Below are 922,746 nucleotides of genomic sequence, written 5' to 3' on the forward strand. Positions count from 1 at the left end.
CACCAGGCCTTGGGCTTCGTGCCGCCAGTTGAATACCATAAAATCCAAATTCCTATGTTTAAACCAAAAGAAAACAACTGATTTTATACTTTTAAACGCAGCGAATTCAGGGGGAGCTTACAAGTAGATAGTGAGTTTATTAATCCTGAATATGTTTCTTTTTTTACAAAGTCATCGTCAACTCGAAGGTACTTTTTTGATAATGCTAATCAAACAGTCAATTTAGCTTCTATCAACTTAACCACATTATCTAAAGTACCAATTGCCCTTCCTCCGCTAAATGAACAGAATAAAGTTGTTGAATCCATATTGAATATTTTTTCAAGTTTTAATAAAATTGAAAAGCGCTACTTTTTGGTCCAAAAAAAATTAAGTGAAAGTATTCAAGCTATACTATTAATGGCATTTAAAGGTGAGCTAATTGACCTCAAATCTGAAAAGGAACAACTATCGCAATTTCTCAAAGAAATGGAGCTTGAACGAGAAAATTACTTGAAACTCTCAAAAGAGGAACCTAAAAAAGAAGCAAAAGTGAATAGCATCAAAGAGACTATAAATTTGGAAACGTTGTTGAGAACTTCATTGAAAAATGAAAGTTTTTTATTTTCTGACATTGAATATCTTTTTGCCGAATACGATTATAGACTTATGAGAGACCAGTTTTTCAAACTTATAAAAGATGGCGTTGTGAATATCGAATACAGACCTGATAAAAAGAATTATAAGTTCTCTTTTTCAAAATAGACTTTCATGAAGATTCTGAGTATTCAACTTGCCGATATTTTCAATAGTCTTCAGCCTTTTGAAGCAATCAACTTGAGTCATGTACCCAGAGAAGATAATAAAATTGATCCTATTTGTCTCATAGGCATTAATGGTTCGGGCAAATCAAATTTACTTGAATTGATTGTAGAGATTTTCTATTATGTAGAAAGCCTTCATCGGTTTGGAAGAAATAAACCAAAGACAATCAAGAAACTTGAAATTGTGTACACGCTTCAAAGAGTAAAAAACAAAAAGATCAAGATCTCTACTCTTAATAGTTCAAGTCCCAAAATTTATACGACTCCCGACGATGCAGAAAAATGGACAGAAATCAAAAGTTCAAAAGCCATTCTGGATTGTTTACCGACTAAGGTCGTTGGCTACACTTCTGGAATGAATGAAACACTAAGTTTTCGATTAAATCAACTCGACGAAGAATACTCCGAGGATGTTCGGATAAATGCAAAACTAAAATCAACTAAGCCTGTACCAGATAACAGGATGATCTTTTTAGATTATGAAAGTAATGAAGCAATAGTGGCGTCAAATTTCTTATTTCGTACTTCCACAGATCTAGATGTATTTAATGATCTTTTACGTATCAAGGGATTAGACAGTTTTAGACTTATAATCAATCTTAAAAGAAAAGGAAAATCAGGCAGAGGCAACTTCGTTATCCTTTCCAATGAGCTTCAAAATAATTTAGATAAGCTTAGGCGATGTAGTGTTTGTAATATTTGGCAAGCAGAAGAAGGTTATTTTGAATTCGATTTTTTGAACACAGAAGCTACTAAACAAGCTTTTAGGGACCATTTTGGAAGCGTGTACAACCTATTTATGGCTTTTCAAAAATTTGAGCTTCTTAACTCGTTGAATTTAGAAAAGAAATATCGAAAGACCGTAACTAAAGATGATATAACAGACAACAAACCGACATTAGCAAGGGAGGACAAAGTTTTTCGCTTCGAGGAAATACAACTAAATATTTCAAAACCAGAAAAAACAATACCATACTTTGGTATCAGTGACGGCGAACATCAGTTTTTGCAAATTATAGGGGCGATCATGATTTTCCAACAAGAAGATGTGTTGTTTTTGTTGGACGAACCGGAAACTCATTTTAATCCTACTTGGAGAACGAAATTTATTCACATCATCAATGAGCAAATGAAGGGTCGAGATCAAGAGCTTGTTCTTACGACACATTCACCCTTTGTTGTCTCGGATTGTAAAGGATACCGTGTTTTTAAATTTATTAGAATTGATGATAAAGTTTCATTCGACGAAATTGGTATTGAGACATTTGGAACTTCTTTCGATGTGATATTAAGAAAAGCATTTGATATAAAAGAAACAATTTCGGAAGAAGCAATTTCGGAAATAAAGACACTATTAGGAAGTGATAATAAAGAAGATATACAGGAGTTTGTTGATAATACAGGACCCTCTTTTGAAAAGTTGGCGCTTTTAAAACATTTGAAGGAGCTTAATTCAGAGGATTAGGAGTATGCGGTTTAGGTTACTTTTTTTACACAATCAGGGCATATACCAGCTTAACGAAGACGTGCTTTCTTTTTTTCAGAATGCAATTAGTATATCGAGATTCAATAGAAATCGACTTTTTACTAATGCCTTGAAGAGCGTTGTAGAAAACTCAAATGACCTGCTGGCAAAATTTCAAAGAGTTTTTCAAGAATTGAACCAACCTAATATTAATAAGCAAAATGTTTACGATCTTATTTTACATAACAATAATGTCGTTCAGTTGCTAACAAACAAAGGCTTTCCTATTCTAAACTTTCCTTCAGATGATTACGATGAATTAAAACGTGCTATTAAAAACCTTTACCTGTTTTTATGGGCCTCCACAATAAAAACCGTGAGTTGCAGCAACAACTATAGTTCAATTCAAGAACACTATAGATTATTGGATGAGTTAAATCATTTTACTACAAGGCGAATTTGCACATTTTGTGGACTAGAAAAGCTAAAAAATCCGAAGGAAAAAAGAAATGAATACGATCATTACTTAGATAAAGACCATTATCCCTTTGCCGCAATTAATTTCTTTAATCTTGTGCCGATGTGCGACTCATGTAACAAAGCTCCTAATAAAGGAACGCAGAACATCATAATAAATTCTATAGATGGAGCTAGAAGGATTGCTTATTTTCCATATGATCCAGTTGAAAATTTTACTGTGGAATTGTCTTGCCAAAATATATTTTCTCTGAATGAACAATGGATAGTAAAAACTTCTCCGGAAAACTTGAACGAAGCATTTGAAACTTGGAAATCTGTTTTTCGTATTGACTATAGATATTCTAACTATTTGAATGACGAATACAGTTTCTGGTTAACTGATTTTATATCTTACTTCAACAATACTGTACCGAACGACTTAGGTGACTTGCGCTTAAGAATTGATCAATACTATAATTTTAGGCTTGGTTGCGCAATTCAACCTGGTGACTTTCTGGAATTCCAGTTTTGGCCATATGTTTCTGCATTAGATGATGACGATTTGTCGCTTTTTTTACATTTGCTTCAACAGCGTCATACTGTCTTGAATAATTAGAGGTTATTGCTACATTTATTAGGTTTAAATGGGTCATATTTTTTATTGTACTCTCCCACTATCCTTCTGAATCTTGAATAAGATCTTCCTCCTTTAGAGCACCAAAATTGTGAATCAGTTTCCAGTAACTCTGTTTACAAAAGCTGCTTCTTGTTAGAAATTCAATAGCTCCTTTGGCGAAATATTCAATGCATCAGCTATTTTTTTCAGCGTAAGCATGGATATATTGACCATTCCTTTCTCGATTTTGTGCATGTTTTGCCGGTCCATATCGCACTTGACGGCAAGGGCGTTTTGGCTCAATCCAGCAGCAGTACGCTTTTCTGCGATTTTCTCGCCAAGTTTTACCAAATAATCAGACTGAGCCATCCTGCAAGAACGGAGTTTCAAAAAATTCTGATGTCATGTTTTAATACTACTGTCATGTTTTAATACTACATTCGTGATCTAAAGCTTCTTCTATGCGTTATTTATTCATTTCTGCCGCTCTCCTGCTGGCGGCTTGCGAAAAAAAGCAGGAACCCGCAAAACAAATGCCCTTGGCCGGTGAACTCTACGCCAGTGTCAAAGACAGCCTTGACCTTTCCCACATCGAGACTACCACCGGCAAGGAAGGGGTATTGATTTACATGGCAAAGTTTAAAGGAAATCCCAATCGCACCTATGCCACTAGCGAAAAGGGCGATGTGCTGTTTACCCGCTACATCACCGACGAGAAGAACGCTACGGTGGAAATCCAGAAGGGAAATGAAATTGCCACCATCAACATCAAGGATGGGCAGAAACGTATCAGCAGCCGCACCGCCGTACTCGACCACGGTGGCAAGGGCTTTTGCCAGCGAGAAGCAGGCGAAAGCTTTTCGACCTGCTTCAAGGCAGAAACAGACGAATTTTGCGATAGCTTTATTTCGTGTATAGCGCTAGCAACACAGCCCACTGTTTCCATCGTAATTGCCATTGCTTGTAGTTGTAACGCTTTAAAATGATGACCATGAAACATAACAAAGGAATATTGATCTTCCTGCTGTCAATTGTTTTCACGACATTGGGCAGTATCGTTAAGGTGATGAAGGTGGAGGTACTGCCAGATGTACTTCTTGGCCTTGGCATAGTGACATTTATCATTGCACTAGTGATAATATTGAAAGGATTGTTCAGGCGGGAAACAAACTAATTTTGGAAGCCTCGTAAATCGAGGCTTTTTCTATCGACACACTTTCTTAGGAAGAAATGTGCTGTAGCGTTGAGTTTCTTACGGAGGTGTGTTTTCATTTTGCCCTATACGAAAATTGACCTATGGCTTTGAATTTATAAGGTAGAAGTTTGAGTTTTGTACCAAGACGATTATAAAATAAATTCTATATTCAGTCAATCCCTTCTAAGGCTGGAAGGCAAACATCATTAACGCATCAATTCATCTGTCGAAAAAACGAAAATTTGCCTTCTTGATTGCAATGTCTTTCTCCCTCCGAAAACGTATTAACAGTCGTACGATAGTCTTCCATTCCTGACTCATACAAGGCTTTGTCACCCGTGCTATAGGCTAGTTTGCATTTTGCTAAACCGCGATTATTCAATGCGGTATCCCAAGTAACCTTGGCATCCTTATCCTCCTCAATCGCCAGTGCCACTGTATCAATAATCTTTGAAAATAATTCAATTGCTTTCCCGTAATCACCTGAATTCAGCATCAACTTTCCTCTTTCAAATTCAGCAGAAATAGCTTCTTTATTGTATACCATACGATGACATTTAGCTTGCAAAATTATAGTTCGTTTTCCATTGATGACATACAGGCTTGCTTGTCAAAAAAGCGAAAGAACAACGCCCCTTTAACCAATGTACTAAGACTGTTCGATGCTTACCGAATATAGCATTTTACCATCTTTCCGACTAACTTGAAACAAATCTTTGACCGATACAAATTCTGCTTTCTTTACTGAAGAAGCGTTTACCGGATACCAGCCGTGTTCAACCCCTCCGTCAGGCCGGATAGTTACAGTGACTTTATCATTCCAAAATTTAAAAAACCTAAAGTGGGGAATTCTTTCAGACCGGGCCTCCACGTTATCTATTCCAAGCTCCTTTATCCAACGTTCAATGGTGCGGTTACGCATATCGGCGTTCCTGAAATCACCATTCCAGGACGACGGAGCATAATCATTCCCAAAGTGTTTACCGTTAAACAAAAAAGATTTTACACTAAACCCAAGCCGCTTCTGCAGCACTTCAAGAAACTGTACCATCATTAAACAACCTATGGGCGTTTTTAGATACCGATCTGAATAAACCGCCTCAAATCGATGACCTTTCATTGCTGAGGCCAAGTCCAACTTCCCAGTTAACTTCTTGAGCAAAATGTCCACTAATCCATTGGAAGAAATGCTAGATGGATCGTTTTGATCAATATAAATATCTACCGTGTTTTGACGGTCAAGCACTATCGTCAATGGAATATGGTCTTCAGGTTTCTGGCAAGGCCGCTTGTAAACAAATCCGAATTCTGGATTGCCCCAAACATTATCCAAAGTAAGGTTAGGTTGAGCAGCCAGATATTCCGTGCATTGTCCATTATTCTTTTCCAATTTGCAAATTGTTTGTAGTACCACAGCTTTAACTGGAGAAAGCTGATAAAAATTAAACTGTTTCTCCAATTGAATAATTCTTACCCGTTCATCTGTGTCCCAAGCATTTTGCCTGTCTTCAAGCAAGATGTTAATTGAATATCTTCCTTTGAGACTGTTAAAGAGCTTGATATTCTCCGGTTCCCAATCTCTTACACTCGTATCTGCATATACCCAGAGTGTTCTGATTTGCTGGGTATATGCCAGCCGTGCCAATTCATTCTCCAACGAGCCAACTAGAGGTTCGATGCCTGGAAATTCATTTTGTAGTTCGGCGGGTGCTGAAAGGCTGAGCGCATGCTCCAACCATTCAACAGCGGTATGCCTGTCCAGTTTGCCAATGTGCCATTGCGTATTGCGGTCAATGAGACATTTGGTGCAAGCCTTGTCGCAATCACAGCGCTCTAATTTCTCCTTAGCTGTTTTGAAAAGCAAATCAGCATAGAGCGGAAGCTGTACGGCATAGCCGGCTCCTCCCCTTACGTTGTCATAAATAAAGATGGTAGAATAGGTGTCATAACGTTTCAACCCGAAAGCAATTTCACCTTCTTCAATACCCAGATAGCGAGCCAGGCTTTTGGTAAGCACCGAACCAAGTGTATACAACAAGATTATGTTGTCGGAAAGTTGGCCATCTTTCCTCCTCAAACGCAACTCGCAAAAATCGGTTTTGAAACGGCCACCCAGGATTACGTGCTCCCGGATAGCATACCCGCTGTTGTTGCCAGAACATATTGCATTACGGTCATTGTCTTCGGACCTGCCGCCCCGTAGCCGTTTGTGGTCTTTCAAGCCGTCGGCGCTGTTTGCTGTTCTTCCGCAATCCAAACACACGGCGTAGCCCTGCCCCTGGCCGGTATTGTAAAAAAGAATCTCGCCGCCGCCGTCGCTTTCCCGGCATTCATACAAGGCCGGACTGCCCGAGGGCCAGGGCTGTACGTTTATCAGCAGCGGGTCAACGTACTGCGTGTTGGACACCGGATTGACCCGGCGGCTTGGTGGCTCGTACAAATCAACGGCAAATCCCACCGGCTCAATAAGCTCTGTGTAGCCAGGGTTTCCGCCTTCCAATTTCAAGCCCTTAAAGTTGCGCTGGCCGCAATGCATGCAGGCGTCGTGTTTGAGGTCGTCGGCCACCGCCACAATCCGCTCATTGCCGCAGGTGCAGCGCTGCACAATGTCATGCTTAGCTTGGTCGTTTCGTTCATTTTTTAGAATAATGCCTGCGGGGTAATAGGTTCTGCCGTCAACCACCACTTCGTTGCCTGGGGCAAACTCTGAAAGGGCCTGGGTAATGAAATAAGATGGCCGGGCAATATCGGTACGTTTGTTTTTAAGGTCATCCACGGTAAGCGTTTCCAATTCCACAATGCCGGTGGGCATGCCGGCACTGGGCAGAAAACATTCCTCGGCCAAGTACTGCACGGCATTGCTATTGATGAACTGGTCTCTTTGAAAGCGAACGGCTGCTGCAGCCGGCGACTTTTCGCCAAAATCCCTCTCCAGCGAAGAAATTTTGTCATCGAGGCTTGTTTTCCGTTGCCTTGTTTTTTCCACCAGTGCATCAAAGGCATGGCTTGTTTGCTGGAGCAGGTAGCGGTGAGAATTGTTTGCCAGTGGCGTGTTCTGCACTAAGTGGTTTAATGCCTTAAAATAAGGCCGCACATCCAACTGCCGTAGCCAGTTTTGAAACCGGAATGCCAGCGATCCGCCTTCGGTGAAGAAAAAAGCCTGGATGGTTTCGCGAATATTCAATCCTCTCACGCCGTCAGTTTGCACAAACTTGCCCAGGAAAAAAGCATGTACATGGCGTTCTGTCACTGCATTGCTCCGGAGACTCAATGTAGGTGGAGCAATCGGGTGATCTAAGGCCCACTGCGGTCTTTGCATGGCATACATGCCAATAGGGTTGGGTGCGCATATTGTAAGCGCCACCGATTTTGCCTCTGCCCGCCTGCCGGCCCGACCCGCCCGCTGCAGGTAGTTGGCCGGCCCCGGTGGTACGTTGTTCATCACTACAGCGGATATGCCGCCAATGTCAACACCCATTTCCATGGTTGTGGAACAGTTCAAAACGCTTATTTCTGCCTGCTCAAATTTTTGCTCCAACTCCTCAAGTCTGGCCTTTCGTTGTTGGGCCGAATGTTCGCCTGCCAGGTAAACAGGCTGGTGAAGAATCACCTGCTCGTGCAGGTTGTTCCAAATACCGCTTCTCCGTAACGGCATTGAAGCGTCCTCCATCCACTGCCGGCTTCTGCCCAAGTTTTGATTCTTTTCTTCATCCAAATGAAAAGGATAAGGAAGAACAGGCATCTGTACTGATTGGGTAATTTGATAGTGTCGGATATTTTCGGCGGTCAGCCGGCCTTTTATCCAGGGCGAATAGTTTCTGAAATGCACATCCAGCAAGCGCCGCTTCACCGGGCAAAGCCAAAGGTTGTGGGAAAGTTGAAAATGGCAGGCGGTTTCCAGCCTTAGTTTAAAAGTTTGGTTGTCTTCCTGGAGCAGGGCTGACTTCAATGTCCGCCAAATGCGCTCCATTAATTCGTTAATCTGGTCAATTGTATCTGCATCAAGCGCATCCAGTTCATGATAACCCAATCCGGCGCAAATCAGCAAAGCCAACCGGCCGGGTATCAAAGCTTTCTTTTTAAAACTGGGCCAGCGTTTTCCATCCTTTTCCTGTGCATCCGGGTTGCGCAGCGGTATGCTTTTAAAATATTTGTCAAATGAAGTGGTGTAAGGATGGATATCAGTGTTCAATTCAAAATGAAACGGAATGCGAACTCCAAAATCTACGGCAATTTTTAAAAGGCTTTGCCACTCGCTGGCCGTGATGCCCAAACTTTCGGCAACAGTCGGTAGCGGAACTTTTTCAAGTTTAGGGTATACCACGCTCACCATGCCCAGGTTTTCTAATGACCGTTCTTTTGGCAAGCGGCGGGCAAACTGGTCGTACAGCATGGCCGACAGGTAAAGTCGTTTGCCATTCGGATTTTTGTCGTTCGGGTTGTTACCGTTGAAAAGTGTAGTCAAATCTAAGCGGTATGACAAGTCGTCCAACGCCTTATCCCAGCTTAAACGGGCAGGCGGCACCGGTGCAGCAATGCCTTCTAACGCTTGTTTACATCTTTTAATATCATCTTCAATCAACTGGCGTACTCTTGGTTTGGTTGTTGTAGCCAATTCCATTTCCAACTCGCTTATTTCCCGCATCAAGTCAACCTTGTTTGCAGCAGGACGGTCTATTTCCAACGCTAGTTGCCGCTGGCAAAGCAGGTGGTACACCATGGCACGCACCCAACTTGCTTCTTTATCTTGATTGATAAGGGCGGAAATGCGGGCCGTGCCCTGCCGGCTGTCAGTAAAGGAAATGTACTTCCGTCCTTCCCACAACATACCTGTTTTCGGCTGTTTCTCCGGAGGTGTTTCTTCCAGTATTATATCGGCCAATACCCGGTTGATAAAAGAAGACGACAACCGGAAGTGGAAAGGATGGGTGACGCCTTCACCGCAATGAACACAGCGGGCTTGGCTTTCATTTTCCCTGCGAAGACATATATACTCATCACCATGATGCATTTTGCCTTCCTTGTCAAGAGAAAAGTGATAGTGTCCGTTTGAGTACCGGCCATCCTCCCTGACTTTGGCGAAATAAAACCGGGAATGCGGCATACTGCCGGTCTCGTCTTCCTCGTCGTCTGCTCGATCAATAGCAAAAGGGTCCTCCACAACCTTTGACACCATTTTTAACAGCTCTTCACTGTTTTCGACAACCCGGTCTGCTTCAAACAAATAGTTACCGCAAGAACTGCAAGTTACCAGTTCCAGCATGGGCCAACCGCATTGGCAAGCCACAGCCGCGTGGGTGGACAGCTTGCCTAGTGGTGCACCCGTTTTGTTGTGTTCGCAAGCGGGATTGGTACAAACGTACAGCCCGCCAATGCCACGAGCAAAAAAGTGCCCACGTACAGGCAGGATGGATTTGCCTTTTACCTGCCGTTCGCTTAACCCATCAATCAACTTTAGTGCGTTTGGAACATCCGGAGCCAAAAACTGTTTTTGTATTTCTTCTACTGATACACCACCGGGTGACTTCAAGATTTTGTGTCTGAGCTGTTGCACTTCCATTACCTGTTCCGGAGCAGGATTGCTCATTAGTGCTTGAAACAAAGTCGCTGAATGGGTGGCGGGCGGCAACTCTTGTGAAAACACCCGTTGGCCGGTAATGATCTTGATGTTGCTCGCTTCAATGCCGCACAGGCCGGCCATGAATTCCCTTAACCGTTCAGCACTATCGGCACCGGAGCCAACGGTGGCAGAGGTGATAGCAAAACGCAGTTGCGATGCATCCGCTTCAAAGGCATCTACAATACGCCGGATGAGCAGCGCCATTTCTGCTGCCCTTGACCCGGTTAGGGTATGGGCTTCATCCAGCAAAATCCAACGCAGCTTACCTTTTGAGTTTTGCAGTAGAGGCACATCCCTGTTACGCACCAACACATATTCCAGCATGGATGGGTTGGTAAACAAAATCTGCGGCGGTGTTTCACGAATTTGTTGCCGGGACGCTAACTCAGGCAATCGGTCAGCTGCCTTTTTCCCAGGAAACTGGTCGGGTGTATCGCCGTTGTACACAGCATAGTTAACACCACCCAAGGCCTTACACCAGGCATGCATCCGCTTTTTTTGGCTGCCAATCAACGCATTAAGCGGATAAAGAAAGATGGCGTTTACGCCGGTTTGGTTTCGGCAATGAGAAAAAATATCGTAGAGCACCGGTAGCATAAAGCACTCTGTTTTACCCGAACCTGTTCCAGTAGTGACGGCAATGGATTTTTTCTGGTGCAGCAGCGTTTGCCAACTTTCTACCTGATGCTTGTATGGCCGCCGGTCCGCCGGGAACCGGAAGGTTTCGTCTTTGATTTTGTCAAGTGCTTCAATGAATGTGGCATCAAAGAGGCCGTCTGTTTCGGCAAAGGTTTGTGCTGCAGCCTCCCAAGGAAAGGAAGTTTGAAAAACGGGCTTGGCCAACAGTTGCTCATCTTCTTTTTGAAAAAGGGCTCGCAGTTGTTGTTGCATTTCCGCATCGCCGGTAGCCCAAAGCGACAGGATTGAATCGTTTAACCTGTTTTCAATCTTCTGGTATAAGTTGTGAAAGTTCATAATAGCAGTTTAGCTTTTAATAAAAAATGACAAATGGCATAGCCGTACCAATCGGGGTGTAGTTGTTGGCTGTAACGGACGTTGCGGCGAATGTGCTCGCCTTCGGCACACCACAGGCAGTTGTTCTTCCCTGTGATAGACAACGCTACGGCTAAAGGACTTTTTATTAATAGCGCCAGGTTGTCGGCGCATGTTACCGGTAGCAGCTTCTCATGCATTTCAGGCACCACCGGGCATTGGCGGGGAATGCCGCTTAAGACTTTCTCTCCTAACGACGACCGTATATTATTGAATTTCTGCGTTGGCGAAACAGAAGTGTCAACTACCGGCCATTGGTCTTGCATGGCAAACCGACGGATTTGCGAAAAGTGGGCAATGGGATGTTGGGCGGAATAGATACCGCTTATGGCTTCCCAAACAAGCGTAAAATCACGGGAGCCAAATTCGCAGCCTGCCCATTCCATTGCCTCCTGCCAATGCTGCTTTTCTACCCAGTGAAAGCAAAAACCCAGGTCTGCCTCCAATTGTGGGCACTCGGCGGTGACAAACTGCTCTGAAGTGCCGTAACTAACCAGGAAAACAAACAAGCGTGCCGCCAATAGGGAGGAAAAACTACAAGACCGGAGGAGTTCAAACGTGGCAAATGGCAGGTGGTTGTCAATACAGATTTGGTAATAAGCCAATAGTTGCTTCCAACAATCACTTTCCGGCCCACCTTCCAATAATGATAAACGATACAATTCGAGGCGGGCCATGCGGTCATCTGGTGGAATCGGGCTGCCCGGCGGCACAAGGTTAAGAAAAGCAGGCTTAATCGAACCCCGTTTGCCGCCCTCGCCAAAAACGATGTACTTTGACGCCTGAGGTTCATCCAAAAACCGGTAGCCTTCTTCTGAGGGCACCAACCCCGCCAGAGAGATGTTGGCGTTTTCACATTCCAGCGGTACGGCATACAGTAGTTCCCCATCAATGTTCCCGGCTTTCACTAAAGCTTGACCCTGGTCGTCAACACTACATTCCAATTGTTGGGCATAGCGCTGTATGGAATAGCTTCTTACGGGGTGAACTGATTTATTGTCGTCACGCCAGACTTCTATTTGCACTTCGGCACGGCCGTCCAAAGGGTCGCATAAGCTGAAGAGTTGTTCGATTTTGTCGGAGAAGCGCGTTAATGGCAATAAGGCCTCGCTTAACCTTTGCGATAACACAATATCCTTACATTTTGTGTTGTAGAGCCGGACGAATAAGGGTTTCCTATCGCACAGCAGGCGGTAGCCGTATAAATGGTCAAGTAGCAATTTATGATCTTCAGCTATAACGCATTCATCGTTGCCGATTAGCTCCACGCCGGAAAATGGCGGCGCCATTTCAAATTGAATGCCTTTGCTCTGGCCCACCAGCCGCAAGCTGGCGCCAATAGACTTTGGCTGTTTGGTGGCATCGGTACAGGTGAGGCGCACTTCTTTATCAGAGAGAATTGCAACTGAAACCAAACTGCTTGTGCTTGCATTCAACTGTAATCGAAAATCGTTGTTGCTTATGTACAATTCAGCTTCCAGCAGGGTGCTGTTGCGCACCTCTAATTGGAGTGCCCCGATGTTGAAAAAGCAATCCTCTTCCTGCACGCCATTCACTTCTATGCAAAACTCAATCAGGCCTTTTGGCATTGGTTCATTCCAGGCTTTCCAGCACTGCTCACCTTTGCTGCGCCATCGCTTGGTTGCATTAGATAACAATTCTCCATTTTTATCGTACGCTACCAGCTTTGGCTTGCTGCGCACCACCGGCATGTTGGCTTTCTGCAACCAGAGAGGCCCTTCATCAGGAACATACCAATCGAAAGATGGACATCCTGTTTTATAGGTGAGTACTGCTCCATCTCGTATCAAATTAAACTGGCCTTTAAACTCACGGCCGTACAAAATCTCATTTGCCACTTCCACCAGTCCCGCTTCTAATCCATCCTGGGGTCGAAAGGCTTCCGGATACAGTACCATCGCATTGTCTTCAGCCGTGTGTGTCCCTTTTTGCAAGAGCCATTGGCCTTCAGAGTAACGGGTCCATAGTGTAGGCCGCTGCAGGCTGGGCAAGCTACCAAGAAGGTGTGTACAACAATGCCGCCGGCCATCATGCGCAATAAGGTACAAGTCCGGCCGCTGATCAGTGCCGTGCCATCGCAATCGTGCGGAGCTCACCCACACTACGGTGAAGCGGTTGACACTGTTCCGAATAAACTTGCACACTACCCTCTCTTCATAAAATAGTTTATACTCGTACGATGGCTCTTCTTCCCTGTCGTCGTTGATTAAGAGCTTATCCCGGAAGGTTTCAGCATCCATTTCCGGAAAACCCAAATAAAGCCAGATAGATGCCTTGGCCGGCTCTAACACCCAAAAGCTGCGTAGCCTTCGCTTTTGGGGTACTTGGGTAAGCGAACGTTTTTTACTTTTCAGTTCAGCGCTGATCTCACCCATTACATCATCCTTCTCCAGTAGCGACAGAAAGTCGGCATCCTCGTTATTGACGGCTTTCACAATCTGCAGACAACAGGCATAGATCTCATCGTTTCGACTTGAGGGAGGTAGTATAGAGGTAATAGAAAAGTCAAAAGCGAAATCGTCTATAGCTGTCGGGTTTAGCTCTAGAATGCGCAGCAGAAAACGGGTATATGCTCCTTTGTTTTTACCAATATGGCGTACCGGTAGACCTCCTTGGAGCAACAGGGTACGGAAGTAGTGTGTGTTTGCATTGCGTATCCAGCGTACACCGAGAAGTTTAGCACCGTGTATTGCATGCCGGTAAAAATCGCTCTCACCAAAGGCTTGCTTGTTGGCTATGGTGTTGAAGATTTCCTGCTTAGAAGGGTATCCACCATCGTAAGCGCACTTCCACCAGGCGGCGTAATAAAGGGCGCAATCCCTTGCGTCAATGGCTGTTAAGCTGTGTGCATTGCGCAGGTGATTTTGGAGCAAATAAAAGAATTGCGCATCCAAATTATAGCGCCATAAGGCACGGCCATCGTGTTTAGTAAGAGTGTTTCTAGCAAGCAATTTTGTTAAATGGTTCATAACAAGCAGCAGTAAACTTTATATAAGAATGAACTTTTTTAAACTTAAAACACGGAAAAATATCATTTGTATGAAGTCTGTTTCGATGCTTATAGACCACCACAGAATTTATAGTGTTCTCTATTTGAGCAGTCTTCAAAGGACCTCCTGATCTTGAAATATATTTAATCGCTTCGTGTAAGGTCATTTCTACATTCAGAAGTCAAATATGAAAAAACATAGTGCAACCTATTTGCACTTTCTAACGGTAGCAGGATGCTGCTGTTTCAAAAATTTCCTTCATGCTATTCCGTAAGGCTATTGGTTTTAATACTTCCACATCACAGCCATACCCTAGCAATACCGAGCGGAGCTCGTAATTCACGACAAGCTGAAGGCGGATAAGCAAGGCTCCGTTTGCATACACCTTTAAAATTTCCTGCGTATGATGAATGGGCTTCGTGCGGATGTAAGGCGCTTGACTTGGGGCAATTTTAATTTCGACCGCCTGCACTGGCTCGCCCTCGGGCAAGCTAACACCCACGAGATTATTGAAATAAGTTTCAGGATCGAAAAAAGGATTCGCAACAAAGGGGTGTAATGAAGGCTTTATAGCCTTTATCCTGTCCAGTGCGAGGTTTGTAACTTTTTCGGAACCATCGTGACTACCGATCAAAAACCACCGATTGCGATACTCCCTCAACAAATAGGGGTGAAACAAACCTTCTGTAGGTTCTGTGGCTTTGAAAGATTGGTATGTAATGCGTAAGACTGTTTTTTCCTTGATAGCAGAAAATAAATCATCAATGTGTTCGGTGCCAAAAGCCACTGTGTGTTTCTCAAATTGAATGATTGCTGGTCCGCCTGGCACGTTGGTATTAACGGTGTTTTGCAGCTTGTGAATAATACCATTTACATCCTCTAACACTTTAAAATCATTTACCTGCTTTAAAATGTGAATAGCATCATTCAGCAAACTGATTTCTTCACTTCCTATCGGTAAATTTTTGATGGAGTAACTGCTGTCAGAATAATAAAAGTAGGTAGTTGGCCCTTCCTTTCTTTTTTCAATAGGTGCTACCTTCTGTTCTTTTAAATATTTTAAGTCATCTTGGATGGTTCGTTTGCCTGCGCTGATGCCAAAACGTTCATTCAACTTTTCGTTCACTGCATCAATTAGATTTTGTAAGGTCCACCTTCGGTAATGGTTACGCAGGCATTCATCAATGATCTCTATACGAGCTGCAAAATTTTTATTGTCAGGCATGAGCAGTTAGTTGGATCTGAAAATTAAAGCGGATTTACCAAATAACCATCAAAATGCAAATAGACTGCATCCTCCCTTTTTTCTTTTGCTACAAATTCAAGAATATCCTTGATACAAGGCAGAAGTGAACGCCTGCCTGACAAGCGTTCCGGAGAGAAATTGCCTTCACTCTCATTGTTGAAGGCGGATTAAATTGGAATGAGATGCCTGTTGGAACTACCGCAAGGACCGGTGAAACCTGTCCGGAAAGCGGCGTGTGGCAAGTAGTTGGCACACCCAGTACAACAGCGCCAATCGCAAAAGGGAACCGGATGCCACCATATGATGGACGAGCCGTAACCTGGAAGCTAATTCGGTTGGCGTAATTCATAATACAGCCTCTAATTATTGGAGGCTGTATTTGCTATGTTTATTTCGAGACTCTGAATTTACAGCTCACATTGGCTCATACCGTCTCAAATCGTATCACATGATTAAGACAATTATCGTACATTTGCGTATCAAAACGTATCATGGAAATTCACACTGTACAGTTTTCTCCGCTAAATTGGATGCAGTTTACGCAGGAATTGAGCCAACTAGACCGATTCGATGCACAATGGCAGGCTATTGAACGAAGGGAACAAAAAACTCTAAAAGAGTTGAAAACGATTGCCACTGTACGTAGCATTGGCGCTTCCACCCGTATTGAAGGATCGCAATTATCAGATGCTGAAGTAGAGGTGCTAATTGAAAACTTGGACATCAATAAGCTATCTGACAGAGATCAGCAGGAGGTGGCCGGCTATTACGATGCCTTAAACCTGATTACCGAATCATACCGGGACATAGCAATTGCAGAAGCCAGCATCAAGCACCTGCATAAAACCCTAATGAAGCACAATACAAAAGACAGCTATCATCGGGGAGATTATAAAATTAGCCCAAACCGGGTAGAACGAACCGAAACTGATGGCAGCAAAACAACCATCTTCGAAACCACTGCGCCTGGTTGGCCCACCCAGGAGGCGATGGAAGGTTTGGTAAGATGGTATAACGGTGATGCAACCACACACGCCCTGATTCGTGCTGCCATCTTTGTGTATGATTTTCTAAGCATCCACCCGTTCCAAGACGGTAATGGCCGTTTGAGCCGCCTGCTGGCCACCCTTTTGCTCATGAAAAGCGGCTATGTATGGATCGAATATGTAAGTTTTGAACACGAAATTGAGCACCGGAAAAAAGAGTACTACAAGAAACTGATGGATGCGCAAAGGGAGAGGCCAGGTGAGGATGTAACGGAATGGGTGTATTTCTTCCTTGATTGCTTAAAAAATATACAGCACCAATTATTGCAGAAGGTAAGAGAAAAAGAAAGTCGTGGAGCAGTAGGTGTTCGCGAGCAGCAGATCTATAACTTGGTTGAGTTGAATTCTGGTATTAGTAGCGGCGAAGTTGCCCGGCGCCTGAACATTCCGCTGCCGACAGTAAAACGGATTTTGTCGGACTTGGTAGCCACCCGCAACCTGATTGTTCATGGAGCAGGAAGAGGTACCAGCTACAGCATAGCGAATACAGATATGGTTCGACATGATGTGACGATTCGATTGACAAACGAAGAAAGAAAAAAAGATTTCATCCTGCCCAAAATCGGGTCTTTTCTGCGCATCAAGAAGATCGTACTCACTCCCCTATTCGAATGGAAGCACCCTGACGAATGGAGCCAAAAACTTGCGCAAAACGGCTTGTGTTTTACCATCGAAGCCTTAACCGCCCAAGGAATTGTGTATCGCCAACTTTACTCAGTGGCTAATTATAACGACCCAGCGTACTTTCAGCCAGTGTTTATTGTAAATCCAAACATAGTGTTACCGGATGTCCTGAAAACATCTGGCATTTATAAGATTAGCTATCCCATCAAATGTAGTATTGAGCTAACAGGCAGCATGGACCGATTTGATTTTGCTGTGATGCTGGTGACAGATGAAGGATAAGATAACCAGATAAGTATTCCGTGCATTGCAGGTGCATGGCCGGATATAGAAAAATTATAAGCGGCCAAAACATTGCAAAATTATATAGTTTTGGCCGCTTATAGAGTGAGTATAAACAGCCAAAACCCCGACTTTCTTAAGCAGAAAGTGAAACAGAATTATTCAGGCGTTCGATTACAACTCCTCTTTTTGCCTCCAGCTTTTCTTCGATTCCGGACATATCACTGATGATTTTCTCTTCATCAACGTCGGCATAAATCTGCGTTGTTGTGATCTTGGTATGCCCCATCATCAATTGAACGGTTTCCAACGGAATTCCATTTTTCAGCGCTACGGTTTTTGCGAAGGTGTGCCGGGCAACATGGAAGGTTAGCGGAATATCGAATTCGCAAGCCTCTTGAATGACCTTCAGGCAACGATTGACGAACTGGTTGGTAAGTCGTTTGAAAATCGAATCGCCATGGCCCAAGTCAGCCACATTCCGCTGCCGGTTGATGATTTTGGCAGCATCTTTTAGCAGTGGGATGGGCGACAGAACATCGGATTTGGCCCGGTATATTCTGCACCAAATGGTTTCATCACCATCCCATTCAAAATGACTTTCCCGAAGCGCCATTACATCTGCAAAAGCAAAACCAGTGTAGCAGCTAAAGAGGAACAATTCTTTCACGTAATTGAGAGTAGCATCTTGAAACGTTTTTCGTTCCAGTTTTACCAATAGCTCAAACGTGAGTTTCTTACGCTTGCTCTTTTTGAGGGGACAACTGTACTTCCCGCACGGATTTGTTTTCATCCAACCAATTCCGTCCTTCGCATCAGACCCCCAATTTAGTATTCGCTTGAAGCGCTGTATGTGCTTTCCTACACCGTTTCCCACGCTTGGGTCATGTTCCTTGAGGGGGCATGTTCTGACGTAGTGTTCAAACTCTGTTGCAAACTCCATATTCAATTGAGCGAGGTAAACATCTTTTGAAGGGTACTTGCTCTCCAGGAACTTGGTCAGGTAGTCTATGGTTGTTTTGTAGTTCTTGAAGCCGCCTTTCTTCATCTTGGTCTCCCAAATCTTCTTGTAGTAAGCCATAAGCTCCGCCAGCGTGTGCCCCTTTTGGGAGGCAAGTATCCCCTCATATGCCTCCTTAACCTTTTCGGCAGTGATAAGAGATTCGTTTTCTTTCAGCATTCGGTATTTAGACCGGATCTTGTGGCGAATGTCATCGAGGTGCTGGTTGATCTCTTTTACCTCAATAGTCTTTCCCTTTACGATTTCCTTGTCCGGATCCCAGGCAGCAACGTCAATTTTTTCTTTGGTTGAAATTTCGGCTCGTTCCTCGTCAACGGTAATGCGTGCATAGATGAACGCCTGCTTTTTGTTGTGCTTGCATTTTCGGATCAGCAGGTCAATCCCGAATGTGTGAGTGGTCTCCATACAAATTGTTTTGACAGGTTTAAAAATGATTTGATTTCTCTCTCACTCATTCCTTCTAATCCACAGCCCGAATCGCAGACTAATCCTACCAAAACAGGTCAAAAAGAATTAACCCATTTCAATGTAAATCAATGACTTATAACGAAGCCAGTGAGTCCAAAACGGGTGCCATGATTGACTCACCGGATGACTCACCGGAGTTTTGCTATTTTCTGCTATAAATAGATAGGGAGAAAATAAAAAAACCTGTAAGTCACTTAGAACTTACAGGTTTAGTTACCTTTTGACAAGGTTAAAGTCGGGAAGACAGGATTCGAACCTGCGACCCCCTGGTCCCAAACCAGGTGCGCTACCGGCCTGCGCTACTTCCCGAACATTTTCGGCAGCCTGCCGGAATGCCCGGCCGCCGAAAATGGAGGTGCAAATGTAGGGCAATGCAGTATAGCAACCAACGAATTCGGCCGAAATCTTTTTCCGGCCGTTTTGCACCTTCCTGCCCCCATAAAAAAAGAACAGCCTGCATCGGGCTGCTCAAACAAAAACTAACCAATCGAAAGCTTTAGTACCGAACGAAGGGAATGATTCGCTGCCCTCCCCTTTCTTCTCCGCAAACCAGGTAATATACACCGGCACCGGGTGCTGGCAACAAAACCGTCATCAGGCTGCCACCGATCTGTCCGCTTGCCACCGGCCGGCCTGTTGCATCAGTGATGAAATAACCCTTTCCCACTAGGTCAGCGGAAACAGAAAAGCGAAGCGTACCGTGAACCGGGTTTTGCAACAGGCAAACGTCACCCGCCACGCCACTGCTCACCCGCACGATTTTGGAATACGAGAATCGACCGTCGACATCAACTTCTTTGATACGGTAATAAACACTGCCGCTGCTTCGTACAGGATCATTCGCCGAATAAGTGGAAGGCTGCGTGGCACGGCCGGTGGCAGCCACAGTGGCAACGGCCGAAAAAAGGATACCATCACGGCTCTTTTCCACGGTATACGAATCAACACCGGTCTCCTGCGCTGTGGCCCATTCCACCAACACTTTGCCGTCTTTTTCTGTTGCCCCTACAGAAAGCCAGGCTACCGGCAGGGTGCTTTCCTGGAGGGTCGCCGTTCGTGCCGGATCCGTTGTTCGGTAAAGCACGGCCGCGCCAAACGCGTTGTACTCAAAAAGTGCAAAATGGTAGGCCGTATTGGGCTTGAGGTTGGAAACGGTGGCCGTGGAGGTCGTTCCGTTGAAGACCACAAAATTCCCGTTGCCAACCTGCTGTCCGGTGCCAAACAAATTATTGGCCGCATACGAAACATTGTCTGTCGGAACGGCATCCACAGCCGCACCTTCTTTGGCCAGGAGAATGCGCTTTTGCCCGCTGCCATTGGTCCAGTCCAGTTGCAAAACACCGTTACTGAAAGAACGGATATGCAGCCCGGAACTTTGAACCAGGGGTGCCGCAACGAATTGCGCAAGGCTGTTGGCAGTCGAAAGCGTAAGATAGGCCGTGCCGATCGTTGCGGGTTCTTCAAACTCAAATACGGTAACATAATACGTGCTGCCCGGCTGCAGGCCGGTAACATCCACGGTGTTGCCCGTCCCGTTGTACACCGCATACTGCCTGCTGCCATCCGTACTGATGTCGGTGCCGGCCCCCAACACCGCGTTGGCGGGATACACCTGCCCGTCGAGCGGCTTCGCGGTGAGGCTCGTCCCTTCCCGCATCACCACCAGGCATTTGCCGCCGTTGCCGCGTGTCCACGACAGCGTAAAGCCTGTAGCCCCGGTGTTGCTGAAGACAATGGCCGATGCGGCTTTCGTGGGCCGTTCCAGCGTGGTTGCCGATGTTGCCAGCGGTGGCGTAAGGCTGGCATTTTGAAAGACCGGCGCCAGGCGGCCGTTCGCCTCAATCACGGCAAAATGGTAGGTCGTAGCCGGTAACAGGTTGGTCAGGCTAACGGACGACCCGGTTCCTTTGTACACCACAAAATTGCCGCTCCCGATTTCGGCTCCTGTGCCAAAAGCAGCGCTGGCGTTATAATCTGCCAGGTCGGCTGGCAGGGCATCCACAGGGCCGCCGGCCTTCGCCACCACGATGCGTATCTCACCCGAGCCGTTCACCCAGTTCAGGCCCAGAGACCGGTTGGCAAGGGCCGAAACGGAGGGCTGCCGTGCCGCGATGGTGGGAGGCCGCGAGGTAAAGGCATTTCCGGTTAATAGGGTCGCCGGCGTTGCAGGCGAAACCGTGGCATACTGCAGCACACCGTTCAACTGGCCATATTCGTACACGGCAAAATAGTATTGCTTGTTCCCTTCCAGCCCTTTTACCGTCAAACTGTTCCGCGTATCCACGGTTCCGGCGCTGTCGTTATACACCACAAACTCGCCGGGTTTGATTTCGGCTCCCTGGCCAAAGACGGCATTAGCTTCGTACACAACAGCGTCTTTCAAATCGCCGGAAGCACCGCTCGTCGCTGTCACCGGCGAACCCTTGCGGGCAAGGATCACACGTCCCCTCCCGTTTCCGTTTGCCCACGAAAGCCCGATGCTGTTGCCATCGGGATTGCCGAAGGCCAGGCTGCTGGCAGCGATGGTTGGACGGATGGCGGTAACAAAATTCACCCGTGCAGGATCGGCATCCAGGTACAGCTTTCCAAAATAGCCGATGTATTCAAACACCGCGAAATGATATTCGGTTGCGCATTGCAGGCGCTGCACCGTGCTGCCTGTCTGCGATTCCGAAAGCACATAGGTATCGCCGTTGAGCACACTGCCGCTTCCGAAATTGATGCTCGACGGGTAGTTCACGAGGTCGGCCGGCGATGCGTTAACGGGCCCGCCCTTTCGCCCCAGCAAAATCCGCCCGGTTCCGTTTCCTGGATTCCATTGAAAGCTGGCGCCATTATCGGTGATCGCTTGGGCCGTAAGACCGGTGGCCGGAACAGTGGGCTCGTCGTAGGTGGTGCCGCTCGTTGTAGCGGCATTGGTTACCAGGTAAACCGGTCGCCCCTGGCTGTCCAGGTCATATTCGAAAATGGTAAAATGGTACGTGGTGTTGCGCTGCAGCGATTTGAGCGAAAGAAGGTTGGTCCCCGATTCATTCACGTTCGAGCCGTTGTAGATCACGTATTGCCCACCGCCCAAATCACTGCTGCCGGTTCCGCCAAACGAAAGATTGCCCGTATACACCGTCCCGTCCGTCGGCACAGCGGTAACCGGGTTTCCTTCCCTGGCCACGATGATGCGGGCAGAACCATTGCCCAGTTTGTACCGGAAATCCAACTGGTTGCCTTCCCGCCGTTCTACCGCAAAACTACTGCTGTTGATCGTAGGCCTCTCGTTGGTCGTCACAACGGAGGTGGCCGGCGGAACGGCCTGGTAAACCGGGCGGCTACTGCCGTTGTATTCAAAGACGGCAAAATAATAATCCGTGGACGTGGGCAATCGCCACACATCAAACACATTTCCCGAACCGATGTAAACCACGTAATTCCCATTCCCGATCTGCGCATTCAGGCCATAGGTGGCGAGATCCGCCGGCCTGGCGTCAACGGGTGCGCCTTTCTTCATCAGCACGATCCGCCCAAAGCCGTTGCCGGCTGTCAGCCCTACCCGTCAGAATTACCGGACAGGTTGGAAAAAACAATGTTCGAAGCGGCCACGGTTGGCGGCGTTGCCGTGGCATGGTTACCCGCTAGCGCTGTGGCCAGGTACTCGGTGGTTGTTCCGCTGCCGTTGTACTCGTAAACGGCCACGTAATAAAGCGTGTTGGGCAACAGGTCGTAAACCGACACCGCGTTGCCGGTGCCGTTGTAAACGACGTATTCACCGTCGCCCACGGGTGAGCCGATGCCGAAATTGTTATTGGCTGTATAGGCCGCACCGTTGACTGGGACAAATTGCACCGGCGCCGCCTTACGCACCACGATGATGCGACCGGCGCCATCACCTTTGGTAAAGAACAAATTGAAACTGGAGCCTTCAATGGAATTGAAGGTCAAATTCGATGAAGCGGCAGTCGGGCTGGCCGCCTTCGCAAGGACATGTACAAGCAAAAAAACAACGGGTAAAAATGATCGCATAGAAAAGAAATTTTGTTGGAAGAATTTTCATCACAGGCAGGATCGTTGCTTTTTACAGGAAGATGGATGGGCGAAAACCGTTACCGGTTGCAGAGGGCAAAGAACGAAGAAGCACTAGGGAATTTTCTACGCTGAACAACCTAAAAAACAAAACCCGTAGTACTACGTAGAACTGAGGCAATACCATTTTACGTTAGTCGATACGAAAAAAAAGTTGGCAGTTAGCAGTAGGCAGTGGTGATACGGGAATGGCGATACCGAACCAAATTGATGAAAACGGTATAGAGAGCCGTACGAACCATTCGAATAATGAGAGGATGTCTTGACTCAAGTAACAATTTGCAATCGGCAATCAGCCATCAGCGATCGGGAAATGCAGGTTTGGCAAGGGGTTGCTTCAATGGCCAGCACAGGCAAGCTGCCGTTTTCATTTCAGCGGCCTGCTATTGGATTCTGTAACGGGATTAATCGATGACAGGAAATATCCCAATATCAAATCTCCAATATCCAATATCAAACGGAAAACGCCCTAATCAATCAGCCCCCGCTTCAGGGCTTCTTTCACCAGGCCGGCCGTGTTCTTCACATCCAGCTTCTGGTTGATATTGAGCCGGTGGGTTTCAACAGTGCGCAAACTGATAAACAGTTTGTCGGCGATCTCCTGGTTGGAAAGGCCCTCGGCAATGTGTTTTAAAATCTCTTTTTCCCGCTTGGTGAGGGGCACTTCAAAGATGGAGCGGCGCTGGCCGGTGAGGCTTTCCTGCAGCAGGATTTTCTTGATGGCATCGTCCATGTAGTCCTCGCCTTCCATCACGGCTTCAATGGCCCGGACGATGGTTTCCTTGTCGCAGTTTTTCAGCAGGTAGCCTGTGGCGCCGCAGCGAAAGATCTGCTTCACATAGTTCGAATCATCGAAGCTGCTAAAGGCGATCACTTTGAGGCGGGGATGCAGCCGCACAACCTGTTTGCAAAGGTCAATGCCGTTCATCTCCGGCATCTGGATATCCATCAGCAGCACGTCCGGCGCCCCCTGTAGCAGGAAATCCAGAAGGGCTGCACCGCTTTGGGCGGTAAACACCACTTCCAGTTGCGGGAAGGCTGCAAGCATGGTGCGCAGTCCGTCGATCACCACGGCGTGGTCGTCCACGATGGCCAGTTGAATTTTAGGCATCGATCGCCTCCTTTCCTGTTTTCAGGTCGGCCACTTCAAATTCCAGATAGGCACTCACGCCGGTTTGCGCCGATGCCTGCATTTCCATTTTCCCGTTAATCGCTTTGATACGGCTCTGCAGGCTGCGCAGGCCCATGCCGTCGCCTGCTTCCTCGCCGGTAAAGCCCACGCCGTTGTCTTCGATGGATATGGTGAGAAGATCTTCCTGCTGGCTTAGTTGCACCATGGCCTGTGTGGCTTTGGAATGTTTTACAATGTTGTTCACCAGTTCCTGCACAATGCGGTAAACCGATAATTCAAAACCATCCGCAAAGCGGTCGATCTCGCCCCAGGAGTCATATTCGATCTGCACCGTTTTGCTGTTGTTCACACTGTTGCAATAGCGGCGGAGCGCTTCGTCGAGTCCCTGTTGCAACAACACTTCGGGCATCAGGTTGTGCGAGGTCTTGCGGATCTCCTGCGCCGCCTCGTTTAGCAACTTCATGCCCTGCCGGTAGCCCTCGGTTTGCACCAGGTTGTCGGCCATCGGCATGCTGCTGAAATGCATTTTCACGGCGGCGAGCATACCAGCTACGCCATCGTGCAGGTCTTTGGCAATGCGGCTGCGTTCTTTTTCCTCGCCCTGCATCAGGGCCTGCAGCAACTGGATCTCCTTTTCCTGCTGCAGCGATTTGAGCTCCCGTGCATGAACCAGTTTTTTATTTCTCGACTGCAGGTAAAGCAATGCTGTCAATAGCAGGGCCACCAGCAGCGCCGTGATCGAATAGTACATATAGTAACGGTTCTTCTGAAGTTGTAAATCAATTTGTGCCAGTTGCAGGCTTTTCTGCGACAGGGCTTTCTCCTTTTCAGCGGTTTGGTAGCGCACTTCCAGCTCGGAGAAGAGCTGGTCGCTGTTTTGTTTTTGCACCTGCGCCTGGTAGTATTGCGAGGACTGGTTGTAGGCAAGGGCATCCTTGTAGCGATGCGCACCTTCTGCAATCGCACTCAGCGTGTCGTAAATATGTTGCACCAGCTTCACGTAATTCAACTGCCTGGCGCTGGGCAATTGCTGCAGCAGCAGGGCCTCGGCTTTTTTGCTGTCCCGCATTTGCCAGTAGATCATGCCCATGATGGCCATGTTCGCCGTGAAATAATAGGGAGAGATATCGTAACGCGGCAGATCCCTTTCCAGCTCCGCCAACTGGTTGCGTGCCGATGCGAAATCGTGCAGGGACACGTAGTTTCTTGCCAGGTTCATTTTCGTGGTAATGAGGTAGTCGCGGTTGTCCAGCGATGCTGCCAGTGGCATGGCCCGCAGGTCCACCGCTACCGCTTCCTTGTGCTGCCCCAAAAAGGTTTGCGTGATGGCCTTGCTGCCCAGGCACACGACCAGCAACTCCACCCCGTTCTTCCATTTTTCGGCGTGCTGTACCGCCTTCTCACAAAACTGGAGGCTGTTCTGGAAGTCATTGCGTGCATTGTAAACGCTGCTGAGACAGGCATAGGATTCTGCGATCAGGCTGTCGTTTTGCAGCGCCCGGCCCAACTGCAGCGCCCTGAAATGGTAGTACGACGAAGAGTCGAACTGGTTTTTGTTCATCAGTGCCAACCCGGTGTTGATCTGCGAAACCGCTTCGTACCAGGTATTTTTTTCCGCCCTGGCCAGGACCTCCATTTCCCGGGAAATCTTCAGCAGGGTATCGGTTTGCGATTGCCGGAAGCACAATGTGGCATACAAACGCAGCGCATCCAGCAAGCTGCCTTTTTGCGGCTGTGCCCGCAACTGGCCAATCCGCTTCCGCACGCTGTCCATCTGCGTTAGGTCCTTCGACGGGTGTACAGGGCTGGCCATTTTTGTAATGGCCAGTTCCACCGGATACGGCTCCTGCGCCCTTGCAGAACAGGCAAGGCCAAGCGTAAATAGGAAAAGAAAAGACAAGCGCATGCAAAACGACATTTGACAAGAATACAAACAAGCCCCGACACTGTAAAAATGAACCAAAAGCGGCTTTCTCTTCTACGTAGTACTACCGATATTGAAAGAGCCGCATTAGAACGGAGAACCGGTGGAGCAACTGTCCTGCGCCTTCCCTCTTTCAGTTCGCCTGGATTGGCTGGCTATCGCCTGTGACGGCAAGGCCTTCCACGTTGAATGAAAGCTGCGCCGACACCCCGCTGCCGGTTTCGCCAAACACCAGGCTTCCGTTCAGTGCCCGGATGCGTTGCTCCAGCGAATCCAGTCCGATCCCGTTCGATTGGTCCGACCGCGCCGCAAACCCGGTGCTCTTGTCTTCGACAGTTATACAAAGCAGGCGTGCCTGCAGGCACATTTGCACGGTGGCCTCCGTTGCCGTCGAATACCGCAAAAAAGTATGGAGCAATTCCTGCACAAGGCGATAAACCGACAACTCGAAGCCTTCCGGGAAGCGCTGTTCCCTACCGGCAAATTCGTAAAGAACCGGCAGCGATGCACGGCTGATGTTATTGCAATACCGGTAGAGGGCAATGTTCAGTCCGTGCTGCAACAACACGTCGGGCATCAGGTTGTGCGAGGTCTTTCGCACATCAGCCGTCACTTCATCCAGCAGGCTTACCGCTTTCCGGTAGGCCGCATCTTCATACGCCACGCTGGAGGAAAGATGCATTTTCACGGCGGCGAGCATACCAGCCACGCCATCGTGCAGGTCTTTGGCAATGCGGCTGCGCTCCTTTTCCTCGCCCTGCATCAGGGCCTGCAGCAACTGGATCTCCTTTTCCTGCTGCAGCGATTGGAGCTCTTTTTGGTGAGCCGTCTTCTTGTGCCGTGTGCGGATAAAAAGCAGGAAGGCCAGGAGCAACACCACCACTGACGCGGCCAGCATGTAATAAAGCGAGTGCCGTCCTTTTTGAACCTGTAGATCTTTTTGCAACAGCGACAACCGCTGCAACGACAGGGCTTTTTCCTTTTCGGCGGTTTTGTATTTCACTTCCATTTCCGAAGCCAGTTGCCCGTTCGCTTCCTTATTCAGCAAAACGCGGTAACGCTGTGCCGTTTTTTTGCAGGCCAGCGCCTCCCTGTACTGCTGCTCCGCCTGCGCAATCACGCCGAGTGTATCGTAAATGCGTTGCAGCAAAAAATTGGTGTTCAGCTTTTGGGCAACGGTGGCCTGTCGATGCAGGAGCTGTTTGGCCTTTTTGTTTTCCCGCATGTCCCAGTAGATCATCCCGATGATCGCCAGGTTTTGCGCAGCGTAGGAAGCCGGCACGGTCGCAGTGGAAAGTTGTACCACCAATTCGTCCAGGCAGGCACGGGCACGGCCATAGCGGTGCAGCGACACATAATTGCTGGCCAGGTTCATTTTTATGGGCGTGCTATTGTAATCGTTTCCCAGCTTTTCAACCAGCGGCAGGGCTTTCACCTGCAGTGCAACGGCATTTTCATATTGCTGCAGCCACGACAGGGCCAGGGCTTTGTTGCCCATGCAGACCAGTTGCAGCCTTTCGGCGCCCCGCACGTTTTCGGCATGCTGCAGGGCTCTTTCAAAAAACGAAAGACTTTTCGGGTAGTCTTTGCGGAAATTGTAGAGCGATCCCAGCGAACCCAGGGCAACGGCCAGCAGGCTGTCATTCCGGAGCGACTCGCCAAGCTGCAGGGCCCTGTATTGAAAATACATCGCCGAATCAAACTGGTTCCGGCCGGCGAGCCAGCGGCCGAGAAAGACGGAAGCAACACTTTCGTAAAACGGCTGCTTTGTTTCCCTGGCCAGCGACAGCAATTCGCGGGAAGCCAGCATCGTTGCCTGCGGCTGCATTTTCTGCTCGCAGAGATTCGCATAGCGAAACAGGCCCGGGAGAAGGCTGTCCGTTGCATGCTGCCGGCGAAAGACGGCCAGCTTTTTTTCCAACTGTTCCAGTTGAAGAGTAAGAGTTTCCGCCGGCCAATGAGCTGCATGCTTTACAACTGCGGCCGTATGCACCTGGCCGACAGGCTGCCCCGGTTTTTGTGCCGTGCTGCAAAGGGCGGCACAGAGGGCAACAATGAAGAAGAAAAGAATTTGCATGCGTCCGTTCGTTGGGCTCTTTTTTGCCGGCCGGGTTATCGCGGTAAAAATCAGAAGAAGACGGTTTTCTTTTCTACGTAGTACTACGGATTTCTTCCGCATTCTCACCCCGTTTGATTTTCCAGGCGTCCGGACGGCTTCCTGCAAAGAACGGCTTTTGCCAAAAACCTTATAAAGCAAAAAAGGGGCAACAAACGAACTGTCGCCCCGGTTGATTGCTTATAAGAGAAAAGCTATTAGAACTTCAGCGCCACACCCAGTTTCAACGGGGAGATACCGTAACTGAGTTCGCCAAAGGCACCCACATGGTCGTTAAAAAGATAACGGGTACCGGCATGCAGATCGATGATCATGTCGCCACCGGAACTATTGAAATCGTACGCGGGCTGATCACCGGTATTGCCATCCGTATAGGTAAAGCTGAAGTGCCTGTAGAGAAGGCCGGCACCGCCGTAAAGATCCAGTTTGGGATTGTTGATCGCAAAGTGATACGAACCCCGTGCACCGAAGATCAGGTAAGTGTACTTCCAGTCGGATGCATATTTCTGTTGAATAAATCCGGCTTCCAGGCCAACGCTGATGTTCCTGGATACCCCGTGTTCAAACGATGCGATCAGCGGCAATCCACCCGTGCCGGAAAGACCAAAACTTCCCAGGCCCACACCGGCGTTGAGCAGGTTGGTTCCTTTCACATCGCCAAAGGCGTCATTGCTTTGAGCCTTTATATTGGTTTGAAGAAAGCAGGCAAGCAGCAACACAAAAGCAGTCAGTCGAATGTTCTTTTTCATTTTCGTTTTTTGTTTGATTGATGGTGCAAAACTATCTTTCGCTATAGCGGCATCCCTTTGTACAAACACCGAATTTGAAATATCCGTAGTACTACGTAAATCAAGGCCAGGCCTTGTTTTGGCAGTTGAAACGGGCGGTTTATTGGATAGTGGGATATTGGCAACTGGAAATATCCCACTAGTTTGTATTCAAACTGAATCGGGTAGTAAAGGCCTAATGTGGAGCGACAGAATGCAACAGTGATATACACCGAATTTGTTTGCCAACAAAAAAGCCAGCAGTTGCCTGCCGACTTTTTGACTCAAAAAAAATACGTGTTCAATTCCTACTGCCCTTCTTCCTCACGAAGAGCAGTTGGCTGGCAAGGCGCGATTTCTTCAAGACGGTTAAAAATAATCTTTCCTTCCCGTTCACCGGTTCGCACCATTTCATCGGCACCGGCAGAAGGGCCGCCAATCCGCAACACGGCATCGCAGTGAGCCACCAGGCGAACGGCCACCGGGTGAAAGATTTCATTGAAGACCTCGTCGCCTGTTTGCCGCGAACCCGCTGCCTCAATCAGCGGGAGGGCAAACCATTCGCCCAGCACCGGCAGGTGCCCCCGGCGATAGAGTTCCAGCGCCGTATCGGTCATGGCTTTCACGTTGGCCGCAATCCGGTCCGGATCGTCGTTTGTACCCGAGCGGTAGGGACCGGCAACGAGTATCAGCAGGGATTTTTTTTCGTGCATAGAATCTGTTTGAAGAATTAAAAGCAGTTGGTTTCGGCCGTTGTATTTTGCGTGCCTTTCCGGTGAATGTAGATCAAACTGCTAACAAAGTAGCGCAATTATCTGCGGTGAATGAAGGCTTTTCTGAAGACTGTCATCCGTCATCTGTCATCCGTCAACCTGTCCGCCAGAATCATAATAATCGCTATTGCGTTTCGATCATGCCGCAGCCAATGCGGGTGCCGGAATTGCCGGCCGGCTGCGAGGTGTAATCGTCCACGCCACTATGCACGATCACGCCGCGGCCAAGAATGTTGGTAGCATCCGCACCGCCGATGGTCCACAGGTTTGTCGTGCGTTCCAGTCTTCCCCTTCCGGCCGCATTGAGCGGGATATTGCCGATATCGCCGGCGTGAAACGAGGCGCTGCCCCACTGGCCATGCTGTTTGCCGGTTGGGTTCCAGTGCCCGTGCGCATCGGCACCGGCATTGCCGCACATGCCGTGTTCGTGCAGGTGCACCGCTACCGATTTGCCAGCCATCACCGGGACAAACACCTCCAGTTCCATCTTCACCGAACCGTCTTTTTGTTCCGAAAAATGCAGCGCACCCTGCACCACCGTGTCTTCCTTCGTTCCGGAAAGAACGGCAACGGCCGACTTGCCTTTAAAATGATCCTTTTGGCAGGAGAAAAAACTGGTGAGGGTAATCAGCGCCAGGGCAAAAAATGCCTGCGCAAAAAAAGAAAACGACTGTTTCATGTTTTGGTAGTGCTGTTTATTGTTGAAAATTTGTACACGTGGTTTCCCAAACGATTCTCGCGGTTGGTGAATAGTGAATGGGCAATAAAGAATCTTCCTCTTTCACTACTCATGATTAATTAATAATTCTTCCCTCGCATTTGAACACGGCTTCCTAGCGTAACGACGACAGCCATTGCTGTGCATACTGGCGGGCGGCGGCGATGGTTTCGCGGCCACAGCGAAAGCAGCGTTTCCATTCCCAGCTTTTCGCTTCGAGCCCGGGGTCGGCAAACACCAGTTTATTGCCGCTCTTCACCAGCTTCGCCGTAAAGTCGATGTCTTTGGTGAGATCCTGGAATTCCGCCAGCCGCCGTTTCACCCGTTCCTTTGCTGTCGGCGGGTATTCCTCCAACCAGTATTTCTCATCCTCCCTTGCCTGTTGCGTTTCCCATTCTGTGGCCTTTGTTGCTTCTTTGCGGAAAGAGGCATAGGCCGGGTCGGCGGGGTTGCCCAATGCCTTTTTCTCTTTGCGCAATTCGTCGATGGTTAACTGGTGAAGCTTCTTCATCTCGCCGCTGGCCTTTGCCATGTCGGCCTGGTTGGTTTCGATGTCGAGATCGATCTGTGCCAGGCGCTGCTTTATCTTCTCGTCAGCGCTTTGCAGCCCCTGGGGCCTGGCCGCCTCTCTTGCCGCCTTGTATTTTTCGGCAAACGCCGCCGACTCCGTGTAGGCTTTTATAAAATCGCCCAGCTCCCGCACAGCCGCCTCGCGTTTGCCCGGTGCAAATGTTGTCACTAGTGTTGAGTAGGGAAAATCCAGCACGCCGTCCTGGAAGTTGTTGAAAACAGACTCTTTTGCTTCTGTAGGATCGATTTGCAATTGCCCGAGAACATCGAGGTTAGCCCGGACTGTTTTAAAGGCAAAGGTGCCAAGGAGAAGGGCCGCAGCCAGCGTTGCGTACACAAATTTTTTCATGGTGAAAACGATGGCAGCAAAACTATCGACGCCGCCTCCGGCGTTTCTACGTAGAGATACGGAGTTTTGAAAATACGTACGTGGCCACCGGCTTTTCTTCCGGGAATAACGGCGCAAAAGCTGATTAGAATTGAATTAGAATGTCCCCGCACCGATTGTCATTCCTTTCGTTGTCGGCAACTTTGCCCGCAGGATTTGTTTAACGTGAATAGCATAGAAATGAAAACGGACGTTACAGTAAAGGTTGCAAACGGGCTGGCCACGTATCGTATCCAGATGGATCGTCCCGGCATTTATTCGGCGCGGTTGCAGTCGTTTGAAGGAAAACCGCAGTCCAAACCGGCCGAAAGCATCACGCTGGTCAGGGGCGTCCGTTCGTGGACCGGCAGCACCGACGACAGCGAATTACTCAATGCCCTGGGCCAGTTCGTCGAAACAGATTTTTGAGCCGGCCAACAAATAAACACGGGCTGTTCGCCAGAGACGGCCGGCCGTTTCTTATACCCGACTTCTATCTCGCTGGAGAAAATTGTCGGTGAACCCTGAGAAAAAAGTCCTCAACAAAGTGAAAGATTTCCTGTTTCTCGTCCTGACGTTTGACGTTTCACGTCCAGCCCCGCCCCTCCCGGGCAGTCAGGCACTTGCCGGGTAGCGGCTCTCTTCCGCCAACTGGCCCGCCAGTTCTTCCAGGCTTTTACAAACGAAATTCGGCGTTGGCGCAAGCGGGTAAAGGATTTGCCTGTTTTGTTGCAGATACGCGGTTTGCAGGCCGGCACAGCAGGCACCCGCAATATCCCATCCGTGTGCGGAGACCAGCAGGGCCTCTTCCGGCAGCACATCCAGTTTGCGGATGGCCCATTGGTACACCTCGGGTGAGGGCTTGTATTTTTTAATACTTTCGGCACTCAATACCATTTCGAAATAAGAGATCAGCCCGGAGCTTTCCATGCGGTCGCAAACCACATCCTCCGGCGTATTGGTCAGTGCGGCCAGCCGAAAGCCTTCATCTGCCAGCAACGACAGGCCCTGTTGTGTGTCTTCGTGCAAAGGCAGGTATTTCAGCCGCTCCAGGATCCCGTCGATTTCTTCGGCTTTGATCGACCGGCCGACCTTCTGTGCGGTCATCTGCATCGTGGCCCTTGCGATGGACGGAAAAGCATGAAACTGTCCTGTACAACTGTCCACAAAACAATATTGCATGAAGATCTCAAACCAAAGCGCATACCCCTTCGTGCTGTTGAACAGGTCATTCACCCTTCGTTCAATATCGCTCATATCAAGCAGGGTCTCGTACACGTCCAAAACGATCACCTTCGGCTTCGGCAGGTTCATTGTAGCTGTTTGCATGCTGTGAAGTTCTGTAAATTTCCATCACACCGTGGTCAATAAAAAGCCTCCTGCAAAAACAGGAGGCTGTTGTATAATCAACCATGAAAAACAAGTCTTTTCAAAAAGAAAACGGTGGGCACCAATGCCGGCCGCCTTTCCCGGCAAACCTACCGAAAGCCCGGCTGGCACCGCCTCCAATTGGATTAGAATTTTATTAGAAGTCGCCGGCGGCAATCGCATGTCTTATCTTCCAGTACCTTGCCGCCATGAAAGACAGGTGGAACGGGTGGCGATCAAAAGGGAAAGAGGTGTTTGATCTACTGGCCAACAACCGGATCAGGACCAATGCACTGCAGGCGATTCCGTTTTGGGCGGCCTCTCTTTTAACCGGCCTGATTGCCGTCGGTTATACAAAGCTGTTTAGCCTGGCCGAAACCTTGTTGCAGTCGGTGCTGCACTGGCACCGGTGGACCATTTTCCTACTCACGCCTTTTTGTTTTTTGCTTGCCTGGCTTTGTGTGCAGCTCTTTGCGCCGGCGGCCAGGGGCAGCGGTATCCCGCAGGTCATGGCCGCCATCGACCTGGCAACGCCCAAATACGAATCAAAGCTGGGCAGACTCCTGAGCTTTCGCATCCTGATAACCAAGATCGCTTCCAGCCTGCTGATGGTATTGGGTGGTGGCGCCATCGGCCGCGAAGGCCCAACGATCCAGATTGCAGGCTCGGTCTTTACACTCATTCACCGCCTGATACCAAAGACCTGGCCACGGCTGTCGAACCAGAATTTTATCCTGACCGGTGCCGCAGCCGGGCTGGCGGCAGCCTTCAATACGCCCCTGGGCGGGGTCGTGTTTGCCATGGAGGAACTGGCCCGCATCCACATCCGCTTTTTCCGTACGCCCCTGTTTTCTGCCGTGATCATTTCCGGGCTAACGGCCCAGGCTTTTCTGGGCCCCTATTTGTACCTGGGCTTTCCCGATGTACGCAACCTGCCGTTCCGGATTTTTGCGGGTGTTGCCCTCTCTGCCATCATTGCCGGCCTGCTCGGAAGCCTCATGTGCAAGCTGACCTTGAAACTGATGGCCTGGAAGAAAAAATTTTCCCCTGCCCGTATCGTCGTCTTTATCTTGATGGCCGGCGTGTTCATTGCCGGTTGTTCGTTTTTTTTCAACGCGGCCATCCTGGGCTCGGGCAAAGAGCTGATGAACAGTGTGCTGTTCAGCCAGGAAAAATACAGTTCGTGGCACACGGTGGTGGTGAGAACCCTGGGTCCCATTATTTGCTTCAACGTAGGTGCGGCAGGCGGGGTGTTTGCCCCCTCGCTGGCAGCCGGCGCCTCCATCGGCTCCTATCTTTCGGGGCTCTTTCACCTGTTGGACGGGGAAGCCAATCTTTTGGTCTTGAGCGGGATGGTGGGCTTTTTAACGGGTGTCACCCGAACGCCCTTCACGTCGGCTATTCTCGTATTGGAAATGACCGACCGGCACAGCGTCATCTTTCACCTGATGGTGGCGGCCCTGCTTTCGAACATCGCAGCGCTGCTGGTGGACAAACATTCGTTTTACGAACAGCTCAAGAAAACCTATGTCGAAGAGGTAATTGAAAGCAAAAACGAACAGGCATCACCGGTGGCACCTGCTGCAGCAGACCCGCTATAACGGTTTTGCAGCCCTGATCTCTCCAACGTATTTCCGGTAAAGCGTTATAGGCTGCTGCACCGCATCACCGTTGGGTTCGACGGGATAGGTTTCACGTCCGTTCACCCAATCCCACTCCCGGTCTTTCAGTTGTGATTCCAGTTTTTTAAAATCGGTTTCCCTCCCGTTTTGCAGGTCGGCCGTTACCTGGGAGAAAAACTGCTCCCACCGTTTTTTGTAAAATCCGTTCAGCAGGCCTGCCCACTGCTTGCAGGCATATTCGTGCAGCTTGTTGTTTTTGTCGCCCCACAGCGTGATCAGGTTGCGGGCATTGCGTTCGTACAGCTTTTTCTCACCGACAGTTGTACCCCACCGCTTCGCGTCTTCCAGCCAGTTGCCCAATAAAAAATCCTTTCTTGTAGCCAGCAGGGCATCCAGGTCGGCAATCAGGGTAAGGAAGCGCTGGCTGTTCCGGGCAAAGGCAACGGGATCTTTTCGCTGGTAATCGGCTGCGAATTGCTGCTGGATCACCGAAGCATAATTGGCCAGCACCTGCCGCGTCAGGTCTACCAGGTCAAAGCGGAAGCCATCGCTTGTTTTCAGGTCGTCTGCCGCAGCAACCAGCAGGGTCCAGGCCTTGACCAGTTCCTGTGGATCGTACGACAAGGTCGTTGTTGTTCCGCCGGTGTTTTTGCCAAACGTTGGCCGGCCCGTGATGATCGATTCCGGTCCGCCGTTGGTGACACTGTCGGCATACGCCGTGCGGCGCAAAATACCCCAGGCTTCTTCTGCCCTGCTGTCTTTGCGGCCATAACGGCGCCGGGTATAGTCATTCAACCACGCCGCCAGGTCGACCGGTGTTTGCCGCCACACATTCTCCAGCATCAGGTCGTACATCACGGGGTTTTGCTGGATGCCTTCCGGCGTCAGGCCAATCCCCGTAAGCTTTCCTGCCGCCGGGTCGTGCAGCGTCTCGGCGGGTCCGTTGGCAACCTGCTCCATTCTCCCATATAGGTTGACGTTGCCGCCGAAATTGTGCAGCATGCACCAGATCCAGGGCTTGCCATAATAGGCTTCCGTCCGGTTCCAAACCGGGTTCTTCTCGCTCCACAGGTCGAGGATGATCATCTTCTCGTTCGGTACGGCATTGAGCAGGGCCCTGATCTGCGTGGGCTGCCAGAATTTCGACTGGAAATGAAACATCCATCCCTGCATGATCCAGGTTGCCTGCGGATCGGCAGCGGCCATCGACTGGTAAACCTTTTTGCTGACATCATTCAAAAACGTGGAATCGTTGGTGGGCGGTTTGTTTTCGTTGAATGTATCGGCGGTGTAGAGATGATCGGTGCCATAGGCTTTAGTTTCCGCTTCAATGAATCGCTTGCCGATCTCGAGAAACATCGGCTCGGAGGGATCCAGAAGACTCACCGGGGAGAAACCCGCCCAATCCGTTTTCTTCAGCTTGACTGCCGGAAATTTTTCCTTGAAGGCTGGCGGCACATGCCCTGTAAAGGCAGGCAGGATGGGCGTCATGCCCAGGGACCGTTCCCGCTCCAGGATCTGCTTCTGCAGCGCCTTGTGGCTTTCCATCCAGCTTTGCGGCAGGGGGCCGCCCCAGGCATCCAGGTTACCCATCCAGAACCAGTTGAAATACGCAGGACCACTGAAAAAACTCTCCAGTTCCTTGTCGGTAAAACCCAACCCGTTGTACACTTCTTTCCAGATGGCATTCTGGCCGGTAATGGCCAGCGGCATATTGATCCCGTTGAGAGCCATCCAGTCGATTTCCTTTTGCCAGCGGTCCCAGTTCCACCAGCTCATGGTGTAGTTGAACGTACAGTAGTTGAGATAGTAACGATATCGGTACGGCGTTTCTTTTTCGATTTTTTTTGGAACGGCCGGGAGTTTTTTAGGCAGGTGCAGGTTTGTGCCGTTCCAGGTGATGCTGCAATGTGTGAGGTGTTTGAGATAGTAATGCAGGGCGCTGGCGATGGAAACGCCGTTGCTGCCATGCAGCACGATCTTGTTGCCGATGCTTTCAATCGCAAAGCAATCCTTCCCGTTTTTCTTTTCCATAAAACCAATTTGAAATTGGTTTGCGTGCCCCGGCACCACACGCCTGATCAGCGCAAGAACGGCACGGGATTTCTCGTCGCCACCGTTGCAAAAGGCCGTGGAAAAGCTGCTGCAAAAAAGCAAAACAAAAAACAAACGGATAGTTCGTTGTAACATCGGCTGGATCTCCGTGAGTTGACTAGATGATTGAATACCGCCTTTCGATGGCGTTTGCGGATACACGTTTTGCGCTGCCGGTTACGCTGCGTGTTTACGGAAGAAAGACCCTACCGGCAGGATCTTCTTTCTCCCTGCCGGATCAGTTGAGTTGCAAAACCGCCTTTACCGGCCGGTGATCGGAAGCGTATGATTCGTCCACAACGCTGTGGGTGAGCACACGGAATTTCGCCGCCGGTGCAAACGCAATGTAATCGATGGTTTTGGTTGGATTTTTTTCCGGTATGGTGAAGCCGCAATCCGCCACGCAGGAACGGGTAAACGACGCATCCAACTGGCGGATCACATCGCTGGTGGGCACTGCGTTAAAGTCGCCGGCGATCACCACCGGCAACCGTTCCTCTTTCAGCACTTCCACAATTTTTTTGATCTGCAACTGCCGGTTGCCGTCCGCCTTTTGTGCATCGAGATGGGTGCAGGCAAAAACAAATTTTTGTCCGCCAGGCAGGGTAACCGTTGCCGAGGCCAGTGTGCGGTGCTCGCCTTTCGTTGATTCGTCTGTGGGAAGGGGAACATTCCTTGTTTCTTCAAGCGGGTAGCGGGAAAGAATGGCCACGCCGTATTCGCCGCCGTCGTAGTTGATGGCTTTGGCAAAAAAAGCTTTCATGCCGGTCAGCCTGGCCAGTTCTTCGGCCTCGTGCACGGAGGGCCCGGAACGTGCCGTATGCACATCCACTTCCTGCAGCGCCACGATGTCCACCTGTTGCTGGTTGATCACGTTGGCCACTGCCTGCAGGTCGATCACGTTGGGTTTCGACGGCGGGTTGGCGTGGTGAATGTTATAACTCAGCACGGCAATTTCATTCCGCTTTTTTGCAGCGGCCGTCGATTGCGATGAAGAGGGAACGGTCTTCGGGGTACAGCCAGGCTGCAACAGTATCAATATTGGTAAAATCAGGCAAACGATTTTCATATGGCTTTGTCATTTATTTCAGCGTGGAAACAGGTTTTGCTTCCACGAAGAAACGCAGTAAGCCGGCATGCGTTTTTGCTCCCGTATGCATGGCATCCAGCAAGGCAATTTCTTCAAAGAGGGAACGGGCAAACGGTTCATTGCCCAGGCCCAGAAAACCCAGCGCCATCATGTAAATGCAGTGCACTTTGTTTCGCTTTCCGAGGTCGTCGTCAAACACCAGCAGGTCGGGCAGCGAGACGGCAAAAAAATCAATCTTCACCGTGTCGTCGAGGTGCGTCTTGCCATAGTTGACCAATCGTTGAAAGACCGCTTTCGCTTCTTCGGCTTTGCCCATTTTTTCCAGGGCAAGTCCCTGGTAAAAAATCGTATCGGGCTGGGGGTCGTTGTAAAAAATCGCAGCAACCGGCGTGGCATTGCCCTGTGCCGCTTTTTGAAAACAGTCTGCCGCCAACGCTTTTTGTTTCAATCCTTCGTAAGCGCAACCCATCCAGTAAAAGATTTCGTTCTCCGGCGTGCCGTATAATTTGCCTTCGCCCAGGTTAGCGGGATAGTGCTGTGCTTTTTGCAGAAAGTCCAGCGCCTGTTCAAATTCCTTCTTGCCCAAAGCCTCCCTGGCCATTTGCAAAAGGCTGTATTTGTATTGCGCGGAAACTTTTCCTTCGCCGCCTTCCCAGGGGTGAAACTGGCGGCCCATAATGAGCTGAAACGCCATCTCGTATTTGCCCAGGTGATTGTAAAGCGCCGCTCTTTCAAGGAAAAGATCATCCCGCGACTCCACGAGATCCAAATGCGCTTCCAGGAAATCCAGCCGCTCCTGCGGTAACCGGTTCAGCCGCTTGTACAACTGGTCGAGCTCCATTAAAATCCGCCCGTCGTTTTGATGGAGTTGAAACGCCTTTTCAAAGAATTTTCGGGCTTGCTGCGGATCGGATAATTTGTTGAAGCAGGCAATCCCGAGGTTACGGTAAACAGCCGGCAGGTCGGCGTCCAGGTCTGCTGCTTTTTGCCAGCAGGCAATGGCCTCCGCATACTGCTTTTTATCGAACCACAAACATCCCAGATAGTAAGAGGCTTTCGCATCGGATGGATTGTACTGCAAGGCCGTTTGTAAAATGGCAATCTCCCGGATGCGGTTGGGAAAGCAATAATCGGGTCCCAGCGCCGCCGCTTTTGCAAAGGCGTCGGTGGCTTCAGCCTCCCGGCCAAGAAGGTGCTCGCACCAGCCGGTATAATACAGGGGCAGGGGATTGGGTGTATCGCTTTGGGCGATCAAATACTGCAGCCATTGGATCGCTTCTTCATACAAACCGGCTGCGGCATAATCAAGCGCATATTCGAGAAAATTCTGCACATCGCCCCGGCTGACCAACCAGGCTTTTTCCAGGACTTCATCGGCCAGCTGCGGGTGACCTGACATGCGGTGCAAAAGGCTTTTTTCGAAATAAAGCGAGAGGTGAAAAACATCGTTTTGCAACCCCTCGGCACAAAGGGCCAGCGCCTCTTCTACCCTGTTCAGTTTGCGCAGGGCGGCTGCTTCCAGCGCCACGGCTTTGGCATTGCCCGCATTGCCCTTCAGGGCCCGGCGCAGGTGCGTCAGCGCCTGGTCGTAGCGGTGTTGGGCCAGGTCGATCTGGGCCAGGGCAAAAAAGCTGTTCGACTGGCAGGCGCCGCTCCACGTGGCTTTGTAAAACGCATCGTAGGCTTCGTCAAACTTATGCTGAAGCTGCAAACACAAACCCAGGTGATAATAGGGTTCGCTGTCAGCAGGGTTTGGATTCAGGCGTGTCAGCGTATCGATGGCCCTGCGGAAATAGGTTTCACTTTCCGCGATCTTTCCACGGCGCAGAAGAAGCAAACCCAGGGCATTGTTGCAGCGGCTATCGCCGGCGTCACGCCGCAAACCTTCTTCGTAATAATCCACGGGGTTGAACGTGGCATGCCGGTATTGCTCCAGGTGAAGACCGGTTAGGTAAAGCGCTTCGATCGTTTCGGTTTCTTCGGGTGTCGCCGGTGCTTTTGCCGGTTCGGGAACGGGCGGTGTTGCCTGGTGTCCTTTCTCCGGGTAGGCCAGCAATTCGGTTTTGGCGGCCGACAAAACGCGGATGTTCACGTCCTCTTCGGTTGCGGACGCCGGTACGTTAAAACTGGTTGTAAACACCTGCTCCGGTGTCAGCTCCGTTACAAAAAACGGGAAGGTTTCGCCTTTGCATTGTACGTCGATGGAGAGGTCGTGCAATGCTGATGTTGCAAACAGCTTGAGACAGGCTTTGCCCTCGCAGATCGAAAAATGCAGCAGCAAATCCTTGCTTGCATTCTTCAGCACACCCAGCTCGCGGTAGGGCAAAAAATACTGGGTAAAGGTTTTTTCCTCGTACGGCATCAGCCATGAAAAATCGGGCTGGTTATCGGTGAACACACCGGTCATCAGTTCAATGTAAGGACCATTTTCATCGGTCAGGTTGCGGTCCCAGGCTTTGCCGAATTCACCATTGCCCCAGGTCCACTGTTTTTTTCCCGGCGAGATATGGTGATTGGCCACGTGCACCAATCCGCCCTGCGTGTCGTGCTCGTAACCACCCACAAAATCATAAACAGAATTCACCGCCATGTAGGATGTCGGCACCGGGATATTCTGGTACCGGGAAATGTCGGTACCCGGTGCATAATCCACTTTGTAATACACGCCTTTGGCAATGGGAAATTCCGACACGTCTCGCCGGCCGTGATCAAAAACGGCATTCACATCGGGCGGAAAGATGGACTGGTAGTGTTCGTTCACATGCACCGCGGGATTGGCCCACCACAAAAAGGTTTGGGGCAGTGGTGTGCGATTGAACAACCTGGCTTTTATTTCGAGGTAAGCCCTGTCAGGATAAAGGGTGAAGCCCGCCGTGCCCCTGGTGCCATACATCTTATCAATCTCGTTGATCCAAATCGTTTTGCTGCCGTCTTCGTTTTCTTCGAGTGAAAAATCAACCGGCTCGAAGGTGCTGGGACGGTGGTGCTGCGGCCAGTTGAATTCGATGCCGCCCGAGATCCAGGGCCCGCACAAGCCCACCAGCGCCGGCTTGATCACTTCGTTGTAATAGATAAAATGGCGGTTGGCAATTTTATCATAGGCCATCTGGATGCGACCGCCCAGTTGCGGCAGCACCATGATCTTCAGGTACCGGTTTTCCAGGAATACAGCCTCGTATGCCTTGTCCTTTTTTTCATCGAAGATTTTTTCAATGATGGGCAAGGGATACACGGCACCGGAACTTCCCTGGTAAACGCGTTTCTCAAAAAACATGGGGTTTTTCTCAGGCAGGCCAGTTTCATAGGTCGGTATGATCACCTGTTCTTTCCAGATGTTCACGGAAAACTTATCCATATGATTCATTATTCTATTGCGTGTAAAATCAATGTGCAGTTACGGTGTGCTCCACCTGTTCAAGAGTCTGGCCTTTGGTTTCCACGACTTTTTTCCGGATGAAAAAATAGCCCAGCAGGCAAATGCCGGCATAGACATAAAACGGTCCGTAGGTCCCGATTTTTTTCGACAGGATCGGAAAGGTGAAGACGAGGATGAAATAGGCGCTCCACAAACACACGATCGCCAGCGATGTAGCCTTGCCGCGAATGTTGTTGGGGAAAATTTCCGAAATCAACACCCAGGTGACCGGTGCCAGCGACGTAGCGTAAAGAGCAATGGCCAGCAGTACAAAAACGGATATCCATCCCGGTGAAAAACTGTTTTGCAGCAAAACGGCCAGCACAATGTACACGACCGATAAACCCAGCGAACCCACCAGCATCAGCGGGCGGCGGCCCAGTTTATCCACCTGCCACATGGCCAGCACCGTAAACAACAGGTTGACCAGGCCAATGGAAATGGTTTCGAACAATTGCTGGTTGATGGAAGAGCCAACCGATTCGAAGATGGTGGACGTATAATTAAAAACCACGTTGATCCCGCAAAACTGCTGGAATACCGCCAGCGCAATCCCGACGACAACCGCCGGCCGTACGCTTTTTGCCCACACGGAACGTTCTGCTTTCTTTCCCTGTTGAACCGACGACTGGATGGCCGCCATTGTTTTCTCCGCGTAGGCGGCACTGCCGATCCGGGCAAGGATGGCTTCCGCTTTTTGGGTCTTCCCTACGCTGAGTAGCCAGCGCGGACTTTCGGGCAACCACAGGACACCCACAAAGAAAAATGCCGCCGGCACTGCACCCAGTCCAAACATCCAGCGCCAGGAATCGGTGCCACCATCGGCAAGATGGTAGTTGACAAGATTGGTGACCAGGATGCCGATAACGATGGTAAGCTGGTTGATGGCCACATTGCGGCCACGGTCTTCAGCCGGCGAAATTTCGGCAATGTACAGTGGACTGAGCATGGATGCCATGCCCACGCCAATACCGGCGGCAAACCGCATGAGCACAAAAAAGGTAAACTGCGAAGCGGCCGCCATGCCGAGGGAAGAAAGGGCGAAAATAAAGGCCGCGATCAGCAGGCCCGGTTTGCGACCATAACGGTCGACGAGGGTGCCGGCAAACAGGCAGCCAACGATGCAGCCCAGGCCCAGCGACCCGGTAAGAAAACCCTCGCCCCAGGCTTCCAGTGCAAAGGCTGTACGCAAAAAAGGCAGGGCGCCGGAGATCACCGCAAAATCAAAACCAAACAGGTACCCACCAAGCGCAGATATCAGCGAGATCAGGACGACATAGGCTTTCTTTTTCCCGGCAGATTGATCATTCATTTTCTCCAAACATTTATCGTTTCAAACTTAGGAGGAAATGCCCGGATGCCTAATGGAAAATCACTTGAATAGCATGGACAATATTCTGCCAGCCGTGAACAACAACAGGTTTATACAGCTTGTTTGCGGTTGCGGTATTCGAGCGGCGACATGCCCATGATGTTGCTGAAAAAACGCGAGAAATAAAACGGGTCATTCACCCCCAGTTTATACGCGATCTCTTTCACCTGGAGGTTGGTGAACTGCAGGTACTGGCAGGCTTTCTGCACTTTGATGTGATTGAAATACTCCAGTGGCGGGTAGCCGGTTTTCTTTTTGAACAGCGCCGAATAATGCGAAGGTGAAATGTGCGCTTCGGACGCCATCTCCTGGAGCGACAGGGCCCGGTGAAGGTTTTGCTGCATGAATTCGATCGACTGGTCGATCGCGTCTTTTTCTTCCCTGTTGAACGGTGCCTGGAAATGATCGGCGTAGCAAAACGACGAAAGAAAATGCCAGAGGCACATGCTGATATAGCCAAGGTTTTCGCTGCCATAGCCGCTTTCCAGTCGCGAATACAGCGTGTCGAACAGGCGGATGCGTTCGTCGGAAAAATGAACAGCCGTGGCAACCGGTGTTTTTTCTTTGTTGAGCAACTTCACAAAATGCGGCGAGGCCTCACCCGTGAAATGCATCCAGTGGATAGACCAGGGATCGCTTTCGTCGGAACCGTATTTGTGGGGCGTCGATGCCGGGATCACCAGGTACTGGCCCCGGGCAACGTCCACCCGTTTCTCCCGGAATTGCACCCAGCCTTTGCCGTCGATGCAATAAAGAAGAATGTGCTGCGAACTGCCGGCCGTGCGTTCGCGGTAGTGAAATTTTGCCTTGGGATAAAAGCCGATGTCGGTAATGAAAAGCTGGCTGACAAGCGGCGTCTCTTCACAAAACCGGATGATTTTATTGGGAAGCACAATGGCCTTCTGGCCGTTGAAACCATCTTTTTTCCTGTGTGTGACTGTAAGGGTGTTTGACATAACAGCGAGCAATGAGCACACAAGTTAAAGCCGGCGGCCGAACCACCCGTTAAAAAGAGGGTTAAGGTTTCGCTGTATTTCTTCTCCCGGCGATTTTGCCTTTCTGCAGACGACAAACAATATGTTATGCAATGAACAAACCTGGTAAATGGCTTACTGCGCCGGGTTTGCCAGCAAGCGGTTGCGCAACCAGGCATTTACCGCTTCGTTTTGCTGCGGTGTCAGCCAGTGCCCCGCTTCTTTGACAAGCAGTTTTTCTTTGGGTGCCTGGATGGTGTTGAATACAACGGAACTGGTGGTTGCCGGGCACACTTCGTCGTTGTATCCCCAGCTATACCAGCCTGGAATTTTCAGCAGCCGTGCAAAGTTGACCACGTCGTAATAAGCAGCCGTTTGAATTTTTTCCTTTGTTTTCAAAGAAGCCGGCGCCGCTGCCGCAAACAGATGGGGCCAGCCGCCGGCACGCTGGTGAAGGTAACCGGTCAGGTCGCTGAGTGCGGGGTAAAGTGCAGCCACGTATTTGATCCTTGGCTCGAGTGCCGCTGTTACGACAGACAAAGCCCCGCCCTGGCTGCCGCCGTAAACAGCCAGGCGGCTGCTGTCGGTTTGCGGCAGCGAAACCAGGAAGTCCACAGCCCGCAGGCAACCGAGGTAAACCCGTTTGTAATAATACTGATCGCGGTTGTCAAGGTTGAAAAAATAATAATCCCGCAAGGGGCCAAACGCCAGGTTGTAATACACGTCGTTGGGGAGGGTAACGGGTATGCCGTGGATGCCGATCTCCAGTGTAATCATTCCCTGTTCGGCCAGGGCCGTATCGCCGCGGTAGGCACGCACACCGGCACCGGGCACTTTCAGCAGGGCCGGGTAACGGCCTTCTTTTTTGGGCATGCATAAGATGCCATAGATCCGCGAACCGGGGCGTTCGTTTTGAAACGAAACTTCGTAAACATTGATCCCACCCGTGGAGCGTTCGGGAAGCAAGCGCATTTTTGGATCGAGTGAAATTTTTCGTGCGGCTGCAAGTGCACTGTTCCAGAACGAAAGAAAATCTGCAGGCATGGTGGCCGTGGCCTGCAGGCTGTCGGCAGAAAAAGCGGCCGTGGCCAATCCCCTGTATTTTTTCCCGTTCATGACGACGGTTGCCGTACAGCGGAGATAGCCGGGTTTCACCAGCGTTCCTCCCTCAATGGTCACAACGCCGTTTTTCACAGCAACGTCACTGCTTTTTAGTGGTGGAAGCTGCTCCTCGCCGATCTCGTAATGAAGGCTTGCAGGCTGCAACGGCTTTCCTCCCCGGCTGACTGCGATCGTAAACCTTGCCTTTTCCTGCAAGGCATAATTCCATTGCGGATGATCCAGTGAAACACGAACAATGACTTCCGTTGAATCTTTCTGGGCAAAAGAAAAGATGGAAACGGTCAGTGAAAGAATCGTGACCAAAGCACGCAGGTCTGTTTTTCTTTTGCCGGTACTGCACATAAATTCAAATTTAATCCCGGGGCGTAAACCGGATGGCGACACCGTTGCGGGCACCGATTGAAAAAGCGAGTACACTGTCCCGTGTCACCCGCTGTGTTGACACCCTGACCTGCGTTGGCGTTTTCAGCCCCGGATCGTCGGTATAAATCGTGGCCAGGTAGGTTTTGTTTTTATCCAGGAAAGTAAGCGGCCAGCTCACGGACCGTTGTTTTTGTCCATTCAGCGAGCCCAGGAACCAGGTCCCGTTTTTCTTGCGGGCAATGGTTGCAAAGGCCTCCATGTCGCCTTCCAGGACTTTCGTTTCCTCCCACGACGTGGGCAGGCTGTTGAACCAGGACATTTCGGGCACTTCCTGTATCTCGCCTTCTTTTCCGCTGCGCACGGAGTCGGGAACCGGCCGGTCGTACCAAAACAGGAACTGCAAGGGACTGAACAGGCAAACGGATTTTGCCATCTGCGCCACATGCGAGCCCATTTTGTTGACACGGTTGGTGAAATAGCAAATGGTGTTGTCGGCCGGGCCGGCAATCATCCGTGTGAACAACGTCGTGATGCTGTGTTCAACAAACGGGCTTTCTTCGTCGCCGCGAATCCCTTCCTGTGTCAGCAGGTTTGGGTACGTGCGCTGAAATCCCGTTGGCCGGTATTCATCGTGTATGTCCACGACCAACTGGTGTTCGGCGGCCTTGCGAACGGCCTCGTGCAACCATGTCGTCCAGTGCTGCGATCCAACTTGTACAAAGCCAAATTTCAACCCTTTTACCCCCCAGGATTGATACAGGGGCAGCAGGGTATCCAACTGTCTTTCCAGCGCACGGCGGTTGACATAAAGGATCACACCAACGCCTTTCTGTTTTCCATATGCAATCACTTTTTGCAGGTCCAGCGGGCCTTTGCCCCGGGCCGGGTCGATCGAAACTCTTGTCGCATCCGCTGTGTCGCTGTCTTCCTTGCCGTACCAGCCGGCATCGAAACAGATATAGCGGATATGATGCGCTGCGGCAAAATCAATGGAAGCAAAAGAGCCTGCCGTGGTCAGCGTGGCTTCCCGCAAAACCGTGCCCGGTTGAATCCAGGAAGTGTTGCGAACCCGGGCCGGTTCGTTCAGGTTGAGAAGCAAATAATTTTTTTCCAACAAGTCGGCCGGACTCGCAGCACAAAGCACATAACGCCAGGGGGAAGCCAGCGTTTGCTTTCCCTTCACTTCTTCATACAATTGCGTTTGTAAAGTATTGGTACCTGTGCTGCGAAATTTCATGCGGGCAAAATCCGTCAGTGCTGCCTCGCCAAGGGCGATCAATTGCTGCGAGCTGGTTCGAATGGTTAAGGGCCGTTCAACAGCTTCTGCCAGGTCGCCAATCTTTTTTTGCACCAGCTTGGCCTGCGCAAAGTTGCTCACCCAGGCCGTGGCATCGCTTGCACAAAGCGGGAACGTCGACTCTTCTTTTTGAAGGTGAAGCGAATCCGCATTGGTGCGGATGGTATAACGAAAAGCAAAGCCTTCGTTGTAAGCCCGGCACACAATCACAACCGATGCGTTTGAACGTCCTGTCGCCCTGAATGAAAACTGCAGCTCGTTGTAGTTTTCGGGGATCGATTTTCGTTCGCCGACAACCGTTGTCCAGCTCCGGCTCACCTTTTTTGTTTTCACGCCGGCTAGCGCAAACGGCGCATCGCCCAGTTCCCGCACGGCAACGCCAATCGTTGCTTTCTGTAAAACAGGCTGCCCAGTCGAAAGATCATAGGAAAGCAGGGCATTCAATTGCCGGCCGGTCGAAAAACGCAGCCGGATCCTTCCATCCGGACTCGCCAGGTTCCTGCTTTGAGAAAAGCCCTGTTCCGAAAACAGAACAAGGCTTATCCACATCAAAAAAAACACAAAGAATTTCTGCATCTAGTAACCGGGGTTTTGTTCAAAGACAGCCTGCGAGTTGGCATCGATCACCGCCTGCGGGATCGGCATCAGGTTGTTTTTGGGTTGAACGGTATTTTGCGAAACCACATAACCAAACCGTTTGGTGCGGTCGTAGAGAAGGCCCAGGCGGGTCAGTGTCAGCGTGTGCAATTCTTCACCAAACAATTCGCGGATGCGCTCATCCAGGATATAATCAATGTTGATTTCTCCGGCCGTGGCAGGTGTGGCACCGGCGCGGTTGCGAACGGCGTTTACATCGGCGGCCGCTTTTACATTGTCGCCCGCTTTCATATACGCTTCGGCCCGCACCAGGTAGGTCTCCGCCAGGCGAATGGCGTAGGATTCCTGTGCAAAACCATTGCTGGGATCACCGGCATAGTGCCAGTCGGAACCCATTTTCATCACCCGTGGGTACACCCGCTCCATTGTATCCTGGCGGGACGTGAGCCACTCCTTGCGAATGGTATCCATCGGCTTCAGGCGAACCACCATCTTCGAACCGTCGAACAGTGTAACGTTGGTGGTATAGGTTGTATCGTAGTTGGGATCTTCCTTACCATTTTTGATGGGATAGGGCGCTACAAAATAACGCTGGATGTTGACCGGTGAATTGCGCATGTCGTTGCTGCCGGAATTGTTCCAAAGCACATAGGTAAAATAATTCGTGGGGCGCACCATGCTGATGCCTCTTCCCATCCAGTCGCGGGCCGGGCCGGAGTAACCGAATTTTTCCAGCGCCCAGAAGCTTGGCCAGAAGGCACGTTCCTGGTCAGTACGTGGCATCGTGGAATTGAGGCCGCCGGTCAAGAACTTATCCACCTGCATCACCCAGATGGCTTCTTTGTTGCCGCTCTGGTAATTGTAATTCGACTGCGAGGTTGTGCTCCGCATCTGGAACATATCCCAGAACACATTCTTTCCGGCCACGTTGCTGCGCCAGCCAAAGCGCTGCGTCATCAGGCGGTAGTCGCCATCGGTTCCATCAATCACCCGTGTGGCGGCTTCAATGGATTTTGTGTACAGCGCATTGTTGTGTGTTTCATCGCCAAGGGCAATGTACATTTCTGCAAGATGGTGATCGGCGGCAGCCTTCACCAACCGGCCTGGTTCTGTTGTTGTCTTGGGAAGATTGGCCGCTGCAAATTCAAAATCTTTCACGCAGAAGTCATAGACCTCGGCTCTTGTGTTGCGTTTGAAATCCAGTCGTGGCGCGGTAACGTTTTTTTCCAGGATAGGTACACCGCCAAACAAATACGAAAGATAGCGGTATGCATAGCCACGGAAGAAACGGGCTTCGGCCTGCACCGTTGCTTTTTCCGCAGCCGTCAGCGCCACCGACGGGTTTTCTGTTTGCGCCAGGATGTTGTTGGCGAAATAGATCATCTGGAAATGGCGGTTATACACCACCGCGAAAATCCCTGATGTCGGGTTGACCAGCGACCAGTCGGTAAAGCCGGCATTGTCGAAGGGTGGAAAAATATTGTCGGTGCCGGAACCAAAATGAAAGAAATCGTCCGACACATCGCGGTTGTCGTAATTGAACCTTGTCTGGCGGTAGAGTTCATTCAGGCCGGTTTTAAACTGGGCATAGTTCAAAAAGCCGTTGGCCGTCGTTAAAAAATCGGTTGGTGTTTCTTTCAAAAAATCACTGTCTCTTTTACAGGAAGAAAAGATCAGGAGTGCAAGCAAGGTTGTATATGTAAGCTTTTTCATTGTCAGAGTTTGAGCGTTTGCATTTGTGGATTAAAACGTAACCGATAAGCCAAGCGTCACTGTCTTCATCACCGGGAAACCATTCACGGAGGCATAGGTTGTTGCGGTCTCCGGGTCCAGGCCGTCCCAGTTGGTAACGGTCAGCAGGTTTTTACCGGCAATGTAGGCTTTCACATTTTTCAGGGGCGTTTTGCCCAGCACCTTTTCACCCAGCGAATAGGAAAGGCTCAGATCCTGCAAACGGAAGAAATCATGACGGGTCGTGAATTTGTACCCGTACTGGTTGTTGTAATCCGGGCGGGGAATTTTGTTCGACGGATGTTCCGGCATGTAGTATTCGTTATCCAGCCAGTTGGCCACGGTGGCATAAAGCGTGTTTGGATTCTGCGCATACTGGTTCGAGGCAATGTAATAATTGTCCTTGCCGCCACCGATCGTTGCGCCAACCATGACGTACAACTCAAAATTTTTGTAGCGAACGGTATTCGATAACGCAAGCTGGTAATTGGGTTTGGTATAGCCGATCACCGAGCGGTCGTTGGCATCGATCTTTCCGTCACCATTCAGGTCCTTGAACTTGATATCGCCTTCCTTGGCTTTGTAGGTGCGCATATACGTGGTATCGCTTTGCTGAACGATGCCATCAAATGTCAGGTCATACACGGCGCCCAAGGATTTGCCGATAAACCAGTTGTTGGCCACGTCGTCGTCTTCTTTGCCGTTCTTGTCACCATCGAGTCCGTACAGGGAAACAATGCGGTTGCGGTTGATCCAGTAATTCAACCCGGACGACCAGCTAAAATCATGTCCGCGGATGTTTTGTGAATTCAGCGAAACCTCAAGTCCCCAGTTGTGTACTTTACCGATGTTGTCGTCCACGTTCACAAATCCGTTCATCACGGGAATGGCCCGGCTCAACAGCAGGTCTGTTGTGTTGGAGTTGTAGTAGTCGACGGTACCACTGAGCACGTTTTTAAAGACACCAAAATCCAAACCGAAGTTCAGTCCCTTTGTCGTTTCCCATTTCAACCCGCTGTTGCCAAAACGGTTGGGATAGGTGGTGTTAACCGGCGTTGTGCCAAACAGGTAGTTGGAGGTGCTGACGCCGGGGAACGTGTAATAAGCGCCGATGCTCGGGTTGCCGTTCTCGCCATAGGAAGCACGCAGCTTGAGGAAGTTGAAGGCCTTCATGTTGTTTTTGAAAAAGTCTTCTTCACTCAGTGCATATGCAGCCGACACGGCGCGGAACACACCGTATTTATTACCTTCGGCAAAAACAGAGTTGCCGTCTTTGCGAATGGAGGCCGTCAGGTAGTAACGGCTTTTGTAAACGTAGTTGACACGGGCCAGGTAAGCCAGTTTGGACAATTCATTTTCACCGGTGTTGAGGCTACGTTTAGTGGGGTCGCCGAGTTCCAGGCTGTTGATGCCAAGCACGGTTGTACCGGCCAGTGAAAAATCGGTTGCCGACAGGCTCATGCTGCGGTTTTTGATGTTCTGCCGTTCAGACAGCAGCGTAACATCGAACGAATGATCGTTGATAGTCTTCACATAATTTACGATGTGGCTCATGTACCAGTCGGTTCGCTCGCTGTTCGAGCGGTTACCGTTGGCATTCGTGAGGAACTTGGTCTGGTCCTTCAGGTCGCCTTCGACCATGGTGTTCACAAAGGTCTTCTCGTCGTTGAACTGTGCACCGTGTCCTTCCCAGCGGTTGAGCGAATAATTGAAAGTATAGGACAAGCCTTTTACCCATGGCGCATCGAGGCGCACATAGTTGAGCGAACGGTAATTCTGGTTGCGGTCTTCATCATACGTCAGCGTACGCCAGAAGGGATTAAACGTGGTGGTTGATCCCTGCGGGTAGCGTTCGTACCAGTTTTCGTAGCCCGGAATAGTGGAATACAAATACCCATACGGTGCATTGATCGTTCCTTTTTCCAGGTCGGCGGCCACACCATCAGCGTTCTTGCTGGCCACCGAAAGAGTCAACCCGTATTTCATCCAGTCGGTGATCTTTGCTTCGACTTTGGAAAGGATGGTAAACTTTTTAAAATTGTCGTTGTAAACAATGCCCTTCTGGTCGAGGTAATCGCCGGATACATAGAAATTGAACCGGTCGTTACCGCCGGAAAAATTCAGTTGATAATCCTGGAACGGTGCGGCCCGCACCACCTGCTTCCACCAGTCGATGGTATGGCCTTCGTTGTAGGCCTGCAATTCCTTTGCGCTTAGCAAACGGTCGATTGCCAGGTCACTGGGCGAAGCACCCCGCATCTTTTGCACGTCGTAGCGGTATTGAATGAATTCTTCGGGGCTGCGCATGTCAGGCTTGCGGGTGTAGGTCTGGTAACCGGATGTAACCCGTGCATTGATCACCGGCTTGCCGGAACGGCCTTTTTTCGTGGTGATCAACACCACACCGGTCGATCCCTGCGAACCGTAAATGGCCGTGGCGCTGGCATCCTTCAGCACATCCACCGTGGCAATGTCGTTCGGGTTGATCTCGTTGAAGCTACCGGTGTAGATCACGCCATCCAGAACGATCAGCGGGTAGGTGGAGGCGCGGATCGAGTTTTGCCCGCGGATGAAGATGTCGGGGTTGCCGCCGGCATTGGTCGTTACACCAACGTTGAAGCCTGTGATGCTTCCTTTCAACGCATCAAGCGGGTTGATATTCGGCAAAAGCGAAATGGGTGAGTTCTCGAGTTTTAATGTACCCACCGAACCGGTGAGGTCTTTCTTTTTGCGTGTGCCATATCCCACCACAACCACGTCTTCCATGGTGGATGACGCAACGGTTAAGGAGACGGATAAGTTCACGTTATCCGTCAGCCTGATGGTTTGCGCTCCATAGCCTACCATGCGCACTTCTAGCTGATCGCCGGGCAGGGCCGGAATGGAGAAGCTACCCGTTTCGTCGGTAGCGGTTGCCGTTGTTTTGTTCAAAACAGAAACGGTTGCACCGGACAAGGGCGAACGCGACTGCGCATCCGTGACCTTTCCGCGGTAAAGTTTCTGTTGGGCAAAAGCCGACTGGCTGACGAAAAGCGCCACTGCCAGCAGCAGAGATAAAACACAGCCTGACCGCATGCGTGCAACAGGCAATTTCTTCGGGCGGGAGAAAGCAGAATTCATTTCCATATACAAAGCAGGTTTTACAGAGACGGACAAGCCACTTCACCACCATTCAGTGCCGTTGCGAACAGAGTCCATTTTCTCATTTTCAAAAAACAATCAACAGTTTTTGTCTGGAGATAAAACAGCAAGGCGGCTGCCTTCATGTTTTGTCCAAAATTATTTTTAACGCCGGCGCCAAAGAATAGGCAATATGATGGTATGAATGGACAATCCTATGATTGCAATTTCACCAAACGCTTACTGCGGGCTGGTTTTCACTTCCACCGTTGACCCGTCTGCCGGCAGGTCGACCGTGTATTTTTTTTGTTTAACAAAAAGTGTTAGTGTTCCGCCTTTGTGCAACGGATCGCTGACAAAAATGCGACGGCGATCCTGCAAAAAAAGACAAGGCATGTCGACGGAAATTGTTCCCGAAGCAGCAGAAGCCATCCTGCCTTCTTTGTAAAACGCAGCCATGAGCGTTCCATCGCTAAACCGTACGGCCTGGCAAAGCGTGTCGTTGCGCAGCACGGTCCATGCCGGGTGACGGGCAATTGCCGCCGCCGCTTTGGCAGACGGTGCGTAACTAACCGCATACCCCGTTGCGCTTTGCTGGTGATGGAGCGAAACCAGAAATCGCCTGTCGTGCAAAACCGCTTTCGATTCGGAGTGATTGATCGCATACCACGAACCTTCCACCTCTTTTACATTAACCGTCACCGAGTCGGATGCAAGGGGGAGATAGACAAAATTCTGGTGATGCACCCATTTGACCCGGCGCTCAACAGGCAGGCTTCCATCGATCCTGTGGCCTTCCCGATTGGCTGTCACGGGTCCTTGCAGGCGGCTTTGTTCAAGCGTGGTAAAAGCGCCAGCCAGCAGATCGGCCGGCTGCAATCCTGCGATGAGAGCAACCGTTGTATTTTTCCAGGAGGCCCAAAGTTTTTTTGCCTGGAGCGTATGCGTTCCTTTTTGCAAAGCATAGTCCATTACCGCCAGTCCCGACGAACCATCGGAAACATTTCCCACGAATGCATGCGGGATGAGTTTTCGTTTTCCATCGCCGTTAAAATTGGTCATCCCGGGCAGGCGATCCCAATCCCAGAATGGCAGGAAGTTGTCGTATTCGTTCCCGTTTGAAAGAAAATAGGCATCGCCGCCATCGAGCAGGTCGCCCTTTAGATTTTCCTCGTTGATGGATTCCGTGAGCAGTGTGCGGGTGGAAGCCGTTTTCAGAAAAAAACTGTACTGCAGCTGCTGAAAAGCGGTAAAATCAGAATAAGGAAAATACCGGTAGCCCTGCAAGGCATCCTGCCCGTTTTGTGTACGCAGCAAGTGCCGGAAGGCAGCGGTACGATCGGGGTTGACGCGATACAGCAGCGGAACGAGCAGGCGGATATCGGCACTGCGCAAGGCATTTTTCCGGCTGGCGGCACGATCGATCGTTCCGGGCACAGTGTGAATGCCGCGTGTCATCCACTGCCATCCCTTTAAAACAAAATCGGTGAGTACGTCGATCTTTTCTTTTGGAAACGCCAGCGACGTACCTTCTAACTGCCAGGCCAGGCGAATATCATCCACCAAAAAAGCACCGCCGTAATGATACATCTGCAAGCGCCTTCCGTGCTGGTGAAAACTAAAATCAGGTTGCACGCCTTCCGCTGTTGAAATTTTGATGACCGTCAGAATGGTATCGCGGCAATGACGCATCAGCGCCGTGTCGTTGGTGAGAGCCCCATAGTGCAGGCCGAGGTCGGCGCTCCACACAAGGTTGGCACCGGTGCCTTTCACCTTGTGCTGATCCAGGATTTGCAGGCAGTTTGCCGTTTCGTCTTTTGTCAGGTTTTCTTTGAGCAATACAAGAATGTCCCGCATCGTTTGCGGCACGCCAATTTCGTTGTGCCACCAGTTTTTGCTTTGGTAGCGGTGCGTAAACCAATCGCGTAGTGCAAGGGAGATAGTGGTTTTGACCGCTGCGGCCTGCTCACCGGAAAGCTGGCCTTTTTGCACGCAGAGCGCCAGCGAACGGATCCGGTTCAAGTGCACGGACAACTGCCACAGACCCGGCTGATTATCGCTGTAGTTAATGTCGCTCCAGCGACCATCCGGATCAACAGGTGGAATGGATGAACAGGAAGTGGCCGTGTCCATGCGTTGCAGGTATTCTTTGTAACGCTTCAGCACCAGCGTTGCATCGTTGTTTTGCGCAGCGCAACAGAAAAAAAACAAAACGAGGATTCCACAGCCAACCAGTTTCCGCATGATCTTTCGTCGTTTAAAAGGGTTCGGGTTTGTAAACATAGGGAAAAGCAATCCATCACCGGTGCAGCATTCTACCTGCACTGCGTTTCAACAAGACGATATTGCATCCGTCCGCAAAGAATTATTTAGCGGCAGGCTTTTGTCCCGGGATGCCGATCTCTCCGCGGTAGCGCAGGGCCGATTCAACAAAATAATAGTCGGCATAACTCAGCGGTACATCGATCTCCGATTTACCGGGCAGGTGACCCACACTGTGTTTCAGCAGGAAGCCGCCGGCTTCCGCCCCAACTGTTTTGTAGGGTGCACCGGCAAGGCTTTTCAACATGGTTTCGGCAGCCGCCCGATAGGTCTTTGCTTCGGCAGCCGGCACGTAGAGGGCCAGTTCCTGCAGGGCAGAACTCATGATCGCCCCGGCCGATGCATCCCGCAACGCGTTGGGTATACCCGGCGCATTGAAATCCCAATAGGGAATTTTATCGGCCGGCAGGTTGGGATGGTTCAACAGGAACTGCGCAATGTGCCGGGCCTGGCCAAGATAATTTTTATCTCCGGTTTCCCTGTACATCACCGTAAAGCCATAAAGGCCCCAGGCCTGCCCTCTTGCCCATGCCGATTCATCGGCGGCGCCCTGGTGGGTGTGCTTTCGTTGTACGGCGCCTGTTTTAGCGTTATAATCTACCACGTGGTATGAGCTGTAGTCGGGACGAAAGTGATTTTTTATCGTGGTATTGGCGTGTGTCACCGCAACCTTGTAAAACGAGGAATCGCCGGTTTGCCGGAAGGCATACAGCAGCAACTCCAGGTTCATCATGTTGTCGATGATGACCAGGAAATGCGACGAGTCAGAATCCCAGGAACGAATGCAACCGACCGCCGGGTTGAACCGCGACAGCAAGGACCTGGCGCTGTTGAGTAGAACTTCTTTGTATGCGGGATTGGGTTCGACCTGTAAAGCATTGCCAAAACTGCAATACATCATAAAGCCCAGATCGTGGGTATGCGTGTTGAACTGCTCTTTTTCCAGCACCTGCAATTTTCGTTTGGCTTCCGCCAGCAGCGACGATTCGTTTGCATGGCGGTACAGGAAGAGCAGGGTGCCGGGGTAAAACCCACTGACCCAACCATCGGATTTGATTGTCTGGACCTGGCCCTTTTCGAACGTCCGGGCAAACCTGTCGGCCGGCACCGATGCCTGCAGCAGGTGGTATTGTGTAACGGCCGTATCGAGCACCGCGGCCAGTTTTTGTTGCAACGTATCGTCTTGCCAGTGAAGCTTTTTCTGCGATGCGCAGCCTGCGAGCAAACAGCCGGAAAGCAGGCAAATGGAAAAATGTGTCAACAATCGTTTGGTAAGCATTGAAATGGGTCCCCCGGACAAAGATGGCTGATTACCGAGGATTTTCCTTGCAGGTTTTTCTGGATGAAATGGATAATCTTCTGAAACCCCTGCCTCCGGCTTTAGCGCCCTGCATCCGGCAAATAGTCTATTGATTTCGCTCGATTCTCCATTGATGCGGTGAAGCGGCCCAACTAATTTTGGTCTTCCATAAGCAATCGTTTTTAGCATAGCAGTTAAAAAGCACTGAATTTCTATTCGGTGCTTTTTGTTATTCACTCTTCTAAAAATTCAGTGCTTGTTGCACGCCGCGTGGCCGATGTGCCAGGCTTACTATTATACCGGAAATGCGTTGCACCGCTCCTGTTGCGTCCCATGCAAGCAGCAAAAAAATCTTTTCAAAAAAGGATCAGGGTATCACCTGCTCGATGGGGTTATGCCTGGCAAATTTGATGCGGCGGTTTTTTGCCTTCCTTCCCGGCTTGTATTTTCCAAAACAAATTGCGACTCGGCTTACCCAACCGTTTGCGTGCGGTTGATATCGATGCCGGATTGCACCGACGGCGCCTGCCTTGCCGCTGTCAGCCCCCGATTGCCTCTGCCATTATTTCTACCTGTGCAAGGGTGAATGCTACCTATCGAAAAGCAGCTTCGGCTCTTTCCAAACAATTATTTCTGGCTTTCTTTTTTCCACCATTTCAGCGGGAAGGTGATATCTTTTACAGACCCTACCACCATATCGGGCTTAAAGGCATAGTGGTTCAACTCTTCTTTTTTGGTAATCCCCGACAACACGAGGATGGTCTTGTATCCCATTTGCACGCCTCCCTGAATATCGGTGTCCATCGTGTCGCCGATCACGGTTGTATCGGCTGTTTCCAGGTTCAATGCTTTGCGTGCAGAGCGCATCATCACCGGTCCCGGTTTGCCAATCGTAAATGCTTTCCTGCCCGTCGCCTCTTCGATCATTGCTGTCACGGCGGCAATACCCAAATTACTCCAACCGGGTTTTCGTGGCGATGGATCCCGGTTCGTGGTTACCAGTTTTGCGCCACCCAGGATCATGTCCACGGCCTTCTGCACCATTTCCAGGGTGAAGTTTCTCCCCTCTCCCAGCACGACAAAATCCGGTTCTGTTTCCACCAGCGTTAAACCATTTTCGTGCAAACTTGTGAGCAAGCCGCCCTCGCCCAGGACATAGGCCGTTTTATTGGGCGCCTGGTCGGCCAGGAACTTGCCTGTTGCCATGGCACTGGTGTACACGTGGTCTTCGGTGACCTCGATTCCCAGCTTTTTTAATTTGCGGACGGCTTCCAGTCTTGTTCGCTGGCTGTTATTCGTCATGAAAAGGAAGGGTATCTTGTTTTCCAGCAAAGAGGCGATAAAGACGTCCGCTCCCTGGATCATTTCATCACCGCCGTAGATGACCCCATCCATATCGATCAATAATCCTTGTTTCATTTTTTTAATTTAAGGGTTTCTAAACTTTTTGCATTCGAAACATTTTTCCTGTTTCGCCTTATTGTGTCTTCTACAGGCCATCTCTGCATTTGCCAACTTCACGACATCGATCCTTTCTTCCGCTGATCAGCAACCGAAAATGTCCTGCGTCCCTGCAGGAGAATCTGTCACAGGTACAAAGACAGAATCCAATGCTATAGAACGGCTTTGTTGCGAGCCTCATCGATGTAAAGATAGAATGAGAGGTCCCACTGCACCTGTCAAAATCAACGTTACTCTACCACTTCCAAAAGCGTTGAAAACCGGTTGAATTCATGGACCACAAAGGATTGCAGGAATTGGATTGCTGTTCACCAATGGCTGTGAGAAAAGGCAGGCCAGCGCTTTGTTTCGGTGATTTTTTTGCTTCTTTCCTTCTCCGTTTCTACCTGTAATTATATCCCTTATTTTTTTAACACAACTGTCTTTCCCGTTCTTGCAGATTCTCTAGCGGCATCCAGGATCTGTACGACTTTGCTGTTGTTTTCCAATGTATACAACCCGTTGGCCGGCAGTGTGATTTTACCGCTTATCACATCAGCAAAATAAGAAAACGGGTCGGTGTACACGGGCACATCGGCGGTTGTCACTTTTAGGCTTTGCTCCTCTTTCATGTTGTTGTTCCGCAGGCGCATATCGGTATTATCCTTCGTTATGATGTACCCGGATTCGCCATACACTTCCATGTCTTTCCTGTTGAAGGGCCAGTTCCACGAAGCCTGGATGATGCACTGCGCCGACGGATAGGTGACGACGATCGTAGCTTCGTCGTCAACGTTTGGGTATATATCGGGTTGAAAATGCCGGGTGACAGCGGTTACAGAGACCGGATCTTCGTTTTGCATTAAATAGGTCATGATGTTTGCGCCGTAACAACCAAAATCGACCAGTGCACCGCCGCCGTTTTGAACGGGGTCGGTAAGCCAATCGAAAAACGCCTTGTTCACGCCGATTTTCTTGGGTCCCTGGTGACCGTGATGAAAGACCACCTTTCTGACCCTTCCGACAGCGTTGCTGTCCCTTACCAACTGAACCGTTTTTTCGGTTGTCGGATACCACGAAGTTTCATAATTGGTCAGCAGGTAAATGTGGTTGTCTTTTGCGAGTTTTACCATCTTCTTTACCTGCTCATTCGACGTCGCAAGCGGCTTTTCAACCATAACGTGAATGCCTCTCGGCGCACAGGCCTCCACGGCAGCCAGGTGTTGATAAATGGAGCCAAAGGCGACCACGGCTTCCGGTTTTACCGCGTCGAGCATTTTATTCAGGTCGGTATAAAATAACCCGGCGTCCAGGCGATAGGTTTTCGCATATTGATGCGCCAACGCGGTATCGGGTTCGTAAACACCTACAAGGACAACATCGGTTTTATCCTTTCTTCCCAGGATCCAGGGCACATGGCCATGTGTGATTCCTGCCACCGCCAGGCGAAGCGGAGCCTTGTTTGTTGATTGCGCATTGGTTCCATTCAGCATAAAAAGCATTAGCAAGGTAAACACACCAAGTGTCTTCAACTGTTTCAGCGTACCTGTCATTGGAAAAAAATTGAATTGACGCGAAGAACGTTTTCGCTTATCCAAATGTCGAAATTTTCGGTTGTACTTTCTATACCAACCAGTTGACCTGTTTGAAACGGGCATCTCTTTTCCATTCTACACCATTGCTGCAATCGGCCGCCGGCATTTTCGGTTATCCGGGAGGCGAACGTGTATCATTTGCCGGGCAATGCCGGCAAACTGCAAAACTGTCCCACAATCAGGCTTCGATATACCGCTCCCGGCAATCGTAAAACCGTTCCTGTTGATGAACCCAAACTTACCGGTCAGACGCCGCAACTTTATTTCACCCGCAATTTTGTACTTTGATGCGCTTTTAATTTTTGAAAAATGAAACGGAAGGCTTTTTTGGTGCTTTTTTTACTGGTGCTCTCGGGAATTGCAGGCTATGTGATGTCGAAAGCTTCACTGATAGGAAGGGCTGGAATCTCTCTCTTTTACACGCAATACAAATTCTTGAAAACATGGTGGCAGGGAGGTTTGGCTGTTTTTGCCATTTGGATGATCCTGTTTTTTCTGCAAGGACTGGCGCAACGAAAACTGTCGCCGAAGGCTTCCAGGTTGCTGCAGATTGCAGCCATTGCCGTTGCCCTCCTTGGTTTGTATTTTACCTACCAGGATTTCCGGCACACCACGTCGCACCGCTGGCTCGGCGAACGATTCCATTTGGGCGGTTATCTTTTTTGGATTGGATGGATTGTGGTCAGCGTGTTTTATGTAACCGAAAACAAAAGGGTTGAATTGGAACAGGGCACAGTGCCACGTGCCGATAGAATTTCTTTACCGGATCAGCATCAAGGGTAATTTAACGAACTGCACGGCTTCTGTATAACAACTGGCAAAGAAAGGAGAGGGCAATGATGTTTTGTATTGCCTGCATCGACGCATACGATACAAGCGCAGAAGCACGGCACAATATCCAGCAATGCAATTCCTCGATTCGTGAATCCAGGGGAAACGGCTCTCCTCGTCAAAACGGTTGGCCACAGGCAATGAATCTTTATGTAAATACTTTATAAATAATTCCCGGAATTTTATAAACAAGTCCGTCCGGGTCAAAATAGCTTTACAGGAAGATAACCTTACAAGATGGAACACGAACATCACCATCAGCGGGAAAATCATTCGGAACACCTGCACCATCAAACCGTTGAAGGAAAAAGAACAGCGCCTGGCCAGCCTGCACATCATCACCACACAAAGACAAGTGCAGTGCCGGAAGCAACCATGCACGATAAGCACGCCGGTCATCAGACGCACGATTTTTTGAAACGGTTTTGGATTTGTTTGTACTTGACTGTCCCGGTTTTGCTTCTCTCAGAAATGATACAGCATTGGCTCGGTTTCCATCTCGTATTCCCGGGAAGTAAATATGTCCTCCTGCTCCTGGGATCCATTATTTATTTCTATGGCGGCAAGCCCTTTCTGAAAGGCATGATCAGTGAAATACGGGACATGGCGATTGGCATGATGACCCTGGTAGCTTTGGCTATTTCGATTGCTTTTATTTACAGTGTGGCCATTGTCTTTGGCCTTCGGGGTATGGACTTCTTTTGGGAACTGGCCACCCTGATTGATATTATGCTGTTGGGCCATTGGCTGGAAATGAATTCACAAATGGCTAGTTCCAGGGCTTTGGAATCCCTGGTTGCACTGCTGCCTTCTAAAGTGCACGTAGAAAGAAATGGGGCCGTAAGCGACATTGACCTGCAGGATTTAAGAATCGATGATATTGCGTTAATCAAACCCGGTGAAAAAATTCCGGCGGATGGTTACGTCGTAGAGGGAAGCTCTAACGTCAACGAAAGCATGTTGACAGGTGAAAGCGTTCCGATCCGGAAAGCAAAAGAAGACAAGGTCATTGGAGGATCGATTAACGGCGATGGTTCACTGCGTGTGAAAATCACCGGCACCGGCAAGGAGAGTTACCTGAACAAAGTAATTGCACTGGTTCAAACGGCCCAGGGTGCCAAATCGACTACCCAAAACCTTGCGGACAGAGTTGCCAAATGGCTGACTATTGTTTCGATTACCACTGGTGTCGCCACCTTTATCTATTGGTTTAATGCAGGGGAAACCTTAGCGTTTGCCCTGGAGCGGATGGTAACCGAAATGGTAACCGCCTGTCCGCATGCGTTAGGTGTAGCCATTCCTTTAGTCGTTGCCTTATCCACCACTATCTCGGCAACACATGGTCTTTTGATTCGAAACCGGACGGCATTTGAAAATGCCCGGAAACTTACGACGATTATTTTCGATAAAACGGGTACACTAACAAAGGGTTCACACGAGGTTCAAAGCGTAATTCCGTTGTCGAAAGATTACAGTGCAAATGAAGTGCTGCAGTATGCAGCTTCCGTACAGCAAGACTCTGAACACCACATTGCGCATGGAATATTGCGGAAACGGAATGAACAAAACCTGCCTGCCTGGAAAGTCGACGATTTTAAATATATACAAGGAATTGGCGTTAGTGGCACCGTAAATGGAAAGAAGGTGTTGTCAGTCGGTCCAACCTATTTTAAACAAAATCATCGAATGCCTCCATCCGTGCCGGACGCGGTAAATCAGGACATTGAAACGGTTAGCTTTCTTCTGATTGACGATGTACCGGCAGGTATCATTACATTGGCCGACACAATCAGAGAAACGTCAAAAGAAGCAGTTGATCAGTTAAAACAGATGAACATCAAATCTTTTCTGCTTACAGGTGACAACGAAAAAATTGCCAAAGCCGTTTCAACACAGTTAGGTATGAATGGTTACCTGGCCAATGTTCTTCCCCATGAAAAGCAAGCGAAACTAAAGGAATTCCAGGGCCAGGGCGAAGTGGTTGCGATGACCGGCGACGGGGTAAACGACGCACCAGCGCTTGCCCAGGCAGATGTAGGAATTGCCGTTGGCTCCGGCACTGACGTTGCAGCCGAAACAGCAGATATCATTCTTGTCAACAGCGATCCAATGGACGTGGTGCAGATGATTGCCTTTGGAAGCGCCACCTATAAAAAAATGATTCAAAACCTCATCTGGGCTGTCGGATACAATGTGGTGGCTATTCCTTTAGCAGCAGGGATTCTTTACCCGAAGTTTGTTCTTAGTCCGGCACTGGGAGCAATTCTTATGAGTTTAAGTACAGTTGTTGTGGCGCTGAATGCGCAACTTTTAAAGCGCCAATTTAAATAACGACCCGCGGGGTGAACCATTCATCGTAGTTATTCCTTTATCATTTCCAGTAATTGCCGTTTATGGTTTTGAACTAGTTCGACAAGTGGCAATCTCCGGACATCTGCCTTTATAAAAAGAAGGAAGTAATGCGATGGTACAATAAAGACGGATATACAACAAGATTGACGGTGACCAGTTCGCTAACGCTTCACGTGACAGAACGAATTCATTATGCTTGTCATCCTTTATGGAGTAGTTCTACAATGATTTTGCACCGGTGACCTACTGATCTTTGTAGCAATTTGCCTGTCATTGACAAGGGCAAGAAAGCAAAACGCCTGCATTTCCGGAGATTTGCAGGCGTTTGACGTTGTCTACTATTGACTTTGGCGGTGAGGGAGGGATTCGAACCCTCGGTAGAGCTTTAAGGCCCTACGACGGTTTAGCAAACCGTTGATTTCAGCCACTCATCCACCTCACCGGGCAATTTGTAGCGCCCTGTTCTTCGCAGGGGTGGCAAAAATAGGGAGATGCCTCTGAATATCCCAAAAAAACAAATCCCATTTTGCGGGATTTTTCAATTTTCCTGCAAAATGGGATTTGCCCTGCCGGCAGGTATTTACATCGCCGCCAGCTGCACTTTTTGCTGCAGTTCCATGACACTGTCGCGGAAGGTTGGATCGGTGTCCATGAGGTCCTTCACGGTTTGACAGGAGTGGATCACGGTGGTATGGTCGCGACCGCCAAAATGCTCACCGATCGTCTTCAGTGAATTTTTAGTAAAGGCCTTCGCCAGGTACATCGTGATCTGCCTGGCCTGGACGATTTCACGCTTTCTTGTTTTTTGCAACAGTTTGTCGTAAGCGACATCGTAGTACTCGCAAACCATCTTTTGGATGGTTTCGATGGTAATTTCTTTGCTAGCTGTTTTTACAAAATTCCGTAACACTTTTTTCGCGAGGTCTAGATCAATTTCCTTGCGATTGAGCGAAGATTGTGCCAACAACGAGATCAGTGCGCCTTCCAACTCGCGAATATTGTTGTTGATATTATAAGCAATGTACTTCACCACTTCTTTGGGCATCTCCAGCCCGTCGTTCTTCATCTTTTGCTCCAAAATCTCGATGCGTGTTTCATAGTCCGGCATCGATATATCGGCACTTAAGCCCCAGCGGAAACGGCTCAGCAAACGCTCCTGTACGCCTTCCAGGTCTTTGGGCGCCTTGTCGGATGTCAGGATCAACTGCTTGCCCGACTGGTGCAGGTGATTGAAAATGGCAAACAAGGCATCCTGCGATTTTTCGGCGCGGCTGAAAAACTGTACATCATCGATGATCAGCACGTCGATCAGTTGATAAAAGTGAATGAAATCGTTGATGGCGTTGTTGCGGCTATGATCCACAAACTGGTTGATGAATTTTTCCGAACTAACGTACAACACTACCTTGTTTGGGTGCTGGCGCTTCACCTCGTTGCCGATGGCCTGTGCGAGGTGGGTTTTGCCCAATCCCACACCGCCGTAAACCACCAGCGGGTTAAAGGAGTTGGCACCCGGTTTTTCGGCCACGGTTTTACCGGCACGGCGGGCCACACGGTTGCAGTCGCCTTCGATATAGGTTTCAAATGTATAATTGGGGTTGAGCTGCGGATCGATGTGCATTTTCTTCAGCCCCGGAATCACAAACGGATTTTTGATGGGTGTGTTGATCACCAGCGGGAAGTCCATTTCGTTGTTCACAAACGTCTTATAGGAATGGCCAGCCATGTCCACCGTCAGCGGCTTGTTGTATTTGTTTCCGCCATCGACCATAATGCGGTATTCGAGCCGTGCATCCTTGCCCAGCTCCCGTTTCAATGTCTTTGCCAACAGGTTCACGTAATGCTCCTCCAGGTATTCGTAGAAAAACTGGCTTGGCACCTGGATAATGAGAACATTTTCTTTTAAAGCAATCGGCTTGATCGGTTCAAACCATGTCTTAAAATGCTGCCACTCCACAATATCTTTGATGATTGCAAGACAATTGTTCCAGACCGAGGTTGTTGTTTTCTCCATCTATTTTCGTAGCAGTTTAAAGTGAACAAGAAAGATCAAAAAGGTTTTTCACAAGGTGTGTATAAATAAATTTTTTTGAGACAGGAGGACGAATATCAGAAAAAGAAAATCCAAAAAAAAATTTTTAATTCTGAAAAAAACGACAGGCCTGACAAAGCCTGTTTAAACAAATATTTCCCCGGCTGAACTTGCATTTTCTCCTGAAATTTTTAACTTCTTAACACCACGCTTTTGCCGGTATACGTGAAAAAAAATCGTGCCCCTTACCGGCCTCCTGTTTCGCTTCGCCACGATTGTTTTCAAGCTATCTTTGTCTCCATGAAATTTGGTGTAGTTGTTTTCCCCGGTTCCAATTGCGACAGAGACGTATACGATGCACTGGTACACGACCTCGGCCAGGAATGCGTGATGCTGTGGCACAAAGACGATGACCTTTCGCAGTTTACAACCGATGATTGCATTGTGCTGCCCGGTGGCTTTTCGTACGGCGACTATTTGCGCACCGGCGCCATTGCCCGCTTCTCTCCCATCATGAAAAGCGTGATCGAGTTTGCACAGAGTGGTGGTAAGGTGCTCGGCATCTGCAACGGATTCCAGATCCTGTGCGAGGCGCACTTACTGCCCGGCGCACTGCTGCGCAACCAGGAACAAAAATTCATTTGCCAGAATATTTATGTGAAAGACATGGATGGCGATGTGTTGAAAATTCCGATTGCCCATGGCGAAGGACGTTACTACGCCGATGAGGCCACCCTCAATGAGCTGGAAACAAACAAACAGGTATTACTATATTATAGCGATGCCGGCGGCAACATTACAGAAGCGGCCAATCACAACGGCTCCGTACGCAACATCGCCGGCATCTGCAACAAGGAACGGACTGTCTTTGGCATGATGCCACATCCCGAGCGGGCCTGCTCCGTTGCCCTGGGTAACACAGACGGACGGACACTGTTTAACAAGTTGTTTTCATTTGTAACAGAACCCAGTCTCTGACACCGGCTTCCCGCTTCCATTATTAACACATCCGAAGTGTTTTAAACCGGAAATTTGTACAGCAAACAATTCGTATATGAAAAAAACGATTCTTTTTTTCACGCTTGCATTTTCCGCAGTTGTTGGATTCGCACAGGTTGCCAGCCCAGTGAACTGGACGTTTACCAGCAAGAAGGTTTCCGACAATGTGTACGAGGTGCAGATGGTGGCCACCATTCAAAACGGCTGGCACCTGTACTCGCAGTCGCAGCCGAAAGACGCCATCGCCGTGCCCACAACATTTGAGTTTTCGAAAAACCCCCTTGTGCAGCTTGACGGCAAGGTAAAAGAAGCCGGCAAGATGGAGCGGTTTACCGATAAAGACCTGGGTGTTTCTGCCAACCAATACAGCAAGCTGGTGGCGTTTTCGCAACGGGTGAAGCTGAAAGGGAAAGCAAAATCGAACGTCAGTGGCAATGTTACCTATCAAACCTGCGATGACAAAAAATGCCTGCCCCCCAAAACAGTCAACTTCAACATTGCCTTAAAATAAATTAGATGCGCTACCTGAACCGAGTTCTTGTTTTTCTGGCCGCATATCTTTTTATGACAACTGCACAGGCTCAAAACCCTGTGCAGTTTCGTTTTACACAGGAAGCAGCCGGCAAAGACGTTTTGCTTAAAATCAAAGCTGTTGTCCCGAAAGGAAGTGAAATCGTTTCTGTCAAACCCATCTCAGACGAGGCTCCCATCAATACCCAAATCCGGTTTGATTCATCAGCGAAAGTTCAGTTGAAAGACTCTGTAAAAGAATCTGGTTTGCAAAAGCAGGTCACCGAGGCAGACTTCAACAATGCGCTTGTTACCTACTATTCCGACTCGGTGGAGTGGCAGCAGCGATTGCAGCTACCTGCTGCAGACAGCACCACCGTAAAAGGAACCATCGCCTATTTTGTCAAAAGCAATGGTGCCTTCAACAGTTATGAAGAACCGTTTGCTGTCAAAATTCACCCATCCGTACAAAGCGCTAAAACGGCAACGATCCAAAGCAAGGACGACCTGGAAAGCCGTTCGCTTGGCTATATTTTCCTGATCTCCTTTTTGGGTGGCTTTATTGCCCTGGTTACACCTTGCGTGTTTTCGATGGTACCGGTTACCGTTGGCTTTTTCACCAAGCGAAGCAAAAGCCGCGAACAGGGTATTCGCAACGCCATTTATTATTCCGTTTCCATTATTCTGATCTTTACGTTGCTTGGCTTCCTGGTCACGCTGATTTTTGGCCCAACAGCCTTGAACAAACTTGCCACCAACTGGATAGCCAATCTCCTGTTCTTTCTGATCTTTCTTGTCTTTGGCATTTCGTTTCTTGGCGCATTCGATATCCAGTTGCCTTCTTCCTGGCAAACGGCAGCAGACTCCAAAGCCAACACCAGCAACTTCACGGGCATCTTTTTCATGGCGCTTACACTGGCACTGGTTTCATTTTCGTGTACGGGGCCTATCATCGGCAACCTGATTGTGCTTGCCTCCAAAGGAAGCTATTTTGGTCCGCTGGTTGGCATGTTCGGTTTTTCGGTTGCGCTTGCTCTTCCCTTTACATTGTTTGCTCTTTTCCCGCAATGGATCAACAGCTTTGGCAAGGCCGGCGGATGGCTGAACAGCGTGAAAGTGGCACTTGGCTTCCTGGAACTGGCACTTGCACTGAAATTTTTATCCAATGCCGACCTGGCAAAAGGCTGGCGCTTGCTGGACCGGGAGATTTTTCTTTCGTTGTGGATCGTGTTGTTTGGCCTGCTGGGCTTCTATATTTTGGGTAAGATCAAATTTCACCACGACAGCGACCTGCCGAAGAACGATTTTGAGCAACCGTACGTCAGTATTCCGCGCCTCTTCTTTGCCATCGTTGCTTTTGCCTTTACCGTGTACATGGTTCCGGGTCTTTGGGGCGCACCGCTCAAGGGAATCAGCGCTTTTCTTCCGCCCTATGGCACGCAGGATTTCAGCAACTCCGGTGGAACAGTGCCGGCCAGCACAAGTGCCGATGGAGAGATCAAACCGGCGAAATACGTAAAGGAACTTTCGCCTTACGAACCCGAAGTCGCCAAAAAGGCCGGCCTTGTTACCTTCTATGATTACGACGAAGCGCTTGCCGCGGCACGCAAAGCCGGGAAGCCGCTGATGCTCGACTTTACAGGCATCAACTGCATCAATTGCCGCAAGATGGAAGCACAGGTGTGGAGTCAGCCGGAAGTGATGAAGCGGCTAAAAGAAAATTTTATTATTGCATCGCTTTACACCGATGTGCAGAATATTTACCTGCCGGAAGCCGAAGAATTTGATTCGAAGGAACTGGGCGAACATGTAAACACCGTTGGTGAAAAGTTTTCGCACCTGGAAGTAAGCCGCTACGGCGTGGCTTCGCAGCCCTTCTATATCTTTCTGGATACGAAAGAACAAAAACTGGCGCCGGATGGCTATCCTTACGATCCCGATGTACAAAAATTTATTCAGCACCTGGATAATGTCGTTGCTGAATACAAAAAAAGAAAGTCGTAACCGCATGGCTGCCCAATCAAGTCCATGCAATAAAGTAAAAAGGCTGTCGCAGGACAGCCTTTTTACTTTATACAGATCGTTTAATATTCGTCTTCATTAAACATAAAATCTTCCTGCGAAGGATAGTCGGGCCAGATGTCTTCGATGCTCTCGTACACCTCGCCTTCGTCTTCGAGTTCCTGCAGGTTTTCGATCACCTCGATCGGTGCGCCGGAACGAATGCTATAGTCGATCAGCTCGTCTTTTGTGGCGGGCCAGGGAGCTTCTTCAAGGTAGGATGCTAATTCCAATGTCCAAAACATTTCGCTACAATTTATTGGTTACGAAAAGGTAAAGTATAAATTACTATGCCAATTTAAAGCACTTTGCGCTTTTCAATTTTCCGCAAATGTAGCAGGATTCACCAATTTTCCAAACGAAGTTCGCCGAGCAGGAAAAGGCCTTCGTTTTTTGCGGATATTTGGCCTCTTTACAAGTTGTATGCTGACAGCGACCAATATTCACAAACGATATGGCACGGTAGACGTTCTGAAAGGCGTAGATGTTACCATCAATAAAGGCGAAGTGGTAAGTATCGTCGGGCCCTCCGGCTCGGGCAAATCCACCTTCCTGCACATCCTGGGCACCCTCGACAAACCCGACCAGGGCGAGGTGCACCTGCACCAACAAAATATTACCCGCCTGCAGGGGAACTCGCTTTCTTCCTTTCGCAACAAGCACATTGGCTTTGTTTTCCAGTTCCATCACCTGCTGCCCGAGTTCTCTGCCCTCGAAAATGTCTGCATTCCCGGCTGGCTGACAAAGAAGAACAAAAGCGACGTGAAAAGCAAAGCTGTTTCCCTGCTGAAGACCCTGGGCCTGGGACATCGAATTGAAAACAAGCCGTCACAACTATCCGGCGGTGAACAGCAACGGGTGGCCGTGGCAAGGGCCCTGATCAACAGTCCGGAAATTGTTTTTGCCGACGAACCCACCGGCAACCTGGATACTGCCAATGCAAAAGAGCTTCACCAGTTATTTTTCGAATTGCGTCGCCAGTTCCAGCAAACATTCCTGATCGTTACACACAACGAAGAACTGGCGCAGCTAAGCGATCGTGTGTTGCACATGAAAGACGGGAAGATCGTCTGAATTGTGAGGAAGTGGTTTTGGGAACAAAGGAGATACGGGCTACATTCCAGCCTCTCCAGGTCGTCCGACGCATCCCAAAAATCACGGTTCCGACAGTACCTTTGCAACCCATGACAGATTTTCCACACGACAGCATCAAACCTTTTTCGGAAGAAGGCCCTAAGAAAGTACAGGTCAGCGAAATGTTCGACCGCATTGCCCCCCGCTACGATTTCATGAATCGCTTCCTGAGTGCCGGTATAGACCGTAGCTGGCGCAAAAAAGCCATCCGGTATTTTACCAAAGACCAACCCCGGATCATCCTGGACGTGGCGACCGGAACCGGTGATATGGCCATCCAGGCCAACCGGATGTTGGCGCCTGAAAAAATAATTGGCATTGATATTTCTACTAAAATGCTGGCGATCGGACGAGAAAAGATCAGCAAGGAAGGCCTAAACGAAAAGATCGAACTGGTGAGCGGCGACGGCGAAACAATAAACTTTCCCGATGCAACGTTTGATGGCGTGATGGTTGCCTTTGGTGTTCGCAATTTCGAAAACCTGGACCAGGGGCTTCGGGAGATCTTACGGGTAATGAAACCGGGTGCGCAACTGGTGGTGCTGGAATTCAGCAAACCCCGCATACCGGGAATCAAAACGTTGTACAACTTCTACATGGGCGTTGTGGCACCGCAACTGGCAAAGTTGTTCAACCAGAATAAACAGGCTTACCAGTATTTGAATGAGTCAGCCAAAGCATTTCCGGATCGCCAGTTATTTGTGGACATCCTGAACAAAACCGGGTTTTCCAATACCTATTATCAATCGCTAAGCTTAGGAATATGTTGTATTTACAGTGCAAGAAAAAGAGCCTGAAAAAAATTGCTTTCCTTGGTGCCCTGCTGGCTTCCTTTTCCACGTTTGCGCAACAGCAACTGAACATGGAGGAACACGATCAGAAACCCTATTTTTTCGGGATTTCGCTGGGCTTTAACCGTTCGGGTTTCCGAACCGACCTGCACCCCAATTACCTGTTGCAGGATAGCATCCTGACGGCCCAATCCGTTCCTTCCATTGGATTCAACCTGGGTCTTTCGGCGACGGTTCGCCTAAGCCCGCGATTTGAATTACGGGCCAACCCCCAACTCATGTTCATGGACCGGAGCATCCAGTACACTCTTCGCTACCCCGACAAGTTGGACAATGCGTACGTCATTGACAAAAAAGTGGAGTCGGTCATTGTCAGTGCCCCACTGCAGCTTCGCTTCCTGTCGGACCGGATCGGGAACTTTCGTGTGTACATGATGGGTGGCGGCAAGCTCGATTATGACCTGGCATCGAATGCGCAATCCAGAAACGCAGAAGACATGATCCGCATCCGCAAGTACGACTACGGCATTGAAGGCGGGATTGGGTTCAAGTTCTATTATCCCAGCTTCATCCTGGCACCCGAGATTAAAATCAGCAACGGCTTTCGTGACATGCATGGCAGGACTCCCAAACTCAATTATTCCAACGTACTGGACAAGATTAATTCCCGCATGATCGTTTTTACCCTCAACCTGGAAGGATAGTAACCTTTTAAAAATGAGCATAAGGTATTGAGCAGGCAGTGCGCAGTTGGCAGTCGGATCTCCGCTACAGCTTATTACGGACTTCTGATCACCTACTTGCTTTTATTCGGGCTAATTAGTTTAATCCTATTCGGTTCTTCTACGAAAAGACGTCATTGCTGGCTCTCAAGGCCAGCATTTTTTTTTGCACGATCGCGAATGAATAGCATCAGCCCAAAAAGAAAGACACGCCAGTAGCATGTCTTTCCGTGATCGTATCAACCAAATTTTTTATTCATCAACCATGCCTGTTTGCTAAAATTCAAACTCCCGCCGGTGCATGTTCCAGCGAACCCCAATGTTCAACACCGTTGTATTTTTTGAAGGCATAGTTCCATAAGCATTCTGCTTGCGCACAACCGCATTGGCTTCGAGAAACAGGTTGGGCCTGACCTGGTAAGAAAGCAGCAACGACGCATAGGCAACTTTAGCCAGTGCGCCCGACCCTACTTCAAAGCCATAGTCGCTAGTGCGATAGGGAAAACCGTAGGGAAGAAAAATATTGGAGCCATAACTGACCCTTCCCGTATCGCGGCCCTGTTTGTAAAAAAAGGCTTTGGCCTGCAACAGCCATTTGGGAGCAAACTGGTAACGCAGGCCCGCCAGCACCTCGTTGAAATTGGCGCCCAGCGGATGGGCCAGCGGCAGATTATCATGGGTCCAGTTCGCAACCGAATCGCTGTGTGAATAGGTGAACGGACGCACCCGGTTCAGTTCAACCTGCAGGTCCAGGTTGTCGATGCCAAAGGCATCAATGTATTTTGCACCCATCTGGAAAGCAAACTTGTTGCCCCACCATTTTTTCCGCAATTCCGATAGTTTGAATTCATCCAGCAATAACTGTCCATAGAGCTGAACATGATGGGCCAGGTTGGCTTTGGCATCGAGACCCACCAGGGCATTGTCCGAACTCCCGTTTTGCTGTTCGGCAGACCGGTAAAAAATCACCGGGTTCAGGTAAGAAAAATCAAAGTGCTCGGGGCGGCCAAAAACGATTCCTTCAAACAGGCCAATGTTCAGCCACTTGGTTATGGAAGCATCCAAGTGATGAATGGCCGCGTATTTTTTCACCAGGTAATGGTCGCCGCCACGAAGGTGTGCATTCGTCAGCTCCATGAAAATATTCTGGTAGTTCAACTTCCAGATGCGTGTATTCAGTCGCAGGAACAAAGCGTTGTTGGCAAAATCGCTCAGGAACAAACTGCGGTAACCGCTGCCGATAAAGTTTTTGTCGTATCCAAACGAAACATCAATATACTTGGTAGCATTGACAGTGATCGTACCACGGGCATCAAAATAATCGAGTCCCGTCCCTTTGAATTCTTTGTAATACCCGGCACCCGGCACAGCCTGCCGCTCGATCACGTAAGACTGCACATATTTCGGGTCCCGTTCCTGGTTATCGGTCACGTAAGCCGAAAACCCGACTTTGTTGGCAATGTACCCCCGCAATGTGATCCCGCGGGTATTGAGGAACAGATGCTCGGTGCTGTTTTGCTCCTTCCCTACCGTGTATTGGAAGACCGGGTTGACGACCAGGAAAAAATCTTTGGCGTTTACTTCCAGTGCATTGGCCGGCGTCTTGTAAAACACATTCAGGATTGGCTTCTTGCTCTGAAACTTGCGAGTGGAGAATTCGCTGTTTTTCTGCAGGGCCAGTTCGGCATTGTACAGGTCCACCCTTGTAAGACGGCTGCCAACAAGGTTCGTGGCTTGCACAGCGTTGTCCGCTATTGGCGAGATTTCGCCCGCAGATTGGACCGCCCGTCCTGCGTCGGCGTATTTTTCAATCACAGGAATGAATTGTCTGCGGCTGTAGGGTTTTGTTTTTGAAAAATTCAAAATCGAATCGGTGCCGGCCTTGATCTCCATCCTCTCCAGCAGGATGTTTTCGGCCGCACCCTGGGGCAGGTACGTTGTTGTTTGCGAAAAGGAAACAAAAGGAAAACACAGAACCGAAAGCACAACGAGGGTTTGTTTATATTGCATGCAGCAGGCGATTTAAATAAAAAGTGATGCAAAAATACCTGATTAAGAACATTCAGATTGTCAACGAAAACAACATTCAAACAGGTGATGTGCTGGTAAGTGGCGAACGGATCGAAAAAATTGCCCCGCAGATCTCCAATGTCAATGCCCGGGAGATCAATGGTGAAGGAAAATTCCTGCTGCCCGGGGCCATCGACGACCAGGTGCACTTCCGCGAACCGGGGCTGACGCACAAGGCAACGATTTTTACCGAGTCCAGGGCCGCGGTCGCAGGCGGTGTTACCTCGTTCATGGAAATGCCCAACACGGTGCCGGCTGCACTGACACAAGACCTGCTCGAAGAAAAATACAGTACAGCGGCGGCCACCTCGCTGGCCAACTATTCCTTCTTTATGGGCACCGCCAACGACAATGCCGACGAAGTGCTGCGCACCAACGAGAAAAAACGCGAGGTCTGCGGTGTCAAAATTTTCATGGGTTCCTCCACCGGGAATTTGCTGGTGGATAATTATATGTCACTCGACAGGATTTTTCGCGAAAGCGAAGTGCTTATCGCCACACATTGCGAAGAGGAAAGCATGATCCGGGAAAATTACCAGCGGCTGAAAGCATCCAAGGGCGAACTGGAGCCATCCGACCATCCTATCATCCGGGATGAGGAGGCTTGTTTTGAATCGTCGTTCAAGGCCGTGCAACTGGCAAAAAAACACAACACCCGCCTCCATATCCTGCACATTTCCACCGAAAGGGAGTTGCAGCTTTTCACCAACATGCTGCCGCTGCAGGACAAACGCATCACCGCCGAAGTGTGTGTGCATCACCTGCATTTCACGTCCGACGATTATGCCAGCCTTGGCTACCGAATCAAGTGCAACCCGGCGATCAAGGCGCCGCACAACCGCGAAGCCTTGTGGAAGGCCTTGCTCGACGACCGGCTTGATGTTATTGCCACCGACCATGCACCGCACCTGTTGAGCGAAAAAACACCGCCCTACGAACATGCCCACGCCGGCCTGCCACTGGTGCAGCATTCCCTCTTGCTGATGCTCTATTATCACAAGCAGGGAAAAATTTCGTTGGAAAAAATTGCGCAGAAAATGAGTCACGCAGTAGCCGATTGTTTCCACATCAGCGACAGGGGCTATGTACGGGAAGGCGCCTATGCCGACCTGGTGATTGCGGACCTGCATGAAACGACAACCGTTCGCGAGGAAAACATTCTTTACAAATGCGGCTGGAGCCCGCTGGAGGGCACCACGCTTCCCGCCTCTATCACGCATACGTTTGTAAATGGCGCATTGGTTTATGAAAAAGGAAGGATAATTGACTCTCAGTTAGGAAAGCGGCTTTTGTTTAATCGCTAACGGCGAAGCGTGTATAGTGCAAAGGGAAACCTTCAATAATCAATCGGCAATGCAGATCGACAAAATCACCTTTAACGACATTTCGATTTTCCACCCGGAAGAGGAATCATCCATCTTTCACAAGCTGAACTTCACCCGGACCGTGGGTGGCAAGGAATGGCTGCGTCGTTTTTTTTCCGAACCGCACAATGACCTGAAGCGGATCCTTGGCACGCAACACATCATCAAAACCCTTTTGGAACACCTCGACGACTGGCCGCAGGACATCACCAACGGTACCATCCTGATGGTGGACAAATTCCTCGACTACAACCTCGACCCCATTCCGCCAAGCATTAATTCGTTTAACGCTTATTCATACAAACTCCTGCACAATGCCGATTACGCGATGGTGAAATATTCGGTTAAGCATTTTGCCGATTTCATGCGCGGATTGCAAGCGATCATCCAGCTTTTCGACACCCGGGAACTTCCCGCCTACCTTGCTTTTTATCTCGACCGGATGAAGAAACTGTTGCAGGAAAAACCCCTGCAACAACTAAGCGCTACCCGCAGCGATGAAAAATTTTCGCCGCAGCAAAATCTTTACTTCGGCTATCACCTGCGGGTGCATTTTAAAACCGAATTGCTGGAACTGATCGACATTTACAGCCGTCTCGAAGCCTGGTGGTCTATGGCTATGGCCGTCAAAACTTACGATCTTCATTTCCCGCAATTCGTGGAGCAGGACGAACCTTATCTGAAAGCCGAAGGCCTTTATCACCTTCTTCTGCAAAAACCCGTCGCCTACGACCTGGTGATGCATCCCAATGAAAACTTCATTTTTTTAACTGGTGCCAACATGGCCGGCAAGAGCACCCTGATCAAGTCGGTGGGATCGTCGGTATTCCTGGCGCACATGGGCATGGGCGTTCCTGCGAAGAGCATGGAACTTTCTCTTTTCGACGGCTTGCTTACCAACATCAACGTCGCCGACAACATTGCCAAAGGCGAAAGCTATTTTTTTAATGAAGTGCAACGAATCAAGAACACGATCTATAAAATCAACGACGGCCGCAAATGGCTGGTGTTGATCGATGAATTGTTCAAAGGCACCAATGTGCAGGATGCGATGAAATGTTCGCTCACGGTGATCAAGGGACTTATCAAGATCAAAAACTCGCTGTTCATTCTCTCCACACATCTCTACGAAATTGGCGAGGAACTGAAGCAATATCCCAACATTGCATTCAAGTATTTTGAAACAACCGTCTCGGAAGACCAGCTTTCATTCAGCTACCAGTTAAAAGACGGCATCAGCAACGACAGGATCGGTTATGTGATTTTGCGGCGGGAAAAAGTGGTGGAGATGCTGGAGAAATTATAAGCTCGCACAATGTCCCGGATTGGCTTATTTTGAATGTTCATTTTGACTCTATGCAAAAAGGTTTGCTTGTCCTCCTTTTATTTCTGACCACTTGCCTGAATGCCCAGGATATTGATGTACAGCATTACACATTCCGACTGGAACTATCCGACTCCGGTTCAGCCATCAGGGGAAATGCAACGGTTGAATTCAAAGCCCTGCACAACCTCACATCCGTCACACTGGATCTGACAGGCCGGAACGGTGCAACAGGCATGGAGGTGACAGGCATTTACCAGGCAGAAAGAAACGACAAACGCCTTTCTTTTTCTAATGTGAACGACCAGTTGATCATCTCGCTTGCCGACACCATAAAAAAGGGAGCAACGGAAAAGCTGACCATCGCGTATTGGGGCCTGCCCGACGATGGGCTGATCATCGCAAAGAACAAATTTGGAGAGCGGACATTTTTTGCCGACAACTGGCCCAACCGTGCCCACCACTGGATCCCCTGCGTTGACCGTCCCGACGACAAAGCTTCGTTTGAGTTTTTCGTAACGGCGCCATCGCATTACAGCGTGATCTCGAACGGAGAGAAGGTGGAAGAAAAAGAGCTTGGCCGCGGACGCAAGCTGACGCATTGGAAAGTAAACATTGCCCTGCCCACAAAAGTCATGGTGATCGGCGTAGCCCGCTTTGCGGTGAAAACCTTCGACGACAGTCCGCCCAACCTGCCCGTGAGTGCCTGGGTGTATCCACAAGATAGCACCAAAGGATTTTACGATTATGCATTGGCGACAGAAATCCTTCGGTTCTTCTCCGGCTATATTGCCCCCTTTCCTTATAACAAGCTCGCCAATGTACAGTCGACGACGATTTTTGGCGGTATGGAAAATGCTTCCTGCATTTTTTACGACGAGCACTCCGTTACCGGTAACCGCGACTCCGAAGACCTTCTGGCCCACGAAATTGCGCACCAGTGGTTTGGCGACATGGCTTCCGAAAAATCATTTGCCCATCTGTGGCTAAGCGAAGGTTTTGCCACATACTTCACCGACCTGTATTTCGAAAAAAAGTACGGTCAGGAAGCGGTGGTTGCACGGCTGAAAAAAGAACGCGGCGAGGCAGTTGAATTTGCACGCCATTCAGCCAGTCCCGTAGTTGACTCGACGGCCAACCTGATGTCGCTCCTCAATGCCAACAGCTATCAAAAAGGTGCCTGGGTGCTGCACATGCTGCGCAACGAGGTTGGCGACTCTTTATTTCAGCAAATCATCCGCAGCTATTACCAGCAATACAAAGGCGGCAATGCCGACACAAGGGATTTTGAAGCCGTAGCGGAAAAGGTTTCCGGTAAAGATCTCTCGTCCTTTTTTGCACAATGGCTCTATCGTCCCGGCATTCCGCAACTGGCGGTGACGAAATACAACGTGAGGGGTGCGCTGGTTGTGCAGGTCACACAAAAGCAAAAAGCCCTCTATACCTTTCCAATCGAAATTTTAGTTGAAGGTGAAAACGGGAAAAAGCAACGCTACCGGGAATTGGTTGCAACCGCAAAAAGCAGTTTTCAATACCGGCCCGGGTTTGCGGTTAAAAAAGTCACGATTGATCCCGATTGCAAGCTTTTATATGCGGCCTACTGAACCCGGTTTGCAAAATAAAAGCCGCTGAAAATTTCAGCGGCTAAACCTTTTCACGTTTCACATTTGACGTTTCACCTATACCAGCATCGTCACCGGGTTCTCCAGGTATTTCTTGAACGTTTGCAGGAAGCCGGCACCGACGGCACCGTCCACGCTGCGGTGGTCACAGCTCAGGGTTACTTTCATGACGTTGCGTACACCAAAGCCATCGCCTTTGCGCACCACTTCTTCTTTGATGCGACCAACAGCCATGATGGCACTGTCGGGTGGGTTGATGATGGCCGTGAATTCATCAATATCCATCATCCCCAGGTTGGAAATGGTGAACGTATTTCCGGTGAATTCGTTCGGTTGTAATTTTTTGTTCCGGGCCTTGCCAGCCAGTTCTTTTGTTTCGGCAGCGATCTGGCTCAGTGTTTTTTGATCGGCAAAGCGGATCACCGGCACGATCAAACCATCTTCAATGGCAACAGCCACACCAACGTGCACGTGCTGGTAAGTACGAATGAAATCGCCCATCCACGAGCTGTTGACGGCGGGGTGCTTGCGCAGGGCCATGGCCACGGCTTTCACCACCATATCGTTGAACGAGATTTTTACATCACTCACTTCGTTCATTTGCGTGCGGGCCTGCATGGCATTGTCCATCACAATTTCCATGGTCAGGTAGAAATGCGGCGCACTGAATTTGCTTTCGCCAAGGCGCTTCGCAATCACTTTCCGCATTTGCGAAACATTGGTATCAGAATAGCCTTCCTGCCCGGAAACAACCGGTTGCGCTGCGGCCTGCGGCTGTGCGCTAGCGGCTATCGGCTGACTGGCGGCCGCCTGCTGCGGCTTGAAGTTATCGATGTCGGCTTTGGTGATTCGTCCGCCATCTCCGCTGCCCTGTACCTGGCGCAGGTCAATGCCTTTTTCCTGGGCCATTTTCTTTGCCAGCGGCGACGCTTTGATGCGGCCGTTTTCGGCTTGCGGCTCGGCGCTTTGCGCCTGGGGCTGGGTTTCGCTTTGTTGCGGCGCTTCTGCTTTTGCGCTTTGCGGCGTTGCGCCCCCGCCACCTTTTGCGGCAGCAACAATGGCGTCCACGTCTACTTTACCCGGCTCTCCGATAATGCAAAGCAGATCGTTCACGGCAATCTTTTCGCCCTGTTTGGCTCCCTGGTATAAAAGCTTTCCATTCTTGTAGCTTTCCAGTTCCATGGTCGCCTTATCGGTTTCAATATCGGCCAGCAATTCGCCTTTCTTCACATCATCACCCACCTGCTTGTGCCAACCGGCGATTACACCTTCTGTCATTGTATCGCTGAGACGGGGCATCAGCACGACTTCCTCCATCTTGGAAAGATCAAGAGAAGGAGAAGATGGAGATGCAGGTTGGGGTTGGGGCTGGGGCTGAGACTGCGGTTGAGAAGGTTGCGGCTGTGCGGCGTCCTGCGCCTTCGGAACAGCCGTTTGCGTAGCGGCTTTGCCGCCACCCGAAACATATTGTGAAATATCTTCTCCCGGTGCACCAACAATGGCCAGGAGGTCATCGACATTAATTTTTGCTCCCTTTTCTCCACCAATGTGCAGGAGCGTGCCTTCCTTGTAGCTTTCGAGCTCCATGGTGGCCTTGTCGGTTTCTATTTCAGCAAGCAAATCACCTTTCTTTACAGAATCACCTACCTTTTTATGCCAGGCTGCAATCACCCCTTCGGTCATCGTATCACTCAGGCGGGGCATTAAAATCACTTCGGCCATTGTGTGTTTTTGTTTGAGGGCCGAAATTAAAGGAAAACAGGGAAAAATGCGTTTTACCCCGAAGTTTAGCCCAGAAAACCCCGGCACGTCCTGCAAGAGAGTCAGGGCTTTTACGATTATCATCCGCGGAAGGACTGCGGCAGTACCGGAAACCCTCTTCCCAGGCTTGCACGGGCAACGCCTCCGGGGGCGATGGCCGGGGTTTTACTTTCTGATTTTTCTTTGTAGTTTCAGGCTGTTTATGAAATACGGTTTTTTTTTACTACCTGTTTTCTTTCTGCTTTTGGGATGTGCAAAGACTGTCGAGAAGGCCAAGGAAAACGCTGTCCTCAGTGCAATGACGGATGGCCAGTGGCGGATGACACGGTTCGACAGGGCCGGGCATGACCTGACAACCAATTTTGCCCCCTACCGCTTCCAATTCCAAAAAGACAATACGGTTCAGGCAATCAACAATGGCATTCCGGAACGAACAGGAACCTGGTCGGCCGACCCAATCGCACAAACCATCACTTCCTTCTTTGCAAATGCAGGTGAACCGGTTTCGCTGTTGAACGGAACCTGGAAAGTCACCAACAACAGTTGGACGTTTGTAGAAGCCACACAAACAGTTAACGGTGAAGCACTGAAACTTCGGATAGATAAATAAAGAAAGGACATTTAACCAGGCCTGGTAGACCGAAACGCCGAAGAAAGTTGTGGTGCAAAAATTCCCGGGAATGATTTTTGTTAGGACTTCTCGACCGTACATGTAAAACGAACCCACGCTTTACTGCAAAGCGTATAACGAGAATTTGATGCTGAGATTTTTATTCCTAACCTATGTGTGTATTTGGCTCACCAATGTTGCCGAAGCGCAGGCACCATCACCGTCATTTACCGCTTCCGCCACTTCGGGATGTTCCCCGCTGGTTGTGAGTTTTACCGATCAATCGGGTGGCAAGCCGACAGCATGGGTTTGGGATTTTGGCAACGGCGCTTCGTCAACACTTCAAAACCCGTCGACGACTTACTTCCAACCGGGCACTTATACCGTAACATTGAAGGTCACCAACGCCAATGGCTCTACGACGCTGACACAGGCCAATTACATTACCGTTTTCGATAAGCCAGAAGCCAGTTTTGCCGCCAGCGATTCCGTGGGCTGCTTTCCGTTTCCCGTGCAGTTTACCGACCTTTCCAAAGCCAGCGCCGGAACCACCAACACCGCCTGGACCTGGGACCTTGGCGACGGCACACAATCCAACGAGCAAAATCCCCAAAGAACGTATTTATATAGTGGTTCGTATTCGATTTCCCTCAAGGTCACCAACGACAAAGGCTGCTGGAGCACGGCAACGAAGCTGGCTTATATCAAAATACCAGGCGGCGCCAAAGCCGACTTCACTGCACAGAAATCCACAGCATGCCGCCTTCCCATTACGGTGAATTTTACCAATGCCTCCAGCGGTTCAGGAGTCTTGCGTTACACCTGGGATTTCGGTGACGGCACCACAGCCAGCGACATCAATCCATCGCATACCTATACGCAGCAAGGTGTCTACACGGTTACGCTGATCACCCAAAACAGCAGTGGCTGCAGCGATACGATGCGAAAAGAAAACCTGCTGACGCTGGGGAACACCACCAGCAGTTTTACGGCGCCGGACCCGGTTTGCACGAACAACAACATCAGTTTTACCAATACGTCTTCCGACTCGGCCCTGTCGGTAAAATGGGATTTTGGCGACGGCACGACGTCAACGGCTGTCAGCCCTGTAAAATCGTTTGCCTCGCCAGGCATGTACACGGTCAAACTCGTTCAAAACTTCAGCGCCTGCACCGATTCGGCGACAAAAAACATCCAGGTGGTAGCGAACGCCACGGCCGCATTCACCTCTGCTAAAACGGAAAGTTGCCAGGCACCCTTGACGGTTTCGTTTCAAAACAAATCATCCAACGCGGTAAGCTACCGCTGGGACTTTGGCGATGGCAGCAGCTCTACCGACATTTCGCCAACACATACGTATACAGGCTATGGCTCCTATACCGTGACGCTGCTGGCCAGCAATGCGGCCGGCTGCACCGATAGTGTGCGGATGCCGGATTATGTAAAACTGGCCAAGCCTTCCATCAGTTTTAACGGCCTACCTGCCAAAGGCTGCGCCCCCTTTACCCATACGTTCAGCGCAACGATCAATTCTTCCGACCCAGTCGTTTCGTACTTGTGGAATTTTGGTGAAGGCACAACATCAACCGAGGCTTCTCCCACGTTTACTTATACCGAACAGGGAATTTATACCGTAAGCCTGACCGTCACAACAGCGAGCGGCTGCAAAGAAACGTATTCACTGGCCGAAGCCCTGACGCTGGGCCAAAAGCCGGTGGTCAATTTCAGTCGCGTGCCCGATGAGTTTTGTGCCTTCCAGGAAGTCTTTTTCAGCACCTATGCCAGCGATCCCACCTCGTGGAACTGGGACTTTGGCGATGGCGGACACTCCACCAACCCCAACCCGCTTTACCAGTACAACGACACCGGCACCTTCACGGTACATGTGATCGTGGAAAGACAGGGCTGCGCCGACACGCTTTTATTTCCCCAGCAAATCCGGATCAAGCCGCCCATTGCCCGTTTTAGCTATACAACCGATTGTAATTACAAACCGCTGTGCACGTTCAAAGACGAGTCGCTGGGTGCAACCTACTGGCAGTGGAAATTTGGTGACGGCGAGATTTCCTACGAACAAAACCCGGTTCATATTTATCCCAAAGACGGCACCTATACCGTTCAATTGCTTGCCGGAACGTCCTCTTGTTATCACATTACCACCAAAGTGGTTCATGTTACATCAAGCGTCAAACCGGACTTCACCATTTCACCGGCCTCCGTGTGCAAAGGCGGCACGGTTTCGTTTGCGGCTGATCTAAGCGACTCGGCCAATATTGTCCGGTATGCGTGGGATTACGGAAACGGCAACCCGATTGACTCTGGTACCACGGCCAGCACAGTGTATACGAAATCGGGATACTACACGGTAAGCATGATCATCACCGATATCAATGGCTGCGTGGACACCGTGGCAAAGCCAAACGCGGTTAAAATCAACGGCCCCACCGCCATGTTCCGGCTGGCCAATCTGGTTAATTGCCGGGGATCGAATGTGACCCTTACCGATGCTTCGACTGGCGACGGGCAAAGTAAAATCGTCCGCTGGCAGTGGAATCTTGGTGATGGCACTGTAATCGACACCACCACACCAGGCCCGGTGCGTCACTTGTATTCTACCATCGATTCGTTCAGCATCCGCCTGCTGGTTACCGATACGGCCGGATGCACCGACCAGACTGCGCTTCCGCTGCTGGTGAAAAAAGAAGGCATCATTGCAGATTTTGTTGCGGCCGACACGATCACTTGCCCGGGTTCGAAAATTTCGTTTTCGAATTTGTCCAAAGTTCCTGCTGCCTACACCAGTCGCTGGAGTTTTGGCGACGGCAGCAGTGCTGTTGATCAGAACCCCGTCATAGCCTACAAGACCGATGGCGTTTACACGGTCAAGCTCACGATCAACGATGGCAATGGCTGTACCGATTCGCTGAGCCGCAACGCCTACATTACGGTCAAAAGCCCGCAGGCTTCCTTTTCCGTAAGCAACACTGCCAGTTCCTGTTTACCGTTCAAGGTTCAGTACACCAACACGTCAAGCAATTACATTCAGCAGGTGTGGGACCTGAATGGGGGCACCAGCACGGCGCCCAATCCGACCCAGTATTACACCGAACCGGGCGTTTACAAAACCACGCTGGTTGTAACAAGTCCCGGCGGCTGCACAGACACGGCTGCAAAAAATATTACCGTGTACAATGCGGCCGATGCGAAACTAAACTACCTGCCGCTGAACGGCTGCAAACCCCTGAACGTCGACCTGCAGGCACACAGCCCTCAAAAAATGAGTTACGTGTGGGACTATGGCGATGGCACCATCGTGAGCAGCGATGACACACTTTCCCGCCATACCTACCTGTCGTTTGGCGATTTTATTCCTAAAGTCATTATGCGGGATACGGCGGGATGCGTGATACCCGTGACCGGCACCGAAACGATCCGGATCAAAGGCGCGACGGCCAAATTCGGAATGGACAGGCAACTCCTATGCGACAGTGGCATGGTGCAGTTTATCGATTCTACCACCTTCAACAATCCGATTACATCTTATACCTGGAATTTCGGCGATGGTGCAACATCGTCTGCAACAGCGCCTTCGCACCTGTTTGCTCAACCGGGCAGCTACACGGTTTCGCTCAGTGTAGTAACCCAGAACAACTGTGTGGATACCTTCCGCTTCTATCCCCTCAAAGTGGTAGCCTCGCCATCGATCGTGATCGGTGGCGACTCGGTGGTCTGTGTCGGCGAAGGCATGGCGCACCTGGGGCTGTATTCCCGCCCCGACACATCGCTGGTGAAGTGGACATGGCAGTTCCCCAACGGCCGAAGCTCCGCCCTTCAAATGCCACCCCGCCAGGTCTACAGAACGGCGGGAAACTTTACCGTTCAGGCCATGGCAATCAACAGCAGCGGTTGCCAGGCAATGACAACGCGGAACATTCTCGTCAACCCCCTGCCTTCGGTTACGCTCCCCTCGGTGATCACGACCAAACAGGCATCGCCTGTGCTGATCCCTGCCGTTTACTCGGATGTGATGCAATCGTACCAGTGGAACCTGCCGGAAGGCCTGAGCTGTACCACCTGCCCGCAACCCATGGCCGCACCGAAGCTGAATACCAAATACAACGTGACGTTTGTGGACAGGAACGGCTGCCGCAATACCGGCGAAGTGCAGGTGATCGTGTTGTGCAACAACGACAATGTTTTTGTCCCCAACACCTTCTCCCCCAACGGCGATGGCAGCAACGACGTGTTTTATGTGCGGGGCAAAGGCCTGAGCCGGGTCAAGACCCTGCGGATTTTCAACCGCTGGGGACAAGTGGTGTTTGAAAGAACTAACTTTAGCGTGAACGACCCTTCCATGGGATGGAACGGCACCTTCAAGGGCATCAAGTCCGAACCGGGTGTGTATGTTTACCAGGTGGAAATCTTTTGCGACAATAGCCAGGTGATTACATTTGAAGGGAATGTGGCGCTGATCCGGTAAACGGGAAACGCCAGGCCCCATCGCGTAAGTAGCTCTCCAATATCAACGAAAATCCTGTAAAAGTCCTGCCCTGAATTCCTATGAGCAGCCGTAAACAACAATGAAACAGAAGTTGACAAAACTTCTGCAGAAACACCAACTTGATGGCCATGAAATATTTGCGTGCAACCGGTTTACGTCTTCTCGCCCTTATTTGCTGCGTGCAGCTTTCGGCGGCTTGCTTTTCGCAGGACATCCATTTTTCGCAGTTTTTCGAAGCGCCACTCTTGCGCAACCCCTCGCTGGCCGGCATTTTCTCCGGCGACATCCGGGTGCAGATGGTGTATCGCGACCAATGGAACAGCGTGACAACGGCCTACAAGACAGCTTCGGTCAACGGCGAATATAAAATGCCGGTTGGCAAGGGAAATGATTTTGTAACGGCCGGCCTCCAGTTGCTGCAGGATCGTGCCGGCGCCGTATCGTGGGTGACGACACATGTGTTGCCGGCGTTGAATTACCATAAATCGCTGAGTGAAGAAAGAACCAAATACCTGTCGGTTGGCTTTATGGGCGGTTGGGTGCAGAACCGGTTCGACCGGAGCCGCATGACCACCAACACCATGTACGACGGAAACGGCGATGGCGAAACCTTTTTACAACCCAAATACAGTTACTGGGATGCATCAGCCGGCATGAGCTACAATGCGCAATTGAATGCCAACCCCGAAAACAATTTTTACGTCGGCGTTGCCTACCACCATTTCAACAAACCCAAAAACTCGGTGTACAAAGACCCCTCGGTGGAACTATCGCCGAAGGCAGACATTTCAGCGGGCATCCGGTTTGCCGTGGCCGATGCGAGTTACATTACCATCCAGGCCAACCAGTCTTTCCAGGGAGGCTATAAAGAAAGTATTGTAGGCGCCTTGTATGGCGTGAAGCTGGGCGACGACCTGGACAACCCGAAATACACCCTGCATGGCGGCGCTTTTTTCCGGGTGAACGATGCGCTGATCCCGGTGCTCAAAATGGATTACAACCCGTTTTCGTTTTCGGTGAGTTACGACGTCAACATTTCGCAACTGCGGTCGTCTTCTTACGGTCGCGGAGGATTTGAACTGGGCCTTTCGTATGTTGGTTTTACCGACCGCGATAACTCAACGCTGAACGCGGTAGTGTGCCCGAAATTTTAATAGCAGATGGCAGAAGACGGATGACAGCACCTTTCCGTCATTTGTTCTTCCTGATCGATCGCCTGTTTAATATTCATCCTTACCAGGTGCCTCATCTAACTTAGGGGCTGTCATCCGTCAGCGTTACGCCATCATCGATTCACTAATACGGCTTTGCTTCCTGCGAAACTTCTCTTGCCTGCTGCACACCTTCTTCGGTTTGGGTAGCGCCGGAAGGAGCACCCACTTCACCGGCATTTTTCTGTTTGCTTTTCAAGCCTTCAGCCACGCGGCGGCCGTAATCGGCATCGGCTTTGGTGAAGTTCTCGATCATTTTATCCTGGATGATTTTGTTGGCATTGGCCAGGGTATTCACCAGGTTGCTGATCAGTTCATCGCGTTCCCAATCTTCGAAATTGCGGTAGGTTTCTCCGGCCTGTTTAAAATCGTTTTTGCGATCGATTTTTTGGCGAACCAGTCTTGCATTGTACAGCGGTTCGTAATCCTTCCCGGCTTTCGGCGCTTCCTTTAATCCGCCAAGGCTTGACGGCTCGTAGTTGACGTGCGGGTTCACTCCCGGAACAAGGTCCTGGTGATAGGCCATCTGGCCGTCGCGTTGGTTGGTGGCTACTTTGCAACGCGGTGCATTGATGGGCAATTGCAAATAATTGGTGCCAATCCGGTACCGCTGCGTATCAGAGTACGAGAAGGTTCTTCCCTGCAGCATTTTGTCATCGGAGAAATCCAATCCGTCCACCAGCACACCGGTGCCGAAGGCTGCCAGTTCCACTTCGGCAAAATAGTTGACCGGGTTCCGGTTCAGGGTCATTTTACCCACCGGCAACCAGGGGAACTGGTCTTTTGGCCATAGCTTGGTATCGTCCAGCGGATCAAAGTCCAGTTCGGGATGATCGTGGTCTTCCATGATCTGCACCAACAATTCCCACTGCGGGTAGTCGCCTCTTTCAATGGCCTCGTACAGGTCCTGCGTGGCGTGGTTGAAATTCTTGGCCTGGATTTCCGCCGCTTGTTCCTGCGTCAAATTTTTGATTCCCTGCAACGGTTCCCAATGATATTTCACCAGCACAGCTACTCCGTCTTTATTGACCCATTTGTACGTGTTCACACCGGAGCCCTGCATCTGGCGGTAGTTGGCCGGGATGCCCCAGGGCGAAAACAGGAAGGTGGCCATGTGCGTGGATTCGGGTGTATTGCTGATGAAATCAAAAATGCGTTCGCCGCTTTGGATGTTGGTTACCGGGTCGGGCTTTTGCGAGTGAATCAGGTCAGGGAATTTCAACGCATCCCGGATGAAAAATATTTTCAGGTTGTTGCCCACCAGGTCCCAGTTGCCATCCTCGGTATAAAACTTCACTGCAAAACCGCGGGGATCCCGCAGGGTTTCCGGTGAGTGGCCGCCGTGTCCAACCGTGGAAAAACGCACAAATACCGGCGTTTGTTTTCCTTTTTCCTGGAACAATTTCGCACGGGTGTATTTCGAAATGGGCTCGCCGCCAACGGTGCCGTAGGCTTCAAACACGCCGTGGGCGCCGGCTCCCCTTGCATGCACAACACGCTCCGGGACCCGCTCCCGGTCGAAGTGCGACATTTTTTCCAGGAACTGGTAGTTCTCGAGCGTTGCCGGCCCCCGGTTGCCGACGGTGCGCAAATTCTGGTTATCGGTAACAGGATGCCCCTGCCGGGTGGTCAGGAAAGCAGGTTCCTGGCCCTGGCCGTTGCCTTGTTTGCCGTTGCCGTTGTTTTGTTCTGTGATCATAAAATTTCGTTTGAATGGTTAACGAAAAAAGGTTTTGTTCCGCAGCCACGCTGCCTCGATAAATCTACCGAAGTGCAATTGCTTGCATGCTGACAAAAGTCACCGAATAAACGTATAGACAAAAACAAATCTTTCTATACTTTTATTGATATTATCTATGAGATGAACTTGCAGCAACTCGAATACATTGTAGCCGTCGACACGCACCGTCACTTTGAAAAGGCGGCCGAGCAGTGCTTTGTCACACAGGCCACCCTGAGTATGATGATCAAAAAGCTGGAGCAGGAACTCGACGTGATCCTCTTCGATCGCAGCAAGCAGCCTGTTGTACCCACCGAAACAGGCAAGGCCATCATCGAACAGGCCCGGGTGATTTTAAAAGAAACGCAACAACTGAAACTGCTTTCCAAAGAGGCCAAGTCGGGCATTGCAGGCGAACTGCGGATCGGCGTCATTCCGACCGTGGCTCCCTACCTGCTGCCGCTTTTCCTCACGGCGTTTTTGAAAAAATTCCCCGCGGTCAAGCTAAAGATTGTTGAACAAACCACCGAGCATTTGCTGCGTCTCCTGTCTACGGACAAACTGGACGTGGCGATCATGGCCACGCCGCTGTCGGAAAAAGGATTTTTGGAAACACACCTGTTTTACGAGGAGTTCAAAGTATATGTGGCAGAAACCAACCGGAGCCTGAAAAAGAAATACATCCTTGCCGAAGACATCGACATCAACAAGCTGTGGCTCCTGGAAGAAGGCCACTGCCTGCGGTCGCAGGTATTGAACCTTTGCGAAATCCAGAAACAGCAGGCCATCGTGCATCATCTCGACTACGAAACGGGCAGTATCGAAAGCCTGCTGAAGATCACCGAAATGAACGGGGGCATTACCATCGTACCGGAACTGGCCACGATCCATTTTGAGAAGAAAGTCAAAGAAAAACTGCGGCATTTCAAGCCGCCGGTACCGGTGCGGGAAATCAGCCTTGTTACCTACCGGCATTTTGTAAAAAAAGGATTGCTGCACGTGCTGGAAAAATCCATTGTGCAGGCAGTGAAGGCGTATCTTCCTCAAAAAGAAGAAACCGACGTGATTGCCGCTTCCTAGCTTTGGTTTACTTCTTTCAACCATTTTCCTGAACAACTGTTCGTACAAAAAACAACAACATGCAGATAGAAATCGGTCAACCCGCGCCAGGCTTCACCCTGTACAACACCGAGAAACAGCCGGTCACGCTTTCGGAACAAAAAGGCAGCAATGTGCTCCTGCTCTTTTTCCCGCTGGCCTTCACTTCCGTTTGTACGGCCGAACTTTGTTCGGTACGGGATAATTTTAAACTTTACGAAAGCCTGCAGGCAGTGCCCATAGGCATCTCCGTGGATTCGTTGTACACGTTGAAAAAATTCAAAGAAGAGCAAGCACTGAATTTTGATTTGCTCAGCGACTTTAACAAAGAAGTCTCCGCAGCTTACGGCTCCCTGTACGGGCAGTGGGGATTTGGCATGCGGGGCGTTTCCAAGCGGTCGGCTTTTATCATTGATAAAAACGGAGTCGTGCAGTATGCGGAGGTATTGGAGAATGCTGGCGAGCAACCCGACTTTGCCGCCATCCGCGAAAAGCTGGCGGCCTTAACGTTGTAGTTTACATTTTATTGCCATTTTTCGGCAAGACCTTTGTATTTTCCTATTCTTGGAGTATACTTGTACTCCGATCACAAATCCTAAAAAGCCAGTATTTGAAGAAATTTTTACTTATACTGTCCCTGTTTGCAGGGACACTCGCGACAAAAGCACAAAACAAGCCCCTCCCCCTTTCGGGCATGCAGGCTTCTATTGTGCGATTTTTCCCCAATCCGGCATCCTCTTCGATCAGTTTTGATTTTCAAAAAGATTACGAGCAGGGCTATTCTATCCAGATTTTCAATGCCATCCTCGGCCGGAAAATGTTTGAACTAACCAACATGCCGGAACGCATGAGTGTGAACCTTGCCGATTTCAGCCGTGGGATTTATATCTACCAGCTCCGCGACCGCAGTGGCCGCATGGTGGAATCAGGAAAGTTCCAGGTAGCGAAATAATTGTCTCTGAACCGGGATTTGAGAGACGCATCGGATAAAAGGATATAAAATCATTTAAAAAAAGAAAGTCGTTCTTTAACAGAGCGACTTTTTTTTATCCCATAAATCCCATTCATCCCGGTTCAGACAACCTGCACAATCAAAAATTTCAGGTAATTGGTATTCTCCATGTTCCAGATAATGGGGTGGTCGGACGACTGGGCCTGGAAGGTGACCTGCCGCAGTTTGCGACGGGCATCTTTGGCGGCCATGTCGATGATCTGAAGAAAAAGTTCGGGCTGCACAAGGTTGGTGCAACTCGATGTAACCAGGAATCCGCCCGGCTTCACCAGCTTCATCCCGCGAAGATTGATCTCTTTATACCCGGTGATCGCTTTCTGAATAGTGGCGCGGCTCTTGGTAAAAGCCGGCGGATCGAGCATGACCACGTCATAACGCCGGCCCTCTTCCTTTCCCCATTGCTTCAGCACGTCAAAAGCATTGGCGGTTTCAAACTTCACGATGTGTTGCAACCCGTTTAGTTCCGCATTTCGGTTGGCCTGGGCCACGGCATTTTCAGAAATATCGATGCCTAAAACTGATTTGGCACCGTAATGCGCCGCGTGGATCTCAAACGTGCCGGTATACGTAAAGGCACCCAATACGTCGGCTCCTTTGACAATGTGTTGAATGGCCCGACGGTTGTCCTGCTGGTCCAGGAAATAGCCGGTCTTCTGGCCGTTCTCCAGGTCCACATGGAACTTTAAGCCATTTTCGTTAATGATGATTTTGGGATCGAAAGGTTCTGACAAAACGCCTTTTTGCTGCGGCAGGCCTTCCAGTTCCCGTACCGGCACATCGTTGCGTTCGTAAATGCCTTTGGGCTTGAAAACAGTCTGCAGGGCTTTTACCAGCGCCGGTTTCCATACGTCGATACCCAGTGCCAGGGTTTGAATAACGAAATAGTCGTTGAACTTGTCAATAATCAACTGCGGCAGGCCATCGGCTTCGCCAAATACCAGGCGGCAGTTTTCTTCATAACCGATCTGTTTTTTATAGGCCCAGCATTCCCGGATCTTCTCCAGGAAATAGGCTTCGTTGATCTCGGTCTTTTTGTCCCAGGTCAGCAGCCGCACCATGATCTGCGACTGCGGGTTGAAATAGCCTTTGCCCACAAATTTCCCGTCGTGAAAATAAACCTCCACAATGCTGCCGGCTTCGGGGCTTCCCTCCACTTTTTCCACTTCGTTGGCAAAAATCCAGGGGTGGCCGCCTGCTATCCGTTGGGCGATCTTCCGCTTCAGGTGAACTTTCTTCATGGGCGCAAGCTACTAATTTGAACATGTGAAAATGCGAAAATGTCGGTTAAGGCGCTCCGTGTCCTGCATTTTCGAATTTTCATATTAACACATTTTCAAATTAAAAGACATTTTGTCCTTTTCGTAGGCATTGGCAACGTTCTTGAAACCTACCTTTGCACTTCAATTTTTTCGACCATGAATAAACCAGAAATGCAGGACAAGAGCATGGAAACAGAAAACAACGGATTCAACATCAATGCCGATGAAAACGTGGACGGTAACCAGCATTTGAACGAACCTGTTGCGGAAGAATCCGAAACAGAAACGCTGAAAGAACAAATTGCGCAATTGAACGACAAATACCTGCGGCAGGCTGCCGAATTCGATAACTTCCGCCGCCGCACGGCCAAGGAAAGAGTGGAACTGATCCAAACGGCGAGCAAAGACCTGATCAAAGATCTGTTGGACGTACTGGACGACAGCAACAGGGCTCAGGAGCAACTGGAAAAAACAGATGACATTGCCCAAATCAAAGAAGGGGTAAACCTGGTTTTTAATAAATTTCGCAATACGCTGACGGCAAAAGGCCTGAAGCCGATGGATGCTGTGGGCACAGAATTCGACCCCGATCTGCACGATGCGGTGACGGAGATCGATGCCGGTGAAGACATGAAAGGCAAAGTCGTGGCCGAAGTGCAGAAAGGCTATTACCTGCAGGATAAAATCATTCGCCACGCCAAAGTGGTAGTGGGCCGGTGAAGGAATCAGAAAGCCCAAGGCTTTCAAACCATAAAAAATTTCTTTAAAAAAAAGCCGTAAGGTGAACCGGCAACGGGATACTAATGACGCTCTCGTGGCGTCGCATACACCAGGTTCGGCACGAGGCCGAACGACTAAAGAGGAAACAACAACATGTCGAAAAGAGACTATTATGAGATACTAGGTGTCAGCAAAGGCGCAGCGGCGGATGAGATCAAAAAAGCTTACCGCAAAGTGGCCATGCAGTATCACCCCGACCGCAACCCGGGAGACAAATCGGCCGAGGAAAAATTCAAGGAAGCGGCTGAGGCCTACGAAGTGCTGAGCGACACCGATAAGCGTTCGCAGTACGACCGGTTTGGGCATGCCGGCGTTAGCGGCAACGGCCGTGCCGGCCATGGCAATATGGAAGACATCTTCAGCCAGTTTGGCGACATCTTTGGCGAAGACATTTTCGGTTCTTTTTTTGGCGGTGGCGGTGGTGGCCGGCGCAGCGGCGGAGGCCAGCGTGCCCGCGGGGTTCGCGGCAGCAACCTGCGCATCAAACTGAAGCTGACGTATGAAGAAATTGCCAAAGGCGTTACCAAGAACATCAAGGTGAAGAAATACGTTCCCTGCACCACGTGCAGCGGCAGCGGTGCCAAGGATAAAAGCAGCGTACAAACCTGCGGAACCTGTGGCGGAAGCGGCCAGGTACGGCGGGTAACCAACACCTTCCTGGGTCAAATGCAAACCGTAACCACCTGCCCGACCTGTAATGGCGAAGGCAGCACCATCACGGCAAAATGCGGAAGCTGTAAAGGCGAAGGACGGGTGTATGGCGAAGAAACCGTCAACATCGACATCCCGGCCGGCGTACAGGAAGGCATGCAGCTCAATATCAGCGGACGCGGAAATGCCGGCGAACGCGGTGGCTCGCCCGGCGACCTCATTATCCTGATCGAGGAAGAGGCGCACAAGGAACTGCAGCGGGAAGGATTGAACGTAGTATACGAACTGCACATTTCGTTTCCGGATGCCGTTTTCGGAACCCAACTGGAAGTGCCCACCATCGATGGACGGGCCAAGATCAAGATCCCGCCGGGCACGCAAAGCGGCAAGATCTTCCGCCTGAAAGGCAAGGGCTTCCCTGCTGTAAACAGCTACGAAAAAGGCGACCAACTGGTGCATGTGAATGTGTGGACGCCGCAGCATGTGTCGTCGGAGGAAAAGTCTACCCTGGAAAAGCTGGCGAATTCGCCCAACTTCAAACCGGCGCCGGACAAAAGCGAAAAATCATTCTTCGATAAAATGCGGGAAATGTTCTCGTAACGTATGACCGCACCGAACAAAACGGAAACCGGAAGCAACCCTTAGTCTTCCGGTTTCCGTTTTTTTGTGCCGTAAATTTTTTTGGCCAGCTCTACCAGCCGCAGAAATTCCACCTGTGAAAAATTATTCGGATTTACGGCCGGCCGGGCAATGGTCAGCACGTCGTTCCAGGAAGTGTTCTTGACATAAGGAGAACTGCGCAACAACGACCCGAAAAGCACCACAGCCGCGGCAAACCTGTCGGAAGGGGCAAGCTCGGCGAATGGCGTGTAGGTCAATGCAGGGCGGTCAGCCAACTCGTTTTCCACGTGCAGGTCCGGATGCTTGTATTGCAACGTAAAATCCACCGGGCTGACGACACCTTCCTTTACACTTTGTGCAGGTACAATCTCGAAGGCGGCAAGCATAGAATAGCCCGGGCCGATCTCTCCTCCCAGCAGCGTGGCGGCAGAATCACTGAGAGCACTCACCTTGTTATCGAAACCGATCACCCGGTATTCTTTCACATAGGCAGGATTGAAATGAACCGTCAGCGATGCATCGTCTGCCACGGTGTGCAGGGTTTGCAAAAATTCTTTCAGCAGCACTTTTTCCATTTCAATATAGCTGTCTAGATAAGCAAAGTTCCCGTTGCCCCGCTGCGCCAGCGACTGAATCTTCGAGTCTTTATAATTGCCCATTCCCACCCCCAGGCAGGTCAGGTACACACCGTCTTTGCGTTCCTTATCGATCATTTCTTCCAACTCTTCTTCCCGCTTGATTCCGACGTTGAAATCACCGTCAGTTGCCAGGATCACACGGTTGTTTCCACCCTGGATAAAATGTGCCCGTGCAAGGCTATAGGCCAGCTTGATGCCCGACTCACCCGGCGTAGAACCACCCGGCTCCAGGTTGTCGATGGTGTTCAGAATTTTTGTTTTTTCGGCGCCGCTGGTGGGGAAAAGGGCCACGCCAACCGAACCTCCGTACACCACGATGGAAACCGTATCGATGGGCCGCAGGTGCGACACAAGCGCTTTGAACCCGCTTTTCAGGAGCGGGAGGCGGTTGGGAAAATCCATGGAGCCCGAAATATCGATGAGAAAAACCAGGTGACTCTGCGGTACCAAATCCAGGTCGATCTTTTTCGAATTGACCTGCGCAAACAGGAGTGCATTGTTCCGGTTCCAGGGGCAGGCGGTCAACGTGGCGTCGATGCCAAAGGTCGCACCATCCTTGGGCTCGCTGTAATAGAGGTTGAAATAATTGAGCATTTCCTCGATCCGCACGGCGTCCGGCGGCACTTCAGAAGAAAGCGAAAGAAAACGGCGGATGTTGCTGTACGAGGCCCTGTCAACATTCAGGGTAATGGCGGTTGACGGCCTTTCGGCTGCGCTGACAAAATCATTTTCCACCAGGGCTGCATAGGTTTCGTTGCCGGTCGCGTGGAGGGAAAGCTGCTCTTTCGGCACATTTTGCACCAGCGAAGATAGTTTGGCGGCTACCGTTGTTTTTTCCTGCGGTGCCTGCCTTAGAATGATTTCGTTGAAAACATCGGCGCGGATCTCCCGCTTCTCCTTTTCGTATCCTTCGCGGAGAAGGGTAAGCGTATCGGTTTTCCCCGGCGTCGGGATACCAAAACCGCCATCTTTTCCGCTGTGATACAAATACCCGCTGCTTTGCAATTGCATGGTGACATTTTGCAGCGGCGTGCCGCCCTCGTCTTTCACCACCCCCTTGATATAGTACGGTTGTGCAAACGGAAACAAAGGACCCAACAGCAGCAATACGACGATATGAATAGTGCCCTTCAATACAGTTAAACTGCCAAAAGGTACAAAACAAAAAGCGCCGTATCAAACATCCGGCGCCAGTTGGTAGATTTCTTTGAGGTTGCGGCCCAGGCCATCGTAATCGAGACCATAACCCACAACGAATTTATCCGGAATTTCAAAGCCCACGTGGGCAAGCGAGAGTGGGAATTTAGTAGCTTCCGACTTGTGCAGCAACGTTACAATGGCAAAAGAGCGGGGCTGCTGGTGATGAAGCTGGGGTAAAAACTCGTGTAGCGTTTTGCCGGTATCCACGATGTCTTCCAGGATGACCACATCGCGGTCGTACAAATCCTGGTCGAGACCGATAGCGGTGATCACCTGCCCAGTGGATTTGGTACCGCGGTATGAAGCCAGCTTGATAAAACAAATCTCCGACTCAACGGTGAGGTGCTTGAAAATGTCCGAAGCAAACATAAACGAGCCGTTCAGGATGGCAATAAAGAGAGGACGCCGGCCGGCATATTCCCGGTTAAGGGCATCGGCCAGTTCCCGCACTTTCTGCTGGATGGTTTCTTCGGATAAATAAATCGTAAAGGATTTATCGTGCAGTGTTACAATCGACATTTAGCGGGTTTTATTGATCTTGATTTGCTGTCCGATCTTCAGGTCGGTGGTCTCCATTTCGTTCCATTTCTTCACTTCATCTACACCCACTTCGTATTTCCGAGCAATGCTGTATACCGTGTCTTTGGGTTGCACCACGTGCATAATGGCCAGCGATGCTTTGGGTGCTTCTTTCGCTGTATAGGAGGATTCGGTTGAAACCGTTGTTGCCTGTACCCGCTCACCGGCCAGCCGGGGCATCGCAGGCGCCTTGTCTCTCAGGTACAGCTTTTCCCCTGCCAGTACCTGTACGTTGGCTGTAAGAAAATTGTAACGGAGCAGGCTTTCCAGGCGGATGCCTTCGGCCTGTGCTATCTGGTAAAGGGTTTCGCCGGCGGCCACAATGTGCGTGTCGTTTGCACCGGTTTTGCGTTTGCGCTGCAGGAAAAGCAGGCCATCCTCACGGGCGACATCCCCGTCCTGCAGGTCGTTGAACTCGAGCAGGCGGCCCAGGGAAATATTTTGTTCGGTGGCAACTTTCAGGTAAGACGTGCCTTTGGTAATGAAAATTACTTTGGTTTCATTGATGGTGAATACGCCAGCCGGGTAGTTATGTTTCACCGCCGGCACCTCGCTGTTCTTCGCCGTCACGGCACGCGGCTGTTCGGTTGAAGCTTTTGTCCAGGCCGGATCGTTTTCGTTGCGTTCTTTCTTGCCCAGAACAATCAGTGTATAATCCTGCAGGTTGTAGTCTTGAATCAGTTTGATCAGGATTTGCGGGTATTTCGGGTTGGTGGCATAACCCGCTTTTTTCAACCCGAAAGCCCAGGCCTCGTAATCGGTTGGGTCCAGCTTGAACAGGGCTGCATAAAAAGGGCGGTTGCGCAAAAAATCCGAATGGTCTTTGTAGGAAACAAACGGATCATCGTATTTGCGGAAACACTCGCCTTTAGCATCATCGTCGTGGTAAACTTTTTCACCATCCCATTCGGTTTTGCACTTGATGCCAAAATGGTTGTTGGATTTCAATACCAGGTCACTTGTACCGGCACCGGTTTCATGAATGCCCTGGGCCAGCGTAATGGCAGCCGGCACACCCGTGCGTGCCATCTCGGCCATCGCGATGTCTTTGAATTGAGCGATGTACGCTTCGATCTGCGCCCTGGATTGCGCAAACAGGGAGGAGCTGCATGTAGCAGCGAGGAGGAGCAGTGCCACTCGCAGTTTTTTCATGGATGTGTTTTCTTCTTATGGTTAAACAATGAACAGGTCAAAAGCAGAAACGATGTTGCTTATGTAAGAAACGCGTTTCCCAATTGACGTCTTTCGTTTGACGTTTAGGGCAGCTTTCGTATCAGGTACAGTCCGTCGCGCAGGGGAAGCATCACCATTTCCACATCGGTTCTTGCCTTGACCATTTTGTTGAAAGCCTCGATGGCCTTTGCATTTTTCCCCCTGACCGGCGTTTCCAGCACCTGACCATGAAAGAGCACATTGTCCGCTAAAATAAAACCGTTTGGTTTTACGAGCGGGAAAACTCGTTGAAAATAGTTGCTGTAATTCTCCTTGTCGGCATCAATAAAAACCAAATCCCACTGTTCGTCCAGTTCACCGACGATATCCAACGCATGACCGATATGTAAAATTATCTTTTCCTTATCATTACTTCGGTCAAAATAGCTTTTAGCCCTGGCGGCATCCTCGTCGCGGAGTTCGATCGTGTGCAACTGCCCGTCGGGCTGCAGGCCCTTTGCGAGGCAGAGAGCACTGTAACCAGTAAAGGTGCCGATCTCCAATATCCGTCGCGGCCGGATCATGCAACTCACCATCTCCAAAAACTTTCCCTGCAGGTGCCCGCTCAGCATGTGCGCATGCTGGTGATGCGTGTACGTATACTCCGCTACTTCATGCAGCAGCGCATCTTCAGGTGATGTGTAGTTTTCTGAATAGGCCTGCGCCTGTGGAAGTACGATGTCCATTATTGTTTTTCAACTTCAAAACTACGGTCGCTTTGATTCTCTTTTGCCAGCAATTGTTTGTCCGTTGGTTTTGAAACCAGCAGCAAACCCAAAAACACCAAAAGCCCATTGATGATGATGAGTTCCAGCCCGATCTCGAACTTGCCAAACAACTCCTTTTGAAACTTATCGAGGAAAAAGCACAGCAGCGGGGCCGTAAGGGCAATGTAGGGAACAGCCTTATCATTCACACGGCGATTGGTGAGAATGCCGAATGAAAACAGCCCCAGCAAAGGTCCATAGGTATACCCGGCCACTTTCAGGATCACACCGATCATACTGGGATTGTTGATCACTTTAAACATCAGCACAAACAGGAGAAAGACACCGGCAAACACAAGGTGAACGGTTTTGCGCACTTTGTTTTTCTGTTTATCGGTCCAGTCGCTTCTCCGTTTTAGTCCAAGAATGTCGATGCAAAACGAGGAAGTCAGCGCGGTGATGGCCCCGTCGGCACTGGGGAAAAGCGCCGAGATGAGCGCAATGATAAAAATAACGGAAATGATCGCCGGGATGCCGGTGCCGAGTGCAATGGTTGGAAAGATGCGGTCGGGCCTGGCAGTGATGCCGTTTTGCGAAGCGTAAAGGTAGAGCAGCCCACCGAGGAACAGAAACAGCAGCACCACCAATGCCTGGATGATGCCAAAGGTCAGCACGTTTTTCTGCGAGTCTTTCAACGTACGGACGCTGATGTTTTTCTGCATCATCTCCTGGTCCATGCCCGTCATCGTGATCGTAATAAAGGCCCCGGCCAGCAATTGCTTCAAGAAGAACAGGCTGCTGTTGGGGTCGGCAATGAACATGCGGGTGAATTGTGCCTGCTTCAACTGGTTAACGCCTTCGCCAAATCCGATGTTGAGGGTTTTCAAAATGTAGATCACGCAAATCACTAGACCGATCAGCATGCAACTGGTTTGCAGCATGTCGGTCCACACGATGGTTTTCACACCCCCTTCGTACGTATACAAAAGGATCATCAGCAGGATCACCAGCGTTGTCACCCAAAATGGTACGCCAAACGACGAAAGGATCGTATCCTGCAAAATGGCAACCACCAGGTACAGGCGGGCAGTGGCACCCAGTGTGCGGGACAGGATGAAAAACCCCGACCCGGTTTTGTACGAATAAAAGCCCATGCGGTTGCTCAGGTAATTGTAGATCGACGTCAGGTTGAGGCGATAGTAAAGCGGCAGCAGCACATACGCAATCACCACGTAGCCCAGTACATAGCCAATCACCACCTGGAAATACGTAAACCCTTCGAAGCCGCCGCCGGCAAAGGGCTTGCCCACCGCACCCGGCACACTCACGAAGGTGACGCCGCTCAGCGAAGTACCAATCATACCAAATGCCACCACCATCCAGTTGGAACTCTTGTTGCCGATGAAGAATGATTCGTTATTGGCGTTGCGGGAGGTAAAATAAGCGACCAACAGCAGCAAGGCAAAATACCCAATCACAAACGAAAACAGCAAAGCTGGCGACATAGATTATTTTTTTGTAAACCACCCGTTTCAAATGGGTCCGTTTTTTTGAAGATCGGAAAAATTGTTTTCCATTTGCGGCACAAAATACGAAGCGTGATGATTAAGAAACTGGCAATTTTCTGTGGCAGCAAAACGGGCAGGAATGAATTGTTCGAACAGGACGCAGTGGCACTGGCCGGAATTTTAGCACAGGAAAAGATTGAACTGATCTACGGAGGAGGCAAAAGCGGGCTGATGGGAGTCGTGGCTGATACGGTGATGAAAAGCGGCGGCATCGTGCGTGGCGTTATTCCGCAGGTGCTGGTCGAATGGGAACACCAGCACGATGCGATCAGCGAGTTGTTTGTGGTGGAGGACATGCATGTGCGCAAACGCAAGCTCTATGAACTGTGCGATGGCGCTGTCATTCTCCCCGGCGGGTTCGGAACGCTGGACGAACTTTTTGAGATCCTGACCTGGAACCAGCTTGCCATTCACGATAAAAAAATCTTTATCCTGAACACGGGCGGCTTTTACAACCACCTGTTTGCGCACATGCAAACGATGAGCGAAGAAGGTTTCCTCTATGGAAAACTGGAGGAAAAACTGATTCTGCTAAATACCCCTTCAGACCTGCTGCAACATTTGTAAAAACGCAGCGCAAAAAAGGTGCTAGGAAGACAACACTTCGTACACAAGAACAGACCATGGCTCAAGGGAAATCGTTTCGCCTGGCTGCAGGGTTTCTGGTCCGGCTGTATGACCAGCTTCCTGCAACTGCCACGACGCATCTCTTGAGTCGAGTTTTTTTACCGCCGTTTGCAATGTAATTGGCAGGGCGTACAAAAGTGGTTTGGCAGAAAGATTGAACAAACAAAAAAGGTTTTCGGTGCCGGCCACGCTTTGCCGTTGCAAAACAAATCCCCGCTCTTCCAACACATCGACCGCAACGCTGTCCTTGTTGAAATTTTTCAGTGCAGGATGTTCCCGTCGCAATTTCAGCAAGGCCGCATACCACTGCAGCACCACGCGGTGGTGTCCTTTGGCCCGTTCCTCCCACCGCAGTTTGGAGTCGTTGAATGTTTGCTCCGCCTGTGGATCGGGTGGCTCGGTGGTAAATCCATAGTCTTTGAATTCTTCTTTCCGCCCCTTGCGGACTGCTTTTACCAGGTCGGGATCGGAATGCGAGACAAAATAAAAAAACGGGCTGTCGTCGGCATATTCCTCTCCCATGAACAACAGGGGAATATAGGGCGAAAGAAGGATCGCGGCGGCGGCCAGCTTCACCCGTTCACCATCCACCAGCATGCACAAACGCTCACCGTTCACCCGGTTGCCTACCTGGTCGTGATTTTGGTTGAACACAACAAATTTCTCCCCCGGAACGCCGGCTGAAGACGCACCATGTTTGCGCTTGCGAAATTTGACCCACTCACCGCTGTGTACAAAACCATCCTTGTAGGCCTTGGCCACCTGTGGCAGTGAGCCAAAATCATAATAGCGGTCCTTGTCCTCTTCGTTCAGCAACACATACAGGGCATGGTGGAAATCATCGAGCCATTGCGCCGAGAAACCGTAACCGCCGTCCGCCGGATCTTTTACCACCCGAGGGCTGTTCAGGTCACTTTCTGCTATCAGGTGAAACGGACGACCTAGCTCAATTTCTTTTTCCCTGATCTTCTGGTGCACCAGTTCCCAAAAATGGACGGCGCCGTTGTCGTAAACCGCGTGGATAGCATCGCAACGAAGGCCATCGAGATGAAACTGTTCGAACCAGTAAACGGCATTGCCGGCAAAATATGCCCTTACCCCGTCGCTCCATTCGCCGTCAAAGTTGATGGCATCACCCCAGGGTGTGCAGTAACGGTTGGTGAAATAGGGACCGAACGATGAAAAATAATTTCCTTCCGGGCCCAGGTGGTTGTACACGACATCAAGAAAAACCGCAATGCCTTTTTGATGACAGGCATCCACCAGTTTTTTTAATCCATCCGGACCGCCGTAAGAGTGTTGCACCGCATAGGGAAACACGCCGTCATACCCCCAGTTACGGCATCCGGGAAACTGCGCCACCGGCATCAGTTCCAGTGCATTGATGCCAAGTGCTTTTAATTCGTCGAGCCTTGGTATCATCGCCTCAAATGTTCCCTCGGTTGTAAAGGTGCCCACATGCACTTCGTAAAGAACAAGATCTTCCATCGGCAGGCCTTGCCAGTCCGCGTCGTGCCAGGCAAAGGCCGCATGATCCACAACTTGCGAAGGACCGTGTACGCCGTCGGGCTGAAAACCGGAAGCCAGATCGGGAAAATCTCCTTCGTCATCAGGACGAAAAAAGTAACGGGCATCCGGTGGCAGGTCCGTAACCGAGACTCGCCAATAGCCCTGCTCGTCTTTTGTCATTGCCTGGTTCTCATCGGTTGGATAGACGAGATGAAGAATCATGCTTTCCTTAAGCGGTGCCCACACGGTAAAATCGGTGCGGTTATCTTTTCTTACAGAAAAAAGCGGTGGCGTTGTTTCGTTCACAAACAGGGTTATTTTAAAAATATCCGTCAAAAAATTCTCCCGGAGATATCATCTTGAAATGACATTTCCTGTTGCACGTGCTGCCGATCATTTTCAAGGCCCGGCGTATCATGTGTCGAGAGCGACAATAATCCCCTCGTCACCACCGAGATTGATCCGTTCGGATACGACTGTCCCTTCCAGTTCCATAGACGTGGACAAAACAACTGTTCCACTGACGTGACGGTGCTGGATATGCAGGTAACAAGGCCGGTGGCTCATGTTTAACACCACTAAAAACGATTTGGCAGAAGGTGCTTCGCGAATAAAGGCCATGGCCTGGTGATCTGCATAAACCGGGCTGAACGTACCTGTCATCAGTGCAGGTTCGCCCTGGCGGAGTTCAATGAGTCGCCGGTAAAGCGCCAGATGCGAGTAAGGATCGTCTTTCTGCTTTTCCACGTTCGTACGTTTAAAGGCTGCGTTTAGCCGAAGCCAGGGCCTTGCTGTAGAGAAGCCAGCCCAATCGCTCCTGTCCCACTGCATGGGTGTTCGCGACGGATCGCGACTGAGATTCTTGTCGGGCATGTTCAGCCCCTGCGGATCCTGCACTTCGTTGGGTGGAATTGGAACATCGACCATCCCGATTTCATCGCCGTAATAAATCGTCGGCGTGCCGCGCAGTGTCAGCAAAAGCATGGCGGCAATTTTCGACTGCTGAAGGCCGACACGGCTGGTAATCCGGGGCTGGTCGTGGTTACCCAAAACCCAGTTGGGCCAGGCACCGGCGGGCAATGCACCTTCGTATTCGGCAATTGCCCCCGCGATAAGCAAAGGTTCCCACGGAATGTTCAACAGCATGAAATTAAAGGGCAGGTGGGCGCCATTGTTTTGCGGACCGTAATACGTGATCAGTTTGTGAATGGGCAGGTAAATCTCGCCAATCATCATCCTGTCGCTGTACCCGTCGAGCACCCGGCGCATTTGCTGAACGATATCGTGTACTTCGGGTTGATCCGTGGAGTAAACCGGGAACAGTTTCTCGTAGGTTGCCTGGTGCGACTGGTAAGATGGGTTGATTGGATTATCGCGAAACTGGCCATCCTTGATCATATGCCACATTACATCCACCCGGAAACCATCCACGCCTTTATCCAGCCAAAATTTCATCACGTCGAACATGGCTTTTTGGACCTCCGGATTGCGCCAGTTCAGGTCGGGCTGCTCTTTGAGAAAAGCATGGTAGTAATACTGACCTGTCGCCTCATCCCACTCCCAGCCGCTGCCGCCAAAAACAGACAGCCAGTTGTTGGGCGGAGTACCGTCGTCACAGGCATCTTTCCAAATGTACCAGTCACGTTTGGGATTGTCGCGGGAAGAACGGGATTCTAAAAACCAGGGGTGCTGATCGGAGGTGTGATTCGGCACAAGATCCAAAATCAGTTTCATGCCCCGTGCATGCACCTGCCGGAGCAATTCGTCGAAATCCGGCATCGAACCAAAGATGGGATGAATGCCTGTATAGTCGGCGATGTCGTATCCAAAATCGGCCATAGGCGAAGGATAGATGGGCGATATCCAGATACCGTCGACGCCCAGCCACTGCAGGTAATCCAGCCGCTGCAGGATGCCCTTTAAATCGCCAATGCCATCTGCATTGCTATCCTGAAACGAACGGGGGTAAATCTGGTAGAGAATGCCTGTCTGCCACCAGGGATATGTTTGTTTTTCCACGATGTTTTTGTCTTAGTTGTGTGAACGAACGGATGTCTTGTCAATGAAGACATACCTGCATGCTTCCGTAAAATTTATGCCAAGCCAAAGCGGTCACGGCACCTGGCGGGATTGCCGGTTTGTGCAAACAGGATCGCCGAAGAGATGGAAATATTGGGAAAAGACCAGATCAGCGATTTACAGTTTACTTTCTCTCTTTGTCGTATCGTCTGCTTCGGCCTGATCGTTTGCATCGGGCAGGTCTTCGATATTACCCGCTTCTCGCAGGTAGGTTTCTGCCTCTTTGCCCAAAAGTTGTGATCTCCCGGGAGACGCAAAATTGTTTTCCTGCGGTGAAGGATTGCTGGCATTCCCGGTAGGAGCCGAAAGATTGTTCTCGTTTTGATTCGCCGGGGAATTATTGGTTTGCTCTGCGGGCATAGCACTGCGTTTGGTAAATGCCGGTAAATTCTATGCCATCAATCGACATCCAGGCAAACTACCTTGTGGTTTGCCTTCGCCTCTGTGAAAAAGATTATTTTCCGATACAAAACTTACTGAACACGTAATCCAGCAAGTCGTCGTTCGACACCTCGCCGGTGATCAAACCCAGGTAGTGCAGGCAACGCCGGATATCCAGTGCGAGCAAATCACCCGGAATATTGTTCACCAGGCCTTCCGCAACATCGGTCAAAGACGTGTAGACCTCCTGCAGTGCATGGTAATGCCGGGCATTGGTAACGATCACACTTTCGTTTTTTACTTTATCGTGCAACACGGTATCCACCATTCGTTCTTTCAATACTTCGAGGTGCAAACCCGATCTGGCGGAGACAAACAGGATACCGGCCACGTGAAGGAATTTTTGCCGCACGTCCGCTTCATCCAGCAGGTCCACTTTATTGGCCACCAGCAACGGGTGAATGGCCTGTGCCTGCATGTCGGCCACGGTCTTCTCCAATTCAGCCGGCGGGGTTTCGTTGACATCGAACAGGTAGAGCACCACATCCGCCTGTTTCATTTTTTCAAGGCTTCGTTCGATGCCAACTGATTCGATGACATCAGCGGCGTGGGCACGGATACCGGCCGTATCAATCAAACGGAACAGAATTCCATCAATATTGATCACTTCCTCGATCGTGTCTCTCGTCGTGCCGGGTATTTCGCTGACGATTGCTCTTTCTTCATTCAGCAAGGCATTCAGCAAGGTCGATTTACCAGCGTTGGGTTTTCCAATGATGGCAACACTTACACCGTTTTTGATCACGTTGCCCAACTGGAATGATTGCAGCAAAAGCTGCGTATGGTTCCGTGCATTGTGCACAAGGTTTCGCAACTGTGAGCGATCAGCAAACTCGACGTCTTCCTGCGAAAAATCCAGCTCCAGTTCAATTAATGCCGAAAACCGGACCAGTTGTTCACGCAGCTCTTTCAGCGAATGCGAAAAGCCTCCGCGAATATTGTTCAACGCCGTCCGGTGCGAGGCTTCCGTATTGCTGGCAATCAGATCGGCAACGGCTTCTGCCTGGGTAAGATCCAGCTTTCCATTCAGGAATGCACGCTGGGTAAATTCGCCGGGCTTGGCCAGCCGTGCACCGGTTTGCAGGCAGGCCTGGATGACCTGCTGGTGGATAAACGGCGAGCCGTGGCAACTGATCTCCACGATGTCTTCGCCGGTATACGAGCGGGGCGATTTGTAGAGCGAAACCACCACTTCGTCCAGTGTTTGTTCCTGGCTGCGCAGGTAACCCACATGCAGGGTATGCGAGGGTTGTGCGTGCAGGTCTTTCGAGGGGAACAGCGCATTCACCACGTCGATTGCCTTGTTGCCGCTCAGACGAATGATTCCCAAAGCGCCAATGCCTGGCGGCGTAGCCAGGGCTACAATCGTATCGTCCCATCCGGAAAGGTGTAAACTCATGGGCCAAAAGTAAGAAAGGACAGAGAGACCAACGGGCAACAAGCAATGGACAAATGATTAAGGACACCGCATGAACAAAGCTTTTCTTACAATGCAACAATCCATTTGGTTGCCGTTTGCCAATAAAAAACCCCCGCCGGAGGCAGGGGTTTCGTCATTCGTATGAAAAAGCTTATTGTTCCTGGATTACAAATGTAATTGGCTGTGTGTGGTAGGAACGCACCTTGCGGCCGTTCTGCTCACCCGGGCTCCATTTCGGACCCCTCTTTACCACTTCTACGGCACCTTGTGCCAGACCGCTACCCGGATCGTTCAGGGCTCTTACATCGGTGATGCTACCGTCTTTTTCCACGAGGAAGCGAACGTTAACGGTATAGGTACCGGGGTTCATGCCAGATGACGCAGCATCTTCAATGTAACGCTGCAATTGGCTTTCCAGGTGACGGCGCCATTGCGCCACGTTCACGCTGGCTTCGATTTCCACCTTTTCAAATACCTTGTTCTCGTCTTCCACGGGTTTGGTTTCAACCACCTGCGTACCCTTGTCCACTACCGGGGGCGCATTCAACAGACCTTCGTCTTTCGCACCTTCCTGGCTTTTCTCGGCTACCTGCACCTCCTCCAGTTTCTCAATCGGCGGAATTTCTTCCTGCCTTACTTCTTCGTCTTTCTTGATCACCGGTGGTGTAAACTTCGCCGTTTCCAGTTGCGGTGGCGGTGGAGCTTTTGGTGGCGGTGGTGGTGGCGGTGGTGGCGGCGGTGCTTCTTCCTGGATGTTTTGCACCACAACATCACGCACTTCTACCGTATCGTCTTTCTTCGAAGCCAGCGCACTCGACAGAAATGAAGCCAATACGATAGCCAACCCAATACCAGCAGTAATCACAAGCGCCAGTGTAATGCGCTTATTGTACTTTCTTCGCAACTCGTAGGCACCGTAATCTTTGTTCCGGTCCTCGAAAAGCAAATCCAGCAGATCGGCCTGTAAAATTTTATTTGCTTCCATTTTTTCGTTGTTTGTAATTAGATGCGACTTACTGACAGTTTCCACAAAAACTGTTCAATTTTTACTTGACCCCATTGCGTTGTTCGGTCAGTGTAATCGCTTGTTTTTCGGGTTCGGAAATATCAACAAGGGCGAAACGCTTGATGTTGTTGATGGTCATTTCATCCAGGATGTCCACCGTGTTTTTATAGGTGGCTTCCGCGTTTGGCTTGATCACCACAACCATGTCCTTGTCGGCCGAATCCTTTGCGTAACCGAGGCTTCTGCCCAACTGCATGACATCGGTTCTTTTCTTTTGAATGACGTTCCGAATGTCAGCATAGGTGGTGCTCATGAAATTTGAACCATCCGGCTTCAACTGTCCCTCGTAATAATAAACCCCATTGCTCTTTCCCATCAGGATGGTCAGGGCACCCGATTCTTTTACTTCGGTTTGGTTTTCCGGATTCTTTTCATCCTTCGGCATAATCAGGCGCATCGTGGTTGGTGTGCTCATCGTCGCTGTAAAGATGAAGAACGTAATAAGCAGGAAACCAAGGTCCACCATGGGTGTCATGTCAACACGGGTAGAAAGCTTTTTGGCTTTTTTCACCCCAGGCCCTTTCTTATGGCCACTATCGCCACCGCCGCTATCTATTGATGCCATATAAACTTGTTTTTAGGTGTTAAGATTGATCTTCTTTGCCGCCGGCTTCACGGATCTTGTACAATTCGCTTCCCACCGGAACGCCTCTCGGATCGGTGATCAGCTTGTATTTAAAGATCTGGTTGAAACGCAGCGCATCAATGACTCCTTTGAACTCAGGATACTTGGCGTTGTTATCGCCTTTGATCATGATGTCGACCGGGTGTCCCTGGAATGTCTGGCTAACGGCGCTCATCCAGCGGGAAAGCTCGTTATTGGCCGAATCGACAGGGATGCCTTTTTGCTTTACCTTATCCCATTCGTTAATGGGAAGAGCGAACAGGGCTTTCAATTCGTTCAACGGTGATCCCACCATTGAATTTTTGACAAACTTGTTCATCTCGTTATCGGAAAGTCCCAGTTTAGCATCGTTATTGAGCCGGCTGATAAAGTCCTTCTTCAAATTTTCATCTTCTTTCTTTGGAAGGTTCACACTCAGGTAAACCTTACCCGAAGAGTCAAACTGGATCATGATCGCATCTTTTTCTTCCAGCTTTTGCGAAGAAACAGACTTTGGCGTTGTGATCTTCAGTGGCTCCGGTGGTTTGAACTTGGTTGCCATGATAAAAAAAGACAGGATCAGGAAGGCGACGTCCACAAAGGGCGTCATATCCGTATCCGTGCTTTTTCTTGGCATTTTTACACTTGGCATATCTGAATATTTTGTATTGAGAGAAAAAAGGTTTGTTTATTCCACAAACAGGTCACTTCTTATTTGTATAAAGAAGCAAAAGACTGTGTTAAAGTGAAACCGCTTTCGTCAATACCATAAGTGATGCTGTCAATTCTTGTTGTGAAGACGTTGTACATGATCAGGGCCAGGGCCGATGTACCGATACCCAGGGCTGTGTTGTACAGGGCCTCGGAGATACCAACGGCCAGTTCGCCGGAGTTACCGCCACCACCTTCAGCACCAAGGGCAGAGAACGAACGGATCATACCCATTACCGTACCCAACAGGGCAACGAGGGTACCCACAGAGGTAATTGTCGACAGGAACACCAGGTTCTTTTGCAGCATGGGCAGTTCAAGTGCTGTTGCTTCTTCCACTTCCTGCTGGATAGAAGCCACTTTTTGCTCCAGGTTGAACTCGGTATTGGTTGTCATCTCTTTGTAACGACGCAAACCAGCCTTCATTACATTGGCTACAGAGCCGCGTTGCTTGTCGCACTCAGCCAGGGCAGCATCGATGTTGCGGTTGGCCAGGTGATACTGTACTCTGCGGATGAAATCAGAAATATTTCCTTTGCCGAGTGCCTTACTGATCGTGAGGAAACGCTCAATGGAAAATGTAATTACCATCAACAACATACCAATCAGAAGGGGAACGATGATACCACCTTCATAGATACCGTTCAAGGCGCCTTTGGGTCCTTTGTGACGAGGCCAAAAACCGCCAGCAGGATCGGGTGCGCTAAAACCGGCAGGGTTACCCAGAATGAAACGCCAGATCAAATAACCGGCAATGAGACAAATAATCGGCGCCAGCCAGGAGATTGCATTGCTTGATTTCTTCGCTTGAACGGATGTTGTCGCCTTCACTGTTGATGTTGCAGTCGGTCTAGACTCTGCCATGATTGTAAATTTTAGTTTTTGAAATTTTAAGAAAATATTGCGTTGTTGAATGCACAATTCTACTGAAAAAAATGAATTGATTGTTTACCCCGTTTTATTTTTTTATCTCCGAGCGGTTTCTTCCGGTAATCAAAGGTTGCTAAAGTTAAGAAGTTCAACAGTAAAATGCTTTTTTCTCTGCTAAAAATTCCGGCTTATTCATAGCGCAGAGCCTCGATGGGGTTTAGGTTTCCGGCTTTTACTGCGGGGTATATTCCTGCTGCAAATCCAACCCCTGAACAAAGAGCTATTCCATAAACGATCCAGTTCCAGGGAATCACAAAACGGGTTTGCAACAACACGCCAAATAAATTGCCCAGTGCAATGCCGGCACCTACGCCAATTAATGCCCCAACTAAACTGATCATCAATGCCTCCGTTAAAAACTGCCAGCGGATGCTGCTCTTCTTTGCCCCGATGGCTTTCAACAGCCCCACTTCTTTGGTTCGCTCCGCAACGGCCACCAGCATAATATTCATAAGCCCAATGGCTGCGCCGGTTAATGTTATCAGTCCAATTAATGTAACAGCCGCCGTCAGGTAACGTAAGCTGTTGATGGCTTTTTCGGCAATGCTATTGCTTCGTTCCAGCACAAAATTGGCCTCCTCGGTTACGGCCAGTTGGCGTACGGAGCGAAACAATCCTTCGGCTTCCCCCATCGCTTCTTCCACCCTTGTTACCTGCGGTGCCTTGATTCCAATGGAAAAAGAGCCATGCGAAAAGTTGCGCACGAGGTTTTTATACGGAACAATGACAATGTTGTCACGGCTAAAACCAAAAATGGCACCACGGCTTTTCAAGACGGCAATGACCCGGTACGGAACGCTTTGCACACGGACTTCATGTCCCACAGCGGCATCGACATTCGCTCCATACAATTTCGTTGCCACATCATATCCCAGTAAACACACACCGGCCCCTGCGCCTTCTTCCTGCCGCGTAAAATTCCGGCCAACTGCAATTTCATTCCCGTTCAGGATAAGATAATTCCCGTCGCCGCCAAAAACAGAAACGGTTGGATTGGTTTGCTTTGAAGAAGAGGCAACACTGTATACATTTCCGGCAGCACACGAAAAACCCACCAGCGCAGGATACGAAAACTGTTCACGGAAGGCTTCGGCCTGCTGCATGGTAATGGGCAAACCAAGGTTTGATTTTTTCTCCTGCCTGTCTCCTTTTCGTCGCACCTGCATTTCGCGTCTCCCGATGCGAAAGCCTCTTTCTTTTGAACGGATGGTAAACCCGTTGGCACCCATGGTGGAAAAACTCTCGGTCAGTTTTTGATTCATCGCCTCGATGGCCGTGATGATGCCCACCAAGGCCGTAATTCCTAACGCAATGATGGCAATGGTGATGGCGCTTCGAAGCTTGTTGCTGCGAATGGTGCGCAGGGAAAGCGAAAAAATATCGACCGGCTTCATGCTGTCCGAAGATAAGTTAGTGACAAGTAGTAATGAGCAAGTGGACTTTTATGCATTCTTTTCTCCTAAAACAAAAACCTCCTGAACATTCAGGAGGTTTATTTATTGCAAAGATTATTTGAATAAAATGGCTACTTGCTACTCGCTACTTACGACTCGCTGTTCTTAAAAATACAGCCAGTACAGCAACAGGTTTGGATACACGCCCAGGATGATCGTAACGGCAGCAACCGCAACCAGCGTGATTTTAAAACCCGCGGAAATGTTGACGACCGTTGCATTGCCTTCTTTAAAATACATGGCCTGGATGAGTCGGAAATAATAGTAAACCGAAACGGCTGCCATCAGTACGGCAAAGACAGCCAACCACACGTTGCCCACGGACACGGTTGCTTTAAGCATATAAAACTTGGAAAGAAACCCGGCGGTCAGCGGGATACCGGCCAGCGACAGCAGGAAGACCACCAGCGTAGCGGCAATCAGGGGCTGCTGTTTGGCAAAGCCGTTGAAACCGTCGAAGGTGTAGTCACGCATCTTTGCCAGCACGGCAAAAATTCCGATGGTGGCCAGTGAATAGGCAGCCGCGTAAAGCAGCAAGCCTTCTCTGGCTTCTGCCGTTAACGTATACACGGCGAGCATCATAAAGCCTGCCTGTGCGATCGACGAATAGGCCAGCATGCGCTTGACGCTTTGCTGAAATACCGCGGTAATATTCCCGATAAATAACGTAGCGGCAACGACAATGGCAGCCACCAGTTTCCATTCGGTACCGATCTCGCGGAAGGCATCGGAGAAAAGGCGCATGAAGGCAATAAAGCCGGCTGCTTTTACAACGGTTGCCATGTAAGAGGTAAACACGGTTGGTGTACCGTCATACACATCCGGCGTCCAGAAATGAAAGGGCGCAGCCGATACTTTAAACGAAAGCGAAAACAGGAGCAGCATCAGTCCTGTGATTAATAAAACAGGAGCCTTGCCGGCTGTTATGCCCATGGTGACCGTGCTGAACGTGCCGGTCGCACCATATACCAGGGCAATTCCCATCAGCATGATGCCGGTGGAAAAAGAGCCCATCAAAAAATATTTCAGCGAAGCTTCGTTGCTTTTCAGGTTGCGCTTGTCGCTTCCGGCAAGAATGTACAGCGGGATAGACATGATCTCGATCCCCAGGAACAGCATCAGCAACGACTGGAAGGCGGCAGAAATGATGACACCACTCAGGATGAAAAAAATCAGCGCAAAATATTCGGCGTAATCCGACCCGACCCGCTCCATGTCTTTCGCGGAAAGAAGCGAATACACCCAGGTGCACACCGATGCGATCAACGAAAAAAGCAGGGCAAAATGATCAAACGACAACATGCCCCTGGTGTCGACGTGAAAAAAGCTGACACCTCTTAACTCCAGGACAGTGGCCACCACCACCAGAAAGAACAGGACCTGCGCCAGTGTTCGGACAGCGCCGCGGCCCAGCGCAAAACTGCTGAACATCATGAGCACACCCGAAAGAGCCGAAAGAATGATTGCGTTCATATTATTGACCCAAGGCTTGCGAAATCGCCTTTGTTGAATTGTTTATAATCGTTTGAGAATAGTCGCTGGTAACGTTCAACAGCGGCTGCGGATACACGCCGAGCACAAAGATGATGACCACCAGGGCCGCCAGAGCCAGCTTTTCATTCAGGCGAATGTCCACGGCATTGGCCGTCCGTTCGTTCACCGGGCCGAAAAACACTTTCTGCACCATCGTCAGCGTATAGACGGCAGCAAGGATAATACTTAACAGGGCCAACACGGTAAACACAAAATTGTACTTGCTGTAAGCAGAGGTAAACAGCCCGGCAAACATCATGAACTCCCCGACAAAGGCATTCGTCAAGGGCAGCGAAATATTAGCGAGGGCCATGATCACGAGCAGGGTGGCCAACGCCGGCGCCTTGGCGGCAATACCGCCCAGTTCAGAAAGCTTGCGGGTACCGAATTGCCGCTCGATCATTTCCACCACGATCCACAGGCCAATGATGTTGATGCCGTGGTTGAACATCTGCATCATTACGCCCTGCAGGGCCAATTGTGTTTCGGAGAAAATGGCCAGCGCCATAATACCGATGTGGGCAATGGACGAATAGGCGATCAGCCGCTTCAGGTCGTTTTGCTGGATCGCCAAAATCGACGCATAGATAATCCCGATAACAGCGAGTGTGGACACCACGTCTCCCCAGGCATAGGCCGCCGTGGAAACAATGGGCAGCACCCAGCGGATCACGCCATACACACCCATTTTCACCATCAGTCCACTCAACACCATTGTTACAGCCGTAGGTGATTGTTCGTAAGTATCGGGCTGCCAGGTGTGGAAAGGAAAGATGGGCATTTTCACGGCAAAGGCTGCAAACAGGAGCCAGAAAACAAGGGTCTGGTTCCAGCTTTTTGATGCAGACAGGGCGTAGAACGACTGAATGGAAAACGAATGATCGGGTGTTTGAAAATAGAGATACAACAAACCGACCAGGCATCAGCACGGAGCCGGTAAAAGTGTAAATGAAAAACTTGAACGTCACCGGAATTCTTCTTTCGCCACCCCAGCCGGAACAAAGAAAATACACAGGGATCAGCGCCAGTTCCCAGAAGAAGTAAAACACCAGGGCATCCATGGAGGTAAAGACCCCCATCAAACCAGCCTGTGTCAACAGCATCAGGGCAAAAAAGTTATTGGGTTTGCTGTACGACGTGCGCCAGGTGGAAACAAAAATCACCGGGTACGAGATCGCCGTTAACAGGCAAAGAATCTTCGCCATGCCATCCAGCTTCAGGGAGAAGGTAGAGTTCAGGCCTCCCAACCACGGCGTGGAAAATTGCAGGGCGTCTTCGGCTTTTATAAAGCGGGTTCCCAGAACTGCGATCACCAGCGTTACCAGGGAAACCACGAGTGCCAGGATGCGAACGCCTTTCTCTTCCTTGATAAAAAAGGAGAGCAAGCCGCCGATCAATGGAACCAAAAAGAGAGATAAAACGATCATATCAAAGTCAAAATTCAAAAGCCGATTGGCAAAAGGATCTTCGCTGCTCCGGCTTTTTACTTTTTAATTTTTACTTTCTTAAGAAGAACTGCAGCACAAACAACAGCACCATGCTGATCACCATTAGCAGCACGTAATTTCCAACCTGGCCGCTTTGCAACCAGCGCATCTGGCGTCCGCCGTAATTCACGGCCTTGCCCACCCCGTTCACCAGCGCATCGATGGTGCCTCTTTCAATGACAGTGTTGACAAAGGCGCCCAGTTTGTTCAGCGGCTTTACAATGATGGCGTCGTAGATCTCATCCACGTACCATTTGTTCTCGAGTGCCCTGGCAAGCGGCGTTTTGCGTTCTTCCCTGTAGCTGCGATAGCGCATCCAGGCAATGATGATCGCGACAACGGCAATCACGGTGGTAAGGATCACCAGGATCCATTCTGTCGAATGCTCAACCTGTATTTCTTTGGAGGCCACAACGGGACTCAGGTAATCAGCCAATTTTTCACCGCCGTGCATGAATAATTCCGGGATGCCGACAAAACCGCCAACGATGGACAGGACAGCCAGGATGATCAGTGGAATGGTCATGGCTGCCGGGCTTTCGTGAATGTGATGCGCCTGCTCCTCTGTTCCCCTGAAGCTTCCGCCAAACGTGATGAAAAGCAAACGGAACATATAAAAAGCCGTCATCGCAGCCGTGAGCAAACCAACGGCATATAAAACTTTGTTGGAGGCAAACGCACTTAACAGAATGGCATCTTTGGAAAAGAAGCCGGCAAACGGTGCAATGCCGGCAATGGCCAAACAGCCGATCAGGAAGGTTGTATAGGTAACCGGCAGTTTTTTACGCAGGCCGCCCATGTAACGAATGTCCTGTTGTCCGCCAACGGCATGAATGACAGAGCCGGAACCCAGGAACAACAGGGCCTTGAAGAAGGCATGCGTCATCACATGGAAAACGGCAGCGACATAAGCGCCGGTCCCCAAGGCCAGGAACATATAGCCTAACTGGCTGACAGTAGAATAAGCCAGCACTTTTTTAATATCATTCTGCCGCAGGGCAATGGTGGCTGCCAGGAAAGCCGTGGCCACACCGATAATCGCAATCACATTCAGGGTCAAAGGGGCTGCCGAGAACAAAAGATTGCTGCGAGCAATCATATAGATACCGGCTGTTACCATCGTGGCGGCGTGGATCAGTGCCGAAACCGGCGTAGGACCAGCCATCGCATCGGGAAGCCAGGTATAAAGAGGGATTTGGGCACTCTTACCCGTGGCACCCAGGAAAAGCAGCAAGGTAATTCCAACAATGTCGCCGGTGCTCAGCCGGTCAATCACTCCCGGAGTCAGCACATAGCTGTAATCGACCGAACCCAGTTTGGCAATCAGCCAGAACACGGCCAGCAGAAAGCCCAGGTCACCAATGCGGTTCATCACAAAGGCTTTTTTTGCCGCCTTGGTGTAGTCCACATTTTTAAACCAGTAACCGATGAGCAGGTACGAACAAAGACCCACACCTTCCCAACCGATGAACATGATAACAAAGTTGGCACCCATCACCAGCAACAGCATCGAAAACACAAACAGGTTGAGATAGGCAAAATAGCGTCCGAAGTGATCCTGCTTTTCCTCGTGCATGTAGGCAGTCGAATACAGGTGAATCAGAAAGCCGACACCGGTAATGATCAAAAGGAACAAGGTCGAAAGCTGGTCGATCTGGAAGGCGAACGGAATGCGCAGCGCCCCTACTTTGATAAAATCGTAATAATGAAGAACCGGGTTACCCAGGATTCTGGCACTGGAAGAAATGACTTTTTCGCCGGTAAACTTTCCCAGGTTCAGAAACGCGTAAACGCTGATGGCAAACGAACCGAGGATGACGCCGCTGCCGATAATGCCGATCAGTGTTTTTGACAAATATTTTCTGCCCAGACCATTGATCAAAAATCCCAGGAATGGAAGGAGCGGAATGAGTAGAATTAAGTTCTTCATGTTTTTATAAAGCTGCAAGCCTTAAGCTACGAGCTGCAAGCAAATACCGGATGGCTTGTAGCTTGCGGCTGATAGCTTGCCGCTTCCTAGTGTTTTAGTCTGTTTAAAAAGTTCACATCAACCGAATGTGTATTGCGGAAAAGCATCACGATAATAGCCAGGCCCACGCTCACTTCGGCGGCGGCCACCACCATGATGAAGAACACGAACAACTGGCCTTCGCTGCCGGCTGTTGCGCTGGTCGCTGCATTGGCCAGGTGGTGCATTTTGGAAAACGCCACCAGCAACAGGTTGACAGAGTTCAGCATCAGCTCAATACACATAAATATGATGATGGCATTGCGACGCGTCAGCACGCCAACAATCCCGATAACAAACAGGGCGATTGAAAGAAAGATGTAGTACTTGATATCCATAAAAAAATATAACCTCTTACCTGTTCAGGAAAGCGGACGGCTCGTTTTGATGAAACTCTGTTTTCACAACTTCAGCATCGGCGATCTCGTCTTCCACCCGCTTTTTTTCGCGTTTACCAATCACCACGGCGCCAACCATGGCACTCAAAAACAAAATGCTGGCAATCTCAAACGGTACGACGTACTCTTTGAAAAGCACATTGCCCAGGTTTTGAATCAACCCGATATTGCCACTTCCCAACTCCGTCATCCTGGTTTCGGTGTTGCGCAGCGCAGCCACCAGTACCAGCAGCAAACAGCCGCCGGCAACAGCACCGGCCAGTTTGAGCCATTTGTTCTTTTGCGGCTCGGTGTCTTTACTTAGGTTCATCAGCATAATCACAAACAGGAACAGCACCATGATGGCGCCTGCATAGACGATGATGTTGACGATGGCAAGAAACTGCGCATTCAGTAAAAGATAATGACCGGAAATGGTGAAGAAGGTCACAATGAGCCAAAGCACACTGTAGACAGGGTTCTTGCTTGTAATGACCATCAGGGCACTAAACAGTGCGATGGCGGCCAGTGCCCAGAACAGAATTTGTGTTATACCCATGCAGTCGGTTCTAAATTATTTAATGCCTGTTCCAATCGTACCCTTCGCTTTTTCATATCCCTCAGGATCGGTTAGCGGATTGGGGATCAGCAGATCGTCTTTTTTGTAAATAAATCCTTTGCGACCATAGTTGGCAGGCGCAAATGTTTTTGTCAGGTAGATGGCGTCTTTGGGACAGGCCTCTTCGCACAACCCGCAGAAGATGCAGCGCAGCATGTTAATCTCGTATTTGGCGGCATATTTTTCTTCGCGGAACAGGTGTTCTTCACCGGGCTGCCGCTCGGCCGCCTCCATGGTGATGGCTTCTGCCGGGCAGGCCACCGCACACAGCCCGCAGGCGGTACAGCGCTCACGGCCTTCTTCGTCGCGGTTCAGGATATGAAGTCCGCGGAAGACATCCGAAAAAGGACGTTTTTCTTCCGGGTAACTGACAGTGGGCTTCTTTTTAAACAGGTGCGAAAACGTGATACCCATGCCCTTGAAGATGGCAGGCAGGTACAGTTTTTCCGCCAGCGTCATCGGCTTGCGCTCCACCTGTTTTTTTCTATTTGTTAATGCTTGCATCGCTGTTCCTCTTCTTCGTTTAACGGCCGCAAAATTAGCCGTTCTACACGATCCTTTGTTTAAAAATTGATTTATTTATTCAGCAACAAAACCACCACGGCCGTGATCAGCATGTTTACCAAAGCCAGTGGCAGCAAGCCTTTCCAGCCCAGGTTCATCAGCTGGTCGTAGCGGAAACGCGGGATGGTCCAGCGGATCCACATGAACAGGAAGATGAATGCAAAAGCCTTCGCCATCAGCGCCGCAAAGCCAAGCAGGCCTACCCACCAATGCGGTCCCCAGGCCGCTTCGTTCACAAACGGGATATCGTAACCGCCAAAGAACAACGTTGACATCACCACGCCGCTGATGAACATGTTGATGTATTCGGCAAACAGGTAAAAGCCCAGTTTCATGGACGAATACTCCTGGTGGTAACCAAAGTTCAATTCGTTCTCCGCTTCCGGAAGGTCGAACGGCGTACGGTTACATTCGGCCAGCGCACACACGAAAAAGATCAAAAAGCCCAACGGCTGGTAAATGATGTTCCATCCGTGCTGAACCTGGTGCGTAACGATGGTGCTCATGCGCAGGTCACCCACCAGCATCAGCACCGCGATCAGCGAAAGACCCATGGCCAGCTCGTACGAGATCATCTGCGAAGCACCGCGGATAGCGGCGATCAGCGAAAACTTGTTGTTCGACGCCCAGCCCCCGATCATGATCCCGTATACACCCAAACTCACCACGCCAAAAATGTAAAGAACCCCAATGTTGATGTCGGCAATCTGCAGCGGCACCTGGCGGCCGGCTACGTCGATGGTCCATCCCCAGGGAATGACGGCACTGGTCATGGTTGCCGTAATCATGGCCAGCAAAGGTCCCATGATGAATAGCGTTTTGGAAGAGGTCAACGGAATGATCTCTTCCTTCATGAACAACTTCACACCATCGGCCAGCGGTTGCAGCAAGCCGAAAGGACCTGCACGGTTGGGGCCTCTCCGGTCCTGCAAAAACGCCGCGATCTTTCGTTCCGCATAGGTGCTGTACATGGCCACGATCAGTGCCGTGGTCACGATCACCGCGATCAGGATAAATTTTTCAATAATGATGAACCAATCAATTTGTAGTAACATAGCTATCAGCTGTTAGCCGCAAGCTGCAAGCAGGTCGCTTTTCACTTGAAGCATTTTTTTGTTTGTCAACACTCGTTCTCTTATCAACTTCCGTTGCGTCGCACTCTTGTACGTTCAGTAATTCTATTCAACACGCTTTCGCTCTTCCTCTATTTTTCATCGGACACGCCAGGAGCGTGTCTTTACATATGCGTTCTCTCCTTCCTTCTTCTGTTCCTTGTTCGTCTGTTCTGCTGTTCTTTACGGGGTATTCGGATTTGTCGAATCCGTTCCCGCCACGTTTCTCCCCTTGCCTTCCTTCACATCCGTCACGTTCGTTCCCACGGCTTTTGGATTGCCGTTGAAAGTAGCGTTGGTTGCCGGTCCGTTAATCACGTTCAGGTCGACCATGTTCACATCACTCACCGCGTGAATATCGAGCAGTATCCTCGCCGCATGCCCGTGCATCACTTCCGTTAAGAATTCTTGCGGTTTTTCTATTTTCTCGTAGTGACCGGCATTGATCACCGAGTGCCTGTCCAACCGTGTCGGGCCTTCGATCACCCAGTCACTCACCTGCTTTTTCTCAAAGCGGCATTCGTTACAGATCCATTCTTCCACTTCGCCAAACTGGTCTTTTCGGGCCGTCACACGCAGCACGTCGTCGCCACGCATCCACAGCCGTACTTTACCCTTACAGTGCGGGCAGTCGCGGTGGGCATCCACCGGCTTGGTAAACCACACGCGGTTTTTGAAGCGGAAGGTCCGGTCGGTCAGCGCACCCACGGGGCAAACGTCGATCACGTTGCCGATCATAGGGCTTTCCAACGATTTTTGAATGTAGGTTGCGATCTGCGCATGATCGCCTCGATCCAGCACGCCATGCTCCCGGTTACCCGCTACCTGGTTAGCCGTGTGTACACAGCGGTAGCAAAGAATGCAACGGGTCATGTGCAACTGGATGTACGGACCGATATCGATGCGCTCGAAGGTCCGGCGCTTGAACTCGTAGCGGGTGGCCTCCGCACCGTGCTCGTAGCTCAGGTCCTGCAGGTCGCACTCACCAGCCTGGTCACACACCGGGCAATCGAGCGGATGGTTCAAAAGGAGGAATTCCACCACGCCTTTCCGTGCTTCCAGTACGGCCGGATTGGTAATGTTCTCGACAATCATGCCGTCCATCACCGCCGTGCGGCAACTGGCCACCAGCTTGGGCATCGGACGGGGATCGGCGGTAGAACCGGCCGCCACTCTTACCAGACAGGTACGGCAATAACCACCGGTGTTTTGCAGCTTGCTGTAATAACACATTGTTGGCGGCACAATGTCGCCACCGATCTTGCGGGCCGCCATCAGGATGGTGGTACCGGGCTCCACTTCCACAGTGATGTTATCGATAGTAACCTTCAATAATTTTTTTTCTTCAGCCATAATGAGAATAAGCTTTTAGCTATTAGCTCCAAGCTGCAAGCTTTACCACGTCTCTCCTGGCTTGTCGCCAGAAGCTTGTGGCTTGCAGCGTTTTTCAATCACGGTGTTGCCGCTACTTCGATCGGGTCGGCATAATGCGCCAGTCCAAAGTTTCTTTGTAATGCTTCATCGGGGTTGGTCACGTGCCATTCAAACTCATCGCGGAAGTGACGAATGGCCGCTGCCACCGGCCAGGCTGCCGCATCGCCCAACGGGCAAATGGTGTTGCCCTCAATCTTGCTCTGGATATCCCAAAGCAGATCGATATCGCTCATCTTGCCCCTTCCGTTCTCGATGTTGGTCAGGATCTTTTCCATCCAACCCGTACCCTCGCGGCAGGGCGAACACTGCCCGCAGCTTTCGTGGCGGTAGAAACGGGCCAGCGACATGGTATGACGCACCACGCACTGGTCTTCGTCCATCACGATAAAACCACCCGAACCCATCATCGAACCGGTTGGGAAACCGCCATCAGCCAGGCTTTCGTAGGTCATCATCCGCGGCTCACCTTTGGCTGTTTTCAGCAGGAGATTGGCCGGCAGGATGGGAACAGACGAACCGCCCGGGATACAGGCTTTCAGTCTCTTTCCGTTGGGAATACCACCGCAATATTCATCGCTGTAGATGAATTCTTCCACGGAGATGGTCATATCAATCTCGTAAATACCGGGCTTGTTGATGTTGCCGCAGGCAGAAATCAGCTTGGTACCGGTAGACCGGCCCACGCCAATTTTTGCATACTCCTCGCCACCGATGTTCATGATAGGAACAATAGCAGCCAGGGTCTCCACATTATTCACTACAGTTGGGCAGCCGTACAAACCTTTGACGGCCGGGAACGGCGGCTTGATACGGGGATTGCCACGCTTGCCCTCAAGCGACTCGAGCAACGCCGTTTCTTCACCGCAGATATAGGCACCGGCGCCACGCTGCACATAGATCTCACAGTCAAAGCCGGTGTTCAGGATATTTTTCCCAAGGAACCCTGCTGCCTTTGCTTCGGCAATAGCCTGCTCCAGGATGTCCACGATCCAGGCGTACTCGCCACGGATGTAGATGTAGGTGCGGTTGGAACCAAGCGCAAACGAAGAAACGATCAGGCCTTCGATCAGCAGGTGCGGGATGAATTCCATCAGGTAACGGTCTTTGAAGGTTCCCGGTTCGGATTCATCGGCATTGCACACGAGGTAACGAGGAACGCCTTCCGGCTTGGCCAGGAAGCTCCACTTCATACCTGTCGGGAACCCGGCACCACCGCGGCCACGCAGGCCGCTTTTCTTCACCTCTTCCACGATATCGGCAGGGGCCATTTTAAAAGCCTTTTCCACGGCGGCATAACCACCGTTTTGCCGATACACATCATACAACCTGATGTTCTCGATATGTGCGTTTTCTAATAATAATTTTCTACCCATTTATTCAAGTCAAAATTCAAACGTCAAAAAGGCATTTCCCCGTTTTGACGTTTTACTTTTTTAATTTTTACTTCTTCGGCTTGTCGTAGTTGAACATCCACTTGACACCGTACTGGTCTTGCAGCATGCCAAACGTGGCGCCCCAGAACGTATCCTGCAAAGGCATGGTCACTTTTCCGCCGTCGCTCAGGGCAGCAAAAGCCGATTGAATACTCCCGGAGTCTTTAAAGTCCAGGCTCAGGCTGACAATACCCGAATCGCTGGCGTCGACCGGACCGTCGGAAGCCATGAACAAAACATTGCCGTCCTTGACAAAATGCGTATGCATGACGTTGTCCGGATCCATTCCCATCGGGTTTTCCGGTGCATCCGCATAACGGGAAATAGGGCCTGTTTCGCCACCCAGGGCTTTGCCGTAAAATTTCAACGCTTCTTCGCAGTTGCCTTTAAAAATGATGTAAGGAATGATTTGCATATGCTGGTTTTATTTGTCTGATAGAGAAACTGCCTGTCTGCCCATCAACCGCCACTTGCCTTTCTCCTTCACCCACACAAGCATCATTGAAAAATTCAACGGCGTGGTGCTGCCGTCTGCTTTGTTTTCTTTTGCCCTGAACAGGTGCCGGACGATAGCTGCATCATCCTCCACCAGGACCTGCACATTGCTGACGGCCGTGTCGCTGTAGGTTGATCTGTTTTTACTGATCCCATTGATTGCCTGCTCCCTTGTTTGCAGGTTCCCGTGCGAATGGCCGTAGGTTGCTTTCCTGGCAAACAAATCGTCCAACACCGCACTGTCTTTCGTGCCAAACACGGTGTGGCTTAAAAGATAGGTCCGATCAATCAGCGTCTTTTCGTCTTTTGACTGGGCCAGGCAACTCGCTGCCGCAACCAGGAAACACATTGCAAAACAAAGGGTCTTCATTAGTTATTTGTTGCTGCAGTACGCCTGCATTCGTCAATGATCTGGTCGACCTTTTCTTTCGTCAGGTGCTCTTTGTAGTGTTTGCCCATCTGCATCATTGGCGCATAGCCGCAGGCACCCAGGCATTCCACCGTTTTCAGCGTGAACAGGCCGTCGGCCGTTGTCTCGCCTACCTTGATGTTCAGCTTTTCCCTGATGTAATCGATGATGCCATCGCTGCCGTTCAGCATACAAGGACCTGTCTGGCACACTTCAAAAAGATAGCGGCCAACAGGCTTCAGGTTATACATGCTGTAAAACGTTGCAACCTCATACACTTCGATGGGTGTGAGTTGCAGGAGGCCTGCCACGTAATCCATGGCTTCCGCACTCAGCCAGCCGCCGTTCTCTTCCTGCGCAATGTGCAAAACAGGGATCAGCGCACTTTTCTGTTTCCCTTCCGGGTACCGTGCAACAATCTCCTGAACCTTTTTTAGTTTTTCTTCTGAAAAATTCATTTCTCTAATTCGAAAATTTGAAAATTAGCAAATGTGAAAATGAGCTTTGTCCAAAGCATTTTCACATTTTCATATTTGCACATTATCCATCCATCTCCCCTGCAATCAGGTTGAGCGAAGACATCACGATGATGGCATCACTCAGCATGCTTCCTTTTACCAGTTCTTCGTAGGCCTGGTAATAAATAAAGCACGGACGGCGGATGTGGAGCCGGTACGGGCTGCGGCCACCATCGCTGATCAGGTAATAACCCAATTCGCCGTTGGCCCCCTCCACCGCGTGATATACTTCACCGGGTGGCATTTCCACTTCTCCCATAATGATTTTAAAGTGATAAATGAGCGCCTCCATTTTGGTGTACACGTCTTTCTTTTCGGGCAGGTAATACTCCGGAACATCCGCATGGTAAATGTCAGCCTCCGCACCTTTGAATTCCTGCACCTTGCGATAGGCCTGCTCGATAATTTTCAGCGACTCCCACATTTCTTCCTGGCGAACGATGAAGCGATCATAACAATCGCCTGTAGAGCCCACCGGAATGACGAAGTCAAAATCCTCGTAACTGCTGTACGGCGTGTGAACCCGTACGTCATAATCCACACCGGCGGCCCGAAGATTGGGACCGGTAAATCCATAGTTCAGGGCCCTTTCGGCACTGATGGGACCTGCACCGATGGTACGCTCCATGAAGATGCGGTTGCGCAAAAACAGGTTTTCGAATTCCTTCAATGCTTTTGGATATTCGGCCAAAAACTTCTCCAGCTTTTCGAAAGCGATGCTATTGAAATTCCGTTCAAAGCCGCCAATGCGCCCAATGTTTGTTGTCAAACGGGCACCGCAAACCTGTTCCCAGATTTCATAAATGAGCTCACGGTATTGCATCAGGTACAAAAAGCCCGTGTACGCCCCGGCATCCACCCCAACGATCGAATTGCAGATCAGGTGATCGGCAATGCGTGCCAGCTCCATGATGATGACGCGGAGATAATCGACCCGCTTGGGCGTCTGAATGCCCAGCAATTTTTCGCAGGTCAGGTGCCAGCCAATGTTGTTGATCGGCGACGAGCAATAGTTCAACCGGTCGGTGAGGGGCGTGATCTGGTACAGTGGCCGGCGCTCGGCAATTTTTTCGATGGCCCTGTGCACATACCCGATCGTTTGCTCGGCGGAAACAATGCGTTCGCCATCCAGCTCCAGGATATTCTGGAACACGCCATGCGTTGCGGGATGGGTGGGACCAAGGTTAATCCTCGTGGTGGTTGTTTCGATACTTCCTTCCGGAAGCGTGATATGTTTTTCTGTCGTAGACATTTCTATGTCGAAATTCAAAAGTCAAAATGAAAAACGAACTTCTCTGCTTTTGACTTTTTAGTTTTTAATTTTTACTTCTTACGGATTTTTGGCTTCAGCCGGGATGGTCATCGGTGAGCCATCAGGGTGACGGTTACCAAAGTCAAAGCTTCCGCCCCGTCCGAACATCTCATCATCTTTATCAAGGCGGGTCTGGTCTTCCAGTGGGTATTCTTTCCGCAGCGGGAAATAATCCATCTCGTCCACGTTTTGAATCCGCTTCAAATTCGGGTGCCCAACAAAGTTGACACCATAGAAATCATAGGCTTCTCTTTCCAGCCAGTTGGCGGCTTCAAAAATCTTTGTGACACTGGCAACATCCGGCTTTTCAATGGGTGTAAACACCTTGAAGCGGATACGGCAGTTTTCCACCAGGTTGTGCAGGTGATAAACAACGGCGATCTCACGACCCTTGTAGGCAGGATAATGAACCGCTGTCAGGTCCGTCAAAAACTGGAAACCCAATTGCGGGTCATCGTATAAAGTCTGCATCACCTTCAGGTTCAGCTCGGGCTTTGTTTCGAATGTAAGCATGCCATGCGGCTCTTCGAAACTGTACACATCCTCACCAAACATTGCCTGCAGCCGTTGTTTTATGAAATCGTTGCTTAAAGCCATCTTTCAATTTGAAAATTTGAAAATTTGAAAATTCGGAAATGCCCTGGTTGCACATTTGCCTATTTTCAAATTTGCACATTACTGTATTCCGTAACTCTCTAACAATTTTTGGTAGTGCTCGCTGCTTCGTCTCCGCAGGCTTTCCTTCCCTACCAGGTCCTGTACTTTCATAAAGCCATCGAGGATGGCTTCCGGCCTGGGCGGACAGCCCGGCACATACACATCAACAGGGATCACCTGGTCCACACCCTGCAACACGCTATAGGTGTCGAAAATCCCGCCGCTGGAGGCACAGGCGCCAATCGCCATCACCCACCGGGGCTCCGCCATTTGCAAATACACCTGCTTTACCACCGGAGCCATTTTTTTGGAAATCAGCCCGATCACCATCAGCAGGTCGCATTGCCGTGGGGAGAATCCCACCCTTTCGGCACCAAACCTTGCCAGGTCGTAGTGTGAAGCCATGGTAGCCATGAATTCGATCCCGCAGCACTTGGTGGCAAAGGGAAGCGGCCAAAGAGAATTTTTTCTTGCCAGCCCAACCACGTCACTCAGCTTGGTGGCAAAAAAGCCTTCACCCTGGTAGCCATCCGGCATATCCACGATGCTGATGTCTTTTTCTAAAGGCTTTTCTTTGATATTAAACGAAACTGGACGAGCCATAACGATTTAAGATTTAAAATTTACTATTTAATATTTCCATCCCACAACGGCCGCTTTCACCTATTAAATATTCAATCTGCAATATGCGATTCTCTTAGTCTTCCCAATTCAATGCCCCTTTCTTGATAATGTAGATAAATCCACAAAGAAAGAACGCAACAAACATCAACACGGCCCAAAATCCACTCCAACCCAGGCCTTTGAAGTTGACGGCATAAGGATAAAAGAAAATGATTTCCACGTCGAACAGGACAAACAGGATGGCTACCAGGAAATACTTGATGGCAACCGGCTGCCGGGCTTCACCGTGGTTTTCAATACCGGATGCAAAGGTTTGCAGCTTGTCAGTTGTTTTGCGCTTGGGACCTAACAGGTGAGTCACCACCAGCAGGGTGCCGATCATGCCAAAGGCAAAAATGAACTGGAAAGCGATTGGAAGCCAACTGCCGGCACTGTTTACATCCGATACGGTTTTACTGAGGTCTGATTGGAGTAGGTAAAACATAGTTTTCCAAAATGGCAGGCAAAAATAAGCCGAGATATGCAATAACCGGCAACAATTTCAAGAGGTTGCTTTAAAAGAAAAGCCCCCGTTTCCGGGGGCCATCCAAAGCGATTTGCCTGCTTATCCTTTTGATTTTGATTTGACCTTCCCTCCTGCGGCTTCGGTCTTTGTTTTTGTCTTCGAATCGGCTGCCCGTGGCGTTTTTCCCGATTGCGACAGCACCTTCTGGATATTCAACAGGTTATCATTTGCCGGGTCAAATGCCAGTCCGCGGGTTACATAACCCAGCGCAGCATCCCGGTCCTGCTTGATATTGGTGTTGTACACGGCCAGCGACGTTGCGGCCCTGACACCCTGGCTCTTAAAGCGCTCTTTGTTGCCTTCTGCCACCGTAAGAACTTTTTCCCACATCGGTATAGCCAGGCCCTGTTGCATATTGGTATCGATCGCTGTGCGGGACAAAGCGCTCCAGTAATAACCGTGGATGCTGTCCGGAACGGCGGCAGAGTAAGCCTGCGCCACGCTGTCGGCTTTTTGATAGTTGCCCCCCAGGTAGAGCGGAACGGCGATATAGCTGATCAACTCGTCATTGGAAGCGCGGCCCTGTCCCTGACGCAATTGGTAAGAGATCAGGCGCAATTCACCTTCAAGCAATTTGTTGTTGTTGGCTTTTGCATTTTCAATGGCATCGTTCAGGGTTTCGAGCTGACGCGACAACACACTGTCTTTTTTAATCGCAGCGGCAATATCATCGCGGATCAGGGCCGGATTGCCCCTTCCGCAAGCGGTTGCATGCAGGATATAATCGGCACCGATGATGTCTTCTTCCGGTGCTTTCTGCAAATACAGGTTCGAGTTGGTGCAGGCGCTGGCTGTGTCTTTTGCCCCCAGGTAACTATAAGCCAAAAGGCGGTATACACGGGGACGTGGATTTTGCGAGCCGCTCACAATCTTGCTGGCAGAGGCAATGGCGGCGGTAAAATTGTTTTGTACAAACGCGGTTTGCGCTGTGAGATATTCGTTTTCAACGGTCGGGTCGGCCACGGCCTTGAACTTCTCGGCAAACGACGCAGCGGAAGCAAAATCTTTCTTGTACAGCAGATTATAGTAGTAAAGGTCAAAGAATGCCGGTGCAAACTTCGGATCAGCCGCAACAGCACTGTTCAGGTTTTCCGTTACCGCATCCCAGTTGCGCTGCGACTGGTAAAGCGATGCAATGCGATACAAGGCGGGTGCATAGTTGCCGGCTTTTCGGTAGGCTTGCACGGCATCACCGCCCTGGTGCTTCTTCCGGTAGGCATTGCCCAGTGCAACAAAAATATCGGGGTTCGTCGGTGCCTGCTGTGCAGCTTCGTTCAATTTGGCAATGGCATAATCCAGGTCACCCTGTTTTTTCTGATCGGAGTAAGCCTGTATATTGGCACGGGCAACAGCGGTAAGGATCGCCACATCGCTACCTTTTTTTCCTTTGCTGGCAGCAAGGGCGGCGTCAAACAACTGGCGGGCCTCAGCGGCTTTACCATCCAGCAGGTTGATTTGTCCCATTCCCACCATGATCCAGGGCGCATTGCCGTTCGCCGCCAGTGTCTTTTGATACAAGGCCCTGGCACCATTCACATCATCCTGTGCCAACAGTGTTTGACCCAACCAATACACAGCTTCCAGGTTATTGGGATTGGAAGCGGTAAGTTTTTCAAATACCTGCCGGGCACTTTGGTACCTTTCTGCATTCAGGTGCGCTATTCCTTCCTGCACGGATTGCGCCATTGCATGTAGAGAGAACAATGCAGCAAAGAATAAAAGGATCGCAGACTTCTTCATTTTTTTCTTTTTTTCTTTTAAGAGTTGAAATTATTCTGTTTCGCTTAATCACTGGTTGTTAAAGTTCACTGCGTTTGCGCATCCCGCATATAAAAGGGTCGCAACGCGGGGAACAGGTATGCCCGCCTGAAAATTAATTGACCGCGGTCGTTTCGCAAAAAATTCGCAAAGCTCCCGGCCAGTCCCTGTTCTTTCTCTTTCAACACGTATACCAAACTTCTGATCAGCGGGTAGGTTCTTGTGTAAATCAGGTATTGCACCGGTAAAACAAAGCCGCCTACGCTGTCGGTACTTTCCATTCGTGCCAGCCGCACTTTTTTCAAAAGGTTTAATTGGGCCGTATCGTCGGCATTGCCGACCCATTCTATCCCGACAAATCCCACCGCATTAGGAGTGCGGGCCACATAATCGATCACCTCTTTGCTGTTGGGCGCTGCCGATACATTTTTCCCAAGCGGTTCGCCGCGAAGCACCGAATCAAGCATAAACCGCACCGTACTGGTTGCTTTCAGGCCGTCGAGTACTGGAATTAAGTTTTTCTTAGACTTTCCCGTCAGCAGGTTGCGCACGTCGCCAAGGGTAAACATCGAGTCGGCCGATTGCGGGTGAACGAGTACTGCAATGGCATCGTAAGCAACTGTTGAATAGTCGGTTGCCACATTCAGCGAGTCGGCAATCAGCCTTTTTTCCTTTTGCGAGTAGGGCCTTGTGGCAATCACCATCTCAATCGAGTCGACCAGGAAATCCCGCAAACAATCGGCTTCGGGCTTGTACTGCACCACTACATTGGCCTTGGGATAATCGCCCCGGAACACCTGCAGTTCCGCTTCCAGAACGGGCTTAAAACTTTCGTCGCAACTGATATAAACCGTACCACTGTCGAAGCGGCTGCGTGCCGGCAGCCCGGTATGATTGCTGCAATGCGAGAATGACAGAAAACCCAAAACAGCCAGTACCAGTCGACCTGTCCACTTCATCGATAATAATCCTTTTTATAACCCCGGTAAATGCGCCAGCCGCCATACACTACAAAGAGCAAACCAATCAGGTAATCGATGCTCGATGGTTCCCTGTTCAACAACTTCCAGCCCAGTTTTTCATAAATCAAAAAATACACCCCCAACAGCAAAAACACTGTTCCCATGGTATAATCGACCACGGACCGCATACGGGTTCGCTGCTTGCGGTGCTTGTCCTGAAAATCTTCAATCATAACGATTCTTTGGGTTGGGCAAGTTAGCCAATTTTATTCTTCAACTCCCACAAAAGTCACCGGTTGCGTGAAGCTGACCGCCACCGGTTGGCCGGCAAAAAGCGCCGGTGTCCAGCGGGGCATTTTCTTCAATACGCGGATCACTTCATTGTCGAACGGCGCACCGGCCGACTGCACCACCTGGAAGTTGGCGACACTACCGTCTTCGGCTACGTGAAAACGGATCAGCACCGTGCGCTTTTCACCGCTTTCCAGCTCTTCCGGGGAGCGAAGATTTTGAGTCAGGAAGGAAAGCCAGGCCTGCATGCCACCGGGAAACTGCGGTTGCCTGTCGGGCACCACATCTTCTTTCTGTTCGTTTGCAGGGGCTGGGGTTTCGGTAGCCGTTTTTGCAGGAATCGACGGTGGCTGAATGGCCGTGGCATCGCCACCCGGCATGGTGATGTTTGAAATGACAGCCTTTTCCATGGCGTCTATCGGTGGCAAGGGATCAGTAACCACTTCTTTCATCTGGAACCGATCGGTGAAATTTTGTTGTTTGGCTTGTGTTTTCGGGGCTTCCTGCGTCTTGGGTGGTTCCGTCTTTTTCTCTTTATCCGGTAGCGTTACAACACGAACCAACACATCATCTTTCGCGGCGATAGTCACATTTTTATCAAATGAAGGCTTGAAAAAATAGAGCAGCAGGAACGCCGTTGCGATGGAAATGGTCACCGCTTTTACCAGTTGCTGCTGGTAATTCCGTCGCAACTGGTAAGCGCCATACGCTTTGTTGCGTTTCTCAAAGAGAATGTCGAGCAGATCGGCCTGAAGGATTTGTTGGCTGGTCATGGTGTGTGGTTTACAGTTGAGACGAAACCGTTCTTTGTTTCCACATTTTTTAGCGAAAATTCTTTCCAGCGGCAATGGCTTACTTTTGCGCAGCAAAAAAAATCGCGGATGAAAATCTTGATGGTGTGTTTAGGAAATATTTGTCGCAGTCCGCTGGCGGAAGGCATCTTGGCGCACAAGGCAAAAGAAGCGGGTCTCCACTGGACGGTGGACAGTGCCGGCACCAATGGCTACCATACCGGCGAAGCACCGCATCACCTGTCACAAAAAGTGGCGCGGTTAAATGGCATTGACATTTGTGCGCAACGGGCCAGGCAATTTGTAAAAGAAGACTTTGACCGCTTTGATATGATCTATGCCATGGCAGACGATGTGCTGGAGGAAATCCGGAGGATTGCCAGGGAAAAATATGACCCGTCTAAAGTAGACCTGTTTTTAAATGCGCTTCACCCGGGCCAAAACAGTTCCGTTCCCGATCCCTGGTATGGCACCGAACCTGGTTACCACGAGGTATACAAACTGATTGAGCAAACCTGCGAAAAAATCATTGAGAACGCAACATTACAGGCACGAAACATCCGCTCTTAATTATTCATTGTTAATTCTTCATTGTTGATGAAACCCTCTCTTCCGCAAGGCACACGTGATTTTGGATCTGACGTTGTTCGCAAACGCCACTATATTTTCAATACCATCAAAACAGCTTTTGAGCTCTATGGCTTTCAGCCGCTGGAAACACCGGCCATGGAAAACCTGGAGACCCTCATGGGCAAGTATGGAGAGGAAGGCGACAAACTCATTTTTAAGATTCTCAACAACGGTCTAAACGACCCGAAAAACATCGAAAAATCACGGGCTGCTTTTGCGAACGTGCTGGAGGGAAAGAACGACAAGAACCTTACAGAAAGAGCGTTGCGTTACGACCTCACCATCCCGTTTGCCCGCTATGTTGCCATGAACCACGGGCAGTTGACCTTCCCGTTCAAGCGCTATCAAATTCAACCCGTGTGGCGGGCCGACAGGCCGCAACGGGGCCGCTACCGCGAGTTCTACCAGTGCGATGCAGACGTGGTTGGCAGCAGGTCGCTGCTGAACGAAGTAGAACTCACCAACATCTATTCCACCGTCTTTGAACAACTGTGCATACCCGTTGAAATCCGGTTGAACAGCCGCAAGATCCTGGCGGCATTGGCCGACAGTGCCGGTGGCAGCGAAAAGATGATGGACATTACCATTGCCATTGACAAGCTGGATAAGATCGGCCTGGAAAAAGTACAGGAAGAACTGGCAGAACGCGGACTCGATGCACCGCAAATTGCTGTTGTTGCCAACTACCTGTCCATCGCCAACCGTGCAGGCGACAACGATTGGGTGCTCGGCGAACTGCAAAAACTTTTCAGCGACAACGCAACCGGGAAGACTGGCCTTGATGAACTGACCTACATCCTGTCGCAAACAAAGGACCTCTCTTCTGTAAACAAAATCATCATTGATCCTACGCTTGCCCGGGGCCTGAATTACTACACCGGGACCATCTACGAGGTCAAAGCCGTCGGTGTGAAAATCGGCAGCATTGGCGGCGGTGGACGGTATGACGATCTCACTGGTTTATTTGGCGTCCCGAATATTCCCGGTGTCGGCATTTCGTTTGGCGTAGACCGCATTTACGATGTCATGGAAGAACTCAAACTCTTCCCGGCTGCAGTTGAACAGGGAACAAAGGTTTTGTTTTTCAACCTCGGCGAAGAAGAAAGCAAGGCTGCCTATGCCCTGCTGCAGGACGTTCGAAGGGCAGGCACACCAGCCGAGATCTTTCACGAAAGCCAAAAGTTTGACAAGCAATTCAAATACGCGGAGAAAAAAAGCATTCCGTACATTGTCATCATCGGTTCGTCGGAGATTGTCGAAAAAACAGCCGTGATCAAAGACCTGCGCAGCGGTCAGCAACAGAAAGTGGCATTTGACGAACTGGCCCGCTTCAACTTTGTGTAAGCCTGCCAAAAGAAATTTGAATAGCCTGCTGGTGCCAGGCTATTTTTTTTGCAGGGAAAGATAATTGGTGGCGGAATCAAAGGCCAGTTCCTTCGACTGCGGTACCAGCCGATAACCAAAGCGCAAATGCCCTTGCCGTATTTCGCGGTAAAACAGGTCGTCTTCGTTCTGCCCCTTGTAGACCCAGCCACCTAGCCGGTGAATTTGTGGCTGGTGAAGCGCTGTGTCGAAGGGCTGGATTTCAAACGTCGTGTCGGTTAAATAGGCCGCATACAGCAGTGCCCCGCCGGGATAGGTAAACGATTGCAGGGTGATGCCTGCCGTGTCTTTTTTTTCTTCTTTGACATAGCCTTTCGGAACCACCATTGGCAGGTGAACCGCCCGGCCGTCTGTCGTATAGGTAAATTGCTTTTGCTTGTAGTCTTTCACCAAAAAGCAGGAACTGAAAAGAAAAATCAACCACAAAAAAAGAAAACGGAACTGCATGTCTAACCATTTTAGGTGACGATGCCGATCCAACTTATCGCCATCATCCGGGTTTAAACGCCTTCAAAAATTATGCTTGCCCCCTGCCCCACTCCCACGCACATGGTGGCCAGGCCATATCTGCTGCCCCTGCGTTTCATTTCATGAACCAGGGTTGTTGACAGGCGCACGCCACTGCAACCCAACGGGTGGCCCAGCGCAATAGAGCCGCCGTTCACATTTACCTTGCTCCTGTCGAGTTGCAGGTCGTGCAGGCAGGCCAACACCTGCGAGGCAAAGGCTTCGTTCAGCTCAATCAAATCGAGGTTGTTCACCGATAGCGAAGCCTGTTTTAATGCTTTCTGCGTTGCCAGCACCGGGCCAATGCCCATGATGGCGGGGTCAACACCTGCAACGGCTGCCGCAACGACTTTCGCCAGTGGCTTGAGCTTGTATTTTTTTACAGTGGATTCGCTGGCCAGCAGCATGGCGGCCGCCCCATCGTTGATGCCCGCAGCATTGCCGGCCGTTACCGTTCCGTCTTTTGTAAAGGCCGGCTTGAGCGAAGCCAGCTTTTCCAGCGTAGTTTTCCGCGGGTGCTCGTCGGTATCAAACAGCCTGGCGCTGCCCTTTTCACCCGGCACTTCTACCGCCACGACCTCTTCTTTCCATTTGCCCGCTTCCAGGGCGGCAAAATATTTTTCCTGGGAGGAAAGCGCCCATTCATCCTGCGCCTCCCGGGTGATGTTCCAGCGTCGGGCTACGTTTTCACCGGTTTCGCCCATGCTGTAGGGATGATACCTCTCGGCCAGTTTGGGATTGATAAAGCGCCAGCCCAGCGTGGTGTCGTAGATTTCTGTCGTTCGCTGAAATGGCGCTGTTGCCTTCGGCATCACAAAGGGCGCACGGCTCATGCTTTCCACGCCACAGGCGATGATCAGCCCGGCATCCCCGCATTCGATTTGCCGTGCCCCGTCCATGATCGCCTGCAGGCCGGAGGCACACAGGCGGTTGACGGTATTGCCCGGAACCGTGACGGGCAGTCCGGCCAGCAATGCCGCCATGCGGGCCACGTTGCGGTTGTCCTCACCGGCCTGGTTGGCATCACCGGCAATCACGTCTTCTATTTCTGCCGGATCGATGGAAGGATTTCGCTGGAGAAGTTCGCGGATCACATGGGCCAGCAGGTCATCGGGACGGACGGAAGCCAGCGCACCGCCGTATTTTCCCAATGGCGTACGGATGGCATCAATGACATAGACATTTCGCATAGCATTTTTTTAAAGTCAAACCTGCGACGTCAAACATGAAACCGGGGCGGCCCGATATTCTCCGATTTACCCCCTCAACTTGTGAACTCTCCTTTCTCGCATCGCACGTTTGACGTTTCGCCTTGTTAAAAACGCTGCAAGATAAGTCTTGCCCATCATCCGCCTCATGTGAAAAAAGTATCTTTGTACGATGGCAGAAAGCGCAAAAAGCAAAGGGAAAGGAAGCCGTAACATCCGGCAAATGGGTTACACCGACCTGGAGGATTTCTTTCTTTCTCTCGACGAAAAGAAATTCCGTGTCAGGCAGGTTTGGGAATGGCTTTGGCAAAAGCATGCCCTTTCGTTTGCAGACATGACCAACCTGAGCAAGGAGCTTCGCCAGAAGCTGGGCGACAACTTTACGCTGCCGGCCCTAAGCATTCATTCCACGCAATACAGTTCCGACGGTACGGTAAAGTCGGGTTTTAAAACCCACGACGGCCACCTTTGCGAAGGCGTGCTGATTCCAACCGAGCACCGGTATACGGCCTGTGTGTCATCGCAGATTGGTTGTTCGCTGAGCTGCCGCTTTTGCGCTACGGGCTATATGGAGCGACAGCGCAACCTTGAGTTTGACGAGATCTACGACGAGGTGGCGTTGATCAACGAGCAATGCGAACGCATCTATGGCAAGAAGCTTTCAAACATCGTGTTCATGGGCATGGGCGAACCGTTGCTCAACTACAAAAACGTGTTAAAGGCCATTGAAAGAATCACGGCCGAAGATGGATTGGCCATGAGTCCCCGACGCATCACGGTTTCAACGGCAGGTGTGGCCAAGATGATTCGCCAACTGGGCGATGATAAAGTGAAGTTCAAACTGGCGCTGTCGCTGCACGCGGCCAACGACACAAAGCGAAACGAGATCATGCCGATCAACGAAACCAACAACCTGAAAGCGCTGATCGATGCCCTGAACCATTTTTACAAGGAAACAAAAAACGAGATTACGCTGGAGTATATTCTTTTTAACAATTTCAACGATAGCCTGAAAGACGCAGACGAATTGATCAAGGTTTACCGCCAGGTTCCGGCGGATTTGGTGAACATCATCGAATACAACCCGATCGACTTTGCCAAATTTGAAAAGCCGACCGAAAAACGAATGACGGAATTTATGGATTACCTGGCCAAGAACAAGGTCAATGCACGGCTGCGCAAAAGCCGCGGCAAAGACATTGATGCCGCCTGCGGACAGTTGGCAAACAAGACTTCCGAACTGGGAAAAACGGAACCCGTTGAATTGAAAGCATAAAACAGTGCTCATTTTACTATAGCAAGAGCCGTTCACTTTTGAACGGCTCTTGCTTTTTCGATCCTTCACTTCCGTTCAGGCAGATTAACCTTATTTAACCCACCAGGGGTTAAACTTCACTCCTCCGTGCCCGTCTGAATTCTGTTCCGTTTAAAAACAGAAAATAAATGATAACCATGAAAAAAATCATCTCCACCGCATTTGCAATCGTGCTTTTTGTTGGTGCATCACAGGCACAGACAACAGAAGACAAAGGCCGCCATCACCAGGGTCAACGACAGGAGCAGGCCTTCCATCAACTGAACCTGACCGCCGATCAAAAAGCCAAATTCCAGAGCATTCGCGAAGCACAGAAAAAAGAAATGCAGGACCTGCGGAAAAACGGGGAGGTCACACCCGAGCAACGCAAGGCACTACACGAAAAATACAAAGCACAATTTGAAGCCGTACTGACACCGGCCCAGAAAGAGCAATTTCAACAGCAACGCAAGGACTGGAAAGACAAAGGCGAAAAGGGCCAGGGCTTTGGTAAAAGAGGCGGCGATTTTGGCAAGCAGGCCGCATTCTTCAAAAAAGAACTGAACCTCACAGCCGACCAGGAAACAAAACTGAAAGGCATCTTCCAGGAGTTCCGCACCAAGGCGCAGGGCATCCGCTCCAACAGCGGCTTGAGCCAGGAGCAGAAGAAAAGCCAGATGCAGTCGCTGGCGCAGCAATACATGGAGCAGGGAAAGTCGGTGTTGACCGCTGAGCAACTGAAAAAATTCAATGATCTGAAAGGCAAGCACAAAAACCGCCGGTCGGATAATGTATAATCCCTATTGAAAAATAACAACCCATAGGCCCCGCTTCTGGCGGGGCTTTTCTATTTTTGCGCTTCATCCTGTTGCAAAACAGCAAAAACTTCAACATGAAAAAAGGTTCGGGCTTCGAGAAATTCTTTAAGGGAAAGGAAAAGACCGGCGGCGCTAAAAAAGAAGCCATCCGCAAAGAGAAAAGGGAGATCAGAAAAGAAAGGGAAGAAAAGATCGCCAATGCAAAACGGCAGAAAAGAGCCCAATACAAAACAACATCCAGCAACGAACCGCCCAAGTACAATTTAGAACCACCCACATCCAAATACGGGAAACGAAATACCAACCAGCCGGCAGGTAACCGCAACAAACCCTCGTTCAAAGTTGAAAAGCAAAACGCAACCAGACCGGAGAAGTTTGATCAAAAAGAGCAGCGAATTCAAAAAGAGGGAAACAGGGCCGGTGCGGAAAGACCCCAGCGCTTTGAGCCACAGAAGAACCGCACTGCCAAAACCGGCGATTACCAGACTGACCGCAGGAAACCCTATGGCGATAGGCCAGGGAAAGATGAAAGATTTGAAAACAACAACAAAAAACCATTTGACAAGAGCAGGGAGAAGCCTGTTAACGCCGGCCGAAAAATAGAACCTATCAAGCCAGTGCGAAGAGAAGAAGGACGCAATACGGTTCCACTGAAAGCAAAATCCACGACAACAAAACCGTTGACCGATCAAATGCCATTGAACAAATACATTGCGCACAGCGGGGTTTGTTCGCGCCGGGACGCCGTGGACCTGATCAGGGGCGGCAAAGTAAAAGTCAATGGTGAACTAATCCTGGAACCCGGCCATAAAGTGGCTTTGACCGATGACGTAAGAGTAGGCGGCCGGAGAATGAACCCTGTAAAAGATTTTGTTTACATCCTCCTCAACAAACCCAAAGATTACCTCACCACCACCGATGACCCGCAGCAACGCAAGACGGTATTGGATCTGTTGAGCGGTGCACCCGACATTCGCATTTATCCTGTTGGGAGGCTGGACAGGAACACCTCGGGTGTCTTGCTATTGACCAATGATGGCGACCTCTCGCAAAAGCTGACCCATCCCAGCAACGAGATCAAGAAAGTGTATGCCGTAACGTTGGACAAGCCCCTGACACGACATCACTTTGACGAAATTCTAAGAGGTGTTCCCCTGGAAGATGGCATGGCCCATGTGGATGTACTTGCCTTTACCGATGCCAAAGATCATACGCAAATTGGTGTTGAATTGCATACTGGCCGCAACCGCATTGTACGACGCATTTTTGAACATTTCGGCTACGATGTAAAAGGCCTGGACCGCGTTATTTTTGCTGGCCTCACCAAGAAAAATGTCAACCGTGGCAAATGGCGTTTTCTCACCGAAAAAGAAGTGCGGGATCTAAAATTTTTTAAAAAAGGAAGATAGTGTGCGGAAGAACGGGTGAAAAAACTGCTCATCCGGCACTATTTCCTGACTTTACCAATTGCGCATGAATTTCAAGTTACAGGAACACATCATTTTTCAGAATGAAGACTTTGTGGCGATCAACAAACCGTCGGGCTTGTTGACCATACCCGACAGAGAGGGCAAGGATGTGTCGTTAAAAACAGTGCTGAAAATAAATTTCGGAGAGATCTTTACGGTTCACCGGCTCGATAGGGACACCAGCGGCATTGTAGTTTTTGCCTTGAATGAAAAAACACACAAACACCTATCGCTGCAGTTTGAAAACCGCGATACCAGCAAGATCTATTATGGCCTTGTTTTAGGGAAACCTGCTGAGCAGGAAGGCGTGATCAACGAACCCATTGCGGAACATCCGACCAAAAAAGGTGTGATGACCGTTTGGCGCAAAGGCAAAGAGTCCATCACCGAGTTTAAGGTGCAGGAAAGTTTCCGTCTTTATTCGTGGATGCAGTTCAGGATCCTCACCGGCCGAACGCACCAGATCCGTGTGCACATGAAGCACCTGGGTCATCCCATTGTTTGCGATCCGCTGTATGGTGATGGCAAGCCGGTATTGCTCTCGCAAATCAAATCAAAATTCAAGCTTTCGCAGGCAGACGAGGAAGAACGTCCGATCCTCTCCCGCCTGGCCTTGCACGCTGCACAGTTAACGTTCAGGGACATGCAGGGAAACGAAATCAACCTGGAAGCACCGCTGCCGAAGGATCTACGGGCTACACTAAATCAATTGGGCAAGCTGGTGAAAAAGTAGAATTCACTTTCACACCGGGGCGCTGAGTAAGCAGCGACTCTCGCTCTCAGCGTCTCCGCGTGACACCCTTTTAAAACAAAGCCTCCACAATTGCGGAGGCTTTTTTATGTCGTAGAAATAACAATGTTTACTTCTGCTCTTCGTCCGGCACCGGCGTATAACGCAGGTAAGGCTTTACCACTTTTACACCTTTCGGGAACTTCTTCATCGCATCTTCGGTTGACACGGAAGGCACCACAATCGCATCTTCACCGGGCTTCCAGTCGGCGGGAGTTGCCAGGCTGTGCTTCGATGTCAGTTGCAAAGAGTCAACGACACGCAGCACTTCGTGGAAGTTGCGGCCGGTAGACGCCGGGTAGGTGATCATCAGTTTAATGGTTTTATCAGGACCAATAACAAACAGCGAACGCACCGTGGCGGTTGCCGATGCGTTGGGATGGATCATGTCGTACAAGGTAGCTACCTGACGGTCTTCGTCGGCAATGATGGGAAAATCAACCTGGCAGTTTTGCGTTTCGTTGATGTCGTTGCGCCAGCCAAAATGTTTGTCCAGCGGGTCAACACTCACCGCCAGCACTTTTACATTGCGTTTGGCAAACTCCTCTTTCAACAGAGCCGTGCGGCCCAATTCGGTTGTGCATACTGGCGTGTAGTCGGCCGGGTGTGAAAACAGAATGCCCCAGCTATCGCCAAGAAATTCGTAAAAATCAATTTCGCCTTCGGTGGTTTGCGCCCTGAAGTTGGGGGCTTTATCTCCTAAGTGTAAGCTCATAAACTTTTTTTTGGAGTTTAAAAATAAGACTATTCGGTAATAATCAGGTCGTACTGAATATCGGAATTTTTCTTCAGCATAGCGGCCACGCCACAGTATTTCTCCAGCGACAGGTCAATGGCTTTGCGGATTTTCTCCCGGTTGCCTTCGTCGGCTTGCAACTTATAAATCAGGTGAATGGTCTTGAAAACTTTGGGATGATCCTCGGTTTGTTCGACTTCGGCGTCGATCTCGAGACTGGCAAAAGGCACCCGCATTTTTTCCAGGATCTCCACCACGTCAATGCCGCTGCAGCCGGCCAGCCCTGTCAGCAGCAAGGCCTTGGGACCAAAGCCCACGCCGGAATGCAAGCTGATTTTGGCGTTGTTTTGAAACGAGTCGTATTCTCTTCCACCTTTCCAGATCGTGGTTGTTTTCATACTACAATTATTTGGTTTGCAAAGATGCGGCGGGGATACCAAACGGCAAACCTAAGATGTGAAACAAGCACGCTGTGCAAAGCAACAGCCTCTCCGGTTTCACGTTTGGCGTCTCACGTTTCACTTTCCTTGTAGCCATGTTTTTCGTTTTGAAGCGCATTGTCCAGGGTCCAGTCGATGGACTTTTCAAACGCATGCTGGCGCACCGGGCAGTCCATTTTTTTGCAGATATGGCACTGGAAATAAAGACAGCCATCGTTGTGGACAAACAGCTCCAGGGTTTCGCCAAACTCGCCGCGAATCAAACCCGCAAGTGTATCGATTTCGGCATGGGCCTGGTGCACATTAAAGTACCAGGGTACCGTGAGGTGGCAATCGACATGCAGCACATTGCCATACTTGATCACCCGCAGGTTATGCAGGTCCACCCAGTTAGCGGAGCGGTTCTTCGCCAGCAGGGCCACCATCCGTTCCAGCAGTTCCATGTCGGCTTCGTCCATGATTCCGGCCAGCGATTCCCGCATGATTTTATAGCCGGTGTAAATGATAAACAAGCCAAAGCCAATGGCGATTACACTATCGATCCACAATTTGCCCGTAAAGGCGATAAGGATCAACCCGGCAATAATGGCCAGCGTGGAATAGGTATCCGTCTGGAGGTGTTTGCCGCTGGCAACGAGGGCCAGCGATTTGTGTCGTTTCCCCTGGCGCAGCGAAATAGCACCCAGCAGCCAGTTAACGATGGCCGTTCCGGCAATCAGGTAAATCCCGGTGTCCAGTTCGCGGATGGTGACGGGATAAAGCAGGTTTTTTCCCGCGTTGTAGACGATCAGCACACCGGCAATCAGCACCATCGTGCCTTCCACCGCCGCCGAAATAAATTCAGCCTTCCCGTGACCATACGGGTGGTCGATGTCGCGGGGCTTGGCCGACACGTATAAACTATACAAGCCAATAAAGCCGGCCACCACGTTGACAATGCTTTCCAATGCATCCGTTAAAATCGAAACGGAATGCGTCAGGTAGTACGCCCAGAATTTGGCCACCAGTAATCCGGAGGAGGCAAAGGCAATGGTACGCTGTAGCCGCAGGTTGCTGCTGCTTTGCGCCTGGAGAGAAGTAGACAAAGCAAAAACGAATTAAATAAAGGATTGATACCGGTCGGAGACGTAATTCCAGTTCACCACTTTCCACCAGTTGTTGATGTAGTCGGGACGTTTGTTCTGGTAACGCAAATAGTAAGCGTGTTCCCACACGTCCAGACCCAGCAGCGGAAAGCCTTTGAACTCGGCCACATCCATCAGCGGGTTGTCCTGGTTAGGCGTAGAGCCGATGCGAAGCCGTTTGTCGCCGTCCACATAAAGCCATGCCCAGCCACTTCCGAATCGGTTTTTGCCGGCGTCGGTATACTGTGTTTTAAACGTATCGAAGGATCCAAACGAGCTATCGATGGCTGATGCCAGCCCGCCTGTTGGCTTTTCTGCATGCTGGGGTGCCATGCACTTCCAGAACAATTCGTGGTTGTAATGTCCGCCACCGTTGTTGCGCATCTTGGTCGAATATTTCGAAACCTTGCGCAGCACATCTTCCAGTGGCTTGGTGGTGTCTACCCCTTCTGCCTTGGCCGCGTCGTTCAAATTCGTCGCATAAGAGGCCGCATGCTTGGTATAATGGATTTCCATGGTTTGCGCATCAATGGCTTCGTTCAGCGCATTGTATGCATAGGGCAATGGCTGCTGTGCAAAACCGGTAATAAGCTTTGACGGAATAGTGCCGGTAACCCTGGCGGTGGAGGCGCAAGACGATAAAATTCCGGAGCTGATGTACAAACCCAGTCCTGCTTTCACGGAAGAGGTAAGGAATTCTCTTCTTGGAGTTAAAGGTGCCATACGTTCTTTTTTCAAAGGTAAGAAGCCAGCGGTGTATTCACCGGCAAGATTAAACGACAAATCTGCACCCTGGCGTTGCGCATCGGAAAGGGAAGCCATTTTACATGTGGCCGTTAGCTTTCCATTACACGTTTTTTCTTTTGCGGAACGGAAGTTTTTTCGCCAGCCGGCTGTAAAAATCCTTGTTGAAAACCTGCGAGTCGTGCATGGCTTTGTAGGTTAAAAACACGCCGACCGGGATCAGGATCAGGAACGAAAACCACATGCCGGTAACCATGCCCCACGAACCTTCCTTGGCAAATTTCTCGCCCGATGTGCTGCTGAAGTAAAACACCATGAAAAAGCCAATGGCAAAGACCAGCGGTGTACCCAGCCCGCCCTTGCGAATGATGGAGCCCAGCGGGGCACCAATCAGGAAAAGCACAACGCAGGCCAGGGAGAGTGTCAGTTTTTTATGCCACTCGATCTTGTATAGGCGTAACGTACGCGACTGCTCTTTGTATGTCAGCAGTTCGGTTTCCGTTGCATTACGCATCGATTCGATTTTAGCCTGTGCCCGTTGCTGCACAATGGTGCGCACACTGTCGGGAATAAAGGCGTCGAACGATTTTTTCGTCACCGGCGTATGGGTCGATTTCCAGTTGCTGTCGATGTGCGCTGTCATCGACACGATGGAGAAAACATCGTTTTTCACCCGCTCGCCGATTTTTGCGTTTACTTTTTTGATGGAGTCGATGGCTGTATTCAGTTGCCGCATGCTAAGCATACGGGCATTGTTTTTATTGACGCTGTCAGCTGTCCGCTGTTGCAGTCCAAACGAGCTTAGATCAAAGCTTTTCCGGTACTCCTTGAAGCCAAGCCGGATAAATTCAGTTGGTGTGCCGGGGTTGCCCCGCTCCTCGTAGCGCCAGCCGTTTTTCAGGTGAAATTCTAAGTCCCGCTTGTTATCGGCGATGCGCATGATGCCGTCGGAGGCCACGATGAAGTTGTCCTGCAAATAATCTTTTTGTTCGTAGATGATGATATCGCGGATCACGCTGTCGTTTTCTTCCTTCTTCCCGATCTTGATGGAAAAACCGGGAATCTTGTCGTAGAAAACGCCTTCTTTCAGGTCGAAGGCCGGCTTTGCATACACGATGTCGGTGAGCATGGTACGGCTCTTCAGGTTGGAAACGGGAATGATGTAGTTCGAAAAAAGAAAAGCGAGGCCGCTGATCAAAATACTGACAAAAAAAAGTGGCCGCATAAAGCGCAGCAGCGAAATGCCGGCCGACTTGATGGCGACCAGTTCGTAGCTTTCTCCCAAGTTGCCAAAGGTCATCAGCGACGAAAGCAAAACGGCCAGCGGCAGGGCCAGCGGCACCAGTGAAGTGCTTTGGTAACCGATGAATTCCAGGATCAACCCGATGCCAAGACCCTTGCCCACGAAGTCGTCGATATACAGCCAGAAAAACTGCATGACCAGCACCAGCAACGTAATGAAGAACGTAGCGATGAAGGGTCCGACGAAGGCTTTGATAACGAGTAAGTCGAGCTTTTTAATCACGTGTTACCTTTAGCTGATGCAAGGGTCAAAAATAAGGCTTTCCCTTTCGGAGGCAGCATTGTTCAATAATGCCGGGGTGATCTTAACAAAAAATAGCATTCTGCAAAAAACCGTGGCTTTGCTGGCCGGTGTACAGGAACAACTTTCGCAAACAGACAACCGGCTTACCCTTGCAACCTCGCCGAAAATTTCAAAGGGTGAAAACTACCGGGGATTGCCCTACGTGGTACTGGATTACCCCCGCATTGCAAACGGAGAAAACCTGTTGTTCATCCGCTCTATGTTTTGGTGGGGACATTTCTTTAGCTGTACGCTGCAACTAGCCGGGACATACAAAGAAGCGAATCGAGAAAGGCTTGCCGCGGCTTACGAGTCACTTGCTGCACGAGACCTGTACATCGGTATCCACGAGGATCCCTGGCAACATCATTTTGAAGAATCGAACTATAAAAAAATTGCAGCCGTATCAAAAGCCGGATTTCTTCTCCAGCTGCAGCAACAGCCGCACATAAAAATTGCTGCCCGGTGGCCCCTTTCGCAATGGGATGCGGCAGCAAATCTCCTGGTCGATACCTGGTTGTATTTCGCAGACTTAGTTTCCTAAGCGGTGGAACAGGTCTTTTACCTGGTGGTCCCACAGCATACTCTGGTCTTTGATCTCTCTTTTTTCTGCAAAATCCTTAATCACCAAAATCGTCTGGTTGGTGACCTCTGACTTCTCAATGCGGAATTCAAAGAATTCCTCGTTGGGTGCATGACTCCAGTGAAAGCGAATATATTTTTCTTCCTCCTTTTCTACGACTTCCGCCTCTTCTTCCGAACCATTCCATGAAAAATAAAATACGCCGTCGCGTTCGTCCACCTTGTCGGCAAACCACTCCTGCAGACCCGAAGGATTGGCCAGGAAGTCGTACAGGATGGCAGGTGAACACCGCACCGGGTATTCTAAAGTGTATAATTGTTTTTTACTCATGTTGTTTTTTTAACACCCCTCAAGGGCTGCAATAATAGGAAAATAGTCCAACCGTCAAAATTTTTTTGAACCTATTTTCAAATGGCACCCAAGAATTTTTTTAAAAAAATTTTTTCATATTCTTTAATTCCCTAATTTGGATACTGTAATACCAAAACCAATTGCTTAGTGTAAGAGAAATTGTGATGGATATTTTGGGATTTAACTAACCAAAACAAGAGAAAACATCAATCTTAAAATAACCAATCAAAATCAATCCTATGAGTATGCGTCAACTAAAGATCACGAAGTCGATTACGAATCGTGAATCGCAAAGCCTCGAGAAATACCTGCAGGAAATCGGCAAGGTAGAACTCATCACCCCAGAAGAAGAAGTTCGTTTAGCAACCCTCATCAAACAAGGCGACCAGCGAGCCCTCGAACGGCTAACGAAAGCCAATCTGCGATTCGTTGTATCGGTAGCCAAGCAATACCAAAACCAGGGTCTTTCGCTTCCCGACCTTATTAACGAAGGCAATCTTGGCCTCATCAAAGCCGCCCAGCGTTTCGACGAAACAAAAGGTTTCAAATTCATCTCTTACGCCGTGTGGTGGATTCGTCAATCCATTTTACAGGCCATTGCCGAACAGGCCCGTATCGTTCGCCTGCCACTGAACAAAGTAGGCCTGACCAACCGCATTCACAAAGCCTTCAGCCAGCTGGAACAGGAGTTTGAACGGGAACCCTCTCCCGAAGAACTGGCCGAATTGCTGAACATGGAGCTGGATGAAGTTGAATCGTCGCTTGGCATTAATGCCCGCCACATCAGCATGGACACGCCACTGGCAGAAGGGGAAGAAAGTACGCTCCTGGACGTACTGGAAAACCACAACGCCGAAAAGGCCGATGCCGAACTGGCCTACAACCAGTCGCTGAAAACCGAAATCGACCGCAGCCTTCAAACCCTCACGGAGCGGCAGAAAGACGTCATCTGCTATTTCTTTGGTATTGGTGTCGATCATCCGCTCAGTCTCGAAGACATCGGCGAACGCTTTAACCTCACCAGGGAACGGGTGCGCCAGATCAAGGACAAAGCCATTCTCAAATTGAGGAGTCACCAGAAAAGCGACTTGCTGCGCAGTTATTTGGGAGCATAAGCTTCGAATTTCCCCATCCTCATTATCTTTGCCTAACCTTATTAAGAGTGAACATTAGCTGTTCACTCTTTTACTTTCTATTAAAAGAAACGCAATACCTATATGTTCGATTCACTGCAGGACAGATTAGAAGGAGCCTTTAAAAACCTAAAAGGCGAAGGCCGCATCACGGAATTAAACGTGGCGACCACCGTGAAAGAGATCCGCCGCGCATTGGTAGATGCCGATGTGAATTATAAGATTGCCAAAGAATTTACCGACAAGGTAAAAGACAAGGCAACGGGTGAAAAAGTAATCAATGCCATTTCGCCCAGCCAGTTAATGGTAAAAATTGTGAAGGACGAACTGGTGCACCTGATGGGTGACGAAGCGGCTGACTTCAATGCCAAAGGCGCCCCGGCCGTGATCCTGATCGCCGGCCTGCAGGGTAGCGGTAAAACCACTTTCAGCGCCAAGCTGGCCAATTACCTGAAAAAGCAAAAACGCCTCTCTCCCATCCTCGTGGCAGCCGACGTTTACCGTCCGGCAGCCATGGAACAGTTGCGGGTGCTGGGCGAGCAGATCGGTGTGGAAGTTCACCTGGAGCTGGAAAACAAAAACCCGGTGGAGATTGCGCAACACGCTATTGCCGAAGCCCGCAGCAAAAACAAAAACGTTGTCATTATCGATACTGCCGGTCGCCTGGCGATCGACGAAGCCATGATGACCGAGGTGGCCAACATCAAGAATGCGGTGAACCCGCAGGAAATTCTGTTTGTGGTGGACTCCATGACCGGACAGGATGCAGTGAACACCGCCAAGGCATTTAACGACCGCCTTGATTTCAGCGGCGTAGTCTTAACCAAACTGGATGGCGACACCCGTGGTGGTGCTGCGCTTTCCATCAAGTACACCGTTGATAAACCGATCAAGTTTATCAGCAGCGGTGAAAAGATGGACACGCTGGACGTATTTTACCCCGAACGGATGGCGCAGCGTATCCTGGGTATGGGTGATATCACGACCCTTGTAGAAAAAGCCCAGGCCCAGTTTGACGAAGAGCAGGCCAAAAAGCTGGAAAAAAAGATCCGCAAAAACCAGTTCGACTTTGCCGACTTTAAGGAACAGTTGCAGCAAATCAAGCGCATGGGTAACCTGAAAGACCTGATGGCCATGATTCCCGGCGTCGGAAAAGCAATCAAGGATATCGACATCAGCGACGACGCCTTTAAGGGCGTGGAAGCCATCATCAACTCCATGACCCCTTACGAGCGGGCCAATCCCGATGAAATTGACGGCGGCCGTCGCAAACGCATTGCCAAAGGAAGCGGCAAGGACATCAGCGAGGTAAACGCTTTTATGAAGCAGTTTGAACAGATGCGGGAAATGATGAAGATGATGAACAAGATGCCGATGGGCCGGATGATGCCGGGCATGAAGCGGTAATCCGTCTTGAACTGGGAAATGTGGGATAGATGGGATTTTTGAGATTATTTATTCCTCTGAATAAAACAACGGCCGTTCACAAGTGAACGGCCGTTGTTTTATCCTATCCATCCCACATTTCCCACGCATCCCTGTTCCAAGACAAAAAAAGTCCCGCCAAGGCGGGACTTAATCTGTTGAAGGTCTCGGATGATGAATTATCCTTCAGAATCAGTACCAGGAGCCGGTCTTCTTTCGCGGCGCTGGTAAGCAGGGTTTCTTCTGGCTCTTCTTTCTCTTTGAGCTTCTTCCTGACGACGACGCATCTGCGCTTCATGCTCAGTATGCCAGGTCTGGAATTTGGTCATGGCCGTTGCTTCATCAAACAAGCCGAGTGATACACCACGCAATAAATGCTTCAGGTACAACACACCTTTGTACGATAAAATCTTCCGAACGGTATCAGTGGGCTGGGCGCCTTTGCCTAACCAGTCCAATGCTCTCTGACGATCCAGCTGAATAGTAGCAGGCTGTGTTTGAGGATTGTACGTACCTAATTTCTGAATGAATTTACCATCGCGGGGAGCTCTAGCGTCTGCAACAACGATGAAGTAGAAGGGTCTTTTCTTAGACCCGTGCCTCTGTAATCGGATTTTAACAGGCATCTTAAATAGAAATTTAAATGCGGTGAAACAATAATGATTAAGTGTGCAAATCTACGCTTTGAACCGAAAAATTCAAATAAAACTGTTGATAAAGTTTTGATTTCATTTCGGATATGGATCAATGGCGGTCGTTTATCGCAGCCCGGGCAACCTGTATTTCGCCTCCGGAACGCCTGAAACAGGCAAGGCCACACCTGTGAACAAACACAACCGCCATCCAGGCAATCGCTTCGCACAGGCGGTCAGGCTGTTTCATGCCCTTGCAGGTTCACCCAAGCGGCTCGCCGCCAGGACTCTATATCGAGAACAACGCCGGTGAAGCAATACCCCGGCGCAAAAAGAAAGGTCGGTACCAGTAAAGCCCCGTCTAAAGCCGGAAGAAGATTTTTTTCCGGTAAAGAAAATAACACAATCCCCACTCCAACGCAAAGATGCAAAGCGAAGTGAGGATCAGCATCGCCGTCCGCGGAACAGCGAGCAGTTGCATCAATCCGTTTGTTACGGCACCCACGAAGCCATTGAACCACCTGGCACCGACAATCTCAAAAAAAAGGTAAATAAACAGGGAATTCATTCCCACGATCGTCCAGAACTTCAAGTGCCTGCGGTGGCGACGAAGATCAATCCACCAGTAGCAAAACGCCAGTGCGGCCAGACACCATCCCAGCGAAGCCAACGTAAAGGAGGACGTGGCAATGCGCTTGATGATCGGGGTCACCTGAAAAATATCCAACAGGTATCCGCCGGCCAGGCATACCCCAGCCCAAAAGAGCATTGTTCTTACCTTGTTTTTTGCACCGCCCAGGAACAGTTTACCGACCAGCGCCCCGGCAATTGTGTGAACCGCAGTGGGAATACAGTTAATGGCCACCCAGCCATCCCGGTTGATCTTGTTCATCAGGACAAGGTCCATGTAATTGCCAAAGTTGTGCTGATCGGTAAAGGGCTGGTCGAAGCCGGGCACACGTGTCAACCGGTAAAGCCCCTCTGTGAACACCAGAAGAAAAACACAGAAAAGAACCTGGGCCCTTGCAGGCCAGCGAAAGATCAAGAAGGCCACCAGCGTGGTAAAGGCAAGCTGCGTCAGCACATCCCAGAGCTCAAATGACAGGCCTGCCGGCCGCACCGCGTAATCAAGGACACCCCAAAAAAACAGCCAGGCGCACCGCTTTACTATTTTCTGGAACGACCGCGACCATGCCAAGCCTTGCTGCTGCTGTTTGTGCAGGGAATAAGCCATGGCCACGCCGGCCATGAACATGAAACCCGGCTGGATCAGGTCCCAAAAGCGAAGGCCATTCCACGGGTGGTGAAAGAATTGCCGGAAGAAGCCGTTGAGGAAACGACCCTTTGTCGCATCGAAAAGGTGCTCGTATAAACCGGTGCTTTCCAGTGCAAGCAGCACCATAATAAAGCCCCGCATAAAATCCAGTGAAAGCAGACGACCGGAGAGTGGCCCGCTGAGCAGGTCAGTTTTAACAGGCCCCGGCACGGCCGTTTTTGTTTTAGCAAGCATCGCTGAAGTTTGAAACAAGATAGAACGAAACAAATGAATTTTTGGCGGCGCCAGCAGGATTGCCGTGGCCAGAGAAAGTCTCGAATGAAAGCCTTCGATTTATGCCGCTGGCCGCACTATGGCCTCTGGACTTATTTTTGCCGCCTGAATCTTATGACGGAATACTTCAACATTGGCAAATTTGTTTCCACGCACGGCTGGCAGGGCGAACTGGTACTAAAACATACACTAGGAAAAAAAACATCATTGAAAGGCCTGGCGGCCCTTTTCATTGAAGAGAAAAAAGAAAGCTTTATTCCCTGGTTTATCGAAAGCAGCAAGATCAAAAACGAAGAAGAAGTCTATATCAGGCTGGAGGGCATCAGTACAAAAGAAGCGGCCACAAAGCTGGCACAGAAACAAGTGTGGCTGCCCGAAGCAGACTTCAAGAAATTTTCCTCCAAGTCCTCTCCCATTTCCTTTCTCGGTTACGAGATTGTTGAAAACGGAAGTGTACTGGGAAAAATTCTTGAAGTGATCGAACAGCCACACCAGATCCTCTGCCGGATTGAACTAAACGGCAAAGAAGTCTTAATCCCGCTACACGAGGAGACGATCGTAAAAATCGATAAAAAGAAAGCGCAGATTATTGTGGAATTACCTGAAGGATTACTGGAAATTTTTCTGTCGTAACCCCAACTTCCCGCAATGTGTTCCGTGCCTGGATCATGTGGCGCTGTTCGTGTGCGATGAGAAAGCGGAACATGTCTCCCAGTTTTAGCTTCACAAGGCTGGTTAGCGTAATGGGAATGTGAATCGCATTCAGGTCGCTGCCTTTTGCCATTTCCAAAAGCCGGGTGAATTTGTCCTGGTGGGACAAAAACTCCTGCAGCACCGAATCCACATGGAGGCTATTGGGAAAGGTATAGGCTTTCATGGCCTTCATCTTGTTCTTGATCTCGTACACATTGTTGGGCTTCATCTTTTTCGTAAACATCTCGCCCCAAAATCCCGGTGTAAAAATGGGATTTCTCGAATGCGTTACGATGGAAACATGTTTCTCTATCAGGGGCAAATAATGACGGTTGTAGGCATTCAGGTGCTCCAGGATCTGCACCACGCTCCATTTGCTCTTGTCCGGACTGTATGCCAATTTCGTCTGATCGGAAGACTGGAAAAACTGCGCCGATTCTTTGATCCGCTGCACATCTTTTACCAGCTCGTTCAATAAATCTTCGCTTTTGTACTTAGGCATAGAACGATTTTTTTAATTCTGTATGAAGTTACTTTCAAATAATAGACCAGCTTAGCTGAACAGGTGATGCAACACGGCACGGACAGAAGAGCCTTTGCTTTCTGCGGCCGTTTGTGGTCTGCGCCGTAACTTAACAACACTGTTGGACGAAAGAATGGAAACCAATTTCTTAAGCAAAATGCAATGGGGCCGGCCAGCCGACCGGTTTAGCCGCAAGAACATCGTGAGCCTGGTAAAAGGCGGCGCACCTTTTTTTTCCAAATTGGAGGAACTGATCGCCAGGGCCGAATATTCCATTCACCTGCAAACCTATATTTTCGGCGCCGACGCCACCGGCAAAAGCGTGGCAACGCAATTGATGGCCGCAGCCAAACGCGGCGTTTCCGTTTATCTCATGGCCGATGGATACGCCTCCCGCAGCCTGCCCAAAGACTTTATTCACCAGTTGGAAAACGCCGGTGTGAACTTTCGCTTTTTTGAACCCCTTTTTCGTGGTGACGATTTTTATTTTGGGCGGCGGCTGCACCACAAAGTGATGGTGGCGGATGCAAAATTTGCTTTAGTTAGCGGCAGCAATATTGCCGACCGCTACAACGACCTGCCGGGCCAGCCTGCCTGGTTCGACATGGGTTTGCTGATCGAAGGCGATTCGGTGCTGGAACTGTATGATATCTGCACCAAGATTTGGGAGCGCGACAAAACCAAGAAGAATGTGCTGCGCAAAAAGCTGCTCAACATCTTCAACTACATCTCGGCAGACGATGCTGTTGGTGTGCGGGTGTTACAGAACGACTGGGTACGCCGCAAACTGGAAATTTACTTTGGATACCATAAGCTTTTCAAAGAGTCCAAAAAAAGCATCGTCATTGTGTGCAGCTATTTTTTGCCGGGCATTTCGCTGCGCAACCGGCTCAGCAAGGCAGTCAAAAGGGGTGTTGATGTCAAAGTGATCCTGGCCAACACATCGGATGTAGCCCTGACCAAGCACGCCGAACGCTATCTCTACCGGTGGATGCTCCGAAACGGCATCACGGTGTACGAATACCTTCCCACGGTGCTCCACGCTAAAGTGGCGGTGGTAGACAATGAATTCCTGATGCTGGGCTCGTACAACATCAACGACCTGAGCGCTCAGGTAAGCGTAGAGCTGAACATGCTGGTAAAAGACAGCGAGCTGGCTACCGAACTGGGTGCAGAAATCGACAACATGATCGCCACCAAATGCGTCAAAATCGATGCGTCGGATGACTCGCTGCGCCTTTTCACGCTACGCCAGTTGTGGCAGTTTATTTGTTTTCACGCCCTGCGCTTTCTGCTGACGCTTGGTACATTCTACCTCAAGCAGGAAGAGTAGAGAACAAATCAACATGGAAGGCAGAATGGAAGGAATGTCAGTTGGTCTACTTTCTCTTTGCATAGCAGCCTGCCTGTAAACAGAACGGGAAGTTGCGCCTAAACAGTTCTTTATTCGTTATTCCTTGTTCCGCGGTTCCCGTTCTTCTCTTTTTCCCAGCATGCGACGAAAAAACGCTTTCACACTTTCCCTGTTCCAATGCTCGAATCGTCCCCGCTGCACCACCAGGTCATTTTGAGCGGGATAGTTCAGGTAATAATGAAACGCAAAATGCTCATGCGGATCATACCAGCCGACAACCTGCCCAAACCGAAGTACATTCAACACTAGGGTATCCCCCCAATTCTCCACCGTATAGTAGCCTTCGGCAAAATCTTTCAGCAGGCGCAGGTCTTTCTGATTTTGCACACGGCCGGCCAGCGAATCGTTTCGCGGGAAATAGGTAAACGTCAATTCGCCTTTATCGAAAACGGACCGGTAAGCGGTATGATAGCCTGCACTGTCTTTTACCACAACAAACCAAAGCAGGTTATTGAAGGGAGAAGGCGTGGAAAAAAAGACCGCTGGTTTATTTTGTGCTGCCAATGATTTTCGCACGTCGTTGTTGACGATCCACTTGTTCACAACAGCAAAGCCCAGGTAAAATGCAGACACCCAAATGCCCGTAATAATCCAGTGCACCCGGCGATGATGCGATTTGTGCAGGAACAGCAAAAAGAGAAAGGAAACGAAAGGTGCAACCGAAAACAGCGGATCGGCCACATAAAGCACATTGAACGTGTAGTGGTAATTGCTGAATGGCATCAGCAGCCCGACGCCGTAGGCATTGAACGTATCGAGAAAAAGGTGCACGGCAATGTTGGCAGCAAAAAGCAAAAAAACCGAGCGGTAGGAAAGTGGCGTTTTATGAATTTTTTCCTTGACCAGCCAGGTGAGAAAAAACGTTGCCACCACACCAAAAAGAAGGGAATGGGTGATGCCCCGGTGGGCAACAACATTATCGGCACCGTGCAAAAAAAAAGCGGCTACAAAATCCACATCAGGCACGCTTTGCGCCAGCGCCCCGTAAAACAGGGAACGCTTGCCCAGTTGCGCTCCGGCAACGGCTTCGCCAATACAGGCGCCCAACACAATATGGGTCAGCGAGTCCATGTGCAGAAGCGAATAGTAGAAATGCTCATTACTGAAGGCACAAGCAACTGCTTCCAGTTGCAACAAACATTGTCGCGACAAAGACAACAGCCCTCCCAAATTTACACTGCCTTTGCCTGGCAACAATGGTTCCTGGAAAAAGCGTATATGCAGTCCCGTTTTTTGTCAGCGCTCCTATGAACATACTGACCAAACCGACAAGACACTGCAAAAGCCACATGCTATAAACCACATAAGCTTCCAGCCCTGCAGCCTCAATGCCGGCTACGGCTGGTGTCTTTTGCTGCGCCTGTGCCGCCGGCTCCTGCTCCTGATGCTGTACCCGAGCCTCCTGTGCCGATACTCGTGCCGGAACCCGTACCGTTGGTTGCGCCGGTACCTGTACCGGTTCCTGTACTTGTATCAAGACCGCCCGTACCCGTGCCGGCACCAACACCACTCGTTCCGCCGGTACCGGTTGTCGTTGTGTTGGTTGTAGTGGACGTAGAGGAATCAGAATTACCGGCACTGCCGGATTCATTGCCAGTTCCGTTCGAACAGCTAAAAAAACAAAAGGCTAATCCGCCCCAAAAGAACATGCGTTTCATGATAACGTTGTTGAAGGTTGATGAATACTGACTGCTTTTCCCCTTCAACTATTTTGCCAGTAGAAAATCCGGGGAAGAAAACCGGTAACAGAACTGGGGCTATTTGTTCCTGGCCATCTGCCCCGTTCGGGCATGGCACTAAACCCGGTTTTGCTGCAACCACCAGAATGCCTACGTTGTTGAAGACACGTCGGGAAACCAGCAGACGAAAGTGGAACCCTTTTCCGGTTCGCTTTCCAGTGTAATTTTCCCGCCGTGTTTCTCCATGATTTTTTTGCAGATCGCAAGACCCATTCCCGTGCCCTCGTACTGGTCGCGGTTATGCAACCGCCTGAACATTTCGAATATTTTCTTATGGTGCTCGCCGGCAATTCCAATACCGTTATCACGTATGAAAATTTTTAAAAAAGCACCTTCTCTTTCTGCACCAATCTGAACAAGCGGCTCCTGCCCATCGGCCTGAAACTTGATCGCATTGCTAATAAGATTCTTGAAAAGATAAAACAACTGGCTTTCAGAACCGGCAATTGAAGGCAACGGAGCAATTTCGATGACGGCCCCGGCCTTCTGCCACTTTTCAGCCATTTCTTCCCTTAAACGCTGAAGCAAGTTGTTTAGGTCGACGGCTCTGACTTTTTCATTCCCCACATGCACCCGGGTCAGTTCCAGGATGTCGTTGATCAGAAGGTCGAGCCGCTTGACTGCGCCGGTTATTCGTTCAACATGTTGCCGGCCGGCTTCAGAAAGCGAGGGCTCTTTGGTTAGCAACCAGTCACTATAGGTGTACAATTTGCGCAAGGGTTCCCGCAGGTCGTGGCTGGCCACAAACGCAAAGGAAGTGATCTCTTCATTTTTATCTTCCAACTCTGCATTTTTTCTTTCCAGTGATGCATTTAATGCCTTTAGCACCCGCTCGGCCGCCTTTTCCTCGGTCACATCCTGCAGGATGCTCAAAACCTTAGTAACCTTTTCAGCAGCATCACGCTGAAAGACCTTGGACCGGTTGCGCACCCAAAGAAGCGAAGAATCTTTCCGAAGCATACGATATTCAACGACCAAAAGATCGCCATCCATGGCGGCTTTCATTTTTTCGTTGAAATGAAGAAGGTTTGCACGATCGTCAGGATGAACGAATTCCAACCGGCCATCAATTCCCCTGTTCACCAGGTCCTCCGTTGTTGTCCCAAGCCATTCTGCCAGGCAGTTGTTCAAATACACCGGCTGGCGTTTGGCGAGATCGTAAACAATGATGGCGTCTGGCGACGCTTCGGCTGTTTGCTGCAACCATCGCTGGCTTTCTTTCCACCGCTCCTCGGCAACCCGGATATCGGTAACATCCATGTCAACACCCACAATCCGTTGCGCCCTGCCAGCTTCATCGTATACCACTGCACCTTTGATTTTCAGCAGCCGCGTTTCGTTTCCCCGCTGGATGCGCATCACTTCCTCAAAATGCCGCGGATCGACTGTCAGCGTCTGAATGATCCGCCTCGCAACGGACCGGTCTTCGCCAACCGCAACATCCCAGTAAATCTCAGGACTTACGGCCATGCCCTGGGGCAGTCCAAACAATTTATACATCCCATCGCTCCAGATGAACCGGCCGCTTGCGATCTCGTATTCCCAGCTGCCCATTTGTACCAGTTCTTCGGCCTGCTGTAGAATGGTCAAGTTCTTTTTCAATTCCCGCCCGGCATTTTTGCGCTGGGTAATGTCTTCAATGACATTCAATACATGGGTTGCGCTACCCTGCAGATCGCGTTGAAAAACCTTCCCCCGCACAAAAAACCATTTCCATTCTCCGGCAAATGTTTCTGCACGGTATTCGGCTGTAACAACGTCATCATCAGATGCAGTCGAAAAGGCGCCAAAATAGTTGTCAAGGATGGGGCGGTCATCGGGGTGGATCAATTTCCCTCTATTTTCACGTCCAATGCTGATCATTTTTTCAGGATCAAAACCATGTTGCGAAAGCGTTTCGCCGTTTAAAAAGATAACGGTTTTTGTTTCCAGTTCGATGACACTGATGATATCCGGGACAGTTTCGGTAATGCGCCTGAGGTAATGCGATTGTTCTTTGATTTGCTCCTCGGCTTTCTTTTGCTCCGTGATATCCTGTACAGTGCCGGCCAGGTAAATTACATTGCCGTCCTCTCCTGCAAACGACTGTATTTGTCGGCGCACCATGCGCACATCACCATCGGGTTTCACAATGCGATGGGTCGTGTCCATCCGGCCGGGACTTTCCCGCAAATGGATTAATTGCTCCAAAATGCCTTCATCATCCGGGTGTAAAAAAGACAAGACTTTTTCCAAAGTCATCTTCTCGCATTGCGGTTCCAATCCATGAATGCGAAACATTTCATCGCTCCAGTGAATCTGGCCCGAGACAATATTTGATTCAAAACTTCCGACCCTCCCGATAGCCTGTGCTTCTTTAAGCCGCAGGTGTTCATTTTCCAGTACCTCTTTGGCCTGCTGCTCCTGTTGCAGCAGTTTGTACTCGTTTGTCAGGTCGTGCACAATCCAAAGTACCGACGACACGTCGTTGCCCTCTTCTTTTATAGGGATCAGATAGGTTTCGAAATACTCTCCCGATTCTTCATTGATCGTGGCCGGCAGGTAAACGGTTTCGCCGCGCAGCACCTTACGAAATTCGACATAGCCCGGATCGTTGCGAAAGCCGGGAAAGATTTCAAGAATATTGCGGCCAATAACCCGGCTCTTGGAAAGGCCGTAGTAGTCTTCGGCTTTTTTGTTCCAGTACAGGTAATTCATGTGCCGGTCAAGAACAACAATGCGATCGACAGAGGCGTCCACCAGGCTTTCAATAAAGTTGAGGCGTTCGCTCAATTGTTGTTGCAGGTCGAGTTCTTTTGATACATCTTCCACTACATGCAGCACCTTTGTCACGTCGCCATTTTCGTCCTGGAGTGGTGCAAGGCTGTAGTGATGCGCCTTGCGCAGGTAAGCATTCCGCACTTTCAGTTCACGCACCGGTGTCCCGGCCATTGCTGCATGAAGCTGTTGCAGGTAGCCTTTTTCTTTCAATGCAGGGAAAAGATCAAACAGGTTGGCTGAAATTGCGTCTGCCTCTTTCGTGCCGGTTTTTTGCGCTGCTGCTTTGTTCCAGTGCAATACCCTGTTATCGAGGTCTGTCACAAGGATCATGTCGCTGCTGGTTTGTCCAAGCACCTCCGCGTACAAACTGGCATTGGCCGTCTTTTGCCGGAGGTCCTCTTCCGTCGCACTGTTTTTTATCACCCCGACGAGGGTTTGCCGGTTGGCTGCAGCAATGCGGTGAAAGAAAACAGTCGTCAGCTGCACGCCGTTGCGACCGAGAAAACGAACGGAACAGTCGCTTTGCGGTTGTCCGCTTTGCACAGCGGCCATCGCTTCCTGAAACGCCGACACATCGGCCGGGTACACATGGTTGTATAACAAGGATACCGACGGCACGACTGCATCAGGCCTGTAGCCGAAAAGCCGGTACAGCCCTTCACTCCAATGAGTACCTGCATCGGGCTGATGGAGAAAGTATCCCGACCCGGTGATCGATTCTGCCAGTTGCTGTATGGCATGGTGCAGCGCCGCTTGCTCGTTCAATTCCCGAATCTTGCGTTCCAGCCCGCGTTGCACGGTGACGTCCTGCACAATTCCAACCAGCACTACGCCTGTGCCGGTATCCACTGGTTTCCCGCTTTGTTTGAGGTAGCGCTCCTTGCCGTCGTTGCGAATGATGCGAAAGTCAATGTCCGACAACGGTTGGCCGCGCCACATGTTATCGAGAAATGTCTTCACCAGGTCCCTATCGTCGGGATGCACCAGGTTCAATATGGAATGGCTCTCGATGGACTGGTGCTTCAGCCCATAAATGCGAGCATAATTCTCCGAATACGTGACTTTTCGGGTTTCCGGTACAAGAAAAAAATAGCCTGCATTCCAATGCAGTTCGGAAAACCGCAACACCTGCTGATGCAGCCTGGTTTTACTTTCGGTTTCGGCGGCTTGTGCTGCGCCAATGGCATCCTCGGTTTTATCCTGTAAAACAGCAGTAAAAACCGGGTGGCCTTTGCTGTTGTACGTCCAGTGTGTTAAAAGCCGAACGGTCAGAATCTCCAAATCCGGCCGAACAATCCGGTACTCGAGATGCACCGGCACTTCGGCTTTGTAAGCAGCTTCGAAAGCGTCCAGGAAAGCCATCCGGTCGTCCGGATGCAGAAAGGGGTGAAACGTATTGGCATGTGCGTTCAGGCTTTGGGGCGCCAGGCCATGAATGTGGTATATGCCATCGGAATACCAAACCTCGGCTGTGCTTTTATTGATGGCCCAGGCGCCGGTACGAAGCCATTTCTCGGCGGTAGTGGCTATCGCATGCCGCAGGCGAAGAAAGTCCACTTCGCGGCGGAGCGCAAACTGTTGAAGCGGTTGCTCCCCTGGAGACTGTTCTTCCGGCAGTGGCGTATCCGGAGGTCCGCCAAACGACACGTTCGTCCCGCAGATGAACTTCACGTCGCCATAGGTTGTAATAAGCCGGAAATCCAACCGGGAAATTTCACTGTCGGAAAGCAATTCCAGCGCACTGCAAACATGGGGCAGGTCGTCGGGATGAATGATCCCCTTGGTACCTTCGAAATCCGGTGGGAAGGACATCACATCGCTGCCATAAAGGGCAGCACTTTGCATGTCCCACAACCACTGGCCGGTGAGTGTGTAGTGGTTTGAGCGGATGAACAGGATCACGCTCCCTTCAACCGCGTCTTTGCTATTTATCTGCTTTCTTTTTGCGGTTTCCTGCAAACGAGCCTCCGGGATTTGATGTGTGCAATGCAAACGTATCAGCCTCGTTGTACTTTCTCATAAGACGGGAATGAAAAACGAGTTTATAGGGTGTCGAAAAAATGAACGGATATTCATTTTTCGCAGCTTTTGTAAGATAAGTCTTTCTTTCCATTTGTCATTCCCGCAATCAATAAAAATGGCTGGCAATGGCTGCAGGGAAACAGTCACTCACCATAGCTGCCAGCCGATGGATGCAGGAAAAGCAGTTGAAAGCCACAATTCCTCACACCAAATCATCCTGGACTCCCGGGTTCCCAACTCCCGCAAGGTGCAAACCAACGGAGCGATCAAAGCCCAAAATTTACCTTCTCCTACGCGCCAAGAGATGCGGGTCTTCAGGGAAAAAGCGCATTTGAATTTGTTCTACCTTCAAACCCTTAACCACCCGGATGCATAGAGAAACTGGCAATGAGACATTGCAATTGTCCTCTTTACAGGAAAACGATAAAGTAGCCGACTTGCTCTATTGCAAGGATTGGCACGGCACCAGCATCGGCCCACCCGAAACCTGGCCGCAAAGTCTTCGCACAGCGCTTAGCATTGTATTCAACTCCCGTTTTCCGATGGTGCTTTTCTGGGGGCCCGACCTTGTTTGCTTTTATAACGATGCATTCCGTCCCAGCCTTGGGCAACCGGGCAAACATCCCTGGGCCTTTGGGCGGCGCGGTGAGGAAATGTGGGCCGAGATCTGGGGCACCATCAAACCCTGGCTCGACCAGGTGCTTTCCGGTGGCGAGTCGATTTGGATGGAGAACCAGTTGGTAGGCTTTTACCGCAACGGGCGGATGGAAGATATCTATTGGACATTTTGTTACAGTGCTGTCCAGGACGAAACGGGTGGTATCGCCGGCGTCTTTGTGACCTGTACGGAAACGACCGATGCCGTGCTTTCGGCCCGGCGCCTGAAAGAAAGCGAACTCTTTGCCCGCAACATCATCATGAACTCGGAAGCCGCCCATGCTGTATGGACGGGACCCGATATGATCTTTGAGATGGCCAATGGAAAGATGCTGGAGATGCTGGGAAGAGATGAAGGCATACTCGGAAAGTCCCTTCTGGACGCCGTTCCTGAGCTGGAGCAATCCGGCTTGCTCAATCGCCTGCACCACGTGCTGCAAAGCGGTGAAACCTACTACCAGCCAGAAGAGATTTTTGTTTTCAACCGGTACGGCAAACCACACACCGGCTATTATAACTGTAGCTTTAAAGCCCTCCAAAACGCCGAGGGAAGAGCCTATGCAATTCTCTGTACGGCCATCGACGTGACGGAGCAGGTGCTGGCCCGAAAAAAGCTCGAAGACAGCGAACAGGCCTTCCGGAACCTGGTGATCAAGGCACCGGTTGGCTTGTGCATCGTAGCAGGAACAAATATGGTGGTTGAAGTGGTGAACGATCTTTTCCTGAAGTTGGTGGGGCGACGGCGCGAAGAGTTTGAATCAAAAGGGTATTGGGATGTACTCTACGAAGCAAAAGCAGTATACGAACCCATTCTCCAGGCCGTTTTCAATACGGGCAAAACGTATACAGCTAGCGAGCACCAGATTCCCCTCATCCGTAACGGGTCGGAGGAAATCGTCTATGTGAGTTTTGTCTATGAACCCCTCAAGGATGACGATGGGACCATCTCCCGGGTATTGATCCTGGCCATCGATGTGACAGCGCAGGTACTGGCGAGAAGAAAAATCGAAGAAGCGGAGGAAAGGGCAAGATTGGCCATCGATGTGTCGCAGTTGGGTCTTTTTGAAGTGGACCTCCAGTCGAAGACCATTATCGCCTCGCCGCGGCTGAACGAAATTTTTGACATCAGTTCCTCTACCAATCAGGATCGCTTCATCGGTGCGATTCACCCGGATGACCTTGCAGCAAGAGAGGAAGCCTACCAGCAGGCTTTTCGAACCGGCGTACTGCAATACGAAGGGCGGATTCTCCGGAAAGACGGCACGGTGCGCTGGGTGCGCTCGAGAGGAAAAATCTTTTTTGACAAAGGCAGCCAGCCGGTGCGGTTGATTGGTGTGTCGCAGGACATTACCGAGCAAAAGGAATTCGAGGAGGAACTCAACAAACAGGTGAAAGAGCATACCTCTGAACTGGTAAACAAAAATGCTGAACTGGAACGCACCAATCAAAAGCTGGAAGAGTTTGCCCATGCCGCCTCGCACGATCTGAAAGAACCGGTGCGCAAGATCCACTTCTTCACCGACCGTTTAAAAAACCAACTGAAACAGGCGACCGAAGAACAGCGAAACACGCTTGAACGCATTGAAGCCTCTGCCCGCCGAATGACCCTACTGATCGATGACCTGCTGCAGTATTCGTATGTGAGCCAGCCAATGCTGAAAAAAGAAGCGGTTGACCTGAACAAAAAAATCGCCCTTGTTCTGGAAGACCTGGAACTGGATGTGCACCAGAAAAAAGCCATCGTGGAAGTGCATCCGATGCCCACAGTTATGGGCTACCGCCGCCAGCTGCAGCAGTTGTTCCAAAACCTCATTAGCAATGCGCTGAAATACAGCAAAGCCGGCGTGCCTCCCCATATTGTCATCAGCGCCACCAAAAAAACCTGCGATGAAGTGCGGGATCTTTTTACCGAATGCCTTACCGGGGACGATTTTCATCTCATCACCGTCAGCGACAACGGGATCGGTTTTGAACAGGAAGACGCCGAACGGATCTTCCAAATGTTTCAGCGACTGCACGGCAAAACAGAATACAGCGGCACCGGTATCGGCCTGGCTATTGTTCGGAAAGTAGTCGAAAACCACGGTGGGAAAATCATTGCAAGCGGCCGGCCCGGCGAGGGTGCAACGTTCAAAATCTATTTGCCGGTCCGGGAGTTAACGGACTAATGCCGTTTTCACTTAGGTGCCGTGAGAGCAGGATAGCGATTGAAACGAGTATAAAGTAAAAAGGCATCGCCGGCAAAAATTCCAAAGTACAAAAGGTATTCCTGCCATTCGTTTTCATCCTGGTGCTTAACGAAGGAATTCTTTCCGGCTATTGCAAAAAAAGAACACGCCAGTGCGTGTTCTTTTTCTATCTGGAGAGTAGCTTATTTCGCTTTTTGGATATTGATGGCAACAGGTCCCTTCGGTCCCATTTGGGTTTCAAACTGTACCCGCTCGCCTTCTTTCAATGGCTCGGTTAACTGGCTGGCATGAACAAAAATGCTTTCGCCGCTTTTGCTGTCTTTGATAAAACCAAATCCTTTGGCCGTGTTGAAAAACGTAACGGAGCCAAGACGCACCACTTCTTCCTCTTCTTCTTCATGCTGCCGCACACCGATCTCGATTTCTTCGGCATTGAACGTTTTCATTTTGGAAGGATCGGGCGGTGTGGAAGAAAGATTGCCGTTTTCGTCAATATAAGCCATCATGTCTTCCAGGGCCTGGCCCTTTTTTGCATTGGCCTTGCGCTCCTCCATTTTCTCTTTTTTCTCCTGGCGCTCCTTTGCCCGCTGTTTTTCTTTTTCCCGTTTATTGAAAGACTGACTTGATTTTGCCATAGCGATAATTTGTGCCTTGAATTTACAACGCTTTGCGAATGTAAAGGAAACTGTCACCACAAAAATTTTTCTTTTCGCCGCATTTTTCTTTACCAAACCATTCACAGGAAATTTTCTATCTTCACGTCCTCTTCGTTGCTGACTTGATAAATTTCTTCCCCCATCCGTAGAAGCTCATCTGGTCCTTCAAAAGAGACCACCGCTCACCAAACGAGCACATTTTAAACGAAAAAACCATTTATGTCATTTGACCAATTAGGAATCATGGAGCCTATTTTAAAGGCTCTCAGAAAGGAACAATACACAACTCCCACCCCCATACAATCACAAGCGATCCCGCATGCTTTACAAGGCAAGGATATCCTCGGCCTGGCACAAACCGGTACGGGAAAAACGGCTGCATTTGCCATTCCCGTGTTGCAGCAACTGGCAGCGGAACCGACTTCGAAAGGCTACCGTTATACAAGAGCGCTTGTACTGACACCGACCCGGGAACTGGCCGTGCAGATCAGCGAGAGTTTCGCCAGCTATGGCCGTTTTCTTGGGCTCAAGCACGAAGTGATTTTTGGCGGCGTATCGCAGACACAGCAAACAATTTCGCTGCGGGATGGCGTGGATGTGCTGATTGCCACACCGGGCCGCCTGCTCGACCTGATGAATCAAGGCTATGTGCACCTTGACTATCTCCAAACCTTTGTGTTGGACGAAGCCGACCGCATGCTGGACATGGGCTTCATTCACGATGTACGCAAAGTGGTGCGGGCCCTGCCCAAAGAAAAGCAAACGATGCTTTTCTCCGCTACAATGCCCAAAGAGATTGCCCAACTTGCCTCATCGCTGATGAAATCACCGGTGCGGGTGGAAGTGACACCGGTTTCCTCCACAGCAGAAAAAATTGACCAGGCTGTCTATTTTGTTCCTAAAACCAATAAGAACAACCTGCTTCTTCACCTGCTGAATGAAGAAAAGATTGGGCGTACACTTCTTTTCACCCGTACAAAGCATGGTGCCGACAAAATTGCCAAGCACCTGAAAAAGGCCAATATCAAGGCCGATGCGATTCACGGTGATAAATCGCAAACAGCCCGGCAAAATGCCCTGACCAATTTCAAAAGCGGCAAGCTGAAAGTGCTGGTGGCAACGGATATTGCCGCAAGAGGCATCGATGTGGATTCACTGGAACATGTGATCAACTACGATCTGCCCGACGTGGCCGAAACCTATGTACACCGCATTGGCCGCACAGGCCGGGCCGGTGCTTCGGGCAAAGCCATTTCGTTTTGCGACGGCAAAGAAGAAATGAAAAATCTTCGCAGCATCAACAAGCTGATCGGCCTGAAGATACCTGCTGTAGAACACCCCTTCGAAGTTTAAGGGTAGTAAAATAAAGCCTTAAAAGGCGGTGAGAAAAGAATGGATTTTCTCACCGCCTTTTTGTTTTCCCTGTAGGATGAATTTCGGCTTTGGTAAGTATGGCATGAAATTGAACCTTATAGAGAAAATATTCAACATGATCCAGTTTCTTGAACGTATCGGTATAGTGAGGAAAGAGACCAGAAACAGTTTTAAAATGGGACCTGCCGTTGCCCTGATGGTTTTAATGGCTGCCTTTGTGGGAACAACTGTCTACATTCTGATCAGCAGTTTATCGGGATAAAAATTTCTTTGTCGCCTGCAGGTTGTTTTAACCTTTCGTGGCAATAAATCTGTCAACCAGTTTCCTGACGTTTCTATTTTCTGCAGAAAATCCCAGGGCTAATTCCAAGTAGTTGCAAATACGGTTTACAGCAACAATGGAAATAAAGGCAAGCCGGCCCGGTCAGCGACCTTCCTCCCGCTTCTAGCCAGAGTACAAACCCAGCATTCAGCCGATTTCCAGGACAACGTCACCGCCCACAGGGTGGCCAACACAGGTGAGCACAAGACCTTGTTTCAGTTCTTTCTCGGTCAGTACTTCGTTGTACGAATGCCAGACTGTTCCACCAACACACCGCGCCACACAGTTGCCGCACCGACCGGCTTCGCAGCTATAGGGCAACACCAAACCTTCATTCTTTGCTGCACGTAAAACGGAATTGGGATAAGTCACCTTCACCGAATATGTCTTGCCGCCCAGGTAAATGACTGCCGTATGCGGTTCCTTATCCGGCGGAGCCGCATCCCGTTTTACCACATCACTGAAGTAAAAATTTTCTTTGCGCAGGTTAGCCGGCGGCACTCCTGCCTCCTGCAAGGTGTATGTGCAAAGCCGCATATAGCTTTCCGGGCCGCAGATATAAAACAGCGTTTGCTCCTTCTCTTCGCCCACAAAACGGTTTAAATAGGAAAATAGCAGGTCGCGGTGCAGCCGTGCTTTCGCGAGGTCAGCGGCGTTGCTAAAAAGCAGTTCCAAATGAAACCGCGACGCGAATTGTTCTTGCAAGGACTGAAGCGCCGACAGGAAAACAGCCTTGTCAGGCGATGCATTGCTATAGACCAGCACCACATGCAAAGCGGGGTAGGCATGCAAAGCCGTTTTGATCAGGGAAAAGACAGGGGTAATTCCACTGCCGGCGGCAAAAAAGAAGAGGCGCCGAAAGGGGTGCATATTACCGGGAAGTACAAAAAAGCCACCGGCACCGGACGTGAGGATTTCGTCTCCGGGTTTGGCCTGGTCAACCAAGGCTCGTGAAAAAGCACCGTTCTCTACCCGCTTAACACCGATGGAAAGGGGCTCGTTCAACGAAGGTGATGAGGTAATGGAATATGACCGGCGGATCTCCTGCCCGTTTTCGAACCGCACCAGTGTCAGGTACTGCCCTGCCTTATACTGAACCGAACCACTTTGCCCGAAAACAATTGTCTTGAAACCCGGTACCTCCTCGTGCACATGTTGTATCTGAAGCTGGTGATAAATTCCGTCGTGCACCATAGTGTTAAAGATCGGCCTTTTTGAAAAACGCCTGATTGATCCGCAAAGAAACTCCGGCTGCTTTCCAAGGCTACTCAATCAGCGCAGTTAGGTTCATGTCAATATTCAATCCTAATGGTAGCTATGAAGGAATCATGATCGAAAGCAAGGATGAGGTTTTTCACATACCTTTTTTTGGAACTCATCCTTTCGCTGTGAAAACGAATGTGGATTTCTTCAGGCGCCACCCTTTAATCGGTTTAATGTAGAGTCAAATACGCAGAAGCTCAGGTATAGCACAAAAAAACGGACCTCTCCCCTCGTTTTCTATCTTTTCGAAAACGGCATTTCCTTTTTGTCCTTCTTAACAGGAGTGAGTAGCACCACAGGTACTGCTCCTGCTGCATGCACTCCTTCAAACTTTCATCCCAACATTTTAAAACTTCGTCGTATGCAAGAAAACTTTGATCAAGCGCAACCAAAATCCAGAAGAGGCTTCGCAGCCATGAGTCCGGAACGCCAGCGTGCAATTGCCAGCCAGGGGGGCCGTGCAGCCCACCAACAGGGCGTGGCGCACGAATGGAGCAGTGAAGAAGCAAAAGAAGCAGGTAAAAAAGGCGGACAGATTTCAGGTAAGAAAAGAACATCGGACAGAAACGAAGACCGGGGTCTCATCCTTTAAAAAGGCCAGCCCAAAAAGAAAAAGCCATCCGGCAGAACCGGATGGCTTTTTTATAGCGGATAACAAAAATCAGTTCACGGCAAACGTCGGGTTATCGAGTTTGTACAACTCAAATTTGTCGATGGTCCGGGTGATGTCGGCCACCCATTTTTGCTTGGCTTCGGCATACGAAGCAGCATTCATAGCCTTTAGCCACTGCTTGTAATCGGCACAGGACTTCATCTTTACGTAGAATTTCTTGTTCATCAGGATCTGGCAAAAATGCTCAAAGCTGGCCGCATCGGTCGGATATTCCTTATAGGCCGACTTGTAGCCGAGCTTGGCCTGCGAACCAGTGTTCGATCCTTTTACACCAAAGAAATTGCGGAAAGCCTTGGCAATCGCACTTTCACCGGCTGCACTTTCCACAATACTAACGCCCAGGATAATACTGGCCGGGATACTGTGTTTTTGCATGCTTTCAATGGCGAGCTGCTCGTACTTTTTTATAAACCGTTTCACTACTTTCTGCGCCTGAACGCCGGCGCTCAACAACAACGAAAAAAGAACTGCAGGAAGTTTCCGTCTGAATATGTGTTTCATAAGCGGGTCTTTTTTTACCAGTTGTGCTTGGCAATGATAACGCAAACATAACTAACGAAAGGCTGATTTCCATCAGGGCGGGCAAACCCAATCCCTATGTCATACAGGGAAGAAGCCCATTCGTCCAGCCCTAAAAGGTGCTTGCGGTGTCCCAGCGAGGGAACGTTTTTATCAACAACCAAGGTACGGATGGCGCCTTCACCATTGGGTGCACCGGCGCTGATCGACTCAAAATAATTCAGCTCTTTCGACGCTAACCACTTGGCATTCAGTTGATATCCAGCCTTGTTAATGTAATAGTTGAGTCCGTATCCATCCGGATCCACATGACCAACGTACTTGCGGGTGGCCATGTCGAGGGCTTTGGCCTCGGCAACCCGTGCAAGCGTATCATTCCAGTTCAGTAGCGGTTTTTTACTGATTTCGGCCAAAAATGGCATTTCATTGGTAAAAGCAGCCGGGTTTGAACGGATTTGATTGAGCAATACAAAAGCCTTTTGTGCTTCTTCCTTGTCGAGCTGCGGCGTTACCGCGTGACCGGCAATGCAAAGGGACAGGACTAAAAAAAGGACTTTCATGTCTCCATAACGGGAAAACCGCCATTCTATTGCCAGTCTATCGGATTCGAGTTCTAATACCCGGTTTGGTCCCTCCTGTCAAGGGATGACAGGAAAGCCTTTACCAACCAGTTTTCTTGCTGGTTTAAGTCAATGGCCGGTGGCAAATAAACGCAGGGAGAAGGCCTTGCTTTTCCTGCAGACACCTGTTTCACCCCGGTCGCCTTTTGGTACGGGCAAACGTTTCTTTATAAAAAAAACCCGCTGTTTATACAGCGGGTTTGAAAGATTTATGGAGAATGCTTAGCGTTGCTTTTTGGATTTCCAGAAGTTCCCGGTCCGGTGCTTGTTTCCTTCGGGGCTGCCCATACGGTCCATGGCGCAACGGAAACCGATGGTGCTCATGGCCTGGTCTTCTTCGAGGTAGCGGCGTGTACCGGGGCTGAGCCAGTAAGCACGGTCGTTCCAGCTACCACCTTTGTACACCCTGGTCTTATCAGAGATCAAGGTAGTTTGGCCGTAACCATAGCTGGCGTTCGACAAACTGTCACCATCGAGGAAGTTGATCACGTTTCCGCGCTGGTAGTTGCGGCGGTTGCGGCTTTCGGCGTCAGTCACGTCACGCATTTTCACACGGCCCATGCTGTCCACTTCCGTTTCACCGTTGCCATTCTTATACAGTGTCTGGAACTTGTTACCACGTACCGGTGCCACATCTTCCATGTCAAGTGAGTTCAGCGGACGGTAAACGTCGAATACCCATTCGCTAACATTACCCGCCATGTTGTAAAGGCCAAAACCGTTCGGGTAGAAAGAATTGACTTCCGCAGTATAGATCGCACGGTCGTTCAAACCACCGGCCACACCGGCGTTGTCACCGGATCCTCTTTTGAAGTTGGCCATAAACTGACCCTGCCAGCTTCCGTGTTTGGTATCACGCATTCCGTTTACGTTAACAGCCCAGGGATAGATCTGCTTGTTCGACTGCAATTCTTCCCCTCTTTTTCCTTCTTTCTGGGTTGGACGGGGGTTTTGATTGATCAAACCATATGCGGCATACTCCCACTCCGCTTCAAAAGGCAGGCGGTAGTCGGGTTGCAGAATGCCGTCTTCCATCGTAGCCTGGGCCCTTGGGCGATCGTCGGCATCACGCAGCGGGTTCTTTTTGGAGTTAACTCCTTTACCGGGCTGCGGTGTATACAGACCAAGCAGGTACGATTTCGTTGTAAAGTTGTCCTGGCCGGCACCGTTCTGTGACTTGATGTTTTGTGGAGAAACCAGGCCTTTCTGCATCAGCAGGCCTTCGTTCACACGGTCGCTTCTCCAAAGACAAAAGTCGTGGGCCTGTTTCCAGCTCACACCTACCACGGGGTAGTTATTGAAACTCGGGTGGCGGAAATAATATTCAACGAGAGGCTCGTTATAGCTCAATTCACTGCGCCAAACCAGCGTATCGGGCAGCGCTGCGTTCATTACTTTTTGTCCCTGCTCTTCGTCTGTGGGGAAAATGCGGCCCAGCCAGTGAATGTACTCGCGGTAGTGCACGTTGGCGACCTCGGTCCGGTCCATGTAGAACGAGTTGACGGTGACGCGGCGGGGAACGTTGTTCCAGTCGCCCATTACGTCTTCATCGGTTTGGCCCATGGTGAACGTACCTCCCTGAACGAACACCAGTCCGGGTCCGGTGGCTTGTTCGGTTGCTTTCGAAACCTGAAAGCCGCCCATGTTTTTGTCATTGTAATTCCAGCCGGTTGAATCTGACTGTTGTGGTTTCTTCTTAAATAAATTACAGCTCGCTAATGCAGCAGTGCAGGACAATAGGATTACCAGATTTTTTACTTGCATGGTTGCTTTTTTTGTCTTTCTGAAGGACACATGGATTTTAACATGTGCCGCTTTTCCGAAAACCTTTGTTCCGATTTACAGTAACGGCGTTGAAAAGCAATTATTGTAAGGCGTCAAAGCATTTTTTTCAAGCGGTTTGCGAATATAAATCCTGCCCCGTGAAATAAACAACAAAAATTACGTTTTTTGCATGTGAATTCTACGAAACTGCCCTGGACTGCACGCTGGAAGACGCTTTTCCTTTTGGGTGCAATGGGTCTTTCCCTTTCCGTTTTTGCGCAGCGCAGTTATAAACTGGCTTCGGTACTGGCAGCCGGCACCTGGTACAAAATAAGTGTTCCGGCAGAAGGCGTTTACAAAGCAGACGTACCCTTCCTGGCTTCATTGGGGATAACCGGCTCCATTCCCGCCGGCGAAATCCGGGTCTTTGCCGGCGCCAACGGCATGCTGCCCGAAGCGGCCGGTGAAAGCCGGGTCGACGACTTGGAAGAAATTGCCATCCAGGTGGAAGACGGCGGTGACGGCCAGTTGAACGGCAACGATTATTTTCTTTTTTATTCCGATGGCCCGGATAAATGGAAAAAAGACTCCCTGAACCAGCAGTTTTTTCACCAGAAGAACCGCTATTCCGACAAAGCGTTTTACTATATCACTCTTGGCGGCGCCGGCAAACGTGTACAGTCGCAACCGGTTTCTTCCCCCGCTGCCGTAACCGCATCACGATTTGACGAACGCTACTTCCATGAACTGGACTCGGTCAATTTTCTTTCCAGTGGCAGGGAGTGGTGGGGCGAGGAGCTTTCTTCCCTGCCCGGCCGTTCACTGGAACGAGCTTTCGTGCTGCCCCTGGCAGACCTGGTACCCGGGCGGGCAACCGTGGTAACCTCTGTTGCGGCACGTTCGGTAAACGCCGAAAGTAGTTTTCTGGTCGCGCTGAATAATCTGCCGGCCCAGCAAATACCGGTAAGAGCCCTGGGCACCGGCCCGTACGAGGTGTTTGCCCAGCCGGCCGAGCAGGCCGACAATACTGCGCTTGACCTGGCCGGCGCCAGCCTGCAGGTTAGCTACCGGCCGGGAAGCTTCAACAGCCAGGGCTGGATCAATTGGTTCGAATTTTTCTGCCGGCGGCGCCTGGTACTTGGAGCCGGGAAACAACTGCCGTTCCGGGACTGGCAAACGGTGGGGAACAGCGCTGTACAATTCACATTGACCGTACCCGAAGCAACGGCCCGGGTCTGGGATGTCACCAACCCCTTTGTCCCGGAAAAAATGAACACTACGCTTCAGGGCCCATCCCTCCAGTTCACGAACGATGCACGGCGGTTGCGTGAATACATTGCTTTCACATCCGCCTTTCCCGTTCCGAAAAGCGAAGGCAGGGTGGCCAACCAAAACCTGCATGCAACCGCACCGGCCGATTACCTGCTTGTCACCGACCCGGCCTTTTTACCCCAGGCACAACGCCTGGCCGACTTTCACCGGCAACGGGACAACCTGGAGTCGGTCATCGTTACACCCACCCAGGTCTTCAACGAATTTTCGGGCGGCATTCCCGACCCAACGGCTATCCGCGACTTTGCCAAACTCTATTTCGACCGCTACCGGGCCGACTGGAACAACAAAGGCAAATACCTGCTCCTGCTGGGCAAGGGCTCATTCGACTACAAAGACCGCATCCAGGGCAACACGAACCTGGTGCCGGTGTACGAAAGCCCGGCCTCCCTGGACCCGCTGGCCACCTACACTTCCGATGATTTTTTTGGTTTCCTCGAAGACAGGGAAGACATCAACACGACACTGGTAACGAATACACTCGACATCGGCATTGGCCGTATCCCGGCAAAATCAACCGACGAAGCAAAGGCCTTTGTGGACAAGCTGATTGCCTATCACTCGCCTGCCGCTTATGGTTCATGGCGAAATAACCTGGATTTTATCGCCGACGACGAAGACCAAAATCTCCACCTCCAGGACGCAGAATTGGTTACGGCCACCGTGGCAGCCACAGCTCCCGTTTTCAATACGGAAAAAATCTACCTCGACGCCTTTCAGCAGGAAAGCAGCCAGGCCGGCGGCCGTTATCCCGGTGCCAATGCGGTCATCAACAGCAATATCTATAATGGAACGCTGGTCTGGAACTACACCGGTCATGGCGGACCGCAACGCCTGGCGGAGGAGGTGGTGCTGGACGAATCGATCGTGAACCATTGGAACAACCCCTTTCGCCTGCCGTTGTTCATAACGGCTACCTGCGATTTTGCAACCTACGACAACCCGCTGCTCTACTCACTGGGAGAAAACCTCCTGCTTCGACCCAAAACCGGCGCCATCGCCCTGATGACCACGTCGAGAGTGGTGTTTGCCAACAGCAACCGGATCCTGAACGACAACTACATGAAAGTGGCGCTGACCCCTTCTGCCGGCGGCCGCTATAAAACCCTTGGCGAAGCCGTGCAGGCATCGAAAAACCTTACCTACACAACCTCCGGCGATGTTGTCAACAACCGCAAGTTTTCCCTGCTGGGCGATCCGGCCATGCGGCTCGCCTTCCCGGAACTTCGGGTACAAGCAACCAAAATCAACAACCGTGACCTTGCTTTAGGGGCAGACACCTTGCGGGCCGCTTCATTTGTTACCGTGGATGGAGAAGTGCGGGACAGCAACAGTGTTTTGCAGCCCTTCAACGGCACGGTTTACCTGACAGTCTTCGACAAGGAAAGAACTGTAACAACCTTGGGGAACGACCCGGGCAGCCAGCCTGTTGCCTTTCCCGACCAGAGTGCCGCCCTTTTCAAAGGCAAGGCTTCGGCCGCCGGCGGACGGTTTTCGTTTCGCTTCCGGATGCCGCGGGACATCAATTTTCAGTATGGGCAGGGAAAGCTGAGTCTTTATGCCGACGACGGCACAAAAGACGGCAACGGCTATACAAAAAATGTATACATCGGTGGCTTTGATCCCGCCGCGAATACCGATAATACCGGTCCGGTGATCAATGCCTTCCTCAACGACGAGCGGTTTGTCAACGGGAGCATGACCAACGAAAACCCGGTCCTGATCCTGAAACTCACTGATTCCTCGGGTATCAACACGGGCCGCTCCGGGATCGACCACGACATCGTTGCCACCCTGGACGGCAACAACAACGAATACTTTGTGCTAAACAATTTTTACGAAAGCGATTTGGATAATTACCAGAAAGGAGCGGTGCATTTCCAGCTTCCCTCCCTTTCGCCGGGAAGCCACACCCTGAAAATCAAAGCCTGGGACGTGGTAAACAACAGCAGTGAAACGGTACTAAACTTCACGGTCATCAACAACGAACAGCTCCACCTAGCCCACGTTTTGAACTATCCCAACCCCTTCACCACGCAAACGGCTTTTTGGTTTGAACACAACTATCCCGGTGTGGACCTGCGCAGCAAGGTGGAGATTTTTACCCTCAGCGGAAAACTGCTCAAAACCATCACGCAAACAATAAATACTCCCGGCAACCGTTCCAATGAGTTAGCTTGGGACGGAAGGGACGAATGGGGCGACAAAGTAGGACGGGGCATCTATGTTTATCACCTGACAGTAAAAGCTGCAAATGGGAAAACTGCCGGCCAATGGGGCAAAATGGCTGTCCTCCAATGAGTTTCTTCTCCTATATTTTATTTTAGAAATACACAAAACTCTCTATTTTCACGCACTTTAAAATTGAACCATGAAGTCAATTGCATTCCGCATTGCTGCTGTTACCCTGTTGATGACGGGGGCCTGTTCTGTGCACGCACAAACGGCCCAGCCCATAAACGTTGTAACGACAGCCGTTCCGTTCCTGCGCATTTCACCCGATGCCCGTGCCGGTGGCATGGGTGACCTTTCCATCGCGACCAACCCCGATGCCAGTTCCTCTTATTTTAACCTGGGCAAAGTTCCCTTTAACGAATCGCCGCACGGCATCAACGTAACCTATACGCCGTGGCTGAAACGACTGGTCAACGACGTCTACCTCGCATCGCTGGCCGGCTATCACAAGCTTGACGAGAACCAGGCGATTTCGGCGTCGCTGCGTTATTTTAGTTTGGGATCGATCCAGTTCACCGATAATTACGGTAACCCGCTGCAAAGCTTCAACCCCCGCGAATTTGGGATTGATGTGGGCTATTCCCGCAAGCTGGGCGAGAAGACCGGTTTTGGCGTTGGACTGAAATACATTTATTCGAACCTGGCCGGCGGTAGCGTGGGTGGCAACACTTACAAGGCCGGAACTTCTGTTGCCGGCGACCTTGGTATTTACCACAACGGGCAAAATGAAGTGGGCCAGGGCTGGTCATTTGGTGCGGCACTGACCAACCTGGGTGCCAAGATTTCTTACACCGACAATGCCGATCAGAAAGACTTCATCCCGGCCAACCTGGGTATCGGTACCACGTACACCAGCGTACTGGATGAAAGCAACAAGATCACGTTCGGACTCGACATCAACAAGCTGCTGGTACCGACCCCGCCTGCATTGGGCGACTCGGCCGGATTGGTCGCTTACCGCCAGAAAAGCGTGGTAAGCAGCTGGTTTTCTTCCTTTGGCGATGCCCCCGGCGGTTTTAGCGAGGAGCTGAAAGAATTCCAGATCTCTACCGGCGCCGAGTACTGGTACGCGAACCAGTTTGCCCTGCGCGGCGGTTATTTTTACGAGAACAAAACCAAGGGCAACCGCCGTTATTTCACGGCGGGTGTCGGCATTAAATACAACGTATTTGGCCTGAACTTTTCCTACCTGATCCCAACCGGTTCGGGCATCAACCAAAACCCGCTGGCCAATACGCTGCGGTTCTCGCTGGTGTTTGACCTAAACGGCGAAAACGCTACCAACGGCGGTCAGTAGGATTGTAAAACATCATTTAAAAAGCGAAGGAAAACCCCTTCGCTTTTTTTGTTTGCAAAAACGAATCAGGAACCCGCTCTTTCTGATTCCCATCTGCCAAATTCTAATTTCCACTCCGGTAATCGAAACGCTTTCTCTGTGCAGCACTCACCTTTCCGGGAACTATATTTGTCGTAAACATTTTCACCGATCACCAACCTTGCCTCCATATTATCCCAGCCTATCGAATATCTTAAAGGCGTTGGTCCCCTGCGGGCCGACCTGCTCAAAAAAGAACTGGGCATTTTTACCTACCAGGACCTGCTCTACCTGTTTCCCTACCGGCACATCGACAAGACTTCGATCACAAAAATCGAAGACCTGACATCTATGTCCGACTATGCGCAGGTACAGGGCAAACTTTGGTATTTTGAGACCACAGGTGTTGGCAGTTCAAAGCGCCTCACTGCGTACCTGAAAGACAGTACCGGGGTCATTGAACTCACCTGGTTCAAGGGCCTTACATGGGTAGAGCGCATGCTGAAACAGGATGAAGTTTACAATGCTTTTGGCAAGATTGGTTTTTTCATGGACAAGCCGCAGATCGTTCACCCCGAACTGGAGTTGGTCACCAATCCCTCTGCCGCTGTCAAAAGCTACCTCGAGCCGGTCTATCCCACCACGGAAAAATTAAAGGCAAAAGGCCTCGGCGGACGGCAGATCGGGAAGCTCACCGCTTCGCTGTTTTCCCTGATTCCCGAGCGGGAAATCGAGGAAAACCTGCCGGCCTATTTACTTGAAAAACTAAAGCTCATTTCCCGTGCCGACGCCTTGCGCAACATCCATTTTCCTACTTCTGCCGCGATGTACGAACACGCTGTGCGCCGGCTGAAGTTTGAAGAGCTTTTTATTTCGCAGTTGCGCCTGGCGATGGTGCGCATGGAACGGCACCGCAAGTCGAGGGGCGTTGTCTTCCACAAAGTGGGCGACTTGTTTAATGATTTTTATACGCACCATCTTCCCTTCCAACTCACGGGTGCACAAAAACGGGTCCTGAAAGAGATCCGCACCGATACCGGCAGCGGCCACCAGATGAACCGCCTGCTGCAGGGCGATGTGGGCAGCGGCAAAACCATTGTGGCCCTTCTCTCCATGCTCATTGCCATTGACAACGGCTACCAGTGCTGCATGATGGCGCCAACAGAAATTCTTTCGCAGCAGCATTTTGCCGGAGTCAGCCGACTCCTGGATGGCCTGCCGGTCACCGCCAAACTGCTTACAGGCTCCACACCGGCGAAGGAACGGCGGGTCATTCAGCAGGGACTGGCCGAAGGCACCATTCAAATCGTGATCGGCACGCATGCCCTGATTGAAGAAACGGTGCAATTCAAAAATTTGGGTCTCGCCATCGTGGACGAGCAGCACCGCTTTGGCGTGGAGCAACGGGCAAGGCTTTGGAAAAAAGCACCGGTGCCGCCGCATATTTTGGTGATGACGGCCACCCCCATCCCCCGTACGTTGGCTATGACCGCTTACGGCGACCTCGATTACAGCGTGATGGACGAACTGCCGCCGGGCCGCCAGCCCATCACCACTGTGCACCGCTACGAAACGCACCGCATGAAGGTGCTCGAGTTTGTCAAATCAGAAATAGAAATCGGAAGACAGGCTTATTTCGTATTTCCCTTGATCGAAGAAAGCGCCAAGATGGATTACGAAAACCTGATGACCGGTTACGAAAACATCAAGGCCTTTTTCCCGGAACCGAAATACTGGATTAGCATGGTGCACGGCCGGCAAAGCTGGGAACAGAAGGAAGCGAACATGCAGCGGTTCAAAAACAAGGACACCCAGCTTTTGGTGGGAACAACGGTGATTGAAGTGGGCGTGGACGTTCCCAATGCCAGCGTAATGGTGATAGAAAGTGCGGAAAAATTTGGACTTTCCCAGCTGCACCAGTTGCGGGGCCGTGTCGGTCGCGGTGCGGAAAAAAGTTATTGCATCCTGATGACCGCTACGGAACTTGGCAACGAAGCCAGGGAACGAATCAAAACGATGGTCAGTACGGGCAATGGTTTTGAAATTGCAGAAAAAGATTTGGAGCTCCGCGGGCCCGGCGATATTGAAGGCACCAAACAAAGCGGTGTTTTAAACTTCCGGCTCGCCAACATTGTCCATGATAAACCGATCCTGGATGCTGCCAAAAAATGGGCGGAAGAAATTGTAGAAAAAGACCCGGAAATCAGCCTCCCTGAGAATACCCCCATCAAACAGTATCTTCTTTCGCTGAAGGGGAAGACGGCCTGGAGTAAAATATCTTAACAGGAGTTAGAACAATAATTTGTGCGAAATATCAGTTAACTTCAGAAACAATTGACCTACAAGCTTTCCATACTCTTTGTAATCGCTTGCCTATACAGCCTTTCTGTCTTTTCCCAAACCGTTGAATTTGTCGAAAACAAAGGCCAGTGGGATAACCGTGTCAAGTACATGGGCAAGGTGCCTGCCGGTGCCTTCATGGTGGAGCAAACCGGTTTCACGGTGGTGCAGCACGATCCGAAAGAATGGGTGCAGTTTGCAGAAGCCGTTCATGGCCACAAGACCGGAAAGGAACCGCAAACTCCCCCATCGCAAACACTTCATTCCCATGCGTACCGGGTCCGTTTTGAAGGCGGCAACCCGGCACCGGAAGTTATCGCCGACAAGCCGTTGTATACCTACAACAATTACTTCATCGGCAGCGACCCGTCAAAATGGGCAAGGGACTGCAAAATCTACCAGGGCATTACCGTTAAAAACATTTATCCCAATATCGATGTACGCTATTATGCCGGCGATGGTTCGGTGAAGTACGACCTGATTGTGCACCCCGGCGGCAACCCGTCGCAGATTGCCCTTCGTTACGATGGCGTCCAGGGGCTCGACGTCAAAAACAAAGACCTCCTGATCAGGACCTCCGTTGGCGACCTGCGGGAACTGGACCCTTACGCCTACCAATACACGGAAACGGGACGAATCCCTGTTCAAACAAAATTTACGGTCGAAAAGAACACGGTGCATTTCGATATTAAAAACTACAATTCCAAAACCACGCTGGTGATCGACCCAAGCCTTGTGTTCTGTTCGTTCAGCGGCAGCCGCGCCGACAACTGGGGCTTTACTGCTACTTACGGCCCGGATGGCAGCATGTATGGCGGCGGCATCAGCTTCAGCCCGGGTGGCTACCCGGTAACGCCGGGTGCCTTTCAAACCAATTATGCCGGTGGCGACTTCGATATCTCCATCATCAAGCTTACCCCCGACGGATCGAACCGTGTGTATGCGACCTATATCGGCGGCTCCGGAAAAGAGCAGCCACACAGTTTGTTTGTAACGAAAGGCGGTAACCTTGTTATTGCCGGACGCACCAACTCTCCTGTAACCGGCAGCGGCGCCTTCCCGCTGAAGGGTGCCGGCAAGGTTGGCGATTGCGGCGACTACGACATCATTGTAACAGAACTCAACGCAACCGGAACAGACATCGTGGGATCGGCCCGCATTGGCGGAACGGGCAAGGATGGTGTAAACATTACGGAGCAGGAAACCATGTCTTCCCTGCTGCGCAATTACGGCGATAATGGCCGCAGCGAAGTCATTGTGGATCCAGGTGGCAATATCTGTGTTGCGTCGTGCACCCAATCGCTGGGCAGCGGCACGTCGGTCTTTCCTGTAACCGCCAATGCCTTTCAAAAAACAGCCGGTGGCGGCACGCAGGATGGCGTTGTGCTGAAATTCGACCCAACGCTTTCGACGATGGTGTACAGCTCTTACCTTGGCGGCAGCGGCAACGATGCAGCCTATGTTCTGGCCATCAATCCAAAAGACGGGAACCTTTACATCGCCGGCGGAACAGAAAGCAGCGACCTCCTGCCAGGCACCACCAGCGGGAGCCTTGGTCCTACCAATTTTGGAACTTCCAGTAAGATTGACGGCTTTGTAACCATCCTTAACCCGGCGGGTGCCATTGTCAAAACCACTTACGTTGGTACCAGTGGCGACGACCAGGTCTACGGAATCCAGTTCGACCAGAACGGCTATCCGTACGTCATGGGACAAACCTCCGGCGACTGGCCGGTGATCAATGCGCCCTGGAACCAGCCGCGAGGAAAGCAGTTTGTTGCCAAGCTGCAACCCGATCTCTCTGCCTATGTGTATTCCACTATGTTTGGCAAAGGCGATTTCGCTCCCGACATCTCGCCGGTTGCGTTCCTGGTTGACCGCTGCGAGAATGTCTACATTTCGGGTTGGGGCGGGAAAATCCCCGGCTATAATTTTTTGGCGGCCGGCGTGGACGGCCTCCCGGTGACGGCCGATGCACTGAAATCTTCCCCGGACATTAATGCACAAACCGGCAGCGGCTGGGACTTTTATTTTTTTGTGCTGAAGAAAGACGCGGCCTCGCAGCTTTACGGAACCTTCTTTGGCCAGAATGGCGGTGAGTTCCCCGATCATGTCGATGGTGGAACCAGCCGTTTCGATGCTGCCGGTGTGATCTACCAGGCTATTTGCGCTTCGTGCAGCAACAACCTTCCCTTTCCCACGACAGCCGGCGCCTGGGCCACCACAAAGCCGACTCAGGCCTGCAACCTCGCCCTGGTAAAAATTGCATTCAACCTCGATGGCGTGCGGGGCAAGGTTCGTTCCACCATCAGGGGCATTCCCCGCAAAACCTCGGGTTGCATACCGCTGACGGTTGATTTTACCGACACCATTCAAATGGCCAAACAATACGAGTGGAATTTTGGCGACGGCAGCCCGGTGGTGAAAACCACTGATCCCAACATCCAGCATACGTTCGACAAGGTTGGCGTGTACAACGTCATGATGGTTGCCATTGATCCGGACAAATGCATCACCCGCGACTCGTCCTTTGTTACCATCAGGGCCAGCGACAACATTGCCCGCCTGAACTTCAACCCGGTGAAACTAAGCCCACCGTGTGAAATTTTCCGCTACCGCTTCGACAACACCTCCGGCGCACCGCCCGGCGTCCCGTTCAAGTCCGGTTCGTTTACCTGGGATTTTGGCGACAACTCGCCTTTGCAACCGGCCGGATCCGAATCGGTTTTCCATACCTATGCGGCCGCGGGAACCTATACCGTCCGGCTGATCTTAAACGATACCACCTATTGCAACTCGCCGGATACCCTCACAAAGACCCTGCGTGTTTCTGCCAATGTAAAAGCGTCTTTCGAGACGCCGGCTTCCGGATGCGCACCGTATGACGCGGTATTTGAGAATACATCGCAGGGAGGCGCAGAATTCCACTGGACCTTTGGCGATGGCGGCACATCCACCGACCAAAACCCGGTACATACCTACTTATCACCGGGGACCTACGTGGTGCGGATGACGGCCATTGATTCCAATACGTGCAACAAGATCGACAGCACCTCGTTCACTATCCTGGTTTTGGGCAAACCAAGCGCCGACTTTACGGCTTCACCCCAACCGCCGGTTACCAACACTCCTATCACTTTTACCAATCTTTCGAGTGCGGATGCGGTACGGTTTACCTGGCAGTTTGGCGACGGGGATTCGCTGGTAACCACTTCCCGTGGCCCGGTAAAGCACGAGTACAATTTAACCGGCACCTATACAGCCTGTCTCGTTGCCTATAATGCGGCCGGCTGTCCGGCGCAGGCCTGCAAGCAGGTGTCGACGCTTGTAGAACCGGCGGTAGATGTACCAACGGCTTTCACGCCGCTCAGTAATGATGTGAACAGCATGGTGTTCGTGCGGGGTTATGGAATTGCCAAAATGCGCTTTGCCATTTTTGCCCGCTGGGGAGAAAAAGTGTTCGAAACCGGCGACCGTAAGATTGGCTGGGACGGCCGCTACAAAGGCCAGTTACTGCCGATGGATGCCTATGCCTATATCCTGGATGTTGAATTTTTTGACGGCAAAAAATACCAGAAGAAAGGCGACATCACGCTGATCCGGTAGGGAAGAAACGGGTGAGCAAAACACCCGGCAAAAGACAAAAGCGATTGTACCCGATGAAATCCACCTTGCTTTAAAACCACCATGGTGTTGCGATCTGCGGAAAAGAGCGTACGCCGAAAATAACCAATTGCAGATGAGGAACAGAGAAACCTGTTTACTTCAACTGAAACGCATATTGTGAAAAACATTTACTACAATCTGACAATTTGGATGCTTGCGACAGTGACGGTTGCACAAGGCCAGGACCTGCATTTCTCGCAGTTTTTCCGTTCGCCTTTAGTAACCAACCCGGCCAATACCGGCTTTATGCCCGAAGGCGATTACCGGCTGGGCATCAATTACCGCAACCAGTGGTCATCGGTCATGCAGGTGCCCTACAAAACCATGAGCGCATTCGGCGATATGCAACTCATGCGCAACAACTCCGACAACGGCTGGCTGGGACTGGGTGGCCTGGTACTGCACGACGTGGCCGGCAGCGGCAACCTCACGTCGACAAAAATTTACGGCTCGGTGGCCTACCACCAAACGCTGGGTTATTCAAGCCTCGTAAGTCTTGGATTCAATGTTGGCTGGGCCAACAAACGGATCAACACCTACAACCTCAAATTCCCCGACCAGTTTGACGGCAACTTCTTCGACAACAAGCTGCCGACCAGCGCCATTCTCGACCGCAACAACATCAGCTACCTGGATATGCACGTAGGCCTCAACTATGCGTACTTCCCCACAACCAATGTGTACCTGAATGGCGGCTTTTCGGCCCAGCACGTCAACCGTCCAAACGAATCGTTTTTTGTGGACCAGGGCGATAAGAGTGCCAGCCGGGTACCGGTTCGCTATACCGGCTTTGTCAACGGCAGCTTTAAGCTCAACGACTCCTGGATCATTAACCCGAACATTTATTATTCGCGGCAAACGTCCCTGTACGAAGCAGTGGGCGGCATCAATGCGCAGTATAACCTGTCGGGCGAAGGCGATTACGTGTTGATGGGCGGACTGTATTACCGGCACAAAGAAGCCATCATCCCGATGATCGGCCTGGGGCTGAAGGATTACACGTTTGCCTTTACGTACGACGCCACCATCTCGTCGCTGAAAACCTACAACGGCACCCGTGGGGCTTTCGAGTTTTCGCTGATCAAAGAAGGCGTGTTCGACCGGTACAACGGCAACCGCCGGCAGAGCATGTGTCCCAGCTTTAAACAATAACATTTCCTTCTTCGGGATTTGTTGCTTTTGTCCGAGTTTTACGGCCATGATGACCGCTGCGCCTTCCCCGGTGATGGAACACCTCGATGCATTCCGCAGAATCGTTGGTGAGAAATTTGTTTTTGTCGACGAAGAGGTATTGCACCAATATGCACACGACGAAACTGAAGACCTCCGCTTTTTACCCGATATCGTACTGAAGCCCGGAACGGCACAGGAGATCAGCGAAATCCTGAAGATTTGCAACCAGTTTAAAATCCCGGTAACCCCCCGCGGCGGCGGTACCGGTTTGAGCGGCGGTGCACTGCCCCACCTGGGTGGCGTCCTGCTCTCGACAGACCGCCTGAACCGCATTATCGATATTGACGATCGTAACCTCCAGGTGACGACCGAACCGGGAGTCATTACCGAAGTATTGCAAAATGCTGTAAAAGAAAAAGGACTTTTTTATCCACCCGATCCCAGCAGCCGCGGCACCTGTTTTATCGGTGGCAACATTGCCGAAAACAGCGGGGGCCCCAAGGCCGTGAAGTATGGCGTGGTGAAAGACTACGTGCTGAACCTGGAAGTAGTATTGCCCACGGGTGAGATCATCTGGACCGGTGCCAACGTACTGAAAAATGCCACGGGCTACAACCTCACGCAGTTGCTGGTAGGTAGCGAAGGTACTCTTGGGATCGTGACCAAAGCCGTGCTGAAATTATTGCCGCTTCCAAAGCTGGATTTGCTGATGCTGGTGCCTTTCAAAAACCCGGTGGACGCCTGTGCGGCGGTGAGCGCCATTTTTGCTGCCGGCTTTGTGCCGAGTGCCATGGAGTTTATGGAACGCGACGCCATCGAATGGAGCATGCGCTACGTAGACAACTGCATCGTACCCTTGGACGAAGACACACAGGCCCACCTGCTGATTGAAGTAGACGGCAACGACATGGATGTACTGATGAAAGAAATGGAAGGCATTTCGGAAGTGGTGATGCGCTACGACTGCGGCGAAATTCTCTTTGCAGAAGATGCGCAGCAAAAGGCCGAATTGTGGAAACTGCGGCGGCGGGTGGCCGAGGCGGTAAAATCGCACTCGGTGTACAAAGAAGAAGACACCGTGGTGCCCCGCGCCGAATTGCCGGTGCTGCTGAAAGGTGTAAAAGAAATTGGCAAAAAATACGGCTTTCACTCGGTTTGCTACGGGCATGCCGGCGACGGCAACCTGCACGTGAACATTATCCGTGGCGACCTAACCGACGAACAGTGGACTGGCTCGCTGAAAAACGGCATTGTCGAAATCTTTCACCTGGTCAAATCACTTGGCGGCACCATCAGTGGCGAACATGGCATCGGGCTGGTGCAAAAAGAATATCTGCCCATTGTTTTCGAACCGGTGCAGATGCGCCTGATGCAACAAATCAAATCGATTTTCGACCCGAACAATATCCTGAATGCAGGAAAAATCTTTGATTGAATCCACTATGAAAAAAACGATTATCACTTCCTTGTTCGTATTCGCTGCCGTTTGCGCTTTTTCACAGGATGAAAACGGGGAGGCAAAAGAGAAGAAATTTTTTGCCGGTGGTGGTTTCGGTCTCTCACTGGGCCGCTACACACTGATCAGCCTGAACCCGCAGGTAGGCTACCGCTTCAACCGCTTTCTTGGTGCAGGTCTTGGAATGAACCTCGTTTATACCAGCCAGAAGGAGCGCTACAACGGCGCCGACTACAGCAAAACAACACAGGGCATTACGGGTCTCAACACCTTTGTCCGCTTTTATCCCATCCAACGGTTCATGGTGCAGGTGCAGCCGGAAGCCAATTATATTTTTGGAAACGTGCGGTATTACAATCCCCCGGAAAAGTACAAACTGGATGCGGAGATTATACCGAGTATACTCGTTGGCGGCGGCCTGGTTACACCGACCGAAAAAGGCGCCATGCTCTTTACGGTTCTTTACGATGTGCTGCAAAATCCCAATTCGCCGTATGGAAACCGACCCGTGGTGAATGTCGGCTACAATATCAACTTTTAAGTACACGGCCACCTATTCCGTAAAAACCACATTCTTCAATTGGCGTGGTTTTTCCCGATTCTGCGCAGCGCAACAAAGAGCAGCATATTCGATTGGTGAAAATCTTATATTCGTAAGAGACACGAAAACCACCAGCCATGACTTATCTCTTCGAACCGTTCACTCCCGAGAAATTCAAACAGGCGACAGGTTTAAACGCAACGGAAAATGAGGCGATTTACCTACGCTGGGTCAACAGCCAGATCAACTATGCCAATTACCTGCAAATGCAGGAAATGAATACCTCTCTTCGACAGATTATCGGGCTGCTGAAAGAAGGCGCCCTTTCCGAAAGTTCCAAATAGCCATCCCGCTGGTGGCGCAAAATTTTCTGCGCTACCGCTGATGAACCAGTATCATTTTTCCACTGAACGATTGTCCTCCTGGAACGAATTCAGCCAGGTCATCCTGCAGTTTTCCGAACGCTGGGCGTTTCGCGGGCAGGCCAACGCCAACTGGGTGCTGAACAACGCCATTGAGCGAACGGATTTTATCCGGCACCACAAAGGCATTGAAGCGCAATTTGTAGCCGAATTCCAACGCGGCGCCCTGAATTATTTAACCAAAGACCAAACACCGGGGCACCTCATCGAATGGCTGGCCCTGATGCAGCACCACGGTGCGCCAACCCGTTTGCTGGACCTGAGCCGGTCTCCCTTTATTGCCGCTTATTTTGCTTATGAACTGGCGCTGCTTCGCGACGATCACCACGTATCGGTTTGGTGTCTGAATATCGACCACCTGCGGAGCAAGGCCCTGGAAGTGCTCTCGCAGGAATTTGGAGAAGCCCTGAAAGAAACGCATAACCGGATCAATGAAAAACTGTTTGAACTCATTTTTTATCAGAACAACAAAAGCCTTGTCTTCCCGGTGGAACCCTTTCGCATGAACCGCCGCTACTCGCTGCAACAGTCTGTTTTTGTCAGCACGGGCAACTCCGAACAGCCCTTTATGAACCAGTTGTATTTTTTGCAGGAGGATATGCCGAAAGCCGTAGTAAAGTTGGAGATTCCAGCAGGGGATAAAAAACAGGCGATGCGGGACCTGCTGAAAATGAATTTGCACAGGGCCAGCCTCTTCCCCGACTTGGATGGCTATGCGCTTTCGATGCGGTTGCGTTACAACAACATGAAAGCGCCGGAGGAAATAGAAAAGGAAAAGCAAAAAAAAGAAAAGGACAGTAATTACCCTTACTTTCCTTAGCGGTTCACAGTTGGTTGGACATCCCACTTATACCTAAATTTGGTGCTTGCATTTTTTTGATCAAAATCCTATGTTTGATTATAACGGATTAACAAATCATTGAAAAACTTTGCACCATATCGAATGTCCTACTATTCCAAAATCCTTTTGAAAATGAATAGCTGTTTTTCCAATGTTTACCAGTACTTCGAATTTGTGGTTCATCCCGCAGCCGGCAAAAGCACCAGCAACAAAACAAAAAAACGCAACGGCAAAACAGCCGTCTTACCCAAGGCGACGCCCGACAGCCACAACCTTCGCGATGGCGTGAAACGGGCCGACAGTTACCGCCGAAATCCTGCGCCCTGATTGCATAGCAATGGCCTTTGTTTGACGTTGTTTGCTTTTCTTCTTTTACGGTTCAACGCAAGCAATATTTTACCTTTCGGAGCAGATGTTCGCTCACCTCGATCCGAATCCGGCCTTACCTTTACAGCGACGATTTACCTATGGGTGTCTGGAAACAATTAGCCGAATATTTATACTTGCGAAAGCCTGATCCCGACAGGCCGAAGACGAATTTTGTGAAGTACATGCACGGCATCAATCGCCTGAGCCTGCTCTTGTTTATCGTGGCCCTGATTATCCTCATCATCCGGCTAACAGTGAAGAAGTAGAAACGTGAAAGGTGAGATGTCGGAGGGAAACATGTCTCTCCAAAAAAATTTGCAAGACACATCGAAGACGCACTGAAACAGTGCAACTATTTTCCTGTAAAAAGCAGGACACCTAAAACTGTTTACTGCCAATTTCCAGTTCTCGCTCCCGCAGTCTCCGATTGCAAAAATCCGACAATCTCCTGCGCCGCACGGGCCGAAGCATCGCCCTCTTTCTGAAGGAGCATTTTCAGTTCCGCATAGTCGGCAATCATTTGACTTCTTCGGTTTTCGTTGTGCAGAATGGCATCCAGCTCATGCCGGATCTTTCCCGCCGTCAGGTCATTTTGAATAAGTTCCGTTACGACAGGTTTATCCATGATCAGGTTGACCAGTGAAATGTATTTGATCTTTACCAGCCGCCTGGCAATCTGGTACGAAACCGGTGAACCTTTGTAGCAAACGACCTGCGGCACACCAAACAAGCCTGTCTCCAGTGTCGCCGTTCCCGACGTAACCAGGGCTGCTTTTGCCTTGGCAAGCAGCGTGTAGGTTTGACCGGTTACAGCAAGGAGAACGCCAGGAAACGAAGAAAGTAAATCGTTGTAAAATTCAATGGGCTGACCCGGTGCCTGGGCCACGATAAACTGGTAGGACGGGAATGATTTGGCGGCTTCCAGCATCAGGGGCAACTTGACCTTGATCTCCTGGCGGCGACTGCCGGGTAAGATGGCGATGATCTCTTTTTGGCCGACCTTTTTTTCCGTCACAACAACGCTTCCACCGGTTGCGATGTTCCGGCACTGCAGCCCCTGTGTTGCCCTTTCGCGACTGGCCTCGTCAATAACTTGTACCAGAGGGTGCCCAACATAATCCACCGGGTAATCCCATTTTTGGTAAAACGCTTTTTCAAACGGAAGGATCACCAGCATTTTGTCTACCCATTGCCGGATACCTTTCACGCGGCTTTCCTTCCAGGCCCACACCTGCGGTGAGATGTAGTACACCACCTTCAGCCCTTTTTCTTTTGCCCATTTGGCCACCCGCAAATTAAATCCCGGGTAATCGATCAGGATAAGGACATCCGGCTGAAAAGTGGCAATATCTTCTTTGCAAAAGGCGAGGTTGGACAGGATGGTACGCAGGTTCATGACCACTTCGATGAAACCCATGAAAGCAAGTTCTTTGTAATGCTTCACAACCTGCCCTCCGGCCGCTTGCATCAGGTCGCCGCCCCAGCAGCGGATCACAGCAGCACCATCGCGTTTTTTCAGTTCCCGGATCAAATTGCTGCCGTGCAGATCACCCGATGCTTCCCCTGCAATGATGTAATACTTCATCCCCCTGTCCCCCTAAAGAGTAGACTTCGGTGCAAGTTTCCCTTTTTTCTTTTTGCCATTTTTTTGGTGCAATTATTATTTAGCTGAATCACCGGACGTAGAAGTGCGCAGCACAACGGAAGAAGAAGAACAGCATCTGTACGTTTCCCCGACCCAAGTCTCCCCTTTAGGGGGATCAGATCAACACTTTTGCCAGCAAAATGCCGATGCCGTAAAGCAGCGTAATGGCAAAAATGCCTTTGGCCGTTTTGTCTTTTTGGGTGTTGACATAGTAGGTAAAAAGCGCAATGTTGCTCACCAGGCACCACACGCCAAAAAACGTGATCAGTCCCTTCTGGGCGGCAAAGGTTTGAATGAATTCGGTGAGGGATGATTCACTGAAGCGCACCAGATAAATCAATAAAAACACCACCAGCGGTAGCACAAAACCCAGCGCCATTCCCAGTTGCAGGTTATCCTTCTTGAGAAAAAATGTTCCAGTCGTTTTCAATTTGCTGCTTCAGTTTATAGTTGGTTAAATCAAACTGCACCGGTACCACGCTCACATATTGATTAGCCAGTGCCCAGACATCGGTATCGGTGCCTTCGTCAAAATTGACAAACTCACCTGTCAGCCAATAGTATTTCCGTCCGTTCGGGTCTAAACGTTCCAGGAAGTCTTCTTCGTATTTTGCATAGGCCTGCCGGCAAATTTTAACACCCTTGATCTCCTCCGGTGTGGCAATGGGAAAGTTGACATTCAGCACGCAGTGCTTGTCGGGCGGGTGTTGCAGCATTTGCTCCACGATGATGCGGGCATATTTCCGGGCAGCGCTGAAGTCGGCTTCCAGCGCATAATCCAGCAGGGAAAAACCCACGGAAGGAATGCTTTCAATGGCGGCTTCTACAGCTGCCGACATGGTGCCGGAGTAGATGACATTGATGCTGTGATTGGCGCCATGGTTGATCCCGCTGATGCAGAGATCGGGCTTTTGGTGCAGTATCTTATCCACTGCCAGCTTCACACAGTCGACCGGTGTGCCCGAACACTGGTACGAATCGATATCCTCGAACAGGTGCACTTTGTGCAGGCGAAGCGGGATGCCAATGGTGATGGCATGTCCCATTCCCGATTGCGGCTTGTCGGGCGCCACCACCACAATCTTTCCCAGTCCTCTGACCGCTTCCACCAGGTTCCGGATACCGGGTGCGTTGATACCATCGTCGTTCGTCACTAAAATTACAGGCTCACGTTGTTCTGCCATGCTCGGGTTGTTTTATGCTTTCCTGCAAATTTGTTGCAGAAAAGACGGAAAACCAAATGATGAGTAAGGAGCGATCAATGATGAGTCCCGTAAAAATTCTGGTTTGGATTTTAAATTGAAGAAAAAATGTTTTTAACGTTAGCACATACCACAACCAATGTCTTTCAAACGTCGAAGAAATTTGTACCCGATGTTACCAGGTTACAAAAGAGTTTCCAACAGAAGAACGCTTTGCTATAGGGCAACAGATACGCAGGGCTGCATTGTCCACACCTGAATATAGCCGAAGGTTGCTCCCGGAAATCCCCTGTGGAACGAAAGCGGTATTTTGAGATATCCCGCGGTTCTATTGAAGTCGATACCGCGCCTGACATTGCGGAGAATCTGCATTACAAACAAAAGAAGAACTGCAAACGCCAGGAAATTATCTTGTCAGTATGTTTAAACAACTTTCCGGATTAATGGGATGACACGAGGAAGAAGAAACTTTTTCATTGCTGATCACTCATCATTCGTTTTTCTAAATAAATTAGTATTTTGCGGCTAAATAACTTAGCTCATGTCTTTCGCCAACAAGAATTTAAAATACCTGCGCAAGCTGCGCGGTTGGACCCAGGAAGAATTTGCCCAAAAACTACGTATCAAGCGGTCCCTTTTGGGCGCATACGAAGAAGAACGTGCCGAACCCCGCATCGAGATCCTTGAAGCGGTGGCCGACATGTTTAAACTCACGCTGGACGACCTGCTGCGCCGGGATGTCAGCGATAACAAAACGAGCTATCTCTCCCGCCGCCGGGCCCAGAAACTGGCAAGCGGCCGTGCCGATATTCCGTTTGTGCCGGTGAAAGCAGCTGCCGGTTACCTGGCCGGTTATTCCGACCCCGAATTCATCGACGAGTTGAACACCTTTACGCTTCCCATGCTGAGTGGTGGCGACTACCGTGCTTTTGAAATTGTTGGCGACTCCATGATGCCCACCCCAAGCGGCAGCGTGATCGTGGGCGAAAAAGTACAAAGCGTGGAAGAGATCAAATCAAACAATACCTACGTGGTGGTATCGAAAACCGATGGCATCGTCTACAAGCGGGTATTGAAGAACAACCGCCAGAAAAACAAATTCACGCTGGTGAGCGACAATCCTGCCTACCAGCCCTACAATGTCAGCGCCGAAGAGATCCTGGAACTGTGGCAGGCGCAGATGGTTATTTCCAAAGCCAATACGCAGCAGCGGTGGGATGTAAACAACCTGGCCAACCTGGTGAGCAACCTGCAGGAGCAGGTGAGCGTACTGAAAAAGCGGATGGCCTAAATATTTTTTGTCGGAAATGGCGCAGTAAATTGAAGGAACTTTATATTTACGTTTTTCGCCAAAGCTGACATGAATGCTGAGAGGATTGATCCTTGCCGTCGTCATGTTTTTGACGCATAGAGGGCTAACGCAGAAAACACTAACCGCATACAAAACACTGCAGCCTCCTGTCATCGACGGGAAGCTGGATGATGCGGCCTGGCAGTCAGCCCTGCCGGCAACAGACTTCATCCAGAACTCTCCCAACTTCGGCCAGTCTTCTTTGGTTCAGTCTTCGGTAAAAGTGCTTTACGACAACAATGCCGTTTACATTGGCGCCATCCTCTACGACAATCCGGGACAAATTCAAAAACAACTGACAGCGCGGGACAACGAGCAGCGGCAAAATGCCGATTGCTTTGCTGTTTTTTTCGACACATACAACGACAAACAAAACGGTTTTCAGTTCCTGGTTACACCCGCCAATGTGCAAACCGATAGCAAACTGGCAGCAACGGCCACTACCGGGTACGGCGATTACGGCGACCGCTCGTGGGATGCCGTGTGGCAAAGCCAGACCAGCATCACCGAAAACGGCTGGATTGCTGAAATACGCATTCCGTATTCATCTCTCCGCTTTGCGCGGAAAGACATTCAAACCTGGGGCCTTCAATTTCTCCGGTACACCCGCCGCAACAACGAGATATCGTATTGGAACCCTGTAAATCCGGCCGAGAATGGCTTTGTCAACCAGTTTGGCCAGCTCACCGACCTGCACGACATCCAGCCGCCCCTGCGCCTGAGTCTTTCGCCCTACCTGTCAAGCGGTGTGCGCTATTACCCGCAGAATTTTGGAAAGAAAAAAGACGTGCTTCACAGCGGCGGCTTGGACGTTAAATACGGCATCAATGAGAGCTTTACCCTCGATGCCACGGTCATCCCCGACTTTGGCCAGGTGGTATCGGACAACCTGGTGAACAACCTCTCTCCTTTCGAGCAGCAGTTCCAGGAGAACCGCCCGTTTTTTACCGAAGGCACAGAACTGTTTCTAAAATCGGGGTTGTTTTATTCCCGCAGGATCGGCGCCATCCCGGGCGGCTACTACGCGGCCCAGGAATTACCGGGCTATTCCGCCGTCAAAAACCCCTCGGTCACGCAATTGTACAATGCCGTCAAGTTGTCGGGCCGCACCAGAGGAAAACTGGGCATCGGCGTTTTCAATGCCGTAACCGCACCGATGTACGCCACGGTCCAAAACACTAATACGAAGCAGGACTCGACCTTTGAAACAGAACCGCTGACCAATTACAACCTCCTGGTGCTGGACCAGGCATTGAAAGGACGTTCGTCCATTACGTTTACCAACACCAACGTGTTGCGCAGCGGAAGTGCAAGGGACGCTAACGTTTCCGGCCTGGATCTTTCCCTTTTTACTCCCGACAACCGGTACCAGGTAAAACTCACGGGCCGTTACAGCAAGATCTTTGGCTACTCCGCCTTACCCAGCTTCGATTATTCTTCGTATGGCATCAACCTGATCGGCGATACCACACGCATCAACAACCAGTTGTTGGTAAAACCCTACGACGGTTTTAAAACCTCGTTGTTTGTCGGGAAAGTCAGCGGGAAACTGCGGTTTGCTTTTACGACAAACGTGGTTTCCAGCAAATACGACCCCAACGACATGGGCTACCTGCAGGCGCCTAACAAAGTGGGTTATATTGCCGAAGGCAGCTACAACCAGCTAACTGCCACCAACCGGTTTATCTCCTACCAGTACACATTCGGCACCCGTTACAGCAACATGTTCAAGCCCTATGCTTACGACCAGTACGAGGCCTATGCCCGGGGTTTTTGGGTGTTTAAGAACTTCTGGGATGTGGCCCTCAACATCGGCTCGCAGCCCTTTGCATCGCACGATTATTTTGAACTGCGTACGCCCAACCGCTACCTTGTGAAGCCCGCTTTTCATTATGTTTCTGCGGAAGGCAGCAGCGACAGCCGGAAGAAGCTTTTCGTCAATTACATTTTGGGATTTTCGCATGCCGAGGTGGAAAACGGCAATTACTATCTCGTGAACCTGGGTACCCGTTACCGTTTCAGCAACCGGTTTACGCTGGGTCTATCGATTTACAGGGAAGACGAACAAAACCAGATCGGCTATGCGTTTGTGAGAGAGTCCAATGGCGAGCCTATTATCGGCTACCGCAGAAACCTGCAAACGACGGCCGTACTGAACGGCATTTACAATTTTACATCGCGGCTGAACCTGACCCTTCGCACAAGACATTACTGGAACCAGGTGCGTTATCACAGCTTCTTCAACGTAAACCAGGATGGTCACCCCGTGCCGCGGGCCTTTCTTCCCAACCAGGACGAGAACTACAACCTCTTTAACGTGGATGCTTTTTTTACCTGGGACTTCCGCCCCGGCAGCCGGGTGATTGCAGGCTACAAGAACTGGCTTGGCGATCCGACAGGTGTTGTCTCGCAGTCGCGCTACCTCGGCAACCTGAAAAACATTTTCCAGACCTCGCACGGTAACGAGTTAACCGTCAAGCTGATTTACTTTCTGGACTACAACCAGTTTCGCAAAAAGCGCTAGGGGCACCACATAAACACTCCTGTGCGTGCTTGTCTGCAGAAATCCCCCCATCTCACTATCCACTCATTACTCCAAGTCAAAAATTTCTTTCGCCGCCTTAAACGTGTTGCAGTGCGCCTCCACGATGGTTTTCACCTGTGGCGAGTACCCGCCGCCCATGGCCACCACGCAGGGAACGGAAGCGGCCTTCAGTTGCGAAAACACCAGCCTGTCGCGCTGCCGGCAGCCCTCCATGGTGACCCTGAGTTTGCCAAACCTGTCGGTTTCCAAAACATCCACACCCGAGAGGAAAAAAGCCAGGTCCGGTTTTTCGGTTTCCAATAAACGGGGCAGGATAGCCGCTAGTTTCTCCAGGTAAATGTCGTCCGTGCATCCATCCGGCAGTTCCACATCGAGGTCGCTTTTTTCTTTGACGAAAGGATAGTTATGCTTGCCGTGCATGCTGAAGGTGAAGACCCGCTCTTCGTGTTCGAAGATCTTTGCCGTGCCATTTCCCTGGTGTACGTCAAGATCGATGATGAGGATCTTGCCGGCCCTGTTTTGCTGCAGTAAAACTGTTGCGGCGACGGCAAAATCATTGAGCAGGCAAAAGCCTTCGCCCCGGTCGCGAAAAGCATGATGCGTGCCGCCGGCCACGTTGAGGGCCACCCCGTTTTCCAACGCATGCCGGCAACAGTCGATGGTGCCCTGCGTAATGACGAATTCACGCAGGGTTAATTGCGGCGACTGCGGAAAGCCAATGCGGCGCTGTTCCCGTGCGGAAAGTGTTTGCTCTTTGAGTTTCGTTACATAGTCCGGGCAATGCGCCAGCAAAACAACAGCGTCGCTGCAAGGCTGCGGCGAAAAAAGCGCATCGCCGGTGATCACCCCTTCGTAAAGCAATTGCTGCGGTATGAGTTCGTATTTCAGCATCGGGAACCGGTGCCCTTCGGGCAACGGGTGTGCATAGATCGGATCGAAGGCAATGTGCAGCTTCCGGCTTTTGTTCATCACAGTTTTATCAGTTCGTTTTCAACGATCGCATAAATGGCATCGGCCTGCCCTTTGTCCATACTCACCGCCCCGGTAAACTTGCTGAAGGCCGGCAAAATGCAATGGTCCGGGCCAAAATAAAAACACGGAAACCGAAGGCTTTGTTTACCCAACCCATGGATGGACACACCGGGATGAATGTGCCCGCAAAACGAATACAGGCCGGGGGCCGTGTCGCAACGGTCGTGCGCAAACAGGAAAGGCTTTGCAACCAGGGTGGGATGCACCACCTCAATGGCGGCTGCACGGTACCAATCGTCTTTCAGGATATCGTGGTTGCCTTTTACCAGCGTTATGGCCAGCGAGGAAAATTCGTTCCGCCACCGCCGGAACCAATCCAGTTCAACATTGGCATGGCTGTGAAAAAAATCGCCAACGACGATCAGTTGCGAAGGCCCGAAATAATGCAGGAGGTTCACCAGCCGCTGTAAATCTTCTTTGTACACGCCCTGCGGAACAGCAATGCCCGCCTTGCGGAAATGACCCGTCTTGCCAAAATGCAGATCGGACACCACGAGGGCTTTTTCTTCTTCCCAAAACAAGGAGCGCTGGGCCGAAAGCCAGAGCGTTTGCCCCTGTAATTGATGGCGTAAAGGTGCTTGCATGAGGGCTGCAAAATTACCGTCTTTGAACCGGGATCAATGGGATGTAGGGCAGCCCCGGGATTCTTTTGTTTTTCTTTACAAAACAGTGCCGTTCCATTGTAGCAGGCCGTTTTCTGCTTCCCCAAAATCACAACCGTCCCAGTTCGGACTGCATGCGCCGCACCCGGTCGGCCAACTTTTCGGAGGTCAGGTTTTCCCGCAGGCTGTCCACTTTGATGGGAAAGCAAAACGGGGTCAGGCGTTCCGGGTAGGTAAGAACGATCCTGGATTTCTGTACCCGCTGCAGCATTTCCCGCAGGCGTGCTTCTTCCATTTGCTGGTCGAACACTTCCTGGTAGGCCTGGCGGATCAGCACATTACCGGCATCGTATTCATTGAACACGTTGAACAGCAAACCGGCCGAGGCCTGCAGGTGTCTTGCTTTTTTGTATTCGCCGGGAAAACCCTGGAAGATCAGTCCACCGATGACGGCAATGTCGCGGAACTTGCGCTTGGCCATTTCGGTTGCATTCACGCTGCGCTGGATATCTTCAATCAGGTTAGCGGGAGAAAAAAGCTCGTACACATTGCTATCGTCGACGGGGATTGGCTGGTCGCTCAGCAGCTCAAAGCCGTAATCGTTCATGGCAATGGAAAACGTAATGGGCGTAATACGGGAGATGCGATATGCAAGAAGCGCCGCCATGGCTTCGTGCACCAGCCTTCCTTCGAAAGGATAGACAAAGAGGTGAAAGCCGTCGCGGGTTTCGATCTGCTCGATGAGCAGCTCGGCTTCTTTCGGCAGGTGCGAAAGGCGCCGCTGGAGGTCGAACAGCGGCTGCAGTACCTCCAACTCTACCGGCATCTTTCCAGGGGTTTGCCGTTTCCCGTTTGACGATTCACCCCTTACGGCCCCCGCATCGTCCACCGTCTGCCGCAGCACTTTTCCCAGGCTGGCCGACAGGGGCAGGCGGCCACCCATCCAGCTCGGGATGAGCGCATTTTTCTTGGTGGATTTTTTTACAAAAGCCGTCATTTCCTTGATGGTGACCAGCTCTACATGGCGCCCTGCCAGCGTAAAGGCATCCCCCGGCTCCAGCCGCGAGATAAAGCTCTCTTCAATAACACCGACATAGCCGCCGCCCAAGAATTTCACCTTCATCATGTTGTCGCTGACGATGGTGCCGATGTGCAGGCGGTGGCGCATGGCGATGCGGCGGCTGTTGATCCTGTACACGCCGGCCTCCACCTCCACTTTTTTGTATTCGTCGTATTGCTGCAGGGCATTGCCGCCGGAGGTGATGAAATAGAGCATCTCGTTCCATTCGTCTTCGGTGAGTTCGGCAAAACAATTGGTGGCCTTTACTTCTTCAAAAATGACGGAGGGAATAAAGCCATCGGAACAAGCCAGGGTGCAGAGGTATTGCACCAGCACGTCGTAACAAAGCAGCAGGGGCTCGCGGCTTTCGATGAACTGTTCGCCGATCGCCGACTTGAGGGCCGCGGCTTCGATCAGCTCCAGTGAATGGGTGGGTAAAAAATAAATGCGGCTGATGGCCTCGGGACTGTGGCCGCTCCGGCCTGCCCGTTGCAGAAAGCGGGCAACACCTTTGGGCGAGCCAACCTGGATGACCGTTTCGACAGGCCGGAAATCAACGCCCAGGTCCAGGCTGGCCGTGCAGACAACCGCTTTAAGCTTGCCCTCGTGGAGGGCTTCTTCCACCCAGGTTCGCAGCTCCTTTTCGATGCTGCCGTGGTGCAGGGCCAGGGCACCGGCCAGGTGCGGGGCGATGGTGAGCAGGGTTTGGTACCACAGTTCACTCATGCCGCGGGTGTTGATGAAGATCAGCGTTGTGCGGCTTTCTTCCAGGATGGGCAGGATCTTCGCGGCGAGCTTGATGCCCAGGTGACCGGCCCAGGGATATTTTTCGATTTCATCGGGCAGCACGGAAAGGATTTCCAGTTGTTTGTGCAGCTTGGCCCGAACGATGGTTCCCACCTCACCCCGGCCCTCCGGGGGAAAGCCCTCCTGCCCTCCAAGGGGCGAGTGGCCTGGTTGCGAAGGCCCGCTTTGCGGCGACTCCACTTTCAGCAATTTCAGTGGTGCCAGCAGGACGTCTTTTGCTTGTTCCAGGTTGCCGATCGTTGCCGAGATCCCCCAAATGGACAAAGCCTCCCTGCCCCCCAAGGGGGGAGTGGCCATCTCACTATCCTCGCTTTTCGACGAAGCATTTTTCTTTTTGGATTTTCCGCCGGGTATGGGTTGTGCATCGGCCACATCTTCCCTGGAAGGTGCGGCGGCCCGACAACCAACAATCCGGCTGAGGGCCAGTTCTACCTGCACGCCCCGTTTGCTGCCAACCAGTTCGTGCCACTCGTCGGCCGCAATGATCTTCAGCGTGCGGAAGAGATCCGCATAGCCTTTTTGGGTGAGCAGTAGGTGAAGGCTTTCGGGGGTAATGATGAGGACTTCGGGCATCTGCCGCTTTTGCTTTGCCCGGTCGGCCGTGGAGGTGTCACCATTCCTAATCCCCACCTGCCAGCGCATGTCCAGTTCAAAAAGCACTTCTTCCATGGCCCGGCCAATGTCCTTGGCCAGTGCTCGCAGGGGAGTGATCCAAATCAGCTGCAGGCCATTTTTCGCTTTGGATTGGTAGGTCTTTGGATGCAGGTTAATGAACTGAATCACGGCGCCCAAAAACACGGAGAAGGTCTTGCCCGTTCCCGTCGGCGCATTCACCAAACCGCTTTCGCCGTTGCAGATATGCCGCCAGGCTTCTTCCTGGTAGGCAAAGGGTTTGTATCCCCTGGTGGCGAGCCAGTCCCGTACCACCGCGTACCCTTTCGATTTCTTCAGGTCCTTCATCCGCGTAAATCTACAACGGGATTGCCTGGCAGGTTCCGGGAAACCAGGGAAACAGGAAGCTGAATTGCCAACGCCTTTTTCATGCACTATCCATGCTTTATCTATACATCATCCATGCTTTCTGTCTCATCTTCTCTCGTCCTAAAATAGCTGTACAGGTGAGAGAATAAATTCTGCTATGGCTATACCGTTCGGTTGCTTCGTCCTGAACCGGCTTACCGAAAGGTTTGTTGGCTGCAGGAACCATTCCTGGGTTCTTTTTGGTTCGGTCATTTATCCATTGCTCTCCTCCGGGGAGGGGATGGCCATTTTATGAGTAGGCAGGGAGAGCCGATTTCTTACAAGAAAAGACAGTCGTATCGGCCATGGCGGAAACGATTGAAGGTTGATGAATAGTGTTGAAGCACGTTTGTGCGGACTAAAAAAAGACCCGGCAGTAGCCGGGTCTTTTCCAGTTAGGGACGGATGAAAAAATTCTTATTGACCGCAACCCAGGAAACCGTTATTCACGGAACCGTTGTCGAAGTTTTCATTGATGGCTGTTACCACGTCGTTCATCTGGCTGGGGCTGTAGGCTGTGGATGTGCCACCCAGCACTTTTTGTGCGAGGGCAAAGATTTCCTGCACCGATTTGCCATTCCAGGACTTCAGGGCGGCCCAACCCTGATGCGCAGTGATGTCGGCGTCGTCGATGTTCACCACCAGGTTGGCCAGTTTGCCATCGGCCGCACCAAAGGTGGCGACCTGCTCGTCGGCCTTCAGGTTGATGGCAAGGGTCAAGACCTGAGCGGCCAGGGTGCCACCGTTGGGCAATACACCCGGGGTGCCGTTGGCTATACCGGATTCCAGGAAGGTCTTGACAGAAGCCGCATCGGCAAAGCTTTGGGTATTGTTGCCGTCACCGATGGTTAGGGGAAGCAGGCCGGGATGTGCCGTTACGAAAGCCTGGCCGTTGTTGTTGCGCCAGTAGCCGCGGGTTTGGGTACGGTAGTCGCCGGCTGCGATCGTGCAGGTTTTTACCGGGCAGATGTCACGCAACACGTATTTCAGGGCTTCGGTGGTTGTTACTTCGCCGGCAACCGTTGGGTTGCCACCGCCTTTCACCATAAAGGAAAAGCTGATTTCGGAACAGGCGGGCAGGGCTTCCCGGGAACGGATCACCTGGATCTTTTTGACCTCTGTTGCAAAACCAAATCTGCCCGGGCCATTGTCGACGATGGGAATCACAGCCGGTGAATAAAAGCGGATGTTGCCAAACAGGCCGGTGCTGTTGTTGCGTTCCAGCGTGAAATACACGTTTTGGGCATCGTGGCTAACCGTGACGTTTACGTTGCCGACGGTATAGCGTTCGACCGTTGTTGGAATGGTGGTGACGGTCGTTCCGGCAGCGGTTAATACACCGGCTTCCAGTTTCAGGACCGCATTGGATGCCAACGTTTCCGTTTGGGGCGTAAAATTGGCGACGCAGGTGGGGCAGGTGCTTTGCACGATGCCATCAACTGCTTGTGTGGTTGTAACCGAAGGAGCCTTCGCCTGGGAAAGGTCCTCATTGGAACTCATATCTTTTTTACAGGAAAGAAAGCCGCAAAAGAGCAGCGTGGCAAGTATGCCGGAGCGCATTGTTTTCATGAGAGACGGTTTGTTTTTGATTAAAAATGAATGTGCGGAATTTCAGAGGATGGTCTTCCGGTTTCCAGGAATGCGTTGACCCTGCATTCATTCAGAGGATGGGATGATAGCCGGGCCGCAAGGTAAACTGCTTTTCCTGGTTTTGCAAGTATCGCTGAAAAATACCCGAAGTGCTCAATAAAGACAGGCTATCGGCAGCCTCCCAAAACAAAAAAGGTGGCCCAAAGGCCACCTTGTGTTTTTCTTACTAACAATAAAGCTTAGTTGGTTTTGACGACCTGCAGTCGTTCGCGTTTATCGCCCTGGATCACTTCGACAAAGTAGGTTCCCTGCTTGTACGACGCCCCTATCTGAACCGTTTGACCGGAGACGAGGTTGCGTTTTACTTCGAGCACCTGGCCCATCTGGTTGTACACGATCATTGTAATGGCATCTGTTGTATTGGTGCCAGTTAGTTTGACGGTAAACTGGGAGATAGCCGGGTTGGGATAAGCCTGCAGTCCGAGTTTCGAAACTGGCGTTAGGTCCACTTGTGTCGCTCTTACAGTTGGTGCAACAGGTTTGGCTGAATTCGCCTGATGAATAACAATAGAACCACCACCCAGAACTGTAATCGGATCGGCATTGTTATCCGTATTTGTTAATTGGTTATCGTAAACAATTGTACCTGTTACTGGATTCCAAATCTTGATACGGAATTTATCAACACCACCGCCACCGCTAATTGATCCGTCAATTGCAGAAATCATAAAGTTGTAGTTACCTGTACCATTGATTGTACCCGAGCCCTGGAAGATTGCTTTTGCACCTGCAATTACCAGCGTTCCCGCAACATAACTCGAGCTCTTGAAGTTCAGATTACCAGCGTTAAACTGAAATTCCGTATTACCGTCAACTGCGTTACTACCCTTCTTGTACTGCGCATTGAAGCCAAAGTTTGCTTTTCCAGTCAAAGTTTTGTCGGCAACATAAGCACCTGCCGGAGAATTGATCCAACCACCACCTGTAACGAAGCCTGCATTTGGATCGTATACTGTCATATATGATGCAGCAATTGAAGTTGCACAACCCGACGCTGTTGTCGCTGTCACTTTGTAAAGGCCCAAAGCTAAGCCAGTTATCGGAGTAGTAGTTTTTGCTATTCCGCTCGCATCTGTTACAGCAGTATAGGTCGATGTCGTACCGGTGTTAGTAGTTAACGTGAATGTGAGATTAACACCGGCTACCGCAGGCAAAATCAATGCGCTCAAAGATGCAGGTGTACCCAAGGCAAATGTGTTACCGCTGCCAGACACATCGATGCTATTAATTGGCTTAACAGTTAGAATACCATCAACTGGCACAACGTTATAATTGTCAATTGTGGCACCAGTTACAGCAGGGACAATAGGATAATTACCAGAAGATGTATTTTGACCTACAATAGTTGTATATGTATCAGTAAACATCTCTCCATTCTGTTGGCCAGTGATCTTTCCTGTAAGTGTAGGATTGTTCTGTCCACAATACTTTTCCTTATTATCTGCGGTCACTATCAGGGTGGCCTTGTTAATGGTTAGTATCCCGTTTTTGTACGTAATGCTATAGTTAGAAAGACCAGTACCTGTTGCAGCAGAGGCTACAATCGGATAGCTGCCCACCGCCGCTGTAGCCGCAGCACCGCTGGACACCAGCGTGACACTGGCTACCGCATCGCCGTTCACCAGGTCACCCGCATGTGGGGTGAACTCTGTGCCGGCAAACGTTACCGTCTGCCCGTAGGTCCAGCGCCTTCGCATCTACTGTCAGGGTGCCCTTCGCATACGTGATGTCGTAGTTGCCCAGCCCTGTACCGGTGGCCGCACTTGCAGTGATGTCATACGACCCTTTGGCCGCTGTAGCCGCAGCACCGCTGGACACCAGCGTGACACTGGCTACCGCATCGCCGTTCACCAGGTCACCCGCATGTGGGGTGAACTCTGTGCCGGCAAACGTTACCGTCTGCCCGTAGGTCCGCCTTCTTATTTAATAAAAGCCTTGGCGTCGTTTCTGGATTATTATCACTTTCACTTATTGCATAACCATTAGAACCCAGGTATTTTGCCTGCAATGAATGGTAACCAGCACTCAAACCAGTTATTGAATAACTATAGGTAGCTGTACCAACTGACAGAGGAGAAGTTCCAACCTTGGCACCATCCACATAGAAATCTACATTTCCCGTTGCTGCATTTGGACTAACATGGGCGACCAAATTAACAACTGCATCTCCATATGTTGCTGTTGCTGCGTCAATGGTCGTGGTTGTATTTGCCGGGAGAACAGTAAACGTATTACTAATCCCATTCACAGCGCCATTTGTTGCAGTGATGGTAAAATTGCCTGCATTTGCAAAAGAGACACTATGAGCAGCAAGAACGCCGGCAATAAAATTTGAAGTATTCCCTCCACCAGTACTTAATGTGCCGGAAGAAGTAATTGCGGCTGTACCTGTAAAGACGTTTGGCCCACTATTCACTATATTATTATTCGCATCTCTTGCCGTTATCTTTATATCAAATGGCGAAGCAACTGTCTGCGTACCTATATTACTACCAGAAGATGATTGAACTAGAAAATTATTTAGAACCCCTGGTTCAACAGTAAATAAATTACTGGTACCTGAGGTCAAAGTCATTCCAGTGGTTCTGGCTGCTGTGATACTTACTCCTGTCTCAGCCTTTGTATAAGTCACACCAGTGATTGTTATACTTGATGTACCATTGGCAATCGTGCCTGTAAGAGTTCCTCCTAAAGTACCCGTACCAGTTGTCTTAGAAAGGCTGATACCGGTTGCACTTGTTACATTAGATGGGTTGCCTGAGGCGTCTTGCGCCGTAACTGTCACACTGAATCCTGCTCCGGCTATTTGTGTTCCAATATTACTTACAACTATTTTAGTAGGGGTACCAGCAGTTATGTTAAAAGAGTTTGATGTAACTCCTGTGAGTGATGGGGTACTTGTAGCCGACAAAGTATATCCAGTTCCGGAATTATTAATTGACAAATTGCTAAATGTAGCAGTACCTCCAGATACATTGGCCGTTGTAGTGCCTGATAACGTTCCAGCGCTCGGATTTGTACCTATAGCAACACTTACTTGCGTGCTATTATCTGTTGTTACCAAATTACCGTTCGCATCAAGCACACGTATTGTGACAGCAGGTGTTATGGCAGTAGTTGCCACAGCATTGGAGGGCTGTTGTCCAAATGCAAGTTTAGTCGCCGCTCCGGCCACCTCTGTCAATGTACCATAGTTAGGATTTGACGCTGGTATTGTGGAATAACTTGACGTTCCACCAGCTGCACCACTCTTTCTTTCGATATTTCCTGATGCCAATGGAGCGGTTGCTGAAGTTGGGCGGACTCTGATATCCTGAAATGTTAAGACATTTGGAGTGCTACCGTTACTTTTAGCGTTTATTGTAATAGTCAATGTGGTCGGGCCTACGGAAACCGGAATAGTTCCACCATTGGCGACACCATTAATATTTTTACTTGCGTTGCTGGCATCGCCGTTAACTTTTACGGTTGGTGCTGGCCCCGAAGGTCCGCTCGTAACATCAAAAACGAAACCAGATGGAACTGTAAGTATAATTGTTCCAGGATTATTCGAAGGGCCAAGACCGATGTCCCCTGTCGTTGCTTCAGTCAGTACGGGCCCAGTGAGTGTCGTCCAAGCACCACCAACATTGTCAGCTGAAATATTTCCCCCTCCAGAAGCTGGTGTTATTGTGACTGCAGCATCTGAAAAGTATGCATAAGCCGTATCGTGTGATGTTTGCCCTACTGCTCGTAAACGCAAAGAATCCCCAAGGCAATCGCAGACCAACCAATTCGTCACAAATCCACCATTTGCATCTGCAACCACCGTCCACGGCTGATAAGACGAATCCGCCGTTACCGTATTACAGGCCCGAAAGAGATTTTTTACCCTCAGCGCAACCGTTTCCCCCGGCTGGAAACCAGCACCGGTGAAAACAGCGTTTGACCGCGGCGCATAGTCCGGCTTGTCGGTTATTACCGTGGCCGGACCCACATTTTCTTTATACTGCGCATGCAACTTTTGCACGCCACCAAAGAAAAAGGCGAAAAGCATCAGAGCCATTAAGCCCAGGCGCACGGAAATCGTTCTCTCACTGCGGAGTTGGCGGAAGGGTAAAACTGAATACATAGTCTGGCGGTTTAGGTAAACAACAGAAGTGGCTTTGGGCCACGGTTTATTTGTACGCGAAATGTTTTGCGGTTGAATGGTACCGGGTTTCGGTCTGCCCTCTTCCCCTTGTGCGGAACTTGCGGGAAAGAAATGGGCTCGAAAGCAAGTCAAAATGCTGCGTAAAGTTTGGTGCATATAGGCGCAATTAGTAGTCAAACTGTTTGGTGGCTTCACAGGGGAGTGCTGGCAGTAGTCGGTTGGTTCCGGAGAACAAAGACGAAAACGGCAATCTTGGATTTTCAAGGGGTGGAACAGACGGTAGGGAAAAACCCGTAGAGAAAGAACGAATATCCACTACCTTCCTCATGTTAGTCCTTCCTTTTATATGTATCCATGTCTTTTGCCGGTGAAACGGCCTCTTTTTATCGACGAACGCTGCAGTACTGCTGAGCGAAATCAATCTTCCAACCTTCGCCGCTATCACCAGAACCGGCATCTTACAAATGCCAAATCCTACCGGGAATAGGCTGTTCGGCCAACCGGCAGGAATTGTTTCAGGGCAGACGGATAACAACATCTTTTGCAGTTTTGTGTTTCGAGTGGCCTTGCGACCGGTGTTTGGCTCTACAGGGAGGAATTGGCAGTTAGCAAAAAGCGCTGGGGCGCCGGTGGTTCAAAGGATGGGACCTGGTGTTTCTGACGGGAACTGCCCTTCTTTAAATGCGTTTCGTGTTTCTAAAAAGGAGTGGCCCTCATTTCTTCTCTGTTTCCGATATGGCATTTTCAAGTCTAAGAAAACGTATCGGCTGCCGGGTCGTCCGACTGCATGGTTTTATCGATGTGTAAGGGGTGGTTTGCGCAATCAGTGCTGTTGCCTGAAAGACTTCAAGGGATCGGATCGTCGTTGTGGAGTGATTTTTCGGGAGGAGCTGGATGAGCAGACAAATATAGTCGGCGGCTTTGCAGAAACAAATCTTTTATCAAAAAAATCTTTCATCCGGCGCAAAGCTACCAGGGAAGAAGGAGCAGGTATTGTGGCAAAACATTGGCAGTTGCCTTCTTGAAAATTGATGCTGTTTCTTATTTACCATACACCTCGAGCATCTTTTTCAGGTCTTCCAGGGTGTTGATCTCCTCCGGCTTTTTGTCCCGGCGCCAGCGGCTCATGCGGGGAAAGCGCAGGGCCACGCCGCTTTTGTGGCGGCTGCTGGCGGCAATGCCCTCAAAAGCAATTTCGAAAACAAGCTCGGGCTTCACCGTTCGCACCGGGCCAAATTTTTCCAGCGAATTCCTTTTGACAAAGGCATCCACCTGCGCAAACTCCTTGTCGGTGAGGCCGGAATAGGCTTTGGTGAAGGGCACCAGCTTGTCGCCGTCGCGAACGGCAAAGGTGTAGTCGGTATACAAGCCGCTCCTTCGCCCCGCCCCTTTCTGGGCGTAGATCATCACGGCATCAATCACCAGCGGGTCGATCTTCCACTTCCACCAGTCGCCGCGTTTGCGGCCCACCTGGTAGGTGGAGGACTTTTTTTTCAGCATGAAGCCCTCGGCGCCCATTTCCCTCGACTGTTCCCGCAGGCGGGCCAGGTCTTCCCAGGAAGTAAAGGGCACGATGTCGGAAAGGAGCAGCGTGGGGTGATGGAGGCTTTTGACAATTTCCTCGAGCCTGGCCCGCCGCTCCGTGAGCGGCCGGCCCCGCCAGTCCTCGCCTTCGTATTCCAGGAGGTCGTAGGCAAAAAAGGCAATTGGCGCTTCCTGGAGTTGTTTTTTGGTGACGTTCTTCCGGCCGATGCGGGTTTGTAAAAGGGCAAAGGCCAGCGGTTTGCCATCCACCGCGGGAATGATCTCACCGTCCAGCACCAGGCCGTCGGGTAAGATCGTTTGTAAGGCGTGGTACTCCGGGAACTTTTCGGTCATCAGCCCCTCGCCCCTGCTCCAGACAAAGAGTTCGCCGCCCCGTTTGATGATCTGCCCGCGGATGCCGTCCCATTTCCATTCGGCCTGCCAGTCGTGCGGATCGCCCAGCGTGGAAAGATCGTCTTCAATGGCATAGGCCAGGTAAAACGGGTAGGGCTTGGAGTTGTCAGAAGTGACGGCGTGCTCGCCCAACAGTTCCTCAAACGAAATGAGGGCCGGGTCCCACTGCCCGCTGATCCGGTGCGCAATGACGGACGACTCCAACTGGAGCACTTTGGCCAGCGCATTCACCATTACGCTCTGCGAAACACCAATGCGAAAGCCGCCGGTTATGAGTTTGTTGAAAACAAATTGCTCCGCCCTGTTCATGCCCCGCCAGCTTTCGAGGATAAAGCCTTTTTTGACCTCTTCGCTTTCTTTGTCAAGACCGATCAGCCCTTCGATGTAGTCGTGCAGGGGTTCTGCATGTTGCTGCTCCGGCGCGGATTCGGGCAGCAGCAGCGCAATGGTCTCCGCCAGGTCGCCCACGGTATGATAGCTTTCCTCGAACAACCAGAACGGAAGCCCCGCCACTTCAATGGCGTAGGTGGCCAGTTGCGTGGTGTTCACTGCCCGTTTCGGCCGCCGGCCGCTAAAAAGGGCTATCACCCACACTTTGTCCTTTTCATCCACAGCCGAGGAAAAGTAGGCCACCAGCGCATCCAGCTTGTCGTTGGTCTTTGTACTGCTGCCAACCTGCGTTACCAATTCTGCAAATTGCCGCATGATTTCATTTGAAATTTGACGTTGATGATTTGAGATTGTTTTCCCTACACATTTCCTTCATCATTCGCTATTCCTTGTTCATCTGTTCTGCTATTCCCCTCCTCTTCGTCGTCGCCGTACTCGGTTTTGACTTCCCGGGCCTGGATGCCGTTCTCCCGGAGGTAGCGGCTAAAGGCCGCCTGGAAGCCATGCGTTGCATACACGCATTCGGCTTCGGTGGCTTTGCAGGCCGTGAGCAGGCCGTCCCAATCGGCATGATCGCTCAGGATAAAACCGGCATCGGCATTGCGCCGCCGCACCGCACCCCGCACCTGCATCCAGCCGCTGCACACGCCAATTTCGTAGGGCGCAAAGCGCCGCAGCCAGGGTGTGCCTTCCGCGCTGCCGGGAGTAATGACCACGGCGCCTTTCAGTTCGGCCTTCGGTGTGTCGGGTGTTACTTTTTCGACCGGCGGCAGTTTCCAGCCGGCATTCACCAGGGCCATGTGCAGGTTGTACACGGCACCGTGCACAAAAATCTTTTCCGTCACTTCCGACAGCGGCTGCAACAGGCGCTGCGCTTTGCCCAGGCTGTAGGCGATGAGGATGGATGATTTGCCCGCGGCCTGGTTGCGCTGAATCCAGGCTTTGATGCCGCTGTAAATTTCCTGCTGCGGCTTCCACTTGTAAATGGGCAGGCCAAAGGTTGACTCGGTAATGAAGTTGTGGCACTTCACCGGCTCAAAGGCGCCGCTGATGCCATCGTTCTCCAGTTTGTAATCGCCGCTCACCACCCAGATTTCGCCATTGTGTTCGACCCGGATCTGCGAAGAGCCGATGATGTGCCCTGCGGGGAAAAACGTAAGCCGGACACCGTTCAGGTACAGCGGCTCGTTCCAGCCGACCGGTTGGTAGTGATTGGGACCCAGGCGCTGCTGCAGCAGGGGCTGCGAGTCGCGGTGACAGAGGTAGGATTTACTTCCCCAGCGGGCATGGTCGCTGTGTGCATGCGTGATGACGGCACGGTCCACACCCTGCCAGGGATCGATGTAAAAATCGCCGGCCGGGCAATACAAACCTTTGTCGGAAAATTCAATCAGCGGCATGCGGGTGTTTATGCGATAAACATGCCAGCAGAGGAACAGTTCACGAGTTCACGGGTTCACAGGTTCACGAGTTGGAGTTCTCAAGTTAGAGCGTTGCCTTCGTCCCTGTTTTTGTACTTTGAGCCTTTGTAAACAGAAGTTTCAAGGTAGCCAATCAGCTTTTGCAGCATGACGATCACTTGTCGTGCGAGTTCATACAATTCGTCAAATTCATTCTGCGAAATGTATTGGCGGTCCAGTGCCCGGTACAACTGCGACCGGAATTCACCACAGGATCCCTTTGCTATATATAAAAACTGAAGTAATTCTTTATTGCCGCTTCGTTCAAAGCCTTCAGCAATGTTGTCCATTATGGAGCCTGCCGATCCTTCTATTTGGTTGATCAGGCGGTAATTGCTTTTAAAGCGCCCAGAATCGATAAACCCGCCCACTCTTTTGTTCAGGTACCTTGCTTTTTGCCAGGCAATGATTTCTTCAAACTTTTTGAAAGCAGCCATGCTTAAAAGATAAACTGCCGGAAGGAAAAAACAACTTGTGAACTCGTGAACTCCACCCTACATAAGCCTTTTGAAGCCGCCAGTGACCCGGACGAAATTGATGTTCTTGTTCTCGAAGTAATCCAGCGTCATGTTCTTTTTGTCTTTGAACACAGGCTGTATGTCGAAGCGGGTGAAGACGTAATTTCCTTTTTGCACGAGGCTGGAGGCCACGTCTTTTTTGGCGTCGAGCAGCAGCAGGGCAAAGCGCATGGTGACCTCGTAGCCACGGAAAAAATAATCGGTGGGGCGGCTGCCGATCTGCTTTTCGAAATTGCTGGCCAGCCGGCTTTCCAGCGGCGTCAGGCGGTTGTAGAAAAACGGTGTGGAATAAATAATGTCGAGGGATTTGAACTCGGGCCGGTTGAAATTAAAATTGTCCCAGGTAGGCATGCCAATCAGCGTTGTGGGATACTTGCTTAGCTGCGACAGGTTTTTGGCCAGCGCCACACCAAAGTCTTCGTCCATGCTGCCGGCGATCACCACGTTGCGGCGGGTGCTGTCCATTTGTGCCGCCAGCATTTGCGGCGTAAAGTTTTCACCGATGTCCACCATGCGGATGTTCAGCGGCACCGAAGATGTTGTCCGGCCAAACTCCACGAAGTGTGTCTTGATTGCGTCTTCCTGCTGCCCGCTTTTGCGAAAGAGAATGATGCGGTCGAGGCTATAGCTTTTTTGCAGCATCCGGTAGAGTCCTTCAATGTGTCCCTGCAAGGTGGTGTTGAGCACCACGAAATACGGATTGTTGGTCACACTGGCATCGTTGGGCAGGGTAGCTGAAAGGAAAGGGATTTTTTTTGCCAGTGCGATGTCGGCCAGTTGCCGTGTTTCGAAGGGATTGGATTGGGCGATCACCATTTCCACGTTAGACAGTTCGGCACTGCGCATTTGCTGTGGTATCGATGACCCTCTTGCTTTTGTATCGAACACAAACACTTCCAGCGGCGCCCCTCTTTTTTTCAGGGAATCAAGCGCCAGCTGAACACCCTGGTAAAACTCCGCACCGGGATTTAAAAACTTGGGAAAGGTTTTGCTGAACCGGTACTCACCTGTATATGTAAATGCAGAGTCCAGGTAAAGCGGGGCAAAAATAGCCAGCTTGCGTCGCTGGGCACCGGCCTGAAAAGACGCTGCCCCAATCGTGAACAAAGCGAGTAGAAGGAAAAGTTTTTTCATTCAAAGCATTTAATCCGTAAAACAAGGCGCTGTGCGTAGACACTCCCTCCCGGACCCATCCGGCCGATGGCCACCTTCACCCGAAGGAGAAGGAAGCGGAACCCTTCTATTTTGGAGAAGGCCGGTGCGGTTTATTCCCACTCGATGGTGGCCGGCGGCTTGCTGCTGATGTCGTACACCACGCGGTTGATGCCCCTGACCGAGTTGATGATGTCGTTGGAAACATGGGCCAGGAAATCATACGGCAGGTGCGCCCAGTCGGCCGTCATGCCATCCACACTGGTCACGGCCCGCAACGCCACGGTAAACTCGTAGGTCCGCTCATCGCCCATCACACCCACACTGCGTACCGGGAGTAAGATAGCACCGGCCTGCCAAACCGTTGCATACAGCTTGTGCGCCTTCAGGGCTTTAACATAAATGTCATCGGCCTGCTGCAGGAGGTGCACTTTTTCTTCCGTCACTTCGCCGAGGATGCGGATGGCTAACCCGGGCCCGGGGAAGGGATGACGTGCGATCAGGTCTTCGGGAATACCCAATTCCAGGCCAACTTTTCTTACTTCATCTTTAAATAAAAAGCGAAGCGGCTCCACCAGGCCCAAATGCATTTTTTTCGGAAGTCCACCCACGTTGTGGTGCGACTTGATGGTGACCGACGGACCATGCACCGATACGCTTTCGATCACATCGGGATAGATGGTGCCCTGTCCGAGCAGCGAAACCCCTTTGATGCTTTTGGCTTCCTGCTGAAAAATATCGATAAACAGTTTGCCGATGGCTTTGCGCTTTTTCTCCGGGTCGGTTTTGCCTTTCAGCTTTTTGTAAAATTCTTTTTTGGCGTCGATGCCTTTTACGTTTAGGCCTAGTTGTTTGTAGGTAGCCAGCACGGTTTCAAATTCGTCTTTGCGCAGCACGCCGTTGTCTACGAAAATGCAGTGCAGGTTGTCGCCGATGGCGCGGCTGATCAGGGTAGCCGCAACGGTGGAGTCTACACCGCCGCTGATGGCCATCACCACCTGCTCGTTACCGATCTTCTTTTTCAGGGCTTCCACCGTATCGGTAATAAAGTGTGCCGGCGTCCAGTCCTGGCTGCACCCGCAGATGTTCACCAAAAAGTTGCGCAGGATCTTTTTGCCTTCAATGGAATGGTATACTTCCGGGTGGAATTGCAGGCCGTAGAGGGGGTTTGGGGTTGAGGGAGACTCCTCGTTTGCAGGAATCATCCGAAAGGCGGCAACAGGAATGGAGTCTGTTGTTGCCAGCACTTCAAAGCCGGCGGGGAGCTCGAGAATGGAATCACCATGGCTCATCCAGACCTGCGAGGCGGGGGTCAGTCCTTTCAGCAGGCTGTCTTCCTGTTGCGGGTGCAGGATAGCGCGGCCGTACTCCCGTTTGCTGCTTCGCTCCACCCTGCCGCCGAACTGCTTTGCGGTCAGCTGGGCGCCATAGCAAACGCCCAGTACGGGGGTTTGCTCTATCAGTTCTGTCACATTCACTTCCGGTGCGTTGGGATCGTTCACCGAAAACGGCGAGCCCGATAAAATAATGCCTTTGATGGAAGGGTCGTGTTGAATTTTTTTACTGAAAGGAAGGATTTCGCAGTACACATTCGCTTCTCTAACGGCACGGGCAATGAGTTGGGTGTATTGCGAACCAAAGTCGAGGATGATGATTTTTTCCGTCATGCGGTGCAAAGATAAGGCTCCCCCTGTCCCCTCGAAGGAGAGACATCGATTTTGCTTTAAACGCGAACATTCATTACAGCATTGGGTCGCAGAAAGGAACTCTTTGCACAAAAGCAAACATTTTGCGTGAAGGTTCTGCAGCGGCCAGGCTACCGGCTAGATTGTCTCAAAGAAAGGCTGCAAAGAAAAAAAGACTCTCCAATCCAAGTCTCCCCTTCGAGGGGACAGGGGGATGCGTATATTTGCGGCCGAATAAAACTTCTATGGTAGATGTTATTTTAGGCCTGCAATGGGGCGATGAAGGCAAAGGAAAAATCGTTGATTATTTTGCTTCGCAATACGACATTATAGCCCGCTTCCAGGGTGGGCCCAACGCCGGGCATACGCTGTATGTCGGCGATAAAAAAATTGTGCTGCACCAGATCCCTTCCGGTGTGTTTCACGAACAAACCGTAAACCTGATCGGAAACGGCGTGGTACTGGATCCCGTGACCCTGCTGAAGGAAGCGGAGAAAGTGGCCGCCTTCGGGATCGACCTGAAAAAAAATCTCTTTATCTCGGAACGTACGCACCTGATCCTTCCTACCCACAGGGCACTGGACAAGGCGGCCGAACTCGCGAAGGGAGAATCCAAAATCGGTTCGACACTGAAAGGCATCGGGCCGGCCTATATGGACAAGACCGGCCGCAACGGCCTGCGTGTGGGCGACCTGCTGCACAAAAGCTTCACCCAGCAGTACATCAAGCTGCGCCTGAAGCACCAGACCCTCCTGGACAACTTCAACTTCAACGAGGACATCTCGGTGTGGGAAGAAGAATTTTTCGACGCCATTGAATTTTTGAAATCCCTGAATATCGTCAACGGCGAATATTTTCTCAACAACAAAATCGGCGAAGGCAAAAAAGTGCTGGCCGAAGGCGCACAGGGCAGCATGCTGGATATTGATTTTGGCACCTTCCCGTTTGTGACGTCGAGCAATACCATTTCGGCCGGCGTATGCAATGGCCTGGGTGTAGCGCCGCAAAAGATCAGGGAGGTGATTGGCGTAAGCAAAGCCTACTGCACCCGTGTGGGCGGCGGTCCGTTCCCCACCGAACTGGAAGACGAAACCGGCGAAAAGCTGCGCAAGGTGGGCAACGAATTTGGCGCCACGACCGGCCGTCCGCGCCGCTGCGGATGGATGGACCTTGTTGCCCTGCACTATGCCTGCATGCTCAATGGCTGTACGCAGATCGTGATGACCAAAGCCGATGTACTGGATGCGTTTGAAGAACTGCAGGTGTGCACGTCGTACCAGATCGATGGCAAGCCAACGAATGAAATTCCGTTCCAGATGACACACAGCAAAATTGAGCCGGTGTACCAATCCTTCAAAGGCTGGAATACGGACAGTTCGTTCATCAAGGACCCGGCCGATTTACCTGCTGAAATGAAGGCCTATGTTGCTTTCCTGAACCAGTCGTTGCCTTGCGACGTAACCTATATTTCCAACGGTCCCGGTCGCGATCAACTGATCAAAATCTAAGCAGAAAAAAAATTTTAGAAAATTTGGCGGATTAAATTCCTTACGCAAATTTTACACCGCTAATCGAAATAGTTATGGCAGAAATACTGGTAGAGGAAATCACCTCCGGAACAAGTTTGATCGACACATTACTGGCGCAGGCCAAAGGCCGCTCACCCAAGAAGGCAGCAGAAGACGAAAGTGATGATTTTGATGAGGAAGATGTTGCCCCGGCCAAGGGCGGGAAAGGCAAATCTGCCGATGATGAGGATGACGACGATGATTTCGATGGCGAGGAAGAAGATGACGACAACTGGGACCCGGATTTCGAAGAATTTGACGTCCCCAAGTCAAAGAAAGGAAAAGGCAAAGCCGAAGAAGAGGAGGATGAGGATTTCAAGATCGAAGAAGAAGAGGATTTCAGCGACATGGATCCTTTCACCGGCGGCGGTGGCTTTGACGACGAGGAAGACGATTATTGATTTTGAATGCATACAACCCTGAAATGCTGCACCTTTCCCGTTGCTGATCTTTCAGGCCTGAAGAAAAAAGTGCTGAACTGGCTCCGCCCGTTCGGCACTTTTTGTTTTTTGGACAACCAGCAATACCGCCTGGCGCCACCCCATGAAGCCGAATGCCTGGTAGCCGCCGGCGTACGGGAGTGGATGGAAGGAACAGACATCCGCGAAGCCGACCGTTTTTTCGACCAGGAACAGTGGCTGTTCGGACACCTCTCCTACGAATTGAAAAACACCTTGCATCACCTGGTCTCGCACAAAGAAGACAGGATCGGCTTTCCGCCCTACTTCCTGTTTTCGCCGCAGGTGGTGCTGGCCATCAGCGGGGATTGTTTGACGATCCATGCCGAAGACCCATCGGCCGTTTATGCCAGCCTGGTGCAACAGCCCGGGGCGATCGATGCTGCACAGATGGATTCGTTTGAAGTGAAACCCGTTCTTTCCAAAGAAGCCTATGTGCAAAAAATCCAATCGCTGCAGCAACATATTCTTCGCGGCGATTGCTACGAGATCAATTTCTGCCAGGCTTTTTTTGCAGACGGTGTTTCCCTGGACCCGTTTGCCGTTTTTCACAACCTGATGAGGGTTTCGCCCAATCCTTTTTCCGCCTTCTACCGGCTCAACGGCCGCTATCTTCTTTGTGCCAGCCCCGAACGGTTTCTTGCCCGGAAAGGTGCGCACCTTCTTTCGCAACCGATCAAAGGCACGGTGAAACGCGATGTGCAGGACCCGGCACATGATGAACAATTGCGGGATAGCCTGCGCCTGAGTCAAAAGGAAAGGGCCGAGAACGTGATGGTGGTTGACCTGGTACGCAACGACCTGACCCGGATCTGCAAACCTGCTTCGGTGAAAGTGGACGAGTTGTTCGGTGTTTATTCGTTCCCGCAGGTGCACCAGCTGATCTCGACCATCAGTGGCGAGGTAGAAGACAATACTTCCTTTTCGCAAATCCTCGAAGCCCTTTTCCCGATGGGCTCCATGACCGGCGCACCAAAGCGCAACGTGATGAAACTGATTGATGCCTACGAGCAAACTGGCAGGGGGCTTTTTTCCGGCTCGGTGGGCTACAAGGCGCCAAACGGTGATTTTGATTTCAATGTCGTTATCCGGAGTATTTTTTACAACAAGGCAACACAACACCTTTCCTACCAGGTCGGCTCGGGCATTACGTTCTACAGCGAGGCTGAAAAAGAATGGGAGGAGTGCATGCTGAAAGCCGAAGCGATAAAAAAGGTGCTTTCCCTGTAAGGCTTTTACAGGCGCAGACGAACGGTTTACGAATACACAAACTCTTCCTCCTTAACCTGCCTTCCTCCTCCTGCATGGCCAGGACAAAAACGGGCTAAAGCATCACCGTTCCGTTTTGCATTTTTTCCTGGTTTTCTCCATAAAAAAAGTGCTGACGGAAAACCGGTCAGCACTTTTTTGGTTGAACGAATCTTATCCTTTGATGGTACCCAGCAACATGCCAACAGACTGCTGCAGGATCTGGATTTTGTTTTGCCTGAACTGCTCCATTTTGTCATTCGGCAGTCGCAGGTCGTAATTGCCATGGGCTGAAAGCTGCCTGTCGAAATTCGGGTTCAGTTTATTGAACTCGGACGGGTTCATTTGCAGCACCTGGGCAATCGCTTTTGAATAGTACTTACCCGAAATGTTCTGCATCGCCATGGAGCCATCAGTGGATACAGCGGGAGCTGCCGCATATCCGTTGAGAAGCTTCGTGGTCTCGTCCTTCGTCAGCGTGGTCAGTCCGCCTTCGCCTTCCATGATGTAGTGCGTGGCAATGAACTTTTTCACATGACTGCGGGATTCCGCCGGCAGGTAGTTCTGCAGGTCCCAGAAATTACGGCTGCCGCTGCGTTTGATGGCGGTGTTCACTTTGCCGGGACCACCGTTGTAAGCGGCAATCACCAGCAGCCAGTCTTCGTACAGGTCGTACAGATAGGCCAGGTAGCGGGCAGCGGCATAGGTGCTCTTGAAATAGTCGCGGCGCTCATCGATTCTTCCGTTGACGCGAAGGCCAAGGTCGCGGGCCGTTTCGGGCATCAGTTGCCAGGGACCACCGGCTCCTTTTACGGACGTGGCGCTTGACTTCAAATCGGATTCGATCACTGCCAGGTATTTGAGCTCGGTTGGCAGGTTTCGTTTCGTGAGAGCGGCTTCGATGATGTTGAAATAACGCTTACCGGAAATTTTCAACGCGGCCAGGTTGTCGCCTTCGTCTTCCATGTAATCCTGGATAAACGCGACAGCTTTGGGGTTCAATTTGCCAAGGCTGAAATCACTTGTTGATGAGGAAGCATCAAAAAGATCTTTAAAGCCTGCTTTGGGGTCAACTTTCAAAAGCTCTGTGTCAGTGGTGTCGGTTTCGGTTGCTCGTCCCATCGGGGTAGCGGCTGCATAATCCTTCAAAAGAAAACTGACGAGGATGGTAGCCAACAATAAAAGTTTGTTCATCACAAAAATGTGTTTTAGAGGGTGAACCAAATCGCACGGGAATCTTACTCGCCTTTATTGTTGCATCAGTTGATGCGTAAAGCGTTGCAAACTTACCTCATTCCGGGGAGACGAGAGGACTTGCAGACCAAAAGGAAGGTTAGAGGAATGTTTAAATACTGGTAAAGAAGCAGCGGGCACACCGGTCAAATTGGCAAAAACGGTGAAGATATCGCCCATATACATGGCCAGTTTATCGGCGTTTTTTTCACCGGCCTTGTAGGCGACGGAGGTCGCATTCGGCGCAATGATAAAGTCAAAATCGTTGAAGATCAGGGTTGTCTGCCTCTGCAGTAACTGCCGAACCTGCTGCGCCTTTTGGTAGTAGGCATCGTAGTAACCGGCACTCAGGACAAAAGTTCCGAGCATGATGCGACGCTTGACCTCGCTGCCGAATCCATTTTTACGATTTTGTTGATAAAATTTGGCAACAGTTTGTGATTTGTCGTGCCAGTTTTGGCCATAGCGGATCCCATCGTAGCGGGAAAGATTGGAAGAGGCTTCCGCCGTTGTGAGAACATAATAGGTGGGAACGATGTAATCGGTCAGGGAAAATGTCACGGGTTCTACCATATGGCCGTCTTCTTTCAGCTGTTGAAGCTTCTCCTGAATGGCCGAGGAAATTTCGGGGTCGATAGACGGGTGGTTGATCCATTCGGGAAAGTAGGCAATGCGGTATTTTGTATCCTCTGCTCCCCTGGAAAAGGCTTCCGGTGGCGAGCCGATGGCCGTGCTGTCGTAGTCGTCGGGACCGGAAATGACAGCCAGGACTCTTGCCGCATCCTCCACCGAGTTGGCCAAAACGCCAATCACGTCAAACGAGGAAGCATAGGCAATCAATCCGTGGCGGGATACACGCCCATAGGAGGGCTTTATACCAACCACGCCGCAGAAGTCCGCCGGCAGCCGCACGGAGCCCCCTGTGTCGCTTCCCAGCGCTGCCATGCAAAGGCCTGCCTTTACCGCCGCAGCGCTTCCACCCGATGAGCCACCGGGAACACGGCTTTGGTCAACCGGGTTCAGGGCAGGCCCATAAAACGAGTTCTCGTTGGTGGAGCCCATACCAAACTCGTCGCAGTTCTGGCGGCCAATGAGAATGGCGCCTTCGTCCAACAGGCGTTGAACGGCAGTAGCCGAATAGAGTGATGTAAACTTTTGCAGGATGCCGGACCCGGCGGAAACCCGGTGGTCTTTATAGCAGATGTTGTCTTTGATGCCGATCACAACACCGTGAAGGCAGCCTTTGGGCTCCGAGCGGTCTAATGCGACAGCACGGGCCAGGGCTTCTTCGGCAAAAACTTCGACAAAGGCATTCAGGGAAGACTGCTCTTCGATGCGGGAAAGAAAGTGTCGTACCGCCTGCTCGCAAGTGGTACGACCGCTATGGATGTCAGCCTGATATTGTTCAATGGAGGTAAACTGGAACAAACCCTTCTTGTCGGCGGAAAGTGATCGGAAGATTAAGGTTGAGAAGGAGTTGTCGTCGTTGTCGTCGTCGTGTTGGGAGTGCGGTCTTTCTCGCTCAGCCCTTCTTCAATTTCCCTCTTCACGTTGCTTTTGGCATCGTTGAATTCGCGAACGCCACGGCCCAGGCCACGCATCAGTTCAGGAATTTTTTTGCCACCGAAAAGGAGAAGAACAATAATCAGGATGATCAGAATTTCATTGAAACCTAGGGGACCCATAAACTGGATTTAAAAATGAATGAATAAAAACAAAGGTATCTGAAAATAACGGTTACGAAATAACCAAATTCTTGTGAAAATGAAAAAGCGTCCTGCTTATGACAGGACGCTTTTCTATACGTTTAAAATGCTTAGGCAGTTTCCACCGCTCTTTTCTTTTCCTGGATACGGGCTGATTTCCCACTGCGCTCACGCTGGTAAAACAGCTTCGCTCTGCGCACACGACCGGATTTGTTCACCACAACGCTTTCAATGTTGGGCGAAAAGAAGGGGAACAAACGCTCTACGCCGACACCGTCGGAGATTTTGCGAACCGTGAACGTGGCTGTTGCGCCCTGGCCCTGTAATTTGATTACATCGCCACGGAATGACTGGATACGTTCCTTGTTTCCTTCGATGATTCTATAGTTAACGGTGATGTTGTCACCGGCTTTGAACTTGGGTAAGCTCTTTTTATTGGTTAACTGTTCGTGTACAAATGCAACAGCGGCGTTCATGACTTAAAATTTTGGACGGCGAAGGTAGGGAAATGATTTGAGATTTGACTTTTGAAATTTGAGATTTTTCGTCTGACTTAGGATTTTAGGAGATTTTTGGGATGAACAGGATTGCGCAAACGCAAGAGCCGCTCCTTACAGAACGGCTCTTGCTTTATAAAGTTTGATTGATTTCCTCCAAATCCTTCAAATCTCTCCAAATCACGGTTCAGACTATCTCGCCACGTTCACCGCTCTCTTCTCCCGGATCACCGTCACTTTAATCTGGCCCGGATAGGTCATCTCGGTCTGGATTTTCTGGGCAATGTCGAAGGACAGGCGTTCGCTTTCGTTGTCGGTTACCTTGTCGGCTTCCACAATCACCCGCAACTCGCGGCCGGCCTGGATGGCGTAGGCTTTCTCTACACCGTTGTAGGCTTGTGCAAGGTTCTCCAGGTCCTTGATACGCTGGATGTACTGCTGCATGATCTCGCGGCGTGCACCCGGGCGGGCACCACTGATGGCGTCGCAGGCCTGGATGATCGGTGAAATCACGTACTGCATTTCCATCTCGTCGTGGTGGGCCCCGATGGCGTTGACCACGGCCGGGTTCTCACCGTATTTCTCGGCCAGCTTTGCACCCAGCAAGGCGTGGCTCAGTTCTGTTTCCTCATCGGGCACCTTTCCAATATCGTGGAGCAGGCCGGCCCGCTTGGCCAGCTTCGGGTTCAATCCCAATTCGGCCGCCATGATGCCACACAGGTTGGCCACCTCGCGGCTATGCATTAATAAGTTTTGACCGTAGGAAGAACGGAAGCGCATCTTCCCGACCAGGCGCACCAGTTCTTTGTGGAGGCCATGAATACCCAGTTCAATCACGGTGCGTTCGCCGATCTCCATGATCTGCTCTTCCAGCTGGCGCTTGGTCTTTTCCACCACTTCCTCGATCCGGGCCGGGTGAATACGGCCATCAGTTACGAGGCGCTGCAGGCTGAGGCGGGCAATTTCCCGTCTGAGCGGATCAAAGCAGGAAAGGATGATCGCTTCCGGGGTGTCGTCTACAATCAGGTCCACACCGGTAGCGGCTTCAATGGCACGAATGTTCCGGCCTTCCCGACCAATGATCTGGCCTTTGATTTCGTCGCTTTCGAGGTTAAAAACGGTAATGGCGTTTTCAATGGCCTGCTCGGCCGCCGTGCGCTGAATGGACTGAATAATGATCTTACGGGCTTCCTTGTTGGCTTTTTGCTTGGCTTCGTCAATAATTTCCTGCTGGAGACCGATGGCCTGGGAGTGAGCTTCCTGCTTCAGGCTTTCGACCAACTGCGCCTTTGCTTCTTCGGCTGTCAGGTTGGCCAGCTTTTCGAGGCGGCGGGTGTGCTCTTCCTGGTGCTTTTCCAACTCTGCCTGCTTCAGGTTTACCACGTCGAGCTGACGGGTCAGGTTTTCTTTGATGGCGCTGTTTTCTTTGATTTGGCGCTCCAGTTGCTCGGTCTTCTGGTTGAGTGCCTGTTCTTTCTGGCGAAGCCGGTTTTCGCTTTCGCCCATTTTGCGGTTGCGATCCAGGACTTCCCTGTCGTGCTCCGACTTGAGTTGAACAAACCGTTCCTTGGCAGCCAGTTCTTTTTCCTTGCGGATGTTTTCGGCCCTTAATTCGGCTTCTCTAATGAGGTTTTGCGCATGAAGGTCGGCTTCTTCAACTTTCTTTTTCGTGTCTTTCGCGAAGATGAATTTCCCCGCTACAATGCCCACCAACAGGGCCACAATACCGACAACCAGGGTAACTATGCTGAGTTCCATTAATCCTTTTTTTAAGTTTTTTTATCGTATACAAGTTTCTCATTCCGACAGATTTGTCAGGAAGGCGAAGATAGCTAAAGCGGACGGATTTTCATCATGCGATGAGTGCGGTAGGGTGGAAAGCAATTTGCAATCAGGCAGCCATGGACCACATTCAAATCGAAAAACATCCGTTCGTTGCTTTCTTGCCGGCCAACCTCCGTTGCCTGATTTTGGGCAGCTTCCCCGGCAAGGAGCAAACCCGGGGCGGGCTGGATGAAAACGCCTGGTTCTATGGCGCGCCGCTTAACCAGTTCTGGCGTATTATGGCCAGGGCCTACGGACGGGATTTGCCGACAAAAAAAGCCAAACAGCAATTGCTGGAGGAAGCAGGCATCGGGATAACGGACATTTTTCGCTCGGTGACCAGGACGAAAGGAAACAACCTGGACGAAAACCTGCAGGTTGAAGAATACAACTGGAAAACGATTGAAGACATCATCGCTGCATACAAGCCCCCGATACTTTGCACCAGTCGCTTTGTGGAAAAGGAATTTAAAAAGGCGTTCCCGGCTTACGCGGCGGTGGATGTTCTACCCTCTCCATCGCCACGCTATTTTAAACTAACGGTTGCGCAAAAGGCGGAGATCTATCAAAACAAGTTGCCTCCATTGGATCAACCCTAACAGGTTTGCGAGGCTTGCTAGGGTTGATCCAATGCCCCGTCGATCAGTTTTTCCAGGGTTTGGAGCCGGCTGCTCACGTTGTCCATGTTCAACTGGTTGGATATGGCTGCATTTTGCTCGGTGGCAAACCACACCAGCACCATCGCAATGTAGTCCTGCATATCCTTCCCCGCAAAGGCCGTCTTGAATTCAACGATCTTATCGTTGATGGTCTTTACCGTTTTGCGCACCACTTCTTCATCTTTGGGCAGTATGCGTACACGGTAGGTGCGGTCGCCGATCACGAGGTTGGTGGGAATAAGTTCTTCGTTCATGGGAGAAAAGCTTCAGGCTGTTAGCTGCAAGCTACAAGCAGAGAGATCAATGTAAAGTCTTGTAGCTTGCGACTTGCAGCTCTAGTTATTCACTTAAATAGGCAATGGCCCTGTCGATTTCTTTGATATACTGAGTCAGCTTTCGCTCAAAGGTCTTCTTGTCTTTTTCCGACATTTCGCCGGCAGCGAGTTTGACGATCGCGAGCTGCTGCTGCATTTCTTCCATCCTGCGCTGCGTGGCCAATTCCCGCTGTTTCGACTGCTCCAGTTCCTCCTTTAGTTTTTCGGTTTCCCGCTGCAAACGGTTTTGCCGTTGCAGGAGTTGCTGCAGCTTTTCGTACAGGGTGGTAAACTGTTGGTCAACGGTCATTGCTTGCGGATTTCGGCACCGATGTTTTTCTCCAGCGTGTTCATGATCTTGTTCATCCAGCCGTCGATCTCCTTATCGGTGAGGGTTTTTTCTTCGTCGAGAAAGGTAAAGTTGACCGCCAGCGATTTTTTGTCGTGCCCGAGCTTCTCGCTTTCGAAAATATCAAAGAGGCGAATGTCCTGCAACTGGCGGATGCGAAGCTGTTTGATTTGCGCGGGAATTTCGCCGTACTGCAGGCTTTTGGGCACCACCATGGCAAGATCCCGCTCCACCTGCGGGAATTTTGAAAGCCCTTTGAACTGCACACGGCTCGTGGTGTTTTGCAGCAGTTCGTCCCAATATAGGTCGGCAAACAAAACCGGCTGCCGGATATCGAACCGCGACGCAAGGGATTTTTTCACCAGCCCGATTTCCCCTACTTTTTCCTTTCCGACCAACACAACGATAGAGGCATCGAAATCGCTGTTATCGCCTTTTTCAAAAGCAGCACCTTTTATATTCAATGCCGTGAACAAGGCCTCCGCCACACCTTTCAGGTAGTAAACATCGGCTGCAGCGCTTTTCCCTTTCCAACTGCTTTCCACCAATTGGCCGCTGGCGTACAGACAGAGATGGTTTGCTTCGGCATATTCACCCACGCCGCTTGTGCTGTAGGTCTTGCCAAATTCGAAAAGCCGCAGGTTGTTGTTTTTGCGATTCAGGTTAAAGGCGATCACTTCCAGTGCCGTTTGCAACATTGAAGGCCGCAGCATGTTCAATTCGTTGCTCAAATTGTTCAGCAGCTTCACGGAATTTTTCAATTCCTCTTCGGTAAAATAGGCGGCGTTGGTAATGGAATTGGTCAGGATTTCGGTAAAGCCTGCGCCGGTTAATACACCGGCTGTTTTCTCCTTCAACCGTTCGCCCAGGTAATTCTCTTCCACGGAAGGTGTGATCGTAATGGAAGTCGGAATTTCAATGTTGTCGAGACCATCGATGCGCAGAATTTCCTCTACCACATCGGCGGGAATGCTGACATCGGGCTTGTGGTGCGGCACCTGCACCACCATGGCATCGATGCCTTCTTTTACAATGGTGAACTGGAGGCTTTCCAGGATCGACTTCACCGTTTCGGGATGATACAGCTTGCCACTCAGTTTGCGCAGGTACTGGTAGGGCAGCACCACTTCTTTTTTGGGTTCCGGCGACGGGTAAACATCCAGCACTTCGGAAGCGATGCTGGCACCGGCCAGCTCCCTGATCAGCATGGCAGCTCTCTTCAGGACATTGGCCGTATTGGAGATGTCTACCCCTTTTTCGAACCGCGTGGCGGCGTCGGTACGCAAGCCGTGACGGAACGAGGTTTTGCGGATAAACGTTGGATTGAACCAGGCGCTTTCCAAAAAGATGTTGGTCGTGTTTTCCGTTACGCCACTGTGCAGGCCACCAAATACACCGGCAATGCACATCGGTGAAGCCTCGTCGCAGATCATCAGGTCTTCACTGCTTAACTTTCTTTCTTTTTCGTCGAGCGTGGTAAACGAAGACCCATCCGGCAGGGTTTTCACCACGACCTTTTTGCCGCCGATCTTGTCGTAGTCGAAGGCGTGCAGCGGCTGGCCGGTTTCGTGCTGGATATAGTTGGTGATGTCGACGATATTGTTGATGGGACGAAGCCCAATGGCCTTTAACCGCTCCTGCATCCACCGGGGCGAGGGGCCGACTTTGACATTGGCAATGCAAACACCCGCATACCGTTTACATGCTTCGGTGTCTTCCACGGTTATGGTGATATCGAGTGAGGGCTGATCGACCTTGAACGCCACATCCGGAATCACCGGTTTTGCCGGCAGGCCGTCGTGATGCGACAGGTAAGCGCAAACATCCCGCGCCACGCCCCAATGGCTCATGGCATCCATGCGGTTGGGCGTCAGCCCGATCTCGTACACCACATCGCTGAACGGCTTGAAATAGTCGGCAGCCTTCATGCCCACTTCCACATCACCAGGCAGCACCAGGATGCCCGCATGCGACGTGCCCAACCCGATTTCGTCTTCGGCACAGATCATCCCGTAGCTTTCCACGCCGCGGATCTTGGCCACCTTCATCGTCAGCGGTTCACCGGCGGCCGGATAGATCGTTGTTCCCACCGTTGCCACCACCACTTTTTGTCCCGCGGCTACGTTGGGAGCTCCGCATACAATCTGCAGCGGCTCGCCACCCACGGTCACCCTGGTCAGTTTCAGCTTATCGGCATTGGGATGTTGCTGCACGTCCAGCACTTCACCAAGCAGAAGGCCCTGCAGTCCGCCCTTTACTTCTTCAAACGATTCCATTTTTTCCACTTCCAGTCCAATGGATGTCAGAATGCCGGAAAGCCGCTCCGGCTCAATGTTTACAGGCAGGTACTCGCTAAGCCAATTATAGGAAATCGTCATTGATACGCAGTATTTAAGAGCGGACAAAGATAAAGGACAGATCGGAGTTTGGCGTTTGAGGTTGTCCGTAGCCGGTTGCCTGGGGTTCCAGCATCCTGCCGGCCGTCGGAGCGGACCTTCGTTTGAAAAACAAGCGATCTAACCTGATAAACTGTTCACCCGTTGTGCCACCCAACGGAAAATGCCGGCACACCACTGGCCGCTGGCCGCGACTCCGCTCTGCCGGGCAACCTGCAATAAAAGTCGCGAGGCATTCCGGCCTTTTTATTTTTGAATTGTAACCTCTTTGCTACCTTGGTTGTCTTAAACCAAAAGACGTTTTATGAGAATTCTCCTGATTGCCTCCGCCGCTGCCCTTCTTTTATCTTCCTGCCGGTATTTCGGCGGCGAACGCATTGATGGCAATGGCCGGGTGGTAACCGAGCAACGCAACGTGGGCCGGTTCAACAGCGTTGATGTGGGCGGTGCCCTGGAAGTGCGTGTGCGCCAGGATGCAGCAACCTCCGTCAAAATCGAAGCCGACGAAAACCTGCAGCAATACCTCGAAGCCTATACCGAAGGCAATACGCTTACGATCCGGCAAAAACACGGATACAACCTTGACCCGAGCCGGGAGATCATCATCTATGTTTCGGCACCTGCCTTTGAAGACCTGGACGTTTCCGGGGCTTCCAAACTTATTGGCGAAACACCCATCACGGGTAACGAACTGGGACTGCATGCCAGCGGTGCCAGCGAGATGAACCTGGCTCTGAAAGTTTCCAAACTCGACACCGAAGTTTCCGGTTCCAGCACGATGGAGCTAAAGGGAAGCGCCTCCCGCTTTTACACGGAAGCCACCGGTGCCAGCAGGGCCAGGTGCCTGGAGCTTGCAACCGATGAAGCAAAAGTTGACGTATCCGGCGCATCGGATGCCGAGGTCACGGCCAACAAACAACTGGACATCGAAGCCAGTGGGGCCAGCCATGTCCGGTATCGCGGCAATGCCAACATCAACCAGAAAAGTTCGGGTGCTTCCGGCGTGGAAAAAGTTTCCTGACACCGAACGGCCGGCATTTAAAAACACAGCCGTTGCCCGTTGCTTTCTTTCCTTCGCGGCAATCCGCCTGCTGATTTAAAACGTAATTTGTGACGCTTAACAGCGTCACTTTTTCTATGCCCTTCGAAGAAAAAAACATCTCGCTTTTGGTGAACCCGCTTCACCCCTGTGCGCTGCGTGTGGCAGATGAAATTGCGCTGCTGCTAAAAGAGAAAGCCATTGCGCACACGGTCTTCACAACGGAATGGCCGCAAAACTGGGTGGATGTAACAGAGGCCTGGATCGTCGGTGGCGACGGCACGCTGCATTATTTCATCAATCGTTACCGCCAGTTCGATCTGCCCATGGCCATCTTCAGGGGCGGCACGGGCAACGATTTTCACTGGCTGTTGTATGGCGAGATTTCCGTTGCCCAACAAGTGGAGCAGGTCTTAGCGGCAACACCCCGGCCGGTCGATGCGGGCCTTTGCAACAACCGTCTTTTCCTGAACGGTGTGGGAATCGGGTTCGATGGCAAAGTTGTGCAGGACCTGGTGGGCAAGAAAAAGAAAGCAGGAAAAACAACCTACCTGCTAACGGTGCTCAAGAACCTTTTTACCTACCAGGAATTTCTTTGCAGCGTGAACACGGAACGGTTTCACTGGGGCAAAAAATGTTTTATGATCAGCGTGGCCAACGGCAGGCGCTATGGCGGCGGTTTCCAGGTATCGCCGCAAAGCCTCGTTAACGACGGCCTGCTGGACACGAATATTGTCGGGAGCCTTCATCCCTTTTTGCGATTGAAATATTTGCCGGTGATCGAAAAAGGCAAACACCTCAACCTGCCTTTTATTACCTATGTCAAATCGTCGATGGTCATTGTAAAAGGACTGAAAGAACTGCCGGCCCATGCCGACGGCGAAGCGTTTGCAGCCACCGAATTCAATATTGAATGCTTACCAGCGCGGTTTCTCTTTCTTTATTAACTCCACCTGCCTTGGTTTGTCGAAGGCCTTTACCAGCAACAGCCCGGCAATGAAACCGCCAATGTGCGCCGCGTAGGCCACACCCGAGGCATCGTCGCCTCCCAGCATTCCCAGGCCGCTGAGCACCTGGAACACAAACCAAAGTCCCACAGCGATAACAGCCGGTACAGCCACAATAAAAAAGAAGATCCAAAGTTTAACGCGACGAGCCGGGAACAAGAGAATGTAGCCACCCATCACTCCCGATATCGCCCCGGAGGCGCCGAGGCTGGGCAGGAATACGCTCTGCGCCGTATAGGCCGTAAACAACACATGCGACAGGCCGGCCAGTACGCCGCACAGCAGGTAAAACGTAAAGTAGCGGCGATGCCCCATGGCGTCCTCGATGTTGTCGCCGAAGATGAGAAGGAAAAGCATGTTGCCAAACAGGTGCGCCCAGCCGCCGTGCATGAACATGGAGGTGAACAGGGTGAGGTAGACATTGATTGGTGTAACCTGCAGCCCCGGTATTTGAATCCGTTCGCCTGTCACCACGTCGGTCAGCACTTTGGAATGCGATACCACATCATGGCCTGTCAGGATTTCGGCGGGCACGGTGGCATAGGCATAGGTGAAGCGCCAGTCGGTGCCCATTTTCTGCAAAAAGATAAAGACAAGGACATTGATGGCAATAAAAAGATAATTGATATATGGCGTTGTTCGCCTGTCGCTGTTATCATCTCCGATCGGAAAGAACATGAATCTGTTTTATCGACCTGTTGCAAATGCTATTCCTTTACATCGTCCGCGGTTCGAAGTTCAACGTATGCTGCCTGTTCTTCGCCTTTCCTTCGTCAGCACCGGCATCTTCCGCCAATGAAAAGACAACTGCGAGAACCCAACCCCGAACATCGAATGTCAAAGCAAAAACGGCCTGTGTGGCAAAATGTCGTGTTTTTGGGCCGGGCCTGGTATTTGTTAGCCTACCTTCCAGTAAATTGCTAAAAATCTAATACAGACGATATGAGTTTTCCTTCCGAATTTGAAAAATATGCCGTTAAGCACAAGGGGATTTCGAGTAACACATTAGATAGTTATAACAAATATCTCGTTACCGCTCTGACGCCCAACATCATTGAGGAGCGTCCGATGAACGTCGCCGTGATGGACGTTTACAGCCGCCTGATGATGGACCGCATCATCTTTCTGGGTTATCCCATCAACGATGAAGTGGCCAATATCATCACGGCCCAATTGCTGTTTTTGGACAGCACCGACCGCACCCGCGACATCAACATGTACATCAACTCTCCCGGCGGCAGCGTGTATGCCGGCCTGGGTGTGTACGACACCATGCAATATGTAACTCCCGATGTTGCCACCATCTGTATTGGCATGGCGGCCTCTATGGGCAGTGTCTTACTGGCAGCCGGCACCCACGGAAAGCGTGCTGCACTAAAACATTCCCGCATCATGATGCACCAGCCCAGTGGCGCCATTGGCGGACAGGCAACCGACATCGAAGTAACGGTGAAAGAGATCCGCAAGATCAAGCGGGAACTGTACGACATTGTGGTTAACCACTCCAACCAAAGCTTCGAAAAAGTGGAAGCCGACTTCGACCGCGACTACTGGATGACGGCCATCGAAGCAAAAGAATATGGCCTGGTGGATGAAGTCTTACTGACTAATCCCCGGAAAGAGAAAAAGGAGCAGTAATTCAAAATTCAAAAGTAAAAAGTATGGTCATAGCGTTTCAGCCAACCAGTTGAATTTTGACCTTTTACTTTTGACTTCAACCGAAATTTAAACCTAAAAGAACGATACGATGAGCTATCAGGATTTATTGATGAACAGATATATGCATACCATGCAACCACAGCCCGAACCCGGCGTTCCCGGCGAACCGGAAGAACCGGATGAGGAAAAAGAAGAGCGGGCCGAAGTGGATACCCGCATGCTGTACAAGCGACTGGAAAAATATTTCTTCGAGACACGTGCAATCTACCTCTGGGGTGTCGTGGACGATAAGTCAGCCAAGGATGTGGTGACGAAACTGCTGCTGCTGGAAGCCGACAAGCCCGGCAAGGAGATCAAGTTTTTCATCAGCAGCCCCGGCGGCTCGGTTACCAGCGGCATGGTGATCTACGATACCATGAAACTGATCTCCTCCCCCGTGAGCACAATTTGCATGGGCCTGGCAGCCTCCATGGGCAGTATCCTGCTGAGCGGTGGCGAAAAAGGCAAGCGCTATATTTTCCCGAATGGCGAAGTGATGATTCACCAGCCTTCGCTGGGTGGCCACATCCAGGCAGTGAGCGCCGACATGGAAATCCATGCCGAGCAAATCCTGCGCACCAAGGAAATGGGTGCCCGTATCCTGGCAGAAAATACCGGCCAGACCATCGAACGCATCCGCAAGGATTTTGAGCGGGATTACTGGATGGATGCACAAAAAAGCATCGAGTATGGCATCGTGGACAAGATCATGGACAAACTGATTTAAGATCACCACGGCTTTTGGCCCCCTTGATCTCCTAAAAGCCTCCCCGCCCTCCAAAGGAGGGAGTGGCATCTGCACAGACCCTTGCTTTTGCACGATACTTCAAAGCCTCCATCATTCATTTTGATGGAGGCTTTTCTTTGCCCCGGCGGGGCATCGTATTAATAGAAAAAGAATTGTAGCGGGAATGTAGCTCCGAAGGAGCGAAATATTTATGTTTCCAGTAACAGAACAGCCATGAAGCTTCCGTTACACAGTTTATCCTGACAAAGGAAGGGCTCCGTTCAACGTTCGGAACACAGATGGACAAAAAAGGAATTCCATCCCTTGAAGGGATGGAATTCCTTCGCTTAAAATAGCCTCTTGCCTAAGCCGGCTTTGTGGATTGCGGCTCCCTCTCCCCGGAAAGAGGGCCGGGGTGAGGTGACCATATATTCCTAATAATCCTATAAATCAAGGCCCTGATCGTCGCTTCCCACAAATGATTTGTCTATTTTTGTCGGCTGAATGCAGCTTTTGGGCTGCTTTTGGTTTCTACTACTAGACAATACCCAACATGGCGAAAAATATTTTACACTGTTCGTTCTGTGGCCGCAGCCGGGATGAAGTCCGGATATTGATTGCGGGGCAGGAAGGACATATCTGCGAGAATTGTGTGGACCATGCCCGTGAAATCATCGAGCAGGAGCTGATGGTGCGTGACGACAAGGCCTCTGCCCAATCTGCTTTCAAACTGACGGTGAAAAAACCCATCGAGATCAAAAAATTCCTCGACGAATACATCATTGGCCAGGACGAAGCGAAAAAAGTGATGGCCGTTGCCGTTTACAATCACTACAAGCGCCTTCAATACAAAGCGACCGACACCCCAAAAGACGAGATCGAAATTGAAAAAAGCAACATCGTCATGGTGGGTGAAACCGGTACGGGTAAAACTCTGCTGGCCAAAACCATTGCCAAGCTGCTGAACGTGCCGTTTGCGATCGTCGATGCAACGGTCTTCACCGAAGCCGGCTACGTGGGCGAAGACGTGGAAAGCATCCTCACCCGGCTGCTGCAGGTTTGCAACTACGACGTGGCGGCTGCCGAACGCGGCATTGTATACATCGACGAGATCGACAAGATTGCCCGCAAAAGCGACAACCCGTCCATCACCCGTGATGTGAGCGGCGAAGGTGTGCAGCAAGGAATGCTGAAGCTCCTGGAAGGAACCGACGTGCTGGTTCCGCCGCAGGGCGGTCGCAAGCACCCCGAGCAAAAGCTTATCAAGATCAACACGCAGAATATTCTCTTTATCTGCGGCGGCGCCTTCGACGGCATCGACCGGATCATTGCCCGCCGGGTACAAACCAACACCATCGGTTTTAACGTGGACAAGGTGCAACAGGACAGCATGAAGAAAAACCTGCTGCGCTACGTAAACGCACAGGACCTGAAAGCCTTTGGTTTGATCCCGGAATTGCTGGGACGTTTGCCGGTTGTGACCCACCTGGACCCGCTGGATGCATCGACCTTGCGGGCCATCCTGACCGAACCGAAGAATGCCCTGATCAAGCAGTATATGCGCCTTTTTGAACTCGAAGGTATCCAGCTCCGCATCGAAGAGGATGTGCTGGACTTTATGGTGGAAAAAGCCGTGGAGTACAAACTGGGTGCAAGAGGGTTGCGCAGCATCTGCGAAAATATCCTGACCGATGCCATGTTTGAACTGCCTTCTTCGAAAGAAAAATACTTTACGCTTGACCTCGAATACGCCCAGCGCAAGTTCGACAAGAGCAAGATGAGCCTCTTGAAAGTTGCCTAATGTGCAAATTCGCAAATGTGAAAATTTGAAAATGGAAGAAAGCTAAATGCAGTATACTTCATTTTCAGATTTTCACATTTTCATATTTTCAAATTAACACCCATGTTTGGACTCAGCAAAGACAATGTACAAGGCCAGGTTGGCGAGTTGGTAGAACGTTTAAAGAGCGGTGCCAACCTTAATGACGAACAGGCACAAAAAGTGCTGGAAACCATCAAAAGTTTCGTGGTAGAAAAATACCCGATGCTGTCAGGCGCCGTAAACAGTATGTTTGGTGACAAATAATTGTCATTGCGCAACGGCCCTCTTTTTTTTCAACGCTGCACCATTTTTTTCTTTCTCTTTCTGCTTTGCTCCTGCAAGGAAAGAGAAGAGCGAAAGGTGCAGCGTTCGTTTTATTACTGGAAAACCGCTTTTCACCTCTCCCCCGGCGAACACGAAACACTCAACAGGCTTTCCGTACACCGGCTTTATGTCAAATTCTTCGACGTGGAGTGGAATGGCGAACGCAACGCTCCGCAGCCGGCCGCCAAAAGCATCTTTCAGCAAAAGCCGCCGGCCGGAATCACTATAACGCCGGTTGTTTTCATCACGCAGGAACCGCTGCAAAAATCCAGTCCGGCCCAGTTGGATACGATGGCAGCCAACATTGCCAGACTGCTCCAGTCACTTGCCACCAGCAACCAACTAGCGCTTTCGAATGAAGTGCAAATCGACTGCGACTGGACAGCGGCAACGAAAGAAAACTATTTTCACTTCCTGCAGGCAATCCAAAAGCAGCCCTTCGTTCAAAACAAGGTTCTTTCAGCCACCATTCGCTTGCACCAGTTAAAGTTTCACAGTCAGACCGGCGTGCCACCGGTGCAAAAAGGCCTGCTCATGTGTTACAACATGGGCAACCTGCGCTACCCGCAAACTAAGAATTCCATCATCGAAGAATCTGAATTCAAAAAATACATCGGCCACATAGAAAACTATCCCCTGGCGCTGGACGTGGCCCTGCCCATTTTTGATTGGTATATCCTCTTCGACGGTAACAATTACAAGGGCCTGGTGCGGGACTTTTCTCCCGGCAGGACGTGGGCCAAAAAAGACCGGATTGAATTTGCTTCGGATACGCTCATCAGCGGGTACGCCTTTCGAAAAGGACAATGGTTGCGCCATGAACGAAGCGATGCAGAAACCATAAGAAACTGTGCGGCGCTGCTCGGTAAAAAAATCAAAGCGAACGAACTCACTGTAATTTTATACCACCTCGACGAGGACAACCTGACCAATTACACACTGCATGAACTGGAAAGCTTTTACAATCGCCTGCGTTAGTGCCGCGGCCATCTTTTTTCCCCTTAACGGTTTTACCTGCGCCGACTCGGACGATCCGCATGATTATTTCACGTCCTTTTTCAGCCGCAAGCTAGCCGCGGAACCCGTGTACGAACCGTTTTATTACACGGCCCTCCTGGATTTCTATGATGAAGATGGTTACTGGAGGCGTGAGGATTCCATGGCCTTTGTCAACAACAGCGTTGCCCGGGAATGGACTGCTTACGGCAAAGCGGACAGTGTCAAAGCCGCCGTTCAATTGGTGTATAAAACAAAACCGGCGGAGCTGCAGTCACTCGTGGACTGTATCCGTTCCGGCAAGCCCATTCCGGCTTCATTGGCAAAAAATGCGCTGGCAAGAAACCTTGTGCGGGATAAAAAAACAGAAGCCGTCAATTACCTGGTTTTTGCCACCCAAACAGAAAAGGTCAGCTCGTCCACCGATTGGGAAGCGAACCTTCACGACAGCCTGCAGATCGACAAATTTATCGGCGAAGCCAATGCCGCTTTCGCAAATGCCAAGGACCCGTTCCTCAAAAACAAATATGCTTTTCAGCGCTGCAAGCTGGCGTTTTATAACAACCGGTTTACGGACTGCATTCGCTGGTACGACGACTATTTCACCGAATCCAGTACGGCAGCCGTTGCGCAACTGGCACTTTCTTACAAAGCCGGCAGTTTGTTCAGGACAGGCAAACTTGCCGAAGCGGCTTATACTTACAGCAAGGCTTTCCTGCTTTCCGATCAAAACAAAAAAAGCAACTACCTCGGCTTTTTGTGGGCCAGCGATTTTTGCAACCAGGATTTGATCCCGGCCTACACGGCTCTTTGCAAAAACACGAAGGAAAAAGCAGGCATGACCGCTCTATTCGGCCTGTATGGAACGGGTTACCGGCTGGACGTTTTGCAAAAACTTCATCAGCTCGATCCGTCTTCCACCTTCCTGCCGCTGCTAGCCACGCGGGAGATCAACAAGCTGGAAGAGCAGTACCTCACACCATTGCTTGACAAAGAAAAAGGCGGCAAATCGCTTTACGGAAGCTGGATATGGAACGAGGACGATTCAACAAAGGCTAAAGCAGACGACAGGGCGCAGGTAGTAAAGACCGCACAGTTTTTTGAAACATTGCTCAACGAAAAATCGCTTCCGCACCGCGGCCTTTACGGTGCCGGCGCTGCCTACCTGCATTTTGTGAACAAAGATTACGAAGGCGCCAAAACAATCCTGGCAAAAGCAAGTGCAGTACCCGTTGACGAGAAGACCAAGGAACAACTCCAACTAATCAACCTGTTGATTGCGGCCAACGAAGACAAGACGATCGCCAAAGAAAGAGAATCTCAACTGCTGCCTTCACTGAAATGGCTGGTGCAAAAAGCAAAAACGGACGGGGATTACCAAATTTTCTGCCGCAACTTTTTTTCGCAGATCCTGGCGCAGAAATACGAGCAGCAGGGCAGTATTGCCAGGGCGGCGCTGGCCTATGCCTTGTCCGATATGGCTTTTTTGTACAAAGGAAAGCGGGACGATTATTCGTACGGAATGGCACTTGGGTTTGCACGGGAAGAAATGAATACCGCAAGCCTGCTCGATTTGTACAACATCATGACCGCACCGGCCACGGAAACGGAAAAGTTCCTGGTGCAAAATGCGTCCATCCAACGCGACGATGTGATCGATGTCATTGGCACCTCGCACCTGCGTGACCGCAATTATTCAAAAGCCATCGAATGGCTAAGCAAAGCGCACAAGCTGCAACCGCTTGTTGAAAGCCAGTACAACTACCAGACCGACAAAGAGACCACCGTCAACGTAGATCCCTTTCACGATTACCTGAACGACTGGCAGCGGCTCAGCAAATCCGTTGCCGTTCCGTATACCAAGCTGACGCTGGCCAAAAAGCTGCAGGAAATGGACACAAAGATCCGGAGCGGCGCAGCGGTGGCCGACAAAGCCCGCCTGTATTACCAGTATGCCAGTGCCCTGTACAACCTGAGCTATTATGGCAACAGCTGGAACGCCGTGGCCTATTACCGCACCGGCGGCGACTGGAACGAAGGCACCTATTCATTGCCCTGGCAGAAAGAATATTTCGGCGTGTCTACCGCCAAAACGTTTTACCAGAAAGCCTACGAGGCGGCCACCGACAAAGAGTTCAAAGCGGCCTGCCTGTTTATGGTGGCCAAATGTGCACAACGGCAAATACCCCGGCCAACATATGAATACAACAGCAATTACGAAGCGTACGAAAAAGCAGACTCTCTTTTCCAGCAAAAATTCAAAAACAATCTTCTGTTCGGTCGTTTTCAATCCGAATTCAGTACCACACGGTTTTATCAATACGCCTATAACCGTTGCAGTTACCTGCGGGATTATGTAAAGCAAACCGCACCGGCGAAGCGGAGGTAAAAGAGGGATATTAGATATTGGGATATTGAGATATTGAGATATTGGGATACTTGCGTAGGGTGACTTTTTTGGAAGGCCTTGCGGGTAGCAAATGGACCGTCTGTTTTGACGACTTTTCCTACACCATTCACAAGCCAGCACGCACAACTGGGTTTTTCGTTTGCTGACAGCTTGCAGCGAACAGCTAGCGGCTTCTTTTGTATCTTAGAAAAAACAAATACCATGGTACAAGACTTAATCAACCAGATTGTAGAAAAGACAGGCGTTCCGGCCGACAAGGCACAGCAGGTGTTGGGCGTCGTGGCCAGTTTTGTCAAGCAAAAATTTCCCATGATGGCAGGACAGATCGATTCGGTGCTTGGCGCAGGCGGCGGCCAGGCCGGTGGCAACACCAATGCGGAAGGCGGCAGCAATTTTATGGGCGATATCGGCGGGAAACTCGGTTTTTAAAATAGCAAAAGGCCTTCCCCTTGGAAGGCCTTTTGTTGATGCGTCGTTGTGCTTTTATTTCGAACCCAGTTCCGGCTTCAGGAACAGGAGTTCTCCCCACTGGTGGCTTACGCTGGTTTTGAAAATTTCGAGGTAGCGTTTCCAGGCATCCTCGCCCCCGTTTGCCTTGGCAAATGTTACGGCCAGCGGTGGCCTGAAGGCCGTTTCTCTTTCCTTCAAACCCTGCTTGTACATCGTAATGGTCATGAATTGCGGTTCTCCCGACGAACTACTTTGAAAGACAGCCACGGACTGGTCTGTGTCTGTCCAGTTTTTTTTCATGGCCTTGTACCACTCCTCTACGTCTCCTATGTAGCCGGGCTTTTGATAAAGATGGTTGATGGCAATCTTTCCGGTGACCGCCGACAGGTCGGCCGTGCTCAGGTCGAGCCGGTAACTAAAATAGTCGCTGCGCATTTTGTCGGTCAGCAAAGGCTGGACGTTCATTTCCCAGTCGTCCATGTGGGCCTTGCTGATGTCACCCCGGTTGTCGATTCCCTCCCAATTGTTGGGACCTTCCGCTACCATGTATCCACCGGCATCCGGTCCGCTTTCAATGGAGAAAACCATCCACCGCACATCGGCTTTATGGTATTTCTGGGCATGAGCACCGACGGCTTTTTCAAACAGGGTCACCTTGTCGGCTTTGGGAAAATAGCGTGAAACGGTGAGGACGCTTTTCTCCTGTGCAAAAAGCACCACTGGCATAGCCAGCAATAACAGGAATTGCTTTTTCATGTGCAATTGTTTTAACGTTAATCAATAAGAGGCCGCGTTGGTCAGGAGGAAAACAGCGGTTTAGAAGGGAGAATTAGACGGTTAAAATGACAAGAGAAGTTATCCGAATTTACACCTGTTTTTTCAAACCCTACCCGGCAGATTTGAGAATCTGCAGCCCGGAAACTTTCTTACATTTAAGTATTGCGACGTTTTAAAACCCGGGATCATGAACGACATGCGCTTCTACCAGGATCTCCGGCCCGTGAAACTCCCGCTTGCAACTGTTTTTTGCCCGCCCAATTTTTATGCTGTCCCGGCCGGGTGGCATGTGATCATTTCCGATGTAAAGAACTCCACACTGGCGGTGGCAGAAGGCCGTCACAGCGATGTCAATCTTGTGGCAGCCGGCAGCCTTATTGCCGCCTTGAACGTGGCCAAAAAATACCGGATCGAAGTGCCCTTTTTCTTTGGGGGCGACGGCAGCACCTTGCTGGTACCGGAAGCGGTTCACAAAGAAACCATGGACGGGTTGCTGGCACACAGCCGCAACAGCAAAAAGAATTTTGGACTGGAGATGCACATCGGCAGCCTGCCCGTACAGGCAATCTGGGATGCCGGCCATTCTCTCCGGCTGGCGAAGCTTGCCATCGACCCCGCTTACAGCAAAGCCATCGCGGTGGGTAGCGGGCTGCGGTTTGCCGAACAAACGATTAAACAGAAAGGGGTGGATCAAGCCGATAGGCTGCCGTCGAACGCCCAACTGAATTTAACCGGGCTGGAATGCCGCTGGAACAAAGTGGCCCCGCCCCGCGAAGAAGCCGAAAACAGTTGCTACCTGATTGAAGCGCCCAATCCGGAAAATCAACTTCACGTGTATACGGCGGTGTTTGCCACAATTGAAGACATCTACGGCGACCTGCAAAAACGCACCCCGTTGAGCATGGAGCAGCTCAAACCCCTGTACAACTGGCAAAAGCTGAAAAAAGAAATGCTGGTCAAATTTGGCCGGTGGAAGCCGGCCTACCTGCTGGAAACATTCCTGCGGATGGTCTTCGGCGTCTTTTCGTTCCGGTACAATTGGGATATCGGCGGCATCCGGGCCAACGATTACTTGGCACAACTGATTGCCCATGCCGACACGCTGACCGTTGAGGGACGCATCACCACCATCATTTGCAGCACGCCGGACAAGCACGGGCAGTTCCTCGATTACCTGTCGCAGGAAGAGCAAAAAGGCCTGCTGGTCTTTGGTCACCATGTCAGCAAGGAAAGCATCATGACCTGCTATATCGAAAACCGCAATGCCAAGCACATTCACTTTGTCGACGGCGCCGATGGCGGGTATACGGAAGCTTCGAAAGAATTAAAAGGCAAGCTGAAGAAATTGCACCTCGTCGAGTGAAGCGCTACGCTATAAAACACCCGGCGGCAAAGGGGGTGGCAGAACAAGAAAGAAGGGATTTGTTGACGCACACTCACACCGGTTTTTTCGATAAATCGACATACACGATCCGGTGCGTTTTTTTGCTAAAACCATCCGACGAAAACAGTTTTTTGAAGAGGAATCCCAGGCCGAAGGCGCCGCCGGCGATTCCAATCCGGCGTAAATTCTTGCCATCGGTTAGTGGCAGGTCGAACAGGGCGCCGTTCAAAACATTCAGTGCAAAATAGCCGGCGCCACCGGTCATGAGCATGGGACTGACCGCACGCTGCAAAAAGCTTTTGCGGCGATTCAGCAAAATGCGTTTGATCTCCCTGACAGGCATACCCACGAGTGTGGTGGCGACCGTATCTTTCATATATGTGCCCCAGGCAGTGGGGTAATAACGGATATCGTACAGCAGCAGGAACAGGCTGTCGTTGCGAATGTTTTGTACCGGGCCATTCAGGTAACTGCCATCGGTTTGCTGCAGAACGATCTCCGAACCGGTGTAAAAATTTTTCAGCACCCGCCCATTCCAGTTCCGAACGCTGATGTAATCGAGGCTTTGGGCAAAGGCCGTTTGCAGGGAACAAAGAAACAGGAAGAGAAGCAGCGGTTTCATGTCCTGAAGCTACACGCTGCACCCCTATCAAAAGGTTAATTTCCGGATGTTGAATTTCCGGCCTGCTGTTTCTACTTTTAACAAAGCAATTCTTTTCAGCAAGGCAGGTTCTTTCCCTGTTTTCTGTAAAAGATCGTGCGACAAACCACCACCACGCAGCCACCCTTTTTTACATCACTAAAATGCAGAAACATGAAAGCATTTTCCGTAAAAGGAATTGGCACGCTGGTGAAAGATTCCTTCAAAAGCTTCCTGGACGACAAGGTTCCGAAGCTCGGTGGCTCGCTGGCCTATTTCACAATCTTCTCCATTGGCCCCATGCTGCTGGTCATCATTTTTCTCGTTGGAATTTTTTTGGGGAAACAGGCGGTTGCCGGCTCGCTGCACCAGCAAATGGAACAACTGGTTGGAACTGGCGCCGCACAGCAGATCCAGGAGATCATTAAAAACGCCGCCATCAGCAAGGGTGGCTCACTGGCCTTTATCGTAGGGTTGGTCACCCTGCTGCTGGGCGCCACGTCCATCTTTACCGAAATCCAGGATTCCATCAACGGCATCTGGCAGCTGAAGGCAAAGCCCAACCAAAGCTGGTGGCACACCGTCAAAATCCGCCTGCTTTCGTTTGGCATTGTGGCCAGCATCGGGTTTTTGCTGCTGGTATCGCTGGCCGCCGCTGCGTTTATCGAGGGCCTGGGCAAAAAATTACAGGAGCTTGTTCCCGGTGTTGGCGTGCTGCTTTTCTACATCATTAGCCAGGCGCTCACCCTGCTGACGGCTTCGTTTTTGTTTGCCCTGATTTTTAAACTGCTGCCATCGGCACAGCTGCGGTGGGGACAGGTATGGCCGGGTGCCATTGTTACGGCGCTGCTCTTTATGTTCGGCCGGTTTGCCATTTCTTTTTACATCAGCCAAAGCGATTTTGGCAATGCGTACGGCGCGGCCGGTTCGCTGGTGATTGTGCTGGTATGGGTCTACTATTCTTCGCTGATCCTTTATTTTGGTGCCGAGTTCACCAAAGCCTATTGCAACCGGTTTGGCACCGGCATTCTGCCCAATGCGTATGCCGTTTCCACCCGGGTAGCACCAATCGAAGCAACCAATGAAAAGCCCGATGCAAATAAGGTTTGACGATCTTTAAAACAAGAAGTCCCGCTTTTCAGCAAGATCTATTTGGTTCGGAAACATAGGTTGGTTCGACCGTCCAAACCATCCTGCTAAGGCGAATTTTAGATTGCGATCAATGGAAAGCTCCGGAGGACTATTGAAAAGGGTGTGGTAGACATTTGTAAAGAACAGCGTCCTGCCCTGCGAGGGCATCCGACGACATTTGCTCCGATACGGGTTATTACCCAGGTCTGAAAGCATCAGCAGAAATTTGTCGGCAGCGGACGGCAAGGCGCTACGAAGCGCAAACAGAACGTTGACGCAATGAAGTTATTTTCAATGAAAGACAGTTACCTTGTTGCGCAGACACAGCAATCGTTGTAAACCAGCCGGCCCTTCTGCAATAAAATGTACGCACGATGATGTCAACAGATACAGTTATCGCCCAAACAAAAAAATGGATTCTTGATGTGGTTATTGGCTGCAACTTTTGCCCCTTTGCGGCCAAGGAAGTCAGGCGGGATAGCATTGCCTATGAAGTAGCAACGGATGGTCAGCCAAAACTTGTTTTGCAAAAACTGCTGGCGGCCTTTGAAAAAATGAAGGATGCGACTTCGATAGAAACCTTCCTGTTGATTCTGCCGACTGGTTTTGGATCGTTTGCTTCTTACCTGAAACTGCTGCAGGCTGCCAACGGCCTGTTACGGAAGAAAGGGTATGAAGGGGTGTATCAACTGGCTTCCTTTCATCCCGATTACCTGTTTGCCGGAAGCCGGCCCAATGACCCGGCAAACTATACCAACCGTTCGCCTTACCCGGTGATCCAGATCCTCCGGGAAAGTTCCGTAACCCGTGCGGTGGAAAGCTATCCGGATACCTTGAAGATCCCGGAACGCAATATGACTTTTGCCACTGAGAAAGGCATTGCGTTTATGAAGGACTTACTGGAAAACAGCAAGAAGCAAAATCGTTTGTAGGACGCTATTAAAACAAAAATCCCGCCTTGCAGCGGGATTTCTTTTATTCACCATCGTGAGTCAGTAAACAACTTTTCTTAACTGCAACCCATGCTGTTGCCGCAGTTCAAACATTTGTAACACGTTCCGCTTCTGACCGTGATATGTCCGCAGGTGTTACAGGCCGGTGCATCGCTTTGCATGCTCTTGGCCGCCACGTTCACTGCGTCCATCGCAGTTACCGGTTTGGTGGCTGCGGCATGTGCCTTCACGCTTTGCGGCGTGCTGGCCACCACCCGTACGCTGGATAACTCGGGTTGCTTCACGGGCTCATCCCAGTCTTCTTCGCCGGTGTTGCTCACCTCCGGCTTGTCCAGCACATGCACGAGGTCTGTGCGGTTCAGGTATTCGTAACCCAGAAGGCGGAAGATGAAGTCGATGATCGACGTTGCCGATTTGATGTTCGGATGCTCCACAAAGCCGGCGGGATCGAACTTGGTGAACACGAATTTCTCCACGTATTCGTCCAGGGGCACGCCGTACTGCAAGCCGACGGAGACCGCAATGGCAAAGCAGTTGAGCATGGAGCGCATGGTAGCGCCTTCCTTCGCCATGTCAATGAAAATTTCACCCAATGTACCGTCGCCGTATTCGCCGGTTCGTACAAAGATGGCCTGGCCGTTGATCTTTGCTTTTTGCGTAAAGCCGCGGCGCTTGGCCGGCAGGGCACGGCGCTCAACGATCTTGGCCAACTGGCGTTTCAGTTGCGTATCCGGTGAGGACTGTACACGTTTCTGCACTTCTTCGAGCAACTCCTGCACAGTGAGTTTGCTCATGTCGACGATCGTGGAATCAGATGACGGATGACCAGTGGTTGATGCCAGTGTTTTTTCCTTGCTCTCATCTGTCACCTGTGTGCTGTCATCTTTTTTCTTTTTGTCGCTTTTGTTGCTGAGCGGCTGCGAAAGCTTGGAACCGTCGCGGTAGAGCGCACAGGCTTTCAGGCCCAGTTGCCAGCTCAGGAGATAAGCATCGGCGATTTCTTCCACTTCCGCTTCGTGCGGCAGGTTGATGGTTTTGGAAATGGCGCCGGAGATGAAGGGCTGCGTTGCACCCATCATGCGGATGTGGCCGTGTGCATGAATGTAACGTGTTCCTTTTTTGCCGCATTTGTTGGCACAGTCGAACACCGGGTAGTGTTCCTGCTTCAGGAACGGTGCACCTTCCACGGTCATGGTACCACACACGAAATCGTTGGCGGCTTCAATTTGCTCGTCGGTAAAGCCCAGGGCTTCCAGCAGGCTCCATTCGAAATTGTAGTATTGTTCGGGAGTGAAGCCCAACCGCTGCAGGCATTCTTCACCGAGGTTGTACACGTTGAACACAAAGCCGATCTCGAAGGCACTGCCAACCGCTTTGTCAAGCTTCTTGATTTCATCGGCGATGAACCCTTTTTCGCTCAGCGTTTGGTGGTTGATGTGCGGCGCACCGGCAAAACTTCCGGTACCAACGGCATATTTAATAATGGCATCGGTTTGTTTTTCGTTGTAGCCCAAATTTTTCAGGGCCACGGGAACCGACTGGTTGATGATCTTGAAATAACCGCCACCGGAAAGTTTCTTGAATTTCACCAGGGCAAAATCCGGCTCCACACCCGTTGTGTCGCAGTCCATCACCAGGCCGATGGTTCCTGTGGGAGCGATCACCGTAGCCTGGGCGTTTCTGTACCCGTATTTTTCTCCTAATTCCACGGCATCATCCCACGCCTTGCAGGCGGCTTTCAGCAGGTAGTCGGGGCAGTACTGCGCCTTCAGGCCCTGCGGCTTCAGGCTCAGGCCTTCGTAACTGTCGGCATCGTAAGCAGCCAGGCGGTGGTTGCGCATCACCCGCAGCATGTGCTCGCGGTTTTCTTCGTAACGGGGGAAGGCGCCGAGTACCTGCGCCATCTCGGCGGAGGTTTTATAGGCAATTCCGGTCATCACCGCGGTAACGGCACCGGCAATGGCTCTTGCTTTTTCGCTGTCGTACGGAATGCCGCTCACCATCAGCACCGTTCCGAGGTTGGCATATCCCAGTCCCAGCGTTCTGTATTCGTAGCTCAGTTGCGCCACTTCTTTGGAGGGGAACTGCGCCATCAGCACGGAGATTTCGAGTACGGTTGTCCACAGGCGGCACACGTATTCGAAGCCTTCCACATCGAGTGTATTGTTCTCGAAGTTGAAAAACTTAATCAGGTTGGCCGATGCCAGGTTGCAGGCCGTGTTGTCGAGGAACATGTACTCCGAGCAGGGATTGGACGCCCTGATCTCGCCGCCTTCGGGGCAGGTATGCCACTCGTTGATGGTGGTATTATATTGTGTTCCGGGGTCGGCACAACGCCAGGCCGCGTAGGAGATCTGGTTCCACAATTCTTTGGCGGGAATACGCTTCATCACGCGGCCATCGGTGCGGGCCTTCAGTTCCCAATCCTCGCCTTTTTCCAGTTTCTCAAAAAACGAATTGGGGATGCGAACGGAGTTGTTGGAGTTTTGTCCGCTGACGGTGCGGTAGGCTTCGCCTTCGTAATCGGACGCATAACCGGCTTCGATGAGGGCGGCTACTTTTTTCTCTTCTTCCACCTTCCAGTTCACGAACTCCACGATCTCGGGGTGGTCGATGTCGAGGCACACCATCTTGGCCGCACGGCGGGTAGTGCCGCCGCTTTTGATGGCACCCGCTGCACGGTCGCCGATTTTCAGAAAGGACATCAAACCGCTGGAGGTACCGCCGCCACTCAGCTTCTCACCTTCGCCGCGGATGTTGGAATAATTGGTGCCCACGCCTGAACCGTATTTGAAGATGCGGGCTTCGCGAACCCAGAGGTCCATGATGCCACCGTCGCCGACCAGGTCATCCTCCACACTTAAGATGAAGCAGGCATGGGGCTGCGGACGTTCGTAAGCAGACGTTGACTTTTTTAGTTGCCCGTCCGTTTGATCAACATAATAGTGTCCCTGCGGCTTGCCCTTGATGCCGTAGCTTTCGTAAAGGCCGGTATTGAACCACTGCGGGCTGTTGGGCACACACATTTGGTTCAGGATAGAATAAACCAGTTCGTCGTAAAAAACCTGTGCATCTTTTTCGGAAGCGAAGTAGCCGTACTTCACGCCCCACGCCTTCCAGCAGTTGGCCATGCGGTGCGCCACCTGCTTCACCGAAGTTTCCCGCCCGAGCGAACCATCGGGCTGGGGCACGCCGGCCTTGCGGAAATATTTCTGGGCCAGGATGTCGGTAGCGATCTGGCTCCATTGTTTGGGGACTTCCACGTTGTTCATCTCGAACACCACCTCGCCGCTGGGATTGCGGATCACCGAAGTGCGGTAGTCGTAGTCAAATTGATCGAAGACGGTGATGTCGTCGCGAGTGTACTTACGGGTGAACGTAAGTCCGGATGTTGGTTTTTTAGCACTGGCCATGTCCAATTTTTTATATTGATTGAGGTAATTTGTCGTTTCGTAGCCCGTCGAAAAAATCTTAAGGCGGACGACGAATGTAGATTTACCTATCGGAAAAAAAGGGCCAGAGATATGCACATTCGTGGATAAATGGTGTGCGGAAAAATGGTGGTGCTGACTGGATGTGCATTCGCTTCAAAAAGCCGCTTTAAAAAAAGCAACGCCTGTCAAAAACAGGTCTTTTTATTCACATCGGTGGAATAATTGATGTGAATAGGTCAGCAGGGACAATGATTGGCACGGAAAAAAGCTGAACCGATCGACACGAAAAAATCCCACAGCTTTCGATGCGGAAGGACCAACTTTGATCAGAGCAAAAAAATTGTCACTTTTAGATTCCCCAACACCAAAACTATCTTTGCGCATGCTTGTAAAAACCTTTGGCAGTGCGGTCTACGGCGTGGAAGCCATCACCATCACCGTGGAGGTTAACTGGATGGGATCCAACACGGGCTGCACCATCGTGGGCCTGGCCGACAATGCCGTGAAGGAAAGCCTGCAGCGCATCGAAAGCACCTTTAAATGCATCGGCAAGGAAATGCCCCGCACCCGGATCGTGGTGAACCTTGCCCCGGCCGACATTAAAAAGAGCGGCACCGCCTTTGACCTCCCCATTGCCGTTGGTATCCTGGCCGCCGCCCGGCAAATGAAAAACGCCGAAGCGATGGACAAATTCATCATCATGGGCGAGCTGAGTCTGGACGGCGAAGTGCGGCCCATCAAAGGCGCCCTGCCCATTGCCATCCAGGCCCGCAAGGAAGGCTTTAAAGGATTGATCGTCCCCACGGCCAATGCCCGGGAAGCCGGCATGGTGAATAACCTGGACGTGTACGGCGTGAAACACATCCGGGAGGTGATCGAATTTTTTGAAAGCGGCGAACAAAGCCTGCAGCCGGTGAAGGTGAACACGCGGGATGAATTCTTCGAAAGCCAGTACGATTTCGAGATCGACTTTGCCGATGTCAAAGGGCAGGAAAACATCAAACGGGCCCTGGAAATTGCCGCTGCTGGCGGTCACAATGCCATCCTGATCGGCCCGCCCGGTGCCGGAAAAACCATGCTGGCCAAGCGCCTGCCCACCATCCTGCCGCCCCTTTCGCTGCACGAAGCACTGGAGACCACCAAGATCCATTCGGTGGCGGGCAAGCTGCCGGAGAACACGACCCTCATCTCGAGGCGTCCCTTCCGGAGTCCCCACCACACTATTTCCGATGCCGGGCTTGTGGGCGGCGGCGGCGTTCCCCAACCGGGAGAAATTTCACTGGCCCACAACGGTGTGCTGTTTCTCGACGAACTGCCCGAGTTTAAACGGACCGTGTTGGAAGTGATGCGCCAGCCGATGGAAGAACGGCGGATCACGATCTCGCGGGCCAAGGTGGCCGTAGACTTTCCCGCCTCGTTCATGCTGATCGCATCGATGAACCCCTGCCCCTGCGGCTACTACAACCACCCGGAAAAAGCCTGCACCTGTCCACCCGGTGCCGTGCAGAAATATTTGAACAAGATCTCGGGGCCGCTCCTGGACCGCATTGACCTGCACGTGGAAGTCACGCCGGTGCCCTTCAGTGAACTGGCGGCTCTCAGGCCACAGGAGGCGTCCGAAACCATCCGTGAAAAAGTAATCAAGGCAAGAACCATCCAGGAAGAACGTTACAAAACCCACAGCGGTATTTACTGCAATGCGCAAATGAGCAGCAAGATGCTCAAGGAAATTTGCGTCATCTCCACGCCCGGTCAGAATTTGCTCAAGACGGCCATGGAACGGCTGAATCTTTCGGCACGGGCTTACGACCGTATCCTCAAAGTGTCCCGCACCATCGCCGACCTGGCGGAAAGTCCCGAAATCAAAATCGAGCACCTGGCCGAAGCCATCCAGTACCGCAGCCTGGACCGCGAAGGCTGGGCGGGATAGGGAACGGAAGAACCAGGAATGTTGAATATCGATGTAGTGACACGCCGTGGCGTGTCCCTGGCCTGTCCGAAAGAAAACCACACAGATCCCAAAGAAAAAACGAGTTGACGCTTTCCGACTTTTGCCCATCGCTACATCATCCGCCGACATGAACCGTGAATTTGTCTTTCCTTTGCATGCGCTCTTCGCCAGGAGACATTTCAAAAAATGGATGACGTGCAGGCTTTTTTTTCACAACTGAATCAATTCTTCGACAAGATCTATGTCATCACGCTTGAGCGTGCAGGCGACCGACAGGCGCAGATCCGGAAAGAACTGGACGGGTTGAACTACACTTTCTTTTTCGGCAAGGATAAACAGCATTTTTCCGTAGAGCAATTGCAGGCAGACGGCATTTACAACGAAACGCTGGCACGCCGGCACCACCGGTACGGAAAACCCATGCAGGCAGGTCAGGTCTGCGTTTCCTGGAGTCATGCCGAAGTGTATCGTGACGTGGTACAAAACGGTTTTCAGAAAGTCCTCATCATGGAAGACGACGTGGTGCTCGACGCGGCTGCCGCACAAAACTTCCCGGCAATCGTCCGGGAACTGCCCGCGGATTGGGAACTGGTTTATTTCGGTTTTGCCGAACGGGAAAAAGCGCCTGCCGGCCTTGTATTCAAAAAACTGTTTTATCATTTCTTGCGGCTTTTCCATGCCATCCGGTTCTCCCATGCCACCATCAACCACCTCTACCCGAAAAAAATAGCGCCGCACGTTTACCGGGCCGGTTACCACGACTGCATTCATGCCTATGCCATCACGCAATCGGCTGCCCGCAAACTGCTGCACCTGCAAGAGCCGATCTCCTTTATTGCCGACAACCTCACCGCCCATGCCGTTACCAATGAAATTGTGAACGGTTATGTGGTGTGGCCCAGGATCTTTTACCAGCAGTACCAGCTTGGCAGGTCCACTGCTTCCTATCTCAACGACAGGCTGTAACGGCGTTTGCTGCAAACAGAAAAAATGCGCTGCCTGCATGCTGCGCTAACCCCTTCCGGCCCCTTTCACGAAAAGTTTGGTTTTCTCTGTATTGTTGCAGGCAAATCGCCGCTGATGGATTCCATTTTTTTTCTTTCGCTGATGAATGGCGCTGCCTGGGGCGGAAGCGAAGAGTTGTGGTACCGCACAGCCCTGCAGGCAGCGGCAAAGGGCCTGAAGGTGGGTTGCGCTTTTTATGCATGGAAAGAAAAAGAGCAAAAGATCGAAACGTTGCGAAAGGCCGGCTGCCAGGTCTACCTGTTGCCCAACAAGGGCCGGGACAAAGCAAATCTTGGTGAACGGCTCCGGTACAAAATCAGCCGGTGGCAGGTAAACCAAATTGCCGGCAACCTTCCCTTTCACGACTACAGCCTTGTTGTGGTAAACCTCGGCGGCTTCGAGATCTACACGTCCACCTGGAAAAACCTCTATCGAAAACTACCGGCCTATGCCCTGTTGTTTCACAATTACGACGAAGGAGCAAACTTTAAACCGGCCAAGGCAAAGCGCCTTCGCCGGTGGATTGGCGGGGCTGCGGCCAATCTCTTTGCCGCACGGCGGATTGGGGAAACACTGGAAGAAAAGCTCCACATCTCCATCCCGCACAGCGGTGTTTTCATCAACCCCATCACCTTTATACCCCCGTCCGCACCGGCTCCCTATCCTGCGCTGGAACAAACAGTTTCGCTGGTCATGCTTGCCGAACTGGATGTGAGCCGCAAGGCGCAGGACAACCTGCTGAAGGCGCTGGCTTCGCCCAAATGGAAGATCCGCGACTGGCATTTATCGCTCTACGGAAAAGGCAATGACAAGTCCCTGCTGCAGGGACTCATCGGCCAGCTTGGACTGTCGGAGAAAGTGGCGTTGATGGGCCATTCGTCCAACGTCAAAGACGTGTTGCAGCAGGCACACCTGGTATTGCAGATCACGCACCGCGATGCCATGCCGCTGGCCGTTATGGAAGCCATGGCCATGGCCCGTCCTGTGGTCGTAAGCAAGGTTGGCGATATGCCTTCCTGGGTAGAAGAAGACCGGAACGGCTGGATGGCCGCCAACGCTTCTGTCGGCCAAATCGACGCCGTGCTGGAAAAGGCCTGGCAGCATAAAAACCAGTGGCCGGTGGCCGGCAGGCAATCGTTTGCGCGGTTTGCTGAAAAATTCCCGGCTTCCCCGGAAGAGCGCTTTCTCCGGCAATTGCAGCCTGCTGCCCGGTGACCGGGTTTCTGCTATCGGGCGACACCTCATTTAGGGTTGGCATTACTTCTGCTACACGGCAATGAGTAAGTTTGCACTTAACAGAAACTATGCAGAACGCACTTTTGTATCAGGCCTACGGCGGTCAGGACTTCGTGAACGAATGCCGTTATTCTCTTTTGAAGTATTTACAGGTATACAACCTGACCCCGCCGGTTCATACGGGCATCGTGGTGTACACCGATACGCCGAATGCGTTTGCCGACTTTCAACCTTTTCTGCCCTACCTGTCTACGCGGCCTTTGACGAAGGACCGCGTGCAGCAATGGCGGGGCACCATCAATTTTGTGCACCGGGTAAAAATTGAAATGCTGATCGATTTTCTGCGCACCTTCGAGGGTAATGTGCTCTACTGCGATACCGACACCTACCTTACCGCACCCATTCAACCGGTTTTTGAAAACATCGGCAAAGGCGTGTTTTACCTGCATGCTTACGAAGGCGTGATCGACAAAACCCTCAGCCCCTCTTTTCACAAATGGGAGAATTTTCTTTCCACCACGCCGATTCGTTTCAACGACAAAGAGCTCCAGTTCAGCCCGTCGCTGAAAATGTATAACGCCGGCGTGGTGGGACTTCGGCATGCCAACAAGGCAATCCTGCACGACGTGCTGGCCCTGACCGATGCGGTTTATGCCCAATTTCCCAAACACATTGCCGAGCAGTTTGCCTTTAGCTACTGCATGCAAACCAGCGGCACCGTACAAACTGCCGAAAACGAAGTAGCACATTACTGGAACCTGAAAGAGTTTCGCCGCCTGCTGCAACGGTTCTTTACAGCCAACGCGGAAGAAAGCATTCCCAACCTGATAAAAAAGCTGAATGCCATCGATGCCATGGCCATCCAGGCCGAGAAGAATGCCTACGAGAACCTGCCTTTGCTGCAGCGGCTGATCCGCCAGTTGTCGGGCAAGGCCTGGAAAATAGCGCCGTATGAAAAACGACTCTAGCCCGTAGCTTTACATTATGAAAGTTTTGCTCAATTATCTTAAACCATACAAGGGACTTGTGTTCCTGGTGCTGCTGCTGGCGGCCATGAACATTGGGTTCTCCCTGATCGATCCCATCATCTTTGGCCGGCTGATTGACCTGGCGAACAGGTATACCAACAACAAATCCGCCTATCCTTCTTTCTTCTGGAGTTTTGCCACGCCGGTGCTTTGGCTGCTGGGTGCTTCCATTGGCGTGGCCATGGTGAGCCGCATTGCCAAAAACTTCCAGGATTATTTCCTCAATGTCATTCAGCAAAAATTCGGGGCAAAGGTTTTTACCGATGGCCTCAAGCATGCCATGCGCCTGCCCTACCAGGAATTTGAAGACCAGCGCAGCGGCGAAACGTTGAGCATTCTGCAAAAAGTGCGGACAGATACTGAGCGGTTCATGAACTCGTTTGTCAACGTTTTATTTACGGTTATCGTGGGCATCGTTTTCGTAGCCATTTTTGCCTCCAATATCCACTGGTCGCTTCCATTCATCTATTTCGGCGGCATTGCCCTGCTGGTGGTGATCTCGAACCTGTTGAGCAAAAAAGTCAAGACCATTCAAAAAGTCATCGTTTCGCAAACAACCTCCCTGGCCGGCACTACAACGGAAAGCTTGCGCAACATCGAACTGGTGAAAAGCCTTGGGCTGACAGGCCAGGAAGTGGAACGCCTGAACAAAAACACCTACAAGATTCTCGGTCTTGAACTGACCAAGGTAAAACGTATCCGCAGCATTTCGTTTGTACAGGGCACCTTTGTGAACACGCTGCGGCAGGTGATTCTTTTTATGTTGTTGTGGGTGGTGTACCAGGGTAAATTATCGGCCGGGCAACTGGCCACCATGCAGATCTTTTCCTTTTTTGTTTTTGGTCCGCTGCAGGATATCGGCAACATTCTTTTGAGTTATCGTGAAGCCGAAGCCTCGCTCAACAATTTTGAAAACCTGATGAAGAAAGAGCCCGAGAAAGAGCCGGGCCAGCCCAGGCATCTAGGCCCCGTGCAGACACTGGAGTTCCGCCACGTTTCGTTCAAACACCAGACGGCGCAACACAAGGCCATCGACAACATTTCCTTCAAAACACAAAAAGGCGAAACCATTGCGTTTGTGGGCCCGTCGGGTTCGGGAAAAACCACGCTGATGAAATTGCTGGTGGGTTTGTATCGTCCGCTCGAAGGCAATATTTTTTACAATAGCCTGGACGAAAACAGCATCTTCTTCGATGACCTGCGCAGGCAGATCGGCTTCGTTACACAGGATACACAACTCTTTAGCGGCACGATCCGCGAAAACCTCCTGTTCGTAAACCCGGAAGCATCGGAAGACGATCTTTTGGATGCGTTGCAAAAAGCATCCTGCAACAATCTTTTGCTTCGTGCCGAGAAAGGTATCGATACGATGATCGGTGAAGGCGGCCTGAAATTATCGGGCGGCGAAAAGCAGCGTTTGTCCATTGCCCGTGCGCTGATCCGCAAACCCAACCTGCTGATCTTCGACGAAGCCACATCCGCATTGGATTCGCTGACGGAAGAAGAGATCGGCAAAACCATCCGCACGGTTTCGTCGCTGCAAAACCAGATCACCATTCTCATTGCGCACCGCCTGTCGACCATCATGCACGCCGACCGGATTTATGTGTTGGAAAGAGGCATTGTAACCGAAACCGGCACACACGAAAGCTTGCTGGAAGAAAAAGGTTTGTACTATGCCATGTGGCGGCAACAGATCGGCGAACGGAAAACAGCCCCCCTGCCCCCCAAGGGCGGCGTGGCAACCGCACAGATGCCGGCGTAAGCAAGTGTTTTTTTCCTGCCCGGCCATGTTTTGAACGCTGAAGTGTGCGACGCAACAGGCGATGCCAAACAATTCGATCGCTCGTCTCATAAATAAAACAAAGCCTCAGCTTTATAAGACTGAGGCTTTGTTGCATCGTGCGAAAGCCAGGGCCTGTGTTCAAGCCTCTCCCCTCCTTTTGATGGTGACGATGCTTTTTACTTTACGTTAATGGGCACGTTCAGTTTCACGGAAAAATTCCGGCCCATGTTGAACACGCCCTGCCGGCCGGTCAGGTTGTTCACGTCCGTGTATTTCAACCGGCTCAAATGCTCCTGGTAGGCCACATCGGTGATGTTGTTCAAGGCCAGGTGCAGGCTGGCAACGGTCTTTCCTTTCTTCGAAACGAAATCGGTTCCGACCCCGCTGTTGTACAACACATATCCCCGTGTTGAGGTTTCGGTGTTGTAGCCGGTGAACGGGTGAACCTGCCGGAAAACGGAATTGGCTTCGACAAGAAAATACAGGTTGCGCAGGCTTTTTCCCGTCTTTTGAAAATGCGCTCTCAACTCGCTGTTCAGCCGTACGGCCGGAATCTGCGGCAGGTTTTTACTACCGTCCAATGCTTCGCCAAAGGTGCCCCGCACATAGGAAAACGTGTTTTCAAAATGCAACCAGTCCAACGGGTGCGGATGGATGTCCAGTTGCGCTTCAACGCCGGCCAGGCTGGCGGTGTTCTGGCTGAACGCAAAGACCTGGAAGGCCTGCCCGTTGTTTTCAATGATGGAGTCCTCACCGGCGCGGTTTTGCAAACGGCGGTAGAAAATAAAATCATTGATATGGTTGTAGAAAGCGTTCAGTGTAAGGTTAAAGTGCAGGTGGTCGACTTCGAGGCCGGCATCGGCCTGGAAGCTTTTTTCGCTGCGCAGGTTTTGTTGCCCGATCTCGTAGCGGTAGGTGCCCTCGTGTGCGCCGTTTGAAGCCAGTTCGGAAAGCGCCGGCGCCCTGAATCCCTTGGCCACATTTGCTTTCAGCGTCACCGCATGCGAAGCCCGGTAGCTAAGGCCCGCACTGCCCGAAACGTTGGCGAAGTTGCGGGTGAAGGGGGCGAACTTGGTTGTGCCACCTTCCATCAATTCTTTGGAATGGATGGTGCGGTGATCGAAACGAAGGCCGCCGGTCAGGGTTGTTTTTTCAAAGAACCGTTGGGTAAACAAAAACGTCCCGATGTCGAACAGGTTATAGGCCGGGATGATCACCTCCTCGCCACGATTGCGGTTGGCTTGCTGCATGCCGCTAACGCCGAGGGTTGTTTGCCAGTCCCGCACTTGCGGCAAGGTCCACTGTAGGTTATAGCTCAGTGTCTTCAGGTCGAAAAACATGTTGGCCGCCTCCGGTTTTTCCGCATCGCCGAATTCCTTGCGCAAATTGTTTTGCCAGGCCAGGTTTAGTTTCACACGGCTGTGCCCAATGTTGAAACTGTTGTCGGAGATCACCTTGTAGTGGCGGACATTCTGGTAGGGCACAAGAGGCGAATGCCCTTCGTAATCGCCGGTGGCGGCAATGCGCTCGAGCGGCGTGTCGGCATAGAGCAGGAACTTTCCAGTTGCGGAGTCCCTTCTTCCCTCCACCAAACCCAGGTTCTGGTTAAACGAGCTAAAGATCAAATGGCTGAAGCCCCAGCTTTTGTTCAGCCCTACGTAACCGCCCAGGTTTTTTTCGTTGAAGCGGGAGTTCAGCACGGCACCATCGTAGCGATTGTGGTAGTCGCCGGCCGTACGCAATGAGCCGTACACATTCCAGTTAAACCCGTTTTGATTGCCGGCCAGGTTGCCGTTCAGCCCGACCATGGAATTGTTGCTTTGGTAATTGGTGTAGATATTGCCATGCACCGTGCCATCCGTAACCGGCACATTGGTAATAAAATTGATCACGCCGGCCAGTGCATCACTTCCGTACATCAGCGAAGCGGGACCTTTGAGCACTTCGGCACGGTTCACGCTCAGTTCATCGATCTCTACGCCGTGCTCCTCGCCCCATTGCTGGCCTTCCTGCCGCACACCGTCGTTCACCACCACCACGCGGTTAAATCCAAGGCCGCGGATCACCGGCTTTGACACGGCCGGGCCGGTACTGACCTGCGACACGCCAGGCTGTCGCGATATCAGGTCGATGATGTTTGTCGCCGGCGTTTGCAGCATTTCCTGTTTACGCATCACCGTTACCGCGATAGGCGCATTGCGAATCGACGTGGCATGGGCCACCCCGGTGATGGTCACGCCCAGTTGCTCTTTTACGGAAGGCGCAACGGAAAAATTCTTGACGGTGCTTTCTTTGATATCGAGATGCTCCACCAGGGTATTGAACCCGGAATAACTCACTTCGATTGTATGGTGGCCAGCCGGCACGTTTTTGATTGTGTAGTTGCCCGCCGTGTCGGTAAGGCCGCCAATGCGGGCCTCGGCAAGCGAAATTGAAGCGCCAGCCAGGGGCTCACCGGTTTGCGCATCGATCACTTTTCCGCTCAGGGTGATCTTGTTGGCTGGCTGGGAAAACGAAAACAGATAAATGAAAGAAAAGAAAATAACCAGTAGGCATGCCCTCATGGCAAATCGTTTTGTTGAAAAAATAAGAGAAAGAAAAATCAGCTTGGTCGACCAACAGGAGGGCCGCGGTTTTCGGCGCGGAGGAGCACTGCCGGTAAAAGAGCGGGAAGAAAAAACGACACCGGCCGGTTGTCGAAACAAGGGGGCGCAGCAACTGCCAAAGGCAGGGGTGCGAGATAAGGGGCCGTTACCACCAGGTCGTTGAACGAACAGTGAAAGGCCTGCCGGTGAAAGCAAGGTAGATTTTTTCCCGGGTGCTGGCATACAATCCCATCCCGGTGACCGGCAAAGGCTTCGTGCAGGAATGTTCTGGGTGTAATGCTCAGTGCAAAAACCAACAGCAGGAAAAAGCCCCCTTTCTTTCGTATCCGGTCGTTGCCGTTCAAATCCATAGATTCCTTTCGGTAGCGTAGATGGCAAAAATGCCGCCATTGTGCAAAAGTACCGGCAAAATGCTCAACCAACGAAAGGAATGAGTTGCTGCAGGATGGTCTGCCAGGCCGTGAATGTATGCGGCTTGCTTAAATAAAGATCGGCGCCCAGGTATCGACAGGTTTCACGGTCAAGATTGCTGGAGGAGGTAGAAACAATAGCGACCGGGATGTGTCCAAACCGCGGATGCCCTTTTAACCGCTTGAGGGTTTGCCGGCCATCCAGTTTAGGCATGTTGAGGTCAAGGACGATCAGGGCAGGCATTTCTGCCGTAGACAGCGGTTGCAGAAAGTCCAACACTTCCTGGCCGTTTTGCAGGAACGAAACAGCCAGGGAGGCGCCGAGTCTGCTGCAGGTTTCCTGCACACAGGCACGGTCGTCCACATCATCATCAGCATATAAAACAAATTTCCCCACGTCAGGAGGCTTTCATATACCGGTTAAAATTGTTCACAATGGTGATGTATTCGTCGTACTTATAGGGCTTTTTAAAATAAGAAGCAGCCCCCAATTGCGCAAAAAATTCCTTGTCCGTTTTGTTGTCGGAGGTAGAGAACACAACAACGGGAATACCGGCCAGGTGCGGCTGCGATTTCAGGTAACTCAACGTTCGTCTTCCGTCCCAGCGGGGCATGTTGATGTCGAGTACAATCAGGTTAGGAAGCGATGCAGCGGGAACAGCATTGAGGTATTGCATGGCCTCTTCGCCGTCGCTGGCGCAAATGAGCCTGGCCTTGTTTCCGGCATCTTCCATGGAAGACCGGAGGATCAGGCAATCATCACTGTCATCGTCGATGTACAGTATGGTTGCATTGGTGGTGCTGGTGGTGGTCATAAAATTGGTGGTTGGTGGCAAAACGAATATAACGATTTACCGTAATAATTCATACCAAAAAGATGAGGTTCCTCTTCACGCAGTTGAAACCCCTTTTCTGCCAGACAAACACCAAAAAATCTCTCAGAGCCGCTCGAGGATACCAGCGATGCCCTGACCCCCACCTACACAGGCGGTGATCATGCCGTATTTTTTCCCCGTGCGCTTCAGGTCAGCCAGGTTCTGGATAGTGAGTTTGGCACCGGTGCAGCCAAGCGGATGGCCAAGGGCAATGGCACCACCGTTGACATTGACAGTACCCGGGTTCAGCCCGGCTTCGCGGATAACGGCCAGGGCCTGCGAGGCAAAGGCTTCATTCAGCTCTGTTAAATCGATCTGGCCGAGGTTCATCCCGGCCTGTTGCAGCACTTTCGGAATGGCCGCCACCGGCCCGATACCCATGATGCGTGGATGCACACCGGCCGATGCGCAGGCTACGAGTCGGCCAATGGGTTGAACACCCAATTCCCTGACCAGCCGTTCGCTCATAACGAGAACAAACGCAGCACCGTCAGAGGTTTGTGAAGAATTGCCGGCCGTTACGGTACCACCGGCAGCAAACGCCGGTTTTAATTTGGCCAGGGCTTCCCGCGAGGTATCGGCACGGGGCCCTTCGTCTGTATCGACCGTGAATTTTTTTGTTGCTTTTTTCCCTTTTTCATCCACGTACACCTGCTCCACTTCCATGGGCAGAATGCCGTCCCTGAAGTAACCTGCCTCGATGGCTTTCAGGGCTTTCTGGTGCGACTGCAGGGCAAATTCGTCCTGGTCGTCGCGGCTTACGTTGTATTCTTTCGCCACGGCTTCGGCCGTAAGGCCCATGCTGAGGTAATAATCCGGTTCGTCTTTGGCAATGGAGTAGGCAGGAACGGTTTTCCACCCGGCCGTGGGTACGAGGCTCATGCTTTCGGTCCCACCGGCAATGATGCAATCGGCCATGCCCATCCGAATTTTAGCCGTGGCAATGGCAATGGTTTCCAAGCCGGATGCACAATAGCGGTTTACCGTCATGCCGGGGGTATCGAAGCCCACCGCCCGGGCGGCAATGATGCGGCCCACCTGCAAACCCTGCTCGGCCTCGGGCACGGCATTTCCCACGATCACATCATCGATCTGTTTCCTGTCGAGTTGCGGCACAGTGGCCAGCAACCCTTTTATCAGATCAATCGCCAGGTCGTCCGGACGATAAAACCGGAACCCGCCCCGTTTGGCTTTGCCGACTGCGGTTCTGAATCCGGCTACAATATAGGCTTCCTGCATAGCAAAATTTTGTGTACTAAAAATAGGGAAAAAGGGAATTGGTTGCACCAACAACCAATGCATGCTTCCCGCCGCTTCTCCTATCTTCGCAACCCATGTACCAGGCAATCCGACGCGTTTTATTTTTGCTGTCCGCCGAAACGGCGCATTCGTTTTCCATGCGTGCCCTGACTCTTTTTTGTTCGGTTGGTTTTGTACGCAAAGCCCTTCGAAACTATTTTCGTCCGAAAGCCGCTGCATTTCCGGCGTTCGGGCTTTCCTTTCCGAACCGTGTTGGTCTTGGCGCCGGCTTTGACAAAAACGCCCGGTATTTGCGGGAACTGGAAACGCTTGGGTTTGGCTTCGTGGAGATCGGCACCGTAACGCCCCGGCCGCAGGCAGGAAACGACAAGCCAAGGCTTTTCCGCCTGCCAAAAGACAAGGCACTGATCAATCGCATGGGGTTTAACAACGATGGCGTGGATGCTGTTGCAAAGCGCCTGAAACAGTGGAGAAAGAATGATGGCAGGTCGCAGAGGAAAGAGGACAGTCGCTACCCGCCAGCTCTGCTCATCGGCGGCAACATCGGCAAGAACAAAACCACGCCCAACGAAGAAGCCTGGAAGGACTACGAGATTTGCTTTCGCACCCTGCATCCCTACGTGGATTTTTTTGTGGTGAATGTCAGCTCGCCCAACACACCGGGCTTGCGGGAGTTGCAGGAGAAAGACGCGCTGAAGAAAATCCTGACGCATTTGCAGGAGATGAACAAAACCTTTGCGCACCCAAGACCCATCCTTTTAAAAATTGCACCCGACCTTACCCTGGAGCAGATTGACGATGTGATAGACCTGGCCAAAGAGATCAGCCTTGACGGCCTTGTGGCAACCAATACCACCATCAGCCGTGCGGGTCTTCAGACGGCCGCCGGCGAAGTGCAGGCCATCGGTGCCGGTGGCGTCAGCGGGAAGCCGCTGGAACAGCGAAGCACGGAGATCGTTCGCTATATCCATCAAAAAACAGGCGGGCAAATTCCCCTCATTGGGTCCGGCGGCATTTTTACAGTTGATGATGCCCGAAACAAGCTGGCAGCAGGCGCTTCCCTTATCGAAGTGTGGACAGGTTTTATCTATGAAGGCCCGGGAATTGTAAAAAGAATTTGCGGGGCATTTGCGTAATTATTTTTAATCAGTTTTATGGCAGAATTATTCTCGGTAGAAAGTCTTGTTAGTTTTTTGGTATTGGTGATTCTAGAAGTCGTGCTGGGTATTGATAATGTCATTTTTGTGAGCCTCATCTTAAACCGCCTGAAAGAAGACATGAAAAAAAAGGCACGGCGTGCCTGGATGATCAGCGGCATTATTATCCGCAGCATATTATTAATGGGATTGAGCTGGCTGCTTTCGCAACGGGGCAAACCATTGTTTAGCGTTGGGGAAAAAGGCTTTGACCTGGCAAGCCTGGTGATGCTCGTAGGCGGGCTGTTTTTGATTTACAAGTCGGTAAAAGAAATTCATGGCAAGCTGGAAGGCGACGACGAAGAAGGCGGCCTTGGCAACGCGGCTTACCTTTCGTTTGGCAAAGCCATTCTGCAAATCATGCTCATTGATACCGTGTTTTCCTTCGACAGTGTGATTACAGCAGGCGGCACGGCCAAACACGTTGAAATTATGATCGCCGCCGTTGTCATTGCCATGATCATCATGTTTTTATTCAGCCCCAAAATTTCATCCTTCATCCACAAACACCCAACGCTCAAAATGCTGGCACTTTCGTTTTTGGTGATGATCGGGTTAAGCCTTGTCATTGAAGGCTGGGCTGCGGAAAAGGCCGAAGAACTGCACCTGAAAAACTACATCTACTTTGGCATGGCCTTTTCGTTTGGCGTAGAATTGCTGAACATGACGATGTTCAAGCGCAAACGGCAAAGAAAAGTTGTAGAACTGCACGAACCGATCCTCCGTTCGAATGAAGAAAACATTTCAGACGAAGCGCATTAAACAGGCACTCAACCAGCCCGCTGCCAAGCCATAGAGAAAGGTGAGACGGCAGACGTCAAACAAAAGGCCTTCCATTTCGCCTTTCCCGTCTTACTGATGCAGCCGCATCGTTTCATAGTAGTGAGGCATTCATCTTCAGAAGTGTGGCCGCTACAATGCCGGCTGTTTCGGTTCGCAGCCGCGTATTCCCCAGGGCAACGGGTTGAAAGCCTTCGTTCAGGGCCAGCGCAATTTCTTTGGGTGTAAAATCCCCTTCGGGGCCAATGAGGATAAGGGCTGAGGGTTGGCGGATGCGGGATGACAGTTGAGTCTTTTGATCGGGCAGGCAATGGGCAATGAACCTGCTTTCCTGCTTTGCATTTTTTACCGCGTCCGGAAAATTTTGCGGCTCGTGTAAGAGGGGCAACCAGGCTTGCTGCGATTGCAGCATGGCGCTAACCAAAATACCTTTCATCCGGTCGTAGCGGAACTTTTCTTTTTCCGTCCGTTCGCAAAGAAGCGGAATGATTTCATTCACGCCGATCTCTGTTGCTTTTTCCAAAAACCATTCGAAGCGGGATGCATTCTTGACAATGGAAATCGCAATGCTCACCCTGGGCATGCTTTCCGGTTCTTCCTTTACAGCCGAGACCTGTACGACGCAACGCTTGCGGTTGTCGTCAACGATCTGCGCCGTTGCTTTACGGCCCTGGCCATCGGTGAGCAAGACGTCCTCTCCTTTTTCCATGCGCAACACACCGATCATGTGCTTGGATGTGTCTTCCTCCAACTGCAGCAAGCCGTTGCTTATTTCCTCCACAAAAAAATACGAAAGCGCCATGCTGCGAAGCTAAGAGACAAAGAGAAATCTTATTCAGTACAGATAGGTTTAAAAAGAAAAGAGAGAAAGAGTGGCTTTGATGTCTCTTTCTCTCTTTTCCATCTTTTGAACACTTAGCCTTAGAACGGATCGTCGTCATCCGGCAGGTCGTTCATCTTGCTGCCCGTTTGGATATAAAGCTTCGGTCCTTCGGAATCAGTTACCGGTTTCCAGTTGGGTGGCATGCTAAAGCCGCCGCCAAACTCATCGCCCGAGTCTTCAAAGAATTTCTGTATTTCCAGCCGTGCACGGAACTTCAGGTTCTCCAGCGAACCGTTCCGGTGTTTGGCGATCCGCAGGTGGGTTTCTCCCTTCACGCTTTCGCCCATCTCGTTTTGCTGGATTTCGTGGTATTCCGGACGGTAAATAAAGCACACCATGTCCGCATCCTGTTCGATAGCACCCGATTCACGAAGGTCACTCAACTGCGGCATCTTATTGCCGTCTTTGCGTTTCTCCACCTCACGGCTTAACTGCGAAAGGGCAATCACCGGCACCTGCAATTCTTTGGCAAGACCTTTCAAGCTTCGCGAGATGTTCGAGATCTCCTGTTCACGGTTGGTATTTTTTCCCTCCCCGGTCCCGCTCATCAACTGCAGGTAGTCGATGATGATCAACCCGATGTTGTGGGAGTTTTTCAGGCGGCGGCACTTGGCCCGCAGTTCAAAAATGTTCAGCGAGGCCGTATCGTCAATAAACAGTTTGGCATCGGCCAGCCGTTGGATTCCTTTTTTGTACAACTGCTCCATTTCGTAATCTTCCATCTTTCCCCGGGCAATCTTCTCCAGGTGAATTTCGCTTTCGGCCGAAAGAATACGTTGCACCAATTGCGCCGCACTCATCTCCAAAGAGAACACGGCAACAGGCGTAGGCTTGGTGGGATGCAGGGCCGCATTACGGGCAAGGTTAAGGGCAAAGGCCGTTTTACCCACCGAGGGACGAGCGGCCAGGATAATCAGGTCCGTGCTCTGCCAGCCGTAGGTGATTTTATCGAGGTGGGCAAAACCGCTGGGTACACCGGTGATCTCTTCGTTCCGGTTGCGCATGTCCTCGATGCGCTGGATCGTTTTTACCAACACCGTGTCGATCGTTTCCACGCTGTTGCGCAGGTGTTCGGAAGTCACCTTGTAGATCTTGCTTTCCGCATCATCGAGCAGGTCAAACACGTCGGTGCTTTCTTCGTACGCATCGGAAATAATCTCGCCGCTAATGCGGATCAGTTCGCGCTGAATAAATTTTTGCAGGATGATCCGCGAGTGGGCTTCGATGTGTGCCGAGGAGGTAACGGCATTGGTCAGCTTCGTGATATAATAGGGGCCGCCAACAATGTCCAACTCTTCGTTGGAGCGAAGTTCTTCCACCACGGTCAGCATGTCGATCGGCTGGCTTTTGTTCGACAGGGTTTTCATGGCCCTGAAGATGCGCTGGTGTGCATCGACGTAATAACATTCCGATTTCAAAATCTCGGCGACCGTATCGAACGCACCTTTCTCCAGCATGATGGCACCCAGCACCGCTTCTTCCAGTTCTCTTGCCTGCGGCGGCACCTTGCCGTAAACCATGGTACTTAGATCGAGCGACGCTTTGCGTCCCTTCTTTTTATCGCGGTTGAGATTCGTTAGATCCATACAAAATTTTTTAGCATTGACGCCCCCTCACTTGACACGGAAAATTTGTACATCTATGAAGTTTGCTGGCAATTGGTGATCCGCAGGTTTCCGTCCGTCGGTTAACGAATATAGGCGGATAAAAGCCCCTGATAACAATTCCGTAACGTTTAAATTAATCCACAGCGCTCTTCACAGGTTATACACAGCTTTCCGGCAGATATACACGCCTGCCGATCTGTTGTGCACAAAATTCCAATTTTTTTAGCATCTTTTGTCCAGTTGTGCACAAGTTTTTGTGCGAAAAAAAACCGCCTTTTTCTTGGTAACGTAAATCCGGCGAAAGCCCAGCCCGGGCGCCCTGCCCGATGCAAAAAAGGGTGCGCCTGCCCGTCGGTTTGCCATCGCCAAACCCGAAAATCGGTTCGACCCAAGACTGTTGATAAATTTTTGTGCGGTGCTTTGTGTTGTCAGGATGATAACCTTGGTTCAAAATAGCTTCCCGTTTTTTTCGACAGAAAGCTCTCCGTCAGGAGGTTGTGCCGCCGTAAAGAAGGAAAATGACCGGCCGTTTGTGCAACTGCGGTAGTCCCGCCTTCCACTGCTGTACCGTTTTTGTCTGTACGCTTTCCGATGTCCCGGTAAGGTCGGCCGCCACGCAAATCTGTGTTTGCGGCTGGCAGGTTTTCAGCAGCGCTTCCAAAAGCTGGTTGTTGCGATACGGTGTTTCAATAAAAATCTGCGTACAGTCTTTTTGCTTCGACTCGCTTTCGAGTGCACGAATGGCTTTTCCCCGCTCGCCTGAGTCGATCGGCAGGTAGCCCACGAACTGAAACCGCTGCCCGTTCATGCCACTGGCCATCAGGGCCAGCAAAATGGAATTGGGACCCACCAGCGGCTTTACGGTTGCCCTTTGTTGTTGCGCCAGGTGCACCAGCACCTGGCCCGGGTCGGCCACGCCGGGACAACCCGCCTCGCTGATCACACCGATCGTTCTCCCGTCTTTCAGCTTTTGCTGAAAGGCAGCAGCAATGGCCGGCGTCACTTCCTGCATGTTGTACCATTCATAGTCGTCGATCACCATTTCTTTCCAAAGCAACTTCAGGTAGCGCCGTGCCGTGCGTTCGTTTTCGACAAAGAAGACCGAACAGGCTTTTACCGCGTCCAGTAGATAAGCCGGCAGGCAGCCGGTAGCACCTTCAGCTAAAACGGTTGGTATCAGGTAAACGGTTGCAGGCATGAGAGCGTTTGTTGTTTCTTGTTCGGCGTTCGAGGTTTGCGTTCACTTCACTATTCACCTGTTCTGCGGTTCCAACTGCTGCTGCACTTTATACAGGCTTAATGTGGCCGCAACAACTGCATACGCCGGTGCCAGTACCCAGCCCACCAGGACGACGGCGTGCATCAGGTAAAACATCAGGCCATTGCCGATCGCCAGTCCGCGGTGATGCCCGATGTAATCGATGCTCGCCGAGGCCGGCACACGGTTGCGTTCGAGGCTGTAATCCAGCATGGAAAAGCCATAGTAGTAACATTCCATGAACAAGCCTACCATCGGCGTTACCCAGCCAAACAACGGGATCAGCGAAAGCAGCAGGATGGAAAAAACATAGACCGTTTGCCACAGCGAATTGCGCAGCGCCACACGGATGCCACGCCACATGTCTTTCAGCAACTGCGAAAGCGAAAACGGGAAATCCTTGCCTTCGATGATGCTTGATGTTTTCTCGCTTAAATAGGCAAACACCGGCGAACCGATAATGAGGAAAAGGTATTTGAACCAGGAAAAATAAAAGAACACCAGCAGCAGCCGCAGGATCAGGCCGGCCATCACGAACAAAAAGCTGAGCCACTCGCTGCGCTCTTTTTGCAGCCAGGTCTCCAGCCCGATGCGCCGGCTAAGCCAGGTAACGGCTGCATCGGAAGAATTCCAGAAAAAGTACATGCCCACTATAAAAAGGATCATGTACACCACACCCGGAATCAGGATCCATTTCCACAACCGGTGCTTGCGGATGAAATTGTGCGCATCAAAAAAAGACTGTATCGCAATGATGATTTCTTTGAGCAACCCGTAGATTTATGGCGGTAAATATAGACGTGAAAAGGCAAACGGCAGGCCTGAAACTGTGGCTGCAAAATTGTCTCCAAACAATCGTTCCTGCAAATGAAGAAACTCCCCCTCTCCTTTTACCTCCGCGAAGACGTGGTGACGATCGCAAAAGAGCTGCTCGGAAAAGTGCTGGTCACCAACTGGGATGGTGCACTCACGTCGGGCCGCATAGTTGAAACCGAAGCCTATGCAGGTGAACTGGACCGGGCTTCGCATGCATCGAAGGGCCGGACGCAACGAACGGAAGTGATGTACGGCGCCGGCGGACGGGCCTATGTATACCTCTGTTACGGCATACACCAGATGTTCAACATCGTGACGTCGACGGAAGGCGAACCGCACGCCATCCTGATCAGGGCCGTGGAACCGATCGCCGGCAAAGACATCATGCTGCAACGCACCGGAAAAAAGAAGTGGGATCCGTCTGTCACGAGTGGGCCGGGACGGGTGGGCAAGGCCTTTGGCTTTCACACCTCGCAGTGCGGGCTTTCGTTGACCAGTGCTGAACTTTATATTGCCGATGATGGTTTTCGCATCCGGGAAGAAGACATTGTTGCGTCGCCCCGAATCGGTGTTGACTATGCCGGTGCACATGCCGAATGGCATTACCGCTTTTACCTGAAAGACAATCCCTATGTCAGCGGCACCAGGGCCAACGGCAGGCGTGCGAAGTAAAAGGCTTCTTCCCGTTTAAATTTTGAGGTTTGCCGTTTGCATTCTTTCTTCGGCAAAACTTTTTCGTTGCAGATCAAATTTTCCAAACAACTGATTGCACTGATTTGTGTCACGCTTGCTGTGCTTATTTTCTTCACCAACCCGTTCGGCGTAAAACCGGAGGCTGCAAAAGTGATCAGCTTTGCGGTGCTCATGATCAGCCTGTGGGTGACCGAAGCGCTTCCCATGCCCGTTGTGGCCCTGTTGCCCTTGATCCTTTTCCCGCTTTTTGGAATTGCCCCGATCGACACAACCGCGTCCGGCTATGCCAACCCTGTCATTTACTTGTTCATGGGCGGCTTTATGCTGGGCCTTGCCATTGAAAAATGGAACCTTCACCGGCGCATTGCACTGAACATCGTACGCCTTACCGGCACCAGCGGCGACCGCATCATCCTCGGTTTTATCCTGTCCACGGGCTTGATCAGTATGTGGCTGAGCAACACCGCTACCACCATGATGATGTTTCCGATTGCCCTTTCTGTCGTGAAGGTGATGGAAGCCAACAGTCCTCACCAAAAAGGCCTGTCCAATTTTGCCATGTCCATCATGATCGCCATTGCGCTGGCATCGAATTTTGGCGGCATCGCCACCCTGATCGGCACGCCGCCCAATGTGGCCTATGCCGGCTTCTATAACAAACGCTATCAGGCAACGATTGCCTTTTCCGACTGGGCGATGGTGTGTGCACCACTCTCCCTGCTGCTGCTTTTTTTGTTGTACCTCGTTATGGTAAAATGGCTCTATCCCAATGGCATGAAAAGCAACGAAACCACCCGGTCCATCATTCACAACGAGCTGCGGCAACTGGGTCCTTATTCAACGGCCGAAAAGCGGGTGCTGGTCATTTTCCTGGTAACGGCGCTGCTCTGGATTACCAAAGACCTGCTGAACAAAATCGGTCCGCTAAAGCTCGACGACAACATGATTGCGATCCTGGGAGCCACGGCACTCTTCATCACCCCCAGCGGAGAAAACAGCGATGCCTTGCTGGAATGGAAAGACACGAAGAACATGGCCTGGGGTATCCTGCTGCTGTTTGGCGGCGGCATTGCGCTGGCCGGCGCCCTTGAAAAAGCGGGGCTGATTGAACAATTGGGAAACTGGTTTGCCCATTTTGGCCTAAACACTTTTCTGCTCATTTTCCTGGTTACCCTGGTCTCGCTGTTTATTTCCGAAGTGATGAGCAACGTGGCGCAGGTGATTGTGTTTGCACCCGTGGTGAGCGGGCTGGCCGAAGCATCCCATATGCACCCGCTTCTCCTGGGTATTCCCATGACACTGGCCTCCTGTGCCAGCATGCTGCCGATGGGCACACCGCCCAATGCCATTGCATTCTCCAGTGGCTACATCAAACTAAAACACATGACACGGGTAGGCTTTATCATGAATATCATTTCCGTTATCCTGATCACGCTGTTTTGCTGGCTGTTGTTGCCGCTGGTCTTTAACGTGTAAAGCGAAAACTTAGAAGTCTATTTTGGTGATTACCTTGACGACCCTGTATTCTTTTTCACTTGCCTGGTACACTTCCATTTCCCTGTACATGATCCTAAGTGGCTTGTTCAGGAGTGTAATTGGGGCGGATTGCAGCTTCTCTGCGCCAGGGAAAAATTCCAACCAGTAAAATTTATCGGTGCGTCCCTGGCTGTTTTGCACCAGTAGGTATGTAAACGGTTTCCCTTCTATCCTAACCAGATTCCCCGAAAAAGTTTTGGATGCGCTTGTCGATTGGTTGGAGACAATTTCATTCATGTTGGCTTTGACATATTCCTGGAAAGAAGGGCAATTGAGCGTGGCCAGTTGTCCGATCCTCTCACCAATCGACCGGTAGTCGGTGGTTTTGCTGGTGCTCAGTCCCCACTCGCTTTCGATCTGCGTACTGTACTTTGAAAACAGCGGCAGGATCACCATGCCCATTTCAGTCGTCATGTTTTCCCTGCTCATATTCGGAAGCTTTTTGGAAAACGAATCGCAGAACTCGGCGATGATGGCTTTTTCAAACTCCGCTTTGTTTGCTGTTTGTGCATACACGGAAGTAACGGGCAGAAGGGCAATAAGAAACAAGAAACCAGCAGCAGTTTGGTTGATTTTTTTCATGAATTGAAATTGAAATATACAGGGGGAATCTAAAACTTCGGGCAGTTTAGTTTTTTGGCGTTCGGGTCACTTGCCTTTTGAACGTAGATGAGTGAAAATTCCGCCCCGCCCCGCATGTTCGATCCGGGTTTCAGTTTGGAAAGGTTCACGTCATAGGTCGCCCCAAAATGCAGGGAGCCAAACTCCAGGCCGATGTATGGAATGGCGGCATCGCCGAGGCGGAACCAGGAACCCAGGTAAAGATTGCGCGGACTCTCCGGATCGTTGTCCAGGTTGAGCATGTAGGCACCGCCGATCACCGTGTTGTAGGCCCCGGCCTGCCGGCTGTGGATAGCACTGAAGTGAAAGGCGTTGTTATCGGCCAGTGGCATCATGCCGCCGGCCTGCAGCGTGAGCCGCGGATCTTTCAGGTAATTGCCTTCCTGGAAGGTTTCCTTCGGACGGGTGAGGTGGTACATCGATGCACCAACGTAATAGTTGTTGCTTCCATCTGTCGACCCGTTGAACAGCATGCCGGCGTTCAGATCGAAATAGGAAACATGCATGCTTGTCCCGGAAAATGATTCCGTGGTGATCCCGGTAAAACCATCGGACCGCAGCATGTCTTCAAAATGAAGCCCGTTGATGTTGAGTGTTTTTGTAACAAAAGTTCCCTGGAAACCCAGTCCCAACTGGTTAAAGCCGTTTTCGTCCAGCGCTTTGTGGTAAGCCGTGGACAGGCCGATAAAGTTGTTTTGCAGCACACCGTTGCCGCTCTTATCGGAAAATGCCAGCAGTCCCACGCCAAACTGGTCGAACTCGGGAACGTGGCTTTTCAGAATGCTGCCGTCGATCGAAGCCGTATAGGTGGTAAATGCGTTGTTGATGGTCGGCCATTGGTTGCGATAATTGCCTGCAACACGTAGCACCCCGTCGAACTTTCCGGTCAGTGCAGGATTCAGGGTCAGCGGAGAAGCGAAGAATTGCGAGAAGTTCGGGTCTTGCGCACTCGCCAGCCTCCCAATGCAAAGCAGGATTAAAAAGCAGACAGTTTTTTTCATTATCTCAAAGTGGAAGTAAATTAAGCCAAAACGCCTTCCCGGCAATTTTTTTTTGTCAGGACTGCACTTTGGTACCGAACGCCAGGTCGCCGGCGTCGCCCAGCCCGGGTACAATGTAGCCCTTGGCGGTCAGTTCGTCGTCGATGGCGCCGCACCAGATGGCAGCTTCCGGAACGTGCAGGTGTACGAACTCGATTCCAACGGTGCAGGCAATAGCGGTAACGATATGGATGGATTTGGGCCTGCCTTCTTCTTTCAGGTATTCGATGGTCTTGACCAGGGAGGCACCGGTGGCCAGCATGGGATCGGAAATGATCAGCGTACGGCCATCGATCTCCGGGCAGGACAAATATTCCAGCATGATGTCGAAACTGCCATCGGGCTTGTGTTTGCGATAGGCCGAGACAAAGGCATTGTCGGCCCTGTCAAAATAACTCAGCAACCCGTTGTGCAGGGCAAGGCCGGCACGCAGGATGGTGGTTAATACAGGCTGCTCCTCCAGCACCTCGCAGATTGCTGTGCCCAGCGGTGTTTGAATTTCTTTTTCGACATAGGGAAGGCGGCGGCTGATCTCGAAGGCCGCCACTTCGCCGATGCGCTCCAGGTTGCGGCGGAAACGCATGCGGTCGTTTTGTATTGTGACATCTCTCAACTCGGCTACCCAGTTACTCACTAAAGAATGTTCTTTGCTTAGATTAATTACCATTGGTTCAAATTCTACCTTCGCCAAAATTAAAATTCAGAAACTATAAATCGGAAATTATGTTATACCGGGCCATTGGTGTTATGAGTGGAAGTTCCTTGGATGGATTGGACATTGCGTTTGTCGAACTGCTGCACCAATCGGGCACCTGGCAGTTCGACATTGTTGCCGCTGACTGTTATGCCTATCCGGCCGACTGGAAAGAAAGGCTGCAAACTGCCACCTCTCTCACAGCGCTGGATTATCAACTGCTGCATGCGGAATACGGTCACTATATTGGCAAAGAAATCAATCGCTTTATTGACGAAAACAACCTCCATTACAAGGCCAGCCTGGTTTCTTCCCACGGTCATACAACCTTTCACATCCCGCCCAAAATGACCGCGCAACTGGGCGACGGCGCCGCCATTGCCGCCGAAACAGGACTGCCTGTTGTCAGCGATCTGCGGGCCCTCGACGTGGCCTTTGGCGGACAGGGAGCACCCATCGTTCCCATTGGCGAAAAATTGCTGCTGAAGAACTACGACTATTACCTGAACATCGGCGGCATTGCCAACATTTCGTTCCGCGAAAACGATGCGTATACCGCATTCGACGTGTGCCCGGCCAACCGTGTGCTGAACATGCTGGTGGCCCGGGAAGGAAAAGAGTACGATGCAGGTGGTGAAATGGCTTCCGGCGGAAGGATAAATGAAGCCCTGCTGCAGCAACTGGCCGGTCTTCCCTATTACAGCCAGCCCTACCCGAAATCGCTGGCCAATGAGTTCGGAACAAGCGAAGTGTACCCGCTGGTTGATTCATTCAATCTTTCTACCACCGATGCGTTGCGTACTTATGTTGAACACATCGTGCAGCAAATAAAAGCGGCTATTCGCCCCAACCCGCAACGACCGGACGCCAAACTACTCGTCACCGGCGGTGGGGCCTTCAACACCTTTCTGGTACAGCGGCTGTCGGAAGAATTGCAGCCGCTGAACATCGCGGTCGTGGTACCGGAAGAAAAACTGGTGCAATACAAAGAAGCGCTGGTCATGGCCTTGATGGGTGTGTTGCGCTGGCGGCAGGAGTACAACGTGCTTTCGTCCGTTACCGGTGCCCAACGCGACAGCATCGGCGGCGCTTTGTGGATCGGGCAGGAAGCCTGAGGATCGCACACCTGCGTCACAGGTAAATTTGTGTGGTGCGAAGTTCTTACGACTTCGCCACTTGTCCATCGACAAACGAAAAGCTGTCGCCGTTGAACAAACCCAGGTCGCTTAGTTTCAAATGCGGGATCACCAGCAGGGCCATAAAGGACAGCGTCATGAACGGCGCAGACAGGGTACTTCCCAATTGCTTTGCGGCTTTGTCGATCGCGGCATAATTTTCCGCTACTTTGTAGCCGTCGTCGGTGCTCATTAGGCCGCCCACAGGCAAGGGAACAATCGCGTCCGCTTCGCCTACGCAACTAACACCGCCTTTTTCCTGGATGACAAGGTTGACGGCGCGGCAGATGCTTTCGTCATCCACGCCAACCGCAACGACGTTGTGCGAATCATGGGCAACCGAAGATGCGATTGCCCCTTTTTTCAAACCGAAATTTTTAATGAAGGCCTTGGCCACAGGCGCATCGGCGTATCGATTCACCACAACGATTTTCAAGACGTCGTTTTCTAGATCCGATACAATATTTCCCGCTTCGACGTTTGGTTGTACAGAAAGGTCGTTCGTAATTAATTGCCCGTCCAATGCTTCAATCACAGAAAGTGTTGGCTGGCCGGTGAAAGGCACCACAAAATCTTCCGGCTTCTTCTTCGAACAATTGAACCGATTGATGGCTTTCCCCGTTGCCAATTGCGCATTTTCAATTAAGCTTTTTCCATTCTCCGCTACCAGTTCTCCGTTGACATAAGTTTGCAGCACCTCGAAATTTTCGAGGTCCTTCACCACGACAAAATCGGCAAAATCGTTCTGCCGCAGCAAGCCGACTTTCAGCTTGTAATGCCCAACGGGATTCACGCAGGCCGCCTTTACGACCTTAAATACATCGATACCTTTTGCAACGGCCCGTGCACAAAGCTGGTTGATGTGTCCTTCCACCAGGCTGTCGGGATGCTTGTCATCGCTGCAGAACATGATGCTGTCGGGATGATCGTTCAACAGGCCAATCAGCGCCTCGAAGTTTTTGGCTGCGCTGCCTTCGCGGATCAGGATTTTCATGCCGTACTGCAGCTTATCCAGAGCTTCTTCTGCCGTAAAACATTCGTGGTCGGTAGAAATGCCGGCGTCGATGTATTGCTTCGCCGCCTCTCCCCGCAGGCCCGGCGCATGACCGTCAACAGGCTTGTTCCATTTTTTGGCTGCCGCAATTTTTTTCAGCACTTCCGCATCGCCGCTGAGCACACCGGGAAAGTTCATCATCTCGCTCAGATACAAAACATCTTCGCGCTGCAGCAGGTCTTCCACCGCTTTGCTGTCCAGCGCAGCTCCGGCCGTTTCAAAGGATGTTGCCGGCACACAACTGGGGGCACCAAAGTTGAATTTAAAGGGCACGGTTTTACCGTTTTCGATCATGAACGCCACACCATCGGCACCACACACGTTGGCAATTTCGTGTGGGTCGCTCACTGTGGCCACGGTGCCGTGCACCACGGCCAGCCGGGCAAACTCCGACGGGATCAGCATCGAGCTTTCGATGTGAATATGCGAATCCACAAAACCGGGCAGGATATAGTTCGGTGTTTGGAGCCCGGGGTTGGGCGTTATGGAAACAATCCGCTCTCCTTCGATTTGTATGTCTGCCGGGTAAATCCGCTGCTGGTGCACATCAACCAAATTGCCAATAACTGTCTTCATGCCTTTTCGATGAATGGTTCTTTTATTATAGGTGAGAAGTTTTATTTTTAAGTATTCTTCACTAAACCAAAACAAAATGAAATTAGGGAAAGGCCTACTAACACTTTTCATTTTCTTCTCCTGCCGGCTTTTTGCCCAGACAGCCGATGAAATCATCGCCAAACATGTGAACGCAATCGGCGGACTGGATGCCTGGAAAAAAGTGCAGACCATGAAGGTGGCCGGCGTCATCGACAACAATGGAACCGAGATCAATCTCGATATGGTGGTGGATCACAACAAAGGTGCAAAGCAAACCATCTACGTGGCCGGCCTGCAGGGATATACGATCGTCACTCCCACAACCGGCTGGCGTTTCTATCCCTGGCAGGGACAAATGAAACCGGAAGCGCTGACGCCGGAAGATGTAAAAGAGTCGCAGGACGACATCGATGCGCAAACGCCGCTGATCGACTACAAAGCCAAAGGCCACACGGCCGAATATGTGGGCATGGATGAATTTGAAGGTACCGACTGCTACAAGATCAAACTGACCGAAAAAGGCGGAAAACTGATCACCTACTACATCGATCCGTCCAATTACTTCATCATTCATTCCATCACCATTACCAAAGCCAATGGGATGGAAAACGAGAACAAATCCAGTTTCAGCAATTACCAAAAATTGCCCGAAGGCATTTGGATGCCGATGAAAATCGACAACCTCAAATTCAAAAGCGTGCAGGTGAATATACCTGTCGATGAAAACACATTCAAACCATCCACCAACTGATTTCACATATGAGAAGAATAACATTCGGTCTGCTGTTGACCGTACTTGCCGGGACAACCGTTCAGGCACAAACGAAAATCTCTTCCTCCACTTTTGGCAAAATGGAAGCCCGCTGGCTGGGCCCCGGCACCATGAGCGGCCGCATTTCCGCCATTGACGGCGTGGCCGGCGACGGCAAAACCATTTACGTCGGCACAGCCGGTGGCGGCGTGTGGAAGAGCACCAACGCCGGCGCTTCGTTCAAGCCCATTTTTGACAAATACACGCAATCCATCGGGGCCATCGCCATCGACCAGAAAAACCCGAAAGTGATTTACGTCGGCACAGGCGAAAGCAACATGCGCAACTCTGTATCGATCGGCGATGGCCTGTACAAAAGCACGGACGGCGGCGACAACTGGACCAGGATCGGGCTGGAAGGCACCGAGCACATTTCGAAAATTGTGATCGATCCTTCCAATTCCAACATCCTTTATGTGGCGGCACCCGGCCCGCTGTGGAGTGATGGCCCGGAAAGAGGGTTGTACAAATCGACCGATGCGGGAAAGACCTGGTCGAAAATTTTATACATCAACGAAAAAGCCGGCTGCGCAGATGTGGCCATCGATCCGTCCGACCCCGGTACCGTGTATGCATCCACGTGGGAGTTCCGGCGCCTGCCCTATGCCTTCAACTCCGGCGGCAACGGCAGCGGCATGTACAAAAGCACCGACGGCGGCAAGAGCTGGAAAGAACTGAGCAAGGGGCTTCCGAAAAAGCCGTTTGGCCGCATCGCCTTTGCGCTGGCGCCGTCATCGCCCAAAAACCTTTTGGCCATTGTGGAGTCAAACGAAACAGGCTTGTACATTTCCTCGGATGGCGGCGAGAACTGGAAGCAGCAAAGCGCCACGGCCAATATCGTAGCCCGCCCGTTTTATTTCAGCACCATCGTCATCGATCCCAACGATCCCAAGAGGGTGTACCGGCCGGCCTTTGAGTTTTCCTATTCCAGCGATGGTGGCTACTCCTTTGCCACGGCCTCCAACGAAGGCGGCTGGGTGCACAGCGACATGCATGCGCTCTGGATCAACCCTACCAACACCAACCAGCTTTACGTCGGCACCGATGGCGGTGTGTACTACAGCCTCGACCGCGGCGCCACCTGGAACTTTATTCAAAGCCTGCCCGTGGGACAGTTTTACCATGTGGCCCTCGACAATCGCGAACCCTACAATGTCTATGGCGGCCTGCAGGACAACGGCAGCTGGATGGCGCCTTCTTCCGTTCCCGGCGGTGTGTCCAATGCCGCCTGGAAACCCATTTATTTTGGCGATGGCTTTTGGGTGCAACCCGATCCGACTGACCCCAACATTGCCTATGCCGAAGCCCAGGGCGGTGAAATGGGCCGGGTGAATTTGACCACCATTAAAACCGTCAACATCAAGCCGCAGGAAGTGGGCAACGACGAAAAGCTGCGCTGGAACTGGAACACCCCAATCGTGACCGGCACGAAAAACAAAAAGAACCTTTACACAGGTGCACAGTTCCTCTATCGCTCTAGCGACCAGGGTCGCAACTGGCAAAAGATCTCTCCCGACCTCACCACCAACGACAAGAAAAAACAAAAGCAGGAAGAAAGTGGCGGGCTGAGTGCCGACAACACATCGGCGGAAAATCACTGCACCATTTTTACCATTGCCGAATCGCCGCTGGACGAAAACCTGGTGTGGGTAGGCACCGATGACGGCAACCTGCAATACACGATCGATGGCGGCCGCACCTGGACCAACGTGGCCAAAAACTATGCAGCGGCCGGAATCCCGGCACAAACCTGGGTGAGCAGCATCGAGCCGAGTCCTTTCGATAAAAAAGTGGTATTTGCCACCTTCGACAACCACATGTACGGCGACCACAAAACCTACATCGGGATGTCGGGCGACATGGGCAAAACCTGGAAGCTGTTTCAAAGTCCCGAGTTCACCGGCTTTGCCCACAAGATCCGGCAGGACACCAAGAACAAAGACCTGCTTTTTGCCGGCACGGAAAGAGGCCTGTTTGCTTCGGTGGATGGCGGCAGCAACTGGTTCCGCATGAAAAACCATATTCCCGATTACGCCATGGTACGCGACATCCAGATTCATCCCACCACCAACGACCTCGTGATCGCCACGCATGGCCGCGGCATTATGATCGTGGACGACATCGCACCAATGCGTTCACTCACCCGGAGCACCGTAGACGAAGACGTCCATCTTTTCGACCTGAAACCGGTCACGCTGACGCTGGGCAAGTTTGGCAACAGCGGCTTTCCGTCAACCGGCGGGTGGATGGCGCCCAATGCACCGTCGATTCCTCCCATTCAATATTACCTGAAAGAAAGGGTCAGCACCGCCGAAGTGAATATCGAGATTTACGATCCGGCCGGCAAGCTGGTAAAAACGATTCCCGGCACCATTCGCAAAGGCATTAACAAGATCACCTGGGACCTGAAAATGAAGCCGCCAAAAGTGGCCAGCGGCGGCACCAAGATCGACTACAGCGCCTTCGTGGCACCGATGGTACTTCCCGGCGACTATACCGTGAAATTAAAAGTCGGTGACAAGGTGTACACCAAGCCTCTGAAGGTGGTACACGACAGCAAGGACAAAGACTTCACCCTGCTCGACAGGCAGGCACAATACAAGACGGCCATGCAACTGTATGGCCTCCACGAAAAACTGGCCCTAACCGTTGACAGCCTGAATAACAAACAACGCCTGCTGCGAACCAACATGGCAAGGGTAAAAGACAGCACCACGAAAAAGCTGCTGCAGGAATACAGTACAAAGCTGGAAGAACTGCGCAGCACACTGTTGGCCACCAAGCAAAAATCCATTTTTGCCGATGAGAAAAAACTTCGTGAAGAGATCACGGATGTGTATGTGGCCATCGTGAACCAGGAAGCCAAGCCATCGAACCTGCAAATGCAGCGCATTACGCAGCTGCAGCAAAAAGTAAGCAAGGCGGAAGACGACCGCAAAGCGCTCTTCAAACAATACCAGCAGCGCATGGAGGCGGCGCTGGCAAAAGAAGGCCTTACCGAACAATTGAAAGTATCGTAACAGAACGCCCCGCAGCAGCGGGGCTTCTTTTTGGCAAGTGGCGTCCCGGTACCTGGCAACGTCATGTGCTTAGCACATCATCTCATTGCGCATTGCGCAAGCGGGAAATACAGGTCAGACAAAGCATTGCTCCAAAGCAAATACAGGTAATCAAATAAAACCGGTATAGCTGAAAAGATATTGGTTATTGGATAATTGATATTGACGGTAAACATCCCACTATCTACTTATCCCAATATCCTGCTTTCAAACTGTAACGGGCATAAGCCACTCGCCGGCCGTGCAGTATGTGGCCAATAGAAAATTTCCTTTTTCCTGAACCGGCATCCGTTGTACCTTTTGCCCTTTAATCCCTGGTAACATGAGAAGATTTTTATTGCTATTCGTGTGTGCATCGGCGAGCCTTTCTCTCGTTGCACAAAAAGGTGGTAAGCGAAAAACCACCATCGAAAACCCTGGCTCCGATTCCATGCTTTTCTCCCAAGTGAAATACCGCCTGGTAGGTCCGTTCCGTGGCGGACGCAGTGGTGCGGTAACCGGCAGCTACAAAAACAAGAACACGTTTTATTTTGGCGCTACCGGCGGCGGTGTATGGAAAACCACCGATGGCGGCAGCAACTGGAAAAACATTTCGGACAAATATTTTGGCGGTACCATCGGTGCGGTTGCCGTGGCGCCAAGCGATGAAGATGTCATTTATGTTGGCGAAGGCGAGAACACCATTCGCGGCAACGTGAGCGAAGGCAAGGACGGCATGTGGCGAAGCGATGACGGCGGCCGCACCTGGCGCAACATCGGGCTGAAAGACGCCAATCACATCATCCGCATTTTAGTGCATCCCAAAAACCCCGACATTGTCTGGGCCGGCGTGCTGGGACATGCCTTCGGTCCTAACGAAACCAGGGGTGTGTACAAATCGACCGATGGCGGCAAAACATGGAAACGCACCTTGTTCATCAACAATCTTTCCGGCGTCTCCGACCTGGTGATGGAGCAGGGCAATCCCTCCGTGCTGTATGCCGGCACCTGGCGCATGATCCGCACGCCGTACAGTATGGAAAGCGGTGGCGAAGGCAGCGGCCTTTGGAAAAGCACCGACGGCGGCGAAACATGGACCAACCTTTCGGCAAAGAAAGGATTGCCTAAAGGAATCTGGGGCATCGTGGGTGTGGCAGTAGCGCCATCGAATCCCGACCGCCTGTATACCCTGATCGAAAACCCCGGCGGCGGTATGTTTACGTCTGCTGATGGTGGTGAAACATGGACACTGACCAGCAGCGACAACAACATTCGCCAGCGGGCCTGGTACTATTCCAAAGTGTTTGTGGATCCCAAAAACGAGAATACGGTGTATGCACCAAACGTGAACTTCATGCGAAGCCGTGATGGCGGCAAGACCTTTCAGACCGTGCGCAGCACACCGCACGGCGATCACCACGACCTGTGGATCGACCCGGAAAATCCCATGCGCATGATTGTTGCCGATGACGGCGGCGCGCAAATCTCGTTCGATGGTGCCGAGAACTGGAGCACCTACATGAACCAGCCAACTGCACAATTTTACCGCGTCACCACAGACAATGCTTTTCCCTATCGCATCCTGGGTGCCCAGCAGGACAACTCCACGGTTCGCATCAAAAGCAGGACGGCCGGTGCTGCCATTACAGAAAGCGACTGGGAGCCCACAGCCGGTGCCGAAAGCGGGTACGTTGTGGCCGACCCGCTGAACCCGGATGTAGTATATGGCGGCAACTACGGTGGCTATATTTCCCGGCTCGATCACCGCACCGGTGAGAACCGCGCCGTATCGCCCTGGCCCGACAACCCGATGGGTGCCGGCGCCGACGTGTTGAAATACCGCTTCCAGTGGAACTTCCCGATCTTTTTTTCGCCACACAATCCAAAGCGCCTGTACACGGCCGCCAACGTATTGTTCGTCACCGAAAACGAGGGTGCAACCTGGGAGCAGATTTCTCCCGACCTGACGACAAACGACAAAACCAAACAGGTAGCGAGTGGCGGTCCCATTACAAAAGACAATACGTCTGTTGAATACTATTCGACGATTTTCACCGCAACCGAATCACCATACGAAAAGGACCTTTTGTGGACAGGGAGCGATGATGGCCTGATCCACGTCAGCCGCGACGGCGGCAAGCATTGGGATAACGTGACACCGAAAGGCGCACCCAAATGGATGATGTGGAACAGCATCGACGCCGACCCGTTCAAAAAAGGTGCGGCCTATGTTGTTGGCACCCGCTACAAACTGGATGACTTTACCCCCTACATCTACAAAACAGAGGACTACGGTAAAAGCTGGCAACTGATAACGACCGGTATCCCCAAAAATTATTTTGCCCGTGTAGTGCGTGCCGATCACCGCAAAGCCGGGTTGCTGTATGCCGGAACCGAATACGGCATGTTCATATCGTACGATGATGGCAACAGTTGGAAACCGTTCCAGTTAAACCTGCCGATCGTTCCCATCACCGATTTAACCATCAAGGAAAACGACCTGATTGTGGCCACCCAAGGCCGCGCCTTCTGGTCCATTGACGATTTAACGGTGGTGCAGGAAATGAACAAAGACATTGCGAATAGTGCCTTGCATCTCTTCCCCGTTGAACCGGCCTTTCGCATGCAGGGCAGCGGTTTTTCCTTTGGCAGCACACCGCGCAATGCAGGTACCAACGCCCCCATCGGCGCCCTGATCAACTATTATGCGAAGGATGTAACCGACTCGACAAAGGCATCGGTGACCATTCTTGACAAAGACCGCAAAGAGATCAAGACCTTCACCACCGAGGCCAAGGAGGCCAACAAAAAAGTGGAGGTCAACAAAGGCATGAACCGGTTTGTCTGGAATCTTCGCTATCCCGAATCCGAAACCATCGAAGGCATGATCCTTTGGAACGGTGTGCCCAGTGGCATTGTGGCTCCTCCGGGATCTTATTTTGCAAAAGTGAAAGTCGGCAGCGATTCTGCGGAAGTACCGTTCACCGTCAAAGCCGATCCCAATTACAAGGTGACGCAGGCTGAATACGAACAGCAGTTTGCCTTCCTGAAATCCGTGCAGGATAAATTCAACGAAACGCAAAAAGCCATCAAGGATATCCGTTCGCTGCGGACGCAGATCACCGACTTTGTGAGCAAGCAAGGCAAAGAGGTGCCGAAGGAGATCAGGTCGGCTGCCGACAGCATTACCAAAAACCTGACAACCATTGAAGAAACGCTGTACCAAACCAAGGCAAAGAGCGGGCAGGACGTGCTGAACTATCCCATTCGCCTGAACGATAAATTGTCCGGTGTGTTTGATGTAGCCAACAGCGGCAATTTTGCTCCCAGCAAGCAGGCGAAAGAAGTGTATGCCGATTTGGCGACACAGATCGATGCGCAGCTGGCCAGGTTCAGAAGCATTAAGGAAAAAGATTTACCGGCTTTCAATGCGCTGATCCGCGAAAAAGCCTTGCCGGTGATCCGGGCGACAGCACCTTAAGCCCCTTGATCATCCAGGAGCCTCCTCAAACCCCTCCAGGGAGGGCTTTCCATCGCACAGACCCTTGCTTTTGCACGATACTTCAAAGCCTTCATCAGTCATTCTGATGGAGGCTTTTTGCTGCCGTTTGGCGTCCTCACCCACGTCTTTTTCTTTTGCCCCGGAGGGGCACCCTGTTAGTAGAAAGAAAGAACTATAGAGAGAACAAGCTCCGAAGGAGCGATATATTTTATGGTGCCAGCAACAAAATACCAATTGAGCTTCCGTTGCACAGTTTATCCTGACGAAGGAAGGGCGCCATTCAACGTTCGGAAACGCTGATCATCCCTTTTTAATTCTTTACCTGCACCCATCCGGCTGCCGGGGCAAGCCTGCGGGCTAATCGTTTTACCAGCATCCATGCACGTTGGCCTGGATACCGCAAAGCTTAGAAGAAAACCGGGCAAGCAACCGCCATCTTGTGTAAATACGCCGACAGGTCATCTAAATCAATTTACTGTCTCTTGGGCTGAAAGGGGGTGAATAAATAAACTTCATACTCACTGTTCACTCCTCCCCCTTCACAACCCGGCACGCAGACCGGGAATTTTGGCAATCGCTTCTAATTTTTTCCATTCCACTCATGGTGTTATATTTGTTGCACCCTTAATTATGAAGTGTTTAATTGTTGACGATAACAAAATGGCCCGCATGGCCCTGAAGCAGCTCGTAAGCCAAATACAAACACTGGAACTTGTTGGTGAATGCTCAAATGCAATTGAGGCTTACAACCAACTGGCCAATGGCCCCATTGACCTGCTCTTCCTCGACATTGAAATGCCCGATATCAGCGGCATCGACCTCATTAAAAAGCTGGGTAACAAAAAGCCCCTCATCATCTTCACAACAGCCAAGAAAGAGTACGCTGTGGAAGCCTTTGAACTAAATGTGGTGGATTACCTGGTAAAGCCCGTTTCGCAGGCCCGCCTGCTGCAGGCCGTGGAGAAGGCCCAGGAAGCCCTCGACAGCAACAAAGAAGAGGTCAAGATCGAAGAGCAAAGTTTTGTGTTTGTGAAAGACAATGGCATGCTCAAGCGCATTTCTATCGACGACATACTTTTCCTGGAAGCCATGGGCGATTACGTGAAAGTGCACACGCCGCAAAAATTCCACGTCGTGCATGCCACGCTGAAGTCCATTGAAGAAAAGCTCCCGGCCAGCAAGTTCCTGCGGGTGCACCGGAGCTATATTGTTGCCATTAATAAAATTGACTTTATCCAGGAAGGCACCATCACCATAGGCAAGACCACCATCCCTGTTGCCGACACGCATAAAACAAGTCTCAACAAACGCCTGAATTTGCTCTAAACCGTCCGTCTTTTTGCAGTTTCGAACAGCCATCCACGACAGGCTGCGCAGCATTTTTTGTTCTGCCTGTTTGAGGCTGCTGCACTACCCATCATCTGCTGTTTATCCTATGTGCAGTTCCGTTTGCCTTTCCATTTTTGCCAAAACCCGTTTTGTTCGCCGTTTCGATTGGAGAGTTCACCGAAGGCTTTTTTTGTTTAGCCTAACAGTTACCCATCCGCCCATGCCACGTTCTATTTTCGCTGTGTCAGACCGATATCCTATCCATGAAAAACCACTAACAGAGAAACTGCTGCATCCCAATTCGCCGGTACACCAGGGGGGTCGCAACCAAAACAAACTTCCGTGAAAGAACCAGTTGAAATTGTATCGACCCGAAGGGAAACAAGCAGAAGAGTGGCTAAGACCAAAGTAGCCTCTCTTTTTCCAGACACCATGAAAAAGTTTCTGATTTTCATATTGATCCTTTCGCTGCTGATCGTGTCGGAATACTATTTCTTCACCGAGATCTTCACGCAGAAACGCATCCCGGTAATTGCCGTGACCGGCCTTGTCATTCTCATTTGCCTGTATCGACTGATCCGCATTTTCAAGCGGTCGATTCTTTCCTCCTGAGCAAGCTTGTTCTCACTTGGCCTAATTTTGTATATTCGGCAGCCTTAGATGCGAAAACCGGATTTACGATATTGGGTGTTGTGGCTGTTCCTGCTGGGTATTGTCTTTATTGTTTTTCTCCAGGTAGTCTCCGGTTACAACATTACCCGCCTGCTGGACGGAAACAGGAGGCTTGCCCGTGAAATGCAGGTGCAAAATGACCTGCGCAAACTGCAAAGCGACCTGCTGACCATCGAAAGCGATATCCGCGGCGCCATCCTCACCAACAATGCTGTTTACGTTACGGGTGTAGAAGAGAAAATTCAGCACATCGATACCCAGCTCGGGCAAATGCGGCAATGGTTTGCTGCACCGGCTTATAGTCGTCATTACCAAAAACTCGATGCGCTGATCCACCGCAAAATTGCTATCAGCAGCGAGACGCTGACTGCGTTTCGCAAGGGTGGAAAAACCGAAGCCGAAGCGATGGTGAAAACCGGCCGTGGCCGCACCCTGCGTGACAGTATTGAGCAGGTGATTTACGAGCTAGACAATGTGCGAAAGGCCGAATTAAACCACATCACCGGCGCCATTGAAAAAAGTGGCCAGTCAACCCGCTTCTGGGCCTTTGGCATTGGGGCGATTGCGTTGATTGCGGTGATCTCTGCATTCTGGTTTATGCTGAACCAGGGACGGCAACAACAAAAAATCATCAACCTGCTCAACGAGTCGGAAAGGCGCAGCAAAGACCTGGCGAACATGAAGGAGCAATTCCTCGCCAATATGAGCCACGAGATCCGAACCCCCATGAATGCCATTCTTGGTTTTACCAATCTCCTGCGGCGCACACAGCTCAATGGTGAACAGCGGCAATATGTGCAAAATATTCATTCGGCAGGCGAAAACCTGCTGGCCCTTGTAAACGATATACTCGATCTTTCCAAGATCGAAGCCGGCATGATGTCGCTGGAAGAAACCCGCTTTAGCCTGCACAGCCTTTTGAGTTCAGTTGGTGCCATGTTCAGTGAAAAAATCCGGGAAAAAAATCTCGACTTCGCTGTCCGCATCGACCCGGCGGTACCGGATATTTTGTCGGGCGACGCCGTGCGGCTGACGCAAATCATGGTAAACCTAATCAGCAATGCCGTCAAGTTTACCGAGCAGGGAAAGGTAGATGTGGAGATCAGCCTGGTAACGCAGAAAAAAGATGAAGTGCGCCTGCAAATTCATATTGCCGATACCGGGATCGGCATCTCGCCGGAAAAGCAACGGGCCATTTTCGAACGCTTTCAACAGGCGGACACCGAGACGACACGGCGCTTTGGTGGTACCGGCCTGGGGCTTGCCATTGTAAAGCAACTGGTGGCGCTGCAAAATGGAAGCATCACGGTAAAAAGCGAACAAGGCAAAGGCTCCACGTTCGTTCTTCAACTGACCTATAAGGTTCCTGACGTGAACCTGCTCTACGCCGCCGCACTTTCGGCGCAGGAAGAGGCCGTGCCCCTGCAAAAAATTACGGTGCTGATTGCCGAAGACAATATCATGAACCAGCAACTGGTGTCGCACCTTATGAAAAGCTGGGGCATCGACTTTGTGCTGGTGAGCAGCGGCAGCGAGGCCGTGGAGGAATTAAAACGAAAAGCGTATTCCATCGTGCTGATGGACATCCAGATGCCGGGCATGGACGGCTATACCGCCACGCAGGTTATTCGCAACGAGTTGAAGCTGGCAACACCCATCATCGCCATGACAGCCCATGCCATGGCGGGTGAACGGGAAAAATGCCTGCGCCTGGGTATGAACGATTATGTTTCCAAACCCATTAAGGAAACCGTGTTATACAACATGATTGGCCAGCATGCACAAAACCTTCCGGATTCCGAAGCGCCTGCCACAGCCATCATCAGCATGGATTATTTGAACGAACTGTCGGGAGGCGACAAGACATTTGAAAGGCAAATCCTGGAGCAGTTCCTTGTGCAAATGCCCGAAGAACTGCAGCAACTGGAAGACGCGATTGAAAACAAGGCATTTGATCTTATCAAACAAACATCCCACAGCCTGAAATCAACCGTCGGCTACGTAGGACTTTCCGAAGAACTGCACCCCCCACTCGACCGGATTGAAAAAGATGCCATCAATGGCGAGGAAAGCAATTTCCGTGTTGATTTGGATTATGTAAAAAATCATTGCGATCGGGCAAAGGCTGAAGTGGAAAGCCTTTTGCAAAGCGAAGCTGTTTAACAAAACCTTCAGTACTTCCCCCCTGCCCGGTGGCAACCTTCATATTTGGCGATTCGTCTGTTATTTGAACCGATAAATTAGTGGGTTTCGCCGAAACGGCTTTGAAACTAAGTTTTGCGTATGCTACTTTTACACTGTCAACCGAGACAAACATCCGACAGACAGTAGATCGAAAGATTCGATATATAAAAAACTTGGTTTCGTATGGTTAAGGGTGAAGCCCTGCTATTCTTAGCGGGGCACTTTTTTTATTAGAACCCTGCCCCTTCATCAACCGAATCCTGCAAAAAAAATTGAAAGAAGCTGCCCGCGCCATAACCGGGCTGCAATGTCCTAATCAAAGCGTCCTGTGTCTACAGGGGGCTTTTTTTTGCTCCCTGATCCTACGTAAGTCTCAATTACCCCCGGCGCAGGTTAGCTAAAGCATAACGCGGAACGCGGCAAGATGCTTTTTCACAGGCCAACGAATTCCATTCTTGAAAAGTTGCATTTCCTTTTTTTGCCCATTTGCATCCTGGACGACGAACGGAGCCCTTCCTTCGTCAGGATAAACTGTGCAACGGAAGCTCAATTGGTATTTTGTCGCTGGTGACATAAAAAAATATTCCGCTCCTTCGGAGCTTTGTTCTCTCTATTGTTCTTTCTTTCTACTAACAGGGTGCCCCTCCGGGGCAAAAGAAAAGCCGTTGGCGGGGGCGCCAAACGGCAGCAAAAAGCCTCCATCAGAATGACTGATGAAGGCTTTGAAGTATCGTGCAAAGCAAGGGTCTGTGCGATGGAAAACCCTCCCTGGAGGGTTTGAAGGGCCAAGGGGCGGGTACGCTACTCCGGCGCATAGCCAACTTTTTTGTCGGCCATCAGCTTTCGGTCGCGTTGCACTTTTTGCCAATAGCGTTTATGCACGAGCAACATGCCAAAGCTTTCGCCTTCGTGTTTGTCGAGGTGCTTATGGTGCATCTTGTGGGCCCAGCGAATGGCCCGGACATAAGTGCTGTTGCTGCGGCTGAACCATTTGAAACGCTGGTGAATAATGACATCGTGCACAATGAAATAGGCCGCACCGTATAGCATGATCCCAAAGCCAATGGCCTGCATCCACCAGTTGGGTAGGTAGGTTCCAAATCCAATCAGGCACATGCTGGGAATGGCAAAAATCACAAAGAACCAATCGTTCTTTTCAAAAAAACCCGGCTCCTTTTGGTGATGGTCGCGGTGCAGCGACCACAGAAAACCATGCATCACATAGCGATGCGTGAGCCAGGTGATTCCTTCCATCACCAAAAAAGTTCCCAGCAAAACGGCCAAATAAAACACTGTGCTCATGCGCATTCATTTTCTTGTTCACGAATTGACTTTCCAATTTTCCCGGTTTGCGTACTGGCCATTCCACCAGGCTTCGATCTGCGGAAAGGCGATCCCGAACCAACTTGTAAACTGCTCTGGCTTTTCCTGCAACAAGGTTTTTATTTCTGCCACGTCGCGATAGGCATAATCGCAGACTTCTTCTTTGTTCATTGCAATGCAGCCTTCGTATTCACCGGCAAAAACATGGTCGTATTCATGCTCGATCAAATTGTTTTCAACCGTGGCCCGATAAGTGAATTCGAATATTTTTTGCAGCGGCGCCGTAAAGCCCAATTCCTCCATCAGGCGGCGCCTGGCCGCATCTTCCACCGGTTCGTTCCACATCGGGTGACTGCAACAGGCATTGGTCCAAAGAAAGGCACCGTGATATTTTTGCGGCGCTCGTTGCTGCAGCAGCATGCGTCCTTTTTTGTCGAAAATAAAGACAGAAAAAGCCCGGTGCAGCAAGCCCTTTTGGTGGGCTTCCATTTTTTCCATGACACCAATGGCTTCGTCGTGCGGTGTTACCAATATGACTTCTTGCGGACTCATTCAATCAAATTCAGGCGGTTTTTCACACTGGCCCTGAGCACAATATACGCCTTGTGATAATTGGGTATGCGGATGCGCTTTTGCAGGATGTGCTTTGGTTCGATCTGCTTGATTTTCCGGAACAGCGAATAATAATATTTGTACGCAACATACACACCAAACTTGGCCTTGATGGGCAGGTGCAGGATACCCTTGTAGGCTTCGCGAAAATCCGACTCGATATCGTCCTGTATCTGCAGCTTGTCACGCTCTGTAAAATTGTGAAAATCACAACCGGGAAAGTAAATCCGCGACAAGTCGACAAAATCAGCCTTGATATCCCGCAGAAAATTCACTTTTTGAAACGCTGCGCCAAGCGCACGGGCCGGACTTGTGAGTCGTTCAAAAAGGGCCGTATTGCCCTCGCAGAACACGCAAAGGCACATCAGGCCTACCACTTCGGCCGAGCCATAGATGTATTCTTCATAGCCCTGGCGGTCGTAGCGGTTTTGCGTGAGGTCGCTTTCCATGCTGCAGAAAAAAGCATGAATGAGCTTGTGGTTGATTTTGTACCGGTTGACGGTACGTTGAAAACTGTTCAGAACGGGATTGAGACTGATTCCTCTTTCGATGGCGGCAAAGGTTTCGTCTTTGAACTGCTGCAGCAACGCCTGCTTGTCGTGCTGGTGAAACGTATCGACAATTTCATCGGCAAACCGTACAAAGCCATAGATGTCGAAAACCGGCTGCCGCAGGTCGCGGTGAAGCAGTTTGATCGCCGATGAAAACGAGGTGCTGTACCGGATTGTGACGTTCCGACTGCATTCGTGGCCAACCTTGTGAAATAGCTCTATCGTCATGTCCTATTCTTTAAACGATTGAATCAATTTTTTTGATACCACTTCACCGCTGATGAGACTTGGCGGCACGCCAGGTCCCGGTACCGTAAACTGGCCGGTATAAAAAAGATTAGGCACTTTTTTACTCCGGCACGAAGGCTTGAAAACTGCAGTTTGCAACAGGGTGTTGGCAAGGCCATACGCATTGCCTTTGTACGCGTTGTACTCCGCCTTAAAATCCGATACGGAAAATGTTTTTTTGAAAGCAATGGCGCCGGCCAGGTTCTGTCCTGTGTGCTGTTCCAACCGTTGTACTACTTTTTGAAAGTAGTGTTCCCGCAATTCATCTGTATCGTCTGCCAGGCCCGACGCCACCGGTATCAGGACCATTGCATTTTCGCAACCCGCAGGGGCGCAGGCAGGATCTGTTTTCGACGGAAGGTTCAGGTAAAAAAGTGGTTCGCCGGGCCATTGCGGACGGGTATAAATCTGGTCCGCATGTTCATCAAACGGCACATCGAAAAACAGGTTGTGGTGCAGTAAGCCACTGACTTTTTTATTCAATCCTATATAATACAAAAGGCACGAAGGTGCTAGCACCCGTTTATCCCAATAGTTGTCCGAATAGGTGCGGTAGGCCGGTGGCAGCAAGGCGCTTTCGGTAAAGCGGTAATCGGCGCCGCTGATGATGGCGTCGGCGGTGTATTCGCTTTTTTCGGTCACCAGTCTTTTTGCCTTGCCGCTTTCGATCACGATCTCTTTCGCCGCTTCACCAAAGCGAAAGGTGACACCCAGGCGCACGGCCAGTTGCTGCATGGCTTTTACAATGCTGTACATGCCGCCTTCCGGGTACCAGGTGCCTCCCATGATATCGGCATAATTCATCAGGCTGTAAAGCGCCGGCGTATTTTTCGGCAAGGCCCCGAGAAAGAGCACCGGGAACTCCATGATCTGGCGCAGCTTTTCGCTTTGGAAATGCTTTGCCACGTGTGATTTGATGGACGTAAATACATCGAGGCGGAAAACATTTTTCAGCATATGCCAATCGACAAACTCGGTAAGTGACTGCCCCGGCTTATACACCAGGTCCTGCATACCGATGCGGTACTTGACCGTTGCTTCTTTGAGGTATTTTTCCAGCTTTTGTGCGCTTCCCTTTTCGATCGTTTCAAAAACGGCTTTCAGCGCATCGAAGCTGGCCGGCAGGTCGGTGTGGCCATCCTGCCAGTACACCCGGTATGAGGGGTCGAGACGGGTAAGTGAATAGTAATCGGAAACAGATTGGCCAAACTGGTTAAAGTAGCGTTCAAACACGTCGGGCATCCAATACCAGCTTGGGCCCATGTCGAAGGTGAAACCATCGGCCACCAGTTGCCCGGCGCGGCCGCCGGCCGTGGCGTTTTTCTCCACGACGGTTACCGTCCAGCCGCCCTTTGCCATAAAGGCAGCAGCCGAAAGTCCCGCAAAGCCTGCTCCTATGATCACCACTGATTTGCTCACCGGTCGATTTGTTTTTGCAACATCTTTTTCGCAAAATGGATACGGCTCTTGATTGTTCCCAGGGGTTCGTTCAGTGCCAGGGCAATCTCATGGTATTTATAACCTTGGAGATACAGCAGGCAGGCAGTTTTAAAGATAGCGGGTAATTGGTGAAGAGCCGCATGAATCTCCTTCAACCGCACCGTGTTTTCGGGGGAAAGTGCATAAGGCGTTACCGAACCTTTCACCGTATCCATGACTCCCTTTTTGCGCTGGTTACGGCGGTAATCGTTGATAAAAATGTTGCGCATGATAGTAAACAGCCAGGCCTTGATGTTGGTTCCCGGCTCGTATTTTTCGCGGTAGGTAAAGGCTTTGCACAAGGTTTCCTGGCAAAGGTCCCTGGCCGCCTCCTGGTCCCTGGTCAGCGTAATGGCAAAGGGCTTCAGACCATCGGCATTGTGCAAAACCAAACTGCTAAACTCCTGAATGCTCATTTTGTCTAATCTTTACTTTGATAAAGTTAAACAACAGTTTTGGAAAAAAGATCATTTTGTTTAAATAAAATTTCCATTTTCTTAAACAAAATCGCCTTCCGAAACTATTGCAGGGAGTTTATATACGATGCGACAGCCTGGAGCGATTGTAGCAGCGTGATTTTTTCGGCGGGTCCTTTCCGGTACACCTGGGCGAGGTGGCCCGACAGGATCAGCGAAGCGTGACCGGCTGCGTTTTGGAGCTGGTGCAGCAGGCGGTTCAGACGGGAAAGATTGGGAAACGTGGTCAGGTGGGAATAAACATAATCGGGCTTCTTGACCTCGATGATGTATTCCATATCGTTCAGGGGCACATTGGCGCCAAGATAGATCACTGGGAGCCCCTGTTTGCGGAGTAAATAATACACGTACAAAAGGCCCAGTTCGTGGTGTTCGCCTTCGGGCAGGAACAAGATGAACAGCGGTTGCGTTTTCCCGGCAAAAGGCAGGCCTTCAATCGCATGGATGATCTTCTGGCGGATGATGGCCGAGACGATGTGCTCCTGCACCGGGCGCAGGCGGTTTGTTTGCCAAAGAATACCAACACGGTCCAGGAAAGAAAACACAAGTCCCGTAATGGTTTGTTCGATGCCCCGTTCACGGATCTGCTGGTTGAGAAGTGATTCAAAGTCGGTGCTCTTTAAATCGATCATGCAGCCGATCAGTTCATTGATGATGTATTCATCGCGGGCATTGGGTTCCTGTAGCCGCAGGGCAGCTTCGGTTCGCTGCTCCGGCTGCATTTCATCAATATGGGAGATCTTGTAGCCATACTTGTTCAGCAAGGCGATTGTTAGCAGGGTCTTGAGCTCGTCGTTGTTGTAACGGCGGATGTTTGTCGTGGTCCGCGAGGGTTTTAGAAACTGGTAGCGTTGCTCCCAAATGCGGATGGTGTGGGCTTTAATTCCCGACAACGATTCCAGTTCTTTGATCGTAAAGCTCATGCGAAGTATGACAATCCAAAAGGAATTTGGTTGAAATCAGAGTTCTGCATTTTTCAGCACGCCGGCTTCCCGCAAACGGGCCAGGGTTCCATTCGAAGCCGCCTTTCGCAACGCCATAATATGGCGCTCGTGGTGCAAATCGGTTCCGGCGAAATCATAATAATTTTTCTTACACAGGTATTCGGCCAGTTCCTGCACGCCCTTGCCGTAGTAGCCAATCAGGGAAAGCAGGTTAAGCTGGAAAAGACAACCCGCTTCTTTCAACTCGTCGAAAAACTCCTTGCGGCCGGCCAGGTACACATACCGCTCGGGGTGCGCAATGATCGGCTGGTACTGCTGGATCTGCATTTCGAACAGCACGTGCTGCAGGTCCATCGGCGCCGTTACCATCGAAAACTCCACCAGCACTTTATTACCGCTGACGGGCAGCAACGGCTTTTTGTTGCGCAGGGCTTCTTCAAAGTGTTCGTCGATGAAATATTCGGCAGCGGCCTTCAGCTCGATCTCGATGCCTTCTTCCTGCAACGCTTTTTGCAGCCAGTCCAGCTTTTCAGCAATAATTTCGGGGGTGTTGGGATAAAGTTCCCAAAAGATGTGGGGCGTGGTAATGAGTTTGCGATACCCGAGGCTGTGCAGGCCGCGGATCAATTCGAGCGATGTTGCCAGGTTGCCGGAGCCATCGTCGATTCCCGGCAGCAGGTGCGAATGCATATCGGTACCGAGCCAGCTCAGGTCCGCACTTTCCGTTGCCTTCTTTCTACCGAAGAACCACATCCGCCGTTATTTTTTTTTGAAGCAATTCGTAATAAAGTTCCGACATATCCCGCATCAGGCGCTGGTAGCTGAACCGCTGCAGCACATAAGGGCTGCTGTTGCTGCCCAGGCGCACCCGGAGGGCTTCGTCTTCCACCAGCTTCAGAAGGTGGCGGCAAAAGGTTTCCTCATCATCCAGGGCAGCCAGCAAGGCGGTTTCGCCTTCCAGCACAATGTCGCCGATGCCACCGACCCTGGTGCTGACAATGGGCTTGCCGGCGGCCTGCGCCTCGATTAAACTAACCGGCGTGCCTTCATTAAAAGAAGTCAGCGCAATGATATCCAGGCCGGCGGTGATGGTGTCCACATCACTTCGCCACGAAGTAAAAACAAGCGGATGCGGATGGGTGTCGCTGTCCTGCACCGAGAACGGGATACCCAGCCGCGACGCTTCGGCTTCCAGGTCGGCCCTTGTTTCGCCGTCACCAATGATAAAGGCCTTGATCTTGCGGCTGCTCTGCTGCAGTACGTGTTGTATGGCTTTTAAAAACAGCGGGTGATTTTTTACCGGTACCAGCCGGCCGATGATACCGATGGCCACGACCTCATCATCCAGCCCGAACTCCGCCCGGAACGAGCGGCGTTTTTCCGGCATGTCCCGCTGAAACTTGTCCAGGTCCAGGCCGAGCGGTATGATGCGGAATTTGTGTTCCGGTGCGATCCTGAACTCCTGCGACAGCTCTTTCTTTTGCGCTTCGCTGATGGCCACGATGGCGCTTGACTTGCTGGCCAGGTAGCGTTCGAGGTTGATGTAAAAACCGGATTTGACTTTATTAAAATACGAGTGAAAGACATGGCCGTGATAGGTATGCACGATGGCCGGAACGCCGCAGGCCGACGCCGCCAGGCGACCCAGCGCCCCTGGTTTGGCCGCATGGGTGTGCACGATGTCGGGCTTGAAATCCCGGATCAGTTTTTTCAGCTTGTTGTACGCCTGCACGTCCTTCATCGGACTGATGGACCGGCCCATTTCGGGAATGGTGACGTAATTGATCCCCAACTGCCCGGCGAGGTAATCTGCGCTTTTCTCGTGTACTTCCTTTTCCCCCACAACCAGCAGCGTATCAAACTCCGGGGAGAGATACTTCGTAAGGTAGGTTGCATTCAGCACAGGCCCACCGACGATTAACCGGTTTAATATCCGCAAAATTTTTGGCATACAGCGGCACGAAAATAAGGGAGAATAGGGTTCTTTGAAAATAAGGAGGCGGGCAGGACGGCTTGGCGTGTAAGTGTCGGCCTGCCGGTTGCGCCTTATTTTTCTTCGTTATTGGGAAAAACCGGTGGCCTGTCACCGGCAGCAATAGCCGCCAAAAAAGCCTTTGAAAAATCGAGCGCCTCCCCGATCACATGATGCATGTCCATGTAGCGGTAGGTGGCCAGGCGACCCAGGAAGCTTACATTGGAAAGTGCTTCGGCTTCGCTGCGGTAACGATGAAGCTTTTCCTTGTCGCCGGCAAGCCGTTTGGGATAGTAGGGAATATCCTCTTCTCCTGTTTCCTTGCTGTATTCTTTGAAGTACACCGTGCCTTCGTGCTGCTCCCAGGGTGTAAAATGTTTGTGCTCGTGCACACGGGTGTAGGGCACTTCCTGGTTGCAGTAATTGATGACGGCATTGCCCTGGTAATCGCCTTCGGCATAGCCTTTTTCAAAATAGACGGTGCGGTACGAAAGCCGGCCATACCGGTAGTGAAAGTACTGATCGAGCGGACCGGTGAAAAACACATGGTCGTAGCCGGCAACGTCTTCCTTGCTGTCGAACTTCCGGTTCAGCGTCACGGTAATGTTAGGATGATCGAGTAGCTTGTCGAACATTTCTGTGAACCCGTTGCGGGGAATCCCCTGGAGCGGGTTGTTGTAATAGTTGTCGTTGTAATTGAACCGTACCGGGATTCGCTTGAGAATGGCCGCCGGCAGTTCGGTGGGTTCGCAGCCCCACTGCTTTTTGGTGTACCCGTAGAAAAACGCCTTGTACAAATCCTTCCCGATAAATTTCATGGCCTGCTCCTCGAAATTCTGCGGCTCGTCAATGCTCTTGTCGGCAATGGAGTCCAGAAACTCCTTTGCCTCGGTTGGCGAAAGTGCTTTGTTAAAAAACTGGTTGATCGTGTGCAAGTTTACCGGCATGGAATAAACCGTTCCATTGAATACGGCTTTTACCCGGTTGATAAAAGGCACCATCTCGATAAACCGGTTGACATAATCCCAAATGTCCTGGCGGTCCGTGTTAAAAATATGCGGACCATAAATGTGCACCATCACATCTGTTTTTTTGTCTCTTTCTGTGTAACAATTACCCCCGATGTGGGAGCGTTCGTCGATTACCTCTACCTGGCAATCCAGGTTGTTTACCAGTTCGTTTGCCAGCACTGCACCGGAAAAGCCGGCGCCGACCACTAAGTATTTTTTCATTCCTGTTTCGGATTTCTGCTGTAAAAAATTAGGGATGACCCGTTGCCTTTCTAAAAAAATCAAACCAACACCTGACAAAGAAGGATACGGTGTCATTGCGCTTGACCGGTTTCAATTTCACTGCTCCAGCGGCTGAAAGCAGGCCGGAACCCTTTTCTATGCTATTTTCGCCGGCAGAAAGATTTATTGTGGAGCAACAATTCTTGACGATCTGGGACCTGGTGTTGACACCTTTGTACCTGCTGGCTCTCGTGTTCATTGCCATACGGTACCGGGACAACAAATATCCGCCCGGGCACCCGCTGCGGAAGTATTACCTGCCCGGCCTTTATTCCAAAATTGGCGGGGCGATCTTTATCGGTTTGCTCTATGCATTTTATTACAAAGGTGGCGACACCTTCAACTATTTCAGGCATGCACAGATCATCAATTCGGCACTGGGTGATTCCATCGATCGGTGGCTTAAACTTATTCTGCATTATTCGCCAGATCAATCGCCTGAAATTTATAAATACACATCACAATTATACTGGTACGATTCGCCTTCCGAATACATGGTGGCTGTGATAACGGCATTGCTAAGTATTCTCACTTTCAACACCTATCTGCCAACGGCGCTTTTGTTCGCCGCTATTTCCTTCACAGGGATTTGGGCCATGTACAAAACATTTGCACAACTCTATCCCAAAAACACGGCCTCTCTGGCCATCGCGTTTTTATTCATACCCAGTACAGTGGTTTGGGGCTCCGGCATTTTCAAAGACACGATTTGTATGTTTGGCGTTGGATGGATCACACATGCCACGTTTCGCCTTTTTATCAACAAGGATTTCTCCGTCCGGAATATTTTTTTGATCATCTTAAGCTTTATCCTGGTTGCCAAGATTAAATTGTACATCCTGCTCGCCTTTTTGCCCGCCCTGGCCATGTGGCTGCTGCTGACCTATTCCAAAAAAATTGAGCGGCCGGCGATGCGCTGGCTTACCAATGCATTTTTTATTCTCCTGACAGTTGTGGGGTCTGTTTTTTTCATGCAACGCTTTGCCGATGAACTGAACAAGTATTCGCTGGAAAAAATTACACAGACGGCGAAAGTTACACAGGACTGGACCAGCCTTGCTGCCGGTGAAGAAGGATCGGTTTATAATATTGGAGAAATCAGCGATGATCCGGCCAGCCTGATTGCCCTTTTTCCCAAGGCGGTGGTAGTCACCTTCTTCCGGCCCTTTCCATGGGAGGCCAAAAAAATCATCATGGTGTTGTCGATGATTGAAGCGCTGGCCTTTATCTATTTCACGCTGCAAATGTTTTTCAACCGGAAGTCCAAACCCGTGCGCACCCTTATCCAAGACCCGAACATTCTATTTTGCCTGGTGTTCGCCCTGATCTTTGGTTTTGCCGTCGGAGTCTCTTCGGGCAACTTTGGTACCTTGTCGCGTTACAAGATTCCCTGTCTCCCGTTTTATGGCGCCATGCTGGCCATTATGCTGGGAGAAAAAAAAGAAGGGGCCGAAAACAGCCCCAACAAAAGTTCCAGACGACAGTATCAACCGGCGATATAACGCTTCCACCAATGCTGAAAAACGATCAGCGCCCACACGGTGGCGTGGCTGTCGCCGGGATTGGAAGAATGCAACTGCGTTTTCAATTGCCGAATGGCACCGACGTCAAAAATTCCCTGCTCCTCGACGAAGCGGTCGTGCAGTAAGTCGTCGTTGATCAATCCCCATAGTTCGTTGCGGAACCAGTCCAACAAAGGAATTTCAAAACCTTTTTTAGGCCGGTTATACAGTTCGGGCGGAAGCCTGTCGCGGAAGGCATCCTGTACGATCTTCTTTTTCAGGTTCCGGTCAATCTTCTGTTCCGTGGGAAGGCCAAAGGCAAACTCCACCACGTCCTGGTCAAGAAAAGGACTGCGGATCTCGAGGCTGTTGGCCATGCTCATCAGGTCGACCTTGACCAGCATATCACTTAACAACACCAGGTTCATGTCGGCAAGGAGCACTTCGTTGAAATCGGCGGTTTGAATTGCCCCTGTGTATTCCTGCTCGATTGCCTGTGCAACTTTCGTGTTGATGCGCTGTGTTATATTGGTTGAAAATAAACCCCTGGCTGTGGCATTGTCCATGAACGTGGCCCAACGCCAGTAACGCTGTGCAGGTGCCAGGCGGCTCCCTTCCGAAAACCGGTGAAGCTGGCGAAAAATATTGGTGATTTTGTTGTTGCGGCTTTTTGGCAGGACAGACCAAAGTGGGTGGCCCATTTTTACGAGGCTGTTGGCCATCCCGCCGCTGCGCATGCGGAATTCGGCCGCATGCTTGTTATAGCCGGCAAACACTTCGTCGCCGCCATCGCCCGATAAGGCCACAGTTACGTGCTTACGGGTGTAGTAGCTTAAAATAAATTCGGGTATGGCCGATGAATCTGCAAATGGCTCGTCAATGTATTGCAACACGCTGTCCACGTGTTCAAGGAAATCGTTGTTGCTCAGCGAAAAGACCGTGTGATCGGTGTTGAATTTTTTTGCAACGAGGTTGGCGTAGGCCGTCTCGTCAAAAAAGGGATGGTCTTTGTAGCCGATGGAAAACGTCCGGAGTTGATCGGTATGCTGCGAAGCCAGTGCCACCACAACCGAAGAATCGATTCCGCCACTTAAAAAGGCACCCAGCGGCACATCGGAGATCAGCCGCATTTGAACGGCCTTGTCCATCAACGACACCAGCTGTTGCTTGGCATCTTCATAGCCAACTGCCCGGTACCGTTCGGGATGAACGCGGAGTTCGTAGTAGGCTTTTTCTTCGCTGCCGGAACGGGTGATTGTCAGGTAATGGCCCGGCGACAGTTTTTGCACGCCTTTCACCAGGCTGTAAGGTTGCGGGACGTAGTTGAGTTGAAAATAAACCGGCAGCAAATCCCAGTTGACCTGTTTGGGAATACCGGCCGCGAAGAGCGCTTTCATTTCTGAAGCGAACAAAAGTTTATCCTCGTCCTTGTAATATAACAATGGTTTTTTCCCATAGCGATCCCGCACCAGGACCAGGGTTTCTTCTGCATGGTCGTAAATCGCCGCTGCGAAGAAACCGCGGAGAAGCGCAAAGGTTTTTTCCTTTAACCGCGTGTAGAGCAGCAGGAAAATTTCGGTGTCCGAATGCGAACGAAGCGGCTCGTCCGGCAAGTATTTATCCCGCAGTTCCGCGAAATTGAAAATTTCTCCGTTAAAGACGATCGTGTACCGGCCGTCGGGTGTGTGCATGGGCTGGTCGCCGGCACAACTTACATCAATGATGGAAAGGCGGCGGTGTCCCAATGCAACCCGGGAATAATAGGAAACAGCTCCGCCATCCGGACCCCGCTTTTGCAGTTGCGCATTGGCCGCAGCGACTTGCTGCAAAAAACCGGTTCCCCCGGAAGTAAACGCATACGCACCGCTAATTCCACACATAGACGATTGTTAAGTGAGCAAAGAAAGGAAATTCGACGCATTGGACTGCGTACTGAAATGTTCGACAATTTTCTCCCGTCCCTTTTCTCCAAATTTGGTCCGCATGTCTTCGTCGGTCAAAAGACGGCGCAATGCTTCTTTCCATTCTTCCCGCGTTTGGCACAGGAAGCCATTTTTTCCCGGTTCAATGATTTCGCGGTTCACGCCTACCGGGCTGGCAACTGATGGAATGCCCAGCGCCATGTATTGAATTAATTTAAAGCCGCATTTGCCTTCACTCCATTCGTCCTGTTCGAGCGGCATAACCCCAATATTGATCGACAGCAAATCTTCGATTTCTGTGGCTTCGCGCCATTTCACGAACTCAAGGTGCTGTAAGGAGAAAGCGGGCTTCCTGTCGCAGATCACACGGAAGGTAAAGGGAATTTCATTTTCAAGTTCTTTCAAGACATCATAAAGCAGGTCCAGGTATTTCATGGTGGAGTGCGAGCCTGTCCACCCGATAGAGACGAGGTCAGTTTCCTGGTGTTTTTGTTGGTTATAACGGTTCTCCGTGTCAACACAGGTTGGATTGATCACCACGCTGGTATTCTGCTTTGCCGCCCAGGCAGCGAGGTATTGATTCCCGGCAGAAACCTTGTATGCCCATTTTGAGATGTGTTTCACCTTCCAGAAACATTTCACATACCGCGCAACATAATTGGATTTCGAAATATTGGGTATCCAGATGGCATCGTCGAAATCGTAAATGATTTTTTTGCGGAAGACCCTGGCCAGCAGCCATTCAAAAACTGGTGGGCCCAGGGGTGCTGCTTCGCGGTGAATGAAAATGTAATCGTATTTCTTGCTTTTGAAAAGAATGGTTTTCAGTCGTCGGGCAAACCCCTTCAGCACAGCGCCGGCCTTTTGCAGCGCCGAGCCTTCTTCGTAGAGGATTTTCCAGGCCTCGTTGTCGAAAAAGACATCCGTGTCGTAGTGAATGTTTTGCTGCGCCAGCAGCGGGAAATAGGTTTCCACACGGAACCGTTGCGAAGGCGCACGGTGTAATGGGTAAGGCAAAATAAATAAAACGTGTTTGGCCATGCTAGTGTCCCGTGGTGCCGATGATACTTTCATACGTATGGCTACAGGCGGCCGCAAAACTATGCAAGCTGAATTTCTCCCGCACATGTTTTTTGCCCGCTTCACCAAAGGTTTTTTGCAATGCGGGGTTTCGACTCAAATACACCATGGCTGCAGTCATTTCTTCAAGATTCCTGTTGGCCACCAGCAGACCAGTTTCGCCGTCGACGATAATCTCTTCAGGTCCCCCGCACCTTGTGGCGATCACGGGCAGACCAAAATAACAGGCTTCCGCCACGGTCATGGAAAAAGATTCTGCTTCGGAAAAATTCAGGACAACATCGGCCGACTTGATCAGCGTTTCCACATCCGAAGCAAAAGACAGGAAACGCACGGCATGTGAAATCTGGTGTTGCGCTGCAAAATCAAGCAGGCTCTGTTTAAACCGCCTGTTTTTTTCCAGACCCATGTCGCCGCCCGCAAATACAAGACTGATCGCCGGGTTTTGCCGGAATGCCTTTTCGAAGGCTTGCAATGCATAATCGTGTCCTTTGCCTTTAATATAATTGCCGAGGTATAAAAAAGAAGTGACAGGCGATTTGATCCACCGTTTGGGGGGCAGGTTTTCCTTGAAGTCGACCGCATTGTAAAGCCGGAGCGTGTTGCTTTTTTCCGGAAGTTGCTTTAACACGGCATCCGAAACAGCAAGCATCCTGTCGGAATACTTCTGTCCCAGGCGGGTCCATATTTTCCGCAAGGGCGCAAACTGCGTTTCAGGTAGAAACCGCACGTAGGTGACCAGCCGTACAGCAGGACACATGCGTTTGATCAGCACACCCACCATGTTGTAAAAATCATTGACGATCACAATGGACGCTTTTTCCTTCGCAATGATTTCTTTTACAGCTTTGGCATTGCGCCATAACCGGGGAAGATAGGAAAGCAAAACAACCGGATCCTTCCGGATCTCCAGCAGGGGAACCTTGTAAACACGAAAGCCGTGTTCTTCCAAAATGCCGCTAAGGGTTGAACGCGAGTCCAGGACAAACACTATCCGAAAATCCTCTCGCTGGATCATTGCCTGCTGCAGCGCACTCTTAAATGCACCGGTAAACGAAACGGAGTTCTCAATGAGTATAATCGTCGGTTTCTCTCCCATCATTAACAGACTGTTGTAAGCCGCGAAGGTGATGAAAAACTACTTTTAGCAAAAATCAGTTTTGTTGAAACCATACGTTTTCTTTTTCGCCTTCTTCCTGCTGGCCAGTGGTGTGCATGCCCAAAACTTTTCCATTCGGACAATTACCTCCTTCGGCGCCAAAGGCGATGGCAAAACCAACGACCAGGCAGCGTTTGAACTGGCGGCGCAGTTTTTCAACAACCGCAAAGGACAGGGCAAACTGGTGATCCCCAAAGGTGTTTACATCGTTGGCAAACAGGAATTCACCCGTGGTAAAAACGGGAAACCGGCTTTTGAAGGACACGATGTGTTGCATCTCACCAATGTAAAAAACTTCGCCATTGAAGGTGCAAAGGGGGCAACGCTGAAATACACTCCCGGTTTAAAGTTCGGGTCTTTTGAACCGGAAACCGGGTTGCCATACGTGGCAAAAGGATATTTCGTCAACTGGGCTTACGCGGCCATGATCGGGCACTGCATTTTTATTGACCAAAGCGAAAATGTAACGGTATCGGGCCTTGAACTGGATGGCAATAGCAAAACATTTGTCCTGGGTGGTTCCTATGGCGACGTCGGGCGGCAACTGCCCCATTATGGTGTGTTTATTCAAAACAGCCGGTCGGTGAACATAAAGACGGTTTGGGCTCACCACTTTGCACTCGATGGAATTTGTGTGGCCAACAAAGCTGCAGAAAAGGACGATGACATTGAGATCAACGACAGCCGGTTTGAGTACAACAGCCGGCAGGGCTTATCGTGGATCGGGGGCAACGATTTGAAGGTAAAAAATTGCGCATTCAACCATACCGGCCAGGGCGCATTCAATTCTGCACCCGGCGCCGGCGTTGACATCGAAGCGGAGTATGGCCCTGTGAAAAACGGAAAGTTCAAGAACTGCGAATTCACCAACAACAAGGGATGTGCACTCGTGGCCGATTCGGGCAACAGCAGTGATTGCGAATTTGAATCCTGTACCTTTTGGGGCGTAGAGAACTGGTCGGTGTGGGTCAACAAACCCGGCTTCACATTCAGGAAATGCAATCTTTACGGGTCCATTGTGCATGGTTACAATGCATCGACGGAGAAAGAAGCAACGAAATTCATCGATTGCTGGTTCGAGGACAAGGCTTACCAGGCCAAAGAACCATTCGGAAATTTTTTAATTGAGAGCAACGGCATGCGCCGCGTTAGCTTTATCAACTGTACAATGGTAGCTAACAAGAAAAAGTTATTCTGGCTTTCGATCTCACCAATATTAAAACCGGAAGAAAAATACCAGTTTGATGGGTGCCGGATTATTTCCAAAGCCAGTTTTGCACCCCACGATTATTCGGCCATATTCAGGGGTGTTCGCTACCGGAACACCACGTTTGAATTTCAAAACCCAAAAGCAAAATTGAATGGCAACGGTCTGAATGATTGTTGCGAGGCGTTTAATGTGGATGCGGGCGGGAATAAAACCATCTGGAAGTAAACAATAAGGTGGTTCAGTGCCTGTGTGCGAGGAGACGGAAAACGTGCCGTTTCATATCAACCAAAAGGAAATCGTCGTTGACAACGGCAACTGTATGCAGGCCGTCCTTGTAATACGAATCGAACGGCTTTACCTCGCCAATTTCCTCTTCGGCATAGTCGGTTGTCGACAGGGTGGTAATCTTATTTAAGACCACACTGCCACCATATGTACGGCAGAAATTTTGTGCCGGGCGGATCAGGTTTCCATCGGGGTCAAGGTAGGGTGTGCCGGCCGGCCGAGCCGAGCGGGCAGATATTTTGACAGGATTTTGCGGATGGGAGGTAAATGCATTTCCCAGGCTGGTGCTGTACGCAAGATGAAGGTGGAGGTCAGCGTCAAATTGGTTGCTGTGTATGGTAAAAAAGAGCCAATACATTCCCTGGTGATGAAGTAACGTAGCATCTGAAATGGCCTGTCCTTTCAACAAATCCGCTTCCCAGGTCCACCGTGCAGGAAACTCCTCGGAACGAAAAAGCGATACTTTTTTAGCCGCACCTGTTTCAGGGATCATAAAAACTGCCCCATTTTCGCGAAACAAATAGGGATAGGATGCATGGGTCTGGATATCCAGTCCTTCCGGAATCGCATAGCCGATTTCCTTACCTCCCCGATCAAACTTCGCCAGTTTGATTTCGCCTTTCCCCTGCTTGCTGTAATCCAGTTCCTCATAAAAAACAGCGATGCCTTCCTCTGTAGCTGCGCCAAAGCAGTCGGCATTGAAACTGTGTTTATTTCTCTGTTTTAAAAATGTCCTGGGCAGACTGTGCGGAGTCGTTTGCAGCATTGCCATATTTCCTTTGAGCAGGGCAACATTCCAGCGCTGCATGACAAACAGCCGGAAATACACATGTCGCAAAAAATTGGCGAAAAGGATCCAGCCAAAACGGAAAAATTGGCTGTTGGTTGGGTACCGGTAAATGGGCGCCTGCGTGGGAGTGGGCGGATTGCCGATGTAAGCCGCGCTTCCGTTTACAATGTCCCTGCACACCCAGGCCGGCCACTTGGCACTTTCGTAATAAGCCTGGTCAACGTTTTTTTGGTAAGAATAACGCTTGGTCCGGAAGATGCCTTTTTTTAGCACCACGCCGCCGTCCAGTTTATCCGTTAGCTTTTGCAAAACAGCGCCGGTCTCCGGGTCACCGCGGTAAATTTCCCAAAAACAGGGTGGCCCTCCGCGATATTTCATCTCGTCATCATGGTGAAACGACCACACGCCGTACGTGGCAGTCTTCAGGATTTCACCCCGTATAATATTAAAGCCAAAACGAAGAATGATGTCCAGTTGATAAGAGCGAATAACCTGGATGTCGTCGGTGGAAAAGTATTGCGAGTACTTCCCTTTTTTCTGAACAACGCAGGAAATAACAGGAATATCCGCAAAAAGGGACGATGCATCCTGTGTTGCAACTGAACGAGGCTTGTACAGAATTTTTGTATAGGCAGTAAACAGGAGCTTCGAAGATTCAATATGCCTGACCTTGTTCCAGGAGGACGTCGACGGGTAGTTTTCAGGAGCATCCAAAATTACAAGGCTCAATTCCACATGGCCGGTCGCCAGCATGTTGTCGATACAGCGCTTTTGCCAGTCCGGCAACGCCTGACCAAGACACATGACCCCCAGACGAAGTTTTTCAGTTTTCTTCATACGTTATCTATCAACTGCAGCCATTTTTCAACGATCACTTCCTGGCTGTATTGGCGCACTTTCTGGCGACATGCCTGCTTCACAGCTGCATACCATGGTTGGTCGGAAAGCGTTTCAATAGCCGTGACCCAAGTGTTTTTTTGAGCAGGACTGAGGGAGTTTGTATAAAAATCGGGCACCAGGATGCCGCACGCTACGCTATCGGAATACGTTTTATTTTGCGGACGAAACGAGCCATCATCGCTCAGAATTTCCCGGGGCCCGGTTTCGCAATCGACAGCGATGACAGGCGTTGCACAAGCAAGTGATTCACCAAGCACCAGCGGAAAGCCTTCAAAAAAAGAACTTAACAAAAAAGCCTGCGCACGGGCCATGAACCGATACGGGTTGGTTTGCTTACCCAAAAAATAAATATCCCTTTCGCCTGCCGGCACATCACTGGTTTCATGATCATAAACGGATAGGCCCCGCTCCTTCGCGTACTGCAAAAGATCGCTTTTCAACGGCCCTTCCCCTACAATACAAAGCTTTTTGCGGATGCCCTTTTCCTTTAATCCATGCATCACGTCGACCAGCACCCGCTGGTTTTTTTGAAGGCTCAACCGCCCGACATGAATTAGCACCTCTCCTGCTTCGAATATTGGTGCAAACGTATCTAATGGCTCCCTGCTCAATGCTTCGATCCGACCGAGGTCAAAGAAATTGGGGATGGCAATGACTTTCGCAGCCGGAAGCCCGATTGATATCAGTTCTTCCTGCATTGCCCTGCTCACCGCCACAATGCTGCGGGCCCGCCGGTAACTGAGGGGCAAAACAGCTTTGTTGAGGATCGCCTTTTTCAGCGCATGTTTCCCGCTATCGCCTTTTATTGAACCGTGAATACAAATTATTTTTTTACAACTTCCCAGGCGGCTCCAGCACAGTAGGATATTTGCACCCTCCATGTGGCTGATGCAAACGTCTATCCGGTGTTCTTTTACCAATGTTTCCAGCCTTTTTTTCCGGTATTGAAACCGTTGCAAACTACCCTTTACAGGTTGATCATCCAGTTCAAGCACAGGGTAATGGCTCCGGAAAGCAGGCTCGAAACCAGCCATTGTAAACACGCAGGCAATAACGTTGTGTTCCGCAGAAAAAGCTTCTGCATGGTCATAAAAGACCCTTTCGGCTCCGCCCATGCTCATTTGTGTAATGAGCATCAGTATATTCTTTCGCTTCACGGTCATGCAGACTGGTATAGATTGAGATAAGACCGGACACAATTGTCCATACGAAATTTTTCAAAAGCGCCACCCGCTACCTCGGCAAATGCTTTTCGTGTTTCCTCACCGGCCAGTTTCTGCATGCTTTCGGCAAGTTGCGCAACCGAAACGTCACCGTTGAAAAAGTCGAGCAGATGGCCCGCTTCATTCCCGTTGCGATCAGTGATCATTTTTTTTATTTCGCCAACATGTGTGGCAATAACAGGCTTCCTGCAGAACAAATACTCCATGATTACAGTCGGCAAACTTTCGTACGGGAACAGGGTAGGCAGGAGACAGAAATCAAAATGTTGAATGTAGTGCAAGGGGTTGGCCGAAAAGCCTGCAAACAATATGTTGGAAGAAGCATACTTTTCTTTCAGCCCGGCCATGTAATCGCTCCAGCCCACCAACACCAAAACGGCATTGGCTAGCGATGCCTGCTGAAAGGCAGCAATCGCTTTTTCCCAGCCCTTTTTAGGGACACCACGGGAAACCATCCCGATCAGCAGGATGTTTTCGGGCAGTCCCAGCATCCTCTTTGTTTGCGTTTGATAGGCTTCGTCGGCCGGTTTGTAGCCATTGTAGATCAGGTGCAATTTCGAACCGGTCGCCTGGGGGAACTGTGTTTCAAAAAACGCACGGTGTTCTTCACACAGGCAAGCCAAGACATCCAGGCAGGCAACGGTAAACTGCATTTTTTCCCGGAGGTGCAACATCCTTGCATTGCCTTCGCCGTGGTAAAACGAAGAATAGTCGCCGTGGATCGTTGTAACGTGTCGAAACGAAAACCCGTGGAACTTCTTCAGCCGGGCAAACAGATGATCCGTTTTGAACAAGTGCGAGTGCACCACGTCGGGCCGGAACGCCGCCACGACGTTTTTTGCAGCCGTTAGTATTTCTTTGTCTTCCAGGGAAAAATCTATACGTAGTTTTCGGAATCCGCTGTCGGCTTTTTGTTTTACTCGTCGCGCCGCAATAAAACACGGAAAAAGTTTCACTTGCGGCCGGAGCTGTTGGACGAGTTCTTCCCTGATCATTTCGCTGTGCGCCACAAAAAGGGCTACAGAATGCGACAAGCTCAGTTCATTGCACAACCGCACGACAAACGTCTCCGCCCCGCCAACCACCAGCGTCTCGGTTGCAATCAAAATATTCATCATGGTAACCGGTATGGTCGTGAACCGCATCTGCAAAAACACGATTCGTTTTTTTATCATCCAAAAAGTCCTTACTTCTTACAGTTGTTAGCCAGGACTTTGTTGTAACTTTCTCAATCTGCTTTAGTGTATAGACCTAATCGGCAAGAAAGCTGACTCCATTTTTGTGTAAAGACGTTGTAGCAGTTCTGCTGCCGGGCGGAACAAAAGCGTGTCAACATTCTACCTTAACCTCCCGGTCTATCAAAAATCTTTTCGCTGTACACAAAGCAGCAATTCATGCGAACGACCTTCAAGACCATTTGACAAACGCAACGCAAATGTTTAGGTCCTACCAGGAGATGCTGTGCCAGCCACAATCGAAATCTTCATAGAGACAAAGTTCTTCGGGGTAGTTTTCCTAAATACTATCCGATGCGTAGCTAAAAAAGTCTTATGCGCTTATGTTGTTTTCACTCAATACCCTATTGTACTTGAAATAATAAATAAGCGTACGATAAAAATTGAGACTAAAAGGATTGTTTTTGAATGACTTGATCAGAAACGCTTTGGCAGATCTTTTGTCCTTGTAGTCGAGACGAACAGCCGCCGCCTGCCGGTATTTTTCAGCCAACCACTTTTTGTCCCTTATCAAAGCCTGCTCATAGGCCAGGGCCTTGTCATATTGCTTTACTTCCAGCCAGTCGGTACCGGACTTCAGGCGCTGTTCCTTTAGCTCTTTTAGCAAACACACAATAGTGAGTTTACGCATGTTATTGAAACTGGCGGTAATGGAGTTCTCGTTTGCACGGTAGTAGTAAAGAGCCTGATTTAAATAATAGAAAGGGAATTTTTCTGCAACCCGAAAAGCCCAATAGCTGTCGTCACCTAATAATCGATCGAAATACGGTTCAAAGCCACCAACGGATTCTACGACCGTGCGGCTGAACATGATTCCGGCGCCGGCAAAAACCATTTCTTCATTCGCTGTAACGATAAAACGGCTGGAAGGATAAAAATCCATTTTTACGCATGTTCCGTCCGGCTGCACACGCCAGTAGTTACACATACAAGCACCCAAACCGTTGTGGATAAAGAACTGTGCAAGCTGAACCTCGAGACGCTCTTTTGCCATCCAATCATCGGCATCGAGAAAACAGGCGTATTCACCCGCAAACTGCTTTAATAAAACATTCTTAGAAGCCACATAACCGATGTTCTTCGGGTTGTAGATCCGCTTTATTCTTTTGTCAGTAAACGAGTCAATCACCTCTCTTGTGTTATCGCTGGAAACATCATCGAGAATTAGAAGTTCCCAATTGGCATATGTTTGCTCCAACACACTCTGGATGGCCTTGGCAATGAAGGGCTCTGCGTTGTAGACCGTCATCAATACAGAAACAAGCGGTTTGTTCATGTTAGCGGATTGAAACAATGTCTTTAAAGCCGAGTTTTTGTACCGTTTTGTTGTATTCACTCCACTCACCAATGTCCATCCATGCTCCTTCGCTAACGGGAAAGACACCTATTCGTCCATTCCGCAACCTGACTTTCTCAATCAACTCTGTAATGTGGAAATGCTGATTTTCAGGAATTTCGTCCAGGAGATGCGCTTCCAGGATATACATACCGGAGTTGATCTTGAACGTATACTCCGGTTTTTCCTGAATACTTTGCAGCATGCCTCCCTCCTTGGTTTCCAGTACACCATAGGGGATGGGATAATGCTTTAATACCCCCACAATGGTAATCTCGTTTTTATTCTCCTGGTGGTACTTGTAAATCTCCGAGTAATCACAATCGATGATAATATCGCAATTCGACACAAAAAAGGGTTTCGTGATTTTCCCTTTTAACAAGTACAGACTGCCTGCTGTACCTAAAAAATTCTCTTCGTGGATGTACTCCAGTTGATATTGGCTGTTGTTCAGCGTGTCGAAATAGTGCCGGATCATTTCCGCTTTGTAATTTACCGTCATCACAAAAGAATGGCAGTTAACAGCGACAAAACGATCGAGAATGTGCTCCAAAATCGTTTTGTCCCCGACTGGAATAAGGGGCTTGGGCAGCACATTGGTAATGGGTTTCAGGCGAGAACCTTTGCCGCCGGCCATAATCACGACAGGTAAGCCCAGATCGGCGCTAGGAATCTTTTTATCGTAACCAAAAACCTCCTCCCAGAAATAGACACGTTCTAAAGTTGCTCCTTCACTTACTACGGGCATACACTCTGTGCGGTACTGAAGCATGCGGTTTTTGATGATCTCAAAGTCTTCATCAGGCTTTGCTACCAATATACCATTTTGGCGAATGATGTTACCGATCGGAGCATCAACGGAAACATTCTTAATAATACCTCTTTGTATGTCCCCAATGCTTAAAAGGCCCACAAATTGCTTGTCATCCATCACCAATAATAGCTTTGCCTGCAGTTCATCCATTTTTTTCAATGCGGTTAGAATGCTGGTTTGCGGTGCGATGGTGATCTCCCGTATCCTTTCTTTGTTTTCTTTCATATGGAAACTTTGCCCTTTGTTGCCAACATCTCCTCAAGTCCCTGTTCAAAGGTAACAGACGGTTGCCAGCACAGTTTTTCTTTTGCCTTGGCATTGTTGCAAATGGTGTCGAGAATTTCGGCAGGCCGCCGCTGATCCACAGTCTTCAGACGTAACGCTTTCCCGGTCAGCGCTTGTAACAGCTGTGCAATTTCAGGAATGGAGTAGCTGATTCCGCCGCCAAGATTAAAAATCTCGCAACCGGTACCTTCATCGGTTGTTGCCAGTAAAATTGCTTTGGCAACATCCCGTGCATGCACATAATCTCTTTTCGGTCGAACATCAAAGACAGTCACTTCTTCATTCTTGATGTGGTGCGAAACCAGTTTGGGTAAAAGAAAATGTTCGGCTTGCCCTAAGCCATAAATATTAAAAGGACGGAGAATGGTGCAGGGAACGTCAAAATCGCGGTGATACGCTCGGCAAAGCTCTTCTGCGAGCACCTTACTTTGGGCATAGGGATTGAATGGTTGCACCGGATGTCTTTCATCAATAGGCTGGTAAAGTGGTTGTCCGTAAACATACGAGCTGACGTAAACCATCCTTGCCCTGCAGCGGCGCACCTGTTCCAGCATGTTCAAGGTGCCGTTGACATTGGTATCATAAAAAAAATGCGGCTTTGTATACGAGTCGGGCACGTAAGAAACGGCAGCAAGATGAACCAGCACATCAAAGGGCGGTATTCCCCCCAGCGACTCAATCTGCCGAATGTCATGGCCGGTCCTTCTGCTCACAGGAATGATGTTGATTCCCTGTTCATGCAGCAGGGTTTTTACATAGCTGCCCAAAAAGCCATCGATCCCGGTAACGGCTACTCTCACGGTTAAATATTATAAATGCCAGCCTTGTATTGGTGAATGTTCTCTGGCTGCCGGAACCACGCGACCGTTTCCTCCAGGCCTGCCTTGAAACTATACTCCTGCTGCCAGAGGGTATGTTGCTTTAGTTTTTCATTTGACCCATAAAGGCGGAACACCTCGCTCTTTGCAGGTCGAAGCCTGTCATTGTCTGTCGCAATGTTGGCTTTCGGATTGATGATGTCGATCAGCGTTTGTGCTACATCTTTGACACTGATCTCGGACTGTGTGGCAATGTTGCAATCTTCGCCAATCAACGAATCTGCTTTGGCTATTTCCACAAAACCGCTGACAGTATCTTTTACGTAAAGAAGATCTCGGGTCGGCGACAGGTCGCCCAGTTGGATGGTGGAATAACCGTTCAATAACTGGGTGATAATCGTGGGGATTACGGCTCTTGCCGATTGGCGTGGACCAAAGGTATTAAACGGTCGCACGATAGTAAGCGGCAGGTTGAAGCTCCGGTAAAATGATTCTGCAATGCAATCCGCTCCAATCTTGGAGGCGGAATACGGTGATTGTGGCTGCCGCGGATGTTTTTCGTTGATGGGAATGTATTGTGCTGTTCCGTACACTTCGGACGTAGAGGTTACCAGGACCCGCTCGATGCCAAGGTCCCTTGCAGCCTGTACAATGTTGAGGGTACCTTTGATGTTGGTATCAATATACGAATCTGGCGAATGGTAACTATAAGGAATCGCAATCAGGGCGGCGAGGTGGAAGACGACTTCCGTACCCTTCAATGCAGTCCGTACGCCGTTGGGGTCCCTGATGTCCCCCGTAAAGACATCGATTTGCTGGCGTTTCTCTGCTGTTAACGTATCGAGCCAGCCCCAGGAGTTGAACGAATTGTAATAACAAAATGCCTTGACCTTGCAGCCTTCAGCTAATAGTCTTTCTACTAAGTGGCTTCCGATGAATCCGTCGGCGCCGGTAACGAGAACTCTTTTATTTAACAGGTCCATAATTAATTCAGTGCGTTACTTTAGGCTTTCGGAGAAGCCCGAAGAGTTTCAGAAAATTGTGCTTCAGAATAGCAAACCGGTAAACGGATCCATCCTGAACTTTCAGCGTATCAAAAATGTTTTTTAAACCAGGCCGCTCCCGTGTTAGGTGCAGAAACTGCTGGTAGACGATCTCCTGCTTGCCGCTCTTGTAGTACCGGTGGTCTCTGTACCTCTCAATAGTCTGAAGCATTCCCTGGATGTACGTTGGATTGCTCGCTTGTGACATGTTGCTTGCATGTCGTCGATAGTATACCAAGAAATCATTTACAAAACCGATTTTGTATCGCTGACTCAACCGGATCCATAAATCCCAATCTTCAATCAGCAAATCTTCGTTGAAACCACCCACTTCATGGGCCTTTGTTACATCCAGCAACACACCTGGTGCCACAAGAAAGTTCCCTTTGATCAGTTCATCGAACACATACCCTTCGTAGCGTCTTTCGCCTCTTTGCTCAACTAACTCTTGCGTATCATCATAAAATGTAAACGCCTCCGAATAAACAACGGCAATGGTATCATCGGCTGCGATTTTCGAAACCTTGGCGGCGATGTTTGTTTCCGCCATCCAGTCATCTGCAGAGATGATGCAGGCATAGCGGCCCCGAGCCCGTTTCAACAGCCAGTTGAAATTGGCTGCGATACCACAGGGACTTTCCCTTTTAAAAGCCTGAAACGAAACATGTTGTTTTTCCAGAAACGCCTGCGCCACGTCAAACGTATGATCGGAGGAATGATTATCAAGATATACAATCTCAAGATTGCTGAATGTTTGCTGACAGATCGATTGCAGGCATTGCACCACGTAAGGTGCATGATTCCAGGACAATACACAAACAGATATGACCGGGCTCATAGAATATACTTCCAGACAATTACGAGTTGTGCAATGAGATATAAAAATGAGTTCAAAGAAAAAGCGTAAACAGTCCCGACCAATCCAAAGTGATTGATGAAAACATAGCTCACCGCCGTGGAAACGACTGCAAAGCCGATTTCTGTAAGGATGAAAGCTTTTTTCATGGCTTTGGCAATGACCAGATAAGCCAATATCCATGAAGCAATCTTAATAACGTCGCCAAAGAGTTGCCACTTCATTAGCGAGAGCATTTCAATAAATTGATGTGACAAAAGATATTTCACAATGAGATCACGCATCAGCCACACACTGATTGTTATAAGAAGAACGAGTGGCATGATGCGCAGGTATCCCAACAGCAACTCCTTTTTGATGTCTGCCTTTTCTTTCAATTGCGACAGTTTGGGAAGATAATAGACGCCCATCACGGCATAGACAAAATTCAAATAATAATCACTCAAACGGGTATTGGCCTGCCACAGCCCTGCTGCAAATGGATTTAAATTGTGCAGGAGCTTTGTACGGATAAACAGTTGAACAGTAGGAGCCAGAATGCCACTGACAACAGTCATCAAAGAAAAACCGAGCAACAGGCGAATGATGGCGGGATCCGGCTTGCGAATTTGTGGCCAGGAAGGGGCAAGACCAGTTTTTTTAAGGATCGTATAAAAGAGATAGAACATGACAGCAGAAGAAGTGATGTTGGCCAGCAATACCCCTTTTATTCCCCAGAAATGTTTACCAAATAAAAGAAAAGCAATGTTTGCAACAGCCATCGTGATGTTCAAAATAGCCATTTGATGGATCTTGCCAAGTGCATTCAAGATCGAAGTCACAATATTGTTGAAAACAGAAAAAACCAGAAAGGATCCAAAAACGATAAAGACAATCGTGAATTCCGGCGTATCAAAAATAAGCTTTGAAAGAAAATAAGAGAACACGATGCACACAAGACTTACAACCAATGTACAGGAAAGCACTAGCGCCAAAGAACTGCTAATGATTACCCGCCGCTTCGCCTCTTCTTTGTATTCGGATACATATTTGACCACACCTGACCCGCAGGCAGCGGATGCCAGAAAGCTCAGCATCATCGTGGCATTCGTAAACTGTCCCACATAAGCCATCCCCTGCGGTCCAATAATGACAGCAACGTATTTCGTCGTAATCAGTCCGCACAACATGGTGACGCCAGTGGAAAGAGAAGCCCAAAAAGAGGTTTTTAAAAAATTCATTCCAATAACCCTGTCCTTACCGGCCAAAAAATGATTTAATTTCCTGTGCGACTAAGCCAACATCCTGCTGCGTCATTCCAATCCACAAAGGCAGGCTTAGGCAGGTATTGGCAATTTCTTCAGCAATCGGGAAGTCTCCCTTTTGAAAGTCCAAGGATTGGTAGGCTTTCTGTAGGTGCGGCGGGATCGGATAATGAATCAATGTTCCGATCCCGGCATTTGAAAGATGCTGCTGCAGCGCGTCTCGCGCTGCAGTTCGGATGACATATAGATGGTAAACATGCGTGGCGCCAGGAGCAACGTACGGCAGTACCACTTCCTGTATGTCCTTTAATTCATTGTTGTACCAGACTGCTATCTGCTGACGCATCTCGGTCCATTCAGGAAGGTATTTGAGCTTAACACTCAGAAATCCGGCCTGGCACTCGTCGAGCCGCATATTGAAGCCAATGGTTTCATTGAAATATTTTTTTTGTGAGCCGTAGTTCCGCAGCACTACCGCTTTCTGCGCCAGCAGTTCATCATTGGTTGTAACCGCTCCGGCATCACCCAAGGCTCCCAAGTTTTTTCCGGGATAGAAGCTTGTGCCGTTTATATGGCCCCAGCTGCCGGCCGGCTTCCCATTGAAAGCAGCGCCCTGCGCCTGGGCGTTATCTTCGACAACATACAGGTTGTACGTTTCGGCAATGGCCATAATGGCTTTCATATTGCAGCACTGCCCGTACAGGTGGACCGGCATTATTGCTTTGGTTCGGGACGTGATAGCCGCTTCAATATTGGCCGGATCAATATTAAAGGTCTGCAAGTTGGGCTCGGCAAAAACTGGTGTCGCACCCACGTAGGATACTGCCAACGCTGTGGCGATATATGTATTAGAGGGGACAATCACTTCGTCGCCTTCGCCGATCTTCAATGCCCTAAGTGCAATATGCAGTGCGTCGAGGCCATTACTGACACCCACAGTGTGTGCAACCTTGTTGAACGCGCTGTACTCCTCTTCAAATTGCTTTAACCGGTTGCCTAAAATATACCAACCTTCATCAAAAAATGTCTCGAACGATTTCAGAATTTCTTCCCGGATCAAACGGTTACCGTGTGCAAACGACAAAAAGGGTACTCTCATTTTTGACTAACTTGTTATTGTATACGCTATACTTCTCTCCACCGGCGTCAATGAACTCGTGATTTCCCGCCGCCTGCAATTTATCCCTTTTTTCGTTGAGTCATCCGACAGCGCTGGCCGGGTTTCCAATTCCGAGGCTTGCGAAAGTACTTTTTTGGTAACGACAGTTCCAGCACCCACAATCGCAAAAGCGCCGACTTCCACCCCGCCTGGCACAACATATTTCCAGAAAGTTCGGGCCAAAGAGAAGGATAGCTGGGTTTCATTTTCAAAAAATGAAAGGTTTCCTCTTTCGTCCAAAATTCCAGGTAGTTGTATACGTCTGACCTGATCAAGCATCTAAAGAAATCTTTTGGATCAAAGTCGAATCCATTCTTTGGGGATAAAGTCATTCATCTCTCTTTCCTGCTCTGCAATCCATACTTTTGGTGCTACCACCGTTTTTTCCGGATTTTGATTTAGCCATGCACCCCACCAACTAAAACCACTGTTGGCAATGATGTTGTGCCGGCAGTTTTTCATGAGTTCCATATCCCAGTAATTGTTTTCATCACGGTTAAAGTTGACAACCTCATAGTTGAATGGGAACCGGATATTGTCAATTACCCACTCAGGTTCATCAGAAAAAATATACAGATAAGGGTCGGCCAGTTGGCTACAAATTTTATCAATGGCGGCTTCATAATAGTCTTTTGTGAGCATCCCGTGGAATGAAGTGAGTGCATAATCACCCCGTCTGAAATGGACGCTTACCGCATTTGTCGCCCTGATTTTGTGAAGACAGCTGCTGTTTTTTTGATTTGGCTGTTCATTTGGTGTAAATTCTCTTAAGAGACAATCTCTGACTTCCTCAAAATATTTGTAGCTGTTAAAATAACCATCCAGCACACTGTTGTTCTTCGTTTCAATGATTGACGGATCAAACCGCGAAAAATCTTTTTCTTTCACCACAACCAGAGAGAATGGATTCAGGCTTTTGAGCCGGTGCATCGTTCTTATCTTCCAGTACAAACGAGAATAATCAACTTCTTTGTATTGGACGTTCAACTTGTCCAACTTAAACGTTCTGGGAAAAGTAGAATTTTGATTTTCTGACTTATACCAACTTAGATCAAGATATAATTCTGTTTGGTTTTTCAAGCTAAGGTTTCGGCCAAGGGCATATTGTAGCATTTGTCCGGCAAGACCTCCGTATAGTTTCGAGACAATCATTTGGCGGGGTACAGGGATTTCAGGTACTGTTGATCAATAAAGATGGTGTTGTTGAATGTATCTGCGTAAACGATATAATCGCAGCTCTTAAGATAATCTATGGCCTCGTATTCTTTTTTGCCCGGCGGCACCGGATCGAATTCAGCGGTCTCTACACAGATAACATTGGGTCTGTATTGAGACAGGTCCATGGATTTCAAAATTTCAAAGTCCAAGCCTTCCACATCAATCGAGAGGAAATCCGGCACAAAGTAATCCCGGAATAACTGATGAATATGAACGACTGGTATCTTCTTGACCTCTTTTATTCTATAGGTTCCTTCCGCATCCAGCCGTTCAGCCTCTTGCTTCGAAAACGTGTTCAGGGTTCGCACAGACATAATGTAGAAATCAAGCTTCTCGGCAACGTTGTCGTTTTGAGAAAAGCAAACGCCTACATTCAGGTTGCGGTCTTCAGGTCTTGTGATGGTTAATTCACTGTGCAAGATTGGATCCGGTTCAATGGAAACGCCGCGCATGCCTGCTTTGTAAAAAAGATACGTATTGCTCAAATAAGTTGGATGGTGAGCACCAATGTCAAAATACGTGAAGGTTGGTTTTTGAAGAATATTTTTAAAGATAAAGTAAGTAATGACATCTTCTCCGGTTTGCGCATAGGACTCAACATAAGGTCTTCCACCTTTTGCCAAAGCATAAATCTTCCGGTACACACGTTTCAGGTTATTCATCATCGAAACAAATTAGAGTTCGGTTACAAACATACGATTTTGACGATAGCTCATGCTTTCATTGACACTTCTGATAGGAAGAAATATTGCTTTTCAAAAATCCCTTGCAGACAATCTCTATGCATCGAATACTGGGTGGGCAATGACACAGCAGCGTACCAAAGCCATTGCTCACTCCAACACAAGGTTCCACCTGACAGAAGGCAGCAAAAGCGCTTTCAAATCCTTACACATGCTGGCCAAGGATATACCGTTTGCTTTCCAAAATATCCTGAAATGCCTGGTTGATTCGGGTTGAATTTGTTGTTTTGTCGGCGTAAAAGATAAAAGGCAATATTCATATTTTTTTCAATACATAATTTTTAAGCTGATAATGGCACCCGTCTTCTCCTTGCCAATGTTCTTCACCAATTTGCTTAAGCTTCCGGCCTCGTTCATCAACCCATCCTTTAATACGTCCGGGATTACCATATACTAATGCATAGGCCGGTATGTCGCGAGTGATCACAGTGGCAATTCCTGTCATTGCATAAGCACCAACTGTGACGCCTGCTAAGATGGTAGAGTTAGCCCCGATAGAGGCACCTTTTTGAATGGTGGTTATAGGATAGTTAATTCGTTGTTTGCTTCGGGGACGCAGGTCATTTGTGAACACAACATTCGGACCGATGAATACGTCATCCTCGATTCGTGTGGCATCCCAGATAAATGTCCCGCTCTTTATAGTTACATTTTCGCCTATAATAACGTCGTTTTCGATAAAGGTATGAGAGTTGATATTGCAGTTCCGTCCAATGATCGCTCCTTTTAATACGACTGCAAACTGCCAGATGGTTGTCCCTTCTCCGACTTGGCAAGACTGTACATCAGCTAATGGGTGAATTTTCATGAGCCGTGAATAAATTGTTTAAACTGTTCGTAATCTCGTATGTAGTCGCTTGCAGAATAGGGTTCAGATGCAAGAACCAAACAAATCGACCCCGACGAAAAATTGACCTCGCTGGCCCAGATCATGGGCGGTATATGCAGCCCGATATAGGGGCGGTTGAGCTGGATGAGCCGTTGGGTGCGGCCGTCGTCGAGCAGCACTTCAAAGCTGCCGCTGGCAGCAATTAAAAACTGGTGACATTCCTTGTGTGCATGGGCACCACGGCTTTCGCCCCCGGGCACATCGTATAAATAAAAGATACGACTGACATTAAACGGCAGTTCCTGGGAGTTGTGTACAGGTGTGATATTGCCCGCCCTGTTTTTAATCTTGGGCAGCGTCACAATGCTGCAGTCAAATACAGATGGATTGGGCCGCATATCAGTGAAGTTGTTTGAACTGCTCAAAGTCTCGTATGTAGTCCGTTTCATTGTAGGGTTGATCGGCTACGATCAGGGCCAGCGAATTGGTGGAAAAACTCTCCATGTGACGCCAGATCATTTTGGGCACATACAAGCCGAAATACGAGCGGTTCAGCGTAAACCGCTTTTCTTCTTTTCCGTCATTCAGTATGACGTCAAAACTACCGGAAAGTGCCACGATGAATTCCTGCAGGCTATGGTAAGCATGTCCGCCCCTTGCCTCTCCGCCCGGCACGTCATAAATCCAATAGGTTCGCCGGATCGGAAACGGGATTTGATTGTTGCTTTCGAAAAACGAAAGGTTACCCCGTTCATCCAGGATCTTCGGAAGCTGAATTAATTTGACATGTTCGAGAGTCATGGGCCGGATCGTTGGAGGTCTTGCCAAACGCTGTTGCGTATTTCTCTCCAGCATTGCTACCGGAAAAAAACGCTGGCTGTTTACCGTGTTTTTTTAATTACTTCTTCGAGGTATTTTCCATAGCCGCTTTTCATGAGGATGGCGGCTTGTTCGCGCAGTTGGTCTTCCGTAATAAAGCCCATGCGGTAGGCCACTTCTTCGATGCAGCCGATCTTGGTGCCTTGGCGTTTTTCAATCACCCGCACAAATTCGGAGGCATCGCTTAGGCTGTCAAAGGTGCCCGTGTCGAGCCAGGCCGTGCCGCGGTCCAGGATGGCCACATGCAGCGCACCGCGCCGGAGGTATTCCCGGTTCACGTCCGTGATCTCGTACTCACCCCGCGCCGAGGGCTGCAGGTTTTTAGCAATCGACACCACGTCGTTGTCGTAAAAATAAAGGCCCGGTACGGCGTAGTTGGACTTGGGTGCGGCGGGCTTTTCTTCAATGGAAAGCACTTTTTGCTCGCCGTCGAACTCGACCACGCCGTAGCGCTCCGGGTCGGAGACTTCGTAGGCAAACACGTAGCCGCCCCCGATGTTGTTGAGCGACTGCAGCTGGCGGCCCAGCCGGGAGCCGTAAAAGATGTTGTCGCCCAGCACCAGCGCCACCTTGTCCCTACCGATGAAGCTCTCCCCGATCACAAAAGCCTGTGCCAGCCCGTTGGGCACTTCCTGGATGGCATACTCAAAACGGCAGCCCACCTGCGAGCCGTCGCCCAGCAGGCGCCGGAAAGAGGCGTTGTCCTCGGGGGTGGTGATGATCAGGATTTCCTTGATGCCTGCCATCATCAGCACCGACAGGGGATAATAGATCATCGGCTTGTCGTAGATGGGCATGAGCTGCTTGGAAATCGCCTTGGTAATTGGATAAAGCCGGGTACCGCTGCCACCCGCTAAAATGATTCCTTTCATGATGCGTGCGCCGTGGTGTATTGGGTTTGGTAATATTGCTGGTACTCGCCGGACGTTACATGCTTCAGCCATTCTTCGTTTTCGAGGTACCAGTCGATGGTCTGGCTCAGGCCCTCTTCAAAAGTTACACTTGGTTTCCAGCCCAGCTCGCGGTTGATCTTGCCGGCATCGATCGCATAGCGGCGGTCGTGGCCGGGCCGGTCTTTTACATAGGTGATGAGCGCTTCGCTCTCGCCTTCCCGGCGATTCAGCTTCTGGTCCATCAGGCGGCAGAGCAGCTTGACCAGTTCAATATTTTTCCACTCGTTGAAACCGCCAATATTGTAGGTTTCACCGTTTTTCCCCTGGTGATACACCAGGTCGATGGCGGCCGCATGGTCTTTGACAAAAAGCCAGTCCCGTGTGTACAAACCGTCGCCATACACCGGCAGGGGCTTTTTGTTGATGATGTTGTTGATGAAAAGCGGGATGAGTTTTTCGGGGAAATGATACGGTCCGTAGTTGTTGGAGCAGTTGGTAACCACCGCCGGCAGCCCGTAGGTGTCGTGGTAAGCCCGCACAAAATGGTCCGATGCGGCCTTCGACGCCGAGTAGGGCGAATGGGGATCGTACGGCGTTTTCTCGGTAAAGAGTCCCTCATCGCCAAGGGCGCCGTAAACTTCGTCGGTGGAGACGTGGTAAAAAAGTTTGCCCCCGAAGTTGCCGCTCCAATGTGTTTTGGCAGCATTGAGCAAATTCACCGTTCCCACCACATTGGTATAGACAAAATCCAGCGGGGAGAGAATGGAGCGGTCGACGTGCGACTCGGCTGCCAGGTGAATGACCCCGTCGGGAGCATACTGCACAAACAGGCGTTCGAGTGCTCCCGCATCCAGCAGGTTTACTTTTTCAAAACAGTAGTTCGGTGCGTTTTCAATGTCCCGCAGGTTTTCCAGGTTCCCTGCATAGGTGAGTGCATCGAGGTTGACGATTCGGTAATGCGGATATTTGTTCACAAACAGCCGCACCACGTGCGAACCGATAAACCCAGCCCCGCCCGTTATAACAATGGTCTTTGACTCATTCATGGTAGAAGAGTGGCTTTTATGAATATGAAAAATGGTGTTGCTTCCGGTACCAGTCAAACGTGGGCTTCAGTCCTTCGCGGATGGTGAAACCGGGCTTGTAGCCAAGCAGGTTGCCGGCCTTGGTGATGTCGGCCAGGCTGTGTTTGACATCGCCTTTGCGTTCCGGGCCGTATTGGGGTGCCAGGTCGCTGCCGGCGACATTTTTAATCATCTCAAACAGCTCGTTCAAGCTGGTTTGCTCGCCGCAGGCGATATTGTAAACCTGGTTCACAGCGTCCTTGTTTTGCGTGAACAGGGCCAGTTCGTTGGCTTGTACCGCGTTGGCCACGTAGGTGAAATCGCGGCTGTGTTCACCGGAGCCGTTGATCAAAGGCGGTTCGTTGCTCAAGACGGCTTTGACGAAAAGCGGCACAACGGCAGCATACGGCCCTTGCGGATTTTGCCGTGGGCCAAAAATATTAAAGTACCGCAACCCGATTAGCTCCATACCGTACAGGCTTGCATACACTTTTGCATACAACTCGTTTACCAGCTTCGTCACTGCGTAAGGCGAAAGCGGGTTGCCGATCCGGTCTTCCTGCTTGGGAAGGCCCGGATGATCGCCATAGGTAGAAGAGGAAGCTGCATACACAACCCGTTTGATCCCGGCTTCTTTGGCTGCAGTGAAGACATTGAGCGTACCGGTGATATTGACGTCGTTGGAAGTCAGCGGATCGTTGATGGAACGGGGCACGGAGCCCAGGGCCGCCTGGTGCGAGATCAGGTCAATATCGGTGCAGGCCTGCTGGCAGGTCTCGTAACTGCGGATATCGCCTTCAAGAAATTCGAACTTGGGATCACCCTGGAAGCTTTCGATGTTTTTCAGCGAACCGGTTGCGAGGTTATCCAGCACCCGCACCTTCGTAACCTGTGGATTTTGCAACAGGTGTTCCACTAGATTGGAGCCAATAAACCCGGCTCCCCCGGTAATCAAAATGCGCATTATACTTTTTTGCTTTTGCGTTTCGTGGTTGTTCCATTTTTTGAACCCAGCCAGCCAAACCATTTGCTCAAACCTGTTGGCTCCGTTTCATCGTCTTCAAAATAGCCGGCACCGTAGCCATACCCATAGCCATAACCATACCCATAACCATATCCATAACCTCCTTTCGTCTTCACGTCGTTAAGCACAATAGAAATTTTGGGCAGCTTACCCTGGCTATTGTATTCCTCCACAAGGTGGATCTGTTTTTTGAAAGTGCGCCCCTGGCGTACAATGTAAAGTGTGCAATCGGCGTATTTGCTCAGTGTCATGGCATCGCTTACCATGCCAACAGGGGCCGTGTCCATAACAACCACATCAAACGCCTGGCGAAGATAGACAAACAATTCGTCCAGCTTGGCGTCGAGCAGCAACTCCGAAGGGTTGGGCGGGATGGGGCCGCAGGGCAACACAAACAGGTTTTCGTAGCCTGGCACCCGTACCGGCAACTCATCCAGTGTTGCCTGTCCCAAAATGTAGTTGGTCAATCCTGCGTGCTTGGGCAAATCCAGGCCCAACATCACTTTGGGTTTGCGAATGTCGAATTCAAGAATGATCGTTTTTTTGTTGGTCAGCGCCAGGACGGCGCCCATGTTGGTGCTGACGAATGATTTTCCCTCGCCGCTAAACGAAGACGTAACCATGACCACCGGTTTTGGGGTGTGCGGCAAAATGTATTGCAGGTTGGAGCGCAGGATGCGGAACTGTTCAGCAATAAACTTTCGGTTATTGACCGTTACCACCAGGTTCTTATCACCGGAGGAGTGCCCCACTTCGCCAAGAATCGTGGCGTCAGTAAGCTTTTCAATATCGCTACGGGAGGTTATCTTGTCGTTCAGCAATTCCATCACTACAATAATAATGGTTGGGATGACGAGACCAATGAGCACCGCCAGGATCTTTGTACTACGCCGGTTGGGTTTCACAGGTACAAGGTTGGGTGTGGCTTCCAGCAGCACTTTGGTATTGGAAATAGTGGAGGCCAAGGCAATTGCGGATTCTTCGCGTTTGGCCAGTAGAGTATTGTAGATCCCGGCCTTGCTTTCCAGTTGTTGCTGGATGTTGACTAGTTCCTGCTTCTTATTCGGCAATGTTCTGATTTGTGAGACGGCCTCGCCACTCGCTGAGCGTACAGTGCCGATGGCCGAACTGTAAGCGGACCGGATATTTTTTATATTCTCGATAATCTTGCCGCGCAAGACTTCCACTTCCTCTGCCTTCTGCTGCACCATGACGTTGCCCGAAGGTGCATTGTTGAGCAGTTCCTTGCGTTCCATCTGTGCGTTGTTATACCCCAGCACCAGTACGTTCAGCGTTGGGTCTGAGAGACCAAGGGAAGATGGCACAATGCTTTGGGCTGTTTCTTCATTGCGGAGATAATCCAATAATTGATTCGCTGTATTCAGCAGCATGCGTTGTTGTTGCTCTGATTTTAGCGCATCTTCCACCCGTGCCAAATAATTGGATGTCTGTGCTCCAGGATCCACAATATTGTTTGCCCGCTGAAAGGCCACGAAGATCTGCTTAATGCTGTCGAGTTCCCGTTCCCGCTCTTTCAGGGTCGCATCGATGAAAACAAGCGACTTACGGTTTGTTTCATTTTTGTCTTCGATCGTAATTTCTTTGTAGTCTTCCACCAGGCGGTTGATCACCTCAGCCGCTAAATAAGGGCTGCTGCTTTCCATGGAAATGGTCAAAATTCCTGTGCTTTGCTTGGGAGCAACGGCCAGCCCACCCAACAACAAACCCGCCTGCACGGTCGTCGGATTCCAGGTTATCCGGCACTCAGTACTGATGGCATCCTGGCTGATCCGGTTGATCCGGAATTCTCCAAACTGGTTTTTAAAAACCTGCCCAAAAGCATAACGCTCCTTTGAGCCATTGACGGTGAACGATTGCTGCGTGGGAAGAAAAAGATCCAGTGTAAAACTTTGCGATGAGTCAGCAATTTTCAGGGCCTCGATCCTGAATGGCGCTACCTTGTAAATATTCGTTTCGCGGAAGCGGCCTTTTGATGAATAGTTGAAATTGAGGTTCAGTGCTTCCACGACCCGGTTCATCACCGGGCGGGATTGCAGCACTTCCAGTTCGGTCTGCACGTTTTTGCGGGAATCCGTCTGCATCAGCACATCCAGTTTGTCGCCGCTCCCGCTACCCGCCGTTTTTTCGTCCCTGATCATAATCTGTCCCGTCGACCGGTAGACTTCTGTTGTATACCGCAGGTAGATGTATGCGCCAATCAGCGAAAGGGCAACAAAGATGATATAGAGCGGCAGAAACCGCACATAGGTAAAAAAAAGTTCCTTTAGATTTCGTCCCGATAGATTGCCTTTTTGCTTCTGCAGAAGTACTTGCTCCTCCATCCCTTGTGTTGTTTATGCGGTTAGCGGATAATGTTAATGACCAGTGCAATGGTTGCAAGGATGCCCGTAGCAATCCCAAGTTGCTGTGCAAAGCTCTGTTGCTCCTGCTGGCGTATCTTCCTCCGGGTTTGGTCTACAAAGACGACATCATTTTGCTGCAAGCGGAAATAAGGCGAACGAAACAGATCCCCTGAAGTCAAGGGCACGTAGCCAATTTGGATTTGCCCGTTCACTTCACGGGCCACTTTTACCGTATCGCGTTTGCCGGATTCCGTTACATCGCCGGCCATGCCCAGGGCCTCCAGCAAGGTAATCCTCTCCGTTGGGATCGAAAATGTGCCTGGCGACTTTACCTCACCCAAAACCGTGACCCGGTAATTTAAAAACCGCACGATCACCGAAGGGCTGTTCAGGACATTTGACAATTTTTCCCGGACCTGCTGGGCCAGTTCTGTTTTTGTCAGCCCCTCCACGTGCAGCAGACCGATGCGGGGGTATTCGATATTGCCTTTCTCGTCCACCAAAAACCCGGTTGTGGAAGCGGAACCGCCCTGCGCGGCCGTTTCCGGCAGGTTGTAGGGAATATCTGTACGGGGATCGGCGCTTAAACTATAGACCTTAATAGAAAGAAGATCGTTTTTTTGGATCCGGGGCTCGGCCAGGTTGATCAGTGCCCGCTGCGAGGTATCAATCAGCTGCAAATAGCTGGTCATAGCTGATTTTTGGCTTTTGCACGACAGCAGGAAAAGTGCAAAGAACAGAACCGGAAAGGGGAAAAAGCGCATGTTTATCATTTATCAGTCGTTGTTTCGATATGTTCAGATTGAGACAGACGGGGAACCAGCAAAAGGTCCAGGCCTTCGATCCACAGGGAAGGGGCCTTGTGTTTTCCCTGCTCTGCCGGCGTCCCCCCGTTTTGCAAATTCACCGCTTTTACCACATCAACTGCCGGGTGGGCATGCTGAAACTTGCGGATGTTGTTGATGAGTTTTTCTTTCACCAGGACAGGCTTGCCGCTTCGGTACACAAAATTCACCACCCCGTCGGTTAAACGTACAAGGGTGCGCTGTTCCTGGGCCACTTTCACAAAAACATAAGATTTCAGGATAGGCTTTTCCACGGTTTTCAGGCGATCGCTCCACTGGTGCTTTAACCGGAGCACCGGGCAAAAAGCATCGATACCTTTTTGTACAAGCAGCCGAACCACTTTTTTCTCCCAGCGGGATCTCGTTTTGATGACAAACCAATTGTTCATATAGCGGCAAGGCTTCGCCCCCCTCAGTCACGTGTGAATTGCAACCGGGTGGCCTGGTTAAGGCGGTGCAAATATAGGGTGGTCGTGTGAGTGTAAAAACAGCAAAATGAGCAGAAAATGAAGGCGTTATTTATAAAAACTAAATCGACTGTACTCGGTTGTCTATCAGCCGATAGCGTTCCCCAGTACCAGGGCAGGCAGCCGTGTCGCCGGCAAAATGAAGAGAATGGCCGGCCTTGCTTATCCATCCCCGCTGCTCGGCCGGGTTGCCATAGACCATGGCAAACGGGGGTACATTTTTCGTCACCACGCTGCCGGCTCCTACCAGCGCATACGCACCAATTTCCACTCCGCAAACGATTGTGGCGTTGGCCCCAATGGAAGCACCTTTCCGTACAACGGTGGGTTTGAACTCCTGCTTCCGCTCAATAAAACTGCGGGGGTTGATCACATTGGTAAAGACCATGGAAGGACCGAGGAAAACGTCATCTTCCACCAGCACACCGTTGTACACCGATACATTGTTTTGAATTTTCACGCCGTTGCCGATCCGGGTATTGTTGTCCACGAACACATTTTGCCCCAGGATACAGTTGCTCCCAATCTCGGCACGGGGCATGATATGGCAGAAATGCCAGATTTTGGTTCCGGCGCCAATGACGGCTCCCGCATCGACGATGGCGGTGGGGTGCTGAAAGAATTGCTCGTTCATGGCGGACGAAAGTAAGACTTCGCTACATTTAAGGTAAATCTGTCTGCTTTGAAACAACGCTATTACTCCCTGGATGTCTTTCGCGGGGCTACCGTGTGCCTGATGATTCTGGTGAACAACCCCGGAAGCTGGGGCCATATTTATGGTCCCTTGGAACATGCTCCCTGGCATGGACTGACACCCACCGACCTGGTTTTCCCCTTCTTTCTTTTTGCCGTGGGCAATGCCATGGCTTTTGTCATGCCCCGGCTCGAAGCGGCCGGCGACGCCAGTTTTTGGAAAAAAGTGATTCGCCGCACCCTGCTCATTTTCGGTATTGGCCTTTTCCTGAACTGGTGGCCTTTTCTGCGCTGGCAAAACGATGCGCTGGCGGCGAATGGCTGGACCTGGGTCAATACCGAAGGAAAAGTGGTTGGGGTACGGATCCTGGGCGTATTGCAACGCATTGCCCTCTGCTATTTTTTTGCCTCCGTCATTGTCTATTATCTCAAAGCAAGAGGTGCGTTCCTGGCCGGCCTGATCATTCTCCTGCTTTATTGGCTCCTTTGCTACACCCTCGGCAACCCGGCCGATCCTTATAGCATGACGGGCTATTTTGGGAATGCCGTCGACATGGCCGTCCTGCACGAGCCGCACATGTATCATGGCGAAGGCATCGCGTTCGACCCCGAAGGACTAATGAGTACCCTGCCTGCCATTGTGCAGGTCATCTTTGGATATCTCGTGGGCGACTATATCCTGAAACGGACAAAACTTGCCATTGCGGCGGAGAACCCCGAGGCCAAACAGGCGATCAGCCCCCTCTATCAAATTCTTACCGGTCTTTTTATTTCTGCCGTGGCTTACCTGGTGGCCGGCTATATCTGGAGCCTCAGCTTTCCTGTCAATAAAAAGATCTGGACCAGTTCGTATGTGCTGGTCACCACAGGACTGGCAACCGCCATCCTTTCCACCCTTATCTATTTTATTGAAGTGAAAGGACTGCGTGCCTGGTGGACCCGCTTTTTCGATGTCTTTGGCAAGAACGCCCTGTTTGTGTTTGCACTGAGCGCCTTTCTGCCAAAAGGTTTCCGGCTGTTGCGCATACCCAACGGCGTGGATGCCAAAGGCGCAACGGTTTACACCAATCCCTGGAATTTTTTGTACGACAAAGTGTACAAGGCTGTTCCCGGCGACCCGCGTATCGGTTCGCTGCTCTTTGCCCTCACCATCATCACGTTTATGTGGCTGATCTGCTACTGGCTCGACAAAAAAAGAATTTACATCAAGGTATAGCGTAAACGCCTTTCATGGTGGAAGCGTTTACCCGACGGCAGATGAGGGATGACAGGAGAAAGCAAAACAATAGTTTTTTCTACCGACTGTTTTATTGGAATGCAAGTAAAAGATGGTGAAAAATTTTGCAGCGAAAGCCATCATAAAATAAAAAAGTCGTTCTTTCCAGAACGACTTTTTGTTTCACGTCTTGCATGGTAAGTGAGGCCATGTTACTCTCCCATGATCACATCGGATTTACCCTTCTTCCACTGCTTTGGCTGCGCACCGTCCATCTTCACAATCTTTGGATGAAAGACACCGACGGTCTCTACCAACTCTTTTTGGGCTTTCATCACTTCGTGAATGTCTTTGTAGGCAAACGGCGCCTCATCCAACCCGCCACCCAGGAGTTTGACGCCTTGTTTCGCTAACGCTTCGTTCAGCTCTTTGTGGGTTACAGTTTTCAAGGCAGCCGTTCGGCTCATCTTTCTCCCGGCCCCGTGCGAAGCCGAATTCACCGACGACAGGTCCCCTTTGCCTTTGACAATAAAACCCGGTGCAGCCATGGAACCGGGAATGATTCCCAGCACACCGTTCGCTGCAGGCGTTGCACCTTTCCGGTGCACAATCACATCCCTGCCTTCCCATTTTTCTTTCCAGGCAAAGTTGTGGTGGTTCTCGACCCTCTTCAACGGCCTGCGTCCCAACTGCCTCGCAATCTTATCATGAATCACCTCGTGACAGGCGGATGCATAATCACCGGCCAGATTCATCGCCATCCAGTATTCAATACCCTCCTGTTCATCCAGCGATAACCAGGCAAGGTTCACTGCATCGCCAGGCAGCCGGCGTTTTTCTTTCGCCAGTTTGGTATAATGGTTCGCCACGTTCGCACCCAGGGCTCTCGAACCGGAGTGCGACAACAGGCCCACGTAGCTTCCGGCTTCAATGCCCAGCACCGTGTCTTTTTCTGTTACGTCAACGACGCCCCACTCCACAAAATGGTTGCCCGAACCAGAAGATCCCAGTTGCTTCCAGGCACGTGCCTGCAACCCTTTCAGCAAACCCAGTTCATCGAACTCTTTGCGGTACATCACTTCATGGTCGGAAGGCTTTTGAAACAGGCCCCCGCTCCCGAACAAGGTCGCTTCGTTCAATTCACGGGCAAAATAATGCTCCCTGTCTCTTAGTTCTTTCGGGTTGATATCAAAAACGGAAAGACACATCCGGCAACCGATATCGACACCAACACCGTAGGGGATAACCGCATTCTCTGTTGCCAGCACGCCACCGATCGGCAGGCCATACCCGTGATGTGCATCGGGCATCAGGGCACCGGCAACAGCCACGGGCAATTTTGCCGCGGTGTACATTTGGTGCAGGGCGCCCTGCTCAATGCCGTCCGCACCGAACACGTTAAACGGAATACCTTTTTCCGCCAGCGGGAGTTCATCACCGCCAACTTTCGGCTTTGGCAGCAGCGCTTCCGCAATTTTATCCAGCACACCGTCATGCGCATACTGGTTGGGGCTTTGCAAAATGCTACGCAAGACCTCCAGCGCATCTTCTTTGGAAAGGTGCCTGTAATTTTTTTCCATGATGTTCATTGCAATCGAGATCACCGGCCCTTCGGGATAACCGATCCTGCGCAATTCTTTACCGGTTAATTTTAATTTTGCCATATACTCATTTTTTTATGATACGGGCTGCAACGCTCCGATTGGTCTTCCGTTGCGTCGCAATCCGTTCATCGTTCTGTACTTCTTATCATCAATTTTGCAAAACAGATCTTCTGAAGCCAATAATTTCCACCTGTTTTGTTTCGAACGCCTTTTCGTTCTGACTGCTGATCTCAGCCACCGTCATTGGCTCTGTAATGATCCGGTCAAATCCGAAATGGTCGCTCAGTCGTTGTGCCTTTTCCACGCCAAGTTTTTTGAAGGCATACTTGGCAATCAATCGTCCTTTCCGCATCAGCGCATCATCAACCATTGTGAGCGGACTGTTGAACGTACAGATTAGCTGTACATTCAAAAAGTCAGCCAGTAAGCCATCCGAAATATTCAAAAGATTGGAAACAGATGATGTGCCTGCCGCTCTCCGGTCCATGATGATGTTCTCCGCATCTTCAATGATCACCACCGTGTTCGGGTTATCGATCAGCAGGTCAATAAAATCCGGATCCATCAGGTTTGCGGCCACATTGGGCGAAAGAAAAAGAACTCTTTTCTTCACCTTGCCAACCAGGTAACGCAAATAGGTTGTTTTGCCGGTTCCCGGCAGGCCATGCAGGAGGATAATTCCTTTGTCCTTCTTTTGATTCAGCCGTTTTTGAATGATGGCATCCACCTCTTTGAAATCATCGTCATAAAACAAGTCCAGGTCGAGCTTTGTCCGTTTGATCTCCATCGCTTTTAACTCCAGGCCATAGCTTCCTTTGACAATCAGGTTTATTTCCAAAGGCATTCGCTTTTTTCTCTCCTTGAATCGGCCCATCAGTGCCGTGCAGTGCTGAATAAATGCGTCCTGTTTTCCATCGTGAAGAATTTCGCAATAACCCTTCATCTCCACAACACAATTGTTGCTGAGAACAAACACCGTTTCGTCAAACTGGTACTTCTTGTTTTCTTTTTTGAACCAACGGTACTGGTACTCCGAAACGATCAGTCCGGCAAATGTTGCCTTGAACGCCTTATAAGCTTCTTCACCTTCAATGTTCCCGATAAAATGCACGCTGGGCAAATGGTTGAAACGGTATAAGTACAAGGACCTGCTGTTCAGAAAACGTTGTGCAAAAACAGCGTTTGCATCAATCGTTCGCTGATGGTTTAAATTGTCCATAAAATGGTTTGAAAGATTCAATCAATCCTTGCTGTTGTTTTCACCGAAACAGTTTTCTGTTTCAGCACAAGAAAAAAGAGAATCGCTTAAAAAAATAAAATGTTGTAAAAAATTGCCGGAACAAAAAGCCCCGCAATGGAGCGGGGCTTGCACATTCGTTTTGGTTTAAAACTAGCTATCTGCAGCACATGCCCCGCGAAAAAAACAGCCCTTCCGGCGAAGTTTTTTTTGATCGATATGAAACAAATGGCGCAGCATGGTGAATAATTTTTTAGAGCCACAAAAATAAACGTCCTTTTTTGAATGCAACAAATCTTACATGAAAAATATTTTTGCAGCATGCGTGCAAACATGCATGGCCGTTATTTTACTTCAACAGGATTGGTGCACTTTCCTACATTTGACGAAACCTTCTTATGAACCCCACCATTGCAACTGAACAGGAAGCCGCTGCCGCCATGTTATTTTCCTGCGTGATGTACAAACACAAGAATCTCACCCAATCACAAATCGACCAGCTTTCCCGCATCGTTGTTCTTTGTTCGAAGTTCAAAGGAACGGACTTGAATGAACTGACCGTGAAAGCCATCTCGCTTCAAAAAGAGCTGGATACAAAATCGATCATCGAGCAAAGTGCGCCCTTGATCACAGAAGAATTTCGCGAAACGCTTTTTGCCATGATTTGCGAAGTGATCACGAACAACGGCACCATCGATGAAAAAGAAAGCGAAGTGCTTGGCATGGTGGCCTTGTTCCTAAACATCCCGGTCGAACGCATGCGAATCATCCTGACTGCTTTTCTTATCCGGAACAAATGGAATGTGCAGGTGATTGAAGAAATGCACGGTTAACGTTCTGCTCATTAAAACAATTTTCCCTGCTCACCCGGCCGTCTGAATTGGGAACAGTCCAATCCCAACCGCTCGTGGCGCAAGCCATATTTTTTCGTGAACGTGTTGTATTGATCGGCCACCAGTTTTGCGATGTTGCCTTCGCCCCGCATCCGTCTTCCAAACTGGCTGTCGTTTACTTTGCCGCCATGGCTTTCTTCAATGAAATGCCAGACCTTGTCGGCACGGTCGGGAAAGTTTTTGTGCAGCCAGTCGTGGAAAAGAAACTTGACGGCGCCATTTAACCGAATGAAGGTGTACGCAGAAAAAACAGCGCCGGCCTCGCTGGCCGCTTTGATAATGCCAGGCATTTCCTGATCGTTCAGTCCAGGGATCACCGGTCCCAGCATCACGCCGGTTTGCACACCGGCCCTGCTCAAGGCTTCCAGTGTACGCAGCCGCTGTGCAGACGTCGTGGTTCGCGGTTCCATGACCCGGCGAAGGTCTTCATTCATCGAGGTGATCGTCATCAGCACGGAAACAATGCGCTTCCCTGCCATCTCCTGCAAGAGGTCTTTGTCGCGCAGGATGCCGGCGTTCTTGGTGATGATGCCAACGGGCTGGTTGAATTCGTTGCAGACCTCCAGCAAGGCTCTTGACAGGCGAAAGCGTTTTTCAGCCGGTTGATAGCAATCGGTGTTGCCGCTCATGCTGATGGGCACGCAGTCCCATTTGGGATGTTGCAGGAACTTGCGCAGCAGTTTGGGCGCCTCTTTTTTTACCAGGATCTTGCTTTCAAAATCAAGGCCTGCACTGTAGCCCCAGTATTCAAACGAATTACGGGCATAACAATAAATGCAGCCGTGTTCACAGCCCTGGTACGGGTTCATGCTGTAAAACATCCCCACGTCCGGGCTGTCTACCTTGTTCACAATGCTCTTTGCCGACACATCGATGTATTGTGTTCGCACGTCTTCCTCTATCCATTCGTCGATGGCTTCGATGTGCTCCCTTGCGGTTGACGTTTTCTCGAAGCTGTTGCGTGTGTTGAACTGTGCCCCACGCCCTTTTTTATACTCCTCTTCACCTTCCTTTTCGTTTCCCAGGTGACCCAAATGCTTTTTCGTCCGTAAAATATGGTCTGCCATAGCTGGTTTGGTTTACATACCCCTTCAATCCCAAATCCATTCGCACAATCATTATCCCATTATCAAATTATCCTATTATCGAATTCTCACATTACCCCATTTTCCTATTTTCACATTTTCAAATTAGCGCCATGTGTTACCATTACTCCCTTACCAAAAAGCAGGAAGAGATCATGCGGATGGTCCAGGCCGAGTGGGAACAGCCTTTTGAGCCGGTGTTTCATACCTCGGGTTTCAACTTTCCGCAAATGCCGGTCATTACCTCCGAAAAACCAGGCACGGTTCAACTTTACCACTGGGGCCTGATCCCGCACTGGGTAAAGTCGCTGGCCGACGCGGACAAGATCCGGACACAAACGCTGAATGCACGGGCCGAAAGCATTTTTGAAAAACCCGCTTTCCGCTCCTACACCAAGAACCGTTGCATTGTGCTCGCCGACGGCTTTTTCGAATGGATGGAGTACAAAAAGAAAAAATACCCGCACTATGTCTACCTCGATGGCTTTGACATTTTCGGCTTTGCCGGGCTGTATGGCCATTGGACCGACAAAGAAACCGGCGAGATCCTGCACACCTTTTCCATCATCACCACCGACGCCAATCCGTTGATGGCCCGCATCCACAACACCAAGCAGCGCATGCCAGTTATTCTTCAAAAAGAGCAATGGCCGCAGTGGCTGGAACCATCGCTCACCAAAGAACAAATGGCGCAAATGCTGTTCCCCTGCGACGACAAAAAGATGAAAGCGTACCCCATCTCAAAACTGATCACCACCCGCGGCGCCGAGACCAATGTGGCGCAGATCAAAGAGCCCTTTACCTACCCGGAGCTTGTTTCATCCGAACAAGGTTCCCTGTTTGACAGTTTGTGATAGGGAGGCAAATTCGAACCGGCGCACTTCTTCGTACTGGTGGTTGACAATTCCCCGCTTCATCAGTACCATGCTGCCCGCCATAAACCGCCCGGTAAACTGGGTGTGCTCACAATCCATCCAGATACGGGTAAACTGGAACGGCTTTAGCTTCTGGGCAATGAGGAGGTGCGGTTCGTGAATGAAATGCGGATCGTGGTCAGGCACCTTTGTCAATGACTTCACCACTTTCAGCTCCTTTGCCAGCTCGTGAAATGGGCTGCGGGTCGCTACATGCAGGTAAACTGTATGCGACGGATAGGCCGCAAAATTTTTCAACTCCACCCGGAACGCACCGGTGCGGGTGGCCACCTGCTGCATGCGTTCGACCAGCTTGGCTTCCATCCCTTCGTAGGCATGACAATGAAGAACGGTGAGCGAAGGCTTTAGCTCAAACGGCAGCGGAAGCCGGTAGCGGTCGTGCAGCTCTTTACGTATTTGCATCACAGTTTGCTGCAACGCTTCACTCAGGGGAACAATCAAACGATACTCGCAGATCCGGTGACCGGGCATGACCAATGCGTTACTCATATGGTTGGTTTTTACAGTTGTGAATAACCTAATTTCCTTAGTACGAAATTACTAAATAACTTAGCATTACAAAACCACGGATCATGGAAGGGGATAACTTTTTTTACGCATCGTACAAAGGCTCGAAAGATTTTACACAGCAGCAGGTACACACCGCCAATGCCACCGGCTTTGGCGCGGCTGCCGATGATTATGCAGAGAGAGGCATTGATTTGAATGAGCACCTGGTCAAAAACAAACCCGCGACGTTTTTTCTCCGCGTGAACAGCGATGCGATGGTCGGCGCCGGTGTGCACGTAGGCGATGTGGTCATCGTGGACCGCTCGCTGGAACCAAAGAATGGCCGCCTTGTCATTGCCGTTGTTGACGGGGAATTACTCATCCGCAAACTGGAGATCAACAACAACCAGACACGGTTGACAACCGCGAACAAACGATTAGCCTCCCTGGATGTTACCGGAATGCAACTGCACATTTGGGGGGTGGTCACCTACGTTATCCACAAAGCATGAAAGCCATCGTCGACTGCAATTCATTTTATTGTTCCTGCGAAAAAGTGTTTCAGCCTTCACTGCACAACCAACCCGTTGTGGTGCTAAGCAACAACGATGGCTGTATCATTTCACGCAGCGATGAAGCAAAACAGCTTGGCGTTGGCATGGCAGGCCCCTATTTTCTTGCCCGGCCCCTGATTGAAAAACACAACGTGGCGGTCTTCTCGTCCAACTACAATTTATACGGTGATATGAGCTGGCGGGTAATGGATGTGTTGAAGCAGACCGTTGGCGCGGAAAACGTGGAAGTGTATTCGGTTGATGAGGCATTCCTGCACCTGGAGCAGTACACCACCGGGCAACTTCAAACCTTATCCGAATACTTGCGGGATACGGTGGAGCAGTGGACCAGTATTCGTGTGTCCATCGGCGTGGGCCCCACTAAAACACTGGCTAAAATAGCCAACAGGATGGCAAAGCAGGACAAGCAACGTTCGCAGTGCATTCTTCTTTTCGATACCGACGAAAAAATACGGGAAGCCCTTAAAATCACCCGTGTGCGGGAGATCTGGGGCGTTGGCAGCCGCTATGCCGACAAGCTGGAGCAAAGGGGCATCCGCACGGCCTGGGACCTGCAGAACCTTTCGGAAGAATGGGCCCGGAAAAACCTGGGCGGCGTGGTTGGCGTTCGCCTGATTAAAGAACTTCGCGGCGAGCCCGCCATTGAAATGAAGGATGCGCTTGAAACAAAAAAAATGATTGCCACTACGCGTATGTTCGGCTGCACGGTCACCGAGCTGAAAGACCTGAAAGAAGCTGTTGCCACCTACGCGGCACGGGCCGCTGAAAAACTGCGGCGCCAGAACGGTGCCGCCGCTATGATTAGCACCTTCCTGGTGTCGCAGGAAAAAATCGATGGCCCGCGGTTTCGCCACGGTCCGACCACCAGTGCCTGTACCACGCTGCTGCAACCCACGGCGCTGACCAACGAATTGATCAAACCCGCCGTTCGCATGGCGGAGCAGTTGTTTGTGCCCGGCAAAAAATACAAAAAGGCCGGTGTCATTTTAAGCGGCATTGTTCCGGATTCTTCCATCCAGTCCAACCTGTTTGAACCCACCCAAAGCATTGGCCGCTTTTTGATGGAACAAATCGACAACATCAATTTCAGCATGCGGGGCGACGTGGTAAAGTTTGCCGCGTCGGGGACAAAGCGGGACTGGAAGATGCGGCAGGCCTTTCATTCGCCGCGCTACACCACGCGGTGGGATGAGTTGTGCAAGGTCAGATAGCGCGGTTGGTTTCCTGTACCAGCCATTCGGCCGGTGTGTAGCGAGGCTGTTTTTTACAAAGGGCTTGCAAAAGGTTGACGATGTTTTGCAGGCCGATTTTTTTCGCCCATTCAAACGGGCCGTAGGGATAGGCCGTACCGAGTTTCATGGCTGTATCAATTTCTTCCCCGGTGCTGACGCCTTCACCCAATGCAAGGTAGGCTTCGTTCACAATCATGCTTACGATACGTGGCGTTACAAAGCCCGGTTCGTCGGGCAACCATTCCACGGTTTTACCCAATTGGGAAAATACGTTTTCCGCACCGGCTTTCCTGCTTTCATCCAGGCAGGACGCTTCAATCACCGGCGATGATAAAAAACTATCCCACCCGTTGATGCGAATAAAGGAAGCGTGTGTTTGCTGCAGCGTATCCGTGACGGAATTAACCACGACAAGAGCAGGCAAAAGCCGGCTTAAAAAAGCATTGCGTTCCGGTGTATTTATATAACACAAATCCAGAAAAGCACCGGCGCCGGCATGCTGCAGAAAGTCCTGTTCATCCTCTACCCACACCAGGCCATCCGCGTTCTGTACGGCCAGTTCGGCCTTCTGGCTTTCCTTTGCTAAAACAACCACCTGCATGGCACGAATTACACACATTCATCCGACTTGAACAAATGAAGACCGCAACAGGCGACAAAAAACTTTGGCGCAAGTCGTGCAAATTCCTGTAATTCGTGACATGGAAAAAAAGATCATCACCACCCAAAGTGCACCGGCGCCCATTGGCCCTTACAACCAGGCCGTTCTTGTAAATGGCACGCTCTATATTTCGGGGCAGGTTTGCATTGATCCGCAAACCAATGGCCTGAAGAACCGCGACATCCAGGAAGAAACGCACCAGGTGATGCAAAACCTCAAAGCCATTTTGACCGAAGCAGGCATGACGTTCGGCAACGTGGTCAAAACAACCATCTTCATCACCGACATGAATCAGTTTGGCGAGATCAACGAGATCTATGGCAAATACTTTAGCGGCGATTTCCCGGCACGTGAAACCGTGCAGGTTTCGGCCCTTCCCAAAGCAGTCAACATCGAGATCAGCATGATCGCGGCGCACTAAAACACGTCAGGGTGAGTTGCCGGCTGAACCAGGAGAGTTCGTGCGACAATTAGCCCGGCTTGCAACCATTGTCGCTTCTCCCGGCAGCATACCACCCGGCACAGAAGCCAAACCTTTTTTCGTTAATTTGACGAAAGCAATGCCGCAACCATGCTTCTTTGGGTACGACAAAATCTTTTCAAAATAGTGCTTTGGGCATCGAACCGGTTTGCTTCCCGGCCCGAAAAAAATGCTGTCTTTGAATCCCTGAGCAAATTGCACGAAGCCATCGGGTCCAACAAAGAAAGCAAGGGCATCGTCATCCCGTTTGCCGCTGCAACGGGCCGCTTTGTCATTTTCTCCGACCAGCACAAAGGCGCCAAAAACGGCGCTGATGATTTTATGCTTTGCGAGCCGGCCTACCTCGCTGCGCTGGATCATTATTTTGAAAACGATTTTCATTTTGTGTCGCTGGGCGACAGCGAGGAGTTATGGGAAAACAGGCTTTCCAGCGTGCTGAAAAAACAGCAGCCCAGTTTTGACCGCTACAGGCGTTTCGCTGCAGCTAACCGCCTGTACAAAACCATCGGCAACCACGACCTTGACTGGAAAAACAATCCGCTGACAATGGCGCAGGTCAGGTTGATCTTTAAAACCAGCCTTTGCATTTATGATGGTATTCTTCTGCAAACGGAGATCAAGGGCAACCGGCTTTCTATTTTCTGCACACATGGCCACCAGGGCGACAAGGCAAGCGACGGCAACTGGTTCAGCAAGTTTTTTGTATCGAAGATCTGGGCACCCCTCCAAATTCTTTTAAAAATCAATCCCAACACGCCGGCCTACGATGCACAATTGAAAACCCTGCACAACCGCCTGATGTACGAATGGAGCAACGAACAGCAAAACCTGCTGCTCATCACGGGCCACACCCACCAGCCGGTCTTTGAATCACTGACACACATCGAGCGGCTTTATCGCCAGTTGCTGTTGGCAAAAGCCGGCGGCGACGAAAAGACGGCTGCCGAAACCGAAGTCGAAATTCAAAAACGCAAATTTGAATACAGCCATGTTTCGTCGGATTACCTGAACATGCGGCCTTCTTATTTCAATTCCGGCTGCTGCTGCAACAACGACGGCGACATCACGGGTATCGAGATTGAAGACGGTTGCCTGCGGCTGGTGAAATGGACCTCTAAAGCCGGCCATCCGCATCGCGAGGTGCTGGAAGAAGAAACACTGGAGGTGCTGTTGCAGGCTGTTGCGGCAAAACCAATCCCCGAGAAAAACAACGCTGCAGAAAGTTCGGCGATGTGAAACCCGGCCGCGACCAGTTACTGCCATACAACCAAAAAAGGGTCCCCTTGTTTCCACCGGAAAAACGAATCAGCACACGGCGATATAAAAAAGAACCGGGGCTTGCCACTTCTCTTTGCCTGATCGTGAAGGTCGTTGTTATCTTTGCCGTTGTGAGTCTTCTTTTAAACATTGACACGGCCGTGCAGTCGGCTTCGGTGTGCCTGGCCGATGGCGACCGGGTTCTTGCTACGAAAATCAACCCGTCGCAAAAAGATTCGGCAGCCTGGCTGCATGTGGCCATCCAGGACCTGTTAACCGAAAATGGTGTACATCCAAACCAGTTGAAGGCAATTGCCGTGAGTGCGGGTCCCGGCTCTTACACCGGCTTGCGGGTGGGAATGGCAGCAGCCAAAGGTTTGTGTTATGCCCTGTCGATTCCGCTCATCAGCATCAGCACCCTGCAAATGATGGCGGCGGCCATCAACGATCCGGAGGCCGATCTTCTTTGCCCGATGATTGACGCAAGGCGCATGGAGGTCTTCACCGCCCTTTTCGATGTTTCGCTGAACGAAGTCATGCCGCCGACTAACCTGATATTAACACCTGACAGCTTCAACGGCTGGCTGCAAAAACACCGCATCCTGTTTTTTGGCAACGGCAGCCAAAAAGCAATGGACCTTTTCGAGAATTCTAATGTTGCTTTCGCAGCGAGTACAGCAACGGCACAGGATATGATTTTGCTGTCGGCAAAAAAATTTCAGGAGGGGCAATTTGCCAGTCTTGCTTATAGCGAGCCTTATTACGGTAAGGATTTTCACTCACCTATTTCTAAAAAGTTTTATTAAAACTTCTTCTTCTGTGTATAGAAATCATGCAGTTTGGAAAGATATATGTTTAAATTGCGTTGCATAAACAACTATTAATAAAGAACAGTATCTATGATTATGGAAAAAGTTGCATCTGCCAAGGATGAACTGAAGATTGACGCGATCCAGCTAAAAAAGGCCGCGCTGATCTTCCGGGCTATCAATCACAAGCTCCGGCAGCAAATGATTAAGTTCATCAACCAGCACGGAAAAATTACCGTGACTCAGATTTATGTGAAGTTGCGTTTGGAACAATCTGTTGCCTCGCAACACCTGGCGATTTTACGCAAGGCTGGATTTGTGACCACCGAAAGAGACGGTAAGTTTATTTATTATTCCATCAATCACGACCGCCTTGGCGAAATTCATAAAGTAGCCCACGAGCTGCTGAAATAGGCCTCCCATCTTCACATTTTCCTTTCGTTGTAAGGGTTACTTTTGCAGCGAAAGGATTTTTTATGTTTGTTCAGCAACTGTACACAACCTGCCTTAGCGAGGCGGCTTATTATATCGAGAGCAATGGCGAGGCAGCCGTGGTAGATCCCCTGCGCGACATCGACGTTTACCTCCGGCTGGCGGCGGAACGCAAAGCCACGATCAAATACATCTTCGAAACCCATTTTCATGCGGACTTTGTGAGCGGCCATCTTGACCTGGCCAAGGCCACCGGCGCCACCATCGTGTACGGGCCTGAAACCGAAACGGCCTACCCGGTGCAGGTAGCGAAAGACGGCGAAACATTCCCGGTTGGCCAACTAACGGTGCAAGTGCTGCATACTCCCGGTCACACGCTGGAATCCTCCTGTTATTTGCTGAAAGACGAAAACGGCAACGATCATTGCGTGTTTACCGGCGATACGCTTTTTGTGGGTGACGTGGGCCGTCCCGACCTTGCCCAGGATGGCACGAACCTTACCAAAGAAGACCTGGCCGGCCTGCTGTACGACAGCATCCAGACAAAACTGTTGCCCCTGGCCGACAGCGTGATTGTTTACCCGGCACATGGCCCGGGCAGCTCCTGCGGCAAAACGTTTACCGGGAAAGAAAGCACGATCGGCGCGGAAAAGAAAACCAACTATGCACTGCAGGCCGCCAGCAAAGAGGCCTTTATCAAGGTCGTTACGGAAGGACTCACCGACCCGCCGCAGTATTTTCCCATCAATGCAAAAATCAACAAAGAGGGATACGAAAGCTTTCACGACATGCTGGAAACGGCACTCCGGCCACTTTCGGTGGACGTCGTAAAAAAGGCCTTGCAGGAAGACAGTATTTTACTCGATACACGACCAGCGGCCCAGTTTACCATGGGCTTTATTCCCGACTCCATTTTTATCGGGCTGGAAGGTCGCTTTGCCGAATGGGCTGGCAGCCTGTTGCCCTTTGATAAAAACATTGTGCTGGTAACAGAGGAAGGAATGGAAAAAGAGGCCGTTACCCGCCTGGCCCGGGTCGGCTTCAGCAAAATCGAGGGCTACCTGGCAGGTGGTTTTGAAGCGTGGAGAACCGCTGGTGAGCCCATCGACATGGTGATTGATGTGGAGGCCGATGAACTGGCGATGGATCTTCCCTTCGACGAGAACCTGGTGGTGCTCGACGTTCGCCGGCCGGCCGAATATGCCGACGGACACGTAAAAGGTGCCCTGAATGTTTCCCTTAACGAACTGGCCGACCCCGCCAACATGAGCAACCTGGAAGAAGACCAGAACATCTATGTGCATTGTGCCGGTGGTTACCGCAGTGTGGTTGCCGCTTCGCTGCTCAAGCGCCAGGGCATTCACAACATCCGTAATGTTTTGGGCGGCTGGGGAAAAATCAAAGAAGAAAAAAAGATCGCAACGGAAAAAGAAAAAAGCGTTTTGAATTAGGCAAGCCGCTCGTGGCTTGTTGTCATAGCCGGGCAATCGTGAAAGATTAAACATTTCTTTCACGATTGCCCGGCTTTTTTACCCCAAAATGGGTATTGACTCCAATGGTTCAATCATGCAACTTTGTTAGTGCAAGGGCAATCACCCTTACCATAATCAAGTAACGTTTTTTATTCTTAGTTGTACAAAAGTAGGAGCATGTCTATGCTCCTTTTTGTTTTTATAAACGTCCAGGTTTGTACGTATTTAAGATTCGTTGGATATCTAACCCAAAAGGGGTAGATATTATTTTTTGTATTGATTTTATTGCTATTTTATACCCTGTTTGGGGTAGCGGCCCCAAACCACCAGAATCAAACTTTGTAAAACACTACCTATGACGCTTATTGTGAATGCAGACGGCATGATGAACGACAGCCCGCTGACCCTAAGAGAAAGAGATATTTTGAACCTTTGGGCGAGGGGACTCAAACAAAAGCAAATTGCGGCCGAACTTTTCCTGAGCCCCGAAACGGTCAAAAAACACCTGCGCAATGTATACAAGAAACTCAACGCACATAACAAAGTCCAGGCCCTGACAAAAGCGGGCTACCTGTAACACCCATTTGCAATGCGCAACGGGCTATAGGCAATCGGGAAAACGCAAGTCTGACAGGGAATTGCTTCAAAGACAAATGCTGGAAAGCAAAATGAAAACGGCATGTACCCGGCGGCGCCTATAATACCCGTTCCCCAAATTCTTCTTTCCAGCTCCATTTCCAGCGACGGTGACTCCAGAGGTACATTTCAGGGTATAGGCTGATAAACCGTTCGAGGTAGGCAGCATAATTTTTTGTAAGCTGGCCCTTTGGCAGGGAGGCCGGTTCGCTTTCGCCCAGTTGAAAAAACCCTTTGTAATAGCCACGTTTTGTCCTGGTAAAGTAGCAAAAGATGACGGGCAGGTTGGCCACTCTTGCACCGTTTTCGGGTGCCCGTAAGAAAGGCGTGGGCCGGCCAAAAAAATCGACCCAGTAGGCATTCCGCGGATCGGCCGGGCTTTGATCCGCCACAAGGCCCAAAACGTATTGCGTCTTGCGCCAGGGCAGGATGGCAGACCGGATTTTGGTGGCCGGCAGCAAGGCCGCACCGGTGCGTGTCCGGATCTTTAAAAACAGGCGTTCAAACAGCCCGCTTTCGATGGGCATGTACACGGTGAGCAATTTCTGAGGAATGTTGGCGGCGATGGCCAGGTTGGCCAGTTCCCAGTTGAAATTATGCCCGGTGTGAATCTGGCATTTCGTTCCCCGCTCGTACACCTGTTTGAAAACAGAATAATCGGCCGTAAAATGTTTGTTGATGTAAGCGGTATCGGCACTCAGCAGCTTGATGGTCTCGATGAAATTATCTGTAAAGTTTTTGTAGAACTGCCTGGCGATGCGCCTGCGCTCCTGTTCCGTTTTGCCCGGAAACGCAATGGCCAGGTTGGAATAGACGACCTTCTTGCGGTAGCCGACGATGTAATACAAAATGCCGTACGCCAAATCGGAGAGAACAAACAACACCCTTAGGGGCAACAACGACAACAGGTACAACAAACCATAAACGACATAATACATACAGGGCGCAAAGATAGATGGGAACAAGAGAACCGGTGAACAGCCGAACAAGGAATACAGAATGGCGAAGCGGAATTCCTTTGTTCATCCGTTTTCTCGAATTGCAGCCAGACTGCAAGCCGAAAGAATACCTGCGCCTGAAGCACGTCGAAAATCATCCTTCCCTGTTCGCCTGTTCGATATCCTACAGCACAATATTCTGCACCAGCTCTGACTTAAACGGGTAGTCGGTATTGTAGTGGAGGCCGCGGCTTTCTTTGCGGAAGGCAGCACCTTTGGTAATGAGGTAGCCCACTGTAATCATGTTGCGCAACTCGAGCAGGTAAGGCGAAACCGTGGTGGTCTGGTACAAGCCTTCCGTCTCTTCAAACAAGAGGTCGATGCGCCGTATGGCACGCTGTAAACGGACGATGTTGCGAACAATGCCTACGTAGTCGCTCATCACCTGCTGCAACTCTTTCAGGCTTTGCGTTATCAGGATCATTTCCTTGGGTTCGGCCGTTCCTTCCGCATTCCAGTCCGGGATGGGCGGAAGCGCGGCAATCGCATCGATCCGGCTGGCTGCATCCACATAACAGCGGTGGGCAAAGACCATGGCCTCGAGCAGCGAGTTGGAGGCAAGGCGGTTGGCACCGTGCAAGCCGGTCGACGCACATTCGCCGCAGGCATAAAGATTATTGATCGAGCTCCTGCCCCATTCATCGGTTTTGATACCGCCGCAACTGTAATGTGCTGCCGGTGCAACAGGAATCATGCTCTTCGCCACATCGATGCCAAGGGACAAACATTTTTCGTAAATATTCGGAAAGTGTTCCCTGAACTTTTCCATGTCCATATGCCTGCAGTCGAGATACACATGTTCGGTACCGGTGATCTTCATCTCGTTGTCGATGGCACGGGCCACAATGTCACGTGGTGCAAGATCTTTTCGCGGATCGTAGCGATCCATAAAGGCCTCGCCGTTGCTGTTGCGCAAAATGCCACCGTCGCCACGCACCGCCTCGGTGATCAGGAAGGCCTGGCCGCGCCGGCCGGCTTCGTACAAAGCCGTGGGATGAAACTGGATGAACTCCATGTTTTCAATCCGGCCTTTTGCCCGGTACACCATCGCAACGCCGTCGCCGGTGGCGATGACGGGATTCGTTGTTGTCCGATACACCTGCCCGTTACCGCCAGTGGCCAGCAGGGTGATTTTGGCAAGAACTTTTTCGATGCGGTTGGTTTGCGAATTCAGCACATACACACCGTAACAACAGATGTCGGGTGTCGACTTCGTAACGAGATAACCGAGATGGTGCTGCGTGATTACGTCGATGACAAACAGGTGATTGAGCAACGTAATGTTTGACGCTTTTTTCACGGCATCCAGCAGGGTTCTTTCCATCTCACGGCCAGTGACGTCTTTGTGGTGCAGGATGCGAAACTCGGAGTGGCCGCCTTCCTTCCCCCGCTTGTACTCGCCTTCGGCGTCTTTGTCGAACTGCGCTCCCCAGTCGATGATCTCCTGGATGCGGGCAGGCCCTTCCTTGACAACGATCTCCACCACGTCGCGGTTGCACAAACCATCACCGGCAATGAGGGTGTCCTCGATATGTTTTTCAAACGAATCGTTCTCCGGGTCGTTTACCACGGCCACGCCACCCTGTGCATACTTGGTGTTGGTTTCGTCGGGTGAGGCCTTGGTGATAACAAGCACCTGCTTTTGCGGAAACTGGTGCGCCACTTTCAGTGCATAGGTAAGGCCTGCAATACCGGAGCCAATCACGAGGAAATCTGTCTGCATGGAGGGTTCAAACTTTATGGCTGTGAAGTTAGGTGATTACCGCAGAGGAAGATAGCTCTCACAAATGCCGGGTTGGACACAGCTTTCATTTGTGACAACAGTTTTATCCGCAGGAACCTCTTCCCGTTCAACAACGTTGAAAAAACTGGGCGGATGTCGTTACATTTAGTTAACAATTTGCTGCTATGAATGTCCGCAACGTTTTCACCTCCTGCTTTTTCCTTTTTCTTCTTTGCATCTCCTGTTCTTCCGTGCATAAAACTGCCACGTCGAAAAACAGCGTGACCAACAACAACCCGCTTCCCGACTGGGCATTCGGCGGCTTTGCCCGGCCGGCAAATATGAACCCGATTATTTCGCCCAACCCGGCCTCCCGGTTCCGCGACCCGATGACAGGGAAGGAAGTGGGCTGGGAATCGAATGACACGTTCAATCCCGGTGCATCCGTGAAAGATGGCAAGGTGGTACTACTCTACCGCTCGGAAGACAAAAGCGGCATTGGCATTGGCGAACGCACCTCCCGCCTTGGTTATGCCGAAAGCAGTGATGGTCTTCACTTCACCCGGAGTGCAACACCTGTTTTGTATCCGGCCGATGACAGCCAGAAAGAATTTGAGTGGCCGGGCGGCTGCGAAGACCCGCGGGTAGCCATGACCGAGGACGGGACCTACGTGGTGTTTTACACGCAGTGGAACCGAAAGGTGCCCCGGCTGGGTGTGGCCACATCAAAAGACCTGAAGACCTGGACCAAGCACGGACCCATTTTCAAGAACGCAAGCGGCAATACCTTCAACGAGCCACACAAATCGGCTTCGATCGTCACCACGGTGAAAGACGGCCGGCAGGTCGTTGCAAAAATCAATGGCAAGTATACAATGTACTGGGGAGAGCTGGGTGTATTCATGGCCACCTCCGACGACCTGGTGAACTGGCAACCTTTGCTGGATCCTGCCGGGAAACCAAAGCCCCTGATTTCGCCAAGAGAGGGCTACTTCGACAGCGACCTGACCGAATGCGGTCCGCCGGCCGTGCTCACGGACAAAGGCATTTTGCTGCTGTACAACGGCAAGAACAACCCGCAAAAAGGCGACAGGCGATTCACCGGCAATGCGTATTGTGCCGGCCAGGTTTTGTTTGATAAAACGGATCCCACAAAAGCCATCGGCCGGCTGGATGCACCGTTTCTGCGACCGATGGAACCGTTTGAAAAAAGCGGGCAGTACGTGAACGGTACGGTGTTCATCGAAGGCCTTGTGTATTTCCAGCAGAAATGGTTTTTGTATTACGGCTGCGCCGATTCAAGGGTAGGCGTAGCGGTATTCGACCCGGTTCGCCCGGCCCCTGCCGACCCGCTGCCAATCCTGCCTAAATAGCCACTATCTTTAGTTTACAACGCCAAATCGTTCGTTATGAAACAACTTCTTCTCGCCTCGCTTTTTACACTTGCCGGCTTTGCTGCCGTCGCCCAACAAAAAGAAACCAGGACCGCCAAACCCGATCCTGCCAAAAAACTGTACACGGTGGAAGCTGCCTGCGGCCAGTGCCAACTGGGCCTGAAAGGAAAAGGCTGCAGCCTTGCCATACGCATGGACGGCAAAGCCTATTTTGTTGACGGCACCAATATCGACGACCATGGCGATGCCCATGCCGACGACGGTTTCTGCAACAAGATCCGGAAGGCCAACGTGCAGGGCGAAGTGGTTGACGGCCGTTTCAAGGCGAGTTATTTTGAACTACTGACGGGCGAGCAGAAAAAGCAAAAGACGAATTGAGGTTTGTTTGATAAATTAAACTAGTGAGTAGACCTGCCTTGGCGGGGTATTTCACTTCCTCTAATGAGTTGATTTGTGAATTGAAATACCTGAAAAGGCAGGCAGGTCGCCATTGAAAAACAAAAGATTCTGTGTTGAAACAGGCACGAAGGGAGTTTTGTTAATCTGGATAATAATTGTTGTGCGAAATTGAGTTCGTATTGAAACTAATAAGAGTATGTCCAGGTTTACTTGCCGTCCAAGACTGATATGGTTTGTTGGTTCTTTTATCTGCTTGGGTACGTTGGGTTATATGGATGGTTCCGCTTTGATTGCGCAAATCCATGGCAAAAGCTTTTTTGCCGAAGGTCGCCGACCACTCGATGGTTTGGATTGGTTCTTTTCCCTTTTCATACTGGCCCTTGTGCTCTATGTACTTTGGTATTATTTCTGGAGATTGACACTTGTTTCGTTTGATGTTTCAAAAAGACAATTGATAGTGAGACTGCCTTTTCAACTACATAAGCAACGCTACGAGTTCGATAAGGTGAATGGCTTTTACTTTACTAGCCAATGGGGCAAATGGTGTGAGATAAAACAACTGGTTCTACTACTGTCAACAAACAAAAAGATAAAAATTAGTGACTTGGAAACCGGCAACTTTCGCGAGATGGAAGCTGGAAGTTGGGAGTTATTTCCCTTCCTTGACCAAAAGACACAAACGCCCCTTACCGAAGAGCAAAAACAGGCCTACAGGAAAACGACAAATAGGACGTTTGACTATCGTCAGGCAAAGGCCATCCGCTTCTCACTAATTGTAAGTCTTGTGGTCTTGATATTGCTTGCATGCATGGATTTTAGCATTTCTTCTAATCGGTCCTTCCGCTCCCTGCCGAAACCTGTTCAAGTAGGCATATTGCTGTTAATCCCTTATATCGTTTACGAATTAGGTAAAATAGCTCGAAGAATACAACAACTGCGAGAATAACCACCTCTCAACTCTTTCGCACAACAGCAGGTTTCTAAAACCAAGGCTGACGAACAAAAGCTAAACACAATATCTTATCCGTTGGCATAAACACATTTCAGTCGTTTCCGATAATCTAAGTAATTTCAGGTTGTGAAGACACTCACTTTTAACATACCCGACAACGTGGACTTAGATTCCCGGGAAGCAGCCTTGCTTTTAGCGTCAAAGTTGTACGAACAAGGTAAACTTTCCCTGGGACAGGCTGCAGAACTGGCCGGCTATAGCAAGGGGACATTTATGGAACTGCTTGGCCGTTATGACGTATCCGTTTTCAACTACAACGAACAGGAACTGGCAAACGACATTCGCAATGCAGGCCACTATCATCTCTGATACTTCCTGTCTCATCTTACTGGACAAAATCCAGGAATTGGTATTACTAAAAATTCTTTTCGGTCAAGTGCTGACTACTCCCATTGTGGCAGAAGAATATGGCGGCATACTTCCTGACTGGATCCGCATTGAGGAACCGCAAGACAAAAAGAATCAGAAAATCTTAGAAACCTCTTTGGATAAAGGAGAGGCAAGTGCGATTGCCTTGGCGATGGAACAGGCAGACTGCCTGCTGATCATCGATGAGTTGAAAGGACGCAGGCTGGCAAAGCAACTTGGGCTCAAGATAACAGGTACATTGGGCATACTCGTTGAAGCTAAACTCAGTGGTCATATCACGTCTGTTCGGCCAATGCTGAACAAAATCAAACAAACAAACTTTCGTCTGAGTGAGCAATTAGAAAGCGCTGTTTTGAAAAATGCCGGAGAATAACAACTCCTGCCACAGGCGTCTCCCCCGCGACAATCATTTGTCTCAAACACCCACTGCGAGGTCGCATCGTTATCGATAATGTCATCAACCTGTACGCTTCACTAACGTCAAAGAATAACCTTATCTTGTATCCATCGTTTATCGTCCAGGCAACAATACATCCGCGCAGAAGAAGGATCACGAAGGAATGATAACGGGGGGTACATCGAAGAAGAAAAATTACTTGCACCGGGTATTTGTTTCGGACAGAACAGACGATGAATATTCTGCCTTCAAATACGCAAACATCACAGTGCATATATGAAAAAATATCAACTGCCGGCAAAAGCCGCCGTCCTGTTCGCCAACCTGTTTTTATTATCCTGCGGCGCAGAGAACCGACAGAACGAATTAAAACCAACAGCCAGGCCAATCGTAGGAACATGGAAACTTCTCCAGGGAACACTGATTGAGAAAGGCGATACGACGGTTACCGATTACACCCAAAACACCTCCTTCATCAAAATCATCAACGACACGCATTTTGCCTTCCTGCAGCACGATTTAAAGAAAGGAAAGGACTCGGCCGTTTTTGTCGCAGGCGGAGGCAATTATTCGCTAAGCGATAGTTTATACACGGAGCATTTGCAGTATTGCAGTGCCAGGGAGTGGGAAGGAAATGACTTTGCCTTTACCATTTCGCTAAAGAATGACACTCTCATTCAGCGGGGCATCGAAAAGATCGAAAGCGCAGGCGTAAACAGGATCAACATTGAAAAATATGTACGGATGAAAAACTGATTTCCTGCCTAATCAATCCTGCTTATGAAGCCAGCACCGGTTTCTCCACCCATACGTCACTTTCCTTCAGCAGGCCAATAAGTTCGTCCACGGCCACTTCGCTGGGCACGTTCCGCTTCACGATCTCTTTGCCTTTGTAGAGCGTGATCTTGCCCACACCGCTGCCCACGTAGCCAAAATCCGCATCGGCCATTTCGCCGGGACCGTTCACAATACAGCCCATGATGGCAATCTTCACGCCTTTGAGGTGGTTGGTCACCGCACGGATTTTTGCCGTGGTTTCCTGGAGGTCAAAAAGGGTGCGTCCGCAGGAAGGGCAACTGATATATTCTGTTTTGGAAATCCGCGTTCTGGTAGCCTGCAGAATGCTGAAGGCCGTGTTGTTGATGAACTGCTCCACCGTTCCTGACTCCTGGTAATTTCGGCCACTGACCTGCTTGTAGCTTGCCGCTTGTTGCTTGTAGCTCTCCGCCGTCATGCCAAAGCACACGCCATCGCCCATGCCGTCGAGCAAAAGGGCACCGGCTTCGGTGGCATAATGAATCAGGTGCTCATCGGCGGTTTGCCAGTAACTATCCACCGTAAGCACAACGGGGTTTTGGATGCCGCGATTCAGCAGCTCAACAAACATCCGCCGAACCGATTGCATGGCGTTTTTATTGGTGCTGCTCAGGCAAAAAACAACAGAGGGATCGTTGCCGATTTGGTTGAGATATTCCATTTCCGACAGGTAGGGAATATCGGCCGGGAAGCAATCCACCATCACAAAATTCAGCGTCCCGCTTTTTTCGCCGGCTTCGGCATAAGCCCGCTGGTCATAAATGGGAAAATATTTTTCCTTGTCTTCGGTCTGCAGCCAGGCCGCAGGATAAACAATGACCTTTAAGGTTCCGGGAAGGGAAAAGTTCAGGACGTGATGACCCGTAAAAACATAATCGGCCGCCGTATCGCTGATGTTCCATTTATCGCTGGCCTCGTCGTATTGATAGCCGATGCTTTCCAGGTCTTTCGTTGAAATGGTTTGCAGCTTGCTCAGGTCAGCAATCACCACCGGCACATGATGCCCGCCGATATTGCCGACTTCAACTGTTTCCCGACGTTTATACGCAAACGGATTATAAGGTAGTTGCTCAATTTTCGGAACTTCATTTTGCTCATTGGCCGTTACCGACTGCCGGTTGCTGTATCGCTTCACCAGGTCTTTGCACACCGGGATCTCCAGCTCGGGATCTTCTGTCAGTGAAACACGGATGGTATCGCCGATGCCGTCTTCCAGCAAAGTACCGATGCCCACCGCGCTTTTGATGCGGCCGTCCTCACCGTCGCCGGCTTCGGTCACGCCAAGGTGCAGCGGATAGATCTCGCCAAATTCTTCCTGCATGGTTTTTACCAGCAGGCGATAGGCCTGCACCATTACCTGCGGGTTGGAGCTTTTCATGCTCAGCACAATGTTGTGATAGCTTTCGCTGCGGGCAATGCGCAAAAATTCCATGGCACTTTCCACCATTCCCATTGGCGTATCTCCGTAGCGGCTCATGATCCGGTCGCTCAGCGAACCGTGGTTGGTACCGATGCGCATGGCCGTACCATACTCCTTGCAAATCTGCACCAGCGGCGTAAAGCGTTCGCGGATTCGGTCGATCTCCTCGGCATATTCCGCGTCGGTGTATTCCAGCGTTTCAAATTTTTTCTTGTCCACGTAGTTGCCGGGATTCACCCGGACCTTTTCCACGATGCGGGCCGCGATTTCAGCGGCATTCGGTGTGAAGTGAATATCCGCAACCAGCGGTGTATGGTAGCCCCGCCGGCGCAATTCGTTTTTGATATTGAGCAGGTTTTCCGCTTCTTTTTTCGAAGGCGCCGTGATGCGTACCAGCTCCGCACCGGCTTCGATGCAGCGGATGGTTTGCTCCACTGTGCCGGGGGTATCCATCGTGTCTGTGGTGGTCATGGTTTGCACACGAATGGGATGGTTATTGCCCAGGAGCAGGTCACCAATCCTTACCTCTTTGGTTAGTAAACGTTGATAGCCGGTTAGCGAAGAAGCGTAGTAAAGCATGGATCTGCAAATGTGAAAATGAGAAAATGAGAAAACCTGCAAATGCCGGATTTCGGACAACAAAAATAGACCACAAATAAAGCAAAGGATGTTATTTCATTGCGAATTAAAAGTCCCGCAAAGGTGGATGGCAGAACAAGAAGGCACCCATTTGCACATTTTCAAATTATCACATTATTCAATTATCACATTACCAGTCCTTGCTTCCGCCCGTGCCTTTTCCTTTGGCTGAACTTTGCATGCGGCGCTGCAGGTCTTTTTCCTTTTGCTCCAGTTCCTTCAGCTTTTGGTCGGCCTGGTTTTGGTTCATACCGCCGCCACCGCCGCCCTTGTTTTGTTGGTTCTGCTGGTCCTGCTGCTGTTTTTTTTGCTCCTGCAGGGCTTTCTGCAGGTTTTCGCGGGCATCTTTGTCGGCTGGGTTGATTCGCAGGGCCGCCTTATAGGATTCGATACTGTTTTCCAGGTCTTTCTGCTTGGTGTAGCTGACCCCCGCATTGTAATAGGAAGAGGCACGCAGGCTCTTGTTTTCCGAGGTGGCCACCTCGGTATAAAGCTCGTTGGCTTCCTTGAACTTCTTCTGCTGCATCAAGGCATTGGCCAGGTTGTACTTGGCTTCGGTGTTGCGGGGCGCGACGTTCAGCGCCTGGCGGTATTGTTCTTCGGCAAGGTCGAATTTCAACTGCAGGTAAAAATCATTGCCCTTGCTGATATAGCCTTTTTCGGCCTGCGAGGAGGCCTTCAGGGAGAGCACTAAAAAAATGACAACCAGCTTCTTCATTCCTTCACTTCTTTTCGGTCGGGTAAAAATAATTCGGTGAGCAAAAACAGGAACACCGGCAACAGGAACCAGATGTAATACGATTCGTAGTTCAGGGCCGATGTGTCCAACAGGGCTTTTTTGTCGACATTTTTATACTGGTCCTGGATCGTGGCCAGGGCGGCCGGGATGTTTTCGAGGTGGATATAGGTGCCGTTGGTCGTTTGCGCCACCTGCTGCAACAGTTCTTCGTTCAGCTTCGATATTACCACCTGGCCGTTTTCGTCGGTTTTGGCCTGGTGCGTGGCCGAGTCGATGATGGTGGCACCTGAAGGCGAACCCAAACCGACCGTGTTCACCATCACGCCCTTCTTGGCCAGTTCCTGCGTTGTGGGCAGGGCCTCCTCGTCGTGGGTTTCCCCATCGGTCACCAGGATGATCGTTTTAAAGCGCTGGCTGGCTTCTTCAAACGCCGCACTGCTCTGCAGAAGCGCATCGGCAATCGCCGTTCCCTGTTCCGGCACCATGTTGGGATTGGCCGTTGATACAAACAGCTTGGCCGCATCGTGATCGGTGCTCAGGGGCATCTGCGTATAAGCGTTGCCGGCAAAGACCACCAGGCCAATGCGGTCATTCGGCATTTTGTCAATCAGGCTGGTAAGGAGTTTTTGCGCCTGGGCGAGCCGGCTGGGTGCTACGTCGGTAGCCAGCATGCTGTTGCTTACGTCCAGGGCAATCACCACGTCAATGCCTTTTCGCACTTCGGCCGATTCGTCGTCGGGTTTGCGGGGGTTGGCAAGGGTTACACAGCCAATGGCAAAGGCCAGTGCAACGAGAGAAAATTTAAGGAGGGCCTTTTTGGGTGAGTGACTGCGGGTCAGTTCGGCCACCAGCCGCTCGTCGCCAATGCGCCTGGCAGCCCGCTTTCGCCAGGCGAGATAGAGAAAATAGATGGCTACCAGCACCGGTACCAAGAGCAGTAACCAAAAAGCCTCGGGATATTGAAACTGGAAATTCAATTCAATTCGTTTCGGGTCAACAGGCAAAGAATATGCTAAAGCTGTTTAAAGAGTTCACAAGTTTACGAGTTCGCAAGTTCACGAGTTATTTTCCCTGCACAAAGCCAAACTGTAAGACTGTTTACCTGTGACAACTTACTTGTGAACTCGTGAACTTGCAAACTCCCCTACCGCTGTCCCTCAAAAAATCCCAACTGTTTTAAGATGCCCCGCAGTGCCGTCATGCGGCCATTCAGTAAATCGGCCGTACTGTCTTTTGATTCCATGTTCAACACAAAAAAGTAAGGATGACGGTTTTCTTCAATCCAACCCACGACCCAGGCCAGCGGTGTGCCGTCTTCTTTCCGACCCAGGCCGGTTTTGTAGCTTAACCGGTAGGTTGGTTTGTCCTCAAACAACATCGCTTTTTTCACCACCTCCTGGTAGGGCGTAAAAAACGGGAGCTGGTTGAAATAAAGGCGCTTCACCAGGCCCATTTCTTCGTCGGGTGTAATTTTCAGCGTATTGTTCAGCCAAAAAGAATCGACAGGCCCTTTAATTTTCTTGGTGCCATAGGCAATGGAATCAACCCAGTGCTGCAGGGTATCGCGACCAATGCGGCGGGCTACTTCCTGGAAGTAGGGCACAGCCGACACACGAAAAGCCCGGTACATGCTCAGGTCCTGGTTCCACTCCGGGTTATCGCGGGTCACCCCGTCCCATTTGATGATCATGCTGTCGTTGGTGATCTTGCCGGTTTGCAGGCCCACCAGTGCGTTCACGATCTTGAAGGTGGACGCCGGCAAAAACGCACTGTCACGGTAGCGGGGCAGGTTGTAAATCGTAAATTGACCGTTGCCGTTGTTGAACAAACCAAAACAGCCTTCTGCTTTTTGTTCGTCGAAATATTTCTTCAAAGAATTATCCGTGGTGACATTGTTGGACGTGCAGGCGGCAAAGGAAAACGCAACGATGAGGAAAAGAAAAAAACGCATGCTGGGTTGAAATTTGGCGCAAAGGTAAGCGAGGGCCCGCTTGCTTGCCGGCACGAATTCTTCTTCCGGAACGAAGCAAAAAGGAGTGATGCTTTTTGCTGGCCGGACGTAAAAAGCCACCGTTGGTTGCCGCTACGGCACTTAGTCAAAGAAGCATTCGCATTCTCCCTGCATCAGTCTTGCATAAAGCAATTCGATTTGTGAACGCAGGATCCGGTCTTCCGAAAGCCCGGGCAGATCGTCGATGGCAAACCAGGCCGCATCCAATACGTCAAAACCTTTTTTCATCTCGAAGGAGAGGGCTTCGCACCAAAACACCATTTTGTACACATAAAAAGGCTGGGGCGGATGCGGATGCTTGCGTTTGTCGAACACGGCCAGCAGGCGCCGCACGTCCACATCCAGCCCGGTTTCTTCCCTTACCTCTTTGACGATGACTTCCTGCGGGCTAAATCCCACGTCGGCCCAGCCACCGGGCAACGACCACCTGCGATCGGCCATCTCCTTGACCAGCAGTATTTTTTTGTCGGGAGAAAGGATGAGTGCCCGGATATCCACTTTGGCCGTCGGGTACTCATTTACCAGCGGAAACTGTTGTTTCAGGTCCTGCACCGAATGATCGCTCAGCATCGACAGCAGGCGAAAGCTGATTTCGGACAGTTCCTGGTAGCGCTCCCTGTCGTAGTCGTTTTGGGCATACAGCAACCCGGTTTCCGCCAGTGCTTTCAGGCGTTTGATTTCTTCGAGTGGTTGGTGCATCAGTCACAAATTTATCAGCGGCCCTAGTAGTGCAAAAAATCCGGCACCTGCTCCCTACCCTTGCGTTTGCAGGCCTGGCCGGCGGTTATTTGCCGCTGTCTGTTTTCTCAAAAATTTGCCGGCTACCGCCATCGGTGGGAAAAAAGCCGGAGAGAAGCGTCAGTTTGTTGCCCTCTATCTCAAAAAAGATCTTGGTAGCCGATGGGTCGTTCGCAAGAACAAGACGGTTGGTGAACTGGCCTGCCGGCAAATCCAAACCGACTTCCGTTTGAGCTGTTGTATCACGCACCACCTCGTAGCTTCCGCTTTTCACCTGGTTGCCGTTCTGGTACTGTTCGTAAGCCGTTTCGGTAAACCGAAACCGGCTTCCGTTGCCGGGAGCATGTTGCATTGTCGGCATCATGCCGTTCTGCGATTCCCGCAGTTCCCAGGTCCCTGCCAGTGCGGCTTTTGCAAGTGGTTTTTCCGCGATTGTTTTTTTGCCGCAACCGATCAACAGGAAGAGGATCGCACCAATGCAAAGGCATAAACTCTTTTTTTGCATACCGACGTTTTTGGCACGACAAGGTAAAGCATTGGTACCAAACGGCTATCAAGGCGGGGTGAGAGGTCAAACGGCAGACGCAAAACAGGAACGTCTTCCGCCTTGTTCTGGATAATTCTTTCTCCCATTTCACTTCTTACCTCTCACCAATGGTTTTCTCCTTCCTGTCGGCGATTGGGCTTGAAGTGTTGCGTTCTGGTGAAAGTAGACGCTTGTCTCCCTTTTAGAATCCGAAAGAAACAACGACAAAAAGGAGTGCCGGCAAATTGCCGGCACCTTAGAATTTATTCCTGTATGATGCATGTTTTACTGGGCCAGCGAAATCCGCACCTGCACCCCGGCTCTTGTGTTGGTTACTGGTGCCGTGGTTGCAATCTTTGGAATGATGCGGTTTTGCTCGAAGTAAAACTTCAGGTTCACCCGCTGGTTCACCACGTAATCGATGGCCGGGGCGATGCGCACGACTTTTTGTCCTGCCGTACCAAAGGCCGTGTTCTGGTCCAGTTTGCTGTTGGCCGTGGCATCGTCACGCAAACTGAAGTCGAAGCGCATGGTCACATCGTTGTTCAACTGCTTGGCATTTTTACCAAAACGCAGGTTTTGCAGGAAGGGGAAGCCCTTGCGGCGCCAATCCATACCGATGGTGACTTCCGTGGAGCGGTTTTCCGCCAACTGGTAATCCACGAGGCTCAGGCTCAGTGTCCGTGACTTGCGGTATTCGAACCGTGCCGACAACTGGTTGGTAAAGGTCATGTCGGCGGCAATCAGGGGACTGAACTGCTCGTTGATGGTTACGTTCGGCACCAGGAAGTAGGGAATGAAGTTGCCCGTGCCCGTATCGCGGAACGAGGGATAACCTACCCGGAACGGATCCTGGAACAGCAACGCCGTGGTAAAGCTGTTCATGCTCAGCGTGCTGGTGTAGCCGTGTCGAATGGTGAAGTTGGTAAAGATCTTTTCCATCCCCGGCAGCCGCGACAAACCATTGTATGTTACCGCCCAGTTGGGCTTGGGCAGCAGGCGGGAGAAGGGGTTGGAACGGAGGTTAGGATTCGAGTTCTTGATCAGTTCCACCGTGGTGGGATCCTTCTTGGTGTATGCCGCAATGAAAGCTGGGATCAGCACATCCTGCGCATAACGGCCGTAGCCCTGCACATACCCATCCGCCGTGCGGTTGGCCGGGTTTGCGTAAAATTTATTTTCGCTACCGAGGCGCTCCGAGAGGATCGCACGGTTGGCCTCAAACTGGCGGAAGATCTCCGACACCTCGTTCGGGTCGAACCGGGTGAACAGGGTTTGATAGGAGATGTACGATATGCTGAAGCTTCCCGTCGCATAAGGGTTCAGGCGGCGAATGCCGGTGCCGGTGTCTTTTTCCAGCTCCGAATAATCTTTCGAGAACGTCCGGTTCAGGTTTATGTCGACGGTAAAATCGCGGAACGGCGATACCTGCGCCGTCAGTGCCAGCGTATTGGTGTAGCGTTGCTGGATCAGGGCATTGAACAGCGAGTCCCGCGACAGCAGCCCCTTTTGCGCCAGTCCGTTGATGGCAGTGGTATCGGGCTGGTAGCCCAGTACGTATTTCAGTCCGGGGTTGCCGTTTCGGGTGTTCAGGCCAAAGAAGCGGGTGCTGTCCATGTAACCGGGCAGCAAGGTTCCCATGTCTTCGTTGTACTGCACACCGATCCGCTTCAGGGCCGTGGCCAGCCGCAGGAAGAATTTGGGAACCGGCGAAATATAGATCGGCTCACCCGCGATGCGCTGGCGCTTTTTCGTGGCAGTATCGGTTTTCGCCTTTGGCTGCTGCGGTGCAGGTGCCGGCCCCTCACTGTTCACTGCCTGCAGGAAGCGCCATTTGTTGTAAAGGCGATCAAAATCCAGGTCGGCCGTGGCATTGCGTGTTTGCCCGGTGAACAGGGTGTTGCCCAATTCGCGGGCCAGGAGCGAACCGGCCAGCCAGTCGTATTTCGCGGTATAGCTCACCCGCACCTGCGTCCAGTCGAGCAGCGGGAACTTGGCGGTCGGCACGTTGTACGCGGCCGTCAGTTCCTGGTGGTAATGCGTGTTACGTCCGCCCTTGAAGAAGTTGTTGCGAACGGTGTCTTTTTTCGCTTTTGTGTCCAGCCGTCCGTACGGCTCGTCGATCCGGGCATTGTTCACGGCATTGTAGTCCAGTGTAATGGAACGTGTCAATTCCCAGCGCAGCGAATAGAACCGGTCGAACGTAAAGAACTTGTCGAAATATTCCGGCAGCTTGTACGGCGATCCCACGTTGCGGTTGCGCAACGCTCCAAACTGGCGAAACACGTCGGCACGTACAGAAATCAGCGAGGGCTTGTAGTTGAAGTTGAAATCACGGACCAGCGCCAGCCAGGGCGATCTTGTTTTTAAAATCTTTTTCAGCGGCTCCACAAAGGTTGGCTGCGGGGCAAAGTTGTAACCCACGGCGGCCCGGGTGCGCTTCACATCATCGTATTCGATAATGGGATTGCTGTGCACTTCATGCGTGTAGTTGTAGTTGACATCGATGTTCGACAAGTCCCAGAGCTGCGGCTTTTTACCAAAGGGCTTGGTGCGTTTGACCGATGTAAAGTTGAGTGTCTTAATGGTGCGTTCATCCACCGCATCGCTGCGGATAGAGTCCCGTTTGTCGCTGGGCGCATCCCGTAGTTTGTCCTTTAGTTTTACATCGAGGTCATACGGGTCGTATTGGGGATTCGACACCGTTTTGCTTACACCGGCATACATGGGAATGGTAATGGCGGCATCCCTGGGCAGCAGTTTGCCCAGGTCAAGGTTGGCGGCAATGTCGTACTGCTGGAAATCTTCGCGGCTCCGTTCGTTCACCCGCTGCTCCAGCGTACCAAAGCCCACGCTGCGCAGGCTTCCGGTAAAGCTAAGATTACCCAGGTCGGCCAGCCGCAGGTCCACACGGCCAACGGCCGCATAACCGCCTTGCTCGTTCAGGCGGGAAAGCCGCAGTTCGTTGAACCAAAGCTCGGCGTCAACCAGTTCCTGCGCGGCGTTTTCCACGCCCAGAAAAAAGCCCCTTACCTCGCCCAGGTTTGGATTGCCGAGGATGGCATAGCTCTTCCCATCGATCGTTTGCTGGAAGTATTGCGAAGGCGAACCACCGCTGCCATTGCGCTTCGATTTTAAAGCGGTCAGGATATTCAGGTCGAAATCAAGGTTGTTGTTCTCCGGCCAGATGGTCAGCGAGTCCGATGCACCCCAGGGGGTGATCTTTAATGGGATCTTGACCTCGTAATAGTTGCTTACATAATCGTTCCCGATGCGGATCACCGCATTCAGGTCGTTGTCGCGAATGTCGGTTCCACCGGGTTTTGTCGATTCGGCATGAATGAACATGGACAGGCGGCCATACTGGCGAAGATCCAGCACCTGGCTGCGGAAAAGACCGCGGGTCTTGGCCTTCAGCAATCCCGATACCCTCAGGCTGAGGGCCTGCTCGTTGAGGAGCAACTGCACGTTGTTGTTGCTGATCTGCTGCTGGCGCTGAATACCCGGCGGCTGGCGATACGGGATCGGCTGGCGCTTGTCGTTTTCCTCGATGTTCACGGCCAGGATATCTACCTTGGTCGGGTCGTTGGCCGGCAGGCGTACAAAGTCGCCGGTGGTGTTGATCTCGTAATCGAACTTGCGCCACTGGTTGCGCACCAGTTCCAGCTTGGCAAAACGCAGCACCGCCGTGTCTTCCCAGTTGGTCATGAACATTCGCACAAAACGGATCGACTTGAAATCCGGAATGTTGCCCACCTTGGCCTGGTATTCCTTGATGGGAATGCGAAACAGGAACCAGGTTTCCTGGCGGGACGTATTGTTGGCCAGCTTCACATTCACCGTGCGTTTGTCGGTAATGTAATTGGTGCCCACCTGCATGTTCGGCTTCAGTTCCAGGCGGTACTGGAAATACTCTTCCACTTCGTTGAGCGTATTGTCGCGGTTCAGCTCTTCCTGGTCGGGATAAAGCGTAAAGGCATTGGTGAACTGGTCGCCGGCCGTGGCGATTGGCGAGTTGCCGTTCGGGTTGTTGATGTCTTTGTAGCGTTCCAGGATACCGGCGTTGTCGCCATACGAAGGATCGCGGTAGCCACGGAAGTTATCGGCCGATGGATCGGCCTGTGCCCGCTGGTAAGCCGGCGAATTGGCCCCAACGACAGACGACAACTGGTTCAGGTAAGGCCGGAACTTGCGTTGCTCTGCCGAGTCAGGCATGCCGTCAAAACCCACATCCTGGAAGGGACGGTCGGCCGGGTCGTTGCTGAAGGCATTGGTCACCTGGATGGGGTTGCGGGGCACCTTGGCCCAGGCAGTTTCATCAACCGGGATGTTCGGTTGCGTTGGCGTGGGCAAGCCATTTTCGTACTGGCGTTTGCCATCGCGCAGGATATCTTCCGAAATATTTCCGAGGTTAAAATACAGTTCGCCCCCCTGGCTGTTTGGCTTCCTGATGAAGGGATCCTGCATCCAGAATTCGATAAACTCGATGTTGGCAGTTTCAAAATCCGTTTGGTCGATATTGCGCATCAAACCACCCCAGGCTTTTTTGGCATTTGCCAGTTCGCCACGGGAGTTGATGCTTGTCGTATTGAAATTGTACGGTCCCCTTTCTTTGGGATAAAAGGCAAGGTCAAAGGTGTTGATCAGCCCCTGGCCAAAGTCGTTGGTACGCTGCGGGAAGATTTCCTGCGACAGCACCTGCCTTGTTTCCGGGCGGGAAAGCTCGTCGAGGTTATTTCGCAACGGGTTGTTGGCATTGCGTTTTTCCTGCAACACCGGCTCGATGTTGTACCAGGCCATCTTTGCCCGGTTGTAACCGCTCGACAGGTCGTTGATCTTTTCAGCTTCGGGGAAAAGGATGTTGCCAAACTGGTCCGGCGATTTTTGGGGCACGGAAGCCAGGTTCCAGCTAATCAGCGGAAAGCGCAGGTCAATGGAGCTGCGGGTCCCTTCAAAGTCATCGATAAAAATGGCGCCTTGGTTGCCCTTGCCGATCTCTTTGGCGTGGCCCGGATCGAGCATGGCGGCTTCGCCATAGGCCGTGATGGCCGACATGGCCTTGCTGTTATAGAACGGCAGCTTGTTCAGCCAGCGGGTCAGCCGCGGGAGATTGTCGCGGTAGTCGAAGTCCAGCCCGTACATGGTGTTGCGGATTGGGTCTTCGCCGTAGGACTGTTTATTAAAGAAGGGCCGCTCGCCCAGACGAACAAGGGTACCACCCAGGGTTAAGTGTTTGTTGGCCAGGTAATCAAGGCGCAGGCCCATAAAGTTTTTCTGTTGCAGGCCGAAAGACGCGTTGTTCTCGTACTGCACCTGTACCGGCAGACCGGCGTTGATGATGGCCTGGTTGATAATGCGCAGCGAGCCCAGGTCGTAGTTGATCTCGTAATCGATATTTTCCTGAAGGATCCGGCCGCCGGCAGTAACCGTTACGGAACCCCTTGGGATATTGAAGCCTAACTGGTAGTCGCCGGTTTGTGCCGATTTGGAGCGCCCTACCAGCTTAAACCGGTTGAGGTTAGCATAGTTGGAGGCAATGGCACGGATGGTATCGTACAGCGGGGTGAAAAGATATTTCTCCGCCGTGGCCGAGTCAGGATATACATACCGCAGGTCGCGGCCAAAAGGCTCCAGCACGGGAAAGATGATCCGGCTTTGCGACGAAATCACGGTATAGCCTTCCAGGTAGTCGAACCGGCCGTCGGGCTGCGGGTCGTTCTGGTTGTTCAACCGGTCGAGGTTTACCAGGGTCAGGATGGGAATGCCCTTGTACTCCTGTTTTACATCTGCTTCCGGCAAAAAACGCTTGTCGCCTTTGCTTGGCTCCTCGTAGGTCACCTGCAAGTCGAAGTCCTGGCGCTGCAACTGGCCAAAGCCTACGCTGTACACGTTCTTCATCATCAGGTCCCAGATGGGCAGGTAGGTCCGCTGCGAGGTGGCCTTTAGCAATTTAAGGAAAAGCACTTTGGTGGTGTTGCCACTGCTGTCCGGCGGCACGTCCTGCGAAAATTCACCCACCTGGAACACTTTTCCGTTGAAGGTGTACTGATAGGCAACGCCCAACACTTCATCGGGCTGCAGTTGCTGGTTCAGGGACAAAAACCCGATCTGCGGGTTGAAATAATAATCGGTCGGCTGCAGTTTGCGGGCAAAGGTTTTTTCAAAATCCTGCACCGGCTGCAGCCCCAGGCCGCTCAGGATGGTTTGCACGTCCGACGAGTTGCGGGCTCCCGGCGTGTTGACCACGGCACGATACAGGTCGTTGGCATCGTTGCTCGGAAACGCCTGGCCACCCGGCGTCCAGCGCTGGTTGTACGGACGGCTCTCGCCCAGGTCCATAAAGCCCACCACGTCTCTTGTTTCGGTAGTGGCGCCGGTGCGGTTGGTTACCCACACTTCCATGCGCAGGATCTGCACATTGCTCTGCACCACCGGCAGGCGCTGCATATTTTTATTGTAGTTCTCGCGGAAATATTGGGCCAGTAGGAAGTGGCGGTTCTCGTCGTATTCATCAGCCCGGAGGGCAAACTGCTGCGTGGCGGAGCCACCCTGCAGTCCCAGCGACTGGCGGTTGGAACGCTGGTTGGCGAGCACACCGGTCACAAAGAGTTTTCCAAACTGCAACTGGCTTTTGATACCAAATAAGGATTGTGCGCCGGGGATCAACGTTCCTTTCGATGCAAAGTTGACCGTACCGGCCTGGAAGGTTTTCAGCATTTCGTCTTCCTTGCCCTGGTAGTCGAACTTGAGCTGGTTTTCAAAATCAAAGTTGGCCAGCGTGTTGTAGTTGATGGGCAGGTTGATCTTGTCGCCAATCTTGGCCTCCACCTGCAACTGGGCATTCTGGTTAAAATCAAAACCGCCTGTCTTACGGGCCCGTTCCGGGAGTGTTGGATTTTTTATGTGCTGTCCCTGGTAGCCGGCCGCGATGTCCACGTAACCGGTCGGGCGGATTTCCACCTTGTTGTTGCCCGTGATGCGGTTCACCCAGTCTTTGTTGAAACCAAACTTGGGTTTATAGGTCCGGCGGTTCAGGTTCGAAAGCAGGTCGGCCCGCTTGCGGAAGTAGTCCCGCTCATCCTGCTTTCCCTGCAGGTCGAGAAATTCTTTCATGGAAAACGTTGCCGGCGTTCGGTAGTACTGGCTGCCGACTTTTTCGATGATGTAGTATTGATTGGTCTTGGGATCGTACTCCACCCGGCGCCGCACAAACGACGTATCCGATAGATTGAACGGATTGCGGTTGGGATTTAAATAGGGATCACCACGCCGGTCGGTAATGGGGTATTTGGTAGTATCGTTTTGAAATGGGGAATAACCTGCAAGTGCAGGGACGGATAAGGCCGAAAACACGATGGCCGCTACCACTTTTCGTAGTCTATCGATTCTTATGGTGCTCAACTGTATTTCCTCGACAATTAGTTTAGGGAATCTGGCCATGCGTTACAATAGCTGCAGGGCCTTTTTTATCAACTGCTCCACGCCCAGGTCAGGGTCCTGTTGCAGCACTTTTTGTAACGCACTGTCGGCCACCTGGCGGTTGATGCCAAGTGCGACTAAGGCATTTAACGCATCTGCCTGTAAAGTATTGCCCTTCCAGGCAGATATATTTACACCGGTCTCCACAGGGTGTTTGGCCAGTTTGTCGCGCAGTTCCACCACGATGCGTTCGGCCGTTTTGCGGCCAATGCCTTTAATGGCTTCGAGAGCCTTGGCATTGCCCTGCACGATGGCTCGGCTCAGTTCATCGGGCTTCATGTACGACAACATCACACGTGCCGTATTGGCGCCCACCCCGGAGATAGTTATGAGTTGGAGAAACATCTCCTTTTCGGCGGTGTCGGAAAAACCAAAAAGAATCTGGGCATCTTCCCGCACGATCAGGTGGGTCAGCAGGGTTCCCGATTCTTTACTCTGGATCTGGGAATAGGTGTTTAAACTGATTTGGACTTCGTAGCCCACACCGTGCACGTCGATGTGTACGAACGACGGTGTTTTATGGGCGTAGCTCCCGGTTAAAAAGGCGATCATACATGCAAGATAGTCGTGAAAGGTGAATGGTCAATAGTTGAGTCCTTTGGTGAGAGAACCAATATCGGAATTAGTCGTCCTATTTGTTCTGTTTAAAATAAAGAAGCCGAAACGACCCATATTCACCATTGACCATTCACCATTCCCCTTCCCTATCTTTGCCGCTCAAATTTTTGACAATGCCTCATACCCAAAAGATCACGGCCGCCATCACCGCTGTAGGCGGCTATGTACCGGAAACAAAACTGACCAATGCGGATCTCGAAAAAATGGTGGAAACGAACGACGAATGGATCCGGACACGAACGGGTATCGAAGAGCGGAGGATCCTGAAAGAACCCGGAAAGGCCACGTCCGACCTGGCAGCGCCGGCCGTACTGCAGTTATGCGAAAAACGCGGAATCTCCCCCGAAGAAATCGACGTCATCATCTGTGCCACCGTAACTCCTGACATGGTGTTCCCGGCTACGGCCAATATTATTTCCGATAAAATCGGCGCCAGGAATGCCTGGGGCTTCGACCTCGAAGCAGCCTGCTCCGGCTTTTTGTATGCCCTTACTGTGGGAGCATCGCTCATCGAAAGCCGCCGCTATAAAAAAGTGGTCGTGGTGGGCGCCGATAAAATGAGCTCTATCATCGATTATACAGACCGCACCACCTGCATCCTGTTTGGCGACGGCGCCGGAGCCGTGCTGCTCGAGCCCAACACGGAAGGCTATGGTGTATTGGACAGTATCCTGCGCAGCGACGGCAGCGGCCGCGAATTCCTGCACATGAAAGCCGGTGGTTCGCTACGGCCGCCGAGCACGGACACCATCGCCAACAAAGAGCATTTTATTTTCCAGGACGGGCAACCGGTGTTCAAGGCTGCGGTGAAAAGTATGGCCGACGTCAGTGCCGAACTGCTGGAACGCAACAACCTCACCGGCGACGACATTGCCTGGCTGGTGCCGCACCAGGCCAACAAACGCATTATCGATGCCACGGCCAACCGCATGGGTCTTTCGCACGACAAGGTGATGCTGAACATTCACAAATACGGCAACACAACGGCGGCTACTATCCCGCTTTGCCTGTGGGAATGGCGGCACGAATTGAACAAGGGCGACAACATTGTACTGGCTGCCTTCGGCGGCGGCTTCACCTGGGGCGCTACCCTCGTGAAGTGGGAATATTGAACAGAACGAAAGAATTAGGATAACTTTTTTTGCACGCTGCCGGTTTAATGCCGGCAGCGTTTTCTTTGTGCCATGAAAGCAACCGTCGACGGACGCCGGTAGAAAAGCCGATAACTCAGACCTGCTCAATGTGACACGACAAACAACAAACATGCGCTGGCAGTTTTCTGATCAAATAAGTTAGATTTAAACTGCTGAAATGCCGCAGTCACGGCAGGCTTTTCGGCCAATCATAATTTTACAGGCCATGAGCGACCGTCTTCAAATTGTAAATCGACTGATCAAGCAGGAAGCAGATGAGATTTTATACAAGAAAGGGCTCAGGGAAATTTTACACGCCTTCGGCACACCCCACGTTCATGGCAGTTATGCGCTCGATCTGATGACCTGGAGAGACCTGGACATCTACCTGCAGGCAGATAATTTTCCGGAAGCCGACTTCTTTTTGCTGGGAGCGAAGATTTGTACGGTTTTCCAGCCCGTAAAAATGAGCTTTCGCAACGAAAGAATTGCCAAAACACAACATCTCCCAACCGGACTCTATTGGGGCATTTACCTGGGCGACGAAAGAGCCGGCGCCTGGAAGATTGACCTCTGGGCCGTGGACCGCCCCGAATACGAACGGCTTAGGAGGTACCAGGAGGAAATCAAAAAAAAGCTGACACCTGCTCGTATCACAAGCATCTTAGCCATTAAATCACAGTGCTGGAGCGATCCCGGGTATCGACGTGTCTTCACCAGTGCAGACATTTACGATGCGGTACTCGAAAAAAATGTTTGCGATACAAAAGGATTTAGAACGTTGATAGGAATGCCAGGGTAAACTGATAAGCACTCCGGCAGGTGCCTGCCAAACTTCCCTTACCCGGTATCGTTATATTTGAGCAACAGGAACAAGAGAAGCTGGCAATTTCAGCGGTCAGCCGAAAAACCTTCATTCACCAAAAGCCAGCCGGATGAAAATTTTTGCCGAAACGGAACGATTTATTTTACGAGAAATCCTGCCGACAGATGCCGACAGTTTCTTTGAACTTGACTCCGACCCGGACGTTCACAGGTACCTGGGGAACAACCCGGTGAAAGACAAAGAACAAATCGATCACGTAATCGCTTTTATCCGACAACAATATCTGGACTATGGAATTGGACGTTGGGCAATCGTTGACAAAAACACAAAGGAGTTTATTGGCTGGACCGGGCTGAAATGGGTAACAGAACTCACCAACAAGCATAGAAATTACTATGACCTTGGCTACCGGCTTCGAAAAAATTTTTGGGGAAAAGGCATTGCCACCGAAACGGCAATCGCTTCGCTGGCCTATGCTTTTGATAGCCTACAGGCAACCGAAGTATACGCCATGGCAGCCTGTGAAAATAAGGGCTCCACTAACGTATTAGCGAAAGTGGGACTTTCCTTGCTTGAAACATTCGACTTTGACGGAATTAAACACAACTGGTATAGAATCGACAAAAAAGGATTTGAAGAGATCATGTCGAACCGCTAACATCGTCATGGCTGGCGGGTGGATTGGTTTCGGTTGGCGGCGATGCAAGGCTTAACGCCGGTTCAGTGAAGGTTGGGCAAATCCTTGGCAATTAGTAAAAAGGACCGCGTTCGAAATCAAGCGAAAATTCATCTCCATCAAACCCAATAGCTACCCACGCATTTAATCTTTTAAAAAAAATTCAATCATGCAATTCCTTTCACTAGAACCATTCGTTCCCTCCGGGGACAATTTCGAAGGATCGAAACAATTGTTCCAGGACCTTGGCTTCCGCATCAACTGGGATGCCGGAGACTACATTGGCTTTGAAAAGGACGGCTGTAAATTCATCCTGCAGCGCTACAACGACAAAGCATTTGCAGAAAATTTTATGGTCAATGTGCGGATCAGCAATGCAGAAGCGTTTTGGGAAGAACTGGTCGAAAAAAAACTGCCGGAGAAATACGGTATCCGGATCGGCAAACCAACCCAGCAGCCTTACGGGAAAGAAGTAAACATCATCGACATCGCCGGTGTATGCTGGCATTTTGTTGAATAAACGACATACCGACACTTCCTTGTTTGCGAAGTTGTCCTTGTCTGGATGCCAGGGGCACTATTGGTTTGCACCTGACCGTTTGGTATGTTCTCTTACGGTGTAAAAAATCCTCCTGCCTGGAGAAGCCGTATACCAATAACCATTTCAGCAATGCATCGCTTTCGTTGAAGTGACAGGCAGTTACTCCGGCAGGAAGTCAGGGCAAAGTTCTTACCTTCATCTGCAAACCGGCTGCGCAGCAACCCGTTGCAGCAGCAATACATTCACGATATGCGCAAGCATTGTTTGACACCCGGCCAACGATATGAACCCATTCTGGACACAGATCATTATACGCACAACGCTCCGGCATAAGCAGGCGGGCAAAAAAGACTACTCCAACTACGAACTTGCCAAAGGTTTCAAGGAATTCAAACAAGGCGTGGCACAGCAAGCCCGAAACTTTTTCCTGATCACACTCGGCATCTTTTCAGCCGCCTTTGGGTTCAAGGGTTTCCTGCTGACCAATCATTTCATCGACGGCGGCGCCACCGGCATTTCGCTTTTGCTGTCGGCCCTTACGGCCATCCCTCTTTTCATCCTGCTTATTTGTGTCAATATTCCCTTCATCATCCTCGCCTATCACACCGTCGGGAAAGTGTTTGCGCTCAAAACCATGCTGGCCATTTCGGGCCTGGCACTGGTGGTGGCGACCGTGTCTTTTCCCGATGTCACCAAAGACAATTTGTTGGTTGCTGTGTTTGGCGGCTTCTTTTTGGGAGCGGGCATCGGCCTGTCTGTGCGCGGCGGCGCCGTGATCGACGGCACCGAAGTGCTGGCAATTTTCTTAAGCCGCAAGCTGGGCACCACCATAGGCGACATCATCATCATGATCAACATTATAATTTTCGGCGCGGCGGCTTACCTGCTGTCGGTGGAAATTGCCCTGTACTCCATGATCACCTACCTCTCGGCTTCCAAAACACTTGACTTTATCGTGGAAGGCATTGAGGAATATACAGGTGTCACCATTATTTCTCATCACAGCCAGCGCATCAGGGAAATGATCATTGAGAAAATGGGTCGCGGCGTGACGGTGTACAACGGCAAAAGCGGCTTTGGCAAACACGGCGAGACAAAAGACATCGAGATCGTTTACACCGTGGTTACGCGGCTGGAACTGAGCCGGCTAAACAGCGAACTGGCAAAGATCGATCACGATGCATTCGTGGTGATGAGCAGTGTGCGGGACACAAAAGGCGGCATGATCAAAAAGCGGCCGCTGAAGCACTAAACCAGCGTTAATGCGGCCGGCGATTGGAATTGCCTCCGGATTTGCTTATTTTTTACACCAGCTTTTTTGCAAAATCCACAATCATGGCAAGCGTTACCAAAACCAAAACGGTAAAAGCCGGCGACTGGCGCACCCTGGAATCCGGCTGGAACTTTCATTGTTTCGTGCAGTTTGTGTTGCCTCGCGGCGCACAGGTAAAAATCCGGTACGGCGGCGGCTGGCCTTTTGGCTGGGACAGCCAGAATAAAACACTCAACGGGCAAAACACCGTGCAACTGGAAGTTTCCTCCACATCCAGCAAGGCCTATGCACGGGTGCAGATCAAAGTGCCGGAAACAGGAAATGTCACCTACACCTATATTGCCGCATGATGATCGCGGCCATTGCGGCCGATGGCGACAATGCCGCCAGCTCTTTTCACCCAACGACTAACCACTTTGTAAACCCGCAACAACATGCGATCCGCAAAAACCATTTTGGCCACAGCGCTTTTCGTTGGCACCCTCGACATCTCTGCCGCGCTGATCCAGTACTATTCCCGCACCGGCAAAGCCCCGTTCCGTCCCGTGCTTTTTTTTGTCGCCAGCGGCCTGCTGGGAAAAAGCGCCTATAGCAGCGGCGATATCATCTTGCTGGCCGGGCTGCTGATTCACTATTGCATCGCAGCCACCTTTACGGCGCTCTTCTTCCTTCTCGTTGCCCAACAGCCGTTTGCCCGGCAACACCGGTTGCTGACAGGGATTTTGTATGGTGCCCTGGTGTGGATGATTATGAACCTGGTGGTGCTGCCGCTGACCGCGGCCCAGCCGTTGCCCAAAACCGTTTCCAGCGTCGCCATCGGCATGGGCATCCTGATCCTCTGCATTGGTTTGCCGCTGGCCCTTGTGGCAAACACGCGGCAGGAGCGCCAACCGTCTGCTATACGGACCGTCTAGCTTTCTATTTCTTCCGGCTCCACACGATAAAATCTGTCTGGGGAATTTTCTCGATGCCCAGTTCGCGGAGCATGGTTACCACTTGTCCGCGGTGATAGGTGCCGTGGTTAAAAAGGTGCAGCAGCATCTGGTACACCGGCTGCTTGAAGCGCTCCTTGCGCAAATTGTAATAAATGAATTCATGCTGCAGGGCGTGCTCGCCGGCACCGCCTGCCCACTCCTGCCACAAGCGGTTCTGCTGCAACAGCTGGCTGGCCAATGCTTGCATGTCGCCGGAAAACGACTGGCTGGGAATGTCGATTTTTTCCTGCAATTTCAGGCGTTGCCACCAGATGCTTTCGGCATCCAGCATGTGTAAAAATGTTTTGTATACGGTGGGAAAACTGCTCCGCATTTCTGCATGCTGCTGTTCTTCGGAAAGTGCGCCGGCGGTGTTCAGCAGCAGTTCATTTGCCCAGGTATGATAAGTGGCCAGTTGGAGAATAATTTCCTTCATCGGTAAAAGGAATTCTATTTTTGAAAGAGCGAAATAACGAAACGATTTGTCACAGATGGAGAAAAAATTTACCCCGCAGGGCTTTGGTTCGGCAGCCGTACATGCCGGCCATTTGCAAGATCCCAACTATGCGCACCAAACACCGATCTATGCGTCCAGCACCTATGTATTCGATACTGCCGAACAGGGCATGCGCCGCTTTGCCGGCGAAGAAGAAGGGTACATTTATTCGCGTTACGGCAACCCCACCATCGCCGAAGCCGAACGCAAGATCACCGCGCTGGAAACCTTTGGCCTGGATGTACAAGCGAAAGGCATTTTACATGCTTCGGGGATGGCCGCTATCTCTACCTTGCTGCTTTCGACGCTGCGGGCCGGCGACAAAATCCTCACGCATTACTCGCTGTACAGCGGCACTGATAACGTGATGCGCACCATCCTTCCGCATTTTGGCATTGAAGCCATCACCATGGATATGCAGGACCTGGAAAAAGTAGAAGACGTGATCCAGCACGACCGGCACATCAAGCTCCTGTACCTGGAAACGCCGGCCAATCCCACCATCCAGATCGTGGACATTGAAGAACTGACCGCCATTGCCAAACGCTACAACCTGCATGTGGCCTGTGACAATACATTTGCCACGCCTTACCTGCAACAACCTTTCCGCTATGGTGTGGATTACATTGTCCATTCCACCACCAAATTTCTCAACGGTCACGGAACAGCCATCGGCGGTATCCTGATCGGCAGCGATGTGGAACGCATGAAAGACCACATCACCAAATCACACCGCATTCTCGGCGGAAACGGGAATCCCTTCGACGCCTTTCTTCTCACGCAGGGCATCAAAACGCTGGAGCTTCGCATGGAGCGGCATTGCAGCAATGCCGTAAAAGTGGCGGACTACCTGGAGAAGCACCCGGCCGTGGCCAAAGTCAACTACGAGGGCCTGGTCTCCCACCCGGGCTACGAAGTTGCCAAGAAGCAGATGCGCAAGCCCGGCGCCATGCTCAGTTTCGAACTGAAAGGCGGTATGGAAGCCGGGGTGGACTGCATGAACCGCCTGCAGTTCTGCACCCGCACTGTTTCGCTGGGAACCGTAGACACCCTGCTTTGTCATCCGCCTTCCATGACGCATTTCAGCGTGCCCAAAGAACAGCGGGAGCGGTACGGGATTACCGATGGCCTGATCCGCATGAACGTGGGCATCGAGAACGTGGAAGACATTCTAGCCGATCTGGAGCAGGCCATTCGCTAAAAAGGAAATCGGGTTATTTTGCACCCATGAACGTGATCATTCGAAGAGCGGTGCGGGAAGATTGCCACCGTATTCTGGAGCTGGTGAAAGAACTGGCCGTTTACGAAAAGGCCCCTGATGAAGTAACCGTGACGCTGGACCATTTCGAGGAAAGCGGGTTTGGCAAAAACCCCGTTTGGTGGGCTTTTGTGGCCGAACGGGATGGCCGGGTGGAAGGATTTGCCCTTTACTATATTCGCTTCAGCACCTGGAAAGGGCAACGCATGTACCTGGAAGACTTCCTGGTAACCGAAGCCCTCCGTGGCCAGGGCATCGGGAAAAAACTCTTCGACCGCCTGGTCGAGGAATCGAAGGAAAAAAACTTCAACGGCATTGTGTGGCAGGTGCTCGAATGGAATGAACCCGCTATCAACTTCTACAAAAAATACAACGCTTCGTTCGATGCCGAATGGGTGAATTGCGCAGTCAGCGTGTAGGAGAAATTGGATATTTGGTTAGTGAGAGATCGGGTGGTTAAATGATTAGCAAGATTGTATTTGATTAAAATCACTCACGATCTGCTATCCAATACGCGACTATCTCTTCCCACGCCGACAGCGGCAAAGCATTTGCAAAGGTTCTTTCTTTCAGAAAGGCCATCATCGCTTATGCCTGTGAAACAAAGTTTCGTTTTTCTTTTCGTGTGTGCCTTCCGGTGTATCGTGGCGGCACAGTTCAGCCATCCTGCCTTTCATTATACAGGCAGCGATTCGGTCGTTGTCAATGCCAGCAACCGTTACAAAGCCCATTCGTTTTTGCGCCACTGGTTGATGGGAAAAAATTACCGCAGCGAGTGGGAGCAACCCGTAACGTTGCCGGTGCTGCGGCTCTCGGCCACGCCATTCAGGATCATTGAGCTGGGTGGCGGCATGCAAACCAAATCCCTCAAGCTGGAAGACGACAAGGGGAAAACCTGGGCCCTGCGCACCATTGAAAAAGATGTATCCGGTGCCATGCCTCCCCTCCTGAAAAATTCGCTGGCGCAAAAGCTTACGCAGGACCAGATCTCCGCTGCCATGCCTTATGGCGTATTGGTCATTGGCCCGCTGGCAAAAGCGGCTGGCATTCGGGCCGCACAGCCAACCATCTATTTTGTTGCCGACGACACGGCACTGGGCCCCTACCGCTCCATTTTTGCCAACACGATGTGCATGCTGGAAGAACGCGATCCCGGCGTTGAAACGTCGATCGATACCGAAACCCTCCTGCGCCTTGTGCAAAAGGAAAACAGCGCCGTGGTGGATCAAAAAGCCCTGCTGAAAGCAAGATTACTGGACATGCTGATTGCCGACTGGGACCGGCATTACGATAACTGGCGCTGGGCAAGCCGCGATTCCGCCGGCCTGCGTTTTTTTGAAGCCATTCCCCGGGACCGCGACTGGGCATTCTACTCCAGCAACGGGCTGGTGCCAAAACTAATGCGCCTTGTCGCCCTGCGTTTTCTGATCAACTTCCAGGAAAAACCCGGTTACATCAGGAGCCTCAGTTCCAAGGCGCACCTCTTCGACGGCGTTTTCCTCAACGGCCTTGCGGCCGAAGACTGGCGCACCGCCATACACGAATTGCAGCAACTGCTGACCGATAAAGCAATTGAAAATGCCGTTGCCAACCTGCCGGCATCCATCCTGACCATGGACGGCGAGTCGTTTGTGCGAAAGCTCAAAAAGCGAAGGGACGGGCTGGAAGAGCCGGTGCTGGACTATTACCGCTTCCTGGCGAAAGATGTACAGGTCGACGGGAGCAATGAAGACGAGCTTTTTTATTTTCTTCCGGCCGAAAATGGCTTTGTGCTGCGGATCTGCCGTTATGCAAAAGAAAATGGCCGGGAACAAACCATTTACGAACGCAGGTTTCTCCGCTCCGAAACCTATCGTGTGACCATCAATGGCCTGGCCGGAAACGATCGGTTTGTCATTACCGAAAATGTCGCCACCCGCATCAGGCTGAAACTGAATGGCGGCTCGGGCCAGGACCAGTATGACCTTCGCGGGCAGGTTCCCACAGAAGTGCACGACGAACAAACGGAAAACAATATCGTGCGCAATAAAAACAGTGCACGGATTTGTTTTCACTAATTCTTCGGCATATTTGCCCTTTATTTTGCGAAACTATGAAGCACGGATTTTTTTTGATTGTCGTATTCACACTGGCAGCCGGTGCACAGGCACAGGTGCAATTCAGCGGATGGCTGTCTTCGTTCAATACGTTCAGGCTTAACAAGCGGTTCAGCCTTTTTTTTGATGCGCAATTGCGTTCCACAGACCGCTGGGAACAGGCTGGCACCATCATGCTTCGTCCGGCCCTGAACTACCACCCGAGTCAATCCCTGACTCTTACGGCCGGTTACGCAGCCGTCTTTGGCCGTCGCAACCTCAATGGTCTTTCGGCTCTGCTGCCCGAGCACCGCATCTGGCAGCAGGCCTTGCTGACGTATAAGATCAAACGCATTGCCGTTTCGCACCGTTTCCGGTTCGAGGAACGTTTTCTGCCGCGGCCCATGGCGGTTGGCAACGAGCTGACCACCGACGGTCACGACCCGGCTTACCGCTTCCGGTATTTTGTACGGAGCGTATTTCCACTTACGGCCGGTGGCAACAGTTTTTCGAAAGGATTGTTTTTTGCCCTGCAAAACGAAGTATTCCTCAACACCGGCGACAAAACGGCCGTGAATGGAAAAGCGTTTGATCAAAACCGTTTGTACGGAGCGGTGGGCTACCGCCTTCCCGGCAAGGTTGACCTGGAGACCGGGTACCTGAACCAGTACACGTCAACCCGTAATTCTTTTATCAATAATCACGTCATACAACTGGCTGTCTATAAACGGCTGTAGCCTGCAGCCCATTTTTTTTGCATTTTTGCACCCATAATACACGCGGATGAAGATGAATGTTTATGCCTCCCTGGTGGAAAGAAAACAGACTGGCCAAAAGAGCTTTGTGGTTTTGATTGATCCTGACAAAGTCAATTCATCTTCCCTTTCTTCTCTTGTGAACAGGGCCAACCGTGCCGGTGTGGACTATTTCTTCGTGGGCGGCAGCCTTGTTGTCTCCGATCATCTCGACGACTGTATTCAACTGATAAAAAAAGAAAGCAAGATCCCGGTGATCCTTTTTCCGGGAAGCCCCTCGCAGATCAGCAAACAGGCCGATGCCCTGCTTTACCTGTCGCTGATCTCGGGCCGCAACCCCGAGTTGCTGATTGGCCAGCACGTGATCTCGGCACCTTTTGTCAAAAAGAGCGGGCTGGAAATCATCTCCACCGGCTACATGGTGATCGACGGTGGCGCCCCGACGACGGTTTCGTATATCAGCGGCGCGGCCCCCATCCCGGCCGACAAAGCCGACATTGCCCTCTGCACGGCCATGGCCGGCGAGATGCTGGGCAACAAACTGATTTATATGGACTCGGGCAGCGGTGCCAAAAAACCCATCACCGAAGAAATGATCTCGCTGGTGGCCAAAAACATTGATGTACCCCTTGTCATCGGTGGCGGCATACGCGATGCGGAAAAAGCCTACCGCAACTGCAAGGCCGGCGCCGATGTAATTGTCGTGGGCAATGCCATCGAGCAGAACCCCTCGCTCCTGGAAGAAATGGCGGCGGCCATCCACCAGGTTAGCGTGGTAAAAAGCTAACGGGTTTCGGACGGCCAGTCCTTTACACGAGCTGCCAAGCAGCAGCCAACCCTCTTGCAGATACAGACGCGTTGCCGTAACTTCCTGCATGTATGTGGCCACTACAGCGCATCCGCCATTTTTTCACCCGTTTAATCAACAAACTTATGCGTCCTTATCCAGCGTCGGCTTATCACTTTCTTGTCAATTGGGGTGGTGTCAGCACAGGGTTTACCGAAGTTTCGGGCCTTTCGATGGAAGTGGAAGTGATTGAATACCGGGAGGGCAATTCGCCGCAGTTCAATACGATCAAAATGCCGGGCATCCGCAAGTATGGCAATGTCGTCCTAAAGAGGGGCATCGTAGCGCAGGACAATGATTTTTTTCTTTGGATGAACACGATCCAGGGCGGCCAGGTCGAACGCCGCGATATCACAGTCAGCCTGCTGAACGAAAGACACGAGCCTGTCAGGGTCTGGAAACTGCACAATGCTTGGCCCTGTAAGATCACAGCCAGCGACCTTCGGGCCGATGCCGGTGACATTGCGATCGAAAGCATTGAACTGGTGCATGAAGGCATCACGATTGAAACCACCTGATACCAATCTGCTAGCAAGCTGGGGTGAGACGTCAAACGTCAGACGTAAAACAGGGAATTCTTTCGCTTTGTCGTGGACTTCTTCCTTACCAAAAGTTTTCTCCATCCAGACGGCGGTTTGATATAAGCAATAAGCAAAACTGAACAGGGCTCCTTCCGTTTGGAAGGAGCCCTGTTCAGTTTATTCGCCGTAAGGGCAGGTGTGCTGGATCGTTCAGAAGTTCACTAGTTCACAAGTTCCGTACAGCAAATATCCCAGTATCTAATATCCCAATATCGAGTCGCCTCGTTTTACTCTTGACACGTGTTAAACCTTCATTTTAACGCAAATCTTCGGTCTTTACTCTTGTCGGTGTGTCTTTCCCGCTTACGATGGTTTTGCTGCTTTCTGCAATGGCGCTGATGATCTGCGCCATGTTTTGCAGGTCCAGTGTTTTCACCTCGTCGCTTGGCTTGTGGTAATTAGGCTCGTCTTCCATTTTCGCGGTGGAAATGGTGTGCGCCGGTACACCCTGGCGGGCAAGCGTTGCATTGTCGGAGCGGTAAAACAATTGTTGCTGCGGGTAAGGGTCAGGGTAAAAGGTAAATGCCGACCCTTTCAGGTTGGCCTGCAGGATCTCACCCATATTGGTTTTCTCGTAACCGGTGATGTAGGCTGAGTTTTTTCCCCATTTGCTTTCCGTGCCGATCATTTCGATATTGAACATGGCGGCCACCGATGCGGGATTGAGCTGGCGTGAAAAATACTGCGAGCCAAAGCCGCCCACTTCTTCGGCGGTGAAGGCGGCAAACACCAGGGTCCGTTCGTTGGCGGCCTGTTGTTTAAAATGCCTGGCCAGCATGATCACCGCCGTTGTTCCCGCAGCATCGTCGTTGGCGCCGTTGTAGATGCTGTCGCCTTCCACCGGCCGGCCGATACCCAGGTGGTCGTAGTGGGAAGAGAAAACCACCTGCTCGTTTTTTTTGCTTTTCCCGGGCAATACGCCGACTACGTTGAACAGTTTCATCTCTTCAAAACTGTGTTCGGCTTTCACCTTAAACTCTTTTGGCAGGGATGATCCCAGCAGAAACAACACACTGTACGGCGATTGAAACATTTGCCGCTTGAGAAAGGCCAGCCGCGAAAAATTTTTAGCAAAGCTGGTGTCTACCAGGGCAATGGTATTTTTCTTTGCCTGCGTCAGTTGCATGGCTTTGGCAAACAAATTCTCGCCGGCCCCCACCCGTTCTACCGCATAGCCCGATTTTTCGTCCACTTCCAGGTTTGGTTGACTGGTAAAAACTACCAGGTTGCGGGTTTCGGCGTCGGCACCGTCGGCTTTGAACTTTAGCTCTTTCAGCCGCGGCTTCACCATCGTAAAGGATTGCAGGTAGCTGCCCTGCAGCGGCTGCAGACCGGCTTTTTGAAATTCGGCCGCGATAAAGTTGGCCGCTTTTTCAATCCCGGCACTGCCGGCAGCCCGGCCCTGCATGCTATCGGACGCAAGGACGGATTCGATCCGCTCCACTTCATTGGCCGTAAACGAATGGCCATTTGCCTTTTGGGCCATGCACGCAGCCGGCACAAGCCAAACGGCCGATGCAAAAAAGAAAAACGCAACAGATTTTTTCATTGATACAATTTAAAGCTTGTAAAATACGGTTTTTGCCCTGCGAAAAACACAAAGCCCTTTCTGGGTCGAAAGGGCTTCGCAGGGAGAAAATTTGATTTATAGACTCATCATCTCTTTGAACTTTACGGTTTGCCGGCGGCTCACTTCGATCTTTTCACCACCCTTCAGTTCCAGCAACAGCCCGCCGTTGAAATAGGACTCTACTTTTTCAATGGCCTGCAGGTTGACGATATGCTTGCGGTTGGCCCGGAAGAATGATTTTGGATCGAGACGCTCTTCCAGTGCGTTGAGTGATTTTAAGATCAGAGGCTTGTTGTTGCCGAAAAAAACCTTGGCGTAGTTGCCCACGCTTTCGAACAGGCGCACTTCCGACAGGCGCACGAACCAGCAGCGGTCGCCGTCTTTCACAAACACCTGGTCCTGCTCGCCCAGCAGGTGCATCGGCTCCGAATATGTTGATGGCGCACCGCCGCCCTCGCCGTTGCCGGCATGCTGCTTTTTCACTTTCTCCACGGCATCGGCCAGCCGCCTGGGCTCAATGGGCTTCAGCAGGTAGTCCAGGGCATTTACTTCAAATGCCTTGAGGGCATAATCGTCGTAGGCCGTGGTAAAGATGACGGTGGGAGCATGATCGAGTTCCTGCAACATTTCAAAGCCTGTTTTCCCGGGCATTTGAATATCGAGGAAAATAAGATCGGGATTGTGGCTTTCAATTTTCTGAACGCCTTCTTCCGCATTGGATGCTTCATCCACTACGTCCACTTCGGGAAACTCCTGTAAAAGCTTGCGAAGTTCGGTCCGTGCCAGGCGTTCATCATCAATAATGATTGCTCTCATGTTGTTCGTGTTTGGAGTTCAGTGTTTGGTGTTCTTTATGTCGATCGTCAGGTTATCCGTTTGCTGGTTTTCGAGAGATTTTTGTTTACCGGATTCTTTTTCTCCGGGCTGCCTGGTCCTCTTCACCCATCGGCATCTGCACTTTTGCTTCCACCAAAGTAGCCTCGACCTGGCTGATTTCAAAGCTGGCATTTTCGCCATACAGCAGGTTCAGGCGGTCTTTTGTACTGGCAATGCCAAACCCGCCTCCGTGTTTGGCATACCCGTTCAGGTGACCGGTGTTCTGAACCAGCAACTGGTGCCGGCCGCCGCTTACCGCCGACACGATGCGGATAACACCGCCCTTCATCTGCTTGCTGATGCCATGCTTGATGGCATTCTCCACGAGGGTTTGCAGCATCATGGGCGGCACAGGGTTGGTCAGCGTCCGTTCATCGATGTCAAAGTCAATGGTGAGGCGGTCTTCAAAACGCATGCTCTCCAGTGCCAGGTAATCTTTTACAATCTTCAGTTCCTGTTCCAGGGGCACGGTTTCGGCCTTCTCGGCGCTCAAACTGCTACGCAAAATATTGCTTAATTCGGTAATGGCCTTACGGGCCCTTGCCGGATTTTCATCGATCAGTGCACGGATGCCGTTCAGGGCATTGAAAATAAAGTGGGGGTTGATGTGTGCTTTGATGGTATTCAACTCCAGTTGGCGCACCAGGGCTTCCAGTTTGATGGTGTCCATCTCCTGCTTGCGGGTCTTCATGATGAAATGGTACATGAAGTAAATGGCGTTCCAGATAAGCAGGTTGGGAACATAGATCACGAGGTTGGTCACGAACAGCGATAAATACGACACCCGCTTGCCCAGTTGGTAAATGTGTTCGAAAGGCGATGCCACGCAGGTGCAGAAAAACGAAAAAGCAATGGTCAGGAGTAAAAACGTCAGGATTTGCTGGCGGAGGTCTTTCAGCAGCAAGGAGGAGCGATGAACCACCTCCCGCATAAAGTGAGAGAAGATCAACCCGACTTCTACAAAAAAGAGGATTTTCTGAAGAATTTCGGGTTCGTAGCTGTTAAACAGAAGTGCAAAAAATATGTTGATCAAGGCCAGGAGTCCCCAACCGGCAAACTGAAACGCCCAATACCTTGACAACCGGAATGACTTCATCGGGTAAAATTATACGTAAGCTTACGGACGCAGAGGCCGTAAATATACCAGTGGACAAAACGTTGTATAAGTGGATAAACTTACTGCCTATTTTTTTCTCAAAAAAATCAGGCTTGAATAGTTGATTTTCTAAAGGTCGGTTGTATTTTGGTACCCAAATCCAACCCAGTGAAAGCACGAATCTACCGTATCCGTCTTGTCTGTGTTGTTGTGATCTTTTTGTTTACCACAACCACTTTTGCACAGACCCAGGGAAGAGTGGTCATTAATGAATACATGCCATGGCCTTCCACTACTTGTGGAACGACCTCCGAGTTTGTTGAACTCATGAACTACGGTCCCGGACCCGTCAACATAGGCTGTTACATTTTGACTACCGGCGTTTATTCCGTTACAATCCCGGCCAATACAATCCTCCAGCCCGGTCAATATTATGTGATCGCCGGCCAGAACTTCATTCCCGGCACCTGCGCCAACATTGACAGTCTTTCTCCCGCAGGCGTGCATGCCAGCCTGAACTGGAATACCTGCAACTGCACCAACAAGCCTATTCCCACCACCGGTAACGGCTTGATGACGGACGGCGGCAGCGGCAATACCCCACTGGTGCTCCTGGATCCTTCTTTAAATGTGATTGATGCGGTGGTCCGCTCCCTGCCTTCTGAGGCGGTTGGCCCCATTGTTTCATCCAGTGTAAACGGCAACTGCACCAGCCAGCGTTTTGATCTGAGCCAGATGACCGTCCGCTACGAACAACTGGGCATGGCCACCGGAAAGCAAAACAGTTTTGCCCGCCTCCTCGATGGCGACTGTAACTGGCAAAAAACGCCGCAGCAAAGCGGCGGCGCCTCCAACGACCGGCCCGGAAACACTACCGATATCTCTTATGAACTCGACATGGTCAATCCCACCACCTGCGGGGAAACAGGGATGGGCAGCGTGAGCATTTATGTAAAGCACAGCAACTACGATGTCGTTTTCCCCATGTCCTATACGATTGCCTACGATGTCAACGGTGACCGCATTTTTGATTTCGCTGACAAATACACTACATATACCGACGATTCGCCCCCCTTTATTGAAATCGACAATTTGCCCGAAGGCACTTACCGGGTGACGGTGGCTTCGGTAAACGGCTGTTATTTAAAAAGTTTTGATTTCACCATCATCCCCTGCAACCCGGCCCTGCTGCCGGTGAAGCTTGTGTCGTTTAAGAACGCAGGCATCAAAAACGGTCAGCCAAACCTGGAATGGGTGCTGCAGGATGTGCAAAACCTGCAAAGCATCGTTTTGCAGAAATCGGCCGACGGTGTTACGTTCGAGACCTGCAAGATCTATGTGGGCGAACAGCAAAGCGGCACCAAACTTTATTCCCTTCCAGTAACGGGAAGTTCATCTTTCCCCTACTACCGGCTGAAGGTGCAGCAGAAAAACGGCCCGGCCTTTTATTCTCCCATTGTTCGATTCGAAAGCGGCAGTGTCCACGGATCGGCCTCCATGTGGCCCAACCCGGCAACGGATAAACTTTATCTCGATCTGCCCGAAACCAGTCTGCAAAACCTGCAGTACACCATTTGCAATACCAGCGGAATGGTTGCGGCAAAAGGCAGCCTGCCCGGAAGACAAAGCGGTAACCAGCGTCTCGTGTCGTTGCCGGCCAGCCTTCCCCCGGGCATTTACAATTTACAGGTGAGCAGCATTGATGGCGGGCAACCTATTTCTTTCCGGTTTGTTAAGCATTAGTTCCATTTCGGCCAATTGGCCGAAATGGGATAATTTTACCGCTTAAACCCTTGTCAATGCAAATCCCTGCAGGTCCGTTGCTGCAAACCATCAACTCGCCGGAAGACCTGAAAAAAGTACCGAAGGAAAAGCTGCACCAGGTGTGCGATGAACTGCGTCAGTACATTATCGATGTGGTCAGTGTGCATGGCGGTCACTTTGCGGCCTCCCTGGGTGTGGTGGAACTGACCGTTGCCCTTCACTACATCTACAACACACCGTACGACCAGTTGGTTTGGGATGTAGGCCACCAGGCATACGGGCACAAGATCCTGACAGGAAGACGGGACAATTTTATCTCCAACCGCAAATACAAAGGGCTGAGCGGATTTCCCAAGCGCAGCGAAAGCGAATACGATTCGTTTGGCGTTGGACACTCCTCCACTTCTATTTCTGCCGCACTGGGAATGGCCATGGCGGCCAAATACAAAGGCGAAACCGACCGCAAGGCGGTGGCCGTCATCGGCGATGGCGCCATGACGGCGGGGATGGCGTTCGAAGCGCTGAACCACGCCGGCGTAGCCGATACCGACATGCTGGTGATCCTGAACGACAACTGCATGAGCATTGACCCCAACGTGGGAGCGCTGAAGGAGTACCTGACCGACATTACCACGTCGCAGACGTATAACAAACTGCGCGACGATGTCTGGAAGATGCTTGGCAAACTGCCGGTGGGCAAAAACTTCACCCGGGAGATGGCCTCCAAGCTGGAAGCCGGCATCAAGGGCATGGTGACCCGCAGCAGCAACCTGTTTGAAGCGCTGAACATGCGCTATTTCGGTCCTATCGACGGGCACAACATCACCAAGTTGGTAGACACTCTGAAAGACCTGCGCAACATTCCCGGGCCCAAGCTGCTACACATCGTAACCGTGAAGGGCAAGGGCTACGAACTGGCCGAAAAAGACCAAACCAAATGGCATGCACCGGGCCTCTTCGACAAGATCACCGGCGAGATCTATAAAAAGAAATTCGACCTCCCGCAGCCGCCCAAATACCAGGACGTGTTTGGCCACACGATTTTGGAGCTGGCGGAGAAGAACGAAAAAGTCATGGGCATTACGCCGGCCATGCCCTCCGGCTCGTCGCTCAACATCATGATGAAGGCGATGCCGCACCGGGCCATTGATGTAGGAATTGCCGAGCAGCACGCCGTGACGCTGAGCGCCGGTATGGCAACGCAGGGACTGAAAGTCTTTTGCAACATTTACTCCTCCTTCATGCAACGGGCCTACGACCAGGCGGTGCACGACGCGGCCATCCAAAAGCTGCCGGTGATCTTCTGCCTCGACCGTGCCGGATTGGTGGGAGAAGACGGCCCCACGCACCATGGCGCTTACGACGTGCCGTATTTCCGCTGCATCCCGAACATGATCATTTCGGCGCCGATGAACGAAGCCGAGCTACGCAACCTGATGTACACAGCCCAGTTGGACAGCACCAACCTGCCTTTCGTGATTCGCTATCCGCGGGGCGAAGGTGTGATGCCTGAATGGCGCAGGCCCCTGGAAGAAATTAAGCTCGGCACCGGCCGCAGGCTGCGGGAAGGCAAGGATGTGGCCATTCTTTCGTTTGGCCACCCCGGCAACTTTGCCGCCGCGGCCATTCGCGAACTAAGAGCCGAAGGCATTGAGCCGGCCCATTATGACATGCGCTTTGCCAAGCCCCTGGATGAAGCCCTTTTACACGAGGCGCTTCTCCAGTATGAGAAGATCATAACGGTGGAAGACGGAACCGTCGTGGGTGGATTTGGCAGTGCCGTGGCCGAATTCATGGCGCTTCACGGGTACAAAAACGATTTGAAAATTCTGGGCATTCCCGACCGCATCGTCGAACACGGCACACTGAAAGAACTGCACCGCGAATGCGGCTACGATGCACAGGCCATTGCCGATGCCGTGCGCCAGATGCGGAAGCAGCCGGTCTCGGAGATGACCATTCCTGCATGACCCTTTTACAAGTATCGATAAAAACAGCAGTCCCGGTGGCTGCTGTTTTGCTTTTCATCCGGCACAGGACCGTCTCACTCCCCACTTGTTTTTGCCGTTTCACCGAAGGGTCTGCACATCCCGCATAATTCCCTGCAACCCCACTGTTTAGGCGTTTTGAAATCTGCACTTTTCCGTTAATCTTTGCGCACCGCTGCAGAAGCGGCTTCTGTCAACCAATATCCACATGGTCAACCACTTCGCTCACAGGTCCGCCGGACTGTTTCGTACCTGCCCGCCCGGCGCAACTTCTCTTCTCCTGATCTCTGTTTGCTTTCCAGTGATGCAACATGGTAACGGGTTATTTCAATTGCCCAAGGCAACCACCGCCGCGGCCTTTTTTGCCAGCCCACAGGATGATACCCGCCAGATTTTGCCCAACGGTGTAAACTCCAAAGAAAAAATCCAGCCCTGCTGAAAAATGAACCCACAAATGATGAGAACCCCGGTACCCGCGATTGTTGCCAGCGTCAAAAACCTTTGCAGGGCGCTCCTCCTGGTTTGCTTTTTTGCCACCCAACTGGCGGCGCAAACCGATTCCCTTTCCAACCCTGATAAAGCCTTTGCCCTCGCAAAGCAAATGGCCTTTGCCGGCAACCGGCAGCAGGGCCGCGACCTGGCACTTCGCCTCCTGGAACGATACCCGCTTTACCTGGAGATCAAAACCTTCGTAGGACGCACCTACGCCTGGGAGGGCAATTACAGCGAAGCCCGGAAGACCTTCGCCGATGTAGCAGCCACCGATGCAAAGACACTGGATAACTATCTTGCCTGGATCGATACGGAGCGCTGGGCTGGTGATCCTGCCCGGGCATTGGCGGTTGCTGAAAAAGGACTCACTTTTTTTACCAACGACCCGGAACTGCTCTATCGCAAAGCCAAACTGCTTTCGGTTACCGGCAGGATGCTGGATGCCAAACTGCTGGTGCAAAAACTGCTGCGCCTTTCTCCAAAACACGGCGCAGCCTATATACTGCTGCAGGAATTGCGCGGTCAACTGCTCGAAAACGATCTTTCGGCCGGCTTTTCCCATGAAGCCTATGCCCGCTATTTTTCTGCGGCCCGATATGCCTTTGTGCAGGGCAGCCGGGTAATGTCCTGGGGCTCTGCTGTGGCAAGAGTGAATTACGCCAACCGTTCAGGCCATAACGCTTTTCAGCCGGAGATTGACCTCTACCCCAAAATCTACCGCGGGATATATGCCTACCTGAATGCCGGTTTGTCCGACGGCTCGCTGTTTTCAAAACAGCGTTACGGCGCCGAAGTTTTCGCCGGTTTGCCGCACGGCTTCGAAGCGTCGGCCGGGCTGCGCTACCTGGATTTTGGTTCGCAACGCAAGGTGACCATTTATACCGGCTCGCTCGGTTATTACACGGGTAACTACTGGCTGTCGTTTCGGCCGTACCTGACTCCCGACAGCAGCCGTACCAGCGTGTCGGCCGCACTCACCATCCGCCGGTATTTCAAGAACCCCGAACACTATTTTTCCATCCGGATCGGTGCCGGGTTTTCGCCGGAACTGATCAACCTGCAAGCTTCGGCCAAGCAGTTTTACAACCTGCAATCGCAGTCGGTGAACATCGGCTACCAGCAGCCGCTTTCCAGGCGGTGGACGGTGAACGGTAACGTCACCGTTGGCCGGCAAGAAACGACATTCGCTCCGGGTGACTACAGCAACACCCTCGTTACCGCGCTGTCGGTGAAATACCGGTACCGGTAAGCTGACGAACGCCAAAAGGACTACAAAGAACAAGCAGCAAATTGCCTGGCTGACAAGCATAGAACGCCATTGGAAGCTTCCGGAACGAAGAAGCGCAAACGTTTTTGTTTGTGGAAAAAATCTTCTTCCACATCTCTTCAACATGAAGCCGCTGCTGGTCGTCTTTTTTGTTTACTTCTTTCTTATCCTATACTCGTATCTTTTTCCGGCAAACAGGAAATACCGAAAAGTCATTTCAAAACCAGCCACGTATATAGAAGGTAATGCTTTAGGTCAGCGCCTGAAACAAAAAGCTGCGTTGAGTCGGCAGTTTGCTTTGCAAAATGGCCTTTCCTCCCACTATGTTTTCTTAATTGACATGCGGTTGCCGAGCGGCAAAAAGCGATTTTTTGTTTATGACTTTACAAAAGATTCGTTGATCATAACTGGCCTTGTAGCGCACGGGAGTTGCAACACCTCATATATGGCCGAACCGGCTTTTTCCAATGCACTGAATTCAGGTTGCAGTTCGTTAGGGCGGTTCAAAATTGGCGGTGCCTACCAGGGCCGTTTTGGAAAAGCGTTTAAGCTCTACGGACTTGACAGCAGCAACGCCAATTGTTACGAACGTGCCATTGTATTACACGCTTACAAACACGTTCCCGATGTTGAAGTGTATCCCCGGCCGATCTGTAATAGTCTTGGCTGCCCGATGATTTCCTATCACTTTTTGGAAACCCTTTCGCAGTTATTGAAAAAAGAAAGAAAACCGGTTCTTCTCTGGATTTATACATGAAGTTTTTTGCATGCGGCCGAAAGCAAAACAAGATTATCCCGCTGCCTGCACTTCGCTTTCCTTCCAGCTTTTTTTGTGCAACACGTAATAGGCAATGGCTGCACTGGCCAGCATGAACACGGCCCCAATCAGAAACGGAGCGCCGGGAAAATAAACGGGGGCGTTTTTGGCGGTGAAATGGGCAAAGATATTGGTCATGATCAACGGCCCAATGATGGTGGTCAAACTCATCACGCCAGTCAGGGATCCTTGCAGTTCGCCCTGCTGGTTGGCCGGCACGTGACTGGCCATCACCGACTGAAGGGCAGGACCGCAGATCCCGCCGAGGCAATAAGGAACCAGGAAGGCAAACATCATCCAGCTTTGTGTCGCAAACGCAAACAGGAACATGCCGATCGAATAAAGGAACAAGCCGAGATAGATGCTTTTTTCATTGCCCAGTTTTGGATTCACCACCCGGGTCAGCCCGGCCTGCACCGCCCCTACCAGCAGCCCAACCGCCGCCAGTGAAATGCCGATCATGCTGGTGTTCCAGTGAAATTTTTCAATGGTAAAAAAACTCCAGTTGCTTTGTACGGCATGCGAGCCGATATAAACGAGGAACAGGGCAAACACTAGTCCCGTGATGGCCGGGTATTCCCGCAACTTGTAGATGCTGACGCCGGGGATCGTTCGCACCCATTCGAATTTTCGGCGGTTTTCCGGCTTCAGCGATTCGGGCAGGATCAAAAGCCCGTACAAAAAATTCAGCAGGCACAAACCGGCCGCCACAAGAAAGGGTACCCGGGTACCAAAGCCGCCGAGCAGGCCACCGATGGCCGGGCCAATGATAAAGCCAAGACCGAAAGCAGCACCAATCATTCCGAAATTCTTTGCCCGGTTTTCCGGCGTACTCACATCAGCAATATAGGCTGCCGCCGTTGTAAAGGAAGCACCGGTGATACCCGCTACAATACGGCCCACGAACAACCAGCCGATGGTTGGCGCGAAGGCCAGGAAAAGATAGTCCACCGCAAAACCCAAAAGAGCGGCCAGCAGCACCGGCCGGCGTCCATAGCGGTCACTCAGGTTTCCCACCAGCGGAGAAAAGAAAAACTGGGTGATGGCAAAGGCAAAAAGCAACCATCCGCCAATGCGTGATGCATGACTTAAATCGACATGTCCCAATTCCTCGATCAGTTTGGGCATGACCGGTATAATGATTCCGAATCCCACGACATCGATCAGCAGGGTAACGAAAATAAAGCCGATGGCGGCGTTGCGGTTACTGGCCATAAAAAGAAAATAGTGCACAAAAATGGCGGTTTTGCCGCGGTCGTCCAAGCCTGCGGGTGGAAATCGTTTTTGCAGACAGAAAGGAAGGTCTCCCATTCCGATCTTTTCCTATTTTAGAGCGAGAAATCCAAACCATGAAGCACCACCGGCTACTGCTGTTCGCGTTTTTTTTGTTCGCAACGCACGCCTTTTCCCAAGCCATTTTCCTGCGCACCGGCACCCTTCGCCCGGGGCCGAACCTGACGCAAAAATCACTGGATTCGTTTTCCAAAAAAACCAGCCGCTTTACGGGTAAAGCTTTTGCTGTCCTGCAGTTCACCCATCTGCCAACAGCCGAAGAAAGAAAAACACTGGCAGCGGAAGGAATCACCCTGCTGGATTATTTGCCCGATAATGCATACACTGTTTCGGTAATGCAGTCGCCGTCGCTTGCGGGGCTGCAGCGTGCCGGCGCCAGGGCCCTCGTGCCGCTATCGCCGCAGCAGAAGATGCAGGACTATTTTGCCCGGGGGCAAATCCCTTCCTGGGCCGTGCAGGTGCAAGGCACGGTCGATGTCTGGCTTTCATTTTACCCGACACTGGATGCAAGCCAGGTGGTGCAGCAACTCAGGGCGCAGAATGCGGAGATCCTGTCGACGGCGCACCTTGAATCGCGGATCATCGCCCTGCGTATCGCATCCTCCCGCCTGTCCGACATTGCTGCACTGCCCTTTGTGGAATACCTGCAGCCGGCGCCTCCCAAAGACCAGCCGCTCAATTCCAACAGCCGCATGGCCTCTACCGCCAATGTCCTGAATGCCCCGGCAGCCAGCGGCGGTCGCGGATTGAACGGTGAAGGGGTCACCGTGGGCCACGGCGACAATGCCGACCTGCAGGCGCACGCCGATTTTTTTGGCCGCCTGATCAACCGCAACGCGTCACCTTTTAATGCGCATGGCGTTCACACCGCGGGCATCGTTGCCGGCGCCGGCAACATCGCGGAACTTTATCGTGGCTATGCACCGAAAGCCACGCTTGTGAGCCAGCTATACAGCGGTATCCTGGACCATGCGACAGACTATGTCCGCGACCACCATATGGTCATCACCAACAATTCTTACGGCAACGTCATCGAATGCGAATACAACGGCACCTACGACCTGACGGCCCGCCTTCTCGATCAGCAGGCACTGGACCTGCCCAATTTGCTGCAAGTGTTTGCAGCGGGCAACAGCGGCCTGAATACCTGCCTGCCCTACCCCACCAGCTACCGCACGGTTTTGGGTGGTTACCAGTCGGCCAAGAATGTAATCACTGTCGGCGCAACCAACGATTCGGGACTGGTTGCCGATTTCTCCAGCCGTGGCCCGGTGCGGGACGGAAGGCTGAAACCCGAGATCGTTGCAATGGGAAAGCAGGTCATCTCGAGTTGGCCAACTAACGCCTACGCGTACAACAACGGCACCAGCATGGCGGCACCGGCCTTAAGCGGCGGTTTGGCACTGCTCTACCAGCGCTTCCGGCAATTGAACAACGGGGCCGATCCAAAGAATGGATTGATGAAAGCCATTCTTTGCAACGGTGCGCTGGACAGGGGCATGGCGGGCCCTGATTTTTTTTACGGTTTTGGCTCGATGAATTTGCTGCGCAGTGCGGAAATGATAGAAGGCCGAAACTATTTTACCGGCACCAGCACCAATGCCACAACAACCACGCATACTATCACGGTCCCGGCGGCCACAGCAGAACTGAAAGTGTTGCTCTACTGGAACGATCTGCCGGCTTCCCTTCTCAGTACCAAAAGTTTGGTCAACGACCTGGATCTCGAAGTAGTGGACCCTTCCGGCAACGTGGTGTTGCCAACGGTCTTGGATACAACGATCACTGCCCTGGGGAATGAACCCGTGAACGGTGCCGATCATGTGAACAACATGGAACAGGTCGTAATCCGCAATCCCCTGGCAGGCACTTACACCCTCCGGGTAAAAGGCACGACGGTAACCAACGTCGCCCAGGAATATTTTTTGGCCTATGACGCGGTGCCTACAGGGCTGCGTATCACCGCACCGGCCGGCGACATGGCACTGGTCCCGGGTGAAACCACCAGGATCGCCTGGGAAAGCCACGGCCTTTCCGGCAATGTTACCCTGGCATTTTCTCCGGACGGCGGCAATTCCTGGATGACCATCGCCGACAACCTGGCTGTGTCGCGGCTGTTGTATACCTGGTTGGTGCCTTCGCTCGCAACCGACAAGGCCCTGATCCGGCTGACCCAAAACAGCAGCGGTGAAACGTCGACCAGCAACCCATTCACCATTCTTGGGAAACCGGCGCTCTCTCTGGCAGCAACGCAGTGCGAAGGATATCTTGCCATCAACTGGCCCGCTGTACCCGGTGCCACCGACTACGAAGTGATGTGGCTGCGTGGGGATGAAATGAAACCGGTCGGCGTAACAACAACTCCGACCTACCTCTTTAGCGGCCTGGCAAAAGACAGCCTTTATTTTGTCACCGTACGGGCCCGGATCAACGGAAAGGCGGGCAGAAGGGCGGACGCCGTTTCGCGAACGCCAAACAACGGGACCTGTGCCGGTTCCCTCTCCGACAATGATGTCAAAATGGATGCGCTGGTTTCTCCCCGAACGGGAAGAAAGGAAACCTCAACCGCCCTAGGTGCGGCCGAGCCAATCCGCATTCGCATCAAAAACCTTGACGATGCCGCCGTTTCCAATCTGGTGGTTGCTTATACCATCAACGGCGGTGCACCGGTTATTGAAACGGTTCCAACGCCAGTGGCGGCCGGCAGCTCGTATGTGCATACCTTTTCCACCCCGTCCGATCTTTCGGCTCCTGGACTTTACGATATCAAAATCTATGTAAAAAATAATGGGGATGCCGTTGCCGCGAATGACACCCTCACCGCCTTCGTACAGCAAATCCCGAATGCGGCCCTTGATTTGTCAACGACACTGTTTATTGACAGCCTCGAATCCGTGCCGGCAGCCGTCTACGAGCAGGACACCACAGGCATTGCCACAGACGGTCATTACGATTTTAGCCACAGCACGCCGTACGGCCGCCTGCGCACTTTCGTTGACCCGGAATTTGCCGCATCAGGTAAAAAGGCCTTTGTGCTTGATGCCAGTCGCCTGGTAACGGGAGGCAACTCCAATTACCTCTACGGCACGTTTAACCTGGGCCACTACTCTGCAGCACAAAACGATATCCGTCTGGACTTCCGTATCCGGCAGCATGGCCAGTTGAACAACCGTGCCAACCGGGTATGGATCCGCGGCAACGATACCCAGCCCTGGATTGAAGTATACAACCTTGATTCGGCCAATGAAACCGAGGGAACCTTTCAACGGACCAGGAGCATTGAAGTCTCGAACGCTCTTTCGGCGAACGGCCAGGATTTTGGCACAAGCTTCCAGGTGCGGTGGGGACAATGGGGCCAGTGGCCAACGACCGACAACGAACTGGCTGCCGGTTATACCCTGGATGACATTCGCCTTTACCAGGTGCGTAATGATGTGCAACTGGTGAGCATCGATTCGCCGGCGGTCAACAATTGCAGCCTGACCGCATCCGGACGAATCACGGTTTCGGTGCGCAACAGTTCGCCCATGCCCGTCACCAATGTGCCGGTTCGCTACAGCATCAACGGGGCCGGCCTTGTCAGTGAAATCATTCCCTTCATCGGGCCAAACGCGACACAGCAGTATACATTCAGCAAACCTGCAGGCTTCACCTCGTTTGGCATCTACAATGTCCAGACGTTTGTGGATATGCCCGGCGATACCTACCGGAACAATGACACGGCAACCCTCGCTTTGTACAACGAACCGCTCATTACAACATTTCCCTACCTGGAAAACTTCGAATCCGGCACAGGGCAGTTTTATCCCGGTGGCCGGAGGAGCAGTTGGGAGTACGGTACGCCAAACAGCCAGAAGATCAAAGGCGCCGCCTCGGGAGCCAATGCCTGGAAAACATCCTTGCAGGGAACGTACAACGACCGGGAGCTGTCCTATCTCTATTCTCCCTGTTTCGATATTTCGGGCTTGCCCAATCCAACGCTTAGCTTCAGCGTGGCGCTGGACATCGAAGACTGCGGCTCCTCCACCTGCGATGCTGCATGGGTGGAATATTCGGCCGATGGCAAGACCTGGCTAAAGCTTGGCGTGGCAGGCACGGGCACCAACTGGTTCGACAAGGGAGCGCCGCGAAACATCTGGACCACCGAAAACGCTACCTGGTGGCATGTGGCGACACAGCCCTTGCCCACCGGCCTTTCCAGGCTTCGCCTGCGCTTTGTGCTATCGGCCGACCCGGGAGTGGCGAGGGAAGGCTTTGCCGTCGACGACATTCACATTTACGACAACAGCAAAGGGATTTACGATGGTCCTTCGCTTTTGGCGCCGGTTACGCAAAACCTCTCTGGCAACCACTGGATCGACTTTACCTCCAACGGCCAGCTTGTTGCCTCCGTTCGCCCCGAAGGCCAGTCGCTGGGTACCACGATTCTTCAACCCTACCTGTACACCGGGCCGGTTCGTTTTGCCAACAGCCAGTATTATCACAACCGCAGCTTTACAGTGAAGCCCGCAATAGAGCCTACCGATTCTGTAAGTGTGCGGCTTTATTTTCTGGATGCAGAAACGGATTCGCTTCGCAATGCAACGGGCTGCCCCGGTTGCGCCAGGCCCGAGAGTGCCTATGCACTGGGCATCACACAGTACACCGACCCCGACAAGGCAAAAGAAAACGGCAGCCTGTTCGACAACCAGCAGGGCTTTTGGAATTTTCTCCCTTCAGCGCAGGTGGCAAAGGTGCCGTTCGACAAAGGCTACTATGCCGAATTCAAAGTGGCCGCTTTCTCGGAATTCTGGCTGAACGGTGGCGGCCCGGACTTCTCCTCTCCCTTGCCGGTGAAGCTGATGAACCTTAGCGCCGTAAGACAGGGGAACAATGTGGTGATCAGTTGGAGGGTTGGCAGCGAAACCGACGTGCTTCGCTACGAAATAGAAGTGGCAAGGGGAGACGATGCCCTGAAGGCGGGCAGCTTTACATCGCTTGGCGACGTGGGAAGCCTCGGCAACACGGTCTCCACCCGCGGTTACAGCTTTACCGATGCCGAAACCGACAAGTTCGGTCCGCGCTACTACCGGCTGAAAATTGTCAACGCAGATGGCTCGTATCGCTATTCACCGGTCAAGGCAGTTGTATTCACCGACGCCGTTTTATGGCAGGCTTATCCCAATCCCGGCAACGGCGCTTTTGCGCTGGTGTTTAAACTGGCCACCGGCGCTGTGCTGCAGGCAAGGCTCTATGATGCAAAGGGAAGTTTGATGAAAGAATACCGCAGTGCGGCAACCGGCTTTCTACAAAAGCTGAGCATTGATATTTCGGCAAATAATTATGCCAGTGGTATGTACCTCTTGCGTCTTCGTACGGAGGAAGGGGAGCAGGTGTTCAAATTATACAAGCAATAGCGAAAAGCCACAAGCTGCAGGCCCCAAGTACTAAAATAACCCAATACTTGCAGCCTGCAGCTTGTGGCCTGTAACCCAAACAGACGTTACCAGCCTTTTTTGGCCAGGCCCGCGTTGATGGCGGCCAGGGCTTTTTCTTCGTTGCACAAGGTGGTCAGTTTGTTTCCTTTCCCATCGTGCCCCTGCACCATGTAAGCGCCCTTGGCTGTTTTGGTGATCACTGCATCCTGGATCGGAACATTTTTTTCTTTTGTTTTCACGTTATAGGCGGTAAGATTAACGTCTGCCATGTTGATTGATTTTAAGGTTAGAGTTGAAAGCCGTTCCCTCTTTGCAGGCAAAACGAGGGCCAAGGTGCCAATCAGAACTTTGTATGCATGGGTTGCCGGTGAGACGGCAAAGGTGAAACATGAAAACTCCTGAAGGCAGAGAGCCTTCGCTGCCTCACCTCACAGGCTTGACGTCTGCCGGCCTTTTGCACAGATCATTTTCAGACTAGCCAATAACGGTCCGCTGTTGGCGGCCCCTGCCGTTTCAACCGGCCAAAACCTGTTCGATTTTTTGCAGCTCGCTTTCGCCAAAATTGTAATTGCGCAGGCTCTGCACCGAATCCAACACCTGTTCGGGCTTGCTGGCGCCAACAATCACCGAGGTGATGCGCTTGTCTTTCAGGATCCAGGCCAGCGACATTTGCGCAAGCGTTTGTTCCCTTAACCCCGCCACTTCGTTCAGCGACTGCACTTTGCCAATCAGTTCCGGCGTGATGCCGCTTGCCTCCAGGGCTCCGTTACCCCGGTGGCTGGCTGCACGGGAATCATCGGGGATGCCTTGCAGGTATTTGTTGGTCAACAGGCCCTGCTCAAGCGAAGAGAACGTGATGCAGCCCACACCATTTTCTTCCAGCACGTCCAGCAGGCCGTCTTCCACCCAGCGGTCGAGAAGCGAATACCGTGGCTGGTGAATCAGCAGCGGGGTTCCCAGTTCTTTCAGCACCGCAACGGCTTTCGCAGTTTGTGCGGCAGTGTAACTGGAAATCCCTACATACAAAGCCTTTCCCTGGCGCACCATCTGGTCCAATGCAACCATGGTTTCTTCGATTGGTGTTTCCGGGTCCGGACGATGGTGGTAGAAGATATCAACATAATCAAGCCCCATGCGCTTCAGGCTTTGATCCAGGCTCGCCATCAAATATTTTTTCGAGCCGAAATCGCCATAGGGGCCCGGCCACATCGGCCAGCCGGCTTTGGAGGAAATGATCAACTCATCGCGGTAGGGCAGAAAGTCCTGTTTCAGGATCCGGCCAAACGTTTCTTCGGCTGCACCGGGTGGCGGGCCATAGTTATTGGCGAGATCAAAATGGGTGATGCCGCAGTCGAATGCGGTGTGCAGGATACTCCTGCATTTTTCGTAATCATCCTGTTTGCCGAAGTTGTGCCATAAGCCAAGGGAAATTGCGGGAAGCTTTAAACCGCTGTTGCCGCAACGCCTGTATTCCATGTACGCGTAGCGGCCGGGAGAAGCCTGGTAAGCCATTGTGGGAATTTAAGATGTTCGTGATTGTTTGCTACTAAAATAAGGAAAATCAGACCACCTCACCCCGGCCCTCTCCTCAAGGAGAGGAACTTCTACGCACTGGGGCCGCTTGAGCAGGATGATTTACTATTTCGAGGAATTCCATCCCTTGAAGGGATGGCATCTCTTTTTGCCCGGCTGCGTTCCGAACGCTGAACGGAGTCCTTCCTTCGTCAGGATAAACTGTGCAACGGAAGCTTCATGGCTATTCTGGTGACAAAAAATATATCGCTCCTACGGAGCTTTGATTTCTTTTCTCTTCTTGTTTCTATTAACAGGATGCCCCTCCGGGGCAAAGAAAAAGCCTTTGGCGAAGACGCCAAACGGCAGCAAAAAGCCTCCATCTTAAAGTATGATGAAGGCTTTGAAGTATCCTGCAAAAGCAAGGGTCTGTGCGGTTGTCAGCCCCTCCATGGAGGGGGGGAGGCCAGGGGCTACCGGATCAGCGTGACCGTTCCTTTCTGGAACAAAACCTTGCCGGTGAAGTCCTGCCCTTTGACGATCCATACGTAGGATTCGGTGCCCTGGGGCTTGCCGCTGATTTTTCCGTCCCAGCCTTTGCCATTCACCGAGGTTTCAAATACCAGTTGGCCCCAGCGGTTGTAAATGCGGAAATAGTCGATCCGCGAAAGTCCCACGGCTAACGGACGTATAACGTCGTTCTTTCCATCACCGTTGGGCGTAAAGGCCGACGGCACAAAGACAACCGGGTTGGACTTATAGATCTTCACCAGCACGGTAGCAACATCCGAACAACCAATGGCATCTTCCACGGTTACAAAATAACGTATGCTGTCGGCGCTTCCATCATAAATGGCTACCGGGTTGGCCGTGCGGCTGTTGTTCAATCCTGTAGGAGGCGACCAGCTATAGCTTTCACCTCCCGAAGCGTTGAGTTGCAGGGGTTGTCCCACAACAACAGCCGTGTCTTTCCCCGCATCGGCAAAAACTTCCGGGTTAACAACGACTATCACCGTATCGCGGCCCGGCTTTGGACAACCTTTATTGTCGAAAGATGTCAGCACATAAGCGGTCGTTGCCTTGGGTCGGGCGACTGGTGTCAGGGTATTGGCACCCAGCAGGGTTGATGTCGGCGACCAGAAAAAGGTGGTGCCGTTATGACTGCCGGCCAGTTGCGCCGGTGTGTTGTAACAGATGGCGGTGTCGAGACCTGCATTGGCCACCGGGTAGGGAGCCAAGGTCACTTTCACGTCATCGGTTGCCACGCATTTTCCAATGGTGGAACGAATGGTGTACGTGGTCGTTTGGTCGGGCTGTGCCAACGGACGCAATACTGTGGGATCGTCCAGCAGCGATGTTGCCGGGCTCCATACATAACGCAACCCGTTTGTGACAGCCGAAAGCCGGAGCATATCGCCACTGCAAATGGTGGTATCGGGCATGGCCTGCAGGCTTACCGAGCTTACGACCCGCACCCGCACCGTATCCTGGTTGATACAACCCTGGTCGTTCAGTTGCACCACATAATTCGTTGTGGCCGTTGGAAAAACAGTTGGGTCGGCGGTGTTTGCGTTGATGATACGCGTAGCCGGTGTCCAACTGAAATCGCCGCTTCCAATAGCATGCAGTTGCAGGCTGTCGATGTTGCAAATGAGGGTATCCTTGAAAGCCACGCTCAGCGGCGGCTTGGTCAGGATGCCGACGGACTTGGTAACGGTGTCGAGACAACCCTTGCTGGAGGTGACGATCAGGCGCACATTGTAGGCCGCTTCCTGGGGAAACGTATAGGTTGGGTTGCGCTGCCGGGAAGTGTCGTCTGTGGCGGCGGTATTGCCAAAGTCCCACTGCCAGCTATTCACAAACCCGTAAAGCGTAGTGGTGGTATCGGTAAACCGCGTGGGTTTGCCGGCACAGATTCCGCCAAAGACAAAGCCCGAAAAAAAGCCCGGGTATACCCGCAAAAGAGAGGTTGCACTATCGCCGCATTGCTCGCCGCGGTTGATCACCAGCTTGATGGTGTAAACGCCGGTATCGGCAAAGGTATGTTTGGGATTGGCCGTGTTATAAACCGCACCGTCGCTAAACTCCCAGTAATAGGTATGGATCAGCGGGTTGAACGGAACGTCGTTGGCAAAGCTGTAAGTAAAGCTCCGGCATCCTGCGGCTTCGGGCTTGATCTTGATCCCGTTGATGTCGAAGATCGCCGGCACGGCCCTGGCCACGTTACAATCACCGATTTTGATCTGGAGGTCTTTGCGCTGGGTTGCAATCTTTTGCCCGTTGCGGTATTCGTCCACGCAAACCGTTACGACGTAAATCCCTGCCCCCGGTGCAATCCCGCACATCATCCCGGTATTTGGATCTATAGTTACGCCGGAACCCAAAGGCTGTGCGGCACTGAACGGGCTTTGATAGGGGACAGCCGTATAGACACCATCCCGCGGAGCCGAGGGTGGATCTGGAACAGAGCGTCCCTGCGAACCACCGATATAAGCCGGACAAAATGCATAGCGCAACTCATCCCCGTCGACATCCGTTGCACCAAAGTTGTAGCAGAAATAGTTGTTGGCACAAACGATCACCGTGTCAATTCCCAGGAACCTGGCGCTGTTGTTAACCGGCGCGGTCGCCAGCACCCGGGTGCCGGGAATTTGCGCTGTATAAGTGGCGCCGTCCTGGTTTGAATTACCCGAAATGTTGTTGATCCCCGTGATACGGCAGCAACGCTGGTAAGTGATCAGGTAACCATCGAGTGAGCCGGGTAGTGTGACTTCAAACGTGTAATACCCGACCTGGTAACACACGGTTGGCGGGTTGGAGATGCAGGGATTAGGCGTACCAAGACTTTGTAAGTCAATGCGGGTTTGCTGCACGGTCAGTTTTTGATAAGGCGTGCTGCTGTTGTTATTGTTTTCGAAAACACCGATGATCACCGAAGGATCAAGTTCGGCGCTGCCCGGCGGCGCATTGCAGTCGCGGTACAGTTTCAGTGTGACTTCGTAGGTGTAATCATTTCCCGCTTGCGACTTGAGCGTATAGAACATTTCGCCACCGGTGATGTGGTTGGCAAAGGCCATCACATGCAAAAAGAGCAGGTTGACAAAAAGCAGACGTTTTTTCATCAGGTTCAGGCAGTCTTTTGAGTGGCGTTTACAAACTGTGACAAGATTTGATTCGTTTGGTTTAACTCCTCGATCATTCCCATATGACCGGCATGCTCAAGGATATGAATATACGTTTTTTGCGGCAGGTAACACTGCTTCAACCCGTCCTGCAGCGGTACCGCCGGATCATGGCGGCCCATCACAAAAAGCACGGGAACCCGGCTTTCTTTCAGAACGGCAGTCCTGTCGGGACGCCGGATCATGGCTTCGTAATATAGAACGAGAGAGTCGCCCGAAAAGTTGCATGTATCCCGCACCTGTTTTTCGATCCATTCGGGATGTGTCTTCCGGGTTTCCTCCGCATAAAGGTTCGGTGTCGACATCTTCAAAAATTCAGCGGCACCGTGTTGGCGGATGAAGCGGATGCCTTTGCGGCGGGTCTCCTTTTTTTCGTCGCTGTCGGCAAACGCCGTGGAGTGAAAAAGCCCGAAGCCCCGCAGCCATTCCGGGTATTTTTCGGCAAAGGCCAGGGTAATGTAACCGCCCATGCTGTGACCAATCAGCGCCACTTGCGTGGTATCGCCAGCCGTTGAATCAAGAAGTGCTTTTACCGCATCGGCCAGTCCTTCCATGCTCATGTCTTCAATGGTTTCGCTACGGCCACTGCCCGGCAAATCGGGCACCAGCAATTGATAGCCCGGGAAAAGCACAAACTGGTCCTCCCAAATCGTGCCGTCTTCGCCAAAGCCATGCAGCAACATCACCACCGGCCCGCTGCCCGCGGTCCGGTAAACGATCGTTTTTCCCCTGTAATCAAATTCCTTGCTTTGCATGATTTTGTGTTGAAAGAATCCAGCTTCTTAAAGCTATTAAGAAAACAAGTGGCAACAAAGCGCTGTTCAGGTGTTGCGGCAAAAAAGCCCAGCAAAGAAGTAAAAGCACCGTCAACACAAACGTGCCACGAAAGTATTTCTTTACCCACACCGCTTTTTTGTGCAGGAAAAAAGCAGCGACCAAATGCGTCGGCAGGGCCCACACCAGGTTGTAGTTGTTGGCACACAACGCATGGTCTGTGCCGAACCACATAAACAGGAGCAGCACGCCAACGGCGCCCAGGAGGAAGAAGAACACAAAATCAAACACACCCACCGTTTTTTGTGCCCACCTTTTCTTGGTCAACGACAACCCGCCAACAATAACCAATAACAGCGAAAAGAAGACGAAGGGGGTAATGAGATAACTTCCGGTCGCCAGGCTGGGCATGGTGAGCAAAGGCTTTTTTCCCCCGACAAGCAGCCTGCCGTCCGCAGCCGCGCTGTCCATCCCCCGCAGCAAATTATCGGGCAAAAACATGGTTTCTTCGTTCGTTGCCGCCCGGTCCAGTTTGGCGCCGAGCAAAAGATCGATTCCCAGTTTGCTCCAGTCCTGGTGTCCCTTGTCCAGGTAAACATAAATCAGGTCGCGGAAAGAAGGCTTTTTTACAGGGAACAGCGTTGGATAGCGAACCGTTCCCCCGCTGTTCTGCGCAATGATTTTCCCGGCCCGGGTGGTGCAGTTATCGAATAAAAAATCGTAGCGGTAAAACCGGTTTTGCGGCAGCGCATTGGTGCGGAGGGCCGCATACAATTGCTCTTTTTGCAGGCAGTTGAGCGAAAGTTCCTGCTCCACGATGGAACGGCTTTCGGCCTGGTAATTAAAATAAAAATCGCGGAAGTCCTCGACCGACAAGGCATACAGCAGGCGGCCCTTGACAAACTTGTAATAAAAATCCGGGGAAAACTCAAACGTGCCGTAATTGTACACGTCATCAACACCGGCGGAAGGGTCTGTAACCCGGATGGCGGTATGGCCAAACGTGGAGTACAGTTCGGCGCCGGGTGAGCAAGTCAGCAGGGAAATTCGCAATGCACAACTGTCCTGGGAGAATGCAGCGCCAACAAACGAAATAGACAAAAGGGTAGCCAGTACGATCTTCTTCAAGCAAAGCCAAGTTTGCGGAAAGATAGAGAAGAAACATACTGCCGCTGTCGAAGCAATGTTAAATAACGTTGCCGTGCAGGACTGTTTTTTGCTGGTAGACAGGTACCATCCGGTGAAAAACTTTTTATTTGTAAAAAGCGAGGCGATGAACGATCCCGGTAAGATGAAAAAACTGGAAGAAGAAATGGCCCGTCTTTCCCTGCAGTTGCAGGAACAGGCGCAAACCATTCACCGGTTGCAGGACGAACTCCGCCAACTCTCCGGAACAAAAGCGCAGGAATCACCGGTTCGTCGCACCGTTTTGCCGCATGCTTCGCTGGAAAACCTCATTGGTCTGCGCCTGATCCACCTTGTTGGCATGATCGTGCTGGTCATCGGCCTTTCGCTGGGCGTGAAATACGCCATCGATGCCAACCTCATCTCGGAAAAGATGCGCATCCTCCTCGCCTACCTGGCCAGCGGTGCGCTGTTGTTTTTCTCGTTCCAGCTGCGAAAAGCATATGAAGGCTTCAGCGCCATCCTCTTTAGCGGGGCCATGGCGTCGGTGTATTTTACCACCTATGCAGCCTTTGTCTATTATGCCCTGCTTTCGTTCCCGGCCACCTTCGTGCTGATGGTGCTTTTTACCGTGTACACCGTGTTCGAAGCCATCCGGTACAACCGGCAGGAAATTGCCCTGCTTGGGCTGGTAGGTGCTTACGGCATTCCCTTTCTCATTAGTCCCAACCGGGGCAACCCGCAACTGCTTTTCCTTTACATGACCATCATCAATGCCGGCATCCTGGCGCTGAGCGTTAAAAAGACCTGGATCCTGATGGGCCGCCTGGCGCAAGCCATTACCTGGATCATTTTTATCGCCTGGCTGGTGATGCAGGAATCGATGCAACTCAGGGGAACAGGTCTTCTTTTCATGTGCCTTTTCTTTTTCCTGTTTTTGCTAAACGGCGCTTCGCCCAAACTGGTACGGAAAGAAAAGCTGGATGTGGCCCATTCGTACCAACTGCTCCTGAACAATATTGCCCTGTCGCTTTCGGCGCTGTTTGTCTTTGGGTATTCGTTCGAGAACGCAACGCTTTCGGTAATTGCTCTCTTTCTTTCTCTTTTCGTGGCGGCACAAGCCGTTTTATTTCATTACTGGAATGAAGAACAAACACGAACCCTGCTGGGTTCCTATGCCCTGGCGCTGTTTGTTCTGTTTATCGGTTTTCAATGGAAAGGAATCGTAGTGACCCTGCTTTGGCTGCTAACGGCCGTTGTACTGTTTGCGATAGGTGTCAAGCTGAAATCGATCGCCTTGCGCATGGCAGCGATTTCGCTGATGGGAATTACGTTATTGAAACTGCTGGTGCTGGACAGCCTGACCTTTTCGACCGTTCAAAAAGTGATTGCGTATCTTGTTCTGGGAGTGTTGTTGCTGTTGGTTTCTTTTTTCTACCAGAAATTCAAGGAGCGGTTGTTCGGCGAATAGGGAAAAGCATTCCCGGTTTTTGGTAAAAAGAAAAGGCAACCTGCAGCACGGTTTCGCCACTTGCGATGGCACTGTTTTCCGTATTGCTTTTTCTCATTCCAAATCATACACCATGTTCAAACCAATCGTTTTGGCTTCGGCCACACTTGCTTTGCTTCTGCAGGCCTGCAGCCAGTCACCCTCGTCTGCCACGTCCAACAATGCCGGCACGCCGGCAACGGACAGCACTAACCCGCCTGTCGAAACCAAGCCGCCCAACTCCGATTACAAGCCGGCCTTTCCCGGCCAGACGCGGATCAGGGGCGTAAAGACAACCACGCCTTACGAAGCACGGGTGCTGACGTCGGCCCTTAACCACCCCTGGGGCATGACCTCACTCCCCGATGGCCGCCTGCTGATTACAGAGCGGGAAGGGACCATGCGCATTGCCACTACAGCCGGTGTACTTGGCCAGCCCATTACGGGATTGCCCGCGGTAAATTCGAGCGGACAGGGTGGACTGCTGGGACTTACCCTGGATCCTGCGTTCTCCAGCAACCGCCTGGTGTACTGGGTTTTTTCCGATGCAACCCCCGACGGAAACCTAACCGCTGTGGCCAAAGGCAAATTGTCGGCAGATGAAAAAACCATTGAAGGAGCGACGGTGATCTACCGGGCCACGCCTGCACACAACAGCGCCCTGCACTACGGCGGCCGGATCCTGTTTGACCGTTCGGGCAACCTGCTTGTGAGCACCGGCGAACGCTCGGACCTTGAAACAAGGCCCCTGGCCCAGGACCTGAACGCGGCGCTGGGCAAAGTGCTGCGCCTCACCAAAGAAGGAAAGCCCGCCGCGGGCAATCCGTTTGCCGGCCGTGCCGGCGCCCGGCCCGAGATCTTTTCGTATGGGCATCGCAATGTGCAAAGCCTGGCCTTTCATCCCGAAACCGGCGACCTGTGGGAAGCCGAATTTGGCCCCCGCGGCGGCGATGAACTCAACCGCATCGAGGCCGGGAAAAACTATGGCTGGCCCACCATTACCTACGGGCTGGAGTATAGCGGGAAAAAGGTCGGCGACGGCATCACGCAGAAAGAGGGCTTGGAGCAGCCGGTCTATTACTGGGACCCTGTGCTGTCGCCCAGCGGCATGACCTTCTACAGCGGCGACCAGATTCCCGAATGGAAAAACAACTTGTTTATCGGGGGATTGAGCAGCACGCACATTGCCCGATTGGTCATTCAAAACAACAAGGTGACCGGTGAAGAGATGCTGCTCGCCAGCGAAGGCCAGCGCTTCCGCGATGTGCACCAGGGCAAAGACGGCGCCCTGTACGCCGTTACCGATGACGGAAGACTTTACCAGATCCGGAAGAAAAGCTAGCCAAAGCTCGTGTTGAAAAGCAAAGGATAATATGCAGTAAGCAGTATGCAGTTGGCAGTCGAATCTCTACAAACTGTTTATTGCCTACTGCTTCCTCGTTCTTATCCGATTTGTTCCGCTTGAACCGGCATCAATCATGCATTTCGCTGACAAGATTTTTCAAATAATCGAGATGGCTGCCGAATTTGAGCTGGCACAGGCGACGGCTCACAAAATATTGAAACAGCAAAAAGCCTGCATAACTGCCAAACCGCAGCAAAGGCGACAAGCTATGCCATTTGTCCAGCATGCGGTAGTGTTGAAAATAGGGCAGTACTTCGAGTAAAACGATGAAGTAAAGCAGCACAACCCGGAGACCGATCATGTTGCGCCGGAGCCTTGTTTCCAGTACCGCGATCTGCTCCTGCAACGTTGTTTTCACCCGGCCGTCCATGCCTTCGAGCCGGCTGACAATGCGGTAATTGAACCAGGTGTAAACAACCACCCCGGCGCAGAAGACAACATAACTCCAGAACAAAACACTGGTAAGCGCTTTTTGCCAATCGTTTACATTGACCAGGAAAATAAGAATGGGAAGGATGATCATCACCCTGATTTGTTTTAAAAAAGCCCGTTTTAACGCTGCAATGGGGCCATAGCTTTTGTGGTGGATGAGTTCCATGATATCTGTGTTTTTAATTGGTTCGGGACGTTGCTGTTGCCAGGTTTGTTTCAGGTCATCAAGTTCCATGGTCAGTCGTTTTTGTGAGCAGTCGTAATTTTTCTTTGATGCGGTTCATCTTTACCCGCAGGGTGCTGTTGCTGATGCCCAGGATATCTTCCATTTCATCGTAGGAGCGGTCTTCCATGTACAGCATCACGATGGCTTTTTCCACTTCGTTCAGTTGTGCAATGGCCCGGTACAATTGCTGCAGGCGCTCCTCTTCGGCTTTACTGTACGTATCCTCGCTGCTGTTGTGCGGAAGGTTTTCCGGTTCTACCGACGTAATGAAATCTTTTTTTTGCCGCAGCCCGGTAATGGCTGTGTTAATGGCCACCCTGTACAACCAGGTGCTGAACTTTGACTCCCCTTTGAATTTTGGATAGGCTTTCCAAAGCTGGATCACCATCTCCTGGAACAGGTCCTGCCGGTCGGCGTCCGTGGAAGCATAGATGCGGCAAACCTTGTGCAGCAGCCCTTCGTGTTCACGAATGCTTTTTTCAAATGCTTTTTCGGCTTCCCTGTTCTGCAATTGGTAGTTAGTTTAAAAGAATAGTCGCGGTTTGAACTGAAATGTTACAGGCACGAAGAAAAATTTTTTTTGGCAGGAAGAGGTACGCAAAGCCTGCGTGGTTAGCCACGTTTGTCCATTCTGATTTTTATCGCTCCGCAGAGCACCAAGAAAATTGCCGGTGTTAACACCGGCAATTTAAACAACGTGTAATGGTCCTTGTCAGGGACTCTTCGCGGTGAATTTCTGCCCGAAAAAATCACCTCTGTTCCAGGCCGGTGCCGCTTTTTCGTTGCTCACATAATAACCAATCAGGAAATTGACTTTTGCATGCATGGTTGCCGCCGTAAAATCAAATGGCTGCCGCATGTCGTCCTGCGGTGTGTGATAATGTGTACTGCGCCAACCCACATCCGATTTGGAGCGGTCGACGGTATCGGACGGCACGGTTAGAAAACCACTTTTGATAAACAAGGCCGGGATGCCTTTTTTGATAAAGCTGTAATGATCGCTGCGGATAAAAACCACCTGCTCGGGAAACGGGTCAGGACTGATCTTCAGGCCGAGGTCCTGCGCAGTTTTTTGCGTTTGCACGCCCAGGCTGGAATGATCGGCGCCGTAGGGCACAATGTCCAGTACCGGGTGAAAAAAGAAGGGCATGTCGATGGCGAGGTTCGCCACCACTTTTCCCTCTTTCAGCGGCATGTTATTGATAAAATAATCAGAGCCCAGCAAGCCCATCTCCTCTCCCGTTACCACGGCAAAGGCAATGGAACGTTTGGGTGGTGCCGGCAGTGAACGATACGCTTTCGCCACTTCCAGGAGAATGGCATTGCCCGAGGCATCATCGTGTGCACCGTTGTAAATTGAGTCGCCTTTTACAGGAGCGCCAATGCCGAAATGGTCCAGGTGCGCCGAGTAAACCACGTATTCATTTTTCAGCACGGGATCACTGCCTTTTATGATACCAACCAGGTTAGAGCCTTCCACGTTTTTGGTGGCGGTCTTTACACCCATAGCGGCAGAAATATTCAAGGGAAAGGAATGTGATTTTCCTTCTGCCGCCAGTGCAAAGACCTGCTGCGCCGTTGTAGATGCATTGCCAAAAAGAAGGTCGCTGTATTGCGGGTTGAGGGAAGCCACGGCTTTCAGTGTTTCGTAGCTTTTAGCCGCGATGCCGTCGGAGCTGACCCACTTGTACGAACCGTTTTTGCTTCTCCGCACCGCCGCGTCCCACGCCGACGGTTTTACAGTAGGTGGCAGCAGGAGTATCACGCCAACAGCACCCCTTTTGGCAGCTTCCGCATATTTTGCGTCGGCCGTTGCGAAATAGGCTCTTTCGTTTTCGGGAAAGCCTTTTGGTGCTCCCTGTAAATACACCACAATTTTTCCTTTGACATCGATGTCTTTGTAATCGTCGTAGTGAAACTCCGGTGCCGATACGCCAAAGCCCACGAAGACCAGCAGCGCCGTTACCTTTGATTCGGCTGCTGCAAAATAGGGCTGCAGCAAAAATTCCTTTCCATAAGCCAGGCTCTCTTCTTTGTTGTTTTTTCCAGTCAGGGTGAACGTGCTGCTGTTTTCTTCCACCCAGCCCTTTTGCAGGGGAACCTTTTGTACATACGCGGTGTCGCCAATGCCCGGCTGCAAACCCAGTGCAATAAATTGCGACTCCATGTATTTGGAGGCAAGGGCAAATCCTCTTGTGCCCGGCATCCGGCCTTCCACCAGGTCGTCGGCCAGGAAGGTCATGTGGCCTTTGATGGCATCGGGACTGACATTAGCAAGGGTTTGTTTGAGGGCGGGTGTCAACTGGGCAGAAAGGGTATTCACCAGCAACGCGAAGCCGGTGAGTGAAAGCAAAAATCGTTTTTTCATTATGTGCTCGGAAATTAGGTGTTCTACGCAAAAGGCACAAGATAGTGAAGACGGTGATATCCTTTGTTTTCCGGCACTTGCGGCCATACGAGACGCGGATTTTTTCCAGCACCGGTTACCCATTCCCGGATTTTTGCCTGTCGCCTGTCTTACCCGGCGGACCGGGTATCGATTGCCGTGCAAACATGCAACCGGAACAGAGCAGGAAGGGCATTTCGCATAATGCGAAAGGGAAGACCCGGGCTATATTCTCACACCGTTGGACAGCGTGGTATGCTTCACGCCATGGCAGTCGCGGTTGGTCGCACATGAGCTGAAGACAACCAATAGCAGAAGAGCCGTTGAAAAAGAAAGAAGCGCTTTTTTCATGTGCAAATGAAGGGGATTTTCAAAAAAACGTCCCGGTCCGGCTTTTATTGTCTTTGCGCTTTTTTGTCCATTTGTGATGCAGCCGCAAAAACGTAATTTTAAAAGCAGCAACGCTTTCTTTAACCAAACCAAACAACATGAAAAAATTTCTCCCCGCCCTGTGGGCTGCGTTTTTGATCCTTGCATCCTGCAGCAACGACAAGGCCAAAGTAAAAAGCATTCAAAAGAACGAAGACGGCTCCTCCACAACCACCACGGTTGACATGCAAAAAATGGCTGAAGCATCCGACAAGTCGCAGGAAAAGATTGAGGAACTGAAAAAACTCACGCCCCTGCGCCTGGACCAACTGAAAGCCCTGCTGCCCGAAGAACTGGCCGGCATGAAACGCAGCAGCTACAACACCAGCAGCACCATGGGCTATGCCATGGCAGAAGGAACCTACCGGAAAGATGACTCCACCGAACTGAAAGTGGTCGTGTACGATTGCGCCGGGGAAGCCGGTTCGGCCTTGTACACCATGACCTACTGGGGCGCCATGAACTTCCAGCAGGAAAGCGATAAGGAATACACCAAGACCATCGACTTTAAAGGGGTCAAGGCCATTGAAAACTATAAAAAAGAAGGGAATGAGTCTTCGCTCACCTACGTGAGCAACGACAGGCTCCTGGTGGTGCTGAATGGCACGAACCTAAAGCCCGATGAAGTCAAAGAAGCGGCCAATCATCTTTCGCTAAACCTGTAAAAAAATGTCCCGCTTTCGCGGGACATTTTTTTATTTCAACACACCCAGGTCTTTTCCAATCCGGGTAAAGGCTTCAATTGCTTTGTCCAGGTGCGCCTGCTCGTGGGCCGCACTGATCTGCACCCGGATGCGGGCCTGCCCCTTGGGCACCACGGGAAAAAAGAAGCCGATCACATAAATACCTTCCTGCAGCAGGGCATCGGCAAATTTTGCGGCCAAAACCGAATCATAGAGCATGATGGGCACGATCGGGTGCTCGCCGGGCTTGATGTCGAAGCCCGCTTCCGTCATCTTGCTGCGGAAGTATTTTGTATTGTTTTCCAGTTTATCTCTGAGCTCTGTTGTTTCGCTCAGCATGTCCAGCACCGCAATGGACGCACCGGCTATGGACGGCGCCAGGGTATTGGAGAAAAGGTAGGGACGGCTGCGCTGGCGGAGGATCTCGATGATCTCTTTGCGTCCGCTGGTAAAGCCGCCGCTGGCGCCGCCAAGTGCCTTTCCGAGGGTGCCGGTGATGATATCGATGCGCCCCATCACATTGCGGTATTCGTGGGTACCACGGCCGGTTTTGCCCACAAAGCCCGAAGCATGGCTTTCATCCATCATCACGATGGCGTCGTATTTGTCGGCGAGGTCGCAGATCTTGTCCAGTTGGGCAATCGTCCCATCCATGCTGAACACGCCGTCGGTGACAATGATGCGGCTGCGCAGGTGGGCACTTTCCTTCAGCTTTGCTTCGAGGTCGTCCATGTTGTTGTGCTCGTAGCGGTACCGCTGCGCCTTGCACAGGCGAACACCGTCGATGATGGAAGCATGGTTCAGCGCATCGGAAATGATGGCATCCTGCTCGTTGAAGAGGGGTTCGAACACACCACCGTTAGCATCAAAGGCTGCGACATACAGAATCGTGTCTTCCGTGCCGAGGAATTTTGCCAGCTTCGCCTCCAGTTCTTTGTGTATATCCTGCGTGCCGCAAATGAACCGCACGGAACTCATGCCGTAACCGCGGCTGTCGATGTAGTGGTGTGCCGCTTCAATTGTTTTTGAGTGAGAAGACAGGCCTAAATAGTTATTCGCACAAAAATTCAACACCTGCTTTCCATTCACCGTGATCTCCGCACCCTGCGGCGAGGTAATGATCCGCTCGTTTTTATAGAGACCAGAATCTTTGATTTCCTGGATTTCTGTTCGTAACCGTTCAATGAATTTGTCGTTCATACAGCGTGATTTAAAAAGAAGGCAAAAGTAAAAATTCAGGCGCCAAAAAAGACAAGGCCCCGCCGGGGAAACCGCTTTTTGAATTTTACCGTTTGACTTTTGACTTCCTCCCGCATCTTTGCCCCCATTTTTATCTATGAACCTGCCAAACACCATCCTTGAAAAACTGATCATCCATTACGTTGGAAACAAAAACAACAACGATCCCTTTCTGCTGTCGCCAAAACCGGCGGAGCTTTCCGACGAAAACCTGTACATCATCCAGGACAGCTTTCTGGGCCGGTTTAAAAACAACCACGAACACTATTCCTTCAAGCACGACTCGTCGCTGCAATACCACGAGCTTTACCAATACTGCAAGCAGTTGTTTGATGACGCCGAAACCTTCGAGGACGTGTCGGGCAACATTGCCAAACACCTGTACAACCATTCCACACATCCCAAGGTAAAGGGCGGTGAATTTTACATTGCCTACTTCAACGGCCTGCCGGTGGAAAGCCGCGTTTGCAAGGCTATCGGGCTTTTCAAAACAGAGAACAAGGCCTTTTTCCTGGACGTGGAGCAGGACGGCCAGGGCATCCAGCTCAACATGAAAGAAGGCGTGGAAGTGACCAAGGTGGACAAAGGATGCCTGATTATCGGCCACAAGGAAGATGAAGGCTACGACGTGTTGCTCTTCGACAACCAAAACCGTGGAGAGGAAGCGCAGTACTGGAAGGAAAAATTCCTCGCCGTTGCGCCGCAGAAAAACGAGTTCCATACCACCCACCATTTTTTAACGCTGACCAAGCAATTCATCACCGGGCCGCTGGAGGAAGAATTGAAAGTGCCAAAGAACGAACAGGTGGAATTGCTGCACAAGTCCATCGACTATTTCAAGAGCCACGACAGCTTCGACATTGACGAATTTCAAACCGAAGTCTTCGCGCAGGACGACCGCATCGAAGCCTTCCGGAACTTTGGCTCCCGCTACATCGAAAGCAATGAATTTGAACTGGCCGCCCAGTTTGACATTTCCCCTGAAGCCGTCAAGAAACAAAGCCGCATTTTTAAAAGTGTGATCAAGCTGGATCGGAACTTTCATATCTATGTACATGGCCGAACCGATCTCATTGAAAAAGGGGTGGACATGGACGGCCGGAAATATTACAAGATCTATTACCAGGATGAAGTGTAGGAAACAGACGAACAGAAGAAGTTTTTCACTGTTCCTCTTTTTTTCAAATAGCAGCCAGTCCGAAAGCCGGAGAACAGGTTGAACCGCAAACCACTTCGACATTCATCATTCCTTGCTTTTCTGTACTTCTGTTCAAAAAAGTTTAATACTCCTGTAACATTCAGCCAACTACCTTCGTCTAATCCATAAACCACGACCATGCAAAAGTTTTTTACACAAAAAGCTTTTCTCCTGCTGACGCTTTTCTTTATCCTGATCGCCGGATTTTCCTTTGCCGCTTTTCGTGAAACAGAACAGGTTTGCACCCAGGTGAAAAGCTGCTGCAAGATGACACAACCGGCCAGGAGCAGCGAGATGCTTTGGGAGGTGGTTTCCCGCCAGTTTCTTTCGCTTGTTTCCCTCTAAAAAAATTTTCCATCTTCTGTAACTTTATCGGCACCCAGGCGTTTCACTGCTGGAACAAAGCCCGTTTTGCTGACTGATTATGACCGAAAAAGAGTACAATGACTGTGTGAACCTATACGCCGATAACGTGTACCGGTTTATCGTGAAAAATCTTCGTCACGAGGAAGATGCCCGTGACGTCGTACAAACAGCCTTTGAAAAACTCTGGCGGTCACGCGACGAGGTGGACAACGGCAAGTGCAAATCCTTTCTCTTTACCGTAGCGTACAACTGCATGATCGACCACCTGCGGAAGGTAAAGCGGGTGTACCTGAAAGAAGAGTTCAGGGAAGAGGCCAGGATCAGCGACCGGCCACACAACAACACCCGGCAAATCCTGGAGCGTGCCCTTGCAAAGCTGAGCGAGACGCAGCGTTCTTTGGTTCTTTTAAAAGATTACGAAGGATACAGCTACGGGGAGATCGGGCAGATCATGAACCTGAGCGAAAGCCAAGTAAAAGTGTACCTGCACCGGGCCCGCCTTCAATTAAAAGACTACATTGTAAAAGTGGAAAATGTCATCTAACACAAACGATACAATCAACCTGGGCAACTACGAAGAGTGGTTCATCCTGTACATGGATGACGAGTTGGGCACGGAAGACAAACGGATGGTCGACAACTTCCTGCTTCTGCACCCGCAACTCCAGGAAGAGATGGACGTTCTGCTGAGCACCAAATTACCCGCGGATGGAATCACCTTCGCAGGCAAAGAAGAGTTGAAAGCCGAGGCCATGAAGCTGAATGCGGTGGATGAGAATCTTTTGCTTTACCTCGATAACGAGCTTCCGGCAGCCGGGAAAAAAGCGGTGGAGGAAAGGCTTGCAGCCGACCAGGATTATCGCCTCCAGCATGCCCTGCTGCAACAAACCAGACTGGATGCATCCGAGGTTATTCTTCATCCCAATAAGAAAGAACTTTATCGCCATACAGAAGCTGTCATCTTCTTTCCCCTGTGGCTGCGGATCGCTGCCGTCGTGGTGCTGATCTTATTTGCAGCCTTCTTCTTTGTCTTTACTACCAACCAGCAACCGGCCAACGGTTATGCGATACAGGTAAACAAGCCGCTTCCGTTACCGGAAAATCGGCTGCCCGGAAACCAGCCGGCGGAAAACAGTCTTCCGCTGCAGCAACAAACAGCCACTGTAAATACTGCCAGAAAAGACAGGCCCGTCATCCGCCCGGACGTCAAACAGGCCGTTCAGGTAGTGGATAAGAAAAAAACCATCGAGCCTATCACGCCTGCCGACCAACAGGTTGAAATGACTGCTTTGCAGGAAGCACCGGCTGTCCATATAGAAGCCGCCAAACTGAATGCACAACCGGCAATGGCCATTAACATTCCTGTAGCAACTCCGGCTGTAACATCGGCTACACCTGCTACGTATAAAGATCAAAGCAACCCCGAAATAACTGCAGGTATCGAGGGGGACGACAGATCGAACAGAACACCGGCCAAGGGCTTCCTGCGCAAGGTCTCCCGGTTTTTGGAACGGCGCACCGGAATCGGTACCGTCAATGCAGACAACGAACTGCTGGTGGGTGCCGTGGCGCTGAAACTTAACTAATCAAACAAATGAATTTTATGAAAAGAACTGTACTTGCACTGCTGGCAACCGGCATGGCCCTGACCTCCTTTGCCCAGGCCGACACAACGGCCCCGAAAGCGGACACCATCAAGATCGGCGGCATGATCATCATTAAAAAATCCGGCCGCAACAAAGACGAAGGCCGCGAGGTGATCATCTCCAACCGTCACCGGAAAAATCCCAACATCTCTACCAACTGGTGGATCGTCGACCTTGGCTTTGCCAATTACAAAGACGAAACAAATTATGCAGCGGCCCAGCAAAGCGGCTTTGTCTCCACCGATTTTACCAGCAAAGACAACCTGAAACTGCGCACCGGCAAATCGGTCAACGTCAACATCTGGGCTTTTCAGCAACGGCTCAACCTTGTAAAGCACGTGGTGAACCTGAAATACGGCTTGGGCGTAGAACTGAACAACTACCGCTTCGACAACGAAGAAGTACGGTTTAGCAAGAACCCGACAAAGGTTAGCATCGATCCTTCGCTGCAGGGAGCGGGCAAAAACAAGCTGGCGGCCGATTACGCCACCATCCCGATGATGCTGAACTTCAACTTTACCCCGGGCCGCCGAAATGGCTTTGGCTTTAGCGCCGGCGCCAGCGTGGGTTACCTCTACTCGGCCCGCCAGAAGATCAAGGACGATGGCAAAAAGACAAAGCTGCACGATGACTTTAACCTTGAGAAATGGAAAGTCTCCTACATCGCCGAACTAACGCTGGGCCCTGTACGTCTCTACGGATCGATGGCCACCAGGAACATGTGGGAAAAGGGCCTGGACATGACTCCCTACAATGTCGGCATCCGCTTCAGCCATTTTTAAACCGGCATTCACATTTTTTCGAAGACCCGCTCACGGCACTGAGTGGGTCTTCTTTTTTATCGGTAACCGGAAACCACGCAGACGACCGGGGATTTTTCCGCGGTGCCGAATCCCTTCGCCTTCATTTTTACGGCGTTCGCCGAAAATCACCTTTCCCTGCAAAGGCTGGCTTCATTTTTCGTCGAAAAAGAAATCTATTCACATCGGCTGAAACCTGCCTCCCGCAAACGTTTCCGCCGGCTGCGAAAAACTTTTTCACGTAAAAAATAAAATCGAAATCCTGCCGTTTTGAAGGCAGACAAACGCAAATCCTTTACGGACACATGAAAACCGCCCTTCTATTGACAACCTGCATCCTGGCTTCCGGTGGTCTTATGCTGACCAAATCTGCCAACGATGCGTTAAACTGGCGCAGCAACGCCACCGTTACCAAAGCGAAAACCCTCAGTGCAACCCGGCGCATGTCCACCAATCCCATTGCACCGATGTATATCGTTGTGGACAAGAAAAAGTATGAACTGAGTGTATACGATGCCAAGGGATGGTTTGCCACCTACCCGGTGGTGTTTGGCAACAATTCGCTGGACGATAAAAGAATGGAAGGCGACCGCAAAACGCCGGAAGGACAGTTTAAAATCAACCAAAAACGGCCGCATGAAAAATGGGACCGTTATATGGGAATTGATTATCCCAACCAGGAAAGCATTGCCAAGTTCAACATGCGCAAGCAACGGGGCGAAATTCCTTCCTGGGCAAAACCGGGCGGCGGCATCGGAATTCACGGCACCTGGCCCGACGACGATTATGTCGTGGACCACTTCCGCAACTGGACCAACGGCTGCATTTCGCTCAAGCGCCATGACGTGGAAGACCTGTACAGCTACATCCCGGTCGGCACGCCGGTGTACATCCGGAAGTGAAAGGTGAGACGCCAGACCTGAAACATGAAAAACCTGTAGATAAAAACAGCCTGTCAAACGACAGGCTGTTTTGTTTTTCATTACCTATTTTATCCGCTGGAAATTGCATAAACAAAGGCCACACTGGTTTCACCTTTCCCGTCTGCCGTTTCACATCCTCACAGCTTGCCCTTTGCTATTTCTTCCACCACAGCGGGGTCGAGCAGGGTTGTCGTGTCGCCAAAGTTGTGGCTTTCGCCTTCGGCGATCTTCCGTAAAATGCGGCGCATGATCTTTCCGCTGCGGGTCTTGGGCAGGCCGGGAACAAACTGGATCTTGTCCGGCTTGGCAATCGGACCGATGATCCGGGAAACCGTTTGCAAAATGTTTTGCCGCATGTCGTCCTGGCTGCCGTGCATGTGCTGGCAGATGACATAGGCATAAATGCCCTGGCCCTTGATATCGTGCGGGTAGCCAACAACGGCGCTTTCCACCACGTCGCTGTGCATGTTGATGGCGTTCTCCACTTCGGCCGTGCCGATGCGGTGGCCGCTGACGTTGAGCACATCATCGACGCGGCCGGTGATGCGGTAGTTGCCCTCTTCATCACGCAGGGCGCCGTCGCCTGTAAAATATAAATCCTCGTAGGTAGAGAAATAGGTCTTGCGGCAGCGCTCGTGATCGCCGTAGGTCGTGCGCAGGATCCCAGGCCACGGTGCTTTGATGCAAAGATTGCCGGCGGCAGGGTTGCCGGTGATTTCTGTCCCGTTCTCATCCACCAAAACCGGCTGCACCCCGGGCATGGGCAGCGTGGCCCAACTGGGTTTGGCTGGTGTCACCCCGGCCAGGTTGGAAATCAACGTGCCGCCGGTTTCGGTTTGCCACCAGGTATCCACGATCGGGCACCTTCCTTTGCCAATGTGCTCGTCGTACCAATGCCAGGCTTCTTCATTAATCGGTTCACCCACCGTGCCCAATACTTTTAAGGTGGACAGGTCTTTTCCTTCCAGCGGCTTCAGGCCAAAACCCATCAACGACCGGATAGCCGTCGGGGCGGTATAGAGGATATTTACCTTGTGTTTGTCGACAATCTCCCAGAAACGGCCGGCATTGGGCCAGGTGGGCACGCCTTCAAACATCACCGAAGTGGCACCGGCCGCCAGCGGGCCATAAACTATATAGCTGTGGCCTGTAATCCAGCCAATGTCGGCCGTGCAGAAATGAATATCGCCGGGTTGGTATTGAAATACATTGACAAACGTGTAGGCCGTCCAGATCATGTAGCCTGCGCAGGTATGCACCACGCCTTTGGGTTTGCCGGTACTTCCCGAGGTATATAAAATAAACAGGGGATCTTCGGCATCCATCTCTTCGGCCGGGAACGAAACCACGCCCCCTTTCTCAACCTGCGTTTCGGCATGCTCCATTTCATCTTCCCACCACACGTCCCGCCCCTTGATCATCGAAACCGCTGTTCGGGTACGGGTGTATACGATGACCTTCTTTACCGTTCTGTTGCCGATAAGAGCATCGTCGATCACGTTTTTCAGCGGGATCACTTTTTCACCGCGATAGGCACCGTCGGCGGTAATGATAAATTCGGCACCGGCATCTTCCAGGCGGTCGGCAATGCTTTGGGCCGAAAAGCCGCCAAATACCACGCTGTGTATGGCACCGATGCGGGCACATCCCAGGATGGCATAGGCCAGTTCGGGCACCATGCCCATATAGATGCAAACGCGGTCGCCTTTTTTCACACCGTTGTTTTTCAGCATTTGTGCCACCTGGCACACTCGCTTGTGCAGGCGGTTGTAGGTCACCACCCGCACCCTGTCTTCGGGGTTGTTGGGCTCCCAAATGATGGCCGGCTTCTCGCCCATCTCCGGCAGGTAGCGATCGATACAGTTTTCGGTGATGTTCAGCTTGCCGTTCAAAAACCATTTGACATTGGGTTCTTTGAAATTCCACTCGAGGACCCTGTCCCATTTTTTTCGCCAGTGAAAATGTTCTGCTACGCTGCTCCAGAATGCTTCTGGGTCGTTGACGCTTTTTTCGTAGGCCGCTTTGTATTCATCCAATGATCTGATCTGATAAGGGTAAGCCATACAATTGATTTGGGCCATAAACTTAGCCAAAACTCAGAATTTAAAACGTGGTGGGGAAAATGTAGGCCGGGCGCCGCCGATATGATTCTCAACCGTTGTTAACACGAATTAACGGTTATTTAGTGCCCGTTCGTTGTATTGTAAGCTGTAAACAATAAATTTGCAGCCCGGTGAAAAAGCGCAAACAAATCTATACATTCAGCAATGTTTTTTCCAGCATCATGATGCTGGCGATGCTGACGTGGCTGACCGTTTGCCTCCCGATTGTAAACCAAAGCCAGAAGGTGGCCAAGGTGCAAACCGAACAAACCGACAACGACGCGGATAACGATAGCGGCAACCCGCTGACGAACACGAACGAAGAAAAAAGCGAAAGCGGAACGTCGCTGCTGTCGGAATATCTTCACGAAGTGCCGCAGCACGAACGCCACTTTATCACGCTAACGACGTACTACAAATGTCATCCGTCCTCTGTCTATACCGCGTTTCACCCTGAACTTGTCATTCCTCCTCCCGAAGCATAAGGTCATTTCCATTCATTTTTTATTGCTGCGATTTGCTTGCTGCAGAAAACCGTTTCTGCTCCTGTCTTCCATTTCCTGACCTTAAATTTTCGCAAGATGAAGCGTACAAGCTTTTCCTTTAAAAATCTTGGGACGGACCTTCCTTCCTCGATTGTTGTCTTTCTCGTAGCCCTGCCCCTGTGTTTGGGCGTTGCATTGGCCTCCAATGCACCATTATTCAGCGGATTGATCGCCGGCTTTGTCGGCGGCATCGTAGTCGGGTCGCTGAGCGGCTCGCAATTAAGCGTAAGCGGACCGGCAGCCGGCCTGACGGCAATCGTAGCCGCCGCCATTTTAAAACTGCCGTCGTTCGAGGCCTTTTTGTTTGCGGTTGTTGTCTGCGGTTTGTTGCAGTTGATCCTCGGCTTTTTAAAAGCCGGTGTGATCGGCGATTATATTCCCAACAGCGTGATCAAAGGCATGCTGGCCGCCATTGGCCTGATCCTCATCCTGAAACAGTTTCCGCACCTGGTGGGGTACGACGCCGACCCCGAAGGCGACACCGCCTTTGTACAAACGAATAACGAAACCACGTTCTCGGGGATCGCGAATGCGTTCCGGTACATTACACCCGTAGCCGTGCTGATTGGCGGTCTGGGTTTGCTTTTCCAGATTTTATGGGAAAAGTTTACGGCCAAAAAGAAAGGGTTTATCAAACTGATCCCCGCTCCGCTGGTGGTTGTGCTGATTGGCATCGGCATCAACGAAATCTTTAAAAATTCCGGTGCCGCCTACGCAATCGACCCCAAGCACATGGTGTCGATCCCGGTGGCCAGCTCTGGCCGCGAGTTTTTTTCATTCTTCACGGCTCCCGACTTCAGCATATGGACCAACAAAGACGTGTGGATTACCGGCCTGACACTGGCGCTGGTTGCCAGCCTGGAAACCTTGTTAAGCATTGAAGCGATCGACAATCTCGATACCTACCACCGCGTGACCAACAAAGACCGTGAGCTGAAAGCACAAGGCATCGGCAACATGGTTTCCGGTCTTTTGGGTGGGTTGCCGGTAACGTCGGTGATTGTGCGCTCATCGGCCAATGTCAACGCCGGCGCACAGTCCAAGTTGTCAACCATTCTGCATGGTTTGTTGTTGTTGCTTTGCGTGGCTTTTATTCCTGTTTTGCTGAACCTGATTCCGAAAGCGGCCCTGGCAGCCGTCCTGATTTACACTGGTTACAAACTGGCCAAGCCGGCCCTTTTCAAAGAGCACTATAAAAAGGGCTGGGACCAGTTTTTCCCCTTTGTGATCACCATTGCCGCCATCCTTTTAACGGACCTGCTGATTGGCGTGATGATCGGGATTGGCGTGGGCATTTTCTTTGTGATGCACAGCAATTTCAAATCGGCGGTTTTCATTGTGCACGACGAAAACAAATACCTGTTTCGCCTGCGCAAGGATGTTTCCTTCCTGAACAAACCCATTATCAAAAACAAACTGGAAGAAGTGCCGGAGAACGCCTCCGTGCTCATTGATGCCAGCCGTGCCGATTTTATCGACAAGGACATTGTGGAAGTGATCGAGGATTTTATGGCGCATGCACCGCTGAAAAACATCTATGTTGAAATCAAGTCGAGCTCGTACAAAAACCAGGGCTTCAGCCAATCCATCGTGGGCCACGACAAAGCAAAAGCGGATGGCATCCGCACAGAAGAACATCAATTAGAAACAGTATAAGAATACATTTGCAAACAGCGAAAGGAGGAATTTATGCATTCATACGAAAAATTGTTACTGGAAAACAAGGCCTGGGCATCGGAACAAGTTGCCGATGACCCCCAATACTTTGAGCGCCTTGCTCATTTACAGAAACCCGAATTTTTATGGATCGGCTGCAGCGACAGCCGTGTGCCGGCTGATAAAATCACGGGCACGCAACCGGGTGAAATTTTTGTGCACCGCAACGTAGCCAACCTGGTGGTGAACACCGATGTCAACCTGCTGGCCGTGCTGGATTATGCCGTTACGCACCTGAAAGTGCGGCACGTGATCGTCTGCGGCCATTACGGTTGTGGCGGTGTTAAGGCGGCAGCCACGAAAACGGATTTCAAACCCGTGTTGAACATGTGGCTGCGCAACATCAAAGACGTGATCCGTCACCACCGCGACGAACTCGACGCCATCGCGGATGAGGAGCAGCGCAGCGACAGGCTGGTGGAATTGAACGTGATTGAACAGGTGTACAACCTGGCCAAGACCACCATTATCCAGCGCTGCTGGCAAAAAGAACAACGGCCGCATTTGCATGGCTGGGTCTATGGCTTAAAGGATGGCATCATCAAACCGGTATTTGAGATGAACGCCGGCACGCACATCGACGAAATTTACGAATACGACAACCTGTAAAAAGTGTTTGGTGTTTTAAAGCCCTCGCAGAAGCGAGGGCTTTTTGTTTTTTGCCTTTCCTGTTTTTGAAATTACCGGAACGGAAAAAGTTTCTTCTACGTAAAACATCTTCCCTATTTTTAAAACTTAACCCATTACTACCGATTGCATGGCAGCACCCAAAGGAATCTGGAAAGTTATTACCGCATCTTCTGTCGGTACCCTGATCGAATGGTACGATTTCTACATTTTTGGCAGTTTGTCCACCATCATTGCCGCCAAGTTTTTCCCGGCCGAAAATCCAACGGCAGCCCTTCTGTCTACCCTGGCCACTTTTGCCGCCGGCTTTATCGTGCGGCCTTTTGGCGCCCTGGTATTCGGGCGGCTCGGCGACCTGATTGGAAGAAAATACACCTTCCTTCTCACCCTTGTGATCATGGGCCTTTCTACCTTTTTGATCGGTTGCATCCCGGCCTATGAAACCATCGGCGCATGGGCGCCTTCGCTGGTTTTGCTGCTCCGGCTGTTGCAAGGTCTTGCGCTGGGTGGCGAGTACGGTGGCGCGGCGACTTACGTTGCCGAACACACCACCGCACACAGGCGGGGCTTTTACACCAGTTGGATCCAAACAACGGCCACGCTGGGCCTGTTCCTTTCTCTTGGGGTCATTCTTTCCATCCGCCGGCTGGTTGGCGTGGATGAATTTACCAACGGGCAGGGCTGGCGCTACCCGTTCCTGCTTTCTATTGTGCTGGTGCTTGTTTCCATCTTCATTCGTTTGCGGATGAATGAGTCGCCGCTGTTTGAAAAACTGAAAACGGAAGGCAAGACGTCCGTCAACCCCCTGAAGGAAAGTTTTGGTCACAAGGCCAATTTCAAAATGGTGCTGCTGGCGCTTTTCGGCGTTACGATGGGACAAGGCGTGATCTGGTACACCGGCCAGTTTTATGCACAAACATTTTTGCTCAGCAAGTGCAACCTGGATTATGAACAGGCCAACACCATCATCCTGATTGCCCTTGTCATTGCCACGCCTTTCTTTGTGCTTTTCGGAAGCCTGTCCGACAAATGGGGACGCAAAAACATCATGATGGCCGGCATCCTGTTGGGCGTTTTGCTCTACCGGCCCATCTTCAACGAAATTTACCTGACAGCCGATGTCACGCACAAAGACATTACAGAAACCACGTCGTCGCAAGTGACCAATGCCGTTAAGATGCAAACCATCACCACCGTTTTCAAAACCTTTGCCGACGATAGCCGCCTGAAAACGACTGCCACCAAACATGTCGGTGAACCGGTGATTAAAAATGAGGTCACGCTAAGCAGTCGTGACAAATGGAAAGTTGTGGGCCTGGTGGCGCTGATGGTACTTTTCGTAACGATGGTTTACGGCCCTGTGGCGGCCTTCCTGGTGGAACTGTTCCCAACCAAGATTCGCTATACCTCCATGTCGCTGCCTTACCATATCGGCAACGGCGTGTTTGGCGGGCTGGTGCCATTCCTGGCAACACTGATCACCACCATCAAAGGCACCGATCACCTTTCGGGACTTTGGTACCCGATTGGCGTAGGCGCCCTCAGTTTCATCATCGGGTCGCTTTACCTGTCCAATAAAATTCATGAAGATGTAACGGAGTAAGTGATGAGTATTTAAAACGAACTTTCATATGAAACAAGTGAAACGCATTTTAGGGATTGTGTGGATGCTGATTGGTCCTGCCGCCATCATCCTGCTGTTGTGGGGCGCTGCCAACAACATCAACCCCGCCGGTCATGGCGATATCAACAAACCACTTCCCTGGATCATCATCATTTCCATTTTTACGCCGGTTGCCGCCGGCCTGACCGTATTTGGCTGGTATGCCTGGAAAGGTGAGTTTGACGATGTGGAACACATTGCAGATGAGTTATAGCAAACGTGAAACATCATTACGCAGTAGTCCCCTCTTTGCACAAAGCGGTAATTGCAAAAAGTATGTTGAACCTTTCCTTCAATCGTTCATCTGTTCCTCAGTTAAATTTGCTCCATGTCCATCACGGTAAAAAATCTCACGAAAACGTACGGCGAGCAACGAGCGGTTGACAACATTTCCTTTACGGTGAACAGGGGCGAGATCGTTGGCTTCCTTGGTCCCAACGGGGCCGGCAAAAGCACTACCATGAAAATGATCACGGGCTACCTGGCACCCGACGGTGGCGACATTACCGTCAGTGACGTGGATGTGACCAGGGACCCGCATAGCGCCAAGCAAAAGATTGGCTACCTGCCCGAGTCCAATGCGCTTTACTACGATATGTACGTTAAGGAATACCTGGATTTTATTGCCGATGTACACCGGATCAGCAACAAGCAGGCAGCCATCGACGGCGTGATCGAACAGGTGGGACTCACCAAAGAAAAAGCAAAAAAGGTGGGGCAGCTTTCCAAAGGCTACAAGCAGCGGGTTGGCCTGGCGGCGGCCCTTTTGCACAACCCCGAAGTGCTGATCCTGGACGAACCAACAAGCGGCCTGGACCCCAACCAAATCATCGAGATCCGCAACGTCATCAAGGAACAGGGCAAAGACAAACTGGTGCTTTTTTCCTCGCACATTTTACAGGAAGTGGAAGCCATTTGCGACCGCGTCATCATCATCAACAAAGGCCGGATCGTGGCCGATGACAAACTCGCCAACCTGCAGCAACGCTCCACCACCAACCTTGTACGGGTACAGTTCAAGGAAGCCTTGGAGGCCGAGTGGCTGCGCCGTTTGGCGGGTGTCAAAAAGGTGAACAAGGTGGATGCAAACACCTGGACACTGGAAACCGACGAGCCGGAAGCCGTTCGCAAAGCACTCCTGCAATTATCAGTGGAGCAAAACCTGAACATCGTATCCCTGCAAAGCGAAAACCAGAGCCTGGAAGAAATCTTCAGGCAACTCACCACGGCCTGAACAAGCTCTAAAAAAAGCGCCGGCTTTTTGTTAAAAGCCGGCGCATGTAATGTACAATACCGGTTTCAGTCTGACAGCTGAATAGTAGGATAATAAGATATTGGGATATTTTCTTCCATCAATATCCCAATATCAGCTACGAAAGAAAAAAAGTATCATTTATCGATCTTAAAATGCCTGTTTGGCAAAATCTCCCGCATAAATAATGACCAGTTTTGACGGGTCAAAATACTTGCGCATGGCCGCATTCACGGCATCCGGCGTCAAGGCTTTTACCTTGTTTTCAAACTGTAAAAAATCAGCCAGGTCACGTTCGTCCCGCAAATAACTGCGAAGCAGGTTGGCAAGGAACTCGTTGGAGCCAAGGGAGGTTTTGTTTTGCTCCAGCAGGCTGCCAACCGATTTTTCCAGTTCGTCCTTGGTAAAGCCTCCTTTGATGGCTCTGTCGATCTCCTGGCGCAGGGCGGAATCGACTCTGCCCCTGTATAATGGATTGTACGCTGCATACAAGCCCCAGTTGGCTACATCGTACTTGTATTGCGCATTCATGAATGTACCAGCGCCATAGCTCATTCCTTCATTTTCACGAAGGCGCTGCGGAATGCGGGAGGAAAGAAAAGCACCACCACCCAGCAGTTCGTTGGCCATGTACACCGCCGGGTAATCGGGATGACGCTGCGAAATCTTCAGGTTGATGACTCCCAAGGCAGCGGCATTGGTCTTGTCCGGTGTGTTGATCGTGGCTACTTCCGATTTGACCTCGAAATACCGGGGCTCCAACAGGGCGAAAGAAGCCTTGCTATTCCATTTGCCAAATGACGACTGCAAAAAATCGGTTACCTGCTTTTTATCCAGCTCACCCACAAAAGAGCTGATGGAATTGTTAGCGCCGTAAAGCTCTTCGTAAAACTTGCGCACATCATCCAGCTTGACGCTGCCAAGTGCGGCCAGCCGTTCATCAATGCCAGGCTGGTAGAGCGGGTGACCCACCGGATAATGGGAAGCCATCTTTGCCAGTTTGTTTTGCGCCACGTTGAACGGTTCACTCTTGTTGGCCTCGTAGTTGGCCTTCGTGTCCATGACCACTTTTTCAAATTCTGCCGAATCAAATTTGGGGTGATGCAACAGGTCGTCCAGTAGGGAAAGCGCTGCGGCCAGGTTTTGCTGATCGGTATTGATCCGCACCAGCAAACCACCCGGCGCATCGTTGAAGGAGATATCTGTTTTAATCCGGTCCAGTTCATCACTGATCTGCTTTTTGGTGCGGGACGTGGTGCCTGTCTTCAGCATCGCGGCGGTGATGGTAGCAATTTCTGCCTTGTTCATGAGGTTATTTTCATCGCCCATGCGCAGTGAAATGCTCGCTGATATCTTCTCTCCTTTTGTGGGTTTTTCCAGTAGCACATACTGCCCGCCGTTGGGCAGTTTGCCCGTCACCAGGTTTTTCTTTATGTTTTCGATGCTGTTCTCAAAGGCTGCTTTCTGTGCCGCTCCCTTTTTGCCCTGGTAGCCGGTGAGCAACTTCTCAATGTCCGGCGTTTCGGCCACTACCGTACGGTCGGGTGCCGCTTCGGGAATAAACAAACCGACCGTGCGGTTGGAGGGCTTGTAATACTTTTTGGCGGCCGCCTGTACATCGCTCACCGTGAGATTTTCAATCTGGTCGCGGTAGCGAAACCACAACCGCCAGTCGCCGGCGCCAATGGCTTCTGTCAGGGCAATGGCAAAGTCGGTGGTCTTGTTGGTCTGGTCTTCAATAAACTTCAGCCGGTTGTTTTTTGCCCGTTGCAGGTCTTCATCGGTGATGACCATCGTGGGAATGGCATCAGCGGCTTTCAGCAATTCCATCCTGGCGCTGTCAATGCTTTTATTCAGGGGAACTTCCACGCCAAAATAGGTAAAGCCCGGGTCGTGCAGGGTTTGGCTATAGCCAAAAACCTTGGAAGCCAGTTTGGTCTCCACCAGTTGCTTATAAAACACACCTGAGGGATTGTTGGTCAGTACCTCTACGAGGGCATCGTTGGCGCCGTAATCGTTCGCCGCTACGGGAGGAGTATGATAACCCATGCCGATGTATTGAATGTCGCCGACGCGGCGCAATACCACGTTGCGTTCGCCGTCCTGCGGCGGTTCAACGGTATAGGTGGGTTGCAGCACTCTCGCCGGCTTGGGAATGGGTCCAAAAAATTGCTGGCTGTAAGCCAGCGCTTTTTTCTCGTCAAATTTGCCGGCGATGACCAGTACCGCGTTGTCAGGCTGGTAATATTTTTTGTAAAACGCTTTCAGGTTTTCCGCTTTCACCCGTTCAATATCTTCTTTGCTGCCGATGGTGGATTTCCCGTAATTGTGCCAGAGGTACATGGACGAAAGGATCCGCTCGTTCAGCACGTTGCCGGGATAGTTTTCCCCGATCTCAAATTCGTTGCGCACCACGCTGAATTCCTTTTTTAATTCTTCGGGCAGAATTTTGGAGTTCACCATGCGGTCGGCCTCCATGTCCAGAGCCCAGCGCAGGTTCTCGTCGGATGCCGAAAGAATTTCGTAATAATTGGTGCGGTCGTACCAGGTGGTGCCGTTGGCCTGTGCGCCCTTATCGGCAATGGCTTTTTTAATGTCGGTAAATTTCTTGCACTGCTTGAACAACATGTGCTCCAGCAGGTGGGCCATGCCGCTTTCTCCATAGCCCTCGTGGCGGGAGCCGACTTTATACACGATGTTCACGGCAATGTTGGTAGAAGATGCATCGGGAATGAGCAACACCCGCAGGCCGTTTTGCAGTTGGTACTCCTTGATGCCTTCCACGGTGGTGACAAGTTTAGGCGTTGCCTGGGCACCTACTTTTTGCAGCGGCAGTAAATAAGCCAGTGCAATGGTAAACAGGAGAATTCGCATAGTCGTTAGTTTATATTAAAGATAATTTTTTATCGTGTCGAACCCGCAGCCAACCGGGGAAGTTTCAAAAGGATAAAGCAACCGCTATCTTGGTCCGAAACAAGCCCGAACAAGCCGGTTCAGGAAATTATTTCCAATAGGAAAAGGCCGCCGTCGTATGACCGATTTTGCCGCTTCTCTGCAACTTCTTTTCTTTGCGGTGCGAAAATCTGTCCGGCTGCAGCAGCAGACAGGGTCAGACAACTTAATTTTTAAACGATAAACCACTCGCAAATGAGTTACATAGCCGAAATTTTTGCCCGCCAGATCCTGGACAGCCGCGGAAATCCGACAGTCGAAGTAGATGTCATCACCGACGATGGCGCCATGGGCCGGGCCGCGGTACCGAGCGGTGCCAGCACTGGCATCCACGAAGCCGTTGAACTGCGTGATAACGATAAAAGCATTTACGTGGGCAAAGGTGTTTTGAAAGCCGTTGCCAATGTAAACGATACCATCGCCCCCGAGCTGGTGGGCTACGACGTGGCGGACCAAACCGGAATCGACCAACTGATGATCCAGCTCGATGGCACAGAGAACAAAGGAAAGCTGGGTGCAAATTCTATCCTGGCCGTGAGCATGGCCGTTGCCAAGGCGGCTGCCGAAGAAGCGGGTCTTCCCCTCTTCCGCTATGTGGGTGGCACCAATGCCAAGACCTTACCGGTTCCGATGATGAACATCCTGAACGGCGGTGCCCATGCCGATAACAAGATCGACTTCCAGGAATTCATGGTAATGCCTGTTGGCGCCTCCTCGTTCAGCGAAGGCCTGCGCTGGGGCGTGGAGATCTTCCATGCACTGAAAACCGTTTTGAAGAAAAAAGGCTACAGCACCAACGTGGGCGACGAAGGCGGCTTTGCCCCCAACATCCAAAGCAACGAAGAAGCCATCGAAACCGTGTTGACGGCCATCGACGCAGCCGGCTACAAGGCAGGCTCGCAGGTGTTCATTGCCATGGACGCCGCCAACAGCGAATTGTACAAAGACGGCAAATACATCTTCCACAAGAGCGACGGCAAAACCATGAGCAGCGAAGAACTGGTGAAGTACTGGGCGAGTTGGGTGGCCCAATACCCGATTTGCTCCATCGAAGACGGCATGGCCGAAGACGACTGGGAAGGCTGGAAAATGCTGACAGAAGCCGTGGGCAGCAAAGTGCAGCTGGTGGGCGACGACCTGTTTGTTACAAACGTAAACCGCCTGTCGCAGGGTATTGAAAAGAGCATTGCCAACGGCCTGCTGGTAAAAGTTAACCAGATCGGAACGGTAACGGAAACCATCAACGCCGTAACCATGGCGCAACACGCCGGTTACAACACCATCATGAGTCACCGCAGCGGCGAAACGGAAGATACCACCATCGCGGATTTGGCTGTTGCATTGAATTGCGGCCAGATCAAAACCGGTTCGGCCAGCCGTACCGACCGCATGGCGAAGTATAACCAATTGATCCGTATTGAAGAATTGCTGGGGGCTTCGGCTTACTATCCCGGTGCAAACCTGAAATTCGGCAAATAGGGATACCATCTGATGGATGACAGATGACAGTCTACTCAAAAATTGTCATCTGTCATCCATCATCTATACTTTTCTACTAAATTTACCGTTAGCTGCTTTTGCATGAAACTGATTCGCCGCATACCGCCTTTCTTTCGCAACAAATACCTGCTTACCCTGGCCGGCTTTGTGGTGTGGATTCTCTTTTTTGACAAAAACGACCTCTTTACCCAGATGGAGCGAAACCGCAACCTGCGGGAAATTGAAAAGAGCAAAGAATACTACACGAAAAAGATCGAGGAAAGCAAAAAATTCTCCGAAGACATCCAGTCCAATGCGGCCGCCATTGAAAAATTTGCCCGGGAAAAATACCTGATGAAGCGGGAGAACGAGGACCTTTTTCTCGTGCAAAAAACCGGCAAGCAGTAATTTCTTTTCGCCACACAATAAGGGCTTTCTTTCTGCGTTTCTATGGGGTAGAATTTAACCTTCTCACCTCCTGTATAAGAAAGCCTATGCACAATTTTTCGCCAGAGGACTTACTCCTTTATCTATACAAAGAGTCTTCCCCTGAACAACGAACCGCCATCGAAGAGGCGCTGAAGAATGACTGGACGTTACGTGAAAAACTGGCTGTCCTCAAAACGGCTATGGAACGTCTGAACCAACTCACGGTTTCGCCGCGAACCGAAGTCGTGCTGAATGTTTTAAAATATGCGGCGGCCCAACAAGCTGTCAAAACATCCTAATCCCTCCCTGCTTACCTTAGCGGCAATGACCCGCAAAGAACGATTCGACGCTTGTGTAGCTTATTTTCAAAAAGCTTTACCCGACGCAGAAACAGAGCTGACTTTCGGCAACACCTACGAACTATTGGTGGCAGTGATCCTGTCGGCACAATGCACCGACAAGCGTGTCAATATGGTCACGCCGGACCTTTTCCGGACGTATCCCGACATTCCTTCGCTGGCCAAAGGAACGTACGATGACGTGTTTGCGCTGATCAAAAGCATTTCGTTTCCCGGCAACAAAAGCCGTCACCTGCTTGGCATGGCCCAAATGGTGGTGGAAAAATTTGGCGGCGAAATTCCCATGACAGTGGAAGAACTGGTACAGTTGCCCGGTGTGGGCAGAAAAACAGCCAATGTGATCACGTCGGTTGTGGACAAACAGCCCAATATGGCGGTGGATACCCATGTATTCCGGGTCTCGGCGCGGATCGGGCTGACAATCGGCGCCAAAAACCCCTTGCAGACCGAAATGCAACTGATCAAATTCATTCCCAAAGACCTTGTTTATATTTTTCACCACTGGCTGATCCTGCATGGCCGCTATGTCTGCGTGGCCCGTAACCCCAAATGCAACGAGTGTGGATTGCGGCCTATGTGTAAATTTTACCACTCAACCATTTTAAAGCAAAAAAAGGTTTCCTGACGGGCCAAAATCCTGAATTGTTTAATAGATTTAATGGAAAGTTGGCCGATCGCAGCCAGTTTGGCGTAGAGGTTGATTATTATACCACGAACGTTAAACATTCCATGACATCCGTTTCAAACACATATGCTGGCTTTAATTCCGTACTATCGCTGAAACCCCTGGTGACCGTATTGAACCGCCTGGTGGCCGAGGACAAGCCCGGCGCCAAAAAGCTGTACCAGCACATTCTTAGCGAAATCGAAAGCAAACCCGAATTGCTGCAGCCTGTTGGCGACACCAGCCTCCTGAAAAAACACGAAGAATTGGTGGAAGCGTTGCTGGCCACGATTTTTACGCCGTCAACCTCCGGCAACCAGGGCCTGTACGCCATCACCTTTCCGTTTAGTTCCGAAACCATCTATGCTTCGCCGGGGTTCAAAAAGATTTTTTTGAAGGAGGGCAATGCGATCAATGTTCCCGACCGCCGGACGACTGTCGACATCACCCGGGCCAGTTTGTCGCTGGCCTATAATGTAATTCTCCGCAAATTATATGGCTTTACCGTGCCGGTCACGGCAACCTCCGTTCACGCCTTCCTGGAAGAAGACGGTATCCTGACCAAGTATTATGAACTGAAGCTGAACGCCGAATTTGTGGACGTAAAATGCATCAACGAAAACTATTCGCTGCCCGAATCCTTCTCGCCACAACGGTCGCTGGAAGTGGACGAGCTGCGGGAAATTTTTCCGTTGGAAAATTTCCAGTTCGAAGGCATGGTCGTGATCGATGTCAACGATGTGACGCAAGACCAGATCACCAACGAGATCAAAAACGCCCTGCTTAACTTCAATGCCTTTACCGACGTAGAAGTATACGACGAGTTGCAGCACCACGTGCAAAGCCTAATCCGGCTTCACGGTGTAAAAATTGGGATTACCCCCTTCTTCCGGAAAAACAACTATTATTTTTATACCGAAACGCATTACCGGAACAGTCTTCTGTTCAAGAACCCGGAGGTCTTTCAACACAAAGACCATATCAGCAATTTGTGCCAGGAAATCTTTCGCAACAACAACCAGCCGGTTTTATACAACACGCTAACCGGTCAAAATGCCCGGCAGAATGAGCTCCTGAAATATTATGTCAGTCTTGGCGCCAGCAGCCTGCTTCTTTGTCCGCTCAAATCCGAGGACGGTACACTGATCGGCCTTTTGGAAATCATGAGCGAGGAGGCGGGCAAGCTGCACTACCAGCACGTATCCCGCATCTTGCCGGCAATCGAGCTGTTTACGCTGGCGCTGAAAAAGACCAGTGAGAGCCTGCAAATGGAGATCGACAAAACGATCAAGGAACATTTCACGGCCATCCAACCGGCTGTGGAATGGAAGTTCACCGAAGCCGCTTTTCACTACATCCAGCACCGCCAGACATCGGAGATGGCGAAAATGCCTGCGATCTCCTTTACAGACGTCTACCCGCTTTACGGTGCGATTGACATTCGCAGTTCTTCTGTGGAACGAAGCAATTCCATTCAACTGGATTTACTGGAGCAACTGACTCTTGCCGACGAGGTTTTAAAGAAGGCCTGCAAAGTGGTGGACTTTCCCATATTAAAGGAAACGCAGTTCCGGATAGAAAAATACATCAATGCCGCGTCGGATACGTTGCTGTCGGATGACGAGATGCAGATCTATGATTTTTTGCAAATTCATCTCGATACCATTTTTCAGAACCTGCTTCAATTAAAGCCGGAACTGAAAAAAGCCATCAACGATTATTTTGCGGCGCTTGATCCGTCACGCAAGATCGTTTATCATCATCGCAAACAATACGAGGACAGCATCACCCGGATCAATGATGCGCTGGACCGGTTTACCGACCAGGAACAGCAAAACATACAGAACATTTACCCGCATTATTTTGAACGCTACATTACCGATGGCGTAGAGTTCAACATTTATGTGGGCCAGTCGATGGCGCCGCACAAACCCTTCAGCGATATTTATGTGCGGAACTTGAAGCTCTGGCAGCTTACGTTTTTAACCAAGGCAGCCCGCCTTACCCATTCGCTGGAAAAACGCCTGCCACTACCCTTGCAAACCACGCAACTGATTCTTGCGCATTCCATCCCGCTGTCCATTTCCTTCCGTCGGAAAGAACGCAAGTTCGATGTAGATGGTGCGTACAACATTCGTTACGAGATCATCAAAAAACGCATCGACAAGGTGCACATCCGCGACTCGGAAGAAAGGCTCACCCAACCCGGCAAAATCGCCATCGTTTACTCGCAGCACAAGGAACTTCTCGAATACCTCGAATACATCGAATTCCTGCAGGGCGAAAAACTGCTGGGCGACAACATCGAGCATTATGACCTGGAAGACACGCAGGGTATCAATGGCCTGAAGGCCGTGCGGGTCGATGTGCTGTTTGAGCCCGAACCGCAGCCTGCCTTAAAGGAAGGATTTGCCAAACTGGGCAAAGAAGAACTGGCGAAGAAGTAGGCGGTTCTCAAAACAAGATTGCAATTTCCCACACGGATTCAACTGCCCTGGCAACATCGTAAACTGTTGCCGGAAATCCTCTCAATTAATGTTCAGGATGGAAAGGCTTTCACAAGTGAAAGATGACGGATGACAGGTAGCGAAACGCCGTACTTTTCTCTGCAGCCAATTGTTTTCGCCTGCGGTGATTGACCATCAACTTGCTATCCGGCCACGGATTATATGATCTATTTATTTAATTTTATTTTTACTATTTGTATCGAACTGTGACCATGCAATGAAAGCCTTATTCCGATGTGAAGTCGAATACCTTCCCAGCCCCCACCTGATGCAGGCCTATGCAGGTTTTTTCGACTTACAAAAGAAAGGCATAGTGGACCTGCATATCTATCCAAAGAAAAACGGCAACATTCGCGAATCAATCTTTAGCGCAACCGTCAACGGGAAGTACAGCGTGGTGTATGATGCCCTGGACGGTATTTGTTGGATCCCCGAGGACAGGCAACAAAACCTGCTGTATTTCCAAAAGCAATGCAATGTTGATTTTTATTTCAAAAGAAGCTTTGACAAAGAACTGCTGGACTATGCGCCTGCCGGTTGCAAGGTTTTTCCTTTGGGCCTGAACTACCCGTTCCGCCCTGAAAAAAATTTGCTCTTTCTCTATCCAACGGCAAAGGGGAAAATCAGGTACTTTTTTGAATCAAACAACTGGGTCCGGAAAGCGCTCCACAAACCCATGTATGTATATGCAAAAGACTTCGAACACTATCCCCTCAGGCACAACGAAGACAAAATTCTGTTCATTGCAAGACTTTGGAATCCAAAGGAGGCCACCACCGAAGAAGCCAGGGAAGAAAGGCATCAAATGAACCAATTACGGGTCGAATACATTCAAGCCTGCAAACGACATTTCGGCCGCTTGTTTACAGGCGGGTTGACGGCCGACTCCTTTACCAACAAATACCACAGCGCATGGGTGCTGCCGGCACACCTGACGGACAGGCACGCCTATTTAACCTGTATGAAAGAGCATTCCATCTGCATTGCAACGGCAGGATTGCACAGCTCAATCCCCTGGAAAGTCGGCGAATTTGTAGCTGCCTCCCGTGCGATCGTTTCGGAACCGATGCACTTCGACGTACCGGGTAATTTTGCCCCGGACAGAAACTACCTGATGTTTGAAAACAGTGATCAACTGCTGCTGCAGATTGAACGGCTTTTAAAAAACAAAGACCAGCTTTTGCGCCTCATGCAACATAATTTTCAGTACTACCACAATTTTCTACGACCCGACATGCTGGTCTTGAATTCGCTTCGCACCGTTGTCCACAACGGCGAATAAGATCCTGTTGACGCCATCGTTTTTACACCGGCAGACAGGGCATTTACAAAGCCAGAACATCGCCTGGCCGGCAACACTGCATTCCAACAGGCAAGCAGCCGGACGAACACTTCGTGTCAACTGAAAATACTTGCCTGAACAGGCTTACCGGCGCTGAAAGGTATAGGTTATGTTGAACGTATTTCCGTTGAGATAGACCTGGTCTGTTCCCCGGAGCGTATAGTTATCAAATTGAGAGATGGCCAAATTCAACTGGTCGTCGGGCAGGATGATGTCCAGTTGCCGGTTGTTATTGGAAAGGCGCCATGTGATGTTCTGCCAGTATGCATTACAGCCCTGTCGCATTTGCCCGGATCCATTCGCGTCGAAGGTGGCGACGATGTCCCGCTGGCAGGTGGTATAGCTGCCATAGAGATCCGTTTCCGTACGGCCGTCGTTATTGAAATCATAAGCCCTGTCGGAAGTAATGCCCGTTACGACCCATGTGCCTTCCAGGCTTTGCTCGTTGGTGATGACATCGCTTTTTTGACAACTCGTAAGGAAAAAAACGAGGAGAGCGGAAAAAGCCAGGAGGTAAATTTTCTTGTACATACGCTTGTTTTTAAGAGGTAAGAATCGCTGTCACTTATCTTCTTGCCCAAATTGTGCCAGAGGAAAAAAACGGGTAAAAAACAACTGATTTTAATGTTTGTTTAAGTAAAAAAAGGAGAGCCCTTTGCTCTCCTTTGTCACAAACACCAGGGTGTTTTAAAACCGGAAGCCGAGACTTACATAGGGCAATAGCTTTTCTTCGTTGGAATGTGCAACCGATACGGTAATCACCCAGCGCCGGATGGGGGCCAGCCAGATACCGCCACCATAGCCATCGTGCCAGCGACCGGATTTGTCGTTGTCGGCATAAACCCGTCCAATGTCGTTGAAGAATAAGAGGCCTAAAGAGCCCGGGAACAGATAGGTGTTGAAGTCGGCAAGTCGCAGCCGCAGTTCGGTGTTCTGGAAAAGCATGCTGCGGCCGGCAAAGCGGTTACGCCGGAAACCACGAAGGTTGTCCGGACCACTGAGGTACTGCGCCTGGGGTATTTCGAATGCACCGTAATTCCTGGCCCAGCCAAGGCGGAAGCCGTAAACAGCCGTGGGATTTTCTTTGAACGAGGCCAGGATGCTCAGGTCAAAATGTGCCTGGGTCAGGGGATTGCTTCCGGGTGTCAGGCCAAACAATTGTTTAATGCCGGCATCGAGCACAAGACCGCGGGTGGGCAGGTTGGGATTGTTGCGGGAATTGATATCAACCCTGGCCTCGGCACCGGCATACAGCTTGCGGTCGTAAAGACCATCCATGTCGACACCCGCGAGCTGGCCATTGCCTAAAAACTTGCCGGCGTTTTCTTTTTGCCGGATATGGAAGTACTGAAATGTAGGACCATAATTGATTCGCATCCACGACTGCAGGTGGCGGCGCAGCAAAACCGAAACGTTGCTAAACGAATAGCGGGCCCGGTAATACTGGTAGCCGCCCGGAAGCGTTTTGTCAAAAACCGTGTTGTTGCCAATGCCAAAGAAATTGGTCACGTTTACCGGTACCCGCAGATCGGCTCGCACCAGGAGGTCGTTGATTCCAATGACCTTTGTGAAATCGCCGTCGTAGGTAAAATAGTACGAGTTGGTGCGAACCGCATGCGCCGCCCGGATGATGTGCCGCGTGCTGTAGGGGTCTTTACGGAAGCCGTGCGTTACCCATTCGGCCCTGCCGCCCAGGAAAACGCCGTCATCGACATTGTACGTGACAGACAGGCTTGGCTTAAAATAGCCATAGTTGTAATAAATGCGGTTGTATTCGTTGTTCCGCGGATCGGGGCTGATGCGTTTGATAAAACCACCCTCGTTGCCGGCAAACCGGTTTTCCTCAAAGTTTACGTCGTATACCCTGATGCGTTTGCCGGCGTTGCTTTCATTGGCAAAAACATCTTCATCGGGCCCGCCAATGATCCGGACTTTGATGCTGGTGCGTTTGTTGCCGCGTATCACAAAGCTGTCTTTTCCTTCCAGGCCGTAAACCTGGAGCTGCCGGGTCAGGCTTCCATCAAACTGGCGGTCGTAGATCTTGCTGCTCACGACATTGTTCTTGTCGATTTTCTGAACGGTGACATGCAGCTTGTTTCCGGGTAATTTCTCCAGCACAAATAGCTCCCGCTGATTGGTTCCGACAACATTGACTTCTTTTGCCAGAAAATCGTAATAGCTTTTCATCTCCTGTTTGAAGTAAGTACGCCGGGCTTTTAGCTTCTTCACAATGTCGTCGTAATGAAATGCCCTGACCTCTTTGGGCTGCTGCGCCAGGGCTTGCTCTATCACCTTGTCGGTCATGCGTGAGAGAAAAGTATCTACCTGTTTGTCCCAGGTTTCCCAGGTCAGTTCGTTCAGGAAAAAGCGGTCGAAGTTCCGGGCTGGCTTATTAAATGTCCGGATATTGTAGGCTTTTTTATCAAATCCCTGCAGCTCCGGGACCAGCCAGGGGCTGCGGGCAAAATAGGGAAGGATGCCCTGGTTGGTGAAAAAGATCTGGTCCTGGTCTTTGGGAATGGGGAAATAGATTTTCCCCTTGCCTGTGTCTTTCGAAGCCCAGTCCCACTGCCCTTCGTGCCGGTCAAAGTCCATGTAAAAATTGTCGAGCAGGCGGGCCCGCAGCACACTCACCTGGTCGATATGGTCATCATTGTCCTTGGCCAGCTTTAACACGATCTCGTCCGTATTGTTTTTTTTCTGCACGCCTTCGGGATCCCGCTCTTCCATGATCACCATCGAATTTTGGAAGGTGGAACGGAAACGGCCCAACCGCGGATCATCGGGGATGTAAACCACCTTTTTGCGATGATAAGGCACGCCGGCCGCCCTGGCCATGGGCTCTACAGACAAGCTGCCAAACGGATACGACGCCGAAATTCCCTGCGTGACAATGTCTTTGACAAAGGTTTCCCGCAGATCGGCCGGGATGGCTGCTTCCGGGTATTTTTCTACCGAGCGCAGAGACCATTCCTTGCCGCTGGTGTCGGTCACACGAAGCGACTTCGTTTGCTTGCCGCCACCCAGTTTGGTTGGCTTTAAGCCACCCAGTTCTTTACCCACATCCAGCACGGGCACTCTAATCGGCGTCGTCCATTCCTGGCGGTAGTTTTCGCCCAAAAACAGTTTGCCCCAGCCCGACCCTTTCAGCTTTGGGTCGGCAGCAATCAATACCGAATCCGGCAGCACCGGGATGCTGTCCTTTGAAATTGCTACCGGCGGTGCCGTAATGGTGGGCATGTCCCGCGCAAACGTGGGTGCCGACAGGTCTTTGCTGTGAATATTGTAAAACCGGGTAGTGACCTTTCCGCTTTTGTGTACTTCCAGCATCGCCAATCCGTTTTCAAGGTCGTTGAAAAGCAGGCGGCCGGCCCTGTTTTCTTTGACGCGGCTGGAGTAACTGCCCGCGCCACTGACAATCTGGTAAATCGTATCCTTTTGAATATTGCGCTGAATGAACTGCAGGCTGTGGTCGTGACCCGAGGCAATGATGGCATTCGGATGACTGCGAAGGGCTGCCTCAATCGCCTTGGCCATGCCCTGGTAAAGCGGGTGCCGCACATCCTGCAGGTTGCCGAAAACACCGCGTGTAATGGGATAAACGGAACCCAGCCCCGGCAGCGGGACCCACAGGTTTTTATTGAGTGCGGTGAGAGGAAAAATGTGTTCCTTCCAGGTATAATCACCGCCGTGCACGCCAAACGAAAAAATTGGGTGGTGCGTCACCACCAGCAACAACTGGTTTTTGTGTTCCTCGGCAATTTCTTTCAACTGGGTGGCAAATTCATCCACGGTGCGACTGGCGCAGGAAGATTCGGGTCCCGGCTTGTCGTGGATATACAGGAACCACTGGCTGTCGATAAAAACAACAGCCACCTGGTTATTGAGGTCCAGTTCGTCGGGGCCCGGGCAACCACCGGTCTGCGGCATGGATTGAATGTTTTTGTGGCCGGCACCGTTAATATAATTCTGTTGGTTGCGGATCCGCTGCAGCCCGCCCAGCTTCCCGTTTTCCCAATCGTGGTTGCCGGGAATAAAAAACGCTCTGCCCTGCTTGCCCACAAAAGGTTTCATCAGGTAATCGATCACCTGCTTGGCCTCGGTGTAACCGGCTTCGCCTTTCATGGGCATACCGAGGGGATAAATATTGTCGCCCAGAAAAATAGCCGTGTTGCGTTCGTCGTTCCAGTCCACATTTTTTTGCAGCCAGTCGATCACCGGGTGGGTACCGTTGGGCCCCACGATTTCACCCGCATCCCCGATTAAAAAAATCCGCTGGCTGATGGTATCGGTTTGGGCAGTGCAAACAGATGCCGCCAGCAGCAGGCAAAAAGTCAGTACTCTTCTCATGGTTCTATTTTTTCTTTTCCGTCTCGGTTTGATAAGGAAAAACCAAAAGGGTTGGCTTGCCGAATTTCTTTTCATTGCTTATGAACATCGTGCCATTGGGTGCAAAAGCAATGCCTTCGGCCTGCGGAAATAAATCAGGATTCAGTTCATAGGCCTCCGCCACTTTGCCCCGCGTATCGGTTACTACCAGCAGGTTGCCGGCAGAAGAAAGAATGTAGAGTCGCTTGTTGAGGGGATGGATCGCCGCCGCCGAGGGGTCGAACTTGGCATTGTCAGTTTTCAAAACGGCTTTTACATCGTCTTTGCTGATGGTATAGAACTCGGTGCTGTCGAAGGTTTTTGTTTTGAGGTCGAAGCGGTATGCCGTTCTTGTGCCGCTGCCTTTTTCATGGGCGCAGGTCTTGCAGAGCATCACCAGGCTGTTGATCGACGGATCGTAATACAGCGTTTCAAAATCATTCACTCCTCCCAGGTTCAGGGCGTAGGTTTTCATGCCGGCCGTGTCGGTTGCCTTTTCGGGCAGTTCCACAATTTCCCCGCGGCTCATAAGAAGATACAGGTTGGCATTGACCTTTACAAGGTCTTCCAGGTCACTGTCTTTGGGAACCACCTTGCTGGTGTAGTCTTTTAGTTTGATGTTGCGCAAGTCCAGTTCAAACACCTGTTCTTTGCTGTCGGAAATGGCCAGCAAATCGCCGTTTTCCTTGTTGAAGCAAATCCCGGAAATTTCGTTGAGCACTTTTCCCAGTGGGACGATTTGTGGTTTGTCGATCCGGTAGCCCTCCGGGGAGATGGTTTGCTTTTGTTTGCAGCCCATACCAAACAGCAGGGCACACACGAAAACTAAAAAACCGGATGGCAGGCATTCCTTTTGAAACAACATTTTCATCATTTGTTACTTTTACTTCATCAAACAATGCACCAACTACCATGAACGAAGCAAACAGCCAATTGTTGGCCGCAGCAAGAGCCCATGTCACCGATATCTACCAACACAAGGTAAACCCGGAATTTGTTTTCCATAACCTGGAACATACCGAAGACGTCGTGGAAGCCTGCAGCCACATGGCCGATTACTACCACCTGAACGAAGAAGACCGGCTGGTGCTCCTGGTTGCTGCATGGTTTCATGATGTTGGTTATTCCGCCGGGAAACCCGAAGGACACGAAGAGGTCAGCGTGCAAATTGCCACCCATTTTCTGCAGGGCCGGCGCATCGACGAGACCATCGTGCAGCGGGTCACATCCTGCATCCAGGCCACCCGCATGCCGCAGTCGCCGGTAAGCCTCATCGAAAAGATCCTGTGCGATGCCGACCTGTATCATCTGTCCACGGAAGATTTCAGGGCCCGCAACGGCCTGCTGAAACAGGAACGCGAATTCATCCTCGAACACAAAATTGATAAAAAGGAATGGCGAAAAAGCAACGTTGAATTCCTGGAACACCACAAATATTTCACCGAGTACGGACAGGATTATCTTGAGTCAAAAAAAGCAGAAAACCTGGCACTCATTCAAAAGAAAAAAGACGCCAAAAAAGGCGCCGCCCCCGAAGAAGAGTCCCAGGCTTTTCCCTATGTGACGAGCGCCGACACGACGGAAAAGGAATCGAAAGACACGGAACGCGGAATCCAAACCATGTTTCGCACCACTTCGCACAACCACCTCGAACTGAGCGGCATGGCCGACAGCAAAGCCCATATCCTGATCACGGTGAACTCCATCATTCTTTCGGTCAGCGTTTCTTACTTTGCGCCCAAGGTGCGGTACGATACCGAGTTTTCTTCTTACCTCATTCCAACGGCCATCCTGATCCTCACCTGCCTGGTCTCCATCACCAGTTCCATCCTGGCTACCCGGCCGTCCATCAGCAGCGGCCGTTTTACCGAAGAAGACATTCGCAACAAAAAAACCAACCTGCTTTTCTTCGGCAACTTTCACAAAATGCAGTTGCAGGATTACCAGTGGGGCATGAACCAAATGATGCGGGACAAAGAATACCTGTACAACACCATGATGATGGACATTTATTTCCTGGGCGTAGTGCTGGCCCGCAAATACCGGTACCTGCGCATTGCCTATACCGTGTTCATGGTGGGTTTGATCATTGCCGTAATTGCCTTTGGCATTGCCTGGCTTGCCATGGATTCATCGGCCACTACCAACCAAAGTATCAAGACGCTGGATTATTAGCGGCTATCGTAAACCGCACTAGTTTGAGTGGTAAAATAAGAGGCGCTTCGTTATTCACTATTCTCTATTCACAAAACCGTTTCCTGTCCAATTGCAGCATCTTTGCCAGCCATGCGTAAAGGCTTTTCTTTTCCCAAGGTCAGTGATGCACTGAACGGCATTGTTGCCGCCAGCCGGCAGGCAACGTTTCTAAAGCCCTTTGCTCTCCGGCAAAAAGGCGCCCGCGGCAGGGCGGTGTTTGCCCTGGGCGTTGTGTGTTTTTTATGGGGCACAACATGGGTGGCTTCCAAGGAAGGCGTACGCCACATGCCGGCCCTTCAGCTGGCAGGGCTGCGGCAAAGCATCGGTGGCCTCCTTTACGTGTTGTTCTTCGTGTCGAAAGGCGCCAGTTTCCCCAAAGGAAAAGAATGGGGTCCCATCGTGGTGCTGGGCCTGTTAAACTTCACACTCAGCAACGGGCTTTCTACCTGGGGGGTCAAATTCATTTCAGCGGGACTCGGTGCGATCATTGGCTCCATCTTCCCGCTTTGGCTGGTAGTGATCCATTTTTTTGGCAGCCGGTCAACCATGAATCGACGCACCATCCTGGGACTTGTACTCGGCTTTTTTGGCATTTGCGTCATTTTTTACGAACACCTGCAGGACTTCTTTGATCCGCAGTTCCGCTTTGGCATCCTGCTCTCGCTTATCTCCACATGGTCGTGGGCCTTCGGCACCCTGTACACAAAGGAACATGCATTGAAGTTCAACGCCTATTTTGCCCTTGGCCTGCAGATGATCATCTCCGGGCCGCTGCTTTATTTTATTTCGGCAATCACGCACAACAACATCCCCTTTGGTGCCATCCCCTGGCAGTCCTGGGCAGCCATCGGTTACCTTGCGGTCTTTGGCTCGGTGCTTTCCTTTATCGCCTACCTCTATGCCCTGCAAAATTTGCCAACCGAACAGGCGTCGATCTATGCTTACATCAATCCGGTGGTGGCCTTTGCCATCGGTGCCGTTTTTTTCGGCGAAAAAATTACCGCTGCCATCGTGATCGGAATTTTAATTACCCTGTATGGTGTCTATATCGTCAACCGGTCGGTGCGGAGGAATAGGGAGGCGTAGTGCTACTGCTTCACGAAGAGTTAGTTGATGACGGATGACAGTATGGAGAAAGGCAATTAGCTATCAGCAATCGGCTATCAGCAGTCAGCAATTTGTAGTAGAACAGCGGGTGTGCTTTGCTCTGCAGATGTTTTTTCAGCCGGATCGTGGATTGGTGAACAGCGAGTAGCCCGCTGTGAGAAACGCCTTGCAGAACAAAACCCTTCCGGAAGTTCGGAAGGGTTTTGTTGACCACTATCTCTTTGAATTTGATGGCTACTGGCGACAGGCTTTCAACACAAAATGCTCGTAAGCATTCCGCCATCCTTCGAAGACTTCGTCCACGCCCAGAAAGCTGTTGTGCCAGATAACGATCATGGTTCCATTCACGGCACGAATGGATTCGTAATAGGCCAGCATTTCCTGCAAGGCTTCTGCAGCGGATTTTTTTTCTTCGTAATAGGCGTTGGCATCCATGAAGCAAAACGGGTGGATGCGCAGCGGGGTTTTAGTCTCGCTTTTCAGGTCGTACCAAAAAAACGGCAGCGCTACCGATGCCCGGAAACCATTGACCGTGCCGTAGCCCATGGAATAATCATCGAGGATGCCAACGGCGATAAGCCGCCGGTACGTGGCCGGCAGGGAAAACCGCAGGTAGTGCTGGCGTGAAGCCGTGATGGTTTGTTCCGCAACTTTTTCCAGCCAGCTTTTTTCTTTCGGCAGAAAAGCGGGGTGATCGCTGCTGGCCCACGAGGGATGAAGGCCGATCGTGTAGCTGGCCGCCGTTTGCCGGACAAGGTCCAGGAAAGCGGGACTTTGCACATCAATATTCCGGTCGTATCGCCCCTGCTGCTGCGCCACCAGGAAAAAATAAAGTGGCTTCAATCCCAGCTGGTGGTGCAGGTCGTCCATCCACTCGTAGGCATCGAACGGATCGCGGCGCTTGCCCCGGATCACCCGGATACGATACACCATCGATTTCCATTTGCCGGTTAAAAACAATTTGGCAATCGCACCGGCATTGCGCTTGAACCCCTTGTTCCTGTAGCTCCAGGCAATGTCGATATCGTAGGTTGGCTGGAAACAAAATTCGGGTGCGGGCAGTTGCAGGTCCGGGAAATGCGTGGTGAGCAGGTTTCTAAAGTCTTCCAGCCAAAGGTTAACGAGTGGCAGGTGCAGAAAGCCCTCTTTGAACGCCAGCGACGACTGATGGGCATAGCGTCCGTAGGCGTCCACCTGGTGCGGCAGGTATTCCTCGTAACGGGAAAGAAGAAAGAAAATTCCCGCAAACAAATCAAAGCCCGTATCACCTTCCGTTTTGAAGAAGGCTCTTTTCCCGCGGAGATCGAAACACTCAACTTTTACCGGGCGAATGGTGGATTCGAAAAGTAGGACGTGCGAATGAATCCAGATTTCGTTTTGCAGCAGCCGGTGATAGCTGTAGTTGATCTTGTGCGGATCGGGATGGACGAGGTATTTCTCTTCGTCGCAAATGAGTTTGATGGGTGTATGGTAGTACTGCGACAGAAAGTCAACGACGTATTGCAGACGTGACGTTAACGTATGGCTGTAAATGATCACACTGTAAATTAAGGCCTTTTCCTGTTCCGTTCTTTCCAAAGTTCATTGAACGATTTGGCCGGAAAGGCAATCGGCGCACGGTGCTTGCCCCAGTCCTTTACAAAACGGTTCACCGCCCAGCCTTTCATTTTCCCCGGGCCGGCATTCATCAGCGACCGGTTCAGCATGGCCGTTTTCCAAACCTTCCAGGCCATTTTCTCGGTCAGTGCGGCCTCGCCGTCTTCCACGGCTTCGTGGCGGTTTTCGAGGAGCAGTTCGTGCAGGTTAATTTTCACGGCACATACTTCGGTGCAATTGCCGCACAGCGACGACGCGTAGCTAAGGTGCTTCCATTCGCCCAGGTCTTTGAGGTGCGGCGTAATGACCGAACCGATTGGACCACTGTACGTCGTCTCGTACGAGTGTCCGCCAATGTTTTTGTACACGGGGCAGGCGTTGAGACAGGCGCCGCAGCGAATGCAATAGAGCGACTCACGGGTTTTGGCATTGGCCAGGATGTTGGTGCGGCCATTGTCCAACAAAATCACATACATCTCTTCAGGACCGTCTTCTTCGCCCTGTTGCCGCGGACCGGCAACGATCGTGTTGTACGAGGTCACCCGCTGACCGGTGCCGAAGGTGGCAAGCAAGGGCCAGAACAGAGACAGGTCGGTGAGGGAAGGAATCACCTTTTCGATGCCGGCAATGACGATGTGGGTTTTGGGCCAGGCGCAACTCAATCGGGCATTGCCTTCGTTTTCGGTTACAGCGATGGCGCCGGAATCGGCGATGATAAAATTGGCGCCGGTAATGCCCACCTGCGCCTGCGTGTATTTTTCCCGCAGCTTTTCGCGGGCTACCAGCGTTAATTCGCTGGGCGAAAGGTTGGCTGGCGTGCCCAGCTTGTTACTGAACAATTTGGCAACGTCTTCCTTGCTTTTGTGCATGGCAGGCGTCACGATGTGATAGGGCGGCTCGTCGTCGAGTTGCTGGATGTATTCACCCAGGTCGGTTTCCACACTTTCGATGTTGTGCTTTGCGAGGAATTTGTTGAGGTGCAATTCTTCTGTCACCATGCTTTTGCTTTTGACCAGCGTGGTGCATTTCTTAGCCTGGCAGATCTTCAGGATTTCTGCCAGTGCTTCCTCCGCCGTCTCGGCCCACAGCACTTTTGCGCCCCGTTGCGTGATCTGTGTCTCGAATGTTTCGAGGCACTGGTCCAGGTTTTCAATGGCCTGCCACTTCAGGTTCTTGGCTTTTTCCCTTGCCAGGTGTATATCGGTAAACTGCTGTTTGCCCGTAGGCACAACAGCGTTGTAGCGGGAGATGTTGAAATTGATTTTGCGGCGGTGTTCGCGGTCGGCTGCTTTAACGGTACTCTTCGCCTTGAAAGAGGAGGAATGTTCTGACATGCAGTTATTTTTTCTTTTCATCGAAATGCTCGACCGCTACCTGGTGCAGCACATCGTAGAATTCTTCACCAAACTTACGGATCAACGGCTCTTTCAAAAACTGGTACACGGGCATCTTTAATTTTTTTCCCAATGTACAAGCCGCATTGCACAGCACTTCGCGGGGCTCATAGTTGACGTAGGTGGCATGCTTTGCTTCCACGATGCGGATGGGATACAAATGGCAACTGATCGGTTTTTTCCACGTCACCTTTCCATCATAATAGGCCTGTTCGATGGCACATTTGATGATGCCTTGCTTGTCGCGGATGCCATAGGCGCAGATGGTGCCGTTCACAGTCGGCGTCACCCATCCAAACTCCCGGTCGTACACATATTTGCCCTGGCGTTCGATCTCGGCCAGGCCTTCTTTTGTAAGATAAGATTTGACGGCTTCGAAGTTATCGTCGAGAATTTTCTTTTCTTCTTTGGCCAGCGGCGCACCGGCATCGCCGTCTTCGCAACAGCCGCCCTTGCATTTGTGCAGGTCGCAAACAAATTTGGCTTCCACCACGTCATCACTCACGAGTATGTTGTCGATTGCAATCACAGCTTCCGTTTTGACAAAGATAGGCAGGAGGACGTCAGACGCGAGACGTCAAACGTGAAACAAAAGAATCATTTAACTAGAGGCCTTCTGCCGATAGTCCGCGCCGGCTTTGAACCACCCGCACTTCCCCGTTTGACGTCTCGCGTCTGACATCTCACGTCTTCACTTCCATTTCAGTGTCTGAACCAGGTGTTCGATGTCCTCCCGGAGAAAATTGTTGACCGGACGCAGGGAGTCTTCGTTTGGAGTGGCATTGAAATAAAGGGCACCCCGCAAAAAATGTTTGACTGAATCCGTTGCAAAAAACTGGTTGGCCGTTGCCGCATTTCCCTTCAGCAAAAAATAAACCCCGCTGACCCCGTTTGGCGTTGAAAACGGTTTCGACTGGATGGCCGAGGCTCTTGTTGTGTGCTGTTTGTAAGACATCGTAAAGGCATCATTCACCAGCGAATCAAACCGGTGCCGGCCGATTTCCTTATAGCTCAAATGCAGCCGCCCGTCGAACTGCGGAAAGTCGATGTTGATCCAGTACGGGTTTTCGGCTTTCTCATCGAAAAACAGTGAGTCCTGGATGATATTGCCATAAGCCGGGTACTCGAAACTGTAGGGAAAACCGGGTTGGTTGAAAACGCGGTATTCTTTTTTGGGAAAGGCGATCTTGAAATAACCTCTTTCCTTTTGCACAAAGTCGCTGTTGCAGGCGGTTAATGCGACAAGAAGGAAGAGAAGGTTAAGGATAAGGTTGAGCGGGAGCCTTTTACTGCCAACTGCCAACTGCGAACTACCAACACTCTTATTGCTCATGGCTTGTATGATTGATAAAAATCTTGACCGTTTTGATCCGGTTTTTTTCGACTTCCAACAGTGTAAATTCAAAATCCCCGCTGGTGATTTTTTCATTGACCTGCGGAAACGCTCCCGCCAGTTCCAGGATCAGGCCTCCGAGCGACTCGCTTTCTCCTTTCACCGCGTCAAAGGTGTCGATGGGTAAGCGCATGGCGCGGCAGAGATCGGGCAACATGATTTTGGCATCAACCACATAGGTTTGCTCGTCCACTTCACGAATGGTATTTTCTTCTTCGTCAAATTCGTCGTGGATGTCGCCGATGATTTCCTCCAAAATATCTTCCATGGTCACGATGCCGCTGGTACCGCCGAATTCGTCGACCACGATGGCGAAATGGATGCGTTTGGTTTTAAACACCCGCAACAGGTCGCTGATCAGCTTTGTCTCGGGCACAAACATCGGCGGACGGATTACGCTCTGCCAGGCAAAATCCTGTTCGTGGAGGTAGGGCAGCAAATCCTTGGTGTTGATGATTCCCACGATCTCGTCCAAACTGCCCTTGTACACCGGCAGACGGGAATAATGCAGTTCTTCCACCCGTTTTACCACGTCGGCGAATGGCATGCTGTAATCCAGGCCGTTCACATCGAGGCGGGACCGCATGATCTGCCGCACGGTGATGTTGCCGAATTTGATTACGCCTTTCAGGATGTTTTTTTCTTCAACGGTTGTCTCCACGTTGGTGATGTCGATTGCATCGTCGAGTTCCCGCATACTCACCGAGTCGGACTCGGAGGCGCCGCTGGTTTTGTTGATGCTGTCGGCAATGCCAACCATGCGGGCACTGAGGCCACCCAAAAGCAGGTGCAATCCTTCCACCAGTGCCGAAGAAGTATAGGCAAAGCGCAAGGTGTTTTGCGAAGCCCACAGCTTGGGCAGGATCTTGCAAAAGAAAACGAGGATAAAGGCGATGATAATGATCTTCACCAGCAACTCGAGGTTGATGTCGATAAAGGTGTGGATGGTGGCAATTTGTAGCGGCGATAACAGGAGGTAGGCCAGAAAAATAATGGAAATGTTGAAAATGCCACCGGCAATCAGCAAACTGGTATACACTTCCTTGCGGTTATCCAGCAGGGAGGTGATTCGCCGGGCGGCTTCGTGCTGCTTGGTCTTTAGCATGTTCACGTCCTTTGCGTGCAGCGAGAACAGGGCCACTTCGGCACCGGATACCAGGAAGCTTAAAAACAGCAGCACCAGGAGCAATACAACCAGCAGCAAAGTGCCTTGTGAAGCAGCAGGAGTTTGAAGAATGATATAGAGAAGATGGTTAACCGAATGGGACTCCAAAGCAAGTATTTTGGTTCAAAAATAAGATGAAAGGCAGGTTCCCGGCCTGCCTCTTCAAAGTTCTGTTACCATTTGTCGATTGGAACGTCACCCGGGTCGCTGATGGGTAAATCCGTTCCGGGAAAACCTTCTATGCCTGCATCGCTCTGTGGCGCTGCACTCGAAGGCGTGTGGATACTGGTGTCGGTACGTTTATCCAGCATAATCAGGTTGTCGCCCACCACCTCGGTGGCGAACTTTCGATTGCCGTCTTTGTCTTCCCAGCTCCGGGTGCGCAGGCGGCCTTCAATGTAAACCAGGCTGCCTTTGTGAAGATATTTCTGCGCCAGCTCGGCGAGACCCCGCCAAAGGACGACGGTGTGCCATTCGGTTTGCGAAACCAGTTTTCCGGACCTGTCCTTAAACGTTTCGGTGGTTGCCAGCGGGAATTTAGCCACCCCAATGTTTCCTTCCAGGTACTGCATGTCGGGGTCCTTTCCTAAATTGCCAATGAGCATTACTCTGTTTACGCCTCTCATACAAGACTAGTTTTTCTTGAACGTTTACAATTCGTCTATCGATGCCTTCCCGTAAATTTAAAAAAGATCATCAAATTTTCTGCCAGCAAATTGACGATAATCATACCAGGTGGGTTTGAATGATTTGCTTTAACGTTTTGGGAAAAGCCAATTGTTGCATTTGTGCAAGGCTCATCCATTGATAACCCGCGACATTTTTCTTGCGTTTTACCTGCGCGAGAAAAAAGCAGAAGTGAATGCGTTGATGCGACAAAACCTGGGTTTCTTTCCATTCCTCCTGCACGGCATACTCGTTGATGCCCGACTCTTGCTGGAACAAAGACAGCAAGGTCTTTGCTTTTTTTGCTTTCTCCGTCTCGATCAGGAAAAATTGGTGAAGGCCCTGCCAGACGTCTTTTCCGGTGCGTTGCTGTACAAGCACCTCGTTGCCGCAACGAACAAGAAAGAAATTGAGCCATCTTTCCTTCAGCCTGGTCTGTTTTTCTTTTACCGGCAGCAGCTGCGTTTTACCGGCACGGTACGCAAGGCAGGATGCGTTGAAGAAACAATCCTGGCATACGGGCAATGGTTTGCAGACAGTGGCGCCAAAATCCATGATGGCCTGGTTGTATTCGCCGGCGTTTTCCGCGGGCAGGATGCGTTGGGCCAACGCAGCAAATTCTTTTTTTCCCGCAGTGGAGTCAATGGGAGTCTCCTTGTCGAAAATACGGGCCAGAACGCGGAAGACGTTCCCATCCAAAACAGCATAAGGCAGGTTGTAGGCAAACGAGGCAATGGCAGCCGCCGTATAACTGCCGATCCCTTTGAGCGAAAGAATCTCCTGGTAGGTTTGCGGAAAAACGCCGTTCAATTCGCCGGAGATATAGCGGGCCGTTTGCAAAAGGTTACGGCAGCGCGAATAGTATCCAAGCCCTTCCCACAACTTAAAGACTTTTTCATCCGGCGCTCCTGCCAAACTGTGCACATCCGGAAAAGCCGAAAGAAAGTTCTGGTAGTATTTCAGCCCCTGCTCCACCCGTGTTTGCTGCAACATAATCTCGCTGAGCCAGATTTTATAGGGGTCTTTCTCACCCTTCCAGGGCATCTGCCGGCCGTTGTCGTAACGGTTCCATCGAAGCAGTTCTCCGGCGAATAATGCCCCGCTCTTTTCTTCGCTAATTCCCTCTTTTTCAGCACGTTGTTTTTTCATAATGGAGAAACGCCTAATTTAGTCAAGAAAATATTTTTTTTATTGACACGCACTCTTTTTTGTTCTATATTGTTGCGTAAACAGCAAATTGTTCGCTATGAGAAAAGCAGACTTAGTCAACAAAATCTCCGAAAAGACAGGAATCCCCAAAGTGGATGTCATGATGACACTGGAAACCGCTTTCCGTGAAATCAAAGAGTCCCTTTCACAGGGCGAAAACATTTACATCCGCGGTTTTGGTTCCTTCATCACCAAACGGAGGGCTGCAAAAATCGGCCGTAACATCAAGAAAAACGTGGCTGTTCAAATCCCCGAACACTACATCCCGGCCTTTAAACCAGCAAAGGAGTTTGTGGCCGACGTGAAAAAAACGAGTGTCCTGGAGTAACTTTGCGGCTCCTGACCGGGTAGCGGGAAGGAAGCACGTATATGAACAAACCTCAGTGGATCACACTTTCCATCGCTGTTCTCCTTGTTATCGGCCTGTTTGCCGCCACGCAAAGCCAACTTTTTGGTGAAAGAAAAGCAAAAACTTCCACCGGTTCCGCACCACACGCCGACCACGACCACGAAGAAGGTTTTAGCACCGACAGCGTTCTTTATTACGCAAAAAAGAATCTTCCGCAAACACAGGTGGCCCGACTGGCACAAATGGAAAACAGCATCACCCGCGGCGACGTCGCCGACCAGAAACTTCACCTCATGCATCAACTGGCCCGCTTCTGGGCCGACAGTGCCAAAGCGTTTACGCCGCTGGCCTGGTATCCCTATGCTTATTATACAGCGGAAGCATCGCGGTTGGAAAATTCGGAAAAATCCCTTTCCTTTGCTGCCCGTTTATTTTTGGACGTCTTAGGCCGTGAAGAAGATCCCCGCGTCAAGCATTGGGAAGCAGAACAGGCCAAGGATTTGTTCGAGCGGTCTTTGAAAGTAAATCCGGCAAATGATTCGGCAAAAGTGGGTCTCGGGGCCACCATCCTTTACGGAGGACTGGGCTCACCCATGGAAGGCATTGGTATGATCCGGGAAGTGGCAGAGAAAGACTCCACCAACGCTTTTGCTCAGCAGACGTTGGGCGAAGCCAGCCTGCTATCGGGACAGTTGGACAAGGCAGTGGAACGGCTGAAAACCGTCAACCGCCTGCAGCCAAAGAACCTGCAGGCAATCCTGCTTCTGGCCGACACCTACGAACGCATGAACCAGAAGGAAGAAGCAGTACAATGGTACCGCAAATCGCTTCCACTGGCCGACAACCCGGAGATGAAAAAAGAAATTGAAAAACGCGTATCTGATTTAACAAACCATAAATAAAACATTTTTAGAGTATGCCTTGTGGTAAAAAAAGAAAACGTCATAAGATAGCGACGCATAAACGCAAAAAAAGATTAAGAAAGAACCGTCATAAAAAGCGTAAATAAGGTTCATTCGATCAACCGGAAGCCTCCTGTGAAGCTTCCGGTTATCCTTTTTTGGCAATGCCTACTTACAACCGATTGCAGTTCCCATCAATTTGCCTCTCTTACTCCTATCAACCCAAAAACTTCAGCAACCGGTTAAGAGCATAGCCTGATCTTTACGTACGCCTGTATTTTTAAAGAATTTATAATGTGAATAAGGAATTGATCATTAACTCCACGTCGTCGGGTGTGGAAATTGCGCTATTAGAAGAAAAAAAGCTGGTGGAGCTGCACAGCGAAAAAAACGATGCACGCTTTGCCGTTGGCGATTTGTATCTGGGTAAAGTCAAAAAATTAATTCCGGGCCTCAACGCCGCTTTTGTGGATGTGGGGTATGAAAAAGACGCGTTTTTGCATTATACCGATCTGAGTCCCTATGCAAAATCGCTGCTGAAATTTACCCAGCTTGCCATCAACGACAAGACACCAGGTGGGATGGATTTTGCCACTTTCCAGGTGGAACCCGAGATCATTAAAACCGGAAAGATCAACGAAGTGTTGAACGGAAAGCCCAACATCCTCGTTCAGATCCTGAAAGAGCCCATCGCCAACAAAGGTCCGCGGCTGAGCTGCGAGCTCTCGCTTCCCGGCCGATTCGTGGTACTGACACCATTTAACGACATTGTCGCAGTTTCCCGCAAAATTCATTCGTCCGAAGAGCGCAAACGCCTCCAGCGCATCGTTGAATCCATCAAGCTGAAAAACTTTGGCGTCATTGTGCGAACGGCAGCCGAAGGTAAGAACACGGCCGAACTGCACGAAGATCTATCAGAGCTCACGGCCATGTGGAAGAGCATCCAGGATAACCTGAAAGGCGCTCAACCGCCCACCAAAATCTTGAGCGAGCAAACAAAGACCGCCTCGATCCTTCGCGACCTGCTGAATGAAGATTTCAACCGCATCATCACCAACGACAAAAACATCTTCACCGACTCGAAGACCTACATCCAGAAAGTGGCGCCGGAGAAGGCCGACATTGTCACCTTTCACCAAAACGGCACACCCATTTTCGACCAGTTTGGTGTCACCAAGCAAATTAAATCGTCGTTTGGCAAAACGGTAAACCTGAACAGCGGGGCTTACATCATCATTGAGCACACCGAAGCCCTGCACGTGATCGATGTCAACAGCGGCTACAAAAGCGTCAGCAACAACCAGGAGCAGAACGCACTGGAAACAAACCTGGAAGCAGCAGAAGAAATTGCACGGCAACTGCGTTTGCGGGATATCGGGGGGATCATCGTGGTGGACTTCATCGATATGAAGCTGCCGGAAAACAAAAAGAAGCTGATGGAAGCCATGGAAGGCTTTATGCAACCCGACCGGGCCAAGCATGCCGTACTTCCCATTTCCAAGTTTGGTCTTATGCAGATCACCCGCCAGCGCATGAAGCCGGAAATGAATATCAATACACAGGAAGTTTGTCCTACGTGTAATGGTACCGGAAAGATTTCCTCCACGCTCCTCCTCGAAGATGAAATTGAAAAAAACCTCAGCTACCTCTTCACCCACAACCACAAAGAACTGACGATCGTTACGCATCCGATCCTGCATGCCTACCTTACCAAAGGCTTTTTCTGGAATTCCAAAATTGCCAAGTGGAAACGCAGGTTTGGAAAAAAGATCACTGCCGTGGCAGACACCAGCTACCACCTCACCGAGTTTAAGTTCTTTACTGAAAACGGTGATGAAATAAAGCTCTAAAAAAAAGCCGCTCACTGGAGCGGCTTTTTTATTTGTGTTGTTTTGTGGACTAATATCCGGGGTTCTGCGTAAGGCTGGAATTTGCATTCAGCTCGCGGAACGGGATGGGAAATACCAGCTTGTTGTCGTTCCAGGGCAATCCATCGATGGTGCGCTTGAAACGCTTGGCATCGTGAATGCCAAATCCTTCAAATGCCAGCTCTCTTCTTCTTTCCAGGTAGATCTGGTCTACACTGGTAATGGCCGCCAGATTGCCAAGACCGGCCCGTCGGCGAATGAGGTTCACATCGTTCAGTGGCGTGGCTCCGACCGTAGTGCCCAAGCGGTAGTTCGCTTCAGCACGGGTGAGGTAGAGTTCGGCAAGACGGACAACCTTTACGTTCGTATACAGGTCGCGGAACTTGGTGGTGCGGAAGGCACCGAACTTAAAGTAAAATGCGGTGTTGAAATCCGGCAGGTCGGGATCGTCCGTCACGGTGGCCCGCTCGTCTCCGGCTTGATAGAGGTTCAGGTGTTTTTGGTTCACTTCCACATCGCCATCACGGGCACCAAAAATGCTCACGGAATAAAACAGTTGCAGGTTGTTGGTACCATCCTGGTCGCTGACCTGGATCGCGAAAATATCTTCCGGCGTATTGGTCGACTGGTTGAAATTATCCATAAAATTGGCGAGCAGGCCCTTGTTTTTTGCATTCTGAATGCCCCTGTTGGCCGCATCCCTGGCGCCGGCGTAATCGGCTTTCTGCAAATACACCCTTGACAGGATAGCAGCCGCGGCTGATTTGGTGGCGTACACACCATTTTCCAGCGGCAGGAGGTTTTCCGCTTCGGTGAGGTCGGCAATCACTGCATTGTACACGTCCTGCACCGAGTTGCGTGAGGGCTTGGTGATCTCGTCGGTGGAGTTGGTTGGTGTTTTCACCACCGGTATGCCCGGGTTGGTGGCCGGGTTGCCGTCCGTATAGTCTTTTGCATAAAACCGAACCAGTTCAAAATGCATGGCGCCACGGATAAACAAGGCTTCGCCTTTCACCCTGTTTTGATCGGCTGTATTGACCTTGCCGATGTTGGCCAGCACACTGTTAACGATATTGATGGCATTGTAGCCGGCGCCCCACATCCCCGAAACGTTGGGGTTTGTTGTGAGAAGGCTTTTGCCCCATACTTCGCGGTAGGTGTTAAACGTACCGACCCAGCTCAGCTCACCGTCCGATCCCATCAGGTCGGCAAAAAGCTGCAGGTTGCCGCCGTAAAGGTTGCCCGAACTAATCGCATCGTATGCACCAAGCAGGACTTTTTTAATATTGGCGTCATTGGCCACCGCATCCTGCGGACTTAAAAACTGCGGGTCCTTCAGCTCCAGTTCTTTTTTACAGGACACGGCAAGGAGCGACAGGGCCAGGAGTCCAAAAAGTTTATTCTTCAATTTCATGTGTCTCATTCATTTTAATTGTTAGAAACCAATGTTTAAACCCACCACAAAGGATTTGATCTGCGGAGCCGCATAAAAGTCAGATCCCTGGTTGATGTTCGATGCCCGGTAGTCGGTATTCACTTCCGGATCCCAGCCTGAATAATTGGTGAATGTTGCCAGGTTTACACCGGTTGCATACACTCTTGCACTGCTCAATTTTGCCTTGCGCAGGATGTTGGCTGGCAGGTTATAGGCAAGCGTTACGTTTTTCAAACGAACATAGCTGCCACTTTCCATGTATTGGGTAGAAACACTGGGTGAAGCGAAATCACCAAACCAGTTCAGGCGGGCCTGCGGCACGTTGGTTACGTCGCCGGGCTTTTGCCAGCGTTTCAACTGGTCGCGGGTCTGGTTGTCGAACCAGTCGCCGCGGGCACTCATAAAGCCGCCGGCACCGTTCACGATCTGGTAGTCGAAAACGCCCTGGAACAGCACGTTCAGCTCGATGCCTTTGTAGCTAAAGCTGTTGTTGATACCGCCGAAGTATTTCGGGTTGGGATTGCCCACGACGAAACTTCCGGCTGCGTTGTAATCATTGGTCGTGGTTTTTCCGTCCTGCTCGTAATAGAGCGCATCACCGTTTTGCGGGTCAACACCTGCGTAGCGGGGACCATAAAACACGCCAATCGGCTGGCCTACGATCAGTGCATTCATGTAGCGGCCGTCATTGAACGACAGGGTGTCCTGCTCGCCGTCGATCTTCAGCACTTTGTTTTGGTTGTAGGTAAAGTTGAAGCTGGTGGTCCAGCGAAAATCCCTGCCGTTGATATTGGTGCTGTTCAGCGCTATCTCGATCCCTTTGTTCTGGATCTCACCGATGTTGGTGATGAAGCTGCCATAACCGGTGGTCAGCGGCACGGGTAGATTGAAGATGAAACCACGGCCGCCTTTGGCAGAACGCTTGTCGTAAAAATCAAACTCACCGCTCAACCGGTTGTTGAAAATGCCAAATTCAAGACCCAGGTCAAGCTGGTTGCTGGTTTCCCAGGTCAGTTGGTTGTTTCCCAGACGGGCGGGAGACAGCACCGATACGCCTGCATATTTGGCTACGCCAAAGGCCGGCTGAGCTTCGTAGTTGCCAAAGCCAAGCGAGTTGCCCAACTGGCCATAGCTTCCACGCAGCTTGAGGAAATTGAGCACATTGCTGCTTTTCAAAAAGTTTTCCTGGCTGATAATCCATCCTGCAGAAGCAGCAGGGAAAAAACCGTAGCGCTTGTCCACGCCAAACACGGAGGAACCGTCGTAGCGGCCACTCACGCCAAGGAGGTATTTGTCGTTAAACTTGTAATTGATCCTTCCAAAGAAAGACTCCAGTGCAAACTCGCTTTTCGACGAAGAACCGGCCGTGATCTTACCGGCACTGGCCAGCGTGCGCAGGTCATCGGACGGAAACTGTTCGCCGGACACCGAAGTGGAGCGACTTTGTGATTTCTCAAAAGAATAACCGGCTGTCGCGTCAAAATCATGTCGCGATCCGAGATTGAATTTGTAATTAAAAAAGTTGTTGGTGGTATACCGGACCGTCCGCAACCAGGTGCTCCGGCCAAAGCCATTTGTGGCGTTGCCGTTGATGGTTTGCGAACCGTAAAACTCTTCATCGTTCTGGTTCAGCATGTCGAGACCGAACTCCGTGCGGAAGTAGAGGTTCTTCAGGAAATTGTACTGGCCAAACGCGGCGCCGATGTTGCGGTAGTTGGTGGAACGCCATTCACCGTTCTCCAGTTCGATCAGCGGGTTGTAGTAAGTCGTCACGGGACGATCGTACAGTTTGCCGTTCTTATCACGCGCCGGCGTGATGGGAGAAAGCGCCACGATCTGCATCGGTGTGCTGAAGTCATTGTCTTCGGCCACCCGTCTTGTATTGGTGCGGGCCACCGTCAGGTTTACCCCTACTTTAAATTTATCGGAAAGGTCCTGGTCCAGGTTGATACGACCGGAGATGCGGTCGAAGTTATTGCCGAACAGGATACCATCCTGGCTGTTGTACGAACCGGACATGTAGTAACGGGTCCGTTCGTTCCCACCGGCGGCCGACACATCCACCGAACCCACATGGGCATCCTGGAAGGCCAGGTCTTCCCAATTGGTGTTGGTTTCCAGTTTCTTCCAGTCGCTCCAGCCGCTGTAGCGGGTGAAACGGCCTTCCACCTTGCTAACCATGTAATCAACAGCTTCCTGCTCGGAGCCAAACCCGGCCCAGTTGCCAGCGCGGTTGTAGTGGTATTTGCCGGCGTTGACGGCGGCTTCGCGGAAGAAGTCAAGGTATTCCTGCGCATTCAGGAAACCACGTTTATGCGTGGGATTGTTGGAACCGTATTGAAAATTGACGTTGAACTTGGGCTTGCCTGCGCGGCCTTTCTTGGTTGTAATGAGGATGACACCATTTGCCGCACGGCTACCATAAATGGCTGTTGCAGCGGCATCCTTCAATACATCGAACGACTCCACGTCGTTGAAGTTGATATCGGCCAGCGCATTACCCGACAAGGTTCCGGTGTTGATGGGAATTCCGTCCACCACATACAAGGGTGAATTGGAGGCGTTAATGGATCCCTGTCCGCGAATACGGACCTTCACGCCTTCACCCACTTTACCGTTTTGGGATTCGACAAATACGCCTGCCGCCCTACCCTGCAAGGCTTGCGTAAAGTTGGGCACCGGTGTATTCACCACATCAGCCCCTTTCACCTTGGTAACGCTGGACGTCAGTTCCCGTTTGGAGCTTTGTCCATAACCGGTAACGACAACTTCTGTCAGTTTGTTTTCGCCCTGTGCAAGACGGATGGATGCTGCGGCCGAGGCGGGCACTTCCACCGTCCGGTAACCGACATAGCTGATCTGCAGCGTGGCATTGGGAGCCGCCTTGATGGTAAACGAACCATCGGCAGCCGTGACGGCTGAAATGTTGGTGTTTTTGACGCTCACGGTTGCACCATAAACGGGCACGCCATTCTCGTCCGATACTTTACCTGTGATCTGAGTTGTTTGTGCCCAAAGGAATTGTATGCTACACAACATCCCTAAAAGCAGCAAATTCTTGATTTTTCTCATCTGTAGCGAGTTTTCGTGAAATGTTAAGATTACGCTGCCAAGTTAGACATTTAGGCGGTCAGATTTGCTGCATGAGCGGTTCAATACGCTGCCTGGCAGCAAAAAATTGAAAAACCCCACAAATTCATCATATACAACATTTTATTATTAGGCCACGAAAGGAGAAAACCAGGGCGAGGAGAAGACAAACCGGTTTTTCTCAATTGCTGCATTTCAAAAAAAAAGCCCCGGAGAATTTCCGGGGCTTGTCTATCAATAAAAAACAGCTTAATAGCCGGGGTTCTGCACAATCGCAGGATTAGCCTGGATTTCCGATTGCGGAATGGGAAGGTTCCATTCCCTTGCAGCCGGTTCGAGAGTACAGAAGTTGGAACAGTTGGTTGTCCTGTTGATGGTGCGGGTTGTGCGCTTCAGATCAAAGAAACGCTGTCCTTCCATGAAAAGCTCTTTTCTTCTTTCCACGAAAATCGCATCCAGCAGGGCTGCACCGGTTTCAAGGCCGGAAGCCGCATTGCGGGCCTGGCGTAGGGTGTTCAAATCCAGCAGGGCCTGTACGTCGTTTCCAAGTCGGGCATAGGCTTCGGCACGGATAAGGTACATTTCGCTGGTGCGGAAGGCTTTGAAATCAACGATGCCATCGGTACGTCCTTCCTTGCCAATGTACTTGGACGCCACCAGGCGGTTGGTTCCGCGCCTCGCGATCGAAGAAAAGAAAGAAGGATAGCGAACGTCGGTGGAGGCATTGTAGGTTGCCAGCAGGTTGGTGGTCGGCCTGTACGAAGCCCGGTTGCCAACGGCATAATAAACGTTACCGCCAATGTCGCTGTTGAAAGCCTGGAACTTTACGGACCAAACCACTTCTTTTGTTGTGACGTCTTTCCAGATCTGCGGGTACTCCGAAGGCGTCGCCAGGGGACGTGCATTGATCACCAGGGTTGCATACTTGATGGCGCTGTCCTGCACACCAGCATAATTGTACATACGGGCCAGGATGGCATTCACGACCATCGGGTCGATCAGCGAACGGGCACTGGCCGCCGTGCTGGTAGCAGACTGGATTTCTTTGTCCATGTTGCCCATCAGGTTTTTGGCTTCCTTCAGGTCGGCTTCAATCCGGTCCCAGGTAGCTTTTACCGTCAGGCGGGCCGGCTTTTGCTCGATGTCGAAACGGTCGACATACGGAACACCCAGCTTGGTGGAATTGCGGCCGTAGTCCTCACCGAAATAGCGCAACAGGTCGAAATGAGACAGGGCACGAATGGCCAGAGCCTGCGCTTTGATACGGTTGACCGCACGGGGGTTTTGCGAAGCCAGGTTATCGATGCCACGCAGGGTCAGGTTGGCCTGGCGAACCACGCTGTATGCATCCAGCCAAATGTCTTCCACATAACCATCGTCGGCCGTGTAATACCAGCCGGAAAATTGGGTGTAGTTGACCAGCGACTCACTGGTCTCATACAAATTATCACTCATCATATCGGGCAACGCAACGAAAGCGTTGGCCCCGCTGGTGCTGCCGTAATAGCTATTGGCCAGGAATTGCGAGTAAGCTCCCGTCAATGCGTATTCGTAGTCGTTGATGGTCTTAAAGCGCTCTTCGCCATTCAGCGTGTAGGTCGGGCTTTGGTCGATCTCCTTTGTACAGGAGGCCAGGAACAGAGATCCTACCAGAGCAGAAAATATATAGTTCACTATCTTTTTCATTCGTCAATCAATTTTAAAAATTAAAAACCAACAGTGGCACCAAACGTCCATGTTTTCAACGGCGGATACTGGGCACCCAGCAGGTTCCCCGAAGGCACTTCCGGATCGTAGGCCAGGACGTTGTGCCAGGTGTATAGGTTTTGTCCCTGGATAAAGAAGCGCACCGTGCTGGCTTTGATTTTTCCGGCAACGTTCGCCGGCAATGCATAGCTCAGCATCACGTTGCGTAAACGGAGAAACTTCCCGTCTTCCACATAGCGGGTGGTCTCGGGGTGGTATTCGTCCATCAGGCCCGGAACGTCTGTAATGTCACCGGCTTTGGTCCAGGCACGCTGCAGACTCTCTGCCACACTGGAATAATAATAACCGGGGTTCTCCACGTTGGTGCGGTCGTTGTTGTAAACCTTGTTGCCAAACATGTAGGTGAAGAGCACACCCAGCTCAAAGCCTTTGTAGCCAAACGTATTGGTCACACCACCAAAATGCGGGGGATCGGTGCGGCCAGCAATCACGCGGTCGTTCGGATCGTAGGTTTTGGTTTCTTTTCCGTCTTTGGTCAGGTAAATCGACTCGCCGGTTTGCGGATCCACGCGGGCAAAACGAACGACGTACAGCGAGTTTTGCGATTCACCCACACGGTTGATGAACAGGCCATCGATGTTCTCGGGCTGTCCGTCCAGTTCCAGGATGCGGTTCTGGTTGTAGGTGTGGTTGGCCGACAGTGTCCAGTTAAAGCCTTTGCCTTTAAAGATCGCTGCGGTGATGGTGGCTTCGATCCCACGGTTGCGCATGCGGCCCATGTTGGTGAGGATAGACGTGGTGCCACTGGTGCCGGAGATCTGGCGGTTCAGGTACAAACCGTTGGTAACGGAGTTGTACACTTCAAACGTACCGTTTACACGGTTTTTCAGCAGGCCAAAGTCAATGCCCGCATTGAACATGTTGCGGATCTCCCAGGTCAGGTTGGGTTTTGCCAGGTTGGTGAGCACCAAACCGCCCACACCGTTGTAAGAGGTCGGGCCAAACAGCTCCAGCGCTTCGTAATCATTACCCACATTGGAATTGGCAGCAGAACCATAACCGACTTTCAGCTTCAGGTCATTGAACAGGGAATTCTTCATGAAGTCTTCGGAGCTGATCACCCAGCTACCGCCGATGCTACCGAAAGTTGTCCACTTCTTTCCTTCGGCCAGTTTAGACGCACCGTCGCGGCGCACCGTTCCGTTGAGGAAATATTTGCCTTTGTAGTTGTAATCGCCAATAGCAAAATAAGAAAGCAAGGCCGATGTGGTCTCGTTGCCATTTACCGTTGGGATGAAGCCGTTGGTCGGCGTACCGGGAATAATTCCGGCTGCATTGCGGAAAGCACCCGCCAGTCCGTAGCCGGTAAAGCCAAAGGACGTAAAGCGGTTTTGGATCAACTCGTTAAACAGGTTGATACCGAACGCATGGTCGCCGGTTGTTTTGCGGTAGCCCAACGAGTTGGTCACCGAAAAGCGGCGGTTGCGGTTGTTGCTTTGTGCAAAAGAACCCTGCCCGCCTGTTTGCTGACTTCCGAGGTAAGTCGTAGGACTTACATAACGCTGGATGGTGTTGTCGGTAAAGTCAACACCCAGGTTGGTTTTGGCGGTCAGTCCCTGCAGGAAAGGCGCACGGTATTCCAGGTTGAAGGCGGCAAGTCCTTTCAGTTGCCTGTTGGTGCGTGGGTTTTCCAGCAATTCTTTCAGGGCGTTGGGCTGTCCCTGGATGGCCATGTCTGCATCGTTGTAGCTACCATCGGGCAGGTAAGGCGTTACGTAGGGCAGGTGCCAGCGGATGGCATTGAGCGGTGAGCCGATGCCGGTGTTCGACTCGGTTGTGTTTTCAAGCCGGGAAGAACCCACAAAGGCATTCAGTCCCAGGCGGAAATCGTTCACCGAGTGATCGAGGTTGATACGGCCGGTGTAACGCTTCAAGCCTGTTGCGGTCACCACGCCTTCCTGGTCGAAAGCAGAACCCGAAACAAAAAAGCGGGTGCGCTCACTGCCACCGGTCAGGCTGATCTGGTGCTGCTGGGTTTTTGCCTTGCGGAACATGGCGCCGGCCCAGTTGCCGTTCACTTTGGAAAGACTGTCGGCTTCTTCGTCGCTCCAGCCATTGGGATTGGTGCCGTAAATACCGTCGGCCGACATTTCAAAGGCGATCTTTTCGGCCGCATTCATCAGTTTCAGCTTGTTCTCGGGCAGTTCGCCAATACCGTATTGGTAGTCGTAGGTCAGGCGGGTTTTATTGGCCGTGCCTTTTTTCGTGGTGATCACAATGACACCATTGGCGCCGCGGGAACCGTATTGCGAGGTGGATACCGCGTCTTTCAAAATGTTGTACGACTCAAAATCGGAAGGGTTCAGGCTCTGGAAGTCTGCAGCGCTGATCTGGATGCCATCCACGATGTAAAGCGGCTGGGTTGATCCCAGAACAGAGCCCTTTCCGCGGATGATGACATTGGCGGCAGAACCCGGCTGGCCGCTTCCCGACTGGATCAGCACACCGGCCGACTTACCCTGGAGCTGCTGTTCAAACGACGCTACGGGCTGCAGTCTCACCTCGTCGGCTTTTACCCGGGCAATGGAGCCGGTAGAAGCGCGGCGAGTTTGCGAGGTGTAGCCTGTGACCACCACTTCGGTCATGGCATTTTCGCCGGCCGCCAGTGCCACGTTTACCACGCTACCTACCGGACGCTCAAGGGTCGCATAGCCCACGAAGCTGAACACCAGGGTTCCGTTGTCGGGAGCACTGATGCTGTAGGTTCCTTCCGCACCGGTGACGGCGGATCGGTTGTTGTTTTTCACTGTTACGGTGACGCCGGCAAGCGGTGAGCCGTCTTTCTGATCGGTAACTTTTCCCGTTACCTGCACCTGGGCCCATAGGATTTGGACACAGAAGAGGAGCCCCGTTGCGAGGAGCAGTTTCAATCTTCTCATTCTCATTGTTTTAAAAAGGTTGCAAAAATAAAGGCCGAATAAGTAAGAGTCTCGGAAGATTCTGATCTGCTGCTTTTTTGCATTCCTTTTTGATGAGCGGTCAAATAGGCTGGTGACAGAATACTCATAAAATAATAATCACGCATATGTCTTCCGCCTAATCGCTAAAATGCAAAGGCCACCCAAATGGGTGGCCTTTGCCGCGATGCTAGGAAAGCGGTTACATTTTTTTCAATCGCAATAAATTTTGACCGTATGTGGCTGTGCCGTAAATCACATCCTGGTACAGGATGATATCACCTGTGCATGCAAAGACGTAACTGACTTTGCCGGCAGTTGATTTTACTTTCGCAGGCACCAGTGAACTGCCCGAATAATAATCGCCGACGCTTTGTTCATCAATCGTGGCCCGTCCGCTTGTTGGGTCAATTTTGATAACAACTCCTTTGCGGTTGGTTCCGTACGCTGGTGCGGGATACTCCAGCAACGTAATGGAATTCGCTGTTGCATTGGTTACTTTCAATACTTCACCTGCCGCAAAGTCCTGCCAGTCATTATCGCTAACCACCACGAAATCGCCGGCAAAACCAGTGGGATCAAACGGGCACGTGATGGTGGAGAACATCCGCATACCCATGTTGAAAGCCGCCGATGATTCAAATTCGGAGTTGGTGTTGTTATAATTGTACACCTTTCCCGACTTGGTCACAATCTCGTTATAAATGACATACTGAGCTCCGGGCGACAACGTCGTTGGCGAAACGCCCAGGGCCGTGGCTACCTGAGCGCCGGTAACAGAGATGGTCACCTTGCCATCCGACCCGACAGTTGTTTCCTTTACCTTTTTCCAGGTACTCTTGTCTGCGGAGTTTTTGCTGCTGCTTACGTAACTAATCACCTTATCGGCCGCTTCGCCCACAATGTGTGCATCCCAGCTCACTGCCGATGTATTGATCTGTGCAAAATTGAACTCGGTGTTGTTGGCCTTGTCAATGGAGAGGTAAGAGCCGGTTGCCAGTTGGTCTGGCGACAGCACCTGGTCGGTTTCTTTTTTACAGGCAAAAAATACCAGCAGTGTAAAAAAGGCAAATATGCTGATCTGAATTTTTCTCATTGCATTCAATTTTTTGAATTATTGTAAGGGGTCCGCATTTACATCCCAGAACACTTTCGTCGCCCAGTTGGCTTTCTGCGAAGCATTGGTGTTCAGGTTCACATACGTCGAAGGATAGAGGAACGAACGGATATACGCACCCGGGTTGGGCAGCACGGTGAACTGCAAGCCGGTACCATCGTTGATGCTGGCTTTTGGCTTGCCGGTGCGGCGGTACATGTTGTACGATTCGAGGCCATTTCCCCACAGGGCCAGGTAATATTCCTTCATCACCACGTCGAGCCTGGCATCGGTGGTGGTAGCCGCATCGTATTGGGCCATGACATAATCGATGTACTTCGTCACAGTTGCGTCCGTGGGTACAGAGGCGGTGCAAGCGGTTGCGCCAACCTGGCCGGGGAAGGCCATGACCCGCTTGATGGACTTTGTGACACCATTTTGAAAACGCGTCCGTGCATCGTCGGTATAACCTGTTGTAAGGGCTGCTTCGGCCAGTTCAAACTCTGTAAAGAAAGACATCCAGATGGGGGCAATACCGGCACCGCGGCCGCCGTCATTCAAACCGGTCTGGGTGAAGTCGTTGCAATCGAACTTGCCCGCTGCCGGGTACACACCCCAAACGGTGCGCAGGGTACCATCCGGCGGAATACCCGAGTTGTCACCATGATCACGACCCCAGTAACCGGAACCGAGGTAACAAAAAGGCATTTCGGCCGGGAAGTGTGCCGGTGCATTCTGATAAGCACAAGGCATTTGTTGCTGTGAGGGAACAGAGCTGGTTTGGCGATAGAAATAATAGCGGCGGCGCGGATCGGCCACCGATTTTTCAAACACCATCGAGTACAGGTATTGCACGGCAATATAACCACCCGCACCACCCGAAGCCACGTAGTTGTCGTTGTAACGCGGATGACGGCTGTTAGGAGTCGACTGTTGCGTACCGTACTTGAACGTGAATTCATCGGCATCGGACGTGATAATGCTGCCGGCATCAACCAATGCCTTGATCTTGGCGCCAACGGTGTTGTCGACCAGGCGGGTATTCATGTAGGCCCGCAGCTTCAGCGTATTGGCAATTTTAATCCAACTGCTCCTTGATTGGTTGTTGAACAAAATCGCCGAAGGCGTGGTGGCCGGGGTTTTCCCCAGGTCGGCAATGGCGGCATCGAGCAGCGTAAGGGCAGCTGCATAGATGTTCTTGCCGCTTTCCACTTTCGGATTGAGATTTTCATTTCCCAGGTTGGCCTCTGTATACGGCACATCACCAAACATATCGACGAGGGTCATCAGCGTATAAGCTTTCAGCACCTCACCGATACCGGCGTGAAAGAACTTCTGCTGCTGTTGCGCCAGCGGGATCATGGCGTTTACGTTTTTCAACACGCCGGTGTAGGCCGTGCTCCAGATCCCATCGAAGCTGTTGGGCGAATACCCGTTCTGGTAGGTGGGGCCAAAGAACACCGTCATGCGGGTGAGTTGGGCGCCAAAGTCCTGTGTCTGGTCGAAGAAGGATGCAAAGTTGAGCTGCACCGTGTTGAGGTACAGGTCCACATCGGCACTCTGCGGCGTTGGTGAATTGGGATTGTCCAGCAACGTGTCAAACTTTTTGCACGACCCAATCCCGCACACCAGGGCCGCAACGAAGAAGATATATTTGATTGACTTAATCATAGATGTCGTTTTAGAAAAATCGATTAGAATGTTACCCTGATGCTTCCGCCAAAACGGCGCGAAGAAGGACCGGTAATGAATTCAAACCCTCTGTAGGAGCTGGCACCCAAACCGGATGTTTCCGGATCGAAATTCATGTGCTTCGGCGTGTTGGGCGCTTTGTACCAAAGGTTCTGACCGGAGAACGTCAGCGAAATGCCACCAAACGGTGTTTTGCTGATCAGTCCCGAAGGCAGGCTGTACGAGAGGGAAGCTTCACGCAAACGGATCACCGTGCCATCGAACACGCTGACATCGGATGCACCAAAGCCAAGGCTGTTGAAGTAAGCGATGAATGCATCAACTTGGATATCGTTCGGCGTTCCATCTTGCTTTACACCCGGCAGGATGACCGGCAATGTCCTGTCAAACTCGGTATCCTTGGTTTCGCCCCTCGCCAGCAGCGAACGGATGGTAGCCGAGTAAATGTCGCCACCCTGCGTGTAATCCCATTGCATGCGGAAGCTCAGTCCTTTGTAGGTGAGGTTGTTGATCAACGAGGTTTTGAAATCGGGGTTGGGATTGCCAATGATTCCGATCTCGGTTGAGCTCAGGTAGTTGCCCTGGTTATCTACGATCCGCTGACCGGTCTTGGGATCTCTCTGCACATAATAGCCCTGCATAATGCCCAGCGGCTTGCCGGGGATGGCAAAGCTACCCAGGTCGGTAAAGCCGGCCACGGGGATTTGTTTTACACCATCGGCCAGCGAGGTTACCTCGTTGCGGTTACGGGTAAAGTTCACCGTGAAGTCCCATCCGAAATTGCGGCCTTTCACCGGCGCAATGTTCAGGCCCACTTCGATACCGCGGTTGCGTACGCCACCGACGTTGATCTCTTTTTCCGTATAGCCTGTCGAAGGATCCAACTGCTGCGAAATGATCTGGTCTTTGGAAAGACGGTTGTACCAGGTAAAGTCCAGGTTGACCTTGTTGTTAAACAGGCGGGTTTCCAAACCGGCTTCCACCTCGCGAAGCAATTCGGGCTTCAGGTCGGGGTTGGGCAAACGGTTGGGAATGGAATTGGAGTTCACCTGTGTTCCGTTTTGTGTCACGAACACGTTACTGCCGATGCTCAGCGCCTGGCGGGTTCTGTACGGATCGGGGAAACGGGCACTGGTGGCATAACCGACACGCATTTTTACATAGTTGAGCATCTTGTTGTTCTTTAACCCTTCAACGGCGGCTGTCGGAATAAAAGAAAGGCTACCGCTGGGATAGAACAGGGAGCGGTTGGCTTCTTCCAGTGTTGAGACCCAACTGTTACGGCCACCGACGGTTGCATACAGGAAGTCCTTGTAACCAAGGTTACCTTCTGCAAACACACCCAGGGACTCGTACTCGGACCTGAAGTCGAGGTTGCTGCCGTCTTCACCCTTGTTGGTGTGGTTGATAAAGTTGTTGTGATTAAAGAGGTTGAACACCAGTTGGTTCTGGCTGAACATCCCGTCCTGGCGATAGAGGGTTCTCCGCAGGTTGCTACCGGCCGTAACCGAAAGATCCCAGTTCTGCGAAAACCGGGTATTGTAGTTGGCCAGCAATTCGTGGTTCAGGATCGTGTTGCGGATGTTGGTAGTTCTGTAAACACCCAGCGGCACCTGGACACCGCCCTTGGGCGATTGCAGCGTATTGAAGTTGGAAAAGTTGTCCAGGCCAATCCTATACATGATATTCAGGTTTTTCAGCAGGTCGTAACGCAGGGCCAGGTTTCCGTATACCCGTTGCACGCTCTCGGTGAACTTCACATATTTTGCGGTCCAGCGGGGGTTTTGAATATCGTTCGACGGGCGGTAATAAACCGATGCACCGGTTGTAGGATCTTCAAAGGGCCAGTTCATCAGGTCGATCGATCTTGGCGTGTACATCACGTCGGCAAAGATGCCGGGATAGTTGGCATACTGCGGGCCGCTACCCGTACTGGCCGAGTTCGGAGGCGTTTGGTAGTCAGTGTTGGCAAAGTTTACCACGCCGGAAACGGTAAAGCGGTTGCTTAGCTTTGTGCTTCCACCCAGACCGCCGGTGTATTTCCGCAGGTCGTTGCCGGGGATAAAGCCTTTGTCGTTGTAGAAAGTAAAGTTTCCGCTGACGTTTGAGTTGGCACCCGGAGAACCCGCCACGTTAATGGAGGTCGTATTGATCCAGCCGGTGCGAAAAAAACTGTTGATGTTATCCGGATGGGCTTCAAAGGGAATTTTAACGCCCTGCAGTTCCGGGAAAGCTGCGGCATAGGCCGAGCGGCTATAGGGATGGAGCAAGGTCACTGGCGGATTTTGGAAGGCTGCGCCCCAGTTGCTGTAAAACTGGAAGCCCGTGGAAAGGTGGGTTCCACCGCCATAGGCATTGGTCCAATCGGGCAGGCTGGCCACTTTGTTGGCAAACGTCGATTGTGTCAGCGTGATTTCTGCCTTATTGCCCACTCTCCGGTTCGAACCATTTTTCGTGGTGATGAGGATCACCCCGTTGCGACCTTGTTCTCCATACAATACCGTGGCACTCAATCCTCTTAATACACTCACACTTTCAATGTTGTTGGGGTCCAGGTCGAGGAAGCGGCTGGACGTCTGGTTGCCAAAACGGAAATCCGACTGCGCATTGGTAGATGCGTCGAATGGCACGCCATCAACGATAAACAGCGGCGTGGTTTCACCGGTAATCGACGAGATACCGCGAATAACGATGTTGGTACCGCTGCCCGAAATCCCGCTGGTGGCGCCAATGTCCACACCCGGTGTTTTCCCGTTCAGCACACGGGTAATGTCGGCCTCAGGGCGTTGTTCCAGTTGCTTTCTGTCTACCGTGGTAACTGCATAACCCAATGCTTTCTTTTCCCTCCTGATACCAAGGGCCGTTACTACGACCTCGCTAATAGCATTGCTGGCGGGTGTCAGCGTAATGGTAACGCCCCGTGGATCTGCGCCTACTGCCGCTTCTTTCCTGTCGTAGCCAACAGAAGAAAAAACAAGGGTCGCATTCCGGGCAACCGATAGGCGGAAATTTCCATTGGCGTCGGTTGAGGTACCGTTGGATGTGCTTTTTTCCTGCACTGAAACCCCCGGAAGCGGCTGGCTATTCTCGCCAAGAACCTTTCCGGACACCTCAACTTTCTGAGCGAAAGCAGAGCCCAGTAGCAAGAAGCTTGCTACAAAGCATAGAAGTTTTCTCATGTGAGTTTTGATTTAAATGATGAAATAACAGTCTTTCGATTCTTTAGAGTTTATAGAAATAGCGGGGATTCGCAGTTACGAAGTATTGCACAGCACGCCCAGAATGGGGATGCCGGCAGGCGAGGCAGTTTCATAAGCATTTCTCATTCAAGCGGGTTTTTAATTATGGTTAAATATATGCAAATACTTGACAGACGGAAAAAAGACAGGATGAAAATTTAAATAGCTGCTTTGAATGGCAATAAAAAAACCGCTCTCTTCGGAGCGGTTTTTCAGACCTGTTTCTGCCAATTAATTTCGGTCCCGGCTCCCCATGTAGATCATGATATATTGGACCAGGGTTACAACGGCCGCCAAAGCTGCCACCACATAGGTCATGGCCGCCCACTTCAGGGCATTTTTTGCTTTCGGATACTCTTGTGCATTGGTCACATTGGTTCGGTTAAGCCATTCGAGGGCACGGTGGCTGGCATCAAACTCTACCGGCAATGTAATGAGTGAGAAAAGGACAGACAGGGCAAACAGGGCAATTCCCACCAGTAAGAGCGTCGAATTACCGGACGCAGCCATAAAAACACCAATCAGGAGCACCCAGTTTACAATGGTTGAGCTTACCTGAACCGCCGGAACCAGCTTGCTTCGCAGGTTTAGCCAGGTATAAGCATTGGCGTGCTGCACAGCATGACCGGTTTCATGCGCCGCAACGGCTGCAGCCGATATACTGTAGTTGCTATATACTTCCGGGCTGAGATTGATGGTTTTAGTGGCGGGATTGTAGTGATCGGACAAAAAACCGTCCATAGAAACCACCTTTACATCATAAATACCGTTTTCCCGCAGCATTTTCTCGGCAACTTCCTTGCCGGTCAGCCTGGCCGACAACGGAATTTTACCATAGGCAGCAAACCGGCTCTTCAGTATCATGGACACGATCATGCTGATACCGATAAAAAGAAATGAAACAAGCATTATTGAGGGGGTCATCAGGTCTCCTTTTTTTCTTTTCTATCCCTCAAATCTATATCCAATCCCGGAAAAAAGGGTCTCTAAAACCAGCCTCTCCTTTTTTGTCAGTCCACCTCGCCACCTTGCCCTTTTTTCTGACAGTTTATCAGCAGGATTTTTTTTAAAGTCTTTGAAGCGCAGAAATTATGTTATTGATTTTCAATACTATACAAAGTCAAAGATGTTAAAATCATTTATATAAAATGCTTAAAAAGTTTTGCACATCGCCAAAAAATTATTTTGTAAAGTGCCGCAGAATTGTAATTTAGTGTCAGAATTTAATGGGTTAGTAAGTAAAAGGGTTGGTCGAAAGATCAGCCCTTTTTACTAAAAATTTCTGCCATTTATTTTCCTCTTCCAACTGCACGTTTGATAAAAAAATTTCATCTCTTACGCGAATAAATTTGCTCCATGTCGAAAGTAAAAACGGCTTACTTCTGTCAGAACTGTGGTTATGAAAGCGCAAAGTGGTTGGGTAAATGTCCTTCGTGCCAACAATGGAATACGTTCGTAGAAGAACTGATTCAAAAAGACACGAAAAAAGCGGCGGCCAATGACTGGACAACCTATAACGACAATGGAACAACGAAGAGAACCCGCCATCTCAACGAAGTTGAAACCAAAGAATCACCGCGGCTCTTGTCTGCCGATGCCGAATTGAACAGGGTTCTTGGAGGCGGAATTGTTCCCGGAAGCATTGTGCTGGTTGCCGGCGAACCGGGTATCGGCAAATCCACGCTCTTCCTGCAAATGGGTTTGCAGTTGAAGAATGTTGTCACGCTTTATGTAAGTGGAGAAGAAAGCGAACAACAGATCAAGATGCGGGCCGACCGCCTGAACATGCAGAGCGAAAACTTTTATCTTCTCACGGAAACCTCGACGAACATTATTTTCCAGGAAATTAAAAAGCTGAAGCCCCAACTGATCATCGTCGATTCCATTCAAACCCTCGAGTCTTCGTTTGTGGAATCCTCACCGGGAACTGTCTCCCAGATTAGAGAGTGTGCTGCGGAATTCCAGCAGTTTGCCAAAGAAACAAATACACCTGTCTTCCTGATTGGTCATATCACGAAAGAAGGGGCCATTGCAGGGCCCAAGCTGCTGGAGCATATGGTGGATACCGTGTTGCAGTTCGAAGGCGACCGCCATTATGCCTATCGAATCCTCCGCACGTTGAAAAACCGTTTTGGCAGCACGGCCGAACTGGGCATCTATCAAATGAACGACAACGGCATGAACCCCGTGACCAACCCAAGCGAGATCCTCATTACGCAAAAGGAAGAATCACTGGGCGGGATTGCCATCGCTGCCACCATTGAAGGACAACGGCCACTCCTGATCGAAGTGCAGGCCCTGGTTACGCAATCGGTGTATGGCACACCCCAACGAACCGTCAGCGGTTTTGATACGAGGCGTTTGCAACTTCTTTTAGCTGTTTTGGAGAAACGCGGCGGCTTTCATTTTGGCGTTAAGGATGTTTTTCTCAACCTTGCCGGTGGCTTAAAAGTGGAAGATCCTTCCATTGATCTGGCAGTGATTGTAGCCTTGCTCTCCTCCTATGAAGATGTACCGGTGCCACACGATGTGTGCTTTGCCGGTGAGGTGGGATTGAGCGGAGAAATCAGGGCCGTCAACCGAATCGAGCAACGAATTGCCGAAGCCGAAAAACTGGGTTTCAGCAAGATCATCGTGTCGAAGTATAACCAGAAAGGCGTACACAAACACAAATACAACATCGATGTGGTCATGATGGGTCGAGTAGAGGAAGTGTACCGGCATTTGTTCTAGCTCTTCTTTCCCCTAAACAGGAGACTTGGGTCGAAGAAATTTGACAGCTTTCAATTCAGTTGCCCACATAACCTCGCTGCCGTTGGCGTCTCCGCCAACGGTTTTTTAATAGCCGGTGCTCGTGTCCTGACAAGCATTTCCAATTGAATGCACGATTGTTTACATTTAAGTATGCAGCCCGCAAGAGACCTCAAAGAGGCCGTCCTTCATTTTCTATTCCCGCATGTCTGTGAAGGTTGCGGCACCGATGTGCTGGAGCCGGATCATTTTCTCTGTTTAAAATGCCTTTCTTCCCTGCCCAAAACGGCATTCCAGCTTTATCCTGACAATCCCGTTGAAAAATTGTTTTGGGGACGTCTTCCGGTTACTGCAGCTACGGCAGAATATTATTTCACCAAGGGCTCTCTTATGCAGCACCTCATGCACCAGTTCAAATACAGGGGCAACAGGGAAACCGGCGTTTACCTCGGCAGGCAAATGGGTTTTTCACTCAACCAAGCCAGACGCTTTCGCGGTGTGGATGGGCTGGTGCCGCTTCCGCTCTTTGCGGCAAAAGAAAGAAAACGCGGTTATAACCAGGCAGCCGTTTTGTGCAAGGGCATTTCGGAAGCCACCGGTTTGCCGCTCTTTGAGGATGTAGTGGTGCGCAAGGCGGCAACCGAAAGCCAGACCAAAAAGAACCGCATCGAACGCTGGCTGAACATGGAAGGTCGCTTTGAATTGGTAAAGCCGCAAACGATCGAAGGCAAGCACCTGCTTCTCGTGGACGATGTTATCACCACTGGCGCCACGCTGGAAGCTTGTGGAGCGGTACTGCTGCAGGCAGCAGGGGTACAGCTAAGCCTTGCCACGCTTTGTATTTCGAGTCGCTAGTGTATTTTTACCGTTTATGAACCGGATGAAAAACCTCCTGCCTGTTGCCGTACTGCTTTGTTTTTTGTTTTCATGCCGGAAAGAATCATTCACCACCGATTCCCGTGCCCGGCTCGCAAGCAGCGTTGACACGCTGCACTTCGATACGGTTTTCACTACCACCGGTTCGGTTTCACAATTTGTCAAGATCATCAACAACAACGATAAAGGTATCCGCCTTTCTTCCGTCCGGCTGGCCGGTGGTGCGGCGTCTCCCTTTCAGATCAATGTGGATGGCGTGGCAGGCCCGCAGGTCAGTAACGTCGAAGTCCTGGGCAATGACAGCGCCTATATTTATGTCACCGTCCGCATCAATCCTACGGCCCGGGATCTTCCTTTCGTGGTGCGGGACAGTATTGAACTAACTTACAACGGGAACCGTACCTGGATTCAACTGGATGCCTTCGGGCAGAATGCGCATTTTCTGCGAAACAGGAAGATTACTGGCAACGAAACCTGGAACAACGACCTGCCTTACGTGATACTGGGAGGACTTACGGTTGATACCAATGCCTTGCTGTCCATCAACAAAGGATGCAGGATCTATCTACACGCAGACGCCCCGTTTGTTATCCACGGCAGCTTACAGGTAACCGGTGAGAAATGGGATAGCACCAGGGTGGTGTTTACCGGCGACCGGCTCGACGAACCGTATCGCGACTTTCCTGCCTCCTACCCGGGGCTGGTCTTTACCGCCAGCAGCCAAAACAACAGCATCCGGTATGGCATTATCAAGAATGCCTACCAGGGAATTGTGGTCAGCGACGCTTCTTCTTCCGGAACCAAACTGCAGCTCTCCGAAACCATTATCGACAATGCATACGATGTGGGCTTACTAGGTATCAATACAAGCATTACAGCCCGTAACCTCCTGGTATCAAATTGCGGAAAGAACGTGATCCTTGCCCTGGGCGGTCGTTATGATTTTGTGCACAGCACCATCGCCACCTTTTCGAATAATTTTATACAGCACAAGGATCCTGTTTTATTGCTGACCAATTTCCTAACGCAGGGCAACGTGGTTACCGTCAATCATCTCAATGCCAGCTTTCGCAACTGCATTTTCTGGGGCGATCAAAACGGGTTTGTCAGCAACGAAGTCGTCACGGCCAAACAGGGAAATACCAACTTCAACGTTACGTTCGACAGGGTACTGTGGCGGGTGCAAACCCCGCCGGCCAATGCAACGGTAAGCGGTGTCGTTTCCGGTGAGCCGCTGTTCGACAGCATCAACACGGCAGAGCGATTTTTTAATTTTCGCCTGAAGGACGGTTCACCCGCCATCAACGCCGGTTCCACTGCCGGTGTGCCTCTCGACCTGGATGGCAATCCCCGCCCGGTAGGATTACCCGACCTGGGTGCTTACGAAAAACAGTAGCCGATTGCCAAAGAACTTCCGTACTTTGTAGCAACAAGCGCTGTTTAGGCTAATCCTTTCGCTGCTTTGCTGTAATTCATGTAAAACAAAACTGATCGAAATATGAAAACCTTCATTCTTGCATCGCTTCTTTCTGTGCTGCTCTCCGGCGCTGCTTTTTACGAGTTCAAAGTGCCCAGTCTCGACGGGAAAGAAATCGACTTCGCCAAGTTCAAAGGAAAGAAAGTGCTGGTTGTCAACACTGCCTCCAAATGCGGCAACACGCCCCAGTATGCCGACCTGCAAAAGCTGTACGACAAGTACAAAAACAAGCTTGTCATCGTGGGCTTTCCCGCCAACAACTTTGGCCAGCAGGAACCCGGCACCAACGAAGAAATCGGGGAGTTTTGCAAAAAGAATTATGGCGTCACTTTTCCCATGGCTGAAAAAGTATCTGTGAAGGGCGACGACATCCATCCCCTGTTCAAATGGCTGGTGGAGCAATCCAATGAAATGGCCAAGAAAATTCCCGGCGACAACACAAAAGATATTCTTTACAAGCGCTTTTTGCAAGATCCCGTGCAGTGGAATTTTACCAAGTTCCTGGTGGATGAAAATGGAAATCTCGTTGCTGTTTTCCACAACAAGGTCAATCCAATGAGCGAAGAGATTACAAAATTTCTGAACTGAGATAGGTGGGATGACTGGGATTTGAAGGATATTTGAGCCGCCTGATAAACAGGCGGCTTTTTTTTATTTATCCCACGTATCCTATCAACCCCAGTTCAAAGACAATGTTATTCAAAGACGTCATCGGCCAGCAGGAGGTAAAGCAACACTTAGTGGAAATGGTGCAGCAGAACCGCATCAGCCATGCTTTGCTGTTTTTAGGCAAAGAAGGAAGCGGCGCCCTGCCACTGGCTTTTGCCTTTGCCAATTACATCAGCCTTTTGCCGCTCCAAAACGCTGCACCGGAAGCTTCACTTTTTGGTGAAGCGGTTGACGTGCAACTGCCTTCGACTCCCGAAGAAGCCGACGCCTGGATGCAAAAGCAGTCTTCGTTTTCGAAAGCTGCAGCCATGGTGCACCCGGACATTCACTATACCTATCCCGTTGTCACCAAAAAAGCCGGCAGTCCGCCCCTGAGCACCGATTACATTGCGGAGTGGCGTGAATTCATGCAGCAGTTTCCGTACGGCAATGTCTACGACTGGCTCCAGTTTATTGGTGCCGAAAACAAGCAAGGCAATATCACAGCCCAGGAGTGCAACGACATTCTGCGCAAACTAAACCTGAAAAGTTTTGAAAGCGGTTACAAAGTGGAGGTGCTCTGGATGCCCGAATACCTGGGCAAAGAGGGAAACAAACTCCTGAAACTGATCGAGGAACCGCCGGCCGATACCCTTTTTATTTTGGTTGCCGAAAACGAAGGCGCCATCCTGAACACGATCCTGTCGCGTTGCCAGTTGGTAAAAATTCCCGCCCTGCAGCCCGAGGACATTGAGCAGGCCTTGCGGAGCAAAGCCAGTCTCGATACAGAACAGGCCAGGCTGATTTCGAATGCCTGCGAGGGCAATTACCGCGAAGCGCTTCAACTGTTGCAGCATGCCGGCGAAGATTATTTCAACCTGCTCCGCGAATGGCTCAACGCCATTTTGCGCAACGGCCCTGCGGCCCAGGTAAAAGTGATCGAGGAGATTGCCCGCCTCGGAAGGGAAAACCAAAAGCAATTCCTGCGCTATTTTATTCATTTGCTGGAACAGGCTCTCCGCCTCGAGATCACCAGCGGTGCCTTGCAGGAAAACCTGTTGCAGGCCATGTCGGCCGGCGAACGGGATTTTGCGCTGAAACTGAACAAACAGATTCGTATCGAGCAGAAAGAAGCCATCACCGAGGAACTGGACAAAGCTTCCTACTACATCGAGCGAAATGCCAATGCCAAGATCCTTTTTCATGCGCTTACCATCAAACTGTTCCATATTGTTAAAAGCGGGATCGTGGTTTCGGTGTAAGAAAGCCTTTCTTGGGCGGTGGTATAAAAAAATTATATTTGCTCAATCCCTCGAAAGAGGATCAACATATATCAGAGGTTATCGGCATTGTGAAGAAGGTTTCGAAAGTTATTCATTACTTCAGTATACATAAGGAAAAAAGTAAAATTCAAACGTAAAAAGCGGGAAAACAAGCTGCTTTTCCATGCATTTTACGTTGGCAGGTGCTGGTCATCTGCCGTGGTTGATCTATACGAACGGTCTGTCCATAAAAGGGATTGCCTTTGAATTTTGCCTTCCCCTGACTTTCTCCTTCTCCCCTGTCCATTTGCCTCTCATTTTTAACCGTATTAAAATTCGAGATAGCATGGGATGTGGTTCTTGTGGCACGGGTAAACCCAATGGATGCAAAAGCAACGGAGGTTGCAGCACGGGCGGCTGTAACCGGATGAATACCTACGATTGGCTTCGCAACCTGCCAATTTCCGATATGGAAGTAGCCTGCCGCGTGGTAGAAGTCAGTTTCAACCAGGGCAGCCGGAAAGATTTTTATCGCAATACAATGCTGCACCATCTGGACAAAGGCGACATGATCGCTGTGGAAGGTGTGAGCGGTTTCGACGTCGGCGAAGTATCGCTGACCGGCGAAATGGTGCGCCTGCAAATGAAAAAACGCGGTGTCAATGAAATGGCGCCGGAAATGAAAAAGATCCTTCGCCGCGCCACCGACCGCGACCTCGACCAGTGGCGTACCAACAAAGCCCGCGAGGCCGAAGCGCTGGTTCGCAGCCGCGCCATGGCCCGCCAGCTGAAGCTGGAAATGAAGATGAGCGAAGTGGAATTCCAGGCCGATGGCAAAAAAGCAACCTTTTACTATATCGCCGACGACCGTGTGGACTTCCGTGAGCTGATCAAACAGTATGCCTCCGAGTTTCGTGTAAAGGTGGAAATGCGCCAGATCGGTGCCAGGCAGGAAAGCGGGAAAGTAGGGGGCATTGGATCCTGTGGCCGGGAACTTTGCTGTGCGACGTGGCTGACCGATTTCAAGTCGGTAAACACGGCGGCGGCACGGTACCAGAACCTTTCCATCAACCAAACCAAATTGAGCGGGCAATGCGGCCGCCTGAAATGTTGCTTGAATTACGAACTCGACACCTACCTGGATGCCCTGCAGGGTTTCCCGGAAAATGCCGACATGTTGCAGGTAGCCAGGGGCACGGCCACGCTGATCAAAAAAGATATTTTCAAAAACCTGATGTGGTACATATTACCACAGAGCACCAAGCAATATCCCCTCACGATCGAGCGGGTGCGGAAGATCAAATCCCTGAACATGCAGGGAACCTTTCCCGAAGAACTCGAAGCCGTGGAAGTGGTCTCGACAAAGCCCAAAGACGTAGAACCGGAGTTTGTCGACGTAGTGGGGCATATCAGCTTGCGCAGTCTTGAAAAGGCCGATAAAAAACGCCGCGATAGAGGTCGTGACCAGCGGCAGCAACAAAAAGGTGGTAACCGGCAAGGTCCGCAAAGCAGTCCCCAGACCGGCAAACCAGGCCTGCCCGTTCAGCGTAAAAGCGAGGGGCAAGCCAAGGGGCAGCAGCCGCAGCGGCCACAGGGCGGAACTACGCAGGGACAGCAGCGGCCACCGCAAAACCAGCAGCGTCCGCAGCAGGGTGCTCAGCAGCAAAAGCCGGCCAATGTGCAGCAGCGCGGCGGGCAGCCAAAGCCACAGGGCGGAGGGCAACGGCCGCAGGGAAACCGCCCACCCCAACAGCCACGACGGCCCCAACAAGGGAACAAAGACAACGACAGTCAAAACAGTCCCAAACAGGAAAACCCGGGATCGTAAACGACTCACACGTATAAACTTAAAAGTGGCTTTGGGCCACTTTTTTTATTTGGCTCCAGCCTGTTAATGCTAAATCACCTTTCGCTTTTGCCGTTCCAGGTGTGCTGTTTCCACGTCAGGTTTCCGCATGGATTCATGATGATTATCAGGGCGAAATGCCTGTAATTAGATGCCCTTTTTTATTATATTTAAAAGGCAATCGTTGTGAAATGGACAACTCAAGCTCAACAAATCAGAATGGCAAGGTGAAGGTGTTTATCTCCTACTCCAGCAAGGATGTCGATTTGATGAACGAGTTGCTGGTGCAATTGAAAGTACTTACCATCAGCGATAAAGACGTAGATTTTTGGCAGGATGGCTACCTGGAGCCAGGGCTGAAATGGGACGAGGAAATTAAAGACAAGCTGCACAGTGCCCACATTGTACTCATGTTGATCAGCGCCTATTTTTTAACCAGCGATTACGTCTGGAATATAGAAGTGCAAAACACGCTGGAACGGCAGGAGAAAAACGAAGTCACGGCCATACCTATTATTCTTAGTCCGTGTGCCTGGATGCAAACACCGATCGTCCAGTTCCAGGCCTTACCCCGAAAAGGAAGACCGATAACTGACTTCCCCGACAGAAACACGGCACTCCTGGAAGTCGTCAATGGAGTGTACAGGGTAATCCGGAACTGGAAACAACGACTGGCAAGCATTGGTTAACTACTAAATCGCTTAGAGATGGAAACTTTCGTGGACCGGCCGCAAACGAAGAAGGACATCAATTGGGACGACCTGGTTGAAGATATGGCGGGGAAAAAATGTGTGCTGTTTTTAGGTCCCGCTCTTCCGGTTTATTCCAGGGGAAATGACAAGCTTGATTTTTACAGTCTTGCTTCGGAGTACCTGGCCCAACTGTTGAAGAAGGAAGACCCCGCCATTGACCTCCCGCCAAACCAGGATCTTTATTACATCGCTCAACGGTATTTGCAAACCAAAAACAACTTCCGTCCCAGGCTGGAAGCAAAAATTTGTACGTTGTACAAAACCGAAGTTGAAAAACTAAAAGCCGAATCTACCGATCGCATTCCCTCACTGTACAAAACGATCCTGCAGTTGCCCTGGAACACGATCATCAACATGCAACCTGATAATTTTTTCCAGAATGCGCTAAGGCCCGACGACGTTTTCTCCTACTACCATTACCGCAGCAAAGAAATCGAGCTAAAAGCAGACAACCACCAGTTTTTGGTGTACAATCTCTTTGGGGCCCTTGTGAACGATGGAACGGATTACAACGTCGATTCGCTTGTTTTAACCGAAGGAGAACAGGTAGAATTTGTATTGAATTTACTGAGCGGTAACCCAAAGATCCCGGAATGTCTCATCAGCCGGCTGGATAGCAAAAAGACGTACATTTTTCTGGATTGCAACCTTGAAAACTGGTATTTCCGGCTGCTGATGGAGGTCTTAAAAATGAATAAAGAGTCACGGACCTTTTCTCCCCGGTACAAATCACCTGGGTTTTCGCTGCCTACAAAAGAGTTTTACCAAAAGCGCTATGGCTTTGTCTTTGTCGACAACAATTCAGAAGAATTCATGAACAAGCTTTGGGAAATATATACAGAAACCCATCAACCAAAGGGCCCAAAGCAACCGAAAAAAATCGTGATCGCTTTTGATGATTCAGCAGAGAAACTTGCCTATTCGTTGATCGACCAATTTAAACCATGGATTGAAAAAAAGGAATTGTCCATATGGACCAAAGACGATATCGAAGGCGGCGACTTGCCGGAAAAAGTAAAAAAAGAACAAGTCGATGCAGCCGATGGTCTTGTGCTGTTGATCAACGCACCTTTTCTCAACGACAATTATGCATCGGATCTGGAACCGGCCCTGGCGGCAAAAAATACCAAACAGGTGTTTGCCGTAATTGAAAGTGCCTGTCCGTGGGAAGAAACGCCCCTTGTTAACCTGCCACAACGAAACATTTTACCAAAGAGCCGCCTACCGGTCCGGTCGCAACAGGATACAGATGCCGTACTTAAAGAAATTGCCACCTCCATTACCAAAATTTTATGGGAGTAGATGCTGAAAATAAAACCAGGTTTCGCTATCCCGGCACCAAATTCTTTGAAGCCAGCCAGCACGATATTTTCTATGGCCGCAAGCAGGAAACACTCGACCTTATCCAGGCCATCAAGGCCTATGACATCTTTGTTGTGTTTGCCGATTCGGGCATTGGCAAAACGTCTTTGCTCAACGCAGGAATCATTCCGGAACTGGTGCAGGAAAACATACTGCCCATCCAGTTTCGTTTTCAGAACCCGGACATACCGCCACTGAAAATCATTGTAAAAAAGCTGTCCGAATATGTGAATCCCACCGATGCGACAGCGCCTGCCGGGGAGCATAAGTTGTGGCGGCTTTTTAAACGCTGCGATTTCAACGGAAAGTTGCCCTTGTTTGTCTTTGACCAGTTTGAAGAATTTTTCAACCACTCTAAACAAGCCCGCGAGGAATGCATTGCCGAATTAGCGGATCTGCTGAACGAGTACCTGCCGGATTACGTGAAGGAGGAAATGAAGCAAAAATTCAGAGAAGAAGATCCGACGGAAGAAGAACTGAAGTATTACACACCTGCCCGTTTGAAAATGTTGTTCCTGATTCGTGCCGACAAGTTGAAGCTCTTGGACGACCTGTCGAAAAAAATTCCCCTCATCCTTCGCAACCGGTACCACCTGAAACCATTAAATGCTTCGCAGGCTGAAGAAGCCATCCTGGAACCGGCGCATTTGCCAACGAATGGCTTTGCCTCTCCCCGGTTTGAGATTCAACCGGCAGCACTGAAAGAAATCAGCAATTATCTCAAAAATGAAGAAGGCGAGGTAGAAGGTTTCCAACTACAGATCCTGACCCAGGAATTGGAAAAAAGGATTATCGGCCGTAGTGAAAAAGAAAAAGCTGGAAATGGCCTCCTGATCACGGAAAAAGAACTGGGCGGCGAGGCGGGGCTGGATAGCATTACCAAAAATTATTATACCCGCCAGTTAGAATCCATCGTCGACAAAGCGACCCGGAAAAAGGCCATCGAGCTGGTTGAAGAAAAGCTCATTGTCGAGGACAGGAGAATAAGTCTTCCCGAAGTGCTTTTAGTCAAAGAAGGATATTCAAAAGAATTACTGGACTACCTGCTCAACACCACCCGCCTGATCAGGATTGACAATGACCGTTATGTGGAGATAAGCCACGACCGCTTGTTGCCATCCATTCTGAAATCAAAGCAACAAAGGGAACAAAACAATAAGCGTCGGAAATACACTCTGCTCTTTCTAGGCACTTTCGCTTTAATTCTTGTAATAGGTGCGACAATTTATTTCTATAACCAAAACAAAAAAACAGAGTATAAAAACGCATTGGCAAAGATCGCAACAGCTAATGCATTCATTTTACAAGGTGAGTTTGACCTTGCACATTCAATACTAATGCAAGACAGCGCGACTTTTATTTCTCTCGGGCTACACGATAGCGCAAGTAAGTTGCAGCAACAGATTAACTCGCTGCAAACCCTTCATGTGCTTATGAATAAGGGTCATGCACTGCAACAAGTTGCCGATTCGCTGATATTGCTTGACAATAATCTGATTCCCGATTCGGAAGATCCACGAGACCTGGAAAGCTTTACAACTTTTTACGACGCAAGCCAGCAGTTACGACAGGCTTTTATAACCTATAAGAAAGGGTTCTTTTTGGCTGATCCGACTTTAAGCGAATCAGAAAATATCCCGGCACTACTTGATGACGTGAGTCAAAAAATTCAAAAATATTTTACTCTTTCAATGAATGCTGTGTCCTGTTTTTTAGGTGCCAAACGAGAGACGCAAGCAAAAACCGTGTATCACAACGCTGACTCGCTTTTTGCTTTTGCCACCGCCAATCATATTTCGTTTGATTCTGCCGACATTGCTTATTTCAACAGTAAAAAATATTTAAAATGATGAAAAACATTTTAATTCCGTCATCGCTTTTTATCCTGTTATTTTTTTGTGTCCAAACGTTGCATGCGCAAAACAAACAGGAATGTTTTACAAAGTATAAAACACTTGGTGACAACTACAAGTTAAAAGGTCTATACAACTTGGCACTGCAACAATATCAGGCAGCAAAGTATTGCGCCAATTTAACACAGGTTCAGCTCGCTCAATTAAACGCACTAATCAACGAAACAAGCCAGAAAGTTGTCCGGGTAAAAGTGATTCAAAGAAGGTATTAGAATAGAGACAGCATTTCCTTGATTGAATCAACCTAATTGAATGAAAATGCGTTTCGGCGGAAGATCAAAACCCTTTCACCGTCGTTCCTTTCTGCTCCTGCTCCAGCACCTTGTAAATCGCATCCTGGAGGCGGCCACGGATATTCAATTGGCCCAGGAGATTGTTGGCTCTTGTATTGTACACCCGGTTTGACAGGAAAATATAAACGATATCCGCTTTCGGATCGACCCACACACAAGTGCCGGTAAAGCCCGTGTGGCCAAAGGTTTCCGGCGAGGCCAGGGCCGAAGGATAAGGCTCTTTTCTCGTTGCGTTGTCCTTCTCCGGTTTGTCGAAGCCGTAGCCGCGGCGGCTGTTCTCGCTATGATAAGCGGTAAACAGGTCGATGGTTTCTTTTTTCAAATAGTGTTCGCCGTTAAAGGAGCCGCCATTGAGCAGCATCTGGTAAAGCATGGCAAGGTCGTATGCATTGGAGAAAAGACCGGCATGCCCCGACACACCGCCAAACATGGCTGCGCCTTCATCGTGCACATATCCCTGGAGCAGTTGCTTGCGGAAATATTTTTCTTCCTCGGTCGGGACAATGCCATCCGGCGTAAACCGCTGCCAGGGCTTGAAACCGGTAGAGGCCAGGCCCATTGGGCGATAAAACGTGTTTTGCACATACTGATCCAGCGGCAGGCCGCTGATGGCCTCCACCACTTTACCCAGCAGGATAAAATCATTGTCGCTGTACACGTACTTTCCGTGCGGGCCAAGTTTGCTGTCGACAATGCGTTTCAGCATGGTATCGTTCCAGTCCCTGCGCAGCCAAACGTTGCGTGCCACGGGGATCGAAAAAAGGCTGTCGGGGTTTTCGTGGTAAAAAGCCGGCGATGGCTGCCCGGTTCCGTTCTCAATGGTTTCTTTGTAAAACGAAATATAGGGATTGAGCCCGGCCTGGTGCAGCAACACGTCTTTGATCAGCAACGGCGCCTTGTCGGTACCAACGGTGATGGGCAGGTAATCGCCCAGTGTTTTATTCAGGTCGAGTTTTCCTTCGTCGTACAGCTTCATCAGCGAGATCGTGGTGGCCGAAACCTTGGTTACGGACGCCAGGTCGTAAATGCTTTCGAGTGTCACCGGAGGCGAAGCAGGATCAAACGCATAATGTCCAAAGGCTTTGTGGTATTTGATCACACCGTTCTGCACGGCAAGCACCACGGCACCGGGATAGGCTTTTTTTACCAGGCCTTCCTGTGCAATGGCATCCACTGGCGCCCAGGCCGGCGTATTCCCGACAGGCACAAACGTGTTGAGGGCAATGCCGCTTCCATACGGCAGATCACAGACACTTACCGGCAGCGTTCCTTTTGCCGACAATTTACCCTGCAGAAAATCAGCCGCCGCATTTTGAAACACGCCATCGTCTTCGTACATCGCAACCAGGGTAGAAGCGCTGCAAAAATTTTGCGCCGCATACACATTGCCAAACACAAAAGTGACGGCATTGTATGCCTGCAGGCTGCTGACCAGGTCAATTGCAGCCGGGGAAATTCCGTAGTTGCCGGCAGGCTTGTTGGAATAATTATGCAGGCCAATGACAATACGGTCATAATTCCCGCCCTTGATGGCCTCAAGGATGGCACCCGCTTTCCCGGTGCTGTCGTTGTACGGCAGCAGGTAGGTATCGGTGTTGAAATCGGCCTTCAGCCGCTGGCCGAACGTGTTCAATTCCGCCGTGCCGAGCCCCACATAGGCCATGTGATTTTTGGCAACAAAAGGCAAAAGGCCCGCCTTGTTCTGCATTACGGTAATAACATTGGCCGCTACCCGCTGCCGCAACCCTTCTGTCCTGGCATTGAGATCCGTCAGCAGGTTGGTGGTGTCAATCACCGGTGCTTTATCAAGTCCCAGCTGGTACTTGGCATACAGCACCCGCTGCACTTTCTTGTTAATTACGTCCCAGCTTAACCGTTTTTCCTTGATCGCTTTCTTCACCGCATCGATGGCAGCAGGAACATTCTCCGGCAGGCAGAGCATGTCATTGCCGGCGATCAGCGCTTCGACGGCTGCTTCGCCGCCACCAAAATATTTGGCCACGCCTTTCATTTCAAGGGCGTCGGTAAACGTGAGACCTTCATAATACAGGTCGTCACGCAGTAAATCCGTTACGTTGTTTTTGGAAAGTGATGTCGGGCGGTTGGGTGCATTATCAATTGATGGCACGGAAAGATGAGCGATCATCACGCTGCCTACACCTGCCTTGAAAAGCTGCTTGAACGGATAGAGCTCCAGCGAATCCAGTTGCTCCCTGCTTTTGTTGATTACCGGCAGATCCAGGTGTGAATCTACAGCCACATCGCCATGACCGGGAAAATGCTTGGCACAAGCCATGATACCGGCCGATTGCATGCCCCGCATATACGCTACGCCGAGCTGTGCCACCTTGTATTTATCTTCCCCAAAAGAGCGGTAACCGATCACGGGGTTTGCAGGGTTGTTGTTGATGTCGACCACCGGTGCGTAATTCACCTGCACGCCCATGCGCTTCATTTGTTCGCCAATGTCCACGCCCATTTCGTACACCAGCTTGTCGTTCTGGAGAGCACCCAGCGTCGACTGGAAAGGATATTTCAGCACACTATCGAGACGCATGCCTAGGCCCCATTCACCGTCGATGGTGACCATCAGCGGCGTTTTGGAAATGGATTGGTAAAAGTTGGTGAGATTTGCCTGGCGTACCGGCCCGCCCTGGAAAAAACAAAGGGCACCCACGTTGTAATTTTTGATCAGGTCTGTGACCTGCTGCACATGATCGGGCCCAAGATTGCTGTGGGCACGGATCACCATCAACTGCGCAATTTTTTCTTCTTTCGAAAGGGACGAAGAAACACTGTCCACCCACCGGTCGGCCGGGGTGCGGCCGCTGTACTGCGTGAACAATAAATAAATGGAAAAACAGGTGACGACAAGGGCAAACTTCTTCATACGGTTCAAAGCTGACACAATTTAGGATAATCGGACTAACGAAGCTGCGAAAAGCTTCAAAATCAAACCATAATTCGGTGTGAAGATCAGGGGAACAGAAGAACAGAGGAGCAAGGAAGAACGAAAGTTGACGCACTCAGGTTTATCCTTGCTTTTAATCTTTGGCCAAGCTGCTACTCAAAACGAGGATTGAGCAAAGGAATGTCCTTCAACATTCCTCACGCCTTACTCTTCTGTTCGCTATTCAATACCCTCTTTCGTTGCGGCCTTCCATGTAGTTCATGAAGGCTTTGTTCACTACGCGGTTGCCGCCCGGCGTGGGATAGTTACCGGTGAAATACCAGTCGCCCAGGTTACTGGGACAAGCAGCGTGCAGTGATTCAATTGTCTGGTAAATGACGTCTACCGGTATGGGAAGACCCTTGGGAGTAATGAGCTCCGCGATTTTTTGCGTGATCTCGTCGTTGGTAAAGGACTTGTAGATCTGCTTGACCACGTTCACGGTGTGCAATTCGTTTTTGGCGTGCAACTCCCTGCACTGCTCGTAAAGGGTTTGCAGCAGGCATTCGTTGCCCCTTTCTTTCAGCAGGTCCACGGCCGCATTGAAGGCCACAAAATCGCCCATCTTGCTCATGTCGATTCCGTAACAATCCGGGTAGCGGATTTGCGGCGCCGACGAAACAACGATGATGCGCTTCGGATCCAGCCGCGAAAGCATGCGAATGATGCTTTCCCGCAACGTGGTTCCCCGCACAATGGAATCGTCGATCACCACCAGCGTATCCTCACCCCTTCGCACCGTACCGTATGTAATGTCATACACGTGCTGCACCATTTCATTGCGGTTCACATCTTCGGTGATGAAGGTGCGCATCTTGACGTCCTTGATGGCAATTTTTTCCATGCGCACCCGGCGTTTGATCATTTCTTCCAGCTTCTCCGGGTCTACGCTGTTCCCCCACGACAGTATGCGCTCCAGCTTTATTTTGTTCAGGTAGTCTTCGCAGCCCTTGGTAAGACCGTAAAACGCCACTTCGGCCGTGTTGGGGATGAAGGAAAAAATGGTGTTTTTTAAATCGTAATTCACCGCGTCGAGCACCTGCTTGCTTAAGTTGTAGCCAAGCTGCGACCGTTCGCGGTAAATTTTTTCGTCCGAACCACGGGAGAAATAAATGCGTTCGAACGAGCAGGCTTTGCGCTCTTTGGCTGCCACCACTTGTTCAATTTTCACCGATCCGTCTTCAAAAACAATCAGTGCCTGACCAGGCATCAGCTCCTGCACTTCGTTTTCACCCACGTTGAAGGCCGTTCGGATAGCAGCTCGTTCCGAGGCCGCTACCACGATATCATCATCAATAAAATAATAGGAAGGACGAATGCCGTGTGCATCGCGAAACACAAAGCCCATTCCGTTGCCGATCAGTCCACCCACATGAAAGCCGCCGTCGAAAAGCGGGAGGGCTGTTTTGAGAACGGAAACGATGTCGAGGTGCTGCGGGTTGGCTTCATCGGCTTTTACCAGGTGGTGATGAATCACTTCCATCATCGCCGCCAGGTCGCTTTGCTTTTGAAACTTTCCGGGCTCCATGCCAATCTGCTCAAACAGTTCGTCGGTGTTCACCAGGTTGAAGTTTCCGGCCAGGGCCAGGTTACGGGCCGGTATGGTGTGCCGCTTGATAAACGGGTGGCAAAACTCCACGCTGTTTCGTCCCTGCGTCCCATAGCGCAAATGCCCCAAGAGTAACTCGCCGAGGAAAGAAAGGTGCCCTTTCAGCAAGCCGGGATACTGTCCAATGTCGTTGTTGTATTTCTGCAGGTCGTTGAACTCCTCTCCGATCTTTTTGAAGATATCGGCAATCGGCTGCGATTCATTGCTGCGGATCCGGGACAGAAACGGGTAACCCGGTTCCACGTTCAGCTTTACCGTTGCCACACCCGCACCATCCTGGCCGCGGTTGTGCTGCTTTTCCATCAGCAGGTACATCTTGTTCAGACCCCAGAGAACTGAACCATATTTTTGCTGGTAATGTGCGAAGGATTTACGCAAACGTAAAAAGGCAAGTCCACACTCGTGTTTGATAGCGTCGCTCATGAGGAGGCCAAAATTACGGCAAACCGCCTTAGCGAAACGTTAGAAAGTCGGGAGGACCAATCACACCTGGCCAAAACTCGCCACCGTGCTGTTGGGGAGGCAAACATTCATCTCACATCCTTCTCCCGGCGCAGCATTCAGCAAAACGTTCCCGCCAAAGACTTCTGCGCGGTTGTTGATGTTGGCAATCCCCAAGCCGCGCTTGACTTTGTTGATGTCAAATCCCTTTCCATCGTCCTTGACCTGGAGCAGGATATTGCCGGGTGTCTGGCGGAGAATGATGGCAACGTGGCGGGCATCGGCATGTTTGGCAATGTTGTTCAGTTGCTCCTGGAGCATGCGGTACAGCGCCAGTTTCTTGTTATCCGGCACCTGGTCTTCGTCGAAGTCGAAATAATCCAGCTCAATGGACAGCGACTGTGTGGAACGGAACGATTCGATCAGGTCGTTGATCGAGTCGATCAGGCCAAGATCTTTCAGCGTAGGCGGAACGAGAGAGCGGGACATGGACCGTACTTCGTTGATGATTTCCGACACGCCCCGCAAGGCCTGGTTCACGACCAGCAGTGTTTTTTCATCGGCCGTGGTTTTTGCCATATCCAGGAAAAGCTTTACAGTGGTCAGTTGCTGACCAATGTTGTCGTGGAGCTCCTTGCCGATCTCCAGCCGTTCTTTTTCCTGCCCTTCGATGGTGGCCTGCGAAAGTTGCCGCTGGTGCGCCATCTTTTCGGCAAAACTTTTTCGTTCCAGTTTTTTTCTTTCCGTGATATCGGTAAACGAACTGACCACGTGCAACACGTTGCCGGCTTCGTCCAGGATGGGATCAGAATTCACCATCAACCAGACGCGTTCTTTTTGCTTCCAGTTCCACACACCCATCACCACGTCTTTCACCAGTTGTTTGCTTTGGATCGCCTTGAACGAAGGCCGTTCGCTCTGCTGGAAGCGGCTGCCATCTTCTTGCGTCACGTCATCGTACAACTCCCACACTTTGCCGCCAAGCACTTCCTCTTCCTTTATGTCGAACAATTTGCAGGTGGCCTGGTTGGTCATTTCAATTCGACCGTGTGCATCTTGCAGCAGAACGCCGATCTGCAAATCCCGGATCAGGGTTCGAAAGCGCTTTTCGCTTTGCTTCAGGGCTTCGGTCGCATTCAGGCGGGGCGTATCGTCGTGGATGTAAACAGCCAGGGCCCTGATGGCCGGATTGGCCAAAAGATTGTGTCCCCGCACCATGCACCAAAGCCAGTCGCCGCTTTTTTTCAGGATGCGCACCACGATGAATTTGATCACCGGGTTTTCGTCTACCTCCCGCTCAAACGATTGCAGGGCCCAGCCTAAATCTTCGGGATGGATGTATTGAAAGGCACTGGTATGAAGAACGTCTTCTTCACGATAACCAAGAATGCGCCTGATGGCAGCCGAGGCATACGTGATTTCACCTTCGGCATTGAGAAGCAGGGTCAGGTCAAGTGAGTCGGCGATCAAGGCCCGGTAAAACTGTTCGCTCTGCACCAGTTTGTCTTCGGCCCGCTGCTTATCGGTAATGTCATGTCCCAATCCCATAATCCCGACTTCGCGTCCATCACGATCGACAATGAATTTAACCGTCTGCGCAAAGAAATACGTCTCGCCCCTTGCGTTTGTGAAAGAGACTTTTCCCCGCCAGATCTTGTTCTGATACAATTGCTGCAGCGCTTCGTCCCTGTCGGTTTCGTACAAGGTGAAGTGCACCAAATCCCTTAACCGGCGCCCAATGGCATCGGCAGCCCTGATCGCAAAAAAATGTTCGGCTACCCTGTTCCACGATTGCACAGTAAATTCCAGGTCGGTGATGATGATGCTTTCGGAGATGTTTTGCAGCACCAATTCTTCATAACGGGGAATCAATAAAGAGGGATCGGCATTCATGGGAAATCGGTATTTCAGGACTATTGCTGCACAAAATAAACGTTTCATGCAAAAAATGAAAGGAATTCTCCGCGGTTGCCCATCACCGGAAGGCATTCCTCAAAAATAAAAAACCGAACAGGCTTTTTCCCTGTTCGGTTGTATACGTTTATCCGGCTGCGTTAATTTGATGCGTATGTTTTTGCAGCATCAGCCCATTTTTTCAGTTGCGGGCAGGTGGCCTCATCGGAGTCCAGCATAATGTACTGGGTGTTGATGTGCGTGGACATCCATTTATCCAGCGCCTTGTATTTTTTCTCTTCCAGCGCTGCCGTGGCAATACGGTTGTAATCGTCGTGCAGGTTCATGCGATGGGGTTCCGATTTGCTTTTAAGATAGATCAGGCGAACGCCGCGTTTACCTCTTTGCTCGTCGGTGAAGGCTATCGGCTGCGAGAAGTCGCCGACATTCAGTTTGCCCAGAACACTCACGATCGATTTGTCCATTTCGTCGATGGTCACCAGTGATTCGCCGGTGCGATTTGTCAGGTAAGGACCGGCAAACTTTGCCTGCTCGTCATCACTGAACTTACCGGCTGCCGTATTAAAATCCATGGTTCCCTTTACCAGCAGGTTGCGAACCGAATCCATTTTTTGGGTGGCCGCAGCGATTTCTTCATCATTCACCGGCGGTACCCGCAGGATGTGCCGGACGATGGCTTCGTCGCCATTGCGCTCGACCAGTTGCAAAATATGGTACCCAAACTTGGACTTGAACGGATTGGAAATCTGTCCTTCCTTCAGGCGGAAGGCGGCCGATACAAAAGCCGGATCCCAGCTCTTGTCGGTACGGTTGATCTGGTACTGGCCGCCGCGGTCTTTGGAGCCCGGGTCTTCCGAATAGCGTTTGGCCAGCGACTCAAAAGTGGCGGATTTGTTTTCCACCTGGCGTTTGTAGTTGGCCAGCTCTCCCACGATGTAGGTTTCCATATCGCGGGATGCTTTGGGGAACATGATGATCTGGCCGATCTGGTATTCAGCTTCAAAAAACGGCAGCGAATCTTTGGGAATGCGATCAAAATATGCTTTGACTTCGGCTGGAGTCACTTTCACGCCATCCACGATCTTGCGCTGCATGGCCTGCGCCAGCTTGTTTTCTTTTACCGACTCACGGGCATCGTCCTTGATCTGGTAGATGGATTTGCCGGCCATGGTTTCCAGCGCTTCCTTGCTGCCGTACTGGTTCACAAAATAGCGCACCCGCTGGTCGAGTTCTGCTTCCACTTCGTCGTCGGATACGGGAAGCGAGTCTTTCATTGCCTGCATCATCAGCACCTTCGAAACCAGGGCCTGGTCCAGTACCGCGCAATTGGCGTTTTCCGGAACAGTGGTGCCCTGGCGGGCCATATCGGCAATGGCGTTGGTGATGTCGGATTTTAAAATGATACGATCGCCAACAACGGCAATGATTTTATCGGCCACCACTTTCTTTGGCTGCGCAAACGCAGCTACTGCGAGGGTAATGCCGGACAGGAGAAAAAAGAGTTTCTTCATAACAGTAATGTTGCCAAAAATAGCCTTTCTGCAGTACAGAACTCCGGCGGAAAATCCGGGATTAACAAAGTTCTAACCCGCACCCCTGCCCCCCAGGGGTGGAGTGGCCGTGCTGCGCTCCCCGCTTTGCAGCGAAGCCTTCGTTCTTTCGGCCTCTCCGCCAGGCGAGGACTTTGTGTTGGACAGCCCTCTTTGGATGGGCAGCGGAGCCGTTCTTCCTTTCCATTCATAGCTGCCTACCTGGCTCCAGATGCCAACCAGCACCGTGTAAAAAACATGCAGGGGCTGCAACACAAAAAAGTAGCGCATCAGCTTTTGCTGCCCGAAAAAACCGGCAACAGAGGCCACAAAAGGCCATTCCACTGCCGTTTTGCCCAGCAGGAAAAACAGCAGGCACCAGAAGTAAACGGGCTGAAAAAAACCCGCAACAAGCAGCACAAGGGGCAGCAAATTCAGCAAAAGAACAAACGCCAGTACAGCCGTAATGCGGTGGTCGTCGTAGACCAGGGTTTTACTGGCCCAGCGGCGGCGCTGCATCAAAAAATCCTTCCAGGTGGCCATGGCCGGTGTGGACACGATGGCATCCCGGTTTTTGAGGTAGAACACCCTCGAGGGGTCCAGTTTCCAGATCTTGTGCATCAGCAGCATATCGTCGCCGGTGGGCACTGTGTCGATGCCCGCAAAGCCACCTACGGCCGTGAAGGCTTTTTTGGTATAGGCGAGGTTGGCGCCGTTGCACATGGTGTGAAAATTTGCCGAAACACTGGCGGCCGTAATGCCCTGCAGCGTGAGAAAATCAAGCACCTGCAAAACCTGCAGCAGCGAATTGTCGTGAAGGTATTTTACCGGTGCGGCAATAAAAGAAGCTTCTTTTTCTTGGCAAAAAGAGGCCATGGTGGCAATCCATTTTTCCCCAACGCGGCAATCGGCATCGGTTACCAGGATCACTTCGCCCCTGGCCTGCGCCACGCCGGCAGCGATGGCTTTTTTTTTCGAGGACTGACCCGGCGGGCAGTCCGGCTCGATCATCCGGAAGTTGGCTGGCAATGCCAGGGAGGCAGTACCATCGGTGGAAAAATCATTGACGATGATGACTTCGAATGCTTGCGGCGAAACGCTCTGGCTGCGCAGGTCGGCAATAAGAGCGGGCAGCGTGGCCTCTTCGTTGCGGGCAGCGACCACCACCGATACGAACGTTGCAGGCGCAGCAGAAGGAGAATCGTTCGGGGGCTTTTTCCAATGCCGGTAATAAAACGCGATGAGTGCGGTATAGCCGGCCAAAAACAACAGGGAAACAACTGCCAGGAACATCCGCCCAAAACTAGTTCTTTGCCTGATCAGATTTTCTTTAAATCTTTTTGGTGTATTAAAAGAGAATTGTATTTTTAAGTAGTTGCATAAACAACCATAATGATCGCGACACATTTTAAAAAAGGGGAGCTCTACAGCTTTATTACCGGGAAAGCCTCGACGGCCGTTGGCCGCAGGCTGCAAAAAAAATTCAATGTGGCCGATGTCAACCTAACGATTGAGCAATGGAGTGTGCTGTATCATCTGTGGAAGCAGGACGGCATGAGCCAGCAGGAGCTTTGCAACGCCACGTTTCGGGATAAGCCAAGCATTACCCGGCTGGTGGATAACCTGGAAAAGCTGGCCCTGGTGAAGCGGGTGCCCGACGAAAGGGACCGGCGCATCAACAAGGTTTTTCTGACCAAAAATGCGGAGGCGCTTGAAGAACAAACCATGCAACTGGCAGAGGAAACGCTCAATGAAGCGCTTGCCGGTGTTTCGCACGAACACATCGAAGTGTGCAAGGAAGTATTGCAGAAAGTGTACGATAACCTTAGTCAATAGGTAGCGAGTGGCGATTTGCCATTCACGGCAAGCACGTCTATTGATTGTTTGCTTTTGCTTGCTTGAAAAGAAAACAAAATCGATTAACCCGACAAGCTTAGTGGCGACTGGCGACCCGCTACGCACCACTGGCTTCTGTTAAAACTTCTAACCATGGAAGCAACCATCAACACAACACTTAAGGGCGGCGAGTGGCTGGTAAAAGAGAGTTCCCCATCCGACATCTTCAGCCCGGAAAATTTCAACGAAGAACAGCAAATGATCCGCGACATGTGCGACCAGTTCCTGCGAACGGAAGTGCTGCCCAACGTGGAGCGCATGGACAAAATGGAACCCGGCTACATGCGTTCGCTCCTGCAAAAATCCGGTGAACAGGGGCTGCTGGCCGTTGCCTTTCCGGAAGAATACGGGGGATTGGGAAAGGATTTCGTCACCTCCACCATCGTAAGCGAATATCTCGGTGCCGGGCATTCGTTTTCTGTGGCCATTTCGGCGCACACTGGCATCGGCACGCTGCCGATCCTTTATTTCGGCACAGATGAACAAAAACAGAAATACATTCCCAAACTCATTAGCGGCGAATGGATCGGCGCCTATGGCCTGACGGAACCCAACAGCGGCTCGGATGCGCTGGGTGCCAAAACCACGGCACGCCTGAGCGAGGACGGGAAATACTATTTGCTCAACGGCCAGAAGTGCTGGATCACCAATGGCGGTTTTGCCGATGTGTACACGGTATTTGCCAAAGTGGATGGGGACAAATTCACGGCCTTTATCGTGGAACGGGGCTTTGAGGGCTTTACCAACGGGCCGGAAGAAGACAAAATGGGAATCAAAGGCTCTTCTACCGTGCAGCTCTATTTCCAGGATTGCAAGGTGCCTGCCGAAAATGTGCTGGGCGAAATTGGCAAGGGACACAAGATTGCTTTCAACATCCTGAACATCGGCCGGCTGAAGCTCTGTGCAGCCACGGTTGGCGGCGCAAAATATGCCACGACCAACGCCGTCCAGTATGCGAAAACCCGGGAGCAGTTTAAAACGCCGATCGCCAACTTTGGGGCAATTCAATACAAGATGGCCGAAATGGCGATCAAAACCTTCGCCGCCGAAACGGCTCTTTACCGAACGGCCAAATGGATTGCCGACAAGGAACAGGCCCTGCACGAAAACGGCCAGCCGTTTAACGAAGCGCTGCTGGGTGCTGCGGAGGAATATGCCATCGAGTGTGCCATCCTGAAAGTATTTGGCAGCGAGATTCTTGATTACGTGGTGGACGAAGGCGTGCAAATTCACGGCGGTAATGGCTACAGCGCCGAGTACAATATTTCCCGTGCATACCGCGACAGCCGCATCAACCGCATTTACGAAGGCACCAACGAGATCAACCGCCTGCTCACTGTGGACATGACACTCAAACGGGCCATGCAGGGCCGCCTCAACCTGATGGGCGCTGCCATGAAAGTACAGGGTGAGCTCATGAGCATTCCTGATTTTGGCGAAGCCGACGAAACACCGTTTGTACAGGAACAAAAACTCGTGCAGGGGTTCAAAAAAGCCGTTCTCCTGACGGCCGGTGCTGCTGCCCAAAAGCTGATGCAGCAGTTGCAAAACGAACAGGAAATTCTCATGTGCATTGCCGATATGAGCATCGACACCTTCGTGGCCGAAAGTCTTTTGCTGCGGGTGATGAAAATAACCGAAGAGGGCGCCGGCGAAATATACAAAGACGTTCTTTCCTGCTATCTCTACGATGCCGCCGACCGCATCTTGAAAAACGGGAAAGATGCTATCAACGCCTTTGCCGAAGGCGATGAACAACGCATGATCCTGATGGGCCTTCGCCGTTTTACAAAAGCACAACCCTTCAACAGCAAGGCTGCCCGCCGGCACATTGCGGCGCACCTGGTTGAGAACGACCGGTATTCTCTTTAACCCAAAAAAAGACGGATAACAGCCTCACACTGTTATCCGTCTTTTCATTTACTTCTCTCTTCTCTTTTTACCCCTGGAACAGCATCTGTAATTCCTGGCGGGCAATTTTCAGATCCTGCAACTGCCGGATGCGGTGGCGCATCATGTACAGGCCGATGCTCATCATCACAGCCGCACTGCTGGCCGAGAAAAAATGCCAGGCGTAAATATTGGTAACGTCTTTTTTCTCCTGGAAAAAATAGGCGTAGAACATATACAGGTAGCAACTGTATGAAAACACGATCGCACCCAGCATCAGCAGACGGCCGTTGTTTTTTCCATGTACAACGGTGAAATGCAACTGGCGCAGAAAAAGGAAATGCGCATACAGCACAATCAGCAGCAAACCCGGCGCCATCACGCACAGGCTGGCCAGTGGCGTAAAGCCACAGAACATAAAAATCACTGCTTCGTAGGCCACAAACAAAGCGATAAACAAATGCAGCTTCTGGTGACGATGACTCGCCGGGCAAAAGAAAAGCAACGCCAGCATCATCAGGGGGACTTCAATATAATTGTAAAGCACTTCCCAGCCATTGCTCAAGTCGGGCGAAGGCGGCATTGTAGCGCTGCCGATGCAATGAAAAATAGTGATGATATAATATGCCATCAATGCAATCAGGCTGGCATGGCGGTGCAACCTGTAAAACAGGATCACACAAATGGGTAGCGCAAAGCAAACAACAGAACTAACGCCAAACAACACATCGGGTATCATAGGGATTGAGTTTAGGATTGGTAAAACAAATTAAGCCCCTGTAACCATTGTATCAAAAAAATGAAGAAAATCGGGTAGATATGCGCTTTAGCCTCGTAATGTTACGATTAGGCACGTGTTTGAGCCACGGGATTCACACACGGAATTGTGCGAAACAGCCGTTTTTCCCAAAAAGGCAATGTACGGGCAAGCAACGATTTCTCTAAGAGAAAGGGAGAAAAACAGCGGAAAGCCGTTCGTCTAACAGTACATCAACGCATGAACAGCACCATGTAGATCCACACAAAAACGGACGCGAAAAGCAGGGAATCGAAACGGTCGAGAAAGCCGCCATGACCCGGCATAAAACTGCCGCTGTCCTTCACGCCGGCCATGCGTTTCAGCTTGCTTTCGAACAGGTCGCCGGCTGTTCCCGCAATGGCTGCAATGGCAGCGATACAGGCCGCGTCCACATACGACAGGCCCAGTGCCTTGCCGATAAACGCCATGACCACTACACATAAAATGGCGCCACCGACAGTGCCTTCCCATGTTTTTTTGGGTGAGATTTTCGAAAACGGCGTTTTACCGATAAACGAACCTACAACGTAGGCCATCGTATCGTTGATCCAGATGGAAAAGACCAGTGCCAGCGCAATGGATTTCCCAAAGTCACCTCTGCCCGCCGAATCAACGCCATACAACATGCGAATGCCGATGAGCAAGCCCAAAGAAAGCGAAAGGTAGAATACGCCAAAAAGCGAGTAGGCCAGGTTTTTCAGCAGGAAGGATTTTGACTCCAGCAGGATCACCAGCGGCAGGAGTACCATCATCGCCACCCCGCCCCATAAGCCGGCATCACTGAGGTGAAAGCCGCCGATATACAATTCCTCGTTGGAAAAATACAGGAGAAGAAACCAGCCGGCCAGCATGATTCCATAGCGATGAAAGGGAATGATTTTCCGGTAGTCGGGGTTGAAGCCTTCCACGAGTTTCTGGAATTCCAGCCAGCCCCCGAAATGCACAATGGAGAAGAGGACGAAAAAAGACCATTTGTTCCAGAGCAGACCCGTCATCATCACCACCACGAAGACCACAGCGGTCAGTGCCCGGGTTTTGAAAGTTTGTACGTTGAAAGCCATGGTTAATTGTTTCGTTGGTCTGTTGGTAGGGAAACGTCGTCCCGGTAGATCTCCTCGTAACTGGCTACCGACCGTTTCTTCATTTGCCGCAGCAGCACAACCGTCAGTGCCAGGCTAAGCAGCGCACCCACCAGCAGTTGCATGTCCTGCCCTTTGATCATGGTGGCATCCGGGTTGTTCAGCATCTGCGGATTGGCATACAGGTACACGATCACCGAAGCATCGTAAAGAAAATGTGCCAGGATAGCTGTCCAGAGGCTGCCGCTGTACCAGTAAATGGCACCCAGCAAAATGCCCAGCAGAAAGCGGGGAAAGAACCCGTAAAACTGGAAATGAATACCGGAAAAAATAGCCGCCGTAAGCACAATCCCCATCCAGGGATTTTGTGTCATGCGAATGAAGATGCGCTGCAAAATGCCGCGAAAGAACAACTCCTCGCCTATGCCTGCAAAGAGCGAAATAAAAATCAAATTCTTAAACAGTTCACCGGGTGTGTGGTTTTGCAGCATGAACTTGAGCTGCCGGGCCGCTTCTTCTTCCATGCCCTTCATCCAATTGTTAGTGGATTCGCCCAGCGACAGTTTCTGGTTCAGGTAGCCGATGTACTCCACGAAAGGGTAGGCCACAACGATCAATAAAATTCCAAGGAGCCAGTAAATCGCTTTGGAAGGAGCCTGCAGCCCGAGATAGCGCAAGGGCTGCGGATCGGAAAAGTATCCAAAAAGCAGGGAAGGAATGGTAAACAGGAAGAGGAACTGCAGCAGGATCATCCCGCGAACAAAGGTCAGCATGGCCGGGTTGGTCAAATCCCAGTTTTTGGAATCCTGCAACTGGAATACGCTAAGACCCGTGATCTTCGACAGGACCGGCATGCCGATGAGCACCGAAACCATAAACAGGCCAAAAGCCATTCCCAGGAACAACAACAACTGAATCCACGCCGGCCTTGTTTTAAGATATGTTTGCATACTTCTTCCTTTCTCTGGACTAATTTTGCGGGTTCTTTTACACCTCCGAGGTTTTAAAACCTCGGAGGTGTAAAAGAATAAGGGCGCAAGATAAGCCTGTAACTATCAATCATCATTCCCTTGGTAAAAATTGACAACATAACGCTTCCCGACTTTCCGCTGTTGCTGGCGCCGATGGAAGATGTGAGCGACCCGCCGTTCCGCGCCGTTTGCAAGGCCAACGGCGCCGACCTGCTCTACACGGAATTCATCAGCAGCGAAGGCCTGATCCGTGATGCGATCAAGAGCCGCCAAAAGCTCGACATCTTCGACAGCGAACGGCCTGTCGGAATCCAAATCTTTGGCGGTGACGAAGAAGCCATGGCAATGAGTGCAAAAATTGTCGATACCGTTAATCCCGACCTGCTTGATATCAATTTTGGCTGCCCGGTAAAAAAGGTGGTGACCAAGGGTGCCGGCGCCGCTGTGCTGAAAGACATCGACCTGATGGTGCGACTGACCAAAGCGGTCGTCACCTCCACGTCTTTGCCCGTTACTGTGAAAACAAGACTGGGTTGGGATGATGCGTCCATCAATATCGGGGAAGTGGCCGAACGCCTGCAGGACGTGGGCATCAGGGCGCTTTCCATTCACGGCCGCACCCGCTGCCAATTGTACAAGGGCGAAGCCAACTGGGAACCGATCGCCAGGGTGAAGAACAATCCCCGCATTCAGATCCCCATCTTTGGCAACGGCGATATCGACTCACCGGAGAAAGCACTGGAGTACAAGAATCGCTACGGCGTGGATGGCATCATGATCGGCCGTGCCGCCATCGGCTATCCCTGGATCTTTAACGAGATCAAGCATTTTGTAAAAACCGGCGAGCACCTGCCGCCGCCAACCGTACAGCAACGCGTTGACGTTATTCGCCAGCACCTGCACCGTTCGGTGGAGTGGAAAGGCATCAAGGCCGGCGTGAACGAGATGCGCCGTCATTACACCAATTACCTGCGGGGTCTTCCCAACATCAAAGAATTCCGCTTGCGGCTGGTGACCATTTCGGAAGTGGAACAAATCGACGACGTGCTGAACGAGGTTGAAAAATATTACGACGGCTACCAGTTTGCGCCCCGCAAAGTGAACATGGATTCAATGGCCTATACCTGCGAACCATGATTTGGGGAAATTTGAAGGATTAGGAAGAAATAAATCAAATCCGATAATGAAAGAGGCGTTCTGTAATGAACGCCTCTTTCTATTTCAGCTTACGCAAAAGGCAATCTCCCCAAATCATGGTTCAGACTTTTTGTAATTTTTCGCGGCCTCCTGCGCTTTTTTAAAATCAAGCACCACGCCGTTGATGCAATACCGCAAACCGGTTGGCGGCGGACCATCGTCGAACACGTGTCCCAGGTGCGATTTGCAGCGGCCGCACATGACTTCCGTACGCTTCATGCCGATGCTGTTGTCGGCTTCGTAGATCACCGATCCCTTCGACACCGGCTGGTAAAACGAGGGCCAGCCGCAACCGCTTTCAAACTTGGTATCGCTGATGAAAAGCGGGTTGCCGCAAACAGCGCAATAATAGGTGCCTTTGTCTTTTATGTTTTCAAGCGGCGAACTCCAGGGTCTTTCGGTTCCTTTTTGACGGGCCACGCTGTATACATCGGCCGGCAGGATTTTCTTCCATTCCTCGTCGCTCATGTTCACCTTGCTGCTGTCTGTGTGCGAATACACAGGATTGTTGTTTTTCAGCGAATCCATATTGGTTGTTTTAGTTGATTGCGAGTAGGTGCAGAACTGCAAAAGAAAAGCCAGTGGCAGGAAAAGGAGGATGCGTTTCATGCTTAAAGTTACGACGGCAGGGCGGGTTTGGTTTTAAAAGGAAACGTGAAAGTGGAGCCGATAGTAGATATTAGGATATTGGAATATTGAAGGTGTTTTGATGGCTGGGTTGAGTGTCGATAAGGTGTGAAGTGGCAGGAATTATTCCTGCTTTCGCTGTTTGAGCACAAAAACGTTCACCTCCTCACTAATCCTCAATATCAAATATCCAATCTCCCAATATCCTACTATCCCTGCTGCTTCTCCCCGCCCCCGCATTCGGTTTTCCCCTATATTTGTCCCTCACAGTTAGCAAGCAACATGTTTAATTTGATTCTCTTTGGCCCTCCGGGCAGCGGAAAAGGAACGCAGTCAGAAAAAATCGTTGATCGCTTTGGTCTCATTCACTTATCCACCGGCAATTTGTTGCGCCAGGAGATCAGTGAAAAAACCCCGCTGGGACTGGAAGCCAAAAATTTTATGGACAAAGGCCAGCTCGTGCCGGACGAAGTGGTGATCGGCATGATTGACTCCTGCCTCGAAAAGCACCCCGAAGCCCAGGGCTTTTTGTTCGACGGCTTTCCCCGCACCATTGCGCAGGCCGAAGCACTGGACAAACTGCTGGCCCTGAAAAAAACAGCCATCAGTAAAGTGCTGGCCCTGGACGTCTCGGAAGACGAACTGGTACGGCGCCTGCTGGAAAGGGGCAAAACATCGGGCCGCAGCGACGATACCGACGAGAGCATCATCCGCAAACGTTTCTCCGTGTACAAAGGCGAAACAGAACCGGTGGCGACACACTACGAAAAACAAGACAAGTTCGAACGCATTCCCGGCGAAGGGTCTGTCAACGATATTTTCCAGAAGTTGAGCAGCGCTATTGAAAAAAAAAATGAAGTAGCCGCACAATCCTGATAAAAAATGATCTCCATAAAAAAAACCTCAATCCTTGTGATTGAGGTTTTTTTTATGGAGCCGGCGACGGCGCAGCCATGAAGCTGCCGTTGCGACGCTCCGTTCGGGGCTTTTATCGCTATGCAGCAGTATTAAATCCACGGTGGCAGGGAGAACAGGGAGATCCACAGAAAACCCCTGTGCAACGCTAAGCCTTTGTGCCTCCGTGGATCAAAAAATTTTGCAACAGGAAACACAGGTATCATCCCAGCCTTCTCACTTTCTCAGAAAAAAAACTGCCATCACCTTTCAGTGATGGCAGTTTGCAAAATTCTCGCACCGGCTTACTTGATGTCTTCTGCTTTCAGACCGCTGTTCACTTTCACATCGTTGAAATTAATTTCAATCTTCATCATCCCCATGTCATTCACAATCTTCATCGGAATATTCACGCCGTTGACATTTTTGTAGTTGCCAACAAGCGAAGAGATGGTCATGGTGCCTTGCGGTCCTTCCTGGGTTGTTGTTTTTTTCACCAGCAGGCCAGTTGCCACATCGTAAAAGTTGGTATACTCCCGCCCGGCCGGTGTTTTCACCTGGACAGCGTACGCATCTTTCCCCTCCACCGGCTCGATGCCTTTTACAGCAAACTGGTAACCTTTCTGCGCCAGCATGTACACCTCCGGTATAAAGGCTGCATTTTCATTCATTTCTTCTTTATCTTTTTCATCAACCGGCTTGGCTCCGCCCTGCCCCGACTGGCTGTACTGGCCGTTTTTGAGCAGCTTTTTTTCCAACACCATGCCCTGCATACTCACCTCCTGTACAAAAGCCGTTGGTACAATCTGCTTTTGTGTAACGTTGATGTTCATGCCTTGGACCGATGCACTGCCTGTCATGGACAAATCTTTTACCGCCGCAATGGCCGAAGCGCCGCCATAGGCATCGATCGCTTTTTGTAAAATAGTCTGCGGAGTGACCGAGGCATCAACCGTTTTGGCAGTTGGCGCCGGCACTTCCTGCCCGTATACATTGTAGGATTTCACCGGGCCGTATTTGTCCAGTCCTTTGGCAATTTCTTTGGCATTGCCCACCACCACAACTAGCATGTTGCCGGGGTTGACATATTTTTTTGCCATCGCCTGCACATCCGTTGGCGACACGGCAGCAAGCGTCTTCAGGTAGTTCTGGTAATAATCTTTGGGCAGGTTGTACTTGGCAATGTTCAGTGCAAAGCCGGCAATGGTGGCCGGGTTTTCCAGCGAACGGGCAAACTGGCCGCTCAGGTAGTTCTTCATGCGGCTTTCTTCGTCGGTGGGCACCGCCTCGGTCCGGATGCGGTTGAATTCGTTGATAAATTCGGCAATGGCACTGTCTGTTTTTTCATTCCGCACCGATGCTTCTGCGGTAAAAGCGCCGACCAGCCGGTCGGACTTCAGCCCGGAATAGGCGCCATAGGTAAACCCGTGTTTCTCCCGCAGGTTGGCGAACAACCGTCCCGAAAAACCACCACCGAGGATGTTGTTCATCACCGAAGCCGGGATCACATCGGGAGCACCGGGCTTCAACTCGACCGGTGCGGCAAAGTTGATCACACTCTGCACGCTGGCTGGCCGGTCCACAACGGCGACAAAGGTTTTGGCCGGTGCCTGTGGCGTTTTGTAAGTGGGCCTGGGAACCACGCCGCTTTTCCATGCACCAAAATATTGCGCTGACAGCTTTTTTGCATCGGCGGCTGTAATATCGCCGACAAAAACCAGGTAAGCGTTATTGGGTTTCCAGTAGGTGGAAAAAAAGTTTTTGATGTCGCCCACTTTGACATTGCTCACGGTTTCTTCTGTTTCAATATCGCCGTACGGATGGTCTTTCCCGTAGAGCAAACGGTTGGTTACATTGTCGGCAATGCTGTTGGGATCATCTTTTGCCGCCTGCAAACCGGACAGTTCCTGCCGCCGGATTTTTTCCAGTTCCGTTGCGGAAAACGAAGGTCGCAGCACCACATCGCTCAGCAGGGAAATCAGCTTTGGAAAGTTCGCTTTCAGGGAAGAAGCCGAAGCGCTGAAGGCCGATGTGCCGATGTTGCCGCCCAGTTGGTCGATGGCTTCATCCAGTTGCGCCTTGTTCATTTTCACTGTGCCGCGACGCAGCAGTTCGCCACCCATCGAGGTGAGGCCGGCCTTTTGACCTTCCACAATACCATCCATGTTGAACGACAAGGTGGCCGAGACGCGTGGCAGTTTGGTATTCTCTACCACAAATACTTTGAGACCATTGGGCAGGGTAAAGGTTGCCGGCTGGCCGATCCGGATGGCAGGAGCAGGACCGGGTTGCGGGGCCTTGCTCCGGTCGACCTGCGCCAGTAAGGTCAGGGGCAGCAGGCCGAATAAGGCTATGATTGTTTTCTTCATTGTGTCAGAAATTGTGTTTGTTAGAATGAATTCAGTGGAACTTGAAAAGTGGTACGTGAAAAGCGAGACGTGAGACAGGAGTTCACGACAGTTTGAATGTTTCTTTAGTTTGCCGTTTGCCGTCTCCCGTTGGTATTACATCGCCCCTTCTTTTTTGCCTTTGGGCACGTAGTAAAGCACCACGCGGTTGTCCTTGTTCAGGTATTTTTTGGCCACGTTCAGCAGGTCTTCCCGGGTGACTTTCTGGTAACGGGCCAGTTCGGTGTTGATCAAGTTGGCGTCGCCAAAGTACACTTCGTAATTGGCCAGGCTTTCCGCGATACCGGCCATGGTGGCATTGCTGGAAACAAACTGCGTTTCGATCTGGTTTTTTACTTTTTGAAACTCCGATTCCGAAACGGGCTTTGTCTTCAGGTCGCTGACCACACTGTCGATGGCGCTTTCCAGGGCTTCAGGCTTTACACCCATGTTGGCTATAGCCAGGCTGATAAAAAGGCCGGCATCCTCGTTGAAGAAAGGAATGGCAGCTGCCTGTAATGCCATTTGTTTTTGGTCGACCAAAATCTTGTTCATGCGGCTGGATGGCCCGCCCGACAAGATGGTGGACAGCAGCCGGAACGCATAGTATTCATCGCTGCCCTGTTTGGGTGCACGGTATGCTGCGATCACTGCCGGCAACTGGATGTTGTCTTCAATGGTGGCCCGCACTTCGCCACCCAGCGGCGGTTCTGTGACGGTAGGACGAGGAATGGCTTTGGTGCCTTTGGGAATAGCAACGAAATAGTCTTCCACCAGCTTTTTGGTGTCGGCAATGTTGATATCGCCGGCGATGGAAAGCACGGCATTGTTCGGCACATAAAAGGTTTTGTAAAAGTCGATGAACTCGTCCAGTTTTGCCGCATTCAGGTGCTCCATGCTGCCGATGGGCGCCCAGCGGTAAGGATGCTCTTTAAAGGCCCGCTTCAGCATTTCCACCAGGAAGCTGCCGTAAGGCTGGTTGTCCATGCGCTGGCGCTTTTCCTCCTTGACCACTTCGCGCTGGGTGTTCACCCCTACCTGCTCGATCTTGGCGTGCATCATGCGTTCGCTTTCGAGCCACAGCCCGAGTTTCAACTGGTTGGACGGGAGCAGTTCGTAGTAAAACGTCCGGTCCTGCGAGGTATTGGCGTTTAGCGCACCGCCGGCATTGGTCACATACTTGTCAAACTCACCCCGCTTGATATTATCGGAGCCTTCAAAAAGCAGGTGTTCAAAAAAATGCGCAAAGCCGGTACGGGCTGTGTCTTCGTTTTTGGAACCCACATGGTAGAGGGTTGTTACGGCCACCACAGGCGCCGTTGTGTCCCGGTGCAGGATCACCGTCAGGCCATTGGTCAGGGTGTATTTTTCAAAATTGATTTTCCGGGCCTGGGCATTCGAGGCGATACTGAGCACGCCGGCCGAAAAGAGCAGGAACCACTTTTTCATGCATGTGTATTTTGGTTACGCAATATCTGTAAAGAATGCCGAACGGGACGATTGGTTGCACGAATTTCAACCAATGCAGTCATGACAGGGATAAACGGCCGTTATTGCAGGACCAAACAGGGAAATCCCCGCAACGCCACACCCAAACTTCAAACCCCAAACCCTGCTATCTTTGCCCGCATGGAAGGATTGCTAGACCAGATACAAACGTACCGCAAAGAAATTGAAGCGTACGAAATTGCCAACCCGCAGCAGTTGGAAGAATACCGCATTAAATTCCTGGGAACAAAAGGTATCCTTAAATCGCTTTTCGGTGAAATGAAGAATGTGCCCGCAGAGCGCAAGAAAGAAGCCGGGCAGGTGCTGAACGAGTTTAAACAACTGGCCGAAGCCAGGTACAACGAGGCAAAAGAACTGACAACAAGCAACGGGCAACAGGCAAAGGAAGAAATGGACCTGAGCCTTCCCGGCGACCCGGTGGAGATCGGCGCCAGACACCCGATCACACTCATGCGCAACCGCATCATCTCTATTTTTCAGCGCCTGGGCTTTTCCGTGGCCGATGGCCCCGAGATCGAAGACGACTGGCACAACTTCACGGCCCTGAACCTCCCGGAAAACCACCCGGCCCGCGACATGCAGGACACGTTCTATATTCATCAAAACCCCGACTGGCTGCTGCGCACCCATACCAGTAACATCCAGATCCGCGAGATGAAAAAAGGCAAACTGCCCATCCGCATCATCTGCCCGGGACGCGTATACCGTAACGAAACGATCTCGGCCCGTTCGCACTGCTTTTTCCACCAGGTAGAAGGTTTGTACATCGACGAAAACGTTTCGTTTGCCGACCTGAAACAAACGCTGTATTTCTTCGTAAAGGAAATGTTTGGCAAGGAAGTGAAAGTGCGCTTCCGCCCTTCTTATTTCCCGTTTACCGAACCCAGTGCCGAAATGGATGTCAGCTGCTTTATCTGTGGCGGTAAAGGCTGCCGCATCTGCAAGCAAAGCGGGTGGGTGGAGATCCTGGGCTGCGGCATGGTGCACCCGGCTGTACTGGAAAACTGCGGCATCGACTCCAATAAATACACCGGCTTTGCCTTCGGCATGGGCATCGAACGTCCGGCCCTGCTGATGTATGATGTGAATGATATCCGCCTCTTCAGCGAAAACGACGTGCGGTTTTTAAAACAGTTTAAAGGCGCCGTGTAACACCTCACCCCGGCCCTTAGCCCCCTCGGTCCCCCAAGGGGGAAGTGGCTGCAGCACAGCGCCCAGCTTGGGCAAGATGATTTTCTATTTCGAGGAATTCCATCCCTTGAAGGGATGGAATTCTTCTTTGTTCCGTTACGTTCCGAACGCTGAACGGGGCCCTTCCTTCGTCAGGATAAATTGTGCAACGGAAGCTTCATGGCTATTCTGTTGCTGGTACCATGAAAAATATTCCGCTCCTACGGAGCTTCGTTCTCTTTTCTATGAGCATTTTCTATGAACAGGATGCCCCACCGGGGCAAAAGAAAGCCGTTGGCTGGGACGCCAAACGGCAGCAAAAAGCCTCCATCAAAAAAATGATGAAGGCTTTGAAGTATCATGTAAAAGCAAGGGTCTGTGCGGTTGTAACCCCTCCCTGGAGGGGTTTGGGGAGGCTTTTGGGGGACCGGAGGCCAAGGGCCGGGGTGGCGCAGGAATTGAACTTCATGCCGCATGACAGAAGCCATCTTTACGTTGAGCGACGACCGTAAACTGAGCTACGCCGTTTACGGCCCGGCCGATGGCGAAGCTGTCCTCTACTTCCACGGCACGCCGAGTTCGCGGAAGGAAATTCTCCTGTTGGAAAACGTTGGTGTCGACTTCGACCAAATGCTTCTTGCCTGCAGGCTGAAAATCATTGTACCCGACCGCGGTGCGCTGACCACGTTTCATCCCCGGCGAACCTTTCGCTCTTTTGCAGAGGATTCGATGGAGTTGCTGCGGCACTTGGGTATTTCGCAATGCGCAGTGCTTTGCTGGTCAGGCGGCGGCCCCTACGCCTTGGCGGCGGCGTCCTGCTTTCCCAACACGGTAACGAGTGTTTACATTCTCTGCGGCATTACCCGGGTCTTCGACAAGCAGGTGCTGAAGCAGATGGGTTTGAACAAATGGTATTTTCTGACAGCCAGGTATGCATCGCTGCTGCTCCAGTTATCCCTGGCGGTGGTGCGGCAAACGAAGACTCTCCATCTGCCTAAACAGTGGCTTACCGGCCTGCCTTACGTGGATTACCGCCTGCTGCAAAAAATCTTCCGGGAAGTCACCAACCTGACCCTGAAAGAAGCCATTCGAAAAGGCACCAGGGCTGCCGTGCACGAAGCCGCCATGTATTTCAGCGATTACGGGTTTTCCGTCAACAACATTCAGCAACCGATCCACTACTGGTGGGGAACGATGGACATGAGCGTGGTGGAACTGCATGCGCTGGAAGTGGCGCAAAAAGCTCCGCAGCCGGTGATGCACTACCGCGAAGGCGAAGGTCATCTTTCGCTTTATGTACGGTGTTTCGGCGAAGCACTGCAAGCCATTGCACAAGCCAACGCTACCTGTACTTCTTCTGACAGGTAGGACAATAAAACGTTCTTCGGTTGGTTTCGCCCAAGTGCTCCTTGCAGATTTTTGATCCGTCCCTCGGGCAGGTCTTTTTGGTATGCACCGCCCAGTTTTTGCGCAGCACCCCTTGCCGTTTCCATTGTAAAAACTGGTGGCTGTACGCCGAAGCCTGCTCAATCAATTCTGTCAGCTTCCGCGGCGGCAAGGCACCCACCCTGCTTTCGGGATGCACCCTGATGATGTGAAGAACTTCGTTTTTGATAATGTTACCCACACCGGAAAAAATGCTTTGGTCGAGCAGGGCATCGGTGACCATCGTATCAGGTAGTTGCTTTAATTTTTTCCGTGCCGCTTTGGGATCCCAGTGCGGTGCCAGGATATCGGCTGTCCAGTCGTAAATCTCGTCCAACGGTTCGTCCACCATTTTTACGGCGCAGGAGTAAAGGTTCAGGTGATCCCTTTCGAACTGGAGGGTAAGCCGCGGTACACGGTCTTTGGAAGAATTGATGTAGTACGTACCAAACATCAGGAAATGGATGCGAATGGTAAAGTCGTCAAAGCACCAGAGCATGTGTTTTCCCCAAAGCCTGATCTCGAGAATCTGATTCCCCACTAGCCGCTGCTGGTCGATTTTGGAACTCCCGCTAACGGAGAGGATCGTCTGCCCCACAAAACGTTGCAGGTCTTCACGGAACAGTATGAGCGAGGGGCCTTCGGGCATTTTTCGGGAAAAATAGTTTTTCCGTTTGCTAAATTATTTAGTATTTTGCGGGTAGGAAATACAGTGGGTTAGTCGGTATTTTCCTGTTGTTCGTTGTTGACAAAAGGCCAATCCTAAAATGGATTGGCCTTTTTGTTTGTCAGCTTTTTTTGTCGTGGTGCGTAAACTGTCCCGTAGTGGCATGTTGCCCTTCGGCCAGTTCTTCCAGCATCTTTTTGTTGAAGGCGTCCAGATCGTCGGGCTTGCGGGAGGTCACCAGCCCGTTATCGGTAACCACTTCCTTGTCCACCCAGTTCACACCGGCATTTTTCAGGTCGGTTTGCAGTGAGGGATACGAGGTCATCGTGCGTCCATCGAGCATACCGGTCTCGATTAATGTCTGCGGGCCGTGGCAAATAGCCGCCACCGGCTTGCCCTGCTCCAGGAAGTGCTGTGCAAACTGTACCGCCTTGGAATTGGTGCGCAGCGTATCGGGGTTCATCACGCCGCCGGGCAGCAACAGCATGTCGTAATCTTCCGGGTTGGCGTCGTCCAGGTTTTTGTCGACCGGCAGTTCCATGCTCCAGTGGTCGTGGTTCCAGGCCTTTACTTTATCTTTTTGCGGTGAAATAACATGTACCTCCACACCGGCCTGCTCCAACGCATTCATCGGGCTGGTAAGCTCCACTTCTTCAAACCCGTTTTCTGTCAGGATCGCTACTTTTTTTCCTTTTACATCTCTTGCCATTGAATTTCGTTTTTGTTGTTGACGAGTCAGGGAAGGGGGCACAAAAACCAAACCAGTGCTGCCCTGCTTTTTTCCTGTTGATGAAATAGTTTTCTTTGGTACTTTGCCCCTTCAACAAAGTTTCATGAGATACCTTACGAATACGCTTTCCGGCCTTATCCTGATGGTTCTTTTCTACAACTGCAACCGCGGCCCCTATGCCGCCACCAACAAGCAGTACAAAAAGCAGGCAAAGGAATTTGCCAACCTGCTGAAGCAAACTCCACCCAGGGACAGCCTTCCCCAGATGGTCAGCGCCTGGGTTGGTACCACCAACTTCAACATGCGCAAGCCCAATTTTGTCGTTATTCACCACACCGCACAGAACAGTTGCGACCAAACCCTGAAGACCTTTACCCTGACCCGCACGCAGGTCAGCGCCCACTATGTCATCTGCAAGGACGGCACTATCCACCACATGCTGAACGACCTGTTGCGGGCCTGGCACGGCGGCATTGCCAAATGGGGAAACAACACCGACATCAACTCTTCGTCCATCGGCATCGAGATCGACAACAACGGCACCGACGAATTTTCCGATGCGCAAATCAGCAGCCTCCTGCAGTTGCTGGGTAACCTGAAAAAAGCCTATGCTATCCCGGTAGCCAACTTCATCGGTCATTCGGACATCGCCCCCACACGGAAAGTGGACCCCAACGTTCATTTCCCCTGGAAAAAACTGGCCGACTCGGGCTTTGGTTATTGGTGGAATGACACGACCAGGGTGGTGGTGCCCCAAAACTTCAACAGCCTGCAGGCCCTGCGCATCATTGGTTATGATATCAAAGACAGCACAGCCGTTATCAAAACATTTAAGCGGAAATATTTGCAACAGGAAGGAAATGCCGTGCTGACAGACTCTGACAGGAAAATTCTCTATACGCTTTACCGTAAGTTTGAATAAGCTACCGGTACCATTCTTGCAGTTACAGAGAGAAAGCTTTACTTTACAGGACCGTACTTTAAAATTTCAGCCTATGAAGTCCATCATGTTTTGCATTCTTTTTTGCTGCATTGCAGTCTTCGCAAACGCCCAGACTGTTTCGACCCTGTCTCCCGGCAAATACCAGACAAAGACAAAAACAGCCCAAAGCAAATGGGATAAAGGCGACATCATCCTCCTGGACGAAAGCCGTTACAAACTGAGCGGCAGCAACGACGTGGGAGAATACCGTTTCAGTGTAGCGGCACAACGGATCTTCTTTACTTCGGGTCCGCTGAAAAGTGCTTTTACCAAAGTGACGCTGAACAACAATAAAACCGTGATCATCTTTCCGCTCGAGCAAAACCAGGCACTGGGCTTACCGTCAGAAGTCTGGGCAAGCCAGTAAGGTGGCAAGTGGTGAGTGGGTCGTTCAAAGCAGAAATCTTTATTCATAAAACCTCCTGAGCGTTCAGGAGGTTTTTTTTATGCAACAGGAAAACTGCACAGGAAGGCTTCTCATCATTCATTACTCCCTACTCATCACTCATCTCCTTACCTTTGCGCCGAGGCTATGGCAAAGGAATTACCGCAAATCACGTTTGATTTTTTTCCCGATGACGAAGGACCCAAGGAGTTTCTTTCGGGCCAGCCCATACAGCCACCGCAAAAGCCCAAAGCAGCCCGTGGCCGCAGAAAGTTAAAGGAAGCCGAGCCCGAAGAGCCGATCGACATTCCGGACGATGAAATTCTTTTTCAGAAAGCCTATTACGGTATCGGCGAAGTGGCCGAAATGTTCAACGTAAACGTTTCGCTGATCCGGCATTGGGAAAAGGAATTCGATATTTTACAGCCCCGCAAGAACCGCAAAGGCGACCGCTTTTTCAAGCCCACCGACATTAAAAACCTGGTGCTGATTCACGACCTTGTCCGTCGTCGCAAATACACGCTGGAAGGTGCCAAAGAATTTTTGAAACAAAACAAAAAAGTGACGGAAAAGCACGAAATGATCCAGTCGCTGCAAAAGATCCGGACCTTTTTACTGGAACTGAAAGCGCATTTATAAAGTCAGCGGCTTCACGCAGGGGCTAGGAAAAGCAACAGTTAATTCGCATGGAGAAAGGAGCCGGGAGAAGATCTACCCGTATTCGATACCTCCTTTCCTCCCTGGCTCCGCGTCTGGACAGGCAAGCATCCTCTTCTCTCTTTTCTCTTTTCATCCCTTCTTCTCTTAGCTTTGAAAGGTGAGATACCTGATCCTGCTTTGTCTCCTTCCCTTTTGTGCGGCCGGACAAACAAGTCTTCCTTCGATCGGCCAATGGCGTGAACACCTGCCTTACCAGGTAGCAGTCGACGTTACCGCTTCCGAAGAAAAAGTGTACGCGGCTACGCCCCTGAGTTTGTTCAGCGTGGATGTGGAAACAATGGAAACGGAGCGTTTCAGCAAGATCAATGGCCTCAGTGAAACCGGCATCAGCACCATCCGCTACGATGCCTCGTCGAAGAAACTTTACATTGCCTACAGCAACAGCAATCTCGATGTGCTGACACCCGGTGGCATTCGCAACATCCCGGACATCAAACGGTCTACCCTCCCCGGCGATAAAAACATTTACAACATTTACCCGGACGGCAGCCGCTGTTACCTGTCGACAGGGCTTGGCGTGGTGGTGGCGGATGCCGACAAATACGAAGTAAAAGAATCCTGGTTCATCGGCGACAACGGCAGCTACGTGAAAACAAACGGTTTTGCCAAAACAACCGCTTTCTTTTACGCCGCAACGGAGCAGGGCCTGAAACGCACACCGCTCAGCAATCCAGCTCCTGCCGATTTCAGAACCTGGCAAACGGTTTCCGGTACAGGCGGTTTGGCATTTTCTCCGGCAAGAGGCGTAGCGACTCTCAACAACAAAGTGATCGTTTTACAGAACGATTCTGTATTCGTGGAAAACGGTGCCGTATGGACGTTGTTTTTTGCCAACGGCTGGCCGGTTGCTTCGCTGTCGATTTCCAACAACCGCGTTCTTCTTTGCCAGCAAAAAAGCAGCGGCGAGGCGCAGGTTGTCGTGCTCAATGAATCAGGGACTTTACAGCAACTTATCCGGCGGGCCGGTAAGGTGGTCGCTCCCCAAAAAGCGATTACGGTTGCCGGCGACTACTGGATTGCCGATCGATCGGCGGGGCTGGTTCATGTCGCGGGAAGCAGTATCGAAAACTTCAAGCCCAACTCGCCGCAAAACATCGTCCTGGGTGAGATGACCACCCGGAACGGCACGTTATGGGCCACGGCCGGATCCGTGAACAGCAGTTGGAATTACCAGTACAATCCCAGCGGCGTTTTTACCTTCAGCGATTCGTATTGGTCGGCTTACAACCTTTATTCGCTTCCGCAACTGGATTCGGTGCTGGACTTTGTTTCGGTTGCCGTTGATCCCCGGGACAACACCGCCTGGGCAGGATCCTTTGGCGGCGGACTTGTTCACTTCGAAAGCAGCGGGCCGAAATTGTTCAAGCAGAATTCTCCCCTTGGTCCGACAATTGGCGATCCCGGAAGTTACCGTGTTGCGGGACTGGCATTTGATGCGGACAACAATTTATGGGTTGCCAATTTTGGTGCTTCGCGGCAATTGCATGTGCTGAAAAGCGACAACACCTGGCAGTCGTTTGCGGCGCCTTTTGTGCTGGCCGAAAATGCAGTGGCGCAGATCGTGATCGACGACATCGGACAGAAATGGATCCAGTCGCCCCTGGGCAACGGCTTGCTGGTTTTTGACGAGGGAGCTTTGGAAAACCCGGCCGATGACAAATGGCGCCTGTACAAAACCGGTACGGGCCAGGGCAATCTCCCGTCGAATGAGGTGTTGTGTCTTGCCAGGGACAAGGATGGCTTTATCTGGGTCGGCACAACAAATGGCGTTGCCGTGTTCCAGTGTACGCCGGATGCGTTGGGCAGTGGTTGCGAGGCCATTCTTCCCGTGATCAAGGAAGGTGTGTTTGCCAACTATCTTTTCAAGGGACAGGAAGTGCGCAGCATTGCAGTGGACGGCGCCAACCGTAAATGGATGGCCACGGGGAGCGGCGTTTGGCTGATTGCACCGGACGGCGATAAAGTGCTGGCCAACTATACCGAAACCAACAGTCCCCTGTTCAGCAACGATGTGCGCAAAATTACCATCGATGGCCGCACGGGTGAAGTGTTTATCGCTACGGCCAAAGGCCTGCTTTCTTTCCGTGGCGGCGCTACGGATGCAGAGGAAACAAAGAGCCATGTGCTGGTTTTTCCCAACCCGGTGCCGCCTGGGTTTACAGGTACCATCGGCATCCGCGGGTTACCCGAAAACAGCCTTGTCAAGATCACCGAAACCAATGGGCGACTCGTGTACCAAACCCGTTCGCTGGGCGGGCAGGCCATTTGGGATGGCAGGGACTACAAAGGCAGAAAGGCCGCAACGGGGGTTTACCTGGTCATCGCTGTCGACAACCTGAAAGGCGAGCAGGTGGTGACAAAGATTGTGTTCGTCAGGTAGAAACAGTTCACGAGTTCACATGTTCACAAGTTCACGAGTTGGAGTCTGGTATAGGTCCGTTTTATTGGCCATTTTCACCTCAGAACTTTAAGAATACACTATCAGTTTGAAAGTTTCTTTCCCATCGTTTGCACGTAACTTGTGAACTCGTGAACCCGCAAACTTGTGAACTCCTAAAAGCATGATTTCAAAAACAAAAGGCATTGTTCTTCGCTCGGTCAAATACGGTGAAACCTCGCTGATCGTGACCATTTTTACCGAGTTGTTCGGACTGCAATCCTATCTTGTAAATGGCGTTCGGCAGTCCAGTAAAAAAGGCGGGGCGAAGGCCACTTTTTTTCAGCCGGCTTCGATCCTGGAGGTTGTGGCTTATCACAACGACTTCAACAAACTGCAGCGGCTGCGGGAGTTCAAATGGGATTTTCTTTACCAGCACGTGTTATCCGATGTGCGCAAAAATGCCGTGGCGCTTTTCATGGTGGAGTTATTGGGCAAATGCCTGAAACAACCAGAGTCCAACCCCGACCTGTTTTATTTTGTGGAAGATGCCCTACGCCATTTAGACGAAGCGACTGATTCGGTAACGGGAAACTTCCCCCTGTTTTTTGCCTTGCACCTCGCGGTGTTTTTTGGCTTTCGCATCAGCGATGAATATTCCGACGAAAAGCACTACCTCGACCTGCAGGAAGGACGCTTTACCGGGGACCAGCCTTCGCACCAGTTTTACCTGCTCGACCGCGAAGCCGCTGCCGTTTCCGACATTTTGAAGATCATGCAGCCGCAGGAACTGGAGCAGATCTTTTTGAACCAGGAAATGCGCCGGAGAATCACGCATGCCATCGAACAATATTATGCCTTTCATATCCCGGAGTTTGGCACCTTGCGGACTTTACCGGTGTTGCGGGAGATCATGAGTTGATTATCTTGGGGGCATGAAACAACTGCTTTTTGCCCTTTTCCTTTTGTTGCTTTGTGTGTTTGCACAGGCCCAATTGCCCGACACCACAAAAATCGACATGGCAGGTGTTGAAACCGAGCAAAAAATTTCCACTCCTTTTAGCACGGTGCAGGTTATCGATGTGCGCTTTGACCGTTCCAACATCGGCTGCGTCGGTTATATCCGGAAAGCAAATAGCTCGGTTGTCAAATCCCGGCAAACCGTCGCCGTTTTTCCTGATTCGCTGAAAACCTATTTGCCACAAATACTGCAGGAGCTTTTTCAGTTTCAAAAAGATGCAAGTGACACATTGGTTTTAATGGTAAAGCAGTTTCATCTCAGCGAACGGTTTTACAATCCGATCAATCTGGAAATAGAACCTGAATTTTTGCTGCGTCTGTCATTTTCGGCTTTTGCTAAACGGGACCAAAGACTGACAAAACTGTTTTCAGTTGACGACATGCTTGCAAAAAAGATCCCGTTCGACAGGGCTTTGAAGGACGACCGGGTGAGCGAACTTCGGAAAGATTTGCTGATGCAGATTTTCCAGGAAACGTTTCAAGCCAAACGCTGGCAGGGCACCAACACTGTCTTTGACGTTGCTGCGGTTCAACAGGGCATTCGACAACGCTTCCAGCTTCCGTTGTTGACAGATCCCGTTCTCAAACCCGGACTGTATGCCAGTTTCCGCGAGTTCAAGAAAAATTCCCCTGCCGTTTCCGATGTACAAATCACGGAGAAGAACGGCGAGATCACCAGTATTAAAGACGCCACAGGAAAGGAAATTGATTTCGCAAAATACTGGGGTGTTTGCACCGGCAACAAACAATATCTCGTGTTTCGTGGCGACCTGTATCGACTAATCCGCAGCGACAACAGTTTTTATTTTTCGTCGTACATAAGCGACAGTGATCTTGCAGGCCTCCCAAGCTTTGGCGATTATGCGCCACAAACCGGTTTGCTTCCGGCAGCCATACAAAAACTTCGCGACAGCAAACGGACCAGGCATTTTTTTTACCTCAACATGGACGACGAGAACATCCATCTTGAGGAAGTATTTGGCAAATCATCTCTAAAGCAAATGGAAAAAGACCTTTTAAAATAGCACGGTTTTCACGGCGAGGAGATTCAACTGAAGAAGGATCACACCCGGTTTTTTCCCTTTTTCAAAGCTTCCTAAAAAGCCATCCATCCCCAGTGCTTTGGCACCGTTGCTTGTGGCCCATGTCAGCAGTTCTTCCAAAGGGATTTGAGGGAAATTTTTCCGTATCGTTTTCATTTCATCCAAAATACTCAGGTTCCAGTTGCTGGCTAAGCTGTCTGTCCCCAACACAAGGTTGCAGCCATTTTTGCGCAGCATTTCAACTGGCGGCAGGGCCGTTTCAATGTATTGGTTGGCGTTGACGCAAAGGCAAAAAAAAGTTTGGGGTGGATAACTTTCCTGTCTCACGTTTGTCGTTTCCCGTCTCACGTAGGCCACATCTTCTTCCGCGGTAAACGTGTTGTGCACCAGGATGATTTTTTCCGCTCTGCTTAATTTGTTAAAATAGGATTGCAGGCTGCTCCGGTTGGTTGGCTGGTGATGACTGTTGTCGATTTTCATCAGCTCGTACATCCGCTCAAAATCACCGGTGCCGTGCACAAAAAATTCATCTTCAAACCGTGTTTCCTGGTTGTGGATGGAAACGACCTTGTTTTCGAAATAAGGCTGGATCGCCTGCCACAGGTTTTCCGATACGGAGTATGGCGCATGCGGCACAATGGACGTGTTTGACGTTTGCCGGTTGCCGGTTGCCGTTGTGGAAGACTCACGATTCTCCATCGATCCCTGCCCGCTCACATAGGCATCATAAATCATCTTTGCTCTTTCGAACCGTGCGTTGGAAATAGCCGGCAGCCAGCCGCTGGCTTCGATGAAATTGTAATAGTGCAGATGGCCTTTTTGTTTCTGCGGCAGTGTTAGCGTGTTGTTGCAGATATCACCAACCGCGACGATGCCGTTCCGCTTCATTTCGTCTTCAGCAGTGGCAATGGCCTCCAGGATCTCTTCTTCCGTTGCGCTGCGTTCGGTCACTACTTTGAAAACAAAATCCACCAGGCCCGTGCCCTCCGGGATTTTTCCCTTCATGTGGCTTAACTCCAGGTGGCAATGACAGTTGATTAAACCGGGAGACAGAATCCCGTCGAATGTTTCCACTCCCTCGCCGGCTTCTTTGCGTGGCAGAAAGGCATCTACAACGCCGTTTTCGTCCACAACCAATACGGCGTTTTCCCGGAAGCAGTAGCCGTCAAAGATTTTCGTGGCGGTGATTTTTCGATACGTCATGAAGGGGCGAAAATACAGCCTTCTTAACGTCTTATTCGTGCGGCAAGGGTTACATTTGCGCTCTTAATTTGACGTATGCTCGACAGACTTGACGCCATCAAAGCCCGGTTCGATGATTTAGGCGTAGCCCTGACAAACCCTGAAATTATTGCCGACAATAAAAAATTCGGTCAGCTCTCCAAAGAGTACCGGAGCCTGGAAAAAATTGTGACCGCTCGCAGCGAGTACAAAAAGCTGCTCGATGACGTGGACTTTTACAAAGAAGCGCTGAACGGTTCCGATGACGAAATGCGGGAACTGGCCAAAAGCGAATTGCCTGTTGCGGAAGAAAGCCTGGGAAAGATGGAAAGCACCATTCGCCAGATGCTGATCCCCAAAGATCCGCAGGACGAGAAAAATGCCATCCTGGAAATCCGCGCCGGTACCGGTGGCGATGAAGCCAGCCTCTTTGCCGGCGACCTGGCCCGCATGTACATCCGCTACTGCGAGCGCAAGGGCTGGAAGACCAGCGTCCTCTCCGAAACCGAAGGAACGGTGGGTGGCTACAAGGAGATCCAGATCGAAGTAATAGGCGATGATGTGTACGGCACGCTGAAGTTTGAAAGCGGCGTGCACCGGGTACAACGGGTGCCCGATACAGAAACCAGCGGCCGGGTGCATACAAGCGCCGCCACCGTAGCGGTGATGCCCGAAGCCGAAGAGATCGACTTTGAGCTGAAGGAGAGTGATGTGAAGATGGAGACTGCACGGAGCGGTGGCGCCGGTGGACAGAACGTGAACAAGGTGGAAACGAAAGTAATGTTAACCCATTTACCAACGGGGACAGTGGTCATTTGCCAAACAGAACGCAGCCAGCTTGGTAACCGCGAAAAAGCAATGAACATGCTGCGTACCCGTCTTTACGAAGAACAGGTGCGCAAGCAGGAAGAAGAAATCTCCCGTCACCGGAAAAGCCTGGTGAGCACCGGCGACCGCAGTGCAAAAATCCGTACGTACAATTTTCCGCAGGGACGGGTGACGGACCATCGTATCGGTCTTACACTCTATAACCTGCAGGAGGTACTGAACGGCTTTATCGACGAATTGATCGAGGCCTTACAGTTTGCAGAAAATGCCGAAAAAATGGCAAAACAAAATTAGGCTTGGACAGAAGTGGGTATTTCCTTTCACTTTTCCCATTACCCCTGGTGCGAAGAAGATAAAGGAAGCTAAGGGAAAACACTGCCAGGCAATAAGGGATAAAACAAAAGGCAAACAGCAGGAACAGCCAAAGTCAATCCTTCTTTGTTTTTTGATTCGAAGCTGATCCTTTTGGCACATTATTTACTATAAATCCAATAGTTCTTTCAATGTGATTTTAAAAAAATCCATTTTTAGAATCACTTAACAAGTCAAACGAAAATTCTGGCAACATCTTTGCGATAGAAAAGATAGTTCTTCTCACATAAAGCAGTCAATTTTCTCATAAGCAGTTAGTTTTGGTTGCGACCCCTGTTTCTACAGGGGTCTATTTTTTTTATAGACCTCCCACCAAAACAACAAACCCACAATCGCCCCTGCCATGTCGGCGGTCACGTCCAGGAGATCAAAGGAGCGGTTGGCCACAAAATAATGCTGCACCAGTTCCACTCCCATTCCATAACAAAAAGCAAGAAGCAAAAGAAACCAGGTGTTTTTCCTCGCGGCATCAAACCGGAGGCGCCAGGCAAATAACAGCACGGCAAAAAAGCCGAAGTGCACGTATTTATCAAAATAAGGAATATCGAACAGGCCGGCCTGCGGCAGGGCCGAGCCGGGCAAAAAGAAGAGGACTGAAATAAACAGGAGCCACAGCGGGGCAAAAACCTTCATTCCTTTTTGGAGTACCACCATCACACAAATAAAGGAATTGAGTCGGAAAGAAAAAGGGCAGCTACACGAACGGGCACAAAAAAACTCAATCTTTTTCTCATGATTGAGTTTAAGTCATTCGTCAAATGCCGGAACAGCCAGGTCTCTTTTTCCAAGAAACCGGTTTGAAGACACCACTCCTCTTTAGTTGTATTTGAATGGCGTCACCATTTCGAAAGCCGGAATGTTGACATCAAACAATTCCTTGCTATGAAGGTTTTCCATCAGATAAGCTCCATGCATCCGTCCCATCTCTGTATGCAGGTTGCATCCGCTCACATATTGATATTCCTCGCCCGGGCTGATCACGGGCTGCATACCCACGACACCCTCGCCTTCCACTTCGCGATTGCTGCCATCGGAATCAAAGATGTGCCAGTGGCGGCTGTGAAGTTTCACCGGGAATGCATTATGGTTTTCAATGGTGATACGGTAAGCAAACATGAACTCTGATTGCAACGGGTTGGAATAGTCCTGTTGATAAAAGGTCTCCACGCTCACCTTAACTCCTTCCGATATCATGCTGACCATACGTTACGATTTTTGCTAAATGTAAAACAAAGTTGTTGCCACAAATGATCGCGTATTTTTTTTGTGGAAATCCCTTAACAAGTCGGCCTATTTTTGCGGCAACTTAACCTCAAATAGTTCAATATGAAAATAGCAGTAGCCAAAGGCGATGGAATCGGACCGGAAATCATGGACGCAGTCTTAAGCATTTTTGATGCAAATGGGGTGGATTTGCAATATGAATTTGTGGATATGGGCAAATGGGTTTTTGACAAAGGTTTCAGCAACGGCATGACACCGCAGGCACAACAGACGATCGAGAGCCTTGGCATCCTCTTCAAAGGGCCAATGGAAACGCCGAAGGGAAAAGGCGTGAAAAGCGTCAATGTCACAGCCCGCAAAACCTGGAACACCTATGCCAACAACCGGGTATTCAAGTCCTTGCATGGCGTGGATACCGTGTTTAGCAAAGCCGGCATTCCCATCGACCTTACCATCGTGCGGGAAAATATCGAAGACACCTATGGTGGCATCGAGCACATGATCACGCAGGACGTGGCCCTGAGCCGCCGCTTCATCACCCGTCCCGGCAGCATGCAGGTGATCCGGTATGCGTTTGAAATGGCAAAAAAGACCGGCGCCAAGCGAATCACCTGCGGTCACAAGGCCAACATCATGAAGCTGACGGATGGTTTGTTCCTCGAAGTGTTTTACGAAGTGGCAAAAGAATACCCCGAATTGCAGGCCGACGACAAGATCGTGGACGACCTGGCCATGCAACTGGTGGTTCGGCCAAATGTGTTTGACGTGATCGTGCTCACCAACCTGCAGGGCGACATTATCTCCGATTTGTGCGCAGGATTGGTTGGCGGATTGGGCTTTGCGCCTTCGGCCAACATCGGCGATTTCATCTCCATTTTCGAAGCCGTGCACGGTACGGCCCCCGACATCGCCGGGAAAGGCATTGCCAACCCGACGGCATTATTGTTAAGCGGATTGGCGCTGCTGCGTCACTTAGGCCTCATGGAAAATGCGGCTATCATTGAGAACGCCCTTCTTTATACACTGGAACAAGGCATCCACACCGGCGACTTTGGCGACAAAAGCAAACAGGCGTTGAACACAAAAGAGTTTGCCGATGCCATCATTTCGAATTTCGGCAAAAAACCCGGGCAGGGCGCAAAACCTGTAACACCCAATCATCCCGGCACGCCTTCCGTTTTCAAACTGGAACGGAACTCGATGATGGTGACCAAAGAAGAACAACAGGAAAAGATTGTCGGCGTGGATATGTTCATCGAATGCGAAGAGCAGCCCGAAGTGGTAGCCAACCGTTGCCTGCACCACGGTGGCACCAAGTTCAAATTGATCAACATCAGCAACCGCGGCACACAGGTGTGGCCAACCGGCTCCAAGTATACCAACCTCGTAAACCTGTTTAATGCACGGTTTGAATCGATCAACGACCAGCCGTTGAACCAGCAGGACATCCTTGGCCTGTATGCAAGCCTGAGCGGCGATTTTAAAATTGCTTCGATCGAAGTGCTGAATATGTGGGGCGAGAAGAAAGGATACAGCCTGGCGCAGGGGCAGTAGGAAAAGGATATTGGGATATTCGATATCAAGATATTGGGTTTCCTAAAATAGAAAGGGCTTCAAAGCAGTTGCTTTGAAGCCCTTTTTTAATGCGTACAATATCTCAATATCCTATTATCCTAATATCAATCATCCAACCCGCTTTGCATTTTTGTAACCATTCTTTTGCAACCACTGCAGCACTTTGTCGCGCTGGTCGCCCTGCACAATCACCTCGTTGTCTTTGGCCGAGCCGCCGGTGCCGCAAAAGTTTTTCAGCTTTTTGCCCAGGTCCTGTAAATCTTCTTCCTTACCCACAAAACCTTCAACCAGCGTTACGGCTTTGCCGGCACGCTGCTTTGTATCCAGCCGCACTTTTAATTTCTGCTGCTGCGGCGGGAGAGTTTCCGCAGCACTTTCTTCCTCATGCTGAAATTGAAAATTGGGATCCGTGCTGTACACAAACCCCAGTTTATCGCTTTTATTTTTCTTGCTCATAGGTTGAAAAATCAAAAATAAAAAGCATCCCGCAACAAAAGACAGGCTTTTGATTTTGCCTACTTATTTGTGAATGACGGCCTTCAAACTCAGGTCCAGGCTTTTTGCCTGGTGAATCAAGCCGCCAACGCTCACATAATCCACGCCTGTTGCGGCATAGGTTTCAATGGTATCGAGGTTGATTCCACCACTGGCTTCCGTTTCAAATTCACCGCCAATCATATCAACGGCTTGTTTTACCTCTTCGGGTTTGAAATTATCGAGCATTACGCGAAAGACTTTTCCTTTGCCGATTGCCAAAACACGTTGAACATCCTCCAGGCTTCTTGTTTCCACCTCAATCTTCAAATCGGGCAGGTACAACTGTACATAACGGGCTGCCCTGTCGATCGCCGCTTCCAGTCCGCCGCTGTAATCAATGTGGTTGTCTTTTAGCATAATCATGTCGAACAGGCCAAAACGATGATTCACGCCGCCGCCGATGCGCACCGCTTCTTTTTCCAGCAGGCGAAAATTCGGCGTTGTCTTGCGGGTGTCGAGCAATTTTGTTTTGTAGCCTTTCAGCTTGTCGGTGTAAAGCTTGGTCTGGGTGGCAATACCGCTCATACGCTGCATGCAGTTCAGCACAAGGCGCTCCAGTTGTAAAATAACATGGACGGCAGTTTCTACTTCAAATGCCACCTCACCTGCCTTCATTTCTTCGCCATCGCTTTTGTGCCGCACAAAGCTGCAGTTTGTTTTTTTATAGCGGAAGATTTTTTCCGCCACATCCACACCGGCCAGGACGCCATCCTGCTTGATCTTTAAAACCGCCCTGCCTTTCACATCGGCGGGTATACAGCAAAGGGTCGAGTGGTCGCCATCGCCGACGTCTTCCTGCAAGGCTGCATCCACCAGTTTGAACAATCGTTCGTCAAAATCATTGATCATGGCCGCAAAATTAACCGCAGATTAGCGGGATTATGAACGGATGCACAGGGATTATTTATCCTTTCTCCGGTAGCTGTTTCACGGATGCGAACTTGTGAATTAGCTAAAAAAATCTCCACCACGCCATGGTAATGCAAATGGCCACAGAATGTCTGTGGCCATCGATCAATACGTCTGTTTGTACTCCCGCCAACCCGTGGTTTACATGCTCTGGAAGCGGATCTCTTTCACCAGTTGCTTTCCGTTGCGGTTGGCAAGCAGGAACGTGGTGCGGAAGTTACCGGAACGGGTTTGCAAGGTGCCGATGCAATACTGGCTACCCCCGTTTTCACCCTTGAATTTTACATCGAAGTTTTTGACCCCGTTGGTCGAAAAGAAATCCTGCAGGATCACCACAGCCTGCGAGCGGCTGTAGCTATCGCTTTTGGAAGGAAGCGAGATTTCAATATTATCGTCAACGTATTTGGCCAATTCGCTGGCATTGCCGGTGCGCAGGGCATTGATGACGTCATCGATGCCGCTGAATGTCCTTGCTTCCGAAACCGGCGCACCGGTACGGCCGCTTTCCGTTACGCCTGCATGGCCGGCGAGGAAAAACAGGATAACAAGTGATAAAGAATAGAACTTTTTCATACGTGGAAGGTTCGTTCGGCCTGCTGAGAGCGAAAAATATGCCACATCACAAGCGTTAATTTCGGGCGGTGAATATAAACAAAACCTTCACGAATGGTTAGATTTGCAGCCTTTAAAGCATGTTATGACACCAAACCGTAAAGTTATTTTAGTGATCATGGACGGCTGGGGCCTGGGCAAAGTACCGGCTGCCGATGCCATCCAGCACGCCAATACTCCTTTTGTTTCGTCGCTTTATGCCAAATATCCCAATACAACGCTGACCACTTGCGGCGAAGCCGTTGGCCTGCCGGCCGGACAGATGGGCAACTCCGAAGTTGGCCACCTCAACCTCGGTGCGGGACGCATCGTGTACCAGGAACTGCAGCGCATCAATGTGGCCATCCGCGAAGGCGAACTGGCCCAAAACCCGGTGATGCTCGAAAGCATCAACTATGCAAAGCAAAACAGTAAACCCCTGCACCTTTTGGGCTTGGTCAGCGATGGCGGTGTGCACTCCCACCTGAACCACCTGAAGGCAATGCTCGACATCTGCAAAACCAATGGCCTGGAGAACGTCTTCATCCACGTGTTTACCGATGGCCGCGACACCGATCCGAAGAGCGGCCTGGGTTACGTGCGGGAACTGGAAGCGCATTGCCAGACGTCTGTCGGGAAGATTGCCACCGTCAACGGCCGGTATTACGCAATGGACCGCGATAACCGCTGGGAGCGGGTTAAGCTGGCCTACGATGCCATGGTAAAGGGAATTGGTCCCAAAGCCAAAAGCGCCGAAGAGGCTATCACAGCTTCATATAACCAGAACATCACAGACGAATTTATCCTGCCGACGATCATTACCGGTGAAAACGACGAACCGGTTGCCACTATCAAAGACGGCGATGTAGCCATTTGCTTCAACTTCCGCACCGACCGTTGCCGCGAAATCACCAAGGCCTTAACGCAGGTAGAGTTTCCGCAGCAGTCCATGAAGCCCTTGCACCTTCACTATACCACGATGACGGAGTACGATGCCACGTTCCAGGGTATTCACGTCATTTTTGAGACGGATAATCTCAACAACACGCTGGGCCAGATCATGGAGCAAAACGGCTTGAAGCAGGTCCGCATTGCGGAAACGGAAAAGTATCCCCACGTGACTTTCTTTTTCAGCGGCGGGCGGGAAAAGCCGTTTGAAGGGGAACAGCGAATCATGGTTTCTTCTCCTAAAGTGGCTACTTATGATCTGCAGCCGGAAATGAGTGCGCCGGAAGTAACGGCAGCCATTCTTACCGAGATCGAAAAAGCCGAAGCTTCATTCATTTGCCTCAATTATGCCAATGCCGACATGGTAGGTCACACCGGTGTGTGGGAAGCCGCTATCAAGGCAGTGGAAACGGTGGACAGCTGTGTGGGACGGGTTGTGACCGCCGGGCTCCAACATGGTTACACAATCTTCCTCACCGCCGATCATGGCAATGCCGATTTCATGATCAATCCGGATGGGACGCCAAATACCGCACACACGGTAAACCCCGTTCCGTTTTTCATCATCGATAACGAGTGGAAAGGAACCATCAAGCCGGGTAAACTCGGCGACCTTGCACCCACCATCCTAACGATGATGAATGTGCCGATTCCGGCAGAAATGACGGGTGAAGTGCTGATTTGATCCGACTGACGGCGCTCGCCGAAAAAAGAATCTCTTCCTGTATAAGCTGTCCCATACCGGGCAGCTTTTTTTATTCTCCTTTACTTCTATCTCTTATTCCGCAAGGGACTTTTTGTATCGGCTGTGCAGCATATTAACAAAATAATTGTCTTAACTTACATGCAACCAACGTATTTGTATGACTGAGGAAGCACTCTTGCAAGGTTGCAGGAAAAATAACGCAGCAGCGCAAAAGGCGTTGTACGACAGGTACAGCCACAAAATGTTTGCTGTTTGCTACCGGTATGCCCACAATCGCGAAGATGCAGAAGACATGCTACAGGAAGGCTTCATAAAAGTATTCTCGCAAATCCACAAGTTTGAGAACCGCGGTGCCCTGGAAGGGTGGATCCGGCGAATCATGATTCACACCTGCATCAACAGCCTGAAAAAAAACAAGCGGTTTACCGAGAGTGTGGACCTGATCCACGCCGGCAGCCTGCAGGTAAGGGAAGAATCCATTCCTTCCATCGTGCAGGCAAAAGAAGTGGTGGAATGTATCCGCATGCTGCCGCTTGGCTATCGGACGGTTTTAAACCTCTATGCGATTGAAGGTTTTTCGCACCGCGAGATCGCCGACATGCTCGACGTGGAAGAAAGCACCAGCCGCAGCCAATACACGAGGGCGAAAGCCATGCTGGAAGACATACTACTCCGGAAAAACATCCTTTATAAACCCAAAGAACCCATGTATGCTGCCATCGGCAGCCGCTAACCTTTTCCCAAAGCTTGACTGAAATATGAAGAGAGATTTACGAGATGAAAACTTTGAAGAATTTCTACGGCGCAGTGCGGACAATCTCCGCATGACGGCACCGGACCGGGTGTGGGAGCATCTTTCCCAAAAGCTACATAACGACCGGCGCCGGTTTGGCGCAGGCACAAGTGCTTTTTTGCTCCTTGCAGGTTTGATCGGTTATCTTACTATCAGCACCACCATCAGACCAACAGCCCTGAACCAGCCTGTCTTGCACCCTGCACAGGAAACTCCTGCAACCACAACCAGCCACGGTGCCAAACAATCTGCCAACCTGATTGCCGCAACAGGCCAATTTGCTGCCCCAAACAGAAATGCAAGGAAAGGCAGCCATTCAATTGGTACAACCAATTCGCTTGTCGCAACTGCACCATTGCCTGAACCGGCATTGGCAACAGGAAACAGCGATGAAGTGACCGCACAAACGGAATTTACGCCTGCACCTGTAGACGACTATCCGGACGCCAGGAACAGCAAGACGACAGTAACCGATAAAGCAACGGAAAAGCCATCCTTTCTGATGGCCCACAACACAGCTCCCTGGAGTATCGAAAGCGTGATCAATTCCTTTACACGCAAGCCAAGCCGCTTTCGCACCGAATTTCACTTTGCCCCAACCATCAGTTACCGCAAGCTAAGCGAGAACAAATCGTATTTGCGCACGGCCTCCCTTTTGAACTCGCCTCCCAACGTTGCGGCGCTTTATGGCAGTGTCAACAACATGGTCACCCACAAGCCGGATCTAGGCTTTGAGCTGGGCGTTACAGAAAAATATGCGATTACCGACAGGCTGCGGGTTCGTGGCGGGCTTCAGTTCAACGTGAACCGTTACGATATCAAGGCTTTCAATGCACCGTATGCGCTGGCTACAATTGCGCTGAATCGCCGGGGCAGCAACAGGGTTGACTCGGTGTATACGCTGTCCAGCTACAGCAATGTAGACGCCAGCAGCAACAAATCGAACTGGCTGCAAAACCTTTCCTTCCAGGTGTCTGCGCCTGTCGGTGTGGAACTGGCCCTGAAAAGCAACGACAAGATGCAGTTTGGCATTGCCGGAACGGTACAACCCACCTACGTGATTGGCGACCGGGCTTACCTGATCACCACCAATTACAAAAACTACACGCAGGTGCCATGGCTCCTGCGCCGCTGGAACGTGAATACGGCCTTCGAAACCTTTGTTTCCTACCAGTCGGGCAAAGCCCGGTGGCAGGTTGGCCCCCAGGTGCGCTATCAGCTCCTTTCCAGCTTTATCAGCAACTACCCGGTCAAGGAAAACCTGTTTGATTTCGGTTTGAAGATCGGCGTCTCGCTTACAAAATAAGGTCAGGCTAATTGCTTTCTTTCATTCCCGCCTCTGCAACAATAGCGACGGGAATTTTTCGTTTTGAGGTGTTCCCTAATTTTACCGCCATGATTCGTGTTTTCGCCTGTCTGGCAACGTTGGTTCTTTTGGCCGGTTGCAAAGCAAAAAAGAAAAAGCCCGCGGCCCCCGCCGACCAGTTTTTCCCGGTAACCGCCTACCTGAAAGGCGAACTGGCGAGAATGGATACCTCGCTGGCCACTTTTTATAAAATTGAGGTGGCGGATGGCAAAAGCGACACAACGCCCATCCGCAATGCTGACGTTAAAAAATACGCCGGCGAATTTGCCACATTACCCGACATCAGTGCAGACCCGTTGCGAAACGATTACCAGGTCACCCATGAATACGACGACATCCTGAATGCCTTCGTCTTTATGTTTACGACGCAGGAAGACCACCCGGTGCGCAGGGAGGACGTGGTGCTGGACCCGCAACCCAATGCCCAGGGTAAAAACGATATTCAGTCGATCTTTGTAGAACTTTGGCAGTCGCACAGCGATTCCACCGTTCGTAAAAACATGCTGTGGAACGCTGGCAAAAATTTTCAGATCACCACCATCACTGAAAAAGGCGGAACCGAAAAAACAAAAAAGCTACAGGTAGTTTGGAATGGTTTTGAAGGCCTGAACCGGTAGCAGACAGGAAAACCGTATGACGCAGAAAGAATTCCAGGAAATTGCCGGTACGCTTCCGCAGGAGCCGGGCATTTACAAATACTACAACGAAGAAGGCGAGTTGCTTTACGTAGGTAAGGCAAAGAATATCCGCAAGCGGGTCAGTTCGTATTTCAACAAATCCATCCACAGCTATAAAACCCACGAGCTGGTGCGACGCATCCGGCGCATCGAATTTACCATCGTACACACGGAGCAGGATGCATTTTTGCTGGAGAACTCGCTGATCAAACAATATCAGCCGCTCTTCAACATCAACCTCAAGGACGACAAAACCTATCCGTACATCGTCATCAAAAACGAGCCGTTTCCCCGGGTGTTCCTGACCCGGCAAAAAATCGACGACGGCTCGCAGTATTTCGGCCCGTATACATCCGTAGGCAAAGTGCGGGAATTGCTTGATTTCATTAAGCAGACCATCCCGCTGCGCACCTGCCCGCTCAACCTGACGCAGCGCAACATCGAAAAAGGCAAGTTCAAAGTTTGCCTGGAATTTCACCTGGGCAACTGCAAAGGTCCCTGCGAGGCGCTGCAGTCCGAACAGGATTACGACGAAAATATCCGCCAGATCAAAAACATCCTCAAGGGCAACCTCGGCGAGGTGATCCAGCATTTTAAAAAGGAGATGAAAGGCCTCGCTGAGTCGCTGGAATTTGAAAAAGCCGAAACCATCCGGAAAAAAATCACCTACCTGGAAAATTACCAGTCGCGGTCGATCGTGGTGAATACGTCGTTGAAAGACGTGGATGTGTTCAACATTGTAAAGGACACGGAGATTGCCTACGTGAATTACCTGATGGTGAACAACGGCGCCATCATCCAAACCAAAACCATCCGGGTGGAAACGCATCTCGACGAAACAGTTGAAGAAACTCTGGCTGCCGCCATCGGCCAGTTGCGCACCACGTTCAACAGCGAAGCAACCGAAGTGGTGGTGCCATTCGAGATCGAGTACGAGGAGCTGGGCGTTGTGCTGACAGTGCCCAGGGCCGGTGATAAAAAGAAACTGCTCGACCTGTCGCAGAAGAATGCACAGTATTTCATCGACAGTGTGAAGAGCAAAGAGCAGATGCGGGCATTGAAGATGGATAAATCGGCCGTATTGCTTCAAATCCAAAGAGACCTGCAACTGACTGCCGTACCGCAGCACATCGAATGTTTTGACAACTCCAATTTTCACGGCAGTTATCCTGTCTCGGCCATGGTGTGCTTCAAAAACGGAGAGCCCAGTAAAAAAGACTACCGCGTATTCAACGTAAAGACGGTGGAAGGTATTAACGATTTTGCCACGATGCGGGAAGCCGTTTACAGGCGATACAGGCGCCTGAAAACCGAAGGCGATCCTTTTCCGCAACTGGTGATCATCGACGGCGGAAAGGGCCAGTTGAGCGCCGCCTACGAAGCCATTGAAGAATTGAGTCTGCAGGGGCAAATGACCCTGGTGGGACTGGCCAAAAATGAAGAGGAAATTTTCTTTGTCGGCGACCAGGAATCGCTAAAACTTCCCTACGACAGCGAAAGCCACAAACTGATTCGCCGCATCCGCGATGAAGTACACCGGTACGGCCTGAACTTTCACCGCGAGAAACGCAGCAAGGGGACATTCAAAAATTCATTGCAGGATATCAAGGGAATTGGCAGCACCACGGCCAACCTTCTTTTGAAAACTTTCCGCTCTGTCAACAATATCAAACAACAACCCGAATCCGAACTGGCAAGAGTGGTAGGAGTTTCGAAAGCAAGGATCATCAAAAGCCATTTTGAAAGCCCGGAAGAAGACGAATGAACAGCGGAACAGGAATGAAGGATGGAGAAGGAACCTTCTCTGCTTATCCTTGTGTTTGAACAGCAGTTTGCCTCTAAGTTGAGCCGAACACTTCATCAGTTGAAATTATTGTTCGTCTGTTCTGCCGTTTAAAAAGAAAAAGGGCTGGATAGAAATCCTGCCCCGTTTTAAAATCCAATATCCTATGAAAAACCGAGGTAAAAATACAAACTTCGGCTACTTTTCCTACACGTACTTTCCACATTTTTTATCAGACACAAAGTGATTTTTGCGTTTGCCCCTTCCCGCATGATTGTAAGCAACCGCGTAGCATGATGGATCGCAATTTACGTTACCGGGATCGCTGCTACGAAGACGCTTCCAAGAAGATAATGCTGGTATTCAGTTGATGGATGACAGAAGACAGCAAATAAAAAGCAATGCTTTTCTCTGGCGCATGTTGTTTAATCCTGATGATAGCTTGGTGGAAGAAATAAAAAAAATCCTGTCTTTCGACAGGATTTTTTTTATGCGAAACAAGTTTGTTCATTAATATGACCAAAGGTCCTGCTCGTAGTTGAAAATGCGCTCTTTGATGTTCTCTCCTTCCAGGAGGGCAAGGATCGGATCCTTGATCATCTGGCGGATGGTTTTGTTACCCGGGTTATCAAGCGTCGACTTGGTGATATACGAAGCAAACATTCTGGCTTCGAACAATTCTTCCCAGGTCATACGGCCATACCCAAGGTTTTTCGGATTGTACACCTCGTAGCGTGCCAGGGTCTTGCGCAGGTCGGGATAGTACACCCAGAACAGAACTTCCGATTGCGTGGCCTTACCCCGCTGCACTTCCCGCACCGGTGCAATACCGATGATGCGGCAAACCATGCGGCTCGACTCACGGTCAAACACCCACTCTTCTTTCATCCGGAGCTTGGTGATCGTCTTCGGGTCAAAAGCGGCTTTCGTGACCACATATTTCAGGATCTGGTTGGGATTTGCAGGGTTTACAACCGGCGTCGTATCGGCCGGACCGCCCTGTGTTTTTGCTTCCAGGTCGGTAGCCGTATAAGGCGTCGTGAAACGGTCATCGGCAAAAGCCACAACTGAATCTTTTTTCAGGGCATCGAGCAGGATGTTCATGAACATCTGGCTGCCGTTATCATCTTCTGCTTCGTAGCGGAAGGTCTGATTCATCTTTTCCCGCAGATCCAGTTCACGCCAAACCTTTTCGGAGAACAAGGCATCATCCCAGCGCAGGTGTTCATACGGCAGCGGCGTTCGTTCGTTGATAAAGCTTTTATCAACAATCCCGTCGTTGCGCAATGATTTCTTGACAATGTTCGGACCTGTGCCGGTGTCCGACTCAATGGGAACATTTCCATATGGATTGTATCCCGATGGCGGACGTGAATTGTTGTTCTGCTGCTGCGTTTGATCTTCTGTTCCCGTTGGCGGCGGGGCCGTCTGGCCTCTCCGTCTGCCGGCACGCTGGGCGTCTGCGGACGTTGCCAAAAGGGTCAGCGTCAAAGAAAACAAGCAGAATTTTATGAAACGGCTCCTCATGCTCATGCTTATTTAATGTAATAGACTAATGAAGGAATTTTAAATGTGCGGCCATCCGGACCTTTTGCACGCAAACCGTCAACGGTCACTGTACGGCCAGGCTTTGCATACTGGTTGATGATCTGCTTGGCTCTGGAGTTGAAATACACGCCCTGTACATCAGCGGTTTCAATATCACCCTCGTCGTTGTCAACGCTGATGCTGTAGCTTACCACATCATATTGAATATCGAAGGGGAAATCCTTGATATAGGCACCCACACCGGCTTGCGCACGGAAGGCACCGGCGTTCACATTGTCACCGGATGCAAAGCCACCCACCGTACCAACCGGTGCAGGAATGGGACGTACGCGGAAGCGGGAAGAACCAGCCACCTTTCCGTCTACACTTACGGTAATGATGCAATCCTCAGTTGGCGAGCTTACGCGGACATTGTATTTACCGGCACCGATCTTGGAGATGGCACCACCGCCACCACTGATGGAAACGGCTACTTTGTCATCGCCACCGCCGGATGCGGCAACAGACACAGGGTTGTCAACACCAATGTAAAGCACGTTCATTTTATCAAGGGCGATCGATGCATTCGACTGGCCTACGGTATACTCAACGTTGAATGTACGGGTCTGGGCTTTGCCATCCTGGTCGGTAAAGGAAACTGTAACCGGAACGCTGTGGTTACCGATGGTTCCGGCCGCTACTTTGTAAACCGCCATACCTTTTTCGTTCAGCGACACATTTGAACCGCCGATTGAAATCGTTGGCAGTTTTGATTTACTGAATGCACCCAAACCTGCGGTGATTTCCAAATCCTGTCCCGGCATCAGGTATTTGGAGTTTTGACCAACGATGGCTTCGAAGGCATCGAAGATCACCTCTACTTTACCAACTTGCTCGTGGAGGTGGGAGATCACACGGTTTTCCGTTGTTTTTACGTCGTTTTCGAATTTGCGCAAAATGGTCAACGCAGCCACTGTCGGCACCATGTGGAAGTACGCGTCTTCCCATGTTTTGTTACCGCCTTTCAGGTTACGCGGCATGGAAGGATCTACCTGCAGGCTTTTTTCAAATTCGGCTTTTTTATCCGGTGCTACCAGGTTCACCATAGCGGCACGGTAGGCAGCCAGCTTTTGCTGGAGTTCCTTACCCTTGCCCTCCTTAATCATGATGCGGGTAGGAATATCCTGGTTGTCCTCTTTGTAGGTCGAGTCCTTTTTACGGGCAGGATCAAAATCAGCTGCCTTCAGGATCTCGTTCCGCAACTTTTCGATATCGTTATACAAGGCCGAAGTAAGCTGCTGCGCTTGTTGCGCTTTGGGATACCAGATTTCTGCTTTGGCCTTGCTAGTGGGGTCAGACAGTTTGTTCCGGAATGACTCCATGATATTTTCCGTCGAAATATTAACGGTGTTATTGGTTTTATCTAGGCTATTGTCCACAGTTTTAAACGCATTCAGAATCTCAGCCGAGACGTTCAGTGCCAACAGGGCTGTTAGCACCAGGTACATCAGGTTGATCATCTTCTGCCGTGGCTCTTTGGGAAGTGCCATAAGTTATTTTGGATTTTCTGTTTTACTTATTTGTTTGTCTTTTCGATTTTTCCGATCCGTATGGGCTTATCGTCCCTGCATGGCGGTAAGCATGTTACCATAGATGCCGTTCAGGCGACCCAGGTTGCCAGCCAGCGAGGTAATCTGCTCCTGCACTTTCTTGGCGTCATCGGCGCTGTTGGTCATAACCGAAGCGGTTTCAGCCAGCTTGCCGTAGAAGCCGTTCAATGCTTTCAGGTGGTTGTTGCTTTCCTGCAGTTCCAGTTCATAGATGGTGTTCAGCGAAGAAAGGTTTTTGGTCAGCACCTGGATTTGATCGTGGAAAAGACGGGCACCGTCGGAGGCGGCATTAAAGGCACCAACAGAGTTGGCCGCATTTACATAGGCGTCTTTTACCTGTGTCAATGCAGTGGTTACTTCCCTTGTTTTCTTTGTATAGTCACCGGTGGCGGCTACCACGTCGGTAATGTCATTCATGTTCGAGATCGTGGTGTTGAGCTTTTTAAAGCCTTCGCTCAGGCGGTTCAGGTTGGCCGGAGTGATATCGGCTTCCAGCAGGGCCTTGTCCATCTGGCCCAAAACGCGGCCTTGCGGGGTCATGGTTTCCACGACGGCTTCTTCGCGGTGCGAGTTGTCTTTCACTGCCGGGAAGATGAGGTACAATACACCGTAAAGCGCAAAGATGGCGGCTTCTGTTGTCAAACCAATCCAAAGCCATGTTTCGGCGTCGGGAGCATGGGTAATTTTGCGAAGGGCACCCCAGATTACCAGAGAGGCACCGAAAGAAACGGCTACGTCTACGTATTTACTAATTTTTGGAGGAATAGCAGCTGCCATAATTTACTTGTTTTTAATGGTTGATATTTAGATTTTAAAACTGAAAAAAACAAAAGGAAAAGAGGCACAATCGCCTCGTTATTGTCAGGTTTTGAGTGGTGAACTTATTTACGGCGACCTGTTGAAGAAGCCGGCAAATCGATAACAGTACGGAAACCAATGTAGGATTTTGTCGAGTCCTGGTACTCGTAGGTACGGGTACCGGTTTGCAGATAATAGCCTACATCTTTCCAGCTACCGCCACGCAGCACTTTGCGCTTCATCTTGGGAGGATCGCTGTCTTTGGCATTGAACCGAACGTCAGGGTTCATGTCGTGTTGGAATGTGTACGAACCTTCGTAGTAAATAGAAGAAGTCCACTCGGCCACGTTTCCGGCCATATTGTACAGGCCAAAGTCGTTGGGCCAGTAGGCATCGGCACGGACAGTGTAGAAACCGCCATCCTCGGGATAGTTACCACGGCCAGGTTTGAAGTTGGCCAGCAGACAGCCTTTTTTATTGCGCAGGTAATAGTTACCCCAGGGGAACATGGATTGCGAACGGCCGCCACGGGCAGCGTATTCCCATTGGGCTTCTGTCGGCAGGCGGAAGTCGGATTCCTGCACCCTGTTTTTAGAGTCGAGATAGCTGTTCAGGTATTGCGTTCTCCAGTTACAGAAGGCCTCGGCCATTTTCCAGTTCACCCCTACCACCGGGTAATTCCCAAAGGCCGGGTGAGAGAAATAGCGTTTGGTCATCGGCTCGTTGTACGAATACGAAAAGTCACGCATCCAAACCAGGGTATCGGGATAAACCGAAACCGGGAAACGCTCGATGAACTGTGAACGGGGTTTGCCGGCATTTTCTCTTTTGGCGGCCTCTTTCAGGTCAAAGCGCTCAACTTGGTAAACAATCTTGGAAGGATCCAATTCTTTTTTACCACGGATACGGTCCGGCTCCGGGATAATCATGTCGTTGAGCTGCTCTACTACTTTCGGATCGTTCCATTTCAACGTGCGCATTTTGGCAAAGTCTACTGTTTCGGAACCATCCTGGTTTTGCTTTACATACGGTGCACCCAGTTTTTTGGCTGCAACAGAGTCGCGAACCCAGTAAATAAACTGACGATATTCATTGTTGGTGATTTCAGTGGCATCCATCCAGAAACCGCTAATAGAAACAGAACGGTTACGGGCACTGAAAGCATAAGCAGGATCTTCATCGCTGGGACCCATGTGGAAAGTTCCCTGCGGGATATAGACCATGCCGGGTGGCTTGGGAAGAATGTAGCGGCTTCCTGGTGCAATTCCATGCACCTGGCCATCGTTCGGAAGGCCACCGCCTTTGTCTTTTTTCCCAAGGATGCCGCAGCTAGCCAAGGATAACGCCGAAAGGGCGATCAGGGTGTAGTAGTGGTTTTTCATATTCATAATCCGGGGTAAAGGACAAAAATAGCGTTTTGCTTTTAAGGACATGGCAAGGTTAAATAGTTTTTTTCTCATTTCCAATAGTCAAAATCTTGTCTTGACGTAAAAACAGAAACGGACGAAGATGGGGAATATTGTATAAGTCTTAAATTATTTGATAGATAACTGGTTCAGAGCTTCCGGGAGCGTATTTACCGGTTGTTTGCACACGTAATTCCTGCACAAAAAAATGTGGGTTCTACCCTGCTCTTTTTTTTGGGCAAGGAGGGGATATCGGGGCTGCTCGTCAGGCGAGGCCATCACCATCGCATGCGGAACGGATGTTTGTAAAAAATCAAGCAAATACGCCTTGTAATCGGGGCCGACAATGGCCAATTCGGCTGTTCCGTTCAAATTCTCGTAGAGCAGGGAAAGCCAAACCCCAAAGGACGTGGGGTATTTGACCGGGAGTTCACCCATGGCCCGTACCATGTTTCCGGCTCTTTCCCGCCAGTCCGGGCGGTCGAGCAGGATGCCGAGCCGGTGGAGATTAAACGCCATGACGGAATTGCCGGAGGGAGTGGCGCCATCGTAAATCTCTTTTTTACGCAGGAGGATATCGGCCTGTCCGGCTGCAGTGTAAAAGAAAAAAGGCGAAGCATCGTCCGCAAATTTCTCCCAGGCAATGGCTGTGAGTTCCGCGGCCTTATCGAGATAGGTATAATTGGCAGTGACTTGCGCCAGCTCAAGAAGAGCGGCCACCAGAAAGGCATAGTCGTCCAGAAAAGGCGGGTGCTTTGCCTGTCCTTCCTTCCAACTGTGATGCAGTTCTGCGAACGATGCGCCGAACGCAGACAGCAGGAAAGCCATATTTCGCTCGGCCACGACTTTGTAATGCGCATTCCCGGTGGCCGCAAAGGCGTTGCTGTAAGCGGCGTTCATCAGGGCATTCCAGTTGAGCAATTGTTTGTCGTCAAGCAAGGGCCGCACCCGTTTGCGCCGTTCCTGCAACAAAATCCGCTTGCCATCGGCAATCACCTGCGCCAGCATTTCTTCGTCCAGGTTATTTTGGCGGGCAAAGTCTTTTAGCGGACGTTTGATCCACGGAATGTTTCTTCCCTCCCAATTGCCCTGCGGCGTAATGTCGAAATAGTCGCAGAACAGCGCTGCCTCGCTCCCCAGCGCCTGGGTCACTTCATCGAACTGCCAGACATAAAATTTCCCCTCTTCGCCTTCACTGTCGGCATCCAGTGCACTGTAAAAGCCGCCTTCCGGATGCAGCAGTTCCCGTTCCACAAAAGCAAGGGTTTCGTCCATCACCTGCCGGTAGGTTTCGTTTTTTGTCAGCCGGTAGGCATTGGCCAGGGAAGAAACAAGGAGCGCATTGTCGTAAAGCATCTTCTCAAAATGCGGCACCAGCCATTCCGTATCAGTTGAATAGCGGGCAAAGCCGCCGCCGATCTGATCGTAAATGCCGCCCTGGAGCATTTTATCAAGACTGAAAAGCGACTGCTGCAACGCTTCATCATTCCTGGTCAAATGTGTGTATGCCAGTAAGAAATTAATGGTAAAGGTTTGCGGAAACTTGGGTGCCCGCCCAAAGCCACCCCATTCCCGGTCGGCCGTCTTCATGATGGCTGTAAAAGCCTGGTCGATTTTGTCGGCGGTCAGTGGTGCGCCGGTGGCCAAAACGCCAAAGGCATTGGAGACCATCAGATGCTCCGTCAGGTTTTGCGCCTGCCCGTTGATCTCGTCACGCTTTTCTTTGAAGGATTGAGCCACGGCCTGCAGCACTTCGGTCCAGGAAGCACGGTTAAAGGCCCGCCGGGGCGGAAAATAGGTACCGCCATAAAAAGGCTTTCCATCGGGGGTTAAAAATACGTTCAGGGGCCAGCCGCCACTTCCGGTCATGGCCTGCACAGCATCCATGTAAATGTGGTCTACATCGGGTCGTTCTTCGCGGTCGACCTTGATGTTGATGAAGTGGTCGTTCATCAGGGAAGCCACCTCTTCATTTTCAAAACTTTCCCGTTCCATCACATGGCACCAGTGACAGGCCGCGTAACCAATGCTGACCAAAATAGGCTTGTCTTCTTCTTTGGCGCGGCGCAGGGCTTCTTCCCCCCATGGGTACCAGTCGACGGGATTGTGCGCATGCTGGAGCAAATACGGGCTGGTTTCGTTGCGTAATCTGTTGGCCATGACAAAAATGTGCTAATGTGATAATTCGATAATGGGATAATTGGATCAACAAGAGAGTCAAATAAATTTTGCGCCAAACAGCTCCTGTGAAAGCCTTTAACCGCTATCCACCGGAATAGAACATCTGCCCTAATTCATTTAAGATCCTGCTAATCCGCGGTTAAAAAAAATCCCGCCGAAGCGGGACAACCTTTTTGTTTAGGCAAGCAGGCTATTTTTTGGGTACGTGAGCCGCAAGGTATTTTTCCAGGGCAGCCACCATTGATGGTGCCTGCGGCTGCGGTGCTTTAATCTCCAGTTTCAGGCCGGCTTCTTCCACCGCCTTCGAGGTATTGTTGCCAAAAGCACCAATGATGGTACCGTTCTGTTTGAATTGCGGCACATTGTCAAAAAGGCTTTTTACGCCACTGGGTGTAAAAAAGCAAATCACATCGAATTCGGTCTTTGTCAGGATTTCCTTTACGTCGTTGCTGACGGTACGGTACATGAAAGCCAGCGAAAAGTCGCAGCTGTTGGTTTTCAACCAGCCGGTGATTTCGCTGTCCTGCTGGTTCTCGGAGCACACATAAAGGAACTTTTCGTTGTTTTTGTGCTTGTTGATGACATCGAACAGGCTTTTGTTACTGCCATCGGCGCCGTAGAAAACCTTGCGCTTGCGATAAAGAATGAACTTCTGCAGGTAGAGCGCAACCGCCTCCGTGATACAGAAATACTTGGTGTCCTGCGAAACAGAAACCTTCATCTCCTCGCAAACCCGGAAAAAATGATCGATGGCATTGCGGCTCGTGAGGATCACGGCCGAATGGGCAGCAATATCTATCTTCTGCTTCCGGAATTCTTTGGCTGAAATGGGTTCAAGCCGGATAAAAGGCTGAAACGCCAACTGCACGCCGTATTTGCGCTCCAAATCAAAATAAGGCGACTTATCGCTTTCCGGCCTGGGTTGGGTAATGAGTACTTGTTTTGTGCTTTGGGCCTCTTTGGCGGCCTTCGCCCCTGTGTGTTTTACCATAGTGTGGCTCGACTAACGTTGAGCAAAATTAATATATTTCCCTTAGAAAGAGGAACAACAGTTTGTTAATCAACAGCAGGGGTAGAATTTCAAACGCTGCGAGGTACAGAACAAAGTGGAAAAAATGAATCCGTATCATCCGGTTAATGGAAATATAGGAGAGAAAGTAGCGGTACAAAAACATGCAGGCAACAACAAGAAGACCCAACGTAGCGGCGGCCGCATTCACATTGCCCGTGGTAAAGCCCAGCAAAATAATGAAGGGCAGAAAAAGAATTCCGAGGATTTTGTTGGTGGAAAAAATAATGAATAAATACGTGTTGGCCGCTTCCGTAAACCGGAAAACCCAGCCAAAAAACTTCAGGAACAAAAACTTCCCGGTGTAAACAACAGTCAGTACCACGGCACAATAAAGCGCCAGTATCCAGAAGGGCGGCCCATCGGCAAGGGCAAAATGTTCCAGCATCAGGCTTAGAAACAGCGCCCCGCTCAATAAAAAGAAAAGATTGAAAAGCAGTGACGGCAGCGGGTTTTGCAGCAGCTGTTCTTTGATCTGCCGCTGCCGCATGGTGGTTTGGAAATAGGAACTAAAGAGGTCGGACAGATAGCGCCGAAAGCTGTTTTTGATCATCGCAAACAGGAGAAGAAGCGTTACCACGGAGTAAAAAATCACCTCCTTGCCCTCCCACCGCTTTTCCGATATGCTGTACCGGACGGGATTGGTAAACGAAAAGAAAAGCCGCCTGCGGTAAAGGAACGAGTCCGAGGTAAAGGGAAACTGGAGTGCCGGGCGGATCGAGTCCCGCACCGGCGGCGGCACACGGCTCAGCGAGTCGGCTTCGATGCGGCGCAACGAGTCGGCTACCTGCAGGGAATCGACAGGCGATTGCGCTACGGCACGGCCACACAAAACAAAAAAAGCTATCAGCCAAAAAATTCTCACAAGGCGCAAAAATAGTCGCTCCATCACAGCATTAGAAAAAAGACACAAATCCAATATGAATTTTGGATTGGCGCAGGTTAAAATCGGCGTCATCCCGTTTGCCAATCGCCCAGGTCACGTTGATCAATCCCGCCTTGGGCTGAAACGAAAGCCCCGCACCCGTACTGAGATAGGTGTGCGATTGTACGTTTTCCAGGGGATACTTGCCCCAGCCGCCGTCTACAAAACCAAAAAAATTCGAGTTTAGTCCCGTCAGCAACCGGAACTCCAGCGTACCGACCGCGTATTGCGAGACAAACTGGCTTTCTTCGTTAAAACCCCGCAGCAGGCGGTTGCCGCCAATCTGAAACAGTTCGTTACGGTAAATCGAAGGACTCTGGTAAATCCCTGTATTGCCAGCCAGTTTCAGGGTTGTTTGCCGGCCCAGCGGTACAAACTGCGCCCCCGAGAGGTTTACCCGGAACTGGTAAGCACTGAGTTTCACCGTATCGTACAGGCTTTCGAACTTGAACGACGGATCGGAAGGGTCCTTCAGTTCAAGAATCAAATTATTCTTCTTTAGTTTTTTGGTACCGGCTGTCGTTGTCAGGACCAACTGTGTTCCCCGTCTTGGGTTAAACCGGTAGTCGGTATTGTTGTACTCGTAGCCCACGCCCAGGTTCAGCGAACTTACGTCGGCTTCCTGCGGCAGTTGCCGGCTTTGCATGATTGCCGCCGCGTTGATGCCATTGACGATCGTTGAACGGCGTTGCAGGAAAACAGCAGCGGTTTTCTTTTCCCCTAGCTTGTAGGTGGCACCGAGATTCATGTTGATGTTGAGGAAAATGCTGTCCCGCTTGTACATGTCCAGCGAAAACTGTGCACCAAAGGCCGAATGAAAAATATAGGGCTGTTCGTATAGCAGGTTCAGTCGCGGCGAGCCTTTTTGCAGTTGCTGCCACACAAGGCCAAGGGTTTCGCCGGCGCCCAGCGAATTGCGCAAAAGAACATTGGCATCTACCGTCAACAGTAATTTCCGGTTCACCCCCGTGGGATCGCTGTTCGGCAGAAAACCCACCAGGGCGTTGATCTGACTGCTGCGCCTTGCTTTTAAATACAGGTTCAGCACCGAGCCGGTAGCGAGCATGGTCAGATCGGAAGGCTTTTCTTCTTCGACGTACGAAAGCTCAGCAAGCTTTTTACTGATGCCGGCCAGCTTGCTTTTACTATACATCGTTCCGTTGGGCAACTGAAGGTATTTCTGCAAAAATTCCGTGTTCACCTTTGCATCCCCGACAACCTGGATGCTGTCAATTTTGTAAAGAGGCCCCTGCTCAATCCGCAGCAGTGCGGTTACGTCTTCCCGGTCGATTTGAATGCTGTCGAGGTAGGTCTTTCCAAACGGGTGACCATGTTCCTCCATGTAATCCAGAATCCGTTTCTGCCAGGTATCGAGGGTGGAAAAATCCATTGCGCTTTTAGCGAGGGGAAAATGAATGGCTTCCAGGAGCGGGGCATCTTTTTCCGCCGTCCGCACCCGGCTCCATTTGTAGGCGTCGCCCAAAAAAAGCGACACAAAAGCGGCCGTGGAATCAACCTGCACACTGTCCAGCGAAGCCGTGACAAACCCTTTGCCTTGCAACAAGGGCAAGAGACCCGCGAGATAAGCATTGGCTTCCGGACGCGAACGGAAAGACTCTGCGAGTTGAAGCCTGGCGAAAGAAAAAGAATCGGCAGGACTAAACCGGTATTTCACCGGGTAGGTTTGTGCGGCAGCACACCACCACCAGAGTGTTAAAACCAAAACAGCCGCGAGCCTGTGCTTTACCTTCGCCATCGGTTGATAAAAATAAACGACAAGAAAAACGAGAACGAAGTTGGCCGGAATTTATTTACATATCCCTTTTTGTAAACAGGCCTGCACCTATTGCAACTTTCATTTCACCACTTCCCTGCGCTACAAAGATGACCTGGTAAACGCATTGGCAGGCGAAGCCGAAGCTGAAAAAGGCTATTTGAACGGCGAAATCGTGCACACCCTCTACTTTGGCGGCGGCACTCCCAGCCTGCTGGCAGTTGCGGATTTGGGATTACTGATTTCGGCATTGAAGGAACACTACCCCCTTGCACCGGATGCAGAAATCACGCTGGAGGCCAATCCCGATGACGTGACGAAAGAAAATGTGCGGCAATGGAAAGGCCTTGGCATCAACCGCCTGAGCATCGGTATCCAATCCTTTTTTGAGGAAGAATTGCGCTGGATGAACCGGGCACACAATGCCACGCAGGCCAAAGCCTGCATCGAGGCCAGCTACGAAGCCGGTATCGATAACTTAAGCATTGACCTGATTTACGGTTCGCCGCTCCTGACCGATGCAATGTGGGAACAGAATGTAAAAACCGCCATTGCCTACAACATCAAACATCTCTCCTGTTATGCGCTGACCGTAGAGGAAAAAACACCGCTGCACAAAAACATTTTACAGCACAAAACGCTGGATGTGGACAGCGAAAAACAGGCAAGACAGTTTTTGCAGTTAATGCACTGGCTGCGCACCGTCGGTTACGAACACTACGAAGTGTCCAACTTTGCCAAACCCGGGTTTCGCAGCCGGCACAACTCATCGTACTGGAAAGGCACGCCGTATTTGGGCCTGGGCCCTTCGGCGCATTCGTTCAACGGCACCGAAAGGCGATGGAACATTCCGAACAACAACGTTTACATTAAAACCACCAACGAAGGAAGTACAGAAAGAGAAGCGGAAGTATTATCCCTTGCGCAACAACTCAACGAAACGATCATGATTTCGCTGCGGACGATGGAAGGCATTGACCTGAACAAAATTCAGGAGACATGGGGCGAAGGAGAAAGAAGACGCATGGAAGCTGAACTGGCCAAATACATCAACCATGGTTTGGTGCAAATTCACCAGCAACATGCACAACTCACCGACGAAGGCATGCTGCGGGCCGATGGCATCGCAGCCGACCTGTTTGTATAAATCAGAAGCAGAATTATAAAAGATAAAACCGTCATATTATCTTTCGCACCCAATTTAGAAAACGCACCAATGAAAATTCCATCGATTCTACTGTTCGTCTCCACCCTTATTCTTGCATCTGTTACTCATGCACAAGACCCCCTGGAGCAATACATCAAACGACTTCGCCAGTCGGAAGCTTCCGGCGGCAGTGAAACCGCCTTTCTCTCCGTTGGCTCCACTTTCCTGTATGGCCAAGGTTATTTTGAAAGCAAACAATACGACCTGGCCGCCATGTACTTCAAACAGGCTTATGAAAAAGACAGCACCAATGCGTTTGTCAATTACCAGATCGCCGCTTCCCTGTTGAAACAAAAAAATCAATACAAGGCCGAAGAAGCAAAACGGTACTGGCAAAATGCTGTTCGCCTGAATGCCGGCCTTCAGCAACGGCTGGAAAAAGAATTTCCGGAAGTAAAAACCGGCAAAGCCGATAGCATTACTCCTTCCGGCAACGCAACGGCAAAAGGAATTGCTGCCTACATCGAAGCCTTAAAATATTCGCAGGCCACCGGCGGAAGCCGAACAGCCATGAACTCGCCGGGGTTGGATGTATTGTACGGTTATGGCTATTATGAAAAAGGCGACTACGATTTAGCCGTGATGCGTTTCCGGCCGGCCGTAACCAAGGACCCTGACGATGTGAATGCCAATTACCTGCTGGGTGTCTCCCTGTTGGCGCAGGACCAGGTAAGGGAAGGAAGCACTTACCTCAACAAAGCGCTTGCCGGTGATCCTATGTTGAAACAAACAGCTGATGCAGATATAGCCAAAGCCAAAAGCCTGTTTCAACAAAAGCAAAAGGACAAATTACCCAAACCATCACCGGATACAAAGCCAACATTCGGCGGCAAACTGGTTTACGGCAATTATGTTTGTACCGAAACGGTGTGGAGCGGTTCGAACACCAATGGCGGATTTCAATCACCGATACAAAGGGGCTCTTTTTCTTTAAAGCCGGACGGCACTTACCGCTGGCTCGACAATGGCAACACAGGCCGTTACCGCTATGATGCCCAAACAGGTAACATCACCTGGCTTTCCGGACCGCTGCTCGAAAAGCAGGTAAAAACATCGCAGTTTCAGCCGGGAAAAAACATTGCGCAAATCACGCTCAACTTCTCAGAATCGTATCGCTGGGAATGTGGCTGTAAAAAATAAAAGAAAAAGGGTTGGCACTTGTCCAACCCTTTTTCTTTTATCAAACGAAGGCTTGAATCAAACCGAAACCTTCGCCAATTCGTTCAGGCTTTTTTTCGTGGCTTCAATGGTCCTGTCCAGATCTTCTTTGCTCAACGCATGGCTTAAAAACCAAGTCTCGAAGGCGGAAGGCGGAAGGTAGACGCCTTTGTCCAGCATCGCATGAAAATAATTGTTGAACAAAGCATTGTTGGCAGAAGCCGCCGATGCAAAATCAACGACCGGCTTTTCACTGAAATGAATGGAGATCATGGAGCCCAAATGATTGATGACATAAGGGATGCCGCTTTCCTGCAGAACCACTTTCAAACCTTTTTCGAGGTACGCCCCTTTTTCTTCCAGCTCCGTATAAATGGAAGGATTGTTTTTCAGGTGCGAAAGCAAGGTGTAACCGGCAATCATTGCCAATGGATTTCCGCTGAGCGTCCCGGCCTGGTACACATTGCCCAGCGGCGCTATATGCTTCATGATTTCCAGCTTGCCGCCAAAGGCTCCCACCGGCATACCGGCACCAATGACTTTTCCATACGTGACCAAATCCGCATCGATTTTCAGGCGTTCCTGCGCACCACCCTGCGCCAGTCGAAAGCCGGTCATCACTTCATCAAAAATGAACACGATGCCTTCTTCCGTACACAGCTTGCGCAGGCCTTCCAAAAATCCGGGTTGTGGCAAAATGCAACCCATGTTACCGGCCACCGGCTCAATGATGATCGCGGCAATCTCTCCCTTGTTCTCAGCCACCAACTGTTGAACGGCTTCCAGGTCGTTGTACGGCGCCGTCAACGTATCCGTCGAAACACCACCCGTTACACCAGGCACGGTCTGAATGTTGAACGTAGCCACACCGCTTCCGGCTTTTACCAGAAAGCTGTCGGCATGGCCGTGGTAGCAACCTTCAAACTTGATGAATTTATTCCGGCCGGTATAACCCCTGGCCAGGCGCAAAGCACTCATGCAAGCCTCTGTACCGCTGCTCACCATGCGAACGAGATCAACGTTGGGCACCATGCTTTTCACCAGTTCGGCCATCTCCACTTCCAGTTCGGTGGGTGCGCCAAAAGAAGTTGAATCGGCTGCCTTTTTTTGAATGGCTTCCACCACCGGTTCAAAAGCGTGCCCAAGGATCATCGGTCCCCAGGAGTTGATGTAGTCGATGTATCGGTTGCCGTCCACGTCATAGAGATAAGCGCCTTTAGCGCTTTGCAAAAAGACCGGGTTGCCGCCCACGCTTTTGAAAGCTCGTACCGGCGAGTTCACGCCGCCGGGAATGCTCCTTTGCGCTCTATCGAAAAGTTCTTTGCTCTTTTGAATGTTCATTAGTGTAATTTTTTTGAACCACGGAGACACGGGGCACAAAGGAACACAAAGTTATTCGTGCATCGTCCGGCCTTTGCGCCTTAGTGGTTTAAAAGTTTAACTGCGTCTTTTGCAAAGTAAGTTGCAATCAGGTCAGCACCGGCTCTCTTAAATGATGTCAGCGTTTCCAAAATGGCTTTGTCTTCATTGATCCAGCCCATTTTCGCGGCCGCTTTGATCATGGCGTATTCGCCACTGATGTTGTAAACGCTCACGGGAACGTCAACAGCATTTTTTACGTCCCGTACAATATCCAGGTAAGGCAACCCGGGTTTCACCATTACGATGTCGGCACCTTCTTCCACGTCCATCAGCGCTTCTTTTACTGCTTCGGTGCGGTTGGCATAATCCATCTGGTACGTCTTCTTATCGCCAAAACCCGGTGCACTGTCCAGTGCATTGCGGAAGGGACCATAAAAGCAGGACGCATATTTGGCGCTGTAGGCCATGATGCCCACTTTGGTAAAACCAGCCTTCTCCAAGCCTTCGCGAATGGCGCCAATGCGGCCATCCATCATATCGCTGGGTGCCACCATATCTACACCTGCTTCGGCATGCGAGGCACTCATCTTCACCAGTGCTTCCACTGTCAGGTCATTCACAATCTCGCCGTCTTTTACAATGCCGTCATGGCCATAGGAAGAATACGGGTCCAGCGCCACGTCGGTCATTACATACATCTCCGGCACGGCGTCTTTGATGGCTTTGATGCTGCGCTGCATCAACCCATCGGGGTTCCAGGCTTCACGGCCCGTATTATCTTTCAATTCGTCCTTGCACTTGATAAAAAGCAGTACACTTTTAATACCCAGGCTCCACAATTCCTTTACTTCTTTTACCGTCAGGTCGATGCTTCTCCTGTAATAGTTCGGCATCGATGCAATTTCCGTTTCCACATTTTCACCTTCATCAATGAAGAGCGGAACAATGAAATCGTTCGGTGTTAAACTGCTTTCGGCCACCATGCTACGGATAGCCGGTGTTGTGCGTAATATTCTGTTTCGTCGCTGTAAATACATCTTCGAAAATTTTAAAGTTGTTCAATCAGTTCAGCTGTGCTTTTCACATCAGCATAGAAATAATTCAGGGCCGCCATAAACGCATGGTGCACATCGCTGGCCTCCATCTCTTTACCCTGAATGGAAAGATTTTTCGTTGCACAGGCATCCGCCGCAACGGTGATGTCATAGCCAAGGTCTTTCGCGGCACGCACAGTTGCGTCGACACACATGTGTGACATCATTCCTGCTACCACCAGGTGTTTTATTTCCTGTTGCTGCAAATGGTTTTGCAAGCCGGTTTCCCGGAAACTGTTCGGGTAATTTTTCGTGATGACGGTTTCACTTGCCTGCGGATACACATTTGCGTGAATTTCGGCACCGGTTGTATTCGGCACAAAAAAAGCAGAACCCGGCCGTACGGACAGGTGCTGGATATGGATGACAGGTAAGTTCTTTTGCCTGAATGTTTCCAATAGTTCTTTGGCTTTCAAACTGGCCCCGGTACTGTTGACCAGTTCATTTTTCCCGCCGGGGAAATAGTCGTTTTGAATGTCGATGATCACTAATGCTTTGTTCATATCCTTTCTTTTAATTCGTCCACTCTCTTGGATGCAGGCAGGCCTGCAACAACTTGTCTTCTTCACTTCCCGGTTGCGGCTGGTAGTTGTATTCAAACCGCACGGTTGGCGGCAGGCTCATTAAAATGCTTTCGATGCGGCCATTGGTTTTTAGTCCAAACAAGGTACCCCTGTCATGCACCAGGTTGAACTCCACGTATCGTCCCCTGCGGATCTCCTGCCAGTGCTTGTTGGCTTCCGTGTAAGGTGTATTCTTTCTCCTCTGAACGATGGAAACGTACGCCGGAACAAACGCATCGCCGCAAGCCTTTGCAAAGGAGAACCAGAAGTTCACATCCTTTGTTTCATCGGGACGTTGATAATCGTAAAAAATGCCACCAATCCCACGGCGTTCGTTGTTGCGGTGAACGTTCACAAAGTAGTCATCACAAACCTTTTTGAACTTCGGGTAGAATGCCGGATCAAACCTGTCGCAGGCATCTTTATACGTCTGGTGAAAATGTCTTGCATCTTCTTCAAACAAATAATAGGGCGTCAAATCCGTGCCGCCGCCAAACCAACGGTCAGTCACTTCGTCCTGCTCGTTATACAACTCAAACATGCGGTAGTTGCAATGTACCGTCGGCACAAAGGGATTGAGCGGATGAATGACCAACGACAGGCCGCAGGCAAACCATTTGGCGCCATTGATCTTTAACGCCGTTTTCATGGCATCCGTCACCTCGCCAAAAACAACCGACGTGTTCACACCGCCTTTTTCAAACACGGCACCGTTGGCAATCACTCTCGTTCTGCCACCGCCGCCTTCCGGACGGTCCCATTTGTCTTCGACGAACTTCGCTGTGCCATCCGCTTTTTCCAAAGCGGCACAAATGCGGTTCTGCAAATCGTGAATGTAGTTGACGAATTGATCGGTGATGGGCTGTTGTGTTTCGGCACTCATGTTTTCGATAGCGTTAATTTCTGGAGAAACCGGAGCAAGGGTTTGATAAACAAATCAAACCGTTCGATGTGCGGCAGGTGACCCACATTGTCCAGTTCCACCAGTGTTGAATTTTTTATGCGTTGCTGCGTGGTCCTGCCGAGTGCAGGATAATTTCCCATGGTCTTTCGAACGTCGTCACTCACTAAATTTTTACCGATGGCGGTGCGGTCACGCTGGCCAATGATCAGCAATGTTGGTACTTTGATATTTTCCAGTTCATACACCACCGGCTGCGTATAAATCATTTCAGAGGTTAGCGCGGCGTTCCAGGCAATGACCGGGTAGCCGGGATTTTTTGTCCAACCCGCCAGCATGTTCACCCACTTGTCGTACTGCGGTTTCCACTGCCCGCCGTAATAGCTTTCCTGCTGGTAGTTTTTGATCTTGTTATAATCCTGCTTGAGTTCGTTCTGGTATAAAACGTCAACCGGTTGATAGGGCGTTTTCAGCTTGTAATCTTCCAGGCCGATCGGGTCTTCCAAAATAAACTTTTCCACCCGCTCCGGAAATAGTAACACAAAGCGGCTGGCTACCATGCCACCCATGGAGTGGCCCAGCACATTCACTTTATCGATACCCAAACTATCGAGCAGCGTTTTTGTATTCTGCGCCAGCAGGTGAAAAGAGTATTGAAAACTTGCCGGCTTTGATGATTTGCCAAAGCCAATCTGGTCGGGCATCACAACACGAAAGCCGTTTTGCGACAACACCATTGCCGTACTGTCCCAATACGCACCATTGAAGTTTTTGCCGTGCAGCAGCAACACCGTTTGACCATTGGGCTTTGATGGCTTCACATCCATGTAGGCCATCCGCAGGTTTTGCTTTTGCTCGTTCAACGGCAGGTACCGAACAGGAAATGGATACGCAAAATTCTCCAGTTCCAGGCCCAGTTCACGTACCTGTGCTTTGGCACCAAAACCTAAAATCAAAATCAGAAAAAACAATCCGCCTCTTTTCATAACCTCATTTTAGTTGATGAGTGATCAGTTATGAGTCGTTGTTCGAGTCAATGGCGATTGATCACTCATCATTCATCACTCATTACTGATATTCCTTCACCGCTTCCACAAAGGCTTTGGCATGATCCACCGGAACGTTCGGCGTAATGCCGTGACCAAGGTTGGCGATGTAATTCTGCGCACCAAAACCATCGATCATTTCCTTCACCCACTGCTTGATTTGCGGAATGGGTGCCAGCAATTTTGCGGGATCAAAGTTACCCTGGAGTGTGATGTTGTTGGATGTTAATTCTCTGGCGGACTGCGGCGTAATGGTCCAGTCGATACCGATTCCGGAAGCGCTGCTCCGGCTTAAATCTTTCAGCGCATACCAGGTACCTTTCGGGAACAAAATGACCGGCGCACTATCTTTCACCGCATCGGCAATTTGCAGCAAATACGGCTGCGCATAAGTCTTGAAATCTTCCGGCGACAGCGAGCCTGCCCAGCTATCGAACACCTGCACGGTATCGGCACCGGCTTTCACCTGTGCTTTCAGATAATCGATGGTGATGTCAGTAATTTTTTGCAGCAGGGCATGCGCCAGTTTGGGTTGCGTGTAAGCAAACTGTTTTGCCTTGTCCCAGGTTTTGCTGCCCTTGCCTTCGACCATATAACAAAGGATCGTCCACGGCGCACCGGCAAAACCAATCAAGGGCACACGGCCATTCAATTCTTTTTTGGTGAGAGACAGTGCATCGAGTACATACTTCAAATGCACTTCGGCATTGGCCGTATTCAGGGCATCAATGTCCTGTTGCGTCCTGATGGTTTTTGGAAGTGAAGGTCCCTTGCCTTCTTCCATCAACACGTCCAGCCCCATCGCTTGCGGGATCACCAGGATGTCGGAAAAGATGATGGCTGCATCGACGCCAACCTGGTCAACCGGTTGCAGGGTAATTTCGGTAGCCAGCTCCGGAGTTTGCACACGGGTGAAGAAGTCGTACTTGTCGCGTAACTTGATATAATCGGGTAAATATCTTCCTGCCTGGCGCATCATCCATACCGGTGGACGCTCCACTCTTTCCTTCCGCAAGGCTCGTAGTAACAGATCGTTTTTTAACTCCGTCATAAATTGTATTTTCTGTGCTTATGGTTATTGTTTTTGCTGGCTCAAATACCTGATTGCCTGCTGTGTCATTTCCACTTTATCGGTGACATGCGCCACCACTATTTTTTTGGCTTTCTGTTGCTGCAGTGCTTCTTCAGTGGTTTTGCCAATGGCAAATAAAACAGTGTTTTTGGCAGGCTGGTTTTGGCGGTAAAAGGCCTGGACAGCACTCGGGCTGAAAAACAAAATGCCGTCGTATTCTTTCACCAGTTTTGATGACGTTTCCTGCGTTTCGTACACAACTATCTCTTCCGCTTTCCCGCCTTCGGAACGCATTTTATTCGGTAGTTCGTCCCTGCGTTTGTTGCCGCAAAAAAAGATCACGTCTTTTCTGCCATCGTCAATGAGACGTTCCCCCAGTCGCTGTGCATTTTCAGCCGTGGCAACGAGTTTGTCCTTGCCCCATTTTTCTTCAATTAATTTTCGTGTGGTATTTCCAATGGAATAAATCTTCCAGCCCGGAACCTCGGTCGCCTGGGACGCGACGGCTTCCACAGCGTTCATGCTGGTGAACACTACAACGTGTTCTTCGGCAGCAAGCGCTTTTATTTTTTGAAACAATTCTTCATCCTGTACCGGTGCGGTATCAATAAACGAGAATTCATCAATGATCACATGGCTACGTGCGCCAGCCTCCACGACAGCTTTCGGAAGCGGACGGGTACTCAGCAAATATTTCTTACTGCTTTCCATTTCGCACGGTTTGAATGATGCGTTGCGTACGCGGGTCTTTCAGCAACAGTTGCGCGGCTTCTTCACCCATATTTGCGCTGTTTTCCAGCTCCCGCTCCATCGCCACGGTCACCAGGTCAGTTCCGTCCGGCGCACAAACGTTTCCATCAAGGCGAACAATGTTTCCATTCTTTACCGCCAGTGCGCTAATTGGCGTAGAACAACCGCCCATCAGCGCACGCAGGAAATCACGTTCAATCTTTGTGCAAAGCGCCGTGGCTTCGTCGTTGAATGACTGGCAGGCTTCAAAAGCAAGATCATCATCTTCCCTGCACACGACCATGATGGCTCCTTGTGCAGGTGCCGGCAGCATCCAGTCCAGGTCAACGGATTTTTCGGGACGCAACTGAATGCGCTCCAATCCTGCTGCCGCGAAGATGGCACCGTTCCAATCGTTCTCCTGCACCTTGCGCAAACGGGTGTTCACGTTACCGCGGAGGTTTTCGACTTTATGGGCCGGGTACCGGTTCAGCCATTGTGCAATGCGGCGGATACTTCCGGTGGCAATGGTGGCTTCGGAAGAAAAATCAGCCAGGAAATCAGCGCTGTGTTTGAAAACAAAAATGTCTTTATGCGAAGCCCGTTTCAGCACAGCGGCTTGTTGAATGCCCTGCGCCAGTTGCGTGGGCACGTCTTTCATGGAATGCACTGCAATGTCGATGCGATTATTGAGCAGCGCTGCGTCAAGTGTTTTGGTAAAAACGCCGGTTACACCCAAGGCATAAAGCGGCGTCACTGTATCCACATCGCCTTCGCTTTTCATATGCACCAGTTCCGAAGAAACACCTGCGTCTTTCAGTAAGCCTTGCACCAATGTAGCCTGCCACACAGCCAGTTGGCTGTCTCTTGTACCGATACGTAAAGGGTTCATTAATTATTTGCGTTGATAAAATTGTTCAGGGCAGAAAGGTATTGGCAGCCTCGCTGGTTTTGCACCTTGATCTTGCCGGCTGTGTCGTTCAGCACCCGCTGAATATGTATGTCGATTGTCTTGGGACAGGTGGTGGTGGGTTGCGCATAGTGTGGATGCGCATACAGTTCTTTCAGCTTTCCTTTCAGGTGCTTCAGCATGGGCACATGCTTGCGCATTTCGCACCAGTCCTGGAACTCGATCAGCAGCTCGGAAATGATGCCCTTTGCTTTCGGCACTTCGGCAAGCCGCATTTTCAGCGTATCGTCCTTGAGTTTGGAAAGCTTGTCCACGTTCACCATGTGTACGTTGGGGAGAACCTGTGCGTCGCTGGCCACATTGTACGGGATGGACAGGTCGAGGATAATTTTTTCCCCTTTTCCTTCCACGTGTTCTTTCAGGATCACCGGCTGCGCTGCGTTGGTGGCAACAAGAATGATATCGGCCTTGGCCACTTCCTCGTTGAGACAGTCCAGCGAACTGTGTTGCAGATCCAGTTCACCGGCGAGGTCCTGCGCCTTTTCGGGTGAGCGGTTGATGAGGGTAATGTTTTTTGTTTCGAGATAGTCCACCAGGTTTTTACAGGTGTTGCGACCGATCTTTCCCACACCGAGCAACAAAATCTTTTTGCCCGAAGGATTGGGAACCATGTTGGCGATGTATTGCACAGCGGCAAAAGCAACGGATACCGTTCCGCCACTCAGCGAGGTGGTATTCTTGATGATTTTGGAAGATTGCAAAACACAGTTGATCAGCCGCTCCGTAAATGCCCCGATAAAGCCGGCTTCCTTCGCCACCTTCACCGCCGATTTTAACTGGCCTACGATTTCATAGTCGCCTAAAATCTGGCTATCCAGGCCGGCACCAACGTTGAACACATGCTCAATGGCTTCGATCCCGTTTTTAATATAGGCTGCTTTCTGAAAGGTTTCGGCATTCCCCACGGTTTGTGAACAAAGCAGTTCAATCAGTTGTTGGCTTGAATGTGCAAAGCCGTAGATTTCCGTGCGGTTGCAGGTGGAAAGAATGAAAAGCTCGTTCAATCCCTGGCCCGCCGCCTGCACCAGCAAGGCAGCGTATTGCTCGGCCCCAATGGCAAACTGGCCGCGAACCGAAGCATCCGACTTTTTATAGTTGATGCCTGCTACGTAAAAATTGGGGATAGTTTTGAAGTAGTGATTTTCCATTCTCCTTTTGTCAACTGCGATGGTGCAAAAGTAATTTCGGGAAGCGCCGTAGCCTAAAAACATTGTCACTGGACTGTCATTTGACAAACTGACTTTCATCAGGTTACACGGTGAGGAGCATCAAGTGGCGATTTTGTTGGATGAACTGTCAAGACTCGTGAAACGTCAACCGGCAGACGTTCAACAAGCCATCATAAAACAGGAAAGCCTGTCTTGTTTGCCCTTTCTCCTTTCCCGTCTCCCGTTTCCTGCCCTACTTTTGACGCTTTATTATGAAAAGAGCAATCGTGTTAATGAACCTCGGTTCGCCGGACAGCACAGACGTCAAGGACGTGAAGCGTTACCTGGATGAATTCCTGATGGACGAACGGGTGATCGACAAACCCTGGCTGTTCAGGGCTTTGCTGGTAAAGGGCATCATTGTTCCTTTTCGGGCACCCAAATCGGCCGAAGCGTACAAGTCTATCTGGACGGAAAAAGGTTCGCCGCTGATCGTGATCTCCGAACAATTACGCCATGCGTTGAAAAAAGAAGTGGACGAACCCGTGGCCATTGCCATGCGCTATGGCAACCCTTCTCCCAAAGCGGCGTTTGACAAACTGGTAAATGAAAACCCCGACCTGGAAGAGGTCATTGCCATCCCCCTCTACCCGCATTATGCCATGAGCTCTTACGAAACGGCCGTGGAATATGCAAAAGAGCAGCACAAAAAAGGTGGCTATCCGTTTAAGCTCACCACCATCAAACCGTATTACAACAACGAAGACTACCTGCAGGCGCTGGCAGAAAGCATCAAACCACATCTGGAAGGCGATTGGGATCATATTTTGTTTTCCTACCATGGTGTTCCGGAGCGACACATTTACAAGGGCGACATTACCGGGCAGCATTGCCTGAAAGTGCCCAACTGTTGCGAAGTGCCTTCTCCGGCATACGAATTTTGCTACCGCCACCAATGCTACGCAACAACAAAGCTGGTAGCCGACCGGCTAAACATCCCGAAAGAAAAATGGAGCCAGTCGTTTCAATCACGGCTCGGAAGAGACCCGTGGCTGCAGCCTTACACGGTAGCCCGCTTTGAAGAACTACCAAAGCAGGGTGTAAAAAAACTGCTGGTGGTGTGCCCCGCCTTTGTGAGCGACTGCCTGGAAACGCTGGAAGAAATTGCCGAAGAAGGAAAAGAAATTTTCCTGCACGCCGGCGGCGAACGCTTTGAAATGATCCCCTGCCTGAACGTGCACCCGTTGTGGGTGAATGCATTGGCAAAGTGGGTGAAAGAATATGTAGAAGGCAAGCAGGAAATGGTGCTGGAGAATTAATAATTAATTATGAACAATGAATAATTGCGCAATCAGGCCCATTCATTTTTAATTTTTTAATTAGTCATTATTAATTAACCGCATGTACTTCTACCTGAAAGCTCTCCATATCATTTTCGTGGTCACCTGGTTTGCCGGCATGTTTTACATTGTTCGCCTGTTTATCTACAATGCGGAAGCCAACGACAAAGCAGAACCGGAAAAAAGCATTCTGCAAAAGCAGTTCGCCATTATGATCAAACGGCTGTGGCTGGGTATTACCTGGCCGTCGGCCATCCTGACGCTGGTCTTCGGGCCGCTGGTGATGTTCAACGGCGGCTGGAATAAAACCCTGGACAGTGAAGCGGGACGTTGGTTAGCGGTGAAGCTGGTTTTCGTTGTACTCCTGTATGTTTATCACTTTTCACTGCATGCCCTTTACAAGCAGCAGGCTGCCGGCATCTTTCGTTTTTCTTCGCAAAAGTTACGGGTGTGGAACGAAGTGGCGACGATCTTTCTTGTTCCCATTGTGATGCTGGCAACCGTGAAATCCAGTCTAAGCTGGTTGTGGGGATTGATTGGGCTGGTGGGTTTTATCATTGTTTTAATGAGTGCTATTAAGATTTATAAGACACTTCGCACCCGGAAAAGCTGAGTTCGCCGTTTTAGTTTGTTGGTACACTGGGGAATTGCTATTTTGTCGGCTTCCACCAACCCGAACTATGGAAGCATGACCGCCGCTACCACCACCAAAACAAAAGAACGACTGCTCGCATTGGGAGGAGTCGTCGACACAGCACGTGTACGCACTGCCCAACTTTACATACAGGTAAAGTTCCTTGGGTACTCCGAAACAATGGACGACTACGAACAGCGAAAGCTCCGCATCTTTAATCAACTAAACTTTTTTCTTGCGCTTTCCGGCCTCCTGATTCCGCTGCTGGGAATGTTGCTGCCGGGCAATACTCCGCACACGATTTGGCTGATGACGTGTTGGCCCGCGGTGGTGAACATTGTGGTGCTGGCACTGAATGCTTTTCACAAGCACAACGCGGCCCTTTTAACCTGCTTTATTTCTTACCCGCTCTGCATTTGCATTGTTTATCTCAACGGCATCAACCCTGGGATTGAGCTCCATTTTTTACTGCTGATCGTGCTGTCGGTTTTCTTTCTGAACGACATTGGGCTGATGCTCTTCAGCATTGGCCTGTCGATGATCTCGTTCTTTATTCTGGCCGTGGTGCTCAACCATTTTCTTTTTGAAGTCGCCAAAGAAAACACGCTGGTATTTTTGCTGAACAAAGCCATCTCGCTGGCATTTATTTTTTATGGTTTGTTCCTGATCAAAAAAGAAAACGCACTTTACCAGTTCAACATCCTCACCAAGCAGAAAAACCTGCACGAAAAAAACCTGGAGATCGAAAAGCAAAAAGAAGAACTGGCAGATCTGAACACATTTAAAACAAAGCTTTTCTCCATTATTTCGCACGACCTGAAATCACCGGTTTATGCGCTGCGGACCTTGTTTCAGCAGATCCACCAGTGCAACCTTCCGCCGTCGGAAATCAAAGCCATGGTTCCCGACGTGTTGAATGACCTGACGTACACCACCAGCCTGATGGAAAACCTATTGCAGTGGGCCAAATCGCAAATGGATGCCGATGTGGTCAACCCGCAGGAGATCAGGCTGGAGGCACTTGTTGTTGATGTGATAAGGCCTTTGCGTTTACAGCTTGAAACCAAAAAGCTTTCGCTGGAAGTCGAGATGGATTCCAATGTGCATGTTTACGCCGATAAGAACACCATTCACTTGGTGCTGCGCAACCTGCTGTCCAATGCCATCAAATTCACGCCAACCGGTGGACACATCCTGGTTGGCTGCACCGGCAAAAATGGCTGGAAGGAAGTGTATGTAAAGGACTCCGGTGTGGGCATTGATGAGGAGGCGCTGCAAAAAATCTGTCAGCAGATCTTTTATACCACCAAAGGCACATCAAGCGAAGCCGGTACAGGACTGGGCCTAATGCTTTGCAACGAGTTCCTCGCCAAAAACAGGAGCAAGCTGGAAATAATAAGCTCCGTTGGACATGGCAGCCGCTTTTCCTTTTTGCTGCCGGAACGTGCGGAAGAAAATGCTGGCTGACCAAGCTGGCATTAACCTGGCTCTTTTTTGGCAAGATCCGGACCTGCGTAATCCGTTCTTTTTTGCCCGTCCTGGTAGTTTCATTTTCCGGCTTACAACTTTGCTCAATGCGATCTTTACTTTTCCCCATCTCTCCGTCTGTTACGGGAATCATTTGCTGTCGTGCGGACGCACACCGCAGGTGAAATAAAACGGACTTCTACACTTCGCCGTTGACTTTGATGTACGTCACTTTTGCCGCGGCTTCGTCCACCATGTAGTTGGAGTTGTTGATCCCTTCCAATCCTTTGATTCCACCCAGAACGCCAATGCCGTAATTGCTGTTGGAAGCCGTGACGGATTGCGCTACTTCAACTTGGCCGCTTTTGTTTCGTTTCAGCTTCTGTTTTTCAGGACGTCGAGGGAAAACAGGTCCGGTTCATTTTGGGCATCGTAGAGAAAGTATGCGCTCATAAGAAGTTGGATGGAGCGCCTGAGCCAAGGAAAAATGACGGCTGCCAAATTCAATCCAAATCGCGAGCACACGAGGGCTGGCCTGTTCGCAGTCGCTGGATTAAAAAGCATCGCGAAAGGGCAGCCTTCTGCACAAACGACGATACAACATTGAAAAGAGTTTGGCTTGTCCCTATCAGGCTTCCACGCCGGCCATCTGGCGGTTCACCCGTTCCAGCAAATCGTCGTAGTCAAATGGTTTGGGAATGAAATCGTCGGCGCCGATCGCCTGCAGGTTGTTGCTCCCGTCTTCGATGCCCGACATCAAAATGATTTTAATGCCTTTGGTCGCCGGATCGGCTTTCAACTGGCTGCACAACTCCCGCCCATCTTCTTCCTTAATAAAAACATCCATCATGATCAGCGAGGGTTGATGAATTTTAATCTTCTGCACAGCCTCGCCGATGCAGCAGGCCTGCACCACTTCATAACCTTGTCCTTTGAGGATGATCTGTACGATCAGGAGAAGGTCTTTGTTATCGTCCAGCAGAAGAATCTTTCGTTCACGCACAAAACGGCTTTTCGCCCTTTCTTCCAAAAACCTTTCCAAACTTTCAAAACGCGGCAAAGATCTGCTGCAGCGCAGCCGTGCCGGTCCAGTCAGGCCCCGTTTGCCTCCAGGGCGTGTACCAGGCTGGAAGTAATTTCGTCGTGCGGCGGTGAAGCCTGCCATCCACCAGGCTCTTTTTGCAGCCATATTTCGGCCGGCAGGTCATCCCGTTGACCATTGTCGCTGCGCAAAACAGCTTTGTACACACCCTCGCCTTCCCTTTGTACGCGGTACGATGCCAGGGAACCGTTCGCCGAAAACACGCAAAAAAAATCCATAAAGCTGCATTTCCAATCCGAAAGCAAAGTTCCCGGCTCGGGCCGAGCCTACCAATAGCAGAATATGCTTAAACGGCCGGTTTGTTTTGCAGCAAACCCCGGCTGTTAACGGCAACCTGCTTTTCCGCCTGGAGAAACTGGAGCACCTGCCAGGCTTTTTCCTTCCAGTTGGCGGGAAGCTGCGCCACCAGTTCATCGGCCGTCAGCGCTTTTTGAGCCAGGTGATTTTTGATCGCGGAGGCGATCGTTGTAAATTCATCGGTTGTCATGCCGGCCCGGCGCCGGGAGAGGCAGTTGTCGCAAATGCCACAGTCGGCTGCCGCCCCGTCGCCAAAATAGGTGCTGATGAAACGGCTACGGCAGGAACCGGTCTTCAGGTAGTCCACCATTGTTTTTACCCGCTCAATAAATTGCTCTTTGCGCCGGTTGTATTGCGCCAGGTTGATCTTCAGGTCCCGGGTGGCTACACGGTTTTTGCGGAGGATGATCTGCGGCGAATCGTTTTGCGGCGTATAGCTGATGATACCAAAGGCCGTAATGCGGCGAAGCTGTTCTTTGACCCTGGCTTCGTCTTCCCGCAGCAGGCGTGCTACAACGGCTTCGGAAATAAACACCGGGAAATCATAAATGCCTTCGTAGGTGCGAAGCAGCAGGACCAACAGCTCTTCGTGCTCCGGGTGGTTCCGGTAAAATTCGTACAACTGTTCTTTCGTGGTGGTAAAGCCAAGGGTCGATGGAATGAAATTCTTTTCGTTGTAGCTGATCCAGCCATCGCTTTCCAGCGCCTGCAGGGCATAGAGGGCCTGGTGAACATTCAGTTTGAAGTTGCGCACAAATTCATCAAAACGAAAGTCATAGCTCCTGTCCTGCCCCGTGTGCACGTGGATTTGGAGGTAGTTTCCCAGCGCTTCATAAACCGCCTGGATTACCTCGAAGGTCGGAAACCGGGTAATATGGAGATTTTCCAGTTCCTCCACATCCTTTTCGTGGTAGAGCAGCACGGCATAGGCTTTTTTCCCGTCGCGGCCGCAACGCCCTGCTTCCTGGTAGTAGTTTTCGAGGCAGTCGGGGGCATCCACATGCACCACCAACCGCACGTCGGGCTTGTCGATGCCCATGCCAAAAGCATTGGTGCAAACGATGATGCGGGTTTTGTTGTCGATCCAGTCCTGCTGGCGCCTGTTGCGCTGGTCCTGTGGCAGGCCCGCATGGTAAAAATCTGCCGACAGGCCGTGCATCTGCAGCAGGGCCGCCATCTCGGTTGTGCGCTTGCGGCTTTTGCAATACACGATGGCACTACCGCCTACCTTTTTCAGAATATCGACCAGCTTTGCAGGCTTGGCGTCTTCGCGAAAAACAGAGTAGGATAAATTTTCCCGCTTAAACGACTGCCGGAAAATCGTAAAGCCCCCCCGCCCCTCAAGGGGGGATTGGCTAGTGCACAAAGGCCCGCTTTTCGACGATACCGTGTTTTCTGCAGACTGTTTGATAGGCGAGGTTCGTGCGGTGGAAAATCCTCTCTTAGGAGGCAGGGGGGCCGCTAATTTTTCGCAGATGTCTTCCTGCACCCTTGCCGTTGCCGAAGCCGTTACAGCCAGCACCGGCACGCCGGGCAGCTCTTCCCGCAGCGCCGCAATCTTTAAATACGAAGGCCGGAAGTCGTATCCCCATTGCGAAATACAGTGTGCTTCGTCAACGGCTATCAGGTTGACATCCAGCGCGGGCAGGTATTCTTTAAAGAGCGACGTCTCCAGGCGCTCCGGCGAAACATAGAGAAACTTGAAATACGACTGCCGGGCATTTTCCAGTGTGCGGATCACATCTTTCCGCTGCATGCCGGAATAAATAACCAGAGCGCCGATGCCGCGGCTTTTGAGGTTCTCCACCTGGTCCTTCATCAGGGCAATGAGCGGCGACACTACCAGGCAGATTCCTTCCTGCGCCAGGGCCGGCACCTGGTAGCAGATGGACTTGCCGCCACCGGTGGGCAGCAGGGCCAAGGTATCCTTTCCGTCAAGAATGGACTGGATAATCTCCTCCTGTTGCGGACGAAAGGCCTCATAGCCCCAGTAACGGGATAAAATGTCGTGGATAAGCAAAATGCAAAACGTCAAACGCGAGACGTGAAAATTCATCGCGCAGATGACTGGTCAAAAGTAGAGGGATTTAGGCACAGCAGAAAGCTTCTCCTGTTTCACATTTGACCTTTGTCGTTTCACGTCATCAAACCACCTTCTTTTGGAACAACCGCACGGAATTAATGCCCAGCACCACGTCGCTGACGCCCATGGCCAGCGCGGCAAAGGTGGGACTAAGAAAGCCCAGCGCCGCAATGGGAATAGCCACGATGTTATAGGCAAAGGCCCAGAAAAGATTTTGCTTGATGGTAAGATAGGTATGCCGGCCCAAGCCCAACGCCATGGGGAGTTTTTGCAAATCATTTCCCATCAATACCACGTGTGCGCTTTGCATAGCCATCTGCGAGGCCTCGCTCATGGAAATGCCGATTGTGGCTTTGGCCAGCGCCGGCGCATCGTTGATGCCGTCGCCAATCATTACGGTTGGCGTTGCCGCCGAAAGTTCGGCCACCTTCTGCAGTTTTTGTTCAGGTGTTTGTTCGGCAATCACGTCGCTGATGCCCAACGAGTCGGCCAGTTGACGGCAGTTGGCATACAGGTCGCCACTCAGTAAAATGGTTTTAATCCCCCTGCCCTGGAGGTACTGCACCACGGCTTTGGCCTCGGGCCTGATTTCATCGCCAAGGTCTATCCAGCCAAGCAAAGCGCCGTTGCGAAGAACGTAGACGTTGTGATTTTTCTCACCGGTTACGTCGCCGGCGATCCTGGAAGAGCCGATCGCGTACGCATTGCCCTGCATATCGGTTGCGGTCAGGCCAAGACCCTTTGTTTCTTCAATTGTTTTCCAGCGGATCTCTTCTCTCGTTTTCCACGCAGCCGCAATGCTTTTGGCCAGCGGGTGCGCCGAATATTTTTCCAGTGAATACACAATGCGTTTGAACTCCTCTTGCGAAACATCATCCGTTGCCAATTGCCAGTTGTGGATTGCAAATTTCCCCGTGGTCAGCGTTCCGGTTTTGTCAAACACGGCCTGCGTGATGTCTTTGAACAGTTCGAGGCTTTTCGCGTTGCGAAACAGGATGCCGTTACGGGCTGCACGGCCCAAACCCACAGCGATCGCAGCCGGTGTGGCCAGGCCCATTGCACAGGGACAGGAAATCACCAGCACGGCAATGCTGCGCAGCAAGGCCGGCGTAAATTCTTTCAGCACGAGCCAGTTCACCACCAGGGTCACCAGCGCAATGCCGATCACCGTCGGAACAAAAATGGCGCTGATGCGGTCGGCCATCTGCTGCATGGGTGGCTTTTCGCCCTGGGCTTTTTTTACCAGGTTGATGATGCCCGAAAGAACCGTGTCACCGCCTACCGCTGTAACCTGGGCTTTCACCGCGCCTTCTTCCACTATACTGCCGCCGATGAGGAAATCTTTTTTTGTTTTGGACACCGGCAGGCTTTCGCCGGTCAGCAGCGACTCGTTCAACTGTGCGTCGCCCCACAGGATTTTACAGTCGGCCGGCACTTGCTCACCCGTATTGATCTGTACCAGGTCGCCGACTTTCAACTGCGTGTTTTCGATGGGGAAAATATGCTCCTGGTGCTGGTCGTCGAAGGCGATCATGTTGGCCATCACCTTTTGCGATTTCACCAGTGCCGAAAGCGACCGCTGGGTCGATTGAACGGACGCATGTTCCAGGTATTCGCCCAGAAAAACCAGCGTGATAATGGTGGCGGCCGTTTCGAAAAAAAGATAATTGTCACCCAACCCGAGGATGGCACCGGTAAGGCTATACACAAAGGCCGCCAGCGCACCGGTGGTGATCAGCACATTCATGTTGGGAATCCCATTGCGCAGGCTCTTGATAGCCGAGCGGCCGAAAAAGGACATTCCCACGATAAATACCGGAAGCGTTAAGGCAGCCTGCACCCAGGGGTTCATGAGAAAATGAATGTGCACACCCGGTAACATGTGCAGCAACAGTACCAGTGTAAAGGGCAGACAAAACAAAAAACGCTGCAGGTGATTTTTCAGGAAGGGCTTTCGCTCCGCTGCTTTTGCCACGCCTTCCGCTTCCACTTTGTAGCCCATTGCTGCCACGCCTTTGGCCAGCTCCTGCGATTTTTGCGCTTCCACTACATCAAATGAAACATTGCCATCGATGGCGTTGACGGAAACGTTGGAAGCGCCGCCTTTCTGCAAATATTTATTGATGGACAATGCGCAGTTGGCGCAATGCATACCATCGACTTTCCATTGTACTTTTTCCATGCTCTTAAGAGTTCACAAGTTGGAGAGTTCGCGAGTTCACAGGTTGGTGTTTGATGAAGCAAGTCCCCGGTTTTATCAAACCTAACTCGTAAACGTGTAAACTTGTTTTGCAAAATTACCCAAGGGCTTTCCGGCAGGCTTTGGCAGGCCGGATTATCTTTTCAACGCCGTTGCAAACAGGCGTTAAATTTGTGCATGACTGTTGCATTTTCCCTGGATGAATTGCCTTCGTTTGCCCACCGGTTCTGGCAGGCGGTAAAGGACACGAACGTCTTTCTTTTTTACGGCGAGATGGGTGCCGGCAAAACCACGCTCATCGAAGCACTTTGCGCAGCAAAAGGCGTGAAAGAGCGAATGGGCTCGCCAACATTTTCCATCATCAACCAGTATGCGTACCGGGAGAACGGCGAAGAGAAACTCATTTACCACATCGACCTTTACCGACTCAAAGACGAAGAAGAAATTATCCAGGCCGGCGTGGAAGACTGCGTGTACAGCGGCGCGATCTGCATGATCGAGTGGCCGCAGAAAGCACCAGGCCTGTTTGACAACAACGTGGCCAACGTCTTCATCGAACCCATCGACTCCACGCACCGCAGGGTAAAAATCGAACGGCCCGGTGGCAGTATGACGGAACAATTGTAATTTGAGCCTCCAATTGGATAGACCAACTTCTTATGACGTCAAAGCCGTTAATCAGCACATCGTTCAACTACGAAACCTTAGAGGAAACACTCGACATTAAGCCCAAAGGTGCCCAGCTGCACATCGGCATTCCCAAAGAGATTGCCTTTCAGGAAAACCGGGTTGCCCTCACACCCGACGCCGTCGGCGTTCTGGTAAGTAACGGCCACGAAGTCACCATCGAACACAATGCCGGCGAGGGAGCCCATTTTGCAGACAGGGATTACAGTGAGGCCGGGGCCAAAATTGTTTACAACCGCGAAGACGTTTTCAAAGCGCCAATCCTGGTAAAAAGCGCTCCGATTATCGATGAAGACCTGCCGCTGTTGCAATACAACCAGCTGATCATTTCACCCATTCACCTAAGCATCCTGAAAGCGGAACTGCTGCAAAAGATGATGGAGAAACGGGTCACGGCCATCTCGTTCGAAAACCTCAAAGACGACAGCGGCTCCTATCCCATTGTGCGCAGCATGAGCGAAATTGCCGGCAGCGCAGTGATGCTGATCGCGGCACAGTACCTCGGCTCGGCCAACCACGGAAAAGGCGTTTTGCTGGGTGGCATCTCGGGCATCGCCCCTACCAAAGTGATCATTATCGGCGCCGGCATTGTGGGAGAAAACGCTGCAAGGGCGGCACTGGCACTGGGCGCATCGGTCAAGGTTTTCGACAACAGTGTTTACCGGCTGAAACGGTTGCAGGACAATATCGGCCACCGCCTGTGGACCTCGGTCATCGAGCCACGCCTGCTGGCCAAGCAGCTAAAAACATGCGAAGTGGCCGTTGGTGCATTGAGCAACGAAAGCGGCCGCACACCGATCGTTGTGACGGAAGAAATGGTGAGCAGCATGCGTCATGGCAGCGTGGTCATTGATGTCAGCATCGACCGCGGCGGCTGTTTCGAAACCTCCGAGATCACCACGCACCAGTCTCCCATTTATACAAAGTATGGCGTGATCCATTACTGTGTTCCCAATATCCCATCGGGCTTTGCCCGCACCGCTTCACAGGCCATCAGCAACGTGCTGATGCCACTCCTCCTGGAGGCTGGCGACGATGGCGGCTTTGAGCAAATGGTATGGCACCGGGTGCACCTGCGCAGCGGCATTTACATGTTTAAAGGTGCGCTGACAAACTTCTACCTGAGCGAACGCTTCAACCTGAAATACACGGACCTGAACCTGCTCATCGCCAGCCAGCGCTGATTTGTGTTTTCTTTTACCCGGTTTTCACGATACATTTATCCCGCTTAAATCTAAATACGTATTGACTATGGGACTTTTTAAAGCAGGCAATCCAGCCTTCAACGAAAAAACAATCAGCAAGATTACTTATGAATCCGGCCAGGAACTGATGACCGCGAACGGCGCCATCAAAAAGTTTGGCCTTATGCTCGTGATGCTTCTCGGTGCTGCCTCTTTTACCTGGAGCGCTTTTTACCAGGGCGTTAATGTATTACCCTGGGCAATGGGAGCTTCCATCGCCGGTTTCGTGGTAGCCCTTGTGATTATTTTCAAAAAATCGTGGGCACCCTACCTTGCCCTGGGCTATGCCCTGTTGCAAGGCTTGTTCCTCGGCGCCATTTCAGCGGTGTTTGAAGCGGCCTTCGCCGACAAATATCCCGGTATCGTTATGCAGGCTGTGATGCTGACATTCGGCGTGGCCATCGGCATGTTTGCACTTTACTATTTCCGCATTGTTCAGGCAACGGAAACGTTTAAGAAAGTGGTGATCGGCGCCACCATCGGCATTGCCCTGTTCTACCTCGTTGCCTTGGTGATGAACCTGTTTGGCGCACAAATGCCTTACCTGCACTCGAACGGCCTCGTCGGCATCGGCATCTCTGTTTTTGTAGTTGTTGTGGCAGCCCTGAACCTGATCCTCGATTTTGACCTGATTGAGCAGGGAGCCGCACACGGCGCACCCAAATACTTCGAGTGGTATTGCGCCTTTGGCTTGCTGGTGACTATCGTTTGGCTCTATCTCGAAATTCTGAAGCTGCTGTCGAAACTGGCTTCGCGAAAATAACCGCTGCTTTTGCAAGGCACAGAAAAAGCCTCAACCGGTTTTTCCGGCAGAGGCTTTTTTTATTTCCGGCAACAGAATCCACCGTGGGCTTCTGTTGTGTCACTCACTTCAGGGTTCCGTAACGCTTCCCTGCAAGGGAAACTATTTTATCCTCTACGGCTAATTGGTCATCTCCGACACCCGTTTCAGGAACAGCATATCACCTTTGTCCGTGCTGAAATATGCCGGGCGGGTTTCGCTGTCAAACACCTGCCATTGAAGTAGGTCTTCGTTAACAAAGAGCAGGAGGCTTTTCAGGGTCACCACGTGCGAGGAGTCTTTTACCGCCAGGTCAAGCCAAACGGGAGATTTGCTGAAATCGGCTTTGCTGCGGGTTACCAGTTTTTTCTGCGAGCCATAAACAATGTAAATCGTGCCGCTGTCCACTATATCCAATCCTGCCCCGCTGCTGTTACGCCAACTTCCTTTCAGGTTTTCAAAGCTGTACTTCTTTTGCGCATTTGCCACGACATTCATCGATAGAAAGAGCACCAATCCCAGGATCACCTTTTTCATGTCACACATTTTTCGTTACATAATTCGTCTACATCTTTTGTAAGTGCATACGCTGTGCCATTTCCCAACTTGTGGCTTTTCACGGGCACTATTTTTTCTGCAAAACAGCAAAAGCATTGCTATGAAAAGAGACGGCGCTACGATCAGTTTGTGGCAGGAAACAGCTCAGGACGCAACCTTTGCCGGTGCCAATACCGGCGACGCCGTCTTCGATGTATTGATTGTTGGCGGGGGGATCACCGGTGTGACCACTGCATTGCTCCTGCAAAAAGCAGGGAAGCAGTGCCTGGTTGCGGAAGCGCAAAATCTTTGCTTTGGCACCACCGGCGGCACTACGGCGCACATCAACACCTTTCTCGATACGAGCTATGATATGATCAGGAGCGGCTTTGGTGCAGATGCTGCTCGATTGATTGCAGGGGCAACAAACAGGTCAAGAGATTTGTTTCAACAACACGTGGAGGACTACCGTATCGACTGCGGCTTTGAAGAAAAAGACGCCTACCTGTATGCGGTAGAGGAAAAGCAGGTGGCAGAACTGGACAAGATTTACACATCTTCCAGGGAAGCCGGCGTGGCCGTTGAATACGTTGATCGCATACCGGTGCCCGTGCCCTTTCTCAAAGCCATCGTGTACCGCCGGCAGGCGCAGGTTCACCCCACCCGTTATGTACAGGCGCTGGGCAAGGCCTTTGAAGCACTGGGCGGAACCATCTTTGAAAACTGTCCGGTGGAAAGCGTTGACAAAAAAGGCGACCTGCTGCATGTAAAAACCGGGCAGGGTGTGCTTATGGCGAAGGCGCTGGTGTATGCCACGCACATTCCGCCCGGCATCAACCTATTGCACTTTCGAAATGCGCCGTACCGCAGTTATGCCATCGCCGTAACCCTCAACGAGGGTGTTTATCCCAACGCACTGGCTTACGACATGTTTGATCCCTACCATTATTACCGCACACAAAACATTGATGGTACCAATTACCTGATCGTCGGTGGCGAAGACCACAAGACCGCACACGAAGCGAACACCGAAGCCTGCTTTAACAAACTGGTTGCCCACGTACGACAACTTTTTGACGTGGCGGCCGTCACGCATCGGTGGTCATCGCAATATTTCGAACCCGCCGATGGCCTGGCTTACATTGGTCACCTGCCCGGCAACCCGGATAACGTTTACGTGGCCACGGGCTATGGCGGCAACGGCATCACCTACAGCCATATCGCCGCCATCACGCTGACCGACCTGCTCACAAAAGGCGAAAGCGAATATGCTGACCTGTTCAGACCGGAGCGGATGAAACCGGTAGCGGGCTTTGAAGCCTTTGTCAAAGAAAACGCAGACGTGGTGACGCAGTTTGTCGCCAAGCGAATCAGTGCGGAAAAGATCAGCGGCTTTGCCGAGATTGCGCCGGGAGAAGGCCGCCTGGTGAGCTATGAAGGCGAACGCATTGCCGTGTACAAAGACGAATCGGGAAAGATCTATGCACTCAACCCGGTGTGCACGCATGCCAAATGCGTGGTGGACTGGAACGGCGCGGAAAAAAGCTGGGATTGTCCCTGCCATGGCGCACGATACGACCTGGATGGAAACGTCCTCACCGGTCCTGCGCGGAAAAACCTGCAGCGAATTGAGCTCGAAGACCTGGCGAAAAAATAAACGCCGGTGGCCGGGAAATCAGAAAGGTAATTGGATGACAAAATCCGCATACTCGCCTTCCCGTGTGTCCACTCTCAAATCACCGTTGTGACCTTTTGTAATAATGTCATAACTCAACGAAAGCCCAAGGCCTGTGCCCTGCCCGGGCGACTTGGTGGTAAAGAAAGGCTGGTAAATTTTTTCCAAATTGGTTTGCGAAATGCCTATGCCGTTGTCTTTGACGTGAATCTCAACCATCCCTTTTCCAGCCGTTGACGGGGGAATGTAGTTGGTGCAAACCGAAACCGTGGGATGATAGTCGGCACCGGCACTCTTCTTTTTTTCGTTCACGGAGTGGAAGGCATTGGTAAAAAGGTTCAGTAAAACCCTTCCCAGGTCCTGCTGGTTGGCCACAACGCGTTCCACATTCTTATCGAAATGCGTTTCCAGCACGGCGTTGAAATTGTTGTCCTTGGCCCGCATGCCGTGAAACGACAGCCGCAGGTATTCTTCAATCAGGGCGTTGATGTCGACAGGCTGCATTTCGCTTTTTGCCGAGCGGGAATGCTGGAGCATGTTTTTAATGATGGAGTCGGCTCTTTTACCGTGGTGATGAATTTTCTCGAGGTTTTGCCGCAGGTTGTGCAAAAGGCTGATCGCATTTTCCTTTTTGCCTTTGTCGAGTTCCTGTTCGGCTTCATCGACCAGTTCGGAACCGATGTCGGAGAAGTTGTTGATAAAGTTCAGCGGGTTTTGAATTTCGTGGGCGATGCCGGCCGTGAGTTCGCCCAGAGATGCCATCTTCTCCCGCTGGATCAACTGCGCTTGTGTGTCTTTTAATTCGGCATAGGCCTTTTCCACCCGCGCTTTTTGGATATCGGTTTTTTCTTTCTGCTGCTCCAGCAGCCGGAAAGACTTTTGCTTGTAGCGGATGTTGCGCCATAACAAAAGACCAACAATCATCAGCACGAGGATGGCAGCCAATAGGGAATAAAACCGGATCTTGTTCTGGTAGCGCACCCGTTCGGCTTCCACTTCCTGCGTACGGATGCGTTCACTGAACGTGATCTGCTGTACCCGCGACAGTTGTTCTTCGTTGAAAACCGTATCGCGGTACCGGTCCTTGAGCGCCAGATAGTAAAATGCACTGTCTGTCTGGTTGAGTTCTACATAGGTGTCGTACAACAAAGCAGCAGCATTGACAATACCCAGGTTATTGCCGCTGCTCTGCGCCGCCGAAAGGCTTAGTTGCGCATAGCGCTGCACGTCGTCGTAGCGTTTGTGCTCCAGCAGAAAAAGGCTGTAATAGCGGGTGGCATCGGCAAAATTGTACAGGTCCTGAATAGAGTCGGCCAGGGCGATGCTGCGTTTGAAATACTGTTCTGCCAGCCGCAGGCTGTCGAGCCGGTCGTACACCTGCCCGAAATCGTACAGGGCATTGATGTAGGCTTGGTCGTTTTTGTTTTTCTGCAACTCGGTATCTGCAAGTTGAATGTATTTCAGTGCCGAGTCGGAATTTCCCAATCCCAAAAAGCTTTCGCAAAAGTTGATGTACACATATTGCGGCATGGTCGGCGTTACCACCGACGCCTGCGACAGCAGGGCCTGTGCCTTGCGGAGGTAGACAATGGCCTGTTGATGATCTTTCAAACTGCGGTACTGGTCGGCTATGTTGTTGTAAAGCTTGCACAGCTTTTCGGCATCCCTGCTTTTTTCGGCCATCCGCAGCGCTTTCAGGTAGTACGCCAGGGAAGAATGAAAATCGCTTTTGTTGGCAAAATAATTTCCGAGGTTGCCGTAAGAGATCACCAGCAGCGAGTCGTTGTTGAGGGTCTGGGCAATTCCCAGCAGTTCCTGCGACACGGCACCATAGGCTTCGATGTCGCCGCTGGCACGGTAATAATTCGCCAGTTGCCGGCTGGCTTCAAACCGCTCCATTTCGCCTGTTGCTTTCCGCACCTTGGCTTTTAACACTGGCAGGTCTTCGGTTTGGCAAAACGCCTGCAAGGGCAGAATCGTCAGCAGGAACAAATAGCCGGTAATCCGGAAAAGAATGTTTTTTATCAAAGGGATTTCGCACATGACAGGTAAATGAAACAGGCAACGGCGGCCGGAACGGGAAGCAAGCCGGCGTTTCTGTCTTGATGGTTTTGGTTGCAAGGGTAAAAGCAGGGAAACTCATTCCTAAAACGGCGCACGAATGCAGGCCACTGCATCGAACACATATCTAACCGGCTCGCCTTTTAATGACGGTATAAGCACGACTTCGCCGTTTGCTTTGAATTTAGCCGTCAACATGTTGAACGGGTTTGTATCATCACAACTCGAGAGCCCAAACCGGGCCGTCACCGTGTAAACGTTTTTATCCCTGGTCCAGGTAGTGGTTAGTTGCGTAATGTCCGACAAATGAAAATGGTAATCCTGTGATACTTCCAGCAACATTGCCTGGAAGGCCTGCTCCACCGGCGGTGGCACATGGATCGCCGCCCAATCACTCTTCAGCAGGTGCGGCGCAAAGGGAAGTGTCTCTGCATAGGATCGGTTGGCAATTGAAAAAACAGCCATAGCAAACCAAAGGGTGAAGAAACGCTTTCTCATATGAGTAAATTTTACTAAATCTACTCTTTTTTTAAAAATGCCGGGAATTAAATCTTCCTGTTTTGCGGGGCTACAGCAGCCGTTTTGCGTCTTCCACACCGGCCATTTTCCACCGTTGACCCGGCAATCCTTTCGGTTCACCTATTTGCTTGTAAACGATCGCCCTTCCCGGCTAATTTTATATCCGTAATCAATGCGAAAGCAACGATACAAAATCCTGAGAAAAACCAATATATATCCAATTCCGAAAAACCAAACCGTCCTAACTTCTTTTGAAAGGCCCTGCTCGCAAGAGCGGGGTTTTCTTTTTAAGCCAGCCGCCAGGTTTGCCGCAATCTTCATGGATCACTTTCAGGTTGTATAAAATAAAAAGCCCTTGCGGGAACAAGGGCTTTGCTAAAAAAGGTTTGTCTTATTTCAATTTGATCACGGGCCGCAGCTTGTACCCCCCGTTTTCTTCTTTGACTGAAAGAGAGGCGTCGAAATCCAGCGTAAAGGTGTTGAGTGTTTCCTGGAGGTCCTTGTCGATTTTCACCTTCAGGCCGGAGTCTTCGGCACTGGGTGCCTCCAGTGGATAGGTGGTTCCGTTCACTTTTATCGTGTTGTTATTGCCCAGGATAAACCGCACTTCTTTCAAAACCGCATCGGGCACGTCGCCTTTTGCCAACTCCTTCGTTGTACCGTTTTGCAAGGTGAGCAGGTTGTACACACCGGCGTTCACAGGAATATCAATCCAGCCGCTGGTGTCTTTGCTGGTTTTTACCCGCATCCCGATAATGTTGACGTTGACTTCCTGGTAAGCCGCCGGCTGATCGGTCAGCAAAAGCTGAATGGGAACAGACGCGTCTTTCTTACAGGCAACATAGGCCAGGCAGGTGAAGAGCAAAAGAGCCGCAGCGAAAAATCTTGTTTTCATAAGAGTTCAAATTTGCCGCTAAAATACGGCGGAAACACCAGGAATGAAATAGAGGGAAACCGGTAGTGAAACCTAAAGGTTACCGGCGAAAACCAGCCTGTTGCTGCAACCCTTTTGCGGAAAGCAGAAACTCATTTCGCAATAGCCGGCCTCCGGCGCTTCCAATTGAAGATAGAGACGGTGCCCGCAGTTTACAACCAGCGGAGATACCGTTTTGCCATTGCGCACACGGTAATAAATCAGCGCACGGAACACTTCAAATTGATCGCCGGGAAAAAAACGTTTACGCCTGAAAGCAATCGACCGTTCTTCCGGAAGCCAGGGTGAAAGTACCAGATGGGAATTCAGCAGTTTGGAACAGGACCTTTTTGCAGGAGGTCCGCAAGGAGATGGCGCAGCTTGTGGCAAAGTTTTTGGAAAGCAAGAAACAAACCTGCTTCAATCGAAGCACTTGTATTTTCGCATCGTCAATGACCTGTATGCTTTTAGAAATCGCCTGTCTGTTATTCCCCGGTTTCCTTTTTGGAAAAGTGGCGTTGGCTCCATCTCAGGATTTTGCATTGACGGAAACAGACTCTTACCATTCAAACCTTTTTTCTCACCACTTCGGCAAAGCCGCTGGTTACGACACGGTCGACAATATTATTTCCTTTATCTGTAATACCTCCTTAAATTGATACCGCTAATCGATACGACTCTAGTTAACTTTTAAACAGAAGAACATGAAAGCAAAGATTTTTTTTAGTGTTGTTTTATTGGTTTTGGTAGCTGCTGCCTGCCACAAAAAAGATAGCGACACCACGCCTTCAAAGAAAGAAATGTTATGCGGTGTAACCTGGAAATATTTTCAGTATTACATCAACTATAGCCAAGCCAATACGCAGTTGGTTTACAGCATCTATAAACAAAACAACAGCCAGGACCTCTCCAGGGCCCGGATGAAATTTAATTTAGACGGAACCTATACCGAAATCGACGCATCAGGAGCCAGCAAATCGGGAACCTATACGTTGAACGCAGACGAGACCGTAATCACACAAACGTCGAACAATACCACGACAACAATAAGACTGGCAGCCATCGACAGCAAAAACTTCCAGTGGACAAGTATGGATGTCAACACGGTTGGCATAATGATCCCTGAATAAAAAACGGGAAACGGTAAAAGCCTCGCAGGTTTTGAAAACCTGTGAGGCTTGTCCAAGGAAGCAACAACGAGTTTTTGCGTTTTTTAGCAAAAAAAAAGCCCGCAATACATTGAAAGCAATCGGTTGCGGGCAAAATAAACACATGAGAAGTGCTGTAGGGGGAGGATTCGAACCTCCACGGGGCAGTTAGCTAGCGTGCAAAGTTTAGTGGTCAACCCTGGTCGGCCTTACCAATGGTAACGTCGGCTCTACACGTCGTTTGTCCTGTTTTCCCCACCCCCGAGACAAGAGGGCATGTCTGCCTAAGGTTTCATCACCCCACAGTAGATTTAATGAGTGGCGAATAATCAGTCGTGAATTTTCTTCACCGCTTTTGCATCACCACCGTTTCAATGAACTTGACAAGTCAAAAATAGGACGCTTTTACAATTTTCAACCATTTTGAAAAAACTTTCGATTTCATCTAATATATTGCAAATGGATTTGAAAATATTTAATTTCCATGGCAAATACTCCCCCCGATTTGAATCTTGACAAATTGGACCTGAACATCATCCAGCAACTGATGCACGACGCCAGCCTCTCGTATGCCGAAATCGGGAAAAAACTGTTCGTTTCCGCCGGCACCATCCACGTCCGGATCAAAAAACTCCAGGAAGCCGGCGTGATCAGCGGGATGAAATACCAGGTGGACCTGAAAAAACTGGGTTACGACGTCATTGCTTTTATCGGCATCTATCTCGAAAAAAGCTCGCTGTACGATACGGTGGCCAAAGACCTCAAGAAAATTCCCGAGATCGTTCGCATGAACTACACCACCGGCAACTACAGCATTTTTGTGGAAGTCGTCTGCAAAGACATCAACCAGTTGCGTTACATCCTGCACGACGAACTGCAAAAGATCAAAGGCATCGAACGCACGGAAACCATCCTCTCCCTGGAAGAAAGCCTCCATCGAACAGTCACTGTCACGCCGGCCTGAAATGGGAGTCAAACATTTTTTCAAAGGTCTTTCCTGGCTGCTGGTTCTGAATCTGCTGATCAAGCCGGCCTGGATTTTTCTCATCGACCGGCAGGTGCAAAACATCGTTGGTCACGAATCCTACGGAACCTATTTTGCCCTGTACAACCTGACCTATGTTCTGCTGTTTGTTGCCGATGCAGGCCTGAGCAATATGCTGGCGCAACGGCTGGCAGCACAGCAGGCACTGAACGTTCGGCAACTGCTCCGGATCAAACTGCTGCTTCTTTTATGCTACGCCCTTGCCTGCACCGGAGCGGCTGCACTCAGCGGCGTTACGCGTTGGGAGATTCTTTTCTACCTGGTCGGGATTCAAGCCCTTCAATCCCTCTTTGGTTTTTTGCGCAGCCTCCTAACAGCACGGCAGCTTTTCCAGCCCGACGCGTTTTTTTCCGTGCTCGACAAAATCCTCCTGCTTGCGCTTTGCATCGGGCCCGTGTACGGCGTTCTCCGGCCGATCACCATCCTGCTTTTCCTGCAGTTGCAAACGCTTTCCTCCACGGTTGCTGTTGGCTGCCTCCTGTTGTTTCTCTGGCGGAAGCAAAGTTTTTCCAGCGGCCCGGCCACAACCCTCCGATCCATCGTGGCGTGGACGACACCCTTTGTCCTGATCCTTTTACTGATGTCGACCCACAACCGCCTGGATGCTTTCTTACTGGAACGACTACACCCCGATGGCGCCGTGCAGGCAGGCATTTATGCAACGGCCTTCCGCCTGCTCGATGCGGGCAACATGATCGGTTATCTCACGGCTTCCTTTCTTGTTTCATTCCTTGCACGGCACCAAAACGACAGGCGACTCTTTCAACAAGTGCTGCTTCTTTCCCGCCACGGGCTTTTGCTGATGGCGACCGGCGCCGTGGCGTTTGTTCTTGCCTTCACGCCCTGGGTGCAGGCGGCCCTCTACCATTCGGCCGATGCCAATAGCACCATCATCATGCAACTTTGCCTCGCCACGTTACCGGCATCCTACCTGACGCATGTTTACGGCTCCGCGCTAACAGCAACGGCGCAGTTCAGGTTATTCATCCTGGTTGTCTTCTTTTTTGCCCTTCTCAATGTGCTGCTCAATCTTTGGCTGATCCCGCTTTATGGTGCCAGGGGTTGTTGCCTGGCAGCACTGGCAAGCCAGTATGGCTGTGGCATCACACTTTGGCTCACAACGTCGCGCAGGCTTGCCGTTTCAACCGCAGCGGGCAGCATGGCTGCATTTGCAGCCCTTGCCTTGCTTCTCTATTTCCTGTTTTTCTACAGTCAAAAGCTCACCGGCAACGTCTGGATTATTTTGACTAGCATTGCCCTCCTCGCTGCCGTGCTTTTATTCACACAACGCAGCCGGGTTAAAAAACTTTTTTTACCGCTTTATTCGTGACACCATGCCCGACATTGTTTCTGTTCTTGCCCGACGCTGGAAGATGATCATGATCCTGACAGCCCTGGCAACTGCTGTAGCCCTGCTGGCTGCTTTGCTGGCACCCAAACTTTACCTGGGTTCAACCACCGCCCTGCCGGCCAATCCCCTTCTTGCCGACAAGGCCAGGATTCTCAATCCCAACATCGAAGCGCTGTACACGGAGGTGGGAACAATCGATGACCTGGACAAAATAGAAGGCACCACCAGGCTCGATACCCTTTACCGCGCCGCTGTCGATTCGTTTGGCCTCGCTGCACACTACGGGCTCGATACCATGCAGGGCGATGCAGGCGAAAAAGCGGTACTGTTCTTAAAAAAAAATACGTCCGTTCACCGCACCGGGTTTGGCGAATTGAAGATTAACGTGTGGGACAAAGACAGGGAAATGGCGGCAGCGCTTGCCAATGCCCTGATGCAACGCCTCAACGACATTCACAAGGAACTTCAAACCGCAAACAACCGCCTGGTATTGCAAGGCCTGAAGGAAGCGTATGCGTTGCAGTTGCAACAAACGGCAACTGGCGGTCCCTTGCCCGGCGACACGGCCTCTCTCACCGCTAAAAACGGGTACGGAACGCCGGAGGAACGGCCCGTGCGGATGGTTCACCTCCAACAATACCGTCAACTGATCGACGAATACGAGCTTGCCCTAAAAACGACACCCAATGCTTTACTCATCGTGGAAGCCGCACGGCCCATGCCCTGGCCAGACAAACCCAAAGCCGGCCAGATTGCGCTTTTTGTTTTTCTCGGTGCCCTGCTGTTTTCATTTTTGCTGGCCGTGTCTGTCGAAAGCCGAAAAACAAAAACGTGACAACCACAAGCCATAGAATCCTTGTCCTGGCCGGGGCTGCATTCCTGCTCGCCTGCATTTTTGCTGCGGCTTATTTTACCCTTCCGGCGCTTTGCTTTCTGCCTTTTACCGCGGTGGCTTTGCTGCTGTTGGTGCAATACCCGCAGGCACTTTTTTATGCCTTACTTTTTTCCATTCCCTGGTCGACCGAATTCACTGTTTCGGGAAGCCTGGGCACCGACCTTCCCGACGAACCGCTCATGCTGCTGATGGCCTTTGCCGTGGTGGTCATGCATCTTTTCCGACGACGCGAAGAGCAACCCAAGCAAGGCCTTCCACTGCCTCTTTTTCTTCTTTATGCAGGCCTCGCATGGACGGTCATTACGGTAGCCCTGTCAAGCCATGTTTTGCTTTCCGTTAAATACCTGCTGGCCAAAGGCTGGTACATCCTGGCCTTTGTTGGCGCTCCCCTGCTGCTTCGCGAAAAGGAAAAATTCCTGCAGCGGTCCGCAGGGGTTTTATTCATTTCCATGTTCCTTGTTACCTGCATTGCGCTGGCAAGGCATGCTGCGCTGGGATTTACGTTTGCCAAAATCAACGATGCGCTGGCGCCGTTCTTTCGGAACCATGTCAACTATTCGGCCTTGCTGGTCTTCATGGTACCGATAGGACTTGCTTTTCATCAGTTGGAGACGAAAAAATGGCGACGCGTTGCCTGGCGAATTGCCCTGGTAATCATTTTCGCTGCCCTGCTTCTTTCGTATGCAAGAGGCGCCTGGCTGGCACTGGCTGTCGGCCTACCGGCTTACTGGCTGTTGAAAAAGGGATGGCTGCTGAAAGCCTTTGTGCTTGCCTGGCTGCTCGTCGCTGCTGCGGTTTTTTGGCTGCAGGCCAACGACAACTACCTTCTTTTCGCACCCAAGCACGACACCACGATTTTTCACAAGGACTTCAGCGAACACCTTGTCGCCACCTACAAAGGCAAGGACGTTTCAACCGCCGAGCGATTTTACCGTTGGGTGGCCGGTGCCCGCATGGGCAGGGAAAGATGGCTCACGGGTTTTGGACCAACAACGTTTTACCAGCACTACCAGTCGTATGCGGTGCCGGCTTTCCGCACCTGGGTGAGTACTAACCGCGAACAATCGACCGTTCACAATTATTTCCTGCTGCTGCTGATCGAACAGGGCCTTGCCGGGCTGCTCTTTTTTGTTTTGCTCATTGGCGTACTGCTATGGCAGGCGCAAAGGATTTACCGGCGCACCACCGATCCCCTCTGGAAAACAACAGTGGCTGCCATTGCTGCCATCCTGCTGATGCAATGCACGGTAAATTTTCTGAGCGACCTGGTAGAGACAGACAAAGTGGGAAGCGTGTTTTACCTCTGTCTTGCGTTTTTGGTTATTGCCGATGCAAAAACGAGAGAACCGCAAAAAATTGAAGAATGATAAAAGTCGAAGAGAAGAAAGAATGACTGCATCAAACAACACCAAATCCCAGACTCCAAACGCCAAACTACTCACAGCCTGCCCCGCACATTCAGCGCATCCCGCAACCCGTTTCCCAGGAGATTAAATGAAAGAACCAGCAGCATGATGGCAAAGCCCGGCGCCAGTGCCAGCATGGGGTTTTGCGTGATGATGAAGTTGTAGTTTTCTTTAATCATCAGTCCCCAGCTTGGCTGTGGCGGCTGCACGCCAACGCCGAGAAAACTCAAGCCTGCTTCGATCACGATGGCGGAGGCAAAATTGGAGGCGGCGATAACCAGGATCGGCCCGAAAATATTGGGAAGGATATGCCGTACGATCGTGCGGTAATGCGAGAAGCCAAGGGCCCTGGCGGCTTCCACGTATTGCAGTTCTTTTGTCACCATGACCTGCCCCCGCACCAGGCGGGCCACGTTCACCCACATCGTCAGTCCCACGGCAATGAACACCTGCCAAAATCCTTTGCCCAGCAAAAGCGTGATGGCAAAGACCAGCAGCAGGGTGGGGATGCTCCAGATCACGTTGATCAGCCACATGACGGCTTCGTCCAGCCTTCCGCGGAAATAGCCGGCCACTGCGCCCAGGAAAATGCCCACCGACAGCGAGATCAGGACGGTAATCAAACCCACGCTCAGGCTGACCCTTGTGCCGATGATCAGGCGGCTCAGGATGTCGCGGCCGTATTTATCGGTGCCGAGATAAAATGTTTTGGCGATCACCGGCGAAGGGGCCAATGCCGTTTTTGCAAATGCAATGCGTTCCGTCACGCCTTCATCAATAAAGCGCTGGGCAACGAGGCTGTCGCCGGCGTGTTGCCAGGAAGCGAGCGGGATATAATCGTATGCATCCGGTTTGCCGGAAACGAGCCGGGTGAAAAATCCGGCTTCGGTAACGCTTGTTTTTTTCACCAGTAAAAACTCCCGTTGGTAGCCCGGCTTTTCACCGCCGATTTCGAGGATGATGCGGTTGGCAAACGGCGAGGGATCCGGCGAAAGAAAATAACCAAAAACAGCAATGAACACGGCGATCCAGATCATCACCAAACCGGCCATGGCTCCTTTGTTTTTTTTCAGCCGGCGCCAGGAAGCCTGCCAGAAAGTGGGTGACGCATTCATCAAACAAATATAGCCCCTGCGTGTTTACTCTTTCGAAGTGCCCAAAGGCGGTCGTGTGCAGAGCGAAGAACGACGCCGCTTTTATCCTGTACTACATTTGTTTGGATGTCCTTCATCATCGACGTAAACGGCCTGACCAAACAGTTCGGGGAACTCACCGCGGTGGACGGGCTTTCGTTTTCCGTTGCCAAAGGCCACGTGTATGGCTTCCTGGGACAGAACGGTGCCGGCAAGTCCACCACCATCCGTATGCTGCTGACACTGATCCGGCCAACAGCCGGAAGCATTTCCATCCTGGGACAGGAACTCACCCACCACCGGAAAGCCATCCTGCAACAGGTGGGAGCCATCATCGAAAAGCCCGACCTCTATACCTACCTCACGGCGCTGGAAAACATCGGCATCCTCTCCCGTCTCAGTGGTGTGCGGCTATCCAAAGCCGACCTCCTCCAACACCTGGAAAGGGTTGGCCTGGGAGAACGGGCGGCCAGCAAAGTGAAAACCTTTTCGCAGGGCATGAAGCAACGCCTGGGCATTGCCTGCGCCCTTGCCCACAACCCGCAACTGCTCATTCTCGACGAACCAACCAATGGCCTCGATCCGCAGGGCATTGCCGATGTACGCAACCTGATTTTGCAACTGAGCCGCGAGGAAGGCAAAACCGTCTTCGTTTCTTCGCACCTGCTCAGCGAAATCGAAGTCGTTGCCGACTCGATGCTGATCATCGACAGGGGAAAAAAGGTAGCCGAGGGGAAAGTGGCCGAATTGCTTCACCCGTCTGAAACACTGGTCCTGTTAGACACGGCCGACAATGCAGCAACAAAGACACTGCTGGCACAAACACAGTGGCAACATTTTTTGCAGGAAGCTGCAGAAGGAATCCTGCTGCAAATGCACCGCGATGAGGTGCCGGCACTCAACCGCTTCCTGGTGGAAAACGGCGTGGCGGTTTTTTCGCTTCGGGCCAAACATTCGCTGGAAGATTATTTTTTATCACTCACAACGCCCAATCAGCATGTGGCAGCTTACACGGATTGAACTCTATAAAATCTTTAAAAAACCCCGCACCTACATTGCCTTTGCCGCCATTGGCCTGATCATCCTCCTGATTCAACTGGCCATGTATGCCGACGGTGAAACGTACCTGGAGTTCATGCTGCAAAACATCAACGCGGCCTTCGATATTGAAGGCAAAAAGCTGAATGGCTTTTTTGTTTTTTACCTGATCCTCCATACCCTGCTGGTGCATGTGCCGCTGCTGATTTGCCTTGTCGCCGGTGATGCCGTTGCCGGTGAAGCGGCCATGGGCACCCTTCGCCTGCTGGTGGCAAAACCAATAAGTCGCACGAGGCTTCTGCTCAGCAAATTTATCGCGTCTTCCATCTACACCCTCCTGCTGCTTACGTTCATGGCCGTGCTTGGCCTGCTCGGTTCGGTAGCACTGTTTGGCGTCAGTGACCTGATGGTGCAAAAGAGCGACATGTTTATCCTTCTCGATAAAAGCGATGTATTGTGGCGCTATGCGGCCGCCTATGGCTTTGCAGCGCTTTCCATGATGACGGTTGCCTCGCTTGCCTTCCTGTTTTCGGTGTTTGCCGACAACGCCATCGGGCCCATTATCGGCGCCATGAGTGTCGTGATTGTGGCAACGATTTTAACCACGATGGACATCCCGGTCTTCAATGCGCTGAAGCCCTTTCTTTTCACCAATCACATGCTCAACTGGAAGGGCTTTTTCGACCGGCCTGTAGATGTGCGGGAAGTGTTAAAGTCAGCGCTGGTGCTGCTTGCGCACATCGTTCTCTTTGTTTCTTTGGCCATCGCTTTTTTTCGAAAAAAAGACGTTTTATCCTAAATCATCATCATGAAGTATGGATTGCTTTTCGCAGGTTTGTTTGTCGCATCGGTTGCCGTGGCGCAAAAAGAAGAAGCGCTGCTGCAGCGTGTCCGGGCAAAGATGGAAAAGGTGAACGACTACACGGCAGAAGGCCGGATGAAACTGGATGTTTCCTTTATCAATGCGCCGGCGTCGAAGGTGACCGTTTATTACAAAAAACCCGATCGCTTCAAAGTAAAAAAAGCCGGCGGCATCTCCATTCTTCCGAAGGGCGGCGTTAGTGTGAACGTCAACGCCTTGCTGGCCGGCGGAAGTTACCAGACGGTTCCCGGCGGTACATCCACGGTGAATGGCGTAGCAACAACAGTGGTCAAACTGATCCCAACCGATGAAGCCAGCGACGTAGTGCTTTCGGTGTTGCACGTCGATGAAAAAGAAGCCGTCATCCGCAAAGCAGTTGTGACCACCAAAGAAAGCGGCACCTACGAGATCCTGCTGAACTACGGCGCCTACACAGCCTGGGGATTGCCCGACAAGGTGGTCTTTACGTTCAACACGAAAGACTACAAACTCCCGAAGGGCATTACGTTCGAATACGAGAAAGGCGGCGAAAAAAAGGTGGAAGAAAAAGCAAAATCGAAAAAGGGTACGGTAGAAATCACCTATGCCAGCTACGCCATCAACAAAGGCGTTGACGAGAAAAATTTTCGCTAACGATGGCCAGCCTCCAAAGGAGGGAGTGGTGGCCTCCCCAAACCCCTCCAGGGAGGGGCTTACAACCGCACAGACCCTTGCTTTTGTACGATACTTCAAGCCTTCATCTTACTTTAGGATGGAGGCTTTTGCTGCCGTTTGGCGTCTTCGCCAAAGGCTTTTTCTTTTGCCCCGGAGGGGCCTCGTGTTAATAGAAAGAAAGCGTAGAGGTGAAATAAAGCTCCGCAGGAGCGATATATTTTATGTTTCCAGCGACAGAATAACGATTGAACACCTGTTGCGTCGCACTCTTCAACGTTCAGTACAATGATCGGCGCCACGGACATCCAAGGGAAAAAGCCTTCGCTGCCGCGGGGGCAGGGTCGCCCTATATTTGCAGTATAACCCTTTATCATGACGATGGAAGAAAAAGAGCAGTTTTTGCAAAGCCGTCTTATTCCACTCCTGGCCTCACTGCCTACGGAAGCCAGGGCCGCCTGGGGCAAGATGACCGTGCAGCAGATGATTGAGCATTTTGCCGACAGCGTATGCATTGCATCCGGCAAAGTTGTCTATTCCGAAGTACTGACGCCGGAAGAGCAACTCGACAACATGCGCAACTTTCTTCAAAGCGAAAAACCGTTCCGCGAAAATACTGTCAACCCATTGATGCCCGAGGTGCCGGCGCCCGTGCGCAACCCTTCCAAAGCCGAAGCCCTCAAAGAGCTGCAAGAGGAACTCGATTATTTTTTTTCCGTTTTTGAAAAGAACAACCTGCAGGTCACACGCAACCCTTTTTTTGGCGACCTCAATTACGAACAGAATATCCAGCTTCTTTACAAGCACGCCTTGCATCACCTCAAACAATTCGGTCTAACGATTAATGCTGAAATAAACAATGAACAAACTTGAAAACTATGTAACAGGGCGCTGGATCACCGGTGATGGTGAAGGGCAACTGTTACACGACGCCGTTACCGGTGAAACGATTGCTGCTGCAACCACGAAAGGACTGGACTTTGCTTCCATTTTGCAGTATGGCCGGGAAGTCGGCAACAAAAACCTGCGCAAGCTGACCTTCCACGAACGGGGACGCATGCTGCGGGCACTGGCCCTGCACCTGCTGGCACAGAAAGAAAAATTTTACCCAATCAGCTACCGCACCGGCGCCACCAAAGCCGATAGCTGGATCGACATCGAAGGCGGCATTGGAAATCTTTTTGCCAATGCTTCGCTGCGTCGCAAATTTCCCGACCTGCCCTACTGCACCGACGGCGAACCGGTTGGCCTGAGCAAAGGCGGGTCCTTCATGGGACACCACCTGCTGGTACCAAAGGAAGGCGTAGCGGTCCATATCAATGCCTACAATTTCCCGGTCTGGGGCATGCTCGAAAAATGCGCCGTCAACTGGCTGGCCGGTGTGCCGGCGGTAGTGAAGCCCGCCAGCATTACCTCGTACCTGACGGAAGCCGTAGTGAAAGAAATCATTGCGTCCGGTATTTTGCCCGACGGCGCCCTGCAACTTCTCTGCGGCAGCGCCGGCGACATGCTGGCGCACGTCACGGCACAGGACGTGGTTACGTTCACGGGTTCCAAATCAACGGGACTGATGTTGAAATCGCAGCAAAGGATTTTGGAAGAGAGTGTCCCCTTTAACATGGAGGCCGATTCGCTGAACGCCATTGTACTGGGCCGCGACGTGGAACCCGGTTCGCCCGAGTGGGACATTTTTATCAAAGAGGTTCGCAAGGAGATGACGGTAAAAGCCGGGCAAAAATGTACCGCCATCCGCCGGATTTTTGTACCCGAACCGTTGCTGGAAGACGTGGCCATTGCACTTGGCCAGGCACTTTCGGCAACCACCATTGGAAACCCCGCGAACGACAAGGTACGCATGGGCGCACTGGCCGGAAAAAGCCAGCGCGACGAAGTGAAAGGAGCCGTGCAAAAGCTCCTTGCATCGGCCCAACTGGTTTACGGTTCTTTGGACAGTGTGGAAGTGGTGGACGCTGATGCACAAAAAGGCGCTTTTCTTTCGCCCCTCCTGCTCCTGAGCGAACACCCTTTTCAAAGCGATGCGGTGCACGACATCGAGGCCTTTGGTCCTGTGAGCACCCTTATGCCTTATAAAGACCTGGACGAAGCGGTGCAACTGGCAAAAAGGGGCAAGGGTTCGTTGTGCTGTTCGATCGTGACCCATGACAACAAACTGGCTACCGAATTTGTGGTTGGTGCCGCCACCCACCACGGGCGGATTTTGGTTCTGAACCGTGACGACGCCAAAGAAAGCACGGGTCATGGCTCGCCGCTCCCGCTGCTGATTCACGGTGGTCCCGGCCGGGCCGGCGGCGGCGAGGAAATGGGCGGCGTACGTGGCGTTAAACACTACATGCAACGCGTTGCGATCCAGGGTTCACCCACCGTGATCACCGCCATCACGCAGCAATACCAACAAGGTGCAAAAGGACTTCAAACCAACGCACATCCCTTCCGCAAATATTTCGAGGACTTGCAGATCGGAGAACAGATCATCACCGAGAAACGCATTATCACGTCGGAAGACATTGATGCCTTTGCCAACCTCAGTGGCGACCATTTTTACGCACACAGGAAAGACACGGATTTTAGCGGCACCATGTTTGAAAAACAGGTGGCACACGGCTACTTCATCCTGAGTGCAGCCGCCGGTTTGTTTGTCGACGGCAGCGAGCTCGGTCCGGTTCTTTTAAACTACGGTATCGATGAACTGCGTTTTACCAAACCGGTTTATCCCGGCACCGAACTGTCCATCCGGTTCACCTGCAAGGAAAAAATTCCACAGGACCAAAAAGAAGAAACCGACATCCCGCGTGGCATTGTGAAGTGGCTGGTGGAAATGCTCGACGAAACCGGCGAAACGGTTGGCATCGCCACGATACTGACCATGGTGGCTAAGAGAGAAAGAGGATTGTAAAGAGACAAAAGCGAATTATGGAGATGAGTGAATTGACAGGCATTGTTTTAGATGCTTGTATAAAAATCCATACAGAAATCGGTCCTGGATGTTTTGAACGGGTGTATGAAGAGGCTTTGAACTACGAGTTAGCAAAAAGGAAGATCCGTGTAGAGCGCCAACTGGCATTGCCAATTGAATACGAGGAAATCTTTATAGAAGATGCCTATAAGGTTGACCTGTTGGTGGAGGACAAATTAGTAATCGAAATAAAATCTGTTGAAAAACTAAGCCCCATCCATTTCAAACAGGCAGAACCTATCTGAAATTGATGAAACTTAAAAATGGAATTTTAATGAACTTTAATGTAGAATGGATGAAAGATGGTTTCCACAGAGTATTTAACAACGATGGTGTTTAACTCTTTCTCTCCTTTTAACCCTTATCTCTTAGCTAAAACATTATTATGGCAAAAGATCTCATCAACGGTTATGTGACCTCGGAAACACACAATGGCATTACGACGATTGAATTTTTTCACCCGCAAAGCAATTCCCTGCCGCACCGCCTGCTCACGGCGCTGGCCAACGAAATTCATACGGCCGGTATCGACCGGGAAACAAAGGTGGTGGTGGTGCGGTCGGCCGGCGAAAAAGCGTTTTGTGCCGGTGCTTCTTTTGATGAATTGACCGCAATTGAAACCAAAGAAAAAGGATATGATTTTTTTAGCGGCTTTGCCGAGGTGATCAACGCCATGCGCAAATGTCCCAAGCTGACGATCGGCCGCATTCACGGCAAATGCGTTGGTGGCGGCGTGGGCATCGCTGCGGCGCTGGACTACGCCATCGCAGTGGAAGGCGCCGAAATCAAACTGAGCGAACTGGCGATCGGCATCGGCCCGTTTGTGGTTGGCCCGGCTGTACAGCGTAAGATCGGCATGTCGGCTTTTTCGCAACTGGCCATCGATGCCACCATGTGGCGCAACGCCGACTGGGCCCGGCGCAAAGGCCTGTTTGCCGAATGCCATCCAACCATTGAAAGCATGGACGAATCGGTGAGGCGGCTTTCTCACCAACTGGCACATTCCAGCCCCGAAGCCATGAGCGAACTGAAAAAAATCTTTTGGCAGGACACGGAAGACTGGGACGCCCTGCTGACAAAGCGGGCAGAGATCAGCGGCCGCCTTGTGCTCAGCCATTTTACCCGTGAAGCCATTGCAAAATTCAAGGCAAAAGCAACGACCTAAGAAGGCAATCGACAGCCGTGAACGAAAGCGAACACCATAGCAACACATTGCTCACCGAAGAAGAAAAGCTCTGGCACATCCTGGAAGAGGTGAAAGACCCGGAAGTGCCAGTGCTTTCCGTGCTTGACCTCGGAATTGTCAGGGACCTCTCGTATAACAAGGGCAAAGTCACCGTTGTGATTACCCCCACGTACTCGGGCTGTCCTGCCATGGATATGATCTCGATGGACATCCGCCTGAAACTGCTGGAAAAAGGCTACCGCGACATTTCCGTCCAACAACGCCTTTCGCCGGCCTGGACCACCGACTGGATGACCGAAAGCGGTAAACAGAAACTAAAAGCCTTTGGCATTGCGCCACCCAATCCACGGCAACAGTTCTGCACACCGGAGATGTTTCGCGAAGAAGCCGTTCAATGCCCGCACTGCAACTCCTATCATACCGAGCTCATTTCACAATTCAGCTCCACGGCCTGCAAAGCCATGTACCGCTGCCTCGATTGCAAAGAAGCGTTTGATTATTTCAAGTGCCACTAGCGGGTAGATGCGCCGTTGCTTTCGTGTGGAAGAAAGCAATATCTTACCAAAAAAATTCTGCATGAAAAGAACTGCCTGCTTATGGTTGGCCTTCGCACTGCTGGCCACTGCCCATGCACAATTGTCGTCCGCACCGGCAACAGACAAAAGCACAACGGCGACACCACCCGATAAGGAAGAAAAAACGGGTCCGCTGAATGTTCTCAACCCCGACCGTTCCGTTACCACGGAGCACACCGTCACCATCAAAGGACAACGCATCCCCTACAAAGCGGTCGCCGGCACCATACCGGTTTGGGATGAAACCGGCAAGCCGGTTGCCGGCGTTTTTTACACCTACTACGAACGCTCCGACGTCAGGGATCACGAAGCCCGTCCGCTGCTCATTTCGTTCAACGGTGGCCCCGGCACACCATCACTCTGGATGGAATTGGGCTACACCGGTCCGCGCATCCTGAACATCGACGATGAAGGCTATCCCGTGCAGCCCTATGGCGTGAAAGAAAACCCGAATTCCCTGCTCGACATGGCGGACATTGTGTATATCGACCCGGTCAACACCGGCTTTTCCCGCATGCTGGGCAAGGACGGGCCCAAAGAAAAATTCTTTGGCGTGAATGCCGACATCAAGTACCTCGCCGACTGGCTGAATACATTTGTAAGTCGCAACAACCGCTGGAATTCCCCCAAATTTTTGATCGGCGAAAGCTATGGCACCACCCGTGTCTCCGGGCTTGCGCTGGAGTTGCAGAATGCGCAGTGGATGTTTTTGAACGGCGTGGTGCTGGTTTCTCCCACCACGCTGGGCATCGATCGCGAAGGGCCGGTTGGCAATGCCTTAAGCCTTCCATATTATGCGGCCACCGCCTGGTATCACAAAGCCCTGCCGGCAGACCTGCAGAAAAAAGACCTGGCCGAAGTCCTTCCCGAGGTCGAATCATTCACCATCGAGGAACTGATCCCGACCCTGTCGAAAGGGTCATCGCTCGATGGACAAAAACGAAAAGAGATCGCTGCCAAAATTGCCCGCTACGCCGGCCTGCCGGAAACGACCGTGCTGCGCAACAACCTGGTGATCCCGCCTTCGCTGTTCTGGAAAGAATTGCTCCGCGACAAAGGCTACACGGTTGGCCGCCTCGACTCGCGGTATTTGGGCATCGACAAAGCCGATGGCGGTGTGGCACCGGATTACAATGCCGAACTGGCCTCGTGGGAACACAGCTTTGCGCCGGCCATGAACAGCTACCTGCGGGGCGAGCTCAATTACAAAACAGATTTAAAATACTATGTCTTTGGACCTGTTCGCCCATGGGACAACACCAATGATCACACGGGAGAAAACCTTCGCCAGGCCATGGCCGAAAACCCCTATCTCAACGTAATGGTGCAATCGGGCTATTACGACGGTGCCTGTGATTATTTCAATGCCAAATACAACCTGTGGCAGATGGATCCCGGCGGCAGGTTCGCCTCCCGCCTGACCTGGAAAGGCTACCGCAGCGGCCACATGATGTACCTGCGCAAGGAAGACCTGGCCACCAGCACGGAAGACCTGCGTGCCTTTATCCGCAAAAGCCTTCCCAAACCCGGTGAGGCCGCAAAATATACCCGGCCGTTTTAAACCGGTAAAAGCAAAGCCTTTCTCTTTGTTCAACCCGAAGAAAGGCAAGGGCTTTCCATTGCGGTCCCGGAATTTTTCAAAACGCATTGCGTTAGCTTTGCCGTTTAATCCACACACATGTCTTCCATCCGTTTCGAAACCAGCGATTCGATTGCCTTCATCACCCTGAACCGGCCGGAGAAATACAATGCGTTCAACCGCGAGATGGCCTTGCTGCTGCAGGAAAAACTCGAGGCCTGCAAAAGCAATGATATCCGCTGCGTTTACCTCACGGGTAGCGGGCGGGCTTTTTGTTCGGGACAGGATCTCGATGAAGTCGTAGACCCGAATGGACCACGGATCGAATCGATTGTTGGCGAACATTACAATCCGATCATTACCCAGATACGCAAGCTGGAAAAACCGGTGGTAGCGGCGGTCAACGGCATAGCGGCCGGCGCCGGCGCCAACATTGCCCTTGCCTGCGATCTTGTGGTGGCTGCACAATCGGCCGGATTTATCCAGGCCTTTTCCAAAATCGGTTTGATACCCGACAGCGGCGGCACGTATTTTTTACCCCGCCTGGTGGGCTGGCAAAAAGCATCGGCACTGATGATGCTCGGAGAAAAGGTGGGTGCGGAGGAAGCCGAAAGAATGGGCATGATCTACAAATATTTCCCGGACGAAACATTCCCGGAGGAAGCAAAAAAAATTGCCTTTACACTGGCGAATATGCCAACAAAGGGTCTCGCCTATACCAAGCAGTTGCTGGACAATTCGTTTGAGAACAGTTACGAAGACCAGTTGCACGACGAAGAAATTTTTCAGCACCGTGCCGGCAGCACAGCCGATTACAAAGAAGGCGTGCAGGCCTTCCTCGAGAAGCGAAAACCAAACTTCAGGGGCGAATGAGTACACAGGAAGAAAAAGACCGGCTGGCAAAAAACGTTGTCGACCGCATGCTGCAAGACGACCTGTTCAGCCGGTGGTTGGGCATCGCCGTCGTGGAAATCCGGGAAGGCTATGCAAAGCTGCAACTGGGCCTGCGGCAGGAAATGATCAACGGGTTCGGTGTGACACACGGCGGTATTGTTTTTTCACTGGCGGACAGTGCTTTTGCCTTTGCCTGCAACAACCGCAACAACTTATCAATGGCACTCGACACCAGCATTACATTCACCAGGACCACCCATCCCGGCGAGGTGCTGACGGCCGAAGCAAAAGAACTGCACAACGGCCGCAGCACGGGCCTTTACCTGATTACTGTAAGCAACGGCGAAGGCGAACAGGTGGCGCTCTTCAAGGGCACCTGTTTCCGTACCGGTAAAACCCTCGTGCCGGCATGAAAGAAGCACTCCTCGATTTCTTCCGGCAGTATCCGAATCTTGCTTTAGCGACCAGCATTGCCATCAGTATTTTGGTTGCCGTACTGGGTCTTGTTCCCAGTGTTTTTGTCACGGCCGCCAACCTGCTTTTTTTTGGCTTTTGGGAAGGGATACTCGTTTCGTTTTTGGGAGAAGCGCTGGGTGCCGTGGTGGCGTTTTACCTGTACCGGAAAGGGTTTAAAAAAGAAGCGACGCACCAACTGGAAAAACACAAAAAAGTAAAAGCACTCCTCGAAGCCGAAGACAAAAAAGCCTTTTGGCTCATCTTTTCCCTGCGCCTGGTTCCGTTTGTCCCATCCGGCCTTGTGACCTTTGCCGCCGCCATCGGGCGGGTGTCGGCACCCACATTTTTCGTGGCCAGTTCGCTGGGCAAGGTTCCCGCCCTTTTGCTCGAGGGCTACGCCGTTTACGAAGTGACGGCCTTTGGCTGGCAGGGCAAGGTTATTCTCACCGTCGTTGCCCTAATCCTTCTTTACTTTGTTGCCCGGCAGGTATTCACGTCCAAAAAATAAACAACAGCATCATGGCCTTCTACCAATTCAACGGCATCAAGCCGGTTGTCCATCCTTCTTCGTTTGTTCATCCGCAGGCAACTGTTACCGGGCACGTCGTGATTGGCAAGGATGTGTACATCGGGCCGGGTTGTGCGCTGCGCGGCGACTGGGGCAAGATTGTCATTGAAGACGGCTGCAATGTGCAGGAGAATTGCACCGTGCACATGTTTCCCGGTGTGACCGTCGTGTTGCAGGAAGGCGCTCATATCGGGCACGGCGCCATTGTTCACGGTGCTACCATCGGCCGCAACTGCCTGGTAGGAATGAATGCCGTGATCATGGACGAAGCCGTGCTGGGTGATGAATGCATTGTCGGTGCGCTATGTTTTATCCGGCAGGGCGAAAAAATTCCACCGCGGTCGCTGGTAGTAGGTAACCCGTCCAAAATCATCCGCCAGGTGAGCGATGAAATGATTGCCTGGAAAACCGAAGGCACCCGCCTTTACCAGGCCCTACCCCGGCAGTGCCACCAATCCTTGATTCCCTGCGAACCGCTCCCGGAAGAAAGGGAACAATCCCCTTTAGAGCCAGGCAGTTACCAACCGTTCAAAAAAGGCTGAACGCGGCAAGGAATTTCATAGGGAAAAGTTGTAATTTAATCTCCCGATTCACCAACAAATCTTTTGTTATGAGAAGAGCTTTACCCCTGGCTTGCCTTTCCCTTGCCTTTAGCTTGTCTTCTTTCCAGTCTTTTGCACAGAGCGACCGTTTTGCCTATGCGATTACCGATCTGACCAAAGACGGAATGGGCTGGAATGCGCTGCGCAAACTGGACCTGCAAACTGGCCAGTACAGTGATGTGCTGCTCAACGGCACCGATGTGAGAAAAACAGCCTACGACGCTGTTTCCAAAAAAGAACTCGCTCCGCAAACAGACCCAAAATGGGGCAACCTGTTTCAGTCGCCGTTTTCCACCGGCGTAGCCGCTGCTGCGTACGACCGGAAGCACAACCGCCTTTATTACACCCCCATGTTTGTCGACCAGCTTCGTTATATCGACCTGAAGTCGATGAAGGTTTATTTTGTCACCGGCCAGTCGTTCAGTGGCGCAGGTGACATGCACAACGACGAAGCAAAGATCATCACTCGCATGGTGATTGCCGCTGACGGGTACGGGTATGCCATCAGCAACGATGGCTCATCGTTCGTTCGCTTTTCGACCGGTAAAAAACCTACCGTTGAAAGATTAGGCGAACTGGTAGACGACCCAGCCAACAAAGGCATTTCCATTCACAACCGCTGCAGCTCGTTTGGCGGCGACATGATCGCCGACGACGACGGCAATCTTTATATCCTCACGGCCCGCAACCATGTGTTCAAAGTCAACACGGAAATCAAAGTGGCCACACACCTGGGAGCCATTCAAAACCTGCCCGCCAATTTCACGGTCAACGGTGCCGTGGTGGATGGCAATGGCGACCTGCTGGTGAGCAGTGCCGTGGATGCATCAGCTTATTATGAAGTGAATCCCAAAGACTGGCAAGCGAGCCCATACAAGGGACTGAGCGCCGTTTTCCGCAGCTCCGACCTGGCCAACAGCAATGTGCTGGCTACTGCACGGACGAAAGAAATTACAACGGTTGTGGCCCCAACCGACAGGTTTGCCAAACTGGTGGCCGTGTATCCCAACCCGGTTACCAGCAGCCGCATTTCGGTCCAGTTCAATAAAGTGCCCAAAGGCGAGTACACGCTGCAGTTCACCGACATGCTGGGCCGCAGCGTCATGCAACGCAGGGTCAGCATCACCAGCCAGAACCAGTTGCAGGAAATCCTGCTGAACGAAAGCCATGCGAAAGGCCTGTACATGGTAAAGGTTTTGGATGCAGGCAAACAATCGGTATTCACGCAAAAAGTAATGGTGCAGTAAACACCTCACCACAGCCCTCTGGCCCCCTCATCCCCAAGGGAGAAGTGGTGGCCTCCCAAACCTCTCCAGGGAGGGGCTTACCTCCGCACAGACCCTTGCTTTTTCACAAGACTTCAAAGCCTTCATCAGTCATTCCGATGGAGGCTTTTTGCTGCCGTTTGGCGTCCTCGCCAACGGCCTTTCATTTTTGCCCCGGCGAGGCATCTTGTTAATAGAAGAAAGAAGAGGGGGAGAAATCAAAGCTCCGCAGGAGCGATATATTTTTTTATGGTGCCAGCAACAGAATATCTATGAAGCTCCCGTTGCGTCGCACACCTGTACATGCTGTTCATCGATCATCAGGGAAAAAGCAGATCGCTGATGGCAGACAGCCACCACGCAAGGCGGGCTTACTTCTGAATATAGCTCTGCAAAGCTTTCACATATGTTTCAAATGCGTCCACGCCTTTTGCTGTTACGGCGCAAGTGGTTTGCGGATAGTTGTCTTTGAATTGTTTTTTCACATCGATGTAGCCGGCTTCTTTCAGTTTTTGAATCTGCACACTCAGGTTGCCGGCCGTGGCGCCGGTCTTTTCTTTCAAAAAAATGAACTCCGCTTCCTTCACGCTGATCAGCAGTGACATCACGGCCAGGCGCAACTGCGAATGCAATATGGGATCCAGGTCTTTAAACACGGGCAACTGCTTTTTCTTCTCTCTTCAGCCGCCGGAACTCCCGGTTGGCCAGATGGCCGGGAATGATATAGCCGGCCAGCACGGCAAGGGCCTGCAGGATCATGACTTGTGCAAAATCCTGCGAGAACAACGCGGCAATACCAAATGCCCAGGCAACATACGCACCAATGACCGACGGCCGGAAATCGAGCGCCGTCCCGTAGATCAAAATCCAGAAGGCGTACAGGTTGATCAACAGGGCAAAACCAAGGTTCACAAAGGTCATGTCGGGCACACCATACCTGCGGGACAGCACCCTTGCGCCGATGTTGATGGCCACGATGGTAAAGATGATGCAGATAAAAAATCCTCCGTTTAGGCGGGAAAAAAGGTCACGGGTATAGGTTCGCACCCGCGCCGCTTTTTTCACGAAATAGCGCACCACGAGTTCGTATAAAAAAGCCAGCAATGTGACAAAGCCAAACAGGTTCCAGAAGAAAAATGTGTTGAACCAGCGGACCTGCAGGTTCAGGACTGTGAGCAGTGACGCCAGGAAGAGGAGCCATCCCCAGAGGATCCACCCCCTGCCATCATCTTTTTGTTCCTTTTTGGCCATGCTGATCATCTGCTGAATCAGCTGCAGGCTTTCGCGTTCGTTCAGTTGCTTTTCTTCCATGGCTACTTTCGGTTGGTTTGAATAAGATGACCGGGAATGATATAGCTTGTCAGGATGGCTACGGCTGCAATCAGCAGTTGATAATCGTAGGGCACCAGCACACACACGCAAGCAAGTATCCAGTTAAAAACGCCGCCAATAATCAGCGGCTTGAATTTTAAGAACATACCGCTCACAAAGGTTCCCAGCCCATAAAATAAAATGAAGAAAGGATATGCAATGATCCACCCGCCGCCGGAATTGCTGATAATAAAACTTAGCACAAAAAAGGAAATTCCAATTCCCATCCACAGGTACTTCATGCTGTCGCCTACATACGTGCTGTAACGGCGGCGATGTGCTTTGCCTGAACGAACAATGGTGATGATGACGGCCGGAATGATCATTGTCCACACGATGTAATGATGCGGATAGCGCACCACCACCTTTAAAAAGAATTGCGTCAGAATGGCAACAAACGTCAGCCACCCCCAAAACAAAAAGTGGAAACTGTTGGCGCCGATATCGCTTCGCACTTTTTTGATCATGCTTTCAATGAGCTGCAGGCTTTGTTGTGGTGAGAAGTGTTCTTCCATATTCTTTTCATTGAGACGGATACGGGCAAGATAGCCCCTATCCGGTGAATTTTATTTTAGCTGGCTCAGGAAATACTGCGCAGTTGGTCTTCCCCAGATCGGGTCGAGCGGGGTGGCCGGTTTAAAGGCATCATATTTTTTCAGTGCCGCTTCAAACAGTCGCCTGGCTTCTTCTTTACTGCCGCCAAACTGTTCGGGAGTAAAATACTTGTCTTCCGCTTCCAGCAAAAACGTTCGCGGGTTTTCGGGGTTCAGGGTTTTGGCCGTTTGCAACGCCTGTGCACCCTGCGCACCGTAAGTCATGTAGCGGTTCATTGGGTCGGCCAGCATGCGCAGGTTCGCGATCATTTTCTTCAGCACGAAAATTTCGGAGTTGTCTTTGGCCAGCGCTTCGGCTTTCGACAGCAGGGCCTCGGCTTTGTCGGCTACCGGGTCGGCGATTTCGGGCTTCAGGTTTCCGTTGCCACGGGAAAAGGCTGCGCTCACCTGGGCCAGCGAGGCATAGTAATAGGGCTGCCATTGGGTTTTTTCGGCATCGGCAATGCGTTCGAAAGCCGCCGAAAGATCAAGCAGCATTTGCGGGTTGCGCAGCGTGTCGATGGCCGCTACTTTGTCCTGCATCGCCTTTACATATTTTTCGCTCTGTGCATTGGCGGCTGTCAGCACACCGACGAATAACAGGAGGGAGAAGATCCGTTTTTTCATGATTGCTTGTTTTTGTTTTGAAGTTTGTTGTATTCTTTTTCGATGGCGTCGTGTTCGTTGTTTACATACGCACCAAAATAATGGAAGGCTAGTCCGATGCCCCATCCCAACGCCGGCCATACCGGCCAGGGCACGCCGTCGCTGCCATAGGTTTTGCCGCCGGTGAAGTACCAAAGCGCCCAAAAGAAAGCATTGATGACAAGATAGGTTGTCAGGTGCGTTTTAAAAGCTGCACGCTTTTTGGCAATGTCCCACAAACGAGGATCCCTGCCCTGGGGTGTTTGTTCGTCCATCATGGTCTATTTGTTTAACGGTTGATGTTCGACGTTTTTCATTCGAAATTTTCGTTTATCCTTTCCCTGTTCTCTGTTCATCCGTTCGTCAGTTCTTACAGATTGCTGTTGATCACATCCTGTGTTCTGTCGATGCCAAAGGAAATAAAAGCACCGATGAATACAAAGGTTTTGGTTGGCGGCACAATGGCTTCTTTCCGCAAACCGTTGTACGCATAATTGTAGCCAAACACCTGCCGGCTGCCCAGCACATTCGTTACGGAAAGTACCAGCACCGTCATTTGACTGCCGCCTTTTTTAAAAACATTCGGCAGGTAGTTTACACTCAGGCTTAGGCTGTTGAAATCCGGTGTTCGCCCCTGGTCAAAAATGCCAAACTTATTGGTGGCATTATCGTATTGGATATTGTAGTAGGGCCGGCCGGTGGCAAACTGGTAGTTGGCATTGAACTGCGTTTTCAGGCCGGTGATAAATTTTTTAACCACAAGATTGGCCGTATGCCTTGCAGCAAACGACGGCTCGATCTGGTAGGGATAATTCAGGAAGTCCCGCCGGGTGTCGAGAAACGAATACGACACCCAGTAATCGAAATTTTTTATGAGCTTCTTGTCCCTCCAGAAAATCTCGAATCCTTTTGCATAGCCTGCACCACCGTTGCCGGTAGCCGTTTCCCGGTTGTCGACCAGGGCCGTTTTCAGCAGGTGATCGTATTTCTTGTAAAAGGCCTCGGCGCGGAAGGTGGTAAGGCTGGTGAGCTTCTGGTACTGTGCAATGTAATGCGTGGCTTTTGCAAATGTGAGGTCAGCCGCCGGGGGCAGATAGCGGCGTTCCGGCGATTGGTAAAAGATACCATAGGCCAGCGATGCCTGGCTTTCCTTGCCCACTTTGTAGGCCAGCGAAACCCGCGGCGCCACATTGACTTTATCCAGAAGAGACGAATGTTCCAGTCGTGTACCAAGTTTGGCCGCCAGGCTGTTGGTGAGGTATACATCGCCTTCGGCAAAAAGGGCTTTCGTGTGTTCGGTTACGTAATTGGGATAGGTGTTGCCGTTGTACAAGGTGTAATTCAGCCGGTCGTCACTGTAGTTGTATTCGCCGCCGAAACGCAGGGCGCTCAGTCCTTTCAGGCGCCGCTCCACTACCGCCTTGGCGTTGACATAGATCCCATGGGTTTTCAGCCCGAAATTCTTGAACTCGAAATTGGTGACAACCGCCGGCCGGTTGGCCGCATCCTGCAGGTTGGCAGCGATGTCGTCGCGGTTGACGGAGAACGAGGCGCCGGTATTGATCTTCCACCGGGCTCCCAGGTTATCGCGGTACGACAGGTTGTGATACATGTTGAAGTTCGTCAGGTCAAACGCTTCCTTGTAACCAAGCGTATCGAGACTGGGATTGCGAAGGCCAGTGACGTTCTGGCTGAAATAGCCGTAATATTTCAGCATGCCGCTTTTGCCCACTTTGGTGCGGTAGTTGGCATCGCCGGTATGGAATTGCGGAATATGGAAAAAATCGGGCTTTGTACCCAGCAGGGCGAATGCCAATTGCACATTGGTATAGCCATAGTTGACACCCCACGAGGATCTTTGATTGGCCGCCAGCTTTTGCATGCCGGCGCTCACGCTGATGGGCGAAAGGCCGATGCTCCCGGAGCTTCGCTTGGGCAGGTCGATCGACTCGAGGATCAGGGCAGATGAAAGTGCCTGCCCGTAAAGAGCCGAGTAGCCGCCGGCACTGAAAACAGTTCCCTTGAAAATAAACGGTGAGAACCGGCCACGCTGTGCCACATTGGGCACGCTGGTGTAAAAAAAGTTGTTCACCAGGGTGCCGTCGATAAAGGTCCTGGTTTCGGCAGCGGTGCCGCCCCGTACAAACAGTCCCTCCGACTCGCCAACCTGTTGGGCGCCGGGAAGGGTTTTGATCGCACCCGTCACGTCGGCATTGGCACTGGCCGTGGTAACGATATCGATCGAATTCAGCACGGTCGCTCGCTTTTTATCGCTTGCTTCGAAGGTGCCGGCCGTGATCACTACGGCCTTCATTTCGTTGATCTCCTCTTTCAGTGAAAAAGCCAGCGGCGGGATGCTGGTGCCCAGCATGAGTTTTTGCTCCACTGATTTATAGCCCAGCGCAGAAACCACGAGAACCCGTTCCCCTTTTTCCGTTGTGGCAAACCGGAAGGCACCGGACGAATCGGCGGTGGCGCCATCGTAAGAGTCTTTGATGGCAATACTGGCGCCGGCCACGGGTTGCCCCTTGCTGTCTTTTATTGTTCCGCTCACGATCGTTTGGGCGTGCAAACGGACGGTTTGCACCAGGAGCAACAGCAGGAAGGCAGACATTCTCATCGCGTTGTTAATTTCAATTCAAAAATAAAGTAGTTTATGATATAAACCAATTTTGCAAAAAAAATCCCCGCCTTTTTGAGGCAGGGATGCGTTACCGTCCAAAGTAAGAAGGTCAATATGTTTGGTTCTGCCGTGGCGAATTATTTCCGGCCCGACAGCGTTTCCCGGTTTTTTGCCGGTGCGGACACTGGGCTGGATGTCACGTCGACTTTTTTTACGGGCAGATAGGTCAGTTCTTTAGTTGCATTGACGACAGCGATGCGGTACCAGGCTGCAGCGCCGGCGGAAGCAAAGCCTTTATCGCGGTATTGATAGTTGGTAAACGATGCGTCTTCGGCGGTAAAGACAAGGGCGATTTGCTTGAATGAAATTCCGTCCGCACTCCGCTCCACCAGGTAATAAGCCGTATTCTCGCCGCCTTTTTTCCAGGCCAGCTGCACGCAGGGCGTGCCATCCGTGTACTGCGAGAGACCCGCCGTTTCAAAAACAGCTTTTTGCTCCTGGGAAAAAGAAGTGGTTGCAAGCAACAGGAAAGCAGCAATAAAAAGTGAACCCAACGTTTTCATGTGTTTGACGTTTATCAAGGTTAATCAAATCCGGGTCCAGGGGACCCTGCTGCTTTTCAAAAGACAGTGTGGATTTTTTTGCCGTTAGCAAAACAGAGCAACCAGGCGAAAAACTTTCAAACGTTGTTTTATGGGAAAAAGGCCGGTGATGAAAGTTTTCAAGTTGGGGCACGTCTTCGTGCATGTAATTTACTAGCGATTTCTACGAGCAAACATATAGTGGACAACCCACACTTACAAGTATATCTACGAAAATATTTTTCGCATTTTACGATTCATGTGTTTACCAAACCCAATTGACCGCAGTTGCCCATTTTTCACTTTGCCCCATAAAATCCGCAGTCTTTTGGGGAACTAAGCGCCGATGCCTTAGCACCGGCTGTTTCGCTCCTTTTTGGCCTACCTTTGCCTTTTGGATTTCGCTATATGACCTATCAACCACAGAACAAGATCCGTATTGTTACCGCAGCCTCTCTTTTCGATGGCCACGATGCCGCCATCAACATCATGCGTCGCATTTTACAAAGCAAAGGCGCCGAGATCATTCACCTCGGGCACAACCGCAGCGTGAAGGAAATCGTGGAGTGTGCCATTGAAGAAGATGCACAGGGCATCGCCATCACCTCTTACCAGGGCGGCCACGTAGAGTTTTTTAAATACATGAAAGACCTGCTGGACGAAAACGGCTGCGGTCACATTAAAATATTTGGCGGCGGCGGCGGAACAATTCTTCCGCAGGAGGTCGAAGAATTGCAGCAGTACGGCATTGCCCGTATCTACTCTCCCGACGACGGCCGTAAAATGGGCCTGGAAGGAATGATCGAAGATGTGATCAGGCAGTGCGATTTCAACCTCAATGGCAACGGCGAATACACAGCGCCGATGACGCTGGGCGAACTGAAAGACGTACGCAAAGTTGCCCGGCAAATTACCAATGCGGAAAATGGAATTGGGCAAACGTCCACACAACTTAGCAGTCCCCCAGTCTCCATTCCCGTCCTGGGCATCACCGGTACCGGCGGTGCGGGCAAGTCGTCGGTGACGGATGAAATTGTTCGCCGTTTTTTAAATGCCTTTCCCGATCAAACCATTGCTGTCATCTCCGTTGATCCGTCCAAGAAAAAAACGGGTGGGGCCCTGCTGGGCGACCGCATCCGCATGAATTCCATTTCGTCTCCCCGTGCTTATATGCGTTCGCTGGCCACCCGTGAAAGCGACCGGGCCCTGAGCGAACACGTACAGGAAGCGATCGACATCTGCCGGGCTGCGGGTTTTGACTTTATCATCCTGGAAAGTGCCGGTGTGGGCCAAAGCGACGCATCGATCCTCGATTATTGCAACGCCAGCCTGTATGTAATGACACCGGAATATGGTGCGGCCTCGCAGTTGGAAAAGATCAACATGCTGGACTACGCCGACGTCATTGCCATCAACAAATTTGACAAGGCCGGCGCTCTGGATGCCCTGCACGATGTGCGCAAACAGTACAAACGCAACCACGGCCTGTGGACAGTAAAAGACGAGGACCTGCCGGTGGTGGGAACTATTGCGGCACAGTTCAATGATGCCGGCATCAACGAATTGTTTGAAAAACTGCTGGTGGCCGTCGAAACAAAAACAGGCGTGCAATTCGGCCAGGTTCAACTGCATGCGCATGTCGCAGATACCACCACAAAATCGCAGATCATCCCGCCGAAACGGGTTCGTTACCTCTCGGAAATTTCGGAGAACAGCCGGAGCTACGATCACTGGGCGGCCGACCAGTCGGCGATCGCCTCGAAGCTGTATCAAATTACCGGTATCATTGGCGAGAAAGAGCTGAGCCAAATCCCGGAACTGCAGCAGTTGAAAAAACGGTACGAAGACATGCTTCACCCCGAGTGCAAAAAGCTGCTCGAAGGCTGGCCGGCCTTGCAAAAAAAATATGTAGCCGACTTTTTTGAATACACGGTTCGCGACAAAGTCATTAAACAACCCATCACCACGACCTCGTTAAGCGGCACCCGCATTCCAAAAGTGGTGTTGCCCAAATACAAAGACTGGGGCGATCTGCTTCGCTGGCAGTTGCAGGAAAACCTGCCCGGCGAATTTCCGTTCACGGCCGGTGTGTTCCCGCTCAAACGCGTAGAAGAAGATCCGACACGCATGTTTGCCGGCGAAGGCGGACCGGAACGTACCAACCGTCGCTTTCACTATGTATCACAAGGGCAGCCCGCCAAACGTTTGTCGACGGCTTTCGACAGCGTCACACTTTACGGCGAAGACCCTGCTTACCGTCCGGATATTTATGGAAAGGTCGGCAACAGTGGTGTAAGTATCGCCACGGTTGACGATGCCAAAAAACTATACAGCGGCTTCGATCTGTCCGATCCCAAGACCTCTGTGTCGATGACCATCAACGGCCCGGCCCCGATGCTGCTGGCCTTCTTTATGAATGCCGCCATCGACCAGCAGTGCGAGAAGTATATCATCGAAAGCGGGTTAAAGCAGGAGATCAACGACATCATCCAATCCAAATACAAGTTGGATGAACTGCCCACCTACATGGGACGCAACGGCAAGGTGGTGCCGCGGGACGGCGAGCTGATCGGTGTGCTTCCGCCGGGCAACAGTGGCCTTGGCCTTCGCCTGCTGGGAATCTCCGGCGATGAAGTGCTGCCAAAAGAGGTATATGAAAAAATCAAAGCCGATACGCTGGCGCAGGTGCGTGGCACCGTGCAGGCCGATATCCTGAAAGAAGACCAGGCCCAAAACACCTGTATCTTCTCAACCGAATTTGCGCTGAAATTGATGGGCGATGTGCAGGAGTATTTTATCCGCAACAAGGTGCGCAACTTTTACAGTGTATCCATCTCCGGTTATCATATTGCCGAAGCAGGGGCCAACCCGATTACACAGCTGGCGTTTACCCTGGCCAATGGCTTCACCTACGTGGAATATTATCTGTCGCGGGGCATGAACATCGATGATTTTGCGCCCAACCTTTCGTTCTTCTTCAGCAATGGAATGGACCCTGAATACAGCGTCATTGGCCGTGTGGCCCGCCGTATCTGGGCCAAGGCCATGAAGTTCAAATACAAGGGCAACGACCGGTCGCAAAAATTAAAATATCACATTCAAACCTCGGGTCGCAGTTTGCATGCGCAGGAGATCGACTTCAACGACATCCGCACAACGTTGCAGGCCCTGTACGCGATTTACGACAACTGTAATTCGCTGCACACAAACGCCTACGACGAAGCCATCACCACGCCAACGGAAGAAAGCGTTCGCCGTGCCATGGCCATCCAGTTGATCATCAACCGTGAGCTGGGCTCTGCCAAAACAGAAAACTTTATCCAGGGCTCTTTCCTCATAGAAGAATTGACCGACCTGGTGGAAGAAGCCGTGCTAACCGAGTTTGACCGCATCACCGAACGCGGTGGCGTACTGGGTGCAATGGAACGCATGTACCAGCGCAACAAGATCCAGGAAGAAAGCCTGCATTACGAGCACCTGAAGCACACAGGCGAACTGCCGATTGTCGGCGTCAACACGTTCCTGAACAAGAACGGTAGTCCAACCGTTTTGCCCGGCGAGGTCATTCGATCCACCAAGGAAGAAAAAGAGCAGCAGATCCAAAACCTGCACGCTTTCTGGAAACGCAATGAGGGCAAATGCGAAGCGGCCCTGCAGCGCCTGAAAGACGTAGCAGTAAACAACGGGAACCTGTTTGCCGAACTGATGGAAACGGTAAAGGTTTGTTCGCTGGGGCAGATCACGCAAGCGCTTTACGAAGTGGGCGGCCAATACCGCAGAAGCATGTAATTCCGGTTTACGTTCAGTGGCCTGATGTGGGATATTGGATATTGGGATATTCAGATATTCATAGCAGAAAATATCCCAGATAGCCCGATCAAACTGAAACCGGGAAAAGAAATCGTCAGCCTGCAGTTGTTCACCGCACATAACAGCATAAAAAAAACCTCCTGTATGCACAGGAGTTTTTTTTTACGGAAAGACTATCTGCATGCACAGTTTATAAAACGTCATTACGGCTTGCCTGCTTCTTCCACAACATCATGGCCAACAACCCGTGTCTCACCAGTGGAGACAGGAGGGTCTTCTTTTTCGAGCAGGATTTCTTTGATTTCCTGCTTCTGCCCTTCTTTCTTTTCTTCTTCTTTCTTTTCCACGAACCAGGATGCCACGTAGGCTGTGAAGGTGCCGAAAAGCCCCACGCCAACCGTCATCAGGATGGTGGCAATCACCCGGCCCTCGGTGGTAACCGGCACCATGTCGCCGTAGCCAACCGTGGTGATGGTGACATAAGCCCACCACAGTGCATCTTCGGCTGTTTTAATCTTGCTCGCGGGATGGTCATGCTCCACTTCCAGCATGGCGATGGCACAAAACACGATCATCGTAAAAGCAAAAATGGCGGCCGACGCAAAGGCACTTTTGATTGGATTTTTGACAAAATACTGCGAGAGCAGGCGCAGTTCGCGAACAGCCCGGACGACACGAAGCAATTGAAAAACGCGGAAAATGCGACCCACCAATAACACATCCATTGGGATGCTGGAGATCAGGTCTAGCCAGCCCCATTTCAGGTAGTCCGATTTGCTGGAGGCGTGGAAAAACCGGTGTAAAAAATCAATAAAAAAAATGACACACACGCCCTTGTCGATATCCTGCAGCAGCCGTTTGACTTCGGGCGGAAGATGAAAGCAATACGTTACAACCAGGGCGGCGATCACATAAATGGAAAGGAAAAAAACAATGATGTTGATCGGATGTAAAACCTCTTTTTGCTCTTTCGTCAAGTGCATGTGCCGGACGGTTTGTTTTAAATATACAAACCTTTCCTTATTCAAAACGCGGGCAAGGACTGGTTCAAAAACAAAAAATCTCACGCGGATGCGTGAGATTTTTGTATGCTAATTCTTTACTGTCTTCATTCGCTCATGCCGTTCTCACAAGACAGTAATCTCCGTCGAGTGCCGGTGTTATACGTCGCTTGCTCTTCTGCCGAAAATGAGGCTCAGGATGAAGAGCACCAGGAAAATAAAGAACAAAATTTTAGCAATACTAGCCGCACCGGCTGCAATACCGCCAAAGCCGAAAATGGCTGCGATAATCGCTACGATTAAAAAAATCACTGTCCAGCGTAACATAACATTCAGTTTAAAAGTGAATAAATATTTAGAGCTATTATGACGAAAAATGTGCCACATACGGCTTAAAGAACAGCAGTGGACGGTATAAAGCCGGGTTTGCGGAATCTTTGCCGCAATTTGTAGGTGTAGTTGCCGCAAGGCCTTCAACCGTGCGCCTTCCCGGTATCCCATCAATGCCATCTTCCCTGCGTAAACCCGTGGTAAAACAACAATCAAACGGGAAAAAGCAGGGTATTCTGTTCACCACGATCAACCCGCAGCAGGACAACCGGGCAGCACTATTTTCCTGTCGCGTTGAATCAGAAGAAGATACAAAGCTTTATTGCCGAGAGGTGAGCGGTGAACGACCACCTGCAGCCGTTTACCGAAGCCTGGGTGAGAGATTTTTTGTTGCACGAACAAAGCTGCCCGATCATCTACCTGCACAGGAAAAAAAGGCACCGGCAGGACAAACAAACCCTCGTACAATTGCCTTTGATCGCTTATCTTGTGAGAACAATTTCCAGACAAAATTTACTCCGCCACCATGCATTTTGTTGCTGTACAAAGCTTCTCGAACTACATTGATGCACACATTATTTTGGGTCGCCTGAAAAATGAAGGCATCGAATGCTGGCTGAAAAACGAAGCCACGACGACCATCATCCCGGTGTGGACAACCGCCATCGGCGGCATTGAGCTCATGGTCAGTCATGAACAGGTGCAGCGGGCCGGCCTTGTGCTGGAACGGATTGCCGAAGAAAAAAAGAGCAGCCGCATCTGCCCGGTGTGCTTCAGTCACCAGGTCGAATACATCAACACGCTGCGCAAACCCGTAAACTGGCTTAGTGCGCTGGTGACATTTTTTCTTGGAGATCTTGCACTGATGCCCGAGCAACGCTACCATTGCTTTCATTGCGGGGCAGAGTTTGAAAAACCACTTGAGCCTGCCAACAATTGAGAACGACCACAGGAGAAGCTGACTTGTTCATGGTTTACAGGTTGGCAAACACAACACCCGTGTTTAGCTAATTCACCACATACTATTAGCCTTTCACATTCACCACTTACCAGTTGTGCTGGTGTTCCTTGTTGATCCGTTCGGGTTCTACCAAATCGCCTTCCTTCCAACGTGGGCTATAGCGAATAAAAAAAGAGATCCAGACAGAGCGGGAAAGACGCATCAATGGCGGCTGCAGGGCTACTAACAGAAATGCGTTGATGCCCAGCCACCAGAAAAAACGGTTGTCTTTCAGCGAAAAACCGATGGTAAACCACCACAACAGGAAGGTAAGAACGCTGAACAATATAGCCAGTGTGTAACTGATCATATTGGTGCCGTAATAAAAACCGGGCTCCATGTCCAGCGACTGCCCACACACCGGGCAACGCTCATTCATGCGCAGAACGGTGCGCAGCTTATACGGATTGCCGTATTGAAACATGGCACCCCGGCGACAACGGGGACAATGATTTTGTAAAACACTCAGCACGAGATTCGGCTTCACATCTTTATGGTCTGCACACATGAAAATTTGATTGAAATGAGGGCAAAGATAAGTTGGGATGAAAGCGAAACCGGAATTGGCGGCTGGCAGCCAGTGAAGACGGCAAAACAAACAGCAAGACTGGCTACCCCCAACCCAACAAACAACGGAACCACAAAAAACACATTCATCACTCATCATTCATTATTCATCATTCCCTCCCGCTGGCATAACTTTTTGGCCTTTCCGGGCTATGAAAGAAGGTCAATCTTACAACAACGAACCGGATGTTATCCTGGTCGGCGCAGGCATCATGAGTGCCACACTGGGCCTGTTGCTAAAGCAACTGGAACCTTCGTGGAGCATTGAAATCCTGGAACGGCTGGACTCGGCCGCTCTCGAAAGTTCCGATGCCTGGAACAACGCCGGCACCGGCCACTCGGCTTTTTGCGAACTCAATTATACACCGGAAAAAAGTGACGGTTCCATTGATATATCGAAGGCCATCAAGATTGCCACCTCCTTCGAAGAAAGCAAGCAGTTCTGGGCGTACCTCGTAGAAAAGGGCCTCGTCAACCCGCCTTCCTCCTTTGTGCACCCGATACCGCACATGAGTTTTGTCTGGGGCGAAAAAAACGTCGCCTACCTGCACAAGCGACACCAGGCGCTTACTGCCTGCCATCTTTTCAAAGGCATGCAGTTTTCAAACGATCCCGAACAGATCAGGCAGTGGGCTCCGCTCGTCATTGAAGGCCGCAGCGGCAACGAGCCGGTGGCTGCCACCCGCATGGACCTGGGAACCGATGTCAACTTCGGATCACTTACCCGTTGCCTGTTCGCCTGGCTGAAAAATCAGCCCGATGTCAACCTGCATTTCCACCACGAGGTCAAGCGCCTGCGCAAACGCGACGGCCGCTGGGAAATACGGGTCAAAAACATGGTAGACGACAGCCGGCGAACCATTAAAGCACGCTTTGTTTTCATTGGTGCAGGTGGTGGTTCGCTGCCGCTGCTGTTGAAGTCGGGCATACCCGAAAGTAAAGGCTACGGCGGTTTCCCCGTCAGCGGGCAATGGCTTCGCTGCACTAACGAAAAGATTATCCGGCAACACGAGGCAAAAGTTTACGGAGCCGCCGCCGTGGGATCGCCCCCGATGTCGGTGCCCCATCTCGATACCCGCTGGATCAAAGGAAAACGCGAACTGCTCTTTGGTCCCTATGCAGGGTTTACCACCCGTTTCCTGAAAACAGGCTCGGTCTTCGACCTGTTCAATTCCGTGAAGCTTTCCAACCTGAAAGCCATGCTGGCAGCCGGCGTTCACAACCTGCCGCTGACGAAATACCTCATCGACCAGGTGCGTCTTACTCCTGATGCCCGTCTCGATGCCTTACGGGAATACTACCCCGGTGCCCAAAAAGAAGACTGGCGGCTGGCCGTTGCCGGCTACCGTGTGCAGGTCATCAAAAAAGACGAGGAAGAAGGCGGCGTGCTGGAATTTGGTACCGAAGTGGTCAGTGCTGCCGATGGCAGCATTTCGGCCCTGCTGGGTGCCTCACCGGGTGCATCCACGGCTGTTTCCATCATGCTTGGCCTGTTGAAAAAATGTTTTCCCCGCCAGGCAGCATCGGCGGGCTGGCAGCAGAAATTAAGCGAGATGATTCCCTCTTATGGCAAATCACTGGACAAAGACCCGCAATTGCTGAAGAACGTAAGGGAATGGACAGGAAACGTTTTAAACCTGCCGGCCACTGTTGAATGGCACCCGGGAGCAATGAACGCATAAGCAACCGTTTCAGGCAATCTTCGTCGACCCGAACATTCATGTGCCTTCCGCTGTATATTTGTCGCACCGGATGTTTGTCTGCTTTTCACTAAATACAAAAACTTACTGCACAAAATTTGTGACACATCCTTCCAGGAGGATTGGATCATGAGGTTGCATGAATTTATTCGCTTGCCCGAAAAAGAAAAAACATCCCTGCTCTATGAACAGGGTGTTTACATTGGCAAGCGCAGGCAGGGCAATTCCGTTGTATTGTTGTACCAGCTCAACGGATTTTACGCAGAAGTTTTTTACCGTACGTATCGCCGTGAGATTGACCGTATCAGTTGTTTTTCCGGAACAGCCCGACTCGATCCTTACCTTACGGCCATCGACGTTGAGAGCCTGGTGACATGACAGATTCGGACCGAAACAAGCCATCTACCATTATGACAAAGTATCTTGCTCCCACCAACCTTGTTGTGTATGCCGACGATGATCCTGATGACATCGAATTGGTCGAAGACGCGTTTCGGCAATTTGCCAACAACGTGGATGTTGCCACCTTTGCCGATGGCAGTACGGCACTTTCCTATCTCCGAAGCCTGGGCGATACAGACCCGCTTCCCTGCCTGATTATTCTCGATATCAACATGCCGGTGCTCAACGGGAAGGAAGTACTGGTGCGCCTGCGGCAAATGGATAAATTCGAAGGTGTTCCGGTGGTGTTGTTTACCACGTCCTCCATGCCGGTGGATCAGTCATTTGCCCAGCAGCACAATGCTGGCTTTGTCACCAAGCCGCTGGGATTTGAACAAATGGAAATCATTACACGGCAATTCATCGATCATTGCGCCCAGGAAGTTCAACGAAAGATCAGGAGATAAGACAGGCGTTATGATCAACAATAAAATCACAAACATATTTGCCCGCCAATAAAGCGGTGCATACGCCCTGTTCTCAAATCCTGCGACGAAAGTTACCGTTGAACGCTCCAGCCGGCACCGGCCCTTTTCCGGCTTTCGCATGGCACTGTTTTCGCCGCTGCAGGATCATGCCTTTTGCAAAATTTGATTATTCGCTCGATTACAAACACCTTGACCTGCGTCTGCAGCCGGAGCTTTACCGAACCGGCATTGGTGAGCAGGGTGTATTGCTGGTAGAACCCTACAAAACGGAGATCCTTCCCTATTGGCGTTTCAAAACACCGGATGTGGCTGTGGAATCGGCCGCACGGATTTATCAATTGTTTTTGGCTTACCGGGAGCAGGGCGATTTTGTGGGAATGGATATGGCCCGCAAGTTTTTGCAAATGGGTTATACCCGCAGCCGCCGCTATGCCAACCACCGGTCGGGCCGCAAGTACGAAGGCGCCGTACCGGCTGATAAAAAAGGACAAAGCGGTGCACACGGCAGAAAGCAAAGGCCACCCGACACCGATCCCCTGAAAGCACAAAGCGCTTCCATCTTTTACGAAGCCTGGCAAAAAGCAAAACAAGACCCCACGTACAACACACTGCTGCAACAACACAAAGAGCGATACCGGCAGTAAAGCCTGCAGGCAGCGAAAAATTTTATCCTGCTGTCGAGAAGGCGACGGAAGCACTATTGAACAGGCACACTTGCCGGTAACTGGAAAAGGAAGCCAGTCAGATTGCAGGTTAGCCAATCAGCGGAGCAGGGAGGCAACGTGCGGCAAAAAGATCAGGAGTCCAACGACAAAAGCAACGATGGCCGACCACAGCACCGCTGCCGCTGCCACATCTTTGATGATTTTGATCGCGGGGTGAAACGAGGTGGTGTGCATGTTGCAGAGCCGTTCAATGGCCGAATTCACCATTTCCAGGCTGATTACAAGACCGGTGCAGAGCAGGAGCGCCATCCATTCCATGCGGGTGATCTGGAAAAAGGCGCCGCCCGCAATGGCCAGCGCTGCCAGCACACCCTGGATTTGCCCGTTGCGTTCGCGACGAAAAAAAAGAACAATGCCATTGGCTGCAAAACGGAGGCTCCTGATAAAATACCGCATAATTTTCTCCGGCAAAAATAGAGACGGGCTTTGCCCGCACGGCATATTTCGGCAGAACCGTTTTCTGCATCGTCTAACGCGATTGTGAATTTGTGCCCGGGCACCTACATTTGTGCCAACAAAACCAGTATCCTTTTGAAGCTCCAAAAATCTATTCGCTACCTGCTGCTGCTTATTTTCGCCGTTCTTGCTTCCCTGTTTGTTTTTATTTATCAGAACAACCAACGCAACAAAGAATCCTTTCAATGGGTCACCCACACCCATACTGTCATTGAAAACATTAACGCCGTTCGTACTTCCCTGCTGGATGTCGAATCGCAGTTACGGGGCTACGTTATCTCGGGCAATGACGCTTTCCTGCAGAACTATACATCCAAAAAACAAACCCTGTTTCGCAATATCACCAAACTGCAACAACTGGTGAACGACAACAAGCAGCAGCAGATCAAAGCCGACTCGCTGCTGCAACTGGCCCATAAAAAAATGCAGTTCCAGCAGGAAGTCAGGGACCACTATCACACCTCTCCGCTGGAAGCGCAACAACTGGTTGCCGGTCTTTTGGGCAAGTACCTCACCGATTCGATGGAGGCCGTGATGCAACACATGTGTTTGACGGAAAACGAGCTGCTCGCTGTTCGGATGGACAAGCATCGTTACTACATGCAATTGCGCTTCACCACCTCCATCGTTTTAGCCATTGGCGTTTTTCTGGGCCTTTCCATCTTACTCATCCGAATGGCTCGGGAGGCTATGCTTCGGCGCAAGGCCGAGCAGCAGGCCATTCTGAGCGAACGGAAATACAAGGGCCTGATCGAGAATTCGGCCATCATTGTTCACTCGACCGATCTGAATGGCTACTTCACTTACCTCAGTGGCAAGTGCAAGGACATCACCGGGTTTACCGCCGAAGAACTGATCGGCGAAAGCTACCTGTCCGTCATCGAAGAAACCTGGCGGGAAAAGGCCATGGCTTTCTACATGGAGCAAATCGAAAAACAAACTTTTGAGACCATACTCGAGTTGCCCATTATGGGTAAAAACGGCGAATTACGCTGGATCGAACAAAGCACGGTGCTGCTGTACAAAGACGGCCAGCCATCCGGTTTTCAAAGCATCGCCAAAGATGTAACTGAACGCAAATACGCCGAAAAGCTGCTTGCCGATGCCGAAGGGCGACTGAAAGCAAAGCAGGACGAATACCAGGAACGCCTGCAGGCCATCCTCGACAACATGCCCATGATCGTTTACCTCAAAGACCTGGCAGGCCACTTTATCATGGTCAACCGGCAATTTCACCAAACCTTCGGCACCACGGATGAAATGGTTATCGGGAAAGTGGAGATCGACGTACACAAGGATGCCGGTGGCGCCAAGCGCTTCCTGGAAGCCGATGAACAGGTGAAGAAAAACGGCCGGCCGGTAGAGGTGGAAACCCGCGTGTTAACGACTAGTGGCGAACGCGAAATGCTGATCATCAAATTCCCGCTCTACGACAAGAACGACGAGCTGTTTGCCATCAGTGCCGTGGGCAAAGACATTACCGAAGTGGTGCGCTACCAGCGGCAGTTGATCAGTGCGAAAAAGCGGGCCGAGAAGGCCGAACGCTTGCAGGAAGAATTCCTGGCCAACATGAGCCACGAGATCCGTACCCCCATGAACGGGATCATCGGCATGACCAACCTGCTGGAAACCACATCGCTCAACAGCGAGCAACGCGACTACCTGTACCTCATCCAGGAATCGTCCGGTATCCTGCTCAACCTGATCAACGATATTCTCGACCTTTCGAAAATCAAATCCGGACGCATGTCGGTGGAGACGATCGATTTTGACCTGCACCAAACCATCGACTCGCTGATCGCCGCCTTCCGCCTGAAAAGCAGTGAAAAAGGCATTCGCCTGAGCAAGATCTACCAGGATCTTCCCCGCTATATCCGCGGCGACCAGCACAAGCTGCAGCAAGTGCTCAACAACCTGCTGAGCAATGCCGTAAAGTTTACCGAAGCCGGTGCTGTGACCCTGTTTGCCACCACCGGAACAAGGGAAGACGGCGCACAGGTGTTTGTCTGCACCGTCAGCGATACAGGTATTGGCATCGCCAAAGAGAACCTGGAACAGGTGTTCGACTCGTTTGTGCAGGCTGGCGACGACACCGTTCGACGCTTTGGCGGCACAGGACTGGGCCTGGCCATTACCAAGCGCCTCATCGACCTGCAGGGGGGAAAGGTCACCGTTAGCAGCACCCTGGGCGAAGGCACGTCGTTTTACGTTGAACTCCCCTTTGTTTCCAGCGAAAAAACCGATGAAGCGCCGGGCAAGAATCCGGAGCAACAGGAAGTTCCGGTTCACCTGCTCCGGGGCAAAAAAATCCTGCTGGTCGAGGACAACCTGGTAAACCAAAAAGTCACCTACATGATGCTGCACAAGGCGGGCATGCTGGTAGACATTGCCAATCATGGGAAAGAAGCTGTGGAGCTGCTGGAAACCCGCACCTACGACCTTGTCATCACCGACCTGCAAATGCCGCAGATGGACGGTTTCCAGACGGCCGCTTTTATCCGCAACAAGCTGCACCTCGATGTTCCCATCATTGCCATGACGGCAAGTGCCTTGCGCAACGAGAAAGATCGCTGCCTGCAAATTGGTATGAACGAATACCTCACCAAGCCGTTTGCGCCTGCTTCGCTTTTCTTTCACCTGAATCGCTTCCTGGTGAATGGGGAAACCACCCAATCCGATTCGGCCATGCCGGCAAAAGAAGAAAAGCATGAGTCATTGTACAGCCTGTCCTACCTGGAAGAAATGGAAGATCTCGACTATACGGCCGAAGTGTTGTCGCTGTTCCTTTCCTCCACTCCCGAAACCCTGCTGCAGATTAAGGAAGCAACCTTTCGGGAGGAATGGAATGATGTATACCGGAAAGCCCATGGCCTGAAGAGCAGCCTGGGAATTTTGCAGATGACCCCCATGCTGCAAACCATAACCGAAATTGAAACGGTTGCCAGGCAAGGCATCCAGGTCGAATCGCTTGAAACGCTGATCCAGCTTTCGCAGCAGCAATACGACCTGGTGCGCCCCATGCTGGAAGCCGAACTTGAAACAACCCGTAAAAAAAACATCCTATGAAAATCCTCGTTGCAGAAGACGAACCCATCATGCAAAAAACCATCGCCCTTCGGTTGAAAAAAGACGGGCACGAAGTCATCACCACCGACAACGGCCGCGAAGCGCTGACCCTTATTTTCGAGCAGTCGCCCGACCTGATCATCACGGACATCATGATGCCCTATGCCTCGGGACTGGAGATTGTGGGCACCGTAAAGCAATACGAGAAGAAAATTCCCGTCATCGTGCTTTCGGCCATGGGACAGGAAAACGTGGTGCTGGAGGCATTCAATCTTGGTGCCGACGATTTTATCAGCAAGCCGTTTAGCCCCAACGAACTCTCCATGCGGGTGAAACGATTGACAGCACGCTAATGTAGCAACCATGAACCTGTTTGTCAACAGCATTGTACCTACCGCCTGGCTTTTGCTCGCCGCCCGGGTGCTTACCCTGGCCGTGGCCGCCATCCTGCTGTTTGTCTTCCTGTTTCTGTTGCAAAACAAACGGAAGAAAAAACGCAAAGCCCAGTTGCGTGTCCTGTTTAGCGACCTGATCGCCGAGATCACCATTGCAGAAAACCGACCGGAGTTGCAGGAAACCCTGCAGGCATTTGCTTCGCCAAAGGGAAGGAAACAACTATTGGCCAACGGATATGCCCGGAAGATCCTGATCAACGAGTTGGTAAAGACAAAAGAAAACATCAGCGGCCAGTCGGCAGGGAACCTCTGCTGGCTCTACGAAGAATTGGGTCTTCGCCAGGATTGCTTCAGGGCGTTTCGCACCGGAAAGTGGTACCGGAAGGTCCGCGCCATGCAGCAACTGGCTGCCATGCAGCAAAACGATTACCTCGTCAAAATCTACCGCGAAACCAACAACAAGAACTCGTTTATCCGCACCGCGGCACAGTTGGCCGTTGTGAAGCTTACCGGCTTTAAGGGTCTTCGCTTCCTGAGTATTGTGAGTCACCCGGTTTCGCAATGGCAGCAGCTTTCGCTGCTCAGCCACCTGCAGGAAGGTGAAGTGGAAGCCGGCATGATTCGCCTGTGGCTGTCGAAAAAAAACGAATCGGTGGTGGAATTTGCGCTTCGCCTGGTGGAAATCTATAAGTGCCACGACCTGCACAACGAAGTGGTGAACAGCCTGCGTCATGACTCGGCTGCTATCAGGCTGCAGGCCCTGCAGGCCCTCCGGGAAATTTACACGGACAACACGGCGGAAGCCCTATTGCAGGCCTACCCGCTGCTGAACCGTCCAGAGCAACTGGCCATCGTCGCCATGCTGCCCGAGGTCGGAGGCAGCGAAAACGCCCTGCGTTTCCTGACCACGCTTGTGCAGGGCGAAGATGAAGGGCTCTGCTTTCACGCCATGCATGCCATACAGCAAATCAGCCCGGCCTGGTCGTCGCAGGTTATCCATCAACTGAAAACGAACCCCTCGTTTATTCCGATTCTTACCCACCTGCAAAAAGAGGCCGTATGAGTTTCTGGACCCTGCTTTATGATTTGTTTACCTATGGCATTCTCGCCTTTTCGGTCGCCATTCTGTGCTTCTATATTTTCATCGCTATCTATTCCATTGGTGAAACCCGGAACTATATCCGCAAAAGCACATTTGCCGATTACCGGATACTGGCTGCGTCCGAACATGCGCCGTCGCTGAGCATACTGGCACCGGCATACAACGAAGCTGCTACCATCGTGGAAAATGTACGTTCTCTCCTCAATATTTACTACAACAATTTCGAGGTCATCATCATCAACGACGGCAGCAAGGACGACTCGCTGCAAAAGCTAATCGATGTCTACGACCTGGAAAAGGTGCTGTACTTCACCGAGCAGCCCATTGCCACAAAACCCATTCGCGGTATTTACAAAAGCCGCAACCCGGTGTATAAAAAACTGTTGGTGGTGGACAAGGTCAACGGTGGCAAAGCCGATGCGCTGAATGTGGGCATCAACATGGCCAAAAACAAATATGTTGTTTGCATTGACGTGGACTGCATCCTCGAGCAGGATGCCATGCTGAAGCTCACCAAACCTTTCCTGGAAAACGGCGAAGCCCGTGTGATCGCCACAGGCGGCGTGGTACGCATTGCCAACTCCTGCGAGGTGGAAGATGGCAAGATTGTGAAGGTGAACCTTCCCAAACAATTTCTGCCACGCATGCAGACGCTGGAATACATCCGTGCTTTCCTGCTGGGCCGGATGGCCTGGAGCCGCATGAACGGCCTGCTGCTGATCTCGGGTGCCTTTGGCGCCTTCGACCGTGAAATTGTCATCAAAGTAGGCGGCTACGACCATAGCACCGTTGGTGAAGACATGGAACTGGTGGTGCGCATGCGCCGCTACATGGAAGAACAAAAACTGCCCTACCAAGTGGCCTATATTCCCGATCCGCTTTGCTGGACCGAAGCACCGGCAAGCTTTAAAATTTTGGGGCGGCAGCGCAACCGCTGGACCAGGGGCACGATCGAAACCCTGCGGATGCACCGCAAAATGTTTTTCAACCCAACCTATGGGGTACTGGGCCTCGTGAGTTACCCCTACTGGTTCTTTTTCGAATTCATGGCACCGCTGATCGAGTTCATCGGTTTTCTGGGCTTTTGCGTGTTGGCCTGCCTGGGCCTGATGGACTGGAATTTTTTCTTTGCACTGCTGCTTTTCATATACACGTTTGCCGCCGTGTTCTCGGCCTTTGCCATTCTCATGGAAGTAATGACGTACAACCAGTACAAAAAGAAACGGGAGATTGTCAGCCTCATGCTGACGGCCCTGATCGAGCCGGTCCTCTTTCATCCCTTCGTGGTGTGGGCGGCCGTAAAGGGAAATATCGACCTGTTGCGGAAAAAGAAGTCGTGGGGAGAAATGAGCCGCCAGGGTTTTGCCGCCAAGAAAGCGGCGGCCTGAGAACAGTGGCCCTGAGTTTATCAAACTGCTTGCAAGAAAGCTTGATTTGATGGCCGATGACAGCAAGTAAAAAGGCAGTGTTTTTCTCCGCAGGCGATTGTTTCCTCCTGATTGTGGTTTCTATTCCACCGTTTTCAGTTTGATGACCAGCATTGCTTTTGGAGCAATATCTTGTCAGTCCTGCGTTTCCCGGACTGCCGATTGCCTGACAGGTCACCCGGTTCAGTACAAAAAATGAAAGAGAAAGACGTGTTTTGAAAGGCCGGCTTTTTAGTGCGCCGGAAAAATAGCGTTCGGTTGCAGCTTCAACGAATCATCAAAAAAGAAAGAGTGTTAATTATTCAGGAGGCGGCCTATTTCACCGACTGGCCAACCAGGTGGATGCCGGTTACCTGCCCGCGGGCCTGTTCCGCATAGATTTCCCACCGGAAACAGGAAAATCCCTCGGGGCTGCTTTTTTCCGTTTCAACGGTAAAACACTGACCGGGAAATTGCTGGCAGCAGCGCATGGCATCAAGGATTTTTGTGCAGTCGCAGGAAGAGAAAACATCCGAAACAGAGCGGCCGATCAGGTGTTGGGTGCAATGGCCAAAATGCGAAAAAAACGGTTCGTTGCAAAGCACCAGTTTCCCCTCAGCATTCACGAAAGACCGAAGCGTATTTTGGTTATAGTTCATAGAAAATGGATGTAATATCGGCTTGTTTAGATAAAGTTGTGACAAGCCAGGATCGATTCCAAGAAACAAGGCTTCTTTTCTGCCGTGCTAAGTAAGAATCCTTAGCGGCTGCTACCTGAAACCGGGAGATTTGTTTCGCCGGCAATGTCTTTCCACTATTTGCAGAACCGAAGCCAGCCGTACATTCACGAAGAAAAAAGAAGGAGATTTCGATCTCCTCTTTCCATAAAATCAAGCAGCAGAGTGTGCTTTGACCGGCAGGTTTTTTGGGGCTTTTTCCAGAAAAGATTATGACGGACAAAAAAGAACCGAGATCGTCCGGTAAGCGCTCTTCGGCAAAAAGAAATGAGGAGGAAAGAAAACTGCTTGCGCAGCATCCTTTCGAAAGCATGAGCCAGGTGCAAAACCGTTACGGCAAAGGCCGCAGGAAAAGCGGGTCGGATGGCGGCCACCAGGATGGCAGAGGCAGCAATCATTAATCAAAATGGACCATTGTTGTTCAGCCAGGTTTGGAAAAAACAGTCACTTAATTTCTGTTGATAAACCTCCACGTTCAAGCACCTGACAAAAAACCGGGGTGCATCTGTTTCAGCACAAGCATTGGGAACGGCACAAAGTTTTTAGCAGTATCTCGCTAACTATTTCTTCACTTCTAAAAACAAATGTTATGGCAGACAACAGAGACCAGGATCAAAACAGAAGTTCAAACATGGGTTCTGACAGCAAGAGTGGTCAAAGCCAGCAAACAGGCAGCAACCAGGGTTCAATGGGTAACCAGGGCAGCAGCGGCTCTATGGGCAACCAGGGTGGATCATCCAGCTCCCAGTCAGGTGGCATGGGTAGTTCGCAAAACACTGGCGGCTCCCAGAGCGGTTCCGAACGCGGGTCTGGCGGCCTGGGTGGCCAAAGCATGGGGACCAGCGGCAGCTCGGGAAGCAATACCGGCAGCAGCTCGGATCAGAATTTGGAAGGCGGCGACTCCGGCCGTGGCAGCAGCACCGGTACAGGCAACACAGGCCGTAGCGGAAGCGAACGTGGCCAGGGCGGAATGTAAACCGCACGATTGCTACACTATCAATTCTGTCAAGCCTTGTATCACTACAAGGCTTGCTATTTTTCAGCATTATCGTAAACACCAGTCGTATGGATCACAAAGACAAAAAAGAAGAACAACGGCCGTTTGCTTACCCCAAGCCGACCGAAAATGACCAGCAGCTAAGAAACCAGCCGGAATACATCGACCAGGAACCCAACCGGTACGAAAAGCAGATCAGCGATATTCCCGGGCAGCAGGCAACCGGACAGGAAGACCCGAACCCTGTCAAGCGGGACTAGACGGCACACAAAAAAGGATCGCTATATGGAATGGGCGGTTTACAGGCAGGACATATTTGCTTTCATGCCCAACCGCCATCAAAATGAACCAGGCGGAGAAAAGTGCTGTTTTCTCTGCCATCCGTCATCTGCCATCCAATAAAATCCTTTTCAGGTTGGAGGCGTTTGACATCCGCCGGAATCGGGTGTCTCGAATCAGGTATAGATGCGCCTGACGATATCGTTGTATTTTTCCATGATCACCTTTCGCTTCAGCTTGAGCGTTGGCGTTAGTTCGCCACCCTCAATGCTCCATTCCGTTGGCAGGAGCTCAAACTTCTTCACCTGCTCCACTTTGTTGAAATGCCTGTTGGCCTCGTTGATAATTTGCTGGAAGTGATGGTGAACCTGCGGATGATGCAAGAGACCGTGAGAAGCGCCGTTGACATCAATTCCCCGTTGCCGGCACCAGTCGCCCAGTGCTTTTTGCGAAGGCACGATCAGTGCACCGGTAAACTTTTCACCGGCACCCACAATCATGACCTGTTCGATAAAAGGCGATTCGGCCAGCTTGTTCTCGATGGGCTGCGGCGCCACGTATTTGCCGCCGGAAGTTTTAAAGATTTCTTTTTTCCGGTCGGTGATTTTTAAAAATTTATCATTCACCAACGTACCGATATCCCCGGTGTGCAGCCAGCCATCGATCACGGTCTCGGCTGTCAGGTCGGGACGTTTGTAATAACCCATCATCACATTGGGACCTTTGCAAAGGATCTCGCCGTCTTCCGCAATTTTCACGTTCACACCACTGATGACAGGTCCCACCGTTCCGATCATCCAGTTAGCTTCATTTAATTGGTTCACGCTGATTACCGGCGATGACTCGGTTTGTCCATAGCCTTCCAAAATGGGAATGCCCGCGGCAGAGAACAGGCGGATCAGTTTGACCGGGCAGGCGGCGGCTCCGGTGACAATGCATTTCACCTCATCGCCCAGCGCTTCGCGCCATTTTTTGAAAACGATCTTCCGCGCCAGCGCCAGTTGCAGGCGGTAACCGGCGCTGCCCTTTTCCTGGATATCGTATTTCTCTCCGAGACGAAGAGCCCAGAAAAACAGCTTGTGCTTTATCCCCTTTTGCTCGTTGCCCTTGGCCATGATCTTCTCAAACACTTTCTCCAGCAGCCGGGGCACGGTGGTGAACATTTCCGGTTTGACCTCCTTAAAATTTTCACCCAGGGTATCGAGGCTTTCGGCGTAGTGAATAGACGCACCGGCAAACAAAAAAATATAGGTCACCATGCGCTCAAAAATGTGGTTGAGCGGCAGGAACGAAAGCACACGGGTGTTCAGCGTCAGCGGGAAATCGGGCAGTGTGCTCATCACGTTGCTCAGCACATTGTGGTGCGAGAGCATAACGCCTTTGGGCGAGCCTGTTGTTCCCGATGTATAGATGATGGTGAATAAATCTTCGGTGTTGATCCTAGCGGAAGCTTCTTCAATCTTCAGAAAATGTTCCTGCGTGCCCAAGCTTAAAAGTTCCTGCCAGTGCCGGAAACCTTCTGTTCTTTCGAAGCTCACAATTTCTTTGAGCGACGGGACGGTTGCAATCATTTGCTGCACTTTTTCCGTCAGGTCGGCGTCGTTGAAGAACAGCATTTTTACAGCCGCATCGTTCATGATGAAGCTGATGTCGTTGGCATGGGCCGTTGGATAAATGGGTACCAGCACGGCGCCGATCTGCTGCACGGCCAGGTCCAAGAAAACCCATTCGGGACGGTTTTTGGAAAGAATGGCAATTTTGTCGCGACCTTCCACGCTCATGTCGCCGCAGCCGATGCCCAGAGCAATCAGGCCCGCACTCAGCCTGTCAACAATGTCTTTCACTTCCCGGGTGCTGTACTTGCGCCACCGGCCGCCTTCTTTGGCCACCAGTGCGCCTTCCACGCCCCCCTTCTCCCGCTGCAGCTCGAGACAATCGAATAAACGATGCGGCTTGTTCATAGTTACAAAACTTGTGTGTACAAATTAAGGAAAACAGGAGGAAACGGGAAGCCTTTTCCCAAAAGAAAAACGGCTTTTACAAAAGCCGTTTTTGACAATGCGGAAGCCCTTGTCCTTCTTCGTTCATGAGCCGAAAGTATTTTCAATCCACTGCTGCGTACTGCATACTGCCAACTGCTTACTTCAGGTATTGCTTTGCCATCTCGTCGTACAGCTCCAAATATTGATTGGCCTTGCCGTCCTTGTCAAACACCGCTTCCCAGGTGCTGAGCGGCTCCCAGATAAAGGTGCCCTTGCCCCTGCCGTCCGGCAGGTTGAAGGCAATGTCGTGCACTTCTTTTTTGAGCTGCGAATACTCCACCACGATCACGTCCCTGTTGTAACGCCTGGCCAGGTCGGTGAGATTGTTTTGCAGGTCGCTCAGGGTGCCGTGCCATTTGGGATAATACGACTCGCCGATTACGTCGAACGACACGCCTCTGGCCAGCATGTTGTTGAGAAAGAAAACCGATTCGTCGTTCTGCCCGCCCAGGGCAATGTGCAGCATGATGAGGATGGACGGATCAACGGCCAGCACGGCATCGCTGCCGGCCCTGAAGAGTTGCGCCAGGCTGTCGAAATGCGCCACGTGCCCTTCGGGCCAGATGATGCCGTGGTTGATCTCGTTGCCCACCTGCACCATGTCAGGCGTGGTGCCCTGCGCTTTCAGTTCGGTGATGACCCGCTTTGTAAACTGATAGACCGAATCTTTTAACTGCGCAAAGGCAAGCCCTTTCCAGGCAGCCGGTTTGTACTGCTTGCCCGGATCGGCCCAGTAGTCGCTGTAATGAAAATCCAGAAGGAATTTCATCCCGGCCGCTTTGATTCGTTTGGCCATCTGCCTGGTATGTGCCAGGTCGCAAAAGCCTTTGCCCGGCGAGTAGCCGCTGTCGGCCGCAGGGTTGTTGAAAATGCGCAGGCGGATGTAATTAAAGCCGTGGTCTTTCAGAATTTGAATAGCATCTTTTTGTATGCCTTTGTCGGAAAATTTCACGCCTTTTGCTTCCAGCTCGGGAAGGAATGAAATGTCGGCGCCAATGATCTTTCCCGTTTCCTTTTTCGTCGTCTTCACCGGTGCGCTGCTTACGGTTGCACGGCCGGGCTGAATGGAAAAAATATCGGTTGACCCGGCCCACAGGCCTTCGCTTTTTGCTTCGAATTTGATGGTGCTGGGCGTTTTTCCTGCCAGCAGGATCACCTGGCATTTCCCGTTGAAAAGGTGGCGTTGGGCGGCGGTATCAAAATACTTGTCCTGTTCGTGACTGCTCGGATCCCCGTTGCCCACCCCGATGATCTTTGCATCGCCAGTCACCGAAAAGCAGACCAGGTTCATCGCATCCGGCACTTCGCGTCCCTGCCTGTCCACCACGCTGATGTTCATCACCGCGGCGTCTTTTCCATCGGCGAGCACGGTTGTCCGGGATGGTGATACCACCACTTCCGCCGGTGCGCCGGTGGTTTCCACTTTTGCGGTCAGCTTTTTCCCTTTTTTAAACGCAACGGCTTCCAGCGTGCCCGGTGCATACGCGACGCTCCACTGCAGGTGTCCGTTGCGGGGCATGTCTTTTTTGCCGAGGCTTTTGCCGTTCAAGAACAGTTCAACATTGTCGGCATTGCTGTTCACCCACACATCGATGGGCTGCCCTTCGCGGCCTTTCCAGTTCCAGTGCGGCGAAATATGCAGCACGTCCTTATCCGTCCACCAGCTTTGGTAGTAGTAGTAAATGTTTTTGGGAAAGCCGCAGACGTCCATCACGCCGAAATGCGAATTGATATTGGGCCACTGGTAAGGTGTGGGCTCACCGCGGTAATCGAAGCCGGTCCAGATAAAACCGCCCAGCCAGAAATCGTTGGGTGCGGCCAGCGTCCACCAGGCTTCGGCCGTGCTGGCCCACCAGGGCGCCGTAATGTCCTCGTCGGGCAGGTAAGCACGGACGCTGTCTTTTTCATACTGTCCTCTCGTGGTCACCGTGCTGCCCATCTCCGTGCCGATGATGGGTTGCGCCGGGTGATCGTGGTGATAAGCGGCAACAAATTTTTCGCGGTAATTGAATCCCCGCACCGGGATCACTTCGTTCACGCCCTGGAATACATTCCCCAGGTCGGCGGCATAGGTCGATGTACGGGTAGGATCCAGTTCTTTTTGTCTGGCGATCAGCGTTTGCGCAACACGTTTGCCGATGGACGTGGTGTGCAGCCAGCCTTCTTCGTTGCCGATGGACCACAGGAACACGGAAGGATGATTGCGGTCCCGGCGAATGAGGCGCTCAAACTGGTCCATGTATTCGGGGCTGCTGTTCAGCAGGCGCTGTTCGTCCAGTACCAGCATACCCAGGCTGTCGCAGGCGTCGAGCAATTCCGGCGTCGGCGCATGGTGGCTGGTGCGGTAGGCATTGCTGCCCATCTCCTTCAGCAACCGGATGCGGTAGTACTGCAAATAATCCGGCAGGGCGCTGCCCACACCCGCATGGTCCTGGTGGTTGTTGGTGCCTTTGATCTTTACGTGCTGCCCGTTGAGAAAAACACCATTAGCCTTTATTTCAATTGTACGGACACCCAGGCGGTGACTGTTGCTGTCAATCACTCTTCCATTCTGCTTCACCAGGGAAACAACGCGGTACAGGTAGGGATCATCCAGCGACCATAGGTGCACATTGGCAAGCGACAGTTTTTGTTTGACGAGAGTTTTGCCATTGGGCGAAAGCGTCAGCGGTGAGGCGGTTGCCTGCGCCAGCTTTTTCCCTGTGCGGTCTGTAAGGTACGTTTCGACGGTGGCTTTTGCTGAAGTCAATCCGCTGTTTTCCACTTCGGTTTCTACCTGCACCACGGCATTCTTTCCGTTGACGGTTGAATAGGCAAAAACGCCGTCATGGGCAAGGTGCAGGTTATTGGTTTGGTTCAGCCATACATGACGGTAAATGCCAGCGCCTTCGTAAAACCAGCCTTCGTACTGCGTGGCATCCACCCGTACGGCCAGTACATTGTCTTTGTTGAACTGGAGATAATCGGTGATGTCGTACACAGCACCCACATAACCGCTTGAGTTGGTGCCGAGGTAAAAGCCGTTGATCCAGAAACTGGCGTTGCGAAACACGCCATCAAATTGAACCTGGAAGCGCTGGCCCGAGTCTCTCCGGTCGATCGTAAAATGCTTGCGGTACCAGCCGATGCTGGTTTCCGGATAAAGGCCGCCAACGGGCTTGTAGCCGTGCGACTGCACGTCAAAATTGGGCGAGTTGGCAAAGGGCAGTTCCACCGCCCAGTCGTGCGGCAGGTCCAGCGTTCGCCAGTCCTTGTCGTTCAGCTTCGGGTCGATGGCGGTGCCGGCTGCTTCGCCGCTTTTTTTGAAAATCACGGTCACGCCGTAGTTGAAATCCTTTGCCGGGTTGGCGGCATGGCCAAAATGAAACTTCCAGCCCTCATCGAAATTGACGTGGAGGCGTGGTTGCGCAAACGACGATAACGATGCGGCTAAAAGGAAAAGAAAAAGGAACTGCTTTGTTGGTGTCATACTGCTGCAAAAATGTTGGTGCCGAAAGAATAGACGTGTACCGAAATCCTCAAGCGTTAAAAATAAAAAAGGCCATCCAAACCGGATGACCTTTTTGAAAGAATTCGCTTGACAACCAATTTAATTGATGGTGACGGTTTGTTTGTTTTCGTCCAGCGTAATGGTGTAGGTGCCTGCTGTTGCCGGCGTCTTGAAATTGCTTCCACCTTCCCACTTGATGGCACGTGGTGTGCCTATGGCCTGGCTGCCGCCGCTGTTGTCTTCGTAATCGAAAGCACCCCAGTCATTGCCGGCGAGGAACTTGATATCCTTGTTGGCCTTCAGCGCAACGGTGATTTCCCAAACGCCTTTGCCTTTGTAGGTCATCTGCGGTGATGCACCCGGGTTCCAGTCGGCCACGCCTTCGATGCCGTCTCCCACCAGTCGCATTTCGGTTGCTGCAGACATCTCGTATTTCACGTTATCGCGGTTGCGGCCGTCCCAGATCACGCGGTAGCGACCAGCAGATGGCGGGTTCGGCATATTCGGACCGTTTACTTCCAGCGAGCTTCCGCTGGGCCCTGAAGAACCGTAGCTGCGGGCATTGGTCGCCGAGATATCGCCGCTGTTCCAGTCGTTGTAGTCAAGCATCTTCCAGCCATCCACCGTGAAGTCGGAAAGGCCCACAAACAGGTTGGTTGAAGCCAGTCCCATGGCATAGTTGGGGAAGACGTTGGATGGCGTCCAGCCTGCACCCACTCCTGCACCCACAAAGCCCATGCGGCCTTCGCGGATGTCGTATTTCATATTGGCCAGGTCCACGCTGATGCGGTAGTAACCGGCAGTCGCCACTTTAATGTTTCCGCCGGAAGTTGAAAGGCTACCGCTGCCGGCGTCGCCGTAGGCGATATCCCAGGTGCGGGCCGGCGTAATCTTAAATTCAGTATTGGCCGGCAGGTAAATGTACATGTAGTACAATTTGTTCAGGGCATCCGGACGTACATCGCGAATGAACTCGGGTGCATCGGCAGGCGTCCAGTCAGTTCCGTTGCCGGTGCTGGTTTGATAGTTACCGGGCATGTATAGCCGGATAATCGGCTGGTAAGAATTCACCGTTACGGAAAGAGCGTTGGAATAAGCGGTTGCTCCTTGTGCCGTCACAGCCTTGATGCGGTATTCGATCTTGCCCGTGGCACCGCCGGCAACACCTTCATTCAAAGCCGTTCCGTTGATCTCGCCTTTTGTAAAGGTTTTGGTCACCAGGGAAGCGCCGATGGGCAGCTCCTGCGGTGACGCAAAGTTTTTACCGGACGAATCGTACTGCAGGCTGTAGGTAATGGTACCGTTATAGCCGTTGAATGCTTTTGTCCAGTTGAATGTCAGCCCCGGCTGCGAAGCGGTGCTGAGTGTTCCGGTCATGGAGGTCGCCGATACGGTCAGCACGGAAGGATCCGTGTAGGCCGATGCATTGACCTTAATGGTTTGCGAAAGATACCGTTCGTTGTTGTTGCCGTAAGAAGACACCACGCGGATGTACAGCGGGGTGGCCACACCCAGTTTGGCACCATAGGTCAGCAACAGCGCATTCAGGTCTTTGCCGGTAAAGGCGGTTTCCTGCTTGCCGATGACTTCCCGGCGGGTCGCTGTCGCAAAGGTGTTTGTCGTATCCATTTCAACAGTGAACTTGTACGTATTGGGGTCGGTGCCGTAGTTGGGACTTGTCCACGACAGGTTCAGGACATTTTTCAGGGAGTCGGCAGCTCCCGGTACAACGGCCGTTGACGGGCCGGTCAACACCACCTGGCTGCCATCGTTGTAATACGGCAGGGGATCCACCTTTTTACAACCTGCCATGACCAGCACGGCAGCCGTTATTACCGATAAGATTATTGAGAGTTTTTTCATAACGCTGCAATTAAAGTTTTGATTATTGTTTTACCACCGAGTACTTACCGGTTTTAAAATTCACCGTGATCTTGTAGGTTCCTGCCGACGGAGGGCCAGGGAAACCGGGATCCGAATCCTTTTTTTCAAATTCGCCTGCCTCCCAGGTACCGCCGGTCAGCATGTGGTATTGTGTGGCCCAGTTACCATTATCCTGGAGGATTTTGTAGTTGCCGCCGCCGGGCATGTCCACGACCAGTTCGTACAGGGTATTGGAGACCTTGGTGAACTTTTGCGTAACATCGTAGGGAACCTTCAGGGGATTGTCCCAGCCATTTTTGGTGGCATCACCCACGATCCACAAATTGCCGTTCGTTGGGAGGGGAACCGCCACATCGAGATACGGCGTTACCGTTAGACTCACCACGTTGGAAAGCAGCGGCACGGTGCCGTTGCCGAGAGTCGACTTCACCCGCATTTCCAGCTTGTGCGGCATGTTTTCCATCAGGTTCATCTTCGTCAGGATGGTATTAAAATCCTTCACAGTGAACGCGGTGCCCAATTCCTTGGCAATGGCCACTTCCTGTTTGGAAGGGCTGGTAAAATTTGCCCCTACGGTATCGATCTGCAGAACGTAGTTTACATCCTGTGAGCTGATGCCGGTGGTAAAGCGGTAGTTCGGATTGGTCCATGTCAGGTTCAAAAACGGCTGGGAGGCGTTGGCCTGCACCAGTGTCGTGGAACCGGTGGTCGTGGCCTTCAGCGTTGGTGCTGTACCGCCTTCGAAGTAATCTTTGTATTCGTCTTTTTTACAGGCAACAAGCACCAATAAAAAAGAAAGAACGACAAGCAATCTATTTCTCATACTCATAATTTTTATTGATTAGTAACCTGCGTTTTGGGTCAGGTTGGGATTAGACGTTAGGTTGGTCGACGGAACCGGGTAGTAGTTGTAACGGGAGTTCACTGCCGTACCCGATGCCACACCGCCTTTCCAGGGCCAGAGATAAGTGCCGGTCGTAAGGAGGTTGTAGCGCACCAAGTCTGTCCGGCGGTGGCCTTCCCAATACAGTTCGCGGCCTCTCTCATCCAGCACCAGTTGCAGGGTCAGGTCGGACGAAACCAGCTTTCCCACATTGCTGGGTCCATAGCTGTCGCCATAAGCCCTGAAGCGAATCCGGTTCATGTAATCCAGTGCGGTTGTCAGGTCGCCTTTTGAGCTGCCGCGAAGCACACCTTCCGTATAGATAAAATACATTTCCGGCAGGCGGAACACGGGGAAATCAATGTCGGCAAAGTCGCGGTTGGGATCCGATGTCGGCTGGCCGTCGCTGCGGATGTTGCGCCATTTTTTCACCCAAAGACCCTGTTTGAAATCGCCGATATCATTGATCTGCATGTTCGCCTGGTTGGCAAACATGGCACGCTGGTCGGTTGCGCCGGTCAGGTCAGGAAACAGGTCGGCCAGGCCTTTGGTAGCCCTGTAGCCGCTCCACCCGCTGCCCACGCCCAATTCGTCGTGGTTATCGCCGGAAGCCGCATGCACCAGGAAAGTGGTATTGCCATAGGCTGACGTGCGCAGGCCGTCGCAGTTGATGGTCCAGATAAATTCGTCTTTCTGCTTGTCGTTATCGGCCATGAACAGTTTTGCATAGCCCGATTTCAGTGTATAACCGGCGCCAATCACCTTGCTTGAATAAACAACAGCCGAGTCGTAATACGGAATCGCTTTGTTATCCTTGACATCAATCCCCAGGTATACCGGCGCATTGAGGTACATGCGTGCCAGCAAAGCCCATGCTGCCGCCTGGTCTACCCGTCCGTACTCGATGGTTTTCGCCGGAGCCAGTTCCTGCAAGGATTGTTTCAACTGCGTTTCAATGAACGCGAACAAGCCTTTGCGATCGATCTCTCCGGGCAGGTCGGTTCCGATCTTATTGTCTTCGGTAATAAAGGTTGACTTTCCAAAAAGGTCCATCATCACCCAGTAATTGAAAGCACGCAGAAACTTTACTTCCGCCCGGGCATTTTTGATGTCCGTAGCATCGGTGCCGCTGATGCTGCGCTCCTGGAGCTTGGCATCCGTTGCTTCACGCAAAAACTCGTTGATGAGCGTGATGTTGTAAATCGGGCGGGCATACAAACCTTTCAGGAAAGGATCGGCCGACGTCCAGCGCAGGTTGTGAAAATCCTTGATGGTCTGGTCATTCCAGCTGACCACGGCTTCATCGGTCGGCAATTCCTGCGCATTGAAGAACCCACGAATAAAGGCTACCTGCGAGCCCTCATCCAGGCCATTGATGTCCGGTTGTCCGGCCGCACCCTGGTTGCCGGTCACGGCAAGCGTTCCGTAAATTTTTGCCAGTACACTTTTGTACCCTGCTGCCGTCGAGTAAGTCTTCTCCGGCGTCAGGTCGTTTTGCGGGAACAGGTCCAGTTTCTTGGAGCAGGACGCCAGAACAACCATCGCCACTACTGCAAGAAGAAATTTATTGCTGATTTTGCTTCTCATATTCTGCAAACATTAAAAATTAAAAGTCAAGGTTTACACTCAAAGAATAGGTACGCGGACGGGGGTAGATATTGTTGTCGGTACCTGTGTCGTTCGAGTTTTCCGGATCCAGTCCTTTGTACTTCGTAACGACAAAAACATTCTGCACGCTGGCGCCGATCCGAACACCGGACAGGTTCTTTGTCACACGTCCCAGGTTGTAATCAACCGAGATGTGGTCGAGACGGAAGAACGAAGCATTCTCGATGTAGTAATCGGTCAGGTACCGGTTGTTAAGAAAACCGCTTTCCAGGTAATTTACCGTGGCGTTGCCGATAAAGTTGAGCGGGTTTTTGATGGAGTTCAGTACACCTGCATTCGAAAAATAGTTGTTGTAAAGGTAGTTGCCCAAAGATGCGTGACCGGCTGCGGACAAAGTCAGCTTCTTGTACGTGAACTGTGTGCTGGCGCCGATCAGGGCATCCGGTGCCGGCTTTTTGTACAGGTACCGGTCGTTGTCGTCGACCACGCCATCCCTGTTGACATCTTCGTAAAGACCTTCAATTGGCTTGCCCAACCTATCATATATCTGCTTGAACACAAAGAAGGAGTATGGTGCTTCACCCACAATGTACTTACCGATTTTGTTGCCCGTACCGCCGCCGATGCCACTCACATCAATTCCTTTGAAGGAAGGATCGGGATACTGGAGCAGGTTGGTGATTTTGGTTTCATTAACCGTCGCGTTGAAGTTCAGGTCCCAACTAAAATTGCGGTTGCGAACCACGTTGGTGTTCAGGGTAAATTCAACACCCCTGTTCTCCATGTTGCCCACGTTGGTCAAAAGCTGGATATCGAAGTTGGTACCCGGCGCAACGGGTACGACGCTCAGCAGGTCTTTGGTCTTCTTCTTATAGAGATCAACAGAACCGGAGATGCGGTTGCCAAAAAAGCCGAAGTCCAGGCCAAGGTTGGTGGTGGTCGTCGACTCCCAACGGCGGTCGCGATCGTAGGCACCCGGACGCAGGAAGCTGTAGAAATTGTTGCCAAACTGGTATTGCGCCGTACCGGTGCTACGGGCATAACGGGGCAGGTAACCGTAATAATCGCTACCGGTATTTTGTTGACCGGTTTGTCCCCAGCTAAAGCGCAGCTTCAGATCGGAAATTGGTCTTACATTTCCAAATACCAGTTCTCTCAGTTTCACGGCCACTGCTGCGGCAGGAAAATAGCCCACGCGGTTTTCCGGTGCAAACCGGGAGCTGGCGTCACGGCGCAACGAACCTGTCAACAGGAAGTTGTTGTAAACCGTCAGGTTCACACGAGCCAGGTAGGACTCCAATCTGAATTGCGGTTTGTCTGTGGCAAACGTAGGTTCCGAACCTTGAATGGTATCTTTTTTTCCCGGCTTGTTTGGATCGGCAATGGCGCGGTAGCTAAATGCCGGATAGTTGTAAACGTCCGTTGTAAAATCCTGGTAGCTATGCAGCAACAGCGCATCAAACTTGCTTTTCAGTGCCGGCAATTCTTTCGCATAGGTCAATGAAATATCGGCCAGCGTGTTCGTTTGCGTTTGCTGGTAAAAAGGCACTCTCCGGCCACCGGTTTTATAAACGGTTGCCATTGCCGAATCCTGGAAGTCGTGGCCTTCGCCATGAATGCGGTCCATACCCAGGTTCAGCAACACGTGCAGGTCGGGAAGGAAGTGCAGTTTGTAATCCAGTTGCACGTTGCCGATGAAACGGTTCACATTGGAACGGTTGTCACGCAGCTCGAGCAACGCAAGCGGGTTGCGGTTGGACAGATCGATGGGCAGGCCGTTGGGTTGCAGCCACTCGTAATAGCCGCCAAACCTGTTCTTCGTATAGACCGGTTGTGTCGGATCGTAGTTGATGGCGTTGCCCACGGCGCCGCCGTCGGCAAAGCGATTTCCGGTGCGGCTGAACTTGGCCGCGATATTGGCCGTCAGGTGATTGGTAAAAAATTTCGGCGACAAATTCAGGGTCGATGTCACACGGTTGAAATGATCGGTTTTCAAAATACCATCCTGGCTCAGGTAACCCAGCGAAATGCGGTACGGAACATTGGCATACGTACCCGCAGCACTCAGGTTGTTGTCGGAGCCGAAGGCTTTTTGATAAATCTGGTCCTGCCAGTCGGTATTGGCCGTTCCCAACAATGCTTTGTAAGTATTGTTGCCGGTGGCGACTGCATCGGCATTGATGATGGCCCGCACCTGGTCGCCGGTGAGCACGGCTACTTTTTTTCCAATTATACCAACAGAGGCTCTTGTATTAAAATTGAAGCGCAACTTACCGGCAGCACCCTTTTTCGTCGTGATGATCAGCACACCATTGGACGCTCTAGAACCATACAAAGCCGTTGCAGACGCATCTTTCAATACGCTGATGGATTCAATGTCGTTCGGGTTGATGGTATTCAGTACGTTGCTCGACCCGGCAATGCTGTTGCCTTCCGTGGGCACACCGTCAATCACGACCAATGGATCGTTGCTGGCGTTGAGTGAAGCCCCACCGCGAATGCGGATACGGCTGCCGCCACCGGCAGAGCCGCCACCGGATGTTACCTGCAAACCGGCCACCTTGCCCTGCAGCAACTGCTCGGAAGAAGAGACCTGTCCTTTTTGAAAATCTTTGGCGGAAATGGAGGTTACCGAAGCGGTCAGGTCGCCGCGGCGACGCGTTCCGTAGGCCACCACCACCACTTCGTTCATGTTGGCAGCAGTTGACTGTAAGGTCGCATCAACCGTCGTTTTTCCGGCGATGGAAATTTCCTGCGGGGTAAACCCAACAGAACTCACAATAATAGAAGTTGCATTGGCGGGAACCGGGATGCTGTAGGTTCCGTCTTCGGAAGTCATTACGCCCCGTGCCTGGCCTTTGATGATCACCGAGGCGCCGGAAACGGCTTTCCCGGTTGCGTCGGTTACACGGCCTGTCACTGTTTTCGTCTGGGCAAACACCACAACTGAAAAAAGCAGCAATACAGGCAAGCAAATCGTCTGAAGCAATTTTCTCAGATACATAAGCAATCAAGTATTAAAAATTAAAGAAGATACGCAGTTTATTAGTAATGTGTATCGGGGACACAATGTTAGCCTTTTTTTAACTCCATCAAAAAAATCTTTTCCTTTTTTCGACGAAAACGGCATCCGAAACGGATGATTTTTATCAGGTTGTTTAGGCGGTGAGTTTTTGTTCGGATTTGACCGAGAGTTTCCCGTTTCTTTTTAAACTGGGCCTGAGTTTGTACAGTTTGCCCGGGCGGTGCGGAACGTCTACTTCCATCTCGTTTAAATCGATCAGCCAGTCTTTGAGGATGATTCGTTTGCGGAAATTGCGACGGTCCAGTTCTACACCCAAAATGGCTTCGTAGAGGTCCTGGAGTTCGCGCAGCGAAAACTTTTCCGGCAGCAGGTTGAAAACGATAGGCTGCTCCAGCACTTTTTCCCGCAACCGTTGCAGGCAGGTGTCCAGGATCTGCTTGTGATCGAAGGCCAGTTTCCTGACCTTGTTGACATCGTGCCAGCTCAGTTCATTGTGCGTTAACTGCAGCTTGTTGTTTTTTAAATTGATCAGGGAATAATAGGCCGTCGTGATCACCCGTCCCGAAGGGTGACGGTTTAAGTTGCCAAACGTATGCACCTGCTCCAGGTACACATCGTGTAAATCGGTGCGCTCCCGCAGCACACGGTACGAGGCTTCGTCAAGGTCTTCGTCGGGCCTTACCAGGTCACCAAGCAAGGAATACATGCCGGCAAATTCTTCCAGGTCAGACTGGATCAGCAACACCTTGAGTGCTTTTTCCGCATACGCGAAAATGACGCAGTCGACCGAGACGGCGATGTTGAAGTATTCGAGGTGGCTGCTTTTTTCAAGAGCAGCCGATTTTAGTTTCGCCATATGTTCTTTATTGAAGGGTAATCGGAAGGGTTTTCGATTCGCTTTTCACCTGCAGTTTCAGGAAATAGGTTCCGTTTGCCACGGCCGGTCGTTGCAGCAAAATCTGCCGCTCGCCTTTTTGCAAAAAGCCGTTGTAAACCGTGCGAATATATTGACCCATGTTGTTATAAAGCAGGATCGTTGTGTTTCCGCTTTGCGGCAGGGCCACATCGACCGTGTAGGCCGACCGTGCAGGGTTGGGGTACAGGTTTACGGCCAGCGCGGTTCCGTTCCAGGGCACGTTGCTCACCGGCGTAGTTGTCACATTGTTCACATTGCGGTTCACATACACCCGGTATTCGCCGGGCTGCAGGGTAAAGGTTTGCGCAGCGGTGGTGGCGGTAACGATGCTGTTGTCGAACAGGTTGTACCAGGTACCGGCAGCCGGGAAGGTGAAGGTGCTTGACAACGCCGAAACTTCAAAATTGCCCAGCACCACCAGGTCGGATGTATCGTTTGCCGTGGTCAGCTTGATCCATTTAAATGCATTGCCCAGGCTTTTATCCACCGTGCCCGTTTGAAAGGCTCCCGTATACCAGGGATGAAACCGCAGGTTGATCAATTTACCATACGTGCTGTAAAGATTCACCCGGCGCGGGTCGGCAAGAAAATCCCAGCGGATGGGCTTTGCGCTGACGCGGCAGTCATTGCTGATGGTAACGCCATCCGAACAGGTGTTGATGGAATAATGATAACCCAGTTCGCCAAACTGCCATACCATTTTCGGCCCTGGAATCGTCAGTAAAAAAGCGGCTGTTAATTCTGCACGCTTCAACGCTGTTGTGGTGTCTTTGATATTGTACCCACTGCCGGCATTGCCGTAGGTAAGGTTCTTGTACATGATGCGTTCTTCGTCGTGACTTTCGGCATACGTTACCAGGTGCGGATTGGTCCATCCTCTCGCCGTATAAATGCCCCGCGAAAAATCCCAGCGGTCGTTGTAACCCATCGATGCCTGCGCATAACTGTCATTCAAATTACCCCAGATCAAAAAACCTTTGTCGGCCAGTTCTTTTTCTTCCGTGTTATCGCAGAAATGTTCGAGGATGGTATAGGCATTCGGATCGGCCGCTTTGATTGCCGCGGCATAGCCGTCCAAAATGGCAATACGGCTTGGATCGTACGCGGAGAATGTTGCATCATCCGTCGACGGTTTTTGTGTCAGTCCTTTGGAAAAATCAAACCGGTACCCGTCGATCCTGTATTCGGTTAGCCAGTGCTGCAGGACGCGGTTGAAAAAATATTTTGTGTCTGCGCTTTCGTGGTTGAAGTCGTCGCCGAAGCCAAACGCATGCGGCTGCACCGGGTTGTACCAGGGATTGTTGGCAGCCGGCCGGTTGTTGGTGGCATCCCAATACAACTGCGCCAGCGGCGAAGGCCCGATCGTGTGGTTCAGCACAATGTCCATGATCACGGCAATGCCGTTCTTGTGACAGGAATCGATAAATGTTTTCAGGGTGTTTTTAGGACCGTAATATTTATCGGGAGCAAAATAAAACGTCGGGTTGTACCCCCAGCTGTCGTTGCCATCAAACTCGTTGAACGGCATGAGTTCAATGGCGTTCATGCCCATCCGCTTGATGTAGGCCAGCGTGTCCTTCAGCGTTTTCCAGTCGTGTGCCGCAACAAAATCACGCACCAGCAATTCATAAATGACCAGGCCTTTTTTATCGGGTCGATTGAAGTTGGTCACCGTCCAGTTGTAGCCCGGTTGTGCCGGTTGCAGCACACTCACAATACCGGTCGTCTTCCCCGTCGGGTAAGGCTTCAGGTTCGGATAAGTAGACGGTGAAATGTACTGGTCATTGCCGGGGTCGAGGATTTTTTCCGCATACGGATCCGCGATCTTCAGCACACCATCGACCAGGTATTGAAACGCATATTCGGTTCCTGCCGTAAGGCCCGTGAGGGTCAGCCAGAAAAATTTACCATCCGGTGTTTTGTTCATGATGGACTGCGAGCCTTGCGTCCAGTTGTTGAAGTCACCGATCACGGTAACGACGTTTTTACCCGGTGCCCGCAGTACCAGCGTAACGGAGGTGTTGTCGGCACCATAGTTGAATCCGTCGTGGAGGTTCGCCGGCAGGGCAACAACCGGCGCCGTGCCTACAAAAACGTTGATGGTGTCGTATTTCGTTTCGCTGCCCACTGTAGCTTCGGCTATCAACTGCTGGTTGCCGGTTGCTACGATGGAAGTAGTGCCCGAAACAGTGGTGACATTGGTCGCCGTGGCAATGACGGTTCCGTTGTGATAAAGTTTCAGCGTCGACGCCTGGCTGGCATCAGCGGAAATGGTGACGTTCGTACCAACCGACCAGTTTTGCGTTTCGGGTGTGGGCACAAATTTCGGTTCACGCGGTGGTGCGGTCAGACGCACCGCCAGCGATGCCGTGTAAACCGGTATGTACATGTTGCTGCCGTCGGTATTGCGTTGCGCCTTGTCGCCGCTGCCGCTGCGAAAAAGAATGGCAATTTTTTGAATGGATTCCGTGGGATCGGTGATGTTGAAAAAAGCACGCAGGCTGCCGGCGATGGTATATTTCCATTTGTTGCTCCCCAGCGAAGCCGCCTTCCCGTTGGCAGGTGTCGTGCCCCATTGAAAGGGAACATATTTCCAGTCGTCGCTGTTGGCGCTTTTGTTTGTAATGACGCCGATGTGCACGTATACATCGCCTGAAAAATTGAGCAGACCCTGGTTGCCTTTGCTGGCATCAACAATGATATCGAGGGTTTGCGCGGGGTCGGCCTCTTTTGGAAAGGATGGTGTCCAGGTCAGAAGCTGTGCCTGCGAAATCACGGCACTCACAATACACACAAGAAGCAGCAGCAATCGTTTCATAAGCGAGTTCTCCGGCGCTAAGATAAGAGTATATGTACTTCTTACACATTGTGTCCGGAAAAAATTCCCTATCGTCCCGGCCTACACGCTTATAAAAAAACAGTGTGCTTGTGGCACCGAAAGGCGAACCGGTTTTCTGCCGCTACGAAAGTAATGCGGTGAAACCACCGGCAAAAGGTGAAGCCTGTTTTCAATCCTTCATTCATGTTGTTGCACCTGCAACAAAAAACCGGCGTCCTTCTCTCCTGCAAAAACCAGCAGAGAAAAGCGCCGGTGATTTTTTTGAATGTCTTTACAGTTTTGCCACCACTTTGCCTTCCGTTGAAACAATCGTTGCCAGTATGCGGCCTTCCGGCAATTCTTTCGCGGTGTAAAACAGCTTGAAGGTTCCGCTTTTGGCCGTGATGTCCCGCCGGTAAAAGACCATCCGTGAACTGCCGTTTTCACCGTCGCCGAATTCCAGTTTCTTCAGGAGGTTGTTTTTCTCGTCGGTGATGGTGATCACCCGGTCTTTCCCCGGACGTCCGCAATGGGAGTACTGCACTTCGATCTTGTCGTTGTCGCGGAGCGGGCCGAGGGAAAGTGTTTTGGCGGATTTGTCGGCATAGACAAATTGCTGGAGCACCTGTTTGCCGTTGAGAAAAATAGCGAAACTATCGCCGCCTCTTTTCGTTGAAAACGACAAAAACAGCGAACAAAGAGCTGCAGCAAAACAAAGAACAACATGCTTTTTCATAAACCATTTTTTTGCGTGAAGAAATCGATGATGAGCCCCTGCCCATCGCTTGTCTCCACAAAGGAAACCATCGCAAAAACAGTCCGTGCATTTCTTTGACGAAGCGACACAATGCCTCCACATCCGGCTTCTCCGGACGGCTTTGTCAACCCGGTAAAACGCCGGAAGCAGCCAGAATTTTCTTTCCCGCCAGCCACCGTAAATTTCTATTTTCGCCCCATGTCATCAGGTATAAAAGACGCACAGAAACATACGGAACAACTGTTGAAAAAAATAAAGGACGGCAAGCTGTCCACAAGCGAGATCGACTCGCTGCGGGATGTGCTGCGCTTCCACGAACATCGTTATTACATCCAGAACGATCCGCTCATTTCGGATTTCGAATACGATACATTGTTCAAAGGTCTCGAGGCGCTGGAAAAAGAAGCACCGGACCTCGTTACTCCCGACTCTCCCACCCAACGGGTAGCCAAAGGATTAACCAAAGACTTTCCGGCTGCACCGCACCTGGTGCCCATGCTCTCGCTGGATAACTCGTACGACAGTGAAGATCTTTTAGACTTCGACCGCAAGGCCAGAGAACTGACAGGCCTAAGCGAAATTGAATATTGCGTCGAGCCAAAATTTGATGGCGCCAGCATTTCGCTCATTTACGAAAATGACCGCCTGGCCCGTGGCGCTACACGCGGCGACGGCGTTCGCGGCGACGACATCACGCCCAACATCAAACAGATCCGCACCATTCCGCTCTCGGCCCGTTTTTCTGCGTATGGGTTGCAAACCGTGGAGATCCGTGGCGAAGTGCTGATCAACAAAAACAATTTCAAAAAATTCAACGAGGCCCTGGCCGAACAAGGCCTGGCGCCACTGGCCAATCCCCGCAATGCTGCGGCCGGCACCCTGCGCATCAAGGATCCCGTGGAAGTGGGCAGAAGAAAACTGGAAGCCTTTGTTTACCACGTGAGCTATTATTTAACCGATGACGGATTGCAAATGACAGATGACAGCAAGGATGTTGAAGAGGCTCACACGCCGTCATCCGTCACCCGTCATCTGCCATCATCGCTCACCACGCATTCCGGTACGCTGGACATGCTCTGGGACCTTGGCTTTCGCAGCCCGGCAAACGAAAAAAAAGTGTTCAGGGGCATACAGGCCGTGATCGACTATTGCAACGAATTTGAAAAGGAGCGTGACGAACTTCCTTACGAGATCGACGGCATGGTGATCAAGGTGAACGATTTTACCCTGCAGGATAAAATGGGCATGACCTCGCACCACCCACGGTGGGCCATGGCTTACAAGTTCAAAGCCCGGCAGGCCACCAGCAAACTGCTCCGCGTCGAGTACCAGATCGGCCGCACGGGCAACATTGGCCCGGTGGCCAAAATAGAACCGGTGCACATTGGCGGTGTTACGGTAAGCTCCATCTCGCTTTTTAACGAAGACGTCATCCGGGAAAAAGACATCCGCATCGGCGATACGGTGTTGGTGGAAAGGGCCGGCGACGTAATCCCTTACATCGTAAAACCGCTGACGGAACTGCGCACCGGCAACGAACAGCCGATCAAATTTCCGACGCACTGCCCGTCGTGCGGGGATGAACTGTACCGCTCTCCCGAAGAAGTGGCGTGGCGCTGTGTAAACGCCAGCTGTCCTGCACAGGTGCTGGAGCGGCTGATGCATTTTGCATCGAAGGATGCGATGGACATCCGCGGACTGGGCGAAGCCAATATCGAAAAATTCTACACTCTCGGACTGCTGCGCTCCATCCCGCAGATCTACCAACTGGACTTTGAGGCCATCGGAAAGCTGGAAGGCTTTGGCCCGAAATCGATTGGCAATTTGCAATTGGCCATCAGCAATTCCAAAAAACAACCCCTGCACCGGCTTCTTTTCGCCCTTGGAATTCGCTTCGTCGGCGAAACCATGGCCAAAACCATTGCCAACGCGGTGGGTCACCTGCTCGACCTTCGGGAGTTCGACGAAGAACGATTGCAGACCCTCGAAGATGTGGGTCCGAAGGTCGCCGGCAGCGTTGTACAGTTCTTCCGCAATGAAGACAACGTTAAAATGCTCACAGAATTGGAAGACCTCGGCCTTCAGCTAAAAAACGAAAAAAAGGAGGTTGCAAGCGGCGGAAATCTTGATGGTCAAACGTTTTTGTTCACCGGCACCCTGCACAAACTGAAACGCAGCGAGGCGGAAGAAAGGGTAGAAAAAGCAGGAGGCAAAATTTTGTCAGGAGTAAGTAGTAAATTAGATTACCTGATTGTTGGCGAAGACGCCGGCAGCAAACTGGAAAAAGCCAAGAAAATTGCTACTATCCGCATCCTGAGCGAAGATCAGTTTCTGCAAATGCTTGAACCGGCATAACTCGTATGCGTAGCGCTTGCAGCGGATCATCATTTTTTTTCGCCTAAAAAGCCTACGCCATGATTAAGAAATTACCGGGTGAGGTGTGGAAGCAATTGGTTTTCGAGGGTAGCAGGGACCTTCGCAATCGCTACGCCATTTCTACCCAAGGACGGCTCGCCAGTTATAAGCAAAATGTGCTGGAAGATGGCAAGTTGCTGAACGGCTCACTGACCACCGGCTACCGCACGCTGAACCTGCATCGGCCCGAACGCAAAAGCACCTTGTATCTCCACCGCGAAATTGCCCGCCTGTTCGTCAAGCGGCCTTCGGCCAAACACAAGTACGTCATCCACAAAAACCACAACAAGCTCGATAACCGGGCCAGCAACCTGCGATGGGCGACGTTGGAAGAGATGATTCTTCACCAGCAAAAAAGTCCCGCCAAAATTGCCTACAAGAAAAAGCAGGCAGAAAGAGAAGTGGGCCTGAAGCTGACCGCCACGCAGGTACGCCGCATCAAGGAAATGCTGGCCAACAAAAACCGCCGGCTTACCATCAAGCAAATGGCCGAAAAATACGCAGTCAGCGAGATGACCATGTACCGGATCAAAAGCGGCGAGAACTGGGGGCGGGTTTAAGTTTACAAGTTCACTGGTTCACGAGTTCACAAGTTGAATGAACAACCCATACCATTTTCCACCAACTCGTGAACCCGTGAACTTGCGAACTCGTGAACTCGTGAACTACTTATCTTTCGGCAGCGTTGTCCAGTGCCGTCCGTCTTTTGCAATGAGCGCCTCTGCATCTTCGGGGCCCCAGGAGCCGGGTGTGTAGTTGGGAAAATCAACCGGCGGCCTTGTTTGCCACGAATCCAAAATTGGCTGAATGACCTCCCAGGCTCTTTCTACCTGGTCGGCCCGCATGAACAGCGTGGGGTTGCCTTCGATCACATCCTGCAAGAGCGTTTCATACGCTTCCGGCGCACTATCGCCATAGGCATCGGTGTAGTTGAACACCATGTCCACAGGCTGCAACACCATCTTGGGGCCGGGCTGCTTGGCCTGGAAACGCAGGCGGATATCCATCTGTGGCTGAATGCTGATCACCAGCCGGTTGGGGCGCCAGGTTTCGCCGGCTTCCACCGGGAAGGAAAAATGCGGTGCCGGTTTGAACTGCACCACGATCAGCGTTGTTTTGGTGGTCATGGCCTTTCCGGTACGCACATAAAACGGCACGTTCTTCCACCGCCAGTTGTCGACATAAAACTTCACCGCGGCAAAGGTTTCCACCGGCGAATCAACAGCCACGCCTTTTTCCTGCCGGTAGGCAATGAGTTTTTCGCCGTCGATCCATCCGTCGCTGTACTGGCCACGAACGGCGTTGCGGTGCACAGCGTCTTTTCGCCAGCAGCGGATGGCTTTCAGAACATCCAGCTTTTTGTTCCGGATCTCATCGGCTGCAAACGATACCGGCGCCTCCATAGCGATCATGCACACCATTTGCAGGATGTGGTTTTGGACCATATCCCGTAGGGCGCCGGCACCTTCGTAATAGGACCCCCGCCCTTCGATGCCGATGGCTTCGGCCGCGGTGATCTGCACATGGTCGATGTAATTGCTGTTCCAGACAGGCTCAAAAAGGGCGTTGGCAAAGCGCAGCGCCAGGATATTCTGCACGGTTTCCTTTCCCAGGAAATGGTCGATGCGGTAAATCTGCCGCTCTTCGAACATCTGTCCCAACTGGATGTTCAGTTCCTTGGCACTTTTCAGGTCGTGCCCGAAAGGTTTTTCAAACACCATCCGCGACCGGGCGGGATTGGTGGTCAGCCCGGCTTGGTGCAGCTTTTCTGCAATCATAGGCACCATCTGGGGGGCCACCGACATGTAGAATACTGCGTTGGCCTCCTGCTTCCACTCCTCTGCTTTGTCTTTCACCAGCTTCGCCATTTGCTGGTAGGCAGTTTGTTTCGACAGATCGCCTTTGAGATAATCCACGTGTTTGGAAAAGTTTCGCCAGTGCTCTTCGAGGTTATTCTTGCGGCGCGAAAACTCCTGGATACCTTCTTTGATGAACGTGCGGTAGGTGATATCCGTGTAGTCGGTTCTTCCAATGCCGACAATAAAAAAATTTTCGGGAAGATAGTTGTCCAGAAAGAGGTTGTACAGGGCCGGTAAGAGTTTGCGGTGGGCCAGGTCGCCGCTGCCGCCGAAAATGAAAATTACCGTCGACTCTTTCTTCACTTCTTTTTGTGCCGTATCCATCATCAATCTTTTTTATTCAGTTCACACGTTCACGGGTTCACATGTTCACCAGGTGGTTGCCTGCGAAATAGGTTTCTGCATGGCAGTACGCACAACAGGCAAACCCGTGAACATACAAACTGGTGAACTATTATTCAGTCATGTGCCATTCGGTATGAAAAACGCCTTCTTTGTCGATGCGCTGGTAAGTATGTGCGCCAAAAAAATCGCGTTGTGCCTGGATCAGGTTCGTGGGCAGGCGGTCGCTGCAGAAGGCATCGAAATAACCCAGTGCACTGCCCATGGCCGCAACCGGGATTTTCGCCCCGATGGCAAGTGAAAGCACCTGCCGCACGGCGTTTTCTTTTTCCTTCAGGAAGCCCGCCATGCTTTCGTCGAGCAACACGTTGGGCAGCGTTGCATCGGCAGCAAACACCCGGTCGAACTGGTAGAGCAGGGCCGATCGGATGATGCAGCCGCCTTTCCAGATGGTCACCACATCGGGCAGCGGGATTTGCATGTTATACGCTTCCGAAGCCTTGGCCAGAAGGCTCAGTCCCTGCGCATAGGCCATCACAAAACAAAAGGCCAGCGCATCTTCCACCAGGGCTGTCAATTGCTCGGGAGACAGGTCGATCTTCTGGATTTGCGGCTGGTACAGTTTCCCGGCCTTCACCCGCTGGTCTTTGTACACCGACAAATCCCGCATGGCAACCGCCATATCTATCGTGGGAATCGAAACGGGGAGGTCCATGGCATCCTGCGAGGTCCATTTGCCTGTGCCTTTGGAGCCGGCTTTGTCGAGGATGGCATCCACGAGATAACTCTTTCCCTGGTTGTTACCGGTATCCAGCGTCCGGAAAATTTCCGCCGTGATCTGGATCAGGAAAGATTGCAGGCCACCGCTGTTCCAGCGGGCAAAGACATAGTGAAGATCGTTGTTGGTAAACCCGCCACCGCGTTTCAGGATGTCGTATGCTTCGCTGATCAACTGCATCATCGCGTACTCGATGCCGTTGTGGACCATTTTTACGTAATGACCCGCCGCCCCGTTGCCCATATAGGCAACGCAGGATTTGCCGTCGGCTTTGGCAGCAATGGCTTGCAGGATGGGTTGCAGGTATTGGTAGGCCTCTTTGTCGCCGCCGGGCATCATGCTGGGGCCAAAACGGGCACCGGCTTCGCCGCCCGAAACGCCCATGCCGAAAAAGTGGATGCCTTTGGGCTGAAGATAGTCGATTCGCTTTTGCGTGTCCTTGTAGTACGAGTTACCGCCGTCGATTACAATATCCCCTTCCTCCAGCAGCGGCAGAAGGGTTGCGATGACATCGTCGACGGGTTTGCCGGCCGGCACCAGCATCATGATCTTGCGGGGTTTTTTCAAACCCTGGATCATGAATTGGATATCGGTTGTGCCTTTGACGACAGTGCCCGGCGAGGCGGCGCTTTCAAGTTTATCGGCCCGTTCCTGTTTCAGGTCGTAGCCGATCACCGAAAATCCATGATCGGCCATATTGAGCAGCAGGTTGCTGCCCATGACGCCAATGCCGATCATGCCAAAATCAAATGTTGCTTCCATGGTTTATCCGTTTCGTTTGGTGGTATCCTGCGGCGGACGTTGTTGCGGCCGCTCCTGCTTGGGCGGGTTGGTGGACGGCTCTGTGGAACCGTGGTGGCAGGTAAAACAGGTGACCATGAGCGGCGTGGAAATGTTCATGGCCGAACCGGTGAGGTTAAAATATTTTTTGTTCAGGTCGTTGGTCATGGTCAGCATCTGGCGGGCCACAAGTTTGTGCTTGTTATCGTCGGCCGCCCAGTCCATCTCTTTTTTCTCTTCGTTGCGCACATGGCAGAAATTGCATTTGACGTTGAGAGAGCCGGTAAAATGATGCATCACGCTGTCCATTTGCTCGTGGGTGATGTCTTTGGGGAGAACCTTCAGGTTTTTGTACGATGAATGGCCGTCTCCGCCGGTCGTTTTGGTCACGGCACAGGAAAGCGCTACCAGTCCCACAAAGGCAAGAATAACAAGAAAGGTCTTTTTCATGGAAGTTCCTTTTTTCAGTTGGTGTTAATTGACATCTGTTCTAGCGGGGCTAAAGCAGAAAGCGTTAAAGTTAGCGTCAAAATGGATAAATCACGCTGCCCCGTCTCCTTCTTGTCTCTTTCCCGCGGACCGCTTCGTAAATTTGCCGGCTCAAACGAACAACATGGCCGGATTGATTACCGAATTCAATGAGTACAGGGAGAAAATGAACGAGGTTATCCTCAGCAAGAACAATCTTGTGATGAAGCGTCTCTGGAACCTGGACACCAACACCTACGAAGAAGGCGCCCTGGACAAAAAAACCAAGGAAATGCTGGGGCTCGTGGCCAGCATGGTGCTTCGCTGCGACGACTGCATCAAATATCATTTGGGCAAAAGCTACGAGCAGGGTGTGACCACCGAGCAGCTATACGAGATCTTTGCCGTGGCCAATATTGTGGGCGGAACGATCGTTATCCCTCACACAAGAAGGGCAGCTGAGTACTGGGAAGAACTGACGAACAAGGAACAGACAAATCAGTAAAGAAAAATACCCGTAGGCACTGGCAATGCTTGTTCTTTACTCGGGATTGCCAAAAAATAAATAAAAGTTATCTTTAAATAAAAACAGCAAACGCGGAATGGCAGCCCGTCTCCTTTACGACGCTTTATTCCCCGTTTCTGCGTTCGAGAATCAATATGGAAACAGCTACTGTCAATAAGCCAGCCCTTACCGCGAAAGATTTTGCCACCGACCAGGAAGTGCGGTGGTGCCCCGGCTGCGGCGATTATTCCATTCTTGCACAGGTGCAAAAGGTGATGCCGACGTTGGGCATAGCCCGTGAGAACATCGCCATTATTTCGGGCATCGGGTGCTCGTCGCGCTTTCCCTACTACATGAACGTTTACGGTATGCACTCGATCCACGGAAGGGCCACGGCCATCGCCAGCGGGCTGAAGGCGGCCCGTCCCGACCTGAGTGTGTGGATCGTAACCGGCGACGGCGATGCGCTGAGCATTGGCGGCAATCATACCATTCACCTCCTGCGCCGCAATTTTGATGTGAACGTGCTTCTTTTCAACAACCAGATCTATGGGTTGACAAAAGGCCAGTATTCACCCACTTCGGAGGAAAACAAAGTAACCAAGAGCACACCGTTTGGCTCCATCGACCACCCGTTCAACCCGATGGCCCTGGCCCTTGGTGCCGATGCTTCATTTATTGCCCGCAGCATGGACCGCGATCCCAAACACCTGCAAAGCATGCTCCTGCGGGCTCACGGCCACAAAGGCGCTTCGTTCCTGGAGATCTACCAGAACTGCAACATCTTTAACGACGGTGCATTTGAAGCCTTTACGGAAAAAAGCACCAAGGCCGACAACGCCCTTTTTGTTGAACACGGAAAGCCGTTGGTCTTTGGCGCCAACAGCGATAAAGGGATTAAGCTGGATGGATTCAAACCGGTTATCGTTGACCTGAACAACGGGCACAGTACCGATGACCTGTGGGTGCACGACGAAGGCGACCTGTTCAAAGCCCAGATCCTTACGCGGATGTTCGACGATCCCCGCGTGGAAGGCCACCTGCCGCGGCCTTTTGGCGTATTTTACCAGATTGCCCGGCCGACCTACGAAACGGTGCTGGCCCAGCAGATCGATTTTGCCCGGGAGAAAAAACCGGCCGACCTGGACAAACTCCTCCGTGGAAACGAGGTTTGGAATATTGTTTAAAGGAGAACAGAAAAGAAAAAGCCGCAGCGACCTGCGGCTTTTTTTATGTCACGCCTAAGTCAATCAAGTTACCGGGGATGCATGTCCAGGTTCAACAGTTTCCCCTGCAGCACATTGGCCAGTTGCACCACGGCTTCGTTTTCCCGCTTGCGGGCATCGGTGGCCTTGGTGGGAAACAGCGAAATACCGTTGTAAATGCTGTACTGCAAGGTCAGGTTGTACTGGTTCAGGTGAAACGCCCAGCTAATGGCGTCAAAATCGTCTTCTTTGTTGGTAAAGGCGGCATTTAGTTCATCGCTCAAAACCGAAGCGATCTGGTAGAAGCGCTTCAAACCGCCGTCGCCGTCGATGACGGCTTCCGTGTATCCGAGTGTTGTTCGCAGGGTAAGGCTCATATAGCAAAGGATTTATTATGGTGAAGGACATGGTGCATCAACTACAAGACAACAGAAGAAATTATTTTGTTGCACAGGCAGCAAAAATCAGTCCTTGAACTTGGGCTGTTTTTTCTGGTAACTTCCGTCAACCAGCTTTTCAGCCCCTACGTTTTTGCCATTGGTGCCACAGCCATACTTGGGCGGGAACACACGGTTCCAGACGTTGCAGGAAGAAAGAACGCCGGTGAACAAGAGGAGCAGGAGAGTGAATCGAAAAGCTTTCATGTGAATTGGGTTTACTGGATGAACGATAAATGTAGACTCAAATTGCCTTACTTGCAACATTGGCCCCGCTAAACCATTTGGCATAGCCAACATAATTGTTGGCGATCCGGTTGATCTCTCCCTCCACCTTTTCGACAGGGATTTCCTTTACTTTTTTGGCCGGCACACCGGCATAGATGGAGCCGCCTTCGCAAACCGTACCCTCCAGCACCACGGCACCGGCGGCAATGATGGTGTTGCTGTGCACCACGGCATTATCCATCACGATAGCCCCCATCCCGATCAGTACATTGTCGTGCACCCTACAGCCGTGCACAATGGCGTTGTGCCCGATGGAAACATTGTTGCCAAGGATGGTTTTCGTACGCTTGTAGGTGCAATGGATCACGGCCCCGTCCTGCACATTGACTTTATTGCCCATGCGGATGCTGTTGACATCTCCCCGCACAACCGCGTTGAACCACACGCTGCATTCATCGCCCATTTCCACGTCGCCCACAATGGTGCAGTTGGGCGCAATAAAACAACCGTCGCCCCATTTGGGAAAAGTCCCTTCCACCGGTAAAATCAAAGCCATCATTCAGACATTTTGCTGGCCACGAAGGTAGAAAACAGAGGGAATATCGAACAGGCGAGAACAAGGAAGGGAAGGTTGAGATTAGGATGAAGGTTGAGGGACGAGACTAATACCAGACAAAAGACCAGGCGAACAAGGCTGGCAGAAGCGGAATCCGCTGTTCGCCCTTCTTTTCGAATCGCAGACCGTCTGCAGCTTGAAAGGAAAGATGAACCGGAAGCACGTCGACCTTCATCATTCCCTGTTCACCTGTTTTTTTGTTCTGATCCCTTCTGCGGTTCAAATTTGTGTTTGTTTGTTGAAAGCCTTTCGCCTGCGAAAAATTTATTAATTCTTTTTGCTTTTCTCTTGCCTTTCCCCAAACCTTCAGCATTTTTGCAACAGAAGCCCGTTTTCTTCCCGCTACGGCTTTCGCAATAACCTATGTCTGTTTTCACACAATCCAGAAGCTATATCGTTCGCATCATCTTCGCCATTGCCTTCCTGGTGATCATCGGGCGGCTTTTCACCCTACAGGTGATGAGCAGCAAGTACCAGCGGCTGGCGCAGGAGAATGCCATTTTCAAAAAGATCGTTTACCCGCCCCGGGGGATCATCTACGACCGCAAAGGCAAGGCGCTCGTTACCAATACGCAGATGACCGACCTGATGGTGATTCCTTCCGAAGCCCGCGGCATCGATACAACCTACATCTGCCAGTTGCTGGAGATCGACACCACCGAATTCAAGGAGCGGATGCTCTCGGCCATCGTGAAGAACGGCCGTTCGAGGGCCTCGGTTTTCGAAGCCCTGTTGTCGCCGGAAAAACATGCCCGCCTGGAAGAAAACAGTTGGCGCCTGGGCAACGGGTTTTACCTCCAGGACCGTCCTGTGCGCAATTTCCCGTTTAGCGTCGGTGGCCATTTTGTGGGCTATATCGGCGAAGTGGACTCGGGCATCATTGCCCGCTCGGAAGGCTTTTACCAGTCGGGCGACTACGTGGGCCGTTCGGGAATGGAGGCCTCGTACGAAAAAGTGCTGATGGGAAAACGCGGTATCCAGTACTGGATCAAAGACAACCGCAACAAGCTGGTGGGCCGCTTCGAGAATGGTGAACTGGACGAACAACCTGCTGCCGGAAGGGCACTGAATACCTATGTCGATGCCGAACTGCAGCAGTTGGCTGAAAAACTGCTGCAAAACAAGGTCGGTGCGATCGTGGCCCTCGAACCCCAAACCGGCGGCATCCTGGCCATGGTTTCAGGACCCGATTACAATCCCAATGAACTGAGCGGCTCGGAAAAACAAAAGAACTATTCCCGCCTGGTCCTCGATGTTTCCGGCCCGCTGCTCAACCGCGCCATCAAGGGCCAGTACCCGGCCGGTTCTACCTACAAGCCCCTGGGCGCCCTCATCGGGCTTGATGAAGGCGTGATCACGCCGCAAAGCGGCATTGGCTGCTCGGGTGCCTATTACGGTTGTGCCAGGCCCGTTCGCTGTACGGAGAAATGGGCCGGACATGCGGCCAACCTTCGCCTTGCCATTGCCAATTCCTGCAACTCGTTTTTCTCGATGGCGTACCGGGTAACGGTCGACAACCCCCGTATGGGCGGTGTGAAAAAGGGCTACGCCAAATGGAAAGAATACATGAATCATTTTGGTTACGGTGCGCCGCTGGGCGTGGACCTGCCAAGCGAAGACAAGGGAAACATTCCGGACACGTCGGTGTACAACAAAGTGTACCGCGGCTCCTGGAACTCCTGCACCAACGTCACCCTGGGCATTGGCCAGGACATGATGCTGGTAACGCCGCTGCAGATGGCCAACGCCACCTGCATTGTGGCCAACAAAGGCTATTACTACACGCCGCATTTTGTAAAGGACATCGAAAACGAAACCAAAGACGACACGCTCCTGAACCGGTACCGCCGGAAGCACGAAGTGCTGACGCACATTTCCAACGAAGACTACGAAACAGTGCATGCCGGCATGCAGGACGTTGTGGATGCAGGAACGGCACGAGTGGCCCAAATTCCCGGCATCAGCATCTGTGCAAAAACCGGTACGGCCGAAAACTACCGGGTGATCGACGGCGTGCGGACAAAGCTGAAAGACAACTCGATGTTCGTGGCCTTTGCACCCCGGGAGAACCCAAAGATTGCGGTTGCCGTGGTGGTAGAGAATGCCGGCTTCGGCGCCACCTGGGCCGCCCCGATGGCTTCACTGCTGATCGAAAAATACCTGACCGATTCGCTTCGCCCCGAGCGGGTGAAGGAAGTGGAACGGATCGGCAGTGCCTCGCTGATGCCTTCGTGGCTGGCAAGGGAACAATACAAAGCCGATTCGTCCCGTGCCTACTATTATTTTCACCTGACGAAAGACAGCACCTACATCAAGAAATTTTTCCGCCGCGCAGCAGCAACCAAAAAAGACACCGTGAAAACAACCCGGCCGGTAACCCCGAAACCGGTTACACCCAAACCCGAAGCCCCGCCGGCAGCGCCGGAGCAGCGCATTGGCTACCTTCACCGCGAAGAGCTGTGGAACGAGGAATGGTTGGTAAAAAAGCGGAGGACCTTAGCATAATGGCCAGAAAAGAAAGCAGCTTTTCCAGAAGCATCGATTGGAGTCTTGTTTGGATCTACCTTTTGCTCGTCGGCATCGGCATCATGGCCATCTTTGGCGTGACCTATAAAGACGGCGATCCCATGGTGGCCACTTTTTTTGGCTTCAAAACCGATTACAGCAAACAGCTTTATTATTTTTTTATCGCCGCGGTGCTGGGCATTTTTATCCTGCTCACCGACAGCAAATTTTTCCCGGCCACAGCCAACCTGTTTTATGCGGTTGGCATTGTCATGCTGCTCCTGGTGTTTCCCTTTCACTCACGGGTAAAGGGAACAGAATCCATCATTCGCTTTGGCGGGTTCCAGTTTCAGCCGGCCGATTTTTGCAAGGTCTTCGTGTGCCTTGCACTGGCCAAATACCTTTCACTACCCGATCTTGATTTTTCCAAAACCCGCTCGCAACTGATCGCTGCCGCCATTACACTTTTCCCGGCAGCGATGTGCCTTTTGCAAAGCGAAACAGGCCTGGCGCTGGTTTATTTCTCCTTCTTTCTCGTGATGTACCGCGAAGGCCTCCCGTCCACCATCCTGGTGATCGGCTTTTTGGTCGGCGTAATCGTTGTGTGCGCCCTGCTGATGGAAACCAAAGTGCTCCTGATCGTGCTTTCGGCCCTGGCCATCGTTATCTCGTTTATCGTGTTTCAGCGCAACCGCCGGCGCATTTTGTCCATCGTCCCGGTGATTTTTCTCTGGCTCCTGAGCATGGGTTTTGTGGGCGTTGGTGTGCCGTATTTCTTCAAGCACATGCTGAAGCTTTACCAGGTGGAACGCATCTTCAGCACCGTGGGCCGCGAAGTGCCGCCGGAATATATCCAGGCGCACAGAAAAGAATTCGGGCAGGCCGCAGCCGGCAAACCCAAAGACACCGACTATAACGTAAAGCAATCCAAGATCGCTATTGGCTCCGGCGGCGTGATCGGCAAAGGCCTGCTCAAAGGCACGCAGACCCGTTACGATTTTGTGCCCGAGCAGCGCACCGACTTTATCTTTTGCACCATCGGCGAAGGCTTTGGCTTTGTGGGCACAACAGCCGTGTTGCTGATTTACCTGTTGCTGCTGTTTCGCATTATTGCCATGGCCGAGCGGCAGCGCAGTGTGTTCAGCCGGTGTTATGCCTACGGCGTGGCCGCGGTCTTTTTCTTTCACATCGTCATCAATATCTGCATGACCATCGGGTTGGCACCGGTGATTGGAATCCCGTTGCCGTTTATCAGCTATGGCGGCACCTCGCTGCTGACCTTTTCGATCCTGCTGTTTGTTCTCATCAGGCTTGATGCCGACCGACAAATGGTGCTGCGGTAACTCGATACCTTTGCAAACAACTTTTTTATGAAGATTATCCCGCTTTCCGAAGGTTCGTTTACCATTGACAAAACCAAACTCTTTGTTCCTTTTGACGAAGACCTGCACGAACTGCAGGACCGACCGGTAGGAAGCCTGTTGGTGGAGATCCAGCCGTTTGCCGTGGTGACGGCAAGAGATGTTTTGGTGCTGGATGCGGGCCTGGGTTTCAGCGACAGCAATGGTGAGCTGCAGATCCATAAAAATTTGAAAGCAGCCGGCATCAACCCGGCCGAGGTAACCAAAGTTTTAATGTCGCACCTGCACAAGGACCACACAGGCGGCGTTGCCTTTGGGCCCAACCGGCAATGGCTGTCGTTTCCCGAAGCCACGTATTACGTACAGGAACGGGAACTGAATTTTGCGCTGGAGAAGGGCTTACCGTCTTTTCACCCGGACGAGATTGAGATCCTGAAAGACCACCACCAGGTGCACCTCCTGCGTGATGACGAAGGCGTGATCGATGACTATATTTTTTACCAGCATACCGGCGCCCACTCACCGCACCACCAGGCTTTCTGGATCAAAGAAGGCGGCGAAACGATCTTCTTTGGTGGCGACGTGGCGCCCCAACTCCAGCAAATGAAGATCCGCTACAAAACCAAATACGATTACGACCCGGACAAAGCCGTGGCCTACAGGCAGGACTGGTGGAAGCGGGGCAACGACGAAGGCTGGACGTTTTTGTTTTACCACGATATCAAAACGCCGGTGTACAAGCAAACAAGCCGTTGAGAGAACGGCAGCGGCAGGTTTTGAACCCGGAAACATCGTTACAATGAAAGGGTGTTTTCCTTTTGCTGCGCAGACAGCCTTTCTCTTTCTTCCGCGATATTCAAAACAACCGTCGCCCTAAAATCCTGGTAGCTAATGATGATGCCAATGACGTGGAAAAAGCAAAGAACGAGCAAGTAAACTCCCTCAAACATGCCAGCCTGCGGTGGGCTCATTGCAGCCCAATTGACTTCATGGATAAGCAGGAAAGCAATAAAACTATAAGGCAAAAGCATCCATGCCAGCAAGCTAAAGAACAAGCTGTATGCGACTTTACGGTAACAATTCAAAAACGCTGAAAGCGTAAGCATGCCTGTAAGGCCCGAAAAGAATACATTTTTCAGCAGGGCCTGGCAGAAGCTGTTTTCGGCAACAAGCTGCCAGCTATAATCTCCATGTATCCAGATACCACCTACGATAAAAAATCCAATGAAGCAGGCAAGGTAAAATGGCACCAATACAGCGGCTTTAAAGTAAACCCGGAGAATGTGAAAGGCCATAGGCAGTCAGATTTTGCTTTTCAGAAGATTGCCCAAAATACAATTTGTTGCGAGAGAATTTTACAATCAATCTTCCACCGCAAAACCCAGCTTTCGTTCTACCTCTTTCGGCAATTGCGGCAGCCTTCTTCGCTCGATCAAGAACGAGGTGAGCTGCGCAATTTCCTTGAAGATGTAATGCTTGTCTGCAGCAGCTTTCAGGTAATCTTTTCCGCTGCTGCCACCCGTGCCAATGCGGGTACCGATCATGCGGTGCACCATGTTCATGTGACGGTGCCGCCAGGTGCTGAGCTGTTCGTCGATATCCAGCAAATTATTCAGCAACTGAAACGGCAATTGCAGCAAAGGGTAGCCGCGGTAAAGCATAATGAACAAAGCGGCGCGGTTGGCCTTCGCGGAAAAAGTATAATGCGATTCACGCTGCTGAATGAAGACTTCATCAAACGCTTCGAGGTTATTTTTCTCGGCTTCGGCCAAACTGTTTTCGTACGCCTCTTTGTACGCCATCCAAAAATCAAAAGCCCCCCACCCCCCCGAGGGGGGAGTGGCATACGCACCGGCCTCGCTTATGCTCGTTTTACTTTGGCGGCTATTATTTTTTAAGGCTTGAAGAATTTTGTTTAGGACCTGATCTAAACGATGAGTAATCTCTTCATTTGTAAACCGCACAACGCGATACCCCTTGCTTTGAAGCCACTGTGTTCGTGCTTCATCACTTTCTTTGTTTGCCGGCAACTGGTGAATAAGGCCGTCCACTTCGACAACCAGTTTCTCCGGCAGGCAAACAAAATCGGCTATATAATTGCCAATGATATGTTGCCTTCTGAACTTGTAGTTCGCCAATTGCTTCTCCCGCAATTGCTGCCAGAGAGCATCCTCTGCCTGCGTCGGTTTGCTCCGATGTTCTTTCACAATTTGTTTGAGCAATCCGTAGTTCATTGGATCGGCTGTTCTGTATTCTGCTTCCTCTTCCGCCAGTGCATCAGTGTCATGTTCAAGCGGGCTCTGTGCTTCGGCCACTCCCCCCCTGGGGGGCGGGGGGGCCAAAGGCATCCGCTCCAGCCAGTCATTAACCAACTGCAGAAACGACTGTTCACTTTCCGCTTTCTTGATCATTACAACATGCTCTTGCCGCAACTGCGAGGTGTAATATTCCTTGCCATGGCGATAATCAAACTTCAGTCCCAGCTTTGCCTCCAGTAGCTTGAACTGCCAGCTTTGAAAGCCCGACGCCGGCCGCAGCATGTCGCGGAAGTCCAAAAAATCCATAGGTGTCATTGTTTCCAGGATATCGATCTGGTGCACCAGCACACGCAGGATTACGCCCATCCGGTTCAGCCGGTGTACAACGGTTTGCAGTTCCGGCGAATTATCATTTAAAGACGGCTTGCGCATGATCCCGTGCAGCGAATCCACTTCGAAATGCAGTTGCTTGAACCAAAGCTCATAGGCCTGGTGAATGATGATGAACAGCATTTCGTCGTGTGCGGAGGCGTTGTGTTTATCGCTTTCAAGCGTTTGCGCTGCAAGTATTTTATCCAGTTGCAAATAATCGTGGTAGTGAACGTCTGTCATAAAAATGCCGGTGATTTTTGTTCGCCGCAAAGATGACGAAGTTTCTTACGCAACAGGTCGCACTCACCCCAATACATACTTTTCTTTTCCGCCGATTACATTTTGCTCCCGGACTTTGACCAATGCTTACGTCTGTGAATACGGAAAAGCCCACGGGAAAAATGACCAGGCCACCTCCCCTGTTCACCCGCTATGAAAACACCACGCTAACCAGCCCCATTGAAAACGCCATGCTATCCGGCCGCTTTTATTTCCTCACCTTAAAATTGAACGTATGCAGTTCAAACAAAAAACAAAGCAAGGACATGTCCTGATTCGCAGCCTGCTGCTGGTACTGTTTTGCTGGCTGGCAGTCGAAGGCTGCAAAAAAACAGATGCCGGCACCGCAACCGGCGATGCAACGGCAACATCAAAGAACGGCACCAATCCTTCGCGGGACCTGGACCTGCAACTAATGGCCGACAATTTTGTGTCGCCCATCACCCTCGCAGAGCCACCCGATGGTTCGCACCGACTGTTTGTGGTGGACCAGATCGGTAAAATCTGGATCATTGATGCCAATGGGCAAAAGCTGGCCCAGCCCTTCCTCGAATTCCCGGCCGGCAAAATGGTGCCCTTACGGGCAGGGTACGACGAAAGAGGATTGCTTGGCCTGGCATTCCACCCCGACTACAAGAGCAACGGGAAGTTTTATCTTTTTTACACCGCGCCGCCACCCCCTGGCGGGCCCACGACCAACGCAGGCAACACGAATTTGCCGATGACATGGGACAACACCACGACCATTTCCGAGTTTACCGTTTCCGCAGCCAATCCCAACCTGGCCAACCTGGGTTCGGAAAGGAAAATTCTGCAGGAGCCGCACCCGCAGGCCAACCACAACGGCGGGACGATCGCTTTTGGTCCGGATGGCTATCTCTATATTTCCATCGGCGACGGTGGCAACAAAAATGACCTTGGCCCCGGGCATGTGGAAGACTGGTACGCGGCCAATGCAGGTGGCAATGGACAGGACATCGAACAAAACCTGATGGGCAACATTTTGCGGATCGATGTGAATGCATCCGGCGGAGGGAAAAATTACGCTATTCCCCAGAGCAATCCGTTTGTGGGCAAACCGGGCCTGGATGAAATCTGGGCATACGGTTTCCGCAACCCCTATCGTTTTTCGTTCGACATGAGCGGTTCGCAAAGCCTGCTGGTGGGTGATGCCGGTCAAAGTTTATACGAAGAGATCAGCGAAGTGACCAAAGGCGGCAACTACGGCTGGAACGTGAAAGAAGGAACGGCCTGTTTCAATGCGGCCAACGAGTTAACCGAACTTTCGAGTTGCCCGGACAGGGATGTGTATGGCAACCAATTGATCGACCCGGTGATCCAGGCGCCCAACGCGGCGAACCCGGAAGGCGGGCATTTCGTGGTGATCGTGGCGGGCTATGTTTACCGCGGCCATTCCATTCCGGGCATGGAAGGCAAATATATCTTCGGCAATTTTTCATCAAACTTCACTCCAAGGGGTGAGGTCTATGCCAGCAACCCGGCCGGGCACGGGTTGTGGAGCTACGACAAGCTGACGTTCAAAAGCTTTGGCGCCGACAACATCGGGAATTTTATCAAAGGCTTTGGCCAGGACTCAGGCGGCGAGGTTTACGTACTGGGTTCACAACGACTGGGCCCGGCCGGCACCACCGGCAAGGTGTACAAAATTGTAGCCGAGAAAAAACAATAAGCGGTAATTGGGTGAAGAGAAAAGGCAGGACAAATCCTGCCTTTTCTATTGCATTCCGTTCATCTGAAATGCGCTGAAACAAAACCGTCACGGTTTTTCCTGCACAAATTCATAACCGATATCGGTGCGGTAATACATTTTTTCGAAGTCGATTTGTTGCAGTTGTGCCTTGCTTTTGGCAAGCGCTTCCTGCAGGCTTTCGGCCAGTGCGGTGGCGCAAAGCACCCGTCCGCCACTGGTGACGATTTTGCCGTCGGCCGCCTTGGTGCCCGCATGAAACACAATGCCATCCGCCGTAGAAGCCTCCAGTCCTTTTATTTCAAATCCCTTCTGAAAATCTTCGGGATAACCGCCGCTGACAGCGACGATCGTTGTGGCAAAGCGGGGATCTTTTTCGATGGACAAGTTTGTTAACGCACCTTTCGCGGTGGCTTCCAGGAGTTCCACCAAATCGTTCTTGATTCGCGGGATGACCACTTCGGTTTCGGGATCGCCCATGCGGCAGTTGTATTCGATCACGTAGGGTTCATCACCCACTTTGATCAAACCAAAAAACACAAAGCCTTTGTAATCGAGGTTGTCGATTTCCAATCCCCGGATGGTCGGTTCCACAACTTTCGAGATCACCTTTTGCATAAAAGCGTCATCGGCAAACGGCACCGGGCTCACGGCGCCCATGCCGCCGGTGTTCAATCCTGTATCGCCTTCGCCAATGCGCTTGTAATCCTTGGCTTCGGGCAGCAGCAAATAATTCCGTCCGTCGGTGAGCACAAAAACCGATAGCTCGATGCCCGATAAAAATTCTTCCACCACTACCCGCTGGCTCGCTTCACCAAACTTTGCCTGCCGGATCATCGCTTCAAATTCAGCAAGGGCTTCTTCGCGGCTTTGGCTGATGATCACACCTTTCCCGGCCGCCAGTCCATCGGCTTTTAAAACAATGGGCAGCGCATGCTGTTGCAGGTAAGCCACGCCATCCGCAAAATTTTCTTTCGTGAATTCCTGGTACGCAGCCGTGGGAATGTTGTGCCGCTGCATAAAGGCTTTTGCGTAGGCTTTGCTTCCTTCGAGTTGGGCTGCTTCTTTGGAAGGACCGATAAGAAGAAGTTCGGGATCGAGTTCTGTCTTCAGGTAATCCACCAGGCCTTTTACCAGCGGTTCTTCCGGGCCTATAATGACCATGTCGATTTCGTTGTCGAGGCAGCACTGGCGGATGGCCTCGAAATCGGTGACTACAAAGGGCATGTTAATTCCGCACTGTGCCGTGCCGGTGTTGCCGGGTGCAATGAACAGTTTGGAGCAATGCTTGCTCTGCGAGAGTTTCCAGGCAAGTGCATGTTCCCTGCCACCGGAGCCAAGTAAGAGAATAGTCATAAGCCTTGATTAACGCGGTGCGAATATCGGAACAAAAGTGAAAGCGGTTTTTGGAAAGGTAAATTCACGTATTTTGAGCCATTCATAGTTTCCCGAGTCTACCGATTCATTTACTAAATTAAACACATGGAAAAAAAGGATGTTTTAGGCAGTACACCCACTAAAGCCAGGCACCCGCGGGCCCTGTATGTTCTCTTTCTGACCGAAATGTGGGAGCGCTTTGCTTACTACCTGATGGTGGGCATTCTGCTTCTGTACCTGATTGATGACAAAACCGGCGGCAAAGGTCTTTCGCAGGATCTCGGCGCCGATATCGTGGGCAGCTTTATTGCCCTGGTTTACCTTACGCCGTTCATTGGCGGCCTGCTTGCCGACCGTCACCTCGGCTACATCAAGTCCATCTTCCTGGGTGGCAGCCTGATGGCGCTGGGTTATTTTGGTCTTTCCATTCCCGGCAACACGGCCTTATTTGTTTCACTGGGGATGATCATTGTCGGCAACGGTTTTTTCAAACCCAACATTTCCACGCTTCTCGGCAACATTTACAACCGTGAAGAATTGCGGCCACTGAAGGACAACGCCTACAACATCTTTTACATGGGCATCAACGTCGGTGCATTCATCTGCAATTTCGTGGCGGCCTACCTGCGCAACAAATACGGCTGGGGCTATGCGTTTGCAGCCGCCGGCGTGGGCCTGATCATCGGCCTGATCGTCCTCGCCATGAACCTGAGCAAGGTTCGCGAAGGCGATGTAAAAAAGGCGGTGCAGCGGGAAGACATGCCCACCAGCAAAATCTTTGGCGTGGTGTTTCTACCGGCCATCATTGCCGCTATCATCGGCTGGTTTTTGCCCACCCTTCTTTTTCACAAACCCCTCATGGGATCGCAGGCGAGTGACGCCTTCATCTTTGCCTGTCTGCCGGTGATCGCGTTTTATGTTTCCCTGTATGTACGGGCAAAAGGACAGGACAAAAAAGGGATCGGTGCCCTGCTTTTCATCTTTGCCATTTCTGTTGTCTTTTGGACAATTTACAACCTGAACTCCACGGCGTATACGCTGTGGGCCGAAAAATATACGGACAGAACCCTGTCGCCAACCACGCAAAAAATTACCGGCTCCATCGGCGCCCTGCAAACCGTCAGCGACAAGCCCCGCTGGGTGAACAAGGTGGATGCGCAACTGGTGGAGGTAAAGGATGGGAGTCCCATTGTTCGTTTGGATTCTATGATGGAAGTCAAACAGGCTGGCGAGAAGCAGGAAACCGTGAAAACAATCTTCGGCATTACCGCCAACGGCAACCGCATCGATACCGCCAGCAAGGTGGTGCAGGTGCAGGGTCCTGATCCTTATTTCAACAACGTACCGCCGGATCAGCGGCCCGGAGGCAATGAGGTGAAACTGATGAACACGGAGCTGTTCCAGTCCATCAACCCGCTGTTCATTGTGGCCCTGACGCTCATCTTCGTACCGTTCTTCAGCTACCTGCGTACGAAAGGCAAAGAACCGTCTACGGCTTCCAAGTTCGGCATGGCCCTGTTTATCTGCGGGCTCTCGGCGCTGGTGATGGTGTTTGCCGTGATGTCCGTGCCTTCTGTGTATACGCACAAAACATCGCCGATCTGGCTGTGGATGACTTACGGTGTGTTTACCGTCAGTGAAATTTTTTTAAGCCCGATTGGTCTTTCACTGGTTTCCAAACTGGCACCGGCACGGCTAACCGCCCTGCTGATGGGTGGCTGGTTTTTGTCGACCTCCATCGGCGGAAAGATCGCCGGTATCATGACCAGTTACTGGGATGATTTCTCCGACAAAAAAATCTTCTTCCTCATCCTGGTGGTCGCGGCGTTTATCGGCGGTATCCTGATCTACTCCCGGCTGAAATCGCTCAACGAAATCGTGCGGGAGAAAACCGGATCGGCATAGACCAGCAAGTAGTGAATGGCCAGTGGCGAGTAGCCATCAAGGTTCAACATTCATTCCAACAAAAAAACCTCCAGCAAACGCCGGAGGTTTTTTGTTAGGAAAACAGCCTGCATAAAACGGCTACTCGCTACTCGCAGCTTACCACTTGCTTTCTTCTTACATTTAGCCCAACCAAATCCATTTTATGGCCGAAACAACAGAGACGTTCAAACCATTTATTCCTGCAGAGAAAAAGGTTGCTGAATTCACCCTCAAGTCCATCGTCACAGGTTCCATCTTTGGGATCATTTTTGGCGCTGCCACCGTGTACCTGGCGCTGAAAGCCGGTTTAACGGTAAGTGCCTCTATTCCTATTGCCGTTTTGGCTATTGCCCTGAGCAAAGCGTTTTTGAAAACAACCATCCTCGAAAACAACATCATCCAAACCACTGGTTCGGCCGGCGAAAGCATTGCGGCCGGCGTGGTGTTTACGCTGCCCGGTTTTTTGTTTCTGAGCGAAGCCAAAAGCGGCGACTACTTCAACTATTTTACCATCCTGGTGCTGGCCATCTTCGGCGGCATCCTCGGTACATTGATGATGATTCCCCTGCGCCGTTCGTTGATTGTAAAAGAACACGGCACCCTTCCCTACCCCGAAGGCACAGCCTGCGCATCGGTGCTGAAAGCCGGTGAAAAGGGCGGCGACATTGCCCGGACGGCCTTCCTCGGACTGGGTGTTGCCGGTGTGTATGCACTGCTGCAAAAAGTCCTGCACGTGATTGCCGAAACGCCGGAATTTGCCACGCGGCAAACACAGCGCTTTTTTCCGTCGGCAAAAATCAGCGGCGAGATCACGCCGGAATACCTGGGTGTGGGTTATATTATCGGTCCCCGCATTGCGGGTGTGCTGGTAGCCGGTGGTGTGCTAAGCTGGTTTGTCTTTATTCCCTTGCTTGCATCGCTGGTGCCGGCCGATGTTATCGCTGCCCAACTGGCCAAGCTGGGTTATTTGAAAAGCGTAGGCACTGCGGGTGGTCCCGGCGGATGGGACCCGGTCACACACAATTTTGCCGACTGGACAACAGCCATCTACCGTGCCTATGTGCGGCAGATCGGGGCCGGTGCGGTGGCGGCCGGCGGCTTCATTACGCTGATCAAAACCATTCCGACAATCATTTCTTCGTTCAGGAGCAGTATTGGCTCCATTAAGAAAAGCGGTATCGAAGGCGCGGATGAAGCAGTGAAACGAACAGACCGGGACCTTTCCATCAAAGTAGTAGGCATTGGCAGTTTGATTCTTGTTCTGTGCGTCGCGTTGATGCCTTCTACGTTAATTCCAGGGCAAAATATCGGGAGCAAGTTGCTGCTTGGTTTATTGGTGATCATCTTTGGTGCCTTCTTCGTAACGGTTTCATCCCGCATTGTGGGTTTGATCGGTTCTTCCAACAACCCGATCAGCGGCATGACCATCGCTACGCTGATGGGAACCTGCCTGGTATTCATTGCCGTAAAATGGACCGGCTATTTTTACGAGCCGATGGCCCTGGTGGTTGGCGGCATGATCTGTATTGCGGCGGCAAACGCAGGTGGAACCTCACAGGATTTAAAAACAGGCTATATCGTCGGCGCCACGCCAAAATACCAGCAGATTGCTCTTTTCATCGGCGCTATTGTGTCGTCGCTGGCCATCGGTGCAACGGTAAAAATATTGGATACGCCAACCGCTGAAATGGCCCGCCAGGGAATCCAGCACGCCATTGGTACCGATGCCTACCCGGCTCCACAGGGCACGCTGATGGCAACGCTCATCAAAGGAATCCTTTCCTTCAACCTCGACTGGCAGTTTGTACTGGTCGGTGTGTTCATTGCCATTACGCTGGAATTATGTGGCATCAAATCGCTTTCCTTCGCGGTTGGTACCTACCTGCCGCTTTCCACCACGCTGCCTATCTTTATCGGTGGCGCCATCCGGGGAATTGCCGAATGGCGGCAAAAGAAAAAAGGGGAAGCGGCTGCGGCACCGGAAGAAGAAGACCTTGGAAAAGGCAACCTGTTTGCAACAGGCCTGGTGGCCGGTGGTGCACTGGCCGGCGTGATCGTGGCCTTTTTATCCGCGTTTGAAAACACCAACGCTGGTTTGCAAAAACTGAGTGCGGAAGATGCGCTATCGGGTGGCCTTGGTGAACAAGGATACAAATGGCTGGGCGTTCTTTTCTTTGGCCTGATGGCCTTTATTCTTTACCGGGTTGCCACCAGTAAGGTCAAGGCAGGCGAACAGATTGACGTAAGCCGGTAGGGGTGGAGGGTTGCCGATGTTGGATATTTAGATACTGGGTTATTGGATATTGGGTTAATGAGATGCAAGCAAATCCTACTCGCCTATTGGTCAAATTCTAAATAGCCTGCGACAGGTCCTGTAATTGAAAAGAAGATTCGTAAGAGTACTTCAAAGAAAAATGCCGTATGAGGTCATACGGCATTTTTCTTTGTCCGTTCATCCGGGGTCTTCGCAGGCAGCCTGTGCCCGGGGCGAGATCCCGGAATTTTCATCATCTTGTTTTATTTCGTAAACAGCCTTTTCACCGCTTGTGAAATTTATTCCTGAAAGCCGGGATCATACGGTCCGCGCTGCCCTGGAAAATGCCTTATCGCCGGATAGGGCATTTTTCTTTCCAACAAAAAGGCCACCTGCAAGAGGCAGCCTTTTCCTTACTGATATTTTTTTCACGGTCTATTAGATAAATGTCAGTTTTTCGTAGTTACGGCCTAGTATCTTTTGGTCATCTGAATGTAACCATTTATTCAATACGGTTGCATAGACATTTTTGAAATCGACGTTGTACTTCAGGTCACCTTCGTCCAAATCGTTCAGATCGGGAAGAGCGTTCAAAATCCCTTTTTCTTTCAGGCCGCCACTCAGCAGGAACATGTTGTTGGCCGTGCCATGATCGGTGCCGCCGCTGGCATTTTGCGAAACCCGCCGGCCAAATTCTGAAAAGGTAAAAAACAGCACGTCGTTGAACCGGCCGGCTGCTTTCAGGTCTTTGACAAAAGACGCGACCGCATCGTTCATTTCCTTGAACAGCCGTTGCTGCTGCGCTTCCTGGTTGATGTGGGTGTCAAAGCTTCCCAGCGAAACATAATAGACTTTGGTGTTGATATCGGAAAAAATCAGCGACGCAATCGTCTTTAAATTTTTGCCCAGTTCCGTGTTGGGATAATCGGCGGTGGAGGGATGCAGCTTCGATTGTTTGAAAATATAATCGGCCGATGAAAGGGTGTTGGCCATGGTCTTGTACAGGTAGTCCACCGGCTGCTCGTCGTGATGACCGGCATGGTTGGCCGCAATGTCTTTGAAAAATTTTTCATTGCTGGTCCCATAAAGACGCCGCGGATCTTTCAGCGCAAGGCCGTTCTCCTTTTCGCCCTTCAATGCCAGGCTCAGAACATCGTCGATCTCCAGGGCCTGTGTCGGCTTGTCGCAACCGTTGCACTGCGCATCGAGGTAACGGCCGATCCAGCCCGACGAAACATACTCATTGCTTTTGCTGGCGGTGTGCCAGATATCCATGCTGCGAAAATGCGAACGGTCCGGGTTGGGATAACCCACGTTATTCAGAATGCCCAGCGAGCCATCGTGGAAGGCATCGGCAAACGCTGTCAGTGCCGGATGCAGTCCCACTTCATCGGTTACCGACACGGCATTGCTACGCTGGATACCCAGCTTTGGACGCGAACGGTAGTAAATATCGTTGCGTACCGGGATAACGGTATTCAGGCCATCGTTACCGCCACTGAGTTGCAGCACCACGACCACCTTGTTGCCGGGGGGCACAAATGGTGCACCGTCGAAGGCCTTTAAAAATTTCGGCACCAGGAAGGAGGCGGTGGCCAGGGAGCCTGCCTGAAGAAATTCTCTTCTTTTGATTAGCATAGGTATTTTTTGAGGCTTCCGGCTTCAGGCTACACGCTACAAGCAAATGAACAAAGGCTTGCAGCTTGCGGCTTGTCGCCTGAAGCTGTTTTAACAGAGTTGGTATTCCGGTGTGCTCATGATCTGCAGCGTGGCGCTTTTCACAAAGGCCTCGCGGCTGCTGCTGTCGGCATATTGCTGGATAAGGTTGCTGCCGAACGCCGGCGTCACCTGCAGCAGGGAACCATTCATCACATCCACCAGTTTTTCTTTCGGTGTGGAATCAAAGTTTTTCACATAGGTGCTCCAGTCAACCACGGCCCTGATCGGCCTCCCGATTTTACCGACGGCTTTTTTGGAACTCACCATCGCATTGCCTTCGTCCATCCGCCCCATCATCTGGTCGTCGTCGCTTTTGGGACGAACGTTGAGTTCATCATTGTCGGAGATCAGTTGCGGCAGGCGCAGGCGGAACATCAGGGTCGATGAATCAATCCATGTTTTCCCGCCGGGCCAGCCAGCCACATTGGGCGGATAAAAAAGCATTTGCCCAAGGAGCCGTTGCACAAGTAATTGTGCATCGGCATTTTCAATTTCCATGGGCAGCATGCGGCGGATACCTGCAATCAGTTCAATGGGGCTCTTGATTTTTGCCCCGATATTTTTTTCCTCGTAAAACCAGTCCGATGTGAAGATGTCTTCCATCAGGCCGCCGATGTTATAATCGTGCTGAAAGAAGCGCTCTGCGAGCCAGTCAACCTTTGCCTGGTCAACGGAATCATTGACAAAAAAACGGTAGATCTTTTGGGTGATAAACCTCGCGGCCTGCTTCTGTTGCAACAGGATATCGAGAATGTTTTCGCCAACAAAATTGCCGGTATGGCCCAACACGGTTTTCGTGCCTGTATCGTGCTGGAATTTGCGGAAGACAAAATCACCCTGCAGGTTGGCACCCCAGCCGGTAAAGGCACGTGCCGCTTCCTTGATATCGTTCTCTGTATAATTGCCACGACCCAGGGTAAACAGTTCCATCACCTCGCGGGCAAAGTTTTCGTTGGGATGCCCCTTGCGGTTTTGCTGCGCATTCAAAAAATTCAGCATGGCCGCGCTTTTGGAGACGCCGTGCAGCAAATCCCGGAAGCTTCCCAATGCATTTTGCCGGATCACATCCAGCAGTTGCTGCTGGTAAAAAACATTCAGGTTGCGGGATGCAAAATGGCCATGCCAGAAGAACGCCATCTTTTCCCGCAACTGCGCATTGGCATTCACCATTTCATCCAGCCACAGGAGGTTCAATCCCTTGACCGCCTGCTTTGTTTGCTGCTGGATGTTGCGGCGCTCTTCCTTGTCGAGCATCTGGCGCACCCCTTCTTCCTGGATTCCCTTGAACAGGCCTTTGAGGTAATCGTCGGTGGCATCGAGAGAGGCAGGCGAATTGGCCGAAGCCTTTTGCAGGGCCTTGTAAAGCTGTGATGGTGCAAGTGTTTGCAACTGCGCCAACTGGCTGGCCGCCGGGCCGAAGCCGGCACGCCACATGAGGTGCTGATTTTTCAATTGGTTCGAGATCATGGCAAAATGAAGTAGGTGTCTGACCGGAAAGATACCGGAACGTTTAACCGGCTTTTAGTAGTAACGCCGGATCCGGCCCATTATTTTTTTTAGCTTTGAAAAAGCCGCCATGCCAGTTCGTGCATTTAAATATTTGTCGCCTTGCCTGTTGTATTTCGGTGCCCTCACCGGCTTCCTGGGACATGGCTTTGGTGTGTGGCTCCCTTTGATTTATGCCTGGGCCATCATTCCCCTGCTGGAGCTTTTCCTTCGTCCCGATGCGTCCAACCTTTCCGAAGCGGAGGAAGAACTGGCGAAGCGCAACCGCTGGTACGACTACCTGCTGTACCTGATCGTGCCGCTGCAATACGCCGCCCTGGCGTTGTTCCTGTACAATATCACGTATACCATGCAGCCATGGGTAGACGTAATGGGAAAGACACTCGTGATGGGATTGCTCTGCGGAACCTTTGGCATCAACGTGGGCCACGAACTGGGCCACCGCAGCAACCGCGGCGAACAACTGCTGGCGAAGCTGCTGTTGCTGACATCCCTGTACATGCATTTTTTTATTGAACACAACAAGGGCCATCACAAACGGGTGGCAACACCGGAAGACCCCAGCAGTGCACGCTACGGGGAGGCACTCTATGCCTTTCATGTTCGTTCCATTGTTTTCAGCTATGTCAGCGCCTGGCGAATTGCGGCCCGGGATGCGCAGAAAAAAGGACACAAGGTTTTTTCGCTGCACAACGAAATGATCCGGTTTCAACTGGTGCAAGTTCTTTTTGTTTCGGTCATTTTTTTCTTTTTCGGCGGACTCACCACCCTCCTGTTTTTCGTGGCGGCAGGCCAGGGTATTTTGCTCTTGGAAACCGTCAACTACATTGAGCATTACGGTTTGCAACGCCAACAGATTGCCGGTGGAAAATACGAAAGAGCGCAGCCGGTACATAGCTGGAACAGCAACCATGTCATCGGCCGCGTGATGCTGTTTGAACTGAGCCGCCACAGCGATCATCACTACCTGGCCAGCCGTAAATACCAGGTGCTGCGCCATCACGACAATTCACCGCAAATGCCCACCGGCTATCCCGGCATGATGATCCTGGCCACCATTCCGCCGCTGTGGTTTCGCGTCATGCACAAACGGTGGCCGCTGGCTTTCGTGAACAAAAACATCCCACCTCACACGGCCTTTCCTTCCGACACAAAAAAGGCTCTCACGCCAGTGAAGCATAAGAGCCTTTAAAAAATACGGGGAAACTACCGCCGTTTATTTTCCAAGCACAAAACGGAACCCGATCGTAAGAGGCGACGCGGTGCTGACATTGGTGGAAAACCCAAATCCGGAACCTTTGCTCGTTGTCGTGCCTCCTAGTGACGACGTTACTGTTTTGTTTTCATTGTAGGACAGGTCAACCAGGTTGTTCAGGCCTGCTTCAAGATGAATTTTCCTGCTAACGGCATAGGCCACACCGGGGTAAAAATTTAGGCCGATGCTACCCATTTTCTGCGTGGACATAAAGTCCGGCATTTTGTTGGTTAGTTCGCTATGGATGTAATACGCAGCTCCTTCACCAAACAAATAAAATTGCTTGCCCAGGCTCTTATACTTTCTGTAAAACAAGCCGGCGCCATAGCTCTTTTGTTCCTGTTTGTAAGAACTGTTATCCGGACCTGATTTTGAATGGGAATATGAAAGGCGCAACCCTGTAACAGTATTCTCTTTTACAGCCAGGCCAATGCTGGGATACAAAGCCAATGATGAATACTTATTTTCCTGGTTGTTGTTTTCCGTTGTATTTCTGCCACCGCTGATGCCGCCGCCCAGCAGCACCGAGCCTTTGGTAATTTGTGCAGAAGACGTCAGCGAGAAAAGACAGAAAGCAATGCAGGTTAAGAGTGCAGTTTTCTTCATGTGCAGATGATTTAGCAAACGAATATGAACAAGGAAATCAACAAGCAAAAGTTGGCGCGGCTGCTTTAACAACGATTTAGTAGGAAGAGTCAGTTTCCTTTTGCACCGGAAAAAACATAGGCACTGACGTTAACCGAATCGGCCGCCTGCAACCGCGCCTTTCGGATCATCACGGTTAAAATCGGTTCCCATTCCTGCGCACTGTATTTCTGTACCGGCTTCAACCCATGACAACGTCCGCAGCGGTTGGTGTATACAACCCTGCCTTGTGCAACAGCACTTGCATTGTATGTTCGGGGAGGAATGTTTTCGTTTGCTTTGGTTCTGGAAGCAGGCACCGTTTTGCGGCTGCAGGCAAGGACAAGCAAAACAGGAATGAGCAGGAGAAGACATTTTTTCATACGGTCCGATTGATTCCAACTGACCGCCAAAAAGCCAGGAGGTTAAAAGCGGTGAACGAATTTGCAAAAAGAATTAGACCATTTTCACTTCAGCTGCCTGGTAGTGGAGACTGTGATAATGGTGAAACAAAAAATCCAGGTAGCCCACTATCCTGCTATCAAACCGAAGTGGTATTAGAGGTTTTTGACAACGCATTCCCGCCCGTTCACTTCCTCTTTTTGAAAGCCCATTTTTTTCAGGAAGTCTGCATGGCCTTTGTTGGCCACTTCTGTGTACACCAGTTTTCGAATGCCCCGGGTGAGCAGGTAAGCCTTTTCTTTCTCGAAAATAAAATACCCCACTTTGTAATCGCGGTATTTGGGAATGGTGTAGTTCAATTTCACCGTTGCCGTTCCATCCGGCGCCAGCGTGGCCACAAACACATTGGCCAGTACCATGTCGCGCAGCACCACAAACCGGATATCGCTTTCGTCTTCCTGCAAAGCGAACGACGGGAAATAGGTTTTGATGTCGGCTTCGTAAAAGCGGAGAAATTTTTGGATCAGCCTTGCATCGGGACCGAATTCGAGCAGGTCGAAGGCTTCTTTTTTGCGATAGATTTTCACCAGCGCAAACACGTTGATGAAAAACAAAAGTGCGTTCGTCAGGATAATCGGGAAGGCCTGGAGCAAACCACCGTACACGATAAAAGCCAGGCAACCGCCGGTGTTCAGCCAGCGAAAGCGCAGGTCGTTGGTTACGAGCAACGAAAGGGCCAGCAGCAGCGAAGCCAGGTAGCCGGCGATCTGTATGATGAGTGCTGTCATGGGATTTTTTTGGGAGTGCGAATGTAGCAAAAGCCGGATGATGCCTGTTGCAGGAGATCGAAACAAGGCCGCAGTCTTATCTTCAGCGTGTGAAAATCATCAACCGCACTGTCCTGGTTTTGTCGCTGGTTTCGCTGTTTGCCGATATCGCCAGCGAAATGCTCTACCCGATCATCCCGGTCTACCTGAAAGAGATCGGTTTTTCGTTTTTGCTGATTGGATTGCTGGAAGGGATGGCCAATTTCACCGCTGCCATCAGCAAAGGCTATTTCGGGAAATGGAGCGACGAAAAAGGGCTGCGGCTTCCCTTCATCAAGCTCGGTTATTTTTTCAGCGGCATTTCCAAACCCCTGATGGCGGCATTCACCTACCCGTTGTGGATCTTTTTTGTGCGGGCAACCGACCGCCTGGGCAAGGGACTGCGAACCGCCGCCCGGGATGCCCTGCTTTCACAAAACGCCACGCCAGAAACCAAGGCCCGGGTGTTTGGCTTCCACCGGTCGATGGACACGCTGGGCGCTGCCATCGGGCCGGCGCTGGCGCTGCTGCTCTTTGTTGTCTTTCCCAAAAACTACATGCTGATCTTCCTGCTGGCGGGCATACCCGGCATTGTTTCCGTGCTCCTTGTTTTTTTGCTCAACGAAAAAAAGCAGCCGTCTTCCACGCTGGGCAAAGGCAATTTCTTTTCGTTTTTCCGGTACTGGAACATTGCCTCAACGCCGTACAAAAAACTCGTGACCGGCCTGTTGCTGTTTGCCCTTTTCAACAGTGCCGACGTATTTCTGCTGTTGAAAACAAAAGAAGTGACGGGTGACGACCGCCTCACCATCGGTGCGTATATTTTGTACAACGTGGTGTTTGCCCTGGCGGCTTATCCACTCGGGGCACTGGCGGATAAAATCGGGATCAAAAAAGTTTTCCTGTCCGGGCTTTTGCTGTTTGCCGGCGTCTATGCGCTTTTTGCCTATGCGCCGTCCGTTGTCACCATCTTTGTTGCCTTTGTTTTGTACGGGATTTATGCGGCCGCTACCGAAGGCATCACCAAGGCCTGGATCACCAATCTCTCGCATGGCGAAAACACGGCAACGGCCATTGGCTTTTACACGTCCTGCGAAAGCATCTGTGCGTTTTTTGCCAGCGTGCTTGCCGGTTGGATCTGGGGTGCATTGGGCAGCGCCACGACGTTTTTTGCAACGGCCGGCGTTGCGGTGCTGGTGTTCTTCTATTTCCTGCTGGCCGATCGGCCGGCCCGTCAAAAGGCAACAGTTGCAGAAGCGTAAAATCGTTTTTACCTTTTGGGAATGGCTGCACGGCTCTGGCACAAAGCCCCGTTTGTCCGTTTGCTGGCTGCATTGGCAGGCGGCGTCGTGCTGCAATGGTATGGGCAATTCCCGCTAACAGCGCTGCTTCTTTGTTTTGCGTGCTGTCTCTCTTCGCTGCTTCTTTACTCTGTATTGCCGTTGCGCTGGCGATACAGGCTGCGGGTAAGCAATGGCCTTGCACTCCTGTTGCTGCTGGTAGCCCTGGGCGGCATTTCTGTTTGGCTGCACGATACGCGGAACAACCCGTTGTGGTTTGGCAATACATACCGCAACGGTGATTTTGTCCAGGTGATCCTGGAAGAACCCCTCGTGGAAAAAACAGCTTCGTACAAGGCACTGGCCACCGTGCATTCGCTGCGCACAAAAGCAGGCGAACGAAAAACAGAAGGAAGGATCATCCTCTATTTCAAAAAAGATTCGGCCCTGCCGCCGCTGCAATACGGCAGCCTGGTTGTTTTTCAACAAAACCTGCAACCTATTAAGAACGCAGGCAACCCCGGTAGCTTCGATTATCAAACCTACAGTCTTTTCCAGGGCATTACGCACCAGGTGTACCTGGCGCCGTCCGATTTTGTTGTGCTGCCGGCCACACGGCAAGACAGGGTGCAGGCATTTATTTACAACAGTCGCTCCTGGGTCGTATCGACACTGCAAAGGTTTATTCACGGCGAAAAGGAACAGGGTCTTGCCGAAGCGCTCCTGATCGGCTACAAGGATGACCTGGATAAAAACCTGGTGCAGGCCTATTCCAATACCGGCGTGGTGCACATCATTGCCATTTCGGGATTACACTTAGGATTGATCTACTGGTTGCTGCTCCTGCTGACAAAGCCGCTCAAACATGTCCGCAAACTGCGTTGGCTGCGTTTACTCCTCATCATTTCTTCGCTTTGGCTGTTCAGCATCCTGGCCGGCGGCGGACCGTCGGTGCTACGGTCGGCACTGATGTTCACCCTGATTGCAGGGAGTGAAATGGCCCTGCGAAAAACAAACATCATCAACACCCTTGCGTTCTCCGCCTTTGCGCTTCTTTGCATCAACCCGTTTTGGTTGTGGGATGTTGGTTTCCAGCTTTCGTATGGAGCGGTGCTGAGCATCGTGCTTTTCTTTCAGCCCATCTACAACTGGCTGCAGTTTCACAACCGGATGGTTGATTTTGTCTGGAAGCTGACAGCCGTCACCATCGCGGCGCAGATCCTTACGCTGCCCATCAGCATTTACCATTTTCACCAGATGCCGCTCCTGTTTTTGCTCACCAATTTTATCGCCGTACCGCTGAGCAGCTTGATCCTGATGGGAGAGATTTTGCTTTGTGCACTTTTCTTTCTTCCCGCTCTTGCCGGTTTTACGGGACTCCTTTTAAAAGCAGGTATTGCCTTCATGAACAGCTACATTGAAGGACTCGACCGGTTGCCGTTTTCCACCTGGAATTTTCTTTCGATCAACCTGGTGCAGGCTATCCTGTTGCTGGTCTTTTTCCTGGCATTTTGCTACTGGCTGATGGAAAAGCAGCGGCGGCAGGCCTGGATTGCTTTTTCGTCGCTGGCTGTTTTTATGCTGATCAGGGGACATTCTTTTTTTGATGCCTACCGGCAAAAAAAACTGATCGTGTACAATGTGCCGAAACATCCTGCAATGGATATCATCGACGGCAGGAGCTTTGCTTTTTGGGGCGATTCGTCGCTGCTGCTGGACGGCTTTGAACGGAACTTTCACCTGCAACCTTCCCGCGTCATGCACCGCATTTCGCCGGCGACAACGGCAGCATTGCAAAAGGCTTTCGTGCTGGGTGGCAAACGGGTACTGGTGCTCGATGAAGCGATGGCTGTCCCTGATTCCGCAACAAGGCAAACGATCGATGTCGTGATCCTGTCGAAAAACCCAAAACTGTTTATGGCGGACCTGGCCAGGTCGTTTCAAATCGGGAAAGTAGTCATCGACGGCTCGGTGCCGCCGTGGAAGGCCACGCTGTGGAAAAAAGACTGCGACTCACTGCAAATCCCCTGTTCCAACGTCAGCGAGGATGGCGCCTTTGTGATGAACTGGTAGCTCTCTTGACAGACCTCGGAGGTTTTGAAAACCTCCGAGGTCTGTCAAAACCAGTGAGGTCGTTAACACAATGCATCCTACTTTTGCGGCTCATTCGCACAATCATGGATAAGAAAATCACCTCTGCACTCATCTCCGTTTTTTACAAAGACGGTCTCGAACCCGTTGTTCAACAGTTAAAAGCCATGGGCGCCACCATCTACTCTACGGGTGGTACCCAAAAATTCATTGAAGACCTGGGCATCGATGTCGTTCCGGTGGAAAACCTCACCTCCTATCCTTCCATCCTGGGCGGACGGGTAAAGACACTCCACCCTTCCGTTTTTGGAGGCATCCTCGGCAGACGGAACAACGAGACCGACATACAGGAAATGCAGCAGTATAACATTCCCATCCTTGACCTTGTGATCGTTGACCTCTACCCGTTTGAAGAAACCCTGGCGCAGACAAAGGACGAAAAAGCCATCATTGAAAAAATCGATATCGGCGGACCTTCCATGATTCGTGCCGCCGCCAAAAACTTTGCAGATGTAACCGTGATTGCCTCCAAGGAAGATTACCAGCCGCTGGTTGACCTGCTTCAAAAGAAAAGCGGCAGCATTTCGCTGGAGCAGCGCAAAACCTTTGCGGCAAAAGCCTTTCAGGTAGTGGCCAATTACGACATTGCCATCAACAACTATTTCAATGCATCGTCGCCGCTGACCGTGATTGGTGCCGGCCCCCAAACACCCCTGCGCTACGGCGAGAACCCGCACCAGAAAGCCGTTTTCTTCGGCAACCTCTCTGGCTGCTTTGACCAGCTGCACGGCAAGGAAATTTCGTACAACAACCTGGTGGACATTGACGCGGCCATTGAGCTGATTAAAGAATTTACCGACACGACCTTTGCCATCATCAAACACACGAACGTTTGCGGTATTGCCAGCAGGAACTCCGCTGCGGACGCCTGGAAGGATGCGCTGGCCGGTGATCCCGAGAGCGCATTCGGCGGCGTGCTGGTTTGCAACAAAGAGATCGATGCCGCAACGGCCGATGCGATCAACGAGATCTTTTTTGAAGTGCTGCTCGCACCCTCCTTTGCTGCCGATGCATTGGAAAAGCTGAAAACAAAAAAGAACCGCATTTTGCTGCAACTGAAAAACACCGACACCACATCCAACATTTACAAGAATGTCGTGAATGGCACCTTGCAACAAGGCAAAGACGAAGGCAATTACGAAAAATGGGAAGAAGCCGGCGGCCGCGAAACCACCGCTTCGGAAAAAGAAGATCTGCTGTTTGCCAACATTGTTTGCAAGCACCTGAAAAGTAACGCCATCGCCCTTGTCAAAAACAGGCAACTCGTGGGTAAGGGCTGCGGACAAACCAGCCGTATCGATGCCCTGCGCCATGCCGTGGAGAAAGCAAAGCAGTTCAATTTCGATTTGAACGGCGCCGTGATGGCCAGCGATGCCTTCTTCCCTTTTAACGACTGTGTGAAGATGGGGCACGACGTTGGCATCACCGCTTTCATCGAACCCGGTGGCTCCATCCGCGACAAAGACAGCATTGCGTATTGCCAGGAAAACAACCTGGCGCTGGTGATGACGGGCCTGCGGCATTTCAGGCATTAACCTCACCCCGGCCACCAAAGGAAGGAGTGGCTCGGCACAGACCTGCGGCCTCCCCAAATCCCTCCGGGGAGGGCTTTCCATCGCACAGACCCTTGCTTTTGCACGATATAACGAAGCCTTCATCATTCATTTTGATGGAGGCTTTTTGCTGCCGTTTGGCGTCCCTGCCAACGGCATTTCTTTTGCCCCGAAAGAGCAATATATTTTATGTCACCAGCAATAGAATAGCCATTGAGCATCCGTTGCGTCGCACTCTTCAGCGTTCGGAACGCAGGGCGGCAAAAAAGAATTCCATCCCTCAGAGGGATGGAATTCTTCGGCCGATTAAACATATCCTGGCCGAGCTAAACATGTGTTGGCTACACTCCGCTTTTCGACGCGACGGGAGAGACCCGCTCATACATCTTCCGCTTCAGCAATCCCCATTTGCACAGGCGGTGCACCAGCGATACCCGCAACACACCCAATCCGTAGATCGAACTTCGTTTGAAATTGATGCTGGAGGCTTCTTCAAAATACTTGGTCGGGCAGGTTACTTCTGCCACTTCGTATCCAAAATAGATGATCTGCGAAATCATTTCGTTGTCGAAAACAAAATCATCGCTGTCGATTTCGTAATTCACTGTTTGCAGCACTTCCCGCGAGAAAGCACGATAGCCTGTGTGGTATTCCGAGAGCTTCTGTCCTACCAAAATATTTTGCGTAAAGGTGAGCACCCGGTTGGCGATGTACTTGTATAGGGGCATCCCGCCACGCAGGGCACCGTTGCCAAGGATGCGGGATCCCATCACCACGTGGTAAAGATTGTTGGCGATCAAATAGGCCATGGAGGGAATCAGCATGGGCGTGTACTGGTAATCGGGATGCAGCATGATCACGATGTCGGCGCCCAGTTCCAGCGCCTTGTTGTAGCAGCTTTTCTGGTTGCCGCCATAGCCGCGGTTGCGTTGGTGCTCTACGATATGACGAATGCCAATCTCCCTGGCCTTTTGCACGGTTTCGTCCTTGCTCAGGTCATCCACCAGCACCACGTCGTCCACGATGTCAAAAGGAATCTCCCTGTAGGTTTGTTCCAGCGTCTTTGCTGCATTGTAAGCAGGCAGGACTACCACAATTTTTTTTCCGTTCAGCATGAGGCGGCAAAAGTAAGCGTCCTGCTGCATTTGCAGGCAGCGAAGCTGCACAGGACCGGAATTTGAGACGTCTGCCGTTTCCTCCTGTTGGCCAGGACGCCTAACCAGCGCAAATCAACCCACCGCAGCGGGTGATTGGGAACAATGATTTATTTTCACGGCCTATGTCGTCGTTAACATTCACTTTGATCCAGACAGCGCTCCATTGGGAAGACAAGAAGGCCAACCTGCAGATGCTGGAAGAAAAAATCAACAGCATCCGCGAAAAAACACAGGTGGTGGTATTGCCGGAAATGTTCAGCACCGGTTTCAGCATGAAGCCGGAGCAACTGGCCGAAACCATGGAAGGCGAAACGCTGGCCTGGATGAAGCGGATTGCTGCCGCGAAGAAAATCATCCTCACCGGCAGCGTCATCATCGAAGAGGACGGCAATTATTTCAACCGCTCCATCTGGATGTTACCGACCGGGGAATATGGCTATTATGACAAGCGGCACCTCTTTGCCTTTGCCGAAGAAGACAGGCATTATACCGGCGGCACCAGCCGCTTTATTGCGTCGGCCAATGGGCTGAAATTAAACCTGCTGGTGTGCTACGACCTGCGTTTCCCGGTGTGGGCACGGCAGCAGTTTGACGAGGAACAAAACTTCGAATACGATGTGCTGATCTATGTGGCCAACTGGCCCGAGCGCCGCAACACGGCCTGGAAAACCTTGCTGCAGGCAAGAGCCATCGAAAACCAGTGCTACGTGATTGGCGTAAACCGCGTGGGCAACGACGGCAACGGCATTTATCACAGCGGCGACAGCATGGTGGTTTCTCCACTGGGCGAAGTGCTTTACCACAAGGCACACGACGAGGACATTTTCACCATCACGCTGAAAAAAGACGACCTCGATGAGGTGCGAAAGAAGTTCCAGTTCTGGCGGGATGCAGACGACTTCCAGATCGAACCGTAACCCGCAAAACAGCCTGCTTAGGATAGCTGCTTCATTACACCATTGCGATACAATTTGCCGATCGGAATTTCCGCATTGCCAATTTCCACCAGTTCGGTTGTAAACGATTTGATCTTGCCAAGGGAAACAATAAAGGAGCGGTGTGTGCGGACAAACTGTTTTTCCGGCAGCATGGCTTCCACGGAAGAAATGGATTGCTTGGTCACGATCGTATTGCTACAGGTAAACACCTTGACATAATCTTTCATGCTTTCGATGTAAAGAATATCGCCCAGCACCACTTTCACCATCTTCCTGTCGGCACGGAAATACACAAACGATTCGTTTTTCTTTTCAGCAGGCAGCAGGGCTTCTTCCGCAAGCGGCTTACTGCCCTGCAGGGAAAACGCTTTGTTCACCGCTTTCAGAAACCGGTCAAACCGGACCGGCTTCATGAGGTAGTCCACCACATCCAGTTCGTAACCTTCCAGCGCATACTCCGGGTAAGCCGTTGTCAAAATCACCTTCGGCGGATGTTTGATGGTCTTCAGGAAATCGGTGCCGTTGAGTTGCGGCATGCGGATGTCCAGAAACAGGAGGTCAACGGCTTGCTGCTGCAAGGCGGCAAAAGCCTGGATAGCATTGGCACATTCACCCGCTACCTGCAGCATCGGCAGTTCTTCCACGTAGCGCCGGAGCACGTCACGTGCTGGGGGTTCGTCGTCAACGATCAGGCATTGTATGCGCATAAAAAAATCAGTTTTCAAGAATGGCCATCGCCGGCGGGGGAGCCGCAACAGCAACGCCTTTCATTCTTTCGAGTTCCAGTTTCAGGTTTACAATAAAAACTTCGTCTTCGCTGGTGATGGAAAGCTCGTGTTTACCGGGATAGAGCAACTGCAAGCGGCGGCGTACGTTTTCGATGCCGAGTCCCGGATGATTCGCCGGCTCTCCGCTCACGGCCTTGCTGTTGACCAACTGCACCGCCAGGAGGTTGCCCGTGATGGACACCTGCAGGTTAAGCCAGGGCTGTTCCAGCATATTGCTGATGCCATGCTTAAAGCAATTTTCTACAAAGGGCAGCAACAGGAGCGGCGCAATGGAAAACCCGTTGGCCTCTCCAGGGAAGTCCACGTGCAGGTCAAGCCTGTTACCGTAGCGGATAGTTTCCAGGCCGATGTAATCATCAATCATTTTCAGCTCTTTTTCCAGCGGAACCAGGGGTTGATTGCACTCGTACAACATGTAACGCAGGATATCCGAAAGACCCATGACCATCCGCGAAGCTGCCGGCGAAGTGTTTTGTGTGAACGAGAAAATGTTGTTCAGCGTGTTGAACAAAAAATGCGGATGCACCTGCGCCTTTAACAACTGGAGTTGCGATTCAACGGCCACTTTTTGCAGTTGCAGGTTGCGCTGTCCTTCCACGTACCAATGCTTCATCAGCTTGATGGCAGCCGCCAGCCCGCCAACAGTAATACCGCCCCGAAGCCCGGCCAGGAAGGCCAGGTGAAAACTGCCTCTTTCCGCCGGACTGGTATGAACCTGCATCTGCAGACCCTGCGGCAAAACCGCCTCCCGCACCGGCAGCACGACGTAGATAGAAAGGAAGGAAGAGAGCAATGCCGTTGCAAGGATAAAAGCAAAGGTCCACAAAGCCGCCGACAGGTATTTGTTTCTCACCACGTAAACCGGGATAACAAAATACATGAGCGCATAGGATAAAAAAATATGAATCGGCAGAAACAACAGGGAGTCCAGCATCGTTTGCGGCAGGCGGTGCAGGTAGTCCATCGAGGGCGAAAGACTGATAAAAGCATAGAGGAATCCCTGGAACACCGCCCAGAACAACCAGAAAGCCACGTGCCGCTTGACACGCTGATGAGGGGCATTGGAAAAGATGAACGGGTGCTGATTCATGACTCTCTTTTAAAGATACAACATCAGCAAAGCAAGCGGCGGCGGGATTGCCGGAAGGAACTGTTTTGAAGACAAACAGCATTTAGCGATGACAAATGGTGGTGCTAATTAGTTTTTCAGGGCCACGGCCACCAGCATTTTATTTTCGCTGGCAACGTGCTGTGCTTCCCAGGCAGCAAGCGACTGCTCCAGCACCGCCTTCAGGTTTTTTAAAACCCGTTTTTTCTGCAATTTGATTTTGACGCCGCGAATGGTCTCTTTATACACCAGCACATTATCCAGGTTGTAGAAATAAATCGTGCTGTTCTTCGGCGTATGAATGTTGCTTTCCACCACCCAGTAGCCGTTGTCGGGCACCCACGATGGCTTGTTTGCTGTGCGAAGGTCCTGGGCAACCCCTGTGGTGATGAAGCCGCAAAAAAACACAAGAAACATAGGGAAAAAAAACTGCTTTTTCATAATCGATGTTTTACGGTGAAACGGGTGTAGGTCCGTTGCACCCTAAAACTAGCTTGCAGCCCTGCGGGAAAAAGGCAAAGTCGCTCACTGTTGCCTGCCTGCATCCAGACATGCAAAGAAGAAAGACCAACAGGAAGAACAAGAGACGAACACCTTTTGTCGATGAAAGAAAAAACCTGCAGACAAAAAGGATTTATTGTGTTGATTTTTCGCGGATCAGTGCCTTTACTTTTTCCAGTTTGTAGTCGCGGTTTTTCCGAATATCCTCCACGCTTGGCGGTGCGGGCACCTGTGGGATAACGCCGCGGCCCTTTACTTCGTTTTTGTCAATCACCAGGCGAAACAGCGGAAGGCGAAAACGGACCTTCGTATTGGGCAGTGTAACATCCGGGATCAGCCAGGCCGTATTGCCATAGGCGCCGCCCCCGGTTTCTTCTCCCACCACAACAACGTTCTCCTGTTTGTATAGCGCCTTCGTAAAAAGCGAGGCGGCCGAAAACGTGTTGCCGCCGGTAATGATGTAGGTCATACCGTTGAAATGATACCGGTTTTTGGGTTTGAATTTTTTGGATTCAAACCAGGTAAAATGATAGCGTCCGTCGGCCTTTTTCCGGGTGAGAAACTGGAGAAACAGCCAGTTAAGAAACCGGTTTTCCCGGTACTTGCCGTAATGGCTGCTGCGCCGGATGGCGTACAGGGTATCGGCAATGGTAAACGGTGCCCTGGCGATGTACTTGGTGAGCAGGTTGGAAAGGATCACGCTTCCGCCGCCGTTGCCCCGCATGTCCACCACAAGGTTGGGAAGATGCTGCTTATTTATCGTGCGGAACGAACGCCTGAAAAAGCGGCGCAGGCCATAGCCTTTTGTAAACGTGTTCACCTCGAGAAAAGCCGTATTCAGGGCCGTGTCGATCCGGAAATTTCGCATCATCTCCCGTTCCATCTTTTTGCGTTCCCGCCGTGGGATCTTTGGCGGTTGTTCGCGCCGGCCGCGGGCCGTGTCGGCTCTTGCATTGTAGAGCGAAAGCATCGCCGTGCGAAGCTGGTTGGCCGTGTCGAGAAAGGTGACGGGTGTGCGCAACCGCAGGCCATAGACCAATGCATAGAGGTTGCGGAAATTACTGCCGTTACTGAGCGTTTGGTATTTGTGTGTAAGGTTGTACCCGTCGGCCGGCAGGTACGCGAACAGCGAGTCGACGATCTGCGGGATGGGCCGGTTGTCGATGCTTTTCAACACCACGCCGCGAACAACCGCCGAGTCGCGGCGGTTGATGTTGGCTGTCACCACCACCGTGTCGGGCCAGGCTTTGATGTAAAGCGGGAACGGCGCATTTTGCCCTGGCCCTTCTGTTGCAGCCTTCGACGGCCGCACCGACGCGTGGCCATCGCGGATCTTTGCGATCACGTAGGAAAGAACGGTGCGAAACTGGCCTTCGGTCAGCGAGTCCTTCAAGCGGTTGCGGCCGGTCTCGAAATAAAAATCCATGCTGTCTTTGGGAGTGTACCAATACAGGCTGGGATGGGCTTCTTCGAGACTGGCGCGGAAGATGGCATAGTCTTCCTGCAGTTGCCCTGCCGAAAACTTCCTGGCAGGATTGTACTTGCCGGCTACGCAGCTGCCCAGCAGCACAACGAGACTTAAAAGCAAGCCACTTCTTCCCATTTCCGCTATCCTTGTTTGAAGGCATTCCATCCCTGTGCGGTGATGGGATGCTTGCTGCCGCCTTTGGTGATAATGTGGGCGCCGGCTTCTTCATCGGTCATGTAACCGATCACGCTGATGTCGGCATTGGACGCAATTTTTTCGTAGTCGTCCTGCTTCACTGTAAAGAGCAGTTCATAATCTTCGCCGCCGCTGAGAGCGCAGGCGGTCGGGTCCATGTTGAATTTAAACGCAGCCAGTTTTGTTTCTTCCGCGATCGGAATTTTTTCTTCGTACAACACGCAACCCAGCTTGCTTTGCCGGCAGAGATGCAGGATCTCCGAACTCAGGCCGTCGCTCACATCGATCATGGCCGTGGGCTGCACATGGCTGGTGGTAAAAAAATCAACGATGTCCACCCGAGCTTCCGGTTTCAGGATCCGGCCAACGATGTGCCGTTCGCCTTCAAGGTCCGGCTGCACCTTGGGGTTCTCCAGGTAAATCTGCTTTTCCCTTTCCAGCAGCAGGAGGCCCAGGTAGGCAGCGCCAAGGTCGCCGCTGACGCAAAGCAGATCGCCCTTGCCGGCGCCCTTTCGGGTAACAAACTTGTCGGGCGCCACTTCGCCAATGGCCGTGCAGGAAATGATAAAGCCTTTTTGCGAGGTGGATGTGTCGCCGCCAATCAGGTCCACTTTGTACTGGTTGCAGGCAGCCAGCACGCCTTCGTAAAATTCTTCCAGCGCTTCCACGCTGAAGCGGTTGCTGAAGGCAAGGCCAAGGACGATCTGTGTCGGCGTGGCGTTCATGGCGCAGATATCACTCACGTTCACGGCCACGGTTTTATAGCCCAGGTGCTTTAGCGGGGTGTACATCAGGTCGAAATGCACCCCTTCGATCAGCAGGTCGTTCGACACCACGGTTTGCTTGCCGAAATGATCAATCACGGCTGCGTCGTCGCCAACGCCCAGGATCGAGGAGGCGTTGTGTATTTCGATGTTTTTGGTCAAATGATCAATGAGTCCAAATTCCCCCAAAGAGGAGACTTCCGTTCGTTCGCTCATATACAATAATTAGGATTGTTGCGGTATCTCACCTTTCACCCATTGTATCAGTTCGTCGTGAATAGTGCCGTTGCTGGCAATGATGCCGTGCTCGTAGGGTGAATAGGGTTCGCCTTTCATGTTTGTTACTTTTCCGCCGGCTTCCTCCACCAGCAAAAAGCCGGCAGCACTGTCCCAGGCCTGCAGCTTGTGTTCAAAAAAACCATCAAAACGACCGCAGGCCACCCAGGCCAGGTCGATGGCGGCAGAGCCCAGGCGGCGCACCGGAACACCCTTGCGGATAAACCGGCCGAACACTTCCAGCGGGCCGTTTGGCTCGTCGAGGTAGGTGTAAGGAAAACCCGTTACCAGGCAGGCCGCTTCCACCGATGTTTTGGTACTGACGGAAATCTTTTTATCGTTCAGCGTGGCACCCTGCCCTCTTTCGGCAAGGAACAATTCGTTGAGAAACGGATTGAACACGCCACCCAGAATCATTTTTCCATTGTGCTCAAGGCCGATGGAAACACAGCAGATCGGAATGCGGTTGGCAAAATTGACCGTGCCATCAATGGGGTCGATGATCCATTTGTATTGCGAGTCCTGCACCAGGTCGCCGCACTCCTCGCTCAGGATGTGGTGATCGGGAAAGGATTCCTTGATGGTTGCAATGATCACTTCTTCGGCAGCATGATCCACTTCCGTTACGAGGTTGTTGATGCCTTCCTTGGAGGAAATTTTAAAGTCGGTTTCATCAAAGCTCCGGATTTTCGTTCCCGCGGTTTCGAGTGCTTTTAGGAGGGTGTTTTTAAACATGCCCAAAGATAACCGCAGATCGGTGTACAACAATTGCCCACCCTGATCGCACCGCCTTACTTCGGCTTATACTTTGCGCCCTCGAAAATCTTCCGGGCCGGCGTGTGAAGAATTTGCGCCACGGAAAGTTTTTTGTTGCGCTGTTCAAACCGGTCGATGATGCGCCAGCCGATCCACGGCCCGATATTGCCCGGCGCTCCTTCGCCGTTGGTGCCGTGTGGCAGGGTTTGGGTAAACGGCGCTTCGCCAATATAGCTTTGCACGGCCGCCTGCTCCACCGAGAACAGGTTCTCGTTTTGGTTGATATAACCCCACACATTGCCCTCTTCCTGGATCACCCAGTCCATTTGCCTGGCCGAGTAGCCGGTGATCAGGCTGTCGGGGGTATCGGGAAGGAACTTCTTCATCAGCCACCATTGCTTTCCCTTTTCAATCATCTGCTCTACCAGCGAAGCGGACTGGCTGGTGTCGGGATAAATCCCGCTGGCAATGGCCCGTATGGAGTTGGGCACGATGTAGGCCGGCTCGAAGCGGCGGCGAATGTAGTCCGGGTATTGCGCCGGGTCGTAAACTTCGAAGTTGCGGCCCAGGAACATCTGCAGGCTGATGACCAGCGTATCCTGGTAGTACGTGGTGCCGTAAATCTCATCGGGGTTCTGCGGGTTGAGGCTTTCAACGGTCGTCAGCACCGCCGGTGTTTTGAACGACGGAAAATAGTATTTGACGTAGCGGAATTGATTGCTTAGTCCTTTTTCAATCGGCTCGGTGCGGGGAAAGTTTTTTTCCACCGTGTTGTACAACGGCCGTATCATGCGGATGTAGTCCAGCAAGGCGTCGCCAAAGGCAAGGTGGCGCTGCTCGGCAATTTCCCGCACCGGCGCAAAGAACTTGAAATAGAGCGGCAGGAAGTCCGGGTATTTTGCTTCCAGGGCCTGGAGCGAGGGTTGCAGGCGAGTGGTGTCGAGGGCAAAAAAATCCCTGTCGAAACGCTGCAGCTTTACTTCTGTTTTGATACCGGAAACATCCGGCGCCTCACGCTTACCCGTACAGGAAAAAACGGCCAGCACAAGGACCGGCAATAACCACGGCAGCAAGGAAGACGGCGTTGTTTTTGATTTATTACAGAACTTTGAAAAGGATTGAATATTCAAGAGAGATGAAAATTTATTTAGCCCAGCAAAATTATCACATTGGCAACTTTGAAGCGAACACGCAGAAAATTATAGACGGAATTAACAAAGCAAAAGCCGCAGGTGCAGACTTGGTGCTGTTTTCGGAGCTTTGCATTTGCGGTTACCCACCCCGTGATTTCCTGGAATTTCATGATTTCATTCACCAGTGCTATGCGGCCGTTGACGCCGTAAAAGCACACGCCGACACGATTGGTGTGCTGATCGGCAGCCCGGCCCGCAACCCGCGACCCGAAGGCAAGGAACTCTTCAACGCCGCTTTTTTGCTGTACGAAGGGGAAGTGAAAGCCGAGATCCACAAAACCCTGTTGCCCACCTACGACGTATTTGACGAGAACCGCTATTTTGAACCGGCCTTCGAGTGGACCTGCATCCCGTTCAAAGGGAAAAAACTCGCCGTGACGATTTGCGAAGATATCTGGAACCTGGGCGACAACCCGCTTTACCGCCAGACGCCCATGGAAGTGCTGATCAGCGAAAAACCGGACGTGATGCTGAACCTTTCGGCTTCGCCCTACAACTATGCGCAGGACACGGTTCGGAACAGCATTGTAAAAGCGCATACGGAGAAATACCGCATCCCGATGCTGTACTGCAACACCGTTGGCTCGCAAACCGAGATCGTATTCGATGGCGGCAGCCTGGTCTACGATGCGCAGGGCAACAAGGTGAAGGAGATGAAGTATTTTGAAGAAGACTATTTTCTGTATGAGCTGACAGCCCCCCTGCCCCCCAGGGAGGGAGTGGCCAACACGCAAGGCCAACTTACGCAAGATGCCCCCATACAGATGGAAACTTCTTTAGGGCAAAACAGTACGGCTGAAAATATTTTACAAAAAGAACTGTCGAAGGCAAACACCGTGTCGTCGCAAAGCGAGGCTTCGCAGCCGGGCCAATCCCCCCTTGGGGGGCAGGGGGACCGGGCCCCCTATTATTATTCTGCCGCTGACGTAGGCAAAGGGTCCGATATCATCGCCTACCTTACCGACGACAAGAACATTGACGAAATTTACCGGGCCCTGCTCCTTGGCATCCGGGACTATTTTCAGAAAATGGGGTTTCAAAAAGCCACGCTGGGTTCCAGCGGCGGCATCGACAGTGCCGTGGTACAGGCCCTGGCAGTGGAAGCACTCGGCAAAGAAAACGTTCATGTCCTGCTCATGCCTTCACACTATTCGTCTTCCCATTCGGTGAGTGATGCAGAGCAGTTGAGCCGCAACCTCGGCAACCGGTTCGACGTGGTGGCCATCAAAGACATTTACGATTCGTTCCTGTCGACGCTGAAACCGATCTTCGGCGACCTGCCATTCAGCGTGGCGGAAGAGAACATCCAAAGCCGTGTGCGGGGAAACCTGCTGATGGCGGTGGCCAACAAATTTGGCTACATCCTGCTCAACACCTCCAACAAAAGCGAACTGGCAACGGGCTACGGCACGCTCTACGGCGATATGGCCGGTGGCCTGAGTGTGCTGGGCGATGTGTACAAAATGCAGGTCTTTGCCCTGGCCCGGTACATCAACCGCAAAAGCGAGATCATTCCCGAAAATATTCTCACCAAGCCACCGTCGGCCGAACTGCGTCCGAATCAAAAGGACAGCGACAGCCTGCCGGAGTACGATATCCTGGACCGCGTGTTGTACAATTACATCGAGTTGCGGCAGGGGCCGAAGGAGATCATTGCACAGGGCTACGATCCCGCGCTGGTGACGAGAACCCTGCGCCTGGTGAACCTGAACGAGTACAAGCGCAACCAGTTTTGTCCCATCATCCGCGTCAGCAGCAAAGCCTTTGGTGTAGGACGGCGGCTGCCGATCGTGGCGAAATACCTTTCCTAGTGTTTGAGGTTGACGATGAGCGACACATTCTGCGCCATGATAACCGTGTCTTTCGTCAGGGTGAAGTTGGTTGCCGTCAGTGTTTTGATGGCCGTTTTCCCGTTCAGCGCCGAAAATACGTTGCCGCTGATCACCAGGTTGGTTTCGTTGTCGGCAAAGGCCCAGTTGAACGTGGAGGTCTGCGGATCGGCCGCGTCGCATTTGCTGCCGCCTTCATCGGCGGTGGCGGTTTTGTCTTTTTTAAACGTCAGCACGTTGTCGAGGCGACAAGACGCGATGCCGGCAGTAGCGGAAGGAATGTCGATGGTGCCGTTTTTGTCCACGTCCACACCCGAACTTTCGTGCACCCAGGCGGAAGACGTGAGATAATCTGTTTTGGTAGGCGTGGCCGGGGGTGTCTGGTCTGATTCTTTCTGGCAGGAAAGAAAAGCGACTGTCAGCGCAAGCAGCCGTACGGAAGTTGAAAAGATTTTCATAATAATGCGGTTTGTGTTAACGTATTTTTATTCAGGCAAACTATTTGATAATCGACGAGACGAAATTTATCTATGACGACATCTGAACAAATCCAACACCTGACGAATCTTATTAAAGACAGACACAATATAAAGCAAAAGCTCTTTTCCGAATTATCCAAAATCATTATAGGGCAGGAAAAAATGCTGGAACACCTTACCATTGCCCTGCTGGCCAACGGCCATATTTTGCTGGAAGGTATCCCGGGACTGGCCAAAACCCTTGCCATCAAATCGCTGGCACAGGCCATCCAGGCAAAGTTCAGCCGCATCCAGTTTACGCCGGACCTCCTGCCCGCCGACGTGATCGGCACCATGATCTACAACCAGCAGCGTAACGAATTCGTGGTGCGCAAAGGCCCCATCTTCGCCAATTTCGTGCTGGCCGACGAGATCAACCGGGCCCCGGCCAAGGTGCAGAGCGCTTTGCTGGAAGCCATGCAGGAACGCCAGATCACCATCGGTGAAACCACTTACAAGCTGGATGAACCCTTCCTGGTGCTGGCCACGCAAAACCCCATCGAGCAGGAAGGAACCTACCCGCTGCCCGAAGCACAGGTCGACCGTTTTTTGCTCAAAGTCGTGGTTTCTTATCCCACCATGCGCGACGAACAAATGATCATCCGGCAGAATGCCGAGGGCTTTACACCACCTGCGATCAACCCCATTCTTTCGACGTTCGAGATCAACGAATCCCGCAAACTGGTACGGCAGATCTACATGGACGAAAAAGTGGAACAGTATATCCTGGGACTGGTGTTTGCCACCCGCGAGCCGGAAAAGTTTGGTCTCAGCAGCCTGAAGCCCACCATTTCTTACGGCGCTTCGCCGCGGGGAAGTATTGCGCTGGCACTGGCGTCGAAGGCGTCGGCCTTTCTCAACGGCCGTGGCTATGTAACACCCGATGACGTTCGCAGCATTGCACACAGCGTGTTGCGCCACCGCATCGGTCTTACCTACGAAGCCGAAGCCGAGAACGTGACGACAGAAAATGTCATTGACCAGATTTTAGGAAAGATAAATACGCCATAAATGAGTGACGAGTGAGGAGTAATCAGTGAGGCCGCCTTCCTGCTCATCACTCATCACTAATCATTCATCGCCATGCTGACCATAAAAGAAATACTCAAAAAGGTCCGGCAGCTTGAGATCAAAAGCAAGCAGCTCACGACAAACCTTTTCTCGGGCGAATACCACAGCGCCTTCAAGGGGAAAGGCATGCACTTCAAGGAAGTGCGGGAGTACGCGGCAGGTGACGACATCCGCTTTATCGACTGGAACGTGTCGGCACGCTTTGGGCACCCGTTCTCGAAGGTGTTTGAAGAAGAGCGGGAATTAACGGTGATGCTGCTCGTGGATGTGAGTGCCTCTTCGCTGTTTGGTACCACCACCACGTCGAAGAAAGGATTGAGTACGGAGATCGCCGCGGTGATCACCTTCTCCGCCATCAACAACGGCGACAAAGTAGGCGTGATCCTTTACAGCGACAGGATCGAAAAATACATTCCCGCAAAAAAAGGAAGGGACCATGCACTGTTCATCATCCGCGAACTGCTTTCTGTTTCATCTGCGAAGAAAAAAACAAACCTGAGCACGGCCTTGCGGTATTTTTCCAACATCAACAAGCACAAAAGCATTGCCTTTATCCTGAGCGATTTCATCGACACCAACTATGCCGACGCCCTGCGTGTCGCAGCCGCACGGCACGATGTGGTCGGTGTAAAAATTTACGACAAGATGGACCTGCAGCTACCCAGGATTGGCATGCTTCGCATCGAAGATGCGGAAACCGGCGAACAAAAATGGATGGACACATCCAACAACTACGTCCGCCACGAATACGAAAAAGATTTTTTTAACCGAACCGAATATTGCACACGAACCTTCAAAAAAAGCGGCTCCGATTTATTGCACATTCGCACCGATGAAGACTATGTAAAAGTGTTGCAGAAATTTTTTATCAGCCGCAACAAACGATGAAAGTATTTTTTGCCTTTTGCTTATTGCTTATTGCCAATTGGCTCCCGGCACAGGTGATCAACCTGACCTACGACAAACAGCGGATCCTGCTGGGCGAACAAATGGGCGTCAGCGTCAAGGCCTTTGTCGACAAAGGAAAAACCTTTGAGGACTTTCCGCTCGACACGCTGCCCCACCTCGAAGTGCTGGAAAGTTCGAAGGTGGACACGGTTCTTGTGGGCAACACTCTGCAGCTTTCGCAAAAAATGATTGTCACCAGTTGGGACAGCGGTAAATGGAACGTGCCCACTGTCATTGCCGGCGGCCTGCCGTCCAAACCAATTTCGATTGACGTGGCCTATACATCGCCCTGGGACCCGAACCAACCCTACCACGATATCAAGGGAATTGTGCCGGTAAAAGATCCGGGCCGCTCCACCTGGTGGTGGTATGTCATTGGCCTGGCCGTGCTGGTTGCGCTTTTCCTGCTGTTTTTCCCCGAAGGCAAAAAAGAAAAAGGAGAAGTGGAACTGGACAAAAGCGCCTACAAGAAAGCATTGCAGCAACTGGAAAAACTGCAGAAAGAAAAACCCGGCGATGCAAAACAGTTTTACACGGAACTGATCAACATTTTCAGGGCCTACCTGAAAGGCGCAAAGGGAATCCAGTCGTTTTCCAAAACCACCGATGATTTGAGCATCCAACTGCAATCGCAGAAAATGCCTTCAGCCGAATACAACGGCCTGGTGCAAACCCTGCGGTTGAGTGACCTGGCAAAGTTTGCCGCCTACAGGCCCGACGAACGCCTGAACCACGAAGCACTGAACACCATTCAACAAAGTATAACGACCATTGAGCACGGAAATGCTGTATGATTATTTTCAAAATATAACCTTCGCCAACGTTTGGGTACTGCCCTTTCTCATCATGCTGCCCGTTATAGTGTGGCTGCGTTATACCACCCTTGGCAAAATCAAATCCACCCTTACGCTTTCCACCGTCCAGGGGATCAATTACCGTACGGCAAAAAACTACCTCGTTCATGTTCCATTCTGGCTTCGTCTGCTGGTGCTTGCCTGTTTGCTGCTGGCACTGGCCCGTCCGCAGATCCGCAATGTTCAAAGCCGCAACAAAGGCGAAGGCATCGACATCGTGTTGTGCATCGACGTGAGTGGCAGTATGCTCTCGCAGGACTTTGCCCCCAACCGCCTGGAGGCCGCTAAATCCGTTGCGGTTGATTTTGTGAAAAGCCGCCCGGTCGACCGCTTTGCCCTTGTCACGTTTTCCGGCGAAAGCTTTACACTGTCGCCCCTGACCACCAACCACGAGGTTGTGCTGCAGCAGATCAAAAGCCTGAAGAGCGGCATGCTGCAGGACGGTACGCTGATTGGCGAAGGCCTGGCCAAATCGGTGGAGCGTCTTTCGTCGGTTGGCAGTGCCAAAAGCAAGGTGGTGATCCTGTTGACCGATGGCAAGGAAGAAGCGCCGGATACCCGTATCATCGATCCCCTTACGGCCCTGCAGATCGCCAAAGTAAAAGGGGTGAAAGTCTACACCGTCGGCATGGCCGGCGATCCCATGGCACAGCGCTATACGCAAAACTTTACCCGCACCAGCAACCTCGATGATGCCCTGCTGCAGCGCATGGCCAGAGAAACAGGTGGCGCTTATTTCAAGGCCCGGGATAAAGAAGGACTGGAGGTCATTTATTCGCAGATCGATCGCCTCGAAAAATCAAGCTTCGAACGCATCACCAAAACCCGCGTGGAAGAACAGTTCATGTATCTTCTGCTGGCTGCACTCTTCTTCCTGTTTTTGGAAGTAATTTTGAGATATACTTACCTGCGGAGTTTTCCGTAATGAGTAATGAATAATGAGTGATGAGTAGATTCCAAACATCAAAAGACTTTCCGATGAGGAAGCCGTTTGCCGTGCAAGCGGTAAAGTCAACCTGTGTGCAAGCAACGACGCCCAACATTTTTGTTGCAACACATCATTCATTGCGGAGATTTTATTACTCATCACCGATCACTCATCACTCATCATGACGGGCCTTGTGTATAAATCAACCGGCAGTTGGTACAGCGTGAAAGACGAAAGCGGAACCTTCCGGAATGCCCGCATCAAAGGCGTTTTCAAGATCGATGACATCACCTCCACCAACCCGATCGCCGTGGGTGATGTGGTGGATTTCGAAAACGAAAACGAAAAAGAAGGCACCGTTACCATCATCAGGATACACGACCGCAGAAATTACATTAACCGGCAATCGCCGCGGGCCAAATACCAGCATCATATCATCGCAGCGAATCTCGACCAGTCGCTGCTGCTGGCCACCCTGAAGGAGCCGCGTACCTCGCAGGGCTTTATCGACCGTTTCCTGGTGGCTTGTGAAATGTATCATGTTCCGGCCATCGTGGTTTTCAACAAAACCGATTTGTACAAAGACAAGGAATGGGCGCAGTACGAACGGTTGAAAGACGTATACGAAACCGTTGGTTATGCTGTATTTCCCATCAGCATCAAGGAAGGCAAGGGCGTTGACGACGTCAGGCAATTGCTGAAAGGAAAAACAACCCTGCTCAGCGGTCATAGCGGCGTGGGTAAATCAACCTTTATCAATGCGGTGATGCCGGGATCAAAGATCCGCACGCAGGATGTGAGCGGCTGGAGCGGCAAAGGGCTGCACACCACCACCTTTGCCGAAATGTACGACCTGCCTTTGGGCGGCCGGATCATCGACACACCCGGCATGCGGGAGTTTGGCCTGGTGGATGTGGAGAAGGAAGAACTGTCCGGCTATTTTCCGGAAATGCGCCAGCGGCTGAACGACTGCCAGTTCAACAACTGCCAGCACATCAACGAACCGGGATGCGCCATCAAGGAGGCCGTGATTGCAGGAGAGATCGACGAAGACAGGTATGTGAGTTATGTCAATATCCTGGAAAGTTTGAAAACGGAAAAGTGGTAATCGTTTACGAGTTGGTGAACGAAAACTTGTGATCCCGTAAACGCGTAAACTCGTGAACTATGCTCATACACATTCACCCGGATAATCCGCAGCAAAGGCTGCTCAGACAGGTCGCAGACATTTTGCGCAATGGTGGCGTCATCATCTATCCCACCGACACCCTTTACGGTTTGGGCTGCGACATCACGCAGCAAAAAGCGGTGGAACGCATCTGCCGCATCAAGGGCGTGGATCCGCAAAAGGCCAATCTCTCCTTTGTCTGTTACGACCTCAGCGACCTGAGTCACTATGCCAAGCAATTGGACACCTCGGTTTACCGTACGCTGAAGCAATACCTTCCCGGGCCATACACATTTATTCTCGAAGCCAGCCGGCAGGTTCCCAAAATATTAAAGACAAAAAAAGACACGGTTGGTATCCGTGTACCCGACAACAACATTGCCCGGTGCATCGTAAAAGAACTGGGCAATCCCATCCTGAGTGCTTCCCTTCCCGGTGAGTACGTGGAAGAGTATACCGACCCGGACCTGATCCACGACAAGTTTGAAAAACTGGTGGACCTTGTCATTGACGGAGGCGCTGGCGGCATGGTTCCGTCCACCATCATCAGCTTTGTCAGCGGCGAAGCGGAAGTAGTGCGGGAAGGCGCCGGCGAAGTGCGATAGAAAAGCTGAATGCTAAATTTTGAAGGTTGACTAAGGATTCTATCAATTCAACATTCAGCATTTAAAATTCCACATTTCTCACAAGGCTGCCAGTGGATTTTTCGGGTAGTCGTAAAACAGGAAACTTTTCTCTGCCCTGGCAAAAGAAGACCAGTCGTCGATCGCTGCCTGCACGGCAAAGATGCCACAGGTGGGCATGTTATCGGTTCGCACAGTGCAAAGCGTGTTGATGTATTCTGTTATGCCGGGATTGTGCGAGAACAGGGCCACGGTTTCGAACTTTTCTTTCAGCGAAGCGATCACCTGCGCAAACTCCTCCGGCGTTGCTCCATAGAGCGCTTTTTCAACAATGATCCCGTCTTTCTTTTCATCGAATTCTTTGGCAAAATAACGGGCCGTACGAAAGGCCCTTTCGGCCGGCGACGACACAAAAGCATCGATGTTCAATCCTCTTTTGCGCAGGCGTTTGGCCATTTCGGGGGCGTCTTTTTTGCCTCTGTCGTTCAGCGGACGTTCGCTGTCGCTCATGCCGGGTGCATCCCAACTGCTTTTTGCGTGCCGTATTAAAATCAGGGTTTTCATACTGTAAAATTTCGTCTGTGCGGAAACGATTATTTCCGCTTCAAGTTACGCCTGTTCATTTTTCCATCATGCATCTGCCCGGCATCTTTTGCCGCCAGCAAATAGATCAGCGAGGCCGTTCCGTCCATCGTTGGCTCGTTGGTGCTGTAGTCGCCATAGTCGTCGTGGTAAACCGCAAGACGGCTTTGAAAAGCCGCATATTCGTCGGGCTCGTACAGGGTAATTCCGATCAGGCTATTGTAGATGCTTCCGTACACCGGCCCGTCCACCAGGCCGCCGTCTATCGGATAGTGGCCCAAATGCGTAAACGCCGAATGCGGATCAACCGGCGTATCGCCCCGGGAGGGTAAGCCATACACCATCGACGTCCCCCATGGATTGCAGCCAAAGAGCCAGTCGAAACCGGCCTGCTCCAGTTCGTCGAATGTTTTATCGCCGGTAAGTTGCCTGTACCAGTAACACTGAATGGCAAAAGAGGCTGTCAGATTGTTGCTGCACCAGATGAAGGGAACGCCTCGAAAGAAGGCGTTTTGTTTGGCTTTGTTCCAGACGCGTTGAATGCCTTCTTTGTAGTAGCCAATGATGGTGTCTCTTTGTTTTCCTTTTAGCTGCTTTGCCAATTCATAGTGACCCAGGTTGATGAAGGGATACCATTGGTAGTGTTTTGCCGTATCGGCCCCGAGCCATGGAGTGACAGGTTCATCACCGGCAAAGGCGAAACTTTTTTCCAGCGGCAAGGAAGGGTTTTCAGGAAAGCGATACGTTTTGTTGAGTGCAGCATACATCAGTTCCACGTCATCCGTCCAATTGTCTTCTGCATAGATATAGGGCGATCGTACCGAAGCCGTTTGGGTAACTCCTGGCTTTTTTAATGCAAAGTTGTATGCCGACAAAGCTTTTTGCTGCAACAGCGCCTGGTAACTCTTATCTGAATAGAACACCTCTGAGCCCAGTGCAAAGGCACTTGAAAATTTTGCCGCCGTGGAAGAAGTCCCGGTTGTGTTGTTCATGAACTTACCCCGCTGTTGCGGCTCACCCGAAACAAAATAGACCGGCCGCTCAAAGCCTTTGCGGTAAAACGTATCTTCTTTTGGCATGCGCATGCCCATGTGGTCGCGGTCGTCGGCGATCTGGTTGAACATCCACTCTTTCCGTGGATGCATTTTCAGCAACCAGTTCAGGCCCCATTTGGCTTCATCGAGCACATCGGCCACACCATTCTTTCCGTCAAGACCATTGGCTGATTTTTCATCACCAAAAACAGAGGGAAAATCGCGGTACGCCATCAGCAAGTGATACGTGGCATTCGCAGAAGTGGTGGAATATTGCAGGTAATCGCTGGCATCGTGCCAGCCGCCCACGGCATCGATGTGCGTGCTGTCTTTGAGACCGGCTTTTTCGCCGTACAGCGAATACCCGTCATGCGTGTGGCAACTGTCTTTCAGAAAAGGGTTGAAACCGCAACGCTGCTGCCGCATGTAGCGCAGGCAAAAATCTGCCGCGCCTTTGTACACGTTTTCAGCAATGCTGAAAACCGGCGATTCAACCGCGCCAGCCCGGAGCTTGTAGTTGCCGGCCTTCGTAAAGGAGGAAAAGTTGAGCCGGCAGGTTTGCGCAAACGGTCCGTAAGCGCCCATGGCCTTGCCTGCTCTTCCCTCGTAAACCGTTTTGTTGGTGACAGCATCCACCAATTGAAACCGGTCAACTGCGTCCGCCCCTTTCGAACACCAGACAGCAACCTTGACGCCACCCGGTTTGTAGCCCAACTGGTTGATGCGGATCCACGATTGTTCATCGTCCCTGTCATGGAAAGAAAACAACGAAAACGAAAACAAAAGCAGGAGAAGGAAAAAAAGCCTGGTCATAAGCTGAAAAACGCAAAAGTAAATATTCAATAAGGGATCACCGGACAGGCCGCAATTTTTTCAGCCTGGCTTTCGCTTATTGCGGCCGCCAGGTGGCATTCGGCTTTTTCTCCAGGTAATCCACGTAGTCTTTGGAACCGGCCCGGATAAAAACAGGCAGGGATGTCAGCTTTTGCAACTGCACCTCTTTTTGACAGAAAAAAGACAGGTGTTGGTTGTAGAAATTTTGCGGCAAAACCCGGATCGACAAGTTTCCGGCAGCGGAATCGGGAATCGGCGCAAACCGGTGCTGGGCAAGAACCTGGCCGTGATTTAACAGCAACCCGCAAAAGAAAAGAAGCACCATCCGGCCCATGGATTGGGATTTGCTGTAAATTTACGGCTTGATTTTTGTGAAACCGGCAGCCTTTTTAAATAACCCGTAAAACAGGCAGCTATCAGAGGAGAACCCAAATGAGCCTTAGCCAGAATTTACAACAAAAACTTCTTCAGAAGCTTTCGCCCCAACAGATTCAATTAATGAAACTGTTGCAGGTGCCAACGGCCAATCTCGAAGAGCGTATCAAGGAAGAACTGGAAGAAAACCCGGCCCTTGAAGTCACCGATGAAGAAGGCGCTGATGCCTACGAAGAGAAAGACGAATTCGCAGACTCGACAACACCCGAAGAAGAATATGACACCGAGGAAAGAGACCAGGACGACCTCTATGAAAACATCGATATTTCGGATTATGTACAGGAAGGCGACGACGACATCGCCGACTACAAGCTCCGCGACGAAAATTACGGCGAGCAGGAAGAAAAAACCACCATGCCCTACCGCATCGAGACCTCGTTTTACGAGATGCTCGAAAACCAGCTGGGCATGCTGAACCTCGACGAACGGCAGTACAGGATTGCGGAACAAATTATCGGCAGCATCGATGAAGATGGCTACCTGCGCCGGGAAACATCGGCCATCGTGGACGACCTGGCCTTTCGGCAGAATATTGATACCACCGAAGAAGAGGTGGAAGAACTGATCCACCGCATCCAGAACTTCGATCCGGCGGGTGTTGGTGCACGGACCTTGCAGGAATGTTTGCTGTTGCAACTGCAACGACACAAGGTAGAAGGCAAGGAAGTAGAACTGGCCATCCAGGCGCTGACCCGCTATTTCGATGAGTTCACCAAGAAGCACTACGAAAAAATTCAACGCGGTCTTAACCTGAGCGATGACGAATTGCGAGAGGTGATGATCCAAATCACCAAGCTCAATCCCAAACCGGGGGGTAATGTTGGTGAAATCAACAAAGCCGAAAGCTATATTGTTCCCGACTTTTTTATTTACAACAACAGCGGCAAGCTGGAGCTGACCCTGAACTCCAAGAATGCACCGGAGCTGCGCATCAGCGAAGGTTATCGCGATATGCTGAAAGAATACGACCGCGGGGCGAAAAAAGACCGTCGTCAGAAAGAAGCGGTGCTGTTCATTAAGCAAAAAATCGATGCAGCCAAGTGGTTTATCGACGCCATCAAGCAACGGCAGCACACGCTGATGAGCACTATGACGGCCATCATGAACCACCAGTACGACTTCTTTATCACCGGCGACGAAACCTCTCTGCGACCGATGATCCTGAAAGATATTGCCGAGAAAACAGGACTGGATATTTCCACGGTGAGCCGTGTGGCCAATTCTAAATTCGTGCAAACCGAATTCGGCACCTACCGCCTGAAATTCTTTTTCAGCGAATCGCTGACAACCGATTCGGGAGAAGAAGTATCGACCCGCGAGGTGAAAAAGATCCTGAGCGATTTGATCGAAAATGAACACAAGAAAAAACCGCTGAGCGACGAGCGCCTCACGGAACTGTTACAGGAAAAGGGCTACAACATTGCCCGCCGCACCGTGGCCAAATACCGCGAACAGTTGAACATCCCGGTTGCACGGTTGCGCAAAGAACTGTAAGACACAAAACAGATTTTACGATAGCAGGGGCACGCTGTAGCGTGTCCCTTTATTTTGCACAGTCGATTGGAAAGGCAACCGCCATGGCCGATTCCTGCAACGCTGTACCAACCCTGCCAACTTTAGGAAAACTAAAAGCAGCGATTGATGTTTCACGATTGGCGAAAACCTATGTTTGCGCCATGAACGACGTCCACGCACCAAGAGAAAGCATGTTCCATCCGGCCATCCGGGTTGCGGCGAAAGTGATCTCCTATCTTTTTCACCCGCTCTTTATTCCGGTGTACATGGGCTGGTTCTTCATCAAGGTGCTCCGGCTTTTTTCCGCATTGGACGAATGGCACCAGACCTTGCTTCTCGTTCAGTTCTTTGTCAACTACACCCTGCTTCCGCTCGTTACCGTTTTGATCGCAAAAGGCGTCGGCTTTATCGATACCATTTACCTGAAAACACAACGTGACCGCATTATTCCGTACATCGCGGTGATGATCTTTTACTTCTGGGTGTGGTATGTGTTCCGCAACCAGGGTTTTCCAAAAGAGGTCATCCTGTTTAGTTTCGCCACCTTTCTGTCGATCTGCTTTGGTGCTTTTGTCAACACGTTTTTTAAGGTCAGTATGCACGCTCTTGCCATGGGCGTGGTCATCACCCTGCTGGTAATTTTATCGCTCAAAAGCAATCTCAATTACGGCCCTTATGTTTCCGTTGGCTTGTTTATCGCCGGGCTGGTTTGCACGGCACGCCTGATCAACAAAGACCACCAGCCATTTGATGTGTATGCGGGGCTTGTGCTTGGCGCACTGGCGCAGGTGATTGCGTGGCTGTTTGTGTAAGCGGTCCCAGGCCGGTGTTTCATCTTCGATCAGCGTCCTGGTTTTTTTGGCCATTTCGGGTGTCATCCCTACCTATCGCGATACCCGGAAATTTTGTTTCACCACTATCGCACTATCATACTATCTCATAGCAGGCGATTGAATGGTGTTAGAACGCTTTCTTTTCCGCGTTGGCCGCCTCTGTTTTTTTCATCACAATTTTTTGCGTGTCGTCCTGGCTGATCTCCTCAAAAAAAGACCTGATTTCGCCAAAAGCGGTTGCCGGTATTTTGTGCTTGCGCAGCACCAGGGTAGTAACCGTATACGCCGCTTTTTCCGCTTCGTTGTACCAGGTTTTTGCCTGGTAATAGGTGTAGGGGGTTTTGCACTCCTTTTCTGCGGGGAGTACATCCGGCTGAAAGCCGGCCGGAAACCGCAGCACGGTCGTGTCTTTTTTGACGTAGGGATAATGGAAATAATAATCCAGTTTTCGCTTGTCTGCTTTTGGCAACCGGCCGGACCATATCTTCTGGATGCGTGGATTAAAAAAATATTTCGAGCCAGCCGCAAATTCCGGCAGCTTGCGAATGCGCATCTTCACGACGGTTTGTTGTTTGGCGCTTCCTTCACCGGCGGCCTGGTAAAGGAAATCCTCCGGCTCCCGGTAACCCAGGTAAAAAACCAGGGCTTGCTTTTGCTCGTCTTTGTTTTCCTTTCCCAGTTCCGTCATTATTTCACCCAACTCGCCGCTGGCATTGATGGCCGTTTGGCTGATGGCCGAAAGGTCGCTGTCCACATCAACCGTTGTGTACGTACTGAGTGTATTGGCAACCGGGTCGCTGGGAGGCGTGGAAACGAGCACCCCGCCTTCCTCGGTAATCAGCAGGGCGTTGCGGTTTTCCGTAAACGTACCCAGCCGGTTGAATTCGGCGGTATTGCTGGTGCATTCCAGCCAGATCGAATCCTTACCGGGTACGCATAGCACCACGTGGTTGAAACTGTTGGCCGGGAAGTCCCTGTCCACCGGTTCTTCGTTGTAGCCCGCATTGATGATGGCCACGCAACTCCGGATACCAACGGCTTTCAGGGCCGCCTTCATGTAATTGCTCAGGGCTTTGCAATCGCCGTATTTTTTTTCATCGGTGAACGCTGCGGAAAATGGCCGCAGGCCGCCAATGCCCAACTGGATGCTGACATACCGGAAATTCTGTTGCAGGTACTGATAGATGCGGCGGATCTTTTCTTTTTCGTCCGGCGCATCCCCGACCAGTTGCTGTAAAAACTGCTGGCGCTCCGGCGACAGTGCATCGAGGCCGTTGTACAAGCCGTTGATCCAGCTGCCAAAGCTTTTCCACGACGAAAGGTCGCCACGGAAACCGTAGTGGGAAAACTGGTCGGAAACGATGCTGACATAGGGAAAACGGTCCCTTGAAGAAACGCTGCCCTCTTCATTTTCGATTGCCGGCAGGTTGCTGACCGACCATTGGTACGTGGTGCCTTTTTCGCCTTCCGTCATCACGGGAGTGAGTGAGCAGAATTTGGCTTTGTAGCGTAGTTTCATCCCCGCGGGGACCGTGGCGGTATAGGTCGACTGCACAATGGCTTCCCCATCGTGAATAAACCGGTAATCGGGAATGGCAAACGTGCTTTTCAGCTTTTGTTCATAGCTGAATTCAACGGTGACCGGGTAGGCAGACGACTTGACCTGGTAGTAGGTTACCGCGCCATCCTCGATCAGGCCTTCGCCAACCGCAACGGTGCTCATGTCTTTTTTCTTGTGTTTTTCAACCACCTTTCCCAAGAGGTCGTACACTTTGATCTCCGCATCGTCCAGCGTCAGGTATTTGGTGGAATACTCGTTGAACACAAGCGCATCTTTCCCTTTTTCATCCAAAACCGTAAACAGCTTTTGCACCTTTAACGTGGCCTCGTCCAAACCGTCTACATTGAGATGGATGGTTTCGGAATGCACAATCACCGAAGCGCCTTCTTTTAGCTTTTCCGGGATTGATGAGAGGTTCACAGGTGCCGACTGGGAAAAGGCAAGGAACGGCATCGATGCGAGGCAGAAAAGGAAACGCCACTTCATTGCAAATGGATTAAGGTTTAGCCGTTTTTTTCCGAACCACAAATTGTTCATTCAGGATCTCGAAAAGCCGTTGGTAAAATACCTGCAGATCGCCATACTCTGTTACCCCATACATCGGCTTTTTGAAATCGAGCTGAATTTTTGTCTGCAACAAATTTCCGTTGACCTGCGACTGGCGTGAGATGGCGATGCTGGTGTCGGGCATGATCATCCGGATATTTTTGGGAAGTTCGTCAAACTCGTAGCCCTCCGGTGCGGAGAAGGTGCCGTAAATAATCGTGTTTTGATTGTAGCCAAAGAAAACGTCGGCGGAACGGTTGTCGGCAACAAACGGGTTTTTCTCCAGTCCTGTCAGCAGGTTGGCGGAAAAATACCTGTAATCGCCTGTCGTGTTCAACGTCTGTTTGAATTTGACCGTTTGGAGAAGGGGGAGACTGTCGGATTGCACGTTTTCAAATTCTACCGCATCAACCGCAAGCCTCGCATTGGGATCGGTCGCATAGCGCTCAATGAATTTTTCTTTTCCGGCTTTGACGGTCCCGATACGGGCCAGACGGGCATAATCGAAACTGTTGATGACGGCCTCGCCGGACATTTTTCCACCTTCGTCAATCGTGCCGTTGATCCGGATAACATTCTTTGCTATTGTTCCGTCTTTCCAAAGGGTTTTCCATCCCCACTCCTGCGTTTCGATCTTTTCAATTGCCAGTCCCTGCGTCATCAAAATGTCCATGGGGATCAGGTGAACGGGTGTTCCCTTTTGCGTCGCATCCAGGACGTAGGGAACCCCATTCAGCTCCAGGTAAGCTACCACTTTATTGAACTGGTTAAAGCCGGGGTAGTCTTTCGTGCCGGCATCAACCGTGTTGACGACACCGTAGTCGTGAGAGCTTACCAGCAAGGGATGAGCATTCAGCCCCGCATCCTTTAACAGGTTTACCAGGATCAGGTTCATTTCACCCGCTGTCCCTTTTTTGTCTTTCCAGGCGCTTTTTACACCATCCAGTGCCCAGATGCCTGTGTACTCATTCCACTGCATATTGTCCTGGACATACTTATAGATGGTCTTCATCCGCTCGTAGGGCGACGTGATGGTTTTGAGCTTTTCGTCCAGGTCGGCTGTGCGGGGAATGTTTTTCTTTACCTGCGTACCAAAATCTTCGTCTTCCATCAGGAATTTGATCACATCCATCCAGTTCACCACGCGGTTGAACCTGCGTCCTTCAATATTAAAAGCCACCACTTTTGTCTCGAGCCGGTCGCGGTACACATCTTCGTTGATCACAAAGGGCTCGTCATGGAGGGCGGGCACTTTGCTCATGATGTAGGTGTCGACAACCCGGGTGCCGGGTGTTTCGTGCGTTTTCTGGTATTCATGCGCACAGAAAGGAATAACGGCCACGTCGATCTGGTCCGGAAAATCAAGCCTGAAGCGACTGTAGCGCACCGGTATCGAACGCTGGAAGTACCAGTCGATCAACCCTGCGCCGTTGTATTTGTATTTGTACTCGATGATAGAACCCACTTTGACCTGCGGAAAGGTGAAGACTTTTTCAGCGTTACGCTTGCTCAGCTTTTTATCGTACACGAGTTTTTTGTCCACCTTGGTCGTAACGACATTGCCCGCTTCGTCGAGGTTGTAGGTCTGTGCCTCGATGTCGGAGATATACTGGGAGCCGCCGGTTTCGATGCGATAGGGAAGATGAACGTTGGCCCAATCCAGCCCCTTGGTATTGAGAATTTTAATGCGCAGCCGACGGTTCAGCTCCATTCCGGTGTTCGGGATGTAGGCAAGTTCGCCGTCGTCGAGTATCACCATGGCCTCGGCCTTGTCGTCGAAATCGCATTCTTTCATCAACAGGTCTGTCTTTTCCACCTGGCCAAATGCCGGGAGGTTTGGATCGACTGTTTTGTTTTTTTGTGCAGATAGATGAAAAACGCTGACTATAGCAAGAGATAAAAGAATGGATTTCCCGCGGATAGGGCTATGCGACACACAAGCTTTCATAAGTGTTAGTTTGGTTGGTAAAATCTCCTGGAAGGAAACGGAGCCAAAATAGAAAACTTCACGTACTCTGTCAATTCCTTTTGGAAGAAGAACCAAAAAAGATCTTTGCGTACGTATTTCCACCTATTCTAACCCCTTGCCGCGGTAAGGCGGTGTTTCTGTTTCAAAAAAGCCTGCGGGAAACGGCAATTTTAAATGCACAAAGACACCAGAATTCTAAAGGATTCGTGCCTGGTAATGGGCAGACCAAACTCCAAGGTTGGTGCTGCGGTCTGTTGTAACTTGATGTAGGTTTGACGTGTGAGACAAGTCGTTTTTGCCCTGCTATTATTCCTTAGTTCCTGTCAATCCAAAATGAGTAAAACGCATCCGCTGCGCCTGAAGCCGGGAGCCGATCTGAAAAAAGAGATCGAACAATATGTAAAAGCCAACAAGATTCAGGCTGGGTGGATCAGCACCTGCGCCGGAAGTTTAACCCATTACAATATCCGCTTTGCCAACCAGCCCACTGGCAGCACGGCGGAAGGGCATTTTGAAATTGTAAGCCTGGCGGGAACGGTTTCCGTCAATGGCTCGCATCTTCATATCAGTGTTAGCGATAGCACGGGAACCACTATCGGCGGTCATTTGCTGGATGGCAATCTTGTTTATACGACAGCAGAAATTATTCTCCAGGAAGATGAGAACTTTCTTTTTACCCGTGAAAAAGATGGCACCACGCCGTGGGAAGAACTACAGATCAAACGAAAGGATCAATAATACCGGCTGATCATCCAGTAAACGATGGGACCCGTTACTGCCACGTAAAACCACATCGGCCAGGTAATCTTTGCAATTTTCCGGTGACGGGCATTGTCGTTGGTCAGGGCCCGGTAAGCGCTAAAAAGAATAAACGGCAGTGAAATACCCGCAAGCAGAATGTGGGTGCTCAACAAAATGCGGTACACATAACGGCTGGTGCCGGCAGCCAGTTTTTCTGCTTCGTCTACAATACCATTTTTGTCGAGGTCACCGTATAAAGTCGATCCCGAAAACAAGTGGTGAGCAATGTAGCTAAACAGGAACAGGACCGACAGCAAAATGGCGGCAAGCATGAGATTGCGGTGTACGGTATAGTAGCCGCTTTTGGCCGCTGCCAGACCGGCCACCAGTAAAAGCGATACAAACGAGTTGATAACGGCGCTGACAAACGCAAAAAGGTGCGGGTTGAACCCGAGCTGCACATTGAGTGTCACACGTTCCAATGCGGTTACTGCCAGGAAAATGATTGCGGAAAACGCAAGGATAAGAATGCGTGCTTTTTTGTCATTTTTTACCAGTGTCAGGCTCATATACTCTTTTTCGTTTTCAAAACAAACACCAAAACGATCACGCCCAGAACTGCGACAAGCATCACAACGCCGATCAGCGGCAGTTCGTCAGCCAGAAAAAATTTGCCTTTCTTTTCTTTTTCCAGGCGCAGAAGAATGATGTCTTCGGCAATATTCTTTACGTCGTTGGAGTCTAAACCATTGTATAGTTTGATATTTCCAAGGCTGTCGTGCCGGGCCCGGATCACGCGGTCTTTGTCGATCAGCACCATGGACTGCGAATGGATAAACGCGGTGTCAACCTCGGTTTCGTTGATGCCCAGTTTCATCCCGTTCAGTGCCAGGTCGTAGATCTGTTTTTTATCGCCGGTTAGCAACCACCAGTTTTGCGGGTTGATCTGGAAACGGTCGGCATATTTCTTCAATTCCGCAACGCTGTCGTGAAGCGGGTCTACCGTAATGGAAAGAAACTGCACAAAATTGGCCTCGTTGGTACCGGCCCTGTTGTTGTTCTTCACTGCCTCCTGCAGGCGCTTCATATTTTCCGTCAGCCGCGGGCAGATCTGGGGACAGCGGGTAAAAAAGAAATTGGCAACAATAACCTTTCCCTCCAGGTTTTTCCAGGATACTTTTTCGCCCTGCTGGTTGGTAAGTTGGAAATCGGGCACACGGCTCCAGACCGTGTCGTCCGTTTCCTTGCCATTTTTCACCGTTTTGCGAACGTCGTCATAAAACAGGCGGTACGGCATTACGTTTGCCGGCGGAATAAAGCGCATGATGAAATAGGCGGTTACCGGAATAAAAACGCCCAGGATCAAACCGTATAAGGCTGTCTTGTTCATACGTGTCGGTCTCACGGATTTTTTAAGTTGCGCAGAGTCGAACGGGTGAAGACCGTGAGAACGGTGGTTGTTCTGCGAAACCATACAAATGAAAAACCGCCGCAAAGGTAAGCGGCGGCGGAAGAATTATTTGTTTACAAAAAGAGAAGATGAGCCAAACCAATTAGCTCACCTTCGATTTTTAATCGTTATTGCAGCGGGGCAACCGTGGTGTCTTTTTTCTCTACCGGTGCCTGCGTGGTCTTGTACTCCATAGACGGGTCGTAGCGGTTGCGGTTTGTGCGATAGGCATTGCCATCCCACAAAAATGCGCCGATAAACCAGATAAACAGGGTAAGCGGAACCACTACTGTCATGATCATGTTCCGCAGCTCGTCGCCCAGGTGCATGAAGATGCTCACGATATAGAAGGCTTTTGCCAGCGACAGGATCACGATTACACCCTTAAGAAACAGGACGACGCCGTGCGACAGGCTGCCATGGAAAAGGTACATGGTGAAACCCAGCGCCAGTTCAATGAGGGTAATGATCAGGAGGAGCCAGAATGTTTTCCAGATCCGCTTTGTTCCTTCTGCCGGCTCGTGGTGAAACGTAATTTCCGAAGATGATGTATGTTGTTCCATTTGTAAAATCTGTTATTGAGGTTAGATGAGATAAAAACACAAGAATACGAATACCCAAACAAGGTCTACGAAGTGCCAGTACAAACCTGCCTTCTCGATCATCAGGTAATGGCCGCGTTTTTCAAAAACACCATTCGCTGTCAGGATCAGCATGATGATGTTGATACACACGCCGGAGAATACGTGAAAGCCGTGGAAGCCGGTAATGCCGTAGAAATAGCCGCCGAACGCAACAGGCCCGGGTTCGCTGACATGCAGGTGTCCTTCAGCAATGCCGTTGTTGATCATCGACATAAGCTGTCCGTGGTTCATGGCTTCCAGTTGTTCGTGTCCCAGTGTAAGGTCAACACCATGGGCCATTTTTACCAGGATTTCGTGTGGTGTATTGGCCAGTGCCTGTGAAACCTGGGCACCGCTCAGGCGGGGACCCCAGGGGTTCTGGCTCATGGTCTGTCCCATCAATTGGATCTTGTTGTTCACCAGCACGGCATGCTCGCCGGTAATCAAGTGCGTCCACTCCCATGCCTGGCAGGCCAGGAAGGCAAAACCACCGACGATCGTCCAGGCCAGCCACTTCATCACACCTTTCCTGTTCATATGGTGGCCTTCGTGCACGGCCAGCACCATCGTTACAGAACTCATGATGAGGATGAAGGTCATCAGGCTCACAAATGCCAGCGGCAAGTTCATGTGTCCCGTTCCCGGGAAAGCGTTGAACACTTCGTTCGGGTTGGGCCAGTAGTTTTGCGAAAAGCGAATGGTGCCATACGAGATCAGGAAGGCGCCAAAAGTAAACGCATCACTCATCAGGAAGTACCACATCATCAGTTTGCCGTATTCCACGTTGAAGGGGCTTCTCCCTCCGCTCCACCAGTTTGTCCTTGTTGCCGTAGCAGTTGCCATAATTTAGTTTATAGTTTATAGTTTGTAGTTTTTAGTTCTTTTCGTTCAACTGAAGACTAAAAACTATCGACTGACTTCGTTTATCCGATCCAAATAAAGAACACAAATAAATAAATCCACAGCACGTCCACAAAATGCCAGTAGGTGCTCATGATCTCAATGGGTGTTACATTGTAGCTCCGGAATCGGCCGATATACTGCCGGATAAACAGAGACACCAGTGCAACAAGACCTCCCAAAACGTGCAGGGCATGCAACCCGAAAATGATGTAAAGGAATTGCCCTGCACCCGACGATCCTTCAAAATGTACTCCTCTGTCCCAAAGCCACAAAAAACCTTTGTACTGGATCACCACAAAGGCAAGCCCAAGAACCAGCGTCGCCAGCAACAAAGCCCGGAAGGTCGCCATGGAACGGTGCTTAAAGCTCCGCAAGGCAGCCTGTATGGTGATGCTGCTGGTTAACAAAAGAGCGGTGGAGTACCAAAAAAGCATCGGGGTTTTTACCTCGTGCCATCCGGCCTGTCCACTTTTCACAATGTATGCACTCGTGAGACCGGCAAACATCATAATGATGCTGCCAATCGCAATCCACAAGGTAAACTTATGCGGATGAATTTTATTTCGTTGTTGCGTACTCACCATCACAGATTCCACTAGTTATTTTTTCGGCTACACAGTTTGATGATTCAACAGATTGAAAGGCCGTGCAACCGCTTCTTTTCCCATCAATCCGGGTTAGTTTTTACTTGCCAGCAATGCCAAAAGCACGATTGGCAGGTAGATATAGCTGCTAAACATCACTCTTCGTGCCGCTTTAGCATTCATTTCCTTGTAAAGCCGTACGCACTGTGCGATCAGAAAGAAATTCGCCAGCATCACAATGACCAGGCAAACCAGGCCCTTGGTGCTTTGGTATTCCGTCATGCCGATGAAATACGGTAACACACACACCGGGATCAGGAGCACTGCATACATCACGGTTTGAATGGCCGTGAATTTCGTTGGCCCTTTTTCTGCCGGTAGAAGGCGAAAGCCCGCACCCGAATAGTCTTTGTGTGCAATCCAGGCAATTGCCCAGAAGTGCGGAAACTGCCAAAGAAACTGGATCAGGAAAAGTAGCCAACCTCCCCAGGCGTTGACATTGCTTTCAAAACCCATCACCGAGTCATTTCCGGCCGCCCAGCCAATGAGGCAGGGAAGAGCACCGGGAATGGCTCCTACCAGAACGGCAATTGCATTCACCTTTTTCAAGGGTGTGTATACAAAGGCGTAGAGAAACAGGCTGAAAGCGGCCAGCGCACCACTCAGGAAATTGAAGAAGTAGCTCAAAATCGCCACCCCGGCAACACCGGTGATCACGGCAAACGCCCATCCCTGCGTTTCACTCAGTCTGCCTGAAGCAACCGGTCGCGTAGACGTTCGCTTCATCATCCTGTCTGTCTCCTTTTCCACGGTCTGGTTGATCGCATTGGCACTGCCTGCCACAAGGAAACCTCCAATAAATAAAAGAACAATCATCAGCCCATCATACTGGACCACTTTGGGTGCCAGCAGATAGCAAATCACACTTGAAAAAACCACCATGATCGTCAGCGATGGTTTTGTCAACTGGATGTAATCTTTCAATTGTGCTTTCGCACTGTTGTTCGCTCCGGTTTCCAATGTTTTTTTATTAGATGCCTTTGCAAACAAAACTATCTCAAATAACTTTTATTTGCCCGCAGCGATGCCTTTCGCATCCTGCTCAACGGCTAATTGACTCAATGCTTTGATTCGTTCGCGCCAATGGGTTCTGTTTGCGGAATAAAATCACGGCCATCTTTTCCATAATCGTATGGCCAGCGATGAACTTCCGGAATTTCACCAGCCCAGTTTCCGTGACCCGGGTGGATTGGTGTGGTCCATTCCAGCGAAGCCGAATTCCATGGGTTTTGCGTACGCAATTTTCTTCCCTTGAACATGGAGTAGAAGAAATTGAACACAAACATCAGGTTCACAGCAAACACGATGATCGTTACCACGGAGATCATCTGGTTCAGGCTGTTGAACTGGTTAAAGCTTTTCCAGATGCTAAAATCCAGGTAGCGGCGCGGAACACCTGCCAGTCCCATGTAGTGCATGGGCCAGAAGATCAGGTAAGCACCGGCCAAGGTCACCCAGAAATGGATATAACCCAGCGTGTTGTTCAGGTAGCGGCCAAACATTTTCGGGAACCAGTGGTAAACACCGGCAAACATGCCGAAGAAGGCCGACACACCCATTACAATATGGAAGTGTGCAATAACAAAATACGTATCGTGAACGTGGATGTCGATCGTAGAGTTACCGAGCCAGATACCGGTTAAGCCACCGGAGATAAACAGGCTCACAAATCCGATAGAGAACAACATAGCCGGTGTGAAGCGGATGTTGCCCCGCCAGATCGTCGTGATCCAGTTGAACACTTTGATAGCCGATGGAATGGCGATCAACAGCGTTAGCAAAACGAACACGGATCCCATGAACGGGTTCATACCCGATACAAACATGTGGTGCGCCCAAACCAGGAAGGCCAGCACGCAGATGGCAAACAAAGAACCCACCATCGCCATATAACCGAAGATCGGTTTGCGGCTGTTCACACTCATGATTTCGGACACCATACCCATGGCGGGCAGGATGATAATGTATACCTCGGGGTGACCCAGGAACCAGAACAGGTGCTGGTAAAGAATAGGACTACCGCCTTCGTTGGGCAGCGCCTGGCCAGCAGTATAGATATCGCTCAGGTAGAAAGACGTTCCAAGGTTACGATCGAACAGGAGCAGGATAAAACCAGACAGCAGTACCGGGAAAGAAAGGATACCGAGGATCGCGGTAAAGAACAGGCCCCAGATCGTCAGCGGCATGCGTGTCATGCTCATCCCTTTTGTACGCATGTTCAGGATCGTAGCCACGTAGTTCAAACCGCCCAGCAGCGATGACACAACGAACAGGGCCATCGACGTAATCCACAAATCGGTACCGATACGGGAACCCAGGTTAGCTTGTCCCAGTGCGCTCAGCGGTGGATACATCGTCCATCCGCCCGATGCGGGACCAGTTGAGACAAACAGGGAAGACATCATCACCACGCTGGCCAGGAAGAAGAACCAGTACGACAACATGTTCATAAACGGAGACGCCATGTCACGGGCTCCCACCTGCAGGGGAATGAGCAGGTTTGCAAACGTACCGCTCAGACCTGCCGTCAATACAAAGAATACCAGGATGGTTCCGTGCATCGTGATCAGGGCATAATAAAATTCAGGTGCAATGCGGCCGCCTTTTGCCCATTTGCCAAAAAAGGTTTCAAGAATCGGGAAGGATTCATCCGGAAAACCCAATTGCAAACGGAACAGAACGGAAAACAAGGCACCAATAATGGCCCAGATCATACCGGTGATCAAAAACTGTTTAGCGATCGTTTTGTGATCCTGGCTGAAAATATATTTGGTGATAAACGTTTCCTTGTGATGATGATGGCCATCATGACCATTCCCGTTGTGGTGAACATCATGTGTCACCGCCCCTTCCTGCACATGTGATTGAGATTCGTTGTTCATATCAAATTCTTTTACGCTAAACTGGATTAATGTGTTTTCTGAGACGCTGCTGCACCCTGCACGGTGGTTGGCATGGCAGCCTTTGGCTTCGTTGTGTCGTTGGCTGGCACAGCCGTTGGAACAGCGGCTGGCGTTGCGGCCGGCGCGGCTTCGTTGGCCAGTGCGTATTGTGCCTTTTGCTTGGCCATGTACTCATCGTATTCGGCCTGCGATTCAACAACAACTGTACCTCTCATACTAAAGTGACCTTTTCCGCACATCTGGTCGCAAGAGATTTCATACACAAATTCATCGCCGTATTTCTGCTTCATCTGCTTGGTCGTGAACTTCGGCGTAAACCACATGGTTGTTGGCGTACCTGGTACGGCATCCATTTTCATGCGGAAGTGCGGCAGACCCACGTCATGGATGACATCCTTTGAATAGATAACCAGCTTGACCGGCTTGTTCACCACAAGGTGCAGATCCTGGCTGGTTACGATGTCATCCTGGTTGGCAGGGTCGGCCCATACCTGACCCAATGGATTATTCTTCATCGGATCGATTTCTTTGTAATAACGTTTACCCAATTTGCCATCGGCTCCCGGATAACGGAATTCCCATTTGAACTGGCTGCCGGTTACTTCCACGGTCTGCGCATTGGCAGGCGCTTCGCCGGTAATCTCGAACCAGTAGTAGAGACCAAATCCAACGAGCACGGTCAGCGTGATGGCGGGAATAACTGTCCAGATCAGCTCCAGCTTGTTGTTGTGGGGATAGAAATACGCCTTCTGTCCTTCTTTCTCCTGGTATTTATAGGCAAAGTAGAAGAGAGCCACCTGGGTGATCACAAATACGACAAAGGTGATGGCGAGGGTGATGTACAGCATCGTGTCGATGCGTACGCCATGATCGGATGCCGGCTCACCCAGGATCTTGTCTTTCAGTGTATGGTTGCAATACCATACGCCAAACAGACCCACGATTAAAAAAGCGAGAAGCATAAAACCATTGATGCGGTTCGATTCTTTGCGGTTTCTTTCTTCTCCTCGTAAGATGGCAACGTACTCGCTGGCCTTCGCGATCTGGAAAACGATCAGAAAGCCTAAAATAAATGCGACTATAATCCAGGTAGATGACATACTTTCTTTAATTATTGGTCACAAGGCAAAATTCCTTCAGAATACGCCTCATATCAGTTGATTCAAACAAACTTTCACATTACGTGTGATGAATGATACTTTCCTTCAGGAACGGGTGGTTTTTGGCCACCAGCGAGTTCTTGGCAAGCGCACGGCCAGTCACAAACATGATCAGGCCCACAAAACCAAGACCGATACCAATGTCAGGAAGCATATTCGGAACATACGTTTGTTTTGTTTCCGGGTTCATCACCGCTGTCGGCATTACCATCTGGTAAAAGTCCAGCCAGTGACCAAAGATCACCAGTACGGCCATCATGGTGATGGTGCCATAGTTGCGCTTGGATGAACGTTTCATCAGCAACAGCAGCGGTGCCAGGAAGTTGATGATCAGGTTCAGGAAAAAGATTGCACGGTACGGACCCTGCAAGCGGGGCTTGAAATAAATGGTTTCTTCCGGGATGTTGGCGTACCAGATCAGCATGAACTGCGAGAACCACAGGTAGGTCCAGAAGATCGAGAAGGCAAAAATGAATTTACCCAGGTCGTGCAGGTGTTCCTTCGTGGTCAGTTCCAGGTAGCCATTGTTCTTCAGGTAAACCACGAACAGCGTGATCAGTGAAAGAGCCGAAACCCAGGAAGAAGCAAAGGTGTACCAGCTATACATTGTAGAGTACCAGTGCGCATCGATGCTCATGAGCCAGAACCAGGGAATGGACGACAAGACGGTCAGGGCAAACAAAACAGCATACACGGCAGCCCATACGGTGTTGTTCCAGATATAACGCTTTCCCTCTTCCACACTCAGTGGTTTGTTGTCGATTTCCGTCGACAACGTACGAAGCTTTTTACCCAACCACGACCATCCAACGATGGTGATGATCGTCCATACGGCAAAAAACGTTTTGTTCAAAAAGCCGGCTTTGTGCTCGATACCCGGGTCATGTGCAGCTTCGGGACTGGCCCAATGATAAATGGCATGATTGCCACCGAAAACCAGCGCCAACAACACGATGCCGGCAATGCCGCCCAGGAAGGGAACGCAGGCTGCAATGGCTTCGGGAACACGGCGAAATGACATTTGCCAGCCGCCCCAGGCAAGCGTTGTAGCGGCGATAAAAAAGATGCAACCATTTGTAACCATCAGAAAGAAAACGCTGTTCTGCAGAATGGATGCCCAGAAACGGGCAGCCACATGCTCATCGCTGCTTGTGCCATGGGTGATGAATAAAATGATCAACGACAGCACACCAATGGCCATCAACACAAGCGAGAAGGTGTTGTATCGTTTCGGTACTACAAATTGCTCTTTTAAAGTGGTCATTACGCTCTTTCTTTTATTCTGTGTTCGAATTAAGGTTGTGTTTTACCGCCGGTTGTTGCAGTGGCAGCAGCCGGTGCATTTTGCGTGGCTTTACCGGTTGAGTCAGACGTGCTGGCCCCGCCCTGTTTGCTACGGATATAGCTGACGACCATCCAGCGCTGCTCGGGACGAAGTTGGGAAGCATAGCTACCCATTGCATTCTTACCATAGGTGATGGTATAGAAGATCGAGCCGTCGCTCAATGCTTTTGCATATTCCCCATTCAATGGACGGGGAGCTGCCGGGTAAGGACCGTCGCCGCCTTTGTACAAGGGGCCGTTACCATCCAGCGCCGTGCCGTGGCAAATGCCGCAGTTGACCAGGTAAAGTCGCTCGGCTTCTTTCATTTGCTCCGGCACTTTGGAAAGGCTGTCCAGCGGATTTTTCAGGCCGTTGGCTATTTTCAATCCGGCAGAGTCACCTGTCAAATGGGTTGGCAGCTCTTCACCCCGTGCAACGGTTCCGGCAACGGTCAATGAAGTGTAACTGATCCCTCTTTTGCGAAGGCTGTCATATTCCCCGTTTACCATGTTGTAGCCATACGCTTCGTACGCACGGGAGTAATACATATCCGGCATGTAGGCATGACCAGGATCGTCGCCATGTGCGCCACCGCAGCTCCAAAGGCAAAGGCTCATCGAAAGAACAGATGCAGCAAAAACTATTTTTTTCATTCAGCGTTTATTATGATTGTACAACGGGTTCTACGGGTTTGCCAAAAATTTCCGTGTCTTTGTCATAGCGGCCTATCCACCAGCCTGTTTCTTTGTATTGCGTGCTGACTTCAATTGCTCCCAGGTTACGTAAAAAGTCGGAAACCTCGCTGTCGTTCGTTTTCTCTGTACACTCCACCGCCATCACAAACAGGTCGTCGGTGGCCCGTAAATGGAAATGGTCTTTTTTCACGAAGGGCGCCAGCTGGCAGAGATAGCAGAACGTCAGTACCATGCCAACGGCCGAGAACAATACGGTCAACTCGAACATGATGGGAATCCAGGCGGGCAGGGAGAAATAGGGCTTTCCACCAATGTTCAGCGGCCAGTCGTACGTCAGTGCCCACGTGATAAAACTAAAGGCTGTGGTTGTACCGGTAATACCATAGATAAAACCGGCGGTGTGCAGGCTCGTATCACGCAAACCCATCGCGGCATCTAGGCCGTGGATCGGCATAGGTGTATAGACATCGTGAATTTTATAGCCCGTTTTCCGCACATTTTTTACCGCAGGAAAAAGGGTCTTTTCATCATCGAAACAAGCGACCACAAATTTTTTAACTGCCATAGTTTAAGCTTTATGCTTTGAGCCGCAGGCAGCAAGCCGGCGAGCTCTGTTTTTTCTTTCCTGTTTATTTTCTCCGTTTCTGCGATGCTTGTAGCTTTTGCTAAAAGCGTGCAGCTTTTCTAATGTGCATAGGTATGCGCAAACTCCTCCACTGATTCCTGTTCCACTTCGCCCATTTCTTCTTTGTAGTTCTCACCACTCTTTTTCAGGATATGCTTGATCTCGGCAATCGCAATGACCGGGAAGAACTTGCTGAAAAGGAAGTAACAGGTAAAGAACAGTCCAAATGTTCCGATATAGAAACCAACTTCCCAGATCGTTGGTGTGTAGTACACACTCCAGGAAGAGGGCAGGTAATCGCGATACAACGATGTAACGATGATCACAAAACGTTCGAACCACATACCGATGTTCACCAGGATCGACATAAAGAAGGTCACAACGATACTTCTTCTCATTTTTCTGAACCAGAAGATCTGCGGCGACAGTACGTTACAGCCCATCATCAGGTAATAGGCCCATCCGTATGGACTGGAGAGATCAACACGGTTGAAACGGAAGGCAAACCACTCGTATTCTACGTGTGAATACCAGGCCATGAACAGTTCCGTCAGGTAAGCGATACCCACGATAGAACCGGTCAGCACAATAACCTTGTTCATGACTTCGATGTGCTCGATCGTGATATAATCTTCCAGGTAAAGAACTTTTCTTGTTACCAGCAACAGGGTTTGCACCATGGCAAAACCGGAGAAGATGGCACCCGCTACGAAATAAGGCGGGAAGATGGTTGTGTGCCATCCGGGAATAACCGAGGTGGCAAAGTCAAAGGATACAATCGTGTGAACCGAAAGTACCAGTGGTGTTGCAAGGCCTGCCAGCACCAATGACAGTGCTTCGTGCCGCTGCCAGTGCTTGGTCGAACCTGTCCAGCCGAAGGAGGCCAGGCCGTAAAACATTTTCCGCCATTTTTCTTTTGCCCGGTCGCGAAGTGTTGCCAGGTCGGGCAGCAAACCGGAATACCAGAAAAGAAGCGATACGGTAAAATACGTGGAGATGGCAAATACGTCCCAGAGAAGCGGGGAGTTGAAGTTCACCCAAAGCGGGCCGCGGGTATTGGGATAAGGCAGGGTAAAGAAGGCATTCCAAACACGACCCATGTGGAAGATCGGGAACTGGCCGGCGCACATAACCGCGAAGATGGTCATCGCTTCAGCCGCACGGTTCACCCCCGTTCTCCATCCCTGGCGGAAGAGTAAAAGGATCGCCGAGATCAGGGTTCCTGCGTGACCGATACCCACCCACCATACGAAGTTGGTGATGTCCCAGCCCCAACCCACTGTTTTATTCAGGTTCCACTGCCCGGTACCAAACCATACCTCGCGGGTAACAGAGATGACACCAAAAAGAAGACAGAGGACAGAAAGAATAAATCCCACCCACCAGGCTTTTGAGGGCCTGTTTTCCACCGGGCGGCAAATATCTTCTGTAACCTGATGATAGCCTTTCGCTCCATCGACCAGTGGTGGTCTAACCTGCGATTCGTATTTCATTACTGCCATAAGTGTATGCTATGAGCTTTCAGCCTGTAGCTTCCAGCCTTTTCCTTAAAATACTTTTATTCTCTGTTCAGCTCTCAACCCAGCCGTTGACTGGAGGCTGAAAGCCGATTACTATTTGTGCTCTGTTGCCGGCTCCTGCTGCGGAGTCACCGGTTCGCCCTTCTGCTGGCGGGCCTGCTCGTTTGAACTTCCTTCACCTTCGATCACCTCGTCGGTGTTGCGGATTTTGGCCAGGTAACTCACGTTCGGCAGCGTGTGGATTTGTTCCAGCACATAGAACAGGCGTCTTGGGTTTTGCTCCCTTGTTTTCGCCACCGCGCTGTTCGTATCGTTGGCGTTGCCAAAGACGATCGCACCGGTAGGACAAGCCTGCGCACAAGCCGATTGAACTTCATCGCCGCCGATCTTGCGGTTCTCGATCTTTGCCTGGAGTTTACCGAGCTGGGTACGCTGTACGCAGAATGAACATTTTTCCATCACACCACGGCTGCGGGTTACCACATCCGGGTTCAGCACCATCCGGGTCAGTTCGTCGTTCATCTGGTGAACAACGGTATCCAGTTTACCCACACCGCTGTTTGGTCCGAGCACACCGTGCGTAGAGGCACCGGTATAATCACCCCAGTTGAAGCGGCGTACTTTATACGGACAGTTGTTGGCACAATACCTTGTACCGATACAACGGTTGTAAGCCATTTGGTTGATACCCTCGGTGTTGTGCATGGTGGCAGCAACAGGGCAAACGTTTTCGCAAGGTGCGTTTTCGCAATGCTGGCACAGCATGGGCTGGAAAACGACAGCCTTCAGGTTGTCCGGATTTTTTTCATCCGTTACAAAATAACGGTCGATGCGCAGCCAGTGCATTTCGTGTGCACGCAGCACTTCGTTCTTGCCCACTACCGGAACGTTGTTTTCCAGGTGACAGGCCACCACACAGGCGCCGCAACCATAGCAGGCATTCAGGTCGATGGACATGCCCCACTTGATCTCGTGGGTACGCAGTGCAGGATCATCATACAAGGTACCTTCTGCACGGTAGTCGCCCGAACGTTTGGCAAAATCTTCTTGCAGCTCTTCGCGGAACTTAAGGAAGGCATCCGGTTGTGCTTTGAAGGTTGCCAGCGTCGTTTCCTTTACGACGGCTGTTCGGCCTTCGTAAGAATTATGCATTTGGATGCGGGCAATCTTGTAGGCATCGCCGGCCTTGGTCGATGTGGTAACCTCGTTCCAGTATTCGCGAACTTTTGCAGCGGCGTTCCAGCGGGCAAAACCAAATACGTTTTGTCCCAGTCCGGCGGCGGCTTTGGAGAAGTTTTCGCTGCGGCCATAACCAACTGCAACCGCAATTGTATCGGGGTTCATACCCGGAACCACCATCGCCGGCAGCGATACTTTCCTGCCATTTACCGTCAGGTCGATCAGGGGCTTCTCCTGGTAGTATTCGTAATCCACTCCCTCGTAGTCGATGCCCAGCTCCTTTGCCTTTTTGGTGGAGATCATGGCATAGTTCTCATACGTGGTGCGGGTGATGGGATCCGGCAGTTCCAGCAACCAGGGGTTACCGGCTTGCTTGCCCGAAAGAATATTGACTTGCTGGAAGAGAACGATTTCGTCTTTCCCGGCCTTGCGTTGTCCTGTGATTGCGGTAACGGCGGCTGCCAGGTTACCTGTCGGCGCGGCGGTTGTTGTAACCGGCGTTACCGCCGGAGTGGGAACCGGCGCAATCGCGGCTCTGACCGTGTCGGCAATTGTAGCAGGTTGTGCTGCAGACTGGCTGCCTGCACTACCCAGTACACCATCTTGCAGGGCTTTGTCCAGCGCTGCTTCGCTGCCCAGTCTTCCCACCCAATACGTGCGGAAGTACGTCTCGTAATCCTGGTTGTTGCCACTCCACTTCAGCAGTGAAGTCTGGAAAGGACGTGTTTTGAACAGCGGGTAGATGGCCGGCTGGATAAAGGAAATATAACCGCTTCTGGGCTCTGCATCACCCCAGCTTTCGAGGTAGTGGTGGGCAGGCACCAGGTATTGACAAAGCTCCGAAGTCTCGTCGAGCTTTTCGTTGAAAGAAATAGTGAGCTTCACTTTGGCCAGGCCATTGGTGAAAGCTTTGGCATCCACATAATCGTAGGCAGGGTTGGCACCGTAGAGCAACAGGGCACCAATACGGCCGGCATTCATATCGTCCACGAGGGTTGCCATCGCGGCATCATCACCCTGGCGATAGTTCAAGGTCGTCGCCGTGTCGAGCGTTGTTCCGAATGCACCGGCGGCGCGGTTGATTTCGCGAACCACTGTTTGCACATTGGGGTCGTTGCTGCCGCAAACCACGAGGGCTTTGCCGGCATGTGCTTTCAAATCCGCTGCTACTTTTTGGATGGTCTTTGTCAGGTTTGCATCCAGGGAAGGCGCCGTTACACCACCACCGAGAGCGGCCAGCAATGCAAGGGCCACTGCGCCGGTTTCGGAGGGCCGGTGTGTAAAGCGTTCGTCGGCACTTGCACCCGTTGGACTCAGGTGGCTTTCAAAAACGTAAAGTTTGCTCATGCCGTCTTCCGGGCTGCGCAGTTTGCGCTTGCTCGAAAACTGGCGGGCAAATTCCACCGGGGCCAGCCAGGTCGCAAGGAAATCGGCACCCAGGCTCACCACCAGGTCTGCACGGTCGAAATTGTGTGCCGGGATGCGGCCACCATGAGCCGTGCTCAGGCCCGAATAGGAAACCGCATCGTATTGTACGTGGCGGCTGCCGGGATATTTTGCTAAAAACTGGGAAATGACTTGTTTGGTCGACGGAGAAACGATCGTACTGGTCAGCAAAACCACCGGGGCACCGGCGGCACCGGCCAGCGCTGCACCAATCTGCTGGTCGAGCTGGTCGAAGGTTGGAATCTCCTGGAAGCTGTTGCCGCTTTTGCGCTTGGGGTGTGGCGTGCGGTACATGTCGTACAGGTCCAGAACGGAAGCCTGCGTACGGGGCGAGGTACCTCCCTGCGTATACGGGTAGAGCGTGTTTCCTTCAATTTTGATCGGACGTCCTTCCCGGACTTTTACCACCACGGGAACCACGTCGCCATCCTGCACATAGGTGCTGGCATAATATTTCGCCACACCGGGGGTCAGGTTTTCCGGGCGGTTGACATAGGGCATTGCCTTGCGCACCGGCACTTCACAGGAAGCGGCGATGGTGGCAGCGGCCGTGCTGAAGCCAACATATTTCAGGAAGTCGCGACGCGGCGTTTTTGCATCCAGGATGTTCTCATCCAGTTCGCCAAAAGGAAGTTCTTCCTTGAACTCGTCTTTATTCAGCTTGTCAACTTGTTCTTTATGTTTAAACTCAGCGAAACTTTGCCAGTACTTTTTATCGCTCATAGTATAATGTGATAATTTGATAATTCGATAATGTGATAATGTTTTGTGGCCTGCTGCTCGTTATCACATTATCCCATTAGCATATTGGCCAATTAATAGTGACACTTCTGACATTCCAAACCACCGATGTCTTTTACTGTCAGGCTATCCATTTTGCCTGATTTGAAATCGTTGTGGAATTTCTCGTAAATGCTATAGAATTTGTTCCCGGTGCTGTCGTTGTAATTGAAGGCGATCTTTTGCTGGCGGTGGCAGTTGATACACCATCCCATGCTAAGGCTTGAGGCCTGGGCCACTTTGTCCATTTCCTGGATGTTGCCGTGACAGGTTTGACAGGCGACGTTACCAACGCGGGTATGCTGTGCGTGGTTAAAGTACACGTGGTCGGGCAGGTTATGAATTTTCACCCATTGCGGCGACCTGGCTTTTGAAGGATCCCACTGGGCACCCGGACCTGGCGTAAAGCCGGCGTAATCGTACAGCTTTTTGATCTCGGCGGTACCGTTGATCTCCTTGCCGTTTTCGTCATAAATCTTGGGTCCTTTTTCATACGCATTGATCGCTTTGTGACAGTTCATACACACGTTCAACGGTGGGATCATGGCGTGCTTGCTCTCCAGTGCGGCGCTGTGGCAATACAGACAGTTGATCTGGTTGACGCCGGCGTGCACTTTGTGCGAGAAAAAGATCGGCTGTGTTGGCTGGTAGCCTTGCTGGCGACCCAGTCCGATGGCGCTTTTGGCGACATAGAAACCACCCACAACAAACAAGATCACGGCAAACAAGGCAATGTAGATTTTATTGCGCCAGAACGGAACGGGCTCGGGACGCAGGATTTGTTCCTTGTCGTCGGAAAGTTTTTTCAGGTTGCTGTTTACCTGCATCAGGATCAGCGCGATGATGGCCAGTACAATGGAGATGACTCCAAAGATCAACTCCCCGTTGCCGGTTTCCTGGGGCGCACCTGCGGCAGCAGGAGTTGCCGGCCCGGCACCGGGTGCAGGAGCCGATTTAATATAATCAAGAATGGAGAAAATCTCTTTCTCGCTCAACTGGGGGAAGCTGGGCATAATCTGGCCGTTCATGGAAGCCGCCAGTTGTTGTGTATACGGCGTTGTTGGGATAAAACCACCGGGATTGTGCACCCATTTTACCACGTTGGCCCTGTCCGTCCACGGACCGCGGGTTTCCACTCCCCTCAAGGCAGGCCCTGTCAGTTGCTTGTCCAACGCATGACAGGAGGCGCAATTGGCACTGAAAATCGCTTTACCGTCTTGTGCTTGAAGAGAGATATATGAAAGAAAAAAAAGCAGTCCTAACAGAGCACCTTTTCTAACATTGGATGGTAAAAAATTCATAGAAGTTATTCGTCTGAGATGTGGATAATTTCCCAAATCGGGGGCAAAAATATGACAGGGAAATTACAAAACCGCGCCTGTTTTAATTTTTTTTTGACGCTTGTCAGGCCTGCGTTTGACATTGGTCATCAATTTTTTCAGTGCGATTTAAAAAGGTTGGCCGCAGGATGGACGGATAGAAAACAAGAGTGTGAATATCGCGAAAAATGGCGCAACTTGCAGCCTTCGTTTGTGGTGGCGCTGCGGCGTTTTCACACGAAATCAAACAAAGTCGGTGTAATGTTTTCGTCGTTGAGGAAAAGATGGAAGGTTGGCAAAAAAGAGTTTACCCTTATTCTTTGTGTTTTTGCCATCACCGGTTTTGCAACGGCCTGGCTTTCGCGGTCCGTTACCGGGTGGGTGGGCTTCACGTCCGAAACGCACTGGTCGGCAAAACTGTTGGTTCGCCTGGCCGTTCTTCTCTTCGGCTATCAGGCCATTCTTTTAACGGTGGCGTTTCTGCTTGGCCAGTTTTCGTTTTTCTGGAAATTCGAAAAGCGGGTTTTGCAGCGCATCGGGCTGATGAAGGCAACCGACGCTTCATCTACTAAATCATAAACAATCTGGCGCATGGAAACAGGAAAGACCCATTTTACAGACCCAATGACCAAACACAGACTGGCCGTTTTTGCTTCAGGCGCCGGCAGCAATGCACAAAAGCTGATCGATTATTTTAAGACCTCTCCATTCGCAACCGTGGCGCTGATTGTTTGCAACAAAGCCGGTGCCGGTGTGTTGAGTATTGCCGAGAAAGAAGGCATTCCATCGCTGCTGATCGAAAAAGAACAGTTTTTTCGCGGCAACGCCTACCTGCCGCAACTCCAGGAAGCCGGTATCGACTTTTTGGTGCTTGCAGGGTTCCTTTGGAAAATTCCCCAGGTACTGATTAGTGCCTATCCAAAACGCATGGTCAACATTCATCCTGCCCTGCTGCCCAAGTTTGGCGGCAAGGGCATGTACGGGCAATATGTGCACGAAGCCGTGCTGCAGGCCGGCGAAATGGAGACGGGCATCACCATTCATTATGTTGATGAACACTACGACAACGGCGATATTATTTTCCAGACAGCCTGCCCGGTGCTGGACGGCGACACACCGGAAGTTGTTGCCAACCGCATTCACCAACTGGAGCACCTGCACTATCCACGAGTCGTGGAGGAAGTGGTGAGGAATCTCGAACAGACGAACAGGGACTGATGAATGTAAAAGGAAGAGAAAGAGCAGCCAGTTAGCAGTCGGCAGTCAACATGGCGTCAACAGTCAGCATGATTCCAAACGCCACACCTCAAACGCCGAACTTCTTTTACCATACCTTTTAGATTTCCTTTTGTTATTTGCCCACGCTTGAGAAAACCGGCCGTTCATATTAGTTGTATCCTGCTGTTCATTTTATTTATGTCCGGGCAGGCGTCTGCACAATATAAAGTGAAGGGGCATGTATACGACAGCACACGCATCTTTCCTGTCGAACGGGTAACCGTGCAAAGTACGGGCGGGCAAATAAGCATGACCGACTCCACCGGCGCCTATACGATTTATGTCGGCGAAAAAGATTCCGTTTGGTTTTCGTACCTGGGCAAGCCTACGCCCAAGTACCCGGTACTGAAGATTGCCGACGTCACCCAGTTTGACATTGCGCTTCACCTGAAGCCCGACGTCATGCGGGAAGTGAAAATCCGCACACGCAACTACAAAGAAGACTCCATACAAAACCGGCGCGACTATGCCAAGGCGTTCGACTTTCACCGGCCCTCGCTGGGCACCATGACCTCCATTACCAACTCCGGTGTCGGCTTTGACGTGGACGAGATTATCCGCCTGTTCCAGTTTCGCAAAAACCGGAGCATGGAGCATTTCAGGCAACGGCTCGAACAGGAGGAAAGGGATAAGTTCATCGACCGCCGCTTCAGCAAAGGGCTGGTTAAGCGACTCACCGGCATCGACAAGGAAGACGAACTGTCCGACTTTATGCGCCGCTACCGTCCTACGTACGAATTCACCGCCGGCACGTCGGACTATGACTTCCAGTACTTCATTAAAATTGCTTACCAGGAATACAAAAAGACAAAAGCCATGCCGGCGGGATTTTAAGAGGGGCTAACCAACGCTGGCCTGTCGGTCGCACACCGGATGCTGCCGCAACAGGCACACGAGTTTCCATCGATTGCAGGTGTTCTCCGCTACGATTCCGCAGAAAGAACTATTTTAAGCGCAAAACTTTTCCATGCGGTTGTTTCTTTTCGTTACCCTTTTTCTTGTTTCCTGCCAGTCGTACAAAAGCCTCCATCAAAAAGCCATCCTTGCCGACACGCACAACGACGTGCTTTCCACCGCCACGATGCGAGGCCTCAACATCGACAACGACCTGACCGGCCGAACCCATTCGGATCTTGCCCGGCTGAAGAAAGGCGGCGTGGACGTACAGGTCTTTTCTATTTTTTGCGATGAACGCTTTGGCAAAGACACGGCCTTCCGGTTTGCCAACACAGAAATCGATTCGCTCTATGCCATTGCGGCACGAAACAGGGATAAAATGAGCGTGGTGTCAACGCCGGGGCAATTGCAGCAGGCGCTGGGCGAAAAAAAGCTCGCTGCCTTGATGGGCGTGGAAGGCGGCCACATGATCGAGGATAACCTGGCCTTCCTGGACAGCTTTGCCCGAAGAGGCGTGTGCTACATGACGCTTACCTGGAACAATTCCACCTCGTGGGCAACATCGGCGCTCGACGAAACCATGAAAAAAGATTCATTGCCACACAAAGGCCTCACCGATTTTGGCAAACAGGTGGTGCGGCGCATGAACAGCCTGGGCATGATGGTGGATCTTTCCCACGTAGGCGAACAAACGTTTTGGGATGCCATCAATACCAGCACCAAACCCATACTGGTATCGCACAGTTGCGCCTACACCCTTTGTCCTGTCTTCCGAAACCTCAAAGACGACCAGATTAAAGCGGTGGCAAAAAACGGTGGTGTGATCGACCTGAATTTTTATTCCGGCTTTTTGGACAGCAACTTTCAAAAACGGATAACAACTTTTGCTGCACGGCACAAAGCGGAAATCGACTCCATCCAATCCCTCAAATGGCCCGGTTATGAAGTGGAAGAATACTTTTTCAAAAAATACCCCGCAGAAGCCGGCAACCTGCGGCCTTCCCTCTCGGTTCTGCTGGATCACATTGATTATATCGTGAAGCTGGCCGGCGTGGATCATGTTGGCCTCGGCTCCGACTTCGACGGCATTTCCTCAGCGCCGAAAGAACTGAAAGATGTGACGAATTTCCCGCTGATCACCAAAGGTCTTTTGCAGAGAGGCTACAGCAAAAGCGATGTGCGAAAAATTCTCGGCGGCAATTTCCTCCGCGTTTTTTCGGCTAACCAATCACGATAGGGAAGGCTTTGCAGGCAATCCTCACCTGCTTCATTTCCCTACTGCGGCAGAAAGGCCACGACCGGCAAACCCGTTCTGTGCAGCCGGGCCGGTTTTCTTTTTTCACACAATCTGTTTTATCTTCCTTTTTTCTGCTTTACCGTTAATCGATCGAACATGAGAAAACTTTTTTTACTGCTGCTCACCATTGGACTGTTTGCAGAATCCGGCCTGGCCCAGCCAAAACAGGTCAGGACACTGTTGCCCGCCGCACCGGAATCGGCGGGACTTTCAACCGAACGTCTCAACCGCATCGACACGATGCTGGCCGGCTGGGTTGCCCGGGGACGCACCAACGGTGTTGTGGCCCTGATCGTTCGCGATGGAAAAATCGTTTACCAAAAAGCGTTTGGCTACAACGATCAAGAAAAAAAAGTCCCGGTTCGTACAGACGACATTTACCGCATTGCCTCGCAAACGAAAGCCATTACGTCGGTCGCCGTCATGATGCTGTACGAAGAAGGCAAGCTGTTACTGGATGATCCCATCTCCCGGTACATCCCGGAATTCAGTAAGCCGCAGGTACTCGATAAATTCAACCCGGCCGATTCAACCTACACGACGGTGCCCGCCAAAAGCGAGATTACCATTCGCCAGTTGCTGACCCACACATCGGGTATCGGCTATGCGCAGATCGGCAGCAAAGAAGCCAATGCCATTTATGCCAGGGCCAACCTCACGGCAGGTATCGGCGCCGATGGCGAGCACACGCTGGCCACCGACATCAAAAAGCTGGCAAAGCTGCCGCTGCTGCACCAGCCCGGCGAACGATGGACCTATGGCCTGAATACCGATGTTCTCGGCTACCTGGTCGAAGTGCTTTCCGGCACAAGCCTCGACCAGTTTTTCCGCACACGGATCTTTGAACCGCTGGGTATGAAGGACACCTATTTCAATGTACCCTCGGCCAAACAGTCAAGGGTTGTGAACCTGTTTACCGAGAACAACGGGCACCTGATAAAAGCGCAACCCGTAATTGTCCAAAACGGAAAATTCCAGGTTGATTATCCCAAAACAGGGACCCGCTATTTTTCGGGCGGTGCCGGACTTTCGTCTACCGCACTGGATTATGCCACCTTCCTGCAAATGCTGCTCAATGGCGGGGAATACAACGGGAAACGGCTGCTGGCAAAGAATACCGTGCGGCTGATGACCATGAACCAGATCGGCGATATTGAATTCGGCGCCAACAAATTCGGCCTGGGCTTTGGCATTACCACCGAAAAAGGAAGCGGGATCATTCCCACGCCGGCCGGTGTGTTCGAGTGGGGCGGCGCCTTTGCCACCACGTATTGGGCCGATCCCAAAGAAAGGCTCATCGGTATTTTATACCGCCAGTTGTGGGGCGTTAATCATCCCGATGCGGTAGACAAATACAAGGTGCTGGTGTACAGTGCGCTCAATGACTGACCGGTCGGACCCGGATTTTCAGTTGCCATTTCCGTCAGCCACCGGTTGCAAAAGGAACCTCTGCCTGGCCGTTATCCGATTCGCCTTCCGGCGATCTTCACATTCAAACCAGAACAAAATGAAACGCTTTCTTTTGGCTGCTGTCCTTTTCTGTTTTTTCTGCTGTGCGCAGGCGCAGCCATCGTTTGTGCGGGACAGCCTCGATACCTATGTCCAAAGGGCCATGGCCGACTGGCACATTCCCGGCGTGGCGGTTTGCATTGTCAAAGACGGGAAGGTTGCCCTGATGAAAGGCTACGGCGTATCGGAATGGGGAACCAACAAGAGCGTGGATGAGAACACGCTGTTTGGCATCGGTTCCAACACCAAGGCGTTCACGGCCACCCTGGCGGCAATTTTGGATGCGGAGAAAACCCTGTCACTCGATGACAAAGTGCAAAAATGGCTGCCCGATTTCAAACTCTATGATCCCTGGGTAGCAAAGGAAGCCACCCTGCGGGACCTGCTCTGTCACCGCCTGGGTTTTGAAACCTTCCAGGGTGATTTTATGTACTTCGACTCCGACCTGACCAAAGCGGAAGTGCGGCAAAAATTCGGGCAGGTAAAACCGCTGTACAGCTTCCGCAGCCGCTGGGGCTACACCAATGCGGCCTTTCTGACCGCCGGCGAAGTACTCGCAAAAGCAACCGGTAAACCATGGAATCAACTGTTGCAGGAACGCATTTTTTCACCGCTCGGCATGAACCGGACCGTCGCTACCGACGAAGGGGTGGATTCATCGGCCAATCTTTCTGCCGCACATACCGTGGTTAACGGAACGGTTCAAAAGATCGCCTATGGTCGTCTCAATAACATGGCGCCGGCCGGTGCCATTTACTCCAGCGTGATGGACCTGAGCAAGTGGGTGCAGATGCTCCTGGCCAACGGAAAAGTTGGTGACAAGACGGTGGTCCCTGCAAGCGCCATCGGGCAAACAAGAACGCCGCAATCGATCCTGGGCAATGGCGGGCACCCGTTCAACAAAGCGCATTTTGCCCTTTACGGCCTGGGGTGGTTTTTGGAAGAATACAGCGGCCGAAAGATCGTGGCGCATACCGGCGGGGTCAATGGTTTTGTCACCAGCGTGGCACTGGTGCCGGAAGAGTCTCTCGGTATCGTTGTACTCACCAATACGGACGCCAACAATTTTTATGAATCCCTGCGCTACGAGATCATGGATTCGTACCTCGGCCTGCCCTACCGCAACTACAGCGGTATCGGGTACCAACGTTTTCAGCAAACTGAAAAGGCCCAGCAGGACTGGCTGCAAAAGAAAAAGGACACCGTGGCCATGAACCTGAAAACCCAGGTGCCACTCACAGCGCTGGCGGGCCGCTACCAGCATCCCGTTTATGGCTGGATGGAGATTGCCATCAAAAACGGGAAGGCGGTGGCCACCTTCCAGCATCACAAAGGCCGTTATGCAACGGTGGAACCATTGGGCGGCAACCGCTATCTTGCACAATTCAACGAAGCCCTGTACGGCAACAAAGTATGGCCGTTTACAATTGCCAACGGAAAGGTCCGTTCGGTAACGGTAACGGTGGCCGACTTTGTGGAGTTCACGCCGTACGAATTCGTCAAAACAAACTGAAGATGGAGCAACTGAACCTCGGCATCGGCACACGTTTGCAGCACACCCAGTACGGACCGGGTGTCATCGTGGGTGTTCGCTATGCCACTTACCTGATCTCGTTCATTTACCACGGCATCAAAGAAATCGACAAGAACGACACGGCGCTGGAAGAAATCATCCCGGAAAACGTGACCGAAGAAATCGAAACGCATGCCGACGTAGAGAAAAGCCTGCTGAAGATCCTGCGCCTCTGGGGCGGCTTCTCGGAAGTAGTACCTCTTGGTGATCGCTGGCAGCACGGCACGATGATTCTGCAACCGGCCGATAAAACCCTTAAGCCAAAAGAAATTCCCATCGAAGACTTCTTTCACAAGATCGTGATGCTGCGTGACCGCCTGCGGGTGATGGAGCAACAGGTCAATGCACACAAAAGCCTGAGCGACGAAGACAAGGTGAACCTGCAGCAATACATTACCCGCATTTATGGCACCCTGACCACCTTTAATGTGCTGTTCAAAAACAAGGAGCAGTGGTTTGTGGGTGAAAAGACGGGCGGTTAAGCATAATGCTGCAAAGCATTGCACATGGCAATCTGCATACAAACCGACAGATAGGGTCTCTGGCTGCTTTTTGGTGGCCCTCTGCCGAAAAACCGGCTGCCGCCAAGGGGAAACCGTTACATTCGGCGGCAAAAATCGAGCGACCTTGCCCCGGTTCTTCCACCTGTTTTTTTCCTTTTTCCTGGCCTGTGCCTGTCAGTTGGCAGTGGCGCAGGCGACGGCTGTTGATGTCATTCCCCACCAGCCATCGCCCGAAGCGTACGACCTTCTGCGCGACAGCAAAGGCTATCTCTGGGTGGGCCATAATCTGGGCATAAGCCGTTACGACGGTTCCCAGTTCATCAACCTGCACAATCCCCGGCAAAACTCCCTTTCGCTGTCTGACCTAATGGAAGATAAACGGGGCCGGATCTGGTGTCACAACTTCGGTGGCCAGATCTTTTACGTTGAGAACCTGCAACTGCATTTACTTACGCAATACAAGTCCGAAGAAGAGTATGGCTTTCCGCGGATGATAATTTGCGGCGATGAACTGATTGCCACTTCAGCCAAAGGTCTTTTTGTGTATAACACCGTTACCGACCAGGCGAAATATTACTCGGTACCCAAAGGAACGAGTTCGCTGACAAAAGTGGGAAACAAGATTATCTGCTACAGCAACTCCTGGGAATGGTATTGCTACGAAGCAGGCAAACCCATTTCCAAATTAAAGACTGATTTGTATTTACCCAACCAGGGCTCCGTTTTGCAAAATGTCAGCTTGAACGACACCTTCTACCTTACAACCAATAAAACCGGGCATTATTACAAGCTGACACTGGAAAACAATGCAGTAAAACTTCATTCGGCCAACAAACTGTCAACGTTCATTAACACCATAAGTGTCGATTTCGGCCAAGCCTGGGTCCATACATGGAATTTCAGCTTTACCACCGATGGAAAAGATTCGGTCAGGGGACAAAATCTTTCCGACCTGTTGTCAGACGCGCAGGGACATCGCTGGATGAGCAGCCTGAAAGCAGGCCTTTGCGTTCAATACAACGTACCGCAGGCGAGGTTGCTGCAAAGCTCTCTTTTGAACCCGAAGGATTATATCCGTAGCATGCACACAGAAAACAACGAAGTCCTCTGGGGCATGACCAGCGGTAAATTGTACAGGTTCAATGGCCATTCATCGCTGCAGTATGTGTTGTCCGTTCCAAAACAGGCAGGCGCCATCGAAAACATCGCCTCCCTGGGCAATGGGCAACTGCTTATAGCAGCGTCGATCGGCCTCTATTACTATGACGGCCGGAAACGATCGTTGAACCAAGTGCCCATAGAAACAACGGTCAAGGATATAAGCGAGAACGAGGGTAAGGTTTATATCGCCACGACGGCCGGTATAAAATTCTTCCCTTTGGAAAACCTGCATCAAACGGACCGCCCTTTCTCCTGGCAACAGGTCTATAGTGACGGTGCACGATGCAGGAGTATCGCCTTTACCGGCGACAGTTTGATCGCCGTTTTCAACACCGGCACTTACATTATCCGTCGGAACAACTTCCAGCCTTTACTGTATAAGCACCATCCCATTTACGCTTCGAGAGTCAGAAACATTGGCGGTAAAATAGTTATTGCCACGTTCGGCCAGGGCGTGCTGGTCCTGGAAAATGGCACCCTTAGAAACCTAACAGAAAAAGAGGGATTGGCGTCCAACACGGTAATGGACATCAAATCGAATAACGGCACGACCTGGCTGATTTATACGGATCGGTTTCAGCAACTTAACCAGGCCGCAACCAGTGTGGAAGATTATGCCTTCCCGTATGCCAAAATAGACGGCATCAACCAGTTTGCCTACCTGAATAACTGCGTTTATGTTTCAACAACAACCGGCGTATTCTGCATGCAGATTACCAAGCCTGCAGCCGAAATCGGCAGGGCAACCTATATTGATCGCATCCTGGTAAACGGGAAGGAGAACAACTCCGGCAGGGAACTGCACCACAACGAGAACTTCCTCCAGTTCCAGGTTTCCACGCCCTATTTCTCTCCCTACTCCCATATCCTTTACCAATACCGGATTAAAAATGCACCGGATAGTGCCTGGCAGCGCGGCGCCTCGGGCCAGACGGCTTTCACCATTGCTGCCCTGGAGCCGGGCTCCTACGATTTCGAAGTGGTCGCTACCGATGAAAGCCGGCGGATCGTTTCTTCTCCTGCCGAATACCATTTTGAAATCCTTCCGCCCTGGTACCAGCGACTGGTCTTTAAGATCGGCCTGGGCATACTGGTTGCAGGCTCGGCTTTTTACCTGGTTTGGCTTTATTACCGCCGCCGCCTTCGCAAGCAACGGCAGGAATATGAAAAGCTCCTGGTAATCCAGGCCGAGCGCCAGCGAATTTCGTCCGAAATCCACGACGATGTGGGTGCGGGCCTGTCGGCCGTTCGCCTGCTCACCGAACTGACCAGGAACAAACTGCCGGATACGGAGGCCCGGCAGGAGGTGGGTAAAATCCACGCCTCGCTCAGCGAACTGTCGTATAAAATGCGGGAGGTGATCTGGAGTTTGAACGCCGACAACGATAACCTGGAAAATCTGCTCTATTACCTCCGGCGTCAGGCACGGCAACTGTTTGAAAACAGCCCCATCGACCTGCAGATCACCTTCCCGGCACAGGACATCCCGGACATTGTGATCAGCGGCGAAAAAAGGCGGCATATTTACCTGGCGGTGAAAGAAGCGCTTCACAACAGCCTGAAACATTCCGAAGCAACGACTTGCGAACTATCGATCCGCATTGAAGGCCGGTTTTTGCGGATCACGGTTGTCGATGATGGTAAGGGATTTGTACCCCTGAAAAAAGAAACGGCCAGCAATGGGCTGAACAATATGAAACGAAGAATACAGGAAATGAACGGACAGCTTGAAATTTGGTCGCAGGAGAAAACAGTCGTTGCTTTTCGAATCCCTCTAACTGAAAAACATGCATAAGACCATCTCAATCGTAGAAGACAATGCGCTTTTCCAGCAGGCGCTGGTGGATGTGATCCGGAGCGACCGGGCTTTTGCATTGGGCGAGGTGTACGGTTCGGCCGAAGCGGCAATGGACATGCTGAAAAACCCGCCCGACATTGCCATTGTCGACATCAACCTTCCCGGGAAAAGCGGCATTGAGCTGATTGCACAGTTGCAGGCAAATGCCGCCATTCAATGCCTGGTCTGCAGCCTGCACGACGACGACGACCACATTATGCGGGCCCTGGAAAGCGGGGCTGTTGGTTATATCCTGAAAGACTCCACCGTCGGACAAATCAGCAATGCCCTGCACGAGCTGGTCAAAGGCGGCGCACCCATGAGTCCTTACATTGCCAACCGTGTGATTTCGTTTTTCCGCAAGCCAAAGATCCGGGAAGAAAGTGCGCTGCTAAGCGTCCGCGAAAGGGAAGTGCTGCAGTTGCTGGCCAAGGGACTCCAGTACAAGGAAATCGCCGACCAGTTGTTTCTCAGCACGGAAACCGTCAAAAAGCACATGAAAAACATCTACCAGAAGCTGCACGTGCAAAACAAAGTGGAAGCCATCAACAAGTTCCGGTTCATGTAAGCAGAACCTCTCCTTTCGGTTGACTTGCATTCCTGCCGGTAAATACCTAGTTTCGGATGTCTTGCCAGACACCTGTGGAAAGACTGTATTCATACCGTCGCAGGAAAGTGCGATTGAAAAACGGGCAAAAGGGTTGTCGATGGATGGTTGTGCTGGCATCCAACGTTGTTACCTCTTCAGCTAAATAAACCAACATGAAAAAAATCCTACTTTTTTCCACCGCAGCCGTATTCTTCCTTGCCGCTTGCAACAGCAGCGACCAGGCCACTGTAAAAGGTATGAACACCGGAAAAGAAAGTCCGGCCGAAGCCCCTGCCGCCGTCTCCAAATCGCAGCGCAACCGGCAAACGGTCGAAACCATGTTCGACAACATGAACAAGCACGATGTGGCTGCCATGTTCAGTGCCATGGCTCCGGACTGCATGGATTATGGCGATGGCTCCGGTAAGCCTTCCCCCCTCGACAGCGTGAAAGCCGGGATGACCAATTGGTTTACGGCCTTTCCCGATTTCAGGTCCGACAACAAGCAGGTAATGGCCGATGGAGATTGGGTCATGGTCTGGTCCGACCAGTCGGGAACGTGGAAAGGCTACCTGTCTGGCCAAAAGCCGACCGGCAAGGCCTTCAAAGCGCAGGACGTAGATATTTTCCGGCTCAACGCAGAAGGAAAAGTAACGGAGCACCACAACATTCAATCCTTTGCCACCTTAGCCCAGCAAATTGGGTTTAAACTAAAATAGAACAGCAACTCTTTTCCATTCGGTTCCGGGCTTTTGCTTTTGGCAAAAGCCTTTTTTATGGCCCTTTGTTTCAGCCCACTGCCTGCAGCACATCGCTGATGGCCTTGTCCAGCTTTTCAAACAGGTCGGCAATGTTCAGCCGGTCGTAGCGGATGCAGTTCTCGGCCTGTATATCAAACGGGATCTTGTCCTGCTGGGTGATGAAAATGATCTTTTTCTTTTCGGGGTTGCCGGCTCCTGCGGGAGCGACGCCCATGCCATGCGCCAGGCCCACTTCGTAAAATACGTTCGGGTTATCACCGCTGATATCAGCGACGATCAGTTCGGCATCCTGGATCCGTAAAATCATCCGCTCAACAATATTGCCGGTAAAAAAAGCCTGGTCTACCCGTTCACTAACGCGGCCGTTTTTTTCGATGGCCTGCTTGATGCCAAAAAGATAAACGTCGTCGAAATTCCGGTCGAAGGGCATGGCCACAAACACATGGCTGGCCTTTAGTTTTACCTGGTTGTAATCGATGTACTGTCGCTGCTGGCTGCCAACATCACTGGGCAGAAATACTTCGCTTTGTTCGTACTGCAGGAGGTTTTTCCGCACCAGGAAACCGATCCGCTCCTGCAGGCGCTCAAACACCGATTTGTCTTTTTCTGCGAAAATGATCTCGGACAGCCCGTGATCCGGGAACTCGCTTTGCAGCTCGTTGGCCATTCCCATGATCATTTTCTCCATGGCCTCCGATGCATCCAGCCCGGCGCCAGGGCCGTGGATGGCGGTTGCAATGCTGCTCACTGGCGGGTCTCCCGGCCGGTCGGCCATAGCGAAGCGGATCATTTCCCTTGCATACGAATCCACCGAAGAATAGGTAAACGGCAAATCGTCTTCGTGGAAATTGATCACGTGAATAATGGGATAGGGAAGGCGGTTGTAGGTGAACACGTCTCTCGCCTCGTCGGTTTCCTTTTCGAAGAATACATTGCTGCCGTCTTCCCGCAGTGCCTGGTTGAGCGCCGCCTCGGGCATGGACAGGCTTTTTTCGATGTGCTTGACGAACAGCAGCGAACAGTGAACGTCGGTGATATCGCCGGGAAAAAGGGTAATCTTCAGTCTGTTCATGACAGGGTTTGTTGGGTTTCGAAGGTTGGTGGGCACGGAAGGTGCATTCGCGGGGCGGAGTCAAGCTGAAATAAATATACGTTTTTGCACACAGCTTACACGGCGGGAGATTGCCGGCGGCAAAACCGAAACCCAGGCAGGCGGTCCTCTTGCCGACCACGGAAATCTTGCGTAATTAACGGAAGATTAAGCGAAAGCACATACCAAAACAGGCACTTGCTTTGTTAGTACACTAAAATAAATTGTATGTGCATGAAGCGAATGATTGCCTGGATACCGCTCACTGTTGCCGCACTGGTAACGGTCAGCAGTTGCACCAAGGACCCGATAAAAAATTTGTCGGATGAGGAAAGTCGTCTTTACATTACCAACAGGGATAGCAGTGCCAATTTTGCAAGCTACAAGACCTACAGCATTGCCGACTCGGTGGCCGTAATTGAGAACAATAGTTTTTCCGGCGACCAGGCTACAGCGGCCGACCAGCAGGCGCTGGCTGCAGTGCGTGCCGCCCTGGAAAGCCGCGGCTATGTACGGGTGGGACGTAACCAGTCGCCTGACCTTGGCGTGAATGTGAGCCGCCTGTACAACACGACGACCAACGTGGTAGACCTGAACAATTACTGGAATGACTATGGTGGGTATTACGACCCGTACTACTGGGGCTACGGCGGGTATGGCTATGGTTACCCTTCGGCCTATGGCCTGGTGCAAAGCACCGAAGCAATGCTCTCCGTTGATATTCTCGACCTGAAAAACGCACCGGTCAGCCGGACCATCCGCGTGATCTGGAACGGCCTAATTCGCGGATCGGGGGTATTTGGCAGCGACGCCATGACATCCGGAATCCAGGCCCTGTTTGCCCAATCGCCCTACCTGAAAACCGTTCAATAAAAACAAACACATGAAACAGCATAAAATCGTTTTGCTCCTCCTGGTCTTTCTTTTCGCCCTGGGTGCACAGGCACAGCGAAAAGGCAGCACCCAGTTCGATATTCAACTCAATGCCGGTCTGCCGGTGGGTTCGTTAAAAAATGCCGTCTCCGATCATTCGTTGCGGGGCATAAAGGCCAGCGTCCTGTATGCCGTCGACGACCAACTGGCCATTGGCCTGGGAACCGGTTTCCAGGATTTTTACCAGAAATACCCGCGGCAATTGTACAAGCTCTCTGATGGCAGCGACATGTCGGCCGTGCGTTCGTTTTCCATCCAGGTGATTCCCATACTGGCCGAAGCCAAATGGAACTTCAGCCCCGACGCAGCGGTACGGCCCTATGCCGCGCTGGGCCTGGGAGGAAACCTGATCAACTACAACGACTATGTCGGTGAATTTTCGCTCGACCAAAAAACCAAGATCGGTTTTGCCGCAAGGCCCGACCTGGGTGTGTACATTCCCTTTCGCAAGGGAGGCGAGTCGGGGATGACTGTTGGTGCCTCGTTCAACTTTATGCCCTTCACGGCAGGCGATGTGACAAACCTGAACCACGTGGGCATCCATGCAGGCTTCAGCCTTCCGTTGCGCAAGTAATCACTATTAGATAGTAGGATATTGGATATTGGGATATTGGTAGCCTCCAGTATCCCAATATCCAATATCGCAATATCCTGCAATCAGTCCGCCAAGTGAGAACGGCAGAAAAACAGCACTGGATGTTTAAAATAAAAAAAGGCAGGTAGTGATACCTGCCTTTTTTTATTTCTGTCGCAGGGCGGCAGCAATGCCCTGGTCTACCAATGGCTCCATCACTTTGTACCCGGCCAGGGTCGGGTGCACGCCATCGTGAGTCAGTTCGGTTTTCAGGCCGTTGCGGCTATCTGCCATCACGGCAAAATAATCCACGTACACCAGCTTGTTCTTCGCAGCGTAGGACCGGATCATGGCATTTAGCTTCACCACTTTTTCTGCGGGCTGTAAGCCGGGGCGCCACGGGAAATCGTAGGCCGGCAACACCGAGCACAGAACTGCTTTGATGCCATTGGCCTTTGCCAGTTCGGCCATCGACACCAGGTTGCCAAAGGTTTGCTCCAGGGTCATTGGACCCGTGTTCTGTGCAATGTCGTTAATGCCGGCCAGGATCACCACCACGGCCGGTTTTAGTTCGATCACATCGGGACGAAAACGCACCAGCATTTGCGGGGTGGTTTGCCCGCTGATCCCACGGTCGATATAACCTCTTGCAGCAAAGAAACTGCTGTCGGCATTCTTCCATCCTTCCGTGATGGAATTCCCCATGAAGACCACCCGTTTTTCACCTTTGGCCACCGGCGGCAGGGCGCTGTTTTCAGGCGCATATTTGGCGAGGTTTGCCCAGTCGTTGTGAAAACGCTCATCGGCTTTTTTTCTTCGTTCTTCCAGTTGTTCGGGAGTGGGTTGTGCCTGCTGCGAAAAGGCCTGGCCGCCGAGCAGCAAAGCAGCAAAAAAGGGAAGGGATTTCAGGAAACGATTTCTTTTCATGGCAAACGTTTAAATGCCACTGCAACATCGCGATGCAGAAAGCAGGAACGAATTTTTTTAAGGGTTCAAGATAGCGAATTTCCGGTCCGCTTCGTTGGTGGCGCAGAAGATACGCGAACACTTCCCTGCGGTGCACAAAAACAAAACGCCCCTGCCGTTCTCCCTGCAAAAGACACAGTTTGACAAAAGAATAATTTTCCGGTTCCGTTTGGAATCGTGTACCTTGTATAGCATCTGCACATCCTCCCCTGATAACCACCGCCTGCTCTCCGGAAATGAATTTTTTTTACCACTAAAACTTCCATCATGAAAAGAAATCTGATTTCCGTTCCGGCTTTGCTGCTGTTCGCCTTTCTGACTACGGGCAGCTTTGCACAAAAACCTGTTGGCATGTCGGAAGGTTCCATGACATGGACAACGAAATCACAACAAGCCAAAAAGCTCACGGCCATGGGCATTGCGCACATCATGAACGTAGAAAGGGAACAGGCCTGGCAGGAATTCCAGGCAGCGATCGAAAACGATCCCAATTTCAGCGTAGCCCTTGCGTTTTTGGCCAACCTGTCGCAGGGTGAAACACGAAAAGCCTTTACGAAAAGAGCAATTGAAAGTGCCCAGAACAAGACCGAGGGCGAAAAGCTGTTTGCATCGCTGACCGATGAAAAAGCCACAGAGGAATCAAGAAGAGAAACCTGGAGCAAGCTGCACGTGCTGTATCCGAACGACCGAGCCATCGGCCACTTCTATGCCATTACACGGGCCACGCCGGACGAACGGTTTGCCGCCATGGATGAATACGTAAAAAAATACCCCGAAGAAGCCAGTATGTACAACATGCTTGGCTATTATTACATGAACGATAAGAAAGACAATGCCACGGCAAAAACCTATTTTGAAAAATACATCCAGCTTCACCCCGACGGGCCCAACCCCTATGACTCGATGGGCGAATTTTACCTGAATAACGGCGATATGGAGAACGCAGAAAAATATTACAAAATGGCGCTGGAAAAATATCCGTTTATGTCCAGTTCACTGGAAGCGTTGCAAAAAATAGAGGCAGCGAAAAAGAAGACAGATAAAAATTAATTCAAGCAACAAAAAAGGCCGGTGGTGTACCGGCCTTTTTTGTTTAGGGAAAGACGATGCTTCAGACTAATTTTTAAAATGCAATTTATCCCAGGCGACTTCTATTACCTTATTCAAAGTTGATGTCAATTCTCTTACACCCTTCCGGGTTTTTGGTATCCATCGACATTTAGAACCTGCCGTTTCAACCGTCGGAAAACAACGGCCATCACATCGCCGCCCCGTTCAAATATTTGTTGAACCACCGGATGTGCCGCTCGTGCCGGTCCTTGATGTACGACGGCACCACGATGCCGTGGTTTTGCCCGGGATAGATCACCAGTTCCGTGGGCACGCCCAGCGAACGCAAGGCCTGGTACATCTGTTCGGCACCGGCCACCGGCACGTTAAAATCGTTCTGGCTGGCCATGAAAAGTGTTGGCGTTTTAATGCGGTCGGCATGAAAGAACGGGTACGAAAGATCGATCCATTTTTGCGGGTTCTTCCACGGCGCACCCAGTTCCGTTTCGTACTGCGAGATGTATTGGTCGGTGCCGTACATCGTCAGTTGCAGGGAACTGCCTGCACCACTGATGGCCGCTTTAAAACGCGGATCGGAGGCAACGGTGTAATTGGTCGTAATTCCGCCATAACTCCACCCGGCAATGCCTAAACGGTTTTCGTCGGCAATGCCTTTTTCGATCAGGTAGTTGGCCGCACCAACAACGTCCTGCACTTCCTTATTGCCCCAATCGCCGTAAATGGCTTTGGTAAACTCGATACCGCGGCCGTTGCTGCCGCGATAGTTCACACCTGCCACGGCAAAACCGGCTGCGGCATACATCTGGCGGGTCATATCAAAACCATAATTGTCCTGTCCCACGGGGCCGCCGTGGATGTACAATACCAGCGGGAGCTTTTGCCCTTTCGGTGCATTGGGCGGCAGGTAAAGCAGGCCGGAGATCAACGCGCCGTCCTTGCTCTTCGATTGGAAACCTTGAACAGTGGCCAGTTTTACCTGCGCAAGAAATGAATCCTGCACATGCGTAAGGCGACGCGGCGCACCGTTTTCAATGGCATATAATTCTGTCGGCAGTTGCGGCTCACTCAATGAAGCCACCCACGAGTTGGTGGATGGATTTGTTTCCAGCGAACCAAACGCACGGTCGCCGGCAGAAATGTTTTTCCGCACGCCATCGGTTGCAAACGAAACAAGATTGACCTGGCGGTCGTCATCCATGAGCACCCAGATCGATTTGCCGTCTTTGGCCCAGCGCGGCTGGCGCACCGGCCTGTCTGCAGCCTGCGAAAGCAATTTGGGCTGGCCGCCCTCTTTGGAAAGAAGGGCCAAAATGGGCTGACCATACATCGTGAATGCCTGGTTGCTGCTGCTTTGCAGGTAAGCGATCCATTTCCCGTCCGGGCTCCAAACGGGGCTGCCGTCTGCGCCTTCCCAGTTTGTGAGCTTGCGAGGCTGGGCACCGGCTTTGGCATCCATGACGTAAATGTCGGTATTGTCGTTCTTGTCGGGGTCCTGTGTGCGGTTGCTGACAAACGCAATCTGCGAACCATCCGGGCTGAAGGCTGCGTCGTTTTCGGAATAATTTCCCCTTGTCAGCGTGTCCAGCTTTTTGCTGTCAAGATCAAAAAGGTAAAGGTGCGAATTGCGGTTGTCGAGATAACCCTGGTAATCCCGCTTGAACTGGTAGCGGTCGATCACGTAGGGCGTCCGCACCTTGGATTTGGCGGTATCGGAAAGATCTTTTTCCCGCAGGGTCAGCAAGATCTTTTTGGCATCGGGACTCCAATCGTAATCTTCCATATCGGCTTTGATATTGGTCAGCTTCCGGGCCTCGCCGCCGCGGCGGTCCATGATCCAGAGCTGCGAACCCTCTTCTTCTTTTTCTTCGCCGCTCTTGCGGGATGAAACAAAGGACAGGTAGCGCCCATCGGGACTCCATTTCGGGTTGGATTCGCCATTGGGACTGTTGGTCAGTTGAACGGTCTCTTTGCCGTCCCAGCTAACCATCCACACATCGGTGGTGCGGCGGTCCTTGGCGGTGTCGACGGAACTTAACACGTAGGCTACCCATTTGCCGTCGGGAGAAATTTGTGGACTGCTGATGTCCTTGAAGCGGTACACATCGGAAGGCTGCAAGGTGCGTTGCGCAACAGCCGAAAGGGCCGTGGAGGCCAGAAACAAAAGAGCAATATTCTTCATAATTAATAAGCGAGGATTAAAGATAGGGGGCAACCCTTGAATGTTTGACATTTGACGTTCAAAGTTGAGGGTTGGAGAAGCGTTCGCGTTTGGCATTTCGCATTTAAAGCAGCCGCCGGCAACTTGTGCAAATGTGTTAGTGCAAGTCCTGGTGCACGTATTCAAGGCTTTGGTGTCTTTGCACACTGACACACCGCCGGCAATAAACACGGAAGCCTCCGGCTTCACCTGAAAAGAAATAATCTCCTTACCTGGCAGTCGTTTGCTAGAGAGGTTCATCCAAATCTTAGCCAGTAAAAATGCACGCCTGTTGCAGCCAGGCTGCCAAGAAAAAAGAGAGAGGCGCATGGAGGATCGTCGAACATCAAAACCCAAACGGTTTTAATACTTGAACTGCCGCGTATCAATATGGAACAGCGAATACAGCGGGCAGCGGCCCGTCACCGCTGTTAGGCCAAAAACGATGGCAACGGCAAGCAGCAGGTAATTGAGCGGGGAAGAAATGTCTTTGGTAAAAAACAGGATCACCAGCACTACTGCGAGTACAAAGCGAATGAAACGGTCGCCAACAGCCATGTTCTTTTTCATAAAGAAGCTTTTTGGCGAAGCTATTTTCCCGCCGAAAAAAAGAGCATGATTTTGCTCAGCCGGCTGCAAGAGTAAAATTTGGTTTACATTTAATTGCTCCTGCATCTATCAATCAAACCACGCTTATGCTTACCACGCTGATCAAACTCCGGACGGAGCCGAATGTAGCCACGCCTGCACTACCACGAACACAGTACCGGATCAACTCCATTGACCTCCTCCGCGGGTTGGTCATGATCATCATGGCGCTGGATCATGTGCGGGATTTCACGCACCGCGAAGCGATGATCGACGACCCGCTCAACTTTGCCACCACCACGCCCCTTTTGTTTTTCACGCGGTGGATCACGCATTTTTGTGCGCCGGTTTTTGTGTTCCTGGCCGGCACATCGGGCTTTCTGCAAAGCCTGCGCAAATCCACCAAAGAGCTTTCCCTCTTTCTCATCAAACGGGGACTGTGGCTGGTGTTGCTGGAGGTCACACTGATCACTTTTGCAATTACGTTTGATGTTCACTGGGGCATCCTGGGTTTGCAAACCATCTGGGCCATCGGCATTAGCATGGTGTTTTTGGGCCTGGCCGTTTGGTTGCCCTTCAAAGCCATTCTTGCGTTGGGATTGCTGATTGTGCTGGGGCACAACAGTCTTGATTTTTACGAAGCGGGTCACAAAGGCGGCTATTCTGTTTTTTACTCGCTCCTGCACCGGCAGGGATTCTTCCCGCTTTGGGACAACCATGGCCTGCTCATTCTTTACCCGTTTCTTTCGTGGACAGGACTGATGCTGCTGGGGTATTGCTTTGGCAAAATCTTTACGCTGTATGAAGGCGTGCAGCGCAGAAAAGTGTTGACGGCCATTGGGCTTGGCGTGATCGCATTTTTTATTGCGTTGCGGGCCACCAACACCTATGGCGATCCTTCGCACTGGTCCACACAAAAAAATTCACTATTCACCGTTCTATCGTTTATCAATACCACCAAGTACCCACCGTCGCTCCTGTACATGTGCATGACCATCGGGCCGGCCATCCTGTTTCTGGCCTGGATGAACAACTTTAAAAACGGCCTCTCCAGGATCATCACGGTCTACGGCCGGGTGCCGTTCTTTTACTACGTTCTGCACTTTTACCTGATACACGCTGTTGCGCTGGTGCTTTCTCTCCTTCGCGGGCACAGCTTTGCCGCGGGGGCGGCAGGCGCACCAAACATTCCCTTCAAGTTTGTTTTTCCCGGCGAAGGGGTTTCGCTGGGAGTGACCTACCTGATCTGGCTGGGCGTGGTGGTGGTTCTTTATCCTTTGTGTAAACGGTTCAGCGATTACAAGCAAACGCACCGGCAGTGGTGGCTGAGTTATTTGTAAGGAAATGGCCGCCAGATCCCCTGAGGTTTTTAAAACCACCGGGGTCTGGCGGAGATCCTTAATTTTAGGCATGCGGTATTGTGTTCTTACGCTTCTTATCTTTTTATTTTCTCCCTGTCTGCACGCACAAACAACAGCAGACATCCTGATCAAAAACGGCCGGATCCTCGACGGCAGCGGCAACTCCTGGTTCCGCGGCGACGTGGCAGTAAAAGACGGAAAGATTTTTAAAATCGGTCACTTGCAAAACCTGCCGGCAACAAAAGTCATTGATGCAAGCGGACTGCTGGTTGCTCCCGGCTTTATCGACGTGCACACCCACATTGAAGGTGACGAGGTGAAAAATCCGACCGCCGACAATTTTCTTTACGATGGCGTGACCACTGTTGTCACCGGCAACTGTGGTTCCTCGCACACCGCCATCAAAGCCTATTTGCAAAGCCTCGATTCTTTGCGGCTTTCCATCAATGTGGCCACGCTTGTGGGGCACAACGATGTGCGCAAGGCCGTGATGGGCACGGCCAACCGCAAGCCCACCGAAGATGAAATGCAACGCATGGAAGGCCTTGTGGACATGGCCATGCGGGACGGCGCGGTAGGCCTCAGCACAGGGCTCATTTACATACCCGGCACCTATGCGTCCACCGAAGAAGTCTTACGACTGGCAAAGGTAGCAGCCCGGTATCACGGTGTCTACACATCGCACATGCGGGACGAAGGCGACAGTGTAACACAAGCCATTGAAGAAGCCCTGTACATTGGAAAAGAAGCCGGGATGCCCGTGGAGATCTCGCATTTCAAACTGAGCGGCCAGCAGAACTGGGGACGCAGCCGCGAAACGGTGCCGATGATCATCCGGGCACGGGAACAGGGCATTGACGTCACCATTGACCAGTATCCCTACACGGCCAGCAGCACAGGCCTCAGCACCTTGTTGCCCGACGAAATTTTGGCCGATGGCCAGGACTCCATCAAAGCACGCCTGCAGCGGCCGGAGGTTCGCCGTTACGTGACGGCTTACATGCTGGCCAAACTCAAAAAGCGCAAGCTGAAACATTTCAGCTATCCTGTGGTGGCCTATTACAAGGCCGACACAACCCTCAACGGAAAAAGCATTGAGCAGGCAAACCTTCTGCTGAAGCGTAAGCATAAGGCAAAACTGGAAACAGAAACCGTCATGGATATGATGAGCAACGGCGGCGCCTCCATGGTGTTTCATGGCATGAGCGAAGAGGACATCCGGCGCATTATGCAATATCCCTTCAACATGTTTGCCTCCGATGCGTCCATCCGCGTGTTTAACCAGGGGTCGCCGCACCCGAGAGGCTATGGCACCAATGCACGGGTGCTGGGTCGCTATGTACGCGAACAGCATGTGCTTGCACTCGAAGAAGCCATTCGCCGCATGACCTCCCTGCCCGCCCAGCGATTTGGCCTGCGGGACAGGGGACTGCTGCGGGAAGGGTTTGCAGCCGACCTTGTTGTATTTGATGAAAACGAAGTGACGGACCTCTCGACCTACACACAACCACATGCCTATTCAAAAGGCTTCCGCTATGTGCTGGTCAACGGGAAAGTAACCATTGCCGAAGGCAGGCATACGGGTGAGCGGAGCGGGATGACCCTGCGACACGAAAGAGAAGCGGAAAGGGTTTTATAAATTTTTCTTTACCGGCCATCTCCACCGAACAGGTCTTCGAGACCTGTTCGGTCTGATTTGTTGGATTTGGCTTCGGTCTGCTACATCACCTGCTTCAAAATTTCGCGGTGACTGCGCTCGACCAGGGGCTTGAATTTTTCGTACCAGGCCTGCCATGCTTCCTGGTGCATGCTGCCGGTAAGCGAAGCCTCGTAGTCCATCAGGCTGTCGAAGCCTTCTTCGAAAATGAGACGGTAGGCATCGCCAGTAAAATCGGTGAAGACCCTTGCCTGTTGCGCTTCGGGCATCAGCTTTTGCTGCACGGCTTCGTCGAGCAATTTCTTGGCGGCCCTGTACTGGCCAAACTTTAACTGGAAAATGTCGCGAACCAGGTAAGTTGTCCGCGAATTGACGGCCGCCTGTTTGGCCCCCAGTTGCTTCAGCAGAACGTCAGTCATCATGTAAATATTGGCTTCCTGCACCAGCCCGTTTTTGAGCTGGTAGGTAATGCACATCGGGACGCTGATTTCTTTGCCTGTGGCGGGAATGCCTTCGATCTCGCCAATGTGTTTTCCTTTGATGACCGCTTCCACCACGGCCTTGTCTTCGGTGACGACCGCATTGGTCATGTCGGCTTTGGCATCGAAGGCCACATGGTAGAAATAGTGGAGCATGGCTCCCACCTCGGCCCGGCCCCGGTAGGTTTCGCCGGTACTGATGTTGCGGAACACGGCGTCTTCGGCAATGTACTTGACGTCATGGGTTTGAAAATAAGCGTGCAGGTTTTGCTGTGCCAGCAACAGGGCATCGCTCTTCTGGATGGTTTCTTCCATAATTCAAAATTTTGTTGGTGAATGTTTGGGTCTTCAGGGCCACGCAGTCAGGGGATACAGAGAAGAAAGGCGCTGTTTAAAGATAGGTAATTCCGCAACAGCAACGAATGCAGCGAGCCTGCAGGGCTGTGCGTTTTTTGGATTGGAATAGCCGCGGAAAAAGGGAAAGGTTGCATGCTGTATTGCGGGCCGACCGCAACAAAAAGGCGTGCCGCCACAGGCTTTAAGAACCTGCGGAGACACGCCGTTGTATGCGAAAAACGCTTACTGCTTGTTACGGGCTTTCAGGGCCGACTCGCTGACATAGATATGCTTGCCATGGCCATTCACCCAGTAATACTTGTTGCCGTCGTCGACATAGATGGTTTGCCCTTCAGGGCCTACCCACTGATCCGATTTTTTATCGGTAACATGGGCCGCGCCTTTGGAGGTCACTTCGGCTGTTTTATTGCCCACGGCCTTGGCCCCTTTCTTAGTGCCGTGCCAGGCTTTGCTAGCCCCTTTTTTTGTACCGCTCCATGCTTTTTTTGCACCTTTTTCCACTTTACTGTCCTGTGAAAAAGCAGGCGCCGAAAGCCCCAGCAGTGCGATAAAAGCCAATCCAACTACTTTTTTCATGGTTCTGCGATTTTTTGTTTACGAATGATTTAGCGATCCTGGGTAGTTAGTACGAAAACAATGCCAGCGGCCCGGTCCCAGCGCCGATTTAACGTCTAGTCGGACAGTTTTCATGCACAATTCAGACGTTCTCTGTTCTTCTTCCGCACACCACTCATGGTTTTGTACGTGCCGTCCTAAACTTTTATTCAGTTTGGCGAAAACGGTGTCGTGGACGTGATCCAGGGCAGCAACCGGCCAGGTAGCAAAATCGTTAAACAATAAAGACTGTTTCTCTATTGCAGAACATCCGGAAAGTTGCACTGTTTTATAGGCGGATCGTCTTTCAAACACTTCGGTGAAAAGTATTGAAAGGCTTTTTTGTTTTTGTGCCTTCCATTTTTAACGGAAATAAAAGTTTAAATCCAACACTGCCCTCGCAATTTCAAATGAAGAGAATGGGATGCTGTTGACGGTTAGTGCCGGTCCGATCCGGGTTGAATAAGGAAGATTTTCCGGCAATTGAATCTTCGGACAAAAACCGCCTGACGATTTACCATAAAAAAACAATCCACCCTGCCGCCTGCATTCTACTTTGTGTCGCCATGAACTTTCCCATTGTAAAGCCGGTTGCCTGTTTGGGAGGTTGTCTTCTTACAGCCTGCGAATCGCGGCGCCGATGGCTGTTGCCAGTGCCAGAAAAACGGCCGCTCCAAGTATTGCCAGGTTTTTTTCCTTGTTTTTCATAACGTAAACCGTACAAGTTTCATTCCTTCCTGCCCGCCATTTTGTGCAGAGTTCTTCTTTCGAAAAGCTTCAGAGCTTTGCACCGCACCACTTGCAGAAGGCCGCATCACTGTCGTGCCCTTCGCGGCCGCAGGAGGGGCAGACTTCACCGGCTGTTTTTTTGACCCGGGTGCCGGCCACCACTTCGGAAGTCACGATGCCCGTGGGTACGGCAATGATGCCGTAACCAATGAACATAATGAAAGACGCAATGAATTTCCCCAGCGGCGTTACCGGCGAAATGTCGCCATAGCCAACGGTGGTCAGCGTCACGATGGCCCAGTAGATACTATCCGGAATGCTTTTAAAGCCGTTCTCCCGGCCTTCCACCAGGTACATCACCGAGCCAAGGATAATGACCAGCGTGAGCACCGCCAGCATAAAAACAGAAATCTTTTTCAGGCTGGCCGTTAAAGCGGTGCGCAGGAACTGCATCTCGGATAAAAAATGCGTCAGTTTGAAAATCCGGAAAATGCGCAGCAAGCGCAGCGATCGCACCACCAGCAAGGTTTGTGCACCGGCATAAAAAATACTGAGGTAGGAGGGAACGATGGCCAGCAGGTCGATGATACCCAGCACCGACACCATGTACTGCCAGGGCTTTCGAATGGAAACCAGGCGCAGGAGGTACTCGATGGTAAAAAGAATGGTGAAGGACCACTCCAGCCAAAAGAAGAGAAGACTGTAACGCTGGTGCAGGCCCTGCACGCTGTCGAGCATCACCACGATGATGCTGATGACGATGCAAAGCAGCAGGGCCACATCGAAGGCCTTGCCCGCCTGCGTGTTACTTTCGTAGATCACTTCGTGGAGCCTGTCCCTCCAGTGGAGCGCCTTTTTTTGCATGGTGCTGAATCGTTCTTATACCAAACCGCTTGCCCATTGAAATCGTGTCATTCGATCACGGATGACGAATGATAGATGATAGTAGAGAAAAGAGTTGTGCCTTTCTCGGCAACCTGCTGTTTCCTCCTGGTGACGGTTGGATATTAAAGATAGGCATTGCCGCTACCGCGCCGGTGCTTTTGCCGAACAATCCGGGTTGACCTGTTGCCATCCGACAGGACTCGCAAAACACAAAAAGGTAATGCCCCTTAGCCATTGCCCACCCGCTGGATCTCTTCTCCTGCCGATCCCTGCGACCCTTTAGTGGTCTTGAAGATTTTGCCAAAACGGTAGTTGAAAGAAAGGGTCAGTACCCGTGTGTCGCGGGTAAGCTTGAAGGTTTCATTGGCCAGGTGAAACTGGGTCAGTCCCTTCATCCAGCCCGTGTACAGGAGATCCCGTGCCGCCAGCCGGAACGTGCCTTTGTTTTTGAATACCGCTTTGGACAAGCCAATCGACAACTGGCCGGACGGATCGAGCACTTCCTGGATGTCGGTCTGGCTACGCGAGGTATAAAAGCCCGACACCTCGCCTGCCCAGCCCTTGTTGAACCGCAGTTGGTTGTTGAGATTGAAACCGGCCTGCGTGATCAGCACACTGTATTCCCTGTCGATCAATCCTTCCAGCTTTTTCCGAAGCACATTGCCCTGTGCCGTCAGCGACCACCAGGCAGCCGGTGCCAGCTTCACCGAAACCGACGCTCCCCAGGTTTGCTGGCGCCGCAGGTTTCCTTCGGTGTAGATCACGATGCCGTTGCTGTTCACGGGAAACACCTGCGAGAAATAATCGTGTGCAACACTGTAGGTCAGGCTGGTGGTCAGCACCGATTTGTACTGGTGCGAAAACTCAAGGTTCCAGGTGTACTGTGGCCGGTAAAAGGGGTTGCCCTGCTGAAACGTGTATTTGTTAATGATAAACAGGAAGGGGTTGAGTTTTTGAAACGGCGGCCGGTCGATCCGGCGGCTGGCGCTGAGAGAAAAGGTGTGGACCGAATCCGGCGCAAAGCTGGCCGACGAAGAGGGAAACAGGCTGGCGTAGCTGCGGGAAAACGACGAATCCTTCACCATGGCGTTGCCCAGTTGCCGGGCATCGTAATGGGTGGCTTCGAAGCGAAGGCCGCCCTGCCAGCTCCATCTTTTGCCCTTGGTTTCGGCATTGGCGTAGAGGGCCTGTATGTTTTCGTTGTAGAGAAAATGATTGGTCTTGCCCAGGTCATCCTTCCAGGTAGCCCCGTCGAAGTACTGGTAGGCTACGAGGTTGTCGGTCCTGATCTGGGAGGTTTTGGCGCCGCCTCGAAGTATCCAGTTTTTCTGTTGTTGCGAATAATCGGTTTTGGCAGAAAGAATATGGATGGTCGACGGCATATCCGCCTTCGATGCTTCAGTGTAAGCCCACGGTAAAAGGCCGTCGTTTTCAAAAAACTGTTCGCCACCAATGCGGTAGCCAATCAGGTCCGCGTCGGCCGACCATTCGCTGCCGGCAGTGAAGACATGCCGGAAATTCAGGCTGACGCCGCCGTTCTTCCAGTCGTTGTGGGTGCGGCTGTGCGTAGCGATAAGAGAATCTGTGTGACCGGTGGCATCCAGCCACAGCGCCCTGTTGTTGCCAGTGCCCCTGCGCCAGAGCGACAGCCCGTTCAGCAAAAGTCCCACGGTCGTTTTGCGGCCGAGCGCCAGGTCGATGCCGGTGCGCAGGCTATGCGAAGACACGGTGCCCGCCAAATACCCAGGCTGCTCCAGCATGGAGGCAACCGAACCGTCGTTTTTGAAATAGGTTCGAAAGGCATCGAGGCGGGTAAAGCTTTGCGATTGGTTGAAGCCGTAATTCAAAAACAAATTGACGGCACCGGTGCGGTAATTCAACTGAAGGCTGTTGCTGGTTTTGGGGTAGTGCCCCTGGGCATAAGCGGCAGAAAGACTGCCGTTGAAGCCTTTCTGCGTGTTTTTTTTCAGTTTGAGGTTGATGATTCCCGCATTGCCGGCCGCATCAAACTGGGCGGAAGGCTGATCCATGATCTCCACCTGGCTGAGTTGGGAGGCATTCATCCCAGCGAGCAGGTTGGAAAGCTGGGCTGCATCCAGGTAGGTTTGTTTTCCGTCGATCAGGACCATCACACCGCTTTTGCCTTTCAGCAAAAGACGGCCGTCTTTGTCGATGGTGATGCCGGGTAGTTTTTCCAGTGCTTCCAGTACGCTGGTTCCTGCACTGCTGATCGCCGCATCCATGTTTACGACAGTCATCCCGGGTTTGACTTCGACAAATGCTTTGCGGGCCAGGACAGTAACGGAACGCAGCTTGTCGCCGGCTACCTGCAGCGCAATTGCCGGCAGGTCAATGTATTTGTCATCTATCAGCGCAAATCGTTGGGTCAGGTGGGTTTGATAGCCCAGGTGCGTAATCCGCACCAGGTAGTTGCCCGCCGGCAGGTTTCGGAAGGTAGTCGAACCTGCGTCGTCGGTAAGCTGCAATTTGCGGAGCGAGGAGTCTTTTGCCACCAGCAATTCGGCTGTGGCACCGGCCAGCGGTTCCTCCTGTTCGCCGGTGACAATAACGCTTATCCCGCTTTTATTCTGCGCCGAAAGCACTAGTCCCCACACACTGAACAGCACAAAAAAAAGGTATCGGCAAAACGTCATCGCGGCAAAATAACATAAAGAAACGTGCCGATGCGTGATTTTTGGCTAGGGACAGAATTTATCGGCGAACTGTGCAAGAGGTTGGTTGTAAAGGCATGACGGCGGGACGATAACCAATTTTTTTTGCCAATTTTAAACCATGAAATTCCTCAACGTTTACTGCGAGAACCGCAAAGCCGAAGTTTTTATCAGCCTCGATAAAATTGTACTGATCCAAAAAGAAGAGGAGGGCAGCCTGATTGAACTGGAAGGCGGCAAAAGCGAAGCCGTGAAAGTGCTCCTGTCTGCCGAAGACCTGGTGCGCAAGATCAACGGAGAGGACCGGATTGGAATCGGGTTTCGCACGGGCCGCTAAGCCTTTCCCGCCTCAAAACGCCAGGAGTTTTTGCACGGTTTCGTCCAGGCGGCTTTTGGCCAAAAAGGTTTTTTCCAGTTCCAGGTTAAACGGCACGGGTGTGTCCAGCGAAGCGCACCGCATGACTGGCGCATCGAGGTCGCGAAAACAGTTTTCACCAATCCAGGCAGCCAGCTCCCCGCCAATGCCACCCACCAACGTGTCTTCGTGCAGGAGCAAGATTTTTCCCGTTCGTTTTACCGCCGCGGCAACCGCTTCATAGTCGAGCGGAAGCAGGGTGCGCAGGTCCAGGATGTCGATGGAAATTTCGGGGTGGGCGGCCGCATAGTCCATGGCCCAGTGCACGCCGGCGCCGTAGGTAATAATGGAAAGATCTTCGCCGTTTTGCACCTGCCGCGCCTTGCCGATTTCCACTTCGTACATCCCTTCCGGAACGGGACCGCTGATGCTGCGGTACAGCGCCTTGTGCTCAAAGTATAGCACCGGGTTGGGATCGTTGATGGCGGCGATCAGCAGGCCTTTTGCATCATGCGGGGTGGAAGGATAGACGACTTTCAGCCCGGGTGTGTGCACAAACCAGGCTTCGTTGCTTTGGCTGTGAAAGGGTCCTGCACCCACACCGGCGCCGGTGGGCATGCGTATCACCACATCTGCGTTTTGCCCCCAGCGGTAGTGGATCTTTGCAAGATTGTTGACGATCTGGTTGAAGCCCACCGTTACAAAATCGGCAAACTGCATTTCCATCATGCTTTTGAATCCCTCAAGGGATAAGCCCAGCGCGGCGCCCACGATGGCACTTTCGCAAAGCGGCGTGTTGCGCACCCGTTTTTTGCCAAAAGCTTCCACGAACCCTTCGGTGATCTTGAACGCACCGCCATATTCGGCAATGTCCTGTCCCATCAACACCAGATTGGAATGCTGTTCCATCGATTGATAGAGTCCTTCCTTGATGGCATCGATGAACCGAATTGCCCCCCTAACAGCCTCCCCAAACCCCTCCAGGGAAGGGCTTTCCATCGCACTGGCCTCGCTTTTCAACGGGGTTGTGTAATTGTTTGTCTCTTGCGTACGCAAGGGCTGTGTGTTGGCCACTCCCCCCCTGGGGAGCGGGGGGACCGCATAAACATCTTTTAACTCGTCTTCCGCTTTTGCAACAAGTGGCGCACTGTCGAAACCAATGCGCAGTTCTTCTTCGATCCTTTGCTTCATTTGTTCCCGTGTGCGGGCAATTGCATCTTCCGTCAGCACGCCTTCTTTCAGCAGCCACTCTTCAAAGTTTTTAATGGGATCTTTCTCCTGCCAGGCATCAAACAATTCCTTCGGCACATACTTCGTTCCGCTGGCCTCTTCGTGGCCGCGCATGCGGAAGGTGAGACATTCAACGAGATAAGGCTTTTGGTTGCGGATGCAGTAATCCCGAATACCCTTCACCGTATCGTACACTTCCAGGATGTTGTTGCCGTCGATGACCACCGACTCCATGCCGTAACCCCGGCCCTTGTCGGCCAGGCTTTGGCAACGGTATTGTTCCTGCACCGGCGTACTCAGGCCATAGCCGTTGTTTTCGATGATGAAGATCACCGGCAGGTCCCACACAGCCGCTACATTGAGTGCTTCGTGAAAATCGCCTTCGCTGGTGCCGCCATCACCCGTAAAGGCCAGCGACACTTTGGGCTGTTCGTTTATTTTATACGCCAGCGCTACCCCATCGGCAATGGCCAGTTGCGGTCCCAGGTGCGAGATCATACCGCAGATGTGGTGCTCTTTCGAACCGAAATGAAAGCTTCGTTCGCGGCCTTTGGTGTAGCCGTCCTGTGCTCCCTGCCATTGCTTAAAGAGTTTGTGCAGCGGCATGTTGCGGGTTGTGAACACACCAAGATTGCGGTGCAGGGGCATGATCCATTCGTCGGGCTGCAGGGCCATTGTGGCCCCCACGGCGATGGCTTCCTGGCCGATGCCGCTGAACCATTTGGAAATGCGTCCCTGCCGCAGGAGAACCAGCATTTTTTCCTCGACCAGTCGCGGCCACACTAAATTTTGGTAAAGCAGAATCAACTCTTCGTCGCGAAGGTCGTGGCGGTGAAACGTCATAAGAAAGATTGTGGCAGCGAATGTAACGAGGCTTCTTTATTCTCTCTTCTTTTCGGCTGCCAGGGAAATACTTTATACGCAACCGTCCTCAAGACGGGTTGATTACCGGGTGAAACGGGAGACGAGAAACGGGAGACAGAAGGCCACTTTCCAAGAAAAATGACTTTCCCGTTTCGCGTTTGACGTTTGACGTCGCCTTAATACCCGTTGGGCATTAGTCTTTGTCTCTTACAAGGCTGTTGAGAATGGAGCTTACGAACGAAACGATCAGGCTAAAGAGCAAAGCCGACAACCAGCCCCGCACTTCAAAGCCATCGATCAGGGCATCGGTCAGTTTCACGATGATGATGTTGATGACCAGCAGGAAAAGGCCCAGCGTGAGGATGGTAATGGGAATGGTGAGGATGACGAGAATTGGTTTAACGATAGCGTTGAGGATGGCAAAGACCAGGGCCACGATCACCGCAGTGGATGCGGCGTTGATGCTGACACCCGGCAGGAGCCAGGCGGCAAAATAGGCGGCAACGGCAATGGCGAGTACTTTGATGATAAATCCCATGATGGTTTGAGGTTTTGGGTTTGGCGTTGTTTTATTTCATTTACTTCTTCCTTCCTTCATCATTCCTTGTTCTTCTGTTCGATATGCCCTACTTCCGTTCGTCTTTCCACACAAGCCGGATGAATTGCGCACTGTCTTTAAAGTTAGGACATTTACGGTCGCCCCTGCCGGTGAAACCGCCACTCGGCGCACAAAGGTAATTGCAGTTTTCATCCACCAGTTCGTTGTACTGGTCGCAGCAGTTGCTGCTGAAAAGAAAGGCCCGTTTACCATTGTAAACATATTCTTCCACCTGCGCCGGCGGGTTCCAGCGGGGTTGTTTTTTGATTTCTTCGATGCGGGCCTGGATGCAGGAAGGGGTGACGACAACGGCCTTGTCGCATTTTTGCTGGGTCATGTTCACCACGATGGCGGCGGTCAGTAAGTAATGTTTCATAGTTGCGGGATGCTCTCCGTTATCTTTGCAAAGCAAAAACAATACCTTGGAGAAAAGCAATTTTGTAGACCAGATACGGATTTACTGTCGCAGCGGCCATGGTGGCGCAGGGATCAAACACTTTCGCCGGGACAAGCTGACCGCCATGGGCGGCCCCGATGGCGGCGACGGTGGTCGCGGTGGCCATATCATTTTAAAAGGCAACCGGAACCTATGGACGCTGCTCCATTTGCGCTATTATAAAAACGTGCTCGCCGAAGACGGCGACAAAGGACGCGACAACAACCAAACGGGGAGAAACGGGAAAGACATTGTGCTGGAAGTACCGCTGGGCACCATTGCCCGCGACGAAGAAACCGGCGAGAAAGAAGCCGAAATCCTCCACGACGGCCAGGAGATCGTGTGGCTGCCCGGTGGCAAGGGCGGTTTGGGCAACACCAATTTTAAAACGGCTACCAACCAGGCGCCGGAACATGCACAGCCAGGGCTTCCCGGCGTGGAGGGCTGGCGGGTACTGGAGCTGAAAGTGCTGGCAGATGTGGGCCTCGTGGGTTTTCCCAATGCCGGCAAATCCACCCTCCTGTCGGTGATGACGGCTGCCAAACCAAAGATTGCCGATTATGCGTTTACCACCATCACACCCAACCTGGGCATGGTGGAATACCGCGACGGAAAAAGCTTTTGCATCGCCGACCTGCCGGGTATTATTGAAGGAGCAGCGGAAGGCAAAGGCCTGGGACATCGCTTCCTGCGCCACATCGAACGCAACTCCATTCTGCTTTTTCTCATTCCCGCCGACAGCAAAGACCACCGCAAAGAATTTGACGTGCTGGTGAGCGAACTGGAAGAATATAACCCGGAGCTTCTGCACAAGCAATTCATCATTGCCATTTCCAAAAGCGATATGCTGGACGGAGAACTGATGCAGGCCATCGAACAGGAGTTGCCCCAGGACATCCCCCATCTTTTCATTTCATCGGTTGCCAACAAAAACATCCAACAGCTCAAGGACCTGCTGTGGAAGACCCTGAATTCACCCATCAATCAAGCCTAAAGACTATCCTGTATGGAAGCCGTTTTTCGCATCTTCATGTACCTTTTTCCCTATGGCGCATCCATTGCCCTTTATATCTGGGTCTTCCGTAAAGCGCAGCGGGTGCCAAACAAGGTTGCTAAAGGCATTGCCCTTGCGCTGGTCGTTGCCGGCCTTGGCTACACGGCCTATCAAATTGCCACCACCGTCGGCGCCGTTATGACCGACGACCGCTTTCACTTCCAGATCATGATCATTACGATCGTCGTTCTTTTTTTTGCGTCCATTGCCATGGCGTTTGGCGAACCGGAGGACAAGAAAGAATAGGAAATGAGCCATCAGGCAATACACAAGAAGTGATTTGCAATCGGGAGGCGTTGGGGATGTTTCTTTCCATTGCCAGTTGGCTATTGGTCTTTACTGGATCTTTAGATCAAATCTTCCGTCGGTCACCGTAATGGGCGCACTGCCGTAACGGGCATTGCCGGTGAAGTGGAAGGTTCCGGCGATCACCCGGCTGGCCGTGTCGTACCGGGTGAGCACCACTTCGCCGGTCGCCTTTTCCGATGTGATCCATTCGTCCTCCACCTGGATCTTTCGCCTGACGTAATACGCATAGGCGGCGGATTGGTTAGGATACACGTCTGTTGCCTGGTCGAGCCGGTAGGTGCCCGGCCCCGTTACATTGCGCAGGTAAATTTCCATCTCGGTCTCAAGGGGTGTGCGGCTAAAGTTGCGGGCATTGATGAAAACCGAATTCTCCACGCCAAAGCGGGCTTCGAGGATCGGCGCTGTCGGCAGGATGCCCGCCTTCAGCGGGCCCCAGTTCTCCCCGTTTATTTTGGCGCCAAACGTGTTGGCACCGGTCTGGGTTTCGTCCGGCAGGTTGCTGATTTCTTTTTTACAGGCGGACAGACACAGAGCCGCCACAGCGGCAAGAAGAAAAAATTTTTTCACGAGAACGGCTTTTGTTTGCGTCTGCAGAAACTGTGCGCCTTTTGCGACGGGTGCCGGAGTTTGCAACGTTTTAACGTACTTGCAGAAAAAACCATCCGCATGCAGGGAACCGCTATTCGATCGATTGAGCTTTATAAATTGTTTGTTCCGCTAAAAGAACCCTTTGTGATTTCGCTGGGCCCGATCCACACGGTACAGAACGTGGTCGTCATCATCCGCACCGAAGACGGGTGTGCCGGCTACGGTGAATGCAGTCCCTACATGACCATCAACGGCGAAAGCGTGGATACCTGTTTTATCGTGGGGCAATATTTTGCCAAAGTGCTAAAAGACAAAAATGCCCTGGACATTGCAGGTTGCACAGAGGCCATGGACAAGACCATTTATGCAAACAACAGCATCAAAAGCGCTTTCGACATAGCCCTGCACGACATTGCCGCCCAGCATTCGGGTGTGCCGCTTTACCGGTTTTTAGGCGGCGACAAAAACAAGGTGCTCGAAACCGATATGACAGTCAGCATCGGGGAGCCGCAAAAGATGAAGGAAGATGCCAGGCGCTTTCAGGCCGAAGGGTTTCCGGCCATCAAAGTAAAACTGGGTGGAACCAAAGAAGACGATGTGGCCAGGATCAGGGCCATCCGGGAAGGCATCGGCAGCAACCATCCCCTGCGCATCGATGCCAACCAAGGATGGGGCACGGCAGATTATGCCATCGACGTCCTGCAGGCCCTGGCTGAATACGGCATTGAGCACTGCGAAGAACCCATTGCCCGTTACCGGTTCATGGAACTGCCCAGGGTATCGGCGGCTTCGCCCATTCCCATCATGGCCGATGAAAGCTGCGGCGACGATCACGATGCGGAGCGGCTGATTGCCTTAAAGGCCTGCCCGATGTTCAACATCAAGCTGGGTAAATCGGGTGGTTTTTTTAAAGGAAAAAAGATCGCCGACCTGGGTGCGGCAGCCGGCCTGCACATGCAGGTGGGTGGGTTTATGGAGTCGCGGCTGGGAATGACGGCGGCGGCCCACCTGGCACTTAGCAACGCTGCCATTCACCATTGCGACTTCGACACGCCGCTGATGTTCACCGAAGACCCGGTGATCGGCGGAATTTCGTACCTGGAAAACGGGGTCATAGATGTGCCGGAAACACCGGGCCTCGGAGCGGTTATCGATGAGAGTTATCTGCGCAATGCGGAGTGTTGGATTTTATAAAACCTCACCCGGCCCTCTCCTCAAGGAGAGGAAGCCACAACGCACAGCGCCAGCTTAAGCAAGTTGTTTTGATATGCTGCAGAATTCCATCCCTTCGGGGATGGAATTCTTTTTTGCCCAGCTGCGTTCCGAACGTTGAAGGGAGCGTCGCAACGGAAGCTTAATAGTTATTCTAGTGCTGGTGACAAAAAACATATCGCTCCTACGGAGCTTTATTCTCTCTATTGCTCTTTCTTTCTACTAACACGTTGCCCCGCCGGGGCAAAAGAGAAAGCTGTTGGCGAGGACGCCAACCAGCAGCAAAAAGCCTCCATCAAAATGACTGATGAAGGCTTTGAAGTATCGTGCAAAAGCAAGGGTCTGTGCAGATGCCACTCCCTCCTTTGGAGGGCGGGGAGGCTGAGGAAAAAAGAAAGGGGCCCCGAACCAAGGCCCCTTTTACAAGCCACCATCCTCTTCCACCTAAGAGGTCGTTTATACTAAGTTTGTAAGGTAAGGGTGAAGCGTTTGTCGCGTTCGTGTTGTAGTGAAACAAACATGATACCAATTCCATTTTCTGCTTTAAAGACGGCCTTGTCTCTTTTTTTTCCCAAAAAATTGTTGACGAAAGACAACACCTGTGATTTTGGTAACGAAATTTTTACCCACTTTCGTTCACAAACTCAACATTATCAGTCAACCACATCACTAACATCGGCGTCACTACCGGGCTTGCTGTTTCACCGGCGCACCCCTTTACCTTTGCGGCGCATGCGCATTGCCGTCAACACACGTTTTTTATTGCAGCAGCAACTGGAAGGGTTTGGCTATTTCACCCGCGAGGTGCTTTCCACCCTGACCCGGCAGCACCCGGAGCACGAATTTCATTTTTTCTTCGACCGCCCCTTTCCCGAGGAATTTCTGTTTTCCGGTAACGTCAAAGGCCATGTGCTTGCGCCGCCGGCCCGCCACCCGCTTCTGTGGAAGTACTGGTTCGACGTCAGCGTATCCCGGCGCTTGAAACAGCTCAAAGCCGATGTTTTTCTTTCTCCCGACGGCCAGTGTTCGCTGACAACATCGGTACCGCAATGCCTCGTGGTGCACGACCTGGGTTTTTTGCATTACCCGGAAGGCTATCAAAAAAGCCACCTGGCCTATTACAAACGCTACACGCCAAAATTCATCCGCAAGGCCGCCATCGTGGCGACTGTTTCGGCGTTTTCGAAAAACGATATCGTGCGCCAGTACAAAACACCGCCGGAGAAAATCGCGGTCGTGTACAACGGGGTGAAAGAGATTTTTGCTCCCACCGGCTTTGAAGAGAAGATGGCCGTAAAGGAATCTTATACCGGCGGAGCCGAATATTTTCTTTATGCCGGTGCCATCCAGCCGCGAAAAAACATTGTTAACCTGCTCAAGGCATTTTCCATTTTCAAGCGTCGCATGCACAGTTCTCTGAAACTGGTGCTGGCCGGGCGGCTGGCCTGGAAGAACGAGGACTTCCTCGCCCTGCTGAAAACCTACAAGTATAAAGACGATGTGGTGCTGACAGGCTACCTGGCGGAAAGCGAGCTGGCACAGCTGATGGCCGCGGCCTATGCTTTTGTGTACCCGTCGCATTTTGAAGGGTTTGGCGTGCCTGTGCTGGAGGCCATGAAGTGCGGTGTGCCGGTGCTGACCTCGAAGGGCTCGGCGATGGAGGAGATCAGCGAAGGGACGGCCCTTTTCTTCGACCCGGCCAATGTGGACGATATTGCTTACCAGCTCATGTTCGTTTACAAAAACGAAGGCGAGCGAAGTGCACTGGTGCAAAAAGGAAAGGAAGTTGCTGCCCCTTATACCTGGCAACGAACGGCCGACCGGCTATGGGCTTGTTTGCTGCAGGCAGCAGGAGGGTGATTGGCCCATGGTGAAATGGCTACGAGCTGTTTGGATGGACGAAAGGTTGCCGTGCACACAGTGTTAGCAGGACCAAATGAAAACTTTCTTCCATTCACACTCACCATTGACCATTCACCACCTCACCTTTTCCTATCTTCGCCGCCTAATTTATTCGCATGGCAAAATCGACAATCAAAATCGATGTGGAGCTGGATGAACAAAAGATTCCGGCCAGTATAGAATGGTCGGCAACCGACAGTACGATCGAAAGGCCGCAGCAAGCCAAGGCCTTTATGCTTTCGCTGTGGGATGGTGCTGACAAAGCTGCTCTTCGCATTGACCTGTGGACTCAAAAAATGATGGTGGATGAAATGGCTGATTTTTATTACCAGACCTTCATGACCATGGCGGACACCTTTCAGCGGGCCACCCGCATGACAGAGCTGACCGACGAAATGAAAGCGCATGCACAGGAATTCTACAAGAAATTCCAGGAACTGCAGATGCGGGAGAACAAAGCGTAAGAATTGATGAATGTTGAATGCTGAATTGGCATTTCGTTCATAATTTAAAATTTGCCATTTATAATTTCTTTATATGAGCCTTGAATTACAAGTGATGGCCGAAATGAAAGAGGCCATGAAAGCAAAAGACGAAGCCACCCTGCGCGGGTTGCGGGCCATCAAAGCCGAAATCATCAAAGCCAAAACCGAACCCGGTGCCGGCGGCGACGTATCGGCTGAAAAGGAAGTCAGCCTGCTGCAAAAAATGGTGAAACAACGCCGCGACTCACTCGACATCTATCAACAGCAGAACCGTGCCGACCTTGCACAAAAAGAAGAAGAAGAAATCCGGGTGATCGAAAAATTCCTGCCCAAACAATTGAGTCCGGAAGAACTCAAAGCTGCTCTGCAGCAGATCATTTCCGAAACCGGCGCCGCGTCGCCTGCCGACATGGGAAAGGTCATGGGTGTGGCTACGAAACAACTGGCCGGGAAAGCCGATGGCAAATCTATCTCAGCAGCGGTAAAGGAGCTGCTTTCCAAATAAGCGGTAGAAAGTTGGCAGTCAAATGATGCAACTGCCTACTGCTTACTGCCTACTTTACTCCTATGCTGATTGACATCATCGCCCTGATCTTACTGGTTGTGGCTGTATTCAAAGGATTGCGCAAAGGGCTGGTGGTTGCCCTTTTTTCGTTCGTGGCTTACCTCGTTGGTCTTGCCGCAGCACTGAAGCTGTCCACGCTGATGGCAGGATATATCGGTACCAATGTGGACGTGTCGCAACGCTGGCTGCCCTTCCTGGCTTTTTTCCTGGTGTTTGTCATTGTGGTGTTGCTGGTGCGGCTGGGGGCAAAAGCGATTGAAGGCGCCATGCGCCTGATGCTGCTTGGCTGGCTGAACCGGCTGGGTGGCGTGGTGCTGTATCTGCTGATTTATTTTTTCATTTTCAGCATCCTTCTTTTTTACGCGACGCAATTGCACTGGCTGAAGGAAAACACAATCCGCACGTCGGTGACGTACGGTTTTATCGAACCCTTTGCACCAAAGATCATGGATATCCTTGGCGCCATTCTTCCCTTCTTCCGGCATATGTTTGACGAACTGCTGGATTTTTTTGGAAAGGTCGGTGCCAAAAAGGCAAGCGCCTAGCCGGTAAGTCGACCGTGCTTGACACAGAAAAACACGGATTGACTTCGTGCATTCCGGCAGAATGGAGCCAACGGTTGTGCACAGCGGAAATCATGATTTTGAACACTTTCGCAACATGGCCCCTCACTTCGTGCTATTTGTAAAAAACAGTTACTTTAGCAACATTAGAACACAATATTCATGCAATACCAGGTAAAAGAACAAGGAAGGTTTAAGTTTATTGAAGAGGGTGAAGGCGAACCTCTCGTATTGCTGCACGGGCTTTTTGGTGCACTCAGCAACTTTAGAGATTTGGTGGAGCATTTCAGAAAGCAGTACAAAGTTGTGGTGCCCCTTTTGCCGCTGTTTGACCTGGACATCCTCCACACCACTGTTGGCGGCCTGGCCAAGTACGTTCATAAATTTTTGGAAACAAGAGATTATACCGGCGTTCATCTCCTGGGCAATTCGCTGGGCGGACACGTTGCCCTTGTGCATACGCTGAAGCACCCGGAACGAATCAAATCGCTCATTCTCACCGGCTCTTCGGGTTTATTCGAAAACGGTATGGGCGATACCTATCCCAAGCGCGGCGACTACGAATACATCCGGAAAAAAACAGAGATCACCTTTTATGACCCGGCCATGGCCACCAAAGAACTGGTGGACGAAGTGTTTGAAATTACCCGCAACCGGCTAAAAGTGATCAAGATCATTGCCCTTGCCAAAAGCGCCATCCGCAACAACCTGGGCGAGGAGTTGAAAAACATCCGGCAACCGACCTTGCTTGTCTGGGGCAACAACGACACCATTACCCCTCCTTTCGTGGCACGGGAATTTCACCGTCTGATCCCGGGCAGCGAACTGCATTTCATCGACCGGTGCGGCCATGCACCGATGATGGAACGGCCGGAAGAGTTCAACGTGATTTTGGAAAATTTTTTGAAAAAACTTGCTACCACTGCAACAGTTGCTTAGGTTAGCATGTCTTACCTAAAGACAACCGTTCTATGTTAACCCGTGATCTCATATCGAATGCCATTCCTTATCTCCACAAAGGCGATACTGTTTATCATGCGTTGCAACTGATGAACGATTACCACGTTGCTCACCTGCCGGTGGTGGAAGACGATCATTATCTTGGTATCATCAGCGAAGAACAATTGCTTCAGAACGACGAAGAAACCCAGCTTACCGACCTGGAAATCACCGACGGCACCACGTCCGTGCAGGCCAACGAGCATTTTTTGAAAGCCATTCAAACCGCTGTTGTCAACAAATTGAGCATTGTACCGGTGGTGGAAGAAAAACAGTTGCTGGGGATCGTTACCTACAACGACCTGCTGCGCTATGCATCGGAGTTCATGAGCCTTAACCAGCCCGGCGCTCTGATTGTGCTGGAAGTGGAAAACCACAACTACTCTTTTACCGAAATCAACCGCATTGTCGAGTCGGTTGGTGCACAAATTACCCAACTTAACACCTATACCGACGTGGAAAGCGGAACGACCCAGGTGACCATCCGCGTCAACAAAGTCGAGGTCTCGGACCTGGTAAGCACGTTTCAACGTTACGAGTACAACGTAAAATATTATTTTGGAGAAGAGTTGTACCAGAACGAGCTAAAGGCCAACTACGACAATCTGATGAATTATCTCAATATTTAACCGCCCTTGCAGAATTCCCGCTGCACGCCACGGATACCTGTATTTCCACCGGATTTTGCTTATCTTCCTGACTGCGAATCTGTGATTTTTAGAACGGTACGTTATTCGTATCATATTTGTTGGAGGAAAGCCACTGATGAAAATTTGCTTGCTTTTTGGGTTTTTGTGCGTGGCCTTTTTGTTTGGCGCCAAGCTAAGGGCGCAGGAGGCGTTGGCCAGCGACCACCTGATTTATTCTACCAGCCATCCCGAAGAAACAGTTCAGGCCAGCAGTGACGTGGCGTTTACCGTTCGCGAGGTATCCGTCAGCGGGAACAAGCGCACAAGACGGTCCACCGTGCTGCGGGAACTTCCCTTCCAGGCAGGCGAATCGTATCCCTTGCCCGAAATCATCAAAAAACTGGAACAGGCCAAACAGCAGTTGATGAATACATCGCTGTTTCGCAACGTGGTCGTCAGCCTGCGAAGCGTGAAAGACCTCGATGCCTATGTTACCGTGGATGTGGAAGAGAAGTGGTATTTCTATCCCCAGCCTTTCCTCCGCTTGGCCAACGGCACTTTTTCACAATGGAACGAAAGGGGCCGGAAACTGGAACATCTGAACTACGGCTTAAAGCTTACGCAATACAATTTCTCCGGACGCGGCGACAAGATGTACGTCAACCTGACCAACGGCTACACCAAAAAAGTAGACCTGCAGTACCGCGGTTTTTTTCTCGATAAAGAATTGAAGTGGTCGTCGAGCATCAACTTTACCTACGGCAAAAACCGCGAGCTGAATTATGCCACCGAAAACAACAAGCTTCTGCCGATCAAAACCCCCGATGGTTACCTCTACGAATTTTACGAAAGTTCCGTTGATGTCAGCTACAGGCCGGCCATCAAAACCCGTCACACATTTTCCATTGGCTACAAATACAACAGGATCGGCGATACGGTGCGCAAGCTCAATAGCTTTTACACGCCATCCAACAACACGTTCAACTATCCCTATATTACGTACAGGGTCTTATTCCAGGACCTCGATTTCAACCCCTATCCCACCAAGGGAAAAGAAGGCGAAGTGTCGCTCCACAAGGCCGGCTTTGGCGGCGATGTCAACCTCTGGCAGCTTTCGCTGAAGGGTTCCCGTTACTGGCCGCTGGGTACCCGGTATTTTTTCAGTCTCAATGCGGGCGGTGTTTTAAAGTTGCCTTTCCGCCAGCCGTATTTCACCCAGCACTTCCTGGGTTACGGGGATGCATATTTGCAGGGCTACGAAAACTACATTATCGACGGTGTGACCGGCGGCTATGCAAAGGCAACCATTTCCCGCAGTCTTTTGAAAACAGCCGTATCGCTGCCACAGAACAAGTGGTTCAAATCGCTGCGCAGCATCCCGGTGAAACTGTTTGTGAAATCATTTGTCAATACCGGCTACGCTTACAACGGAAACGAAACACCATACAATGGCTTAAACAACCGAATGCTCTACAGCGCCGGTGTGGGTGCGGACCTTGTGCTGTTCACCGACCTTGTTTTCAAGTTTGAATGGAGCTTTAACCAGTTAGGGCAAAACGGTCTATATTTACATCAATAGTTCACGAGTTCACAAGTTTACGGTTCACAAGTTGGAAGCCTTTAGTGGCAATTTCTTCCACAGGCGCCAGACTCGTGAATGTATAAACTCGTGAACGGGTAAACTGATTATCTTGAAAGTAGCGATCTACAGCCGGGTATTCGACGAGACACAAAAACGGGACATTCAGCTATTTTTTGATGAACTGGAGAAAGAAGGTATTCAGCCGGTGATCTTCCGCGAATACTATGAAAAAATTGCCAGCCACCTGACCCTTTCCGCAACGATCGAAACCTTTTCGCACCACGCAGAACTAACCAATGAAATTGATTTTTTGATCAGTCTTGGCGGCGACGGCACCCTGCTCGATACCGTTACGCTGGTGCGGGAAAAAACACTGCCGGTGGTGGGGATCAATTTTGGCCGCCTGGGTTTCCTGGCCTCCATCGGCCGCGAAGAAATGACGGAAGCCATCAAAGCCCTGGCCCGCCGCTCCTACATTATCGACAAGCGGTCGCTCATCCACCTGGACTCGAACATCCCACTTTTCAACGAAGTGCCCTATGCCCTGAATGAATTTGCCATCCACAAGCGGGACATAGCCCCCATGATCAAGATCCACACCTATCTCAATGGTGAATTGCTCAATACCTACTGGGCCGATGGCTTGATCCTGGCCACACCAACCGGTTCTTCCGGCTACTCGTTAAGCTGTGGTGGTCCGGTGGTGTTTCCCGAATCGCGGTCTTTCGTTCTGACCCCGATTGCGCCGCACAACCTGAACGTACGGCCGATCGTGATCCCGGACAACACCATCGTTTCCTTTGAAGTGGAAAGCCGCACCGATGAAATCATTTGCGCCCTGGACTCCCGGCGGGAATGGGTGGACAAAAACGTGCTGCTGGCCGTACGGAAAGAGAATTTCTCCATCAACCTGGTGCGCCTGAACGAAAATAATTTTCTGCAAACCCTGCGCAACAAACTTTCCTGGGGACTGGACAAGCGGAACTAGGGAACGGCAAATAAGAAACAGGAGCGCACCAAAGGTAAAGGCCCGCTTGTTTCACGTTTCACGTTTGCCGTTTCACCGCCACTGCATACCAAAGACCAAATTTTTTCGTTTGAGATTTATTGAAAATAAGATATTCGTGACGCGATGAAAAAATTTGTTACTGCTTTACTATTCTGTCTGCCACTGGCCGTTTTTGCGCAAAACAGCATTGTTCAGGAAGGCGAATTCGGCTTTGGCGTTGGTGCCGGTCATTATTTTGGCGACCTGAACACAAGGGCGAAGATCAACCGGCCCAAGTTGGCCGCCAGCCTTTTCTTCCGCAAAAACTTTGGCAACTACATCGCCCTTCGACTGGCCGGAAACTTTACGCAGTTGGGCTACTCGGATATCTACAATACGCAAAACGAATACATGCGCCGTCGCAACCTAAGCTTCAACTCCAAAGTATGGGAGCTGGGACTGCAGGGCGATTTTAATTTCTACCGCTTTTTGCCCGGCGAACCCGATTTTAGCTTTACGCCGTACATCACGTTTGGCGTCAGTGCTTTCAGTTACGACCCTTATGCCTTTTTGAAAGGGGATAAATATTATCTCCGCGAGCTTGGCACAGAAGGGCAGGGAAGTGCCCTTTATCCCGACCGCAAGCCATACAGCAGCATGGCGATGGCCATCCCGTTTGGCGTAGGTTTTAAATATGCCCTCAACGAACGCACAAACTTCGGGTTCGAGATCGTCCACCGCTTCACCAATACCGATTACCTGGATGATGTGAGCAAGACCTATGTCGACCCGGCCGTTTTTCCGCCCAATCCGGACGGAACGCCATCGGCGGGCTACCTGCTGCATGACCGTTCGTATGAAACCGGAACACCGATCGGTATAAAAGGACAGCAGCGCGGGAACAGCCAGAACAAAGACCAGTTTGCCACGGCAATCTTTTACCTGAGCTTCAACCTGCAATCGTATAAATGTCCGTCGGCTAACTAACCGCGGATGAGCAGGGTTTCAAATGGATGTAGCACGGCGTTTTTCCGTGCTTTCTTTTTATCGCAGATGACGCCATGTAGACGGCTCTCCCCCGACAGAAATCAGAATATCGCCATATCCAATATCCCAATATCATTTCCTCTCTGCAGTTTACCTTTGCCCTCTGTTCACCGGAACAACCAATGTGTGAACGCCTGAACTTGTGAACCCGTAAACATCATCGCATGGATCTTCTGCAACAAATCGATAAAAACCGCCTGCCCCGTCATATCGCCATCATCATGGATGGCAACGGCCGCTGGGCCAAAGAACAGGGACAGGACCGCCTGTTTGGCCATTACCAGGGTGTGGAAAGCGTACGCGATATTGTGGAAGGCTGTGCGGAACTGGGCATCGGCTACCTGACCCTCTATGCCTTCTCCACCGAGAATTGGGACCGGCCGCAGTACGAAGTAATCGGCCTGATGGAGCTGCTGGTGAAAACCATCCGCGGCGAAGTGGAAAGCCTCAATAAAAACAACATCCGCCTGCACGTGATCGGCGACATCAACATGCTGCCCGATTATGCACAGCGGGAGCTGGCCGAAGCTCTCCAGATCACCAAAGAAAACACCGGCCTGCAATTGATCATGGCCCTGAGCTACAGTGGACGCTGGGAATTGCTCAATGCCGTCAAAAGCATTGCCTACGAGGTAAAAAGCGGGCGACTGAACGTGGAGGAAATTGACCAGGACACACTGCAGAAGTATTTGACAACGTCGGAATTTCCCGACCCCGAGCTAATGATCCGCACCAGCGGCGAATACCGCATTTCGAATTTCCTTCTTTACCAGCTGGCCTATGCGGAACTGTACTTCACACAGGTGCGCTGGCCCGACTTTCGCAAACAAAATTTGTATGAAGCCCTTCTCGATTACCAGCATCGGGAAAGAAGATTTGGTAAAACAAGCGAGCAGGTAATCTCCGTGTCTTAAAAGGGAGACGTCGGAGGAAGAAACTTTTTTTCTAGCGAGTCGGAGGAAGAAACTTTTTTTCTAGCGAACAGTTCTATTGCATAAGGTTGAAAGCAGACAAGCTAGTTAGAACCCTACATAAATTAAATTTTTAACCTTAAAACATTCTGTCGCTTTGTTCTTTTGGACAGTTGGAGAAAGAGCAGCGTGACAGATCTACGTCGCCCCTTTAGGGGGACAGGGGGAATTATGACAGGAGCAGCATTTGAAGTTATCGGCGGAAAAAAATTGAAAGGCGAGATCATCCCGCAGGGCGCCAAGAACGAAGCCCTGCAGATTATCAGTGCAATTTTGCTGACCGATGAAAAAGTAACCATCACCAACATCCCGGACATTCTCGACGTCAACAACCTGATCGAACTGCTCAGGGCCATGAATGTAAAAGTGTACCGGCCCGACCGCCACACCTGCACCTTCCAGGCTGATGATGTGGACCTGAACATCCTGCGCAGTCCCGAGTTCAAAAGCAAGAGCGGCATGCTGCGCGGCTCGGTGATGCTGGCCGGTCCCATGCTGGGGCGTTATAAAAAAGCCTTTATTCCCAAACCCGGCGGCGACAAGATCGGCCGGCGCCGGCTGGACACCCACCTGTTGGGCTTTCAAAAGCTGGGAGCGGAGTTCATCTATTACCCGGATGATGCGTTTTTTTACTTCTCCACCGACGGATTGAAAGGAACCTATATTTTGCTGGACGAACCCTCCGTGACCGGAACGGCCAACATCGTCATGGCGGCCGTGCTGGCAAAAGGCGAAACGGCCATCTACAACGCGGCCTGCGAGCCCTACATCCAGCAACTTTGCCGCATGCTCAACCGGATGGGTGCGGATATCAGCGGCATTGGCAGCAACCTGCTGGTGATCTCCGGCGTGGAAAAGCTGCACGGCACTACGCACCGCATCCTGCCCGACATGATCGAGATCGGCTCCTTCATCGGCCTGGCCGCCATGACGCAAAGCGACATCACCATCAAGGATTGCAGCGTGGAATACCTGGGCGTCATCCCCGAAAAGTTCCGCCAGCTGGGCATTCAAATGAACATTGTCGGCGACGACATTCATATACCCGAACAGGATATTTACCAGGTGCAAACCTACATGGATGGTGGTGTGCTGACAATTTACGATCATCCGTGGCCGGGGTTTACACCGGACCTGTTAAGCATCGTGCTGGTAGTAGCCACGCAGGCAAGAGGCTCGCTGCTGGTGCACCAGAAAATGTTCGAAAGCCGCCTGTTCTTCGTGGACAAGCTCATTGACATGGGAGCGCAAATTATTCTTTGCGATCCGCACCGGGCCGCCGTGATCGGGTTGGAACGGAAGTACAAGCTGCGGGGCATCACCATGAGTTCTCCGGACATTCGCGCCGGCGTGGCGCTGTTGATCGCGGCCTTAAGCGCCGAGGGAAAAAGCGTCATCCAGAACATCGACCAGATCGACAGGGGCTACCAGTATATCGATACACGCTTGCAGGGCCTGGGAGCAGAGATCCGACGGGTGTAATGTGGTAACATAGCCAAAGAAATTTGCCGAACAACTTCAGCGAAAATTTGACGCTCTGCAACGGTAGCCAGATACAGGAAACAACTCTGCTTCCATCAAAGGCTTAAAAAGCATTCTGATGGGAAGAAGAAACCGGATTTACTACTAGGTGGCAAACAAGAAAATCATCGTGTTGAATATTTACGACACAAGGATCAACTCTTTGCGAAACAAGTTGAAATAAAAATTGCTATCTGTATTGAATGACAAAAGGTGCCGACAAAATCGCATCAGGCAACAAACCGGTTCGAATCCCAAAATAAATCTGGTACTCACCTTTTGGCAACTCTTTCAGGGGAATGTCTAGTTCTTTTTGCCTGCTGCCCTTCGCAGGAATTGGATCAGTGCCCGAAACCACCGCCACAGCATCGGCCCTGATCACACGATTATCTTTTTCGATGGAACAAATGATGGATGTCGTTTCACTGCCGTTGGCAAAATTCACGGGCCACCTTCGCTCATTTTCGATTTCCAGTACAACATGCAGGGCCGTATCGGCCCGACGAACGACCGGCAAGACTGGCTTTAGGGTAATCCCCGTGTAAAACGATTGAAAGGAAGAAATGGTGGTATAAAAGAACGTTTGACCAATGGCTGTTTTCCATTCCGTGCTTCCGGCAAACGGGTACTTCGTCACCAGCAACACGTCTTTCCCCTGCAGGCTGTCTTCGTAGCCCCACAATTCGTACTGCGATTTTTTTGCGGGACGGTTGTACAGGGTCACTCCCTGCTTGCCCGAATAAAACGAATAGAGCGACGATTCCCGCAGGTTGTTGGGCATGAACACCGGCTTGTTGCCGGCTACGATTGAAAGCTCTTTTGCCCAGGCTTTTCGTCCATGGTATACATCTTCACCCACATGCATTCCCGGAATAAGCGGAATCATTAACAGCAACCGGGCAAGAAAAAACAACACAACAAACGGCAGGATGAGCCAGCGAAACAACGTTGTTTTCTCCGGCCGGTTGTAATAGTCCACCGCGAAATAGAGCAGCGGGAAAAGCGCAATCGACGTCCAGTGAAAATGAACAAAGGTTTTGAAGGAACTCACCAAAAAAAAGAGCAACGTGCCAATGATGATGAATCTGAGTGTTCGCTCAAAGACATCTTTTGCCCTGCAAACAAAGGGGAGAAAGATCAGTCCCGGGCCGATGGCAACGATTTGCTGCGAAACGTATTCGCCAACATGCCGGAACGACCATTGACTTGTGCGGCCGCTCAAGTGGTATTTCAACGTGGGAAACGCATGCTGGTATTGCCACCACAAATGCGGTAGAAACAGCACGGCGGCCACCAAAAGCGAGAGGTAAAAATAGCCCTGCTTCAACAGCCTGGGATTGGCCATTACCGTGAACAGCAGCACCAGTGAACCGTGATACTTGGCATAGGCCATCAGGGCCAGTGAAACGCCAAGCAGCAGGGAGGTAGCAAGATTTTTCTCTTTTACAAACTGTTTGTACACTACCAAAAAAAGCAGGCTGAAAGTCAGCAGCGGACCATCGGGAAAAACCAAGAACGTGAGGTAGTGCAGCAAGGGCGCTGACAGCATCACCAGGTAGGTGCGGTTGGTGTGTTTGATCCTTTCCGGCAGCAAGGAAAAGAAAAGCGCCAGCGCTGCCGTGCTCAAAAGCACGTTGAAAAAACGTACCCCCAGTTCGCCCGGGAACAGAAAGCTTCCCAACCGGATCATCACCGCCACCAGGGGCGGGTGATCGTAATAGCCCCACTGCAGGTGCTGTGCGTAAAACCAGTAATAGCCTTCGTCGCTGGTCAGTTCCATAAAGGCAACCTGCAGAAGGTTCAGTACAAGCCAAAAGAGAAGGAAAAAAACAACCGGTCTTCCGCCTGCCTTTTCACCAATGCGCTGCGACCACGTTTTTGCGGGAAGGGATACCGTCTGGGACATGAAAGGGAATGCTGCTTTTTCGGGCTAAATATAAACAATGCAAAAGGACGGGGATTTCTTTCTATCTTTCTGTACCAGCTTTTTGTCATGAAAACCGTTTACTGCGACATCACCAAACAGGAAGTTCCTGCCACAGAGGCTTACCGCGGCGGCGAGATCAGAACCGCCTTGCTGAAGCTGATACAGAAGGACCACCCGGACTTCACAGCCGATAAGTTTATTTCGTTTGACAAGCTGAACGAATACCGCAAGGACTACATTGCAAAGCTGATCGAGCAGGAGGTGGGTGAGATCAGCCAGCTGGAAGAAGAAGTGATCCATGCCATACAGAGCAACAAGCTCCTGTCGGAAAATATTGAAGAGGACATCAACGAGCCGCTCACCTTTGGGCAACGGCTGGCCGACATGATCGCCTCGTTTGGCGGCAGCTGGACCTTTATCATTATTTTCTTCTGCTTTATTGCTTTCTGGATGCTGGTGAACATGTGGATACTGGCACACCGGTCGTTTGACCCCTTCCCGTTTATTTTGCTGAACCTGATCCTGTCCTGCCTCGCTGCCATCCAGGCACCCATCATCATGATGAGCCAGAACCGGCAGGAAGACAAGGACCGCCGCCGCAGTGAGCACGATTACAAAGTGAACCTGAAGGCCGAGATCGAGATCCGTCTGCTGCACGAAAAACTGGATCACCTGATGGTGCACCAAAACCAGCGCCTGCTCGAGATCCAGCAACTGCAATCGGATTTCCTGGCCGATATCTTACACGAAGTCAAAGGCGTCAATGGCAAGGGAACATAAGTTCACGGGTTCACGGGTTCACGGGTTTACAAGTTGGCGGAATACCTTCACTCCAGTTTGTTAGAGAATTGCAGCTCACCATTCCTTGTCCGGCAAACCGCTGAGCCCTCATCCATTCATCATTGACCATTCAGCATTCACGACTTCACCCACTCCACTTTTTCGTCCAGCGGCTTGCGCTTGCTGTCGGGAGAAGGAACGGCCACATGCGCCAGGTAAAAAAAGCCAAGCAGCTTGTCGTCTTCACCCAGGCCAAAAAATTCTTTGGCACTGGCTTTATACGTTACACCACCCGTTGTCCAGTAGCCGCCAAGGCCATAGGCCGCGGTGGTGAGATACATGTTTTGCACCGCACAGGAAACGGCGGCAATTTCTTCCTGCTCGGGGAATTTTTTATTGGGATCACGCTTCAGGCAGATGGCGATCACATGCGAGGCCTTCAGCGGGTTGGCCAACAGGTTTTGATACGTGGCTTCCTTGAAATTGGCAGCGGATTCTTTCTTGTATAATTCAGCTTGAAACGTGGCCAGCTTCTGCAGTCCTTCGCCGCTGAACACCACAAACTTCCAGGGTTCTGTTTGCCCGTGGTTGGGCGCCCAAGTTGCATTCTCCAGGATTTGCCGGACAATGGCTTCGTCCACGGTTTTTCCTTCGGCGTATTGCTTGGGAAAAACGGAGCGGCGGTGGCGGATCAACCGGTTGATTTCTTCTACATTGTATTCCATGCTTCTCATTTAAGTGGCCGCAAAATTCAGGCTTTGCGGGGATTTGGCTGAAAAAGTTTTGGTGTAAAAAAACGACACGATCTTTTTCGTAATACATTTTCTTTCGTCCGTCTATCGCAGTATACGGCAGTTAACAGAGTTTCCCTTCTTTTCCCTGAAATGAAGGTGCTTCTTTACAGCAAAATCAAAGAAGATGAAGAAAATTTTTACGTGTGTTCTTGCCGGTATGCTCACCGCCGCTGCCTTTGCGCAGGCAGGAAAAGGCAAGGCAACCGTAACGGTGCTGAACGGGCAAAACGCACCGGTGGAAGGCGCAACGGTTGAACTGTTGCGCAGCAAAGACTCCGCGTTGGTCAAGTCCGCCATTTCCGATAAAGCCGGTGCAGCCGAGATAGACGGCATCACGCCGTCGGGCTATATGGTCCGGATTTCAGTGGTTGGCTACACGCCGTCATACAGCAAGACCTTTGACGTGAAGGAAGGTGAAACAGTATCGGTTCCCTCCATTGCCATGAAGGAAAAAGCAGAGAACCAGCTACAGGGTGTGACGGTGAGTGCACGGAAGCCTTTTATTCAACGGCTGAACGACCGGCTGGTGGTGAACGTGGAAAACAGCGTGGTCAATGCCGGCAGTGCCGCCATTGACGTGCTGGAGCGTTCTCCCGGTATCACCCTCGACCAGAACGACAACATCATTCTTCGCGGCAAGCAGGGCGTCATCGTCATGATCGACGGCCGTCCTTCGCCCATGACCGGCGCGGACCTGGCAAATTACCTGCGGGGACTGCCGGTGAATGCCATCGAACGCATCGAAATCATTACCAACCCGTCAAGCAAATACGACGCGGCGGGCAACTCGGGCATCATCGACATCCGGTTGAAAAAAGACCAGCGTCTTGGCAGCAATGGTACGCTGACCGCAGGCTACAGCCAGGGTGTGTATCCCAAATGGAATGCCGGCAGCACGTTTAACTACCGCAACAAGGGCGTGAACGTTTTCGGCAATTACAACTACGCCTACAGGGAAATGCTCAATCACCTGCTCATCAACCGTAACTTTTACACGAATGGCGTGTTCAAAGGATCGGACGACAAGGACAACTTCATGTTCATGAATCTCAAATCGCACACGGCCCGTTTGGGCGCCGATTTCTTCCCGTCGAAAAATACGATCGTTGGAGTTGTGGTGAACGGAAACTTCAATGGATTCAATCGCAGGGCCGATATCAATACCGTGGTGAACGACCTGTCGTTCCAACCCGATTTCCGGTTCAATTCGATCAGCACAAACAAGGATCATTTCGACAATGTCTTTGCCAATATCAACCTGAAGCAAAAACTCGACAGCAACGGCAAGGAACTGACAGCCGATGTGGATTATGGCGTGTTCAAAAACGGTTCGCTGACCCGCACGTCCTCGCTGTTTTATAACCTCAATGGCAGCAAGCGCAAAGAAGACGATATTCTCGATGGCGACCAGGCCGGGAAACTGACCTTGAAAACAGCAAAAGTGGATTTGACTAATCCGCTGAAGAATGGCGCCAAGCTGGAAGCCGGCGTAAAAACAAGTTATGTTTCTTCCGACAACGACGCGAAGTTCTATAATGTAACGCCTTCGGAGATCACCGTGGATGCGACCAAGACCAACCGTTTTTATTACGAGGAATACAACAATGCTGCCTACACCAATTTCAGCAAGGAGTATAAAAAATTCAACCTGCAACTGGGCTTACGGGGCGAACTGACCAACCTGCGCACCCGCCAGGTAAAAGGCGACAGGCAATACAGCAAGGATTATTTCCAGCTGTTCCCAAGCGCCTTCTTCAACTACAAGCTGAAGCCCGAGCAAACGCTTGGTGTTTCCGTGAGCCGCCGCATCGACCGCCCGGGTTATTCGGAGCTCAATCCGTTCCTGTTCCAGGTGGATGCCACGATCTATTCGACCGGCAACCCGCTGCTGAAGCCGCAAATGACCTGGTCGTACGAATTGAACTATACGCTCAAGAACCTCAACTTCACATTTGCCTACAGCCACACCACGGATCCGCAGAACGGCGTGCTGGCCAAAATTCTGGATGTCATTCCAACCTTCGAAATCAAACCGGGACAGGACTCCAACATTACCGTGCAAATCCCGGTCAACCTTGAATCGTCCGATTACCTGGGCTTTACCGCATCCGCTCCTGTCCGCATCAACAAGTGGTGGAGCATGATGAACAACTTCAACCTGTTTTACAACAAATTCAACGGCAACCTAAGTGGCGCCCAGTTGAATGATGGGAAACCGGCAGCCAACATCCGCACCAACAACACATTTACGTTTAAAAAGGGCTGGACGGCCGAACTGAATGCCAACCTGAATACCGGCGGCCGCTATGGCTACATGGTGTTTCAACCGCAATGGGGCCTGGGTACCGGCGTGCAAAAAACACTGCTCGACGGCAAGGGTACTCTGCGCTTCAACATCACCGATATTTTCTGGACCAGCCTTCCCAAAGCCCGGGTGGAATACAAAGGAAGCTACGTGGAGAACTGGCATGCTTACCGCGACTCCCGGGTGGCCAGCCTGACCTTTACCTATCGCTTTGGCAACAGCAAGGTGCAGGCAGCCCGCAGAAGAACAACGGCGTCGGAAGAAGAGCGGCAACGGGCAGGGGGAAACTGAGTACGTGAGACGTCAAACGTGAGAGGTCAAACCAAAGAGACTGACGTATCGGCGTTCATGCCTGTTTCACGTCTCACGTCTCACGTTTGACATCAACGCCAGGTGTGGCTGTATAATGTCGATCGTGTGCTTGCAAAGAAATTCTTTCAGGTGTTTGTGAAAATGGCTGTAGTCGTAGTAGCCAAACTGGCTGAAGTGAAAGTCGCCGGGAGCAGTGGTTAGTTTTTCAACGGCCCTGCGAATGCGAAGAATTTGCAGGGCCCGTTTGGTGGTGATGCTGGTGGTGGCTTCAAAATAACGCTGCAGGGTACGGGTACTGATGGCATACCGGCTGGCCAGTTCTTCAACCGAAAGTTCAAAGGAATTTTTTGCAGAACAATCCTGCAGAATTTGCGTTACAATGTCGACAGGTGTCAACGAGCCGGCGTGTTGCTGAATGATCTCATCATAATAAGCTGTCAGGATTTGCACCCGCTGTTCGAAGGTTGAGGCGCCTTTGATTTTTTCCACCACGGCCCTGTCGATGAGGTAGGCCAGCGGAAAAATGTATTCGCGGTACTCCGAAAAATTGACTTTTTTCTGGAAGATGACCGGCGAAACATTGAACTTGATGCCGAAGATTTTATTTCCAGCCGAATGGTGGCAGATCATGTTTTTGTGCCGCGGCAAAAAGCCATCTCCTTTGAGTTCGAACTTCTCCTCTTCCAGTTGCATCACGAAGGGTGTGCCAAGATTGATCAGGTAGGTGTAGCCAATATTGGGAAACAGCGCATCTGAAAACCCTTCCGGATATTGTTTGAACAAGTCGTCGAAGTCCGTTTCCCAGAAAAAGTCGATGAACTGCGAAAGCGATTTTTTGGCCTTTACGCGGTGATAACGGAATGCGAAATGATCTCTATGGAAAAACTCGACGTGCTGCACGGTTTTAAAGGTAGGGCAAATCAGTTCACAAGGAAAGTTCACGGGTTGGTTGTTCGATGTTGTAATATTTCGCTAATCGGAAAAATTTTCGTTTTGCCGACATCCCGCCTTGTGAACTCGTGAACTTGCGAACTCGTGAACTACTTTTGCGCCATGTCTCCCATCGGTGTTTTCGATTCTGGTTATGGCGGCCTGACCGTGCTGCGGGAAATTGTAAAAAGTTTACCGCAGTACGATTATCTCTATCTCGGCGACAATGCCCGTGCGCCCTACGGTACCCGCAGCTTTGAAACCGTTTACCGCTACACCCTGCAATGCGTGGAATGGCTGCTGAAGCAAAACTGTCCCCTCATCATCCTTGCCTGCAACACGGCGTCGGCCAAAGCCCTTCGCAGCATACAGCAAAATGACCTGCAGCGATTGCATCCCACCGCCCGTGTGCTGGGCGTGCTTCGTCCCACCACGGAGATCATTGGCAAACATTCCGCCACGCATCACATCGGCATTTTGGCAACGAACGGCACGGTGCAATCCCGCTCGTATGAAATCGAGATTGAAAAGTTTTTCCCCGACGTAACGCTCGAACAGGAAGCCTGCCCCATGTGGGTGCCGCTGGTGGAGAACAACGAGCACCTGTCGGCAGGCGCCGACTATTTTGTGCAGAAGCATATCAACAACATCCTGGGCAAGGACAAAAACATCGATACTCTTCTTCTTGCCTGCACGCATTATCCTTTACTCAAGGAGAAAATTGAAAAGTATCTACCGCAACATGTCAAACTGCTTTCGCAGGGAGAGATCGTGGCGCACAGCCTGCAGGACTACCTGCAGCGTCACCCGGAGATTGAAACAAAAATTTCAAAGGACAGTCGCCGTATTTTTTTCACCACTGATTCAGCAGCGGATTTTACCGCCAAAGCCTCCCTGTTTTTTGGCGAAAGCATCGAGGGGAAACATGTTGATTTGTACTAATTTGTATGGTATTACGAACGGCATCAACCCCTGTTTATGAAAAAAGCGATTTTTCTTGCCTGCCTGAGTTGCTTGTTCCTCGTTTGTTCTGCACAAGACGAAACGGTTAAAAAATTAAAGGACGAAGCGGGCAAAACCATCAAAAAAGGCGAAGCCGACACGATCGCATGGCGCAGGGGCGGCCTTTACAACCTGAACCTGGCGCAGGGCTCTCTCAGCAACTGGGCGGCCGGCGGCGATGATTTTTCGCTCTCGCTAACGTCTTACCTTAACCTGTTTTCGTTTTACAAAAAAGATAAACACAGTTGGGACAACACGCTTGACTTCAACTTCGGTTATATCCGGACCACAAGCCTTGGCAGCCGTAAAAATGACGACCGGCTGGACCTGCTTTCCAAGTATGGGTATGCGCTTGACTCGACGTGGAACCTGGCGCTGCTGGCCAACTTCCGTTCGCAACTCGCCAAAGGGTACACCTATCCCGATAACGTCAAAACCTTTTCATCGGCCTTTCTTTCGCCGGCCTATCTCCTGGCCAGTCTTGGTTTTGATTACAAACCCGGGCCGAACTTCTCGTTCTTCATTTCACCCGCCACCATTCGTTGGGTGATCGTTAAAGACGACACGCTTTCTGCAAAAGGCCTGTACGGTGTGGAACCGGGAAAACACAGCAAGTCGGAATTTGGGGCCTTTGCCAGCGCCAACTATATCAAGACCTTCAATAAAAGTCTGCAATACCGCGGACGGCTTGACCTGTTCTCCAACTACCGGCACAACCCGCAGAACATCGATCTGTTTATGACCAATGTTTTTTCGGTGTCTGTCTCGAAAGTGCTTACGGCCAGTTGGAACCTTGATTTCATTTATGACGATGATGCACGGCTTTTTGGAAAGAACGGGAAATCGCCGGCGCTGCAGGTAAAATCATTGGTAGGACTAGGATTGCAAATGAAATTCTAACGGCCTTTTATCCGCAAAACAAGAAAGGAGCACCACATTTATACCGCTTGCACTTCGGGGCTTGCAACTAAGAAAGCAGGATATTGGGATATTTAGATATTGGATATTTTCTGCTATTACTATCACACTTTCCCGCTATCGAACTGGCATTAGCGGACGACCAACTATTACCAGCTGTTCACCTTATCCAACTCTCGTTGGATAAGGTGAAAATTCTCTTCATCAAAACAAGCAAAGATCACTTTCTCTATTTCGTTTGTGTTCCGCAAAAAAGCAGCCACGGTTTTCACTGCAATAACGGCGGCTTCGTCTTTGGGAAACCGGTAAACGCCAGTGCTGATATTGGGAAACGCAACGGTTTTGCACTTGTTTTCGACAGCCAGTTGCAGTGAATGAGTGTAGCAGTTGGCAAGCAGCTCGCTTTCTTTTGGCTTGCCGTTCCAGACCGGACCTACGGTGTGAATGACAAATTTTGCAGGCAGGTTGCCCCCGGTGGTGATTACGGCTTCACCGGTTTTACAGCCGCCTTGCCGGGCCACGATCTGTTTGCATTCTTCCAGGATCGCCGGGCCGCCGGCACGGTGGATGGCCCCGTCCACACCGCCGCCGCCCATCAGGGATGAATTGGCAGCGTTGACAATGGCATCCACGGCAAGTTTGGTAATGTCGGCTTTAACGACTTCCAGTTTCATGAAAAAAATTTTTAGGCAGGGTAGCAACGACCCCTGTCTTTAAAACAAACTTCCCCTTCTCCGGCGGGTGCTTCCGCCCAGGCCCAATACACCAAGCAGGGAGCGGGTCAGCATGGTTGCGGCCGTACGGCCGGCTGAACGTACGATGGGATTGTCCATCCAGCTTTCTTCCTTGGCAGCCCTGCCTTTTGGTGCAGCTTTTTGCGCCTGCGCTTCTTCGGCTGCTTCCGCAGACTGCTGCTGCGCCACCGCCAGTTTCTGGTTCAGGATCTCGTATGCACTTTCGCTGTCCACGTCTTTGTTGTATTTCGCCGCAAGCCTGGAAGAAACCACCAGGTTGTTTACTTCGGCATCCGTCAGCACGTCCATGCGGCTGGTAGGTGGTTTCATCATCACATGCACCAGCGGTGTAGGAATTCCCTTTTCATTGAGCAGGGTGACGAGGGCCTCACCAATCCCCAATTGTGTAATCAGGTCTTCGGTTTTGTAGTAGTCGGTTTCGGGATAGTTCTCGGCGGCCTGCTTGATGGCTTTTCGATCCACGGCCGTAAAGGCCCGAAGGGCGTGCTGCACCTTCATTCCCAATTGTCCCAACACCGATTGCGGAATGTCCATGGGGTTTTGCGTGGAAAAGAAGATGCCGATCCCTTTGGAGCGAATGAGCTTGATGACTGTTTCGATCTGTTCGAGCAGCATTTCAGAGGCTTCGTTGAAAATGAGGTGGGCTTCATCGATAAAGATCACCAGCTTGGGTTTATCGAGGTCGCCTTCTTCCGGTGCGGTGGCATACAATTCGGCCAGCAGTTGCAGCATGAAGGTGGAGAACATCTTGGGGCGATCCTGCAATTCTGTAACCCGCAGGATGGAAATCACGCCGCGGCCGTCGTCGGCAATGCGCATCAGGTCATCCACCTCGAAGCTTTTTTCACCAAAGAAATCATCGGCACCCTGCTGCTGCAGCTCGATCACCTTGCGCAGGATGGTGCCGGTAGAGGTCGTGGAAATTTTCCCGTAGTCTTTTTCAATGTCGGCCTTGCCTTCGTTGGTAATGTATTGCAGCACCTTGGTAAAATCTTTCAGATCCAAAAGCGGGAGCTGTTTGTCGTCGCAGTATTTGAAGATCATGGCCACGAGGCCGCCCTGCGTATCGTTGAGGCCCAGGATTTTGGAAAGCAACACCGGGCCGAATTCGCTCACGGTAGCCCGCAACCGTACACCGGGTTTATTTTTGCTGAGTGTCAGCAACTCCACCGGGTAGGCCCCGGGTTTGTAGTCGATGCCAATGAGGGTGGACCGTTCCTGTATTTTATCGTTGGGAGTGCCCGCTGCGGCAATGCCACTCAGGTCGCCTTTGATGTCGAGCAGCAGCACCGGCACACTGGCGCTGCTCAGGCTTTCGCTGATCATTTGCAGCGACTTGGTTTTACCCGTGCCGGTAGCACCGGCAATCAGCCCGTGACGGTTCATGGTTTTCAGAGGCAGGTAGACATCGGCACCATCCACCACTTCGCCGTTGAACATGGCTCTTCCAATGCGGACGGATTCGCCTTTGAACGTGTAACCGTCTTTGACACTTTGCAGGAATTGTTCTTTTGTTGCCATAGAAAAAAGATGTTAAGTATGAATATAAGGTGAGAACGAGGTTGTTTAAAAAATTTGTTTGGCTTTGCAGCGCTGTCACCCTGAGCTTGCCGAAGGGTTGGTGGGTGGCCTTTCCTCCTCAGCAGCTTTTGTGTTTTGCAGGGTATGCTTTTCAGCAGTACACTTTGCCAATTCCTTCAGCAATCATGATCTTGCACAAACAATTCTTCCTTCTTCGCGCTTGACCATCCTTTCAGTTGCTTTTCTCTTTGAATAGCCTGCATGATTTCGGCGTACTGCTCAAAATATTTCAAAACGACGGGTCTTCGTTTAAAGGTAAAGCAGGTCAAATTCACCCCCTCATTGTGCTCCTGCAAACGTCGCTTAAGATCATTAGTTACTCCTGTGTAGTAGAAACCATCGCGACACTGCACAACATAGAGAAAGTCGTTATGAGCTATTTTCATATTCGAGGTTTCAAATGATAAACCCACATCGCATTACCCTTCGGCAAGCTCAGGGTGACAGCGCTGCAGAAATTCATTCCTGCATCTGTTTGCAGGCATCACAACAGTTGCTCGGCCCGCTGCAGGTCTTCCGGCGTATCGATCTCCACCCCCATAAAATCCGTCACCACCATGCGCAGGGGAATACCGTTTTCGAGGTAGCGAAGACACTCCACTTTTTCGGCGTCTTCCAGCGGAGAAACTGGCCAGGTCGTGAAATCGATCAGGGCCTGCTTGCGAAAGGCATACACGCCAATGTGTTCATAATAGATGATGGCGATATTTTTGTTTCGCGGATAAGGAATCACGCTGCGGCTGAAGAAAAGTGCATTCATTTTTTTATCCACGCACACCTTGACATAATTGGGATCGGCAATCAGCGCTTCATCGTCCAGTACCTGCATTAAAGATCCGACCTGCACCGAGTCGTCTTCAAATTGCCGCAGGAGTTTTTGCAGCGGCTCTTTTTTCACAAACGGTGTATCGCCCTGCACATTCACGATCACATCCGCTTCCAGGTGCTGCGCTGCTTCGGCAATGCGGTCGGTGCCGCTTTCGTGGTTGCCGGTAGTCATCACTGCTTTGCCGCCGTGTGCGGTGATTTCCTGGAAAATAATATCGCTGTCCGTTGCGACGATCACTTCAGCAAACAGGCCAGTGGCAACGGTGGCGTCGTAAGTATGGCGAATGACTGTTTTGCCTTTCAGTTCGGCCATTAACTTTCCGCGAAAACGGGTGGCCGCGTAGCGGGCCGGGATGAGCGCAATGCTTTTCATGAGAGCAAAAGTAGGGTGTGAGTCATGAATCGTTCGGACCAGGTCGGGCGTTTAATGTCTCACCAGTCACCGTTCACGATTTCATTCTCCCGAAGGGCTTTTTCAACAGGAGCAAAAAGTTCTCGTCGTGCTCATTGGGATAGTGACGGTCGAGGCCATATTTCAGTTGCGATGGCTCGAGCTCACGAAAGGTGCCAAACAGCCGGTCCCAAATGGAAAGCACCGCGCCGTAATTGCTGTCGGTGTAGGGCTGCACCCAGTGGTGATGCACCTTGTGCATATTGGGTGAAACAAAAAACCAGGAGAGGGCTTTGTCGAGCTTTCGTGGCAGGCTGATGTTGGCATGCGTAAACGCGGTGAAGAAAACCAGGATGGTCTGGTAGATCATGAGCGCATAAACCGGTGCACCGGCTACGATTGTTGCAAGCAGGAAAAACACGCCGCGGATCATGCTTTCTACGGGGTGATGACGCAGGCCCGTTGTGGCATCCACATTGTTATCGGCGTGGTGAACGGTATGAAAACGCCAGAGTACAAAGGTTTGGTGCAAGACGAAGTGGGCCATCCACCCGATAAAAAGATCGTACACAAAAAACGAAATAACGAGGGTGCCCCACACACCCGCCCCGGCCCAGTGCACGAGCCCGAATTGCTGCCGCTGGCACCAGTCGGCCAGCAGCACAATGACGATGGCAATGCCGGTTTGAATAACAAGGTGCATAACCGTAAAGGCAAAGTTTACCGCCGCATGCCGGGTCTTGTTCTTTTTGTATTGCTGTTCCAGCAGGGGAATGGCGCTTTCCATCATCCAAAAAAACAGCAGGCCGCCCACCAGGATCAGGAGCCGCTGCACGGGGTGCTGTTCAAGCGTTTTGAAATAGGAGAGAATGTTTTCCATATAGCAAAATGTGGGTATGTGAATATAAGGAAATAACAGCACCTCACCCCGGCCCTCTCCGCAAGGAGAGGGAGTCCTCGTGCACAAAGGCCGGCTTCGGAAAGATGCTTTTTCCTATCGGGGACTTCAACTGAAATGTTGGCGACAAAAAGGGACGCCATCCCTTCGAGGATGGCGTCCTTCAAAAAAGCCGCGAGCAGAATGCTGGCGGCTTTGAACTATCGTGTAAAAGCAAGGGTCTGTGCAGATGCCACTTCCCCCTTGGGGGATCGAGGGGATTTACTGGTTCAGCATCAGCGGCATCACCAGCATCAGCAGTTCCTCGTTCTCGTCTTTTTCGGTAGGTTTTATCAACCCTGCCTTCGTGGGTGTGCTCAGTTCCATGCGCACGTCGTCGCTGTCGGCGGCGTTGAGCATTTCAATCAGGAAGCGGGCATTGAAGGCAATGGTGATGTCTTCGCCATCGTACTGGCACTTCATGCGTTCGTTTCCTTCAAAGGAAAAGTCCACGTCCTGCGCCGCCAGTTGCAGTTCGCTACCGTTGATCTGCAGGGCCACCTGGTTGGTGCTTTTATTACTGAAGATACTTACCCGGCGAAGGGCACTTTGAAACTCACTTTTGCCAACAACCATTTTGTACGGATTGTCCGCGGGGATCACCACTTTGTAATCCGGGAAGCGGGCATCGATCAGGCGACAACTCATCTGCGTGGTGCCATGCTTCACAAAAAGATGGTTGCTGTTGTAGCTGACGGTGATTTCGTCTTCATTCAGCGGCAGGGCAGACTTCAACAGGTTCAGCGGTTTTTTCGGTACGATGAACGAGTCGTTCTTCGGGCAGCTTACATCGGTTCGCTTGTAGCGTACCAGCCGATGTGCATCGGTCGCTACAAACTGGATATAGTCTTTATTCAGCTCGAAGAACACGCCGGTCATTGCCGGGCGAAGATCATCGTTGCTCACGGCAAACAGGGTCTTGTTGATGGCTGTTACCAGGGCCGATGCGGTCATGGTAAAGTTTGTTGTATCGTCGGCAGCAGGCTCTTTGGGAAAATTGTCGGGATTTTCGCCCATCACTTTGTACTTACCATTATCGCTGGTGATCTCGATGGCAAAATTTTTATCGATGTTGAACGACAACGGCTGATCGGGAATGTTTTTCAGCGAGTCCATCAGGATTTTGGCCGGGATACAAACCTTGCCGGCCTCCTTTGCTTCCACATCGAGCTGGATGCGCATAACGGTCTCCAGGTCGGTTGCCACCACACTCAGCTTGCCCTTGTCAATTTCAAATAAAAAATCTTCGAGGATCGGCAGGACAGTGTTGGCGTTGATGACGCCGGCGATATGTTGCAGTTGTTTAAGTAATTGGGTAGAGGAAACAATAAATTTCATGAACATCCGGTTTCAATGGTGGCGAAACTAAGGAATTTTGGGGCAAAGTTCTTTCTTGTTTATCAACCTTTATCCCTCCCTACCTTTCGGGCGGAAACAAGCAGTATGCGGCCCGTATTTTGAAGTAATGGATTGCTTTTTGCGACGGAAGAGCGGTTGAGAGTTGGCAGATTATACGTGGCTGTTGGTGCTGCAAAACCCAACCCTTACGGACGAACGCTTGCTTTTGTTGGAACTGTTTGCAAGAGGGCTGCCAATGGAAAGCTGCTGACTGCCAATTTTCAATCGAAAAAGATCGTTTGCGTTAAACTTATCTATGCTGGAAAAACTGTTTAGCTGGTCGAAAAAAAAGGAAGAGGAAGGTATTGCGCAGGACGAGCCTGCCATCCGGTTTGGCCGATATTCGGACAACAATAAATCCGTGGCAAAAGTGGACCGCTGGAACGAAGCCGAAAGCCTGTTCAAGGAAAAAAAATACACCGAGAGCATCCTGGCTTTTTTTGATTACCTCCGCGACGAAGACGAGGACAATGTGAAAGTGGTGCCGGAAGGACCGCAACACAAGTTCCTTCTTTACCAGGGCTCCAAAATCATCCGCGGCTATTTCAACAGCGAGAAGATGGAAGCCGAAGTGATGCTGGCACAAATGCCGCAGCCAAGCGTGCCGGTGATGCGCCGCTTGCTCGAAATGAACTTCAACCTTTACTACACCCGCTATGCACTGTACCAGGACAAGATCTACATGTTCTTCGACAGCGACATTGAAACCGCCAACCCCAGCAAATTGTATTATGGGCTGAAAGAACTCGCCACCAAAGCCGACAAGCAGGACGACCTGCTGGTGCAGGATTTTACCACGCTGGTGCCAATCGACACAGCGCACGTCATTGCCATACCCGAAGAAGAAAAAGAAACCAAGTTCCGTTTTTTTAAAAAATGGATTGCAGAAACGCTGGAGCTGGTTAGTACGATCGACAGCGACAAATACTCCGGGGGGATTGCGTACATACTGCTGGCACTTGCGTACCGCATCGATTACCTCATTTTGCCGGAAGGCCGGTTGCTGACGGAGCTGGAAAAAATCGTGGAAGTGTATTTCCGCAAAGACAACCGGCCTGTCACCGAAAAAAACCAGGAGATGATCGACTGCTTTCAAAAACTGGCGGCCAAAGAACCGGTGACGTTTTTTCCCTATCTCTTCCGGTCGAAGTTCACGTTCTCGATCGTCACGCCGCAGAACTATAAAACCGCTGCCGATGCGATCTACAATGCCAACCAGAACATTGCCTGGTACAAAGAGCACAAGATGCCCAAAGTGGCAGCCCAGATCAGCGAGTACGGTTTTTCGTACTGCCAGTATTCCTATAGTTTGCCGCGGCCTGTCAGCGACCTGTTTCATCTTTTTATGATGATCAACTACGCCGATTATTTTAAAGCACTGGGCCTGAAGGAAGGCTACTACGATACGGAAAAAGGCGTGTACAACCAGGAAAAAATCGCGGCCGCCGTCGCGTCAATCGTTGAGAAATGGAAAGAGAAATATCCCGAGCTGAAGTTTGATACGGCGAAACTGAAATACGACAACCCGGTCGCCTTCAACCAAACCTTTACCACCGAAGTGGAATATCTAAATTTAGAAACACGGTGAACACACAGCAGATCATAGAATTATACAGGCCCGCCATCATCCAGATCGCCACGCAAACGAGCACGGGTACGGGCTTTTATGTAAAGGAGTTCGACCTGATTGTGACCAATGAGCACGTCGTGGGAAAGAACGCGGAGGTTACCATTGCGGGCCGTCTCTTTGAACGGCGGCTGGGACGGGTGTGGTATACCGACAAAAAGCACGACCTGGCATTTTTGCAACCGCCGGCTGATGTGGCCATGCCGGAAGTAAAACTGGGCGACTACGAAGACACTAAAGACGGCGATGTTGTGGTGGCGATCGGCCATCCGTTTGGACTGAACTATACGGCCACGCAGGGGGTGATCTCGAAAGTGGACCGCATTCGCGAAGGCGTAAAGTATATCCAGATCGATGCGGCCATCAACCCCGGTAACAGCGGTGGCCCGCTGGTTAATAAAAAAGGAGAGATTATCGGCATCAACTCCTTTATTATCCGCGGCGGCGACAACCTTGGCTTTGCCCTGCCGGTGAGTTACCTGCGTGAAGCCCTGGCGCTGTACGCACCGCACAAAGGCGAGGCTTCCACCCGCTGCCACAGTTGCAACAACCTGGTACTGGCGTCGACCATCGAAGCCACCAAGTATTGTCCTTACTGCGGCACGGAAGTAAAGCTGCCACAGCCGCCCGAAAAAGAAAGTAAACCGGTTGGCGTTGCCAAAACCATCGAAGACATTTTGGGCGACCTGGGGAAAGATGTGAAGCTGGCCCGCGACGGTGCCAACAACTGGACCGTAAAGGAAGGGGGCGCCAAGATCAAGATCAATTACAATCCCGAAAACTATTTTGTGGCCGGCGATGCCTACCTCTGCCAGTTGCCAACCGATACCACGAAGATCAAGCCCCTGTACCAGTTCCTGCTGCAGGAAAACTTTACACTGGACGGGCTCGTGCTGAGTTGCGTCAAGCAAAACATTGTTCTTTCCTGCATCATGTACGACCTGGACATGACCAAGGAAAACGGCATCGACATGTTTCGCGACCTTTTTCAGAAAGCCGATTTTTACGACACCCTGCTGGAGAAAGATTATGGCTGCCAGGAACTGCTGGAGGAATAGTTCGCGGGTTCACAAGTTTCGTATAACAACTGGTGAACGACTACACGTGTAAACTTTTAGCGTTGCAGAAAAAGCACTTAACAAAAGAACAGGCCATTCAAAAGCTGCGGCAATACTGCGCTTACCAGGAACGCAGCCACAGCGAAGTCAAACAAAAGCTGTGGGATCTAGGTGTGTGGCGCTCCGATCACGACGAGATCATCGCTTCTTTGATCGAAGACGACTACCTGAACGAAGAACGGTTTGCCAAAGCCTTTGTCGGCGGCAAATTCCGCATGAAAGACTGGGGCCGGAAGAAGATTTATTATGGACTAAAGGAGAAAGGTATCGGCGACTACATCATCAAACGGGCCATGAAGGAAATCGACGAAGAGGCGTACCAGCAATCACTCCGCGACCTGGCCGAAAAAAAATACGAAAGCCTGAAAGGCGAGCAATACCTCGTACGGAAGAAAAAAACAATGGACTATCTTTTGCAGAAAGGATACGAACCGGAGCTGGTCTCGGGTGTGGTCAACAGTTTTGGCCAAAAAGAATAGGTGAAACGAAATCCTGTAACGTGAAGTATTTACTGGCAGCCTGCTTTTCTTTTCCTGTGCTTTTCCTGTTTGCACAGACCGACAGTGTCCGCAAAATCGAACCCGACAAAGAAAGTAGTTTTGATAATTATGAGCTGCTGGTCATTGCCATCGTTGGCTTTCTGCTCCTGATGGGTCTTCGGTTTTGGTTTAAACGAACCCGGAAGCACTGAGTACCTAGTTCGGTCATTCGTTTGCCGTGCTCCACAAAAACAAAACAGCGCATTGGCCTGGTTCATATTTGCCGGGCTTTCCGCACCTTTGACGCCATAAATTCATTTGTGTGCGCAGACTTCCCGCCGAACTGATAATTGTCGTTGGTGCCCTTCTTCTTTTTGTGCCTTTTCTTGGCACAACCCACCTTTTCGATTGGGACGAAATCAATTTTGCCGAGGCCAGCCGCGAGATGCTGGTCACAAAGAACTACGCCATTCCGCAGATCGGTTTTGAGCCGTTCTGGGAAAAACCGCCGCTGTTTTTTTGGTTGCAGGTCATCTGCATGAAGATCTTCGGTGTGAATGACTTCGCAGCCCGCCTCCCCAATGCCGCCTGCGGCATCCTTACCTTAGTCCTTCTTTATCGCCTGGGAAAAAAACTCGTAAACGAACAGTTTGGACGGATATGGGCGCTGATTTATGCCGGTTCGTTGTTACCGCAGCTTTATTTCAAATCGGGCATTATCGATCCCTGGTTCAACCTCTTTATTTTTTTAGCCGTATACCAGTTGGCCGCCTACACCGACAACCGTACCGACAGGCCGCTGAAACGCATTCTGCTGGCCGGGCTGTTTACCGGTCTTGCCGTGATGACAAAAGGTCCCGTTGCTCTTTTGATCACGGGTCTTTGTTATGGCGTGTTTGCTATCAGCACCAGGTTTCGGAAATTTATGAAGCCGCTGCACATCCTGCTTTTTTTGCTGGTTGCGGCACTGGCAGGCGGCATCTGGTTTATCGCCTTGCTTGCAAACGGACAGCAACACATCATCACGGAGTTCATCGTTTACCAGATCCGCCTTTTCCGCACCGAAGACGCCGGGCATGGCGGGCCTTTTTTCTATCATTTCATCATCCTTCTGCTGGGTTGTTTTCCCGCCGCGGCGCTGAGCATTTTATCCATGCGCATCCGCAAGCGACCCGATGAAACGCCACGGCATTTCCGGCTGTGGATGTCCCTCCTTTTTTGGGTGACATTGCTGCTATTTTCTATTGTAAAGACCAAGATCGTCCACTATTCATCGCTTTGCTATTTCCCCCTGACCTACCTGGCCGCCATCAGCTTTTACCATTTGTACCGGCGCAAATGGGACCTGCCTTCCTGGAACAAATGGCTGCAGGCCGGAACCGGTCTTTTGCTTTCGTTACTGATCCTCGGAGTTACCTTTATCGACCAACTCAAGCCATTTCTTTTGCAACCCGGGCGGATCAAAGATCCGTTTGCCCGTGCCAACCTTGCGGCCCAGGTCTCGTGGACCGGTTGGGAAAAGCTTCCCGGCGTGCTGTTGCTGGGCGGTGTGCTGTTTTTTGTGCTGCGTGCCAACAGGAATATCCGCAGTGCGCTGACGGGTTTGTTCCTTGCTTCCCTTCTTGCCATTAATCTTACCATTGTGCTGATCACGCCCAAAGTGGAGCCGTATTCGCAGGGTGCCGCTATTGAATTTTACCAAAGCAAAAAAGGCGAGGCTGCCATTGTGGAACCCTTGCGGTTCAAAAGCTATGCGCACCTGTTTTACACGCAGCGTCCGCCGCAATTTACCCGGTCACTGGCCGATAGCATACGGCAGTTCAACACCCATCCCGAAATTCCTGTGTATTACGTAGGCAAAATTCAAAACAGGGAGGAGAATGAACGGGAGATGCCCTACCTGCAGAAGCTGTACGAAAAGAACGGTTTTGTTTTTTACAGGCGGATAAGTACGCCCTGATTGTCCGCCGTCTGTCAGCACTTTTTCACCGCTGGTCTCGCCTAAAAAAATAAAACCGGCTTTTTTGTATGGAAGTTCTTTTTTCCTGCGTCTAAAGCAGTAAAACCAATTTATGAAGAAAGCATTCCTTGTGGCTGGTGCCCTGTTGACCCTGGCTATTGCAGCGCATGCACAGAGCAAAAAACAACCGCCGCCACCCCCTGCCCCTCCCGTGGAAATGACAAATGATGTTCCGCCCCCGCCGCCTCCGCCGCCTCCGCCGCCAGCGCCGCCTGTTAAAGACGAGGAAAAAACAACGCATCCCAAAGATTACCAGGATTTCCTGGACCGTAACCCTTCAGTGAAGTCAGTGGGATGGAATTTCAGGAACGAGGTCATCGTTTATTTAAAATCGGGCAAGGAAGAGCGGTACAAACTGGATGAAGAAGGCCGTAAAGAAGCCGAAGCAAAATATGGCAAGCTCCCGGTGCCGCCACCCCCGCCGCCCATTCCGCCCAAACCTCCCGTAGCGCCCAAACCACCGGTACCGCCCCGGCCAGAAGACTAAGAGGCATCGCACAAATTCGGTTGTGAGTCGTGCGCTGTGAAGCGTAAGGTGGAAACGCTTTACGTGCGACCGGCTACAACCATTTTCGAACGCCAGCGCTCATGAACGAGTTTTTCATGTAAAACGTCCCGCATTCAGGCGGGACGTTTTATTTTTCGTTGTCTGGTGAATTAGCCAACATGGTTTTTTAACACACCCACCGGCCTGCCGCTGCGGGTGACGATGTTGCCCTTGGCGTCCACCAGCAATTGCGTGTTTTGGGCATCGTAGATCAGGTAGGGAAACCGGTTGCTGTTGAGCCGCGCCAGTTTTCCGAATACATGCACACCGCCATTGTTTATTTTAACGAGGTTGTACGTGTCGGTCACGTAATAGATAGTGGACGGATCGGCATGAAAATACACGTCGCCCAAAATGCTTTGCGTACGGGTTGCCGCCCGGGAGTCATTGCGAACAACCGCATCCGGTGAAACAGGCGCCGTTTGCGTTTCGGTGATCACCGGTTTTTTGCGAATGGTCTGGCGACCGGCCAACTGGTCGTCGGCATGATTCCAGCCGTATTCGATCGCTGCCAGGCGGTCGTATTGCGCCGGGTGTGTGTAGGTGGCTCTTGTTGTTGCCAGTGTTTTCATGGCGGCCTGCGCCTGCGCCAGCGATGCGCCCATCTTGCGCAGCACATAACCCGAGAATTCATCGGCTTCCAGCTCCTTTGCCGGCTGGCTGCCGGTAGCCGTCACCGTATGGCCGTCGAGGTGGTGGCCAATCTCGTGTGCCAGCACGCTGATGGCGGCCCACTCGGTACCGGTGGTTTTAATCAGGTTGTTGACGAAAGTGGGATTGTACAACACATAGCGCTTGCCGCCATAGACCACCGCAGCAGCGTTTTCGATATTGGCGGGTTGAATTTCAAAGTTGGCATTGAGGCCAACGGCATCGAGTATACGTTCGGCGATCTGCCGTCCCTGCGCTGCCGTGGTGAAGCTGTTTTCCGGCACCGTCCAACTGGTGATGGCCTGGTGCTCACCAATCCGGCCGTTGCTCTGTGCCATCGCGGCAATCGACAAAAAAGAGGCAAAAATTGCGAATAAACGTTTGTTTTTCATCGTAAGATTTCTCCTGTTTTTCAATCTTACGAGGATCAATATCTGCGCCGGATGATGTTAAGAAATTCCCCTGCAGAAGGCATTAACAGAGGCTTAAATTAATTTAGGTTAATGAAGGAATTGAACCTCGAATAGTGGAACGGGGAATAATGGTTTTAGACCTGTTTCAGGTTCATCATTTCCTTCGACATGCAGGAATGCCGCTATTCAAAAAAAGAAGAACAGAGGACATCCCTTCGACATTCGAGGTTCCTTGTTCATCTGTTCTTTAGCTCCACTCCTTTTCTTCTTCCGCTTGTTCCTTTTCCACCCGCTTCGCCAGGAGGATGCTGACGCCGTAGAGGATCAGCAGGGGAATGGCAACCGTCATCTGGCTCACCACGTCAGGACCGGGGGTGATAATGGCGGCAATGATCAAAATAAGGACCACGGCGTACTTCCACATTTTGCGCAGGTAGGTGGCCGACACCAGTCCAATCTTTGCCAGCACCAGCATCACTAGGGGCAACTGGAACGCCAGGCCCGTACCGAGGATCAGCGGGATCATCGTATCGAAATAGCTCGAAAGCTGCCAGCGGTTTTCGATGTTCTCGTCCAACTGGAAATTGCCAAAAAAGTTCAGCGTGTAGGGTGCAATGACAAAGTAGCCAAAGAACACCCCGAGGAAGAAAAGAAAGGACACCCAAAAAATAACCCCGCGGGTACTTTTCAGTTCCTTCTTGGTGAGGGCCGGACGGATAAACCGCCAGAACTCGTAGAAGATATACGGAAAGGCAATGATGATGCCGCCGATCAGTAAAATCGAGATAAAGGTGCTGAACTGCCCGGCTACCGACGTGCTTTGCATTTTAATGCCGATGCCCTGCATGCAAAGCGCTTTTTCGAGGTGAAGGGCCCTGCCGATACGGCAAAAAAAGCCATAGGTCGGAAAGTCGGGCCGCGTGGGTCCCAGCAAGACATGTTTGATGAAAAAGCTCTGGTAGATTGCAATGATCACCGCACCGATAACAATTGCGACCACGCTGCGGAACAGGTGTCCCCGTAATACTTCCAAATGGTCGATGAACGACATTTCTGCCCGCTCCCCATTTGAATTGCCTCGTTTGAAAAATGATAACGCCATTTTGGAAAAAGTCGGTCAAAGATAGGAGGAATAGCGAGTAGTGAGTAGTAAGTAGTGAATAGCCCTTAGAATTCAGTTTTTCTTTTCTATTTTAAAAAGAAAAATGTTGGAGTTAAGCCATAAAAAGCTAATTGCCTGGCAAAAGTCTATTGCCTTAATGCCGCTTATTTATCAAATCTGCCAAAAGCTGCCGAAAGAGGAAACATACAACCTTATTGGACAAATGAAGAGGGCCGGACTTTCCGTTTCAAATAATCTTGCCGAAGGCGCTTCCCGAAAATCAAAAGCTGAAAAGAACCGCTTTTATGAGGTATCCCGTTCGTCAGTTGTTGAAATTGATAACTGCTTGGTAAATTGCTTGGTGCTGAAATTCATTATGCCTGATGACTTGAAAGAGATCAACCTTGCTTTACTGGAAGAATTTAAATTGCTCACTGGTCTTATCGACTCTAACAACAAATGAGTAAAGGCAGCATTAAATGGCTACTCGCTACTTACCACTCACCACTGGCTACTTCAGCACTTTCATCTTTACCATTTCGATGCGGGTATCGCTGACGCTGAGAATGTCGAATTCGAAATCATCGATGATGATGCGCTCTTTCTGCCGGGGAATGGTCTCGTGGTGCGAGATGATAAAACCGGAAAGCGTTTCGGATTCGTTTTCCGGAAAATCGAGGTCGTATTTTTCGCAGATGTAATCCAGCTCCAGGCGGCCGGAAAAAATGTACTCGTTTTCGGACAGGCGCTTCTCTACAAACTCTTCGCTGTCGTATTCATCCTGGATCTCGCCAAAGATCTCTTCCAGCACATCTTCCATGGTGACGATGCCGGCCGTGCCGCCAAATTCATCTACCACCCAGGCAATGCTCTTGCGCTCCTTGGTGAATTTGCCGATCAGGTCCGTAGCGCTCATGCTCTCGGGCACGGCCGGTATCGGCAGCAGGATGCTTTGCAGGACCGGCGGATTTTTGAACAGGTCCAACTGGTGCACGTAGCCCACGATGTTGTCGATCGTTTTTTCGTACACCACCAGCTTACTCAGCTTGGTGTCCATGAACTTTTTCCGGGCTTCATCCACCGAGCTGCTGATGTCCACACCGATGACTTCTTTGCGGGGCACCAGGCACTGACGGATTTTGACCCTGGGCAGTTCCAGCGCATTTTCAAACAGCTCGGTATTCATTTCTTCCGCTTCAAAATCGACTGCCTCGTTTTGCTGGAACAGTGTTTCCAGCGTGCCGGCCGGCAGGTTATCCTTTGCCTCTTTGATGCGGATGTTGAAAATGTATTCCAGCGTCCAGTTGGCCAGGGCCAGAAAAAGGCGGGCAACAGGCAGCAGGATTTGGTAGATGATGTTAATGAACCACACGATGCGTGTGAGGATAAAGTTGCTGTGTGCACGGAACAGGGCCCGCGGCACAAACTCGCCCAGCACCATTACCACAAAGGTCGATAGTACGATGTTGAGGATGGTACGCAGCCATTCTTTTTCCAGGTGCAAAAAATCCCAGACCGGGTGGGTCACGGTTTCAAAAAGAAGTGCAAACCATACAAGGGAAAGGGTAAAGCCAATGAGCATCGTGCTCAGAAACAGCTCGGGATTTTCGAAGTACCGCGACAGCAGCAAGGCATCGGGGCTGCCCTGTTTTTTACGCAGTTCGATGCTGAAGCGGTTCACGCTGTAAAACGCCATTTCCACACCGGCAAAAAAACCCATCAGCAACAGGGTTACGATAAACCACACAACAATGTTTACGGCGATCATTAGATTAAAGATAGCATTTGGCGTCTATTACAGGAAATTCAGGATCGCTTCTTCCGCCTCTGCGCAGGCACGCTGCAGATCGTCGTTCACGATGATGCGATCGAAGGAATTTTTGAACGAAATTTCGTAGGCGGCTTTGTTGACGCGGGTATTGAGGGATTCTTCGGTTTCGGTGCCGCGACTCATCAGCCGGCGCTTTAGTTCATCGACGCTCGGCGGCTCAATAAACAACGAAAGTGTTGTATCGGGATATTGCTGCTGCACGTGAATGGCACCTTTAACGTCGATGTCGAGCACCGGCGCCTTGCCTTCGGTCCAGATACGCTGCAATTCTGATTTGAGGGTGCCGTAATATTTTCCTTTGTACACCATCTCCCACTCCACGAATTCTTCGTGTTGAATCTTGTCGGTAAACTCTTCTTCGCTCATAAAATAATAATCCGTGCCGTTTGTTTCGGCGCCTCTCGGCTGCCGTGTGGCGGCCGATACCGAAAAAGCGAGTTTGTCGGAATACTTGTTCAGCAGGTAGCGGGTAATGCTGGTTTTGCCGGCACCGGAGGGAGCCGTGATGATGATGATCTTCTGCTGGTTATTGATGGTCATGCGTCGCTTGCGTAAAGGAGCGAAGGTAGAGGAAAAGAACAGACGATCAGAGGAACAAGAAACGGAAGAAGGATTTCCCTTGTTCACCCCATTCTTTGAATAGCAGCCTTTCTGTGAACGGAAGAAAAGGCTGAAGAAAAGCTTTTGTTCTGTTCATCGGTTCCTTGTTCCTCTGTTCAAAAAGAAAGTCCCGCTCTGGAAAGAGCGGGACGATATTTATTCACTTTAAAAAGACGTGGTTATTGGCGGGGTCTGGCACCGGTTCCCGCAGTTGGACGTACACCGCCAGGCTGGCCTGCACCGGCCGGCAGTTTGATGTTCAGCTTTTTGGCAACCAGCGGCAACAGGTTGTCGCTCGGCGGCGCTACCAGCAGCACTTCCTGGTTGTAGACAAATGCATAGCCGTTTTCTTTGGCAACATCGTTAATGGCACGCATCACTTTCTGGTACACGGGTGCCAGCAATTCCTGCTGCTTCGACTGCATAACATTCTGAGAGATCTGCTGCCAGTTCTGCACCTGGTAAGCGATCTGCTCCAGGTCCTGACGGTGCTGTCTTTTTACAGCGGCAGGGATCTTGGTGGTATCTGTTTTTGTCAGAAGGCTGTCTTTATAATTGTATTCCTGAATTAAGGAAGCAAATTCTGTGTTCAACGAGTCGGCCTGGAATTTTTGCAGGGCCGTATCAATCCGTCCGACTTCCGGCATCAGGGATACGACCTGCTCCACGCTGATGTAGCCAGACTTCTGCGCCTGCACACTGCCCACACCTGCCACAAACAGGGCAGCAAAGAGAAATAACTTGATCTTGTTCATTGAGGTTTTTTTTGTGATGTTATTTTTATGATAGTGGTTTTACGTTCAACGTTGCTTCGCAACGGGCTTTTTGCATTTCTTTATTTCACGCCCAGTTCGCGAAGTACATCATCGCTTTTTTCCAGTTTCGGGTCGGCAAATATAACGGTAATGCCTTCACTTTTATCCAGGATGAAATCATACCCGCGCTGAACGGCTAATTTTTGCACAGCGTTATAAACTTTGTCCTGCACCGGCTTGATCAGTTCCTGCCGTTTTTTGAATAATTCGCCTTCAAAACCAAAGCGGCTTTTTTGCAGGTCGCGAAGGGTTTTCTCCTTTACAAACAACTGGTCTTCGCGTTTCTTTTTCAGGTCGTCGCTCAGCATCACCTGCTCGGCCTCGAAGTCCTTGTACATTTTGTCAAGTTCTGCCTGCATGCGGTCGATGTCTTTTTGCCAAACGGCGGCAATGTCATCCAGTTGCTTTTGCGCCGTCTTGTATTCCGGCATTTTGTCCAGGATGTACTTGGTGTCGATAACGGCATATTTCTGCGCCTGGAGAGAAGCGGCAAGCGTCAGGCTGATAGCGGCAAGCAAAAAGAATTTTTTCATATTGGCTTGATTGAATGTGTTTCTATTTTCAGGAGGACACGCCGTGGCGTGTCCCTGCGAATATCTGAATATCCCAATATCATTTTCTTTATTCCGGCTCAACACCCAGCATGAAGGTAAAGCGGGACGCATTCTTCAACCCGTTTCCACCCTGGATGCGATCCAGCCCCACACCATAGTCAAATCCCAGCAAACCAAACATCGGCAGGAAGAAGCGCATGCCCACACCCACGCTGCGACGCAGCTTGAACGGGTTGTAGTCCTTGAAATTATACCATCCGTTGGCTGCATCGAAGAAGGTCAGCGCATAGATGGTACTCGCCGGGTTGGTTACCAGCGGGAAGCGCAATTCCATGGAGTATTTGTTGAAAATGGTAAAGTACTTGTTGGTGCTGGTTTGATCCGGGTTGTTCACCGTAGGATCGGACACGTCGAATACCGGGTAACCACGCAGGGCAATGATATCGTAACCAAGAACACCGCTGTAATTGGTCATCCCGTCGCCGCCCAACTGGAAGCGCTCAAACGGCGAGATCTCGATCTTTTTGTTGTAGCGGCCAATGAAACCGTATTTGGCAGCCAGCTTCATCACAAACTGGCGGCTTTTTTCGGCACCCATCGGCTTGCCGATCGGCACAAACCATTCGGAGGTAAAGCGCCATTTGTGGTATTCCGGCGTTTTATACGGGTTGGCGGAACTTTCCAGGCTTTTGTTGAACAGCGAATAGGGCGGCGTCAACTGCACGGTGGCCGAAAAATTGGAACCGCTGCGCGGGAAGGTCGGGTCGAAAACCGACGAACGCTGCAAGCCCAAACGCAGGCTCACGTTGTTGGAGTTACCGTTGCTCAGGCCCTGGAAGATCGGGTAGTTGCGCAGGCTGTACTTGGTGAAGTTCAGCGAATACACGAGGCTGAAATAGTCATCGGGCCATTTCAACTGTTTGCCCAGCGAAACATACACGGAGGTCGTTGACAGATAATTCGTGTCGGATTTTGCTTTGTCGAACATGCCCGTGATATAATCGTAAGCATTCGAGAACTTGCTGCTGCTGGCACCCAGCGTCAACGAATTCCTCTTTTTGCCACCCAGCCACGGCTCGGTGAACGAGAAGTTGTAGGAGCGGTAGGCACGGCCGTTCGACTGGTAGCGGATGCTCAGTTTTTGTCCGTCGCCCATCGGCAGCGGATCCCATGCTTCCTTCTTGAAAATATTTTTGATGGAGAAGTTGTTGAAGGTCACACCCAGCGTACCGGTAAAGCCGATACCGCCACCAAAACCGGCCGAGAGTTCCAACTGGTCGGACGATTTTTCCTCCAGCTCCCAGGTAATGTCCACCGTACCGTCGTCCTGGTTGGGCACCACGTTCGGGTTGATCTTTTCCTGGTTGAAATAGTTCAACTGCGCCAGTTCGCGCTGCGAACGAATAAGCAATGTACGGTTGAACAAGTCACCCGGCACGGTGCGCAGTTCGCGGCGGATCACGTGGTCCTTTGTTTTTTCGTTGCCGGTAATGATCACATTTTTAATGCGGGCCTGCGGGCCTTCGGTCACACGGATCTCGTAATCGATCGTGTCGTTGTACACGGCTGTCTCTACGGGGTCCACACGGAAGAAGAGATAGCCTTCGTCCATGTACAAGCCGCTGATGTCGCCGCCTTCGGGACTCAGTTGTTTGCCGAGGCGTTTGTTCAGCAGGTCAATGTTATAGATATCGCCTTTCTTGATGTTCAGGATGGCCGAGAGCACCGAGTCTGGGTACTTGGTGTTTCCTTTCCAGGCGATGTTGCCAAAATAATATTTGTTGCCTTCCTTCACCTTGATGTGCACCTGCATGCGGTTTTTCTCGGCGTTGAAGGTGAGGGTATCGTCGATGATCTGCGCATCGCGGAAGCCAAGCGAGTTGTAATAGGCCAGTACTTTTTCCTTGTCTTCGTCGTACTTGCTCTGACTGAATTTCGCCGCGCTGAACGGGCGGATGCGGACATAGGGATCTAAAAATTCCTTGGTTTTGGTGGGCTGCAAAAAACCGTAGTTTTTAATATAATCACTGAACGCCGGTTTGACCACCGGGCCGTAGGGATGCGGAATAGAGTCGGGGGAAAAATCGAAACGGCTCTTCTCTTTTGTGTTTGACAATTTCCGTTTCAGTGCTGTTGCCGACACGGCTTCGTTGCCATAAAAGACAACGTCGCTGATGCGCACCTTGTCGCCTTTGTCGATATAAAAAGTCAGAGTGCGGGAGTTGGCCAAAGAATTATCCACTTTCTCGTCGATGCGGACAGTTGTATTCAGGTATCCTTTTTCGGCAAAAAACTTCCGGATCACTTCAACGGCATTCCGCTTGGTGTTTTCGGTAATGATGGTGGATTTTGCCAGGCCGATCTTGCCGGTCAGGTCGTCGATCTGTCCCTTGGTGGCACCCACGATTTTAAAGTTGGCCAGGCGGGGGCGCTCCTGCACGTTGATCTCCACGTCCACATTGCTGCCTTCGATCCGCGTGATAAAAACCTGCACGTTGGCAAACAGGCGCTGCTTCCACAAATTGCTGATGGCTTTTGAAAACGCTTCGCCGCCGGGCAGCATGACTTTATCGCCGGCCTGCAGCCCGGAAATGGATTGCACGATGCCGGAATCGAGTGTGTTGATGCCGGTGACGGTGATGGTGCGAACGGTATATTCCCGGGGAACTTTGGAGGAGTTGATGTTTAAAAGATCAGGGTCGACGGACGTAACTTTTGATGTATCCTGTGCAAACAAAACAGAGCCAAGCAGCACCAAAGCAAGAGCAAAAAATCCGGACAAATATCGTTGCATGTTGTAGTATTCTATCAGAAAAATCGATTGGCTAAAGCAGTTCGAACGGGCAAATTAGGGTGAAAAATCAAATGGGATTGTTAAATAGTCCGAACTGGGATTTGCTTGATTTTAGGGATTTTGACGGAAATAAAGAAGTCGTTCCTTGTAGAACGACTCTTAGATTATGACGACTGATTTCATTTCTTCTTCATCCGGATAATTCACTCAAATCAAGGTTCAGACTACTTAAACCTTTTTTTCCCACCATGACGGTTGCGGTCGTTGCGCTGGCTGCCGCCACCGCTGCCGTTGCTGCCGCCGCGCTGCTGGAACTTACCACGCTGCTGCTGGCGTCCGTAACCGCTGCCACGTTCGCCCCAGCCTTCCTGCTGCGGACGGTAGGCTTTGACATACGGCGTGTTGGTAAATTCCAACTGCCCCTTGGTGATGGAATTCAATTCGCTTTGAATGGCATCGTCGTGCACGGTGTCTTTGTGCCAGTTGTTGTAGGCGAGCTTCATATAATAGGCAATCGCATTGGCGAAGCCCTGGCGCTTATCGGGGTTTTCTTCTTTCAGTGCTTTGTCGATCACCAGCTCGAGGTTCTTACCCAGGTGCGAAAACCGGGGATAGCGCTTCGGGTAAGGCAGGGGATCGGGCTTGGCCTTGTAGGTTTCTTTTTGGGGAATGGGATAGGGCGAATCCACATCCAGCTTAAAGTCGGAGATATAAAAAAGATGGTCCCACAGCTTGTGCCGGAAGTCTTCCACGTTTTTCAGGTGCGGGTTCAAAAAACCCATCAGCTCAATGACGGCCATGGCATTGGCCTGGCGGCGGTCGCGGTCTTCAATGGTCAGAAGATGCTCCACCATTTTTTGTATATGACGACCATACTCCCGCATGGTCAGGTAATTCCTTGTTGTATTGTATTCCATCAAAGCAAATGTAGGGAAGTGGCGGCTTTTCAACCGCAAAATTCAAAAGTTAAAAAAGGGCTCCCGGCCCGCAGTTGCAGCGTTTATCGTTCCGAAATGCCGGCACGAACAGGTTCTTTCTGTTATTTTTACCGCCCTTATTTGTACTTGTATGAAATACGGCGCACTCGTTTTGCTCTTCGTTGTTTTGATCGCCTGCAATACCGTTCCGGGAAAGGAAACACCGCAGGCAGATACCTCTTCTGACCTTGCGGCTTTCTTCGACCGCTACTGGAAGGAACGCCTGCCGCTCTTCCCGCTGGAGGCCACGGCTACCGGCGACACCACTTACAACGACCGGCTGGCGATTGCGTTTACCGATTCGTTCCGGGACACACTGCGCCGTTTTTACACCACCTATCTGACGGGCATCCGGCAATTCAGGCGGGACGACCTGAACGAAAATGACCGCATCAGCTACGACATTTTCAAACGCGAAATGGAGATGCAGCTCGAAGGCCTGACATTTCACGACAACGAAATTCCCTTTAACCAGTTTTGGGGCCTTCCGCTGGATTTGGGCCAGTTGGGTTCGGGTACCGGCAACCAACCGTTCAAAACGGAAAAAGATTACCAGGCCTGGATGCAGCGAGCCGGCCGCTTTTCGGCCTGGGCCGACAGTGCAATTGTTTACTTCCGCAAAGGCGTGGCGTCGGGCAGGGTGCTGCCCAGGGCATTGGTGATAAAAATGATCCCGCAGATGCAGGCGCTGGCAAAAAACGATCCGTCGAATGTGTTTTATGGTCCCCTGAAGAACATGCCTTCGCTGGCAAATGCCGACAGCCTTAAAAAGCAGTTGACAGTGCTGGTGCAAACCGCGGTGCTGCCCGCTTACCAGCGCCTGGGTCATTTCCTGCAGACAGACTATTTGCCAAAGGCAAGAACCACCACCGGCATCAATGCGATTCCGCAGGGCAGTGAACTGTACGCCTACCTTGTGCGCCAGTGGACCACCACCAGCAAAACACCGGACGAAATTTACAACACGGGCCTGGCCGAAGTAAAGCGTATCCGCGCCGAGATGGAACGGATCAAGGACAGTGTCGGCTTTAAAGGTGACCTGCCGGCTTTCTTTGCCTACATGAAAAATGACCAGCGCTTTATGCCCTACAAAACCCCGGAGGATGTGCTGAATGCATTTCGGTCGATTCACCAGCGCATGGAGCCCAACCTGAAAAAGATGTTTGGCCGCACACCGAAAACGCCGTTCGAGATCCGCCAGACGGAAGCCTTCCGCGCCGCATCGGCCAGTGCCGAGTACCAGCAAGGCACACCCGACGGAAAGCGTCCCGGCATTTTCTACGTACCCATCCTGGATGCCACGAAGTTCAATACGACGTCCGGAATGGAAAGCCTTTTCCTGCACGAGGCCATCCCGGGTCATCACTACCAAACTTCGTTGCAGCAAGAGAATGAAAGCCTACCGAAATTTCGCCGCTTTGCCTGGTACGGCGCCATGGGTGAAGGCTGGGCGCTCTATTGCGAGTCGCTGGGGAAAGAGCTGGGTCTTTACACCGATCCCTATCAATACATGGGTGCACTGGGCGATGAAATCCATCGTGCCATTCGCCTGGTGGTGGATGTGGGCATGCACACCAAAGGCATGACCCGCGAAGAAGCCATCAACTACATGACCGACAATGAAGCCATCAACACCGAAGGCGCCACAGCCGAAATTGAGCGCTACATGGCCATCCCGGGACAGGCGCTTTCGTACAAGGTGGGGGCACTAAAAATCCGAGAACTGCGAAACAAATACCAGCAACAGTCGGGCAACAAATTCAGTCTTTCGGCTTTCCACGACGAGATCCTGAAAGATGGCGTGATGCCGCTCGACGTTTTGGAAAGGAAGATGGATGCGTGGGCGAAATGAGTTTGGAGTCTGGGGTTTGGAGTTTGGGGTTGTTCAGGGGCTAGTTTCTTTCTTTGAACTTTTGTCCTCTGATGTTTGAAAAGTTGAGGTAGTTAATAAAGGCACCGATCTTTTTGACAAGCAAATCGGCATCGGCATAGAGTTCGCTGAAAAGGGCTGCTGAGAAATAGTGTATGTCCAGTCCTCTGTGCAACTGCGATTTCAACTCTTCTGCTTCTCCCTTTGCAGTGGTTAAGGAATGCACGAATTCATGCTTGCTTCCGCGACTGAAGCCTTCGGCGATGTTGTCCATGATAGCGCCACTGGTGCCTCTTATCTGATCTTTATAGCGAAAGTCTTTAGCAATTGGCTCTTCAAACGTCAGCGGATAAATTTTCCGGCAAAGCTGCCTTGCTAACTGCCAAATCTCCAACTCTTCAAATTGATGAACGGTTGCCATATACAAAGTTTGACTAAACTAAGATAACAACCCCAAACTCCAAACCCCAGACTCCCAACTCAACTGTCTTTCCATTGCCACAGGTGCAAACAGGCATAGGTGCGGTAGGGCGACCATTTGGCGGAGATTTTTTGCATGGCTGCTTTCAATTCTTTTTTGTTGCTGTCATCCAGCTTGTAGATCTTTTTCATGGCCACCTGGATGCCGTAATCGTCCACGGCAAACACATCTTCCCGGCCCAGCGTAAACATCAGCAGCATTTCCACCGTCCACTGGCCCACCCCCTTGATCTGCGTGAGCAGGTCGATGATCTCCTCGTTGCTCATCTTCTTCAGCTTTTTATCGTTCAGGCCATGGTCGATGCAGAATTGCGCAACGTTCAACACGTATTGTGCCTTGGCGTTGCTCAGGCCAATCCCTCGCAACGTTTCCAACGGCGTGGCAACGATCTGTTCCGGCGTGGGCTCCTCGCCGCCGTAGAGTTCCAGGAAGCGGTGAAAGATCACTTTGGCAACCTTGGTTGAAAGCTGCTGGCTCATGATGGAAGCGCAAAGGCGGAGCGGAATGTTTTTGTGTGCGGATAGTGTTAGGGCATCCTGGTCGGCAAGCACTTTTCGCAGGCGGCTATCTTTGGAGAGGTGATCGATATACGACATGGCGCGAAGGTAGGTACGCGAAACGTCAAACGTGAAATGTGAGACGTGAAAGGGTGCAGTTCACAAGCTCACGATTAGGAGGCTGCAAAAACCCGGCGCAACGTGTCGCAGGAGAAACAGCGGTGTAACGTAGCTCCCGGTTCATGTTTGACGTTTGCCGTTTCATGTTTGACATAGTTTTACGCTATGAAAGAACGGGTGGTGACCAGGGACGGCTCGCATACGATTGCCATTCGCGAAAAAGAGGTGATGTACCATTCCATTCATGGTGCGATCCGGGAGTCGGTGCATGTGTTTATCCAGTCCGGTCTGGCGCCGGTAGCGGCAAGGCTGGAAAAGCCGGCGCTTGCTGTTTTTGAAATGGGTTTCGGCACCGGCCTGAATGCATTCCTGACGGCAATTTTTGCCCTCGAAAAAAAGATAGCCGTTGCGTATACAACAGTGGAACCGGACCCGCTTTCTGCAGAAGAAACCAGCGCTTTGAATTATGCAACGAAACTCGGACATGCCGAACTGTTTCGGCAGTTGCACACCAGTCCGTGGAATGAAACGATCAAACTGCACGACGGCTTCACCTTGCATAAAGTGCAAACAACGCTTTCGGACTTCTCTCCATCACAAACCTATGACCTCATTTACTACGACGCTTTTGCTCCGTCCGCACAACCGGAACTTTGGACAAAAGAAGCATTCGAAAAAATGTTCTCCCTGCTCTCTCCTGGCGGCGTGCTGGTGACGTACTGTGCCAAAGGGGTTGTGAAACGAGCGATGAAGGCTGCAGGTTTCCGGGTAAAAAAATTGCCCGGACCGCCGGGCAAAAGAGAAATGGTATGGGCAGAAAAAGCGTGATGCCTGTTTTCACTTTTCATACGCATTCGCATCCAACGCCGCCAACTCTTTTTGAATTTGTGCTTCCCATTGTTTTTGCGCTGTTCCATCCGTGCCAAACCTTGTTTCCCCGTCGTAGGCTACCCGCCTTTTTGCAAATTCCGACATGTATTGACTGTTCAACGCTTTGGCGATGTCCGTTCCTTTTAAAAATTGTTTCCTGTTCTCTCTGAGCGCCCTGCGAAATTGCCGGGTGTAAATTTCACAAAGATCAAACAGCGTTTGCTGGTACCGGAGTGTTTGCAAAAGATTCGATGTTGTATCAATCCAGGAAGCATTTCTCAGAAAATAATTGTGCACCTTTTGGTTGAAGTTCCTGGTAAAAAAGCTGAAGCCGCCGACTTCGTAGTCAACAGTAAATTGGCCGAACGAGGAGGTCGTTTCCGATTGCTTTGTTTTCATAGCAAAATCGTCTACACGCAAACGCCGTGTGGCATTCCAAAGAAGGTAGTCGTTGGCCGTTTGTGCAAACGAGGTTGCCGCACCTGCCAGCAGCAAAAAAACAAACAAGCTTTTCCTGGTCATTTTCCGGATGTTTAAATTGAATACGGTTCGATTTGCCCTTACTGCATGTTCCAGCTGATATTCCCGTCCTTGTCATCCTTCAACTGGATCCCGATTTCGGCCAGCTGGTTGCGGATCTTGTCCGAGGTCGCCCAGTCTTTTTTGGTACGGGCTTCCTTGCGCAGGTCGATCAGCACTTTCATCACGCCTTTCAGTTTATCTTCTTCCGCAGCGCTTTCGGCCTGCAGGCCCAGGATGTCTTCCACATAGGTTTTCATTTGGGTTTGCAAAAGCAGCAGCGTTTGGCCCGAAAGCGCATCGGCTTTGATTTGTTTATCCTTGATGGAATTGATGACCGGTACCAGTTCAAACATGTTGGCCAGCACTTTGGCCGTGTTGAAATCATCGTTGATAAAATCGTCAAACTCGCTGACCAGCTTCACCACTTTCTCGTCCAGTTCCGTGTCGGTACCGGCCGACTGGTGATCAAAGGTTGTCTGCTTCAGCCATTCGTAGGCTTCCATCAGCCGCTTCAATCCTTTTTCCGATGCAACGAGGGCTTCGTTGCTGAAATCGACCGTGCTGCGGTAATGCGTTTGCAGAATGAAAAAGCGAATCGTCATCGGCGAAAAAGCTTTCTCCAACATCGGATGATCGCCGCTGAACATTTCCGTTAGCTTGATCACGTTGTTGTAGCTCTTGCCCATCTTCTTGCCGTTAATGGTGATCATGTTGTTGTGCATCCAGTAGCGAACCGGCGCGATGTGGTTGCAGATGGTGCTTTGCGCAATCTCGCTTTCGTGGTGCGGGAACTGCAGGTCCATGCCACCGCCATGAATATCGAACTGTGCACCCAGGTATTTTGTGGCCATCGCCGAGCACTCGATGTGCCACCCGGGGAATCCTTCGCCCCAGGGGCTTTTCCACCGCATGATGTGTTCCGGCGGCGCTTCTTTCCAAAGGGCAAAATCGGCTTTGTCTTTTTTCTCTTCCTGTCCTTCCAGTGCCCGTGTGGTTTCGAGAAGGTCGTCGATAATACGACCACTCAGCTTGCCGTAATCGTGGTTCTCGGCGTATTTCTTCACATCGAAATACACGCTGCCGCCGGCCACGTACGCATAGCCGGCATCGATCAGTTTTTCGATCATGCCGATCTGCTCCACGATATGGCCCGTTGCCGTTGGCTCAATGCTGGGCGGCAGGTTGTTGAATTTCTCCATGGCCCAGTGATAGAGGTTGGTGTACTTCTGCACCAGCTCCATGGGCTCCAGTCGTTCGATCTGTGCTTTTTTGGAAATTTTATCCTCTGCTTCGCGGCCTTCCTCTTCAAAATGCCCGGCGTCGGTGATGTTACGCACATAGCGAACTTTATAACCAAGGTGCATCAGGTAGCGATACACCACATCGAACGTAATGTAAGGACGAGCATGACCCAAGTGACTTTCTCCGCTGACCGTCGGACCACACACATACATGCCCACGTGCCCCGGTACCAGCGGCTCGAACTCTTCTTTTTCCCTTGAATAAGAATTATAGATTTTCAACTTGCTCATGCGGCAAAAGTAAGAAACGTCAAACGTGAAACGTCAAACGTGAGACAGGAGCAGCATACAGGTTTGCCAAATGCGTGAAAGAAAGCCTGTGCAGGCACTTGCCAATATGCTTACAACAGTAAAAAGCTTCTGCGGTTTCTGGTCTCACGTTTGACGTTTCACCTCTTCAGCTCCACATCCGCAACCAGCATGTAGTGGTCGGAAAGGCTTTTGACAATGCGGTTAAACTGGTGGATCTTGAAATCCGGGGTGGTAAAAATATAATCGATCCGCAGCGTGGGAGAGATGGCGTCGAAGGTGCGGCCAACGCCAAACCCATGCTCGAGGAAAACGTCTTTGAACCTGTCGTCCTTCACCGTCGCATAAGCATACGAGTTGGGCACGTCGTTAAAGTCGCCGGTGAGAATGGTGGGATAGGGATCGTTCGACACGACCTCCCTGATGATCTCGGCCTGCTCCTTCCGTTTTATCACCGCATTGCGAATTTTCCCGAAAATGCCGCGGGACTTTTGGAGCTCGACTTTTTGTTTGTCCTTGATGTCTTCGATGGTTTCGTAGTCCTGTTTTTGAAAGCGCAGCGAGGCAAGGTGCGTGGTGTAAACGCGGATGGTATCGCCGTGAAACGCGATGTCTGCATGCAACAGGCTCTCTGGGTATTTGTCGCCGGGCAAATTGATCTTACCGCTGTCCACAATCGGGTACCGCGAAAAAATGGCGTTGCCAAACCACGACTCGGCGCCATCATCCCGCCAGGCGAAATAAAAATACGGGTAACCGATCTCCTTTATCAGGTGGCTGATGTTGTTGTAATAGACCGTATCGGTGGACGTAAAAAATTCCTGCATGCACAACACATCGGCATTCTGCTCTTTGATCTGGTCCATCATTTTCAGCCTTGTCTGACTTCCCTTGTTGTTGTTGCGCTTCCACTCGACAAACCGGGCCACGTTCCAGTGTGCCACCCGCAACACCGATTTGTCTTTCTGGTAATTGAATTTTTCCGCCACGTGAAAACCAAAGAACACGGAAATGCTCTTGTAGCCGACAAGCAGGGGCACCAGCGCCAGCAAAATATACCGTGGACGCACCACCAGCCAGAACAGGATAAATGCAATAAGGGTCACCACCAGTAAGCCAAAGCCAAGGCCCAGGAGAGAAACAAACCACCACTTGGTCGGGTCGAGACGGGAGGCGAGACAGGCAAGCAGGAAAGCCGCCGACACCAGGATGTTCAGGATTAAAAAAACAATTTTCGTTATTCGACGGTAGGTGGCGGCCATGGCCTTGCAAGATATAAAAAGTCGATTGTGAATGTTCAATGGTCAATGAAGAAACCGAAATACTTCACGATCCTTTTGCGTAACGTTGAAATGCCTGTTGTAAGTACAAAAAAAGCTGTCATTTCTGACAGCTTGCTTCTTCGTATAATTCGTTTGTATTTCTTCTTACAACATGTCTTCCTGGCTGGCCCGCTTCAGCATTTCCTTTTCGTCTTCGGTCAGGGAGTGATAGCCCTTTTGCGAAATTTTATCGAGGATTTCGTCGATGCGCTGCTGGGTAATGACATTGGCTTTGCGATAAGGCGGCACTTTGCTGTTGTAGTACAGCGTGGTTTTAGGCGATGTGCCTTTCCGTGGCTTGTCGGGATTAAACAGGTTGTTCACCCAATCGAAAAAGTTGTTGATCCAGGCGCCCCAGTCGTGTCCGCGTTGCAGGGCCAGGATGAAGGCATAGCCCATGCCGGCGCCTGCCAGGTGCGCTATGTGGCCGCCGGGGTTGCCGTTGGTGATGGAAGCCAGATCGATAACGAGGTAGATAATGGTGATGACCCACAACGGAATCCCGCCATTGAGCATTTGAAAAATGCGGTAGTTGGGAGCGAGGGCCGTGGTACCGATGGCGATGGCCATTACGCCGGCCGAGGCACCGAAGGCCTGTGCATTGGCCAGATCTACTTTGAGAGGGCCGATCAGGTTAAAGGCCAGCATATACGCAGCGGCACCACCCATGGCACCGTAGAAGTAGAGCGGAAAAAGTTTGCTGTTGCCGGCCAGGTCCTGGAGAATATAACCAAAGGCCCAAAGCCAGATCATGTTGCCGAGAATGTGCCAGATACTGGTGGTGTCGTGCACAAACATGTGGGTCAGCAAGGTCCACGGGCGGGTAATGAACACATTCAGATCAGCAGGCAACGTAAACCATCGGAAAATCTGTTCATGGAACAGGCTCACTCCCTGGTCGCCAAAACTGAAATAATAAACGACTTTGATAAAGGCCAAGATAGCGAAGACACTCAGGTTGATGGCGAGCAGCAAGGTCAGCGAGTTGCCATCCTGACCGATGGAGAATCTTGATCGGTTGCGTTGCTGATAGTAGCTCATAACATTTTCAATTCTGCAATTAATCTGCCACACTAATAAAACCGGCGGCGATCGGTTTTGTTCCAAAAGAGCACTAAAAGAAAGCCTGCTAAAGCCCCGCCCAGGTGAGCAAAATGCGCAACATTATCACCGGCGGAGTTACGGATTCCAAGCCAAAGTTCGAGTCCTGCGTAGATTAAAACAAACCATTTTGCCTTGAGTGGAAGCAGGAAATAAACATAGATCATCGTGTTAGGAAAAAGATAGCCAAAAGCGGCCAAACAACCAAAAATTGCCCCCGAGGCGCCCACGGTTTCCACGTTGATCTTGAACTCCGGCGACCGAACGATTTCGGCCTGCTGGTCGGCCGGCAGCGAGCGGAAAAGTTCCCATACGGGCTGTAGCTCGAAATACAGTACGGCCAGGTGCAGCAAGGCGGCCCCCAAACCGGCAACGAGGTAAAAAATCAAAAACCGTTTGGAGCCGAAGCGGTTCTCCAGCGTTTGGCCAAACATCCACAGGGCAAACATGTTGAAAAAGATGTGGCCCATGCTGCCGTGCATGAACAGGTGCGTCAGCAACTGGTGCGGCTTGAAATACACCGACCGCACGTCGTGCAGCGCAAACAGGTTTTCGAGGTGTACGGTTTCACTGTTCTGAAAAGTCACCTGTGCCAGGAACACCAGCACGTTAATGATCAAAAGATTCTTCACCACGGGTGGAAAAGCATCCGGTCTGTAGTATCGGAACTCACTCATTTATCGCATTTTTAGCTGAACAACGTTTTCAATATGATGGGTGTGCGGGAACATATCGACAGGCTGCACCCGCGTAACCTGGTATTTCTCGTCAAGCAGGGCAAGGTCTCGTGCCTGCGTGGCCGGGTTACAACTGACATACACCACCGTCGGCGCTTCCATCTCCAGGATTTTTTCGACGAGCTTCGGGTGCATGCCGGCCCGCGGCGGGTCGGTAATGATCACGTCGGGGCGGCCGTGCGCTGCAAAAAATGCGTCGTCACAAACCCTGATCACATCGCCGGCATAAAATTCCGCATGACCGATGTTGTTGAGGGCTGCATTCTCTTTCGCATCTTCCACGGCCGCCTCAATGGCTTCCACGCCAATGATCTTTTTGGCACCGCGGCTGCAGAAAATGCCAATGCTGCCCGTGCCGCAGTACAGGTCGTACAAAACCTGTGAACCATCCAGTTCGGCAAAATCGCGGGTGACCTGGTACAGCTTTTCGCCCTGTTTGGTGTTGGTCTGAAAAAAGGATTTAGGCCCGATCTTAAAGCGGAAGTCTTCCAACTGCTCTACCACGTAGCCTTTTCCTTTGTAGGTAATGGGCTCCAGGTCAAAAATGCTGTCGTTCATTTTGAGGTTGACCGTGTAAAGCAGGGTGGTGATTCCGGGAAAGCCGGTGTCGATAAACTGCATGATCTCTTCCCGGCTTTTTTTGTCGTCTTCGCCAAACACCACGTTCACCATTACCTCACCGGTAGTGCAAATGCGGAACTGGAGAAGGCGCAGCAAACCCCGGTGCCCGCGGAAATCATAAAAGCTGTAGCCTTTTTCAAGCGCAAAGCCGCGCAGGGCATTGCGCAGGGCATTGGTTGGCTCCGGTTGCAGCCAGCATTTTTCAATGCTGACGATCTTATCAAAAAAGCCACGGGCATGAAAACCAAGAACACCTGGCCCTCCCGTCTCCCCAAAGGGGGATTGGCCAGGCTGCAATGCCTCGCTATGCGACGGACCGGTGTGACTATTTGCCTCTTGCGTAAGCGGGGGCTGTGTGTTGGCTGTTCCCCCTCCAGCGGAGGGGGTTAGGGGGAGGCCGGACCGTGGCGGGGGGGCCGGCGTGTATTCCTTTGTGCTGAAGGTGTACTCCAGTTTATTGCGGTAAAACTTGTCTTCTTCGGCGCCGATGATCGGCTGAAAGGGCGGCAGGGCCACCTTCCCGATACGGGTCAGGTTGTCGTACACCTGCTGATGCTTGTACTGCAACTGCTTGTCGTACGGCAGCATTTGCCACTGGCAGCCGCCGCACACGCCAAAGTGCTGGCAAAAAGGTGTGGTTCGCTCGTTGGCATATGCATGAAACCGGATCGCATGGCCTTCGGCCCAGTCTTTCTTGTTTTTGCCCAGCCGCACATCCACGACGTCGCCCGGTACCACGCCTTCGATAAAAATCACTTTTCCGTCGCGCCGTGCCAGGGACTTGCCTTCTGCCGCATAATTTTCGACCAAAACCTGTTCTAAAACAATCGTCTTCTTCTTGTTTCTCACCGTGTAAAAATACGGCTGAATAAAAGCGCAGGCGGTTGAAAAATGAAGCGGCCGCGGTTTTAACACGAGGTTTGTGTTTGGCCGCCGGCACCGCTTGTCGTTCAACGGTTTCCTGTTATCGTCAGAATAACGGCATTTAACACCGCTTTGCCGCTCTTACCACCGCAAGCCTTAAATTTGCAGCCACAAATTCACCATCACTATGAAGTTTGAGAAAATCCATAATAAAGGCCAGGCGCAGCTTTTTGAGAATCCTGTGTTGGAATTTTTCACCAAAGGCCATCCCCTCGTGATCTGGGGCATGTACCTGCCGTTTATTATCGGTCTTCCCATTTATGCCGGTGCGAAGCTGGGTTTTAGCGGCAGCAAAATCGCTCTCTGGTTTATCGGTGCCATGCTGTTCTGGACGTTTTTTGAATACCTGGCGCACCGTTATGCCTTCCATCTTTCGCCCAAAAGTGAGGGGGCCAAGAAATTCGTGTACATCATGCACGGCAACCACCACCACTATCCCCGCGACCGCCAGCGCCTGTTTATGCCGCCGCTGCCCAGCCTGATTTTGGCTTCGGCGCTTTTTGGCATTCAATACGTAATCCTGAAAGAGAACGCCTTTGTTTTCTTTCCCGGTTTTATTCTCGGCTACCTGGCCTATGCCTCCATGCACTACGCCATCCATGCCTGGAACCCGCCGTTCAAATGGATGAAGCCTCTTTGGAGAAACCACCACCTCCACCACTACAAGGATGAAGAAAAAGGCTTTGGTGTAAGTTCCACGCTGTGGGACTACATTTTCGGCACCATGTTCGACCTGAAAAGAGAAAAAGAGGACAAGGAAAAAGTAAAAGCCCTGATGTTCGAAAAATCAAAATAATCAACGCTGCACGCTGTTAGCTGCAAGCCGCAAGCAAATTTGCTTCCCACTTGAAGCTAATAGCCTGTAGCTTGCAGCTTTTTTTATGGGTCAGAAGAAATTGGTACGCTTTGCCGAACTGGAAACCTTCTCCAACGTGCTGCAATACCCGGAAGAGGTCCAGGGAACCTGGAACGGCTTTTTTGAAAACCGCAACCCGATCGTTTTGGAACTGGCCTGCGGCAAAGGCGAGTACACCGTTGGTCTGGCCGGGATGTTTCCGGCCAAAAATTTTATCGGCGTGGATAAAAAAGGCAACCGCCTGTGGGTGGGCGCCAAAAAAGCCATTGCCCATCACCTGCGCAATGTTGCTTTCCTGCGCATCCAGATCGAGCAGATCGAGCAATATTTTGCCAACGAAGAAGTGGACGAGATCTGGATCACCTTTCCCGATCCCCAACTGCGCACGTCCAAAGCCAAGAAGCGCCTTACCCATCCCCGCTTTTTGCGCAGCTATTTCCAGATTCTGAAGCCGGGCGGAAAAATCCATTTGAAAACCGACAGCCCCGACCTGTACAACTTCACGCACAGGGTGATCAACATGTATGGCTGCCACCTGCACCGTGATATCCCGGACGTGTATGCCGAACCGGGCATCCCGCCGGAGCTGCACATCAAAACGCATTACGAAGCCCTGGATATTGCCGGCAGCAAACGGGTGCACTACCTCTGTTTTTCGCTGCCTGAAAGCCTGCCCTCGGCGCTGCTCGACAAAACCCTGCAGGAACAATTGAAAAATGAAACAGACCTGGACTGAAGGCGAGGATTATTACGTGGACGGAAATGGCCGCGTGGTACTGACGGCTGCCTGGTTGCAGGCAAGAGGCTACTGCTGCGGCAACGGCTGCCGCCACTGTCCCTATGCCTACGAAGCCGTACCGGAACCGGGGCGCTCCCGCTTGTTGGAAAAACGCGGTAACTTGAATGCCGATAACTAACCCATTCATGCCAACCAGAAAAAGCATCGACAGCGAGCCGTTAAAAAGCATCAAGCCTTCTGGCAAGAAAGACGAAAGTTTTTTTGAACAGGTGTTCGAGGTGGTGCGGCTGATTCCAAAAGGACGAGTGACTTCTTACGGCGCCATTGCTGCGGCCCTGGGTACCAAACTTTCGGCCCGCATGGTGGGCTGGGCCATGAATGCGTCGCATCTTACAAAGCCCAAAGTGCCGGCTCACCGCGTGGTGAACCGCAATGGCCTTCTTTCCGGCAAAATGCATTTTCGCTATCCCGAACAAATGCAGGAGCTGCTCGAAAAAGAAGGAGTCAGGGTTGTGGACGACAAGGTCCAGGACTTCGACAAACGGTTTTGGGATCCGGCAAAAGAATTACTCTTGTAAATAAAAAATCAATACGATTAAACCAACCTGCCCCATGAAAAAACACCTTCTCCTGCTGGCTGTTTCCCTTTTCGTTTCCCTGTTCCTTTCTGCCCAGGCGCCAACGGCAAAAGCCGTTCAATACGGCAAATACGGCTGCACCGCATCGACGTACAAAAACGGCTATTACGAATTTTTGCCCAAAGGTTCGTTTGTCCTGGCCAAAGGCGGTTCGTACACCTACCTGGGTTTCAGCAAGCCCAGTTCGGGCACCTTCAAGGTGGATGGGGCCAGCGGCGTGATTTCGTTCAGGGGCGGTTATTTCGATAAAGGTGTTGCCACGCCGATTGAAGGAAAGCCAAACCGCTACTACCTTGTTTTTCCAACGATAGCCGGTGGCCGGTGGACCTGCGGCCTGACCGAGGAAAAGAAATAACCCGGGATTGCAGCCTTTTTGGATCAATTCAGCGAAATCGTAAACACCGACCCCTTGCCGGCGCCTTCGCTGGTGGCGGTCAGGTTCCCGTTGTGGTGCTTGATGATCTTGCGGGAAAGATAAAGCCCGATACCGGTGGAGGGTTCACCAGCCGTGCCCTTGCGGCCGTTTTTGGTAAAGCGGTCAAACAGCCGTTCCGCTACTTCCGGTTCAAAACCCATCCCCGAATCCCGGATGTCGATAACCGTTTTTCCTTTTTTCTGGTAGAGCGAAAATTTGACTTCTGTTCCTTCAAAAGAAAACTTGATGGCATTGCTGGCCAGGTTTTTCAACACCTGCGAGAAAAGTTCCGGCTGCACTTCGATCGGGCCAGTGTACGCCACTTCTTTTTTGAGCGTAATGCCCTTCTGCCGGGCCGCCTGTTCAAAGCTGACCAATGTTTCATCGATCAGCTGAACCGGGTTGATCTTGTTATACTGGCTGCTGGCAAAAAAGAGGTGATCCTGCCGTAAAATATCCAGGATGTTCTCCAGCAGTGCCGATTGTTCTTCGGCCGACTGGTAGATCATGTCGGCGATTTCACTGACAGAGGTGTGGTCGCGGTGTGTTTTCAACAGCCGGCTAAAGGTTTTTACATTTCGCAGCGGGATTCGCAGGTCGTGCGACAGCAAAGACGTAAGGTCCTTTTTTTCTTCCAGCAGGTCGTTCAATTCGGTCAGCGTAAACTGCACGTTTTGCATCAACTGCCCGGCCTCGTCCAAAAAATGGGTTGGCAGGCTGGGAAGGGTTCGTTTCAGGCGGTAGTCGAAAAGGGCTTTCTTGCTTTTGCGCAGGGGCTGGAGCAAGCCATTCAGAATATACAGCGTCGCTCCTGTGGCGAGGAGTGTCATCAGCAGCGTGATACCGATCACCGACCATTTATTGATGTTGTCGGGTTTGAAGAGCACAAACACAATCAACCCGATGAGCGGGATGTGAATACCCAAAAAAGCGATAAACAAAAATTTGAAGGTGTAGCTCTTCGCCAGCGGCCTGACGGCGGAAAGGCGCTCGTAAATTGTTTTCATGGTACGTGAGTGGACGTGGAAAAACTGTAATGTTAGGCAGGAAACGCCATGCCAGCAAGTATTTCAGCGTTTGTTGCACGATTTTCTTTCAGCCCTGCACAAACCTGAAACAAGAAGGCTGTCCCGAAAGACAGCCTTTGGATAACCAACTATTGCGAACAGGTGTGGAAACATCCATCCTGTTATCCTATACGTTGAATAAAATTTTCCGGATTTAGAGTTTTCCCACCACGTAGGCCTTGCCTTCGGGCACTTCGGGATTGGGCCGGCCGCGTCGTTCCAGCGTGATGGCAAAGGCCTGTGCTTTTTGCACATTCTTCATTTTGACCAGAAGGCGTTTTTCCTTCACGTCGAAGTCAAACACACCGAGGTCGATGGGTTTTCCGTCGAGCAGGGCCCAGAGTTGGTACTGCTGATCCGAGGTGGGTTGCGGCAGGTTGTTGATCAGCATGTACACGTCTTTGGTCCCGGTGGTATCCCAAAAAACAGTGGTTTGGGCCTGCGGTGCCATCTCCGTTCCTTTCAGGGCCACCGTTTTCATTGGATGGCGCAGGATGTCGGCATCCTGCTGCAACAACTGCAACGCTGCGGTGGACTGCTGCAACTGTTTTTCCATCGTGGCTTGCCGTGCTGCCAGGTCTTGATATTTTTCGTTGGTGGAGTACGCCCAATACGCCGCACCGGCCAGCAGGAGAAGGGATGCTGCGGCCACCCATTTCCACGGGTTCAGCCGGCGCACGGGAGCTTCCGTCATCCCGGCCACGCCATCGTCTTCCACCACAGGCGGGGCGATCTGCTGCAGTAGCTTTTCTTTCACGAATGCCGGCGGTGCCGGGGCTTCCTGCATTAAAGCTGTTTCCAGTGAACGTTCAAACGAATCGCGGGCTTCGGCCACTTCCGGATGGGACGCACAGATCTGCTCGAACTCCTGGCGTTCGGCTTCCGTGGCCATGCCCAGCACATAGCTTTCGATGATACCGCTGTTTATGTATTCTTTTACGTTCACTGCAAGAGGCTTCTTAATTGTGTTAATGCACTCCGGATGCGGGTCTTTACGGTTCCCAGCGGAATGTCAAGGGCTTTGGCAATCTGTTCATGCGTGTAGCCCTGGAAATAGGACAGGTCGATGAGCAGGCGCTGTTCGTCTTTTAATTTCCCCAGCACTTTTTTCAACCCGTAATCGTCCATACCCGGCCTTTCGCTGGTATACACCGTCTCGCCGTCGAGCAGGGGCAGCACCCGGCTGCTTTGCTGAAAGCCCTTGGAGCGTGTCTTGTCGATGGCGGCATTGCGGGCAATGTTCAGCATCCAGGTAAACAGGCGGCCCTTGCTTTCATCGTACTGCTCTATTTTTCGCCAGATGTTGACAAAAATTTCCTGCAACACATCGCTGCTCACGTCCGTATCCACCACCACCTGCTTCACGACATTGTACAGCGCTCCGGCATAATGATCGTACAGGTAACTGAATGCCTGTTCGTCCTTGCGCCGAAGAGCTGCCACCAGCTCCCGCTCATCGTATGTCTGCGTCGTGCCCAATAGTTGGTTCAGAGTGGATGCCGTACGACACCGGTTTCAAATACGTAAAATTGTTTCGTTTTGGATTGAGCCCTATGCCACCAAATTCTGGTAAGCCGTCGTGTCCATCAGCGAATCGGCATCGGATGGATTGGCCAGCCGCATGCGGATCATCCAGCCTTCGCCGTATGGATCGTTATTCACCAATTCGGGATTGTTGTTCAGTGTGGGATTCACTTCCGTGATGGTACCGGCCAGGGGCAGGTAAAGATCCGATACGGTCTTCACGGCTTCCACGGTACCAAACACATCGCCGGCGTTCATTTCCTGGCCAACGGTTTCGATTTCCACGTACACGATGTCGCCCAGCTCGTGCTGCGCAAAATCGGTAATGCCAATCACAGCCTCATCGCCTTCGATACGGATCCATTCGTGGTCTTTCGTGTAACGCAAGTTATCGGGATAGTTCATATTGTGAATTTAGGTTGCAATATTAACCACAGTTTTACAGGAATGAAAAAGATTTCAACCGGACGGAAACCTTACGTCCGGCGGCGACGGCAAAGCCGTCTGTCTCCATTCAAATCACATCGTTGTTTTGAAAGTAGAGAAGGATATGGTCTTTGAGAAAATTCTCCTGCTCAAAGGGATTCAGTTCCGGCATGGCTTTGAGCTGCCGGAAGTGCGGCCACCCGTCTTCGTCTACCCGCTCCAGTTCGTAATAGCCACTCGGCAGCAGCACCGTGCAAACGGCCACGTGCATCAGGTCCTGCTTTTGTTCTTTGGTAAATTTTTCCCGTATGTCGCCCAGCTCCTGTATGCCGATCAGGAACAAAATGGATTCCACGTCGGGTTTTTTCCCAAACCGTTCCAACAGCTTTTCTTCCAGTTTCCACCACCGGCTTTGCAGGTCATCACTAAAATTCATCTTTGCATTGTTTAAATCGCGAAGTTAGACCTCTGCAAATTCTTTCAGCATGGAATGGACAAAAGACAATTATTGCATCAGCACCGACAAGAACAAGATCAACCTTGCGTATGTCCATGCCTTTCTCAGCCAGTCGTACTGGGCGCAGCACATTCCTGTTGATGTTGTGCGCCGGTCAATCGACGGTTCGCTTTGCTTTGCCCTTTTTTACCAGGGCGAACAGATCGGCTTTGCCCGTGTCATTACCGACGAAGCCACCTTTGCCTACCTGGCCGATGTGTTTGTTGACGAGCGTTATCGCGGCCGGGGCCTGAGCAAATGGCTGATGGAAATTATTCTGCAGTACCCGTCGCTGCAAGGCCTGCGGCGTTTTTTGCTGGCCACGCGGGACGCACACGGTCTTTACCGGCAGTTTGGATTTGCACCGCTCACCTTCACCGACCGCTGGATGCAGATCCACCAGCCGGACGTGTACAGCAATCCTGCCTTCAAAGTCTTCCCAACCCCTCCGGTAAAGGGGTAACCGGCGCACAATGGCCGGTCTGAGAAATGTTTTTCAATTCGGAAAGAATTCCATCTCTTGAAGGGATGGAATTCTTTGTTGTGTTGTGATCCGAACGCTGAAGAGTGCGACGCAACAGGTGTTCAATCGACGTTCTGTCGCTGGTGCCATAAAAAATATTTCGCTCCTACGGAGCTTTATTCTCTTTACTACTCTTTCTTTCTATTAACACGATGCCCCTCTGGGGGCAAAAGAAAAGCCGTTGGCGGGGACGCCGAACGGCAGCAAAAAGCCTCCACCAAAATGACTGATGGAGGCTTTGAAATATCGTGCAAAAGCAAGGGTCTGTGTAAATGCCACTCCCCTCCTTCAGGAGAAAGTTGGGGTAAGGTTAAATCATCTCCCCGCCAAAATATCCTTGCAGCACCTGCGGCAGCCGGATGCCATTTTCGTCCTGGTTGTTTTCCAGCAACGAAGCGAGGATCCGGGGCAGGGCCAGCGAACTTCCGTTGAGGGAGTGTGCCAGTTGTGTTTTACCATTGCCGTCTTTAAAGCGGATCTTCATGCGGTTGGTCTGGAAGGCTTCGAAGTTAGAAACGGAACTTACCTCCAGCCATTTATCCTGGGCGGCGCTGTATACTTCAAAGTCGTAGGTCAGGGCAGAGGTAAAGCTCATGTCGCCGCCGCACAGCCGCAGGATGCGGTAGTGCAGGCCGAGTGATTGAATGAGTTTCTCCACATGGGACACCATTTCTTCCAGTACGTCGTAGCTTTTTTCGGGGTGCACCAATTGCACGACTTCCACCTTGTCGAACTGGTGTACACGGTTCAGGCCACGAACGTCTTTGCCATAGCTTCCGGCCTCGCGGCGGAAGCAGGGTGTGTAGGCCGTCATTTTAACGGGCAGGTCGGCCTCCTTCAAAATTACATCGCGGTAAATATTGGTCACCGGCACTTCGGCTGTCGGGATCAGGTACAGGTTGTCGCCGGTTACGTGGTACATCTGTCCTTCTTTATCGGGTAACTGCCCGGTGCCGTAGGCTGTGGCTTCGTTTACCATGTGCGGTGGCAGGTATTCGGTATAGCCCGCCTGCGTGTTGTATTCCAGGAAGTATTGGATCAGGGCCCGCTGCAGTTTGGCACCTTTGCCTTTGTACACCGGGAAGCCGCTGCCAGTGAGTTTGTTGCCCAGTTCAAAATCAATGAGGTCGAATTTTTTGGCCAGTTCCCAGTGCGGCACGGCGCCGGCGTAGAGTTCAGGCTTACTGCCGCCGGTGCGAACCACTTCATTGTCTTCCGGCGTTTTTCCCTTGGGCACTTTCACCGACGGAAGATTGGGCAAACGAACCAATAGCTCGTTCAGCTGCTTTTCGGTTGCCTCCAATTCTTCCTGCACGGGACCCAACGTCGTTTTCAGGGCCTCGACTTCTTTTTTCTTGCCCTCGGCTTCTTCTTTCTGGCCCCTGGCCATCAGTCCGCCAATTTCTTTGGAGGCCGCATTGATCTTGCCTTTTGTTTCATCAAACTGAAAGGTCAGTTTCTTGCGGCTGTCGTCCAGGGAAATGATCTGGTCCACCAGCTCCGGCTCCTTGAAATTCTTCACTGCCAAACGTTCTTTGACTTCCGTGGGATTGTTGCGCAAAACGGCCAGTTGCAGCATAGGTCTGAAAATTTTAAGGGGGCAAAGATAACGATGGCTACCGGCCCCCCCAAACCACGCCGGAGGAGCGGCTTTGCAGGCACAGACCTATTAGGCCCCTCGATTCCCGAGGGGGAGTGGTGGCCTCCCCAAACCCCTCCAGGGAGGGGCTTACAACCGCACAGACCCTTGCTTTTGCACGATACTTCAAAGCCTTCATCAGTCATTTTGATGGAGGCTTTTTGCTGCTGTTTGGCGTCCCCGCCAACGGCTTTTCTTTTGCTCCGAAGGCGCGACATATTTTTCTTTTGCTACCAGCGACAGAATAACTATTAAGCTCCCGTTGCGTCGCACTCTTCAGCGCTCGGAAAACTAATGGGCAAAAAAGAATGCCATCCCTTCAAGGGATGGAATTCTTCGATAAATAAAATCACCTTGCCCAAGCGGATCCTGTGCGCAGAAACTCCCTCTCCTTGAGGAGAGGGTTAGGGTGAGGTGTCTGGAGATGGCCGGCTGTATATTCGCACATGGACTTTACCCTCCGCTATGCCACCCGTAACGACGCAGAGCTGATTGCCGACATTAGCCGGCAAACGTTTTACGATACGTTTGCGGCCGACAACACTGAAGAAGACATGGCCAAGTTCCTGGACGAGCAGTTTACCAGGGGAAAGCTGATGATGGAGGTGGGCTCGCCGGAAAACAGTTTCCTGCTGGCCTACAGCGGCGAAGACGTTGCCGGCTACATCAAACTCCGCGAAGGCAAAAAGCTAAAGGCGCTCGAAGGGAAACAGGCGCTGGAGATCGCCAGGATTTACGTGGTGAAAGAATTCATCGGCAAAGGCGTTGGCAAACTGCTGATGCAGACCGCTCTTGATATTGCCAGGCAAAAAGAAAAAGATGTTGTCTGGCTTGGCGTGTGGGAGCGAAACCAGCGTGCCATTGCTTTCTATACATCCTGGGGATTTGAAAAATTTGACGAGTGCGACTTCCTGCTGGGCGACGATTTGCAAACGGACTGGCTGATGCGGAAAGATCTTCCCGCCTGACGATCGTCGTTTTTTTTGGTGAGGCCGGTCATAGGATGCACGTGTTTAATTGCACTCCTTTGTTGGACAATACAACGTCATGAAAGGATTAGCCTTCCTGTTGTTTGTCCTGGCAGCCGGGTGTTCCTCGTCGAAGATCCTTTCCTCCTGGACGGCTCCCGAAGCCGGCAGCAACAGTTACCAGAAAATTTTAGTGGCCAGCATTCTTTCCAATGAAGACAGCCTTCTGCGGCGGCAAATGGAATCACATGTCGTCGGCGATCTGCAGGCGCTTGGGTACAAGGCCGTATCCTTTCACCAACAATTTGATGCAAATGACTTTCGCAGCATCCGGTACGACAGTGCCCGCGCACTCTTTCAGCGCGAAGGCATCGATGGTGTCATCACGGTCAGCCTGCTGGCAAAAGAAAAACAATCGGTCTATGTTCCCGATAAACCGCCACTGCCGGCAGAACCGCCGCAACGAACGGACTTCTGGGATTATTACACCCGTGTGCGGGAGGCGATTGGCAGGCCGGGTTATTACGTCAACTCCACGGAATTGTTTTGGGAAAGCAATTTTTACGACCTCAGCTCCCTCGCCCTTCTCTACCATGTGCACTCCAAATCGTTCGACCCTTCCTCCACGCAAAAGCTGGCCCACGAGTATGGAAAGCTGATCGTGGACGACCTGCAAAAGCGTTCGGTGCTTACCGCCAAAAAGCTCAGCGAATGATCTTTTTAAACCATTTCAGCTTGCCCTGGAACGGCGGGTACCGGATGGCCGGATCGAACCAGGTCGGTGTCTTCATCACGCTTTTCCGGTGACTGAAAACGTCGAAGGAAAAGCGGCCATGATAGGCCCCGATGCCGCTGTTGCCACGGCCGCCGAACGGCAGGTTGAAATTGGTGAGGTGCCAGGAGGCATTGTTCACGCAGCCGCCACCGAAAGCAACCGCTGTCAGCCACCGTTCTTCTTTTTTCGTGCTGCCGGTAAACACATAAAAGGCCAGGGGATTGGCGTTTTGTGCGATGACGGCTTTGGCTTCCTCGAAGGTGTTGAAGGAGAGAACCGGCAGCAGGGGACCAAAAATCTCTTCTTGCATAACGGGAGCGCTGCAATCGGAAATTTCCAGCAGGGTCGGTTCGATGTAGCCGGCGGCAGCGTCGTGTTTACCCCCGTGTAAGATCGTTCCTTGCTGCAGGTAGCCTACCAGCCGGTTGAAGGCTTTTTCATTAACGATCTTCCCGTAGTTGTAGCTGCCCGAAGGATCGGCGGTAAAAAAATCAGCGATCGTTTTTTTCAGGGCGTCGACAAGTTCGTTCTTCACACTTTGGTGTACCAGCAAATAATCCGGCGCCACGCACATTTGTCCTGCATTCGAAAACTTGGTCAGGGCAATGCGCCTGGCCGCCACTTTCAGGTTGGCATCGCTCTCCACCACGCAGGGACTTTTCCCGCCCAGTTCCAGTGTCACCGGCGACAACTGCCTTGCCGCCATTTCATAAATGTTCTTCCCTACCTGCGTGCTGCCGGTGTAAAACACATGATCGAAACGGAAATTGTTCATCATCTGCGGCACCACCTCTGCCCCGTTGCCTTCCACGTAAAGAATGTACTGTTTGGGAAACGTTTCTTCGATGATCTTTTTCATCACCGCTGCTGTTGCCGGTGCAAACTCGCTTGGCTTCAGCACAACGCAGTTGCCGGCGGCAATGGCGCCTGTCAGCGGTGTAAACAGCAATTGCAGGGGATAGTTCCAGGGACCGATGATGAGCACCACACCCAATGGTTCTTTGTAAATCGAGCTTTTGCCGGGCAGGTTGAGTAAATTGGTTCCAACCGTTTCGGGCTTCATCCAGCGTCGAAGATGCTTCAGCGTGTGCCGGATCTCGGCCTGCAAAAAACCTATCTCCGTCACCCAGCTTTCTTCCCTGCTTTTTTTCAGGTCTGTATGCAAAGCCTGCATCAGTTCTTCTTCGTGTTTGGAGACCGCATGGCGCAAGTCTTCCAGTGCCTTTTTGCGAAATGAATACTCTTTCGTCGCACAGGTGGCAAAGAAGGTTTTTAACTGCTGAAGATTTTGTAACAGGTGTTGCATGATGCGGTTTTGAACCATGGAGGCACAGGGCCAGGATTTAAACGGAGATTGCCTGTGATCCTATATGTCTCCGTGCCTTCGTGGTTCAATCATTCTCAAAGCTACTGAAAGCGCTCCCACACCAGCTTCGACAGCTTGCGTGTCAGCACCCAGGCTTCATTGTTCTCCGTCCAGCTCTTGTCTTTGTTGTTTTTGGTGCACACGCAAAAAACATAGCGTGCCCCGTGCCCGTTCACAAACATCACTTCGCCGCGGCTTTCGTCCACGGCCCCGTTTTTACTGGCCACGAAAACATCGGATGGAATTTGCGAAACCGCCTGCTCATCCCAATAGTTGCGTCCCAGCAACCGAAGCATTCTTGCGCTCCGCTCCGGGTTGATGATCTCACCGTTGGAAATTTTTTCCATCACTGTTGCCATTTCTCTCGGCGATGTTTGTCCCCAGCCATACACACTGCGGGCCGTTTCCCTTCCAGGTGTGCGGGAATTCACCCTGGTATGGATAAAGCCCAGGCTGTCCAGGATCTCATTGATGCGGGTGCCTTTACCGGCAAGGCTTTGGAGCCAGAGGGATGCCGTGTTGTCGCTCATGGTCAGCATCAGCATCATCACTTTGCTCAACTCGATCTTTTCATCGCTTTTGAAAGAGCCCAGGATATCCACGCCTTCATAGAGCAGCGAATCTTTGTAGGTCAGGGTTTGGTGATAATCCAGCTCGCCCCGGTTCAGCTTATCCATGATCCCGACAAGAATGGGAATTTTCACCATGCTGGCGGTGGGAAAAACCGAATCGGCATCGATGGCCACCGTCTTTCCGTTTTTCAGGTTTTTTACGTACACGCCGATGTTGCCACCAAAGCCCCTGATCAGCTCTTCCATCTGTCGTTGCAGTTTTTTATCCCGCTTTTGCGCCGGCGCCTGCAGTCCCAGACAGAGGACGGCAAAAAAGAAAATAACTGTTCTCATCGTACGGGTTTATCTTTTTTGGTGGACACACTGCTCTTGTTCGATCCGGCGGTTTGCATATAGTCGGTCACGAGGTACAGAAAAGCTTTGATGCCGGTTTGCATTCCGCTTTCATCCACATAAAAATCGGGTGTGTGGTGCGAAGGCGTTTTCTTCGGGTCTTTTCCCTTGGGCATGCCGCCAAGATTAAAAAACAGGGCCGGCACTTTTTCTCCAAAGAACGAAAAATCTTCGGCGCCCATCTTTGCCGGAATGGTCGATACGTTGGTTGCACCCGCTGCCTTTTGCAGGGAAGGGAGCATCTTCGCTGTCAGTGCTTCGTTGTTGAACGTAACAGGGTAGTGTGAGCTGTACGGCGCTTCCACTGTTGCCGTGGCGCCCATGGCTTCGGCCGTATTGGTCACAATCGTTTTGATGCGGGCTATCTGGAAATCTTCCTGTGCTTTGGAAAGGGAGCGGATGGTTCCCAGCATGGTGACTTCTTCGGGAATAATGTTGGAACGAACGCCACCGTTAATGGCGCCGATGGTAACCACGCCGGCATTCTCGGTAACATCGACATTGCGGCTGATGATGGTTTGCAGGGCATTGATGATTTGCGCCGAGGTCACGATCGGGTCGACCGAATCCCAGGGTGCCGCGCCGTGCGACTGCCGGCCTTTCACCGTGATCTTCATGTCGCTCACACCGGCGTAAAAGCCACCGGGGCGATACGTGATCTTGCCTACCTCGGTTTGCGCATTGATGTGCAGGCCAAACATCACGTCTACCTTCGGGTTGTCCAAAACGCCTTCTTTGATCATCAGTTCCGCACCGCCTTCTTCTCCCTTGGGTGATCCTTCTTCCGCCGGCTGAAACACAAATTTGATAGTGCCATTGAGGTCCGCTTTGTTAGCCGCCAAAATTTCGGCAACGCTCAGCAGCATGGCCACATGCGTGTCGTGCCCGCAGGCATGCATCACGCCAACCTGCTGGCCGTTGTATTCGGTTTTGACTTTCGAGGCAAAGGGAAGGTCGCCTCTTTCCACGACGGGCAGGGCATCCATATCGGCACGAAGCCCGATCACAGGACCCGGCTTTCCTCCTTTCAGGATTCCCACCACGCCGGTATGCGCCACGCCTTCTTTCACCTCGATGCCGAGGGAGCGCAGGTGGTCAGCAATCAACTTGGCTGTTTTGAATTCACGGTTGCCCAGTTCCGGGTTTTCGTGGAGCTGGCGGCGCCAGGCAATGCATTTGGATTCGATTTTGGCAGCCGATGTACTGATAACGCTTTCCCAGTTCTTTTGCGCCGGAGACTGCAGGGAAAGAGCAGCCAGTGCACAGACGGCAATCATTTTCTTCATTGATCAAGTCTTTGCAGGGAAGATAAATCTTCTGGAAAGAATAACGTTATCCGTCACGCATAAAAACGCAAAAGCCCCAGCACCCGGGATCATTTCAGGCACCGCTCCTGTTTTTGAAATTTGTCCTTTCACTTCTTACAAAATATTTAACCAAACCGATTTGCAAAACCCTTCCTGCTGATTCTACATTCAACCATAAATTTTCTTTTTATATGGAAACCTCCGATGAGGAGGGAGACAGTGCCTCCCTCCTTTCCAAAGCCGCACTGATTTTTGCCGTTCTTCTTCCCTTTGCGATTTACAAACCACACCACTCTTTCCGGGCTTTTTCCGTTGCCGCTTCACCACCGCCAGGCAGGGTCATTGCGCCGGTGGCTGAACGCAAACCGCCAAAGATGGCACGGAAAAAGAAAAAGCTCTACATCACCTTCGACGATGGGCCCAACAAAGGCACACGAAACGTGCTGCACATTGTCAAAGACGAAGGGGTGCCGGTGTCTTTTTTCGTCGTTGGCGAACACGTATTTGCCTCCCGCACCCAGGGCGCTCTTTGGGACAGCCTGAAGGCAATGCCGCAGGTGGCCCTGTGCAACCACAGTTTTTGCCATGCTCATGGCCGTTATGCCGCGTATTACGAGAAACCAGATTCCGTGGTCAGCGATTTCAAACGAACACGGGACAGCCTGCAGCTCACCAACCCCATTGCCCGCACGCCGGGCCGCAATATCTGGCGGATCGATTCGCTGCAGTTCACCGATCTGAAAAAAAGTACCGCTGCGGCCGACTCGCTGCAAAAGGCCGGCTTTGTGCTGATGGGATGGGACATGGAATGGCAGTTCGATCCAAAGACCATGAGCGTGACCTCGCCAGCCGAATCGATGGTGGCCCAAATTGATTCTGTTTTCAAACGGGGCCGCACAAAAAAGAGGGACCATCTTGTACTGCTGGCCCACGACCAGGTATACCAGAAGAGCGAGGACTCTTTCCAGTTGCGGCAGTTTTTTCAACTGCTGAAAAAGAAGGACGATTACGAGTTTACGCTGGTAAGCCAGTATCCCGGCACCGACAGGCAACGGGATACGATGAGCACCGGTTCCGTGCAGTAATGCGGAACTACTGTCTCATGGGAAGGGTGTTATTCAATGACAGATGACGGGTGGCGGCAGGGAACATCACACCAGACCACCATCAAGAAGTCCTGCTGCTTTTGTGAGACGTGAAAAGTGAAACGTGAAAACGCAGTGAACGTCAAACGAAAAGACTCTTCGGTTTAACGTTTGACGTTTCGCGTTTCCTCATAGCATGATGGAAGTTGGACATACAGCAAAAAAGCGGCTTCCTTCCGGAAGCCGCCTGCTATTCCAATTAAAGCTGTTTTTTATTCACCGATTGTTTTTACCAGGGTACCCTGCGACACACGATCGGTCAGGTTCATGCCGTTGAGGATCGCCAGTTCATTCAGCCGCGCCTGCGGCATGTTGAAGCTGCGCAGGACCTGCTCCAGCGTGCCGGCCGTGGTCACGGTTTTCAGCCGGATCTTCTCGGGCTTGCGGTTTAGCTTCGAAGCGTCCGTCAGTGACCGGAAGCTTTGCATGCTGTTGAGAAAATACTGCGAGTAACTGCTATAGTTTGCCGCCGTTGTTACACCGATCATGTGGTAAATCGTGCCGTTGTATTGAACGAAAGCCGACAGCGTTCGGATCACGCCACCGTTCTGCTGCTGCGCCTGTCCTTCCACCAGCAAGGCGGGTAGGCTATTGATGGTTGTTTCCCTGGAGTTAACCACCTGCAACTGGTACTGCTGCATGGTGGTGCTGGCCGCCTGCTGCAGGTTGGATCCCTGCGCAAGTGTAAAAATCATGAGTGCACTTCCGTCCTTCGGTGCCATCTGTACCTGTTGCGGCGTGTTCTGGTATTGCCAGCCTGTTGGAATGGCAAACTGGAAGCGCAGCTCGGGGTGATAAAAAACCGAAGATTCCACAAACCCTTCCCGCGGATCTTCACCGTAGACGATTCCTTCGATCAGGCGCAGGTAGGTATCGCGGTTCACCTTGGGGTTGGTAAGACCGGTTTTTTGTTTCCATTCGGTTGCCAGCTGGGCAACGGTTTGGTTGCGTTCGCCGGGATCGGGGTGGGTGGATAAAAGATTGGGAACGGGTTCGGCACCGCTTTGCTCGCCCTGCCGTTTCAACGTGTTGAAAAAATCGGCCATCTGCGTCGCGTCGTAACCGGCTTTGGTGGAGTATTCCACGCCGAGACGGTCGGCCTCGCGTTCGTCGTCGCGGCTGTTTTTCAGGAGCAGCAGGCCCAGGCCTTGCGACGCGGCATTGGCAATCTGCCCGAACTGCGGCGAAAGAATGACACCGGCCAGGATACCTACCTGCCCGAGCATTTGGTTGCGCTGCTGGATCACGCTATGCCGGGCAGCAATGTGTCCGAGCTCGTGTCCCAGCACACCTTCAAACTGGGCTTCGTTGTTGAAATGCGCCATGATGCCGCGGGTAAAATATACGTAGCCCGGGATAGCAAAGGCATTAATGACATTGGAATTCAAAACCCGGAATTCGTACTGGATATTGGGCCGGTGCGAAAGGGCAGCCAGTTGAAGTCCTTTCTGGCGCATGTAGCGTTGAATGGCCGAATCGGGATAAAGCCCGAATTGCGAAACCACCTGGGGATCGGCTTCCTTGCCCATCGCAATCTCCTGTGCTTCGGACATGGTCACGATCTGGCTTTTGCCGGTTACAGGATTACGGGCACACTGCTGGAAAAGAAGCGATGATGTGGCAAGGCCCATCGCCAGCACAAAATGTTTTGTTGTCATTGATACAGTCTTTGAAAGCTAGCTATGCAATGCGAGTGCCATTGGGCAAAAGAAAAGGGCAGCCCAAGACCTGCCCTTTTCGCGATTATCCACCTTATCCAATACACACAAAAAACACAAACTTTCGTCGGAAGTACGGAGGTTGAAAAAAACAGGATCGCTTGCCTCTTTCCTTTTTCTCTCCCTGCTTTTTTCACAACCGCAACCTTTCTATTCTTTCCAAAACCAATGCCAGTCTGTATTCTACGCTTTGCAATCGGCCTGGACCAAAGCTCTTGTGTAGACGTCTATTACCGTTTTGTGTAATGTCTTGCACAGGCAAGCCTGGGATGTTTAACTCCCCTGTTTGGATGCAGAGGGTATTCCTTTTGCCGCCTTTAGTTTTCTCAATCCCGGTTATGACGTTGCAACAATTCCGCGCTGTATCCTGTTCTTCGCAGGAGAGGCTGGTGAAGAGAAAAGGGGTGTTTCTGATGGAGCGCAAATCATTGGGTGTTGCCGTTCTTCTTTTCCAGTTGGATGGCTTTTACGTTGAAGTGTTTTACAACACGGCCACGGCCACTGTCAGCTTTATCAAAAGCTTCAATGACATGGATGGCATCGAAGCCTACCTGACCAACATCGACATTTCGGAACTGCTGGCGATTTTGTAGTGCCCGCAGCATTCCGCTACCCTTCACATTGCGGCAAACCTTGCTTCGTTCCAAGTGCCGCATGCAGTAAATCTTATTTTCAATCCTACGCAAAGTTTAGTAGCTTCCTTTACCAAAGATCCCTGCCGTCAACGCCTCAATCGGCATCGTTGCATTACCGGCGCTGGCGGCGCTCCCTGTTGAAACAACTGCCCTATACAAACGCTGTCGGTCTTCTTTTACAAAACGTTTATTTATGGAACAAAAAGATCTGATCGGCTTAAGCCGTTCGCCGCTGGTCAATAAACTGCATGCGATCAAAGAAAGCATTACCAAACCGGCGCCGGGTCACAACATGCATGGTTACATGCCGCAAAACAAGCTGGCCTGGATCTGGCAAAACCTGCTTCACCTGGGCAACAGCCGCTATCCCTACCAAACCTACAAGGATCCCCGGCAAAACAACGGCATCTTTACCATGCCCGATGATCCCGAGATTTCCGTGGCCCTCCTGTCCGACTGGGCATCAGACACACCCGAGTCCTGTAACGTGGCTTCGCTGTGTGACAGCACGAAACGGGACTTCACCATTCACCTTGGCGATACGTATTACGTGGGCAACGAAAAAGAGATCGACTGCAATTTCAACAGCACCTTTGGCGCTCCCTGGCCCTATGGCAAGCGGGGAAGCTTTGCCCTGCTGGGCAACCACGAAATGTACTCCAGCGGCAAGTCTTATTTTACCCAGCTTTTACCCTATATGACCATGAGCGAGAACGGAGAGGTGCGACAACAGGAAGCGCCCTTTTTCTGCCTTGAAAATGCACATTGGCGCATCATCGGCCTGGACACGGGCTACTACTCGCTGAAAGGGTTTTTGGGTGTCCGCGCCAACCCCGATCTCGAACTCCACAAAGAACAGGTCAAATGGCTACGCGACATCGTGCAGCCGGGCAGGGACAACCGCGGCCTGATCCTGCTTTCGCACCACCAGGCATTTTCGGCCTTCGACAAGGAAGAATACCCACAACCGGCCCGCCAGTTTGCCGAACTGCTGCCGGCCGGCCGCAACGTCTTGTGGTTTTGGGGACACGAACACCGCCTCTCGCTCTATGGCGAAAACGACATCAGCAACGGCCTGAAGGTGTTTGCCCGCTGCATGGGCCACGGCGGTATGCCGGTACCCATCGGCGAGGAACCAGGGACTCATAAATCGCTTCGCAACATCGTGGTGTTTGACCGGCGCGAACGGAAACAGATCGACGGTTTTCCGGTTGGCTACAACGGTTACGTGGTGTTGCGGCTGAAAGGCCCTGAACTCACCATCGACTATTACGACGACAACGACAACAACGACCTGAAACAGGAGCGAAAAATCCTCGAAGAAAAATGGCGCTGCAACAACGGCGAGCTGCAGGGTGTTGCCATTACAGACTTCACCGCCAATGCACCCAAGAAGCTGACGCCGTTGCAGGACCTGGAACGGGCCCTGGCCAAATCACCGGCACTGGCACCACCGCCGGTGGTTCCCTAGATCTTCGGGATCGTGAAGGAATAACGGCTTTGCGCAGCAGAAAACAACCGGCCATGACGGGGAGAAGGCTAAAGACAAACGGTGTGACTGCACAAATGAGACAACCAGGGTTGTTTTACACAAAGACGGCAGTGTTGTTTTTTTAGAATACCTGATTGGGATAAAAAATGCCCATGCAGAACAGTCGCTTCTGCATGGGCAACCTTTTACAGTGGATACATGTCGACCAGCACTTCTTCCACCTCCGTGGCCGCCAGTGCCCGCTTCGCCCCTTTTTTCGGTGCGGCGCCTCTTGCCGAACGCGGTGCTTCTTTTGCCGCGTTGCGAACAACCATTTGAAAATCGAAGTCGACATTCCGGGTGGCATAACTAAGCTGGGAAACACCCGGCGTATCGAAATCGCCGTGCAAGGTGGTGTAGCTGTTGATCACGGTGCCCAGCGGCTTGTCTTCCACCTTGCCGAGGTAGGTCCCGACCACGCCGGCAACCTGCGTGATCACATCCGTCACCATCCCGATTTGGGTGGCGTCTTTGGCCAGCTTTTTCAATGTTCCGATCAGCGACTGGTAATTTTCGTCGCCTTTTACTTTGGTTAAGATCTCTCCTACGTCGCGCAGGTCTTTTTTGCTTTTGACCACCGAACACATGGTGTGGATCTGGCTTGGTGGCTTGTCGTTGCCGTTTTGGCTTTGCCAGTAAAAAATGGTTTTGTTGATGGGCAGGTTTTCGCGGTCGCCGATGCGCTGGAAGCCTTTCAGGTCGATGTTGCCGGCCAACTGGTTGTCCACATCACTCACCACGATGGTGAGGCAATACAGCCGGGCAAAACCGGGAAACGGAAATACCGCCGGTGTGCCGTTGTCTTTAATGAACGGGGGCAGCATGCGCAGTTCAATGCCGGTTACATCGGCCGAGGTGGGCATGCGCTCCGGCAACTTTCCATCCCGGGAAAGCACTTTGAGTTTTTTGATAAACGCGGCGTGGTTGGACTGAAAGGTGACGGAAGGATCGGTAAAATCAAGTTTCATAAAAAAAGATTTGTGTGCCTACTCTTTGTTCCCGTTTTCGGCATCCCGGCTATACAACATTGTTTCATCAGGAAAAAACCTTCCACTTCTTCATGCTGGCAGCGCCAAAGAGATTGGGCGTTTGGGCATAGTCTTCCGAAGGAAGCTTTTTGCTGATCTCTGCGAACCAGTCGGTATAGGTGGCAGATGCCTTTAGCTTTTTCAGGGTCTGCAGGGCAACATAGGAGAAGGCGCCGTTGGCTTTGTTGGCAAATTCTGCATCGAAGCTTACCTGCTGGTCCTGGCAGCCGGCCATCAGCAGTCCGGCATAACGCCCCGGGGGCGAGGCAGACCGGAAAGCCCTTGTGTTGGTTGTGCCGAATTTTTTCAGTTCCGATTCCGGCAAAAAAGTTTCCGGTGGAAGGAATCGCATCTTCCGCACAGGGCCATCCGTACCCAGGAGTGGTCCTACTCTTGACACGGTACCGGAGTGACAGGAATCGGAAATGATCAGCAGCTTGCAGTCTTTGTCCCGCAACGAATAAAGAGCAAAGAGCTCATCGTCGGTAATGAAATTGGGTTTGCCGTTTACCACGATGTCGTAGGGGCAAATGCATTCGTCTTTGCCATCCGGTTCATCGCCATTTTCGTCGGGCACATAAGAGCCGTGCCCGGAATACTGGACCACCACCGAGTCGCCTTTTTCCGTTTTGGACAAAAGGCTTTTAAGTTCTTTAAGGATGTTGTTGCGGGTGGCTTTGTCGTTGAGCAGTTTTTTAACCGTGAAGCCTTTTTGGGTCAATACATCGGCCCAGTCGTTCACATCGTTGACACAACCATTCAGGTCATTGTTGGTACCGGGATAATCGTTGATCCCGATGCAAAGTGCGGTTTTCTTTGGCATGCAGTAACGTTGAAAGGTGAAGAAGAAAGGAGCCCTGCAGGCTCCCGGTTGTTATCGCGGACACAGGGTGTCCAGGGCAGACATGAGCAGCTTGATGCCCTCTTTTGCCTTCGCAGGAATAAAAGGAATGCGCAGGATGATGTCGAGGAAAGGACGAACCTTTGCATACACACCGCAAACATCCACTCCTCTTGCCACAGCGCCACCCCTGGTTTGAAGTTTGGAAAAATCGGCGCGGTTGGCCGCTTTGTGCAATTCGTTCAGGGAGTCGATAAACTCGGTTGAAACATCGCCGGCAGCTTTTTTTGCTTTCGCCATAACGCAGAATTTAAAGGATAATGCCTACTCTTTGTTCCCGTTTTCAGCATCCCGGGTTATGCGTGGTTACGCAGTGCAACAAATGAGGGTAAAGACGTCAGCGTGTGTATTTCGCAGGGAGAGAATGGTATGACGACAAATATGTAAACATATCCTTTCAATGTCAAGTGTTGCCGCGATATTTTTCAGGAAGTAGGGTATACAAAACGGTGTGCAGGGAACGGGAAGACTCTTCCGCCTTCAGCCAGCCCTGTACCCACCCTGCAGATGGCAGGTGCTAAGGAACACTGTAGCTTACCAGAGGGATGACTGAAAACAGTCGCATAAAAAAAACAGCCTTCACCAGGATTGGCTCAGGCTGTCAATGGTACTTACGGTAAGGGCGACTATGTGGCAGAGAAGACATGAGAAAAATTTTGGAAAAACAAACCGGAAGAAAGCCACACTTCCTCCCGGTTGCCGTCAGCACTTAGTTTCGGTTGTTGAAAAGTGAGGCAATCAGCCATTTTGTTTTGTTCAGTGCTTCAATTTTGTTGTGCACGTCCAGTTTGCGGTAGATGTTCTTGGTGTGTTTGGTTACCGTTTGCGTACTGATGTGCAGGGAGGAGGCAATTTCCTTGTTGGACTTGCCTTGCGACATCATGTGCAGGATTTCTGTTTCACGGCGGGTGATGGTTGCGGCTCCGGTTGGCAGAACAGAAAGTAAAGACTGGTTCATGGCTTTGATTGACTACCCCAAAATTGGTATTTCGCAGGGCGAAAGTCAAGGGTGTTTTCACGGTTTTCCGTACCGTTTTTTCACGGTGGAGACTCCGTAAAAAATTCCCCTAGCAGTTCGCTTATGCCGCATCTTTGTATCTTGCAGGCTACTCATCTTTAAACTCTGTTTATGGCAAACAATCTTGAATTCATCTTCCGGACCGAAGACATGAAAAAGCTGCTGGAGCTGAACACCGACTTTATCGTGGTTCATTCCTTCCTTGAAAACGTGACGCTGAATGACGGAAAAGAGGCTGGTGCCCTTCGCGTTTATGCCAGGGCCGTAAACAAGGGAAAAGTGGATGCCGTTGACTCCATTGAAGGTTGTCCCAATCCGCCGTGCAACACCCAATAATGAACGCTTCGCACGACGCTATTGAATTTCTTTTTTGAATCAACCAGCACAGATGGCGACCATCCTGCGAAACCTGCTTGTCAATTACCTGGAGCCGCTGGCCTACCTGCTTTATTTGGTAGCCGTCTGGTTTTATGGACGAAAGAAGGACGATACCCGACTGCGTCCCTTACGCCTGTATTATTTCCTGGCATTTGGCCTGATGATAACAGCGAGCCTGCTGATTGAATTCGATAGGAGTACGACCCTGTATTATCATATCCATGCATTTTTTACCATCTGGTTTCTCGGTCTTTATTTCAGGGGCCTGTTGAATAGCCGGTTTCAAAAAAATACAGTTCTTGCACTGATTCTTGCCACTACTGTGTACATGGTTGTCAAAACCCTGGTGCTGAAAGAAACCCGGTTGTTTGACTCCATTGGCTACAGCATGATTTCCGCATTCGTGGTGCTGTTTGTTTTCCTGTATTTTCACCAGGAGCTGCGGAATGTAAAGGATAAAAACATTTTGGACGACATCAACTTCTGGCTTTCTTCGGGCTTCCTGATTTATTTTCTGGGCAGCTTCATTATCTTTCTCACTTATCATTATTTTACCCTTCAAATTCTGGCAACCTATACGCAGGCGGAGCGGGACGTGCTGACAAACTTGTGGGGATTGCACAACTGCCTGCTTTTTGTGGGTGCACTTTCGCTGCTGGGAGGAAGTTTATGGATCATTTATCGGAACAAGTCGGCATTATCGTAATTGGCTCCGCCTTTTTTTTGTTGGTGGCCATCGGCATCATCCTTCTTGTTTTTGTGTACCAGAAAAAACAAGCCCGGTATCTCCAGGAAAAGGCCGCCCTGAAAGCTGCCTTTGAAAAAGAACTGCTGGAGGCACAACTGGACATGCAGGAACTGACGCTGAAAAACATTGCCCAGGAAATTCACGACAACATCGGCCAGACCCTCAGCCTGGCAAAGCTGAACCTCAATACCATCAACCCCGAAAAAGCGGCTGCTCTTCCCGAAAAACTGGCCAACACCAAAGAGCTGGTGAGCAAGGCCATTACCGACTTGCGCACCCTGTCGAAAACCCTGCACAACGAGGCCGTGCTCTCGCTTGGCCTGGCGGAAGCCATCGAACTGGAATTGCGCCTGATTGAAAAGGCCGGCGTCTTTCAAACGGCGCTCAACATAAACGGGTCGCCGGCTTCGCTCGACCCGCAGAAAGAGCTGATCCTTTTCCGCGCCGTGCAGGAAGCCCTCAACAATGCTATCAAGCATTCCGGGGCCAGCCGCATCGATGTGAACCTCCGGTATACCGAAGCCGAGTTGCAGGTGGCGGTCAAAGACAACGGGAAAGGATTTCGTACCGACGTGGCGGGGCAGGGCTCGGGCATGCGCAACATGCAAAACCGGGCACGGCTCATTGGCGGCCATTTCCGGGTGAGCAGCGGCGAGACTGCAGGAACAGAAATCCGGTTGAACCTCCCTATTATTGCGGCATGAAAGCATCCATCGCCTTAGTAGACGACCATGTGCTGCTCCGTAACGGGCTGGCCAACCTGCTGCGGGATCTCGACTATACCATCTGCTTTGAAGCCGGCAACGGCGAGCAAATGATCCGGCACCTGTCGGCGAACCCCTTGCCACAGGTGGTGCTGATGGACATCAACATGCCGGTGATGGATGGCCTGGCCGCCACGCAATGGCTGAAACAACACCATCCCGATATCAAAGTGCTGGCGCTTTCCATGCTCGACGATGAAGGCATCATCATCAAAATGATTAAGAACGGCGCAAAGGGTTATGTGTTGAAAGACTGCGAGCCGGATGAATTGCAAACGGCCATTCAAAATGTGCTGAACAAAGGCTTTTATCATTCCGAACTGGTAAGCAGCAAGCTGATTCATGCCCTGTCGAAGGAAGACAGCGACAGCGGTGCCGGGCAACCGAAACTGCAGCTCAACGAAAAAGAGCTGGAATTTTTGAAATGGGTCTGCACCGATCTTTCGTACAAGGAAATTGCCGACAAAATGCACGTCAGTCCCCGCACCGTGGACGGCTACCGCGATGCCCTGCACGAAAAACTGGAAGTAAAAAGCCGGGTGGGCATGGCCATCTTCGCCATCAAGAACGGGATTGTACTGCTCGGCTAAAGCCACCTGCGCTGCCTTTACTCCACCACCTACCTTTGCCCGATGAACGACGACTATTTCATGCAACAGGCCCTGCGCCAGGCGCAAACGGCATTTGATGCCGACGAGGTTCCGGTGGGCTCGGTGATCGTCATTGACAACAAGATCATCTCCCGCGGTTACAACCAGGTGGAACTGCTAGCCGACCCGACTGCACATGCTGAAATGATTGCCCTGACCTCCGCCTTCAACTACCTAGGAAGCAAATACCTGCCCGAGGCAACGCTTTATGTGACAGTAGAACCCTGCCTGATGTGTGCCGGCGCCCTGTACTGGAGCAAAATCGGCCGCATTGTCTACGGCGCTTCCGACGAAAAGAACGGCTACCTGCACATCACCAAAGAAACATGGCCCTTTCACCCGAAAACAACCCTTTCACATGGTGTGCTGCACCAGGAGTGTGCCTCGCTGATGAAATCTTTTTTTCAACAAAGACGGTAACCCCAGTGAAAAGTCCCGGTAAAGTGCCCCCCTGTAATGGTGTAAAAAAATGGGGACGAAGAAGGCATCCCCACAAATGGTCAGAGCCGGCTTTTGCAAGGCTTTCCAAAGCAAGGATTCAATGCCCATGTTCAATAAACTGGCCTGGTAACCACTGACCCGGAAAACATCCCGCGACAGGAAGACAGGAACACGATGCACAAGGTTGCGTCCTAACCCCGCGTCAAAGAATCACAGGCAGGAGCATTTCACCTTTTTGCCAACGTTTAATTCTTTTGCGGTTGAGAACTAAAACGCTGGCCGGTTTAGCACATTCTGCGGCTGCCGTTGGCTTTGCAGCTTTTTTTGGAAAAGGGACAACAAATAGCAATCAACAATTATTTGTTGCGGTTTTTTTCCTCAACCCCGAACAAATACTTACTGTTTTTGCAGGTTTATGCATGTTTTTCCTTTATTTTGAACAACTCTGCTTTTGAATGCTTAAACGAGAAAGACACGCCTACATTCTCCACCAAATCAATCTGCGCAACAAGGTTTTGTCAGCAGACCTGAGTTTGGATATCAATGTATCTGATGATACCATCCGACGTGACTTGCATGAATTAGCAGAAGCAGGGAAACTGATCAAAGTTCATGGTGGCGCTTTGTCCACCGCCTTTCACAGTGGTCATTTAGCCAAACGGGATGTTTATTCTTACACACAAAAAAGAATGATCGCCCAAAAAGCAGCGTCCCTGATCCGGGACGGGATGTTTGTCCTCACCGGAGGAGGAACCACCATCATTGAAATGGCCAGGGCGCTTCCGCAACACCTGCATGCCACTTTTATCACCGGCAGCATACCGGTGATTTTTGAATACATGAACCATCCCACAATTGAAGTCATTGCGATTGGCGGAAAGGTGTCAAAGAATTCAAAGATTACGGTTGGCCTGGAAGCCATTTCCAGGATCAGGGGGATCAGGGCTGATCTTTGTTTTCTGGGGATCAATGCCATCAATCTTGAAAATGGCGTTTCGGACAATGATTGGGATGTTGTGCAAATCAAAAAAGCGATGGTCGAATCATCGCAAAAGCTGGTTTGTTTAACTATCGCTGAAAAAATAAACTCGCAACAACCCATACAGGTTTGCGAGCACGCAGACATTGATATATTAATTACAGAACGATCACCTGATGATCCACTGCTTAAACCTTACAAAGAAGCAGGAATTCAGGTGCTGTAGAATCCATTCCTGAAATCATTTTAACTACGCTTTTTTTGGACACGCTTAAGAATTTAAATCGCTAATTATGAGAAAATTACTACAGCTACTGACCCTCGTCCTGTTGCTGATCGTTTTGCTGCCGTGGCAGGGAATGGCACAGCAAAGAACGATTAGCGGCACCGTAAGAACAGAAAATCAAAATCCGTTAGAAGGAGCAACCATTACGATCAAAAACACGAGCCGGATTACACAAACAGGTGATAATGGTCGTTTCACTATCCAGGCGGCTACCGGCGAAACCCTGGTCATTACATCGGTCGGTTATGAACCACAGGAAGTGAAAGTAAACAATGGTTCCGCTGTTGCCGTCACCATGAAGGCCTCCGGCAACAACATGAACGAAGTGGTGGTTACGGCATTGGGTATCCGAAGGGAACGAAAGGCCCTGGGGTATTCGGTATCTGACCTGAATGCGCAGGAATTGATGAAAAATAAAAACACCAACGTCGTGAATTCGTTGGTCGGCAAAGTTCCGGGTGTAAATATCACGCAATTCAGCGGTTCGGCAGGTGCCGGAGCATCCATCACCATCCGTGGCGGTAATTCAACATCAGAAGGCAGGCAAAACCAACCGTTATTTGTAATTGATGGCATTATTTACGACAACTCCACTACGGTTACGGGCAACACCGGTACCGATGGCCTTTCCCGCAGTAATACAACGTACTCCAACCGGATCATGGATATCAACCCGGAGGACGTTGAAACCCTATCGGTATTAAAAGGCGCTGCTGCAGCGGCTTTATATGGCTCCCGTGCGGCTGACGGCGTTGTGATTATTACCACAAAGAAAGGAGCTGAAGGCAGGGTAACGGTCAATGTCAACAGTAAAATAAGCACCTCCTGGGCAAATAAATTACCGGAGGTTCAAACTGTCTTTGGTCCTGGGGTTTATTCCAGCAATGGCGTTTTAAACACGGCGAATACCTATAACTCATGGGGAGCAAAAATTCCTTCCGACAGTACGATCTATGACAACATCGGCAATTTCTTTCGTCACGGCCTTATCTACGACAATAACGTAAATGTATCGGGCGGTTCAAAGAACGGATCTTTCTATTTGTCCGGCTCCAATTTTAATCAAACCGGTATTGTACCCGGCACCGGTTATAAAAAAACAACGTTTCGGTTTAATGGCGAACAGAAATACGGACGGTTGACGTTAAACGCGAATGTTGCCTATTCCAATGCCAATACCGACAGAACATTGACGACGGCCGGGTTATATGGAAGCGGCGTGGGAAGTATGCAATCCCTGTATAGCTGGCCGGTAACATTCGATATCAAAAATTACCTCAATCCGGATGGGACACAACACCGGGTCTATGCCGGAACCCTTGCGTTGGAAAGTGATAGAGACAACCCTTACTGGATTATCAACCAGGATAATTTAACCTCGCAAACCCGGCGTTTCACCGGGGGAATTAACGCTAATTTTAAAATCACCAACTGGTGGGACATTACAGGACGTTTGGGTTACGACCAGTATGCTACCAATGACTATACGTTCATCGCTCCGGGTTCTGCCCTGGCTCCCCTGTATCAGAACGGGCGCCTGAGCAAAGACCTTTATGATTATACCTATATTACAACAACGGTAATGAGTAATTTTCATAAGACCTTTGGTGATTTTGATACGCACCTGATGATGGGGACCACTTCAGAAGATACAAAAATCGTCAGTCAAAATCATTGGGGATACGGCTTTACGATTCCCGGTACCATCAGCTTTAATAATATACCAACCACGAGTAAGTTTCTTTCAGATGGTACCACCAGGAAACGCTTGGTAGGAGCTTATGGGGAAGCCGGCGTATCGTATAAAGACCTTCTCTATCTCACCGCAACAGGACGCAATGACTGGTCATCCACGCTGCCTGTAGAGAACCAGTCTTATTTCTATCCTTCCATCAGCGGTTCGTTTGTATTTACACAATTGTTGCCTGCAAACACCCTTCTTTCTTTTGGTAAAATGCGGGCAAGCTGGGCGAGAGTCGGTAAAGACGCCAATGCCTATGCCACCAATACATACGTCAACCCTTCGATCAGCATTGGCTCTTACATCGGTGTTGGTAACCAGTGGGCTGCAGGTAATCCTAATTTGATCCCTGAAATTCAAAATTCCTGGGAAGTTGGAGGAGAGTTTCGATTCCTTAAAGGCCGCATCGGTTTGGACTATACGTACTACCATAGCCAAACAGAAAATCAAATCGGGCAACCACGTTTAGCCCAATCCGGCGGGTTTATTTTCAGTACCCTCAATTCCGGCTCGGTCATCAACAAGGGTATGGAAATCGCCCTATCGGGTAAACCGATCGTGCAAAAGAATTTCAGCTGGGACGTCATGCTGAACTTCTCTTACAACAAGGGCCGCTTGGGAGCTTTCATTCCGGGTGTTGCCTATTTTTACCCGACGGACGCTCAGTTCGGAACAGTGAAAGCAGCTTCCATTCCGAACGGCAGCTATTTCCTGGGCATGACGGGTCAATCGTATTATCGTGAACTTGACTCAAAAGGAAAAGAAATTTCAAACGGACGCTACCAGGTTGATCCGACAACAGGCTTCTATAAAATCAATGCGAATAACCCGGTTGTCGGGAACCGTGAACCGGATTTCCTCGGCGGGTTTAATAATACCTTGCGATACAAAAAGCTCACCCTGTCATTCCTTCTTGACCTTCGCAAAGGTGGAGATGTATTTAATGGTACTGAATATGCTTTGGTCGTAAACGGTTTAAGCAAACAGACCTTGCTGAATGACCGCCAGTCGGTAACCGTGACCGGGGTGAATAGCGTAACAGGCGCTGATTTTACACAAACCTACAATGCAAACCAGTCGTATACCGTCGGCAGCACAACCGTTTCAGGCTACGATATGATTCAACGGTATTGGGCAAACTACGCAGCCAACTCGTATAATTTTATTACGTCAGTCAATTGGTTAAAACTGCGTTCCCTCTCATTAACGTATGACTTCTCCGGTCTGGTGAAAAACCAAAAAGTTATTAAGGGTATTTCAGCAACAGCCGTGGGCACCAATTTGCTTACGTGGACCAACTACAAAGGAATGGATCCGGAAGTCAGCGCGGCAGGAGGAACAGGAGGCTCGGGCTCTACAGGTATCGATTATTTAGGCGTGCCTGCTGTAGCAAGTTTAACCTTCGGATTAAATGTCACATTTTAACCAGTAAAAAATTACATTATGAGAACGATAAAATATAGCATACTGGCCTGTCTACTTGTGATGGTGTCGGCTTCGTGCAAAAAGTGGTTGGATGTGAATACCGACCCGGATAATCCAAACAATCAAAGTGTATTGGTTCAAAACCGGTTGCCCTGGATCGAACATTTTTACCAGTACACGTCAGGGGTGACCAATTTTCGTACTTCGCTCCAGGCAGGCGTTTATTACACGACTTCCGCTGCCGGTAATACGTTTAGCACCACCTGGCAATGCTCCAACAGCAATTCGACAACACCCTATCAAACATGGTTTGTTTCGGTATCGTCCAATGTGGTTGACATGTATAAGACCGCCCAGAAACAAGGCGCTTATCATTATATGGCTGTGGCTGATGTATTCCATGCACTGGGTTTTATGGAAATGCTGGATTTGTATGGCGAGATGCCTTATACGGAGGCAGCAACAGGAAATCCGAGCCCCAAGCCGGATGACGGCAAAACCATTTACAATGGCTGTATGTCTAAGCTGAATGAAGCGATCAGCCTGTTCAGCAGAACACAGGATGCCGGATCGCCCCAGCTTGCTGCAGGCGATTTATGGAACAATGGAAATGTAGACAAATGGCTCAAACTGTGCTGGGGGTTAAAAGCCCGTTATATGCTGAAACTGTCGAAAAAAGCAGACCTGTTTAATGCAGATTCTATTTTGTATTGTTTGTCCAAAGGACCGCAATCGAATGCCGATAATACGGTCGGGCCAGGATTCAACAACAGTACGGTAACCGATTACCTGCTGGGCGATCCCGTAGTCACAAACGGCAACTTCGATTATGCAGCGTATGGCAGTACGAACCGTATTTCCCAGTTCCATTACAACCTGCTGACGAATATGCGCGGCTCCGGAGTGGTTGATCCGCGGATGACGAAAATTGTCCCGGCTTCTATGGCCAATGTTCGGTTGGATGGCAGCGGTAAGGTCGCATCTTACACCTGGAACCGTTCCATAGGTGTTGATTCGTACAATCCCCAGGATAAAAATGCCCCGTTAAGCCTGGCAAACCGGTTGGTAAAAGGTGGCCCTACTTCTATTCAAACGGCCAGTTATGCCGCTGCAGCGACACCGATAAAATATACCATCACCGATGCAACGGACCGTGCCAATTTCATTGCGGCACAGGATGCGGCCGGCCGTACATACACCACCAGCGGCAACGACGTAACCGTGACCTATAAGGCAGGTTCCATTTTTATCAACAGCACCAACTACCTCTATGCCGGCGACACGGTTTATGTAAACATGCGCAGCAGTGCCCTGGCTACATCAGGCATCGCCGCCCAGCCTGCAAATGATGTGAACTGGTATCCTTCAGCAGCAGCCTATAACGCAGGCGTTATTGGTTCGACAGGATCCTTCCAGGTTCGTCCTGTTTCCGACCAGGAGATTTTGACCTATCATGAAATGTGCTTTATAAAAGCCGAAGTGTACATGCGAAAAGGTGATGCCGCAAATGCCTACACTGCCTACAAGGCAGGTATCCAGGCCCACCTCGATATGATGCAGGCGAAGCTCACGCAATGGAAAGCCGGCGGGTTTAACAAAAATGCTGCTGGTGTTACCATACCTGATATGGAGCCGATGGATCAAACGGCTATCACCGATTATCTTTCGAGCAGTGCAGTTGCCCAGGGTGCCGGTACGTTGACAATGTCAGACATCATGCTGCAGAAATATATTGCCATGGGATGCAGCATTGAAAACTGGAACGATATGCGCCGGTTTAATTTCAGCGCAGGAAATGTCGGTAGCTTTGGCGTTGTTTACCCGGGTTATCAACGAGGTCCCTTATTCACAGGTCAGGCCCAGTTGACAGGTGGTTCTCCAACTGATGTCAAGTACTGGATGCGCCGCTGGGCTTTACCGCCAACCTATGAAATCAATTATAACTCTATCAATACACTGGCCTTGAATCCCCATGCCACTGATCCAAACATTTGGAGTATGCCAATCTGGTGGGATTGTGCAACTGATACTGAGTATTACGACTACCTCAAAAAATAAGCATCGCTCATAACGACCATGTCCTTTTCAAAAGGCCGCTCAAAAATTTTGAGCGGCCTTTTTCTTTTTGTGGATGACTTAAAAAAACAAAGCATGATAGAACCTATGTTCCCGCCAACTTTGCCAGCAGCAAGCCTTGCGTAAAAACCTTTTATGAATGAACGCCGATAGTTATTTCCCCTCGCTGATAAAAAAGCTGCAAAGAGCAATAACTTTGTAAGGCTCAGGACAAATATTATTGTAAAATTTAAATCGAAAAAGTTATGGCATTTACACTCCCGCCTCTTCCGTATGCACCCGATGCATTGGAACCGCACATTGACACCCAGACGATGCAAATACACCACGGCAAGCACCACCAGGCCTACGTGGACAACCTGAATAAAGCCATTGCCGGCACCGAGAACGAAAACAAAAGCCTGGAAGAACTGGTTCGCAGTGCGGGTTCCATTTCGCCGGCTGTTCGCAACAATGGTGGCGGTCACTGGAACCACTCTTTCTTCTGGGAAATTTTGGGACCTAACGCCGGCGGTCAACCCACAGGCGCCCTGGCCGATGCCATCAACAGTACGTTCGGCTCGTTCGATGCGCTGAAAGAAAAAGTCAACACTGCCGGTGCGACCCGTTTCGGAAGCGGCTGGGCCTGGCTGCTTGTTAAAGACGGTAAGCTGGAGGTAAGTTCCACACCCAACCAGGACAACCCGCTGATGGATGTAGCCGAAGTAAAAGGCACGCCGATCCTGGGAATTGACGTGTGGGAACATGCGTATTACCTGAAGTACCAGAACCGCCGCCCCGAATACCTTACCCATATCTGGAATGTAATTAACTGGAACAAGGTGAGCGAACATTTTGCAAAGGCTTCCAAGTAATCCTAAAAAAGGTTTAAATCGAAACCGTCCTGTAGCCAGGATGGTTTTTTTATGCCTGTTCAGCCTACATTTATCCATCCACCCAAATACCGGCTTATGAAATATTTTATTCCGCTTTTTCTCCTGCTTCATCTTGGCTTGCTGGCAACCGCACAAAACAAAAAACAACTTTCGCTCGACCTGGACAGGTCCTTTCATGGCACAGGCGATATGCAAGGCGCCGGCTTTGCCGTGGAATATGGAAGTTATCTTGGCAGGCGGATCGAACTTACCGCGGGCCTCGGCGCCAACCTTCACCACGCAGAAGAAAAGCTCCTGCTGACACAATGGGGACAAACGACCGACGCCTCGTACCGCATGGTCACCGGCGGCCTGCAGCTTCATGCACAGGCCAACCTGGCACCGCTGCGCACCCGGGTGCATGAACTGAAACTGGGCCTCGGGCCGGTGCTTCGTTACCAGTCGTCTTCCATGCCCAACGTGTATGGCATCACACGGGATCCCAATTATCCCGAACCCTTTTTCACGTTCCGTAACAACGAAGCGCAAAACCTCGTTACGCTTGGCTACCTGTGTTCCGTTTCGTACTCGTTTACGCTGCCACGCCAGTTCCTGATTGGCGCAAAGGCCAGTTTTCAAAACGATACAAACTCCGACGTAATTACCCAGTATGGCTTGCGAATCGGCAAGCGGTTTTGAGGTCGGCCGGCGCAACAATCGCTGGCAGGAAAAGGAGACCCTTCCCTGAGGGGATGCAGCCCTCAAGAAAAAGCCCCGATCACTCAACGTGATCGGGGCTTTTGGTATCGTGTAAATGCCTGTGTTTAGCCAAATCAAATGGGGATCAACGGGCCATTAGTTCCCTGAGACCATGCCTCCCGAAGGCCGTTTCGGCAGCCAGGGCATGGCAGGGATAGGAGCCTGTTCGCGGTAATAGGTTGTTCGCAGCAGGTCGTTCCAGCCAAAGGGGTTGCGGTCGAAGGTGGTGCTGCTGAAATAGATCTGTCCCTGTACGTTGGGCATGGCACGGGTAGAGTCAATCTGCCGCGGAAGCTGCGTACTGTCTCGCCAGGCGGCATTGCTTCCGGCGCGGTAAATGCCCAGGCCAATGTAACAGTTGCGGCCATAGGTATGCTCATTCCACCATTTCAGGATGGGCAGAAAAGGCGCGTTGGGCTGCGAGAACTCCCAGTAGATCTGCGGCGACACGTAATCGATCCAGCCGTTGCGCAGCCAGAGCAGCACATCGGCATAGAGGTCGTCGTAATTGGTTTGCCCGGCTTTTGTAGGGCTTCCCTCCGGGTCTTTGTCCTGGTTGCGCCACACGCCAAAGGGCGAGATGCCAAACTTCACCCATGGCTTGGTCTCGTGGATTACCGTGGAAAGCTTCAGGATGATGGAGTCGGTATTGCTGCGGCGCCAGTCTTCTTTGTTCATCCCGTTGCCGTACTTGCGGTAGGAAGCGGTATCGGGAAACTCCTTGCCGGCAATGCGATAAGGGTAAAAATAGTCGTCCATGTGAATGGCATCCACATCGTACCGGCTAACGATGTCTCTGATAACATCGACCACCCAGTGCTGCGCTTCTTTGTTACCCGGATCGAAATAGAGCGTGTTGCCGTAGCGCAAAAACCACTCTGGATGCAGGCGGGTGATGTGTGCCGGTGCAATGGAGGCCTTGCCGATGGCAAAATTGGCCCGGTAGGGATTGACCCAGGCGTGGTACTCCATGCCGCGTTTGTGCGTTTCGGCGATCGTGAAGGCCAGCGGATCGTAAAACGGCTCCGGCGGACGTCCCTGCGCACCGGTAAGCCACTGGCTCCAGGGCTCGTATGGCGAGGGGTAAAGGGCATCAGCGGCAGGACGCACCTGCACAATGGCGGCGTTCATGCCGTTTTGCTTGTGCATGTCCAACTGGCGAATAAACTCCGTTTTCTGGCTGTCAACATTCCATTGGTTTCGTTTGGGCCAGTCGATGTTGTCTACCGAGGCGATCCACACGCCGCGGAATTCAGCCTTTGGCTGGGCAAACGAAAACAAGGCAATCAATGCAAAGCTGAGGAGAGAGGTGGCTTTCTTCATAGTGTCTTGGTAAAAAGAATGAAGATAAGGAAACAGGTTTAGCCTGTAGCCTGTTAATGTCTATAAAAAGTTCAATGGCATGCCTGTGGCGGCAAACAGGGATAAAGGAGGGATTGAAAAACAGGGATGAGGAAACGGTTAGGTCGTTTCTTCACTGCCGCGAAGCTTATCGAGCAGGCGGCTCAGGATTTCGGCTTCTTCTTCCGAAACGCCGCTGGCGATCTGGTCCATCTCATCCTGCTGGGCATCCAGCTTTTTTAGCAGCTCCTGGCCTTTTGCGGTAATCACCACATCCACCAGGCGCTTGTCTTTGGGACAGGTGCTTTTTTGAACCAGGTCTTTTACGATCATTCGGTCCACAATCCGGCTGGTATCGCTCATCCGGTCCAGCATGCGCTCACGGATCTGCAGCGTGGAGAGCGGCTCGGGATGGGCACCCCGCAGGATGCGGAGGATGTTGTACTGCTGGTGGGTGATGTCTTCCTGCGCCAGGAAATGTTTGATCTTTTCGATCACCCATCCATAGGTGTACAGAAGGTTGATGATTGCCTTTTGGCGGTGGTTGCGGAAGGTTTGCTGGTGGATTTCTTTCTCAATGCCCATCGTACTGCGAATTAAATGGAATGAAACGGAACACTACAGTTCCCGAAGATAGGATATCCGACCGGGCAAAGTTTTTGTAACTACTTGTTGGTCTTCCCTGAATTGAACAGTCTCATCTTTTAAAATAAAAATGTATGAACTACAATTATGAACAGTCATTCCTGTCGAGAACGATTTTGACGAGTGTCTTGGTTGGCTTTGCAGCGACAGTCCTTTGCCTGGCGTACAACATTTTTTACCGCGAGAGCACGGGCTACCAGCCGGCCGATTTTATCAATGTCTCGTCGCTGATCTTTGCCGTCAACATTATCTTTTTTGTGATCGGTCTGATTTACTTCGTTCTTCTGCGCACGGTGAAAAAAGCCGATTTGGTGTTCACGGTGCTGTTTGCGCTGGTTACCATTCTTTGCGTGTGGCGTGCCAGCCAGGCAACGATGCAACACAACGCGTTGCTCTCTTCCGAGTTCAGGACATTGTTGACCGGTGTTATTGTGATCATGGGAATTGGCGCCTCGTTCTTTGTGCCGTATTTATTCCGTCATAAGAACCTAACCGATCGCATCCTGTAAGAGCCCTAGCCCCACACTTTCACGCCTTCGGAGCAGTTGGCGCAGATGTCGATGTTCTTGCGGCTTTGCAGCACCTGGCCGCGAAATTTTTTGTAGTCGGGATTTTGCCACAATTCTTTGAAAGGCATTTGCTGCAGGCTTCCGAGTTTGTGCTGTGCGTCCTTGTCGAAGCAGCAGGGCACCACGGTGCCGTCCCAGGTAATCACGGGATCGTGCCAGAGCCGCCAGCAGTGGTTGGCGTTGTTGCCCTTGAAAACGTTCCTGCCTTGCCTGTCTTTTTTGTAGCGGCTGTATTTGGTATTGAGCGGAATGAGTTTGTTCGGATCGTTTTCGTAGTCGTAAACCTGCGCCGTTTTCAGCCACACATCGTCTACGCCGATTTTTTTGGCGAGACGCTTTACGTCTTCGATCTGGTGCTCGTTGTGGCGCACCACCAAAAACTGGAAAATGATAAAGGGCGTGTTGCTCTTCAGTTCTTTTTTCCACTTCACGATGTTGGCTGCACCTTCGAGCACTTTGTTCAGGTTTCCGCCCACGCGGTATTGCTTATACGTTTCCTGCGTGGTGCCGTCGATGGAAATGATCAGGCGGTCCAGACCGCTTTCCACCGTTTTGCGTGCATTGGCCTCGGTGAGGTAATGGGCATTGGTCGAGGTGGCCGTGTAAATTTTTTTACCCGCCGCGTATTTTACCATCTCCAAAAAATCAGGGTTGAGATAAGGCTCACCCTGGAAGTAAAACACCAGGTACATGAGCTCACGGTGCAACTGGTCGATGGTGTCTTTAAAAAAATTCTTTTGCAGCATGCCGGTTGGCCGGGTAAAAGCCCGCAGGCCGCTGGGACATTCGGGGCAGCGAAGGTTGCACGAAGTGGTGGGCTCGAACGAAATGGAAACCGGGTAGCCCCATTGCACAGGTTTTTTGATCCATTTGCTGACCTGGTAACTGGCCAGCACTTTGAACGCATTGACGGCCCTTTTCAGCGTGAGCTTACGCAACAAGTTCAGACTATCGCTCCAGTTCCATTGCATGCGGCAAAGATAGGCGGCCCCCTCGATCCCCCAAGGAGGAAGTGGCGGCCCCACCTAACCTCCCCAACGGAGGAGGAACAGACGATATACCAAGGCCAGCTTCAGCAAGATGCATTTTCAGAGAGAAGGATGCCATCCCTTGGAGGGATGGCATCCTTCTCTGCTCCGTTGCATTCTGAACGTTGAAGGGTGCGACGCAACAGACGATGACAAGCGATGCTGTTGCTGGTAACATAAAAAGAAAAAGCCTGCATCATAAAGAACGGTGGGGGCTTTGTTGTATCGTGCAAAAGCGAGGGTTGTGTCCGGCCAGTTCCCCGTTGGGGGAGTGAGGGGGCTGCAATTCTTCCGCCGGATTGCCCGTTATTTGCATGTTTTACACCGTGGCAAAGCGAAAAAATTCATACGGCTCCATGCGCCCATTTATGTGGGCCACTGCAGTGGCAGCAGCGCTTTTTTTCGGTTACCTGTTTTTCCTCTGGGCGGCCACACCAGGGCCCAGTTCCATCCGCTACAGGGAGTTTGGTATTTCCATCCCTACCCATTACACCATCCACGGCATCGACGTGAGTCGCTACCAGCAAAACGTTTCCTGGAAGCTGGTAAGGGAAATGAACGTGAACAACATCCAGATCGGCTTTGTCTTTATCAAGGCAACGGAGGGCAACAACCTGGTGGACCCGTATTTTAAACGCAACTGGAAAAAAGCCAAAGAGGCGGGGATGATCCGGGGCGCCTACCATTTTTTCAATCCCCGCAAAGACGGCAAATCGCAGGCGCAGCGGTTCCTGTCGTCGGTAGAACTGGCCAGCGGCGACCTGCCGCCGGTGCTGGATATTGAAAAAAGCTGGGGCATGAGCAAAGCCAAGTTGCAACAGGAAATCAAAGCCTGGCTGGACGCCGTGGAGGCAAGCACCGGCGTGAAACCCATCCTGTACACCTATGTCACATTTTACGAAACTTACCTGCAGGGCGCTTTCGACGACTACCCGCTTTGGATTGCCCATTACTACCAGCCCGGCAATCCCCGCATCGAACGCTCCTGGCATTTCTGGCAGCACAGCGAAGAAGGCCACGTGAACGGCATTGCCGCCAAAGTGGATTTTAATGTGTTCAACGGCGACTCGGCCGACTTCAGGGCGTTGCTGATCCCCTAAAGGATTTCACGAGTTTACCGGTTTAGGGGCTCCGGTGAAAAGAAGTCCTGAGGAGAATCAGTTCCGAAAACCAGCAACTTGTGAACGTATGAACTCGTGAACTTGCGAACTTTACACCATGGACGAATACAACCAGGGCTGGGACCCGGAGGTAAAACAATACTTCCGAAAAATCATGAACTCGTTTGCCATGGGGGCACTTTGGCTGTTGCTGATCGGCCTTTCGGGCTTTGCGTTTAAGCTGGCCATCATCAAAGACAGCGTGCGCTGGTACAACCTTGTTTTTTACGGCGTGTTTCTCCTGAGCCTTTCGCTCTTGCTGTTGTTTTATTACCGCGTTTGGCGAAAGAACGGGTGAGTTTTCCTAGGAAGAATGATCGGCTACGATCACCCACCGGCCCTTGATTTTCCGGAGCAGCAGGTTGTAATGCCCGCTCAGGTCCCCGATCATTCGCTGCAGCATCCATTTGCCGACGACATAATAGTAATCCGCCGACAGTTTTTTCACCACCAGGATGTTGAAGGAAAGTTTGCCCATGGCGGTTGTGTCGGGATAGCTTTTTTGGTAATTGCGGAGTGTTTCCTGCCAGCCCCATTTCAGGCCATTCTTGCCGATGAACAGCAGGGAGTCGCTTTTCCAGTAGGTTTTCATAAATCCTTCCAGGTCGCCGTGGTTCCAGGCTTCGGTTTGCGCGGCAAGCAGCCCGCGGATTTTTTCCCCGTCGCTTTTTTGAGCACCGGCCAACAGCGACACAAAAAGAAAAAGCAGGAGCAGGCTTCTTTTCATACAAGGTCTTTTGAGCAAGATAGAGCAGATAATGGATATTGGAATATTGGGATATTGTATTGCCCGGAGACAGCCGATTTGTGCGGGAAACCTGTTTAAAGCTCCTGTTAATCCTTCGCTTCGGCAGACGATCAGCGGTTAACTTTGCGTCACAAGCATTTCCCGCATGTCCAAAAAAACGGTCTTCTACATCGTCTTTTTCACCGTATTGGTCCTGGGCTTTTACGCGGCCCTTTCCTCGTCGATCCCGGGGTTCGGCAAAAAGCGTTTTCCGCCCATCACCAAGGTGGAACCGTTTGCCTTTACCAACCAGGACGGCCAGACGGTCACTAACGAAAACATTAAAGGCAAGGTGGCCGTGGTGAATTTTTTCTTTACCACCTGCACCTCGGTTTGTCCGCGCATGAACAACAACCTGAAAAACGTTTACGAAACGCTTCAAAACACACCGGGTGTGGTGTTTCTTTCCTTTACCTCCGACCCGGCCCGCGACTCGGCAGCCCGGCTGAAACACTATGCCGACTCGATGGGTGTGAATACGGCTAAATGGATTTTTCTCACGGGGCGCAAGGACAGCCTGTACAATGCTGCCCGCTACAGTTTCAAGGTCGACGACCCGGATAATTTTGCTGCTAACGAAGGCGTGGATTTTTTGCACACGCAGTTTGTTGCCCTGGTAAACAAAAAAGGTGAGGTGGTTAAAATTTATGACGGCATCAAACCGTCGGAGCTGCACGGCCTTCCTGCCGACGTTAAAAACCTGCTGAACGAATGATGGAAACCAAAAGCACCACAACACGGCTGAACGATATTTTGCACCGCCGGCAGCTCAGCTCCACCGAAAGCCGGCGCAAAATCCTTTCGCTGTTTTTGAACAGCCACGATGCCCTGACACACGGCATCATTGAAAAAGAAGTGGGCGACAAATTCGACCGCGTGACCATCTACCGCACCCTGCAAACCTTCGAGGAAAAAGGGATTGTTCACACCATTCCCACGGCCGACAACTCCGTGCTTTATGCCTTGTGCAAAGAGTGCGAGGAAGGCCATCACCACGACGATCATGTGCATTTTATCTGCACCCGTTGCGAACGCACCATTTGCCTCGATGACGTGGTATCGCCGAAATTGGAATTGCCGGATGGCTATGTCACCGACAGTGTGCAGGTAGTGATCCATGGAATTTGCAAAGACTGCTCGTCTGAACCGGGATAAATGTCTGAACCACCATTTGGTGGATCAAATTGATTAAGCCGGAAAAGCAAGAGGCGTTCTGTGATGAACGCCTCTTGCTTTTGAACGAAGATTTGATTTCATCTCCATCTTCAAAATCTCCTTCGAATCATGGTTCAGAAACTGGCTTTCTTCACATACTTCTCCAGCCACTGGTTTTGCTCGGCCAGCATGTGCAGCAGGTTTTCCTTGCCACGATAGCTGTGCGCTTCGTAAGGAAGCATCACCAAACGAACGGTCCCGCCATGGCCTTTTACCGCATTGAACAGGCGTTCGCTGTTGATGGGGAAGGTACCGGGATTGTCGTCGGCCTCTCCGTGAATCAGCAGCAGCGGTGTTTTGATTTTGTCGGCATAACTGAACGGGCTCATTTCGTAGTAAAGCTGCGGTGCCTGCCAGTAGGTCCGGTCTTCGTTCTGAAAACCAAAGGGCGTGAGGGTGCGGTTGTAGGCCCCGCTGCGGGCAATACCGGCCTTGAAAAGGTTGGTGTGCGCCAGCAGGTTGGCCGTCATAAAGGCACCATAGCTATGGCCGCCCACAGCCACGCGGTTCCGGTCGCCGACACCCATCTCCGCCAGTTTGTTAATGGCTGCTTCGGCGTTCATCTGCAGTTGCGCAATAAAATTGTCGTTGGGTTTTGCCGTAGAGTCTTTGGCAACAATGGGCATTTCGGCATTGTCCAGAACAGCAAAGCCCTGCGTCACATAATAAACCGGCGAGGCCCAACTTACCGTGGGAAAGCGGTATTGTGAACCACGCACCTGCGCCGCATCGTTGGCGGAATTAAACTCACGGGGATAGGCCCACATCACCACGGGCAGCGGGCCGTCCTTGTCTTTGTTATAGCCTTTGGGCAAATACAGGTCACCCGTTAGATCCACACCATCGGCACGCTTGTAAAACACTTTTTGTTTCGTGACGCCAACGAGTTGCGGGTAGGGATTGGCAAAGCTGGTAATGGGCCGGTCGGCTATTTTGCGCACCAGGTCTTTCAGGAAATAATTCGGCACGGCCGTTTGCGTTTCGCGTCTTGTTACTACAACCAAATGTTGGGGGTCCAGCACGTCGGCAACATATTCGTACGAGCCTTCGGGACAGCGCCAGATGATCTCGTTTTTCCTGCTGGTGAGATCATATTTGGCCAGGAACGGCAGGTCGCCTTTGGCAGATGAACCGACCGGGTTGTTTATCAGCATTTTTTTACCGCCATCTACGGTCACAATCACGTCGCGGCCCCACTGGTTTTTTTCCAGTACGGGATCGCCGGGATCGTTGTAGGCATCGGTTTGCGCCAGGTCGTAGAGTTTTTCCAGCGTACCCGTTGTGGTATTGTAGCGGCTGACGCGGTTCGTTTGTTTGGAGCGGAGGCCTTCGATCACCAGGGCCAGCGACGCATTGCCCCAGGTCGTGCCGCGGTAGCGCAGGGTGGTTTTAAACAATTCTTTTGGCTCGCTGCTAAACGGTGCAGCCAGTGCATACACGACATCATGAAAGGGCACCTGTTTTTTAATCAAGCCGCTGTCGAGCGGCTGTGCCCACACCACGGTTGCCGCTTCGTCATCCCGCCATTCAAAAGCACGGGGAACGTTTTGCGTGTTGTCGTAACCGCTCGGTGTGCCTTCGGCAGACGGCAACGCTGCCAGCTGCTTCACCACCTTTCCTGTCATGTCGGTGACGCTGAGTGTTGCGGGGAAACCGCCAGCCGTCACGAGGTAAGAAAACGGTTTGCGGACGGTTCTCGTGAGCAGGTATTTTTTATCGGGTGAAGGGCTTACGGTTAAGTAAATCGCAGGCGCACCCAGTTTTGTTTCAACCCCGTTGCTGTTTTGCACCAATTGCGAAGTGCCGTAAAACTCGAACAGGTCTTCGTCATACGGGGATTTGATCAGGTCCTGGAATGTTGCACTGGGAGCAGCCTTGCCCATATTCTCCTGGATGGTGGGTCCTTTCGGCGTGATGCTTTTCTTCGGTGCTGCCGTTGCCGGCGCAGTGGTGGCCTTGTATAAAACCGTGTTGTCGTCAAGCCAGGTGTAAGCGGCTCCCAGCGTGTTGTTCACTGCCTGTTTGTTGATCTTTGTTGCTGTTTGTGTGGCTACGTCAATCACGTAAAGGTCTACCCGGGATTCACCGGTGTTCAGGAAAGCAATCTTTTTGTCGGCAGGGCTCCAGCTGATATTGGTTGCCAGCAAATTTTGCGGCAGGCCTGTTACCGTCATTTCTTTTCCGCTCCGGATGTTCCTTAATTTGAAATTGTTGATGAACACCTGGCGGCTGGGCGAAAAGTTGGCGGGGTTAAGCCGCAGGCCGGCAATGCGGATCTCGGGCTGACCCAGTTCTTCGACGGTGGGATAAGGATTTCGTTCGCTCAGCAGCATCCACTCGCCCTTGTCGTCGATGCTGACAGCCGGTGTGGGTTTGGCCAGTAGCAAGTCCGCCACATCTTTTGGTGGCAGTTGATAACCGGCAGTTTGGGCAGAAAGGTTAGCGTAAACAGAAAAGAGCAGTAGAAAGGTCACTAGTCGCTTCATGGCAGGTATCTTTTGGAAGAGAGCAAGTTAGATCAAACCGCTTTTACGTCGGTAAGGTTTTATTTGATGGCAGATGACGGATAAGAGATGAGAGCAGGGAAGGGCAATCAGCAGTCGCCAGTAATAGAGATCCGCATGCCGGTTGGGCATGAAACACAAATTCCTCCCTTGTCTGGGAGGAATTTGTATTGGTATCGTACCCGCCGGGGCGAACCTTCTTAAAATGGAAGGCCTTCTTCGCCGCCGCCGTCATTGTAATCGCCGGAAAAAGGAACGCCGTCATCGGCAGCCGGAGCGCCATCCAGCTCTACTTTCCATGCTTTAACATCGGTGTACCAGCGGCCATTGAACTCCCGGCTTTCGACGTCGAAATCAATTTTCAACCGGTTGCCAATCTTCAACAAGTCGGCGTTGATCTTATCGCCCCACACGGAAATGCAGATCTTCTTCGGGTACTGCCCGTCGGTTTCCACGATGATGTCCTGTTTTTTCCATTGGCCGTTGCGGCCCGTGCCGGTCTGCAGAGGGAGAAGCTGAATGAGTTTGGCGGAAACTTGCATAAACTGTTTTGAGTTGAATGTGATTCGAAAAATGTAAAATTGATGTTCTTCCGTAAAACGGTAAAATTCGATTGATAGTCGTATACCGCAGCGCCCAATGGCACGAAAAGCTCCGGCATCCCCCGAAGCTTTTCGTTCAGCGCCTTCCTGCTTACTTCACGACCGGGTGCGTCACTTTTTCCAGCTCGCCCTGCACAAACAGCATCAATTCGCTGATGTAATCGGGTGAGAAGCTGAATTTCAGCCCGGCGGCTTCGTACAGCTGTGGGAGGGTTTTGGTTCCACCCAGCTGCAGCGCCTTGATATAATTGTCGATGGCTTTTTGCTTGTCTTCCTTGAACTGCTTCCACAGGCCGATGGCGCCCAGTTGGGCAATGCCGTATTCGATGTAGTAGAACGGCACTTCGTAGAGGTGCAACTGCCGCTGCCAGCTCCATTTGCGGTATTCGTCCAGGCCGGAAACATCCAGCGCCACCGACGTGTATTCGGCCAAAATGCTTCGCCAGGCCTCTTCGCGTTGCTCCAGGCTATGCGTTGGATTTTCATACACCCAGTGCTGGAACTTGTCGATGGTGGCAATCCAGGGGAAGATGGTGATCACCCGTTCCAGCTGGTGCTGCTTGGCTCGTTGAAGGTCTTCTTCGTTGTCGAAGAACACATCCCAGTAATCCATGCTGAAGAGTTCCATCGTCATGGAGGCCACTTCGGCAATCTCCATGGGATATTCTTTGAACGCCGTCAGCGGCAGGTCGTGTGCCAGGAAGGAATGAACCGCGTGGCCGCCTTCGTGCACCATCGTGGTCACGTCGCTCATTTGCCCGGCGGCATTCATAAAGATGAAGGGGGCGCCGGTTTCGGGCAGGGGACAATTGTATCCGCCGGGGGCTTTGCCCTTGCGGCTGTCCAGGTCAAGCCGGCCCATGGCCTTCATTTTAACGAGGCATTCGGCAAAGAAAGGATTGATGCGGTTGAAGCACTCGATGGTTTTGCCCACCAGCTCTTCGCCGGTGGCGAAAGGCGTCAGTGGCTTTACACCTTCGGGTTCGGCTTCCGTATCCCAGGGACGAAGCGAGGGCAAACCCAGCTTCTGCCGCTTGCGGTCGTAAATAAAATCCACCAGCGGACGCACCTGCGTTTTCACGGCTTCGTGAAACTGGAAGCAATCTTCTTTTTTATAATCGAACCGTCCCAGGTCCACGAACTTGTAATCGCGGTAGTTGGCAAAGCCGGCGTTCTTCGCCACCCTGTCGCGAAGGCCAACCAGCTTGGAGAACAACTCATTCAACTGGTCTTTGTCCTGCATGCGGCGCTCCTGGATCTTGCGATACACCTTTTCCCGCAGGTCGCGGTCCGGGTTCTCCAAAAACTTGGACGCCTGCTGCAGCGTGTATTCCTGGCCGTCCACCTCCACGCTCATCTTGCCGTTGATGACACCGTACTGTTGTGCCAGCACGGCGATCTCCGACTGCAGCGGAATGTTTTCATCGCGGAAAAGCTCGATGCTTTTTCTCACATTGCGCAGGTACACCTGGTAGGCATCGCCTTCCAGTGTTTTGGTGTATTCGTTTTCCACCAGCTTGCGATTGAGCTTGTCGGCATAGGGCTGCATTTTCGGCTGGATCTCGGTCACAAAAAACGTAAAGGCGTTTTCCAGCTCTTTGTTTTCCGTGTCGCAGGTCATGCGGATCTGGCGCCAGGCGGCGTCTTCGCCTACCACCGCTTCCAGCTCGCTGAGGTCCTTCAGCCAGCCTTCCAGATCTTCCCTGGTCGTCAACGGACGATCAAGCAGCTCTTTGAAATAAGGCTCCAGGGCTTCCCAGTTCGTCACCTTAAAGTCCTTCGGCAAAAAGGACCGGGGGATACTGGTAATATTTGCCGTGTATTGTTCCATGCTTTTTGTTTTGGGATTAAGGGCTTTGGATGAATGGTGAATGGTCAACGGTGAATAGGCAGACTTTTCTGCTTTGCACTATTCACTATTCATTCATCACTACTCCTCGGTTTTCTTTTTCCGCCCGCGGCTGCTTTTTGCAGGGGCGGCGGGTTCTGCGGCCACTTCTTCGGGTGCTACCGATGCATCGGCTGTTTCCTCGCTGCCTTCTTCGGCCGGTTGCTCCGTTGCCGTAAAGTCGATATTGTGTTTTTGCAGGGCGCTGAACCAGTTTACCATTTTTTTCATGTCGCTGGCATATACCCTGTCAAAATCCAGCTCGGGGTAGGCTTTTTCAAAATAAGCTTTCAGGGCTTTGTTGTCTTTGGTGTTGGGCAGGGCTTCGCTGCTGCCTTTCATCGCTGTGAAAATATCGGACAACGAAACGTTCTCACCCGTTGTATAGATCTCGATGCTTTCGAGGTGCGACAGGTTGTGCACCCGGCTCGAAATAAACTTGGTGCTTCCATCTTCCAGTGAACGCACAATGGCGCCATCGTTTTTGCTGCTCAGGATTTCGTACAAACCCGGCAATCCGGTAACGGCTACTATTCGGCTATACTCCATAATCAAATTATTTGGGGCTGCAAGATAAGAAAGAGTAAGCAGTACGCAGTATGCAGCCGGCAGCCGGAGTTCTTTACTGCTTACCGCATACCGCCGACTGCCAACCGGTTTTTTTATTAGCCTTAATTAACCTGTCGGGCTCGCGGTACGGCACCATTTTTACGGAGTTTTGTGTTTGTAGATCAATCAGCGTTTATGTTCAGAAGAGTTTTACCCTTTGTTTTGGCTTTGCTTTTTACCCATGTTCTCCATGCACAATACAGTATCAGCGGCACCATCAAAGACCAGCAGGCAGGTACGCCCCTGAGCGGTGCCAGCGTTCGCCTCAGAAGTGTCACCAATAAGACCGTGTTGCATAACCAGCTCAGCGACTCCCTGGGCCGCTTTCAGTTTCAAAATTTGGCACCCGACAGTTTTTTGCTCACCATCTCGTTTGTTGGCTTTAAAGATGTCAGCCGCGGCGTGCGGCTGGACTCCAGCAACATTATCCTGGATACTACCGGAGCCGGTGGTGTGGACATAAACATTGCGATGGTGCCCAGCGCCTCGCAGGATTTGGCCACGGTGGTGGTCACGGCAAAAACGCCACCGGCAAGACAAAAAGGAGATACCCTGGAGATCAATGCCAGCCAGTTTAAAGTCAACCCCGATGCATCGGCAGAAGACCTGGCCCGGAAAGTTCCGGGCATCACCATCGAAAACGGGCAGGTGAAGGCACAGGGCGAAAACGTGCAGAAAGTGACCATTGACGGCCGCGAACTGTTTGGTGACGATGCCACGGCAGCCCTTCGAAACCTGCCGGCAGAGATCATTGACAAGATCCAGGTGTTTGACCGCCTGAGCGACCAGGCCCAACTGACCGGCGTGGACGACGGCAACACCAACAAAGGCATCAACATCGTCACAAAAGCCAACATGCGGAACGGTCAGTTTGGACGGGTGTACGCAGGCTATGGTACCGAAAGCCGCTACCTGGCCGGCGGCAATGCCACCATCTTAAAAGACAACCGGCGCATTTCCCTTGTGGGCAATTTCAACAACGTCAACCAACAAAACTTTTCGCAGCAAGACCTGCTGGGTGTAACCAGTAGCGGCGGCCGTGGCGGCGGAGGCGGTGGTTTTCGAGGCGGCGGGGGTGGTGGAGGTGGCAATCCCCGCGGAGGTGGTGGCGGCGGTAACTTTGGCGGTGGCGGAGCCGGCAACTTTTTGGTCGGTCAGCAAAACGGCATCAACCGCACAAACGCACTGGGAGTTAATTTTTCCGATGTGTGGGGAAAAAAGCTGACGGTCACCGGCAGTTATCTTTTCAACGACACAAAGAACACCACCAACCAGCTGACCAATACGCAATACTTCACCAGCAAGATTGCCAACATTGTGGATACCACCACATCGGAAAGCAACAACACCAATCACCGGCTGAACCTGCGGGTGGAATGGCGGCCCGACTCCTTTAACCAGATCACCATTATTCCGAACCTGAGCTTTCAAAACAACAATTCATCCAGGCGGGTGGGAACGTCCACGGCCTTTGTTTCCGGCAACCCGATTGTGCAAACCCTGAATACCAATATCAACAATGCCGACCGTACAGGCAACAACCTGAGTAATGCCATTTTCTACCGCCGCCTGTTCAAAAAACGCGGCCGTTCCTTCTCGGTCAGCCTGAATACATCCTACAACGAACGGACAGGGGAAACCTATTACAATACCTTCCAGCGGTCGATTGAACCTTCCAACTATAATGACACGGCATCGAACCGCTTTACCGACCAGGCGAACAACAGCTTCACCATTGCGCCCAACATCAACTATTCGGAACCGTTGAGCGAGAATTCGCAAATCCAGTTTACCTACAATCCGCGGTTTACTAAAAGCGAGTCGAACCAGCAGACCTTTGCAGAGAACCCAAACACGAAAGTTTATTCTGAGTTCCTGAATAATTTTTCCAATGTGCTCCAAACAAGAAGCAATGCACAGAATGGCGGCGTTTCGTACCGCTGGGGCAACCGTGACCGGATGCTCTCCTTCGGCGTGAACTACCAAAGCACCAACCTGAAAAGCGATCAAAGTTACCCGACCGCTGTAACCGTGGACAAGACGTTCAGCAATGTTTTGCCCAACGCCATGCTTCGGTACAAGCTTTCTTCCCGCAGCAGCATCCGGCTGTTTTACCGGGCCAATGTGAACGAGCCTTCCGTGACCCAACTGCAAGGCGTGCTGGACCCGACCAACGCTCCTGTTTACACCATCGGTAACGTGAACCTGAACCAGCAGTACATGCACATTGGCAGCTTTCAATACACGTTTACCAACACGGCAAAAGGACTGTTGTTTGTGGGCAACCTGTTTTACCAAACCGCCAATGACTACATCACAAATGCCACCTACACGCCAACCAGAGACACCGTGGTGGGCGGCGTGCCGCTGCTGGTGGGCTCAAGAATTAGCGCTCCTACCAACCTGGATGGGTACCAGAACCTGCGTTCTTTCTTTACGTTTGCGGTGCCGGTGGGTTTTATCAAATCCAACTTCAACCTGAACGGCGGGGTATCGTTTTCAAAGATCCCGGGCATTACCAACAACATCCTGAACGAGACCGAAAACCTGACCTACACACTCGGCAGTGTGATTGCCAGCAACGTCAGCCAGTATGTTGATTTCACCGTTTCGTATTCAGCCAATTTCAACAAGGTGCGGAACAAAGCGCAGCCGCTGCTGAACAACAATTATTTTCAACACGTGGCCGGTCTGCAAGTAAACCTGTTATCAAAAACGGGATGGTTTTTCCAGAACGATGTTTCCAACCAATATTATAGCGGGTTGACGGAAGGCTTCAACCAGAACTATGTCTTGTGGAACATGAGCGCCGGCAAAAAACTTTTCAAGAGCCAGAAAGGAGAAATCAAACTGAGTGTTTTCGACCTGCTGAAACAAAACCAAAGCATCACCCGCAACGTGACCGGCGATTATATTGAAGATGTTCGCAACGAAGTGTTGCGACAGTACTTTATGCTGCACTTTACCTACAACCTGCGCAACTTTGGAACCGCTGCCACACGGCAAATGAACAGGGGAGGCGGCAACCGGAACTTCGGCGGCGAGCCGCGGTTTTAGCTGTGTACACCAAGGCATATTACACTCGTTCCTTTACCTGGAATGCTAGTAAGATTCAATCATAGAAAATAAAGCTTGTGCGCTTTGAACAAAAGTCCACAAGCTTTATTTTTATCAGCCGGCACAAGCTCATGCCTGCAAAATTTTTTCTTTACCAAAACAACAACGTATGGCAACCGACGCGATCAAATCCGCGATGGAATCGCAGATGAAAAACCTGGAAGAAAAAACCGGCAGAAAGCTGGATGAATGGTTCAGGATTGTCAACGAAAGCGGCCTGCAAAAACACGGCGAGCTTGTGAGCATGCTCAAGGAAAAATACGGCATGGGCCACGGCAATGCCAACATGCTGGTGCACCACGCCAAACAAAGCCACGCCGGCTTTGCCGAAGACGATGTGCTGATCAGCGAACAATACAAGGGCAAAGAAAAATTGAAGACCTGGTACGACAAACTGCTGAAAGAAGTAGACGCCTTTGGCAGCGATGTGGACGTGTCGCCGAAGAAAGCGTACGTGAGCCTGCGGCGAAAAAAGCAGTTCGCCATCCTTCAGCCCTCCACCAAGACAAGGCTTGACATTGGCTTGAACCTGAAAGAGGCGGCACCAACCGGCAAGCTGGAAGACGCCGGCAGCTGGAACGGCATGTGCAACTACCGGATCCGGATCGAAGACGAAAAAGACCTGGACAACACGGTAACTGCGTGGCTGAAGAAAGCCTACGAGCAGGCGGGCTAAAGGAAACAAAAAGATTTATGCAAACAAAAGCCGTTCACTGGTGAACGGCTTTTACATTATTGCGTTTTTACTTCGGCCAGTGCGTTTTCCAGTCGCTGCTTTAACGTGTCGTAATCTGTAAAGCCCTGTGCCAGCAGGTAAAATTTCGAAGCACTCACCTGCAGAAATACAGCCGGAGAGCCTGTCACCCGCAACTGCTTTACCAGTGCAAATTCGTAATAGGCCTTTTGCTTGTATGCTTCGCTTTTCAGCTTTGTATAAAATTCGTCTTCAGGAATGTTGTACTTCGGCAGGAGGTGGCGGTAAGCTTCTTTGTCAGTTAAATCCCTTCCTTCATAATTCAGGGCATACTGCAGGTCGGCCGCCATTTCCACGGCTCTTTCCGGCTGGTATTCTTTGAAAATGCACAGTGCAATGGCCGGCATTTCGGACGACGGATACCAGTCCGTTTCATCGGGATGGAAAACATGCCAGAGAAAGTCCTCGCCGAATTTGGCTCCTGTCAATTCTTCCACCCGCTTGTAGGCGCCTTGAATATACTTTGCCATCGGCGCAAAATGCCGTGGTTGTTCCGGCAGGATCATCCCGCCGGAAAAGACTTCAAACTCCAGTTGATCGCTGTACTCTTCGGCGATGCGTGTGATCACTTTGCTGAAGCCATAGCACCAGCCGCAGTAAGCATCGTAACAGTAAATGATCTGAACCATGATTTGGGTGGATTTATTGATTTAACGGAAATGGATTTTCTACAAACTTCAAATTCTCCAGCCGTTTGAATTGAAGGCTGATGCTGCCAAAGTTGATGAGCAGGCCGACCTGAATATTATAGGCTTCCAGGTAGTTTTTTGCTTGCGCCAGGTGAACGTTTTCCAATTGTGTGATGGCTTTTAGCTCGACCATGATCTTATCCTCTACAAAAAAGTCAACCCTCCGTTCGCCAATGTTGTAGCCTTTGTAGTAAATAGGCATACTAAACTCTCTTTTGAAGCGAATGTTTTGCTCCTGTAATTCAATTTCCAGCGCTCGTTGGTAAATGACTTCCTGAAAGCCGTTTCCCAGGGCGGAATGCACTTTCATGGAAGCACCAATGATCTTTTCTGTGACTTCATGAAATTTATATGTTGCCATAACGATCAGTTTCCTGCTCATCCCAAAATCTCCCCAAATCATGGTTCAGACTTTTAATGCGCCTCCAGCCAATTCTCACCCACACCCACTTCGGCAATGATGGGAATGCCATTGGGTAATGTCATGGCCGATTGCATGCAGTCCAGAATCACCGGTTTTACCTTTTCCACTTCCTCTTTGATCACATCAAATACCAGTTCATCATGCACCTGCAGGATCATGCGTGACTGAAAGTTATGCTCTTTGAAGGCCTTGTGAATTTTCACCATCGCCAGCTTGATCATATCGGCGGCCGTTCCCTGGATGGGCGAGTTGATGGCGTTGCGTTCGGCATAGCCACGCACCGTGAAGTTGGACGAATTGATATCCCGAAGCCAGCGCTTGCGGCCCAGTACCGTTTGCACATAGCCGTGCTCACGGGCATAGTTGATCATCTCGTCCATGTAGCGGGTGATGCCGGCAAACTGGATCTTGTAATTGTCAATAATCTCTTTGGCTTCGGTACGACTGATGTTCAGGTTTTCGGCCAGACCAAACGAGCTTTGTCCGTAAATGATGCCGAAGTTCACGCTCTTGGCTTTGCGGCGCATTTCCTTGGTCACGGCTTCTTCGGCCACGTTGTACACTTTGGCGGCGGTGGCGGTATGGATGTCCTTGTTTTGAATAAAGGCCTCGCACATGGCCGGGTCACTGCTGAGGGCCGCCACAATGCGCAACTCGATCTGCGAATAGTCGGCGCTGACCAGCACATGGTTTTCATCGCGGGGAATAAAGGCCTTGCGAATTTCCCGTCCCCGTTCAGTGCGGATGGGAATGTTTTGCAGGTTGGGATTGTTGCTGGAAAGACGTCCGGTTACGGCAATGGCCTGCGCATAATTCGTGTGCACTCTTCCCGTCTTTGGATTGATCAGCAGCGGTAGCGAATCCACGTAGGTTGACTTGAGTTTGGTGTATTCGCGGTAGGCCAGGATGTCGTCGACGATGGTATATTCCGATGCCAGCTTTCGCAACACGTCTTCACCGGTTGCATACTGGCCTGTTTTCGTTTTCTTGGCTTTGGGATCGAGCTTTAATTTTTCAAACAGCACTTCGCCCAACTGCTTGGGTGAGCCCAGGTTGAAACGAACGCCGGCGGTCTCATACACTTTTTCTTCGTGCACACGGGCTTCGGTGTCCAGCACGGTGGAGTATTCATTCAAAAAGTTGGTGTCAATCCGAACGCCTTCAAATTCCATATCGGTGAGCACCGGCACCAGCGGGTTTTCCACGTCGCAGAAAACGTTTTCCACCTCGTGCTTTTTCAACTGCGGCTCAAAAACGGATTTGAACTGCAGCGTAATGTCGGCATCTTCCACGGCGTATTCCTTGATCTTTTCCAGCTCCACATCCCGCATGTTGCCCTGGCCCTTGCCTTTTTTGCCAATGAGTTCTTCAATGTGAACGGGTTCGTAGCCGAGGTATTTGGCACTGAGCCAGTCCATGTTGCTCTTGCCATCAGGCTCAATAAGGTAATGCGCCAGCATGGTATCGAACAGCTTTCCTTTTATTTCCACACCGTACCACTTCAACATCAAAAGGTCGTACTTGATGTTGTGGCCGAGCCACATCTTTTTTTCATCGTTGAACAAATGGCTGAATCGGGCCAGGATGTTTTTTGTTTCGGCCACATTATCCGGCGGCAGCGGCACGTACCAGCCGTGATGCGGCTTTACACTAAAACTCATACCCACCAGCAACGCATTATTGGCGTCAAGTCCGGTGGTCTCGGTATCGAACGAGATTTCTGTATGCTGCGCCAGTGCATCCAGCAGTGTTTTAAACTCCCCTTCACTTTCGACTAACTCGTACTCGTGTTCAACATTGTGGATGTTCTTGCCGGGTTGAACCACATTGTTTTCTTCCTGTACGTCTGCTGTGTCTGCAGATGCGCTGCCAAACAGATCCGTCTGTACACCTGCACCCGGTTTCTTTGGTGTGGCAATATCGCCGCCAAAATCATCCCCCAGCAAACGCTTGCCGAGGGTTTTAAATTCCAGTTCGTTGAAGATATCCCGGAGGCCTTCTTTGTTCCATTCTTTCAGCCCAAAGTCTTCCTCGTGAAATTCTACCGGCACATTGGTAATGATGGTCGCCAGCTTTTTGCTCAGGATTGCTGCTTCTTTGCCAGCCCGCACCTTCTCGCCCAGGGCGCCTTTGATATTGTCGGCATTGGCCAGGATGTTTTCCAGCGAGCCGTATTCGGTAATCAGCTTGCACGCCGTTTTTTGTCCCACGCCGGCAATGCCAGGGATATTGTCCACCGCGTCGCCCATGAGGCCCAAAATGTCAATCACATGGGCCACGTCCGGAATGCACCATTTTTCGCAGACTTCTTTTGGACCCATGATCTCCACGTCGCCGCCCTGGTAGCCGGGTTTGTAAATTTTTACCTTGTCGCTTACCAGCTGGCCATAATCCTTGTCCGGCGTCACCATGTACACTTCGTAACCGAGTTTCTCGGCCTGCTTGCTCAGTGTGCCGATCACGTCGTCGGCCTCATAGCCGTCGTATTCGATGATGGGAATATTCAGGCCACGGATGATGCGCTTGATGTCGGGCACGGCGGCTGAAATATCCTCCGGCGTTTCCTGGCGGTTGGCCTTGTAGTCCACAAAATCGGTGTGACGTTCGGTGGGAGCGCCGGTGTCGAAGCACACGGCCATGTGTGTGGGTTTTTGATTGTTGATTAACTCCAGGAGTGTATTGGTAAACCCGAATTGGGCGTTGGTATTTTTTCCTTTCGAGGTGATGCGCGGATTGCGGATCAGTGCATAATAAGCCCGGAAGATCAGGGCATAGGCATCGAGCAAAAACAAGCGTTTGTCCATAGCTCACGAAGGTAGGCCATAGACGGTTTTGTTGGGCTGTAACAAAAAAGCAGATCCCGCCTCTCGCGGGATCTGCTTTGGGGTGTTGGTTGGTGCCGGATTTACTTCAGCACGGTGTTGTTTTCAGGTTGGGCAACGGCACTGTTTTCACTGGTAACGGTGGTTGACAGCGTGGATGTTTTTCCCGCTTTCAAAAAAGAAGCACTGCTTCCTTCCTTGCTAACAAAATTCAGGTAAAGCGCTACAAACAGCAGCGAAAACGAAAAGACATAAAGAAGCTTGGTGGCGATTTTCTTCATACAATACGGATTAATGAAATACGAAAGTAAATCGTCAGGAGCAGTCTCACAAGCGCAAGACTACGGAAGTTCGATGCGTAGATGTACGAAAAGCGTTTAGCCGCGAGACAGGAAACGTTAAAAGTGACAAGAATAAACGCAGTGTGCGGTTTTGCTTTCCCACCGCGGCTTCTCCAACCCGTGAACAAGTGAACCTGTAAAGTTTCTACTGTCTCACGTCTTCATTCCTTCCAGCTTTTTCTGCATCGAGAACATCTCATCCCGCAGGCGGGCCGCTTCCATAAAATCCATATCGCGGGCCGCTTTTTCCATTTCCTTTTTCGTGGAAGCGATCTTCTTCTCCAGTTGCGGAATGGTGGTGTACTCGGCTCCGTCTTCGGCTGCTTTGGATGTCGGGATTTCATCCACGGCAAACGGCGAGTCGGGGTCGTAACCTTTGATATCCAGCACGGAGGTTTGGCCCATGATCTGTTCGATGGATTTTTTCACCGTGGTTGGAATAATGCCGTGTTTGGTATTGTAGGCCAGTTGCTTTTCCCGCCGCCGGTTGGTTTCGTCGATGGTGCGCTGCATGCTTTCGGTCATCTGGTCGGCATAGAAGATCACCAGGCCTTCCGCATTGCGGGCCGCACGGCCGGCGGTCTGTGTCAGCGAACGTTCGTTGCGTAAAAAACCTTCCTTGTCGGCGTCGAGGATGGCCACCAGCGAAACTTCGGGTAAATCCAATCCTTCCCGCAGCAGGTTCACGCCTACCAGCACATCGATCTTTCCCAGCCGCAGGTCACGCAAAATCACCACCCGTTCCAGGGCATCGATATCGCTGTGAATGTATCTCGATTTGATGTCGATCCGTTTGAGGTATTTATCCATTTCTTCGGCCATGCGCTTGGTCAGCGTGGTCACCAGCACGCGGTCGCCTTTTTTCACCCGCTTGTCAATTTCATCCAACAGGTCATCAATCTGGTTCACGCTGGGCCGCACATCGATCGGCGGTTCCAGCAGGCCGGTTGGCCGCACCACCTGCTCGACCACCACGCCGCCGGTTGTTTCCAGCTCGTAGTCGCCGGGGGTGGCACTGACAAACACCACCTGGTTCAGCAGGTTTTCAAACTCGTGAAAGTTCAGCGGACGGTTGTCCAGCGCCGATGGCAGACGGAAACCGTAATCCACCAGTGTCATTTTGCGGCTGCGGTCACCACCGTACATGCCGCTTACCTGCGGAACGGTCTGGTGGCTTTCGTCGATCACGCAGAGAAAATCTTTCGGAAAATAATCCAGTAAACAAAATGGTCTTGTACCGGGCTGCCGCCGGTCGAAAAAGCGGGAATAGTTTTCAATCCCGTTACAGAAACCCAGCTCCCGTATCATCTCCAGGTCGTAGTCGACCCGTTCTTTCAGGCGCTGCGCTTCGATGAACTTGCCCACGCCCTTGAAATAATCCACCTGCGCAGCCATCTCGTCCTGGATCTCGTAAAGCACATTCTGGATCATGTCCTTTGGCGCCACGTAAAGATTGGCCGGGAAGATGGCAGCGTTATCCAGTTTCCCGATCCGTTTGCCGTTCTGCACGTCGATGCTTTCAATTTCCTCGATCTCGTCGCCAAAGAAGGTCACCCGGTAACCAAAATCAACATAGGGCAGGTTGATGTCCACCGTGTCGCCTTTGACGCGAAACGTGCCACGGTTAAATTCGATCGACGTCCGGTTATAGAGCGAATTCACCAGTGCATGCAAAAAGCCTTGCCGGGACATCACATCGCCCTTGGCGATACGAATGATCCCGCTTTCGTAATCGGTGGGATTTCCCATACCGTAGATACAGCTGACGGAAGCCACCACGATGATATCCCGTCGTCCCGACAGCAACGACGTCGTTGCACGAAGCCGGAGCTTGTCCAGTTCCTCGTTGATATTCAGATCTTTTTCAATGTACGTATCAGTTGTAGGCAGGTAAGCTTCGGGCTGGTAATAGTCATAGTAGGAAACAAAATATTCCACCGCGTTGTTCGGGAAGAATTGTTTGAATTCCCCGTAGAGTTGCGCCACCAGCGTCTTGTTGTGCGTCAGCACCAAGGTTGGCTTTTGCACATTCTGAATGACGTTGGCCATGGTAAAGGTTTTACCCGAGCCGGTAACCCCCAGCAAAACCTGGTGCTTTTCGCCACGCAAAACGCCTTCGGTCAGTTCCTGTATAGCAACCGGCTGATCGCCTGCGGGCTTGTATGGAGCCTGTAGTTGAAATCCCATTGTGAAGTGTTCAAATTTACGAAAGAGTTAGCCGCGGCGGGGGCCGGATTTGCTAAGCTTTTGTCATAACTGTGCGGCTGTATTTTCCCATCCGGACCGCTTTTTCTCCCGCCGAACTGCTTTCATTAACCGTCAAATAAACATGTATTAAAAATAAATAAAATTCATGGGCGCCTTTTTCTTGACAATACGCAAAAAATTCCTTGCAGTGTCTTCTTGTTTTCCGCCAATCACCGTTGTGGTTTTCTTTGGCAAAGCGTTTGTTTTACTATCTGCAGTTGTACCGGGAAACACTGTAGCCCTGAAGAATGAACCACTGACGAGAACTGATTTTTCCTGGAAAACCACCCGTACCTAATGAAGATGGCACTCTGCCAGTAAGCAACGCTAACAATAGCCGTACATAAAAAATCCCGCTTTATCTGCGGGATTTTTCGTTCAATAACGTATCAACTTAAGCTGCCTGCAGATCGCTGATCTTTTCGCGGATCTTTGTTTCCAGTTCGTTCGACAGTTCAGGATTGTCTTTCAGCAACTGCTTTACTGCTTCACGGCCCTGGCCCAGTTTGTTGTCGTTGTAGCTAAACCAGCTACCGCTTTTGTTGATGATGCCCATTTCCACACCCATGTCGAGGATCTCGCCAATCTTGGAGATACCTTCTCCAAACACGAGGTCGAATTCGGCGGTGCGGAAGGGAGGTGCCACCTTGTTCTTCACCACTTTCACCTTCACGCGGTTACCGATCGCTTCGTCACCATCCTTAATCTGCGTCATACGACGGATATCGAGACGAACGGAAGCATAGAACTTCAGGGCATTACCACCGGTGGTTGTTTCGGGGTTACCGAACATCACACCGATCTTTTCACGCAACTGGTTGATGAAAATACAGATCGTGTTTGTCTTAGAAATGGTGGCGGTCAGCTTTCGCAGGGCCTGCGACATCAAACGGGCTTGCAAACCCATTTTGCTGTCGCCCATTTCACCTTCCAGTTCGCCCTTCGGCACCAGTGCCGCTACAGAGTCGATCACGACAACGTCCAGCGCACCGGAAAGAATCAGGCGGTCGGCAATTTCAAGGGCCTGCTCACCGTAGTCGGGTTGAGAGATCAGTAAGTTATCGATGTCAACGCCCAGCTTTTGTGCATAGGCACTGTCGAATGCGTGTTCGGCGTCGATGATCGCACACATGCCACCTTTCTTTTGTGCTTCGGCAATCACATGCGTGGCAATGGTGGTTTTACCGGAGCTTTCCGGACCGTAGATCTCGACCACGCGGCCACGGGGCAAACCACCAATTCCAAGTGCCGCATCCAGGCCGATTGAGCCGGTGGAAACCACTTCCTGCGTTTGCTCGGCACGTTCGTTCATCATCATCACACTGCCTTTGCCAAAGTCCTTGTCAATTTTATCAATGGTTAGTTTCAGTGCTTTTAATTTTTCAGCGTTTGACATGTTTCTGATTTTGATTTTTGTGAGTAGATGGTGATTTAAAGTTAGGCTTTTTCACCAGCCATCCGGAATTTTTAATTGAGGTGTAAAGCTAATGATTTTAGCAAAAAGCGCAGGAAATATTTGCCTGTTTTATCGCTAAGAATAGGTTAAAGAAACAGGTGCCTTTTTTCGTTTGGCAGGCTTTGCATCGGGGCGGCAAACAGCTCCTGTACGCATCACCTTCCCTTCCCTTTTTCAGACCGTTGCAGCCACTTTCCCGCGAAGCAAATGACAGTATCTTTGGTTGCCTAAATCAAGACGTGCATGAAAAAACTTCTCTTCGCTTCTGCGCTGTTCCTGGCCCTCGGCGCGGCAGCCCAAACCAAAGAAAAAATCCCCGCTGCCAGGGGTGTGGTGTACGGCGCAGTGGCCGGTGAAAATGCGCCGGCAGCACCGGATGAACTCGCGGCTAAACTGGTGAACAACCAATACGAAGGCCAGCTCAAAGCCAAAGTGGTGGATGTGTGCAAAGCCGAAGGCTGCTGGCTTAAAGTGCAGCGCAAAGACGGCACGGCCATGATGGTAAGGGCCAGGGATCACGCCTTCCTGCTGCCGGAAAACATCGTGGGCAAAACCGTGCTGATTGAAGGCAGCGCCACCGTGAAGGAAACCTCCGAAGCCATGCGCCGGCACTACGCCGAAGACGCCGGTAAATCAAAGGAGGAAATCGCCAAAATCAAGGGGCCGGAAAGGGACATCCAGTTTTCCGCCAAGGGCGTCAAAGTACTGGATTGATACCCGCACAAAACCTATTGTGAATAGACAATGGTGAATGGTGACAGAAATGCGTAATGAGCACTCGCTCATTCCACCGCCAACTGCCTGCCAGTAACTCCCCTTTCCTATTGCCCATTCACCATTCACCCGGTGGGGATTTTCTTTTTCATTTCCCCAGATCGCTGCGTTTTTGCGCAGCATTTCTTCCAGCGCTCCGCCCGGCTGCTTATGGCATGGAATTTTTCCTTTTGTATAAAAAGAGAGCATGAAGCGATGGGTGATCTATAGCAGCTTTGTCCTGCTTGCCTGCGGCACGGAGCCAAAGGAGGTCACCATCTCGTCCGAATCAAAAAACACCGCTACGGCGCCGGCTGTTGCCGACACGCCGCCGGACAGCGGCAGCCGCATTCCCGCCGACAACACGACCGAAATGGTAACGGTGACGCCGGTAACGCCAAAACCGGCCGGTATTTACCGGGCCATGCTTCCCTACGGCGAGGGAAAAAAAATCCTTCACACCATTGCTTTTTATCCTACGACCTACCGCCTGCAGGAAGAATACCCGGGTAAACCGGACAGCGTGGTCATCACGCAGGGAACCTGGGCACCGTCGGGTGGTTATATCTGGCTTTACCGCGACCAGGTTGCGGCCGGCCGCTATACCTGGAAAGGGAGCACCCTGCAGTACTACAACCCGCAATTGAAAAAAAGCACTTCAATGGAAAAGCTGGTGCCGGCAGCCACCAACCAGGTTTGGCAAACCAAGAAAAAACAAGGCATCGCTTTGTATGGTGTGGGAACAGAGCCGTTTTGGAGCGTGGAGGTTGATGACAGCGATTCGCTTGTAGTGAATATGCCCGACTGGACCTCGCCTTTGCGCTCAAAGATCACAGCAGCCGACCGCAGCCAGGACAGCGTGACGTATACTGCATCCGGAGACTCGCTGCAACTCATCGTTTATCCCCGTTTCTGCAGCGACGGCATGAGCGACTTTCTCTACACGCAAAAACTAAAGCTGGTCTACAAGGGACAAGCCTACAAAGGCTGCGGCGAAGTATTCCGCCCGGTTCGTTAGCGTTTCTTTAGGAAAGGAAACATACCAAGATTGTTTTTCATGCGTTATCGGGTAACAGACTTCCCTAAAACCGGAACGTATGCAAAAGATTTACGTCCTCCTCCGCAACGACAAACAAACGGGCCCTTACAGCCTTGAAGAAATCATTCAGTTTGACCTTAAGCCCTACGACCTGATCTGGATCGAAGGCAAAAGTGCCGGGTGGTACTACCCGCAGGAGATCGGTGCGCTGCATCCCTACCTGCAGTTCCTGCCGCAAAAGCCAAAGCCCGTTGTGCAAACCACCACGGCCAGCCCCGTGTTTGTGGCAATGCCGTCTGCACCCCGTGTGGACGCGGTTCAACCCGCTCCGTTGCAGGAGGCTCCGGTAATCGCCGCCGAAACCAGCACCAGGTCATCCGGGGCAGCTTCGAAAAATCTAGAAGAGGCCATCTATGCGCAGTTCACCGCGCCGGCTGAAAAACAAACCGTCAACACAACGACCACGATCCCCGCAAAGCAAAAGAAAAGAGGCTCGGTCACCGTTGCCGGCGGCGTAATGGCAGTTTTGGTAGTGGGCGGCGTGTTTGCCGCTTCCTGGATGCTGAACCGCCACAACTACGATGACACTGTTACACCGGAACCGGCATTGACAGCGCCGGCTTCCGCCGAAATTTCGTCCACGGCCGTTGCAAAAACCGATGACACCAAAAACACCGTGACCAATGCCGGGCAAAAACGCAGGCAGCAGCGAACCAGCGCGGCTTCCGGACGCACCGTGCCGGTAACGAAACAGGCGGTATCGCAAAAGCAAAAGACAGTAACCGTTTCTCCCGCCGAAGAAGCAAACAACGGGCATGTATCCACGGCTCCGCCGCAGGAGGAGCCGGTGACGAAGAAAGAAGAAAGCACGGCAGCACCCGCTGGAACGACAGCGCCGCAGGAAACAAAGAAAAAGCTCCGCGACAAGATCCTCGACCTTTTTAAAAAGAAACCCGGAGAGCAGAAAAGCGAGGAAGCCAAACCGGCAGACAACAACAACAGCGAACGCACAGCCACCCATCGCGAAGCCGGCGCAAACCTGGCGCAAATGGTCAGCATCCGTTTTGATATTCCCAATGATTGGATGATGGGCATCAAAGGCGCCAAAGCAATCCTGGTGAACCGGGGCAGCGAAAAGATTTCGAAGGCCACCGTGGAAGTTCTCTACTACAACGACGACAACGAGCTGCTGCAAAAAAAGGTCATCAACTTCAGTAAGATCGACGGCAAAGAATCGCAAACCATTGCCATTCCCGATCATGCAACAGCCACCCGGGTCGACTACAACGTGCTTTCCGTAACGGGTTCCGGCCAGCCATCGGCGTGAGGATGTCAAACGTCAGACGAGAGACGGGAGACGTGAAACCAGTGAAACTTCAAACCAAACTATCGTTTAGATGTTTTGCATTAAGCCAAAAATCACTTCATGTGTATGCAGCCGTACGAGAGCTGGTGAAAGAAGTTTCCTCGTTGACTATTCTGCTTCCCGAAAGAAAAATTTAATAGGCTGACGCAACTGCGAAGAGCAGCATTTTTAGTCAAACCAAATTTATCAGAAGCTGCTTCTCGAAAATCAGGTGCAGAACGAAACCGATTCGTTGAAGTAGCAAGAGGATCCGTAGTGGAAATAGACGCGGCTATCGAAACGGCAGTTGATCTCGACTACTACAAACCTGAACAACTGCGCACTGTCGGCAAGCTCCTGAACAAGTGCTTTGCCATGCTGTCGAACTTGATAGAACGATAGGCGGCCTAAAGTTTCACGTCTGCCGTCTAGCGTTTTACATCCTCACTTTATCATCTTGTTCCGGATAATCTCCATCAGGTCGGCCTTGTAGTTTTCACCGATCAGGATTTCACTGTGCACATTTTTCAGGCGGAGCAGGTTGCCCTCAATGCCGGTGATCTTGGCAATGGGAATGATAAAAGATTTGTGCACCCGCAAAAAGTTTTTGTGCGGCAGGCGCTCTTCCAGTTCCTTCATGCTGGTATACACCAGTGTTTTCTTTTCACCGCAATGAATGGCCACGTAATTCTTCATGCCTTCAATGTAGTCGATGTCGGCGAGGTTGATCTTTAAGAGCTTTCCTTTCGATTCGGTCTTTACAAAGATGTAATCGTCCTCCACATCACCGGCCGGAAGATCTTTGCCGTGCTCCGGTGCCTCTTTGGCCACCTTTTGCACCGCCTGTAAAAAACGGGGAAAGCGAACGGGTTTCAGCAGGTAATCCACCACATCCAGTTCGTAACTCTCCAGGGCAAATTCGCTGTAAGCCGTTGTCAGGATCACCTTTGCCTTTCCGTGAATGGCCTTGATAAAATCGATGCCCGACAACTCGGGCATTTGAATATCCAGGAAGATCAGTTCAATTGCCTGCTCATTGACGATCTGCAGCGCTTCGATGGGATTGGTAGTGGAAGCCGACAAATGTAGAAACGGCGTCTGGCTGATGTAATGGGTGAGAATATCGATGGCGTGTTGTTCATCGTCTACAATGAGGCAGTTGATCATACAGCATTAATGGTTAAATCCGTGGTGTAAAATTCGGCTTCGTCTTTTACATTGAGCGAATAATTTCGGCCGTAGGTCAGGTCCAGTTGCTTTTTGATGTTCTCCAGGCCGATACCGGTAGAGATTTCTTTGGACCCGCCTTTCTTTTTGTTATGGCAGTAAAAACGCAGCAGGCCGTCACCCACATCCAGACGGATGTCGATCGGGTGTTCGGGGCTTTTGAGGTCGCCGTGCTTGAATGCATTTTCCACAATGGTGATCAGGATAAAGGGAATGATCATGGCACCGTTCACCACGCCGTTCACGCTGAAATCCACATGCAGGTTATTGGCATAGCGAAGCTGGTTGATCTTGATAACATTTCGTACATGCTCAATTTCATCTTTCAGCAGCACCTTCCCGTCTTTGGCGGCAGGCCCCAGCGCATAGCGCATGATGTCGGACAGGGTAAGAATGCCTTCCGACAGCTCGGCGGAATAGGGCAGTGATTTGGCGTACAGAAAATTGAGGGTGTTGTGCAAAAAATGCGGGTTGATCTGCGCTTTTAAAAAATTGAGGTTGGCCTGCGATTTTTCCACCTCCAGCTGCATTTTTTGTTCCTCTAAAACCTTGCGTTGCTTCCGCTCGTCGCGCAGGTAAGTAAGGTAGGCAAGCAGCAGGGAGGAACCGATGATGAAAAGCGAAGAAAAAAAGTAGGAAAAGATCACGAGGCCCACCGTCAGCTCGCTTTCCATCTTTCCGTTGTTGACCGTGAAGTGAAGCTTGGTGCTGCTGACAAAAAGAAAGGACACCGTGAAATAGGCAGCCATCAGGAAGAAACTAATCAGCACCGGCTGCACATACTGCACGATCCGGTGTTTGCCCGCAAACAGGCGGTAGAACATGTTGAGTGTAACGAAATAAAACAGGATGAAAAAACCAACGCTGAACGCCTGGCTCAGCAGGTTTTGCCAACTGAAAACCTTGTCCCAATTGGGTTGTTTGTTCAGGGCCGGCGACACAAACAAAGCGATCAGGCCGACGGCCTGGAAAAACAAAAAAACACCCAGCGTGATCCAAAACACACGGGAAAACCGGAAGCGACGCCGATGAAGCAAAGAGGGGATTTTCATGTTTGTTCGATTGCCGTGAATGGAGAATCGCCAACCGCGAAGGAAAGATAACCAAAGGAAGGCTTCCGATTCGCGATTGACGATTGCCGTTTCACCGGTAGATTAATTATTGTTGTTGCCGATACCGATACCGCCGCCCTGCTGCTCGGCTCTTTTCTTTTCGTCTTCGGCAGAGCCGTTCTTTTGCTTGGCACCCTTTACCGTGGTGCTTCCAAAGCGCAGGGTAAAGTTGACCTTGAACTGTTGCGCCTCCCAGCGGGCCAGCACTCGTGTCGTTTGCCCCGCAAAATCGGACGTGGCGCGGAAGCGGAAGGTGTGCAAAAGATCGGTACCGGAAACCTTGATGGTACCGTTGCCTTTCAGGATCTGCTTTTGCAGGCCGAGATCAACACCACCCATGCCTTTGTTTTTAAAAGTACCCATCATCACGCTGGGCGCCACGTACACACCGCTTAGCTCCGCGGTCCATGTCTTGGCAAAGCGCAGGGAGTTTTGTGCAAAGAATACCGCGCCAAAAACATTCAGGTCGATCTTGCGCCCTGTACCGAAATCGGCTTTGTACATCGAGTAGTTAGTACTCAGGTTGGCAAACAGGCTATACGCTTTGTACTGGAAAGGATAGCTGATGTTCAGGCTGAACACATCCTGCGTAGCCAGGTTCTTTTTGCTCATGAATGCCTTTGATTTTTCGGCCGTATCCACGATCTGCGTAAACAGGTCTTTGATGTGGCTATAGTTTAACGTGGTGGTCAAACGGTATTTGTAAATGCGGGTCACGCCAAAGCTGTTGGTAAACTGCGGACGGAGTTCCGTATTTCCTTTCATGAAAGAATATTCATCGAGCTTGAACTCAAAGGGGTTCAGGTCCTGGTAGGCCGGGCGGTCGATGCGGCGGCTGTAGGTGAGGCTCCACTGGTTCAGCGGGTTTTTGTTGAAGGTGACCGACGCACTCGGGAAAAAGTTGGTGTAATTCCGTTTGAATTCAGACATCGTTGGCTGGTAGCCGCTGCCGTTCAGTTTTTGCCCTGTAGATGTTCCGGTGCTGACGGTGTTTTCGACACGCATCCCGGCCTGTACCATCAGGCCTTTGTAGGCTTTGTTCCAGTTGGCATACACGGCGTTGATGTTCTCTTTGTATTTGAAACGGTTGCTGCGGTCGCGGTCCAGGATGTTGCTGCCATTCACCACGTCGTAACGCTGGAAGTCGTTGTCGGTATTTACAAAGCCGATCTTTCCACCCAGTCCCAGCTTACCGCCGCCCAGGTTTTTTTCGTAATCCACCTTACCGGAATTGATGTGAATTTTTGTCGGCGCAATCATGTTGTAGATCACGGTTCTTGTCTGGATCTTTTCATCCGGTGTATAGTAGTAGTTGGGCTGGTACTGGTCGTTGTTGTTATCGTAGTAGCCGTTGTCCAGGTTCAATAGCAAGCTGGTACCGTTGGCGCCGTTGTAATTATAGTTCAGGTTCAGGTTGTAGTTACCACGTTTCAGGTTGGAGTGGTTATCGGCAATCAGGATCCTGTCCACCACACCGGTTGGTGCGTAAGTAATCGGCGTGCGGCTGTAGTTGGTCACTTTCGGATCGGAGATAGAACCGTTGAATAAAACCCCCACGGACGACGCTTTATCCAGCGAGTAATCCGCACCCACCTTCACGTTGTGGCTTTGGTTGTCGTAACGGAAAAACCCTTTCTGGTTAAAAATGGTATCGGCTACACTACGGTACAATTCGATGGAATTGTGATTGAGCCCTTTCGAAACGCTGTACGTACCATAGAGGTTGATGTTCTTGTTGCGGTGGTTCAGGCTGAAGCTCCCGTTGTACTTGGGAAACACGCCGATGGCATAACCGGCATTCACCGAACCGTTGGTGCCGTATGCCTTGTTCTTTTTGAGGCGAATGTTGATGATACCCGCATTACCGGCTGCTTCGAATTTTGCCGACGGGTTGGTGATGATCTCGATGGCTTCGATCTGCGAAGACTGCAGCGACTTCAGGTAGTTGGCGAGGTCGGAACCGGAAAGAGGCGAGGGGCGGCCGTCGATATAGACCTGCACGCCGTTCTTGCCGTTCACCGTCAGGTTTTCGTCCCTGTCAACCGTCACGCCGGGAGATTTACGCAGGAGTTCGAGGCCATCCGAACCGGCGGCGTTGATGGTGCCTTCGACGTTCAGCACTGTCTTGTCGGCTTTTACTTCGATAATGGGTTTCTGGTAGGAAACGGTAACGGCTTTCAGGTCGCCGGATGCTTTTGCCAGTGCAAAAGCAGGAACCGTTACGTCGGTACCGGCCACCGCAAAGGGTGCCGAAACAAAGGGCTTGTAGCCAACGTGGCTTACCGAAACACGGTACTGCCCATCGTTGATGCTGGCAAACGAATAAGCACCGTCGGCTTTGGATATGGTAAACTTCACCGTGGAGGTGTCTTTTGCTTTTACCAGCGACACCGTGGCATCGGCCACCGGTGCACCCTGGTCGTCTTTGGCGATGCCGCTAATGGTTTGAGCCTGCGTGGTGGTAAACCCGGCAAGAAGGAGGAAGAGGAAAAACAGTCGCATTTCTTTGTTATTTAGGTTGAGTAATCGGCTTTGGATTGATCGAAGCACAAACCTAGAATGGCCGGAAGGGGAGGAAAAATCTGTTCAACGAAAGGGGTTTTTGGCAGGACGAAAACGGAGTTGGGGTTTGGAAGGAGACAATCCGGCACGGCCCCGCAACCAGAACGCCTTTCCGCTGCTGTTGGCGCCCACGCCAATGGCTTTGTTGAACGTAATTGCGTTAGTGCGTATGCTAATGTAAGTAACAATGAGCGGGAATAATTTTGATCAACTGCCTCTACACAAACGCCACAACCGATCCGTTTCAATCTACAGGGTTACAGAACAATACCCGCCGATCTGCAGCCGGGCTCCTGGTCATGTACCTGTTGGTCAACCATGCCACCGCACGACCCATATCGTAAATCCACAGAACAGGAGTTATTGCAGCCAACCGCTATTTTTGCTGTTCCATGTTTGAGCTCCTGTTTACCAAGTTTGATGAAAAAGTGCAGCTGACCGAGGAAGAAAAAGAACTGGCTAAAACGTTCTTTCTTCCCAAGAAACTACGCAAACGCCAATACCTGCTGCAGGAAGGCGACATAAGCAAATATGTTGCGTTTGTTGAAAAAGGAACGCTTCGTTCGTATACGGTTGATGAAAGAGGCGTGGAGCATATCATTCAGTTTGCGTTCGAAGGCTGGTGGATCGGCGACATGTATTCTTTTATCACGAACGAACCGTCTACGTACAATATCGATGCATTGGAAGATTGCGAACTTTTGCTGCTAAGCCAGCAGGCAGAAGAGCAAATGTTTGAAAAAATTCCAAAGATGGAACGCTTCTTCCGCATACTTGTTCAAAATAGTCTGATCGCTACGCAAAGAAGATTGGTTGGTTCATTAAGTCAAACCGCGGAAGAAAGATATAACGACCTGGTAGCATCCTGTCCCACCATTCCGCAGCGGGTACCGCAACACATGATGGCCTCGTTCCTTGGCATTACGCCGGAAACGCTGAGCCGGATTCGCAAGCAGGCGAGTTTGAAAAAATAAATCCTGTTTGTTTATGGCAAGCAGTTGAATTTATTGCACAGAGCTCATGAGAAAAGGAAATGAAAAAAACGTCTTCTCTTTTGCTCCTTTTCTTTGTGCAACGATTTTTAGGACACGCCAGGGCGTGTCCCTACTTCTTCATTCACTATTTCTTGTTCCTCTGTTCGAAATTCCCTTGACATATATCAACGCTCCATCTTACGCTATGTCAATGCTATTTCTTGCCCTATCGCAATGGTGACCCGCTGACAGCTTGCGAGCTTTGTGTAACAAAACAGAGCAATATGGCAAAGACAGCAATCGCAATTATTGGAGCGACGGGAAACATGGGATCGGCTATTGCAAAAAGCCTGGCAAAAGGCCCTTACCGCCTGCTCTTGTTTGCACACGATAAAGCAAAACTGGAAAGCGTAAAACAAGACATCACGAAAGCAACGCCGTCGGCAGATATCGACTGCGTTGGCTGCCCGATGGATGCAAGCTGGGAAGCGGATGTGATCATTTCTGCCGTGCCGTACGCGGCCGAAAAAGACGTAGTGGAAAAGATCCGGAACGTTGCCACGCAAAAAGTAGTGGTCAGCATCGCCAACCCGCTGAACGAAACCTATGATGGACTGGTGACCGAACCAGGCACCAGCGCTGCCGAAGAATTGCAAAAGCTGCTGCCTTCTTCGAAAGTGGTGAAGGCGTTCAATACAACCTACGCCGCCGATTTCGCACAGCCCGTGATCAACGGTCAGCAAGTGGATGCGTTCATTGCCGGAAACGATGAAGACGCCGTGGACGTGGTGAAAGGCCTTGTGACCACAGCCGGCTTCAATGCCATTGTCGCCGGTGATTTGTCGAAGAGCCGGACCCTGGAAGCCATGCAGGCGCTTTTGATCCAGCTCACGATAAAGAACAACTACAACTGGTTAGCCGGTTTTAAAATTTTACACAACTAAACTCAACGAGAATACAATGGAACTTTTAGATGCACTTCAATGGCGCTATGCGTCCAAGAAAATGAACGGACAGGCCGTGCCCGAAGAGAAAGTGGAAAGAATACTGGAAGCCATTCGCCTGGCACCTTCCTCCATGGGCCTTCAGCCCTACACGGTGCTGGTGATCAAAGATGCCGAACTGAAAAAGCAGATCCTTCCCGTTGCCAATAACCAGCAACAAGTGGTGGATGCATCACATCTCCTGGTATTTGCCGCATGGGACAACATCACACCGGAGCATGTGGCTGATTATATCAGCCTGATGGCGGAAACCCGGAACATACCGGTCGAAAGCCTGGATCAATTCAAGGCGGCCCTGCTGCGGATTGCCGGCCGTTCGGCGGAAGAAAACTTTCAGTGGACAGCACGCCAATCCTACATCGCCTTTGCCACAGCAATTGCTGCTGCAGCCGAAGAGCATGTGGATGCCACGCCGATGGAAGGCTTCAACAGCGCAGCGCTGGATGAATTACTGGGATTGAAAGAAAAAGGCCTTCGCAGCATTACCCTTCTGCCGCTTGGCTACCGCGATGAAGAGAACGACTGGCTGGCAAAATCTCCAAAAGTGCGCAGGGAAAAAGATAAATTATTTGTCATTAGCTAATTGATCAAAAGAGTAACCCTCTTTTCAAATCTTAGCCCAAAAACACAACAAACAAGTATGAAAAATCTGTTCAAAACAAACAATGAAAACTGGTCGGCGCTGATTGCACGGCTGGCACTGGCCCTTGTGGTATTTCCGCACGGTGCACAAAAATTATTCGGATGGTTCGGCGGCAACGGCTTCGAGGGAACCATGGGCTTTCTAACAACACAGGGCGGCCTTCCGTGGATCGTTGCCTTGTTCGTCATCCTTATTGAAAGCATTGCAGCCCTAATGGTCTTCTTTGGCTTTGCCACACGGGTAGCAGCCCTGGGCATCTTTGGCCTGTTCAGCATCATTGCGGTACAATACCATTCGGCCAACGGCTTCTTCATGAACTGGTTTGGCAACCAAAAAGGCGAGGGCCTGGAATACTTCATCATCCTTTTGGGATTGGCCCTGACGCTGATCATCACCGGTGGCGGGAAAGCCAGCGCAGACGCAGCATTGGTACCCGTTAACAACAACGCTAACTAAACACATATGAAAATTTCATTGATAGGAGCTTCCGGATTTGTAGGCTCGGCTATTTTAAAAGAAGCCCTGAACAGAGGGCACCAGGTTACAGCGATAGTTCGCAATCCGCAAAACATCACGGTCGAACACGAAAACCTGACAAAGCAAAAAGCAAATGCATTGCAGGCAGATGAAGTGGCCGGCGTTGTAAAAGGACATGATGTAGTCATCAACGCCTTTAATCCTGGCTGGACAAACCCTGCTATCTACAACGAATCGCTGCAAGGTGCGCAGGCAATTCAGGAAGGTGTAAAAAGAGCCGGTGTGAAAAGGCTGTTTGTCATTGGCGGTGCAGGAAGCCTTTATATCGCTCCCGGACAGCAACTGGTAGATAGCCCCGATTTCCCGCAAGACTGGAAAGCAGGTGCGCTGGCAGCAAGAGACTACCTCGAGATCTTACGAAAAGAAGCAGAACTGGACTGGACCTTCTTAAGTCCCGCCATTGAAATGCATCAGGGAACATCAGGCGAACGAAAAGGAACCTACAGAAGCGGATTGGAAAACCCTGTGTTTGATTCAAACGGACGAAGCCTTATTTCAGTAGAGGATATGGCCATTGCCATCCTCGACGAGATTGAAAACCCAAGGCATATCCGCCAACGTTTTACTGTTGCATATTAACAAGCAGTCACGTATTCAAAAACCATAAAAATTAAAACAAGAAAACAAATGAAAAAGATTCTTTTCCTGGCAGCCGCTGTCGTTAGTTTAGTTGCCTTTACCACACCCAGCAACTGGAACAATGACGCTGCACACTCCAAACTGACCTTTACCGTTACCCACCTTGGCATTTCAGACATATCGGGATTGTTCAAAAACTTTGATGTGAAGGTTGCCAACTCGAAAGATGATTTCAGCGATGCGGTGTTTGAGCTGAGCGCCGACGTAGCCTCTGTGAACACGGAAGTGGAGATGCGTGACAACCACCTGAAAAGCGCCGACTTTTTCGACGCAGAAAAGTACCCGAAGCTGACCTTCAAAAGCACGGGCATCAAGCCTGCCGGTAAAAACCAGTACAAGCTGACCGGTAACCTGACCCTGCACGGCATCACCAAACCGGTCACGATGGACCTGCTGTACCGCGGCACGGTAGAAAACCCCATGTCGAAGAAACCCACATCCGGTTTCCAGGTGACAGGCACGATCAAGCGTTCTGATTTCGGTATCGGCGAAAAATTCCCGGCGCCCATGATCAGCGACGAAGTGCGCATCAAAGCCGATGGCGAGTTTACGAAATAGTGAACACGTGAGACGAGAAACGTGAAACAAGGGAAATATTGATGACAATGTGAACTCCTGTTTCACGTTTGACGTCTCACTTTCTTAAGCCTGCAAGGCTGGTATGGCACTGAAGTATGGAACGAAAACAATTTATTCAAACAATTTTATTCGGAGGAGTAGCGATGAATTCTTTATCAGCCTTTAGCAGGTTTACAGACACACTCAAGCAAGATGACCACACCATGCCCGTGTTGTTCATTGGTCACGGTTCGCCCATGAACGGCATCGAACACACGGCGTTTAGTGAATACTGGAAAAAGCTGGCCAGGGAAATTCCCACGCCGAAAGCGGTGCTGGTCATTTCGGCCCACTGGCTTACCCGGGGAACAAAAATTACCGCCATGGATTTCCCCAAAACCATTCATGATTTTGGCGGCTTCCCGCAGGCACTTTTCGATGTACAGTACCCGGCACCCGGCGATGCGGCGCTGGCACAGGAAACCAGGTCGCTGATCAAATCAGCCGATGTTGAACTGGACCACGACTGGGGACTGGACCACGGCACCTGGACCGTTGTGCGGCACATGTACCCCGAGGCCAACATTCCCGTTTTGCAGTTGAGCATCGATTACAGCAAAGGCCCGCAATACCACTACGAACTGGCCAAAGAACTGGCGGCGCTGCGCAAAAAAGGCGTGCTCATTATCGGCAGCGGCAACATGGTGCACAACCTGCGCATGGTGCACATGCCGAATAGAAGCGTGAATGATTTCAACAGGGCGTATGGCTACGACTGGGCGATCGAATTGAATGAGCTGTTTAAAAAGAATATTCTCGATGGCAATCACGAGCCGCTGATCAACTACGAAAAGATGCATGCAGCAGCACAGCTGGCAATACCGACACCGGATCATTACTACCCGCTGCTCTACACACTTGGCCTGCAGGGTAAAAAAGACCAGGCGTCGATCTTCAACGATTCGCTGCTGGCCGGTTCGCTGAGTATGACGTCGGTGAAACTGACAGCCGCTTAACGCTTTTTCAGTACACGATTGATTTTTCCGGGCACAACATCACGACGGTGATGTTGTGCCTTTTTTGTTGCCGTATGCTTTCTGAAATGAAATGCGTTCCGCTGGTAAAACAACGCTCCTTTCTTTAACGAAAGCATGCTCAGCAACACTTGCAGAAACGCAGCTACCGCCGGTGGATTTTTTTCGTCGTCACACGAAAATGTTCGTAACTTACTACAAACCTCTTTTTATGAAACCACTGCTACTCCTTGGCTGCTTGCTGCTGGGCGGAACAGCAATGCGTGCACAATTTTCCCTCCTTCCTTACGCAGGTTTTGAACAGTCACGCAACAGGGTTACAAACACCAACGGCCTTTCCGCTTCCGACATCAGCCGCAACCTCCGCGCAGGACTGAAAATGGATTACCGCCTGAAAGGCGGGCACGGTCCGTTCATTAGTCTCGGCACAAGCCCTGCACCGGTCAGTTTCCGTTTCAACAACCTTGGCTCGGTGGCCAGCAGTTACGAAGCTGCAAAAGGCGCACTCCAGTTTCGCATGGAGGGCGGCTACCAGTACAGCAGCCGGCCCATTTCCCTTGGAAAGAAACGCACAGCCGCCAGTCCTTCTGCCTCCCTCGTTCCCGACCAGAGCGCAGCGCCACAAAAAACCTGCGGCTCCCTCCTGTATAAATCACGCTGCGGAGAACGAAAAGCATTGACAAAAGCCAGCCCGGTGAACAAGACACTGAACATGCGCCTGCAGCCCTTGCTGGCACTTGCCTATATTCCGTCGGCCACGGAGAGCGTTAAACAAACCGCCAGCGGGTTTGAATACACCGCCGCCCCGAAAACAGCCCTTGTTCCGGCCATGGGTTTTGAATTTGCCAAGGGCAGCCAGCGGCTTCTCACCCTGGGCCTGTTTTACAGCCGTGCGCTTGGACAAAAAGAGCAAACCGTCAACAGCCTATCCGGAGGCAAAGCCTACACCACCACACTATCGCCCCGCACATCTACCTGGGGACTTACGCTGGGTATTCCTATCGGGCTGACCAAAACAAAAGCCGTGAAGCAAATGACAGAGACAAGGCAACGAACAGAGAAACGGTCGTGCACCCAAAGCCATTACAGGCGGTGCATGCAATGGCAATAGGCTTTTTCGTGGCAGGAATTGTTTCCTGTGCTGCTTTGCCTTACTTTCCCTTTGTGTTGTTGTTTTCGCCGGAAAGGCGAAGGCAGAACGCAAAGGGTTTTTTGTGCACGACCGCTCTTCACAACAACCCGAACGATTTAGCAAATTCTTACATTCCTGCACAAGCGGAATCAGGATATTTGTTTACCTGTAATTGAGAAAATTAACCGATACCATGATGAGAAGCTTGATGCTCCTCTTTTTTTGCTTTTTGTGTTCGGCCCTGTGGGCACAGTCTGTCTGTACAGCGCCGGGGCAAAACCCTTCCACTGCTTTTCCTGTGTGCGGCACCAGTACCTTTGCACAGGCTTCGGTTCCTATTTGCGGCGGTCGCCGGATGCCGTTCAAAAGTTGCGGCAACGACCTGCTCACAGATGTCAATCCGTTCTGGTATAAGTTCACCTGTTTTCAAAACGGCACACTGGGCTTTTTAATTACCCCGCTCGACCTGAACGAAGACTACGATTGGGAGCTTTACGATATCACCAACCGCAATCCCGATGATGTTTATACCGATGCCAGCCTGGTGGTCAGTAATAACTGGAGCGGTGAATATGGAGAAACCGGCGCCTCGTCGGCCGGCACACAACTTTTTGTTTGCGGCGGCGACGGCAAGCCTCTTTTCAGCCAGCGGCCGCAGTTGATAGCCGGGCACAACTACCTCCTGCTGGTCAGCCATTTTTCCCAAACGCAAAGCGGCTACAAGCTGTCCTTTGGCGGCGGTACGGCCGTGATCACGGACTCCACAGAACCGCACCTGAAAAAGGTGGAGGCCAATTGCGGCGGCGACCTGCTTGCACTCAAGCTCAGTAAAAAAATGCGCTGCGCAAGCGTTGCCGGCGACGGTTCCGAGTTTTACCTCACGCCGGCTGTTACAACAGTGAAAAGCAGCGTTGGTATTGGGTGCACACAACAGTTCGACACCGATTCGCTGCAGTTGAAACTGGCCGCCCCGCTGCAACCCGGCACGTATACGCTGCACATTAAAAAGGGCACCGACAACAACACGATACTCGATTACTGCGACCGGCCGGTTGCCGAAACCGAAACACTCAGCTTTACCATTCTGCCCAAAGCCCCGACACCGATGGACAGCCTGGCACCACTTTCCTGTGCACCTGCTGCGCTCCACCTCATTTTTTCCAAGCCGATTCTTTGTTCCAGTTTTGCTGCCGACGGTTCGGAGTTTACCATCAACGGCACGTACCCGGTTTCAATAACGGGAGCCACGGGGAGTTGCGCCAACGGGAGCACCAAAGAAATTGTGGTGAGCCTTGCACAGCCGCTGCAAAAGGCCGGAACATTCCAGGTGGTTTTGAAAAAAGGAGCCGACGGCAATACGCTGCTCGACGAATGCGGCGAAGAAACGCGGGTGGGTTCGGCGCTTTCGTTTTCCGTGAAGGACACGGTGAATGCAGACTTTACCTACACCATTTTTTACGGCTGTGAAAAAGATGCGGTGGCGTTTCAGCATCCCGGCAACGGCGTAAGCCAGTGGACATGGAACCTCGACGAATCGCAGCAAAGCAGTCTGCAAAACCCCCAAGCGAACTATACTCTCTTCAACCAGCCGAAGGCAGTCAAGCTGGTAGTGAGCAACGGCTTTTGCAGCGACACGGCGGAACAGATCATCACGCTGGAAAATTTCCTGAAGGCCGATTTTTCCGTTTATGGAGACAACTGCCCGAACGAAGCGGTTCCGTTCACCAGTGCGGCAGAAGGAAAGATCATTGCGCACAACTGGTCTTTTGGCGATGGCACCACGGCTTCGGAAAAAGATCCTACACACGTTTACGCGGCGCCTTACCAGCAAACGTCCTATACGGTTCGCTACACGGTGACGGATACGTACGGCTGCCAGCAAACGGCAGAAAAAAAGATTACCGTTTATCCCAGCTGCTATCTCACCGTGCCCTCGGCCTTTACACCCAACGGCGATGGCCGCAACGACCTGTTTCGTGTGCTCAATGCCATCAAGGCCGAAAACCTGGAACTGCTCCTTTTCAACCGCTGGGGACAACTGGTTTACAAAACCAGCAACTGGAAACAGGGCTGGGACGGAAAGATCAACGGCCAGCCGCAGCCCACCAGTGTGTACGTATGGTTTCTTCGCTATACCGACAGGAATACCAAAAAGAAAATCGAGCAAAAGGGAACGGTGACGCTGGTCAGGTGAGGACGTGAGACGTCAGACGTGAAATGTGAAACTGTTGGCCGCCTATCGTTCTATCATGTTCGACAGCATGGCAAAGCACTTGTTCAGGAGTTCGCCGACAGTGCGCAGTTGTTCAGGTTTGTAGTATTCGAGATCAACTGCCGTTTCGATAGCCGCGTCTATTTCCACCACCGACCCTCTCGCTACTTCAACGAATCGGTTTCGTTCTGCACCTGACTGCCGGCTGGCGCCTTCGGCCAAATTGAGCTTAACGGAAAGCACCGCTCTTCGTAATTGGGGTACCATATTGAATTTCTCCTCGGCAGGGAGAAGATGAGTGATTGCATAAACTTCTTTTGTCAGTTCCCGAATGGCCGTATACACATGAAGCGATTTGTGACTCAGATGTAAAAACATATAGCGAGAGGTTTTGGTTTACAGGCTCTCCTGTTTCACGTCTACCGTCTCTCGTCTCACATCCTCACACCAGGTTGAACGCCTGGGCAAATTGCAGGAGGTCGTAGGTGGATTCCGCATTGAGCTTGCTGCGAATGTTCTTGCGGTGTGTTTTTACCGTGGCTTCGGAGATGAACAAGTCATCGGCAATTTCCATGGAATTGCGGCCGAGTACCAGCAGACGAAGCACTTCCCTTTCCCGCTTGGAAAGCGAGGCAAAAGCCTGCTGGTTTTGCCGTAAAAAACTATTTTCCTGCATCAGCCGTTCGATCTTCGGGGTAATGTAGTGTTCTTCATCGATGGGCAGGGCAATGGTCAGTGAAAGCAGGGGCCTGGCGTCATGGTCGCGAAGCAGGATTTTCATGGAGCTGGAGTACCACCGCCAGGGATCACTGGGCGAGGGCCGCACCTGCTGAAAAAATGTTACGATCTCATCATCGGCATTGCGCTCCATCAGGGCAAAAATCTTCGGCGCATAGTTGGGGATGTCTTCCATGTTGAAGTAACGCTGGTGATATTCCTGGTGCGGCATCCGGATCTCCTCCAGGGTTACACCCAGCGTTTTTCGTCCCCATTCCGACATGTATACGATGGTCTGCTCTACAAGATTGTGCACGATGAGAGCACCGGGAATGTCCTTCTCCACTTCCTGTATGCGAAGAATCTTTTCATGCGCCGCCTGTTGTAAAATGGGGTCTTGGGTGTGGTTCAGCCAGTCTGGTCCTTTCATCAATTCAGAAAAACCAAATATACCTTTTTGCGCCGGGTTTTTGTATACCCAAAATGCGGTATCAGAAAACAAAATTGCCCTCCTGGATGAGGGCAATTTCAGCATAAGATTATTTTCACTTCAGTGGCTGCTATGGAGATATTGTGATATTGGTGGCAGATACTATCCCCCTATCTTACTATCCCAATATCCTGCTTGCAAACTGAAACTGGTATAAGATTATTTCTTACAGCACTTTTTTCACGTCGCCTTTCGCAGCCGGTTTGCCGTTGCCGGGGAAGGTTTCCCGGAAGTTCATCCCGAGGTTGCTCATCACAAAGCTCCAGATATCGGTCGTAAGATCGATGCGCTTGGACGTGGGCATTCCGCCTCCGTGACCGGCATTGGTTTCTATACGGATCAAGGTTGGGTTTGCGCCTGCATTGGCCTCCTGCAGCGAAGCAGCATATTTAAACGAGTGCGCCGGCACCACGCGGTCGTCGTGGTCGGCAGTCGTCACCAGCGTGGCGGGATAGGTCACGCCTTTTTTCAGGTTGTGCAGCGGCGAATACTTGTACAGGTACTGGAACTGTTCTGGCTTTTCGCTGTTGCCGTATTCCTGCGCCCAGGCATAACCGATCGTGAACTTGTGAAAGCGCAGCATGTCCATCACACCCACCTGCGGCACCACCGCTTTGAACAGGTCGGGGCGCTGCGTCATGGCCGCGCCGATCAGCAGGCCGCCGTTGGAGCCACCGGTCGCCGCCAGTTTCCCGGGATTGGTGTAGTTGTTTTTCACCAGCCATTCGGCAGCGCCGATGAAATCATCAAACACGTTTTGCTTGTTCTGCAGCATGCCGGCCTTATGCCAGTTCTCGCCGTACTCGCTGCCGCCGCGTAGCACCACGTCGGCATAGATACCGCCCTGCTCCACGAAGAACAGGTTCGACACACTGAAATACGGTGTTTCGTTGGCATTGAACCCACCATAGCCATACACCAGCGTAGGGTTTTGTCCATTCAGCACAAGACCTTTTTTATAGGTCAGGAACATGGGCACTTTGGTACCGTCTTTACTGGTGAAGAAAACCTGTTTGACCTCGTAGTCTTCGGGCTTGAATTTCACCTCTGCTTTCCGGTATAGCGTTGTGGACCCAGCGGGAATCGAAAAGCGAAAAATAGACGGCGGGTAATTGTAGGAGGTGAAGGAATAGAACAATTCCTTGTCTTCTTTTTTGGCGCTGAAGCCACCGGCCGAACCAATGCCGGGCAATGAAATTTCCCGGACCAGCTTGCCGTCGTAGGTGTATTGATACACTTTGGTAGAAGCGTCGTTCAGATACGAAGCAAACAGAAATCCGCCGCCGGTGTTCACGTCCTGGAGCACGTTTTCTTTTTCGGAAATGATCTCCTTCCAGGCCTCTTTGGCAGGGTTCTTCGGATCCACCAGCACCAGCTTATAATTGGAGGCGCCGTCGTTGGTTTGCACCAGCAGTTTGTCGCCGACATTATCAACAACAGACGGTTCGGTAGTAAAGCCTTTGATGAGCGTTGTAAATCCGCTTTGCCCGTTTTTGAGGTCCTTTACCTTGATCTCCCGTCCGCTGGTTCCTTCGGAGGTGTAGAGGCAAAGAAACCGCTCGTCTTCCGTCACAAAGCCATTGGCAAAGCGCTGCGGGTGTTCCGTGTCTTCGTACACCAGCACGTCGGCCGATTGCGGCGTGCCGATCTTGTGGTAATAGAGCTTTTGATTGACGTTGCGGCCCTTCATTTTATCGCCGGCCTGCGGCTCGGGATAGCGGCTGTAGTAAAAGCCTTCTTCGCCCTTCCAGGAAAAGCCGGTGAACTTCAGCCAGTTCAGGTTGTCGGTTAATTTTTCTTTGGTGCGGGTGTCCATCACAAAAGCCTCCTGCCAGTCGCTGCCGGCCCGCTGGATGGCATACACAAACAGTTTTCCTTTTTTCGAGAACGCCAGTGAACCCAGCGACACCGTTCCGTCTTCGGACAGCTTGTTGGGATCGAGAAAGACTTCGGCCTGGCCGTTCAGTCCTTTCTGCCGGTACCAGACGCTCTGGTTCTGCAGACCGTCGTTTTTGGTGAAGTAGTACCATTCGCCTTCGCGGAAAGGCGCCGAGTAGCGGGTGTAGTTCCACAGTTCCTGCAGGCGCTTGCGCACTTTGTCGCGGTAGGGAATTTGGGAAAGATAATCCTGCGTAACAGTGTTCTGTGCCTTCACCCAGGCTTTGGTTTCGTCGCTGTTGTCGTCTTCGAGCCAGCGATAGGGATCGGCCACACTAGTGCCGAAATAATTGTCGACCGTATCCACTTTCCGGGTAGCAGGATACTGTAGTTGCGCATTGGCTTGTTGCAAAAAGAAAAGCGAGAGCAGCAGTCCGGTTTTTTTCATGAAATAAAATTTGTGATGAGCAAAAGATGAAACGATCAAGATAAGGAAAAAATGCAGTTAGGCCGACCAGATTTTCACCAGCGATACCCAACCCATATAACTCATGGCGGCCACCACCAGCCAGCCAGCCACCTGCATCCACAGCGGGTGCGAATAATTTTTCATCAGGCGCTTTTGCGTTGCCGCTACTAAAATGATGGCCAGCGCAATGGGAAGGATCAACCCGTTGACCGCACCGGCCAGGATGAGCAGCTCTTTTGGCTTTCCGACCGCGACAAAAATGAGTGTTGTCAGGACGATGAAAACCGAAATGCACCAACGTTCGTGGCGTTCGAAGACCGGGTGAAATGTTTTGAAGAACGAAACCGACGTATACGCCGCACCGACAACAGAAGAAATGGCCGCACTCCACAGGACCACGCCAAAAATGCGCAGGCCAACCTGTCCGGCCGCTGAGGCAAAAACGGTGGCGGCCGGGTTATCCTTGTCGAGTGAAACCCCTTTTTGCACCACACCCACAATCGCCAGGAAAAGAATAAAACGCATGAGGGTGGAAATGATCACGCCACTGACGGCACTGCGGTCGATGGTACGGATGTTTTCTTTGCCCTTGATGCCGGCATCCAGCAAGCGGTGTGCTCCGGAGAAGGTGATATAGCCGCCCACTGTTCCGCCCACAATGGTTACGATGGCGGTGGCACTGATCTGTTCCGGAAGAAAGGTGTGATGGACGGCCTGGGCCAGGGGCGGATGCGCTGCAAATGCAATGATCAGTGTCAGCAGGATTTTCAGGGTGCCGAGGATCTTGGTAAACCCATCCAGCATTTTTCCCACTTCTTTGATCCAGAACAGCACGAGGGCTACGACACAACTGATAACTGCACCCTGCTCAAAGGACAGTCCTGTCAGAACATTGACACCCAGGCCACAACCGGCGATGTTACCAATATTGAATGCGAAGCCGCCGATGATCACCAGGAAGGAAAGAAAATAACCTAAACCGGGGAGCAATTGATTGGAAAGATCCTGTGCCCGCAATTCGCTCATCGTCAGAACACGCCAGGTATTGAGCTGTGCGCCGATATCCAGTAAGACGGAAACGAGAATGACAAAGCCGAAGCTTGTCAACAGTTGCTGTGTAAAGACACTGGTCTGTGTAAGAAAGCCCGGGCCGATCGATGAATTGGCCATGAGGAAAGCCGCTCCCAAACTGGCGCCGCTGAAGAAATGTTTTTTCAATTGTTTATTTTTTTGAACCACGGAGACACAGGGGCACGGAGGATCACAGAGGGTTTATAAAATCATCCGCTTCATTCCATTTTTCATCAGTGGTGTGTGAAAGTTCAGGATATAACCTAAACGTTTATTGGTTAGTTTGAGATAACTCAGCAACTGTGCTTCCCACACAGGATGCGGGTTTTCTTGCGCCTTTAATTCAAGGATAACCAAATCATCAACCAGTATGTCAACACGCAGGGCATCTTCGATCACCAATTCATGGTATACAATGGCAACAGCCTTTTGTCTTTGATATGAAATGTTGCGCTTTGCCTGTTCAAAGCAAAAGATCTTTTCATAAACACTTTCCAGCAAACCCGGACCTAAGGCCTGATGAATGGTAATAGCAATACTTACGATCTGCTCTGCCAGCCATTTCTCCCGTTCGGTCAAAGGAGTGAAGGTTCTCTCTGTGTTACCTTGTGTCATTGTGCCTCCGTGGCTTTATTGACCGCCTGAAAAATAGCTTTCGCAAATCGAACTGCATTCTTTCCATCGCCGTGGATGCAAACCGTTTCGGCAATGATGGGCACTTCCTTTCCGGAAACGGCCGTTACCGTTTTCTTTATTACCATTTGCAACACCTGCTGAATGGCTTTGGTTTCGTCCTCGATCAACGCGTTGGGTTGCGAACGCGGTGTGAGGCTGCCGTTGTCCTGGTAGGTCCGGTCGGCAAACACTTCGCTGCGTGTTTGCAGCCCTGCGGCTTTGGCTTCGCTGATGGAAACACTGCCGCTCAGGCCAAACAAAACCAGGTTGGCATCGAAATCTTTTACCGCTTGTGCAACGGCTTTTGCCAGCGCTGCATCCCGTGCCGCCATGTTGTACAAGGCACCGTGCGGCTTTACATGATGCATGCCTGCACCGCCTGCTGCCGCAATTTTTTTGAACAGGATAAGCTGGTCCCGGATCAATTGATACACTTCTTCCGGTGTTGTTTTCATCTCTGTGCGGCCAAAATTTGCCCGGTCAAAAAAAGACGGATGCACACCGATGTTCACGCCGTGCCGCATGGCCAGTTGAATGGTCGTTCGCATCGTTTCTTCGTCGCCGGCGTGGTAGCCGCAGGCAATGTTGGCCGACGTGATAAAAGGCATGATGGCCTCGTCGTTGCCGATGCCTTCGCCCATGTCGCAGTTGATGTCGATGCCTGCCTGTCCGCCAATGGCGGAGGCGTGGTCGGGCTGCGAAGGCCTGCTTTGCGACGTGTTATCCTCACTCGTTGATTTCATCGTATTGCTGTGCATTGGTTTTTATGCGTGCTGCTGCAACCAGTTTTCGATTTTCAATTTACAGGTGTTTTGCAAGCGGAGTAAATAATCCTTTTGCACAAGGGCTTTTTCTTCGGCTTCTTCCATCGTTGTCATCACCAGTTTGATTTCCGCACCGGCATTCATTTGGGCCAGCTTTGGCAGATGCACACTGATCACATTCGCTACTCTTGGATAGCCGCCGGTGGTTTGGTGATCGGCCATTAGCACGACCAGTTGCCCTGTGGGCAGCAACTGCACCGTTCCAAAATTGACGGCAGATGAAACGAGTTGCTCTTTCCTTTCCTGTTCCAACGCTTCGCCCTGCAGGCGATAGCCCATCCTGTCCGAAGCAGGTGTAATTGAAAACAGTTCGTTTTGCAAATCCGTTTGCCCTTTTGTCGTCAACCAGCCCCATTCGGGTCCCACAAGAAAACAGATCTCGTTGGTGTCATCAACCGGCTCGTGATATTTCCAGGGCAAAAGACAAAAATCTTTTTCCATCAAAAACGAAAGCGGGGCAAACACCAGTTCATCCCCTTTCTGCAGCCGCCTTCCGTCGCATCCGCCAACAGCGGCTTTGAGATTCGTGCTGAAACTGTTTAGCCAGGGTTGCAGTTGCCACTCGTTCAGCACCGACAGGTAACACCGTGCACCGCGACGCCGTCCTTCAAATGACAGCAACGCATTTCCTTTCACGGCAACCGGCTGGTTGAGGGAAACTGATTCGCCATTCAGCAATGGTCTAAAATCCGCCCCCGTCAAACAAATGATCGCATGCTTTTGAAAAAGGATCTGCGGCGCAGGATAATGCATTTCGATGACCGGTGCCTCCAGCTCTTTTCCCAGCAAGGCGTTGGCGAGGCGGGCCGCAAAACGGTCCATGGCGCCACCGGGATTGATGCCCAGGTGCTGAAAGCCATAGCGGCCCCCGTCCTGCACCGTGTCAAGCAATCCGGCTTTGATAATTTTCAAACGCATCTTCACTGATGGGATAAAAGGTAACGCTGTCGCCGGGTTGCAGCAATGTGGGTTCGCTCCTGTCTTTGTCAAACAGTCGGAGGGGCGTACGGCCGATGATGTTCCAGCCGCCCGGCGAGGTAAACGGGTAAATGCCAGTTTGCTCGCCGGCAATGCCAACGGAACCTGCCGGTATCGCTGTTCGCGGACTGCTTTTCCGTGGTGTGGCAAGGCGGCTGTCTACCTTGCCCATGTAGGGAAAGCCGGGCAGAAAACCGATCATGTATACCCGGTAGGTCTTTGCCGTATGCAAGCCGATCACTTCTTCGGCGGACAACGCTTTTTGCGCCGCCAACTCTTCGAGATCGGGTGCAAAGACTCTTGCATAGCAAACAGGGATTGCGATGGTCTGCCCACTCTTTTCTTTCTCCTGCACCGTTTGTTGCAGAAAGGGCAACAACGCCTCTTTCACTTTTTCAAAAGCGGTCGCCTCTTTGGTGCGCCACGAATGCACGTCGTAAAAAAACGTGAGCGAACTATACGCAGGAACAATGTCCGTAAACGGAAGCGGGGTGTTTTGCAGGCAATGGAAAAGCTGCAGCACGTTTTCATTGATCTCTTCCTCCATCACATTGCCGAAGGAAATCACGAGAGCGCCGTCGCCGAGCGGCGTGATGGTGAACGCGGGGTGCATGACGATCAAAAATACGCTTCTGCCAGTTGTTTTTTAGCGTACGAATGCCATCCCTTGAAGAGATGGCATTCTTTCTGCACACCTGCGTTCCGAACGTTGAACGGAGCCCTTCCTTCGTCAGGATAAACTGTGCAACGGGAGCTTCATGGCTATTCTGTTGTTGGTTACAAAAAAATATTGCGCTTCTACAGAGATTTGTTCACTTCTCTATGAACATTTTCTATTAACAGGATGCCCCTCCGGGGCAAAAGAAAATGCTGTTGGCAAAGACGCCAACGGCAGCAAAAGCCTCCATCAAAAAGAATGATGAAGGCTTTGTAGTATCGTGCGTAAGCGAGTCTTGCGCTTGAATCATCCCTCCACTGGAGGGCCGGGGTGAGGTTTACTTCAGCAGCTGGTAGGCGATAAAGCTGAAGACATAGGCAATGCCGGTCATGTAAACAAACTGGATAACGGGCCATTTCCAGGTCTTTGTTTCGCGGCGAACAATGGCGAGAGTGCTCATGCACTGCATGGCAAAAAGATAAAAAAGCATCAGCGATACACCGGTGGCAAGTGTAAACAGCGGCTCGCCGTTGGGCTTTTTGGCTTCCTGCATTTTTTCGCGAAGGAGAGTGCCCTGGTCGTCATCGGCCACGCTGAACAGTGTTGCCATGGTACCCACAAACACTTCCCGTGCGGCAAACGATGTTACTAAGGCAATGCCGATGCGCCAGTCGTAACCCAGCGGCTTGATCACAGGTTCCATGGTTTTGCCCAAAATGCCCGCATAGGAATTTTCGAGCTTCGCTGTATTGTAATGGATGGCAAGCGAATCTTTTTTATCCGGCATTTGCGCCAGCTGTTGCTGGTAGGTGGCCTCAGCTTTCTCCATGCGGGAGGAAGGACCAAACGAGCTCAGTGCCCAAAGGATCAAGGAAATCACCATGATGATCTTCCCGGCGTCGGTCACGAAGAGGCGGGCCTTTGTAATCATTGTCTGCACAATGGTCTTGGCCCTCGGCGGACGATAGGTAGGCAGTTCCAGAATAAAAAAGCTGCGCTCTTTGATATGGATAAACCATTTGGCCACATAGGACACAATCATGGCCATGACAAAGCCCAAGAGATAGAGCCCCATCATGATCAGCGCCTGGAGACTGAAGATGCCCCAGTAGTATTTATTGGGAATGACCAGTGCGATAAGGATGGTATAGATCGGCAGTCGGGCCGAGCAGCTCATGAGCGGTGTGATCAAAATGGTCAGCAGCCGCTCTTTGCGGTTCTCGATGTTGCGGGCACTCATGATGGCCGGCACGGCACAGGCAAAGCCGCTGATCAGTGGCATCACGCTTTTTCCGTTGAGGCCCACGCTGCGCATCAGCCGGTCGGTGAGAAAGGAAATGCGGGCCATGTAGCCCGTGTCTTCCAGGATGGTAATCAGCGCAAACAGGATCATGATCTGCGGCACAAAAATGATAATGCCGCTTAAGCCGGCAACAATGCCGTTCACCAACAGGTCGGAGAACCAGCCGGCCGGCAGCACGTGGTTCAACCAGGTGCTGGCGTAGGAAAAGCCTTCCTCGATCCAGGTCATAGGATATTGCGCCAGGTAAAACACGCTTTGGAACAGGAGAAACAAAACCGCCAGCAGGGCAAAATAACCCCACACCCGGTGCAGCAGCACTGAATCCATGCGGTCAGTCATCAGCTTTTGCTCCTTTGGATCGGGCTCCGTTACCGACGACTGCATGATCTTGTTGATGCGCTGGTAGCGCTGCAGGATCTCGGTCGCCTGGGTTTTGGTATGGTTGAACTCGTGCTTTTGCTCAATGCCTTCGATCGTGTCCTGCAGGCGGTGGTCAAGTTCAAACTCCTCGTGGTTGATCAGGTAATGAATGGCCGAATAATCCGAGGTGCCGGGTAGTACGGCCTGCAGGTCTTCGATGGGCGCCATGGCCAGTTCGCGGTTCTCGATAAAATCGCGGATGGGAATTTTATACTGGTTCGAGGCGGTGAGCTCAATGGCTTTTTTCAGCTGCGCCATGCCTTTGCCTTTGCGCGGGTTGACGGACACCACCGGAACACCCAGTTCCCTTTCGAGTTGCGGAATATCGATCTCGATTCCTTTGCGCTTGGCGATGTCGGCCATGGTGAGCGCCACCACTACCGGCATTTTCAGGTCCATGATTTGCGAGCAGAAAAGCAGGTTGCGTTTCAGGTTGCTCGCATCCACCACCACCACGAAAATATCGGCCCTGATGTCTTTGTCCTGGTTGAGCAGCACCCGGTAGCTGACCCATTCGTCGAGGCGCTTGGGGTAAAGGCTGTAGGTGCCCGGCAGGTCAATGATGTTGCCGCTCAGCGTGGCGGAAATGGCGGTGTGGCCCGTTTTCTTGTCCACCGTCACACCCGGGAAATTCCCGGTACGCTGGTTTAGGCCGGTCAGGACGTTGAATAGCGAGGTCTTACCGCTGTTGGGATTCCCGACAAGAGCAATATGGACGGTTTTTTTAGCCACGATGAGGTTCGCAAAGGTAGCCTGCGGCCTTTGCAATCATTTACGAGATCGGGAGTTTTGTGTTAAGGTTAAGGAAAATAGCCCAATCAAAAAAATGACCTTTGACTCTCTGAAAACTCCGGGGCAAAGTATTTTTGCTATCCGCACTTTAAAAGATCGTATCGTGTTGAAATATTCCCTTCTTCTCTTTTTGTTTCTTGCCGGTTGCGCCACGCAAAAAAAGGCCGCTACGGAAACCACTCCTTCGCCTGCCAACCTGCAAAGCCATGTGGCATTCCTCGCCAGTGACAAGCTGGAAGGACGGCGCACAGGAACGGCCGGCGAAAGCCTTGCCGCCGATTACATCGCCGCCACGTTTCAGAAAGAAGGCCTGCAGCCTAAAGGAAGCAACGGCTTTTTTCAATCCTTCCCGGTTTCGGAAGGACAGGAAATTGCGCCGGCCACTTCGCTCAGCATCAACGGCGAGACGCTGGAGGTGAACCGGGATTTTTTCCCGATGGCGTATAGCCAGAACGGCAGTTTTGAAGCATCAGCATCTATTGCATTGCTGGAAAAAGGCGAGCCCTGGTTCTTGGATGTGGACGACCTGTTGCAGCAAAACAAAAGCAACCCGCATTTCGATATCGCCAGTGCCCTGCTCAACAAAGCCAATGATGCGGCACGCAAAGGCGCCACCGCCCTGTTTTTTTACAATAGCTCCAAAGTAGCAGACGGCATCAGCTTCGACGGCAAAAACGGCGAACACCTGGCCATCCCGGTGCTTTACCTCACACCGGCCACCAGCGCAAAATTTTTGAAAGATCCTTCCGCGCTGCTGCGCATAAAAGGCACCGTGGCCCTGCAACCAACAAGCCGCAATGGGAAAAACGTGGTCGGCTACGTGGATAACGGCGCTCCCTACACGGTGGTGATCGGCGCCCATTACGACCACCTGGGCTATGGCGAAGACCACACCTCGCTGTACAGGGGCACGGACAAACAAATTCACAACGGCGCCGACGACAATGCCAGCGGTACAGCGGCCTTGCTGGAACTGGCAAGACTGGTGAAAGGCAGCAAGCTGAAAGCAAACAACGTTCTGTTCATCGCCTTTTCGGGCGAAGAGCAGGGGTTATTCGGCTCCAAATATTTTGTGCAGCACCCAACGCTTGACCTGGCAAGCATCAACTTCATGATCAACATGGACATGGTGGGCCGCCTGAACGATTCCACCAAAACACTGACCGTCGGTGGCTACGGCACTTCGCCGGCATGGGGACAATTGTACAGTGCCCAAGGCAAAGAGGCGTTGTATCCTGCAGCGACGTACCGCTTCGATAGCAGCGGCACCGGTCCGAGCGACCATACCTCGTTTTACCAGAAAGGCATCCCGGTGCTGTTTTATTTCACCGGCCTGCATTCCGATTACCACCGGCCAACCGACGACGTGGAGAAAATCAATGTAGCCGGCGAAGCAGCCGTGGTGCAACACGTTTACAGCCTGCTGCTGGCAGCGGATAAACTGCCGGGAAAAATTCCGTTTACCAAAACAAGGGAGGTGCAGATGGGAACAGCGGCCCGCTTCAGCGTCACCCTCGGCATCATGCCCGATTACACCTTCAACGGCGCCGGTGTGCGGGTGGATGCCGTGAGCGAAGGCAGGGCGGCGCAAAAGGCCGGCTTGCAGGAAGGCGACGTGATCACGGCACTGGGTGAGTACACGGTTACCTCGATGGAAAGCTACATGCAGGCGCTTTCGCACTTTAAAAAAGGAGATACCACCAAACTGCGTTACCTGCGCAACGGGAAGGCGCTGGAAACCACTGCATCGTTTCAATAATTGAAAAGCGATCGTTATGAAACTGACCCTGGACAACAAGGATTTAACAGATGGTTTCTTTGAAGAAACCAGGCTGCTGGGCATCATGGCGCCGATCAAGGACTACCTGTTTTGCTGGCAGGTCAACCAGCTGATGGGTGTCGATTTCCGTGCGAACAACGAACTGGAAATTCAACTGAACAAAAAAGGCCGCAGCTATTTTTTCTCCCTTTATGAATATGCCCAGCCGTCCACCTGCCTGATGCATTACCTCTACAACAACCACCACGACGGCGAATACCTGCTGCCCGAATTCAAGCACCTGGATTTTTTGTGGCTGTTGAAAGATGATTACGTAACCGATGAATTCGTGGACAATTTGATCTATTCCCTGAAGTCCATTAATGGCGTGCAACTGGTGGTGGAACTGACAAACGAAAAGATCAGGAACAAAGAGCACCTGGTGTTTTAATGCGATAATGTGCAAATATGAAAATGTGAAAATGGTTTGAGCGCTGTCTTCTTTACAAAACAAAACCATCTCATATGCACACCGATTTAATTGAAAGAAACCCTGTCCTCAAGCACAGTTTTGACTTAGCTCTGAAAGTGATTGCGTATTGCGATTTACTACAGGAACAAAAGCATTTCATTATTTCCAACCAGTTACTCAAAAGCGGAACCTCGGTTGGAGCCAATGTCATGGAAGCACAAAATGCAGAAAGCAAAGCTGACTTTATTCACGAAATGAAAGTTGCTGCAAAGGAAGCTGAGGAAACACAGTATTGGTTGATACTTTGCAAGTTTTCGAACAACTATCCTCCGTGTGACGAGCTCCTTTTCAAACTGAATGAAATTCACAAACTGTTGGGCAAAATTTTAGCAACATCCAAAAGAAAAAATCCATTCAACTACCTTTTGAGCTATTCCATTTTCTGATTTTCCCATTTTCAAATTTTCACATTTACCTTATGTGGCAAGAAACCAACAACGCCCTGTACCGCAAATTCGAGTTCAGGGATTTCAGCGAAGCGTTTGCGTTTATGACAAGAGTGGCCCTGGCAGCCGAAAAGATGAACCACCACCCGCGGTGGACCAACGTGTGGAATACCGTGGAAGTCTGGCTTAACACCCACGATGCCGGAGACGTGGTAACAGAAAAAGACAGGAAGCTGGCGGAAAAGATTGATGCGCTGCTTTAAGCGGATGCCTTTACAAAAATTGTTTTCTCTCCCTTCTTCACACACCTGCCAATTGGGGTGAGGTGTTCCTGCAGGTTGTTTTTTGCCAGCACTGCTTTCACTTCATCCACCGCATTTTCAGCAACAGCGATCAGCAGGCCGCCGTTGGTTTGCGGGTCGGCCAGGAGGTTGACCAGTTCTGTTTCGTTCAGGTCCTCTTCAAACGCCACGCCGTTCCCGTAGCTGCTCCAGTTGCGTGCCGTGGCGCCGGGAATTGTTTTTAACTGCAGGTAGTCATCAAAGCCTTCCACTTTTTTGATGCCGGCGTAATTGACCTCGGCGCTCACACCGCTGCCGCCAGCCATCTCTGTCAGGTGGCCCAGGAGGCCAAAGCCGGTAACATCGGTCATGGCATGAACGCCGTCGATTTTTCCAAGCGCTTCGCCAACGCTGTTCAGGGTGGTGAGCTGCTTCAGCAGAATGCGGTAGTGCTCCTCTTTCAGCAGACCTCTTTTGACGGCTGTTGCCATCACACCTACACCCAGCGGCTTTGTGAGGAACAGGAAGTCACCTTCCTGGGCACCGTTGTTTTTTTTCAGGTTTTGGGGAGAAACCGTTCCGGTCACGGCGAGGCCAAAGATGGGCTCCAGCGAATCAATCGTGTGACCGCCGGCCAGTGGGATCCCGGCTTCGCGGCAAATGGCCCGTCCGCCTTCCAGCACTTGCTGGGCCACCGTTGGCGGCAATTGGGCCACCGGCCAGCCCAGCACTGCAATGGCCATCAGCGGTCGGCCACCCATGGCGTAGACATCACTGATGGAATTGGCCGCGGCGATCCGTCCAAAGTCGAACGGGTTGTCGACGATGGGCATGAAAAAGTCGGTGGTGGACACGACAGCCGTGTCTTCGTTCAGCAAATAAACGGCAGCATCGTCGCTGCTTTCGTTACCCACCAACAGATCGGGAAACGATCCTTTGTCGCCGGTGGCCAGCATTTGCTGCAAAACAGACGGAGCGATCTTACAGCCGCAGCCGCCGCCTTTCGAAAACTGGGTCAGCCTGATTTCTTCCTGCATCATTTATGAAACAACTTGAGCCTGCGAAAGTAGGACAGCATTTTTCTCCGTGACGGTTTCGCAGGGAATTTTTGTAAGAAGGGTGGAAAGTTCTTCGCGGTTGTGCAGGCCTTTCAGGTAGTGCTTGTCGTAATAACTGAGGAGGATGCGAAAGCACTCCGTGTAATTTTCCTCTGCTAAAAACCGCAACGCATTTTTGGTTTCCAGCCCGCCCAGCCGTTTTTTGATTCGCTCAATGGCGTCCGCTAATTTTTCCTTGCTGCACTGGCTGTATTCTTCGGTAATGTGCTTTAGCCGTTCTTCAAACGGAATTTCAAGGAAATAAAGCGGGGAGGTTCGCATGGCCTGCCACAACGAGTTGGGAAGATTGACCGTTCCGATTCGCTGGCTTTCATCTTCGAGCCAGATGGACGGGTTTGGAGTTTGGAGTTTGGGGTTTGGAGTTGTCTCCGGTTCATCTTTCAGCACGGGCCATTCGCCTGGCTCTTGGCTCACGGCTCGCAGCTCATGGCTTAACAAGTTTTCAAACATCTCTTGTGTAGGCTGCGGCGGCATGTTGATGTTGCCAAAAGCGGAGCCTTTGTGCGAGGCGACGCTTTCCAGGCAGATCACTTTTTCGCCCATGGCCCTGAGTTCCTGCAACACTTCCGTTTTCCCGGAGCCGGTATAGCCACCGAGGATTTTAAAATTATACGGTTGTTCAAACGTCTTCAGCACATGGTTGCGAAAGGCCTTGTAGCCGCCGGTCAGAACCGTCACGTTAAACCCATAAAGGTTCAGCAACCAGCCAATGGCGCCGCTGCGCATGCCGCCCCGCCAGCAGTAGAGAAATATGCGATTCGCAATTGGCAATTGACCATTGGCATCTTTGCTTATGGCCTGTTGCCTGCTGCTAAGTAAAGCCTCTACCTGCTCCACCATCGGCCGCATCTTCGGGCCAAAATAATCGAGCCCGATCTTTATCGCCGCCTGCCGGCTCACCTGTTTATAGGTCGTGCCGACAACCTTTCGCTCTTCGTCCGTAAACAGCGGGAAACTGATGGCGCCGGGAAGGTGGGCATGGTTGTACTCGGCCGGGGAACGCACATCGAGCAGCAATGCATCATTGCAGCCTTCCAAAAACTCGTGAATGGCAACTCGCCTCATGCAAACAAAAGTATTCAAAATACAGGCGCACCGGCGGGCCTTTCGCTCCATGCTTTAGCCCATCGCAAAGCAATTCGCTTGGCTGCAATAAAAAAGGGAGGGTTTATACCCTCCCGAGCAGTGAACTTTGGCTGTTTGCTCTTTCGATATTTTTCTGTGGCTGCCCGGCGCACCGGAAACCAACTGAGGGACGTTTGGTTTGGAGGGGTACTGGCGTTTTTTTTCTCAGGTCGAATGGCTAGTGGCGAAGCGCCGCAAAATAAAGTTCTTATTAGTGCCGCCTGTTCAATTTCCCGGATAAACTATAAGGCCTGTCTTTTCGTTTGTTCAGCGCTACAAATATTTACTGTTTCCTTTATACCACCACTAATTAATTTTAAGTAGTAAGGGTAGAAACGGAGAGGGCAAAACCGCCGGAAGCCGCACGGTGCAACCGAAACGCCGGCACCCCGCGTCTTCCTCTTTCGGAAACAACAAACGGTACTTGCCGAAAACAAAACGTGGTTGCTTTTCTTCGGGTATTCCTTAGCTTTAACCTCCCGGAAAAACAGCACGATCCGCTCAACCGAAACACTGTGAAGCATGCCCATGAGAAAGCAGTTATTCACCCTTTGCCTCCCCGTTTTTTTGGCAGCCTTTCAGGGCAGCAGTCAAACGCAGACAATTGACCGCCTGAAAAAGCAGGTGGCCCTGGCCAGCAACCCGCAGCAACGACTACAGGCGCTTTTCCGTTTGTGCGAACAGCGCCAGTCGCTGAGCACGGACACCTTGTTCAGGTATGCCCAGGCCGCAAAGCAACTCAGTCTGGCCTCGGAATACCCCGTGCAGAAAGCCTGGGCCGATTACTACATGGCCAACTACTTCGTGAAAAATGGGCGGCTTGATTCCGCCCTTTTGCTGTGCAACGGGAGCCTGGCCACACTTTCCCAGGCCGGGCAAGCCGACACAGAGTACTGGCTGAAGTTTGCCGCCCTGAAGGCGCAGGTACTTGTAAAAAGCAACAAGTACAAAGACGGCATTGCGGTCTATTACAACACGCTGGCAAAAGCCGAACGGACCAACGATACGCTGTTGCAGATGATTGCGAAAAATGGCGTGGGTTGGGTAAACATGGAGATGGAGCAGAACGACGAGGCGCTGAAATGGTTTTACCGTGCTTTGCAAACATCCGGCAACCCGGTGCTGCACCGGAAGAACAGCAATATCTATTCGAATATTGCGGCCATTTACACGGCGCTCAACCAGTTTGATTCGGCCGACCAATATGTGCGAAAAGCGATTGCCTTTGCCCGGGAGGATGAAAATTTGTTTTATCTCTCGAACAGCCTGAATATCCTCGCCGATAACTATATCCGCCAGAACAAACCCGCCCTTGCCGAGGCGCCCCTGAAAGAAGCCCTTCAGATCAGGGAACGGATCGGCGACCCGTTTTACATCGTTTCGGACCTGAGCCAGCTGGCCTTGTTTTACGCCGAACAGCGGCAACCTGCAAAAGGCATTGCGGCCAGCAACAAGGGCATCAGCATTGCCCGGAAATACGGGCTTACTGCAAAACTTCCCTACCTGCAATTTGCCCTGGCCAAAAACTACAAAGCGGCCGGCGACTACCTGCAGTACGGCGAGATCATGGAAAATGTTTTATCGCTGAAAGATTCTGTCTACCAGCAAAACTCCGAAGAGGAGTTGGTGGGACTGAAAGCACGATACAACCAGCAAAAACAGGAAAACCTGATCATCCAGCAAAAGCTTGACCTGAGCCGGCAGAATACCGTCATTTACGGCGGCGTTACCGTTGGCTTTTTCGGGATCGTGATTGCCGGCATTTTGTTTTCCAATTACCGGCGCAGGCAAAGACGAATAGTGGAACAGCTGAAAGAAGAAGAAGCACGCAATGTGCAGCAGGCAATCCTTACGGCCGAAGAGAACGAACGCAAGCGCATTTCGGCCGACCTGCACGACAACCTGGGTGCTTATGCTTCGGCCATTTCGGCCAATGCCGATGACCTGATGCTGACCGGCGACCCGGGCACCAGTACCCTCGTTTCCAACATCAAGAACAACGCCGACGATATCCTGAACAGCCTGAACGAAACCATTTGGGTACTGAACAAAACCGAAATTTTTCTGTCCAGCCTTTGCGACCGTTTCAAAACCTATGTCGCCCGCATCCGCGATTCGTATCCCGACATGTTGCTCAACATCAATGAAACGATTTTGCAGGACATTTGCCTCTCGCCGGAAGCAGCGCTCAACATGCTGCGCATCATGCAGGAGGCGTTTCACAATGCCATTAAACACAGCAAAGGCGACAGCATAACGGTGGAGATCACCGGCGGTCCGGCCATTGAAGTGAGCATTGCCGACAACGGGCAGGGAATGGTTCAGACGGTGAACCTGACGGGACATGGAATTAAAAACATGCAACGGCGGGCCAGGGCCAACGGCTGGACGCTGACGCTGGAAAGGGGAGAAGTCAGCGGAACCATTGTAAAACTTTCGGCCGCCCTACTCTAAATTCATTATCTATCACTGATCGAAAAATCTTCATTTTTACGCTATGCCAACAGCTATCGCTTATGTAGAAGACAATGCCGTCAACCGGAAAACCTTTATCAGCAAGATCAATCATTTCCCGGATCTTTCACTTGTATTGACGGGAGAGAACGGCAACGATTTTCTTTTACAAATGAAAGGGCTGCCCCTGGAAAAACATCCCAGTGTGGTGTTCATGGACATTGAAATGCCGGAGATGGACGGCATCCAGGCCATCCGCATCGGGAAAGCCTTGTATTCCCATATTCATTTTGTGGTGCTGACGGTGTTTGACAACGAAGAAAAAATCTTTGAGGCTATCCGTGCCGGCGCCACCGGCTACCTGCTGAAAAACGAAAAAGCGGAAGCCATCCGCAAGGCCATCGAAAACGTGCTGGTGGATGGCGGCATTCCCATGAGTCCTGCCATTGCCCGTAAGGCTATGGAGATGCTGGTAAAAACAGGGCCTTCCACCGCCGGTCAAGCCGGTACAAAGCCTGTCGACAACAGCGGCACCATGCTTTCGGGCCGCGAAATGGAAATCCTGGAATACACGATCAAAGGTTGGGACGCCAAGCGAATTGCCTCCTTTCTAAACCTTAGTGTGCACACCGTTCGCAAGCACATCGCCAATATTTACACCCGGCTTCATGTCAACTCCAAAGCACAGGTGATTCACCTGGCGCACGAGCTCAAATGGTTCCAGTAGCAATGGCCGTTCCGGAGCAACAATTGCATGACGGCAATAAAAAAAGCTGTCTCGTTTGGCGAGACAGCTCCTAGTGTCGTTTCTGCAGTAAAGGTACTAACCTGGTTGCTGCATTGCGAAGAAGAAGGCTTACTGCTTTTTCAGATTGCCGTTTGAATCAACCTTGACTTTTTCGCCATTGACTTTGATCTTGGTGTTGCCTTCCTCGTCGTTTTTCACCTTGATCTTATCACCGTCTTCAGTAACCATTTTCTGCTTGTTGCCAGCATCTGACTCTTTCCACTTTTTCATGTTTTCCTCGTCTTCTTTCATCCACCTGGTATCGTAGTCAACCCATTTATCTCCATCTCCTTTATACATAAGCTTATCGCCTTCCATTTTGGCTTCGCCTTCCTGGCTCCAGTCATTGCCACCATACACCCACCAGTTGCGCCTGTCGACATAGCGCCAAACCGGTTCACCGGCTTCCGTAGTGACCCTTCCTGTGCTGCGGTCCACCGTTAGTTTTCCGTATGCCTTTCCTGTTTTGGGATTGAGATAGTAACCCTGCTCGCTGTTTTTTTCCACGCTGTCGGCCATGGCTGCATAGTTACCTGTGCTGCTGGCCATGGTTGTTTCCGTACCTGTGGTTGTCGTTGTTGTAGTAGTGCTGTCGGTTGTAGCGATATCATTGGCACCGTTGCTGCACGAAGTAAAACCCAATGCCAACGCCGTGATTGCTGCCAGGCTGAAAAATTGTTTCTTCATAATTGTTCAATTTGTTTCAGCTTGGAAATACAAAAATGAGACCACAGCAGCCTCAATGGGCAATTGGCAACGGCAAATGAGCAGAAAAGGAAATAGGCCAAGAAGAAAATGATTTCTTCTTGGCCTATTGCAAATTGTTTCTTACCGGTTGGCTTACCCGTTCATGGAGGCCAGGAACTCTTCGTTGCTCTTGGTGCCACGCATGCGGCGGAGCAGCTCGGTCATTGCTTCTTCGGTATTCATATCGTTGAGGTACACACGAAGCAGGTTCATGCGCTGCAACACGTCTCTTTCCAGCAGCAGGTCGTCGCGGCGTGTAGAAGAAGACACCAGGTCGATGGCCGGGAAGATACGCTTGTTGGCCAGGCGACGGTCGAGCTGCAGTTCCATGTTACCGGTACCCTTGAATTCTTCAAAGATCACTTCGTCCATTTTCGAACCGGTATCGATCAGGGCCGTGGCCAAAATGGTCAGAGAGCCACCGTTCTCGATCTTACGGGCCGCACCAAAAAATTGTTTGGGCTTTTGCATGGCGTTGGCTTCCACACCACCCGACAAGACTTTACCCGATGCCGGTGCGACGGTGTTGTGGGCACGGGCCAGGCGGGTGATCGAATCGAGCAGGATAATTACATCGTGCCCGCATTCTACCAGGCGCTTTGCTTTTTGCAGGGCCATGGTGGAAACTTTTACGTGCTTTTCGGCCGGCTCGTCAAAAGTGGAAGCAATGACTTCCGCTTTTACGCTGCGTTCCATATCGGTTACCTCTTCCGGACGCTCGTCCACCAGCACCACCATCAGGTAGCACTCGGGGTGGTTCTTGGCGATGGCGTTGGCCACGGCTTTCAGCAGCATCGTTTTACCCGTTTTTGGCTGGGCCACGATGAGTCCGCGCTGGCCTTTACCAATGGGAGTAAAAAGGTCCATGATGCGGGTGGGATTGTTCCCGGCATCGTCGAACAGGTTGAGCTTTTGATAAGGGAAAAGCGGTGTGAGGTAATCGAAGGGTACGCGGTCACGCACTTCCTCGGGGCTTTTGCCGTTGATCTGGTCAACCTTCAGCAGGGCAAAATATTTTTCGCCTTCCTTGGGCGGACGTACCGCACCCAGCACGGTATCACCCGTTTTCAAACCAAACAGTTTGATCTGCGACGGAGACACATAAATATCATCGGGCGAAGAAAGATAGTTGTAGTCGGAAGAGCGCAGGAAGCCATAACCGTCAGGCATCATTTCCAGCACGCCTTCGGCCAAAATGATACCGTCAAACTCGATGTTGAACACCTGTTCGCGGCGTTGCGGGTAAAATTTGTTGATCTGGTTTCCTCTTTCCGGAATTTCAACACCAATGGCCGGCAAGCCGTCTTCGGCTTCGTTGCCGCCAGGACCATCTGTAACGGCTTGCTGACCGGCACTGCTGTTGCCTGCATTGTTCTCCGTATCCATGGGCAGTTGCGGCATTTCGTCCTGTTTTTTCCGGGGACGTTTGTTGGGCGCTTTTTCTTCTTTCGGGTGCGGCTTCTCTTCTTTTTTGGTCGCCGCTTTTTTTGCAGCAACATGGCGCTTCGGCTCTTCGGCCGCCGCTTCGATAGCCGGCTCGGAAAGGTCTTCCACAACCGCTTCTTCGGTGCTGTTGGCTGTCGTGGCTTTTACAATGCGTTTGCGCTTGCGTTTGTCGCCATCGGCGGCTGCAGCCGTTTTCTGCTGACTGCCCACTACGGCCTGGCGATCGAGTATTTTATAAACAAGATCCTGTTTGGTCAGTTTTTTATAATCGGCGATGTGTAAATTTTCAGCTATGTCCTGCAATTCGGGTAGGAGCATATCGTTCAGCTGCAAAATGTCGTACATAGAAAAATGGTATTTAATCTGCTAATCAAGCCCAGATGCGGTTAACGTTTGCTAATTTTCTGCTTGGGAATTGTTTGAAACAACCGGTGTTGTGAGTGATTGGGATATGAGCTCTCAACGGTTTCCGGTGCAAGTTTAGGGAGAAATGGGCAAAAGCGAAAAAAATTTTTACTGTCCTGACGCTGGCCGCATGCGGTGGTTGCAAGCCTTTCTTCTCTTTGTGTTCCGCTAAAACGTGCCGACAAACCGGTGCCACACCTGCCACACCGCCCTCTTCTTTTTTAACAATTCCGGTTGAGGAACCAGGAAAAATCCACCGGTGAAAAGCTGAGGCCAGTTCCGCACCAATCTATACGCCTTACCAAAGCAGGTTTTGCCATCGCAGCCGGCAGTTTATATTTGCACCCTATGTTTAACAAACGAATCAAGATCAAAGAGCTTCTTGCCACCGAACCGCAAGAACAGCAAGTGACCGTTATGGGTTGGGTGCGCACCTTTCGCAACAACCAGTTTGTGGCGCTGAATGATGGCTCTACCAATAATAACCTGCAGGTGGTGATGGAACTGGGAAAGTATGACGAGAGTTTTCTGAAACGCATCACCACGTCGGCTTCGCTGAAAGTGACCGGCACCCTGGTCGAATCATTGGGCAAAGGACAAAAAGTAGAAGTAAAGGCGACCGAGGTCGAGATCCTTGGCGACAGCGACGCAGAGGCGTATCCCCTGCAACCCAAAAAACACAGCCTGGAATTTTTGCGGGAAAAAGCGCACCTGCGCTTTCGCACCAACACCTTCAGCTCCGTGTTTCGCGTTCGCCACTCGCTGGCCTTTGCGGTGCATAAATTCTTTAACGAAAAAGGATTCTTTTACCTCCACACGCCGATCATCACGGCAAGTGATGCGGAAGGCGCCGGTGAAATGTTCCGCGTCTCGACATTGCCGTTTGACAATCCGCCCCGCAAAGAAGACGGTAGCATTGATTTTGCCGACGACTTTTTTGGCCGTGCTACGAACTTAACCGTGAGCGGACAACTCGAAGGCGAATTGGGTGCCACCGGCCTTGGCGACATTTATACCTTTGGTCCCACGTTCCGTGCGGAAAATTCCAATACGGCCCGTCACCTGGCGGAGTTCTGGATGATTGAACCGGAGATGGCCTTCTGCGATCTGGAAGACAACGCCAACCTGGCCGAGGAATTCATCCAGTACATCATCCGCTACGTAATGGAAAACAATGCGGACGACCTGGAGTTCCTTCGCCAGCGTCTCCTGGAGGAGGAGAAAGCAAAACCGCAAACAGAACGTAGCGAATTGGACCTGATTCAAAAACTGCAGTTTGTGGTTGACAACAAATTCGAACGCATTACCTATACCGAGGCGATCGATATCCTGCTGCAATCGAATCACTACAAAAAGAAAAAATTCCAGTACGATGTGAAATGGGGCATCGACATGCAGAGCGAACACGAACGCTACCTGGTGGAAAAGCATTTCAAAAAGCCGGTGATCGTGACCAATTATCCTGCTGCCATCAAGGCGTTTTACATGCGCCAGGATGAGGGCTGCGAACCGGGAAAAGAAACGGTGGCTGCCATGGATATTTTAGCTCCCGGCATTGGAGAAATCGTCGGCGGCTCGCAACGCGAAGAGCGTTACGACAAGCTCACCGAACGCATGAAGGCGATGCACGTACCGGCCGATGAATTGTGGTGGTACCTCGATACACGCCGCTTTGGTACCGTGCCGCATGCCGGCTTTGGCCTCGGCTTCGAACGCATGGTGCAGTTTGTGACCGGTATGGGCAACATCCGCGATGTGATCCCTTTTCCACGAACACCGAAGAATGCGGAGTTTTAAACTTTTACACGTTTACCGGTTTATTTGTGCACAAGTTAAAAGAGAGGAATGCAATCATTCCTCTCTTTTATTTTTAGTAGCGACAACTTGTGAACCAGTGAACGTGTGAACTGGTGAACTTCCTTCCTAATCATTCCGCAAACTCATCACCGGCACCGGCATGGCATGCAGAATGCCCTTGGTGTGGCCGCGGAAGAAAAGGCGTTCGTATAAATTGTGTTTGTGCGGCAGTACCAGCACCAGGTCAATGTTGTTCTGCTCTACATAACGTTTGAGGCCTTCCGTTACATCGTCTTCCCGGATGGGATGGTACGATGCGTTGATCCCCACAAATGCCTTCATCAACTCCTCGGGGTAGTGGGTGCTTTCTTTCTGCTCCACGTGCACCACGTGCAGGTTGGCGCCCAGCACAGCGATAATCGCAGCTATGTTGGCGGCCGGAATTTCTTCCGCATTCAGCAGGTCTGTGGCCAGTACCACGTTGGTGGGTACGCCAACCCGCGTATTTTCCGGCACGGCAATAACGGGCACCGTGCAGTGCTTAACGAGAGACAAGGTTGTGTCGCCAAAAAGCATCCGGTCGAAACCGGTCATCTGCTTTACGCCGACAACGACAGCCACCGGGTTTCGCTCCTTGCACACATCGTCAATTTCCGTCACCACATCGCCCAGCCGGCTTTCGGTTTCAAACGGCACATCGGCGGCGGCTTTTTGTCCTTCTTCCTTTGCCCGCTGCAAACTGTCTTCGGTTACTTTTTTCAGGTCGTCGGCCGTTACCATCAACACCGGGTAATCCGTCATGGGAACCGGCAACTGGTAAGCATGCAGCAGGCGAACCGACGCGTCGACTTTCTTCGCCAGTTGCGCCGCATAAGCCGTGGCTTTGGCGGCGGCGGGAGAAAAATCCGTGGGAACAAGAATGGTATTCATGTATCAAGTTTACAAAGAAAGATCGGGATGTTCTATGGAAACGAAATTGATTTTTCTCATAGAAGAAACACTTTGCAATGACAACACTTGCTCCAACACCAGCCGCTTCCGGTACGCGAAAATTTCATTCCCTGAAGATCGACATGACACCTATGGTGGATCTCGGCTTTTTGCTGATCACCTTTTTCATTTTCACGGCCACGCTTTCGCAGCCTGCCGTTACCAAACTAATCATGCCTGCCGACGGTGCTGACATGCCGGTTCCGCAAAGCAAATCCCTCACTGTTTTGCTTGACAGGGACAAGGCTTTTGCTTATGAAGGTCTTTGGGAAGATGCTCTTCTGCAAAACAAAATCACAAGCACTACCTACCACCAGCTCACCGGTGTGGGAAACCTGATCCGGCAAAAGCAAAAGAAGATGGAATCAAAGAGTGCATTGGTTGTCCTCATCAAGCCGATGACAACAGCTTCCTATCAAAACGTGGTGGCAGCCCTGGACGAAATGCAGATCAACAATGTGAAACACTATGCACTGGTTGATGCAACGCCAGGCGAAAAAGTCTACGCCGCTCAGCACTGAGTTTATCCACATACCGCTTTCGCCACTCTTTTTCCTGTCGCCGCAAGAATGCCCGTGAACGGCACTTGCCTGCTTTCTTGCGTGTGTAAAACTACAATTGTAATTTTGGCGCTCTTTTACTAAACGATTTGATATGACAATTCCTGTAGTTGACCTGTCCGACTTTTTAAGTGGCGACGAAAACAGAAAGCAAAAATTTGTGCAAGAACTGGGCAAAGCCTATGAAGAAGTAGGTTTCGTGGCGGTAAAAAATCACGGCATCCCCGACGAGTTGATTGCAGATCTGTACAACTATGTGCAGAAGTTCTTTGCCCTTCCGACAGAAACAAAATTGAAATACGAAAAGCCCGAGCTGGCAGGTCAGCGTGGCTATACCTCGTTTGGCCGTGAGCATGCCAAAGGTTTTGATGCGCCGGACCTGAAGGAGTTTTTCCAGTACGGCCAGACGGTTGAAGACAACGAGCCTGTAGCGGATGACTATCCCGAAAATCTAACGGTTGCCGAAGTGCCGCAGTTTACTCCAACGCTGTACAATGCCTACCGCAATTTTGAAAAAAGCGGCAAAGCACTGCTGCAGGCGATTGCCCTGTACCTGGGACTCGATGAACATTATTTCGACCAGTGGGTGCACAACGGCAACTCCATTTTGCGGGCCATTCACTACCCGCCCATCAAAAGCGAGCCCAAATCGGCAATCCGTGCCGAGCAGCACGAAGACATCAACCTGATCACACTGCTCGTGGGTGCGTCGGCCGACGGCCTGCAAATCCTCACCAAACAGGGCGACTGGATTGGTGTGACGTCCCTGCCCGAGCAGATCGTGGTGAACGTGGGCGACATGTTGCAGCGCTTGACCAACAACAAGCTTCGCTCGACCACGCACCGGGTGGTCAACCCGCCCCGGGAATTGTGGGGAACGTCCCGTTTTTCCATTCCTTTCTTTTTGCACCCGAAGAGCAATATGAGCCTGGCTTCGCTGGAAAGCACCATCGATACGGAACATCCCAAGGTTTATGAAGATGCTACGGCGGGCGAATACCTGGATGAACGCCTCCGGGAAATTGGGTTGAAGAAATAAGCCCTGCAGATATCATTTTGCTGAAAGCTGTCTTTGCGACAGCTTTTTTTCTTGCCTTCGATCAAACACTTATCCTTAAAACCGACCAGTCATAAAAATCGAAAAAAATTTATGTTTATGCAAACGATTGGTAATCAGAATGTAAGCGTATAATTAGGTCCTAAACTTTCTCAGCTTCCTAAAAAAACTTGGTACTATGTATTGTAAAGTACCAAATGACGTCATATCTTTGACTTGTCAAGGTTATTCAACAGCAACCGCCGCAACCGCCGACACCTGTTGGCGACAGGCAAAAAGAGAGAAACGTCATGAACATCGAAAATACACAGAGCCAGATGAAGAAGGGGATCCTGGAGTTCTGTATTCTCTCCATCATTCGCCGGGGGGAAGCCTACCCCAGTGATATTGTGGAGGAAATGCGGGCCGCCAACATGAACATCCTGGAAGGCACCCTTTACCCCTTGCTGACCCGATTGAAAAATGCCGAAATGCTGACTTACCGGTGGGAGGAAAGCAACTCGGGTCCTCCGCGGAAATATTTTTCCCTGACTGAAAAAGGCGAGGCCTTTTACCGGGAACTGGAAGCCACCTGGATCGAGCTTTCCAATGCCGTGAATGCCCTCACCAAAAAAGAAGAACAACCCAACGTCTAACAACTTCAACCAAACTGTAGAATATGAAAAAGATTATCAACATAAACTTGTCGGGCCGGGTGATCCCCATCGAGGACACGGCTTACGATAGTTTACAACGTTATATCGAAAGCCTTCGCCGCTATTTTGCCCACGAAGAAGGCCGTGACGAGATCATCAACGACATTGAAAGCCGCATCGCGGAACTGATGAACGACAGGATCCGGAAAGGCGCTTCTTCCATCACCGATACCGATATCGAAGAGATCATCACCACCATGGGCCGTGTGGAGGATTTTGAAGAAGTGGGCGGAGAACCCGCAACAGCCGCCGCAGCAGCGGGAAGCGGCACAACCGACAGTACCGGCGGCGCTTACCAACAGGGTACGCGGCAACGCTTTACCGGCCGCCTGTACAGGGACAGCGACGACAAGATCATTGGTGGCGTGTGTTCCGGTCTTGCCAACTACCTGAATGTAGACCCTGCCATCGTGCGACTGGTGTTTGCCGTGATCACCTTTGGCGGATTTGGTTTTGGCATCCTGCTCTACATCCTTGCCTGGATCATTCTGCCGGCCCGTTCGCTGGATACCTATGTGGGAAAGCGCCTGTTTCGCAACCCCGATGACCGCATCATTGGTGGTGTGGCCGGTGGTTTGGGCGCCTATTTCAACAAGCCTTCCTGGGCCATCCGCCTGATCTTTGCGGCCCCCCTGCTGTTGAATATTCTTTTCGGCATCCTCAACGGAATGTTCTTTGCCTTTCACCGCGACGTATTCCCGAACTTCTTTTTCGGTTCGTTTACCGGCACATTCCTGTTAACCTATATCATTCTCTGGATCGTGCTCCCCGAAGCGAAGACGCCCTATGATAAAATGGAAATGCGGGGCGAGAAGGTGGACATCAACACCATTCGCCAGAATGTAAAGGAAGGCATGGGTACGTTCAAAGACCGTATGCAATCCTGGGGAGAAGAAGTGAAGGAATCAGCCCAAAACCTGGGTGGCCGTGCCCGCGAATTTGCCGGCACCAGGGGGGCGCAGTTTGCCGCGGAAGTCAGGCAAACCGCAAGGCCGGTACGCAGTGGAATTGCACATGCACTGGGTGTGGTGATCAAGGCATTTTTCCTGCTCATTTTCGGCAGCATTGCGTTTGCCCTGTTCGTGGCCCTGATCGTCTTGCTCTTTGGCGGCGGCAGTGCGGTGTGGTCGTCGAAAGACAACCTTCTCGATTTTGCCTTGGGCGGTTTTTGGCAGCACTTCTTTTTCTGGGGTACCGTGGTGTTTTTATTCCTTGTTCCCATTGTGGCCTTTATCACCTGGCTGGTGCGCCGCTTTATGAAGGTGCGTTCCCGCAATCATTACCTCGGTTATATTTTCGGCGGTCTTTGGTTTTTGGGAATCATCTGCGCCGGTTTGCTGGCCTCTGCCCTTGTGAAAGACACGGTTCGCCGTGGTGAGATCGCACAGCCTGTGACCATCACCCAGCCGGCCGGCGGCCGCTTGCTGGTACGCATAGACGAACCCCGCGTACGCTATAGCGGCGACCTCCTGTTCATTGAAGACGGTGAAGGCTTTGACCTGACCGGCGACACCATGCGACTGACCGATATCAAGCTGCGTGTAGTACCCAGCGACGACAGCACCGCCTACGGTGTGATCGTTCGCAAGCAAAGCCGGGGCAGAAGTCGTGCGGCGGCCGAGGACAGGGCAACACAGATTGTTTACAATACCGGCTTTAAGGATAGCGTACTTTCTCTCGGCAGCGGCTTTGCCATCGACAAATACAACAAGTACCGCGGCCAGCGGGTGATGGTGGAAATCAAAGTTCCGGTGGGTAAGAAAATCCGTTTCGACCAGTCGGTGGTAGACAAGCTCGATGCCGTGCACATCCGTTTCAACAACCGCTACGACGACAGGCGCTGGAGAAGAAATGAAGATTTCGACTGGTACGACGACGATTATTTCAATTACAAGACCGACGTGGATTATGTGATGATGCCGAACGGCCGCCTGGAAGAAGTTGGTGCAACCTCACCGGTCTACAATGAGAGAACAGATACCGGCACCAGAAGAACCGACACGTCACAACAAGACACTTACAGGATGCAGAACCCGGAAGAAGAGGTGACAACGTTTGAAACCAGAAACGAGAAACCCGTCCTTCTTCCGGCAAAAAAAGAAATCGGCGGCGATGTGCCCACACCTATGCCAATGCCTTTTATCCCCACGATATTTTAACCTTGGTTGAAGTTGCGTCCTGTTACAGTCGGGACAAGACGAAAGGCCTCCCCGGGAGGCCTTTTCTTGTTCCAACAGGAGCAAAAACCTCGAAGATTCAAAGCCGGAAATTTTCGGCCTTCGCATCAGATCTTTTTTCATCACATCGTTCATTTATGCAAAGCAAAAAATCCCGCCGCTATGGCAAGACTGTTTTCTTGTCTTTTCTTTTTCTCCTGGTTGTCCTGGTCGGGCTGACGCTTTACAGTTCCCTGTTGAAAAAGCCTTCAGTGACCCATCGCGGCCTGCTTCAACCGGAGATGATCTTCAAGGAACACAAAGCACCGCTTTGGGCCGTGGCCTTTAGTCCCGACGGCAACCTCGTGGCAAGCGGCAGCGTGGACAGCACGGTCAAACTCTGGAACAAAAACGACGGTCGTGTTGTACACACCCTGAAACATCCCATGGGCGTTACCACAATCAACTTCAATGCAGACGGTAAGACCCTTGCCACAGGAAGTTATGATGCCGTCGTCAGGCTTTGGAATGTAAGCAACGGCACGCTGATCAAAGCACTAAAAGGAGCCGGAGGGACTGTTTGGTCGGTTGCGTTTAGTCCCGGCGGAAAAACAATCGCCGGTTGCGGTGAAGACAGAACGATCAAATTGTGGGATGTTGAAACGGGTGCCCTCCTCAAAACCATCAATGCACACAAGCTGAATATCTGGAAGGTTCGCTTTACTCCCGATGGCAGTCAACTTATCAGCAGCAGTTTTGACAATACCATCAGGATCTGGAATGCGGCCACCGGAGATCTTTTAAAAACGCTGGAAGGACATACGGAAGCCGTTGTTGGTTTAGCGGTCAGTCCGGATGGAAAGATCATCGCCAGCGGCAGCGACGACAAAACCATCAAGCTGTGGGACAGCAACAGCGGCAAGCTTCTTCGCACCCTGCAAAACGACGATGGCCACGTATATGCGGTTGCCTTTAGTCCCGACGGGAAACGGCTGATCAGCGGCAGCAGGGACAAGGACAATCTTGGTGAGATCTTTCAAAACTTTTTTGGCGACGGCGCCACCAGCAAAGGCATCAGCATGCGGCTGTGGGATGTACAAAGCGGCGAACTTTTGGAATCGCTGGCCGAACATGCCAATGATGTGATGGATGTTTGCTACAGTGCCGATGGTCAATGGATCGCCAGCGCCAGCGATGATCAAACGGTACGGCTCTGGCGTGTGTTGAAATAAATCGGTGAGGGGGTACTAAAAATCTCCTCAAATCGTGGTGCAGACGTTATTTTTGCCGCCTAAAATTTTTGCATGAAGAACACGCCTTTCACCCAGAAGCACATCGAACTGGGCGCCAAGATGGCCGCCTTTGCCGGATACAACATGCCGATCAGTTACAGCGGCATCAACGATGAGCACCAAACCGTTCGTCGCAACGCCGGAGTGTTTGATGTCAGCCACATGGGTGAATTTATGCTGAAAGGAGAGGGCGCACTTGACCTTATTCAGCGGGTGACTTCCAATGATGCATCGAAACTCACGGCCGGCAAAGCGCAATACAGTTGCCTGCCCAACGAGCAGGGCGGCATTGTGGATGACCTGCTGGTGTACTGTATCGAAGAGAATAAGGTGTACATGCTGGTGGTCAATGCCAGCAACATTGAAAAAGACTGGAACTGGATTCAACAGCACAACCCTTCGACGGGCTCAGGACAGGCTGTGGAAATGCACAACATTTCCGACGACACCTGCCTGCTGGCGGTGCAGGGACCGAATGCCACCAAAATTTTGCAGTCGCTGACCGAAATGGATATTCTCAACCTGAAATACTACACGTTTGTGAAAGGCGAGTTTGCCGGTGTGAAAAACGTGCTGGTAAGTGCAACGGGTTATACCGGTGCCGGCGGAGTGGAAATTTATTTTGAGAACAAGGACGACAACGCCGAAAAAATCTGGAACGCCATTTTTGAAGCCGGCGCCGCCCAGGGCATCAAACCCATTGGGCTGGCCGCAAGGGATACGCTTCGCCTGGAAATGGGTTACTGTCTTTACGGCAACGATATCGACGATACCACCTCTCCACTGGAAGCTGGCCTGGCGTGGATCACCAAGCTTTCGAAAGGTGATTTCACAGCCAGGGAAATTTTGCAAAAACAAAAAGAAGAAGGCGTCAAACGAAAGCTCGTTGGCTTTGAAATGGTGGACAAAGGAATTCCCCGTCATCATTACGAGATCTGCGATAAAGACGGCAATCCGATCGGCTATGTAACCTCGGGCACGCAATCGCCCAGCCTGGGTAAAGCCATTGGTATGGGTTATGTGGACATTGCCCACTCTTCCCTCGACAGCATCGTCTACATCAAAGTGCGGGAGAAACTGTTGCAGGCGAAAGTGGTGAAAATCCCGTTTGCCTGATGCCGCTGATCGTTATTGAAACCTTTATCAACGCTTCTCCGCAGGTTGTCTATGACTTAAGCAGAAGCGTTGATCTGCACAAAGCCTCTATGATACATTGCCAGGAAGAGATTATTGATGGCGTAAGAAATGGTTTGATGCAGAAAGGCGATACAGTGACATGGAGAGCCTTCCATTTTTTGAAAAGCAGGACACTGAAAGTAAAACTGACAGAAGAAGAACCACCAAGGTTCTTTGCCGATGAAATGATAGAAGGTGACTTTAAAAAGATGCGGCACGAACATGCGTTCACACTGGAAAAAAACGGGACACTCATGACTGACCGTTTTTTATTTGAATCGCCTTTTGGTATAATTGGACAACTAGCCAACTACCTGTTTTTGAAAAATTACATGACCCGGTTGCTGAAGAAAAGAAATGCAGTCATCAAAAGAATAGCAGAAAGCAACGGGGCAAAACAATATTTACACAGCTGAACAAACTATCCTCTATTCCCGTTTCTGCCCGGCTCATCCAATCGAGCGATTGACCAATCGTCTACCTTTGCTTTCCTGATTTTTCACCTTAAATCAACAAACGATGCAAAGCTCTACTCTTCAAAAAAGAGCAGGCATCATTCTCACCGGCGCTTTTTGCCTGCTCCACTTCGTTGTGTTTTCGCAAGACCTTTCTCCTCTCACGCTGAAAGAAAAAATTAAAGGTTCCCGGTCCATTGTGCTCGCAAGGTTTGTCGACTACCAGTCGTACCTGGCGATCGGCGACAACATCTACACCCTGCACAAAGTGACGGTCATTGCCCACCTGCGCAAAAAGAAACCGCCCAATGAATTTTACATTATTGCCCCCGGCGGCTGGATGGAAAACCGGGCTACCGTTGTGTATCCTTCGATTCACCTGGCCGATGGCGCCGAGGCAGTGCTGTTCATCGAGGACGAGGACTTTGTCTTCGACAACAAGGCCGTCAGGGCCCAGCAGCCAAAGATGCCCCAATACAAATTGTACGGGTATCCGCAAGGGGCCATGCTCAATGTCAACAACTGGTACGACGATGTAGGAGGACGTAAACCGGAGACGCAACTGCTTTCCGACATTGCGAGCCTTGCAGGCGACCAGTGGGTAACGGCGAAGGGCGATGTTTTTGCTGCCCGGAAGCCGGCTCCCCAGCCACCGCCCTCACCGAGTCCCGGCGGCATCAGTTCCTTTGCGCCCAACCCCACCAGGTCCGGCACCATTAACCCTTCGGACTACCTCACCATCACGGGCTCGGGCTTTGGCTCGGCGCCAGGCACCGTGGCCTTTGCCAACGCAGATGACGGCGGTGCTTCCCGCATCACGCCGCCCGCCACCAGCGATTATGTTTCGTGGGCCGACAACCAGATCGTGGTAAAAGTGCCCACCCGGGCCGGCACCGGCAGCTTTGTAGTGAACAGCACCTTTACGTCGCCCTCGGCACTCACGGTTTCGTATGCGCTGATCGACATCTACAGCAGTTTTCTCAATTTTCCTGTCACCACCCGCCAACTGCCGCACCTGGTGAATAAAAATGGCCTGGGCGGCTACACATTTTTGTACAACAGCACGTCCGGCTTTTCGGGCAACGCGGCGGCCGTGGCGGCCTATGAGCGGGCCCTTACTACCTGGCGCGGCGCCACCGGCGTCAACTTCCGCACAGGCGGCACCACCACTGCAACGAATACCAATGACGGCATCAACACGGTGCTTTTCGGCACCCTGCCCGCCGGCACGTTGGCCCAAACCCTGACCAACTATTCCGGCACCGGCTCGACAGGCAGCTGCGAGCGGCAAAACACGGTTTGGTACATCAACGACATTGACATGGTTTTTTCCACGGTGCCCACCAGCAATACCACCTGGCAGTTCGGTCCCTCGCTTCCCGGATTTTACCAGTACGATTTTGAATCGGTGGCCCTGCACGAGCTGGGGCATGCCCATAACCTGGGCCACGTGATTGCACCGGGGCAGGTGATGCACTATGCCATCTCCAATGGGCAGACGGCAAGAACGCTCAGCGCCAACGACATTGCCGCCGGTAAAGAAATGATGGCCTGGTCCTCGAGCCTTTGCCTGATACCGGCTGGCGTGTTTGGCCCGATGACACCAACAACAGCCACCCTTACGCAGGCCGTCACTCTTGGCAAAAGGGAGCAGAACGCCGCTGCAACAACGACCGTCAAAGCGTGGATCGACAAAAGCTTGCTGCGGGTGAATTTCTCCACGGAATCTGCTGCACAGCACATGCTTTACCTCTATAATGCCGAGGGCCGGCTGCTGTTGCAACAAAAGCTGCCAACGCAACAAAACCTGATTTCCCTGCCGCCGGCTGCGAGAGGCGCCTTGCTCTACCGTATACGCACAAACGAAAACTGGCAAACGGGCAAGCTGTTCGCTCAATAGCAGCAAAGACTGAAGCCGTTTAACGGACCTTCTGCGAAGCGCCTGTGATGACGGGGATCACAACAACCGGATTGTGTCCAGGAAGGCAGGTGCTGCCTTCCTTTTTTTGCCCCTACATTTGCAGCTGCTTTTGCCGGATTTCCGTTGTTCAACGGCCCGTCCGGCGAAAGCAGCACCAATTTTTGAACACATGACAAAACCCACTTTATATACCTGTCTTTCCCCGGCACTCCTGCACCTCTATGATGTGAAGAACACGATTGTTGTAGTGATCGATGTGCTGCGGGCCACGTCCACCATTGCCACAGCCCTGCACAACGGCGCCAGGGAAATCATTCCTGTCGACAGCGTGGAACGGTGCATTCAGCTCGGAACACAGATTGAATGCGTGACGGCCGGTGAACGTGACGGGCAGGTGGCGCCGGGTCTTCAATACGGTAACTCGTCGTTTGAATACCCGGAAGAATTCATTAAAGGAAAAATCCTGGTGCTCACCACCACCAATGGCACCAAGCTGCTGCACATGGCGCTGGCCAAGGGCGCCACGGAAATCATCACCGGTTCGTTTCTGAACCTTTCTGCTGTTTGTGAGCATTTGATCGGGATGAAGAAAAATGTCATTCTTGGCTGCGCTGCGTGGAAGGACAAACCAAACATTGAAGACACCCTCTTCGCCGGTGCTGTTGTAGCAAGGGTGAAAGAGCATTTTACCATCAACTGCGATGCGTCGCACATGGCTGAAAATCTTTACTCTTTTGCAAAAGAGGATCTCTATGAATTCATGAAAAAGAACGATGCATCACACTACCATCGCCTTACCAACTTTGGCCTGGAAAGAGACATCCGGCATTGCCTCACGGAAGACCTGGCGAACATCCTGCCGGAGTATGTGGATGGGAAATTGGTGGTGCAGAAATAAGCCAGCCAGCAACGTTGATTTTAACGGTAAAATAGCCCCATTTGTCAGGTTATATGAAAATGTTTCGTTTACTTTTGCCGATTGGCCTCTTTCAAAGAGAGTAGGCAGTAAGCAGTAGGCAGTAAGCAGTATTCCACGCCGCAGCCTGCCGGCTGCATGCTGCCAACTGCCAACTTTCATCTATGGCTTTACCGCATTTAATTAAATACGTTTACACACACGGTTCTGATGAAGTGATTCGCCGGGGAAAAAAGATCCATGCCATTGGCTTTGTGGAACTGGTAGAGCACGACGACCTCTTTGGCTCTGCCGTTTTCCGGGTGAAGGACGATAATTATTCCACTTTCTATAAAGTTTACATCCAGCACTACAAGGATCCCAAGACGGTGTCGCTGCGTTGTGCCTGCCCTTACAACCTGGGTGATATTTGCCGGCACGAAGCGGCGGCTCTGCTGCGCCTGCAGGAAATGATGGATAAGGGACAGCTGGTCGCAGATGACGTGGCCTACGATCAGCGCCACACGGTGGCCAAGATGAAGACCATCGACCTGAAAACCATCCAGCTTCTGTCCAGCCATGCCATCATTGCCGAAGCGGAAGCCTGGCTGCAGAAACACAAGCCGACGATTGAAAGTGCAAAAGAAGAAACCGTACGGGCAAAGGTGACCCTGGATGGCACGGAATACGACGTGATCATCCGCCGCAATGAAGAGCGCAATTTCGATACCAGCTCCGATTACGACGACCCGGCGCATCTTCTCTGCCTGCCGAAAGTGATCGTGTTCCTGCACCTGCTGCGCACCAAAGGACAACACTATTTCGAGACCATCCGCAACTGGGACAAGGAAAAAAACAAGCTGCTCGAAGCCTATGGTTATTCGCTGAACGACGACCTGAAAGGCAAGTTCGAATTCAGTTACAAAGACGGTAAGCCTTTTTTGCGGGTGCTGGACCGCAACATCAAACGCATTGCCACCCCAACACCGCTCACTGCGCCACGCTTTGAAAAAGTAGAAGTGGCCGAAGAAGATGTCAAACCCAAACAGCATGTCATTTCCAAAAAGCTGGGTGTTGTTTTCAACTTCAACAAAGACCTTTATCCCTTCTTCTCGCTGGACCTGATTGAAGGCGAGATGGATGAAGAAGGCAGCTTTGCCGGCAACGTGCTAAAGCTGGAATTATCCCGCTACGTGGAAACCGAATCGTACAGCGAAGAAGACAAAGCTTTACTACAGCTGGTGCGCAAACTGCAGGACGCAGAGATCAATAAATACGTGAGCCGCAATTCGCCTTTCGCCGGCTTTTGGGAAAACATTATTCACCACGAAGACGACGATCTGCCGGCGGAAACAAAAAGCCTCATTGCCGAATACCTTCTTCCCAAATTGAAAAAATTATTCGCCGAGTTTGAAGGTGCACCCACCTTTGTCCTCACGAAAGGGAAGCTCTTTAAAACCGCGTCGCTGCAAAAAGTGGAACTGAGCAACGATTATTTATCGCCGCATTTCAGTGTCAGCAACGACGACGACAGCTACGAAATTGAATGCTATGTAAAGCCCGATGGCGTGGCGCATTCACTGGAAGAGAACGAGGAACGGTCGCCGCTGGTGTATCTCTACAATCACCAGCTCTCCATCTGGGAAAACAAGGAAGCCGCGGAAACGGCCGAAAGCTTTGGTGAAAAAGGCGCTGAAAAAGTGGCCGGTGATGACTGGCCGCAAACACTGCTGCGAAAGGTGATGCCACTGACAAAAGAGTACAAAGTTGACTTCGACCGCAGCCTCGTGGAAGAAGTAAAAGACGGCGAGCCCGAAACCAAACTGACCCTGATTGAAAAAGGCGAGTACCTTGTTTTTCAACCAATCTACAGCTACAAAGGTTTTGATACAAAAGGGGCGGACAAAGGGGAACTGATCATCCCGCACGGCAACAAGGTCGTAGTGGTGCACCGCAACCGCGAAGCGGAAAAAGCCTTTCTGCACAAGCTGTCCATGCTGCACTCCAACTTCGTTCCTTTTGATGACGGCGCCTCGCTGGCCCTGAAAGGTGCAGAGGTGCTGAAGAATAACTGGTTCTTTCTTTTCGTGGATGCCATGAACGAATCCAAGGTGCCCGTGTTTGGTTTTGAATCGCTGAAGAACTTTCGTTTCAACACGGCCAAGCCGCAAACACACATTTACATTTCGTCGCACACCGACTGGTTCGATGCCAAGGTGGACATCCTGTTTGGTGACCAGAAGGTCAGTGTGGCCGAAGTGAAAAAAGCCCTTGCCAACAAACAACAGTTCGTCCAACTCAACGACGGCACACTGGGCATCCTGCCCGAAGAGTGGCTCAAAAAATATTCGCTTCTTTTCCGTGTCGGCGAAGGCCGCACCGACAAGCTGAAGCTGTCGCGTTATCACCTCAGCGTGATTGATGAACTCTACGAAAACCGCAACGCGGAAGAGCTCACCATCCAACTGGAAGAAAAGTACGAACGTATCAAAGAGTTTGATACCATCAAGGAAGTGCCGCCGCCGGAGAACCTGGCGCCGATCCTGCGCCCTTACCAGGTGTCGGGTTTTCAATGGCTCAATTACCTCAAAGACGTGTCGTGGGGCGGCATTCTGGCCGACGACATGGGTTTGGGTAAAACCGTGCAGGCGCTTTCGTTTCTGCAGCATTACTACGACAACAACGACGGCGAGATGAAAGCCCTCGTCGTTTGTCCCACCACGCTGATCTACAACTGGGAGAACGAGATCAAAAAATTTACGCCGTCGCTGGAATACTATATTCATCACGGCCCCCTGCGCAGCCGCGACCTGAACGAATTGCTGCAGCACCATATCATCATTACCACCTATGGTACGCTCCGCAGCGACATCAAGCTCTTTACGCAGATGAAGTTTGACTGCGTGATCCTCGATGAGTCGCAGGCCATCAAAAACCCAACGAGCAAGGTGACGAAAGCGGCTTCGCTGCTGCATGCCAAAAACCGGTTGTGCATGAGCGGTACACCGCTTCAGAACAATACGTTTGACATTTATGCGCAGATGAATTTTCTCAATCCCGGCATGCTGGGTTCCGTGGAATTCTTCCGCCAGGAGTTTGCCATTCCCATCGACAAGTTTGGCGAGCAGGAACAGAAAGAACACCTCAAAAAAATACTGTACCCCTTCATTCTTCGCCGCACCAAAGAGCAGGTGGCCAAAGACCTGCCGGATAAAACCGAGATGGTGCTCTTCTGCGAAATGGAAGATGAGCAGCGCCGGATCTACGATGCCTACCGCAACGACTTCCGGGCAAAGATCATGGGAACGATCGAAGAGCAGGGCATCCAGCGTTCGCAGCTCACCATCCTGCAGGGTTTGATGAAGCTGCGGCAGATCTGCGACTCACCGGCCATTTTGAACGAGGAGGAAAAATTCCCGAATCATTCCATCAAGCTCGACGAACTGGCCCGGGAAATCACCGAGAACATCGGCGACCACAAGGCGCTGATCTTTTCGCAGTTTCTCGGCATGCTGGCCCTCATCAAAGCAAAGCTGGACGAGCTGGGTGTGAAGTACGAATACTTTGACGGCAGCACATCCGCACCCGACAGGGAAAAGGCCATCCAGGCTTTCCAGAACGATGAAGAGACAAGGGTGTTTTTGATTTCGCTGAAAGCCGGTGGTGTGGGTTTGAACTTAACGGCAGCGGACTATGTGTACATCGTCGACCCCTGGTGGAACCCCGCCGTGGAGCAACAGGCCATCGACCGTACGCACCGCATCGGGCAAACCAAGAACATCTTTGCCTACCGCATGATCTGTAAAGACACGATCGAAGACAAGATCATGCAACTGCAGGAAAAAAAGCGGGCCCTGGCCAAAGACCTTATCGCTGACGATACTTCGTTTGTAAAAGCGCTGTCGAAGGAAGACGTGGAATACCTGTTCAGTTAATACACGGACGCTATTATCTTGTAAAACAGCCCGCAAAAGCGGGCTGTTTTGTTTTCGCACAAGTTTTTGCCTGGTTCCGGTTGAGGGACATCAATATTTTATAAGGAATTTTTTATACATAACGATTCCGCGGAAATACGCACGGTTCTTGCCTTCCGGAGGTTTCATCCTTAAAATTTAATCTATGAAGAAGCTATTGTTTTCTTTCTTCCTTCTTGGCATTGTGGGTGTTGCATCGGCCCAAACCACGCCGCCGGATACGACAAAAAACAAACCGGTGGTTCCGGGCAGTTTGCCTGCCGACACAACCGTTCCGAAAGCAATGAAACCAGTGACAGACACATCGGCAACGAAAGTTGGTTCCATGACCAGTACTTCCAACAACAATGCAGCCGACAGCACGGCGACTGCAGCACCTGTCGCCGACAGCACAGCCAAACCGGCAACCGGCGTACCGGCCCCGAATCCCACCGACGCCAAAATAAAATCGAAAACCAAAATGGCAGACGGTAATGTGATCAAGGTTAAAACAAAAGACGGTAGAACAAAAGTGAAAGGCGATCAGAAAGAGAACCAGTAATGTAATAAAGAAGAGCCCCGGTAAAGCGGGGCTTTTTTGTGTCGCACCTGTACCTGTCAACTTTTGCCTGGCCGCTGTTGTTACCCATTCATGAAGGACGAATCTCCGCTGGTGATAACGCTGCAGCTGGACCAAAACGCCTCTGCGTTTTTCAACGACCTGCGCAAGCGCTTTTATCCGCCATCCCGCAATTTTCTCGAAGCCCACCTGGCTCTTTTTCACCGGTTGCCGGCCGGTGAGGGCTCGATCAGCGAAGACCTGCACCGGTGGTGTTTGAAACACGGTCCTTTTGCACTGCAGTTTACAGGGCTCAAACACCTGGGAAAGGGAGTCGCTTACAGGGCCGAGTGTCCGGCATTGCTGGCAATGCACCGGCAAATGCAGCAGCAGTGGCAGGCGTGGCTCATTCCACAGGACAAACAAAAACTTTGGCCGCACGTCACTATCCAAAACAAAGTAGCGGAGGAAGAAGCACGGCAAACGCTAACGCAATTGCAGGCCAGCTTTCAACCCTTTATGGCTTGCGGAATCGGGTTTCGTGTCTGGCTGTATAAAGGCGGCCCGTGGAGATGGGTTTCGGATCACCCGTTCGAGGGAAAAGCGTGACCTTATTCTTTCTGCCTTTTATCGTTTTTCTCTTCCGCTTATCCGGCACTTAACCTAATTTAACGGGAGTTCACATTGGTTGCGAATAACTTCGTAGTTCTCAACCACCGCTTATGAAGAATGTTTACCTCCTTGCTTTGGGACTTTTTTGTCTGCCCTTTTTAGCCGTGGCGCAAAAAGTAGCCGGTACGGTCAAGGGTTCGCTGCAGGACTCTGTTTCGGCCACGCCGCTTGAGGATGCGACCGTCTCCGTTATTCGTCTTCCCGATTCAACGCTTATTTCGTTTACCCTTACCCGCAGCAACGGCGCCTTTGAAATCAGGAACCTGGAGGCCGGCGATTACCAGGTAGTGGCTACGTTTGTGGGCTTGCGCACATTCAAAAAGAAATTCTCCATCGGCCCTGCTCATACAGAAGAAGACCTGGGATCCGTTCGACTGCAACGGGCCGATAAGGCGCTCGATGAAGTGGTGATCGTGGATGCTCCAGTGAAAGTCAATGGCGATACGGTTTCGTTCAAAGCCGATGCCTTTAAAACCAAACCCAATGCCACCGTGGAAGACCTGCTGAAGAAACTGCCAGGTGTGCAGGTGGACAGGGACGGCACCGTGAAAGCGCAGGGCGAAAACGTGCAAAAAGTCTATGTGGATGGAAAGGAGTTTTTCAACAACGATCCCAAGCTGGCCACGAAGAATTTGACGGCCGAAATGGTCGACCGCGTGGAAGTATTCGACGACATGAGCGAACAGGCAAAGTTCAACGGCATCGACGACGGCAGCCGCAGCAAAGCCATCAACCTGAAACTGAAAAAGGACAAAAAGAAAGGCCTGTTTGGCAAAGCCTATGCCGGCTATGGTTCCGATGAGCGTTATGATGCCGGGCTGAACGCGAACTACTTCAAGGGAGCGACGCAGGCCAACGTGATTGCCAAAAGCAACAATACCAACAACATTGGTTTTACGGTTTCGGACATGATGGGCATGTTTGGCGGCGGCGGAATGATGGGTGGTGGAAACGCCGGCGGTGGCATAGGCGGTAGTGGTTTCGGCGGCGGGGCCATGAATTTCGTCAATTTCGGCGGCCGTGGTGGCGGCAGTACCAGCGGCTTTAACCTGGGTTCAACAACAGGCGGCGGCATTACAACGTCTTCGCAGGCAGGACTGAATTACCGTGATACCTGGAGCAGGCATTTCGATGTAAACGGCAGCTATTTTTACAATTTTGCACAGAAAGAAAATCAAAACACCAGCCTGCGGCAGAATTTTCTCAAGGACTCCACCATTTCCACGGCAGAAAATACCTACTCCAGGAGCACTAATTACAATCACCGTTTCAATCTGAACATGGTGGCCTCCATCGACTCTTTTAACTCGCTCATTTACCAGCCCAATCTTAGTTTTCAAAAAGCAGAGACCTTCAGCAACGACACGCTGCTGAGCAACAGTTCGTCCGGCAAAATCCTGAACCAGGGGCGCACGGTGAACAGCAACACGGGTGACGGCTATAACTGGAGCAACAACCTTTTGTGGCGCAGAAAATTCCGCAAGGCCGGCCGAACGTTTTCGGTTGCCCTCACCAATACCTGGAGCAACAACGACCGGGAGGGCTTTACGCTGTACAACCTTTCCGTAAGGCAATCGGACCAGATGAACCGCACCGAAAGCAGCACCGGCAATTATGCCGTGTCGCTGTCGTACACCGAAGCCATTGCACGGGACAAGATCCTGGAGTTTAACTATAACCACACCGACAACCGCAGTACATCGGACAGGAAGACCTTTTTGAAAAACACCGCCAATGGTTCTTATGAGATACCGGTTGACCTGCAGACCAACCATTTTGAAAATGCCAACCGGTTCGACCGCTACGGCACCAACCTGCGTATCGTGAAAAAGAAATACAACTACCAGTTGGGTTTTGCCGTGCAGCAAACCGACCTGGAAAGCAACAACCTGTCGAAAGGCACGAACCTGGTGCAAAAGTCGACCAACCTTTTCCCGACGGCTTCGTTCAATTACCAGTTCCAGCGCAGCCGCAGCCTGCGCTTCAGTTACCGCGGCCGCACCAACCAGCCCACGGTCAGCCAACTGCAGGACGTGGTGAACCTTGACAATTATCCGTACATCTCGAAAGGCAATCCCCTGTTGCGCCAGGAGTTTTCGCACAATATCATGCTGAGTTATAACTTTTTCGACATTGTGAAGTTCCGCAACCTGTTTGCCTTCCTTACCTATAGTGCCACGCAAAACAAAATCGCCAATGCCATTGATTACCTGCCCGGCGGCGTACAGGTAACGCAGCCGCAGAACATTTCCGGCGTTTATAACATAAGTGGAAATTTCAACTTTGGCCTGCCCATCAAACACCTGCAGGGCGGGAACTTCAATACCAACACCCGCATTGGCTACAACCAGGACGCCAATATCGTGGACAACGTGAAAAATTACAGCCGCAACCTGTCGGTAACGGAAGACCTGCGCCTGAGTTACAACTATAAAGAAAAGCTGGATATGGGCCTTTCGGCCAGCGTGACCTACAACCAGGTACGCAACACGGTACAGAAAACCAACAATTCCAATTATTACACACATGTGTATTCGGCCGACATTACCTACACTCTGCCAAAAGATTTTATCCTGTCAACCGATGTGGATTACACGTTCAATACCGGTCTTGCCAGCGGGTACAACCAGAATTACGCCATCTGGAACGCCGGTTTTGCCAAACAGTTTTTGAAAAGCAAGAGGGGGGAAATTAAAGCGTCGGTGTTCGATATCTTAAACCAAAACACCAGTGTGTACCGAAATGTAAGCGACAACTATATACAGGATGTGCGAAACAGTACGCTGAAGCGTTTTTTTATGCTCAGCTTTACCTACCGGATCAACCGGATGGGTGGCAGGGCGATGCCGGCAATGCTGGAGCGGGCTACCAAAGGGCTGCGGTTTTAACCGGACAGCCGGTGTCATAAAAAAAACCTCCCGTTGGGGAGGTTTCTTTTATTTTGACAATCGCTTGTATGGCGCATAATCGTGGGGGGTGGAAGAACCATAAAACCAGGCGCCCAGGATCGACTTCATAAACCGCCACACGTTGGTGGAGGGTTTGTAGGCATGGCTGTATATTTTTGCCGCCTGCTTTGCGTGAACAATTTCTCTGTTTTTCATGTGTTTTGTGTTTTTATAGTTTGTGGATAATGGGTGAATAAACTTACGCATTTCTATTGGTAAAACGAAGCTTTTGGCTATTTTGTATGCGAATTCTGAAAAAATCCCTTCTATGAAAATGAATGCTACCCGTGTATCGGCTGTCTTCTTCTCCCTTTTTGTTTTCGTGTCTGCAAATGCCCAGCTCCGGTTGCCCAGCCGCTCGGGCAGCGATATGCGCCAGGCGCTGGAAAAAGTCATTACAGATTATACAAAAGGCTTTTCGAACCTGAAAGGTGACCTGCTGAACGACAGCGATCCGCAGCGCATTGAGTACGCTTCGCTTTTGACCTTTAAATCGGCCGAGTCCAATACAATTATCCAGTATTCCGGTGCATCGCCGATTTACAGTTGGCAGGCGCAGTTGCTGGCGACGGATGATTTTGCGGTTGCCGAAAAAAAATACAATTCGCTCTACAAGGATCTGAAAGGAATGAGCCTCACCCTCAATCGCGACTATACTTATGGCCTGGAAGGAACCTACGATGCGCCGAACGAAAGCCTTGGCTTTGCCTCAACGGAGTTTCATTTAACGCCCAGTGCCAGCAGCCTGCCCAAGGTAAAAGTGGAGCTTTCCCTGCAATACGAAATGCCGGAGTGGAAGATCCGGATCGCCGTCTACCAAAAAGAACGAGAAGACAATGAAAGAGGAAAGGTGAGGGAGGACTAAGCGGCCTCCCGGTGAAGGGGTAGGCTATGCACAGAGCCTGCTTGAGCACGATACAACAAAGGCTCCATCATGTAAAATGATGGAGCCTTTTTCTTTTATGTGACCGGCAGCAGATGATCGATTGCGCTGCCGTTGCGTCGCACACGTCAGGGTTCAGAGCAATACTGAGCAAGGAATGTGTCTAAGCTGGCCTTTGCGTGCCAGCCAATCCCTCCTTGGGAGGCAGGGAGGCTTTGTACACCGGTACGGTGCTGCATGGCTCGCCGTACATGATGCTTTTAACCTCCGGCAGCAAACGTTTTGTTAGTTCGGCATAGGCAAAGGCACCAACGGGCACGTCACCGCAGCCCTTTACCACGATGCGCTGGCCAGCGTATTGCGCAGCATCGATGGCCTGGATATTTTTTACGAACAGGTGCTTCTGCATTTCCTCGATTGTTCCCACGTACACGTCCCTGGCAACTGGCTGCAGGTAGGTCGTTACCAGCATGTAAGCCCACAACGGAATAATGGCATCGGCCGTGCAGGTGACAGCGACATTTTTATCCTGGTAAGCTGACCAGTCCAGCGCCTTCAGCGCTTCCCTGAAATCTTTTTCTTTCAGGATCAAACCCATAAAAAGATAATCCTTCAGGTCGAAGACGACGAACCCGCCTTGCGGCAGGTAATCTTCCAGGTTCAGGGTCAGCAGGCCGCTTTGGGCGACTTTGTTCACAATGGCATCACTCATGGTGCAAAGGTAGTCCGAACCGGGATTTGCGGGACGGATGGTATGCGCGGGACGAAATCACCACAAAAGCAAAGGGCCGTCTCTTTCGAAACAGCCCTTTGCTTTTTATAAACCGGTGAGCAATTAATAGAAATTGCTGCGGTAATCTTTGATGTCGGCTTTTTTCTGCAGTACTTCCACCGGTGAGCGGAACATCTGGCGACTTTGCATTTCCAGCATCTGGCGCTGTTGTGCAATGCCGGCGTTGTCAACAGCAGCCGTGAAGACGGCATCCGTGCGGATGGCGTAGACACCTGCCTGGCCGGCAATTCCTTCAGCACAAACCTTGCCTTTGTTGGCCGGGTTAAAAATGGCACCCAGCACTTTGTTTTCGTATCCCAGGGCACCACCGCCGGTGAAATGAAGACTGTCGGCACGCTGCACCTGTTGGTTGAACTTCGTCGCCACCACATTCAGGTCGGTAACAGTCCCCATTTGCTGTTTGATCATGTCGGCTTTCTTCTTGTTGCGCAGCACCGGCTCAAGCATTTGGCGAACCGAAGAAGCAGAAGGCAGGCCGGCCTTGTTTACGTCGGTTACCACGGCCACGATATAGCTGTTGTTGATCGGCTGGCTGGGGCTTACCACGTCGCCTTTGTCGGCTTTGAACACATCTTTCACCAGTTCACGGGCCGAACCGTTGACACCTGTAACAAAAAAGTCCATCGGGTGCAGGTTGCTGGCCACCTGCTTCTGGTAACCTTTTGCCTTCAGGTTCTTTTCAAAATAGTCGTTGAAGCTCTTTTCGTCTTTTACGTTTCCGGCAAACATGTTGGCTTCATTGCTGGCCTGGCTTTGCGTTTCGGAGCTCGCCTCGATCGGCAGGGCAAACAAAGCCAGTTTATACACAGGGGATGAACCTTTTTGCGAAAGCACTTCTATATAATGGTAACCAAACTGGGTTTTTACCACACCTTTTGCGCCAACAGGGTTGTTGAAGGCAAAATCCTTGAACTCCGGAACAAACTGTGTTTGACGGGTAATGCTGTCGTACACACCGCCGCGGAATTTGCTGCCTGCATCATCGGAGAGTTTTACAGCGATGCTGTCGAAGCTGGCGCCGGCGGCAATGATCCGCTGCACGCTATCGGCGATGCGCTTGGCCGTTACCGAGTCACGGGCGGCGCCTGGCTGCCCAGCAGCATCCTGCGGGTTCAGGGCAATCAGGATGTGCCGCACTTTTACCGTATCCGGCTGTGTTTTCTTGTCCATGATTCGTGTGAGCAACATTGCATCCTGCTCGACCAGCGGCCCGGTAACCACGCCAACGGGTGCTTTAAAGATCGAGTCCTTGCCTTGGATGTTCAGGTCTTTATCCGAAACATAGGTCTCGTTGTATTGCGCCAGGCTGCGGTTGGCCACCAGGAACTGCTGCACATTGCCGGTGCGCTGGAACGAGTCTTTCAGGGAAAGAAGCTGGTTGCGAACGGCAGCGCTGTCGGCGGCAGAAGGAGCGGCGCTGAACGATACATAATTAAAGGAACGGCTTTCTTCTTTTTGGTCGAAGTCTTTTTGGTGGGCCTTGATGTAGTCGGTGATATCCGCATCCGTCACTTTTACAGCACTGTCGGAAATGGTGGTGTAGGGCACAGAAACGTACGCTGCATTTGCCACCTGGCTGTTATCCACATTACGTTTTTCCAGGAACCATTTTGGAATATAAACAGAGTTTGTCAGCAACGCATTGTATTTATTGAGCAGGGTTTGCTTTTCGATATAGTCGATCAGTTCGGCCAATTGAGCCTTTTGCTCAGGCGTACCACTTTTTTTGATTTGGTTGTATTGCTGGCGCACCTGGCCCGGGTCCCATGCCTGCGGATCTTGCGGGTTACCAAAAGCCTGGCGAAACTCCTGCGGGGGATTCGGTCCAAACAGCAACTGGTCCAATTCCTTGTCGCTGATAGAAATGCCCAACTCATCATATTGATCGCCCATGATCTTGTCGGTCAACTCCTGTTGCCACAATCCGTTAACGGCTTGTGCGGTTCCGTTTTCGCCTTCAAAACCCTGGCGCTTGGTGATCTCCGACACACGGCGCATAAACGCTTCGGCATCGACCTTTTTCCCATTAATCTTTCCCATGGTGGTTTCCCTGCCGCCGAACATGCGGCCGCGACCTGCGAAGGCGTCCATTAAGATGAACCCTAGCAAGGCCAGCGCAATGGCGATTACCGCAATGCGGGCATACTTGTCTCTGATTTGCTGAATAACTGACATAAATGGTGGTGTTCTTATTTAAGGATGGCGAAAATAGGGTAAAAGGAATTATACACAAAATGTGGAAAACCGCTCTGAAGCAGAGTTTTCGACGGATCCGGCAAAGAAAAAGCTAATGCGTGTTTATGGCTTGCCGGCTGCCTGGAAAGATGTGCATGTACTGGTGGAATTTTTCGTGAACAGTAGCAACCGGATATCAATTCCGAAATTTCAAAAACGCATTTTGCAAATTCTTCCATCCGGTATCTATATATAGTAACAGGTCATTCGTACAGCTTTTCCGGCTCCGGCGTTCTCCGACTCAGGATTGCCATACGGGGTCACACAAACGGCATTTTTGGTGTGTATATCCCCCATTTGATGTGAATAACTGTGGCTTTACCGTGAAAGGACTGGTGTACTCTTGGCTCACAAGTTTGTCTGGCGACGGAGGGTTTCCGGTTTTTGTTCATTAACCCTGTTTTATCCCACGCCTATTCACATCACCGAAAAAACGAATAGAGCGGAAATCTTTTCAATTTGAGTAATCCACATTTTTGTGAATATCCCCTGTAATCCGCAAGTGGTCCTACCTTTGTTGTGCGTGGAACAGGAAAAGCTGTGGATAACTGTATATTAAGTGCAGCGGCTACAAAGTGAACCAGGCTCTTTCCCCAAATTCACACCCATAATAATAGTAGCTTCTCTTTATAAAAATAAAAAGATTATTAATTATTACATGAGCGAAGAAATGTTGATAGCGAAAAAAGAAATAGAGGAAAAAGGGTTTTTGGACGTGGACATAGACCCGACGCTGGACCTCTTTGCCGAGATCGAACGGCTCAAGAAAGAAAAGAACGCCATCATCCTGGCGCACCTGTACCAGGAACCCGATATACAGGACATAGCCGACTATGTTGGCGACAGCCTGGGACTTGCCCAACAGGCGGCAAAGACCAATGCCGATATGATCGTATTTGCCGGCGTGCACTTCATGGCCGAAACAGCCAAGATCCTTAACCCAACCAAAAAAGTGGTGATCCCCGACCTGAAGGCCGGCTGTTCCCTGAGCGAGAGTTGTCCGCCACCCCTCTTTAAACGCTTTAAAGAGCAGCATCCTGACCACGTCGTGATTTCCTATATCAATTGCAGCGCCGGGATCAAAGCCCTCACAGATGTCATCTGTACGTCCTCTAATGCGAAAGCAATTGTGGAGAGCTTCCCCCCGGAGCAGCCGATCATCTTTGCACCCGATAAAAACCTGGGTGGTTGGATCAACCGCACCACCGGCCGGAACATGCTCCTGTGGAATGGTGCCTGCATGGTGCACGAGATTTTCAGCCTGGAGAAACTGACAAAGTTGAAAGTGCGTCACCCGCAGGCAAAAGTGATTGCCCATCCCGAATGTGAAGAACCGGTGTTGCGGATAGCCGATTTCATTGGGTCTACCACGCAGTTGTTAAGCTATACCCGGAACAGTCCCGACAAAGAATTCATCGTGGTCACCGAAGCCGGCATTCTCCACCAGATGGTCAAACAGTCGCCGGACAAAACCTTTATCCCGGCACCACCCGATAATGCCTGCGCCTGCAACGATTGCCCGCATATGAAGCGGAACACCCTGGAAAAGGTTTACCTGTGCATGGAATATGAGCAGCCGGAGGTGGTCATGGAGGAAGAATTGCGGGTGCAGGCGAAAAAGAGTCTGGATCGCATGCTGGAGATCAGCGCAAGGATTGGCTTGTAAGCTTGTTCACAAATCAATGTGGAAAAGACCCTGCAGAAAATTGCAGGGTCTTTTCATTTGTCTTCAGCAATTCATCAATTCGTTTGATGTGAAACCCGTGTTGGTTCAGCACGTGAATAATTCCGGCAAGCCTTTCGTACAACTTGTCTTTTCTTCGCTGATCAGTTCCGGCGTGGATCAGCACAATCGCACCATTCAGTTTTTCGGGTGTTGTTGCAACGACTGTTTGCAGCCAGTTCACAATCCATTCGCTGCTTTTATAGGCTGCGCCAAGCTCTGGCCATGTGTAATCGGCATTGGTACGGATGCCGGGTGTGAAATTGAAAAGTGACATTTTTTTTTCCCGGCTCCAGGCGGCAATGGAATCGTTCCACCATTCAAACGGCGGAATAAATAACTGTGGTGTGTGAACTGGCAGATGCAGATTCTGCATTGCCTTAAGGTTCGCTGCCATGTCGTTAACAAAACTGTCACTGCTCACCAAAAGACTGTCACGTTTGTTCCAGTCGCAATAAAGCAGGTGCTGGTCGGAGTGGGGACCCAGATAATGTCCGTCTTTTACCAGTTGCCTGACCTGTTGCCGGAAGGCCGGATTCCGGTAAAAACGACCGGTGAAAAAGAAGGCAGCCTTTACGCCTTCGGCTTTGAGTGTTTTGCGGATCTGTGGCAGTCCTTCTCCGGTTTCATCGGCGGTAAACACCAGTGCCAGTTCTTTTTTTGTACTGTCTCCCCGGGTCATAGCGCCTTGTTGATACGTGAAGTTTTTCTGCTGCGCATCCAAAGGCTGCAGGGCAAAAAGTAAAAGCAAAATGAAAACGAAGAGACGCATGGCAGTCAAAAATAGACGTTCCGTTGCAGGTTCGTTTTCCCATGCGTTTTTGTAGGGGCTGTTTTTTCATCGAAGCCTTATCTTCACCCGGATAGATTTGATCATGTTCACGCATCAAGACATTGCCCGTTATTACGACCTGAGCGAGGTGCATTACCGTCTTTTCTGGAAGCTCGACACGTCGCGTTCGTTGCACTATGGTTACTGGGATTCGTCAACAAAGGATTTTCACGAGGCGCTGCTCAATATCAATCGTGTGCTGGCCGATAAAGTATCCATCACGAAAGACGACAACGTGTTGGATGCCGGCTGCGGCGTGGGTGGCTCTTCTCTTTGGCTGGCTGGTTTCCGGGGTTGCCAGGTTACTGGTATTAGCCTGAACGAAAAACAGGTGCAAAAAGCAAATGCGGCAGCGCAGCAAGCCGGGCTGCAAAACCGGGTGACCTTTGCTCAAAAAGATTATTTGAATACCGGCTATCCTTCAGAGTCGTTCGACGTAGTATGGGGCATTGAAAGTGTTTGTTATGCCGATGACAAAAGCGCTTTTTTAAACGAAGCATCCCGTTTGCTGCGAAAGGGGGGACGTCTTGTGATTGCTGACTTTTTCCAGGCCGAAAACCTTCCGCAGCGTGCAGCAGCTGCGGTGAAAAAATTTGCCAATAGCTGGGCCATCAATGAATTTGCCCTGGAAAGTGAATTCTGCCGGGACGCTGCTGCTGCCGGCTTTTGCAGGATTGTGTCGGAAGACATCAGCCAGGCGATTTTGCCTTCTGCCAAACGTCTCTACAAGGCTTATTGGCTGGGAAAACCGGCCGCTATTCTCTACCGCCTGTTCCGTGGCAAGCCAACAAGTCTGGCTGCCAACAATGTTGAGTCGGCATTGCTTCAGTACACCACACTGAAAAAAGGATGGTGGAAATACCGAGTCATTTCCGCTGTAAAAGCATAGAAATCTTGAACGACGAATTGTTTGAGCAAATAAAAAGAACCGGTAGCGGTTCTTATCGAGGGATAAAATTATGCGTTATTCACCGTGATCTTCTTCAGCACTGACATCCTTGATCTTTTCACTGGTATACTGGCTTTTGATGTACTCGTTGAAAAATGATCCGGGTGAACCTTCGCATTCAATGTAGAGCTGAAACACTTTCCATAACCGCTGCGGCACATTGTAATAGCGGTACACGTTGCCGCTGCGAAATTCAATATCCAGTGCGCTTTCGGCCTCATTGTAATCAACCCTGTGGATCGTAGAGGAGCGGGATGTGAATATCGGTTTTGACATGCTATATAAGCCAAAAAAATTATACCATTTAAGCCTTCTCTTCTGTTAATTCCTTCGCACGGCGTTTGCAGCACGGACATTATGTTCAAGCACATTTCAAAACGGGTAAAAAAGACCTGGGCGGCGGTGGCGCTGTTTTCTGCAGAAATGATTTTGGTGTTGCTGGTTTTTGTCATTGCGCTGTTGTCGCTGGCTTACCTGATCCGGAAGGTGATTGTTTTACAGGACACCGGTTTTGACCAAAACGTGTTTACGCTCTTACAGCAACACGTCAGCAAGGAGAACAGCGATATCATGTTGTTCTTTACATTTTTGGGAACGCATAAGTTTCTGATCCCGGCCAATCTTTTACTGATCGCCTATTTTCTCTTTGTGCAGAAACACAAGTGGTATGCAATCAAGATCCCCGCTATTGCATTAAGCAGCCTTGCGCTCATGTTTGGGTTAAAGCATTTTTTCAACCGGCCACGGCCTGGCGTACCGCTACTTTTTCATGCAGAGGGGTTAAGTTTTCCGAGTGGTCATGCCCTGTTCAGTGTGACGTTTTATGGTCTTCTGGTTTACATCATTTACAAGGGAATAAAGAACAAAAACATCAAGTGGAGCCTGATCTTGTTTCTCCTGGTTCTCATGTTGGTCATCGGTTTCAGCCGGGTTTATTTGCGGGTACATTACGCAACGGATGTGATTGCGGGTTTTTGTGTAGGGATTATCTGGCTTGTACTCACTATCTGGTTACTGAACCAAATAGAATCCTATAGCAAGCGCCAATTAAATCCGATCATTGAGCAACCGGGCCGGACTCAGGTAGCAAAAGGCGGGTGAAGTGCCACCGGTTCAAACCTTGTCTTGCCTTCTATCGATGCGTTATTTCAAATGCTGGTTGGAATTGGATCAAAGAGTCCTAAAGCAGATTATACAGGCAAGGCGCTGCCATACTTTAACGAAAAGCCATTCGGATAAGCAGGTGCAAAAACCTACCTTTGCGCCTCAATTTTGAGCATTTATGATTTCTGTAAATAATGTTTCGTTGTCCTTTGGCAAACGGGTACTTTTCGATGAGGTAAACATCTCGTTCACCAAGGGCAACTGTTATGGCATCATCGGTGCAAACGGTGCCGGTAAATCTACCTTTTTAAAAATTTTGTCGGGCGAAATCGAGCCCAACAAGGGGAGAGTGGATATCACGCCGGGCGAACGGCTTGCGGTATTGAAGCAGAACCATTTTGCGTTTGATGAGCAAACGGTTCTCAACACCGTGTTGATGGGGCACAAGAAGATGTGGGACGTGATGCATAAGAAAGACGCGATTTATGCCGATCCGAATGCCACGGAAGATGATTACATGAAGGCCGGTGAACTGGAAGCAGAGTTTGGCGAGATGGGCGGTTATACGGCTGAAAGCGATGCTGCCAGCTTGCTGAGCGAACTGGGTGTTAAGGAAGAATTTCACCAGTCGCTGCTGAAAGATATTCCCTCGAACATGAGGGTGCGTGTACTGTTGGCCCAGGCGCTATTTGGTAACCCGGATATCCTGCTGCTCGATGAGCCGACCAACGGCCTGGACATTGAAACGATTGGGTGGCTGGAAAACTTTCTGGCCGATTACGAGAACATTGTTCTTGTGGTTTCGCACGACCGTCACTTTTTGGACGCGGTGTGTACACACGTTGCTGATGTGGATAGGCAGAAGATCAAAATCTTTACGGGTAACTATACGTTCTGGTATGAATCGTCCCAACTGATGGCGCGCCAGTTGAATGATAAAAACAAGAAGGTAGAAGAAAAACGCCAGGCACTGTTGGACTTTATTGCCCGTTTCTCGGCCAATGCGTCTAAATCCAAACAGGCAACGTCGCGAAAGAAAGCACTGGAAAAGCTGACTATAGAAGAAATCGAACCATCCAACCGCCGTTATCCCGGGATCATTTTCCAGCCGCAGCGTGAGGTGGGTAACCAGATTTTGAATGTGGAAAACCTTTCGAAGTCCGTGGACGGCCGCGTGTTGTTCAGCAAGGCAACCTTCAGTGTGAACAAAGGTGAAAAGATTGCCTTCTTTAGCAAGGACCCGTCGGCAGTAACGGCCTTCTTTGATATCATTAACGGTAACGAACAACCGGACAGCGGAAAGCTTGAATGGGGAACAACGATTACCAGGGCTTACCTTCCTGTGGAGAACAATGAATTTTTTGGAAATGGCTTAACCCTGATGGAATGGCTTCGCCAATATGTACCGTCGCATGTAACGGACGCAGACGAACCTTTCCTTCGCGGCTTTTTAGGCAAGATGCTTTTCAGCGGTGATGACATTCTGAAGAAGACCGATGTACTGAGCGGAGGGGAAAAAGTGCGCTGCATGATCAGCCGGATGATGTTGCAAAATCCAAACGTTGTTATCCTTGACCAGCCGACCAACCACCTTGACCTGGAAAGCATTCAAAGCTTCAACGAAGGGTGTGTTGCCTTCCCGGGCGTTGTGTTGCTGACATCGCACGACCATACGTTTATGCAGACAGTTGCCAACCGTGTCATTGAGCTGACTCCAAAAGGCATTATCGACCGCCTGATGTCGTTTGATGAATACCTGGCAGACAAGCGTGTGAAAGAATTGCGGGAAGAACTATACGGTGAAGCTGTTATGGCATAAAGAGGAATCAACCCAAAAGATAATAGAAAAGAGCTGTTCGTGAAGAACGGCTCTTTTTGTTTTGTGGAGTGATATCCATTCGATTCGGCCAGAATCTTTAACTTGAGGCGTCATGATGTTGCGCCACATACGTTTTCTAAAAAATGTTTTTCTCTACAGCATTACAGCGTTCGGAGGACCGCAGGCGCACGTTGCGATGATGATGAAATTCTTTGTCGACAAAACGCCGTATGTCACCAAAGAAGAATTACTGGAGTACAACGCCTTTTGCAATCTTTTGCCCGGTGCTTCTTCTACGCAAACCGTTACATTGATTGGATATAAAAGGGGAGGGTTGTCGTTGGCAATTGCCACGCTGTTTGTATGGATTTTTCCAGCCTGTCTGCTAATGGGTATTTTTTCCTTTGTTCTCAACCGGGTTGACAGCCATTCATTACATAAAGATATTTTTAAATATATTCCAGCGATGGCTGTCGGGTTTTTGACCTATGCTGCGGTAAAGGCTTTCAAAATTTCGATACACAATTTGATTACCTGGATCATCATGCTGGTTTGCGTGGCGGCCACGTATATCTTTTTCAAATCGCCATGGGTGTTCCCCGCACTGATCATTTTCAGTGGTGCAGCAACAAATGTGAGCAAGAAAAGAATTCCGGAAACCGAAGTGTCGAAAAAGAAAGTTGCCTGGGGAAATATCTGGCTCTTTGCATTGATCTTCCTGTTAGCAGGCGCATTTAGTGAAACCGCACGGAAAGAAAACTGGTCTACACGAAAGCCCATTAATTTGTTCGAGAATACCTATCGAATGGGAAGCCTTGTTTTTGGTGGTGGGCACGTCCTGATGCCAATGATGTATGAGCAATATTCTGTTCGTCCCGAGGCAAGAACTGCCACCGATTCCACTACTGCAAAAAACCAGATCTATATCAAAAAGGAAGACATGGTCACAGGTATGGGAATCGTCAGGGCCATGCCGGGTCCAGTCTTTTCGATTGCTTCATTCGCCGGCGGTATGGCGTTGAAAGATAAGGGTGCGCTTTGGCAGATCATAGGTTGCGTTATCGGCATGGTTGCCATCTTTTTGCCCAGCGCCCTGCTGGTTTTATTTTTTTTCCCGGTTTGGAATTATCTGAAAAAATATGCGGTCGTATACCGCTCGCTTGAAGGGATCAATGCCGCGGTAGTTGGGATCATGATTGCTTCTACACTTTACATCATGAAGGACATTTCTTTTCTCCAGGGAAATTTTACCAGCCTGGTTAATTTGGTCATTGTTGGGGTCACATTCCTTTTGCTGAAATTTACCCGCATTCATTCTCCCTTTATCGTTGCCTGCTGTTTGTTGGTTGGTTATTTCTTGTGAGCCTTTTTGTAAAACCCGCTTTTTTCAATTTCTTCTTCCACGGCAGTAGGCACCAGGTATTTGATGGATTTCTGGTTTTGAATACACTCCCTTATGTAGGTGGCGGAAATTTCAAGCAGGGGCGCATTTAAAACAGTGGCCTTCGCTCCATGTGTGTTTGTTATGTCAAACCCCGGCCTGCGGTAAATTAAAATCGGGTAATTGGCCAGGATGGTTTCCGCATTTTTCCATTTACCGAGGTTCTGAAAACTGTCGCTACCCATGATAATGGTGAATTCGTGTGAAGGATATTTTTCTGTCAGGTAGGCAAGTGTATGTACCGTATAGGAAGGTTTCGGCAGCGAGAATTCGATATCCGAGGCTCGCAAACGATCGTCGTGTTCAACTGCTTTTTGTACCAGGTGCAACCGGTCGTATTCGTTCAACAGTGTCGGCGACTGTTTGAAGGGGTTTTGCGGCGACACAACAAACCAGAGTTTTTGAAGCGTTGTTTCGTTCAGTACGTGATTGGCGATGATAAGGTGACCAATGTGAATAGGGTTGAAGGATCCGAAATAGAGTCCGATTTTCATTGGAGAAGTTCAGGTTATTCTTCGAGGAGAATTTGATTTGCTTCATTCTTTCGAAGGCTCAGCGAGTAGCCGGCAATACGGATCGAAATCGGATCACCCAAAGGAGCCACTTTTTCGACAATCACGGTTTCTCCGGGTATGCAGCCCATTTCCATCAACTTGAGTTCCAGATCGGACGTTTCAAATCCTTTGATAATGCCCCTGTCCCCGGCTTTCAATTCTGATAATTTCATAACTAGTTTCAAAGCTACTTCAATCAATAAAAACGCTTGCCGAATTTTGCAGGATGAAAAAGGCAGGCGATAAAATAAAGTTCCATTTCCTGGTCGATAAGTTCTATTTCCCGGACAGAGGCCTGTTGAAGGCATATCTTGAAAAGCAGCTAAAAGGGGAGGGGAAAAAAATAGACGCAATCAATTATGTCTTTTGTGATGATGCGTACTTGCTGCAGATGAACCAGCAATATTTGCTGCATGATACCTTAACCGACATTATCACCTTTGAACTTTCTCCCAAAGGACAGGCATTGGTTTCTGATATCTATATCAGTATAGAAAGGGTAAGAGAAAACGCCACGAATTTCGCCACGCCTTTTGCTGCCGAGTTATTACGCGTTGTATTTCATGGTATTCTGCATCTGGCAGGGTATAAAGACAAGAAGCCGGAGGACAGCCGGAAAATGCGGGAAATGGAGGATGTTTATTTAAGAAAGTTTCACGTGGAACGTGAAACGAAAAAACGGAAAGATTAACATGTTCCCCGTGGAACACTAAAATACCTTTGCTACTTATGTTTCAGAAATATGACGTTATCGTGGTTGGGGCTGGTCATGCAGGTGGTGAAGCGGCAGCCGCAGCAGCAAATATGGGGTCGAAGGTTCTTTTGATCACCATGAACATGCAAACGATTGCCCAAATGAGCTGCAACCCAGCGATGGGCGGTATTGCAAAAGGCCAGATCGTCCGTGAAATTGATGCCCTTGGCGGCTATTCGGGTGTTGTTTCGGACGCTTCCATGATACAGTTCAGGATGTTAAACCGTTCAAAAGGCCCTGCAATGTGGAGTCCGCGGTCACAAAACGACCGTATGCTATTCGCTTTAAAGTGGCGTGAAATGCTGGAAAACACGGCAAATGTTTCTTTTTACCAGGATATGGTAAGGGGGCTTTTGATCGAAAATGGAAAGGTGGCCGGTGTGATAACTGGTTTGGGTCACCAGATTAAGGCAAAAGCAGTCGTTCTTACAAACGGAACCTTTCTAAATGGGGTTATCCATATTGGTGAAAAGCGCTTGGGAGGTGGACGGGTTGCCGAGAAGGCGGCAGAAGGGTTGACCGAACAACTCGTAAGCCTTGGTTTTGAAAGCGACCGGTTAAAAACCGGTACACCGCCTCGGGTCGACGGTCGTTCGCTGGACTATTCCAAGATGGAAGAGCAAAAAGGCGATGAGGACGTGGTAGGCTTTTCCTTTCTCGACACGCCAAAACCTGCTACGCAAAGAAGTTGTTGGATAACATATACCTCTACAGAGGTTCATGATATTCTAAAGACCGGTTTCGACCGTAGCCCAATGTATACCGGGAGAATCGAAGGAATTGGCCCCCGTTACTGCCCTAGTATTGAAGATAAAATCAACCGTTTTGCCGAAAGAGAGCGTCACCAATTGTTCGTTGAGCCCGAAGGATGGAATACGGTTGAGGTTTATGTCAATGGTTTTTCGACTTCCCTCCCCGAAGAAGTGCAGTTTGAAGCGTTGCGAAAGGTGCCTGGTTTTGAAAACGTACAATTTTTCCGCCCGGGCTATGCCATTGAATACGATTATTTCCCACCGACACAACTGTCTTATAGCCTTGAGACCAAGCACGTCGAGAACCTGTTCTTTGCCGGCCAGATCAATGGAACAACCGGGTATGAAGAGGCGGCTTGCCAGGGCCTGATGGCAGGAATTAATGCGCATTTAAAAGTCAGGGGCGAAAAACCCTTTATTCTGAAGCGGAGTGAAGCCTATATCGGCGTTCTGGTAGATGATCTCATCAGTAAAGGAACCCAGGAACCTTACCGGATGTTTACGTCGAGAGCCGAGTTTCGAACACTGCTTCGCCAGGATAATGCTGATCTGCGCTTAACAGAAACCAGTTATCGTATGGGATTGGCCTCACAGGAAAGGATGGATAAGGTGCTGCAAAAGAAAAAGGAAGTGGGAGAGATTAAAGAAGCACTTAAAATAACGGCACTTGAGCCTGCTGAAATCAATGGGTTTTTCGAAAGCATTGATAGTTCTGCTATAACAGAAAAGCAACGCCTTGAAAAGATCGTTCTGCGTCCCAACCTCGGCCTTGATGATCTGGTAAATTATGTACCCAAGCTTCAGGAAGTTTTCACCGGTTACTCAAGGGAAGCAATGGAACAAGCAGAGATTCAAACCAAGTATCAGGTTTATATCGACAAGGAAAAAGAATTGGTAGACCGAATGCGTCAACTGGAAGACCTGGAAATACCTGAAAAGTTTGACTACCAGAGGATTGTAGCTCTTGGGGCAGAAGCTAAGGAAAAGCTGATCCGGGTAAAACCAAAAACGCTTGGCCAGGCCAGCCGGATCTCCGGTATTAACCCCGCAGACGTACAGATCCTCATGGTATACATGGGTCGATAGAGACCGAACAGAATAGAAAATGCCGGCTATATGCCGGCATTTTTATGTGAGGTTTTCTGTCGCCTGCTTCTTTTGTTCCTCCTGTCGGCGGTAGTCATTCATAACCGCCCTGATTTCTCCATAGGAAAAATCTTCCGGCAACTGTTGTTTAATGGCCGTGGCTGTCAGTCCGGCTGTGTCAATAGCTGCCAGAATTGTCTTGCTTCGGTTTGGAGGAACCAGCTCTTCCAGGGCAAGTTCGCCGGTATAAATAAACGAGGAGAGGTGGCTTTCAATCGTAGTCGCTGCGAGGTTTCGCAACTGTGCGATTTCCTCTACCGATTTTCCCTCCCGGTATAAGGCCAACGTATCGCGGTTGCTGGCACCCTTTACAGGCTTTTCTTTTTTGCCTTTAAGAACAGCAGCTTGTGGCTTTACGGCCGGCGCTTCGAATTGAACAAAAACGAGCTCGCCATACACTAACTGATTTAATCTTTGCAATTGCTGCAGTACAACAGTTTCTGTTCCCCGAAGCTCCTTTACATATTTGGTCACTTTGCTTGCAAAACGCAAAGAAGAGAGGTGTTCCTGCAGGGGGTGAATGACTTCGTCAGCCAGCGCCTTGGCAAAATAGATGATGGCCTTGTTAACCCGTTGCTGCAACAGATCACGGTCGCCGGTTTGAATTACCTGCCGGAGCTGCGCCTGAAACTTTTCAGCAATCCCTGCCTGTTCTCTTACCTTGCTCAGGATTGAGTTACAGAGAGAGAAAGCTGTGTCCGGATCGGGAAGTTTTTTTCCTTGGATATTTTCTTTCCATTCCTGCAAGGCCGCAACCACCTTGCTCCAGTTGAATGTTTTTACCAGCAATTCCGCCTGGAATTTTTCTTTTTCCTCTCTCAGCAGCGCCTGGAGGTGTTCATCGCTTTGTTCCCGCTGGGCAAAGGCAAGTACACGCCGGTCGGTGGCAATGGCATTGGAATAAATCCTGGAATGCAGAACAAGGCCGTCCAGCGAAGTACAGCGGCTAAGCGCCACATAAACCTGTCCTGCTGCAAACGAAGCACCGGCATCAATCACTGCTTTTTCGAACGTAAGGCCCTGGCTTTTATGAATGGTTATCGCCCAGGCCAGTCGAACCGGAAATTGCTTGAAATTGCCGAGCTCTTCTTCTTCTACCTCATTCTTCTCCTTGTTATAATTGTAGCGGATATTTTTCCATGTTTCCTTTTCCAACACAAGCTCTTCGTCATCATCAAACGTAACGGTGATTTCTTCGCCTCTTATTTTTTTGACGATCGCCAGGCGGCCGTTGTAATAGCGGCGCTCTGTACCCGAATCGTTTTTAATGAACATCACTTGTGCCCCTTGCTTAAGCTGGAGGTTCATTTCGGTAGGCAATGCTTTCTCCGAAAACTCGCCACTGACTTCAGCTGTAAATGTGTGCGTCGGGCCGCTCAGCTTTTTCAGCTCCGCTTCGTTAATAACGTCTGCCTTCCGGTTATGCGTTGTCAGCGTGATATAATTTTCGCCGGCCGGTGGATTAAAGGCAGGCTGGTACCGGTCGTTTAGTTCTTCCAGGTCTTCGCGTTGCGGAACATTGTTTCGGACCCGGTTGAGGATGTCGATAAAATGCTGTTCGCTTTGCCGGTAAATTTTCTTGAGTTCAATGTAAAGCGGCGGTGCTTCCTTCACGACCTGGGCATCGAAAAAAAACGGGCTGTTGTAATGGTCTCCCAGAATGCTCCACTCTTGTTGGGCGATCACCGGCGGCAGTTGAAAAAGGTCGCCAATATAAAGCACCTGCACACCGCCGAAAGGCACATCGTAGCGCTTGCGAAAATGCCGTAGGATTGTGTCCATGGCATCCAGCATGTCACACCGCACCATGCTGACTTCATCGATGATCAGCAGTTCCAGTTCTTGCAAGAGTTCCCGCTTGCTGGTTGTAAAAAATATATTCCGGAACAAACTGTGCTTGTCCGTTGCAGGCCCGTTGCCATTGTAGTTGTTCAGCGAGTCGGGGACAAAAGGCCCAAACGGCAATTGAAAAAACGAGTGCATGGTTACACCGCCGGCATTGATGGCTGCTACTCCTGTCGGAGCAACGATCACCGCATTCTTCTTCGTGTTTTCCCTGATGTATTTTAAAAATGTGGTCTTCCCCGTACCGGCCTTGCCGGTCAGGAAAAGATGTCGCGACGTATAATTCACCAGATCAGCGGCCAGGGCAAAAAGTGTATTTGTGCTGTCGTGTTGCATTCAGAAAGGGCCTCTAAAATATGTTGATTTTTTTTAAACCGTATCGATAAGCCTGTCTAAATTACACCAGATCAATGGCAAAAAACCTTTCAGTTTTGGTAAAAAAAAGAAAAGGGATATTCTCCCTTTTCTATCTGATAATCAATCTTCTATAACAGGTTTAGCCGCCGGAGTGCCGAGCAGGAGCAGTTCGGCAACATGGATTTCCGTAACGTACCGTTTTACCCCTTCCTTATCCGTATAATTGCGATTGACCAGTTTCCCTTCCAGTGCGACTTCCGTGCCCTTGTCGAGATATTTTTGGGCAATGTCGGCCACCCTGCCAAAAGCCACCAGGTTATGCCATTGGGTGTCGGTTACTTTTACACCCTGGGCATTGCGGTACACTTCATTGGTTGCCACAGAAAAGCGAACCAGTTTTTTGTCGTTTTCAAAGGTGTGGGTTTGGGGTTTGCCTCCTACGTGGCCGATCAACTGCACTCTGTTTTTAAGAGCATACATAACGTTTGATTTAAGCATGAAAAAATTTGTTATCCCAGTTGTTAGCGGCGCCTTGCAACAACACCACAAAAATGACATGGCCAGGAAGCCGCACTCGGTATTTAGTCGTTTGCTTTCGAATGAAAGCGTTTATAAGCGTTTGTACACGGATAAGGAATTGAGTACCTGGTAGTGTCTCAGTTTGAAATGTTAAAAACCCGGAGGGTTGGCAAAATGGTGAGGACATTTAAAAACCAACCCTCAGATAGCGGAATACCTGAACCCTTACCGGGAGACCTGGATGCCTCAGAGTTAGTCTTTAGAATGTGAAGAACTCGTTGTAAATCAGCTATTGTGTACGGTAGCACCATAGCAATACGGCCGAAAACGGATCTACAGCAGCGAATAATATAGCAATTATTTTTTCACAAAAAAAATGATATGTGGATAAGTCTTTACACTGGAATTGCATTATTATTGCATTGAAATTACTATGATCCCCGTAAACTCTCCAGCCAAATCCCGAAAAGATACTACTCAGAAATGGGAAACGCAAGAGAATGCTGTAACCCATAATGATGTAATTGATGCGTTTTTGACAGGTAAGGAAGTCGGACGCTCTGAACAGCTTTCTGTAAATCTTCGTCTATTTGGAGAGAATTATGAAAAGGCAAAAAGCCTTTCCGAAACTTTGCATAAGCAACTCGAAAGTATGGGCTTTAAGGTAGTGGGGCTTCATCTTCGTGCAGATTCTATTACTTCCTTCAATACGCTCCTTATTGTTGATAAGATGGATTATCTCAATGAAAGTTTTTTGAAATCTTTTAGCATTGCCCGTGCATTTAAAAATGATGCCGATAGCGATACCTTCAATATTGCATTTACTTTTACTCCTGACTCCGATACCTTGGATGAAAATTGTTTAGAACACGATGGGTTCTTCGCAAAATACAAGAAATAGTATTGAGGTTTTTCAGCATGGCGAACACAATGAAGAGGTCTGTGACCTCTTAAACGTTGAGAAGAAGTACCGAGATTGGATTATTACTACGGCTTTTTATGCTTCGCTACATTTTGTTTCCTGCAAAATATTTCCATTCAAACATCCAATTAAGGCGTCTGATCCCATTGAGATAAAATCAATCGAAGAGTGGCAGAGGTTTAAAAATTATGCATCAAACAAGCGCCACGATTTGTTAGCTGAACTTGTGTCAAGGTTTTGCACTGACATATCTGAAAAATATGATTGGCTATTGAGTACTGCAAAAACAAGTAGATACCATCAGTTTCAATATGGAGATGTGCAAATTTCTGACCTTGCAGTAAGCTATATGAAAGCAATAAAGAAAAGCTGTCAGCCAAAAGTGAAGAAATAATCAGTCTGCCAACTTCACAATATCCTCAATACTCATCAGCCGCTTAATTAATCCTGCCTGCATTGCTGGCGGCACTCTCAAAGACTTATGTATTTTGACAAAATTGTAATACACAAAATGCAGGGCAATGGCGTGACAATGGTTATCGACCTTCTTTGAAAAAGCATTGGTCAGTCTGGTAAACCTTCTCATGTGCATACGCATAGTGAGGTTTTGTCTTTCCACATACGAGGTACTGATGTGCTTTTCGTCAGGCTGGCCGGAAACAATGGTTTTCTTTGCACCAATGTATTCAGTCGGACTATACTTTCTTTCCTGTTTACTGTTGCCGCTTTCGCCACCGTATAGTTTCACCAATTGGGCGAAATCTATATCCGCTCCAAAGTGACTGCCAATGGCATCCAAGTACGCTCTCAAGCCATCGGTCGTTAACTGCACCTTATTAGCTAATCTTGCCTTTACATCCTGCATAAATTCATGGGCTGCATACGCATCCCGCTGGCCTACGTGCCATGAAACAACCAGTTTTGTATCGGCGTCTATGCCTACCCATGTCCATACATCACCGGCATAATCTTCCATGCCTTCCGGTACATTCTTCTGCTTAGAGTAAACAAACGACCAGATTTCATCGCATTGCACCCGCTTTGCTGTAATGCCTTTTACCGTTTCATCATGGAATTTCTCACAAGCCCTGCCTACGTCCACTAACAGTTTAGTAACTGTGTTGATAGACACATCGGCAATGCGGGAGGTAGAGCGCAAGGAATTACCCTCAACAAGCAGATTAATAATCTGAACTCTTTTCTGTAAAGGCAACTTATTCATAAAACAAAGGTATGCTTTATGCTTAAACGCTCAAGCATAAATTTTATTTCATTGCTCTCAAACTTTCTCTATTTTTGAAATGAAAATGTAGTGCCGGTGGGGGACGATCCCACAACTTCCGACTTAGCAGGTCGGTACTCTGTCCGGTTGAGTTACGGCACTTTCCTTTAGCAATAATCAAGCTCCTGAGGCGGTCAAACTTCGAGGGGCTTTTTTATTTGCCTAAGCTGAAACAAACCTATGACATGGTGGCACGAAAATGGGGTGAAACGGGGTGAAGAAGGGGTGAATTTACCCATTCAAAAAGGCTGATAACTAAGAAGTTATTTTATATTATTTGGATTATCTTTCTTTGCCCTGTTGTGCAGTTCAATGAATTTTCCTGTCCAGAATTTAGCATCCTCAACATCAAAATTGCTCCACAGACGACCTAATTTACCTACGCTCAATTGTTCGTTTTCCTTCTTGCTTTTTACCTGAAAACTGTCGGCAATGAACTGATGAAGTTCTTTGTAAGTAGTAGTTTCTATAATTTTTAATTCGTATAGCATTTTAAACAGAAATAAAAGTCGAGAGGCTGTTAGATTGACCTTAATCTTGGTTTGTTTATAAAGTGTTTCCGGCAAAGGTTGCAGAGTGGCTGGTTTTATTGCTTGTAAATGCCCTATCGCTATTGTTCCAGGCTTTATTTTTCCGGCCTCGTATCTTTCTATGTGCTTTTGGATTGCACTTTTAAAATTCTCAATGATCCCTTTAAGGAAGTCAATGTATTGCGGCAGATAGCTTTTGTCAATTAACTCAGGGGTTTCAGTATTGCAGTAAAACCATGAATTTGTAATAGTTCTCTTTTTAGGATAGCGGCCAACTGTATAGCCGCCAGCCATAAAAGCTGCCGGTATTAATGTATTTTCTACCTCATACTTTTCGCCATGAGGCCTGTTGAAATCAACTGTCAATCTGAATTTCAGCTCATCCTCTTTTATTTTCTGCTCGTATTTGACATAAGCCTTATCATTATAGTCGTCAACCAACTTTGAAAGGTATTGTATGTTAATGCCTGTAATTCTCCAATCATTAAGCCATAGTTTCAAATCCTCAAACATTACCATCTGGGCATTTTCATTGGCGGTTAAAATTGTCTGGATGATTTCATCTTCCATTAACCTATGTGTCCGCAGAGTATTTTCGTAGTAGGTGTCCAAATAACCATAATGATGCGCACCTGAGAATCTCGATATGTGATCTGCTATCCGGCCAATTTCATAATATTCTAAGGTGAACTTGATTGCAAGGTTTATTCTTGGAAAAACAAGCATTAGAAGCAGTTGGAATGGTGGCTTAATTGCTTCTAAAATAAGAATATTGCAGCAAGCTATTCCATGAAGTACAATTAATTGCTACATTTAAAATAACCAAACAAGTAGAGCTGTTTATGAGAAAAATCCTTTTCCCCCTCCTGCTTTTAATTACCACAAATGCGTTTTCGCAAATAGACCACATCAAGGTACTAATAGGAAGACCTGAAAGTGCTATCAGAGAGTATTTTGATTCCCTCAATCATTTGAAGAGCAACCCTGCTTACCGGATTGATCGGGACGTTGCGGAAAATGGGGATTTGATGCTGTCTGTTAGTTTTTCGCTTAAAGACGAAGATTTCTATACCTGTATAGGTATTGCTGTCGTGTTTATTAGGATTTCAGGTGGCGAAGAAATTTGCAGAACGCAGGTGGTGCATGGTAGTTCCAAAAATGCACAGCCCAATCTAGCCTACATAAAAGACAACTATAAGTATATAAAAGAGAATTATTGGGAGCGGGCAATTGCCCCCGGCGCTAAAATAGGCGCAGAGTTCAAGTCCGAGATGGTAAATAACCATTCCTCCTATACAATTGCTTATTGGGCAATAATGGAATAATTATTCTTTGTTCTGTCCCCACCGCTTTTGGGCTGCCTTGATCGCAATTTCTTTTCGGCGCTCCGGTGTCAGGGCTTCTTTCCTGGCTTTTCCGCCTTTCAAGCCTCCTTTTCGGCCAAGTATAGCGGCTGCGCTCTTGATTTCATTCTCGTTGATTGGGTCGGTAGTTTCGCCCGTCGCTATATCGACTACCTGTTTCGCTCTTTGGTTTGTGTCACTTGGACGTTTTGCTTTTGCCATGACACAAATCTAATAAAAAAGATGCTTATTCGGTTAAGCATCTGAAAACCACTAACTTTGAAACTGAGACACTACCGAGTACCTTACTGGAACGATGATCGAAAACCCTGTTACCAAGCGTGAATGTCTTGCCTGCGGCAAAACCCTGCAGGGGCGTGCAGATAAAAAATTCTGCAATGACTACTGTCGCAATGCGTATAACAACAACCTGAAATCGGCCAGCAGCCCGGTGGTGCGCAACATCAACAACGCCCTGCAGAAAAACCGCCGGATCCTGGAAGCCGTACTCGACACGGAAGAAATGCAAAAAGTGCAGAAAGAAAAACTGTTGCAGCAGGGATTCCGGTTTCAGTTCATGACCCATACCTATACCAACAAAAAAGGAAACACGTATTTTTTTTGTTACGAATACGGTTATCTGCCACTGGACCACGACTGGTATTTAGTGGTAAAAGAAAAAGAGGTTTAATTTTATCTTTTATACAACCCTGTGTTACAACTCATCATCGGTATTTCGCTGGGCATCATCCTGCTTTTTGTAATCGTACTCTTGGTTACAGAGATGATGGCGACTTACCCGGTGTGGAAACAGTTTCACCGCCCTGCAGATTTGCATGAATCGTCTTCGGGCAGCGGCAAATCGGCCAGTTCAACCTTTCTTTTGCTACTTCTTGCCTGCCTGGTTGTTTTGGCCATCGTGGCCTTGCTTATCACTAACAAAATGCCGGGAAAGCAGGTCGATGAAAACAGTCTCGTACACAGTGCCAGCAAACAGGAAAGTATAAAAACCGAAAAGTTAGTTGTAGACAGCATGTCGCAGCCCGGGATCTTTTTTCGATCAGAGTCCAAATGGGAAGACGGGAAAATGTACTGCAACAACCGGGTGTTTTTCGAAAACCCGCTGCCACCGACCTTCACCGAAATGCGGTTTTCATTTCAGGATAAAGACCATTTTCAGATTAGCGAGTTACAACTCACTCCCGGTGATTTTGTGACGGAGACAAATGGTTACGGTGGTGTTTCTGCCCTGCTAAACCACAGCACTGTCGAAATGAGCGTAAAAGAATACGGCCGCATTGAAATACTGCAGGTAGTGCTGGACAAAAAATTCCAAAAGCACTAAACCAATCGAGACGACAATCAAGCCAGGCGTTTGTCTGTTGTTCCCACCCGCTTGTTTTTTCGGGTCACCGTTTCTATCTTGTAAAGAACAAAAGCTTACTGTATGAAAAAACATCTACTCCTTTTTTTTCTTGCAGCTTTTTTCTTTTCCTGCAATAAGAATTCTTCACCGACAGAAACCGCAGAGCAATTCATAACAGCCCTGGCATCGGCTGACCTGACGACGGCAACCGCACTGGCAAGCAGCGATACAAAAACCGTATTGGAAAAGGCCCAAAAAGAAACAAAGAACACACAGAAGCCAGCGGACAGTTTTCAGTTTGCATCGCTGGCCGAATCCGTTTCGGGTAACAAAGCCGACGTGCACAACGACATCATTTCTCTTCCGCTGGTAAAAGAAAGCGACGGATGGAAAGTTGTGCTTACAGAAACACTGCTCAACGAAATCCAGAAACGTGACGAGATGCAGGCAACGGTGAAAGCAAAATGGGCTGCCTTGCTGAAAGAATACGAAGCCCGTCTCCAGGTTGCAAAAGAGTACATCAACTACAAAAAAGGAATGGGCACATTGTCACCCAAGGCTGCCCTGCTGAACGAAACCCTCAACAGCATTTCGGCACCCGGGGAATGGACACGTGAAACCACTGCCGGTTATCTACAAAAACAGCAGGCATTGAGCAAAGTCATCGACCAGGCCCTGGAACCATCGAAGGCGGCCAATGCAGATCTTTCGCTTAGCTATTTCCTGCGCATCAGTAATGCCGGCGACAGGATCAAAGCCGCAGAAACAGATTACCAGGTCTCAGCGGAAAAAGCCCATTCGCTGGTTTATGTTCCACTGTTTGCCAAAGCCGATACAGTCAATGTGGTCAGCAAGTAAAGGCCCAGGAAACATTCCTGCATCATGCTGTGAAAAGAAACACAGCACGAACAACCCCTCAGGTAAATCGAAAAAAAGAAAAGGACGCGGTCAATGCGGCAATTGTATCGGTGACCCGGTTTTGCTTTTTTGCGGAAAGAATTTTCTTTGCAGCCAGCAAGTTTAAACCGTCTGCTATGAAAATCGTTTTTTGCCTGGCTGCTTCTTTTTTTTGTTTGCAAAGCCTGTTTGCGCAACAAGACAGCGCAGAAAAAAAAGTTCCCGTTTTAGAACTGGGGGTGCGTTACCAAAGCAACAGTGTATACCTGGGACGTAAAGACTCCCTGCCATTGCCTTACGTCATTCCGAACATTCGATTCACGTCGCCTTCGGGTTTTTATGCTTCGGCCGAAACGTACCTGCTTACCAGCGAAAGCAGGGCCGATGCGTTTTCACTGGATGCGGGGTGGGAGTTTTCCAAAGGAAACCTGTATGGCGGTATCGGGGCCTCTGCCTACATGTTCAATTCGCAAAGCGTGAATGTACTGGCCGAAGCGTCTACCAGCATCAACAGCTATCTTGGTTTTAGCCTGCCCTTTATCCAACCGGGTATCAACGGTGCGCTGATTTTTGGAAAGGGTTCGCTGGATTATATTACGGGCTTTAGCCTGGAACATAATTTTACCACCGCAAACGAAGCCTTTTCGTTGACACCAGGCATTTACCTGAATGCCGGCACACAGAATTATTACAACGAATATTACCAGGAGCGCAAGTACAATACCGGCAGCGGCAAAGGACGTGGAAAAAAGAGCAGCAACAGCGGTAACGGAAGCAGCAGCGCACCGGTGATTGAAAATGTAGAAACCCTTCAATCGTCGCAGTTCCGGGTGCTGGATTATGAATTTGCCGCCCCTGTTGAATACAAACACAAACAGCTTGCTTTTTCCTTTTTACCCCGGTATGCAATTGCACAAAGTCCCAGCACGGTTGTGATGACGACCAAAGCGGCAAGCGGCGCGGTATCCACGCAAACATTTACCGAAAAAATCAGCAATAGCTTTTATTGGACCCTGGGTGTCAGCTACCACTTCAATCTGAAAAAACACGCCTGAAAACAGGGGAAAAAACAGCCATTTTAAGATGGCGATAGCAGGGCCAGAACGTACCTTCGCAGCTATGCAAGATTACCTGAAGGGATTGAATGACCGGCAGCGGGATGCCGTCGAAACCACCGAGGGTCCGCTGATGATTGTGGCCGGCGCCGGCAGCGGAAAAACCAAGGTGTTAACCACACGAATTGCCCACCTGATGAACAAAGGCGTGGATGCCTTTAACATTTTGGCGCTGACCTTTACCAACAAGGCTGCCGCCGAGATGAAAGAAAGGGTAGAGCACATTTTAAAAAACCGCGAAGCCCGCAATTTATATATCGGCACCTTCCACTCCGTGTTTGCACGGATCATGCGGGCCGAGGCCCACCGTATCGGTTACCCCAACTCGTTTACCATCTACGATACCGACGACGCCAAAAGTGTTGTAAAAGCGGTAACGGCTGAACTCAACCTCGACGTTCAGCACTACAAACCCAATGCTGTTTACAACCGCATTTCGGCGGCAAAGAATGCCCTCGTCGGACCCAAAGAATACATGGCCGATTACGCCCTGCAACAGGAAGACATGCGGGCCAACCGTCCCATGATCGGGCATATTTATGATGCGTATTCCAAGCGTTGTTTCAAGAACGGCGCCATGGATTTTGATGACCTGCTGTTTAAAATGTACGAGCTGCTGAAATACTTCCCGGAAGTGCTGCACAAGTACCAGCACAAGTTCAAGTACATTCTCATCGATGAGTACCAGGATACCAACCCGGCACAGTACGAGATCATCAAGCTGCTGGGAGCTGTGCACGAAAATGTGTGCGTGGTGGGCGACGATGCGCAGAGCATTTACTCGTTCCGCGGCGCCACCATTCAAAACATTTTACAGTTCCAGAAAGATTACGACGATGTGAAAGTGATCAAGCTGGAACAGAACTACCGCAGCACGCAAACGATCCTGAACATTGCCAACGAAGTCATTAAAAACAACAAAGGCCAAATTCCGAAAACGCTTTTTACCGAAAACACCGCCGGTGAAAAAATCAAGCTGGTGCGGACGATGACCGACAACGACGAAGGTAAATTCGTGGCCGACCAGATACAGGAAAACCGCCTGCGCAACCATTACAAGAACAAGGAGTTTGCGATCCTTTACCGCACCAATGCGCAAAGCCGTTCCTACGAGGAAAGCCTGCGTCGTGCCAACATACCCTACACCATCTATGGCGGCATTTCGTTCTACCAGCGCAAAGAAGTAAAAGATTACATTGCCTACCTGCGAATCATCGTCAATCCAAAGGACGAAGAAGCGCTGAAGCGCATCATCAATTTCCCGGTAAGAGGAATTGGAAAAACCTCGGTGGACAGGGCCATCCTGGCAGCCAACGAACGCAACATCTCCATGTGGGAAGTACTGGAAGATGCCGGTGCTTCCGGGTACAGGGCCGGCACCTTGCAGGCGATCGAAGAGTTTGTGCTGATGATCAAAAGTTTTCACAGCATGCTGCAAACGAAAAACGCCTACGACATTGCGTTCCACGTGGGCAAGCAAACGGGCTTCGTGAAAGAACTGTTCAACGACAAAAGCACCGAAGGCGTGCAGCGTTACGAGAACGTGCAGGAATTGCTCAACTCCATTAAAGAGTTTACCGAAACGCCTTCGAACGAAGAAAGCGGTGAAGTTGGTGACAAAGGACTGGGTACCTACCTGCAGCAAATCACCTTGCTTACCGACGCCGATCAAAAAGATCCGGATGCCGATACCGTAAAGCTGATGACCATTCACGCCGCCAAGGGATTGGAGTTTCCCGTGGTGTTTGTCGGTGGGTTGGAAGAAGGATTATTTCCCAATGCCATGAGCATTAACACCCGGGAAGAACTGGAAGAGGAACGCCGTCTTTTTTACGTGGCCATCACCCGTGCAAAAGGACGCCTGTATCTCACGTATGCCAATACACGGTATAAATTCGGGCAACTGCAGCAGGCCGATCAAAGCCGCTTCCTCGATGAAATTCCGCAGCAATACATCGATAAAACATTTGCCGGCGGCGGTGTCAAAAACCAGGGCTCATCGGGTTTGATGGGCAGTGCATTTGAGCGCATGCAGCGTGGTTTTGGCAGCACCGATAAGCCGGAAAAAAGTTTTGTATCCACTCTGGTAAGCGGCAACGCCAAACCCAAAGAAGTGGCGCATGTGCCTTCCACCAATTTTGTCCCGAGCGATGTTTCCAAGCTGGAGATGGGCATGCGGGTGGAGCACCAGAAGTTTGGTTTCGGAAGTGTTGTAAAGCTGGAAGGGTCCAGCCACAATCCCGTCGCCACGATTAAGTTCGACCAGAACGGAGAGAAGAAGATCATGCTCAATTATGCAAAGCTGATGATCGTGAATGCGTAAATCCGATCGTCTCTGTAGATCGCAAAAGAGAAAGCCGCAACGAATTGCGGCTTTCTCTTTTTTAGAGTCGGCGCTTCAACTGCACCGGCTGTGCCTCACCGGTTGTTTGGATGGTATAGGTTCCGTTTAATTTTTTGCCGTCCTCGGAAAGGGTGGCTTTCAGCACCGTTGGCATGCCAAGAAGTGTAAAATTCAATTCTACATGATTGTGATCGACCACGCCTGTTCCCGTGCTGATCACCTGTCCGGACATTTCAACCTGCAGGTTGATCTGGTTTCCGGCCTGTCGCAAAACAAAGGTGGAGGTAACCCCTTCGTCCACTTCATCCCAGGTGCCGGCAAGGTTCGCGTTGCTAGTCGTTTCACTTTCCGTATTGGATGTTGCCGGGTCATTCGACTGGTTTGTAGCCGGCGCCTCATCGACGGTTTTGGAAACACCTTTTTGGAAACCCGACTGTGTTTGTTCCGCTGCTTTCTCCGGTCCTTTGTCTTTCTCCATGTAATAGCCGATGATGGCCAGCGACACAATAGCGAGAATAAACCCCGCGCCGATATACATCCACGTTTTTCGTTTTTTGAACTCCTGGATGGAAGAGGGTGTATGCTGGGCTTTCAGCGGCGGAATGCCCATAGATTTAATCAGGAAGTCGATCAGTTGGTCGGTGTCGTAGCGCCAGCGCCTGTTGCTGATTTCAAAGGTTTGCCTGCGCAACAGCGATTGCAGGTCGGGTGGAAGTTGTTCGGGTTTGGGCAGTGTTCCACCGTCCACCAATACGGGTACTACGCGGATGTTGCGGCGCAGGGCCGTGCTTACTTCCATGCGCACCCAGTCGTTGGCTTCATTGATTCGAAGGGGTTGACCATCACGGTCGCCAACCCAGTGCGGACCAATAATGGCGAGAAACACATCACAGGTGTCCAATGAGTTCTCAATAGCGACGGTAAAATCGGCACCGGGCTCCAGGTTTTCAATGTCCATGAAAATCTGGTCGTCGGTAAAGTGCTGCTTCAGCGCATCCACGAGGCGGCCCGTTTCGCCGGCAGTGTCCTGAACGCGGTAAGAGATGAAGATTTTCTTGCTTGCATTTTTCATACGTCCTGTTGTGTATAAACCTGCGAAATGAAAACGTGCATTCGGCTCTCTGAAATTAAAACAAATAGCGATACGACGATGGCAACCCGGAAAGGATATGGCTGTTTGGCTTCTGTGCATTTCCCCGCGGTGTGTTGACGGTAAACCAACAACAGGGGACTATTTTTATGGCATGGCCAATGAAACCATTTTTTACCCTTACGAAATTTTACAGCAAAGTACCGGCAGTTCCTGGAACTGCAAATGAAAAAAGGTCGCCGCCGGTTCACCGGTTGGGTGCTGCGGTTTGCTCCTTTGTTTTCCCTGGTGATGGGTGTCGCTGCCTATATTGCTTCCGACGAGCTGTTCGTCCTTTTTTCATTCACCGGTCTTTCCCTGGTCGACCTGATTGTTCTTTGGTTTGTGAACTTTCCTGTAGGATTAAAAATGGATTCGATGGGCCTGACGGTGCAAGCCGTTTCACTGAAAGGAGAGCAGGAAACGTTTTACCTGTGGCAGGACATTGATCATTTTCGGCAAAAGATTGTAAGAACAAAACAAGGTCCGCAACTGGTTTACCAGGCCGTCCTGAAAAATAGAAAACGTGTAACCATCTTATCATTTTCATCCCGCCGGGCGACGCAAAAAAATGAGCCCGCTATCAACAGTACGTTGCAAGGGATCAGTAAAAAACCCGTGCTGAAAACGTAGAGAAACGGCCATGCGTAAAACTCCGCGTTTTCACTTTCTTAACAAAATCCCTTAACAAACTTTAAACCTTGGCACAAATTTCCAATCTACTTCTGCACAAAACTCTTAAACGATGAAATCTATGAAACAAGCACTTTTTCTCGTAGCCGGAACATGTATCGGTACCCTGTCATTTGCACAAGTTAACCTCGGCGTAACCAATTCAACGCATGCTGCTGTGCAAAAATCCGTCAACGTAGGGGGTGCAACCAATGCTGCAACCAATGCCGCTACACGTGCGACAACAACAGTGACAACCGCAACGAAAAACACCGTGTCCGCCACAGCATCGAAGGGCGCTGAAGTGAAAGCAACAACGTCGGCTGCCGGACAGTCGGCGACCGATAAAGTAAAAAGCAGCAGTGATGTAAATGCCGGTGCCCGTGTGAATGCGCAGGCGGAGACACATGCCAGCGAACAGGCAAAAGCACATGCCAATGACAACTCCGCTGTCTTTGGATCGAAGGTTGATGGTACCACACAGGTTGATGCCGGCGCAAATGCCCACGTTAAGGGAAGCGATGCCATAAACGGCGCAGAAGAAAAAAGCGGTAAAGTGAAAACCAAAGTGGAAACAACCGCCGATGGTACTGTAACAAAAGCGAAGGAGACCTCTTCTGAAACAAAAACAAAACTGAAGACGACCGCCCACGGTGCCAAACAAAAAGCAGAAAGCACAAATGTGAACGGTAGTGTGGATGTGAAATCAGAAACCAGCGTGAAAGCAACAAAGCACTAATTTTTTTTCTCGTGTGTAATAGCCACTCTTCACAGGGTGGCTTCTTTTTAGAATCTTTCCGAACATATGAAACAAGCAAAGAAATTTTTACCTGCACTTTCTTTCCTGCTGTTGTTACACGCAGCGCATGCGCAAAGCGATACCGCGCAAGCAAAACCACAGTTTAAACTAAGTGTCAACTACAATACGCGGTTAAACTATTACGGCCGCACCGACAGCCTGAAAAGCAGCGGTATTTTCCCGCTGGCGGAATTGTGGTTCACACCGAAATTTTATGTCAATGCGGCGCCGATTTTTGTAAACAATTCCATGCAGCATTTCGACTATGCCGGTACCGTTGCCACAATCGGATATCAAAATGTAGGCACCAAATGGATCAGCGGCGTTTATGTAACAAAGCCTTTTTACAAAGAGAGCAGCGCCCTGGTGCAATCGGCGCTGAAAGCGCAAAGTGGTGTGAGTCTTGCCTATCAAACAACGATCGTCAACATCAACGCCGGTGGTGATGTCAAGTTCAGCGACAAAGTCGATTACGGTGCTACCGCTGGCCTGGATCACATCATCCGCATCGAAAACAGCGACAAAAGTGTGATCGTTTTGGATCCTGCGGTATATGCCTATGCGGGAACGCAAAACTTCCAGCGTACCTATTACAAGAAAAACAATTCCGGCTTCCTGTTGTTTCCCGGTAACAACCAGCAGGTGACCGAAGAAGTGAGCCGGTTCAATGTGCTGGCCTACGAAGCCACCATGCCGCTGATTTACGCCAAGGGCAAGGTGATGCTGATCGCCACGCCGGCGTATATTATTCCGCAAAACCTGGTTACCGTTGCCAACAGGCCCGACCTGTCGGAACGCGGTCAAAATACCTTCTATGCAACGCTGACGGCGAAGTATACATTTTAAGGCAGGGAGACAAAGGGGTGGGAAGGAGAGAAAGAGTAAAAGCACTTTTTCTTTTTAGCCAGGTGTACAACAAAGAGAGAAAGAGGAACATGGATTCCTCTTTCTCTCTTTTCAGCCATTCTTCTCTTAGCTTTGAAAACATGAAAGTTGTTTCGCTCAACGTGGGAACACCGCAGCAAAAAGAGTGGATGGGAAAAACGGTGCGAACGGGCATTTTTAAATCGCCGGTAACCGGCAAACGGAACGTTTCGTTTGTCAACATCGAAGGCGACGAGCAGGCTGACCTGCGGGTGCATGGCGGTGCCAACAAGGCGGTGTATGCATACGATCTTTCGCACTATGAACATTGGAAAACTGTTTTGCAGCGGGAGCAGTGGGAATATGGCCTGTTTGGTGAAAACCTGACAACGGAAGGGTTGCCGGACGACGAAGCGCGGATTGGCGATATCTATCAAATCGGCACAGCAAGGTTTCAAATTGTGCAGCCCCGTTTTCCCTGTACTAAACTCAACGTTCGTTTTGCGCTTCCCGACATGATGGAAAAATTCAGGGAAGAAAAGCGAAACGGGATTTACCTGCGGGTACTGGAAGAAGGCGTAATAGAGGCGGGTGATAAAATTGTCCTGGTCCAACCATCTTTTTACAATCTTACGGTCCAGGATTACGTGAACAGTTATTATTCCAAAGGCAAAGACCGCGATCTTTTACAAATCATTCTTTCCATTCCTTTTTTGCCCGAAGGGCAGCGCAAAGCCTTTGAAGCCTTTCTTTGAAAAAAACGGATGAGAAGATGGTTTGCTGGCCGCAGTTGTTTTTCTCGACGATCAACCATGTTTCTTGCTGTTCATCCAAATAGCAGGGAGTTTGACAGAGGCAGCGGGAGACTGCAGGCGAGACTGTGCCGTAGCATTCCCACTCCTGAAGCAAAAGACGATGGTGAAGTTTTGCGGCAGCTTTTGTAAACGATTTTTTAACGCCCTTGTGCCTTCTGCGGACGGAATTTGGGGCAGTATTCAATAAATTTGCAAAATAAATACTATAGATATGATCAAGACAGGTAACCCCATCATCAGCATATATACCGAAATGACTCCCAACCCGGAGACCATGAAATTTGTCGCCAACAAACTCCTGTTTCCCGGCAAGAGCGCCGACTTCCAGGACGTGGAAAGCGCAAAGCCGTCGCCGTTGGCCACCGAGTTGTTTGGTTTTCCTTTTCTGAAGGCCGTTTTTGTCGCTTCCAACTTTGTGACGCTGACCAAAACACCGGAAACCGATTGGAATGATGTCATCCCCACCATCCGCCAGTTTTTAAAAGAATACCTTGAAGAAAACAAGCCCGTGATCAACGAGGAAGAACTGGCCACCGTGAAGCAGGAAAGCAGCAACACCGTTGCCGCCGACGATGACGATGTGGTGGTGCGCATTAAAGAGCTGTTGGAAAATTATGTAAAGCCTGCCGTGGAAATGGATGGCGGCGCTATCCAGTTCAAAAGCTACAACGATGGTGTTGTGAACCTGATGCTGCAGGGAAGCTGTTCGGGTTGTCCTTCGTCGATGATCACGCTGAAAGCCGGCATCGAAGGCATGATGAAGCGCATGATCCCCGAAGTAAAAGAAGTGGTAGCCGAGGCCGAGTAAGAAAGAAGATATTGGATGTTGAGGTATTCGATATTGTAAAAACTTCCTTTAAAAAATTGAAAGCACCGTTAGGGTGCTTTTTTTCGTTGTTTGGCGGCCGCTACTTTTTTGGCGAGTTTTTGCAGCACGGGCTTTTTGGTGGGGATGGTGTGATGGTCGTCATCCATCAGAACGGCAAAGGGAAGAAAGGCCGGAATGTCTTCAAAAATCACCTTCAGGATGGCGAGGCCCGGCACCGCCAGGAACATGCCCGGGATGCCCCAGATGGCTTCGCCGATGATTACCCCCATGATGGTGGTCATTGCATTGATCTTGATCTTGGAGCCCACGATCTTGGGCAGCAGGATATTGGCATCAGTGAGATGAATAACCAAAATTGCCACGACCGACCACAGCACCGCAGAAGGTGTGTTGGTACTGAACGTGATGAGGGCTGTGAACAAACAGGCCACAAAAATTCCAAGATAGGGGATAAGGTTCAGGATGGCGCCGATCACGCCCAGCAGGATGGCATATTTGACACCGATGATGAAAAGGGCGCTGCAATAGGCAAAGGCCACCGCCAGCATCTCGATGAACAGCCCAATGATATAGCCGTGGATCACAAACCGGATGCGGTTCATAATTTTGTAGATATGCGAGGAAAATTCCTCGGCAAACAGCGACACGAAAAACTTGACGATCTGGCTGCGGTACAAGAGCAGCAGGAAGGTTTGCAGGAAAACCACCACACCCGTGAGGAAGGCACCCGATACTGCAGACAGCGCTGCGTTGACGATCACCGATGTTTTGGGCAGCACGTTCGACGTTGATGAATTCATGAACTCACGGGCCTTTTCCGTACTCAGGTTAAGGTGCCTGTGCAGCCATACCTGGATATCGGTGATGGCTTGCTGAATGTTCTGCACCATCAGCGGAAAGTCGTTGCGGAACGACACAATGGAGCTGGAGATAAAATAAAAAACAAACGAAAAAAGAATCATGGCCAGCAGCAGGCAAATCAGGGCGGCAAACCCCCTCGATACGCCCCATTTTTCCAGGCGGCGGCTTGGGGCGGCCAGTAAAATAGCCAGCAGGCAGGAAAACGAAAACGGGATCAACACGTGCTGGCCGATATGAAGGATCAGAAGAATCAATACAAAAGAAAGAAGCGGGTGAGCCATCTTGGCAAGAATGGCCGAGGTGCTCGCATTGCGAAAAATACCCATGGTATAAATTTAGCCATCTATTAAAAGAACTCCTATTTCATTTTCGCATGAAGATCTGGTGGTTTTCCGGCGCTTTTTTCTTTTTGTCCTGCACAGTGTTGCAGAACAACCAGGCCGTTTATCAAAAAAGCAAAACAATTCCGGCAACCGCTTTTGTTTACCCGTTGCCATTTGCCAAAGGCACGTCGCACCGGGTTGTGCAGGGATACGAGTCGCTGCTTTCGCACCACCGCAATTTCGCCATCGATTTTAAAATGAA

Annotated in this window: 794 protein-coding genes, 3 tRNA genes and 4 pseudogenes (1 of these 801 only partly in view); 377 read left to right on the top strand and 424 right to left on the bottom strand. The window is 51.0% G+C overall.

Annotated features, from left to right (window positions below):
* Positions 1-138: 138 nt before the first annotated feature.
* The 4 genes and pseudogenes from D6024_RS27525 to D6024_RS00015 form a co-directional block, all read left to right on the top strand.
* Positions 139-333: pseudogene (locus tag D6024_RS27525) on the top strand (restriction endonuclease subunit S); the annotation flags it as partial.
* Between the two features lie 21 nt (positions 334-354).
* The gene (locus D6024_RS27105) at positions 355-744 is read left to right on the top strand and encodes a hypothetical protein (RefSeq protein WP_240409887.1); all 390 of its coding nucleotides are present in this window, start codon (positions 355-357) and stop codon (positions 742-744) included.
* A gap of 6 nt (positions 745-750) precedes the next feature.
* Complete coding sequence (locus D6024_RS00010; RefSeq protein WP_121352018.1) at positions 751-2,268, top strand: restriction system-associated AAA family ATPase; 1,518 nt, start codon at positions 751-753, stop codon at positions 2,266-2,268.
* Between the two features lie 130 nt (positions 2,269-2,398).
* On the top strand, positions 2,399-3,343 hold the full coding sequence (locus D6024_RS00015) for a hypothetical protein (RefSeq protein WP_162944431.1): 945 nt from the start codon (positions 2,399-2,401) through the stop codon (positions 3,341-3,343).
* Positions 3,344-3,496: 153 nt separating this feature from the next.
* Here the strand turns inward: D6024_RS00015 and D6024_RS00020 are convergent, their stop codons facing one another.
* Positions 3,497-3,712, bottom strand: coding sequence for a helix-turn-helix domain-containing protein (locus D6024_RS00020; RefSeq protein WP_121352022.1), 216 nt, complete (start codon positions 3,710-3,712; stop codon positions 3,497-3,499).
* Between the two features lie 92 nt (positions 3,713-3,804).
* Between D6024_RS00020 and D6024_RS00025 the strand changes: the two genes are divergently transcribed.
* Complete coding sequence (locus D6024_RS00025) at positions 3,805-4,329, top strand: hypothetical protein (RefSeq protein ID WP_121352024.1); 525 nt, start codon at positions 3,805-3,807, stop codon at positions 4,327-4,329.
* A gap of 423 nt (positions 4,330-4,752) precedes the next feature.
* Here the strand turns inward: D6024_RS00025 and D6024_RS00035 are convergent, their stop codons facing one another.
* From D6024_RS00035 to D6024_RS00050, 4 genes are all read right to left on the bottom strand, one after another.
* Complete coding sequence (locus D6024_RS00035) at positions 4,753-5,085, bottom strand: tetratricopeptide repeat protein (RefSeq protein WP_121352028.1); 333 nt, start codon at positions 5,083-5,085, stop codon at positions 4,753-4,755.
* A 102-nt stretch (positions 5,086-5,187) separates the two neighbouring features.
* Positions 5,188-11,133: a DEAD/DEAH box helicase gene (locus D6024_RS00040; protein WP_121352030.1), complete on the bottom strand. Its 5,946-nt coding sequence runs from the start codon at positions 11,131-11,133 to the stop codon at positions 5,188-5,190.
* Positions 11,130-14,201 (bottom strand): hypothetical protein, encoded by a 3,072-nt coding sequence (locus tag D6024_RS00045; protein WP_121352032.1) that lies wholly within the window; start codon positions 14,199-14,201, stop codon positions 11,130-11,132. Before D6024_RS00045 ends, D6024_RS00040 begins: the two co-directional genes overlap by 4 nt.
* A 241-nt stretch (positions 14,202-14,442) precedes the next feature.
* Positions 14,443-15,447: a helix-turn-helix transcriptional regulator gene (locus tag D6024_RS00050; protein ID WP_121352034.1), complete on the bottom strand. Its 1,005-nt coding sequence runs from the start codon at positions 15,445-15,447 to the stop codon at positions 14,443-14,445.
* Positions 15,448-15,959: 512 nt separating this feature from the next.
* Here D6024_RS00050 and D6024_RS00055 point away from each other — a divergent pair.
* Positions 15,960-17,420, top strand: a complete 1,461-nt coding sequence (locus D6024_RS00055; RefSeq protein ID WP_121352035.1) for a Fic family protein — start codon at positions 15,960-15,962, stop codon at positions 17,418-17,420.
* 136 nt (positions 17,421-17,556) lie between these two features.
* Here D6024_RS00055 and D6024_RS00060 read toward each other — a convergent pair whose 3' ends face one another.
* The 11 genes from D6024_RS00060 to D6024_RS00110 form a co-directional block, all read right to left on the bottom strand.
* The gene (locus D6024_RS00060) at positions 17,557-18,846 is read right to left on the bottom strand and encodes a site-specific integrase (protein ID WP_121352037.1); all 1,290 of its coding nucleotides are present in this window, start codon (positions 18,844-18,846) and stop codon (positions 17,557-17,559) included.
* Between the two features lie 298 nt (positions 18,847-19,144).
* Positions 19,145-19,218, bottom strand: a tRNA-Pro gene (locus tag D6024_RS00065).
* 187 nt (positions 19,219-19,405) lie between these two features.
* On the bottom strand, positions 19,406-22,411 hold the full coding sequence (locus tag D6024_RS00070) for a hypothetical protein (RefSeq protein ID WP_121352039.1): 3,006 nt from the start codon (positions 22,409-22,411) through the stop codon (positions 19,406-19,408).
* Positions 22,412-22,449: 38 nt separating this feature from the next.
* A complete protein-coding gene (locus D6024_RS00075; RefSeq protein ID WP_121352041.1) occupies positions 22,450-22,923 on the bottom strand; it encodes a hypothetical protein in 474 nt (157 codons plus the stop codon).
* 529 nt (positions 22,924-23,452) lie between these two features.
* Positions 23,453-24,094, bottom strand: a complete 642-nt coding sequence (locus D6024_RS00080; RefSeq protein WP_121352042.1) for a response regulator — start codon at positions 24,092-24,094, stop codon at positions 23,453-23,455.
* A complete protein-coding gene (locus tag D6024_RS00085) occupies positions 24,087-26,021 on the bottom strand; it encodes a histidine kinase (RefSeq protein ID WP_162944432.1) in 1,935 nt (644 codons plus the stop codon). The genes D6024_RS00080 and D6024_RS00085 overlap by 8 nt, the downstream gene beginning before the upstream one ends.
* A gap of 151 nt (positions 26,022-26,172) precedes the next feature.
* Positions 26,173-28,116, bottom strand: coding sequence for a tetratricopeptide repeat-containing sensor histidine kinase (locus D6024_RS00090; RefSeq protein ID WP_162944433.1), 1,944 nt, complete (start codon positions 28,114-28,116; stop codon positions 26,173-26,175).
* A 236-nt stretch (positions 28,117-28,352) separates the two neighbouring features.
* Entirely contained in the window at positions 28,353-28,904 is a 552-nt protein-coding gene (locus D6024_RS00095) for a hypothetical protein (protein ID WP_121352047.1), read from the bottom strand.
* A 326-nt stretch (positions 28,905-29,230) separates the two neighbouring features.
* Positions 29,231-29,635 (bottom strand): DUF4406 domain-containing protein, encoded by a 405-nt coding sequence (locus D6024_RS00100; protein WP_121352049.1) that lies wholly within the window; start codon positions 29,633-29,635, stop codon positions 29,231-29,233.
* A 184-nt stretch (positions 29,636-29,819) separates the two neighbouring features.
* Positions 29,820-30,374, bottom strand: coding sequence for a superoxide dismutase family protein (locus D6024_RS00105; RefSeq protein ID WP_121352051.1), 555 nt, complete (start codon positions 30,372-30,374; stop codon positions 29,820-29,822).
* Positions 30,375-30,528: 154 nt separating this feature from the next.
* Positions 30,529-31,332: a hypothetical protein gene (locus D6024_RS00110; RefSeq protein ID WP_162944434.1), complete on the bottom strand. Its 804-nt coding sequence runs from the start codon at positions 31,330-31,332 to the stop codon at positions 30,529-30,531.
* 219 nt (positions 31,333-31,551) lie between these two features.
* Here D6024_RS00110 and D6024_RS00115 point away from each other — a divergent pair, with 219 nt between their 5' ends.
* Complete coding sequence (locus tag D6024_RS00115; RefSeq protein WP_121352055.1) at positions 31,552-31,779, top strand: hypothetical protein; 228 nt, start codon at positions 31,552-31,554, stop codon at positions 31,777-31,779.
* A gap of 186 nt (positions 31,780-31,965) precedes the next feature.
* On the opposite strand, the gene D6024_RS00120 is transcribed toward D6024_RS00115, so the two are convergent.
* The gene (locus D6024_RS00120; protein WP_162944435.1) at positions 31,966-32,664 is read right to left on the bottom strand and encodes a haloacid dehalogenase type II; all 699 of its coding nucleotides are present in this window, start codon (positions 32,662-32,664) and stop codon (positions 31,966-31,968) included.
* Positions 32,665-32,927: 263 nt separating this feature from the next.
* Here D6024_RS00120 and D6024_RS00125 point away from each other — a divergent pair, with 263 nt between their 5' ends.
* Positions 32,928-34,319, top strand: coding sequence for a chloride channel protein (locus D6024_RS00125; protein ID WP_121352058.1), 1,392 nt, complete (start codon positions 32,928-32,930; stop codon positions 34,317-34,319).
* Here the strand turns inward: D6024_RS00125 and D6024_RS00130 are convergent.
* From D6024_RS00130 to D6024_RS00190, 13 genes are all read right to left on the bottom strand, one after another.
* Entirely contained in the window at positions 34,314-36,530 is a 2,217-nt protein-coding gene (locus D6024_RS00130) for an alpha-N-acetylglucosaminidase (RefSeq protein ID WP_121352060.1), read from the bottom strand. The two genes, D6024_RS00125 and D6024_RS00130, sit on opposite strands and share 6 nt — an antisense overlap.
* A 142-nt stretch (positions 36,531-36,672) precedes the next feature.
* A complete protein-coding gene (locus tag D6024_RS00135) occupies positions 36,673-37,503 on the bottom strand; it encodes an endonuclease/exonuclease/phosphatase family protein (protein WP_205573198.1) in 831 nt (276 codons plus the stop codon).
* A gap of 13 nt (positions 37,504-37,516) precedes the next feature.
* Positions 37,517-40,879 (bottom strand): DUF5107 domain-containing protein, encoded by a 3,363-nt coding sequence (locus D6024_RS00140; RefSeq protein WP_121352062.1) that lies wholly within the window; start codon positions 40,877-40,879, stop codon positions 37,517-37,519.
* Between the two features lie 28 nt (positions 40,880-40,907).
* Positions 40,908-42,251 carry a sugar porter family MFS transporter gene (locus D6024_RS00145; protein WP_121352063.1) on the bottom strand — a complete coding sequence of 448 codons (1,344 nt, stop codon included), beginning with the start codon at positions 42,249-42,251 and terminating at the stop codon, positions 40,908-40,910.
* Positions 42,252-42,361: 110 nt separating this feature from the next.
* Positions 42,362-43,267 carry an AraC family transcriptional regulator gene (locus D6024_RS00150; RefSeq protein ID WP_121352065.1) on the bottom strand — a complete coding sequence of 302 codons (906 nt, stop codon included), beginning with the start codon at positions 43,265-43,267 and terminating at the stop codon, positions 42,362-42,364.
* Positions 43,268-43,420: 153 nt separating this feature from the next.
* Positions 43,421-44,749: an acetylxylan esterase gene (locus D6024_RS00155; RefSeq protein WP_205573199.1), complete on the bottom strand. Its 1,329-nt coding sequence runs from the start codon at positions 44,747-44,749 to the stop codon at positions 43,421-43,423.
* Between the two features lie 10 nt (positions 44,750-44,759).
* Positions 44,760-46,643 (bottom strand): glycoside hydrolase family 97 protein, encoded by a 1,884-nt coding sequence (locus D6024_RS00160; RefSeq protein WP_121352067.1) that lies wholly within the window; start codon positions 46,641-46,643, stop codon positions 44,760-44,762.
* Positions 46,644-48,377: a RagB/SusD family nutrient uptake outer membrane protein gene (locus D6024_RS00165; RefSeq protein ID WP_121352069.1), complete on the bottom strand. Its 1,734-nt coding sequence runs from the start codon at positions 48,375-48,377 to the stop codon at positions 46,644-46,646.
* A 30-nt stretch (positions 48,378-48,407) separates the two neighbouring features.
* A complete protein-coding gene (locus D6024_RS00170; RefSeq protein WP_121352071.1) occupies positions 48,408-51,521 on the bottom strand; it encodes a SusC/RagA family TonB-linked outer membrane protein in 3,114 nt (1,037 codons plus the stop codon).
* A 234-nt stretch (positions 51,522-51,755) separates the two neighbouring features.
* Positions 51,756-53,759 (bottom strand): polysaccharide lyase family 8 super-sandwich domain-containing protein, encoded by a 2,004-nt coding sequence (locus D6024_RS00175; protein WP_162944436.1) that lies wholly within the window; start codon positions 53,757-53,759, stop codon positions 51,756-51,758.
* A 121-nt stretch (positions 53,760-53,880) separates the two neighbouring features.
* A complete protein-coding gene (locus D6024_RS00180; protein ID WP_121353416.1) occupies positions 53,881-55,116 on the bottom strand; it encodes a glycoside hydrolase family 88 protein in 1,236 nt (411 codons plus the stop codon).
* Positions 55,117-55,764: 648 nt separating this feature from the next.
* A complete protein-coding gene (locus tag D6024_RS00185) occupies positions 55,765-56,556 on the bottom strand; it encodes an HAD-IIA family hydrolase (protein ID WP_121352075.1) in 792 nt (263 codons plus the stop codon).
* A 443-nt stretch (positions 56,557-56,999) separates the two neighbouring features.
* Complete coding sequence (locus D6024_RS00190) at positions 57,000-58,130, bottom strand: Gfo/Idh/MocA family protein (protein ID WP_121352077.1); 1,131 nt, start codon at positions 58,128-58,130, stop codon at positions 57,000-57,002.
* A gap of 351 nt (positions 58,131-58,481) precedes the next feature.
* Here D6024_RS00190 and D6024_RS00195 point away from each other — a divergent pair, with 351 nt between their 5' ends.
* The gene (locus tag D6024_RS00195) at positions 58,482-58,955 is read left to right on the top strand and encodes a hypothetical protein (protein WP_121352079.1); all 474 of its coding nucleotides are present in this window, start codon (positions 58,482-58,484) and stop codon (positions 58,953-58,955) included.
* Here the strand turns inward: D6024_RS00195 and D6024_RS27000 are convergent.
* Positions 58,932-59,402, bottom strand: a complete 471-nt coding sequence (locus D6024_RS27000) for a hypothetical protein (RefSeq protein WP_205573225.1) — start codon at positions 59,400-59,402, stop codon at positions 58,932-58,934. The genes D6024_RS00195 and D6024_RS27000 overlap by 24 nt on opposite strands.
* 72 nt (positions 59,403-59,474) lie before the next feature.
* Between D6024_RS27000 and D6024_RS00200 the strand changes: the two genes are divergently transcribed.
* The gene (locus tag D6024_RS00200) at positions 59,475-61,334 is read left to right on the top strand and encodes a copper-translocating P-type ATPase (RefSeq protein WP_240409888.1); all 1,860 of its coding nucleotides are present in this window, start codon (positions 59,475-59,477) and stop codon (positions 61,332-61,334) included.
* Positions 61,335-61,703: 369 nt separating this feature from the next.
* Here the strand turns inward: D6024_RS00200 and D6024_RS00205 are convergent.
* Both D6024_RS00205 and dnaA read right to left on the bottom strand, forming a co-directional pair.
* Positions 61,704-61,797: transfer RNA gene (locus tag D6024_RS00205), tRNA-Ser, on the bottom strand.
* A 138-nt stretch (positions 61,798-61,935) separates the two neighbouring features.
* Entirely contained in the window at positions 61,936-63,369 is a 1,434-nt protein-coding gene (gene dnaA / locus D6024_RS00210; RefSeq protein WP_121352083.1) for a chromosomal replication initiator protein DnaA, read from the bottom strand.
* A gap of 318 nt (positions 63,370-63,687) precedes the next feature.
* Between dnaA and purQ the strand changes: the two genes are divergently transcribed.
* From purQ to D6024_RS00225, 3 genes are all read left to right on the top strand, one after another.
* Positions 63,688-64,365, top strand: a complete 678-nt coding sequence (gene purQ / locus D6024_RS00215; protein ID WP_121353417.1) for a phosphoribosylformylglycinamidine synthase subunit PurQ — start codon at positions 63,688-63,690, stop codon at positions 64,363-64,365.
* Positions 64,366-64,441: 76 nt separating this feature from the next.
* The gene (locus D6024_RS00220; RefSeq protein ID WP_121352085.1) at positions 64,442-64,897 is read left to right on the top strand and encodes a protein-disulfide reductase DsbD domain-containing protein; all 456 of its coding nucleotides are present in this window, start codon (positions 64,442-64,444) and stop codon (positions 64,895-64,897) included.
* 5 nt (positions 64,898-64,902) lie between these two features.
* A complete protein-coding gene (locus D6024_RS00225; protein ID WP_121352087.1) occupies positions 64,903-66,900 on the top strand; it encodes a protein-disulfide reductase DsbD family protein in 1,998 nt (665 codons plus the stop codon).
* A gap of 80 nt (positions 66,901-66,980) precedes the next feature.
* Here the strand turns inward: D6024_RS00225 and D6024_RS00230 are convergent, their stop codons facing one another.
* Positions 66,981-67,202 carry a DUF2795 domain-containing protein gene (locus tag D6024_RS00230; protein WP_121352089.1) on the bottom strand — a complete coding sequence of 74 codons (222 nt, stop codon included), beginning with the start codon at positions 67,200-67,202 and terminating at the stop codon, positions 66,981-66,983.
* A 178-nt stretch (positions 67,203-67,380) separates the two neighbouring features.
* Between D6024_RS00230 and D6024_RS00235 the strand changes: the two genes are divergently transcribed.
* The 3 genes from D6024_RS00235 (at position 67,381) to porT (ending at position 69,586) form a co-directional block, all read left to right on the top strand.
* Positions 67,381-68,031, top strand: a complete 651-nt coding sequence (locus tag D6024_RS00235) for an ABC transporter ATP-binding protein (protein ID WP_121353418.1) — start codon at positions 67,381-67,383, stop codon at positions 68,029-68,031.
* A 110-nt stretch (positions 68,032-68,141) separates the two neighbouring features.
* Positions 68,142-68,888 (top strand): bifunctional demethylmenaquinone methyltransferase/2-methoxy-6-polyprenyl-1,4-benzoquinol methylase UbiE, encoded by a 747-nt coding sequence (gene ubiE, locus D6024_RS00240; RefSeq protein WP_121352091.1) that lies wholly within the window; start codon positions 68,142-68,144, stop codon positions 68,886-68,888.
* Positions 68,855-69,586: a type IX secretion/gliding motility protein PorT/SprT gene (gene porT, locus D6024_RS00245; RefSeq protein ID WP_121352093.1), complete on the top strand. Its 732-nt coding sequence runs from the start codon at positions 68,855-68,857 to the stop codon at positions 69,584-69,586. The genes ubiE and porT overlap by 34 nt, the downstream gene beginning before the upstream one ends.
* Before the next feature lie 294 nt (positions 69,587-69,880).
* Here the strand turns inward: porT and D6024_RS00250 are convergent, their stop codons facing one another.
* Complete coding sequence (locus D6024_RS00250) at positions 69,881-71,614, bottom strand: capsule assembly Wzi family protein (protein WP_121352095.1); 1,734 nt, start codon at positions 71,612-71,614, stop codon at positions 69,881-69,883.
* Positions 71,615-71,640: 26 nt separating this feature from the next.
* On the opposite strand from D6024_RS00250, the gene D6024_RS00255 reads away from it, so the two are divergent.
* From D6024_RS00255 to D6024_RS00265, 3 genes are read left to right on the top strand one after another with little or no spacing between them, the layout of a single operon-like run.
* A complete protein-coding gene (locus D6024_RS00255; protein WP_121352097.1) occupies positions 71,641-72,978 on the top strand; it encodes a dihydroorotase in 1,338 nt (445 codons plus the stop codon).
* 49 nt (positions 72,979-73,027) lie between these two features.
* Positions 73,028-74,344: a MutS-related protein gene (locus D6024_RS00260; protein WP_121352099.1), complete on the top strand. Its 1,317-nt coding sequence runs from the start codon at positions 73,028-73,030 to the stop codon at positions 74,342-74,344.
* Between the two features lie 50 nt (positions 74,345-74,394).
* Complete coding sequence (locus D6024_RS00265) at positions 74,395-75,966, top strand: M1 family metallopeptidase (RefSeq protein WP_162944437.1); 1,572 nt, start codon at positions 74,395-74,397, stop codon at positions 75,964-75,966.
* 75 nt (positions 75,967-76,041) lie between these two features.
* Here D6024_RS00265 and D6024_RS00270 read toward each other — a convergent pair whose 3' ends face one another.
* The gene (locus D6024_RS00270; protein WP_121352103.1) at positions 76,042-77,706 is read right to left on the bottom strand and encodes a pyruvate dehydrogenase complex dihydrolipoamide acetyltransferase; all 1,665 of its coding nucleotides are present in this window, start codon (positions 77,704-77,706) and stop codon (positions 76,042-76,044) included.
* A gap of 241 nt (positions 77,707-77,947) precedes the next feature.
* On the opposite strand from D6024_RS00270, the gene D6024_RS26445 reads away from it, so the two are divergent.
* The 3 genes from D6024_RS26445 to D6024_RS00285 all read left to right on the top strand — a co-directional run bounded on the left by D6024_RS26445 (position 77,948) and on the right by D6024_RS00285 (position 84,010).
* Positions 77,948-78,355: a hypothetical protein gene (locus D6024_RS26445; protein WP_162944438.1), complete on the top strand. Its 408-nt coding sequence runs from the start codon at positions 77,948-77,950 to the stop codon at positions 78,353-78,355.
* Between the two features lie 148 nt (positions 78,356-78,503).
* Positions 78,504-82,835 carry a PKD domain-containing protein gene (locus tag D6024_RS27490; RefSeq protein WP_121352106.1) on the top strand — a complete coding sequence of 1,444 codons (4,332 nt, stop codon included), beginning with the start codon at positions 78,504-78,506 and terminating at the stop codon, positions 82,833-82,835.
* 149 nt (positions 82,836-82,984) lie between these two features.
* On the top strand, positions 82,985-84,010 hold the full coding sequence (locus tag D6024_RS00285) for a PorP/SprF family type IX secretion system membrane protein (protein WP_121353419.1): 1,026 nt from the start codon (positions 82,985-82,987) through the stop codon (positions 84,008-84,010).
* Between the two features lie 142 nt (positions 84,011-84,152).
* Here the strand turns inward: D6024_RS00285 and D6024_RS00290 are convergent, their stop codons facing one another.
* Positions 84,153-85,763 (bottom strand): catalase, encoded by a 1,611-nt coding sequence (locus D6024_RS00290; RefSeq protein ID WP_394338452.1) that lies wholly within the window; start codon positions 85,761-85,763, stop codon positions 84,153-84,155.
* 165 nt (positions 85,764-85,928) lie between these two features.
* On the opposite strand from D6024_RS00290, the gene D6024_RS00295 reads away from it, so the two are divergent.
* The 3 genes from D6024_RS00295 to D6024_RS00305 all read left to right on the top strand — a co-directional run bounded on the left by D6024_RS00295 (position 85,929) and on the right by D6024_RS00305 (position 87,837).
* Positions 85,929-86,867 carry a hydrogen peroxide-inducible genes activator gene (locus tag D6024_RS00295; RefSeq protein WP_121352110.1) on the top strand — a complete coding sequence of 313 codons (939 nt, stop codon included), beginning with the start codon at positions 85,929-85,931 and terminating at the stop codon, positions 86,865-86,867.
* Between the two features lie 59 nt (positions 86,868-86,926).
* Positions 86,927-87,400, top strand: a complete 474-nt coding sequence (locus D6024_RS00300; RefSeq protein WP_121352111.1) for a redoxin domain-containing protein — start codon at positions 86,927-86,929, stop codon at positions 87,398-87,400.
* A 95-nt stretch (positions 87,401-87,495) separates the two neighbouring features.
* Positions 87,496-87,837 carry a T9SS type A sorting domain-containing protein gene (locus D6024_RS00305; protein ID WP_121352113.1) on the top strand — a complete coding sequence of 114 codons (342 nt, stop codon included), beginning with the start codon at positions 87,496-87,498 and terminating at the stop codon, positions 87,835-87,837.
* A gap of 122 nt (positions 87,838-87,959) precedes the next feature.
* Here D6024_RS00305 and D6024_RS00310 read toward each other — a convergent pair whose 3' ends face one another.
* The gene (locus D6024_RS00310) at positions 87,960-89,135 is read right to left on the bottom strand and encodes a class I SAM-dependent rRNA methyltransferase (RefSeq protein WP_121352115.1); all 1,176 of its coding nucleotides are present in this window, start codon (positions 89,133-89,135) and stop codon (positions 87,960-87,962) included.
* A gap of 177 nt (positions 89,136-89,312) precedes the next feature.
* Here D6024_RS00310 and D6024_RS00315 point away from each other — a divergent pair, with 177 nt between their 5' ends.
* Both D6024_RS00315 and dnaJ read left to right on the top strand, forming a co-directional pair.
* Positions 89,313-89,876 carry a nucleotide exchange factor GrpE gene (locus D6024_RS00315; RefSeq protein WP_240409889.1) on the top strand — a complete coding sequence of 188 codons (564 nt, stop codon included), beginning with the start codon at positions 89,313-89,315 and terminating at the stop codon, positions 89,874-89,876.
* 153 nt (positions 89,877-90,029) lie between these two features.
* On the top strand, positions 90,030-91,187 hold the full coding sequence (gene dnaJ / locus D6024_RS00320) for a molecular chaperone DnaJ (protein ID WP_121352117.1): 1,158 nt from the start codon (positions 90,030-90,032) through the stop codon (positions 91,185-91,187).
* 41 nt (positions 91,188-91,228) lie between these two features.
* Here dnaJ and D6024_RS00325 read toward each other — a convergent pair whose 3' ends face one another.
* The 5 genes from D6024_RS00325 to D6024_RS00345 form a co-directional block, all read right to left on the bottom strand.
* The gene (locus D6024_RS00325; RefSeq protein ID WP_162944439.1) at positions 91,229-92,980 is read right to left on the bottom strand and encodes a vWA domain-containing protein; all 1,752 of its coding nucleotides are present in this window, start codon (positions 92,978-92,980) and stop codon (positions 91,229-91,231) included.
* Between the two features lie 42 nt (positions 92,981-93,022).
* Positions 93,023-93,565: a hypoxanthine phosphoribosyltransferase gene (gene hpt, locus D6024_RS00330; RefSeq protein WP_121352120.1), complete on the bottom strand. Its 543-nt coding sequence runs from the start codon at positions 93,563-93,565 to the stop codon at positions 93,023-93,025.
* Positions 93,566-94,777, bottom strand: coding sequence for a glucosaminidase domain-containing protein (locus D6024_RS00335; RefSeq protein ID WP_121352122.1), 1,212 nt, complete (start codon positions 94,775-94,777; stop codon positions 93,566-93,568).
* 104 nt (positions 94,778-94,881) lie between these two features.
* Positions 94,882-95,523, bottom strand: coding sequence for an O-methyltransferase (locus D6024_RS00340; protein ID WP_121352124.1), 642 nt, complete (start codon positions 95,521-95,523; stop codon positions 94,882-94,884).
* Positions 95,523-97,049 (bottom strand): sodium:solute symporter, encoded by a 1,527-nt coding sequence (locus D6024_RS00345; RefSeq protein WP_121352126.1) that lies wholly within the window; start codon positions 97,047-97,049, stop codon positions 95,523-95,525. Before D6024_RS00345 ends, D6024_RS00340 begins: the two co-directional genes overlap by 1 nt.
* 96 nt (positions 97,050-97,145) lie before the next feature.
* Here D6024_RS00345 and D6024_RS00350 point away from each other — a divergent pair, with 96 nt between their 5' ends.
* Entirely contained in the window at positions 97,146-97,679 is a 534-nt protein-coding gene (locus D6024_RS00350; RefSeq protein ID WP_240409939.1) for an LOG family protein, read from the top strand.
* A gap of 21 nt (positions 97,680-97,700) precedes the next feature.
* Here D6024_RS00350 and treZ read toward each other — a convergent pair whose 3' ends face one another.
* The 12 genes and pseudogenes from treZ to D6024_RS27125 all read right to left on the bottom strand — a co-directional run.
* Complete coding sequence (gene treZ, locus D6024_RS00355; RefSeq protein WP_205573200.1) at positions 97,701-99,554, bottom strand: malto-oligosyltrehalose trehalohydrolase; 1,854 nt, start codon at positions 99,552-99,554, stop codon at positions 97,701-97,703.
* Between the two features lie 108 nt (positions 99,555-99,662).
* A complete protein-coding gene (locus D6024_RS00360; RefSeq protein ID WP_205573201.1) occupies positions 99,663-101,267 on the bottom strand; it encodes an alpha-amylase family glycosyl hydrolase in 1,605 nt (534 codons plus the stop codon).
* Between the two features lie 177 nt (positions 101,268-101,444).
* A complete protein-coding gene (locus D6024_RS00365; protein ID WP_121352129.1) occupies positions 101,445-101,687 on the bottom strand; it encodes a hypothetical protein in 243 nt (80 codons plus the stop codon).
* Between the two features lie 94 nt (positions 101,688-101,781).
* Positions 101,782-103,167: a tRNA uridine-5-carboxymethylaminomethyl(34) synthesis GTPase MnmE gene (gene mnmE, locus D6024_RS00370; protein WP_121352131.1), complete on the bottom strand. Its 1,386-nt coding sequence runs from the start codon at positions 103,165-103,167 to the stop codon at positions 101,782-101,784.
* A 172-nt stretch (positions 103,168-103,339) separates the two neighbouring features.
* Positions 103,340-104,173 carry an energy transducer TonB gene (locus tag D6024_RS00375; RefSeq protein ID WP_121352133.1) on the bottom strand — a complete coding sequence of 278 codons (834 nt, stop codon included), beginning with the start codon at positions 104,171-104,173 and terminating at the stop codon, positions 103,340-103,342.
* Positions 104,174-104,234: 61 nt separating this feature from the next.
* A complete protein-coding gene (locus tag D6024_RS00380; protein ID WP_121352134.1) occupies positions 104,235-104,819 on the bottom strand; it encodes an ExbD/TolR family protein in 585 nt (194 codons plus the stop codon).
* Positions 104,820-104,838: 19 nt separating this feature from the next.
* Positions 104,839-105,510 (bottom strand): ExbD/TolR family protein, encoded by a 672-nt coding sequence (locus tag D6024_RS00385; RefSeq protein WP_121352136.1) that lies wholly within the window; start codon positions 105,508-105,510, stop codon positions 104,839-104,841.
* Between the two features lie 59 nt (positions 105,511-105,569).
* Positions 105,570-106,433, bottom strand: a complete 864-nt coding sequence (locus D6024_RS00390; RefSeq protein WP_121352138.1) for a MotA/TolQ/ExbB proton channel family protein — start codon at positions 106,431-106,433, stop codon at positions 105,570-105,572.
* Between the two features lie 194 nt (positions 106,434-106,627).
* A complete protein-coding gene (locus D6024_RS00395; protein ID WP_121352140.1) occupies positions 106,628-107,893 on the bottom strand; it encodes an ABC transporter permease in 1,266 nt (421 codons plus the stop codon).
* A gap of 165 nt (positions 107,894-108,058) precedes the next feature.
* Positions 108,059-109,426 (bottom strand): NADH-quinone oxidoreductase subunit N, encoded by a 1,368-nt coding sequence (locus D6024_RS00400; protein ID WP_121352143.1) that lies wholly within the window; start codon positions 109,424-109,426, stop codon positions 108,059-108,061.
* Position 109,427: 1 nt separating this feature from the next.
* Positions 109,428-110,396, bottom strand: a complete 969-nt coding sequence (locus D6024_RS00405; protein WP_240409890.1) for a complex I subunit 4 family protein — start codon at positions 110,394-110,396, stop codon at positions 109,428-109,430.
* Positions 110,397-110,421: 25 nt separating this feature from the next.
* Positions 110,422-110,589, bottom strand: a pseudogene (locus tag D6024_RS27125) (proton-conducting transporter transmembrane domain-containing protein); the annotation flags it as partial.
* On the opposite strand from D6024_RS27125, the gene D6024_RS27695 reads away from it, so the two are divergent.
* Positions 110,546-110,980, top strand: a complete 435-nt coding sequence (locus D6024_RS27695) for a hypothetical protein (RefSeq protein ID WP_240409949.1) — start codon at positions 110,546-110,548, stop codon at positions 110,978-110,980. The pseudogene D6024_RS27125 and the gene D6024_RS27695 overlap by 44 nt on opposite strands.
* A gap of 3 nt (positions 110,981-110,983) precedes the next feature.
* Here D6024_RS27695 and nuoL read toward each other — a convergent pair whose 3' ends face one another.
* From nuoL to D6024_RS00495, 18 genes are all read right to left on the bottom strand, one after another.
* The gene (gene nuoL, locus D6024_RS00410) at positions 110,984-112,903 is read right to left on the bottom strand and encodes an NADH-quinone oxidoreductase subunit L (protein WP_121352145.1); all 1,920 of its coding nucleotides are present in this window, start codon (positions 112,901-112,903) and stop codon (positions 110,984-110,986) included.
* A gap of 86 nt (positions 112,904-112,989) precedes the next feature.
* Positions 112,990-113,319: an NADH-quinone oxidoreductase subunit NuoK gene (gene nuoK, locus D6024_RS00415; protein WP_121352147.1), complete on the bottom strand. Its 330-nt coding sequence runs from the start codon at positions 113,317-113,319 to the stop codon at positions 112,990-112,992.
* 16 nt (positions 113,320-113,335) lie between these two features.
* Positions 113,336-113,917 carry an NADH-quinone oxidoreductase subunit J family protein gene (locus tag D6024_RS00420; RefSeq protein WP_121352148.1) on the bottom strand — a complete coding sequence of 194 codons (582 nt, stop codon included), beginning with the start codon at positions 113,915-113,917 and terminating at the stop codon, positions 113,336-113,338.
* 15 nt (positions 113,918-113,932) lie between these two features.
* Positions 113,933-114,481, bottom strand: a complete 549-nt coding sequence (gene nuoI, locus D6024_RS00425) for an NADH-quinone oxidoreductase subunit NuoI (RefSeq protein WP_121352150.1) — start codon at positions 114,479-114,481, stop codon at positions 113,933-113,935.
* Between the two features lie 71 nt (positions 114,482-114,552).
* Complete coding sequence (gene nuoH, locus D6024_RS00430) at positions 114,553-115,596, bottom strand: NADH-quinone oxidoreductase subunit NuoH (RefSeq protein ID WP_205573202.1); 1,044 nt, start codon at positions 115,594-115,596, stop codon at positions 114,553-114,555.
* Positions 115,597-115,836: 240 nt separating this feature from the next.
* A complete protein-coding gene (locus D6024_RS00435; RefSeq protein ID WP_121352152.1) occupies positions 115,837-117,006 on the bottom strand; it encodes a 2Fe-2S iron-sulfur cluster-binding protein in 1,170 nt (389 codons plus the stop codon).
* Between the two features lie 98 nt (positions 117,007-117,104).
* Positions 117,105-118,460: an NADH-quinone oxidoreductase subunit NuoF gene (nuoF, locus tag D6024_RS00440; protein WP_121352154.1), complete on the bottom strand. Its 1,356-nt coding sequence runs from the start codon at positions 118,458-118,460 to the stop codon at positions 117,105-117,107.
* 67 nt (positions 118,461-118,527) lie between these two features.
* Positions 118,528-118,935 carry a VOC family protein gene (locus D6024_RS00445; RefSeq protein WP_121352156.1) on the bottom strand — a complete coding sequence of 136 codons (408 nt, stop codon included), beginning with the start codon at positions 118,933-118,935 and terminating at the stop codon, positions 118,528-118,530.
* Between the two features lie 9 nt (positions 118,936-118,944).
* Positions 118,945-119,385 (bottom strand): nuclear transport factor 2 family protein, encoded by a 441-nt coding sequence (locus tag D6024_RS00450; protein ID WP_121352158.1) that lies wholly within the window; start codon positions 119,383-119,385, stop codon positions 118,945-118,947.
* Entirely contained in the window at positions 119,385-119,891 is a 507-nt protein-coding gene (nuoE, locus tag D6024_RS00455) for an NADH-quinone oxidoreductase subunit NuoE (protein WP_262670687.1), read from the bottom strand. Before nuoE ends, D6024_RS00450 begins: the two co-directional genes overlap by 1 nt.
* Positions 119,892-119,964: 73 nt before the next feature.
* A complete protein-coding gene (locus tag D6024_RS00460) occupies positions 119,965-121,194 on the bottom strand; it encodes an NADH-quinone oxidoreductase subunit D (RefSeq protein ID WP_121353424.1) in 1,230 nt (409 codons plus the stop codon).
* Positions 121,195-121,272: 78 nt separating this feature from the next.
* On the bottom strand, positions 121,273-121,851 hold the full coding sequence (locus D6024_RS00465; RefSeq protein ID WP_121352162.1) for an NADH-quinone oxidoreductase subunit C: 579 nt from the start codon (positions 121,849-121,851) through the stop codon (positions 121,273-121,275).
* Positions 121,852-121,929: 78 nt separating this feature from the next.
* Positions 121,930-122,514: an NADH-quinone oxidoreductase subunit B gene (locus D6024_RS00470; protein ID WP_121352164.1), complete on the bottom strand. Its 585-nt coding sequence runs from the start codon at positions 122,512-122,514 to the stop codon at positions 121,930-121,932.
* 94 nt (positions 122,515-122,608) lie between these two features.
* Complete coding sequence (locus D6024_RS00475; RefSeq protein WP_121352166.1) at positions 122,609-123,019, bottom strand: NADH-quinone oxidoreductase subunit A; 411 nt, start codon at positions 123,017-123,019, stop codon at positions 122,609-122,611.
* Between the two features lie 120 nt (positions 123,020-123,139).
* The gene (locus tag D6024_RS00480) at positions 123,140-124,840 is read right to left on the bottom strand and encodes a tetratricopeptide repeat protein (RefSeq protein WP_121352168.1); all 1,701 of its coding nucleotides are present in this window, start codon (positions 124,838-124,840) and stop codon (positions 123,140-123,142) included.
* A 65-nt stretch (positions 124,841-124,905) separates the two neighbouring features.
* Entirely contained in the window at positions 124,906-125,817 is a 912-nt protein-coding gene (locus D6024_RS00485; RefSeq protein ID WP_121352170.1) for a PstS family phosphate ABC transporter substrate-binding protein, read from the bottom strand.
* Complete coding sequence (locus D6024_RS00490) at positions 125,814-126,053, bottom strand: hypothetical protein (protein WP_121352172.1); 240 nt, start codon at positions 126,051-126,053, stop codon at positions 125,814-125,816. Before D6024_RS00490 ends, D6024_RS00485 begins: the two co-directional genes overlap by 4 nt.
* Positions 126,054-126,086: 33 nt before the next feature.
* Positions 126,087-126,884 carry an energy transducer TonB gene (locus D6024_RS00495; protein WP_162944440.1) on the bottom strand — a complete coding sequence of 266 codons (798 nt, stop codon included), beginning with the start codon at positions 126,882-126,884 and terminating at the stop codon, positions 126,087-126,089.
* A gap of 108 nt (positions 126,885-126,992) precedes the next feature.
* Between D6024_RS00495 and D6024_RS00500 the strand changes: the two genes are divergently transcribed.
* Together D6024_RS00500 and hisS are read left to right on the top strand one after the other, a co-directional pair.
* Positions 126,993-127,472 (top strand): low molecular weight protein-tyrosine-phosphatase, encoded by a 480-nt coding sequence (locus D6024_RS00500; protein WP_240409891.1) that lies wholly within the window; start codon positions 126,993-126,995, stop codon positions 127,470-127,472.
* 27 nt (positions 127,473-127,499) lie between these two features.
* A complete protein-coding gene (gene hisS / locus D6024_RS00505; RefSeq protein WP_121353426.1) occupies positions 127,500-128,876 on the top strand; it encodes a histidine--tRNA ligase in 1,377 nt (458 codons plus the stop codon).
* A 39-nt stretch (positions 128,877-128,915) separates the two neighbouring features.
* Here the strand turns inward: hisS and D6024_RS00510 are convergent, their stop codons facing one another.
* Positions 128,916-129,362, bottom strand: coding sequence for a hypothetical protein (locus tag D6024_RS00510; protein ID WP_121352175.1), 447 nt, complete (start codon positions 129,360-129,362; stop codon positions 128,916-128,918).
* A 53-nt stretch (positions 129,363-129,415) separates the two neighbouring features.
* The gene (locus D6024_RS00515) at positions 129,416-130,612 is read right to left on the bottom strand and encodes an acetyl-CoA C-acyltransferase (protein ID WP_121352177.1); all 1,197 of its coding nucleotides are present in this window, start codon (positions 130,610-130,612) and stop codon (positions 129,416-129,418) included.
* Positions 130,613-130,802: 190 nt separating this feature from the next.
* Between D6024_RS00515 and rlmN the strand changes: the two genes are divergently transcribed.
* The 4 genes from rlmN (at position 130,803) to D6024_RS00535 (ending at position 134,944) form a co-directional block, all read left to right on the top strand.
* Entirely contained in the window at positions 130,803-131,906 is a 1,104-nt protein-coding gene (rlmN, locus tag D6024_RS00520; protein ID WP_121352179.1) for a 23S rRNA (adenine(2503)-C(2))-methyltransferase RlmN, read from the top strand.
* A gap of 176 nt (positions 131,907-132,082) precedes the next feature.
* The gene (locus D6024_RS00525) at positions 132,083-132,721 is read left to right on the top strand and encodes a Spy/CpxP family protein refolding chaperone (RefSeq protein ID WP_162944441.1); all 639 of its coding nucleotides are present in this window, start codon (positions 132,083-132,085) and stop codon (positions 132,719-132,721) included.
* Positions 132,722-132,816: 95 nt separating this feature from the next.
* On the top strand, positions 132,817-134,151 hold the full coding sequence (locus tag D6024_RS27135; protein ID WP_121353427.1) for a pseudouridine synthase: 1,335 nt from the start codon (positions 132,817-132,819) through the stop codon (positions 134,149-134,151).
* A gap of 64 nt (positions 134,152-134,215) precedes the next feature.
* Positions 134,216-134,944, top strand: a complete 729-nt coding sequence (locus D6024_RS00535; RefSeq protein WP_121353428.1) for an RluA family pseudouridine synthase — start codon at positions 134,216-134,218, stop codon at positions 134,942-134,944.
* 127 nt (positions 134,945-135,071) lie between these two features.
* On the opposite strand, the gene D6024_RS00540 is transcribed toward D6024_RS00535, so the two are convergent.
* The 5 genes from D6024_RS00540 to D6024_RS00560 form a co-directional block, all read right to left on the bottom strand.
* Positions 135,072-135,716 carry a peroxiredoxin gene (locus D6024_RS00540; RefSeq protein WP_121352183.1) on the bottom strand — a complete coding sequence of 215 codons (645 nt, stop codon included), beginning with the start codon at positions 135,714-135,716 and terminating at the stop codon, positions 135,072-135,074.
* Between the two features lie 29 nt (positions 135,717-135,745).
* Positions 135,746-136,135, bottom strand: coding sequence for an OsmC family protein (locus tag D6024_RS00545; protein WP_121352184.1), 390 nt, complete (start codon positions 136,133-136,135; stop codon positions 135,746-135,748).
* Between the two features lie 113 nt (positions 136,136-136,248).
* Complete coding sequence (locus D6024_RS00550; protein WP_121352186.1) at positions 136,249-137,262, bottom strand: cation diffusion facilitator family transporter; 1,014 nt, start codon at positions 137,260-137,262, stop codon at positions 136,249-136,251.
* 12 nt (positions 137,263-137,274) lie between these two features.
* Entirely contained in the window at positions 137,275-138,024 is a 750-nt protein-coding gene (locus tag D6024_RS00555) for a superoxide dismutase (protein ID WP_121353429.1), read from the bottom strand.
* A 124-nt stretch (positions 138,025-138,148) separates the two neighbouring features.
* On the bottom strand, positions 138,149-139,570 hold the full coding sequence (locus tag D6024_RS00560) for an LptF/LptG family permease (protein WP_240409892.1): 1,422 nt from the start codon (positions 139,568-139,570) through the stop codon (positions 138,149-138,151).
* A 76-nt stretch (positions 139,571-139,646) separates the two neighbouring features.
* Between D6024_RS00560 and D6024_RS00565 the strand changes: the two genes are divergently transcribed.
* A complete protein-coding gene (locus D6024_RS00565) occupies positions 139,647-140,174 on the top strand; it encodes a hypothetical protein (RefSeq protein WP_162944442.1) in 528 nt (175 codons plus the stop codon).
* Here D6024_RS00565 and D6024_RS00570 read toward each other — a convergent pair.
* A complete protein-coding gene (locus tag D6024_RS00570; protein ID WP_121352189.1) occupies positions 140,163-140,543 on the bottom strand; it encodes an START-like domain-containing protein in 381 nt (126 codons plus the stop codon). The two genes, D6024_RS00565 and D6024_RS00570, sit on opposite strands and share 12 nt — an antisense overlap.
* A 260-nt stretch (positions 140,544-140,803) precedes the next feature.
* Between D6024_RS00570 and D6024_RS00575 the strand changes: the two genes are divergently transcribed.
* Both D6024_RS00575 and ffh read left to right on the top strand, forming a co-directional pair.
* The gene (locus D6024_RS00575) at positions 140,804-141,679 is read left to right on the top strand and encodes a sigma-70 family RNA polymerase sigma factor (protein WP_240409893.1); all 876 of its coding nucleotides are present in this window, start codon (positions 140,804-140,806) and stop codon (positions 141,677-141,679) included.
* A 102-nt stretch (positions 141,680-141,781) separates the two neighbouring features.
* Positions 141,782-143,104, top strand: coding sequence for a signal recognition particle protein (gene ffh, locus D6024_RS00580; protein ID WP_121352191.1), 1,323 nt, complete (start codon positions 141,782-141,784; stop codon positions 143,102-143,104).
* A 197-nt stretch (positions 143,105-143,301) separates the two neighbouring features.
* On the opposite strand, the gene rpsP is transcribed toward ffh, so the two are convergent.
* Together rpsP and D6024_RS00590 are read right to left on the bottom strand one after the other, a co-directional pair.
* Positions 143,302-143,748, bottom strand: a complete 447-nt coding sequence (gene rpsP / locus D6024_RS27495) for a 30S ribosomal protein S16 (RefSeq protein ID WP_121352193.1) — start codon at positions 143,746-143,748, stop codon at positions 143,302-143,304.
* Positions 143,749-144,115: 367 nt separating this feature from the next.
* Positions 144,116-145,264, bottom strand: coding sequence for an acyltransferase family protein (locus tag D6024_RS00590; RefSeq protein WP_240409894.1), 1,149 nt, complete (start codon positions 145,262-145,264; stop codon positions 144,116-144,118).
* 84 nt (positions 145,265-145,348) lie between these two features.
* Between D6024_RS00590 and rimM the strand changes: the two genes are divergently transcribed.
* Positions 145,349-145,936 carry a ribosome maturation factor RimM gene (rimM, locus tag D6024_RS00595; RefSeq protein WP_240409895.1) on the top strand — a complete coding sequence of 196 codons (588 nt, stop codon included), beginning with the start codon at positions 145,349-145,351 and terminating at the stop codon, positions 145,934-145,936.
* Here rimM and D6024_RS00600 read toward each other — a convergent pair.
* Positions 145,890-146,498: a DinB family protein gene (locus D6024_RS00600; protein WP_121352195.1), complete on the bottom strand. Its 609-nt coding sequence runs from the start codon at positions 146,496-146,498 to the stop codon at positions 145,890-145,892. The two genes, rimM and D6024_RS00600, sit on opposite strands and share 47 nt — an antisense overlap.
* A gap of 154 nt (positions 146,499-146,652) precedes the next feature.
* Between D6024_RS00600 and D6024_RS00605 the strand changes: the two genes are divergently transcribed.
* The gene (locus tag D6024_RS00605; RefSeq protein ID WP_121352196.1) at positions 146,653-147,852 is read left to right on the top strand and encodes a phospholipase D-like domain-containing protein; all 1,200 of its coding nucleotides are present in this window, start codon (positions 146,653-146,655) and stop codon (positions 147,850-147,852) included.
* 117 nt (positions 147,853-147,969) lie between these two features.
* On the opposite strand, the gene D6024_RS00610 is transcribed toward D6024_RS00605, so the two are convergent.
* From D6024_RS00610 to D6024_RS00620, 3 genes are all read right to left on the bottom strand, one after another.
* Entirely contained in the window at positions 147,970-149,091 is a 1,122-nt protein-coding gene (locus tag D6024_RS00610; protein ID WP_240409896.1) for a metal-dependent hydrolase, read from the bottom strand.
* Positions 149,092-149,258: 167 nt separating this feature from the next.
* On the bottom strand, positions 149,259-149,591 hold the full coding sequence (locus D6024_RS00615) for a hypothetical protein (protein ID WP_162944443.1): 333 nt from the start codon (positions 149,589-149,591) through the stop codon (positions 149,259-149,261).
* A gap of 171 nt (positions 149,592-149,762) precedes the next feature.
* The gene (locus tag D6024_RS00620; RefSeq protein ID WP_121352200.1) at positions 149,763-154,391 is read right to left on the bottom strand and encodes a PAS domain-containing protein; all 4,629 of its coding nucleotides are present in this window, start codon (positions 154,389-154,391) and stop codon (positions 149,763-149,765) included.
* A 70-nt stretch (positions 154,392-154,461) separates the two neighbouring features.
* Here D6024_RS00620 and D6024_RS26450 point away from each other — a divergent pair, with 70 nt between their 5' ends.
* Together D6024_RS26450 and D6024_RS00630 are read left to right on the top strand one after the other, a co-directional pair.
* Entirely contained in the window at positions 154,462-154,830 is a 369-nt protein-coding gene (locus D6024_RS26450) for a hypothetical protein (protein ID WP_162944444.1), read from the top strand.
* Entirely contained in the window at positions 154,823-157,279 is a 2,457-nt protein-coding gene (locus D6024_RS00630; protein WP_121352204.1) for a PAS domain-containing sensor histidine kinase, read from the top strand. Before D6024_RS26450 ends, D6024_RS00630 begins: the two co-directional genes overlap by 8 nt.
* Positions 157,280-157,482: 203 nt before the next feature.
* Here D6024_RS00630 and D6024_RS00635 read toward each other — a convergent pair whose 3' ends face one another.
* Positions 157,483-157,935, bottom strand: coding sequence for a cold-shock protein (locus D6024_RS00635; RefSeq protein WP_121353435.1), 453 nt, complete (start codon positions 157,933-157,935; stop codon positions 157,483-157,485).
* A gap of 264 nt (positions 157,936-158,199) precedes the next feature.
* On the opposite strand from D6024_RS00635, the gene D6024_RS00640 reads away from it, so the two are divergent.
* Positions 158,200-159,309 (top strand): DEAD/DEAH box helicase, encoded by a 1,110-nt coding sequence (locus D6024_RS00640; RefSeq protein ID WP_240409897.1) that lies wholly within the window; start codon positions 158,200-158,202, stop codon positions 159,307-159,309.
* A gap of 136 nt (positions 159,310-159,445) precedes the next feature.
* Positions 159,446-159,592 (top strand): hypothetical protein, encoded by a 147-nt coding sequence (locus D6024_RS26455; RefSeq protein ID WP_162944445.1) that lies wholly within the window; start codon positions 159,446-159,448, stop codon positions 159,590-159,592.
* A gap of 207 nt (positions 159,593-159,799) precedes the next feature.
* On the opposite strand, the gene D6024_RS00650 is transcribed toward D6024_RS26455, so the two are convergent.
* The gene (locus D6024_RS00650) at positions 159,800-160,846 is read right to left on the bottom strand and encodes a ferredoxin--NADP reductase (protein ID WP_121352209.1); all 1,047 of its coding nucleotides are present in this window, start codon (positions 160,844-160,846) and stop codon (positions 159,800-159,802) included.
* Positions 160,847-161,276: 430 nt separating this feature from the next.
* On the opposite strand from D6024_RS00650, the gene D6024_RS00660 reads away from it, so the two are divergent.
* Positions 161,277-161,507, top strand: a complete 231-nt coding sequence (locus tag D6024_RS00660) for a KGG domain-containing protein (RefSeq protein WP_121352213.1) — start codon at positions 161,277-161,279, stop codon at positions 161,505-161,507.
* Positions 161,508-161,576: 69 nt separating this feature from the next.
* On the opposite strand, the gene D6024_RS00665 is transcribed toward D6024_RS00660, so the two are convergent.
* The 3 genes from D6024_RS00665 to D6024_RS00675 form a co-directional block, all read right to left on the bottom strand.
* A complete protein-coding gene (locus tag D6024_RS00665) occupies positions 161,577-162,089 on the bottom strand; it encodes a glucosaminidase domain-containing protein (RefSeq protein WP_121352215.1) in 513 nt (170 codons plus the stop codon).
* A 14-nt stretch (positions 162,090-162,103) separates the two neighbouring features.
* On the bottom strand, positions 162,104-162,667 hold the full coding sequence (locus D6024_RS00670; RefSeq protein ID WP_121352217.1) for a CAP domain-containing protein: 564 nt from the start codon (positions 162,665-162,667) through the stop codon (positions 162,104-162,106).
* Between the two features lie 282 nt (positions 162,668-162,949).
* Positions 162,950-164,371: an SUMF1/EgtB/PvdO family nonheme iron enzyme gene (locus D6024_RS00675; protein WP_240409898.1), complete on the bottom strand. Its 1,422-nt coding sequence runs from the start codon at positions 164,369-164,371 to the stop codon at positions 162,950-162,952.
* A 312-nt stretch (positions 164,372-164,683) separates the two neighbouring features.
* On the opposite strand from D6024_RS00675, the gene porU reads away from it, so the two are divergent.
* From porU to D6024_RS27500, 11 genes are all read left to right on the top strand, one after another.
* Positions 164,684-168,124, top strand: coding sequence for a type IX secretion system sortase PorU (gene porU, locus D6024_RS00680; protein WP_162944446.1), 3,441 nt, complete (start codon positions 164,684-164,686; stop codon positions 168,122-168,124).
* A gap of 70 nt (positions 168,125-168,194) precedes the next feature.
* Positions 168,195-169,355, top strand: a complete 1,161-nt coding sequence (porV, locus tag D6024_RS00685; protein ID WP_121352222.1) for a type IX secretion system outer membrane channel protein PorV — start codon at positions 168,195-168,197, stop codon at positions 169,353-169,355.
* A gap of 207 nt (positions 169,356-169,562) precedes the next feature.
* Positions 169,563-171,656 carry an ATP-dependent DNA helicase RecG gene (recG, locus tag D6024_RS00690; protein WP_262670688.1) on the top strand — a complete coding sequence of 698 codons (2,094 nt, stop codon included), beginning with the start codon at positions 169,563-169,565 and terminating at the stop codon, positions 171,654-171,656.
* Positions 171,657-171,707: 51 nt separating this feature from the next.
* Positions 171,708-175,319, top strand: a complete 3,612-nt coding sequence (locus D6024_RS00695) for a DUF7948 domain-containing protein (protein WP_121352226.1) — start codon at positions 171,708-171,710, stop codon at positions 175,317-175,319.
* Positions 175,320-175,496: 177 nt separating this feature from the next.
* Positions 175,497-176,531: a PorP/SprF family type IX secretion system membrane protein gene (locus D6024_RS00700; RefSeq protein ID WP_240409899.1), complete on the top strand. Its 1,035-nt coding sequence runs from the start codon at positions 175,497-175,499 to the stop codon at positions 176,529-176,531.
* Positions 176,532-176,577: 46 nt separating this feature from the next.
* A complete protein-coding gene (locus D6024_RS00705) occupies positions 176,578-177,987 on the top strand; it encodes an FAD-binding oxidoreductase (protein WP_240409900.1) in 1,410 nt (469 codons plus the stop codon).
* A gap of 7 nt (positions 177,988-177,994) precedes the next feature.
* A complete protein-coding gene (locus D6024_RS00710; protein ID WP_121352228.1) occupies positions 177,995-178,549 on the top strand; it encodes a hypothetical protein in 555 nt (184 codons plus the stop codon).
* Between the two features lie 137 nt (positions 178,550-178,686).
* The gene (locus tag D6024_RS00715) at positions 178,687-178,893 is read left to right on the top strand and encodes a hypothetical protein (RefSeq protein WP_121352230.1); all 207 of its coding nucleotides are present in this window, start codon (positions 178,687-178,689) and stop codon (positions 178,891-178,893) included.
* A 40-nt stretch (positions 178,894-178,933) separates the two neighbouring features.
* Positions 178,934-179,791, top strand: coding sequence for an FRG domain-containing protein (locus D6024_RS00720; RefSeq protein WP_121352232.1), 858 nt, complete (start codon positions 178,934-178,936; stop codon positions 179,789-179,791).
* A 153-nt stretch (positions 179,792-179,944) separates the two neighbouring features.
* Positions 179,945-180,139, top strand: coding sequence for a hypothetical protein (locus D6024_RS00725; RefSeq protein WP_162944447.1), 195 nt, complete (start codon positions 179,945-179,947; stop codon positions 180,137-180,139).
* A gap of 140 nt (positions 180,140-180,279) precedes the next feature.
* Positions 180,280-180,447: a DUF6728 family protein gene (locus D6024_RS27500; RefSeq protein ID WP_317125257.1), complete on the top strand. Its 168-nt coding sequence runs from the start codon at positions 180,280-180,282 to the stop codon at positions 180,445-180,447.
* A 122-nt stretch (positions 180,448-180,569) separates the two neighbouring features.
* Here D6024_RS27500 and lpxB read toward each other — a convergent pair whose 3' ends face one another.
* The 3 genes from lpxB to surE form a co-directional block, all read right to left on the bottom strand.
* Positions 180,570-181,766 carry a lipid-A-disaccharide synthase gene (lpxB, locus tag D6024_RS00735; RefSeq protein WP_121352237.1) on the bottom strand — a complete coding sequence of 399 codons (1,197 nt, stop codon included), beginning with the start codon at positions 181,764-181,766 and terminating at the stop codon, positions 180,570-180,572.
* Between the two features lie 175 nt (positions 181,767-181,941).
* Entirely contained in the window at positions 181,942-182,256 is a 315-nt protein-coding gene (locus tag D6024_RS00740) for a PH domain-containing protein (RefSeq protein WP_162944448.1), read from the bottom strand.
* Positions 182,219-183,010, bottom strand: coding sequence for a 5'/3'-nucleotidase SurE (gene surE, locus D6024_RS00745; protein WP_121352241.1), 792 nt, complete (start codon positions 183,008-183,010; stop codon positions 182,219-182,221). The genes D6024_RS00740 and surE overlap by 38 nt, the downstream gene beginning before the upstream one ends.
* A gap of 236 nt (positions 183,011-183,246) precedes the next feature.
* Between surE and D6024_RS27535 the strand changes: the two are divergent.
* The 3 genes and pseudogenes from D6024_RS27535 to D6024_RS00760 all read left to right on the top strand — a co-directional run bounded on the left by D6024_RS27535 (position 183,247) and on the right by D6024_RS00760 (position 186,903).
* A pseudogene (locus D6024_RS27535) lies at positions 183,247-183,472 on the top strand (four helix bundle protein).
* A gap of 97 nt (positions 183,473-183,569) precedes the next feature.
* A complete protein-coding gene (locus tag D6024_RS00755) occupies positions 183,570-184,319 on the top strand; it encodes an XRE family transcriptional regulator (protein WP_121352243.1) in 750 nt (249 codons plus the stop codon).
* A 73-nt stretch (positions 184,320-184,392) separates the two neighbouring features.
* On the top strand, positions 184,393-186,903 hold the full coding sequence (locus D6024_RS00760) for a DUF5916 domain-containing protein (protein ID WP_121352245.1): 2,511 nt from the start codon (positions 184,393-184,395) through the stop codon (positions 186,901-186,903).
* A gap of 66 nt (positions 186,904-186,969) precedes the next feature.
* Here D6024_RS00760 and D6024_RS00765 read toward each other — a convergent pair whose 3' ends face one another.
* From D6024_RS00765 to D6024_RS00790, 7 genes are all read right to left on the bottom strand, one after another.
* A complete protein-coding gene (locus D6024_RS00765) occupies positions 186,970-187,893 on the bottom strand; it encodes a histone deacetylase family protein (RefSeq protein WP_240409901.1) in 924 nt (307 codons plus the stop codon).
* Entirely contained in the window at positions 187,893-188,540 is a 648-nt protein-coding gene (pdeM, locus tag D6024_RS00770) for a ligase-associated DNA damage response endonuclease PdeM (protein ID WP_121352248.1), read from the bottom strand. The genes D6024_RS00765 and pdeM overlap by 1 nt, the downstream gene beginning before the upstream one ends.
* 127 nt (positions 188,541-188,667) lie before the next feature.
* Complete coding sequence (locus D6024_RS00775) at positions 188,668-191,385, bottom strand: ligase-associated DNA damage response DEXH box helicase (RefSeq protein WP_121352250.1); 2,718 nt, start codon at positions 191,383-191,385, stop codon at positions 188,668-188,670.
* Between the two features lie 477 nt (positions 191,386-191,862).
* Positions 191,863-193,014, bottom strand: coding sequence for a hypothetical protein (locus D6024_RS00780; RefSeq protein WP_121352251.1), 1,152 nt, complete (start codon positions 193,012-193,014; stop codon positions 191,863-191,865).
* A gap of 260 nt (positions 193,015-193,274) precedes the next feature.
* A complete protein-coding gene (locus D6024_RS00785; protein ID WP_240409902.1) occupies positions 193,275-194,717 on the bottom strand; it encodes an MBG domain-containing protein in 1,443 nt (480 codons plus the stop codon).
* 4 nt (positions 194,718-194,721) lie between these two features.
* On the bottom strand, positions 194,722-195,018 hold the full coding sequence (locus D6024_RS26470; protein WP_162944546.1) for an MBG domain-containing protein: 297 nt from the start codon (positions 195,016-195,018) through the stop codon (positions 194,722-194,724).
* Positions 194,951-197,131 (bottom strand): beta strand repeat-containing protein, encoded by a 2,181-nt coding sequence (locus D6024_RS00790; RefSeq protein ID WP_162944450.1) that lies wholly within the window; start codon positions 197,129-197,131, stop codon positions 194,951-194,953. The genes D6024_RS26470 and D6024_RS00790 overlap by 68 nt, the downstream gene beginning before the upstream one ends.
* Positions 197,132-197,691: 560 nt before the next feature.
* On the opposite strand from D6024_RS00790, the gene D6024_RS26475 reads away from it, so the two are divergent.
* Positions 197,692-198,252 (top strand): hypothetical protein, encoded by a 561-nt coding sequence (locus D6024_RS26475; RefSeq protein WP_162944451.1) that lies wholly within the window; start codon positions 197,692-197,694, stop codon positions 198,250-198,252.
* 16 nt (positions 198,253-198,268) lie between these two features.
* Here the strand turns inward: D6024_RS26475 and D6024_RS00800 are convergent, their stop codons facing one another.
* The 5 genes from D6024_RS00800 to guaA form a co-directional block, all read right to left on the bottom strand.
* Positions 198,269-199,870 (bottom strand): ATP-dependent DNA ligase, encoded by a 1,602-nt coding sequence (locus D6024_RS00800; RefSeq protein ID WP_121352259.1) that lies wholly within the window; start codon positions 199,868-199,870, stop codon positions 198,269-198,271.
* 44 nt (positions 199,871-199,914) lie between these two features.
* Positions 199,915-200,955 (bottom strand): ligase-associated DNA damage response exonuclease, encoded by a 1,041-nt coding sequence (locus tag D6024_RS00805; RefSeq protein ID WP_121352261.1) that lies wholly within the window; start codon positions 200,953-200,955, stop codon positions 199,915-199,917.
* 80 nt (positions 200,956-201,035) lie between these two features.
* Positions 201,036-201,452, bottom strand: a complete 417-nt coding sequence (locus tag D6024_RS00810; RefSeq protein WP_121352262.1) for a four helix bundle protein — start codon at positions 201,450-201,452, stop codon at positions 201,036-201,038.
* Between the two features lie 57 nt (positions 201,453-201,509).
* Positions 201,510-202,667: an ABC transporter substrate-binding protein gene (locus D6024_RS00815; RefSeq protein WP_121352264.1), complete on the bottom strand. Its 1,158-nt coding sequence runs from the start codon at positions 202,665-202,667 to the stop codon at positions 201,510-201,512.
* Between the two features lie 131 nt (positions 202,668-202,798).
* Positions 202,799-204,352 carry a glutamine-hydrolyzing GMP synthase gene (gene guaA / locus D6024_RS00820; RefSeq protein WP_121352266.1) on the bottom strand — a complete coding sequence of 518 codons (1,554 nt, stop codon included), beginning with the start codon at positions 204,350-204,352 and terminating at the stop codon, positions 202,799-202,801.
* 263 nt (positions 204,353-204,615) lie between these two features.
* Here guaA and D6024_RS00825 point away from each other — a divergent pair, with 263 nt between their 5' ends.
* The 3 genes from D6024_RS00825 (at position 204,616) to D6024_RS00835 (ending at position 207,626) form a co-directional block, all read left to right on the top strand.
* The gene (locus D6024_RS00825; protein ID WP_121352267.1) at positions 204,616-205,878 is read left to right on the top strand and encodes an adenylosuccinate synthase; all 1,263 of its coding nucleotides are present in this window, start codon (positions 204,616-204,618) and stop codon (positions 205,876-205,878) included.
* A 74-nt stretch (positions 205,879-205,952) separates the two neighbouring features.
* The gene (locus D6024_RS00830) at positions 205,953-206,339 is read left to right on the top strand and encodes a hypothetical protein (protein WP_121352269.1); all 387 of its coding nucleotides are present in this window, start codon (positions 205,953-205,955) and stop codon (positions 206,337-206,339) included.
* A 6-nt stretch (positions 206,340-206,345) separates the two neighbouring features.
* Positions 206,346-207,626, top strand: a complete 1,281-nt coding sequence (locus D6024_RS00835) for an anthranilate synthase component I family protein (RefSeq protein WP_121352271.1) — start codon at positions 206,346-206,348, stop codon at positions 207,624-207,626.
* A 192-nt stretch (positions 207,627-207,818) separates the two neighbouring features.
* Here the strand turns inward: D6024_RS00835 and D6024_RS00840 are convergent, their stop codons facing one another.
* The 5 genes from D6024_RS00840 to rny all read right to left on the bottom strand — a co-directional run bounded on the left by D6024_RS00840 (position 207,819) and on the right by rny (position 212,838).
* Positions 207,819-208,838 (bottom strand): lytic transglycosylase domain-containing protein, encoded by a 1,020-nt coding sequence (locus D6024_RS00840; RefSeq protein WP_121352272.1) that lies wholly within the window; start codon positions 208,836-208,838, stop codon positions 207,819-207,821.
* A gap of 54 nt (positions 208,839-208,892) precedes the next feature.
* Positions 208,893-210,305, bottom strand: a complete 1,413-nt coding sequence (gatA, locus tag D6024_RS00845) for an Asp-tRNA(Asn)/Glu-tRNA(Gln) amidotransferase subunit GatA (RefSeq protein ID WP_121352274.1) — start codon at positions 210,303-210,305, stop codon at positions 208,893-208,895.
* Between the two features lie 32 nt (positions 210,306-210,337).
* On the bottom strand, positions 210,338-210,562 hold the full coding sequence (locus tag D6024_RS00850) for a Sec-independent protein translocase subunit TatA/TatB (RefSeq protein ID WP_121352276.1): 225 nt from the start codon (positions 210,560-210,562) through the stop codon (positions 210,338-210,340).
* A gap of 131 nt (positions 210,563-210,693) precedes the next feature.
* Positions 210,694-211,059: a 50S ribosomal protein L19 gene (gene rplS / locus D6024_RS00855; RefSeq protein WP_121352278.1), complete on the bottom strand. Its 366-nt coding sequence runs from the start codon at positions 211,057-211,059 to the stop codon at positions 210,694-210,696.
* A gap of 213 nt (positions 211,060-211,272) precedes the next feature.
* Positions 211,273-212,838: a ribonuclease Y gene (gene rny, locus D6024_RS00860; RefSeq protein ID WP_121352280.1), complete on the bottom strand. Its 1,566-nt coding sequence runs from the start codon at positions 212,836-212,838 to the stop codon at positions 211,273-211,275.
* 143 nt (positions 212,839-212,981) lie between these two features.
* On the opposite strand from rny, the gene D6024_RS00865 reads away from it, so the two are divergent.
* Positions 212,982-213,503 (top strand): uracil-DNA glycosylase family protein, encoded by a 522-nt coding sequence (locus D6024_RS00865; protein ID WP_162944452.1) that lies wholly within the window; start codon positions 212,982-212,984, stop codon positions 213,501-213,503.
* 17 nt (positions 213,504-213,520) lie between these two features.
* On the opposite strand, the gene D6024_RS00870 is transcribed toward D6024_RS00865, so the two are convergent.
* The 3 genes from D6024_RS00870 to pheT form a co-directional block, all read right to left on the bottom strand.
* A complete protein-coding gene (locus tag D6024_RS00870; RefSeq protein WP_121352283.1) occupies positions 213,521-213,817 on the bottom strand; it encodes a cell division protein ZapA in 297 nt (98 codons plus the stop codon).
* An 85-nt stretch (positions 213,818-213,902) separates the two neighbouring features.
* Complete coding sequence (locus D6024_RS00875) at positions 213,903-214,187, bottom strand: hypothetical protein (RefSeq protein WP_121352285.1); 285 nt, start codon at positions 214,185-214,187, stop codon at positions 213,903-213,905.
* Complete coding sequence (gene pheT, locus D6024_RS00880) at positions 214,184-216,604, bottom strand: phenylalanine--tRNA ligase subunit beta (RefSeq protein ID WP_121352287.1); 2,421 nt, start codon at positions 216,602-216,604, stop codon at positions 214,184-214,186. Before pheT ends, D6024_RS00875 begins: the two co-directional genes overlap by 4 nt.
* 322 nt (positions 216,605-216,926) lie before the next feature.
* Between pheT and D6024_RS00885 the strand changes: the two genes are divergently transcribed.
* Together D6024_RS00885 and D6024_RS00890 are read left to right on the top strand one after the other, a co-directional pair.
* Positions 216,927-217,643: a head GIN domain-containing protein gene (locus D6024_RS00885; RefSeq protein WP_121352288.1), complete on the top strand. Its 717-nt coding sequence runs from the start codon at positions 216,927-216,929 to the stop codon at positions 217,641-217,643.
* A gap of 89 nt (positions 217,644-217,732) precedes the next feature.
* Complete coding sequence (locus D6024_RS00890) at positions 217,733-218,608, top strand: diacylglycerol/lipid kinase family protein (protein WP_162944453.1); 876 nt, start codon at positions 217,733-217,735, stop codon at positions 218,606-218,608.
* On the opposite strand, the gene D6024_RS00895 is transcribed toward D6024_RS00890, so the two are convergent.
* Positions 218,579-219,346, bottom strand: a complete 768-nt coding sequence (locus tag D6024_RS00895; RefSeq protein WP_121352292.1) for a rhomboid family intramembrane serine protease — start codon at positions 219,344-219,346, stop codon at positions 218,579-218,581. The genes D6024_RS00890 and D6024_RS00895 overlap by 30 nt on opposite strands.
* Positions 219,347-219,610: 264 nt before the next feature.
* Between D6024_RS00895 and D6024_RS00900 the strand changes: the two genes are divergently transcribed.
* From D6024_RS00900 to D6024_RS00930, 7 genes are all read left to right on the top strand, one after another.
* Entirely contained in the window at positions 219,611-220,306 is a 696-nt protein-coding gene (locus tag D6024_RS00900; RefSeq protein WP_121352294.1) for a ClpP family protease, read from the top strand.
* A gap of 151 nt (positions 220,307-220,457) precedes the next feature.
* Complete coding sequence (locus D6024_RS00905) at positions 220,458-221,093, top strand: ClpP family protease (RefSeq protein ID WP_240409903.1); 636 nt, start codon at positions 220,458-220,460, stop codon at positions 221,091-221,093.
* 553 nt (positions 221,094-221,646) lie between these two features.
* Positions 221,647-222,894 (top strand): ATP-dependent Clp protease ATP-binding subunit ClpX, encoded by a 1,248-nt coding sequence (gene clpX / locus D6024_RS00910; RefSeq protein ID WP_121352296.1) that lies wholly within the window; start codon positions 221,647-221,649, stop codon positions 222,892-222,894.
* A 102-nt stretch (positions 222,895-222,996) separates the two neighbouring features.
* A complete protein-coding gene (locus D6024_RS00915; protein WP_121352297.1) occupies positions 222,997-223,179 on the top strand; it encodes a hypothetical protein in 183 nt (60 codons plus the stop codon).
* Positions 223,180-223,185: 6 nt separating this feature from the next.
* Positions 223,186-224,217, top strand: a complete 1,032-nt coding sequence (locus tag D6024_RS00920; protein WP_121352299.1) for a hypothetical protein — start codon at positions 223,186-223,188, stop codon at positions 224,215-224,217.
* Entirely contained in the window at positions 224,183-226,624 is a 2,442-nt protein-coding gene (locus tag D6024_RS00925; RefSeq protein WP_121352300.1) for a hypothetical protein, read from the top strand. The genes D6024_RS00920 and D6024_RS00925 overlap by 35 nt, the downstream gene beginning before the upstream one ends.
* A gap of 222 nt (positions 226,625-226,846) precedes the next feature.
* Positions 226,847-227,074 carry a hypothetical protein gene (locus D6024_RS00930; RefSeq protein WP_121352302.1) on the top strand — a complete coding sequence of 76 codons (228 nt, stop codon included), beginning with the start codon at positions 226,847-226,849 and terminating at the stop codon, positions 227,072-227,074.
* A 54-nt stretch (positions 227,075-227,128) separates the two neighbouring features.
* Here the strand turns inward: D6024_RS00930 and D6024_RS00935 are convergent, their stop codons facing one another.
* The gene (locus D6024_RS00935) at positions 227,129-227,851 is read right to left on the bottom strand and encodes a hypothetical protein (protein ID WP_121352304.1); all 723 of its coding nucleotides are present in this window, start codon (positions 227,849-227,851) and stop codon (positions 227,129-227,131) included.
* A gap of 208 nt (positions 227,852-228,059) precedes the next feature.
* On the opposite strand from D6024_RS00935, the gene D6024_RS00940 reads away from it, so the two are divergent.
* Positions 228,060-229,235: a DUF3095 family protein gene (locus D6024_RS00940; RefSeq protein ID WP_121352305.1), complete on the top strand. Its 1,176-nt coding sequence runs from the start codon at positions 228,060-228,062 to the stop codon at positions 229,233-229,235.
* A gap of 73 nt (positions 229,236-229,308) precedes the next feature.
* On the opposite strand, the gene D6024_RS00945 is transcribed toward D6024_RS00940, so the two are convergent.
* Entirely contained in the window at positions 229,309-229,878 is a 570-nt protein-coding gene (locus tag D6024_RS00945; protein ID WP_121352307.1) for a hypothetical protein, read from the bottom strand.
* 192 nt (positions 229,879-230,070) lie between these two features.
* Here D6024_RS00945 and D6024_RS00950 point away from each other — a divergent pair, with 192 nt between their 5' ends.
* Complete coding sequence (locus D6024_RS00950) at positions 230,071-231,006, top strand: YihY/virulence factor BrkB family protein (RefSeq protein ID WP_121352309.1); 936 nt, start codon at positions 230,071-230,073, stop codon at positions 231,004-231,006.
* A 395-nt stretch (positions 231,007-231,401) separates the two neighbouring features.
* A complete protein-coding gene (locus D6024_RS00960; protein WP_205573203.1) occupies positions 231,402-231,959 on the top strand; it encodes a DUF1415 domain-containing protein in 558 nt (185 codons plus the stop codon).
* Between the two features lie 77 nt (positions 231,960-232,036).
* Here the strand turns inward: D6024_RS00960 and D6024_RS00965 are convergent, their stop codons facing one another.
* Positions 232,037-235,393, bottom strand: coding sequence for a vitamin B12-dependent ribonucleotide reductase (locus tag D6024_RS00965; RefSeq protein WP_121352313.1), 3,357 nt, complete (start codon positions 235,391-235,393; stop codon positions 232,037-232,039).
* A 403-nt stretch (positions 235,394-235,796) separates the two neighbouring features.
* On the opposite strand from D6024_RS00965, the gene D6024_RS00970 reads away from it, so the two are divergent.
* The 5 genes from D6024_RS00970 (at position 235,797) to D6024_RS00990 (ending at position 242,399) form a co-directional block, all read left to right on the top strand.
* Positions 235,797-237,344 carry a YifB family Mg chelatase-like AAA ATPase gene (locus D6024_RS00970; RefSeq protein ID WP_121352314.1) on the top strand — a complete coding sequence of 516 codons (1,548 nt, stop codon included), beginning with the start codon at positions 235,797-235,799 and terminating at the stop codon, positions 237,342-237,344.
* A gap of 216 nt (positions 237,345-237,560) precedes the next feature.
* On the top strand, positions 237,561-238,331 hold the full coding sequence (locus D6024_RS00975; RefSeq protein WP_162944454.1) for a glycosyltransferase family 25 protein: 771 nt from the start codon (positions 237,561-237,563) through the stop codon (positions 238,329-238,331).
* 24 nt (positions 238,332-238,355) lie between these two features.
* A complete protein-coding gene (locus D6024_RS00980; protein ID WP_121352318.1) occupies positions 238,356-239,585 on the top strand; it encodes a glycosyltransferase in 1,230 nt (409 codons plus the stop codon).
* An 89-nt stretch (positions 239,586-239,674) separates the two neighbouring features.
* Positions 239,675-240,574 (top strand): hypothetical protein, encoded by a 900-nt coding sequence (locus D6024_RS00985; RefSeq protein WP_121352320.1) that lies wholly within the window; start codon positions 239,675-239,677, stop codon positions 240,572-240,574.
* Between the two features lie 16 nt (positions 240,575-240,590).
* Positions 240,591-242,399 (top strand): ABC transporter ATP-binding protein, encoded by a 1,809-nt coding sequence (locus D6024_RS00990; protein WP_121352322.1) that lies wholly within the window; start codon positions 240,591-240,593, stop codon positions 242,397-242,399.
* Between the two features lie 197 nt (positions 242,400-242,596).
* Here the strand turns inward: D6024_RS00990 and D6024_RS00995 are convergent, their stop codons facing one another.
* From D6024_RS00995 to D6024_RS01015, 5 genes are all read right to left on the bottom strand, one after another.
* Positions 242,597-244,984: a TonB-dependent receptor gene (locus tag D6024_RS00995; RefSeq protein WP_121352324.1), complete on the bottom strand. Its 2,388-nt coding sequence runs from the start codon at positions 244,982-244,984 to the stop codon at positions 242,597-242,599.
* Between the two features lie 38 nt (positions 244,985-245,022).
* The gene (locus tag D6024_RS01000) at positions 245,023-245,376 is read right to left on the bottom strand and encodes a hypothetical protein (RefSeq protein WP_121352326.1); all 354 of its coding nucleotides are present in this window, start codon (positions 245,374-245,376) and stop codon (positions 245,023-245,025) included.
* 64 nt (positions 245,377-245,440) lie between these two features.
* The gene (locus tag D6024_RS01005) at positions 245,441-245,833 is read right to left on the bottom strand and encodes a response regulator (RefSeq protein ID WP_121352327.1); all 393 of its coding nucleotides are present in this window, start codon (positions 245,831-245,833) and stop codon (positions 245,441-245,443) included.
* A 1-nt stretch (position 245,834) separates the two neighbouring features.
* Positions 245,835-246,251, bottom strand: a complete 417-nt coding sequence (locus D6024_RS01010) for a response regulator (RefSeq protein WP_121352329.1) — start codon at positions 246,249-246,251, stop codon at positions 245,835-245,837.
* A gap of 123 nt (positions 246,252-246,374) precedes the next feature.
* On the bottom strand, positions 246,375-247,550 hold the full coding sequence (locus D6024_RS01015; protein ID WP_121352331.1) for an acetyl-CoA C-acyltransferase: 1,176 nt from the start codon (positions 247,548-247,550) through the stop codon (positions 246,375-246,377).
* Positions 247,551-247,645: 95 nt separating this feature from the next.
* Between D6024_RS01015 and D6024_RS01020 the strand changes: the two genes are divergently transcribed.
* On the top strand, positions 247,646-248,707 hold the full coding sequence (locus tag D6024_RS01020) for a quinone-dependent dihydroorotate dehydrogenase (protein WP_121352333.1): 1,062 nt from the start codon (positions 247,646-247,648) through the stop codon (positions 248,705-248,707).
* An 18-nt stretch (positions 248,708-248,725) separates the two neighbouring features.
* Positions 248,726-249,529, top strand: coding sequence for a TerC family protein (locus D6024_RS01025; protein ID WP_121352335.1), 804 nt, complete (start codon positions 248,726-248,728; stop codon positions 249,527-249,529).
* A gap of 112 nt (positions 249,530-249,641) precedes the next feature.
* Here the strand turns inward: D6024_RS01025 and D6024_RS01030 are convergent, their stop codons facing one another.
* From D6024_RS01030 to D6024_RS01050, 5 genes are all read right to left on the bottom strand, one after another.
* On the bottom strand, positions 249,642-250,349 hold the full coding sequence (locus tag D6024_RS01030) for an RsmE family RNA methyltransferase (RefSeq protein ID WP_121352337.1): 708 nt from the start codon (positions 250,347-250,349) through the stop codon (positions 249,642-249,644).
* 119 nt (positions 250,350-250,468) lie between these two features.
* On the bottom strand, positions 250,469-252,016 hold the full coding sequence (gene dnaB, locus D6024_RS01035) for a replicative DNA helicase (RefSeq protein WP_121352339.1): 1,548 nt from the start codon (positions 252,014-252,016) through the stop codon (positions 250,469-250,471).
* Between the two features lie 178 nt (positions 252,017-252,194).
* Positions 252,195-252,488, bottom strand: a complete 294-nt coding sequence (locus D6024_RS01040; RefSeq protein ID WP_121352341.1) for a hypothetical protein — start codon at positions 252,486-252,488, stop codon at positions 252,195-252,197.
* Between the two features lie 36 nt (positions 252,489-252,524).
* Positions 252,525-253,235, bottom strand: coding sequence for an SAM-dependent methyltransferase (locus D6024_RS01045; protein ID WP_121352343.1), 711 nt, complete (start codon positions 253,233-253,235; stop codon positions 252,525-252,527).
* 54 nt (positions 253,236-253,289) lie between these two features.
* Positions 253,290-254,066 carry an EI24 domain-containing protein gene (locus tag D6024_RS01050; RefSeq protein WP_121352344.1) on the bottom strand — a complete coding sequence of 259 codons (777 nt, stop codon included), beginning with the start codon at positions 254,064-254,066 and terminating at the stop codon, positions 253,290-253,292.
* A gap of 96 nt (positions 254,067-254,162) precedes the next feature.
* Between D6024_RS01050 and D6024_RS01055 the strand changes: the two genes are divergently transcribed.
* Together D6024_RS01055 and D6024_RS01060 are read left to right on the top strand one after the other, a co-directional pair.
* Positions 254,163-254,783 carry a DNA-3-methyladenine glycosylase gene (locus D6024_RS01055; protein ID WP_121352346.1) on the top strand — a complete coding sequence of 207 codons (621 nt, stop codon included), beginning with the start codon at positions 254,163-254,165 and terminating at the stop codon, positions 254,781-254,783.
* A gap of 66 nt (positions 254,784-254,849) precedes the next feature.
* Positions 254,850-256,280 (top strand): SLC13 family permease, encoded by a 1,431-nt coding sequence (locus tag D6024_RS01060; protein WP_162944455.1) that lies wholly within the window; start codon positions 254,850-254,852, stop codon positions 256,278-256,280.
* Between the two features lie 9 nt (positions 256,281-256,289).
* Here D6024_RS01060 and D6024_RS01065 read toward each other — a convergent pair whose 3' ends face one another.
* From D6024_RS01065 to upp, 3 genes are read right to left on the bottom strand one after another with little or no spacing between them, the layout of a single operon-like run.
* On the bottom strand, positions 256,290-256,922 hold the full coding sequence (locus D6024_RS01065) for a hypothetical protein (RefSeq protein ID WP_121352350.1): 633 nt from the start codon (positions 256,920-256,922) through the stop codon (positions 256,290-256,292).
* A 29-nt stretch (positions 256,923-256,951) separates the two neighbouring features.
* Entirely contained in the window at positions 256,952-257,962 is a 1,011-nt protein-coding gene (locus D6024_RS01070; RefSeq protein ID WP_121353441.1) for a PorP/SprF family type IX secretion system membrane protein, read from the bottom strand.
* Positions 257,963-258,017: 55 nt separating this feature from the next.
* Positions 258,018-258,668, bottom strand: a complete 651-nt coding sequence (gene upp, locus D6024_RS01075; RefSeq protein WP_121352352.1) for a uracil phosphoribosyltransferase — start codon at positions 258,666-258,668, stop codon at positions 258,018-258,020.
* A gap of 56 nt (positions 258,669-258,724) precedes the next feature.
* Here upp and D6024_RS01080 point away from each other — a divergent pair, with 56 nt between their 5' ends.
* A complete protein-coding gene (locus D6024_RS01080; RefSeq protein WP_121352354.1) occupies positions 258,725-259,810 on the top strand; it encodes an anhydro-N-acetylmuramic acid kinase in 1,086 nt (361 codons plus the stop codon).
* Between the two features lie 46 nt (positions 259,811-259,856).
* Here the strand turns inward: D6024_RS01080 and ade are convergent, their stop codons facing one another.
* Positions 259,857-261,500: an adenine deaminase gene (gene ade / locus D6024_RS01085; protein ID WP_121353442.1), complete on the bottom strand. Its 1,644-nt coding sequence runs from the start codon at positions 261,498-261,500 to the stop codon at positions 259,857-259,859.
* A 76-nt stretch (positions 261,501-261,576) separates the two neighbouring features.
* On the opposite strand from ade, the gene D6024_RS01090 reads away from it, so the two are divergent.
* From D6024_RS01090 to D6024_RS01115, 6 genes are all read left to right on the top strand, one after another.
* Positions 261,577-262,272: a hypothetical protein gene (locus D6024_RS01090; RefSeq protein WP_121352356.1), complete on the top strand. Its 696-nt coding sequence runs from the start codon at positions 261,577-261,579 to the stop codon at positions 262,270-262,272.
* An 8-nt stretch (positions 262,273-262,280) separates the two neighbouring features.
* The gene (locus tag D6024_RS01095; RefSeq protein ID WP_121352358.1) at positions 262,281-265,352 is read left to right on the top strand and encodes a VPS10 domain-containing protein; all 3,072 of its coding nucleotides are present in this window, start codon (positions 262,281-262,283) and stop codon (positions 265,350-265,352) included.
* A 361-nt stretch (positions 265,353-265,713) separates the two neighbouring features.
* Positions 265,714-268,851: a WD40/YVTN/BNR-like repeat-containing protein gene (locus D6024_RS01100; RefSeq protein ID WP_121352360.1), complete on the top strand. Its 3,138-nt coding sequence runs from the start codon at positions 265,714-265,716 to the stop codon at positions 268,849-268,851.
* 651 nt (positions 268,852-269,502) lie between these two features.
* Positions 269,503-270,198 (top strand): LytR/AlgR family response regulator transcription factor, encoded by a 696-nt coding sequence (locus D6024_RS01105; RefSeq protein ID WP_121352362.1) that lies wholly within the window; start codon positions 269,503-269,505, stop codon positions 270,196-270,198.
* A gap of 435 nt (positions 270,199-270,633) precedes the next feature.
* Entirely contained in the window at positions 270,634-270,813 is a 180-nt protein-coding gene (locus D6024_RS01110) for a hypothetical protein (protein ID WP_121352363.1), read from the top strand.
* A 48-nt stretch (positions 270,814-270,861) separates the two neighbouring features.
* Positions 270,862-273,036 carry an ATP-binding protein gene (locus D6024_RS01115; RefSeq protein ID WP_121352364.1) on the top strand — a complete coding sequence of 725 codons (2,175 nt, stop codon included), beginning with the start codon at positions 270,862-270,864 and terminating at the stop codon, positions 273,034-273,036.
* Between the two features lie 822 nt (positions 273,037-273,858).
* On the opposite strand, the gene D6024_RS01120 is transcribed toward D6024_RS01115, so the two are convergent.
* From D6024_RS01120 to glf, 9 genes are all read right to left on the bottom strand, one after another.
* Complete coding sequence (locus tag D6024_RS01120) at positions 273,859-274,359, bottom strand: sterol desaturase family protein (protein WP_121353443.1); 501 nt, start codon at positions 274,357-274,359, stop codon at positions 273,859-273,861.
* Between the two features lie 18 nt (positions 274,360-274,377).
* Entirely contained in the window at positions 274,378-274,932 is a 555-nt protein-coding gene (idi, locus tag D6024_RS01125; protein WP_121352365.1) for an isopentenyl-diphosphate Delta-isomerase, read from the bottom strand.
* A complete protein-coding gene (locus tag D6024_RS01130; RefSeq protein ID WP_121352366.1) occupies positions 274,929-275,771 on the bottom strand; it encodes a phytoene/squalene synthase family protein in 843 nt (280 codons plus the stop codon). Before D6024_RS01130 ends, idi begins: the two co-directional genes overlap by 4 nt.
* Before the next feature lie 3 nt (positions 275,772-275,774).
* On the bottom strand, positions 275,775-277,250 hold the full coding sequence (locus D6024_RS01135) for a phytoene desaturase family protein (RefSeq protein WP_121352367.1): 1,476 nt from the start codon (positions 277,248-277,250) through the stop codon (positions 275,775-275,777).
* A complete protein-coding gene (locus D6024_RS01140; protein WP_121352368.1) occupies positions 277,247-277,726 on the bottom strand; it encodes an RNA polymerase sigma factor in 480 nt (159 codons plus the stop codon). The genes D6024_RS01135 and D6024_RS01140 overlap by 4 nt, the downstream gene beginning before the upstream one ends.
* 104 nt (positions 277,727-277,830) lie before the next feature.
* Entirely contained in the window at positions 277,831-278,709 is an 879-nt protein-coding gene (locus D6024_RS01145) for a MerR family transcriptional regulator (protein ID WP_121352369.1), read from the bottom strand.
* Positions 278,710-278,745: 36 nt separating this feature from the next.
* Positions 278,746-279,483, bottom strand: a complete 738-nt coding sequence (locus D6024_RS01150; protein ID WP_121352370.1) for a tyrosine-protein phosphatase — start codon at positions 279,481-279,483, stop codon at positions 278,746-278,748.
* Positions 279,467-280,681, bottom strand: coding sequence for a glycosyltransferase (locus D6024_RS01155; RefSeq protein WP_121352371.1), 1,215 nt, complete (start codon positions 280,679-280,681; stop codon positions 279,467-279,469). Before D6024_RS01155 ends, D6024_RS01150 begins: the two co-directional genes overlap by 17 nt.
* Positions 280,682-280,776: 95 nt before the next feature.
* Positions 280,777-281,934 (bottom strand): UDP-galactopyranose mutase, encoded by a 1,158-nt coding sequence (glf, locus tag D6024_RS01160; protein WP_121353444.1) that lies wholly within the window; start codon positions 281,932-281,934, stop codon positions 280,777-280,779.
* A 188-nt stretch (positions 281,935-282,122) separates the two neighbouring features.
* On the opposite strand from glf, the gene D6024_RS01165 reads away from it, so the two are divergent.
* Positions 282,123-283,496: a hypothetical protein gene (locus D6024_RS01165; protein ID WP_162944456.1), complete on the top strand. Its 1,374-nt coding sequence runs from the start codon at positions 282,123-282,125 to the stop codon at positions 283,494-283,496.
* Here D6024_RS01165 and asnB read toward each other — a convergent pair.
* From asnB to D6024_RS01180, 3 genes are read right to left on the bottom strand one after another with little or no spacing between them, the layout of a single operon-like run.
* Positions 283,481-285,376 (bottom strand): asparagine synthase (glutamine-hydrolyzing), encoded by a 1,896-nt coding sequence (gene asnB / locus D6024_RS01170; RefSeq protein ID WP_121352373.1) that lies wholly within the window; start codon positions 285,374-285,376, stop codon positions 283,481-283,483. The genes D6024_RS01165 and asnB overlap by 16 nt on opposite strands.
* 9 nt (positions 285,377-285,385) lie before the next feature.
* On the bottom strand, positions 285,386-286,435 hold the full coding sequence (locus tag D6024_RS01175) for a glycosyltransferase (RefSeq protein WP_205573204.1): 1,050 nt from the start codon (positions 286,433-286,435) through the stop codon (positions 285,386-285,388).
* 25 nt (positions 286,436-286,460) lie between these two features.
* Positions 286,461-287,600 carry a glycosyltransferase family 4 protein gene (locus tag D6024_RS01180; RefSeq protein ID WP_121352375.1) on the bottom strand — a complete coding sequence of 380 codons (1,140 nt, stop codon included), beginning with the start codon at positions 287,598-287,600 and terminating at the stop codon, positions 286,461-286,463.
* A gap of 61 nt (positions 287,601-287,661) precedes the next feature.
* On the opposite strand from D6024_RS01180, the gene D6024_RS01185 reads away from it, so the two are divergent.
* Positions 287,662-289,092 carry a right-handed parallel beta-helix repeat-containing protein gene (locus D6024_RS01185; RefSeq protein WP_162944457.1) on the top strand — a complete coding sequence of 477 codons (1,431 nt, stop codon included), beginning with the start codon at positions 287,662-287,664 and terminating at the stop codon, positions 289,090-289,092.
* 13 nt (positions 289,093-289,105) lie between these two features.
* Here D6024_RS01185 and D6024_RS01190 read toward each other — a convergent pair whose 3' ends face one another.
* The 23 genes from D6024_RS01190 to D6024_RS01305 all read right to left on the bottom strand — a co-directional run bounded on the left by D6024_RS01190 (position 289,106) and on the right by D6024_RS01305 (position 311,814).
* Positions 289,106-290,779, bottom strand: coding sequence for a glucosamine inositolphosphorylceramide transferase family protein (locus tag D6024_RS01190; protein WP_121352377.1), 1,674 nt, complete (start codon positions 290,777-290,779; stop codon positions 289,106-289,108).
* Positions 290,776-292,005 carry a glycosyltransferase gene (locus D6024_RS01195; protein WP_121352378.1) on the bottom strand — a complete coding sequence of 410 codons (1,230 nt, stop codon included), beginning with the start codon at positions 292,003-292,005 and terminating at the stop codon, positions 290,776-290,778. The genes D6024_RS01190 and D6024_RS01195 overlap by 4 nt, the downstream gene beginning before the upstream one ends.
* Positions 292,002-293,240: a glycosyltransferase family 4 protein gene (locus D6024_RS01200; protein ID WP_121352379.1), complete on the bottom strand. Its 1,239-nt coding sequence runs from the start codon at positions 293,238-293,240 to the stop codon at positions 292,002-292,004. Before D6024_RS01200 ends, D6024_RS01195 begins: the two co-directional genes overlap by 4 nt.
* Positions 293,241-293,613: 373 nt before the next feature.
* Positions 293,614-294,576: a glycosyltransferase family 2 protein gene (locus D6024_RS01205; protein WP_121352380.1), complete on the bottom strand. Its 963-nt coding sequence runs from the start codon at positions 294,574-294,576 to the stop codon at positions 293,614-293,616.
* A 1-nt stretch (position 294,577) separates the two neighbouring features.
* The gene (locus D6024_RS01210; RefSeq protein WP_121352381.1) at positions 294,578-295,675 is read right to left on the bottom strand and encodes a nucleotidyltransferase family protein; all 1,098 of its coding nucleotides are present in this window, start codon (positions 295,673-295,675) and stop codon (positions 294,578-294,580) included.
* A complete protein-coding gene (locus tag D6024_RS01215) occupies positions 295,672-296,535 on the bottom strand; it encodes an NAD-dependent epimerase/dehydratase family protein (protein ID WP_121352382.1) in 864 nt (287 codons plus the stop codon). Before D6024_RS01215 ends, D6024_RS01210 begins: the two co-directional genes overlap by 4 nt.
* Positions 296,536-296,537: 2 nt before the next feature.
* Entirely contained in the window at positions 296,538-297,536 is a 999-nt protein-coding gene (locus tag D6024_RS01220) for an NAD-dependent 4,6-dehydratase LegB (protein WP_121352383.1), read from the bottom strand.
* 7 nt (positions 297,537-297,543) lie between these two features.
* Positions 297,544-298,434 (bottom strand): glycosyltransferase family 2 protein, encoded by an 891-nt coding sequence (locus D6024_RS01225; RefSeq protein ID WP_162944458.1) that lies wholly within the window; start codon positions 298,432-298,434, stop codon positions 297,544-297,546.
* Positions 298,431-299,699, bottom strand: a complete 1,269-nt coding sequence (locus D6024_RS01230; RefSeq protein ID WP_121352385.1) for an O-antigen translocase — start codon at positions 299,697-299,699, stop codon at positions 298,431-298,433. The genes D6024_RS01225 and D6024_RS01230 overlap by 4 nt, the downstream gene beginning before the upstream one ends.
* Complete coding sequence (locus D6024_RS01235; RefSeq protein WP_121352386.1) at positions 299,689-300,795, bottom strand: DegT/DnrJ/EryC1/StrS family aminotransferase; 1,107 nt, start codon at positions 300,793-300,795, stop codon at positions 299,689-299,691. The genes D6024_RS01230 and D6024_RS01235 overlap by 11 nt, the downstream gene beginning before the upstream one ends.
* 6 nt (positions 300,796-300,801) lie before the next feature.
* Positions 300,802-301,134: a WxcM-like domain-containing protein gene (locus D6024_RS27540; protein WP_121352387.1), complete on the bottom strand. Its 333-nt coding sequence runs from the start codon at positions 301,132-301,134 to the stop codon at positions 300,802-300,804.
* Positions 301,135-301,152: 18 nt separating this feature from the next.
* Positions 301,153-302,007, bottom strand: coding sequence for an alpha-1,2-fucosyltransferase (locus tag D6024_RS01245; protein WP_121352388.1), 855 nt, complete (start codon positions 302,005-302,007; stop codon positions 301,153-301,155).
* Positions 302,004-302,738: an FkbM family methyltransferase gene (locus D6024_RS01250; RefSeq protein WP_121352389.1), complete on the bottom strand. Its 735-nt coding sequence runs from the start codon at positions 302,736-302,738 to the stop codon at positions 302,004-302,006. The genes D6024_RS01245 and D6024_RS01250 overlap by 4 nt, the downstream gene beginning before the upstream one ends.
* A 334-nt stretch (positions 302,739-303,072) precedes the next feature.
* The gene (locus D6024_RS01260; RefSeq protein ID WP_121352391.1) at positions 303,073-303,624 is read right to left on the bottom strand and encodes an acyltransferase; all 552 of its coding nucleotides are present in this window, start codon (positions 303,622-303,624) and stop codon (positions 303,073-303,075) included.
* Positions 303,621-304,043, bottom strand: a complete 423-nt coding sequence (locus D6024_RS01265; RefSeq protein WP_121352392.1) for a sugar 3,4-ketoisomerase — start codon at positions 304,041-304,043, stop codon at positions 303,621-303,623. Before D6024_RS01265 ends, D6024_RS01260 begins: the two co-directional genes overlap by 4 nt.
* A 1-nt stretch (position 304,044) precedes the next feature.
* Positions 304,045-304,446, bottom strand: a complete 402-nt coding sequence (locus D6024_RS01270) for a sugar 3,4-ketoisomerase (protein ID WP_121352393.1) — start codon at positions 304,444-304,446, stop codon at positions 304,045-304,047.
* 80 nt (positions 304,447-304,526) lie between these two features.
* Positions 304,527-305,396, bottom strand: a complete 870-nt coding sequence (gene rfbA, locus D6024_RS01275; RefSeq protein WP_121352394.1) for a glucose-1-phosphate thymidylyltransferase RfbA — start codon at positions 305,394-305,396, stop codon at positions 304,527-304,529.
* Positions 305,393-306,463, bottom strand: a complete 1,071-nt coding sequence (gene rfbB / locus D6024_RS01280) for a dTDP-glucose 4,6-dehydratase (RefSeq protein WP_121352395.1) — start codon at positions 306,461-306,463, stop codon at positions 305,393-305,395. The genes rfbA and rfbB overlap by 4 nt, the downstream gene beginning before the upstream one ends.
* 16 nt (positions 306,464-306,479) lie before the next feature.
* Complete coding sequence (locus D6024_RS01285; protein WP_121352396.1) at positions 306,480-307,445, bottom strand: SDR family oxidoreductase; 966 nt, start codon at positions 307,443-307,445, stop codon at positions 306,480-306,482.
* Positions 307,445-309,847 (bottom strand): GumC family protein, encoded by a 2,403-nt coding sequence (locus D6024_RS01290; RefSeq protein WP_121352397.1) that lies wholly within the window; start codon positions 309,845-309,847, stop codon positions 307,445-307,447. The genes D6024_RS01285 and D6024_RS01290 overlap by 1 nt, the downstream gene beginning before the upstream one ends.
* Before the next feature lie 20 nt (positions 309,848-309,867).
* Complete coding sequence (locus D6024_RS01295; RefSeq protein ID WP_162944459.1) at positions 309,868-310,560, bottom strand: polysaccharide biosynthesis/export family protein; 693 nt, start codon at positions 310,558-310,560, stop codon at positions 309,868-309,870.
* 77 nt (positions 310,561-310,637) lie between these two features.
* On the bottom strand, positions 310,638-311,102 hold the full coding sequence (locus D6024_RS01300; protein ID WP_121352399.1) for a UpxY family transcription antiterminator: 465 nt from the start codon (positions 311,100-311,102) through the stop codon (positions 310,638-310,640).
* Between the two features lie 139 nt (positions 311,103-311,241).
* Positions 311,242-311,814, bottom strand: coding sequence for an acyltransferase (locus D6024_RS01305; RefSeq protein ID WP_121352400.1), 573 nt, complete (start codon positions 311,812-311,814; stop codon positions 311,242-311,244).
* 48 nt (positions 311,815-311,862) lie between these two features.
* On the opposite strand from D6024_RS01305, the gene D6024_RS01310 reads away from it, so the two are divergent.
* Positions 311,863-313,089, top strand: a complete 1,227-nt coding sequence (locus tag D6024_RS01310) for an acyltransferase family protein (protein ID WP_121352401.1) — start codon at positions 311,863-311,865, stop codon at positions 313,087-313,089.
* A gap of 212 nt (positions 313,090-313,301) precedes the next feature.
* Here the strand turns inward: D6024_RS01310 and D6024_RS01315 are convergent, their stop codons facing one another.
* Together D6024_RS01315 and D6024_RS01320 are read right to left on the bottom strand one after the other, a co-directional pair.
* Positions 313,302-314,753 (bottom strand): RtcB family protein, encoded by a 1,452-nt coding sequence (locus D6024_RS01315; protein ID WP_121352402.1) that lies wholly within the window; start codon positions 314,751-314,753, stop codon positions 313,302-313,304.
* A gap of 88 nt (positions 314,754-314,841) precedes the next feature.
* Positions 314,842-315,912, bottom strand: coding sequence for an AAA family ATPase (locus D6024_RS01320; RefSeq protein ID WP_121352403.1), 1,071 nt, complete (start codon positions 315,910-315,912; stop codon positions 314,842-314,844).
* Positions 315,913-316,328: 416 nt separating this feature from the next.
* Between D6024_RS01320 and D6024_RS01330 the strand changes: the two genes are divergently transcribed.
* Positions 316,329-316,763 carry a tellurite resistance TerB family protein gene (locus tag D6024_RS01330; RefSeq protein WP_121352405.1) on the top strand — a complete coding sequence of 145 codons (435 nt, stop codon included), beginning with the start codon at positions 316,329-316,331 and terminating at the stop codon, positions 316,761-316,763.
* Positions 316,764-316,774: 11 nt separating this feature from the next.
* On the opposite strand, the gene D6024_RS01335 is transcribed toward D6024_RS01330, so the two are convergent.
* Positions 316,775-317,890 carry a PA0069 family radical SAM protein gene (locus D6024_RS01335; protein WP_121352406.1) on the bottom strand — a complete coding sequence of 372 codons (1,116 nt, stop codon included), beginning with the start codon at positions 317,888-317,890 and terminating at the stop codon, positions 316,775-316,777.
* A gap of 131 nt (positions 317,891-318,021) precedes the next feature.
* On the opposite strand from D6024_RS01335, the gene D6024_RS01340 reads away from it, so the two are divergent.
* Positions 318,022-318,762 (top strand): SOS response-associated peptidase, encoded by a 741-nt coding sequence (locus D6024_RS01340; protein ID WP_121352407.1) that lies wholly within the window; start codon positions 318,022-318,024, stop codon positions 318,760-318,762.
* Here the strand turns inward: D6024_RS01340 and D6024_RS01345 are convergent.
* The gene (locus D6024_RS01345) at positions 318,727-319,332 is read right to left on the bottom strand and encodes a 2'-5' RNA ligase family protein (protein ID WP_121352408.1); all 606 of its coding nucleotides are present in this window, start codon (positions 319,330-319,332) and stop codon (positions 318,727-318,729) included. The genes D6024_RS01340 and D6024_RS01345 overlap by 36 nt on opposite strands.
* Before the next feature lie 83 nt (positions 319,333-319,415).
* Between D6024_RS01345 and D6024_RS01350 the strand changes: the two genes are divergently transcribed.
* Positions 319,416-319,844, top strand: a complete 429-nt coding sequence (locus D6024_RS01350) for a LexA family protein (protein WP_121352409.1) — start codon at positions 319,416-319,418, stop codon at positions 319,842-319,844.
* Positions 319,841-321,118: a Y-family DNA polymerase gene (locus D6024_RS01355; protein WP_121352410.1), complete on the top strand. Its 1,278-nt coding sequence runs from the start codon at positions 319,841-319,843 to the stop codon at positions 321,116-321,118. Before D6024_RS01350 ends, D6024_RS01355 begins: the two co-directional genes overlap by 4 nt.
* Here D6024_RS01355 and D6024_RS01360 read toward each other — a convergent pair.
* Positions 321,111-321,758 (bottom strand): 3-hydroxyacyl-CoA dehydrogenase family protein, encoded by a 648-nt coding sequence (locus D6024_RS01360; protein ID WP_121352411.1) that lies wholly within the window; start codon positions 321,756-321,758, stop codon positions 321,111-321,113. The genes D6024_RS01355 and D6024_RS01360 overlap by 8 nt on opposite strands.
* A 58-nt stretch (positions 321,759-321,816) precedes the next feature.
* On the opposite strand from D6024_RS01360, the gene D6024_RS01365 reads away from it, so the two are divergent.
* The 6 genes from D6024_RS01365 to D6024_RS27405 all read left to right on the top strand — a co-directional run bounded on the left by D6024_RS01365 (position 321,817) and on the right by D6024_RS27405 (position 326,828).
* On the top strand, positions 321,817-322,221 hold the full coding sequence (locus tag D6024_RS01365) for a RidA family protein (protein ID WP_317125259.1): 405 nt from the start codon (positions 321,817-321,819) through the stop codon (positions 322,219-322,221).
* A 150-nt stretch (positions 322,222-322,371) separates the two neighbouring features.
* Positions 322,372-323,517 carry a metallophosphoesterase gene (locus D6024_RS01370; RefSeq protein WP_121352413.1) on the top strand — a complete coding sequence of 382 codons (1,146 nt, stop codon included), beginning with the start codon at positions 322,372-322,374 and terminating at the stop codon, positions 323,515-323,517.
* A gap of 47 nt (positions 323,518-323,564) precedes the next feature.
* Positions 323,565-324,344, top strand: coding sequence for a tRNA (adenosine(37)-N6)-threonylcarbamoyltransferase complex dimerization subunit type 1 TsaB (tsaB, locus tag D6024_RS01375; RefSeq protein WP_162944460.1), 780 nt, complete (start codon positions 323,565-323,567; stop codon positions 324,342-324,344).
* A 99-nt stretch (positions 324,345-324,443) separates the two neighbouring features.
* Positions 324,444-324,761: an ArsR/SmtB family transcription factor gene (locus tag D6024_RS01380; protein WP_240409905.1), complete on the top strand. Its 318-nt coding sequence runs from the start codon at positions 324,444-324,446 to the stop codon at positions 324,759-324,761.
* A 62-nt stretch (positions 324,762-324,823) separates the two neighbouring features.
* On the top strand, positions 324,824-326,230 hold the full coding sequence (locus tag D6024_RS01385) for an MBL fold metallo-hydrolase (protein WP_121352416.1): 1,407 nt from the start codon (positions 324,824-324,826) through the stop codon (positions 326,228-326,230).
* 376 nt (positions 326,231-326,606) lie between these two features.
* Positions 326,607-326,828 carry a response regulator transcription factor gene (locus tag D6024_RS27405; RefSeq protein WP_121352417.1) on the top strand — a complete coding sequence of 74 codons (222 nt, stop codon included), beginning with the start codon at positions 326,607-326,609 and terminating at the stop codon, positions 326,826-326,828.
* A 118-nt stretch (positions 326,829-326,946) separates the two neighbouring features.
* Here D6024_RS27405 and D6024_RS01395 read toward each other — a convergent pair whose 3' ends face one another.
* Positions 326,947-327,825, bottom strand: a complete 879-nt coding sequence (locus D6024_RS01395; protein ID WP_121352418.1) for a lysophospholipid acyltransferase family protein — start codon at positions 327,823-327,825, stop codon at positions 326,947-326,949.
* Positions 327,826-328,009: 184 nt separating this feature from the next.
* Positions 328,010-329,608 carry an L-aspartate oxidase gene (nadB, locus tag D6024_RS01400; RefSeq protein WP_121352419.1) on the bottom strand — a complete coding sequence of 533 codons (1,599 nt, stop codon included), beginning with the start codon at positions 329,606-329,608 and terminating at the stop codon, positions 328,010-328,012.
* 185 nt (positions 329,609-329,793) lie between these two features.
* On the opposite strand from nadB, the gene D6024_RS01405 reads away from it, so the two are divergent.
* The 6 genes from D6024_RS01405 (at position 329,794) to D6024_RS01430 (ending at position 333,935) form a co-directional block, all read left to right on the top strand.
* Complete coding sequence (locus tag D6024_RS01405) at positions 329,794-330,981, top strand: glycoside hydrolase family 130 protein (protein ID WP_121352420.1); 1,188 nt, start codon at positions 329,794-329,796, stop codon at positions 330,979-330,981.
* Between the two features lie 36 nt (positions 330,982-331,017).
* Entirely contained in the window at positions 331,018-331,380 is a 363-nt protein-coding gene (locus D6024_RS01410) for a DUF6370 family protein (protein WP_121352421.1), read from the top strand.
* A 217-nt stretch (positions 331,381-331,597) separates the two neighbouring features.
* Complete coding sequence (locus tag D6024_RS01415; RefSeq protein WP_121352422.1) at positions 331,598-332,347, top strand: hypothetical protein; 750 nt, start codon at positions 331,598-331,600, stop codon at positions 332,345-332,347.
* A 132-nt stretch (positions 332,348-332,479) separates the two neighbouring features.
* On the top strand, positions 332,480-332,722 hold the full coding sequence (locus tag D6024_RS01420) for a UPF0175 family protein (RefSeq protein ID WP_121352423.1): 243 nt from the start codon (positions 332,480-332,482) through the stop codon (positions 332,720-332,722).
* On the top strand, positions 332,700-333,155 hold the full coding sequence (locus tag D6024_RS01425; protein WP_121352424.1) for a DUF3368 domain-containing protein: 456 nt from the start codon (positions 332,700-332,702) through the stop codon (positions 333,153-333,155). The genes D6024_RS01420 and D6024_RS01425 overlap by 23 nt, the downstream gene beginning before the upstream one ends.
* 300 nt (positions 333,156-333,455) lie before the next feature.
* Positions 333,456-333,935, top strand: a complete 480-nt coding sequence (locus D6024_RS01430) for a hypothetical protein (RefSeq protein ID WP_121352425.1) — start codon at positions 333,456-333,458, stop codon at positions 333,933-333,935.
* A gap of 22 nt (positions 333,936-333,957) precedes the next feature.
* Here D6024_RS01430 and ispG read toward each other — a convergent pair whose 3' ends face one another.
* The 8 genes from ispG to ruvA form a co-directional block, all read right to left on the bottom strand.
* On the bottom strand, positions 333,958-335,994 hold the full coding sequence (ispG, locus tag D6024_RS01435; RefSeq protein WP_121352426.1) for a (E)-4-hydroxy-3-methylbut-2-enyl-diphosphate synthase: 2,037 nt from the start codon (positions 335,992-335,994) through the stop codon (positions 333,958-333,960).
* A 190-nt stretch (positions 335,995-336,184) separates the two neighbouring features.
* On the bottom strand, positions 336,185-336,772 hold the full coding sequence (locus D6024_RS01440) for a tetratricopeptide repeat protein (protein ID WP_121352427.1): 588 nt from the start codon (positions 336,770-336,772) through the stop codon (positions 336,185-336,187).
* Positions 336,769-337,770: a VWA domain-containing protein gene (locus tag D6024_RS01445; RefSeq protein WP_162944461.1), complete on the bottom strand. Its 1,002-nt coding sequence runs from the start codon at positions 337,768-337,770 to the stop codon at positions 336,769-336,771. The genes D6024_RS01440 and D6024_RS01445 overlap by 4 nt, the downstream gene beginning before the upstream one ends.
* A gap of 167 nt (positions 337,771-337,937) precedes the next feature.
* Positions 337,938-338,744 (bottom strand): class D beta-lactamase, encoded by an 807-nt coding sequence (locus D6024_RS01450; RefSeq protein ID WP_121353445.1) that lies wholly within the window; start codon positions 338,742-338,744, stop codon positions 337,938-337,940.
* A gap of 141 nt (positions 338,745-338,885) precedes the next feature.
* Positions 338,886-339,503, bottom strand: coding sequence for an NUDIX hydrolase (locus tag D6024_RS01455; RefSeq protein WP_121352429.1), 618 nt, complete (start codon positions 339,501-339,503; stop codon positions 338,886-338,888).
* 85 nt (positions 339,504-339,588) lie between these two features.
* The gene (locus tag D6024_RS01460) at positions 339,589-340,047 is read right to left on the bottom strand and encodes a hypothetical protein (RefSeq protein WP_121352430.1); all 459 of its coding nucleotides are present in this window, start codon (positions 340,045-340,047) and stop codon (positions 339,589-339,591) included.
* Between the two features lie 306 nt (positions 340,048-340,353).
* Entirely contained in the window at positions 340,354-347,508 is a 7,155-nt protein-coding gene (gene sov, locus D6024_RS01465) for a T9SS outer membrane translocon Sov/SprA (protein ID WP_121352431.1), read from the bottom strand.
* Positions 347,509-347,511: 3 nt separating this feature from the next.
* On the bottom strand, positions 347,512-348,099 hold the full coding sequence (ruvA, locus tag D6024_RS01470) for a Holliday junction branch migration protein RuvA (protein WP_121352432.1): 588 nt from the start codon (positions 348,097-348,099) through the stop codon (positions 347,512-347,514).
* Positions 348,100-348,278: 179 nt separating this feature from the next.
* Between ruvA and D6024_RS01475 the strand changes: the two genes are divergently transcribed.
* The 7 genes from D6024_RS01475 to D6024_RS01505 all read left to right on the top strand — a co-directional run bounded on the left by D6024_RS01475 (position 348,279) and on the right by D6024_RS01505 (position 353,528).
* Complete coding sequence (locus D6024_RS01475) at positions 348,279-349,277, top strand: beta-ketoacyl-ACP synthase III (RefSeq protein ID WP_121352433.1); 999 nt, start codon at positions 348,279-348,281, stop codon at positions 349,275-349,277.
* 247 nt (positions 349,278-349,524) lie between these two features.
* A complete protein-coding gene (locus D6024_RS01480; RefSeq protein ID WP_162944462.1) occupies positions 349,525-350,100 on the top strand; it encodes a hypothetical protein in 576 nt (191 codons plus the stop codon).
* 133 nt (positions 350,101-350,233) lie between these two features.
* Complete coding sequence (locus tag D6024_RS01485; RefSeq protein ID WP_121352435.1) at positions 350,234-350,782, top strand: GNAT family N-acetyltransferase; 549 nt, start codon at positions 350,234-350,236, stop codon at positions 350,780-350,782.
* 187 nt (positions 350,783-350,969) lie between these two features.
* Entirely contained in the window at positions 350,970-351,320 is a 351-nt protein-coding gene (locus D6024_RS01490) for a VOC family protein (protein ID WP_121352436.1), read from the top strand.
* Between the two features lie 304 nt (positions 351,321-351,624).
* Positions 351,625-352,593, top strand: coding sequence for a YitT family protein (locus tag D6024_RS01495; protein WP_121352437.1), 969 nt, complete (start codon positions 351,625-351,627; stop codon positions 352,591-352,593).
* An 83-nt stretch (positions 352,594-352,676) separates the two neighbouring features.
* Positions 352,677-352,964, top strand: a complete 288-nt coding sequence (locus D6024_RS01500) for a hypothetical protein (RefSeq protein WP_162944463.1) — start codon at positions 352,677-352,679, stop codon at positions 352,962-352,964.
* A gap of 84 nt (positions 352,965-353,048) precedes the next feature.
* Positions 353,049-353,528 (top strand): hypothetical protein, encoded by a 480-nt coding sequence (locus D6024_RS01505; RefSeq protein WP_121352439.1) that lies wholly within the window; start codon positions 353,049-353,051, stop codon positions 353,526-353,528.
* A 4-nt stretch (positions 353,529-353,532) separates the two neighbouring features.
* Here D6024_RS01505 and D6024_RS01510 read toward each other — a convergent pair whose 3' ends face one another.
* A complete protein-coding gene (locus tag D6024_RS01510; RefSeq protein WP_121352440.1) occupies positions 353,533-354,024 on the bottom strand; it encodes a DinB family protein in 492 nt (163 codons plus the stop codon).
* A 55-nt stretch (positions 354,025-354,079) separates the two neighbouring features.
* On the opposite strand from D6024_RS01510, the gene D6024_RS01515 reads away from it, so the two are divergent.
* The 6 genes from D6024_RS01515 (at position 354,080) to D6024_RS01540 (ending at position 359,537) form a co-directional block, all read left to right on the top strand.
* On the top strand, positions 354,080-355,285 hold the full coding sequence (locus D6024_RS01515; RefSeq protein ID WP_121352441.1) for a trans-sulfuration enzyme family protein: 1,206 nt from the start codon (positions 354,080-354,082) through the stop codon (positions 355,283-355,285).
* Positions 355,286-355,311: 26 nt separating this feature from the next.
* Positions 355,312-355,761, top strand: a complete 450-nt coding sequence (locus tag D6024_RS01520) for a GNAT family N-acetyltransferase (RefSeq protein ID WP_121352442.1) — start codon at positions 355,312-355,314, stop codon at positions 355,759-355,761.
* Between the two features lie 171 nt (positions 355,762-355,932).
* On the top strand, positions 355,933-357,399 hold the full coding sequence (locus tag D6024_RS01525) for a hypothetical protein (RefSeq protein ID WP_121352443.1): 1,467 nt from the start codon (positions 355,933-355,935) through the stop codon (positions 357,397-357,399).
* A 35-nt stretch (positions 357,400-357,434) separates the two neighbouring features.
* The gene (locus D6024_RS01530; protein ID WP_121352444.1) at positions 357,435-358,154 is read left to right on the top strand and encodes a DUF2490 domain-containing protein; all 720 of its coding nucleotides are present in this window, start codon (positions 357,435-357,437) and stop codon (positions 358,152-358,154) included.
* 46 nt (positions 358,155-358,200) lie between these two features.
* Entirely contained in the window at positions 358,201-358,959 is a 759-nt protein-coding gene (locus D6024_RS01535) for a geranylgeranylglyceryl/heptaprenylglyceryl phosphate synthase (protein ID WP_121352445.1), read from the top strand.
* Positions 358,960-359,105: 146 nt separating this feature from the next.
* Positions 359,106-359,537, top strand: a complete 432-nt coding sequence (locus tag D6024_RS01540) for a phage tail protein (RefSeq protein ID WP_121352446.1) — start codon at positions 359,106-359,108, stop codon at positions 359,535-359,537.
* 319 nt (positions 359,538-359,856) lie between these two features.
* Here the strand turns inward: D6024_RS01540 and D6024_RS01545 are convergent, their stop codons facing one another.
* From D6024_RS01545 to D6024_RS01555, 3 genes are all read right to left on the bottom strand, one after another.
* Positions 359,857-361,149: a M20/M25/M40 family metallo-hydrolase gene (locus D6024_RS01545; RefSeq protein WP_205573206.1), complete on the bottom strand. Its 1,293-nt coding sequence runs from the start codon at positions 361,147-361,149 to the stop codon at positions 359,857-359,859.
* 96 nt (positions 361,150-361,245) lie between these two features.
* Complete coding sequence (locus tag D6024_RS01550) at positions 361,246-361,986, bottom strand: LytR/AlgR family response regulator transcription factor (RefSeq protein WP_121352447.1); 741 nt, start codon at positions 361,984-361,986, stop codon at positions 361,246-361,248.
* 85 nt (positions 361,987-362,071) lie between these two features.
* Positions 362,072-363,142, bottom strand: coding sequence for a sensor histidine kinase (locus D6024_RS01555; protein WP_121352448.1), 1,071 nt, complete (start codon positions 363,140-363,142; stop codon positions 362,072-362,074).
* A 168-nt stretch (positions 363,143-363,310) separates the two neighbouring features.
* Between D6024_RS01555 and D6024_RS01560 the strand changes: the two genes are divergently transcribed.
* From D6024_RS01560 to D6024_RS01575, 4 genes are all read left to right on the top strand, one after another.
* Entirely contained in the window at positions 363,311-364,885 is a 1,575-nt protein-coding gene (locus D6024_RS01560; protein ID WP_121352449.1) for a lamin tail domain-containing protein, read from the top strand.
* 56 nt (positions 364,886-364,941) lie between these two features.
* Positions 364,942-366,876 (top strand): 1-deoxy-D-xylulose-5-phosphate synthase, encoded by a 1,935-nt coding sequence (gene dxs / locus D6024_RS01565; protein WP_121352450.1) that lies wholly within the window; start codon positions 364,942-364,944, stop codon positions 366,874-366,876.
* Positions 366,877-367,348: 472 nt separating this feature from the next.
* A complete protein-coding gene (locus tag D6024_RS01570; protein ID WP_162944464.1) occupies positions 367,349-368,635 on the top strand; it encodes a YaiO family outer membrane beta-barrel protein in 1,287 nt (428 codons plus the stop codon).
* A 142-nt stretch (positions 368,636-368,777) separates the two neighbouring features.
* Positions 368,778-369,410, top strand: a complete 633-nt coding sequence (locus D6024_RS01575) for a murein L,D-transpeptidase catalytic domain-containing protein (protein WP_121352452.1) — start codon at positions 368,778-368,780, stop codon at positions 369,408-369,410.
* A 33-nt stretch (positions 369,411-369,443) separates the two neighbouring features.
* Here D6024_RS01575 and D6024_RS01580 read toward each other — a convergent pair whose 3' ends face one another.
* The gene (locus D6024_RS01580) at positions 369,444-370,781 is read right to left on the bottom strand and encodes a TCR/Tet family MFS transporter (RefSeq protein WP_240409906.1); all 1,338 of its coding nucleotides are present in this window, start codon (positions 370,779-370,781) and stop codon (positions 369,444-369,446) included.
* Positions 370,782-370,819: 38 nt separating this feature from the next.
* Here D6024_RS01580 and D6024_RS01585 point away from each other — a divergent pair, with 38 nt between their 5' ends.
* Positions 370,820-376,159, top strand: a complete 5,340-nt coding sequence (locus tag D6024_RS01585) for a S8 family serine peptidase (protein WP_121352453.1) — start codon at positions 370,820-370,822, stop codon at positions 376,157-376,159.
* A gap of 86 nt (positions 376,160-376,245) precedes the next feature.
* On the opposite strand, the gene D6024_RS01590 is transcribed toward D6024_RS01585, so the two are convergent.
* From D6024_RS01590 to D6024_RS01610, 5 genes are all read right to left on the bottom strand, one after another.
* Entirely contained in the window at positions 376,246-376,449 is a 204-nt protein-coding gene (locus tag D6024_RS01590; protein ID WP_121352454.1) for a hypothetical protein, read from the bottom strand.
* Between the two features lie 244 nt (positions 376,450-376,693).
* Positions 376,694-377,692: an L-glyceraldehyde 3-phosphate reductase gene (gene mgrA, locus D6024_RS01595; RefSeq protein WP_121352455.1), complete on the bottom strand. Its 999-nt coding sequence runs from the start codon at positions 377,690-377,692 to the stop codon at positions 376,694-376,696.
* 473 nt (positions 377,693-378,165) lie between these two features.
* Positions 378,166-380,814, bottom strand: a complete 2,649-nt coding sequence (locus tag D6024_RS01600; RefSeq protein WP_121352456.1) for a PKD domain-containing protein — start codon at positions 380,812-380,814, stop codon at positions 378,166-378,168.
* Positions 380,815-380,819: 5 nt separating this feature from the next.
* A complete protein-coding gene (locus D6024_RS01605; protein ID WP_121352457.1) occupies positions 380,820-381,629 on the bottom strand; it encodes an alpha/beta fold hydrolase in 810 nt (269 codons plus the stop codon).
* The gene (locus D6024_RS01610) at positions 381,610-382,776 is read right to left on the bottom strand and encodes an Lnb N-terminal periplasmic domain-containing protein (RefSeq protein WP_162944466.1); all 1,167 of its coding nucleotides are present in this window, start codon (positions 382,774-382,776) and stop codon (positions 381,610-381,612) included. Before D6024_RS01610 ends, D6024_RS01605 begins: the two co-directional genes overlap by 20 nt.
* A 73-nt stretch (positions 382,777-382,849) precedes the next feature.
* Between D6024_RS01610 and D6024_RS01615 the strand changes: the two genes are divergently transcribed.
* Together D6024_RS01615 and D6024_RS01620 are read left to right on the top strand one after the other, a co-directional pair.
* On the top strand, positions 382,850-384,244 hold the full coding sequence (locus D6024_RS01615; protein ID WP_162944467.1) for a DUF2339 domain-containing protein: 1,395 nt from the start codon (positions 382,850-382,852) through the stop codon (positions 384,242-384,244).
* A 112-nt stretch (positions 384,245-384,356) separates the two neighbouring features.
* Positions 384,357-385,604, top strand: a complete 1,248-nt coding sequence (locus D6024_RS01620; RefSeq protein ID WP_121353449.1) for a PQQ-dependent sugar dehydrogenase — start codon at positions 384,357-384,359, stop codon at positions 385,602-385,604.
* Between the two features lie 130 nt (positions 385,605-385,734).
* On the opposite strand, the gene D6024_RS01625 is transcribed toward D6024_RS01620, so the two are convergent.
* The 4 genes from D6024_RS01625 to D6024_RS27410 all read right to left on the bottom strand — a co-directional run bounded on the left by D6024_RS01625 (position 385,735) and on the right by D6024_RS27410 (position 389,062).
* The gene (locus D6024_RS01625) at positions 385,735-386,334 is read right to left on the bottom strand and encodes a hypothetical protein (protein WP_121352459.1); all 600 of its coding nucleotides are present in this window, start codon (positions 386,332-386,334) and stop codon (positions 385,735-385,737) included.
* Positions 386,324-386,836: an RNA polymerase sigma factor gene (locus tag D6024_RS01630; protein WP_121352460.1), complete on the bottom strand. Its 513-nt coding sequence runs from the start codon at positions 386,834-386,836 to the stop codon at positions 386,324-386,326. The genes D6024_RS01625 and D6024_RS01630 overlap by 11 nt, the downstream gene beginning before the upstream one ends.
* Positions 386,837-387,037: 201 nt before the next feature.
* Complete coding sequence (locus tag D6024_RS01635) at positions 387,038-388,693, bottom strand: M28 family metallopeptidase (protein WP_121352461.1); 1,656 nt, start codon at positions 388,691-388,693, stop codon at positions 387,038-387,040.
* A 243-nt stretch (positions 388,694-388,936) separates the two neighbouring features.
* Positions 388,937-389,062 carry a hypothetical protein gene (locus D6024_RS27410; RefSeq protein ID WP_262670683.1) on the bottom strand — a complete coding sequence of 42 codons (126 nt, stop codon included), beginning with the start codon at positions 389,060-389,062 and terminating at the stop codon, positions 388,937-388,939.
* A 137-nt stretch (positions 389,063-389,199) separates the two neighbouring features.
* Here D6024_RS27410 and D6024_RS01645 point away from each other — a divergent pair, with 137 nt between their 5' ends.
* Positions 389,200-389,805: a hypothetical protein gene (locus tag D6024_RS01645; protein ID WP_121352463.1), complete on the top strand. Its 606-nt coding sequence runs from the start codon at positions 389,200-389,202 to the stop codon at positions 389,803-389,805.
* A 30-nt stretch (positions 389,806-389,835) separates the two neighbouring features.
* On the opposite strand, the gene kbl is transcribed toward D6024_RS01645, so the two are convergent.
* The gene (gene kbl, locus D6024_RS01650) at positions 389,836-391,023 is read right to left on the bottom strand and encodes a glycine C-acetyltransferase (RefSeq protein WP_121352464.1); all 1,188 of its coding nucleotides are present in this window, start codon (positions 391,021-391,023) and stop codon (positions 389,836-389,838) included.
* Positions 391,024-391,159: 136 nt separating this feature from the next.
* Here kbl and D6024_RS01655 point away from each other — a divergent pair, with 136 nt between their 5' ends.
* From D6024_RS01655 to D6024_RS01680, 6 genes are all read left to right on the top strand, one after another.
* Positions 391,160-392,200, top strand: a complete 1,041-nt coding sequence (locus D6024_RS01655; RefSeq protein WP_121352465.1) for a nucleoid-associated protein — start codon at positions 391,160-391,162, stop codon at positions 392,198-392,200.
* A gap of 198 nt (positions 392,201-392,398) precedes the next feature.
* On the top strand, positions 392,399-392,605 hold the full coding sequence (locus tag D6024_RS01660) for a hypothetical protein (protein ID WP_121352466.1): 207 nt from the start codon (positions 392,399-392,401) through the stop codon (positions 392,603-392,605).
* Between the two features lie 106 nt (positions 392,606-392,711).
* Complete coding sequence (locus D6024_RS01665; protein WP_240409907.1) at positions 392,712-393,170, top strand: RNA polymerase sigma factor; 459 nt, start codon at positions 392,712-392,714, stop codon at positions 393,168-393,170.
* On the top strand, positions 393,160-394,212 hold the full coding sequence (locus D6024_RS01670; RefSeq protein WP_121352468.1) for an anti-sigma factor family protein: 1,053 nt from the start codon (positions 393,160-393,162) through the stop codon (positions 394,210-394,212). The genes D6024_RS01665 and D6024_RS01670 overlap by 11 nt, the downstream gene beginning before the upstream one ends.
* A 17-nt stretch (positions 394,213-394,229) precedes the next feature.
* Complete coding sequence (locus D6024_RS01675; protein WP_162944468.1) at positions 394,230-395,054, top strand: outer membrane beta-barrel protein; 825 nt, start codon at positions 394,230-394,232, stop codon at positions 395,052-395,054.
* A gap of 323 nt (positions 395,055-395,377) precedes the next feature.
* Complete coding sequence (locus D6024_RS01680; RefSeq protein WP_121352470.1) at positions 395,378-395,974, top strand: L,D-transpeptidase family protein; 597 nt, start codon at positions 395,378-395,380, stop codon at positions 395,972-395,974.
* Positions 395,975-396,132: 158 nt separating this feature from the next.
* On the opposite strand, the gene acs is transcribed toward D6024_RS01680, so the two are convergent.
* Positions 396,133-398,058, bottom strand: coding sequence for an acetate--CoA ligase (gene acs, locus D6024_RS01685; RefSeq protein ID WP_121352471.1), 1,926 nt, complete (start codon positions 398,056-398,058; stop codon positions 396,133-396,135).
* Positions 398,059-398,228: 170 nt separating this feature from the next.
* Between acs and D6024_RS01690 the strand changes: the two genes are divergently transcribed.
* The 6 genes from D6024_RS01690 to gldA all read left to right on the top strand — a co-directional run bounded on the left by D6024_RS01690 (position 398,229) and on the right by gldA (position 403,882).
* The gene (locus tag D6024_RS01690) at positions 398,229-398,582 is read left to right on the top strand and encodes a hypothetical protein (RefSeq protein ID WP_121352472.1); all 354 of its coding nucleotides are present in this window, start codon (positions 398,229-398,231) and stop codon (positions 398,580-398,582) included.
* A 96-nt stretch (positions 398,583-398,678) separates the two neighbouring features.
* Entirely contained in the window at positions 398,679-400,298 is a 1,620-nt protein-coding gene (locus D6024_RS01695) for a SulP family inorganic anion transporter (protein WP_121352473.1), read from the top strand.
* 33 nt (positions 400,299-400,331) lie between these two features.
* Positions 400,332-400,967, top strand: coding sequence for a carbonic anhydrase (locus D6024_RS01700; protein WP_121352474.1), 636 nt, complete (start codon positions 400,332-400,334; stop codon positions 400,965-400,967).
* Between the two features lie 148 nt (positions 400,968-401,115).
* Positions 401,116-402,588 carry an MFS transporter gene (locus tag D6024_RS01705; protein WP_121352475.1) on the top strand — a complete coding sequence of 491 codons (1,473 nt, stop codon included), beginning with the start codon at positions 401,116-401,118 and terminating at the stop codon, positions 402,586-402,588.
* A gap of 28 nt (positions 402,589-402,616) precedes the next feature.
* Entirely contained in the window at positions 402,617-402,862 is a 246-nt protein-coding gene (locus D6024_RS01710) for a DUF6814 family protein (RefSeq protein WP_121352476.1), read from the top strand.
* Between the two features lie 114 nt (positions 402,863-402,976).
* A complete protein-coding gene (gene gldA / locus D6024_RS01715; protein WP_121352477.1) occupies positions 402,977-403,882 on the top strand; it encodes a gliding motility-associated ABC transporter ATP-binding subunit GldA in 906 nt (301 codons plus the stop codon).
* 168 nt (positions 403,883-404,050) lie between these two features.
* On the opposite strand, the gene D6024_RS01720 is transcribed toward gldA, so the two are convergent.
* The gene (locus tag D6024_RS01720) at positions 404,051-406,774 is read right to left on the bottom strand and encodes a M16 family metallopeptidase (protein WP_121352478.1); all 2,724 of its coding nucleotides are present in this window, start codon (positions 406,772-406,774) and stop codon (positions 404,051-404,053) included.
* 273 nt (positions 406,775-407,047) lie between these two features.
* Between D6024_RS01720 and eno the strand changes: the two genes are divergently transcribed.
* The 6 genes from eno to D6024_RS01750 all read left to right on the top strand — a co-directional run bounded on the left by eno (position 407,048) and on the right by D6024_RS01750 (position 413,572).
* The gene (eno, locus tag D6024_RS01725; protein ID WP_121352479.1) at positions 407,048-408,331 is read left to right on the top strand and encodes a phosphopyruvate hydratase; all 1,284 of its coding nucleotides are present in this window, start codon (positions 407,048-407,050) and stop codon (positions 408,329-408,331) included.
* Between the two features lie 102 nt (positions 408,332-408,433).
* Positions 408,434-408,739 carry an FtsB family cell division protein gene (locus D6024_RS01730; protein ID WP_121352480.1) on the top strand — a complete coding sequence of 102 codons (306 nt, stop codon included), beginning with the start codon at positions 408,434-408,436 and terminating at the stop codon, positions 408,737-408,739.
* An 86-nt stretch (positions 408,740-408,825) separates the two neighbouring features.
* Positions 408,826-409,059, top strand: a complete 234-nt coding sequence (locus tag D6024_RS01735; RefSeq protein ID WP_121352481.1) for a hypothetical protein — start codon at positions 408,826-408,828, stop codon at positions 409,057-409,059.
* Between the two features lie 25 nt (positions 409,060-409,084).
* Positions 409,085-409,744 (top strand): endonuclease III, encoded by a 660-nt coding sequence (gene nth, locus D6024_RS01740; RefSeq protein WP_121352482.1) that lies wholly within the window; start codon positions 409,085-409,087, stop codon positions 409,742-409,744.
* A 17-nt stretch (positions 409,745-409,761) separates the two neighbouring features.
* On the top strand, positions 409,762-412,230 hold the full coding sequence (locus tag D6024_RS01745) for a hypothetical protein (RefSeq protein WP_162944469.1): 2,469 nt from the start codon (positions 409,762-409,764) through the stop codon (positions 412,228-412,230).
* A gap of 277 nt (positions 412,231-412,507) precedes the next feature.
* Positions 412,508-413,572, top strand: coding sequence for a hypothetical protein (locus D6024_RS01750; protein WP_121352484.1), 1,065 nt, complete (start codon positions 412,508-412,510; stop codon positions 413,570-413,572).
* Positions 413,573-413,716: 144 nt separating this feature from the next.
* On the opposite strand, the gene D6024_RS01755 is transcribed toward D6024_RS01750, so the two are convergent.
* The 3 genes from D6024_RS01755 to D6024_RS01765 form a co-directional block, all read right to left on the bottom strand.
* Positions 413,717-414,163, bottom strand: a complete 447-nt coding sequence (locus tag D6024_RS01755; RefSeq protein ID WP_121352485.1) for a DUF5004 domain-containing protein — start codon at positions 414,161-414,163, stop codon at positions 413,717-413,719.
* 156 nt (positions 414,164-414,319) lie between these two features.
* Complete coding sequence (locus D6024_RS01760; RefSeq protein ID WP_162944470.1) at positions 414,320-417,982, bottom strand: BamA/TamA family outer membrane protein; 3,663 nt, start codon at positions 417,980-417,982, stop codon at positions 414,320-414,322.
* A 4-nt stretch (positions 417,983-417,986) separates the two neighbouring features.
* Positions 417,987-418,874: an SdiA-regulated domain-containing protein gene (locus D6024_RS01765; RefSeq protein ID WP_121353450.1), complete on the bottom strand. Its 888-nt coding sequence runs from the start codon at positions 418,872-418,874 to the stop codon at positions 417,987-417,989.
* 38 nt (positions 418,875-418,912) lie between these two features.
* On the opposite strand from D6024_RS01765, the gene D6024_RS01770 reads away from it, so the two are divergent.
* Both D6024_RS01770 and D6024_RS01775 read left to right on the top strand, forming a co-directional pair.
* The gene (locus D6024_RS01770; protein WP_162944471.1) at positions 418,913-420,175 is read left to right on the top strand and encodes a Pycsar system effector family protein; all 1,263 of its coding nucleotides are present in this window, start codon (positions 418,913-418,915) and stop codon (positions 420,173-420,175) included.
* A gap of 111 nt (positions 420,176-420,286) precedes the next feature.
* Positions 420,287-421,282 (top strand): DMT family transporter, encoded by a 996-nt coding sequence (locus D6024_RS01775; RefSeq protein ID WP_121352488.1) that lies wholly within the window; start codon positions 420,287-420,289, stop codon positions 421,280-421,282.
* 255 nt (positions 421,283-421,537) lie between these two features.
* Here the strand turns inward: D6024_RS01775 and D6024_RS01780 are convergent, their stop codons facing one another.
* From D6024_RS01780 to mutY, 7 genes are all read right to left on the bottom strand, one after another.
* Positions 421,538-422,881: a polysaccharide deacetylase family protein gene (locus D6024_RS01780; RefSeq protein WP_121352489.1), complete on the bottom strand. Its 1,344-nt coding sequence runs from the start codon at positions 422,879-422,881 to the stop codon at positions 421,538-421,540.
* Complete coding sequence (locus D6024_RS01785; RefSeq protein WP_121352490.1) at positions 422,851-424,233, bottom strand: LutB/LldF family L-lactate oxidation iron-sulfur protein; 1,383 nt, start codon at positions 424,231-424,233, stop codon at positions 422,851-422,853. The genes D6024_RS01780 and D6024_RS01785 overlap by 31 nt, the downstream gene beginning before the upstream one ends.
* Before the next feature lie 4 nt (positions 424,234-424,237).
* Positions 424,238-424,822: a DUF3109 family protein gene (locus tag D6024_RS01790; RefSeq protein WP_121352491.1), complete on the bottom strand. Its 585-nt coding sequence runs from the start codon at positions 424,820-424,822 to the stop codon at positions 424,238-424,240.
* 162 nt (positions 424,823-424,984) lie between these two features.
* Positions 424,985-425,626: a gliding motility lipoprotein GldD gene (gldD, locus tag D6024_RS01795; RefSeq protein WP_240409908.1), complete on the bottom strand. Its 642-nt coding sequence runs from the start codon at positions 425,624-425,626 to the stop codon at positions 424,985-424,987.
* Positions 425,616-426,959, bottom strand: coding sequence for a gliding motility-associated protein GldE (gldE, locus tag D6024_RS01800; RefSeq protein WP_240409909.1), 1,344 nt, complete (start codon positions 426,957-426,959; stop codon positions 425,616-425,618). The genes gldD and gldE overlap by 11 nt, the downstream gene beginning before the upstream one ends.
* A gap of 65 nt (positions 426,960-427,024) precedes the next feature.
* Positions 427,025-427,477, bottom strand: a complete 453-nt coding sequence (locus D6024_RS01805; RefSeq protein WP_121352492.1) for a single-stranded DNA-binding protein — start codon at positions 427,475-427,477, stop codon at positions 427,025-427,027.
* 100 nt (positions 427,478-427,577) lie between these two features.
* The gene (gene mutY / locus D6024_RS01810) at positions 427,578-428,666 is read right to left on the bottom strand and encodes an A/G-specific adenine glycosylase (protein WP_121352493.1); all 1,089 of its coding nucleotides are present in this window, start codon (positions 428,664-428,666) and stop codon (positions 427,578-427,580) included.
* 97 nt (positions 428,667-428,763) lie between these two features.
* Between mutY and D6024_RS01815 the strand changes: the two genes are divergently transcribed.
* From D6024_RS01815 to D6024_RS01825, 3 genes are all read left to right on the top strand, one after another.
* Entirely contained in the window at positions 428,764-429,054 is a 291-nt protein-coding gene (locus D6024_RS01815) for an HU family DNA-binding protein (protein ID WP_121352494.1), read from the top strand.
* 41 nt (positions 429,055-429,095) lie between these two features.
* Positions 429,096-429,977, top strand: coding sequence for a tetratricopeptide repeat protein (locus D6024_RS01820; protein ID WP_121352495.1), 882 nt, complete (start codon positions 429,096-429,098; stop codon positions 429,975-429,977).
* 296 nt (positions 429,978-430,273) lie between these two features.
* Positions 430,274-431,827, top strand: coding sequence for an Rne/Rng family ribonuclease (locus D6024_RS01825; RefSeq protein WP_121352496.1), 1,554 nt, complete (start codon positions 430,274-430,276; stop codon positions 431,825-431,827).
* A 49-nt stretch (positions 431,828-431,876) separates the two neighbouring features.
* Here D6024_RS01825 and D6024_RS01830 read toward each other — a convergent pair whose 3' ends face one another.
* The 8 genes from D6024_RS01830 to D6024_RS01865 form a co-directional block, all read right to left on the bottom strand.
* The gene (locus tag D6024_RS01830; RefSeq protein ID WP_205573207.1) at positions 431,877-433,268 is read right to left on the bottom strand and encodes a RagB/SusD family nutrient uptake outer membrane protein; all 1,392 of its coding nucleotides are present in this window, start codon (positions 433,266-433,268) and stop codon (positions 431,877-431,879) included.
* A gap of 12 nt (positions 433,269-433,280) precedes the next feature.
* Complete coding sequence (locus D6024_RS01835; protein WP_121352498.1) at positions 433,281-436,352, bottom strand: SusC/RagA family TonB-linked outer membrane protein; 3,072 nt, start codon at positions 436,350-436,352, stop codon at positions 433,281-433,283.
* A 267-nt stretch (positions 436,353-436,619) separates the two neighbouring features.
* The gene (locus tag D6024_RS01840; RefSeq protein ID WP_121352499.1) at positions 436,620-438,056 is read right to left on the bottom strand and encodes a RagB/SusD family nutrient uptake outer membrane protein; all 1,437 of its coding nucleotides are present in this window, start codon (positions 438,054-438,056) and stop codon (positions 436,620-436,622) included.
* 20 nt (positions 438,057-438,076) lie between these two features.
* A complete protein-coding gene (locus D6024_RS01845; RefSeq protein WP_162944472.1) occupies positions 438,077-441,016 on the bottom strand; it encodes a SusC/RagA family TonB-linked outer membrane protein in 2,940 nt (979 codons plus the stop codon).
* Positions 441,017-441,236: 220 nt separating this feature from the next.
* Positions 441,237-442,130 carry a hypothetical protein gene (locus tag D6024_RS01850; protein ID WP_121352501.1) on the bottom strand — a complete coding sequence of 298 codons (894 nt, stop codon included), beginning with the start codon at positions 442,128-442,130 and terminating at the stop codon, positions 441,237-441,239.
* A gap of 18 nt (positions 442,131-442,148) precedes the next feature.
* The gene (locus tag D6024_RS01855; RefSeq protein WP_121352502.1) at positions 442,149-443,801 is read right to left on the bottom strand and encodes a SusD/RagB family nutrient-binding outer membrane lipoprotein; all 1,653 of its coding nucleotides are present in this window, start codon (positions 443,799-443,801) and stop codon (positions 442,149-442,151) included.
* A gap of 23 nt (positions 443,802-443,824) precedes the next feature.
* On the bottom strand, positions 443,825-447,001 hold the full coding sequence (locus tag D6024_RS01860) for a SusC/RagA family TonB-linked outer membrane protein (protein WP_121352503.1): 3,177 nt from the start codon (positions 446,999-447,001) through the stop codon (positions 443,825-443,827).
* 291 nt (positions 447,002-447,292) lie between these two features.
* Positions 447,293-447,985: a zinc metallopeptidase gene (locus D6024_RS01865; RefSeq protein WP_121352504.1), complete on the bottom strand. Its 693-nt coding sequence runs from the start codon at positions 447,983-447,985 to the stop codon at positions 447,293-447,295.
* A 432-nt stretch (positions 447,986-448,417) separates the two neighbouring features.
* Here D6024_RS01865 and radA point away from each other — a divergent pair, with 432 nt between their 5' ends.
* The 10 genes from radA to D6024_RS01915 all read left to right on the top strand — a co-directional run bounded on the left by radA (position 448,418) and on the right by D6024_RS01915 (position 460,160).
* A complete protein-coding gene (gene radA / locus D6024_RS01870) occupies positions 448,418-449,794 on the top strand; it encodes a DNA repair protein RadA (protein WP_121352505.1) in 1,377 nt (458 codons plus the stop codon).
* A gap of 171 nt (positions 449,795-449,965) precedes the next feature.
* Positions 449,966-450,667, top strand: coding sequence for a ComF family protein (locus D6024_RS01875; RefSeq protein WP_121352506.1), 702 nt, complete (start codon positions 449,966-449,968; stop codon positions 450,665-450,667).
* 16 nt (positions 450,668-450,683) lie between these two features.
* Positions 450,684-452,084: a choice-of-anchor Q domain-containing protein gene (locus D6024_RS01880; protein ID WP_240409910.1), complete on the top strand. Its 1,401-nt coding sequence runs from the start codon at positions 450,684-450,686 to the stop codon at positions 452,082-452,084.
* Positions 452,085-452,186: 102 nt separating this feature from the next.
* The gene (locus tag D6024_RS01885; protein WP_121352508.1) at positions 452,187-452,753 is read left to right on the top strand and encodes a glutathione peroxidase; all 567 of its coding nucleotides are present in this window, start codon (positions 452,187-452,189) and stop codon (positions 452,751-452,753) included.
* A 104-nt stretch (positions 452,754-452,857) separates the two neighbouring features.
* Positions 452,858-454,075, top strand: a complete 1,218-nt coding sequence (locus D6024_RS01890; protein ID WP_121352509.1) for a DNA polymerase III subunit — start codon at positions 452,858-452,860, stop codon at positions 454,073-454,075.
* Positions 454,076-454,421: 346 nt separating this feature from the next.
* The gene (locus D6024_RS01895) at positions 454,422-455,903 is read left to right on the top strand and encodes a PSP1 domain-containing protein (RefSeq protein ID WP_240409911.1); all 1,482 of its coding nucleotides are present in this window, start codon (positions 454,422-454,424) and stop codon (positions 455,901-455,903) included.
* 209 nt (positions 455,904-456,112) lie between these two features.
* Complete coding sequence (locus tag D6024_RS01900) at positions 456,113-456,610, top strand: toll/interleukin-1 receptor domain-containing protein (RefSeq protein ID WP_162944473.1); 498 nt, start codon at positions 456,113-456,115, stop codon at positions 456,608-456,610.
* 18 nt (positions 456,611-456,628) lie between these two features.
* Positions 456,629-457,975 (top strand): hypothetical protein, encoded by a 1,347-nt coding sequence (locus D6024_RS01905; protein WP_121352511.1) that lies wholly within the window; start codon positions 456,629-456,631, stop codon positions 457,973-457,975.
* Positions 457,966-459,885 (top strand): nSTAND1 domain-containing NTPase, encoded by a 1,920-nt coding sequence (locus tag D6024_RS01910; protein WP_121352512.1) that lies wholly within the window; start codon positions 457,966-457,968, stop codon positions 459,883-459,885. The genes D6024_RS01905 and D6024_RS01910 overlap by 10 nt, the downstream gene beginning before the upstream one ends.
* A complete protein-coding gene (locus D6024_RS01915; protein ID WP_121352513.1) occupies positions 459,882-460,160 on the top strand; it encodes a hypothetical protein in 279 nt (92 codons plus the stop codon). The genes D6024_RS01910 and D6024_RS01915 overlap by 4 nt, the downstream gene beginning before the upstream one ends.
* Before the next feature lie 64 nt (positions 460,161-460,224).
* Here D6024_RS01915 and D6024_RS01920 read toward each other — a convergent pair whose 3' ends face one another.
* The 5 genes from D6024_RS01920 to D6024_RS01940 form a co-directional block, all read right to left on the bottom strand.
* Positions 460,225-463,131, bottom strand: a complete 2,907-nt coding sequence (locus D6024_RS01920) for a glycoside hydrolase family 3 N-terminal domain-containing protein (protein WP_121352514.1) — start codon at positions 463,129-463,131, stop codon at positions 460,225-460,227.
* Positions 463,132-463,375: 244 nt separating this feature from the next.
* Positions 463,376-465,223 carry an amidophosphoribosyltransferase gene (locus D6024_RS01925; RefSeq protein ID WP_121352515.1) on the bottom strand — a complete coding sequence of 616 codons (1,848 nt, stop codon included), beginning with the start codon at positions 465,221-465,223 and terminating at the stop codon, positions 463,376-463,378.
* 60 nt (positions 465,224-465,283) lie between these two features.
* Positions 465,284-467,134: a PAS domain-containing sensor histidine kinase gene (locus D6024_RS01930; protein WP_162944474.1), complete on the bottom strand. Its 1,851-nt coding sequence runs from the start codon at positions 467,132-467,134 to the stop codon at positions 465,284-465,286.
* 161 nt (positions 467,135-467,295) lie between these two features.
* A complete protein-coding gene (locus D6024_RS01935) occupies positions 467,296-468,666 on the bottom strand; it encodes a peptidylprolyl isomerase (protein ID WP_121352517.1) in 1,371 nt (456 codons plus the stop codon).
* Positions 468,667-468,738: 72 nt separating this feature from the next.
* Positions 468,739-469,977 (bottom strand): glycosyltransferase, encoded by a 1,239-nt coding sequence (locus D6024_RS01940; protein WP_162944475.1) that lies wholly within the window; start codon positions 469,975-469,977, stop codon positions 468,739-468,741.
* 99 nt (positions 469,978-470,076) lie between these two features.
* Here D6024_RS01940 and D6024_RS01945 point away from each other — a divergent pair, with 99 nt between their 5' ends.
* Positions 470,077-470,520 (top strand): MarR family winged helix-turn-helix transcriptional regulator, encoded by a 444-nt coding sequence (locus D6024_RS01945; protein ID WP_121352519.1) that lies wholly within the window; start codon positions 470,077-470,079, stop codon positions 470,518-470,520.
* Positions 470,521-470,673: 153 nt separating this feature from the next.
* The gene (locus D6024_RS01950) at positions 470,674-472,452 is read left to right on the top strand and encodes an acyl-CoA dehydrogenase family protein (protein WP_121352520.1); all 1,779 of its coding nucleotides are present in this window, start codon (positions 470,674-470,676) and stop codon (positions 472,450-472,452) included.
* A 67-nt stretch (positions 472,453-472,519) separates the two neighbouring features.
* Here D6024_RS01950 and D6024_RS01955 read toward each other — a convergent pair whose 3' ends face one another.
* The 3 genes from D6024_RS01955 to D6024_RS01965 all read right to left on the bottom strand — a co-directional run bounded on the left by D6024_RS01955 (position 472,520) and on the right by D6024_RS01965 (position 475,298).
* Positions 472,520-473,209, bottom strand: coding sequence for a hypothetical protein (locus tag D6024_RS01955; protein ID WP_121352521.1), 690 nt, complete (start codon positions 473,207-473,209; stop codon positions 472,520-472,522).
* Between the two features lie 251 nt (positions 473,210-473,460).
* Positions 473,461-474,330 (bottom strand): phosphatidate cytidylyltransferase, encoded by an 870-nt coding sequence (locus tag D6024_RS01960; RefSeq protein ID WP_121352522.1) that lies wholly within the window; start codon positions 474,328-474,330, stop codon positions 473,461-473,463.
* A gap of 2 nt (positions 474,331-474,332) precedes the next feature.
* Positions 474,333-475,298 carry a CPBP family intramembrane glutamic endopeptidase gene (locus D6024_RS01965; RefSeq protein WP_121352523.1) on the bottom strand — a complete coding sequence of 322 codons (966 nt, stop codon included), beginning with the start codon at positions 475,296-475,298 and terminating at the stop codon, positions 474,333-474,335.
* Positions 475,299-475,418: 120 nt separating this feature from the next.
* On the opposite strand from D6024_RS01965, the gene dusB reads away from it, so the two are divergent.
* Positions 475,419-476,456, top strand: coding sequence for a tRNA dihydrouridine synthase DusB (gene dusB, locus D6024_RS01970; protein WP_121352524.1), 1,038 nt, complete (start codon positions 475,419-475,421; stop codon positions 476,454-476,456).
* Positions 476,457-476,570: 114 nt separating this feature from the next.
* Here dusB and msrB read toward each other — a convergent pair whose 3' ends face one another.
* Complete coding sequence (gene msrB / locus D6024_RS01975; RefSeq protein ID WP_121352525.1) at positions 476,571-477,125, bottom strand: peptide-methionine (R)-S-oxide reductase MsrB; 555 nt, start codon at positions 477,123-477,125, stop codon at positions 476,571-476,573.
* Between the two features lie 300 nt (positions 477,126-477,425).
* Between msrB and D6024_RS01980 the strand changes: the two genes are divergently transcribed.
* Positions 477,426-478,019: an adenylate kinase gene (locus tag D6024_RS01980; RefSeq protein ID WP_121352526.1), complete on the top strand. Its 594-nt coding sequence runs from the start codon at positions 477,426-477,428 to the stop codon at positions 478,017-478,019.
* Positions 478,020-478,342: 323 nt separating this feature from the next.
* Here D6024_RS01980 and D6024_RS01985 read toward each other — a convergent pair whose 3' ends face one another.
* Positions 478,343-480,406, bottom strand: a complete 2,064-nt coding sequence (locus tag D6024_RS01985) for a M16 family metallopeptidase (RefSeq protein ID WP_121352527.1) — start codon at positions 480,404-480,406, stop codon at positions 478,343-478,345.
* A 135-nt stretch (positions 480,407-480,541) separates the two neighbouring features.
* Positions 480,542-481,873, bottom strand: coding sequence for a M16 family metallopeptidase (locus D6024_RS01990; RefSeq protein WP_121352528.1), 1,332 nt, complete (start codon positions 481,871-481,873; stop codon positions 480,542-480,544).
* A gap of 81 nt (positions 481,874-481,954) precedes the next feature.
* Here D6024_RS01990 and D6024_RS01995 point away from each other — a divergent pair, with 81 nt between their 5' ends.
* Positions 481,955-483,085, top strand: coding sequence for a phenylalanine--tRNA ligase subunit alpha (locus D6024_RS01995; protein ID WP_449401678.1), 1,131 nt, complete (start codon positions 481,955-481,957; stop codon positions 483,083-483,085).
* Positions 483,086-483,577: 492 nt separating this feature from the next.
* Positions 483,578-484,471: an alpha/beta fold hydrolase gene (locus D6024_RS02005; RefSeq protein ID WP_121352530.1), complete on the top strand. Its 894-nt coding sequence runs from the start codon at positions 483,578-483,580 to the stop codon at positions 484,469-484,471.
* Here D6024_RS02005 and D6024_RS02010 read toward each other — a convergent pair.
* Positions 484,446-485,177 (bottom strand): DNA-formamidopyrimidine glycosylase family protein, encoded by a 732-nt coding sequence (locus D6024_RS02010; protein ID WP_121352531.1) that lies wholly within the window; start codon positions 485,175-485,177, stop codon positions 484,446-484,448. The two genes, D6024_RS02005 and D6024_RS02010, sit on opposite strands and share 26 nt — an antisense overlap.
* 139 nt (positions 485,178-485,316) lie before the next feature.
* Positions 485,317-485,904, bottom strand: a complete 588-nt coding sequence (locus tag D6024_RS02015) for a type 1 glutamine amidotransferase domain-containing protein (protein WP_121352532.1) — start codon at positions 485,902-485,904, stop codon at positions 485,317-485,319.
* Positions 485,905-486,028: 124 nt separating this feature from the next.
* Here D6024_RS02015 and D6024_RS02020 point away from each other — a divergent pair, with 124 nt between their 5' ends.
* The 6 genes from D6024_RS02020 (at position 486,029) to D6024_RS02045 (ending at position 492,434) form a co-directional block, all read left to right on the top strand.
* Positions 486,029-486,847 (top strand): N-acetylmuramoyl-L-alanine amidase, encoded by an 819-nt coding sequence (locus D6024_RS02020; protein WP_121352533.1) that lies wholly within the window; start codon positions 486,029-486,031, stop codon positions 486,845-486,847.
* Positions 486,848-486,920: 73 nt separating this feature from the next.
* Positions 486,921-487,274, top strand: a complete 354-nt coding sequence (locus D6024_RS02025) for a hypothetical protein (protein ID WP_121352534.1) — start codon at positions 486,921-486,923, stop codon at positions 487,272-487,274.
* A gap of 165 nt (positions 487,275-487,439) precedes the next feature.
* Positions 487,440-487,931, top strand: a complete 492-nt coding sequence (locus D6024_RS02030; RefSeq protein ID WP_121352535.1) for a MerR family transcriptional regulator — start codon at positions 487,440-487,442, stop codon at positions 487,929-487,931.
* Positions 487,932-488,109: 178 nt separating this feature from the next.
* Entirely contained in the window at positions 488,110-490,392 is a 2,283-nt protein-coding gene (gene porZ, locus D6024_RS02035; RefSeq protein WP_121352536.1) for a type IX secretion system anionic LPS delivery protein PorZ, read from the top strand.
* A gap of 181 nt (positions 490,393-490,573) precedes the next feature.
* Positions 490,574-491,311 carry a DNA repair protein RecO gene (gene recO / locus D6024_RS02040; protein ID WP_121352537.1) on the top strand — a complete coding sequence of 246 codons (738 nt, stop codon included), beginning with the start codon at positions 490,574-490,576 and terminating at the stop codon, positions 491,309-491,311.
* A 13-nt stretch (positions 491,312-491,324) separates the two neighbouring features.
* Complete coding sequence (locus D6024_RS02045; RefSeq protein WP_121352538.1) at positions 491,325-492,434, top strand: hypothetical protein; 1,110 nt, start codon at positions 491,325-491,327, stop codon at positions 492,432-492,434.
* Here D6024_RS02045 and D6024_RS02050 read toward each other — a convergent pair.
* The gene (locus D6024_RS02050; protein ID WP_121352539.1) at positions 492,426-493,655 is read right to left on the bottom strand and encodes an amidohydrolase family protein; all 1,230 of its coding nucleotides are present in this window, start codon (positions 493,653-493,655) and stop codon (positions 492,426-492,428) included. The two genes, D6024_RS02045 and D6024_RS02050, sit on opposite strands and share 9 nt — an antisense overlap.
* A gap of 75 nt (positions 493,656-493,730) precedes the next feature.
* Here D6024_RS02050 and prfA point away from each other — a divergent pair, with 75 nt between their 5' ends.
* Entirely contained in the window at positions 493,731-494,795 is a 1,065-nt protein-coding gene (gene prfA / locus D6024_RS02055; protein ID WP_121352540.1) for a peptide chain release factor 1, read from the top strand.
* 357 nt (positions 494,796-495,152) lie between these two features.
* On the opposite strand, the gene D6024_RS02065 is transcribed toward prfA, so the two are convergent.
* Together D6024_RS02065 and apaG are read right to left on the bottom strand one after the other, a co-directional pair.
* Positions 495,153-495,527 (bottom strand): VanZ family protein, encoded by a 375-nt coding sequence (locus D6024_RS02065; protein ID WP_121352542.1) that lies wholly within the window; start codon positions 495,525-495,527, stop codon positions 495,153-495,155.
* Positions 495,528-495,689: 162 nt separating this feature from the next.
* Complete coding sequence (gene apaG / locus D6024_RS02070) at positions 495,690-496,076, bottom strand: Co2+/Mg2+ efflux protein ApaG (RefSeq protein WP_121352543.1); 387 nt, start codon at positions 496,074-496,076, stop codon at positions 495,690-495,692.
* 123 nt (positions 496,077-496,199) lie between these two features.
* Between apaG and D6024_RS02075 the strand changes: the two genes are divergently transcribed.
* Entirely contained in the window at positions 496,200-497,651 is a 1,452-nt protein-coding gene (locus tag D6024_RS02075; RefSeq protein WP_121352544.1) for an NADP-dependent isocitrate dehydrogenase, read from the top strand.
* A 129-nt stretch (positions 497,652-497,780) separates the two neighbouring features.
* Here the strand turns inward: D6024_RS02075 and D6024_RS02080 are convergent, their stop codons facing one another.
* From D6024_RS02080 to D6024_RS02090, 3 genes are all read right to left on the bottom strand, one after another.
* Positions 497,781-498,128 carry a translation initiation factor gene (locus D6024_RS02080; protein WP_121353455.1) on the bottom strand — a complete coding sequence of 116 codons (348 nt, stop codon included), beginning with the start codon at positions 498,126-498,128 and terminating at the stop codon, positions 497,781-497,783.
* Between the two features lie 63 nt (positions 498,129-498,191).
* Positions 498,192-499,058: a carboxylating nicotinate-nucleotide diphosphorylase gene (nadC, locus tag D6024_RS02085; RefSeq protein ID WP_240409912.1), complete on the bottom strand. Its 867-nt coding sequence runs from the start codon at positions 499,056-499,058 to the stop codon at positions 498,192-498,194.
* A gap of 201 nt (positions 499,059-499,259) precedes the next feature.
* Positions 499,260-499,691, bottom strand: a complete 432-nt coding sequence (locus D6024_RS02090) for a DUF4783 domain-containing protein (RefSeq protein ID WP_121352545.1) — start codon at positions 499,689-499,691, stop codon at positions 499,260-499,262.
* A gap of 124 nt (positions 499,692-499,815) precedes the next feature.
* Between D6024_RS02090 and gpmI the strand changes: the two genes are divergently transcribed.
* From gpmI to uvrC, 5 genes are all read left to right on the top strand, one after another.
* Complete coding sequence (gene gpmI, locus D6024_RS02095) at positions 499,816-501,342, top strand: 2,3-bisphosphoglycerate-independent phosphoglycerate mutase (protein ID WP_121353457.1); 1,527 nt, start codon at positions 499,816-499,818, stop codon at positions 501,340-501,342.
* Positions 501,343-501,520: 178 nt separating this feature from the next.
* Positions 501,521-502,096, top strand: coding sequence for an RNA polymerase sigma factor (locus D6024_RS02100; RefSeq protein ID WP_121352546.1), 576 nt, complete (start codon positions 501,521-501,523; stop codon positions 502,094-502,096).
* 25 nt (positions 502,097-502,121) lie between these two features.
* Complete coding sequence (locus D6024_RS02105) at positions 502,122-503,462, top strand: hypothetical protein (RefSeq protein WP_162944477.1); 1,341 nt, start codon at positions 502,122-502,124, stop codon at positions 503,460-503,462.
* 89 nt (positions 503,463-503,551) lie between these two features.
* On the top strand, positions 503,552-504,139 hold the full coding sequence (locus tag D6024_RS02110; protein WP_162944478.1) for a hypothetical protein: 588 nt from the start codon (positions 503,552-503,554) through the stop codon (positions 504,137-504,139).
* Positions 504,140-504,155: 16 nt separating this feature from the next.
* On the top strand, positions 504,156-505,964 hold the full coding sequence (gene uvrC, locus D6024_RS02115) for an excinuclease ABC subunit UvrC (RefSeq protein ID WP_121352549.1): 1,809 nt from the start codon (positions 504,156-504,158) through the stop codon (positions 505,962-505,964).
* A gap of 528 nt (positions 505,965-506,492) precedes the next feature.
* Here uvrC and porN read toward each other — a convergent pair.
* The 8 genes from porN to D6024_RS02160 all read right to left on the bottom strand — a co-directional run bounded on the left by porN (position 506,493) and on the right by D6024_RS02160 (position 517,254).
* On the bottom strand, positions 506,493-507,473 hold the full coding sequence (gene porN, locus D6024_RS02125) for a type IX secretion system ring subunit PorN/GldN (protein WP_162944479.1): 981 nt from the start codon (positions 507,471-507,473) through the stop codon (positions 506,493-506,495).
* A gap of 44 nt (positions 507,474-507,517) precedes the next feature.
* Entirely contained in the window at positions 507,518-509,059 is a 1,542-nt protein-coding gene (gene porM, locus D6024_RS02130) for a type IX secretion system motor protein PorM/GldM (protein ID WP_121352552.1), read from the bottom strand.
* Positions 509,060-509,125: 66 nt separating this feature from the next.
* Positions 509,126-509,896 carry a type IX secretion system motor protein PorL/GldL gene (porL, locus tag D6024_RS02135; RefSeq protein WP_121352553.1) on the bottom strand — a complete coding sequence of 257 codons (771 nt, stop codon included), beginning with the start codon at positions 509,894-509,896 and terminating at the stop codon, positions 509,126-509,128.
* A gap of 104 nt (positions 509,897-510,000) precedes the next feature.
* The gene (gene porK / locus D6024_RS02140) at positions 510,001-511,305 is read right to left on the bottom strand and encodes a T9SS ring complex lipoprotein PorK/GldK (protein WP_240409913.1); all 1,305 of its coding nucleotides are present in this window, start codon (positions 511,303-511,305) and stop codon (positions 510,001-510,003) included.
* Between the two features lie 147 nt (positions 511,306-511,452).
* Positions 511,453-513,483, bottom strand: coding sequence for a thioredoxin domain-containing protein (locus D6024_RS02145; protein WP_121352555.1), 2,031 nt, complete (start codon positions 513,481-513,483; stop codon positions 511,453-511,455).
* Positions 513,484-513,694: 211 nt separating this feature from the next.
* Complete coding sequence (locus D6024_RS02150; RefSeq protein WP_121352556.1) at positions 513,695-514,495, bottom strand: uroporphyrinogen-III synthase; 801 nt, start codon at positions 514,493-514,495, stop codon at positions 513,695-513,697.
* A 28-nt stretch (positions 514,496-514,523) separates the two neighbouring features.
* Positions 514,524-515,438, bottom strand: coding sequence for a DUF4271 domain-containing protein (locus D6024_RS02155; RefSeq protein ID WP_162944480.1), 915 nt, complete (start codon positions 515,436-515,438; stop codon positions 514,524-514,526).
* A gap of 31 nt (positions 515,439-515,469) precedes the next feature.
* On the bottom strand, positions 515,470-517,254 hold the full coding sequence (locus D6024_RS02160; RefSeq protein WP_121352558.1) for a BamA/TamA family outer membrane protein: 1,785 nt from the start codon (positions 517,252-517,254) through the stop codon (positions 515,470-515,472).
* Positions 517,255-517,294: 40 nt separating this feature from the next.
* On the opposite strand from D6024_RS02160, the gene hemW reads away from it, so the two are divergent.
* Both hemW and D6024_RS02170 read left to right on the top strand, forming a co-directional pair.
* On the top strand, positions 517,295-518,419 hold the full coding sequence (gene hemW, locus D6024_RS02165) for a radical SAM family heme chaperone HemW (RefSeq protein ID WP_121352559.1): 1,125 nt from the start codon (positions 517,295-517,297) through the stop codon (positions 518,417-518,419).
* Positions 518,420-518,488: 69 nt separating this feature from the next.
* Positions 518,489-519,619: a tetratricopeptide repeat protein gene (locus D6024_RS02170; protein ID WP_121352560.1), complete on the top strand. Its 1,131-nt coding sequence runs from the start codon at positions 518,489-518,491 to the stop codon at positions 519,617-519,619.
* A 57-nt stretch (positions 519,620-519,676) separates the two neighbouring features.
* Here the strand turns inward: D6024_RS02170 and hemL are convergent, their stop codons facing one another.
* The 9 genes from hemL to hemA form a co-directional block, all read right to left on the bottom strand.
* A complete protein-coding gene (gene hemL, locus D6024_RS02175) occupies positions 519,677-520,978 on the bottom strand; it encodes a glutamate-1-semialdehyde 2,1-aminomutase (RefSeq protein WP_121352561.1) in 1,302 nt (433 codons plus the stop codon).
* An 80-nt stretch (positions 520,979-521,058) separates the two neighbouring features.
* On the bottom strand, positions 521,059-522,036 hold the full coding sequence (gene hemB, locus D6024_RS02180; protein WP_121352562.1) for a porphobilinogen synthase: 978 nt from the start codon (positions 522,034-522,036) through the stop codon (positions 521,059-521,061).
* Between the two features lie 11 nt (positions 522,037-522,047).
* Positions 522,048-522,596: a cysteine hydrolase family protein gene (locus D6024_RS02185; protein ID WP_121352563.1), complete on the bottom strand. Its 549-nt coding sequence runs from the start codon at positions 522,594-522,596 to the stop codon at positions 522,048-522,050.
* 10 nt (positions 522,597-522,606) lie between these two features.
* The gene (gene hemF / locus D6024_RS02190) at positions 522,607-523,539 is read right to left on the bottom strand and encodes an oxygen-dependent coproporphyrinogen oxidase (RefSeq protein WP_121352564.1); all 933 of its coding nucleotides are present in this window, start codon (positions 523,537-523,539) and stop codon (positions 522,607-522,609) included.
* The gene (locus D6024_RS02195) at positions 523,536-524,543 is read right to left on the bottom strand and encodes an alpha/beta fold hydrolase (RefSeq protein WP_121352565.1); all 1,008 of its coding nucleotides are present in this window, start codon (positions 524,541-524,543) and stop codon (positions 523,536-523,538) included. The genes hemF and D6024_RS02195 overlap by 4 nt, the downstream gene beginning before the upstream one ends.
* An 82-nt stretch (positions 524,544-524,625) precedes the next feature.
* Positions 524,626-525,654 (bottom strand): uroporphyrinogen decarboxylase, encoded by a 1,029-nt coding sequence (hemE, locus tag D6024_RS02200; RefSeq protein WP_121352566.1) that lies wholly within the window; start codon positions 525,652-525,654, stop codon positions 524,626-524,628.
* Positions 525,655-525,678: 24 nt separating this feature from the next.
* A complete protein-coding gene (locus D6024_RS02205) occupies positions 525,679-526,386 on the bottom strand; it encodes a uroporphyrinogen-III synthase (RefSeq protein ID WP_121352567.1) in 708 nt (235 codons plus the stop codon).
* Positions 526,373-527,296 carry a hydroxymethylbilane synthase gene (hemC, locus tag D6024_RS02210; protein ID WP_121352568.1) on the bottom strand — a complete coding sequence of 308 codons (924 nt, stop codon included), beginning with the start codon at positions 527,294-527,296 and terminating at the stop codon, positions 526,373-526,375. The genes D6024_RS02205 and hemC overlap by 14 nt, the downstream gene beginning before the upstream one ends.
* On the bottom strand, positions 527,296-528,522 hold the full coding sequence (gene hemA / locus D6024_RS02215) for a glutamyl-tRNA reductase (protein WP_121352569.1): 1,227 nt from the start codon (positions 528,520-528,522) through the stop codon (positions 527,296-527,298). The genes hemC and hemA overlap by 1 nt, the downstream gene beginning before the upstream one ends.
* A gap of 272 nt (positions 528,523-528,794) precedes the next feature.
* On the opposite strand from hemA, the gene hemH reads away from it, so the two are divergent.
* From hemH to D6024_RS02230, 3 genes are all read left to right on the top strand, one after another.
* Complete coding sequence (hemH, locus tag D6024_RS02220; RefSeq protein WP_121352570.1) at positions 528,795-529,841, top strand: ferrochelatase; 1,047 nt, start codon at positions 528,795-528,797, stop codon at positions 529,839-529,841.
* Between the two features lie 82 nt (positions 529,842-529,923).
* On the top strand, positions 529,924-530,475 hold the full coding sequence (locus D6024_RS02225) for a CopD family protein (protein ID WP_121352571.1): 552 nt from the start codon (positions 529,924-529,926) through the stop codon (positions 530,473-530,475).
* 75 nt (positions 530,476-530,550) lie between these two features.
* A complete protein-coding gene (locus D6024_RS02230; RefSeq protein WP_162944481.1) occupies positions 530,551-531,963 on the top strand; it encodes a sensor histidine kinase in 1,413 nt (470 codons plus the stop codon).
* 628 nt (positions 531,964-532,591) lie between these two features.
* On the opposite strand, the gene D6024_RS02240 is transcribed toward D6024_RS02230, so the two are convergent.
* From D6024_RS02240 to D6024_RS02250, 4 genes are all read right to left on the bottom strand, one after another.
* The gene (locus D6024_RS02240; RefSeq protein WP_162944482.1) at positions 532,592-532,966 is read right to left on the bottom strand and encodes a response regulator; all 375 of its coding nucleotides are present in this window, start codon (positions 532,964-532,966) and stop codon (positions 532,592-532,594) included.
* 89 nt (positions 532,967-533,055) lie between these two features.
* Positions 533,056-533,283, bottom strand: a complete 228-nt coding sequence (locus D6024_RS26480; RefSeq protein WP_162944483.1) for a hypothetical protein — start codon at positions 533,281-533,283, stop codon at positions 533,056-533,058.
* Positions 533,284-533,351: 68 nt separating this feature from the next.
* Entirely contained in the window at positions 533,352-535,418 is a 2,067-nt protein-coding gene (locus D6024_RS02245) for a RecQ family ATP-dependent DNA helicase (protein WP_121352575.1), read from the bottom strand.
* Positions 535,419-535,506: 88 nt separating this feature from the next.
* Positions 535,507-537,627 (bottom strand): heavy metal translocating P-type ATPase, encoded by a 2,121-nt coding sequence (locus tag D6024_RS02250; protein WP_121352576.1) that lies wholly within the window; start codon positions 537,625-537,627, stop codon positions 535,507-535,509.
* Between the two features lie 195 nt (positions 537,628-537,822).
* Here D6024_RS02250 and tsaE point away from each other — a divergent pair, with 195 nt between their 5' ends.
* From tsaE to D6024_RS02265, 3 genes are all read left to right on the top strand, one after another.
* The gene (gene tsaE, locus D6024_RS02255; RefSeq protein WP_121352577.1) at positions 537,823-538,272 is read left to right on the top strand and encodes a tRNA (adenosine(37)-N6)-threonylcarbamoyltransferase complex ATPase subunit type 1 TsaE; all 450 of its coding nucleotides are present in this window, start codon (positions 537,823-537,825) and stop codon (positions 538,270-538,272) included.
* A 32-nt stretch (positions 538,273-538,304) separates the two neighbouring features.
* A complete protein-coding gene (locus tag D6024_RS02260; RefSeq protein ID WP_121352578.1) occupies positions 538,305-539,516 on the top strand; it encodes an alanine dehydrogenase in 1,212 nt (403 codons plus the stop codon).
* Positions 539,517-539,583: 67 nt separating this feature from the next.
* Complete coding sequence (locus tag D6024_RS02265; RefSeq protein WP_121352579.1) at positions 539,584-540,339, top strand: Bax inhibitor-1/YccA family protein; 756 nt, start codon at positions 539,584-539,586, stop codon at positions 540,337-540,339.
* A 159-nt stretch (positions 540,340-540,498) separates the two neighbouring features.
* Here the strand turns inward: D6024_RS02265 and D6024_RS02270 are convergent, their stop codons facing one another.
* Positions 540,499-540,894: a hypothetical protein gene (locus D6024_RS02270; protein WP_121352580.1), complete on the bottom strand. Its 396-nt coding sequence runs from the start codon at positions 540,892-540,894 to the stop codon at positions 540,499-540,501.
* Positions 540,895-541,015: 121 nt separating this feature from the next.
* Here D6024_RS02270 and D6024_RS02275 point away from each other — a divergent pair, with 121 nt between their 5' ends.
* Positions 541,016-542,551: an FAD-dependent oxidoreductase gene (locus D6024_RS02275; RefSeq protein WP_121352581.1), complete on the top strand. Its 1,536-nt coding sequence runs from the start codon at positions 541,016-541,018 to the stop codon at positions 542,549-542,551.
* 18 nt (positions 542,552-542,569) lie between these two features.
* Here the strand turns inward: D6024_RS02275 and D6024_RS02280 are convergent, their stop codons facing one another.
* From D6024_RS02280 to D6024_RS02290, 3 genes are all read right to left on the bottom strand, one after another.
* Entirely contained in the window at positions 542,570-544,612 is a 2,043-nt protein-coding gene (locus D6024_RS02280; RefSeq protein WP_121352582.1) for a tetratricopeptide repeat-containing sensor histidine kinase, read from the bottom strand.
* Between the two features lie 102 nt (positions 544,613-544,714).
* Positions 544,715-545,128: a hypothetical protein gene (locus D6024_RS02285; protein ID WP_121352583.1), complete on the bottom strand. Its 414-nt coding sequence runs from the start codon at positions 545,126-545,128 to the stop codon at positions 544,715-544,717.
* A 412-nt stretch (positions 545,129-545,540) separates the two neighbouring features.
* The gene (locus D6024_RS02290; RefSeq protein WP_121352584.1) at positions 545,541-546,044 is read right to left on the bottom strand and encodes a DUF4382 domain-containing protein; all 504 of its coding nucleotides are present in this window, start codon (positions 546,042-546,044) and stop codon (positions 545,541-545,543) included.
* 722 nt (positions 546,045-546,766) lie between these two features.
* Between D6024_RS02290 and D6024_RS02300 the strand changes: the two genes are divergently transcribed.
* The 5 genes from D6024_RS02300 to D6024_RS02320 all read left to right on the top strand — a co-directional run bounded on the left by D6024_RS02300 (position 546,767) and on the right by D6024_RS02320 (position 551,868).
* Positions 546,767-547,192 carry a hypothetical protein gene (locus D6024_RS02300; protein WP_121352586.1) on the top strand — a complete coding sequence of 142 codons (426 nt, stop codon included), beginning with the start codon at positions 546,767-546,769 and terminating at the stop codon, positions 547,190-547,192.
* Between the two features lie 502 nt (positions 547,193-547,694).
* Positions 547,695-548,174 carry an Lrp/AsnC ligand binding domain-containing protein gene (locus D6024_RS02305; protein ID WP_121352587.1) on the top strand — a complete coding sequence of 160 codons (480 nt, stop codon included), beginning with the start codon at positions 547,695-547,697 and terminating at the stop codon, positions 548,172-548,174.
* A 1-nt stretch (position 548,175) separates the two neighbouring features.
* Positions 548,176-549,585 carry a lipopolysaccharide biosynthesis protein gene (locus D6024_RS02310; protein ID WP_121352588.1) on the top strand — a complete coding sequence of 470 codons (1,410 nt, stop codon included), beginning with the start codon at positions 548,176-548,178 and terminating at the stop codon, positions 549,583-549,585.
* A gap of 4 nt (positions 549,586-549,589) precedes the next feature.
* Positions 549,590-550,441: a hypothetical protein gene (locus tag D6024_RS02315; RefSeq protein WP_121352589.1), complete on the top strand. Its 852-nt coding sequence runs from the start codon at positions 549,590-549,592 to the stop codon at positions 550,439-550,441.
* Positions 550,438-551,868, top strand: a complete 1,431-nt coding sequence (locus D6024_RS02320) for an O-antigen ligase family protein (RefSeq protein ID WP_121352590.1) — start codon at positions 550,438-550,440, stop codon at positions 551,866-551,868. Before D6024_RS02315 ends, D6024_RS02320 begins: the two co-directional genes overlap by 4 nt.
* A gap of 71 nt (positions 551,869-551,939) precedes the next feature.
* Here D6024_RS02320 and D6024_RS02325 read toward each other — a convergent pair whose 3' ends face one another.
* On the bottom strand, positions 551,940-553,022 hold the full coding sequence (locus tag D6024_RS02325; protein ID WP_121352592.1) for an ABC transporter permease: 1,083 nt from the start codon (positions 553,020-553,022) through the stop codon (positions 551,940-551,942).
* Between the two features lie 105 nt (positions 553,023-553,127).
* On the opposite strand from D6024_RS02325, the gene D6024_RS02330 reads away from it, so the two are divergent.
* The 15 genes from D6024_RS02330 to D6024_RS02400 all read left to right on the top strand — a co-directional run bounded on the left by D6024_RS02330 (position 553,128) and on the right by D6024_RS02400 (position 565,672).
* Complete coding sequence (locus D6024_RS02330) at positions 553,128-554,060, top strand: ABC transporter ATP-binding protein (RefSeq protein ID WP_121352594.1); 933 nt, start codon at positions 553,128-553,130, stop codon at positions 554,058-554,060.
* Complete coding sequence (locus D6024_RS02335; protein ID WP_121352596.1) at positions 554,038-554,877, top strand: ABC transporter permease; 840 nt, start codon at positions 554,038-554,040, stop codon at positions 554,875-554,877. The genes D6024_RS02330 and D6024_RS02335 overlap by 23 nt, the downstream gene beginning before the upstream one ends.
* Before the next feature lie 9 nt (positions 554,878-554,886).
* A complete protein-coding gene (locus D6024_RS02340; protein ID WP_121352598.1) occupies positions 554,887-555,573 on the top strand; it encodes a LolA family protein in 687 nt (228 codons plus the stop codon).
* A gap of 393 nt (positions 555,574-555,966) precedes the next feature.
* Positions 555,967-556,464 carry a DinB family protein gene (locus D6024_RS02350; protein WP_121352602.1) on the top strand — a complete coding sequence of 166 codons (498 nt, stop codon included), beginning with the start codon at positions 555,967-555,969 and terminating at the stop codon, positions 556,462-556,464.
* The gene (gene paaZ / locus D6024_RS02355; protein ID WP_121352604.1) at positions 556,451-558,505 is read left to right on the top strand and encodes a phenylacetic acid degradation bifunctional protein PaaZ; all 2,055 of its coding nucleotides are present in this window, start codon (positions 556,451-556,453) and stop codon (positions 558,503-558,505) included. The genes D6024_RS02350 and paaZ overlap by 14 nt, the downstream gene beginning before the upstream one ends.
* Before the next feature lie 17 nt (positions 558,506-558,522).
* Positions 558,523-558,810, top strand: a complete 288-nt coding sequence (locus D6024_RS02360; RefSeq protein ID WP_262670684.1) for a GxxExxY protein — start codon at positions 558,523-558,525, stop codon at positions 558,808-558,810.
* Positions 558,811-558,815: 5 nt separating this feature from the next.
* Entirely contained in the window at positions 558,816-558,905 is a 90-nt protein-coding gene (locus tag D6024_RS27545; protein WP_394338449.1) for a hypothetical protein, read from the top strand.
* 45 nt (positions 558,906-558,950) lie between these two features.
* Positions 558,951-559,730, top strand: coding sequence for an enoyl-CoA hydratase/isomerase family protein (locus tag D6024_RS02365; protein WP_121352606.1), 780 nt, complete (start codon positions 558,951-558,953; stop codon positions 559,728-559,730).
* Between the two features lie 17 nt (positions 559,731-559,747).
* Entirely contained in the window at positions 559,748-560,266 is a 519-nt protein-coding gene (gene paaD / locus D6024_RS02370) for a 1,2-phenylacetyl-CoA epoxidase subunit PaaD (protein ID WP_240409914.1), read from the top strand.
* A gap of 61 nt (positions 560,267-560,327) precedes the next feature.
* Entirely contained in the window at positions 560,328-561,887 is a 1,560-nt protein-coding gene (locus D6024_RS02375) for a S10 family peptidase (RefSeq protein WP_121352608.1), read from the top strand.
* A gap of 117 nt (positions 561,888-562,004) precedes the next feature.
* On the top strand, positions 562,005-562,778 hold the full coding sequence (locus D6024_RS02380) for an enoyl-CoA hydratase-related protein (RefSeq protein WP_121352610.1): 774 nt from the start codon (positions 562,005-562,007) through the stop codon (positions 562,776-562,778).
* Complete coding sequence (gene paaI / locus D6024_RS02385; protein WP_121352611.1) at positions 562,775-563,212, top strand: hydroxyphenylacetyl-CoA thioesterase PaaI; 438 nt, start codon at positions 562,775-562,777, stop codon at positions 563,210-563,212. Before D6024_RS02380 ends, paaI begins: the two co-directional genes overlap by 4 nt.
* Positions 563,209-563,763: a TVP38/TMEM64 family protein gene (locus tag D6024_RS02390; protein WP_121352613.1), complete on the top strand. Its 555-nt coding sequence runs from the start codon at positions 563,209-563,211 to the stop codon at positions 563,761-563,763. The genes paaI and D6024_RS02390 overlap by 4 nt, the downstream gene beginning before the upstream one ends.
* A gap of 11 nt (positions 563,764-563,774) precedes the next feature.
* A complete protein-coding gene (locus D6024_RS02395; RefSeq protein ID WP_121352615.1) occupies positions 563,775-564,365 on the top strand; it encodes an acyltransferase in 591 nt (196 codons plus the stop codon).
* Positions 564,366-564,433: 68 nt separating this feature from the next.
* Positions 564,434-565,672, top strand: coding sequence for a T9SS type A sorting domain-containing protein (locus D6024_RS02400; protein WP_121352618.1), 1,239 nt, complete (start codon positions 564,434-564,436; stop codon positions 565,670-565,672).
* A 389-nt stretch (positions 565,673-566,061) separates the two neighbouring features.
* Here the strand turns inward: D6024_RS02400 and D6024_RS02405 are convergent, their stop codons facing one another.
* The 7 genes from D6024_RS02405 to D6024_RS02435 form a co-directional block, all read right to left on the bottom strand.
* Entirely contained in the window at positions 566,062-566,346 is a 285-nt protein-coding gene (locus tag D6024_RS02405) for a winged helix-turn-helix domain-containing protein (protein WP_121352620.1), read from the bottom strand.
* Positions 566,339-567,001 (bottom strand): hypothetical protein, encoded by a 663-nt coding sequence (locus tag D6024_RS02410; RefSeq protein WP_121352622.1) that lies wholly within the window; start codon positions 566,999-567,001, stop codon positions 566,339-566,341. Before D6024_RS02410 ends, D6024_RS02405 begins: the two co-directional genes overlap by 8 nt.
* Positions 567,002-567,003: 2 nt before the next feature.
* Positions 567,004-567,576: a hypothetical protein gene (locus D6024_RS02415; protein ID WP_121352624.1), complete on the bottom strand. Its 573-nt coding sequence runs from the start codon at positions 567,574-567,576 to the stop codon at positions 567,004-567,006.
* 51 nt (positions 567,577-567,627) lie between these two features.
* The gene (locus D6024_RS02420; RefSeq protein WP_121352626.1) at positions 567,628-568,281 is read right to left on the bottom strand and encodes a hypothetical protein; all 654 of its coding nucleotides are present in this window, start codon (positions 568,279-568,281) and stop codon (positions 567,628-567,630) included.
* Complete coding sequence (locus D6024_RS02425; protein ID WP_205573208.1) at positions 568,278-568,577, bottom strand: 2TM domain-containing protein; 300 nt, start codon at positions 568,575-568,577, stop codon at positions 568,278-568,280. The genes D6024_RS02420 and D6024_RS02425 overlap by 4 nt, the downstream gene beginning before the upstream one ends.
* Before the next feature lie 92 nt (positions 568,578-568,669).
* A complete protein-coding gene (locus tag D6024_RS02430) occupies positions 568,670-570,919 on the bottom strand; it encodes a TonB-dependent receptor (protein WP_121352628.1) in 2,250 nt (749 codons plus the stop codon).
* A gap of 140 nt (positions 570,920-571,059) precedes the next feature.
* Positions 571,060-571,485 carry a hypothetical protein gene (locus D6024_RS02435; RefSeq protein WP_121352630.1) on the bottom strand — a complete coding sequence of 142 codons (426 nt, stop codon included), beginning with the start codon at positions 571,483-571,485 and terminating at the stop codon, positions 571,060-571,062.
* Between the two features lie 426 nt (positions 571,486-571,911).
* On the opposite strand from D6024_RS02435, the gene D6024_RS02440 reads away from it, so the two are divergent.
* Positions 571,912-575,292, top strand: a complete 3,381-nt coding sequence (locus D6024_RS02440) for a methylmalonyl-CoA mutase family protein (protein ID WP_121352632.1) — start codon at positions 571,912-571,914, stop codon at positions 575,290-575,292.
* A gap of 224 nt (positions 575,293-575,516) precedes the next feature.
* On the opposite strand, the gene D6024_RS02445 is transcribed toward D6024_RS02440, so the two are convergent.
* Together D6024_RS02445 and D6024_RS27700 are read right to left on the bottom strand one after the other, a co-directional pair.
* Positions 575,517-576,296 (bottom strand): potassium channel family protein, encoded by a 780-nt coding sequence (locus D6024_RS02445; RefSeq protein ID WP_121353460.1) that lies wholly within the window; start codon positions 576,294-576,296, stop codon positions 575,517-575,519.
* A 177-nt stretch (positions 576,297-576,473) separates the two neighbouring features.
* The gene (locus D6024_RS27700; protein WP_449401679.1) at positions 576,474-576,860 is read right to left on the bottom strand and encodes a DUF1328 domain-containing protein; all 387 of its coding nucleotides are present in this window, start codon (positions 576,858-576,860) and stop codon (positions 576,474-576,476) included.
* A 310-nt stretch (positions 576,861-577,170) separates the two neighbouring features.
* On the opposite strand from D6024_RS27700, the gene D6024_RS02460 reads away from it, so the two are divergent.
* A complete protein-coding gene (locus D6024_RS02460; RefSeq protein ID WP_121352637.1) occupies positions 577,171-577,584 on the top strand; it encodes a putative signal transducing protein in 414 nt (137 codons plus the stop codon).
* 106 nt (positions 577,585-577,690) lie between these two features.
* Here D6024_RS02460 and D6024_RS02465 read toward each other — a convergent pair whose 3' ends face one another.
* Complete coding sequence (locus tag D6024_RS02465; RefSeq protein WP_121352639.1) at positions 577,691-578,152, bottom strand: DUF983 domain-containing protein; 462 nt, start codon at positions 578,150-578,152, stop codon at positions 577,691-577,693.
* 211 nt (positions 578,153-578,363) lie between these two features.
* Here D6024_RS02465 and mqo point away from each other — a divergent pair, with 211 nt between their 5' ends.
* The 4 genes from mqo (at position 578,364) to D6024_RS02485 (ending at position 581,424) form a co-directional block, all read left to right on the top strand.
* The gene (gene mqo, locus D6024_RS02470; protein WP_121352641.1) at positions 578,364-579,893 is read left to right on the top strand and encodes a malate dehydrogenase (quinone); all 1,530 of its coding nucleotides are present in this window, start codon (positions 578,364-578,366) and stop codon (positions 579,891-579,893) included.
* A 171-nt stretch (positions 579,894-580,064) separates the two neighbouring features.
* On the top strand, positions 580,065-580,289 hold the full coding sequence (locus tag D6024_RS02475; RefSeq protein WP_162944484.1) for a hypothetical protein: 225 nt from the start codon (positions 580,065-580,067) through the stop codon (positions 580,287-580,289).
* A gap of 32 nt (positions 580,290-580,321) precedes the next feature.
* Complete coding sequence (locus D6024_RS02480) at positions 580,322-580,759, top strand: response regulator (RefSeq protein ID WP_162944485.1); 438 nt, start codon at positions 580,322-580,324, stop codon at positions 580,757-580,759.
* 167 nt (positions 580,760-580,926) lie between these two features.
* Entirely contained in the window at positions 580,927-581,424 is a 498-nt protein-coding gene (locus D6024_RS02485; RefSeq protein WP_121353461.1) for a DUF4385 domain-containing protein, read from the top strand.
* A 117-nt stretch (positions 581,425-581,541) separates the two neighbouring features.
* Here D6024_RS02485 and D6024_RS26485 read toward each other — a convergent pair whose 3' ends face one another.
* Entirely contained in the window at positions 581,542-581,901 is a 360-nt protein-coding gene (locus D6024_RS26485) for a diacylglycerol kinase family protein (protein WP_162944486.1), read from the bottom strand.
* Between the two features lie 135 nt (positions 581,902-582,036).
* On the opposite strand from D6024_RS26485, the gene D6024_RS02495 reads away from it, so the two are divergent.
* The 4 genes from D6024_RS02495 to D6024_RS02510 are packed head-to-tail and all read left to right on the top strand — an operon-like array spanning position 582,037 to position 587,912.
* Positions 582,037-585,027 carry a PAS domain S-box protein gene (locus D6024_RS02495; protein WP_162944487.1) on the top strand — a complete coding sequence of 997 codons (2,991 nt, stop codon included), beginning with the start codon at positions 582,037-582,039 and terminating at the stop codon, positions 585,025-585,027.
* Positions 585,024-585,380 carry a response regulator transcription factor gene (locus tag D6024_RS02500; RefSeq protein WP_121352649.1) on the top strand — a complete coding sequence of 119 codons (357 nt, stop codon included), beginning with the start codon at positions 585,024-585,026 and terminating at the stop codon, positions 585,378-585,380. The genes D6024_RS02495 and D6024_RS02500 overlap by 4 nt, the downstream gene beginning before the upstream one ends.
* A gap of 10 nt (positions 585,381-585,390) precedes the next feature.
* A complete protein-coding gene (locus D6024_RS02505; protein ID WP_121352651.1) occupies positions 585,391-586,485 on the top strand; it encodes a hypothetical protein in 1,095 nt (364 codons plus the stop codon).
* On the top strand, positions 586,482-587,912 hold the full coding sequence (locus D6024_RS02510; protein ID WP_121352653.1) for a glycosyltransferase family 2 protein: 1,431 nt from the start codon (positions 586,482-586,484) through the stop codon (positions 587,910-587,912). Before D6024_RS02505 ends, D6024_RS02510 begins: the two co-directional genes overlap by 4 nt.
* Positions 587,913-588,265: 353 nt before the next feature.
* On the opposite strand, the gene D6024_RS02515 is transcribed toward D6024_RS02510, so the two are convergent.
* Positions 588,266-588,589 carry a PAS domain-containing protein gene (locus tag D6024_RS02515; RefSeq protein ID WP_121352655.1) on the bottom strand — a complete coding sequence of 108 codons (324 nt, stop codon included), beginning with the start codon at positions 588,587-588,589 and terminating at the stop codon, positions 588,266-588,268.
* Entirely contained in the window at positions 588,579-588,980 is a 402-nt protein-coding gene (locus D6024_RS26490) for a hypothetical protein (RefSeq protein WP_162944488.1), read from the bottom strand. Before D6024_RS26490 ends, D6024_RS02515 begins: the two co-directional genes overlap by 11 nt.
* Positions 588,981-589,256: 276 nt before the next feature.
* On the opposite strand from D6024_RS26490, the gene D6024_RS02530 reads away from it, so the two are divergent.
* On the top strand, positions 589,257-589,643 hold the full coding sequence (locus D6024_RS02530; RefSeq protein WP_121352662.1) for a hypothetical protein: 387 nt from the start codon (positions 589,257-589,259) through the stop codon (positions 589,641-589,643).
* 89 nt (positions 589,644-589,732) lie between these two features.
* Positions 589,733-589,924, top strand: coding sequence for a hypothetical protein (locus D6024_RS02535; RefSeq protein ID WP_121352664.1), 192 nt, complete (start codon positions 589,733-589,735; stop codon positions 589,922-589,924).
* 195 nt (positions 589,925-590,119) lie between these two features.
* Here the strand turns inward: D6024_RS02535 and D6024_RS02540 are convergent, their stop codons facing one another.
* The 9 genes from D6024_RS02540 to D6024_RS02580 all read right to left on the bottom strand — a co-directional run bounded on the left by D6024_RS02540 (position 590,120) and on the right by D6024_RS02580 (position 607,345).
* Positions 590,120-591,904, bottom strand: coding sequence for an AMP-dependent synthetase/ligase (locus tag D6024_RS02540; protein ID WP_121352666.1), 1,785 nt, complete (start codon positions 591,902-591,904; stop codon positions 590,120-590,122).
* 178 nt (positions 591,905-592,082) lie between these two features.
* Positions 592,083-595,454, bottom strand: a complete 3,372-nt coding sequence (gene galA, locus D6024_RS02545) for a beta-galactosidase GalA (protein WP_121352668.1) — start codon at positions 595,452-595,454, stop codon at positions 592,083-592,085.
* Between the two features lie 120 nt (positions 595,455-595,574).
* Positions 595,575-597,338 carry a SusE domain-containing protein gene (locus D6024_RS02550; protein ID WP_121352670.1) on the bottom strand — a complete coding sequence of 588 codons (1,764 nt, stop codon included), beginning with the start codon at positions 597,336-597,338 and terminating at the stop codon, positions 595,575-595,577.
* A 22-nt stretch (positions 597,339-597,360) separates the two neighbouring features.
* Complete coding sequence (locus D6024_RS02555) at positions 597,361-598,182, bottom strand: SusE domain-containing protein (RefSeq protein ID WP_162944489.1); 822 nt, start codon at positions 598,180-598,182, stop codon at positions 597,361-597,363.
* An 18-nt stretch (positions 598,183-598,200) separates the two neighbouring features.
* The gene (locus D6024_RS02560; RefSeq protein WP_121352674.1) at positions 598,201-599,829 is read right to left on the bottom strand and encodes a RagB/SusD family nutrient uptake outer membrane protein; all 1,629 of its coding nucleotides are present in this window, start codon (positions 599,827-599,829) and stop codon (positions 598,201-598,203) included.
* 19 nt (positions 599,830-599,848) lie between these two features.
* Positions 599,849-602,821 (bottom strand): SusC/RagA family TonB-linked outer membrane protein, encoded by a 2,973-nt coding sequence (locus D6024_RS02565; RefSeq protein ID WP_162944490.1) that lies wholly within the window; start codon positions 602,819-602,821, stop codon positions 599,849-599,851.
* Positions 602,822-603,008: 187 nt separating this feature from the next.
* Entirely contained in the window at positions 603,009-603,731 is a 723-nt protein-coding gene (locus D6024_RS02570; RefSeq protein ID WP_121352678.1) for an NUDIX hydrolase, read from the bottom strand.
* Positions 603,732-603,738: 7 nt separating this feature from the next.
* Positions 603,739-606,609 carry an alpha-amylase family glycosyl hydrolase gene (locus D6024_RS02575; RefSeq protein WP_121352680.1) on the bottom strand — a complete coding sequence of 957 codons (2,871 nt, stop codon included), beginning with the start codon at positions 606,607-606,609 and terminating at the stop codon, positions 603,739-603,741.
* 292 nt (positions 606,610-606,901) lie between these two features.
* Positions 606,902-607,345 carry a hypothetical protein gene (locus D6024_RS02580; RefSeq protein WP_121352682.1) on the bottom strand — a complete coding sequence of 148 codons (444 nt, stop codon included), beginning with the start codon at positions 607,343-607,345 and terminating at the stop codon, positions 606,902-606,904.
* A gap of 219 nt (positions 607,346-607,564) precedes the next feature.
* On the opposite strand from D6024_RS02580, the gene ligA reads away from it, so the two are divergent.
* Together ligA and D6024_RS02590 are read left to right on the top strand one after the other, a co-directional pair.
* Positions 607,565-609,721, top strand: coding sequence for an NAD-dependent DNA ligase LigA (gene ligA / locus D6024_RS02585; RefSeq protein WP_121353463.1), 2,157 nt, complete (start codon positions 607,565-607,567; stop codon positions 609,719-609,721).
* A 59-nt stretch (positions 609,722-609,780) separates the two neighbouring features.
* The gene (locus D6024_RS02590) at positions 609,781-610,341 is read left to right on the top strand and encodes an NUMOD4 domain-containing protein (protein ID WP_121352684.1); all 561 of its coding nucleotides are present in this window, start codon (positions 609,781-609,783) and stop codon (positions 610,339-610,341) included.
* A 105-nt stretch (positions 610,342-610,446) separates the two neighbouring features.
* Here the strand turns inward: D6024_RS02590 and zwf are convergent, their stop codons facing one another.
* The 3 genes from zwf to D6024_RS02605 form a co-directional block, all read right to left on the bottom strand.
* Positions 610,447-611,967 carry a glucose-6-phosphate dehydrogenase gene (gene zwf / locus D6024_RS02595; protein WP_205573209.1) on the bottom strand — a complete coding sequence of 507 codons (1,521 nt, stop codon included), beginning with the start codon at positions 611,965-611,967 and terminating at the stop codon, positions 610,447-610,449.
* Between the two features lie 127 nt (positions 611,968-612,094).
* Positions 612,095-613,522, bottom strand: coding sequence for an NADP-dependent phosphogluconate dehydrogenase (gene gndA / locus D6024_RS02600; protein WP_121352688.1), 1,428 nt, complete (start codon positions 613,520-613,522; stop codon positions 612,095-612,097).
* A gap of 3 nt (positions 613,523-613,525) precedes the next feature.
* Entirely contained in the window at positions 613,526-613,990 is a 465-nt protein-coding gene (locus D6024_RS02605) for a c-type cytochrome (RefSeq protein WP_121352690.1), read from the bottom strand.
* A 163-nt stretch (positions 613,991-614,153) separates the two neighbouring features.
* On the opposite strand from D6024_RS02605, the gene D6024_RS02610 reads away from it, so the two are divergent.
* On the top strand, positions 614,154-614,513 hold the full coding sequence (locus tag D6024_RS02610; RefSeq protein WP_121352692.1) for a carboxymuconolactone decarboxylase family protein: 360 nt from the start codon (positions 614,154-614,156) through the stop codon (positions 614,511-614,513).
* Between the two features lie 155 nt (positions 614,514-614,668).
* Positions 614,669-615,700 carry a 2-oxoacid:ferredoxin oxidoreductase subunit beta gene (locus D6024_RS02615; protein ID WP_121352694.1) on the top strand — a complete coding sequence of 344 codons (1,032 nt, stop codon included), beginning with the start codon at positions 614,669-614,671 and terminating at the stop codon, positions 615,698-615,700.
* Positions 615,701-615,768: 68 nt separating this feature from the next.
* Here D6024_RS02615 and D6024_RS02620 read toward each other — a convergent pair whose 3' ends face one another.
* From D6024_RS02620 to D6024_RS02630, 3 genes are all read right to left on the bottom strand, one after another.
* Entirely contained in the window at positions 615,769-616,095 is a 327-nt protein-coding gene (locus D6024_RS02620; RefSeq protein ID WP_121352696.1) for a hypothetical protein, read from the bottom strand.
* An 87-nt stretch (positions 616,096-616,182) separates the two neighbouring features.
* Positions 616,183-616,362, bottom strand: a complete 180-nt coding sequence (locus tag D6024_RS02625) for a hypothetical protein (protein WP_121352698.1) — start codon at positions 616,360-616,362, stop codon at positions 616,183-616,185.
* A gap of 37 nt (positions 616,363-616,399) precedes the next feature.
* Positions 616,400-616,942, bottom strand: coding sequence for a gamma carbonic anhydrase family protein (locus D6024_RS02630; protein ID WP_240409915.1), 543 nt, complete (start codon positions 616,940-616,942; stop codon positions 616,400-616,402).
* Between the two features lie 420 nt (positions 616,943-617,362).
* Here D6024_RS02630 and mrdA point away from each other — a divergent pair, with 420 nt between their 5' ends.
* Genes mrdA through D6024_RS02650 form a run of 3 tightly spaced genes read left to right on the top strand, consistent with a single transcriptional unit; the run spans position 617,363 to position 621,621 of the window.
* Entirely contained in the window at positions 617,363-619,504 is a 2,142-nt protein-coding gene (gene mrdA, locus D6024_RS02640) for a penicillin-binding protein 2 (protein WP_121352702.1), read from the top strand.
* Positions 619,504-620,847 (top strand): rod shape-determining protein RodA, encoded by a 1,344-nt coding sequence (rodA, locus tag D6024_RS02645; RefSeq protein WP_121352704.1) that lies wholly within the window; start codon positions 619,504-619,506, stop codon positions 620,845-620,847. Before mrdA ends, rodA begins: the two co-directional genes overlap by 1 nt.
* A gap of 27 nt (positions 620,848-620,874) precedes the next feature.
* Complete coding sequence (locus tag D6024_RS02650) at positions 620,875-621,621, top strand: MBL fold metallo-hydrolase (protein ID WP_121352706.1); 747 nt, start codon at positions 620,875-620,877, stop codon at positions 621,619-621,621.
* Between the two features lie 38 nt (positions 621,622-621,659).
* Here D6024_RS02650 and D6024_RS02655 read toward each other — a convergent pair whose 3' ends face one another.
* Both D6024_RS02655 and D6024_RS27010 read right to left on the bottom strand, forming a co-directional pair.
* Positions 621,660-622,160 (bottom strand): hypothetical protein, encoded by a 501-nt coding sequence (locus D6024_RS02655; protein WP_121352708.1) that lies wholly within the window; start codon positions 622,158-622,160, stop codon positions 621,660-621,662.
* Between the two features lie 66 nt (positions 622,161-622,226).
* Positions 622,227-623,735 (bottom strand): tryptophan 2,3-dioxygenase family protein, encoded by a 1,509-nt coding sequence (locus D6024_RS27010; protein ID WP_205573210.1) that lies wholly within the window; start codon positions 623,733-623,735, stop codon positions 622,227-622,229.
* Between the two features lie 274 nt (positions 623,736-624,009).
* Between D6024_RS27010 and D6024_RS02670 the strand changes: the two genes are divergently transcribed.
* Positions 624,010-625,464 (top strand): PQQ-dependent sugar dehydrogenase, encoded by a 1,455-nt coding sequence (locus tag D6024_RS02670; RefSeq protein ID WP_121352710.1) that lies wholly within the window; start codon positions 624,010-624,012, stop codon positions 625,462-625,464.
* A gap of 87 nt (positions 625,465-625,551) precedes the next feature.
* On the opposite strand, the gene purD is transcribed toward D6024_RS02670, so the two are convergent.
* On the bottom strand, positions 625,552-626,838 hold the full coding sequence (gene purD, locus D6024_RS02675) for a phosphoribosylamine--glycine ligase (protein WP_121352712.1): 1,287 nt from the start codon (positions 626,836-626,838) through the stop codon (positions 625,552-625,554).
* 126 nt (positions 626,839-626,964) lie between these two features.
* On the opposite strand from purD, the gene D6024_RS02680 reads away from it, so the two are divergent.
* The gene (locus D6024_RS02680; RefSeq protein ID WP_121352713.1) at positions 626,965-628,764 is read left to right on the top strand and encodes a peptide MFS transporter; all 1,800 of its coding nucleotides are present in this window, start codon (positions 626,965-626,967) and stop codon (positions 628,762-628,764) included.
* A 184-nt stretch (positions 628,765-628,948) separates the two neighbouring features.
* Positions 628,949-631,039, top strand: coding sequence for an OPT family oligopeptide transporter (locus tag D6024_RS02685; protein ID WP_121352716.1), 2,091 nt, complete (start codon positions 628,949-628,951; stop codon positions 631,037-631,039).
* A 438-nt stretch (positions 631,040-631,477) separates the two neighbouring features.
* On the opposite strand, the gene D6024_RS02690 is transcribed toward D6024_RS02685, so the two are convergent.
* Both D6024_RS02690 and D6024_RS02695 read right to left on the bottom strand, forming a co-directional pair.
* Positions 631,478-632,677 (bottom strand): DUF1501 domain-containing protein, encoded by a 1,200-nt coding sequence (locus D6024_RS02690; RefSeq protein ID WP_121352718.1) that lies wholly within the window; start codon positions 632,675-632,677, stop codon positions 631,478-631,480.
* A 90-nt stretch (positions 632,678-632,767) separates the two neighbouring features.
* On the bottom strand, positions 632,768-634,192 hold the full coding sequence (locus D6024_RS02695) for a DUF1800 domain-containing protein (RefSeq protein WP_240409916.1): 1,425 nt from the start codon (positions 634,190-634,192) through the stop codon (positions 632,768-632,770).
* Between the two features lie 142 nt (positions 634,193-634,334).
* Here D6024_RS02695 and D6024_RS02700 point away from each other — a divergent pair, with 142 nt between their 5' ends.
* Positions 634,335-635,456, top strand: coding sequence for an alkane 1-monooxygenase (locus tag D6024_RS02700; RefSeq protein ID WP_121352721.1), 1,122 nt, complete (start codon positions 634,335-634,337; stop codon positions 635,454-635,456).
* Positions 635,457-635,480: 24 nt separating this feature from the next.
* On the opposite strand, the gene D6024_RS02705 is transcribed toward D6024_RS02700, so the two are convergent.
* From D6024_RS02705 to D6024_RS02715, 3 genes are all read right to left on the bottom strand, one after another.
* A complete protein-coding gene (locus D6024_RS02705; protein ID WP_162944491.1) occupies positions 635,481-636,125 on the bottom strand; it encodes a hypothetical protein in 645 nt (214 codons plus the stop codon).
* An 89-nt stretch (positions 636,126-636,214) separates the two neighbouring features.
* A complete protein-coding gene (locus tag D6024_RS02710) occupies positions 636,215-636,526 on the bottom strand; it encodes a hypothetical protein (RefSeq protein WP_121352724.1) in 312 nt (103 codons plus the stop codon).
* A 174-nt stretch (positions 636,527-636,700) separates the two neighbouring features.
* Entirely contained in the window at positions 636,701-637,333 is a 633-nt protein-coding gene (locus D6024_RS02715) for a YgjV family protein (RefSeq protein ID WP_121352726.1), read from the bottom strand.
* 89 nt (positions 637,334-637,422) lie between these two features.
* Between D6024_RS02715 and D6024_RS02720 the strand changes: the two genes are divergently transcribed.
* From D6024_RS02720 to purH, 3 genes are all read left to right on the top strand, one after another.
* Complete coding sequence (locus D6024_RS02720; RefSeq protein ID WP_121353466.1) at positions 637,423-638,613, top strand: MFS transporter; 1,191 nt, start codon at positions 637,423-637,425, stop codon at positions 638,611-638,613.
* Positions 638,614-638,634: 21 nt separating this feature from the next.
* Complete coding sequence (locus D6024_RS02725; RefSeq protein ID WP_121352728.1) at positions 638,635-640,704, top strand: ComEC/Rec2 family competence protein; 2,070 nt, start codon at positions 638,635-638,637, stop codon at positions 640,702-640,704.
* Between the two features lie 104 nt (positions 640,705-640,808).
* On the top strand, positions 640,809-642,317 hold the full coding sequence (gene purH / locus D6024_RS02730; RefSeq protein WP_121353467.1) for a bifunctional phosphoribosylaminoimidazolecarboxamide formyltransferase/IMP cyclohydrolase: 1,509 nt from the start codon (positions 640,809-640,811) through the stop codon (positions 642,315-642,317).
* 359 nt (positions 642,318-642,676) lie between these two features.
* Here the strand turns inward: purH and D6024_RS02740 are convergent, their stop codons facing one another.
* Positions 642,677-643,501, bottom strand: coding sequence for a glycosyltransferase family 2 protein (locus D6024_RS02740; RefSeq protein ID WP_240409917.1), 825 nt, complete (start codon positions 643,499-643,501; stop codon positions 642,677-642,679).
* A 113-nt stretch (positions 643,502-643,614) separates the two neighbouring features.
* Between D6024_RS02740 and D6024_RS02745 the strand changes: the two genes are divergently transcribed.
* Positions 643,615-644,409, top strand: coding sequence for a nitrilase family protein (locus tag D6024_RS02745; protein WP_121352732.1), 795 nt, complete (start codon positions 643,615-643,617; stop codon positions 644,407-644,409).
* 17 nt (positions 644,410-644,426) lie between these two features.
* Here the strand turns inward: D6024_RS02745 and D6024_RS02750 are convergent, their stop codons facing one another.
* From D6024_RS02750 to gldB, 7 genes are all read right to left on the bottom strand, one after another.
* A complete protein-coding gene (locus tag D6024_RS02750) occupies positions 644,427-645,137 on the bottom strand; it encodes a LytR/AlgR family response regulator transcription factor (protein ID WP_121352734.1) in 711 nt (236 codons plus the stop codon).
* Positions 645,138-645,144: 7 nt separating this feature from the next.
* A complete protein-coding gene (locus D6024_RS02755; protein WP_205573211.1) occupies positions 645,145-646,308 on the bottom strand; it encodes a sensor histidine kinase in 1,164 nt (387 codons plus the stop codon).
* Between the two features lie 108 nt (positions 646,309-646,416).
* Positions 646,417-646,767, bottom strand: a complete 351-nt coding sequence (locus D6024_RS02760; protein WP_121352737.1) for a hypothetical protein — start codon at positions 646,765-646,767, stop codon at positions 646,417-646,419.
* Positions 646,768-646,960: 193 nt separating this feature from the next.
* A complete protein-coding gene (locus D6024_RS02765) occupies positions 646,961-648,430 on the bottom strand; it encodes a S41 family peptidase (RefSeq protein ID WP_162944492.1) in 1,470 nt (489 codons plus the stop codon).
* Between the two features lie 5 nt (positions 648,431-648,435).
* Positions 648,436-649,470, bottom strand: coding sequence for a thiamine-phosphate kinase (gene thiL, locus D6024_RS02770; RefSeq protein WP_121352740.1), 1,035 nt, complete (start codon positions 649,468-649,470; stop codon positions 648,436-648,438).
* A gap of 9 nt (positions 649,471-649,479) precedes the next feature.
* Positions 649,480-650,265, bottom strand: a complete 786-nt coding sequence (locus tag D6024_RS02775) for an inositol monophosphatase family protein (protein ID WP_121352742.1) — start codon at positions 650,263-650,265, stop codon at positions 649,480-649,482.
* A 56-nt stretch (positions 650,266-650,321) separates the two neighbouring features.
* A complete protein-coding gene (gene gldB, locus D6024_RS02780) occupies positions 650,322-651,359 on the bottom strand; it encodes a gliding motility lipoprotein GldB (protein ID WP_121352743.1) in 1,038 nt (345 codons plus the stop codon).
* A 62-nt stretch (positions 651,360-651,421) separates the two neighbouring features.
* On the opposite strand from gldB, the gene D6024_RS02785 reads away from it, so the two are divergent.
* Positions 651,422-653,290, top strand: a complete 1,869-nt coding sequence (locus tag D6024_RS02785) for an NAD+ synthase (protein WP_121352745.1) — start codon at positions 651,422-651,424, stop codon at positions 653,288-653,290.
* On the opposite strand, the gene D6024_RS02790 is transcribed toward D6024_RS02785, so the two are convergent.
* On the bottom strand, positions 653,287-653,766 hold the full coding sequence (locus tag D6024_RS02790) for a hypothetical protein (RefSeq protein WP_121352747.1): 480 nt from the start codon (positions 653,764-653,766) through the stop codon (positions 653,287-653,289). The two genes, D6024_RS02785 and D6024_RS02790, sit on opposite strands and share 4 nt — an antisense overlap.
* A 72-nt stretch (positions 653,767-653,838) precedes the next feature.
* Between D6024_RS02790 and D6024_RS02795 the strand changes: the two genes are divergently transcribed.
* The 6 genes from D6024_RS02795 (at position 653,839) to D6024_RS02820 (ending at position 659,400) form a co-directional block, all read left to right on the top strand.
* A complete protein-coding gene (locus D6024_RS02795) occupies positions 653,839-654,837 on the top strand; it encodes an AAA family ATPase (protein WP_121352749.1) in 999 nt (332 codons plus the stop codon).
* Positions 654,838-654,909: 72 nt separating this feature from the next.
* Positions 654,910-655,785, top strand: coding sequence for a DUF58 domain-containing protein (locus D6024_RS02800; RefSeq protein ID WP_121352751.1), 876 nt, complete (start codon positions 654,910-654,912; stop codon positions 655,783-655,785).
* Complete coding sequence (locus D6024_RS02805; RefSeq protein ID WP_121352753.1) at positions 655,782-656,639, top strand: hypothetical protein; 858 nt, start codon at positions 655,782-655,784, stop codon at positions 656,637-656,639. Before D6024_RS02800 ends, D6024_RS02805 begins: the two co-directional genes overlap by 4 nt.
* Entirely contained in the window at positions 656,617-657,624 is a 1,008-nt protein-coding gene (locus D6024_RS02810) for a VWA domain-containing protein (protein ID WP_240409918.1), read from the top strand. The genes D6024_RS02805 and D6024_RS02810 overlap by 23 nt, the downstream gene beginning before the upstream one ends.
* A 184-nt stretch (positions 657,625-657,808) precedes the next feature.
* Positions 657,809-658,735 carry a ribosome small subunit-dependent GTPase A gene (rsgA, locus tag D6024_RS02815; protein WP_121352757.1) on the top strand — a complete coding sequence of 309 codons (927 nt, stop codon included), beginning with the start codon at positions 657,809-657,811 and terminating at the stop codon, positions 658,733-658,735.
* A gap of 59 nt (positions 658,736-658,794) precedes the next feature.
* On the top strand, positions 658,795-659,400 hold the full coding sequence (locus tag D6024_RS02820) for an L-threonylcarbamoyladenylate synthase (RefSeq protein ID WP_121352759.1): 606 nt from the start codon (positions 658,795-658,797) through the stop codon (positions 659,398-659,400).
* Between the two features lie 78 nt (positions 659,401-659,478).
* Here D6024_RS02820 and D6024_RS02825 read toward each other — a convergent pair whose 3' ends face one another.
* The 3 genes from D6024_RS02825 to D6024_RS02835 form a co-directional block, all read right to left on the bottom strand.
* Positions 659,479-659,982 (bottom strand): SixA phosphatase family protein, encoded by a 504-nt coding sequence (locus tag D6024_RS02825; RefSeq protein WP_121352761.1) that lies wholly within the window; start codon positions 659,980-659,982, stop codon positions 659,479-659,481.
* Positions 659,983-660,011: 29 nt separating this feature from the next.
* The gene (locus D6024_RS02830; protein ID WP_121353470.1) at positions 660,012-661,847 is read right to left on the bottom strand and encodes a glycoside hydrolase family 9 protein; all 1,836 of its coding nucleotides are present in this window, start codon (positions 661,845-661,847) and stop codon (positions 660,012-660,014) included.
* 76 nt (positions 661,848-661,923) lie between these two features.
* Positions 661,924-662,202, bottom strand: a complete 279-nt coding sequence (locus D6024_RS02835; protein ID WP_121352762.1) for a hypothetical protein — start codon at positions 662,200-662,202, stop codon at positions 661,924-661,926.
* A gap of 98 nt (positions 662,203-662,300) precedes the next feature.
* On the opposite strand from D6024_RS02835, the gene rpoN reads away from it, so the two are divergent.
* Both rpoN and D6024_RS02845 read left to right on the top strand, forming a co-directional pair.
* The gene (rpoN, locus tag D6024_RS02840; protein WP_121352764.1) at positions 662,301-663,797 is read left to right on the top strand and encodes an RNA polymerase factor sigma-54; all 1,497 of its coding nucleotides are present in this window, start codon (positions 662,301-662,303) and stop codon (positions 663,795-663,797) included.
* Positions 663,798-663,979: 182 nt separating this feature from the next.
* Entirely contained in the window at positions 663,980-664,630 is a 651-nt protein-coding gene (locus tag D6024_RS02845) for a phosphatase PAP2 family protein (RefSeq protein WP_162944493.1), read from the top strand.
* A gap of 148 nt (positions 664,631-664,778) precedes the next feature.
* Here D6024_RS02845 and D6024_RS02850 read toward each other — a convergent pair whose 3' ends face one another.
* Both D6024_RS02850 and D6024_RS02855 read right to left on the bottom strand, forming a co-directional pair.
* The gene (locus tag D6024_RS02850; RefSeq protein WP_162944494.1) at positions 664,779-666,698 is read right to left on the bottom strand and encodes a DUF3857 domain-containing protein; all 1,920 of its coding nucleotides are present in this window, start codon (positions 666,696-666,698) and stop codon (positions 664,779-664,781) included.
* Between the two features lie 10 nt (positions 666,699-666,708).
* Complete coding sequence (locus tag D6024_RS02855) at positions 666,709-668,706, bottom strand: DUF3857 domain-containing protein (protein ID WP_121352770.1); 1,998 nt, start codon at positions 668,704-668,706, stop codon at positions 666,709-666,711.
* 354 nt (positions 668,707-669,060) lie between these two features.
* Here D6024_RS02855 and D6024_RS02865 point away from each other — a divergent pair, with 354 nt between their 5' ends.
* Positions 669,061-669,465 carry a PPC domain-containing DNA-binding protein gene (locus tag D6024_RS02865; protein ID WP_121352774.1) on the top strand — a complete coding sequence of 135 codons (405 nt, stop codon included), beginning with the start codon at positions 669,061-669,063 and terminating at the stop codon, positions 669,463-669,465.
* Here the strand turns inward: D6024_RS02865 and D6024_RS02870 are convergent.
* The 14 genes from D6024_RS02870 to D6024_RS02935 form a co-directional block, all read right to left on the bottom strand.
* Entirely contained in the window at positions 669,459-670,037 is a 579-nt protein-coding gene (locus D6024_RS02870) for a DUF420 domain-containing protein (RefSeq protein WP_121352776.1), read from the bottom strand. The two genes, D6024_RS02865 and D6024_RS02870, sit on opposite strands and share 7 nt — an antisense overlap.
* Entirely contained in the window at positions 670,034-670,858 is an 825-nt protein-coding gene (locus tag D6024_RS02875) for an SCO family protein (RefSeq protein ID WP_162944495.1), read from the bottom strand. Before D6024_RS02875 ends, D6024_RS02870 begins: the two co-directional genes overlap by 4 nt.
* Before the next feature lie 188 nt (positions 670,859-671,046).
* A complete protein-coding gene (locus tag D6024_RS02880) occupies positions 671,047-671,481 on the bottom strand; it encodes a cytochrome C oxidase subunit IV family protein (RefSeq protein WP_121352780.1) in 435 nt (144 codons plus the stop codon).
* A gap of 21 nt (positions 671,482-671,502) precedes the next feature.
* Complete coding sequence (locus D6024_RS02885; protein ID WP_205573212.1) at positions 671,503-672,384, bottom strand: cytochrome c oxidase subunit 3; 882 nt, start codon at positions 672,382-672,384, stop codon at positions 671,503-671,505.
* 80 nt (positions 672,385-672,464) lie between these two features.
* Positions 672,465-673,040: a cytochrome c oxidase subunit 3 gene (locus tag D6024_RS02890; protein WP_240409920.1), complete on the bottom strand. Its 576-nt coding sequence runs from the start codon at positions 673,038-673,040 to the stop codon at positions 672,465-672,467.
* Between the two features lie 81 nt (positions 673,041-673,121).
* On the bottom strand, positions 673,122-674,048 hold the full coding sequence (gene cyoE, locus D6024_RS02895; RefSeq protein WP_240409921.1) for a heme o synthase: 927 nt from the start codon (positions 674,046-674,048) through the stop codon (positions 673,122-673,124).
* Positions 674,049-674,146: 98 nt separating this feature from the next.
* Entirely contained in the window at positions 674,147-675,970 is a 1,824-nt protein-coding gene (locus D6024_RS02900) for a cytochrome c oxidase subunit I (RefSeq protein ID WP_121352782.1), read from the bottom strand.
* Positions 675,971-675,996: 26 nt separating this feature from the next.
* A complete protein-coding gene (locus D6024_RS02905) occupies positions 675,997-677,091 on the bottom strand; it encodes a cytochrome c oxidase subunit II (RefSeq protein ID WP_121352783.1) in 1,095 nt (364 codons plus the stop codon).
* 79 nt (positions 677,092-677,170) lie between these two features.
* Complete coding sequence (locus D6024_RS02910) at positions 677,171-678,415, bottom strand: quinol:cytochrome C oxidoreductase (RefSeq protein ID WP_121352785.1); 1,245 nt, start codon at positions 678,413-678,415, stop codon at positions 677,171-677,173.
* A 29-nt stretch (positions 678,416-678,444) separates the two neighbouring features.
* Positions 678,445-679,128 (bottom strand): c-type cytochrome, encoded by a 684-nt coding sequence (locus tag D6024_RS02915; protein WP_121352787.1) that lies wholly within the window; start codon positions 679,126-679,128, stop codon positions 678,445-678,447.
* Between the two features lie 10 nt (positions 679,129-679,138).
* The gene (locus D6024_RS02920) at positions 679,139-679,735 is read right to left on the bottom strand and encodes a DUF3341 domain-containing protein (protein WP_121352789.1); all 597 of its coding nucleotides are present in this window, start codon (positions 679,733-679,735) and stop codon (positions 679,139-679,141) included.
* A 119-nt stretch (positions 679,736-679,854) separates the two neighbouring features.
* Positions 679,855-681,297 (bottom strand): NrfD/PsrC family molybdoenzyme membrane anchor subunit, encoded by a 1,443-nt coding sequence (gene nrfD / locus D6024_RS02925; protein ID WP_121352791.1) that lies wholly within the window; start codon positions 681,295-681,297, stop codon positions 679,855-679,857.
* 111 nt (positions 681,298-681,408) lie between these two features.
* Positions 681,409-684,663 carry a TAT-variant-translocated molybdopterin oxidoreductase gene (locus D6024_RS02930; RefSeq protein WP_121352793.1) on the bottom strand — a complete coding sequence of 1,085 codons (3,255 nt, stop codon included), beginning with the start codon at positions 684,661-684,663 and terminating at the stop codon, positions 681,409-681,411.
* A gap of 92 nt (positions 684,664-684,755) precedes the next feature.
* On the bottom strand, positions 684,756-686,021 hold the full coding sequence (locus tag D6024_RS02935) for a c-type cytochrome (RefSeq protein WP_121352794.1): 1,266 nt from the start codon (positions 686,019-686,021) through the stop codon (positions 684,756-684,758).
* A gap of 216 nt (positions 686,022-686,237) precedes the next feature.
* On the opposite strand from D6024_RS02935, the gene D6024_RS02940 reads away from it, so the two are divergent.
* The 10 genes from D6024_RS02940 to D6024_RS02985 all read left to right on the top strand — a co-directional run bounded on the left by D6024_RS02940 (position 686,238) and on the right by D6024_RS02985 (position 697,402).
* A complete protein-coding gene (locus D6024_RS02940) occupies positions 686,238-686,618 on the top strand; it encodes a DUF6787 family protein (protein WP_162944496.1) in 381 nt (126 codons plus the stop codon).
* Positions 686,619-686,630: 12 nt separating this feature from the next.
* Positions 686,631-687,257, top strand: a complete 627-nt coding sequence (gene purN / locus D6024_RS02945; protein ID WP_240409922.1) for a phosphoribosylglycinamide formyltransferase — start codon at positions 686,631-686,633, stop codon at positions 687,255-687,257.
* Between the two features lie 147 nt (positions 687,258-687,404).
* Complete coding sequence (locus D6024_RS02950; protein ID WP_162944497.1) at positions 687,405-688,151, top strand: hypothetical protein; 747 nt, start codon at positions 687,405-687,407, stop codon at positions 688,149-688,151.
* A gap of 133 nt (positions 688,152-688,284) precedes the next feature.
* Complete coding sequence (locus D6024_RS02955) at positions 688,285-689,451, top strand: dipeptidase (protein WP_121352799.1); 1,167 nt, start codon at positions 688,285-688,287, stop codon at positions 689,449-689,451.
* Positions 689,452-689,607: 156 nt separating this feature from the next.
* On the top strand, positions 689,608-690,900 hold the full coding sequence (locus tag D6024_RS02960) for a serine hydrolase domain-containing protein (protein ID WP_121352801.1): 1,293 nt from the start codon (positions 689,608-689,610) through the stop codon (positions 690,898-690,900).
* Between the two features lie 118 nt (positions 690,901-691,018).
* A complete protein-coding gene (locus tag D6024_RS02965) occupies positions 691,019-692,533 on the top strand; it encodes a serine hydrolase (RefSeq protein ID WP_162944498.1) in 1,515 nt (504 codons plus the stop codon).
* A gap of 2 nt (positions 692,534-692,535) precedes the next feature.
* Complete coding sequence (locus tag D6024_RS02970) at positions 692,536-693,075, top strand: hypothetical protein (protein WP_121352805.1); 540 nt, start codon at positions 692,536-692,538, stop codon at positions 693,073-693,075.
* Between the two features lie 145 nt (positions 693,076-693,220).
* On the top strand, positions 693,221-696,052 hold the full coding sequence (locus D6024_RS02975) for a sensor histidine kinase (protein WP_162944499.1): 2,832 nt from the start codon (positions 693,221-693,223) through the stop codon (positions 696,050-696,052).
* Positions 696,045-696,662, top strand: a complete 618-nt coding sequence (locus D6024_RS02980; protein WP_121352808.1) for a response regulator transcription factor — start codon at positions 696,045-696,047, stop codon at positions 696,660-696,662. Before D6024_RS02975 ends, D6024_RS02980 begins: the two co-directional genes overlap by 8 nt.
* Before the next feature lie 194 nt (positions 696,663-696,856).
* Entirely contained in the window at positions 696,857-697,402 is a 546-nt protein-coding gene (locus D6024_RS02985) for an ester cyclase (RefSeq protein WP_121352810.1), read from the top strand.
* A gap of 70 nt (positions 697,403-697,472) precedes the next feature.
* On the opposite strand, the gene D6024_RS02990 is transcribed toward D6024_RS02985, so the two are convergent.
* Positions 697,473-698,516 carry a hypothetical protein gene (locus tag D6024_RS02990; RefSeq protein WP_121352812.1) on the bottom strand — a complete coding sequence of 348 codons (1,044 nt, stop codon included), beginning with the start codon at positions 698,514-698,516 and terminating at the stop codon, positions 697,473-697,475.
* A 252-nt stretch (positions 698,517-698,768) separates the two neighbouring features.
* Here D6024_RS02990 and D6024_RS02995 point away from each other — a divergent pair, with 252 nt between their 5' ends.
* Positions 698,769-699,407, top strand: coding sequence for a DUF4136 domain-containing protein (locus D6024_RS02995; RefSeq protein WP_121353475.1), 639 nt, complete (start codon positions 698,769-698,771; stop codon positions 699,405-699,407).
* 10 nt (positions 699,408-699,417) lie between these two features.
* Positions 699,418-700,041 (top strand): outer membrane beta-barrel protein, encoded by a 624-nt coding sequence (locus D6024_RS03000; RefSeq protein WP_121352814.1) that lies wholly within the window; start codon positions 699,418-699,420, stop codon positions 700,039-700,041.
* A gap of 165 nt (positions 700,042-700,206) precedes the next feature.
* Here D6024_RS03000 and D6024_RS03005 read toward each other — a convergent pair whose 3' ends face one another.
* A complete protein-coding gene (locus D6024_RS03005) occupies positions 700,207-700,968 on the bottom strand; it encodes an SGNH/GDSL hydrolase family protein (protein ID WP_121352816.1) in 762 nt (253 codons plus the stop codon).
* Positions 700,969-701,274: 306 nt separating this feature from the next.
* Between D6024_RS03005 and D6024_RS03010 the strand changes: the two genes are divergently transcribed.
* Positions 701,275-702,057, top strand: coding sequence for a tetratricopeptide repeat protein (locus tag D6024_RS03010; RefSeq protein ID WP_121352818.1), 783 nt, complete (start codon positions 701,275-701,277; stop codon positions 702,055-702,057).
* 208 nt (positions 702,058-702,265) lie between these two features.
* Here the strand turns inward: D6024_RS03010 and D6024_RS03015 are convergent, their stop codons facing one another.
* Both D6024_RS03015 and D6024_RS03020 read right to left on the bottom strand, forming a co-directional pair.
* Positions 702,266-704,257 carry a S9 family peptidase gene (locus D6024_RS03015; RefSeq protein ID WP_121352819.1) on the bottom strand — a complete coding sequence of 664 codons (1,992 nt, stop codon included), beginning with the start codon at positions 704,255-704,257 and terminating at the stop codon, positions 702,266-702,268.
* A 381-nt stretch (positions 704,258-704,638) separates the two neighbouring features.
* Positions 704,639-704,845, bottom strand: a complete 207-nt coding sequence (locus D6024_RS03020; RefSeq protein WP_121352821.1) for a YgaP family membrane protein — start codon at positions 704,843-704,845, stop codon at positions 704,639-704,641.
* A gap of 125 nt (positions 704,846-704,970) precedes the next feature.
* Here D6024_RS03020 and D6024_RS03025 point away from each other — a divergent pair, with 125 nt between their 5' ends.
* Entirely contained in the window at positions 704,971-706,203 is a 1,233-nt protein-coding gene (locus D6024_RS03025; RefSeq protein ID WP_121352823.1) for a DUF1624 domain-containing protein, read from the top strand.
* A gap of 70 nt (positions 706,204-706,273) precedes the next feature.
* On the top strand, positions 706,274-707,863 hold the full coding sequence (locus D6024_RS03030; protein WP_121352825.1) for an N-acyl-D-amino-acid deacylase family protein: 1,590 nt from the start codon (positions 706,274-706,276) through the stop codon (positions 707,861-707,863).
* An 80-nt stretch (positions 707,864-707,943) separates the two neighbouring features.
* Here the strand turns inward: D6024_RS03030 and D6024_RS03035 are convergent, their stop codons facing one another.
* The 4 genes from D6024_RS03035 to D6024_RS03050 form a co-directional block, all read right to left on the bottom strand.
* Complete coding sequence (locus D6024_RS03035; protein WP_121352827.1) at positions 707,944-708,675, bottom strand: ester cyclase; 732 nt, start codon at positions 708,673-708,675, stop codon at positions 707,944-707,946.
* A 264-nt stretch (positions 708,676-708,939) separates the two neighbouring features.
* Positions 708,940-709,293: a hypothetical protein gene (locus D6024_RS03040; protein ID WP_121352829.1), complete on the bottom strand. Its 354-nt coding sequence runs from the start codon at positions 709,291-709,293 to the stop codon at positions 708,940-708,942.
* Positions 709,294-710,088: 795 nt separating this feature from the next.
* Positions 710,089-710,904: an ion transporter gene (locus D6024_RS03045; protein ID WP_121352831.1), complete on the bottom strand. Its 816-nt coding sequence runs from the start codon at positions 710,902-710,904 to the stop codon at positions 710,089-710,091.
* Between the two features lie 248 nt (positions 710,905-711,152).
* Positions 711,153-713,579: an outer membrane beta-barrel protein gene (locus D6024_RS03050; protein ID WP_121352833.1), complete on the bottom strand. Its 2,427-nt coding sequence runs from the start codon at positions 713,577-713,579 to the stop codon at positions 711,153-711,155.
* Positions 713,580-713,718: 139 nt separating this feature from the next.
* On the opposite strand from D6024_RS03050, the gene D6024_RS03055 reads away from it, so the two are divergent.
* Positions 713,719-713,934 carry a hypothetical protein gene (locus D6024_RS03055; RefSeq protein WP_121352835.1) on the top strand — a complete coding sequence of 72 codons (216 nt, stop codon included), beginning with the start codon at positions 713,719-713,721 and terminating at the stop codon, positions 713,932-713,934.
* Positions 713,935-713,946: 12 nt separating this feature from the next.
* Here D6024_RS03055 and D6024_RS03060 read toward each other — a convergent pair whose 3' ends face one another.
* The 3 genes from D6024_RS03060 to D6024_RS03070 form a co-directional block, all read right to left on the bottom strand.
* Complete coding sequence (locus D6024_RS03060) at positions 713,947-716,025, bottom strand: alpha-ketoacid dehydrogenase subunit alpha/beta (protein WP_121352837.1); 2,079 nt, start codon at positions 716,023-716,025, stop codon at positions 713,947-713,949.
* A gap of 214 nt (positions 716,026-716,239) precedes the next feature.
* Entirely contained in the window at positions 716,240-716,584 is a 345-nt protein-coding gene (locus D6024_RS03065; RefSeq protein WP_121352839.1) for a phage holin family protein, read from the bottom strand.
* An 88-nt stretch (positions 716,585-716,672) separates the two neighbouring features.
* Positions 716,673-717,020 (bottom strand): DUF6970 domain-containing protein, encoded by a 348-nt coding sequence (locus D6024_RS03070; RefSeq protein ID WP_240409923.1) that lies wholly within the window; start codon positions 717,018-717,020, stop codon positions 716,673-716,675.
* Between the two features lie 46 nt (positions 717,021-717,066).
* Between D6024_RS03070 and obgE the strand changes: the two genes are divergently transcribed.
* A complete protein-coding gene (obgE, locus tag D6024_RS03075; protein WP_121352841.1) occupies positions 717,067-718,074 on the top strand; it encodes a GTPase ObgE in 1,008 nt (335 codons plus the stop codon).
* Between the two features lie 12 nt (positions 718,075-718,086).
* Positions 718,087-718,380: a hypothetical protein gene (locus D6024_RS03080; RefSeq protein WP_121352843.1), complete on the top strand. Its 294-nt coding sequence runs from the start codon at positions 718,087-718,089 to the stop codon at positions 718,378-718,380.
* A gap of 90 nt (positions 718,381-718,470) precedes the next feature.
* On the opposite strand, the gene D6024_RS03085 is transcribed toward D6024_RS03080, so the two are convergent.
* Entirely contained in the window at positions 718,471-719,010 is a 540-nt protein-coding gene (locus tag D6024_RS03085; RefSeq protein WP_162944500.1) for a DUF6252 family protein, read from the bottom strand.
* 99 nt (positions 719,011-719,109) lie between these two features.
* Here D6024_RS03085 and D6024_RS03090 point away from each other — a divergent pair, with 99 nt between their 5' ends.
* The 12 genes from D6024_RS03090 to murA all read left to right on the top strand — a co-directional run bounded on the left by D6024_RS03090 (position 719,110) and on the right by murA (position 731,456).
* Complete coding sequence (locus D6024_RS03090; RefSeq protein ID WP_121353477.1) at positions 719,110-720,225, top strand: mandelate racemase/muconate lactonizing enzyme family protein; 1,116 nt, start codon at positions 719,110-719,112, stop codon at positions 720,223-720,225.
* A gap of 750 nt (positions 720,226-720,975) precedes the next feature.
* A complete protein-coding gene (locus D6024_RS03095; RefSeq protein WP_162944501.1) occupies positions 720,976-722,103 on the top strand; it encodes a glycosyltransferase family 4 protein in 1,128 nt (375 codons plus the stop codon).
* A gap of 158 nt (positions 722,104-722,261) precedes the next feature.
* On the top strand, positions 722,262-722,609 hold the full coding sequence (gldC, locus tag D6024_RS03100) for a gliding motility protein GldC (protein WP_121352849.1): 348 nt from the start codon (positions 722,262-722,264) through the stop codon (positions 722,607-722,609).
* A 73-nt stretch (positions 722,610-722,682) separates the two neighbouring features.
* Positions 722,683-723,135, top strand: coding sequence for a GatB/YqeY domain-containing protein (locus D6024_RS03105; RefSeq protein ID WP_121352851.1), 453 nt, complete (start codon positions 722,683-722,685; stop codon positions 723,133-723,135).
* 62 nt (positions 723,136-723,197) lie between these two features.
* Complete coding sequence (locus D6024_RS03110; protein WP_121352853.1) at positions 723,198-723,740, top strand: CvpA family protein; 543 nt, start codon at positions 723,198-723,200, stop codon at positions 723,738-723,740.
* A 180-nt stretch (positions 723,741-723,920) separates the two neighbouring features.
* Positions 723,921-724,697: an alpha/beta fold hydrolase gene (locus D6024_RS03115; protein WP_121352854.1), complete on the top strand. Its 777-nt coding sequence runs from the start codon at positions 723,921-723,923 to the stop codon at positions 724,695-724,697.
* A 32-nt stretch (positions 724,698-724,729) separates the two neighbouring features.
* The gene (locus D6024_RS03120; protein WP_121352856.1) at positions 724,730-725,386 is read left to right on the top strand and encodes a CBS domain-containing protein; all 657 of its coding nucleotides are present in this window, start codon (positions 724,730-724,732) and stop codon (positions 725,384-725,386) included.
* 136 nt (positions 725,387-725,522) lie between these two features.
* Positions 725,523-726,965: a POTRA domain-containing protein gene (locus D6024_RS03125; RefSeq protein ID WP_121352858.1), complete on the top strand. Its 1,443-nt coding sequence runs from the start codon at positions 725,523-725,525 to the stop codon at positions 726,963-726,965.
* A gap of 112 nt (positions 726,966-727,077) precedes the next feature.
* Positions 727,078-727,956: an NAD kinase gene (locus tag D6024_RS03130; protein ID WP_121352860.1), complete on the top strand. Its 879-nt coding sequence runs from the start codon at positions 727,078-727,080 to the stop codon at positions 727,954-727,956.
* 144 nt (positions 727,957-728,100) lie between these two features.
* Positions 728,101-728,943, top strand: a complete 843-nt coding sequence (porG, locus tag D6024_RS03135; RefSeq protein WP_121352862.1) for a type IX secretion system protein PorG — start codon at positions 728,101-728,103, stop codon at positions 728,941-728,943.
* A 224-nt stretch (positions 728,944-729,167) separates the two neighbouring features.
* The gene (locus D6024_RS03140; RefSeq protein ID WP_121352864.1) at positions 729,168-729,917 is read left to right on the top strand and encodes an isoprenyl transferase; all 750 of its coding nucleotides are present in this window, start codon (positions 729,168-729,170) and stop codon (positions 729,915-729,917) included.
* 228 nt (positions 729,918-730,145) lie between these two features.
* Positions 730,146-731,456 carry a UDP-N-acetylglucosamine 1-carboxyvinyltransferase gene (gene murA, locus D6024_RS03145; protein ID WP_121352866.1) on the top strand — a complete coding sequence of 437 codons (1,311 nt, stop codon included), beginning with the start codon at positions 730,146-730,148 and terminating at the stop codon, positions 731,454-731,456.
* Positions 731,457-731,685: 229 nt separating this feature from the next.
* Here murA and D6024_RS03150 read toward each other — a convergent pair whose 3' ends face one another.
* Positions 731,686-733,401, bottom strand: a complete 1,716-nt coding sequence (locus D6024_RS03150) for an ArnT family glycosyltransferase (protein ID WP_121352868.1) — start codon at positions 733,399-733,401, stop codon at positions 731,686-731,688.
* An 87-nt stretch (positions 733,402-733,488) separates the two neighbouring features.
* Between D6024_RS03150 and D6024_RS03155 the strand changes: the two genes are divergently transcribed.
* Positions 733,489-734,202: a DUF1003 domain-containing protein gene (locus D6024_RS03155; RefSeq protein ID WP_121352870.1), complete on the top strand. Its 714-nt coding sequence runs from the start codon at positions 733,489-733,491 to the stop codon at positions 734,200-734,202.
* A gap of 137 nt (positions 734,203-734,339) precedes the next feature.
* On the opposite strand, the gene D6024_RS03160 is transcribed toward D6024_RS03155, so the two are convergent.
* Positions 734,340-734,927, bottom strand: coding sequence for a nitroreductase family protein (locus tag D6024_RS03160; protein ID WP_205573213.1), 588 nt, complete (start codon positions 734,925-734,927; stop codon positions 734,340-734,342).
* A 193-nt stretch (positions 734,928-735,120) separates the two neighbouring features.
* Between D6024_RS03160 and D6024_RS03165 the strand changes: the two genes are divergently transcribed.
* Entirely contained in the window at positions 735,121-737,592 is a 2,472-nt protein-coding gene (locus D6024_RS03165; RefSeq protein WP_121352874.1) for a TonB-dependent receptor domain-containing protein, read from the top strand.
* A 66-nt stretch (positions 737,593-737,658) separates the two neighbouring features.
* Here the strand turns inward: D6024_RS03165 and D6024_RS03170 are convergent, their stop codons facing one another.
* Entirely contained in the window at positions 737,659-738,555 is an 897-nt protein-coding gene (locus D6024_RS03170) for a helix-turn-helix domain-containing protein (protein WP_121352876.1), read from the bottom strand.
* 93 nt (positions 738,556-738,648) lie between these two features.
* Here D6024_RS03170 and murI point away from each other — a divergent pair, with 93 nt between their 5' ends.
* Positions 738,649-739,485: a glutamate racemase gene (gene murI / locus D6024_RS03175; RefSeq protein ID WP_240409924.1), complete on the top strand. Its 837-nt coding sequence runs from the start codon at positions 738,649-738,651 to the stop codon at positions 739,483-739,485.
* 36 nt (positions 739,486-739,521) lie between these two features.
* A complete protein-coding gene (locus D6024_RS03180; protein WP_121352879.1) occupies positions 739,522-740,445 on the top strand; it encodes a DUF3078 domain-containing protein in 924 nt (307 codons plus the stop codon).
* A 167-nt stretch (positions 740,446-740,612) separates the two neighbouring features.
* Here the strand turns inward: D6024_RS03180 and D6024_RS03185 are convergent, their stop codons facing one another.
* The 6 genes from D6024_RS03185 to dnaN form a co-directional block, all read right to left on the bottom strand.
* Positions 740,613-741,137 (bottom strand): O-acetyl-ADP-ribose deacetylase, encoded by a 525-nt coding sequence (locus D6024_RS03185; RefSeq protein ID WP_121352881.1) that lies wholly within the window; start codon positions 741,135-741,137, stop codon positions 740,613-740,615.
* Positions 741,138-741,176: 39 nt separating this feature from the next.
* On the bottom strand, positions 741,177-742,739 hold the full coding sequence (locus D6024_RS03190) for a helicase HerA-like domain-containing protein (protein ID WP_121352883.1): 1,563 nt from the start codon (positions 742,737-742,739) through the stop codon (positions 741,177-741,179).
* Positions 742,740-742,915: 176 nt separating this feature from the next.
* Positions 742,916-743,185 carry a GIY-YIG nuclease family protein gene (locus D6024_RS03195; RefSeq protein WP_121352885.1) on the bottom strand — a complete coding sequence of 90 codons (270 nt, stop codon included), beginning with the start codon at positions 743,183-743,185 and terminating at the stop codon, positions 742,916-742,918.
* A gap of 98 nt (positions 743,186-743,283) precedes the next feature.
* On the bottom strand, positions 743,284-744,000 hold the full coding sequence (kdsB, locus tag D6024_RS03200; RefSeq protein WP_121352887.1) for a 3-deoxy-manno-octulosonate cytidylyltransferase: 717 nt from the start codon (positions 743,998-744,000) through the stop codon (positions 743,284-743,286).
* A 73-nt stretch (positions 744,001-744,073) separates the two neighbouring features.
* A complete protein-coding gene (locus D6024_RS03205; protein ID WP_121352889.1) occupies positions 744,074-744,898 on the bottom strand; it encodes a sterol desaturase family protein in 825 nt (274 codons plus the stop codon).
* A gap of 279 nt (positions 744,899-745,177) precedes the next feature.
* Complete coding sequence (dnaN, locus tag D6024_RS03210) at positions 745,178-746,293, bottom strand: DNA polymerase III subunit beta (protein ID WP_121353478.1); 1,116 nt, start codon at positions 746,291-746,293, stop codon at positions 745,178-745,180.
* A gap of 316 nt (positions 746,294-746,609) precedes the next feature.
* Between dnaN and D6024_RS03215 the strand changes: the two genes are divergently transcribed.
* The 6 genes from D6024_RS03215 (at position 746,610) to D6024_RS26495 (ending at position 752,084) form a co-directional block, all read left to right on the top strand.
* Positions 746,610-747,941 (top strand): type III secretion system chaperone family protein, encoded by a 1,332-nt coding sequence (locus D6024_RS03215; RefSeq protein WP_121352891.1) that lies wholly within the window; start codon positions 746,610-746,612, stop codon positions 747,939-747,941.
* Positions 747,938-749,038 carry a trypsin-like peptidase domain-containing protein gene (locus D6024_RS03220; RefSeq protein WP_121352893.1) on the top strand — a complete coding sequence of 367 codons (1,101 nt, stop codon included), beginning with the start codon at positions 747,938-747,940 and terminating at the stop codon, positions 749,036-749,038. The genes D6024_RS03215 and D6024_RS03220 overlap by 4 nt, the downstream gene beginning before the upstream one ends.
* Positions 749,039-749,100: 62 nt before the next feature.
* Positions 749,101-749,577, top strand: a complete 477-nt coding sequence (locus D6024_RS03225; RefSeq protein ID WP_121352895.1) for a regulatory protein RecX — start codon at positions 749,101-749,103, stop codon at positions 749,575-749,577.
* 20 nt (positions 749,578-749,597) lie between these two features.
* On the top strand, positions 749,598-749,789 hold the full coding sequence (locus tag D6024_RS03230; protein ID WP_121352897.1) for a hypothetical protein: 192 nt from the start codon (positions 749,598-749,600) through the stop codon (positions 749,787-749,789).
* Positions 749,790-749,899: 110 nt separating this feature from the next.
* Positions 749,900-751,537 carry an ArnT family glycosyltransferase gene (locus D6024_RS03235; protein ID WP_121352899.1) on the top strand — a complete coding sequence of 546 codons (1,638 nt, stop codon included), beginning with the start codon at positions 749,900-749,902 and terminating at the stop codon, positions 751,535-751,537.
* Positions 751,538-751,649: 112 nt separating this feature from the next.
* On the top strand, positions 751,650-752,084 hold the full coding sequence (locus tag D6024_RS26495; protein WP_162944430.1) for a hypothetical protein: 435 nt from the start codon (positions 751,650-751,652) through the stop codon (positions 752,082-752,084).
* Between the two features lie 170 nt (positions 752,085-752,254).
* Here D6024_RS26495 and D6024_RS03250 read toward each other — a convergent pair whose 3' ends face one another.
* Both D6024_RS03250 and tatC read right to left on the bottom strand, forming a co-directional pair.
* Complete coding sequence (locus tag D6024_RS03250; protein WP_121352903.1) at positions 752,255-753,187, bottom strand: M48 family metalloprotease; 933 nt, start codon at positions 753,185-753,187, stop codon at positions 752,255-752,257.
* Positions 753,188-753,455: 268 nt separating this feature from the next.
* The gene (gene tatC, locus D6024_RS03255) at positions 753,456-754,259 is read right to left on the bottom strand and encodes a twin-arginine translocase subunit TatC (protein WP_162944502.1); all 804 of its coding nucleotides are present in this window, start codon (positions 754,257-754,259) and stop codon (positions 753,456-753,458) included.
* Between the two features lie 154 nt (positions 754,260-754,413).
* Here tatC and D6024_RS03260 point away from each other — a divergent pair, with 154 nt between their 5' ends.
* Positions 754,414-754,773 (top strand): four helix bundle protein, encoded by a 360-nt coding sequence (locus D6024_RS03260; RefSeq protein WP_121352906.1) that lies wholly within the window; start codon positions 754,414-754,416, stop codon positions 754,771-754,773.
* A 48-nt stretch (positions 754,774-754,821) separates the two neighbouring features.
* Here the strand turns inward: D6024_RS03260 and D6024_RS03265 are convergent, their stop codons facing one another.
* The 6 genes from D6024_RS03265 to D6024_RS03290 all read right to left on the bottom strand — a co-directional run bounded on the left by D6024_RS03265 (position 754,822) and on the right by D6024_RS03290 (position 761,821).
* Complete coding sequence (locus D6024_RS03265; RefSeq protein WP_205573214.1) at positions 754,822-756,078, bottom strand: hemolysin family protein; 1,257 nt, start codon at positions 756,076-756,078, stop codon at positions 754,822-754,824.
* Between the two features lie 27 nt (positions 756,079-756,105).
* Positions 756,106-756,681 (bottom strand): guanylate kinase, encoded by a 576-nt coding sequence (gmk, locus tag D6024_RS03270; RefSeq protein WP_121352908.1) that lies wholly within the window; start codon positions 756,679-756,681, stop codon positions 756,106-756,108.
* A 239-nt stretch (positions 756,682-756,920) separates the two neighbouring features.
* Positions 756,921-757,496 carry an OmpH family outer membrane protein gene (locus D6024_RS03275; RefSeq protein ID WP_121352910.1) on the bottom strand — a complete coding sequence of 192 codons (576 nt, stop codon included), beginning with the start codon at positions 757,494-757,496 and terminating at the stop codon, positions 756,921-756,923.
* An 80-nt stretch (positions 757,497-757,576) separates the two neighbouring features.
* Positions 757,577-758,089, bottom strand: a complete 513-nt coding sequence (locus D6024_RS03280; RefSeq protein WP_121352912.1) for an OmpH family outer membrane protein — start codon at positions 758,087-758,089, stop codon at positions 757,577-757,579.
* 88 nt (positions 758,090-758,177) lie between these two features.
* Entirely contained in the window at positions 758,178-760,904 is a 2,727-nt protein-coding gene (locus D6024_RS03285; RefSeq protein WP_121352914.1) for a BamA/OMP85 family outer membrane protein, read from the bottom strand.
* 224 nt (positions 760,905-761,128) lie between these two features.
* Positions 761,129-761,821 (bottom strand): DUF4290 domain-containing protein, encoded by a 693-nt coding sequence (locus tag D6024_RS03290; RefSeq protein WP_121352916.1) that lies wholly within the window; start codon positions 761,819-761,821, stop codon positions 761,129-761,131.
* Between the two features lie 151 nt (positions 761,822-761,972).
* Here D6024_RS03290 and D6024_RS03295 point away from each other — a divergent pair, with 151 nt between their 5' ends.
* Positions 761,973-763,733: a DUF885 domain-containing protein gene (locus tag D6024_RS03295; protein ID WP_121353480.1), complete on the top strand. Its 1,761-nt coding sequence runs from the start codon at positions 761,973-761,975 to the stop codon at positions 763,731-763,733.
* A gap of 40 nt (positions 763,734-763,773) precedes the next feature.
* Here D6024_RS03295 and D6024_RS03300 read toward each other — a convergent pair whose 3' ends face one another.
* Both D6024_RS03300 and D6024_RS03305 read right to left on the bottom strand, forming a co-directional pair.
* The gene (locus D6024_RS03300; protein ID WP_121352918.1) at positions 763,774-764,172 is read right to left on the bottom strand and encodes a four helix bundle protein; all 399 of its coding nucleotides are present in this window, start codon (positions 764,170-764,172) and stop codon (positions 763,774-763,776) included.
* A 59-nt stretch (positions 764,173-764,231) separates the two neighbouring features.
* Positions 764,232-764,828: a DNA-3-methyladenine glycosylase family protein gene (locus D6024_RS03305; protein WP_121352920.1), complete on the bottom strand. Its 597-nt coding sequence runs from the start codon at positions 764,826-764,828 to the stop codon at positions 764,232-764,234.
* 186 nt (positions 764,829-765,014) lie between these two features.
* Between D6024_RS03305 and mnmD the strand changes: the two genes are divergently transcribed.
* Entirely contained in the window at positions 765,015-765,677 is a 663-nt protein-coding gene (gene mnmD / locus D6024_RS03310; RefSeq protein ID WP_121352922.1) for a tRNA (5-methylaminomethyl-2-thiouridine)(34)-methyltransferase MnmD, read from the top strand.
* A gap of 9 nt (positions 765,678-765,686) precedes the next feature.
* Here mnmD and D6024_RS03315 read toward each other — a convergent pair whose 3' ends face one another.
* The 6 genes from D6024_RS03315 to rlmD all read right to left on the bottom strand — a co-directional run bounded on the left by D6024_RS03315 (position 765,687) and on the right by rlmD (position 772,421).
* Complete coding sequence (locus D6024_RS03315) at positions 765,687-766,241, bottom strand: hypothetical protein (protein WP_121352924.1); 555 nt, start codon at positions 766,239-766,241, stop codon at positions 765,687-765,689.
* A gap of 38 nt (positions 766,242-766,279) precedes the next feature.
* Positions 766,280-767,773, bottom strand: coding sequence for a cysteine--tRNA ligase (gene cysS, locus D6024_RS03320; protein ID WP_121352926.1), 1,494 nt, complete (start codon positions 767,771-767,773; stop codon positions 766,280-766,282).
* A 158-nt stretch (positions 767,774-767,931) separates the two neighbouring features.
* Positions 767,932-769,053, bottom strand: coding sequence for an endonuclease/exonuclease/phosphatase family protein (locus D6024_RS03325; RefSeq protein WP_162944503.1), 1,122 nt, complete (start codon positions 769,051-769,053; stop codon positions 767,932-767,934).
* A gap of 165 nt (positions 769,054-769,218) precedes the next feature.
* The gene (locus D6024_RS03330; RefSeq protein ID WP_121352929.1) at positions 769,219-770,154 is read right to left on the bottom strand and encodes a rhomboid family intramembrane serine protease; all 936 of its coding nucleotides are present in this window, start codon (positions 770,152-770,154) and stop codon (positions 769,219-769,221) included.
* Between the two features lie 32 nt (positions 770,155-770,186).
* Complete coding sequence (locus D6024_RS03335) at positions 770,187-770,891, bottom strand: rhomboid family intramembrane serine protease (protein ID WP_121352931.1); 705 nt, start codon at positions 770,889-770,891, stop codon at positions 770,187-770,189.
* Positions 770,892-772,421 (bottom strand): 23S rRNA (uracil(1939)-C(5))-methyltransferase RlmD, encoded by a 1,530-nt coding sequence (gene rlmD, locus D6024_RS03340; protein ID WP_240409945.1) that lies wholly within the window; start codon positions 772,419-772,421, stop codon positions 770,892-770,894. It abuts the gene before it with no gap.
* A gap of 202 nt (positions 772,422-772,623) precedes the next feature.
* Between rlmD and D6024_RS03345 the strand changes: the two genes are divergently transcribed.
* The 5 genes from D6024_RS03345 to D6024_RS03365 all read left to right on the top strand — a co-directional run bounded on the left by D6024_RS03345 (position 772,624) and on the right by D6024_RS03365 (position 775,084).
* On the top strand, positions 772,624-773,292 hold the full coding sequence (locus D6024_RS03345) for a sterol desaturase family protein (protein WP_121352933.1): 669 nt from the start codon (positions 772,624-772,626) through the stop codon (positions 773,290-773,292).
* 85 nt (positions 773,293-773,377) lie between these two features.
* Positions 773,378-774,088, top strand: coding sequence for a tRNA (guanosine(46)-N7)-methyltransferase TrmB (gene trmB / locus D6024_RS03350; protein WP_121352935.1), 711 nt, complete (start codon positions 773,378-773,380; stop codon positions 774,086-774,088).
* On the top strand, positions 774,069-774,269 hold the full coding sequence (locus D6024_RS03355) for a DUF5522 domain-containing protein (protein WP_121352937.1): 201 nt from the start codon (positions 774,069-774,071) through the stop codon (positions 774,267-774,269). The genes trmB and D6024_RS03355 overlap by 20 nt, the downstream gene beginning before the upstream one ends.
* A 7-nt stretch (positions 774,270-774,276) precedes the next feature.
* On the top strand, positions 774,277-774,669 hold the full coding sequence (locus D6024_RS03360; RefSeq protein WP_121352938.1) for an MGMT family protein: 393 nt from the start codon (positions 774,277-774,279) through the stop codon (positions 774,667-774,669).
* Positions 774,670-774,703: 34 nt separating this feature from the next.
* The gene (locus D6024_RS03365; RefSeq protein WP_121352940.1) at positions 774,704-775,084 is read left to right on the top strand and encodes a hypothetical protein; all 381 of its coding nucleotides are present in this window, start codon (positions 774,704-774,706) and stop codon (positions 775,082-775,084) included.
* Between the two features lie 23 nt (positions 775,085-775,107).
* Here the strand turns inward: D6024_RS03365 and D6024_RS03370 are convergent, their stop codons facing one another.
* From D6024_RS03370 to D6024_RS03395, 5 genes are all read right to left on the bottom strand, one after another.
* A complete protein-coding gene (locus D6024_RS03370) occupies positions 775,108-776,151 on the bottom strand; it encodes a sensor histidine kinase (RefSeq protein WP_121352942.1) in 1,044 nt (347 codons plus the stop codon).
* A 214-nt stretch (positions 776,152-776,365) separates the two neighbouring features.
* Positions 776,366-777,157, bottom strand: a complete 792-nt coding sequence (locus D6024_RS03380; protein ID WP_121352947.1) for an anti-sigma factor — start codon at positions 777,155-777,157, stop codon at positions 776,366-776,368.
* Positions 777,154-777,690, bottom strand: a complete 537-nt coding sequence (locus tag D6024_RS03385; protein ID WP_121352949.1) for an RNA polymerase sigma factor — start codon at positions 777,688-777,690, stop codon at positions 777,154-777,156. Before D6024_RS03385 ends, D6024_RS03380 begins: the two co-directional genes overlap by 4 nt.
* Before the next feature lie 72 nt (positions 777,691-777,762).
* Positions 777,763-778,140: a glycine cleavage system protein GcvH gene (gcvH, locus tag D6024_RS03390; RefSeq protein ID WP_121352952.1), complete on the bottom strand. Its 378-nt coding sequence runs from the start codon at positions 778,138-778,140 to the stop codon at positions 777,763-777,765.
* A 109-nt stretch (positions 778,141-778,249) separates the two neighbouring features.
* Positions 778,250-778,597 (bottom strand): hypothetical protein, encoded by a 348-nt coding sequence (locus D6024_RS03395; protein ID WP_121352954.1) that lies wholly within the window; start codon positions 778,595-778,597, stop codon positions 778,250-778,252.
* 49 nt (positions 778,598-778,646) lie between these two features.
* On the opposite strand from D6024_RS03395, the gene D6024_RS03400 reads away from it, so the two are divergent.
* The gene (locus tag D6024_RS03400) at positions 778,647-779,120 is read left to right on the top strand and encodes a GNAT family N-acetyltransferase (RefSeq protein WP_121352956.1); all 474 of its coding nucleotides are present in this window, start codon (positions 778,647-778,649) and stop codon (positions 779,118-779,120) included.
* 370 nt (positions 779,121-779,490) lie between these two features.
* On the opposite strand, the gene serS is transcribed toward D6024_RS03400, so the two are convergent.
* Entirely contained in the window at positions 779,491-780,759 is a 1,269-nt protein-coding gene (gene serS, locus D6024_RS03405; protein ID WP_121352958.1) for a serine--tRNA ligase, read from the bottom strand.
* 506 nt (positions 780,760-781,265) lie between these two features.
* On the opposite strand from serS, the gene D6024_RS03410 reads away from it, so the two are divergent.
* On the top strand, positions 781,266-781,787 hold the full coding sequence (locus D6024_RS03410) for a GNAT family N-acetyltransferase (RefSeq protein WP_121352960.1): 522 nt from the start codon (positions 781,266-781,268) through the stop codon (positions 781,785-781,787).
* Between the two features lie 79 nt (positions 781,788-781,866).
* On the top strand, positions 781,867-782,502 hold the full coding sequence (locus D6024_RS03415) for a hypothetical protein (protein ID WP_121352962.1): 636 nt from the start codon (positions 781,867-781,869) through the stop codon (positions 782,500-782,502).
* Here D6024_RS03415 and D6024_RS03420 read toward each other — a convergent pair.
* The 3 genes from D6024_RS03420 to D6024_RS03430 all read right to left on the bottom strand — a co-directional run bounded on the left by D6024_RS03420 (position 782,492) and on the right by D6024_RS03430 (position 786,179).
* Positions 782,492-783,868: an aldehyde dehydrogenase gene (locus tag D6024_RS03420; protein ID WP_121352964.1), complete on the bottom strand. Its 1,377-nt coding sequence runs from the start codon at positions 783,866-783,868 to the stop codon at positions 782,492-782,494. The two genes, D6024_RS03415 and D6024_RS03420, sit on opposite strands and share 11 nt — an antisense overlap.
* 101 nt (positions 783,869-783,969) lie before the next feature.
* Positions 783,970-784,833 carry a serine hydrolase gene (locus D6024_RS03425; protein WP_121352966.1) on the bottom strand — a complete coding sequence of 288 codons (864 nt, stop codon included), beginning with the start codon at positions 784,831-784,833 and terminating at the stop codon, positions 783,970-783,972.
* Positions 784,830-786,179: an amidohydrolase gene (locus D6024_RS03430; RefSeq protein ID WP_121352968.1), complete on the bottom strand. Its 1,350-nt coding sequence runs from the start codon at positions 786,177-786,179 to the stop codon at positions 784,830-784,832. The genes D6024_RS03425 and D6024_RS03430 overlap by 4 nt, the downstream gene beginning before the upstream one ends.
* 212 nt (positions 786,180-786,391) lie before the next feature.
* Between D6024_RS03430 and D6024_RS03435 the strand changes: the two genes are divergently transcribed.
* Entirely contained in the window at positions 786,392-787,285 is an 894-nt protein-coding gene (locus tag D6024_RS03435; RefSeq protein WP_162944504.1) for a polysaccharide deacetylase family protein, read from the top strand.
* A 272-nt stretch (positions 787,286-787,557) separates the two neighbouring features.
* Here the strand turns inward: D6024_RS03435 and D6024_RS03440 are convergent, their stop codons facing one another.
* Positions 787,558-789,003, bottom strand: a complete 1,446-nt coding sequence (locus D6024_RS03440) for a M48 family metalloprotease (RefSeq protein ID WP_121352972.1) — start codon at positions 789,001-789,003, stop codon at positions 787,558-787,560.
* A gap of 398 nt (positions 789,004-789,401) precedes the next feature.
* Between D6024_RS03440 and D6024_RS03445 the strand changes: the two genes are divergently transcribed.
* Together D6024_RS03445 and D6024_RS03450 are read left to right on the top strand one after the other, a co-directional pair.
* Positions 789,402-789,656, top strand: coding sequence for a hypothetical protein (locus D6024_RS03445; RefSeq protein ID WP_121352974.1), 255 nt, complete (start codon positions 789,402-789,404; stop codon positions 789,654-789,656).
* A gap of 235 nt (positions 789,657-789,891) precedes the next feature.
* Positions 789,892-791,169 (top strand): metallophosphoesterase family protein, encoded by a 1,278-nt coding sequence (locus D6024_RS03450; protein WP_121352976.1) that lies wholly within the window; start codon positions 789,892-789,894, stop codon positions 791,167-791,169.
* Between the two features lie 206 nt (positions 791,170-791,375).
* Here the strand turns inward: D6024_RS03450 and D6024_RS03455 are convergent, their stop codons facing one another.
* The 4 genes from D6024_RS03455 to D6024_RS03470 all read right to left on the bottom strand — a co-directional run bounded on the left by D6024_RS03455 (position 791,376) and on the right by D6024_RS03470 (position 794,116).
* Entirely contained in the window at positions 791,376-792,197 is an 822-nt protein-coding gene (locus D6024_RS03455) for a hypothetical protein (RefSeq protein WP_121352978.1), read from the bottom strand.
* A 67-nt stretch (positions 792,198-792,264) separates the two neighbouring features.
* Positions 792,265-793,080: a caspase family protein gene (locus tag D6024_RS03460; protein ID WP_121352980.1), complete on the bottom strand. Its 816-nt coding sequence runs from the start codon at positions 793,078-793,080 to the stop codon at positions 792,265-792,267.
* A 51-nt stretch (positions 793,081-793,131) separates the two neighbouring features.
* Positions 793,132-793,398, bottom strand: coding sequence for a hypothetical protein (locus tag D6024_RS03465; RefSeq protein ID WP_121352982.1), 267 nt, complete (start codon positions 793,396-793,398; stop codon positions 793,132-793,134).
* A gap of 469 nt (positions 793,399-793,867) precedes the next feature.
* A complete protein-coding gene (locus tag D6024_RS03470) occupies positions 793,868-794,116 on the bottom strand; it encodes a response regulator transcription factor (RefSeq protein ID WP_121352984.1) in 249 nt (82 codons plus the stop codon).
* 171 nt (positions 794,117-794,287) lie between these two features.
* Here D6024_RS03470 and D6024_RS03475 point away from each other — a divergent pair, with 171 nt between their 5' ends.
* The 11 genes from D6024_RS03475 to D6024_RS03525 all read left to right on the top strand — a co-directional run bounded on the left by D6024_RS03475 (position 794,288) and on the right by D6024_RS03525 (position 805,217).
* Entirely contained in the window at positions 794,288-794,512 is a 225-nt protein-coding gene (locus tag D6024_RS03475) for a hypothetical protein (RefSeq protein ID WP_121352986.1), read from the top strand.
* Between the two features lie 52 nt (positions 794,513-794,564).
* A complete protein-coding gene (locus D6024_RS03480; RefSeq protein ID WP_121352988.1) occupies positions 794,565-795,260 on the top strand; it encodes a hypothetical protein in 696 nt (231 codons plus the stop codon).
* On the top strand, positions 795,224-796,006 hold the full coding sequence (locus D6024_RS03485) for a sensor histidine kinase (protein ID WP_121352990.1): 783 nt from the start codon (positions 795,224-795,226) through the stop codon (positions 796,004-796,006). The genes D6024_RS03480 and D6024_RS03485 overlap by 37 nt, the downstream gene beginning before the upstream one ends.
* Complete coding sequence (locus D6024_RS03490; RefSeq protein WP_121352992.1) at positions 796,003-796,656, top strand: response regulator transcription factor; 654 nt, start codon at positions 796,003-796,005, stop codon at positions 796,654-796,656. The genes D6024_RS03485 and D6024_RS03490 overlap by 4 nt, the downstream gene beginning before the upstream one ends.
* Before the next feature lie 42 nt (positions 796,657-796,698).
* Positions 796,699-797,136 (top strand): nucleoside deaminase, encoded by a 438-nt coding sequence (locus D6024_RS03495; RefSeq protein ID WP_121352994.1) that lies wholly within the window; start codon positions 796,699-796,701, stop codon positions 797,134-797,136.
* A gap of 281 nt (positions 797,137-797,417) precedes the next feature.
* On the top strand, positions 797,418-797,612 hold the full coding sequence (locus tag D6024_RS03500; protein WP_162944505.1) for a hypothetical protein: 195 nt from the start codon (positions 797,418-797,420) through the stop codon (positions 797,610-797,612).
* Complete coding sequence (locus D6024_RS03505; RefSeq protein WP_121352998.1) at positions 797,613-798,362, top strand: DeoR/GlpR family DNA-binding transcription regulator; 750 nt, start codon at positions 797,613-797,615, stop codon at positions 798,360-798,362.
* A 67-nt stretch (positions 798,363-798,429) separates the two neighbouring features.
* Positions 798,430-801,588, top strand: a complete 3,159-nt coding sequence (locus D6024_RS03510; protein WP_121352999.1) for a SusC/RagA family TonB-linked outer membrane protein — start codon at positions 798,430-798,432, stop codon at positions 801,586-801,588.
* 18 nt (positions 801,589-801,606) lie between these two features.
* Positions 801,607-803,646, top strand: a complete 2,040-nt coding sequence (locus D6024_RS03515) for a SusD/RagB family nutrient-binding outer membrane lipoprotein (protein ID WP_121353001.1) — start codon at positions 801,607-801,609, stop codon at positions 803,644-803,646.
* 263 nt (positions 803,647-803,909) lie between these two features.
* The gene (locus D6024_RS03520) at positions 803,910-804,518 is read left to right on the top strand and encodes a superoxide dismutase (protein ID WP_121353003.1); all 609 of its coding nucleotides are present in this window, start codon (positions 803,910-803,912) and stop codon (positions 804,516-804,518) included.
* A 96-nt stretch (positions 804,519-804,614) separates the two neighbouring features.
* Entirely contained in the window at positions 804,615-805,217 is a 603-nt protein-coding gene (locus D6024_RS03525) for a hypothetical protein (protein ID WP_121353005.1), read from the top strand.
* Between the two features lie 156 nt (positions 805,218-805,373).
* On the opposite strand, the gene D6024_RS03530 is transcribed toward D6024_RS03525, so the two are convergent.
* Together D6024_RS03530 and D6024_RS03535 are read right to left on the bottom strand one after the other, a co-directional pair.
* Complete coding sequence (locus D6024_RS03530) at positions 805,374-806,600, bottom strand: glycoside hydrolase family 10 protein (protein ID WP_121353007.1); 1,227 nt, start codon at positions 806,598-806,600, stop codon at positions 805,374-805,376.
* A 138-nt stretch (positions 806,601-806,738) separates the two neighbouring features.
* A complete protein-coding gene (locus D6024_RS03535) occupies positions 806,739-807,203 on the bottom strand; it encodes a MarR family winged helix-turn-helix transcriptional regulator (protein ID WP_121353009.1) in 465 nt (154 codons plus the stop codon).
* Between the two features lie 134 nt (positions 807,204-807,337).
* Between D6024_RS03535 and D6024_RS03540 the strand changes: the two genes are divergently transcribed.
* The gene (locus D6024_RS03540; protein ID WP_121353011.1) at positions 807,338-807,772 is read left to right on the top strand and encodes a hypothetical protein; all 435 of its coding nucleotides are present in this window, start codon (positions 807,338-807,340) and stop codon (positions 807,770-807,772) included.
* Positions 807,773-807,777: 5 nt separating this feature from the next.
* Here D6024_RS03540 and D6024_RS03545 read toward each other — a convergent pair whose 3' ends face one another.
* The gene (locus D6024_RS03545) at positions 807,778-808,803 is read right to left on the bottom strand and encodes a radical SAM/SPASM domain-containing protein (RefSeq protein WP_121353013.1); all 1,026 of its coding nucleotides are present in this window, start codon (positions 808,801-808,803) and stop codon (positions 807,778-807,780) included.
* A 413-nt stretch (positions 808,804-809,216) separates the two neighbouring features.
* Here D6024_RS03545 and D6024_RS03550 point away from each other — a divergent pair, with 413 nt between their 5' ends.
* On the top strand, positions 809,217-809,960 hold the full coding sequence (locus D6024_RS03550) for a glycoside hydrolase family 25 protein (protein ID WP_121353482.1): 744 nt from the start codon (positions 809,217-809,219) through the stop codon (positions 809,958-809,960).
* A gap of 118 nt (positions 809,961-810,078) precedes the next feature.
* Positions 810,079-810,318, top strand: a complete 240-nt coding sequence (locus D6024_RS03555; protein WP_121353015.1) for a hypothetical protein — start codon at positions 810,079-810,081, stop codon at positions 810,316-810,318.
* A gap of 6 nt (positions 810,319-810,324) precedes the next feature.
* On the opposite strand, the gene D6024_RS03560 is transcribed toward D6024_RS03555, so the two are convergent.
* On the bottom strand, positions 810,325-810,747 hold the full coding sequence (locus D6024_RS03560; RefSeq protein WP_121353017.1) for a YybH family protein: 423 nt from the start codon (positions 810,745-810,747) through the stop codon (positions 810,325-810,327).
* 166 nt (positions 810,748-810,913) lie between these two features.
* Between D6024_RS03560 and D6024_RS03565 the strand changes: the two genes are divergently transcribed.
* On the top strand, positions 810,914-811,522 hold the full coding sequence (locus D6024_RS03565) for an SCO family protein (RefSeq protein WP_121353018.1): 609 nt from the start codon (positions 810,914-810,916) through the stop codon (positions 811,520-811,522).
* Positions 811,519-811,962 (top strand): Fur family transcriptional regulator, encoded by a 444-nt coding sequence (locus D6024_RS03570; protein WP_240409925.1) that lies wholly within the window; start codon positions 811,519-811,521, stop codon positions 811,960-811,962. The genes D6024_RS03565 and D6024_RS03570 overlap by 4 nt, the downstream gene beginning before the upstream one ends.
* A 134-nt stretch (positions 811,963-812,096) precedes the next feature.
* Here the strand turns inward: D6024_RS03570 and D6024_RS03575 are convergent, their stop codons facing one another.
* The 4 genes from D6024_RS03575 to D6024_RS03590 all read right to left on the bottom strand — a co-directional run bounded on the left by D6024_RS03575 (position 812,097) and on the right by D6024_RS03590 (position 817,565).
* Positions 812,097-814,508 (bottom strand): alpha/beta hydrolase family protein, encoded by a 2,412-nt coding sequence (locus D6024_RS03575; protein ID WP_121353022.1) that lies wholly within the window; start codon positions 814,506-814,508, stop codon positions 812,097-812,099.
* 218 nt (positions 814,509-814,726) lie between these two features.
* On the bottom strand, positions 814,727-815,068 hold the full coding sequence (locus D6024_RS03580) for a DUF3127 domain-containing protein (RefSeq protein ID WP_121353024.1): 342 nt from the start codon (positions 815,066-815,068) through the stop codon (positions 814,727-814,729).
* Between the two features lie 151 nt (positions 815,069-815,219).
* Positions 815,220-816,959: a M3 family oligoendopeptidase gene (locus tag D6024_RS03585; protein ID WP_121353025.1), complete on the bottom strand. Its 1,740-nt coding sequence runs from the start codon at positions 816,957-816,959 to the stop codon at positions 815,220-815,222.
* 99 nt (positions 816,960-817,058) lie between these two features.
* The gene (locus tag D6024_RS03590) at positions 817,059-817,565 is read right to left on the bottom strand and encodes a DUF5606 family protein (RefSeq protein WP_121353027.1); all 507 of its coding nucleotides are present in this window, start codon (positions 817,563-817,565) and stop codon (positions 817,059-817,061) included.
* 195 nt (positions 817,566-817,760) lie between these two features.
* On the opposite strand from D6024_RS03590, the gene D6024_RS03595 reads away from it, so the two are divergent.
* Positions 817,761-820,682, top strand: a complete 2,922-nt coding sequence (locus tag D6024_RS03595) for an outer membrane beta-barrel protein (protein WP_121353029.1) — start codon at positions 817,761-817,763, stop codon at positions 820,680-820,682.
* A 169-nt stretch (positions 820,683-820,851) separates the two neighbouring features.
* Positions 820,852-821,418: a DUF4287 domain-containing protein gene (locus D6024_RS03600; protein ID WP_121353031.1), complete on the top strand. Its 567-nt coding sequence runs from the start codon at positions 820,852-820,854 to the stop codon at positions 821,416-821,418.
* Positions 821,419-821,474: 56 nt separating this feature from the next.
* Here D6024_RS03600 and D6024_RS03605 read toward each other — a convergent pair whose 3' ends face one another.
* The 6 genes from D6024_RS03605 to recA all read right to left on the bottom strand — a co-directional run bounded on the left by D6024_RS03605 (position 821,475) and on the right by recA (position 829,415).
* Entirely contained in the window at positions 821,475-822,125 is a 651-nt protein-coding gene (locus D6024_RS03605; protein ID WP_240409926.1) for a DsbA family protein, read from the bottom strand.
* Positions 822,126-822,138: 13 nt separating this feature from the next.
* Positions 822,139-822,546: a GxxExxY protein gene (locus tag D6024_RS03610; protein ID WP_205573215.1), complete on the bottom strand. Its 408-nt coding sequence runs from the start codon at positions 822,544-822,546 to the stop codon at positions 822,139-822,141.
* A 53-nt stretch (positions 822,547-822,599) separates the two neighbouring features.
* Positions 822,600-825,413 (bottom strand): DNA polymerase I, encoded by a 2,814-nt coding sequence (gene polA, locus D6024_RS03615; RefSeq protein ID WP_121353035.1) that lies wholly within the window; start codon positions 825,411-825,413, stop codon positions 822,600-822,602.
* A 101-nt stretch (positions 825,414-825,514) separates the two neighbouring features.
* Positions 825,515-825,712 (bottom strand): hypothetical protein, encoded by a 198-nt coding sequence (locus D6024_RS03620; protein WP_121353037.1) that lies wholly within the window; start codon positions 825,710-825,712, stop codon positions 825,515-825,517.
* A gap of 213 nt (positions 825,713-825,925) precedes the next feature.
* Entirely contained in the window at positions 825,926-827,959 is a 2,034-nt protein-coding gene (gene uvrB / locus D6024_RS03625; RefSeq protein ID WP_121353039.1) for an excinuclease ABC subunit UvrB, read from the bottom strand.
* Between the two features lie 454 nt (positions 827,960-828,413).
* Positions 828,414-829,415 carry a recombinase RecA gene (gene recA / locus D6024_RS03630; RefSeq protein ID WP_121353041.1) on the bottom strand — a complete coding sequence of 334 codons (1,002 nt, stop codon included), beginning with the start codon at positions 829,413-829,415 and terminating at the stop codon, positions 828,414-828,416.
* 303 nt (positions 829,416-829,718) lie between these two features.
* Here recA and D6024_RS03635 point away from each other — a divergent pair, with 303 nt between their 5' ends.
* The 4 genes and pseudogenes from D6024_RS03635 to D6024_RS27550 all read left to right on the top strand — a co-directional run.
* Positions 829,719-830,189, top strand: coding sequence for a DUF4920 domain-containing protein (locus D6024_RS03635; protein ID WP_121353043.1), 471 nt, complete (start codon positions 829,719-829,721; stop codon positions 830,187-830,189).
* A gap of 247 nt (positions 830,190-830,436) precedes the next feature.
* Positions 830,437-831,246, top strand: coding sequence for a COG3650 family protein (locus D6024_RS03640; RefSeq protein ID WP_121353045.1), 810 nt, complete (start codon positions 830,437-830,439; stop codon positions 831,244-831,246).
* Between the two features lie 79 nt (positions 831,247-831,325).
* Positions 831,326-832,594, top strand: a complete 1,269-nt coding sequence (locus tag D6024_RS03645; RefSeq protein ID WP_121353047.1) for a hypothetical protein — start codon at positions 831,326-831,328, stop codon at positions 832,592-832,594.
* A 168-nt stretch (positions 832,595-832,762) separates the two neighbouring features.
* A pseudogene (locus tag D6024_RS27550) lies at positions 832,763-833,014 on the top strand (four helix bundle protein); the annotation flags it as partial.
* A 42-nt stretch (positions 833,015-833,056) separates the two neighbouring features.
* Here the strand turns inward: D6024_RS27550 and D6024_RS03655 are convergent.
* The 3 genes from D6024_RS03655 to D6024_RS03665 form a co-directional block, all read right to left on the bottom strand.
* Complete coding sequence (locus D6024_RS03655; protein ID WP_121353050.1) at positions 833,057-833,779, bottom strand: LytR/AlgR family response regulator transcription factor; 723 nt, start codon at positions 833,777-833,779, stop codon at positions 833,057-833,059.
* Positions 833,776-834,891: a sensor histidine kinase gene (locus D6024_RS03660; protein WP_121353052.1), complete on the bottom strand. Its 1,116-nt coding sequence runs from the start codon at positions 834,889-834,891 to the stop codon at positions 833,776-833,778. The genes D6024_RS03655 and D6024_RS03660 overlap by 4 nt, the downstream gene beginning before the upstream one ends.
* 102 nt (positions 834,892-834,993) lie before the next feature.
* Entirely contained in the window at positions 834,994-837,453 is a 2,460-nt protein-coding gene (locus D6024_RS03665; protein WP_121353054.1) for a TonB-dependent receptor, read from the bottom strand.
* Positions 837,454-837,905: 452 nt separating this feature from the next.
* Here D6024_RS03665 and D6024_RS03675 point away from each other — a divergent pair, with 452 nt between their 5' ends.
* The 9 genes from D6024_RS03675 to D6024_RS03715 all read left to right on the top strand — a co-directional run bounded on the left by D6024_RS03675 (position 837,906) and on the right by D6024_RS03715 (position 846,228).
* Complete coding sequence (locus D6024_RS03675) at positions 837,906-838,487, top strand: Crp/Fnr family transcriptional regulator (protein ID WP_121353059.1); 582 nt, start codon at positions 837,906-837,908, stop codon at positions 838,485-838,487.
* 284 nt (positions 838,488-838,771) lie between these two features.
* On the top strand, positions 838,772-839,431 hold the full coding sequence (locus D6024_RS03680; protein ID WP_121353061.1) for an NADPH-dependent F420 reductase: 660 nt from the start codon (positions 838,772-838,774) through the stop codon (positions 839,429-839,431).
* Positions 839,432-839,447: 16 nt separating this feature from the next.
* Positions 839,448-840,074, top strand: a complete 627-nt coding sequence (locus D6024_RS03685; RefSeq protein ID WP_121353063.1) for a nitroreductase family protein — start codon at positions 839,448-839,450, stop codon at positions 840,072-840,074.
* 57 nt (positions 840,075-840,131) lie between these two features.
* Positions 840,132-840,590 (top strand): DoxX family protein, encoded by a 459-nt coding sequence (locus D6024_RS03690; protein ID WP_121353065.1) that lies wholly within the window; start codon positions 840,132-840,134, stop codon positions 840,588-840,590.
* Positions 840,591-840,596: 6 nt separating this feature from the next.
* Positions 840,597-841,250, top strand: a complete 654-nt coding sequence (locus tag D6024_RS03695) for an NAD(P)-dependent oxidoreductase (protein WP_121353067.1) — start codon at positions 840,597-840,599, stop codon at positions 841,248-841,250.
* A 48-nt stretch (positions 841,251-841,298) separates the two neighbouring features.
* Positions 841,299-841,868 (top strand): YceI family protein, encoded by a 570-nt coding sequence (locus D6024_RS03700; RefSeq protein WP_121353069.1) that lies wholly within the window; start codon positions 841,299-841,301, stop codon positions 841,866-841,868.
* A gap of 224 nt (positions 841,869-842,092) precedes the next feature.
* On the top strand, positions 842,093-842,884 hold the full coding sequence (gene ygiD, locus D6024_RS03705) for a 4,5-DOPA-extradiol-dioxygenase (RefSeq protein WP_240409927.1): 792 nt from the start codon (positions 842,093-842,095) through the stop codon (positions 842,882-842,884).
* Between the two features lie 229 nt (positions 842,885-843,113).
* The gene (locus tag D6024_RS03710) at positions 843,114-844,013 is read left to right on the top strand and encodes a hypothetical protein (protein ID WP_121353073.1); all 900 of its coding nucleotides are present in this window, start codon (positions 843,114-843,116) and stop codon (positions 844,011-844,013) included.
* Between the two features lie 214 nt (positions 844,014-844,227).
* Positions 844,228-846,228 (top strand): T9SS type B sorting domain-containing protein, encoded by a 2,001-nt coding sequence (locus tag D6024_RS03715; protein ID WP_121353075.1) that lies wholly within the window; start codon positions 844,228-844,230, stop codon positions 846,226-846,228.
* 42 nt (positions 846,229-846,270) lie between these two features.
* Here D6024_RS03715 and D6024_RS03720 read toward each other — a convergent pair whose 3' ends face one another.
* The 9 genes from D6024_RS03720 to feoB all read right to left on the bottom strand — a co-directional run bounded on the left by D6024_RS03720 (position 846,271) and on the right by feoB (position 856,461).
* Positions 846,271-846,624 carry a four helix bundle protein gene (locus tag D6024_RS03720; protein WP_121353077.1) on the bottom strand — a complete coding sequence of 118 codons (354 nt, stop codon included), beginning with the start codon at positions 846,622-846,624 and terminating at the stop codon, positions 846,271-846,273.
* 64 nt (positions 846,625-846,688) lie between these two features.
* Complete coding sequence (locus tag D6024_RS27505; RefSeq protein ID WP_317125260.1) at positions 846,689-847,393, bottom strand: LuxR C-terminal-related transcriptional regulator; 705 nt, start codon at positions 847,391-847,393, stop codon at positions 846,689-846,691.
* Between the two features lie 226 nt (positions 847,394-847,619).
* Positions 847,620-849,779: a prolyl oligopeptidase family serine peptidase gene (locus D6024_RS03730; protein WP_121353485.1), complete on the bottom strand. Its 2,160-nt coding sequence runs from the start codon at positions 849,777-849,779 to the stop codon at positions 847,620-847,622.
* Positions 849,780-849,836: 57 nt separating this feature from the next.
* Complete coding sequence (locus D6024_RS03735) at positions 849,837-851,018, bottom strand: NRAMP family divalent metal transporter (RefSeq protein ID WP_240409928.1); 1,182 nt, start codon at positions 851,016-851,018, stop codon at positions 849,837-849,839.
* Between the two features lie 54 nt (positions 851,019-851,072).
* Positions 851,073-851,486, bottom strand: a complete 414-nt coding sequence (locus D6024_RS03740; RefSeq protein ID WP_121353079.1) for a GxxExxY protein — start codon at positions 851,484-851,486, stop codon at positions 851,073-851,075.
* Complete coding sequence (locus tag D6024_RS03745; RefSeq protein ID WP_121353487.1) at positions 851,483-852,289, bottom strand: 5-oxoprolinase subunit PxpA; 807 nt, start codon at positions 852,287-852,289, stop codon at positions 851,483-851,485. The genes D6024_RS03740 and D6024_RS03745 overlap by 4 nt, the downstream gene beginning before the upstream one ends.
* A gap of 21 nt (positions 852,290-852,310) precedes the next feature.
* The gene (locus D6024_RS03750) at positions 852,311-853,288 is read right to left on the bottom strand and encodes a 5-oxoprolinase subunit C family protein (RefSeq protein ID WP_162944506.1); all 978 of its coding nucleotides are present in this window, start codon (positions 853,286-853,288) and stop codon (positions 852,311-852,313) included.
* Positions 853,254-853,961 (bottom strand): 5-oxoprolinase subunit PxpB, encoded by a 708-nt coding sequence (gene pxpB / locus D6024_RS03755; RefSeq protein ID WP_121353082.1) that lies wholly within the window; start codon positions 853,959-853,961, stop codon positions 853,254-853,256. Before pxpB ends, D6024_RS03750 begins: the two co-directional genes overlap by 35 nt.
* Positions 853,962-854,343: 382 nt before the next feature.
* Positions 854,344-856,461, bottom strand: coding sequence for a ferrous iron transport protein B (gene feoB, locus D6024_RS03760; RefSeq protein WP_121353488.1), 2,118 nt, complete (start codon positions 856,459-856,461; stop codon positions 854,344-854,346).
* 94 nt (positions 856,462-856,555) lie between these two features.
* On the opposite strand from feoB, the gene D6024_RS03765 reads away from it, so the two are divergent.
* From D6024_RS03765 to D6024_RS03780, 4 genes are all read left to right on the top strand, one after another.
* Positions 856,556-858,280, top strand: a complete 1,725-nt coding sequence (locus D6024_RS03765; RefSeq protein ID WP_121353084.1) for a M20/M25/M40 family metallo-hydrolase — start codon at positions 856,556-856,558, stop codon at positions 858,278-858,280.
* A gap of 16 nt (positions 858,281-858,296) precedes the next feature.
* Entirely contained in the window at positions 858,297-858,731 is a 435-nt protein-coding gene (locus tag D6024_RS03770; RefSeq protein ID WP_121353086.1) for an IPExxxVDY family protein, read from the top strand.
* A gap of 74 nt (positions 858,732-858,805) precedes the next feature.
* Positions 858,806-859,198 carry a four helix bundle protein gene (locus D6024_RS03775; RefSeq protein WP_121353088.1) on the top strand — a complete coding sequence of 131 codons (393 nt, stop codon included), beginning with the start codon at positions 858,806-858,808 and terminating at the stop codon, positions 859,196-859,198.
* A 32-nt stretch (positions 859,199-859,230) separates the two neighbouring features.
* Positions 859,231-859,461, top strand: coding sequence for a 4a-hydroxytetrahydrobiopterin dehydratase (locus tag D6024_RS03780; protein ID WP_121353090.1), 231 nt, complete (start codon positions 859,231-859,233; stop codon positions 859,459-859,461).
* Here D6024_RS03780 and selD read toward each other — a convergent pair.
* A complete protein-coding gene (selD, locus tag D6024_RS03785) occupies positions 859,458-860,516 on the bottom strand; it encodes a selenide, water dikinase SelD (RefSeq protein WP_121353489.1) in 1,059 nt (352 codons plus the stop codon). The genes D6024_RS03780 and selD overlap by 4 nt on opposite strands.
* 3 nt (positions 860,517-860,519) lie before the next feature.
* Positions 860,520-861,662 carry a tRNA 2-selenouridine(34) synthase MnmH gene (gene mnmH / locus D6024_RS03790; protein WP_162944507.1) on the bottom strand — a complete coding sequence of 381 codons (1,143 nt, stop codon included), beginning with the start codon at positions 861,660-861,662 and terminating at the stop codon, positions 860,520-860,522.
* A gap of 588 nt (positions 861,663-862,250) precedes the next feature.
* Between mnmH and D6024_RS03795 the strand changes: the two genes are divergently transcribed.
* Positions 862,251-864,176 carry a tetratricopeptide repeat-containing sensor histidine kinase gene (locus tag D6024_RS03795; RefSeq protein ID WP_162944508.1) on the top strand — a complete coding sequence of 642 codons (1,926 nt, stop codon included), beginning with the start codon at positions 862,251-862,253 and terminating at the stop codon, positions 864,174-864,176.
* Positions 864,177-864,219: 43 nt separating this feature from the next.
* A complete protein-coding gene (locus tag D6024_RS03800) occupies positions 864,220-864,903 on the top strand; it encodes a response regulator transcription factor (RefSeq protein ID WP_121353096.1) in 684 nt (227 codons plus the stop codon).
* A gap of 129 nt (positions 864,904-865,032) precedes the next feature.
* On the opposite strand, the gene D6024_RS03805 is transcribed toward D6024_RS03800, so the two are convergent.
* Both D6024_RS03805 and rho read right to left on the bottom strand, forming a co-directional pair.
* Positions 865,033-865,650: a hypothetical protein gene (locus D6024_RS03805; protein WP_121353098.1), complete on the bottom strand. Its 618-nt coding sequence runs from the start codon at positions 865,648-865,650 to the stop codon at positions 865,033-865,035.
* 153 nt (positions 865,651-865,803) lie between these two features.
* Positions 865,804-867,501 (bottom strand): transcription termination factor Rho, encoded by a 1,698-nt coding sequence (gene rho / locus D6024_RS03810; RefSeq protein WP_121353100.1) that lies wholly within the window; start codon positions 867,499-867,501, stop codon positions 865,804-865,806.
* Between the two features lie 408 nt (positions 867,502-867,909).
* On the opposite strand from rho, the gene asnS reads away from it, so the two are divergent.
* Entirely contained in the window at positions 867,910-869,358 is a 1,449-nt protein-coding gene (gene asnS / locus D6024_RS03815; protein ID WP_121353490.1) for an asparagine--tRNA ligase, read from the top strand.
* A 126-nt stretch (positions 869,359-869,484) separates the two neighbouring features.
* Here the strand turns inward: asnS and D6024_RS03820 are convergent, their stop codons facing one another.
* A complete protein-coding gene (locus D6024_RS03820; RefSeq protein ID WP_121353102.1) occupies positions 869,485-870,288 on the bottom strand; it encodes a universal stress protein in 804 nt (267 codons plus the stop codon).
* A gap of 77 nt (positions 870,289-870,365) precedes the next feature.
* Between D6024_RS03820 and D6024_RS03825 the strand changes: the two genes are divergently transcribed.
* The 13 genes from D6024_RS03825 to D6024_RS03885 all read left to right on the top strand — a co-directional run bounded on the left by D6024_RS03825 (position 870,366) and on the right by D6024_RS03885 (position 888,627).
* A complete protein-coding gene (locus D6024_RS03825; protein WP_121353104.1) occupies positions 870,366-870,869 on the top strand; it encodes an ExbD/TolR family protein in 504 nt (167 codons plus the stop codon).
* 133 nt (positions 870,870-871,002) lie between these two features.
* The gene (locus D6024_RS03830; protein ID WP_121353106.1) at positions 871,003-871,947 is read left to right on the top strand and encodes an isopenicillin N synthase family dioxygenase; all 945 of its coding nucleotides are present in this window, start codon (positions 871,003-871,005) and stop codon (positions 871,945-871,947) included.
* Between the two features lie 308 nt (positions 871,948-872,255).
* Positions 872,256-872,600: a PadR family transcriptional regulator gene (locus D6024_RS03835; RefSeq protein ID WP_121353108.1), complete on the top strand. Its 345-nt coding sequence runs from the start codon at positions 872,256-872,258 to the stop codon at positions 872,598-872,600.
* Positions 872,601-872,623: 23 nt separating this feature from the next.
* Complete coding sequence (locus D6024_RS03840) at positions 872,624-874,819, top strand: PspC domain-containing protein (protein WP_121353110.1); 2,196 nt, start codon at positions 872,624-872,626, stop codon at positions 874,817-874,819.
* A 155-nt stretch (positions 874,820-874,974) separates the two neighbouring features.
* Positions 874,975-876,048: a WD40 repeat domain-containing protein gene (locus D6024_RS03845; RefSeq protein WP_121353112.1), complete on the top strand. Its 1,074-nt coding sequence runs from the start codon at positions 874,975-874,977 to the stop codon at positions 876,046-876,048.
* A gap of 72 nt (positions 876,049-876,120) precedes the next feature.
* Positions 876,121-877,224: a glycine cleavage system aminomethyltransferase GcvT gene (gene gcvT / locus D6024_RS03850; protein WP_121353114.1), complete on the top strand. Its 1,104-nt coding sequence runs from the start codon at positions 876,121-876,123 to the stop codon at positions 877,222-877,224.
* On the top strand, positions 877,224-877,700 hold the full coding sequence (locus D6024_RS03855) for an SRPBCC family protein (RefSeq protein ID WP_121353116.1): 477 nt from the start codon (positions 877,224-877,226) through the stop codon (positions 877,698-877,700). Before gcvT ends, D6024_RS03855 begins: the two co-directional genes overlap by 1 nt.
* A gap of 103 nt (positions 877,701-877,803) precedes the next feature.
* A complete protein-coding gene (locus tag D6024_RS03860; protein WP_121353118.1) occupies positions 877,804-879,639 on the top strand; it encodes a matrixin family metalloprotease in 1,836 nt (611 codons plus the stop codon).
* Between the two features lie 190 nt (positions 879,640-879,829).
* Positions 879,830-880,558, top strand: coding sequence for a 2-phosphosulfolactate phosphatase (locus D6024_RS03865; RefSeq protein WP_121353491.1), 729 nt, complete (start codon positions 879,830-879,832; stop codon positions 880,556-880,558).
* Positions 880,559-880,740: 182 nt separating this feature from the next.
* The gene (locus D6024_RS03870; RefSeq protein WP_121353120.1) at positions 880,741-884,490 is read left to right on the top strand and encodes a DEAD/DEAH box helicase; all 3,750 of its coding nucleotides are present in this window, start codon (positions 880,741-880,743) and stop codon (positions 884,488-884,490) included.
* A 184-nt stretch (positions 884,491-884,674) separates the two neighbouring features.
* Positions 884,675-885,070, top strand: coding sequence for a hypothetical protein (locus tag D6024_RS03875; protein ID WP_121353121.1), 396 nt, complete (start codon positions 884,675-884,677; stop codon positions 885,068-885,070).
* Between the two features lie 90 nt (positions 885,071-885,160).
* Positions 885,161-885,676, top strand: coding sequence for a 2'-5' RNA ligase family protein (locus D6024_RS03880; protein ID WP_121353123.1), 516 nt, complete (start codon positions 885,161-885,163; stop codon positions 885,674-885,676).
* Between the two features lie 113 nt (positions 885,677-885,789).
* The gene (locus D6024_RS03885; RefSeq protein ID WP_121353125.1) at positions 885,790-888,627 is read left to right on the top strand and encodes a TonB-dependent receptor; all 2,838 of its coding nucleotides are present in this window, start codon (positions 885,790-885,792) and stop codon (positions 888,625-888,627) included.
* A gap of 48 nt (positions 888,628-888,675) precedes the next feature.
* Here D6024_RS03885 and D6024_RS26500 read toward each other — a convergent pair whose 3' ends face one another.
* A complete protein-coding gene (locus tag D6024_RS26500; RefSeq protein WP_162944509.1) occupies positions 888,676-888,843 on the bottom strand; it encodes a hypothetical protein in 168 nt (55 codons plus the stop codon).
* 112 nt (positions 888,844-888,955) lie between these two features.
* On the opposite strand from D6024_RS26500, the gene D6024_RS03890 reads away from it, so the two are divergent.
* Entirely contained in the window at positions 888,956-889,552 is a 597-nt protein-coding gene (locus tag D6024_RS03890; protein WP_121353127.1) for a hypothetical protein, read from the top strand.
* A 181-nt stretch (positions 889,553-889,733) separates the two neighbouring features.
* Here D6024_RS03890 and D6024_RS03895 read toward each other — a convergent pair whose 3' ends face one another.
* Both D6024_RS03895 and D6024_RS03900 read right to left on the bottom strand, forming a co-directional pair.
* Positions 889,734-890,282 (bottom strand): DUF2480 family protein, encoded by a 549-nt coding sequence (locus D6024_RS03895; RefSeq protein ID WP_121353129.1) that lies wholly within the window; start codon positions 890,280-890,282, stop codon positions 889,734-889,736.
* Between the two features lie 123 nt (positions 890,283-890,405).
* On the bottom strand, positions 890,406-892,538 hold the full coding sequence (locus D6024_RS03900; protein ID WP_121353131.1) for a peptidylprolyl isomerase: 2,133 nt from the start codon (positions 892,536-892,538) through the stop codon (positions 890,406-890,408).
* A 718-nt stretch (positions 892,539-893,256) separates the two neighbouring features.
* Between D6024_RS03900 and nadA the strand changes: the two genes are divergently transcribed.
* Positions 893,257-894,264: a quinolinate synthase NadA gene (nadA, locus tag D6024_RS03910; RefSeq protein WP_121353135.1), complete on the top strand. Its 1,008-nt coding sequence runs from the start codon at positions 893,257-893,259 to the stop codon at positions 894,262-894,264.
* 13 nt (positions 894,265-894,277) lie between these two features.
* On the opposite strand, the gene D6024_RS03915 is transcribed toward nadA, so the two are convergent.
* Complete coding sequence (locus tag D6024_RS03915) at positions 894,278-895,093, bottom strand: polysaccharide deacetylase family protein (RefSeq protein ID WP_121353137.1); 816 nt, start codon at positions 895,091-895,093, stop codon at positions 894,278-894,280.
* Positions 895,094-895,196: 103 nt separating this feature from the next.
* Between D6024_RS03915 and D6024_RS03920 the strand changes: the two genes are divergently transcribed.
* The gene (locus tag D6024_RS03920) at positions 895,197-896,042 is read left to right on the top strand and encodes an SAM-dependent methyltransferase (protein WP_121353139.1); all 846 of its coding nucleotides are present in this window, start codon (positions 895,197-895,199) and stop codon (positions 896,040-896,042) included.
* A 75-nt stretch (positions 896,043-896,117) separates the two neighbouring features.
* Here the strand turns inward: D6024_RS03920 and D6024_RS03925 are convergent, their stop codons facing one another.
* On the bottom strand, positions 896,118-896,378 hold the full coding sequence (locus tag D6024_RS03925) for a KTSC domain-containing protein (protein ID WP_121353141.1): 261 nt from the start codon (positions 896,376-896,378) through the stop codon (positions 896,118-896,120).
* An 81-nt stretch (positions 896,379-896,459) separates the two neighbouring features.
* On the opposite strand from D6024_RS03925, the gene D6024_RS03930 reads away from it, so the two are divergent.
* The 3 genes from D6024_RS03930 to D6024_RS03940 all read left to right on the top strand — a co-directional run bounded on the left by D6024_RS03930 (position 896,460) and on the right by D6024_RS03940 (position 900,388).
* The gene (locus D6024_RS03930; protein WP_121353142.1) at positions 896,460-897,203 is read left to right on the top strand and encodes a phosphatase PAP2 family protein; all 744 of its coding nucleotides are present in this window, start codon (positions 896,460-896,462) and stop codon (positions 897,201-897,203) included.
* Between the two features lie 181 nt (positions 897,204-897,384).
* Positions 897,385-899,025: an ABC-F family ATP-binding cassette domain-containing protein gene (locus D6024_RS03935; RefSeq protein ID WP_121353144.1), complete on the top strand. Its 1,641-nt coding sequence runs from the start codon at positions 897,385-897,387 to the stop codon at positions 899,023-899,025.
* Between the two features lie 112 nt (positions 899,026-899,137).
* Positions 899,138-900,388 (top strand): chromate transporter, encoded by a 1,251-nt coding sequence (locus D6024_RS03940; protein ID WP_121353146.1) that lies wholly within the window; start codon positions 899,138-899,140, stop codon positions 900,386-900,388.
* On the opposite strand, the gene nadD is transcribed toward D6024_RS03940, so the two are convergent.
* Complete coding sequence (nadD, locus tag D6024_RS03945) at positions 900,376-900,960, bottom strand: nicotinate (nicotinamide) nucleotide adenylyltransferase (RefSeq protein ID WP_121353148.1); 585 nt, start codon at positions 900,958-900,960, stop codon at positions 900,376-900,378. The genes D6024_RS03940 and nadD overlap by 13 nt on opposite strands.
* A 14-nt stretch (positions 900,961-900,974) precedes the next feature.
* A complete protein-coding gene (locus D6024_RS03950) occupies positions 900,975-901,193 on the bottom strand; it encodes a FeoA family protein (protein WP_121353150.1) in 219 nt (72 codons plus the stop codon).
* A 53-nt stretch (positions 901,194-901,246) separates the two neighbouring features.
* Between D6024_RS03950 and ybeY the strand changes: the two genes are divergently transcribed.
* Both ybeY and mnmG read left to right on the top strand, forming a co-directional pair.
* Positions 901,247-901,711 carry an rRNA maturation RNase YbeY gene (gene ybeY / locus D6024_RS03955; RefSeq protein ID WP_121353152.1) on the top strand — a complete coding sequence of 155 codons (465 nt, stop codon included), beginning with the start codon at positions 901,247-901,249 and terminating at the stop codon, positions 901,709-901,711.
* A gap of 38 nt (positions 901,712-901,749) precedes the next feature.
* Positions 901,750-903,612, top strand: coding sequence for a tRNA uridine-5-carboxymethylaminomethyl(34) synthesis enzyme MnmG (mnmG, locus tag D6024_RS03960; protein WP_121353154.1), 1,863 nt, complete (start codon positions 901,750-901,752; stop codon positions 903,610-903,612).
* A 42-nt stretch (positions 903,613-903,654) separates the two neighbouring features.
* Here the strand turns inward: mnmG and D6024_RS03965 are convergent, their stop codons facing one another.
* Both D6024_RS03965 and D6024_RS03970 read right to left on the bottom strand, forming a co-directional pair.
* Positions 903,655-905,853 (bottom strand): helix-turn-helix domain-containing protein, encoded by a 2,199-nt coding sequence (locus tag D6024_RS03965; RefSeq protein ID WP_121353156.1) that lies wholly within the window; start codon positions 905,851-905,853, stop codon positions 903,655-903,657.
* 141 nt (positions 905,854-905,994) lie between these two features.
* Positions 905,995-906,354 (bottom strand): single-stranded DNA-binding protein, encoded by a 360-nt coding sequence (locus D6024_RS03970; protein WP_121353158.1) that lies wholly within the window; start codon positions 906,352-906,354, stop codon positions 905,995-905,997.
* Between the two features lie 472 nt (positions 906,355-906,826).
* Between D6024_RS03970 and D6024_RS03975 the strand changes: the two genes are divergently transcribed.
* Together D6024_RS03975 and D6024_RS03980 are read left to right on the top strand one after the other, a co-directional pair.
* Complete coding sequence (locus D6024_RS03975) at positions 906,827-907,294, top strand: hypothetical protein (protein WP_162944510.1); 468 nt, start codon at positions 906,827-906,829, stop codon at positions 907,292-907,294.
* A complete protein-coding gene (locus tag D6024_RS03980; RefSeq protein ID WP_121353162.1) occupies positions 907,266-907,709 on the top strand; it encodes a hypothetical protein in 444 nt (147 codons plus the stop codon). Before D6024_RS03975 ends, D6024_RS03980 begins: the two co-directional genes overlap by 29 nt.
* Here the strand turns inward: D6024_RS03980 and D6024_RS03985 are convergent, their stop codons facing one another.
* The 3 genes from D6024_RS03985 to D6024_RS03995 all read right to left on the bottom strand — a co-directional run bounded on the left by D6024_RS03985 (position 907,710) and on the right by D6024_RS03995 (position 909,853).
* A complete protein-coding gene (locus tag D6024_RS03985) occupies positions 907,710-908,537 on the bottom strand; it encodes an IS1 family transposase (RefSeq protein WP_121353164.1) in 828 nt (275 codons plus the stop codon).
* Positions 908,538-908,625: 88 nt separating this feature from the next.
* A tRNA-Ser gene (locus D6024_RS03990) sits at positions 908,626-908,699 on the bottom strand.
* Positions 908,700-908,860: 161 nt separating this feature from the next.
* Entirely contained in the window at positions 908,861-909,853 is a 993-nt protein-coding gene (locus D6024_RS03995; RefSeq protein ID WP_121353166.1) for a hypothetical protein, read from the bottom strand.
* Between the two features lie 116 nt (positions 909,854-909,969).
* Between D6024_RS03995 and D6024_RS04000 the strand changes: the two genes are divergently transcribed.
* Positions 909,970-910,452: a hypothetical protein gene (locus tag D6024_RS04000; RefSeq protein ID WP_121353168.1), complete on the top strand. Its 483-nt coding sequence runs from the start codon at positions 909,970-909,972 to the stop codon at positions 910,450-910,452.
* On the opposite strand, the gene D6024_RS04005 is transcribed toward D6024_RS04000, so the two are convergent.
* Complete coding sequence (locus D6024_RS04005) at positions 910,453-910,692, bottom strand: histone H1 (protein WP_121353170.1); 240 nt, start codon at positions 910,690-910,692, stop codon at positions 910,453-910,455.
* A gap of 94 nt (positions 910,693-910,786) precedes the next feature.
* On the opposite strand from D6024_RS04005, the gene D6024_RS04010 reads away from it, so the two are divergent.
* From D6024_RS04010 to D6024_RS04030, 5 genes are all read left to right on the top strand, one after another.
* Entirely contained in the window at positions 910,787-911,161 is a 375-nt protein-coding gene (locus tag D6024_RS04010; RefSeq protein WP_121353172.1) for a hypothetical protein, read from the top strand.
* A 21-nt stretch (positions 911,162-911,182) separates the two neighbouring features.
* A complete protein-coding gene (locus D6024_RS04015; protein WP_121353174.1) occupies positions 911,183-911,815 on the top strand; it encodes a hypothetical protein in 633 nt (210 codons plus the stop codon).
* Between the two features lie 102 nt (positions 911,816-911,917).
* A complete protein-coding gene (locus D6024_RS04020; protein WP_121353176.1) occupies positions 911,918-912,694 on the top strand; it encodes a hypothetical protein in 777 nt (258 codons plus the stop codon).
* A 176-nt stretch (positions 912,695-912,870) separates the two neighbouring features.
* Entirely contained in the window at positions 912,871-913,788 is a 918-nt protein-coding gene (locus D6024_RS04025; RefSeq protein ID WP_162944511.1) for a hypothetical protein, read from the top strand.
* Between the two features lie 64 nt (positions 913,789-913,852).
* Positions 913,853-916,171, top strand: coding sequence for an ATP-dependent helicase (locus tag D6024_RS04030; protein WP_121353180.1), 2,319 nt, complete (start codon positions 913,853-913,855; stop codon positions 916,169-916,171).
* 61 nt (positions 916,172-916,232) lie between these two features.
* On the opposite strand, the gene D6024_RS04035 is transcribed toward D6024_RS04030, so the two are convergent.
* The gene (locus D6024_RS04035; protein WP_162944512.1) at positions 916,233-917,264 is read right to left on the bottom strand and encodes a toll/interleukin-1 receptor domain-containing protein; all 1,032 of its coding nucleotides are present in this window, start codon (positions 917,262-917,264) and stop codon (positions 916,233-916,235) included.
* A gap of 243 nt (positions 917,265-917,507) precedes the next feature.
* On the opposite strand from D6024_RS04035, the gene D6024_RS04040 reads away from it, so the two are divergent.
* The 5 genes from D6024_RS04040 to D6024_RS04065 all read left to right on the top strand — a co-directional run bounded on the left by D6024_RS04040 (position 917,508) and on the right by D6024_RS04065 (position 921,279).
* A complete protein-coding gene (locus D6024_RS04040; protein ID WP_121353184.1) occupies positions 917,508-917,954 on the top strand; it encodes a hypothetical protein in 447 nt (148 codons plus the stop codon).
* Between the two features lie 121 nt (positions 917,955-918,075).
* A complete protein-coding gene (locus tag D6024_RS04045) occupies positions 918,076-918,732 on the top strand; it encodes a hypothetical protein (protein ID WP_162944513.1) in 657 nt (218 codons plus the stop codon).
* A gap of 66 nt (positions 918,733-918,798) precedes the next feature.
* Positions 918,799-919,638: a hypothetical protein gene (locus D6024_RS04050; protein WP_121353188.1), complete on the top strand. Its 840-nt coding sequence runs from the start codon at positions 918,799-918,801 to the stop codon at positions 919,636-919,638.
* Between the two features lie 89 nt (positions 919,639-919,727).
* Entirely contained in the window at positions 919,728-920,411 is a 684-nt protein-coding gene (locus D6024_RS04055; RefSeq protein WP_121353190.1) for an MOSC domain-containing protein, read from the top strand.
* Between the two features lie 271 nt (positions 920,412-920,682).
* On the top strand, positions 920,683-921,279 hold the full coding sequence (locus tag D6024_RS04065) for a NifU family protein (protein WP_121353194.1): 597 nt from the start codon (positions 920,683-920,685) through the stop codon (positions 921,277-921,279).
* Between the two features lie 68 nt (positions 921,280-921,347).
* Here D6024_RS04065 and D6024_RS04070 read toward each other — a convergent pair whose 3' ends face one another.
* A complete protein-coding gene (locus D6024_RS04070) occupies positions 921,348-922,487 on the bottom strand; it encodes an AI-2E family transporter (protein WP_121353196.1) in 1,140 nt (379 codons plus the stop codon).
* A gap of 47 nt (positions 922,488-922,534) precedes the next feature.
* Between D6024_RS04070 and D6024_RS04075 the strand changes: the two genes are divergently transcribed.
* Positions 922,535-922,746 carry the 5' portion of a M23 family metallopeptidase gene (locus D6024_RS04075; protein ID WP_121353198.1) on the top strand. The gene runs 367 nt beyond the window's last position, so the window shows 212 of its 579 coding nt (coding positions 1-212); its start codon is at positions 922,535-922,537; its stop codon lies beyond the right edge, outside the window.

It is taken from the genome of Flavisolibacter nicotianae (assembly GCF_003628535.1).
Taxonomy (GTDB): Bacteria; Bacteroidota; Bacteroidia; order Chitinophagales; family Chitinophagaceae; genus Flavisolibacter; species Flavisolibacter nicotianae.

Bases quoted from the DNA above. Each gene is read 5' to 3' on its own strand.
- D6024_RS01855 (WP_121352502.1), bottom strand. From the start codon at position 443,801: ATGATTAAGTCAATCAAATATATCTTCTTCGTTGCGGCCCTGGTGTGC.
- D6024_RS03345 (WP_121352933.1), top strand. From the start codon at position 772,624: ATGAAGTTTGAGAAAATCCATAATAAAGGCCAGGCGCAGCTTTTTGAG.
- D6024_RS02835 (WP_121352762.1), bottom strand. From the start codon at position 662,202: ATGGGCCGGATGGTGCTTCTTTTCTTTTGCGGGTTGCTGTTAAATCAC.
- D6024_RS01705 (WP_121352475.1), top strand. From the start codon at position 401,116: ATGGCAGCACCCAAAGGAATCTGGAAAGTTATTACCGCATCTTCTGTC.
- mnmH (WP_162944507.1), bottom strand. From the start codon at position 861,662: ATGAGGCGAGTTGCCATTCACGAGTTTTTGGAAGGCTGCAATGATGCA.
- D6024_RS00635 (WP_121353435.1), bottom strand. From the start codon at position 157,935: ATGGCAAAATCAAGTCAGTCTTTCAATAAACGGGAAAAAGAAAAACAG.
- D6024_RS03120 (WP_121352856.1), top strand. From the start codon at position 724,730: ATGTTAACCCGTGATCTCATATCGAATGCCATTCCTTATCTCCACAAA.
- D6024_RS03695 (WP_121353067.1), top strand. From the start codon at position 840,597: ATGAAAATTTCATTGATAGGAGCTTCCGGATTTGTAGGCTCGGCTATT.
- D6024_RS03895 (WP_121353129.1), bottom strand. From the start codon at position 890,282: ATGAGTGATGCCATTGTGAACAAAGTCGCCCAAAGCGGCCTGCTGACC.
- D6024_RS01330 (WP_121352405.1), top strand. From the start codon at position 316,329: ATGAACCCCACCATTGCAACTGAACAGGAAGCCGCTGCCGCCATGTTA.
- D6024_RS02270 (WP_121352580.1), bottom strand. From the start codon at position 540,894: ATGAAAAAGGTGATCCTGGGATTGGTGCTCTTTCTATCGATGAATGTC.
- D6024_RS00270 (WP_121352103.1), bottom strand. From the start codon at position 77,706: ATGGCCGAAGTGATTTTAATGCCCCGCCTGAGTGATACGATGACCGAA.
- D6024_RS03880 (WP_121353123.1), top strand. From the start codon at position 885,161: ATGAAGGACGAATCTCCGCTGGTGATAACGCTGCAGCTGGACCAAAAC.
- D6024_RS03570 (WP_240409925.1), top strand. From the start codon at position 811,519: ATGATGGAAACCAAAAGCACCACAACACGGCTGAACGATATTTTGCAC.
- D6024_RS01750 (WP_121352484.1), top strand. From the start codon at position 412,508: ATGAAAGCCTTATTCCGATGTGAAGTCGAATACCTTCCCAGCCCCCAC.
- D6024_RS03970 (WP_121353158.1), bottom strand. From the start codon at position 906,354: ATGTATGCTCTTAAAAACAGAGTGCAGTTGATCGGCCACGTAGGAGGC.
- D6024_RS02910 (WP_121352785.1), bottom strand. From the start codon at position 678,415: ATGACCACTTTAAAAGAGCAATTTGTAGTACCGAAACGATACAACACC.
- mutY (WP_121352493.1), bottom strand. From the start codon at position 428,666: ATGAAAAAACAACGTGCTGAAAAAGAGGGAATTAGCGAAGAAAAGAGC.
- D6024_RS00535 (WP_121353428.1), top strand. From the start codon at position 134,216: ATGAATTTCAAGTTACAGGAACACATCATTTTTCAGAATGAAGACTTT.
- D6024_RS03530 (WP_121353007.1), bottom strand. From the start codon at position 806,600: ATGAAGAAAGCCACCTCTCTCCTCAGCTTTGCATTGATTGCCTTGTTT.
- D6024_RS00385 (WP_121352136.1), bottom strand. From the start codon at position 105,510: ATGCCAAGTGTAAAAATGCCAAGAAAAAGCACGGATACGGATATGACG.
- D6024_RS00480 (WP_121352168.1), bottom strand. From the start codon at position 124,840: ATGAAGAAGTCTGCGATCCTTTTATTCTTTGCTGCATTGTTCTCTCTA.
- D6024_RS00940 (WP_121352305.1), top strand. From the start codon at position 228,060: ATGAACGACATGCGCTTCTACCAGGATCTCCGGCCCGTGAAACTCCCG.
- D6024_RS01440 (WP_121352427.1), bottom strand. From the start codon at position 336,772: ATGAAGAAGCTGGTTGTCATTTTTTTAGTGCTCTCCCTGAAGGCCTCC.
- nuoK (WP_121352147.1), bottom strand. From the start codon at position 113,319: ATGGATATCAAGTACTACATCTTTCTTTCAATCGCCCTGTTTGTTATC.
- D6024_RS00235 (WP_121353418.1), top strand. From the start codon at position 67,381: ATGCTGACAGCGACCAATATTCACAAACGATATGGCACGGTAGACGTT.
- D6024_RS02705 (WP_162944491.1), bottom strand. From the start codon at position 636,125: ATGAAGAAAACTGCACTCTTAACCTGCATTGCTTTCTGTCTTTTCTCG.
- D6024_RS01625 (WP_121352459.1), bottom strand. From the start codon at position 386,334: ATGGAACTTGATGACCTGAAACAAACCTGGCAACAGCAACGTCCCGAA.
- D6024_RS03510 (WP_121352999.1), top strand. From the start codon at position 798,430: ATGAGAAAATTACTACAGCTACTGACCCTCGTCCTGTTGCTGATCGTT.
- D6024_RS02855 (WP_121352770.1), bottom strand. From the start codon at position 668,706: ATGAAAGCTTGTGTGTCGCATAGCCCTATCCGCGGGAAATCCATTCTT.
- D6024_RS00710 (WP_121352228.1), top strand. From the start codon at position 177,995: ATGAAAAAAACGATTATCACTTCCTTGTTCGTATTCGCTGCCGTTTGC.
- D6024_RS01025 (WP_121352335.1), top strand. From the start codon at position 248,726: ATGGCAGAATTATTCTCGGTAGAAAGTCTTGTTAGTTTTTTGGTATTG.
- D6024_RS01585 (WP_121352453.1), top strand. From the start codon at position 370,820: ATGAAGCACCACCGGCTACTGCTGTTCGCGTTTTTTTTGTTCGCAACG.
- D6024_RS00145 (WP_121352063.1), bottom strand. From the start codon at position 42,251: ATGAATGATCAATCTGCCGGGAAAAAGAAAGCCTATGTCGTCCTGATC.
- D6024_RS01570 (WP_162944464.1), top strand. From the start codon at position 367,349: ATGATGAGAACCCCGGTACCCGCGATTGTTGCCAGCGTCAAAAACCTT.
- rho (WP_121353100.1), bottom strand. From the start codon at position 867,501: ATGTACGACATTTTGCAGCTGAACGATATGCTCCTACCCGAATTGCAG.
- D6024_RS03025 (WP_121352823.1), top strand. From the start codon at position 704,971: ATGCTTACCACGCTGATCAAACTCCGGACGGAGCCGAATGTAGCCACG.
- D6024_RS00815 (WP_121352264.1), bottom strand. From the start codon at position 202,667: ATGAAAAAACTTTTCCTTCTACTCGCTTTGTTCACGATTGGGGCAGCG.
- D6024_RS27000 (WP_205573225.1), bottom strand. From the start codon at position 59,402: ATGACCGGCGTGCTTATCGTGCATGGTTGCTTCCGGCACTGCACTTGT.
- hemL (WP_121352561.1), bottom strand. From the start codon at position 520,978: ATGAACATTCAAAAGAGCAAAGAACTTTTCGATAGAGCGCAAAGGAGC.
- D6024_RS03830 (WP_121353106.1), top strand. From the start codon at position 871,003: ATGACAATTCCTGTAGTTGACCTGTCCGACTTTTTAAGTGGCGACGAA.
- ligA (WP_121353463.1), top strand. From the start codon at position 607,565: ATGTCATCAGGTATAAAAGACGCACAGAAACATACGGAACAACTGTTG.
- D6024_RS02445 (WP_121353460.1), bottom strand. From the start codon at position 576,296: ATGCACTTGACGAAAGAGCAAAAAGAGGTTTTACATCCGATCAACATC.
- D6024_RS02145 (WP_121352555.1), bottom strand. From the start codon at position 513,483: ATGGCCAACAGATTACGCAACGAAACCAGCCCGTATTTGCTCCAGCAT.
- D6024_RS03590 (WP_121353027.1), bottom strand. From the start codon at position 817,565: ATGGAGTATAGCCGAATAGTAGCCGTTACCGGATTGCCGGGTTTGTAC.
- D6024_RS02400 (WP_121352618.1), top strand. From the start codon at position 564,434: ATGAGAAGAGCTTTACCCCTGGCTTGCCTTTCCCTTGCCTTTAGCTTG.
- D6024_RS01875 (WP_121352506.1), top strand. From the start codon at position 449,966: ATGCAGCCCGCAAGAGACCTCAAAGAGGCCGTCCTTCATTTTCTATTC.
- D6024_RS01955 (WP_121352521.1), bottom strand. From the start codon at position 473,209: ATGATACCCGATGTGTTGTTTGGCGTTAGTTCTGTTGTTTGCTTTGCG.
- D6024_RS01815 (WP_121352494.1), top strand. From the start codon at position 428,764: ATGAGAAAAGCAGACTTAGTCAACAAAATCTCCGAAAAGACAGGAATC.
- D6024_RS03555 (WP_121353015.1), top strand. From the start codon at position 810,079: ATGGACGAATACAACCAGGGCTGGGACCCGGAGGTAAAACAATACTTC.
- D6024_RS00525 (WP_162944441.1), top strand. From the start codon at position 132,083: ATGAAAAAAATCATCTCCACCGCATTTGCAATCGTGCTTTTTGTTGGT.
- D6024_RS01015 (WP_121352331.1), bottom strand. From the start codon at position 247,550: ATGCAGGAAGCCTATATTGTAGCCGGATTCAGAACCGCAGTCGGCAAA.
- D6024_RS00660 (WP_121352213.1), top strand. From the start codon at position 161,277: ATGCAAGAAAACTTTGATCAAGCGCAACCAAAATCCAGAAGAGGCTTC.
- D6024_RS00335 (WP_121352122.1), bottom strand. From the start codon at position 94,777: ATGAAAAAACTGCGAGTGGCACTGCTCCTCCTCGCTGCTACATGCAGC.
- D6024_RS03495 (WP_121352994.1), top strand. From the start codon at position 796,699: ATGAACGACGACTATTTCATGCAACAGGCCCTGCGCCAGGCGCAAACG.
- trmB (WP_121352935.1), top strand. From the start codon at position 773,378: ATGGGTCAGAAGAAATTGGTACGCTTTGCCGAACTGGAAACCTTCTCC.
- D6024_RS01515 (WP_121352441.1), top strand. From the start codon at position 354,080: ATGGAGAAAAAATTTACCCCGCAGGGCTTTGGTTCGGCAGCCGTACAT.
- dxs (WP_121352450.1), top strand. From the start codon at position 364,942: ATGCAAATCCCTGCAGGTCCGTTGCTGCAAACCATCAACTCGCCGGAA.
- porL (WP_121352553.1), bottom strand. From the start codon at position 509,896: ATGGCAGCTGCTATTCCTCCAAAAATTAGTAAATACGTAGACGTAGCC.
- D6024_RS04045 (WP_162944513.1), top strand. From the start codon at position 918,076: ATGAAACAAGCACTTTTTCTCGTAGCCGGAACATGTATCGGTACCCTG.
- D6024_RS00705 (WP_240409900.1), top strand. From the start codon at position 176,578: ATGATGACCGCTGCGCCTTCCCCGGTGATGGAACACCTCGATGCATTC.
- D6024_RS03015 (WP_121352819.1), bottom strand. From the start codon at position 704,257: ATGAAGAATATTGCTCTTTTGTTTCTGGCCTCCACGGCCCTTTCGGCT.
- D6024_RS03010 (WP_121352818.1), top strand. From the start codon at position 701,275: ATGAAAAGAAATCTGATTTCCGTTCCGGCTTTGCTGCTGTTCGCCTTT.
- cysS (WP_121352926.1), bottom strand. From the start codon at position 767,773: ATGAGCAAGTTGAAAATCTATAATTCTTATTCAAGGGAAAAAGAAGAG.
- D6024_RS01735 (WP_121352481.1), top strand. From the start codon at position 408,826: ATGCACAATTTTTCGCCAGAGGACTTACTCCTTTATCTATACAAAGAG.
- D6024_RS00230 (WP_121352089.1), bottom strand. From the start codon at position 67,202: ATGTTTTGGACATTGGAATTAGCATCCTACCTTGAAGAAGCTCCCTGG.
- D6024_RS01320 (WP_121352403.1), bottom strand. From the start codon at position 315,912: ATGGACAATTTAAACCATCAGCGAACGATTGATGCAAACGCTGTTTTT.
- D6024_RS26480 (WP_162944483.1), bottom strand. From the start codon at position 533,283: ATGGATTTTTTTTGCGTGTTTTCGGCGAACGGTTCCCTGGCATCGTAC.
- rpsP (WP_121352193.1), bottom strand. From the start codon at position 143,748: ATGCCTGTTAAAATCCGATTACAGAGGCACGGGTCTAAGAAAAGACCC.
- D6024_RS02755 (WP_205573211.1), bottom strand. From the start codon at position 646,308: ATGAATCAGCACCCGTTCATCTTTTCCAATGCCCCTCATCAGCGTGTC.
- D6024_RS01355 (WP_121352410.1), top strand. From the start codon at position 319,841: ATGAAAGCCATCGTCGACTGCAATTCATTTTATTGTTCCTGCGAAAAA.
- selD (WP_121353489.1), bottom strand. From the start codon at position 860,516: ATGCAGGAAGAAATCAGGCTGACCCAGTTTTCGAAAGGCGGCGGCTGC.
- D6024_RS03040 (WP_121352829.1), bottom strand. From the start codon at position 709,293: ATGAAAAAAGTAGTTGGATTGGCTTTTATCGCACTGCTGGGGCTTTCG.
- D6024_RS03190 (WP_121352883.1), bottom strand. From the start codon at position 742,739: ATGGCAACAAAAGAACAATTCCTGCAAAGTGTCAAAGACGGTTACACG.
- D6024_RS02340 (WP_121352598.1), top strand. From the start codon at position 554,887: ATGAAGTATGGATTGCTTTTCGCAGGTTTGTTTGTCGCATCGGTTGCC.
- D6024_RS02605 (WP_121352690.1), bottom strand. From the start codon at position 613,990: ATGAAAAAGACCTTTCTTGTTATTCTTGCCTTTGTGGGACTGGTAGCG.
- D6024_RS01155 (WP_121352371.1), bottom strand. From the start codon at position 280,681: ATGCCAAAAATTTTGCGGATATTAAACCGGTTAATCGTCGGTGGGCCT.
- D6024_RS02245 (WP_121352575.1), bottom strand. From the start codon at position 535,418: ATGAATTTTCACGTCTCGCGTTTGACGTTTTGCATTTTGCTTATCCAC.
- D6024_RS02870 (WP_121352776.1), bottom strand. From the start codon at position 670,037: ATGAGCCTGACACTGGTAAAAAATGACAAAAAAGCACGCATTCTTATC.
- D6024_RS01835 (WP_121352498.1), bottom strand. From the start codon at position 436,352: ATGAGAAAAATCAAGAATTTGCTGCTTTTAGGGATGTTGTGTAGCATA.
- nth (WP_121352482.1), top strand. From the start codon at position 409,085: ATGACCCGCAAAGAACGATTCGACGCTTGTGTAGCTTATTTTCAAAAA.
- D6024_RS03250 (WP_121352903.1), bottom strand. From the start codon at position 753,187: ATGAAAAACAAACGTTTATTCGCAATTTTTGCCTCTTTTTTGTCGATT.
- D6024_RS02110 (WP_162944478.1), top strand. From the start codon at position 503,552: ATGATTCGTGTTTTCGCCTGTCTGGCAACGTTGGTTCTTTTGGCCGGT.
- gndA (WP_121352688.1), bottom strand. From the start codon at position 613,522: ATGGAAGCAACATTTGATTTTGGCATGATCGGCATTGGCGTCATGGGC.
- mrdA (WP_121352702.1), top strand. From the start codon at position 617,363: ATGTCTGTTTTCACACAATCCAGAAGCTATATCGTTCGCATCATCTTC.
- D6024_RS03950 (WP_121353150.1), bottom strand. From the start codon at position 901,193: ATGAAATTATCAGAATTGAAAGCCGGGGACAGGGGCATTATCAAAGGA.
- gpmI (WP_121353457.1), top strand. From the start codon at position 499,816: ATGACACCAAACCGTAAAGTTATTTTAGTGATCATGGACGGCTGGGGC.
- hpt (WP_121352120.1), bottom strand. From the start codon at position 93,565: ATGTCGATTGTAACACTGCACGATAAATCCTTTACGATTTATTTATCC.
- paaI (WP_121352611.1), top strand. From the start codon at position 562,775: ATGAGTACACAGGAAGAAAAAGACCGGCTGGCAAAAAACGTTGTCGAC.
- D6024_RS03865 (WP_121353491.1), top strand. From the start codon at position 879,830: ATGACAAAACCCACTTTATATACCTGTCTTTCCCCGGCACTCCTGCAC.
- D6024_RS01380 (WP_240409905.1), top strand. From the start codon at position 324,444: ATGGAAAAAGTTGCATCTGCCAAGGATGAACTGAAGATTGACGCGATC.
- guaA (WP_121352266.1), bottom strand. From the start codon at position 204,352: ATGACGGAAAAAATCATCATCCTCGACTTTGGTTCGCAATACACCCAA.
- D6024_RS02630 (WP_240409915.1), bottom strand. From the start codon at position 616,942: ATGATGGCTTTGATTTTACCGGTGGAAGGGACTTTTCCCAAATGGGGC.
- D6024_RS02930 (WP_121352793.1), bottom strand. From the start codon at position 684,663: ATGAGCGATAAAAAGTACTGGCAAAGTTTCGCTGAGTTTAAACATAAA.
- thiL (WP_121352740.1), bottom strand. From the start codon at position 649,470: ATGAGCGAACGAACGGAAGTCTCCTCTTTGGGGGAATTTGGACTCATT.
- D6024_RS00035 (WP_121352028.1), bottom strand. From the start codon at position 5,085: ATGGTATACAATAAAGAAGCTATTTCTGCTGAATTTGAAAGAGGAAAG.
- D6024_RS02990 (WP_121352812.1), bottom strand. From the start codon at position 698,516: ATGAACAGACTGAAGATTACCCTTTTTCCCGGCGATATCACCGACGTT.
- D6024_RS02265 (WP_121352579.1), top strand. From the start codon at position 539,584: ATGGGACTTTTTAAAGCAGGCAATCCAGCCTTCAACGAAAAAACAATC.
- D6024_RS01940 (WP_162944475.1), bottom strand. From the start codon at position 469,977: ATGTTCCTGGCAGTTGTTTCCCTGTTGTTTTTGGCCGGCTATACCGCA.
- D6024_RS03740 (WP_121353079.1), bottom strand. From the start codon at position 851,486: ATGACACAAGGTAACACAGAGAGAACCTTCACTCCTTTGACCGAACGG.
- D6024_RS02305 (WP_121352587.1), top strand. From the start codon at position 547,695: ATGGCAAATACTCCCCCCGATTTGAATCTTGACAAATTGGACCTGAAC.
- glf (WP_121353444.1), bottom strand. From the start codon at position 281,934: ATGAAAAAATACTTAGTGGTCGGCGCCGGCTTTTCCGGTGCAGTGCTG.
- D6024_RS03265 (WP_205573214.1), bottom strand. From the start codon at position 756,078: ATGATCGCCGTAAACATTGTTGTGTGGTTTATCGTAACCCTGTTGCTG.
- D6024_RS02540 (WP_121352666.1), bottom strand. From the start codon at position 591,904: ATGAACAAGCCGCATCGTTTATTCGATTGTCTCGAGCTGCAGCGGGAG.
- D6024_RS00045 (WP_121352032.1), bottom strand. From the start codon at position 14,201: ATGAACCATTTAACAAAATTGCTTGCTAGAAACACTCTTACTAAACAC.
- D6024_RS03160 (WP_205573213.1), bottom strand. From the start codon at position 734,927: ATGGAATACAATGTAGAAGAAATCAACCGGTTGATCCGCCACCGCCGC.
- D6024_RS02690 (WP_121352718.1), bottom strand. From the start codon at position 632,677: ATGCTAATCAAAAGAAGAGAATTTCTTCAGGCAGGCTCCCTGGCCACC.
- D6024_RS01995 (WP_449401678.1), top strand. From the start codon at position 481,955: ATGACAGGGATAAACGGCCGTTATTGCAGGACCAAACAGGGAAATCCC.
- D6024_RS01385 (WP_121352416.1), top strand. From the start codon at position 324,824: ATGTTTGTTCAGCAACTGTACACAACCTGCCTTAGCGAGGCGGCTTAT.
- D6024_RS03930 (WP_121353142.1), top strand. From the start codon at position 896,460: ATGTTCAAGCACATTTCAAAACGGGTAAAAAAGACCTGGGCGGCGGTG.
- D6024_RS01305 (WP_121352400.1), bottom strand. From the start codon at position 311,814: ATGAACGAGCAATTCTTTCAGCACCCCACCGCCATCGTCGATGCGGGA.
- D6024_RS03125 (WP_121352858.1), top strand. From the start codon at position 725,523: ATGAAAATTTGCTTGCTTTTTGGGTTTTTGTGCGTGGCCTTTTTGTTT.
- D6024_RS00805 (WP_121352261.1), bottom strand. From the start codon at position 200,955: ATGCCGCTGATTGAATTTTCCGACAAAGGTTTGTATTGCCCGGCCGGC.
- acs (WP_121352471.1), bottom strand. From the start codon at position 398,058: ATGGCTTACCCTTATCAGATCAGATCATTGGATGAATACAAAGCGGCC.
- D6024_RS01850 (WP_121352501.1), bottom strand. From the start codon at position 442,130: ATGAGAAAAATTCAGATCAGCATATTTGCCTTTTTTACACTGCTGGTA.
- D6024_RS02850 (WP_162944494.1), bottom strand. From the start codon at position 666,698: ATGAAGTGGCGTTTCCTTTTCTGCCTCGCATCGATGCCGTTCCTTGCC.
- D6024_RS03095 (WP_162944501.1), top strand. From the start codon at position 720,976: ATGCGCATTGCCGTCAACACACGTTTTTTATTGCAGCAGCAACTGGAA.
- D6024_RS00500 (WP_240409891.1), top strand. From the start codon at position 126,993: ATGAAAATCTTGATGGTGTGTTTAGGAAATATTTGTCGCAGTCCGCTG.
- dnaN (WP_121353478.1), bottom strand. From the start codon at position 746,293: ATGAAATTTATTGTTTCCTCTACCCAATTACTTAAACAACTGCAACAT.
- rpoN (WP_121352764.1), top strand. From the start codon at position 662,301: ATGAGCCTTAGCCAGAATTTACAACAAAAACTTCTTCAGAAGCTTTCG.
- D6024_RS01195 (WP_121352378.1), bottom strand. From the start codon at position 292,005: ATGACCGTGAAGCGAAAGAATATACTGATGCTCATTACACAAATGAGC.
- D6024_RS01900 (WP_162944473.1), top strand. From the start codon at position 456,113: ATGGACAACTCAAGCTCAACAAATCAGAATGGCAAGGTGAAGGTGTTT.
- D6024_RS00285 (WP_121353419.1), top strand. From the start codon at position 82,985: ATGAAATATTTGCGTGCAACCGGTTTACGTCTTCTCGCCCTTATTTGC.
- D6024_RS01235 (WP_121352386.1), bottom strand. From the start codon at position 300,795: ATGAGAGTACCCTTTTTGTCGTTTGCACACGGTAACCGTTTGATCCGG.
- D6024_RS00220 (WP_121352085.1), top strand. From the start codon at position 64,442: ATGAAAAAAACGATTCTTTTTTTCACGCTTGCATTTTCCGCAGTTGTT.
- D6024_RS03835 (WP_121353108.1), top strand. From the start codon at position 872,256: ATGAACATCGAAAATACACAGAGCCAGATGAAGAAGGGGATCCTGGAG.
- D6024_RS03770 (WP_121353086.1), top strand. From the start codon at position 858,297: ATGAAACTGACCCTGGACAACAAGGATTTAACAGATGGTTTCTTTGAA.
- uvrB (WP_121353039.1), bottom strand. From the start codon at position 827,959: ATGGGATTTCAACTACAGGCTCCATACAAGCCCGCAGGCGATCAGCCG.
- D6024_RS00180 (WP_121353416.1), bottom strand. From the start codon at position 55,116: ATGCTTACCAAACGATTGTTGACACATTTTTCCATTTGCCTGCTTTCC.
- D6024_RS01315 (WP_121352402.1), bottom strand. From the start codon at position 314,753: ATGGCAAAATTAAAATTAACCGGTAAAGAATTGCGCAGGATCGGTTAT.
- D6024_RS02350 (WP_121352602.1), top strand. From the start codon at position 555,967: ATGACGATGGAAGAAAAAGAGCAGTTTTTGCAAAGCCGTCTTATTCCA.
- D6024_RS01490 (WP_121352436.1), top strand. From the start codon at position 350,970: ATGCAATTCCTTTCACTAGAACCATTCGTTCCCTCCGGGGACAATTTC.
- D6024_RS03550 (WP_121353482.1), top strand. From the start codon at position 809,217: ATGCGCCCATTTATGTGGGCCACTGCAGTGGCAGCAGCGCTTTTTTTC.
- D6024_RS03980 (WP_121353162.1), top strand. From the start codon at position 907,266: ATGGGTTCTTCGCAAAATACAAGAAATAGTATTGAGGTTTTTCAGCAT.
- D6024_RS00965 (WP_121352313.1), bottom strand. From the start codon at position 235,393: ATGGCCAGTGCTAAAAAACCAACATCCGGACTTACGTTCACCCGTAAG.
- D6024_RS01605 (WP_121352457.1), bottom strand. From the start codon at position 381,629: ATGCAAAGCAAGGAATTTGATTACAGGGGAAAAACGATCGTTTACCGG.
- D6024_RS01065 (WP_121352350.1), bottom strand. From the start codon at position 256,922: ATGAAAAAAATCAACCAAACTGCTGCTGGTTTCTTGTTTCTTATTGCC.
- D6024_RS03355 (WP_121352937.1), top strand. From the start codon at position 774,069: ATGAAACAGACCTGGACTGAAGGCGAGGATTATTACGTGGACGGAAAT.
- D6024_RS03060 (WP_121352837.1), bottom strand. From the start codon at position 716,025: ATGACGTTTCACCGCCACGACCTTCGCGACGAAGAGTTGATTCTGCTT.
- D6024_RS02005 (WP_121352530.1), top strand. From the start codon at position 483,578: ATGACAGAAGCCATCTTTACGTTGAGCGACGACCGTAAACTGAGCTAC.
- D6024_RS03195 (WP_121352885.1), bottom strand. From the start codon at position 743,185: ATGAAAATAGCTCATAACGACTTTCTCTATGTTGTGCAGTGTCGCGAT.
- D6024_RS03465 (WP_121352982.1), bottom strand. From the start codon at position 793,398: ATGGCGAAAGCAAAAAAAGCTGCCGGCGATGTTTCAACCGAGTTTATC.
- zwf (WP_205573209.1), bottom strand. From the start codon at position 611,967: ATGATGGATACGGCACAAAAAGAAGTGAAGAAAGAGTCGACGGTAATT.
- lpxB (WP_121352237.1), bottom strand. From the start codon at position 181,766: ATGAAGTATTACATCATTGCAGGGGAAGCATCGGGTGATCTGCACGGC.
- D6024_RS03105 (WP_121352851.1), top strand. From the start codon at position 722,683: ATGAGCCTTGAATTACAAGTGATGGCCGAAATGAAAGAGGCCATGAAA.
- D6024_RS03765 (WP_121353084.1), top strand. From the start codon at position 856,556: ATGACCTTTGACTCTCTGAAAACTCCGGGGCAAAGTATTTTTGCTATC.
- D6024_RS02150 (WP_121352556.1), bottom strand. From the start codon at position 514,495: ATGGTAAAACACACAGGGGCGAAGGCCGCCAAAGAGGCCCAAAGCACA.
- surE (WP_121352241.1), bottom strand. From the start codon at position 183,010: ATGGCAGAACAACGTGAGCCTGTAATTTTAGTGACGAACGACGATGGT.
- D6024_RS02420 (WP_121352626.1), bottom strand. From the start codon at position 568,281: ATGAAAAAACGGATCTTCTCCCTCCTGTTATTCGTCGGTGTGCTGACA.
- D6024_RS02290 (WP_121352584.1), bottom strand. From the start codon at position 546,044: ATGAAAACAAGATTTTTCGCTGCGGCTCTTTTGCTCTTCACCTGCCTG.
- D6024_RS04020 (WP_121353176.1), top strand. From the start codon at position 911,918: ATGAAAAAACATCTACTCCTTTTTTTTCTTGCAGCTTTTTTCTTTTCC.
- rsgA (WP_121352757.1), top strand. From the start codon at position 657,809: ATGACGGGCCTTGTGTATAAATCAACCGGCAGTTGGTACAGCGTGAAA.
- D6024_RS01430 (WP_121352425.1), top strand. From the start codon at position 333,456: ATGAAAAAATATCAACTGCCGGCAAAAGCCGCCGTCCTGTTCGCCAAC.
- hemE (WP_121352566.1), bottom strand. From the start codon at position 525,654: ATGACGGAGTTAAAAAACGATCTGTTACTACGAGCCTTGCGGAAGGAA.
- D6024_RS01455 (WP_121352429.1), bottom strand. From the start codon at position 339,503: ATGCACCAACCACTCGAAGAAATCAAACGCCTGAAAGCACTGGCGGAA.
- D6024_RS02465 (WP_121352639.1), bottom strand. From the start codon at position 578,152: ATGTGTGCAGACCATAAAGATGTGAAGCCGAATCTCGTGCTGAGTGTT.
- D6024_RS00250 (WP_121352095.1), bottom strand. From the start codon at position 71,614: ATGCAATATAAACAAACCCTCGTTGTGCTTTCGGTTCTGTGTTTTCCT.
- D6024_RS03870 (WP_121353120.1), top strand. From the start codon at position 880,741: ATGGCTTTACCGCATTTAATTAAATACGTTTACACACACGGTTCTGAT.
- D6024_RS02970 (WP_121352805.1), top strand. From the start codon at position 692,536: ATGGAGCAACTGAACCTCGGCATCGGCACACGTTTGCAGCACACCCAG.
- D6024_RS03485 (WP_121352990.1), top strand. From the start codon at position 795,224: ATGGATCATTTATCGGAACAAGTCGGCATTATCGTAATTGGCTCCGCC.
- D6024_RS01120 (WP_121353443.1), bottom strand. From the start codon at position 274,359: ATGAGCACAGTGTTTTATTTGGCCGTTTTGCTGGGAACTTTTTTGGTG.
- D6024_RS03900 (WP_121353131.1), bottom strand. From the start codon at position 892,538: ATGTCAGTTATTCAGCAAATCAGAGACAAGTATGCCCGCATTGCGGTA.
- D6024_RS01820 (WP_121352495.1), top strand. From the start codon at position 429,096: ATGAACAAACCTCAGTGGATCACACTTTCCATCGCTGTTCTCCTTGTT.
- D6024_RS01070 (WP_121353441.1), bottom strand. From the start codon at position 257,962: ATGAAAAAAACTGTCTGCTTTTTAATCCTGCTTTGCATTGGGAGGCTG.
- D6024_RS03445 (WP_121352974.1), top strand. From the start codon at position 789,402: ATGACGTTGCAACAATTCCGCGCTGTATCCTGTTCTTCGCAGGAGAGG.
- D6024_RS00105 (WP_121352051.1), bottom strand. From the start codon at position 30,374: ATGAAACAGTCGTTTTCTTTTTTTGCGCAGGCATTTTTTGCCCTGGCG.
- D6024_RS01090 (WP_121352356.1), top strand. From the start codon at position 261,577: ATGAAATTAGGGAAAGGCCTACTAACACTTTTCATTTTCTTCTCCTGC.
- nadD (WP_121353148.1), bottom strand. From the start codon at position 900,960: ATGAAAATCGGACTCTATTTCGGATCCTTCAACCCTATTCACATTGGT.
- D6024_RS01020 (WP_121352333.1), top strand. From the start codon at position 247,646: ATGTACCAGGCAATCCGACGCGTTTTATTTTTGCTGTCCGCCGAAACG.
- D6024_RS00310 (WP_121352115.1), bottom strand. From the start codon at position 89,135: ATGAAGAAAGTTCACCTGAAGCGGAAGATCGCCCAACGGATAGCAGGC.
- D6024_RS00800 (WP_121352259.1), bottom strand. From the start codon at position 199,870: ATGCGGCAATTTGCAGAATTGGTAACGCAGGTTGGCAGCAGTACAAAG.
- ispG (WP_121352426.1), bottom strand. From the start codon at position 335,994: ATGCTTTACTACGCTTCTTCGCTAACCGGCTATCAACGTTTACTAACC.
- D6024_RS00010 (WP_121352018.1), top strand. From the start codon at position 751: ATGAAGATTCTGAGTATTCAACTTGCCGATATTTTCAATAGTCTTCAG.
- D6024_RS03920 (WP_121353139.1), top strand. From the start codon at position 895,197: ATGTTCACGCATCAAGACATTGCCCGTTATTACGACCTGAGCGAGGTG.
- pdeM (WP_121352248.1), bottom strand. From the start codon at position 188,540: ATGCAAGCACCTTTACGCCATCAATTACAGGGGCAAACGCTCTGGCTT.
- D6024_RS00315 (WP_240409889.1), top strand. From the start codon at position 89,313: ATGAATAAACCAGAAATGCAGGACAAGAGCATGGAAACAGAAAACAAC.
- nadB (WP_121352419.1), bottom strand. From the start codon at position 329,608: ATGCAGACAGATTTCCTCGTGATTGGCTCCGGTATTGCAGGCCTTACC.
- D6024_RS02375 (WP_121352608.1), top strand. From the start codon at position 560,328: ATGAAAAGAACTGCCTGCTTATGGTTGGCCTTCGCACTGCTGGCCACT.
- D6024_RS00380 (WP_121352134.1), bottom strand. From the start codon at position 104,819: ATGGCATCAATAGATAGCGGCGGTGGCGATAGTGGCCATAAGAAAGGG.
- D6024_RS03045 (WP_121352831.1), bottom strand. From the start codon at position 710,904: ATGCAAAAAAAGGCGCTCCACTGGAGGGACAGGCTCCACGAAGTGATC.
- D6024_RS01580 (WP_240409906.1), bottom strand. From the start codon at position 370,781: ATGGGAGACCTTCCTTTCTGTCTGCAAAAACGATTTCCACCCGCAGGC.
- D6024_RS01990 (WP_121352528.1), bottom strand. From the start codon at position 481,873: ATGAAAAAGTGGTTCCTGCTCTTTTCGGCCGGCGTGCTCAGTATCGCC.
- D6024_RS02795 (WP_121352749.1), top strand. From the start codon at position 653,839: ATGACGACATCTGAACAAATCCAACACCTGACGAATCTTATTAAAGAC.
- D6024_RS02380 (WP_121352610.1), top strand. From the start codon at position 562,005: ATGTCTTCCATCCGTTTCGAAACCAGCGATTCGATTGCCTTCATCACC.
- D6024_RS02100 (WP_121352546.1), top strand. From the start codon at position 501,521: ATGACTGAGGAAGCACTCTTGCAAGGTTGCAGGAAAAATAACGCAGCA.
- D6024_RS01055 (WP_121352346.1), top strand. From the start codon at position 254,163: ATGAAGAAACTCCCCCTCTCCTTTTACCTCCGCGAAGACGTGGTGACG.
- D6024_RS00990 (WP_121352322.1), top strand. From the start codon at position 240,591: ATGAAAGTTTTGCTCAATTATCTTAAACCATACAAGGGACTTGTGTTC.
- D6024_RS02015 (WP_121352532.1), bottom strand. From the start codon at position 485,904: ATGGCAAGAGATGTAAAAGGAAAAAAAGTAGCGATCCTGACAGAAAAC.
- D6024_RS01260 (WP_121352391.1), bottom strand. From the start codon at position 303,624: ATGAAAATTCACCCATTAGCTGATGTACAGTCTTGCCAAGTCGGAGAA.
- D6024_RS01910 (WP_121352512.1), top strand. From the start codon at position 457,966: ATGGGAGTAGATGCTGAAAATAAAACCAGGTTTCGCTATCCCGGCACC.
- D6024_RS03565 (WP_121353018.1), top strand. From the start codon at position 810,914: ATGTCCAAAAAAACGGTCTTCTACATCGTCTTTTTCACCGTATTGGTC.
- D6024_RS02090 (WP_121352545.1), bottom strand. From the start codon at position 499,691: ATGAAAAAGTTCTATTCTTTATCACTTGTTATCCTGTTTTTCCTCGCC.
- D6024_RS04055 (WP_121353190.1), top strand. From the start codon at position 919,728: ATGGATTCCTCTTTCTCTCTTTTCAGCCATTCTTCTCTTAGCTTTGAA.
- D6024_RS03800 (WP_121353096.1), top strand. From the start codon at position 864,220: ATGCCAACAGCTATCGCTTATGTAGAAGACAATGCCGTCAACCGGAAA.
- D6024_RS03710 (WP_121353073.1), top strand. From the start codon at position 843,114: ATGAAACCACTGCTACTCCTTGGCTGCTTGCTGCTGGGCGGAACAGCA.
- D6024_RS03090 (WP_121353477.1), top strand. From the start codon at position 719,110: ATGCAGGGAACCGCTATTCGATCGATTGAGCTTTATAAATTGTTTGTT.
- D6024_RS01830 (WP_205573207.1), bottom strand. From the start codon at position 433,268: ATGAGACACATGAAATTGAAGAATAAACTTTTTGGACTCCTGGCCCTG.
- D6024_RS02825 (WP_121352761.1), bottom strand. From the start codon at position 659,982: ATGAAAACCCTGATTTTAATACGGCACGCAAAAAGCAGTTGGGATGCA.
- D6024_RS02310 (WP_121352588.1), top strand. From the start codon at position 548,176: ATGGGAGTCAAACATTTTTTCAAAGGTCTTTCCTGGCTGCTGGTTCTG.
- D6024_RS00445 (WP_121352156.1), bottom strand. From the start codon at position 118,935: ATGCAAATCATTCCTTACATCATTTTTAAAGGCAACTGCGAAGAAGCG.
- D6024_RS02285 (WP_121352583.1), bottom strand. From the start codon at position 545,128: ATGAGAAAGCGTTTCTTCACCCTTTGGTTTGCTATGGCTGTTTTTTCA.
- D6024_RS01575 (WP_121352452.1), top strand. From the start codon at position 368,778: ATGAAGCCGCTGCTGGTCGTCTTTTTTGTTTACTTCTTTCTTATCCTA.
- D6024_RS00830 (WP_121352269.1), top strand. From the start codon at position 205,953: ATGGCAGAAATACTGGTAGAGGAAATCACCTCCGGAACAAGTTTGATC.
- D6024_RS01635 (WP_121352461.1), bottom strand. From the start codon at position 388,693: ATGAAAAAACGATTTTTGCTTTCACTCACCGGCTTCGCGTTGCTGGTG.
- D6024_RS02725 (WP_121352728.1), top strand. From the start codon at position 638,635: ATGGCTGCACGGCTCTGGCACAAAGCCCCGTTTGTCCGTTTGCTGGCT.
- D6024_RS03805 (WP_121353098.1), bottom strand. From the start codon at position 865,650: ATGAAGAAACAATTTTTCAGCCTGGCAGCAATCACGGCGTTGGCATTG.
- D6024_RS03685 (WP_121353063.1), top strand. From the start codon at position 839,448: ATGGAACTTTTAGATGCACTTCAATGGCGCTATGCGTCCAAGAAAATG.
- porM (WP_121352552.1), bottom strand. From the start codon at position 509,059: ATGGCACTTCCCAAAGAGCCACGGCAGAAGATGATCAACCTGATGTAC.
- D6024_RS02325 (WP_121352592.1), bottom strand. From the start codon at position 553,022: ATGAATGCGTCACCCACTTTCTGGCAGGCTTCCTGGCGCCGGCTGAAA.
- ade (WP_121353442.1), bottom strand. From the start codon at position 261,500: ATGAAGACAGTTATTGGCAATTTGGTTGATGTGCACCAGCAGCGGATT.
- gldA (WP_121352477.1), top strand. From the start codon at position 402,977: ATGTCCATCACGGTAAAAAATCTCACGAAAACGTACGGCGAGCAACGA.
- gldC (WP_121352849.1), top strand. From the start codon at position 722,262: ATGGCAAAATCGACAATCAAAATCGATGTGGAGCTGGATGAACAAAAG.
- hemA (WP_121352569.1), bottom strand. From the start codon at position 528,522: ATGGAAAATCACTACTTCAAAACTATCCCCAATTTTTACGTAGCAGGC.
- D6024_RS03365 (WP_121352940.1), top strand. From the start codon at position 774,704: ATGAAAAAACACCTTCTCCTGCTGGCTGTTTCCCTTTTCGTTTCCCTG.
- D6024_RS02440 (WP_121352632.1), top strand. From the start codon at position 571,912: ATGACCTATCAACCACAGAACAAGATCCGTATTGTTACCGCAGCCTCT.
- D6024_RS00475 (WP_121352166.1), bottom strand. From the start codon at position 123,019: ATGTTTTACCTACTCCAATCAGACCTCAGTAAAACCGTATCGGATGTA.
- D6024_RS03890 (WP_121353127.1), top strand. From the start codon at position 888,956: ATGAAAATGAATGCTACCCGTGTATCGGCTGTCTTCTTCTCCCTTTTT.
- D6024_RS00980 (WP_121352318.1), top strand. From the start codon at position 238,356: ATGCGCTGCCTGCATGCTGCGCTAACCCCTTCCGGCCCCTTTCACGAA.
- D6024_RS02625 (WP_121352698.1), bottom strand. From the start codon at position 616,362: ATGAAAGCTTTTCGATTCACTCTCCTGCTCCTCTTGTTCACCGGCGTT.
- D6024_RS01730 (WP_121352480.1), top strand. From the start codon at position 408,434: ATGAAACTGATTCGCCGCATACCGCCTTTCTTTCGCAACAAATACCTG.
- D6024_RS03430 (WP_121352968.1), bottom strand. From the start codon at position 786,179: ATGAAGAAAATGATTGCCGTCTGTGCACTGGCTGCTCTTTCCCTGCAG.
- D6024_RS03205 (WP_121352889.1), bottom strand. From the start codon at position 744,898: ATGGAAAACATTCTCTCCTATTTCAAAACGCTTGAACAGCACCCCGTG.
- D6024_RS02655 (WP_121352708.1), bottom strand. From the start codon at position 622,160: ATGGCCTTTCACATTCTCCGGGTTTACTTTAAAGCCGCTGTATTGGTG.
- D6024_RS00160 (WP_121352067.1), bottom strand. From the start codon at position 46,643: ATGCAGAAATTCTTTGTGTTTTTTTTGATGTGGATAAGCCTTGTTCTG.
- D6024_RS00905 (WP_240409903.1), top strand. From the start codon at position 220,458: ATGCAACCACAGCCCGAACCCGGCGTTCCCGGCGAACCGGAAGAACCG.
- D6024_RS01150 (WP_121352370.1), bottom strand. From the start codon at position 279,483: ATGTGGTTCTTCGGTAGAAAGAAGGCAACGGAAAGTGCGGACCTGAGC.
- D6024_RS00130 (WP_121352060.1), bottom strand. From the start codon at position 36,530: ATGTTACAACGAACTATCCGTTTGTTTTTTGTTTTGCTTTTTTGCAGC.
- D6024_RS02025 (WP_121352534.1), top strand. From the start codon at position 486,921: ATGAAGTCCATCATGTTTTGCATTCTTTTTTGCTGCATTGCAGTCTTC.
- D6024_RS02505 (WP_121352651.1), top strand. From the start codon at position 585,391: ATGAACCTGTTTGTCAACAGCATTGTACCTACCGCCTGGCTTTTGCTC.
- D6024_RS02820 (WP_121352759.1), top strand. From the start codon at position 658,795: ATGCTCATACACATTCACCCGGATAATCCGCAGCAAAGGCTGCTCAGA.
- D6024_RS00925 (WP_121352300.1), top strand. From the start codon at position 224,183: ATGAACTGGAAAGCTTTTACAATCGCCTGCGTTAGTGCCGCGGCCATC.
- D6024_RS03150 (WP_121352868.1), bottom strand. From the start codon at position 733,401: ATGTCCCAGACGGTATCCCTTCCCGCAAAAACGTGGTCGCAGCGCATT.
- D6024_RS00400 (WP_121352143.1), bottom strand. From the start codon at position 109,426: ATGAACGCAATCATTCTTTCGGCTCTTTCGGGTGTGCTCATGATGTTC.
- D6024_RS02905 (WP_121352783.1), bottom strand. From the start codon at position 677,091: ATGTCATCTACCTGGATTATAGTCGCATTTATTTTAGGCTTTCTGATC.
- D6024_RS00775 (WP_121352250.1), bottom strand. From the start codon at position 191,385: ATGAAGGACCTGAAGAAATCGAAAGGGTACGCGGTGGTACGGGACTGG.
- D6024_RS02700 (WP_121352721.1), top strand. From the start codon at position 634,335: ATGCCAGTTCGTGCATTTAAATATTTGTCGCCTTGCCTGTTGTATTTC.
- D6024_RS03055 (WP_121352835.1), top strand. From the start codon at position 713,719: ATGAAATTCCTCAACGTTTACTGCGAGAACCGCAAAGCCGAAGTTTTT.
- D6024_RS03180 (WP_121352879.1), top strand. From the start codon at position 739,522: ATGAAAAAAGCGATTTTTCTTGCCTGCCTGAGTTGCTTGTTCCTCGTT.
- D6024_RS27540 (WP_121352387.1), bottom strand. From the start codon at position 301,134: ATGCTTGATCAGGTCAGACGTATACAACTACCTGGAATTTTGGACGAA.
- D6024_RS03475 (WP_121352986.1), top strand. From the start codon at position 794,288: ATGGCAAACAATCTTGAATTCATCTTCCGGACCGAAGACATGAAAAAG.
- nuoF (WP_121352154.1), bottom strand. From the start codon at position 118,460: ATGGGTAGAAAATTATTATTAGAAAACGCACATATCGAGAACATCAGG.
- D6024_RS00900 (WP_121352294.1), top strand. From the start codon at position 219,611: ATGAGTTTTCCTTCCGAATTTGAAAAATATGCCGTTAAGCACAAGGGG.
- D6024_RS02225 (WP_121352571.1), top strand. From the start codon at position 529,924: ATGTACTTCTACCTGAAAGCTCTCCATATCATTTTCGTGGTCACCTGG.
- D6024_RS00810 (WP_121352262.1), bottom strand. From the start codon at position 201,452: ATGGCTGCTTTCAAAAAGTTTGAAGAAATCATTGCCTGGCAAAAAGCA.
- D6024_RS01395 (WP_121352418.1), bottom strand. From the start codon at position 327,825: ATGTATTATGTCGTTTATGGTTTGTTGTACCTGTTGTCGTTGTTGCCC.
- mgrA (WP_121352455.1), bottom strand. From the start codon at position 377,692: ATGGCTTACCAGGCTTCTCCCGGCCGCTACGCGTACATGGAATACAGG.
- purD (WP_121352712.1), bottom strand. From the start codon at position 626,838: ATGACTATTCTCTTACTTGGCTCCGGTGGCAGGGAACATGCACTTGCC.
- D6024_RS01340 (WP_121352407.1), top strand. From the start codon at position 318,022: ATGTGTTACCATTACTCCCTTACCAAAAAGCAGGAAGAGATCATGCGG.
- D6024_RS00020 (WP_121352022.1), bottom strand. From the start codon at position 3,712: ATGGCTCAGTCTGATTATTTGGTAAAACTTGGCGAGAAAATCGCAGAA.
- D6024_RS01485 (WP_121352435.1), top strand. From the start codon at position 350,234: ATGAAAATTTTTGCCGAAACGGAACGATTTATTTTACGAGAAATCCTG.
- D6024_RS01550 (WP_121352447.1), bottom strand. From the start codon at position 361,986: ATGAGAGCAATCATTATTGATGATGAACGCCTGGCACGGACCGAACTT.
- D6024_RS02435 (WP_121352630.1), bottom strand. From the start codon at position 571,485: ATGAAAACGTTGGGTTCACTTTTTATTGCTGCTTTCCTGTTGCTTGCA.
- D6024_RS00185 (WP_121352075.1), bottom strand. From the start codon at position 56,556: ATGAAACAAGGATTATTGATCGATATGGATGGGGTCATCTACGGCGGT.
- D6024_RS00590 (WP_240409894.1), bottom strand. From the start codon at position 145,264: ATGCTTGCTAAAACAAAAACGGCCGTGCCGGGGCCTGTTAAAACTGAC.
- D6024_RS27135 (WP_121353427.1), top strand. From the start codon at position 132,817: ATGAAAAAAGGTTCGGGCTTCGAGAAATTCTTTAAGGGAAAGGAAAAG.
- kdsB (WP_121352887.1), bottom strand. From the start codon at position 744,000: ATGAAAAGCATTGCGCTCATCCCGGCCCGCTACGCGGCCACCCGTTTT.
- D6024_RS02800 (WP_121352751.1), top strand. From the start codon at position 654,910: ATGCTGACCATAAAAGAAATACTCAAAAAGGTCCGGCAGCTTGAGATC.
- D6024_RS01115 (WP_121352364.1), top strand. From the start codon at position 270,862: ATGCGAAAACCGGATTTACGATATTGGGTGTTGTGGCTGTTCCTGCTG.
- D6024_RS01370 (WP_121352413.1), top strand. From the start codon at position 322,372: ATGCTTCTTTGGGTACGACAAAATCTTTTCAAAATAGTGCTTTGGGCA.
- D6024_RS03750 (WP_162944506.1), bottom strand. From the start codon at position 853,288: ATGCGTTTGAAAATTATCAAAGCCGGATTGCTTGACACGGTGCAGGAC.
- D6024_RS01860 (WP_121352503.1), bottom strand. From the start codon at position 447,001: ATGAGAAAACTTCTATGCTTTGTAGCAAGCTTCTTGCTACTGGGCTCT.
- D6024_RS03985 (WP_121353164.1), bottom strand. From the start codon at position 908,537: ATGAATAAGTTGCCTTTACAGAAAAGAGTTCAGATTATTAATCTGCTT.
- prfA (WP_121352540.1), top strand. From the start codon at position 493,731: ATGCTCGACAGACTTGACGCCATCAAAGCCCGGTTCGATGATTTAGGC.
- D6024_RS02960 (WP_121352801.1), top strand. From the start codon at position 689,608: ATGAGAAAACTTTTTTTACTGCTGCTCACCATTGGACTGTTTGCAGAA.
- D6024_RS02300 (WP_121352586.1), top strand. From the start codon at position 546,767: ATGAAAGCAAAGATTTTTTTTAGTGTTGTTTTATTGGTTTTGGTAGCT.
- D6024_RS00265 (WP_162944437.1), top strand. From the start codon at position 74,395: ATGCAAAAAGGTTTGCTTGTCCTCCTTTTATTTCTGACCACTTGCCTG.
- D6024_RS02075 (WP_121352544.1), top strand. From the start codon at position 496,200: ATGAAAATAGCAGTAGCCAAAGGCGATGGAATCGGACCGGAAATCATG.
- upp (WP_121352352.1), bottom strand. From the start codon at position 258,668: ATGGTAATTAATCTAAGCAAAGAACATTCTTTAGTGAGTAACTGGGTA.
- D6024_RS00865 (WP_162944452.1), top strand. From the start codon at position 212,982: ATGGACCACATTCAAATCGAAAAACATCCGTTCGTTGCTTTCTTGCCG.
- D6024_RS01295 (WP_162944459.1), bottom strand. From the start codon at position 310,560: ATGACCAGCTATTTGCAGCTGATTGATACCTCGCAGCGGGCACTGATC.
- pxpB (WP_121353082.1), bottom strand. From the start codon at position 853,961: ATGCACCCCGCGTTCACCATCACGCCGCTCGGCGACGGCGCTCTCGTG.
- D6024_RS27500 (WP_317125257.1), top strand. From the start codon at position 180,280: ATGGGTGTCTGGAAACAATTAGCCGAATATTTATACTTGCGAAAGCCT.
- D6024_RS02260 (WP_121352578.1), top strand. From the start codon at position 538,305: ATGACGTCAAAGCCGTTAATCAGCACATCGTTCAACTACGAAACCTTA.
- D6024_RS03915 (WP_121353137.1), bottom strand. From the start codon at position 895,093: ATGCGTCTCTTCGTTTTCATTTTGCTTTTACTTTTTGCCCTGCAGCCT.
- D6024_RS01095 (WP_121352358.1), top strand. From the start codon at position 262,281: ATGAGAAGAATAACATTCGGTCTGCTGTTGACCGTACTTGCCGGGACA.
- hisS (WP_121353426.1), top strand. From the start codon at position 127,500: ATGAAACCCTCTCTTCCGCAAGGCACACGTGATTTTGGATCTGACGTT.
- D6024_RS03185 (WP_121352881.1), bottom strand. From the start codon at position 741,137: ATGAAACTGGAAGTCGTTAAAGCCGACATTACCAAACTTGCCGTGGAT.
- D6024_RS02555 (WP_162944489.1), bottom strand. From the start codon at position 598,182: ATGAGAAATAGATTGCTTGTCGTTCTTTCTTTTTTATTGGTGCTTGTT.
- D6024_RS02365 (WP_121352606.1), top strand. From the start codon at position 558,951: ATGGCAAAAGATCTCATCAACGGTTATGTGACCTCGGAAACACACAAT.
- D6024_RS00055 (WP_121352035.1), top strand. From the start codon at position 15,960: ATGGAAATTCACACTGTACAGTTTTCTCCGCTAAATTGGATGCAGTTT.
- D6024_RS00025 (WP_121352024.1), top strand. From the start codon at position 3,805: ATGCGTTATTTATTCATTTCTGCCGCTCTCCTGCTGGCGGCTTGCGAA.
- D6024_RS00150 (WP_121352065.1), bottom strand. From the start codon at position 43,267: ATGTCAAACACCCTTACAGTCACACACAGGAAAAAAGATGGTTTCAAC.
- D6024_RS00365 (WP_121352129.1), bottom strand. From the start codon at position 101,687: ATGCCCGCAGAGCAAACCAATAATTCCCCGGCGAATCAAAACGAGAAC.
- D6024_RS03505 (WP_121352998.1), top strand. From the start codon at position 797,613: ATGCTTAAACGAGAAAGACACGCCTACATTCTCCACCAAATCAATCTG.
- D6024_RS00945 (WP_121352307.1), bottom strand. From the start codon at position 229,878: ATGAAACCGCTGCTTCTCTTCCTGTTTCTTTGTTCCCTGCAAACGGCC.
- D6024_RS00120 (WP_162944435.1), bottom strand. From the start codon at position 32,664: ATGAACCTGCCGAAGCCGAAGGTGATCGTTTTGGACGTGTACGAGACC.
- D6024_RS02530 (WP_121352662.1), top strand. From the start codon at position 589,257: ATGGCAGACAACAGAGACCAGGATCAAAACAGAAGTTCAAACATGGGT.
- D6024_RS03780 (WP_121353090.1), top strand. From the start codon at position 859,231: ATGTGGCAAGAAACCAACAACGCCCTGTACCGCAAATTCGAGTTCAGG.
- D6024_RS00135 (WP_205573198.1), bottom strand. From the start codon at position 37,503: ATGAAAATCGTTTGCCTGATTTTACCAATATTGATACTGTTGCAGCCT.
- D6024_RS04040 (WP_121353184.1), top strand. From the start codon at position 917,508: ATGAAAAAAGGTCGCCGCCGGTTCACCGGTTGGGTGCTGCGGTTTGCT.
- D6024_RS01680 (WP_121352470.1), top strand. From the start codon at position 395,378: ATGAAAACCGCCCTTCTATTGACAACCTGCATCCTGGCTTCCGGTGGT.
- D6024_RS03110 (WP_121352853.1), top strand. From the start codon at position 723,198: ATGCTGATTGACATCATCGCCCTGATCTTACTGGTTGTGGCTGTATTC.
- D6024_RS02685 (WP_121352716.1), top strand. From the start codon at position 628,949: ATGGCCGAAACAACAGAGACGTTCAAACCATTTATTCCTGCAGAGAAA.
- D6024_RS00575 (WP_240409893.1), top strand. From the start codon at position 140,804: ATGAGTATGCGTCAACTAAAGATCACGAAGTCGATTACGAATCGTGAA.
- D6024_RS04070 (WP_121353196.1), bottom strand. From the start codon at position 922,487: ATGGGTATTTTTCGCAATGCGAGCACCTCGGCCATTCTTGCCAAGATG.
- D6024_RS03745 (WP_121353487.1), bottom strand. From the start codon at position 852,289: ATGAAATCAACGAGTGAGGATAACACGTCGCAAAGCAGGCCTTCGCAG.
- D6024_RS00490 (WP_121352172.1), bottom strand. From the start codon at position 126,053: ATGATTGAAGATTTTCAGGACAAGCACCGCAAGCAGCGAACCCGTATG.
- D6024_RS00420 (WP_121352148.1), bottom strand. From the start codon at position 113,917: ATGGGTATAACACAAATTCTGTTCTGGGCACTGGCCGCCATCGCACTG.
- serS (WP_121352958.1), bottom strand. From the start codon at position 780,759: ATGCTGCAACTGGCCGTTTTGCGCAACAATCCCACGGAAGTCAAAGAA.
- hemC (WP_121352568.1), bottom strand. From the start codon at position 527,296: ATGAACCCTTTACGTATCGGTACAAGAGACAGCCAACTGGCTGTGTGG.
- D6024_RS04035 (WP_162944512.1), bottom strand. From the start codon at position 917,264: ATGAAAAATGCAAGCAAGAAAATCTTCATCTCTTACCGCGTTCAGGAC.
- D6024_RS01205 (WP_121352380.1), bottom strand. From the start codon at position 294,576: ATGAACAAACCGCTTGTTTCTGTATTGATGACGGTCTACAACGCAGAG.
- D6024_RS02965 (WP_162944498.1), top strand. From the start codon at position 691,019: ATGAAACGCTTTCTTTTGGCTGCTGTCCTTTTCTGTTTTTTCTGCTGT.
- D6024_RS00300 (WP_121352111.1), top strand. From the start codon at position 86,927: ATGCAGATAGAAATCGGTCAACCCGCGCCAGGCTTCACCCTGTACAAC.
- eno (WP_121352479.1), top strand. From the start codon at position 407,048: ATGAGTTACATAGCCGAAATTTTTGCCCGCCAGATCCTGGACAGCCGC.
- D6024_RS01335 (WP_121352406.1), bottom strand. From the start codon at position 317,890: ATGGCAGACCATATTTTACGGACGAAAAAGCATTTGGGTCACCTGGGA.
- D6024_RS00465 (WP_121352162.1), bottom strand. From the start codon at position 121,851: ATGGCTTTAAGCAACGATTTCATAAAACAACGGCTGCAGGCAATGTTT.
- D6024_RS03520 (WP_121353003.1), top strand. From the start codon at position 803,910: ATGGCATTTACACTCCCGCCTCTTCCGTATGCACCCGATGCATTGGAA.
- D6024_RS03330 (WP_121352929.1), bottom strand. From the start codon at position 770,154: ATGAGCTACTATCAGCAACGCAACCGATCAAGATTCTCCATCGGTCAG.
- porV (WP_121352222.1), top strand. From the start codon at position 168,195: ATGAAGTCAATTGCATTCCGCATTGCTGCTGTTACCCTGTTGATGACG.
- D6024_RS00090 (WP_162944433.1), bottom strand. From the start codon at position 28,116: ATGCAAATTCTTTTCTTCTTCATTGTTGCCCTCTGTGCCGCCCTTTGC.
- D6024_RS03720 (WP_121353077.1), bottom strand. From the start codon at position 846,624: ATGTTTTTACATCTGAGTCACAAATCGCTTCATGTGTATACGGCCATT.
- murA (WP_121352866.1), top strand. From the start codon at position 730,146: ATGACAGGAGCAGCATTTGAAGTTATCGGCGGAAAAAAATTGAAAGGC.
- purN (WP_240409922.1), top strand. From the start codon at position 686,631: ATGGAAACAGGAAAGACCCATTTTACAGACCCAATGACCAAACACAGA.
- uvrC (WP_121352549.1), top strand. From the start codon at position 504,156: ATGACGCAGAAAGAATTCCAGGAAATTGCCGGTACGCTTCCGCAGGAG.
- D6024_RS00470 (WP_121352164.1), bottom strand. From the start codon at position 122,514: ATGGCTCGTCCAGTTTCGTTTAATATCAAAGAAAAGCCTTTAGAAAAA.
- D6024_RS01620 (WP_121353449.1), top strand. From the start codon at position 384,357: ATGTTCAAACCAATCGTTTTGGCTTCGGCCACACTTGCTTTGCTTCTG.
- D6024_RS00960 (WP_205573203.1), top strand. From the start codon at position 231,402: ATGATGTCAACAGATACAGTTATCGCCCAAACAAAAAAATGGATTCTT.
- D6024_RS03360 (WP_121352938.1), top strand. From the start codon at position 774,277: ATGCCAACCAGAAAAAGCATCGACAGCGAGCCGTTAAAAAGCATCAAG.
- D6024_RS26485 (WP_162944486.1), bottom strand. From the start codon at position 581,901: ATGCGGTATTTTATCAGGAGCCTCCGTTTTGCAGCCAATGGCATTGTT.
- rfbB (WP_121352395.1), bottom strand. From the start codon at position 306,463: ATGAATGAGTCAAAGACCATTGTTATAACGGGCGGGGCTGGGTTTATC.
- D6024_RS03635 (WP_121353043.1), top strand. From the start codon at position 829,719: ATGAAAAAACTTCTCTTCGCTTCTGCGCTGTTCCTGGCCCTCGGCGCG.
- D6024_RS01530 (WP_121352444.1), top strand. From the start codon at position 357,435: ATGAAGCACGGATTTTTTTTGATTGTCGTATTCACACTGGCAGCCGGT.
- galA (WP_121352668.1), bottom strand. From the start codon at position 595,454: ATGACACCAACAAAGCAGTTCCTTTTTCTTTTCCTTTTAGCCGCATCG.
- D6024_RS03460 (WP_121352980.1), bottom strand. From the start codon at position 793,080: ATGCCAAAGAAAACCGCACTTTGCATCGGGATCAACGATTATCCCGGT.
- D6024_RS03535 (WP_121353009.1), bottom strand. From the start codon at position 807,203: ATGGGCATTGAGAAAGAAATCCACCAGCAAACCTTCCGCAACCACCGC.
- D6024_RS01670 (WP_121352468.1), top strand. From the start codon at position 393,160: ATGTCATCTAACACAAACGATACAATCAACCTGGGCAACTACGAAGAG.
- D6024_RS01130 (WP_121352366.1), bottom strand. From the start codon at position 275,771: ATGACGATAGAGCTATTTCACAAGGTTGGCCACGAATGCAGTCGGAAC.
- mnmD (WP_121352922.1), top strand. From the start codon at position 765,015: ATGAAAGAACGGGTGGTGACCAGGGACGGCTCGCATACGATTGCCATT.
- D6024_RS00725 (WP_162944447.1), top strand. From the start codon at position 179,945: ATGAATAGCTGTTTTTCCAATGTTTACCAGTACTTCGAATTTGTGGTT.
- D6024_RS01785 (WP_121352490.1), bottom strand. From the start codon at position 424,233: ATGTCAGAACATTCCTCCTCTTTCAAGGCGAAGAGTACCGTTAAAGCA.
- D6024_RS00155 (WP_205573199.1), bottom strand. From the start codon at position 44,749: ATGTGCAGTACCGGCAAAAGAAAAACAGACCTGCGTGCTTTGGTCACG.
- D6024_RS01895 (WP_240409911.1), top strand. From the start codon at position 454,422: ATGGGATGTGGTTCTTGTGGCACGGGTAAACCCAATGGATGCAAAAGC.
- purQ (WP_121353417.1), top strand. From the start codon at position 63,688: ATGAAATTTGGTGTAGTTGTTTTCCCCGGTTCCAATTGCGACAGAGAC.
- D6024_RS00930 (WP_121352302.1), top strand. From the start codon at position 226,847: ATGGTACAAGACTTAATCAACCAGATTGTAGAAAAGACAGGCGTTCCG.
- D6024_RS02575 (WP_121352680.1), bottom strand. From the start codon at position 606,609: ATGAAACGATTGCTGCTGCTTCTTGTGTGTATTGTGAGTGCCGTGATT.
- D6024_RS01245 (WP_121352388.1), bottom strand. From the start codon at position 302,007: ATGATTGTCTCGAAACTATACGGAGGTCTTGCCGGACAAATGCTACAA.
- D6024_RS04030 (WP_121353180.1), top strand. From the start codon at position 913,853: ATGCAAGATTACCTGAAGGGATTGAATGACCGGCAGCGGGATGCCGTC.
- D6024_RS01140 (WP_121352368.1), bottom strand. From the start codon at position 277,726: ATGAGCATTCAGGAGTTTAGCAGTTTGGTTTTGCACAATGCCGATGGT.
- D6024_RS00640 (WP_240409897.1), top strand. From the start codon at position 158,200: ATGGAGCCTATTTTAAAGGCTCTCAGAAAGGAACAATACACAACTCCC.
- D6024_RS01520 (WP_121352442.1), top strand. From the start codon at position 355,312: ATGAACGTGATCATTCGAAGAGCGGTGCGGGAAGATTGCCACCGTATT.
- D6024_RS01985 (WP_121352527.1), bottom strand. From the start codon at position 480,406: ATGAAGAAAACAATCATAGCCTTATTCGGCCTGCTGCCCCTGACCTTA.
- D6024_RS00460 (WP_121353424.1), bottom strand. From the start codon at position 121,194: ATGTCTACGACAGAAAAACATATCACGCTTCCGGAAGGAAGTATCGAA.
- D6024_RS03285 (WP_121352914.1), bottom strand. From the start codon at position 760,904: ATGCAACGATATTTGTCCGGATTTTTTGCTCTTGCTTTGGTGCTGCTT.
- rplS (WP_121352278.1), bottom strand. From the start codon at position 211,059: ATGAACGCCGCTGTTGCATTTGTACACGAACAGTTAACCAATAAAAAG.
- D6024_RS01100 (WP_121352360.1), top strand. From the start codon at position 265,714: ATGAGAAGATTTTTATTGCTATTCGTGTGTGCATCGGCGAGCCTTTCT.
- D6024_RS03490 (WP_121352992.1), top strand. From the start codon at position 796,003: ATGAAAGCATCCATCGCCTTAGTAGACGACCATGTGCTGCTCCGTAAC.
- mqo (WP_121352641.1), top strand. From the start codon at position 578,364: ATGAAAGAAGGTCAATCTTACAACAACGAACCGGATGTTATCCTGGTC.
- D6024_RS03585 (WP_121353025.1), bottom strand. From the start codon at position 816,959: ATGGAACAATACACGGCAAATATTACCAGTATCCCCCGGTCCTTTTTG.
- D6024_RS01190 (WP_121352377.1), bottom strand. From the start codon at position 290,779: ATGAAGAAAACTGAAAAACTTCGTCTGGGGGTCATGTGTCTTGGTCAG.
- D6024_RS02315 (WP_121352589.1), top strand. From the start codon at position 549,590: ATGCCCGACATTGTTTCTGTTCTTGCCCGACGCTGGAAGATGATCATG.
- D6024_RS02045 (WP_121352538.1), top strand. From the start codon at position 491,325: ATGAAACAACTGCTTTTTGCCCTTTTCCTTTTGTTGCTTTGTGTGTTT.
- D6024_RS26490 (WP_162944488.1), bottom strand. From the start codon at position 588,980: ATGCTTTCGAAAGGATGCTGCGCAAGCAGTTTTCTTTCCTCCTCATTT.
- D6024_RS02985 (WP_121352810.1), top strand. From the start codon at position 696,857: ATGAAAAAAATCCTACTTTTTTCCACCGCAGCCGTATTCTTCCTTGCC.
- D6024_RS03655 (WP_121353050.1), bottom strand. From the start codon at position 833,779: ATGATCAACTGCCTCATTGTAGACGATGAACAACACGCCATCGATATT.
- D6024_RS02955 (WP_121352799.1), top strand. From the start codon at position 688,285: ATGCGGTTGTTTCTTTTCGTTACCCTTTTTCTTGTTTCCTGCCAGTCG.
- hemH (WP_121352570.1), top strand. From the start codon at position 528,795: ATGAAAAGAGCAATCGTGTTAATGAACCTCGGTTCGCCGGACAGCACA.
- D6024_RS01720 (WP_121352478.1), bottom strand. From the start codon at position 406,774: ATGCGAATTCTCCTGTTTACCATTGCACTGGCTTATTTACTGCCGCTG.
- D6024_RS01960 (WP_121352522.1), bottom strand. From the start codon at position 474,330: ATGGCTTTCAACGTACAAACTTTCAAAACCCGGGCACTGACCGCTGTG.
- D6024_RS03080 (WP_121352843.1), top strand. From the start codon at position 718,087: ATGGAAGCCGTTTTTCGCATCTTCATGTACCTTTTTCCCTATGGCGCA.
- D6024_RS02390 (WP_121352613.1), top strand. From the start codon at position 563,209: ATGAAAGAAGCACTCCTCGATTTCTTCCGGCAGTATCCGAATCTTGCT.
- D6024_RS01500 (WP_162944463.1), top strand. From the start codon at position 352,677: ATGGCAAGCGTTACCAAAACCAAAACGGTAAAAGCCGGCGACTGGCGC.
- D6024_RS00485 (WP_121352170.1), bottom strand. From the start codon at position 125,817: ATGAAGTGGACAGGTCGACTGGTACTGGCTGTTTTGGGTTTTCTGTCA.
- D6024_RS00110 (WP_162944434.1), bottom strand. From the start codon at position 31,332: ATGAAAAAATTTGTGTACGCAACGCTGGCTGCGGCCCTTCTCCTTGGC.
- D6024_RS00170 (WP_121352071.1), bottom strand. From the start codon at position 51,521: ATGGAAATGAATTCTGCTTTCTCCCGCCCGAAGAAATTGCCTGTTGCA.
- D6024_RS03975 (WP_162944510.1), top strand. From the start codon at position 906,827: ATGATCCCCGTAAACTCTCCAGCCAAATCCCGAAAAGATACTACTCAG.
- D6024_RS02935 (WP_121352794.1), bottom strand. From the start codon at position 686,021: ATGAATTTTTTACCATCCAATGTTAGAAAAGGTGCTCTGTTAGGACTG.
- D6024_RS03480 (WP_121352988.1), top strand. From the start codon at position 794,565: ATGGCGACCATCCTGCGAAACCTGCTTGTCAATTACCTGGAGCCGCTG.
- D6024_RS01755 (WP_121352485.1), bottom strand. From the start codon at position 414,163: ATGTACAAGAAAATTTACCTCCTGGCTTTTTCCGCTCTCCTCGTTTTT.
- rodA (WP_121352704.1), top strand. From the start codon at position 619,504: ATGGCCAGAAAAGAAAGCAGCTTTTCCAGAAGCATCGATTGGAGTCTT.
- D6024_RS02020 (WP_121352533.1), top strand. From the start codon at position 486,029: ATGAGATACCTTACGAATACGCTTTCCGGCCTTATCCTGATGGTTCTT.
- D6024_RS02550 (WP_121352670.1), bottom strand. From the start codon at position 597,338: ATGAAAAAACTCTCAATAATCTTATCGGTAATAACGGCTGCCGTGCTG.
- idi (WP_121352365.1), bottom strand. From the start codon at position 274,932: ATGAGTCCGCAAGAAGTCATATTGGTAACACCGCACGACGAAGCCATT.
- D6024_RS00935 (WP_121352304.1), bottom strand. From the start codon at position 227,851: ATGAAAAAGCAATTCCTGTTATTGCTGGCTATGCCAGTGGTGCTTTTT.
- D6024_RS03675 (WP_121353059.1), top strand. From the start codon at position 837,906: ATGTTTGAGCTCCTGTTTACCAAGTTTGATGAAAAAGTGCAGCTGACC.
- D6024_RS03680 (WP_121353061.1), top strand. From the start codon at position 838,772: ATGGCAAAGACAGCAATCGCAATTATTGGAGCGACGGGAAACATGGGA.
- D6024_RS01250 (WP_121352389.1), bottom strand. From the start codon at position 302,738: ATGATGAATAACCTGAAACGTGTGTACCGGAAGATTTATGCTTTGGCA.
- D6024_RS04050 (WP_121353188.1), top strand. From the start codon at position 918,799: ATGAAACAAGCAAAGAAATTTTTACCTGCACTTTCTTTCCTGCTGTTG.
- D6024_RS01030 (WP_121352337.1), bottom strand. From the start codon at position 250,349: ATGGCGCTTTCGTATTTTTTTGTGGAGGAAATAAGCAACGGCTTGCTG.
- D6024_RS02715 (WP_121352726.1), bottom strand. From the start codon at position 637,333: ATGACAGCACTCATCATACAGATCGCCGGCTACCTGGCTTCGCTGCTG.
- D6024_RS00670 (WP_121352217.1), bottom strand. From the start codon at position 162,667: ATGAAAGTCCTTTTTTTAGTCCTGTCCCTTTGCATTGCCGGTCACGCG.
- D6024_RS03575 (WP_121353022.1), bottom strand. From the start codon at position 814,508: ATGAAGCGACTAGTGACCTTTCTACTGCTCTTTTCTGTTTACGCTAAC.
- D6024_RS03455 (WP_121352978.1), bottom strand. From the start codon at position 792,197: ATGAAACTTGATTTTACCGATCCTTCCGTCACCTTTCAGTCCAACCAC.
- D6024_RS00985 (WP_121352320.1), top strand. From the start codon at position 239,675: ATGCAGAACGCACTTTTGTATCAGGCCTACGGCGGTCAGGACTTCGTG.
- D6024_RS27405 (WP_121352417.1), top strand. From the start codon at position 326,607: ATGACGCTTATTGTGAATGCAGACGGCATGATGAACGACAGCCCGCTG.
- D6024_RS00340 (WP_121352124.1), bottom strand. From the start codon at position 95,523: ATGGACATCGTACTTCCACAGGCGCAGGCCTATTCAGAAAACTACACA.
- D6024_RS01805 (WP_121352492.1), bottom strand. From the start codon at position 427,477: ATGAGAGGCGTAAACAGAGTAATGCTCATTGGCAATTTAGGAAAGGAC.
- apaG (WP_121352543.1), bottom strand. From the start codon at position 496,076: ATGGTCAGCATGATATCGGAAGGAGTTAAGGTGAGCGTGGAGACCTTT.
- D6024_RS00200 (WP_240409888.1), top strand. From the start codon at position 59,475: ATGATACAGCATTGGCTCGGTTTCCATCTCGTATTCCCGGGAAGTAAA.
- D6024_RS01300 (WP_121352399.1), bottom strand. From the start codon at position 311,102: ATGAACAATTGGTTTGTCATCAAAACGAGATCCCGCTGGGAGAAAAAA.
- D6024_RS01890 (WP_121352509.1), top strand. From the start codon at position 452,858: ATGTTATTCAAAGACGTCATCGGCCAGCAGGAGGTAAAGCAACACTTA.
- D6024_RS01770 (WP_162944471.1), top strand. From the start codon at position 418,913: ATGAACGAAGCAAACAGCCAATTGTTGGCCGCAGCAAGAGCCCATGTC.
- ffh (WP_121352191.1), top strand. From the start codon at position 141,782: ATGTTCGATTCACTGCAGGACAGATTAGAAGGAGCCTTTAAAAACCTA.
- dnaA (WP_121352083.1), bottom strand. From the start codon at position 63,369: ATGGAGAAAACAACAACCTCGGTCTGGAACAATTGTCTTGCAATCATC.
- clpX (WP_121352296.1), top strand. From the start codon at position 221,647: ATGGCGAAAAATATTTTACACTGTTCGTTCTGTGGCCGCAGCCGGGAT.
- D6024_RS01925 (WP_121352515.1), bottom strand. From the start codon at position 465,223: ATGAGCGACGCTATCAAACACGAGTGTGGACTTGCCTTTTTACGTTTG.
- D6024_RS02805 (WP_121352753.1), top strand. From the start codon at position 655,782: ATGAAAGTATTTTTTGCCTTTTGCTTATTGCTTATTGCCAATTGGCTC.
- kbl (WP_121352464.1), bottom strand. From the start codon at position 391,023: ATGAACGACAAATTCATTGAACGGTTACGAACAGAAATCCAGGAAATC.
- D6024_RS02515 (WP_121352655.1), bottom strand. From the start codon at position 588,589: ATGAACTATAACCAAAATACGCTTCGGTCTTTCGTGAATGCTGAGGGG.
- D6024_RS00570 (WP_121352189.1), bottom strand. From the start codon at position 140,543: ATGAGTAAAAAACAATTATACACTTTAGAATACCCGGTGCGGTGTTCA.
- D6024_RS00450 (WP_121352158.1), bottom strand. From the start codon at position 119,385: ATGAAGACCCTTTGTTTTGCAATGTGTTTCCTGGTTGCGGCAGCGAGT.
- D6024_RS04010 (WP_121353172.1), top strand. From the start codon at position 910,787: ATGATCGAAAACCCTGTTACCAAGCGTGAATGTCTTGCCTGCGGCAAA.
- D6024_RS01480 (WP_162944462.1), top strand. From the start codon at position 349,525: ATGAGCGACCGTCTTCAAATTGTAAATCGACTGATCAAGCAGGAAGCA.
- D6024_RS00780 (WP_121352251.1), bottom strand. From the start codon at position 193,014: ATGAAAACAATGCGCTCCGGCATACTTGCCACGCTGCTCTTTTGCGGC.
- D6024_RS04000 (WP_121353168.1), top strand. From the start codon at position 909,970: ATGAGAAAAATCCTTTTCCCCCTCCTGCTTTTAATTACCACAAATGCG.
- D6024_RS03795 (WP_162944508.1), top strand. From the start codon at position 862,251: ATGAGAAAGCAGTTATTCACCCTTTGCCTCCCCGTTTTTTTGGCAGCC.
- D6024_RS03600 (WP_121353031.1), top strand. From the start codon at position 820,852: ATGGCAACCGACGCGATCAAATCCGCGATGGAATCGCAGATGAAAAAC.
- D6024_RS01695 (WP_121352473.1), top strand. From the start codon at position 398,679: ATGAAGCGTACAAGCTTTTCCTTTAAAAATCTTGGGACGGACCTTCCT.
- D6024_RS02765 (WP_162944492.1), bottom strand. From the start codon at position 648,430: ATGGGAAGAAGTGGCTTGCTTTTAAGTCTCGTTGTGCTGCTGGGCAGC.
- D6024_RS01105 (WP_121352362.1), top strand. From the start codon at position 269,503: ATGAAGTGTTTAATTGTTGACGATAACAAAATGGCCCGCATGGCCCTG.
- D6024_RS03595 (WP_121353029.1), top strand. From the start codon at position 817,761: ATGTTCAGAAGAGTTTTACCCTTTGTTTTGGCTTTGCTTTTTACCCAT.
- D6024_RS03325 (WP_162944503.1), bottom strand. From the start codon at position 769,053: ATGGCCGCCACCTACCGTCGAATAACGAAAATTGTTTTTTTAATCCTG.
- D6024_RS04025 (WP_162944511.1), top strand. From the start codon at position 912,871: ATGAAAATCGTTTTTTGCCTGGCTGCTTCTTTTTTTTGTTTGCAAAGC.
- D6024_RS02050 (WP_121352539.1), bottom strand. From the start codon at position 493,655: ATGACGTATCGAAAAATCACCGCCACGAAAATCTTTGACGGCTACTGC.
- D6024_RS01080 (WP_121352354.1), top strand. From the start codon at position 258,725: ATGTTATACCGGGCCATTGGTGTTATGAGTGGAAGTTCCTTGGATGGA.
- D6024_RS00555 (WP_121353429.1), bottom strand. From the start codon at position 138,024: ATGGCACCTTTAACTCCAAGAAGAGAATTCCTTACCTCTTCCGTGAAA.
- D6024_RS03140 (WP_121352864.1), top strand. From the start codon at position 729,168: ATGGATCTTCTGCAACAAATCGATAAAAACCGCCTGCCCCGTCATATC.
- D6024_RS03840 (WP_121353110.1), top strand. From the start codon at position 872,624: ATGAAAAAGATTATCAACATAAACTTGTCGGGCCGGGTGATCCCCATC.
- D6024_RS01540 (WP_121352446.1), top strand. From the start codon at position 359,106: ATGCGTCCTTATCCAGCGTCGGCTTATCACTTTCTTGTCAATTGGGGT.
- D6024_RS01410 (WP_121352421.1), top strand. From the start codon at position 331,018: ATGAAACAACTTCTTCTCGCCTCGCTTTTTACACTTGCCGGCTTTGCT.
- D6024_RS02995 (WP_121353475.1), top strand. From the start codon at position 698,769: ATGAAGCGAATGATTGCCTGGATACCGCTCACTGTTGCCGCACTGGTA.
- D6024_RS02610 (WP_121352692.1), top strand. From the start codon at position 614,154: ATGGCCGGATTGATTACCGAATTCAATGAGTACAGGGAGAAAATGAAC.
- D6024_RS03420 (WP_121352964.1), bottom strand. From the start codon at position 783,868: ATGCAACACCTGTTACAAAATCTTCAGCAGTTAAAAACCTTCTTTGCC.
- D6024_RS02580 (WP_121352682.1), bottom strand. From the start codon at position 607,345: ATGAAAAAGCATGTTGTTCTTTGTTTTGCTGCAGCTCTTTGTTCGCTG.
- D6024_RS02845 (WP_162944493.1), top strand. From the start codon at position 663,980: ATGAACGACGTCCACGCACCAAGAGAAAGCATGTTCCATCCGGCCATC.
- D6024_RS00060 (WP_121352037.1), bottom strand. From the start codon at position 18,846: ATGGAGACCACTCACACATTCGGGATTGACCTGCTGATCCGAAAATGC.
- D6024_RS00125 (WP_121352058.1), top strand. From the start codon at position 32,928: ATGAAAGACAGGTGGAACGGGTGGCGATCAAAAGGGAAAGAGGTGTTT.
- D6024_RS03435 (WP_162944504.1), top strand. From the start codon at position 786,392: ATGGAAACCTCCGATGAGGAGGGAGACAGTGCCTCCCTCCTTTCCAAA.
- D6024_RS03940 (WP_121353146.1), top strand. From the start codon at position 899,138: ATGATGTTGCGCCACATACGTTTTCTAAAAAATGTTTTTCTCTACAGC.
- D6024_RS00100 (WP_121352049.1), bottom strand. From the start codon at position 29,635: ATGCACGAAAAAAAATCCCTGCTGATACTCGTTGCCGGTCCCTACCGC.
- D6024_RS01220 (WP_121352383.1), bottom strand. From the start codon at position 297,536: ATGGACCTGTTAAATAAAAGAGTTCTCGTTACCGGCGCCGACGGATTC.
- D6024_RS00885 (WP_121352288.1), top strand. From the start codon at position 216,927: ATGAGAATTCTCCTGATTGCCTCCGCCGCTGCCCTTCTTTTATCTTCC.
- D6024_RS02830 (WP_121353470.1), bottom strand. From the start codon at position 661,847: ATGACCAGGCTTTTTTTCCTTCTCCTGCTTTTGTTTTCGTTTTCGTTG.
- D6024_RS00665 (WP_121352215.1), bottom strand. From the start codon at position 162,089: ATGAAACACATATTCAGACGGAAACTTCCTGCAGTTCTTTTTTCGTTG.
- asnB (WP_121352373.1), bottom strand. From the start codon at position 285,376: ATGTGTGGAATTAGCGGTGCGTATGCGTTTACTTCCGGGGGAACCGGT.
- D6024_RS00895 (WP_121352292.1), bottom strand. From the start codon at position 219,346: ATGTTCTTTCCGATCGGAGATGATAACAGCGACAGGCGAACAACGCCA.
- D6024_RS02790 (WP_121352747.1), bottom strand. From the start codon at position 653,766: ATGAAAATCTTTTCAACTTCCGTACGGCTGCTTGCGCTGACAGTCGCT.
- D6024_RS00070 (WP_121352039.1), bottom strand. From the start codon at position 22,411: ATGAAGAAAGGCGCACCCGTTGACGCCAGGCCGGCGGATCTCGCCACC.
- D6024_RS03935 (WP_121353144.1), top strand. From the start codon at position 897,385: ATGATTTCTGTAAATAATGTTTCGTTGTCCTTTGGCAAACGGGTACTT.
- D6024_RS00970 (WP_121352314.1), top strand. From the start codon at position 235,797: ATGCTTGTAAAAACCTTTGGCAGTGCGGTCTACGGCGTGGAAGCCATC.
- D6024_RS00515 (WP_121352177.1), bottom strand. From the start codon at position 130,612: ATGCGAAATGTCTATGTCATTGATGCCATCCGTACGCCATTGGGAAAA.
- D6024_RS01645 (WP_121352463.1), top strand. From the start codon at position 389,200: ATGAAAAAATTTCTCCCCGCCCTGTGGGCTGCGTTTTTGATCCTTGCA.
- nuoI (WP_121352150.1), bottom strand. From the start codon at position 114,481: ATGCAAGCATTAACAAATAGAAAAAAACAGGTGGAGCGCAAGCCGATG.
- D6024_RS01425 (WP_121352424.1), top strand. From the start codon at position 332,700: ATGCAGGCCACTATCATCTCTGATACTTCCTGTCTCATCTTACTGGAC.
- D6024_RS02670 (WP_121352710.1), top strand. From the start codon at position 624,010: ATGCAGTTCAAACAAAAAACAAAGCAAGGACATGTCCTGATTCGCAGC.
- D6024_RS02920 (WP_121352789.1), bottom strand. From the start codon at position 679,735: ATGGCAGTTAAAAAATTTGTGGTCGCTTGTTTCGATGATGAAAAGACC.
- D6024_RS03030 (WP_121352825.1), top strand. From the start codon at position 706,274: ATGCGGTATTGTGTTCTTACGCTTCTTATCTTTTTATTTTCTCCCTGT.
- D6024_RS27695 (WP_240409949.1), top strand. From the start codon at position 110,546: ATGGAGGTAAAGACCCCCATCAAACCAGCCTGTGTCAACAGCATCAGG.
- D6024_RS03645 (WP_121353047.1), top strand. From the start codon at position 831,326: ATGCAAAAGATTTACGTCCTCCTCCGCAACGACAAACAAACGGGCCCT.
- D6024_RS01450 (WP_121353445.1), bottom strand. From the start codon at position 338,744: ATGCGTTTTTTTCTTTTCCTCATCGTTGCGTTTTCCTTTGCCGCCTGC.
- D6024_RS03295 (WP_121353480.1), top strand. From the start codon at position 761,973: ATGAAATACGGCGCACTCGTTTTGCTCTTCGTTGTTTTGATCGCCTGC.
- D6024_RS02080 (WP_121353455.1), bottom strand. From the start codon at position 498,128: ATGAGCAAGAAAAATAAAAGCGATAAACTGGGGTTTGTGTACAGCACG.
- dnaJ (WP_121352117.1), top strand. From the start codon at position 90,030: ATGTCGAAAAGAGACTATTATGAGATACTAGGTGTCAGCAAAGGCGCA.
- D6024_RS02500 (WP_121352649.1), top strand. From the start codon at position 585,024: ATGAAAATCCTCGTTGCAGAAGACGAACCCATCATGCAAAAAACCATC.
- D6024_RS01885 (WP_121352508.1), top strand. From the start codon at position 452,187: ATGAAAACCTTCATTCTTGCATCGCTTCTTTCTGTGCTGCTCTCCGGC.
- D6024_RS02680 (WP_121352713.1), top strand. From the start codon at position 626,965: ATGGAAAAAAAGGATGTTTTAGGCAGTACACCCACTAAAGCCAGGCAC.
- D6024_RS01660 (WP_121352466.1), top strand. From the start codon at position 392,399: ATGCAAAAGTTTTTTACACAAAAAGCTTTTCTCCTGCTGACGCTTTTC.
- D6024_RS02885 (WP_205573212.1), bottom strand. From the start codon at position 672,384: ATGGCAACTGCTACGGCAACAAGGACAAACTGGTGGAGCGGAGGGAGA.
- D6024_RS01535 (WP_121352445.1), top strand. From the start codon at position 358,201: ATGAAGATGAATGTTTATGCCTCCCTGGTGGAAAGAAAACAGACTGGC.
- D6024_RS00545 (WP_121352184.1), bottom strand. From the start codon at position 136,135: ATGAAAACAACCACGATCTGGAAAGGTGGAAGAGAATACGACTCGTTT.
- D6024_RS00345 (WP_121352126.1), bottom strand. From the start codon at position 97,049: ATGTCGCCAGCTTTGCTGTTTTCGTTTGTGATTGGGTATTTTGCCTTG.
- D6024_RS00825 (WP_121352267.1), top strand. From the start codon at position 204,616: ATGGTAGATGTTATTTTAGGCCTGCAATGGGGCGATGAAGGCAAAGGA.
- D6024_RS03215 (WP_121352891.1), top strand. From the start codon at position 746,610: ATGCTGGAAAAACTGTTTAGCTGGTCGAAAAAAAAGGAAGAGGAAGGT.
- D6024_RS03775 (WP_121353088.1), top strand. From the start codon at position 858,806: ATGCACACCGATTTAATTGAAAGAAACCCTGTCCTCAAGCACAGTTTT.
- D6024_RS02650 (WP_121352706.1), top strand. From the start codon at position 620,875: ATGAAGATTATCCCGCTTTCCGAAGGTTCGTTTACCATTGACAAAACC.
- D6024_RS00040 (WP_121352030.1), bottom strand. From the start codon at position 11,133: ATGAACTTTCACAACTTATACCAGAAGATTGAAAACAGGTTAAACGAT.
- D6024_RS03410 (WP_121352960.1), top strand. From the start codon at position 781,266: ATGGACTTTACCCTCCGCTATGCCACCCGTAACGACGCAGAGCTGATT.
- D6024_RS00755 (WP_121352243.1), top strand. From the start codon at position 183,570: ATGTCTTTCGCCAACAAGAATTTAAAATACCTGCGCAAGCTGCGCGGT.
- D6024_RS03820 (WP_121353102.1), bottom strand. From the start codon at position 870,288: ATGAATACCATTCTTGTTCCCACGGATTTTTCTCCCGCCGCCGCCAAA.
- D6024_RS00915 (WP_121352297.1), top strand. From the start codon at position 222,997: ATGTTTGGACTCAGCAAAGACAATGTACAAGGCCAGGTTGGCGAGTTG.
- D6024_RS02275 (WP_121352581.1), top strand. From the start codon at position 541,016: ATGAAAAGAGACGGCGCTACGATCAGTTTGTGGCAGGAAACAGCTCAG.
- D6024_RS00760 (WP_121352245.1), top strand. From the start codon at position 184,393: ATGCTGAGAGGATTGATCCTTGCCGTCGTCATGTTTTTGACGCATAGA.
- D6024_RS00350 (WP_240409939.1), top strand. From the start codon at position 97,146: ATGATTAAGAAACTGGCAATTTTCTGTGGCAGCAAAACGGGCAGGAAT.
- D6024_RS02105 (WP_162944477.1), top strand. From the start codon at position 502,122: ATGAAGAGAGATTTACGAGATGAAAACTTTGAAGAATTTCTACGGCGC.
- D6024_RS02745 (WP_121352732.1), top strand. From the start codon at position 643,615: ATGTCGTCGTTAACATTCACTTTGATCCAGACAGCGCTCCATTGGGAA.
- D6024_RS00950 (WP_121352309.1), top strand. From the start codon at position 230,071: ATGAAAGCATTTTCCGTAAAAGGAATTGGCACGCTGGTGAAAGATTCC.
- D6024_RS03715 (WP_121353075.1), top strand. From the start codon at position 844,228: ATGATGAGAAGCTTGATGCTCCTCTTTTTTTGCTTTTTGTGTTCGGCC.
- dnaB (WP_121352339.1), bottom strand. From the start codon at position 252,016: ATGGATCTAACGAATCTCAACCGCGATAAAAAGAAGGGACGCAAAGCG.
- D6024_RS00095 (WP_121352047.1), bottom strand. From the start codon at position 28,904: ATGAAAAAGAACATTCGACTGACTGCTTTTGTGTTGCTGCTTGCCTGC.
- D6024_RS03000 (WP_121352814.1), top strand. From the start codon at position 699,418: ATGAAACAGCATAAAATCGTTTTGCTCCTCCTGGTCTTTCTTTTCGCC.
- D6024_RS03395 (WP_121352954.1), bottom strand. From the start codon at position 778,597: ATGAATTTTAGTGATGACCTGCAAAGCCGGTGGTGGAAACTGGAAGAA.
- D6024_RS02590 (WP_121352684.1), top strand. From the start codon at position 609,781: ATGATTAAGAAATTACCGGGTGAGGTGTGGAAGCAATTGGTTTTCGAG.
- D6024_RS00175 (WP_162944436.1), bottom strand. From the start codon at position 53,759: ATGCGGAAACTGGTTGGCTGTGGAATCCTCGTTTTGTTTTTTTTCTGT.
- D6024_RS02620 (WP_121352696.1), bottom strand. From the start codon at position 616,095: ATGAGCCTTACCCTGCGAACAACACTCGGATACACGGAAGCCGTCATC.
- D6024_RS01905 (WP_121352511.1), top strand. From the start codon at position 456,629: ATGGAAACTTTCGTGGACCGGCCGCAAACGAAGAAGGACATCAATTGG.
- D6024_RS01545 (WP_205573206.1), bottom strand. From the start codon at position 361,149: ATGAAAAAATCTGTTGCGTTTTTCTTTTTTGCATCGGCCGTTTGGCTT.
- D6024_RS01475 (WP_121352433.1), top strand. From the start codon at position 348,279: ATGCCTCATACCCAAAAGATCACGGCCGCCATCACCGCTGTAGGCGGC.
- D6024_RS03155 (WP_121352870.1), top strand. From the start codon at position 733,489: ATGAAAACCGTTTACTGCGACATCACCAAACAGGAAGTTCCTGCCACA.
- D6024_RS03925 (WP_121353141.1), bottom strand. From the start codon at position 896,378: ATGTCAAAACCGATATTCACATCCCGCTCCTCTACGATCCACAGGGTT.
- D6024_RS01495 (WP_121352437.1), top strand. From the start codon at position 351,625: ATGAACCCATTCTGGACACAGATCATTATACGCACAACGCTCCGGCAT.
- D6024_RS03065 (WP_121352839.1), bottom strand. From the start codon at position 716,584: ATGGGATTTATCATCAAAGTACTCGCCATTGCCGTTGCCGCCTATTTT.
- D6024_RS01935 (WP_121352517.1), bottom strand. From the start codon at position 468,666: ATGAAGAAACTCTTTTTTCTCCTGTCCGGCATTACCCTCGCAGTAGCT.
- D6024_RS01345 (WP_121352408.1), bottom strand. From the start codon at position 319,332: ATGAGTAACGCATTGGTCATGCCCGGTCACCGGATCTGCGAGTATCGT.
- ubiE (WP_121352091.1), top strand. From the start codon at position 68,142: ATGACAGATTTTCCACACGACAGCATCAAACCTTTTTCGGAAGAAGGC.
- D6024_RS01845 (WP_162944472.1), bottom strand. From the start codon at position 441,016: ATGAGAAGATTGAAACTGCTCCTCGCAACGGGGCTCCTCTTCTGTGTC.
- recA (WP_121353041.1), bottom strand. From the start codon at position 829,415: ATGTCAAACGCTGAAAAATTAAAAGCACTGAAACTAACCATTGATAAA.
- D6024_RS01225 (WP_162944458.1), bottom strand. From the start codon at position 298,434: ATGAGCCCGGTCATATCTGTTTGTGTATTGTCCTGGAATCATGCACCT.
- D6024_RS03610 (WP_205573215.1), bottom strand. From the start codon at position 822,546: ATGGCAACATATAAATTTCATGAAGTCACAGAAAAGATCATTGGTGCT.
- D6024_RS03660 (WP_121353052.1), bottom strand. From the start codon at position 834,891: ATGAAAATCCCCTCTTTGCTTCATCGGCGTCGCTTCCGGTTTTCCCGT.
- D6024_RS01285 (WP_121352396.1), bottom strand. From the start codon at position 307,445: ATGCGCATTTTGATTACCGGGGGAGCCGGGTTTATTGGCTCCAATCTA.
- D6024_RS02410 (WP_121352622.1), bottom strand. From the start codon at position 567,001: ATGGAAGAAAAGCAACTGAACGAACGCGAAAGCCTGCAGCTGATTCAG.
- D6024_RS03005 (WP_121352816.1), bottom strand. From the start codon at position 700,968: ATGAAAAGAAATCGTTTCCTGAAATCCCTTCCCTTTTTTGCTGCTTTG.
- D6024_RS02900 (WP_121352782.1), bottom strand. From the start codon at position 675,970: ATGAACAACGAATCTCAATCACATGTGCAGGAAGGGGCGGTGACACAT.
- D6024_RS03845 (WP_121353112.1), top strand. From the start codon at position 874,975: ATGCAAAGCAAAAAATCCCGCCGCTATGGCAAGACTGTTTTCTTGTCT.
- D6024_RS02570 (WP_121352678.1), bottom strand. From the start codon at position 603,731: ATGGCGAAACTAAAATCGGCTGCTCTTGAAAAAAGCAGCCACCTCGAA.
- D6024_RS01965 (WP_121352523.1), bottom strand. From the start codon at position 475,298: ATGCAAACATATCTTAAAACAAGGCCGGCGTGGATTCAGTTGTTGTTG.
- D6024_RS00835 (WP_121352271.1), top strand. From the start codon at position 206,346: ATGCATACAACCCTGAAATGCTGCACCTTTCCCGTTGCTGATCTTTCA.
- D6024_RS02750 (WP_121352734.1), bottom strand. From the start codon at position 645,137: ATGCGCATACAATGCCTGATCGTTGACGACGAACCCCCAGCACGTGAC.
- D6024_RS26450 (WP_162944444.1), top strand. From the start codon at position 154,462: ATGAAAAACGAGTTTATAGGGTGTCGAAAAAATGAACGGATATTCATT.
- D6024_RS03875 (WP_121353121.1), top strand. From the start codon at position 884,675: ATGAAGAAGCTATTGTTTTCTTTCTTCCTTCTTGGCATTGTGGGTGTT.
- D6024_RS03825 (WP_121353104.1), top strand. From the start codon at position 870,366: ATGACAACACTTGCTCCAACACCAGCCGCTTCCGGTACGCGAAAATTT.
- D6024_RS03545 (WP_121353013.1), bottom strand. From the start codon at position 808,803: ATGCAATGGAACTGGAGCGATAGTCTGAACTTGTTGCGTAAGCTCACG.
- D6024_RS03965 (WP_121353156.1), bottom strand. From the start codon at position 905,853: ATGCAACACGACAGCACAAATACACTTTTTGCCCTGGCCGCTGATCTG.
- D6024_RS03665 (WP_121353054.1), bottom strand. From the start codon at position 837,453: ATGCGACTGTTTTTCCTCTTCCTCCTTCTTGCCGGGTTTACCACCACG.
- D6024_RS03525 (WP_121353005.1), top strand. From the start codon at position 804,615: ATGAAATATTTTATTCCGCTTTTTCTCCTGCTTCATCTTGGCTTGCTG.
- D6024_RS03370 (WP_121352942.1), bottom strand. From the start codon at position 776,151: ATGAAAACAATTTACGAGCGCCTTTCCGCCGTCAGGCCGCTGGCGAAG.
- D6024_RS00080 (WP_121352042.1), bottom strand. From the start codon at position 24,094: ATGCCTAAAATTCAACTGGCCATCGTGGACGACCACGCCGTGGTGATC.
- D6024_RS01180 (WP_121352375.1), bottom strand. From the start codon at position 287,600: ATGATGGGAGAGAAACCGACGATTATACTCATTGAGAACTCCGTTTCG.
- gcvT (WP_121353114.1), top strand. From the start codon at position 876,121: ATGAAGAACACGCCTTTCACCCAGAAGCACATCGAACTGGGCGCCAAG.
- D6024_RS03440 (WP_121352972.1), bottom strand. From the start codon at position 789,003: ATGACAACAAAACATTTTGTGCTGGCGATGGGCCTTGCCACATCATCG.
- asnS (WP_121353490.1), top strand. From the start codon at position 867,910: ATGTTTAACAAACGAATCAAGATCAAAGAGCTTCTTGCCACCGAACCG.
- D6024_RS01110 (WP_121352363.1), top strand. From the start codon at position 270,634: ATGAAAAAGTTTCTGATTTTCATATTGATCCTTTCGCTGCTGATCGTG.
- D6024_RS26455 (WP_162944445.1), top strand. From the start codon at position 159,446: ATGATCCAGTTTCTTGAACGTATCGGTATAGTGAGGAAAGAGACCAGA.
- paaZ (WP_121352604.1), top strand. From the start codon at position 556,451: ATGAACAAACTTGAAAACTATGTAACAGGGCGCTGGATCACCGGTGAT.
- D6024_RS03165 (WP_121352874.1), top strand. From the start codon at position 735,121: ATGAAGAAAATTTTTACGTGTGTTCTTGCCGGTATGCTCACCGCCGCT.
- D6024_RS01415 (WP_121352422.1), top strand. From the start codon at position 331,598: ATGTCCAGGTTTACTTGCCGTCCAAGACTGATATGGTTTGTTGGTTCT.
- D6024_RS01525 (WP_121352443.1), top strand. From the start codon at position 355,933: ATGCCTGTGAAACAAAGTTTCGTTTTTCTTTTCGTGTGTGCCTTCCGG.
- purH (WP_121353467.1), top strand. From the start codon at position 640,809: ATGGATAAGAAAATCACCTCTGCACTCATCTCCGTTTTTTACAAAGAC.
- D6024_RS02535 (WP_121352664.1), top strand. From the start codon at position 589,733: ATGGATCACAAAGACAAAAAAGAAGAACAACGGCCGTTTGCTTACCCC.
- D6024_RS00870 (WP_121352283.1), bottom strand. From the start codon at position 213,817: ATGAACGAAGAACTTATTCCCACCAACCTCGTGATCGGCGACCGCACC.
- D6024_RS27410 (WP_262670683.1), bottom strand. From the start codon at position 389,062: ATGAAAAAAGCGCTTCTTTCTTTTTCAACGGCTCTTCTGCTATTGGTT.
- D6024_RS00140 (WP_121352062.1), bottom strand. From the start codon at position 40,879: ATGGATAAGTTTTCCGTGAACATCTGGAAAGAACAGGTGATCATACCG.
- D6024_RS03470 (WP_121352984.1), bottom strand. From the start codon at position 794,116: ATGAACCAGTCTTTACTTTCTGTTCTGCCAACCGGAGCCGCAACCATC.
- D6024_RS00875 (WP_121352285.1), bottom strand. From the start codon at position 214,187: ATGACCGTTGACCAACAGTTTACCACCCTGTACGAAAAGCTGCAGCAA.
- D6024_RS01945 (WP_121352519.1), top strand. From the start codon at position 470,077: ATGATCGCGACACATTTTAAAAAAGGGGAGCTCTACAGCTTTATTACC.
- D6024_RS02330 (WP_121352594.1), top strand. From the start codon at position 553,128: ATGTCCTTCATCATCGACGTAAACGGCCTGACCAAACAGTTCGGGGAA.
- D6024_RS03050 (WP_121352833.1), bottom strand. From the start codon at position 713,579: ATGACGTTTTGCCGATACCTTTTTTTTGTGCTGTTCAGTGTGTGGGGA.
- hemF (WP_121352564.1), bottom strand. From the start codon at position 523,539: ATGAGTGCCGAAACACAACAGCCCATCACCGATCAATTCGTCAACTAC.
- D6024_RS02205 (WP_121352567.1), bottom strand. From the start codon at position 526,386: ATGGAAAGCAGTAAGAAATATTTGCTGAGTACCCGTCCGCTTCCGAAA.
- D6024_RS02030 (WP_121352535.1), top strand. From the start codon at position 487,440: ATGGCAAAGGAATTACCGCAAATCACGTTTGATTTTTTTCCCGATGAC.
- D6024_RS00675 (WP_240409898.1), bottom strand. From the start codon at position 164,371: ATGGGCGGCTTTCAGGTTTCGAAAGCAACCGAACAAGCCACCGGACCC.
- D6024_RS01270 (WP_121352393.1), bottom strand. From the start codon at position 304,446: ATGACTCTCGAACATGTCAAATTAATTCAGCTTCCGAAGATCCTGGAT.
- D6024_RS01980 (WP_121352526.1), top strand. From the start codon at position 477,426: ATGTTTAATTTGATTCTCTTTGGCCCTCCGGGCAGCGGAAAAGGAACG.
- D6024_RS00630 (WP_121352204.1), top strand. From the start codon at position 154,823: ATGCATAGAGAAACTGGCAATGAGACATTGCAATTGTCCTCTTTACAG.
- gldD (WP_240409908.1), bottom strand. From the start codon at position 425,626: ATGAGCAATAAGAGTGTTGGTAGTTCGCAGTTGGCAGTTGGCAGTAAA.
- D6024_RS03280 (WP_121352912.1), bottom strand. From the start codon at position 758,089: ATGAAAAAATTCTTTTTGCTTGCCGCTATCAGCCTGACGCTTGCCGCT.
- D6024_RS01600 (WP_121352456.1), bottom strand. From the start codon at position 380,814: ATGAAAAAACGTCTGCTTTTTGTCAACCTGCTCTTTTTGCATGTGATG.
- ruvA (WP_121352432.1), bottom strand. From the start codon at position 348,099: ATGATCGCCTTTTTAACCGGGAGCTACGCCCATAAAACACCGTCGTTC.
- D6024_RS01655 (WP_121352465.1), top strand. From the start codon at position 391,160: ATGAACCTGCCAAACACCATCCTTGAAAAACTGATCATCCATTACGTT.
- D6024_RS03640 (WP_121353045.1), top strand. From the start codon at position 830,437: ATGAAGCGATGGGTGATCTATAGCAGCTTTGTCCTGCTTGCCTGCGGC.
- D6024_RS04065 (WP_121353194.1), top strand. From the start codon at position 920,683: ATGATCAAGACAGGTAACCCCATCATCAGCATATATACCGAAATGACT.
- porG (WP_121352862.1), top strand. From the start codon at position 728,101: ATGAAAAAATTTGTTACTGCTTTACTATTCTGTCTGCCACTGGCCGTT.
- D6024_RS01510 (WP_121352440.1), bottom strand. From the start codon at position 354,024: ATGAAGGAAATTATTCTCCAACTGGCCACTTATCATACCTGGGCAAAT.
- porK (WP_240409913.1), bottom strand. From the start codon at position 511,305: ATGAATATGAAAAACCACTACTACACCCTGATCGCCCTTTCGGCGTTA.
- D6024_RS03400 (WP_121352956.1), top strand. From the start codon at position 778,647: ATGGAATGGACAAAAGACAATTATTGCATCAGCACCGACAAGAACAAG.
- D6024_RS03020 (WP_121352821.1), bottom strand. From the start codon at position 704,845: ATGAAAAAGAACATGGCTGTTGGCGACCGTTTCATTCGCTTTGTACTC.
- D6024_RS01350 (WP_121352409.1), top strand. From the start codon at position 319,416: ATGGAAGGGGATAACTTTTTTTACGCATCGTACAAAGGCTCGAAAGAT.
- mnmG (WP_121353154.1), top strand. From the start codon at position 901,750: ATGTTTCAGAAATATGACGTTATCGTGGTTGGGGCTGGTCATGCAGGT.
- D6024_RS02760 (WP_121352737.1), bottom strand. From the start codon at position 646,767: ATGAAAAAGCAGTTTTTTTTCCCTATGTTTCTTGTGTTTTTTTGCGGC.
- gmk (WP_121352908.1), bottom strand. From the start codon at position 756,681: ATGACCATCAATAACCAGCAGAAGATCATCATCATCACGGCTCCCTCC.
- D6024_RS02160 (WP_121352558.1), bottom strand. From the start codon at position 517,254: ATGGCGAAGGTAAAGCACAGGCTCGCGGCTGTTTTGGTTTTAACACTC.
- D6024_RS01360 (WP_121352411.1), bottom strand. From the start codon at position 321,758: ATGTGTGTAATTCGTGCCATGCAGGTGGTTGTTTTAGCAAAGGAAAGC.
- D6024_RS02430 (WP_121352628.1), bottom strand. From the start codon at position 570,919: ATGAGAATGTCTGCCTTCCTGCTGTTGCTCCTGGTGCAAACCGTCCGT.
- D6024_RS00600 (WP_121352195.1), bottom strand. From the start codon at position 146,498: ATGCCTAAGTACAAAAGCGAAGATTTATTGAACGAGCTGGTAAAAGAT.
- D6024_RS00790 (WP_162944450.1), bottom strand. From the start codon at position 197,131: ATGCTTTTCGCCTTTTTCTTTGGTGGCGTGCAAAAGTTGCATGCGCAG.
- D6024_RS01590 (WP_121352454.1), bottom strand. From the start codon at position 376,449: ATGGCAGACGTTAATCTTACCGCCTATAACGTGAAAACAAAAGAAAAA.
- D6024_RS03560 (WP_121353017.1), bottom strand. From the start codon at position 810,747: ATGAAAAGAAGCCTGCTCCTGCTTTTTCTTTTTGTGTCGCTGTTGGCC.
- D6024_RS00850 (WP_121352276.1), bottom strand. From the start codon at position 210,562: ATGGGTCCCCTAGGTTTCAATGAAATTCTGATCATCCTGATTATTGTT.
- D6024_RS01915 (WP_121352513.1), top strand. From the start codon at position 459,882: ATGATGAAAAACATTTTAATTCCGTCATCGCTTTTTATCCTGTTATTT.
- D6024_RS03335 (WP_121352931.1), bottom strand. From the start codon at position 770,891: ATGAGTGAGTTCCGATACTACAGACCGGATGCTTTTCCACCCGTGGTG.
- D6024_RS27490 (WP_121352106.1), top strand. From the start codon at position 78,504: ATGCTGAGATTTTTATTCCTAACCTATGTGTGTATTTGGCTCACCAAT.
- D6024_RS04005 (WP_121353170.1), bottom strand. From the start codon at position 910,692: ATGGCAAAAGCAAAACGTCCAAGTGACACAAACCAAAGAGCGAAACAG.
- D6024_RS01405 (WP_121352420.1), top strand. From the start codon at position 329,794: ATGAATGTCCGCAACGTTTTCACCTCCTGCTTTTTCCTTTTTCTTCTT.
- D6024_RS03620 (WP_121353037.1), bottom strand. From the start codon at position 825,712: ATGAAGAAAATCGCCACCAAGCTTCTTTATGTCTTTTCGTTTTCGCTG.
- tsaE (WP_121352577.1), top strand. From the start codon at position 537,823: ATGACTGTTGCATTTTCCCTGGATGAATTGCCTTCGTTTGCCCACCGG.
- D6024_RS00495 (WP_162944440.1), bottom strand. From the start codon at position 126,884: ATGACCAGCCAACAAATCCTTCAGGCCGATCTGCTCGACATTCTCTTT.
- D6024_RS26500 (WP_162944509.1), bottom strand. From the start codon at position 888,843: ATGAAAAACAGAGAAATTGTTCACGCAAAGCAGGCGGCAAAAATATAC.
- D6024_RS03855 (WP_121353116.1), top strand. From the start codon at position 877,224: ATGCCGCTGATCGTTATTGAAACCTTTATCAACGCTTCTCCGCAGGTT.
- D6024_RS02460 (WP_121352637.1), top strand. From the start codon at position 577,171: ATGCATTTTGTTGCTGTACAAAGCTTCTCGAACTACATTGATGCACAC.
- D6024_RS01265 (WP_121352392.1), bottom strand. From the start codon at position 304,043: ATGCGGCCCAATCCATCTGTATTTGACTGCAGCATTGTGACGCTGCCC.
- D6024_RS02915 (WP_121352787.1), bottom strand. From the start codon at position 679,128: ATGAAAAAAATAGTTTTTGCTGCATCTGTTCTTTCGATGAGCCTTTGC.
- D6024_RS02865 (WP_121352774.1), top strand. From the start codon at position 669,061: ATGAGTAAAACGCATCCGCTGCGCCTGAAGCCGGGAGCCGATCTGAAA.
- rfbA (WP_121352394.1), bottom strand. From the start codon at position 305,396: ATGAAAGGAATCATTTTAGCGGGTGGCAGCGGTACCCGGCTTTATCCA.
- D6024_RS01765 (WP_121353450.1), bottom strand. From the start codon at position 418,874: ATGATGAAAATGTTGTTTCAAAAGGAATGCCTGCCATCCGGTTTTTTA.
- D6024_RS02185 (WP_121352563.1), bottom strand. From the start codon at position 522,596: ATGAACAAAGCATTAGTGATCATCGACATTCAAAACGACTATTTCCCC.
- D6024_RS00840 (WP_121352272.1), bottom strand. From the start codon at position 208,838: ATGAACAAACTTTTATTGTTGGCTACCATCCTCGTCAGTTTTCTTTTG.
- D6024_RS01840 (WP_121352499.1), bottom strand. From the start codon at position 438,056: ATGAAAAAGATAGTGAACTATATATTTTCTGCTCTGGTAGGATCTCTG.
- D6024_RS01000 (WP_121352326.1), bottom strand. From the start codon at position 245,376: ATGGATTTGAACGGCAACGACCGGATACGAAAGAAAGGGGGCTTTTTC.
- D6024_RS02425 (WP_205573208.1), bottom strand. From the start codon at position 568,577: ATGATGGACGAACAAACACCCCAGGGCAGGGATCCTCGTTTGTGGGAC.
- D6024_RS03605 (WP_240409926.1), bottom strand. From the start codon at position 822,125: ATGGTTCAGATCATTTACTGTTACGATGCTTACTGCGGCTGGTGCTAT.
- D6024_RS00435 (WP_121352152.1), bottom strand. From the start codon at position 117,006: ATGGCTGAAGAAAAAAAATTATTGAAGGTTACTATCGATAACATCACT.
- porT (WP_121352093.1), top strand. From the start codon at position 68,855: ATGTTGTATTTACAGTGCAAGAAAAAGAGCCTGAAAAAAATTGCTTTC.
- D6024_RS03070 (WP_240409923.1), bottom strand. From the start codon at position 717,020: ATGAAACATTACTTACTGACCGCCGCCATCGTGGTGAACATGACCCAG.
- D6024_RS02875 (WP_162944495.1), bottom strand. From the start codon at position 670,858: ATGAACAAGACAGCCTTATACGGTTTGATCCTGGGCGTTTTTATTCCG.
- D6024_RS03115 (WP_121352854.1), top strand. From the start codon at position 723,921: ATGCAATACCAGGTAAAAGAACAAGGAAGGTTTAAGTTTATTGAAGAG.
- D6024_RS01950 (WP_121352520.1), top strand. From the start codon at position 470,674: ATGGAAGCAACCATCAACACAACACTTAAGGGCGGCGAGTGGCTGGTA.
- D6024_RS02775 (WP_121352742.1), bottom strand. From the start codon at position 650,265: ATGTTTAAAAACACCCTCCTAAAAGCACTCGAAACCGCGGGAACGAAA.
- D6024_RS00390 (WP_121352138.1), bottom strand. From the start codon at position 106,433: ATGGCAGAGTCTAGACCGACTGCAACATCAACAGTGAAGGCGACAACA.
- D6024_RS03700 (WP_121353069.1), top strand. From the start codon at position 841,299: ATGAAAAAGATTCTTTTCCTGGCAGCCGCTGTCGTTAGTTTAGTTGCC.
- ygiD (WP_240409927.1), top strand. From the start codon at position 842,093: ATGCCCGTGTTGTTCATTGGTCACGGTTCGCCCATGAACGGCATCGAA.
- D6024_RS01775 (WP_121352488.1), top strand. From the start codon at position 420,287: ATGCGTAAAGGCTTTTCTTTTCCCAAGGTCAGTGATGCACTGAACGGC.
- D6024_RS27010 (WP_205573210.1), bottom strand. From the start codon at position 623,735: ATGACAGACGTTCACTACCACGATTATTTGCAACTGGATAAAATACTT.
- D6024_RS01505 (WP_121352439.1), top strand. From the start codon at position 353,049: ATGCGATCCGCAAAAACCATTTTGGCCACAGCGCTTTTCGTTGGCACC.
- nuoL (WP_121352145.1), bottom strand. From the start codon at position 112,903: ATGAAGAACTTAATTCTACTCATTCCGCTCCTTCCATTCCTGGGATTT.
- D6024_RS02360 (WP_262670684.1), top strand. From the start codon at position 558,523: ATGGAGATGAGTGAATTGACAGGCATTGTTTTAGATGCTTGTATAAAA.
- D6024_RS03885 (WP_121353125.1), top strand. From the start codon at position 885,790: ATGAAGAATGTTTACCTCCTTGCTTTGGGACTTTTTTGTCTGCCCTTT.
- D6024_RS03275 (WP_121352910.1), bottom strand. From the start codon at position 757,496: ATGAACAAGATCAAGTTATTTCTCTTTGCTGCCCTGTTTGTGGCAGGT.
- nadA (WP_121353135.1), top strand. From the start codon at position 893,257: ATGAGCGAAGAAATGTTGATAGCGAAAAAAGAAATAGAGGAAAAAGGG.
- D6024_RS02695 (WP_240409916.1), bottom strand. From the start codon at position 634,192: ATGTGGCGTGCCGGCTTCGGCCCGGCGGCCAGCCAGTTGGCGCAGTTG.
- hemB (WP_121352562.1), bottom strand. From the start codon at position 522,036: ATGTATTTACAGCGACGAAACAGAATATTACGCACAACACCGGCTATC.
- mnmE (WP_121352131.1), bottom strand. From the start codon at position 103,167: ATGAGTTTACACCTTTCCGGATGGGACGATACGATTGTAGCCCTGGCT.
- D6024_RS00540 (WP_121352183.1), bottom strand. From the start codon at position 135,716: ATGAGCTTACACTTAGGAGATAAAGCCCCCAACTTCAGGGCGCAAACC.
- D6024_RS03305 (WP_121352920.1), bottom strand. From the start codon at position 764,828: ATGTCGTATATCGATCACCTCTCCAAAGATAGCCGCCTGCGAAAAGTG.
- D6024_RS03315 (WP_121352924.1), bottom strand. From the start codon at position 766,241: ATGACCAGGAAAAGCTTGTTTGTTTTTTTGCTGCTGGCAGGTGCGGCA.
- D6024_RS00615 (WP_162944443.1), bottom strand. From the start codon at position 149,591: ATGAAACGCATGTTCTTTTGGGGCGGATTAGCCTTTTGTTTTTTTAGC.
- D6024_RS02880 (WP_121352780.1), bottom strand. From the start codon at position 671,481: ATGGAACAACATACATCATCTTCGGAAATTACGTTTCACCACGAGCCG.
- D6024_RS02415 (WP_121352624.1), bottom strand. From the start codon at position 567,576: ATGGAAGAACACTTCTCACCACAACAAAGCCTGCAGCTCATTGAAAGC.
- D6024_RS01675 (WP_162944468.1), top strand. From the start codon at position 394,230: ATGAAAAGAACTGTACTTGCACTGCTGGCAACCGGCATGGCCCTGACC.
- D6024_RS03415 (WP_121352962.1), top strand. From the start codon at position 781,867: ATGAAAGGATTAGCCTTCCTGTTGTTTGTCCTGGCAGCCGGGTGTTCC.
- tatC (WP_162944502.1), bottom strand. From the start codon at position 754,259: ATGTCGTTCATCGACCATTTGGAAGTATTACGGGGACACCTGTTCCGC.
- D6024_RS03730 (WP_121353485.1), bottom strand. From the start codon at position 849,779: ATGAAAAAAACCGGACTGCTGCTCTCGCTTTTCTTTTTGCAACAAGCC.
- D6024_RS00225 (WP_121352087.1), top strand. From the start codon at position 64,903: ATGCGCTACCTGAACCGAGTTCTTGTTTTTCTGGCCGCATATCTTTTT.
- D6024_RS01760 (WP_162944470.1), bottom strand. From the start codon at position 417,982: ATGAGAAGAGTACTGACTTTTTGCCTGCTGCTGGCGGCATCTGTTTGC.
- D6024_RS01460 (WP_121352430.1), bottom strand. From the start codon at position 340,047: ATGCAAAAAAAGAGTTTATGCCTTTGCATTGGTGCGATCCTCTTCCTG.
- D6024_RS02230 (WP_162944481.1), top strand. From the start codon at position 530,551: ATGACCGCCGCTACCACCACCAAAACAAAAGAACGACTGCTCGCATTG.
- D6024_RS26445 (WP_162944438.1), top strand. From the start codon at position 77,948: ATGAAATACGGTTTTTTTTTACTACCTGTTTTCTTTCTGCTTTTGGGA.
- ybeY (WP_121353152.1), top strand. From the start codon at position 901,247: ATGAAAAAGGCAGGCGATAAAATAAAGTTCCATTTCCTGGTCGATAAG.
- D6024_RS00510 (WP_121352175.1), bottom strand. From the start codon at position 129,362: ATGCAGTTCCGTTTTCTTTTTTTGTGGTTGATTTTTCTTTTCAGTTCC.
- D6024_RS01010 (WP_121352329.1), bottom strand. From the start codon at position 246,251: ATGACCACCACCAGCACCACCAATGCAACCATACTGTACATCGACGAT.
- D6024_RS03290 (WP_121352916.1), bottom strand. From the start codon at position 761,821: ATGGAATACAATACAACAAGGAATTACCTGACCATGCGGGAGTATGGT.
- D6024_RS01555 (WP_121352448.1), bottom strand. From the start codon at position 363,142: ATGAAGTCATTCCGGTTGTCAAGGTATTGGGCGTTTCAGTTTGCCGGT.
- D6024_RS02710 (WP_121352724.1), bottom strand. From the start codon at position 636,526: ATGAAAAAATGTCTTCTCCTGCTCATTCCTGTTTTGCTTGTCCTTGCC.
- D6024_RS03035 (WP_121352827.1), bottom strand. From the start codon at position 708,675: ATGGAAGAAACCATCCAGAAGAGCGATGCCCTGTTGCTGGCACAGCAA.
- D6024_RS00195 (WP_121352079.1), top strand. From the start codon at position 58,482: ATGAAACGGAAGGCTTTTTTGGTGCTTTTTTTACTGGTGCTCTCGGGA.
- D6024_RS01045 (WP_121352343.1), bottom strand. From the start codon at position 253,235: ATGCCTGCAACCGTTTACCTGATACCAACCGTTTTAGCTGAAGGTGCT.
- radA (WP_121352505.1), top strand. From the start codon at position 448,418: ATGTCGAAAGTAAAAACGGCTTACTTCTGTCAGAACTGTGGTTATGAA.
- D6024_RS26495 (WP_162944430.1), top strand. From the start codon at position 751,650: ATGAAGAAAGCATTCCTTGTGGCTGGTGCCCTGTTGACCCTGGCTATT.
- gcvH (WP_121352952.1), bottom strand. From the start codon at position 778,140: ATGAACTATCCCGATAACTTGCGTTACACGAAAGACCACGAATGGATC.
- D6024_RS00075 (WP_121352041.1), bottom strand. From the start codon at position 22,923: ATGCGATCATTTTTACCCGTTGTTTTTTTGCTTGTACATGTCCTTGCG.
- D6024_RS02785 (WP_121352745.1), top strand. From the start codon at position 651,422: ATGAAAATTTATTTAGCCCAGCAAAATTATCACATTGGCAACTTTGAA.
- D6024_RS02980 (WP_121352808.1), top strand. From the start codon at position 696,045: ATGCATAAGACCATCTCAATCGTAGAAGACAATGCGCTTTTCCAGCAG.
- D6024_RS03515 (WP_121353001.1), top strand. From the start codon at position 801,607: ATGAGAACGATAAAATATAGCATACTGGCCTGTCTACTTGTGATGGTG.
- D6024_RS00765 (WP_240409901.1), bottom strand. From the start codon at position 187,893: ATGAACAAAAGCCGGAAGCTGCACATTGCCTTCGATCCGATCTATGCA.
- D6024_RS02480 (WP_162944485.1), top strand. From the start codon at position 580,322: ATGACAAAGTATCTTGCTCCCACCAACCTTGTTGTGTATGCCGACGAT.
- D6024_RS02510 (WP_121352653.1), top strand. From the start codon at position 586,482: ATGAGTTTCTGGACCCTGCTTTATGATTTGTTTACCTATGGCATTCTC.
- D6024_RS03260 (WP_121352906.1), top strand. From the start codon at position 754,414: ATGTTGGAGTTAAGCCATAAAAAGCTAATTGCCTGGCAAAAGTCTATT.
- recO (WP_121352537.1), top strand. From the start codon at position 490,574: ATGATTTCAAAAACAAAAGGCATTGTTCTTCGCTCGGTCAAATACGGT.
- D6024_RS00995 (WP_121352324.1), bottom strand. From the start codon at position 244,984: ATGAGGGCATGCCTACTGGTTATTTTCTTTTCTTTCATTTATCTGTTT.
- D6024_RS01200 (WP_121352379.1), bottom strand. From the start codon at position 293,240: ATGATAAAAAAACGAATCGTGTTTTTGCAGATGCGGTTCACGACCATA.
- D6024_RS01290 (WP_121352397.1), bottom strand. From the start codon at position 309,847: ATGGAGGAGCAAGTACTTCTGCAGAAGCAAAAAGGCAATCTATCGGGA.
- D6024_RS02485 (WP_121353461.1), top strand. From the start codon at position 580,927: ATGCCTTTTGCAAAATTTGATTATTCGCTCGATTACAAACACCTTGAC.
- D6024_RS27545 (WP_394338449.1), top strand. From the start codon at position 558,816: ATGAAACTTAAAAATGGAATTTTAATGAACTTTAATGTAGAATGGATG.
- D6024_RS00605 (WP_121352196.1), top strand. From the start codon at position 146,653: ATGGAAACCAATTTCTTAAGCAAAATGCAATGGGGCCGGCCAGCCGAC.
- D6024_RS03425 (WP_121352966.1), bottom strand. From the start codon at position 784,833: ATGAGAACAGTTATTTTCTTTTTTGCCGTCCTCTGTCTGGGACTGCAG.
- D6024_RS01865 (WP_121352504.1), bottom strand. From the start codon at position 447,985: ATGACCCCCTCAATAATGCTTGTTTCATTTCTTTTTATCGGTATCAGC.
- msrB (WP_121352525.1), bottom strand. From the start codon at position 477,125: ATGAAACGCATCCTCCTTTTCCTGCCACTGGCTTTTCTTTTGCAGTTC.
- D6024_RS02615 (WP_121352694.1), top strand. From the start codon at position 614,669: ATGGAAACAGCTACTGTCAATAAGCCAGCCCTTACCGCGAAAGATTTT.
- D6024_RS03580 (WP_121353024.1), bottom strand. From the start codon at position 815,068: ATGCAAGTTTCCGCCAAACTCATTCAGCTTCTCCCTCTGCAGACCGGC.
- D6024_RS02195 (WP_121352565.1), bottom strand. From the start codon at position 524,543: ATGAAAAGAGGCGGATTGTTTTTTCTGATTTTGATTTTAGGTTTTGGT.
- D6024_RS03690 (WP_121353065.1), top strand. From the start codon at position 840,132: ATGAAAAATCTGTTCAAAACAAACAATGAAAACTGGTCGGCGCTGATT.
- rimM (WP_240409895.1), top strand. From the start codon at position 145,349: ATGAAAGCCTTCGATTTATGCCGCTGGCCGCACTATGGCCTCTGGACT.
- D6024_RS02280 (WP_121352582.1), bottom strand. From the start codon at position 544,612: ATGTGCGAAATCCCTTTGATAAAAAACATTCTTTTCCGGATTACCGGC.
- pheT (WP_121352287.1), bottom strand. From the start codon at position 216,604: ATGACGATTTCCTATAATTGGCTTAGCGAGTACCTGCCTGTAAACATT.
- D6024_RS00255 (WP_121352097.1), top strand. From the start codon at position 71,641: ATGCAAAAATACCTGATTAAGAACATTCAGATTGTCAACGAAAACAAC.
- D6024_RS03860 (WP_121353118.1), top strand. From the start codon at position 877,804: ATGCAAAGCTCTACTCTTCAAAAAAGAGCAGGCATCATTCTCACCGGC.
- D6024_RS03995 (WP_121353166.1), bottom strand. From the start codon at position 909,853: ATGCTTGTTTTTCCAAGAATAAACCTTGCAATCAAGTTCACCTTAGAA.
- D6024_RS02560 (WP_121352674.1), bottom strand. From the start codon at position 599,829: ATGAGAAGCAAAATCAGCAATAAATTTCTTCTTGCAGTAGTGGCGATG.
- D6024_RS01210 (WP_121352381.1), bottom strand. From the start codon at position 295,675: ATGAAAGAAAACAAAGAAAGGATACGGGAGATCACCATCGCACCGCAA.
- D6024_RS00720 (WP_121352232.1), top strand. From the start codon at position 178,934: ATGAACCAGTATCATTTTTCCACTGAACGATTGTCCTCCTGGAACGAA.
- D6024_RS02065 (WP_121352542.1), bottom strand. From the start codon at position 495,527: ATGGTGGTACTCCAAAAAGGAATGAAGGTTTTTGCCCCGCTGTGGCTC.
- D6024_RS00375 (WP_121352133.1), bottom strand. From the start codon at position 104,173: ATGGAAGCAAATAAAATTTTACAGGCCGATCTGCTGGATTTGCTTTTC.
- D6024_RS02250 (WP_121352576.1), bottom strand. From the start codon at position 537,627: ATGGAAAAAGTACAATGGAAAGTCGATGGTATGCATTGCGCCAACTGC.
- D6024_RS01930 (WP_162944474.1), bottom strand. From the start codon at position 467,134: ATGAATGCCGATCCCTCTTTATTGATTCCCCGTTATGAAGAATTGGTG.
- D6024_RS02395 (WP_121352615.1), top strand. From the start codon at position 563,775: ATGGCCTTCTACCAATTCAACGGCATCAAGCCGGTTGTCCATCCTTCT.
- D6024_RS00715 (WP_121352230.1), top strand. From the start codon at position 178,687: ATGACTTATCTCTTCGAACCGTTCACTCCCGAGAAATTCAAACAGGCG.
- D6024_RS27505 (WP_317125260.1), bottom strand. From the start codon at position 847,393: ATGAAAGGACCAGACTGGCTGAACCACACCCAAGACCCCATTTTACAA.
- D6024_RS02010 (WP_121352531.1), bottom strand. From the start codon at position 485,177: ATGCCCGAAGGCCCCTCGCTCATACTGTTCCGTGAAGACCTGCAACGT.
- D6024_RS00295 (WP_121352110.1), top strand. From the start codon at position 85,929: ATGAACTTGCAGCAACTCGAATACATTGTAGCCGTCGACACGCACCGT.
- D6024_RS01700 (WP_121352474.1), top strand. From the start codon at position 400,332: ATGCATTCATACGAAAAATTGTTACTGGAAAACAAGGCCTGGGCATCG.
- polA (WP_121353035.1), bottom strand. From the start codon at position 825,413: ATGGACAAACGCTTGTTTTTGCTCGATGCCTATGCCCTGATCTTCCGG.
- nadC (WP_240409912.1), bottom strand. From the start codon at position 499,058: ATGATCAATGATTTTGACGAACGATTGTTCAAACTGGTGGATGCAGCC.
- D6024_RS03300 (WP_121352918.1), bottom strand. From the start codon at position 764,172: ATGGCAACCGTTCATCAATTTGAAGAGTTGGAGATTTGGCAGTTAGCA.
- D6024_RS03540 (WP_121353011.1), top strand. From the start codon at position 807,338: ATGAACTACAATTATGAACAGTCATTCCTGTCGAGAACGATTTTGACG.
- D6024_RS00650 (WP_121352209.1), bottom strand. From the start codon at position 160,846: ATGGTGCACGACGGAATTTATCACCAGCTTCAGATACAACATGTGCAC.
- D6024_RS01880 (WP_240409910.1), top strand. From the start codon at position 450,684: ATGAACCGGATGAAAAACCTCCTGCCTGTTGCCGTACTGCTTTGTTTT.
- D6024_RS02335 (WP_121352596.1), top strand. From the start codon at position 554,038: ATGTGGCAGCTTACACGGATTGAACTCTATAAAATCTTTAAAAAACCC.
- D6024_RS00260 (WP_121352099.1), top strand. From the start codon at position 73,028: ATGCAGATCGACAAAATCACCTTTAACGACATTTCGATTTTCCACCCG.
- nuoH (WP_205573202.1), bottom strand. From the start codon at position 115,596: ATGTTACTACAAATTGATTGGTTCATCATTATTGAAAAATTTATCCTG.
- rlmN (WP_121352179.1), top strand. From the start codon at position 130,803: ATGGCAGAAAGCGCAAAAAGCAAAGGGAAAGGAAGCCGTAACATCCGG.
- nrfD (WP_121352791.1), bottom strand. From the start codon at position 681,297: ATGGCAGTAATGAAATACGAATCGCAGGTTAGACCACCACTGGTCGAT.
- D6024_RS01920 (WP_121352514.1), bottom strand. From the start codon at position 463,131: ATGAAGAAGTTTGCCCTTGTCGTCACCTGTTTTTCCATTTATTTATTG.
- D6024_RS00050 (WP_121352034.1), bottom strand. From the start codon at position 15,447: ATGCCTGACAATAAAAATTTTGCAGCTCGTATAGAGATCATTGATGAA.
- D6024_RS02170 (WP_121352560.1), top strand. From the start codon at position 518,489: ATGAAAATTCCATCGATTCTACTGTTCGTCTCCACCCTTATTCTTGCA.
- sov (WP_121352431.1), bottom strand. From the start codon at position 347,508: ATGGCCAGATTCCCTAAACTAATTGTCGAGGAAATACAGTTGAGCACC.
- D6024_RS00085 (WP_162944432.1), bottom strand. From the start codon at position 26,021: ATGCGCTTGTCTTTTCTTTTCCTATTTACGCTTGGCCTTGCCTGTTCT.
- D6024_RS00115 (WP_121352055.1), top strand. From the start codon at position 31,552: ATGAAAACGGACGTTACAGTAAAGGTTGCAAACGGGCTGGCCACGTAT.
- D6024_RS01145 (WP_121352369.1), bottom strand. From the start codon at position 278,709: ATGAGCTTTACGATCAAAGAACTGGAATCGTTGTCGGGAATTAAAGCC.
- rny (WP_121352280.1), bottom strand. From the start codon at position 212,838: ATGGAACTCAGCATAGTTACCCTGGTTGTCGGTATTGTGGCCCTGTTG.
- D6024_RS01710 (WP_121352476.1), top strand. From the start codon at position 402,617: ATGAAACAAGTGAAACGCATTTTAGGGATTGTGTGGATGCTGATTGGT.
- D6024_RS00165 (WP_121352069.1), bottom strand. From the start codon at position 48,377: ATGAAAAAGCTTACATATACAACCTTGCTTGCACTCCTGATCTTTTCT.
- D6024_RS26475 (WP_162944451.1), top strand. From the start codon at position 197,692: ATGCCAAATCCTACCGGGAATAGGCTGTTCGGCCAACCGGCAGGAATT.
- D6024_RS00395 (WP_121352140.1), bottom strand. From the start codon at position 107,893: ATGAAGCCGGTCGATATTTTTTCGCTTTCCCTGCGCACCATTCGCAGC.
- D6024_RS00190 (WP_121352077.1), bottom strand. From the start codon at position 58,130: ATGACAGGTACGCTGAAACAGTTGAAGACACTTGGTGTGTTTACCTTG.
- D6024_RS03450 (WP_121352976.1), top strand. From the start codon at position 789,892: ATGGAACAAAAAGATCTGATCGGCTTAAGCCGTTCGCCGCTGGTCAAT.